Source organism: Tenacibaculum sp. 190524A05c, from assembly GCF_964036595.1.
Taxonomy (GTDB): Bacteria; Bacteroidota; Bacteroidia; order Flavobacteriales; family Flavobacteriaceae; genus Polaribacter; species Polaribacter platacis.
On the sequence record NZ_OZ038523.1, the window covers coordinates 2,838,259 to 3,761,004 of the forward strand.

The 922,746-nt window shown below is 31.5% G+C and carries 878 protein-coding genes, 19 tRNA genes, 1 other RNA gene and 3 riboswitches (2 of these 901 cut by a window edge); of the genes, 490 read left to right on the top strand and 408 right to left on the bottom strand.

Features of this window, described 5'->3' with window-relative positions; genetic code table 11:
• The 13 genes from ABNT61_RS12390 to ABNT61_RS12450 form a co-directional block, all read left to right on the top strand.
• Positions 1-2,466, top strand: the 3' portion of a protein-coding gene (locus ABNT61_RS12390; protein WP_348743454.1) for a hypothetical protein. Its footprint begins 1,164 nt before the window's first position; only the last 2,466 of its 3,630 coding nucleotides appear in the window; the start codon falls outside the window, past its left edge; its stop codon occupies positions 2,464-2,466.
• Positions 2,467-2,635: 169 nt separating this feature from the next.
• Positions 2,636-5,200, top strand: a complete 2,565-nt coding sequence (locus ABNT61_RS12395; protein ID WP_348743455.1) for a YwqJ-related putative deaminase — start codon at positions 2,636-2,638, stop codon at positions 5,198-5,200.
• A 2-nt stretch (positions 5,201-5,202) separates the two neighbouring features.
• Entirely contained in the window at positions 5,203-5,682 is a 480-nt protein-coding gene (locus ABNT61_RS12400) for an SUKH-3 domain-containing protein (RefSeq protein ID WP_348743456.1), read from the top strand.
• A gap of 483 nt (positions 5,683-6,165) precedes the next feature.
• Complete coding sequence (locus ABNT61_RS12405) at positions 6,166-6,687, top strand: hypothetical protein (protein WP_348743457.1); 522 nt, start codon at positions 6,166-6,168, stop codon at positions 6,685-6,687.
• A gap of 13 nt (positions 6,688-6,700) precedes the next feature.
• Positions 6,701-7,375: a hypothetical protein gene (locus tag ABNT61_RS12410; protein WP_348743458.1), complete on the top strand. Its 675-nt coding sequence runs from the start codon at positions 6,701-6,703 to the stop codon at positions 7,373-7,375.
• Positions 7,376-7,403: 28 nt separating this feature from the next.
• Positions 7,404-8,075, top strand: coding sequence for a hypothetical protein (locus ABNT61_RS12415; protein WP_348743459.1), 672 nt, complete (start codon positions 7,404-7,406; stop codon positions 8,073-8,075).
• 254 nt (positions 8,076-8,329) lie between these two features.
• The gene (locus ABNT61_RS12420; protein WP_348743460.1) at positions 8,330-8,761 is read left to right on the top strand and encodes a TIGR02594 family protein; all 432 of its coding nucleotides are present in this window, start codon (positions 8,330-8,332) and stop codon (positions 8,759-8,761) included.
• Entirely contained in the window at positions 8,754-9,173 is a 420-nt protein-coding gene (locus ABNT61_RS12425; RefSeq protein ID WP_348710655.1) for a phage holin family protein, read from the top strand. The genes ABNT61_RS12420 and ABNT61_RS12425 overlap by 8 nt, the downstream gene beginning before the upstream one ends.
• A gap of 127 nt (positions 9,174-9,300) precedes the next feature.
• Positions 9,301-10,146, top strand: a complete 846-nt coding sequence (locus tag ABNT61_RS12430) for a helix-turn-helix domain-containing protein (protein WP_348743461.1) — start codon at positions 9,301-9,303, stop codon at positions 10,144-10,146.
• A 116-nt stretch (positions 10,147-10,262) separates the two neighbouring features.
• On the top strand, positions 10,263-10,496 hold the full coding sequence (locus ABNT61_RS12435) for a hypothetical protein (RefSeq protein ID WP_348723383.1): 234 nt from the start codon (positions 10,263-10,265) through the stop codon (positions 10,494-10,496).
• 445 nt (positions 10,497-10,941) lie between these two features.
• Positions 10,942-11,091, top strand: coding sequence for a hypothetical protein (locus ABNT61_RS12440; protein ID WP_348743462.1), 150 nt, complete (start codon positions 10,942-10,944; stop codon positions 11,089-11,091).
• Between the two features lie 385 nt (positions 11,092-11,476).
• Positions 11,477-12,034 (top strand): carboxymuconolactone decarboxylase family protein, encoded by a 558-nt coding sequence (locus tag ABNT61_RS12445; RefSeq protein WP_348743463.1) that lies wholly within the window; start codon positions 11,477-11,479, stop codon positions 12,032-12,034.
• A gap of 35 nt (positions 12,035-12,069) precedes the next feature.
• Entirely contained in the window at positions 12,070-12,432 is a 363-nt protein-coding gene (locus tag ABNT61_RS12450) for a cupredoxin domain-containing protein (RefSeq protein WP_348710649.1), read from the top strand.
• Between the two features lie 58 nt (positions 12,433-12,490).
• On the opposite strand, the gene ABNT61_RS12455 is transcribed toward ABNT61_RS12450, so the two are convergent.
• Together ABNT61_RS12455 and ABNT61_RS12460 are read right to left on the bottom strand one after the other, a co-directional pair.
• Complete coding sequence (locus ABNT61_RS12455; protein WP_348743464.1) at positions 12,491-13,087, bottom strand: hypothetical protein; 597 nt, start codon at positions 13,085-13,087, stop codon at positions 12,491-12,493.
• Positions 13,088-13,103: 16 nt separating this feature from the next.
• A complete protein-coding gene (locus tag ABNT61_RS12460) occupies positions 13,104-14,021 on the bottom strand; it encodes an OmpA family protein (protein WP_348743465.1) in 918 nt (305 codons plus the stop codon).
• Positions 14,022-14,269: 248 nt separating this feature from the next.
• Between ABNT61_RS12460 and ABNT61_RS12465 the strand changes: the two genes are divergently transcribed.
• A complete protein-coding gene (locus tag ABNT61_RS12465; protein ID WP_348743466.1) occupies positions 14,270-14,653 on the top strand; it encodes an ankyrin repeat domain-containing protein in 384 nt (127 codons plus the stop codon).
• Between the two features lie 92 nt (positions 14,654-14,745).
• Here ABNT61_RS12465 and ABNT61_RS12470 read toward each other — a convergent pair whose 3' ends face one another.
• Both ABNT61_RS12470 and ABNT61_RS12475 read right to left on the bottom strand, forming a co-directional pair.
• Positions 14,746-15,321 (bottom strand): 50S ribosomal protein L25/general stress protein Ctc, encoded by a 576-nt coding sequence (locus tag ABNT61_RS12470; protein ID WP_348723376.1) that lies wholly within the window; start codon positions 15,319-15,321, stop codon positions 14,746-14,748.
• Between the two features lie 17 nt (positions 15,322-15,338).
• Positions 15,339-16,280, bottom strand: coding sequence for a ribose-phosphate pyrophosphokinase (locus ABNT61_RS12475; protein WP_348710644.1), 942 nt, complete (start codon positions 16,278-16,280; stop codon positions 15,339-15,341).
• A gap of 107 nt (positions 16,281-16,387) precedes the next feature.
• Between ABNT61_RS12475 and ABNT61_RS12480 the strand changes: the two genes are divergently transcribed.
• The 3 genes from ABNT61_RS12480 to ABNT61_RS12490 all read left to right on the top strand — a co-directional run bounded on the left by ABNT61_RS12480 (position 16,388) and on the right by ABNT61_RS12490 (position 20,547).
• Positions 16,388-16,471, top strand: a tRNA-Leu gene (locus ABNT61_RS12480).
• 64 nt (positions 16,472-16,535) lie between these two features.
• Complete coding sequence (uvrC, locus tag ABNT61_RS12485) at positions 16,536-18,329, top strand: excinuclease ABC subunit UvrC (protein ID WP_348743467.1); 1,794 nt, start codon at positions 16,536-16,538, stop codon at positions 18,327-18,329.
• Between the two features lie 4 nt (positions 18,330-18,333).
• Positions 18,334-20,547 carry a patatin-like phospholipase family protein gene (locus ABNT61_RS12490; protein WP_348743468.1) on the top strand — a complete coding sequence of 738 codons (2,214 nt, stop codon included), beginning with the start codon at positions 18,334-18,336 and terminating at the stop codon, positions 20,545-20,547.
• A 61-nt stretch (positions 20,548-20,608) separates the two neighbouring features.
• Here the strand turns inward: ABNT61_RS12490 and ABNT61_RS12495 are convergent, their stop codons facing one another.
• A complete protein-coding gene (locus ABNT61_RS12495; protein WP_348723371.1) occupies positions 20,609-22,147 on the bottom strand; it encodes a ribonuclease E/G in 1,539 nt (512 codons plus the stop codon).
• 289 nt (positions 22,148-22,436) lie between these two features.
• Positions 22,437-22,727, bottom strand: coding sequence for an HU family DNA-binding protein (locus ABNT61_RS12500; protein WP_100926201.1), 291 nt, complete (start codon positions 22,725-22,727; stop codon positions 22,437-22,439).
• 134 nt (positions 22,728-22,861) lie between these two features.
• Between ABNT61_RS12500 and mutY the strand changes: the two genes are divergently transcribed.
• The 5 genes from mutY to ABNT61_RS12525 all read left to right on the top strand — a co-directional run bounded on the left by mutY (position 22,862) and on the right by ABNT61_RS12525 (position 27,206).
• Positions 22,862-23,923, top strand: a complete 1,062-nt coding sequence (gene mutY, locus ABNT61_RS12505) for an A/G-specific adenine glycosylase (RefSeq protein ID WP_348743469.1) — start codon at positions 22,862-22,864, stop codon at positions 23,921-23,923.
• Positions 23,924-23,943: 20 nt separating this feature from the next.
• Positions 23,944-24,375: a single-stranded DNA-binding protein gene (locus ABNT61_RS12510; protein WP_348710638.1), complete on the top strand. Its 432-nt coding sequence runs from the start codon at positions 23,944-23,946 to the stop codon at positions 24,373-24,375.
• A 19-nt stretch (positions 24,376-24,394) separates the two neighbouring features.
• Positions 24,395-25,723: a gliding motility-associated protein GldE gene (gldE, locus tag ABNT61_RS12515; protein WP_348743470.1), complete on the top strand. Its 1,329-nt coding sequence runs from the start codon at positions 24,395-24,397 to the stop codon at positions 25,721-25,723.
• Positions 25,716-26,267 (top strand): gliding motility lipoprotein GldD, encoded by a 552-nt coding sequence (gene gldD, locus ABNT61_RS12520; protein ID WP_348743471.1) that lies wholly within the window; start codon positions 25,716-25,718, stop codon positions 26,265-26,267. The genes gldE and gldD overlap by 8 nt, the downstream gene beginning before the upstream one ends.
• Before the next feature lie 534 nt (positions 26,268-26,801).
• Positions 26,802-27,206, top strand: coding sequence for a hypothetical protein (locus tag ABNT61_RS12525; RefSeq protein ID WP_348743472.1), 405 nt, complete (start codon positions 26,802-26,804; stop codon positions 27,204-27,206).
• Here ABNT61_RS12525 and ABNT61_RS12530 read toward each other — a convergent pair.
• Both ABNT61_RS12530 and ABNT61_RS12535 read right to left on the bottom strand, forming a co-directional pair.
• Positions 27,198-28,223, bottom strand: a complete 1,026-nt coding sequence (locus tag ABNT61_RS12530) for a COX15/CtaA family protein (RefSeq protein ID WP_348743473.1) — start codon at positions 28,221-28,223, stop codon at positions 27,198-27,200. The genes ABNT61_RS12525 and ABNT61_RS12530 overlap by 9 nt on opposite strands.
• Before the next feature lie 85 nt (positions 28,224-28,308).
• Complete coding sequence (locus ABNT61_RS12535; protein WP_348743474.1) at positions 28,309-28,770, bottom strand: cation transporter; 462 nt, start codon at positions 28,768-28,770, stop codon at positions 28,309-28,311.
• Between the two features lie 90 nt (positions 28,771-28,860).
• Between ABNT61_RS12535 and ABNT61_RS12540 the strand changes: the two genes are divergently transcribed.
• Complete coding sequence (locus ABNT61_RS12540; RefSeq protein WP_348743475.1) at positions 28,861-29,733, top strand: DMT family transporter; 873 nt, start codon at positions 28,861-28,863, stop codon at positions 29,731-29,733.
• A 54-nt stretch (positions 29,734-29,787) separates the two neighbouring features.
• Here the strand turns inward: ABNT61_RS12540 and ABNT61_RS12545 are convergent, their stop codons facing one another.
• Together ABNT61_RS12545 and ABNT61_RS12550 are read right to left on the bottom strand one after the other, a co-directional pair.
• Entirely contained in the window at positions 29,788-31,836 is a 2,049-nt protein-coding gene (locus ABNT61_RS12545) for a pitrilysin family protein (RefSeq protein WP_348743476.1), read from the bottom strand.
• Between the two features lie 30 nt (positions 31,837-31,866).
• Complete coding sequence (locus ABNT61_RS12550) at positions 31,867-33,180, bottom strand: pitrilysin family protein (RefSeq protein ID WP_348741167.1); 1,314 nt, start codon at positions 33,178-33,180, stop codon at positions 31,867-31,869.
• Positions 33,181-33,411: 231 nt separating this feature from the next.
• Here ABNT61_RS12550 and rplU point away from each other — a divergent pair, with 231 nt between their 5' ends.
• On the top strand, positions 33,412-33,927 hold the full coding sequence (gene rplU / locus ABNT61_RS12555) for a 50S ribosomal protein L21 (protein ID WP_348743477.1): 516 nt from the start codon (positions 33,412-33,414) through the stop codon (positions 33,925-33,927).
• Positions 33,928-33,951: 24 nt separating this feature from the next.
• Positions 33,952-34,212, top strand: coding sequence for a 50S ribosomal protein L27 (gene rpmA / locus ABNT61_RS12560; RefSeq protein WP_348710623.1), 261 nt, complete (start codon positions 33,952-33,954; stop codon positions 34,210-34,212).
• Positions 34,213-34,402: 190 nt separating this feature from the next.
• Here the strand turns inward: rpmA and ABNT61_RS12565 are convergent, their stop codons facing one another.
• Both ABNT61_RS12565 and ABNT61_RS12570 read right to left on the bottom strand, forming a co-directional pair.
• Positions 34,403-35,059, bottom strand: a complete 657-nt coding sequence (locus tag ABNT61_RS12565; RefSeq protein WP_348743478.1) for an HD domain-containing protein — start codon at positions 35,057-35,059, stop codon at positions 34,403-34,405.
• A 58-nt stretch (positions 35,060-35,117) separates the two neighbouring features.
• On the bottom strand, positions 35,118-36,128 hold the full coding sequence (locus ABNT61_RS12570; RefSeq protein WP_348743479.1) for an aspartate-semialdehyde dehydrogenase: 1,011 nt from the start codon (positions 36,126-36,128) through the stop codon (positions 35,118-35,120).
• Between the two features lie 196 nt (positions 36,129-36,324).
• Here ABNT61_RS12570 and ABNT61_RS12575 point away from each other — a divergent pair, with 196 nt between their 5' ends.
• Both ABNT61_RS12575 and dinB read left to right on the top strand, forming a co-directional pair.
• Complete coding sequence (locus ABNT61_RS12575; protein ID WP_348743480.1) at positions 36,325-37,374, top strand: rhodanese-related sulfurtransferase; 1,050 nt, start codon at positions 36,325-36,327, stop codon at positions 37,372-37,374.
• Between the two features lie 40 nt (positions 37,375-37,414).
• A complete protein-coding gene (dinB, locus tag ABNT61_RS12580; protein ID WP_348743481.1) occupies positions 37,415-38,497 on the top strand; it encodes a DNA polymerase IV in 1,083 nt (360 codons plus the stop codon).
• Here the strand turns inward: dinB and ABNT61_RS12585 are convergent.
• From ABNT61_RS12585 to ABNT61_RS12610, 6 genes are all read right to left on the bottom strand, one after another.
• Entirely contained in the window at positions 38,494-40,437 is a 1,944-nt protein-coding gene (locus ABNT61_RS12585) for a tetratricopeptide repeat protein (protein WP_348743482.1), read from the bottom strand. The two genes, dinB and ABNT61_RS12585, sit on opposite strands and share 4 nt — an antisense overlap.
• Position 40,438: 1 nt before the next feature.
• Entirely contained in the window at positions 40,439-41,182 is a 744-nt protein-coding gene (locus ABNT61_RS12590; protein WP_348710613.1) for a LytTR family DNA-binding domain-containing protein, read from the bottom strand.
• Between the two features lie 161 nt (positions 41,183-41,343).
• Positions 41,344-42,126 (bottom strand): enoyl-CoA hydratase/isomerase family protein, encoded by a 783-nt coding sequence (locus tag ABNT61_RS12595; protein WP_348743483.1) that lies wholly within the window; start codon positions 42,124-42,126, stop codon positions 41,344-41,346.
• 3 nt (positions 42,127-42,129) lie between these two features.
• Complete coding sequence (locus ABNT61_RS12600; RefSeq protein WP_348743484.1) at positions 42,130-43,542, bottom strand: sensor histidine kinase; 1,413 nt, start codon at positions 43,540-43,542, stop codon at positions 42,130-42,132.
• A gap of 51 nt (positions 43,543-43,593) precedes the next feature.
• Positions 43,594-44,103, bottom strand: coding sequence for a hypothetical protein (locus ABNT61_RS12605; protein ID WP_348710609.1), 510 nt, complete (start codon positions 44,101-44,103; stop codon positions 43,594-43,596).
• Complete coding sequence (locus ABNT61_RS12610) at positions 44,103-45,254, bottom strand: DNA polymerase III subunit delta' (protein WP_348743485.1); 1,152 nt, start codon at positions 45,252-45,254, stop codon at positions 44,103-44,105. The genes ABNT61_RS12605 and ABNT61_RS12610 overlap by 1 nt, the downstream gene beginning before the upstream one ends.
• A gap of 125 nt (positions 45,255-45,379) precedes the next feature.
• On the opposite strand from ABNT61_RS12610, the gene ABNT61_RS12615 reads away from it, so the two are divergent.
• From ABNT61_RS12615 to lepB, 3 genes are all read left to right on the top strand, one after another.
• Positions 45,380-45,625 (top strand): FeoA family protein, encoded by a 246-nt coding sequence (locus tag ABNT61_RS12615; RefSeq protein ID WP_348741158.1) that lies wholly within the window; start codon positions 45,380-45,382, stop codon positions 45,623-45,625.
• Positions 45,612-47,708 carry a ferrous iron transport protein B gene (gene feoB, locus ABNT61_RS12620; protein WP_348743486.1) on the top strand — a complete coding sequence of 699 codons (2,097 nt, stop codon included), beginning with the start codon at positions 45,612-45,614 and terminating at the stop codon, positions 47,706-47,708. Before ABNT61_RS12615 ends, feoB begins: the two co-directional genes overlap by 14 nt.
• 189 nt (positions 47,709-47,897) lie before the next feature.
• Entirely contained in the window at positions 47,898-48,872 is a 975-nt protein-coding gene (gene lepB, locus ABNT61_RS12630; RefSeq protein ID WP_348745679.1) for a signal peptidase I, read from the top strand.
• Here the strand turns inward: lepB and ABNT61_RS12635 are convergent.
• Complete coding sequence (locus tag ABNT61_RS12635; RefSeq protein ID WP_348745680.1) at positions 48,869-52,042, bottom strand: efflux RND transporter permease subunit; 3,174 nt, start codon at positions 52,040-52,042, stop codon at positions 48,869-48,871. The genes lepB and ABNT61_RS12635 overlap by 4 nt on opposite strands.
• Before the next feature lie 84 nt (positions 52,043-52,126).
• Between ABNT61_RS12635 and ABNT61_RS12640 the strand changes: the two genes are divergently transcribed.
• The 8 genes from ABNT61_RS12640 (at position 52,127) to ABNT61_RS12675 (ending at position 63,656) form a co-directional block, all read left to right on the top strand.
• Positions 52,127-53,164, top strand: a complete 1,038-nt coding sequence (locus ABNT61_RS12640) for an efflux RND transporter periplasmic adaptor subunit (RefSeq protein ID WP_348743488.1) — start codon at positions 52,127-52,129, stop codon at positions 53,162-53,164.
• 143 nt (positions 53,165-53,307) lie between these two features.
• Positions 53,308-53,595 (top strand): hypothetical protein, encoded by a 288-nt coding sequence (locus tag ABNT61_RS12645; protein ID WP_348743489.1) that lies wholly within the window; start codon positions 53,308-53,310, stop codon positions 53,593-53,595.
• Positions 53,596-53,655: 60 nt separating this feature from the next.
• A complete protein-coding gene (locus ABNT61_RS12650; protein WP_348743490.1) occupies positions 53,656-54,831 on the top strand; it encodes a hypothetical protein in 1,176 nt (391 codons plus the stop codon).
• A 73-nt stretch (positions 54,832-54,904) separates the two neighbouring features.
• On the top strand, positions 54,905-55,255 hold the full coding sequence (locus ABNT61_RS12655) for a DUF1573 domain-containing protein (protein ID WP_348743491.1): 351 nt from the start codon (positions 54,905-54,907) through the stop codon (positions 55,253-55,255).
• Positions 55,256-55,291: 36 nt separating this feature from the next.
• The gene (locus ABNT61_RS12660) at positions 55,292-58,315 is read left to right on the top strand and encodes an efflux RND transporter permease subunit (protein ID WP_348743492.1); all 3,024 of its coding nucleotides are present in this window, start codon (positions 55,292-55,294) and stop codon (positions 58,313-58,315) included.
• Entirely contained in the window at positions 58,308-59,651 is a 1,344-nt protein-coding gene (locus ABNT61_RS12665; RefSeq protein WP_348743493.1) for a TolC family protein, read from the top strand. The genes ABNT61_RS12660 and ABNT61_RS12665 overlap by 8 nt, the downstream gene beginning before the upstream one ends.
• Positions 59,652-59,742: 91 nt before the next feature.
• A complete protein-coding gene (locus tag ABNT61_RS12670) occupies positions 59,743-63,120 on the top strand; it encodes a hypothetical protein (protein WP_348743494.1) in 3,378 nt (1,125 codons plus the stop codon).
• A 59-nt stretch (positions 63,121-63,179) separates the two neighbouring features.
• A complete protein-coding gene (locus ABNT61_RS12675; protein ID WP_348743495.1) occupies positions 63,180-63,656 on the top strand; it encodes a DUF3575 domain-containing protein in 477 nt (158 codons plus the stop codon).
• On the opposite strand, the gene brnQ is transcribed toward ABNT61_RS12675, so the two are convergent.
• Both brnQ and ABNT61_RS12685 read right to left on the bottom strand, forming a co-directional pair.
• Entirely contained in the window at positions 63,653-64,927 is a 1,275-nt protein-coding gene (gene brnQ / locus ABNT61_RS12680; RefSeq protein ID WP_348743496.1) for a branched-chain amino acid transport system II carrier protein, read from the bottom strand. The two genes, ABNT61_RS12675 and brnQ, sit on opposite strands and share 4 nt — an antisense overlap.
• Positions 64,928-64,930: 3 nt before the next feature.
• Positions 64,931-65,722, bottom strand: coding sequence for an alpha/beta hydrolase (locus ABNT61_RS12685; RefSeq protein ID WP_348743497.1), 792 nt, complete (start codon positions 65,720-65,722; stop codon positions 64,931-64,933).
• Positions 65,723-65,745: 23 nt separating this feature from the next.
• Between ABNT61_RS12685 and ABNT61_RS12690 the strand changes: the two genes are divergently transcribed.
• The 4 genes from ABNT61_RS12690 to ABNT61_RS12705 all read left to right on the top strand — a co-directional run bounded on the left by ABNT61_RS12690 (position 65,746) and on the right by ABNT61_RS12705 (position 71,365).
• On the top strand, positions 65,746-66,555 hold the full coding sequence (locus tag ABNT61_RS12690; RefSeq protein ID WP_348743498.1) for an alpha/beta hydrolase: 810 nt from the start codon (positions 65,746-65,748) through the stop codon (positions 66,553-66,555).
• Between the two features lie 22 nt (positions 66,556-66,577).
• On the top strand, positions 66,578-67,720 hold the full coding sequence (locus ABNT61_RS12695; protein WP_348743499.1) for a helix-turn-helix domain-containing protein: 1,143 nt from the start codon (positions 66,578-66,580) through the stop codon (positions 67,718-67,720).
• A gap of 15 nt (positions 67,721-67,735) precedes the next feature.
• Positions 67,736-68,863 carry an AraC family transcriptional regulator gene (locus ABNT61_RS12700; protein ID WP_348743500.1) on the top strand — a complete coding sequence of 376 codons (1,128 nt, stop codon included), beginning with the start codon at positions 67,736-67,738 and terminating at the stop codon, positions 68,861-68,863.
• Between the two features lie 132 nt (positions 68,864-68,995).
• Positions 68,996-71,365, top strand: a complete 2,370-nt coding sequence (locus ABNT61_RS12705) for a TonB-dependent receptor domain-containing protein (RefSeq protein WP_348743501.1) — start codon at positions 68,996-68,998, stop codon at positions 71,363-71,365.
• An 82-nt stretch (positions 71,366-71,447) separates the two neighbouring features.
• Here ABNT61_RS12705 and ABNT61_RS12710 read toward each other — a convergent pair whose 3' ends face one another.
• Complete coding sequence (locus ABNT61_RS12710; RefSeq protein ID WP_348743502.1) at positions 71,448-72,245, bottom strand: hypothetical protein; 798 nt, start codon at positions 72,243-72,245, stop codon at positions 71,448-71,450.
• Between the two features lie 165 nt (positions 72,246-72,410).
• Between ABNT61_RS12710 and ABNT61_RS12715 the strand changes: the two genes are divergently transcribed.
• Both ABNT61_RS12715 and upp read left to right on the top strand, forming a co-directional pair.
• Positions 72,411-72,980 carry a hypothetical protein gene (locus ABNT61_RS12715; RefSeq protein ID WP_348743503.1) on the top strand — a complete coding sequence of 190 codons (570 nt, stop codon included), beginning with the start codon at positions 72,411-72,413 and terminating at the stop codon, positions 72,978-72,980.
• An 83-nt stretch (positions 72,981-73,063) separates the two neighbouring features.
• On the top strand, positions 73,064-73,717 hold the full coding sequence (upp, locus tag ABNT61_RS12720) for a uracil phosphoribosyltransferase (RefSeq protein ID WP_348743504.1): 654 nt from the start codon (positions 73,064-73,066) through the stop codon (positions 73,715-73,717).
• Here the strand turns inward: upp and ABNT61_RS12725 are convergent, their stop codons facing one another.
• Positions 73,718-74,620: a DUF6427 family protein gene (locus ABNT61_RS12725; protein WP_348743505.1), complete on the bottom strand. Its 903-nt coding sequence runs from the start codon at positions 74,618-74,620 to the stop codon at positions 73,718-73,720.
• Positions 74,621-74,662: 42 nt separating this feature from the next.
• On the opposite strand from ABNT61_RS12725, the gene ABNT61_RS12730 reads away from it, so the two are divergent.
• From ABNT61_RS12730 to ABNT61_RS12835, 22 genes are all read left to right on the top strand, one after another.
• A complete protein-coding gene (locus tag ABNT61_RS12730; protein WP_348710589.1) occupies positions 74,663-74,881 on the top strand; it encodes a DUF6341 family protein in 219 nt (72 codons plus the stop codon).
• A 26-nt stretch (positions 74,882-74,907) separates the two neighbouring features.
• Entirely contained in the window at positions 74,908-75,579 is a 672-nt protein-coding gene (gene trmB / locus ABNT61_RS12735; protein WP_348743506.1) for a tRNA (guanosine(46)-N7)-methyltransferase TrmB, read from the top strand.
• A 67-nt stretch (positions 75,580-75,646) separates the two neighbouring features.
• Positions 75,647-76,258 (top strand): hypothetical protein, encoded by a 612-nt coding sequence (locus ABNT61_RS12740; RefSeq protein ID WP_348743507.1) that lies wholly within the window; start codon positions 75,647-75,649, stop codon positions 76,256-76,258.
• Positions 76,259-76,261: 3 nt separating this feature from the next.
• A complete protein-coding gene (locus ABNT61_RS12745; RefSeq protein ID WP_348743508.1) occupies positions 76,262-76,588 on the top strand; it encodes an MGMT family protein in 327 nt (108 codons plus the stop codon).
• 95 nt (positions 76,589-76,683) lie between these two features.
• A complete protein-coding gene (locus ABNT61_RS12750; RefSeq protein ID WP_348710584.1) occupies positions 76,684-77,814 on the top strand; it encodes an Mrp/NBP35 family ATP-binding protein in 1,131 nt (376 codons plus the stop codon).
• 8 nt (positions 77,815-77,822) lie between these two features.
• The gene (locus ABNT61_RS12755) at positions 77,823-78,059 is read left to right on the top strand and encodes a NifU family protein (protein WP_348710583.1); all 237 of its coding nucleotides are present in this window, start codon (positions 77,823-77,825) and stop codon (positions 78,057-78,059) included.
• A gap of 130 nt (positions 78,060-78,189) precedes the next feature.
• Positions 78,190-79,245, top strand: coding sequence for an NAD(P)/FAD-dependent oxidoreductase (locus ABNT61_RS12760; protein WP_348743509.1), 1,056 nt, complete (start codon positions 78,190-78,192; stop codon positions 79,243-79,245).
• Positions 79,246-80,160, top strand: a complete 915-nt coding sequence (locus ABNT61_RS12765) for a sterol desaturase family protein (protein WP_348743510.1) — start codon at positions 79,246-79,248, stop codon at positions 80,158-80,160.
• Complete coding sequence (locus tag ABNT61_RS12770) at positions 80,157-80,501, top strand: hypothetical protein (RefSeq protein ID WP_348743511.1); 345 nt, start codon at positions 80,157-80,159, stop codon at positions 80,499-80,501. Before ABNT61_RS12765 ends, ABNT61_RS12770 begins: the two co-directional genes overlap by 4 nt.
• 9 nt (positions 80,502-80,510) lie before the next feature.
• Positions 80,511-80,840: a 2Fe-2S iron-sulfur cluster-binding protein gene (locus ABNT61_RS12775; protein WP_348741140.1), complete on the top strand. Its 330-nt coding sequence runs from the start codon at positions 80,511-80,513 to the stop codon at positions 80,838-80,840.
• A 36-nt stretch (positions 80,841-80,876) separates the two neighbouring features.
• Positions 80,877-81,179, top strand: a complete 303-nt coding sequence (locus ABNT61_RS12780) for a hypothetical protein (protein WP_348743512.1) — start codon at positions 80,877-80,879, stop codon at positions 81,177-81,179.
• A 92-nt stretch (positions 81,180-81,271) separates the two neighbouring features.
• Entirely contained in the window at positions 81,272-81,781 is a 510-nt protein-coding gene (locus ABNT61_RS12785; RefSeq protein WP_348741139.1) for a ferritin, read from the top strand.
• A 314-nt stretch (positions 81,782-82,095) separates the two neighbouring features.
• Positions 82,096-83,256: a homogentisate 1,2-dioxygenase gene (locus tag ABNT61_RS12790; protein WP_348741138.1), complete on the top strand. Its 1,161-nt coding sequence runs from the start codon at positions 82,096-82,098 to the stop codon at positions 83,254-83,256.
• Between the two features lie 18 nt (positions 83,257-83,274).
• Positions 83,275-84,435 (top strand): 4-hydroxyphenylpyruvate dioxygenase, encoded by a 1,161-nt coding sequence (hppD, locus tag ABNT61_RS12795; RefSeq protein ID WP_348723309.1) that lies wholly within the window; start codon positions 83,275-83,277, stop codon positions 84,433-84,435.
• A gap of 77 nt (positions 84,436-84,512) precedes the next feature.
• Positions 84,513-85,430: a tryptophan 2,3-dioxygenase family protein gene (locus ABNT61_RS12800; protein ID WP_348743513.1), complete on the top strand. Its 918-nt coding sequence runs from the start codon at positions 84,513-84,515 to the stop codon at positions 85,428-85,430.
• Positions 85,431-85,496: 66 nt separating this feature from the next.
• Positions 85,497-86,273: a DUF3108 domain-containing protein gene (locus tag ABNT61_RS12805; protein WP_348710570.1), complete on the top strand. Its 777-nt coding sequence runs from the start codon at positions 85,497-85,499 to the stop codon at positions 86,271-86,273.
• Positions 86,274-86,356: 83 nt separating this feature from the next.
• Positions 86,357-87,673 carry a peptidoglycan DD-metalloendopeptidase family protein gene (locus tag ABNT61_RS12810; RefSeq protein ID WP_348743514.1) on the top strand — a complete coding sequence of 439 codons (1,317 nt, stop codon included), beginning with the start codon at positions 86,357-86,359 and terminating at the stop codon, positions 87,671-87,673.
• Between the two features lie 6 nt (positions 87,674-87,679).
• Entirely contained in the window at positions 87,680-89,248 is a 1,569-nt protein-coding gene (gene pgi / locus ABNT61_RS12815; protein WP_348743515.1) for a glucose-6-phosphate isomerase, read from the top strand.
• 209 nt (positions 89,249-89,457) lie between these two features.
• On the top strand, positions 89,458-92,280 hold the full coding sequence (locus ABNT61_RS12820; protein WP_348743516.1) for a TonB-dependent receptor: 2,823 nt from the start codon (positions 89,458-89,460) through the stop codon (positions 92,278-92,280).
• 97 nt (positions 92,281-92,377) lie between these two features.
• Positions 92,378-92,788: a hypothetical protein gene (locus ABNT61_RS12825; RefSeq protein ID WP_348723441.1), complete on the top strand. Its 411-nt coding sequence runs from the start codon at positions 92,378-92,380 to the stop codon at positions 92,786-92,788.
• Positions 92,789-92,839: 51 nt separating this feature from the next.
• Positions 92,840-93,571: a lysophospholipid acyltransferase family protein gene (locus ABNT61_RS12830; RefSeq protein WP_348743517.1), complete on the top strand. Its 732-nt coding sequence runs from the start codon at positions 92,840-92,842 to the stop codon at positions 93,569-93,571.
• Between the two features lie 52 nt (positions 93,572-93,623).
• Positions 93,624-94,604, top strand: coding sequence for an acyl-ACP desaturase (locus tag ABNT61_RS12835; RefSeq protein WP_348710562.1), 981 nt, complete (start codon positions 93,624-93,626; stop codon positions 94,602-94,604).
• A 35-nt stretch (positions 94,605-94,639) separates the two neighbouring features.
• Here the strand turns inward: ABNT61_RS12835 and ABNT61_RS12840 are convergent, their stop codons facing one another.
• From ABNT61_RS12840 to ABNT61_RS12855, 4 genes are all read right to left on the bottom strand, one after another.
• Positions 94,640-94,939, bottom strand: a complete 300-nt coding sequence (locus ABNT61_RS12840; protein ID WP_348743518.1) for a DUF1905 domain-containing protein — start codon at positions 94,937-94,939, stop codon at positions 94,640-94,642.
• A gap of 13 nt (positions 94,940-94,952) precedes the next feature.
• The gene (locus tag ABNT61_RS12845) at positions 94,953-96,452 is read right to left on the bottom strand and encodes a T9SS type A sorting domain-containing protein (RefSeq protein ID WP_348743519.1); all 1,500 of its coding nucleotides are present in this window, start codon (positions 96,450-96,452) and stop codon (positions 94,953-94,955) included.
• Positions 96,453-96,565: 113 nt separating this feature from the next.
• Positions 96,566-97,192 (bottom strand): acyloxyacyl hydrolase, encoded by a 627-nt coding sequence (locus tag ABNT61_RS12850; RefSeq protein WP_348743520.1) that lies wholly within the window; start codon positions 97,190-97,192, stop codon positions 96,566-96,568.
• Between the two features lie 15 nt (positions 97,193-97,207).
• Entirely contained in the window at positions 97,208-97,987 is a 780-nt protein-coding gene (locus ABNT61_RS12855; RefSeq protein WP_348743521.1) for an amidohydrolase, read from the bottom strand.
• A gap of 49 nt (positions 97,988-98,036) precedes the next feature.
• Between ABNT61_RS12855 and ABNT61_RS12860 the strand changes: the two genes are divergently transcribed.
• Entirely contained in the window at positions 98,037-100,790 is a 2,754-nt protein-coding gene (locus tag ABNT61_RS12860; protein ID WP_348743522.1) for a PD-(D/E)XK nuclease family protein, read from the top strand.
• On the opposite strand, the gene ABNT61_RS12865 is transcribed toward ABNT61_RS12860, so the two are convergent.
• Positions 100,771-101,337, bottom strand: a complete 567-nt coding sequence (locus ABNT61_RS12865) for a hypothetical protein (RefSeq protein ID WP_348743523.1) — start codon at positions 101,335-101,337, stop codon at positions 100,771-100,773. The genes ABNT61_RS12860 and ABNT61_RS12865 overlap by 20 nt on opposite strands.
• 51 nt (positions 101,338-101,388) lie before the next feature.
• Positions 101,389-101,895, bottom strand: coding sequence for a GNAT family N-acetyltransferase (locus ABNT61_RS12870; RefSeq protein ID WP_348743524.1), 507 nt, complete (start codon positions 101,893-101,895; stop codon positions 101,389-101,391).
• Positions 101,896-102,043: 148 nt separating this feature from the next.
• On the opposite strand from ABNT61_RS12870, the gene ABNT61_RS12875 reads away from it, so the two are divergent.
• Genes ABNT61_RS12875 through ABNT61_RS12890 form a run of 4 tightly spaced genes read left to right on the top strand, consistent with a single transcriptional unit; the run spans position 102,044 to position 105,131 of the window.
• Positions 102,044-103,231, top strand: a complete 1,188-nt coding sequence (locus ABNT61_RS12875) for a phosphoglycerate kinase (RefSeq protein WP_348743525.1) — start codon at positions 102,044-102,046, stop codon at positions 103,229-103,231.
• Between the two features lie 22 nt (positions 103,232-103,253).
• Positions 103,254-103,730 (top strand): hypothetical protein, encoded by a 477-nt coding sequence (locus ABNT61_RS12880; RefSeq protein WP_348743526.1) that lies wholly within the window; start codon positions 103,254-103,256, stop codon positions 103,728-103,730.
• Positions 103,727-104,767: an aldo/keto reductase gene (locus ABNT61_RS12885; protein WP_348743527.1), complete on the top strand. Its 1,041-nt coding sequence runs from the start codon at positions 103,727-103,729 to the stop codon at positions 104,765-104,767. The genes ABNT61_RS12880 and ABNT61_RS12885 overlap by 4 nt, the downstream gene beginning before the upstream one ends.
• A 40-nt stretch (positions 104,768-104,807) precedes the next feature.
• Entirely contained in the window at positions 104,808-105,131 is a 324-nt protein-coding gene (locus ABNT61_RS12890) for a c-type cytochrome (protein WP_348743528.1), read from the top strand.
• A gap of 30 nt (positions 105,132-105,161) precedes the next feature.
• Here the strand turns inward: ABNT61_RS12890 and ABNT61_RS12895 are convergent, their stop codons facing one another.
• Positions 105,162-106,592, bottom strand: a complete 1,431-nt coding sequence (locus ABNT61_RS12895; RefSeq protein ID WP_348743529.1) for a S41 family peptidase — start codon at positions 106,590-106,592, stop codon at positions 105,162-105,164.
• A gap of 245 nt (positions 106,593-106,837) precedes the next feature.
• On the bottom strand, positions 106,838-107,806 hold the full coding sequence (gene trpS, locus ABNT61_RS12900; protein WP_348723279.1) for a tryptophan--tRNA ligase: 969 nt from the start codon (positions 107,804-107,806) through the stop codon (positions 106,838-106,840).
• A gap of 290 nt (positions 107,807-108,096) precedes the next feature.
• Between trpS and ABNT61_RS12905 the strand changes: the two genes are divergently transcribed.
• From ABNT61_RS12905 to ABNT61_RS12915, 3 genes are all read left to right on the top strand, one after another.
• The gene (locus ABNT61_RS12905; protein ID WP_348743530.1) at positions 108,097-108,699 is read left to right on the top strand and encodes a lysophospholipid acyltransferase family protein; all 603 of its coding nucleotides are present in this window, start codon (positions 108,097-108,099) and stop codon (positions 108,697-108,699) included.
• A complete protein-coding gene (trhA, locus tag ABNT61_RS12910) occupies positions 108,689-109,330 on the top strand; it encodes a PAQR family membrane homeostasis protein TrhA (RefSeq protein ID WP_348741119.1) in 642 nt (213 codons plus the stop codon). Before ABNT61_RS12905 ends, trhA begins: the two co-directional genes overlap by 11 nt.
• A gap of 112 nt (positions 109,331-109,442) precedes the next feature.
• Positions 109,443-109,655, top strand: a complete 213-nt coding sequence (locus tag ABNT61_RS12915) for a hypothetical protein (RefSeq protein ID WP_348743531.1) — start codon at positions 109,443-109,445, stop codon at positions 109,653-109,655.
• 3 nt (positions 109,656-109,658) lie between these two features.
• On the opposite strand, the gene ABNT61_RS12920 is transcribed toward ABNT61_RS12915, so the two are convergent.
• Both ABNT61_RS12920 and ABNT61_RS12925 read right to left on the bottom strand, forming a co-directional pair.
• On the bottom strand, positions 109,659-110,129 hold the full coding sequence (locus ABNT61_RS12920; RefSeq protein ID WP_348743532.1) for a CYTH domain-containing protein: 471 nt from the start codon (positions 110,127-110,129) through the stop codon (positions 109,659-109,661).
• A 1-nt stretch (position 110,130) separates the two neighbouring features.
• Positions 110,131-111,108 carry a class I SAM-dependent methyltransferase gene (locus tag ABNT61_RS12925; protein ID WP_348743533.1) on the bottom strand — a complete coding sequence of 326 codons (978 nt, stop codon included), beginning with the start codon at positions 111,106-111,108 and terminating at the stop codon, positions 110,131-110,133.
• Between the two features lie 134 nt (positions 111,109-111,242).
• On the opposite strand from ABNT61_RS12925, the gene ABNT61_RS12930 reads away from it, so the two are divergent.
• Genes ABNT61_RS12930 through ABNT61_RS12945 form a run of 4 tightly spaced genes read left to right on the top strand, consistent with a single transcriptional unit; the run spans position 111,243 to position 117,047 of the window.
• Positions 111,243-113,564, top strand: a complete 2,322-nt coding sequence (locus tag ABNT61_RS12930) for a hypothetical protein (RefSeq protein ID WP_348743534.1) — start codon at positions 111,243-111,245, stop codon at positions 113,562-113,564.
• Positions 113,564-114,286, top strand: coding sequence for a DNA repair protein RecO (gene recO / locus ABNT61_RS12935; protein ID WP_348743535.1), 723 nt, complete (start codon positions 113,564-113,566; stop codon positions 114,284-114,286). Before ABNT61_RS12930 ends, recO begins: the two co-directional genes overlap by 1 nt.
• Before the next feature lie 3 nt (positions 114,287-114,289).
• On the top strand, positions 114,290-116,770 hold the full coding sequence (locus tag ABNT61_RS12940) for a TonB-dependent receptor domain-containing protein (protein ID WP_348743536.1): 2,481 nt from the start codon (positions 114,290-114,292) through the stop codon (positions 116,768-116,770).
• A gap of 4 nt (positions 116,771-116,774) precedes the next feature.
• Positions 116,775-117,047, top strand: a complete 273-nt coding sequence (locus tag ABNT61_RS12945) for a DUF3817 domain-containing protein (RefSeq protein ID WP_348743537.1) — start codon at positions 116,775-116,777, stop codon at positions 117,045-117,047.
• An 89-nt stretch (positions 117,048-117,136) separates the two neighbouring features.
• On the opposite strand, the gene ABNT61_RS12950 is transcribed toward ABNT61_RS12945, so the two are convergent.
• Both ABNT61_RS12950 and ABNT61_RS12955 read right to left on the bottom strand, forming a co-directional pair.
• Entirely contained in the window at positions 117,137-119,614 is a 2,478-nt protein-coding gene (locus tag ABNT61_RS12950) for a DUF5686 and carboxypeptidase regulatory-like domain-containing protein (protein ID WP_348743538.1), read from the bottom strand.
• Positions 119,615-119,847: 233 nt separating this feature from the next.
• On the bottom strand, positions 119,848-122,472 hold the full coding sequence (locus tag ABNT61_RS12955; protein ID WP_348743539.1) for an AsmA-like C-terminal region-containing protein: 2,625 nt from the start codon (positions 122,470-122,472) through the stop codon (positions 119,848-119,850).
• Positions 122,473-122,586: 114 nt separating this feature from the next.
• On the opposite strand from ABNT61_RS12955, the gene queG reads away from it, so the two are divergent.
• Complete coding sequence (queG, locus tag ABNT61_RS12960) at positions 122,587-123,516, top strand: tRNA epoxyqueuosine(34) reductase QueG (RefSeq protein WP_348743540.1); 930 nt, start codon at positions 122,587-122,589, stop codon at positions 123,514-123,516.
• A gap of 37 nt (positions 123,517-123,553) precedes the next feature.
• Here queG and ABNT61_RS12965 read toward each other — a convergent pair whose 3' ends face one another.
• Positions 123,554-124,159: a PAS domain-containing protein gene (locus tag ABNT61_RS12965; protein ID WP_348710521.1), complete on the bottom strand. Its 606-nt coding sequence runs from the start codon at positions 124,157-124,159 to the stop codon at positions 123,554-123,556.
• A 138-nt stretch (positions 124,160-124,297) separates the two neighbouring features.
• On the opposite strand from ABNT61_RS12965, the gene ABNT61_RS12970 reads away from it, so the two are divergent.
• The 8 genes from ABNT61_RS12970 to ABNT61_RS13005 all read left to right on the top strand — a co-directional run bounded on the left by ABNT61_RS12970 (position 124,298) and on the right by ABNT61_RS13005 (position 137,557).
• Entirely contained in the window at positions 124,298-126,583 is a 2,286-nt protein-coding gene (locus ABNT61_RS12970) for an NADP-dependent malic enzyme (RefSeq protein WP_348743541.1), read from the top strand.
• A gap of 70 nt (positions 126,584-126,653) precedes the next feature.
• Positions 126,654-127,235 (top strand): Holliday junction branch migration protein RuvA, encoded by a 582-nt coding sequence (gene ruvA / locus ABNT61_RS12975; protein WP_348710518.1) that lies wholly within the window; start codon positions 126,654-126,656, stop codon positions 127,233-127,235.
• 6 nt (positions 127,236-127,241) lie between these two features.
• Entirely contained in the window at positions 127,242-134,531 is a 7,290-nt protein-coding gene (gene sprA / locus ABNT61_RS12980; RefSeq protein ID WP_348743542.1) for a cell surface protein SprA, read from the top strand.
• Between the two features lie 31 nt (positions 134,532-134,562).
• Positions 134,563-134,943 carry a glycine cleavage system protein GcvH gene (gene gcvH / locus ABNT61_RS12985; protein ID WP_348710515.1) on the top strand — a complete coding sequence of 127 codons (381 nt, stop codon included), beginning with the start codon at positions 134,563-134,565 and terminating at the stop codon, positions 134,941-134,943.
• Between the two features lie 43 nt (positions 134,944-134,986).
• Positions 134,987-135,295, top strand: coding sequence for a VanZ family protein (locus ABNT61_RS12990; RefSeq protein WP_348743543.1), 309 nt, complete (start codon positions 134,987-134,989; stop codon positions 135,293-135,295).
• Positions 135,296-135,344: 49 nt separating this feature from the next.
• Complete coding sequence (locus ABNT61_RS12995) at positions 135,345-136,070, top strand: energy transducer TonB (RefSeq protein ID WP_348741103.1); 726 nt, start codon at positions 135,345-135,347, stop codon at positions 136,068-136,070.
• Between the two features lie 98 nt (positions 136,071-136,168).
• A complete protein-coding gene (locus ABNT61_RS13000; RefSeq protein ID WP_348743544.1) occupies positions 136,169-136,927 on the top strand; it encodes an energy transducer TonB in 759 nt (252 codons plus the stop codon).
• 45 nt (positions 136,928-136,972) lie between these two features.
• Complete coding sequence (locus ABNT61_RS13005) at positions 136,973-137,557, top strand: acyltransferase (RefSeq protein ID WP_348743545.1); 585 nt, start codon at positions 136,973-136,975, stop codon at positions 137,555-137,557.
• 58 nt (positions 137,558-137,615) lie between these two features.
• On the opposite strand, the gene ABNT61_RS13010 is transcribed toward ABNT61_RS13005, so the two are convergent.
• From ABNT61_RS13010 to ABNT61_RS13035, 6 genes are read right to left on the bottom strand one after another with little or no spacing between them, the layout of a single operon-like run.
• Positions 137,616-139,010: a mannosyltransferase gene (locus tag ABNT61_RS13010; protein ID WP_348743546.1), complete on the bottom strand. Its 1,395-nt coding sequence runs from the start codon at positions 139,008-139,010 to the stop codon at positions 137,616-137,618.
• Positions 139,011-139,012: 2 nt separating this feature from the next.
• The gene (locus ABNT61_RS13015) at positions 139,013-140,503 is read right to left on the bottom strand and encodes a cellulose synthase family protein (RefSeq protein ID WP_348723249.1); all 1,491 of its coding nucleotides are present in this window, start codon (positions 140,501-140,503) and stop codon (positions 139,013-139,015) included.
• Positions 140,503-141,195 carry a glycosyltransferase family 2 protein gene (locus ABNT61_RS13020; protein WP_348743547.1) on the bottom strand — a complete coding sequence of 231 codons (693 nt, stop codon included), beginning with the start codon at positions 141,193-141,195 and terminating at the stop codon, positions 140,503-140,505. The genes ABNT61_RS13015 and ABNT61_RS13020 overlap by 1 nt, the downstream gene beginning before the upstream one ends.
• Before the next feature lie 3 nt (positions 141,196-141,198).
• The gene (locus ABNT61_RS13025; RefSeq protein WP_348743548.1) at positions 141,199-141,681 is read right to left on the bottom strand and encodes a hypothetical protein; all 483 of its coding nucleotides are present in this window, start codon (positions 141,679-141,681) and stop codon (positions 141,199-141,201) included.
• Positions 141,671-143,275 carry a 4Fe-4S binding protein gene (locus ABNT61_RS13030; RefSeq protein ID WP_348743549.1) on the bottom strand — a complete coding sequence of 535 codons (1,605 nt, stop codon included), beginning with the start codon at positions 143,273-143,275 and terminating at the stop codon, positions 141,671-141,673. Before ABNT61_RS13030 ends, ABNT61_RS13025 begins: the two co-directional genes overlap by 11 nt.
• 13 nt (positions 143,276-143,288) lie before the next feature.
• Entirely contained in the window at positions 143,289-144,632 is a 1,344-nt protein-coding gene (locus ABNT61_RS13035; protein ID WP_348743550.1) for an NAD(P)/FAD-dependent oxidoreductase, read from the bottom strand.
• A gap of 165 nt (positions 144,633-144,797) precedes the next feature.
• Here ABNT61_RS13035 and ABNT61_RS13040 point away from each other — a divergent pair, with 165 nt between their 5' ends.
• Genes ABNT61_RS13040 through ABNT61_RS13055 form a run of 4 tightly spaced genes read left to right on the top strand, consistent with a single transcriptional unit; the run spans position 144,798 to position 148,715 of the window.
• Complete coding sequence (locus tag ABNT61_RS13040) at positions 144,798-145,673, top strand: hypothetical protein (RefSeq protein WP_348741095.1); 876 nt, start codon at positions 144,798-144,800, stop codon at positions 145,671-145,673.
• 46 nt (positions 145,674-145,719) lie between these two features.
• Positions 145,720-146,721: a glycoside hydrolase family 113 gene (locus ABNT61_RS13045; protein WP_348743551.1), complete on the top strand. Its 1,002-nt coding sequence runs from the start codon at positions 145,720-145,722 to the stop codon at positions 146,719-146,721.
• Complete coding sequence (locus ABNT61_RS13050) at positions 146,711-147,439, top strand: hypothetical protein (RefSeq protein ID WP_348743552.1); 729 nt, start codon at positions 146,711-146,713, stop codon at positions 147,437-147,439. Before ABNT61_RS13045 ends, ABNT61_RS13050 begins: the two co-directional genes overlap by 11 nt.
• Before the next feature lie 16 nt (positions 147,440-147,455).
• Positions 147,456-148,715 carry a POTRA domain-containing protein gene (locus tag ABNT61_RS13055; RefSeq protein WP_348743553.1) on the top strand — a complete coding sequence of 420 codons (1,260 nt, stop codon included), beginning with the start codon at positions 147,456-147,458 and terminating at the stop codon, positions 148,713-148,715.
• On the opposite strand, the gene ABNT61_RS13060 is transcribed toward ABNT61_RS13055, so the two are convergent.
• From ABNT61_RS13060 to ABNT61_RS13075, 4 genes are all read right to left on the bottom strand, one after another.
• Positions 148,686-149,501 carry a hypothetical protein gene (locus ABNT61_RS13060; protein WP_348743554.1) on the bottom strand — a complete coding sequence of 272 codons (816 nt, stop codon included), beginning with the start codon at positions 149,499-149,501 and terminating at the stop codon, positions 148,686-148,688. The genes ABNT61_RS13055 and ABNT61_RS13060 overlap by 30 nt on opposite strands.
• A 108-nt stretch (positions 149,502-149,609) precedes the next feature.
• Positions 149,610-151,700 (bottom strand): S46 family peptidase, encoded by a 2,091-nt coding sequence (locus ABNT61_RS13065; RefSeq protein WP_348743555.1) that lies wholly within the window; start codon positions 151,698-151,700, stop codon positions 149,610-149,612.
• A gap of 162 nt (positions 151,701-151,862) precedes the next feature.
• Entirely contained in the window at positions 151,863-152,747 is an 885-nt protein-coding gene (locus tag ABNT61_RS13070; RefSeq protein WP_348743556.1) for a sterol desaturase family protein, read from the bottom strand.
• A gap of 70 nt (positions 152,748-152,817) precedes the next feature.
• Positions 152,818-153,414 (bottom strand): hypothetical protein, encoded by a 597-nt coding sequence (locus ABNT61_RS13075; protein ID WP_348743557.1) that lies wholly within the window; start codon positions 153,412-153,414, stop codon positions 152,818-152,820.
• Between the two features lie 95 nt (positions 153,415-153,509).
• On the opposite strand from ABNT61_RS13075, the gene ABNT61_RS13080 reads away from it, so the two are divergent.
• Positions 153,510-153,761: a hypothetical protein gene (locus tag ABNT61_RS13080; protein WP_348710491.1), complete on the top strand. Its 252-nt coding sequence runs from the start codon at positions 153,510-153,512 to the stop codon at positions 153,759-153,761.
• A gap of 1 nt (position 153,762) precedes the next feature.
• Here ABNT61_RS13080 and ABNT61_RS13085 read toward each other — a convergent pair whose 3' ends face one another.
• From ABNT61_RS13085 to ABNT61_RS13170, 18 genes are all read right to left on the bottom strand, one after another.
• Positions 153,763-154,536 carry a helix-turn-helix transcriptional regulator gene (locus ABNT61_RS13085; RefSeq protein ID WP_348743558.1) on the bottom strand — a complete coding sequence of 258 codons (774 nt, stop codon included), beginning with the start codon at positions 154,534-154,536 and terminating at the stop codon, positions 153,763-153,765.
• 121 nt (positions 154,537-154,657) lie between these two features.
• Positions 154,658-155,479, bottom strand: coding sequence for an NAD(P)H-binding protein (locus tag ABNT61_RS13090; RefSeq protein WP_348743559.1), 822 nt, complete (start codon positions 155,477-155,479; stop codon positions 154,658-154,660).
• A 14-nt stretch (positions 155,480-155,493) separates the two neighbouring features.
• Positions 155,494-155,973, bottom strand: coding sequence for a DUF1772 domain-containing protein (locus ABNT61_RS13095; RefSeq protein ID WP_348710486.1), 480 nt, complete (start codon positions 155,971-155,973; stop codon positions 155,494-155,496).
• Positions 155,970-156,362 (bottom strand): hypothetical protein, encoded by a 393-nt coding sequence (locus ABNT61_RS13100; protein WP_348743560.1) that lies wholly within the window; start codon positions 156,360-156,362, stop codon positions 155,970-155,972. Before ABNT61_RS13100 ends, ABNT61_RS13095 begins: the two co-directional genes overlap by 4 nt.
• Positions 156,363-156,451: 89 nt before the next feature.
• Positions 156,452-157,306 (bottom strand): AraC family transcriptional regulator, encoded by an 855-nt coding sequence (locus ABNT61_RS13105; RefSeq protein WP_348743561.1) that lies wholly within the window; start codon positions 157,304-157,306, stop codon positions 156,452-156,454.
• Positions 157,307-157,337: 31 nt separating this feature from the next.
• On the bottom strand, positions 157,338-159,686 hold the full coding sequence (locus ABNT61_RS13110) for a penicillin acylase family protein (RefSeq protein WP_348743562.1): 2,349 nt from the start codon (positions 159,684-159,686) through the stop codon (positions 157,338-157,340).
• Between the two features lie 151 nt (positions 159,687-159,837).
• A complete protein-coding gene (locus ABNT61_RS13115; protein WP_348743563.1) occupies positions 159,838-160,782 on the bottom strand; it encodes a transglutaminase domain-containing protein in 945 nt (314 codons plus the stop codon).
• An 81-nt stretch (positions 160,783-160,863) separates the two neighbouring features.
• On the bottom strand, positions 160,864-161,598 hold the full coding sequence (locus tag ABNT61_RS13120) for an SH3 domain-containing protein (RefSeq protein ID WP_348743564.1): 735 nt from the start codon (positions 161,596-161,598) through the stop codon (positions 160,864-160,866).
• Positions 161,599-161,702: 104 nt separating this feature from the next.
• Positions 161,703-164,810 (bottom strand): TonB-dependent receptor, encoded by a 3,108-nt coding sequence (locus ABNT61_RS13125; protein WP_348743565.1) that lies wholly within the window; start codon positions 164,808-164,810, stop codon positions 161,703-161,705.
• A 134-nt stretch (positions 164,811-164,944) separates the two neighbouring features.
• Positions 164,945-165,637, bottom strand: coding sequence for a DUF2064 domain-containing protein (locus ABNT61_RS13130; RefSeq protein ID WP_348743566.1), 693 nt, complete (start codon positions 165,635-165,637; stop codon positions 164,945-164,947).
• A 114-nt stretch (positions 165,638-165,751) separates the two neighbouring features.
• Positions 165,752-166,720: an arsenosugar biosynthesis arsenite methyltransferase ArsM gene (gene arsM, locus ABNT61_RS13135; RefSeq protein ID WP_348710475.1), complete on the bottom strand. Its 969-nt coding sequence runs from the start codon at positions 166,718-166,720 to the stop codon at positions 165,752-165,754.
• A gap of 2 nt (positions 166,721-166,722) precedes the next feature.
• Positions 166,723-167,136 (bottom strand): DoxX family protein, encoded by a 414-nt coding sequence (locus ABNT61_RS13140; RefSeq protein WP_348743567.1) that lies wholly within the window; start codon positions 167,134-167,136, stop codon positions 166,723-166,725.
• Positions 167,136-167,951, bottom strand: coding sequence for a purine-nucleoside phosphorylase (locus tag ABNT61_RS13145; protein WP_348743568.1), 816 nt, complete (start codon positions 167,949-167,951; stop codon positions 167,136-167,138). The genes ABNT61_RS13140 and ABNT61_RS13145 overlap by 1 nt, the downstream gene beginning before the upstream one ends.
• Entirely contained in the window at positions 167,948-168,535 is a 588-nt protein-coding gene (locus tag ABNT61_RS13150) for a TIGR04282 family arsenosugar biosynthesis glycosyltransferase (RefSeq protein ID WP_348743569.1), read from the bottom strand. The genes ABNT61_RS13145 and ABNT61_RS13150 overlap by 4 nt, the downstream gene beginning before the upstream one ends.
• Positions 168,536-168,545: 10 nt before the next feature.
• A complete protein-coding gene (locus tag ABNT61_RS13155; RefSeq protein ID WP_348743570.1) occupies positions 168,546-169,043 on the bottom strand; it encodes a rhodanese-like domain-containing protein in 498 nt (165 codons plus the stop codon).
• Positions 169,044-169,047: 4 nt separating this feature from the next.
• Positions 169,048-170,100 (bottom strand): arsenosugar biosynthesis radical SAM (seleno)protein ArsS, encoded by a 1,053-nt coding sequence (gene arsS, locus ABNT61_RS13160; RefSeq protein WP_348743571.1) that lies wholly within the window; start codon positions 170,098-170,100, stop codon positions 169,048-169,050.
• A gap of 7 nt (positions 170,101-170,107) precedes the next feature.
• Positions 170,108-170,443 carry an arsenosugar biosynthesis-associated peroxidase-like protein gene (locus ABNT61_RS13165; RefSeq protein WP_095074706.1) on the bottom strand — a complete coding sequence of 112 codons (336 nt, stop codon included), beginning with the start codon at positions 170,441-170,443 and terminating at the stop codon, positions 170,108-170,110.
• A gap of 56 nt (positions 170,444-170,499) precedes the next feature.
• Positions 170,500-171,210 (bottom strand): DUF547 domain-containing protein, encoded by a 711-nt coding sequence (locus ABNT61_RS13170; protein ID WP_348743572.1) that lies wholly within the window; start codon positions 171,208-171,210, stop codon positions 170,500-170,502.
• A gap of 189 nt (positions 171,211-171,399) precedes the next feature.
• Between ABNT61_RS13170 and ABNT61_RS13175 the strand changes: the two genes are divergently transcribed.
• The 15 genes from ABNT61_RS13175 to ABNT61_RS13245 all read left to right on the top strand — a co-directional run bounded on the left by ABNT61_RS13175 (position 171,400) and on the right by ABNT61_RS13245 (position 190,084).
• Positions 171,400-172,329, top strand: coding sequence for a polysaccharide lyase family 7 protein (locus tag ABNT61_RS13175; RefSeq protein ID WP_348743573.1), 930 nt, complete (start codon positions 171,400-171,402; stop codon positions 172,327-172,329).
• 15 nt (positions 172,330-172,344) lie between these two features.
• Positions 172,345-174,678 carry a polysaccharide lyase 6 family protein gene (locus tag ABNT61_RS13180; protein ID WP_348743574.1) on the top strand — a complete coding sequence of 778 codons (2,334 nt, stop codon included), beginning with the start codon at positions 172,345-172,347 and terminating at the stop codon, positions 174,676-174,678.
• 51 nt (positions 174,679-174,729) lie between these two features.
• A complete protein-coding gene (locus tag ABNT61_RS13185; protein ID WP_348743575.1) occupies positions 174,730-176,952 on the top strand; it encodes an alginate lyase family protein in 2,223 nt (740 codons plus the stop codon).
• 14 nt (positions 176,953-176,966) lie between these two features.
• On the top strand, positions 176,967-177,317 hold the full coding sequence (locus tag ABNT61_RS13190) for a cupin domain-containing protein (RefSeq protein ID WP_348710459.1): 351 nt from the start codon (positions 176,967-176,969) through the stop codon (positions 177,315-177,317).
• A gap of 306 nt (positions 177,318-177,623) precedes the next feature.
• Complete coding sequence (locus ABNT61_RS13195; protein WP_348723205.1) at positions 177,624-180,731, top strand: TonB-dependent receptor; 3,108 nt, start codon at positions 177,624-177,626, stop codon at positions 180,729-180,731.
• Positions 180,732-180,742: 11 nt separating this feature from the next.
• Positions 180,743-182,161 (top strand): RagB/SusD family nutrient uptake outer membrane protein, encoded by a 1,419-nt coding sequence (locus ABNT61_RS13200; RefSeq protein WP_348743576.1) that lies wholly within the window; start codon positions 180,743-180,745, stop codon positions 182,159-182,161.
• A gap of 17 nt (positions 182,162-182,178) precedes the next feature.
• The gene (locus tag ABNT61_RS13205) at positions 182,179-183,177 is read left to right on the top strand and encodes a PKD domain-containing protein (protein ID WP_348741066.1); all 999 of its coding nucleotides are present in this window, start codon (positions 182,179-182,181) and stop codon (positions 183,175-183,177) included.
• Positions 183,178-183,195: 18 nt separating this feature from the next.
• A complete protein-coding gene (locus ABNT61_RS13210; protein WP_348743577.1) occupies positions 183,196-184,095 on the top strand; it encodes a polysaccharide lyase family 7 protein in 900 nt (299 codons plus the stop codon).
• Positions 184,096-184,173: 78 nt separating this feature from the next.
• Positions 184,174-184,878: a FadR/GntR family transcriptional regulator gene (locus tag ABNT61_RS13215; protein ID WP_348710453.1), complete on the top strand. Its 705-nt coding sequence runs from the start codon at positions 184,174-184,176 to the stop codon at positions 184,876-184,878.
• Between the two features lie 31 nt (positions 184,879-184,909).
• Entirely contained in the window at positions 184,910-186,193 is a 1,284-nt protein-coding gene (locus tag ABNT61_RS13220; protein WP_348743578.1) for an MFS transporter, read from the top strand.
• Positions 186,194-186,219: 26 nt separating this feature from the next.
• Positions 186,220-186,975 carry an SDR family NAD(P)-dependent oxidoreductase gene (locus ABNT61_RS13225; RefSeq protein WP_348710450.1) on the top strand — a complete coding sequence of 252 codons (756 nt, stop codon included), beginning with the start codon at positions 186,220-186,222 and terminating at the stop codon, positions 186,973-186,975.
• A 20-nt stretch (positions 186,976-186,995) separates the two neighbouring features.
• Positions 186,996-188,018, top strand: a complete 1,023-nt coding sequence (locus tag ABNT61_RS13230; protein WP_348743579.1) for a sugar kinase — start codon at positions 186,996-186,998, stop codon at positions 188,016-188,018.
• A gap of 10 nt (positions 188,019-188,028) precedes the next feature.
• On the top strand, positions 188,029-188,532 hold the full coding sequence (locus ABNT61_RS13235) for a LacI family DNA-binding transcriptional regulator (RefSeq protein ID WP_348710447.1): 504 nt from the start codon (positions 188,029-188,031) through the stop codon (positions 188,530-188,532).
• Positions 188,533-189,201, top strand: a complete 669-nt coding sequence (locus ABNT61_RS13240) for a bifunctional 4-hydroxy-2-oxoglutarate aldolase/2-dehydro-3-deoxy-phosphogluconate aldolase (RefSeq protein ID WP_348743580.1) — start codon at positions 188,533-188,535, stop codon at positions 189,199-189,201.
• A gap of 46 nt (positions 189,202-189,247) precedes the next feature.
• A complete protein-coding gene (locus ABNT61_RS13245; protein ID WP_348743581.1) occupies positions 189,248-190,084 on the top strand; it encodes a DMT family transporter in 837 nt (278 codons plus the stop codon).
• A 55-nt stretch (positions 190,085-190,139) separates the two neighbouring features.
• Here ABNT61_RS13245 and ABNT61_RS13250 read toward each other — a convergent pair whose 3' ends face one another.
• The 8 genes from ABNT61_RS13250 to ABNT61_RS13285 all read right to left on the bottom strand — a co-directional run bounded on the left by ABNT61_RS13250 (position 190,140) and on the right by ABNT61_RS13285 (position 196,361).
• Positions 190,140-190,397, bottom strand: coding sequence for a hypothetical protein (locus ABNT61_RS13250; protein WP_348743582.1), 258 nt, complete (start codon positions 190,395-190,397; stop codon positions 190,140-190,142).
• A gap of 117 nt (positions 190,398-190,514) precedes the next feature.
• Positions 190,515-191,078: a hypothetical protein gene (locus ABNT61_RS13255; RefSeq protein ID WP_348743583.1), complete on the bottom strand. Its 564-nt coding sequence runs from the start codon at positions 191,076-191,078 to the stop codon at positions 190,515-190,517.
• Positions 191,079-191,145: 67 nt separating this feature from the next.
• Positions 191,146-191,664 carry a hypothetical protein gene (locus ABNT61_RS13260; RefSeq protein WP_348743584.1) on the bottom strand — a complete coding sequence of 173 codons (519 nt, stop codon included), beginning with the start codon at positions 191,662-191,664 and terminating at the stop codon, positions 191,146-191,148.
• Between the two features lie 101 nt (positions 191,665-191,765).
• Positions 191,766-192,350 carry a hypothetical protein gene (locus tag ABNT61_RS13265; RefSeq protein ID WP_348743585.1) on the bottom strand — a complete coding sequence of 195 codons (585 nt, stop codon included), beginning with the start codon at positions 192,348-192,350 and terminating at the stop codon, positions 191,766-191,768.
• Entirely contained in the window at positions 192,350-194,500 is a 2,151-nt protein-coding gene (locus ABNT61_RS13270; RefSeq protein ID WP_348743586.1) for a hypothetical protein, read from the bottom strand. The genes ABNT61_RS13265 and ABNT61_RS13270 overlap by 1 nt, the downstream gene beginning before the upstream one ends.
• A 10-nt stretch (positions 194,501-194,510) precedes the next feature.
• The gene (locus ABNT61_RS13275) at positions 194,511-195,938 is read right to left on the bottom strand and encodes a T9SS type A sorting domain-containing protein (RefSeq protein WP_348743587.1); all 1,428 of its coding nucleotides are present in this window, start codon (positions 195,936-195,938) and stop codon (positions 194,511-194,513) included.
• Positions 195,939-196,179: 241 nt separating this feature from the next.
• Positions 196,180-196,265: transfer RNA gene (locus tag ABNT61_RS13280), tRNA-Leu, on the bottom strand.
• Between the two features lie 24 nt (positions 196,266-196,289).
• Positions 196,290-196,361, bottom strand: a tRNA-Gly gene (locus ABNT61_RS13285).
• A 180-nt stretch (positions 196,362-196,541) separates the two neighbouring features.
• Between ABNT61_RS13285 and cyoE the strand changes: the two genes are divergently transcribed.
• The 10 genes from cyoE to tsaB all read left to right on the top strand — a co-directional run bounded on the left by cyoE (position 196,542) and on the right by tsaB (position 203,759).
• Complete coding sequence (gene cyoE / locus ABNT61_RS13290; RefSeq protein WP_348743588.1) at positions 196,542-197,441, top strand: heme o synthase; 900 nt, start codon at positions 196,542-196,544, stop codon at positions 197,439-197,441.
• Between the two features lies 1 nt (position 197,442).
• Positions 197,443-198,027 carry a cytochrome c oxidase subunit 3 gene (locus tag ABNT61_RS13295; RefSeq protein WP_348723185.1) on the top strand — a complete coding sequence of 195 codons (585 nt, stop codon included), beginning with the start codon at positions 197,443-197,445 and terminating at the stop codon, positions 198,025-198,027.
• Positions 198,028-198,084: 57 nt separating this feature from the next.
• A complete protein-coding gene (locus ABNT61_RS13300; protein WP_348710434.1) occupies positions 198,085-199,068 on the top strand; it encodes a cytochrome c oxidase subunit 3 in 984 nt (327 codons plus the stop codon).
• Positions 199,069-199,090: 22 nt separating this feature from the next.
• Positions 199,091-199,432 (top strand): cytochrome C oxidase subunit IV family protein, encoded by a 342-nt coding sequence (locus ABNT61_RS13305; protein WP_348710432.1) that lies wholly within the window; start codon positions 199,091-199,093, stop codon positions 199,430-199,432.
• A 63-nt stretch (positions 199,433-199,495) separates the two neighbouring features.
• The gene (locus ABNT61_RS13310; protein ID WP_348743589.1) at positions 199,496-200,143 is read left to right on the top strand and encodes a hypothetical protein; all 648 of its coding nucleotides are present in this window, start codon (positions 199,496-199,498) and stop codon (positions 200,141-200,143) included.
• A 7-nt stretch (positions 200,144-200,150) separates the two neighbouring features.
• Positions 200,151-200,798, top strand: coding sequence for an SCO family protein (locus ABNT61_RS13315; RefSeq protein ID WP_348710430.1), 648 nt, complete (start codon positions 200,151-200,153; stop codon positions 200,796-200,798).
• Positions 200,791-201,324, top strand: coding sequence for a DUF420 domain-containing protein (locus ABNT61_RS13320; protein ID WP_348743590.1), 534 nt, complete (start codon positions 200,791-200,793; stop codon positions 201,322-201,324). Before ABNT61_RS13315 ends, ABNT61_RS13320 begins: the two co-directional genes overlap by 8 nt.
• Positions 201,314-201,541, top strand: a complete 228-nt coding sequence (locus tag ABNT61_RS13325) for a hypothetical protein (RefSeq protein WP_348743591.1) — start codon at positions 201,314-201,316, stop codon at positions 201,539-201,541. The genes ABNT61_RS13320 and ABNT61_RS13325 overlap by 11 nt, the downstream gene beginning before the upstream one ends.
• Positions 201,542-201,612: 71 nt before the next feature.
• Positions 201,613-202,983: a TolC family protein gene (locus ABNT61_RS13330; protein WP_348743592.1), complete on the top strand. Its 1,371-nt coding sequence runs from the start codon at positions 201,613-201,615 to the stop codon at positions 202,981-202,983.
• A 101-nt stretch (positions 202,984-203,084) separates the two neighbouring features.
• Positions 203,085-203,759, top strand: coding sequence for a tRNA (adenosine(37)-N6)-threonylcarbamoyltransferase complex dimerization subunit type 1 TsaB (gene tsaB, locus ABNT61_RS13335; protein ID WP_348743593.1), 675 nt, complete (start codon positions 203,085-203,087; stop codon positions 203,757-203,759).
• Here the strand turns inward: tsaB and ABNT61_RS13340 are convergent.
• Positions 203,756-204,562, bottom strand: a complete 807-nt coding sequence (locus ABNT61_RS13340) for a mechanosensitive ion channel family protein (RefSeq protein ID WP_348743594.1) — start codon at positions 204,560-204,562, stop codon at positions 203,756-203,758. The two genes, tsaB and ABNT61_RS13340, sit on opposite strands and share 4 nt — an antisense overlap.
• 89 nt (positions 204,563-204,651) lie before the next feature.
• Positions 204,652-204,852: a dodecin family protein gene (locus ABNT61_RS13345; protein WP_348710420.1), complete on the bottom strand. Its 201-nt coding sequence runs from the start codon at positions 204,850-204,852 to the stop codon at positions 204,652-204,654.
• A 148-nt stretch (positions 204,853-205,000) separates the two neighbouring features.
• Here ABNT61_RS13345 and ABNT61_RS13350 point away from each other — a divergent pair, with 148 nt between their 5' ends.
• Positions 205,001-205,369, top strand: coding sequence for a nicotinic acid mononucleotide adenyltransferase (locus tag ABNT61_RS13350; RefSeq protein WP_348743595.1), 369 nt, complete (start codon positions 205,001-205,003; stop codon positions 205,367-205,369).
• A 71-nt stretch (positions 205,370-205,440) separates the two neighbouring features.
• Here ABNT61_RS13350 and ABNT61_RS13355 read toward each other — a convergent pair whose 3' ends face one another.
• The 3 genes from ABNT61_RS13355 to ABNT61_RS13365 form a co-directional block, all read right to left on the bottom strand.
• Positions 205,441-206,610: a hypothetical protein gene (locus tag ABNT61_RS13355; protein ID WP_348723176.1), complete on the bottom strand. Its 1,170-nt coding sequence runs from the start codon at positions 206,608-206,610 to the stop codon at positions 205,441-205,443.
• Positions 206,611-206,712: 102 nt separating this feature from the next.
• Positions 206,713-209,436 (bottom strand): TonB-dependent receptor, encoded by a 2,724-nt coding sequence (locus ABNT61_RS13360; protein ID WP_348743596.1) that lies wholly within the window; start codon positions 209,434-209,436, stop codon positions 206,713-206,715.
• Positions 209,437-209,747: 311 nt separating this feature from the next.
• Positions 209,748-212,036, bottom strand: coding sequence for a TonB-dependent receptor (locus ABNT61_RS13365; RefSeq protein WP_348743597.1), 2,289 nt, complete (start codon positions 212,034-212,036; stop codon positions 209,748-209,750).
• 110 nt (positions 212,037-212,146) lie between these two features.
• On the opposite strand from ABNT61_RS13365, the gene ABNT61_RS13370 reads away from it, so the two are divergent.
• Both ABNT61_RS13370 and ABNT61_RS13375 read left to right on the top strand, forming a co-directional pair.
• The gene (locus ABNT61_RS13370; RefSeq protein WP_348743598.1) at positions 212,147-212,803 is read left to right on the top strand and encodes a metal-dependent transcriptional regulator; all 657 of its coding nucleotides are present in this window, start codon (positions 212,147-212,149) and stop codon (positions 212,801-212,803) included.
• Positions 212,800-213,636 (top strand): ZIP family metal transporter, encoded by an 837-nt coding sequence (locus ABNT61_RS13375; RefSeq protein ID WP_348743599.1) that lies wholly within the window; start codon positions 212,800-212,802, stop codon positions 213,634-213,636. The genes ABNT61_RS13370 and ABNT61_RS13375 overlap by 4 nt, the downstream gene beginning before the upstream one ends.
• Here the strand turns inward: ABNT61_RS13375 and ABNT61_RS13380 are convergent.
• Positions 213,633-214,199, bottom strand: coding sequence for a cysteine hydrolase family protein (locus ABNT61_RS13380; RefSeq protein ID WP_348743600.1), 567 nt, complete (start codon positions 214,197-214,199; stop codon positions 213,633-213,635). The two genes, ABNT61_RS13375 and ABNT61_RS13380, sit on opposite strands and share 4 nt — an antisense overlap.
• On the bottom strand, positions 214,196-215,143 hold the full coding sequence (locus ABNT61_RS13385) for a carbon-nitrogen hydrolase family protein (protein ID WP_348743601.1): 948 nt from the start codon (positions 215,141-215,143) through the stop codon (positions 214,196-214,198). Before ABNT61_RS13385 ends, ABNT61_RS13380 begins: the two co-directional genes overlap by 4 nt.
• A 207-nt stretch (positions 215,144-215,350) precedes the next feature.
• Between ABNT61_RS13385 and ABNT61_RS13390 the strand changes: the two genes are divergently transcribed.
• The 8 genes from ABNT61_RS13390 (at position 215,351) to ABNT61_RS13425 (ending at position 225,924) form a co-directional block, all read left to right on the top strand.
• Positions 215,351-216,043, top strand: coding sequence for a hypothetical protein (locus ABNT61_RS13390; RefSeq protein ID WP_348743602.1), 693 nt, complete (start codon positions 215,351-215,353; stop codon positions 216,041-216,043).
• Positions 216,044-216,065: 22 nt separating this feature from the next.
• Complete coding sequence (locus ABNT61_RS13395; RefSeq protein WP_348743603.1) at positions 216,066-217,172, top strand: helix-turn-helix domain-containing protein; 1,107 nt, start codon at positions 216,066-216,068, stop codon at positions 217,170-217,172.
• 2 nt (positions 217,173-217,174) lie between these two features.
• Positions 217,175-218,002, top strand: coding sequence for a DUF2911 domain-containing protein (locus ABNT61_RS13400; protein ID WP_348743604.1), 828 nt, complete (start codon positions 217,175-217,177; stop codon positions 218,000-218,002).
• Positions 218,003-218,068: 66 nt separating this feature from the next.
• Complete coding sequence (locus tag ABNT61_RS13405) at positions 218,069-221,191, top strand: UvrD-helicase domain-containing protein (protein ID WP_348743605.1); 3,123 nt, start codon at positions 218,069-218,071, stop codon at positions 221,189-221,191.
• A gap of 24 nt (positions 221,192-221,215) precedes the next feature.
• Entirely contained in the window at positions 221,216-222,409 is a 1,194-nt protein-coding gene (kbl, locus tag ABNT61_RS13410) for a glycine C-acetyltransferase (RefSeq protein ID WP_348723155.1), read from the top strand.
• Positions 222,410-222,530: 121 nt separating this feature from the next.
• Positions 222,531-223,928, top strand: coding sequence for an OmpA family protein (locus ABNT61_RS13415; RefSeq protein WP_348723154.1), 1,398 nt, complete (start codon positions 222,531-222,533; stop codon positions 223,926-223,928).
• Between the two features lie 167 nt (positions 223,929-224,095).
• Entirely contained in the window at positions 224,096-225,607 is a 1,512-nt protein-coding gene (gene atpD, locus ABNT61_RS13420; RefSeq protein WP_348710400.1) for a F0F1 ATP synthase subunit beta, read from the top strand.
• Positions 225,608-225,630: 23 nt separating this feature from the next.
• The gene (locus tag ABNT61_RS13425; protein ID WP_348743606.1) at positions 225,631-225,924 is read left to right on the top strand and encodes a F0F1 ATP synthase subunit epsilon; all 294 of its coding nucleotides are present in this window, start codon (positions 225,631-225,633) and stop codon (positions 225,922-225,924) included.
• A gap of 81 nt (positions 225,925-226,005) precedes the next feature.
• On the opposite strand, the gene pyk is transcribed toward ABNT61_RS13425, so the two are convergent.
• The 5 genes from pyk to ABNT61_RS13450 all read right to left on the bottom strand — a co-directional run bounded on the left by pyk (position 226,006) and on the right by ABNT61_RS13450 (position 230,241).
• Positions 226,006-227,433 carry a pyruvate kinase gene (pyk, locus tag ABNT61_RS13430; RefSeq protein ID WP_348710398.1) on the bottom strand — a complete coding sequence of 476 codons (1,428 nt, stop codon included), beginning with the start codon at positions 227,431-227,433 and terminating at the stop codon, positions 226,006-226,008.
• Positions 227,434-227,436: 3 nt separating this feature from the next.
• Complete coding sequence (locus tag ABNT61_RS13435; protein ID WP_348741038.1) at positions 227,437-227,907, bottom strand: IPExxxVDY family protein; 471 nt, start codon at positions 227,905-227,907, stop codon at positions 227,437-227,439.
• An 84-nt stretch (positions 227,908-227,991) separates the two neighbouring features.
• The gene (gene rnc, locus ABNT61_RS13440) at positions 227,992-228,732 is read right to left on the bottom strand and encodes a ribonuclease III (protein WP_348723144.1); all 741 of its coding nucleotides are present in this window, start codon (positions 228,730-228,732) and stop codon (positions 227,992-227,994) included.
• 15 nt (positions 228,733-228,747) lie between these two features.
• Entirely contained in the window at positions 228,748-229,998 is a 1,251-nt protein-coding gene (fabF, locus tag ABNT61_RS13445; protein WP_348710393.1) for a beta-ketoacyl-ACP synthase II, read from the bottom strand.
• A 6-nt stretch (positions 229,999-230,004) separates the two neighbouring features.
• Positions 230,005-230,241 (bottom strand): acyl carrier protein, encoded by a 237-nt coding sequence (locus ABNT61_RS13450; RefSeq protein WP_075340350.1) that lies wholly within the window; start codon positions 230,239-230,241, stop codon positions 230,005-230,007.
• A gap of 168 nt (positions 230,242-230,409) precedes the next feature.
• Here ABNT61_RS13450 and purN point away from each other — a divergent pair, with 168 nt between their 5' ends.
• Positions 230,410-230,985, top strand: a complete 576-nt coding sequence (gene purN / locus ABNT61_RS13455; protein ID WP_348743607.1) for a phosphoribosylglycinamide formyltransferase — start codon at positions 230,410-230,412, stop codon at positions 230,983-230,985.
• On the top strand, positions 230,978-231,616 hold the full coding sequence (locus tag ABNT61_RS13460; RefSeq protein WP_348743608.1) for a ribonuclease H family protein: 639 nt from the start codon (positions 230,978-230,980) through the stop codon (positions 231,614-231,616). Before purN ends, ABNT61_RS13460 begins: the two co-directional genes overlap by 8 nt.
• Positions 231,617-231,619: 3 nt before the next feature.
• On the opposite strand, the gene ABNT61_RS13465 is transcribed toward ABNT61_RS13460, so the two are convergent.
• Both ABNT61_RS13465 and ABNT61_RS13470 read right to left on the bottom strand, forming a co-directional pair.
• Positions 231,620-232,039 (bottom strand): hypothetical protein, encoded by a 420-nt coding sequence (locus tag ABNT61_RS13465; RefSeq protein WP_348743609.1) that lies wholly within the window; start codon positions 232,037-232,039, stop codon positions 231,620-231,622.
• Between the two features lie 92 nt (positions 232,040-232,131).
• Positions 232,132-233,343: a cysteine desulfurase gene (locus tag ABNT61_RS13470; protein ID WP_348743610.1), complete on the bottom strand. Its 1,212-nt coding sequence runs from the start codon at positions 233,341-233,343 to the stop codon at positions 232,132-232,134.
• 92 nt (positions 233,344-233,435) lie between these two features.
• Between ABNT61_RS13470 and ABNT61_RS13475 the strand changes: the two genes are divergently transcribed.
• On the top strand, positions 233,436-234,758 hold the full coding sequence (locus ABNT61_RS13475; protein WP_348743611.1) for a serine hydrolase: 1,323 nt from the start codon (positions 233,436-233,438) through the stop codon (positions 234,756-234,758).
• A gap of 70 nt (positions 234,759-234,828) precedes the next feature.
• On the opposite strand, the gene ABNT61_RS13480 is transcribed toward ABNT61_RS13475, so the two are convergent.
• From ABNT61_RS13480 to ABNT61_RS13495, 4 genes are all read right to left on the bottom strand, one after another.
• Positions 234,829-237,078, bottom strand: a complete 2,250-nt coding sequence (locus ABNT61_RS13480) for an inorganic phosphate transporter (protein ID WP_348710383.1) — start codon at positions 237,076-237,078, stop codon at positions 234,829-234,831.
• Between the two features lie 79 nt (positions 237,079-237,157).
• Positions 237,158-238,045, bottom strand: coding sequence for a metallophosphoesterase (locus ABNT61_RS13485; RefSeq protein ID WP_348743612.1), 888 nt, complete (start codon positions 238,043-238,045; stop codon positions 237,158-237,160).
• 72 nt (positions 238,046-238,117) lie between these two features.
• Positions 238,118-239,560, bottom strand: coding sequence for a DUF5689 domain-containing protein (locus ABNT61_RS13490; protein ID WP_348743613.1), 1,443 nt, complete (start codon positions 239,558-239,560; stop codon positions 238,118-238,120).
• Between the two features lie 26 nt (positions 239,561-239,586).
• The gene (locus tag ABNT61_RS13495; protein ID WP_348743614.1) at positions 239,587-242,430 is read right to left on the bottom strand and encodes a TonB-dependent receptor; all 2,844 of its coding nucleotides are present in this window, start codon (positions 242,428-242,430) and stop codon (positions 239,587-239,589) included.
• 189 nt (positions 242,431-242,619) lie between these two features.
• On the opposite strand from ABNT61_RS13495, the gene ABNT61_RS13500 reads away from it, so the two are divergent.
• Positions 242,620-243,633 (top strand): endonuclease/exonuclease/phosphatase family protein, encoded by a 1,014-nt coding sequence (locus ABNT61_RS13500; RefSeq protein ID WP_412766918.1) that lies wholly within the window; start codon positions 242,620-242,622, stop codon positions 243,631-243,633.
• A 28-nt stretch (positions 243,634-243,661) separates the two neighbouring features.
• Here the strand turns inward: ABNT61_RS13500 and ABNT61_RS13505 are convergent, their stop codons facing one another.
• Together ABNT61_RS13505 and recJ are read right to left on the bottom strand one after the other, a co-directional pair.
• Positions 243,662-244,006, bottom strand: coding sequence for a hypothetical protein (locus ABNT61_RS13505; RefSeq protein ID WP_348743616.1), 345 nt, complete (start codon positions 244,004-244,006; stop codon positions 243,662-243,664).
• A 56-nt stretch (positions 244,007-244,062) separates the two neighbouring features.
• A complete protein-coding gene (recJ, locus tag ABNT61_RS13510) occupies positions 244,063-245,748 on the bottom strand; it encodes a single-stranded-DNA-specific exonuclease RecJ (protein ID WP_348743617.1) in 1,686 nt (561 codons plus the stop codon).
• Between the two features lie 52 nt (positions 245,749-245,800).
• Between recJ and ABNT61_RS13515 the strand changes: the two genes are divergently transcribed.
• Complete coding sequence (locus ABNT61_RS13515; RefSeq protein WP_348743618.1) at positions 245,801-247,954, top strand: T9SS type B sorting domain-containing protein; 2,154 nt, start codon at positions 245,801-245,803, stop codon at positions 247,952-247,954.
• 4 nt (positions 247,955-247,958) lie between these two features.
• Here the strand turns inward: ABNT61_RS13515 and ABNT61_RS13520 are convergent, their stop codons facing one another.
• Positions 247,959-248,381, bottom strand: coding sequence for an OsmC family protein (locus ABNT61_RS13520; RefSeq protein WP_348743619.1), 423 nt, complete (start codon positions 248,379-248,381; stop codon positions 247,959-247,961).
• 55 nt (positions 248,382-248,436) lie between these two features.
• Here ABNT61_RS13520 and ABNT61_RS13525 point away from each other — a divergent pair, with 55 nt between their 5' ends.
• Positions 248,437-249,027 carry a carboxymuconolactone decarboxylase family protein gene (locus ABNT61_RS13525; protein ID WP_348741022.1) on the top strand — a complete coding sequence of 197 codons (591 nt, stop codon included), beginning with the start codon at positions 248,437-248,439 and terminating at the stop codon, positions 249,025-249,027.
• 80 nt (positions 249,028-249,107) lie between these two features.
• On the opposite strand, the gene mscL is transcribed toward ABNT61_RS13525, so the two are convergent.
• From mscL to ABNT61_RS13540, 3 genes are read right to left on the bottom strand one after another with little or no spacing between them, the layout of a single operon-like run.
• Entirely contained in the window at positions 249,108-249,521 is a 414-nt protein-coding gene (gene mscL, locus ABNT61_RS13530) for a large-conductance mechanosensitive channel protein MscL (protein ID WP_348743620.1), read from the bottom strand.
• A 44-nt stretch (positions 249,522-249,565) separates the two neighbouring features.
• Positions 249,566-250,666 (bottom strand): alanine racemase, encoded by a 1,101-nt coding sequence (gene alr / locus ABNT61_RS13535; RefSeq protein ID WP_348710366.1) that lies wholly within the window; start codon positions 250,664-250,666, stop codon positions 249,566-249,568.
• Positions 250,663-251,271 (bottom strand): thymidine kinase, encoded by a 609-nt coding sequence (locus ABNT61_RS13540; protein ID WP_348710364.1) that lies wholly within the window; start codon positions 251,269-251,271, stop codon positions 250,663-250,665. The genes alr and ABNT61_RS13540 overlap by 4 nt, the downstream gene beginning before the upstream one ends.
• Positions 251,272-251,371: 100 nt before the next feature.
• On the opposite strand from ABNT61_RS13540, the gene ABNT61_RS13545 reads away from it, so the two are divergent.
• From ABNT61_RS13545 to ABNT61_RS13555, 3 genes are read left to right on the top strand one after another with little or no spacing between them, the layout of a single operon-like run.
• The gene (locus ABNT61_RS13545) at positions 251,372-252,316 is read left to right on the top strand and encodes a hypothetical protein (RefSeq protein ID WP_348743621.1); all 945 of its coding nucleotides are present in this window, start codon (positions 251,372-251,374) and stop codon (positions 252,314-252,316) included.
• A gap of 20 nt (positions 252,317-252,336) precedes the next feature.
• A complete protein-coding gene (locus ABNT61_RS13550) occupies positions 252,337-252,729 on the top strand; it encodes a DUF6165 family protein (RefSeq protein ID WP_348710360.1) in 393 nt (130 codons plus the stop codon).
• Positions 252,713-253,744, top strand: a complete 1,032-nt coding sequence (locus tag ABNT61_RS13555) for a DUF3089 domain-containing protein (protein ID WP_348743622.1) — start codon at positions 252,713-252,715, stop codon at positions 253,742-253,744. The genes ABNT61_RS13550 and ABNT61_RS13555 overlap by 17 nt, the downstream gene beginning before the upstream one ends.
• 3 nt (positions 253,745-253,747) lie before the next feature.
• Here ABNT61_RS13555 and ABNT61_RS13560 read toward each other — a convergent pair whose 3' ends face one another.
• Positions 253,748-254,632: a Brp/Blh family beta-carotene 15,15'-dioxygenase gene (locus tag ABNT61_RS13560; protein ID WP_348741017.1), complete on the bottom strand. Its 885-nt coding sequence runs from the start codon at positions 254,630-254,632 to the stop codon at positions 253,748-253,750.
• A 93-nt stretch (positions 254,633-254,725) separates the two neighbouring features.
• On the opposite strand from ABNT61_RS13560, the gene ABNT61_RS13565 reads away from it, so the two are divergent.
• Complete coding sequence (locus tag ABNT61_RS13565) at positions 254,726-255,460, top strand: bacteriorhodopsin-like (RefSeq protein WP_348710356.1); 735 nt, start codon at positions 254,726-254,728, stop codon at positions 255,458-255,460.
• Positions 255,461-255,557: 97 nt separating this feature from the next.
• Positions 255,558-256,031, top strand: coding sequence for a DUF4252 domain-containing protein (locus ABNT61_RS13570; RefSeq protein WP_348743623.1), 474 nt, complete (start codon positions 255,558-255,560; stop codon positions 256,029-256,031).
• Here ABNT61_RS13570 and ABNT61_RS13575 read toward each other — a convergent pair.
• Positions 256,028-256,375 (bottom strand): arsenate reductase family protein, encoded by a 348-nt coding sequence (locus ABNT61_RS13575; RefSeq protein WP_348743624.1) that lies wholly within the window; start codon positions 256,373-256,375, stop codon positions 256,028-256,030. The two genes, ABNT61_RS13570 and ABNT61_RS13575, sit on opposite strands and share 4 nt — an antisense overlap.
• Before the next feature lie 41 nt (positions 256,376-256,416).
• Here ABNT61_RS13575 and ABNT61_RS13580 point away from each other — a divergent pair, with 41 nt between their 5' ends.
• Both ABNT61_RS13580 and ABNT61_RS13585 read left to right on the top strand, forming a co-directional pair.
• A complete protein-coding gene (locus ABNT61_RS13580; RefSeq protein WP_348710353.1) occupies positions 256,417-256,872 on the top strand; it encodes a DinB family protein in 456 nt (151 codons plus the stop codon).
• A 23-nt stretch (positions 256,873-256,895) separates the two neighbouring features.
• Positions 256,896-258,044 carry a cystathionine gamma-synthase gene (locus ABNT61_RS13585; protein WP_348743625.1) on the top strand — a complete coding sequence of 383 codons (1,149 nt, stop codon included), beginning with the start codon at positions 256,896-256,898 and terminating at the stop codon, positions 258,042-258,044.
• A 31-nt stretch (positions 258,045-258,075) separates the two neighbouring features.
• Here the strand turns inward: ABNT61_RS13585 and ABNT61_RS13590 are convergent, their stop codons facing one another.
• Together ABNT61_RS13590 and ABNT61_RS13595 are read right to left on the bottom strand one after the other, a co-directional pair.
• Positions 258,076-258,285, bottom strand: coding sequence for a helix-turn-helix transcriptional regulator (locus ABNT61_RS13590; RefSeq protein WP_348710351.1), 210 nt, complete (start codon positions 258,283-258,285; stop codon positions 258,076-258,078).
• Positions 258,286-258,288: 3 nt separating this feature from the next.
• On the bottom strand, positions 258,289-259,029 hold the full coding sequence (locus ABNT61_RS13595) for a hypothetical protein (protein WP_348743626.1): 741 nt from the start codon (positions 259,027-259,029) through the stop codon (positions 258,289-258,291).
• 248 nt (positions 259,030-259,277) lie between these two features.
• Here ABNT61_RS13595 and ABNT61_RS13600 point away from each other — a divergent pair, with 248 nt between their 5' ends.
• Positions 259,278-259,871, top strand: coding sequence for a TetR/AcrR family transcriptional regulator (locus tag ABNT61_RS13600; protein WP_348723132.1), 594 nt, complete (start codon positions 259,278-259,280; stop codon positions 259,869-259,871).
• A gap of 338 nt (positions 259,872-260,209) precedes the next feature.
• Here the strand turns inward: ABNT61_RS13600 and ABNT61_RS13605 are convergent, their stop codons facing one another.
• The 3 genes from ABNT61_RS13605 to fbp all read right to left on the bottom strand — a co-directional run bounded on the left by ABNT61_RS13605 (position 260,210) and on the right by fbp (position 262,463).
• Positions 260,210-260,818 (bottom strand): superoxide dismutase, encoded by a 609-nt coding sequence (locus ABNT61_RS13605; RefSeq protein ID WP_348723130.1) that lies wholly within the window; start codon positions 260,816-260,818, stop codon positions 260,210-260,212.
• Positions 260,819-260,926: 108 nt separating this feature from the next.
• Positions 260,927-261,418 carry a hypothetical protein gene (locus ABNT61_RS13610; RefSeq protein ID WP_348741011.1) on the bottom strand — a complete coding sequence of 164 codons (492 nt, stop codon included), beginning with the start codon at positions 261,416-261,418 and terminating at the stop codon, positions 260,927-260,929.
• A 37-nt stretch (positions 261,419-261,455) separates the two neighbouring features.
• Positions 261,456-262,463 carry a class 1 fructose-bisphosphatase gene (fbp, locus tag ABNT61_RS13615; protein ID WP_348741010.1) on the bottom strand — a complete coding sequence of 336 codons (1,008 nt, stop codon included), beginning with the start codon at positions 262,461-262,463 and terminating at the stop codon, positions 261,456-261,458.
• A 175-nt stretch (positions 262,464-262,638) separates the two neighbouring features.
• Between fbp and ABNT61_RS13620 the strand changes: the two genes are divergently transcribed.
• The 8 genes from ABNT61_RS13620 (at position 262,639) to ABNT61_RS13655 (ending at position 270,190) form a co-directional block, all read left to right on the top strand.
• Positions 262,639-264,225, top strand: coding sequence for a hypothetical protein (locus ABNT61_RS13620; protein WP_348743627.1), 1,587 nt, complete (start codon positions 262,639-262,641; stop codon positions 264,223-264,225).
• Between the two features lie 207 nt (positions 264,226-264,432).
• Positions 264,433-264,918 (top strand): GNAT family N-acetyltransferase, encoded by a 486-nt coding sequence (locus tag ABNT61_RS13625; RefSeq protein WP_348710345.1) that lies wholly within the window; start codon positions 264,433-264,435, stop codon positions 264,916-264,918.
• On the top strand, positions 264,905-266,161 hold the full coding sequence (locus tag ABNT61_RS13630) for an aspartate kinase (RefSeq protein WP_348743628.1): 1,257 nt from the start codon (positions 264,905-264,907) through the stop codon (positions 266,159-266,161). Before ABNT61_RS13625 ends, ABNT61_RS13630 begins: the two co-directional genes overlap by 14 nt.
• 48 nt (positions 266,162-266,209) lie before the next feature.
• On the top strand, positions 266,210-268,021 hold the full coding sequence (locus tag ABNT61_RS13635; RefSeq protein ID WP_348723128.1) for a lysophospholipid acyltransferase family protein: 1,812 nt from the start codon (positions 266,210-266,212) through the stop codon (positions 268,019-268,021).
• Between the two features lie 71 nt (positions 268,022-268,092).
• On the top strand, positions 268,093-268,611 hold the full coding sequence (locus tag ABNT61_RS13640; RefSeq protein ID WP_348743629.1) for a LytTR family DNA-binding domain-containing protein: 519 nt from the start codon (positions 268,093-268,095) through the stop codon (positions 268,609-268,611).
• 108 nt (positions 268,612-268,719) lie between these two features.
• Positions 268,720-268,986: a hypothetical protein gene (locus ABNT61_RS13645; RefSeq protein ID WP_348743630.1), complete on the top strand. Its 267-nt coding sequence runs from the start codon at positions 268,720-268,722 to the stop codon at positions 268,984-268,986.
• 30 nt (positions 268,987-269,016) lie between these two features.
• Positions 269,017-269,202 (top strand): hypothetical protein, encoded by a 186-nt coding sequence (locus ABNT61_RS13650; protein WP_348710336.1) that lies wholly within the window; start codon positions 269,017-269,019, stop codon positions 269,200-269,202.
• A 118-nt stretch (positions 269,203-269,320) separates the two neighbouring features.
• Positions 269,321-270,190 carry a flagellar motor protein MotB gene (locus ABNT61_RS13655; RefSeq protein WP_348743631.1) on the top strand — a complete coding sequence of 290 codons (870 nt, stop codon included), beginning with the start codon at positions 269,321-269,323 and terminating at the stop codon, positions 270,188-270,190.
• A 66-nt stretch (positions 270,191-270,256) separates the two neighbouring features.
• On the opposite strand, the gene ABNT61_RS13660 is transcribed toward ABNT61_RS13655, so the two are convergent.
• Together ABNT61_RS13660 and yiaA are read right to left on the bottom strand one after the other, a co-directional pair.
• Entirely contained in the window at positions 270,257-270,799 is a 543-nt protein-coding gene (locus ABNT61_RS13660) for a hypothetical protein (protein WP_348743632.1), read from the bottom strand.
• A gap of 104 nt (positions 270,800-270,903) precedes the next feature.
• Positions 270,904-271,392: an inner membrane protein YiaA gene (yiaA, locus tag ABNT61_RS13665; RefSeq protein ID WP_348710331.1), complete on the bottom strand. Its 489-nt coding sequence runs from the start codon at positions 271,390-271,392 to the stop codon at positions 270,904-270,906.
• Positions 271,393-271,546: 154 nt separating this feature from the next.
• Here yiaA and ABNT61_RS13670 point away from each other — a divergent pair, with 154 nt between their 5' ends.
• A complete protein-coding gene (locus tag ABNT61_RS13670) occupies positions 271,547-273,052 on the top strand; it encodes a hypothetical protein (protein ID WP_348743633.1) in 1,506 nt (501 codons plus the stop codon).
• Here the strand turns inward: ABNT61_RS13670 and ABNT61_RS13675 are convergent.
• The 10 genes from ABNT61_RS13675 to panB form a co-directional block, all read right to left on the bottom strand.
• A complete protein-coding gene (locus ABNT61_RS13675; RefSeq protein WP_348710328.1) occupies positions 273,047-273,436 on the bottom strand; it encodes a VOC family protein in 390 nt (129 codons plus the stop codon). The two genes, ABNT61_RS13670 and ABNT61_RS13675, sit on opposite strands and share 6 nt — an antisense overlap.
• Entirely contained in the window at positions 273,436-273,894 is a 459-nt protein-coding gene (locus ABNT61_RS13680) for a DUF1801 domain-containing protein (RefSeq protein ID WP_348740999.1), read from the bottom strand. Before ABNT61_RS13680 ends, ABNT61_RS13675 begins: the two co-directional genes overlap by 1 nt.
• 8 nt (positions 273,895-273,902) lie before the next feature.
• Positions 273,903-274,364: a DUF4199 domain-containing protein gene (locus ABNT61_RS13685; protein ID WP_348743634.1), complete on the bottom strand. Its 462-nt coding sequence runs from the start codon at positions 274,362-274,364 to the stop codon at positions 273,903-273,905.
• Between the two features lie 97 nt (positions 274,365-274,461).
• On the bottom strand, positions 274,462-274,869 hold the full coding sequence (locus ABNT61_RS13690; RefSeq protein WP_348740997.1) for a response regulator transcription factor: 408 nt from the start codon (positions 274,867-274,869) through the stop codon (positions 274,462-274,464).
• A gap of 27 nt (positions 274,870-274,896) precedes the next feature.
• Positions 274,897-275,835: a 2-hydroxyacid dehydrogenase gene (locus ABNT61_RS13695; RefSeq protein WP_348743635.1), complete on the bottom strand. Its 939-nt coding sequence runs from the start codon at positions 275,833-275,835 to the stop codon at positions 274,897-274,899.
• Positions 275,836-275,892: 57 nt separating this feature from the next.
• The gene (locus ABNT61_RS13700; protein ID WP_348743636.1) at positions 275,893-276,357 is read right to left on the bottom strand and encodes a DUF4231 domain-containing protein; all 465 of its coding nucleotides are present in this window, start codon (positions 276,355-276,357) and stop codon (positions 275,893-275,895) included.
• Positions 276,358-276,364: 7 nt separating this feature from the next.
• Positions 276,365-278,680: a hypothetical protein gene (locus ABNT61_RS13705; protein ID WP_348743637.1), complete on the bottom strand. Its 2,316-nt coding sequence runs from the start codon at positions 278,678-278,680 to the stop codon at positions 276,365-276,367.
• Entirely contained in the window at positions 278,659-279,474 is an 816-nt protein-coding gene (locus ABNT61_RS13710; protein ID WP_348723110.1) for a hypothetical protein, read from the bottom strand. The genes ABNT61_RS13705 and ABNT61_RS13710 overlap by 22 nt, the downstream gene beginning before the upstream one ends.
• Entirely contained in the window at positions 279,471-280,274 is an 804-nt protein-coding gene (locus tag ABNT61_RS13715) for a hypothetical protein (RefSeq protein ID WP_348710313.1), read from the bottom strand. Before ABNT61_RS13715 ends, ABNT61_RS13710 begins: the two co-directional genes overlap by 4 nt.
• Positions 280,275-280,371: 97 nt before the next feature.
• A complete protein-coding gene (gene panB / locus ABNT61_RS13720; protein ID WP_348710311.1) occupies positions 280,372-281,190 on the bottom strand; it encodes a 3-methyl-2-oxobutanoate hydroxymethyltransferase in 819 nt (272 codons plus the stop codon).
• Positions 281,191-281,303: 113 nt separating this feature from the next.
• Between panB and ABNT61_RS13725 the strand changes: the two genes are divergently transcribed.
• From ABNT61_RS13725 to ABNT61_RS13740, 4 genes are all read left to right on the top strand, one after another.
• Entirely contained in the window at positions 281,304-281,783 is a 480-nt protein-coding gene (locus tag ABNT61_RS13725) for a nuclear transport factor 2 family protein (RefSeq protein WP_348710310.1), read from the top strand.
• Positions 281,784-281,797: 14 nt separating this feature from the next.
• Positions 281,798-282,370, top strand: a complete 573-nt coding sequence (locus ABNT61_RS13730) for a sigma-70 family RNA polymerase sigma factor (protein ID WP_348710308.1) — start codon at positions 281,798-281,800, stop codon at positions 282,368-282,370.
• A gap of 3 nt (positions 282,371-282,373) precedes the next feature.
• Positions 282,374-282,637, top strand: coding sequence for a hypothetical protein (locus tag ABNT61_RS13735; protein WP_348710306.1), 264 nt, complete (start codon positions 282,374-282,376; stop codon positions 282,635-282,637).
• Between the two features lie 101 nt (positions 282,638-282,738).
• Positions 282,739-283,380, top strand: coding sequence for an O-methyltransferase (locus ABNT61_RS13740; RefSeq protein ID WP_348710304.1), 642 nt, complete (start codon positions 282,739-282,741; stop codon positions 283,378-283,380).
• An 18-nt stretch (positions 283,381-283,398) separates the two neighbouring features.
• On the opposite strand, the gene ABNT61_RS13745 is transcribed toward ABNT61_RS13740, so the two are convergent.
• A complete protein-coding gene (locus ABNT61_RS13745) occupies positions 283,399-283,680 on the bottom strand; it encodes a twin-arginine translocase TatA/TatE family subunit (RefSeq protein ID WP_348710303.1) in 282 nt (93 codons plus the stop codon).
• 65 nt (positions 283,681-283,745) lie between these two features.
• Entirely contained in the window at positions 283,746-286,037 is a 2,292-nt protein-coding gene (locus ABNT61_RS13750; RefSeq protein ID WP_348743638.1) for a M28 family peptidase, read from the bottom strand.
• Positions 286,038-286,233: 196 nt separating this feature from the next.
• Between ABNT61_RS13750 and ABNT61_RS13755 the strand changes: the two genes are divergently transcribed.
• Positions 286,234-286,701 (top strand): CBS domain-containing protein, encoded by a 468-nt coding sequence (locus ABNT61_RS13755; protein WP_348743639.1) that lies wholly within the window; start codon positions 286,234-286,236, stop codon positions 286,699-286,701.
• Positions 286,702-286,704: 3 nt separating this feature from the next.
• Here ABNT61_RS13755 and ABNT61_RS13760 read toward each other — a convergent pair whose 3' ends face one another.
• Both ABNT61_RS13760 and ABNT61_RS13765 read right to left on the bottom strand, forming a co-directional pair.
• On the bottom strand, positions 286,705-287,382 hold the full coding sequence (locus ABNT61_RS13760; protein ID WP_348743640.1) for a GIDE domain-containing protein: 678 nt from the start codon (positions 287,380-287,382) through the stop codon (positions 286,705-286,707).
• 42 nt (positions 287,383-287,424) lie between these two features.
• Entirely contained in the window at positions 287,425-287,778 is a 354-nt protein-coding gene (locus tag ABNT61_RS13765) for a hypothetical protein (protein ID WP_348710298.1), read from the bottom strand.
• 161 nt (positions 287,779-287,939) lie between these two features.
• Between ABNT61_RS13765 and ABNT61_RS13770 the strand changes: the two genes are divergently transcribed.
• The 8 genes from ABNT61_RS13770 to ABNT61_RS13805 all read left to right on the top strand — a co-directional run bounded on the left by ABNT61_RS13770 (position 287,940) and on the right by ABNT61_RS13805 (position 295,858).
• On the top strand, positions 287,940-288,275 hold the full coding sequence (locus ABNT61_RS13770) for a single-stranded DNA-binding protein (RefSeq protein WP_348710297.1): 336 nt from the start codon (positions 287,940-287,942) through the stop codon (positions 288,273-288,275).
• A gap of 282 nt (positions 288,276-288,557) precedes the next feature.
• Positions 288,558-288,941, top strand: a complete 384-nt coding sequence (locus ABNT61_RS13775) for a hypothetical protein (protein ID WP_348743641.1) — start codon at positions 288,558-288,560, stop codon at positions 288,939-288,941.
• A 29-nt stretch (positions 288,942-288,970) separates the two neighbouring features.
• Positions 288,971-289,519: a hypothetical protein gene (locus ABNT61_RS13780; protein ID WP_348723099.1), complete on the top strand. Its 549-nt coding sequence runs from the start codon at positions 288,971-288,973 to the stop codon at positions 289,517-289,519.
• Positions 289,520-289,773: 254 nt separating this feature from the next.
• The gene (nirB, locus tag ABNT61_RS13785) at positions 289,774-292,287 is read left to right on the top strand and encodes a nitrite reductase large subunit NirB (protein ID WP_348743642.1); all 2,514 of its coding nucleotides are present in this window, start codon (positions 289,774-289,776) and stop codon (positions 292,285-292,287) included.
• 23 nt (positions 292,288-292,310) lie between these two features.
• Positions 292,311-292,688, top strand: a complete 378-nt coding sequence (gene nirD, locus ABNT61_RS13790) for a nitrite reductase small subunit NirD (RefSeq protein ID WP_348710293.1) — start codon at positions 292,311-292,313, stop codon at positions 292,686-292,688.
• Between the two features lie 9 nt (positions 292,689-292,697).
• Positions 292,698-293,282: a DUF4202 domain-containing protein gene (locus ABNT61_RS13795; RefSeq protein WP_348743643.1), complete on the top strand. Its 585-nt coding sequence runs from the start codon at positions 292,698-292,700 to the stop codon at positions 293,280-293,282.
• An 18-nt stretch (positions 293,283-293,300) separates the two neighbouring features.
• Positions 293,301-295,130 carry a type IV pili methyl-accepting chemotaxis transducer N-terminal domain-containing protein gene (locus ABNT61_RS13800; protein WP_348743644.1) on the top strand — a complete coding sequence of 610 codons (1,830 nt, stop codon included), beginning with the start codon at positions 293,301-293,303 and terminating at the stop codon, positions 295,128-295,130.
• Positions 295,131-295,183: 53 nt separating this feature from the next.
• A complete protein-coding gene (locus ABNT61_RS13805) occupies positions 295,184-295,858 on the top strand; it encodes a response regulator transcription factor (protein ID WP_348743645.1) in 675 nt (224 codons plus the stop codon).
• A gap of 79 nt (positions 295,859-295,937) precedes the next feature.
• Here ABNT61_RS13805 and ABNT61_RS13810 read toward each other — a convergent pair whose 3' ends face one another.
• From ABNT61_RS13810 to ABNT61_RS13835, 6 genes are all read right to left on the bottom strand, one after another.
• Positions 295,938-297,221, bottom strand: coding sequence for an alginate export family protein (locus ABNT61_RS13810; protein ID WP_348743646.1), 1,284 nt, complete (start codon positions 297,219-297,221; stop codon positions 295,938-295,940).
• Between the two features lie 10 nt (positions 297,222-297,231).
• Positions 297,232-297,990, bottom strand: coding sequence for an ABC transporter ATP-binding protein (locus ABNT61_RS13815; RefSeq protein ID WP_348723439.1), 759 nt, complete (start codon positions 297,988-297,990; stop codon positions 297,232-297,234).
• A gap of 87 nt (positions 297,991-298,077) precedes the next feature.
• Positions 298,078-298,920, bottom strand: coding sequence for an ABC transporter ATP-binding protein (locus tag ABNT61_RS13820; protein ID WP_348710286.1), 843 nt, complete (start codon positions 298,918-298,920; stop codon positions 298,078-298,080).
• Positions 298,921-298,942: 22 nt separating this feature from the next.
• Positions 298,943-300,049 carry an ABC transporter permease gene (locus ABNT61_RS13825; RefSeq protein WP_348743647.1) on the bottom strand — a complete coding sequence of 369 codons (1,107 nt, stop codon included), beginning with the start codon at positions 300,047-300,049 and terminating at the stop codon, positions 298,943-298,945.
• 17 nt (positions 300,050-300,066) lie between these two features.
• Positions 300,067-301,464 (bottom strand): CmpA/NrtA family ABC transporter substrate-binding protein, encoded by a 1,398-nt coding sequence (locus ABNT61_RS13830; RefSeq protein WP_348743648.1) that lies wholly within the window; start codon positions 301,462-301,464, stop codon positions 300,067-300,069.
• Between the two features lie 159 nt (positions 301,465-301,623).
• A complete protein-coding gene (locus ABNT61_RS13835) occupies positions 301,624-302,349 on the bottom strand; it encodes a Crp/Fnr family transcriptional regulator (RefSeq protein ID WP_412766919.1) in 726 nt (241 codons plus the stop codon).
• Positions 302,350-302,554: 205 nt separating this feature from the next.
• Here ABNT61_RS13835 and glp point away from each other — a divergent pair, with 205 nt between their 5' ends.
• The 8 genes from glp (at position 302,555) to moaA (ending at position 308,123) form a co-directional block, all read left to right on the top strand.
• Positions 302,555-303,733, top strand: a complete 1,179-nt coding sequence (gene glp / locus ABNT61_RS13840; RefSeq protein WP_348743649.1) for a gephyrin-like molybdotransferase Glp — start codon at positions 302,555-302,557, stop codon at positions 303,731-303,733.
• A gap of 1 nt (position 303,734) precedes the next feature.
• Positions 303,735-304,073: a molybdenum transporter gene (locus ABNT61_RS13845; protein WP_348740979.1), complete on the top strand. Its 339-nt coding sequence runs from the start codon at positions 303,735-303,737 to the stop codon at positions 304,071-304,073.
• On the top strand, positions 304,028-304,813 hold the full coding sequence (locus ABNT61_RS13850; protein ID WP_348743650.1) for a sulfite exporter TauE/SafE family protein: 786 nt from the start codon (positions 304,028-304,030) through the stop codon (positions 304,811-304,813). The genes ABNT61_RS13845 and ABNT61_RS13850 overlap by 46 nt, the downstream gene beginning before the upstream one ends.
• A complete protein-coding gene (locus ABNT61_RS13855) occupies positions 304,814-305,398 on the top strand; it encodes a molybdenum cofactor guanylyltransferase (RefSeq protein ID WP_348743651.1) in 585 nt (194 codons plus the stop codon).
• On the top strand, positions 305,382-305,615 hold the full coding sequence (locus ABNT61_RS13860; protein WP_348710274.1) for a MoaD/ThiS family protein: 234 nt from the start codon (positions 305,382-305,384) through the stop codon (positions 305,613-305,615). Before ABNT61_RS13855 ends, ABNT61_RS13860 begins: the two co-directional genes overlap by 17 nt.
• Before the next feature lie 144 nt (positions 305,616-305,759).
• Positions 305,760-306,203 carry a molybdenum cofactor biosynthesis protein MoaE gene (locus tag ABNT61_RS13865; protein WP_348743652.1) on the top strand — a complete coding sequence of 148 codons (444 nt, stop codon included), beginning with the start codon at positions 305,760-305,762 and terminating at the stop codon, positions 306,201-306,203.
• 4 nt (positions 306,204-306,207) lie between these two features.
• Positions 306,208-307,119 carry a bifunctional molybdenum cofactor biosynthesis protein MoaC/MoaB gene (moaCB, locus tag ABNT61_RS13870; RefSeq protein WP_348743653.1) on the top strand — a complete coding sequence of 304 codons (912 nt, stop codon included), beginning with the start codon at positions 306,208-306,210 and terminating at the stop codon, positions 307,117-307,119.
• Positions 307,116-308,123 carry a GTP 3',8-cyclase MoaA gene (moaA, locus tag ABNT61_RS13875; RefSeq protein WP_348743654.1) on the top strand — a complete coding sequence of 336 codons (1,008 nt, stop codon included), beginning with the start codon at positions 307,116-307,118 and terminating at the stop codon, positions 308,121-308,123. The genes moaCB and moaA overlap by 4 nt, the downstream gene beginning before the upstream one ends.
• 206 nt (positions 308,124-308,329) lie before the next feature.
• Here moaA and ABNT61_RS13880 read toward each other — a convergent pair whose 3' ends face one another.
• Together ABNT61_RS13880 and ABNT61_RS13885 are read right to left on the bottom strand one after the other, a co-directional pair.
• Entirely contained in the window at positions 308,330-309,757 is a 1,428-nt protein-coding gene (locus ABNT61_RS13880; protein ID WP_348743655.1) for a rubredoxin, read from the bottom strand.
• On the bottom strand, positions 309,754-313,263 hold the full coding sequence (locus tag ABNT61_RS13885) for a molybdopterin-dependent oxidoreductase (protein ID WP_348743656.1): 3,510 nt from the start codon (positions 313,261-313,263) through the stop codon (positions 309,754-309,756). The genes ABNT61_RS13880 and ABNT61_RS13885 overlap by 4 nt, the downstream gene beginning before the upstream one ends.
• Positions 313,264-313,620: 357 nt before the next feature.
• On the opposite strand from ABNT61_RS13885, the gene ABNT61_RS13890 reads away from it, so the two are divergent.
• Positions 313,621-314,628, top strand: a complete 1,008-nt coding sequence (locus tag ABNT61_RS13890; RefSeq protein ID WP_348743657.1) for a VOC family protein — start codon at positions 313,621-313,623, stop codon at positions 314,626-314,628.
• A gap of 32 nt (positions 314,629-314,660) precedes the next feature.
• Here ABNT61_RS13890 and ABNT61_RS13895 read toward each other — a convergent pair whose 3' ends face one another.
• Together ABNT61_RS13895 and ABNT61_RS13900 are read right to left on the bottom strand one after the other, a co-directional pair.
• Entirely contained in the window at positions 314,661-315,686 is a 1,026-nt protein-coding gene (locus ABNT61_RS13895) for a WYL domain-containing protein (protein ID WP_348743658.1), read from the bottom strand.
• 2 nt (positions 315,687-315,688) lie between these two features.
• A complete protein-coding gene (locus ABNT61_RS13900; protein ID WP_348743659.1) occupies positions 315,689-316,309 on the bottom strand; it encodes a hypothetical protein in 621 nt (206 codons plus the stop codon).
• Positions 316,310-316,439: 130 nt separating this feature from the next.
• On the opposite strand from ABNT61_RS13900, the gene ABNT61_RS13905 reads away from it, so the two are divergent.
• From ABNT61_RS13905 to ABNT61_RS13980, 16 genes are all read left to right on the top strand, one after another.
• Complete coding sequence (locus ABNT61_RS13905) at positions 316,440-316,736, top strand: phage repressor protein (RefSeq protein ID WP_100926012.1); 297 nt, start codon at positions 316,440-316,442, stop codon at positions 316,734-316,736.
• A gap of 204 nt (positions 316,737-316,940) precedes the next feature.
• Complete coding sequence (locus ABNT61_RS13910) at positions 316,941-317,969, top strand: T4 RnlA family RNA ligase (RefSeq protein ID WP_348743660.1); 1,029 nt, start codon at positions 316,941-316,943, stop codon at positions 317,967-317,969.
• 10 nt (positions 317,970-317,979) lie between these two features.
• The gene (locus ABNT61_RS13915; RefSeq protein ID WP_348743661.1) at positions 317,980-318,861 is read left to right on the top strand and encodes an AAA family ATPase; all 882 of its coding nucleotides are present in this window, start codon (positions 317,980-317,982) and stop codon (positions 318,859-318,861) included.
• A 12-nt stretch (positions 318,862-318,873) separates the two neighbouring features.
• On the top strand, positions 318,874-319,560 hold the full coding sequence (locus tag ABNT61_RS13920; RefSeq protein ID WP_348743662.1) for a hypothetical protein: 687 nt from the start codon (positions 318,874-318,876) through the stop codon (positions 319,558-319,560).
• A complete protein-coding gene (locus tag ABNT61_RS13925; RefSeq protein ID WP_348743663.1) occupies positions 319,538-320,224 on the top strand; it encodes a hypothetical protein in 687 nt (228 codons plus the stop codon). Before ABNT61_RS13920 ends, ABNT61_RS13925 begins: the two co-directional genes overlap by 23 nt.
• Before the next feature lie 35 nt (positions 320,225-320,259).
• Positions 320,260-320,961, top strand: coding sequence for a DUF434 domain-containing protein (locus tag ABNT61_RS13930; protein WP_348743664.1), 702 nt, complete (start codon positions 320,260-320,262; stop codon positions 320,959-320,961).
• Positions 320,962-320,966: 5 nt separating this feature from the next.
• On the top strand, positions 320,967-321,647 hold the full coding sequence (locus tag ABNT61_RS13935) for a hypothetical protein (RefSeq protein ID WP_348743665.1): 681 nt from the start codon (positions 320,967-320,969) through the stop codon (positions 321,645-321,647).
• Positions 321,648-321,680: 33 nt separating this feature from the next.
• Complete coding sequence (locus ABNT61_RS13940) at positions 321,681-322,457, top strand: M90 family metallopeptidase (RefSeq protein ID WP_348743666.1); 777 nt, start codon at positions 321,681-321,683, stop codon at positions 322,455-322,457.
• 837 nt (positions 322,458-323,294) lie between these two features.
• Positions 323,295-324,668 (top strand): PcfJ domain-containing protein, encoded by a 1,374-nt coding sequence (locus ABNT61_RS13945; protein WP_348743667.1) that lies wholly within the window; start codon positions 323,295-323,297, stop codon positions 324,666-324,668.
• 57 nt (positions 324,669-324,725) lie between these two features.
• On the top strand, positions 324,726-326,117 hold the full coding sequence (locus ABNT61_RS13950) for an RtcB family protein (RefSeq protein WP_348743668.1): 1,392 nt from the start codon (positions 324,726-324,728) through the stop codon (positions 326,115-326,117).
• A gap of 192 nt (positions 326,118-326,309) precedes the next feature.
• The gene (locus tag ABNT61_RS13955; RefSeq protein ID WP_348743669.1) at positions 326,310-326,861 is read left to right on the top strand and encodes a hypothetical protein; all 552 of its coding nucleotides are present in this window, start codon (positions 326,310-326,312) and stop codon (positions 326,859-326,861) included.
• An 8-nt stretch (positions 326,862-326,869) separates the two neighbouring features.
• Positions 326,870-327,562, top strand: a complete 693-nt coding sequence (prfH, locus tag ABNT61_RS13960; RefSeq protein ID WP_348723053.1) for a peptide chain release factor H — start codon at positions 326,870-326,872, stop codon at positions 327,560-327,562.
• Between the two features lies 1 nt (position 327,563).
• On the top strand, positions 327,564-328,091 hold the full coding sequence (locus tag ABNT61_RS13965; RefSeq protein WP_348743670.1) for a hypothetical protein: 528 nt from the start codon (positions 327,564-327,566) through the stop codon (positions 328,089-328,091).
• A gap of 621 nt (positions 328,092-328,712) precedes the next feature.
• A tRNA-Ile gene (locus ABNT61_RS13970) sits at positions 328,713-328,793 on the top strand.
• A gap of 302 nt (positions 328,794-329,095) precedes the next feature.
• Positions 329,096-330,196, top strand: a complete 1,101-nt coding sequence (locus tag ABNT61_RS13975; RefSeq protein ID WP_348743671.1) for a slipin family protein — start codon at positions 329,096-329,098, stop codon at positions 330,194-330,196.
• 2 nt (positions 330,197-330,198) lie between these two features.
• Positions 330,199-330,759, top strand: coding sequence for a 3'-5' exonuclease (locus tag ABNT61_RS13980; RefSeq protein ID WP_348743672.1), 561 nt, complete (start codon positions 330,199-330,201; stop codon positions 330,757-330,759).
• On the opposite strand, the gene ABNT61_RS13985 is transcribed toward ABNT61_RS13980, so the two are convergent.
• Positions 330,756-331,328 carry a phosphatase PAP2 family protein gene (locus ABNT61_RS13985; RefSeq protein ID WP_348723047.1) on the bottom strand — a complete coding sequence of 191 codons (573 nt, stop codon included), beginning with the start codon at positions 331,326-331,328 and terminating at the stop codon, positions 330,756-330,758. The two genes, ABNT61_RS13980 and ABNT61_RS13985, sit on opposite strands and share 4 nt — an antisense overlap.
• Before the next feature lie 1,064 nt (positions 331,329-332,392).
• Here ABNT61_RS13985 and ABNT61_RS13990 point away from each other — a divergent pair.
• From ABNT61_RS13990 to ABNT61_RS14055, 14 genes are all read left to right on the top strand, one after another.
• Positions 332,393-332,465 (top strand) — tRNA-Cys (locus ABNT61_RS13990).
• 18 nt (positions 332,466-332,483) lie between these two features.
• A tRNA-Tyr gene (locus tag ABNT61_RS13995) sits at positions 332,484-332,566 on the top strand.
• A gap of 7 nt (positions 332,567-332,573) precedes the next feature.
• Positions 332,574-332,660, top strand: a tRNA-Ser gene (locus tag ABNT61_RS14000).
• 6 nt (positions 332,661-332,666) lie between these two features.
• A tRNA-Arg gene (locus ABNT61_RS14005) sits at positions 332,667-332,738 on the top strand.
• 6 nt (positions 332,739-332,744) lie between these two features.
• A tRNA-Leu gene (locus ABNT61_RS14010) sits at positions 332,745-332,818 on the top strand.
• 5 nt (positions 332,819-332,823) lie between these two features.
• Positions 332,824-332,896: transfer RNA gene (locus ABNT61_RS14015), tRNA-Asp, on the top strand.
• A gap of 5 nt (positions 332,897-332,901) precedes the next feature.
• Positions 332,902-332,974, top strand: a tRNA-Pro gene (locus ABNT61_RS14020).
• A 95-nt stretch (positions 332,975-333,069) separates the two neighbouring features.
• A tRNA-Lys gene (locus ABNT61_RS14025) sits at positions 333,070-333,142 on the top strand.
• 5 nt (positions 333,143-333,147) lie between these two features.
• Positions 333,148-333,221: transfer RNA gene (locus ABNT61_RS14030), tRNA-Leu, on the top strand.
• A gap of 5 nt (positions 333,222-333,226) precedes the next feature.
• Positions 333,227-333,298 (top strand) — tRNA-Gln (locus ABNT61_RS14035).
• A 5-nt stretch (positions 333,299-333,303) separates the two neighbouring features.
• Positions 333,304-333,376, top strand: a tRNA-His gene (locus tag ABNT61_RS14040).
• Between the two features lie 6 nt (positions 333,377-333,382).
• Positions 333,383-333,466: transfer RNA gene (locus ABNT61_RS14045), tRNA-Phe, on the top strand.
• Between the two features lie 32 nt (positions 333,467-333,498).
• On the top strand, positions 333,499-333,984 hold the full coding sequence (locus tag ABNT61_RS14050; RefSeq protein ID WP_348710239.1) for a ribonuclease H-like YkuK family protein: 486 nt from the start codon (positions 333,499-333,501) through the stop codon (positions 333,982-333,984).
• A 5-nt stretch (positions 333,985-333,989) separates the two neighbouring features.
• Positions 333,990-334,061, top strand: a tRNA-Arg gene (locus ABNT61_RS14055).
• A 78-nt stretch (positions 334,062-334,139) separates the two neighbouring features.
• On the opposite strand, the gene ABNT61_RS14060 is transcribed toward ABNT61_RS14055, so the two are convergent.
• From ABNT61_RS14060 to ABNT61_RS14100, 9 genes are all read right to left on the bottom strand, one after another.
• Positions 334,140-334,697, bottom strand: coding sequence for a carboxymuconolactone decarboxylase family protein (locus ABNT61_RS14060; protein ID WP_348743673.1), 558 nt, complete (start codon positions 334,695-334,697; stop codon positions 334,140-334,142).
• 63 nt (positions 334,698-334,760) lie between these two features.
• Complete coding sequence (locus ABNT61_RS14065; protein WP_348710236.1) at positions 334,761-335,321, bottom strand: TetR/AcrR family transcriptional regulator; 561 nt, start codon at positions 335,319-335,321, stop codon at positions 334,761-334,763.
• Between the two features lie 82 nt (positions 335,322-335,403).
• Positions 335,404-336,432 (bottom strand): cytochrome d ubiquinol oxidase subunit II, encoded by a 1,029-nt coding sequence (locus tag ABNT61_RS14070; protein ID WP_348743674.1) that lies wholly within the window; start codon positions 336,430-336,432, stop codon positions 335,404-335,406.
• Entirely contained in the window at positions 336,429-337,742 is a 1,314-nt protein-coding gene (locus ABNT61_RS14075) for a cytochrome ubiquinol oxidase subunit I (protein WP_348743675.1), read from the bottom strand. The genes ABNT61_RS14070 and ABNT61_RS14075 overlap by 4 nt, the downstream gene beginning before the upstream one ends.
• 155 nt (positions 337,743-337,897) lie before the next feature.
• Positions 337,898-339,325 (bottom strand): hypothetical protein, encoded by a 1,428-nt coding sequence (locus tag ABNT61_RS14080; protein WP_348743676.1) that lies wholly within the window; start codon positions 339,323-339,325, stop codon positions 337,898-337,900.
• Positions 339,326-339,355: 30 nt separating this feature from the next.
• Positions 339,356-341,479: a Tex family protein gene (locus ABNT61_RS14085; protein ID WP_348743677.1), complete on the bottom strand. Its 2,124-nt coding sequence runs from the start codon at positions 341,477-341,479 to the stop codon at positions 339,356-339,358.
• A gap of 82 nt (positions 341,480-341,561) precedes the next feature.
• The gene (locus ABNT61_RS14090; protein WP_348743678.1) at positions 341,562-343,139 is read right to left on the bottom strand and encodes a hypothetical protein; all 1,578 of its coding nucleotides are present in this window, start codon (positions 343,137-343,139) and stop codon (positions 341,562-341,564) included.
• Between the two features lie 20 nt (positions 343,140-343,159).
• Positions 343,160-344,062, bottom strand: a complete 903-nt coding sequence (locus tag ABNT61_RS14095; RefSeq protein WP_348743679.1) for a histone deacetylase — start codon at positions 344,060-344,062, stop codon at positions 343,160-343,162.
• A gap of 37 nt (positions 344,063-344,099) precedes the next feature.
• Positions 344,100-345,569, bottom strand: a complete 1,470-nt coding sequence (locus ABNT61_RS14100) for a hypothetical protein (protein WP_348743680.1) — start codon at positions 345,567-345,569, stop codon at positions 344,100-344,102.
• Positions 345,570-345,660: 91 nt separating this feature from the next.
• Between ABNT61_RS14100 and ABNT61_RS14105 the strand changes: the two genes are divergently transcribed.
• The 3 genes from ABNT61_RS14105 to ABNT61_RS14115 all read left to right on the top strand — a co-directional run bounded on the left by ABNT61_RS14105 (position 345,661) and on the right by ABNT61_RS14115 (position 347,811).
• The gene (locus ABNT61_RS14105) at positions 345,661-346,842 is read left to right on the top strand and encodes an AraC family transcriptional regulator (RefSeq protein ID WP_348743681.1); all 1,182 of its coding nucleotides are present in this window, start codon (positions 345,661-345,663) and stop codon (positions 346,840-346,842) included.
• 104 nt (positions 346,843-346,946) lie between these two features.
• Entirely contained in the window at positions 346,947-347,429 is a 483-nt protein-coding gene (locus ABNT61_RS14110; RefSeq protein WP_348743682.1) for a DoxX family protein, read from the top strand.
• A gap of 1 nt (position 347,430) precedes the next feature.
• Positions 347,431-347,811 carry a hypothetical protein gene (locus ABNT61_RS14115; protein WP_348743683.1) on the top strand — a complete coding sequence of 127 codons (381 nt, stop codon included), beginning with the start codon at positions 347,431-347,433 and terminating at the stop codon, positions 347,809-347,811.
• A 30-nt stretch (positions 347,812-347,841) separates the two neighbouring features.
• Here the strand turns inward: ABNT61_RS14115 and metG are convergent, their stop codons facing one another.
• Positions 347,842-349,896: a methionine--tRNA ligase gene (gene metG / locus ABNT61_RS14120; RefSeq protein ID WP_348743684.1), complete on the bottom strand. Its 2,055-nt coding sequence runs from the start codon at positions 349,894-349,896 to the stop codon at positions 347,842-347,844.
• Positions 349,897-350,056: 160 nt separating this feature from the next.
• Between metG and ABNT61_RS14125 the strand changes: the two genes are divergently transcribed.
• The 5 genes from ABNT61_RS14125 to ABNT61_RS14145 are packed head-to-tail and all read left to right on the top strand — an operon-like array spanning position 350,057 to position 355,655.
• Entirely contained in the window at positions 350,057-351,550 is a 1,494-nt protein-coding gene (locus ABNT61_RS14125; RefSeq protein WP_348743685.1) for an ankyrin repeat domain-containing protein, read from the top strand.
• A 9-nt stretch (positions 351,551-351,559) separates the two neighbouring features.
• Entirely contained in the window at positions 351,560-352,045 is a 486-nt protein-coding gene (locus tag ABNT61_RS14130) for a DUF2271 domain-containing protein (protein ID WP_348743686.1), read from the top strand.
• 25 nt (positions 352,046-352,070) lie between these two features.
• Entirely contained in the window at positions 352,071-354,239 is a 2,169-nt protein-coding gene (locus ABNT61_RS14135; RefSeq protein WP_348743687.1) for a PepSY domain-containing protein, read from the top strand.
• A 35-nt stretch (positions 354,240-354,274) separates the two neighbouring features.
• Positions 354,275-355,252: an LD-carboxypeptidase gene (locus ABNT61_RS14140; RefSeq protein ID WP_348743688.1), complete on the top strand. Its 978-nt coding sequence runs from the start codon at positions 354,275-354,277 to the stop codon at positions 355,250-355,252.
• 10 nt (positions 355,253-355,262) lie between these two features.
• Positions 355,263-355,655 carry a hypothetical protein gene (locus ABNT61_RS14145; protein ID WP_348743689.1) on the top strand — a complete coding sequence of 131 codons (393 nt, stop codon included), beginning with the start codon at positions 355,263-355,265 and terminating at the stop codon, positions 355,653-355,655.
• Between the two features lie 14 nt (positions 355,656-355,669).
• Here the strand turns inward: ABNT61_RS14145 and ABNT61_RS14150 are convergent, their stop codons facing one another.
• Positions 355,670-356,026: a hypothetical protein gene (locus tag ABNT61_RS14150; RefSeq protein ID WP_348743690.1), complete on the bottom strand. Its 357-nt coding sequence runs from the start codon at positions 356,024-356,026 to the stop codon at positions 355,670-355,672.
• 37 nt (positions 356,027-356,063) lie between these two features.
• On the opposite strand from ABNT61_RS14150, the gene ABNT61_RS14155 reads away from it, so the two are divergent.
• Positions 356,064-356,420, top strand: coding sequence for a YraN family protein (locus ABNT61_RS14155; protein ID WP_348743691.1), 357 nt, complete (start codon positions 356,064-356,066; stop codon positions 356,418-356,420).
• 55 nt (positions 356,421-356,475) lie between these two features.
• Here ABNT61_RS14155 and ABNT61_RS14160 read toward each other — a convergent pair whose 3' ends face one another.
• Complete coding sequence (locus ABNT61_RS14160; RefSeq protein WP_348743692.1) at positions 356,476-357,879, bottom strand: TlpA family protein disulfide reductase; 1,404 nt, start codon at positions 357,877-357,879, stop codon at positions 356,476-356,478.
• Between the two features lie 112 nt (positions 357,880-357,991).
• On the bottom strand, positions 357,992-359,380 hold the full coding sequence (locus tag ABNT61_RS14165) for a TlpA disulfide reductase family protein (protein WP_348743693.1): 1,389 nt from the start codon (positions 359,378-359,380) through the stop codon (positions 357,992-357,994).
• A gap of 122 nt (positions 359,381-359,502) precedes the next feature.
• Here ABNT61_RS14165 and ABNT61_RS14170 point away from each other — a divergent pair, with 122 nt between their 5' ends.
• On the top strand, positions 359,503-360,297 hold the full coding sequence (locus ABNT61_RS14170; protein WP_348743694.1) for an SDR family oxidoreductase: 795 nt from the start codon (positions 359,503-359,505) through the stop codon (positions 360,295-360,297).
• Here ABNT61_RS14170 and ABNT61_RS14175 read toward each other — a convergent pair.
• Positions 360,294-360,650 (bottom strand): hypothetical protein, encoded by a 357-nt coding sequence (locus ABNT61_RS14175; RefSeq protein WP_348710210.1) that lies wholly within the window; start codon positions 360,648-360,650, stop codon positions 360,294-360,296. The two genes, ABNT61_RS14170 and ABNT61_RS14175, sit on opposite strands and share 4 nt — an antisense overlap.
• Positions 360,651-360,713: 63 nt before the next feature.
• Here ABNT61_RS14175 and ABNT61_RS14180 point away from each other — a divergent pair, with 63 nt between their 5' ends.
• A complete protein-coding gene (locus ABNT61_RS14180) occupies positions 360,714-361,250 on the top strand; it encodes a CvpA family protein (RefSeq protein WP_348740936.1) in 537 nt (178 codons plus the stop codon).
• A gap of 49 nt (positions 361,251-361,299) precedes the next feature.
• On the opposite strand, the gene ABNT61_RS14185 is transcribed toward ABNT61_RS14180, so the two are convergent.
• The 13 genes from ABNT61_RS14185 to ABNT61_RS14245 form a co-directional block, all read right to left on the bottom strand.
• Entirely contained in the window at positions 361,300-361,929 is a 630-nt protein-coding gene (locus ABNT61_RS14185) for a carbonic anhydrase family protein (protein ID WP_348743695.1), read from the bottom strand.
• Positions 361,930-361,967: 38 nt separating this feature from the next.
• The gene (locus tag ABNT61_RS14190; protein ID WP_348743696.1) at positions 361,968-363,578 is read right to left on the bottom strand and encodes a SulP family inorganic anion transporter; all 1,611 of its coding nucleotides are present in this window, start codon (positions 363,576-363,578) and stop codon (positions 361,968-361,970) included.
• An 80-nt stretch (positions 363,579-363,658) separates the two neighbouring features.
• A complete protein-coding gene (locus tag ABNT61_RS14195) occupies positions 363,659-363,955 on the bottom strand; it encodes a hypothetical protein (protein WP_348710205.1) in 297 nt (98 codons plus the stop codon).
• A 53-nt stretch (positions 363,956-364,008) separates the two neighbouring features.
• The gene (locus tag ABNT61_RS14200; protein WP_348723015.1) at positions 364,009-364,773 is read right to left on the bottom strand and encodes an SH3 domain-containing protein; all 765 of its coding nucleotides are present in this window, start codon (positions 364,771-364,773) and stop codon (positions 364,009-364,011) included.
• Positions 364,770-366,530: a BatD family protein gene (locus ABNT61_RS14205; RefSeq protein WP_348743697.1), complete on the bottom strand. Its 1,761-nt coding sequence runs from the start codon at positions 366,528-366,530 to the stop codon at positions 364,770-364,772. Before ABNT61_RS14205 ends, ABNT61_RS14200 begins: the two co-directional genes overlap by 4 nt.
• A 90-nt stretch (positions 366,531-366,620) precedes the next feature.
• The gene (locus ABNT61_RS14210; RefSeq protein WP_348710202.1) at positions 366,621-367,430 is read right to left on the bottom strand and encodes a tetratricopeptide repeat protein; all 810 of its coding nucleotides are present in this window, start codon (positions 367,428-367,430) and stop codon (positions 366,621-366,623) included.
• Between the two features lies 1 nt (position 367,431).
• Positions 367,432-368,475, bottom strand: coding sequence for a VWA domain-containing protein (locus ABNT61_RS14215; protein ID WP_348710201.1), 1,044 nt, complete (start codon positions 368,473-368,475; stop codon positions 367,432-367,434).
• 3 nt (positions 368,476-368,478) lie between these two features.
• A complete protein-coding gene (locus ABNT61_RS14220; RefSeq protein WP_348710199.1) occupies positions 368,479-369,480 on the bottom strand; it encodes a VWA domain-containing protein in 1,002 nt (333 codons plus the stop codon).
• A complete protein-coding gene (locus tag ABNT61_RS14225) occupies positions 369,470-370,546 on the bottom strand; it encodes a hypothetical protein (protein ID WP_348743698.1) in 1,077 nt (358 codons plus the stop codon). The genes ABNT61_RS14220 and ABNT61_RS14225 overlap by 11 nt, the downstream gene beginning before the upstream one ends.
• 1 nt (position 370,547) lies before the next feature.
• Positions 370,548-371,414 (bottom strand): DUF58 domain-containing protein, encoded by an 867-nt coding sequence (locus ABNT61_RS14230; RefSeq protein ID WP_348710196.1) that lies wholly within the window; start codon positions 371,412-371,414, stop codon positions 370,548-370,550.
• 3 nt (positions 371,415-371,417) lie between these two features.
• Positions 371,418-371,747 (bottom strand): hypothetical protein, encoded by a 330-nt coding sequence (locus ABNT61_RS14235; protein ID WP_348710195.1) that lies wholly within the window; start codon positions 371,745-371,747, stop codon positions 371,418-371,420.
• Between the two features lie 102 nt (positions 371,748-371,849).
• Positions 371,850-372,839 carry a MoxR family ATPase gene (locus ABNT61_RS14240; RefSeq protein ID WP_348710194.1) on the bottom strand — a complete coding sequence of 330 codons (990 nt, stop codon included), beginning with the start codon at positions 372,837-372,839 and terminating at the stop codon, positions 371,850-371,852.
• Positions 372,840-373,417: 578 nt separating this feature from the next.
• Complete coding sequence (locus tag ABNT61_RS14245; protein ID WP_348723005.1) at positions 373,418-374,182, bottom strand: UDP-2,3-diacylglucosamine diphosphatase; 765 nt, start codon at positions 374,180-374,182, stop codon at positions 373,418-373,420.
• 63 nt (positions 374,183-374,245) lie between these two features.
• Between ABNT61_RS14245 and ABNT61_RS14250 the strand changes: the two genes are divergently transcribed.
• The 3 genes from ABNT61_RS14250 to ABNT61_RS14260 are packed head-to-tail and all read left to right on the top strand — an operon-like array spanning position 374,246 to position 375,786.
• Complete coding sequence (locus tag ABNT61_RS14250; protein ID WP_348743699.1) at positions 374,246-374,803, top strand: MOSC domain-containing protein; 558 nt, start codon at positions 374,246-374,248, stop codon at positions 374,801-374,803.
• On the top strand, positions 374,803-375,249 hold the full coding sequence (locus ABNT61_RS14255; protein ID WP_348743700.1) for a nucleoside deaminase: 447 nt from the start codon (positions 374,803-374,805) through the stop codon (positions 375,247-375,249). Before ABNT61_RS14250 ends, ABNT61_RS14255 begins: the two co-directional genes overlap by 1 nt.
• A 27-nt stretch (positions 375,250-375,276) precedes the next feature.
• Positions 375,277-375,786: an SMI1/KNR4 family protein gene (locus tag ABNT61_RS14260; RefSeq protein WP_348743701.1), complete on the top strand. Its 510-nt coding sequence runs from the start codon at positions 375,277-375,279 to the stop codon at positions 375,784-375,786.
• Here the strand turns inward: ABNT61_RS14260 and ABNT61_RS14265 are convergent.
• The 4 genes from ABNT61_RS14265 to ABNT61_RS14280 all read right to left on the bottom strand — a co-directional run bounded on the left by ABNT61_RS14265 (position 375,783) and on the right by ABNT61_RS14280 (position 378,236).
• Positions 375,783-376,265: a methylated-DNA--[protein]-cysteine S-methyltransferase gene (locus tag ABNT61_RS14265; protein WP_348743702.1), complete on the bottom strand. Its 483-nt coding sequence runs from the start codon at positions 376,263-376,265 to the stop codon at positions 375,783-375,785. The two genes, ABNT61_RS14260 and ABNT61_RS14265, sit on opposite strands and share 4 nt — an antisense overlap.
• The gene (locus ABNT61_RS14270; protein ID WP_348743703.1) at positions 376,262-376,702 is read right to left on the bottom strand and encodes a doxx family protein; all 441 of its coding nucleotides are present in this window, start codon (positions 376,700-376,702) and stop codon (positions 376,262-376,264) included. Before ABNT61_RS14270 ends, ABNT61_RS14265 begins: the two co-directional genes overlap by 4 nt.
• An 87-nt stretch (positions 376,703-376,789) precedes the next feature.
• Positions 376,790-377,464 carry a hypothetical protein gene (locus tag ABNT61_RS14275; RefSeq protein WP_348743704.1) on the bottom strand — a complete coding sequence of 225 codons (675 nt, stop codon included), beginning with the start codon at positions 377,462-377,464 and terminating at the stop codon, positions 376,790-376,792.
• 7 nt (positions 377,465-377,471) lie between these two features.
• Complete coding sequence (locus ABNT61_RS14280) at positions 377,472-378,236, bottom strand: TatD family hydrolase (protein ID WP_348722997.1); 765 nt, start codon at positions 378,234-378,236, stop codon at positions 377,472-377,474.
• A gap of 40 nt (positions 378,237-378,276) precedes the next feature.
• On the opposite strand from ABNT61_RS14280, the gene ABNT61_RS14285 reads away from it, so the two are divergent.
• A complete protein-coding gene (locus tag ABNT61_RS14285) occupies positions 378,277-378,756 on the top strand; it encodes a retropepsin-like aspartic protease (protein WP_100925938.1) in 480 nt (159 codons plus the stop codon).
• Between the two features lie 23 nt (positions 378,757-378,779).
• On the opposite strand, the gene ABNT61_RS14290 is transcribed toward ABNT61_RS14285, so the two are convergent.
• Together ABNT61_RS14290 and ABNT61_RS14295 are read right to left on the bottom strand one after the other, a co-directional pair.
• Entirely contained in the window at positions 378,780-379,967 is a 1,188-nt protein-coding gene (locus ABNT61_RS14290; RefSeq protein WP_348710183.1) for a pyridoxal phosphate-dependent aminotransferase, read from the bottom strand.
• A gap of 11 nt (positions 379,968-379,978) precedes the next feature.
• A complete protein-coding gene (locus ABNT61_RS14295) occupies positions 379,979-381,070 on the bottom strand; it encodes an acyl-CoA desaturase (protein ID WP_348740925.1) in 1,092 nt (363 codons plus the stop codon).
• Between the two features lie 141 nt (positions 381,071-381,211).
• Between ABNT61_RS14295 and rsmG the strand changes: the two genes are divergently transcribed.
• Entirely contained in the window at positions 381,212-381,841 is a 630-nt protein-coding gene (rsmG, locus tag ABNT61_RS14300) for a 16S rRNA (guanine(527)-N(7))-methyltransferase RsmG (protein ID WP_348743705.1), read from the top strand.
• Positions 381,842-381,935: 94 nt separating this feature from the next.
• On the opposite strand, the gene ABNT61_RS14305 is transcribed toward rsmG, so the two are convergent.
• The 3 genes from ABNT61_RS14305 to pruA form a co-directional block, all read right to left on the bottom strand.
• Positions 381,936-383,570: a DUF1501 domain-containing protein gene (locus tag ABNT61_RS14305; RefSeq protein ID WP_348710180.1), complete on the bottom strand. Its 1,635-nt coding sequence runs from the start codon at positions 383,568-383,570 to the stop codon at positions 381,936-381,938.
• 25 nt (positions 383,571-383,595) lie between these two features.
• On the bottom strand, positions 383,596-385,221 hold the full coding sequence (locus tag ABNT61_RS14310; protein ID WP_348743706.1) for a DUF1800 family protein: 1,626 nt from the start codon (positions 385,219-385,221) through the stop codon (positions 383,596-383,598).
• Between the two features lie 145 nt (positions 385,222-385,366).
• Positions 385,367-386,992, bottom strand: a complete 1,626-nt coding sequence (gene pruA / locus ABNT61_RS14315; RefSeq protein WP_348743707.1) for an L-glutamate gamma-semialdehyde dehydrogenase — start codon at positions 386,990-386,992, stop codon at positions 385,367-385,369.
• A 133-nt stretch (positions 386,993-387,125) separates the two neighbouring features.
• Here pruA and ABNT61_RS14320 point away from each other — a divergent pair, with 133 nt between their 5' ends.
• Positions 387,126-387,887: an NRDE family protein gene (locus tag ABNT61_RS14320; protein WP_348743708.1), complete on the top strand. Its 762-nt coding sequence runs from the start codon at positions 387,126-387,128 to the stop codon at positions 387,885-387,887.
• On the opposite strand, the gene ABNT61_RS14325 is transcribed toward ABNT61_RS14320, so the two are convergent.
• Genes ABNT61_RS14325 through ABNT61_RS14335 form a run of 3 tightly spaced genes read right to left on the bottom strand, consistent with a single transcriptional unit; the run spans position 387,824 to position 390,560 of the window.
• Complete coding sequence (locus tag ABNT61_RS14325; protein WP_348743709.1) at positions 387,824-388,909, bottom strand: DUF3667 domain-containing protein; 1,086 nt, start codon at positions 388,907-388,909, stop codon at positions 387,824-387,826. The genes ABNT61_RS14320 and ABNT61_RS14325 overlap by 64 nt on opposite strands.
• Entirely contained in the window at positions 388,910-389,296 is a 387-nt protein-coding gene (gene apaG, locus ABNT61_RS14330; RefSeq protein WP_348710172.1) for a Co2+/Mg2+ efflux protein ApaG, read from the bottom strand.
• 46 nt (positions 389,297-389,342) lie between these two features.
• Positions 389,343-390,560 carry a DUF5103 domain-containing protein gene (locus ABNT61_RS14335; protein WP_348743710.1) on the bottom strand — a complete coding sequence of 406 codons (1,218 nt, stop codon included), beginning with the start codon at positions 390,558-390,560 and terminating at the stop codon, positions 389,343-389,345.
• Positions 390,561-390,722: 162 nt separating this feature from the next.
• On the opposite strand from ABNT61_RS14335, the gene ABNT61_RS14340 reads away from it, so the two are divergent.
• The 10 genes from ABNT61_RS14340 (at position 390,723) to dnaG (ending at position 403,138) form a co-directional block, all read left to right on the top strand.
• The gene (locus ABNT61_RS14340; protein ID WP_348710169.1) at positions 390,723-392,069 is read left to right on the top strand and encodes a Na(+)-translocating NADH-quinone reductase subunit A; all 1,347 of its coding nucleotides are present in this window, start codon (positions 390,723-390,725) and stop codon (positions 392,067-392,069) included.
• A gap of 4 nt (positions 392,070-392,073) precedes the next feature.
• Complete coding sequence (locus ABNT61_RS14345) at positions 392,074-393,279, top strand: NADH:ubiquinone reductase (Na(+)-transporting) subunit B (protein ID WP_348710168.1); 1,206 nt, start codon at positions 392,074-392,076, stop codon at positions 393,277-393,279.
• A 2-nt stretch (positions 393,280-393,281) separates the two neighbouring features.
• Positions 393,282-394,022, top strand: coding sequence for a Na(+)-translocating NADH-quinone reductase subunit C (locus tag ABNT61_RS14350; RefSeq protein ID WP_348710167.1), 741 nt, complete (start codon positions 393,282-393,284; stop codon positions 394,020-394,022).
• A 1-nt stretch (position 394,023) separates the two neighbouring features.
• Positions 394,024-394,668 carry an NADH:ubiquinone reductase (Na(+)-transporting) subunit D gene (locus tag ABNT61_RS14355; protein WP_348710166.1) on the top strand — a complete coding sequence of 215 codons (645 nt, stop codon included), beginning with the start codon at positions 394,024-394,026 and terminating at the stop codon, positions 394,666-394,668.
• 28 nt (positions 394,669-394,696) lie between these two features.
• A complete protein-coding gene (gene nqrE / locus ABNT61_RS14360; protein ID WP_348740915.1) occupies positions 394,697-395,431 on the top strand; it encodes an NADH:ubiquinone reductase (Na(+)-transporting) subunit E in 735 nt (244 codons plus the stop codon).
• 2 nt (positions 395,432-395,433) lie between these two features.
• Positions 395,434-396,747, top strand: coding sequence for an NADH:ubiquinone reductase (Na(+)-transporting) subunit F (gene nqrF / locus ABNT61_RS14365; RefSeq protein WP_348745682.1), 1,314 nt, complete (start codon positions 395,434-395,436; stop codon positions 396,745-396,747).
• 63 nt (positions 396,748-396,810) lie between these two features.
• The gene (locus tag ABNT61_RS14370) at positions 396,811-398,439 is read left to right on the top strand and encodes a tetratricopeptide repeat protein (RefSeq protein WP_348743711.1); all 1,629 of its coding nucleotides are present in this window, start codon (positions 396,811-396,813) and stop codon (positions 398,437-398,439) included.
• Positions 398,440-399,148: 709 nt separating this feature from the next.
• A complete protein-coding gene (clpP, locus tag ABNT61_RS14375) occupies positions 399,149-399,808 on the top strand; it encodes an ATP-dependent Clp endopeptidase proteolytic subunit ClpP (RefSeq protein ID WP_348710160.1) in 660 nt (219 codons plus the stop codon).
• A 50-nt stretch (positions 399,809-399,858) separates the two neighbouring features.
• The gene (gene clpX / locus ABNT61_RS14380; protein WP_348710159.1) at positions 399,859-401,097 is read left to right on the top strand and encodes an ATP-dependent Clp protease ATP-binding subunit ClpX; all 1,239 of its coding nucleotides are present in this window, start codon (positions 399,859-399,861) and stop codon (positions 401,095-401,097) included.
• Between the two features lie 67 nt (positions 401,098-401,164).
• Positions 401,165-403,138 (top strand): DNA primase, encoded by a 1,974-nt coding sequence (gene dnaG / locus ABNT61_RS14385; RefSeq protein WP_348743712.1) that lies wholly within the window; start codon positions 401,165-401,167, stop codon positions 403,136-403,138.
• Positions 403,139-403,440: 302 nt separating this feature from the next.
• Here dnaG and nadE read toward each other — a convergent pair whose 3' ends face one another.
• Positions 403,441-404,229 (bottom strand): NAD(+) synthase, encoded by a 789-nt coding sequence (nadE, locus tag ABNT61_RS14390; RefSeq protein WP_348743713.1) that lies wholly within the window; start codon positions 404,227-404,229, stop codon positions 403,441-403,443.
• Positions 404,230-404,287: 58 nt separating this feature from the next.
• Between nadE and gldB the strand changes: the two genes are divergently transcribed.
• The 3 genes from gldB (at position 404,288) to ABNT61_RS14405 (ending at position 406,060) form a co-directional block, all read left to right on the top strand.
• A complete protein-coding gene (gene gldB / locus ABNT61_RS14395; RefSeq protein ID WP_348743714.1) occupies positions 404,288-405,244 on the top strand; it encodes a gliding motility lipoprotein GldB in 957 nt (318 codons plus the stop codon).
• Positions 405,244-405,582, top strand: coding sequence for a gliding motility protein GldC (gene gldC, locus ABNT61_RS14400; RefSeq protein WP_348710154.1), 339 nt, complete (start codon positions 405,244-405,246; stop codon positions 405,580-405,582). Before gldB ends, gldC begins: the two co-directional genes overlap by 1 nt.
• Before the next feature lie 166 nt (positions 405,583-405,748).
• Positions 405,749-406,060: a hypothetical protein gene (locus tag ABNT61_RS14405; RefSeq protein WP_348710152.1), complete on the top strand. Its 312-nt coding sequence runs from the start codon at positions 405,749-405,751 to the stop codon at positions 406,058-406,060.
• Positions 406,061-406,078: 18 nt separating this feature from the next.
• On the opposite strand, the gene folK is transcribed toward ABNT61_RS14405, so the two are convergent.
• From folK to rpsO, 3 genes are all read right to left on the bottom strand, one after another.
• A complete protein-coding gene (gene folK, locus ABNT61_RS14410; protein ID WP_348745683.1) occupies positions 406,079-407,206 on the bottom strand; it encodes a 2-amino-4-hydroxy-6-hydroxymethyldihydropteridine diphosphokinase in 1,128 nt (375 codons plus the stop codon).
• 95 nt (positions 407,207-407,301) lie between these two features.
• On the bottom strand, positions 407,302-409,482 hold the full coding sequence (locus tag ABNT61_RS14415; RefSeq protein ID WP_348743715.1) for a polyribonucleotide nucleotidyltransferase: 2,181 nt from the start codon (positions 409,480-409,482) through the stop codon (positions 407,302-407,304).
• Between the two features lie 147 nt (positions 409,483-409,629).
• On the bottom strand, positions 409,630-409,899 hold the full coding sequence (rpsO, locus tag ABNT61_RS14420; RefSeq protein WP_348710142.1) for a 30S ribosomal protein S15: 270 nt from the start codon (positions 409,897-409,899) through the stop codon (positions 409,630-409,632).
• A 184-nt stretch (positions 409,900-410,083) separates the two neighbouring features.
• On the opposite strand from rpsO, the gene ABNT61_RS14425 reads away from it, so the two are divergent.
• Complete coding sequence (locus ABNT61_RS14425; RefSeq protein WP_348743716.1) at positions 410,084-410,926, top strand: hypothetical protein; 843 nt, start codon at positions 410,084-410,086, stop codon at positions 410,924-410,926.
• Positions 410,927-410,982: 56 nt separating this feature from the next.
• Here ABNT61_RS14425 and accD read toward each other — a convergent pair whose 3' ends face one another.
• The 3 genes from accD to ABNT61_RS14440 all read right to left on the bottom strand — a co-directional run bounded on the left by accD (position 410,983) and on the right by ABNT61_RS14440 (position 415,594).
• On the bottom strand, positions 410,983-411,840 hold the full coding sequence (gene accD, locus ABNT61_RS14430; protein ID WP_348710139.1) for an acetyl-CoA carboxylase, carboxyltransferase subunit beta: 858 nt from the start codon (positions 411,838-411,840) through the stop codon (positions 410,983-410,985).
• Positions 411,841-411,943: 103 nt separating this feature from the next.
• Positions 411,944-413,002: a class II fructose-bisphosphate aldolase gene (fbaA, locus tag ABNT61_RS14435; RefSeq protein ID WP_348710138.1), complete on the bottom strand. Its 1,059-nt coding sequence runs from the start codon at positions 413,000-413,002 to the stop codon at positions 411,944-411,946.
• A gap of 108 nt (positions 413,003-413,110) precedes the next feature.
• Complete coding sequence (locus tag ABNT61_RS14440) at positions 413,111-415,594, bottom strand: BamA/TamA family outer membrane protein (RefSeq protein ID WP_348743717.1); 2,484 nt, start codon at positions 415,592-415,594, stop codon at positions 413,111-413,113.
• A 169-nt stretch (positions 415,595-415,763) separates the two neighbouring features.
• Between ABNT61_RS14440 and ABNT61_RS14445 the strand changes: the two genes are divergently transcribed.
• Positions 415,764-416,504, top strand: a complete 741-nt coding sequence (locus ABNT61_RS14445) for an RNA methyltransferase (RefSeq protein WP_348743718.1) — start codon at positions 415,764-415,766, stop codon at positions 416,502-416,504.
• Here the strand turns inward: ABNT61_RS14445 and ABNT61_RS14450 are convergent.
• From ABNT61_RS14450 to ABNT61_RS14475, 6 genes are all read right to left on the bottom strand, one after another.
• Positions 416,501-417,733: a radical SAM protein gene (locus ABNT61_RS14450; RefSeq protein WP_348743719.1), complete on the bottom strand. Its 1,233-nt coding sequence runs from the start codon at positions 417,731-417,733 to the stop codon at positions 416,501-416,503. The two genes, ABNT61_RS14445 and ABNT61_RS14450, sit on opposite strands and share 4 nt — an antisense overlap.
• 67 nt (positions 417,734-417,800) lie before the next feature.
• Entirely contained in the window at positions 417,801-418,025 is a 225-nt protein-coding gene (locus tag ABNT61_RS14455; protein ID WP_348710133.1) for a hypothetical protein, read from the bottom strand.
• Between the two features lie 589 nt (positions 418,026-418,614).
• Positions 418,615-418,821: a hypothetical protein gene (locus ABNT61_RS14460; protein ID WP_348743720.1), complete on the bottom strand. Its 207-nt coding sequence runs from the start codon at positions 418,819-418,821 to the stop codon at positions 418,615-418,617.
• 398 nt (positions 418,822-419,219) lie between these two features.
• The gene (locus tag ABNT61_RS14465; RefSeq protein WP_348710131.1) at positions 419,220-419,834 is read right to left on the bottom strand and encodes a deoxynucleoside kinase; all 615 of its coding nucleotides are present in this window, start codon (positions 419,832-419,834) and stop codon (positions 419,220-419,222) included.
• Between the two features lie 56 nt (positions 419,835-419,890).
• Positions 419,891-420,571, bottom strand: coding sequence for a response regulator transcription factor (locus ABNT61_RS14470; RefSeq protein WP_348710130.1), 681 nt, complete (start codon positions 420,569-420,571; stop codon positions 419,891-419,893).
• On the bottom strand, positions 420,564-422,180 hold the full coding sequence (locus ABNT61_RS14475) for a HAMP domain-containing sensor histidine kinase (protein ID WP_348743721.1): 1,617 nt from the start codon (positions 422,178-422,180) through the stop codon (positions 420,564-420,566). The genes ABNT61_RS14470 and ABNT61_RS14475 overlap by 8 nt, the downstream gene beginning before the upstream one ends.
• A gap of 123 nt (positions 422,181-422,303) precedes the next feature.
• On the opposite strand from ABNT61_RS14475, the gene ABNT61_RS14480 reads away from it, so the two are divergent.
• The 4 genes from ABNT61_RS14480 (at position 422,304) to ABNT61_RS14495 (ending at position 427,218) form a co-directional block, all read left to right on the top strand.
• Entirely contained in the window at positions 422,304-422,648 is a 345-nt protein-coding gene (locus ABNT61_RS14480) for a hypothetical protein (RefSeq protein WP_348743722.1), read from the top strand.
• A 38-nt stretch (positions 422,649-422,686) separates the two neighbouring features.
• A complete protein-coding gene (locus ABNT61_RS14485; RefSeq protein ID WP_348710126.1) occupies positions 422,687-423,523 on the top strand; it encodes a GLPGLI family protein in 837 nt (278 codons plus the stop codon).
• Between the two features lie 77 nt (positions 423,524-423,600).
• On the top strand, positions 423,601-424,473 hold the full coding sequence (locus tag ABNT61_RS14490) for a GLPGLI family protein (protein WP_348710125.1): 873 nt from the start codon (positions 423,601-423,603) through the stop codon (positions 424,471-424,473).
• An 18-nt stretch (positions 424,474-424,491) separates the two neighbouring features.
• A complete protein-coding gene (locus ABNT61_RS14495; protein WP_348743723.1) occupies positions 424,492-427,218 on the top strand; it encodes a TonB-dependent receptor in 2,727 nt (908 codons plus the stop codon).
• 76 nt (positions 427,219-427,294) lie between these two features.
• On the opposite strand, the gene ABNT61_RS14500 is transcribed toward ABNT61_RS14495, so the two are convergent.
• Both ABNT61_RS14500 and ABNT61_RS14505 read right to left on the bottom strand, forming a co-directional pair.
• Entirely contained in the window at positions 427,295-430,585 is a 3,291-nt protein-coding gene (locus ABNT61_RS14500; protein WP_348743724.1) for a reprolysin-like metallopeptidase, read from the bottom strand.
• 222 nt (positions 430,586-430,807) lie between these two features.
• Complete coding sequence (locus ABNT61_RS14505; RefSeq protein WP_348743725.1) at positions 430,808-433,033, bottom strand: reprolysin-like metallopeptidase; 2,226 nt, start codon at positions 433,031-433,033, stop codon at positions 430,808-430,810.
• Between the two features lie 81 nt (positions 433,034-433,114).
• On the opposite strand from ABNT61_RS14505, the gene lipB reads away from it, so the two are divergent.
• Complete coding sequence (gene lipB, locus ABNT61_RS14510; RefSeq protein ID WP_348743726.1) at positions 433,115-433,828, top strand: lipoyl(octanoyl) transferase LipB; 714 nt, start codon at positions 433,115-433,117, stop codon at positions 433,826-433,828.
• 34 nt (positions 433,829-433,862) lie between these two features.
• Here lipB and ABNT61_RS14515 read toward each other — a convergent pair whose 3' ends face one another.
• The 10 genes from ABNT61_RS14515 to ABNT61_RS14560 all read right to left on the bottom strand — a co-directional run bounded on the left by ABNT61_RS14515 (position 433,863) and on the right by ABNT61_RS14560 (position 442,305).
• On the bottom strand, positions 433,863-434,504 hold the full coding sequence (locus tag ABNT61_RS14515; RefSeq protein WP_348743727.1) for a YceI family protein: 642 nt from the start codon (positions 434,502-434,504) through the stop codon (positions 433,863-433,865).
• A gap of 71 nt (positions 434,505-434,575) precedes the next feature.
• Positions 434,576-435,028 (bottom strand): D-aminoacyl-tRNA deacylase, encoded by a 453-nt coding sequence (dtd, locus tag ABNT61_RS14520; protein ID WP_348743728.1) that lies wholly within the window; start codon positions 435,026-435,028, stop codon positions 434,576-434,578.
• A gap of 6 nt (positions 435,029-435,034) precedes the next feature.
• Positions 435,035-435,985: a ribosome small subunit-dependent GTPase A gene (gene rsgA, locus ABNT61_RS14525; RefSeq protein WP_348722952.1), complete on the bottom strand. Its 951-nt coding sequence runs from the start codon at positions 435,983-435,985 to the stop codon at positions 435,035-435,037.
• A gap of 41 nt (positions 435,986-436,026) precedes the next feature.
• Positions 436,027-436,779, bottom strand: coding sequence for a DUF5995 family protein (locus tag ABNT61_RS14530; RefSeq protein WP_348743729.1), 753 nt, complete (start codon positions 436,777-436,779; stop codon positions 436,027-436,029).
• A gap of 66 nt (positions 436,780-436,845) precedes the next feature.
• Positions 436,846-437,928: a bifunctional 3-deoxy-7-phosphoheptulonate synthase/chorismate mutase type II gene (locus ABNT61_RS14535; protein ID WP_348710114.1), complete on the bottom strand. Its 1,083-nt coding sequence runs from the start codon at positions 437,926-437,928 to the stop codon at positions 436,846-436,848.
• A 12-nt stretch (positions 437,929-437,940) separates the two neighbouring features.
• Positions 437,941-438,804 (bottom strand): prephenate dehydrogenase, encoded by an 864-nt coding sequence (locus ABNT61_RS14540; RefSeq protein WP_348743730.1) that lies wholly within the window; start codon positions 438,802-438,804, stop codon positions 437,941-437,943.
• Between the two features lies 1 nt (position 438,805).
• The gene (locus tag ABNT61_RS14545) at positions 438,806-439,960 is read right to left on the bottom strand and encodes a pyridoxal phosphate-dependent aminotransferase (RefSeq protein ID WP_348743731.1); all 1,155 of its coding nucleotides are present in this window, start codon (positions 439,958-439,960) and stop codon (positions 438,806-438,808) included.
• Positions 439,957-440,781: a prephenate dehydratase gene (locus tag ABNT61_RS14550; protein WP_348710111.1), complete on the bottom strand. Its 825-nt coding sequence runs from the start codon at positions 440,779-440,781 to the stop codon at positions 439,957-439,959. The genes ABNT61_RS14545 and ABNT61_RS14550 overlap by 4 nt, the downstream gene beginning before the upstream one ends.
• A 290-nt stretch (positions 440,782-441,071) precedes the next feature.
• The gene (locus ABNT61_RS14555; RefSeq protein ID WP_348743732.1) at positions 441,072-441,764 is read right to left on the bottom strand and encodes a hypothetical protein; all 693 of its coding nucleotides are present in this window, start codon (positions 441,762-441,764) and stop codon (positions 441,072-441,074) included.
• Positions 441,757-442,305 (bottom strand): sigma-70 family RNA polymerase sigma factor, encoded by a 549-nt coding sequence (locus tag ABNT61_RS14560; RefSeq protein WP_348743733.1) that lies wholly within the window; start codon positions 442,303-442,305, stop codon positions 441,757-441,759. Before ABNT61_RS14560 ends, ABNT61_RS14555 begins: the two co-directional genes overlap by 8 nt.
• 130 nt (positions 442,306-442,435) lie before the next feature.
• Here ABNT61_RS14560 and ABNT61_RS14565 point away from each other — a divergent pair, with 130 nt between their 5' ends.
• The 8 genes from ABNT61_RS14565 to ABNT61_RS14600 all read left to right on the top strand — a co-directional run bounded on the left by ABNT61_RS14565 (position 442,436) and on the right by ABNT61_RS14600 (position 451,858).
• On the top strand, positions 442,436-444,481 hold the full coding sequence (locus ABNT61_RS14565) for a T9SS type A sorting domain-containing protein (protein WP_348743734.1): 2,046 nt from the start codon (positions 442,436-442,438) through the stop codon (positions 444,479-444,481).
• 2 nt (positions 444,482-444,483) lie between these two features.
• Positions 444,484-445,359, top strand: a complete 876-nt coding sequence (locus ABNT61_RS14570; RefSeq protein WP_348743735.1) for a hypothetical protein — start codon at positions 444,484-444,486, stop codon at positions 445,357-445,359.
• Between the two features lie 15 nt (positions 445,360-445,374).
• Positions 445,375-446,010 carry a hypothetical protein gene (locus ABNT61_RS14575; protein ID WP_348743736.1) on the top strand — a complete coding sequence of 212 codons (636 nt, stop codon included), beginning with the start codon at positions 445,375-445,377 and terminating at the stop codon, positions 446,008-446,010.
• 6 nt (positions 446,011-446,016) lie between these two features.
• Positions 446,017-446,544, top strand: coding sequence for a hypothetical protein (locus ABNT61_RS14580; protein WP_348743737.1), 528 nt, complete (start codon positions 446,017-446,019; stop codon positions 446,542-446,544).
• A 150-nt stretch (positions 446,545-446,694) separates the two neighbouring features.
• Positions 446,695-449,481: a CHAT domain-containing protein gene (locus ABNT61_RS14585; protein WP_348743738.1), complete on the top strand. Its 2,787-nt coding sequence runs from the start codon at positions 446,695-446,697 to the stop codon at positions 449,479-449,481.
• Between the two features lie 33 nt (positions 449,482-449,514).
• Positions 449,515-450,084, top strand: coding sequence for a Crp/Fnr family transcriptional regulator (locus ABNT61_RS14590; RefSeq protein ID WP_348743739.1), 570 nt, complete (start codon positions 449,515-449,517; stop codon positions 450,082-450,084).
• A gap of 152 nt (positions 450,085-450,236) precedes the next feature.
• On the top strand, positions 450,237-450,734 hold the full coding sequence (locus tag ABNT61_RS14595) for a phospholipase (protein ID WP_348743740.1): 498 nt from the start codon (positions 450,237-450,239) through the stop codon (positions 450,732-450,734).
• An 11-nt stretch (positions 450,735-450,745) separates the two neighbouring features.
• On the top strand, positions 450,746-451,858 hold the full coding sequence (locus ABNT61_RS14600) for an ABC transporter substrate-binding protein (RefSeq protein WP_348743741.1): 1,113 nt from the start codon (positions 450,746-450,748) through the stop codon (positions 451,856-451,858).
• Between the two features lie 49 nt (positions 451,859-451,907).
• Here ABNT61_RS14600 and ABNT61_RS14605 read toward each other — a convergent pair whose 3' ends face one another.
• The 11 genes from ABNT61_RS14605 to ABNT61_RS14655 form a co-directional block, all read right to left on the bottom strand.
• A complete protein-coding gene (locus ABNT61_RS14605) occupies positions 451,908-452,369 on the bottom strand; it encodes a RidA family protein (protein ID WP_348743742.1) in 462 nt (153 codons plus the stop codon).
• A 141-nt stretch (positions 452,370-452,510) separates the two neighbouring features.
• Positions 452,511-453,911, bottom strand: a complete 1,401-nt coding sequence (locus ABNT61_RS14610) for a S41 family peptidase (protein ID WP_348743743.1) — start codon at positions 453,909-453,911, stop codon at positions 452,511-452,513.
• A gap of 26 nt (positions 453,912-453,937) precedes the next feature.
• Entirely contained in the window at positions 453,938-454,963 is a 1,026-nt protein-coding gene (locus tag ABNT61_RS14615; RefSeq protein WP_348743744.1) for a hypothetical protein, read from the bottom strand.
• A 26-nt stretch (positions 454,964-454,989) separates the two neighbouring features.
• Complete coding sequence (locus ABNT61_RS14620) at positions 454,990-455,475, bottom strand: hypothetical protein (protein WP_348743745.1); 486 nt, start codon at positions 455,473-455,475, stop codon at positions 454,990-454,992.
• 22 nt (positions 455,476-455,497) lie between these two features.
• Positions 455,498-457,609 carry a T9SS type A sorting domain-containing protein gene (locus ABNT61_RS14625; protein ID WP_348743746.1) on the bottom strand — a complete coding sequence of 704 codons (2,112 nt, stop codon included), beginning with the start codon at positions 457,607-457,609 and terminating at the stop codon, positions 455,498-455,500.
• A gap of 18 nt (positions 457,610-457,627) precedes the next feature.
• On the bottom strand, positions 457,628-458,383 hold the full coding sequence (locus ABNT61_RS14630; protein ID WP_348743747.1) for an arylamine N-acetyltransferase family protein: 756 nt from the start codon (positions 458,381-458,383) through the stop codon (positions 457,628-457,630).
• Between the two features lie 10 nt (positions 458,384-458,393).
• Positions 458,394-459,347: a hypothetical protein gene (locus tag ABNT61_RS14635; RefSeq protein ID WP_348743748.1), complete on the bottom strand. Its 954-nt coding sequence runs from the start codon at positions 459,345-459,347 to the stop codon at positions 458,394-458,396.
• Positions 459,328-460,479 (bottom strand): MFS transporter, encoded by a 1,152-nt coding sequence (locus ABNT61_RS14640; RefSeq protein ID WP_348743749.1) that lies wholly within the window; start codon positions 460,477-460,479, stop codon positions 459,328-459,330. Before ABNT61_RS14640 ends, ABNT61_RS14635 begins: the two co-directional genes overlap by 20 nt.
• Before the next feature lie 76 nt (positions 460,480-460,555).
• Positions 460,556-460,966, bottom strand: a complete 411-nt coding sequence (locus tag ABNT61_RS14645; protein ID WP_348743750.1) for a MoaF N-terminal domain-containing protein — start codon at positions 460,964-460,966, stop codon at positions 460,556-460,558.
• A 10-nt stretch (positions 460,967-460,976) separates the two neighbouring features.
• Positions 460,977-461,627: a hypothetical protein gene (locus tag ABNT61_RS14650; RefSeq protein WP_348743751.1), complete on the bottom strand. Its 651-nt coding sequence runs from the start codon at positions 461,625-461,627 to the stop codon at positions 460,977-460,979.
• A 3-nt stretch (positions 461,628-461,630) separates the two neighbouring features.
• The gene (locus ABNT61_RS14655) at positions 461,631-462,032 is read right to left on the bottom strand and encodes a nuclear transport factor 2 family protein (protein WP_348743752.1); all 402 of its coding nucleotides are present in this window, start codon (positions 462,030-462,032) and stop codon (positions 461,631-461,633) included.
• 161 nt (positions 462,033-462,193) lie between these two features.
• Here ABNT61_RS14655 and ABNT61_RS14660 point away from each other — a divergent pair, with 161 nt between their 5' ends.
• The 5 genes from ABNT61_RS14660 (at position 462,194) to ABNT61_RS14680 (ending at position 465,549) form a co-directional block, all read left to right on the top strand.
• Positions 462,194-463,015 (top strand): sigma-70 family RNA polymerase sigma factor, encoded by an 822-nt coding sequence (locus ABNT61_RS14660; RefSeq protein WP_348743753.1) that lies wholly within the window; start codon positions 462,194-462,196, stop codon positions 463,013-463,015.
• A 51-nt stretch (positions 463,016-463,066) separates the two neighbouring features.
• Complete coding sequence (locus ABNT61_RS14665) at positions 463,067-463,657, top strand: FMN-dependent NADH-azoreductase (RefSeq protein ID WP_348743754.1); 591 nt, start codon at positions 463,067-463,069, stop codon at positions 463,655-463,657.
• Positions 463,654-464,139: a cupin domain-containing protein gene (locus ABNT61_RS14670; protein WP_348740871.1), complete on the top strand. Its 486-nt coding sequence runs from the start codon at positions 463,654-463,656 to the stop codon at positions 464,137-464,139. The genes ABNT61_RS14665 and ABNT61_RS14670 overlap by 4 nt, the downstream gene beginning before the upstream one ends.
• A 160-nt stretch (positions 464,140-464,299) precedes the next feature.
• Entirely contained in the window at positions 464,300-464,866 is a 567-nt protein-coding gene (locus tag ABNT61_RS14675; protein ID WP_348743755.1) for a Crp/Fnr family transcriptional regulator, read from the top strand.
• Between the two features lie 47 nt (positions 464,867-464,913).
• Positions 464,914-465,549 carry a hypothetical protein gene (locus ABNT61_RS14680; protein WP_348743756.1) on the top strand — a complete coding sequence of 212 codons (636 nt, stop codon included), beginning with the start codon at positions 464,914-464,916 and terminating at the stop codon, positions 465,547-465,549.
• A gap of 219 nt (positions 465,550-465,768) precedes the next feature.
• Here ABNT61_RS14680 and ABNT61_RS14685 read toward each other — a convergent pair whose 3' ends face one another.
• From ABNT61_RS14685 to trxA, 4 genes are all read right to left on the bottom strand, one after another.
• Entirely contained in the window at positions 465,769-465,951 is a 183-nt protein-coding gene (locus tag ABNT61_RS14685; RefSeq protein ID WP_412766920.1) for a hypothetical protein, read from the bottom strand.
• A gap of 219 nt (positions 465,952-466,170) precedes the next feature.
• Positions 466,171-466,244, bottom strand: a tRNA-Asp gene (locus tag ABNT61_RS14690).
• 66 nt (positions 466,245-466,310) lie between these two features.
• Entirely contained in the window at positions 466,311-467,237 is a 927-nt protein-coding gene (locus ABNT61_RS14695; RefSeq protein ID WP_348743757.1) for a DUF58 domain-containing protein, read from the bottom strand.
• A 65-nt stretch (positions 467,238-467,302) separates the two neighbouring features.
• A complete protein-coding gene (gene trxA, locus ABNT61_RS14700) occupies positions 467,303-467,620 on the bottom strand; it encodes a thioredoxin (RefSeq protein WP_132792606.1) in 318 nt (105 codons plus the stop codon).
• A gap of 272 nt (positions 467,621-467,892) precedes the next feature.
• Between trxA and metK the strand changes: the two genes are divergently transcribed.
• Positions 467,893-469,146, top strand: coding sequence for a methionine adenosyltransferase (metK, locus tag ABNT61_RS14705; RefSeq protein WP_348743758.1), 1,254 nt, complete (start codon positions 467,893-467,895; stop codon positions 469,144-469,146).
• A gap of 422 nt (positions 469,147-469,568) precedes the next feature.
• Here the strand turns inward: metK and sppA are convergent, their stop codons facing one another.
• From sppA to ABNT61_RS14720, 3 genes are all read right to left on the bottom strand, one after another.
• Positions 469,569-471,314 carry a signal peptide peptidase SppA gene (gene sppA / locus ABNT61_RS14710; RefSeq protein WP_348743759.1) on the bottom strand — a complete coding sequence of 582 codons (1,746 nt, stop codon included), beginning with the start codon at positions 471,312-471,314 and terminating at the stop codon, positions 469,569-469,571.
• Positions 471,315-471,361: 47 nt separating this feature from the next.
• Positions 471,362-471,769 (bottom strand): DUF6146 family protein, encoded by a 408-nt coding sequence (locus tag ABNT61_RS14715; protein WP_348710090.1) that lies wholly within the window; start codon positions 471,767-471,769, stop codon positions 471,362-471,364.
• Between the two features lie 84 nt (positions 471,770-471,853).
• A complete protein-coding gene (locus ABNT61_RS14720) occupies positions 471,854-473,914 on the bottom strand; it encodes a protein-disulfide reductase DsbD family protein (protein ID WP_348743760.1) in 2,061 nt (686 codons plus the stop codon).
• A 95-nt stretch (positions 473,915-474,009) separates the two neighbouring features.
• On the opposite strand from ABNT61_RS14720, the gene ABNT61_RS14725 reads away from it, so the two are divergent.
• Positions 474,010-474,573, top strand: coding sequence for a DNA-3-methyladenine glycosylase I (locus ABNT61_RS14725; protein WP_348743761.1), 564 nt, complete (start codon positions 474,010-474,012; stop codon positions 474,571-474,573).
• A 39-nt stretch (positions 474,574-474,612) separates the two neighbouring features.
• Here ABNT61_RS14725 and ABNT61_RS14730 read toward each other — a convergent pair whose 3' ends face one another.
• Both ABNT61_RS14730 and ABNT61_RS14735 read right to left on the bottom strand, forming a co-directional pair.
• Positions 474,613-475,536, bottom strand: coding sequence for a hypothetical protein (locus tag ABNT61_RS14730; RefSeq protein ID WP_348743762.1), 924 nt, complete (start codon positions 475,534-475,536; stop codon positions 474,613-474,615).
• A 19-nt stretch (positions 475,537-475,555) separates the two neighbouring features.
• Entirely contained in the window at positions 475,556-476,059 is a 504-nt protein-coding gene (locus ABNT61_RS14735) for a hypothetical protein (protein WP_348743763.1), read from the bottom strand.
• Positions 476,060-476,176: 117 nt separating this feature from the next.
• Here ABNT61_RS14735 and ABNT61_RS14740 point away from each other — a divergent pair, with 117 nt between their 5' ends.
• Positions 476,177-477,094, top strand: coding sequence for an ion channel (locus ABNT61_RS14740; RefSeq protein ID WP_348743764.1), 918 nt, complete (start codon positions 476,177-476,179; stop codon positions 477,092-477,094).
• Here ABNT61_RS14740 and ABNT61_RS14745 read toward each other — a convergent pair whose 3' ends face one another.
• A complete protein-coding gene (locus tag ABNT61_RS14745) occupies positions 477,095-477,307 on the bottom strand; it encodes a hypothetical protein (RefSeq protein WP_348743765.1) in 213 nt (70 codons plus the stop codon).
• A 66-nt stretch (positions 477,308-477,373) separates the two neighbouring features.
• Between ABNT61_RS14745 and ABNT61_RS14750 the strand changes: the two genes are divergently transcribed.
• Genes ABNT61_RS14750 through ABNT61_RS14760 form a run of 3 tightly spaced genes read left to right on the top strand, consistent with a single transcriptional unit; the run spans position 477,374 to position 479,181 of the window.
• On the top strand, positions 477,374-478,096 hold the full coding sequence (locus tag ABNT61_RS14750) for an SDR family NAD(P)-dependent oxidoreductase (protein WP_348743766.1): 723 nt from the start codon (positions 477,374-477,376) through the stop codon (positions 478,094-478,096).
• A 2-nt stretch (positions 478,097-478,098) separates the two neighbouring features.
• A complete protein-coding gene (locus ABNT61_RS14755; RefSeq protein ID WP_348743767.1) occupies positions 478,099-478,779 on the top strand; it encodes an HAD family hydrolase in 681 nt (226 codons plus the stop codon).
• A 15-nt stretch (positions 478,780-478,794) separates the two neighbouring features.
• Complete coding sequence (locus ABNT61_RS14760) at positions 478,795-479,181, top strand: nucleoside triphosphate pyrophosphohydrolase family protein (protein ID WP_348710079.1); 387 nt, start codon at positions 478,795-478,797, stop codon at positions 479,179-479,181.
• 14 nt (positions 479,182-479,195) lie between these two features.
• Here ABNT61_RS14760 and ABNT61_RS14765 read toward each other — a convergent pair whose 3' ends face one another.
• Positions 479,196-480,161 carry a TlpA disulfide reductase family protein gene (locus ABNT61_RS14765; protein ID WP_348743768.1) on the bottom strand — a complete coding sequence of 322 codons (966 nt, stop codon included), beginning with the start codon at positions 480,159-480,161 and terminating at the stop codon, positions 479,196-479,198.
• Positions 480,162-480,244: 83 nt separating this feature from the next.
• Positions 480,245-481,303 carry a branched-chain amino acid aminotransferase gene (locus ABNT61_RS14770; RefSeq protein ID WP_348743769.1) on the bottom strand — a complete coding sequence of 353 codons (1,059 nt, stop codon included), beginning with the start codon at positions 481,301-481,303 and terminating at the stop codon, positions 480,245-480,247.
• Positions 481,304-481,426: 123 nt separating this feature from the next.
• Here ABNT61_RS14770 and ABNT61_RS14775 point away from each other — a divergent pair, with 123 nt between their 5' ends.
• From ABNT61_RS14775 to ABNT61_RS14790, 4 genes are read left to right on the top strand one after another with little or no spacing between them, the layout of a single operon-like run.
• Complete coding sequence (locus ABNT61_RS14775) at positions 481,427-481,927, top strand: DUF4920 domain-containing protein (RefSeq protein WP_348743770.1); 501 nt, start codon at positions 481,427-481,429, stop codon at positions 481,925-481,927.
• Position 481,928: 1 nt separating this feature from the next.
• Positions 481,929-482,582, top strand: a complete 654-nt coding sequence (gene mnmD, locus ABNT61_RS14780; RefSeq protein ID WP_348743771.1) for a tRNA (5-methylaminomethyl-2-thiouridine)(34)-methyltransferase MnmD — start codon at positions 481,929-481,931, stop codon at positions 482,580-482,582.
• 20 nt (positions 482,583-482,602) lie between these two features.
• Positions 482,603-482,734, top strand: coding sequence for a hypothetical protein (locus ABNT61_RS14785; protein ID WP_348743772.1), 132 nt, complete (start codon positions 482,603-482,605; stop codon positions 482,732-482,734).
• A gap of 1 nt (position 482,735) precedes the next feature.
• Positions 482,736-483,455, top strand: a complete 720-nt coding sequence (locus ABNT61_RS14790; protein ID WP_348743773.1) for a tRNA1(Val) (adenine(37)-N6)-methyltransferase — start codon at positions 482,736-482,738, stop codon at positions 483,453-483,455.
• An 80-nt stretch (positions 483,456-483,535) separates the two neighbouring features.
• Here ABNT61_RS14790 and ABNT61_RS14795 read toward each other — a convergent pair whose 3' ends face one another.
• From ABNT61_RS14795 to ABNT61_RS14805, 3 genes are read right to left on the bottom strand one after another with little or no spacing between them, the layout of a single operon-like run.
• Complete coding sequence (locus ABNT61_RS14795) at positions 483,536-484,339, bottom strand: SDR family NAD(P)-dependent oxidoreductase (protein WP_348743774.1); 804 nt, start codon at positions 484,337-484,339, stop codon at positions 483,536-483,538.
• A 22-nt stretch (positions 484,340-484,361) separates the two neighbouring features.
• Complete coding sequence (locus ABNT61_RS14800) at positions 484,362-484,664, bottom strand: DUF1330 domain-containing protein (RefSeq protein WP_348743775.1); 303 nt, start codon at positions 484,662-484,664, stop codon at positions 484,362-484,364.
• 30 nt (positions 484,665-484,694) lie between these two features.
• Positions 484,695-485,369, bottom strand: coding sequence for an NAD(P)H-dependent oxidoreductase (locus ABNT61_RS14805; RefSeq protein ID WP_348743776.1), 675 nt, complete (start codon positions 485,367-485,369; stop codon positions 484,695-484,697).
• A 97-nt stretch (positions 485,370-485,466) separates the two neighbouring features.
• On the opposite strand from ABNT61_RS14805, the gene ABNT61_RS14810 reads away from it, so the two are divergent.
• Positions 485,467-485,817 carry a helix-turn-helix domain-containing protein gene (locus tag ABNT61_RS14810; protein WP_348722902.1) on the top strand — a complete coding sequence of 117 codons (351 nt, stop codon included), beginning with the start codon at positions 485,467-485,469 and terminating at the stop codon, positions 485,815-485,817.
• A gap of 6 nt (positions 485,818-485,823) precedes the next feature.
• Here ABNT61_RS14810 and ABNT61_RS14815 read toward each other — a convergent pair whose 3' ends face one another.
• Positions 485,824-486,441, bottom strand: a complete 618-nt coding sequence (locus ABNT61_RS14815; protein WP_348743777.1) for an SGNH/GDSL hydrolase family protein — start codon at positions 486,439-486,441, stop codon at positions 485,824-485,826.
• 395 nt (positions 486,442-486,836) lie between these two features.
• A complete protein-coding gene (locus tag ABNT61_RS14820) occupies positions 486,837-488,207 on the bottom strand; it encodes a saccharopine dehydrogenase family protein (protein ID WP_348743778.1) in 1,371 nt (456 codons plus the stop codon).
• An 80-nt stretch (positions 488,208-488,287) separates the two neighbouring features.
• Here ABNT61_RS14820 and ABNT61_RS14825 point away from each other — a divergent pair, with 80 nt between their 5' ends.
• From ABNT61_RS14825 to ade, 3 genes are all read left to right on the top strand, one after another.
• Positions 488,288-488,668, top strand: a complete 381-nt coding sequence (locus ABNT61_RS14825; RefSeq protein WP_348743779.1) for a DUF423 domain-containing protein — start codon at positions 488,288-488,290, stop codon at positions 488,666-488,668.
• Positions 488,669-488,756: 88 nt separating this feature from the next.
• Entirely contained in the window at positions 488,757-490,370 is a 1,614-nt protein-coding gene (pckA, locus tag ABNT61_RS14830; RefSeq protein ID WP_348743780.1) for a phosphoenolpyruvate carboxykinase (ATP), read from the top strand.
• Positions 490,371-490,442: 72 nt separating this feature from the next.
• Positions 490,443-492,065: an adenine deaminase gene (gene ade, locus ABNT61_RS14835; protein WP_348743781.1), complete on the top strand. Its 1,623-nt coding sequence runs from the start codon at positions 490,443-490,445 to the stop codon at positions 492,063-492,065.
• A gap of 82 nt (positions 492,066-492,147) precedes the next feature.
• Here ade and ABNT61_RS14840 read toward each other — a convergent pair whose 3' ends face one another.
• The 9 genes from ABNT61_RS14840 to ABNT61_RS14880 all read right to left on the bottom strand — a co-directional run bounded on the left by ABNT61_RS14840 (position 492,148) and on the right by ABNT61_RS14880 (position 498,790).
• Complete coding sequence (locus ABNT61_RS14840; RefSeq protein WP_348743782.1) at positions 492,148-492,456, bottom strand: hypothetical protein; 309 nt, start codon at positions 492,454-492,456, stop codon at positions 492,148-492,150.
• Positions 492,457-492,502: 46 nt separating this feature from the next.
• Complete coding sequence (locus tag ABNT61_RS14845; RefSeq protein ID WP_348743783.1) at positions 492,503-492,910, bottom strand: DUF1842 domain-containing protein; 408 nt, start codon at positions 492,908-492,910, stop codon at positions 492,503-492,505.
• Between the two features lie 23 nt (positions 492,911-492,933).
• Positions 492,934-493,416 (bottom strand): hypothetical protein, encoded by a 483-nt coding sequence (locus tag ABNT61_RS14850; protein WP_348743784.1) that lies wholly within the window; start codon positions 493,414-493,416, stop codon positions 492,934-492,936.
• A gap of 100 nt (positions 493,417-493,516) precedes the next feature.
• Positions 493,517-493,882, bottom strand: coding sequence for a hypothetical protein (locus ABNT61_RS14855; protein ID WP_348710051.1), 366 nt, complete (start codon positions 493,880-493,882; stop codon positions 493,517-493,519).
• Positions 493,883-494,126: 244 nt separating this feature from the next.
• The gene (locus tag ABNT61_RS14860; protein ID WP_348743785.1) at positions 494,127-494,495 is read right to left on the bottom strand and encodes a hypothetical protein; all 369 of its coding nucleotides are present in this window, start codon (positions 494,493-494,495) and stop codon (positions 494,127-494,129) included.
• Positions 494,496-494,922: 427 nt separating this feature from the next.
• Positions 494,923-495,669: a response regulator transcription factor gene (locus ABNT61_RS14865; protein ID WP_348743786.1), complete on the bottom strand. Its 747-nt coding sequence runs from the start codon at positions 495,667-495,669 to the stop codon at positions 494,923-494,925.
• Positions 495,662-497,407, bottom strand: a complete 1,746-nt coding sequence (locus ABNT61_RS14870; protein WP_348743787.1) for a tetratricopeptide repeat-containing sensor histidine kinase — start codon at positions 497,405-497,407, stop codon at positions 495,662-495,664. The genes ABNT61_RS14865 and ABNT61_RS14870 overlap by 8 nt, the downstream gene beginning before the upstream one ends.
• Before the next feature lie 65 nt (positions 497,408-497,472).
• Entirely contained in the window at positions 497,473-497,919 is a 447-nt protein-coding gene (locus ABNT61_RS14875; RefSeq protein ID WP_348743788.1) for a hypothetical protein, read from the bottom strand.
• A gap of 127 nt (positions 497,920-498,046) precedes the next feature.
• Entirely contained in the window at positions 498,047-498,790 is a 744-nt protein-coding gene (locus tag ABNT61_RS14880; RefSeq protein WP_348743789.1) for a Bax inhibitor-1/YccA family protein, read from the bottom strand.
• A gap of 171 nt (positions 498,791-498,961) precedes the next feature.
• Here ABNT61_RS14880 and ruvC point away from each other — a divergent pair, with 171 nt between their 5' ends.
• Genes ruvC through ABNT61_RS14895 form a run of 3 tightly spaced genes read left to right on the top strand, consistent with a single transcriptional unit; the run spans position 498,962 to position 501,404 of the window.
• Positions 498,962-499,519, top strand: coding sequence for a crossover junction endodeoxyribonuclease RuvC (ruvC, locus tag ABNT61_RS14885; RefSeq protein ID WP_348743790.1), 558 nt, complete (start codon positions 498,962-498,964; stop codon positions 499,517-499,519).
• 8 nt (positions 499,520-499,527) lie between these two features.
• Entirely contained in the window at positions 499,528-500,661 is a 1,134-nt protein-coding gene (hemW, locus tag ABNT61_RS14890; RefSeq protein ID WP_348743791.1) for a radical SAM family heme chaperone HemW, read from the top strand.
• Complete coding sequence (locus tag ABNT61_RS14895) at positions 500,658-501,404, top strand: cyclase family protein (protein WP_348743792.1); 747 nt, start codon at positions 500,658-500,660, stop codon at positions 501,402-501,404. The genes hemW and ABNT61_RS14895 overlap by 4 nt, the downstream gene beginning before the upstream one ends.
• Before the next feature lie 7 nt (positions 501,405-501,411).
• On the opposite strand, the gene ABNT61_RS14900 is transcribed toward ABNT61_RS14895, so the two are convergent.
• Positions 501,412-501,963 (bottom strand): YbhB/YbcL family Raf kinase inhibitor-like protein, encoded by a 552-nt coding sequence (locus ABNT61_RS14900; protein ID WP_348743793.1) that lies wholly within the window; start codon positions 501,961-501,963, stop codon positions 501,412-501,414.
• Between the two features lie 86 nt (positions 501,964-502,049).
• On the bottom strand, positions 502,050-502,892 hold the full coding sequence (locus ABNT61_RS14905; RefSeq protein WP_348743794.1) for an AraC family transcriptional regulator: 843 nt from the start codon (positions 502,890-502,892) through the stop codon (positions 502,050-502,052).
• Positions 502,893-503,052: 160 nt separating this feature from the next.
• Between ABNT61_RS14905 and ABNT61_RS14910 the strand changes: the two genes are divergently transcribed.
• Genes ABNT61_RS14910 through ABNT61_RS14925 form a run of 4 tightly spaced genes read left to right on the top strand, consistent with a single transcriptional unit; the run spans position 503,053 to position 505,203 of the window.
• Entirely contained in the window at positions 503,053-503,664 is a 612-nt protein-coding gene (locus ABNT61_RS14910; protein ID WP_348722870.1) for a DUF4230 domain-containing protein, read from the top strand.
• A 1-nt stretch (position 503,665) separates the two neighbouring features.
• Positions 503,666-504,031: an MmcQ/YjbR family DNA-binding protein gene (locus tag ABNT61_RS14915; RefSeq protein WP_348743795.1), complete on the top strand. Its 366-nt coding sequence runs from the start codon at positions 503,666-503,668 to the stop codon at positions 504,029-504,031.
• Between the two features lie 22 nt (positions 504,032-504,053).
• Positions 504,054-504,590 carry a Crp/Fnr family transcriptional regulator gene (locus tag ABNT61_RS14920; RefSeq protein WP_348743796.1) on the top strand — a complete coding sequence of 179 codons (537 nt, stop codon included), beginning with the start codon at positions 504,054-504,056 and terminating at the stop codon, positions 504,588-504,590.
• A gap of 52 nt (positions 504,591-504,642) precedes the next feature.
• Positions 504,643-505,203, top strand: a complete 561-nt coding sequence (locus ABNT61_RS14925) for a DinB family protein (RefSeq protein WP_348743797.1) — start codon at positions 504,643-504,645, stop codon at positions 505,201-505,203.
• Here the strand turns inward: ABNT61_RS14925 and ABNT61_RS14930 are convergent.
• A complete protein-coding gene (locus ABNT61_RS14930; protein WP_348743798.1) occupies positions 505,200-506,054 on the bottom strand; it encodes an AraC family transcriptional regulator in 855 nt (284 codons plus the stop codon). The genes ABNT61_RS14925 and ABNT61_RS14930 overlap by 4 nt on opposite strands.
• Positions 506,055-506,230: 176 nt before the next feature.
• Between ABNT61_RS14930 and ABNT61_RS14935 the strand changes: the two genes are divergently transcribed.
• The 5 genes from ABNT61_RS14935 to ABNT61_RS14955 are packed head-to-tail and all read left to right on the top strand — an operon-like array spanning position 506,231 to position 511,547.
• Positions 506,231-507,145 carry a dihydrodipicolinate synthase family protein gene (locus tag ABNT61_RS14935; RefSeq protein ID WP_348743799.1) on the top strand — a complete coding sequence of 305 codons (915 nt, stop codon included), beginning with the start codon at positions 506,231-506,233 and terminating at the stop codon, positions 507,143-507,145.
• Positions 507,146-507,148: 3 nt separating this feature from the next.
• Positions 507,149-508,726: an aldehyde dehydrogenase (NADP(+)) gene (locus tag ABNT61_RS14940; protein ID WP_348743800.1), complete on the top strand. Its 1,578-nt coding sequence runs from the start codon at positions 507,149-507,151 to the stop codon at positions 508,724-508,726.
• 4 nt (positions 508,727-508,730) lie between these two features.
• A complete protein-coding gene (locus tag ABNT61_RS14945) occupies positions 508,731-509,738 on the top strand; it encodes a 4-hydroxyproline epimerase (protein ID WP_348743801.1) in 1,008 nt (335 codons plus the stop codon).
• Between the two features lies 1 nt (position 509,739).
• Positions 509,740-510,987 carry an NAD(P)/FAD-dependent oxidoreductase gene (locus tag ABNT61_RS14950; protein ID WP_348743802.1) on the top strand — a complete coding sequence of 416 codons (1,248 nt, stop codon included), beginning with the start codon at positions 509,740-509,742 and terminating at the stop codon, positions 510,985-510,987.
• A gap of 14 nt (positions 510,988-511,001) precedes the next feature.
• A complete protein-coding gene (locus tag ABNT61_RS14955) occupies positions 511,002-511,547 on the top strand; it encodes a 5-formyltetrahydrofolate cyclo-ligase (RefSeq protein ID WP_348743803.1) in 546 nt (181 codons plus the stop codon).
• Positions 511,548-511,641: 94 nt separating this feature from the next.
• Here the strand turns inward: ABNT61_RS14955 and rho are convergent, their stop codons facing one another.
• Positions 511,642-513,369 (bottom strand): transcription termination factor Rho, encoded by a 1,728-nt coding sequence (rho, locus tag ABNT61_RS14960; RefSeq protein ID WP_348743804.1) that lies wholly within the window; start codon positions 513,367-513,369, stop codon positions 511,642-511,644.
• A 195-nt stretch (positions 513,370-513,564) separates the two neighbouring features.
• On the opposite strand from rho, the gene ABNT61_RS14965 reads away from it, so the two are divergent.
• The 4 genes from ABNT61_RS14965 to ABNT61_RS14980 all read left to right on the top strand — a co-directional run bounded on the left by ABNT61_RS14965 (position 513,565) and on the right by ABNT61_RS14980 (position 517,628).
• Positions 513,565-513,996 (top strand): DUF4293 domain-containing protein, encoded by a 432-nt coding sequence (locus tag ABNT61_RS14965; RefSeq protein WP_348710020.1) that lies wholly within the window; start codon positions 513,565-513,567, stop codon positions 513,994-513,996.
• 229 nt (positions 513,997-514,225) lie between these two features.
• A complete protein-coding gene (locus tag ABNT61_RS14970) occupies positions 514,226-514,885 on the top strand; it encodes a response regulator transcription factor (protein ID WP_348743805.1) in 660 nt (219 codons plus the stop codon).
• 213 nt (positions 514,886-515,098) lie between these two features.
• On the top strand, positions 515,099-515,797 hold the full coding sequence (locus ABNT61_RS14975; protein WP_348743806.1) for a hypothetical protein: 699 nt from the start codon (positions 515,099-515,101) through the stop codon (positions 515,795-515,797).
• Positions 515,798-515,813: 16 nt separating this feature from the next.
• Positions 515,814-517,628 carry a tetratricopeptide repeat protein gene (locus tag ABNT61_RS14980; RefSeq protein ID WP_348743807.1) on the top strand — a complete coding sequence of 605 codons (1,815 nt, stop codon included), beginning with the start codon at positions 515,814-515,816 and terminating at the stop codon, positions 517,626-517,628.
• On the opposite strand, the gene ABNT61_RS14985 is transcribed toward ABNT61_RS14980, so the two are convergent.
• Positions 517,609-518,112 (bottom strand): metallophosphoesterase family protein, encoded by a 504-nt coding sequence (locus ABNT61_RS14985; protein ID WP_348743808.1) that lies wholly within the window; start codon positions 518,110-518,112, stop codon positions 517,609-517,611. The genes ABNT61_RS14980 and ABNT61_RS14985 overlap by 20 nt on opposite strands.
• Positions 518,113-518,278: 166 nt before the next feature.
• Between ABNT61_RS14985 and truA the strand changes: the two genes are divergently transcribed.
• From truA to ABNT61_RS15005, 4 genes are all read left to right on the top strand, one after another.
• Positions 518,279-519,013, top strand: a complete 735-nt coding sequence (gene truA, locus ABNT61_RS14990) for a tRNA pseudouridine(38-40) synthase TruA (protein ID WP_348743809.1) — start codon at positions 518,279-518,281, stop codon at positions 519,011-519,013.
• A 36-nt stretch (positions 519,014-519,049) separates the two neighbouring features.
• Positions 519,050-520,780, top strand: a complete 1,731-nt coding sequence (locus tag ABNT61_RS14995) for an ABC transporter ATP-binding protein (RefSeq protein ID WP_412766945.1) — start codon at positions 519,050-519,052, stop codon at positions 520,778-520,780.
• 79 nt (positions 520,781-520,859) lie between these two features.
• Positions 520,860-521,303 carry a hypothetical protein gene (locus ABNT61_RS15000; protein ID WP_348710012.1) on the top strand — a complete coding sequence of 148 codons (444 nt, stop codon included), beginning with the start codon at positions 520,860-520,862 and terminating at the stop codon, positions 521,301-521,303.
• 780 nt (positions 521,304-522,083) lie between these two features.
• Positions 522,084-527,810, top strand: coding sequence for a glycoside hydrolase family 48 protein (locus tag ABNT61_RS15005; protein WP_348743810.1), 5,727 nt, complete (start codon positions 522,084-522,086; stop codon positions 527,808-527,810).
• 336 nt (positions 527,811-528,146) lie between these two features.
• Here the strand turns inward: ABNT61_RS15005 and cdaA are convergent, their stop codons facing one another.
• The 3 genes from cdaA to folP all read right to left on the bottom strand — a co-directional run bounded on the left by cdaA (position 528,147) and on the right by folP (position 530,755).
• Complete coding sequence (gene cdaA, locus ABNT61_RS15010) at positions 528,147-528,926, bottom strand: diadenylate cyclase CdaA (protein ID WP_348710009.1); 780 nt, start codon at positions 528,924-528,926, stop codon at positions 528,147-528,149.
• 170 nt (positions 528,927-529,096) lie between these two features.
• Positions 529,097-529,705 carry a biopolymer transporter ExbD gene (locus tag ABNT61_RS15015; protein WP_348743811.1) on the bottom strand — a complete coding sequence of 203 codons (609 nt, stop codon included), beginning with the start codon at positions 529,703-529,705 and terminating at the stop codon, positions 529,097-529,099.
• Between the two features lie 228 nt (positions 529,706-529,933).
• On the bottom strand, positions 529,934-530,755 hold the full coding sequence (gene folP, locus ABNT61_RS15020) for a dihydropteroate synthase (protein WP_348722841.1): 822 nt from the start codon (positions 530,753-530,755) through the stop codon (positions 529,934-529,936).
• 100 nt (positions 530,756-530,855) lie between these two features.
• Here folP and ABNT61_RS15025 point away from each other — a divergent pair, with 100 nt between their 5' ends.
• The 5 genes from ABNT61_RS15025 (at position 530,856) to ABNT61_RS15045 (ending at position 534,706) form a co-directional block, all read left to right on the top strand.
• On the top strand, positions 530,856-531,395 hold the full coding sequence (locus tag ABNT61_RS15025) for a DUF1599 domain-containing protein (RefSeq protein ID WP_348710003.1): 540 nt from the start codon (positions 530,856-530,858) through the stop codon (positions 531,393-531,395).
• Between the two features lie 14 nt (positions 531,396-531,409).
• The gene (locus ABNT61_RS15030; RefSeq protein WP_348722840.1) at positions 531,410-532,390 is read left to right on the top strand and encodes a DoxX family protein; all 981 of its coding nucleotides are present in this window, start codon (positions 531,410-531,412) and stop codon (positions 532,388-532,390) included.
• Positions 532,391-532,550: 160 nt separating this feature from the next.
• A complete protein-coding gene (locus tag ABNT61_RS15035) occupies positions 532,551-533,567 on the top strand; it encodes a GyrI-like domain-containing protein (RefSeq protein WP_348722838.1) in 1,017 nt (338 codons plus the stop codon).
• A 64-nt stretch (positions 533,568-533,631) separates the two neighbouring features.
• Positions 533,632-533,997, top strand: coding sequence for a fluoride efflux transporter CrcB (gene crcB / locus ABNT61_RS15040; protein WP_348722836.1), 366 nt, complete (start codon positions 533,632-533,634; stop codon positions 533,995-533,997).
• Between the two features lie 7 nt (positions 533,998-534,004).
• A complete protein-coding gene (locus tag ABNT61_RS15045; protein WP_348722834.1) occupies positions 534,005-534,706 on the top strand; it encodes a crotonase/enoyl-CoA hydratase family protein in 702 nt (233 codons plus the stop codon).
• Positions 534,707-534,749: 43 nt separating this feature from the next.
• Here the strand turns inward: ABNT61_RS15045 and ABNT61_RS15050 are convergent, their stop codons facing one another.
• Complete coding sequence (locus tag ABNT61_RS15050; protein WP_348743812.1) at positions 534,750-535,358, bottom strand: DUF1684 domain-containing protein; 609 nt, start codon at positions 535,356-535,358, stop codon at positions 534,750-534,752.
• A 333-nt stretch (positions 535,359-535,691) separates the two neighbouring features.
• Between ABNT61_RS15050 and ABNT61_RS15055 the strand changes: the two genes are divergently transcribed.
• Both ABNT61_RS15055 and ABNT61_RS15060 read left to right on the top strand, forming a co-directional pair.
• Positions 535,692-536,927: an MFS transporter gene (locus tag ABNT61_RS15055; RefSeq protein ID WP_348743813.1), complete on the top strand. Its 1,236-nt coding sequence runs from the start codon at positions 535,692-535,694 to the stop codon at positions 536,925-536,927.
• Between the two features lie 81 nt (positions 536,928-537,008).
• Positions 537,009-538,394, top strand: a complete 1,386-nt coding sequence (locus ABNT61_RS15060) for a glycosyl hydrolase family 8 (RefSeq protein WP_348743814.1) — start codon at positions 537,009-537,011, stop codon at positions 538,392-538,394.
• A gap of 7 nt (positions 538,395-538,401) precedes the next feature.
• Here the strand turns inward: ABNT61_RS15060 and ABNT61_RS15065 are convergent, their stop codons facing one another.
• Positions 538,402-538,698: a hypothetical protein gene (locus ABNT61_RS15065; protein ID WP_348709992.1), complete on the bottom strand. Its 297-nt coding sequence runs from the start codon at positions 538,696-538,698 to the stop codon at positions 538,402-538,404.
• A gap of 103 nt (positions 538,699-538,801) precedes the next feature.
• Here ABNT61_RS15065 and ABNT61_RS15070 point away from each other — a divergent pair, with 103 nt between their 5' ends.
• Complete coding sequence (locus tag ABNT61_RS15070) at positions 538,802-539,128, top strand: nucleotide pyrophosphohydrolase (RefSeq protein ID WP_348709991.1); 327 nt, start codon at positions 538,802-538,804, stop codon at positions 539,126-539,128.
• Positions 539,128-539,376, top strand: coding sequence for a hypothetical protein (locus tag ABNT61_RS15075; RefSeq protein WP_348722823.1), 249 nt, complete (start codon positions 539,128-539,130; stop codon positions 539,374-539,376). Before ABNT61_RS15070 ends, ABNT61_RS15075 begins: the two co-directional genes overlap by 1 nt.
• Positions 539,377-539,413: 37 nt before the next feature.
• Here ABNT61_RS15075 and ABNT61_RS15080 read toward each other — a convergent pair whose 3' ends face one another.
• Positions 539,414-542,521 (bottom strand): VPS10 domain-containing protein, encoded by a 3,108-nt coding sequence (locus ABNT61_RS15080; RefSeq protein WP_348743815.1) that lies wholly within the window; start codon positions 542,519-542,521, stop codon positions 539,414-539,416.
• A gap of 41 nt (positions 542,522-542,562) precedes the next feature.
• On the opposite strand from ABNT61_RS15080, the gene ABNT61_RS15085 reads away from it, so the two are divergent.
• The 4 genes from ABNT61_RS15085 to ABNT61_RS15100 all read left to right on the top strand — a co-directional run bounded on the left by ABNT61_RS15085 (position 542,563) and on the right by ABNT61_RS15100 (position 546,200).
• Positions 542,563-543,795, top strand: a complete 1,233-nt coding sequence (locus ABNT61_RS15085) for a 3-phosphoshikimate 1-carboxyvinyltransferase (RefSeq protein ID WP_348743816.1) — start codon at positions 542,563-542,565, stop codon at positions 543,793-543,795.
• 67 nt (positions 543,796-543,862) lie between these two features.
• Positions 543,863-544,912, top strand: coding sequence for a tRNA preQ1(34) S-adenosylmethionine ribosyltransferase-isomerase QueA (gene queA / locus ABNT61_RS15090; RefSeq protein ID WP_348740804.1), 1,050 nt, complete (start codon positions 543,863-543,865; stop codon positions 544,910-544,912).
• Positions 544,913-545,001: 89 nt separating this feature from the next.
• A complete protein-coding gene (locus ABNT61_RS15095; RefSeq protein WP_348743817.1) occupies positions 545,002-545,565 on the top strand; it encodes a Crp/Fnr family transcriptional regulator in 564 nt (187 codons plus the stop codon).
• Positions 545,566-545,624: 59 nt separating this feature from the next.
• On the top strand, positions 545,625-546,200 hold the full coding sequence (locus tag ABNT61_RS15100; protein ID WP_348743818.1) for an NAD(P)H-dependent oxidoreductase: 576 nt from the start codon (positions 545,625-545,627) through the stop codon (positions 546,198-546,200).
• Positions 546,201-546,209: 9 nt separating this feature from the next.
• On the opposite strand, the gene ABNT61_RS15105 is transcribed toward ABNT61_RS15100, so the two are convergent.
• A complete protein-coding gene (locus tag ABNT61_RS15105; RefSeq protein WP_348743819.1) occupies positions 546,210-546,734 on the bottom strand; it encodes a glutathione peroxidase in 525 nt (174 codons plus the stop codon).
• 611 nt (positions 546,735-547,345) lie between these two features.
• Between ABNT61_RS15105 and rlmN the strand changes: the two genes are divergently transcribed.
• Positions 547,346-548,386, top strand: coding sequence for a 23S rRNA (adenine(2503)-C(2))-methyltransferase RlmN (rlmN, locus tag ABNT61_RS15110; RefSeq protein WP_348722813.1), 1,041 nt, complete (start codon positions 547,346-547,348; stop codon positions 548,384-548,386).
• Complete coding sequence (locus ABNT61_RS15115; RefSeq protein ID WP_348743820.1) at positions 548,387-549,601, top strand: NAD(P)/FAD-dependent oxidoreductase; 1,215 nt, start codon at positions 548,387-548,389, stop codon at positions 549,599-549,601.
• A 2-nt stretch (positions 549,602-549,603) separates the two neighbouring features.
• Here the strand turns inward: ABNT61_RS15115 and ABNT61_RS15120 are convergent, their stop codons facing one another.
• The gene (locus tag ABNT61_RS15120; protein ID WP_348743821.1) at positions 549,604-550,119 is read right to left on the bottom strand and encodes a hypothetical protein; all 516 of its coding nucleotides are present in this window, start codon (positions 550,117-550,119) and stop codon (positions 549,604-549,606) included.
• 82 nt (positions 550,120-550,201) lie between these two features.
• Between ABNT61_RS15120 and ABNT61_RS15125 the strand changes: the two genes are divergently transcribed.
• The 4 genes from ABNT61_RS15125 (at position 550,202) to ABNT61_RS15140 (ending at position 554,393) form a co-directional block, all read left to right on the top strand.
• Positions 550,202-551,179, top strand: a complete 978-nt coding sequence (locus ABNT61_RS15125) for a polyprenyl synthetase family protein (RefSeq protein WP_348723434.1) — start codon at positions 550,202-550,204, stop codon at positions 551,177-551,179.
• 114 nt (positions 551,180-551,293) lie between these two features.
• Positions 551,294-551,710, top strand: coding sequence for an HYC_CC_PP family protein (locus tag ABNT61_RS15130; protein ID WP_348709977.1), 417 nt, complete (start codon positions 551,294-551,296; stop codon positions 551,708-551,710).
• Positions 551,711-551,778: 68 nt separating this feature from the next.
• Positions 551,779-554,022, top strand: a complete 2,244-nt coding sequence (locus tag ABNT61_RS15135; protein ID WP_348743822.1) for a TonB-dependent receptor — start codon at positions 551,779-551,781, stop codon at positions 554,020-554,022.
• 11 nt (positions 554,023-554,033) lie between these two features.
• Positions 554,034-554,393, top strand: coding sequence for a heavy-metal-associated domain-containing protein (locus tag ABNT61_RS15140; RefSeq protein WP_348722808.1), 360 nt, complete (start codon positions 554,034-554,036; stop codon positions 554,391-554,393).
• 41 nt (positions 554,394-554,434) lie between these two features.
• Here the strand turns inward: ABNT61_RS15140 and ABNT61_RS15145 are convergent, their stop codons facing one another.
• The 10 genes from ABNT61_RS15145 to miaB all read right to left on the bottom strand — a co-directional run bounded on the left by ABNT61_RS15145 (position 554,435) and on the right by miaB (position 568,170).
• Positions 554,435-556,768 (bottom strand): hypothetical protein, encoded by a 2,334-nt coding sequence (locus ABNT61_RS15145; protein WP_348743823.1) that lies wholly within the window; start codon positions 556,766-556,768, stop codon positions 554,435-554,437.
• A 59-nt stretch (positions 556,769-556,827) separates the two neighbouring features.
• Positions 556,828-559,095: a hypothetical protein gene (locus ABNT61_RS15150; protein ID WP_348743824.1), complete on the bottom strand. Its 2,268-nt coding sequence runs from the start codon at positions 559,093-559,095 to the stop codon at positions 556,828-556,830.
• A 27-nt stretch (positions 559,096-559,122) separates the two neighbouring features.
• Complete coding sequence (locus ABNT61_RS15155) at positions 559,123-561,489, bottom strand: hypothetical protein (protein WP_348743825.1); 2,367 nt, start codon at positions 561,487-561,489, stop codon at positions 559,123-559,125.
• Positions 561,490-561,770: 281 nt separating this feature from the next.
• Positions 561,771-563,405, bottom strand: coding sequence for a chaperonin GroEL (gene groL, locus ABNT61_RS15160; RefSeq protein WP_348709970.1), 1,635 nt, complete (start codon positions 563,403-563,405; stop codon positions 561,771-561,773).
• Positions 563,406-563,437: 32 nt separating this feature from the next.
• Positions 563,438-563,713: a co-chaperone GroES gene (groES, locus tag ABNT61_RS15165; RefSeq protein ID WP_348722801.1), complete on the bottom strand. Its 276-nt coding sequence runs from the start codon at positions 563,711-563,713 to the stop codon at positions 563,438-563,440.
• 176 nt (positions 563,714-563,889) lie between these two features.
• Positions 563,890-564,225 carry a preprotein translocase subunit SecG gene (gene secG / locus ABNT61_RS15170; RefSeq protein WP_348722799.1) on the bottom strand — a complete coding sequence of 112 codons (336 nt, stop codon included), beginning with the start codon at positions 564,223-564,225 and terminating at the stop codon, positions 563,890-563,892.
• Between the two features lie 7 nt (positions 564,226-564,232).
• Positions 564,233-564,931, bottom strand: a complete 699-nt coding sequence (locus ABNT61_RS15175) for a hypothetical protein (protein ID WP_348743826.1) — start codon at positions 564,929-564,931, stop codon at positions 564,233-564,235.
• Entirely contained in the window at positions 564,925-565,431 is a 507-nt protein-coding gene (locus tag ABNT61_RS15180; protein ID WP_348709964.1) for an LptE family protein, read from the bottom strand. Before ABNT61_RS15180 ends, ABNT61_RS15175 begins: the two co-directional genes overlap by 7 nt.
• Before the next feature lie 34 nt (positions 565,432-565,465).
• Positions 565,466-566,695 carry a sigma-54 dependent transcriptional regulator gene (locus tag ABNT61_RS15185; protein WP_348743827.1) on the bottom strand — a complete coding sequence of 410 codons (1,230 nt, stop codon included), beginning with the start codon at positions 566,693-566,695 and terminating at the stop codon, positions 565,466-565,468.
• A gap of 20 nt (positions 566,696-566,715) precedes the next feature.
• A complete protein-coding gene (gene miaB / locus ABNT61_RS15190; RefSeq protein ID WP_348709962.1) occupies positions 566,716-568,170 on the bottom strand; it encodes a tRNA (N6-isopentenyl adenosine(37)-C2)-methylthiotransferase MiaB in 1,455 nt (484 codons plus the stop codon).
• A gap of 199 nt (positions 568,171-568,369) precedes the next feature.
• Here miaB and topA point away from each other — a divergent pair, with 199 nt between their 5' ends.
• The 7 genes from topA (at position 568,370) to ABNT61_RS15225 (ending at position 577,801) form a co-directional block, all read left to right on the top strand.
• The gene (gene topA, locus ABNT61_RS15195) at positions 568,370-570,853 is read left to right on the top strand and encodes a type I DNA topoisomerase (RefSeq protein WP_348743828.1); all 2,484 of its coding nucleotides are present in this window, start codon (positions 568,370-568,372) and stop codon (positions 570,851-570,853) included.
• A 38-nt stretch (positions 570,854-570,891) separates the two neighbouring features.
• On the top strand, positions 570,892-572,052 hold the full coding sequence (locus ABNT61_RS15200) for a formimidoylglutamase (protein ID WP_348743829.1): 1,161 nt from the start codon (positions 570,892-570,894) through the stop codon (positions 572,050-572,052).
• Positions 572,053-572,144: 92 nt separating this feature from the next.
• Positions 572,145-573,512 (top strand): gliding motility lipoprotein GldK, encoded by a 1,368-nt coding sequence (gldK, locus tag ABNT61_RS15205; RefSeq protein WP_348740788.1) that lies wholly within the window; start codon positions 572,145-572,147, stop codon positions 573,510-573,512.
• 54 nt (positions 573,513-573,566) lie between these two features.
• Positions 573,567-574,220: a gliding motility protein GldL gene (gene gldL, locus ABNT61_RS15210; protein ID WP_348709955.1), complete on the top strand. Its 654-nt coding sequence runs from the start codon at positions 573,567-573,569 to the stop codon at positions 574,218-574,220.
• A 33-nt stretch (positions 574,221-574,253) separates the two neighbouring features.
• A complete protein-coding gene (gldM, locus tag ABNT61_RS15215; RefSeq protein WP_348722789.1) occupies positions 574,254-575,780 on the top strand; it encodes a gliding motility protein GldM in 1,527 nt (508 codons plus the stop codon).
• Positions 575,781-575,799: 19 nt separating this feature from the next.
• Complete coding sequence (gene gldN, locus ABNT61_RS15220) at positions 575,800-576,684, top strand: gliding motility protein GldN (RefSeq protein WP_348743830.1); 885 nt, start codon at positions 575,800-575,802, stop codon at positions 576,682-576,684.
• A 73-nt stretch (positions 576,685-576,757) separates the two neighbouring features.
• Positions 576,758-577,801 carry an FAD-binding oxidoreductase gene (locus tag ABNT61_RS15225; RefSeq protein ID WP_348743831.1) on the top strand — a complete coding sequence of 348 codons (1,044 nt, stop codon included), beginning with the start codon at positions 576,758-576,760 and terminating at the stop codon, positions 577,799-577,801.
• Positions 577,802-577,804: 3 nt separating this feature from the next.
• On the opposite strand, the gene ABNT61_RS15230 is transcribed toward ABNT61_RS15225, so the two are convergent.
• Positions 577,805-578,197, bottom strand: coding sequence for a DUF983 domain-containing protein (locus tag ABNT61_RS15230; protein ID WP_348709950.1), 393 nt, complete (start codon positions 578,195-578,197; stop codon positions 577,805-577,807).
• Positions 578,198-578,328: 131 nt separating this feature from the next.
• Here ABNT61_RS15230 and ABNT61_RS15235 point away from each other — a divergent pair, with 131 nt between their 5' ends.
• Positions 578,329-580,245, top strand: coding sequence for an ABC-F family ATP-binding cassette domain-containing protein (locus ABNT61_RS15235; protein ID WP_348743832.1), 1,917 nt, complete (start codon positions 578,329-578,331; stop codon positions 580,243-580,245).
• Between the two features lie 59 nt (positions 580,246-580,304).
• Here ABNT61_RS15235 and ABNT61_RS15240 read toward each other — a convergent pair whose 3' ends face one another.
• Positions 580,305-580,853, bottom strand: a complete 549-nt coding sequence (locus ABNT61_RS15240; RefSeq protein WP_348743833.1) for a hypothetical protein — start codon at positions 580,851-580,853, stop codon at positions 580,305-580,307.
• 141 nt (positions 580,854-580,994) lie between these two features.
• On the opposite strand from ABNT61_RS15240, the gene ABNT61_RS15245 reads away from it, so the two are divergent.
• The 6 genes from ABNT61_RS15245 to ABNT61_RS15270 all read left to right on the top strand — a co-directional run bounded on the left by ABNT61_RS15245 (position 580,995) and on the right by ABNT61_RS15270 (position 587,416).
• Positions 580,995-581,834 carry a winged helix-turn-helix domain-containing protein gene (locus ABNT61_RS15245; protein ID WP_348743834.1) on the top strand — a complete coding sequence of 280 codons (840 nt, stop codon included), beginning with the start codon at positions 580,995-580,997 and terminating at the stop codon, positions 581,832-581,834.
• Between the two features lie 5 nt (positions 581,835-581,839).
• Entirely contained in the window at positions 581,840-582,787 is a 948-nt protein-coding gene (locus tag ABNT61_RS15250) for a 1-aminocyclopropane-1-carboxylate deaminase/D-cysteine desulfhydrase (protein WP_348743835.1), read from the top strand.
• Positions 582,788-583,615 (top strand): glucosaminidase domain-containing protein, encoded by an 828-nt coding sequence (locus ABNT61_RS15255; RefSeq protein WP_348743836.1) that lies wholly within the window; start codon positions 582,788-582,790, stop codon positions 583,613-583,615.
• A gap of 420 nt (positions 583,616-584,035) precedes the next feature.
• Positions 584,036-586,162, top strand: a complete 2,127-nt coding sequence (locus ABNT61_RS15260) for a histidine kinase (protein ID WP_348743837.1) — start codon at positions 584,036-584,038, stop codon at positions 586,160-586,162.
• Between the two features lie 3 nt (positions 586,163-586,165).
• Positions 586,166-586,897, top strand: coding sequence for a LytTR family DNA-binding domain-containing protein (locus ABNT61_RS15265; RefSeq protein WP_348743838.1), 732 nt, complete (start codon positions 586,166-586,168; stop codon positions 586,895-586,897).
• A 6-nt stretch (positions 586,898-586,903) separates the two neighbouring features.
• On the top strand, positions 586,904-587,416 hold the full coding sequence (locus tag ABNT61_RS15270; protein ID WP_348722773.1) for a gamma carbonic anhydrase family protein: 513 nt from the start codon (positions 586,904-586,906) through the stop codon (positions 587,414-587,416).
• A gap of 30 nt (positions 587,417-587,446) precedes the next feature.
• Here ABNT61_RS15270 and ABNT61_RS15275 read toward each other — a convergent pair whose 3' ends face one another.
• Both ABNT61_RS15275 and ABNT61_RS15280 read right to left on the bottom strand, forming a co-directional pair.
• Positions 587,447-588,592 (bottom strand): hypothetical protein, encoded by a 1,146-nt coding sequence (locus tag ABNT61_RS15275; RefSeq protein WP_348743839.1) that lies wholly within the window; start codon positions 588,590-588,592, stop codon positions 587,447-587,449.
• A gap of 172 nt (positions 588,593-588,764) precedes the next feature.
• Entirely contained in the window at positions 588,765-589,217 is a 453-nt protein-coding gene (locus ABNT61_RS15280; RefSeq protein ID WP_348743840.1) for a hypothetical protein, read from the bottom strand.
• 130 nt (positions 589,218-589,347) lie between these two features.
• On the opposite strand from ABNT61_RS15280, the gene ABNT61_RS15285 reads away from it, so the two are divergent.
• The 25 genes from ABNT61_RS15285 to ABNT61_RS15405 all read left to right on the top strand — a co-directional run bounded on the left by ABNT61_RS15285 (position 589,348) and on the right by ABNT61_RS15405 (position 627,108).
• Positions 589,348-590,325, top strand: coding sequence for an endonuclease/exonuclease/phosphatase family protein (locus ABNT61_RS15285; protein ID WP_348743841.1), 978 nt, complete (start codon positions 589,348-589,350; stop codon positions 590,323-590,325).
• 89 nt (positions 590,326-590,414) lie between these two features.
• Positions 590,415-590,542: riboswitch (SAM riboswitch) on the top strand.
• A 131-nt stretch (positions 590,543-590,673) separates the two neighbouring features.
• Complete coding sequence (locus tag ABNT61_RS15290) at positions 590,674-591,966, top strand: O-acetylhomoserine aminocarboxypropyltransferase/cysteine synthase family protein (RefSeq protein WP_348743842.1); 1,293 nt, start codon at positions 590,674-590,676, stop codon at positions 591,964-591,966.
• Between the two features lie 4 nt (positions 591,967-591,970).
• Entirely contained in the window at positions 591,971-595,360 is a 3,390-nt protein-coding gene (gene thrA, locus ABNT61_RS15295; RefSeq protein WP_348743843.1) for a bifunctional aspartate kinase/homoserine dehydrogenase I, read from the top strand.
• Between the two features lie 4 nt (positions 595,361-595,364).
• Positions 595,365-595,787, top strand: a complete 423-nt coding sequence (locus tag ABNT61_RS15300) for an OsmC family protein (protein ID WP_348722765.1) — start codon at positions 595,365-595,367, stop codon at positions 595,785-595,787.
• On the top strand, positions 595,784-596,950 hold the full coding sequence (locus ABNT61_RS15305; RefSeq protein WP_348743844.1) for a trans-sulfuration enzyme family protein: 1,167 nt from the start codon (positions 595,784-595,786) through the stop codon (positions 596,948-596,950). Before ABNT61_RS15300 ends, ABNT61_RS15305 begins: the two co-directional genes overlap by 4 nt.
• A 28-nt stretch (positions 596,951-596,978) precedes the next feature.
• On the top strand, positions 596,979-597,386 hold the full coding sequence (locus ABNT61_RS15310) for an Rrf2 family transcriptional regulator (RefSeq protein WP_348743845.1): 408 nt from the start codon (positions 596,979-596,981) through the stop codon (positions 597,384-597,386).
• 121 nt (positions 597,387-597,507) lie between these two features.
• Complete coding sequence (locus tag ABNT61_RS15315; protein ID WP_348711326.1) at positions 597,508-597,762, top strand: DUF2061 domain-containing protein; 255 nt, start codon at positions 597,508-597,510, stop codon at positions 597,760-597,762.
• Positions 597,759-598,382, top strand: coding sequence for a phosphoadenosine phosphosulfate reductase family protein (locus ABNT61_RS15320; protein WP_348740772.1), 624 nt, complete (start codon positions 597,759-597,761; stop codon positions 598,380-598,382). Before ABNT61_RS15315 ends, ABNT61_RS15320 begins: the two co-directional genes overlap by 4 nt.
• Before the next feature lie 11 nt (positions 598,383-598,393).
• Complete coding sequence (cysD, locus tag ABNT61_RS15325; protein WP_348722760.1) at positions 598,394-599,299, top strand: sulfate adenylyltransferase subunit CysD; 906 nt, start codon at positions 598,394-598,396, stop codon at positions 599,297-599,299.
• A 101-nt stretch (positions 599,300-599,400) separates the two neighbouring features.
• Positions 599,401-600,648: a sulfate adenylyltransferase subunit 1 gene (locus ABNT61_RS15330; RefSeq protein WP_348743846.1), complete on the top strand. Its 1,248-nt coding sequence runs from the start codon at positions 599,401-599,403 to the stop codon at positions 600,646-600,648.
• A gap of 7 nt (positions 600,649-600,655) precedes the next feature.
• The gene (locus ABNT61_RS15335; protein ID WP_348709921.1) at positions 600,656-601,003 is read left to right on the top strand and encodes a 4Fe-4S dicluster domain-containing protein; all 348 of its coding nucleotides are present in this window, start codon (positions 600,656-600,658) and stop codon (positions 601,001-601,003) included.
• Between the two features lie 11 nt (positions 601,004-601,014).
• Positions 601,015-603,117, top strand: coding sequence for a HEPN domain-containing protein (locus ABNT61_RS15340; protein WP_348743847.1), 2,103 nt, complete (start codon positions 601,015-601,017; stop codon positions 603,115-603,117).
• Positions 603,118-603,129: 12 nt separating this feature from the next.
• The gene (gene cobA, locus ABNT61_RS15345) at positions 603,130-603,891 is read left to right on the top strand and encodes a uroporphyrinogen-III C-methyltransferase (RefSeq protein ID WP_348743848.1); all 762 of its coding nucleotides are present in this window, start codon (positions 603,130-603,132) and stop codon (positions 603,889-603,891) included.
• 1 nt (position 603,892) lies between these two features.
• Positions 603,893-604,480 (top strand): bifunctional precorrin-2 dehydrogenase/sirohydrochlorin ferrochelatase, encoded by a 588-nt coding sequence (locus tag ABNT61_RS15350; RefSeq protein ID WP_348743849.1) that lies wholly within the window; start codon positions 603,893-603,895, stop codon positions 604,478-604,480.
• Positions 604,480-605,535: an NAD(P)/FAD-dependent oxidoreductase gene (locus ABNT61_RS15355; protein ID WP_348743850.1), complete on the top strand. Its 1,056-nt coding sequence runs from the start codon at positions 604,480-604,482 to the stop codon at positions 605,533-605,535. The genes ABNT61_RS15350 and ABNT61_RS15355 overlap by 1 nt, the downstream gene beginning before the upstream one ends.
• A complete protein-coding gene (locus ABNT61_RS15360) occupies positions 605,535-605,867 on the top strand; it encodes a ferredoxin (RefSeq protein ID WP_348709914.1) in 333 nt (110 codons plus the stop codon). The genes ABNT61_RS15355 and ABNT61_RS15360 overlap by 1 nt, the downstream gene beginning before the upstream one ends.
• A gap of 124 nt (positions 605,868-605,991) precedes the next feature.
• A complete protein-coding gene (epsC, locus tag ABNT61_RS15365; protein ID WP_348743851.1) occupies positions 605,992-606,714 on the top strand; it encodes a serine O-acetyltransferase EpsC in 723 nt (240 codons plus the stop codon).
• Positions 606,715-606,724: 10 nt separating this feature from the next.
• On the top strand, positions 606,725-607,612 hold the full coding sequence (gene cysM, locus ABNT61_RS15370; RefSeq protein WP_348743852.1) for a cysteine synthase CysM: 888 nt from the start codon (positions 606,725-606,727) through the stop codon (positions 607,610-607,612).
• A 173-nt stretch (positions 607,613-607,785) separates the two neighbouring features.
• Positions 607,786-607,932: riboswitch (SAM riboswitch) on the top strand.
• A 54-nt stretch (positions 607,933-607,986) separates the two neighbouring features.
• The gene (locus tag ABNT61_RS15375; RefSeq protein ID WP_348743853.1) at positions 607,987-608,991 is read left to right on the top strand and encodes a homocysteine S-methyltransferase family protein; all 1,005 of its coding nucleotides are present in this window, start codon (positions 607,987-607,989) and stop codon (positions 608,989-608,991) included.
• A 30-nt stretch (positions 608,992-609,021) separates the two neighbouring features.
• Complete coding sequence (metH, locus tag ABNT61_RS15380; protein WP_348743854.1) at positions 609,022-611,679, top strand: methionine synthase; 2,658 nt, start codon at positions 609,022-609,024, stop codon at positions 611,677-611,679.
• A gap of 9 nt (positions 611,680-611,688) precedes the next feature.
• Entirely contained in the window at positions 611,689-611,928 is a 240-nt protein-coding gene (locus ABNT61_RS15385; protein ID WP_348709906.1) for a hypothetical protein, read from the top strand.
• Between the two features lie 14 nt (positions 611,929-611,942).
• Positions 611,943-612,899, top strand: coding sequence for a methylenetetrahydrofolate reductase [NAD(P)H] (gene metF / locus ABNT61_RS15390; RefSeq protein ID WP_348743855.1), 957 nt, complete (start codon positions 611,943-611,945; stop codon positions 612,897-612,899).
• An 84-nt stretch (positions 612,900-612,983) separates the two neighbouring features.
• Complete coding sequence (locus tag ABNT61_RS15395) at positions 612,984-615,284, top strand: S9 family peptidase (protein ID WP_348743856.1); 2,301 nt, start codon at positions 612,984-612,986, stop codon at positions 615,282-615,284.
• A 355-nt stretch (positions 615,285-615,639) separates the two neighbouring features.
• A complete protein-coding gene (locus tag ABNT61_RS15400) occupies positions 615,640-620,028 on the top strand; it encodes a hypothetical protein (protein WP_348743857.1) in 4,389 nt (1,462 codons plus the stop codon).
• A gap of 27 nt (positions 620,029-620,055) precedes the next feature.
• On the top strand, positions 620,056-627,108 hold the full coding sequence (locus ABNT61_RS15405) for a M60 family peptidase N-terminal accessory domain-containing protein (protein ID WP_348743858.1): 7,053 nt from the start codon (positions 620,056-620,058) through the stop codon (positions 627,106-627,108).
• 201 nt (positions 627,109-627,309) lie between these two features.
• Here ABNT61_RS15405 and ABNT61_RS15410 read toward each other — a convergent pair whose 3' ends face one another.
• Both ABNT61_RS15410 and ABNT61_RS15415 read right to left on the bottom strand, forming a co-directional pair.
• Positions 627,310-627,591 (bottom strand): GIY-YIG nuclease family protein, encoded by a 282-nt coding sequence (locus tag ABNT61_RS15410; protein ID WP_348743859.1) that lies wholly within the window; start codon positions 627,589-627,591, stop codon positions 627,310-627,312.
• A 46-nt stretch (positions 627,592-627,637) separates the two neighbouring features.
• A tRNA-Phe gene (locus ABNT61_RS15415) sits at positions 627,638-627,710 on the bottom strand.
• Between the two features lie 100 nt (positions 627,711-627,810).
• On the opposite strand from ABNT61_RS15415, the gene ABNT61_RS15420 reads away from it, so the two are divergent.
• From ABNT61_RS15420 to ABNT61_RS15455, 8 genes are all read left to right on the top strand, one after another.
• A complete protein-coding gene (locus ABNT61_RS15420) occupies positions 627,811-628,539 on the top strand; it encodes a type III pantothenate kinase (RefSeq protein ID WP_348743860.1) in 729 nt (242 codons plus the stop codon).
• Positions 628,532-629,824 (top strand): hypothetical protein, encoded by a 1,293-nt coding sequence (locus tag ABNT61_RS15425; RefSeq protein WP_348743861.1) that lies wholly within the window; start codon positions 628,532-628,534, stop codon positions 629,822-629,824. The genes ABNT61_RS15420 and ABNT61_RS15425 overlap by 8 nt, the downstream gene beginning before the upstream one ends.
• A 14-nt stretch (positions 629,825-629,838) precedes the next feature.
• Positions 629,839-631,158 (top strand): hypothetical protein, encoded by a 1,320-nt coding sequence (locus ABNT61_RS15430; RefSeq protein ID WP_348743862.1) that lies wholly within the window; start codon positions 629,839-629,841, stop codon positions 631,156-631,158.
• On the top strand, positions 631,158-631,730 hold the full coding sequence (gene lptC, locus ABNT61_RS15435) for an LPS export ABC transporter periplasmic protein LptC (protein ID WP_348743863.1): 573 nt from the start codon (positions 631,158-631,160) through the stop codon (positions 631,728-631,730). The genes ABNT61_RS15430 and lptC overlap by 1 nt, the downstream gene beginning before the upstream one ends.
• Positions 631,730-631,924, top strand: a complete 195-nt coding sequence (locus ABNT61_RS15440; protein WP_348743864.1) for a hypothetical protein — start codon at positions 631,730-631,732, stop codon at positions 631,922-631,924. Before lptC ends, ABNT61_RS15440 begins: the two co-directional genes overlap by 1 nt.
• Positions 631,924-633,216 (top strand): hemolysin family protein, encoded by a 1,293-nt coding sequence (locus ABNT61_RS15445; protein WP_348743865.1) that lies wholly within the window; start codon positions 631,924-631,926, stop codon positions 633,214-633,216. Before ABNT61_RS15440 ends, ABNT61_RS15445 begins: the two co-directional genes overlap by 1 nt.
• A gap of 113 nt (positions 633,217-633,329) precedes the next feature.
• Entirely contained in the window at positions 633,330-635,453 is a 2,124-nt protein-coding gene (locus ABNT61_RS15450; RefSeq protein ID WP_348743866.1) for a peptidylprolyl isomerase, read from the top strand.
• 137 nt (positions 635,454-635,590) lie between these two features.
• Positions 635,591-635,995 (top strand): hypothetical protein, encoded by a 405-nt coding sequence (locus tag ABNT61_RS15455; protein ID WP_348743867.1) that lies wholly within the window; start codon positions 635,591-635,593, stop codon positions 635,993-635,995.
• A gap of 88 nt (positions 635,996-636,083) precedes the next feature.
• Here ABNT61_RS15455 and ABNT61_RS15460 read toward each other — a convergent pair whose 3' ends face one another.
• The 5 genes from ABNT61_RS15460 to lpdA form a co-directional block, all read right to left on the bottom strand.
• A complete protein-coding gene (locus tag ABNT61_RS15460) occupies positions 636,084-636,467 on the bottom strand; it encodes a hypothetical protein (protein WP_348743868.1) in 384 nt (127 codons plus the stop codon).
• Positions 636,468-636,637: 170 nt separating this feature from the next.
• Entirely contained in the window at positions 636,638-637,234 is a 597-nt protein-coding gene (locus ABNT61_RS15465; protein WP_348743869.1) for a hypothetical protein, read from the bottom strand.
• A gap of 157 nt (positions 637,235-637,391) precedes the next feature.
• On the bottom strand, positions 637,392-638,147 hold the full coding sequence (locus ABNT61_RS15470; RefSeq protein WP_348743870.1) for a hypothetical protein: 756 nt from the start codon (positions 638,145-638,147) through the stop codon (positions 637,392-637,394).
• Positions 638,148-638,156: 9 nt separating this feature from the next.
• Positions 638,157-638,657 carry an endonuclease V gene (locus ABNT61_RS15475; RefSeq protein WP_348743871.1) on the bottom strand — a complete coding sequence of 167 codons (501 nt, stop codon included), beginning with the start codon at positions 638,655-638,657 and terminating at the stop codon, positions 638,157-638,159.
• 232 nt (positions 638,658-638,889) lie between these two features.
• On the bottom strand, positions 638,890-640,290 hold the full coding sequence (gene lpdA / locus ABNT61_RS15480) for a dihydrolipoyl dehydrogenase (protein ID WP_348743872.1): 1,401 nt from the start codon (positions 640,288-640,290) through the stop codon (positions 638,890-638,892).
• A gap of 99 nt (positions 640,291-640,389) precedes the next feature.
• On the opposite strand from lpdA, the gene ABNT61_RS15485 reads away from it, so the two are divergent.
• Together ABNT61_RS15485 and ABNT61_RS15490 are read left to right on the top strand one after the other, a co-directional pair.
• The gene (locus tag ABNT61_RS15485) at positions 640,390-640,857 is read left to right on the top strand and encodes a heme-binding domain-containing protein (RefSeq protein WP_348743873.1); all 468 of its coding nucleotides are present in this window, start codon (positions 640,390-640,392) and stop codon (positions 640,855-640,857) included.
• Between the two features lie 3 nt (positions 640,858-640,860).
• Positions 640,861-642,105: a glycosyltransferase gene (locus ABNT61_RS15490; RefSeq protein WP_348743874.1), complete on the top strand. Its 1,245-nt coding sequence runs from the start codon at positions 640,861-640,863 to the stop codon at positions 642,103-642,105.
• 6 nt (positions 642,106-642,111) lie between these two features.
• On the opposite strand, the gene ABNT61_RS15495 is transcribed toward ABNT61_RS15490, so the two are convergent.
• The 9 genes from ABNT61_RS15495 to ABNT61_RS15535 form a co-directional block, all read right to left on the bottom strand.
• Positions 642,112-642,873, bottom strand: a complete 762-nt coding sequence (locus tag ABNT61_RS15495; RefSeq protein ID WP_348743875.1) for a cyclase family protein — start codon at positions 642,871-642,873, stop codon at positions 642,112-642,114.
• 43 nt (positions 642,874-642,916) lie between these two features.
• A complete protein-coding gene (locus ABNT61_RS15500) occupies positions 642,917-643,981 on the bottom strand; it encodes a carboxypeptidase-like regulatory domain-containing protein (RefSeq protein ID WP_348743876.1) in 1,065 nt (354 codons plus the stop codon).
• A 63-nt stretch (positions 643,982-644,044) separates the two neighbouring features.
• Positions 644,045-645,265 (bottom strand): carboxypeptidase-like regulatory domain-containing protein, encoded by a 1,221-nt coding sequence (locus ABNT61_RS15505; protein WP_348743877.1) that lies wholly within the window; start codon positions 645,263-645,265, stop codon positions 644,045-644,047.
• 47 nt (positions 645,266-645,312) lie between these two features.
• Entirely contained in the window at positions 645,313-646,077 is a 765-nt protein-coding gene (locus tag ABNT61_RS15510; RefSeq protein WP_348743878.1) for an MBL fold metallo-hydrolase, read from the bottom strand.
• Positions 646,078-646,136: 59 nt separating this feature from the next.
• Entirely contained in the window at positions 646,137-646,706 is a 570-nt protein-coding gene (locus ABNT61_RS15515; protein WP_348743879.1) for a Crp/Fnr family transcriptional regulator, read from the bottom strand.
• A 63-nt stretch (positions 646,707-646,769) separates the two neighbouring features.
• On the bottom strand, positions 646,770-648,794 hold the full coding sequence (locus ABNT61_RS15520; protein WP_348743880.1) for a M3 family metallopeptidase: 2,025 nt from the start codon (positions 648,792-648,794) through the stop codon (positions 646,770-646,772).
• A 78-nt stretch (positions 648,795-648,872) separates the two neighbouring features.
• Complete coding sequence (gene purE / locus ABNT61_RS15525; RefSeq protein WP_348709865.1) at positions 648,873-649,352, bottom strand: 5-(carboxyamino)imidazole ribonucleotide mutase; 480 nt, start codon at positions 649,350-649,352, stop codon at positions 648,873-648,875.
• Positions 649,353-649,362: 10 nt separating this feature from the next.
• On the bottom strand, positions 649,363-650,520 hold the full coding sequence (locus ABNT61_RS15530) for a 5-(carboxyamino)imidazole ribonucleotide synthase (RefSeq protein WP_348743881.1): 1,158 nt from the start codon (positions 650,518-650,520) through the stop codon (positions 649,363-649,365).
• 63 nt (positions 650,521-650,583) lie between these two features.
• Positions 650,584-650,991: a hypothetical protein gene (locus ABNT61_RS15535; protein WP_348743882.1), complete on the bottom strand. Its 408-nt coding sequence runs from the start codon at positions 650,989-650,991 to the stop codon at positions 650,584-650,586.
• Between the two features lie 197 nt (positions 650,992-651,188).
• On the opposite strand from ABNT61_RS15535, the gene greA reads away from it, so the two are divergent.
• The 3 genes from greA (at position 651,189) to ABNT61_RS15550 (ending at position 652,307) form a co-directional block, all read left to right on the top strand.
• Complete coding sequence (gene greA / locus ABNT61_RS15540; RefSeq protein WP_348709859.1) at positions 651,189-651,662, top strand: transcription elongation factor GreA; 474 nt, start codon at positions 651,189-651,191, stop codon at positions 651,660-651,662.
• Between the two features lie 67 nt (positions 651,663-651,729).
• A complete protein-coding gene (locus ABNT61_RS15545) occupies positions 651,730-652,122 on the top strand; it encodes an HIT family protein (RefSeq protein WP_348722711.1) in 393 nt (130 codons plus the stop codon).
• Between the two features lie 2 nt (positions 652,123-652,124).
• Complete coding sequence (locus tag ABNT61_RS15550; RefSeq protein ID WP_348743883.1) at positions 652,125-652,307, top strand: hypothetical protein; 183 nt, start codon at positions 652,125-652,127, stop codon at positions 652,305-652,307.
• Positions 652,308-652,311: 4 nt separating this feature from the next.
• On the opposite strand, the gene ABNT61_RS15555 is transcribed toward ABNT61_RS15550, so the two are convergent.
• On the bottom strand, positions 652,312-653,328 hold the full coding sequence (locus ABNT61_RS15555; RefSeq protein WP_348743884.1) for a HAMP domain-containing sensor histidine kinase: 1,017 nt from the start codon (positions 653,326-653,328) through the stop codon (positions 652,312-652,314).
• Positions 653,329-653,544: 216 nt separating this feature from the next.
• On the opposite strand from ABNT61_RS15555, the gene ABNT61_RS15560 reads away from it, so the two are divergent.
• Both ABNT61_RS15560 and ABNT61_RS15565 read left to right on the top strand, forming a co-directional pair.
• Positions 653,545-654,405 carry a flavin reductase family protein gene (locus ABNT61_RS15560; protein WP_348743885.1) on the top strand — a complete coding sequence of 287 codons (861 nt, stop codon included), beginning with the start codon at positions 653,545-653,547 and terminating at the stop codon, positions 654,403-654,405.
• Positions 654,406-654,412: 7 nt separating this feature from the next.
• A complete protein-coding gene (locus ABNT61_RS15565; RefSeq protein WP_348709853.1) occupies positions 654,413-654,781 on the top strand; it encodes a DUF3127 domain-containing protein in 369 nt (122 codons plus the stop codon).
• A 53-nt stretch (positions 654,782-654,834) separates the two neighbouring features.
• Here ABNT61_RS15565 and ABNT61_RS15570 read toward each other — a convergent pair whose 3' ends face one another.
• Both ABNT61_RS15570 and ABNT61_RS15575 read right to left on the bottom strand, forming a co-directional pair.
• Positions 654,835-655,080 (bottom strand): DUF1456 family protein, encoded by a 246-nt coding sequence (locus ABNT61_RS15570; protein ID WP_348709852.1) that lies wholly within the window; start codon positions 655,078-655,080, stop codon positions 654,835-654,837.
• 22 nt (positions 655,081-655,102) lie between these two features.
• Complete coding sequence (locus tag ABNT61_RS15575; protein ID WP_348709850.1) at positions 655,103-655,726, bottom strand: YqaA family protein; 624 nt, start codon at positions 655,724-655,726, stop codon at positions 655,103-655,105.
• 96 nt (positions 655,727-655,822) lie between these two features.
• On the opposite strand from ABNT61_RS15575, the gene ABNT61_RS15580 reads away from it, so the two are divergent.
• From ABNT61_RS15580 to ABNT61_RS15590, 3 genes are all read left to right on the top strand, one after another.
• Entirely contained in the window at positions 655,823-657,205 is a 1,383-nt protein-coding gene (locus ABNT61_RS15580; RefSeq protein WP_348743886.1) for a short-chain fatty acid transporter, read from the top strand.
• The gene (gene aat, locus ABNT61_RS15585) at positions 657,205-657,834 is read left to right on the top strand and encodes a leucyl/phenylalanyl-tRNA--protein transferase (protein WP_348743887.1); all 630 of its coding nucleotides are present in this window, start codon (positions 657,205-657,207) and stop codon (positions 657,832-657,834) included. The genes ABNT61_RS15580 and aat overlap by 1 nt, the downstream gene beginning before the upstream one ends.
• A 614-nt stretch (positions 657,835-658,448) precedes the next feature.
• Positions 658,449-661,064, top strand: coding sequence for an ATP-binding protein (locus ABNT61_RS15590; RefSeq protein WP_348743888.1), 2,616 nt, complete (start codon positions 658,449-658,451; stop codon positions 661,062-661,064).
• 1 nt (position 661,065) lies between these two features.
• Here the strand turns inward: ABNT61_RS15590 and ABNT61_RS15595 are convergent, their stop codons facing one another.
• The 3 genes from ABNT61_RS15595 to ABNT61_RS15605 are packed head-to-tail and all read right to left on the bottom strand — an operon-like array spanning position 661,066 to position 664,892.
• Positions 661,066-663,405 (bottom strand): TonB-dependent receptor plug domain-containing protein, encoded by a 2,340-nt coding sequence (locus ABNT61_RS15595; protein WP_348743889.1) that lies wholly within the window; start codon positions 663,403-663,405, stop codon positions 661,066-661,068.
• Positions 663,405-664,319, bottom strand: a complete 915-nt coding sequence (locus ABNT61_RS15600; RefSeq protein ID WP_348743890.1) for a FecR family protein — start codon at positions 664,317-664,319, stop codon at positions 663,405-663,407. The genes ABNT61_RS15595 and ABNT61_RS15600 overlap by 1 nt, the downstream gene beginning before the upstream one ends.
• A gap of 54 nt (positions 664,320-664,373) precedes the next feature.
• Positions 664,374-664,892 (bottom strand): RNA polymerase sigma-70 factor, encoded by a 519-nt coding sequence (locus ABNT61_RS15605; protein ID WP_348722698.1) that lies wholly within the window; start codon positions 664,890-664,892, stop codon positions 664,374-664,376.
• A 94-nt stretch (positions 664,893-664,986) separates the two neighbouring features.
• Between ABNT61_RS15605 and ABNT61_RS15610 the strand changes: the two genes are divergently transcribed.
• Genes ABNT61_RS15610 through ABNT61_RS15625 form a run of 4 tightly spaced genes read left to right on the top strand, consistent with a single transcriptional unit; the run spans position 664,987 to position 668,812 of the window.
• Positions 664,987-666,552, top strand: coding sequence for a 7TM domain-containing protein (locus ABNT61_RS15610; protein ID WP_348743891.1), 1,566 nt, complete (start codon positions 664,987-664,989; stop codon positions 666,550-666,552).
• Positions 666,553-666,556: 4 nt separating this feature from the next.
• Positions 666,557-667,429: a sugar-transfer associated ATP-grasp domain-containing protein gene (locus tag ABNT61_RS15615; protein ID WP_348743892.1), complete on the top strand. Its 873-nt coding sequence runs from the start codon at positions 666,557-666,559 to the stop codon at positions 667,427-667,429.
• Between the two features lie 42 nt (positions 667,430-667,471).
• The gene (locus ABNT61_RS15620) at positions 667,472-667,675 is read left to right on the top strand and encodes a hypothetical protein (RefSeq protein ID WP_348722693.1); all 204 of its coding nucleotides are present in this window, start codon (positions 667,472-667,474) and stop codon (positions 667,673-667,675) included.
• 30 nt (positions 667,676-667,705) lie between these two features.
• Complete coding sequence (locus tag ABNT61_RS15625) at positions 667,706-668,812, top strand: hypothetical protein (protein ID WP_348743893.1); 1,107 nt, start codon at positions 667,706-667,708, stop codon at positions 668,810-668,812.
• 160 nt (positions 668,813-668,972) lie between these two features.
• Here ABNT61_RS15625 and ABNT61_RS15630 read toward each other — a convergent pair whose 3' ends face one another.
• The gene (locus ABNT61_RS15630) at positions 668,973-671,486 is read right to left on the bottom strand and encodes a zinc-dependent metalloprotease (RefSeq protein ID WP_348743894.1); all 2,514 of its coding nucleotides are present in this window, start codon (positions 671,484-671,486) and stop codon (positions 668,973-668,975) included.
• Between the two features lie 143 nt (positions 671,487-671,629).
• On the opposite strand from ABNT61_RS15630, the gene ABNT61_RS15635 reads away from it, so the two are divergent.
• A complete protein-coding gene (locus ABNT61_RS15635; protein WP_348743895.1) occupies positions 671,630-672,388 on the top strand; it encodes a DJ-1/PfpI family protein in 759 nt (252 codons plus the stop codon).
• On the opposite strand, the gene ABNT61_RS15640 is transcribed toward ABNT61_RS15635, so the two are convergent.
• A complete protein-coding gene (locus tag ABNT61_RS15640; protein ID WP_348743896.1) occupies positions 672,389-673,252 on the bottom strand; it encodes a DUF3667 domain-containing protein in 864 nt (287 codons plus the stop codon).
• 73 nt (positions 673,253-673,325) lie between these two features.
• Between ABNT61_RS15640 and ABNT61_RS15645 the strand changes: the two genes are divergently transcribed.
• The gene (locus ABNT61_RS15645; protein WP_348740721.1) at positions 673,326-675,275 is read left to right on the top strand and encodes a YgiQ family radical SAM protein; all 1,950 of its coding nucleotides are present in this window, start codon (positions 673,326-673,328) and stop codon (positions 675,273-675,275) included.
• 68 nt (positions 675,276-675,343) lie between these two features.
• On the opposite strand, the gene ABNT61_RS15650 is transcribed toward ABNT61_RS15645, so the two are convergent.
• The 14 genes from ABNT61_RS15650 to ABNT61_RS15715 form a co-directional block, all read right to left on the bottom strand.
• Complete coding sequence (locus ABNT61_RS15650) at positions 675,344-675,925, bottom strand: YceI family protein (protein WP_348709825.1); 582 nt, start codon at positions 675,923-675,925, stop codon at positions 675,344-675,346.
• A gap of 94 nt (positions 675,926-676,019) precedes the next feature.
• Positions 676,020-676,610, bottom strand: coding sequence for a Crp/Fnr family transcriptional regulator (locus ABNT61_RS15655; protein WP_348743897.1), 591 nt, complete (start codon positions 676,608-676,610; stop codon positions 676,020-676,022).
• Positions 676,611-676,638: 28 nt separating this feature from the next.
• A complete protein-coding gene (locus tag ABNT61_RS15660; RefSeq protein WP_348709823.1) occupies positions 676,639-677,088 on the bottom strand; it encodes a DUF4231 domain-containing protein in 450 nt (149 codons plus the stop codon).
• Between the two features lie 148 nt (positions 677,089-677,236).
• Entirely contained in the window at positions 677,237-677,914 is a 678-nt protein-coding gene (locus tag ABNT61_RS15665; RefSeq protein ID WP_348743898.1) for a type 1 glutamine amidotransferase domain-containing protein, read from the bottom strand.
• A 65-nt stretch (positions 677,915-677,979) separates the two neighbouring features.
• Entirely contained in the window at positions 677,980-678,576 is a 597-nt protein-coding gene (locus ABNT61_RS15670) for a Crp/Fnr family transcriptional regulator (RefSeq protein WP_348743899.1), read from the bottom strand.
• A 4-nt stretch (positions 678,577-678,580) separates the two neighbouring features.
• A complete protein-coding gene (locus tag ABNT61_RS15675) occupies positions 678,581-679,123 on the bottom strand; it encodes a sigma-70 family RNA polymerase sigma factor (RefSeq protein WP_348740716.1) in 543 nt (180 codons plus the stop codon).
• A gap of 235 nt (positions 679,124-679,358) precedes the next feature.
• On the bottom strand, positions 679,359-679,838 hold the full coding sequence (locus ABNT61_RS15680; protein WP_348743900.1) for a hypothetical protein: 480 nt from the start codon (positions 679,836-679,838) through the stop codon (positions 679,359-679,361).
• Between the two features lie 2 nt (positions 679,839-679,840).
• Entirely contained in the window at positions 679,841-681,454 is a 1,614-nt protein-coding gene (locus ABNT61_RS15685) for an amidohydrolase (protein ID WP_348743901.1), read from the bottom strand.
• Positions 681,455-681,823 carry a hypothetical protein gene (locus tag ABNT61_RS15690; RefSeq protein WP_348743902.1) on the bottom strand — a complete coding sequence of 123 codons (369 nt, stop codon included), beginning with the start codon at positions 681,821-681,823 and terminating at the stop codon, positions 681,455-681,457.
• Positions 681,824-681,832: 9 nt separating this feature from the next.
• Positions 681,833-683,284 (bottom strand): M20/M25/M40 family metallo-hydrolase, encoded by a 1,452-nt coding sequence (locus ABNT61_RS15695; protein ID WP_348743903.1) that lies wholly within the window; start codon positions 683,282-683,284, stop codon positions 681,833-681,835.
• Between the two features lie 85 nt (positions 683,285-683,369).
• Entirely contained in the window at positions 683,370-684,884 is a 1,515-nt protein-coding gene (locus ABNT61_RS15700; protein ID WP_348743904.1) for an alanine/glycine:cation symporter family protein, read from the bottom strand.
• Between the two features lie 102 nt (positions 684,885-684,986).
• On the bottom strand, positions 684,987-686,132 hold the full coding sequence (locus tag ABNT61_RS15705; RefSeq protein WP_348743905.1) for a hypothetical protein: 1,146 nt from the start codon (positions 686,130-686,132) through the stop codon (positions 684,987-684,989).
• 20 nt (positions 686,133-686,152) lie between these two features.
• A complete protein-coding gene (locus ABNT61_RS15710; protein ID WP_348743906.1) occupies positions 686,153-687,928 on the bottom strand; it encodes a hypothetical protein in 1,776 nt (591 codons plus the stop codon).
• 6 nt (positions 687,929-687,934) lie between these two features.
• Positions 687,935-690,934 carry a tetratricopeptide repeat protein gene (locus tag ABNT61_RS15715; protein ID WP_348743907.1) on the bottom strand — a complete coding sequence of 1,000 codons (3,000 nt, stop codon included), beginning with the start codon at positions 690,932-690,934 and terminating at the stop codon, positions 687,935-687,937.
• Between the two features lie 138 nt (positions 690,935-691,072).
• On the opposite strand from ABNT61_RS15715, the gene ABNT61_RS15720 reads away from it, so the two are divergent.
• From ABNT61_RS15720 to ABNT61_RS15740, 5 genes are all read left to right on the top strand, one after another.
• A complete protein-coding gene (locus ABNT61_RS15720; RefSeq protein ID WP_348709807.1) occupies positions 691,073-691,774 on the top strand; it encodes a cell division ATP-binding protein FtsE in 702 nt (233 codons plus the stop codon).
• 3 nt (positions 691,775-691,777) lie between these two features.
• Positions 691,778-692,884: a glycosyltransferase gene (locus ABNT61_RS15725; protein WP_348743908.1), complete on the top strand. Its 1,107-nt coding sequence runs from the start codon at positions 691,778-691,780 to the stop codon at positions 692,882-692,884.
• Between the two features lie 30 nt (positions 692,885-692,914).
• Complete coding sequence (locus ABNT61_RS15730) at positions 692,915-693,601, top strand: glycosyltransferase family 2 protein (protein ID WP_348745685.1); 687 nt, start codon at positions 692,915-692,917, stop codon at positions 693,599-693,601.
• 172 nt (positions 693,602-693,773) lie between these two features.
• Positions 693,774-695,105, top strand: coding sequence for a M48 family metalloprotease (locus ABNT61_RS15735; protein ID WP_348743909.1), 1,332 nt, complete (start codon positions 693,774-693,776; stop codon positions 695,103-695,105).
• Positions 695,106-695,112: 7 nt separating this feature from the next.
• Positions 695,113-696,684, top strand: coding sequence for a DUF6770 family protein (locus tag ABNT61_RS15740; RefSeq protein ID WP_348743910.1), 1,572 nt, complete (start codon positions 695,113-695,115; stop codon positions 696,682-696,684).
• A gap of 59 nt (positions 696,685-696,743) precedes the next feature.
• Here the strand turns inward: ABNT61_RS15740 and ABNT61_RS15745 are convergent, their stop codons facing one another.
• The 4 genes from ABNT61_RS15745 to gyrB all read right to left on the bottom strand — a co-directional run bounded on the left by ABNT61_RS15745 (position 696,744) and on the right by gyrB (position 701,449).
• The gene (locus ABNT61_RS15745; RefSeq protein ID WP_348743911.1) at positions 696,744-697,226 is read right to left on the bottom strand and encodes a GNAT family N-acetyltransferase; all 483 of its coding nucleotides are present in this window, start codon (positions 697,224-697,226) and stop codon (positions 696,744-696,746) included.
• Positions 697,227-697,311: 85 nt separating this feature from the next.
• On the bottom strand, positions 697,312-698,238 hold the full coding sequence (gene mdh / locus ABNT61_RS15750) for a malate dehydrogenase (RefSeq protein WP_348709802.1): 927 nt from the start codon (positions 698,236-698,238) through the stop codon (positions 697,312-697,314).
• Between the two features lie 124 nt (positions 698,239-698,362).
• On the bottom strand, positions 698,363-699,379 hold the full coding sequence (locus tag ABNT61_RS15755) for a DUF6588 family protein (RefSeq protein ID WP_348743912.1): 1,017 nt from the start codon (positions 699,377-699,379) through the stop codon (positions 698,363-698,365).
• A gap of 132 nt (positions 699,380-699,511) precedes the next feature.
• Positions 699,512-701,449: a DNA topoisomerase (ATP-hydrolyzing) subunit B gene (gene gyrB / locus ABNT61_RS15760; protein ID WP_348740701.1), complete on the bottom strand. Its 1,938-nt coding sequence runs from the start codon at positions 701,447-701,449 to the stop codon at positions 699,512-699,514.
• Positions 701,450-701,932: 483 nt separating this feature from the next.
• On the opposite strand from gyrB, the gene ABNT61_RS15765 reads away from it, so the two are divergent.
• Positions 701,933-703,105: a DUF3103 family protein gene (locus ABNT61_RS15765; RefSeq protein ID WP_348743913.1), complete on the top strand. Its 1,173-nt coding sequence runs from the start codon at positions 701,933-701,935 to the stop codon at positions 703,103-703,105.
• Positions 703,106-703,187: 82 nt separating this feature from the next.
• Here the strand turns inward: ABNT61_RS15765 and ABNT61_RS15770 are convergent, their stop codons facing one another.
• Positions 703,188-703,835, bottom strand: coding sequence for an LA_2272 family surface repeat-containing protein (locus ABNT61_RS15770; protein ID WP_348743914.1), 648 nt, complete (start codon positions 703,833-703,835; stop codon positions 703,188-703,190).
• Between the two features lie 109 nt (positions 703,836-703,944).
• On the opposite strand from ABNT61_RS15770, the gene ABNT61_RS15775 reads away from it, so the two are divergent.
• Positions 703,945-704,913 (top strand): hypothetical protein, encoded by a 969-nt coding sequence (locus tag ABNT61_RS15775; RefSeq protein WP_348743915.1) that lies wholly within the window; start codon positions 703,945-703,947, stop codon positions 704,911-704,913.
• Positions 704,914-704,968: 55 nt separating this feature from the next.
• Here ABNT61_RS15775 and asnB read toward each other — a convergent pair whose 3' ends face one another.
• Positions 704,969-706,630: an asparagine synthase B gene (asnB, locus tag ABNT61_RS15780; protein ID WP_348709794.1), complete on the bottom strand. Its 1,662-nt coding sequence runs from the start codon at positions 706,628-706,630 to the stop codon at positions 704,969-704,971.
• 235 nt (positions 706,631-706,865) lie between these two features.
• Here asnB and ABNT61_RS15785 point away from each other — a divergent pair, with 235 nt between their 5' ends.
• The 11 genes from ABNT61_RS15785 to trpA all read left to right on the top strand — a co-directional run bounded on the left by ABNT61_RS15785 (position 706,866) and on the right by trpA (position 716,584).
• The gene (locus ABNT61_RS15785; protein ID WP_348743916.1) at positions 706,866-708,584 is read left to right on the top strand and encodes a glycoside hydrolase family 9 protein; all 1,719 of its coding nucleotides are present in this window, start codon (positions 706,866-706,868) and stop codon (positions 708,582-708,584) included.
• Positions 708,585-708,758: 174 nt separating this feature from the next.
• Positions 708,759-710,150 (top strand): anthranilate synthase component I family protein, encoded by a 1,392-nt coding sequence (locus ABNT61_RS15790; protein ID WP_348743917.1) that lies wholly within the window; start codon positions 708,759-708,761, stop codon positions 710,148-710,150.
• Between the two features lie 88 nt (positions 710,151-710,238).
• Positions 710,239-710,820 (top strand): aminodeoxychorismate/anthranilate synthase component II, encoded by a 582-nt coding sequence (locus ABNT61_RS15795; protein WP_348722655.1) that lies wholly within the window; start codon positions 710,239-710,241, stop codon positions 710,818-710,820.
• A 6-nt stretch (positions 710,821-710,826) separates the two neighbouring features.
• Complete coding sequence (gene trpD / locus ABNT61_RS15800; RefSeq protein ID WP_348743918.1) at positions 710,827-711,813, top strand: anthranilate phosphoribosyltransferase; 987 nt, start codon at positions 710,827-710,829, stop codon at positions 711,811-711,813.
• 92 nt (positions 711,814-711,905) lie between these two features.
• Complete coding sequence (gene trpC / locus ABNT61_RS15805) at positions 711,906-712,694, top strand: indole-3-glycerol phosphate synthase TrpC (RefSeq protein ID WP_348722652.1); 789 nt, start codon at positions 711,906-711,908, stop codon at positions 712,692-712,694.
• A 12-nt stretch (positions 712,695-712,706) separates the two neighbouring features.
• Entirely contained in the window at positions 712,707-713,216 is a 510-nt protein-coding gene (locus tag ABNT61_RS15810) for a hypothetical protein (protein WP_348743919.1), read from the top strand.
• Complete coding sequence (locus tag ABNT61_RS15815; protein ID WP_348743920.1) at positions 713,213-713,827, top strand: phosphoribosylanthranilate isomerase; 615 nt, start codon at positions 713,213-713,215, stop codon at positions 713,825-713,827. Before ABNT61_RS15810 ends, ABNT61_RS15815 begins: the two co-directional genes overlap by 4 nt.
• Complete coding sequence (trpB, locus tag ABNT61_RS15820) at positions 713,817-714,995, top strand: tryptophan synthase subunit beta (RefSeq protein WP_348740691.1); 1,179 nt, start codon at positions 713,817-713,819, stop codon at positions 714,993-714,995. Before ABNT61_RS15815 ends, trpB begins: the two co-directional genes overlap by 11 nt.
• A 7-nt stretch (positions 714,996-715,002) precedes the next feature.
• Entirely contained in the window at positions 715,003-715,401 is a 399-nt protein-coding gene (locus ABNT61_RS15825) for a hypothetical protein (protein ID WP_348743921.1), read from the top strand.
• Positions 715,401-715,799, top strand: coding sequence for a hypothetical protein (locus tag ABNT61_RS15830; RefSeq protein ID WP_348743922.1), 399 nt, complete (start codon positions 715,401-715,403; stop codon positions 715,797-715,799). The genes ABNT61_RS15825 and ABNT61_RS15830 overlap by 1 nt, the downstream gene beginning before the upstream one ends.
• Positions 715,800-715,813: 14 nt before the next feature.
• Positions 715,814-716,584 (top strand): tryptophan synthase subunit alpha, encoded by a 771-nt coding sequence (gene trpA / locus ABNT61_RS15835; RefSeq protein ID WP_348743923.1) that lies wholly within the window; start codon positions 715,814-715,816, stop codon positions 716,582-716,584.
• Between the two features lie 68 nt (positions 716,585-716,652).
• Here trpA and ABNT61_RS15840 read toward each other — a convergent pair whose 3' ends face one another.
• The gene (locus tag ABNT61_RS15840) at positions 716,653-717,312 is read right to left on the bottom strand and encodes a DsbA family oxidoreductase (RefSeq protein ID WP_348743924.1); all 660 of its coding nucleotides are present in this window, start codon (positions 717,310-717,312) and stop codon (positions 716,653-716,655) included.
• Positions 717,313-717,482: 170 nt separating this feature from the next.
• Here ABNT61_RS15840 and ABNT61_RS15845 point away from each other — a divergent pair, with 170 nt between their 5' ends.
• From ABNT61_RS15845 to recQ, 6 genes are all read left to right on the top strand, one after another.
• Positions 717,483-718,244, top strand: a complete 762-nt coding sequence (locus ABNT61_RS15845; RefSeq protein ID WP_348743925.1) for an SDR family NAD(P)-dependent oxidoreductase — start codon at positions 717,483-717,485, stop codon at positions 718,242-718,244.
• A gap of 11 nt (positions 718,245-718,255) precedes the next feature.
• Positions 718,256-719,170 carry a helix-turn-helix domain-containing protein gene (locus tag ABNT61_RS15850; protein WP_348743926.1) on the top strand — a complete coding sequence of 305 codons (915 nt, stop codon included), beginning with the start codon at positions 718,256-718,258 and terminating at the stop codon, positions 719,168-719,170.
• A 92-nt stretch (positions 719,171-719,262) separates the two neighbouring features.
• Complete coding sequence (locus ABNT61_RS15855) at positions 719,263-719,811, top strand: TlpA disulfide reductase family protein (RefSeq protein ID WP_348743927.1); 549 nt, start codon at positions 719,263-719,265, stop codon at positions 719,809-719,811.
• Between the two features lie 76 nt (positions 719,812-719,887).
• Positions 719,888-723,064, top strand: coding sequence for a S41 family peptidase (locus ABNT61_RS15860; protein WP_348743928.1), 3,177 nt, complete (start codon positions 719,888-719,890; stop codon positions 723,062-723,064).
• A 240-nt stretch (positions 723,065-723,304) separates the two neighbouring features.
• On the top strand, positions 723,305-723,718 hold the full coding sequence (locus ABNT61_RS15865; protein ID WP_348743929.1) for a VOC family protein: 414 nt from the start codon (positions 723,305-723,307) through the stop codon (positions 723,716-723,718).
• A 64-nt stretch (positions 723,719-723,782) separates the two neighbouring features.
• A complete protein-coding gene (recQ, locus tag ABNT61_RS15870; protein WP_348743930.1) occupies positions 723,783-725,894 on the top strand; it encodes a DNA helicase RecQ in 2,112 nt (703 codons plus the stop codon).
• Positions 725,895-725,933: 39 nt separating this feature from the next.
• Here recQ and ABNT61_RS15875 read toward each other — a convergent pair whose 3' ends face one another.
• Positions 725,934-726,554: a hypothetical protein gene (locus ABNT61_RS15875; RefSeq protein ID WP_348743931.1), complete on the bottom strand. Its 621-nt coding sequence runs from the start codon at positions 726,552-726,554 to the stop codon at positions 725,934-725,936.
• Positions 726,538-727,020 (bottom strand): sigma-70 family RNA polymerase sigma factor, encoded by a 483-nt coding sequence (locus ABNT61_RS15880; RefSeq protein WP_348743932.1) that lies wholly within the window; start codon positions 727,018-727,020, stop codon positions 726,538-726,540. Before ABNT61_RS15880 ends, ABNT61_RS15875 begins: the two co-directional genes overlap by 17 nt.
• Before the next feature lie 122 nt (positions 727,021-727,142).
• Between ABNT61_RS15880 and ABNT61_RS15885 the strand changes: the two genes are divergently transcribed.
• From ABNT61_RS15885 to ABNT61_RS15910, 6 genes are read left to right on the top strand one after another with little or no spacing between them, the layout of a single operon-like run.
• On the top strand, positions 727,143-727,649 hold the full coding sequence (locus ABNT61_RS15885; RefSeq protein WP_348743933.1) for a GbsR/MarR family transcriptional regulator: 507 nt from the start codon (positions 727,143-727,145) through the stop codon (positions 727,647-727,649).
• 38 nt (positions 727,650-727,687) lie between these two features.
• Complete coding sequence (locus ABNT61_RS15890) at positions 727,688-728,050, top strand: hypothetical protein (RefSeq protein ID WP_348743934.1); 363 nt, start codon at positions 727,688-727,690, stop codon at positions 728,048-728,050.
• Complete coding sequence (locus tag ABNT61_RS15895) at positions 728,034-728,855, top strand: DCC1-like thiol-disulfide oxidoreductase family protein (protein WP_348743935.1); 822 nt, start codon at positions 728,034-728,036, stop codon at positions 728,853-728,855. Before ABNT61_RS15890 ends, ABNT61_RS15895 begins: the two co-directional genes overlap by 17 nt.
• Positions 728,856-728,858: 3 nt before the next feature.
• Positions 728,859-729,752, top strand: coding sequence for a TIGR01777 family oxidoreductase (locus tag ABNT61_RS15900; protein WP_348743936.1), 894 nt, complete (start codon positions 728,859-728,861; stop codon positions 729,750-729,752).
• A 3-nt stretch (positions 729,753-729,755) separates the two neighbouring features.
• Complete coding sequence (locus ABNT61_RS15905; RefSeq protein WP_348709766.1) at positions 729,756-730,226, top strand: SRPBCC family protein; 471 nt, start codon at positions 729,756-729,758, stop codon at positions 730,224-730,226.
• 16 nt (positions 730,227-730,242) lie between these two features.
• A complete protein-coding gene (locus ABNT61_RS15910) occupies positions 730,243-730,953 on the top strand; it encodes a DUF2071 domain-containing protein (RefSeq protein ID WP_348743937.1) in 711 nt (236 codons plus the stop codon).
• A gap of 54 nt (positions 730,954-731,007) precedes the next feature.
• Here ABNT61_RS15910 and ABNT61_RS15915 read toward each other — a convergent pair whose 3' ends face one another.
• From ABNT61_RS15915 to ABNT61_RS15930, 4 genes are all read right to left on the bottom strand, one after another.
• Positions 731,008-731,616: a Plug domain-containing protein gene (locus tag ABNT61_RS15915; protein WP_348743938.1), complete on the bottom strand. Its 609-nt coding sequence runs from the start codon at positions 731,614-731,616 to the stop codon at positions 731,008-731,010.
• Positions 731,617-731,755: 139 nt separating this feature from the next.
• Positions 731,756-732,379 (bottom strand): TonB-dependent receptor plug domain-containing protein, encoded by a 624-nt coding sequence (locus tag ABNT61_RS15920; protein WP_348743939.1) that lies wholly within the window; start codon positions 732,377-732,379, stop codon positions 731,756-731,758.
• 214 nt (positions 732,380-732,593) lie between these two features.
• Positions 732,594-732,794, bottom strand: a complete 201-nt coding sequence (locus tag ABNT61_RS15925; RefSeq protein ID WP_348743940.1) for a hypothetical protein — start codon at positions 732,792-732,794, stop codon at positions 732,594-732,596.
• A 278-nt stretch (positions 732,795-733,072) separates the two neighbouring features.
• Positions 733,073-736,498: a methylmalonyl-CoA mutase family protein gene (locus ABNT61_RS15930; RefSeq protein WP_348743941.1), complete on the bottom strand. Its 3,426-nt coding sequence runs from the start codon at positions 736,496-736,498 to the stop codon at positions 733,073-733,075.
• Between the two features lie 615 nt (positions 736,499-737,113).
• On the opposite strand from ABNT61_RS15930, the gene ABNT61_RS15935 reads away from it, so the two are divergent.
• The gene (locus tag ABNT61_RS15935; RefSeq protein ID WP_348743942.1) at positions 737,114-739,267 is read left to right on the top strand and encodes an alkaline phosphatase D family protein; all 2,154 of its coding nucleotides are present in this window, start codon (positions 737,114-737,116) and stop codon (positions 739,265-739,267) included.
• 65 nt (positions 739,268-739,332) lie between these two features.
• On the opposite strand, the gene ABNT61_RS15940 is transcribed toward ABNT61_RS15935, so the two are convergent.
• From ABNT61_RS15940 to ABNT61_RS15950, 3 genes are all read right to left on the bottom strand, one after another.
• Positions 739,333-739,713, bottom strand: a complete 381-nt coding sequence (locus ABNT61_RS15940; RefSeq protein WP_348743943.1) for a hypothetical protein — start codon at positions 739,711-739,713, stop codon at positions 739,333-739,335.
• Between the two features lie 11 nt (positions 739,714-739,724).
• Positions 739,725-741,524 carry a glycoside hydrolase family 19 protein gene (locus ABNT61_RS15945; protein WP_348743944.1) on the bottom strand — a complete coding sequence of 600 codons (1,800 nt, stop codon included), beginning with the start codon at positions 741,522-741,524 and terminating at the stop codon, positions 739,725-739,727.
• Between the two features lie 98 nt (positions 741,525-741,622).
• Positions 741,623-742,513 (bottom strand): LysR family transcriptional regulator, encoded by an 891-nt coding sequence (locus ABNT61_RS15950; RefSeq protein ID WP_348743945.1) that lies wholly within the window; start codon positions 742,511-742,513, stop codon positions 741,623-741,625.
• Between the two features lie 77 nt (positions 742,514-742,590).
• On the opposite strand from ABNT61_RS15950, the gene hutH reads away from it, so the two are divergent.
• Genes hutH through ABNT61_RS15965 form a run of 3 tightly spaced genes read left to right on the top strand, consistent with a single transcriptional unit; the run spans position 742,591 to position 746,639 of the window.
• Complete coding sequence (gene hutH / locus ABNT61_RS15955) at positions 742,591-744,081, top strand: histidine ammonia-lyase (protein ID WP_348743946.1); 1,491 nt, start codon at positions 742,591-742,593, stop codon at positions 744,079-744,081.
• A gap of 14 nt (positions 744,082-744,095) precedes the next feature.
• Positions 744,096-746,090: a urocanate hydratase gene (locus ABNT61_RS15960; RefSeq protein ID WP_348743947.1), complete on the top strand. Its 1,995-nt coding sequence runs from the start codon at positions 744,096-744,098 to the stop codon at positions 746,088-746,090.
• 12 nt (positions 746,091-746,102) lie between these two features.
• The gene (locus tag ABNT61_RS15965; RefSeq protein ID WP_348709753.1) at positions 746,103-746,639 is read left to right on the top strand and encodes a DUF4136 domain-containing protein; all 537 of its coding nucleotides are present in this window, start codon (positions 746,103-746,105) and stop codon (positions 746,637-746,639) included.
• Positions 746,640-746,725: 86 nt separating this feature from the next.
• Here the strand turns inward: ABNT61_RS15965 and ABNT61_RS15970 are convergent, their stop codons facing one another.
• Positions 746,726-747,811, bottom strand: coding sequence for a hypothetical protein (locus ABNT61_RS15970; protein ID WP_348743948.1), 1,086 nt, complete (start codon positions 747,809-747,811; stop codon positions 746,726-746,728).
• Between the two features lie 259 nt (positions 747,812-748,070).
• On the opposite strand from ABNT61_RS15970, the gene ABNT61_RS15975 reads away from it, so the two are divergent.
• The 3 genes from ABNT61_RS15975 (at position 748,071) to ABNT61_RS15985 (ending at position 749,238) form a co-directional block, all read left to right on the top strand.
• A complete protein-coding gene (locus tag ABNT61_RS15975; protein WP_348709751.1) occupies positions 748,071-748,238 on the top strand; it encodes a DUF5522 domain-containing protein in 168 nt (55 codons plus the stop codon).
• Between the two features lie 42 nt (positions 748,239-748,280).
• A complete protein-coding gene (locus ABNT61_RS15980; RefSeq protein WP_348709749.1) occupies positions 748,281-748,991 on the top strand; it encodes a DUF4197 domain-containing protein in 711 nt (236 codons plus the stop codon).
• A gap of 61 nt (positions 748,992-749,052) precedes the next feature.
• Positions 749,053-749,238, top strand: coding sequence for a Lacal_2735 family protein (locus ABNT61_RS15985; RefSeq protein WP_348709748.1), 186 nt, complete (start codon positions 749,053-749,055; stop codon positions 749,236-749,238).
• On the opposite strand, the gene ABNT61_RS15990 is transcribed toward ABNT61_RS15985, so the two are convergent.
• Genes ABNT61_RS15990 through pyrF form a run of 3 tightly spaced genes read right to left on the bottom strand, consistent with a single transcriptional unit; the run spans position 749,218 to position 752,092 of the window.
• Entirely contained in the window at positions 749,218-749,973 is a 756-nt protein-coding gene (locus ABNT61_RS15990) for a helical backbone metal receptor (RefSeq protein ID WP_348722602.1), read from the bottom strand. The two genes, ABNT61_RS15985 and ABNT61_RS15990, sit on opposite strands and share 21 nt — an antisense overlap.
• 25 nt (positions 749,974-749,998) lie before the next feature.
• Positions 749,999-751,246 (bottom strand): aryl-sulfate sulfotransferase, encoded by a 1,248-nt coding sequence (locus tag ABNT61_RS15995; RefSeq protein WP_348743949.1) that lies wholly within the window; start codon positions 751,244-751,246, stop codon positions 749,999-750,001.
• A gap of 27 nt (positions 751,247-751,273) precedes the next feature.
• The gene (gene pyrF / locus ABNT61_RS16000) at positions 751,274-752,092 is read right to left on the bottom strand and encodes an orotidine-5'-phosphate decarboxylase (protein ID WP_348743950.1); all 819 of its coding nucleotides are present in this window, start codon (positions 752,090-752,092) and stop codon (positions 751,274-751,276) included.
• 63 nt (positions 752,093-752,155) lie between these two features.
• On the opposite strand from pyrF, the gene ABNT61_RS16005 reads away from it, so the two are divergent.
• The 8 genes from ABNT61_RS16005 (at position 752,156) to ABNT61_RS16040 (ending at position 758,590) form a co-directional block, all read left to right on the top strand.
• Positions 752,156-753,232 carry an ABC transporter permease gene (locus tag ABNT61_RS16005; RefSeq protein ID WP_348743951.1) on the top strand — a complete coding sequence of 359 codons (1,077 nt, stop codon included), beginning with the start codon at positions 752,156-752,158 and terminating at the stop codon, positions 753,230-753,232.
• Between the two features lie 2 nt (positions 753,233-753,234).
• Positions 753,235-753,708 carry a TlpA family protein disulfide reductase gene (locus ABNT61_RS16010; protein WP_348740659.1) on the top strand — a complete coding sequence of 158 codons (474 nt, stop codon included), beginning with the start codon at positions 753,235-753,237 and terminating at the stop codon, positions 753,706-753,708.
• A complete protein-coding gene (locus ABNT61_RS16015) occupies positions 753,708-754,196 on the top strand; it encodes a TlpA disulfide reductase family protein (RefSeq protein ID WP_348743952.1) in 489 nt (162 codons plus the stop codon). Before ABNT61_RS16010 ends, ABNT61_RS16015 begins: the two co-directional genes overlap by 1 nt.
• Before the next feature lie 122 nt (positions 754,197-754,318).
• On the top strand, positions 754,319-755,077 hold the full coding sequence (tpiA, locus tag ABNT61_RS16020) for a triose-phosphate isomerase (protein ID WP_348743953.1): 759 nt from the start codon (positions 754,319-754,321) through the stop codon (positions 755,075-755,077).
• On the top strand, positions 755,078-755,911 hold the full coding sequence (gene prmA / locus ABNT61_RS16025; protein ID WP_348743954.1) for a 50S ribosomal protein L11 methyltransferase: 834 nt from the start codon (positions 755,078-755,080) through the stop codon (positions 755,909-755,911).
• Between the two features lie 9 nt (positions 755,912-755,920).
• Positions 755,921-756,196, top strand: coding sequence for an ATP-dependent Clp protease adaptor ClpS (locus ABNT61_RS16030; protein WP_348709738.1), 276 nt, complete (start codon positions 755,921-755,923; stop codon positions 756,194-756,196).
• A gap of 4 nt (positions 756,197-756,200) precedes the next feature.
• The gene (locus ABNT61_RS16035; RefSeq protein ID WP_348709736.1) at positions 756,201-756,473 is read left to right on the top strand and encodes a hypothetical protein; all 273 of its coding nucleotides are present in this window, start codon (positions 756,201-756,203) and stop codon (positions 756,471-756,473) included.
• 1,289 nt (positions 756,474-757,762) lie between these two features.
• Positions 757,763-758,590: a M57 family metalloprotease gene (locus tag ABNT61_RS16040; RefSeq protein ID WP_348743955.1), complete on the top strand. Its 828-nt coding sequence runs from the start codon at positions 757,763-757,765 to the stop codon at positions 758,588-758,590.
• A gap of 55 nt (positions 758,591-758,645) precedes the next feature.
• On the opposite strand, the gene ABNT61_RS16045 is transcribed toward ABNT61_RS16040, so the two are convergent.
• The 3 genes from ABNT61_RS16045 to ABNT61_RS16055 form a co-directional block, all read right to left on the bottom strand.
• Positions 758,646-759,044 carry a hypothetical protein gene (locus ABNT61_RS16045; protein ID WP_348709733.1) on the bottom strand — a complete coding sequence of 133 codons (399 nt, stop codon included), beginning with the start codon at positions 759,042-759,044 and terminating at the stop codon, positions 758,646-758,648.
• Positions 759,045-759,256: 212 nt separating this feature from the next.
• A complete protein-coding gene (locus ABNT61_RS16050) occupies positions 759,257-760,735 on the bottom strand; it encodes a S8/S53 family peptidase (protein ID WP_348743956.1) in 1,479 nt (492 codons plus the stop codon).
• 253 nt (positions 760,736-760,988) lie between these two features.
• Positions 760,989-761,966, bottom strand: coding sequence for a M20/M25/M40 family metallo-hydrolase (locus ABNT61_RS16055; RefSeq protein ID WP_348743957.1), 978 nt, complete (start codon positions 761,964-761,966; stop codon positions 760,989-760,991).
• Positions 761,967-762,030: 64 nt separating this feature from the next.
• Here ABNT61_RS16055 and kdsA point away from each other — a divergent pair, with 64 nt between their 5' ends.
• Both kdsA and ABNT61_RS16065 read left to right on the top strand, forming a co-directional pair.
• Positions 762,031-762,849 carry a 3-deoxy-8-phosphooctulonate synthase gene (gene kdsA, locus ABNT61_RS16060; protein WP_348709728.1) on the top strand — a complete coding sequence of 273 codons (819 nt, stop codon included), beginning with the start codon at positions 762,031-762,033 and terminating at the stop codon, positions 762,847-762,849.
• Positions 762,849-763,418 (top strand): hypothetical protein, encoded by a 570-nt coding sequence (locus tag ABNT61_RS16065; protein WP_348743958.1) that lies wholly within the window; start codon positions 762,849-762,851, stop codon positions 763,416-763,418. The genes kdsA and ABNT61_RS16065 overlap by 1 nt, the downstream gene beginning before the upstream one ends.
• 1,019 nt (positions 763,419-764,437) lie before the next feature.
• Here ABNT61_RS16065 and ABNT61_RS16070 read toward each other — a convergent pair.
• Positions 764,438-765,316 carry a DUF4846 domain-containing protein gene (locus ABNT61_RS16070; RefSeq protein WP_348743959.1) on the bottom strand — a complete coding sequence of 293 codons (879 nt, stop codon included), beginning with the start codon at positions 765,314-765,316 and terminating at the stop codon, positions 764,438-764,440.
• Between the two features lie 109 nt (positions 765,317-765,425).
• On the opposite strand from ABNT61_RS16070, the gene ABNT61_RS16075 reads away from it, so the two are divergent.
• Both ABNT61_RS16075 and ABNT61_RS16080 read left to right on the top strand, forming a co-directional pair.
• Positions 765,426-766,010 carry a hypothetical protein gene (locus tag ABNT61_RS16075; protein ID WP_348743960.1) on the top strand — a complete coding sequence of 195 codons (585 nt, stop codon included), beginning with the start codon at positions 765,426-765,428 and terminating at the stop codon, positions 766,008-766,010.
• 42 nt (positions 766,011-766,052) lie between these two features.
• Positions 766,053-767,003, top strand: coding sequence for a transglutaminase domain-containing protein (locus ABNT61_RS16080; RefSeq protein WP_348743961.1), 951 nt, complete (start codon positions 766,053-766,055; stop codon positions 767,001-767,003).
• A 38-nt stretch (positions 767,004-767,041) separates the two neighbouring features.
• Here ABNT61_RS16080 and ABNT61_RS16085 read toward each other — a convergent pair whose 3' ends face one another.
• Entirely contained in the window at positions 767,042-770,113 is a 3,072-nt protein-coding gene (locus tag ABNT61_RS16085) for a VPS10 domain-containing protein (RefSeq protein ID WP_348743962.1), read from the bottom strand.
• Between the two features lie 75 nt (positions 770,114-770,188).
• Complete coding sequence (locus tag ABNT61_RS16090) at positions 770,189-770,926, bottom strand: outer membrane lipoprotein-sorting protein (protein ID WP_348743963.1); 738 nt, start codon at positions 770,924-770,926, stop codon at positions 770,189-770,191.
• A gap of 158 nt (positions 770,927-771,084) precedes the next feature.
• On the opposite strand from ABNT61_RS16090, the gene ABNT61_RS16095 reads away from it, so the two are divergent.
• Entirely contained in the window at positions 771,085-772,035 is a 951-nt protein-coding gene (locus ABNT61_RS16095) for a transglutaminase domain-containing protein (protein WP_348743964.1), read from the top strand.
• Here the strand turns inward: ABNT61_RS16095 and ABNT61_RS16100 are convergent, their stop codons facing one another.
• The gene (locus tag ABNT61_RS16100) at positions 772,036-772,404 is read right to left on the bottom strand and encodes a DUF1801 domain-containing protein (protein ID WP_348743965.1); all 369 of its coding nucleotides are present in this window, start codon (positions 772,402-772,404) and stop codon (positions 772,036-772,038) included.
• A gap of 125 nt (positions 772,405-772,529) precedes the next feature.
• On the opposite strand from ABNT61_RS16100, the gene ABNT61_RS16105 reads away from it, so the two are divergent.
• From ABNT61_RS16105 to ABNT61_RS16120, 4 genes are all read left to right on the top strand, one after another.
• Complete coding sequence (locus ABNT61_RS16105; RefSeq protein ID WP_348709715.1) at positions 772,530-773,138, top strand: hypothetical protein; 609 nt, start codon at positions 772,530-772,532, stop codon at positions 773,136-773,138.
• 17 nt (positions 773,139-773,155) lie between these two features.
• The gene (locus ABNT61_RS16110) at positions 773,156-773,452 is read left to right on the top strand and encodes a transcriptional regulator (protein WP_348709714.1); all 297 of its coding nucleotides are present in this window, start codon (positions 773,156-773,158) and stop codon (positions 773,450-773,452) included.
• A gap of 125 nt (positions 773,453-773,577) precedes the next feature.
• Positions 773,578-774,987 carry a cell envelope integrity protein CreD gene (gene creD / locus ABNT61_RS16115; protein WP_348743966.1) on the top strand — a complete coding sequence of 470 codons (1,410 nt, stop codon included), beginning with the start codon at positions 773,578-773,580 and terminating at the stop codon, positions 774,985-774,987.
• An 11-nt stretch (positions 774,988-774,998) separates the two neighbouring features.
• Positions 774,999-775,634: a DUF1361 domain-containing protein gene (locus ABNT61_RS16120; RefSeq protein ID WP_348743967.1), complete on the top strand. Its 636-nt coding sequence runs from the start codon at positions 774,999-775,001 to the stop codon at positions 775,632-775,634.
• A gap of 142 nt (positions 775,635-775,776) precedes the next feature.
• On the opposite strand, the gene ABNT61_RS16125 is transcribed toward ABNT61_RS16120, so the two are convergent.
• From ABNT61_RS16125 to ABNT61_RS16140, 4 genes are all read right to left on the bottom strand, one after another.
• Entirely contained in the window at positions 775,777-775,992 is a 216-nt protein-coding gene (locus ABNT61_RS16125; RefSeq protein WP_348722565.1) for a DUF3820 family protein, read from the bottom strand.
• A complete protein-coding gene (locus tag ABNT61_RS16130) occupies positions 775,992-776,630 on the bottom strand; it encodes a DUF2459 domain-containing protein (protein ID WP_348743968.1) in 639 nt (212 codons plus the stop codon). The genes ABNT61_RS16125 and ABNT61_RS16130 overlap by 1 nt, the downstream gene beginning before the upstream one ends.
• Positions 776,617-777,840 carry an NAD(P)-dependent oxidoreductase gene (locus tag ABNT61_RS16135; RefSeq protein WP_348740637.1) on the bottom strand — a complete coding sequence of 408 codons (1,224 nt, stop codon included), beginning with the start codon at positions 777,838-777,840 and terminating at the stop codon, positions 776,617-776,619. The genes ABNT61_RS16130 and ABNT61_RS16135 overlap by 14 nt, the downstream gene beginning before the upstream one ends.
• A 225-nt stretch (positions 777,841-778,065) precedes the next feature.
• Positions 778,066-778,242: a hypothetical protein gene (locus ABNT61_RS16140; protein ID WP_348722561.1), complete on the bottom strand. Its 177-nt coding sequence runs from the start codon at positions 778,240-778,242 to the stop codon at positions 778,066-778,068.
• 289 nt (positions 778,243-778,531) lie between these two features.
• Here ABNT61_RS16140 and ABNT61_RS16145 point away from each other — a divergent pair, with 289 nt between their 5' ends.
• Positions 778,532-778,714, top strand: coding sequence for a hypothetical protein (locus tag ABNT61_RS16145; protein ID WP_348743969.1), 183 nt, complete (start codon positions 778,532-778,534; stop codon positions 778,712-778,714).
• 16 nt (positions 778,715-778,730) lie between these two features.
• Here the strand turns inward: ABNT61_RS16145 and ABNT61_RS16150 are convergent, their stop codons facing one another.
• Complete coding sequence (locus ABNT61_RS16150; RefSeq protein ID WP_348743970.1) at positions 778,731-780,392, bottom strand: helix-turn-helix domain-containing protein; 1,662 nt, start codon at positions 780,390-780,392, stop codon at positions 778,731-778,733.
• A 255-nt stretch (positions 780,393-780,647) separates the two neighbouring features.
• Between ABNT61_RS16150 and ssrA the strand changes: the two genes are divergently transcribed.
• Positions 780,648-781,045: a transfer-messenger RNA gene (gene ssrA / locus ABNT61_RS16155) on the top strand.
• 42 nt (positions 781,046-781,087) lie between these two features.
• Here the strand turns inward: ssrA and ABNT61_RS16160 are convergent.
• From ABNT61_RS16160 to ABNT61_RS16175, 4 genes are all read right to left on the bottom strand, one after another.
• Positions 781,088-782,077 (bottom strand): hypothetical protein, encoded by a 990-nt coding sequence (locus tag ABNT61_RS16160; RefSeq protein WP_348743971.1) that lies wholly within the window; start codon positions 782,075-782,077, stop codon positions 781,088-781,090.
• Between the two features lie 7 nt (positions 782,078-782,084).
• Positions 782,085-782,585 (bottom strand): DinB family protein, encoded by a 501-nt coding sequence (locus tag ABNT61_RS16165; protein WP_348743972.1) that lies wholly within the window; start codon positions 782,583-782,585, stop codon positions 782,085-782,087.
• 79 nt (positions 782,586-782,664) lie between these two features.
• Positions 782,665-783,957: an alpha/beta hydrolase gene (locus ABNT61_RS16170; protein ID WP_348743973.1), complete on the bottom strand. Its 1,293-nt coding sequence runs from the start codon at positions 783,955-783,957 to the stop codon at positions 782,665-782,667.
• Between the two features lie 217 nt (positions 783,958-784,174).
• Entirely contained in the window at positions 784,175-785,032 is an 858-nt protein-coding gene (locus ABNT61_RS16175) for a DUF4437 domain-containing protein (protein WP_348743974.1), read from the bottom strand.
• Positions 785,033-785,361: 329 nt separating this feature from the next.
• On the opposite strand from ABNT61_RS16175, the gene ABNT61_RS16180 reads away from it, so the two are divergent.
• Positions 785,362-785,643: a hypothetical protein gene (locus ABNT61_RS16180; RefSeq protein WP_348743975.1), complete on the top strand. Its 282-nt coding sequence runs from the start codon at positions 785,362-785,364 to the stop codon at positions 785,641-785,643.
• Positions 785,644-785,768: 125 nt separating this feature from the next.
• On the opposite strand, the gene ABNT61_RS16185 is transcribed toward ABNT61_RS16180, so the two are convergent.
• The 41 genes from ABNT61_RS16185 to ABNT61_RS16385 form a co-directional block, all read right to left on the bottom strand.
• Positions 785,769-786,128, bottom strand: a complete 360-nt coding sequence (locus ABNT61_RS16185) for a hypothetical protein (RefSeq protein WP_348743976.1) — start codon at positions 786,126-786,128, stop codon at positions 785,769-785,771.
• A 102-nt stretch (positions 786,129-786,230) separates the two neighbouring features.
• Complete coding sequence (locus ABNT61_RS16190; protein WP_348743977.1) at positions 786,231-787,460, bottom strand: alpha/beta hydrolase-fold protein; 1,230 nt, start codon at positions 787,458-787,460, stop codon at positions 786,231-786,233.
• Positions 787,461-787,594: 134 nt separating this feature from the next.
• Positions 787,595-787,999, bottom strand: a complete 405-nt coding sequence (locus tag ABNT61_RS16195; RefSeq protein ID WP_348743978.1) for a hypothetical protein — start codon at positions 787,997-787,999, stop codon at positions 787,595-787,597.
• A 482-nt stretch (positions 788,000-788,481) separates the two neighbouring features.
• Complete coding sequence (locus ABNT61_RS16200) at positions 788,482-789,501, bottom strand: alpha/beta hydrolase (RefSeq protein WP_348743979.1); 1,020 nt, start codon at positions 789,499-789,501, stop codon at positions 788,482-788,484.
• Between the two features lie 88 nt (positions 789,502-789,589).
• A complete protein-coding gene (locus ABNT61_RS16205; RefSeq protein ID WP_348709690.1) occupies positions 789,590-790,510 on the bottom strand; it encodes a hypothetical protein in 921 nt (306 codons plus the stop codon).
• Positions 790,511-790,595: 85 nt separating this feature from the next.
• Complete coding sequence (locus tag ABNT61_RS16210) at positions 790,596-791,282, bottom strand: hypothetical protein (RefSeq protein WP_348743980.1); 687 nt, start codon at positions 791,280-791,282, stop codon at positions 790,596-790,598.
• Positions 791,283-791,365: 83 nt separating this feature from the next.
• Positions 791,366-792,070: a YARHG domain-containing protein gene (locus ABNT61_RS16215; RefSeq protein ID WP_348743981.1), complete on the bottom strand. Its 705-nt coding sequence runs from the start codon at positions 792,068-792,070 to the stop codon at positions 791,366-791,368.
• 22 nt (positions 792,071-792,092) lie between these two features.
• Positions 792,093-793,175, bottom strand: coding sequence for an NADH:flavin oxidoreductase (locus ABNT61_RS16220; protein ID WP_348743982.1), 1,083 nt, complete (start codon positions 793,173-793,175; stop codon positions 792,093-792,095).
• Positions 793,176-793,194: 19 nt separating this feature from the next.
• Positions 793,195-794,394, bottom strand: a complete 1,200-nt coding sequence (locus ABNT61_RS16225) for an alpha/beta hydrolase-fold protein (RefSeq protein WP_348743983.1) — start codon at positions 794,392-794,394, stop codon at positions 793,195-793,197.
• Positions 794,395-794,442: 48 nt separating this feature from the next.
• Positions 794,443-794,883 (bottom strand): hypothetical protein, encoded by a 441-nt coding sequence (locus ABNT61_RS16230; RefSeq protein ID WP_348743984.1) that lies wholly within the window; start codon positions 794,881-794,883, stop codon positions 794,443-794,445.
• A 73-nt stretch (positions 794,884-794,956) separates the two neighbouring features.
• Positions 794,957-795,574 (bottom strand): Crp/Fnr family transcriptional regulator, encoded by a 618-nt coding sequence (locus tag ABNT61_RS16235; RefSeq protein ID WP_348743985.1) that lies wholly within the window; start codon positions 795,572-795,574, stop codon positions 794,957-794,959.
• A 47-nt stretch (positions 795,575-795,621) separates the two neighbouring features.
• Complete coding sequence (locus ABNT61_RS16240) at positions 795,622-796,068, bottom strand: DUF1572 family protein (RefSeq protein WP_348743986.1); 447 nt, start codon at positions 796,066-796,068, stop codon at positions 795,622-795,624.
• 156 nt (positions 796,069-796,224) lie between these two features.
• Positions 796,225-796,758 carry a hypothetical protein gene (locus ABNT61_RS16245; RefSeq protein ID WP_348743987.1) on the bottom strand — a complete coding sequence of 178 codons (534 nt, stop codon included), beginning with the start codon at positions 796,756-796,758 and terminating at the stop codon, positions 796,225-796,227.
• Positions 796,759-796,845: 87 nt separating this feature from the next.
• Positions 796,846-797,295, bottom strand: a complete 450-nt coding sequence (locus ABNT61_RS16250) for a hypothetical protein (RefSeq protein WP_348743988.1) — start codon at positions 797,293-797,295, stop codon at positions 796,846-796,848.
• Between the two features lie 60 nt (positions 797,296-797,355).
• Complete coding sequence (locus tag ABNT61_RS16255) at positions 797,356-798,663, bottom strand: DKNYY domain-containing protein (RefSeq protein ID WP_348743989.1); 1,308 nt, start codon at positions 798,661-798,663, stop codon at positions 797,356-797,358.
• On the bottom strand, positions 798,660-799,175 hold the full coding sequence (locus ABNT61_RS16260; RefSeq protein WP_348743990.1) for a hypothetical protein: 516 nt from the start codon (positions 799,173-799,175) through the stop codon (positions 798,660-798,662). The genes ABNT61_RS16255 and ABNT61_RS16260 overlap by 4 nt, the downstream gene beginning before the upstream one ends.
• Positions 799,176-799,198: 23 nt before the next feature.
• Positions 799,199-799,390 carry a hypothetical protein gene (locus tag ABNT61_RS16265; RefSeq protein WP_348743991.1) on the bottom strand — a complete coding sequence of 64 codons (192 nt, stop codon included), beginning with the start codon at positions 799,388-799,390 and terminating at the stop codon, positions 799,199-799,201.
• Positions 799,391-799,517: 127 nt separating this feature from the next.
• Entirely contained in the window at positions 799,518-799,949 is a 432-nt protein-coding gene (locus ABNT61_RS16270) for a carboxymuconolactone decarboxylase family protein (RefSeq protein ID WP_348709678.1), read from the bottom strand.
• Positions 799,950-800,014: 65 nt separating this feature from the next.
• Entirely contained in the window at positions 800,015-800,587 is a 573-nt protein-coding gene (locus tag ABNT61_RS16275) for a Crp/Fnr family transcriptional regulator (protein ID WP_348743992.1), read from the bottom strand.
• 93 nt (positions 800,588-800,680) lie between these two features.
• Entirely contained in the window at positions 800,681-801,133 is a 453-nt protein-coding gene (locus ABNT61_RS16280) for a DUF2750 domain-containing protein (RefSeq protein ID WP_348743993.1), read from the bottom strand.
• 34 nt (positions 801,134-801,167) lie between these two features.
• Positions 801,168-801,881: a hypothetical protein gene (locus ABNT61_RS16285; RefSeq protein ID WP_348743994.1), complete on the bottom strand. Its 714-nt coding sequence runs from the start codon at positions 801,879-801,881 to the stop codon at positions 801,168-801,170.
• Positions 801,882-801,958: 77 nt separating this feature from the next.
• Complete coding sequence (locus tag ABNT61_RS16290; protein ID WP_348743995.1) at positions 801,959-802,852, bottom strand: tetratricopeptide repeat protein; 894 nt, start codon at positions 802,850-802,852, stop codon at positions 801,959-801,961.
• A gap of 28 nt (positions 802,853-802,880) precedes the next feature.
• A complete protein-coding gene (locus ABNT61_RS16295) occupies positions 802,881-804,164 on the bottom strand; it encodes a hypothetical protein (protein WP_348743996.1) in 1,284 nt (427 codons plus the stop codon).
• 395 nt (positions 804,165-804,559) lie between these two features.
• Positions 804,560-806,188 carry a hypothetical protein gene (locus tag ABNT61_RS16300; RefSeq protein WP_348743997.1) on the bottom strand — a complete coding sequence of 543 codons (1,629 nt, stop codon included), beginning with the start codon at positions 806,186-806,188 and terminating at the stop codon, positions 804,560-804,562.
• A 152-nt stretch (positions 806,189-806,340) separates the two neighbouring features.
• Positions 806,341-806,760, bottom strand: coding sequence for a hypothetical protein (locus ABNT61_RS16305; RefSeq protein WP_348743998.1), 420 nt, complete (start codon positions 806,758-806,760; stop codon positions 806,341-806,343).
• 25 nt (positions 806,761-806,785) lie between these two features.
• Positions 806,786-807,013, bottom strand: a complete 228-nt coding sequence (locus tag ABNT61_RS16310; protein WP_348743999.1) for a hypothetical protein — start codon at positions 807,011-807,013, stop codon at positions 806,786-806,788.
• 151 nt (positions 807,014-807,164) lie between these two features.
• Entirely contained in the window at positions 807,165-807,866 is a 702-nt protein-coding gene (locus ABNT61_RS16315) for a hypothetical protein (RefSeq protein ID WP_348744000.1), read from the bottom strand.
• A gap of 42 nt (positions 807,867-807,908) precedes the next feature.
• The gene (locus tag ABNT61_RS16320; protein ID WP_348744001.1) at positions 807,909-808,160 is read right to left on the bottom strand and encodes a hypothetical protein; all 252 of its coding nucleotides are present in this window, start codon (positions 808,158-808,160) and stop codon (positions 807,909-807,911) included.
• A 376-nt stretch (positions 808,161-808,536) separates the two neighbouring features.
• The gene (locus tag ABNT61_RS16325) at positions 808,537-809,430 is read right to left on the bottom strand and encodes a hypothetical protein (protein WP_348744002.1); all 894 of its coding nucleotides are present in this window, start codon (positions 809,428-809,430) and stop codon (positions 808,537-808,539) included.
• A gap of 10 nt (positions 809,431-809,440) precedes the next feature.
• Complete coding sequence (locus tag ABNT61_RS16330) at positions 809,441-809,956, bottom strand: hypothetical protein (RefSeq protein ID WP_348744003.1); 516 nt, start codon at positions 809,954-809,956, stop codon at positions 809,441-809,443.
• A gap of 74 nt (positions 809,957-810,030) precedes the next feature.
• Positions 810,031-810,369, bottom strand: a complete 339-nt coding sequence (locus tag ABNT61_RS16335) for a hypothetical protein (protein ID WP_348744004.1) — start codon at positions 810,367-810,369, stop codon at positions 810,031-810,033.
• 50 nt (positions 810,370-810,419) lie between these two features.
• A complete protein-coding gene (locus tag ABNT61_RS16340) occupies positions 810,420-810,929 on the bottom strand; it encodes a hypothetical protein (protein ID WP_348744005.1) in 510 nt (169 codons plus the stop codon).
• Between the two features lie 70 nt (positions 810,930-810,999).
• Positions 811,000-811,404 (bottom strand): DUF4844 domain-containing protein, encoded by a 405-nt coding sequence (locus ABNT61_RS16345; protein WP_348744006.1) that lies wholly within the window; start codon positions 811,402-811,404, stop codon positions 811,000-811,002.
• Positions 811,405-811,426: 22 nt separating this feature from the next.
• Positions 811,427-812,212 carry a hypothetical protein gene (locus tag ABNT61_RS16350; protein ID WP_348744007.1) on the bottom strand — a complete coding sequence of 262 codons (786 nt, stop codon included), beginning with the start codon at positions 812,210-812,212 and terminating at the stop codon, positions 811,427-811,429.
• 53 nt (positions 812,213-812,265) lie between these two features.
• Positions 812,266-812,895, bottom strand: a complete 630-nt coding sequence (locus tag ABNT61_RS16355; protein ID WP_348744008.1) for a hypothetical protein — start codon at positions 812,893-812,895, stop codon at positions 812,266-812,268.
• A 234-nt stretch (positions 812,896-813,129) separates the two neighbouring features.
• Positions 813,130-813,585: a hypothetical protein gene (locus ABNT61_RS16360; RefSeq protein WP_348744009.1), complete on the bottom strand. Its 456-nt coding sequence runs from the start codon at positions 813,583-813,585 to the stop codon at positions 813,130-813,132.
• A 72-nt stretch (positions 813,586-813,657) separates the two neighbouring features.
• Positions 813,658-814,137, bottom strand: a complete 480-nt coding sequence (locus ABNT61_RS16365; RefSeq protein WP_348722509.1) for a hypothetical protein — start codon at positions 814,135-814,137, stop codon at positions 813,658-813,660.
• Positions 814,137-814,586, bottom strand: a complete 450-nt coding sequence (locus tag ABNT61_RS16370) for a hypothetical protein (protein WP_348722508.1) — start codon at positions 814,584-814,586, stop codon at positions 814,137-814,139. The genes ABNT61_RS16365 and ABNT61_RS16370 overlap by 1 nt, the downstream gene beginning before the upstream one ends.
• A 55-nt stretch (positions 814,587-814,641) precedes the next feature.
• Positions 814,642-815,313 carry a hypothetical protein gene (locus ABNT61_RS16375; protein WP_348722507.1) on the bottom strand — a complete coding sequence of 224 codons (672 nt, stop codon included), beginning with the start codon at positions 815,311-815,313 and terminating at the stop codon, positions 814,642-814,644.
• A gap of 135 nt (positions 815,314-815,448) precedes the next feature.
• Positions 815,449-815,922, bottom strand: coding sequence for a hypothetical protein (locus ABNT61_RS16380; protein ID WP_348744010.1), 474 nt, complete (start codon positions 815,920-815,922; stop codon positions 815,449-815,451).
• A gap of 228 nt (positions 815,923-816,150) precedes the next feature.
• Positions 816,151-818,424 (bottom strand): fibronectin type III domain-containing protein, encoded by a 2,274-nt coding sequence (locus tag ABNT61_RS16385; RefSeq protein ID WP_348744011.1) that lies wholly within the window; start codon positions 818,422-818,424, stop codon positions 816,151-816,153.
• A gap of 223 nt (positions 818,425-818,647) precedes the next feature.
• On the opposite strand from ABNT61_RS16385, the gene ABNT61_RS16390 reads away from it, so the two are divergent.
• The 3 genes from ABNT61_RS16390 to ABNT61_RS16400 all read left to right on the top strand — a co-directional run bounded on the left by ABNT61_RS16390 (position 818,648) and on the right by ABNT61_RS16400 (position 821,613).
• Entirely contained in the window at positions 818,648-819,700 is a 1,053-nt protein-coding gene (locus ABNT61_RS16390) for a helix-turn-helix transcriptional regulator (RefSeq protein WP_348744012.1), read from the top strand.
• A gap of 122 nt (positions 819,701-819,822) precedes the next feature.
• Positions 819,823-820,584 (top strand): hypothetical protein, encoded by a 762-nt coding sequence (locus ABNT61_RS16395; RefSeq protein ID WP_348722499.1) that lies wholly within the window; start codon positions 819,823-819,825, stop codon positions 820,582-820,584.
• A gap of 153 nt (positions 820,585-820,737) precedes the next feature.
• The gene (locus ABNT61_RS16400; RefSeq protein WP_348744013.1) at positions 820,738-821,613 is read left to right on the top strand and encodes a DoxX-like family protein; all 876 of its coding nucleotides are present in this window, start codon (positions 820,738-820,740) and stop codon (positions 821,611-821,613) included.
• Positions 821,614-821,710: 97 nt separating this feature from the next.
• Here ABNT61_RS16400 and ABNT61_RS16405 read toward each other — a convergent pair whose 3' ends face one another.
• The 6 genes from ABNT61_RS16405 to ABNT61_RS16430 form a co-directional block, all read right to left on the bottom strand.
• A complete protein-coding gene (locus tag ABNT61_RS16405; protein ID WP_348744014.1) occupies positions 821,711-822,625 on the bottom strand; it encodes a nuclear transport factor 2 family protein in 915 nt (304 codons plus the stop codon).
• Between the two features lie 97 nt (positions 822,626-822,722).
• The gene (locus ABNT61_RS16410) at positions 822,723-823,598 is read right to left on the bottom strand and encodes a helix-turn-helix transcriptional regulator (RefSeq protein ID WP_348744015.1); all 876 of its coding nucleotides are present in this window, start codon (positions 823,596-823,598) and stop codon (positions 822,723-822,725) included.
• An 88-nt stretch (positions 823,599-823,686) separates the two neighbouring features.
• A complete protein-coding gene (locus tag ABNT61_RS16415) occupies positions 823,687-825,759 on the bottom strand; it encodes a prolyl oligopeptidase family serine peptidase (protein ID WP_348744016.1) in 2,073 nt (690 codons plus the stop codon).
• Between the two features lie 104 nt (positions 825,760-825,863).
• Positions 825,864-826,712 carry a hypothetical protein gene (locus ABNT61_RS16420; RefSeq protein ID WP_348744017.1) on the bottom strand — a complete coding sequence of 283 codons (849 nt, stop codon included), beginning with the start codon at positions 826,710-826,712 and terminating at the stop codon, positions 825,864-825,866.
• Positions 826,709-827,161 (bottom strand): DUF4174 domain-containing protein, encoded by a 453-nt coding sequence (locus ABNT61_RS16425; RefSeq protein ID WP_348744018.1) that lies wholly within the window; start codon positions 827,159-827,161, stop codon positions 826,709-826,711. The genes ABNT61_RS16420 and ABNT61_RS16425 overlap by 4 nt, the downstream gene beginning before the upstream one ends.
• 1 nt (position 827,162) lies before the next feature.
• Positions 827,163-833,267, bottom strand: a complete 6,105-nt coding sequence (locus ABNT61_RS16430; RefSeq protein ID WP_348744019.1) for an alpha-2-macroglobulin family protein — start codon at positions 833,265-833,267, stop codon at positions 827,163-827,165.
• Between the two features lie 235 nt (positions 833,268-833,502).
• Here ABNT61_RS16430 and ABNT61_RS16435 point away from each other — a divergent pair, with 235 nt between their 5' ends.
• Positions 833,503-834,855, top strand: a complete 1,353-nt coding sequence (locus tag ABNT61_RS16435) for a UDP-N-acetylmuramate--L-alanine ligase (protein WP_348744020.1) — start codon at positions 833,503-833,505, stop codon at positions 834,853-834,855.
• 2 nt (positions 834,856-834,857) lie between these two features.
• On the opposite strand, the gene ABNT61_RS16440 is transcribed toward ABNT61_RS16435, so the two are convergent.
• From ABNT61_RS16440 to trkA, 9 genes are all read right to left on the bottom strand, one after another.
• Positions 834,858-835,922 (bottom strand): nucleotidyltransferase family protein, encoded by a 1,065-nt coding sequence (locus tag ABNT61_RS16440; RefSeq protein WP_348744021.1) that lies wholly within the window; start codon positions 835,920-835,922, stop codon positions 834,858-834,860.
• Entirely contained in the window at positions 835,912-837,039 is a 1,128-nt protein-coding gene (locus ABNT61_RS16445) for a hypothetical protein (protein ID WP_348744022.1), read from the bottom strand. The genes ABNT61_RS16440 and ABNT61_RS16445 overlap by 11 nt, the downstream gene beginning before the upstream one ends.
• Positions 837,040-837,094: 55 nt before the next feature.
• A complete protein-coding gene (locus ABNT61_RS16450) occupies positions 837,095-840,115 on the bottom strand; it encodes a T9SS type A sorting domain-containing protein (protein ID WP_348744023.1) in 3,021 nt (1,006 codons plus the stop codon).
• Positions 840,116-840,909: 794 nt separating this feature from the next.
• On the bottom strand, positions 840,910-841,077 hold the full coding sequence (locus tag ABNT61_RS16455) for a hypothetical protein (RefSeq protein WP_165915759.1): 168 nt from the start codon (positions 841,075-841,077) through the stop codon (positions 840,910-840,912).
• A 19-nt stretch (positions 841,078-841,096) separates the two neighbouring features.
• Positions 841,097-843,217: a T9SS type A sorting domain-containing protein gene (locus tag ABNT61_RS16460; RefSeq protein WP_348744024.1), complete on the bottom strand. Its 2,121-nt coding sequence runs from the start codon at positions 843,215-843,217 to the stop codon at positions 841,097-841,099.
• 129 nt (positions 843,218-843,346) lie between these two features.
• Positions 843,347-844,018, bottom strand: a complete 672-nt coding sequence (locus tag ABNT61_RS16465; protein WP_348744025.1) for a phage tail protein — start codon at positions 844,016-844,018, stop codon at positions 843,347-843,349.
• A gap of 89 nt (positions 844,019-844,107) precedes the next feature.
• Positions 844,108-844,779, bottom strand: a complete 672-nt coding sequence (locus ABNT61_RS16470) for a phage tail protein (RefSeq protein ID WP_348744026.1) — start codon at positions 844,777-844,779, stop codon at positions 844,108-844,110.
• Between the two features lie 235 nt (positions 844,780-845,014).
• Positions 845,015-846,514: a TrkH family potassium uptake protein gene (locus ABNT61_RS16475; RefSeq protein WP_348744027.1), complete on the bottom strand. Its 1,500-nt coding sequence runs from the start codon at positions 846,512-846,514 to the stop codon at positions 845,015-845,017.
• On the bottom strand, positions 846,514-847,860 hold the full coding sequence (trkA, locus tag ABNT61_RS16480) for a Trk system potassium transporter TrkA (RefSeq protein ID WP_348744028.1): 1,347 nt from the start codon (positions 847,858-847,860) through the stop codon (positions 846,514-846,516). The genes ABNT61_RS16475 and trkA overlap by 1 nt, the downstream gene beginning before the upstream one ends.
• A gap of 141 nt (positions 847,861-848,001) precedes the next feature.
• On the opposite strand from trkA, the gene radC reads away from it, so the two are divergent.
• The 3 genes from radC to ABNT61_RS16495 are packed head-to-tail and all read left to right on the top strand — an operon-like array spanning position 848,002 to position 850,906.
• On the top strand, positions 848,002-848,688 hold the full coding sequence (radC, locus tag ABNT61_RS16485) for a RadC family protein (RefSeq protein ID WP_348744029.1): 687 nt from the start codon (positions 848,002-848,004) through the stop codon (positions 848,686-848,688).
• An 8-nt stretch (positions 848,689-848,696) separates the two neighbouring features.
• Complete coding sequence (locus tag ABNT61_RS16490) at positions 848,697-850,001, top strand: polysaccharide deacetylase family protein (protein WP_348744030.1); 1,305 nt, start codon at positions 848,697-848,699, stop codon at positions 849,999-850,001.
• Entirely contained in the window at positions 850,001-850,906 is a 906-nt protein-coding gene (locus ABNT61_RS16495) for a hypothetical protein (RefSeq protein ID WP_348744031.1), read from the top strand. Before ABNT61_RS16490 ends, ABNT61_RS16495 begins: the two co-directional genes overlap by 1 nt.
• Here the strand turns inward: ABNT61_RS16495 and ABNT61_RS16500 are convergent.
• From ABNT61_RS16500 to ABNT61_RS16525, 6 genes are all read right to left on the bottom strand, one after another.
• The gene (locus tag ABNT61_RS16500; RefSeq protein WP_348744032.1) at positions 850,896-851,504 is read right to left on the bottom strand and encodes a DapH/DapD/GlmU-related protein; all 609 of its coding nucleotides are present in this window, start codon (positions 851,502-851,504) and stop codon (positions 850,896-850,898) included. The genes ABNT61_RS16495 and ABNT61_RS16500 overlap by 11 nt on opposite strands.
• Positions 851,497-852,687, bottom strand: coding sequence for a lipopolysaccharide biosynthesis protein (locus ABNT61_RS16505; protein WP_348744033.1), 1,191 nt, complete (start codon positions 852,685-852,687; stop codon positions 851,497-851,499). Before ABNT61_RS16505 ends, ABNT61_RS16500 begins: the two co-directional genes overlap by 8 nt.
• Positions 852,688-852,731: 44 nt before the next feature.
• Entirely contained in the window at positions 852,732-854,996 is a 2,265-nt protein-coding gene (locus tag ABNT61_RS16510) for a S8 family serine peptidase (RefSeq protein ID WP_348744034.1), read from the bottom strand.
• Between the two features lie 15 nt (positions 854,997-855,011).
• Positions 855,012-855,839: a hypothetical protein gene (locus tag ABNT61_RS16515; protein ID WP_348744035.1), complete on the bottom strand. Its 828-nt coding sequence runs from the start codon at positions 855,837-855,839 to the stop codon at positions 855,012-855,014.
• A gap of 167 nt (positions 855,840-856,006) precedes the next feature.
• Positions 856,007-856,615 (bottom strand): hypothetical protein, encoded by a 609-nt coding sequence (locus ABNT61_RS16520; RefSeq protein ID WP_348744036.1) that lies wholly within the window; start codon positions 856,613-856,615, stop codon positions 856,007-856,009.
• Between the two features lie 113 nt (positions 856,616-856,728).
• Positions 856,729-857,694: an AraC family transcriptional regulator gene (locus ABNT61_RS16525; protein WP_348744037.1), complete on the bottom strand. Its 966-nt coding sequence runs from the start codon at positions 857,692-857,694 to the stop codon at positions 856,729-856,731.
• 277 nt (positions 857,695-857,971) lie between these two features.
• Between ABNT61_RS16525 and ABNT61_RS16530 the strand changes: the two genes are divergently transcribed.
• The 4 genes from ABNT61_RS16530 to ABNT61_RS16545 are packed head-to-tail and all read left to right on the top strand — an operon-like array spanning position 857,972 to position 861,369.
• Complete coding sequence (locus ABNT61_RS16530) at positions 857,972-858,655, top strand: YjjG family noncanonical pyrimidine nucleotidase (RefSeq protein WP_348744038.1); 684 nt, start codon at positions 857,972-857,974, stop codon at positions 858,653-858,655.
• A 35-nt stretch (positions 858,656-858,690) separates the two neighbouring features.
• Positions 858,691-859,239 (top strand): hypothetical protein, encoded by a 549-nt coding sequence (locus tag ABNT61_RS16535; RefSeq protein ID WP_348709628.1) that lies wholly within the window; start codon positions 858,691-858,693, stop codon positions 859,237-859,239.
• A 7-nt stretch (positions 859,240-859,246) separates the two neighbouring features.
• Positions 859,247-860,620, top strand: a complete 1,374-nt coding sequence (locus tag ABNT61_RS16540; RefSeq protein ID WP_348744039.1) for a DUF5723 family protein — start codon at positions 859,247-859,249, stop codon at positions 860,618-860,620.
• Positions 860,621-860,622: 2 nt separating this feature from the next.
• Entirely contained in the window at positions 860,623-861,369 is a 747-nt protein-coding gene (locus ABNT61_RS16545; protein ID WP_348744040.1) for a hypothetical protein, read from the top strand.
• Here the strand turns inward: ABNT61_RS16545 and ABNT61_RS16550 are convergent.
• Positions 861,366-862,637 (bottom strand): replication-associated recombination protein A, encoded by a 1,272-nt coding sequence (locus ABNT61_RS16550; RefSeq protein ID WP_348744041.1) that lies wholly within the window; start codon positions 862,635-862,637, stop codon positions 861,366-861,368. The two genes, ABNT61_RS16545 and ABNT61_RS16550, sit on opposite strands and share 4 nt — an antisense overlap.
• Positions 862,638-862,713: 76 nt before the next feature.
• Between ABNT61_RS16550 and ABNT61_RS16555 the strand changes: the two genes are divergently transcribed.
• A complete protein-coding gene (locus ABNT61_RS16555) occupies positions 862,714-863,424 on the top strand; it encodes a rhomboid family intramembrane serine protease (protein ID WP_348744042.1) in 711 nt (236 codons plus the stop codon).
• 1 nt (position 863,425) lies between these two features.
• On the opposite strand, the gene rlmB is transcribed toward ABNT61_RS16555, so the two are convergent.
• The 9 genes from rlmB to ABNT61_RS16600 all read right to left on the bottom strand — a co-directional run bounded on the left by rlmB (position 863,426) and on the right by ABNT61_RS16600 (position 881,284).
• Entirely contained in the window at positions 863,426-864,163 is a 738-nt protein-coding gene (rlmB, locus tag ABNT61_RS16560) for a 23S rRNA (guanosine(2251)-2'-O)-methyltransferase RlmB (protein WP_348744043.1), read from the bottom strand.
• Between the two features lie 78 nt (positions 864,164-864,241).
• Positions 864,242-864,976 (bottom strand): hypothetical protein, encoded by a 735-nt coding sequence (locus ABNT61_RS16565; protein WP_348744044.1) that lies wholly within the window; start codon positions 864,974-864,976, stop codon positions 864,242-864,244.
• 55 nt (positions 864,977-865,031) lie between these two features.
• On the bottom strand, positions 865,032-866,582 hold the full coding sequence (locus tag ABNT61_RS16570; RefSeq protein ID WP_348744045.1) for a RagB/SusD family nutrient uptake outer membrane protein: 1,551 nt from the start codon (positions 866,580-866,582) through the stop codon (positions 865,032-865,034).
• Positions 866,583-866,603: 21 nt separating this feature from the next.
• Entirely contained in the window at positions 866,604-869,891 is a 3,288-nt protein-coding gene (locus tag ABNT61_RS16575) for a SusC/RagA family TonB-linked outer membrane protein (RefSeq protein WP_348744046.1), read from the bottom strand.
• A gap of 164 nt (positions 869,892-870,055) precedes the next feature.
• Complete coding sequence (locus tag ABNT61_RS16580; protein ID WP_348744047.1) at positions 870,056-871,402, bottom strand: vanadium-dependent haloperoxidase; 1,347 nt, start codon at positions 871,400-871,402, stop codon at positions 870,056-870,058.
• Complete coding sequence (locus ABNT61_RS16585; protein WP_348744048.1) at positions 871,392-874,652, bottom strand: VCBS repeat-containing protein; 3,261 nt, start codon at positions 874,650-874,652, stop codon at positions 871,392-871,394. The genes ABNT61_RS16580 and ABNT61_RS16585 overlap by 11 nt, the downstream gene beginning before the upstream one ends.
• Before the next feature lie 79 nt (positions 874,653-874,731).
• On the bottom strand, positions 874,732-876,330 hold the full coding sequence (locus ABNT61_RS16590; protein WP_348744049.1) for a RagB/SusD family nutrient uptake outer membrane protein: 1,599 nt from the start codon (positions 876,328-876,330) through the stop codon (positions 874,732-874,734).
• Between the two features lie 20 nt (positions 876,331-876,350).
• On the bottom strand, positions 876,351-879,527 hold the full coding sequence (locus ABNT61_RS16595) for a SusC/RagA family TonB-linked outer membrane protein (protein ID WP_348740575.1): 3,177 nt from the start codon (positions 879,525-879,527) through the stop codon (positions 876,351-876,353).
• Between the two features lie 116 nt (positions 879,528-879,643).
• On the bottom strand, positions 879,644-881,284 hold the full coding sequence (locus ABNT61_RS16600; protein WP_348744050.1) for a hypothetical protein: 1,641 nt from the start codon (positions 881,282-881,284) through the stop codon (positions 879,644-879,646).
• A 174-nt stretch (positions 881,285-881,458) separates the two neighbouring features.
• Between ABNT61_RS16600 and rpsL the strand changes: the two genes are divergently transcribed.
• The 38 genes from rpsL (at position 881,459) to ABNT61_RS16790 (ending at position 906,179) form a co-directional block, all read left to right on the top strand.
• Positions 881,459-881,839 carry a 30S ribosomal protein S12 gene (rpsL, locus tag ABNT61_RS16605; RefSeq protein ID WP_075342596.1) on the top strand — a complete coding sequence of 127 codons (381 nt, stop codon included), beginning with the start codon at positions 881,459-881,461 and terminating at the stop codon, positions 881,837-881,839.
• Between the two features lie 31 nt (positions 881,840-881,870).
• Positions 881,871-882,347, top strand: coding sequence for a 30S ribosomal protein S7 (gene rpsG / locus ABNT61_RS16610; RefSeq protein WP_100925426.1), 477 nt, complete (start codon positions 881,871-881,873; stop codon positions 882,345-882,347).
• Positions 882,348-882,352: 5 nt separating this feature from the next.
• On the top strand, positions 882,353-884,470 hold the full coding sequence (fusA, locus tag ABNT61_RS16615) for an elongation factor G (RefSeq protein WP_348744051.1): 2,118 nt from the start codon (positions 882,353-882,355) through the stop codon (positions 884,468-884,470).
• 5 nt (positions 884,471-884,475) lie between these two features.
• Positions 884,476-884,781, top strand: a complete 306-nt coding sequence (gene rpsJ, locus ABNT61_RS16620; RefSeq protein ID WP_075342599.1) for a 30S ribosomal protein S10 — start codon at positions 884,476-884,478, stop codon at positions 884,779-884,781.
• Positions 884,782-885,014: 233 nt separating this feature from the next.
• Positions 885,015-885,632 carry a 50S ribosomal protein L3 gene (gene rplC / locus ABNT61_RS16625; RefSeq protein ID WP_348709610.1) on the top strand — a complete coding sequence of 206 codons (618 nt, stop codon included), beginning with the start codon at positions 885,015-885,017 and terminating at the stop codon, positions 885,630-885,632.
• Entirely contained in the window at positions 885,632-886,261 is a 630-nt protein-coding gene (gene rplD / locus ABNT61_RS16630) for a 50S ribosomal protein L4 (RefSeq protein WP_348709609.1), read from the top strand. Before rplC ends, rplD begins: the two co-directional genes overlap by 1 nt.
• 8 nt (positions 886,262-886,269) lie before the next feature.
• On the top strand, positions 886,270-886,557 hold the full coding sequence (rplW, locus tag ABNT61_RS16635; RefSeq protein WP_348709607.1) for a 50S ribosomal protein L23: 288 nt from the start codon (positions 886,270-886,272) through the stop codon (positions 886,555-886,557).
• Positions 886,558-886,572: 15 nt separating this feature from the next.
• Entirely contained in the window at positions 886,573-887,397 is an 825-nt protein-coding gene (rplB, locus tag ABNT61_RS16640; protein WP_348709606.1) for a 50S ribosomal protein L2, read from the top strand.
• A gap of 6 nt (positions 887,398-887,403) precedes the next feature.
• Positions 887,404-887,682, top strand: coding sequence for a 30S ribosomal protein S19 (rpsS, locus tag ABNT61_RS16645; RefSeq protein ID WP_075342604.1), 279 nt, complete (start codon positions 887,404-887,406; stop codon positions 887,680-887,682).
• Positions 887,683-887,691: 9 nt separating this feature from the next.
• Positions 887,692-888,096 carry a 50S ribosomal protein L22 gene (rplV, locus tag ABNT61_RS16650; protein ID WP_100925420.1) on the top strand — a complete coding sequence of 135 codons (405 nt, stop codon included), beginning with the start codon at positions 887,692-887,694 and terminating at the stop codon, positions 888,094-888,096.
• Between the two features lie 12 nt (positions 888,097-888,108).
• Positions 888,109-888,828 (top strand): 30S ribosomal protein S3, encoded by a 720-nt coding sequence (rpsC, locus tag ABNT61_RS16655; protein ID WP_348709604.1) that lies wholly within the window; start codon positions 888,109-888,111, stop codon positions 888,826-888,828.
• A 19-nt stretch (positions 888,829-888,847) separates the two neighbouring features.
• Positions 888,848-889,279 (top strand): 50S ribosomal protein L16, encoded by a 432-nt coding sequence (gene rplP / locus ABNT61_RS16660; protein ID WP_075342607.1) that lies wholly within the window; start codon positions 888,848-888,850, stop codon positions 889,277-889,279.
• Positions 889,280-889,291: 12 nt separating this feature from the next.
• Positions 889,292-889,483 (top strand): 50S ribosomal protein L29, encoded by a 192-nt coding sequence (gene rpmC / locus ABNT61_RS16665; RefSeq protein ID WP_100925419.1) that lies wholly within the window; start codon positions 889,292-889,294, stop codon positions 889,481-889,483.
• A 19-nt stretch (positions 889,484-889,502) separates the two neighbouring features.
• Positions 889,503-889,760, top strand: a complete 258-nt coding sequence (rpsQ, locus tag ABNT61_RS16670) for a 30S ribosomal protein S17 (protein WP_100925418.1) — start codon at positions 889,503-889,505, stop codon at positions 889,758-889,760.
• Between the two features lies 1 nt (position 889,761).
• The gene (gene rplN / locus ABNT61_RS16675) at positions 889,762-890,130 is read left to right on the top strand and encodes a 50S ribosomal protein L14 (protein ID WP_028890735.1); all 369 of its coding nucleotides are present in this window, start codon (positions 889,762-889,764) and stop codon (positions 890,128-890,130) included.
• Positions 890,131-890,144: 14 nt separating this feature from the next.
• Entirely contained in the window at positions 890,145-890,453 is a 309-nt protein-coding gene (gene rplX, locus ABNT61_RS16680) for a 50S ribosomal protein L24 (RefSeq protein WP_348709603.1), read from the top strand.
• A 2-nt stretch (positions 890,454-890,455) separates the two neighbouring features.
• Positions 890,456-891,007, top strand: coding sequence for a 50S ribosomal protein L5 (gene rplE / locus ABNT61_RS16685; protein ID WP_348709602.1), 552 nt, complete (start codon positions 890,456-890,458; stop codon positions 891,005-891,007).
• 4 nt (positions 891,008-891,011) lie between these two features.
• Positions 891,012-891,281, top strand: a complete 270-nt coding sequence (gene rpsN / locus ABNT61_RS16690; RefSeq protein ID WP_091891535.1) for a 30S ribosomal protein S14 — start codon at positions 891,012-891,014, stop codon at positions 891,279-891,281.
• Between the two features lie 76 nt (positions 891,282-891,357).
• Positions 891,358-892,206 carry a LytTR family DNA-binding domain-containing protein gene (locus ABNT61_RS16695; RefSeq protein ID WP_348744052.1) on the top strand — a complete coding sequence of 283 codons (849 nt, stop codon included), beginning with the start codon at positions 891,358-891,360 and terminating at the stop codon, positions 892,204-892,206.
• 107 nt (positions 892,207-892,313) lie between these two features.
• Positions 892,314-893,459: an acyltransferase gene (locus ABNT61_RS16700; protein WP_348744053.1), complete on the top strand. Its 1,146-nt coding sequence runs from the start codon at positions 892,314-892,316 to the stop codon at positions 893,457-893,459.
• Positions 893,460-893,712: 253 nt separating this feature from the next.
• Positions 893,713-894,111, top strand: a complete 399-nt coding sequence (gene rpsH, locus ABNT61_RS16705) for a 30S ribosomal protein S8 (RefSeq protein ID WP_100925413.1) — start codon at positions 893,713-893,715, stop codon at positions 894,109-894,111.
• 15 nt (positions 894,112-894,126) lie between these two features.
• Positions 894,127-894,672 (top strand): 50S ribosomal protein L6, encoded by a 546-nt coding sequence (rplF, locus tag ABNT61_RS16710; protein WP_348709598.1) that lies wholly within the window; start codon positions 894,127-894,129, stop codon positions 894,670-894,672.
• Between the two features lie 11 nt (positions 894,673-894,683).
• Positions 894,684-895,034, top strand: coding sequence for a 50S ribosomal protein L18 (rplR, locus tag ABNT61_RS16715; RefSeq protein WP_100925411.1), 351 nt, complete (start codon positions 894,684-894,686; stop codon positions 895,032-895,034).
• An 11-nt stretch (positions 895,035-895,045) separates the two neighbouring features.
• Positions 895,046-895,567, top strand: a complete 522-nt coding sequence (gene rpsE, locus ABNT61_RS16720) for a 30S ribosomal protein S5 (RefSeq protein ID WP_412766922.1) — start codon at positions 895,046-895,048, stop codon at positions 895,565-895,567.
• A gap of 11 nt (positions 895,568-895,578) precedes the next feature.
• A complete protein-coding gene (gene rpmD, locus ABNT61_RS16725; RefSeq protein WP_274635086.1) occupies positions 895,579-895,761 on the top strand; it encodes a 50S ribosomal protein L30 in 183 nt (60 codons plus the stop codon).
• Positions 895,762-895,774: 13 nt separating this feature from the next.
• The gene (gene rplO, locus ABNT61_RS16730) at positions 895,775-896,224 is read left to right on the top strand and encodes a 50S ribosomal protein L15 (RefSeq protein ID WP_348709596.1); all 450 of its coding nucleotides are present in this window, start codon (positions 895,775-895,777) and stop codon (positions 896,222-896,224) included.
• Positions 896,225-896,234: 10 nt separating this feature from the next.
• Positions 896,235-897,557 (top strand): preprotein translocase subunit SecY, encoded by a 1,323-nt coding sequence (gene secY / locus ABNT61_RS16735; protein WP_348709595.1) that lies wholly within the window; start codon positions 896,235-896,237, stop codon positions 897,555-897,557.
• A 4-nt stretch (positions 897,558-897,561) separates the two neighbouring features.
• Positions 897,562-897,777 carry a translation initiation factor IF-1 gene (gene infA / locus ABNT61_RS16740; protein ID WP_068206835.1) on the top strand — a complete coding sequence of 72 codons (216 nt, stop codon included), beginning with the start codon at positions 897,562-897,564 and terminating at the stop codon, positions 897,775-897,777.
• Positions 897,778-897,788: 11 nt separating this feature from the next.
• A complete protein-coding gene (ykgO, locus tag ABNT61_RS16745; RefSeq protein WP_010181906.1) occupies positions 897,789-897,905 on the top strand; it encodes a type B 50S ribosomal protein L36 in 117 nt (38 codons plus the stop codon).
• 2 nt (positions 897,906-897,907) lie between these two features.
• Entirely contained in the window at positions 897,908-898,273 is a 366-nt protein-coding gene (gene rpsM, locus ABNT61_RS16750) for a 30S ribosomal protein S13 (protein ID WP_348709594.1), read from the top strand.
• A gap of 33 nt (positions 898,274-898,306) precedes the next feature.
• A complete protein-coding gene (rpsK, locus tag ABNT61_RS16755) occupies positions 898,307-898,693 on the top strand; it encodes a 30S ribosomal protein S11 (protein WP_100925405.1) in 387 nt (128 codons plus the stop codon).
• Positions 898,694-898,774: 81 nt separating this feature from the next.
• A complete protein-coding gene (gene rpsD / locus ABNT61_RS16760; protein WP_348709593.1) occupies positions 898,775-899,380 on the top strand; it encodes a 30S ribosomal protein S4 in 606 nt (201 codons plus the stop codon).
• A 98-nt stretch (positions 899,381-899,478) separates the two neighbouring features.
• A complete protein-coding gene (locus tag ABNT61_RS16765) occupies positions 899,479-900,471 on the top strand; it encodes a DNA-directed RNA polymerase subunit alpha (protein WP_348709591.1) in 993 nt (330 codons plus the stop codon).
• Between the two features lie 72 nt (positions 900,472-900,543).
• Positions 900,544-901,041, top strand: coding sequence for a 50S ribosomal protein L17 (gene rplQ / locus ABNT61_RS16770; protein ID WP_348709590.1), 498 nt, complete (start codon positions 900,544-900,546; stop codon positions 901,039-901,041).
• Positions 901,042-901,215: 174 nt separating this feature from the next.
• Positions 901,216-902,322, top strand: a complete 1,107-nt coding sequence (gene carA, locus ABNT61_RS16775) for a glutamine-hydrolyzing carbamoyl-phosphate synthase small subunit (RefSeq protein WP_348744054.1) — start codon at positions 901,216-901,218, stop codon at positions 902,320-902,322.
• Between the two features lie 100 nt (positions 902,323-902,422).
• Positions 902,423-903,712 (top strand): phosphopyruvate hydratase, encoded by a 1,290-nt coding sequence (gene eno, locus ABNT61_RS16780; RefSeq protein ID WP_348709588.1) that lies wholly within the window; start codon positions 902,423-902,425, stop codon positions 903,710-903,712.
• A gap of 202 nt (positions 903,713-903,914) precedes the next feature.
• The gene (locus tag ABNT61_RS16785) at positions 903,915-905,201 is read left to right on the top strand and encodes a citrate synthase (protein WP_348709587.1); all 1,287 of its coding nucleotides are present in this window, start codon (positions 903,915-903,917) and stop codon (positions 905,199-905,201) included.
• Positions 905,202-905,264: 63 nt separating this feature from the next.
• Positions 905,265-906,179 carry a dimethylarginine dimethylaminohydrolase family protein gene (locus ABNT61_RS16790; protein WP_348709586.1) on the top strand — a complete coding sequence of 305 codons (915 nt, stop codon included), beginning with the start codon at positions 905,265-905,267 and terminating at the stop codon, positions 906,177-906,179.
• Positions 906,180-906,234: 55 nt separating this feature from the next.
• Here the strand turns inward: ABNT61_RS16790 and ABNT61_RS16795 are convergent, their stop codons facing one another.
• Positions 906,235-906,528: a hypothetical protein gene (locus ABNT61_RS16795; protein ID WP_348744055.1), complete on the bottom strand. Its 294-nt coding sequence runs from the start codon at positions 906,526-906,528 to the stop codon at positions 906,235-906,237.
• A gap of 102 nt (positions 906,529-906,630) precedes the next feature.
• Positions 906,631-906,864, bottom strand: a complete 234-nt coding sequence (locus tag ABNT61_RS16800; RefSeq protein WP_348744056.1) for a hypothetical protein — start codon at positions 906,862-906,864, stop codon at positions 906,631-906,633.
• 324 nt (positions 906,865-907,188) lie between these two features.
• Here ABNT61_RS16800 and ABNT61_RS16805 point away from each other — a divergent pair, with 324 nt between their 5' ends.
• The 10 genes from ABNT61_RS16805 (at position 907,189) to ABNT61_RS16850 (ending at position 919,582) form a co-directional block, all read left to right on the top strand.
• The gene (locus tag ABNT61_RS16805) at positions 907,189-911,100 is read left to right on the top strand and encodes a T9SS type A sorting domain-containing protein (RefSeq protein WP_348744057.1); all 3,912 of its coding nucleotides are present in this window, start codon (positions 907,189-907,191) and stop codon (positions 911,098-911,100) included.
• Positions 911,101-911,148: 48 nt separating this feature from the next.
• A riboswitch (TPP riboswitch) is annotated at positions 911,149-911,244 on the top strand.
• A 54-nt stretch (positions 911,245-911,298) separates the two neighbouring features.
• A complete protein-coding gene (gene thiS, locus ABNT61_RS16810; RefSeq protein WP_348744058.1) occupies positions 911,299-911,502 on the top strand; it encodes a sulfur carrier protein ThiS in 204 nt (67 codons plus the stop codon).
• Positions 911,503-911,528: 26 nt separating this feature from the next.
• Entirely contained in the window at positions 911,529-913,388 is a 1,860-nt protein-coding gene (gene thiC / locus ABNT61_RS16815) for a phosphomethylpyrimidine synthase ThiC (RefSeq protein WP_348744059.1), read from the top strand.
• A gap of 121 nt (positions 913,389-913,509) precedes the next feature.
• Positions 913,510-914,553, top strand: a complete 1,044-nt coding sequence (locus ABNT61_RS16820; RefSeq protein WP_348744060.1) for a thiamine phosphate synthase — start codon at positions 913,510-913,512, stop codon at positions 914,551-914,553.
• Positions 914,543-915,295: a hydroxymethylpyrimidine/phosphomethylpyrimidine kinase gene (locus ABNT61_RS16825; protein ID WP_348744061.1), complete on the top strand. Its 753-nt coding sequence runs from the start codon at positions 914,543-914,545 to the stop codon at positions 915,293-915,295. The genes ABNT61_RS16820 and ABNT61_RS16825 overlap by 11 nt, the downstream gene beginning before the upstream one ends.
• Before the next feature lie 5 nt (positions 915,296-915,300).
• Positions 915,301-915,951: a thiamine phosphate synthase gene (thiE, locus tag ABNT61_RS16830; RefSeq protein WP_348744062.1), complete on the top strand. Its 651-nt coding sequence runs from the start codon at positions 915,301-915,303 to the stop codon at positions 915,949-915,951.
• A gap of 5 nt (positions 915,952-915,956) precedes the next feature.
• A complete protein-coding gene (locus tag ABNT61_RS16835) occupies positions 915,957-916,724 on the top strand; it encodes a thiazole synthase (RefSeq protein ID WP_412766923.1) in 768 nt (255 codons plus the stop codon).
• Positions 916,725-916,733: 9 nt separating this feature from the next.
• Positions 916,734-917,843: a 2-iminoacetate synthase ThiH gene (gene thiH / locus ABNT61_RS16840; RefSeq protein ID WP_348744063.1), complete on the top strand. Its 1,110-nt coding sequence runs from the start codon at positions 916,734-916,736 to the stop codon at positions 917,841-917,843.
• 164 nt (positions 917,844-918,007) lie between these two features.
• Positions 918,008-918,517 (top strand): hypothetical protein, encoded by a 510-nt coding sequence (locus tag ABNT61_RS16845; RefSeq protein WP_348744064.1) that lies wholly within the window; start codon positions 918,008-918,010, stop codon positions 918,515-918,517.
• A gap of 12 nt (positions 918,518-918,529) precedes the next feature.
• Positions 918,530-919,582 carry a ThiF family adenylyltransferase gene (locus ABNT61_RS16850; protein ID WP_348744065.1) on the top strand — a complete coding sequence of 351 codons (1,053 nt, stop codon included), beginning with the start codon at positions 918,530-918,532 and terminating at the stop codon, positions 919,580-919,582.
• 3 nt (positions 919,583-919,585) lie between these two features.
• On the opposite strand, the gene ABNT61_RS16855 is transcribed toward ABNT61_RS16850, so the two are convergent.
• Positions 919,586-919,942, bottom strand: a complete 357-nt coding sequence (locus ABNT61_RS16855) for a hypothetical protein (protein WP_348722415.1) — start codon at positions 919,940-919,942, stop codon at positions 919,586-919,588.
• Between the two features lie 139 nt (positions 919,943-920,081).
• Here ABNT61_RS16855 and ctlX point away from each other — a divergent pair, with 139 nt between their 5' ends.
• From ctlX to ABNT61_RS16875, 4 genes are all read left to right on the top strand, one after another.
• Positions 920,082-921,020 carry a citrulline utilization hydrolase CtlX gene (gene ctlX, locus ABNT61_RS16860; protein ID WP_348744066.1) on the top strand — a complete coding sequence of 313 codons (939 nt, stop codon included), beginning with the start codon at positions 920,082-920,084 and terminating at the stop codon, positions 921,018-921,020.
• Between the two features lie 325 nt (positions 921,021-921,345).
• Entirely contained in the window at positions 921,346-921,684 is a 339-nt protein-coding gene (locus ABNT61_RS16865; protein ID WP_348740557.1) for a hypothetical protein, read from the top strand.
• A 135-nt stretch (positions 921,685-921,819) separates the two neighbouring features.
• A complete protein-coding gene (locus ABNT61_RS16870) occupies positions 921,820-922,182 on the top strand; it encodes a hypothetical protein (RefSeq protein WP_348744067.1) in 363 nt (120 codons plus the stop codon).
• 151 nt (positions 922,183-922,333) lie between these two features.
• Entirely contained in the window at positions 922,334-922,681 is a 348-nt protein-coding gene (locus ABNT61_RS16875; RefSeq protein ID WP_348744068.1) for a hypothetical protein, read from the top strand.
• Positions 922,682-922,706: 25 nt separating this feature from the next.
• On the opposite strand, the gene pafA is transcribed toward ABNT61_RS16875, so the two are convergent.
• Positions 922,707-922,746, bottom strand: the 3' portion of a protein-coding gene (gene pafA / locus ABNT61_RS16880) for an alkaline phosphatase PafA (protein ID WP_348744069.1). The gene runs 1,613 nt beyond the window's last position; the window shows 40 of its 1,653 coding nt (coding positions 1,614-1,653); its start codon lies off the right edge, out of view; its stop codon occupies positions 922,707-922,709.

A 922,746-nucleotide genomic window follows, 5' to 3' on the forward strand; every position in this document is an offset into this window, starting at 1 on the left:
AGTTTAAATATTGGTGGTGAAAATATTTTAATCAATGCAGCAAATCAAATTCCGGCAAATACGTTTTCAGGATATGTAGATAGTAACAGATTAGGGAGTTCTTCTGTGGTTTTAATGTTTAAGGTGGATAATGCAGAAAACCTTTCAGTTACAAAAGCTACATACGCTATTACGAATAGTGATAACGATAATGTTATTTTCTCAGGTACAACTTTTGAAAATCTACTTGGATTTAATAATACTCTTTTAAGAGTAAGGTTGTTTCCAGAGCAAATAAGATTGGCAACTACAACTTACAAAATGAACGGTGAGATAACTCTTAGTAATGGTAAGGTTATAACATTTTCAAATGAACGTCATATTACTATTTATTTTGATGATGGAATTTTAGAGTCTAGAGGAATTGGTGGAGTTTATCAATTTAAAGGAGATGATGTTATCGATAATCCAGTTAGTCAATCAGGGGTTTTTGGTGTTACTCAACTAGGAATTGCAGATTTCAGACGTGTAGAACAAGAGGTGTGTTGTTATGTTCCGGGTGAGGTTTCTCATATTGAGAATATTATGGCTCGTGAATACAAAGAGCGTTCAACTCGAAATTTAAGAGTTTCTGATGTTACTACAGAGACAACTACAGAAAGAGAAGTTGAGAATTTAACGGATACAACAACTACAGAAAGAAACGAATTACAAAGTGAAACCTCTTCAATTGTTAATGAAGATACTGCTACAAGTTTTGGAGCAAATGCTAGTGTGAGTGGTGGTTTTGGAGGTGTTAATTTCGCTGCAGGAACTAACTTTAATACATCTTCAAGCAGTTCTGTTTCAAATTCTAATTTACAAGCACAATCATATGCTCAGGAAGTGACAGAAAGAGCATTGGAAAGAGTTGTTGAAAAAATCAGTACGAAGCGAACTTCTAGAATCTTAAAAGAATACGAAGAGAATAATACTCATGGGTTTGATAATAGAAAAGGTGATGAACATGTAACAGGAGTGTATCGTTGGGTTGATGTAATTTATAAGAATAACTTAGTAAATTATGGGAAGCGATTAATGTATGAATTTGCTATTCCAGAGCCGGCCAAGTTTTATATTGATGCCTATTTAAGTGATAAAAAAAGTAATGATCAAGATAGTTCAGGGTTGGTTTTACCGAAAAAACCAATTCACCCAGATGATCTAGTTTTACCAGGTTTATCTTCAGGTTTAAAAAGTGCTTCTCAATTAACAAATACAAATTATCAAAGAGTTGCTTCAATGTATAATGCGGAAGTTGATGCTTTTCCTGACAGAACCATTTATGTTTCAAAAAGTTATAGTAAAGATGATCATGCTATAAATGATGGAAGATTCTCTCACTCGGGACATGATGAAATGAGAATTCCTGAAGGGTACGAACTAGTGTATGTAAATGGTATGTTTACAGCAAGACAAGGAAATCATTCAGGAACTTATAGAAGAAATGGTGACGTCGTTATTGGTGGTAAGAGATTCAATTTTTATAGAGTTGATTACAAAGCAATAAGTACAAGTTTTTATAACGAAGGCATTAGAGATTCGTTAAGTTTTTCAGTTTCATCATGGGATGTAGGATCTTATGCTTATAACCTTAAAGGAAGATGTGTTTTAACTAAAGAAGCTGAAACAAAATGGCAAAACAAAACATATAGAGCAATAATTGATGCTTATAATATTCGTTTACAAGAATATAATGATTCTCTAGGAAATCGAGTTTTCGAAGAAACTCAAGATGAAAAAGAAAAAGAATTTAGTTCTCAGTTAAATCGTAGTATCGAAAAGAGAGAATTAAAAAGGGTTGCAATTCATTTAATGACTAGTGCGTTCGAAAATGGATTAACAGTAAGTAAAAACCATTATACTCAAGGAAATGCAACAACATTATCTAAGTCAACAGGATTAGATGATCATGCTGCTGTTGTAAAATTCTTCGAGCAGGTTTTTGATTGGGAGATTATGGCATATACATTCTATCCATATTTCTATAAGAGTGAAGATAATTGGAGTGAAAGTTTTGATTATTTAGATGGAAATGATCCCATTTTTAAAGCTTTCTTACAAAGTGGAATGGCAAGATCTGTAGTTCCTGTAAGGCCAGGTTTTGAAGACGCTGTAAACTGGTTCATGAATACAGGTGAGATTTGGAACGGCCAAGGTATTGTAACAGATACAGAAGATGATTTATATCTTTCTGTTGCAGAAGAAATGCAAGTGATTGAGGGTGAGGTTGAAGGAACTTGGGAAACTCGTGTTCCAACTGCTTTAACTGTTTTACAAGCTGAATCGGTTGTTTTAGAAGAAGGAGGATTGCCTTGTAATGATGATTGCAATGACAATAATACTCTTAAACCTTCAGATACAATTATTGGAGAGGAAGATTCAGGCACTACGAATCCCGAAGGTGTTAGTTTTGATGTTGTTGGAGAATCTAATGATGTAAGATAAGGTTATAAAAATGCTATGCTAACGTAAATGTTTAGATTGTATATCCAGAGCAGTAAACCTACTGCTCTGGTTTATCTATAATCGCTTTATGTTTTTAGAATAGAGCCTACTACAAATTCATGTTTTATTATTAACAAGGTTAGTTCTAAACCTAAAAAAACAAAATGCTATGTACGCACATGAATATGGCTTGAGAAACTTTAAGCACAAATCCAATTTTGAAAACCTGGTGGTGTTTTCAGATTCTCAACAAAATTTATTAGAAGAAACGGCATTACCAAGTGCCAATATATATTTAGAGATAGAAGAAGGGGTTAGAGAAGATAATAAATGGTTTGTTCATTTTAATAGTCGTCTTTCGGGAGAGTACGGAGACTTTTTTTTACAGAATAGAGATCCGTATGGAGAAATTGAATCTCTTCAATATTTAGTAGAGGAAGAAAATTATGAAATCGTTAAAGATAGAATATTGTTATCTTCAAATGGACGGATACCTTTTTATAAAATCAATGATCGGTTTTATATTAAGCTAAGTGAAGCTATTGATCTGGAGGAGGTTGTAATCACTGCAGATATTGAATCTGGTCCTCAGCCTAAAGCTCAAGAGGTTGTTAGTATCGAGTTAGAATCCTTCGTAACATTACTTATTTCAGATAATGGAGCAAAGCTAGAAAGGGCATATCAAAGAATAACTAATGTTAACGCTCATGAGGTGGTTATTTTGATAGAGACGGATGAAGGGACAAATGCCTTTGGAACAGTTTTTAGAATTCGTAAAGGAAAGAATGTAAAAACATTACCGGAAGTTGATAGGGTTTCGATAGCGAAAGTGGCAAGAGCTTTTGGTGTGGAGATAACAACAAATGATTTGTCTACTATGATAAAAGAAGAATTAGTAGACGATGATAGTACATTTTATATTTCTATCACTAGAGCTTTATCTTTTACAGGAGGAGTGGTTCGTTGGGCTTCTGATGGAGTGTTTTCAACAGTTTCAGAAGAGTTAAAAAACATAAGTAAAGAAATAAATGATTTAAAACTCGGAGATTCATATTGGAAAACGGAAGTCGACGGAAAGGAAAATCCAAAATTTGATCCTTTGTTGCCTAAGCTTAAAAATGATGAAGAAGGAATAGATACAGAAGCTTTTGTGAAAAGTATTTATAAAACCTATATCCAACCATTAACAGAAAAAGCAACTGAAGCATCAAAGGCAGTTTTAAAAAGTAAATTTGTTAGAAAGTTAATTCCATTCAATGTTGATAAGATTATTCAAGTATTGGATAAAATACCTGAGTTACTTCAAGACTTCTTCGATGGAATTGTAGAGAGTTTTGTTGATCTCTATTATTTTATTAACGGATTGTTGGTTGGGTTAATCAATAGTATTATTGATTTTATAAAATCACTTTTCGATATATTAGCAATGTTATTCGATTTAATAAATGGAATAATACAAAGCACCAAGTTCTTTGAAAGTCCTGGTTCTTATTTAAGTCTGTTTGCAGAAAATTTTGAGAACATTATAGATACGTTTGCAAACGTATTTACATTTGAGAACCTTAAAAAGTTTACCAGTCTTTTAATCTCGTTACCTAAGTTAGGATATAAGGCAATTGTAAACATAATTAATAATCCTATTGATGTTAATATAGACCCTGGAGCAATAGGTTATTATTTAGGATTTATTGTTGGTTTTATTGCTTCTGAGGTAGTAACATTTTTCGCTACTGGAGGAACAGGGAATGTCGCAAAAGCATTAAAAGCTGTATTGCAATCCTATAAAGCAATTGCAACAATTCCAGCTAAAGTTGCTGCCGGAACTGCAAAAATAGCAGGTAAAGCATTTAGTTTTGGAGTAGATACATTTGTAAGGCTCATAGATGTGATCGTGGAATTTTCTAAAAATATTCCAAAACACCTTGAGACGCTAAAAGGATTGTTAGATGAGTTTGTTGAAAGTTTAGGAAAGATAACAAGAACTTTTTCGAATGATGTGTATAGTCTTTTTGATAAGTTGGGAGTAACGGTTAAAAAGGTTTCTCAACCATTATTCCTTGCAACTGGAACGCCGATTCCTATTGGAGATAATTTGTATGCGCTTTTAAAAGATGGAAAAGAGATTTTTAGAGGAACTAAAAAACAAATTGAGGAATTAAGTAAAGTTCTTGAAAAGTTAAATGATAAGTCTAGAGAGAAAATAATTTCCAGAATTCTTGAAAGGTCAAGAAGTGTATTAAAGCTTTCTAGGAATGGATTAGCCAAGCTGGATAGTTTTGTTGATGAGGCCTTACAAATACCTAAAGAAAAAAGAACTGGAGCAGCGGCTGTTCTGGAAGGAACTATTAATGGTAAGCTCGAAGTATTAGTGAACTACACATCCAAAGGACTAAATAAGTCTCAAATCAGAGGTAGAAGACATAAGTTAGTTGATGACTGGTTGGAGGTTATCGCTAAAAGAGATTATCCTCATTTGTTTCAAAGACGAAACCATGGAAGATGCGCGGAACCAATTAATATATCCGAGTGGCTCTTTAAGGCGGAAAAATCTTTAGGAATTAAAAAAAATGGTATGACAATTGATCAAGCAAGGGTTGTTTTTGCAGATGTGGTTTCTAAGGCAAAATCTATCGAAAATACAGGTGTGGATAAATTATCTCACGGTTTACATAAGAATGCTTGTAGGACTTGTAATCCTTTATTGGATTATTTTAATATTAAAGAAGTTATTTAATTATGAAGTTTAAAAAAGAAGTAGAGGAATTATTTAAGAAGAGTGGATGGTTTGAAGGGAGAAATGTTGAGGATGTTTTTAGTAAAATTCCAAGATTTAATGAATATCCTGAGTTTTTGAAGGATTTTTTATTTGAATATGGAGATTTAAAAGTTGAAACATTTAAGCATAATCCTGAAGATGTAACAGCTCATTTGGATTTAACTGTATTGCCTAATCGTAGATACAAATTGAGTGAGTTTTTGGATGTTCCAAGGAAAAATTTCGGAAAAGATCTATTTACTTTTCCAATAGGTTATTATCATTTAGATGTTTCCTTGTTGCAATGTGATAAGGATGGTAAAGTGTATATGATTGGAGATTTTCCAACTCTAGTTTCAGATGACTTTAAAACAGGAATAGAGAAGGTTATTATGGAAGATTACAGTGACACCAAAGAATGGCATCCCGATGTAAAGGAGTGGAAAAAGGAGCAATATTAAATTTTTAAAACCGCCTATCAAAAAGGCGGTTTTTTTTATTTATTAAAATAAAACATTTTACAAAAAAAACAAAAACAAATGTTTGTTTTTGTTTGTATAAACTGTAAAATGTTTGTATATTTGTATTGCTTTTCTAATAGTTTTATAATTATTAATAAAAATTGTTATGCAGAAAAAAAGCGTTTGATTAAACCCATTTCGGTAAAAGAAAAAGAACGTAAAAAGAATCAAACCTATTTTCCTTGTCTGCTAACATCGAAATTACCGTATTTGAAATTGGTGAGTTCATTAAGGTAATCCTAATTTTTACTGAGATCGATCTAATAAAATGATTTGATTTTCAACTCTCAGAATAAAAAGTAACAAACTCAAAAGTTTTTGTAGCGAAAATAAACACAATGAATTAGTATGAATTATGTGGAGATATAAGTACTAGTATTCCTAGAAAGTAAAGGATTTCACATTAATTAAAAGTAAACACCTATGAAGAGAAATAAAGAAGTTTTGAAGGAGTTTTTTGAAACTGGAGATAAACCAACTCAAAGTCAGTATGCTGACTTAATAGACAGTTTGGCTCATGTAGATGAATTGGTAAAGGTAAACACAGCTTCGTTAAGAGGTAATGGAAAACCATTTACGGTTGAAGTTGAAGATTGGGTCAAAGATCATTTTGGTAAAATGCTATTTTATGAAGATAGTATTGGTTCAGAACTGTATTATTATGATTACGGATCGAGTAGTTGGAGTTTAACAAATAACATTTACAGCGTAAATGGTAGAGCGGGAAATGTTGTTATAGATGGAAGTAATTTATACATTACAAATCCGAAGAATAAAGAAAAAGAAACACTTGATAAATATCTAGACTACTTGTTTTCAAAAAGAGTTGACAACATTGATATTGAGGATGGATATTTAAAACTTACAACAGATACCAATCCAAGGAAAATTGTAGCACAGATTTCTTTGAAAGCTTTAAAATTGGCTTTGGAGCGTATTGTTTAAAAACAAAAGTTATATGAAAAAAAGTAAAGAAGTATTAAAAACCTATTTCGAAACAGGAGATAAACCAACGGAGCAACAGTATGGCGATTTAATTGATAGTTATGTTGACAGTAAGCAAGATGTTGGAGAATCAAATAGAAGATTTGTTATAGATGAAAATGGAGAAGTTTCAGTTGCATCTGGAATTGAGTTTACTCAATCTGACTGGAACCAAACGGATAACTCAAAACCAGATTTTATTAAGAATAAACCAGGTTTAAGCAGTGGATTACCAAAAGATTTTTACGAAGAAGGTGCTTGGACACCAGAAGCAAGATTTAACAATACTAAATTAGATACCACAGTATCTGTTGGAACGTATACGAGAATTGGAAACATCGTTCATTTTAGATTTTACCTTCAAAATATTGATGGCCAGTTCAACAACATTACACTTCCGTTCGATGCGGTTACATCAGATATTAATATTGTTCATGCAGAAGAAATTTTTGAACAAGTAGGCGGAAGTGGAGGAAACATTTATGACTTTACAGAGCCTAGGGAATTAATAATTGCGGTTAATAAACTAAGAATTAAAAACATGGTTACTAATATGTTTTTAAATATTGCTGTATCGGGAAATAAGACAGATTTGCAAATTTCAGGAACATTTAAAACAAATGTTTATGGAGCTTCAGCTGTTTCATAGAAAGAGAATAAAGTAAAAATTAAATAAAATGAAAAAAAGTAAAGAAGAATTAAAAGGTTATTTTGAAACTGGAGACAAACCAACCCAAGATCAATATGCGGATTTAATAGATAGTTTTGTAGATGCGAAACAAATAGAAGGAGAAGAAAATAGAAGATTTGTTATTGATAAAAATGGAGATGTTGGTGTTGCTCAAGAAAAATCAATTCCAGAGTATACATTATCAGGAATAACAAACAATAAGATTTCTTTGTTAAAAGATGGTGTTGTTGTTAAAGACATCGATGTGACTCAATTCGCAGGAGATAATGTAGTAGGAAAAAGGTTATATTCAGCAACTTACCGTCCTAATTTTCATGATTTAGTAATTAATAAAACTACTAATGAGGTTGTGGAAGATATGTATACAGATTGGCAAGATGTACCTTTAAATGAAGGGTACTCTGCATCTTTTCTTAGAGCTAAGATCGAAGGGAAATTTTTAGTAATACATGGTTTTAATGTTTCTGGAAATTCCGAAGATGGAGTGATCACATCAAGTTTACCATATGTTGTGCAAGCAACACAGTTTTTTAGAGGTGGTGGAACCGCGGGTATGCAGGATTATATGGTTAGAGGTAATTCAAAGAGTTTAAGGAGTATTGGTAAACTGGCAGGTTTTAACGAATTTTTTGCTGCTCTTATGGTTCAGACAAATTAATATAACAAATGTTTTGTAAACCACTAAAAAGTGGTTTTTTAATTAAAAAATATAAAACATAATACAAAAATAATTGCATTAAATTGTAATATGTTGTATATTTGTATTCCATTGAATAGTTAAATAAAATATTAACCTTCATGTTAAGTGGAAACATAAAAGCTTAGATTAACCTCATTTCGGTAAAGAAAAAATAAAATAAAAGAATCTAATAGCAAAGATGTTCTGTCTGCTAACGCTTAAATAAAATGTTTATGAATAATTTAATAACAGTAGCGTTATCGCAATACGGAGTAAAAGAAGTAAAAGGATCAAAAGATCATCCTCAAATTATTAATTACTTTACTTCTATGGGTTTTGATAAAACCAAATATAATGAGGATACAGCTTGGTGTGGTGCATTTGCGAACTGGGTGGCTAATAAAGCAGGCTATGAATGTTCAAATAGATTAACAGCGCGAAGTTGGTTGTCAGTTGGAAACTCAACAAGCTCTCCTGAGGTAGGAGACGTAGTTGTTTTATGGAGAGATAATCCTGAAAGTTGGAAAGGACATGTTGGTTTTTTAGTTAAAGAATCAAAGCGTTATGTATACTTGTTGGGTGGTAATCAGGGAAATAGTGTGAGTATAAAAGCATATCCTAAAAATAGAGTTTTAGATTATAGAAAATTAAGTAAAAATGGATAGATTAATGCATTTCATTTTTTGGTTGCTGGCTATGCTATCACCTTTAAATGGAGTGTTAACCACCATCATGTTTCTTATTGTAGTTGATTTTATTACTGGAGCTTATGCTGCATTAAAAGTGGGAATTTCTTTGAAAAGTGAGAAGATAGGAAATACGATATCTAAATTTTTTATTTATAACCTAGTTATTATTTCTGCTTATTTCTTAGAAAAACATATAGTTAATGAAGTCCCGTTTTTGAAAATTATAGCTGGTTTTATAGCAATTACCGAGATAAAATCAATATTAGAAAATTACAATAGAATATATGGCGTTAATCCGTTTAAAGCATTAAAAGAGTTTTTAAATTATCATGGATTCCGTGAAACCTTAAAACCATTGAATGAAAAAGAAAAAAAAGAAAAAGTGTAGCTTCTAAAGATTAAGAAGCTTTGATAAAAACACGGATGAATTCATCCGTGTTTTTTATTTTTAGTCAAAGAAAGTTCACCTGTCAGTAATTATAATTTTTACGACCAATTCCTAAATGAATCAAACTATGGCTATCCAAGATATAAAGACTTATAACTTTAAAGACGTTTTTTCATTACAACTCGTTGAATTTGAAAAAGCTTGTGTAGTAAATAAACCTACTCAAATTGACGATTATAAAATCTTTTGGATTAAAGAGGGAGAAGGAACGTATAATATTGATTTTAAAAGTTATTCTTTCAATGGAAGCGTTTTGTTTTTTCTATCGCCAGGTCAAATCTTCACTGTAGATTCTGAGAAAATTAAGGAGGCCTATCAACTAAGTTTTACTAGAGATTTTTATTGTATTCAAACACATGATACTGAAATTGCTTGTAATGGTGTTTTATTTAATAATGTTTATGAAACTCCATTTGTAATACCAACAGAAAAAGACATCAGAAAATTAGATTTTATCTTAGAGAATTTGGTAGAAGAATTTGATTTAGATGAAACAGCACAATATGATATGTTGCAATCTTTTTTAAAACAATTTATAATCTATTCTGTTCGTATTAAAAAAGAGCGTTCGGTTATAAAAGAGGATAACGAAACCAAACTATTCAAGGATTTTAGTTTATTGGTTGAACAAAACTTTAAAAAACTTCATAGTGTTACTGATTATGCGAATCGATTGGCGGTTTCTCCAAAATCATTATCAAAGCATTTTCAAAAAATTGGCTCTGAAACGCCTAGTGATTTTATAAAAAATAGAATTGTAACAGAGGCAAAGAGACAGTTATTGTATTCATCTGAAGCGATTAAACATATCGCTTTCGATTTAGGCTTTAATGATCCAGCCTATTTCTCTCGCTTTTTCACTAAGGCAACAGGGTTTTCTCCAGCACAGTTTAAGAAAAAGCAACAAGCTTAGAAGAAGGTTGTTTGGTTAGATGAACTCCTGTTGCGGATATCTACTTAATTAATTGCGGAAATCCCTTATCCTTTTTTTTAATGTTGAGTTATTTTAGAAACTTAAAAATTCAAATAATGATAAGAAACATCAAAAATTTAGGATCTGTTTTAAACAGAAAAGATCAAAAGAAGATAACTGGTGGATGCGGAAGCATTTACGAAAGATGCGAGCCTTGGGATGATGAAGGAGGTAGTCCTATAACTATTTGCCGTTATCAATATGGAACTAACACCTATCATTATATAACTCATTATTCTTGTGATAGTAATGTATGCTATGGTGGTGAACTAGTTAGTTCTACATGCTAAAAAACTAAAAACTAGAGCTTTTAAGCTCTAGTTTTCTCTTTCTTATATATCTATACATTTCGTAAACCTTATTTTTATCTTTCCCGGAAATACAAGTGTATATGATTTACTCACTTGAGTTTTTCTCTTAATAATTGGCTGAATTTTACAGATTTATAATTTATCATTATCTTTTGGGTGATGAAAATCATATAAGCAAATCGGTAATTAATGATAAATGATCAGTATTGATTTAATTACCATGTTACATTTTCTTGTTGTTTTAGTCACTCCAATCTTTCCAATAAAACAATAAAGAAAAGGAACAATCTAAATGAATCCCTAACGGGGTTCATTTTTTTATCATAAATATTTCAGTAGATAATTTTCACTTTTAATTTTCTTGTAGTAACAATTGAACTCCTCTTTGAACTTAAGTATAGTATTAAACATTTAATTTTTTATTATGTTAGAAAAATTTGAAAATTTAGAGATCAAAAGTTTACATCTAATTTATGGTGGAGACGATTGTTGTTATGATGAGGTTGAAGATGATGTTAAGATACATGGAACAGCTATGACCAATATAAAAGGGGGAATGGTTAACTTGAATTAACTTGGAAGCGACCTAATTTGGTCGCTTTTTTTTGAATTTATTTTATGGAATTTATCATGTCTACGATGATTTTATTATCGTTTGTGTTTATCATTTTCCATGTTTTTTTGTCTTACCATGTGTTTTCAAACACATAAAAACACTTATTTTTTTGCCGAATTTCATCTAAATTCTTAATTGTACAACTCTTAGGAACCTTTGTCCATTTTTTAAGGTCTATTCTCGTCGCATCTTTGTACCAGAAAGTTTTACTAATCCTTTTAAAACAATAATAGAAATGAATATTGAAACATATCAATGTCCGAATTGTTGGGGTTACCAAGAATACGACGATCGAAACGAATTATGTAATAAACAAAACAATAACAATTAAAAAACCTTAAAAATGAGTACAAGAATAGAAACATTAAACCCAGAAACAACAACAGGTAAATCAAAAGAATTATTTGATGCAGTACAAAGCAAGTTAGGATTTATTCCTAACCTAATTAAAGTGTTTGGTAATTCGCCTGCAACATTACAAAGTTACCTAACATTAGGAGAGTTAACAGCAAGCGGAAACTTTACGAACAAGTTTAGAGAGCAATTAGCATTAGCTATCGCAGAGGAAAATAGTTGTAACTACTGTTTATCTGCACACACTACAATCGGAAAAATGAACGGTTTAACAGATGAGCAAACAGAATTAAATAGGCAAGGTCGTTCTGCAGATGCAAAAGTTGAAGCTGGATTACAATTAGCACAAAGCATTACTAGAAATAGAGGTAATATTTCTACAGAAGAAATTCAAGCAGCAAAGTCAGCTGGATACAATGATGGAGATATCTTAGAAATTGTATTAAATGTAGTTTCAAATACGTTAACAAACTACGTTAATCACATTGCAGATACAGAAGTAGATTTTCCATCTGTTGAGGCAGGTAAGTTCACAGTAAATTCATAATAATCCTTATATAAATATTTAATAACAAAACAATCATGAAAAAAGTAATAGCAATTTTAGTATTAGTCTTAGGTATCTCTTTTAGTGCAAATGCACAAGATGTAAAAACAGTAGCATTAGAGCAAACTAAAGGTGAGTTCACTCAAAAATCATTAACCTTATCTGAAGGGACATATGTTTTTGAAATCGCAAACAGTAACGTTGGAAAAGATGTTGGATTTGTATTAGCGCCAAAAGGTAAGACTAGTCAAAAAGATCATATCAAAGAAGCTTATGTTACTTCTTTAGCAAAGAACAATTCAAAGTCTTCTTCTAAGAAAGTAACATTAAAAAAGGGAGAATATGTGTACTTCTGTCCACTTAACCCAACTCCTCAATATACACTTATCGTGAAGTAAGTAGTGTTAGTAACTAAAAAAGCTCAGCAATTTGCTGAGCTTTTTTGTTTTGTATTTATTAGGCTTTTCCACCATCTAAATCATCTTGCCATTTTTTAAGTTCTTCCCATTTACCTTCGTAAGCGAGTTTAGCTTGTTTTGGCCAAGTATTTGGTTTGTGAATTCGATATCTATCTCCTCCACTATTCAATACTTCTTGACATTTGTCAATTGAGGCTTCTCCAAGAGCTTTCCATGTTTTAATTCCGAAATTATGGAATAACCCTTCAATTTTTGGTCCTATTCCTTCAACTACTTTTAAATCATCTTGTTTAATCTTTTTACCAAATGCAGCTTTAGCAGCTCCAGCATCAAAAGGAATTAAAGTCGTACTTGAATCTGCTGTTAAAGAAGCGGCAGCGCCTAAATTAGAAGTAGCTGCTTTTGTTGCTTCTCTAGCTAATTCTAAATCTGAACTTAAACTTAATTTACTTTTTTCACAAGCTTTCAAATCAGCTTCTAACGAGGCAATTTTGTTTTGTAAGATTGTAATATCTCCATCATTACTAGTGTTGTTTTCTTGAACATTGTTATTAGAAAATAGTCTTCCTAATAAGTATCCTAATAAAGCTGAAATAAGTCCTACTAATATAGGTATGATGATACACCAATTCATAATATTGTTTTTTGGGTTATTTAATTGTTATTACTGTTCTTCTATTCTTTGATTTTCCTTCTTCAGTAGTATTATCTGCAATTGGTTCTGTTTGACCTTTTGATATTGCAGTTATTTTATCAGAAGGAATACCATTGTTTACTAAATACTGTTTTGTAAAGTCTGCTCTTTTTTGTCCTAAACCTAAATTTACAGTAGCATCACCTGTGTTATCAGTATGTCCGGTTATAATACATGATGATCCTTCTACTTTATCTAAATATTTAGCAATATCTGCAAGTTCTTGTCTTTCTTCTGAATTTAAACTGATATTAGATTGTCCAGTCTTAAAGTATAATACTAAAGGATGTGCTTTTATAAATTCACCTAATTTAGAAAGCTCTTCTGAGTCGTCTTTTAATTCTGAAATAGAAAAAGCTAAAGGACCATAATATACTTTAAGTGAATCTGCAATCATGTTTATTTTCTCTTCTGAATAAGTATCTATGATTTTTGAAGGAACACCTTTAGAGTTTAAATAATTCTTCACCGAAATGGCACGCGCAACTCCAAGATTAGGATAAACAGATGTGTTTTGTTCATCGGGAGTATAAAAACCGGTAATAGATAAAGACTTGTTGTTTGTAGAGGTTAAGTAATCTTTTAATTTTCTTATTTCCATATCTAAACTTGAAGATACGGGGCTCAAAAAATTATACTTTGAGCTTTCAAAATTAAAATTATCCGTAGCGTTTAATGAAAAGTTTCCGCTATCATCTTTGATTGAAAAAGGATATAAAGTAGGGTTTTTATATGCTTTCGGTTCAATATTAACTTCATCTTGAGTTTGTTTTTCCTCGTCTAAATCATGAGAACAACATAATTTCCAGCTGAAGTAGGTTCCAATTGAAATGGTAAGTAATATACCAAGAAGATACATTAATCTTTTACTCATAGTTTTTGATTTATGTTATTGATTGTTAATTTATTACTTTTTTTTTAAAAATTTAACTATCTCATTATCAAACCATAAGTATTTTAAATATAATTACAATAATTTAACTATAAATGTTTGATTTTCAAGAGTGTTAAGGAAAAATTAAAAATGTTATTGTTACGTTAATTGAGCCTTTTTAGTGAAACATTTTTTATTCGGTGGCGTCTTTTAAGCAAATAACCTTTTTAACTTAAATTATTTAAAACATGAAAAAAATCATTTTAACCATCGCTTTATTTTTAGGAGCATTCGCAACAACAGTTAACGCAACAGAAACTCCTAAAGCAGAGAGAATTACTGTAACTAAGTATACTGAAGTTTCACCTTTTTGTACTTTAATTAGAGAAGGAAACTATGAAGCTGTAAAAGCTTTAATTAAAAGTGGAGCAGATGTAAACCAAAAGTCAACAGGATTAACACCATTAATGTTTGCAGCTCGTTATAACAGAGCAGATATTGCAAAATTATTAATTGCAAACGGAGCTAAGTTAAAAGCAAAATCTAAGAGAGGATATACGGCTTTAAAATGGGCGAAGTTAGCAAAGGCTAATGAAACAATGGCCGTTATTAAGCAAGCAATGGATAGTTAAAATGCACATATATATTATTGTGTAAATTGATTGAATTAAAAAAGACCTGCAATTTTGCAGGTCTTTCTTTTTATATAGAAATAAATTATTTCTTAATCTTCAGTTTCTGCAGCAGCTTTAGCAGCATTACGAGACATACGAACTTGAGCAACCACAGTGTTGTCTGGGTGTAAGAAAGTATAGTTATCGTTTGCTAATTCAGTAACATAAAGTTTGTTACCAATTTCTAATTCTGTGATATCAGCTTCAATAAAATCAGGTAAATTTGCTGGTAAAGCTTTCACTTTTAATTTACGCATGTTGTGACGTAAAGCACCACCAATCATAACCCCTTTAGAGTTACCAACTAATCTTACAGGAATTTCCATAGTTACCGCTTTATCTTCAAATAATTGATAAAAGTCGATGTGTAAAATTTTGTCAGTTACTGGGTGAAACTGGATGTCTTGTAAAACAGCCGCATAAGTTTGACCGTCAACTTCAATCGAAGCAGTATATACGTTTGGAGTATACACTAAGCTCTTAAAAGCTTTTTCATCAGCTGAAAAGTGTACTGGCTTGTCTCCTCCGTATAATACGCAAGGAACCTGTCCAGCATTACGTAAGGCTTTAGTCGCTGACTTACCTACGCTTTCTCTTTGAGATCCATTAATCGTAATCGATTGCATTATTTATATATTTAAAATTACATTAAAAATTGATCGCTAATAGATGTGTTTGTTTGCACTTTACGCATCACATCAGCGAATAAGGGCGCGCAAGATACAACTTTTATTTTAGAAATCTGCTTTTTCAAAGGAATTGTATCTGAGACAATTAACTCTGTTAATTTTGAGTTTTCTATTCGGTCGTATGCGCTTCCAGAAAGTATTGGGTGAGTACAAATTGCTCTTACCGATTTTGCACCTCTTTCTACCATTAAATCTGCAGCTCTAGTAAGAGTTCCTCCAGTATCAATCATATCATCAACTAAGATTACGTTCTTACCTTTTACTTCTCCAATAAGCTCCATGTGCTCAATTACATTAGCCTTCTTACGTTGCTTGTAACAAATTACAACTTCACTAGCTAAATATTTAGAATAAGCATAAGCTCTTTTAGATCCTCCCATATCTGGAGAGGCAATAGTTAAGTTTTCTAACTGTAAACTTTCAATGTACGACATGAAGATTGTTGAAGCGTATAAATGATCAACTGGCTTTTCGAAAAAACCTTGAATTTGATCAGCATGTAAATCCATAGTCATAATTCTTGTTGCACCAGCTGCTTGTAATAAATTTGCAACTAATTTTGCACCAATAGCTACTCTAGGTTTATCTTTTCTGTCTTGTCTTGCCCAACCAAAATAAGGCATAACAGCTGTTATATGACGTGCAGAAGCGCGTTTAGCAGCATCTAACATTAATAACATTTCCATTAAATTATCTGCGCTTGGAAAAGTAGATCCAATAATAAAAACTCGGCGACCTCTTACAGATTCTTCGAAAGCAGGTTGAAATTCACCATCACTAAAGTGAGTAGTTTTTACGTTTCCTAATTCAGCATTAAATTCCTTAGCTATTTTTTCTGCAAGCTCTGTACTTTGTGAACAAGCGAAAAGCTTTGGCGATAATTGTGTCGTTGACATCTCGGATTAAATTTTAGTATGTGTTGTTGTGGGGCAAAAGTAAAATTATTTTAATGAGTATTAAAACGTTTTATTTTAATTCTTACATTTGCCGCTCACAATTTTAGGCCAAAGTGGTGGAATTGGTAGACACGTCGGATTCAAAATCCGATGCTCGCAAGGGCGTGTGGGTTCGAGTCCCATCTTTGGTACAAAACTTCAACTAATTTTTTTGGAAATTTCTAATACAATTTGAAAAAATTGTAATTTCGTTTTATGCCAACATCTTTAGAACTTCAAGTAAAAACATTGCCTAATTCTCCTGGGGTTTATCAGTATTTTGATAAGGAGGATGTTATAATTTATGTAGGTAAAGCAAAGAATCTAAAGAAGAGAGTTTCTTCATACTTCACAAAAAACCATGAATACGGTAAAACAAGAGTCTTAGTTAAAAAGATTGTTCGTATTGAACATATTGTTGTAAATACAGAGACCGATGCATTATTATTGGAGAATAATCTTATTAAGAAGTACAAACCTCGATATAATGTATTATTGAAAGATGACAAATCTTATCCTTGGATTTGTATTAAGAAAGAACGTTTTCCGAGAGTATTTTTAACAAGAAGAGTAATTAAAGATGGTTCAGAATATTATGGTCCGTATATAAGTGTAAAAACGGTTCAGAATCTTTTAGATTTAATAAAGCAATTGTATCCTTTAAGAACTTGTAATTACGATTTAAGTGAACCGAAGATCAATTCAGGTAAATATAAGGTGTGTTTAGAATATCACTTAAAGAATTGTAAGGGTCCATGCGAAGCTTATCAGGATGAAAACTCTTACATGGATAACATCAAGAAAATTCGCAATATTATAAAAGGGAATTTTAAAGAGAGTTTAGAGAGCTTACATAAAATCATGATGGAGTATGCGGAGTCAATGAATTTTGAAGAAGCACAACTTATAAAAGAAAAGCTAGTTTCTTTACAGAATTATCAGGCAAAATCAACCATAGTTAATCCGTCAATTAATAATGTAGATGTATTCTCAATAATTTCAGATGAAACGCATGGGTATGCTAATTTCTTCAAGATTATGAATGGTTCAATTATTCAATCGTATACAACTGAAATTAAAAAGAAGTTAGAAGAAACAGATAAAGAATTGTTAGAACTATTTATTGTAGAAACACGCCAACGATTCAATTCTTTATCAAGAGAAATTTATGTTCCTTTTGATGTTGATTTAGGAGAGAATTTAAAAGTAACGGTTCCTAAGTTAGGTGATAAAAAACGAATTGTAGAGCTTTCTCAAAGGAATGCTAAATACTACAGACAGGAACAGTTCAAACAAATTAAAATTGTAGATCCAGATCGACATGTAAGAAGGATTATGGCTCAAATGAAAAAAGATCTTCGTTTAAGCCAAGAGCCTGTTCATATTGAATGTTTTGATAACTCGAATATTCAAGGAACAAATCCTGTTGCTGCTTGTGTTGTTTTTAAAGATGGTAAGCCAAGTAAGAAAGATTATCGTCATTTTAATATAAAAACAGTTGAAGGTCCAGATGATTTTGCATCTATGGAAGAGGTGGTGTTTAGACGTTATAAAAGACTGTTACAAGAAGATAAACCTTTACCGCAGTTAATTGTTATCGACGGAGGAAAAGGTCAGTTATCATCAGCGCTTAAAAGTTTGGATGTTTTAGGGTTAAGAGGAAAGATCGCTATTATAGGTATTGCAAAACGGTTAGAAGAAATTTATTATCCTGGTGATAATATTCCGTTGTATTTGGATAAGAAATCTGAAACACTTAAAATAATTCAATACTTACGAAACGAGGCACATCGATTTGGAATTACTTTTCACAGAAATAAAAGAAGTAAAAGTGCAATTCAGTCTGAATTAGAAATGATTCCAGATGTTGGTAAACAAACCATAACAAATCTGTTACGTAAATTTAAATCAGCAAAGCGAGTAAAAAGTGCTACTTTAGATGAGTTGATTGAGGTTGTAGGGAATGCCAGAGCTCAAAAAATTTATAAGTATTTTCACTCGAAAGAATAGCTAAATGAAAAAAACACTAATACTACTATTTTCCTTACTATGTATTCTAGGATTTTCTCAAGAGAAAAGACCTAAAGTTGGTTTGGTATTAAGTGGTGGTGGAGCAAAAGGGTTTGCTCATATTGGTGTTTTAAAAGAATTGGAAAGAGCTAATGTAAAAATCGATTACATTGGTGGAACCAGTATGGGTGCAATTATCGGTGGAATGTATTCTGCCGGATATTCTGCAGATCAAATCGAAAGTTTAATCCGACGAATTGATTTTCTTTCTGTGATTCAAGACAATGTTCCTAGAGAAGAAACACCTTATTTTGAAAAGGTTTTTTTGGGTAAAACTGCGGTTACGTTGCCTGTAAAAAAAGGAAATATCGGATTGCCATTAGGGTTGTCTAAAGGCCAGAATGTCTTAAATTTATTAACTGAAATTCTTTCACCTGTCGATGAGATTTCAGATTTCTCGAAACTTCCCGTACCATTTTTTTGTATTGGAACTGATATAGAAACAGGGCAAGAAGTTGTTTTAGAGGAAGGATCTTTACCGCTTGCTTTGCGCGCTAGTGCTTCATTTCCAACATTACTAAATCCTGTTGATGTTAATGGTAGATTAATTGTAGATGGTGGAGTTGCTAATAACTTCCCTGTTGATAGAATGAAGGAAAAAGGAGTTGATATTATTATTGGTGTCAATGTACAGGGAACGCTGTTGAAAAGAAGTGAACTAACGTCGGTAGCTTCTCTTTTAAGTCAAATTGTAAACTTTCAAATGTATCGTAAATCGGATGAACAAGTTGAAAAACTAGATATACATATCCATCCTGATATTAACGAGTATACGGTTGTGTCTTTTGATGATAAAGAGGCAATTTTTAAGGAAGGAGATCGTAAGGCGAAACAATTTAGAAGTGTTTTTAAAAAACTAGCAGAACAACAACAAAATTCAATAAAGCGAAAAGGAATTGATATTAAGAAAATAAGCAAACGTTTCTTAATTGATAGAATAGTCCTGAAAGGAAATATTAATTATACTCAGGATTATGTGCTAGGAAAGTTGAGGTTGAAAGAAGGAGATACTGTCTCGTATCAAGATATATCGAAAAAGATTAATGCGTTAACAGCAACTAAGAATTTCCAAAGAGTAGATTATAGTTTAGAGAAGTCGTTTGAAGGAAAAAAGCTAAATATCATTGTAAAAGAGAATGATATTAAAACTTTTTTGAGTTTAGGTTTACACTATGATGGATTATATAAAACAGGTGTGTTACTGAATTATAATCATAAAAAGATGTTTTTTAAGAACGACGAATTATCTTTTGATTTAGTTGTAGGTGATAAAATAAGGTACGATTTAGAGTATTTAATTGATAATGGATATTTGTTGAGTGTAGGTGTAGCATCACGTTATAATACTTTTAATTCTGATGTGTTGTTCAATGAGAATAATTTGAACAAAATCAATGTGTCGTACCGAGATTTCACCAATAAATTCTACCTACAAACAACGTTTAGTAAGAAAACGGCTTTTGGTGCAGGAATAGAATTAAAATCACTTAAAGTATCGTCGGATACATTTTTAACCAATGATGAGGAAACACTTTTTGATGATAGTGTTTATTTTAATCCGTTTGCCTTTTTACATGTAGACACTCATGACAAAGCTGCCTTACCAACCAAAGGGTTTTCAATACGTACAAAGTTTAGATGGTTTTTGCTTTCAAATAGAAATGAGAGTTTAGATAAATTTGCTTTAGGTAGCGTTGCATTTAATCAATATTCTCAAATAGATGGAAGATTTAGTTTTGCAAAAACATTTTGGGATAGACTTACATTTCAAAATATTTTAGAAGCTGGATTTACTTTGGGAGAAGAGGATTCAGAAATTTTCGATTATCGTTTGGGTGGATATAACCAAAACTACATTAATAATTTTATACCATTTTATGGTTATGATATTTCTTCTTTAAGTGACCAATCATTCTTAAAGTCTGAGTTCCATTTTAGATATAAGTTGTTTGAGAATCATCATCTTGGTGTTCTAGCAAATTATGGTAGAATTGGAAAAAATGTTCTGAATAGAGGAGAGCTTTTAAAAGAAGTAAAGTCAGGTTATGCGGTTGGCTATAGTTTTGAAACACTATTAGGTCCAGTTGAGCTTAAGTATGCCTGGTCTCCAGATCATGATGATCGTTTTGTGTTGTTTAACCTAGGATTTTGGTTTTAAACAAAAAACCCCACTTGTGTTCTACAAGCAGGGTTTAATTTCTTAATAAGAAAATGCCTCATTACTTATTTTTCTTTCTGTAAGAAAAATGATATTGTAAATACTGATAAGCATCTCTAGGTATAATTTTAATCCATCTTTTATGACGAAGGAACCATTGAAAACGAATAGAGTTTATGTTTTTAGTTAGATATGCAGCAATAAATGGATGAACATTTAAAGTAACATCTACGTAAGGAACATTGCTATTCACAATTCGGTCTAATTCAGCTTCAATTTTATCTATTAATACAATTGGAGCTTCTACTTCACCATTTTTATTAGGATTAGGTTCACGAGTTTTTATTTCGAGTTCAGGTCTAACTCTTTGACGTGTAATTTGTACTAGTCCAAATTTACTTGGAGGTAGTATCTTATGCTTAGTTCTGTCTAAAGACATGGCTTCTTTTAAGTGTTGATATAACTTTTGCCTGTTTTCGGCAGTTTTCATATCAATAAAATCAACTACTATAATACCACCCATGTCTCTTAATTGTAATTGTCTTGCAATCTCTGTTGCAGCAATTAAATTAACTTCTAACGCTGTTTCTTCTTGGTTTTTGGCCTTATTAGATCGGTTACCACTGTTTACATCAATTACGTGTAAAGCTTCTGTATGTTCAATAACCAAATAAGCACCTTTACTCATAGATACGGTTCTACCAAAAGAAGTTTTGATTTGTCTTTCGATACCGTATTTCTCAAAAATTGGAACATTAGATCTGTGGAGTTTAACAATGTTTTCTTTCTCAGGATATATCTTTTGTAAATATTCCTTGATTTCTATTTTTAAACTCTCATCATTAGTTATAATATTAGTAAAAGAATCGTTCATTACATCTCTTAAAATAGAAGATGCTCTATCTAACTCACTCAATACCTTCGTTGGTGTATTAGAGTTTGCAATTCGTTTGCAAAGCGTTTTCCAACGGTCTAATGAGTTTTCTAAGTCCTTATCTAATTCAGCTACTCTTTTACCTTCAGCAACTGTTCTTAAAATAAGTCCAAAACCTTTCGGTTTAATACTTTTTGCTAATTTCTTTAAACGCTCTTTTTCTTTATTATCGGTAATTTTTTGTGACACCGATACTCTGTTTGAAAAAGGAACTAAAACTAAAAATCTACCGGCAATTGATAGCTCTGAGCTAATTCTTGGGCCTTTGGTAGATATCGGTTCTTTTACGATTTGAACTAATAAATTTTGACCTGATTTTAGTACGTCGTTAATACCTCCGTTTTTGTCGATATCTTCTTCTGAACGGAAGTTTTTTAAAGTGAACTCTTTAAATTTACCTGTGCTTACTTTCTTTATAAATTTACTTAATGATAAAACTTGCGGACCTAAATCATGGTAATGTAAAAAACCATCTTTAGGATAACCAACGTTTACAAAAGCGGCGTTTAATCCAGTCATAACTTTTCCAATTTTTGCTAGAAAAATATCACCAACTGAAAATTTGTTGTCGCTTGTTTCCTTGTTTAATTCAACAAGTCTACCATCTCTTAATAAGGCAAAATCAATATCAGAAGAATTTGAACGAATAATTAATTCTGTTTTCATCTGAATAAATTTTGTGTTTACACTATTGAGTATAAACTGATTAAGATTTTGTAAGCAGGTATTTTAAAATACCAATGAGGTTGAATAACCTCAATTTCAAAGAACTTTGTGTGTTTCTTAAGCAAGAGAAAAGTAAGTAGTTAACTACTTACTTTTTCTTGTGACGATTAGCTCTTGCTCTTTTCTTTCTTTTGTGTGTAGAGATCTTAGCTCTCTTTCTTTTTTTACCACTTGGCATAGTTAATAATGTTTTATAGACTCTTTGTTAAAAAGAGTGAGTTAATATTGTTTACTTAACAGCAACCTTAGCTTTTACTCCTTCAGTAAATGTTTTAGCTGGTTTAAAAGCTGGAATGTTGTGAGCAGGAATTTTGATAGTTGTATTTTTAGAAATATTTCTACCAGTTTTCTCAGCTCTTGTTTTAATGATGAAGCTTCCGAAACCTCTTAAATATACATTATCTCCACTTTCTAATGAATCTTTAACTTCAGTCATAAATGCCTCTACAGTTGCTAAAACGTCAGCTTTCTCGATTCCTGTTTTGTCTGAAATTTTCGATACGATATCTGCTTTTGTCATTATATATATATTTTATGTATGAATTTTGTTTTTACGAGCGTGCAAATATATGATAATTAATCAATTCGTAAAATAATTGTTCTTAAAAAAAGTATAAATTAATTGGTGTATTTTCGAAAACCTAAATTTAAGAAATGTTTTTTTATAAAACTCTGATAAACTGGTATTTAAAAAAGAATAGAGATTTACCCTGGAGAAAAACAAAAAGCCCATACGAAATTTGGTTGAGTGAAATTATGTTGCAACAAACTCGAGTTGCGCAAGGATTGCCCTATTTTTTGAAATTTACTGAAGCTTTTCCAACTGTTTTTGACTTGGCAAACGCCGAAGAAAGTGAGGTTTTAAAGCTATGGCAGGGATTGGGATATTATTCAAGAGCGCGTAATTTACATTTTACTGCAAAGCATGTGGCAAACGAACGTAATGGAGTTTTCCCAAACTCGTATAAAGGATTACTAAAATTGAAAGGAGTTGGCGATTATACAGCTTCTGCAATAGCATCAATATGTTTTGATGAACCAGCGGCGGTAGTAGATGGAAATGTATATAGAGTGTTGTCTCGTTTTTACGGTATCGATACACCAATTAATTCTACGGAAGGAATCAAACAGTTTAAGGAATTAGCTCAAACTATAATTCAAGAAGAAGAACCTGGAAGATATAACCAAGCCATTATGGATTTTGGTGCATTACATTGTAAACCCAAAAATCCACTTTGTAATGAATGTCCATTAGCTTCTAGTTGTGTTGCTCTCGAGCAAGAGAAAGTTTCAGAATTACCAGTAAAGATTAAAAAGATTAAAGTAAAGAAGCGATACTTTAATTATGTAGTTGTAATTACCGAAGATGAAACGACATTGTTTACAGAAAGAAAGGGAAAAGGAATATGGCAAGGATTGTATCAATTTCCTTTAATTGAAACAACTAGAAGTATATCAGCAAATGAATTAGTAAAACAAGAGGAATTCGTTTCGTTAATTCCAAATGATGCTGCTATCTCTCTATTTAATAAAGATGAAATTATTCATAAACTTTCGCATCAACATTTGGTGACAAAATTCTGGATTGTTCATGTGAGTCAAATAAAAGGAGATGCAATTAAATGGAGTGAAATTGAACAATTTCCTACCTCGGTTTTGATCAGTAACTTTTTAAAAGATTATACAAATACGAATTCACAAAATTTGTATATTTGAAATTACACAATAGTTAAATAATGTCAGGAACAATCAATAAAGTTATTTTAATAGGTCATTTAGGAGACGAAATTAAGATGCATTATTTTGAAGGAGGAAATTCAATTGGAAGGTTTCCTTTAGCAACAAATGAATCATATACGAATCGTCAAACTGGTGAACGAGTAACAAATACAGACTGGCATAATATTGTGGTTCGAAACAAACTTGCAGAAATTTGCGAGAAATATTTGAGTAAAGGGGATAGAGTATATCTTGAAGGAAAAATAAAGAACCGTCAATATGAAGTTGAAGGTCAAAAAAGATATACCACTGAAATTCATGTTCAGGAAATGACTTTTTTATCAACTAAAAAAGAGTTGAATCCTCCTGCTGGCATGAATCCAACGCAACCGATTCAAAGTACAAACCCTCCTGTTTCTAAAGAAGAGGATGATGATCTACCATTTTAGTTTAATTAAAATTTAAAATTTGGACCCGGAACCCTATTTTTTATTCCTTACTAACTCTACATTAATAACTACATCGAGTTTAATTGCTTTGCTTGTATTACTAATTTGTTCTGCTTTAGTTTCAGGTACAGAAGTTGCTTTTTTCTCTTTATCTCAAACCGAATTAGACGAGTTACATGAAGAAACAAAAGGGAAAAGTATTGTAGTTAAATTATTAGAAAAACCTAAGAAGTTACTAGGAACCATTTTAGTAACGAATAACTTTATAAATATCTTAATTGTACTAATATTCGCTTCACTTGAAGAGTTCATGTTCGGTGGTCTTAACTTCTCTCTTGATTTTGGAGTTTTTACCATACCAGCTTCCGTTGTTAAGGTGTTTATTCAGGTAGGATTAGTTACATTTTTAATATTACTATTCGGAGAAGTTTTACCGAAAGTATATGCAAGTAGAAAGTCGTTACAGTTTGCCAATTTTATGGCGAAACCGATATATGTTCTAAATGCAATTTTAACTCCGTTAAGCAGACCTTTGATTGGAATAACAAATAGTATTGAAAGAAGGTTAGGAAATAAAAACAATAATCTTTCTGTTGAAAAACTATCTCAAGCATTAGAATTGACTTCCGAAGACTCTACAACAAAAGACGAACAAAAAATACTAGAAGGAATTGTAACATTTGGGAATACCGAAACGGTTCAAATTATGAAACCTAGGACTGATGTCTGCGCTATTGCTGATGATAATTCTTATGAAGAGGTTTTAAAAATAATACTTGACAATGGGTATTCAAGAAATCCAGTATATCATGAGAATATAGATAATATTGTAGGTATACTTTATGCAAAAGATTTATTAGCTCATCTCAATAAAAAAACATTTAACTGGCAAAGCTTGTTGAGAGAACCATTTTTTGTTCCAGAAAACAAGAAGTTAGATGATTTGCTAAAAGAGTTTCAGGATAAAAAGAATCACCTAGCAATTGTTGTTGATGAATATGGAGGTACAAGCGGAATTGTAACTCTTGAAGATGTAATTGAAGAAATTGTAGGAGATATTAACGATGAGTTTGATAATGATGATTTATCATACTCTAAAATAGATGAGAACAATTTCGTTTTTGAAGGTAAGGTTACGGTTAGAGATTTATGTCGTGTATTAGATGAAGATGAAGCTATTTTCGAAGATGAAAAGGGAGAAAGTGAAACGTTGGCTGGATTTATTTTAGAGGTTTCAGGTAAGTTTCCTCGAAGAGGTGAGAAAATAAACTTTGAAAATTACGTTTTTACTATAGAGGCTCTTGATCGAAAAAGAATTAAACAAGTAAAAGTTACAAGAAATGTATAAATATGTTTTGCTATTGTTAATAGTAATTGTTGTTGGATGTAATGGAGATGTGGTTCCAAAACCTAAAGCATATTTGAGTTTACAATATCCTGAAAAATCTTATGAAAAAACTACTGTAGAAAGACCTTATGTTTTTGATATTCCAAGTTCTGGTATCGTTCAAAAATTACCAAAAAACTGGTTGAAAATTAAATATCCCAAACTAAAGGCTTCGGTTGATATTACATACAGGCCAGTAAAAGAAAACTTAAAAGAGTTGCTTATGGAAGCTGATAAATTAGTTTTTGAGCATACTATTAAGGCTGATAATATTTCTTCCAGAGATTACTCGAATGATGAGAAAAAGGTATACGGGAAGCTTTATGATATTTCTGGAAATGCAGCTTCTCAAGTTCAGTTTCATGTTACAGATAGTGCGAAACACTTTTTAAAAGCTTCTTTATTCTTTTATTCAAAACCAAATTACGATAGCGTTTTACCCGCTGTTGATTATATCAAACAAGATATGATTCGTATGATGGAATCTTTGGAGTGGAGAGAATAGAGCTAGAATCTAAAGAGGAAAGACAAAAAAATATTTTATAGAAAAACCATTACGTTGTTATATGTTATTTCTGAGACTTGTGCTGAATTTATTTTTAGTAAGTCGGGAATCTTATTTTTAAGTTAAATGTTTAACGGTTTTGCTATGATATTCATTAAAATACTAACTCACTTTTTTTTAACGGTTTTTCTAACTGTATTAACTCAGGTCGGGGGTTTAATTTATTTGATTTCGATACTAAGTTTTCGTAGAAAAACTCGCAGAACCAGACTTGTTTATTTTACTTTAATTTATCTTTTTACAGCCTATCTTATTATACCATTTATAGCTCCATTTTTTGGTAGAGAAAAAATAAAAAACACGAATTATTTACAACCGAGATCCTTTTTTTATACGCTTACAAATCGGAATTACGTTACTCCAGAGTTACACAAGATTTTAACATCAGTTTCTGAACGTTTCGAAAAACACCATAATGGCATACAGGTCGTTTACTTGGATGCTAATTTTCCTTTTTTCAACAAATTTCCATTGTTGCCACATTTAAGTCATAATGATGGAAAAAAGATTGACTTAACTCTAATGTATAAAGATGAGAAAGGGAAATTAACCAATAAAAAACCGTCCATTATTGGTTACGGTGTTTATGAAAAACCAACCAGAAAAGAATACAATCAAATTGATGTTTGTAAACGAAAAGGTAATTGGCAATACGACTTTCCAAAATATTTAACATTTGGAAGAATTAATAGAGATATTAAATTTTCAAATCAAGCGAATAAAGAACTGATTAATTTATTCTTACAATACAATCAAATGGGAAAAATATTTATTGAGCCACATTTGAAAAGTAGATTAAGACTTAATCATTCTAAGATTAGATTTCATGGATGTCAAGCCGTAAGGCATGATGATCACATTCATCTTCAATTACGCTAAGCGTTTTACTTTTCTACTTTGCAGCCATAAGTAAAACTGTAATCCGAAAAGAATTGCTCCTGCCAATAAATGTATTGCCTGCGTTCCCAATGGGAATTCAGCATAGTACATTAAAATTCCTGTAATAGTCTCTAGAAAAATTAAGAAAACAATCCAGTTCACCAATTTGTATCCCAAATTTTTAACTTGATTCAAATAAAACATTCCAAAATTCACAAGAACTATGGCAATGGTGAAAGACCTATGGAAATAGAACTTAAAACTAGGATTCATTAAACTATACTGTTTATTGTCAAAACCAAATTGCTTTACTTGCTCATCAATAAATTGTCGTACCTGAGTTCCCATTGCAATTTGAATCAATGAGAATATTACAGAGAATATTAATAACCTATTGAATAAAGTATCAAATTTATAGGTGTTGTCTTTTTCTGTTACAATAAATCGTAGGTATAAAAGCAGTGCAACAATAACTAATCCAATTACCATATGAATAGTAATAATTGTTGGTTTTAAGTTGGTATCAACAACCGTTTTTCCCAACCAAGCTTCGAAGAGCATTAAAAAGAATGCCGCAAAAGAAATTATAGTAATTGTTTTGTTTTCCTTTCGAAATTGAAGAGCTCCGTATAATAAAAAGAGAAATACAAATCCAGCTACAACGGAAACGAGTCTGTTGATATATTCAGTCCAAGTATGATATTTGTTAAACTTGGCATAATCGTGTTTTGTATATTTAGACCAGTTATTTGGATTAAATTCAGAAGCAGTAGTTAAATCACTTTCAGCAACAAATAACACTTCATCTTTTACAATAATCATCCCTTTTTTAAACTCCTTATTTGCTTGCCAGGTAATTTGATCTTCTGAAGTTGGAGGAATATAATACCCAAAACATTTCGGCCAATCAGGACAACCCATTCCAGATCCTGTCATACGAACAACAGCACCAGCTAAAAAAATTAAGTAAACGGAGATTAGGGTAATTTTTACAATTCGAGGAAAGTGTTTTTTCATCAAAAAATGTTTTTGCAAAGATAAGGTAAATGCATAAAAAAAGCGCTCTAGATTGTAGAGCGCTTTTCTTTAAAATGAATTTAAATTATGCTTTCTTAGTAGCACAATTTTCTTTCTTGCAATCTTCCGCACATGCTTGCTTATTAGTTTCATCTTTACAGCACTCTTTTTTACTATCAGAGCAACTTTTAGCATCTTTACCTGCCGATTCTGAAGCTTTGTATGTGTTACCATCACCAACTCCTTCAACAAAGGCAATTAAGCTAGCTTTATCTATTTTTTCTGCGTCATATTTTATAGTTGCTAAACTATCAGCAAAAACAACTTTAGCTTCTAAAACTCCTTCTTTTTTGGCAAGTTTAGATTCAATTGTTTTAGCACATCCTATTTCACAAGACATTCCTGATACATTTAACGAAAGCATTTCTGCTTTTGGAACTGTAGTTTCTTTATTTTCTTTAGTCTCTTCTTTTTTAGCTTCAGATTTACAACTAGTAAAAACAGAAGCTGTTAAGAATAAGGCAAATACTACTTTTAGTAATTTCATTATTTACGTCTATTAAATTATTTCACAAATTTATTAAAAAAAGATTTTTATGTCTTTAAAATAGACGAATTTTACCTTTTAAACGATAAAATGAATAAAAATCAATATAAGTGGGTTGTATTACTCATGCTTTCACTAATCTGGGGTAGTTCATTTATATTAATGAAAAAGGCGTTATTAGGTTTAACTCCAGTTCAAGTTGGTGCTTTTAGAATTTTAATCACAGCAGTTTTTTTATTACTTATTGGATTTAAAAGTTTAAAAAAGATAAAAAAAGAGCAGTGGAAGTATGTTTTTTATAGTGCATTACTAGGAACTCTATTTCCTTCTTTTTTGTTTGCTTTTGCTGTTGATAAAATAGACAGTTCCATTGCTTCTATCTTAAATTCATTAACCCCTTTTAATACACTAATTGTTGGAGTTTTGGTTTTTGGTTTCTTGTTCCAAAAGAAACAAATTGCGGGTATTTTAATCGGTTTACTTGGAACACTAATTTTAATTTTAAAAGGAGCTGATTTAAATCCGAATCAAAATTATTGGTTTGCTTTATTCCCCATCATTTCTTCAATTGGTTATGCATTCAATGTGAATATAATTAAAAAGCATCTACAAGATTTGGAACCAATTGCTATTACTACAGGGAATTTTATTCTTATTATAATACCTGCATTGTTAGTATTGGCTTTTACCGGGTTTTTCAGTTCGTTTGAATTGAACGAAACTACAGAACCTGCTTTGTTATACATAACTATTTTGGCAATTGTAGGGACTGGATTTGCTAAAATCATGTTCAATAAGTTGATTCAAATTTCTTCGCCAATCTTTTCTTCTTCGGTAACCTATTTAATTCCAATTGTAGCTGTAATGTGGGGAATATTAGATGGAGAAAAATTGAGTTTAATTCAATTAGTTGCTGGAGTAATAATTTTGTTTGGAGTGTATTTGGTAAATAAAAAGAAATAAAAAAGAGCTGGAAAATTAATCCCAACTCTCATTACTATTATTTGTTATTTCTGATTATTGAAAATCTGCATCAGAAACTCCTTCGTTAACTTTGATTTCTTTAATTACAAAGTTTAAATCCATTGGTCCTTGTTTTACATTTGTCTTGTGAGGGAATTTAACTCCGTTCACTTCTTTATAATCTCCAAATGTAGTAGGAACTTTAACTTCTCCTTGAGGACTTTTTACTGTTCTTAAAGATTTAATTTTTAAACCTGATTTTACATCGTAAAAAACTTCTGTATCATTGTATTTGATAACATAAGCGTTATTACCATCAACTGGTTCTATTCTATCTAAAGTTCCTGCTTTATAAGCTTCATCTTCGAATGGAGATTTTCTTGCTTTAGCTTCTTCTAATTCCTTACCTTCAAGATCTTTTCTTCTTCCTTGAGCTTCAGAATATCCTTTAGTACCATCAAAAATTTGTTTACTAAATGTTTGTCCCATTCCTGTTACAACAACAGAAGCTTTATTAGGAGCAGCTGATTTACTAGTTAAAGTAATCTCAATTCCTTGAACTTTAGCGTTAGAAACACTCATTACCGTTTTTACAGCAGCAACTTTATCTTTACCTCCGATAGCTTCAAAATACTTATCTACTACTGTTGTAGCTGTAACTCCTGCAGGAATTGGTAAGCTCATTTCTGGTTTCTTAGAAGCGTTACCTAATTTGTCAAAATACTTAATTGAATAATCAGTAGTCTTTTCTAAGTTGTCAAGAACTTCAATTCCTTTACCCGTAATGAAAATTCTAGCTTTATCTCCTTTAAAATATTTAATAGCAGCATTTTGAACATCATCTAAAGTAACAGCGTTAATGTTTGCTAAATACTTTTCGTAGAAATTATCTGGTAGGTTGTAACGAGCAATGTTTAATGCGAAGTTTGCAACTGTCCTTGGCTTTTGAACATCCATTACAAAGTCTCCAACATATTTAGCTTTTGCATTCTTTAATTCTTCCTCAGATACTTTTTGGTAACGGATTTTATTAATTTCCTTTTGTAATTCAACTACAGCACTATCAGTAACCATGTTACGAACACTAGCAGTTGCTCTAAATGTTCCTGCATATCTACTTTGACTTATTCTTGAGTAAGAACCATAAGTATATCCTTTATCTTCTCTTAAGTTCATAAATAAACGTGCAGTTCCACCACCACCTAAAATGTTGTTAGCTAATAAAGCAGCATAGTAATCTTTGTCTCCTAAAGTTAAGTCAACATTGTTAACAACAGCAATCTCAGATTGAACAGCGTTTGGCATGTTTATAAAGTTGATTTCTGTAGTTGCAGGATTTGTAGTTTTTGGCATTGTGTAAGCAGGAATGTTTCCTTTTTTCCAATCACCAAATAACTTTTTTACTAATTTCTTAGTTTCTCTTGGATTGATATCTCCAACAATTACTAAATAAGCATTGTTTGGCTTGTAGTAAGTGTTATAGTTATTCTTTACATCAGCAAGAGTAATGTTTTTTACAGACTCTGGACTTGTGTACTCACCAAATGGGTGGTTTTTACCGTATGTTAAGTAATCTTCTACTCTACGAGCAATTGCAGTAACACTTTTTTCATTACTCTTTAATCCTTCTAAAGTTCTTTCAACTTCTTTGTCGAATTCTTCTTGTGTAAAAACAGAGTTCTTAACTCCATCCGCCATTAAACCTAATATCTCTGGGAAGTACTTTTTTAATGAAGAAGCAAAAGCACCACTTTGAAAAAAGCTCACGTTAGCACCTAAATAGTCAATCTTTTCATTGAAATCATCTTTAGAAATAGAAGTTGTTCCATTACCTAATAAACTTCCCATCATACTTGATAAACCAGCTTTAGAACCTTCAAAAACAGGTTTGTTGTCAATAGTAAGGTTTGCAGAAGCTCTAGGTAGTTTATGGTTTTCTACCATAATTACTTGTAAACCATTTGAAAGTGTGAATTTTTCAGGCTTACCTAACTTAATCTTTGGAGCAGGTCCAGGTTTAGGTTGTGGGTTTAAATCTCTTTGAGCCGTAGCAGCAAATGTAATTGCTAAAATTGCTACGAATGATAATATTTTTGTTTTCATGATTGTTGTTTCGTTCTTTTAGATATTAGATTATTTCTTTGATTCTGGTAAATATTCCATCACTAATCTCTGATTAGGATTTAAATATTTTCTTGCAACATTTCTAATATCTTCTCTAGTAATAGATCTGTAAATGTCAATTTCAGTATTGATAAGATTTGTATCTCCATAAAGAACGTTGTAACGTGCTAAAGAGTTAGCAATTCCTTCTACACTTGAGTTAGAGTTTACAAATCTGTTCTCAAATTGATTTTGTAATTTTTGGAAATCTCTTTCAGAAATTAAATCATTTTGAAGTTTTACAATTTCTTCATCCATCTCTTTACTTAAATCTTCTAAAGAAACTTTTCCTAATGGTAATGCATATAAGATATAAGTTCCATAATCTTCTTGACTTAAGTTGATTGCTCCAGCTTGTAATGACATTTTTTTGCTGTCAACTAGTTTCTTGTACAGTACAGAACTTTTACCAGTACTTAAGTACGTAGAAATCATGTCTAAAATTCTAGAATCCTTAGTTTTCATAGAAGGAGTTCTATAAGCTTGCATAATTGCAGGAATCTGAATATTTGGATCATAAGCCTTTGCATCTATTTGTTTAGTGATAGGCTCTTCTTTTGGGAAGTTTCTAGCGATATCCTTTCCTCTAGGAATTCTTCCAAAATATTCTTTAATTAATTTTTTCGCATCCTTAACGTCAATATCACCTGCAACAACTAAAGTTGCGTTATTAGGGACATAAAACTTTTTGTTAAAAGCTAAAAACTCATCTAAAGTAGCTGCATCTAAGTGCGCCATTTTACCAATTGTAGTTCCTTTGTAAGGGTGTTTTTTGAAAATGTTTTTCTTTACATTCTCTAAGAATCTAGAGTACGGTTGATTATCTACACGTAATCTTTTTTCTTCTTTTACTACTTCGTTTTGAGTGTCAACACCTTCTTGTTTGATAATTGGGTGTAATAAACGCTCAGATTCCATCCATAATCCTAATTCTAAATTATTAGATGGGAAAATTTCATAATAATATGTTCTATCATCGGTAGTATTTGCGTTATTTCTACCACCGTTAGAAGAAACTATTTTAAACCAATCTCCTTTTTTAATGTTTTTAGTTCCCTCAAAAAGTAAGTGCTCAAAAAAGTGAGCCATTCCTGTTCTATCCGGTTGTTCATCTTTAGCCCCAACGTGATACATTACCGAAGTTACTACTACTGGAGCAGAATTGTCCTTATGCAAAATAACATGCATTCCATTACTTAAATCGTACTCTTCAAAAGCTACTTGTTGTGCTTTAGCAGAAAAAAGAGCAGCTACAGCAGTAAGCGTTAAAATGGTTTTTTTCATCAGTTCTGATTTGAATATTTAATGATTTTGTGGTTTGACGCACACATGTACGTTTTGTTACAGAAAAAGTGTTGTAACAAGAAAAAATATTTCTTCAAAAATAAGAATTTCTTATCTTCAGAATTATTTTGCGCTTAAAAGGTTGTTTTACAGTAAAAAAACGTATATTTGCACCCGCATTTTAGTTAAAATGCTGTATATAATTAAAGTATAAACGCAAAACAAATTAGTATGTACGCAATCGTAGAGATAGCAGGGCAGCAGTTTAAAGTAGCAAAAGACCAAAAAGTATACGTTCACCGTTTACCAGAAGCAGAAGGTTCTAAAGTAACTTTTGACAAGGTAATGTTAATTGAAGACAAAGGTAATGTAACTATTGGCGCCCCAGCTATAGAAGGTGCAGGAGTAACTGCAAAGATTTTAGGTCACTTAAAAGGAGACAAGGTTATCGTTTTCAAGAAGAAAAGAAGAAAAGGATACAGAAAGAAAAATGGTCACCGTCAATTCTTAAGTGAAATTCAAATCGAAAGTATTGCTGCTTCAGGTGTTAAAGCTGCTAAAAAAGCTGAACCAAAGAAGGCAAAAGCTGAGGCTAAAACAGAAGCTCCAGCTAAAGAAGTAAAAGCAGAGTCTAATGATTTAAGTTCAATGACTGTTGCTGAATTAAAAGCTTTAGCTAAAGAAAGAGGAATTTCTGGTTACACTTCTTTAAAGAAGGCAGAATTAATCGAAGTATTAAGTAAATAATTAACCTTTAAAAAACTATAAAAGATGGCTCATAAGAAAGGTGTCGGTAGTTCGAAGAACGGTCGTGAATCGGAATCGAAACGATTAGGAGTTAAAATTTTTGGAGGACAAGCTGCTATCGCAGGAAATATTATTGTTCGTCAAAGAGGAACTCAACATTACCCAGGTGAAAACGTATATATGGGTAAGGACCATACTTTACATGCTAAAGTAGATGGAGTTGTACAATTCCAAAAGAAAAGAGATAACAGATCATATGTTTCTATAGTTCCTTTTGAGGCTTAAGAAATAACTGATTATATAGAATAAAAAAAACGCTCAATATTACATTGAGCGTTTTTTTGTGTATAAGGGATTATTAAATATAGGGTTTCAATTTTAGTTAACAAAAGCTTTACTTTCGCTGTACAAATACAAATTAAGTAATAATTTCTTAAGATATTCTTAGCATATGTTAAGGCTTTGTGTTAAAATTTTAAAGTTTGCCTTCCCATTCTCCAAAAAACTGAGATAAGAATTGTTCCATGAACAAATGGCGTTGTTCAGCAATTCGTTTTCCTGAAGAGGTATTCATTCTGTCTTTCAATAGAAGAAGTTTCTCGTAAAAATGATTAATTGTGGGTGCTTTCGATTTTTTATACTCTTCCTTAGTCATATTAAGATTAGGTTTAATCTCAGGATCGTATAAAGCTCTGTTTTTAAATCCACCATAATTAAAACAACGAGCAACACCAATTGCACCAATAGCATCTAATCGATCTGCATCTTGAATTATATCCAGTTCAAGGGATTTAAATTGTTGTTGAAAGTTTCCTCCTTTGAAAGAAATGTTTTCAATGATTTTTTGAACATGTTCAATTACGGATATATCTACTTTTTGACTTTCAAGAAATTCAGTAGCAACTTTCGGTCCAATAGTTTCATCACCATTATGAAATTTACTATCTGCAATGTCATGAAGTAAAGCACCTAACGAAACGATAAATTCGTTTGCATTTTGTTCGTCTTTTGAAATAGCGATTGCATTCTTATAAACTCTTTCAATATGGAAGTAATCATGACCTCCTTCAGCATTTTTTAATGTAGTTTTTACAAACTTTTTTGTGTTTTCTATAATTTGAGATTCATTCATACACAAAAATAAAAAATCCCGCTGTAAAGCAGGATTTTCAATTTATAAACAATGTACCTTATACAGATAAGGTAGGACTTTTAATTAAGTTCTTAGATGCTAAATATTCCGCAATTTGAACAGCGTTAGTTGCAGCTCCTTTTCTTAAGTTGTCTGAAACAATCCATAAGTTTAAAGAATTCGGTTGAGATAAATCTCTACGAATACGACCAACGAATACTTCATCTTTTCCGTGAGCGTTTAAAGGCATTGGGTATTCATTGTTTTCAATATCGTCTTGAACAACCACTCCAGGAGTTTCAGATAATAGTTTTCGAACGTCTTCTAAGGTAAAATCGTTATCAAACTCAATATTTACAGATTCTGAGTGTCCTCCTACAACAGGAATTCTTACTGCAGTTGCTGTAATTCCAATACTTGGATCGTTAAGTATTTTGTGAGTTTCTCTTGTTAATTTTAATTCTTCTTTAGTATATCCTGCTTCTTCAAAAACATCACAATGTGGTAAAGCATTTTTGTGGATTGGGTGTGGATAAGCACTTTCTCCTTCCACTCCATTTACTTCATTTTCTAATTGTTGAACTGCTTTTACTCCGGTACCCGTAATTGACTGGTATGTTGAAATAACCAATCTTTTCATGTTGTATTTTGAGTGAAGTGGAGCTAATGCCATTACCATCTGAATTGTAGAACAATTAGGATTAGCAATAATCTTATCGTTTTCAGTCAATTCTGAAGCGTTAATTTCAGGAACAATTAACTTATTATCAGGATTCATTCTCCAAGCTGAAGAATTATCAATAACCGTTGTTCCTACTTCAGCAAATTTTGGAGCCCATTCAAGAGAGGTACTTCCTCCTGCAGAAAACAATGCGATATCCGGTTTTAAGTTTACAGCATCTTGTAAACCAATTACAGAATATGTTTTTCCATTAAAAGGAATTTCTTTACCTACTGATCTTTCTGAAGCTACTAAAAATAGCTCGCTGATCTGAAAATTACGCTCTTTTAAAACTTGTAACATCACGTTGCCTACCATTCCAGTTGCTCCTACTACAGCTACTCTCATAACAAAATATGCTTATTTTTAATTTATTAGTACTTATTTCGTACTACAAATTTCAAGAAAAAAAATTGCGCGGCCATCTTTAATTTATAAAAATTTCACAAAATGTTTAATTTTTAACAAATTGTTACTTTGCAATTAAAAAACTAAAAAATTACCTTTGCGGCTTAAAATATTGTTTAACTTAAAAATGTATAGCATGCAACTGTACAACAAGTTAAGCGCAGAAGAACGCGCTAAATTAATTGACGAAGCGGGTAAAGACCGTATTACTATTTCATTCTATCAATATTATAAGATAGAAAATCCACAACTTTTTAGAGATAAATTATTTATTGAATGGAACAAACTTGATGTTCTTGGTAGAACTTATGTTTCTTACGAAGGAATTAATGCTCAAATTTCTGTTCCATCTGAAAACTTTTTAGCCTTAAAAGATCAATTAGATAGTATTTCTTTCCTAAAAGACATTCGTTTGAATGTGGCTGTAGAGCAAAACAATAAGTCTTTCTTAAAACTTAAAGTTAAAGTTAGAAATAAGATTGTTGCTGATGGTTTAAATGATGATACTTTTGATGTAACAAACAAAGGTGTTCATTTATCTGCAAAAGAGTTTAATGCTATGTTAGCCGATCCTAATACGGTTTGTGTGGATATGCGTAATCATTATGAAAGTGAAATAGGTCATTTTAAAGGAGCCGTTACTCCAGATGTTGATACGTTTAGAGATTCTTTAGATATTATTGAAGAAGATTTAAAAGAGCATAAAGAAGATAAAAACCTTTTAATGTATTGTACTGGAGGAATCCGTTGTGAAAAAGCTTCAGCTTATTACAAGCATAAAGGATTTAAAAATGTATTCCAACTTGAAGGAGGAATTATTGAATATACACGTCAGGTAAAGGAAGAAGGAATTGAGAATAAGTTTATTGGAAAGAACTTCGTATTTGATCATAGAAGAGCGGAACGAATTTCTGACGATGTAGTTTCTAATTGTCACCAATGTGGAAAACCTTGTGATACACATACGAATTGTGCAAATGAAGGTTGTCACCTATTATTTATTCAATGTGACGAATGTGCTGAGAAGATGGAAAATACTTGCTCAACTGAATGTCAAGAAATAATTCATTTACCTTATGAAGAACAAAAAGCTTTACGTAAAGGAAAACATGCGAGTAATAAGATTTTCAAAAAAGGAAGGTCTGAAAAGTTAAAATTTCAAAAAGGTAACACTTGTAATGCATAAATAAGAGCGCTCTTTCGAGCGCTTTTTTTAATTTTATAGTGTGGAACTGCAACCGCCATATCGCAAAATTATTCATGTTGATATGGATGCATTTTATGCATCTGTTGAACAACTTGATAATCCTGAACTAAGAGGGAAACCTGTTGCTGTTGGTGGAAGTGAAGTAAGAGGTGTGGTTTCTGCAGCAAGTTATGAAGCTAGAAAGTTTGGTGTTAAATCTGCTATGAGTGGAGTTTTGGCCAAAAAGAAATGTCCGCATTTAATATTTGTTAAACCTCGTTACGCTCGGTACAAGGAAATTTCTTCAAAAATTAGAGAAATATTCTACGATTATACAGATTTGGTAGAGCCTTTATCATTAGATGAAGCCTATTTAGATGTTACCGAAAATAAAAAGGGAAATCCGTCTGCAAGTTTAATCGCACAAGAAATTAGAGATCGAATTTGGGAGGAACTGGAATTAAGAGCTTCTGCGGGAATTTCTATTAATAAATTTATAGCTAAAGTAGCTTCTGATATCAATAAACCAAATGGACAGAAAACGATTAAACCAAATGAGGTTTTAGATTTTTTAGAGGAACTTCCTGTGGGTAAGTTTTATGGCGTTGGTAAAGTTACTGCTGCCAAAATGCACAATCATGGAATATTTAATGGTTTAGATTTAAAAAATCGATCACTCGAGGATTTGGTTTCACTTTTTGGTAAATCGGGTAAGCATTATTATAATATTGTTCGTGGAATTCATAATAGCGAAGTAAAACCAGATCGGGTAAGAAAATCGATTGCCGCAGAACGTACATTTAATGAGAACTTATCTTCAGAAATTTATATGCTAAAAAAACTGGAACTTATTGCTGAAGAATTGGAACGAAGAATGATGCATTCAAAAACGAAAGGTAAGACGGTAACTTTAAAAATAAAGTATAGCGATTTTACACAGCAAACTCGCAGTAAAACAGTTGGTAATTATTTACAAAAGAAAGAAGAGTTTTATCCGTTAATTAAAGATTTACTTATGCAAGATCATTTGAAAAATTCTGTTCGTCTTTTAGGAATTTCATTAAGTAATTTAGATACGGAAAAGAAAGATCCGATTTGGGTACAATTGCAATTTGATTTTTAAGCAAAAGGAAAACGTAAAGAAACTTTAGTTCCAGCAGGAGAACCATCTTCATTAGTAAGATCATGATAAGTTAATGAGAATTCATCATCATAATCTTCAGAAAATGTTTTTAATCGCTCTTTGGTTAAATCGATTCCAACAGATTTTCTTTTTAACGATTTACCTTCTTTAATTTTTGCTGCTGCATTTCTACCAATTCCGTTATCAATAATATTAACTTCAACAACAGTATCGGATACTTTATTGGCAGTAAGCTTTATTTGTTTATCGCTTTTTTTCGAAGAAAGTCCATGCCATAAGGCATTCTCTAAAAAGGGTTGAAGAATTAATGGCGGAACTTTAATAGTGTCCGTATTCATATCAGGATTAATATCTACCTGATAATTGATTTCATTGGAAAAACGAATATTTTCAATACTCATATATAAATCCATAGTAGCTAGTTCTTCTTTTAAACTAACCTCTTTGATTTTTGATACATCAAGAATATTACGAATTAACTTTGAGAATTTATTCAAGTAATAAACAGCTTGCTTCTGCTCGTTGTTAATAATGTATAATTTGATCGAGTTTAATGCATTAAAAATGAAATGAGGATTCATTTGAGTTTGTAATGCTTGTTGCTCTAAGAGTAATATTTTACGATCATTGTTTAATAAACGCTGACGATAAATAGAATATAAAGCTATACTTAACAACGCAATTGTAATAAGGGTAATGATTAAAATATTTCTGTTTCTATAAAATTGTAGAGACTCTATTTCCGATTGTGTTTCTAAATACGCGATTTCATTAATCTTTGTTTGTAAATCGTGCTTAGAAATTAAGTTGTTAACGTATGAAATATTCTTCTGACCAAAAGTACTTTTTTCGATTTCAACTGCCTTTTTGAAATAATCAAATGCCATTGAATAATTTTCTTGCTTTTCATAAAGTTTAGCTAAAGATTCTGCACAAGAAATTTGACTTTTTCTAAATCTAAACTTACGAGACAATTCAAGACCTTCTTTTAACTTTACTTCAGCCTCAGTAAGTTGATCATTATGAAGTAAAGCTGCTCCATAATTTCCTAAAGTTCGTGCTAAATAATAGTTATTGTTGTACTTCTTAGCTAATGGATAGATCTCTTCAATAAACTTCAAAGCCATTTTACTATTACCTTTTTTTCGATAAACACTACTCAAATTATTGTAGCAAATAACTTTTCCTCTGGTAGACTTTAGTTCTTCGTTTACCTTTAAAGATTCTTTATAATTTTTAATAGCGTCATCAAAAAGTAATAAGTTTTCTTGAGCGAAACCTATATTTTCATAGTTGATAGCAACTCCAATTTTGTTATCTAAGTTTTTTGAGATTTCAAGAGACTTTTCAAATTCGTTTAATGCTAAATTATATTGTTGTAGAGAAAGGTAAATGTTACCAATACTATTTATTGAGATACTAATATTCTTTGTATTCCTTTCTGTTTGATTTTTATTTCTTTTGGAAATTGTAAGTGCGGCTTGATGACAGTCTAGAGCATTTCTAACATCATCATATCTTCTATGACAAGCACCTAATAAGTTTAATGTAAACGCTTCGATTTCAATTTGCCCAGATTTTTTGGCTAAATCTAGAGCCTCTTTATGATATTTAACAGATTCGTTATATTTTGATTCTTTACGTAAAATTCTACCAAGATTATTTTTAGCAGATATTTGACCAATCAAATAGTTGTTTTTTAGGCTAAGCTCAAATAATTGGAGATTTTGGTTTTTGGTAAAAAATTCGTTGTTATTGCTAGAACTGTATAAAAGTGAATCAAGTTGAAAATAGTCTTTCGATTTTTCCTTTACCAATTCTCGAATAGATTGAATTCGAGCGCTATCTTTCTCTTTACCTTGCGAAAAGATTAAGAAAGGAAGTAGGAGGAGAAAAAATAAAAAACTTTTTTTACTCATTTTAAAATTTATCGAGGAACTCTGTTTTCTTCTGTCTAGAAACAGGAATTTTGTGGTTCATTTCCAAGATTACATATCCGTCAGTTTTGTAGTATTCTTTTACTTTATCTAGGTTGATGATGTAGGAATTATGAATTCTAAAAAACATATCTTCTGGAAGTAAACCATTAACTTCTTTTAGTTTTTTGGTTACTACTATTTTTTTTGCTTCAATGGTGTGAATTGAACTGTAGTTTCCATCTGATTCAACGCACACTATTTCTTCTGGTTTTAAAAAGATAAGCTTACCATCTGCATTAATAATAATTTTCTTTTTTGATAAGCGTTGGTTGAAATTAAAAAGTATTTTTTCAAACTTTTCGTCGGTATCAACTTGAGCTATTCTTTGTGTAAACTTTGTAATCTTTTTTAAGCATTGTTCTAAATCATCGGTATCAACCGGTTTAAGGAGATAATCAATGGCTTCTTTCTTTAAAGCTTCAATGGCATACTCGTTATATGCAGTAGTAATCACAATAGCGAAATCTTTTCTTGGTAGTTTTTCTATAAATTGAAATCCATCCATAGTTGGCATTTCAATATCTAAGAAAAGACAGTCAATACTATTATTATCAATAAATTCTAAAGCTTTTTCGGGGTTCGAAAAAGTATTTACAATTTCTACTTCATCATTGAAATTAGAAAGCTCCCAAGACAGGCTTTTTATAGCCTTGTCTTCATCGTCAACAATTATCGCCTTAAGCATATTTACAACAAATATATATTTTACGCAATTTATACAAAAAAAACGACCATTCATACATTTTTGTCGTTTTTTTATATTTTTTTTGAGCGTACTGGCAATAAAATAACAGAATTAGTGAGAAATCTATAAAAAAAGGCTTGCGCAATGCAAGCCTGTATTTTTTATTTGTTAGGAAAATCTGCTTTCCTTTTTTCTAAAAATGCGGTAGTACCTTCTTTAAAATCTTCAGTTCCAAAACAAGCTCCGAACTGTTGTACTTCAGATTGATAACCGTTAATTCCGTCTTTAAATCCGTCGTTAACAGCTTTAATTGCTTTACCAATGGCTACGGAAGAATTCTTAGTGATTTTGCTCGCTAATTTTTCTCCTAATCCTTGTAACTCATCTTGAGGAACAACGTAGTTCACTAATCCATAACTTTTAGCTTCATCTGCAGAAATCATTCCAGCAGTCATAATTAACTCCATAGCTTTTCCTTTTCCTATTAGTTGAGGAAGTCTTTGAGTTCCACCATAACCAGGAATTACACCTAATGAAGTTTCAGGTAATCCCATTTTTGCATTATCTGAGGCAATTCTAAAATGACAAGACATTGCTAATTCTAAACCACCACCTAATGCAAAACCGTTAACCATTGCAATAACTGGAGTTGATAAATTTTCTACAAAATCGAATAATAATTCTTGCCCTTTTGCAGCTAATTTCCCTCCTTCCTCAACAGAAAAATGAGCAAACTCAGAAATATCTGCACCAGCAACAAAAGCTTTTTCTCCGCTACCAGTTAACAAAATAACTTTTACGTCTTTATTTTCTTCAAGACTTTTAAAAGCTTCATGTAATTCTTCAATTGTACTTTTATTAAGAGCATTAAGCTTCTTAGGTCTATTAATTGTAACTTTAGCTAAATTATCTTCTACTGCTACAAGTATGTTTTCAAAGGTCATAAGTTAAGTTTTGGGTAAAGTTACAGTAAATACTGTTCCTATACCATAAGTTGATGAAAAAGTTATTGTTCCATTATAGGCTTCTATAATGTTTTTAATCATAGGTAATCCAAGTCCCATTCCACTAGTTTTAGTTGTGAATTTTGGTTCAAAGATTAACTCTTTATTTTCTTCAGAAATTCCTTTTCCATTATCAGATACTTTAATCACAACATGATTATCTTTTGAAGTTACTTTTACTTCTATTTTCGGATTTGCTTCGTCTGGTTTCATGGCTTGAGTTGCATTTTTAACCAAGTTTGTCATAATCCTTATCAGTTGTGTTTTATCTAAATGTGCATACAATTCCTGTTCTTCAGGAATATAATGAATGAAGTCTTCATTAAAAATATCTAATGCATGTTTCACAACATCAATAACATCAATGTTTTCTTTTCGTTGAGTCGGCATTTTAGCAAAGTCTGAAAAGGCTGATGCAATAGAACTCATCACGTCTATTTGCTGAATTAAAGTTTCACTATACTCTGCTATTTTTTCTCTAATATTTTCATCTGTAGGATCGAACTTTCTTAAGAAACTTTGAACCGTAAGTCGCATTGGAGTCAGTGGATTCTTAATTTCATGAGCCACTTGTTTTGCCATTTCTCGCCAAGCTTGTTCACGCTCACTTTGCGCAAGTTTAACTGCACTATCTTCCAATTGATCAATCATATTGTTATACGCATCAACCAGAGAATTAATTTCAGAGCTAGCCACATTCAAGGTGATTTTCTCGTTTTGCTTGTTTAAACGAGTTTCCTTGATTTTATTAGAAATAGTTTGAATCGAACGCGTAATATAACTTGACAAAAAATATGCAAGAGCAATTGCTGCAATGAACATTAAAATGTAAACCAGTAAAAGCCTACTCATAAACTCTCTTAACTCATCTTTTTGCTCTTCATTGTCTTGAACCATTTTAAGTTCAAGAATTCCAATTCTTTTATATCGAAGATCGTTGATGTACGAGTAGGATGACAAAAGAGAAATGTTTTGTTTGTCAATAGTTTTTAAAATTCTGTGATTAGAATTATTAGCAAGTTCGTTGATGATTTCATCTGAAAGTGGAACTTCTTTTACCTTCTCAAAATCATAAGGAATTGATGATTTTAAAGGATTTCCATTCATATCGTACATAGAAATGGTAAGCTTATGAATATCTGCTATTTCATAAATACGATCTTGAAAAATTTTCGATAAATTTTGAGTGTTTACAGGATACGTAGTTTTCCTTTTTAACTCAATATCAATATTGTGTGTTGTTGCGGTTTCTTTTCTTCCGAAACGGTGAATGTTGTAATCTTTGGTTTGTTCATCGTATTGATAAATGGTTACACTAGCAATTAAGATAGATGCTAAAAGCACCAATAAAATCATGGAAATAAATATCCGAATACGAAGCGAAATGTTGTTAAGATTGAACAATGATTATTTAAGTTTTTTAGATTTCATAATTAATATATCATCAAACTCTTTATCATCATCCCAATCGTAAATTACTTTACCAGTAAATCCTTCTTCAGTTGTTGTGATGGCATACCAAGCTTGTACTTGTTTTCCTAAATAGGCATAATCAACATATAAACTATCTCCTTTTGTTTTCCAGTTTCCTCCAGTTTCTCCGACTTTACTACCATCAGGCTGTTTAAACCAAGCAGTAAAAGTTCCATCATTTTTATATTCAGATTGTGCTCGTCCGGTATTAGGCTTGCTGAAATCGTCTTCAAAAACAAAGGAACTATCCGCTTTCTGATAAGTCGGATATTCTATTTTTATATAAGATGTTTCCCAAGTACCAACCATGTATGTGTTTAATGACTTTTCTTGAACTTCTTTTTGAGGAGTCTCAGATTCCTCACTTTTATTTTTTTCTTGTTTACAAGCAGCAAAAATTAGTCCAACAATTACAATTGCTGAAAAAAAGTGTGATTTTATCATCAGGTATTGACTTTTTGTTCTTTGGTGTGTAGTAATCTCGTAAGTTTTATAGATAGATCTAATAAAATAATTTTAGCATTACCATTTCTTTCGATATGATATTGAGCGTCGTTTAATTCCTTTTCAATGGAAAGTATATTTCCGCTATGAATAAAAGGAGCGAATTTCTCTAATTTAAAGTTAGACGTTTGTGGAGTTAAATAAACCAAATCAGGAGTACCGTAATTTAATAATAAGGCTTGTCTGAAAAAGTGTAAACAATATTGAATAAATTGTTTTTGGGTTTCTCTTCCGCTTTTAGCGATTGCTTCACTCCACTGAATTAAATCTTGAATAACAGCTGCATTTCCTTTTGCTTTAAATGCACTTCGAATCCAAGTAATGAACCATTCTTCGAAAACCAAGTCATTAGAATCATTATGCAATAAATGAAGAGCTTTGTTGTAGTTTCCTTCACTTTGTTGTGCAATTCTATTGGCTTCGTTAGCAGAAATTTCTTGAGTTCTTAAAAGTTCATTGACAATGTCGTTTTCACTTAAAGATGGAAAGTGTAATGCTTGACAACGAGATTTGATCGTATTTATAATTTTTCCTTCGTCTTCTGTAACTAAAAGAAATATAGTTTTTGACGGTGGTTCTTCTATCAGTTTAAGTAGTTTATTGGATGCAGCGATATTCATTTTTTCCGCCATCCAAATAATCATTACTTTAAAACCACCTTCGTATGATTTTAGAGAAAGTTTTTTGACAATATCTTCTGCTTCATCAACACCAATCTGTCCTTGTTTATTTTCAACACCAATACTTTTTAACCAGTCGAATAAACTTCCATAAGGAGAATCAAAAATAAAGTTCCTCCATTCCTCCAAAAAAAGGTTGCTTGTTGGGTGTTTTTTTACTGAATCTGTAGTAGTAACTGGAAAAGCAAAATGTAAATCAGGATGCTGTAGTTTACTGCATTTAAGAGCGCAAGCTTCTGGGTTGTTAGAAGAGCTTGTTAACAACAGTTGAGCATAAGCAACTGCAGCAGCTAAAGTACCTGAACCTTCTTTACCTACAAATAACTGAGCATGCGGAATTCTGCCGTTTTCAGCAGACGCCGATAAATGCTTTTTTATATGTTCTTGACCTATGATATTATCGAATGTCATAAGGCAAATATACTATTTATGTTAAGAGAGAAAAACCACTTCTTTAGAATGGTTCTAATTTAGTATCTTTGCATTTCGCAATACGTTCTGGATACACAGAATTTAGGCGATTAAAAATCATTTCTTTGAGTACTATTGCATCTTTAAAAATTGGAGAATCAGGAATTATTTCTGAGGATAACCAACATTCTATTCCTTTAAAATTATTAGAAATGGGTTGCTTACCTGGAGTTGAAGTTACATTGCTTCAAATAGCGCCTTTAAACGACCCAATGTACATATTGGTAAATGGCAGTCATTTAGCAATACGAAAAGAAATGGCTTCTAAAATTAAACTGATGAACCTAGAAATAAAAGATGGCGAAAGATAGTATTCAAATAGCACTGATTGGAAACCCTAATACAGGAAAAACATCTTTGTTTAATAGGTTAACAGGATTAAACCAAAAGGTTGGAAATTATCCTGGTATTACAGTTGATAAAAAGCAAGGATCTTGTAATTTAACATCTGAGGTTAAAGCTGTAATTACAGATTTACCTGGAACCTACAGTATTAATCCTACTTCTTTAGATGAAAGTATTGTTTTAAAGGTTTTAAATAATTCTGAAGGGAAAAACTTTCTTGATGTAATTTTAGTGGTTGCTGATGTAGAGAATTTGAAACGTAACTTACTTTTATTTACACAAATTCAGGATTTAGGTATTCCTACTGTTTTAGCTATAAACATGGTTGATGAAATGGAGAAAAAAGGAATTTCCATAGACATTGGTCAGTTAGAGAAAGAGTTAGGAACTAAAGTAGTTTTAATTTCAGCAAAAAAGAATATTGGAGTCAGCGATTTAAAAACTGAATTGGCAAATTATTCGTCATTATCTCCAGTATCTAATTTTTCTACCGTAGCAAATAAAATTGATCCAGAATACTTCTCAGAACTACAAAAGGTAAATTCAAATTCATCATTATATCAGTTATGGTTATCTGTAACACAGAAATCATTCCTTGAAAATTCTAAAGACGATTTATCGAGCTTTTTAGACGATATTCCTAAACTAAAAAAATATCAGCAGAAAGAAACAATCTATAGATATCAAAGAATTAATGAAATTCTTAAAAAATCATACGTTTTAGATCGAACAAAAGCGAAAGATTTACGCAGTAGATTAGACAGAGTTTTCACACATAAGTTTTTTGGATACTTTATCTTTTTAGGAATTTTAGCTTTAGTTTTTCAATCTATTTTTGAATGGTCTTCTATTCCAATGGATTTTATTGATGGTTCATTCGGAAGTCTTTCGGAAATACTTAAAGGGAAATTACCAGAAGGTATGTTTACTGATCTCTTAACTGATGGAGTAATTCCTGGTATTGGAGGTGTTGTAATTTTTATTCCACAGATTGCTATTTTATTTTTCTTAATCGCAATTATGGAAGAATCAGGATATATGAGTCGTGTTGTATTTTTAATGGATAAAATTATGCGACGATTTGGAATGAGTGGTAAAAGTATTATTCCATTAATTTCAGGAACTGCGTGTGCTATTCCAGCAGTTATGGCAACAAGAACTATTACCAGTTGGAAAGAAAGATTGATTACGATTTTAGTAACACCATTTACTACTTGTGCCGCAAGGTTACCAGTTTATGCGATTTTAATTGCGATTATTATTCCTGATCAAAAAGTTTTGGGCCTTTTTAATTTACAAGGATTAACATTATTGGGTTTATATGCATTAGGATTTACTGCTGCATTAGCTGCTGCTTTTGTTTTGCATAAAGTATTGAAAATAAAGAGTAAATCTTTATTCGTGATAGAGATGCCAGATTATAAACTTCCATCGATGAAAAATGTATTATTGTCTGTTGTAGAAAAAACGAAGAGTTTTGTTTTTGATGCGGGTAAAATTATTCTTTCAATCTCAATAATTTTATGGTTTTTAGCAACTCACGGTCCATCTTCATATTACGAAGTTGAAGAAAAAGTAAAAACTGAATTAGCTTCTCAAAATTTATCAGAGCAAGAGTTAGAACAACGAATTGCTTCAGTAAAAATGGAGAAATCTTTTATTGGAATTGCGGGTAAAACTATTGAGCCAGTTGTAAAACCAATGGGTTACGATTGGAAACTAGGAATTGGTTTAATTGCATCATTTGCTGCACGTGAAGTATTTGTAGGAACATTGGCGACTATTTATAGTATCGAAGGTGTAGAAGATGAAGGAACCATTAAGGAAAGAATGGAAGCCGAGGTAAATCCTGAAACTGGTGGAAAACGATTTGATTTCGCAACAGGAATGTCCTTATTAATTTTTTATGTTTTTGCAATGCAATGTATGGCAACATTAGCCATTGTAAAACGAGAAACAAAAAGCTGGAAATGGCCGATTATTCAGTTAGTAGCGATGGGAGTAATTGCTTATTCATCGGCAACATTAGTCTATCAATTTTTATCATAATATGGTACAGCAAATCATAACTTATACAATAGTAGCTTTAGCAGTTTTATTTTTGGCTAAAAAGTTTTTTTTCAAGCCAAAAAGTAAAAATGGCTGTGATACCAATTGTGGTTGTAGTTAAAATTTACTTTTTTCATAAAAGTGTATTTTTACGATATGAAAAAGATTTTATTTTGTTCAGGTTTTGTTATGGTTATTTGTTTTTTCCTTTGGACCAAACTTATAATTACTTCAATTCTTCTAATCATAATTATTGAAAGTTTTACTACATGTTATTCGGTAACAAAACTTGAACAATTAGTTTCAAAGGATATATATAAAATTCTGAAATTAAGTTACTTTTTTATACTTCCTATCGTTATATCGATTTTCATCAGAACTTTTTTTATTGATCTGTATTTTGTGCCTTCAAAGTCAATGGAACGTACTTTGTTTCCAGATGATTATGTTGTAGTAAATAAGTTTTCTTATGGAGTTAAATTACCTAAACATTTAAGAAATATACCCGTTGTGGGTAGTTTGTTTCAAGCTCCAAGTAATGAATTTGATCTATATCACAGCTTAAAAGGATTGGAAGAATTCAAAAGAGAAGATATTGTTGTTTTTAAAGCAGTTGATGACTCAGATAAATTTTTTATTAAAAGAATTATTGGAATGCCAAGTGATACATTAGAAATCCAAAATGGTATAGTTATAATAAATAATAAAGAATTACCAAATAGAGACAGTTTTTCATTTGATTATATTGGTAACGAAGTTAAAAATGTAACAATAATTAAAAACTTTTCAGAGAAAGAGTTTAGAGAATCTTCTTTAAAAGATAAATCAATTTTTATAAAGAATATAAGAAAAGAGCCAGATTTTAGTTATTTCCTTTTCCCTAGAAATAAACAAGAAATTTGGTCAATTGATAATTACGGAAGTTTGATAGTTCCCCATAAAGGATTTAAAATTGAATTAACAAAAGAAAACAAAGAAATTTATGAATCTATAATTTCAAAATTTGAAAATATAGATCTAGAAAGTTACCCACAAGAGTTTTATACGTTTACGAAAGATTATTATTTCATGCTTGGAGATAATAGACATGATTCTATTGATTCTCGTAGTTATGGTTTTGTTCCAGAAGATTATATACAGGGAAAAATGATAAGAGTATTTTAATTATTTAAACATCTTTTTTGTTTTAAAGTAAAAAGAGGCAGGTAAATTAAAATTCCTATCATAGAAAAAAATAATCCTCCAATTGTACCAGCTCCTAAGGCAAACCAAAACACTTCATTTTGTCCGTCTTTTACAAAAGGGATAAACCCTAAAATTGTTGAAATAATAGTTAGAGTGATTGGGAAGATTTTTTGCCTGAATGCTTCAAGGTATAAATGAATATAGTTTTGATTGGAGTATTCTTTTTTTAATTTATTAAAACCGTTAATAATGAAGATAGATGCATTTACGGTGATTCCACTTAATAAAACAAAACTAGCCAATCCGCCTTGGTCAAAATTGAAACTAAATAAGTAAAAGGTTAAGAACACTCCAATAAAAGAAATAGGAATAACACTTAAAATAATAAAAGGTTGTTTTAAACTTTCAAATAATATAGCGCAGATAAAGTAGATAATAATAAAAACCAGAAGAAGTAAATAGAAATAATTATTGTTTTTATCACCGTTTAAAAACCATTTTCTTTGAGAATTTTCAAAACGATAGCCCAAAGGTAATTTTTCTCTTAACTCATCTAGTTTTTTATTTAAAAACTTTGAGCCAAATTTATAAGAACCAGTATATTGAAATTGGATTAAACGAATATATTCTTGATTTTCTTTATAAATATTTTCTTCTTCTCTTTCCTTTTTTATTTTGGCAATATTTTTTAAAACAATAGGTTTATTTAAGCTGTCTAATGGAGCATTTGTAATCTTCCAAAGATCAAACTGTTTTGATTCAGAAGATTCTAAACGCACCGGTGTATATGTTCCATCTACATTCAATGAAACATCTGAATTTTTTGAAAGTGTTAATGTTTGTAATTCTTTAAAAATTCTTGAAGGGTTACTATTACGAAGTGTGAGTTGTTCTTTGTCTAAACTAAATCGATATTCATATGAAGGCTTTCTTGACCAGTAAGAATTTTCTTTTATGAGTACTTTTTGAATTCTTGGATGAGTTTCTAACGCAACCTTCAAAGTATCAGCCCAACTATTTAAAATATCGTAATTATAACCTTTTGCTTCAACCGTAAAATTAATAGGCTCATTACTGCCGCTTCCATTACTAAATCCATTACCAACTCCTGAAATATTCCAATCAATTCCTCCTAAATCTAACGCTTTTCTCACTAATCTAGCTTTTAGCATAAAAGGGAAAGCACCTTTTTCATATGCTTCTTTAAAGGTAATTTCAATTCTCGCATAATCTCCACTATAAACAGTGCTCGTATACTGTTTTATTTCAGGAAACTGTTGTAAATAGTTTTCAATTACCAAAAAAGCCTCGTTCATTTGATGAACAGTAGCTCCTTTTTCCATTGAAGCACCTACATATAACTTAGTCTCTTTATTACGATTATAATAAGCGTTTTCAAATACATAATAATTAAATAATCGAAAACTACCACCTAAATATTTGTCAATATATGGCCTTACATTTTCTCTATACCATTCATTACCTAGGGTTGAGTTATAGGATTTTTCAAGAAAGGTATTATTGTTTTCAAATTTTTGAGGTAACATAAAAAAAGGAACACCAAAGAGCAAAATAACTCCTAGTATTGCTAACTTTTTAAATCGTAATAATATTATAAGGATACGATTGTAAAATGTGTAAAAATTTTGTTGAATTTGTAATAATGGTCTTTTAACTTCTTTGTTTTTTAATGGGATTTTATCTAATAATGCTGTAATTAAAAACAACGCCACAAATAATGAAACACTTAAATTGATGATTATGACTAAAGCGAAATCAATCAAATTTAATTTGTACTTATCGTCTAAAAAATAGATAATTGACAAGGCTCCTACTGTTGTTAAAGTTGATGCTAAAATTGGAGTAAATATTTTAGTATTTCCTTGCTTTTTAATATGATCAATCATAACAATACTATTGTCAACAATTAATCCTAAAGAAATAGTAATTCCTGCTAATGAGTATAATTGAATTTCTACTTTAAAAATAAAATAAAGTAAAAAAGCTATTCCTAAATTAAAGAGTAAACTTAATATAGTAACCAGAAAATACCTAAAACTGGCACTTACTACAAGAATAAACAATAATAAAATTGCAACTGTATAAGCAGACCTTTGATAAATTTTATCTAATTCTTTAGCTAAATATTCAGTTGCGTTATATGATTGTATAATCGAAAAATTATTAGGGAGCTTAGGTTGAATTTCTTGAATGTTTTCGGCTATTTGTTTAGCCAAAACAAGTGTATTGGCATTTTTTGTAGCATAAATCGATAATGTAATTGAGTTTTTACCATTTATTCTAAAATAACTTTGTGTTTCTTGTTCTAATTCCCTGACAGAAGAAATATCATTTAAATAAACAAGACGGTTTTCTACTTTTTTAACAGGAATGTGCCAATCTATTTTGTTTTTAGAATTAATTGCTAACGTAATATATTGATCATTATAAAATGTGTCCCCTAAACTTTCCTTAGAAAACTGTTTTTGTAAGGCCGAAACAATATCATCTTTGTTTATTTTTAATTGTTTTAACAGATCAGCGTTATAGGTAACCACAAACTCTTTTGGTTGAGCTCCAAACACTTTAGTTTTATCAATACCATCTATAGCTCCAATAATAGGTTCTATCTGATTTTTTACAATTTCCTGAATAATAAAAGGAGATTCATTCCCATTTATACTATAGCTTAAAAAAGCACGTTGATGTTCATCATCATTAGGTTTATTTACAGTTAAAGTAGGGTAACTAACACGTTCTGGTAACTTTTTATATAGTTGACGAATGATAGTTGCTATTTCAAATCGTACATGATCAATGTTAGTATATTTGTCAAATTCTAAAGAGATACTTCCTCTTCCTTTTGACGATTTAGAGGAAAGCTTTATGAGACCTTTTACAGTACTAAAACCACCTTCTAAAATACTGGTAACTTCTCTTTCTAAAGCATATGGTGATGCATTATTCCAATTGTAGTTTATCGATATAGAAGGTAATGAAGCACTAGGGTTTAATCGTACCGATAATTTTGGGATTACAAAGAAACCTAAAAGACTTAACGTTAAAGCAATAATAAGTGTTTTAAAAGCAGATATTGAATACTGATTTTTGATAGCAAACTGTTTGTTGTTTTCAAACTTAAGAACTATTTCTTAAAATGTATATTTTCTTTTTTGATTTATTAAAAAATAACAATATTTAGTCTTCTAGCTATATTTGCAAACAAAAAGTCAATGTTTAAAAAATCCTTTCTATTAATAATTTTAACAATAGCTGCTTGTGGAAAAGAGAATAAAACTTCTCAGGAAGAAGAAATTCAGTTGAAAGTGGTTAGCAAAGGAACTTCGGTCGAAGTTGTAAAAGTTTCAGATTCAGTTTTCAATAAACAACTTTGGGTTAATGGGAAAATTGAGGCTGTTAAAAAAGCAGAACTACGTTTTCAAGCATCCAATCAATTGTCTTCCGTAAAGGTTGCTAATGGAGATTATGTAAAGCAACATCAAATCATTGGAGTTTTAGAAAATAGTTTACTAAAAAACAATATGCAAAAAGCCACAATCGAACTTCAAAAAGCACAGAATAAACTTGCAGCAGAAAAAATTAATTACGGCAAACAGAACATTACTCCGAGTATTTTAAAAAACTTAGAAATTAAAAGTGGAGTTATTGAGGCGAGGAATAATTTAGAAAGAGCTAAAATTGAGTATGATCAAACTTTTTTAAAAGCTCCGTTTTCAGCAATAGTGGCGAATATTGAAAAAAGAGAAGGAGATTATATCGGAACGGCTGATGCTTTTTGTACAGTGATTAATCCTAATGCATTAGAAGTTTCGTTTGCAGTACTAGAAAACGAGTATCAATTTATAGCTAAAAATCAAGAGGTTGAAGTCCGAGGTTACAACGCTAAACAAAAATCGTTTAAAGGAAGGATTACGGAAGTAAACCCGTTAGTTGATGAAAACGGATTAATAAAAGTTACAGCTACGATTATAGATAAAAATACAGGGTTATTAGATGGAATGAACGTAAAGATTTTAATTAATCATCCTTTGCACAATGTGGTGATTATACCCAAATCAGCATTGGTACTAAGGTCAAATAGAGAGGTAGTTTTTACTATAGAAAATAACTTAGCCAAATGGAATTATGTTGAAATAGCCGGAGAAAATAGTGATAGTTATGCTGTTAAAAAAGGCTTAAAAGGTACCGACACTGTTATTATTTCTGGTAACCTTAACTTAGCACATAATACAAAAGTTATAGCTGAATAACAGAACTTTAAAAAAAAGATATATCTTTGTGGCACGGGGGAAAAGAATTTAAAAAAAATTGCGTGCCTTTTTCTTTATAATTTAATGGATAATTTGTTAATCGTGTGTATGCACGCTATGCACATATTTTAATTTTTTATAAAATGAAAAAAATAATTTTCAGTTTAGTAATGTTAGTTGGCTTTACATTAAGTACTATGACAATTCAATCTTCTTTTGCACAAGATGCTTTTGACCATGCAGAAAATGAAGTTGGTGGTGGAGGTAGCTCTTCGGTAAAGTGTTATTGTGCAGATAAAATAATTAATCAGGGAGGTGTAATTACTAATATTAAGATTTGTAAGGCAGGAAATTCAGGTATTTTATGTGCTCAATCTACACCAAATGGTAATGTACAGTGTTGGAAGTATGATCAAAATTGTCAACGATAATAAATTAATTATTAAGAATTTTAAGTATAATGGGGTTTACCGTTATACTTTTTTTATATTATGAGAATTGTTTTTGTTTTTTTGTGCTTGATTATTATTGTTTCATGCAGTAAAGCTAAAAGTGATAAAGATTTTTTTAATGGAAAAAATTTTAGTCAAAAGAGAATTATCATTGATTCTATTAAAATAGACACTTTAGATTTTGAAGTTGTTGAATCATCTTTTGATGGATTTCTAAAAATCGATAATAACAATATTAATTTTATAGATAGTCGTTTTGGATGGTTTTTTACATTTGATAAATATGGACATTTAATTTCTAAAAATTTAGGACAAGGAGCAGGACCTAAAGAGATAAATACAGGTTTTATTGATGCTTACATTAAATTATCCAACGGAAAACATGTCTTTATTGGTTCAGGATATGATGTACACATACATAATGAAGATTTTGAAAGGGAGAAAATCCTTATCATGCAATGGGATTTAAAGAATGAAAGTTATGAAATCAACCCTCAAAACCTTAATCCAGAGATGCACAGGCTATACTCGCCAGATTATAGTAATTTTAATTTACAGCAAATTTCTGATAATGAAATTTATTTTCCGATTTTAGCTCAACACCGCTTTTTTAATAAATTCAATTCACATCGTTATTTTGAAGAAAGTAGAATTTTAGCTAAGTTGAATTTAGATAGTAAAAAGATCGAATCTTTGGAAGGAAGAAAATCGAGGGAGTATTTAAGGTATTCTTTTTTAAGTAATTACGATTTTTTTGATTATCAGCATAGTTTAAAGAGTAATAAAACTTTTATTACTTATGAGGTAGATTCGTTGATTTATGTTTATGATAAAAGTTTTAATAACATATATTCTTTTGGTAATTCTGGCAAGCATATTGGCAATACGGATTTTTTTGAATATAAGGGAGGTTTAAATAACGAAAAAGAATTTAGGGAAGCCTATACATTTGAGAAATCTAAAACAGGATTTTACAAAAATCTGATTTATTTTGAAGATGAGGACATTTTAATTAGAACTTATTTTATAGGGAATTCTAGAACTCAGGATGGTATGCAAGTGTATATAAAGAACGAGTTAATTGCAGATGTAAGGGTGCCAAAAGCTTTCAAAGTTATAGGGAAAATTGGTGATTATTTTTATTCTGATATAGTTATTAATGAAGAGGATAATTATTTTAAATGTTATAAGTTTAAATTAGAGGATGTTAAGTAAAAAAGTGTTTTATATTTTCTTTTGTTTATTTGCTTTATTGTTCAGTTGTAATGATCCCAAAAAGCAAAATAATGTGAGTGTAGCTAAACCAACTCAAAAAGAAATAACTAAGTATGCTGATTTAGTTTTTGATACAAAACTTATTAAGTTTGACTCGGTGAAAAAAGGAAAAATGGTTTCTGCTAAGTATGTTTTTTCAAACCCTAGTGCAGATACTTTGAAGTTAGATTATGTAAATCCTGAGTGTATTTGTACAAGTTATGAGGTTTCTTCTCATGTAATTCCTCCAAATGATAAAGGAGAAATTACTTTAAATTTGGATACTACACACAAAATAGGAGAAACTAAAATTAACGCAGTTGTAAAAGCAAATACAAAAACTAAGTTCTATAAAATAATACTAAAAGTAAACGTTATAGATTAGCCTATATCAAATATTTTTTAGTTAAAAATTGATTCTTTGGTAAAGTTTCTTATAAACAGACCAATAGCAGTATTCATGACAACCCTAGCATTTTTGTTGCTGGGTGTTGTTGCTTCTAATCGCATTGCAACTTCATTAATGCCAGATATTGCTATCCCTGAAATTACGGTTCAGGTGAGCTATCCTAACAATACTGCTAGAGAATTAGAAACAAACGTTATTCGTGCATTACGAAATCAATTACTACAAGTAAGTAATTTAAAAGATATTTCTTCAGAAACTAGAGATGGTTTTGCCACTTTAAAGCTACAATTTGAATATGGTACAAACACAAATTTGGCATTCGTTGAAACCAATGAAAAAGTAGATGCTTCCTTAAATTCTCTACCAAGAAACTTAGATCGTCCTAAAGTCATAAAAGCTTCTGTAACCGATATTCCAATTGTAAATTTAGCGGTTACTTTAAAAGAAGAAGTTACATCTGAAAACTTTTTAGAATTAAGCGACTTTACAGAAACTGTTTTAAAAAAACGAGTTGAGCAATTACCTGATATTGCTTTAGCTGATATTTCAGGAATTACCAAACCAGAAATTGTAGTAATTCCGGATGGGCAAAAACTCCAGAACCTTAAAATTAGCAGTAATGAATTAATAAATGTTATCAAACAAAACAATTTTGAGTTTGGTAATTTATTGGTTCAAAATGGAATTTATCAATATAATTTTAAGTTCAATAATCCTTTAAAAACGAAAAAGGATGTAGAAAATATTGATATTAAAATTGAAGAAAAACTTTTCAAGTTAAAGGATCTAGCACAAGTTAAATTACAACCAGTTAAAGATAGAGGTTTAGTATATGTTAATGGAAAAAGATCAATAGTTTTAGCTATTATAAAACAAGCAGACGCAAGAGTTTACGAGTTAAAAGAAGCGCTAGAAAAAGTAACTGAATCTTTTAAAACAGATTATCCCAACCTTGAATTTACGACTAACCAGGATCAAACCAAATTATTAAAGCTTTCTATCGATAATTTAAAGTCTAGTTTATGGATTGGTAGTTTTCTAGCAATTATCATTATGTTTTTCTTTTTGAAAGATCTAAAATCTCCTTTAATTATTGCAATTAGTATTCCTGTTTCTTTAGTTATCAGTATATTATTCATGTACCTTTTCGGATTATCTATCAACATTATTTCGTTATCAGGACTTATTCTTGGAGTGGGAATGATGATAGACAATGCGATTATTGTTATTGATAATATTACTCAAAAGCTAGAAGAAGGAAATGATTTACTTAATGCATGTGTAAAAGGAACAAATGAAATCATTACACCTTTAATAAGTTCGGTTTTAACAACTTGTTCTGTGTTTTTACCATTGTTATTTTTAAGTGGAATAACTGGAGCTTTATTTTATGATCAGGCGTTAGCAGTAGGTATTGGTTTGTTTTCGTCTTTATTAGTATCTGTTTTTTTGATTCCTGTAATTTACAGACAGTTAAAAAATAAAGAGTTTAGTATTGAAAAGAAATTACAGCTAAGTGTTAAGACACAAAATGTAGAAGAATGGTATGAAAAAGGATATTATTTTTTCTTTAAAAACAAAGGAATTGTATATGGTATAGCAATTTTATTCACAGGGTTAGCACTATTATTTTTTAATGTTATGCCCTATTCTCAGCTTCCAAAAATAAACCAAAACGAGGCCATTTTAACAATTGATTGGAATGAGAGTATTACTGTTCAAGAAAATCAAAAACGTATTCAGGCTATTTTAAAAGATAAATTAGCTATAGAAACTACTTTTTCACAGGTTGGTGAACAGCAATTTTTATTACAACAAGAAAATGCAAAAAGTTTCTCTGAAGGAGTTGTTTATATAAAAGTAAAAACAGTTGAAGATTTAAAACAGCTTAAGGAAAGTATACGTCAAAGTATGCAAAGTAATTTTACAAGTGCTACATACACGTTTGAAGATCCCAAAAACATTTTTCAATACTTATTTGGAAGTCAGAAGAATGGTTTAATAGCGCAAATTTCTTCTAAAAGTTCTTTGGAAGTTCCTGCTGAAAATAAATTACCAATAATAAAAAGCTATTTACAAGAATTTACAACTGATGAAATTCCATTAAAACAAACGGTATTTATCGAAATTTTGCACGAACAAGTATTATTATATAATGTTTCTTATGACGATTTATTAAATGAATTAAAATCTACCTTTAATCAGAATTTTATAGACAACTTGAAAACTTCTCAAAAGTTTATACCTATAATGCTCAATTATGATAACAAGGAATTTGAAACTATGATTTCTGATTTGTTTGTAAGAAATAAAAACAAAGAATTGATTGCAGTTCGTAATTTGATAAAAACATTTCCTTCAGAACAGTATAAAACAATCACTTCAAACAGAAGCGGCGAATATTTGGCTTTTAATGTAATTTCTAATGGACCTACTAATGAGGATATATATAAAATTCAAAATAAAATAAGAGCAAATCAAGATTTTAATGTTCGTTTCAGTGGAAGTTATTTCGATATAAAAGCTTTAGGAAATGAATTGTTAGTTGTTGTATTAGTTGCATTGTTGTTGTTATATTTAATTATGGCAGCTCAGTTTGAATCATTATGGCAGCCATTAATTATTTTATTAGAAATACCTATTGATATTGGAGGAGCACTATTGTTATTGTGGTTGTTTGGAGGAACTATAAATGTAATGGCAGCAATTGGAATTGTAGTCATGAGCGGAGTAATTATTAACGATAGTATTTTAAAACTGCATACAATTAATTTATTACGGAAAGAAGGAAAAATCATTAGTGAAGCAATTAAGTTAGGAGGAAAACTACGTTTAAAACCTATTTTAATGACCTCTTTTACTACAATTTTAGCTTTATTACCATTTCTTTTCATAGGAGGATTAGGAGCAAAACTGCAAAAACCTTTAGCGTTAACGGTAATTGGAGGTATGTTAATAGGAACATTCATTAGTTTATATTTTATTCCGTTGATGTATACTTTATTAAGTAAAAAAGAAGTCTCAAATAATGAATAATATATTTAAAAATTATCTACTTATTTTCTTTTGTTTAAATATTTCAAATGTAATAGCACAAAAAAGATGGTCTCTAGAAAATTGTATAAAATATGCAGAGACTCATAATGTTGATGTTATTAAGCAAAAAATTAGATCTGAGATATTAAATAGTGATATAAAAATAGCGAAAGGAAATTATCTGCCAGACCTTAATTTTGGCGCTTCACAAAATTTCTCTTTAGGAAATTCATTTAATGTTTCTACAGGAGTAGGACAAAGAGAAAGTAGTTCAAATAGTTTTAGTTTATCATCTAGTTTAAATGTTTTTAATGGTTTTTCCAATAGATATAGATTACAAAGCGCTAGGCTTACTAAAGAAAAATCTGAATCGAATATTGAGAAAATTAGATTAGACATTACTTTAAATATTATTAACAAGTATTTACAAGTGTTATTTAATAAAGAAATAGTGAAAGTTGCTGAACAACAACTGAAAATAAGTTCTGAGAACTATAATCGATTAAATAGTCTTTATAGTAATGCACTTGTAGGAAAAAGAGAATTATTAGAAATAGAGTCTACATTAGCTTCAGATAAAAGAGAGAAAATTATCGCAGAAAACAATGTTAGAAATAGCCTAATAGAACTTCAAGAGTTATTGGATGTTAAGCAAATACAAGGTTTTGATATAGATGAGGTAATTATAGAAAATGTATCTACTTTTGATTCTGAGATTTCTGATGAATTAATAGATAAAAACCCAGAGATAGTTTCATCAAAACTGGATATCGATATTAAAACTAAAGAACTCAAAATTGCTAAAACTGGATCATTTCCTAAACTTAGTTTGAGTTACTCATATAACAGTAATTATTTTCATATCATTGGTGAGGATGATGTGGTAGAAAATCAACAAACGGGAGAATTAATTCCTAATGGTTTTTGGACACAGTTAGAGAATAACAGAACCCACTTTATTGGAATCTCTGCTAGTTTTCCAATATTTAATAGATTCTTAAATCGTGAAAACGCAAAAAAAGCCGAAGAAGAAATCAAGATAGCGGAATTAGATTTATTGAATAATAAACAAGTTTTGAAAAATAAAATAAGGTTGGCAAAGAATGATGTAATCGCATCAAAAGCATCCTTGTCTTCTTCTGAAATAGCTTTACAAACACAAAAAGAAGCCTTTAATATTTTATCAGAGCAATATAGAAATGGGAATATAGGGAATTATGAGTTTTTGGAAGGTCGTAATAAGTTAATTCAAAATTCATCAGAATACATTAAAGCGAAGTATGAATATTACTTTAAATCAAAAGTTCTAATGTATTATTTTAAACAAAGAATATAAATAGAGATTAATAAGTGTCAGCTTAAGTTAGAAATAATAGACGTTTTAATAGAGAATAAACTATTTTTGATTCCGTTACGTTTATGAAAGTATGACCAAAAAAGTATTCTTTTTCTTTTTTTTTATTTCCCTATTGGGTTTCGGACAAAAGAAACTTAAAGAATTTAGGTCAAAGAAAATAAATGTTAAAAGCGACACTATTCAAATTGATTCGGTAAGTATTAATCCTACTTTTTTTAAGTTATTTTCAAAAGACGGAAAGGAAATTCCTAAAGAACAATATCAAGTAGACTTTGTAAAATCTAAACTAATCATAAAGTCAGATAGTTTTCCCGAAGTTACTATGGAATATTTGCGATATCCAGCCTTCTTAACTAAGAAATATTCCCCATTAGATAAAAGTTTAATCGTACCTAATTCTACAAATACTTCTGAAAAATTATACAGTTTAACAACGAATAAGAAAAAAGCAAAAAATGAGTTTTTCGATGGTTTAAAAACTTCAGGATTTATATCAAGAGGAATCACTTCAGGAAACAATCAGAATGCAGTTACCAATGCCACTTTAGATTTAACTATTGAAGGAAAATTGTCGAAAGATGTCTCGATAAGAGCTAATATTTTCGACACGAATTTTCCATTACAACAAGGAGGTTATTCTCAAAATATTACAGACTTCAATCGTGTTTTTGTTGAGTTGTATAATAAGAATTGGAAAGTAAAAGGAGGAGATGTTTCTCTTGCTAATAAGGATAGTTATTTTTTAAATTTCGATAAACAAGTTTCTGGATTACAAGTTGAGGCTGATATCAGTAAAAACTTTCGAGCTTCTGCATCTGGAGCTATAGTTCGCGGTCGTTTTACAGCTTTTAATTTTGTAGGAACAGAAGGAAATCAAGGTCCGTATAAAATTTTTGGTCCGAATAACGAATCAGCTATTGTAATTGTAGAAGGTAGTGATGCTGTTTTTGTGAACGGAACTCGCTTAAAACGTGGAGAAAACAAGGATTATATCATTGATTACAATTTAGCTGAGGTTCGTTTTAATACTAAATATCCAATTACAAATGATATGCGTATTCGAATAGAATTTCAATTTTCTGATCGAAATTATTCGCGTTTTATCACCTATGAAAAAGCACAGTACAAAGGAGAAAAGTTTTCTATTTCTGGATATTTCTACAATGAAAATGATGCTAAAAGTCAACCGATTCAGCAAAACTTAACTAACGAACAAAAACAAATTCTAGCTAATGCAGGAAACGATATTACACAAATGGTATCGCCAAGTGCTTTTATTGATGAATTTTCTCCGAATAGAATTCAGTACAGAAAAGTAGATATTGGTGGAGTTGAAACTTTTGAGGTTTCTAATGATGAAAATGAGGAATTATATACAGTTACCTTTACTAACGTTGGAAACAACAACGGAAGTTATGTAATTGATAGTACAATTGCCATTGGAACTATTTATCGATATGTAGGTCCGAATTTAGGGAGTTTTGAACCTTCTGTTCGATTAGTTGCACCAACCAGTTTACAAGTTGCTGTAGTAAATTCAAATTATAATCCATCAGAAAAAACCAACATTAGTGCAGAGTTAGCTTACAGTAATAATGATCAGAATTTGTTTTCTTCAATTGACGATGAAAAGAATCAACAAATTGCATCAAAACTAAACTGGAAACAAACCATTTTGGATGGAAGTTGGAAATTGAAAAGTACGATGGATTATGAGTTTGTTCAGCAGAATTTTAGAACAGTACAGCGTTTTAGAACCGTTGAATTTAATCGTGACTGGAACTTGAGATCTGCAGTTGGAAATCAGAATCAATTAGCAACTACGTTTAGATTAGAGAAAGAGAAAAACAATTTTGTTTCTTATGGTTTTAATCATTTGAATTTTTCGGAAAGTTTTAATGGTAATAAACATGAAATTCAATCAAGATTAAGTAACAAAAGCTCTGTTTTTAATTTAAAGGGAAGTATGTTACAAAATACATCTACCATTGAGAAAGATGAGTTTTTTAGATTGTATAGTAATTATGAAAAGCGATTTAAAAAAACGTGGATTGGTGGTTTGGTAAATTTTGAAACAAACGAAATACGAGATAGAAACACGAATACATTCAATACTTTAAGTCACCAATTTCAAGAGTATGAAGGATATTTTGGAATAGGAGATTCGACAAAAGTATTTGCAAAAGTAGGATTGAATTATAGAACAAATGATAGTATCAAAAGCAATTCATTTACAAGAATAAATAATAGAAATACAGTATATCTTGATAGTAGAATTATCCAGAACAAAACAACAAATTTGTCGGTTTATGCGAACTACAGATTTACCGATCAAAAGTTTACAGAAAATGAGCAGTCATTAAATTCGAGAATAGTTTATAACCAACGATTTTTTAAAAACGGATTAACCATTGGAACGGTTTACGAAACATCATCAGGAAATATTGCTAGACAAGATTTTATTTATGTGAAAACTGAGCCTGGACAAGGTTTTTACACTTGGATAGATTATAATAATGATGGAGTTCAACAATTTGAAGAATTCGAAATAGCACAGTTTCAAGATCAAGCAGAATATCTTAGAATTCCTTTACCAAACTTAACGTTTTTACCCACCCAAAGAGCATCTTGGAAGCAATCTATCACATTAAACCCAAGTCTTTGGAAATCGAAAAAAGGAGTTCGAAAATGGTTGTCTTATTTTTATAATCAAACCTACTTTTTAATTAATAATGAGCAAAGACGAGTTGGTGATAGTTTTAATTTGAATCCGTTTGATTTAAATGAAGATCAATTAGTTGGATTGCAATTCAATTTCAGAAATAGCTTCTATTTCAATAGAAATCTGCAAAATTATAGTTGGATTTATACGTTTGGTAAGTCGAGAAATAAACAACAATTCACAATTGGTAATCAAGAGAATAATACGATTACGCATCAACTTGACTTTACACATAAATTAGGGAAATTTTGGTTGTTTGAAGCCAAATCATCCTTCTCTGAAAATAAATTATCAACCGAAAACTTCGCAAATAGAAATTACAACTTAAGAAATAAAGAGTTTAATCCGAAGCTGACTTATTTATATAGTAAAGACCATAGGTTATCTGCATTTTATCATTTTAAGAACAAAGAAAACACCGTTGCTGGATTAGAAAACTTACGTCAGCAAAAATTAGGTTTAGAGTATTATTTTATTTCTAAGAAACAAAATCAAATTTCGGCTAACTTCAATATGTTTTTAAATAATTTCGAAGGAGATGCAAATTCTCCAGTTGGATATCAAATGCTAGAAGGATTGCAAGTTGGAAGGAATTTTACTTGGAATGCATTGGTGACGCAAAAGTTAAATTCGTTTTTAAATTTGAATTTGAACTACTTTGGCAGGAAAAGTGAAGAGTCTAAAACAATACATACAGGAATGGTTCAATTGAAAGCCATTTTTTAGATAAATGATGTATTTTTGTTTAACAAATTAAGAGTATAACAACCCAATATATTTCACACATGAAAAAGATTGTAGCAATTGTAGCCGTTTTAATGAGTTTCTTTACACAAGCACAACAAGAAGTAAGCGTAGATTTAGGAGATGCTTTAGTAATGAAAACACTAGAGGTAACGTATGAATATTATTTAGCAGAGCAATCATCTGTTGGTGTTTCTGCGTTATTCAATTTTGAAGGAAGAAGCTCTGATTTCAGATATAATGAGGATAGTATGATTACTCCATTTTTCAGACATTACTTTACTACTGCTCAAAATTGGAATTACTTCGGAGAGATTTTCTTTGGTGTTAATAACGGAGAAAAAGATAACGGAACCAAATATACTGATGGAGCATTAGGTGTTTCTGTTGGAACTAAATATGTTTCTAACGGTGGATTAATGGTTAGTGTTCTTGGAGGAATTGGTAGAAATATGTTTTCAGACAATTCTCCAGCAATTGTACCAAGAGTTGGTTTAAATATTGGTTACCGTTTCTAAGCTTCTTTTTTACTTAGTAAGCTTGTAATTCCAAAAGTTAGTAAAGCTGGTAAAACCCATCCTAATTGATCTTTAGAAAAAGGTATGATGTTTTGAATACCAACCAACGATTCTTTATTTACAAAGAATTGTAAAAAATCTGGTATGCTAAATATAAATGTAACTATTACAACTGCTTTAAATATTGTTGGTGTGGCTAACTTTTCAGGAAGAATATTTAGTAAGATTAATACGATGGTTATCGGGTAGATAAACATCAGAGCTGGTAATGCAATTACTATAATATCATGCACATCAAGTTGTCCCATTACAACACCTAGAATACAACCAATAACTGCAGTAATTGTATAAGCCTTTTTAGAATTATTAAATAAACCTTTGAAATAATCTGAAGTTCCTGTAATAATTCCAACAGCGGTTGTAAAACATGCTAAGGCAACTAAAACACTTAAGAATGTAGTTCCAATATTTCCTAAAGTTTGTGTGCTTAAACCCGTTAAAACTTCTGTTCGAGTAGCTTTTTCTGCAAAAGTACTACTGAAAATTGCACCGTTAAAAATCAATCCAGCATAAATTATCAATAAACCAAGTCCCGCAATTAATCCAGATTTAGTTATTAGTTCTTTCTTTTCTTGGAATGAAGTGTTTTTATTAAAATTCATAGAAATAACTAAAACTCCACCAATAACAACGGCTCCAATGGCATCAAAAGTTTGATAACCTTCTAATAATCCACTTACAAAAGGTGTGTCAAAAATAGTTGGAGTTGAAATTGTATTTGACGAGAAAATTCCAATGAATATTATAGATAAAAGTATCACTATAATTAAAGGAGTAAGAAACCTTCCAATTAAAGTTAAAATTTTACTTCTGTTCATAACAAACACAAGAACCAATGCAAAATAAATAGAGCTTGTTAGTAAAGAATCAGTTCCAAAATAAGGTTGAATTGCCATTTCATGTGTAACCGAAGCTGTTCTTGGTGCAGGTAAGGCCACCGAAATCGCATATACAATTAAGCAATATATCAAGCTAAATGTTGGTGACACTTTTTTACCAAAATCATACATCGTTCCTTGTAAGCGAGCATGTGCTAATATTCCTAAAATTGGAATAAAAACAGCAGTAATAAAAAAACCTAGAGTTACCCAATGCCAAGCATCTGCAGCATTTTTTCCTAAAAACGGAGGAAGAATTAAGTTTCCTGCTCCAAAAAACATAGAGAATAAGGCAAAGCCAGTAATTAGAATTTCTTTTTTAGGATTTTTCATTTACTATTGGTTTGATTTTAAAGAAGAGATAAAGTCGATTGTTTTTGTATTAAAAACAGTAGGTTGCTCTACATTAACAACGTGTCCACATTTTTCAATGATATATAAAGTAGAGTTCAGATGATTTTTTACCACTCGTTTGATAGAAGGCAGAAATAAATGATCTTCTGCTCCCATGATGTATAAGGTTGGTGTTTTAATTTCTTTTGCTCGGAAAAAACGTAATAAGGGATTTATCTCTGAAGTAAGTTTAAACCATTTTAAAAATTCTTTTTGGTATAACTTTTTTGCTTCGTTAATAAATAAAAGTCTAGATTTTTTATGATTCTTTTTGGGCATTATTATAAAAGCAAATAGTTTATACAATAACATGTAAGGTACTATTGATTTAAAGATATTCCCAAGTTTCATTAGTAATTGAGACCTGAAATTTAACTTTAAAATTGCTCCTCCTAAAACCATGCTTTTTACCAATTCAGGTTTTTGTTCCGCAAGATTTCGTATTAAAATTGAACCTAAAGAAATTCCTATAAAGTGAGATTTTTTAATCTTCACATGTTGTAATACTTCAATAATATCTTTAGTTACAACATCAAAGGTGTATTCATTTTTAAAAAGTTTACCTATAGATGGTTTACTTCTACCATGACCTCTTAAATCTAAAATAAGCACATTAAAGTGTTTTTTAAATTCTCGAACTTGCTTAAACCAAATGGTACTACTTCCTCCAGCGCCATGAATAAAAGTTACCCATTCTGAAGATGTTTTATGTACGTATGTGTTATGATATAACAACTCTTATTTTTTACGTTTTAAAGATGAAAGATACATATTTTTGCGGCATGGAAAATTGGATGGTATATAAAAATACTAGAGTAGCTTACTATTGTTATGGAGAAGGAACTAAAACCTTGGTCTTATTACATGGTTTTTTAGAGAATTCTTCAATGTGGAAAACGGTTGTTGATGAGTTTTCAAATGATGTTAAAATTATATGTATTGATCTTTTAGGTCATGGGAAGTCCGAATGTTTGGGTTATGTACATACTATGGAAGAAATTGCCCAATCTGTACAAGCAGTTCTTTTGAAAGAAAAAGTTAACGAAGCAGTTTTTGTAGGTCATTCTATGGGAGGATATGTTGCTTTAGCATTGGCAGAAAAATATCCAGAATTCATTGGGAAATTATGTTTGTTAAACTCTACCGCACAACCAGATTCTGAAGAGCGAAAAACTCTTAGAGACAGAGCTATTCAAATGGCAAAAACCAATTACGAAGCATTAGTTTCAATGTCCATTAGTAATTTGTTTTCATCGGAAACTTCAAGTGAATTTACGGCTGAAATTGCATATTGTAAAAAAGAAGCTTTAAAAACACCAGTTCAAGGATATATTGCTTGCGCCGAAGGAATGAAGATTCGTAAAAAAAGAGAGCATGTTTTACAATCAGATGCTTATGAAAGTTTACTGGTTACTGGAAAAAAAGATCCTGTATTGGTTTATGAAAATAGTATTGCAGAGGCGAATAGAACTCAAACTCCAATAGTAGAACTATCAAACGGGCATATGAGTCATATTGAAAACAAGAAAGAGTTATTAAATAGTTTAAGAGATTTCATTCACTCTTAATTTGATAAAAATTCATTTATATTTGAATGAAGCTAAAAAAATGAATGATTTAGATATAAGAGTTTTCGTTGGTATTCTTGCCACATTCATCACCTTACTTTTTGCGATGTTTATTTTTTCAGTTAAGGCTGAAAATAAATTGAGTAATCGGTTGTTTGGTGCTTTTTTAGTTATTAGCTCTATTGAGACAGCAGGTTTTTTTATCCATGATTTTGTTACCATGTCTCTTTCATTTTTCATGTTTAAAAACACAAGTTATTATTTACTTACACCTGTGTTTTATTTGTATGTATGTTCAGTTTGTTATTCTGATTTTAAATTAGAGAAGAAACATCTTTGGCATTTACTTCCTTTTATTATCGGGAATTTGGTAATGACTCCGAGGTTTTACTTAGGAACAAGGGAAGTTCAAGAAGGGTTATTAGCAAACTTAATTCATACAAGAGAGCTTATATTTATGCATATTTCAATGCATGTGCAATCTATTTATTACTATGTAATGAGTATCATAGTGTTGAGAAGAGCTAAAAATATCTTTTTTGAAAACCACTCAGATAATGTAGTGCAAACCTATAAATGGTTATATCAAATTGTGATTTTTTGGATTGCTATTTTTTCCATAGCGCTTGTCAAAAATATTTTTAAATATTCAGATGTACAGTCTACATATTTTACAAGTTCACAAGTAGTTTTAGTCTTTGCCATTTTACTCATTACCTGTTGGTATATTTTAAAAGCTTTAAACAATCCTGATTTATTTAAAGGAGTTGATTCTAAAACCAAGCTAACTAAAGAACTGTTAGAAGAAAGCGAAGACAAAAATGAGAATCAAAAAATAATTGAGAATTTAAAGGTGTTCATGAATGAGGAAAAACCGTTTTTAAATCCGTCTTTATCAATTCGTAATTTGGCACATCAGATGAAGATCTCTCCAAGAGAACTTTCTATTGCGATTAATCATAATTTGAATCAACATTTTTTTGATTTTGTAAATGAATATCGAATTGAAATGGCAATGAATTTATTAACGGATAAAAGCAAACCTAAACTTACCGTTTTAGAAATTTTATATGATGTAGGTTTTAATTCAAAATCATCGTTTAACACGGCGTTTAAAAAACATACACAATTAACTCCAACCCAATTTAGAAAACAACATATTTAAGCGTAAAATTGCAAAATGGATAATTCAGTTATAATTGGAATTTTAGGATTTATTTTTTCCTTGTTGCTACTTGTTTTCTCTGCGTTTTTACTAACGGTAAAAACAAATAATAAGATTGGAAACATTTTATTAGCTTCATTATTAATTGTCACAGCAATAGACTGCACAGCGTTTTTTAGTTATTATGTAGTTGATGTGAATCTAACATTAGATATACTGAGGATAAAACTTTCCGGATTAAAAGAACCATTATTATTCTTGTATGTGTTATCTGTTATTTATTCAAACTTTAAGCTGAAAAAGATCCATTTAGTTCATCTTATTCCATTTCTTATCAATACACTGATATTAATTCCAAATTTCTTTTTAGTTGATAGTAAAGCAAAGGCTGAGTTTTATAATGATTTCATGGGGAATCCAGAAATTGTTTTTTCAAACTATTTCGGAAGGTTGCTAACCATTACATATTTTGGAGCGAGCATTTATTATGTTTTACGGTACAGAAAGCTACTTCTTGAAAATCATACTAACGAGAATGATTTTAAAAACTACAAATGGTTAAAACAATATTTGATATTAACTTTTATTGCAATCTTAATTACACTTACTAAAGGAGTAATTAGAGACAGTGGTAGGTTTTCGATTGAAGTTGTAGAGGTTTGGAGAATTGTATTACTCCTCTATGGAATGTTCTTTGTTTTTTGGTTAATCTTTAAAGCTTTAAATACGCCAAAATTATTCAGAGGATTTGATGTGAGTTTAAAAACATCAAAAGAAATGGATAAAGGGGATTTGGACGAGAATCATAACGAACGAATTTCCGATTTAAAAAAATACATGGAAGAACATGAACCTTATTTAAATCCATCACTTACTATTAGAAATTTAGCAGATCAATTGAAAGTTCCGATGAGAGATTTATCTGTTTTAATTAATCAAGAGTTAAAGCTTCATTTCTTCGATTTTATAAATGAATATAGAATAGAAAAAGCAAAAAATATACTGTCAAATCCATCAAAAACTAAAGTAACCGTCTTGGAAATTTTGTACGAAGTTGGATTTAATTCAAAATCTTCATTTAATACAGCGTTTAAAAAACATACTGGAAAAACACCTACACAATTCAGAAAATCAGTTGTTTAACGTAAAGTCGAACGTTTTAAAAAAATAGTCGAACCAATTTCTTGAGAAGAAAAAGGTTCGACTTTGTGTTTTCGGTCGCACAAAATGTGAACATGCAACACTTTTGTGTCATCAAAACAAAAACACAGAAACATGAAACGTTTAACAGTAGTAACATTTTTATTTTTTTCATTCTTATCCTTTGGTCAAACTATAAAAGGAAAAGTAACAGATGCAGTTGGAGATATCGGTTTTGCAGATATCGTAATTCGAGATAATTCAAACACCATTATTACAGGAACAAATTCAGATGACAATGGGAACTTTGAAATTAAAGTAGCGAAAGGAACTTATAAAATTGTAGTATCATTTTTAGGATATACAGATTGGGAGAAACAAATAAAAGTTGACAAAAATTTAGATTTAGGAATCATAAAGCTTGAAGAAGACAGTCAAAGTTTAGAAGAGGTTGTCGTTCAATCGAAAAGAAGAGTAATTCAGCAAAAAGTAGATCGATTAGTATTTGATGTTGAAAAGAGTGTAGTATCTGAAGTTGGAAACGGAGCAGATATTTTAAAACTAGCTCCAAGAGTTCAAGTTCAAAATGGAGTAATAGAAATTTTAGGAAAAGGAGCTTCTAGAGTTTTAATTAACGGAAGATTATCGCCAATGGAAGGAGAAGAACTAGTTTCTTTTTTAGAAAGTCTAAACGGGAACGATATTAAAAGTATTGAAGTTATTACCAATCCACCTGCAAAATATGAAGCAGCAGGAGGAGGTTTAATCAACATCATTTTAAAGAAAGCGAAATTAAACTCTTGGCACAATACATCTAGTTTAGTGTACAATCAAAACAAGTTCAACTTTGCTACCTTGAGAAACAACTTTAGTTATAATAAAAATAAATTTTCTTTAGTGTCAAGTTTAAGTGCAACGAAAGGAAATTTAAATAACATTGAAGATTTAAAAATTAACTATCCGAATAGTTTTTGGGATATTGATATCGAATATAAAGATAGAAGAGATAGTTATTCTGGTAGACTTCAAATGGATTATAAAATTTCGGATAATGTAAACATTGGAGCTCAGTATTTAGGAAACTTAAATCAGCCAGGAGGAATCAGTTCTGTTGTTTCAAATGTATTTGACCTTTCTGGGAATTTAGATAGAGTTATCAAAAACACAGGAGAAAATACAGTAAATACTCGCAATCATAATGTGAATTTTTACGCAGAAACAAAACTAGATTCACTTGGAAGATCAATTTCTTTTAACGCAGATTATTTTACATATAAGTCAGATAATGATAGAGATTTTATAACGGAAGCTTTTGATAATTCTGGAAATTCAATGGGAATTACTTCAGGAGGTTTAAATATGACGGATCAGAAAATTGAAAATTTTAGCTCTAAAATAGATGTGAATTATCCAATAGATAAGGTTCAGTTGTCATTCGGTGCAAAAACTAGTAACACAAAAATAAATAGTGGAGTACAGTTTTTTAATACACTTTCAGGGTCTCCTGTTTTAGACACAACCAATTCTAATGACTTTATGTATCAAGAAAATAACATTGCTGGTTATGTATCAAGTAACTTCAATATTTCTGAAAAAACAAAGGTGAAATTAGGAGTTAGAGTTGAAAACACAAATACGTTAGGTGTTAGTGTACAGACAAATGAAAGCAACAGAAACAACTTTACTCAGGTTTTTCCAACAGCTTATATTTCGTATAAGAAAAACGATAATAATATCTTTAACTTCTCTTATGGTAGAAGAATTGAAAGACCTCGTTTCTCCGATCTAAATCCATTTAAAATTTTTATAAACGATAATAGTTTTAGTGAAGGAAATCCGTTTTTAAATCCTTCTTTTATGGATAGTTTTGAGTTTACTCATTCTTATAAAAGAAAATTGAATTCTAGTGTTTTCTTAAATGTAACTACAAATGGTTTTGGAGTAATTTTCACATCAGATCCTGTTGAGGAAACTCAAATTGTGACTAGAGATAATTATATCACTCAATACAATTATGGAATCTCAGAGAACTATAGTACAAGTCCTTTTTCTTGGTGGGAAAGTCAGAATAGTTTTAATGTAATCGGATATTATTCAAAATTTGAGAAGAATATTGGAGCAGCTCCAAGAAATGGGTTACAATTAAGAGTAGCAACAAATAACACATTTAGTGTTGGAGAGAAATCAAAATTAATTGTGAATTCATGGTATAGTTCACCTTTCAATGGAGGGTTATATAGCCTTGGAGGAATGTATAATTTGTCTATTGGATATCAACAAAGCTTTAAAAACAACTTTAAATTATCAGTTTTTGCTAATGATGTTTTTAATACAAGTGCAGTAAATAATTTAGAGTCTGTAGTTGATGGAGTAAGACAAGTTTACGGTCAAAATTATAGTACAAGAAACCTAGTTTTATCATTATCGTATAGTTTCGGAAACAATAAAATTAAAGTTAACAAGAGAAACTTTGGAAACGATGAAGAGCAAGGTAGAAGTAATTAGAACAGTTTTTGTTTTGATAAAATGCTATGTAGATCAAGTTTAGAAACTAAGATTCCTGTCAAAAGACAGGAATCTTTTTTTATTAGAAGGAATATTCAATTCCTAGAACCAGTCCAGAAATGGTTTCACTTCCCAGTTTGTAATTATGATATCCGGTATACAAAGCAGTGCGTTTAATATGGTATTTTACTTGAGATTTGAAAACATTAACGGTATTGTCGTTAATAAAACTTTGTTTCCATCCTAAATGGAAACTAATAGGTTTAACAGGATAAATATCTGTTCCTATATTATAAGATGCTCCCCAAGTATCAACTTCATTTCCCACGTAAGTTCCTCCAATTCCCCACCACATAGAAAATGTGTTTTCTCTAACTCGGTAATAATTCATGTTAATGGAAGTGATATTTAAAGATTCATCTGTAAATAACCCTTCTTCGTTAAAACTTAAATAATCTAACTCTACACCTATAAGAGGAATTGGTTTTACCACAGCATTTAATTCAATTCCGTTTACTCTATGGACAAAATAATTAGCATTTAACTTAACGTTTGTTCTTCGGTTTTTTTCATTTGGAATTCTTGTGAACTCTCCAGATTTCCCGTCAAAATATGGGTATGGTGTGATTTCCGTATATTTTCCTTCACCGATAACTACACCATAACTTACATATCCTAAAAAATCTAAAAAGATTGATTCAAATATAGATTCGAAAATAGCTCCGCCTATACTATCGTCGTCATCATCTTCATCTTTGTCTGAACTTGAACTTACAGAAGAATTTGATGAACTACTTAAGCTTCCTTTAGCTTTTCCTAAAGTGCTTTGCGAGAATAAAATGCACGGAACAAATAGTAGTAATAGTAGTTTTGATTTCATAGTAAATTTATTTTTCAAAATTTTATCAATTTTTGTACCACTAACTTTTATTCAGAAACTCAAAATTGTTAAAAAGTAGTTAATTCATTTTTTTGAGAATTTAAGATGTAATTCGTGGTATGCTTTTTGTCTAGCAAACCACATCAATTGAAAACATTACTACTTATGAAAAACACAAAATTACTATGCACTCTACTCTTATTATCTTGTATTACACTATTTTCTCAGAAGGATTCAAAAAAGGTTAAAAGTCAAATTTCTGTTGAGAAAAATATCTTTGGAGTACAAGCCGGATTATTTGGTGCTTGGGTTTATAATGAAACAAAACTTGCTGATAATGTAGCTTTACGTACTGAGTTAGGAATGGATTTAGCTTTATTTGGCGGAACTTACTATCCAAAAACTGGAGTTGTTTTCTATCCAACAGTTACCGTAGAACCAAGGTTTTATTACAATTTAAATCGAAGAAATAAATTAAATAAAAAGACAGAGTATAACTCTGGAAACTTTTTCAGTTTAAAAACCAGTTATGGTTCAGATGCTTTTGCAATATCTAATTACGATGTTGTAATTAATAATCATATGAAAGTAGTCCCTAAATATGGTATAAGAAGAAGTTTTGGAAAAAACTTTGAAATGGAATTTTCTGCAGGAATTGGATACCTGTATGATTTTGATTTAAAATCCTCAGACACTATACTAGATTTAGGATTTAGAATCGGATATAGATTTTAACAAGAATTAAAAATTATGTTTAAAGAATACTTTGCATTAGGTGTAAAGTATTCTTTTTGTATATTGAGGTCTCAGTTGTTAAAATGAAAGTATACCACTTAGCTCGTCAACGTTCAATTCTTAATAAGTTTCTTTCTGAAATTAGAGATAAAAAAGTTCAGAAAGATAGTATGAGATTTAGAAGAAATATTGAACGTATTGGAGAAATACTAGGTTACGAACTTAGTAAAAACTTAAACTATTCTTCTAAACAAGTTATCACGCCGTTAGGAGCAAAACCAATGGATTTATTATCTGAAGACATTGTTTTATGTTCGATTTTACGTGCGGGTCTTCCACTACATAATGGATTATTAAATTACTTTGATGATGCAGAGAATGCATTTATTTCAGCTTACAGACATCACCCAAATAATGATGAAGAGTTTGAAATAGTTGTAGAATATTTTGCCTCGCCGACTATTACCAATAAAACATTGTTGTTAATAGATCCGATGTTAGCAACTGGTCGTTCTCTTGTTTCTGTTTATGAAGCCTTAAAAAAGTATGGTAATCCAAAACAAATTCATATCGTTTCGGTTATTGGTTCTTTAGACGGGATAGATTTTATCAAAAACCATTTTCCCGTAAATACATCACTTTGGATTGCAGATATTGATAATAAACTGAATAATAAAGGATACATTCTTCCAGGTTTAGGAGATGCAGGTGATTTAGCTTTTGGAGAAAAAATGTAACTACATAAAATAGTGAACTAAAGATCCGATAAAAAGGACGATTAGAATTAAATCAGCAAACCACTTTTTTTGTAATAATTCAAAACCGTTGGCAATTACTATTGCACACGGAAAGATTAAGTATGCTAATTCTGCTCCAGATCTATCTTTTAGAATGAGTAAAAGAATAATTGTTGATAGTAAATGAATAGAAACTAAAATCCAATTTTTCCTAAAAGCATTTTTGATCGATAATGTTCTTGGTGTTTTCATTACAAATGCAATAAAAGTAAAGCCTAAAAGAACGCTTAAAGAGAACTTATAAATAAAGGAAAAGTAAATTGAAAAATCATAGTAAGTGGTAAAACCTAAAAGAGAATAGAAGGTTTGTTCGTTATCATACCAAAAGCAATAGGTAAAATAAATAATTATTGGTGTGATAAAACCCAGTATTGGAGTTGTTAATCTTCTATAATCAATATGCTGATGCATTAATATTGATAGGAAAGTAAGTGGGAATAGTACAATTGTAAACGGTTCTATTATTGCAGAAATCCCCATCCAAAAACCACAATCAAATAATTTTTTAATAATGTTTTTAGAGGATTGTAAACTGTACATTCTTCTTACATAAACAAGTAAAATAAAATTCGAATAAAAGGAGGAATCAATTTTTATCACACTTGGAAAATATCCTAGAAGAATCACAAAAATTAAAAAGAAATAAGAATTATCGAAGGTCAAATTATTTCTGGACTTGATAAAATTTACCAATCCAAATAAAACCAAAAACCAAAAGCCTGAACTAAAATTTAGAGTATCTACAAAACCCGTAAAATAACCCGAAAACATATAGCAAAAAAATAGCGCTATAATAATCACTGATGTAAACGGTTTTGTGTTGCTGAAAAAGTTGGTTAACATTTTTTCTTTTTATACTTTTGCAAACGTAAAGATAATCAAGTTATGTTAGGATTAAATATTTTTAAATTCATAGGTGAAATATTTCAGGTGTTATTCATCCCTTTTGAGTGGATTCGTTTAACTCTTGCAAAAGGAGCAGCTGGATGGTGGACTTCTAATGCAGTGAACTGGATTTTCTTAGGTGTTCTTCTAGTTTTATTATACTACTGGATTTCTCAAGCTCTTAAATTTAAAAGAGAAGGTACAGAAGATAGAGCTTAATTAAGGCTTAATACATATACTACGCTTTGGGAAGCAAAAACAAACTTAAACGTTTCAAAGAAAACGAAACTTTTGATAATGTAATTCAACCTACAAGAGAAGAAGTTACTGGTAACTTTCATCTTAAAGGAAAATGGAATTCGTTCTTCAAAAACGATAACCCTATTGTTTTAGAATTAGGTTGCGGAAAAGGAGAATATACTATTGCATTAGCAAAAAAGAATCCGGATAAAAACTTCATAGGGATTGATATTAAAGGAGCTCGCTTTTGGAGAGGAGCTAAAACAGCCATTGAGGGTCAAATGGAAAATGTTGCCTTTATTCGAACGCAAATAGAATTGGTAGATTTGATTTTTGCTGAAAGTGAAGTAGATGAAATTTGGATTACTTTCCCAGATCCTCAAATAAAATATAAAAGAACTAAGCATAGACTTACCAATAGTTCTTTCTTGAAAAAATATCATCATATCTTAAAACCTAATGCATATATAAACTTAAAAACCGATAGTGAATTTATGCACGGTTATACATTAGGTTTATTACATGGAGAAGGTCATGAAGTTTTTCATGCAAGTCATGATGTTTATAAATTAAAATCTTCGCCAGAAGAAGTTACGGAAACGCAAACGTTCTACGAAAAACAATATTTAGAGAAAGACAAAGCAATTACTTACATTAAGTTTAGGCTGAATTATTAAAAATTAAATAATTTAGAAAGGACTTTAGTTTATAAGCGTCTAAAAAGCAATCAAATTTGTTTTAAAAATGCTTATTCATTTCATCATAGGTTTTATTACGTCCTACCTTGGATTTACTCCACCGAGTATGTTAAACTTAACAGTCGGCAAAATATTTATTGATGAAAATAAAAAATCAGCCCGTAGGTTTATTTATGGCGCTGCAATTGTTGTGTTTTTTCAGTTTTTATTGAGTTTATGGGTGATTTCATTAATTAATGAGGTTCCTCAATTGTTATTCTGGATTAAGAACGCAGCGGTATTCGTTTTCCTTTTTTTATCATTGTTTTATTTGAGAAAAGAAATGTTTTCAAAACAAAAAGTAAAACAGATTTGTGATAGAAAAACCTGTTTTGCCTACGGAGTCAAATTGTCTTTTGTAAATATGTTCGCTATCCCGTTTTTTGCATTAGCTTATTCATTTTTTAGCATGAAAGGTTTACTTTCTCAAGAATATAATTACTTATTAGCTTTTGGTTTAGGAACTTCATTGGGAGTAGTTGCTGTTCTGTCTAGTTATATTGTGCTAATTAGGAGTATGGAAAGTAAGGTGAATAAAGTTATGGTGTATTTCAATCCTTTAATGAGTGTTATTACAGGATTTTTAGCAGTGTTAACCACAATTAAATTGTACTTTTAAAGCATGAGTGATAATCAGAATTTCTTCGAAAGAGTTTATGAGGTGGCACGATTAATCCCGTATGGAAGAGTAACGAGTTACGGAGCAATAGCAAAATATCTTGGAGCAGCGAGGTCAGCCCGAATGGTAGGTTGGGCAATGAATAATTCTTCTGGAAAAGAAGTTCCAGCACACAGAGTTGTAAACAAAAAAGGAATCCTAACTGGAAAACATCATTTTGAAGGTACAAACCTCATGCAACAACTCCTAGAAAACGAAGGTGTAGAAGTGATAGAAAACCAAATTCAAAACTTCGAAAAAATATATTGGGATCCTGCTAAAGAACTATAATTCAACTCTATTATAACATAAGAATTCTAAATATTCCAACTTTAGTATCTGAATTGTAAGCGTTATCTTTGTAACTTAGAATTAATATAAACAGAATGAGCTTTAAAAAGCAAGATATATATAACGCATTAGAAACTATAACTGCGCCTGGAGAAGGTAAAAGTTTGGTTGAAAATGAAAACGTAAAAAACGTAGTTACTTTTGGTAATGAAGTAATTGTAGATGTAGTAATTGGGAATCCGTCTCTTCAAGCAAAAAAGAAGGTTGAGGTTGAAATTATGAAAGCAATACATCAACATGTAGATCAAAAGATTGAAGTTAAGGTAAACGTTAAAGCTGAGGTTAAACCAAAAGAAGAGGTTAACCAAATTAGAGGAAAGGAGATTCCTAATATTAAAAACATTATTGCAATTGCATCTGGAAAAGGTGGAGTTGGTAAATCTACAGTAACGGCTAACATTGCCATTTCATTAGCTAAAATGGGATTCAATGTAGGAGTTTTAGATGCTGATGTTTACGGACCATCTCAACACATTATGTTTGATGTGGAAAAAGAAAGACCTCTTTCAGTAAAAGTTGAAGGTCGTTCTAAAATGAAGCCTATTGAGAACTATGGTGTAAAACTATTATCATTAGGATTCTTTACTAATCCTAACCAAGCTGTAATCTGGAGAGGGCCAATGGCGTCAAAAGCTTTAAATCAATTAATTTTTGATGCAGATTGGGGAGAATTAGATTTCTTATTAATCGATTTACCTCCAGGAACAGGAGATGTTCATTTATCTATTGTTCAAGCGTTACCAATTACAGGAGCTGTAGTTGTAAGTACTCCACAAAATATTGCATTAGCAGATGCTAAAAAAGGAGTTGCAATGTTCCAACAAGAGGCAATAAACGTTCCTGTTTTAGGAATCGTAGAAAATATGGCTTACTTTACACCAGAGGAGTTACCAGAGAATAAATATTATATCTTTGGACAAAGTGGAGCTAAGAACTTAGCAGAAGATTTAGAAACTGCATTTTTAGGAGAAATCCCAATAGTTCAAAGCATTAGAGAAGGAGGAGATGTAGGTCATCCTGTTGCATTGCAAAATGGAACACAATTAGAAGAATCATTTAAAGAAATTACTCAAGAAGTAGTTTCTCAATTGTTAAAAAGAAATGCTAATTTACCACCAACAGAAGTTGTTAGAATAACTACAATGAGTGGTTGTAGCACAAAATAATTAGTTGTATGTCAGCACAAGAAACACAAAGCAAAGTTGAAAAAGCGTTAGATGAAATCCGCCCATTCTTAATTAGTGATGGAGGGAATATTAAACTTCTAGGAATAGAAGAGAACATCGTTAAAGTACAATTAGAAGGTGCTTGTAGTGGTTGTACAGTAAACCAAATGACACTTAAAAATGGTGTTGAAGCTACAATTAAAAAGTACGCTCCAGAAATTGAAGAAGTAATCAATGTCGCTTAACTGATTTTTGTCAGTATATAAATAAAAGTTCTACTCTATTTTTGAGTCTGAAGAACTAGAATAATCTTATTGTTAATAATCCATATTCCGCACTCGTTGCGGAATATCCTTATAAAAAGTTTTTTATCAGATGATAAAAACAGATATACTAATCATTGGAGCTGGTCCAACCGGCTTATTTACAGTTTTCGAAGCTGGTTTATTAAAGTTAAGATGTCATCTTATTGATGCCTTACCACAACCAGGAGGACAATGCTCAGAAATTTATCCAAAAAAACCTATTTATGATATTCCTGCGTATCCAGAAATCTTAGCTGGTGATTTAACAGACAAATTAATGGAACAAATCAAACAATTTGAGCCAGGATTTACTTTAGGAGAACGAGCAGATATCATTGAAAAACAAGATGACGGAACGTTTATTGTAACTACGAATAAAGGAACAAAACACCATGCACCAGTTGTTGCAATTGCAGGTGGATTAGGAAGTTTTGAGCCAAGAAAGCCACCTATTTCAAATATCGCTGACTACGAAGGAAAAGGTGTGGAATATATGATTAAAGAGCCAGAAATGTATCGTGATAAAGATGTAGTTATTGCTGGTGGAGGTGATTCTGCTTTAGACTGGTCTATCTTTTTAGCAGATGTTGCAAGTTCTGTAACTTTAATTCATAGAAGAAATGAATTCAGAGGTCATTTAGATTCTGTGGATCAAGTTCAAAAATTAAAGAACGAAGGAAAAATCAATTTAATTACTCCTGCAGAGGTTAAAGAAATTGCAGGTGATGGTAAAGTTGAAGGTGTTGTAGTTCATAAGAAAGACGAAGAGCCTTTCACGATTCATACTGATCATTTCATTCCTTTATTTGGATTATCTCCAAAGCTAGGTCCAATTGCAGATTGGGGATTAGAAATTGAAAAGAATGCAATTAAGGTGAATAACGCTTTAGACTATCAAACGAATATTCCAGGTATTTATGCCATTGGTGATGTAAATACATATCCTGGTAAATTGAAGTTAATTTTATGTGGTTTCCATGAAGCTACGTTAATGTGTCAAAGTGCGTTTAAACGTATTTTTCCAGATAAGAAATACGTAATGAAATATACAACAGTTGGTGGAGTTCAAGGTTTTGATGGAACTAAGAAAGAAGCTCCTAAAGCTGTAGTTAAGAAAATAGAGTAGATGAGTATATTAGAATATATAGAACAATTATCGCAGGATAAATTATTGTACTTCGCGTTGCCAGTATTCTTTGCTTCAATGTTTGTTGAGTTCAAAGTTGCTAAAGAAAAATACCATTCAAAAGATACGGGTGTGTCTTTATTAATGATGGTGTTTTCGGCAATTGTAGAGTTTATTCCTAAGGTGTTAGCGTTTGTTGTATTCTTTTATTTATATCAAATTTCTCCTTTAAATGGAGTGGTAAACAGACAATGGTGGGCTTGGTTATTATTGTTTTTTGCTGATGATTTTTCTTACTATTGGTTTCATCGTTTGAACCATGAAGTTCGATTGTTTTGGGCGGGACATGTTCCTCATCATTCATCAATTCATATGAATTTAGGAACCGCTTTGCGTCAAGGAGTGGGTGAAAGAATTCATAAGTTCTTTTTTTGGTTATGGATTCCGTTATTAGGATTCGATCCATTGATGATGTTCACTATGATGGGCGTAAGTTTAATTTATCAATTTTTCGTACACACAGAGTTGGTAGATAAATTACCAAAACCAATAGAACTTATTTTCAATACACCATCACATCACCGAGTACATCATGCATCAAACATCAGATATCTAGATTGTAATCATGCTGGAATTTTAATTATATGGGATCGTATTTTCGGTACGTTTTCAGAAGAATTAAAGGAAGTCGATCATCCTGTGTACGGTTTAACTGTAAATATCGAAACCTATAATCCAGTTACTGTTGCAACTCATGAATATGCGGCTATTTGGAAAGATGTAAAAAGAGCGGATAAGTGGAGTGATAAACTGAATTATATTTTCAATTCACCAGGTTGGAGTCATGATGGAGAGGATAAAAGAGCAAAAGTGCTTCGAAAGAAATTGAAAGAGCAGGAAAGAAATAAGGGATGAAAAGAGATTTATTAGGTATTGTTACTGGTTTAGGACCAAATTTTCCAACACAACCGTCATTTTATGATTTGTTTGTTTTTGGACTAGGAGCTTTATTTGTAATTATTTTATTAAGTTTTTGGTATAGTAGAATATCAAAATCGAATAATCTCTTAAATTCATACGATGATTTCTCCATTTATGAATTTACTTCTACAGTTTTTCAGAATGATTCAGTAGTTTATGCGACAAGTGTAGAAAGAGAAATTACTGCGACTACTAAATTGATATTGATAGTTTGTGTTGTCATAATCATTACAACTCCGTTTACTAAATTACTCGGTATTGAACTTTTTATTTAAAAGAAGAAAATGTCAGACATTAATATAAAAATTACAGACAGAGAAGGTGTTACTCACGAAGTACAAGCACCAACAGATATGAATATGAACTTAATGGAAGTAATTCGTTCTTATGAATTAGCTCCAGAAGGAACAGTTGGTATTTGTGGTGGAATGGCAATGTGTGCTTCTTGTCAATGTTATGTGAAATCGGATCATGAACTTCCTGAAATGACAGATGACGAAGATGCGATGTTAGCAGAGGCTTTTTATGTGGAAGATAATAGCCGTTTAGGGTGTCAAATTCATATGACTCCTGAGTTAGAAGGATTGGAAGTTGAGATGGCACCTGAAAGTTAATTTTTATTTATTCTAAATAAGTGTTATGTTTGCATCATGAATGTAGATGTAAATGTTGAACAATCAATTCGTTTAGAAGAGATTACTTTTTGTAAATATCAATTAACAACTGTAAACAAGAATATAGTTCTTACTTTTCCTCAGTTACTACAACTAAGAACTAACGTAAACAAGTTGACTTTTCACGAATCAATATGTGATATTATCGATTCTGATAATTTCGTGTTACTATTTGTAGCCGATAAACAACATCTTATTTATTTAGATATTTCTCAGTTATTACAACTGAAAGAAGTTATTGATTCATTCTTTGCTCCCGTTAAATCAGTTTTAATCTAAATAATAAGCTTATTTAGACTTTTTTCAAATTTTGTTTTCACTGTTTTTAAGGCTGGTTTTGTCGTAAATTAGCATAACAAACAATTTTTATCATGAAAACAACAGCAGTAAGAAAACAAATGACGATTCATCCTGAAGTTATGGATGTGTTAAATGAGCAAATCGGAATGGAAATGCATGCATCTGCATCTTATTTAGCAATGGCTTCATGGTGTGATCAAAGAGAATTATTGAATAGTAAATCATTCTTCTATAAACAAGCTGAGGAGGAAAGAGAACATGCAATGAAAATCTTTGAATTTATTAACGATGCAGGTGGAGCAGCAAGATCTCCAGAAGTACATAACGTAAATAACGATTTTGAAAGTTTACGTGAAATTTTTGAAAGATCTTTAGAGCAAGAAATAAATGTAACGCAATCAATTTACAAATGCTTTAAAAAGGCAAGAAGTGTAGACGATTTTGCTTCAGAAATGTTTTTGCAATGGTTCGTAAATGAACAAGTGGAAGAGGAAGACACAATGAGAAGTATTCTAGATGTGTTCGATTTAATGGAAGGTATGCCACTTAAAATGATTGACGAAAGATTACCAAAAGAGTAATTTAAGTGATAACAACTATGTAAAAGTCCGAAGTTCAATATTTCGGATTTTTTATTTTATAATAATTGATCAGTCATACTGACTTTTATCAGCCTATAATCCACATTCTTTTTATTATATTTGTGGTACAAACAACTAAAGCTCTAAAAATGTATTGGTTAGGCTTATTATCGCACTTAAAATTTATGATTAAGCGAAATCCTGAATAGTGGATTAATACACCAATTTATCAATTTGAAATTGTAACAAGCAATATTCAAAATCTTCTCGAATAGCTGTTACAAGAGTCCATTAACAAAATAAAATATTGATTTATGCCTTTTTATCATAAATTAGGAAAAATACCACCAAAGCGTCATACGCAATTCCGTAAAGAAGATGGGAGTTTGTATTATGAGCAATTATTTGGTACTATTGGGTTCGACGGAATGTCATCAAACTTGTATCACGAGCAAAGACCAACCCAAGTTAAAGAAATAAAGAAACAATATTCTGTTGCGCCAAAAATCGCAAAGAAAAATAATATTCAATCATATCGTTTTAGAGGATTTCAAGTTCCTCAAGAACAAGATTACTTAGACAGTAGAAAAATTGTATTAACAAACTCTGACTGTAATATTATTCTATCTGCACCAAAATCTTCAACAAAAGATTATTTCTATAAGAATACGGATGCAGATGAGGTAATTTTTGTGCACAGAGGAACTGGTAAGTTAAGAACTCATATGGGGAATCTTGATTTCAAATATGGAGATTACTTGGTAATTCCTCGTGGTATGATTTACAAATTAGATTTTGACACTGAAGACAATCGTTTATTCATTGTAGAATCATACAGACCAGTTTACACACCTAAAAGATATCGCAATTGGTTCGGGCAATTATTAGAACACGCTCCATTTTGTGAAAGAGATATTCGTCAACCTTATGAGTTGGAAACTTATGATGAAAAGGGAGACTTTTTAATTAAAATTAAAAAGCAAGACGAAATTATAGAAATGGTGTATGCAACTCATCCTTTTGATGTTGTAGGTTATGATGGATTTAATTATCCATATGCATTTTCTATTCATGATTTTGAACCAATAACAGGAAGAGTTCACCAACCACCACCAGTACATCAAACATTTGAAACAGATGCCTTTGTAATCTGTAGTTTTGTGCCAAGGTTGTATGATTATCATCCACAAGCAATTCCTGCTCCTTATAACCATAGTAATATTGATTCTGATGAAGTTCTATATTATGTTGATGGAGATTTTATGAGTAGAAATGATATTGATGCAGGACATATTTCGCTTCATCCTGCCGGAATTCCTCATGGTCCACACCCTGGAGCAACAGAGAGAAGTATTGGTCAAACAGTAACAGAAGAGTTGGCTGTAATGGTAGATACATTTAAGCCATTAATGGTTACAGAAGAAGCGATGAAAATAGCCGATGAAAAGTATTTTCAATCTTGGTTAGAAGAATAATTTAAATTTAGAAAAGACATGTCAAAAGATATAAAATCAGTAAACTACGGTTTAGAAAAAATATTCGAAGGAGCTCAAGATTTCCTTCCACTTTTAGGAACAGATTACGTTGAATTTTACGTAGGAAATGCAAAACAAGCTGCACACTTCTATAAAACAGCTTTTGGGTTTCAATCATTAGCATATAGAGGATTAGAAACAGGTTCAAAAGACGAAGTAAGCTACGTATTAGTTCAAGACAAAATTCGTTTAGTTTTAACAACTCCATTAAACAGTAAATCACCAATTAATGATCATATTGTTAAACATGGAGATGGTGTAAAAGTGGTTGCGCTTTGGGTTGAAGATGCTCGTTCTGCTTGGGAAGAAACTACAAAAAGAGGAGCAAAATCATATATGGAACCAACTGTAATGACTGATGAAGACGGAGAGGTTGTTCGTTCTGGAATTTACACATACGGAGAAACTGTTCATATGTTTGTAGAGCGTAAAAACTACAAAGGAACATTTATGCCAGGTTTTATGGATTGGAAATCTGATTATAATCCACCATCAGCAGGTTTAAAGTATATCGACCACATGGTAGGAAATGTTGGTTGGGGACAAATGAACAAATGGGTAAAATGGTATGAAGAAGTGATGGGATTCGAGAACTTCTTATCATTTGACGACAAACAAATCCATACAGAATACTCTGCATTAATGAGTAAAGTAATGAGTAATGGAAATGGGCGTGTAAAATTCCCGATTAACGAACCAGCAAAAGCTGCAAAGAGATCTCAAATTGAAGAGTATTTAGATTTTTATGAAGGTGAAGGAGTTCAGCATATTGCAGTTGCTACGGATGATATTATTAAAACAGTATCGCAATTAAGAGCAAATGGTGTAGAGTTTTTGCCTCCACCACCGCAATCATATTATGATATGATTCCTGAACGTTTAGGAGATCATATGGAAATCATGAAGGAAGATATATCTAAACTTCAAGAATTATCAATTTTAGTTGATGCTGACGAAGAAGGTTATTTATTACAAATTTTCACCAAACCAGTCGAAGACAGACCAACATTATTCTTTGAAATTATCCAGAGAATGGGAGCAAGAGGATTTGGTGCAGGAAATTTCAAGGCCTTATTTGAGTCAATTGAAAGAGAACAACAGAGAAGAGGGACTTTATAAATATATATTATTGAAGTATCTTTAGAACCAAGAAAGAGAATCACTTTCTTGGTTCTTTTTATATGAACTATAGTAACATGAGTAGAGAAGAATTATTAAAAGCTATAGAAGAAAAGTATGACAAACTGGGAGTTCCAGTAGAAGCCATGCTTGAAGGTTTATTATGGAGTAAACCAATTACGTATTGGGATTATATCCAAACCGATGCTTTATTAGGATTGCAAATTCCAAGAACAACGGAACCTGATGAAATGGTATTTATCATGTATCATCAAGTAAATGAATTATTGTTCAAAATGATTCTTTGGGAAATTGATCAAGTTGCGAAAAGTGTAGAAATTTCTGCAGAGAAATTCTCGAAGCATTTAATGAGGATTAGTCGTTATTTCGATGTGTTATGTAGTTCTTTTGAAGTGATGGGAGAAGGAATGGATGTCGAGCAATATTTAAAATTTAGAAACACATTAACTCCGGCTAGTGGTTTTCAAAGTGCTCAGTATCGTAAAATTGAATTCGCTTCTACAGAATTAATAAACTTAATTGATGCTCGTTTTAGAGATACTATAGATCGTAATTCTTCATTTAAAAATGCATATGATCATTTGTATTGGCAAGCTGCAGGAAAAAACTATACAACAGGACAGAAAACAACGTTGTTAAAGTTATTCGAGAAAAAATACATGGGTGAGTTTATTGAGTTTATGGAGGATTATAATGATATAAATCTTTCTAAGAAATTCATGCAACTTCCGAGAGATATCCAAGAAGACGAAGATTTAGTAAAAGCCATGCGTCATTACGATTATACAGTTAATGTAAAATGGGTTATGGCTCATTACAATGCAGCTGGCAAGTATTTAGGAGGGAGTAATAAAGATTTAGAAGCTACAGGAGGAAGTAGTTGGCGTAAATATTTACACCCTAAATATCAAAAGAGAGTATTTTTCCCATACTTATGGAGCCAGGAAGAACTGGACAATTGGGGGACTTTTTAGGTTATAAAATTGCTAATTCACTTTTTGGAATAATAATTGTCATACTTTTTTCATAAGTTTGAAATTATGAAGAAAAGAATCATCTTATTACTATTTGCTATTTGTTCATTAACAGGTTTTTCTCAGGAGAAAATTCCTGCTTTTCAAGATGGTGAATGGTTACGCTATAGAATGAGTTATAGCGGTTTCTTAAAAGCTGGAGTTGCTACTCTTGAGCTTAAAGAAGAAACATTTCAAGGAAAAAAAGTATTACACGCTATAGGAAAAGGAAGAACTTCGGATATTGTTGGATGGTTTTTCAAGGTTAGAGATAGGTATGAAAGCTACTTTGATCCAAATGACGTAAAACCGTACTTTTTTGTTAGAGATATTAATGAAGGTGGATATAAAAAGAAGAAAAATATAACTTTTGATCACGAGAAGAATACTGCTCACGTTAAAGATATTTTAAAGAAAAGAGATACTACAATCTCAGTTACTGGTCCTCAAGATATGATTTCTACTTTTTACTTTTTAAGAAGTTATGATACAAAGAACTTAAAAGAAGGAGAACAAATCGATGTAGATATGTTTTTTGATGAAAAAAGATATCCATTCAAATTATTATTTGTGGGTTATGAAACCTTGAAAACTAGATTCGGAAAAGTAAGAACTCAAATATTTAGACCTTTAGTTCAAGCAGGAAGAGTTTTTAAAGCTAAAGAAAGTGTTACAATCTGGATTACTGCAGACGATAATAAAGTTCCTGTGAAAATGAGTGCGGCTTTATCTGTTGGTTCATTAAGAGCAGAGTTAGATGCATTTAAAGGTTTAGCAAATCCATTCGAAATCGTTGTAGAATAAAAATTGTAACAGATTGTTAAAGTCTTAATATAATTTGCTTTAATTTGTACTTTTGTGGATAGTCCAAATTAAAACGCAAATAGTTGAGAACTACTCTTTATTCTACTATACTAATTATATGTTTATCAGTTTTTTATTCTTGTAAAGAGGATAAGGTAGAAGAAACTCCGAAAGAAATTATTGAAGAAGTAATTCCAGAACCTGTTATTAAATATGGGTTTAACTTTGATAATTATAAAGTAATTAATGATACAATTAAAAGCGGAGAGAGTTTTGGAATTATCTTAGATAGACATCACGTATTCTATCCTAAGATCAATGAAATCAGTACTACCATTAAAGATACCTTTGATGTTCGTAAAGTAAGAGCAGGAAAACCATATACAATTTTAGCATCAAAGGATACGCTTGAAAAAGCTCAAGTTTTTATTTACAAACACAATAAAATTGAATCGACAATTATCAATTTTCAAGATTCAATTATTTCTGCTTACAAATACAGAAAACCGGTTACAATTGTTGAAAGACAAATTGCTGGTAAAGTAATCGACAACTTTTCAAATGCAATTGACACTTTGGGTTACGGACCGACTTTAGCTTATGAAGTTGCCGATATTTATTCATGGACAGTTGATTTTTATAGACTTCAAAAAGACGATACTTTTAAACTAATCTTTGAGCAAAAGTTTATTGAAGATTCTATTCCTGTTGGTTATGGTAAAATAAAAGCAGCAGTATTTAATCATAAAGGAAGAGACTTATACGCATATTATTATTTAGCAGATTCCATCAAAGGAATTCCAGAATATTATGATGATGAAGCTGGCCTACTTAGAAGACAGTTTTTAAAATCGCCAATAAAATTCCAATACAGAATTTCTTCAAGATATAATCTAAGACGAAGAATTAAACTTTATGGTAACAGAGTTCGACCGCATAAAGGAACGGACTTCGCTGCTCCTTACGGAACTCCAATTATGAGTACGGCTAGTGGAACTGTGGTTGAATCTGCAAGAAGAGGTGGAAATGGTAATTATGTTAAAGTAAGACATAATGGAACCTATTCTACTCAATACTTACACATGAAAAGAAGAAAAGTTCGTGTAGGTGATTTTGTGCAACAAGGAGATGTTATTGGATGGGTTGGAATGACTGGAAACACAAGTGGACCGCACGTGTGTTACCGTTTTTGGAAGAATGGAAGACAAGTAGATCCATTTAGAGAAAAGCTACCAACAGCAAAGCCAATGGTTGATAGTTTACGACCAAAATATTTCGAGTTTATTGCTCCCTTAAAACAACAATTAGATAGCATTCCTTCACCAGAAGCAATGTTAGAACAAATAGATAATCCGGAAAAACCAAAAGAAGAATCCGAAGAAATTATTGCGAAACCGTAAGAAACTATGAGTCTTAAAAATATCAACCCAACCGAAACTGAAGCTTGGAAAAAACTTTCAGAACACTTTAAAGAAACCAAAGATCTTACACTAACTGAGCTTTTTAGAAGTAATGCTTCAAGGAAAAGTGATTTTACAACTGTTCTGAACGATTTAGAACTTGATTATTCAAAGAATAAAATTACATCTCAAACTCTAGATTTATTAGTTGAGTTGGCAAATGAGGTTGAGTTGAAAGATGCAATTAACAAATACTTTTCTGGAGAGAAAATCAATGAAACTGAAGGAAGAGCTGTTTTACATACTGCTTTAAGAAGTAATTCAGAAGAGGAAATTATAGTTGATGGAAAAGATATTAAACCTAAAATTCAAACTGCACTTCGAAAAATAAGAGCGTTCAGTAATAAGGTGATATCAGGAAAATGGAAAGGATACACAGGAAAAGCAATTACCGATGTTGTAAATATCGGTATTGGAGGATCTGATCTTGGTCCTGATATGATTGTGGAGTCTTTAAAATATTATAGGAACAAATTAAATGTACATTTTGTTTCAAATGTTGATGGCGATCACGTTTCTGAAGTATTGAAAAACTTGAATCCAGAAACAACGTTATTTGTTATTGTTTCTAAAACATTTACAACTCAAGAAACAATTAGTAATGCAAATACAATTAAGGATTGGTTCTTAAGATCGGCGTCTATTTTTGATGTTGCAAAACACTTTGCTGCTGTTTCTACAAACTTAAACGCAGTTTACGATTTCGGTATTGATAAAAACAATGTATTCCCAATGTGGGATTGGGTTGGAGGACGTTTCTCTCTATGGTCTGCAGTAGGACTTTCTATTAGTTTAGCTGTTGGTTTTGATAATTTTAAGGAATTATTAAATGGAGCAGAAGAAATGGATATTCATTTTAGAGATTCAGATTTCGAAGAAAACATCCCAGTTCTATTAGGATTATTAAGTGTTTGGTATAATAATTTTTATAATGCTGAAACAGAAGCAATATTACCATACACGCAATACTTATCTAAATTACCAGACTACTTACAACAGGCAGTTATGGAAAGTAATGGTAAGAGTGTAGATAGAAATGGTGAAGAAATAAAATATCAAACAGGAACAATTGTTTGGGGAAGTACGGGGACAAATATGCAACATGCATTTATGCAACTAGTACACCAAGGAACCAAGTTGATTCCTGCAGATTTTATAGGATATAAAGAGTCATTACATGGTTTAACTAGTCATCATGAAAAATTAATGGCGAACTATAATGCACAAATGGAGGCTTTAGCATTTGGTAAAACAGCTGAAGAAGTGCATTTAGAATTAAAGACTTCAGGAGATTTTGATAAAATCAATCAATTATTACCGTATAAAGTATTCAAAGGTAACAGACCAAGTAATGCTATATTGTTTGATAAGCTAACTCCACATTCGTTAGGAAAGTTAGTTGCTATGTATGAGCATAAAATATTTGTTCAAGGAATTATATGGAATATTTATTCATATGACCAATTTGGAGTAGAATTGGGGAAAGAATTAGCAAAAAAGATACTAGCTTCTTAAAATATCTTAAAGAAAATATTGGATAAAATTGAAAAACACCGTCGTCAGACGGTGTTTTTTGTTGAAAATGTTGACTTTAACTTAATTTTTTATAATTTGTGAATTAATGCGAGATTCTTAAAAAAGCCTTAAACTTAACATTTAGTTAACGTTTCTGATTGCTAAAAGATAGAATTTTGCTTGGTTTTTAATAACAATATAATAGGACAATGAAAAAAATCAAGAATTTATTACTAGTAGCATTATTTTTTGTTTCTGCTACAGTATTGGCCCAAACTCAGATTTCGGGTACTGTTGTTGATGAAACTGGAGAACCACTTCCAGGAGCGTCAGTAGTTGAGAAGGCAACTACAAATGGTACTTCAACGAACTTCGACGGAGAATTTAAATTAAATGCTAAAAGTACTTCAGGTGTTTTAGTAGTTTCTTTCGTTGGTTACTTAGATACTGAAGTATCTTTTAACGGTGCAGGTAGCGTTGGAACGATTAAATTACAACCAGATGACAACGTATTAGAAGAGGTTGTTATTAAAGGATTAATTGATGTTGCTAAAGATAGAGAAACTCCAGTAGCAGTTTCTACAATTAAAGCAGCTGAAATCCAAGAAAAATTAGGATCTCAAGAATTTCCTGAAATTTTAAACACTACTCCATCTGTTTATGCAACTAAGTCAGGAGGAGGATTTGGAGATGCTAGAATTAACATTCGTGGTTTCTCTCAAGAAAACATTGCTGTATTAATTAACGGAGTTCCTGTTAACGATATGGAGAACGGACGTGTATTCTGGTCTAACTGGGCTGGTTTATCAGACGTTACAACTGCAATGCAAGTACAAAGAGGTTTAGGTTCTTCTAAATTAGCTATTTCTTCTGTAGGTGGTACTATTAACATTATCACTAAAACTACAGATAAAAAAGAAGGAGGATCTGTATTAGCTTCTTATGGTAACGATAACTACTTAAAAACTTTAGCTACATATTCTACAGGTAAAAATGAAAACGGATTTGCTGCGTCTTTCTTATTTAGTAGAACTGCTGGAGACGGATATGTAAATAGTACTGAATTCGAAGGATATAACTACTTCGTAGGTTTAGGATGGGAAATTAATGAAGATCACGATATTCAGTTTATGTTAACTGGTGCTCCTCAAACTCACAACCAAAGAACTAGTAGTTTCTTTTCTAGGGCTGAATTATCAGATTACTTAAAGTATGGAACTAGGTATAACTTCACTGGAGGTTTTATAAATGGTGAAGAGTATAACTGGAGAAAGAATTTTTATCATAAGCCAGTGACTTCTTTAAACTGGAACTGGGATATCGATGACGAGTCTTCTTTATCGGCTTCTGCATACGTTTCATTTGGACGTGGTGGTGGAACAGGAGATATTGGACGTTTTGGTGGATTCAGAAGAGGTAATGATGATGCAATTTATGGACAAGATGGAACAGTGTTATTCGATTCTTTAATTGCAGCTAACTCTGGACAAGGTGGTGTGTTTAATAATGGTGTAACTGCTAACAACACTCCAGATTTCCAAACTGGTACTTTTATTGTAAATGATCCTAATTTATATAGTGGTCCTGGACAATCATGGCAAGATCCAGCTGATAGATTAGACGGTGTTAACAGAAGAAACGGTATTATTCGTAGAGCTTCTATTAATTCTCATAACTGGTACGGTTTATTAGCTAACTATAACAGAAATTTAAATGAGAATTTAACTTTAGATTTCGGTGTTGATGTTCGTTCATATACAGGTATTCACTACAGAAGAGTGGATGATTTATTAGGAGCTGATGGATATCGTGATAATACGAACGTTAATCAACCATTTAACGTTTTAACTACTGAGTATTCTTCGGATTTATCAAGTTTATGGAACGTATTCAAGAGTACGGATGATGAAGAGAAAATCAACTATCATAATGATGGTAGAGTTCGTTGGTTTGGTGGATTTACTCAGTTAGAGTATAAAAATGATGAAATTTCTGCTTTCATTCAAGGAGGTTTATCTAATCAAGGATTTAAAAGAATTGACTACTTTAACTATTTAGATACAGATTCAGCAAGAGAAACAGATTGGCAAAATTTATGGGGTGGAAACATCAAAGGAGGAATCAACTGGAATATTAACGAAGAGCACAATGTTTACGCAAATGCTGGTTACTATTCAAAGCAACCTTTCTTCGATGCTGTTTTCTTGAACTTTAGAAATGATATTAACCCAGAGGTTACTAACGAAAAAGTAGTAGGTTTTGAAGCAGGTTATGGATATAATACAGAAAGATTTTCTTTAAACGCGAATGTTTATAGAACTGAATGGAGTGATAGATTCGTAAGAATTGGATATGAAACTGCTACAGAAGAGGGTAACGCTCAGTTAAATGGAATTACTCAATTACACATGGGAGTTGAATTAGAGTCTACTTATAAAATTACAGAAGATGTTACTATTTTTAGTATGGTTTCTGTTGGAGATTGGACTTTCCAAGATAATATTACAGGTAGAGCTTTCGATCAAAACCAAAACCCAATTGGTACTCCAATTGATTTAGATGTTAACGACGTAAAAGTTGGTAACTCTGCTCAAACTACGGCAAGATTAGGTGTTGAGGTAAGACCTTGGAAAGGATTTAAAGTTGATTATTCTCAACGTTTTAGCGATAGATTATATTCTGACTTAGTAATCCAATCTGGATTAGACGGTACAGATGCAACTTCGTTAAACCCTGCAATTGAATTACCAGGTTATACATTATCTGATTTAGGATTCTCTTATAAGTGGGATTTCAACGAAGAAACTAATGAATCAGTTAGTTTCCGTTTAAACATCAATAACTTATTTGATGAAGAATACATCGCTGAGTCTGGAACGAATATTGCAGCTGATGATTTGATTCAACCTTGGAACCCTTCAGCTGGGACATATAGATCAAATAATAGATTATATAGAGGAATAGCAGATGCTAATAAAGTATTCTTTGGATTTGGAACTACTTGGAATTTCTCAGTAAGATATAGCTTCTAATACGTTATTAGAAAAATATAGAACCACCTCAAACGAGGTGGTTTTTTTATGGGTAAAATTCAGTACTTTTACAGTATCTAAAAACTAACATATCATGATGAAAGTAATCCACTCTTATTGGGCTTATATTGTATTAGCAGTTTTAGTTTATGCTGTTGTAAATGCCGTTTTAGGTTTAGTCCAAAAAAAAGAATTTACTCATAAAGATTTTCGATTAGGTTTATTTGCACTAATCACTTCACATATACAATTATTAATTGGTTTAGGATGGTATTTTATGTCGCCATGGTATAAATCAATGAAAGCAAATGGAATTGATGGAACGAATAGATTATTAGCTGTCGAACACCCAATCATGATGATTGCTGCAATTGTTTTAATTACGATTGGATGGTCTAAACATAAAAAGCAAGTTAAAAGCGAATCTAAGTTTAAAACCTTTTCAATATTTTACGGTCTAGGACTCTTATTTATCTTATCTAGAATCCCTTGGTCTAACTGGTTTTAATAGTTGAAAATTTTATTCCCGCTTTAGGCGGGAATCTTACTTTTAGAGAAAATGAAAATAATAAGTTACATACTATCTACACTTTTTGCGATAGTATTTTTTATCATATTACTTGTATTTCATCCAATACAATGGATTGGATTAAAGCTTGGAGGTCAAGAATTACATCAGAAAGTAGTAAATGTAATGAACTGGTTTTTGGTAAAATCATTATTAATTTTAGGTGTTCCAGTTCGTGTAGAAAACAATTATGATATTCCTAAAAATCAAACCGTAATTTTTGTTTCGAATCATCAAAGCATGTTCGATATTCCACCGATTATTTGGTATTTCAGAAAACACTGTCCAAAGTTTGTTTCTAAAATTGAATTAGGAAAAGGTATACCAAGTATATCATTTAATTTAAAACACGGAGGAGCAGCGTTAATAGATAGAAAAGATAAGAAACAAGCAATTGCTGAAATGATCAACTTCTCAAAAAGAATCAATGAGAAAAAGTGGTCTGCAACCATTTTTCCAGAAGGAACAAGAAGTAGAAATGGACAACCTAAAAGTTTTGCTTCAAATGGGCTTAAAATGCTTGTAAAGTATAATCCAGACACCTATGTAGTTCCTTTATCTATAAATAATTCTTGGAAAGTATTTAAATACGGGAAGTTTCCTTTAGGAGTTGGTAGTCCAATAAAAATTACTACCCACGAACCTATAAAAGTTGATAGTTTGCCTTTTGAGGAACTATTACAAAAAGTTGAAGATACTGTAAAGTCAGGAATTCAACAATAATAACAGACAACAAACAATTCAAATAACTAAATATTAATCCCTAACAAGACATATGTCGATAAACAATATAAGAAAAGAAGTGATGAAAACCTTGGAGAGTAAAATCCATGGTTTTGTAGATGATTTTTTAATACCAATTGAAAAAATATGGCAACCGACAGATTTCCTTCCGAATTCGCAAAATGAAAATTTTATTGAAGAAGTAAAGGAAATTCAGGAAATATCAAAAGAACTTGACGATGATTTTTGGACCGTTTTAATCGGAGATACAATTACCGAAGAAGCGCTACCAACATATGAATCATGGTTAATGGAACTAGATGGTGTTAAACAAGATCCAGATAATGGTTGGGCAAAATGGGTAAGAGCATGGACCGCTGAAGAAAATCGTCATGGAGATGTGTTAAACAAGTACCTATATCTTTCAGGTAGAGTAAATATGAGAGAAGTTGAAATTTCTACTCAACATTTAATTGCAGATGGTTTTGATATTGGAACATCTACAGATCCATATAAAAACTTTGTATATACAAGTTTCCAAGAGTTGGCAACGTATGTTTCGCATAATAATGTGGCAAAAATTGCGCGTAAAAAAGGACATAAATTGTTAGCAAGAATGTCAAAAATTATCGCAGGAGACGAGATGAGACATCATAAAGCGTATACAGCATTCGTAAAGGAAATATTCAAAATAGATCCTAGTGAAATGATGTTGGCCTTTGAGCAAATGATGAGACATAAAATTGTGATGCCGGCAATGCACTTAAGAGAGTCATTTAATGCAAAAGGTAGCTTATTTGATGATTTTTCTACAGTTGCACAAAGAATAGGAGTTTATACAGGTTTTGACTATGTAGATATTCTTAGAAAGTTAAATGAAACTTGGGAAATTGATAAAATTACAGGCTTAACAGCAGAAGCTGAAAAGGCGAGAGATTATTTAATGAAACTTCCAGATAGAATGTATCGAATTACAGAGCGAATTGTGATTCCCGATACAGAGTTTAAATTTAAATGGATGATTCCAGCATAAATAAAAAAGCAACCTAATTTAGGTTGCTTTTTTATTTAGATAAATATTTTGACGTCTAAGATTTCGTCTATTTTAATCTTAGTTTTTCTTCGGATATCTGCCTTTATTGGAAGTAAATAAGTTTCCATTTTAGTATCAAACCAAATGGAAGTATTCCATTGAAGATTAAAAATTTCGGCTGTAGCTTTTAGTCTTCCCCAGCCTTCTTCCATCCACTGATTTTGTGTTCTTATTTCTTTAGAAATATCTTTTGGTAAGGATACAAAATGCCAACCACCATTAGGTGAATCTTTCCATAGTTTTCCGGAGAAAGTATATGTGATTTTTGAATTCAAAATGATAATTGCCCTATGATTTTTTGAATAAGATTTTTTTGTTAGTTATTCCTTTATCAGTATGAAGTTTAAGGAAATAAATATTAGAACTAATTGCTTTAGTAAATTGAAGTTCAGAGAATTCAGGATTAAGTGAGTTTAACTTAATTTCTTGACCTAATGAGTTATACATCTTAACATCATGTATCAGAGTATTGTTAGCATTGATGTATAAAATATTATTACTAATGTAAAATCTAAAAAGATTATTCTTAATATCATTTAAACTTAAAGTTGAATTTGTATTGAATACTTGGAAGTAATTATTTACATCATCATTTCTAAAGGAACCCATTGCGACCAACTCACCATTTTGATCAATTGAAATAGAATTACCTAGCCTATCACCTGATGCAGTTCCAATAATTGCGTTTCCTTCTTTTTGCCAATTATTATTTAAAAATTTAAAGGTTTCTACTTTACCTTTATCAGTATCAAAACCATTACTACCAACTGTAATTCTATCTCCGCTATTATTTAATTTTACTGCACTTCCTAATTTGTCACCTTCATTTCCTAAAATTGATCCTCCTTTTTTTGTCCAATTTGAGTTTTCGAATTGGTAAATTTCTACTTTACCAGCATTTTCTGAATTTTCGTCATTTAACAAGGCTCCTACAATGATTTGATCACCATTAGCATTAATATCTACAGTTGCTCCAAAAAAGTCTCCCGTTTCATTCCCTAATATATTCTGACCTTTTTGCACCCAACTATTTCCTGTAAGTTGATAAATTTTAACTACACCATTAATAGCTGGGTTTCCATTCCTATATAGTCCTGGACCACCAGCAACAACTGTATTTCCAGTGTCATCTAATGCTACTGAATACCCCAAATTTGTATAGTTTTCAGTTCCTGTGATAGTACCTCCAATTTGCACCCAATTATTTGAAGTTGTATCAAAATCAAATATTACAATATTTCCATTATGTGTTCCACCTGATTGTGAAGAAGGTGTTCCAATGGCAATTCTATTTCCAGCGCTATTAAAACTAATACTATTTCCAGTAAAATAATCAGTTAAACCATCAGTTAAATTAGTACCTTTTTGTTCCCATTGATTTGTTGATGAATTAAATTCATAGACCTTGACAATACCTGATTGAAAGCTATAAAAATCGCTAAGAGGGATTCCAATTGCTAATAAATTTCCGTCTGAATTTAAAGCTAAGGAATTACCAAACTTATCACCTGAATTATCTCCAAGAATATCATTTCCCTTCTGAACCCAATTATTAGAAGTATTGTCGAATTCATAAATTCTAACGTATCCTGTTCCAGAGCCATTGGTAGTATCTGTACCGTCAGCAGAAATTGCCAGCACTTTTCCATCAGAACTCATGGTAACAGTCTCAGCAAAGTTTTCGTCGGTAGAAGAGGCAAAAACTGTAGATCCTACTTGAGTTTGAGCATTGGTAAATAAACAGGTAAAATAAGCCAGGACAATGGCTAACATTGTAATTTTTTTCATAACTATTTTATTAAATTTTTGCTTTAGGATTATTCAGAAAAAGCTTAGCAATTATGTGCCTATTCTGATATTAGCAAAAATAGGAATATCATATTAATTTAAGTTTAAAAAAATTATAAATTAAATAAGACTCCAGTCTCAATTCCGGCACTATTATGTCCGCTATTTGGTAGCGATAAATCTAAATTTGAGTTATGTCGTAAAGTAAAACGTAAATCCAAAATGACGTTGTTTTGTTTCCATGAAAAACCTAAACCAAGAATATCAGAAAAAGCAAACCCTTTTTTTAATCTTTCGGTATCATCTCCGGAAATCATTGGGCCTACGCTTCCTTGAATATATGTGCTAAAATTTCTCAGTAATGCGTAACGGACTATTAAACCAATGTTTAAAGCATATTCGTTAAATCGTCTTTTTTGTGTATAAAGTTCTCTCAATTCCATATAATTTGGATCGGTAGGACGAATAAATTGCTCGTTTAATAACTGGTATTTCACAAAGTAGATACTTGGTTCAATTGTTAGTTCATAGTTCCATTTATTTGATGTTGAGATTAAATAATTAACCTGAACTTTTAGAAAGTGATTATTATAGTTATAATCTGTATCACCTAAAATAAAATTATCCTGAGATGCTTGCCCGTAATTAAGACCTAATTTGTACTTGCTAGTTTCCTTTTGGGCATATAAACTATTACTTAGGACTAACAATGAAACAATAATTATAAAGCGAATTTTCATAAGTAATCTGTACAACTATTCTTTAAGTTCAAAAACATCTCTATCCTTTAAAAACCCAAGTTTATTTCTAACTTCTTCTTGTGTGTTTTTATTAATTTGAACAGAAATAATTTCTGCAGCTTCGTTTTTCTCTTGAGATAGAGCTTCTCCTAAACAATCTACAATAATTGAGTGACCAACATATGCATAATCATTTCCATCTTCTCCAATTCTATTTACACCAATAGTATAACTCATATTTTCAATAGCTCTAGCTTTTAATAGCGCATCCCAAGCACTAATTCTTTTTTCTGGCCAACTTGCCACATAAAGAAGTAAATCATAATCCTCCACATTTCTTGCCCAAACAGGAAAACGTAAATCATAGCAAATAAGCGGACAAATTTTCCATCCTTTATATTCTACTAATAATTTTTCTGTTCCAGAACTATACGTTTCATGCTCTTTAGCTAAAGTAAACGTATGCTTTTTATCATAGTACTCGAATTCTCCCGAAGGAAACATGAAGAATAAACGATTGTAATATTGATTTTCTTCTGTAATAATAACACTACCTACTACCGCACTATTTTTGGTTTTAGCAATGTCTTTCATCCAATTCACAGTTGTTCCATTCACTTCCTCAGCCAGTTCAGAAGCATTCATAGAGAATCCTGTTGTAAACATTTCTGGTAAAACAATAAGATCTACATCATTGTTAATCTGCTCTATTTGAGATGAAAAATAGGATAAGTTTTCTTCAGGGTTTTCCCATGATAAGTCGGCTTGCAGTAATGAAATATTTAAAGTGTTCATAAGTGTTAGTTCTTAATCAAAAATAACATAATTATTGTACTTTAGATCTATGCAAACATTTATTCAGGAAACAATTCAAGACATTCTAAAAACGACTACAAGTTTTGAAAATGTAACCTTTATTTTGCCCTCTAATCGTGCTGGAGTTTTTGTAAAACAAGCACTAAAAGATGCGCAGGTAACGGGCTTTTTACCTGAAATATTAAATATAGAAGAGTTTACCGAACGCGTATCTGGAATTCGAAAAATAGATAGTATCCAATTACTTTTTTACTTCTATAAAATATACAAAGAATTAGAAGAGAAACCTGATGCTTTTGATGTGTTTTCTTCTTGGGCTTTTACCGTTTTGCAAGACTTTAATGAGATTGATCAGCATTTAGTGAATTCAGAAGAAGTATTCATTTATGTTAGAGACGTACAGCGATTACGAAATTGGTCTGTAAAAGGAACATTTCAGGAAACGGAACTTATGAAAAATCATTTTGCTTTTATGGAAAAGTTGAATGAGTATTACAATGCTTTGTATTCTTTTTTACTGGAAAATAATGTTGGATATCAGGGTTGTATGTATAGAGAAGCAACTAAGAATATCGAATCTTTTTTAGAAGAGCACACACAAAAGCAATTCTTTTTTATTGGTTTCAACGCACTGAATAAAGCAGAGGAATTTCTAATCAAAGAAATGTTAGCATCAAGAAACACAAAAACCTATTGGGATATTGATGAGTCCTTTTTAAATTCTCGACATCAAGCTGGTAATTTCATTAGAAAGTACAAAACATCTTGGAAGCATTACCAACAAAAAGAGCTTAGTATTGTTAGTACTAATTTCTCTCAAAAAAAGAATATTCAACTCATTGGAGCAGCGAAGAATATTTCGCAAATGAAATATGTTGGAGAGCTACTTTCTAACATGGAAAATCATAACAATACAGCTTTGGTATTGGCTGATGAATCGCTACTGCCAATTACGCTAAATTCTTTACCTGAAAGTGTTGAATCTATAAACATCACTATGGGATATCCATTAAAAGATATTCCGTTAACCAGTTTGTTTTTGTCTCTTTTTCAATTGTTCATTTCACAAGAAAAATTACAGAAGAAAGTAAGCAAACAATTTTATTATAAAGATGTAATTAAGGTGATTAAGCAGCCTTTAATTCATCGTTTGTTATTGATTGAGAATCGATCGGTTTCAGATGAAATTACAACTGCAATACATAATAATAACCTAACTTTCGTTTCTAAAGACTTTTTAGATTCATATTTGGTAAAAACAGAAGATACTATTCAAAATCTTGTTGGAAACCTTTTTATGTTTAGTGGAGATGTAAGTGAGTTTTTGAATACTATTTTAGAGCTTATCGATAGTTTGAAGTCAATTGTAAGTGGGTTGGAAAAGGAATTCTTGTTTCGTTATTACACGGCTTTTATGCAGTTACATAACTTACAGCTCGAGTTTGGTTATTTCTCAGATTTAAAAACATTATATCAATTCTTCAAGCAGTTGATAACATCAGAAAGTTTATCGTTTCAAGGAGAGCCATTAGCAGGATTGCAATTAATGGGAATGTTAGAAACTCGTTTACTAGATTTTGAAACCGTTATTCTTACATCCGTAAATGAAGGAATTTTACCAGCGAATTCAAAACAAACTTCTTTTATTCCTTTTGATGCAAAAGTTCAATATGGGTTACCAACCTATCGAGAGAAAGATGCAATTTTCTCCTATCACTTTTTCCGTTTACTACAAAGAGCAAAAAATGTGTATTTAATTTACAATACAGAAAATGATTCTTTTGGTGGCGGTGAAAAAAGTAGATTTATAACTCAGCTTGAGTTGCTGAAAAAAGATATTAAAACCACTTTCATTAGCCCGAAAGTAAATTCCAATGTTCAATACAAAAAAGACGTTCAAAAAAACGATGCTGTGTTGTTGAAGTTAGAAGAATTGGCTAAGAAAGGAATTTCACCTTCTGCATTAACCAATTACTTGTACAATCCTATTGCTTTTTATCAGAAGAAAGTATTGAAAATAAAAGAGTTTGATGAAATTGAAGAAGAAGTGGCTTTCAATACGTTAGGAATCGTAGTGCATGAAACCTTAAGAGAATTGTATGAACCTTATTTAGGCAAGTTTATAGTGCTTGAAGATGTAAGGCAAATGAAACCTAAAATTGAAGAGTTTATACAGAAAAACTTTAAGATTCACTTTAAAAATGGAGATGTTACTACAGGAAAAAATAGGTTGATATTTGAAGTGGCAAGTCGTTTTGTGAGTAATTTCTTGAACCAAGAAATTGCGCTTTTGAAAGACGAATCAAATAAACTGAAAATAGTTGCAGTTGAAAAAGATTACGAAGCTTTTATCACTGTGGATGGAATTGATTTTCCAATTAAAATTCATGGTCAGGTAGATAGAATTGATGAGTTAAATGGCATAACAAGGATAATCGATTATAAAACGGGAAGTGTAAAGCCTTCAGATTTAAAGGTTCCGTTTTTAGAAGAGATTTGCGACTTTAAATACAGTAAAGCAATTCAAGTTTTGCTCTATGCATTCATGTATTTAGAAAGTGAAAATGTAAAAGAAAACTCTGAGATGCAAGCTGGAATTGTATCGTTTAAAAAACTACAATCAGGATTTATGAAACTTAATTTTTCGGAGAAGTTCAGAGGAGAGGATTTCAACGTAACACCAGAAAGAGTTTATGCTTTTATAGAAGAGATTAAGATTTTAATCAAAGAGATTTATAATCCTGAAGTCGATTTTATAGAACCTAGCGAATTGCCTTTTTAGTTTTTCTACCTATAAACAAACCAACCAAAAATATACTTAAAGGATAAAAATAAGTCCATGAAAACAAATTAAAACTATATAAATTTATTGTTTCTGAAAATTGTGCATCTAATTTTATTTGATCAGAATTATAGTTGCTATCTACACTAGGATCATTTCGTCCAATAGTTCTAGAACAAAGCCAAGTAGTTGGTGTGGTGTAAACTCCTAAAATCGATTTATTCTCTGCGTAAACCAGATACTTTTGATTTATATTGGTAAAATTAAATTCACAACTATTTCCATCTTGATATATCGTTATGTACCTTTTCTTTGAGCCTTTCCATTTTTTTTCAACCTCAAAAGTCGCAGACCAATGTGTAGTGTACTTTTGATTCGGTGTTTCAGGGAATGATTCATTAAAGAGTTCTTTTACTTCAATTAATCTTCCAACAAATATTTCATCGGCTCTATTGACAGCTTCATAAAAAGGAATTTGTTCACAACTACATGCAAAAGTCGATAAAGTTGAGAATGTTAAAATAGTGAATAGTAAAACTCTTTTCATTGCGCATTTTTGTTTAAAAATAACAAATTAAATTTCCATTGCAACAATTTTCTAAACCTGATTATGAGCAGGATATTCAGAAATAGTTGTAAATCCTATAGCGTTATGAGCATTTACCGAACGAATGTTTTTAGCATCGATTTCGGTTACAATACTAGAATACTTTCCAGTAAAAACAGTACTCATTTTTTTATATAAACCTCTGAAGATTCCTTTACCACGATGTTTTTTATCCACGCAAACTTGTCCCATGATGATAAAATTCTGATCAATATCTAACTTTTCCAATTCTGTAAACATGGGAATTAATACAGGAATGGAATCTTTAAAAACAGTTGACATTGATAAAGCATATCCAACAACTTTGTTATTGTATTTTGCAATAATATGTGGATGAATTTCGTGCATTTTAAAAAGTGTCTCAAAATCATGTTCAACCGTTACAAATCCCTCTTGTTTTTTTTCTTCATCACTTAATCCTTTAGGTAAATTTTGCTGTTGCAATTCTAAAATTTGATGAAGTTCAGTTTCAGTAGAAGTTTGTGTGAAAATTAACATAAGGTGTAGCGATAAGTTGAACAGATTTTTTGCAAACGTTTTCGTTATAAAAATAAAGAAATATGCTTTTTTAATCGCGTTTTTTCTAATTTAGAATAATTATTTTTGCTACAAATCAAAAAAAGCAAACTTCTTAAAAACCGAAGCAATGAAGACAATCAACGATTTTAATTTTGAAGATAAGAAAGCATTAATCCGTGTAGATTTTAATGTGCCGTTAAACGATGAATTTCAAGTAACTGATGATACTAGAATTCAATCAGCAAAACCAACTATTATTAAAATTTTAGAAGATGGAGGAAGCTGTGTATTAATGTCGCATTTAGGTCGTCCAAAAGGTGTTGATGAAAAATTTTCTTTACAGCATATTGTTGATAAGGTAAGCGAAGTAATTGGTGTTCAAGTAAAGTTCGTAAACGATTGTGTTGGAGCTAGTGTTGAAGAAGCAGTAGCTGGATTACAAAACGGTGAGATTTTATTATTAGAAAATTTACGTTTTCATGGTGAAGAGAAAGCAGGAGATGTTGCTTTTGCTGAGCAACTTTCAAAGTTGGGAGATGTGTATGTAAATGATGCTTTTGGAACTGCTCATAGAGCTCATGCATCAACAGCAGTAATTGCACAATTCTTTCCAGAAAACAAATGTTTTGGATCTTTATTAGCGAAAGAAATTGAAAGTATTGATAAAGTATTAAACAATTCTGAAAAGCCTGTAACTGCAATTTTAGGTGGAGCAAAAGTATCTTCTAAAATTGGTGTGATTGAAAATATTATTGAGAAAGTAGATCATATTATTGTTGGTGGTGGAATGACGTTCACATTTGTAAAAGCCTTAGGAGGATCGATTGGAAATTCTTTAGTTGAAGAAGATAAGTTACAGTTAGCTTTAGATATTTTAAAAATTGCGAAAGAGAAAAATACAGAGATTCATTTGCCAGTAGATGCTATTATTGCGGATAATTTTGCTAACGATGCAAATACACAAACAGTGAGTACTAATGAAATTCCTGATGGTTGGATGGGATTAGATGTTGGACCAGAAACATCTAAAAAGTTTGCAGAAGTTTTAGCGAATTCTAACACCATTTTATGGAACGGACCTTTAGGAGTTTTTGAAATGGAAAACTTTGCAAAAGGAACAATTGAACTAGGAAATGCAATTGACGCAGCAACTAAAAACGGAGCGTTCTCTTTAGTTGGAGGAGGAGATTCCGTAGCAGCGGTAAAACAATTTGGATTTGCAGATAAAGTAAGTTATGTGTCAACAGGTGGAGGAGCAATGTTAGAAAGCTTAGAGGGGAAAACCTTACCAGGAATTGATGCTATTCTAAACTAATAGGAATCAACCGATGAGGAAAGTGTCGATTTTTATTTTCATAATAGCGTTATTTAACTGCTGTGAAGTAAAAAAAGAAGTCGATATCAAAGGGAATTGGAGCTTTTTAAAAAGGAATAAAGAAGTTGTAGAAGGAGCTGAATGGGATTATGAAGAATGGTTTGTAACAAAAAATCGTATTTATAGATTTTCATATTATTTAGGTGAACGGATTCCTGTTTATTATAAAATAGAAAATGGTAATTTATACGTGAATGTTTCGACCAATGTAGAGTATTCCATTAAGGACTTACAAGGTCAAATAAATCAGACGGAAAAAGGTAAATTTATTTTAATAAACCCATACTCTATAGAGTTTAATAGAATAGAGAATAGTGAATATAAATTATCTGATTTTCTTTATAATGAGGGAAATTCAAATGAACGATTAAAAATAGATAGTATTTACACTCAACATTTTTTTAATCGTTTTAATTCAATAACTAAAAGAAATAAATGAAATATACAACGTTACCAAATACTGATGTAAAAGTTTCTAAAATATGTTTAGGAACTATGACATGGGGAAATCAAAATACAGAAGCAGAAGGTTTCGAACAAATGGATTACGCTTTAGAACAAGGTGTAAACTTTTTTGATACAGCAGAATTATATTCTGTTCCTGCAACACCAGAAACATATGGTGCAACAGAAAAAATTATTGGAAACTGGTTTAAGAAAACTGGAAATAGAGATAAAGTAGTTTTAGCTTCTAAAATTGCTGGAGGTGGAGCGTATACTGCTCATATCCGATCAGGAGGATTGACAGGTCAAAATATTATTGAAGCTGTTGAAGGAAGTTTAAAACGTTTACAAACAGATTATATCGATTTATATCAATTACACTGGCCAAACAGAGGTGTAAATTGTTTCGGTGTAAGAGACTATCCATATAAAACTTCAACAAAAGAAGCAGAAGATCATATTGAGATTTTAGAAACACTTCAGGAATTAATTAAACAAGGAAAGATAAAACACGTTGGATTATCAAATGAAACTCCTTGGGGAACAATGAAGTATTTGCAAGCTGCTGAACAAAAAGGATTACCAAGAATGGCAACAATCCAAAATTCATATTCATTAATCCACCGTGGTTATGAATATGGAATGTCAGAAGTTTCAATGCGTGAAAATATTGGATTATTAGCCTATTCTCCATTAGCACAGGGAGTACTTTCTGGAAAGTATTTAGATGGAGGTCAGCCAAAAGGAGCAAGAGGAACATTATTCCCTCGTTTTATTGCTCGTTATATGGGCGACGGATCTCAAGAAGCAGTTCGAGCATATTTAGCAATTGCAGAGAAACATGGATTGACGTTGTCTGAATTATCATTAGCATATATCAATCAATTACCATTTGTAACAAGTAACATTATTGGTGCTACAAAAATGGATCAATTAAAGGAGAATATCGGTTCTATTAACATCGATTTATCTGAAGAGATTTTAGAAGAAATTGAAGCTGTACATGCAGCAAGACCGAATCCTGCGCCGTAGTTTTAATTTGAGCATAAAAAATAAAATATTTGCATCATACATGGTAGTCTTTATAACTATCATGATGATGCTTTTTTATTCTTATTTATTTCCTTCATCAGAAGAGAAAGAAACTGCATGGTGTGGTGTTGTAGACACAGTAAATGAAATTAGTAAAGATAAAAGAGAAGGAAGAAGGCTTTTTAATGCAAATTGTGCTGCTTGTCATAAATTAGACAAAAATTCTACTGGGCCTGCATTGAGAAATATAAATTTAGATTCACTTTCTTTACAGAAGTATTTAAACTCTGAGCAGCATAGACAGAGGTTTCCACAGTTTACGACGGAACAGCTAAATGAAATTTTAAAATATACTAAGGACTAAAAAACCGAAGCCAAAAGCTTCGGTTTTTTATTATTGTTTCTCCAAAAGTTCAATGGTTTGATCAACCCAACTTTTTGTATTATTTAAATAATGATTTGGAGCAATTCCTATAACTTCATAGGCACGTTGTTTTTTATATCTACTCGATGTGCAGGTTAAAGTAAAATTATAACATGGAGTGTATACAGTTCCAACTTCTCCATAGCCAACATATCCTCCAGAGCTTTCACCAACTAAAATTGTTTTTGAGCTTTGTTGTGCTCTAAATAGCAATGTTTCACATGAACTCGCACAATTTTTATTATATAAGATAGCTACTTTTTGAACAGCGTTAGCTTTATAAAGTCTACTCATTTTTCCACCTTTAGAAACAGACATGAACGAGTTTAATCGTGCTTTTTTCATTTTTTTTAATCGTTTTGCAAACCACTTCACACGATCTTCGCTAAAGTTAATAGTATCTTCTTTTGCGTCTTTATACCATCCTTCCCAAATTTTAATATTGTCTTTTGTAATGTATAAATCTACCTTATCGGTTTTAATTTTATTTGTGTATATAAACTCCAATAGCGGATTTACATTGGCATCACTTCCTCCTCCATTATTACGAACATCAATTATCAAATAAGGTTTTGTTCTGATTGTATTGAATGATGCATCGTATAGTGAATCAATTTTTGCACTTCTTCTTCCAGAGAAGGTTGGAATTCTTAAATAAGCAATGCTATCATTTATTGTTTGAAAATCAAATTCATAGGAAACATCCGTAGCATGGTTAACTTGTTTTTCAAGTGAGGTTTTAAACCAGAAATCACCTAAAACTCCTTCTTTTAAAGAGAATCTGCTGTTATATCGTACAGCATGATTTTTTAGATAAGAAATCGCTAGAAATTCATTTTGAACATCGGTCTTTTTAAGCTCAAATTTTACTTGTCCTGCTTTCCATAGTTTAGTTTTAGATTCCAGAATAACACCTACATAATCTCTTAGGGCTGTTTTATTAGGAATAACAGCAATTTTGTAGGCTCCTTTTATTTCATAAATACCTCGAATATCGTCTAATGGATATTGGTTTTGGTCGATCTGTTCTGAAGGAATTACTTCTCTTGAAGTAAATGTTTTTGATGCTAAAAATTGCTGAACTTGCTCTTCATTTGAGTCATCAATATTTTCACTTCTCATGTAAATAGAAGAATGATTATCTCTGAAAAACTCAACGAATTGCAGAGTTAATTTATAGCAATCGCCTTTTGTTTCAGCTTTTTTCGCTTCGGCTTTTAAACTAGCTTTTAATGAAGCGTATGTGTCTTTTGTTTTGGAATTTACATTGTCTTTAAACCCGGGAAGATTGTTTTCATAGTAAGTAATTACAAAATCTAAATCTTTGGAACATTTACATGCTTCTTGTGAAAAAGAATAGTTGCTAATGAACAGTAGTAAAAGTATGATTGTATTCTTCATTGTTAGTTTTTCATTTTTTTAAAGACAATTATAAATTCAAGATGTTACAAATTAACTCTTGTAAGATGAAAATCTTTTCTTTTAGGGAATTAATTTATAAGGATTAGAAGAATTTGATCTAATCGGTTTTCCGAATGTTTATCTTTTTATTCTAAATGATCACTTCTTAAAAAAGAAAAACACCTGAGAATTCAGATTATAAAGAATTCACAGGTGTTAATATATTTTAGATTTTTAGTTTGAAACTAGTAACCCACTTTTGCACGAACGCGTTGTAAAACATCTTGAGCTACTTTTCTAGCCTTTTCCGCTCCAATAGCTAAAGCTTCATCAATCTCATTTTTGTTTTCCATATAGTGGTTATACTTTGCTCTAACATCAGCAAACTTCTCTATAATTAATTCATATAAAGCTTGTTTTGCATGTCCATAACCATAGTTTCCTCCTTCATAGTTAGCTCGCATTTCAGCAATTTGCTCTTCAGATCCCAATAACTTGTATAATGCAAATACATTATCAGTATCTGGATTTTTTGGTTCTTCTAATGGAGTACTATCCGTTTGAATTTTCATGATTTGCTTACGTAACTTTTTATCTGGTAAAAAGATGTTAATTACGTTATCACGAGATTTACTCATTTTTTCTCCATCAACTCCGGGAACTAATTGTGTGTGTTCTTGAATTTTTGCTTGAGGCGGAACTAAAGTTTCCCCTACAACATTATTTAATCTTTCAGCAACATCTCTAGTCATTTCTAAATGCTGTAATTGATCTTTTCCAACAGGAACAATTTCTGCATCGTACAATAAAATATCAGCAGCCATTAACATTGGATACGTAAATAAACCAGCATTTACATCTTCTAAGCGATCTGCTTTGTCTTTAAAACTATGTGCAAGTTTTAATCTGTTATATGGGAAAAAACAATTCAAATACCATGTCAATTCAGTAACTTCAGGAATATCACTCTGACGATAAAAAACAGTTTTATTCACATCAATACCACAAGCTAACCAAGTAGCAGCTGTACTGTATGTGTTTTCACGTAATTGATTTCCGTCTTTAATTTGAGTTAAAGAGTGCATATCTGCAATAAATAAAAACGATTCGTTTTCCGGCTGATTAGCCATTTCAATAGCAGGTAAAATAGCACCTAATAAATTTCCTAAGTGTGGAGTTCCTGTACTTTGTACACCAGTTAAGATCCTAGACATTGTATTTTTACTTTATAAGTTGTTTCAAAATAAGCTTTTGAAACTTGTTGATTTTTTGCGAAAACAAAAGTAAGGTTTAAATCTATCAAACAAAAGAAATTACTACATTAGCAAACATGAAGTACATAAAAATACCCTTCTTGTTATTGTGGCGCGCGTGGTTTTATGTATTAATGTTTTTGGGGATTATCGTGATGTCTCCACTACTAATCGCGCTATCTTCTACTGAAAAACTGTACCCTTATTTTTGGAAGGTTGTACGTGTTTTTTCCTACTTTTTATTGTACTCAATGGGATGTAGAATTTCAATTGAAAAAGAGGAGGAAATCGATAGAGATAAGAGTTATGTATTTTGTGCAAATCACACTTCATTTTTCGACATTTGGCTGATGGCTATTATGAGTAAAAATCCAATTGTTTTTGTAGGAAAAAAGGAACTTGTAAAAATACCAGTTTTCGGTTTTTTCTATAAAAGAGTTGTAATTATGGTGGATAGAGGAAGTGCGAATAGCAGAAGAAAAGTATATGGTTTAGCAAAAAAGAGATTAAAAAACGGAACTAGTGTTGCAATTTATCCAGAAGGTTTAGTACCGGATGAAGAGGTTGTTTTAGCACCATTTAAAAACGGAGCATTTAGTTTGGCAATAGAACATCAAATTCCAATTGTTCCGCAAGTATATTACGATTGTAAAAGTTCATTTTCTTGGAATGTTTTCAGAGGAGGTCCAAAAAAATTAAGAGCCAAGCAATGTAAATTTATTTCTACAGAAGGTTTATCTTTAGAAGATAGAATACCACTTAAAAACAAAATATTCGATTTAATTTATAACGAATTAATGAATGATGAAAAGTATATGAAATATACTTTAGCAGCAAAGAAAGATGAGCAATAACGAACTACTTAACGATTACAGTCAAAAAGAAGAGTTTTTAAATATTCTAACTCATGGTTTTGGATTTGTAGCAAGTTGTGTTGGTTTTATTTTTTTAGTGATAAAATCAATGTGTTACGTATCATTTTGGGAAAGTGCAAGCTTTATCATTTTCGGATTAAGTATGATGGTATTGTATGCCGCTTCCACATTGTATCATAATGCTAAAAATCTTGATAAAAGAGCGAAACTTAAAGTTTTTGATCATGCCGCGATTTTTGTTTTAATAGCGGGAAGTTATACACCTTTTTGTATCGTAGCATTACAATCTAAATTAGGTTGGAATATGTTTTTATTAGTTTGGGTAATTGCTTTGGTTGGAATTATTTTCAAACTGTTTTTTACTGGAAAGTTAGAGCATGTTTCTACCGTAATGTATGTGGTAATGGGTTGGTTGGTCGTGTTTTTTATTTCTCCACTTATGGATAGTTTATCTGAATTAGGAGCAACTTATTTAATTGCGGGAGGAGTTTTTTATACTATTGGAGCTATTTTATATTCCATTAAAAAAATTCCATACAACCATGCCATATTTCATGTGTTTGTTTTGCTTGGTAGTTTCAGTCATTTTTGGGCGATTTATAATTTATAAATCTTTAAAAAACATTAGTTTTCCAAGTATTTATATAGATTTCTTTTCTAAATATCAAAAAAAGATACCTCATGGTTTAGTAGGAACGGATTTATTTAATAGTGTTGAAGATTTGAATTTATGGGCAAAGGAGTTATTAAATGAAGATAATACAGAAGATTTTTTGAAAGAAGATGATTTTGTTTTTATGATGCACCAAGGATATATGTTTTGGTATTTCAAAATTAATGAAGAAGAAAACCCTAATGTATATTCTTACTTTGAAGGAGATTTAAAACCTAAAGATAGAGGTAAGTTAAAAGACTTTTTAGCTGAATATATCTAAATCTTACCACTCACAATACGGCTTCTTACTCAAGTTAGAATTATAATATGCTGCTTTTCCAGTTACTTCTTTTCCTAACCATATAGGAGATATATAATTTTCATTTTCTGAAGCAAGTTCTATTTCGGCAATAACTAATCCTAAGTTATCTCCAAGAAAATCATCTACTTCAAAAACATGATTTCCACTTTTAACTAAGTAACGGTATTTTTCAATAATTCCTTTTTCGCATAAGTTCATTAAATCATTCGCTTCTGCTTTGCTAATTTCTTTTTCCCATTCAAAACGTGAAGTTCCTGAAGTATTTGATTTTCCTTTCACGGTTAAATACCCTTTTTCATCTTTTATGCGAACACGAACAACTCGTTCTTTATCAGAATTTAAAAACCCTTGTTTTATATAATTACGCTGATAAGCTTCTTCCTTGAAACTGTTATCTTTTACTAAGAATTTACGTTCTATTTCAATACTCATATTAATTTATATTTTGATAAATACCAAAAACAAAATCTGAAGGATACTTTTCAAGGTATGAGTCTTCAAGACTAAATATAGTGTTTAAAATTTCTTCCTTTTCCTCATTTAGTTCAAAGAAATGATGAGAAATATCTCTTAATGCACTCATTATTAGGTTGCCTCCATAAGGCTTTTCAATAATTGTTTTAAAATTATTATGAATAGTAGGCATTATATTTTCAGAGTCAATGCATTCAGAAGGATCGGCAATAATCATTCTTAATAAACCAGCACCTTGATATCTGTTTTTTCTGAAGTTACTTTTATATCTGGTTCTAAATTTTTTGGGAATAATTGTAATAGCATTATTAATGGCCTGAATTTGATGTTTTTTGAATTGTAATCTAGTAGCACCAACAAATTCATTAATAATTAAAAGACCATCCGGTTTTAGTGTTTTTCTAATTTTCTGAGTTAGGAAAGTGGGAATATTATCAAAATGATGAAGAGAAGATTTAAAAAAAACAATATCAAATTCGTTATCCTTAAAAGTCATTAGGTCAATATTTTGAGCTAAAAAAGTAATATTGTCTAGTTTTTTATCTTTGGCATTTTTAGCCGCAATATCAAGAAGGTTTTGTGCAATATCTATACAAACTATTTCTTTGAAAATAGAAGTGTGTTCGGCTAAATCAATTTCTCTGTTACAAGTCCCAGATCCTAAAGAGAGTAGTTTTAAACCTTTCTTATGGCTGAGAAAATCATTTGTTAAAAAATCAATATAATTATTGTTTTTATCTCCTGTAATCAAGTAATTCCAACGTTCATTAACTTTTGGAATCGACCAACAATAAGATGATATAAATGAAGTATTACTGAAAGCACTTTTAGTTCTATTTTCATTATTTGTTGTGAACTTAGAAAAGATAAACTTCCAACCTCTTTGAACTATTTTAAAATAAGTGTCAGTTATATCATCTAATGTTATAAGCCTCATAAGAGATCATTTTATAGATAAAAGTACAACTAATTTTTAACTGAGTTTAAATAAAGTATAACTATCTTCGTTCTAGTATAGAAAATATAAATTCAGTGGCCTAAGTTTATTAGTCTACTAACTTTAAGTTTTTGATGAAAAAATTAATTACATTATTTGTATCATTACTATCGTTACTATCATTTTCACAAACTGATTTTAGTAATCAATGGGAAGATTTTTTTTCCTATAATAATATTAAAGACTTCACCATTTCAGAAAACATTTTATATGCTTTAGCTGATAATGCAGTTTTTACATATGATATACAAAACCAGGAAATCCAAAAGTTGTCTTCTGTAAATGGGTTATCAGGAGAAACTACTTCTGCAATTTTCTACAATGAAACATATAATCGATTGGTTATTGGATACGAAAACGGATTAATAGAAGTTGTTGATCAGGATGGAACCGTAACTGTTTCTCCTGATATCGTTAATTTCAATCAATCTGGTTTAAAACAGGTTAATGCAATTTATCAGAATAATGATGAATTATTATTGGCAACATCTTTCGCCGTTATTGTTTATAATATTGAACGATTGGAGTTTGGTGATACTTATTTTATCGGACCAGGTTCCACAAGTGTAAATGTGAATGATATTGTTGTTGTTAACAATGAGATTTTTGCCGCTACTGATTCTGGTATTTTTGTTGCAGATACAAATGGAGGAAGTCTATTAGATGCCAATAATTGGGATCTCCGTTTTACTGGAAATTTTAAACATATCATTGAGTTTTCAGGAAATGTTTATACTGCAACAGATAGAGATTTAATTAGATTAAACGGAGCTGTTCAACAAACAGTTAGCACGTATACTGAAGATATTTCAGATGTTAAAAGCGAAGGAAGCACATTAACAGTTTCGTTATCTTCAAGAGCTAATATTTACGATCAATCTTTAGCATTAACTGCTAGTAATACTAGTAGTGGAACTTTTAATTTCACGTTAAATTCAGCAACAGTTAATTCAGGAATAGCTTTTTTAGCTACACAAGAGTTTGGAATTTTATTTGCTCCTACAGCATCGCAGTCGTATACAGAAGTACATCCTGAAGGACCTTTAGCAAATGATGTATTTTCAATTTCAGTTTTGAATAATAATCTCTGGGTAGTTTATGGAGGATATTCTAGTTTTTTTGGAGGATTATTTAAAAGGCAAGGGTTCAGTCATTACAATGGTACTAATTGGGTGAATGTGCAATATGATCCAAGCTTTCCAGTAACGGATTTAAATCATGTTACAATAGATCCAAATGCTGAAAATAAAGTTTACATCAGTTCTTTTGGAGATACTAGCGATGTTAATTCAGTTTCTACAGGAGGATTAATGGTTGTAGAAGACGATCAAGTAGTACAATTTTATAATCATTTGAATAGTCCTCTTGAAGATGTATTACCACAAGATCCAAATCGTGTTACCGTTCGTATATCTGGTAGTGCATTAGATAGGGATGGTAATTTATGGGTAACAAACTTAATAGCTAATAGCAGATTAAAAAAGTTATCTCCTTCTGGAGTTTGGACTAGTTTTGATATTAATGAATTGTATCTAGATAACAAACCAGGAATGGGAGAAGTTGTAATTGATAATGCCAATACAGTTTGGATTACAACACGTAGAAACGGTGTTTTTGCTTACAATGAAAATGGAGATAGGAAACGTGCTTTAACAACCGAAGCTACAAGAGGAAACTTACCAAATGCTTTTACCAGAACTGTTGCAATTGATAAAAATAACAGGCTTTGGATTGGAACGTTGTCTGGTCTAGTTGTTTTTAGTAATACATCTGGAATTTTTGATGCAAATGTATACGATGCAGAACCTATAATTATTCTTGATGAAGGAATTCCAAAGAAATTACTTGGCGATCAAACGATCAACTCTATTAAAGTAGATGGAGCAAATAATAAATGGTTTGGAACCGATAATGCAGGGGTTTTATACACAAACCCAAGTGGACAAAATACCTTAGCTAATTTCAATAAAGACAATTCTCCTTTACCGTCTAATAAGATTTTAAAAATTGCGGTTGATGAGTTTTCGGGGAAAGTATATTTCGCAACAGATAAAGGAATTGTTGTTTACAATAGTAATGTAGCTCCTTTTGGTGATGAATTAGGAGAAGTATACGCGTATCCAAACCCGGCTTTAAATACCAATAATACGGTAACTATTGCAGGTAGAAACGGAACAAATATTCCGAAAGGAACGAATGTTAAGATTTTAGATGTAGCCGGGAATTTAGTTTATGAAACTAACGTTGTTGAAGGTCAACAGGTTCAAGGAGGAAAGGTAGTTTGGAATAAACGTAATTTATCAGGACAAAAAGTAGCCTCTGGTATTTACATTGTTTTGCTTGTTACAGATGATGGTGCAGAAACTTCAACTACGAAAATTGCTATTGTAAATTAATGGCCATTATTTCTACAAAAGCTATTGTTTTTAGCAGTATTAAGTACGGTGATACAAGTTTAATTGTAAAATGCTTTACACTTGAAGAAGGAGTAAAAACCTACATGATTAAAGGTGTTTTAAAAGCTAAGAAAGGAAAGTTAAAAGCTGCTTATTTTCAACCACTAACTCAATTACAGGTAACTGCAAGTCATAATAATAAAGGAAATTTGAACTCATTGAGAGAAGCAAGTGTTTCCATTCCTTATGAGAGTATTCCTCTGGATATTATAAAACAATCAATAGTACTTTTTTTATCTGAAATTTTATCTTCAATTATTCAAGAAGAAGAAAAGAATGAAGGGTTGTACAACTACATAGAAACAGCTTTGATTTGGTTAGATACTCATAATGCTATTTCTAATTTTCATTTACTATTCTTATTGAATTTATCAAAGTATTTAGGGTTTTATCCTGATACTTCAAATTCAGATGCTAGTGCTTTTAGTTTGTTAGAAGGATCTTTTACAAATAGCAACTATGAAAAATTAACACTGATAAATACTGATTTAACACTCTTCAAAAAGCTCTTAGGCATAAATTTTGATGCAATACATACAATTTCTTTCAATAAAAAGGAAAGACAGACGCTTCTAAGGATTATTATTCAATATTTTGAATTACATTTGGAGGGTTTTAAAAAACCAAAATCTTTAGACGTTCTAGAAACGGTGTTTAGTTAACTCATGAGGTGGATTTTAGTACTTTTTTTGTGTATTTCTTCAACAATTTTTGCTCAGCAAATTACTGTTTATGATGGTGAAACTGGTAAAGAAATTGAGGCGGTTGCACTTTACAATTCTGACAAAACAATTTCTGCTGTAACAGATGAAAATGGTAAGGTAGATATTTCTGATTTTAAGAAAGGAATTATCTATTTTTCTCACGTTTCTTATGCTGAGTTTTCTACCAGTAAATCACTTATTCTACAAAATGATAATGTAGTATATCTGTCTAAAGAATCTGAGCAGCTAGATGAGGTTGTGGTTTCTGTATTTAAGAGTAATGCAAAAACCAACCGAATCGCAGAACAGATTGAGATATTAAATACCAAAGAAATTCAAAAACTCTCGCCACAAACTTCTGCAGATGTACTTGAAATTATTCCTGGAATACGAGTGCAAAGATCACAATTAGGAGGAGGTAGCCCAGTATTAAGAGGAATGGAGAGTAACCGTGTTTTATTGGTTGTAGATGGTGTTCGAATGAATAATGCTATATATAGAAAAGGACATTTACAAAACTCAATTACTGTTGCTCCAAATATGCTAGACAGAACTGAAGTTGTATTTGGTCCGTCTTCTGTAATTTATGGATCTGATGCCTTAGGAGGAGCAATTCATTATTATACTAAAACGCCAAAGTTATCTAAAGATAAAGAAGTAAAAGGAAGTTTCTTCTCTCGTTTTTCTACAGTTAATGATGAAAGAACAAATCAAGCTTCAATAGAATTACGTTTTCCAAAATGGGCCAGTTTTACAAGTGTATCTCACAGTGATTTTGGTGATTTGCAGATGGGAGAAAATCGTTCACACGGATTTGAAGATTGGGGAAAGGTTTTTTACTATTCGGAAAATTTAAACGGAAATTATAATCCAAATCCAACGTTAAATACGGATTTAGGTGTTCAAAGGAATACAGGTTATAATCAAACGGATATTTTACAGAAATTCTATGTTCCACTTTCTAGAAATACAGATCTAAAAGTTAATGTACAATATTCAACATCTTCAGATATTCCAAGATTTGATAGAATGACAGAATTAACGGATGAAACAGATCCGTCGTCTCTAAAGTTCGCAGAATGGTATTACGGTCCACAAGAACGATTACTTATTTCTCCGCAGTTAACCATCAATCCAAAAAAGAAATGGTTAAACGAAGGAACATTTACGTTAGCGTATCAAAATGTTAGAGAGAGTAGAATACAAAGGAGATTCGGAAGTTTAGAAAGAAGTTATAGAGAGGAAGAGGTTGATATTTATAGTTTGAATGGAGATTTCTCAGTCGCTCTTGCTAAAAATAGAAATTTAGGATATGGATTTGAGGTTGCTTACAATGATGTAAATTCAAATTCTTTTGGTAAGGAATTGAATATTGTAAATAATCAAATTACTGGTTTTAGTAACGATTTTGCAGTTCAATCTCGTTATCCAGACGGTGGAAGTAGTTACTTAAGTTCTGCTTTGTATGCGAACTACAGACAAGATATTACTAAAAAGTCTACTTTAAATTTTGGAATGAGATTAACCAATACTCAGCTACGAGCAAAGTGGATCGATAATACATTCATAACATTACCAGATTCAGATATTAGTTTGGCAAATACTGCATTAACAGCTACTGTGGGTTATGTATATAAACCTGCAAGAAGTTGGCAATTTAATGCTGTACTTTCTTCAGGATTTAGATCTCCTAACATTGATGATGTAGGAAAAATTAGAGAAAAGAGTAACCGTTTAACAATTCCAAATGTAGATTTAAGACCTGAACATGCTTACAACGCAGAAATAGGTGTTGAAAAATATTTTAATAAGAGAAAGTTTAGAATTGGTGCTAACCTGTATTACATGTTATTGAGCAATTATATATACAGGGATGCTATAAATGATCCTGGTTTATCATTGGTTTATGATGGAGAAACATTTACAACAGCGAATCAACAAATTTTAGCTAATGTAAATAGAGGAAATGCTTATGTAACCGGATTCACAGTTAATTATCAAGGAAAATTACATAAGAATTGGATGACTAGCGGATCAATAACATATACACAGGGTAGAACTTTTGATACCGATGAACCAATGTCTTCAATTCCACCACTATTCGGAAATTTTGATGTGAACTACGTGAATGATAATGTTGAAGCAGGCGTGAATTTCAGATTTAACGCGACGAAAAACATTGAAGATTTCAATATCAATGAAGGAATAGATAACCATGAGTTAACGCCAATTGTAGATGCAACAGCTACCGAGGATATTAATAAATTTTATGGGGCTCCAAGCTGGGCAACTGTAGCAATTCATTCTGCTTATAAGATTAATTCAAATTTTAAATTACAAGGACGTTTATCAAATATTTTTGATAAACATTATCGTGAGTTTGCTTCAGGTTTATCTGCTCCAGGACGTAATTTATCATTAAGTGTAATTGCTAATTTTTAATGTTATGATCAACCTATTTAAAGTAGTAAGTTTATTAGAAGGAGTTTCTTATATCTTACTATTATTTATTGCTACACCAATTAAATATATATACGATAATCCTACTTATGTAAAGTGGTTAGGAATGCCTCATGGTCTGTTATTTGTGGCGTATATTATGTTAGCATTTTTCTTGTGGGAATCTCAAAAGTGGTCAGCAAAGGAATTCTTCATTGTTTGCTTATTATCATTACTTCCATTTGGAACATTTTTCGTTGGAAAGTATTTGAAGGAATAACAATATTTGGAATTTCTAAAGTATAGAATCAAAAAAGCACAACCTAAATAGTTGTGCTTTTTTTCATATTTGGAATTTCGTATTTATAATTAATCAAACAAACTAATTCCAAATAGTAATCTATTTTCCTTTTGTCCGTTAAAGTTAGATTGTACAAAGTCTAAACGCAGAAAACGCCATTTACCCCATCCAATATTGTCTAGTCCAATAGAATACTCAGTATATGGCTTTCTTCCTCCAGAGAAGTAACTTTTGGCTCCAATTACGGTATGAAAGTTCAGTTTATTTAACAATGGAATTTTATTCAAAATAAACCCTTCAAAATTATGCTGTGTATGTATCTCAGCGTAACTATCATTTGTGCTAAACGCGTAATAAGGCATGATATTAAAACTACTCAATCTATTTGCTGGAGCTAAATCTATTTCATTGGCAAGAGGATGGTAGAAATCCATAAAAGGAATATTCTTTTGTTCTAAAAATGCTCCAGCTCTTGCATTGTAATCAAAAGTACCAATGTTTCCAAGGGATACATTTTGTTGTAATCTAGAAAAGAACATGTCTGAATGGAATTCTGAATTATCAGAACCAAATGTTTTTCTATACCCTACAGTTAATGTTGGATATTTTGAGTTGGTAACCGTAAATCTAGATTTTGGATAGCTAATATATTTACTACCAAAACTAAAACTTGCAGCTAATTGAGCCTTAAAAATACTATGCTCTGTAAATGCAGGTAAAGTATTGGATGGATCAATTGGGTTATTGGTTTCAAAAGTCTTTCTTCTACTAAAAAAAGAGTAGTCAGTTGTATTTTCCAAAGGTTTTCTATCGGCATATTCTAAACTGGTGTACACATCAATTCCTGGTGTAACTTCTTGAGAAAAATTAACGGCAGCAAAAGTCTTTTCAAAGTATTTTGCATAATTAGTTTTATCTATTAAAGAATACAAAGTATTGTTGAAGTTGCTTATTGGGTTTCTTTGATCAAATTGAACAACGTCAACACCTCCAGAAATGGATAATCTTGGTCGACTTATGTTATTCCATTTTTTATAAAAGCTAACTGTTGGTCGTAATCGTTTATCAGAAAATCCATAGTTCAAACCTGCGCTAACATTCCACCTTTTTCCTTCATCATTTACTCTTTTAGAGAACGTAACTCTAGTATCTATATTAAACCCTTGTACTGTATTAAATTGCGTATTGGTTAAAAGTCCATCATAACTTACAGACCATTTCTCATAACTATTGTTATAGGAATATCCTAAGATTGGAGAAAGCAATGTGAATTTATTTGATTTGTTATCAATAGAGTCTAAGTACTTTTTTGATTTGCGAACTACCTTAATGCTATCTTTTATAACATAGTCTCTTTTTTCTTCTAGAGTAAGAGGAACACTTCTTAAATCATTCCAATACACAGAATCTTTTTTTGTTGCATTATCTTCAAAAGACAAAATTTCTTTACCAAATGTATCTTCAGAGAATGTTGGTTTAAAATTATAATTAGAATATGAAGCAGAGAATCTTCCGTTTATGTTGAACCCAAATAATCCAACTTTAAAATCAATAGTTTGAAGAATTAAAGCCCAAACTCCTGAGTTTGGTTCATAATTATAGTTTTGTTTTATATGTAAAACATCAATTGCAGGATTATTAATTTGTTCTCCGTTAATGGTTAAGTCTGCTCCGTATATTGCCCAATCATCTTCTACTACATAAATATATCCACCAAAAACACGATCATTTTCTCTTCTTGGAATCAATTTAATTTTACTGATTAACTTTCCATTCTTATCATAAAAAGTCCCTTCTAGTTTAAATTTGTAATAACTGAATGTATAGTTTGATATTGGTGAAAATATATTGGCGTCGGCAACAGGAACTAAATTTTTATACAGATTAAAATTTACATCTTGAGCTCGGTTAAATGAAATTCCATTATCCTGTCCGCTTACTTTTGAAGCTACAATTACCTCTTTGAAATTTTTAGGTCTTTTCTGAAACCAAATTTTAGAGACAGTTTCAGACAAATAAATAATTCCACTACGAGTAGAATCTAATCCACCTCCTAAATCTCCTATTTCTTGACCTAAGATTTTCTTTGGAGCATTTTTAATTTTGAATAATCCACGAGAGTAGAAATCTGAAGTATATTGACCTGATTTATCAGTGTTTTTTTCTTTGTTAGCAATTACTTTTCTAATGATTCCGTTCGCTGGATTTTCATTTGAATTAACGGTTACTTCTTCTAATTGAACTTCTTCTTCACTAAGTTTTACGTTTAATTCGAAGGGAAAACTATCAATCTGAATTTCTTTTTTTAAGGTTTTGAACCCTAAGAATTGAAATACGACAGTTTGTTTTCCAGTTTTTTTTGTTTCTAGAATATAAAGACCATTATCATTAGTAGTGGTTCCACTTAAAGAGTTTTGTAAATACACACTCACAAAAGGAAGTGGTTGATTGTTTTTGTCTACAACTTTCCCTTTAATTTGGGCAGTAATTGAAGAGCATAAAGTGGAAATTAGAAATAAGCAAAATAGCGTAGTAATGTTTTTCATCAACTTGGTTTTGGTTTAGTTTTGAGCTTTACTTTTTTGAATCCACCCAAATCTGTAACAAATGACGAAAAACATCAAATTTTGTTACAAACAAAGATTTTTCAAATTAGTTCAAGAAGCATCAATTATTGTGCCTAAAAAGACTCACTACCTGATACTTAAAAACTCATGCGGCAAACATAAATGAAAAAGAAATTACTTTTTCCTTAGAAAATGTTAAAGAATATTTTTGATTATTCGTCCTTCTTTTTCTTCTTCTTTTTACCGAATATTCCTCCAAAAACGTCTTTAACTTTATCTACTGTATTTCCTTTTTTATCAGTACCTGTAGCTGAAGATTTGTTGTCTTTATTACCTCCTAATAATCCACCAACAGCTTTGTCAATTAAGTTGTTTTTTTGCTTTTGAATTAACTGTGTTGTTAAGTTACTTACCGCGGATTTTAAGTCAGTTTTAACAGATGGATTTGTGAAACTCCCTGAAAAGTTTGCTGTAATTGGTACAGAAACGTTCTGATCGGTACTATTTAATTTCGATAATAAACCAGTTACTTCAGATCCTAAATATTTCGCAGGAACATTAAACGTTGCATTATAATCCATTACTTGATCTAAACTGTGACTACCAGCTACTTCAATATCAATATCTTGATATTTTAACTTGAATGGTTTTACGTTTACTTTTCCGTTATCAAAAGATAAGTTGGTTTTAATATCCTTTAAATCAAGTTTCTTTAAATCTACAAAACCTAAGTTTTGATCTAACAAACTCAAAGCTTTAGAATTTTTAGGTTCTACATTAGTAGCTAAAATTTCTGCCAGTGCTTTACCTGAAACAGAAGCTAAATTCGGAGTGAAATCATCTTTCAAACTTCCTGAAAGATTAATGTTTGTATTTAGTTTTCCTTGGAGAACATCTGCAACAGGAGATAACATTTTAAACAATTCTATGTTTTTAAATGAATCACTAATGTTGAAAGATTTTATTCCCATATCAACATCAAAAACAGATTTTTCTGGCTTGGTGTCAACAGCTCCGTTTAAAGCAATATTTCCACCAAACATTCCTCCATTTACTCCTTTTAAAGTTGCTTTTTGATCTTTAATTATTAAAGTTCCTTTTACATTTTCTAACTTAAGATTATCGTAGTAAACTTCCTTAGCATTTGCATTAACAACACAATCTAAAAATGCTGGGATTTTTAAGTTCTCTTTTGGTTTTTCAGTTTCAGAAGTCTCTTCTTGTTTAGGAGTTTCAGTTCCAGTAGTGCTATTATCTGTCATGAAATCACTCACTTTAAAAGAATCTGAATTTAAGTTAAAGGTTCCTTGTAAATTTTTGTCTGAAAGTAAGAATCCCATTAAGTTGTTAATAGTTCCATTGGCTTTTAAATCGCTCGTTCCTGTAACAGCATTGAAATTAGTTAGTGAAACTTTTGTTGGTGTAAAATCAACTTTAGCACTGTTGATTTTTAGTGGGTTTGCCATTTCCTTTCCACTAAATAAGAAATCAGTAACTTCTAATTTACCACTATTTTTTATACGTTGATATTTGTTGTTTTGAACAGCATCGATATCAAATTTAGAAGTAAGATTAGCATTAATAATTCCACTCAATTCATTTTCTAATTCTATTGGATATACTTTGTTAATATGACTTAAATCTAGTTTACCATTAAGAGTGGTATTGATGTAAGGATTTTTGGTAAGATTACTTACTCTCGCATTTCCACTGAATTTATTTTCATCAATATTAAAAGCTAATTTGTTTACAGAAACATAAGTGTCATCTACATTTCCAGTAGCGTTTTTAATTTGAGTATCTATGTGAATGTTATTTACACTTTTAGGTAAACTTGGGTATTTAAATGAAGCATTGGTAGAGGTAATTGCAATGTCAATTGTTGGAATTGTTTGTTCAGTTACTTTTCCATCAACTTTACCCACTATACTAAAATCACCTGAAGTTTTTACATCAGCAATATTCTTAGCATATTCTTCAGGAATTAAGGCTAAAAAGTTTTTAAAATCCGAAGAAGGCGTTTTAAAGTTTACATGAACTTCCTGGCTAGCATCTTTGTTTAATTGTACGTAACCATCAAATATTAGCGGTAATTGATTGATATGTGCTTCGTTTTTAAGGAAAGCATATTTGCTGTTTTCTAAATCTAAAGCCAACACAGCGTTTAAATCTAAATGTTGATTGTTTACTAGCTTAGTTCCGTCTTTTTCAAATATTATGCTGGTTGTAGTTTTGGTGTCTAACTCAGTTGTTTTTTGAGAAAAATCACCACTTCCTGAATGATTAAAATCAGAAAGGACAACATTCATTTTTCCTTGTTTATCCGTATATTTTATAGTTGCGTTAGTCAGCTCGTATGAGTTTAAAGACAACTTAAAATTACTTGATGATGCTTTTTCTGTTTCTTCTTTTGTATCTGAAGCTACGTTAACGTCTTTTTTTGCAATATCGTAATTGGCATTACCTTTTTCATCTACAAGCACATTCACTAAAGTGTTATCTATAGAAAAAGATTGAATATTTAATTGACTATTAGCACTTTTGAATATTTCTGTAAGTTTTAGTTTTAATTGAATGTTTTCACTGTAAACTAAAGTATCTCCTTCAAAAGGAGCAAAATTTGTTACAACTACATTTTTTAATTCAACAGAAGCTTTTGGGAAGTTTTTTAGTAAGCTTAAGTTAGCATCTGAAAATTCTACTTTTGCATTTACATTGTTATTAATTGTTTCTTTAACTAAGGCCACCAACTTATCTTGGAATAAAAAAGGAATTGCAGCCAAAGCAATTACAAGAAGAAGTACAATTGAGACAACGATTTTTACAATTTTTTTCATGATACTGTTACTTTTGAGTTAAAACGTATGTTGGGGTATTTTATTGAGTGAAAAATGTTAACAACAAAGTTAAAAGTTATCAGTAATATTGTGGTTAATAAATAGTTTCTTTTTTTGAAAAAAACACAGCAATATTCGAGTCTTATTAAGAAGCATGCCAGTAGGTTAGGTTTTTTAGCCTGTGGTATTGCAAAGGCTGATTTTTTAGAAGAAGAAGCTCCTCGATTGGAAGATTGGTTACAAAACAACTACCATGGAAAAATGCAGTACATGGAAAATCATTTTGATAAACGATTAGATCCAAGATTGTTAGTTGAAGGAGCAAAATCTGTTATATCATTATCTTACAATTATTTCCCGGAAGAAGAGCAGCAAGTAGGGTCATACAAATTGGCTAAATATGCTTATGGCGAAGATTATCATCATGTCATTAAAAATAAGCTTTTTGAATTGCTAGAATGTCTTCGTGAAGAGATTGGAGAAATCAATGGTCGTTGCTTTGTTGATTCTGCTCCAGTTTTAGAAAGAGCATGGGCGGAGAAAGCTGGTTTAGGTTGGAATGGAAAACACACCTTGTTGATTCAGAAGAAACAAGGTTCATTTTTCTTTTTGGCTGAATTAATTATTGATTTGGAGTTAGAGTATGATCAACCTTTTACAACCGATCATTGTGGTAAATGTACGAGATGTATAGATGCTTGCCCAACTGATGCAATTTTACCGAATAATAACTTAGATGCGAGTAAATGTATTTCGTATTTAACCATTGAGTTAAGAGATAATATTCCATCTGGATTTAAGGATAAAATGGAAGATTGGATGTTTGGTTGCGATATTTGCCAAGATGTTTGTCCGTGGAATCGGTTTTCAGAGCCTCATAATGAACCTTTGTTTAATCCAAAAGACCCAATGTTGACTATGGATAAAAGAGATTGGCAAGAATTAACAGAAGAAACGTTTCGAAAAGTGTTTAAAAAGTCAGCTGTTAAACGAACAAAGTTTGCTGGATTAACCAGAAATATTAGCTTCTTAAAAGAGAAGTAAAACTCAAAGTTGAATTTGAGTTTTACTAAAAGTTTTTCTATTCATAGTCACTAAAGAAAAACCATTGTAATCCTTTAATTCGTTTTGCTTTGTCTAATATTTTCTTTTCTTTTTTCGATTCCTCCTCGAATAAATCAACTACAAACTCATCGTACGATTTTCCAATTTCTTCATTCAAGTATGCGTGAAAATACATTTCGCTAACCTTTTCACCCTTGGTTTTTTCGATATCTAGCAAGGTTTTGTACAAAGGTTCAATTTTATCAACCACACTTTGCGGTACAGACTTTCTTCTAGCGGTGTAACCAGAAATATGTCCATCTTCATCTCTGTCTATTGTAAAGTCTGTAATCACCCAATAGTATTTTCCGCTTTTAGTAAGATTCTTTACTATAGCATGAAAATTCTCTTCACGTTTTAAGGCTTCCCATAATAGTTTGAAAGCAACTTTTGGCATGTCTGGATGTCGAATGATATTATGAGGTTCTCCAATGAGTTCTAATGTGCTGAATTCAGATGCTTCTGAAAAAACATCGTTAGCGTATAGTATGGTTCCAAATGTGTCTGTTTTACTGACGATCGTTTTGTTTTTGTTCCACTTAACTTCTTCGTCTACAATGTTTACGGGGGTAGTAATGTTCATAACGGATAATTTAATTTTAGTACTACAAAGTTTGTTAAGAATAGAATAATGCAAAATGATATTTATCATTTCCCAATAAATTATGATACTAAATAACAAACCTTATATTTGTCAATTCACAATTAAGCTAAAAAGTTTATGAGCGAATCACGCAAAAGACGCGAGGCTTTACTATACCACGCTAAACCATCACCAGGAAAAATATCGGTAGTACCGACGAAGAAATATGCCACTCAACACGATTTATCTTTAGCTTACTCTCCAGGAGTTGCTGAACCGTGTTTAGAAATAGCAAAAAATAAAGAGAATGTGTACAAATATACTGCTAAAGGAAATTTAGTAGCTGTAATTTCAAACGGAACAGCAGTTTTAGGATTAGGAGATATAGGTCCTGAAGCATCAAAACCAGTAATGGAAGGTAAAGGTCTTCTTTTTAAGATTTTTGCGGATATTGATGTTTTTGATATTGAGGTAGACGCAACGGATATTGACAAGTTTGTTGAAACTGTAAAAGCTATTGCTCCAACATTTGGTGGAATTAATCTTGAAGATATCAAAGCACCAGAAGCTTTTGAAATCGAAAGAAGATTAAAAGAAGAATTAGACATCCCAGTAATGCACGATGATCAGCACGGAACAGCAATTATTTCGGCTGCTGCATTAAAAAATGCATTAGAGATTAATGGGAAAAAAATAGAAGATGTTCAGATTGTTGTGAATGGAGCAGGAGCTGCTGCAATTTCATGTACTCGCTTATATTTAGCTCTTGGAGCTAAAAGAGAGAACGTTATCATGTGCGATAGTAAAGGTGTTATCCGAAAAAGTAGAGAAAACTTAACAGAACAAAAAGCTGAATTCGCTACTGATAGAGATGTAGATAGTTTGGAAGAAGCAATGAACAATGCGGATGTTTTCATTGGATTATCAAAAGGAAATGTGGTGAGCCCAGAGATGTTACTATCAATGGCTAAAAATCCTATCGTATTTGCAATGGCAAATCCTGAGCCAGAAATTTCTTACGATTTAGCAGTTGCTACTCGTGATGATATTATTATGGCAACAGGTAGATCAGATAATCCTAACCAGGTGAATAATGTATTAGGTTTCCCATTTATTTTTAGAGGTGCTTTAGATGTTAGAGCAACTAAGATTAATGAAGAAATGAAAATGGCGGCCGTACATGCATTAGCAGATTTAGCTAAGAAATCGGTACCGGAACAAGTAAATATTGTTTATGATGAAATTAGTCTTTCATTTGGTAAAGAATACATTATTCCTAAACCTTTTGATCCTAGATTGATTTATGAAATTCCACCAGCAATTGCTAAAGCAGCTATGGATAGTGGAGTTGCACAGCAACCTATAGAGGATTGGGATCGTTATAGAGATACTTTAATGGATAGATCAGGTTCTGGAAGTAAAGAAGTTAGAATTTTACATAACAGAGCTCGTACAAATCCTAAGAAAATAATATTTGCAGAAGCAGATCATTTAGATGTTTTAAAAGCAGCTCAAAGAGTTTATGATGAGAAAATTGGAATTCCAATTCTTTTAGGAAATAAAGAAATCATCTTAGAATTAAAGCAAGAATTAGGTTTTGAGGCTGATGTAACTATTATCGATCCTAAAACTCCAGAAGAGAAAGAAAGAAGATTGAGATTTGCTGAAAAATTCTGGAAAACAAGACAACGTAAAGGAATTACCTTATTGGAAGCTCAAAAATGGATGCGAGAGCGTAACTATTTTGCAGCAATGATGGTAAATGAAGGAGAAGCAGATGGTTTAATTACAGGTTATTCTCGTCCTTATCCATCAGTGGTGAAACCAATTTTAGAATTGATAGAAAAAGATCGAGGTGTTTTAAAAGTAGCAGCAACGAATTTATTGCTTACCAAACAAGGGCCAATGTTCTTGTCGGATACCACGATTAATATTAATCCAAATGCGAAAGAGCTAGCTAAAATTACGCATTACACAAGCATTTTAGCTCGTATGTTTGGAATGAAGCCAAATGTTGCCATGTTAAGTTTCTCTAACTTTGGATCAACTAAGTCTGAGACTTCTGTTAAAATTCGTGAGGCTGTTGAGTATATGCACGAACATTATCCGGATTTAGTTGTTGATGGAGAAATTCAAGCAGATTTTGCATTAAATGAAGAGTTATTGTCGAAGGAATTCTCTTTTTCTAAATTGAAAGGTAAAAAGGTAAATGTGCTAATTTTCCCAAATTTAGAGTCAGCAAATATTACCTATAAATTAATGAAACAAGTAAACGGAGCAGAATCAATTGGACCAATTTTATTAGGTTTAAGTAAGCCAGTACACGTTTTACAACTTGATGCAAGTGTAGATGAAATGGTGAATATGGCTGCTGTTGCAGTTGTAGATGCTCAGGAAAGAGAGAAGAGAAATTTAAACAATTAATAAGTAGGAAAATACGGGTTTTACAATCCTAAAAATTTTGCTACTTTAGGCGTCGGTTACACAGAAACAAATGATTACCCAAATAAAAGGAAGATTAGTAGAGAAAAATCCTACCTATGTTGTGGTAGACTGTAATGGTTTAGGATACTTACTTAATATCTCTCTAAATACATATGGATCACTTCCAGAAGATGAAAATGTAAAACTATACACACATCTTTCTATTAGAGAAGATGCACATACTTTGTATGGTTTTATTGATAAAGTAGAACGAGAAGTATTTAAATTATTAATTTCTGTCTCAGGTGTTGGTCCAAGTATAGCAAGAACCATGCTTTCGTCCATGAGTGCCGAAGACGTGCAACAAGCTATTGCTTCTGAAAATGTGAAATTGATTCAGTCGGTTAAAGGAATAGGAGCAAAAACAGCACAGAGAGTAATCATCGATTTAAAGGAAAAAATCTTAAAAACCTTTGATATTGATGAAGTTTCTGTAACTGAGAGCAATACTAACAAAGAAGAAGCGTTATCTGCATTAGAGGTTTTAGGATTTGCCCGAAAACAGTCAGATAAGGTAATAACCAACATATTAAAAGAATCGCCATCAGCAACTGTGGAAGAGCTGATAAAAAAGGCACTTAAAAACTTGTAAAAGAAGTTGAGAAAACATTTTCGTAATAGATTTTTTACAGCACTTGCTATATTAGTAAGTGTTGTTTCATTTGCTCAGAATTCAAATAAGAAAGATTCTATTCCAGCAAAAAAAGATAGTATTCCTTTAAAGTATAACTTCAACTTTAACCAAAAAGGACATCTTTTTTTAAATAATCCAACCGATATTCAAGTTCGTTATGATAAGTCGATAAATAAGTTTGTTATTGTTGAAAAAATTGGAGATTATGTTGTTGGAACTCCAATATTCTTAACTCCACGCGAGTATGATAAGTATAAATTGAAAAACGATTTAAAAGCATATTTCAGAGAAAAAGTTGATGCTGCAAATCCAAATAAAAAAGGTAACGATAAAAAAAGAAAAAATTTACTTCCTAAATATTACGTCAATTCCAAATTCTTCGAAAACGTTTTTGGAGGAAATGAAGTTGAGGTAATTCCAACAGGACAAATAAGTATAAAATTAGGAGGGATTTATCAGAATACAGAAAACCCTCAAATATCTGTAGAGAATCAGAGTAGTTTTACTTTTGACTTTGATCAGCAAATTAGTGCGAGTATTCAGGCTAAAGTTGGAAAGCGTTTACAAGTAACAGCCAACTATGATACACAATCTACTTTCGATTTTCAAAATATCATTAAAGTTGAATACACACCAACGGAAGATGATATTATACAAAAGATTGATGCAGGTAACGTAAACTTACCTATTAAGAACTCATTAATTAATGGTGCGCAAGCTTTATTTGGAGTTCGTGCGGATTTTCAATTTGGAAAAACTACAATTAGAACTGCATTTTCGCAACAAAATTCACAATCTAGGAATGTAGTTGCAGAAGGAGGAGCTGTAATTGAACCTTTTGAATTACGAGTAACGGATTATGATAATGATCGTCACTTTTTCCTATCTCAATATTTTAGACAGAATTATAGTAAAGCTTTAGCGAACTATCCGTTAGTTAGTAGTCCAATTAATATCAACCGAATTGAAGTTTGGATTACCAATAGAAATCAGAACGTAACTGATTTTAGAAGTATTGTAGCTTTTGCCGATTTAGGAGAATCGGATTTAGAGAATATGGTAAGTGCTAATTTATCTACTGGTGTTCCACAAGAGAACTATGTAGATGTAGTTGCAAACCCAGTTAGTGTACAAAACACTCCAATTCCATATAATGCAGTAAATGATATTAATGATTTATTAGCTGTAACTACAGGAGGAATTCGAGATGTTGGTACTTTAGATTCATCTGTTCCAGTAGAAATGGTTCAAGGAAATGATTATTCCTATCTGCAGAATGCTAGAAAGTTACAATCTAATGAGTATACGCTTCACCCACAATTAGGTTTTATTTCGTTAAATAGACGATTAAATGATGGTGAAGTATTAGCTGTAGCTTATGAGTATACAGTTGTAGGAGCGAATAATAATGAAACTATTTTCAAGGTAGGAGAATTTTCTAATGACGGAATTAATGCTCCGGCAAATATTGCTGTTAAGTTATTACGTAGTGAAATCTTAACAACAAAAAGAGAAATAGGAACAAATAATCCACCAACTTTTATTCCGGCTCCAACATGGAGATTAATGATGAAAAACGTATATGCTTTAGGTGCATATCCGTTACGTCAAGAGGGGTTCCGTTTTGAATTATTATATCGTGATGATGAGACAGGTGTTTTACAAAATACTCTTCAAAATATTAATGATCTAAATAATACAGAAGATTATAATAACATTCGAAAAACAACATTAATCAATTTATTTAATATTGATAAATTAGATCAGAGTCAGTTTAAAGTAGATGGTGGAGATGGTTTCTTTGATTTTATTGAGGGTATTACAGTAAATTCAGCTAAAGGATTAATTTATTTTCCTAGCGCCGAGCCTTTCGGGATAGACTTTGATCAAACTTTAATAGATAAGGGAATTAATATAGTAAATGATAGGGAAAAGTATTTATTCAATGATTTATATCTAACAACCAAGATTCAAGCGAAGAACGAGTTTCAAAATAAAGATAAGTTTTTCCTGAAAGGATATTTTAAATCAGAAACAAGTAGAGGTATTTCATTAGGTGCTTTCAATATTCCAAGAGGATCGGTAAGAGTTTCTGCTGGAGGAAGAACCTTAGTTGAGGGAGTTGACTATGTTGTAGATTATCAATTAGGAAGGGTTACTATTTTAGATCCAGGATTAGAAGCATCAGGAGTTCCAATTAATGCATCGGTTGAGAATAATACATTCTTTAATCAGCAAAGGAAAACATTCTTAGGAATTGATGTTGAACATAAAATCAAAGAGAATTTTATACTGGGAGCAACATTTTTAAATGTTAGTGAAAGACCAATTACTCCAAAAGTAAATTTTGGTGCAGAGCCTATTGATAATATCATGTTAGGTTTTAATTTAGATTTCTCTTCGGAAGTTCCGTATTTCACCAAATTAGCAAATAAGCTTCCTTTTGTTGAAACAGATGCACCTTCGAATATTTCTGTTAGAGCTGATATGGCGTATTTACTACCAGGATCTCCAAGTGGAATTGATGTTAACGGAACAGCTACGTCTTACTTAGATGATTTCGAAGCAACTCAAATTCCAATTAATTTAAATGCTCCGCAGCAGTGGTTTCTAGCAAGTTCTCCATTATCACAAGATTTTGCTGAAGCAACAAATGATCCAAGATATAACTTTAAAAGGGGAAAGATTTCTTGGTATAGTATTGATCAATTATTCTATTCTAATAGTACAAACAGACCTTCGAATATTAATGATATCGAGTTATCTAGAAATGAGGTTCGTCAAATTAGTTTTTCTGAATTATTTCCAAATACAGATTTAGATATTACTCAATTAAATTTGGTTAGAACTTTAGATTTAGCTTACTTCCCAAATGAAAGAGGTCCATATAACTTTAATACGGAAGCAACTGAGTTAAATGCTGATGGTACTTTTACCAATCCAGGTGAAAACTGGGGAGGAATTATGAGAGCCTTAACTACAACAAATAATTTCGAGCAAGCAAATGTTGAATATATTCAGTTCTGGTTAATGGATCCATATGAAGGATATTCTATTACAGAAGCCGAAGGATTACCAGCGGGTATCGATCCACAAAATCCAATTAACCAAGGAAAGTTATTCATCAATTTAGGAAATATTTCAGAGGATATTTTACGTGATTCTCAAAAGCAATTTGAAAATGGATTGCCAACAACCCAGAATCCAGCACCTCAAGTGGATACAAATATGGGTACTATTCCTAGAAACCCATCGATTTTATATGCGTTTAGTGCCGATCCTGATGAAAGAACACAGCAAGATATTGGTTTAGATGGTTTATCAGATTCGCAAGAACGTAGTTTAATTGACAGAATTAATGCAGATCCAAGCTTGCCAATAAACATTGATGTAAGCAGATTAAATATTGATGATATCTCTGGTGATAACTTCCAATTTTTTAGAGGAGGAGAATTAGATGCTGCGAATGCATCAGTCATAACTCGTTATAAAAATTACAATGGTACTGAAGGGAATTCACCTACAACTGATCAGTCAGGAGAAGATTTTCCAACTTCTGGTTCTACGTATCCTGATACGGAAGATTTGAACCGAGATCAAACTATGAATCCAGTTAGTTCTTATTTCGAGTACGAGGTTTCTTTAAATAGAAATGACTTAGTGCAAGGATCGAATTTTATCGTAGATGTAAAATCAGAACCAATTACGTTACCAAATGGTGAGTCTAGAAGTACTACTTGGTATCAATTCAGAATCCCAGTAAGAAATGGATTCTCTCAAGCTGTTGGAGGAATTACAGATTTTAATAGTATTCGTTTTATGCGTATGTATTTAACAGAGTTTAATATGCCTGTTGTAATGCGTTTTGCAGAATTAGAATTAGTTCGTGGAGATTGGAGACGATATACAAGAACACTTGATCCAACAGTTCCTGAAGAAGATTTGGATAATGCACAATTAAATAATTTCGAAGTAGGAGTTGTTAGTATTGAGCAAAATGATGATCGTTATGAATTACCTCCAGGAATTACAAGAGAGCAATTACAAGGAACGAATAGAATTCAACGTCAGAACGAGCAATCTTCTACAATAACGGTAAATGATTTACCTCCAGGAAAATCGAGAGCAATCTTTAAAAATATCAGTATCGATTTACGTCGATACAAAAATTTAAGAATGTTCTTACATGCAGAAGAGGTTCCTGGAAAAGTTGTTTCAAATGGAGATATGGTTGCAACGATTCGATTAGGAACTGATTTAAATGAAAACTACTACGAAATTGAAAAACCTTTAATTTTATCAACATCAAGTGCATCATCATTGGATGTTTGGCCGGAAGAAAATAATTTAGATATTTTAATGCCGGAATTAGCGACATTAAAATTAGATAGAGATGGTGCTGGTGTTTCTGCAGGTGATATTTATTCTGGAACAGCCACAAATGGTTTAACCATAAGAGTAAAGGGAAATCCTACTCTAGCACAGATTAGAACAGTAATGTTAGGTGTAAAAAATACTACTTTGAACGATAGAAGTGTTGAAGTATGGTTCAATGAATTACGTGCTGTAGGATTTGACAACCAAGGAGGTTGGGCAGCTGTAGTTAATGCAGATACAAATTTTGCCGATGTAATTGATTTATCATTAGCGGGTAGAATGTCTACAGTAGGATTTGGAAATGTAGATCAAAGAGTTCAAGAAAGAAGTTTAGAAGAACAAAAACAATATAATGTATCGACCAATGTTCAGTTAGGTAAAATGATGCCTAAAAAATGGAACATGCAAGTACCGATGAGTTATAGTTATGGGGAAGAATTTATTGATCCAAAGTTCGATCCTCAATATCAAGATGTGGCTCTTATCGATGCCAAATCAAGAGGTTCAGATCAAGCAAAAAGAAATGCTGAAAATGCCCAGGATTATACAAGAAGAAAGAGTATAAGTTTTATTAATGTAAAGAAAAATAGAAATCCTAAAAGCGATAAAAAGCCTAAATTCTATGACGTTGAAAACTTAGCGATGTCTTATTCTTTTAGCGAAGAGTTCCATAAAGATTATAATATTGAGCGTTTCGTGAATCAAAACTTAATGGCGGGATTAAACTATAATTTTAATTTTAGTCCTTTTGTTATTGAACCTTTCAAGAAATCACAGAAATTGAAGAGTAAATACTGGAAGTTTATTAAAGATTTAAACTTTAATCCAGTTCCTAAAAATATAGCGATCAATTCAAAAATTAATCGAAATTATAATCTTCAGCAATCAAGGAATTTAATTGAAGTTGCAGGATTGACAGCTCAGCCGGAATTAATTCAGCGTAGGTTCTTATTTGATTGGGACTATACCATTGCGTTCGATTTAACAAAATCGTTACAATTAAATTTCAACGCTACGAATAACTATATATATGATGGTTTCGGACAAGATGAAGAACTTGGAATTTATGATAAATTCTTTACGTTTGGACGTCGAAATCAATATCACCAAACACTAAATGCAACATATAAAGTTCCAATTAACAAATTACCATATTTAAGTTTTATTAGTTCGGACTACGGATATACGGCTGATTTCGATTGGCAAGCTTCTTCTAGAAGTTTGATAACAGATCCTGATACGAATTTAGAAGTAAGTATTGAAGATAAAGTTGGTAATATGATTCAGAATGCCAATAAGCATACCATTGGTGCAACAATTGACTTTAAACGTTTTTATAAAACTATAGGCTTAGAAAAGCTATTCCTTAAAAAGAATAAACGTCAAGCAGGTGCTAAGAAAAAAGGAGTAGCATTAGGAAGTAAACCAACAAAGAGTCAGCCAATAAAACTTAAAAAGAATGCATCTTTTGGAAAGAAATTATTGAAAGGTACTTATGATGTATTAACTTCAGTTAAGAGAGCCAAAATTAATTACTCTAGAGAAAGTGGTACTTTATTGCAAGGATTCAGACCATCGGTAGGTTTCTTAGGAAGAAGTAATTTTGACGGAAGTTTGGCTCCAACATTAGGATTTGTTTTCGGTAGTCAAACTGATATGTTACGTCAGGCAATTTCTAATGGTTGGTTAATCACTAGAGATGCAAATGCAGAATATTTCAATCAGAATTATGGAAGAACGAGAAATGATAATTTAGATTATAACATTTCTATTAAGCCAGTCAAGGATCTTACGATTGATTTAAGAGGAAACAGAATTAAAACATCAAACGTTACACAACAATTAGATGTTATATTAAGACCTGGAGGTGATCCAACGAATAATAATGATTATGAACAAAACCCTGCATTAAGAGCATTTGAAACTGGAAATTATAGTATTAGTCACTTTATGTTAGGAACTATGTTTACTGATGGAGATCAGTTATATCAAAACTTCTTAGACAACAGAGCTACTATTGCGAATAGAATTGGAAGTCAAAATCCATTATTACCAAATGATATTGATCCAGCCAATACTACGAATGCAGGATATAAAACAAATGGTCAGCAAGTAATGTTACCAGCATTCTTAGCGGCATATTCAGGTACAGATGTAAATTCAGCCAGTACTGGTATATTCAAAAACATTCCATTACCAAACTGGACAATGAGATATAACGGATTGATGAAGTTCAAGTGGTTCAAGAAGAATTTCTCATCATTTACATTATCTCATAGCTATAAATCGTCTTATACTATTGCTAATTTTACTAATAATTTACAGTACGATAGTGGAGATTTAAGCTTAACAAATAATTCAGGGAATTATCAACCAGAATTATTAATTTCGTCGGCAACATTAATAGACGAATTTTCACCGCTTATTAAAGTGGATATGAAAATGCGAAATTCGTTCTCTTTAAGAGGAGAAGTTAAGAAGGATAGAAGTTTAACGTTGAATTTTAATAATAACACGTTAACGGATATTAAAGGAACGGAGTATATTTTTGGTTTAGGATACCGAATTAAAGATGTTAAAATGGTAACAAGAATTACCGGTAAGAAAGAAACATTAAAAGGAGATATTAATATTAGAGCCGATGTTTCACTTAGAGATAACTTAACATTAATTCGATCTGTAGACGAACAAAATAACCAAATTACTGGTGGAGAAAGATTATTTGGATTGAAGTTTTTAGCGGATTACAACTTGAATAGTAATTTAAGAGCCTCTTTCTATTATAATCATAACACATTTGATTATGCAATCTCTACCAATTTCCCGCGTCAATCTATTAATGCAGGATTTAACTTAGTCTATAACTTAGGAAACTAAAATTTAAAACCATATTAAATAAAATTACAAAATGAATATTCCAGCTGAATTAAAGTATACTAAAGACCACGAATGGGTTAAAGTTGATGGAGATGTTGCTATTATTGGTATTACTGATTTTGCACAAAGTGAGTTAGGTGACATCGTTTATGTAGATGTAGATACCTTAGATGAAACAGTAGAAATTGAAGAAGTGTTTGGTTCTGTTGAAGCCGTAAAAACAGTTTCTGATTTATTTATGCCATTAACTGGTGAGATTGTTGAGTTTAATGAAAAATTAGAAGATGAGCCAGAATTAGTAAATTCTGATCCTTACGGAGAAGGATGGATGATTAAGGTTAATATTTCTGATAGTGCTCAAGTAGAAGGGTTATTAGATGCTGAAGCTTATAAAAAGATTATTGAAGGGTAATTCCCTATACCTTGCAATTGCTGTTACAATAATTATCGCAATATTGAGTTTAATAAAAATAGGGAAACAACCTATTAGTTTCACTTACTTAGATAAAATTGAGCATGCTATAGCTTATTTCGTTTTAGGTTTTTTATGGCTTCTTACGTTCATAAAAAGAGACATTAAAGTTGTAGTTGTAATAACAGTTGCGTTATATGGTGTTCTTTTAGAAGTGTTGCAATCTGAATTGACGAATTACAGAACTTTTGATTACATGGATATGTTGGCCAATACATTTGGAGCTTTATTAGCTTTTATGGTTTTCAAATTCATTGAAAAAAAGCAATTCAAATTGTTAAATAGCTTGTAAAAGTCGAAATAAATTACTTAAATTAGCAGACCTTATAAAAACTTTTAGGATGGAAATAAAGAAAAATCCAAAATTTAACCTTGAAAACTACAGTAAGTTGTTCATTCAGCTAGGGTTAGTTTTGGCTTTATTTGTTACTTATGTAGCAATTGAGCATAAAACTTACGATAAAAGTTACGGTGAATTAGGATCAGCAGACTTAGGAAATGAGATTGAAGATGAAACATTAGTGATTAATGCACCACCTCCACCTCCACCACCGCCTGCAACTCCACCACCACCAACACCAGAGAAAATTGAGGTAGTTGAGGATGATAAGGAAATCGAAGAAACAGTAATTGAATCTACTGAAACAGACGAATCAGAGGCTGTAGAGGTTGACGAGATTGTTGAAGAAGTAGAGGAGGAAGAAGTTGTTGAAGATGTACCTTTCTCTATTATTGAAGATGTACCTGTATTCCCTGGATGTACTGGAAGCAATCAACAAAAGAAAGATTGTTTAAATAAAAAAATGCGTAAGCACGTTCAAAGGTATTTCGATGCTGAATTGGCTAACGAGTTAGGATTACCTTCAGGTAAGAAAAGAATTTTCGTTCAATTTAAAATTGATAAAGACGGTAGTATTACTAGTATTAGAGCAAGAGCTCCGCACCCAAGATTAAAAAAGGAAGCAGAGCGTATTGTTAAGAAATTACCTAGAATGAAACCTGGTAGACAAAGAGGTAAAGCGGTAAGAGTAGGTTATACATTACCAATTACTTTCAACGTAGAATAGTATTTTACAAAACGATATAAGAAAGCAGCTCACTCGAGCTGCTTTTTTTGTGGCATGTTTTTTGGACTTAAATAATTCTAATTTAAAACTATTACATTATGAAAAAGTTGAAAAAACATCCAAGAAAACAGCTTGAAAAGTTTTCCAACATCTTTATGCAATTGGGTTTAGTCCTAGTGCTATTTGTCGTTTTTGTTACCTTAGAACATCAGACGGAAAAAGGTAAACAAACAGCAGTGTTTAATCACGATGATTCAAGAGAGGTTTTGATTTTAGATCACATACCAAGAGAAATTGTAGTTGAAAAGAAAGTAGTTGAACAACCCAAACAACAACAGAGACAACAAAGAGTAATTCTTGATGAACCGATAGATAAAGTAAAGAACGATGAAGATATCAAGGAAACAGTTCTTATTCCAAAAGAAGAGGATAAGGTTGTTATTAATGAAGGCGATATCTATGAAGTAGATATTCCGGAGGAAGTTGATAAGTCTGATGATCCTGTAAGTATGAATTTCGTTCAGAAAGCACCAGTTTTTAAAGGTTGCGAAGGATTATCTGAAGTAGAGAATAGAAAGTGTTTCGAGAAAAAAATGAAACGATTAGTTAGAAGGCATTTCAATGCTGACTTAGCTAATGAATTAGGATTGTCTAGTGGGAAGAAAAGTATCTATACTCAATTCGTTATTGATAAAAATGGAAACGTTGTGGACATTAGAGTAAAAGCTCCTCATCCAAGGTTGATGAAAGAAGCCAGTAGAATTGTAAAAAAGATTCCTAAGTTTAAACCAGGAATTCAAAATGATAAACCCGTAAAGGTTAAATATATGCTACCAATTAGCTTTATGGTAGAATAACTAGAAAAAACTCAATCATTCGATTGAGTTTTTTAATTTTGTTATATGAGCGTAGCAAAAAATTATTTTTCACACGAAACTGCAGTAATAGATGAAGGTTCTTCAATTGGTGAAGGAACTAAGATTTGGCATTTCAGTCATGTAATGCCAAACAGTATTATTGGTAAACGATGTAATTTAGGACAGAATGTTGTGGTTTCACCTAATGTAGTTCTAGGTGAAAATGTAAAAGTTCAAAATAATGTATCTATTTATACAGGTGTAAATTGTGAAGATGATGTATTTCTAGGACCTTCTATGGTGTTTACAAACGTTATAAACCCAAGAAGTGCTGTCAACAGAAAAAACGAATTTAAAGAGACATTGGTAAAAAGAGGAGCAAGTATTGGTGCTAATGCAACAATAATATGTGGTATTACAATTGGAGAGTATGCCCTTATTGGAGCTGGAGCCGTTGTAACAAAAGATGTTGAGCCTTTTTCATTAGTGGTAGGAAACCCGTCGAAACCAATTGGCTGGGTAAGTAAAAATGGACATCGATTAAATTTTAACAAAAATGGTATAGCGATTTGTCCGGAAACATCTGAAACCTACGAACTTAATGGAAACAAAGTGAGGTTAAAAAAATAAGAATTTAATGTTAATTTTTTTTGCATCAAAAGAATTATAATATATATTTGCTTTGTGGTTATAAACCACTTTCTTTTTCTTTTTCATAGCAATTTTTCCCACTCAATCTTTGAGTGGGTTTTTTTAGCTCATAAATTAAGTATCCAAATACAACTACATATTCTAGAGCAACGAACCATAAGTTTTCGTGCCAAGGCGTATTTGCGTAAGCTTGATAGCTTAATATAATTACAAAAGACCACACTAATGGGTATTTGTATTTAGTGAAAACAGAAAGTATAATTAGTGTTGCTAAATACCATGGATGAACTGTAGTTGACATGAAATAGTAAAAAGACAACGCTAAAAGCATCGAAGTGATAATATCTATTGTTGAAGTGTTCTTTCTAAATAGACTTACTCCAAGAAGAAAAAGAACACTTAGAGTAGGTAAAATCTTCCCGATAACGGCAATTTCATTGTATCCTCTAAATAAGTATCCCACTTCTCTAAAAACGTAGTAGAAACTAGCATTAAATTCAAAAGATCTAAACCATAAACCAACTGAATTACTATAGCTCTGAATTAAAAACTCTGATAAAAATGGAAGGAAAAGGACAATGGTTGTTGCTATCACAATACTGTAGAATAATAATAATTTTACAGCATTTCCTTCCAATTCTAATTTGCCATTTTTAATTAAAAAACGTCTTAAGAAAATAGGCAAAAAGAATAATGGAATAAGTTTAACACTTACCGAGAAAGCTAGCATAAATGCTGATAGAATCCATTTTTTCTTATGGAATAAGTATAAGGAGAGTACTAAGAAAAATAGCATAACAGGTTCGAAATGTAAATTCCCTGTCAATTCAATTATAATAAAAGGGTTTAGAGCATAAAGAAATATATTACTTGGGTTTTTGCCTAACCTTCTTAATAGTTTCGCTCCTACATATATAATACCAATATCGGCGAGTATAATTTGAATGCGCATTGCAATTGCGGCTCCTAAAATGGATTTACTTGAGAATAATGCTGCAATTAAAAAAGATAATTGATTTAAAGGAGGGTAGTTGGTATAATGACTTCCATTCATTGGTCCCATACCTTCATACAACTCTTTTGCTTGTTCAACTGGTAAGAAACCACTTTTGATAAAGTTTTCGGGTAAGAATATATAAGGATTCATTCCTTCTAAAATCATCCTTCCGTCCCATATAAATCGATAAAAATCTTGAGATAAATTAGGAATAGCAATCAAAAACAATAATCTGAATAATACTGCTATAGCAGCCAGATGTTTAAACGAATAGTTATTCCTTAAAAGAATAGCATATCCACCAAATAACACCGTCCAAATTAAAATAAGTGTATTAAAGGAAGTTCTTTCTAAATGATAAGCTGTAAAATAATACAACAAACAAGAGATTACTGTAATTAAAACGAGAATAAATCTTTTGTTTGTGTTGAACATTATTACGCTTTAGAAAAAATTGATTTAAAGAATACGTAACTAAATCCTATGAAAAGCATTAAATGAAATGGGAAAAGTCCGAAATCACCACCCTGATCACCAACTATAAATGCACTATATAAACCAAAAGCAAAGTATAACGCCAATATTCCTTCAATAATTACATTTAAAGATGGTCGTTTCTTAATATACTTGTTATTCTTCCAGCTATCTTTTAAAGATTTTATATTGAATTTAGGGGTACGAACAAATTCACTCTTCTTCCCAAAATGACCTTCTAATACAGCTATGGTGTTATGTAAAGAGAATCCCATGGCAATAGAGAAGAATGTAAAAAATGCTCCTATATATTTTATAAAACTTTTAATTCCTCCACCAAATGTTCGTTTGTACATGAACCAATAACAAATAAAGAAAATAATGGTACTGGTTACGAAGAAACTCATTACAATGAAATAAACTCTTAAATGCGCGTATTCATTTTTAATGTATAACATAGGAATACTTAAAACTCCCATTAAGAATATACATGTAAACATTGAGCTATTTAACAAGTGTAAAACACTATGTATTTTGGTTTTGAAGTTTACGTTTTTACTAGTAATAATTTTCGCTAGCATTTTCTGGAAATTCTCAGCTCCACCTTTATTCCACCTGAATTGTTGAGATCTAGCAGCGCTAATAACTACAGGTAATTCAGCAGGAGTCACAACATCTTCTAAATATTTAAACTTCCACTTCTTTAATTGTGCTCTATAACTTAAATCTAAATCCTCTGTTAATGTATCTCCTTCCCAATTTCCTGCATCAATAATACATTCTTTACGCCATATACCAGCAGTTCCATTGAAGTTGATAAAATGACCTTTACTATTTCTTCCAACTTGCTCTAATGAAAAATGCGCATCTAAAGCAAAAGCTTGAACTTTAGTTAAGGTTGAATAATTTCTATTGATATGTCCCCAACGTGTTTGAACAACACCAATTTCTGGATCTTTAAAATAAAGTACAGTTTTTTCTAACCAACACGGTTTTGGTAAAAAGTCGGCGTCAAATATGGCAATAAATTCACCCTTTGCTATTTTCAACCCTTCTTTTAAAGCTCCTGCTTTAAATCCAACTCTATTTTCTCTTCTAATGTGTTGAATATCTAAACCAGTTGCTTGTAGTTTTTTAATATGCTCAGCAGTGGAATTTACAGATTCATCTGTTGAATCATCCAATACCTGAATTTCTAATTTTTCTCTAGGATACTTTAATAACGCGATGTTATCCAATAAACGCTCCATAACATACAATTCATTATAAACTGGTAATTGAATTGTTACATATGGAATTTCTTCATCTTTAGATAAATCAAAAGTTTCTGATTCATCTATTTTTTTCTTAGAAGACAAGTAATTAAATAACAAATTTAATTGCGCTAATGCATACATGAAAACCAGCAATAAAGAGATGCTGTATAAACTAATAATAATGTATTCGAGAATCATTATTTAAAACTGTATTTAAAGATCCAACTTAAAATTTTTACGCCTGCTAATATAGTTCCTTTTACTGTACCAGAAACCTTAGAAACGCCAATTCTATTTCTATATTTTACAGGAATTTCAACATAGGAATAATTTCTTTTGATTGCTTTTAATTGCATCTCAACCGTCCAACCATATGTTTTGTCTTCCATGTTTAAATCTAGTAGCTTATTATACTTAATTGCTCTAAAGGGACCTAAATCTGTGAATTTAGCACCAAAAAACAATTTCATTAAAAATGTTGCTAACCAGTTACCAAACACCTGCTGTGGTGTCATAGAACCTTTTTCACGTAGTCGTTGCACACGTGAACCAATTACAAAATCTATATCTTGATTTACAATAGGAGCTATTATTTCGGTAAGTTGTTCTGGATAATCTGAGTAGTCACCATCAAGAAAAACAATTACGTTTGGTTTCTCACTTTGTTCAGCAATGTAATCCATTCCCTTTAAGCAAGCATAACCGTATCCTTTTCTGTTTTCTTTAAGTACAGTTGCCCCGGCATTTTTAGCATTTAATTCTGTATTATCAGTAGAATTATTGCTAACTACAATTATCTCATCTACAATTTCGGGAATATCCTTTATTACTTTAGCTATCGAATCTTCCTCGTTATATGCTGGAATTATAACTTTAATTATGGGTTCCATGTACTATTTTAAATCGTTAAGATTATTCTCTTTTTTAAAAGAAGAAAAATCTTTCCACTCTTTTATTTTTTTTCCGTCTTTAAACTTAGAAGCCTTTACCAATTTTCTCCTTTTGTAAATAAGACAATAACCATTCTTCTTATTGTCTTTGAGTTGGCATTTATGATTTACGTTTCCTTGCTTATCATAAAACAACCACCACTTGTTCTTTGAACCATTTACATAGTGTCCTTCTTTGTCTTTTGACGAATCTCGGTTGTAAAAGTACCAATATTTATTTCTTAGACCATTTTTGTAATGCCCTTTCTCTTTAATATTTCCATTTTTATAATAAAAAACCCAATAATCACGCTTTTTATTATTTTCTACCCATCCTTCTTCCTTTATTTTACCATTATCAAAATATATTTTTTGATAGGTTTTTTGAGCGAAGGATGAAATAAAAACAAATAAGAGAAATACAGTAACGTTAAGTTTACTTTTCATTCATTAGTTCTAATAAATCAACATCGTTTCCTAACAAAACTTGAGTAGGATTAATTCTACCTTTTTCTGGTCCGTTTTCTAATTTTAAAACTCCTCTTGGACATACTGCAGAACAAATTCCACATCCTACACAACTTGAACGAACAATGTTTTCTCCTTTTTGAGCATAAGATCTAACATCAATCCCTTGTTCACAATATGTAGAACAGTTTCCACAAGAAATACACTGACCTCCATTTGTAGTAATTCTAAAACGAGATTTGAAACGTTGTACTAATCCCATGTAAGCTGCTAAAGGACAACCAAAACGACACCAAACACGGTTTCCTAAAATTGGATAAAAACCTGTTCCAATAACTCCAGAGAAAATAGATCCGATTAAGAATCCGTATGAACTCTGAATATCATAAGCGGATAATCCAAAGGCAACCTCTTTCCAACTTTCAATTTCAGCGAAGTACGTGTATAAAGTTAATGCCGTCATTAATGTAGCAAAAACTAAAACTCCGTGAATTAACCAACGTTCAACTTTCCAAGAGAATAAAGATTTACTTGATAATTGACGATATGGATCTCCTAATGTTTCAGCTAAACCACCACATCCACAAACCCAAGAACAATACCAACGTTTTCCGTAGAAGTATACCATTACAGGAACAATAACTAATGTTAAAATGATTCCCCAAACTAACATGAATATTCCCAGATTTCCATTTTCGATTAAACTATTAATATTCCAATCAAAAAAGAAAGTATAGTTTAAAGGCCAAGCATTTTTAAAATCGAACCAAGGCTTGTTGAAAGCAACTAATATTTCAGGAATTAAAAAAGCAAACGCAATTTGGAAAAATAAAACAACAGCTGTTCTTACAATTTGATAATTATTATGTCTGTATTTAATGAACATCCTTATGGCAAAAACAGTCATTACAGAACAATACATAAATCCGTATAAAAACCACTGATCCGAGGCGTTTCCATTTAGAGCTTGTTTAATAGGATTAACAGATAAAATAGGATTGATTAAGTAATTTGGGAAGAAGTACAATAACATGTAAAACCCAACGAAATATACAAAAGCAATCATTCCTAAAACACCTCTGTTAGTTGCTGAGTGCTGAAAGATTCCGTTATTTTTTATTCCTGGAGGTCCTAATAATTGATAATCTGCGCCAAAGAATAATAATCCACCTAAAATGGCTAATCCGAAGGTAAGGAAGAAGAACAATCCTTGATTTTGAACCACCCATCCAGTAGCCGAAGCTCTTACTAAAGGATACACAAAATCTTTATATGTTTTATTCCACTTTATATAAATAATTTTTTCCCAAGCAATTTCATCTTGGCTTTTCTGAAATTCATTTGATTGCTTAGCGATATCAACTATTTTAGATGATAATTGAGAAGCAGTCAATTCTTTACCAACAATTTCTTGTTTTGCTTTTTCAATAAAAAATTCACTTTTTACTTTCTGTGAAGCCCAAGTATTAAATGTTTCTTCAGAAACGTTATTCGTTCCAGTAAACATACTTGCTGTAAAAATAGCAAACCCAATAAGAGAGATTACTAAACCTATATTTTTGATTACTTTCATTGTATTCTATTTTTTATGCTTTGCTAAATATGCGTTTCCAACTCTTCTTTTTTACTTGAATCTTTGTTCCGTGTTCTGCGTTAAACTTTGCAACAATTTCTTGTTCGTGTTGTTTGTAGAACTCAGGATCAAAATTCGCATCAGCTAAATGTTCGAGAACATGAGTTATAGATTGTTTTTGAGATAAAACTTTATCAAAAAACTCATGACGCATTCTAATTCCAAACGTGTTTATTCCAATAAACTCTTTAGAATCTTTATCAAAGTTTAGGTGTATTGCTTTTTTACCATCTTTATGTTTCCAGAAAAAACGAGCTTCATTTTCTCTAGGTTGTGCCCAAACCCAACCGTAGGTTTGATATTCTATATCGATAAACTTGGCAGAGTTAAACCAATTTCCAGGTTTGTATTCCGTTCTATTATCGCAAATGGTTTGTGCTACAGTTTCTCCCATCATTCTTCCTGTATACCAAACAGCTTCAATAGGTCTTCTTTGTCCAATTGCTTCTCTTTGTTCAGCACAATCTCCAATTGCAAACACATCTTTGACACTAGTTTCTAAAAAACGGTTAACTAAGACACCGCGATTTGTGTCAATATCAGAATCTTTAATAAATCCAATATTCGGAGAAACACCAGCAGTTAATCCAACAACATTACAAGGAATTTCTTCGCCAGTTTCTGCAATAATTACAGATTTTGCTTGTCCTTTTTCATCAGCTTTAATTTCTTTTAGGTTCACTCCTAATCTTAAATCAATATGATTATCGATGATCTCTTGATTTATCATTTCTGATTCTTGATCTGGTAAAACTCCGTTCCAAAAGCTCTTTTCTCTTACTAAAAAAGTAACTGGAATATTTCTACTGTGAAGCATTTCTGCCAATTCAATTCCAATTAACCCTCCTCCAACAATTACAGCTCTTTTACAAGCTTTATTATCAGGAGCGTATTTTTCCAATTTATCTAGATCTTGCTTATGATACATTCCCATAACGCCATCTAAATCTTGACCAGGCCAACCAAATTTATTTGGTTTAGAACCTGTTGCGATAATTAGTTTATCGTAAGCAAAAGATTCATTATTATCTAAAAGTAAACTCTTGTTTTTTGTATCAATACTATGTACTCGAGCTTGTTTTAATTCAATTCTGTTTTTACTCCAAAACCAATCTTCATAGGGTTTGGTGTTTTCAAATTTCATGTGACCCATGTAGATATACATTAGAGCCGTTCTTGAAAAGAAATGTGGGGTTTCAGAAGAGATGATGGTAATTTTTTTGTCGGATAGTTTTCGGATATGACGTGCTGCCGTTACTCCAGAAACTCCGTTACCAATAATAACGATGTGTTCCATGTTTTTGAGAATTGCTTTTGCTTATGTCGATAGAAAAGATAAGAATTTACGATTACTCTAAATTTAGAATTGTTTTAAATAAGAGAAATAAAGAAAAATAAAATGTAATGGCTTACAATTCCCTTCGACTTAGGAGTTGACTTTTTTTAAAAAACACTAATAACAATGAAACGAATTTCAATTTTAATAGCCTTATTGGCATTTAACGTTACTTTATTTTCTCAGGAAGAAGAAAAAGAAGAAAAAAACAACTTACAAGTTTTTACTCCATCTAAATTATTGAATAAAGGTCAGTGGGATATTAAGTGGTTCAACGGATTATATACACAAACGAAACAAACAGGTCCTAATAATGGAGATTCTCAAGATATAGCAAGACAAAATTTCTTTACTTCTACATTAGAAGTGTTTACGGGAATTTCGGATAATAATAGAATTAACGTAGGGGGAATTATAGAATTCCGTTCTAATACTTTTGGAGGAAGGCAAGCGCTTTCTGTATTCAGTTTAGAAGATACAAATACTGATAGAAAAGGAATTTCGTCAATTGCTCCATCGATTAAAATTCAACCATTTGAAAACATTGGAAACTTCTCTATTCAGAGTGCAATTCACATCCCATTATTAGAAAGTGGAGATGAGCAAAATCCAGAAGGATTTTTAGATCAAACGGCTTGGTCTTTTCAAAATAGATTCTTCTATGACTATACTTTTGCTAGTGGAAAATGGCAATTATTTACTGAGTTAAATACAGAATATGGATTTGGAGATGATAAGAGTTTCGCAAACAATACATTCTTAGTTGTACCAGGAGCATTTATTAGTTATTTCCCAACTCAGGAAGCAACAGTTTTAGCATTTGTTCAACACTCTGAGCGTTTTGGAGATTTCGAACAAGACAATACTGCCTTAGGATTTGGAGGAAAATATCAGCTTACAGATGTTTTAAACTTAGAAGTTTTATATAGTAACATTGTTAGAGGTACTAATTTCCAAGGATTAGGAGAAACGTATAGTTTAGGTCTAAGAGCTTTATTTTAAGACTTGCTTAAAAAGGAAAATGATTCGTAATCGTTATTTTTAACGTATGAAAGTGAAATTATTTTTCTTAGTGTTAGGGTTTACATTTTTCCTTTCTTGCAATAGCCAGAAAAAAAAGATAAACGGATTAAGCTTTGTTGCTTCTTCTGAAGCAATAAACGATCAACATATACAACCTGTAAAAAAGGCATCGGCGAATTATGTTTCTCTGATGCCTTTCGGATTTATTAGGGAATTATCTTCTCCAGATGTTATATATAATACATCAAGACAATGGTTTGGAGAAACTAGAAAAGGAGTGAAGCAGTATGCGGAATCTTTTAAGAAAGAGGAAATCTCGATAATGATTAAGCCCCAAATTTGGGTTTGGCATGGAGAGTTCACAGGGTATATTAAAATGAAATCCGAAGAACAGTGGAAACAGTTAGAAGATTCGTATTCGAAATTCATATTGGAATATGCTTCTCTCGCAGAAGAAATTAATGCATCTGTTTTTTGTATCGGAACGGAATTAGAGCAATTTGTAATGAACAGACCAGAGTTTTGGAAAAAACTGATTCAAGATGTTCGCAAAATATATTCAGGAAAATTAACCTACGCAGCAAATTGGGATGAGTTTAAAAGAGTTCCTTTTTGGGCTAAACTAGACTTTATTGGAGTGGATGCTTATTTCCCTTTAAGTGAACAAAAAACACCAACTGTTGCAGAATTCGAACAAGGTTGGCAAACTCATAAAACAGTAATTGAGGATGTTCAAAAGAAATTCGATAAGCCAATTTTGTTTACAGAATTTGGATACAGAAGTGTTCATTACACAGGTAAAGAACCATGGAAGTCAGATCGAATAGATGGATCAGTAGATTTAGAAGGTCAAACAAATGCCACTCAAGCCATTTATAATCAGTTTTGGAAAGAAGATTGGTTTGCAGGAGGATTTTTATGGAAATGGTTTCATAACCACCAAAAAGTAGGAGGTGAAAACAATAATAGATTTACACCTCAAAATAAACCCGTAGAAAAATTAATTCAAAAATTATATGCGCAATAGTTTATTCATTTTGATGTTAACAGTGTTGTTTTCTTCTTGTTCTGATGAAGACAAGGCATTGTCGAATGCAATTTTAAGCGAATACCTAGAAATTCATTCAAACAAAATTCAAGATGAAGTTATTGCTTGTGCAGGAAATGATGAACTGAATACAAATACAGTTTACGTTTATTATTACCCTATTACAGGAAGTTCAGAATTTCAATATTATGAAACTGAAGATGTTAATGTTGATCCGAATGACTTTGCTAATTATAAACTAAAATCACTCCCATCAAATGGAGTATTAGGGAATAAATTATCGAGGTTTATTCGAAATGAAAATCATGAAGCTTGGGGAATTGTTACGTATTTAACTGATGGAAGAGTTCATAAATCGAATCCAATACGATTAAAACAAAAAACCATTCCTACCGAGTATAATACAGATATTACTATAGATACTTCAATGATGCTTTCACCAAAATTCACTTGGAATGAGAGTTCTTCGATGGAAGATGTTATTTACTTTCAAGCTTTGGTAGATGAGAATCAAAATTTTATTTCAGGAACATATACTTCGGAATTATGTTTCCGTTATTATGATACGAACAATGTTGTTCTTACCATAAATGAAACAACTCCGAATGCTCTTGATTCATCTTTGAATTATACCATGACGATTCTCGGTGTTAGTGAAGATAACTGGGTGAATGTGTTTTCTGTAAAAGACTTTTAGATAATTAGATGACAAGATGCTGAAAAAACTATTTCTTTCAATTTGTTTACTAGCCTTTTTAAGTATTCAGGCTCAGGATAAAATTGTTTACGATATTAAAGTAAAAGGAGTTAAAAAAACGAAACCTTCTTTTGTAAAAAAATTAATGGAAACAAAAACAGGTAAAGTTTTGGATTCATTAACCTTAGAAAATGATATCACGGTTTTAAAAAGGCTTCCTGGTGTTGCGCATGCTTATTATCAAATTTTTCATTCACATGATAATCTGTACAATGTTTTCGTATACATACAAGAGAACTTTACTATTATACCCGAACTCGCTTTTTGGACAACAACAAATAACCAATTTGCCTATAAAATTGGAGTTTATGAATATAACTTTTTAGGAAGAAACATAGCCATTGGTGGGTTTTATCAAAACAATGGATATAACACATATTCCTTCAATGTAAGGGCACCAAATTTGTTTTCTCGAAACTTTGGTTTAGCATTTACACATCAGAATTGGAAAAGTGAAGAACCTCTGTTTTTTGATAACCAATCTGCAAACTATTTATACAACAATATTTCATCCGAAATTTTAGGATTATATCAAATAGATTTTAATCATCATTTAACCTTTGGAGTTAATTATTTCCAAGAAAAATATGAATACCTGAGAGGAGCTACAAGTCCAAGTGTTCCTCAAAATTTAAAGGTTGATAAAATTCTCTATAAGCTTTTATACACATATGAGGATTTAGATTATTATTACCACTACTTGGATGGTTTTAAAAGCATTTTATACTTACAATATGTAACTTCAGAAAACGATTTTCAAGATCAGTTTGTAATTGCTTGGAACGATTTCTTTTACTATGATAGAATTGGTAAAAAAGGAAATTGGGCAAACAGATTAAGAGTTGGTTTTGCTTCTAATAACGACTCTCCATTTGCACCATTTGCACTAGATAATAATATTAATTTAAGAGGTGTTGGTATTATTGTAGATAGAGGAACTGCAAGTATTGTGTATAATACAGAATACAGACATACCTTATATGATAAAAAGTGGTTTGCATTACAGGCAAATGCCTTTATTGATGTAGGAACTTGGAGACAACCAGGAGGTGAGATTAATGATTTCTGGGAAGATAGAAATATTCAGTTATTCTCTGGAGTGGGCTTGCGTTTTATCAACAAAAAAATATACAATGCTATTTTTAGAATCGATTACGGATTTAGCTTGAAAGATAATACCAGAGGTTTAGTTTTTGGTATCGGACAATATTTTTAACTCCGAAGTTATATTCACCCAATTTACTTTCCAATTATTGTTTTCTGCAGTTGTAAAAAACAGATATTTTTCATCAGGTGTTATGTATGGATTTCCTTGTCCGAATGTATTAATTCGACTATTTAATTTTTGTGGTTTTTTCCACAAATCATTTTCGTCTTTATAACTAATCATTAAATCCAATTGAGATCCCACAGTAGCAAAAACTAAATAATCTTCACTAGGTGCGATAATTGGTGTGCATTTAGAGAGTTTTGAAATGGTAGGAAATGAAACTTTTTCAGCATTTTGAAATTCATCATTAACTTTTTTTGAACGATAGATTTCCATTTCACTATAATCCAAATTACTAGAATGAAAATAAAGCGTTCCAGAGTTTGTTATTGTTGGATGAGAAACTAATTTATCTCTCAAGTTCGTGATATCAACAAAAACTGGAACACTCCATTTATTATCTATTTTATCAGCTTTCCAAATGTGCCAAGTTTTAGAAACATTATTTCTATTAACTGGACGTGTAGAGCTAAAATATAACGTTTTACCATCTGAAGAAAAGCTCATTCCATGGTCATTGTATTGACTATTAAAAAAAGCTTTCTCTGGTTGAGACCAAGCATTGTTTGTTTGCTTAATCACATAAACATCAAAATTTTCAAAATTTTGATCAGAGATAGTATAGTAATACGCTTTTAAATCAGGACTGAAAATTCCTTTGTGTACAATCTTGTTTTCAGGAATACTAGCCAAGGTAAATTCCGTCGGAGCACCTGCAGGAATTTTATCCACTAAATCCTCAATTTTACTTGTTTCTATTTTGTTAGTACAACTATAGCACGTAAGAATAAGTAAAAAGATTGTTTTACATTTTATAAATTCAGTCACAATAATTTGTACTTACTTTTTCTTTGGATGAACTAATTTCATTTCATCAATTAAATGCTTAGCTCCTGCATATTTATCAATAATAAATAGTACATATCGAAGATCTACCATAATGTTTCTACAAATTTCAGGATCGTAGTTCATATCACTCATTGTTCCTTCCCAAACACGATCGAAATTTAATCCAACTAAGTTACCATTAGCGTCAATTGCTGGACTTCCAGAGTTTCCTCCAGTGGTGTGATTTGTACCTAAGAAGCATACTGGAACTTTTCCGTTTTTATCGGCGTATTGTCCGTAATCTTTAGCTTTATATAAATCTCTTAGTTTTTGTGGAACGTCAAATTCATAGTCACCAGGAACGTATTTTTCAATAACACCATCTAAATAACTTACAGGATTATAATACACAGCATCTCTTGGAGAATATCCACGAACTTGACCATAAGTAACACGTAACGTACTATTAGCATCTGGGAAATAACGCGCTTTTGGTAAAGCTTCCATTAACGCTTTCATGTATTGTTTTTGTAACGCAACAATTGGCTGATTTTTTTGTTGGAATTCTGGATTAATTTGAGTGTAAAACTCTTGAATCATTGGCTTTGCATATGCATATGCGGCATCATCGTTAAGTTTTTTAACAACTTCTTCTGGAGATCCTTCTAATAGCTGTAATGCTTTTTCTAAATCGGTAAAACTTGTTGAGTCATAAATAGTAGCATCAAAGTTTTTGTTATACAAAGGCATAACATTTTTAAATACACCTTTATCTACATTAACATCATAGTTTTTATGAATACCTTTTAATCTTCCTGTTAAAGAAGTTTTTACTTTTTCATAAAGTTCAGGTCTGTTTTTCGCTACCATTTCTAGCTCGTATGATCTAAATGCCATCTGCATTAATTCATTCGTAACTAAAAACACTTCGATAAAGTTTCTACGTTTTATATTGATACTTGAAAAATCTTTATACAGCTTTTCGAATTCAGGTAAGATGTTTCCATATTTTCCTTCAAGACCTTTTTCTTTTAATGATTTTTTAAAGATTTCTTCGAATTCAATACGTTGTTGAATGGCATTACTTTTTTGAATACCTAAATTCTCACCAATCCATTTTTTCCATGCATTTGCAATTCTTGCCTGTTTAGATGCGTATTTAATTCTAACAGCATCACTAGCTTTCATTTGAGCATCAATCTCTTTTAATGCTGCTTCTCTAATAGCAATATTACTTGGATTGAATTCTTGCGTAATATGTTTAATAGCTGTTGCAGGTAAATACTCATTTGTTCTTCCAGGGAAACCAAAAACCATAGTAAAATCTCCTTCTTCAACACCATCTAAAGAAACTGGTAAAAAGTGTTTGGGTTTATATGGAACATTATCTTTACTGTACTTAGCAGGACGATTGTTTTTGTCTGCGTAGATTCTAAATAAAGAAAAATCTCCTGTATGACGAGGAAAAACCCAGTTATCAGTATCACTACCAAACTTACCGATACTACTTGGCGGAGCTCCTACTAAACGAATATCTTCAAAACGTTCCGTTACAAATGAGAAATACTGATTTCCTTTATAGAACGGACTTACCTTAACCAATTGCCAATCTTCTTTTTTAGTTGATTTTTTAATAGCGTTAATGTTCTTATCAATAGCTGATTGCTTTTCGCGTTCAGACATTGCATCAGTAACTCCTACTAAAGCTTTAGTAGTAACATCTTCAATTCTTACGATAAACTCTACAAATAAATTATTATTAGGTAATTCTTCGGCTAAATTCATTGCCCAGAATCCATTTTTTAAATAATCATTTTCTAAAGATGAGTGAGATTGAATTTGTCCAAATCCACAGTGATGATTAGTTAATATTAATCCTTTTGACGAGATTACTTCACTAGTACAACCTCCATTAAAATGACCAATTGCATCTTTTAAACTAGAGTTATTTACATCATAAATATCTTTTGCTGAAAGCTTACTTCCTAAAGATTTCATTTCTTGTTCATTCATACCTTCTAACAAAGAAGGAATCCACATTCCACCTTGTTGTGCTGTAACTTGAATAAAAAGAAATAGGAATAAAAATTTTATATATTTCATCTGTTTGAAAATTTTTTGATTTCTGAATGTTCAAAAAATTTGAATACATTCAGTAACTCATATTAATTTTAATCATTTCTTTCTATGAATATAAAATGAAGAAAATTAATACTCGTTTCATCTGATTTATTTGTTTATCCGATAAAGATACAAATAGCCAGATTATTTTTTGTTAAGTGGATATAATTCTTGACTTATGAAGTCTTGAGGGAATTTTTCATCACCTTCAAAACCAATTTCAATATCTCTTCCTGAATGAGGAATGTAATTTGTTTTGAATAGGTAATCCCATAAACTTAAGGTAATTCCGAAGTTAACTCCATCTTTTCTGTCTTCTGGAAGTTCCTTAGCATGATGCCAAATATGCATTTTGGGATTGTTTAAAATGTATTTCAAAAATCCATAATCCCAATTAATATTAGCGTGATTTAAATGTCCGATGGTAATATTAAAGAAGTGAACAATAGCAACATCTTGAGCTGTAAATCCGCCCATGATTGCTAATGGAATATATTTTAATGATTTGTATACAACAGGTTCCATCCAATGATAACGAAGATGCGCTGCAAATCCCATTTGTTTTACAGAATGATGCACTTTATGGAAATTCCATAAAAATTCATATTTGTGTAATAATCGATGTGTACACCATTGCACAAAATCAATAATAATAAAGAAGGTAAAAATACGAAGCCAGTACGGAAATAAATTGATATCAAATAATTGAAAACTAGATACAGATAATCCTACAACTCCTAAAACATCATTAAATACCTGTGCTGCAGTATTTGATAAAGCAATTAAAACAATTAGGTTTAAAAGGAAAAAATTGAAGAACATATAAAAAGTATCCAACCAAAAATCTTTTCTAAAAAAAGGTTGATTTTTCCGCCAAGGAAAAAGGACTTCTAAAACACAAACTACAACTGAAATTAGAATTAAACCATAAAAGTAGTTTTCCCAATTCAGCTCAAAAAGAACAGATTGTTTAATGTAATTCCAATAATCAGAATACGATTTAGATATAAGATCTAAGTACTTTTGCATGGTTTTGTAAAAATACGACTATTAATTCACTCCTTAAATGTCGATTTATACGTAAGATAATTACAAAGTATTATGAATTATTTCCAAAGTAGAACGTACTCAACCAATTTCCATTTCCAATTTCATGATGGATTTTTGACACCCGTGTATTTCCATCAAATTTTTCTCCAAAACCTTTAATAGTTACAATGTCATTTGTTTTTACAGCTCCAGTTCCTTGAATTTTTATTTCTCCATTTATGACATTAGTATTAGAACGATTAATTGAGATAGTTGAATCCAATATGTTTTCATCAAGAGATAATTGAAGTATAGCTTCGTTGCTACCAATGTGCGAGTTTATAGAAGTACAATCCACGATAAGTATAGCGCCAATTTCAGCGTTAACTTTAATTTTTTTTCGAGTGATTTCAGCCGAGCAAATACTATGATTTTGATTCTCATATCCTCCTTTAACTTCTATAGTATTTCCTATTTCAAAAATGGAAGAGTTTGCAGTTGTAAAGTTCCTATCGTCAAAAATTTTGAGTTGTATATCATTATTTTGTGAAAATGTAATTTCTATATTAAAAACGTCAATCGTATCTGGTAAGTCACTTCCATTAGAAAGAATAGTGTAAGTAACTAAGCCTAAGTCTGTTCTTTTTATTTGGTTGTTTTTTATCATGACCAAAAGATATTAAAAATGATTTAAAATACTACAAATGAGGTATTGTTTAGCTTTTTGATTTTCAATTACTTCGTTAGATAAATACATCTATTATGAAACTAAAACAAACTTTATTAGTACTTCTTTTTATATGTTCAATTTCTCTGATTCAATGCTCTGACGACGAAAATAACGAAACACCAACCGAAATATGTTCAAATGGAATTGATGATGATGGTGATGGTTTTACAGATTGTGAAGACAATGATTGTGCTCAATCTCAAACTGTAGAATGTAATTGTAATGATGGACAAGATAACGATGGAGATGGTTTTGTTGACTCTGAAGACAACGATTGTAACTAGTTTATTGCGTACGTTTGATTAAATCGACTATATTTTTACAGTCTAATTTTTTAAAAATATTTTTGCGGTGTGTTCTTACGGTATGAAAACTAATGTGAAGAACATCCGCAATTTCTTTATTGGTTTGTCCTTTTTTCAAAAGACTAACAATTTCTCTTTCTCTAGATGATAATTGATTTTGAAAGCTTTTTTTTGCTGAGTTTTTTTGCTTTGGATAGCAAATCGAATTTGTTTCCTTGTTGTATATATAGTAGCGAAAGTTTCGATCACTTTTTATAGTTGCAATTGAAGTTTGTAATACAGCAACTGCGAATACTTTTCCTTTAGTGTTTTTAATATGTTTTAAAACTTGATGTAATACCCATTTTGGTTCATCTCCTCTGTAGGAAAACTCACGATTAACAATAAAATTATCGTAATCTTTTTCATCTATCGAGTTGAAAAATCGTCTTTGATGTAAAGTACTACTTACAATTTTAGGCATATGACTAAAAGTAGCTTTGGTAAAAATATATTTTGCTCCTTTTGTGAAATATAACTCTCTAGGAATTCCAGTTACCAATTCAATAGTATCATCAACAAATAAGAATTTATTTTCTTCAACATCAAAAATGTTTAATGCAGAAGCTCCAAAACCAGTAATGTATTTTTTGAGTTCTGGAATTTGATCTTCTAAAATTTGAGTCTTTAATTCTGGTAATGTTTTTCCTATTATGGTTTTCCAATCATTGGCCATAGTATGAAATGTTAAATCACCAAGATTGTTTGAGTTCATAAGTTTCTGTTATTCTTTGAGTTAGGTGAGTTGTAATATACTGTTTTAGAATTAAGTTGAACAAAAAAAACAGTTTGAATTTGAATTCAAACTGTTGTGTTTAATTTGGTTTGTAAAAGAATTAATTCCAAACACCTGTTTTTGCAGTTTCTACAGCATATTCTGTAAATGTTTTGGCCTTTCTTCCTAGAACTTTTTCAATATCTGTTGAAATAAGTTGGTTGTTAGGATTTGTCAATACATTACTAAACAAGTATTCAATTAACCAAACTACATCTGCAGGAATTTGTGCTTTGCGCATTCCATCAAGGTACTGTTCTAATGTAATTTCATGAAAATTGAACTTTTTGTGAGTAGCAAGTCCAATGGTAGAAACAACGTCTTTGAATGTAATTAATTCAGGACCTGTAACTTCAACAATTTGTCCATTATAATTATCATTCATTAAAACTTCAGATGCGACTTCTGCAATATCATTTGCATCCACAAATGGAATTAAAATATCTGACATTGGTAAAGCAACATCTCCAGAAAGAATTGAATCTAAGAAGAAACTTTCACTCCAATTTTGATTGAACCAAGAAGCTCTAACAATAGTGTAATCTAAACCTGAATTTGCAACAATTGCTTCACAAGCTTCTGCTTCTGCTTCTCCTTTACCAGATAATAACACCATTTTTTTCACTCCTAATTCTTTTGCTAAATAGGTTAAGCTTTCAACAGCCTCCTTAGCTCCAGGAACAGCTAAATCAGGATAGTATGTAACGTACATTCTTTCAATTCCTTCCAAGGTTTTTTCCCAAGTGCTTTTATCGTTCCAATCGAAACCAGTTGCTGCGCTTCTTGCACCAATCCTAGATTCAATTCCTTTGTTTTTTAATTGTTCTACTACTCGGCGACCAGTCTTACCAGTTCCTCCGATAACTAAAATATTTGTGTTCATAATTGTTTTATGGATTATTTTTTAATAAAAATTGAGATAAGTAAGAGTAGGAATGAAACCAAACCAGCTAAAGTTCGAATAGTGTGAAATCCATTCCAGTATCTTTCATAATAGGTTCTGAAACTTTTCAGTTCAGATAGGTTTAATTCTTTAAGGTTAAGAGCATCTAACTCATTATTTAAAGGAACATTTCCAAAAGCTGTAAATCCGAAAGTTCCAACAGCGTATATAAGCATCGCAGATAATACTAACCAAAATGTAGGTTTATGATTAAACTGAGTTATGGTACTTATTACTAAGAAAACTAGGCTGCCAAAGAATACGGCAAAAAATACAGGATTTAGTATTTCCTTATTAATGCTTTGCATGGTTTCCAAGTAGGTGATATCTGTAATTTTTTTAGTTCCTGGAATAACTGAAACTGACCATGCGAAAAAGATTCCTGCAGACAAAGCAGTTAGAACCACCGTTATAAAAAAGATGATCGTTTTCATGCTTGTTGTTTTTTAATGAAATAGTTGCCAGAGTAAGTTGTGATGAAGTAGAATTCTACCATGATGATGTAAAACATAGGGTCACTAAAGAATTCAGCATAACTTCCACCGTAGGGGATAATTATCATAGGAACAGTAATAAGCATATCCAAGATTGTTGCTGTAATCATAAAAATGAAGGCCAAGTTTGATGGAGTAATACTTCCTTTTCGATAGTAGACGAAAGTTCCCAAACAAACTGATGGAATAATACCAAGAGTCAGAGTAATATTGGCTTGTACATCTGGATTACTCAAAACAGAAAACGAATAGGAAAGGAGAAAAGCGGTAACGCCTAATATCCAAACCATTATAGCGGAAAGAATTGCTCTTGTTTTATTGTGAATCATAATTTTACTTTTTAATTATGACACAAAACTATAGTGACTGTAAAACAGTTACTTATTCGAAAAGAACAATGATTTATTCGAAAAGAATTTTATACCTGACTTGGTCTGTAACCAAACTTTTTTTCAAAGGCATTTGAGAAAGAACCTAAACTATCATAACCAACTGCCCAAGCAGCTTCCTGAATAGTTTTTTGTTCTTTCTTAATAAGATTATATGCTTTTTTTAATCGTTCATTTTGAAGATATTTAAAAACAGGAACTCCAAATTGTGCTTTAAATTCTTTCTTAAGTTTATTGGTGTTAGTTCCTATTTTCTGAGCGAGTTCTGTTAATGAAGGAGGATTTTCTAGATCAGCGAGTAATATTTCCTGAGCGAGATTTATTTTTTCTAATTGAGAGGATTCAATTATCGTTGGTTTTTGACTTGCAAGTTGCCCAAAATAATGAGATAACAGTGCGCTCATATGACTTTTATAAAACATCATTTTAATTCCGCCTTCATAAGAATTGTTGAAGAATTGCTCTACCAAAACAAACATTTCTGGAGTCATTTTAAAAACGGGACCTTCAACATAGTGATCTTTTGGATGTACCAACTGTGATAAAAATTGTTCTAGGAATTCTCCTTCACCATTCGGAAGTTTATCTAGATTTCTAACAGTAGTAGCAATTACCAAACATTGTAATGGTTTTTCGTTCGAAACATGATGTTCAAAAGCAACTTTATCATCTGCATAAAAAGATAGAATCATTCCTTTAGTTTGTTGAAATTCTTTGGTCTTTCCATCATATTTGACTTTCAATCCAACATCGCCAGAACCGTAAAAGGCAATAGCAATAACAGGCTCGTCGAAATAACAGGTATCGACGAGATTTGTACTATTAGTAGTTGCTTCCTCTAATAGAATTGTACAATCGTTTATGTCTATAATTTCACGATTCATTGCACTGTTATAAACTAGTATCGACTAGAAATTAATCTAAAATCAATTTATATTTTGAGTTTTCAAGTACTTTTTCTTGAGAAATCCAATATGGAATCCAAGTATTATTCTTCCAGATTTCCACTTGAGATTTATAATAAGGATGAAATATTCTAGCTGAATTTCCTCCAGCAAGAGCTCCCATAAATTTTTCAGAATCGCTTAAATCAGCGACCATTCTGAATGAACTAAACCAACCCGTATCAAAGTTGAGGTCTTTTGTTTTTTTATACATTCCTCTATTTATGGTTTGATTAGAACCACTTTTCGGGAATTCCTCAAAACCAAGTAAAGATTTACCAAAACCATCTTGACGAATTGGGCTGGCGAAATATATTTTATGAATTTTACCCCAAGTCCATTCTTTGGAATTTGGACCAATTTCTTTAGAAAGATACTTCGTAGTCATCATTCCAGCTTGAATAATTAAATCATCTAGTGTTTCAACTTCAGGTGTAGTGATGTTATCTATAACTTTGTGATTCGTAACAATGAAATCATCTAATTTTTGCATCCAGTAATATCCGCTACTCCAGAATGTATCTTCTAACTCATCTGGTAATTCATCGTTTAAAATTAGAGTTGCCAAATATTCATACAATACATTATAAACAGCTCCACCTTGCGCATTTACATCATCAACATAATTCCAGTTATTTAAGATTTCGCCTAATTCTTTTGTTTCGTCATTTTTGTTCAGAGCAGTTACAAAAATAGGAGCTAATCTTTCTGCTTGCATGCTTTTACAGTCTAGAATGAGTTGCCATAAATCATCCTTACTAAACTTACGATTTTCACCTAAAACCTCTTTGATTCTTAAGTAACGATAATTCGGTGAGAAATGCTCTGAGTAATAAAAAGGATAATCATCAGGACGCGTATCATGGTTTGCTGTTGCCACCCAATTTTTCTCAGGATTTATCATATGCGGCATACTATCTTTAGGAATAAATTCATCAAAAGTTTGACTTTCTTTAATCATTCCTTGACTATTTACTCTTTTAGGAATAAGACCTGTAGCTTGATGCGCGATATTACCTTCTACATCTCCAAAAACAAAGTTGAAAAACATATTATCTACTCCGAATAATGCCTCTCTGAATTCAGATACATTTTTAGATTCTAAAAAACGCTCAAAACCAATAGATTTACTTTTTGAATAGGCCAGTGACCATTGTAAACTAACAATATCTTGAGTCATAATTCCAAAAACGTCAAAATCGGAAATTATTGGACCACGAACTGTTGATCGAACTTCAATTACAACATCTTCGCCATCTTTAACTTTTATAGTTTCTTTTCTTTTTGCAATTGGAAGTTTTTCCTCTCCTGCAAAATAGAAATCACCCTCGGTTTTTTCTATACATAAATCTTGACTATCACCATAACCATTAGTAATTCCAAAAGAAACAAATTCGTTACGACCGCCAAGAATTCCTGGAATACCTGGAATTGCAATTCCAGCACTTTTAAATTCTGGACATGATAGACCAATAGGATGGAAAATTCCAGGAAGTAATCTAGAATCAACATGAGGATCATTACAAACTATAACTTTGCCCGAAGCTGATTTTTTTCCAGAAACGGCCCAGTTGTTAGAACCAAATTCAGGTAATGGTAATAATGTTGGAGTCATTTTCGTTGGCTCAACATTTAGTTTTTCTGAAAGAGCAGTATTAATCTTATTAAAATCAATAAGCAATGGTTTTGTTCTATCAGGGTTTATGTTTAGTGGAAATGTGTTTTTATCTAAAGTAGATTTTGCAGCAAGATTTAAGGTCAGAATTTCATCTTCCATATCTCTACCATGAGTAAAACCTATAAATAGGATGATATTCATAATATCTAAAGGTTGAATTTCTGATGGTTGAATACCAAGTAAACTTAATTCTACGGGAAACTCATTTGAGCTAGTTGAAAGGTATTCATTAAAACCTTCGCAGTACCAAGTCAAAAAATCTACAGATTCCTTATTTAAATTAGAAAAGCTATTTTTTGCAAGTTGAGGTAAATTAAAAACTCGCATTTTAATATCAGATTGCACCATTGAAGGTCCAATTATTTCTGCTAATTCTCCTTTAATTAATGCTCTATAAAATTCTATTTGGAAAAGACGATCTTGAGCAGATACAAATCCTTGTCCTCTAATTACATCTGCTTTATTCTGTGCAACAACATACGGAACACCATTTTCATCTCTATGAATTTGTATAGGAGCGGTATTTTTTGAAATTTGTACAGTTCCTTCTCTTTTAAAGTTATTGATATTTGAAATATAAACAACTGTAGCAATTATTAGAAGAATTAAGATTGAAGCAAAAATTAGTTTGCCTTTTTTCATAGTGGGTCGGTTTTATCAAAAATAAGATTACTAAGATAGTTTATTATTCATTCATAGGGAATTATCTCCTAAGGATTTAAAAGTTAAAATAATTAAGGCAGGTTCAACTCGGGTTAAAATTGGAAGATCCAATGCTTTTTTGATTTAAAACCTAATAGGTCTTAAAACTAATTACATTGTCATAATACACATATCCATCTTTATATAGATGAACTTTATAATAAGCTTTATTTGGAATAGAATCTCGTTTAAATCTTAAGTAAGTATATCCGTTTTGATTAATTCTAATCAAATTTGGAATAGGTTTGAAATTTTTGTTGTTTTCACTAATTTCTAAAGCAGTATATAAGTCTTTTTTCGTAGTATTTTGCTTGTAAACTAAGTAATAGAAACTTTTGTCTCTTTTTAGAGTAGGAACGTCTGAATACCCAGAGAAAAACCAAATTAACTGTACAAATTTTGAATCGTTAAATTCTTTAAGGGACAACGGATTTTCTAGTAATTGCCATTTACTATCTTCTGGATAATGAGTGTTAATGGCAAGTTCAGGTTTAATGTCAAAGTAAAACTTTGACTGAACCGGGTCATAGGATGTTCCCCAAGTTGTGTCTACAAGAATCCATTTATCATTCAATTTAACGGCGTTCCAGGCATGTCTAAAATCATTATCATTATCTAATTCTACGAAATGATTTCTTGCATCTCTGATATGTCCTGATACGATTTCAACTTCAATATCACATTCATCCATAAACCACTTGAACAAATTTGCATAACCGGCACAAACACCTTTTCTATCCGTATAAACTGTATATGCGTGTTGCTTTTCTTCGTATTTTTCGTAGAGTTCTCTACCGTACATTTTATCCATTTCTCTAAGAAATTCATTGTCATAGGAAATATTGTTTCCTATCCAGTAGTAGAAGAATTTAGCAAGGTCTGTTTTCGATGTTAGTTTTTTTTGTGCGAAAACTGTAAGTTCCCACATTTCTAAATTTAAAGTCTTACTTTTTTCAACTAATGATTTAACCTTGTTTTCTTGAGAAACTAATGTTATTGTTAGTGCTAAAAAGCTAACTAGTAATAATTTTTTCATAGCTAAAAGTTTTTGATTTAATAAATTATTACACCTCCATTTCAAAAACTTTGCCTTTTTATCGAGAAAGATTATATTTTTTTAACATCCGCAATACAAGTCTACTATAGTCGCGTTTTTTATTTCTTCAATTTTGTAATAACATCCAGGATTAACTTCTTTAGGTTCAAACTTAGTGTTATTTGCTTTCCATACATTTTGATCGACTCCCATTTTGTTTACCTCATAAATTTTCTCAATCCATTTCATTAGCTTTTTTCGATTCATTTTCGGAAGTTTTAATTTTATTGAAGTACCTCCAGCTTCTTTACATTGTATCACTTCAAATATTATTTCTGGTTTAAAACGTTGAGAAAAAGAACAAATTTCCGAGCTATTCCAATCGTAGTATTTAATGTTAAATTTTTTTCCAGATTTAGTATAGTATTTTGAAAGATATAGATAAATAACTTCAGTTTCCTGATTTGATTTATGAGCTTGTTTGAGTTCTTGAATATCAGGTTCCACTAGTTCAAAAGTTTCATTTTGAACCAAAAAACCACTAAAGACATAACCATTTTGAATTCCACCAACTTCTTTAATTAAAACCCACTCTCCTGAAATTCTTTTTCCGTCATCTTCAATGTTTAAATTGATGTCTGTTTTTTTAATTATTTCAACTTCAGATCCATATAGTAGTTTGCTTAATTTCTTTGATTTCGTATTTGGCTTTTCACGAACTATTAAACCATTCTCTGCACTTACGAATTGAATTTCTTGTGCAATTAACTGAGTTGCTAAAATCAAAAAGAAAAAAGAAGCAATTAATTTTTTCATATTGTCAGAACATTACAATTATTTTATGACTAAGATAGTCCATTATATCACATAAAAAAACCAGCATTTTTTGCTGGTTTATATATATGTAGAATTATTCTTTTTTAAAACGAGTATTTCAATCCTAATTGTGCTTTCCATCTTGAATTGATCACGTCAAGAACCCAAGGTTTTGCATTTTCATCTAGTGTGAATTGATATATAGGTTGATTGTTTTGCACTCCTTGAAATTCTAATAAGTTAAAGTTTGAATTTACAACATTAGGCACAAAAACTAAACGTCCCCAGTTTTTATTTAACAAATTCAATACATTAAATACATCAAAGCTTACTTGTAAATTATCGTTGTTTATAAATGGAATATTCAATACGAATTTTGCATCTAATTGATGATTCCAAGGAGTTCTTCCTCCATTTCTTTCGGCATAACTTCCTCTGTTTTCTCTCAAATAGTCATTATTATTAATGAAGTTGTCTAATCGGGTCCATTGTTCTTGAGCAGAAACCAAAACATTTCCGTTAGTATCTGTAATATCTGTTAGTTGAATCTCACTTTGGTTTGCTGGAATATATACTAAATCATTTCTTGAAGATCCATCTCTATTTACATCTCCTTGATAAACCACAGAATATGGACTTCCTGATGTTCCTGTGTATAATGCAGAAACTTGTAATTGATAGTTATTCTTGAAATCAAAATTATAACTATGAGAAGAAACAATTTTATGACGAAGATCAAAGTTAGAAAAAGACACATCTGGATCATGTGAATTTATAGCTTGATTCCATTCGAAGTTTGCTGCAGACGAATTACGAACTGTACTGGAAACGTCTTTACTTTTCCCATTCGTATATCCTAAGAAACCAGCATAGTTTTCTGTTTCTTTTGAAAGTCCAAAATTGATATTGTAACGATATCCTTTATTGGTATTGCTTAATAAAAATACATTGGTAAAATCATCGTTTATTCGAGTTCCATTATAAAATAAACGATTGTCTGCTCCTGAATAATTTCCAAATTCTTGACGTCTATTTATCGATTGAAAAAAGATTCCTTTCAATACATCTGTATAGGTTGCTTCAACAGAAAAACGAAAGTTTTGAGGAAGCTTGGCTTCAAAACTTAATCGAGTTTTCCACTCTCTTGGTAATTCAAAATCGTTGTCAATTAAGTTGATTTCGGTTAATCCTGGTTGTTGATTAGCTAGAACACCTAGATTTTCTTCTAATTGAACAACATTCCCATTTGGTCGGATATCAACATTAAAATAATCAGTTCCAGAAATGTATTCAGCATACGCAAACCATAAATATGGAATTCTTCCCGTAAATAATCCGCTTCCTCCACTAAGTGTATACTTTTTATCTTCATCTAACGCGTAGTTGAAACTTACTCTTGGATTGATATGTGGATTCACGTCAATTTTATTAGTAAACTGACTAAATTCTGGAGTATTGGTAACCAAAGGACTTAAAGGTAAATCGTCTAATAACAATTGATTGTCTAAACGAACACCGGCATTTACAGTAAATTTATCGTTGATTTTAATTTTATCCTGAATGTAAAAAGCTGTAGTAAGTACATCTATTGTAGCCGATGGTTGGCTGTTTACAAAGTCGAACGTATTATTGGAAACATGATAAACTCCACGAATTCTTGATGGCATATCATTTAAAAAATCATCAACAGAATTGTAGGCCCAACGTCCATTCCATGCGGTTAAAAAGCCATAATCAATATCATTATATTGCAATAATAATCCACCTGTAATGGTATGATTGTTTTTATAATATGTGAGCTTATCCGTTAATTGAAAAGTATTCAAGTTGGTGTTATAAATAGAGGCTTCTCTATATGTTCCTGCGAAAATTCTATTCGAAGAATCGTTAATTTCTAAATGTGGAAAAACACGGCCATCGTAAGAACGATCTTCTTTTACTTTGTTATAGCCTAAAGTTAAGATGTTAGAAGTGTTTTCTGATAAACTAGAGTTTAGCTCGAAGGTTGTACTATTTAAAATGCTGTTATGACGATATCCTTGATTCCCAAAATTAAATACTGCCTGATTCCATTCTAAATTGTCAGCAAAACTTTTTACAAAGTTGTTTCTCAAAGTCAGTTTGTGATTTTCAGATAAATTATAATCTAATCTTGCGAATATTTTCGTTGAAGCAGTTTGAATATCAGCATTCTCAAAAGCACCCGGATCATAATTATAATCGTTTCTTAATTTATCGGCAATGGCAATTACCGTGGATTGATCAATATTAGAAGCATTGGTTCCAGGAGCTCCTAATACTGGGGTTTTACTTATTGCTTGCTCTACATTTACATAATAGAATAGTTTATCTTTTTGAATTGCGCCACCTAAACCAGCTCCGAATTGCACATCATAAAAGCTATCGACATTTTGCTCATTTCCTTCTGCGAATTTTCCAATTAAAAGTTGATTGTTTCCATATCCGTAAACTTCACCTTGAGTTTTATTAGTACCGTTTTTGGTTACCACATTAATATTTGCTCCTGTAAAGTTTCCGATACTAACATCAAACGGAGATGTTTTTACAGAAAGTTCTTTAATCGCTCCAAAACTTATGGGCTGACTCCTAGAAAGACTTCCAGGTGTTCCATTAGCAGATGATCCTGAAGCTCCACTTGCAGGCTCTTGAAAACCAACTACATCATTACTAGCAATTCCATCCACATTAAAGTTGTTAAAACGATTACTTGCACCACCGAATGAATTTAAATTTGCATCCGATAAATTACGCGTTAAATCTTGAACACTTCTACTAATCGATGGAGTTTTAAGTAATTGCTCGGTAGAAATATTTCTAGTTTTTTTAGTTACAGAAGAATTAATAACAACTTCATCAAGAGCTGTGCTTTCTTCAGTTAATACGATATCTAAAGTTGTTGTTTTTCCTAAGTTGATTTGAATGTTAGATTTCTGATATGTGTGAAAACCGATAAATTGAATTTCTAATCGATATTGATTACCAGGAGGAATATTTGCGATTAAGTAATGACCAGATTCTTGAGAGGTTGTGGTGTATTTTGAGTTGGTATCTAAATCAGTAAGAATAATGGCTGCATAGGGAATAGAAGTCTTTGTATTATCAGTAATTTTTCCTTCTAGAATACCAGTAGTTTCTTGTGCAAAAGTAAATTGTATCGTAAATAATAAAACTATAAAAATTGAAATTTTCATGTTTGTAATAATGTGTTTCAGTAAATGAATTGGTTTGATGTTCAGCCACGATAATTCTATGGTAAGAACCTAGATGAAATATCATTCATGAAAGTTCTGTTCGCAGAAATACAGTGACGTAATAATTAAGTTTGTTATGAAATCACAATTGAAGGAGAACCTTTGTTAAAGGTATCAGAAGAATATGTTGAAATGTAGGTTTTGAAAATTTTTACTACAAACTCTTTAGGAAAAGAAAGGATTGAAAGTATAAGATGTTTTAGAATCAGACTGGTATTTGTGAATCTATTGATGAAATAATATAAATCTTTTGTTTCATCAACATCCTTTAAAACTTCAATATGCTTCGTAGTATGCTTTTTTGATGTTAAATACTGTTCTAAAGCAGTAAAAAGGTGATTACTTTGCCAAGGTAACTTTTGAAATTCTTCTGTATTGAAAGTACTTTTTGAAAGTGTAATCAAATAAGATCCACCATCCATGGAAGGTCCCAAAGTGAGAATTTGATTCTGAAGATTCTCTTTGGCAGAAAGTAAATGTTGGGTTTTTAAATCAGGAGTGTCGTTTCCAATAGTAATTACAGCATCATAACCTTGCTTAAAAACCGATGCTATGGCATTACTAAAGCGTTCGCCAAAGTTTTTTCCAAACTGATTTACATCTGAGAAAAGCACAACATCTAAACCTGTTTGTTTAGCTTTTAATAGTGTTTCTTCATTGAAATATTCATACAGGTTTTTAGAACCTGATATGTTCTTTTGTTTCAATTCTTCTTCAGGAGAATTGGCAAAAAGTAAAATTGCAGTATGAATATTCTTGTTATGCATTAATTAGTTTCGACACATTAAGTCGAGGTAAATCCTATGAAATTACGATACAAAGTATAAAAAATAAAAAAACACCTCAAGTCGAGGTGTTTCTATATTGTAATTTATTGTTTTTTAACAACATCCTCCACCATCATAATGGAAAGTAGATTCTGAAATGAAAATATCTTTTCTTCCTAAATCTGCTATAGCACCTGCAGTTTTATCACAGATAGCTAAAGGTTGATTTTTTAGTAATGTATGTCCTTTACCATCATCAAAATACTCTTCTTCTCCGAAGTAAATTGCGGCTTTACCAGTAAAAATACAAGGTCCGTCTTCTGGCATTGGATCTTTAATAGCAGCAACTTCAATTGATTCAATATAAATCAGTTCTTCAGTTGGATAATTTACAGGATCTAAAATTCTATATGGTTTTCTGGCTCTAATTTCTATAGTTCCGAAACCAGCATCCGTTAACATTTTAACGTATTCTGCAATTGGTAAACTTCCACTTAAACATAAAGCACGTAAACGCTCATCATTACGTAATGTTTCATTCATTGGTTGTTCACAAGTTGGATCACTCATAACTAAACGTCCATGTGGTTTTAAAACACGATACATTTCAGCAATAGCTTTCTTTAAATCATCTGCTTTAAAAATATTAAACAAGCAGTTTTGCGCAGCAACATCAATTGAATTATCTTCAACAGGTAAATTCATTGCATCACCTTTACGTAGGTCAACAAATTCACTTTTGAACCAATCGTTTTGTTCCTCAGCTTCAATGAAGTTTTTACGCGAAGCTTCTAACATTTCATCAACTACATCTAAACCAATTACACCACCTTTATTTCTGTTGAAATAGGCAAATTGTAGTAATTCCATTCCACCACCAACACCAACATATAGCATTTTAGGATTGTTGGTTAAATCTCTTGCATGCACAGTAGAACCACAACCGTAGTTCATTTCTTGCATAATTTTAGGGATTTTTAATCCTGGAAGTTCCCAAATAGGATTTGTAGTACAGCATAATCCAACATCTGGAGTTAAAGCTGCTTCTTTATATACATCTTTTGTTGTTTCTAAATAACTCATTCTTACTTGTCTTTTTTAATTAAAAAGTCTACAGAAAATTTATCAAGTTCTTTTGGTAGTAATAGTAAACTTACCAAAAGTATTGTTCTATACATTACATGAGATAAATCCCAAATAGGATCTTTCAATCCATGGCCAAAAGTCACTATTACAAGAACAAGTGCTAAGGCAAATAAGGCGTAATCTCTTTTCAATCCAATGATTAACAAAAAGCCAGCGATCAATTCTGCTAGAGAGGTGAAATAAGCAGAAAACAATAGAATAAAATCAGGTAATAATTCAGAGTAACTTGCTTGAAAGAAGTTTTTATAAACCGTATCCAATCCAAACTTAAACACTTTACCATATCCTTGGAAAAAGAAAATTAATCCAAGAAGAACTCTTATTGTTAAAACGGCTATTTGTTTGTTAAGCATTATAATTTATTAATCAATTCTTTAAAAATTGTAACCAGTTTTGGTTCTGCTTTACCTGCAACTGCAATAATATCTGCAATATCTACAGGTTGTAAATTTTTAGGGTTGCATTCATCAGTTAAAACTGAAATCGCACAACAAGGAATATCTAATTGTTTAGCTACAATTACTTCAGGAACAGTACTCATTCCAACAGCATCTGTTTCTAGTATTTGAAGCATTCTGTATTCCGCACGCGTTTCTAATTGCGGACCTAAAACACTTGCATAAATCCCTTCATGTAGGGTTATGTCGTTCTGTTTTGCGATAACTTTCAGCTGGTCATTTAATTTTTTTGAATACGGTTCTAACATGTCGGCAAAAATGTTCCCGAATTCTTTTGCTTGTTTAAAAGCTAATGGAGAACTACCTTGTAAATTGATATGGTCTTCAATTAACATTAAATCTCCTTTTTTGTAAGAAAGATTAATTGCTCCGGCGGCATTTGAAATTAAAAGAGTTTTAATTCCTAATCCGTGCATTGTTCTAATTCCATAAGTAACTTCCCAAGGAGTATAACCTTCATACAAATGAAAACGACCAGACATTACAACTACATTTTTACCTGATAATTTTCCAAAAATTAATTTCCCTGAATGGAATTCAACTGTTGCTTCTGGAAAGTTTGGAATTTCACTGTATTGAATTTCTTGAGTGATTTCTATATCGTCAACTAACTTACCTAAACCTGTTCCCAATACGATTCCTACTTCTGGAGTGTCAATATTTTTATCGGTTAGATATTTTATAGTTTCTTGCAGTTGTTGTTGTTTCATGAATTTAAAAATTGTGTGAATGCTGGATGATTTTGAATGTCTTCAATAACATCAACATCGTTAAGTATTGGCAATAAAAATACACTTTGTTTTTTTAAGTCGCTTAAAGTGGCTTCTCGAACAGATGAGGTTCCCCAATCTTTATTTTTAAAAATATCAGGATACACTTGCTTTGAGGCTAATAGATAATATCCACCATCTTCTGCTGGACCTATAACAACATCATTTGAGTTCAATTGATTAAAAGCTTCATCAATGTGATGTGATTCTAAATCGTATAAATCACTCCCAATTATGGCAACTTTTTCGTATCCCATTGCGAAAGCAGTTGTGAATGCATTTAGCATTCGTTCACCTAAATCATCACCTTCTTGTTGTAGTTTTTGGAATACAGTAGCATCCCATATGTCATTATCTCTCACCTTAACAGAATAAAACACAGCCTTATCAGATGATGTTTGCTGTGTTACTTCTTTTGTTCTGTTTAATAAGAATTTATAGATCTCAAGTGCTTTTTCGTCACCTAGAGATTTTGCAAGTCGAGTTTTTACCTTTCCTAATTCGGGATTTCTGGTAAAAATCATCAACAAATTTTTACTCATATATCTTAATTCCTTTCGTTAACCATACTCCCCATTCTTTATTGAAAGCATGGACTTCTTCTGTGGGTTTATTGTTTTTATTTAGAACCCTATTTCCGTTATTTTTCCATTCAAAAATACCTCCATATAAGTTGAACACGTTTGTGTATCCCGCTTTTTTAAGTTGTTCTGCAACATCTTCTGAACGAATACCTAGAGAACAATATACTACTATTTTGGCGTTTTTATCTTCTGGTAATTGTTGTAGTGTTTTTTGTAAATCGAAATGATCATAACCAACACAAATAGCTTTATTTAGATGACTTACTTCAAACTCTCTTGGTTCACGAGCATCTAATAACACTGTGTTTTCATCTTTATCATCTAAATTTTCAACATGAATATATGGAACTGATTCTTGGTTGAATTTTTTCAATAACTTCTTTAAACTTCCCTGTGCTTGGGTAGTTTGAATTAAAAATATTGATATGATAAGGACTAATTGTTTCATGTACTTAAGCTACAGTTCCTTGACAACTACTTCCTGCTCCAGCAGTACAACCGTAACAATGTTGGTTGATAATGATATTACGTTTACTCAACAATTCTTCGTTGTATTCTGAAATGTGTTTCACCTTACTAGCAACTTTCAGATTCAGCATTTGGTTAAAATCACAATCGTATAACCAACCATCCCAACTCACAGAAAGTGTATTGGTACACATTACATTTTGAACGGCCATAGGATTATAAGCTTCTACTAAAGCGTACATATAATCTTCATAGTTTTCAGAAGCAATTAAGTAATCTAAAAATCTACTAATAGGTAAGTTAGTAATTGCGAATAAACTATTAAACACAATATCAAAGTCTTCTAATAAGGCTTTTTTGAAATCACTTTCTAAGGCAGCTTGATCACCTGGTAAAAATGCTCCTGATGGATTATAAACAAGATCTAATTGTAATCCTGAACCTTCTTTTCCGTAACCAACATCATTCAACATTTGTAATGCTTTGATAGATTTATCGAAAACACCATCACCACGTTGCTTATCTGTTTTTCCACGTGTCCAGTGCGGCATAGAGGAAACAACATGAACATTATGTTTTTTAAAGAACTCAGGTAGATCGTAATATTTTTTATTCGCACGAATAATAGTCAGATTCGATCGTACGATAAAATCTTTAATTCCAGCTTTTGAAGCCTCTTCTACAAACCAACGGAAGTTGGGATTCATTTCTGGAGCTCCACCAGTTAAATCTAAAGTGTGTGCACCAGTTTTTTTAATTACCTCTAAACACTGATTCATGGTTTCTTGAGTCATGATTTCTTTTCTATCAGGACCAGCGTCTACATGACAGTGAGCACAAACTTGATTACACATGTAACCTAGGTTTATTTGGAGAATTTCTAATTTCTTAGGCTGTAAAGGAAATTGATTTGTTTCCTTAATTTTTTCAGCAAACGTGGGTAATTCGCCATCCTTAAAAATTCCATTTGATAGAATTTCTAATTGACGCTGTGTGTTTGCTAAATCGTTATTTCTTGCTAAAAGCGATTTCTTCATTGATCTATTACATTTCTAATTTGTTCACTTTGTTCATCATTTGAACACCGTGAACTAAGGTAGCACCACTTTTAATTGCTGCTCCAACGTGAATAGCTTCCATCATTTCTTCTTTTGTGATCCCACGTTGTAAACCATCTTTTGTATACGCATCAATACAATATGGACATTGCTCTGTATGTGCTACGGCTAGTGCTATTAAACTTTTTTCTCGAGCTGTAAGTGCTCCTTCTTCAAAAACTTTCCCATAATAGTCGAAGAACTTGTTTCCAAGTTCTTCACTCCATTCTGTTATTTTACCAAACTTTCTTAAGTCGGAAGGATCATAATATGTTTTAGACATGTACTTTCTTTTATGTTTTATACTGAACTTGTTTCAGTAAAATGAGAATAAAAATACTATTTTCCGTTCAGATTCCAGTCATATGGTAAATGATGAATTTTAGCATCAGCATCTACAGGTTCGTTTGCATATTTGTTAATGTAGTCAATAACAGAACCTTTTTTAGTGAAATCTCCCTTGAACCAATTAAAGATTTCAGAGATATGAATTGTACTCTTTTTCTTTAATTTATTACGCTTAGGATCATTAATAAATTGCTTCATTAATTTTTCAAGTTCACCGTCTATATTGCTAGCAGTAAATGCTTTATTATGTAACTTCGGACAAGATCCTGAAGCACAGTTTACACCTACGTGAATTCTTGGGTCGAATAATTTCTTACGTAAAATATTATGTTCAATATGGTCTAACGTGTATGTTTTTCCACCTACAACTGCGAAAGGAATTTTCCATGCGCTTTTCCCTTTCTTTTTAATTTTCATGATACTTTTAACTGGATAGTTATTTAAGATCAATTTAATGGTGTAGGCGTTATATGCATTAATCCAGAATGCCATTTGCTTATTTTTTGACCAAGATGAACTTGGAGATGTTTTTTCTAAATAAGCGATATAAGTATCTAATGTAGCTTCATTTTTTTTCAAAGCTTTATAGTTTACATTTCCTTTAGCATCAACATGCTTACTTAATAAACTATTAAATACACTCGTTTGAGCCGATACAGTTACAGATATAAAAAGGGCAATAATTGGGATTAATTTTTTCATAATTATCTTGATTTGTGGATTTAGACGCAGATACATTTTAAACTTTACAAAGAATATTCCAAAAAGTTGAATTGAGTCGAATTGATTGTGTTTTTCCTGAACAGTAAAACTTCAATTTAAAGAATTCTGATTTTATTTATAATATTTTTATATATTTGGTAAACCAAACTGGTAAACCAATTTTAATTTATGAATCGTTTTTACCGAAAAGATACTACTTTATCTATTGTTTTATTTACGATTATATTCGTTTTTATCTCTTGTGGAAGTGACGAAGTAATTCAGGATAATTCTACGGATGGTTCTTCAGATAATCCTGTAGAAGATCCAGCACCTAGTTTTGCGGATATCAATTTCTCAAACTGGAAAGTTACCTTACCAGTGGATGAGAATAATGATGGAAAGCCCGATGAATACAAACCTAAAGATTTAATGGGTTTTGGATATCAAAATTTAAATTCGGTAAAACCATTTATGTATGATGATACTGACGACACATCTTTAGTGTTTTATACCTACCAAGGAGGAGCAACGACTGCAAATAGCAATTATCCAAGAACTGAATTAAGAGAACTAATTGTACCGGATAATTCAAAAATCAACTGGACACTTAAAGATGGTGGAGAATTAAAAGGAAAGCTAAAAGTCACTGAAGTTTCAGTGGATAATGATACTAATAATGATTATCACTATGTAATTGTAATGCAAATTCACGGAATTATTTCTGTTCAAGATATGCAGACACATGGATTTTCATCTAATAATGGTCCACCTTTAATTAAAATTTATTGGAAAGATGGTTACGTTTGGTCTCACAAAAAATCTTTAGTAAACGAATCAACTGAGGGAGACGATTTACTTTCTACAAGCAGTTCAATTTGGTCAGACATTAAAGTTAATTTAGGTTACGTAGGTTATGAATCTTTTGATTTTCGTATTACCGCTTCTGATGCCAAAATTGAAGTTCAATTGAATACTAATGAACCTTATGTTTATGAAGATGTAAGTCTTGAAAAATGGCCATTTGAAAATTATTTCAAAGCAGGTAATTATCTTACTACTCTTGATCCAAATGCTTATTCATACGTGAAGTATTATAATCTTGAGGTAACCCACTAAAACTAAAATCTAAAAATGAATCTTAAAAAATATATTGCTCACCTTTTCATCTTATCAATTGTAGTTGCATGTACTACTCCAAAAGATGATGTTACTTTAGTTCAAAACAAAGAGGAACTCAAAACGGCAATTAAATCTGCAAAACCAGGAACAACAATTGCTTTAGCTAATGGTATTTGGAAAGATACTGAGATACTTTTTCATGCGGAAGGTTTAGAAGATAATCCTATAACGCTTACTGTTGAAGAAATGGGAAAAGTATCTTTAGAAGGGCAATCATATTTAAGAATTGCGGGAAGACATTTAGTTGTAAAAGGATTGGTTTTTAAAAATGGATATACTCCAACCAACGAGGTAATTTCATTTAAAAAAGATAAAAAAACCTTAGCCAATAATGTTCGATTAACAGAATGTGTTATAGACAACTTTAGCAACCCTGAGCGACACGAACCAGATACTTGGGTGGCCATATATGGAAAAAATAATAGGATAGATCATAACCACTTATTTGGTAAAAAGAACCGAGGAGTAACTATGACTGTTCGATTGAATACAGTGGAAAGTCAGCAGAATAATCATAAAATAGATCATAATTATTTTGGGCCTCGACAAAATTTAGGTTCTAACGGAGGTGAAACTTTACGTATAGGAACAAGTCATTATTCAAGAACAAATTCCAATACACTAGTTGAAAACAATTACTTCGATAGATGTAATGGTGAACACGAGATTATTTCAAATAAGTCGTGTCAGAATACCTATAAAGACAATGTCTTTTATGAATGTTCTGGTACACTTACTATGCGACATGGAAATGAAACGTTAGTTACAGGAAATGTTTTTATTGGAAACAATAAGCCAAGTACTGGAGGAATTCGTGTAATTAATGGACAACAAACTGTTGTTAATAACTACGGAATCGGATTAAAAGGATATCGATTCAGAGGTGCTTTTGTTATCATGAATGGAATTTATAATTCTCCAATTAACAGGTATGATCAAGCCAAAGATGCAGTAGTTAAAAACAATACATTTATCAATTGTGATCATATTCAATTGTGTGCTGGAGCTGATGCTGAAAGAAGTGCGCCGCCGATAAATTCAGTAATGGAAAACAATATTTTCTATAATGAAAAGAAGAAGAACATTTTTACTGTTTATGATGATATTAAAGGAATTACATTTAAGAACAATTTGTTAAGCGAGAATAGTACTCCTATTGTAAAAGACGGTTTTTTTAAAGAGAAGTTGTTGTTTAATACAAATGCACAAGGACTTTTAATTCCGAATATTAGCGATGATAAAGTGGGCGCAGTTTTACCGAATAGTATTGTTACTAAAGAGGAAACAGGAGTTTCTTGGTACGATAAAAAATCAAAAACAGCACTTTTAAATTCTGGAAGTAAAATTCAAGTAGATGCTGGAGTAAATACTTTGTTTGATGCCGTTGTGAATTCTAATCCTGGAGATATTATTGAATTGACTTCAGACAAGCCATACACATTATCAAAAACACTTCCGATTAAACATGCATTGAGTTTTGTTGGTACATCTAAAGAAAAAGCGAAAGTCTTCTTTGAAAAGAAATCACTTTTTGAAATTCAAAATGGTGGAAGTTTATCATTATCTAATATAAAATTTGATGGTGAAGAATGCCCTGATAGAACAGGCAACTCAGTAGTGACAACTAGCAAATATTCAATGAATAAGAATTATAAACTATTTGTAAATAATTGCGAGTTTAAAAACCTCGATGTGAATCATTCATTTGATGTAATTCGAGTGTATAAAAATACTTTTGCAGATACAATTAGTATTAAAAATTCTAAGTTCAATACGGTATCTGGACATATTGTGGCTTTGGATAAAGAGACTGATGATATCGGGATTTACAATGCGGAATATGTGATTATGAAAAATAATAGTTTCTCAAACATCGGAGGAGTTGCTTTAAGATTACACCGCGGAGGTAAAGATGAAAGTACTTTTGGTCCGTTTTTAGAAATGGAACATAATGTTTTAGATAATGTTGGTTTCAACAACCGTAATAAGTATAGTGCAGCAGTTTCTTTGTATGGTGTTCAAGTGATTGGTGTTCAAAACAACATATTCAACAATACAAAAGGAATGAATATGCACTTGGTTGTTGGAGAGCCAATTGTAAATATTACGAATAATAATTTCTATAAATCTAATGAGGTAAACGTAACTGGAGATCAAAAGTATAATTTGAGTAATAACTTCAGTCAAAATCCAACGTTTACAGAAACTTATGCTTTGCCAGAGTTATCATCTTTAAAAGGAAAAGCGACTGATGGTAAAGATCTTGGGTTAATTTTCAATAAATAGCATATTTTGAGAAATTATATTGTACTTCTAGCTCTTCTTAATTTTTTGTTTTTGAGTTGTAATGTAAATCAAAGCGAGAGTAAAGATCTCAGTGGGAATGAAAATGATAGTCATCCTAAATTAATACTCACTAAAAAAGGAGTTGAAGAAATCAGATCTCATTTGGGAAAACTTCCTCTGTTTGATGCGTCATTAGAAAGAGTCAAGAAAGAAGTTGATCAAGAAATTGAACTCGGTATTCAAGTTCCTATTCCTAAAGATTATTCAGGAGGATATACTCACGAAAGACATAAACGTAACTTTTTAATGCTTCAAAAAGCTGGAGTTTTATATCAAATATTACAAAACGATAAATACGGAAATTATGTAAAAGACATGCTTTTTGCTTATGCGAAGATGTATCCTACACTACCAATTCATCCAAAACCAAGATCCTATGCAAGAGGAAAATTGTTTTGGCAATGTTTAAATGATTCAAATTGGCTGGTATATGCAAGTCAAGGATATGATTGCATTTATAATTTTCTTTCTGAAGAGGAGCGATCGGTTCTAGAGAATGATTTATTTAAACCGTTTGCAGATTATATTTCAATTCAAAATCCACAGTTTTTCAATAGAGTTCACAATCATAGTACCTGGGGAAATGCAGCCGTTGGTATGATTGCTTTGGTGATGAATGATGATGCTTTATTGGATAGAGCTTTATATGGAATTAAGAATGCGGCATTAGCTTCTAACGCTAAAGATAATGACGGAGGATTTATAAAAAATAAAGAAGGAAAAGCTGGTTATTTCGCAAACTTAGAAGAGCCATTCTCCCCTGATGGATATTACACGGAAGGTCCGTATTATCAGAGATATGCCATGTATCCATTTTTGATTTTTGCTGAAGCTTTACAAAATGTAAAACCTGAATATGAAGTATTCAAGTTTAAGAATAATGTTTTATTAAATTCTATTGACGCGTTATTACAATTAACTGATGCAGATGGAGAATTTTTTCCGATTAATGATGGTCAAAAAGGGATGTCTTATTATTCAAGAGAATTAGTAACTGCTGTTGATGTGGCTTACGCATATGGAGGAAATAATTCAGGGTTATTGTCAATTGCTAAAAAGCAACAAAAAGTAACTTTAGACGATGCAGGATTAGCAGTTGCATTGGCAATTAAAGAAGGAAAAGCAACACCATTTGAAAAGAAATCTGTGAATCTTTCTGATGGATCAAAAGGTGATGAAGGTGGAATTGGAATTTTAAGGTACGGAGATGAGGCTTTGACCTTAGTTTTTAAATATGCAGCTCAAGGATTAAGTCACGGTCATTATGATAAACTATCGTTTTCTTTATTTGAAAAAGGAGAGGAAGTTTTACAAGACTATGGTTTAGCACGATATGTGAATGTTGAACAAAAAGGAGGAGGTAATTACTTAAAAGAGAATAAAACTTGGGCGAAGCAGACGGTTGCTCACAATACAATTGTTCAAGATGAAACTTCTCATTTTAAAGGAAAATATGAAGTAGGAAGTAAGCATCATTCGGAACTTCATTTTTATGATGTTGATAATTCAGATGTTCAAGTCATAAGTGCAACCGAAAACAATGCGTATCCTGGATCGGAAATGCATAGAACTCTTGCTGTTATAAAAGATAAAAAGTTTGCTAAACCTTACGTATTGGATGTGTTTAGAATAACTTCAGATCAACCACATCAAATTGATTTACCGTATTACTATTTCGGTCAACTTATTTCAATGAATTTTGATGTTAATACATCATTTTCATTACAACCATTGGGAAACAAAAATGGATATCAACATTTATGGTTAGAAGCTACAGGAACAGTAGCAACAAAAACAAGTCAATTTACATGGTTGAATAATAATAAATTTTACACTATTTCGTCAAATACATCAAAACAAGATGAATTATTGTTCGCTCGAATTGGAGCGAACGATCCCAATTTCAATCTTCGAAATGATCCTGGACTTATAATTCGCAGAAAAAATGTAAAACAAACAGTTTTTGCAACTGTAATCGAATCGCACGGAACGTATAGTCCTGTTTCTGAATTTTCAGTAAACGCAACAAGCAATATTAAAGAAGTTCAAGTGGTATATGATTCTGAAGAGTATACAGTGGTTCAGATTACTAATATTGAAAATGAAGTTAAGACTTTAATAATCTCAAATAGAGATGCAAATAATCAAACAAAACATAGTTTAAAGGTAAACAACAAAGAATTTAGTTGGGTCGGACCTTTTTACTTTAAATAAAACACAAGGTAATTATGGAAAAAACATTTGGAACAAGTTCAGAGTTTCTTTTTGGAGATAAAATCGAATGGGAAACAGTTGGAGAAGGAGTAAAAAGACAAATCATGGGTTACGATGACAAAATCATGTTAGTAAAAGTTCATTTCGATGAAGGAGGAATTGGCTATAAACATGAACACTATCATTCGCAAGTAACTTATGTGGAGAGTGGAGAATTTGAATTTAGTATTGGCGAAGAAACTAAAACGGTAAAAGGCGGCGATTCTGTTTACATTCCGCCTCATGTGTTACACGGAGCAATTTGTAAAAAAGAAGGCGTTTTAATAGATGTTTTCAGTCCAATTCGAGAAGATTTTATGGAGTAGTTATAATTCTGGCTAAATATTTAAGAAATATTTAATTTTTTAATCAAAAAATTTGGATATAAAATATTATTGGTTAAATTTGGTAAACCAATCTGGTAAACCAATTTGTTAGCTGTTTGAATTAACAATAAAAAAGGATAGGTGGCACCCTATCCTTTTTTGTAAAGCTTCAAAAATTATGAAGCGAATATTTATAAATCTTTATATATAAATAACAAACCAAATATACTAAATAAAATAAAGATTTATGGTTAGCACAAGTGTTTATATGAGATAAGTGTATTAACATAATGTAAACTTTAAATTATGGATTTAAAATTCAAACTAACATTGCTACTCGCATTGTTAATGAGCATTGTAACAAATGCGCAAAGTACGTTTTCAGTTAGTGGAACTGTAACTTCTGATGCGGATAAACAAGCTCTTCCTGGTGTTTCAATTTTAAATGTGAAAACAAAAAAAGGGGCTAGTACAGATTTTGATGGGAAATATTCAATTTCCGTTTCATCAGGAGATGTGTTAGAGTTTTCGTTTTTAGGATTTAAAACCAAAAGAATCACAATTACTAATCAAACAACTGTAAATGTTGCGTTAAGTGAAGACTCAAATACTTTAGACGAAGTAGTTGTAGTTGGTTACGGAACGCAAAAGAAATCACACCTTACGGGTGCTATTTCTAAAGTTAAAAATGAAAAGCTAGATCAAATCGCAGTATCCAGAATTGATGATGCTTTAGTTGGTCAAGTTTCTGGTGTTCAAATTGCAGCAACAGAAGGAGAAGCGGGTTCAGACCCTACAATTCGTATTCGTGGTATCGGTTCTATTACAGGAGAACTTAGTCCGTTAATTGTTGTTGATGGATTAGTTGTAGATAATGATTATTTAAGTGCATTAGACATGAATAGTGTCGATTCATTTGAAATTTTGAAAGATGCGGCTTCTACAGCAATTTATGGGTCAAGAGGAGCAAGAGGTGTGATCATGATTACAACAAAACAAGGTAAAGATGGTAAGCCAAAATTTAGCTACAATACATTTTCTGGTTTTAAAACAGCCAGACAAAGTGATGCGTATTATTTAACTGTAGCAGAAACTGCAGCTGCTGAATTAGCAGCAACAGGAACTTTATCTGATAGAACAAGATATAAGCAACTTATTGGAGTTGATACGAATTGGCAAGACATTATTTTTGATGGGGGAATCATAACAAATCACTCTTTTAGTGTAAGAGGAGGAAGCAAGAATACAAAGTATAGTGCTTCATTGAACTATTTACATGATGAAGGAGTATTATTAACGGATGATTTTAAGAAATACAATTTCAACTTAAAGGTTGATACAAAAGTTAGTGATAAATTAAGCTTAGGATTTAGAGTAACACCAACGTTTACAGATCGTAGAAGATTCGATGGTTCAACTCATGATATCTTAAGACAACCTTCTTGGTTACCAGTTTATTTAGATGAGAATACAATTCAGTTTGTAAACAGATTTAGAGACAACGGAAAATATGCAAACGTTCAGGTTGGTGACTATGCAATTCAAAGAATGTTTGATGATTATGATTTAGTGAACGGAATGCCAGATGATGGTTCTGACGGAACAATTAGTGGAACAGATATCAGTAATACGTCAAATACAAACCCAGCAGCGAAAGTGTTGGAAAGAGATAGAACTGATGATAAGTTTAAGATTTTCGGATCAATGTTCGCTAAATATAAATTCAACGATTGGTTATCGTTTAGAACATCGTTAGGTGGAGATTTCCAACATACAAAAAACAGAAGATGGCAAGGTGTAGAAGCACACAGAAATGGTGCTGCAAATACGCAATTAGATTTAGCAAATACCAACAGATATCACTTCGTAACAGAAAATTACTTTACAATAGATAAAGCATTTGGAGATCATGAAATTAGTGCTGTTGTAGGTATGGGAGCTGAAAGCTGGAGAACTGAAATCAATGCTTCTTCAGGAGGAGGATATACTTCAGATTTAATTCAAACATTATCAGCTGCAGATCCTACTACAATTACATCATTTTCACAAGATTATGAAGAGCGTTTAATCTCATATTTCGGAAGATTAAATTACTCATTTAAAGATGGTAAATATTTGGCTTCTTTAAGTTTAAGAACAGATGGTTCTTCTGTATTTGGTCCAAATAATAAATATGGTTTCTTTCCAGCTGCTTCAATTGGTTGGGGATTACATAAAGAAGATTTCTTGAGTGAGGTTGATGCAATTAAAACACTTAAATTAAGAGTAAGTTATGGTGTAACAGGAAATAAAGACTTAAGAACATTTCCAAGAAATTTCCAAGTTGAAAGTTATCCATACTTAGCTTTATTAGGACCAAGTTCTGCTGTTTTTGATGGAGGAACTTTATCAAATGGAATTAACCCGTTAAATGTTGCAAATCCTGATTTAAGATGGGAAAAATCAATAGAGTTTAACCCAGGTATTGACTTTGGATTATTTAATAATGTAATTACAGGTTCTTTCGATTATTACATTAAAAGAAGTGAGGATTTAATCATTGATAATCCTATTTCATATACAACAGGTCAAGCTAGTTCTTTAATTAATATTGGTCAGGTTGAAAATAAAGGTTTTGAGGTAGAATTAAGATCTAGAAACATTGTTAACGAAAACTTCAGATGGACGTCAACGTTAATTGCATCTAGAAACGAAAATACATTATTAGATTTTGCGGATTCGAATGGTCAAATCCAAAATGTAGATTCTAAAAGAGCAGCTGAGTGGATTAACTTAGTTGGAAATCCAATCTCATCTTTCTACGGTTGGGTTGTAGATGAAGAAATTCCTTTAGAATTTATAAACGATCCATATCACCCGATTGGAGCACAAGCACAAGATGTTTATGTAAAAGATTTAAATGGGGATGGTATTATTGATGATGATGATAAAACTATTCTTGGAGATCCATATCCAGATTTAGTATGGAGTTTCGCAAACAATTTTAATATTGGTAATGTAGATGTAAGTTTTATGTTCCAAGGAAGTCATGGTGCACAAGTAAGAAACATGGGAGATCAATATATCTATAATCACTTTAATAGTGCTCAAGATTACATTTCTGCAACTACACCAAACCAAGAATTTATCAGAGAGAAAATTTTTACGAATCATATTATTCAAGATGCATCTTATATCGCATTACGTAACGTAAATATTGGGTACAACTTCAACTACGATTTATTAGATAGAGTAGGTTTAAGTAGTGCTAGAGTTTATGTAACAGGACAAAATTTACTGTATATAACTGCAGATGATTATACTGGTTTTAATCCAGAATCTATTAATACAACAGTACCGGGAACTTATGGTTATCAAAGAGCAGGGTCACCAGTTTTTAGTACAGTATCTCTTGGTGTAAATATTGAATTTTAAAAACACGAACTATGAAGACATTAACCAAAATAATATTAGCTGTAATTACAGTATCGTTTTTCTCGTGTAGTGACGATTTTTTAGAACCAGTTCCTTCTTCAGTGTTGTCTGACGCGAATTACTTTAATACACCCGAAGAAGTTGAAACTGCTGTTATTAATATTTATGATGGAATTCAAGGAGTAAATTCTACAAGTACTAATGATAATCATGGTATTATGTATGAATTCTATCTAACAGAAATGAGAAGTGATAATACCAGAACAAAAGCTAGTGAAGGTGAAGCTGCTCAATTTGAGAATTATAGTATTACAACAAACAATGGAATTGTTCAAGATTATTACGCGAGCTTCTATAATGTAATTTATCGATCGAATATTGTTTTAGCCAATTTAGATGTTGCTGGAAGTTCAGCTGCTGCTTTTGAAGCTGAAGCAAAATTCACAAGAGCTTACGCTTATTTTAATCTAGTACGATTATTTGGAGATATTCCTTTAATTGATAAAATTATCTCTCCAGAGGATAAATTAACGGCTTATACTCGTGTTCCAACTTCAGATATTTATGAGTTAATCGTTAGCGATTTACAAACTGCGGTAAGTGGTTTACAAGATGGTTCAAAATATAGAGCCTCTAAAGCTGCGGCTGAAACTTTATTGGCAAAAGTGTATTTAACTTTAAATAGATATAGCGAAGCACAAACTTTATTAGAATCGGTTATGAATCCTGGAAGAGGATTTGCTCTAGAAGCTAATTTTAAAGATGTGTTTTTCAACGAAGGAAATAATGAAATAATTTTCGCAATCGGTTATGTTGGAGATACAACTGATAGTCAAAACTTCTCGGCAGAATGGTTAAACGCTGTTGGTAGAACAAGTGGTGTAAACTATGTTACAGAAGAAGCAAGATTAGCTTTAGATGCATTAGGAGGAAACAGAGCGATGTATTCTTACAGACAAGATATTACGCAGCCTTCTCAATATCAAGTGGTAAAATATATTCCTGATGGAGATACTAATTTAGGAATAAATCCAACATCTACAGATCCAACAAAAGCAGGAAATGACTGGATTGTATTACGATATTCAGATGTATTGCTTATGCATGTTGAAGCAATTATGGCAGGTGGATTATCAACTACAAGTTCAAACGCATTATCATCTTTTCAGTTAGTGCGAGATAGAGCTGGTTTAACTACTCCAGTTGCAAGTATTTCTAGACAAGAATTATTAGATGAAAGAAGAGTTGAGTTGGCATTTGAAAACCACAGACTTTTCGATTTGATAAGAATGGGAGAAGCAGAAAGCACATTAAGTGCCTTCTCAAATGCAAACGGATATAGTTTTACAAATACAGATTTGTTATTGCCTATTCCTCAAAGAGAAAGGAATTTAAGTAACGGATTACTAGGTCAAAATCCGGGGTATTAATTTTTAAACAAGTAAAAATGAAAAATTTAAAAACAAATAATGTAAGTGTTTTTGCTAAGTTTAAAACCTTACTTCTAATTGTAGCACTGAGTTGTTTCAATTCATGTGATGATAACGAACTTCCAGAAGCTGGTTCTATTCCAGATTTAACTCCACCAAGTGCTTTATTTTCTGCATCTCAAGGTGAAGGAGCTGGAGACGAATGGAAAACAGTTTTCTTTTCAAATCAATCGAATAGTGCAACATCATATTCATGGGATTTTGGAGACGGAAACATGTCTACAGATTTTGAGCCCTCAAATGAGTACAGCGGCGAAGGAACCTACACAGTTACACTTGTAGCAAGAGATAATTTAGGTGTTGAAAGTACTTTTACTGATACAGTTGAGGTTACACAACCACCTGCACCAACAGTTCCAGATCCAACATTAATTAATCCAGATTTTGATAAACTTCCAAAGTCATCAGGTTCAGATTGTTCTTGTTCGGCTTGGATTAACAAAAGTTTAGGTGATCAAGGAGAATCAAGTTCAGGAAATGGAGGTTCAGATAACGTAGTAAAGTTTGATAATAACGAACCAGATCATGTATATCAAGAATTTGAAGTAGTACCAAATGCAGATTATACAATTTCTGTAGTGGTTTCATTCAAAAGCTTAGTGAATAATACACCTCCAATGGATGCGATGTTTGAGATTAGAGTATTAGCCGGGTCAGGATATGTGAGCGGATATACGCCAGCTTACTTTACAGATTCAGCTAGTTATCCTCAAGATGATTTTGGGTACACGACAATTGCTCAAGTGGAAGACGCAGCAAATAATCTGTTAACAGAAACTATAACTAATCCAAGTGACGACAGTTACATCACATATACCTACACATTCAATGCAGGTAACAATACAAGTGTTGCCTTATTTATGAGAGGTATTGGTGGAGCTGCAACAGGAAACTTTGGATACAATAGTGGAGACGAAGAAATTCGTGCAGATTCAGTAGTAATAACAGCAAACTAAATTTTAGAATAATTGAAGATGATTTTTAGGTACTTTGTATTTTTAGTTTTTAGTCTTTTACTATCAACAACTGTTGTTAGCCAGTCGACTAATGATGCTAAGTCAATAAAGAAAGAGAAGAAAAAGAAGAGGAGAAACAAGAAGTATAGAGTACCTAAAATTGATTTAAGCCATTGGAAGGTAACATTACCAATAGCGAATGAGAAAGGAAAACCTTTCGAAATTGAACCACCAGAAATAAACAATTTCGCCACAATTGAAGAGGCAAAACCATACATGTATATTGATTCTACAAGAGGAGCAATTGTTTTTCATGCGATGCCAACTCAAACTACAACTAAGAATACAAAATATTCAAGGTCGGAATTAAGAGAACAAATGAAACCTGGAGATAACCGAGTAAATTGGAAATTTTCAGATGGTGGAAACCTTAAGGCTAAAATCGCAATTGATGATATTTCAAGGAAAAAAGATGGTAAATATCACAAAACAATTATTCTTCAAATCCATGGTAGGCTGTCAAACGAACAAAGAGATTTAATTGGTGAAGACGATAACAATGCTCCGCCAATGTTAAAAATTTATTGGCAAAATGGTAAAATAAGAGTAAAAACTAAACAACTAAAAAAACTAAACGCTTCTTCAACTGAAATTTTACATGAAGATGCTTGGACAGACGATAAAGGACACACTTTTAAAGAGAAAGTGGGGTTCGGTAAATTTACTTTAGAGGTGAAAGTTTCTAAAGGTAAAATGGTAGTAATTCTAAACAATAATGAATTTAAGGTTTATAAAAACATTCATATGGAAAAATGGGATGTTTTCGAGAACTATTTTAAAGCAGGAAATTATTTTCAGTCTCGAGATATAGGATCCTATGCAAAAGTGAGGTTTTATAAGCTTGAGGTTAGTCATTAAAACAGTATTAATGGTGCAATTGAGAACTATTTTATTAAATTTGGTTAACCAATTATTTTTTATTCTAAAATTAAGAACATGAACTTAGAAGCTCTAAAAAAAATAGAAGCAAATAACAGCGTTCAAAACGCAGTTATTCAGGGGATCAGAGATTTGATTAATTACAAAAATCTTGAACCTGGAGATAAGCTTCCGTCAGAAAGAATGCTTTCTGAGAAATTTGGAGTGAGTAGAAGTGTAATTCGAGAAGCAATTCAAAAATTAGAGTTCTACGGCTTACTTGTTTCAAAACCTCAAAGTGGAACTTTTGTGGCGAATATCGGAATCATTGCATTAAATGGAATGATAGAAGATATTCTAAGGCTTAGTGATCCTAGTTTTAAATCTCTAGTAGAAACTAGAATTTTATTAGAGCTTAAAACAGTGCGATTGGCTGCATTAAGAAGAACTGAAGAAGAATTAGATCTTATTAAAGAAGCTTTAAATGCCTATACCAAAAAAGTTCTCGATGGTGAAGATGCTGTTCAAGAAGATTTACTTTTTCATTTAGCTATCGCGAAAGCAAGTGGAAACAGTACAATGAACACGTTCATGTTAATGATTACTCCTGAAATTATTACCAATTTCGAAAAGTATCACGTCTGTGATAAAGATCAAGCAAAACAAGGAATTAAAGAACACGAAGCAATCTTTTTAGCCATCAAAGATCAAAATCCTGAATTGGCTAAGCAAAAAATGAAAGATCACTTTAAAGAACTATACAAATACTGTTACAATGTGTGAGTAACAGCCTAACTTAAGGATAAATTTTAGAATGAAAATAATTGGACTCAGGTGGTGGATAATAGCACTGATATTTATCGCTACCGTAATAAACTATGTCGATAGGACAGCATTCGCCCTACTCTGGCCTCAGATGGGTGAAGATTTAGGAATGGATAAAAAAGATTATGCATTACTCCTAAATGTATTCATGGCAACGTACGCTGCAAGTAAATTTCTTTCAGGTAGATTATATGATAAAATCGGAACTCGAATTGGGTTTACCATATCAATCATCGTATGGTCGTTAGCCGCAACTTTTCATGCCTTTGCAAAAGGTCTTTTTTCATTGTCTTTTGTACGAGGAATGTTAGGTCTTGGAGAAGCAGGTTTATGGCCAGGAGCGGTTAAAAGTAATGGAGAATGGTTCCCTGTAAAGCAAAGAGCTTTAGCACAAGGAATTTTTAATTCAGGTGCTTCTATCGGTAATGTTATTGCTCCAGTTATTATCGTTTTTTTATATGCCAGATTTGGATGGAAAACTACCTATATCATTCTCGGTTTAATTGGGCTGATTTGGGTAATTCCGTGGTTAGTAATTAACAAAAGCAATCCTAAAAATCATCCTTGGATTACAGATGAGGAGAAAGGAATCATCTTTGGAGATCAAATAGAAGAGGTAGAAGAATCAACAGAAAACAAGAAGAGCTTAAGCTTAAAAGAAATTCTAAGTTTTAAGGAATCTTGGGGAGTTTTATTATGTCGCTTCTTTATTGAACCTATATGGTGGTTTTTTGCAGGTTGGATGCCCATTTATTTGAATTCCAAATTCAATTTAAGTATTGAACAAATTGGTAACACCATGTGGATTTCATACTTAATGGCCGCTGCAGGAAGTATTTTAGGTGGTTTGTTTACAGAACAAATGATAAAGAAAAGTTCTGTTGATTACGGACGAAAAATAAGTATTGTGGTCGGATGTATTTTGATCATAGTTGCTTTCGTAAGTATTATTCTGTTTGTAAAAGAAACCAATTTCATGACTTTCATTTATTTGGCAGGTGTTGCCTTATTCGGTTTTCAATTTGCAATTGGAAATATCCAAACACTATCAAGTGATTTACTAAAAGGTCCTTCCGTAGGAACATTAGCAGGTTTAGCAGGAACAGTTGCCGCGGTTTCGCCTATGATTATGAACTGGTTTATCGGTCAAATTACAGGTGGAGGATCATATGTTCCAGCATTCGTTGCCATCACAATTTCAGTGGCATTAGCAGTATTGGTCGTATTTCTTCTGATCAAAAAAGTCAAATTAATTGACGTAAAATCTAGTTAAATATTTAATTAAAAAATAAGCATAAAATGAGTAAAAAAATAGCAATCGTAACAGGAGCTACAGGTGGTATTGGATTTGAGGTTGCCAAAAGATTAGGAAAAGATGGTTACACAGTAGTTTTAAATGGAATACAACACGAAGAAGGTGCTCAAAGAGTACAAGAGTTATCTTCTGAAGGAATAGAAGCAGAGTATTATGGTTTTGATGTAACTGATGAAGAATCGGTAAGTAAAAACATCAAAGCAGTTGGAGAAAAGTATGGAAAAATAGACGTCTTAGTAAACAATGCTGGAGGTCTTGGAGGAAGATCAAGATTTGAAGAAATGACAACCGAGTTTTACAGGTTTGTTATGGCATTAAACTTAGATTCTGTGTTCTTCGCTTCTAGAGCAGCAATTCCATATTTAAAGAAAGGAGATAATCCAACAATTATAAATTATACGTCAAATGCAGGTTGGAATGCAGGTGGTCCGGGAGCTGGAATTTATGGAACTTCAAAAGCTGGAGTTCATGCAATTACCAGAGCTTTAGCTAAAGATTTAGCGGAATATGGAATTCGTGTAAATGCAGTATCTCCGGGTACAATTGATACACCTTTTCACGCACAGATTAAATCTACAAAACCAGAGGTTTTTGCATCTTGGAAAAACAACATTTTACTAGGTAGATTAGGACAACCAGAAGAGGTGGCATCTGTAGTGTCATTTTTAGCAAGTAGTGATGCATCATTTGTTACCGCAGAAACAATTCAAATTGGTGGTGGACAAGCACTAGGAATTTAAGAAGACAAACAACATTAATAATGAGTAAAATAGTAACATTTGGAGAGATAATGTTACGCTTATCAACTGAGCGACATTTACGATTTATTCAAGCAAAAACATTCGCTGCTTCCTACGGAGGTGGCGAATTTAATGTAGCTGTTTCTTTAGCGAATTATGGTTTAGAAACAGATTTCATCACTAAAGTTCCTGAGAATGATATAGGAGCTTGTGCCGTTAAGGAAATGAGAAAACTAAAAGTTGGTCTTGATAATGTGGCTTATGGAGGCGAACGTTTAGGAATTTATTATCTAGAAACTGGCGCAGGAACTCGTGGAAGTAAAGTGGTTTACGATAGAAGTAATAGTTCTTTAGCAACTACGAAACCTGGTGATTTTGATTGGAAAAAAATATTTGAAGGTGCTACTTGGTTTCATTGGAGTGGAATTACTCCAGCAATTTCAGAAAGTGCAGCAAATCAATGTTTGGAAGCTGTTAAGGCGGCTCATGAATTAGGATTAAAGATTTCTTGTGACCTAAATTACAGATCTAAACTATGGAAGTATGGAAAACAGCCTTCTGAAGTGATGCCAGAATTACTTTCCTACAGTCACGTGATTTTAGGTGATATTGACACTGCATATTTCATGTTAGGAAAAAACAAGGTGAATCCTAATTATCAAGATGAAAAGTCATTACCATCTTTATATGATGCGCTTTTTAAACTTTGTCCTAATTTAGAATTTGTAGCTACAACTCTTCGATATTCTGTAAGTGCTTCACATCAAAGAATCGGAGGTGTATTATATGATGGCAAACAAATATATAATGCGCATATTAAAGAAGTAACTCCAGTTGTTGATCGAGTGGGAAGCGGAGATGCCTTTATGGGCGGTTTAATTTATGGATTGCAAACCTACAATCAAGAGTTGCAAAAAGCACTAGATTTTGCTGTTGCGGCATGTTGTTTAAAGCATACCATTTCTGGGGATTACAACTTAGTTACTTTAGAAGAAGTTGAGAAAATGATGACTGGAGATAGCACAGGAAAAGTATCGAGATAAAAATTGAGCTATGGTTACATTAAGAAAAATATCACATATAACAGGATTTTCCATTTCTACAGTTTCTAAGGCATTAAATGATGGAATGGATGTAAGTTTTGAAACTAAAAAATACATTCAACGTGTAGCTGTTCAGAACAATTATATTCCAAACAAGGCGGCTATTTCTTTACGAAAGAGTAAGTCTAATATCATTTCAATTATAGTACCTAAAATCAATGAAATTGTTTTTGCTGAAGTGTTGTGTGATATTCAAAAATTAGCATCTAAAAGTGGATACAGAATTATGCTGTATCAATCATTGCATAATGTAACAAAAGAGGAAGAATTTATTAAAGAAATTAATGATGGAAGCGTTGATGCTGCCATAATTATTTCTACTACAAGCTGTGAAATTCCAAAAGAGAATACAATTCCAGTAAAGGTTTTAAAAATTAGAAAAAATTACAATTGCGAAGAGGTTAAAAAAGATTGTATCAATAATTTTAATCAGCTTCTAAAACAAATAGCATAAATGGCCCAATACTCAAGACTAGAAGTAGTAAAAGTAATGCAAGAAACAGGTGTAGTACCATTGTTTTTTGAAAGTGATGTAACAATAGCAAAGAAGGTTTTAAAATCGTGCTACGATGGTGGTGCACGTTTATTAGAGTTCACATCACGAGGTGATTTTGCATTTGAAGTTTTTAATGAACTTATAAAATATTCAATTGATGAACTTCCAGGGATGATTTTAGGTGTTGGTTCCGTTACGGATGCAGCAGCAGCATCTTTGTACATGCAAATGGGAGCAAACTTTATAGTAACTCCTGTTTTTAGAGAAGATATTGCAATAGCATGTAACAGACGAAAAGTACTATGGTCCCCAGGTTGTGGTTCTCTCACAGAAATAGCGAAAGCTGAAGAATTAGGTTGTGAGATTGTAAAATTATTTCCTGGAAGCATTTATGGACCAGAGTTTGTAAAAGCAATTAGAGGTCCGCAACCTTGGACAAGTATTATGCCTACTGGTGGTGTTTCTCCTACAAAAGAAAGTCTTGAAAAGTGGTTTAATTCTGGTGTTACTTGTGTCGGAATGGGATCGAAGCTTATTATGAAAAATGATAGTGGTAATTACGATTTCGATAGAATTGAAAGCACTACAAAGCAAGTGATGAAGTGGATTAAAGATTTAAGAAAATAACTGATTTATTCAAGGATTACTTGGTAATACTCTTTACATTAGTAGCATGAGAAAGGCAATTATTTTCATGATTATTAGTGCGCTGTCATTTTCCGTATTAAATATATTGGTAAAAGATTTACGCCACTTTAATGTGTATCAAATTGTTTTCTTTAGATCAATTATTACACTCTGTTTCACCATTCCTTTATTAATCAGGAATAAGATCAATTTATTGGGGAATAAAAGGCGTTTGCTACTGGCCAGAGGAACTATTGGTTTTATAGCAATGACATTGTTTTTTACTTCTTTACAATATTTAAAAACAGGTACAGCTGTTTCTATTCGATATATCTCACCAATATTTGCAGCAATATTTGCCGTATTCTTATTAAGAGAAAAAATTAGATGGAATCAATGGATCTATTTTGCAATTGCATTTTTAGGTGTTTTGATTTTGAAAGGATTTGATACCGATGTAAGTACTATTGGTTTTTTGATTGTTCTTGCATCTGCAGTATTAACAGGTTTAGTATTTATTTTAATACGAAAAATAGGAGCTAGCGATCACCCATTAGTAATCATTAATTATTTCATGGGAATTTCGGCCATCATTAGTGGAATTTTCACATTGTTTTATTGGGAAACACCGACAAACTTAGAATGGTTAACTTTCATTAGTTTAGGTGTTTTCGGTTACTTCGGACAATATTATATGACCAAAGCATTTCAAACCTCAGAAATAAATAAATCTGCTCCATTAAAATATATTGAAGTTGTATTTACAATGCTAGCTGGTGTTTTTTGGCTGGATGAAAAATATACTATCATTGGTTTAATAGGAGCTGGAGTTGTAGTAACTGGTGTGGTGTTAAATACTTTATTTGTAACTAAGAATAAGTGATAATAAAACATTAATAAGAAAAAAAAGCCGAAACAATTTGTTTCGGCTTTTTTGTTTAATGTAGAGGTCGGTCAAATTCTTTCATATAAAAGTTTATAATTAAAGAATCGCCTTTTTCCACTTTTATCTTTTTTGTTTTTAACGATACATATCCCAGTTGAAGAATATGAATGACATGAGAGGAATTGTATTGAACTGAAATGGATTTACTTTTTATAATTACTCCATTTACAAAACAAAATGGAGTAATTAGCTTTTTAGTTCTATCATTATCAATAGATATTGATGTAAATCTATCTTTAGACTTCAGCATCTTAATGGTTATTTGCTAATTTTTATTCAGCTTATAGCTTGAACATCCTAATAATAAAGTGAAACAAAAAAGTATTAAAAGTTTAGCTCTAATATTTACTATTTTTCTAATCTAAAATCAATCTATCCAGACTAGTTGTTTAGCAAAATATTCCCATTTTCCATTAGTTCTTTTAAGTAAAAATAAATTTCCTGACGCTATAGTTTCTCTATAAATGAGAGCATAGTTTTGATTAACAGAAAACAACGGTATTGAGTAACTTAACCTTTTGTTATTGGAGTTATTGGTTTTAAAATAATCTTTTTCTATAAGTTGTTTCCAGTTGTCAATTTCATTTTGTTTTAGCTGACAACGCATATACTCAAAATCGTTACTATCAAAAAATTTAGTAAAATCAATAATATCTTTCTTAGACTTAATTTCAATTTTTGACATCATAGAAAGACCTTCAGATTTTAAGAACAATTCAAAACTCTCGTTTGATATTGTTTTCTTTAAAACGTTTTGATGTATAACGGTGTTAAGTTGCTCTTTTTGTGTGATTAATTCCTGTTTGATTAGCTCTTTTGTTACTTCTGTATTTTGGCACTTTTTATGGCTTTTTTGTTCTTGTGCTCTACAAGAAATAAAAGCTACAGAAAAATAGAATAATCCTATGGTTAAAACTTTATGGAATTTCAAAATTACCTTAATTTATTGATTTAACAATCTTTTTTATGAATTTTAGGTTGTTACTATGTTCTATTTACTATTCAATCCAAATACTTTTAGAACATGCAAATGTCCATTTATTTTGTTTTTTAATTAATAAATTAAAAGACCCTCCATAAGTTCCTGTTTTATGATATATAGCAGCTTTGTTTTGTCTAAAAAGTATAGGATAAGAAATAAAAGAGATTTTTAAACTTTCCTTTTTTATTTTTAAATCTACTGAAGGGTACATTCTTTTTAGGTTTACCCGGTTCAAATTTTTAGTTTTCTGTTTTATAATTTTTAATTCTTCTTTTGTAATAACCTCTTTACTATCAGTACATAAGTCAAAATCAAAGTCATTTAAGTTTATATAAGTATCTAAACTTTGTTTTAAATCTTCATCTATAGTCTTGTAGTAAATTGATTGTTTTTCGGACAAAAGCGATAAAATTTCTTCCATATCATTATTAGTATCATAATTTTTATATGATGAACAACTAACAATAAATATTAGTAGGAAAAGAAATTTAATCGCATTTTTGACCTTTTGCATTAGCTCTTGCGTGTCTTTCATCTTACATTAGGTGCTCTAAGAATTTAATAATAGTTAGTTTTACAATTACTTCCTTGTTGTTTATAATTAGATTTAATCTTATTGTATAAAATAAATTTTAACTATTCTTTAGGTTTAGGTGGCTTTATGAAATTATCATAGCCTTTACTTAAATCATAAAAAACATTAAGAGTATTAGCTTTCTTATTTGTATTTGTAGTTTTAAAATTCTCGAAGCTTTCGATTAATTTATTTATTGTTTCATAGAAAGATTCTAAATCATTACTTGGTATTATTTGCACTACAGCCTTGTCAGGAGAAGATGAATAATAAGGGCTTCTACCATTATTTAAAAGGTGTTTTTCTAAAACATTGTTAATTTGAGAGAAATGAAATTTCCCTTCTTCTGATACGATTGAATCTTTAGCAACACTAACAATATTTCTCTCCTTTATAAGACCATTAGAGTTTATAAATAAAGCTATTTTAAACTTCCCTTTGTAATTTAAATAAGAAACTTTACTTAAGTTACTATTTTCAACAAGAATATTTTCGAGTTCTTCGATTGATTTTACCTTATTACTTATCTCTATTAGAGATGAGTTATTTTTTTCAAAATAATCTTTAGATGGATAATAAGCACTTCTATTTTCTTTACAAGAAAATAGAATGCTTAAAATAGACGTTAGAATTAATATTTTTTTCATTACTGGCAATTTATGTTATTAAAATTACTATTATCATTTACTGTTTTTTGATTAATATAATAACTAGAGCTAGTATTTTTATCAAGATTAATATAGTTACCATTATCATAGTAACCATCGTAACCATATTTTCTCAATCCATCCCAACCAAATCCCATATAATATTCTAATGGATAACTGTTATTATCTAATGCTCTTATTGCTTTCGCTATAGGCTTAACAAATCTATCTGCCATATGCTGATGTTGAGCTTCACTAGTAGCAAATGTAGGGTCATTGTTTGACTTGTAATGTTTATACCAAAAAAGGAGATTTTCTCTTTGGTTAGGGTCTAACCCTTGTTGGTATTCATCAACATATTTAAAAATTTCTGCATGGATAGCTTCGTGTAAAATTGTTGCAGCAAAATCTAAATTGGAATTACCTAATCCTTGAACTTTAATTTTAATGTTTCCATTAGCTAAATCAGAAGCATCAGTACACGCATCTTGACCTGTACCACATGCACCATTCTCAATGGTTAAGTTATAACGATTATTGTTTTCAAATTGTTTTATTGTAGATGCAAATAAACTTAGAGATTTAAGTTTATCATAAATACACTTAGCTCTTCCACTTAAACTATTAATAATTCTATCTTCAAAGTTTATATCTTCAATTCTTATAATATTATCACTTAATAATTCTAAGAAACCTAAAATAAAGTATTTATCAACACTAGGTATTATATTGTTTATTTTAGTTTCATCTGCAAATTTCACTATTTCTATTGCTTGTTCGAAATGTGTAAGCATCCAATCTTTCTCATCGTTAATAATGTTCAATTCATCAATTAGCTTTGCTATTCTTGCCCCTTCAGCTAATTCATTATTAATTTTGGCAATTTCAGATTCATAGTTATTCCCAACAATTGAAATAATTTGATTGTCAGGAATTGGTTCTGAATTTTCTTGATTATCTAGAGCCTGTGCTTCACGTAGTCTTTGTAAATATTCATCTGCTTTATCAGGATTAGCATTTAACCATTCGTATTCGTTTGGATCAGTTATGTTAAACTGTCGAACAATTTTATCAACATTAAGAGATGCCCCCATAGAGGTTAGATTTTTCAATCTATTTAATTCTGCATTCATTAATGCTTGATGTTCAGCTTTGGCTATTGCATTGTAAAATGGAGAATTATTGTATTTATCTCTTAAAATAATACGCCAATGCTCATTATGAAAAAGACCAAATTCAGTATAATTTTTCTGAACCTCTGTTTCAATAAAACTCGGAGTAGCTATTTGAATTTTATTATTAAAATTTTCAAAAACTCCTCCAGGAAGAAAATGAGGATAACTTACATAGTTGTTGTGTTCTTGAAAATAAATTTGAAGCTGCATCATATTCAATCTGTCCCAAGGGTTATATCCATTATAAAAACTGTTCTTTTTATTAAATGCTAAAGTTTCTAATTCGCTATAAGCAGATGATGAAATCATGGCATTGATGTTATTTAACATAGAATAAAACTGATCGGATTGCCAAAGCCCATCAATAGTAGAATTATTTACTATTGCTCTAATACTATTTAATTCAGAAATTGTACGAATATCTTTTAAAGGAGTACCGTTTACTTTAAAATCAGCATATAAAGAATTGTCTAAATTACCTCTATTGATTTCATTTTCACGATGTGATAAAGCCTTTAATCCTTTTAATCCTAATTTTTCTGCATTATTAGCACTGTGATAAGATGAGCTTATTTTCTGTTTTGCTGAAGGAGCATTATTTCTGATGTATTTTTTTTCAGTTTCTTTGAATAAATATTCTTTGGCTTCATTATATGAATTAAATGTTTTATTGTATTTACTTCCTATATAGTTTTTTAAGATATCAGTTTGTCTATTATACCAATCCCAAGCTTCCTGTTTTGCTGCTTCTATAACAGCTTGATCGTTCGCAAGAGCGTAATAAAAATCACTACTAAAAGTAAAGTTAAAATCAGCAATATCTTCATTTACACAATTACAGCTTTTTCCTAAAATAGTACCATTACTTCCTAAAAATTCATCATTCGTAGTACCATCTACATTTTTAAATTGAGCATTTAATGTTGTTGTTAGCGAAAACAACACAATTGCTAAGATTTTATATATATTCTTCATCTTTTTCAATTTATTTCTTTACAATAATTCTTGTTTTTCTTTCATTATCAACCAAAACAGTTATCACATACAATCCATTTTTAAATTGACTTCCATCTACATAATAGTGGTATTCACCTGCTTTTTGAATAGCACTTGGTTTAATCATCTGTTCGTTACCACCATTGACACTTGCAACATTTACAGTAGTAGTAGCTTTTTTATCTAAAGCATATGATATGATTAAATCGTTTTGAAATGGATTAGGATATAATTTTACAAACTGTGCTTCTTGTTGTGTTAATGCTTCTAAGGCATCATTAGATAATTCAGTATCTGAGTTTGCGAAAGTTGTTTTCTTTTGAAGTACAATTTTTATTGGTGCAGCAGGTTCATTCCAGTTATTGATAAAACTCTCGATAGTTCCAATTAAATATTCTTTATCACCAATATTGGTTTTTGAAAATTCAACAGAAGTTATGTTATGATTTAATTCATTTGGAATACTTTCTTTAAATGAAGTGTGCGGAAGTTTGATTTGTAATTCATCATAATACAATGCATTATCAATTAAAGTGAAGTCAGCATTTTTATTCTCATCATTCACATTCCATAAAACAGAAAAATTGTTCTCTTCCTCATTGTAGTTTATTTCAAGTTCAAAAGGCAGTTTTTGTTCGATATTTTCTCCTGCCCAATCAAATACTAATAATTGACCTTTCCAAACACCATTCAAACTGTTGTCTTCTCCTAAAGAGAAACTTTGAGTATCGGAATTATTAGAGTTTGTAAAAGAAGTTTCAATATCAGAACTTTCAATTTCAGAAGTATTTTCATCATTAACCAATTCATTAATAGCAGGAAAATTAGTTCCTAACAATTCATTAGCCTTGGTAATATCTTTAGCTACTCCATAGCCATAATGATAACAAACACCTAACCAGTACTTAGCCATTGGATGTTTACTTTTTTTAAACCATTGAATAGCCTTAGCATAATCTTGTTTGATGTTTCCATACCCTTTCAAGTATAGGTAGCCAAGACTATAACTAGCTTTACTATTTCCTTTTTCAATAGCTTTTTCAAACCAATATCTAGCTTTGTTAAAATTTAGTTTACAACCTTTGCCGTACTTGTATAAAATACCAAGGTCAGCAGCAGCTAATGAATTTCCTTTTTTAGCAGCAGATTCTAGTAATTCAAATGCTTCTTTATGCTTGTTTTTATCATCAGAACTCATATAAATTCTACCTAAAAGAATTTCGGAAGTAGTGTTTCCATTTTTAGCGCAAGGAGTTAAAAGTTGAATACTTTCTTGGAGGTTTTCTTGTGAAGTTTGATCTTCTTTTAATACTTCTAAGGCTTTAATAAGATTTGCCTTACAATCAATATCTTCTTGTTGAGCATTAGTTCCAATGTTCATAAAGAAGACTACTAATAGCAATTTAGTAATTTTCATAATAATTTATTTTAAACAGTTATTTATTACTATTCAAAATGAATAGTAAATAAAAAAATAAGATGAGGAAATCATAGTAATACAATTTTCCTTTTCCTTTCAATTTTACACAAATGTATTAAAATAAATTAAGTATTAATTTTTTAATTGTAGTAGCTTAAGTATGTTTAATGGCTGGTGTCAAATACTTTATGATTATTTTTAAAACAAAAAAGCCGAAACAAATTGTTTCGGCTTTTAGTACTGAAGGCGGGACTTGAACCCGCACGAGCATTACGGCTCATTGGATTTTAAGTCCAACGTGTCTACCAATTCCACCACTTCAGCATTGGTATTTTATATAAGGTTCTGAGCGAAAGACGGGATTTGAACCCGCGACCCTCACCTTGGCAAGGTGATGCTCTACCCCTGAGCTACTTTCGCGTAGTCTTTGTCTAAGATCGTGTGCAATCGTGATTGCGGGTGCAAATATACAACCCTTTTTTAATCTGCAAAACAAAAATCGATTTTTTTTTAAAAAAAGTTTAAATAATCAATAAAACGTAAATTTTATGGTGGTTACATTTATATAGAATATCTTTGCAGAAATTTTTTAAAAGCAAGGTGGGTTCAGTTTTGACGGCAGATAAATCGGTTTTAAAAACACTTTTCTTAGATTTTAAACAACTGACAAAAGTTGGTTTATCAGTAAGTGTTGTGTTTACTTCAGTAGCTGGCTATTTATTAGGAGCAGAAACAGTAGATTATTCTATTGTACTATTATTAAGTATTGGTGGTTATTTAATGGTTGGAGCTTCAAATGCATATAATCAAGTAATAGAAAAGGATATCGATGCCGTAATGCAAAGAACTAAAAACCGTCCTTTACCATCAGGAAGAATGAAATCTTCTACTGCATTAATTATTGCAACAGTATTTACAATAGCAGGTATAGCAATTTTATATGCCATAAATCCAAAATGTGCGTTATTCGGAGCTATTTCCATTTTTTTATATACAAGTGCTTATACTCCTCTTAAAGCTGTTACACCTTTAGCGGTTTTTGTAGGAGCAATTCCAGGAGCAATTCCTTTTATGTTAGGTTGGGTTGCGGCAACAGGGAGTTTTGGAATAGAGGCAGGATTCTTATTTATGATTCAATTCTTTTGGCAGTTCCCTCACTTTTGGGCGATAGGTTGGTTGCAAGATGAAGAATATAAAAAAGCAGGATTACATATGTTGCCAATGGATAAAAAGGATAAAGGAGCAGTTGCTCAAATTATTTTTTATACCTGTGTGATGTTATTAATTTCTATAGCGCCTGTATTAAAGGTTACAGGAAAATTATACATCTATCCAATAACAGCAGTTATTGTTGCTCTTTTAGGAGTACTTATGTTGTTCTACGGAATTAAATTATACAAATCTCAAGAAAATATAGATGCTAGAAAATTAATGTTAGCTAGTGTTTTTTATATCACAGTATTACCAATTATATACGTAATAGATAAATTTTTACATTAAAATGAGTGAAGTTCAAGTAGATCAAGAGATGAGAGAAGCGAAAAGGAAGTCGGCAAAGCCTATGCTTTGGGTTTCTTTAATAAGTATGGTTATGTTTTTCGCTGGATTAACAAGTGCATACATTATTAGTGCTACAAGAGAAGATTGGGTTGTTTTCGATTTACCACAAGCCTTTTATATAAGTACGCTATTCATAATATTAAGTAGTGCTGCATTATTTTTATCTCAATCTTTCTTAAAGAAGGACGATTTAAAAAAGTCAATGATGTTTTTGATAGCCACTTTTGTGCTAGGTTTAGCATTTGTGTGGTATCAATATGTAGGATTTAAAGAATTAGAAAGTTTAGGATTATATTTTACGGGTCCAAAAAGTACAGTGTCAACTTCTTTTGTAATAGGGATAACATTTATTCATGTTTTGCACCTATTGGCGGGAATTGTAGTGCTAATTGTCGTTATTTATAATCATTTTAAAAAGAAGTATTCATCTGCCAATATGCTTGGGTTTGAACTAGGTGCAATCTTTTGGCATTTCGTAGATTTAGTATGGATACTTTTATTTTTATTCTTTAAGTTTTACAAGTAATATAAAATGCGTAATTTTGGCGCATTATTTAACAAAAATTAACTGATAAAGATATTTATGGAATCTAATATCGCTGTAAATTCTGATAATAAAGAGACTTGGGGTGGGGGTGCCGGAGTGCAACCATTTGGTGCAAGTTATGGTAAAATGATGATGTGGTTTTTTATCCTGTCTGATGCATTAACATTCTCAGGGTTCTTAGCCGCTTACGGTTTAACACGTTTCAAGTTTATTGACTCTTGGCCAATCGCCGATGAGGTATTTACTCACATACCATTTTTCCACGGAAACTATCCAATGTATTACGTGGCATTCATGACATTTATTTTAATTGTGTCATCTGTAACTATGGTATTAGCCGTAGATGCTGGTCATAAAATGCAACAAAAGAAGGTAGCATTGTACATGTTTGTTACCATCATTTTTGGTTTAATCTTCGTTGGATCTCAGGCTTGGGAATGGAAAACATTCATCAAAGGATCTTATGGAGCAGTTAAAACAACAGATAATAAAATTTTACAGTTTGTAAAAAATGGAGAACAAATCGCTTTAGCGGATTTTGTTACTAACGAAAGAACTGACGATAGAGAACAGCACACTGCTAAGAACGGATTATGGTTTACAAACGAAAAAACTATTTCTCAGTATTCAGTTGCGCAAGTTCAAGAGGCTTTCAAAGCAGATCCTTCTTTACAAATCAGATCTGAAAGGATAAACTTAGATACTAAGAAAAAAATCATTTTATCTAGAGAAGAGAGCTTAAAGGAATTATCAAAAGCAAACTTAGTAGTTGAAGGAGCTAACTTACACGTTAACGAATATGGTAACCCTATTTTTGCTGATTTCTTCTTCTTTATTACAGGTTTCCACGGTTTCCACGTATTCTCTGGAATTGTAATTAACATTATCATTTTCTTTAATGTTGTTTTAGGAACTTACGAGAAAAGAGGACATTATGAAATGGTTGAAAAGGTTGGATTATATTGGCACTTTGTAGATTTAGTGTGGGTATTCGTATTTACATTCTTCTACTTAGTTTAATTAATTATAAAGATATTTAAAGATGGCAGGTCATTCACACGAATCGAATTTAAAGAGAATCTGGATTGTTTTAGGACTTTTATCTATCATTACTGCGGTAGAAGTTGGTTTAGGTATTGTTAAGCCTGATGCATTACACTTACACGGTCCTGGTACAAGTTGGTTAAACTGGATATTCATCATTTTAACTTTAGCTAAAGCATATTATATTGCTTGGGCATTCATGCACCTTGAAGGTGAAAAGAAATGGTTTAGAAGAGCTGTAGTTTGGACAGCAGTATTTCTAATCTGTTACTTATTATTCATCGTATTATTTGAAGGTGGTTATTTATACGACACATTAGCACCATTAATTAAATGGTAAGAAATAAATAGAAAAGGTGGTGGTTTTAACCACCTTTTTTTTGCTTAAAATCTTAAATCGGATATGAAAAAAACTCATAAATATCTTGTATTATCTATATTGTTTATAGTTCCGTTATTATTCTATATTTTTTTATCGATGGGACTTAACAACTTTGCAAAGCTTCCAGTATTAACGAAGAATGTGATTGATGTTAAAAGTATTGATAGCAAGTACACTTTAGAAAATAAGATAACAATCGTGGTCTTTCCTGGTAAAGAAGCGGATGCAATTAAAGGAGAGTTATTTAATTTAAATCAAAAGATCTATAAACCATTTTATGGATTCAATGATTTTCAAATTATAGCTGTTTGTCCTTCAGATTCAAAAGAGCAAATTGATAAAATTAAAAAGTCAATTGGTGCCTACACAGATATGGTGAAGTGGAACTTTATATTTACGGAAGATGCTGTTGTAAAAGCTTTCTATGATAGCTTTAGAACAAACCAATCTTTGGATGTAAACCTTCATACTTCAAAAGCATTTATAATTGATAAAGAAGTTAATTTTAGAGGAAGAACTGACGATAAAGATATGGCTGATGGCAGGCTGTATGGTTATAATATGACCTCTGTTGGTGAATTAAATGATAAGATGAAGGATGACGTAAAAGTTGTTCTTGCAGAATATCGTTTAGCTTTAAAGAAAAATAGTGCGGATAGAAAAAAGTAAGTATTAAATGAACAAGGGAAAATATTCTTACGTTGGTATAGCGTTTATAATTTTATTATTCGGGATTTATTCAATTCCTAAAATTGTAAAACACTTCCAGAAGGCAGATTTATTTAAATATAATAAGGTGCCTAGCTTTGAGTTTGTGAATCAAGAGGGAAAAACAATTTCAAGTAAAGATTATGAGGGAAAGGTATATGTTGTTGAATTTTTCTTTACAACATGTCCAACAATTTGTCCGATTATGAACCGTAAAATGGTTACAGTTCAAAATGAGTTTCTAGGGAACCCTAATTTTGGAATAGCATCATTTTCGATTACTCCAGATAAAGATACACCTGAGGTGTTAAAAGCCTATGCTGAAAATTATGGAATAAATCATAAAAACTGGCACATGCTTACTGGAAAATCGGTAGAAGATGTTTTTGAGTTATCAAACACAGGATTTAAAATGCCAGCAGGTCCTGGTGGTGAAGACCACGGAGGATTTTTCCATTCAGGAATGTTTGCTTTGGTTGATAAAGATGGATATATACGTTCTAGATATGATGAATATGGAAATCCGATTTTGTACTATAGAGCGTTAGAGGAACAAGGATTTCCTGATCAGATTAATGAGTTAAAACAAGACATTAAATTATTATTGAATGAGTAATTTATCAGCAGAAGAAAGGAAATATAAAAAGTTTATCACTATAGTGTCTATTGCAATTCCTATTGCGGTAGCAGCGTTATTTGGTATAAAATTACCTAATGTAGAACCATTATCTTTCTTACCTCCAATTTATGCTACTATAAACGGATTAACGGCGGTACTTTTAATTGGTTCAATCATCGCAATTAAAAATGGAAATAGAAAGTTACATGAACAGCTGAACACAACAGCTTTAGTGTTCTCAGCATTATTTTTACTAATGTACGTAGCGTATCATATGACTTCTGAATCAACAAAATTTGGTGGAGAAGGAGCTATTAAATATGTGTACTATTTTATTCTTATTACACATATTTTACTTTCAATTGTTGTAATTCCGTTTGTATTGTTTACCTACATGAGAGCGAAATTAGGACAATTTCCTCAGCATAAGAAGATTGCTAAGATTACATTTCCTTTATGGTTATATGTTGCGATAACAGGTGTAGTTGTTTATCTAATGATAGCTCCATATTATGTACACTAATTTAAAACGAAAAATAGTAATTGCTGTATTTTTAATTTACACAGCAGTGATTGCAAATGCACAATGTGCAATGTGCAAAGCAGTAATTGAAGGTGGAAATGAAACCATCGCAGAAGGTGTAAATGGTGGAATTACATATTTAATGGTTTTTCCATATCTCTTAGTTGGAATTTTATTCTTTTTACTATACAGGCATAGGAAGAAAGTAAAAAACTAACTTTCTTCTTTTTTTTTGTAACATATTATGTACTTTGTCGTCATATCCTTGATTTACAAAAATAAAATACTTTGAAAAATTCCAAACTTATACTACTGTCGGCTTTTTTATTAGGTACAACATTTTCATTTGGTCAAAAAAAATGGACGCTTAAAGGGGCAGTTGATCATGCTTTAGCAAATAATATCTCTGTTAAGCAGAATGAATTAAATATTGATTCGTCTGTTAAAGATAAAGAAATAGCTTTTGGAGATTTTTTACCAAGTGCGGGAATTTCAAATTCTAATAATTTTACATTTGGTTTTTCTACAGCGTTAGACAATACAATTAGTTCTGCAAACCGTTATAGATTGAATGGATCTTTTAATGTAAATGGATCTATTTTTAATGGGTTTAGAAATTTAAATTCTTATAAACAAGCAAAGCTGGGTATAGAAAGTAGTAAGCTAGATTTAGAAGTAATAGAAAACGACGTTTCTCTAAGAGTGGTAAATACGTATCTTAACGTATTATTTGCTAAAGAAAATTTAGAGGTAGCTAAAGTTCAAGCTGAAATAAGTAAAAACCAAATTAATAGAGCTCAAGCACAATTTGAGGCAGGAGCTATACCTAAAGGAGATTTATTAAACGTGCAGTCTACAGCAGCAAATGACGCGCAAAACGTAGTAACACAAGAAAATGCGTTAAATCTAGCATTATTACAGTTGTCTCAGTTACTACAAGTACCTTACGAAGGTTTTGAAGTGGATGTTATAGAAGTAGAAAATCCAACTGCAGCTTTACTATATAGTAATTCTAATGATGTCTACAAAAAAGCATTGACCAACAGGCCAGAAATTGAAAAAGCAAGATTGACTATAGAAAATGCTGATTTAGGAATTAAAATAGCTAAAGGAGCATATTTGCCTAGTTTAAGTTATACAGCAAGTGTAGGTACAGGTTATGTTACAACATTTGGCGAACCTGATTTTTTTGTAACTACAGACCCAAGAACAGGAGGGCCTGTTACCGTTGATAATAGATTTAGTACTCAATTAAGTAATAACTTTAACTATGGATTTGGATTTTCATTAAATATTCCTGTTTTCAATAAGTTCCAAACAAAAAATAGAGTAGCTAAATCTGTTATTAGTAAAAAACAGGCAGAACTATCTTTAGAAAGTGCGAAACTTACATTACAGCAAACGATAGAACAAGCGTTTTTAGATGCTAAAGCAGCAGCTAAAACCTATGAAGCTGCTAAAATTTCTTTAGAAGCGCAAGATGAAGCGTTTAAGAATGCACAGGTAAGTCTTAGTTATGGAAATATGACACAGTTTGATTATGACCAAGTACGAAATAGATTAGTAAATGCAGAGTCGGCATTAATTAGAGCTAAATTCGATTACATTTTTAAATCTAAAGTATTAAAGTTCTACTACGGAGAAAATATATTAGATTAAGAACAGAAGTTGTTAATTTTTTCAATAAAACAAAACCTCTCAACATAATTTGAGAGGTTTTGTTTTATTGGGAAGCTTTATATTTGCAGAAAATTTAGGATTTGGCACTTATACTTAATATCGAAACTTCAACAAAGAATTGTTCCGTTTCTATTGCAAGGAATGGAGAAGTAATTCATTCGAAAGAGATAAACGACGGTAATTATTCTCATGCGGAAAAATTACATCCGTTTATATTAGATGTTTTATCAGAAGCCAATGTAGAACGTAATTCTTTAGATGCTATTGCCGTAAGTAAAGGTCCTGGTTCTTATACTGGATTGAGAATTGGAGTTTCTGCAGCTAAGGGATTGTGTTTTTCTTTGGATATTCCGTTAATTTCTGTGGATACTTTATTGTCACTTGCGCATTCTATAAGTGTTGAAGATGGAATTATTATTCCAATGTTAGATGCAAGACGGATGGAAGTGTATTCAGCTATTTATGATAAAAACTATGAACAAGTTCGAGAAATAAAAGCAGAAGTAATCGAAGAAGATTCTTTTAATCCATTTAACGAACAAAAAGTATTTTTCTTGGGTGATGGAGCAAATAAGTGTAAAGAAGCTCTAAATGCAGCTAATTTTAATTTTGTTGATGGTAAATTTCCTTCAGCAATTCAAATGGCCAAACTCAGCTATGATAAATACAAAAAAAACGACATCGAAGATGTCGCTTATTTTGAGCCTTTTTATTTAAAAGACTTTATTGTTACTCCACAAAAGAAGAAAGTTTAACCTTCTTTCTGAATTTCTACAGAATGTGGATATGGTATTTCGATTCCAGCTTTATCAAGAGCAATTTTAGTATGTTCCATAATATGGAAATATGCATCCCAATAATCAGATGACTTTACCCAAGTTCTAGTAATAAAGTTAACCGAGCTATCAGCTAATTCTCCTAATAAAACCTGAGTAGCAGGATCTTTTAAAGTGTAAGGAGTGTTATTGATAACCTTAAATAAAACATCTTTAGTTTCTTTTATATCTGCATCATAAGAAACTCCAAATGTGATATCAACTCTTCGCTTTTCCTCAGATGAGTAATTGATAATATTACCATTTGATAAAGCTCCGTTAGGTAAGATTACTTCCTTGTTATCTACAGTGTTTAATTTCGTTGTAAAAATTTGAATTTCTTTCACAACACCTTGCTCACCTTGAGCTTCAATATAATCGCCTATTTTAAAAGGTCTAAAAATCATGATTAATGCTCCTCCAGCAAAATTTGACAGAGAACCTTGTAAAGCCATACCAATGGCTAAACCAGCAGCAGCAACAATAGCTGCAAATGAAGTTGTTTCAACACCTAATTGACCGGCAACAGTAATGAATAAGAAGATTTTTAATCCCCAGTTAATTAAGCTTGATAGAAAACCTCGTAATGAAGAATCTAAATTTCTTTTCTCCATTAGTTTTGCTGTAGCTCTGGTAAAAAAGTTAATAATCCAAAGTCCAACAATGAGTAGAATTAATGCCGCTATTACTTTCGGGGCATATTCTAATAGTACATCTTTACCTTTTAAAATGTATTCTTCCATTTTATATTTAATTATGAATGATTTAGTAATGCGATTTTTAATATCGCAAGGATTTATAAAAAAGTAGTAGTGTAGTTTATTAATCTAAGTTATTTGACTTCGAAAGTTACTTTTAAATTAACTCGAAATTCTGCAACTTCATCATTATTTACAACAACACTCTGCGATTGAACAAATGCAGACTTAATGTTTTTAACTGATTTAGAAGCTTGTTTGATTGCTTTTTTAGTTGCGTCTTCCCAACTTTTTTCAGAGTTCGCAAGGATCTCTATTACTTTCATTACTGCCATAATAACAATTTTAATTGATTAATATTTATGTTATGTAAATATAGTATTCTGAGGCCTGAAATCATAGAAATTTTTCCAATGTTAATTTAATGTTACCAAAAAGTTGCATAAAAGTAAATTATAGGTTATATTTGTAATATAAATGTTAATGAATAAAATGATTAAAGACATGAAGAAAGTAATGATTTTAGCTTGCGGACTATTATTCGCAGTAGTTCAAGGACAAGAAATAAAGCCAAAGTATCAAAAAGAAGGTGACTTAATTAAGGTTACTCATTTTCATGATAATGGAACTGTTAAGGAGCAAGGTTATTACAAAGATAAACTGCTTCATGGTGTTTGGAATCGTTTTGATGAGAAAGGAAACAAAACTGTAATGGCGCATTACAATAAAGGAAAGAAAGTAGGAAAATGGTTCATCTGGACCAAAGATGAGTTGAAAGAAATAAACTATCAGAATAATACAATTGCAAGTGTACAATCTTGGAAAGAGAGTACGAAAATTGCAATTAAATAATAATAGTTAACATATATAAAAAAAACCGCATTTGATGCGGTTTTTTTTTATATCTATATTTTTTATTTGCCTTAGAAAGAATATCCTGTCCAAGCAAATACAGAAGTGTCAGCTCCTCCAGAAGTTCCGTTAGTAGCATTGATAGTTGCTCCTGGTGCATTCTTAACATCAGTAATGTCTAATCCGTTAGCAGCGTTTCCTACTACTGTAATAACTGTGCTAGCAGTAGACCCACCTTTTCCATCTTCTAAATCGATGAAATCAGACATTGTAGCTCCAGTTCCTAAAGCAATGTAAGCGTTTGTAATTGTAGCGGTAGCTCCTCTTCTTACTTTTATCCCATCTGATAAATTAACTCCATCAGCGTTATTGATAATAGTTAATCCGTTAACAGTAAAGTTAGATTGTTCAACATCTGTTGGAGTATTTCCATCTAAGTTTCCGTCAGCTTCAATTCCTCTAGGATCAGAAGTTACAGCATTGTATCCATTTTCTCTTACCCCGTAGAAGTTTGAACAAGTTCCTGTGTATCCTTGTGTAAAGTCAAACATATCATCTTTAGCGTTTACAACTAAAACGTTTGTAGCATTTACAGATCCACCGAAAAACTCGATAGCATCATCATCACCATTGAAAATTGCAATGTTTGAAATTGTAGTTCCGTTACCAACACCGTTTAATGTTAAACCATTGTGCTCAGCTTCATCATCAATTCTTGCTCCAGAATATTCAATTTTCACATAGTTTAATATTCCTGAATTATCAGCAACATCGCTACCACCATATAAAATAGCAGTGTTAACCTCTGACGCAGAATTGCTATCAGCCCCGTTTTGTCTACTTAATGGAGCTTTTCCGTTAACAATAATTCCACCCCAGTCACCTGGTTGAGGATTTGTAGCATTAGATGTGAAAACGATTGGATTAGCAGCAGTTCCATTAGCGATAATCTTACCACCTTTTTCTACTAGAATGTATACATCAGTTCCGCCAGCTAAAGCCTTAACTCTTGTTCCAGCTTCGATTGTTAAAGTTGCTCCATCTTTTACTAATAAAGCACCAGTTAATGTATTATCGATTCCAGATTTTAAAGTTAAATCACTAGTTAAATTTCCTGCTAAGTTTTGAGATGTAATATCACCTCCTGTGTTTCCCGTGTTAGTTTGGTCATCATTATCTAAAGAACATCCAGTGAATAATAATGTAGAGATGCTAACTACAGATAAAATTAATTTTTTCATTTTTGTGTTTTTAATTTTGTTCGACTGAGGCAAATTTGCAATGCCAATGTTTATGTTTTTGTACTTTTTTTTTAAAGAATTGTTAACTTATTCAAGGTTTTATTAGAAATTATGTGTAAAACCAATACTTAAGTTAACTCCCTTTTTATAATTTCTTAACACTATATTGTTTCCACTAGTGCTACCATCTCTATTTAACTGGAATGAAGGGTTTAATAGGTTTGTAACCTTTAATTTGATACCATACTTTTTTCCTAACTTTAAAGAAGATACTAAGTCTAAAGTTGGAATTCCTTTTTCTATGATATTCTCAAATCCTCTTGTTCCAATAGAGTAAACTCGATCACTGAAATAGTTAACAACTAAAGCAGATGATAACTCGTCATTTTCGTATTTTTTATTAAAAGTAATGTCAGCATTTACTAAAAATGGAGTTGCTCCTTCTAATTCGCTACTAGCTTTTTGGAATTGTGCAATAGAAGTGCTACTTAAGTTTACTTCAGATACTAAATAAGAAGCATTTAATCCTGCATTTAATGTATGCGTACTATTCTCATCTTCTCCTTTAAGAATGTTTTTTCTAGCTTCTAATTCTAAACCGTAAACAGAAGCATCGTTTCCAACATTTAAATATGTTAATGTGTTACCGGCACTTGAAATTTCACTTCTTGCAATTGGATTTTGAATATATTTATAGAATCCAGTTAATGATACTAATTCACTAGAAGAGAAATAACGCTCATATTTAATATCAAAGTTATAGTTGTCAGATGGAATTAAATCTGGGTTACCTTGACTTGAGAAGTTAATATCTTGATATTTGAATGGAGCCGTTTCTTTAAACTGTGGATACGTATACGTTTGACTCGCAGCTAATCTGAAGATATTATTTTCATCTAAGTTGTACTTAATATTAATGTTTGGTAAAATGTAAGACTTATTAATTTCAGATGGTCCATCAATTGAGCTTTTAGCAATATTTGTATCATAAGTAACTCTCTGATGAGCTTTTTCAAACTTTAATCCCCCAGATACTATGAAGTTATCACTTAATTGATAAACTAAAGTTGTGAATGCACCACTTACTAATTTTTTACCTCTATATGTAAAAGGAATTAAAGCTCTTTCACTTCCTGCTCTTCCTCTTAATGTTTCAACAGCAAATACACCTGTATCTATTCCATTTTGGTTGAAAACAGCATCAGCATTATTAATGTCTATTACAGCACCGTTACCAGAAAAGGCATGGTTAAAAATTGTTGCAGAAAATAAACGCTCTGTATATCTATAGTCTAAACCAAAATCAATTGTACTTTTATCTTCTTCATCACTATTTAACTTATAAGAAATTTTCCCTTTAGCTGCATAATCGTTCTCTTGAAGTTTAGAAAAGAAACGTTCACTAGTTCCCGAACTATTAGTATTTGTTCTAGTTACTCCATCACGAATTAAATATTCGTTAGAACGTCTATCAGGTTCATTTCCTCTAATGAAGTTTAAAGCTCCTTTTGCCTCAATAGATAAACGATCAGAAAAGTTATATTTACCAATAAGTTGATTTACATACAACTCATTGTTGTTAGTTTGTTGTCTTCTTAAGAAAGCAAGATCTCCATCTTGTTCTGGATTATCTGTACCTAAATAATCACCAATAGATTGTTTATTATTATGAATGAAAAGGTGGTTATATGCTAAACTATATTTTTCTGATTTAAAGTTCACACTTCCCATTAATAACTGAGAAACATTGTATGTGTATTTTTTGAAATCCTGATCTCTAAACGGAGTTTCAGTTCCTGCACTTGTATTTTGTTTGATGTTCCCTTCTTCAAAGTTATATTTTCCATCAAACCCTCCAACTAAGAAGAAACTTAATTTGTTGTTCTCACCAACGTCATATTTTTTTCCATAGTTAAAAGAAATACTATTATTCATCTGAAAATCTTGAGTACCTGGATTCAATGAATTATTGAATGAATATGTATTTAAATCTGTAATTGTATGATTTAATTCTTGAGTTCCAAATCTGTTTGTTCCATCAATAGTTAAGAAATCTTGAGTTATTGTTTGTGTATTGGCACCTAAAGAAACACTAACAGAAGCTGTTCTCTTTTTGTTTAACTCTTTTGAAATAATATCAATGTTAGCCCCACCAACATCTCCATAAACATCAGATGTGAAAACCTTATTAATTCCTATGCTCTGAATTATACTAGTATCGAAAAAGTTTAATGAGATATTCTTGTATTCTGGATCCTCAGAAGGTAATGGTAAACCATTTAATGAAGTAGAGTTATAACGATCACCTAAACCTCTTACTACAACATTTTTAGAACCTTTACTTACACCAGCAGTTTTAGTAACCGCTTGAGCAGCATCAGAAACTCCTTTTTTCGCTAATTCTTGTGCACCAATACTAGTTTTAATAGAAACAGCCTTTTTTTGTTGTAATATTAAAGCACTCTCTTTTTCTTTACTTACAGTAGCGTTTATTTGAATTTCTTCTAATTGCTCACCACCGCTTGCTCCCATTACTTGGTTTACAGTGATTGTTTTATCAGCTTCTACTGTAATTGGTTTTTCTATAGTTTGATAACCAACAAAACTAAATACTAAAATATGGTTTCCTGGAGCTACAGAGATAGTATATGTACCATCCATGTCTGTATTTGTTCCAATTGTAGTCCCTTTAATAAATACACTTGCAAAAGGAAGCGATTCATTATTCATTTCCTTATCAGTAACCGTCCCCGTTACAGTCCCCTTACTTTGAGCAAACGCTAATTGACATATGCTTACTAAAGCAATTAATAATAGTTTTTTCATTATATATGTTCTAATACTAGGTGCAAAAGTCAGTTGAAACTGTAAAGTAAAAGTTAGCTGTAAATTATGCTTCTATTATTAGAATGTTTAATTAATGTTAACGGAAAATATTAAATGTTAGGAAAGTGTTTGGTAATTTTTAATATTGAATTAATATGCTCAATAATTAATCTGTTTTCCCTGCAAACACTGGATGTTTTATGCGATTTACTATTAACGATTTGTTTACAAACAAAAAACCGGAGAACAGAAATTCTCCGGCAATATGTTTCTTATTTTAATTAGTAATCGAGATAAATAACAAATAGAATTTAGTTATTTATAAATTTCAAACCAACAAAGAAAGTCCTTGGTCTTGAAGGTCCATAAATATAGTTTGCGTCTCTATCAGCTCCTTGATCGAAATCTTGTTGGTAGCTGTCAAAAATATTTTGAACACCACCACTTATTCTTAAAGTAGAGTGGTTGTGCTTATCCAGTGAGAAATCATAAGATGATTTTACGTTTAATTCTAAAAAGTCAGTTGTTTTTTCTAAACGATCTTCAGCAATGAATCCTGCTAAATGTGGAACATACATGCTTCCCGTGTAAACTGCAGATACATTGTTTTGAAACTTTTTATTCGGAGCATAGGTTGCAATAAAGTTTCCGTAGAAGTTAGGAGATTTGAAGAAGTTATCTGCGTTTTCTAATGAAATATTAGGATCATCAGACCATTGTACTGGTTTGTCAAATTTCCCTTCTTGAATTGTTGCTCCTGCTTGTAATATCCATTTTTCATTTGGAGCATATTTTGTTTCGATGTTAATTCCTTTTACATGGGCGTTATCTCCATTTCTCTTTTCCCAAATCAAATTATTTAATTGTTCAAGGATAAAAGGATTTACAATTTTAGTATAAAAAGCCTCTAAAGTGAAAGATACTTCACCTTCAGTTAAATTTTTATTCCAATCGAAAGATCCTGTAAAACTATGAGATGTTTCCGAAACTAATTTAGATCGATCAACACGAACAGTTAAAACTTCTCCAGCTGCAATTTGTGCATGTAAATCTTCTGTAAATACTTGTGGAGCTCTAAAACCTTTAGCATATGAAGCTCTGAATCGAGAATTTTCATTGGCAAAATACATTACATTCAAACGCGGATTAAAAATCACACTTTCGTCAGTTAAATTATGAATATCTGCACGCAGACCTCCTAAGACTTTCCATTGTTTATTAATCGTCCATTCTTGTTGAGCATAAAGTCCATAAGTTCTTAAAGTTTGATTTACAAAAGCATTAAAACCCGGTTTTTCATCTTTCATTTTATCATACTTAAACTCAATTCCTCCTGTGAAATTTCCTTTTCCACCCAAGAAATCAGATAGTTTATGAGCATACTGAGAACCTAAAACCCAAGTTTCATCTCTAGAATTACCGAATCCTAATACTTCACCATTTTGGGCAACTAAATCTTCCCCACCACCGTAATAGTTTTTGTTTTTTGAGCGAGAAGTAGAAACGTAAGCAGAGAAATGTTGTTTTCCTTCATTAATAGAAGACTCAAATGTAAGTCCACCTGTTAATACATCAGAATCAATTTGTTCTGCTACATCACTTTCAAAAGGTTGTAAACCTAATTTGTTTCCTCCTCTTCTAAATTCACTAATAGAATTGAATTCTGCTGTTAATCTTGTATTGTCTGAGGGTTTGATATATCCTTTAAATCCGAAAGTTTGTGTTTCTAATTTTGTGAGTTCAGTGAAAGAATCTCCATCATAATCATATGGATTTCTATTTCTGTACATTCCGAAATAAGTAAGTCCCGCAGAAGCTTCATCATTTACAACGGTTCCATTAATAGTAGTGGCAACATCTAGTGTTTCTCCTTTAATTAAAGAAACGTTTTGTCCTACTTGAAATGTGTTGTCGATAGGATCTTTAGTAATAATATTAATAGTTCCAGCAATAGCATTAGCACCATATAAAGCTGATCCTCCACCACGAACTACTTCAATTCTTTGAATAATATTAGCTGGAATTTGATCTAAACCATACACTCCGTTTAAAGCACTAAAAATAGGTCTGCTATCTACTAATATTTGAGAATACGCTCCGTCTAATCCATTAATTCGTACCTGAGAGAAACCACAATTCTGACAATTAGTTTCCATACGCAGTCCTGGTTGAAAGTTTAACCCTTCAGATAAACTAACAGACTGAGTCGCCTCTAATAGTTTCGCGTCAGTAACTGTTACAATTACCGGAGCCACTTTTCTGTTTAAATATGATCGCGTTGCACTCACAACCACTTGATCTAATCCTAAAAGATCTTCTTGTAGTGTGATATCAAGTGTTTTGGTTTCTGAACCGTTGAAACTAATTTCCTTTTCTATCAACTTGTATCCAACACTTTGAAATACGATTGTAGCTTTTGGTTGATTTAAGGTTAAGGTATATTCACCTTTATCATTAGTTATGGTTCCTTGAGATTTGTCTTTTGTATAAACTGATACGAACTCTTGCGGTTCGTTATTAAAAGTAACTTTTCCTTTTATAGTTTGTCCGTAACTTATAAGTGTTACGAATAAAAATACTGTCTGTAAGAAAGATTTCATTTCTTTTATTCTAAAATAAATTTGATGCAAATATAAATTAATTTTTAGACAAGACTAAAAATTAACTTTTATAAATCAAAAATTTGTATGTTTGCATAGAATTAAAGCCCATGTTTTCACAATCTGAGGAGAATTATATAAAAACCATTTACCATTTGGCACTAGATTCTGATAAAGGAATTAGTACAAATGCTATAGCGAAACAACTAGATACAAAAGCATCTTCGGTTACAGATATGATTAAAAAACTATCTGAAAAAGAAGTTGTGGTATATAAAAAGTATCAAGGTGTAAAGCTTACCGATTTTGGTAGAAAAGTTGCTACAGGAATTATCAGGAAACATAGATTATGGGAAGTTTTTCTTGTAGAAAAGTTGAATTTCTCTTGGGATGAAGTTCATGAAGTAGCTGAACAATTAGAGCACATAAAATCACCTAAACTTATTAATGAATTGGATGCTTTTTTAGGATATCCTAAGCATGATCCGCATGGAGATCCAATTCCAGATGAAGAAGGAAATATACATCAGATAGAGAAGAATCTTTTATCTGTTTTACCTAAAGGAACAGTTGGAGTTTGTGTAGGTGTGAATGATAGTTCATCTGATTTTTTAAAATTCTTAGATAAACAAGGAATTGGTTTAGGAGTAGAAATCACAATTATAGATATTGAACCTTTTGATGGTTCTCTAACAATAGAAATAAATAATAAACCGCTATCTATTTCAAATAAAATAGCTAGCAACTTATACATTAAAAAGATATGAGTTTTTTCGATCAAATAGTCGAGTTTTGTAAAGAACATCCAATACAAGGAGCGCTTTATGCATCTCTATTTACTTGGGGGTTAACAGCTTTAGGAGCGGCTTTGGTTTTCTTTTTTAAGAAAATGAATCGAGCAGTATTGGATGGAATGTTAGGATTTACAGGTGGAGTAATGGTAGCTGCGAGTTTTTGGAGTTTATTATCACCTGCAATAGAAAATAGTCCTGGAGAAGGGTTTATAAAAGTTTTACCATCTGCTATTGGTTTTGCCTTAGGAGCTTTGGCTTTATTCGGAATGGATAAATGGTTACCTCACTTACACATTAATTTTAAAGAAGATGAAGCGGAAGGTGTAAAAACAAATTGGCACAAAACAACTTTATTAGTATTAGCAATTACATTACATAATATTCCAGAAGGATTAGCTGTGGGAGTTTTATTTGGAGCAGCTTCGACATTAGTTGGAGTAGAGCAAACCGAAATGATTATTGCCGCTATTTCTTTAGCTATTGGAATCGGAATTCAAAACTTCCCTGAAGGTTTTGCAGTTGCAATGCCATTAAGACGACAAGGTGTAAGTAGAAGAAAGAGTTTTTGGTACGGACAATTATCTGCTGTAGTTGAGCCTTTTGCTGCAGTTTTAGGAGCTTTAGCTGTTTCGTTTTTCACTCCGATTTTACCTTATGCATTAGCTTTTGCCGCGGGCGCAATGATTTTCGTAGTTGTGGAAGAAGTGATTCCAGAAACACAAAGAGATAAATATACAGATATTGCCACGCTTGGTTTTATAGGTGGATTTATTGTAATGATGTCTTTGGATGTTGGGTTGGGTTAAACTCTACTCAACAATTCATTTGTAGAAATAACATCTGCAAATTCTTCGTGTAAATTCGCCAGTGTTGTTTGATGAATAGTTTCTGAAGAAAAGATTTCTCCATTCATTCCCTTTCTGTCAAATGTTGCTGTAGCGTCGCCAACTAATATTGTGTCGAAACCTAAATTTCCAGCCATTCTAGTTGTTGTAGAAATACAATGATTTGTAGTCAATCCAACAATTACGACGTTTTTAATCTGTTGGTCTTTAAGTATAGTTTCAAGATTTGTTCCTATAAAAGCGCTATTCACATCTTTTACAATTACGGGTTCACCTGATAGTGGTTTCACAATGTCTTGAATTTCAAAACCAGGATGAGATTTATGCAATAATGATTTAGGATTTTGCGAACTATGTTGAATATGATAAACAGGAAGTTGTAACGCTCTCCACTCTTTTAAAATTTGAGCACATTTTTCTTCTGCATCTTTGTTATTTCTATTTCCACCCCAATATTCCTCGTTGTCAAATCCTTTTTGAATATCAACTAGTAAAAGTGCTGTGTTTAATTCTCTTAATTTCATGAAAAATCGATGATAGATTGTCTCTCTCTATTTAAAGTTAATTTGGTGACATCTGGTCTTGAATAATGACCAACACAATCAAAATTATGTCGCTCTTCAAGTACTTTTTGATAATCAATTTCACCCGTAAATAAGCCTTCTTCTCCAACAACTGGCGGAATTACCCATTCTCCATCTGGTCCAGAAATACAAGATCCACCGTTCGCTAAAATTTTCGGCGCGTCTTTAATAATCGCATCATAATTTGGTGTGTCTTTAGGGAAATCATCAATAGACATAAATCCACTGACGGAAACAACAAAAGATCTGCTTTCTTTTGCAATAAACTTTGTAATATCAAAAGTGTTTCTTTCTGCTCCAGGCCAAACTGCAATATGTAAGTTTTCTCCTTGTGCGTATAAAGCTGTTCTTGGCAAAGGCATCCAATTTTCCCAACAGTTTAATCCTCCAACAGTAAAATCTCCTAAAGGATGAACAGTTAAACCATGACCATCACCTGGAGACCAAGTTAGGCGTTCTTCGTATGTCGGTTGTAATTTTCTGTGAACAGATTGTATAGTTCCTGTTTTGTCAATATATACTAAAGAACAGTATAAACTATGACCACCGCGATTAACAGCTCTTTCTATAATTCCTAAGTAAATAGCAATTGAGTTTTCTTTGGCTGTTTTACAAACGCTATTCAGATCACCTTTTTCAACTTCAATTGAGTTTTTTAAATAATGAGCATGTATCTCTTTTTGGACTGGTGAGTTAAACTCAGAGCCATTAGTGATAGACAACCAGAAAGGATATCCTGGCAATAATCCTTCACCAAAAACTACGAGATCACATTCTTCTTTAGCGGCTTTTACAATATACGAATTGACTTTTTCGATGGTCTTTTCTTTGTTTAACCAAACAGGAGAAATTTGCGCCATCCCAATTTTCAAGATACTGCTCATTAAATAGTTAAATAGGTTTGTTTGTATAACGAAGATAAACGAAAAGTTGCTTCAATTAGAAATTTCTACTGTATTTAACAGAATCCGAAAAATTGTCGATTCTAAAACATAAAATTTGATGTCCACATACGGTAACCGTACCTCTTAACCCTTTACTTTCATTGAGTTTTGTAGTTGCTTTGTGAAATAATTTAAAATTTTGAAATCATGAAGTTATTAGTAATCAAATTGGCTTTTTTATGTGTTTGCTGTTATCAAGGAGTAGCCCAAACAGGGAAAAAAGCATTTCAGTTTAAAAAAGGAGAGGTGTTGGATATACTTTTGGTAACGGGTACAAAAAACAATTATAAAAAATTGTTTGATAGGTATAAAAGAACAGCATTTCCAGTTGCTTCTAAATTTACGTATCAGCCACAATCTGGGTTTAGAACTAAAAAATTAATAATGGGAAGTCATTTACCAGTTAATTTTATTTTTGGGAAGTGGAGCGATATTAAAAAAAGGAAAGAATTTTTAAGAGTTATTGAGAATGAAGTTCCAGATTTTCATAAGCAGAGAAAAGATTTGTTTACCTATTTTGGATTAGCATATTTTGAAGTTGAAAATGATGTAGATTTTTCAATCTATAAGAACAAATTCAATGTGGTAACTTCGTTTTGGAAGAAGAAAAAAGATAAAACTGATTTTTATAAAGTTTGGGAAAATAGCGTGAAGAAAAATGGAGGAAAAGTTATTTTGAAATTAGAAAATGGAGAATCGCTAACAGGATATTATTACAGACCAGATATTATATCTATTGTAGAATGGGAAACGCATGAACAGTTTGAGTCTTTTTCTAAAAAGTATCCATTATCGAGCTATGCAAGATTATCAAACGTACATCAATTTCAAATTGATTAATTTTCAAAAAAGAAAAAAGTAAATGCAACAAATTCTTGAACAACTCGTGTACTTTGGTTTTTTTCAAAGTCTCTTACTCATATTTATTTTTATAGTGTCTTTAAAAACACGTAATCAAATCAATGAGTTCTTATTGATTTTGGTTGTAATTCTAACTATAGGATTGTTTGGTAAAGTATTGCACAGTGTTGATTTGTTCGATAGGAGTTTCAAATTAATGGCAATGTCGGAGTTTTCCGCGCTTTTATTTGGACCTACAATTTTCTTGTTTGTACAATCTACTTTGTTCAAAGAAAAATTCACAAAGACTAATTTACAGCATTATGTTCCGGGTATTGTATATTCAATGTTTATTGCAGGATATTTCATTATTCCGTCACGTGAATATCAAATAGAACGAAATAAGTCTATTGATTTAATGACAGTTATTTACTGGTGTCATGCGATTGGTTTAGTAGTGAATATATTGTACTGGATAAAGGCATATAAAGGTTTTCAAAAATTTTCGAATAGTTTCAAAAATGAATCTTCATTTGTACCTCATATTAAGTTCGTACATCATTTTTTGATTGTAACTGGCTTTTGTATGTTAATCTGGCTGATTTTATTCATAACAAACTTCTTAGGTTTTCCTATGATTGAACGCACTGCAAGACCTTATATCTGGATTATACTAACGTTTGTAATTCTCTTTATCAGTTACTATATGATGCTAAAACCTGAGGTATTGAAATCTATTCCAGATGTAAAAGTTAAGAAGTATCATCAATCAAAATTAACTCATGAAGATTTAGATCGTTTAAAACTAGCATTGGAGAAATTAATGCTAGAGAAAAAACCTTACTTAAACGCCAAATTATTGAAAACAGAACTGGCTCAAATGTTGGGAGTACATGGTCCGGAATTATCACGATTATTAAACGAAAATATCGGGATGAATTTCTTCGAATATGTAAACTACTATAGAATTAAAGAATTTGTTGATTTAGCAAAAAGTGAAAAAGGAAAAAAATTTACTTTTTTTGGATTAGCCCAAGAAGCAGGTTTCAATTCCAAAACAACATTTAATAAATCTTTTAAAAGCTTGATGGGAGTTTCTCCATCAGCATATTTTAATCAAAAACAATAAGAATGAAAACATATATAATAATGGTGTTCATGTTTATGAATGCTGGTTTGCTAGCGCAATTAAAAGTTCCAAGTTTAAGTCCAAAAACTAAATTAAGTCAGAACATAGGGTTATCAACAGTTACTATAGAATATTCTAGACCGAGTAAAAAAGAAAGGAAAATTTTTGGTGGATTATTACCTTTTGGAGAGGTTTGGAGAACAGGAGCAAATAGTGCAACAAAATTCTCATTTTCAAAAGAAGTAGTAATCAACGGGCAAAAATTTCCTAAGGGAGATTATAGTTTGCTAACAATTCCTGAAAAGAATGTATGGACGATAAAATGGTATACGTATTCAAGTTCTAACTGGAATGCTTACAAAGAGCAAGAGCCATTTACAGCATTTAATTTGCCTGTGGAAAGTGTATCAGAATCAGTCGAATCATTAGCGATACGATTTCAAAATATAACCTTGAATAGTGCAGATATATACATAGAGTGGGAAAATTCAAGAATTATAATTCCTGTAAAAGTAAATGAGGAGGAAGAAATAATTGCATCAATAAATAAAGAATTGGCTGGCCCGAGTTCCTCAGATTATTTCAGGGCTGCGTTATATTACCATGAAACGAAAACTGATTTGAATAAAGCCTTAACGTATATTCAAAAAGTTACTGAATCGGATAAAGCTTTGTTTTTTCAGGTGACCAGAGAAGCACTTATCTTGAAAGACTTAAATAGAAGAAAAGAAGCGGTTGAAGTTGCAAAAAGAGCATTGCAATTATCTGAAGAGGCAAAGAATAAAGACTTCGTCAAAATAAACAACGATATTATTACTGTTTTGAAATAAAATATCTTTTGAAAAACACTCTATTTATTAGGGTGTTTTTTACTTAAATTGCATAAAAAAAGTTTAGTGCAGAATAGTACTTCATTTCAAATATTTAACGCTTCCGCGGGAAGTGGAAAAACCTTCACTTTAGTAAAAGAATACCTCAAAGTATTGCTGCAATCTAGTGATGTGTTTTATTTTCAAAAGGTATTGGCTATAACATTTACCAATAAGGCGGCCGGAGAAATGAAGGAGAGGGTTTTAAAATCTCTTTCAGATGTTACAGAAGATAGGTCTAATGAAATAGTGAATCAGGTTATTCTAGAAACTACATTAGACAAAGAAACTATTAAAGAAAGAAGTAGTAGAATACTAAATGCAATTTTACAGAATTACTCGGCTTTTTCAATTACCACAATCGATAGTTTTACGCATAAAATCATTAAGAATTTCGCGTTCGATTTAGGATTGACACTGAATTTTGAAGTAGAAATGGATGCTGTTTCTCTTTTAAATGAAGCGGTAGATCTTCTAATATCTAAAATTGGAACTAATAGAGAATTGACCAATCTTTTAATTGATTTTTCGCTTTCAAAAATAGATGAAGATAAATCTTGGGACATTTCATATGAATTAAAAGAATTTTCTAAAGTGCTGTTGAATGAAGATGATGTAAGACATTTTAGAGTTTTAAGAGAACGAAGCACTCAAGATTTTATCAACTTAAAACAAAAATTGAACAAATATCAAGTTCAAACAGAAACTAAGTTGAAAGAAATTGGTGAAAGAGGACTTCAAGTTATAGATGGAATGGGATTGGATCATAAAGATTTTTACTATTCTCTTATACCAAAACATTTTATTGCATTAAAAGAAAATCCTAGTACTGCTAAATTTTTTGATCAAAGTAAGCTTAGACAACGAATAGAAGAAAACACATTCTATTCAAAATCAAAGTCGGATGATATAAAATCTGCTATTGAAGGAATCCTGCCAGAATTACTTGAGTTATATTCAGAGTCAGAGAATTTGTATAAAGATTCCACGCTAAATAAATTGGCTTTGAAAAGCCTAATTCCTTTAGCTGTTTTAAATACTATAAATCAAGAATTAACTCAGCTAAAAGAAGAAAACAACATTAGATTAAATGCCGAGTTTAATCAGTTGATTTCGGACAATATTAAGAATCAACCAACGCCTTTTATTTACGAGAGAATTGGTCAGCGTTTTATGCACTATTTCATAGATGAAATGCAAGATACTTCGGTGTTGCAATGGGGAAATTTAATTCCGTTAATAGATAATGCATTGGCACAAGAAAATAGTAGTTTACTTTTAGTTGGTGATGCAAAGCAGGCTATTTATAGGTGGCGTGGCGGAAAAGCAGAACAGTTTATTAACTTAAGTAGTCCAGATTTTAAAGTCTTTCAAGCGGAAAAAAGTATTAATCAACTAGAGAGAAATTTTAGAAGTTTTTCCGAAGTAATTAATTTTAATAATCAATTTTTTCAGCATGTCAGTTCATTTCTAAATAATCAAGATTACAGTCAGTTATTTAAAGATGGAAATAAACAGCTAGAAAACTCAAAAAAGGGAGGTCAAGTAACACTTTCTTTTATGGAGAAGCATGAGGATAAGGAATTAGAAAAAGAGAAGTATCCTAGAAAAGTATATGAGAAAATTACTGAATTAAACCAACAATATTCTTTAAATGAAATTGCTGTTTTAGTTCGTAAAAAGAGCGAAGGTGTTCAAGTTGCTAATTATCTTTCTGAAAAAGGAATACCAATTATATCATCTGAAACCTTATTATTAAAGAATAGTGAGAAGGTAAATTTTATAGTCAACCTAATTCAACTGATACTTCAGTCTGATAATGAAGAGAAGAGATTTGAAGTTTTACATTTCTTATATCACCATCTTTCAGTAAAAACAGAAATTCATGGCTTTTACGAATTACTAATAAAGAAAGAGATTACAGTTTTCTTCGAAGAATTAAAGTCGTTTTCAATAGATTTTAATTTAAATATATATTTCGAATTACCTTTCTATGATAAGATTGAATATATAATAAGAAGCTTTAATTTGTTAGAAAGTTCTGATGCATATGCTCAGTTTTTCTTAGACGTTGTTTTGGATCAACAAAATAAGGGTGTTGATGTTCATGATTTTATTGAATTTTGGAGTGTTAAGAAAGAAGTACTGAGTATTGTTACTTCAGAAGATGCAGACGCTGTTCATATTATGACGATTCATAAATCTAAAGGGCTGGAATTTCCAGTAGTTATTTTTCCTTATGATTTAGATGTGTATAGGCAGATAAAACCAAAAGTTTGGTTTGATAGTTTACCAGAGTCATTCGATAATTTTAAAGAGTTGTTGATAGATTTTAGTAAATCTGTAAGTCATATCAATGATAGAGGAATGGATTTGTATACGCAACAAATTCAGGAATTAGAATTGGACAATTTTAATTTACTCTACGTTGCATTAACCAGAGCTGTTGAGCAGTTGCATATAATTACAGAAAAAAGAATTTCAAAATCAGGAGAAAACACGAATTACTACTCAGGGATTTTTATTTCATATTTAAAAAAGCAAGGATTGTGGAACGACAATCAGAATGAATACGATTTTGGAGTGTCAAATAGAGAAAGCGTAAAAGAAATAAAGGAGAAAGAAATTCAAGTTCAAGAAAAGTTTATCACCACACCATGGCAAAATCATAATATTGTATTGCTTGCTAGTGCTTCAAAATTATGGGATACAGATCAAGAAGAATCGATCCAATATGGAAATCTTGTACATTCGATTCTTTCAGAAATTTACGTTGTATCAGATATTGAAAAGGTTTTTCATTTTTACGAAATGCAAGGAGATTTATCTTTTCAACTTTTAAAAACGATTAAGAATTTAGTTTTTAGTGTTGTTGAGCATGCTTCATTGAATGAATTCTTTTCGAAAGAAGTAAAGGTGTATAATGAGAAAGAATTGTTAACAGTTAATAACTCCATTATTATTCCGGATAGATTAGTAATTAAAGATAATCTTACTACAATTATAGATTATAAAACAGGAGCAGAAAGTCATACGCATATCAATCAATTACGATTATATGAAAACGAACTTCAAAACTTAGGTTTTAAAATTGAAAAAAAAATATTGGTATATATAAATGATGCTGTTTTAGTTAAAGAAATTAACTAATTTTACCCAGCAAACAAACTAAACATGTACGGAAAAATTAAAGAGCATTTACAGCAAGAAATTCAGGATATAAAAGATGCTGGATTATATAAGAGTGAAAGAATTATTACGTCGTCTCAAGACGCTGTAATTAAAATTTCAACAGGAGAAGAGGTTATTAACTTTTGCGCAAATAATTATTTAGGACTTTCTAATAATAAAGAAGTAATCCAAGCCGCTAAGGATGTTATGGATACTCATGGATTTGGAATGTCTTCTGTTCGTTTTATTTGTGGAACTCAAGATATTCACAAACAATTAGAATCTAAAATTGCAGAGTTTTATCAAACTGAGGATACAATTCTATACGCTGCGGCATTTGATGCTAATGGTGGAGTGTTTGAACCTTTATTGTCAAAAGATGATGCAATTATATCAGACAGCTTAAATCACGCCTCAATTATTGATGGTGTTCGTTTGTGTAAGGCAGCACGATATCGTTATAATAATAATGATATGGTTTCTTTAGAAGAACAATTAATTGAGGCAAACAAACAAAATCATAGATTTAAGATTATTGTTACTGATGGTGTGTTCTCTATGGATGGAATAGTTGCTAAACTTGATGAAATTTGTGATTTAGCTGATAAATATGATGCCTTAGTTATGATTGACGAGTGTCACGCTGCTGGTTTTATTGGAGCTACGGGTCGTGGTACATTAGAATTAAAAAATGTTCTAGGAAGAATTGATATTATTACTGGTACGCTTGGAAAAGCATTAGGTGGTGCGATGGGTGGTTACACTACTGGGAAAAAGGAAATCATTGAGATTTTACGTCAACGTTCTAGACCATATCTATTTTCTAACTCTTTAGCGCCAGCTATAGTAGGAGCTTCATTAAAAGTATTTGATTTATTATCAAATGATACTTCATTAAGAGATAAGTTAGAGTGGAATACGAACTATTTTAGAACTGAAATGGAGAAGGCAGGATTTGATTTGGTTGGCGCAGACGCAGCCATTGTTCCTGTGATGTTGTATGATGCAAAGCTGTCTCAAATAATGGCTGATAAACTACTTGATGAAGGGATTTATGTTATTGGATTCTTCTATCCAGTTGTGCCAAAAGAACAAGCTCGAATTAGAGTTCAATTATCTGCAGCGCACGATAAAGAGCATCTAGACAAGGCGATAAATGCATTTGTAAAAGTAGGAAAAGAGTTAAACGTTATTTAGCAATTAGAAGGTCAAAAACTTGTTTTTTTTATAAGTTTTTGTAGATTTGCTTTTGTAAATAAGTTTTAAGAACTTACATTTGCTTTATATATAAACGAACTTTTAATTTAAATTTTTGATAATGAAACAATTAAAAAAAGTAGCTATGTTAGCTATTGTTGCGTTTCTAACTTATGGTAACGTAAACGCACAAGACGAAAACAACCCTTGGGCTGTAGGTTTCGGTATTAACACTGTTGATGTTAGAATTCCATCTGAATTTAGTGACTATGCACAAGATTACATAGGAACTGGAGAGTGGGGAGATAACACGTTACCTTCAATTTCAAGAATTAGTATCGATAGATACTTAAACGATGGGTTTTCTTTACAGTTAGCAGGTTCTATTAACAAAGTAAAAACTTTCGCTTCAGAAGAAGATATCGATGAGCTTTATTGGGCTATTGATTTAATCGCTAAGTGGGATTTAAATCACTTATTCGGAGACACTGCATGGTGGGATCCTTACGTATTCGTTGGTGGAGGTTTCGTAGACTTTGGTAGAATGGAAGCTGGAAACTTTGTAGAAGGAAGCGAAGGTACTTTAAATGCAGGTGGTGGTTTCAATGTTTGGTTTAACGATAACATTGGTGTAAACTTCCAAACTGGAGTAAAGAAAGAATTTGCTGACAAAGTACAGGATCACTTCCAACACTCTTTAGGATTAGTTTTCCGTTTCGGAGGAAAAGATACTGATGGAGACGGAATCTATGACAAAAACGATGCTTGTCCAGAAGTTGCAGGTTTAAAAGAATTCAACGGATGTCCAGATGCTGACGGTGATGGAATCAAAGATTCTGATGATGCTTGTCCAAACGAAGCTGGAGTTGCTGCATTAAACGGTTGTCCTGATGCTGATGGTGATGGAATCGCTGATAAAGATGATGCATGTCCAAACGCTGCTGGTACTAAAGCAATGAACGGATGTCCAGATGCTGACGGTGACGGAATCGCTGATAACAAAGATAAGTGTCCAAACGAGGCTGGTCCTGCTGAAAACGGAGGATGTCCTTGGGGAGATAAAGATAACGATGGTGTTACTGATAACGTAGATAAGTGTCCAGACGTTGCTGGTGTTGCTTCAAGACAAGGATGTCCAGAGCCAAAGCCAGTAATTACTGAGGAAGCTAAGAAGAAATTAGATGAGTTCGCAAGAGCTATCTACTTCAACTCTGGAAGATCTTCATTCAGACCAGGTGTAACTGGAAAGTTAGATTTAATCGCTGGAATCATGAAAGAATACCCAGATGCTAATTTCAACATCGAAGGTCACACTGATAGCCAGGGAGCTGCTAAGACTAACCAAAGATTATCTGAAAGAAGAGCTAAGGCTGTTTTAGATTACTTAACTGGTAAAGGTGGAGTTCCTTCAAACAGATTAACTTCTGTAGGTTTAGGAGAGGATTACCCAATCGCTACTAACAAAACTAGAGCTGGTAGAGCACAAAACAGACGTGTAGAGATTAACTTAAAGAAGTAATCAATACCAAAATATAGATTAAAAAGCCTCGCATTTGCGAGGCTTTTTTCTTTTTTTAAAATTATTAACCAAAGGCTTTTTATATTGTTATAAAAAAATTACCTTTGCGCTCTGAAAAGTGGGATAAACATCACTTAATAAATACAATAACTAAATTACAGAAAGTAATGTCTACAATAACAGGTAAAGTTTCTCAAATTATTGGTCCGGTTATCGATGTTGAGTTTAATACAGAAAACGCTGAGTTACCAAAGATTTATGATTCGTTAGAAATTAAAAAAGCTGATGGTACTACATTAGTTTTAGAAGTTCAACAACACATTGGTGAAGATACTGTACGTACTATCTCAATGGATGCTACGGATGGTTTACAAAGAGGTCAAGAAGTAGTAGCTACAGGAAATCCAATCCAAATGCCAATTGGTGCAGATATCTATGGACGTTTATTTAATGTAACAGGAGAAGCAATTGATGGATTAGGAGATTTACCAAAAGAAGGTAAAGATGGTTTACCAATCCACCGTCAAGCTCCTAAGTTTGAGGAATTATCTACATCTACTGAAGTTTTATTCACTGGTATTAAAGTAATCGATTTAATTGAGCCTTACGCAAAAGGAGGTAAAATTGGATTATTCGGTGGAGCTGGAGTAGGTAAGACAGTATTAATTCAGGAGTTAATTAACAACATCGCAAAAGGACACGGAGGTTTATCTGTATTCGCTGGTGTAGGTGAAAGAACTCGTGAAGGAAACGATTTATTACGAGAGATGTTAGAATCAGGTATTATCAAATACGGTGATGATTTTATGCACTCAATGGAAGAAGGTGGATGGGATTTATCAAAAGTTGAGAAAGATACTATGAGAGATTCTAAAGCTACTTTCGTATTCGGACAAATGAATGAGCCACCAGGAGCACGTGCGAGAGTTGCGTTATCTGGTTTAACTATAGCTGAATATTTCCGTGATGGAGCTGGAGAAGATCAAGGTAAAGATGTTTTATTCTTCGTTGATAACATTTTCCGTTTTACACAAGCAGGTTCTGAGGTTTCTGCTTTATTAGGACGTATGCCATCTGCGGTAGGTTACCAACCAACTTTAGCAACAGAAATGGGAGCAATGCAAGAGCGTATTACTTCTACTAAAAAAGGATCGATTACTTCTGTACAGGCAGTATATGTACCTGCGGATGATTTAACGGATCCAGCACCAGCAACTACGTTTGCTCACTTAGATGCGACTACTGTATTATCTCGTAAAATTGCTGAGTTAGGTATTTATCCAGCGGTTGATCCATTAGATTCTACATCAAGAATTCTAACAGCTGATATTTTAGGAGATGAGCACTACAACTGTGCACAAAGAGTAAAGGAGTTATTACAACGTTACAAAGAATTACAAGATATTATCGCGATTTTAGGTATGGAGGAATTATCTGAAGAGGATAAATTAGTAGTTCACAGAGCGCGTCGTGTTCAACGTTTCTTATCTCAACCATTCCACGTAGCTGAGCAATTTACTGGTATTCCTGGAGTATTAGTTGATATTAAAGATACAATCAAAGGATTCAACATGATTATGGATGGAGAATTAGATAAGTATCCAGAGGCAGCATTCAACTTAAGAGGATCAATTGATGATGCTATTGAAGCTGGTGAGAAAATGTTAGCTGAAGCTTAATAATTAATATTTAGAGATCAATTATGTTTTTAGAAATTGTAACTCCAGAAGCCGTAGTTTTCTCATCAGAAATTGACTCTGTGGTAGTACCAGGTGTTGATGGAGAATTCCAAGTTTTAAACAATCACGCACCAATAGTGTCTGTTTTAAACGAAGGTGTAGTTAAGGTACATGTTCATGGTCAAAATCACCTTGTTTTTGACGATTTACACGGTAGTATTGAAAAATTACCAGCAGATGATAAAGTACTTACTTTAACAATCAATTCTGGAACACTAGAAATGAAAGATAATAAAGCAATTATACTTGCAGACTAAATAAGTATATTCTTTAAAAATAATAGAAAAGCCCGTAAATTTAATTTACGGGCTTTTTATATATAACTATTTCAAGTTTCTTTAATCTATTTGCGATACTCTTAAGGTGTTTACCATACCTTTTTCATCAACAGGCATAGAGCTTAAATTAATCACAAAGTCACCTGTATCTACAAAACCTTTTTCTTTGATAATCTCGTTTAGGTCTTTAATTGTATCATCAGTATTTAGTTCTCTATCATAATAAAATGCTCTAACTCCCCATAAAAGGTTTAGTTTTCCTAAGATTCTTCTTTCCGAAGAAAAAGCAATTACATGTGATTTCGGTCTCCATGCAGAAATTTGGAAGGCAGTATATCCACTATTTGTTAAAGTTGAAATTGCAGATGCTTTAATGTCGTCAGCCATAAGAGCTGCGTGATAACAAACAGATTTTGTGATGAAACGATTTGTACGAATGTGTGGTGCTTCAATAGGAACTTTAATCAAATCAGAGAATTCAACACTTCCGATAATTTCTGTCATTTTTTGAATTACCCGAACCGGGTGTTTTCCTACTGAAGTTTCACCAGAAAGCATTACAGCATCAGCTCCATCCATAATTGAATTTGCAACATCATTTACCTCCGCTCTTGTTGGAACACTATTTTCAATCATAGTCTCCATCATTTGAGTTGCAATGATTACAGGTATTCTTGCCTTTTTAGCACGTCTTACAAGCATTTTTTGAATTAATGGTACGTCTTGCATAGGAACTTCTACTCCAAGGTCTCCACGAGCTACCATTAAACCATCGCAATATGGGATCAATGCATCAATATTCTCAACTGCTTCAGGTTTTTCGATTTTTGCAATGACTGGAACTCTATATCTAGATTTCTGTTTAATTAAATCTCTTAACATTCGAAGGTCTTCTGGATTTCTCACAAAAGATAAAGCAATCCAATCTACTTCTTGTTTTAAAGCGAAAACAACATCCTTTTTGTCCTTTTCTGTTAATGCTGGTAAAGAAATATTTGTATTTGGAAGATTTACACCTTTTTTTGATTTTAAAGGACCACCTACAATAACTTTTGTGATTACTTCTTTCGTTCTATCAGTAGAAACAACCTCAAATTGAAGTTTTCCATCATCTACAAGTATATTTTCTCCTGCTTTTACGTCTCTTGGGAACTGCTGATAAGTCATGAAAGCTTTTTCTTTAGTTCCTGTACATTCTTCAGTGGTAAATATAAAGGTATCTCCGGCTTTAACTTCAACGCCATCTTCCATTATACCAACTCTCAACTTTGGGCCTTGTAAATCGGCTAAAATAGCTACATTATAACCTCTTTCTTCATTGATCTCTCTAATTTGGCTTACTCTCTCCTTAACAATATCATAATCAGCATGAGAAAAGTTAATTCTAAAAACATTAACACCGGCAGCAGCCATTTCTGCAAGGATCTCTTTCGTATTTGTAGCAGGACCTAAGGTAGCTACAATTTTGGTCTTTTTGTTATGTGGCATAGGTTAAAAAATTAAGAATTCTTTAGATTTTAGTGTGTTTGTATCAATATTATATGAAGTAATTACTTGAGGAATCTCATTAATTACTTCGTTAATTTTATCTATTCTATGTTGAGTAAATTCACCTTCTAATTTCAAGAAATAATCAACTTTCTTTTTTTCAGGTAATAAAAATAGTCTTGTCTCACTTTCTGAGAATAATCCCAAATTATCTCCTTGAATTTTGGTTTTATACACGTTCGAAACTAAAAACCAACTGTTATCTGTTTGATAATTGGTGTATTCATATAACGGAAAATAAGCTTCCTTTGCTTTAATTTTTAAGTCGATGTCATCCTTACATCGCTTAAAATTTATGCTCAAAAAGGAATTTAACAAGTAAGCAAGCTGATAGTCTTCTAATGCACTATGAATACCAAAAATGTGATATTCTGTACAAGAAAAATCGTCGAAACTTACCGTATGAACCTGCATAAAAGTGATTAATTACTCACATGCTAAGTTAAAGAATGTATTGATAAGAAATTGTGAAAAAAACGAAAACGATTTCGATTTTAACTATTGAAGATCGCTAATTTCGTTCTGAAAAGCATAATATACTCTCTTTGCGGCCATTTCCTCGGCCTTTTTCTTAGAAGTTGCTCTTCCTTTAGCAATCTTTTGCCCGTCTATATAAACGATAACGCTAAAGTGTTTTTGGATTTGTTTTCCTGTATCCTCGTAGCTTTCGAATAAATACTTTCTTTTAGTCTTTTGACACCACTCAATAATATATCCTTTGTAACTAGAAATTTTATTTTCTAATTTCTGTAAATCTACATAAGGAATAATAACTTGATCGTAAATGAATTGATGGCAATAATTATATCCGCGATCCAAATAAACGGCACCAACTAAAGCTTCGAATATATTACCGTGAATATTATCTCCGATTTGATTTTGATTAATGTTCGATTTTACAAATCGAATGAGATCTAAATCTTTACCCAGCTTATTTAAGCTTTCTCTACTTACAACTTTAGAACGCATCTGTGTAAGATAACCTTCGTTACCTTTTGGAGCCTCTTTATATAAAAAAGAAGCGATAACAGAACCCAAAATAGCATCACCTAAAAACTCTAATCGTTCATAATTAATAGGCTTACCTTTACTATCAGTCATTTTAAGAGATCTATGAATAAACGCTCTTTTATAATGATGAAGCTTTATAGGTTTAAAGTTGAGTAGTGCTTTTAAGTCATAATAAAATTCTTCGTCGTCCTTAGTTTTAGGTCTAACTATTTTACGAAGAAAATTCATATGAGGAGATATTTATTAATCTAACTTTCTAAAAGCTACACAGGCATTATGACCACCAAATCCGAAAGTATTACTCATGGCTACTTTGATTTCTCTTTTTTGCGGTGTATTCAAAGTAAGATTTAAATCTGGGTTAATGTTTTCATCAACCGTAGAATGATTAATAGTCGGAGGAACAATTCCATGTTTCATTGCTAAAATAGAAGCAACGGCTTCAATAGCACCAGCAGCACCAAGTAAGTGCCCTGTCATGGATTTTGTAGAGTTAATATTAATATTCTTAGCATGATCTCCAAACACTTCAGAAATTGCTTTTAATTCAGCAACATCTCCAAGAGGAGTTGAAGTACCATGTGTATTAATATGATCAACATCTTCTGGTTTAATACCAGCGTTTTCTAAACAGTTTTTCATAACTGCTATTACTCCTAATCCATCAGGATGTGGAGCTGTCATATGATGAGCATCAGAAGATAAACCACCACCAATAACTTCAGCGTAAATTTTAGCACCTCTAGCTTTCGCGTGTTCGTATTCTTCCAAAATTAATGCACCAGCACCTTCTCCAAGAACAAAACCATCTCTTTCAGCATCAAAAGGTCTTGATGCAGCTTCTGGATTATCATTTCTTGTAGATAATGCATGCATCGCATTAAATCCACCCATACCAGCAATTGTAACTGCTGCTTCACTACCTCCAGATACAATTACGTCACAATGACCTAATCGTATATAGTTTAAAGCATCGATTAGCGCATTTGCTGAAGATGCACATGCAGATACAGTAGTGTAATTTGGCCCCATGAAACCATGCTTAATAGAAATGTGTCCGGGAGCGATATCTGCAATCATTTTAGGTATAAAGAAAGGATTGAATCTAGGACTTCCGTCACCTTTCGCGTAATTTAAAACTTCATCTTGGAAAGTTTCTAAACCACCGATTCCGGCTCCCCAAATCACTCCAACTCTATACTTATCAACAGTGTCTAGATTTAAATCAGCGTCTTGAATAGCTTCATTAGAAGCAATCATAGCATACTGAGTAAACCTATCCATTCGTCTTGATTCCTTTCTATCAATGTAATCTTTTACATTGAAATTTTTTAGTTCACAAGCGAAACGAGTCTTGAACTTGGCAGCATCAAAGTATGTTATAGGTGCCGCTCCGCTAACTCCGTTAACTAAGCCATTCCAATATTCTTCAATATTATTTCCTATCGGCGTTAATGCGCCAAGTCCAGTTATTACAACTCGTTTTAATTGCATATATTCTTATTTTTTCGCTTCTTCAATATAGCTAATTGCTTGACCAACTGTAGCAATGTTCTCTGCTTGATCGTCTGGGATTTGAATATCAAATTCCTTTTCGAATTCCATAATTAACTCAACAGTGTCTAACGAGTCTGCTCCTAAATCGTTAGTGAAACTTGCTTCGTTAGTTACTTCGTTATCGTCTACTCCTAATTTATCAACGATAATTGCTTTTACTCTAGATGCAATGTCTGACATAATTTTTTAATTTTTAAATTTAAAATCGAGGCAAAAATACAAATCTTAGTTTTTAATTCTAATTTTTGCTCAAAAATGTGGGGTCTAAAATAAAAAATCTTTTTATTCGGACCTCAATCATGTTAATAATTATTGTTTTTTTGCAGTAACTATATAGTGTTGTAGATTATGAAACGAATTGTAATTTTTGCGTCCGGCTCTGGTAGTAATGCCGAAAATATTATTGGGTTTTTTCAAACTAAAAAATCTATTTCTGTTACTCATGTGCTTACTAACAATCAGCGTGCCAAAGTTTTAGATAGGTGTAAAAGACTGAATATCAATAGTTCTGTTTTTAATAAAGAAGATTTCACAGTAACAGATAAAGTGCTAGATTTTCTTAAAAAAGAAGCAGATTACATCATTTTAGCTGGATTTCTATGGCGTATTCCTAGTAAGATAGTTGAAGCTTTTCCTGATAGAATAATAAATATTCATCCTGCATTATTACCAAAATATGGAGGAAAAGGTATGTATGGAATGAATGTACATAAAGCTGTAAAAGACAATTCTGAGAAGGAAACCGGGATAACAATTCATTATGTGAACGAAAATTATGACGAAGGAGCAATCATATTTCAGGCGAAAACAGAACTAACTAATGAAGATTCTCCTGAAGATATTGCACAAAAAGTTCATGATTTAGAGTATAAATATTTCCCAGAGATCATCGAAAAAGTAATTTTAGAGGAAGAAATTGGCTAAAAAAAAGAAATATTATGTTGTCTGGAAAGGCAAAAAACCTGGGATTTATAACACTTGGGAAATGTGTAAGCAGCAAATTAATGGTTTTGAAGGGGCGCAATACAAATCTTTTGCTTCAGAATCTGAAGCGAAATTAGCTTTTAAAAAGACCTTTAATGATTATAAAGGTGTTAATACTAAAAAAGCTACGCTAACCAATGAAGAGCTTGCAAAGATTGGGAAACCTATTTTGCAAAGTTTATCTGTTGATGCGGCTTGTGCAGGGAATCCTGGGATAATGGAGTATAGGGGAGTAGATACAAAAACGAAAAAGCAAATATTTATTCAGGGACCATTTAAAGAAGGTACTAATAATATTGGTGAATTTTTGGCTATTGTTCATGGTTTAGCCTTTTTGAAAAATAAAAAAGCGTTTAACTATCCTATATATACGGACTCTAAAATTGCCATGAGTTGGGTTAAAAAGAAACAATGCAGAACTAATATTACTTTTACAAAAGATAATAAAGAACTACTCGAATTAATTAAACGAGCAGAAGTTTGGTTGAAAGAAAATACGTACTCTAATCCAATATTAAAATGGGAAACAAAAGCTTGGGGAGAAATTCCTGCAGATTTTGGTAGAAAATAAATCCTATTGAATATAACTTCTTAATGTATCAATTATAGCTTTGATTTCTTCAGGTGGATTATCGTCATCGAATTCGCTAGATACATAATTAGTTTCACCAATTTTTATTGCTAATGTAGCACGTAAGGCACCGTCAAAGGCTCTTTTATTGGAAGGAGCTTTAAGCTCCGAAATGTTTTTAATGTTGATCTTGTTAATTAAAGCTTCAAGCTCTTTTCTTTGAGAAGCATTTATCGCATAAGTTTTTGAATTTCCATGAGTCTTATAAAATACGGTATAATCCGATACTGTAATGTTCTCTAAACTACCTCTTGTTTGTGCGTTAAAAACAATTTCTTTTATGGATTCTTGAGTAGAATTGGATTTTTGGGAAACACAACTCAGTGTGCTTAATATGATAATAAGGGAAATAAATGCTTTCATTTTTATAAAATTAAAAAAAGCGCCATACGAATATGACGCTTAAATATATAAATCTTTTTGTGTTTTATTACCAATAGATTCAAGTCGGTTTATTAACTCAGCATCATTTTTGCTTTTTTAACTGCAGCTACTAATGTGTCAATTTCTTCTGTTGTATTGTAAAAAGATAATGACGCTCTAACTGTCCCAGGAATTTTAAAATAATCCATAATTGGTTGGGCACAATGATGGCCTGTTCTTACTGCAATTCCTAGTTTATCTAAAATACTTCCTATATCATAAGGATGGATTCCTTCTATATTAAATGAAATCACAGAAGTTTTATGAGCAGTACCATAAATTTTTAAACCTTCTATTTGAGATAACGCTTCTGTAGCGTAGGCTAAAAGTTCATTTTCTCTTTGTTGGATAATATTAAAACCAATAGCATTCATATAATCTACTGCAGCTCCAAAAGCAATTCCTCCGCAAATATTTGGAGTTCCTGCTTCGAATTTATGAGGCAATCCTGCATAAGTAGTTTTTTCGAAAGTTACCGTTTCAATCATTTCTCCCCCACCTTGATATGGAGGTAATAATTCCAATAATTCTTGTTTACCGTATAAGATTCCAACACCTGTTGGTCCGCACATTTTATGAGCAGATGCAACATAAAAATCTACATCTAATCCCTGAACATCTGGTTTTATATGCGGACAAGCTTGCGCTCCATCAATTAAAACATATGCTCCAAATTTATGCGCTTTATGAATTATAGTTTCAATAGGATTTATTGTTCCTAATGCATTTGAAACATGATTACAGAATACAAGTTTTGTTTTATTGCTTAATAACTGATCAAAAACATCCATTTGAAGTGAACCATCGTCATCCATAGGAATTACCTTTAAAACAGCACCAGTTTTTTCACACATCATTTGCCAAGGAACAATATTTGAATGGTGTTCTAATGCAGATACGATAACTTCGTCTCCCTCTTTTAAAATAGATGAAAAACCAGAAGCAACAATGTTTACACTTTCCGTAGTACCAGCAGTCAAAATTATCTCATAAGAATGCTTAGCATTAAAGTGTTTTTGAATTTTGATTCGCGCCTCCTCATACTTATCTGTCGCTTCTTGACTCAACGTATGTACTCCACGATGAATATTTGCGTTATAGTTAGTATAATAATCAACAATGGTACCGATAACTTGCGTTGGTGTTTGAGAAGTAGCACCGTTATCAAAGTATATTAATGGTTTACCATGAACTTTTCTTTTTAATATTGGGAAATCTTCACGGATTGTATTAATGTCAAACATGAAAAAATTAATTTATAACAAAAATAAGGCTATGTTCTCAAACGAACAATCAAACACTTAAATTCTTACATTTGTCTAAAAAGTACACTTATATGAAAATTTTAAAGAAAAGTCTATTATTGCTTTTCACCATTTTACTTCTAGCAGTTTTTTACAATTACCCAAAATTGAATATACTCGCTGGATATTCCTCAAAAATGACGGGTTCTTCCGTATTTTTAGCTAAAAGAAATTTAGCATTTACAGATAGCACCGATACTAATTTTTCTCCAATTGATTTAGCACATAACAGTGTAGATGAAAAATCTAAAACAGCGAAGTCTTCTGCTTTTGGTCTATTGACTAGAAAATCGGTTTACAGAGAAGGTTTTGGAAATGTGTTATTAGTTGACGGAGTAGAGTTAGATAAATCGATGTCAATACCTCAGAGGTCTGTACCGAATAATTCTACTGAGTTTCCTTATGGAAATGCAGAACCTAAAGATTCTGTTTTTGCAAATATTGATTATGATAAGCTGAATTCTACAGTTGCGTCAATGTTTAATGATGTGAATAAAACTAGAGCCATTTTAGTTATTCATAAAGACAAGATTATTGCAGAGCGTTATGATACAGGTTTCAATAAGGAATCTTTATTACTTGGATGGTCAATGACTAAAAGTATTACGAGTACTTTATTCGGAGTTTTGCAATGTCAAGGAAAAATGGATGTTTATGAAAAAGCTCCATTTGAAGAATGGAAGAATGATGAGAGAAAGAATATTACCATTCATAATTTATTACAAATGAATAGTGGTTTAGAATGGAATGAGGATTATAACTCTATTTCTGATGTTACAAAGATGTTGTTTTTGACAGAAGATGTTACTAAAATTCAAATTGATAAGCCTTTAGTTGGAAAGCCAAATGAAACTTGGAATTATTCATCGGGAACTACAAATGTTTTATCCGGGATATTAAGGAAACAATTTAAAACTCATAAAGAGTATTTAGATTTTTGGTATACGGGATTAATAGATAGAATTGGAATGAACTCAATGGTTGTGGAAACCGATATGAGTGGAAACTATGTTGGTTCTTCATATGCATGGGCAACTGCGAGAGATTGGGCGAAATTTGGTTTGTTGTATTTGCATAATGGTAATTGGAATGGAGATGCTTTATTCGATAAAGATTGGGTGAAATACGCAACAACTCCAACACCTACATCTGATGGATGGTACGGAGCACAAATTTGGTTAAATGCTGGTGGTAGATATCCTGATGTTCCAAAGAATATGTTTTCTTTCAACGGTTATCAAGGGCAGAATGTATTTATTTTACCTGATCAAGATTTAGTTGTTGTAAGATTGGGATTAACCAAGAATGCAGATGTAAACAACTTCTTAAGTGGAGTCATAAATTCTTTCAAATAAGAATAAAGAAATAATCATAAAAAAAAGCTCGAGTTTAACTCGAGCTTTTTTATTTTTTAGAATGATAATTTTATAAAGTCATTTTAGTGCTTATGTAAAACTCATTATAATTATCTAATAGGTTTATTAACGCAGATACTAAATCTTGAGTTTCTAAAAGAATACTAAAGTATAAAGTGGTATTCTTTGGACTCGTTTCATATGTACGTATGCGCTCTACTTGTCTTTCAATTGAATTAGATACTTCTTTTAATAATTCTTTTTTATCAACTAAGATGTTGTTTAAATTATCAAATTCTTTTGCTTGGAAAGCATTACTAATTCCTTGAAGTAATTCGCTTAACTTATTATCAATATATTTTAAATCTTTTAACTGAGATTTTTTAAGATTCTTATGGTTATTGTTAACGTGTTTATACGTTGATTTAGAAATATAACTTATAGATTGTGCTACATCTTGTAAATGACCAAGAATCAAAATATAGAACTTACTTGCTTGCACAGAAGTATCATCTAATGATTTAATAAAATAGAAAACTCCACTTTTCAAGCTTTCAATTTCATCATTAAGTTTATCTACATGCTTTTCAGTTTTTCTTAGTTTATTTAAATCGTGTGTAGCTAAATCGTTTACTACGTTTGAATACAATTTGTTTACTCTGTCTGCAACATTTGCAATATGTCCAGAGCTTTCTTCAATTACTTCATTAATTGAAATCAATTCAGCTCTTTCAACAAATTGTTGTTGTTTTTCCTCTTTAGATTTTTTTCTGTATTGTAAAGTAGTTCTTACTAGCATTCCAATTACAACTAGTAATAACACAGGAATCATTGCAGTATGCCAATAAATTAAAAAGGCAACAATACCAGCAGCGGTAAATGCAATAATAGCAGTTAAGAACCAACCACCAATTACATTGATAACTCCAGCTACTCTATACACTGCACTTTCTCTTCCCCAAGCTCTATCTGCTAATGAAGTACCCATAGCAACCATGAAAGTAACATAAGTTGTAGAAAGAGGTAATTTCATTGAGGTAGCAATAGAAATTAAAATACTAGCCATTATTAAGTTTACAGAGGCACGAACTAAATCGAAAGCCGGTAGTTCGTAAGTTTTATCTTTTGGTAACTTAATTACAGGTTTTTCAAATTTCGAATTGATATAATCTTGTGTTTTAAGAGGAATAAGTTTGTTTAATCCCATATTTAAAAACATTGCAGCTCTAACTACAACACGAGACATATTGTTTGGCTGAAATTTTTCATGTCCATCTCCTTGACGAGAAAGGTTAATTCCAGTTTCTATTACCGCACGTGCTTTTTTCGAAGTCCATAAAGTAACAACCATAATAGCACCAGCAAGCAATAATAGTAATGTGTTTGAAGGAACTTTCTTAGCTAAAATTCCCATTGAAAATTCATTTGCTGCTACCCCAGATGCTTCCCAAGCGTCGTAAGAATTTAAGGCTGCAATAGGAACACCAATAAAGTTCACTAAATCGTTTCCAGCAAAAGCCATCGCCAAAGAGAAAGTTCCGATAGCAATAATAGCGGTTAAAATATTTATTTTTAAAACTTTAATTAATAGATAAGAAATAGCAGACCATATTGCAAACCCACCAGCTATAATCATGGTCGTATTTCCTTCTACAATATGCTTTATACTTCCGTAAAAATCCGTTCCTTTTAATCCTTTAATAATGATGAAGTATGTAATTGCTGTAATTGCAAAACCTCCAAAAAGAGCATTAATATAAGTTGGTCTGTTCTCAAAGTTGAATGAATAAATCAATCTAGAGAAATATTGAACAATCGCACCAACAGAAAAAGCTACAATTACGGAGAGTACAATCCCTAATATAATTTTTGTGGCTTGTTCATTATTAATATAATTCCAAATTTCTGTAATAGATTCATCATTAGCTGTGATTTTAAGCAATGCAATAGCAACAGCTGCTCCTAATAATTCAAAAACAATCGAAACTGTGGTTGAAGTAGGCATTCCTAAAGAATTAAATATATCGAGTAATAGAATGTCCGTAATCATAACTGCCATGAAGATGTACATGATTTCTTCAAACATGAACATATTTGGATTGAAAATTCCTTTTCGAGCTACTTCCATCATTCCACTAGAAGTAACAGCACCAAAGAATACACCAACACTGGCAATAATCATAATGGTTTTAATAGGAATAGCCTTAGAACCAATTGCTGAATTCAAAAAGTTTACGGCATCGTTACTAACTCCTACAACTAAATCTAAAATTGCAAGACCAGCTAGAGCTACTAACATTAAAATATATGGATCTCCCATTTTAATACATTTAAAACTTGGCAAATGTATAAAGCAATGCTTTTTGGTATGTTACCTTAATGTTATGAAATCGGTATAGCTACCTATATTCCTCAATATTTTTAGGCCCTTCGAGAATTGATTTTACAATTTTCATTGTCCCATTTTCCAAAGTGGTGAAATGCCATTTGATGAGTGTTATTTCATAGTCTTCTATTTCCAATCCAGTAATGCATCTTGGATGAACGCAGCTGCCTGAATTAAAGTAAGGCATTTCATTAGGTTGAGGGAAGCGAGGTCGGTGGGTATGACCAGTAACAACAGTCTGATTACTATTATTTTTAATCCACTTTTCAATATGTCTTTCTACTTTAATAAGTTCTCTAAAATTTTGAGCAGGACTTGTAGGGTCTTTAATTCCCAATATTTGGAGTGGTTTCCATAAAAAACGAACTAAAAACCTGCTTAGTTTCCAAAATCGATAATTAAACCAATCCGCTTGATGTCCATGCATTAAAAATAAAGCTTGTCCGTTATTATTATTTTCCAGAATTATTGATTCGGAGAAAGAAGCATTAGGCATGAGTTCCAGATGTTCACCAATGGCTTCCTCGTAGTAACTTGATAAATTTCTTGAAACATTTTTTGGGTTCTTATAATCCATATCATGATTTCCCCAAATAAAATGAAGTCGATTAGCATCATGGAATTTTTTCAATAACATGAAAACATCTTTATTTTCTTGAAAAACAGTGTCGAATTTGTTTTCCCATAGTTCGTCTCCATCACCAAGCTCTATATAGGTAAAATCGTCATTTAAATATTGAGATAAAGCATAATTGAAAATACTTCTGTTTCTGGCAAAATCATCAGCAAAACTATTATCACCTCTATGACAATCAGAGAATAATATATACTTCGAATTATTGTTGAGTGGAAGTTTCTTTGCTTGTTTAAAAGCTCGATTGATTCTAGTATTCGCAGACATTTTTCTTTTTCATAAAGATGCATAAAAAAAGCCGAGTTTTAAAACTCGGCTTTTTTTATAAAGTTATTAGGATTATTTTCCTGTTACTTTGATATTGTCAATATGGTATCTAGTTTCCATGTTATCAGCAGAACCTAAATATTTAAATGCTACGTGAACATCTCCACTTAAACAAGAAATATTGATTGAAGAAGATACGAAATCTCCAAATCCACCATCTCCAGTTGGAATGTTAGCATCTATTTGAACCCACTCAGTAGTAGTTGGATCTCCAGTATAGTTTTCTGTGATGAATGCAGTTAATACTTTACCGCTCTCAAAGTTAGCAGAAACGTCGAAAGTTAATACTTCTTCAGTAGTTCCGTCTAAGTTAATAGCTGGAGTTACTAACCAAGCTTCCATTGGATCTTCACCTGTTCCGAAAGCAGAAATTTTCATATATCTGTTTCCACTGAAAGAACTGTCTTCATATCTCTCGCTTCCTCCAGATACGTTAACGTTTGTCCATCCTAAACCATCTAATTGAGCTTCGTTAGTGATTGTTTGGAAATCTTCTTCGAATACTGTAACATCAGTAGAAGTAGCACCTGTACAATCTAATACGATAGGATCACATCTCTCAGAGTTAGAAAAATCTAATTCAACAGGGTTGTTTGCTATTAATACGAAGAATTCAGCTCTAAAGTCTTTAGCTAAAACTCCAGTAGCAGTACCTTGTCCTTCTGGTAATTTATTAGATTTAAAGCTAGAGAAAGTACTTGTTTGTAATGGAATAGTAGCTTCTGTTTCACATTCGAAAATAGTTCTAAAACCATCAAATTCATCATTAGGCTCTCCAGCAAAAGTTTTTCCTAACTCTTCTTTATCAAACTGTGCAGACGGTAAACTAACTAAAGTATTAACGTGCTTTTGCTCAATTTCTCCAATTTTAATTTCAGTAGGAACGATTGTAGCTAACTCAGTAGATTTTACTAAAGCTCTTCTTTGCTCTTCAGAAGTGTAAGGAATATCGTCAACTCTATTTTCGTTAGATAATAATCCTAAAGTAAATACTCCAGGAACAGTGTTTGTTGGATTAATAAAGCTAGTGCTTTCTCCATCATCATAAGAAACAGTTAATCCATCTAATCTAATGTAAACTTTTCTTCCGATTTCGAAAGATTCACTTAAAGAACTGTTGTTAACTAAAAGCTCGATACCTGCAGTTGGGTTTTCCGCTGCATCTTGAATAACTAAAGTTCTGAAGAAGTTACCAGCTGCATCACTAGAAACAACATAACCTGTAACATAAGTTGGGTTGTTTTCATCAGCGAAATACGTAAGAGTTAAATCTCCGTTACTGTTATATGCTTGAATTAAATCGTTATGAACTTTAGCAACTGTAAACGAAGTAGTAATGTTAGGCTCCTCAAGTTTTATATTCGGAGTTTCGAAAGAATTATCTTCAACACAAGAAATGATAGTGATTGAGAAGATAAAAAATGATAAAATGCTTAATATTTTATTAGTTTTCATTTTTTTCTATTTAAAAGAATATTTTATTAAAATCTATAATTTAAGTTAACGAAGTAAGTAGTTCCTCTACCATACCAGTATTTATTACCAAAAACAGGTGTGTCTAATGCTTTATCATCTCTTAATTGACGATAGTTAGCGTTTCTTCCTTGCTCAAAACCACCAGTTCTGTATTCACGGTTGAAAATATTTCCTATACTAGCAAATAAACCAATATATTGTCTATTTCCAACTTTCCATGATTTACCACCTACAGCATTTACTACCATATAGTCGTTAAATCTTTCTTGTCTTAATAATTCTCTAGCAATTGACTCGTCGTAATCTGTAAAAGGTACTCCACCGTCGTCCGCAAAGTTACTACTTCTTGTTAAAGGAGCGATATCTATGTAAGTGTCATTGAACACGTTAGCTGTTGCTCCGAACCACCAGTAATCAGGGTCTCTATATTCAAATCCGAATGAATATGCTTTTTGAGGTCCACTTGCTAATCTGTAATTTTTAAGATTTGATTGTCCAAAATCTTTAACACCAAATTCATCAGCATCAGAATCTCCTACGAAATCTTCAGAAGCAATAAATAAGTTTGGATTATTATTATAAGTGTACTGACCGATATTTGCAGCACCTTTTAATTTTAAAGTTTGAGTTAATTTTAAATCGATTCCAAACTCAGCTCCGATATGTCTTTTCTCAATACCTTGTAAAGTTTCTTGTACAAAAGCAGTGTTGTCTCCACCAATACCATCAGCGAAAAAGAAAGAAGTTTCAGTTGCGTCTTTAATTCCAGTGTAGTATGCTGTTGCTCTAGCTTGAAGAATTGGAGTTCTAACAATATAACTAGCATCTAATGATAATACTTTTTCACTAGTAATACCTTCAACGATAGCGTTGTTTTCTCTTGAGTTAGCAAACGTATTTCTTAGAGTTGGTGCTTTAGTTAAATAACCAGCGTTAAAATCTAAGATATGACGACCAGTAATTTTATAAGTTAAACCACCTTTTGCTCCCCAGTTTGTAAATTCTTGCTTTTCAGATTTTCCGAATGACGTATCGATAAACCCTCCGTTTTGGAAATTTCCATCTCTTTGGTGAGATGTTCTAGAAAGACTACCTGCTAGGAAGAAATCAACTTTGTTAAACTTGAATTGAGTTTGAACAAATCCATTAATTACTTGAGAAAGTAAATCAAAATCATATTTGAAACGATCTCCTTCTTGAGCTAAGAATAATGGGTTTAATAAGTTATTTTGTTTTAAATCAAATGAAGTAATTCCATTGTTGATATCGTCTTGGTCAGCTTGCGCGAAAGTATCAACATCTAAATATCCTGAACCACCTAGTAAATCGATAATTTCTGCAAAATTTTCTGATTTTTGAGATGTATAATTAACAGAAGCGTTTAATGAAATATTATCTGTTAATTCAGTATTGAAAATCGTATTAATTGTAAAACGATCATCTTCGTTTCTGTCTTCATATAAAACATATGCAGAGTTTCCTCCAGTTACAGAAGCAGCGTTGGCAGCATAAAGCTGACTCCAATCTAGCTGTCCGTTTCTAGCGAAATCTTGGTACATACCAAAAACATCTGGTAAACCTTCTCTTACTCCATAACTAGGAAGTTTTTGGTAGTAAGTAGGATCAGGATTCGCAGTTGCTAAGTTTGTAATAAATGGATTTCCGTCACCATCAAGAACACCATTTTCAACTCTTGCTCCGTTAAAGTCAATTCTACTGTTTCCTATTCCTCCAAATTGGTAAGAAACATTAGTGTTTAAAGTTGTTTTTTCGTTAATGTTCCAGTAGTGGTTTAACATGATAAATGGCTCCTCAACATCTTTAATTCTTGAGTTTCTAATTTTACCATTTTGGTATCCCCAGTAAGGATTGTATTGAATTCCTTTAATATCAATTACTTCCTGTGTGTTTGGTGCAGCTTTACCTCTTCTATTAGAAGCGAAAACTGATGTAAAGTTTAAGCTGTGTTTATCACTAAATACTTTTTCGATAGAAGCAAATGTTGAATATGCATTGTAAGAAGATCCGTCAGCGAATCCTTCATCAGCAATTCTTCTACTTCCAGAAAAAGCAAATGCCCAACCATCATCCATTAATCCAGTAGCGTATGTTCCCATAACTCTATGAACATAACTTCTGTTTGAAGAAGCGTAAGAAACTCTTCCACCTTTTCTATACTCAGAAGCTCTTGTACTAATATTATTAGAACCTAAAACTCCACCAAAAGTAAAGTTAGAAGGAGCTAAACCGTTAGTAAATTCTTGATTTCTCAACACATCGTTTAAACCTCCCCAGTTTGCCCATTCTGGTCTTCCTGTAGAAAGTTTGTTCATTTCGATACCGTTGATTAAAAGTTTTGCGTTGTCAGAGTCTAATCCACGAATTCTAAAGAAAGAAGAGCTAAATTCGAAGGCAGCTGTTCTTAAATATACATCTCTAGATGCTTGTAATAATCCAGAAATGTTATCTGCAGCAGTTGTGTCATCATTAAGTTCGTCATCTGTAATAACGATAGTACTTAAGTCTTGATCTTCAGCAAACTCATCTTCATACATGTAGATTATACCTAAGTCTACCATACTTCCTGATAAACTTACAGGATAGTTTTGAGTTTCATAACCATCCTTTTTTATTACAATAATGTGCCTACCATCAGGTAAGTTTTCTAAAGTGAAAGCCCCAATAACATCAGTTGTTGTACTAATGTTTTTCCCTTCAACACTTATAGAAACACCTTGTAATAATCCTTCGGAGCTGCTGTCTTTCACAACCCCTTTTACAATGTTCTGAGCTGATAATCCAAAAGAAATCATCAAGCTAAATAACACTGATAGAGTAAATTGTTTCATAAATTGGTCTAAAATTATTTTTAATAAAAAATGCGCACAAAATTAGGCTTTTAAGAAAATGCCAATGTTAACTTAATATTAACATTTCAAATTGTTAATAACTAACATAAATACGGCCTGAAAATTGTATTATTTTTGCCGAGTTAAATTAAAATAATGAGAAGATTACTGTTGTTAAGTGTATTGTTAATGAGTTGTTTATTCGTTAACGCACAAAAGAAGTATAAAATTAGAACCGTAGCGTTTTATAACTTGGAAAACTTATTTGATACCATTAATGATACGTCTAAAAACGATGAGGCGAGTCCAATGATGGAGTTAAGAACGAACAAATCTAAAGTATATTGGGATAAAATTGATAAGCTTGGAGAAGTCATCAGTCAGTTAGGAGAAGAGAAAGCGAAAACAGGTCCTGCTATTTTAGGAGTTGCAGAAATTGAGAACAAACAAGTACTAGAAGATTTAGTAAAATGCGAGCGTTTAAAAAAGATGCGTTATGGAATTATCCATTTCGATTCTCCTGATAAAAGAGGGATTGATGTTGCATTATTATATCAACAACGGTATTTTAAACCAGTAGATTACGAAGCTGTAAATCCAAATATATATTCGAACAATAGAAAAGTATATACACGTGATATATTAAAGGTTTCAGGGTATTTAGATGACGAGTTGGTACATGTTATTGTAAATCACTGGCCATCTAGAAGAGGAGGAGAAGCGAAAAGTAGTCCTTTAAGAGAAAAGGCTGCTTACAAAGTGAATAAAATCATTGAAAAGATTAGAGAAGAGGACAAGAATGCTAAGGTCATGATCATGGGAGATTTTAATGATGATCCTATGAACAAATCTTTTAAAGATGTTTTAAAGACTAAAGCGGAGAAGAGTGAGGTTAGAAAAGGAGATATTTATAATCCATATGAACAAATGTTTGAAAAAGGATTGAATACAACTGCTTACCGAGATAATTTAAGTTTATTCGATCAAATATTATTTACATCTTCTTTATTAAACAAGAAAAGTTCTAAAGATTTTTCTAGCTATAAAATGTTTAAATCAGGAATATTCAACAAACGTTTTATGGTACAAAACAAAGGTAGATATAAAGGATATCCGTTTAGGAGTTTTTCAAACGGACAGTATACTGGAGGATACAGTGATCATTACCCAGTTTATATATACTTAATAAAAGAAAAGAGATAAATAGAAACCCAGCTTAAAAGCTGGGTTTTTAGTTTTTACAGATTTCAGTTAGATAATTGTTTAATCGTAATTGAAATAAAGTACCTCTAAGTAAGTCTTCTATCTGTCCTAATTCAATGGACGAAACAGCTAAACTAACTTTGTTTGAAGGAGTTTGTAACAATATAGATCGGCAATTTTCTCCTAATTGGCATTCTGAACATCTTTTTTGAATTTTGGAGTCAATTATTTTTTCTAGGAATATTTCAATCTCATCTTCTGTAAGATGGAATCCTGTATCTCTAAATATAACTTGGGTTAGAAAAGATTTTGAATTAACCCATCGAAGAGATATTCCTATTTTATTTTCATATATTTTTAGTATTTCTTCCATAATCGGTTTTATTGATTATGAAACAAATATAGCTATTTAGATTTAGTCTAAATAAATTATTTTAAATCTTTTAATTGTAATTGCAATGATGTGCGTCCATTCCACGTGTTTTCATCTAATTGATAAAGGATATCGAAATCATTATTAATATGATCTATTTTATCACCAAGACTAAATCCAATAGCATTTATCACACTTTCTGGTTTCCCTTGAAACAAACTTAATTTTAAATGTGTTTTATCTTGACCAACACGTTTTCCATATCCATTATCTCTTACAGATGAACTTTTAAATATTGGTTTTCTGTTCTCTGGTCCAAAAGGAGCCATTTGTTGTAATATCCTATAAAATTTTGGAGAGATGTCTGAGAACTCAAGTTCGGTATCAACAACAATTTCTGGAGTTAGAAGGTCTTCATCAATTGAATTTTTAACCACCTCTTCAAACTTGTTTTTAAAACTTTCGTAATTCTCAGGTAGGATTGTTAATCCTGCTGCATATTTGTGTCCACCAAATTGCTCTATAAACTCTGAGCATTTATGAAGTGCATCATAAACATCAAACCCTTTTACAGATCTTGCAGATGCAGCAAGTTTTCCTTCACTTTTTGTAAAAACAATTGTAGGTCTATAATAGGTTTCTGTTAAACGAGAAGCTACAATACCAATTACACCCTTATGCCAGTCTTCATCGTAAACAACTGTGGTGAATCTTTCAATTTCATCGTTTTCTTCAATTTGAACTAAAGCTGCAGCTGTAATTTCTTTATCTAACTCTTTACGATGACCATTAAATTCTTCAATTGCAGTTGCTATTTCTGAAGCTAATTCTTCATTTGATGAGGTTAGTAATTCAACAGCATAATTCGCATGTTTAATTCTACCAGCAGCGTTAATTCTTGGAGCAATTATAAAAACAACATCAGAAATTGTAAGTTCTTTTTTCTCGAGATTTTTGATTAACGCATGAATTCCAATTCTAGGTTGTTCGTTTATTACTTTTAAACCATAATACGCTAAGATTCTATTTTCTCCAGTCATCGGTACAATGTCCGCAGCGATGGCAGTGGCAACTAAATCCAGTAATGGTAATAATTCATCAAGTTCTTTATTTCCTTTAGAAGCCAGTGCTTGAATTAATTTAAAACCTACACCACAACCACAAAGTTCTTTATACGGATATTCACAATCCACTCGTTTTGGATTTAAAACTGCCGTTGCTTTAGGGATTTCATCTCCTGGTTTATGATGATCACAAATTATAAAGTCAATTCCTTTTTCTTTTGCATATGCTACTTTTTCAATTGCTTTTATTCCACAGTCTAATGCAATAATTAAACTAAAATCATTGTCAGCAGCAAAATCAATTCCTTGATATGAAACACCATATCCTTCTTTATATCTATCAGGGATATAAGTTGCGATGTTTGAATATTGCTGTTTCAAATAGGTGTACATTAATGATACTGATGTAGTTCCATCAACATCATAATCTCCATAGATTAAAATCTGTTCGTTGTTTTGAATGGCTTTTTCAATTCGAGATACCGCTTTTTCCATATCCTTCATTAAAAAAGGATCATGTAAATCTTCTAAAGAAGGTCTGAAAAAGTGTTTGGCTTCATCGAAAGAGGTAATTCCTCTTTGGACTAAAATAGAAGCCAATTTCGTGTTAATAGATAATTCATGAGCTAATTTTTTTGTAGTTGCCGAATCTGGCTTTGATTTAAGTTTCCATCGCATAATTTTAAAAAACGTAAATTTGTTTTAACGGGTAAAAGTAATTCATTCATATATGAAATCAAAGAAACTGATATTTGGTGTTGTTGTTTTATTGTTGTTTCAGTTCAAGGTTTTATGTCAAAATAAGCCTCCCGTTTTAACTGCATCAGGTGATCAAGTATATTGTCCTTTATCACAAATCCCGGTAGTTACAAGTTTTAATATCACAGATGAAGATGATACCACAGTTGAATTCTTTTCAATTCAAATTTCATCTAATTATGATTCAAATAGAGATATTCTTCGGTTAATAGGAAGTCATCCAAACATCGTTTCGACATGGGATGATAGAGAAGGTAAATTAACTCTTAATGGAATTGGAGGTAGTTCAATCTCACATTCAGATTTGATTAGTGCTGTCAATCAAGTTGTTTTTGAAAGTACAAATCAGAATATCTCTGGAGAAAAATTATTTTCATTAACCATTGGAAATGCAAACTATTTACCCTCAACTCAACATTATTATGAGTTTATTCCAGATGTAGGAATTTCTTGGTCTCAAGCGAAAACACTTGCAGAAAATAGAACATATTTTGGATTGCGAGGATATTTAACAACAATAACTTCTTTAGACGAAGCTAATTTTGTTGGAGAACAATCAAGCGGAGCAGGTTGGATTGGTGGCACAGATGAAGAAACTGAAGGAGTTTGGAAATGGGCAACAGGTCCGGAAATGGGAACCGTTTTTTGGAATGGAAATGCATCAGGATCTTCACCGAATTTTGCATTTTGGAACAAAGACGAGCCAAACAATTTTAATGGTAATGAGGATTATGCTCATATCACAGATGATTCTGTGGGAACAATAGGTTCTTGGAATGATTTACCCTTAAATGGAGATACAGGTGTTTATGAGCCTAAAGGATATATTGTTGAATATGGTGGTTGGCCAGATGATCCGGTTCTTAATATTTCTGCAATTACACGAATCTATTTGCCCGAAATTACTACCGTATCAGAAGGTTCAACTTGTGGGTCAGGTTCCGTTACACTTTCAGCTACTTCCTCTGGAGGAACTATTTTATGGTATGATAGTGCAGTTGGAGGAAACTTAATGGGAACAGGAAATAATTTTACGACACCAGTTTTAAATACGTCTCAAAATTTTTATGTTACAACAACCGTTCCTGGATGTACTTCTTCCTCTAGAGTTGACGTGTTGGCTACTGTAAATACATTACCAACTATAACAAGTACTGAAAACGGTTTTGTTTGTGGTAATTCCGGAACAGTAATTTTGAAAGCTACTCCATCTGAAGGAACAGTTCGTTGGTACGATTCGATTTCGAGTACTACACCAGTTTTTGTTGGTAATAACTATGAAGTAACTATTAGTTCTAATATGGATTATTTTGTTGAAGCGGTAAATTCAAAAGGTTGTGTTTCTTCTGGGAGGACTACCGTTTCTGCTACAGTTAATAATGCTGTTCCTGATTTTGATATAGAAGAACGTAATATTTTGTGTTTAAATACGGGGAGTTTGGAACTATCAATTACCAATCCATCAAGTGTAAATAATGTATATACTTGGACGGATGAAGAAGGGAATTCAATCTCCAGTTTAGAAACAGCAAGCATTACTAAGTCAGGAATTTATTTTGTTCAGGCGACTTCAACTTTTGGATGCAAATCAGAAATTAAAGAAATAGAGGTTATAGAATCTGAAATAGCTTCAATTAAAATCGAACAAATGTTCATTGCTGATGATTCAGATAACAATTCCATTCTAGTGAATAATGAAAGCTTAGGAACAGGAACATATGAGTTTTCTTTGGATAACATCAATTATCAAGATGATGGTTCCTTTCAAAACCTACAGCCTGGAATTTATTCACTGTATATTAGAGATAAAAAAGGATGTGGAACTGCGATTTTTGAGTTTTCTGTATTCAATTATCCTTCATTCTTTACACCAAATAATGATGGTGTTAAAGATAAATGGTTTGTAGAAGGGTATAATAGACAAGAATATACCTCTTCGAAAGTCCAAATCTTTAATAGATTCGGAAAACTGTTGTATCAAACTTCAGAATCTAGTCAAAATTGGGACGGAACCTATAATGGAAATATTCTACCTTCAGATACGTATTGGTTTTTAATAGAAGTAACTGATAAAAGTGGTAGAATAATTCAGAAAAGAGGACCTCTTAGTTTATTGAGAAAATAAATGCTTAGGAATTAAAGATAATTTCAGTAGTTACGGTTGCAAATTGTCTGAACATTTCCATAACTCCACAATACTTATCTATTGATAAACTAACCACTTTTGTTAATTTTTCTTGATCGAGATCCTTTCCTTCAAAAAAGTATTTTACATGAACTTTATCATAATATTTCGGATGTTCATCTGTTAAGTTGGCTTCAACAACTATTCTTAAATCTTCAAAAGAAGTTCTCATTTTTTCAGCGATCATAACTACGTCTAAACCAGAGCATCCAGCTAAAGATGATAGCATTAATGCTTTTGGAGATGCTCCGACTTCGTTTCCTCCATTTACAAAAGAGGTGTCCATTAAAACCTGAGCTCCGTTAGGATTATCGCTTTTAAATAATAAATTTTTCTTCCATTCTGTAGTTACAATATTCGATGCCATATGAGATTTTTTTCGTTACTTGTGTCGAATTACAAAACTACTTAAAAAATAAATTATGCCATTAGTTACACCGTTAGATCCTAATCATGATGAGGAAACAAAAAGGTTGTCAGACTTTTATAATGAAACTTTAGGTTTCTGCCCAAACTCGGTATTGACAATGCAAAGAAGACCAGATATATCTAAAGCATTTATTAACTTAAATAAAGCAGTAATGGCTAATCATGGTCGCGTTACTTCTGCATTAAAAAGAATGATTGCTTGGGTAAGTAGTAATGCTACAGGTTGTAGATATTGCCAGGCTCATGCTATTAGAGCTGCAGAGCGTTATGGAGCAGAACAAGAAAAATTAGATAATATTTGGGAATATAAAACTCATCCTGCTTTTTCTGAAGCAGAAAGAGCTGCGTTAGATTTTTCATTAGCAGCTTCAGTAGTACCAAATGTTGTTGATGAAACAATTAAAGCTCGTTTGTATGAACACTGGAATGAAGGCGAAATTGTTGAGATGTTAGGTGTTATTTCATTATTCGGTTACTTAAACCGTTGGAATGACTCTATGGGAACAAGTATTGAAGATGGTGCGGTTGAAAGTGGAGAACAGTATTTAGGAAAACATGGATGGAATAAAGGAAAGCACGTATAATCTGTTTTCAAAAATTCTATAAAAAATAAAAGCTCGCAATTTGCGAGCTTTTTTTATGTAGTAGTTAAAAGAAAAACTAATTAGTTTTTCTTTAATAAGTCTCTAATTTCAGCTAATAACTCTTCTTGAGTAGGACCTGCTGGTGGAGCTGGTGCTTCCTCTTCTTTTTTCTTCATGGCGTTAACACCTTTTACAATCATAAACATTACAAATGCTACAATAATAAAATCGATAACATTAGTAATAAATTCACCGTATAATACAGCAACTTCACCACTAACTTTACCTGTTAAATCATCTGCAACTCCTTCTTTAATTACATACTTTAAATTTTTAAAGTCAGCATTAAATAAAAGTCCGATTAAAGGAGAAACTATTCCTCCTGTAAATGAAGCAACAACTTTGTTGAAGGCAGCACCCATTACGAAACCAACCGCAATGTCTACTAAATTACCTTTCATGGCAAAGTCCTTAAACTCTTTTAACATTCCCATATGTTTTTGTTTTTGATTATTTAGAAGGGTAATTTAAGAAAAAATTAACGTTTCACCAATCTTTTGATTCTCTGCGATAATGCAGTTAAGATCTCGTAAGGAATGGTTTCACATTTATGAGCCATATATTCAATATGCTGTTGATGATTAAATACAATTACTTCGTCACCTTCTTTACATTCAATTTTAGTTACATCTGCCATTATCATATCCATACAAACATTTCCGATAATTGGTGCAGGTTGCCCATTGATAATTACGAATCCGTTTTTATTTCCCAAGCGTCGAGAAATTCCGTCTGCATGGCCAACTGGTATCGTAGCACTTTTGGTAACTTTATTTGCCACAAAAGCTCTGTTATATCCTACGGTTTCACCAGGTTGAATTACATGGATTTGAGAAATAATAGATTTTAGAGTGTGCGTATTTTTTAGTTGGGCTGTTTCGTTTGGTGTATTACTAAATCCGTATAAACCAATCCCTATTCTTACCATATCAAATTGTGCTTGCGGATAATGTACAACTCCTGATGTATTTAAAATATGAATCATCGGTTCGTAACCAAGGTGAGAATAAATTTGCTTTACGATATAAGCAAAATTATTAATTTGATTCACCGTAAATTCTTGCTCATTTAAATCCTCACTTGCTGCTAAGTGTGAAAAGATAGACTGTACAACAACGTGATTTGTTTTCTTTAATTCTGAAATTATATTTGGAATATCAGTATGCCAGAAACCTAATCTATTTAATCCAGTATTGAACTTTATATGAATTGGGTAATTCATTAAAGGAACCTGATCTGCATATGCCAAGAAAGCTTCAAAAATCTTAAAGTTGTATAAGTTTGGTTCTAATCGATATCTAACAATATCTTCTATATTTTGAATTTGAGGATGTAAAACCAATATTGGAGTATCAATACCCGCTTCTCTTAATGCGATACCTTCACTAGAGTAGGCAACAGAAAAATAATCAACGTGATCTTTTACAATCTTAGCTATTTCAACAGCTTCACTTCCATATCCAAAAGCTTTTACAACCGCTAATATTTTAGTTTGTGGTTGTAATTTTTGTTTGAAAAACTGAAGATTATGCAAAACTGCATTTGCATCTATTTCTAAAACTGTTACATGATTATTCATTCTTCCTCCTCTATTTTTTGAATACTTTGTTCTTTTAGGGCTTTATAGTAAGCGGCTCTACTTAGTGGTTCGTATTCTTGAGTTTCCCCAAGCATAACAATGTTTTCTCCTTCTGCTTTTCTAAAGCTGTAATGTGCTAAATTTCCTGTTCTAGTGCATACCGCATGAACCTTAGTTACGTACTCTGCAGTAGCCATTAGTGCTGGCATTGGGCCAAACGGATTTCCTTTAAAATCCATATCTAATCCTGCTACAATTACACGAATACCTCTATTTGCAAGATCATTACAAACAGCAACTATTTCATCATCAAAAAATTGCGCTTCGTCAATTCCTACAACATCAACATTATTCGCTAATAATCTTATGTTAGCAGACGCTGGTACCGGAGTAGAACGGATTCTATTATCATTATGAGAAACTACTTCTTCCTCATCATAACGAGTATCAATTGCAGGTTTAAAAATCTCAACTCTTTGCTTTGCAAATTTCGCTCTTTTTAATCTACGAATAAGTTCTTCGGTTTTGCCAGAAAACATTGAGCCACAAATTACCTCAATCCACCCAAATTGTTCTGTATGATTTACTGTGTTTTCAAGAAACATTTTGTAATTTTAATGCTCAATTAGTTATTTTTGCTTTGCTTTTAACAAACAACAAATTTATTAAAATTTAAAGGCAAAAATTAAAACCTACAAATAACTTATGCACAAAAAATTAGCGTCTGATTTAACTAGTTTAGCACACAGCATCTTACAGATGAAAAATAAAGAAGATGTTTTAGCACTTAAAGAAAAAGCATACGAGGTTTATGAAAAATTAGCGCTTTTAGCTTATGTGGAAGAGTATATAAATACAACTCCACAAGCAAAAGAAACGAAAGCAGAGCTAATTGAAAAAATTGAGCAGTCTTCTGTGATTGCAAAAGAGACTGAAGTATTGGTTGCCACTGATAAGTCAATTGTAGAACAAGAACAGGTTCAACTTGCTGAAGAAGTAAAGGAAGAAGTTATTGAATTAGTGGAAGAGTCTCTTGAAGAAACAATTGTTGAAACTCAGCTAGAGAGTCCAGTTCAGGAAGAAGAAATCGATACACCAGAAAATTTAACAGAAGAGATTCTTGAAGAAGAGGTTGTTCAGGGTGAAATTGATCAAGAGGAAAATAAAGTAGATGAACCTGTAGAAGAGGTGGCAGAAACAAAACAGGTTGTTGAAGAAATTGTAGAACAACCATTCGATGAATTAGAAAACCTATTATTTGGTGAAGAAGAGATATTTGTAGAATCACCAGATGCCAAGAAAATAGAAGATCATGATGCTCAACCAACTTTGGAAGATGAGCTTCAAGATACATTACCTGTTGATGTAATGGCTGATTTATTTCAGAAAGTTGAACCTCAAAAAACGGTAAATGATTTATTGCAAAACACAATTAAAATCGATTTAAATGATCGTATTGCTTTTGTAAATCATCTATTTGCAGGAGATCAAGCTAACTTTAATAGAGTGGTGTCTCAATTAAATACCTTTAAGACAGAAAAAGAAGCAAAGAGTTTTATCAGTAAAATGGTAAAACCTGATTATGACTGGAGTGATAAGGAAGAATACGAAACACGTTTATTAGAAATTATTGAGCGTCGTTTCGCGTAAATTTATTTTAAGATTATTATATGAAGATAGAAGTATCTAACGGAGAGATAGTAGATAAGTACACGATTTTAGAAATTAAACTTTCTGAAATTAAGGATGAGAAGAAATTAGCTAATGTTCAACATGAATATGATGTGTTGAGTCCAATTATTGAACTTATCTATAATGAAGTATCGGACAAATCTAAGTTGAAAGATTTACATAATAACTTGTTAACCATTAATAAGAAATTATGGAAGATCGAGGATGATATTCGTGAGTGTGAACGCAAAAAAGATTTTGGACAGACTTTTATCGATTTAGCTCGAGCTGTTTATTTTACTAATGATGATAGATCTGTAGTGAAGAAAGATATTAATATTCTTACAGGTTCTGATTTAGTTGAAGAAAAATCATATGAAGATTACACATAAATTAATTTCATTAAGAAAACTTTACTTTTTACTTTTTATAGTTGTTTTTTACAACTGTAAATCTACTTACAAAACTCAGGCATTTTTAACTCAGAATATTCCTCCTAAGCCGGATTATAACCTAGAGAGTTCTTGGGCGGTTTTACCTTGGAAATACACAGATGATTTTAAAGTTTATGCATCTAATCAATTAGATACATTAAAGGCAGATGTATTTTACGTGTATCCTACATTAATTACAGATAAAAAAGATACACGTTGGAATGCTCCAATTACTGACGTCGAACAAAATGAAACCGTTGTAAATAAAGCAGTGTTAATGCAAGCATCTGCGTTTGCTTCTTCTGGAAAAGTTTATGTACCGTTTTATAGACAAGCGCATTTACGTTCATATAAGCTATATAAAGAAGGGGGAAAGGAAGCTCAAGAATTAGCATATTCGGATGTAAAAAGTGCTTTTGAGGTTTACTTAAAAAAGTATAATAAGGGTAGACCTATAATAATGGTAGGCCACAGTCAAGGAACCACACATACATCAAGATTGTTAAAGGAGTTTTTTGATGGAAAACCATTACAAAAACAACTCATTGCCGCTTATATACCGGGTATCAGAGTTAAAACAAAAGATTTTAACGTTTTGAAAGTAATGAATTCACCAAATCAAACTGGTGGATATGTTTCTTGGAATACCTACAAGAGAAACAATTATCCTAAAAAAGATAAAGATTGGTATAAAGGATGTGTAACTACGAATCCAATTACTTGGAACGATTCCAATACGACTACATTAAATCAACATAAAGGCTTTTTATACACAAACGGTAAAATTTACAGTAAAGCACTAACTGTTGAAATTACAGATGGATTAGTTTGGAGTACAAATCCAAAATTTCCATTGCGTTTTTTCATGTCATTCTTAAAAAATTATCACGCGGGAGATATTAATTTATTTTGGCAAGATATCAGAGAGAATGCCAAGTTACGCGTTAATACTTGGTTAGCTACTGAACAATAAAGGTTAGTAATCTTTATCCAATCTTGAAATTATCCATACGTGTGGAAATGTTATGCATGCCAATAAAATAAAAAGTATAGGTGTAAAGTAAGTCTGATTTTTACTAAACAGAAAGTAAATAACTCCTAATCCTATAATTGAGATCAACCAGTATACAAAGGAAGATCTTAAGTACTCTCTAAAACTTGATAATTTATAGTTACCATATAGATAATTAACTTGTCTTATTAGAGACGGTATACTATGCCAAAACACAAAGTAAATTGCAAAAGACCATATCAAAGAAGCAGTTCTAAAGATTACGTAAAGAATTAATAAGTAAAAGCTTTCTTCAATTACTTTTAAGAGAGTAACTGTTTTGGTTTTCAAATGCAATAAAAACGAAATTACAATTAAAGAAAGTGATATGTAAAAAAAGTTTCTAAAGAATATATATGGTATATCTATATCAGTAATTTCTTTAATTATAGTGGATACAGACGAATAATTTGTATAAAAAATTATAGAGAATAAGAGTAAGCCATGAAATAGATAGGTAAATGAGGCCACTACATTTATTCTTTTAATTGTATTTGATAAATGTTCTTCACCAAAGTGATAGCCACTAAAAAGAACAAATAAGGTTAAAGCAATCATTGGAAAAAAGTAGAAGATTACACTGGTTCCTAAAACAAATAGAACATATATAGAAAGAATTTTGATAAAGAACGATTTCTTAAGGTTTACATACTTACGCTCAACTAATTTCAAATCGTTTGAACCGTGAATAATGCCAAATGATAGGATTAAAATATAGGCAAGAAAATTTTCAACTTCGTAACTGAAGAACACTGCGATCCAGAGAGAGAAGAATGTAGCTACTATTATAAAACTCTTGTAATCAGTCATTAAAAAAATATTTTGTTCAACATTTTTTATATAAAGTTAAACATTTTTGTTTAATATTTCGTAAATTTGATTAAACAAATAATTTTTTACAAAATGAACTCTTTATTAACATTTATTAAAATTGCCCCGATCGCTACAGACGATTATGTAGGTTTTACATTCTTCGTTGGTTGTATGGCCATGATGGCAGCATCAGTTTTCTTTTTCTTTTCTATGAACAATTACGATAGAAAATGGAGAACTTCCATCTTGGTTTCTGGATTGATTACATTTATTGCAGCAGTGCATTATTGGTATATGAGAGATTATTGGTACAGTAATGGAAGTTCCCCTACATTTTTTAGATATGTAGATTGGATTTTAACTGTTCCTCTAATGTGCGTTGAATTCTACTTAATACTTAAAGTCGCAGGAGCAAAGAAGAGTCTAATGTGGAAACTAATTGGACTTTCAGTTGTAATGTTAGTTACAGGTTACTTCGGTGAAGCAGTATATAGAGATCAAGCATGGTTATGGGGATTAATTTCAGGTATAGCATATTTTGTAATTGTATATGAAATTTGGTTAGGTTCGGCTAAGAAATTGGCAGAACAAGCTGGTGGAGCTGTACTTTCAGCTCATAAAACATTATGTTGGTTTGTACTTGTGGGTTGGGCTATTTATCCGATTGGATATATGGCAGGTACTCCAGGATGGTACGATAGCATCTTCGGAGGTTTAGCAATGGACGTAATTTACAATATAGGAGATGCAATTAATAAAATTGGATTTGGATTAGTGGTATTTAATTTAGCCGTTAATGCATCAGAAAAAGCAGCTACTCACTAGAATAGTTGATTGGTTATTTAATTGAGAATCCCGTCTAGGCGGGATTTTTTTGTAACAAAAATTAAAGCATGTCGTCTTCATTACAAAACCAGGTATTATGAAGAAATTATTCACAACATTATTAGTATTAGTAGCATTTACAATTAATGCTCAGAAAACAGCGTACAACGATTTTTATAAAGATCATAAAGAAGACTCACAATTTTCAATGAGTGTTCCTGTATCGTTAACAAACTTTCTTTCAGATGAAGATACTGAGGAAATTGATGTGCTTTTAAAGAAAGCAGAACATTGTAAAGTCACAATTTTTAATAACGAAGGAAATTCTGTAGAAAAAAGCTTTAGAAAATTTGCAAGAAGAAATGGGTTAACAACCTTAGTTAAGGTGAAAGATGGAAAAGACAGAGCTGCAATTTATTTTAAAGAAAAAGGAGATTTGATAAAAGAGATTATAGTAAAAGCAAATAGCGATGAGGAAAACCTAGTTATGGTAGGTTTAAAAGTGTCACTTACTCAAGATGAATTTGCAGATATAGTATCATCTTTAAAAGATAAGAAAGCTTCTCGTTAGAGAAGCTTTTCTTTTAGTTGCTCAACAGTTTTTTTGCTGTTCCCAACAAATATTTCATCTTCAACTACAAATACAGGTCGCTTTAAAAAGGTGTATTCGTCTAGAATATATTGTTTGTAGTCTTTCTCCTCTAAATTCTGATTTTTCAAGTCCATTTCTCTATATAGCTTAGCTCTTTTGTTAAACAAGCCTTCGTAGCTTTTTGTATAACTATATAGTTCTTCAAGTTGATTAACCGTAATAGGGTTTTGTTTTATTTCTTGTTTTTCAAATCCTTCAAGATTTACCTCTCTTAAAATTCTTCTACACGTATCACAAGTTTGTAAAAAATAGACTTTCTTCATGTTAAATAAGTATCTTTATCATCGCCAAAAATAAACAGAAAATGAATACACAATTCGATATTTTAAAAAAATCAAGAGAACTTGTTTTAAAAAGAATTGAGGGATTATCTCACGAGCAATTGCATAAAATTCCTGAAGGATTTAATAATAATATAGCTTGGAATGTTGCTCATTTAGTAGTTACACAACAGTTGCTACATTATAAATTATCAGGATTACAATGTTTAGTGCCAGATGATTTAATTGAAAAGTATAGAAAAGGAACTTCTCCATCTGAAGAGATGAGTGCAGAAGATTTTGAGGAAGTGAAAGAACTTTTAGTTGGTTTACCTGATACTTTAATAGAAGATTATAACGAAGGTATTTTTAAAGAGTATACTGAGTATCCAACAAGTACAGGATTTGTACTAGATTCAATAGATACTGCAATTGCATTTAATAACTTACACGAAGGAATTCATTTAGGAGCTATTATGGCTTTAACCAAATTGGTTTAAGAAGTTTAATTAAAAAGGAAGTGATGAAATTTAGTACGAAAGTTATACACGGTGGTCAAAAACCTGAGGAATCTACAGGTTCTGTCATGCCTCCAATATTTCAAACTTCTACATATGCTCAATCCAGTCCAGGTGAACATAAAGGATATGCGTATTCAAGATCAGCGAACCCTTCAAGAACAGCTTTAGAAAAAGCATTAGCTGCAATTGAAAATGCGAATTATGGTTTTGCGTTTTCTTCTGGTTTAGCTGCAATTGATTGTGTTTTACGTTTACTCAAACCTGGTGATGAGGTAATTGCTGGAGATGATTTGTATGGTGGAACGTATCGAATGTTTACAAGATTATTTGAAAAGTACGGTTTACAGTTCAAATATGTAGATATGGATTCCGTGTCTAACGTTTCTGAAGCAATTTCCGATCAAACAAAATTAGTTTGGATTGAAACTCCAACGAATCCTCTAATGAAGATTGCCGATATCGAAGAGATAAGCAATGCTGTTAAAAGACAAAATAAAGATGTTTTAATTGCGGTTGATAATACATTTGCTACTCCTTATATACAACAACCTTTAGATTTGGGTGTTGACATTGTAATGCATTCGGCAACCAAATATATTGGAGGACATTCAGATTTAGTAATGGGTGCCTTAATGGTAAATACCGAGGAGATTGCCAAAGAGTTACATTTTATTCAGTTTGCGGCTGGTGCAATTGCTGGTCCGATGGATTCTTTTTTAGCTTTACGAGGAATAAAAACATTAGATGTGCGAATGCAACGTCATTGTGAAAATGGAATTGCAGTAGCTAATTTTCTAAAGAACCATCCAAAGGTAGGGAAAGTGTATTTTCCTGGATTTGAATCTCATCCCAACTATAATGTTGCGAAAAAACAAATGAGAGATTTTGGTGGTATGGTATCTTTCAAGTTAAAAGATGAAAGTAAAGAAGCTACGTTTAAATTTCTTGAGAACATAAAGTTGTTTACGCTTGCTGAATCTTTAGGAGGTGTAGAAAGTTTAGCTAACCATCCAGTTACGATGACGCATGGATCCATTCCCGAGGAAGATCGATTAAAAATAGGGATTACCGATTCTTTAGTTCGATTAAGTGTTGGAATTGAGAATATAGAAGACTTACTACAAGATCTAGATCAAGCTTTGAAAGCATAAAAAAACTCCAAAATTTGGAGTTTTTTTGTTTTTATTCTTCTTTACGATATTCTAAAATATCACTTGGTTGACATTCTAAAGCTTTACAAATGGCTTCTAGTGTTGTAAATCGTATTGCTTTTGCTTTTCCAGATTTTAATATGGATAAGTTTGCTGTTGTTATTCCTATAAGTTCAGCTAAATCTTTACTTTTCATTTTTCTCTTTGCGAGCATTACATCTAAGTTTACAATTATCGGCATAGCTTAAATGGTTAAGTTACTTTCAGTTTGTAAATCATTTCCTTTGTTTAGAAGTATACTAACAACTAGCAAAGATAAACCAGTTATGAACATAGATAAATCAAATTCTATCGTAGGATTAAAATTAATATCAAAAGCGTTACGAAATAGTATATCAGTTTCAATGCCTACATGAGAAATGTGTATTCCTATGATTAGATTGAATATAGCACCCAAAACCTCCATTAAAATTAATAAGAACCCGATGCGTTTAACATTTTTAGAAACCTCCATATTGAAAGATAAATCCTTTTTCAAATGATAGAATATTTGTTTGAGAAAGTATAGAATTAAAATAGTAATTAATATAGAATGGTAATTGTCCAAGAATAACATTATGGTTAAAAAAGTAGTTTTTGGTTTTACTATTATTCTTGTTTTAGAGTCAATCGTCCTATTAGTAAAATCAAAATTACCTTGTTGAGCTGGATCAGTAAGTATAAAATTACTTCCTGTTTTTTGCCTTTCATCATATGATGATTTTATCTCTTTAATAAATTCTTTTGTAAAAGTTTCATTATAAAGAAAAGACTCATTGAGTTTCTCATCATTAAAAACCTGAACCGAAGTACCACCTTTTTTATAAATATATCCTTCCTTTTTTAAATTTAAGCTTACCTTCATCGGAATAGCATATCCTTTTGAATTTGCAATTTTTGAATTTTCACCTGTCTTTATTTCTGAATTCTCAAAAAATAGATTCAAAGTTGTGTCAAATGTTAAAAAAACGATGAAAAACCAAAATAAAATTGAAGAGAGTAGGTGTAAAAATGCCGTGAGTTTGTGTTTTTTGTCCATTTTTTGTGAATTTTGTCAGGATGAAAAATAAATAAAATTATTGATAAACAATAATAAATTATTTTATTTCGTTATTTAAATATTGTTTTGAGGTATTATTAATAAAAACCAATAAAAAATATACCGCTTGGTATATTTTTATATATTTGTCTGGTATGTTGAAATCTGAGAGGACGCGGTTACATATTTTAGAGACTGTTGCTCCGTTATTTAACAAGAAAGGATATTCAGGAATGAGTTTATCCGGAATAACAAAAGCAACAGGATTAACGAAAGGAGCAATTTATGGTCATTTCGAAAGTAAAGAAGAATTGGCAATAGAAGCTTTTCGATATTGTATACGAACCGTTCTTAAAGATTTAAATGCAAACGTTGCAAAGGGGGACACAGCGTTAGATAGGTTAATTAACGTTTCAAGTTTTTACAGAAATTATTATAGTTACAGTAAGAAATTTGGAGGCTGTCCAATTTTAAATATTGGTGTAGATTCTGAGTATCAGCAAACTTCGATTTCGAAATTAGTGAGATCGTATAACGAACGAATATTAGATAAGTTCACAAAATTAATTGATGCGGCGAAAGAATCGAACCAAGTGAGAAGTGAAGTAAATAGTGAGATATATGCGAAAAGGTTTGCGTACATGATTGAAGGCGCTGTATATATGTCACACGTAATGAAAGATGGAAGTTATCTGGAAGATTTAGCAGAAGTGATGCAGAATATGATAACGAATGAGTTAAGAGTTTAAATTTTTTTGGCTAAAAATATACCAATTGGTATAAAAAAATATAGATAATGAATTTAATAGTAGAAATAATCCCAAAAGAAGCTGAGTTCGGATTCTTCATTCTGACGTTGAGTTCGCTTATGTATTTTAATTTGTTACTATCGTCTTCTCTGCAGAAAATATTGAAGACAAAACCCGTTTTAACTTTTTTGAAAAGGAATGTTACTTAAAGTATAACAAACAACAAACTTTAAATGAAAGGGTCTAAAAGTTTTGCACTTTCAAAAATAGTTTAAACGTAAAAAAGCACCCATCTGGGTGCTTTTTGTTTTATTATAGAAAAAGTAGTTTCTCAAGAATTACTTTGCTTCAGCATATCTTCTTTCTACTTCATTCCAGTTGATTACTTTAAAGAAAGCATCAATATAATCTGGTCTTCTATTTTGATAATTTAAGTAGTAAGCATGTTCCCATACGTCTAATCCTAAAATAGGAGTTCCTCCACAAGTAACACCTGGCATTAAAGGGTTGTCTTGGTTTGGAGTAGAACATACTTCAACTTTACCTCCTTTGTGTACGCATAACCATGCCCATCCAGAACCAAATTGAGTAGCTGCAGCTTTAGAAAAAGCTTCAATGAAAGCCTCTTTAGATCCGAACTCAGCTTCAATAGCATCTTTTAACTCACCAGAAAGATATCCTCTATCTTCAGGATTCATTACTGTCCAGAATAAAGAGTGGTTATAAAATCCTCCTCCGTTATTACGAACAGCACCATTGTTCATATCAAGGTTTGTTAAAATATCTTCAATAGACTTTCCATCTAAATCAGTTCCTTCAATTGCAGCATTTAACTTGTTAGTATATCCGTTGTGATGCTTAGAATGGTGGATTTCCATTGTTCTTGCATCTATATTTGGTTCTAACGCATCGTACGCGTATCCTAATTCTGGTAATTCAAAAGCCATAATTTTTTGTTTATCTGATTACTAATTAACTGATACGAATTTACTGCAAAAAAATAGGATTAACAATGGTTAATCCTATTTTGAAAACTATTTTATTATAATTAAATTTTATAGTAATCCGTCTTGTTGTAATTTTTCAGTTAGTTTTTTCAAACTCTGTTTAATAGACATTTCCATCCCGAATTGACCGTAAACATCTAATAATCCTTTCCAAACAACTTTTTTGTTTTCTTTTTCTATTATACTAATTTCAAATTTACCGCCGTCCACTAAACCATTTGTAGAGTGCAATGATGTTTGTTTAATTAGTATTAATTGGTCTGGATTGAACTCTTTTATTCTATCTTCAACATCTTGTTCAGAGTCAAGAGATAATGGATTTCTTATTTCAAAATCACTCTCGATAGAATTGTCTTCAAACAAGAATAAAAGTTCTTTACAAAGTGCTCTTGTAAAAGTTTCAGCTTGTTCCGCAGTATTTGCGATAACGTAAGTTTTACTTATTTTTTTTGTGTACCAACTAGCTTTATTTGAAGTTAAATTCGCGGTTGCACAACTTGTAATAAAAATTAAAAGTAATGGTAAAAGCGTCTTTTTCATGATATAAATTTTTATAAAAATGGCAAATGTAATATCATTATGAATATTTTGACATAAATTCTTCTGCTTTTTCTACCATATTTTTACTTCCACAGAAAAATGGAATTCGTTGATGTAATTCAGTTGGTTGCACATCCATAATTCTATTAAAACCATCACTAGCTTTTCCTTTTGCTTGTTCAGCTAAAAATGCCATTGGATTACATTCGTACAACAAACGTAATTTACCATTTGAGTTTTTAGAACTTTTAGGGTACATGTAAATTCCTCCTTTAATCATATTTCTATGAAAGTCTGAAACTAATGATCCAATATATCTACTTGTATATGGCCTATCTCCTTCTTCTTCCTGACAGTATTTAATATATTTTTTTACTCCAATTGGAAAGTGAATATAATTTCCTTCGTTTACAGAATAAATTTTTCCGTCTTCTGGAAATTGCATATTTGGGTGAGATAAATAAAATGTCCCGATAGCTGGGTTTAATGTGAATCCGTTAACACCATCTCCCGTAGTATACACTAACATAGTTGAGGTTCCGTAAACTACATATCCTGCAGCAACTTGCTCGCTACCTTTCTGTAAAAAATCTTCCTTGCTAACGGGAGTTCCAACAGGAGTAACTCTTCTGTAAATTGAGAATATTGTTCCAACAGAAACATTTACATCAATATTAGAAGAACCATCTAAAGGGTCGATTAAAACCACATATTTATTTTGGTGATTTTCATCTTGACTGTTTACAACTATAAAATCATCTTCTTCTTCACTTGCAATACCACAAACAATATTTCTATTAGTTAAGGTTTGGATAAACTTATCATTAGCATAAACATCTAGTTTTTGTTGATCTTCTCCTTGAATATTGGTTTCACCTGCAGCTCCAATAATATCAACTAAACCTGCTTTATTCACTTCATGATTAACAACCTTTGCAGCTAAACGAATAGAGTTAATTAGTCTTGACAATTCTCCTGAAGTGTATTTGAAGGAAGCTTGGTTTTCTATAATGAATTCACCAAGGGTTTGATTTTTTTTAGCCATAAAGCAATAAAGAATATTTAGTTAACGCAAAGATGACAACTTTTTATTAAACTACAACGATTTAGATTATTGTTTTTTGTTTTGGGTTTATGCTGTATTTTATTCATATTTAAATGTTAAGAAAAAGTTATTTTAATTACATTTGCGCCTTAAAAATGTTAAAATTAAGCTAATTATGAAAAAAACATTACTTTTTCTTTTGTTATTAACCGGAACTATTTCCTTTAGTCAGAGAACTAATTTAGATAGGGAGAGATTTCACGTTTCTTTAGTAAATCTGCCGTCAGAACCTATACTAGATAATAGTCAAAGAACATATTCTATTAATTTAGGAGGTGTATCGGTTAGTGGATTTACAAGGGTAAAAGCTCCTGGAAATATCGACGTTAAATTTACTTCCTCTGGAACTACGATAAGTGATGCTAGAATAGATAAAACTAAGCATGAAAAGAAAAAAGATGGTAAGGTAGTATCAGTATCTTACACTTATGTTGCTAAAGCCACTTACAAATCTACTTATACAATTAATGTTATAAATGCTTTAACGGGTAAGAGTTATGAAAAATCATTTGTAGAAAGTTCAAAATATTCTAGTAATTCATTTGATAGTAATTACAAAGCTGAAAAGCATTATAAGAACAATAAATATGATTTAAGAAGTAATTACAGAATCAAACACAAAAAAGCAGTTAAAAGTAGAATTAGATCATTTTTAAATTCAAGATATGGGTATGTACCGTACAGCACAAAAAATGAGGTTTTTTGGATTTTAGCATCGAAAAAACACCCAGAATATGCAATGCACAATGATGCGTACACCAAAGCGAAAAATGCTTTTGCGAAGATGAAGTATGATGAGCCTACAGACGAATTAGCTAAAGAGCTTAAGCCTGTTATAGAGTATTTTAAGAGTGTTATTCCTAAATATCCTGGGACTAAACGTAAAATGAGAAAAATTAAATATGCTAGTTATTACAACCTAGCAAATATCTATTACTACTTAGATATGCCAGATAAAGTTCAGGAATATGGACAAAAAATAATTGATAATGATTATGATAAATCTGACGGTAGACGTTTCTTAAGATATGCAGAGTCTTTAAAAGAGTCAATGGAGAAAAATAACATGAAGTCTAGGCACATGAAGGTAGTAACTGAAGACTTAAGTAATGTAGAGGATGAAAAAGAAGAGACAGAAACTGAACAAGTAAAAGAGAGTCCTAAGTTAGAATTAAGTAAAGCATACTTAATAACAAAAAAGAATGATACTATTCTTGTAGAAATCAAAAAGAAAGATATATGGAAAATTGGGTATGATGTAGCTACTGTAGCCTATGACAATGATGGAACTCTTATTGGAACTAAGGTTAGAAAAGCAAATCTTTGTAAAGAGATTTTATTTGTAGATGGGCTTCATTTTAAGAACATAAAATTTAAAGAATCGTCTACAAAATCAGGTTCTGCTGATGTTGGACAACTTGTTTTAGGAGGAGCAACAGATAAGTTATGTCAAGTAATTTATGAATCAGATAAAATAGGACTTTATAAGTTTAATGATAAAGAGTTAGTTCTAGTTCCTAATGGAAGTGAAAAAGGAAAATCAACACAATCAGTTAGTTTTGTTTTTGGATTCAGAAAGCAACTAGCTAAGATGGCAAAAAGTTGTCCTACTGTCGCAGCAAAAGCAAAAAAGAAAGAATATAAGAACAACGAAAAAAGTTTAATCAAATTTTGCGAGGATCTTACTGACTGTAAGGAATAGCTCAAAATTTGAATAAAGAAATCTATCTAGAAGTAGATGGAAAGTTTTTAAAAAGTACAACTGTTAGAGTTGTACTTTTTTTAGTTTAAAGAAATTTTAATTTCAATTTTTCTTAAAAAAAATCAACAAAACATAATGATGTGTTGTAATTTGTAATTTATTTTAACAAGGTATCATAAAAAGTATTTTTGCATAAATTTTTTAAAAATGAGTTTTAAAATTCGAGAAGGAAATAAAAATGACGCACAAGCAATTTTAGATTTAATTGTTGAATTAGCTGTTTTTGAAAAAGAACCAGATGCTGTAGAAATATCTGTTGATGATTTGATTCGTGACGGTTTTTCAGACAATCCAAGGTTTAAAACCTTTGTTGCGGAAGAATCAGATGGAACAATTATAGGAATGGCATTGTTCTATGAACGATATTCTACTTGGAAAGGTAGAGCGATTCATCTAGAAGATTTAATGGTTACAGCATCAAAAAGAGGAATTGGAGCAGGAAAAGAGTTGTATGCATCAGTTTTAAAATATGCTCATGATAATAATTATAATCGTGTTGCATGGGAAGTTTTAGACTGGAATACAAATGCAATCAATTTCTATGAAAACACAGGAGCAAAAGTATTAAGAGATTGGGACGTTGCTCAAATGAATAAACAAAATTTAGAGAAATTTATAAATGAGAATTTTTAAGTTCGGTGGAGCATCTGTTAAGAGTCCAGATGCGGTGAGAAATGTAGCGAGAGTACTTCAGCATGAAGGAACTGAAAATACATTAGTTGTTATCTCTGCTATGGGAAAAATGACTAACGCTTTTGAGCGTTTAATAAAGGCATATGTTGATGGGTCTGATGATTTGAATGAAGCTTTACAAGCAATTAAGGATTTCCATACAGAAATGATGGATGGATTGTTTGATAAGAATGATGAGATTTATACTAAAGTAACATATCTTTTTGGTGAACTTGCTGGAAGAATGGCAATTAACACTTCAAAAGATTACAACTATATCTACGATCAATTGGTAGGATTTGGAGAGTTGCTTTCCACAACAATCGTAAGTGCTTACTTGGCTAAGATTGGTGTTGATAACCAGTGGTTAGATGTAAGAAACTTTATAAAAACAGATAGTAACTATAGAGATGCCAAAATTAATTGGGAACTTACAGAAGCAACTATCAAAGAAAAAGTAGATACTTCTAAGTTAAATATTACGCAAGGTTTCTTAGGGAATAATGGAGAGTATACAACTACACTTGGTAGAGAAGGATCCGATTATACCGCAGGTATTTTTGCATATTGTTTAAATGCAGATAGTGTTACGATTTGGAAAGATGTACAAGGAGTTTTAAATGCGGATCCAAGAGTGTTTGAAGAAACAGAATTACTTAGAAATATATCTTACACAGAAGCAATTGAAATGGCATTTTATGGAGCTTCAGTAATTCACCCAAAAACAATACAGCCTTTAGAGCAAAAACAAATTCCTTTATTCGTTCGTTCATTTGATGATTTAGATCTTGAGGGAACTGCAGTTTCAGGGAGCGCAAAAGGAATAGAGCCTGAAGTACCATGTTATATTGTAAAGAAAAATCAAACGTTAGTCTCGGTTTCAGCGAAAGATTTTTCATTTATGGTTGAAGATAATATTAGTGCAGTTTTCAAAAAATTACACGATTACAAAATTAAGGTAAACTTGATTCAAAACTCAGCCATTAGTTTTTCTGTATGTATTGAAGATAAGTTTAATAACTTCGATAAGTTTTATAATGATTTAAAATCTACCTTCAATATGAAGTCATACAAAGATGTTACTTTATATACAGTGAGACATTTCAACGATGAAGCGATTGAGAGTATAAAAAGTAAAGGAAGAGCAATTATAAGACAGATTAATACGGAAACTGCCCAGTTAGTTATTCAAGAAAACGCTTAAGACAAACAATTTTCTTATATATTTGCGCTTTACGTTAACACCAAACTTATGGGTTTAGTTACATCTAAAGAAGTTGCAAAAGCGATAAAAGTAGATAAACTTGGAATAGTAGGAACATTCATTGGATGGCTACTAATGAAAATTTTAAGAATATCTACGGCGAACAAAGTTTATAATAAGCATAAGCATCTTAATGATTTACCATTTTTAAAAGGACTTTTAGATGAGTTTCAAATTGATTTTGAAATTCCAGAGGAAGACTTTAAACGTATTCCAAAAGATGGTCCGTTTATAACAATATCTAATCATCCATTAGGAGGTATTGATGGTATTTTACTTTTAAGATTATTGGTAGAACATCGTCCAGACTATAAAATTATTGCGAATTTCTTATTACATAGGGTAGATCCTTTAAAACCTTATGTAATGCCAGTGAATCCTTTTGAAGATCATAAGGATGCTAAATCTAGTGTTGCTGGAATTAAAAGTTCCTTAATGCATTTAAGAGAAGGAAAGCCTTTAGGGATTTTCCCAGCAGGTGAAGTTTCTACTTACAGAGACGGAAAATTAATGGTAGATAAAGAATGGGAAGAGGGAGCTGTTAAGTTGATTAAAAAAGCAAAAGTTCCAGTAATTCCAATTTACTTTCATGCTAAAAATAGTCGACTGTTTTATGTGTTGTCAAGAATTAGTGACACATTACGTACGGCTAAATTACCATCAGAATTATTATCACAAAAAAATAGAGTTATTAAGGTTAGAATAGGAAAACCTATCTCTGTAAAAGATCAAGATAACTATAAAGAAATTCCAGCATTTTACGAGTTTTTACGTAAGAAAACGTACATGTTGGCAAATCCTTTTGAGAAGAATCAGAAATTAATTTCAACTCAAAAATTAAAGCTTCCAAAGAAAGCTAAGAAAATTACATCTCAAAGAAATCCAGAGTTATTTATTAAAGAAATAGACGGATTAAGAGATCATGGAAAGCGAATGTTGGAGAGTAAAAACTATGAAGTTTTCTTCACCGATGCTAAAGAAATTCCGAATATTCTTCACGAGATAGGAAGACTTAGAGAAATCACCTTCAGAGAAGTTGGAGAAGGAACAAATAATCCTATCGATTTAGATAAGTTCGATAAATATTACCACCATTTATTATTATGGGACAATAATACGAATCAAGTAGTTGGAGCTTATCGTATGGGATTAGGAAAAGATATTTTCAAACGATACGGAATTAATGGTTTCTATGTTCAATCGCTATTTAAAATTGAGCCAGAACTTCATCCAATGATGGAGAAAACTATAGAAATGGGTAGAGCTTTTATCATAAAGCAATATCAGCAAAAACCAATGCCATTATTCTTACTTTGGAAAGGAATTGTACATGTTACTTTACGTTATCCTAAGTACAAGTATTTAATGGGAGGAGTAAGTATTAGTAATCAGTTTTCAGAGTTCTCTAAGTCGTTAATGATTGAGTTTATGAAATCACATTACTACGATCCTTATGTTGCTCAATATATCCATCCTAAAAAAGAATTTAAGGTAAAACTTAAAGATGGAGACAAGGATTTTGTTTTCGATGCTACGCAGTCAGATATGAATAAATTTGACAAGGTAATTGATGAAATTGAGCCTGGAGCATTACGAATTCCTGTATTAATTAAAAAATACGTTAAACAAAATGCGCGTTTAGTAGCGTTTAATGTTGATCCTAAATTTAATAATGCAATTGATGGTTTAATGTATATAAAGGTGTCAGATTTACCTGAAAGTACAGTTAAGCCTGTATTAGAAGAATTCCAAGCGGAACTAGAGTTAAAAGCTCAAGAAAATCAACAAAAAGCTAAATAATTTAAATTTCAGTAGTAACATTTTATCATTCTAAAGAACATAATTATTGAGACGTTGTCTCTAAAAAAATTATGTTTAAGAAAAGAATGATAAAAGAGTTCGCTGTAATTATAGTTCAAAAAAGCAATGGAAAAGAAGTCTCTCAACAGACATTGTTAAGTGTTGAGCAATTACAGCAGCTTTTTTCAAATGAACTTCAATTACAATCTAATTCTTTCCTGGATTCCAGTCCAAAGGCTATAAATGATTCACAGAATTATAGAGATTTAGGGAAAATATTTATCCATGTTAACGATTCTTACATTTGCCTAAATATTGATTCTATTATAAAATGTGAGGCCAGTGGTAATTACACAAAGTTTTTCACAGATAAGAAAGAAGAATATTTAGTTTCCAAACCTTTAAAATACTATCAGGATTTAATTGTTTTTAAAGATTTCTTTAGAGCAAATAGATCGGTATTGGTGAATCTCAAGTTTGTTATTTCTGTATATAAGCGTGAAGCCATTGTTTTGAGTACCAATGAGAGAATAACAGTTTCCGTAAGAAATAAGAGTAAACTCCTTGAAATTATTAATAAATACACTTAACTATTATAAAGTAAGGTTTATACATTTTTTACTTACGTTAAACCAAACTTCTAACCAATCCTGTTAAGCATTGAATAACTTTAATACTTCAATTAAAAATTCAATACAATGAAAAAAACAATTTTAAACTTAGGAAAGACTTTACAAAAAAATGATCAGAAAAAGATTAATGGAGGAAATCCATTATTATCAGAATGTGTTTATGAGTGTAATGGAACGAACTATGAGTTAGCTCCAGGACAAGGAAGTGATTGTTATTTAAATTATCCAGCTTTAATTACAAATCACCCAAGTTGTGGTGGAAATGGAGGAAGCTCTGGATCTGGTGGAGGAGGAATTCGTCCTACTGGTGGAGGAATTGAAGTTTGGGCATAATTCAATAGTTAATTTGAAAATCTAAATAGCATGAAAAAATCAATTTTAAATTTAGGGAAGGCTTTAAGTAAAGATAGCCAAAGAGGAATCAATGGTGGTTTCGGATTAAATTATCAGTGTCCTAACGGAGGTAGAGCTCTAGTGGGATGTATAAACGGAACTTTAGTTGGGTTTTGCGCAGGTGGAGTTACTGTAGATTTCGGGCCTTGTTTATAGTCTAGGTTATATTAAAAACCAAAAATAAACGCTGCTTTTTTAAGTAGCGTTTTTTATTTACAATAATTATTACGGTTATCTCGTTAAGGTATCAACCAATTAAATCAAAAACAAAAAAATGAGAAAAACCGTAATCCTCCTAAGTTCATTGGCTCTTGTTATGAGTTCATGTGTGTCTAAAAAAAAGTACGCTGAATTAGAGCAACAATATCAAGACACCAAGGGAAATCTTCAAAAAACGACATTAGAGAAACAACAATTAGAAGCAAAGTTTGCTAAAATTGAAAAACGCGTAGAGAATTATAATGAGAAGATCAATTCATTAAAAGATTATAATGCTTCATTAGAAGAAGAGAATAGTGTGAAATTAGATATGATTGGAAATACAGCAGTTATTTCTAATTCTATGAAAGAGAAAATGAGAGCAACATTAAAAAATGTAGATCCAGCTGAATTGGCAAATGCTAAAACATTAAAAGATTCAATGGATGTTGCAATAGCTTACAACTTAAAGAAGTCTATTAATACTTCGGATTTAGAGAACTCTGATGATGTAAATATTGATATTGATCAAACCGTTGTGATGATTTCAGTATCAGATAAATTATTATTTAATACTGCGAGTTATAAAGTTAAGAAAAAAGCCTATAAACTAATAGAGCAATTAGCGAACGTAATTAACTCTGAGCCAAGTATGGATGTAATGATTGAAGGTCATACAGATTCTAGAACTATTAACAATGCTGTAGTTCAAGACAACTGGGATTTAAGCGTAAAGAGAGCAACGTCTATCGTTAGATTATTAGAGAAAAAATATAAAGTAGAATCAAATAGATTGATTGCTGCTGGTAGAGGTAGTTCTGTACCTTTAGTTGAAAATAGTACTGCGAAAAATAGAGCAAGAAATCGTAGAACAAGAATTGTAATTCTTCCAAACCTAGATAAATTCTTTGGTTTGATGGCAGAAGAACAAACACTTAACCCTTAATAAGGTTATTATAATCCCTCATAAATAAGGAAACCCTATCTGAAATTAGATAGGGTTTTTTTAATATTATTTTTTTCCGAATAAACGTTGAAAGAAGTTTTTAGCTTTTCCTTTCGCCTCTTTCAGCTCTTCTGCAGCATCTTCTGCTAAGTCAACCGCTTTCTCTGCAGCTTCACTTAAAGCTTCCTTAGTTTCTTCAGCAAATTCGTTTGCTTTAGCCTTAATGTTTTGAGCTTCTTCACTCGCTAACATTTCTTTTACTTTCTCTTTAGTATCGTTGTATGCTTCTTTAGCATCATCTGCTAAATCGGCAAGCTTTTCTCCGGCTTCTCCTGCAAATTCAGAGATCTTTTCTTCCGCAACTTTAGCATATTTACCTGCTTTATCCGCTGCTTCTTTAAAAGCTTCTTTTGCTTCTCCGGCCATTTCAGTTGCTTTATCAGCAGCTTCATTAAATGCGTCTTTCGCAGATTTTGCAGTTTCTTCAGCAGTTCCAGTAGTTTCATTTGCCGTTTCTTCTGCGTTTTCTGCAGCTTCATTAACTGTGTTTTCTACATTTTCACTAGCGTCCTTTGCATGATCTTCTAAATTCTTGTTTTCTTCAGACATTTTTTTTGATTTAAAGTTAGTTACTTCTCAAATTTATAAAATAAAAAGAAACCCAACAATCTCATATTGTTGGGTTTTGACTAACTACTAAGCTAATCGAATTATCAAAACAAATCCTTCTCCTTTTGATTTCTTTCGATATAAGCAATATCTCTAGTGTTCTTTTGAACAGCAATAGCAGCATATATACTTAACATAAATGATATTCCGTAAAATCCTTTTTCACTCAATTCTAAATCAGCATTCCATAATCCTATAATTAGCAGAACAATAGAAATAACAGTTGTAGCCCAACTAATGCTATAATACATTTGAGTTACCTCAATTCCTTCAAGTTTATCTCTTACTGCTTTTTGAACAGAAATAACCGAGAATAACCCGAATAATAAAATGGTGAAATAGTATCCTTTTTCATTTAATAACATATCAGCATTCCATAAACCGATACAAAAAGCAATTGTTCCCACGAATAAACTAGCCCATGATGCTCCAACAAATGCAGGTGTTGGTTTTTGATCATAAATAGTGTTCTTTTTTCTTTTTTCTTTTTTGGTTGTAGCTTCTTTGTTTGAAACTGTTGTTTGATAATCCATAATAATTTATTTTAAATAATTACACTTCAAAGATGCAGTGATCTCAGTTCTTGCGGAAAACAATTTTTGTTTAAAACTGACGATATATAATTATTTTAATTATGTTTATCCACATAAAATAATGGTGTTTAATATTATAAACTGATGATATAAAATGAGTTTAAATTCATTAATTTCCTCTTTTTCTTCAGAAGAAGCTACTCGATTTATTGGTTTTTTGAATAAAAAGAATAAAAGATCCGATGTTAAAAATATTGAGTTGTTCAAGTATTTGTATACCGATGAGTTTTCCTCAGAGGAGATTTGTAAGCGATTATATTCAAGTGGAAAGAAAGATGCCTATCATGCACTAAGAAAAAGGTTGTATGAATCTATTATCGAGTTTTTAGCTGCAGTGAATCTAGAAGAGGAAAACTCTGAAAAGGTAGCCGTGATCAAATATATCTTGGTAGCACGTTCTTTTTTGCAACAGCAACAGTTTGTTTTAGGATATAAATTGCTGGCGAAAGCATCAAAAATTGCGAAGGAATATCAACTCTATCCATACCTCAATGAAATTTATCACTTACGAATTCAATTTGCACATGCTAATGACAAAGAAGATTTAAATCAATTAATTGAGTCTTATAACTTTTACAGAAAACAGGCTCGGTTAGAAGAAGAGTTGAATATTGTATATGCTAAAGTACGAGCTATATTACATCAAATTACAGCTAAAGGTGAGGTAATAGATTTTCAAAAAATTGTTTTACGCATTCTTCATGAACAAGATATAGACATTAATGAATCCTTATCCTTTAAATCTTTATACCAATTATTAACGATTGCAAGTATTTCAGCATTTGTATCGAAAGATTATTTACAAATCGAATCATTCATGCTAGAAATGTATGAGGTATTAAAAGAACATCCAAATAAAGATAGAGAACGTTTTTTCCATATTCATGTATTATACATGATTGCTAATACACTTTTTAGAACCAAACAATTCGGGAAATCGATGCAGTTTTTAGAATTAATGGATAATGAAATTTGTAAGAACAAAAAAAAGTACGAACGTATTTTTAGATTGAGATATGAGTTACTCTATACTTTAAACCTAAATTATACTAACAGTCAAAATAAAGCAATTGAAAGGCTTGAATCGATAATGAAAAAGAAACATTCGGATGTGGTTGGAGCTTTAGATTTACATTTAAGTTTAGTGGTGTTTTACTTTCAAAAAGGAGCAATAAAAGCTTCATACAGTTTATTATCGAAACTTTATCACACGGACAATTGGTATCTGGAAAAAGTAGGAAAAGAGTGGGTGATTAAAAAAAGTTTGATTGAAATTTTATTGCTTGTAGAACTTGATAAATTTGATCTGTTTGAAAATAGAATAAGTAGGTTTAAACGTCAATACGGATCTTATATAAAGGAAGTCGGTCAGGAACGAGTTTTGATTTTCTTGAAATATGTAGAACAGTATTATGATAACCCGAAAGCCATAACATCTGTAAACTTTCTAAATACCGTTGAAAATTCTTTTGATTGGATTGGAGCCAAACAAGAAGATATTTTCGTGATGAGTTTCTATGCTTGGTTAAAAAGTAAAATGATTAAAAAACCAGTTTATGAGGTTACTTTAGATTTAATAGCTCAAGCCCAGGAATTATAGAAAAGCTTCATCAATAGGTTCCCATAACTCTATTTTATTTCCATCTAAATCTACAATCCATGCAAATTTACCGTAGCTATATTCTTCAACATCGCCAAGAATAGTTACACCTTCAGTTTTGAGTTGTTCTAATAATTCTTTTAAGTTTTCAACTCTATAATTTACCATAAAGTCCTTTTTTGAAGGAAGAAAGTGATTTGTATCTTTCTTAAACGGACTCCATTGTGTAGAAGCTTTTTTATCATCATTATCTTTCCACCAAAATGTGCATCCCCAATCGTCAGTATTAAAACCTAAATGTTTTTGATACCAATCTTTAGTTGCGTTTACATCTTCAGTTTTAAAAAATACTCCTCCAATACCTGTTACCTTACCTTTTTTCATTACTTCTTTTTAACGTTAGTTTCATAAGTGTTTATCCAATCCTCAACCGTAATTTTTGTACACAACTCGGCAATTAACTCATAAGGAATATCATCCATTTTTTTAAAACGAACACAGCTTTTACCCATGTCTAATTTTCGTTTGCTGTGCTTTGGGTATTCATTTACAAACCAATCATGAATTTCTGGGTTTGCATAAATTCCACTATGATATAAATTCACAGAGTTCTTTTGTGAAGCGACATTCATAAACGGTAATGGTTGCTTTGGATCGCAATGATAACCATCTGGATAAATCGAATGCGGAACATAATACCCCAACATGTTATAAGTTATTCCTTCTTCAAAACCTTCGGGAAGATTTTCCTTTATAATCGCTCTAATTTTTTCAACTACAGGCTGTCTGTCTTCTGGTATCTGACTAATATATTCTTCTGGTGTAGATGCTTCGTATTTCATGCTATAAATTATTTGCGTTGTAAGAATAATGATGATACTAAAGATATAATAAATCCGATTATGGTTACAAGAACAAGCATAAATAGTGCAGCAAAAGAGCTTGACATTTCAATGATTTCATCTTCTCTTCCTTGATTTCTTAGCATTTCCTCATAATTTGAAAAGAAATCTGGATTTATAAACTTGGTATAAATAAAGTCAGCAATTCCAATTCCTGTTCCTACAAGTAACGATATTAGAACACCAATAACAATTCCTTTCCCTATTGATACAACACCATTATTTACGTTATCTCTGTAATGTTTAATGGCAAAATAGATAAAGGATAAGGATAAGAAAATTGATAGATATCCGAGAATTTCATTTGTGCTATAATCGAAATTATCAATTCCAATAATAAGGTGCAACGTAAAAACTAGAAAACCTGTTATGATTCCGTAAGTACCGTATTTTACTATTGTATTTTTCATTTTTAAAAGCATTTAAATTATAGGGACAAAACTAAGTTCATAGGAAGAATTAGCGTTCATACTAAAGTACCAAATTGCTCATACTTTAGTGTTAAGACTATAAAATATCGAGTTCCTGGGCTATTTGAACTGCTTGGGTTCTTCGTTTAGCATCTAATTTAGTAAGTAGATTTGATACATGAGTTTTAATAGTACTTTCCGATAAAAATAGTGTTGATGCAATTTCTTTATTCGAAAATCCTTTTGCAATAAGTTCTAAAACTTCATATTCTCTTGAAGTAATTTCTAGTTCTTTTATTTTTTGATGATTTATTTCTGAAGTTGTTTCCTGTGGCCTGTTAATTTTTCGATTAAAATAGGCTCCAACGAAAAAACCAATTAATGCAATGCAGGTAATTACAAGTTCAGTTTTTATACCGCCAAAAAGTATGGAGTATTTGCTGATTTGAAATAGTAGTATTACAGCAATGATTAAAGCACTAAAAACAAGAATTGTTTTCTTCATGCTTCTAATTTATAAATTAGAGATAAACTAACAGAATTTCTTCTTGACTTTGTCAACAATTGTTTGCGCTAGTTTTTCTTTACTTTCTATAGTCCATCCTGCCACATGAGGAGATAGTAAAACATTTTCTGAATTGATTAAATATTGAAAAGCATCAGGCATTTCTGAATCTGTAAAAAGATTTTCAAACGACTTTTTCTCGTACTCCAAAACATCTAAACCTGCGCCTAAAACTTTTTCAGCTTCAATAGCAGCAACCAAATCTTTTGTGACAACAGATTTTCCTCTTGCAGTATTGATTAACCAAAATGGTTTTTTAAAGCCATTAATAAATGATTCGTTAACCATATTCATAGTTAATTTTGTTTGTGGAGTATGAAGACTCAATACCTCAGCTTTTTCTTGAAGTTCTTCCAACGAAACTTGTTTACAATTTTGATCGCCAACATTTGGTTTTATATCGTAACACAGAACCTCAACATCAAAACCTCTAAGTTTTTTAGCAAAGGCTTTCCCCATATTTCCATAACCGATTAAACCAACCGTTTTACCGTCTAGTTCAATTCCACGATTATCTTCTCGTAACCATTTTCCTTGTCGGACTTCTTTATCAGCCTTATTTAGTTTATTGAATAATGAAAGTAACATTCCTAAAGCATGTTCACCAACTGCATTTCTATTTCCTTCAGGAGCCGAAACTAATTCAATACTTTTTTGTTGTGCATAATAACAATCAATATTTTCAAGTCCAGCACCAACACGACCAATAAACTTCAAGTTTGTTGCTTTATCCAAAAACTGTTGATCAATTGTAAATCTACTTCTAATTACAATTCCATCGTATTCATGAATTTTTTCTTCTATTTCATCTTTAGAAGAAGTATAGTCTTCATGATTTGTAAAACCTAAATCTTCGAATTGATTAATTAGTAAAGGATGATTGGTGTCGAGATGTAAAACTTTCATCAACGAATATGTTTTAGAAAAATGATTCTTAATATTTTGGTTGCTAAGGTACTTATTTTAACCTCTTAGTTTAGACCATTTTTCATTTAACATATGAAGAATTTCGCGGTATCTTTCCTTAAATTTTTCAATCTTTTCAGGATCAATATCTTCTTTTCCTTTCAAGTAATAGTTGATTTCGAACTTCAAATCATACAGTCTATTACGCGTGTTTGTATAATTCACCCACAAACTCTTATGATCGAAAAAAGTGTTATAAGTACTTATAACAGTGATGAAAGAAGAAATAATTAACGCAATATTTTTGGTATGATCATTCATAAAAGACAAAGCGTTAAAGCCAGCAAAATCAAAACCTAATATAATTGTACTCACAGCACTAGCAATAGTTACGATTACATGAAAGTTTCTGGCTTTGTGTCTGTTATTGTTCCTTTTTTCTGTAAAGCTTTTAATTTGTTTGTCAATTTCTTCTTGTAGAAATGCAATTTTCTCTCTAAGCTCTTCATTTGTTTCTTTCATAATTCAATTATATTATTTTCAGTGCAACAAGGTTTTTATATCGTAAACTATTTACTTTTTTCTCTATGCCTTTAAACCTATCTTCTAATAAGGTTTTACTTTTAGTAACAATTTTTAAACGATCAACAGTATAGTTCAATTTGGTAATAGAATCTAAATAATTTTCATTTTCAAAATGCAATAAAGCTTCATAATATTCCAATTCAGATTCTGTATGGTTTATAGTTTCCAACGTTTCATAATCAATTTGTGGAAGCTCTAACTCAATACTCTTTTTTATAATATTCAATTGATCCCTAGATTCTTTTAAACTCTGATGATTAGGAGTGTTAGTAACTTCAATAATTCTTAAGTTAGCATCTATGTAAGTGTTTAAAATTCCTACTTTTTGTTTAAGAATTAACTTCCTTAAGTTCTTATTGGTAAATACAACTTCCTGATAACGTTCAAAAGCAACAGTAAGTAAATGTTTAGATTTCTGTAAATATTTTACGGCTAAAGAAAACTCTTCTTTATCAATGTAATCATAAGCTTTAGCATGTTCAGTAAGTGCTAACCCATGAATAAATCTGTAAGAGTTTTTATAAGCTGGATTTCTATTAATTACTTGAACACTTTTCTTGTACTGCTTTGTTCTTCTGTATAACCATAGTAGCATATAGTTGAAATCATCAATATGCTTATCGTTATTTTTTACAACGGTTATTTTATCTTCATTTTTTTCAAAGCTGATTTTTGCATTGTTTAAAATAACTACTTGACTTTCGATTAATCCAATTAATTGATTTTCATCAGTGTGTTCAGATTTAGTTTCCATAACTAAATTCAGAAATGTAAGAATTAGAAAGTCAATGTTTTGTTGTGATAAGGTCATTTTCTTATACGATAAATGACTCAAAATGCGATCAATCTCTTTTTTAAAGTTTTTAGAAGATGCACCAACAGGTTCTGAACTATTTGTTATTGAGTTTAAGAAATGATAAAACTCATCGATATAAGGTTCATTTTCAATGCCACAGAAAATTAGATATGGCAAATGATGAAAAATATTTCTAATAATATCGTCTCCGGTATTGATGAAAATCGAAGATGGATTTATCGCATCATTTAACTTATGCGATAACTTTAATACTTGACTAAACTTAAGCTTTGAACTTAACTTGTCTGTCAATAATTTAGTTGGAATGTTGTCATCAATCTTCTCAATAATTTTCTTGATGTTTAATAAATCTGCTTTTGAAACATCTTCTTTGTTTAAGAAGCTTTTAAACAAAACATCATAATGAGAATACGAATCGAAAACATAAGAGTTCGTAAGGTCTTTTTTAAATGACTCCAAAGAGTTGTTAATAGACTTTAAAAAGCTCGCATTTTTTTGCTCTTCTGAAATACTCTTTTCCACCAATTTAATGTCAATCAGTGTGTTGATGTTATCTACAGATTCTTTCTCATTCTCCGACTTTTCAATCAAATACTTTAATAAAAACACTTGATTGATATTCCTGTTGAACGCACAGTTGGTATTCTTAGTTTCCTTTCTAAGAAGTTTTATGATTTCACCAGTTTTTTGTGGCGTAGAAGAAAGATACTTTACACGAGTTTTCTCTTCGTGGATTTCGTTATTTATATTATAAATCCTGTCAATTACAGATATATCTCTATAGGTATTATCTAGGTAACAATAACGTTCATAATCACTATCTAATGAAGCTAGTTTATACTTTTGAGAATCAGCAAAAGATTCTAATAAATTATTAGTTAATTCGGTTGGTTGGTTATTTCTAAAAGCATCTATAATTAGTTCTCCGTTTTTAACTTTGTCAGAAGTAAAGTCATGAATATTCAATGATTCGATAAAATCATTAAATCTATCGAATAAGTTTTTCCCTTTTTCAATGAAAATATATAGTACAATGATTAATTCAAATTCATTGTAAAAAATCTCCTTATTAATCTTTTTATCATTTGAAGAAATTGATTCTTCAATAAATGATAAAAGTTTGTTTCTAATAGAAGAGAAGTTGGTGATTTTCATCTGAAAACTCTCAACAATGTTAGAAAGTTCTTCTCTATATTCATTGGCTAGAATTATATCATAATCTTTATAAATAGAAAATACATTTTCATAAAAGATTGTGGTTAATGCTAGTTTAGAATCTTTATCGAAGGAATTTTTGTTGATAAACGGAAGCGTATAGTTTATGACATCAAAAGTATCTATAACATAAACACTATTGATCCCTTTGAAATGTTCAATGAGATCAGACTTTACAACTTGTAATTCGTCGATGGTGTAAAAATCTAAGAGTGTTTCTCTTTCCATTTATTTTTATTTTTAACAAAATCTACAATGCTTTTAATATCCACATCATCTAGGTTTTCAGGATCCTCAAGACTATCTTCATCTTCAATATCGGCAAGATTATTTTCAATATTATAACTTACGATAGTGTTGTGTCTTTCGATTAAATTTTTTGTTAAGTCTTTATTGTAATCAGTTTTTATAAGAATATCGAATACTTCAGAAAGCGGAAATCTAAATCGATCTAAGTATAAATTGTTATGCTCATTTGGCTCAGAAAGAATAATTTGATTCCAATCTAAACTTTCGTTATCATCAATCTTTTTTGAATATCGACTGATAGTAGTATTTAATAACTTTTTAGTTTCTTGAGAGAGGTCTTGTATAGAAACATACTTTTTTTCATCATCAAAATTTATATTGATGTTTTTCTGTTTGAAATAACGATCTCTATCTATTTCTAATTTTTTTGTTTTACCATTTAAATTGAGAATACGAGATATTTTTAGCTTTACCAATCGATCATCAACCTCATCCATTTTTAAGAGTAAATAGTCAAATATTTCTTGTTGCGTACCACAAATAACATTCTCATTTGTATCAAAAAAGCCATAAATACAACTTGTAAACTCTTGGTCATATTCATTCCCATCTTCAATTATTAAAATCTCTTCTTCAGAAATTTCTTCTAACTCAAAATAGAATTGAAATTCATTTTTAGTTTTTTGAACATAAAATTTCCCGCCTGATTCAAATATTACAGGAGCAAAGCGGTTTACTTTTTTGAATTCCCTTCTTATTCCGTAAACTTTCATCTTCTATTCTTGTAATTAATTACTTTATCTCGCATAAAATGATAAGCAGTATGAATATGAGTAAACTGGTCGTGTTTATAAGTAACAATTTCAGTTCCTGGAAAATACTCACTCCATCCTAATATCGTCTCTTCATCCCTTGCCTTACTTTCTGGTAAGAAGATTACATTTGGTTTAGATGTAATTTGATCTTCTACTTGAACTTCAAAAGTAAATGCTTGAGGTCCGTATTCTGTGTAACTTTCGTTTTTATTTTGATGAATATCGTTTATCGTTGTTAAGCACAAACAAAACTGTTTTTTCTCAACATCATAATAGGGGGTAAATTCACTTCGTAGATAGTTTTCATTGTTTCTATATAATGCTTTAACGCCAGCAATTATATCTTCTTTTTCCGGATTTTCTACAATGAAATTTTGCAACATTTTAACTGGTTCCGGAGCATTGGGGTTCTCAAAGTTAAATCTACCATTAAGATACGCACCAGAATCGAAACAACATAATCTTTTAAGATTTTCTTTTTCATGTAAATCCTCATACAGTAATGTAACAGGAGGATCTTTGTCATATTTATCTACTTGGTCACTTGGTGGAAAGTATGATGATTTACCATAAAATAGAAAGATTAATTTCTCATCATTATGATAATCACATCCAGATTGAGCAATAAGATTATTGTCGTCTGTAATTATGTATTTAAATAATATGTGATATTTGGTAGTGTGGCAAAACGGTAGTAACTCTCCTTCAATTTCATTGTTGTCTTTATAATCATCAATGATATCTTTAAATGTTCTCATTCTCTTTATTTAGCAAATAATTTTAGGGGACCATAAGTTATAAAAAAGCATTAAATATCCTACAGAGAACATAGGATATTTAATACAATTTTAAGTTTTAATATTGTTCTTTCTCATTAGGAAAGTCAACGTTTTTTACATCAGTAATATATTGTTTAAAAGCATTTGTCATTTCAGTGTGTAAGTCTAAATATCTACGTAAGAAACGTGGATTAAATTCATGAGTCATACCTAACATATCATGCATAACTAATACTTGCCCGTCAACACCACTTCCAGCTCCAATTCCAATAACAGGAATGGAAATACTCTCAGCAACTTCTTGAGCCAACTTCGCAGGAACTTTTTCTAGTACTAAAGCAAAACACCCAAGTTGTTCTAACAACTTAGCATCTTCTATTAATTTTCTAGCTTCTTCCTCTTCTTTTGCTCTTACAGTATACGTTCCGAATTTATATATAGATTGTGGAGTTAATCCTAAATGTCCCATAACAGGAATTCCGGCAGTTAAAATTCTTGAAATCGATTGCTCAATTTCTGCTCCACCTTCAAGTTTTACAGCATGTCCACCAGATTCCTTCATAATTCTAATGGCAGAATCTAATGCTTGTTTCGAATTTCCTTGATACGTACCAAAAGGTAAATCAACCACAACTAAACAACGATCAATAGCTCTTACCACTGAGCTTGCATGATAAATCATTTGATCTAAAGTAATTGGTAAAGTAGTTTCGTGTCCTGCCATTACATTTGAAGCAGAATCACCTACTAAAATTACATCAATACCAGCATCATCAACAATTTTAGCCATGGTGTAATCGTAAGCAGTTAACATTGAAATTTTTTCATTGTTACTTTTCATCTCTACTAACGATTTTACGGTAACTTTTTTATATTCTTTTTTTGCTACAGACATTTGGTGTATTTTAATTTGGGTAAAAATAGACAAAATACAGTAAACGAGTTAATATTCTGTTAATTTGAAGCTAATGAGACACTTTTTTATAGATTTACTCAAAATCTAGAATTATGAGAACATTTTTGATACTTTTTATGTTTGCACTTTCCTACTTAAATATGCATTCACAAAGTACGTCTGAAGAGAATGCAGTTAAAACTGTTATCGATACTTTTTTCGAAGGATTACACAAAGGAGATTCAACAATTGTAAGTTCAACATTAAAGTCAGACATTAAAATTCAAACTACATTTACCAATAAAGAAGGAGTGAAAATTCTTAGAGATCAATCAAGAGCCGATTTGTTAAAAGGAATTGCTGGCAAGAAAAAAGAGGATGTATATTTTGAAAAATTGTTGTCTTATGATATTAAAATTGATGGAAATTTAGCCTCTGTATGGACGCCTTATGAGTTTTACTATAATGAGCGATTTAGCCACTGTGGAGCGAATTCTTTTCAGTTGTTTAATGATAATGGAAAATGGAAAATTATTTTTTTGGTTGATATGAGAAAGAGAGATTCTTGTAAAGTAGGTGAAGTAAAAAAATAATGTATCTTTAAAGCGTGAGTGAAACTAGTAAAAAACAACTATTAAACCCTAATACATGGGTTGATAGCTATTCTGACTATCTGTTTAATTACGCAATAGTCAGGGTAAATAGTTCTGATATAGCGAAGGATTTGGTTCAAGAAACATTTTTTGCAGGGTTAAGATCTGCGAAGAATTTCGAAGGAAAATCTACAGAAAGAACTTGGCTAATATCAATATTGAAACGAAAAATTATCGATTACTATCGAAAGATTAACTCTAAAAAAGGACAAGCAGAGGTTCGTATGAGTTTTTATGAAGATGGAGAAAATGAAGGTAATTGGATCGAAGAACGTGTTCCTCAGTCTTGGAGTAGTGAGACTGAAAAAGGAATAGAGAACGAAGAATTGAAAGTACAAATCGAAGATTGTATAGATAAACTTCCCGAAAAATACGCTATGGTTTTTCGCATGAAAACAATACAGGAATTTGAAACTGAAGAAATTTGTAAGGAGTTAGATATAACTCCGTCAAACCTTTGGGTGATAATCCACAGAGCAAGAACGCAGCTAAGAAGTTGCATGGAAAAAAATTGGTTCAATAAATAACAAATGTTTAAATTTTTAAAAATTACCTGTCAAGAAGCAAATGAGATTTGTAACAAATCTCAATACAATGAAGCGACTCTGTTAGAGAAGGTAAAGCTAAGTTTACACATAGCTTCTTGTAAGTTTTGTAAAGAGTATTCTAAACAGAATAGAAAGCTTACAAATATTTTTAAAGCAAGAGCTATTGATTGTAAGAGTCACGTTCACTGTATGGACGATGAAGACAAAGAATTATTAAAAGAAAAATTAAAAGAAATGTCATCATAGAATTTCTTTTGACGAATTAAAAGATCGTTTTTTGATTTTTTGTTAGATTGAAACGGAGTTTACTTAAATTTAGGTAAATTCCGTTTTTTAAATTTTAATACATGCACTTTTTACCAGAAGAACTTGATAATTACGTAGTAAAACATTCACAGCAAGAACCTACTTTATTAAAAGAATTAAGTAGAGAAACTTGGCAAAAAGTACTTAATCCTAGAATGTTAAGTGGAGCTTTTCAGGGTAGAGTTTTGAGTATGATATCTAAACTAATTGCTCCTAAAACCATTTTAGAAATAGGAACCTATACGGGCTATTCAGCTTTGTGTTTAGCAGAAGGTCTTCAACAAAATGGAAAATTATATACCATTGATAAAAATGAAGAATTAGAAGAATTACAAAGTAAGTATTTCGAAAAATCTACTTTTTCTAATCAAATTCAACAATATATCGGTAACGCAATAGATATTATTCCAACGATAGAAGATAAGTTCGATTTGGTTTTTATAGATGCAGATAAATCTAATTACTTGAATTACTTTAACCTTATTATTGATAAGATGAATACTGGAGGAGTAATTTTATCTGATAATGTGTTATGGAGCGGTAAAGTAGTGGAAAAACTAGATGAAAAAGATATCGATACTAAAGTATTACTAGAATATAATCAATTACTTAATGAAGATGAAAGGTTAGAAACAGTTCTGTTGCCAATTCGAGATGGACTTACAATTAGTAGGGTGAAATAAACCTAATATTTAAGTTTATTACATATTTCTTTTTATTGGACCTGTTAAATCATCAATATTGTCTTTAACCTGCTCAACCTCTTTGTTAATATCAGCAACAATATCTGTATCTATTCCCTGATTTTTGGCGCTATCATTAATTTCTCTTTTTATTTCATTGGTTGCATCTTTAACTTGACGCATACCTTTTCCTAATCCTCGAGCAATTTCAGGGATTTTACTTGGTCCGAATACTACCAAAACAATAATGAAAATGATGAAAATTTCCGGACCTCCTATGAATAAAAAAACTAATTCCATGGTTACAAAGATACATAATTTAGGGCACCTTGGTTTTTCTATCTCACAATAAAAAACAATTAAATTTAGTTAAAGGTAATTGTCTTCGTACTAATAATAGCATCATTAGTTACAAATGGCATTGGCATCATTTCATCACTTCTTGGTTGTAAGTTAAACTTAGCATGTGTTAGTAAATCATTTGATATTTCGTTCAAGGTTAAGTTTAACTTTTGATCCTTATTAAAACGTAATTTTAATTGAAGCATTTTATCTTGATATGCCATGGTGTAGGTAAATAATCGTTGCTCTTTAACGGACTTTAAAGAATCATAAACGACAGCTGTATTTACACTTAAAAAGGATACATCGATATTTTCATTATTAAAAACTTCATACTTGCTAATTTTTCTTTGTGGAATAATAGTTAACCACAATTCACGACTATTTCCAATAATTGTATCCAAATCAGTTTGAATTAGAGATGATTTAATATCTCTAAATTCAGTTTTCTTCATGAAATTGAATCGAGTATTGTATTTACTAGCAGTTTCCGCATTTTCTATACTTCCCTCAGCGAAGTTGTCATCAAATATTTGTTTTGTGTAATTGTCTAATGTTTTATTATATGTTCCCCAAGACGCTGTTTTTGTATCAACATTTTGAGTATAAACCAAACTATTTGGTTTTTTCTTGTCCATATTAAAACCACTTTGAATAGTAGCTAGTAAAAAGAAAACTATTGTTCCAAAACCAGCTAACTTTATCCATTGATTTTTCTTTTTGTATTGATGAAAAACAGGAATAAGTAATCCCATTACCAATGCGATGAATAACCCAGAGATTAATAAATTTTTTAACCCTAATCCTACAGGAAACATTTTTATTAATGGTGCAAATATGTATAGTGTTGGAATAGCAAGTAGCGTTATAATTACATTTTTTGGATTTTTATTTCTTAAAATTAAAAGTCCTAATGAAATTAACCCAATAAATAGCGGTAATAAGAAAAATGCCGCTCCTTTTAAATAGACAAAAATTAAGCTGTTAATCACGATCCAAATGAACAAAGGAAAAACTAATAAATCGGTTGATTTGATTTTAATAAATTGATTGTATAATTTGAAAACTATCCAAATATTTAGCAAACAGAAAGCGGTGATATAATAATACCCATTGTAAGTAAATCCATGCAACATATCTTGGTAAGCTGGATGAATTACCACAATCAATTTCCATAAAAATAAACTAATAACAGAACAAATTACTAAAGAAAGTATAAATGGAATTCCTCCTTTAAATACTCCCGTAAAGGTTAACTTCTTTTTTTGAATTCCAGCAGCTACAATTCCAAATAGTAAAATAATTGAAAGTATGAGTAACGGTAGTATCCATGAGAACGGAAAAGTTAGTAATCCTACAAACGGAAAATTAACGAAAACATCATCCGAATCACTATCTAATTTAGATAAGTCAATTTCAGAAAAGTGATTTAAATTACTTACGAAATAATCTTTTTGATGTGCAAGAGATGATCGATCTAATCTTCTGTATGAATCTTGAACTGTATGGTAATCAAAATGATCTCCTATAAAAGCAAAGTTGAAACCATTAATGTTTGCTCCTTCTCTAAATACAGTTAAATCCGTGTCGTTTGGAAGCATTTTATAAATACTATACATCAAAGAATTTGCCGCAGGATAATTCGGGTTGGCATTTAAAAATTCCTTTAACAGTAAACTATTTTTACCATTAGTTTCCATGAGCATATAACTTGGTCCACCACTACCACGAGCTTCAAAATTTAATACTAATCCTACATTTTTAGCATAAGGATGGAAATGAACAAAAGCTTCCGCACCTAGTAACCCTAACTCTTCGGCATCTGAAAAAAGAATAATTATATCATTTTTAGGAGTTTTGTTATTTGCTAAGAATGAACGAATTCCTTCTAGAATAGTTACAATTCCAGATCCAGCATCAGCTGCTCCTAAAGATGAATGTGGACTACTATCATAATGACTAGCTACTAATAAAGATTTTCCATTTCCGCTACCTTTAATCTTCGCAACAATATTTTCTATTGTAGATCCAGCTCGCCATTTTTTATTAAAAACTGTTTTAGTTTGTATTTCTGGATGTAAACCAAGTTTTTGTAATTCTTCAAACAAGTAGTTTTTTACATCGTTATGTGCACTTGTTCCAACATGGTGCGGATTAACCGACATGTTTTTAACATGGTTGAGTGCATTGGTAATAGAAAATTCTTTTTTGGTAGTGTTTGAGTTACTTGTATAACTGGGTTTCATATCATGAAATCCCCAATACATAGCAAGTAAAATAATAACTAATGTAAGCGTTTTGTTAGTGGTCTTCATTAAGTTTTATTTTTTATTGTAGTAAGACTAAGCTGCAATTTTTGGTAGAAAAAACGCTATATCTTAAGTTTAAAATAATTATGATTCGGTGTACTCTTATATATAGTTCTAAAAATATAAAAATTAAATAAGAACTTCATTTTATTTTGTAAATAACTATAAATCAGTATATTTAAATAAGCTAAACTTACGTACTATGGGAATCAAAAGCTTTCAAGGCAGGAGAACAATGACCAGTGTTAAACCCTCAGAACCTATTTTGGTTTCAGATTATATGACCAAAAATTTAATTACGTTTAAGGAAAATCAACCTATTGAAGATGTAATTGAAACTTTGATTAAAAATAGAATATCTGGAGGACCAGTTGTGAACAGTAACAATGAATTAATTGGTATAATTTCCGAAGGAGATTGTATGAAACAAATCTCAGAAAGTAGATATTATAATCTACCAATAGACCAAAACAATACAGTTCAAAAAGCGATGGTTAAAGAGGTTGAAACTATTGATGGTAACATGAATATTTTTGATGCGGCCAATAAGTTCTTAGAATCTAAACGACGCAGGTTTCCGATTGTTGAGAATGGAAAACTGGTCGGTCAAATTAGTCAGAAAGATATACTAAAAGCTGCGCTAAAAATGAAAGGTAATTCCTGGAAATAGGAATTACACTTTTGGATTCACTCTTTCTTTTGGTAAATCCGTTATTATAATTTTATGTTTGTTATCGCTTTCTAAAGATGCAATTTTAGAATAGGAATAACCTTCTATAGGTTCTTGAAGATTTTTCCACTTTGCAATTCCTGCAACGGTTACTTCTTCACCAATTTCTATTATTGCTTCTCGATAACGGATGTTTTTCTTGAAACCGAAGAATCCTTTACTTTTTACATTATATGCTCTTAATAACTGCTCAAATTCTGGTGTACTTTCTTTAAAGGTTCCAGATGAAACTTTTTCATCAATAACTAAATGAGCTTTATAATTAACAGGTTCTCTTGATGGGTTTACAATCACATACTCGCCGTTTTTTTTAACAAAGAAAGGTTGAAACCGTTCTTCTTTGACTAAAGTAGCCCAATGATGACTGTTACCGTTACTTCTTTTTTCCTCTATTTTTATTCTATAAAAAATACATTCTCTTTTACTAAAAGGTGCAATTAATGGCTCAGTAACGTGCAATGCTTTACCTGTAATCTTAGTCAATTGATTTGTACGAATTCCACTAATGCCTGAACTAGGTAGTTTCCTTAAAGTTCGGATAATTACCTGTTTTTCATTAAAATGATACAATCCATAAAAAATAAGAAGTACAACTGGTATTACGATAAAGAAGATTTCCATTGCGTTAGTTTTATTCTATTAGTCAATAAATTAAGGAAATAGTTACAATTCTTTTTTAATTAACAAAAACAAATCATTTTCTAAAGCTAAATAACCTTGATTATAAATATAGAAATATGTATTTCCGGTTTTGGTATTGTAAATAGAAGTAAATAGTTGAAAGTCGAAACCTTTATCATACAATTTAGTCCTTGAGACTTTAACTTTCCCAGTTGTGTTTAGTTCAGAAAGAATTTTATAATTTTTCTTTAATCTATTATTGATGTTCCTGATAAGATTTTTGGTTTCTTTATCAACTTTATTATTATATGTGTTTCTGCAATAATCAGAACAAAACTTTTGATCTGATCTTCCTTTCAATTCAGTAGAACATTCTAAACAATATCTTTTTTCCATAGGGAGTAAAGATATAAAATTATCCGAATGTAATCGACTACAAACATTTACAATCGAAAGTAATTGCTTTACAACCGACTCCAGCTTTGATTCTGTCGCATCTTTGCAGTGTCATTATTTAATGGCAAAGTCTTAACTGTTAAACGATAACATAAAATAACATGAACGCATTAAAAAACAGAGTACAGTTAATTGGGAACTTAGGTAATAAACCAGAACTAATTATTTTAGAGTCAGGAAAAAAACTGACAAAATTTTCAGTAGCTACGAATGAAACGTACAAAAACGCGAAAGGTGAAAAGGTAACCGAAACACAATGGCATAATATTATTGCTTGGAATAAAACAGCAGAAATTATAGAAAGCTATTTAGATAAAGGAAGTGAAGTTATGATAGAAGGAAAATTAACTTCGAGAAGCTACGAAAATGAAAACGGAGAAAAAAGATATATCACAGAAGTAGTATGTAACGAAATACTAATGTTAGGAAATAAGTAGAGGGGGAAATTGCTAGACTCCAGAAAAAGAAAAGAAAAAGAAGAAACACCTGATAATTTTATCGGGTGTTTCTTCTTTTTAGGATATTATTCCTGACTTAAGTACAGTAAAACCACTCTATTAATTTTGGTTAAAATCCTTTTTCTTTTATTCCAAAGGAATAGAAACAAATAGTAACTTTATACAGTTGTTGCAGTAAAAGAATTTAGATTCATTAATAGATTAAGTATTTCTACATTATCTTTATTCAATTAAATCATTGCGACTAAAAAAATCAACCAGATGAAAAGCAATAATGTTAATACCTTACTACAAATAGTAGCGATAATTATTTTGTTAATTATTGGTTACTTAGTTTTTAAATCGAGTTCAAATTGGAAAGTAATTGAAATCGAGTTAAATAATGCCAGACAAGAACTACAAACATCAAAAGCTAACGTAGTTAATGCAAAAACCGAACTAGAAAAATTTAGAAAAGAGTTCGAACAAATGAAAGCCCAAAAGGATTTCATTATTCATAAAAGAGATTCTTTAATCCTTGATTTTAAAAGAAAGAATGCTCGTGATTGGAATGAGTTACAAAGAATAAAAGATTCTATTAAAGCTGTTAACGATAAATTGGCTAAGGATAGAGTAATTCTAGATGGTCTTTTTGGAGTGAATTAAAAGATAAAACCAAATAATAAAATAAAAATATGAAAAAAGTATTCCTTACATGTTTCTTGTTTACCTTGATTTCTTCTTTTGGCCAAGTTGCAAGAGATTCTGTAAAAGTTATAGAAATACCGGCTTCCTATGCAAATTTTGTGGGAGAGCCTTTAACTGTTAAGAAAGATAGCTTATATACATTTAAGACACCAGATATTTATTTGGTAAATAAGAAATCATTTTTAGCAATGAAGAGTGTTTATCAAACTACAATAGATCAAGATAAAATGACGAAAGAGTTAGTGGAGAAATATACAACAACACTAAGAAGAAATGTTGATCTAGAACGAATGTTAAAAATCAATTTTCGTGAATCAGATAGTTTGGATCAAAAGCTTTACGAGCGTAATCAAATCACATTAGATCGAACTCAAAAGGCTTTAGATTACACCATTTCAAGTTTAGATAAGGCTACTAAAAGCCTTGATATTATTGAAAAAGAAAGTAAGCGTCAAAGAAGAAAAACAGTTTTCGAGAAAATTCTTATTGGTACTGCAGGAGTTGGAGTAGGAATTTTACTTGGATTAGCTTTTTAGGTTACTGCTCATATTCTAGTAAGAATTCAAAAAAAGACAATATATACCTGGTAAAATTCTGTTTTACTGGGTTTTTTAGTTTTTTGTAAAATGCATACTTCTCATTTTAACTTTAAAAAAATAGCAAAAAACGAATTTACCAAGTGCATAATTATTGATTAGCTAAAAAACATCTCAATTACGTAATTTTTTAATTCCAAAAAGACAAAATTACGTATAAATACTTAATTTTAGACTTCTATTAATTAAGTACTATGAAGCATATTATTGTAGTTGGAAACGGTATGGTGGGGTATAAATTTTGTGAAAAATTTATAGATAAGTCGGAAGCAAAGAATTTTAAAATTACTGTTTTTGGTGAAGAACCACGGCCAGCCTATGACAGAGTTCATCTAAGTGAATATTTTGAAAATCAAGATGCAACTGCATTAGAAATGGCTCCATTAGAATGGTATGCAAACAATGGTATTGAGTTAATCACGAATACTCGGGTTAATAGTATTGATAAACAAGCAAAAACTATCGAAACTATTCATGGTAATGAATATGCCTATGATTATTTAGTATTAGCAACAGGATCTTCTCCATTTGTTCCAAATATCGAAGGAATAGAAAAGGAAGGTGTTTTTGTATACAGAACAATTGAAGATTTAGAAGAAACTATTGAATATGCTAATATTATCAAATCAGGTAGAACTGAAAAAGTAAGAGCAGCAATATTAGGTGGTGGACTTCTAGGATTAGAGGCAGCGAAAGCTGTTATGGATATGGGATTCGAACCTCACGTAGTTGAGTTTGCGCCAAAATTAATGCCGAGACAATTAGATAAGAGGAGTAGTAATGTACTTCAGGAAAAAATAGAATCATTAGGTATTCAAGTACACTTATCTAAAGTTACTAGTAAAATACTAGGAGAATCAGCAATTACAGGAATGGAGTTCGGAGAGAATGATCAACTTGATGTTGAAATGTTAGTAGTTTCTGCAGGAATTAGACCTCGAGATGAACTGGCTAAAACTTGTGATTTAAAAGTGGGAACCCGCGGTGGAATATGGGTGAATAACAAAATGCAAACTTCTGATGAATCTATTTTCGCAATTGGAGAATGTGCGTTATTCAATAACATGATTTATGGTTTAGTTGCTCCGGGTTATGACATGGCAGAAATAGCTGTGAATCAAATCATAGGAAATACGGAAGAGGTTATGGTAGATGAAATTGACATGTCTACTAAACTTAAGCTAATTGGGGTTGACGTAGCAAGTTACGGAGAACCATTTATGCCGATCGATAAAGGATATTCTATCATTTTTGAAAATAAGACCAAAGGAGTTTACAAAAGAGTAAATGTTAGTTTAGATCGAAAAAAACTACTTGGAGGTATTTTAGTTGGTGACGTATCTGACTATAATATGTTACATCAAATTTATTTAAACGGATTACCAATTCCTGAAAATGCAGAAGAACTTATCGTCGCTAGTGGTGGAAAGAATGCTGCGTTTGGAAGTGTTTTAGATTTGCCAGATGAGGCTCAAGTATGTTCTTGTGAAAGCATATCTAAAGGGGCAATCTGTTCTTCTATTATAGATGGAGGTTGTAAAAGTTTAGGAGACGTGGTTGCCAAAACAAAAGTTACTACAGGTTGTGGAGGCTGTAAGCCTATGGTTGTTGATTTGGTAAATGAAACCTTAAAATCACTAGGAGAAGAAGTAAAAGAAGTGCTTTGTGAGCATTTTCATTATAGCAGACAAGAATTATATGATTTAGTGAAAGTGAATAAAATTGAAACATATGAAGAAGCACTCGAAAAATATGGTCATGGTCATGGATGTGAGGTGTGTAAACCTGCTTTAGCTTCTATTTTTGCTACGTTAACAATGGAGACGGCAAATAAGCAAGTAACCATTCAAGATACTAACGACAGATTCTTAGCTAACATTCAACGTAACGGAACTTATTCTGTTGTTCCTAGAGTTCCTGGAGGAGAAATCACTCCACAACAATTAATAACTATTGGTGAGATAGGAGCTAAATACGATTTATATACTAAAATTACTGGTGCACAACGTATAGATCTTTTTGGTGCTCAAATTCATGAGTTACCATTAATTTGGAAGGAATTAATTGCCGCTGGATTTGAAAGCGGTCATGCATATGGAAAATCGTTAAGAGCGGTTAAAAGTTGTGTTGGATCTACTTGGTGTAGATATGGAATGCACGAAAGTGTAACTTTCGCCATTGAAATTGAAAATCGTTATAGAGGTTTACGTGCTCCGCATAAATTAAAAGGAGGAGTTTCTGGCTGTATTAGAGAATGTGCCGAAGCTCGCGGTAAAGACTTTGGTCTAATTGCGGTAGAAGGAGGATGGAACTTATACGTTTGCGGAAATGGTGGAGCGAATCCAAAACATGCCATTTTATTAGCAGAACAATTGAGTGATGAAACCGCGATAAAATACTTGGATAGATTTTTAATGTATTACATAAGAACTGCGGGTCCATTAGTAAGAACGGCCCCTTGGTTAGATAAATTAGAAGGAGGTATTGAGTATTTAAAACAAGTAATTATTGATGATGTTTTAGGGATTGCAGAAACCTTAGAAGAAGAAATGCAAGCCTTAATCAATAAGTATGAATGTGAATGGAAACAAGCAGTTGAAAGTCCAGAAATGATGAAGCGTTTTAAACATTTTGTGAATACGGATGAAACAAACGAAGAATTAGTTTTTGTTCCAATGAGAGAGCAAAAAATGCCAAAACCTTGGTAGTAATAAAATTAAAAAAGTAGAACATGATAGATGCGATTGAGAAATATGCTTCAGTTGTAAATACAGAAGTTAACAGCTGGTTTAAAGCAGGAAGCGTAAGCGATTTTCCAGAGAATAGTGGAGCTTGTGTAAAGTATAAAGACAAGCAAATAGCGGTTTTTAATTTTAAATTGATGAACAAGTGGTATGCCTGTCAAAATTTATGTCCACATAAAATGGAAATGGTACTATCACTAGGTTTAATTGGAGATAAAAATGGAGTTCCAAAAGTTGCTTGTCCGTTACACAAAAAGAATTTTTCGTTAGAAGATGGATCAGGTTTAACAGATGAAAGTTTGAGAATTGCCGTATATCCAGTAAAAATTGAAGGAGGAAATGTGTATATTGGTTTTTCAGATTAATAACAATAGATGAAACCAACACGTTTTGAAACTGCGTTAGCATTAATAGATCAGAAAAACGCTGGAGATCCAAATTCATATACTGTAGAAGGAATAGAGTTTCCTAAAGAATTATTGTATTCTCATAGAATGACAAGAAGGTTATTGCAGTTCAATCCGAATGCTTCTAAAGCTTTACAGCTAGCAGCGAGAGCTCAACATATATGTAGGTGGGAAATCGCGAGAGATGAATATCCAATGGATAGAGTTGGGTATTTAAAATGGAGAGAGCAATTGAAGAAAATGCATGCATCTATTACATCTGAAATATTAGAAAAAGCTGGATTTGATGAAGATTACAGTAAAAGAGTTACGGCTTTAATTCTTAAAAAGCAATTGAAAAAGAATGAAGAATCTCAGCAGCTAGAGGATGTTATATGTTTAGTGTTTCTTGATTATTATTTCGAAGAATTCGCTGCAAAGCATACTGATGAAAAAGTAATCGACATCTTGAAGAAAACATTGAAAAAAATGTCTGAAAAAGGTAAAGAAGAGGCGTTAAAAGTTAAGTATTCAGAGAAAAGTTTGTCTCTAGTAAAACAAGCACTAGCATAAGAAATTTCCATTTTTTAGATGGTAAAAAAATCATATTCTTTAGATCAACGAACGTTTAATAATTTAAGTCGTTTGTATATTTTGGCATTAAGTACAATAGCTGTATCAGTTATTGTGAGTCAATTTTTAATACGCAAACATTTAAAAGATCAGCAAAGTGATTCCAGAGTTATTAATGTGGCTGGTCGTCAAAGAATGTTAAGTCAAAAATTAACAAAAGAAGTTTTTCTACTCACTTCAGAAAATGATAGCTTTAAATCATCAGCTTTAAAAAATCAGATTAAAAGCACCTTAAGTTTATGGAGATTATCTCATGAATCTTTACAAACAGGTAATGATTCTTTAGGCTTGCCAGGGAAGAACAGTGAGATAATTAAAGGAAAGTTTCAAGAAATCAATCCGATTTTCGATACTATAACTAATGCTGTAAAAAGTATTTTGAATAGTGATGACTCTGCGGTGTTTAATTTGAATTACTCGACAAGCTCTATTCAAACGATCAAAGAAAGAGAAAAAGAGTTCCTGACAAAAATGGACGATATTGTGAATCAATACGATACCGAGGCTAAGAAAAAAGTAAACTGGTTGAGAAGACTTGAACTTTTTTTAATGCTAGGAACGTTGTTGATTCTTCTGGCGGAATTCCTATTTATTTTTTGGCCCACGGCAAAATCAGTAAGAGCGACCTTGGCAAAGCTGTTATCGGCAGAAAAATTAGCAAAGAAAATGGCTTTTGATGCCGATGAATTAAGTATTGCAAGAGAAAAATCAGTTAAAGAATTAAAAGCGTTTAGTAGAGCGATGGATCAAACTTTATTATCTGCTAGAATACTTCCAAGCGGAGCTATTGTTCATATGGGAGCAAAGTTTTCTCGATTCTTTAAATATTCAAATTCTAGTGACGCTTTTTTATGGGATGTATTGTCAACTATTGAAAATGAGCGAACACAAATTCAGGAACTTATTTTAAAAAATAAGAAAACAGGTTGGCAAGGAGAGGTGAAAGCATCAACGGTAGAAGGTGAAGATTTATGGTTAGAAATGGCTATAATTCCATATAGTCCAACAAATGAAAAATCTGAGCTCTTAATTATTGCCTCAGATATAACAGAAAAGAAAATTGCTCAGGTAGAAATAGATCAGTTAAAACAAAAAAGTTTTGACGAGGAGATGAGTCAGCAACAAATCATTTCAAGAAAAATTATTGAAAATCAGGAAAAGGAACAAAGTAGAATCGCGAAAGATGTTCATGACGGAATCGGACAAATGCTTACAGGGTTAAAGTTTAATCTAGAGAGTATAAATCCGGATGATATTGAGAAAACGAAATTAAAAGTAAGTCAGTTAAAAGAGCAAACAAGTGATATTATAAAAGGAGTTAGAACAGCCACTTTTAACTTAATGCCTTCGGAATTATCTGATCATGGTTTGGTTCCGGCGCTCGCAAAACTTACCAAAGAACTTACACGATTAACAGGTAAGAATATTGTTTTTGTTAATAAGAGTAATTTCGATTTACGTCTAGATTCACTTACTGAAATTAATATCTATAGAATTACTCAAGAAGCGATTAATAATGCAATAAAATATGCAGAATCTTCACATATTTTATTGTCTGTTTCTCATAGTGAAACGATGTTGAGTATCGTTATAGATGATAATGGAAAAGGATTTAATACCAGTCAAAAGAAAAAAGGAGTAGGAGGAATGGGATTAACCTTTATGAAAGAACGAATTAAATATATAAACGGACGATTATTTTTAAGTTCGGAAAAAGGAAAAGGAACAAGAGTTACTTTAAACATACCAATTAACTGTCCCGAAGCTTCGGGAGGTTCAGGTTCTTAACATGAATAAAAGTTACTTGGTTTTACTTATTTTTGTTGAAATTAATACATTTTATGGTAGATATTAGTGTTGTGTTAGTTGATGATCATGTTCTGGTTAGAGACGGAATTAGAGCCCTATTAGAAGATCAGGAAAAGATTAAAGTTATAGATGAAGCATCTAATGGAATTGATGCACTTAAAATAGTTGAAAAACTTAATGAATCTGTTGTTTTAATCGTAGATATTCGAATGCCTGAAATGAATGGAATTGAGGTTGTTCAAGAAATAAATACAACATTTAAAGATAAAGATATTAAGACATTAGTATTGTCTATGCACGATTCTGAAGAATACGTTGTGAAATCAATTCAAGCAGGAGCAGATGGGTATTTGTTAAAAGGATCGAGCAAAGAAGAATTTATAAAAGCTCTTAGTAAAATAGCCTCAGGAGATAAATATTTTAGTGGAGATGTTTCTGGAGCTATAATGAACAATTTCGTAAAAGGAGGATCAACAACAATTTCTGAAAGTAAACAAGAGCCTTCAAAGAATCCATTTAAACTCACAAAAAGAGAAAGTCAGATTCTTACATTAATTTTAGAATTGAAGAATAACAAAGACATTGCCGAAGAACTGAAAATAAGTAAACGAACTGTTGAGGTACATCGTTTTAACTTAATGAAAAAGTTGAATGTGAAAAATGTTATGGAGTTAAATAACAAGGCTAAAGAATACAACTTAATCTAAGAAAAAAAGGCAGTTTTCCTAGAAAACTACCTTTTCGAAACAAGTGAAAATAAAGTATATAATCTGCTTTACTTTTAATTTATTTAGTTCCGTTTAAGAATTTTGGTTTGATAACTAACATAGCCCAAGCCCAGTTTTGGTTATCTGCAGCTAAATTCTCAGCTACACCTTTTAATTCATACATTCCGTCTGAAGCAAACATATGAGAGTATCCTGCTACAATTGTAAATCCTTTAAATCCACGTTTGTAAACTAAGTCTACTTCAGTTCCTAATTGCTTTTCTCCGCTTCCTAATTCTTGTTCTCCGCTGAAGTTTAATACTTTAACCATTAAACTAGCTTTTTCATCTAATTTAAAGTTTGCACTCGCATGAATATCAAATAATCCAACAGTATTTGCATGATTTCCTACATAGAAATAATCCATGAATCCATTAAACTTATGGTTTGTTCCGTACAAAGGGAAAAACGCAGAAGTAGCTGTAGCATCAGCTTCACTATCACCACTAATAATTTCTGCTCCTAAACCAACAGTTACTTTATCTGATACTTTATATTTAGCTTCTAAACCAGCTAAATAACCACTTTCTACATCTTGATAATTGGCACCATAAATTGCTCTACCTGTTTGTAAAAATCCGTTTGCTTCAAGAGCTAAAGCGCCGGTTTTATATTTTAAATGTGTTCCAAAAGTTTGTAAATACACCGTTTCATTTAAATTAAGGCTATGGTTTTCAAATCCGTTATTCATGAATAATAAGCTTCCCGAGAATTTATCCCAACCTTTATGCAAGTGTAACATTTGCATAACTTTATAAGTGAAGAATCCAGAAGTATTGAAATTATTACCCACATTAACAAAACCACCTGCATTTTCATGATCTTGATTAAATGCTAATGCTAAATCAGCTGAAAAAGAGTCTTTCTTATATTTTAATAAAGCTGCATCATGATTTCTACCTTGCTGTGCCCAATCTAATCCACCTAGAATTCTTTGGTCATCATAAGATAAAACTTGTCTACCTAATTTAGTTGAAAATCCTCCTCCTAAACCAATTTCTGCCCAAGCTTGGAATACCGCGAAAGAATTGTTTTGATCGTTTGGTAAGATTTGACGATTTTCTCCCCAAACAAATACATCTTGTAAGCTTAAAAAGAATTTATATGATTCGGTTTTGTAACCAGCGTTTAATCGAATACGAGTTGCTACGCTTAATCCAGGTTCTGCACTTTCTGGGATAATACTTCCAAAACCATGTCTAAATTCTGTTCGAGGTCTAAATTCACCGCTTAAAGAAAATTGCGCTTCGGCAATATTCATAGTCATTACAAATAGTCCGAATAAAAGAAGTTTGTTTTTCATACTAAGGTTTTTAATGTTCTAAAAAATCTATTAAGTGTTTTCTGTATTTATAATAATCGTCATGTTCAAGAACTGTCTTTCTTGTTCTTGGTCTTTCAAAATCGATTTCTAAAATATCTCCAATTTTAGCTTTTGGCCCACTAGTCATCATTACCACTCTATCCGCTAGAAAAATTGCTTCATCAACATCATGAGTAATCATTACTGCTGTAATTTTTTCTTTGTTCCAGATTTCAATTAGAATATCTTGAAGCTCACCTCTGGTTAAGGAATCTAGCATTCCAAAAGGTTCATCTAACAATAAAACTTTCGGTTTAATGGCAAATGCTCTTGCAATACCAACTCTCTGTTGCATTCCTTGTGATAATTCGCTAGCTTTTTTATGAAAAGCATCTTCCAGTCCTACTTTTTGTAGGTAATACTTTGCAATATCATTTCGCTGCTTTTTTGTAGCATGAGGAAATACTTGATTAACGCCCAATAAAACATTTTGTAAAGAAGTCATCCATGGCATTAAGCTAGGAGCTTGGAAAATTACACCTCTATCTGGTCCTGGTCCTTTAATAGGATTTCCTAGAACAGATATACTTCCTCCTGTAATTTCGTTTAAACCAGCTATCATAGAAAGCATAGTTGTTTTTCCACAACCAGAATGACCGATTATGGTAACAAACTCTTCTTTCATTATTTGAAGGTTCAGATCTTCAAGGACGATGTAGTCTCCTTTAGGAGTTGGATATACCTTTTTAAGGTTTTTTAAATCCAACATTAACTCTTTAGTCTCTATTTCGGGGGTGTTTTGAGTTATTATATGTGTGTCTGCTTCTAATATACTCATTTTTAATCTTTTTTGAAATTATACTCTTACAAAACTCTTAGGAGTTAAATCTGGTAAAACATAATTGTTTTGTTGTTCAGATTTTCTCTCTTCACCTATATCCATTAGATATTCAATTATTGCATTACGAGTTTTCTTGTAACTTGCATTATCATTTAAATCTGTTTTATCTCGAGGTCTTTCAATATCTATTTTGAATTCTGGGCCTAAAGTTGCATTGGGTCCTGGACGCAAAGGAATAATACGATCAGCCATGTAAATTCCTTCATCAACATCATTCGTAATAAGTAATGCAGTTCTTTTATCCTTTCCCCAAATATTTAAAATTTGATCTTGGAGATTTCCTCTCGTTAAAGCATCTAAAGCTCCTAAAGGTTCATCCATAATAATCATATCTGGTTTCATTGCTAGCGCACGAGCCACCGCAACACGTTGGCGCATACCACCGGATAATTCTTTTGGTAATTTATTTATCGCTGGAGTTAATCCAACCATTTCTATATAGTGAGCAGCTTTTCTTTTCCAAACTGCTTTTTCTCTTTTTGGAAATGCTTCTTTCACAGCCATTAATACATTTTGACCTACAGTTAGCCATGGCAACAATGAGTAATTTTGGAAAATTACACCTCTATCATGACTAGTTCCTTTAACAGGTTCTCCTTTGAACAAAACTTCACCGCTTGTAGGCTCAAGTAGGCCATTGATTAAATTTACTAGCGTTGTTTTACCACTACCTGTAAATCCTACGATGGCTACAAATTCTCCTTCTTCAATTGATAAATTGATATCTGAAAGAACTTCTGTTTTATGTTTACCTTCTCCGTAAGTTTTATTGATGTTTTTTAATTCTAAATACGCCATTTTCTCCTGCTTTTTTTAACTATTAAATTCCGTCACTTTTGTTGAAAGAAACCATGTTTTGTATGGTTAGCATGAATCGATCTAATAAGAATCCAATAATTCCAATAACGAACATGGCAACTATAATTTTTGAGTTAGAATCGTTAGCTCCATTTTGGAATTCTTCCCATACAAATAAGCCTAATCCTGGACTTTGTGCTAATAATTCAATTGCAATTAGTACCATCCAAGCGACTGATAATGTAATTCGTAGACCCGTAAAAATTAATGGTAATGACGATGGAAGTATTACTTTGAATACTTTTTGTAATGGTCCAAGTTTTAAAACTTTAGCTACATTAATAAAGTCTTTGTCAACTGTAGAAACACCTACCGCAGTATTTACTAAAGTTGCCCACATGGCACATAATCCAACGCTTATAAAAGAAATAATGAATGAATTGTCTGTGCTCGTTCCGATGAGTAAGGTTTTTACAATCATAAAAACTAATAAGTACCAAACTACTGGAGAAACTGGTTTGAAAATTTGAATGAACCAATTAAAAGCACTTCTTAATTTCTCACTTAAACCTATCACAATTCCAATAGGTACAGCGATAAATAAGGCCAATAAAAATCCAGCAAATACAGTTTTTAAACTTGTAAGAACAATGTCTACGAAAGATGGTCTACCTGTATATACAATAGGATCCTTTCCTAGAGCTACTCTTGTAGCATTTAAAGAAGCTGTTTTACTTGCAAAGTCAGCTTTATCTTTTGTAATTACATAATGATCTTGAATTAAAGTTTGAAGCGAAGACCAAACTTGACTTGGAGATGGTAATGTATTGGTTTGGCAATCTGTACCACCTGAAGCAAAACAAGCCTTAAGTTGATCCGCAGCCAATTGCCCTTGATCTGCTAATGTTTTTTCTATTCTAAAATTGATTTCTCTTTGACGTAATGCCTCTGCACCGATGTACCATACTCCAATGAAACTTATAATTGAAATAAGAGGTATGATTGCTTTTTGAAAAATTGTTACAAGGTCAAGTCTTGGGAGTTTGATTTTGAATTTAGAAATAGCATTCTTAATTCCTTCAGCCCATTTTGCTTCTGCAGATTTATTTACTGTTACACTTTGTTTCATGATTGTAGGTTTTAATTTTATTCGTCCTTATTACCTATTTTGAAGCTATTGATATACGCGATTGGATCTTTAGCATCGTATTTTTTTCCATCTATAAAGTCGTTTGTAGATGGTTTGTATCCGTCAGTTTCTGGAATATCAGCTGCAGGAATATGCCCTTCTTCAACTAAAAGAGTAGCTGCTTTTTTCCAGATATCTGGTCTGTAAATTTTCTTGATCGTTTCTGAATACCATTCAGTAGATTTTTTCTCTGGAATTTGTCCCCAACGACGCATTTGAGTTAAGAACCAAATACCGTCAGAATAGAAAGGATACGTAGCATTGTATTTATAGAATACATTGAAATCTGGCATCTCTCTTTTATTTCCTTTTTCGAATTCAAAAGTTCCTGTCATAGAATTTGCTAATACCGATTCTGGTGCTCCTACATATTGTGGTTTAGATAAAATTTGAACAGCTTCTTTTCTGTTTCCTGGTTCATCTAACCATTTACCTGCTCTAATTAAAGCTTTAGTTACTGCAACCGCTGTATTCGGATTTTCATCAATGAACTTTTTAGTCATTACAAATACCTTTTCTGGGTTGTTTTTCCAGATATCGTAGTTTGTAGTTACAGGAACTCCAATTCCTTTAAAAACAGCTTGTTGGTTCCAAGGTTCTCCTACACAGTATCCGTAAATTGTACCTGATTCTAAGGTTGCTGGCATTTGTGGCGGTGGAGTTACTGATAATAATACTTCAGCATCAATTTGCCCTTGTACATTATCTGCAGTATACATTCCCGGGTGAATTCCAGCTGCAGCTAACCAATAACGAATCTCGTAGTTATGAGTAGATACAGGAAATACCATTCCCATTTTAAAAGCTTTACCAGATTTTTTGTAATCTTCAATAACAGGCTTTAGAGCATCTGCTTTAATCGGATGAATTGGCTTTCCATCTTCTCCTGCTGGAATATTTGGTTTCATTTTAGACCAAACGTCGTTTGATACTGTAATTCCATTTCCATTAAGGTCCATAGAAAATGCAGTAACTAATTCAGCTTGTCTACCAAATCCAGCTCCAGCCGCAATAGGTTGTCCTGCTAGCATATGTGAGCCATCTAATTGTCCATCAATTACTCTATCTAAAACATTCTTCCAGTTCGATTGAGCTTCAACAGAAACAAATAAACCTTCATCTTCAAAGAATCCTTTTTCCTTGGCGATAGCCAAAGGAGCCATATCTGTTAATTTTATAAAACCAAATGTTAATTGAGGTTTTTCAATATCTAAAGTCTTTGTTTTAGAGACTTCTTTTTTCTCTTCAACTTTTGCTTCTGCTTCTTTCTTTTCTTTTCCTCCACATGAGATAAGAAAAACAGTAGCACATAATATCAAAATAGATTTGTCTAGTAAAGATTTTATTTTTTTCATTTTAAAGCTTTTATACGTATTAGTACTTAGTTTTGACAAATATATAAGTAGTGTATAAGTATGAGCATGCTATAAAACAGGGAAGAACATCTTTTTACGACATAAAAAAAACTGCGAAAAAGCAGTTTTTGAAGTAATGATAAAATATGATGTGTTTTTTTAACTATCTAGAAAGAAATTATGCTGACTTATTTCAGCTTTCAAAGCATCAACATCAAAAATACTTATATGTCTAGCTCGTGTGTTTATAAGCCCTTCCTTTTTTAGGCTAGAAAATGTTCTAATAACTTGTTCTTCTGTTGTTCCTGCATAATCTGCATATTCTTTTCGAGAAAGAGTTAAGTTCAAGAATCCATCTGTGGTTCCAAATTTTCTATTGATATATAATAAGGTATCAATTACACGTTCACGAACTGTCATCTGAGAAATAGTCTTTACTTTATTTTCACTTCTGTTCAATTCATTGGCATAAAATAGCATCATGTCATAAGACAGTTTAGCGTTATTCAACAAAGCTTCTTGTAGATGTTCTTTTGAGAAAGAACATAATAACGTATCCTCTAAGGCAATTGCTCCAATAGGATAATATTCTTCGGTTCCAAATCCTCTATGACCAATAATTTCCCCTTCTTTAGCGAAACGAACAATTTGTTCTCTTCCGTTTATTCCGGTTCTAAAAACTTTAGCTTTCCCTTCCATAATAATGAAAAGGCCATTTACAAGTGCACCTTCCATAATAAATTGTTGTCCCTTTTTACATTTTAAAATCTTTTTGTTTTCAATCAATTTTAGATGATTTCCTTTAATCAGATTGCTGTTGATAATACAATTAATATTATTACAATCTAAGCAAGAACTATTATGGTTTTTTACGTTTTTATGCAAAAGAATGACTTTTTAGAAAGTTAAAAAGTACGTAATTATACTTATTAAATAAACTTTTCCCTACACTTTTCAGGAATCAATAATATATCATAGTTGAATTTTTAATATGTCATTTTAGAACTATGATTTTTAACATATTATCATGAAGTTAAATTAGTTTGGTTTTTATTAAACCGTTATATTTATCAGGATATAACGTAATACTATGATTTCTATTGATGAAGCTATTTCGATAGTGAAAAATAACAGTAAAACTTTACAGGAGTTTAAAACAATAAAAGTGGAAAAAGCTTTTGGTTATCTGTTAGCAGAAGATATTGTCTCACCAATTGATATGCCTCCATTCAGACAATCTGCAATGGATGGATATGCAATTTCCAGTGGAACGTTTTCTACTTATACAATTATTGGAGAAGTAAAGGCTGGTGATTCAATTAATCCTGAATTAAAGCCAGGTGAAGCTGTAAGGATTTTCACTGGAGCTGCTGTTCCCGATACTGCTGATGTTATTTTGATTCAAGAAAAGGTTACGGTTAAGGATAATGAATTGTACACGGAAGAAGAATTTAAGATAGCACAAAACATTCGTCCGAAAGGAGAGCAAGTTCAAAAGGGAGAAGTGGCTTTACAAAAAGGAGCTAAAATTGTTCCTGCAACAGTTGGTTATTTATACTCTTTAGGAATAGATGAAGTTTCAGTTATTAAGAAACCTAGCGTTGCGATTGTTAGTACAGGAAATGAGTTGATAGAAGCTGGAGAAGAGCTAAAACATGGGCAGATTTATGAGAGTAATTCTGCAATGTTAACTAGTGCTTTGTACAGTTTGAAGTTTTATGAGACCAAAGTGTATAAAATCGAAGACAATTACGAGGCGACTTTAAGTACTTTGCGAACTGTTTTAGAAAACCATGCTTTGGTTTTAATTACAGGAGGTATTTCTGTTGGAGAATATGATTTTGTTGGTAGAGCTTTAAAAGAACTCGAGGTTAATGAGTTGTTTTATAAAGTAAAACAAAAACCGGGTAAGCCTTTGTTTTATGGTAAAAAAGATGAAACTCAAATTTTTGCGCTTCCTGGAAATCCGGCTGCATCATTGAGTTGTTTCTATATATACGCATATATAGTTCTTCAAAAAATGATGGGTAAAACTACTCTCGAACTACCAAGAGTCGAATCAAATGCATTGAATTCATTTATTAAAAAAGGAGATCGCCCTCAGTTTTTAAAAGCCATTTATAATGATGGAAAAGTGGAATTATTAGAAGGTCAAAATTCTTCGATGTTGCAAACTTTTGCTGTGAGTAATGCCTTGGTTTTTGTTCCAGGAGAAGTTTCAGAGATTTCAATAAATGATAAGGTAGAAACAATTTTATTACCTGTGTAATATGAGTTATAAGATTAAAAGTAGAATTTGGATAGAATCCAACCAAAATGTTTTTCTAGGTGAAGGACGAATTGAATTGTTAAAAGCAATTCAGAAAACAGGATCTTTATCTAAAGCTGCTAAATCCTTAAACTTATCTTACAAAAAAGCATGGCATCTTTTAGATGCAGTAAATAAATCAGCTAAAAAACCAGTAACTGTAAATGCAATTGGTGGTGCTAATGGAGGAGGTACACAGTTAACAGATTATGGTAAATCTTTAATTGTTGTTTTTGAAGATATAAATAAGAGTTGTTGGGAGTTTTTAGACAATCAATTAAAAAAGATAGAAGGAGTTTAATGTTATCCGTTGATTACATATATGTTTTTTTATTAGTACTTCCAGTAATAGCTTTCTTGTATTCAAGTGTTGGACATGGCGGAGCAAGTGGTTATCTGGCATTGATGGCATTGTTTTCATTTCCTCCTGAAACCATGAAGCCAACAGCATTACTGCTGAATTTATTCGTAGCAGGAATTTCGTTTTACTATTATTTTAAAGAAGGTTTTTTTAATAAAAAACTCTTTTTATCCTGTGCGGTTTCTTCAATTCCTTTAGCCTTTTTAGGTGGAACACTAGAAATAAATGCCTCATTATATAAGAAGATTTTGGCCGTTTTATTAGTCTTTGCAATTCTTAAAATGTTGAATGTTTTTGGAAAAGAAAAAGATCAAATTAAGGAGTTGAAAATTTGGCAAGGAGTAATTATTGGTGGTGTGATAGGTTTCTTTTCGGGTTTAATAGGAATAGGTGGAGGAATTATATTAACTCCAATTATTTTGTTGATGAATTGGGGTAGAATGAAAGAAGCTGCTGCAGTATCTGCTTTATTTATTTGGGTAAATTCTGCGTCTGGATTATTAGGTCAATTAAGTAGTGGAGTAATATTGGGAAAAGAATCATTCTTGTTGGTTTTTATAGCATTAATTGGAGGAGCGTTAGGTGGATATTATGGAAGTAGAAAGCTAAACAATACAATGTTAAGATATGTGTTGGCTTTTGTATTGTTTATTGCTTGTTTAAAATTAGTTTTAACCTAAATGATAGCTCAAAAAAACATAACAGGAATTATTCTAGCGGGAGGTAAAAGTTCTCGAATGGGAAGCGACAAAGGATTAATGCATTATGAAGGTAAGTCTTTTGTTGAATATAGTATTGAGGCGCTAAAACCAATAGTTTCAAAAATTATTATTGTTTCGAATAATAATGAGTATGATCAATTTGGTTATTCAAGAATAGAAGATACGGTTGAAGAGTTTGGTCCTGTAGCTGGAATTTATAGTGGATTAGAAAGTTCTCTTACAACGTACAATTTAATTTTAAGTTGTGATATTCCGCTTATAAGAACAGAGATTTTGGAAAGTTTAGTGCAGAATGCTAAACTAGAAGAAGAAGTTGTTCTTTTGAAAAGTCAAGGAAGATTAATGCCGCTCATAGCATTATATAATAAAGATTGTCGTAAAAAGTTTAAAAGAGCAATTGAACAGAAAGAACATAAGTTGATGAATGTGCTGTCAGAATGTTCGATTAAAATTATTGAACTTCAAGATGAAGTTTCGATGTATACAACAAACGTAAATACAAAGCATCAGTTAAAAGAGATAGAAAATGGAAGTTACTGTTAAATATTTTGGGCAAATAGCTGAGATAACACAAAAAAAGGAAGAAACTTTTTTGTATTCGGAAGGTTTGATTTCTGAATTTGTTGAGGAAGTTTATGAGAAATATCCAGGTTTGAGATCAGTAAATTTTAAAATAGCCCAAGCACAACAATTGATTTCAACTGAGGAAAAAATAACTGGTGAAGAATTAGCCTTGTTGCCACCATTTGCCGGAGGTTAAGATTAACATGTAAAGAAGTAAAAATTCATTAGAGATGTTAAAATCAAAGACTCGTGAATATAGATAGTAACGTCAACCTGAAATAAATTCGGAATGACATCGAAATCGTCTTTATGACTTAAAATAAGGTTAAAGAAAAATAAAATGAAGAATATAAAACATAAAAACGTATTTGTAGAAGGAGCAATTTCTTCTCAGTTTATCGCAGATTCAATTCAAAAGCATCAGAGCAAAACTAGTATTGGAGCTCATAATATTTTTCTTGGACAGGTAAGAGCTGATGAGATTGATGGGAAAACAGTAACAGGGATAGATTATTCTGCTTACGAAGAGATGGCGAATGCTAAATTTCATGAGATTAGAGAAGCTACTTTTGCTAAGTTTAATCTTACATGTATGCATATTTATCATAGTAAAGGATTGGTGAAAACTAGTGAAATTTGCTTGTTTGTTTTTGTGTCGAGCCCAAGGAGAAGAGTGGTTTTTGAAGCTTTAGAATTTGTAGTAGAAGCAATAAAAGCAGACGTTCCAATTTTTGGACAAGAAATATTTGAAGATCAAACTCATCAATGGAAAGTAAACTCATAGCAAAATGGTAGATATTACACATAAAATAAGCACACTCAGAGTTGCTTCTGCACAAGCAATTGTTAAGGTTAGTAAACAAGAAACTATCGATGCGCTTGAGAACAATACAGTACCTAAAGGAAATGTATTCGAGATCGCAAAAGCAGCAGGACTTTTAGCGGTAAAAAATACGTTTAACGTTATTCCAGATTGCCATCCATTACCAGTGGAATTCACTGGTGTAAGTTATACTATTGATGGTTTGTCTGTTAAAATAGAAATGACGGTTAAAACAATTTATAAAACAGGTGTAGAGGTAGAAGCTATGCATGGTGCGAGTGTGATAGCGTTAACAATGTATGATATGTTAAAACCTATTGATAAGCAAGTTGAAATAGGAACAATAAAACTACTAGAAAAGAGTGGAGGAAAGAGTAGTTATAGGAAAAAACATAGATCTCAATTAACGGCAAGTGTCATTGTTTGTTCTGATTCAATTTCTGAAGGTAAAAAAGAAGATAAAGCAGGAAAGGCTATTATTAAAAAGCTTGAAGAAAGTGATGTGAGTATTGCTAATTATGATATCATACCAGATGAAATAGAAGTAATAAGAGAGAAAGCAGTTAAATATGCTTCAGAGAATAATTTGGTAATTTTTACTGGAGGAACGGGATTGTCATACCGAGATGTAACACCAGAAGCTTTAATTCCAATTTTAGAACGAAGAATTCCTGGTGTAGAAGAAGCAATTCGAGATTACGGACAAGAACGAATGCCGTATGCAATGCTTTCAAGAAGTGTAGCTGGAACTATTGGAGATGCTTTAGTGTTGGCTTTACCAGGTTCTACAAATGGTGCTAAGGAATCAATGGATGCGGTTTTTCCATATTTATTACATGTTTTTAAAATTTTAAAAGGAGGTAATCACGATTCATGATAGAACATAAAAACATACTTGAAGATGATTTTGGTAGAAACCATACGTATTTGCGTATTTCTTTAACCGAAAAATGTAATTTACGTTGTACATATTGTATGCCTATAAATGGTGTTCCTTTAACACCAAAGAGTAATTTAATGACTTCAACAGAGGTCTTTGAAATTGCTAAAATATTTGCTGATTCTGGTGTGAATAAAATTCGACTTACAGGAGGAGAGCCTTTGTTAAGAAAGGACTTTCCTGAGATTGTTCAGAATCTTTCGAAACTAAATGTAAAGATTGCGCTTACGAGTAATGCTGTTTTAATTGATCGTTATATTGACGATTTAAAGCAATACGGAATAAACGATATTAATATCAGTTTAGATACGTTGGCAACAGATAAGTTTCTTCATATTGCGAAAAGAGATCAGTTTAAAAAAGTGTACGATAACCTTATTCTTTTGGTAGAAGAAGGATTTAAAGTCAAAGTTAATGTTGTGCTTATAAAAGGATTCAATGAGAATGAAATTGTTGATTTTATCAAGCTGACGAAAGATTTACCAATTTCTATTCGTTTTATAGAATTTATGCCATTCGATGGAAATAAATGGGAGAAAGACAAGATGATTTCTTACCAAGAAGTAATGGGATTCGTGGAACAAGGATTTGAAAAAAATGCAATAGAACGAATTGAAGACGCAAAAAATGATACTGCAAAGAACTACCAAATAAAAGGATTTCAAGGAAGTTTTGGTGTTATAAGTTCGGTTACCAATCCTTTTTGTGATTCGTGTAATCGAATTCGTTTAACTGCAGATGGAAAATTAAAAAACTGTTTGTTCTCAAGTACAGAAACAGATTTATTAACTCAATTCCGAGAAGGGAAATCTATAACACCTATCATTCAAAAAGTAATACGACAGAAGCATAAAATGAGAGGTGGAATGGATTCTATTGAGAAACTGGAAAATCCAGATCTACATCAACAAAATAGAAGTATGATAACCATTGGAGGTTAAAGCTTACTGTCACTTCACCATGAAGCAAAAAAAAATCAACTTAACTAACGTTTAAATTGATTTTTCTCTCGTGGGACTATTGTGTTAATAATACCCTAATATACATTATAACTTATAATTAACTCGTTGTGTAACGTTAAAAGGAATGTTTACTTCGATTAACGATTCTGTTTTAAAAGTTAAATGGAACTCAGTTCTTTAAATCGTTACTTTACTAAAACCTTCTTTTCATAACTACTTTTTGGAGCGCCACAAACGGAGCATTCATAGGATGATGGTAATTCTTCAAATGAAGTTCCTGGAGCAATGTTTTGTGTTACGTCTCCATAATCTTTATGATAAATTGTCATGCATTCCGAGCATTGGTGAATCTCTTCTTCCGTAGTTTCTTTTTTGCTAGTTTTTGGAGAATTTACTTCTTGTTCGCTTCCTAATTGTTCAAAATAAAGCTTACTCAATTCCATAAGTAATCCAGGAAGTTCAACTTTATCTACATCCTGAACATGAACAATATATTCGCGAGTGTTAGGATCGAAATTTTTAGCATAAAGTAAATTGTAAGTGTCTCTTATAACGAAATCTCCAATCTGTTCAGGTTGTTTGTTCTTTTCAATGACTATGGATGTAAAATTGTAAGAATTATGATCAAAATCTGTTATTCCAAAAGTTAAACCATAGGTACTGATATCATTCTGATCGAAGTTGGTTACTAAATATTTTTTAAGATTTAAAGCTTCAATATTGTTTACAGGTAAGTGCCAGTTTAATTCCAACATAGAGTGTCTTACATTAATACCAAATCTACCCAATAACTTTTCCCAAACTAATTTAGATTCAACTGGAATTCCTTTCACAATAAACGATTTCCAAGGTGTGATAGAAATTTTTCCAATTTTGTTTTCAAAACATAAATCACACATTTCTTTTAGAAAAGTTGTGTCGTATAAATTATTTCTCCAATATAATCCAAGCCAATATTTATCTTCTATTCTATTCATCCCTTCATAGTAAGGAAATGGATGAAACGGAACTTCTAAAGGTTTGTCTACAGTTCTATTATTTGTTTCGACAGCGTCATTTACCAGTTCAAAAACAGTATCTACATTCTCTGGCTCTTCAATTAAAACATCTTCTATGGCTTGAGCAACTTTATGTAAATCCCAGCTGTAAATTAAGGCTGGATAAATTTTTGTTTTTCTCCAATTCGGTAATCGTAAATATAAATACCAATAATCTTCATTTTCCGAAGCGATAAAGTTGATGTTTCCAGTAAATAAAGGAACTAATCTTTGCTTAGGATCAGTGATGTTAATTCGTAAAGTCGGTTTGTATTTAAATTGTTCAATTACATACAAATATCTAGCACTAGTTAGCCAAGAGGTATTCGTGAAAATATCAGAAGAAACGTAGGAAGAAGCAATGTTGTGAATTACATCTTCATCAGGAAAAACAAATTGAAGGGTTTTCAGTTCTTCCAAATCCTTCTTTTCAATGTCTTTTGGAAATATGATGTCTTGTCTGGAACCAAAAGAAATACTATTCATTCCTAAAGACTCCGCAGTTTCGCAAATATGTTTTAATTCCCCTGGAGATAAAACTCCTCCGTTAATTAGAATTCTATTTAGTTTTTTCATACTGTAGTCACTGAATTTTGAAGTATTTCTCGTACTTCAGTTTTACAACTTCCGCATCCTAATCCTGCACCTGTAGTTTTACATAATTCTGTAAAATTGGTGCATCCTTTTGTAATGGCTTCTTCAATATTTCCTTCACCTACTTGACTACAAGAACAAACCAATTTCCCTAAAGTTGGCTCATTATTTCCGCTTCCTCTAAGTAATGTGTCTCTTTTTTCGGCCATTTCAATTTTGCTCTCAATCATCATTTTAAATTCAGCAAATTCGCTTTTGTCTCCCATTAAAACAGCGCCAACAAGTAAGTCATCTTTAACAATACATTTCTTGTAATATCTTTTGGTCATGTCGGTAAATACAATTTCCTCATATCCATCTTCCTCAGAAATATTTATATCACCAATAGAGCAAAGGCTTAAATCATTAAACTTTAAAATGTTCATTAAAACGGATCCGTTATAGATGCTACTAATATCTCCAGCTAAATAATTAGCCAAAATAGTAGCTTGTTCTTCTGCGGCAGAGGTGATTCCGAATAACTGATTGTTAAATTCAGCGATTTCTCCAATGGCGAAAATATCTGGATTTGAAGTTTGTAAATACTGATTTACAATTACTCCTCTTCTGCAAGCAATACCGTTTTCTTTTGCAATTTCAATATTAGGTTTTGTTCCTATGGCATAAACTACGGCATGAGCAGAAATTGATTTTCCACTTTTTAAATTAATGTTCAATTCCCCAGTATCAGGATCATCAAAAACCGTATTCACTTCATTATCAAAATAAATTTGAATACCTCTTTCTTGAACATCTAAAGCCAATAATTTACTTGAAGTTTGATCTAATTGGCGTTCCATTAAGCGAGAAGCTCTTTGAATAATTGTAATCTTAACATTCTTATGCTTCATGGCAGCTGCTAATTCCAATCCTAATAACCCACCACCCACAATAACTACATGTTGTTGTTCTGGTGGCAGATTAGTTGCGTCTAAATACGATTTGAATCGATCAGCATCCGTTTTGTTTCGCATGGTAAATCTTCCAGGTAAATTTAATTGTGCGTCTTTTGGAACAAATGCTCTACTTCCTGTGGCAATAATTAATTTATCGAAAGAATGAATTTGGTTGTTACTATCAACAATAGTTTTGTTGTTCGTGTTTATTTTAGAAATAGTTGTTTCTGGATATAGATGTAAGTTTAATTCTTCTAATTCTAATCGTTTAATTTTAAGTAGTTCTTCCCAGCTTAGTTCTTCGGTAACATATTCGGGAAGTAAAACACGATTATAGAATAAATTAACTTCTTTAGAGAATACATGAATTTCATCTTGCTCATTATGTTCTCTATAATTTTGTACAAATCTAAAAGCCGCTGCACCTGCACCAATGACTATAATTTTCTCTGCTGGCTTTTTGTATTTGGATACAGCAACATGCGTGAATTTAAAATCAGGTTCCTTAGAAATAGGATCAACAACGGTTTTGGTTAAATTGTTGGTTCGATTTAAATTACTTTGTAATTGTTTTCCCCAGTGCATTGGCAAAAACACAACACCTTTTTTTACATTATCAGTTACTTTAGCTCTTACTCGTACAACTCCATGTTCATTTCTAACTTCAGTAATATCACCATCTTTAATTTTATTGAGATAAGCATCTACGGAGTTAATTTCTAAAACTGGAGAAGAATAATGAGTTTTTAATCTAGAAACCTTACCGGTTCTTGTCATGGTATGCCATTGATCGCGAATACGACCAGTCGTAAGAATTAATGGGTAATCAAAATTGTCTTCTAAAAGTTGTTTATAATCATCTGTGGGAAGGTTGAATTGTGCTTTTTGATTTGGTGTATAGAATTTTTTGTTTTCGAATAATCTTGGTGTTCCAGGATGTCTGTATTCAGGAACTGGCCATTGGAAAGTTCCTTCGTTCTTTAATCTATCATAATTCAGGAAAGAAACATCAATGTTTGTTCCTTTTGTCATTGATGCATATTCATCATAAATTTCACTGGTTTCAGCATAATTAAAACTTCTGAATCCCATACGTTGAGCAAAATCACAAAGAATTTCTGCGTCTGGTTTAGCTTCTCCAGGAGCATCAATAACTTTAGGCAAATAAGAAACTCTTCTTTCTGAGTTTGTCATTGTACCTTCTTTTTCTAACCAACCTGCGGCAGGTAATACTAAATCAGCAAATTTAACGGTGTCCGATTTGTGAGAAATGTCTTGAACCACAACAAATTTTGCATTGTTCATGGCTTTTTCAATTCTATGGGAATTTGGTAAGCTTACTAAAGGATTTGTGCAAACAATCCAAACAGCTTTCAATGTTCCATTTTCAAGAGCATCGAACATTTCTGTTGCTGTGAGTCCAGGTTTTGGAGAGATTTTTTCAACTCCCCAAAATTGAGCAACCTCTCTACGATGTTCTTCATTTAAAAGATTTTTGTGTACGGCAAGTAAATTCGCCATTCCACCAACTTCTCTTCCGCCCATTGCATTCGGTTGACCAGTTAATGAGAATGGTCCAGAACCTGGTTTGCCTACTTGCCCTGTGATTAAAGAAAGATTTAGTAAAGAAACATTTTTATCTGTACCAACAACACTTTGATTTAATCCCATTGCCCACATACTTATGAATCCTTTGGACATTCCTATAACACTTGCAGCTTTTTTGATTTCCTTTTCTGAAATGCCACAAATTTTAGCGGCTTGTTTTATAGAGGTTGAAAAGATTAAGTCTTTATATTTTTCATAACCATCTGTATGTTTTGAAATAAAGTCTTTGTCAATTAATCCTCTCTTGATTAAATATTGAGCAATTGCATTATAAAGAACAACATCGGTTCCAGGAAGTATTTGTAAATGTAAATCAGCAAAATTTGCAGAGTCGGTTTTTCGAGGGTCAACTACAATAATTTTTACATTCGGATTTTCTTCTTTTCGTTTTTCAATTCTTCTGAATAAAATAGGATGACACCAAGCAGGGTTTGCTCCTGTGATTAGAAAACAATCCGCTAGTTCAATATCTTCATAAGAAATAGGAACACTATCTTCTCCAAAAGTCTTTTTGTAACCAACAACAGCAGAACTCATACAAAGGCGAGAATTGGTATCAATATTGTTAGTTCCAAGAAATCCTTTAGTTAACTTGTTGGCAATGTAATATTCCTCAGTTAAACTTTGTCCAGAAACATAAAACCCAACACTATCTGGTCCGTGATTTTTGATAATCGATTTAAAAACACTCGCAGCTCTATCTAAGGCATCATCCCAACTTACACGTGCTCGAGGGTGAGAACGACTCCAACGCATTTCTGGATACAAAATTCTATCAGAAGTATCATTAACAACATAGTGCAAATTCATTCCTTTAGAACAAAGCATACCTTTATTTACAGGGTGATCTTTATCTCCTTTAACTGATATTTTGTTGTTTGCGTCTTTTTTAACAATGATACCGCAACCTACTCCGCAGTAAGAACATGTAGTTTTGAATTCCATAATTATTTGCTGTCTTCACAAATCTAAGTATTTATACTTAATTTTAAGAATATTGAGTAAGTATTTAGAGATAAATACCAAATTGACAAACTGACTCTTAATCGATTAAGAAATATGTAATTAGAGGGTGCTTATTTTATAAATATTGTTTTTCTGCGTGAGTACTTAAGCCATGATTTGAAAGATGCTCAGCTTCGAGTATGTTTATCTCTTTTATTAGGGTAAAAACTTGTACTTATGTGAGTTGCTTTATTTTAACGAATATGTATTCTTTTTGGGTTTGAGTCTTTTTTCATTAAAAAATATTCAATTAATTAATAATATTGCTGAAATTAAATCTAAAAATTAACATTTATTATGAATTACCCTTTCATTAATCAATTCATTAGAATTGGACTTGTTTCATTTGTTTTTTTGGTAAGTTGTGCTAAGAACGACGAATTAATATTAAATGACGAATTAGAAGTTACCTCTAGCAAGAATACGGTTACTTCTCAAAAGAATTCAAATTCATCAGATATGAATTTGGCTTCTATTTTACATTATAATATTAATGTGCGAGACTTTAGTAAATCTCGAAAATTTTATGAATTACTTGGTTTTGTTGCTACAATTGATTTGAATATTAATGTGACTGATCCTGAAGAAGCACAAGGATTAAACTTGCCTCCTTATTCCTTAAAAACTACGCCATTGGTATTGTTTGATCGATTCGTAATTGACTTGATAAAATTCAATGATCCTTATGATGATGCTCCACCACATACTGATGAGACTGCATTAGGAATTTCGACATTAAGTCTTAAAAGTAGTTGTGTATGGTGTGATATGAAACTGCTAAAAAGAAATGGATACACTTATGAATTGCTTGCTGGAAACTCTTTAAATCCTAAGAAAATTCGTGTTCAAGATCCAGATGGAAATATAATTTATATTCATCAAGTTTATGATGGTAACGTTCCTAATATTTTCGGTAAAGGTTCAGTAAACGGATTGTATTCGACGAATATTAATGTTAGTGATTTAGGAACTGCGATTGAATTTTACAGTGAGATCGGATTTGAAATTTTGAGTATGGAAAATGGAGTAGCTGATATTGGGTTACGAGATGGTAGAAAAATTACACTTACCGAATCTGACAGTGAATTAATGCCTTATGAAAAACTAAATCATTTAGGAATTGCTCGTATTGCGATTAATAGTGACGATTTGGATAGTGATATTGCTGCATTACATGCTAAAGGAATTCAAACATACAGTCCTGAAGCCATAAAACCAACAGGTCCGTTTTCTTTTATACGCTATGTTGCTTTTGAAGATCCAGATGGAACTGTAATTGAATTAGTACAGAATACGCTTTTTTAATAGGTTATAATTATAGCCAAAAGCTCAACAGATTATTCTGTTGGGCTTTCCTCATTTGGTGAAATGTATCTATTTCTGGCTCTATGCAATTGTCTTTGAATTTGAGTTCTTAACTTTTCTGGTTTTAGAATTTCGATAGACTCTCCATAACCTAGAATCACTCGCTCTAATTCAAAGTTAGGTTGTACTAGAATATTAAAAATTACACCATCCTCTGTTTCTTTAATTACACGTTGAGTATGATGAAAAGGCTTTGTAATTACATAAGGAGCCAATCTTCTTTCAATCCAAAACTCTATCCGTTGAGGTCTTGAATTTGAAACGGTAACACCAATTACATTTTTAAAATATTCGTCACCATCTATATTTTTATCAATATAATCAAGATCCGATACTTCTTTAATAGCTACAATTCTATCCAAAGCCAAATTCATATAATCGGATTTATGATACACGATTAAAAACCAACGGTTATTGAATTCTTTTAAAAGTTGTGGATGAACAATGAGTTGACTTTCTTTTCTAGCTTTGAAAGATTTATAAGTAATTTCAAGAACTATTTTTTTCTGAATTGCATTATACAAATGATCAATGAAATGTAATCCTTTTAACTGTTCATTCTTATCCAAATGAATAATTGCTCTATTGTTTTTTTGAGAAGAGTATACCGAATCTTCCAGTCGTTGTAAAACACCATCCATCTCTTTAAACAAGGAAAAATCTTTAAACTGACGAAGTACCTGAATAGCATCATTCATTACTTTAACATCATTTTCCGTAACAGGAATATTCATTATTGAATATCCTTCTTCAGCATATTTGTAATACTTACGTTGATAAACTTCAATAGGAGCATTATAACCCAATTTATCACTTCGCATCATTTGAATATCTAACTGAACGGTTCGTTTACTTACATAAACATCTTTTCCCTCATATTCATATAAAGCATCAGAACATGCATCAATCAAATCATCCAAAGTCCATTTACGCATCGTATTTCGTAAACATTGATCAATGGTTTTGTAGCGAATAAGTGCGTTTTTATTAGAAGCCATTTTTAAATCTGGTTTAATTCGTTTTGAAGATTTGTTTTTGCCTGTTCTTCAAATTTTGCAATAAAGGTATCGGTCTTATAAATAAGAGGTTTGTCAATAAAATGTTGCAATACTTTTTTTCTACCTTGTTTATATAAGAGACTAGGAACAAGTTTGTATTCGGTTCGAATAAACTTAGAGTATTGTTGATACACTTCAGAAGACTGACCTAAAATCGCTAAGTCAAAATCAATTAAATATTGAGTGTCTAAATATTCACTTTCATGGGTTTTTGTTGCGATAATCTGTTCTTTAATAATCTCTAAACTTAATTTTGGTAATAAAGTACTTAAGACTTCTAAGGCAAAATCAGCACTTTTCTCTTCGTTATCTTTTTTCCAGATGTTATAAATAATATCATGATAAAAAATAGAAAAAGCTACTGCATCAGGTTGTTCAAGATGAGTTTTATAATCATCAAAATAAGAGAATAGTTCTTCTAAATGTTTTAGATTATGGTAGGTTCTGTGTTTTTCAGTATACTTTGATTCTATTGATTTCCATAAAGAAGAAATCAACGTAGTATCATTTGTAAAACGACTTAATAAGTGGATAAAACGTTCTTGTAAAGTCAACTTTTTCAATTAAATAGTTTGCTTTACAAAAATAAAAACTAATTTTATACCGACTTTAAAAGGAATAAAGTTATTCGTTCTTTTACTTTTTGTTCAACAATAGTCTTTGAATTAATGTTTAATTTAAATACAAATAATTATGAATTGGAAAATTCAAAAGCTATTGAATGGAGAAACAATTATCTCTAAAGAACCAGGAAACTCAATGTTACCAATTTTGAAATCTAGACAACCTGTGGTTTTAAAACCAGTGGATTGGCAAGATTGTAAAGAAGGCGATATCGTTTTTTGTAAAGTACGGGGAAATTGTTTTACACATTTAGTAAAAGGTAAAAACGACAAACGAGGATTACTAATAGGTAATAATCGTGGACATCTTAACGGATGGACGAAAAATGTTTATGGTATAGTAACTGAAATCTTACCATTTAAGTAGTGCTAGTCAGCACTTTTTTTGTTTATAGACCTTTCTACTCTCAAATAAAATTTTTCTAATTAATTTTTATTACGCAAAAACATTGCGCAATAATATAAAATATTTGCAGTGTGATTAAGAAAAGAAAACGCCGTAAGTGGGAAAATGCTATGAGAAAACAACTAAAAATTAAAACGTGAAAAGAAAAGATTAAAAGGAAATGAGATGGGAACAAAAATTTTAAACATTGAAAAATTAGAGAAAGCAATTGCAAAAGGATATATTCATAAGAATAAACATCCGAAGGAAAACCTATGGATTTATAATTATACGCAGTCTGCTCAATATGAAGCTTATTGGACTACTGAAACATTACAATGTCGAGGTTTGATTTTAGATTCAGAGTATACTATTATAGCGAATCCAATTGCAAAGTTTTTCAATGTAGAAGAAGTTGGATATGATAAATTACCGAATCTTCCTTTTGAAATTTTTGAAAAAATGGATGGTTCTTTAGGAATTTTATACTGGTTACGTAATGAGCCATTCATTGCTACTCGAGGATCATTTAATAGCAAACAGGCAATTAAAGCGAATGAACTTTTAAAGTCAAAATATAAAGGTTCTATTGATAAATTAGATAAAAGTAAAACGTATGTTTTTGAAATTATTTATCCTGAAAATAGAATTCTTGTTGATTACGGAGAAACAGAACAATTGGTTCTTTTAGCAATTATCGATACTCAAACAGGAATTGAGGAAAATTTACGAGATATTGGATTTCCACTTCCAAAAGTATTTCCTTCAAAAAGTATTGCTGAATTAAAAGGATTGAATTGGGATAATAAAGAAGGTTTTGTAATTAAGTTCGAAAATGGATTTCGAGTAAAAGTAAAATTCGAACAATATGTAGAATTGCATAAAATTATTACCCAAATTTCGTCGATTACTATTTGGGAAACTTTAAAAGAAGAAGGAAGTTTATTGAAATGGATTGAAGATGTTCCAGATGAGTTTTTTAAATGGGTACGTAAAACCGAATTCGAATTGAAGTCTAAGTTTACATCAATTGAAAGTATCGCCAAAAAAGAATATAAACTATTAGAAACAGATAGAGAAACAGCTGAATATTTTAAAACCTGTACATATCCAGCCGTAATGTTCTCAATGAAAAACAATAAGAATTACGATCCAATTATTTGGAAAATGATTCGTCCAGAGTTTGAAAAAGCATATTCAAACGAAAACAATTAAAAATTAGAAAATGAAAAGAATAATCATATTAAAAGGAATTCCGGCTTCTGGAAAATCAACATTTGCAAAGAAATTAGTTTCTGAAAATCCAGGAATGTACAAACGAATTAATAGAGATAGTTTACGAACTATGTTGGATGCAAATCATTTCAGTAAGGGAAATGAAAAGTTTATTCTAAGAACAAGAGATTTCTTGATTAAAGAAGCGCTTTTAGATGGAAAACATGTTATTGTTGATGATACAAATATCTCTGATAAAAACTTTAATAGAATCAATGACATTGCTAAAGAATATACTAGTGAAACAGGTCATCATGTAAAGGTTGAGGTTAAGCTAATGGAAATTGATGTTGAAGAGGCAATCAAAAGAGATGCGGCTAGAGAGAAATCTGTAGGAATAGAGGTAATTTTAAAAATGGATAAACAACTGAAAACCAAAGAAAAATTGAAGAACGTTTATATAAAGCAAGATGAAAGTTTACCAAAAGCTATTATTTGTGACTTAGATGGAACATTATCTTTAATTACCAATAGAAGTCCATTTGACGGGAGTAAATGTGAACAAGATTTACCGAACGAACCTATTGTGAATTTGGTTAAGAATTATCAGAAGTTAGGATACAAAATTCTATTACTTTCGGGTAGAGATGGTCAATACAAACCCGAAACGGAGAATTGGTTAACGAAATATGACGTTAAGTACGACGCTCTTTGGATGCGTAATCCTAAGGACAAAAGAAAGGATTCAATAATTAAAGAAGAACTGTTTCGAAATGAAATTGAAAACAAATATTTCGTAGAGTTTATTCTAGATGATAGAAATCAAGTTGTTGATTTATGGAGAAAGAAGCTACAACTACCTTGTTTACAGGTTTTCTATGGAGATTTTTAAAAGAAGACTATTATGGAAATTCCGTATCAAATTTTTGGATCAGAAAGCTCTATTGATTTAGATGTATGCTTTTTTGTTGATGACTTAGGTACTATTCAAGAAAATCATGAGACGATAAAAGTATATATCGAAAAATCAGAATTTAACTCAGGTAAGAAAGTAAATGCAAATTTAGCAGTGGTGCAAAACGGAATAATTGAAAGTTCTTTTAAAGGTGCCGAAGATGAATTGAATAATGCTTTATTTGAAACATATCATTTACATGCACAAAAGTTCGAAAGAAGAATTTGTAGAAAGGTAGAAAGAAATTTGGATGCAAGAATTGAAAGATGCTTAAGATCATTAGTTTCTTACTTTACAAGAACTTTATATAGAGTTGAAGCTAAAACTGCTTTGAGAGGGAATACAGGTGATAAAATTATGTTTTTAGATAGTATTCAACTTAATAGAGTAGAAGATTTTGGTAAAAACGGATCTGTAACTGAAGTCTATAAATCAATAGCTTTTCAATTGGGGATTACATTAGCATTATTAGAGTCAGTTGAGCTGTACACGAAAGAAAGTATTCTTGATTATTATCCAGATTTGAAAAATTATTTAGGCAGAGAGAAACAAGACTCTAAAGTATTACAAGCTTACATAGAAAAGTTTATTGAATTAATGAAAAAGAGAAATTATGAAACTGAGAGAAGCAACTGAAAAATTGTATAATGTTTTTGGTAAATATTATGTTGAAGGAAATATAAGAGAAAGAAGTTGCGATTGTTGTGTTTCAAATGAAGAGATTAAAGAATTGTTGTCAAAACCTTTAAGAAAATTGGAAGAAAAGGATTTACAACATTTTATGTTCTCTGCGATTTCAACATTTGGTGATGTTAAGGATTATAAGCATTTTCTGCCGAGAATATTTGAATTAATGCAGAATGAAGAAAGTGAATTTATCAACGATTTTATCATATTTGAGAAACTTAATTATAGTGAATGGGAAACTTGGGATCTGATAGAGATTGAAACAATCGAATTTTATTTTTTAAGTCTTTGGACTCATTTTCTAAGTGACGAAAAAACTTCATTTACACAGTTAAGTTCTATGTTAGAGATCATTTCAAAATATGTAGGTCTGAATAAAGCATTAACAATCTGGGAAAAGTATGCCTCTAATCAAAGTATCTTGTTTATTGTTGATTTCATTTGGAATAGTAATCAATTTATAAATGATGAAAAAACGGATAAACTTTATTATTGGTTTTCTACGTCATCAATAAAAAGTAAAATTCAGAATTTGTTTTTTGCTACAGAAGACACATATTTGGCGTCGAAATTATCAATTGTTTATACAATCTTAGAAAATTACGAGGTTTAGTGAAAACGAGATATAATTAAAATTCTACAATCAAAATGGCTAAAAACAGAGGAAAAGAAGGAAGAGACGATTATTTGTTTGGAAAAGATTTCATGAAACGCAAAATTAAAGAGGCAGTTTCAGACATGTCTTTTTTGTTAGAACGCGGTTATGGTGAATCTTCATCATGTGAGTTGGTAGGCAATCGATATAAGTTGAACAAGCGTCAACAACAAGCTATAAAAGGAATGTCTGCGGCTGAATCTGCAGTAAAAAGTAGAAGTTCAAAAGAATTAGAAAAGCATACTTTATCAGAAAAGGAGGTAATTATTGATGGTTTTAATCAAATTATATTGATGGAAAGTATGCTTTCTTACGCGTATGTATTTAAAGGCAAAGATGGCGCATTTAGAGATTTATCTTCTTTACATGGAACTTATAAAAGTGTCAATCAAACAGAAGAAGCTCTTCGATTAATCGGTGATTTTTTTAAAGTAAATAAGGTGAAAAAGGTAATTTGGGTGTTCGATCAACCTGTTTCTAATAGTGGAAGAATGAAATCTAAATTAATTTCAATGGCTGAAAAATATGGATATAATTGGGAAGTTATCCTTGAAAATAATCCTGATAAAATAATTGCCGAAAGTAAATTAGTCGCTGTAACTTCTGATGCTTGGATTTTAGATAGAGTAGAGAGTTGGTTTAATTTAATTAAGGAATTAATTCCTGCTAATTATGAGTATGTGCTTTATTCTTAATTAAAATGAAAAAGGAAAAACTATATCAAAAGTTATTGTTTGTTAAAGAGGAAATTCTTCAAAGAAATTCAAATCATTATTTAGTTCGTTTCAAAAATGAACATCTTGTAGAGTTTGCAAATAATCTAAGCTCGTATGAAGAGAACGAGTTGTTTTTGAATAAATTCAATCTGCCTTTTTTTGATGAAGAAATTAAGGTTGATCGAAGTGAATCATTTAAAGAGTTTTTGTTCTTATTAAATGAAGAAAAATTAGAGATTGCTCTGAGAATTCAAGAAACAAAGATGGAAGATTTTTTGATTGTATTAGGTCAACGCCTCACTTCAGCTAGTGTGAGAAATGAGGAAGCAATTCCTCCATTAGATAATGATTTATTTGTCGCTAGTTTTCAATTGTATAATAGTCAAATTAGTAAAGTAGTTAGAGCTTTTGAAAAGCATTCAGAAAGGCTTGAGAACAACTTTTGGGGAAAAGTAAAAGGGAATCCAAAACAGAAAGAGGAAAAAGTTCGAGAAATATTGAAATTTGTCTTTGAAGATAAAACGTGGTGGAATATTTATTATCATTTTCAGCATGAACTTGTTTATGAAATTAGAGTAGCTTCTGGCCATGGTGTTCGTTGGAAAATGAGTAATCTAGATTTCATTGGTTTTGTTGAGCCTTTTCTAAACTCAGAAAATGTTTAATTTCCTTAATTTTACCAATAAAGAAAGAGTATAATGATCTACATTATCATTACCGTTATAGTATTACTCATAATTTATAGTTCTCAGAAGAAGGAGAATAAAAAAATAGTAGCCGAGAATAGAATAGAAATCCAAGAACATTGGTACACAATTCTAGAGGAAAACGTGCTGTTTTATCAAAAGCTAAACGAAGAAGATCGATTGCATTTCAAAAAGAGAATTCAATCTTTTTTAAACAGTGTTGAAATTGTGGCGGTAGATTTTGAATTGGAAGATTTAGATGTTCTTTTAGTTGCTGCAAGTGCAATTATTCCAGTTTTTGGTTTTAATAATTGGATGTACCCAAATTTGAAAACCGTTATTATTTATCCAGATTATTTTAACGAGAACCTGGAGTTTGCTGCTAAGTCTGAAAACAAAATTATTGGTGGTTTAGTAGGAAACGGAATGTTCGAGAACAAAATGATTTTATCTCGACGAGCCTTACATCATGGTTTTCTAAATAAAACAGATAAAGGAAATACAGGAATTCACGAGTTTGTTCATTTGTTAGATAAGCTTGACGGTAACATAGATGGAATTCCGAAAGCATTGATAGATAATGAGAATTTATTACAATGGTTAGACGTTGTTCACGATAAAATGGAGGCGATTAACAATGATGATTCTGATATTCGAAATTATGGAGGAACTTCTAAAGAAGAATTTTTTGCAGTGGCTTGTGAGTATTTTTTCGAGCGACCAATGTTATTAAAAAGAAAGCATCCAAAACTATATCAAATGCTTCAAGAATGTTTTAGTGTAGAGTAAAATAAGTAGTAACTGATGGAGAGTCAGAACATAATTTAAAATCAATCTAAGGACTTTAATCAAATAAAAATGGCATATTTGCCTCCAAATAAGTAATAAAACAATAAAATATATAACCTATGACAATGCAATTTGATTACATAATGGACGCCCAAAAGCGATTTCTATGGTGTTACAAATAGGTTATTGTAGTATAAAATCACTTAAAAGCGTCCAAGTTGTAAAATTTGGACGCTTTTTTTATGAAAAATTTTCAAGCTATTGAAAACATCCTGTGAAGTACTACATAGTTCTGCATCAGTAGATTAGTTATCTGAAGAAATTCGGACAGGAATCTTATGTCTCAATATTAGTGTAACTAATTGATATTCAATAAAATAAATTCAGAAAAGATTTGTATAATTCAAAAAAGCCTCACATCTTTGCATCGCAATTATGCAACAAAACAATTTTAAAACGAAGTACATATGTTTATTAAAACAGTAAAACAAAGTATTACAACAGAACTAGGTTCTTTAGTATACTCGCTTCGTGACTTCAGTAATAAATAGAATACCAATCTAATTATATGAATAGTCCGAAGCCAAATTAAAGTTTCGGATTTTTTTATGCCTTTTCCAAAAGTAGTTTAAGCAAATTTTCGAAACTCAAAAGATTCGACAGCACCCTTTTTAGGAAGAATTGATCTGTGGAAAACTCTCAAATAATTAATTATCGTGAGTTTTCTGAATGAAGAAGTATTTGCCAAAATTAATCGCTAATGCAAAAAATCAACATGTATTGGCTTAGAAATTAAGTGGCTTTACGTAGACAATAATCTAGTAAAGAACTTTAAAAATGAAAACGAATTGGAAAACACAAAATGTAGAGAACCGTCAAAGTAGGTTTATTCAACTTGTTGAAAAAATTGATCGAGAAAAGAATAAACCAACACGTTACAAAAGAACTATTGAGACCATGCTTCTTGAGTTTTTTGGAAAAACTAGTAAGAAGCGCTATACCTGGAAAAGAGAGACTTTTAAAAGACTATTAATTCATTTATATAATCAAAAATGTTATGCAATACTAAGAGATTATTACAGTGTGGAGGTAGTGCATAAAATGAGTTCTTTCGGAAATAAAATAGTGAGAAACATAGAAGACTGGAAGCGAGAAGGTGTTGAAAAGGAGGAACAGTTAAAGTCATTAATACAACACTGTTTTGCAATTTATGAAACACCTGCTTTTTTGGAGAGTTCATTCTTTAGAAGTGATAAAAAATATATGCTTTGGTATATACAAATTGGTAGAGGAAAAAGCATTAAAGAGTTATCACAAATGCCAGTACAATTAACAAGTAAAATGGCACACGAGTTTAGAAATGCTCCAGCTTTTTTTGAAGCAAACCAAGCGTTACGATATGCGCAAGCACTCGGATTTGGAGCTTCAGTAGAAACAGCCAAAACAATAGGTTTTTCAAGACTTTCAATAATCAGAGAAAGTGAAGAGGAATTTTGGGTAACAGTGGTTCAGTTTTTTGCAAAACAAAAAGGATTAGTTAAAAATGAAGTAGATCAAATAATCGATTATTTGACATATAAATATCGAGAAGATCAGTCATTTTCAATGAAAAGTAGAACGCTAAATGCACTAGTAAATCAAAGCAGAGATTGGCATAGAAATGTATACAAAGCTGAAATAGGTGAGGTATTAACTTGGAAACCATCAGGAATAAAACCTTTGTATGTAGAAGAAGTTGAGGAAGGTAAAAAAGTAGTTTATAAAACAGTTGAATTATTGAACTCAGTTGATCTCTACGAAGAAGGAAATGAAATGCATCACTGTGTTGCTGAATATGACGACGATTGTAAAGATAAAGCATGTACAATCTTTTCATTACAACGTCAAGTTGAAGGAGAACCAATGAAACGTATGGTAACCATTGAAGTAGGATTACCTGAAAGAGAAATCTTGCAAGCTCAAGCAAAGTACAATGAAGAGCCAGATAAGAAATCTGTAGAACTAATTGACTTATGGATGACAAATGCAAAGATTAAAAAGCCAAAAGCTGTTTCATATGAAACCTATCAAGTACAGGCAAACGTTGCAGGAGAAGGTAATAATAGAATAGTACATGTTCCAAGTTCTGATAACTATGATATGAGCGAACTAGCTAGAGTAATCTTTTGGATTTTGTATTTCATTTTTAAGGTAATACTGTTCAGCAGATAAAGGAGAAGATGATGAAATTAATATTCATCTTCTCTTCAACAGAAAAGATTAGAAATAATGGGAAAAAAATTAAAAGGAAAAGACCTAATCAATTTAGGATTTCCAAAGAATAATAGCATAAACATCGCCTTAGGGCAAATTAACCGATATAGAAAAAAGGAAAAGAAAGATCGCATTTTAGAAGAAGCAAAAGACGTTTTGCTTCATCCAGAAAAATATCAAGGAAATGCGATTTGGGGGAAAGTTGCAGAAGGTTTAACAAAACCAGTAGAAGTGAGAATGCATCAATTACGTAATACAAGAGCACCATTTTCAATTTATGGGGAAAACGAAATTGACGATCAAGCGAAATATCAATTGTACGATGCATTAAAATTACCAATAGCAGTGCAAGGCGCATTAATGCCAGATGCACATTCGGGTTACGGTTTGCCCATAGGAGGTGTTTTAGCTACAGAGAATGCTGTAATTCCTTACGGCGTAGGATTAGACATTGGTTGTAGAATGGCATTAAGTATTTTTCCAATGAAAGCTTCATATTTAAAAGGGAAGCAGCATCAAATGGAAAATATTTTAAAAGATCACACCAAGTTTGGAATGTATGAAACGCATGATAAAAAACAAGATCATGAAATTTTTGAACGAAAAGAGTTTCAAGACATTCCTTTGGTTAAGAGATTAAAAACAAAAGCCTATAACCAATTAGGAACTTCTGGAGGTGGAAATCACTTTGTAGAGTTTGGAATTGTAAACATTGTAGATGAGAATAATGAATTCAATGTTCCAGTTGGTGAATATGTAGGATTGCTAACACATAGCGGATCAAGAGGATTAGGAGCTAACATAGCAAAACATTATACCTATTTAGCAACTAAACAATGTCCGTTACCAAAAAATGTGCAGCATTTAGCGTGGTTAGATTTAAATACGCACGACGGACAAGAGTATTGGTTGGCTATGAATTTAGCGGGAGATTATGCAAAAGCATGTCATGATAATATTCATAAACGAATTACCAAGTTATTAGGTGTAAAACCATTGACTATGATCGAAAACCATCACAATTTTGCTTGGAAAGAACAAGTAGATGGAATAGAAAGAATTGTTCATAGAAAAGGAGCAACACCAGCAGGAAAAGGAGTTTTAGGAATTATTCCTGGATCTATGACAGCACCAGGCTACATTGTTCGTGGTAAAGGTAATTCAGATAGTTTACAATCAGCATCTCACGGAGCAGGAAGGAAACATTCTCGAAGAAAGTGTAAAGAGAAATTTACAAAAAGTGATATTAAACATCAATTAAAAATGAATGATGTTAGTTTAATCGGTGGAGGAATTGATGAAGCACCAATGGCGTATAAAAACATTAAAAAAGTGATGGGAAACCAGCAAGAATTAGTTGATGTCGTTGGAACATTTACACCGAAAATCGTGAGAATGGATAAGTAGTCTCAGTGAACAGTTATCAGTAAACTGTGAACAATGTCAGTTCGAGCGCAGTCGAGAACTATTTATAAAATATAAATCGTCATTACGATGAATGTAACGGAGTGAAGAGAAGAAGTAATCTTACGCATATAGATTAACAGATTGCTTCATTTCTCCCGAAGTTTCAGGATATAATGACAAAAACAAAAAACTATGGGAGCAAATCATAACACAAAAAGATACGGAGAATTATGGCCTGATTACCGTATAGAATTAGGCTTAAAAATATTAGAAAAATTAAAGCAATGGATTATCGTTTCTGGAGGATGGGCATGGCATTTTATGTCAGAAATGAATCATAAAGAATATAAACATGCTCATGATCATAAAGACATAGACATTTTTGTGAATCCGAAGAATGTAGGAATTGTAATGCAGATTTTATTGGAAGAAGGATTTCAAAAAGTTTGGACGAGATACGATAAACTACAAAGTGATGAAAACTTTAGACGATACGAAAAAGTAGAATGGTTAGATATTGGAAGAGAAGTAAGAATCACTATCGATTTTTTTGAATCAAAATCGCTTAAGACTATAGAAGTGAATGGATGGAATGTGGTTGATCCACAAACCTTATTGAGTTTCTATTCAAACATTCATTCAAGTGATAAATGTTGGGCGGTAAAAGGAGCATTACAATTATTATCGGAACATAAAAATCCAGTTGGTAATCCATTGTTGTCTAAAAATCCTTTAGAAGGATAGTTTAAAACATGGAAACAAAAACAATTCAGTTTACAGCAGGGCGTGGTCCGGCAGAATGTACTTGGGTAGTTGCAAAAGTTTTAAAAACGTTCATTAAAAATAGTTCCAATGCGGGAATATCATACACTATTCTGCATCAAGAAAAAGGAGTTGAGAATGGAACAGTTCAGTCTGTTTCATTACAACTTAAAGGTCAAAACCTAACACTCTTTTTAAAAGATTGGTTAGGAACAATTCAGTGGATTGGAAAATCAACTTTTAGAAAATACCATAAACGTAAAAATTGGTTTATCGGTTGTTTTGAATTAAAAGAGTTGAAGACTTTAGAAGTTTTTGAGAGAGATATAGAGTTTCAGGCAATTCGTAGTTCTGGACCTGGTGGTCAACATGTAAATAAAGTGAGTTCTGCAGTTCGAGCAAAACACATTCCAACAGGAGTACAAGTGCTAGTTTCAGAAAGTAGATCGCAACATCAAAATAAAAAGTTAGCGATTAATCGATTAAAAGAACAGTTGGCAAACTATAATATTCAGCAATTACAAAAGAATATTCAAGACGAATGGGAAAATCATTTGAATTTAGAAAGAGGTAATCCAGTTCAAATATTTACTGGTACAGATTTTAAAATTCAGAAGAAAAAGAAAAATTATAAATCAAAACGCGGTCAATTAAAAAGTGATTTGCGAAAAGAATTAAACTAAAATGAAAACACTAACGAATAATTACATTTTTAAGGCATTGGATGCATATCCATATGAGCTAGAAGAAGCAATAGAAGCGTTAACCTATGCCTTGGCATACGATGAAAAAAATGTTATGGCTTTATGTTTAATGGGAAGAATTTATGCAGAACGTTTACATGATTTTGAAAAAGCTAAGGAGTATTATGCAGAAGCAATCACAGAAAATATAAATGCTTTTCACGTATATCCACATTACATTAATGTATTGCTTTGGAATGACGACAATCAAGAAGCGGAGAGATTAATAGATTTTGCATTAACAATTAAAGGCGCAGACAAAGGAGTTTTATACGTAAAGAAATCGCAGTATTTAGAAAAATGCAGAGCATATAAAAAAGCATTGAAAGCTTTAAAAGAAGCGAAGCGAGTTACTTATAATAATGACTATTTATATACAATTGATCAGGAAAAGGAACGTATAAAAGGGAAAATGCCTAAAGAGAAAAAGAAAGAAAAAGGTAAAAAAGAAAAGAAAAAGAAAAAATAATCTTCACTACGCAAAAAGAATGCGCAATAGCATTACATATTTGCAGTGTAATTATGAAAAAGAAGAAGAAAAAGGCTTGAAAAAGCGAAAGTAGAAAAAGAAAAAGCCTCATCATAACAAATGGATTATGATGAGGCAAATTAAAATCCTCTTTAGCTCAAAAGGAAGAGCTGTGGTAAAAGACCTTTGTTTCGTAGCCACGGAGTGATTGGATGATGTTGTTAGTAACTTGCATACTAATGAATAGAATTTGCAGAAGCACCGAAATTAAAAGTTTAAGAGTAGGGAAGCGCATTTAGAGCCAGTCAGCCTTATTTTTAAGGAGTATCAGTTCGAATCTGATAAGAGGAACAAAAAAGTTCATTAAAATATTTAAAATATCAAACGAGTCTTGTTGCGTGTTTCTGTATAGCACCATTGTATACAATCGTGCAAAATTTGTATTCGCTTTTGTATATGCAACTTGATTTGAAGGTTTCGATTATTAACCAAAAAATAATCATCACTCTATAGGTCACGGGTTCGAATCCCGTCATAAACATTGTTTATGTAGTTCAGTTGGTTAGAACGATAGATTTTTTAATTGTGTGGGTTCGAATCCCACTCTCGAAAATTCGGGATGGCGAAATGGTAGACGCGCTAGACTGATAATCTGGTAATTGAGGTAAGCTTAACGGCGAATCGGTTCGACTCCGATCCAAAGCTCATCACCTTGTAAAACTGATGTAAGGAAAGAAAGTTGGTATGTTCTGAATGAGTTCTTAAATGAACACTTTGATAATAACCTTGAGATTTTCAATACTAAAATTAGAAAGTAATAACTTTTTATAAATCAGTTGATGTCAATTTAGATTTCAATCCATTTTTAAAAACAAATTATCACCTTTTTTTAGATTGTTTATTTCCGTGCTTTGAAAAGCATTTAGGCATATCGCTTTTTATAAAAATTGAAATAAGAATGTTTTAGTATTCACTAAAACCAAACAAAAAATAAAACTAGAAAAATGAAAAGAGTAAGAATTAATGCAGGAAAAGTAGGATTGGTTTTCAAAGGCGGAGACTATCAAAAAGTAATTACACAAGGAAAGCATTGGTTGTTTTTAAACCAAAATGTAGTTATGTACGATTTAACTCAAGAATTTAGAACGTCAGTAGCGTTAGAAATTTTATTAAAAGATGAGGTTTTAGCTAATATGTTAGAACTTGTTGAAGTTGATGATAATGAGTTAGTATTGGTTTATGAAAACAATAACTTCAAAACTACATTACAAGCTGGACGATATGTGTATTGGAAAGGTTTGGTTGATAGAAATTTCAAAAGAGTTGATTTAAGTAAAATTAACATCACAGAAAATATTGAGAAATCATTATTTAGAAATTACGAATTGTCAAAATATATCAGAGTATTTGAAGTAGCAGCTTATGAAAAAGCAGTATTGTTAGTAAATGATGTGTATACAAAAACCTTAACAGGTGGAACTTACAGATTCTGGAGAAACGATACTACTATTAAAATTGCAAAGGCTGATACAAGACAGTTACAAATGGAAATTGCAGGTCAAGAGTTATTGACAAAAGACAAAGCAAATATTAGAATTAACTTTTTTACTCAGTATAAAGTTACAAATATTGAAAAAGCACTTTTAGAAAATAAAGACTTCGAAAAGCAATTGTACATATTGATGCAATTAGCATTAAGAACTTATGTTGGTACTTATAGTTTAGACGAGTTATTAGAGAAAAAGGAAAACATTGCAACTGCTGTTTTTGATCAAGTTTCTAAAGAAGCTGGTCAATTAGGTGTTAAAATAATTAACTGCGGAATTAGAGATGTGATTTTAACTGGAGACATGAAAGAAATCATGAATCAAGTATTAGTTGCACAAAAAAGAGCACAAGCTAATATTATTACCAGAAGAGAAGAAACTGCTTCAACAAGAAGCTTGTTAAATACAGCTAAATTAATGGAAGACAATGAAATGTTGTTCAAGTTAAAAGAAATGGAGTATGTTGAGAAAATTGCTGATAAAATTGGAGAAATTACAGTTTCTGGAAACGGTAATATGGTGAAACAGTTGAAGGACATATTCACGGTAAATAAATAGAAATGAATAAGAATAAAATTATAGTAATAGATATAGAAGCTACTTGTTGGGATGGAAAAATTCCATCCGGACAGGTAAGCGAAATTATAGAATTTGGCATCTGTATTTTAGATACCAAAACAGGAGAAATTTCCAAGAATAAGGGAATTTTAGTACAACCTGAACGATCGGAAGTAAGTTCGTTTTGTACACAGCTTACTACCATAACACAAGAACAATTAGATAAAAACGGAGTTTCATTTAAAGAAGCTTGTGATATAATTAGAAAAGAATACAATCCTAAAGAATATGTTTGGGCGAGTTACGGTTTCTATGATTTAAAAATGATTAAAAATCAATGTAAAATTAGAAATGTTGAATATCCGCTTTCGCACGAGCATATCAATGTAAAAGAATATTTTTCAGAAGTAAAAGGTTTACCTAGAAAAGTAGGAATGAAAGGAGCATTACAAGTTCTTAATATAAATCTTGAAGGAACGCACCATCGAGGTGTAGACGATGCGAAAAATATTGCCAAAATTCTTAATTGGACTTTGAAAAATGATAGACTTGCTAATATTTAAAAAGTATAAGTAACTTTCAATGTAGGTGTGTCATCCATAAAACCAGAAGAAATATTAATATTATTTTCTTTGTCAAAAGGTTTTGTGAACAAGTAACTCATTCCTGTTCCAATAATTGCTCCGGCTAAGACATCCCACTCATCATGTTTGTTGGCTTCAATTCTAGAGAATCCAACATATCCTGCAAGTACATATGCAGGAACACCATATTTCCAGCCATATCTTTTTTGAATAAAAGCAGCACTAGCAAAAGAAACTGATGTATGTCCTGATGGAAAGCTATTTAAACTTTCTCCGTTAGGACGTTCTTTATCTATCAATAGTTTCAATCCCCAAGTTATAGCAATTGTACTTACTAACGACTTTGAAAACTGCCAAGTTCCTTTTTGACCATCTTTCCATATAAAAGTTGAGGTTAATGACAAGGCAGGAAGTAATCCAACCAAAACATCTCCAGAGGTTTTATGAAATTTCTCAGAAGAGGTTAGTTCTTGCTGAGCAAAAGAATTTTGATTTACTAAAATGAATATTCCGAAGAAGAGTAATATAAAACGTATTCTTTTTGTCATATTTCAATGTGGGTTAATGTAAAAGAAATGCAATCTGAAGCGCTAAAAATACTCTGATTTCTTTTTGTTTTGGATATCAGTAAGATACTAAAAAATGTTTAACTATTAAAAGTACATAATTGATCTTAGTTCACATTTTAATTCATATATGCAAAAAGAATGCGTATTTAAGTTTGATTTTTGTTACAGAAAAGGATTTGAATACTTTATAGATACTATCAAAAGGTGAAATGACTATTCAAATCGAAAAAAAAACTTAGTTTTGTAACTGAAAATGAATATAACAGCAATACATAGCAAACAATTAGGACTTTGTTCTTATGATTTTCGCCCGAGAATTTGGCGAAAAGGATGCTGTGTATTCAATATTTAAGTATGATTTATAAAATTTAGAAAAGAAATATATACAAATGAAAGCGTCCAATTGAATTGGACGCTTTTTTTATGAAAAAAATTTAAGAAAGAAAATGCTCAACTAGTAGAAATAACATAAAGCGATAAAAACTGAAAACAATTGAGAGACAGGCCTTTGTAAAAATGTTTAGAATCCGTTGAAAAACGGACAGGAAATCTATTGTCTTTATTTAATATAAATAATTGATAATCAGGTAAATAAAATAAATTTTTTCTTGTGTAATTGAAAAATACATTCCATATTTGCAACGTCAAAACGAAATAAAAAAAGACACTTATAAAAACAATATAAAATGAAACAATATTCAAAACATAGTATAACAAATCAGTTCCGATATAGTGATCCGGGATTTGGTCTTCAGTTATGTGGAGATAGACTATTCATTTTATTAAAGGAGATATATTACGATGATATAAACTAATAATAAGTTTATACAAATAAAATTAAAAGCGTCTCCTTAAAAAGAGATGCTTTTTTTATGAAATAGAATTAAGGAAGAGCAAGCCAATTGGCGGTGGCCACGGTTTTGAAATGAGTTTACGAATTCAAGGAGTCCATAAGAAACTAGAATTATTCGAGTTAAAACCGTTCGGAGTTAACGATTCGTGTGGGTTCTCCCGAAATTTCGGGACCACTTCTTGCGCAACATAACAAGGTGGCTGAAAGGTTAAGGCAGCGGACTGCAACTCCGTTTTTTATGAGTTCGAATCTCATCCTTGTTTCAAAGTTCATTGACAATAGGAAGTGTTGAGCAATTGGTTGGCTCGCCAGATTGTAAATCCGGTCTTGAATAAGCGTGTAGGTTCGAATCCTATCACTTCCACAAAATTGGAGAATAGGTAAATATTGGTTTGTTACGCTTAACTGCTAATTAAGTCCATGTAATAATGGTGAAGGTTCGATTCCTTTATTCTCCGCAAAATACATCTATAGAGTAATGGATAGCACTAGAGCTTTCTAATCTCTTAGTCTAAGTTCGAATCTTAGTAGATGTACGAAAAGCTCCACTAGCCCAACTGGCAGAGGCATCACGTTTAAGCCGTGTTAAGTCTTGGTTCGAATCCAAGGTGGAGTACAAATGGTTCATTGTGGTTAATGGTTAACCTTCCCGACTGTCTCTCGGGAGATACGAGTTCGATTCTCGTATGAACCGCAATACTGGGAAGATAACGATTGGTTGTTTACCTGCTTTGGATGCAGGAGGTTGTAGGTTCGAGTCCTGCTTCCCAGACAAATTTTAGAAAGGAGAGTGTGTTTAATGACTTGGGATGATTTATAAATTATCATGGCTAATAAAGAAAAAGAAAATTCCCAAGTCATTTAAAATGAGGTATAACTCAGTTGGCAGAGTACTGTGCTTTTAACACAGGAGTCTTGGGTTCGAATCCCAATGCCTCAACAAAAGCAGGAATGGCGGAAATGGCATACGCGTCTGATTTAGAATCAGAATATTGAGAGTTCGAATCTCTCTTCCTGTACTAATAAACCTGTGATGTAAAGGTTAGCATACAAGATTTTGATTCTTGTTGTATAGGTTCGAATCCTATCGGGTTTACAAATGGTGGTTTTAGTTTAACTGGTAAAACGTCTCATTGTGGATGAGAAGAATAGGGTTCGAGCCCCGAAATCACCCAAAAACGGAACAATAGCAAAGTTGGTCAATGCGTCGGTTTGAAGCACCGAAGATATAGGTTCTCCCGACATTTCGGGACTATTTGTTCCACAAGAAAAAGAGAATTTTAAGAGAAGAAAAAAATGAAAATTGTTAATCAGAATTGGAGAAATTTTAGTGGTAAAATTTTTCAAGAACCAATTACAGAAATTGTAGAAAAAGCAATTGTAAGAGAATTAAGTGAAGGATATAAACTTAAAGTATGTGTGGGATCAGATTCACAAGCTTATAAATCTCACATTGAATATGCAACGGCAGTTGTTGTATTGAGAGAAGGAAAAGGAGGTTTTATGTTTATGAAAAATTTAAAAGGGACTAAGCAAATTGGTATTAAAGAACGTATGCTAAAGGAAGTAACAATGTCGGTAGAAGTTGCATATGCAATTTGCAATATTCTAGATAAACATAATGTGAGTTTGGAAGTGCACGCAGACATTAATACAGATGCCAAGTTTCAATCAAATGTTGCTTTAAAAGATGCTATGGGATATATTTTAGGGATGGGATTTGAATTTAAAGCTAAGCCTCATGCTTTTGCGAGTTCATCATGTGCTGATAAAGTAGTATAATATTTAAGCATATAGTTTAACGGATAAAACGTTAGGTTACGACCCTGAAGATGCGAGTTCGATTCTTGCTATGCTTACTATTAGTTTATTGGGGAAAGGGATGTGAAAAAGAAAAGCCTTGTCATAAGTTGATTATGATAAGGCTTTTTGTTTGTTTATACAGTTGCTTTGCTCCAAGCAAAAGGTTTAAATGGTGCATCAATAGGTGTTTGTGCAATGTGATTAGTGTAGTTACTAATAGTTTTTTGTGCTAATCCTAATATAATTTCTAGAACTTGTTGTTGTCCATAACCGACGTTATAAAAACGTTGTAATTCTTCATCTGAAATATTACCTCTAGTTCTAACAATACTTAATGCTGTATCTCTTAGAACTTCTAACTTTTCTGTAGGTAACTTTGTTTCATTTCGTAAAGCATCACTAATTGTAGTATCTACCTTCATCATATTGGCAATAGCCGTATGTGCAGGAACACAATAATGACATTCGTGCTCAACATTAATAGCTTGCCAAACAACAGTTAGTTCTTCAGCAGTAAAAGAAGAATTAGAGAATAGCTCATGTAATTTTTGATATGCTTCAAATGTTTCTGGAGATGAAGCTAATACACCATGTAAGCCAGGAACCATTCCATATGCTTTTAGTGATCCTTCTAATAATGGTTTGCTCTTTTCTGGAGCTGTTTCAATTGTGTGAATTTTTAAAGTACTCATAATTATTAATTTATATTTATTTTATTTCTAAACGATCGGTTAGTTATAGGTTAAAAAAAATGACTATAGATTTCTAAAAGTCATTTCAATATAATCTTTAATTTCATTTCTGTTATTTACTCTTGTCGCTGCGGCCAATCCATGTTTTGCTAAAAGTAAGAAGTTAGCTTGCTTACGAACGGTTTCGTCATCCTTGGATGAATCTTGAAGTTTATCAATAAAAATTTGTTTTAGATTTTTCATGAAATTATGAATCAAATCATTGATGCTCTCGTCATTTTTATTGGAAAACTCATTATATGTATTGGTTATTAAACATCCTTTATGATTCCCATCAACATAGCAAACATCTACAGAGTCGTAGAAAAATGTTTTAATATCTTCAATACCACCTTCACCTTGTTTTAGCTTATTAAACATACTTCTAGTTTTTTGATTATAGCTTTCTAAACTTTTTAAAAAAACACCATGCTTACTTCCAAAACTTGAATAGATAGAAAACTTATTAATACCCATCTCTTTCTCCAGCATTTGCATTGAAGTATTTTCGTAACCATTTCTCCAGAATAATCTCATGGCTTTATCCAAAACTTCAGCTTCTATGTATTGTTTTTTTCTAGACATAAATAATTTCTACGACACAAAGCTAAACAATCGGTTAGAAATAAAAAAATGATTAGGATTTTTTTAACTTTTAATGATAGAATTAATGGGTTTGTTTCTCTAAAATCTTTATCATTTTAAAAGATTTTAATAAGTGAAATAGTCCTGGAACAATTAATAAACCACCTACCAATAAAGAGATTCCTAAAACATTAATAACTGATTCTGGTGCAACTTTTTCTAATAAATTTAAAGTACCACTTTTAGTGATTAATAAACTAGGATAATGCGGATATAAAGCTACTGTCATAATTAATAGCACTTGAATCCCTGCAAAAATTCTACTGGCAATTCGAATTCCTTTTTTGACAGTATACCATAAAGGATATAAAAATGCTGCAGAAACTAAAATTAATCCAATACTAACACTATGGCTAGTTATTCCATGAACAAACTCTACGTTATTAACATAACCATAGGCAATCGTAATGAATCCTAAAACGACAACAACAATAGTCGCAATTTTAGCTTTCCTTACATAAACAGGATATCCTTCTTCATCTGCTTCACCAATAAGTAAAACAGCAGAAAGAAAAGTACATAGGCTTGCAAAGAATAAGCCCACTAAAAAAGAGAATATATTTAACCATGGATGAATATAAGCTTCTACAAAATCAAGAGGTACGTCTTTAGTAATTAAAACAATTTTACCACTTACCATTCCTCCGAAAATCATTCCTAAGAATATAGGTGTAATTAAACTAGAAACATGAAATAACCAATTGTATACACGTTGAGATTCATCAACGTAGGCATCATAATGTCGAAACACAAAAGCAACACCGCGTAAAGTAATTCCTAATAACATTAAGGTAATTGGAATATGTAATGAAGTTACCATTACTTTATAATATAGCGGAAAGGCAATCCAAAGAATTACTATTAAAATAATAACCCAAATATGATTTGCTTCCCAAACAGGACCCATAACGCGATAAATCGTCTTTTTAGTAATTTTTTGATTGTCTTCTGAAGAAAATAATTCTAGAATACCAGCACCGAAATCAGCTCCACCCAACAACACATATAACAGTAAAGAGAAAAACAGAAAAAATAAAACTACTGAAATCATAAGCTAGAAATTGGAGTTGAGTTTAACGATTTAATTTGTCGACGTAGTAACCAAGTAACAGTAATTGTTAGAATAGTATATAATACAACATATAGATAAAAACTGTATACTATTCCTGGCATAGGTGTAACAGCATCTTTGGTTCTCATTATTTTGTGAATAATCCAGGGTTGTCGTCCAACTTCTGTAACAATCCAGCCTGCTTCTAAAGCTATAAAACCAGCAGGTGCTAAAAACGCAAATACTTTCCAAAAGAATTTCTTATCAAACCAATGTTTCTTTTTCCAGTTTGAGAAGAAAAAGAAAATACCAGCAAGCATTAATAATCCACCAATTCCTACCATAATTTGAAAGGCATAGTGAACAATAGCTACATTCGGAATTTCATCTTCTGGAAAATCATTTAACCCTTTTACTTCTGCATTAAAATCACCAAAAGCTAAAAATGAAAGTGCATTTGGAATTTCTATTTTGTATTTAACTTCTTTCTTTTCTTGATCTACAATTCCTCCAATATATAAAGGAACACCTTTAGAAGTTTCATAATGAGCTTCCATAGCGGCTAATTTTACGGGTTGGCGTTGAGCAACATCTTTCGCAGAAATATCACCACTAATAGGTTGTAAAATTGCAGCAATTGCTCCAAAGGTTATCGCAATTTTAAATGCCTTTTGATGCAATTCTTTTTGTTTATTTCTAAGTATTTGAAAAGCATGAATTCCTGCAACGGCAAATCCTGTTGCGGTAAAGGCAGCTAAAACCATATGTAAAGCTTGAGTAAACCAAGCAGGATTTAATAAAGCTTTTACCGGATCAATGTTTAGGAATTTTCCATCTACATAATCAAACCCAGAAGGAGCATTCATCCATCCATTTGCGGAAACTACAAGTATACCAGAAGCGACACCTGCAATTCCAACTATAATTCCAGTAAACCAATGAAATTTAGGAGGAATTTTATTCCAGCCATATAAGTAAAATCCAAGTGCAATTGCCTCCACAAAAAATGCAGCTCCTTCGAGCGAAAACGGCATTCCAATTATAGGTCCGGCATGTTCCATAAATTCGGGCCATAATAAGCCCAATTCAAAAGATAACGCAGTTCCTGAAACTGCTCCGGTAACAAAGAAAATGGCAACACCTTTTTGCCAAGCTTTGGTAAGTTTTAGATATACTGGATTACCTGTATTGAGCCACTTTTTATGAGACACAACCATAAAAAAAGGCATCACCATTCCAATACAAGCAAATACAATATGAAAAATTAGCGTGAATGCCATTTGAAGTCTTGCAGCATCTAAATTTTCCATAACAAAATGTTTAAAAAGATAGTTCCGTAAATTTACGAAATTATCAGCTTTTAAACACCTTTTTTCATGCTCAATTGTATACGTTTTCTAGCTAAATTTATTCTTCTTAAAGACTGCTATTTATAACAAACAGTAACATGATATACCAATATTTACTATCTTTCATCAATCCAACCATCGAGATCAGTTGGGATTTTTTTGTCTTTATATAGTTTCAAAAATGATTCTAGATTTTTAGTTACAAAAGAGACTTTTTCATTTTCGTCTATTCTAATAATTTGCTCACTATATCCTTTTTCACCAGGTAATAAGTCAATAAAATATTTGTATGTATTATCTTCATAGAATAAAATCCAAGAAGTACTATTTTTTAGTGGAATTATTTTTCCTTTTGTATTCAATTTATTTTTACCAAAAATGCTGTCATAATTTGAGTTTTCAAAAATGCCGTTTATATTAGAACTCCCATTCATTATTTGTTTATAACTTAGGAAAGGACCATAAGTATTGTTATAAAGAAGAAATACTCTAAGAGATTTAGGAATTAATTTATTAGTGTTTTTTAAAAATTCGTAATTATGTTTATATTCTATGGGATAAGGTTCGTCTTGGTAAGTAAAGTCATATTCTTTTAAAATTTCAGACCATAATTTTTCTATTTTTATAGAATCAATCTCTAGTTTTTTAGGTCTTATTTTTTTGAAACTGTTTAAAGTTTTTATTTTAAGATTGTAATCTTCAATTTCCTCTTCTGATGTTTGATTGTATGGGAATTCAAAAATTGGAAATCCATGATCATTTTTGGAATCATAATAAAATTGAAGTAATAATTTTTCTCTCTCTCTTTGATCGAAATATTTTAAAGATTTATTATGACTAATATGTAAGTCGCCATTCACAAAAAGGCCGATGTAAATATCAGTTGTATTGTTATGAAATTTATCTATTAAAAAAGATTCAAGTTCTTTTATAACAATCATATTATTAATCCGAGACCTAATGTCAGTTTCAAAATTTTCCGAAATATTCAGTAAAACTAATAGTTTTTGTTTGCGAATTTTAGAATATAACGAAACATCACTAAGTTTTATATTGAATTTAGGAAATGGAAACTCTTTTTTTATAGTATAACTAATGGAGTCTATGTTCCTGTTTGGAGACTGACTTAATTTTGATTTGTCAATATCATAAACTTTTTTTAAGGAATCAGTTTTTCTATTCAATTTAGCTTGTTCTTTGCTATATAGATCATGACGTTCATATTGCTTATATGAACTAATAACAGAATTAACTGAAGAATAGAGCATAATTATACCTAATAATATAAGAGAAGAAAAATGCCAAATAGGTCTTTTTAGATTTACTTGTTCATCGCTAAATTTTAAATCCTTTTTAGGAAAACCACATGATGTACAGATAACCATAATATTTTTCCCAAGAGGAATAACAGGTATCCAAAAAACATGAAAATAACTGGCTTTTCCCGTTACTCGATGTCTTCTACTTTGATTACAATTAGAACAATTAGTATGTATTTCTTTTCTTTTTAACTTTGAAGATCGTATCCCAAAAACTACTAGCATTTTTTTACTTTTTTGAGTAAATATATTGTTTTAATTTTTCATGCTCAATTGTATACGTTTTCTAGCTAAATCTATTTCTAAAACTTTTACTTGAACTTGTTGTTGCAAACGAACTATTTTATTGATGTCTTCAACAAAAGTATCCGACAAATTTGAGATGTGAACTAAACCGCTTTCTTTAATCCCAATATCAACAAAACATCCAAAATTTGTAATGTTATTTACGATACCAGGAAGCACCATTCCCATTTTTAAATCGTCGATGGTTTTTACTTCCTCACTAAACGAAAAAGCTTTCGCTTTTTCACGTGGATCTAAACCTGGTTTTTCCAATTCTTTTACAATGTCTTTTAGCGTAGGCAAACCAAAATCTGAAGTAACATATTTATTGAGTTGAATCTCTTTTAATTGCTTTGTGTTTCCAATTAAATCTTCTGTTTTTAACCTTAGATCTTTAGCTATGTTTTTTACCAAAGAATAACTCTCTGGATGCACGCTTGAATCATCTAAAGGATTTGCACCTTGTTTAATTCTTAAAAATCCCGCAGATTGCTCAAAAGCCTTTCCTCCTAAACGAGCTACTTTTTTAATATCGTTACGTGTTTTAAAGACACCATTTTGATTTCTATGATTTACGATGTTTTCCGCTAATTTTGGTCCAATTCCAGAAACATAACTTAATAAAGAAGCACTTGCGGTATTAATATTTACACCAACTTTATTTACACAATGTTGAACTACGGTATCTAAAGACTTTTTTAGCTGATTTTGATCCACGTCATGTTGATATTGACCAACACCAATTGATTTAGGATCTATTTTTACTAGTTCCGCTAAAGGATCTGCTAAACGTCTTCCGATTGAAACTGCACCACGAACAGTTACATCTTCATTAGGAAATTCGTCTCTTGCAATTTTAGAAGCCGAATATATAGAAGCTCCAGCTTCATTTACTACAAAGATTTCAAGATTTTTTGTGAGAGCAATATTCTTTACAAATCGCTCTGTTTCTCTTGAAGCAGTTCCGTTTCCAATGGAAATAGCTTCGATATTATATTTTTTAATTAGGTGTTCAATGGTGTAAGCTGACTCTGTAGTTTTATTTTGAGGAGCGTTTGGGTAAATTGCGGTGTTATGCAGTAATTCACCTTGTTCACTCAAACAAACCACTTTACAACCTGTTCTATACCCTGGATCAATAGCTAAAATTCTTTTTTCTCCTAATGGAGCTCCTAATAAGAGTTGTTCAAGATTGTTTTTAAACACTGTAATCGCAGATTCATCGGCCTTTTCTTTAGCAACATTCATTGCTTCAGTAGTTAATGAAGGTAATAATAAACGTTTGTAACTATCGTCAATTGCCAATTGAATTTCAGCGCCACATTCATTATTACTTCGAATTAATTTACGATCTACTTTTTCTAATACACGATCGTCGTCAATTTCAACCTTAACTCGAATAATTCCTTCTTTTTCTCCCCTTAAAATTGCCAATAAACGATGCGAAGGAATTCTACTTAAATTTTCAGACCAATCGAAATAATCTTTGAATTTTTGAGCATTTTCATCATCTTTTTTCGTTTTTACAACTTTGGTAACAATTGTAGAAAAGCGTTCTAATTCTCTACGAATTAAATTACGGATATCCGTTCGTTCATTAATCCATTCAGCAATAATATGTCTAGCACCTTCTAGAGCTTTATCTTCATTTTCAACCTTGTCATTTACATACTTAGAAGCTATATAATCTAAATCATCAGATTTCTGACTCATAATGATTTTTGCTAATGGTTCTAATCCATTATTTCTCGCAGTTTCAGCCTTTGTTTTACGCTTTTTCTTATACGGTAAATAAATATCTTCTAAAGTCGTTAAATCTTGTGCATTTTCAACTTTTGATTGTAATTCTGAATTAAGTACTTCTTGTTCTTCTAACGCTTTAAGAATAGCTTTCTTTCTTTTCTCTAATGTTTCAAAAGCTTCTTTTAATGCTACAATTTCTCCAATTTCAACTTCATCTAAATTTCCAGTTCGTTCCTTACGATAACGAGCAATAAACGGAATTGTACAATCTTCATTCAACAATTCAACCGTATTTTGAATACTTTTTTGAGCGTAAGAAGTTTTTGAGGATATATATGAAATTAGCTGCATTGACGGTACGTATTTTAAAAATGAATTTAGAGTTACAAAGAAACAAAAAAGAAGGATTTTAATATTCCTTTTTCTTTCATGTTTAAAACTTGTAAAAGTAGTAGGCTTTAAAGTTGCTTGAATAAAAGCCTAGTATAGTTTCGTTACCAATATTAAATACATTTATCGCTTCTTGTTTTCTAATGGCTTGATTATTCTCGTAAATATCTTCATCTCTTGGTGATCTTTTAGAGAAGTTGTAATCTTGAATTTTATCGTAAATGTTTTTTTCAATATTTCCTCTTAAATGATTAAAGTTATTATCAAAAAGACACTTTATGTGAACAGATTTGTTTTTTAAATAGGCTCCAAAAGAAGAGGTGTTTGTACTTGAGTAAATTGGACTTGCAGAAATACCCCATGCAGCACCCATTAGTCCTCCTCCAATTACCCCAGCCACAAAGGTTCCAGAAGTAACAAGTTTTCTACCTCCAATTGTTATTTCATATCCAGTAGTATTTCTAAAAGCCGAAATTCCGATTTTAGAAGAGGATATTTTTCGCAGAAATTGCTTTGTTTTCTCTAATTCTCTGTATTGCTTAAAGTCACCACCTTTTTGAATTATTGGCGTATTACTGAACTGTATAGGTTCTTTATTTTTAATATTAAATTGTTTAATTAAAGCCTTATTTTTCAAATTATAAATATTAAAAACTAGTCTTTTTTTGGTTGAGGTTATTAAAAGTAAAAAATGATCAATTATAAATGAATTAGATGTCTTATCTGATTTTTTAGATTCAAATAAGGGTTTTTCAATTTTTTCATATTTATACTTTCCAGTATTCAGATCTAGATATAAAATTTGAGTATAGAACTTATTCTTATCGAAAGTTATAACAACATCATTTTTTCTAATATATAACTTACTTAATTTCGATGCAGTTTCTATTGAAATAGGAGACGTTTGTTTTCTTTTATGGGTTGTTGATAAGAAACCATATTCTAGATTTGTATCGTAAGATTCTTCACTTACTTTAGTTAATTCGAAAGCAATATTTTTAATTTCTCTATGTTCTGGGTTTGAATAATCAGGAATTAATTTTTTAAGAGAAATTTCTTTGTCTTTTGTTATGAGGAATTTTTCATTACTAAAGTCAAAATTGAATGAATCACTTGATCCATTTGACTTATAATTTCTTGAAACAATATTATATGAATTCCTATCTAAAAAAAGTAAGTGAACTTTATTGTCCCTACTTATACTTTGTAAGAAAATTAATTTTTTGGCGCTAAAAGTATCTTCTAATAAAGAGGTTTGTCCATTAGAAAAATTAAAAGTAATTATCGCGAATTTACTTTTATTCTTATCTGAAAGGATAATCTTGAAATTATTATTAGAATCATACATTTTACCTAGAACTAAACTATATTTTTTATTCTTCTCATCTAATAAAAGTTTAGTTTTAAGATTAAAGTTTTGATCTAATAGAAACCCATAAATTCTTTTCTTTTCAATTAGAAAGGTTCCTATGTTTTTTGTTTTCTTGTTAAAAACAGAAAAAGACTCAAGAATATTTGCGTCATTATTTTTTAAAGTATTTATAAATGAACCAATTTCTTCTTGGGACGAACTGAAAAAATGAATTGATACTAATAGAAATGTAAATACTTTTTTACGCATTTTTTTTTCGCAAAAATAAACTAAAAAAATATTTCTTGAGCTAAACGAAAAGTATTCGCGTGAGCTTGAACAATGATATTAATATCACGAGAATATCCGCCACCCATGCTACACATAACTGGGATTTTTTCATCGAAACAAGTCTGTAAAACGAATCGATCTCGTTCTTTACAACCTTTTGATGAAACGCTTAGTTTACCTAGTTTGTCACTTTCTAAAATATCCACACCACATTGATAAAAAATAAAATCTGGTTGGTGTTCGTAGATTAATTTTGGTAATGTGTTTTTTAATAGAGAAAGATATTCTTCGTCTCTGGTTTCATTCTCTAGTGGAATATCTAAGTCAGATTGTTCTTTATGAAATGGATAATTGGTTTTTCCATGCATAGAAAAAGTAAAAACAGAAGGATCATCTCTGAAAATTTCTGCTGTACCATTTCCTTGATGTACATCTAAATCAACAATTAATGCTTTTTCTATGAGTCCTTTACTTTGGAGATAACGAGCGGAAACTGCCTGATCATTTAGTAAACAAAATCCTTCACCACTATCAGTAAATGCATGATGTGTTCCACCGGCAATATTCATGGCAATTCCATGTTCTAAGGCAAATTCAGAAGCTTTCATACTTCCATCTGTAATAATCATTTCACGTGCAATTAGTTGTTCATTTAACGGAAAACCAATTTTACGCTCTTCTTTCTTTGAAAGTGTTATGTTTAATAGATCGAAAAAATATTCAGGAGTATGAACCGAAAAGAAATGTTTGTTATTTGGTATTTCTGGTTCAAAGAAATTATCTTCTGTACATGTTCCTTCATGCACTAATTGTTGTGGAATTAAATCGTATTTATCCATTGGAAATCGATGATTATCCGGCAATGGATGATTGTAAATAGGATGGTACGCGATTTTAAGCATTCTTATTCTAAAGAGATATTCAAAACTATTTAATTTATTAGAATGCTAAAAATTTATAACTATTATTTTGTCGGTCGTAATAACTATAAATTGTTTTTTGATTTAGCCTGAATAAATGACTCTGATTCGTATTAAGTTTAGCCTTTTTAATATGTCTATTTATTTTATGATAAATGTTTTCTTGAACTTTCGAATTTGTAATATTTAGCTCCTTGTCGACTGCATAAGTAAGGAAGGTCGATTCAACATTTCGGTATACATTCAAAATATAAGAATGTGGATCCAAAAATCCTCTGTAATTATTCACGGAATATAAAGCTGCGTTATCTGTCATATTCACACCCATTGTCGGATTATCTAGCGTTGCTGGCTTTTTACCTCCAACAGTAATCGTAAATCCATCAGAAAGTTCATTAACAAAAATTCCGATATCACTAAATAACAAGGTTCTAAAGAATTTCTTCTTTGATTTTTGAGAACTCTTTTTCTCACCATCTAGTAACAATTTATAATTATTGAATGGAAAAGACGTATTTGATGAGATCGTATAACTTTTGATGAGTTGATCATTCTCTAAATTATGTACATCAATTTTTAGTTCATCTTTGGTACAAGCTGCAGCGAATAATAAATTATTTATAAGAAATGAATTCGTGGTTTTTTTAGTGCTCGGAATTTCAAAGAATGGTTTTTTAATTTTTTGAAGTGAAAAGGATTCTTTCTTTAAGTCGAGAGATAGAATTTGAGTGTAGAATTTGTTTTTATCCAACACTATTTTGATGTTATTTTCACTGGCATATAATTTCGTGAAATCCGTTGCGCTTTCAATAGGAATATGTTGCAGTTTATCTTTTTCTAATTCGGAAGTTTGATATTCTAATGAATGTAGTTTTGTTATTGTATAATCATTATACAATACGTTGTATAATAACTTAGAAAGGGTAGTTTCTATAGTATCATTTAAAAACAACTTTACATTTTTAATGTTGAACTTTTTTAAAGTTGAATTTCCGTCGTTGAAATAGGTTTTTACAACTAATTCCGATGTTTTTTGTTTTAAAAAAAGCAAATGAGATTTATCTCCCATATTTAAAGTTTGTAAAAGCGTCATTCCTTTTGAATAAAAACGATCATTTTTATAATAAGCTGTATCCTTTTTAAAGTCAAATTCTATTAGATCAAAACTTTTAAGATGTTTGTTTGATACAATAAAAGTGTAGGTGTCTTCTGTGAATGTCTTACCAACAATACCGCTAAATTTACTATTTCTTGGTAATGTTAATTCATTTTTAGGTTCAAACTCAGCATTGGTTAAATAACCATAAATATTGTATTGATCGCTAATGAATGTAGCAATATCATTGTTTTTATGATTTACAATTGTTAGGGATCCGCGTACTTTTTTGCTTGTTTCTTTTAATGAATGTTCGATTTCACCAATCATTTCTTGTGAAAATCCGAAACAACTACAAAATAAGATTAAAACTAGGGGTAATTTTTTAATCATATACCAACATTTAATACGCTAATTTACATAATATTAAAGAAACCTTATAGCATTGCTTGAAGTTGGCAGACTATATTTTTTATATTTGAGTATGATATTACCACTTTCTACTTTTCCAGATTTCAATTTTTATAGTACTCCATTATTAGTTTTAGTGGTTCAAGGAGTGCTACTATCAGGTTTATTATTTGCGAAATTTAGTAAAGGGAAAAACATATCTCATTTTATATTAGCATCAATTTTACTCTTAGTTTGTTATCAACAAATCTGTTATACGGTTGGTTTTATGGGATGGTACAATGTTTATAAAACCACTAAAATAAATTATTGGTTAATGCCAATAGCTTTGGCTTTAGGACCGTTGATTTATTTTTATGTAAAATCTATAACGCAGTCTAATTTTAAATTTAAAAGAAGAGATGTTTTACATTTTGCATTGGCTATTTGTCTAATACTGTTTAGAGTGTTTATTTATATCTACGATTCGTTACAACCAGGTTTTAATGATAAGCAAAACGGAGTTTTAAAAATTGCCTTAGATGAAAATATAGTACAACCAGTTTTGGTATTTTTAGATTTCTCGGTTATGCTATTGTATTTGGCATTTACTTTTCAGCTATTTTACAACTACCGAACTAAGATTAAAGAGTACTTTTCTAATACCTACAAACTAGAACTGAATTGGGTGTTAAGTTTTCTAATAGTTTTCACTTCACTTTTTTTATACAGTAGTATTCAAACAGTAATAAACGTTGCATTTATTGAATTGAGTTATACACAACAATGGTGGTTGAATTTGTTTATGGCGATTATTACCATTTATATTGGAGTGAGAGGTTATTTTACAGATACAGGAAAACTGAATAATTTGTCATTTAGTTTTACTCCAAATGAAATTAAAACTGTTCAAAAAGAAACAAATCAAAACATATCAGAAGATGAAGTTCAGTTGATCTCTGAATTTATGAAAACCGAAAAACCATATTTGAATTCAGAGTTAAACTTGTCGGATTTAGCTTCGGAATTAGAAATGCATCGTAATGAACTTTCTCAAATTATAAATAAAGGCTTTCAGAAGAACTTTAATGATTTTATTAATGAGTTCAGAGTAAATGCGTTTAAAAAAGAGCTAGAAAATGGAGCTCATAAACAACTTTCTCTTTTAGGAATTGCTATGGATTGTGGGTTTAATAGTAAAGCTACGTTCAATAGAGTTTTCAAGAAAATAACCAATACTTCACCAACCGAATTCTTACAAAATTTACCAAAATAAGACGTCTCAAATCGTAAATGAGCCTTCTAAATACGTTATAAGTCGTCCACGCATAAGTAATTTGAAATCTTTGTGTCATCAAAAATGAGATAAAAATTTTACTTATGAAAACTGTTCTTAAAAAATTAATTACACCTGTATTACAAAAACATTGGGTAGTAGATTTACACTTTGCAATTATCCGATTTATATGTGGAATGTTACTAACAATAGATTTCGGTGCCAGTAAGTTTGGAATGCCATGGACGCCGGCAGACCGCAACCTAAGTTTATTTGAAGTTTCAGCTTGGTTTCCAGAAGACGTGGCAGCTTATGGAGGAATATTCGCGTTATTTCCGGTTTTCTTCGCTTGGATGGGTGCTTTTAGTGAAGCTGTTGGAGGATTATTATTAGCATTCGGATTCAAAACAAGAATTACATCTTTTTTAATTATCTGTACCATGTTAGTAGCCATTTTTATGCAAAAATGGAGTCAAGGAACTTGGGGAATGTTACCAGCCATGGGATTCCTATGGATGGCAACCTATAACTTATACTTAGGATCAGGAAGATTCGGAATCGATTATTTAATATCTAAAAAATTATAAAATGAAAAAATTAGCAATACTTATAATAGCAATAATTACAACAAGTTGTGTGCAAGAACAACATCTAAAAACTGTTCAAGTAAAGATTGACATGAGGGGGGTAGAAGATGTAAAATCTATTGGTGTAAAAGGAAATTTTACCAATCCTCGATGGAAAGTAGAAGTGCCATTGACTGATGAAGACAAAGACGGTATTTATGAAACATCATTGTCCCAAAAAACTGCAGTTTCTGGAATTGAATTTAAGTTTGTAAAAAACGGTGAAATCTATGAATTAAAAGGTAAACCAAATAGAGTTCTACGGTTCGAATATAAACCTGAGAATATAATATACGCTACAAAATTTAATGATATTGAAAGTGTAGTGATTCAAAGAGAATAAAAAAAGAGCCTTGAAAAAGGCTCTTTTTTGTTAGCAGACCTGTCCGCCGTTTTGTACTTTTTGTTGTGGCTCTACAAAAGCTAAAGTTCCATCTTCAGCATCTGTCATTAAAATCATACCTTGACTTTCCACACCACGTATTTTTCTCGGAGCTAAATTACATAATACAGTAACCTGTTGTCCAACGATATCTTCTGGTTTAAAACTCTCTGCGATACCAGAAACAATGGTTCTAACATCAATTCCAACATCAACTTTAAGCTTCAATAATTTTTTAGTTTTCGCTACTTTTTCTGCTTCTAAAATAGTTCCAATTCGAATATCCATTTTAGTGAAATCATCGAATTCAATAGTGTCTTTTTGAGGCTCTACTTCTTTGTTGGCAGCTTCATTTACCTTTTTAGTATCGGCTAACTTCTGAATTTGAGCTTCAATAGTTTTGTCTTCTATTTTTGAGAATAACAATTCCGCTTTACCAATTTGATGTTCTTCAGGTAATAAAGCTTCCTTTTCAGTTACGTCATTCCAGCTTAAGTTTTCATCAACTTTTAAAATTGATTTTAATTTTGATGAAGTGAATGGTAAAAATGGTTCAGAAACTATAGAAAGCGCAGCAGCAATTTGTAAAGCAACATACATAATAGTTTTTACACGTTCTTCATCCTCCTTAATTACTTTCCAAGGCTCTTCATCTGCTAAATATTTGTTTCCTAAACGTGCTAAGTTCATTAATTCTTGAGAAGCTTCTCTGAATCTATAACGTTCAATAGATTTTGCAATAACATCAGGAAATTGTTTTAATTGCTCTAAAACATCTTCATCTACTTCTGAATAATCTCCTGGCACAGGAATTATTCCGTTATAATACTTGTTCGTAAGTACAACAACACGGTTGATAAAGTTTCCAAAAATGGCAACTAATTCGTTATTATTTTTAGCCTGGAAATCTTTCCAAGTAAAATCGTTGTCTTTATTTTCAGGAGCGTTTGCCGTTAATGTATAACGCAATACATCTTGCTGTCCCGGAAACTCCTCTAAATATTCATGTAACCAAACCGCCCAGTTTTTAGAAGTTGATAACTTATTTCCTTCTAAATTCAAAAACTCATTTGCTGGAACGTTTTCTGGTAAAATATATCCACCATGAGCTTTTAACATTGAAGGGAAAATAATACAGTGAAATACAATATTATCTTTTCCAATAAAGTGAACTAATTTGGTATTTTCATCTTTCCAATAGTCTTCCCAATTCTTACCTTCTCGAGTAGCCCATTCCTTTGTAGAAGAAATATAACCGATTGGAGCATCAAACCAAACGTATAATACTTTTCCATCAGCTCCTTCAACAGGTACAGGAATCCCCCAATCTAAATCACGAGTTACCGCACGAGGACGTAAACCATCATCAATCCAAGATTTTACTTGTCCTAATACATTAGATTTCCAATCACTTTTATGACCTTCTAAAATCCATTCTCGTAAGAATGCTTCGTGCTTATCTAAAGGTAAAAACCAGTGTTTTGTTTGTTTTAAAACAGGAACATTTCCTGTAATTGCCGATTTAGGATTAATTAAATCTGTAGCATTATGACTTGTACCACAGTTTTCACATTGGTCACCATAACTTTCTTCAAATCCACATTTCGGACATGTACCAATAACAAAACGGTCTGCTAAAAACTGATCCGCTTCAGCATCATATAATTGTTCAGAAACTTCCTCTACAAACTCACCATCTTCATACATTTTCTTAAAAAACTCAGAAGCAGTTTCGTGATGAATTTCAGCAGAAGTACGTGAGTAGTTATCAAATGAAATTCCAAAATCTTCAAAAGATTGCTTAATAATTCCGTGATATTTATCGATAATTTGCTGAGGTGTAACACCTTCTTTCTTCGCACGCATAGGAATAGCAACACCGTGCTCATCTGATCCACAGATGTAAGCCACATCATTTCCTTTTAAACGTAAAAAACGTGCATAAATATCACCAGGCACATAAACTCCAGCTAAATGACCAATATGGATAGGTCCATTTGTATACGGTAATGCAGCTGTAATTGTATATCTTTTTGAAGAACTCATTGTTAGTGTAAAATCTTAAATATTTTGGGTTACAAATGTAGTTAATAATTTGTTTGAGCGTCTTGTTTTTACGGTCATAATGTTAAATCATGCTAAACAATCTAAATTAATTTAGATTAATTATAAATAATACTATATTTGCACTTCTAAATTCAGTATTATGAAAGTAAAATCGTTACTAATTTTTGTATTTGCTTCAATGCTTCTTCAGGCGCAAAAAAGTAAAAATATATTCCTTGAAAGGTCTTTTTGGAAATCAAAACCAACCTTAGCGTTAGTAAAGCAGAAAATCGCAGAAGGAAACGATCCGACACAGTTAAACAGACATAGTTTTGATGCTATTGCTTATGGTTTATTGGAAAAATCTGATGTTGTTAGTGATGATATTATTAAATATTTACTTACAATTAAAGGAAATGGCGTTAATAAAATTACCCATGACGGAAGAACTTATATTTTCTGGGCAGCTTATACCAATCGTGTTGAATTAATGAAGTATTTGGTTTCAAAAGGAGCTAAAACAGATATCATTGACAGTCATGGTTATTCAGTTTTAAATTTTGCCGCAACAGCAGGACAAACGAATAGGAAGTTATATGATTATCTGATTTCGCAAGGAGCAAATCCTAAAATAGAGAAAAGTAAAAGTGGAGCAAATGCTTTACTTCTAGTGATTCCTTCGCTAAAGAATTTGGATCTGGTAGATTATTTTGTGTCTAAAGGATTGAAACTTACAGATACTGATTATAAAGGTAATGGAGCCGTAAACTATGCAGCGAAAAAAGGAAATAGAACCATCATTGATTTATTAATTAAAAGAGGATTGCCATTTAAAGAATTAAATAAAAATGGTGGCAATGCCATGATAATGGCTTCGCAAGGAGGAAGAAGAGGATATAATTCTCTTGAGTTTTTTAAATATTTGGAAGGATTAGGAGTTCAAGCGAATATAAGGAATAAGCAAGGTTTAACCCCGTTACACAATTTTGGGTATTCAAATAAAGATATTGAGACTATTCAATACTTTATTCAAAAAGGAACAGATGTAAATTCCAAAAATGAAGAAGGTAATACAGCTTTAATGAACGCAAGTTCTAGAAACTCCTTAGCGGTAATTAAATTACTTAGAAAACATACTAAAGATATTAATGAGATAAATACAAAAGGACAATCTGCGCTTACAAGAGCGATGAGGAATACACCCGAAGTTGTTAAATACTTATTAGAGCAGAACGCAAATGTTTATGTAAAAGACAAAAAAGGAAACAATTTAGGATACTATTTGGCACAAACGTATTCTTCAAAAAAGGAGAAAGAATTTACTTCAAAAATTCAATTGCTTCAGGAAAAAGGTTTTGATATTACGACACCTCAAAAAGATGGAAATACATTATTACATCTTGCTGCTGATAAAGGTGACGTATCATTATTAAAATTTTTGAAAGCATTTAATATCAATGTAAATGCAAAGAATAATGATGGTGTAACTGCATTGCAAAAAGCAGTTATGGTGGCTAAAAACCCAAAAATAATTGAGTATTTATTAAGGCAAGGAGCAGATAAATCGGTAACAACAAGTTTTGATGAAACGGTTTTAGATTTGGCAAAGGAAAATGAACAGTTATCAAAGTTTGATTTAAGTTTTTTAAAATAATTTGAATACATGGGAGTACTAAAAAAAATTACAGGAATACTATTATTATGCGCAATTACTTTTGCTTTCACAACTATTGAACGCAGTAAGTACAAATGCATGATTCAGTTAAAGAATTATGATGGTGAAGGAGCATATGTCGTAGTTTCACTTTTAGATAAAGAGGGTAAATATCTAGAAACACTTCAGGTTTTAGGTGATGATGATGAATGGTATCATGAAATTTATCAATGGTGGGATTTTTACGGAAAGAAACGCAACGATATCGATGCTGTTACAGGAGCAACAATTAGTGGCGGTCAACGTGCTATAAAAGTTTTAGAAATTGACGTTGATAAAATTGATGCTGGTTATAAAATTCGTTTTGAGACAGCAGTGGAAGATCAAGAATATTATGCAGACGATGTTGAGTTTGAACTCACATCAGCAAACGTGAAGAATAAGTTCGAAGGAAAAGGCTTTATTCGTTATGTAAGAATGATGCCGCAGAATTAATCAAAATAACTGTTTAGTTGTAAATATGTCTATGTCCATTTGGAGGTACAGTCATTTCACGTTGGCTGTATCTTCTTTTTTATTTATCATAATTGCTTCAATTACTGGAATAATATTGGCCTTTGAACCAATTTCCAATCAAATGCAACCTTTTGCTATTTCAGATGTATCTGATATTTCTGTTGGCGAAATGGTTGTGGTATTACAGCACGAATATGAAGAGGTGATTTCTGTTGAACGTAATCATGAGAATTTTGTTATTGCTTCTGTAATTACGAAAGCAGGAGCAAGTCAAACTATTTATATTCATCCGAAAACGGGAAAGAAAATTGGAGAAGTTGATGAAAAGGCAGCTATTTTCAAGTTTGCTACAAGTTTACATAGATCATTATTCTTAAAAAGTACAGGACGTTTTATTGTTGGTTTCGTTTCTTTTTTACTGTTTCTAATTACAATTTCAGGATTGATCTTAATTCTTAAAAGACAAGGCGGATTTAAAAAGTTCTTTTCCAACATTTCGAAAGAGAATTTTTATCAATTCTCTCACGTAGCTCTAGGACGACTTTTCTTAATTCCACTACTTATCATAACGTTTACAGGAGTATATCTATCCTTAGAAAAGTTCAATCTATTACCTAAACATAAAACCAAACATGTTATAGATTTCGATGGATTAAACTCAGCTCCCAAAAAAACAATTGCTGAATTTGAAATATTTAATAACACGAAACTGTCACAATTTAGAAAAATTGAATTCCCATTTTCTTCAGATGTTGAGGATTATTTTCTGTTAGAATTAAAAAACAAAGAGATAACAGTGAATCAAATCACTGGAGAAGTATTGAGTGAAGTATATTATCCTTTTTCAAAACTAATCTCATATTATAGTTTATTACTTCATACAGGTCAAGGTTCTATTTTTTGGTCTATAATTTTATTATTGGCAAGTATAGTTACACTGTATTTCATCTATTCTGGATTTGCAATGACTTTTGAGAGGAAAAGAGGGAAAACAAAGAATAGATACAACAAGGATGAAAGCGAGATTGTATTGCTAGTGGGATCAGAAAATGGAAGTACTCGAAGTTATGGTAAAATGTTGTATAAAGCTCTTTTAAATGAAGGTAAAAGAGTTTTTATTACTGATTTAAACAAGTATGCTTCTTATGAGAAAATGAAATATGTAATCGTCTTAACTGCTACATATGGAGAAGGAGAATCACCAGCAAATGGTTCTAATTTTTTAGAATTAATCAAGAAGAAAAATAATCATCCATTTCAATTTTCGGTAGTTGCATTTGGATCATTGTCTTATCCAAAGTTTTGTCAGTTTGGTATTGATGTTCAATCTGCATTGGAACAAAAAGAAAATGCGACAGAATTACTTCCATTACATAAGATTAATAATAAATCTTTCGAAGCTTTTTCAAAGTGGACACAGGAATTAAATCATAAGTTGTCAGTTAACTTACAGTTAGATAAAAGGATTGTGAGTAAGCAACAAAAATCATTTGCTCTTGAGTTATCTTCTAATGTAAAAATCAATAACGATGATACGTTCTTACTAACTTTTGATGATTGTCATAAAAAATTTACTTCAGGAGATTTGTTAGGTGTTTATGCAAATAATCAAACACACGAGCGATTATATTCAATAGCCAAAATAAATAATACACTTTTATTGAGTATACGAAAGCACGAATTGGGATTATGCTCTAACTATCTATATAATCTTCAGCGAGGAGAATCTATAAAAGCTTTTATTAAAAGAAATCCATCTTTTCATTTTCCTAAAAAAGCTTCTAAAGTAATTATGATTGCTACCGGAACAGGAATTGCTCCATTCTTAGGAATGATTTTCGAACAGAGAACTACATCAATTGACTTGTATTTTGGGTTAAGAACAAAGAAATCTTTAGAATTGTATAAAGATATTCTAAGAGAAGATTTGCTTGATAATTTGTACATGGTATATTCCAGAGAGGCAAAGGAGAAAAGGTATGTACAAGATGTGATACAAACGCAAATAGATACTATTATTTCTTACTTAGAAAATGGAGCCATAATTATGATTTGTGGAGCGATTGCCATGCAAAATGAGGTTTTTTCAATTTTAGAAGAAGCACTATCAAAAAGAAATCAAGCGTTAAGTTTTTATGAAAAAAGAAAGCAAATCTTGGTAGATTGCTACTAATTTTAGTAATTTTCATTCAAAACGTATTTTTACGAATGAAGAGATTTGGAATACTTTTGTTATCGATGGTTCTAGTATCGATGAATGCTCAAACAAACATGAAATTAACAACACCTGCTTATTTACAAAAAGGAGATATGATTGCTATTGTAGCTCCTGCTGGAATTTTAAAGAATAGAAAACATGTAATTGATAAGGCTAAAGAATTAGCCGAAAGTTGGGGATTAAAAGTTGTAATAGGAAAGCATGTTTTTACACAAGCGAATCATTTTGCAGGAACCGATGAGCAACGTTGTCAAGATTTTCAAGAAGCTCTTGATAATCCTCAAATAAAAGCTATTTGGAGTGCTCGTGGAGGATATGGTTCTGTTAGAATTTTAGATCAATTAGATTTCTCAAAATTCAAGGAAAACCCAAAGTGGATTATTGGATATTCTGATATCACAGCTTTTCATAATCACGTCCATAATTTAGGTGTGGAAACGTTACATGCAATGATGGGAACGAGTATGCAAGATGACCCAGTAGATATTGCGGAAACCATAGAAACGTTCAGGAAAGCGTTATTTGGAGAGCAATTAAAGTACACGATAAAATCATCTAAAGAAAATAGAAAAGGAAATGCTGAAGGTGTTTTAGTAGGAGGAAATATTGCAATTTTAGCATCAATGTTAGGTTCAGATAGCCAATTGAATACAGATGGGAAAATTCTATTTATTGAGGAAATAGGAGAATATAAATATGCTATTGATCGTATGTTGCAAAGTTTAAAAAGAGCAGGTTATTTCAATAAAGTAAAAGGAGTTATTGTTGGCGACATGACTAAAATTAGAAAGAATACAACTCCATGGGGAAGTTCTATTGAGCAGTTAATTTTAGATATTGTTCCGAATGATGTTCCAGTATTATTTGGTTTCCCTGCTGGACATGAACCTGATAATAGAGCTTTAATTATGGGACGAACTATAAAATTATCTGTTACTGATCGATTATCTTCTGTGAGTTTTAAATAAATTTATTCCTATGGGTAGATGGCTTGAAGTTGTTGATAAAGAATTTAATACTGTCAAGGAATTAGCTCCTAACTTATTGATTCATCTTTCACAATATTGGCCAAAGGATGTGAAAATTATATTTCCCATTTTGACCAATTTAAATTTACATTCTACTGACTGGATTGATGAAAATCAGAATTTTAAAGATAATGAGTTAATACAATTAAAAGATGAATTAGAATTGTACTTAAAAGTCTTGAATTTCGAAGCTTTTGTTCAGGATTTTGACACCAATAGAATTATTGAAAACTTTAGAAATGAAGATTACACATTCAAAGATTATAAAGAAGATTTAGGAAGTTTTGTCTCTTTGTTTGAAGACTGCATTAAAAATAATTTTGAAGTTAAATTTTATCTTTAAATATAAAATACTACTCACATCGCTTTTAATCTAAACTCAAGACTTTCGATATCATTAGATAGTTTTTGAAAACGATATTTTCTGTTCTCTTGTTCTGTATGTTGTTTACCAATATCACCGCCAATTAACCACATTAAAAACTTAGGTTGAGTTCGGTTATGTCTGGTTTCATCTAAATTAAAATCAACTTTATAAATTTCTTGCTTAAAGGAATCCGAGATTAGTTCAGATTCTATCACGTAAGTTTTAAAACGACGTATTTCAATATTAAATTGGTTGATCTCATCTTCGTCGATGTGGCCATCATAGCTATGTCTAGCACATTCCGCTTTTAAAAAGGAAAGGTATTTAAATAATTTTTCTTCATTCATATTAATTCAAATATAGATATTTTTGTAGGAAAAAGTTATGGCTCAACATAATGAACTAGGTAAGAGAGGAGAAGATGCCGCAGTAAATTACCTAATAGAAAAAGGATATCGAATACTGCGTCGTAATTACAGATTTCTCAAAGCCGAAGTTGATATAATTGCTAAGAAAGATGATATAATCATTGGTGTTGAAGTAAAAACAAGAACGTCAAATTACTTTGGGAATCCTCAAGACTTTATCAATCAAAAGAAAATTCAATTACTCACTGCGGCTCTAGATCATTACATGCAGGAATCTAATTTAGATATAGAAGTTAGATTTGATATTATTTCAGTTATCGGAAATAAGTCATTTGAGATAAAACATATTGAAGATGCATTTCTGTTTTTTTGAAATAAAAAACGACATCCCAATTGAGATGTCGTTTGATAATTTTATTTGAATAAGATTATTTCCCTTCTTCTTCCTTTGAAGGTCCGTTTAAGTAATCTTTAATATCCGGTACAGTATTCGGTACAGCAATAATCTTTTTATCCTTATCTAATAAGAAATACGTTGGAGTTTGCTCTATTCTATACTTTTGAACAGTTTCATTTTTTAGTTTGAACTCAGGGTGTGTTCCAATAGCATTATGCCATTTAGGTAATTTGTTAGTTGCCCAGTCTGTAAAGTCTTTCTCATCGTCCTCAATAGCAAATGCAATTACAGAAGTATTCGGATGAGTTGAATTCATGTATTCATAAACTTCAGGAACTTCTTTAACACAGTGCCCGCATTGTGTACTCCAGAAAATTAATAAGTAATTTTCTCCGTCATTTAAGCCTGATAAGCTTAATTCTTTTTCTCCTTCTTTCCATGAAAAATCTGGAGCAACTCTACCTTGAGAAGCTAATAACTCTGCTAATTTATCATTCTTGAATTTCGCGTCTTTAAATTCATCATCCATTTCATCATAATATTCAGCAAATAAGAAATCAACAATTTCAGAGTTTCTTGCATTTGTAAAACGAGTAATTAGATATTCCAAAATCTCTTTTTGAATTTGATCATCCTTTACTTGCTTCATTACATTTGTAATAGATTGCTTGTAAACTTTTTGTTGCTCTTCTTGATTTCCCTCAATGTTTAAATAGAAAATATAATTTGTTACTTTCTCAATAATAAAAGGAGATCTGTATAATTTTTGATCAGAAAAATCTACGTTTTCAAAAAAGCTCTCCACAACATATTCTAAATATTCTTGAGTATCATCAAAAATAGAAGATGAGTTTGTTGATTTGTTAGCCTTAATAAACGTGTTTACTAACATTCCTTCAGATTTACCTTCGTAAGCATCTTGAATTTCTTCTTGCTCTTTAAAGGCTTTCTTATAAGCTTTTTTAGTTTTCTTATTGTCGTCTTTTAAATAAACGCTTTGTAAAGAATCCATTGCAACTTGTCTGATGTTCAGCTGCTCTAAATATTCACGATAAACTTTATTTTCTCTAGACCTCGTAAAAAGAACCGATTCTTCAGGGTATTGAGGATTAAATACAAACTCTATATTTTCATTATTGAAATATACATCTATGAATCCTGCACCTTGATTTCTATAAGTAACTCGGTAAACACCAGTTTGTGCATCTGCTGGTAATTTTAATTCGAAACGACCAACTTTTTGAACATTTCCTCCAATGTTTATATCTTCGAAAACAATAGTTCCGTTACTAATAAATTTTTGCTTTGGTCCGTTAATTTTATACAAAATTACCCAATCACTTTCTTCCGGAGGAGTCATAGTACCTTTAATACTGTACTGTGCGTAAGAGATTGATGTTACGAATAGAAATAAAAAAAGTAATTTTTTAAACATGTAATATTTATATTTTATGGTTAAAAAGAAAGACTATCTAAAAACGATAATCGCATAAATGTACGAAATGTTGTTTTTAGATAGTCTTTTTATATGCTAAAACAAAAATGTTTTATTCTTTTGCCGCATTACCATTGTCAAAGTAATCTTTAACATCTTCAAAAGAATTTGGCATTGCGATAATTTTCTTGTCTTGGTTTAAGATAAAATATGTTGGTGTTCCAACTAATTGATACGTTCTTACCACTTCATTTTCCCACTTATTGTCTGGGTGAGTTCCCATAACATTGTGCCATCCGTATAATTTCTTCACGTACTCATTCCACTCTAAATCCTCTTGCTCAATACCAAAGGCAATCACAGAAGTTTTATCATGAGTTTTCATAAAGTCATATAATAATGGAATTTCTTTTAAACAGTGAGAACATCCTGTACTCCAGAATACTAATAAATACTTTTCTCCATCGTTTAAAGTAGATAATTTATAATCTTTTCCTTCTTCCTTCCATGAAAAATCAGGAGCAATTCTACCTACAGTTGCACGTAATAAAGCTACTTTATCATCTCTAAACTTTGGATCTTGGAATTCTCCTGGTAACTTATCGTAATAATTTGCGAAAAGTCCATCAACAATTTCAGAGTTTCTTGCATTAGCAAAACGAGTAATTAAATATTCTGTAACTTCTTTACGAACTTTATCATCTTCTACAAGATCCATTACTTTAGCAATAGATTCGTTGTATAATTTTTGTTGTAATGTTTGATTTTCTGCAATGTTTAAATAGAAAACATAGTTTGTAATCTTGTCGATAATAAAAGGAGAATTGTATAACTTCTTATCTGAAAAATCAACATTATCAAAGAAACTTCCAACAACGTGGTTTAAGTATTCTTGAGTATCATCAAATATAGAAGATGAGTTTGTAGGTTTAGAAGCTTTAATGTAAGTGTTCACTAACATTCCTTCAGATTTACCTTCGTAAATCTCTTGAACTTCTTCTTGCTCTTTATATGCTTTCTTATAAGCTTTTTTAGTTTTTTTCTCGTCAGCTTTTAAGTATTCAACTTGTAAAGAATCTATAGATCTTTGCATTAATGCGATCGCATCTAAATATTCTCTGTATACTTTGTTTTCTCTAGATTTTGTAAAAACAATTGATTCTTCTGGATATACTGGATTGAAAACAAATTCAATATTTTCTTTGTTGAAGAAGAAATCAACAAATCCTGCTCCTTGATTTCTGTAGGTAACTCTATACGCACCTTCTTTAGCATCCGCTGGTAAGTTTAATTCAAATCTACCAACCTTCTGTGTATTCCCACCTATGTTTACATCTTCAAACACAATAGTAGAATTACTAATAAATTTTTGCTTTGCTCCTTCGATTTTATACAAAATAACCCAGTCGCTTTCTTCTGGAGGTGTCATAGTTCCTTTTATAGAAAATTGGGCATTTGCAATCGATGTAACAAATATTAATAATGCAAGTAATCTTTTCATCGTTAACAAGGGATTTATTTATAATAATATTTATAATTCTGTTTCCAGTATTCCAATAAGCGTACCAAAATTACTATTTCTTATTTAATTTGAGTACATTAGGTCAAACTTTATTTAGGAAAATGGGTCTAGAAAACAAAATAATCTGGATTACCGGAGCTTCTTCTGGTATAGGAAAATCACTGGCAATTCATCTATCGCAGCAAAATACAAAATTAATCTTATCTTCTAGGAAAGAGTCGTCTTTAAATGAGGTAAAGAAAATGTGTAATAATCCTGATAATGTGAGTGTTTTACCATTAGATTTAGAAGGTTATTCTAATTTTTCGGACAAAGTTCAGCAAGCAATTTCGGTTTTTGGAAGGATAGATATTTTAGTAAACAATGGTGGGATTAGTCAAAGATCTTTAGCCAAGAATACAAATATAAGCGTTGACAAACGATTAATGGATATCAATTATTTAGGAACAGTAGCTTTGACAAAAGAAATTCTTCCTCATTTTATTGAAAATAAATCGGGCCATTTTGTAGTTACCACAAGTATTGTTGGAAAAATTGGAACTCCATTACGTTCAACTTATGCCGCCACTAAACATGCATTACATGGCTTCTTTGATAGTTTACGTGCAGAAGTTCATCAAGATAATATTAAAGTAACAATGGTTTGTCCTGGTTTTGTAACTACAAATGTTTCTAAAAATGCCTTAACAGGAGATGGTACTCCTCAAGATAAAATGGACACCGCAACTGCAAACGGAATTCATCCTGATCGTTTTGCTAAATTAATGGCAAAAGCCATTTCTAAACAAAAAGAAGAGGTGTATATAGCAGGAGCTAAGGAAAAATTAGGCGTTTATGCAAAACGTTTTTATCCGAAGTTACTGTCAAAAATGATCCGAAAGCTTAGTGTCACTTAATTGAAAAAATCAATAGCTTCAAAATAGTTTACTATAGCTTCCTTCATCAATACTGTTTGTTCTCCTGGTTTTAAATTAGGCAGTTCGGTAAGTATTTTATAATGTGGCCAGCCGTCGTTATCAAAGTAATCAAACTCGTAATAACCATAAGGCTCAAGAAGTTTACAGATGGCAATATGCATTAAGTTTACTTTTTCATCTTTTTTAAACTTTCTTTGTCCTTGTCCGAGTTCCTGAACCCCAATAAGATATATAATACTGTCGACGTTTAATTCGTCTCCTTCAGCAAATTGTTGCGATAATGAAGCAATTAAAAAATCCCACTTCTCTTTTAAGTTATCAACTTTATTCATTCGTTTTTAATTGAAGAGCAAAGATACAAATGAGTTATTTATATTTGTTAAAATTCTAGGACTATGAATGTATTTGATATTATTATAGCTTCATTATTACTTTTTGGATTTGTAAGAGGATTAATGAAAGGATTATTTGTTGAAGTTGCTTCTTTAGTTGCGTTAGTCGCTGGAGTATACGGAGCAATTCATTTTTCATATTTCTTAGGAGATTGGTTAGAAAGTAGTTTAGATTGGTCTGAGCAGTATATTACGTTAGTGGCATTCGCAGGAACTTTTGTAATCATTATTGTTGTAATTGCCTTACTAGGTAAAATCTTAACTAAAATTGCCGATTTTGCTTCTCTAGGAATTTTAAATAAAATATTAGGAGGAGTCTTTGGAGCTTTAAAGATAGGATTGATTTTAAGTGTGATTTTTATCTTTTTTGGTAAAATGAATGACACAATACCTTTTGTAAAAAAAGAGAGCTTACAACAATCAATATTGTATGCACCTGTAAAAAAAATTGCACCGATGATATTTCCTTCAATTATAAAAGGAGATGATGAAGATGTAGAGCCAGAAGCACAAGATTCAGAACAAAATACAGAAGAATAAAAAAAGCGATGATTAACTCATCGCTTTTTAGTTTTATAGAACTACGTTATTATAACATGTTTACTTTTCCTGTTGATAAAGAGTAAACTCCACCAACAATAGAAATTTCTCCATTGTCTTCCATTTCTTGTAAAATTTTACTCTTCTCTCGAATTCTTTCGATAGTTAATTTTACATTATTCTCAACAGTTTTAGCTACAAATTCTTTATTTGAAGAATCTGCAACACCTTCAACTTCTTCCGAAGCCATTTTAGCAGCAGGAGTGATATTACTCAACATTGCAGTAATATTTCCTAATTCTACACCGTCACAAGCAGCTTTCACTGCACCACAACTTTCATGACCTAGAACTAATACTAACTTACTTCCTGCAACTGCGCATGAATATTCCATACTTCCTAAAATATCAGTGTTTTCGAAGTTTCCTGCTACACGAGCAACGAAAACATCACCAATAGTTTGATCGAATACTAATTCTACTGGTACTCGCGAATCGATACAAGATAAAATTACTGCCTTTGGAAATTGTCCACCTGTTGTTTGTTGAACTAAAGAAGTAACATCTGAGCTTGTTAAGTTATTTGCCACATAACGCTCATTACCCTCAAGTAAATCTTGCAAAACAGACTGTGGCGAAAGACTCGCCTGAGCGTCTTTTGTTAATGCTGTATTTCTCATTTTATATTGTTGTTTTAATGGTTTTCTTTTTAATAATCTTAACTAGCTTTTGGTCTTAGTTTGAAAAACTCAATATAGCTAGGAGGGTTTTCAACAGTTCCTCTTTCTGAAACTAGAGTAATATTGATATTTCTTTCTTTTGCTTTGTGAGCAAAATCTTCTAAAATCTCAATAATATCATTATCTAAATAGCGTGTTTTAGAAACATCTAATTCTAATGAAGAGTTTTCTGGTAAGTTATCTAATTCTTTTAAGATCGCTCCTTTGTTAAAGAAAGTAACTTCTTCAGCTAAAGTCATTTTTACTTTACCATCATTAACATCTTCTCCTTCTTTGTGTAAGAAGTGAGAGTTTTGGAAACTTTTTAATAAGATAACAAAAATTCCAACTGCTAACCCTAAACCGATTCCTAATAATAAATCTCCAGTAATTGCCATTGGTAGAACCGTTGCCATAAATGGTACAAATTGTTTCCAACCTAATTTATACATATTAGTAAAGGTAGATGGTTTAGCTAATTTGAAACCAACAATGAAAAGTACAGCAGCTAATACAGATAATGGAATTTTATTTAATAAAGTTGGAATTAAAATCACAGAAATTAATAAAAAGAATCCGTGAATAATTGCAGACATTTTACTCTTACCTCCAGATTGGATGTTGGCAGAACTTCTTACAATTACCTGAGTAATTGGTAATCCACCAATCATACCAGAAATAATATTACCAGTTCCTTGAGCTATTAATTCTCTGTTCGTTGGTGTTACATTTTTATCTGGATCTAATTTATCAGTAGCTTCCACACATAATAATGTTTCTAAACTTGCAACAATTGCAATTGTAAATGCAATTACCCAAACATCTTTATCTCCTATTGCAGAGAAATCAGGAAAGCTAAATTGTCCTTTAAAGCTATCGAAACTATCAGGTACTGGAACAGATACTAATTGTTCTTTTAATAATCCTAAAGATCCTCCTTGAGTTACTAGGAAGAAAATAATACCTACAACTACAGCTACTAAAGGTCCTTGAATTAATTGGAAAATTTTAGCTTTTTTCGCTAATACATTCGACCATAATAATAGGATTCCTAAAGCTATAATTCCTATAACTGTAGCTCCTACACTAATATTACCACTTAAAAGTGCATTTAAAGAGTTTAATAATCCCGAGATTAAGTTGTCCCATTCTACTTGAAGGAAAGAAAAATCACCTGTTGGATTTTTATCCATTCCAAAGAAATAAGGTATTTGTTTTAGAATGATAATAATTCCTATACCGGTAAGCATTCCTTTAATTACCGAAGAAGGGAAGAAGTAAGCAATAATTCCAGCTCTAGCCAAACCAAGAAGTATTTGAATAATACCTCCTAATACTACAGCAACTAAGAACTTTTCGAATCCACCATTCTCAAGTCCTCCTAATGTTACGATTGCAGCTAATACAATTGCAGCTAATCCTGCAGCTGGTCCACTTACACCAATACTAGATCCACTAATACTAGCAACTACAATACCTCCTACAATTCCGGCAATTAATCCAGAAAATAATGGCGCGCCACTCGCCAAAGCAATACCTAAACATAAAGGTAATGCTACAAAAAACACCACTATACTAGCGGGTAAATCATTTTTTATCGTTTTAAACATAATATAAAATTTGTTTAACTTATTTTTTAAGTTGTTGGTTTTTGATTTAGTTATTTAATTGTCAGTTATGTAAATGAAATCTAACTAAATTCCGGTGGTGGCGAATCAACTTTAAGTGAAAGAGTAGTGTATTCACTTGATAAATAAACAATACTATGTTTACTTTTTAAATGCTTATAAGGAATGATTTCTTGATAGATATGAATGATTTTAACATCAGTATCATTATTCTTTTCTGTTTGCTCAGAATCATCTTCAAGATCTGTAAGAACTAATGAATATTCACATGCTTTTTCACTCAAACTTAAATAAGTAGGTAATGCTATTGAAGTGATTAAAATTACAGCAAAAAAGTATGTTACAAGTGATGTTTTCATATTTCTAGGTTGTTAAAAATATAAAAACTTGTTGAGGTTGTTGTTAAAAAAAACTAAAAAACATGTAACAATTTGATTTCATTGTCTTTTAACCATCCAATTTTTCCGTCTACCAATTTAATTTTTTTCCAGTCATCAACTTTATCCAAAACTGATACTTTGGTTCCTTCATGAATTACAAAAGCTTCTTCAGCATTTTTCGTAGGTTCATTTTTTACAGAAACTTCAGTAGTATAAATAATGGCCTCAATAGTTTTAGATGCTTTTCCATACTGTGTCATTGTTATGGATAAAGTCGCAATAAGTAAAACCGCACCAATTAAACTCGAGGTAAAGAACAATCTTTTAAGTGATGGCGAATGAGAAAAATAATAAAGTAAGAATAGGCAAGAAGCTAAAAACGAAAGTATAACAGCAGCAATGGCCCATTGATTGTAACTTAATTTGCTTAAATAGTTCTCATCAAACTTTTGGAATACAGATTTCGGTAGTTCTTCTATTCTATCTAAAGATAACCTTTTTGCGAAGATTAAATTATTTTGAGCATCTTCATTTAAAGGGTCAAGTTGTAAAGCTTTTTCGTAATTGAAAATTGATGGTCCAACTTTGTTTATTTTGTAATAACTATTTCCAAGATTGTAATATAGTTCAGATGATACATTTCCAGTAGCTTCAATTGCTTCATATAGTTCAATGGCTTTAGTGTAATCACCATTTTTATATAATGTATTCGCTTCTGAAAATTGTTGATCAGCTTCTTGAGCAAAATGAGTACTCAAAGTAAAAAACGCAAGTAGTAAAACTATTCTTTGTATCATAATTGCTTATCAATTTGAGTTATTACTTGTTTCGCTTTTTCGTATTCCTGATTCATTTGAACGTTCGTAATTGGAGTATAACGTGCAAAATCACAATCTTTTAATACACTAATGAAATTATCAATTGTATTAATATCAACGTTTTTATCTTGTAGTAATTGACTGATTTTATCTCTACTGATGTCAGAAGTTTCTACTCTTAGTTTTGCCTTTAAATAGTTATGTAAAGCTCTTTCTAATGCTTCGTAGAAAGCTTCTTTGTTTCCTAATTGAGATTTAGCTTCTGAAAGATATTTCTTAGCTAATCGATCAGCTTTTCTTTGTTTACTACCAATAATATCGGCATCTCTTTCCTCTTTCTTCTTATTGATAAGAATTGCAATAGGAATAAATATAATTGGTAATAATAGCAGCAAATAGAAAAGTGTAGATTTATAAAAATCGGATTTAACTATTGGAGCTAAACTTGTCGATGTCTGAATATATCTGAAGTTTTTACCAGTAGTCTTTACAGTTTGTTTAACTACTTCATTGTTTGGAGTACTTGTTACAAGTTCTTTTCCTTCGGTAACATCAACGAAGATGTCTTCTGTTGCAATGGTATGATATTTTCCATCTTTAGGGTTGAAATAAGAGAATTCTGTCTTAGGAATCTTATATTTTCCTTTAAATTCTGGAACAACTGTATAATTATCAATCACAGAACCGGTCAATCCTGAAGTTGTAATTTTTACCTTTTCTTTTCTTTCAGGTTGATAAACTTCTAGTTCTTTTGGAGTTTCAATTTTTGGCAACTCAAAAAGTTTCAAATTTCCTTTACCCTTAACAGTAACTTTAATCTGTGAAGATTCGTTTGCTTTTAAAACGTTTTTAGAAGAAGTTAGTTCATAAGTGAAGTCTCCAACCGCACCTGTAAATCCTTCAGGTTTTCCTTCCAAAGGAAGTTCTTTTGCAATAATGGTTTTTCTTGCAGAAGTATATTCTTTTCTAATTTGTTTCGTAATAGGGTTACCAAAGAAATCTCCTCTTCCTGTTGGAACAGCAACTACAATATCCATCTTCATTGGATCGATTGTTAACTTTCCTGATTTTGTTGGAATAAGTAATGCTTTGTTCAATACAGCATAACGATATTGTTCGCCATTATACATTGCTGTTTTAACTTGAGAACCGTCTCTTTTAATTTCTTGATTCCAAAATCCATTGTATTGCGGAGCTTCAGTTACGGCATTATCATAAATACCAACATTATTGCTAAAGTATAATCTGTATTCAACATATATTCCTTCACCAACGTAAGGTTTTGCTTTAGAAACTTCAGCAACTAAATGAATATTTTGTTCCGCGATATAATCTGGATCATTTGGATTTTTTGGAATTTTCACAGCCTCAGTAACTATAATTTTTACCGGCTTCGACTTTAGTTTTTTACCATCATAGTCAATACTGGCAGAAGGTAAATTAAACTCTCCTTTGCGTAATGGTTTTATGATGTAAGAATATTTTTGTGAAAAAGTAGCTTTTCCGTTTACCCAAGACTGACTTACAGAATGGCTAGGACCGCCAACAATTTTAAAATTTTTGAAATTTGGTGGAACAAAATGATCTGCACCTTGTTTGTTTATAGAAAATTCAACACGGAGACGCTGATTTAAGCCAAGTTTGTTTTTACTTACTTTGGCCACAAGTTCAACTTCTTGTGCAAAAACAGAAGTTGTAATCAGTGCTATTATAAATGTAATAAACCTTAGTTTCATTTGTGAATTCAGATCGGACAAAAATACTATTTTTTTGGAATGATAAAATAATTGATTTTTAAGATTTTGGTCTTAAAATTTTCCTAATTGTTACCAGTCTTTTTCCTGTTTTATTTTTCTACCTTTTGATTTCTTTACATTCATTTTCTTTTGAGTCTTCTTTTCCTCATTATTTAAACTCTCAAGCAGTTGTTTCATTTGCTCTGGAGTCATTTTACCAGGTTGTGGTTTTTGCTTTTGCTTATCTTTTTTGTTTTGATCGTTCTTAGGATCTTGATTTTTATCTTGGTTCTTAGGATCTTGTTTTTTCTTGTCGTCTTTATCGTCTCCTTCTTTTTTATCTTTATTTTGATCCTTGTTTTTTTGATCCTGATCTTTCTTTTGATCTTTATTTTGTTGATTCTTCTTATCCTTGTTCTTGTCGTTTTTATTTTTCTGCTTTTCCTTTTCAGCTTTCTTTTGAGCTACAGCAAGATTATAACGAGTTTCGTCGTCATTCGGATTATTTCTTAAGGCATTTTTATAAGCATCTACAGCTTGTTGATATTGCTTTTGCTCCATCATAGCATTACCAATATTGTGGTATGCTTCTGCCTTTTCTGCTTTTGTTTTGGCAGTTTTAGTCGTTAGTTCGTATTGAGAAACTGCTTCTTTAAACTTTTTTCCTTGATATAAAGCATTCCCATAATTGTAGCTTGCTTTATCGTACTTAGTATCCTTTCCTAAAGCTTTACGATAAGCAATTGAAGCTTCATTAAACTTTTGTTTGTTATAAAGCTTATTACCTTCTCTAACAAAAGATCTCGCTTCCCTTTTTAGTTTTATGGTGTCCTGCTGAGCATTGATATTGTTCGAAAAACAAGCAGAAACTAATATTATCAATTGAATTATTTTCTTCATACTACTTATCATCCTTTTCATTAAATAAATCTACTTTCTTCAACCATTTTGTTTTTCTTTCGAAAAAGAAAACATCTATTAGTAAAAATAAAAATCCTATTCCCAAGAACCATTGAAACTGATCTTTGTAGTCTGAAAACTGTTTAGTTTCAAACTCACTTTTTTGAGCGTTGGCTATTATTTTTTCTATGGCCTTTACAGGCTGTTCCGTTTTATTTCCATCGATGTAAGTTCCATCAGAAGCTCTTGCAATTCCTTCGAGGATATCTGGTTTTCTTTGTGTGATTACAGTTTCACCTTTACGATCTTTCTTGTAACCAACTAATCCTCCGTTGAGTTCAATTGGAATTGGTCCTCCTTTTTCGGTTCCCACACCAATTGTATAAACTTTTACACCTTCGTTAGCTATGTCTTGAGCTTTTTGTTTGGTTTCTTCTTGATGATCTTCTCCATCAGAAATAATCAACAAGTACTTATTTGTTTGTTCGTCGTTGTTATAATATGTTTTTGCTAAATCTAAGGCTTCAGTAATCGCTGTTCCTTGACTTGAAACCATATCTGGATTTGCATTTTGCAAAAACATTTTTGCTGCAGCATGATCAGTTGTGATAGGTAAAAGTGGATACGCATTTCCCGCATAAATAATAATACCAACACGATCACTACCTAGCTTATCAATTATTTTAGAAATAATTTGTTTTGATTTCTCTAATCTATTCGGAGCAATATCTTGCGCTAACATACTTTTAGAAACATCTAAAGCAAATATGATATCAACTCCTTCACGTTTTACAGTTTGAAGCTTAGTTCCCATTTTGGGATTCACCAAAGCGATGATTAAAAACGATAAACCGATTAGTAAAAAGGTAAGTTTTAAAACAGATTTAAAAGTAGAAAGGTTAGGCGCAAGTTTTTCTAGTAATGCTAATTCAGCAAATTTTCTTTGCGTTTTTTTCTTCCACCATAAAACCAATAAGAAGATTACAATAATAACAGGTACTATTGCAAAAAAGTAAAAATATATTGGTTCTTCTAACTTATACATGTTTTAAATAAAGCTTTTAAAGATTGTATTTCTTAATATAAATTCTAGGACTAAAAAGAAACCAGCTAACAATACCCAAATTCTATATTTTTCTGAATAGTTGTAATACTTGAATTCTTCGATTTTAGTTTTTTCTAGCTTATCAATTTCATCATAAATTTCTTTTAGTTTTGCATTACCAGTTGCACGGAAATATTGTCCGTCTGTTTCACTAGCTATAAACTTCAACAATTTCTCATCGATTTCAACTTGTTGATTTCTAAAAGATAATTTTCCTGTTCTAGGATCTTTTGCCCAAGGAAAAGGAGCCATTCCGTTTGTTCCAATTCCAATGGTATATACTTTTATACTTAATTCTTTCGCTAATTCTGTTGCTGTTTTAGGATCTACAAAACCAGCATTATTTACACCATCTGTAAGAAGAATAATAACTTTACTTTTAGCCTTACTCTCTTTTAATCTATTCACTGCAGAACCTAATCCCATTCCAATTGCTGTTCCTCCTTCTAACTGTCCCCATTTAATTTCAGAAATGGTTCTTTTTACAATAGATTTGTCACTTGTAATTGGAGTTTGGGTAAAACTCTCACCAGCATAAACAACAATACCAATTCTGTCGTTAGGTCTTCTGTTTACAAAATCAACGGCAACTCGTTTTAATGCTTCTAAACGATTTGGTTTTAAATCTTTTGCTAGCATACTTGCAGAAACATCAATAGCCATAACGATGTCAATACCGCGATTCGTTTTTGTTTTTTTGCTAACAGATACATTCCTTGGTCTTGCTAATGCAATAATTAATGCAGAAAAAGCTAGTATTCTGAAAACATGTAAAAGCGGTTTTAGTTTGGCAAGAATTGAAGTTCCTTCAAACCCTCTAACGCTAGGTACAGACAATAAGGTGCTTTCTTTTTTTCTACTAGAAAAGAACCAAAGAGCAATCAATGGTATTAAGGCAAATAGCCATAAAAACTCTGGACTATGGAACTCGAAATTATTCAACATTGGTTACTGGTGTTTTTAACGAGTTCGACATTGGAATTACTTTAGCTAATGAATATCCTATAGAAATTGCTAATAATAGAATCAGGACAATTGCTACAATCCTTACCAAAATAGATGGTTTTTTAACTATTGGCTTTTCAACAATAATAACCGGATCTATTTCAGCAGACTCTTCAATTTCAATATTCGGCTTAATATTATCTAAAATATGTTTAGCAACATTTCTATCAGCTTCAATTTCATGAGCTAAAGGTTTAGATTTTGCAAATTTTACTAAATCAGCTTGCTTCAATAATTTATCTAAACTTTGTATCGTATCCTTATCTGTTAAAATTGATTTTGTTTCATTAAAATCAGATAAAGTTTCAATTAAACCACTTGTAGTAGTTTCAAGAGCTGGAACATTTAATTCGCGCTCAATGAAATTACGAAGAATGTCCGTTAACTCACTGTAATACTGTTTAATTTTGTTATTCTGCCATAATAATTTTTCATCCAGTAACTTTAAGTTACGAACAGCTTCTTGGTAAGGGTTTAATAATTGTTCTCTTGTTTTAACTTCATCATTATCACTTCGTTTAAGCGCAAAATATAATACTGAAGTCACAATTAAAATAATGGCTAGGGCCCAAAAGAGAATGTTTTTGTAATCGTCAAACTGATACGGTTCTCCTTTAATTCCTTTAATCGGAAACTTTTGAATTTTGGTAGTATCAATTGCAACGGTAGCAACATTTATTAATAAACTATCAGTTAAATGTGCCTGGTTTCTAATGAAAACTTGTTGTTGTGGAATATAAAAAGCTCCGCTATCAAAACCAGTTAAAATATATTTTTGTACGAGTTTGTTTTTTAAAGTGTCTAAGCGAAGGCTATCGATTACTTCAATTCCTTTAAGTTCAAGCTTAGGCATGATAATATTATCAGTTCCATCAACAGAAATTTTATATTCGAATTGCTCTCCAATACGAATATTCGTTGTGTCAATTTCTGCTTTAACAGGCGAAGTTTGCGCCGAAAGAAAAGCTGAATAAAATAATGCTATATACAGTAAATATTTCTTCAATTTATCCTTTGTTTTTAAAGTAGCCTAATAATTTTTTCACGTAACTTTCGTCTACTCGAACATTTATAGTTCCCAGTCCACTCTTTTTAAATGATGTTTCAAACTCATCTTTTAAGCGTAAAGCATTTGCTTTATATTTTGTTCTAACAGACTTAGAACTGGTATTGATTAATTTAACTTCACTTGTTTCGTTATCCAACATAGGAACCATTCCTAGATTAGGAATTTCCTCATCGAATTTATCATAGATTCGAATACCAGTTAAATCGTGTTTGTTTCCGACAATTTTTAAGTTTCTTTCGTAGTTCTCATCTACAAAATCAGACAGCATAAATACTATAGCTTTTTTCTTCATTACACTTGATAAGAATTTTAAAGCTTCATTAATATTTGTGCGTCTACTTTTAGGTTTAAATTCAATTAATTCTCGAATAATACGAAGCACATGACTTTTTCCTTTTTTAGGAGGAATGTATAATTCTATTTGATCTGAGAATAAAATTAAACCTACTTTATCATTATTTTGAATTGCAGAGAAAGCTAAAGTTGCAGCTATTTCTGTAACAGTATCTTTCTTGAATTGAGTAGAAGTACCAAAAAGTTCAGAACCAGAAACATCAACCATGAGCATCATGGTGAGTTCTCGTTCTTCCTCAAAAATTTTAACATAAGGTTCGTTATATCTAGCAGTAACATTCCAGTCAATAGCTCTAATGTCATCACCATATTGGTATTGACGAACTTCTGAAAAGGTCATTCCACGACCTTTAAAAGTAGAATGGTATTCACCACCAAAAATATGATTAGACAAGCGCCTTGTCTTAATTTCTATTTTACGAACTTTTTTAAGTAACTCTTTGGTATCCATATATTAATTTACCCACTCTAAAGGAAGAGGCGGTAACTCCATATCTTTAACTTCTGATGATTTTTTAATAGAAAATAGGGGAGCTTGTTTTACCGTTAGGTTTACATTATTTTTTTCTCCTATTTCTTCAATCACGTTTTTCATACTTCTTTGTTGACAAAGAACTAAATAGTTCATTTGTACGTTTGACTCTGTCTGTAAATCGAAACAGTCTACCAAATATGCTGGTTGATTGTTTTCATAAATTACAGCTTCTGTGCTTTTTTGAGATTTTGTTTCTAAAATTTGTTTTTCACCTGTTAACGTTTTATACGTTGTTAATTTAAAAGTCATTCCTAGCAAAATTTAAGGGATTAGTATAGTTTTGATGAATGCTTAGTTGATAGTTGGGATTTTGTTAAGTTGTTGGGTGTTGGGTTTAGTTATGATTTATTTTTAAGGTACTTGTACCTCGTTAATAATTGCATTTATAATATCAAGAGAACTCATGTTTTCTGCCTCAGCTTCATAAGTTATACCAATTCTATGTCTCAGTACGTCATGAGCCATAGCTCTTACGTCTTCCGGAATAACATATCCTCTTCTTTTAATGAAAGCATAGCATTTAGCAGCTTTTGCCAGTGCAATACTACCACGAGGAGATGATCCGAAACTAATTAAAGGTTTAAGCTTACTTAAGTTGTAGTTTTCAGGGTAACGAGTAGCGAAAATGATATCAAGAATGTATTTCTCGATTTTTTCGTCCATGTATACTTCGTTTACAGCTTCTCTAGCTCTAATGATTTTATCTAATGAAACAACAGGATTTACTTTCCCAAAACTATTATTTAAGCTTTGTCTCATGATTAATTGTTCATCCTGAAGTTTTGGATAATCGATAACAGTTTTTAGCATAAAACGATCCATTTGAGCTTCAGGCAAAGGATATGTTCCTTCTTGCTCAACAGGGTTTTGTGTTGCCATAACTAAGAAAGGTTCATCTAGTTTGAAAGTTTCATCACCAATGGTAATTTGTCTTTCCTGCATTGCTTCAAGTAATGCAGATTGAACCTTTGCTGGCGCACGGTTAATCTCATCTGCTAGTACAAAGTTTGCGAAAATAGGTCCCTTCTTAATAGAGAAATCATTGTCCTTTACATTGTAGATCATTGTACCTATAACATCAGCTGGTAGAAGGTCAGGAGTAAACTGAACTCTACTAAAACTTCCTTGTACTGCTTTTGATAATGTATTAATCGCTAAAGTTTTTGCTAGTCCAGGAACACCTTCTAAAAGAATATGTCCGTTTCCTAAAAGACCAATTAAAAGTCGTTCAATCATGTCTTTTTGACCAACAATTACTTTATTCATTTCATTTGTTAGCAAATCTACAAATGCACTTTCAACTTCGATTTTTTCATTAATAGCTCTTACATCTACATCCATATGTAAAAAATGTTATTCGTTATAATTTCAGTGAACAAAGCTACAATATTAACAATTTTTTTCTTGTTAAAAGTAGGTTAAAGATTAAGAGGTTAGTCTTTAGTTATATGTTAATTAAATTCTTAAAAAACTAATGAAATTATCACTGAAATCTCCTTTTTGAGTTGTAAAAATCATTAAAAAGTTGATTTTATTGTATTTAATGTTATTTTTGATAGGTACTGAAATGGATAAATTCGAATTTTAAAGATTTATATACGAGTGAATTATAAGTTAGAGAAGCATTGTTGTTCTACCTTTGTGAATTTTTGTTCATTAATCCATTTTTATAGCAGTGATTAAAATAAGTTTTCATTTTAATACACGATTACTCTGTAATTTCGGTGTTTCCCTTTATAGAAATAAATACACAAGAGTTCGTAGTTGCTATGAGGAATTTTATGAGTGGATTCCTTAAAAAGTTGACCAATTTGAATTTAATAGTATGACCTTTAGAGGAGGACTTACTTTTAAATTCTAATTGAATTAATCAATTTTTGTTTAACAAAAAAGGTACTGATTGAATTCGGTGCCTTTTTTTATTTGTATTCTAATAACGAGAATTGGTCTTTTTCAAAGGCTCCATAGGTATAGAAATTAATCCAGTCACCTAAATTGTAGTATCTGCTGCTTTCTTTCAATTGTATGTCTAATGGAAGATGTCTATGCCCAAATACAAAGAAATCATAATGTTTGCTTTCTAATTTGCGTTTGCAATACTGAACTAACCACTCGTTGTCTTCTCCTAAAAACTTAAAATCTTCATCTCCAGAAATCATTTTGTTTTTCACAGACATGTATTGACCAAGTTTTACACCCAAATCCGGATGTAGCCATCTAAACATCCATTTAAATAAAGGAAAAGTGAACACTTTTTTCATTCTCTTATATCCTTTGTCATGAGGTCCGAGACCATCTCCATGACCAATTAAAAATAATTTATTGTTAATTGTGAATTCTTGTGGAGAATGAAAAACCGGAATAGTAAGTTCTTTTTCAAAATAATCACGCATCCATAAATCATGATTTCCTACGAAAAAATAAATCGGAATACCGCTATCTCTAATTTCGGCAAGCTTTCCTAAAACTCTAACAAATCCTTTTGGAACTACAGTTTTGTATTCAAACCAAAAATCGAATAAATCACCTAGTAAGAAAATAGCTTCAGCGTCTTTTTTAATTTCATCTAACCAACGGACAAATTTCTGCTCTCTAGGAAAACTTTTTTCTTGAGTTGGTGCTCCTAAATGTTGATCAGAGGCAAAATATACTTTCTTATTATTTGAAATAGTAATAGACGTCAAATCGAATTATTTTGGGTAAAAATAACTATTTTATTTAGCTAACTTTGTATAAAACGCAAACAGATGAAAATAGTTGCTACAAATATAGGTGAGCGAAGAGAAATAGATTGGAAAGGTAAAATTGTTACTACTGGGATTTTTAAATTTCCAGTGGATGAACCTATTTTTCTTGATGTTGAAGATGTAAAAGGAGATGCAATTTGTAATCGTGAAAAACATGGAGGAATAGATCAAGCTGTTTATGCGTTTTCAGAAAAACATTACGAATACTTTAAAGAATTATATCCAGATTTAGATTGGGAATTGGGAATGTTTGGAGAGAATTTGACATTATCGGATTGTGAAGAATCTGAACTTCATGTTGGTGACACTTTTAAAGTAGGTGAAACTATTGTTGAAGTAACTAAACCAAGACAACCTTGCATGAAATTGGGAGTTCGATTTAATGATATGAAAATTGTAAAGCAGTTTTGGAATACGGATAAAAGCGGGGTGTATTTTAAAGTCTTGCAAACGGGTTATGTGAAGAAAGGAGATGTTTTTGAATTGATAAAAACGGATAAAACAAAACCTACGATAGCTGATGTTTACAATGAAAAGAGATTAAAAAAGAATATGTAATGAATCCTTTTGACGATACATATTTTATGAAAAAAGCGCTTTTGGAGGCAGAAGAGGCTTACAAGAAAGGAGAAGTTCCTGTAGGGGCAGTAGTTGTTTTTAAAAATCAAATTATAGCTAGAGCTCATAATTTAACAGAACGATTGAATGATGTTACCGCGCATGCGGAAATGCAGGCTTTTACTTCAGCTGCAGATTATTTAGGTGGGAAATATTTAAGAGATTGCACATTATACGTAACTGTAGAACCTTGTCAAATGTGTGCAGGAGCTAGTTACTGGACACAAATAGGAAAAATAGTTTATGGAGCTAGCGAGCCAAGATCTGGTTTTACGGTTTTAGGAACCAAACTGCATCCTAAAACTAAGGTTGTTTCAGGTGTTTTAGAAGAAGAATGTGGTCAATTAATGAGACGTTTTTTTGTTGAAAAAAGAAACTTGAACTAAAACATGGAAAAGATTATAGACTAACATTTGAATTTATTAGTGGAATTAGGTTTAAATGGTGTTCCTATGAAAGTTGAGGAAGAAATGAAAGGTTCTGAAATGGATGCTGAAGGATGGCAAAAGTGGGTTCCTATTAAAAGTAAAGTTACAGAAGATGAAATTAAGGACTTGGAGGATATGATAAAAGTTGCTTTGCCTGATTCTTATAAAAGATTTCTAAGGTATAAGCATTTTTATGACTTACAGATAGGTGAATGTGGATTTTGTTCTCATCCTGTAAATAGTTGGAATAAGTCTTTTAATGAAATGATCTATAATGGATATCCAACAGAGTTCTTACTAGATAAAGGAAGGATTCCATTTGCAAATTGGAGCGATTGGGGAATGTTGTGTTTTGATACGACTAAAAAAACTAGGGATAATAATTACCCAATAGTTCTTTGGGATCATGAAGTTTATGACGATTTTACTGAAGTGTATAGTGATTTTGAAAGTATGATTTATCAACTAGATGTGGAGTTTCAGTTAAGTCACTAAAACAAACTCTGTTGTTTGTTACCACTTTCATGCTCAAGTAACCATTTTTTTCTCCAAACTCCACCAGCATATCCAGTTAAAGATCCGTCTGATCCAATAATTCTATGACAAGGAATAATAATCGATATTGGGTTTCTACCATTTGCTGAAGCAACAGCTCTTATTGCTTTTACATCGCCGAGTTTTTTAGATTGCTCCAAATAACTTCTCGTTTTACCAAAAGGAACTTTTAATAATTCTGTCCAAACTTTTCCTTGAAACTCTGTTCCCTTAGGACTTAAAGTCAATTCAAATTCTTTTCTGTTTCCAGTAAAATATTCATCCAATTGTTGAACACATTTTTTAAGCTCTCCCGATTTCACTTCGAGCGAAGTCGAGAAGTCATCATCTATAAAATAAATAGAATGAACACCCTTATCGTCTCCTTTTATTTCAAGTGTTCCAATCGGAGATTTATAATATGTGGTTTCTGGATTCAATTCAATGCTTTTTGGTGGTGCGTATTTGCACGAAGTAAGATAATCAATATTCCAACAATAATTATGTTTTTAAAGATGTATTGTCCTAAAAGTGAAAAAGCATAAGGAAAATAAGCAAAAGACTCACCTGGGAAAATAAATAAAGGCAAAAATGTACAAAACATATGAGCCAGTGTGATTTTAATTACAATGTTTCTTTTTGCATAAAATAGTAAGGCAATTCCGATTCCAATTTCACCAATTCCGAGAATATAAATAGCTAGTTGTTTTGGTAGTAAACCAAAGGTTAACCAATCAATTACTTGATAGGCAATTTCTTCTGCCGGACTGAGTTGAGGAAATATTTTTAGAAAACCAAACCATAAATACACAATTCCAACAAGTGTAGATAAAATTTGATGCTCAGAGTATTTGTAAGGGCTATTTGAGTCGATCAAAATTTACAATTAAAATTTCGACGGGTAATATCTGAAATTTCTTTTAGAGAAGAGGCTGTTTTATTTAATTATATGAAGATTTAACTTTTACAAGTAATGTTTCTTTAATTCTTGAGCTTCTTCATAAGAAGAATAATTCATAATTAATAAGCCTTCAGTTTTATTTAATTTTCCCTTTTTAATAAGTTCAGCAATATATTTTCTTGATCGATCCATTTTTCTGAAATGTTCTGGTAGAATATTAGTTAATTGTTTAACGTTCCTAACATTCTTGAACATGTCATTAATTATAAACTCAGATAAAAAAGTACTAAGCGCATACATTTGTCTCTCTGAGATTAAGAGGAATTGTTTTTTGATTTCTTGGTTTTCTTTAGTAATTAATTCAATATAATTATCTGTTCCGGAACTATAACTTCCTTCTGTAATTGAGTTTCTATGGTGTAAAGGCCTTCCTTGATAATCTTCGCTTGATAATACGATGTGTCTGACTTGGTTGAAATAAATTATCTCATTTTGATTAAATACAAAAGAATCTTCTGTAATTTTTATCGTGCCAGTTTCTATTATTGTTAAAGACTCTTTTGAATTAGAAGAGATGAAAAGTAGAATCAAAGCTAAAAGTCCAAGAATAGAAATTAAAAAACCAGAAACTTCAATTAGAATTCCTAAGAGAATAAGTGCAATTACGATGAAAAAATAGAGTAAAGGATTTCTATTGTCAAGAACGTTTGATTTTGTATGGACGGTAGCTAAGGTCATTTTTATACTAAATCCCAAAAACAGCTTTTGAATTCTCTGTTGTAATCTTAGAGATTTCTTCAAAAGATTTTCCATAAATATCAACAAGCTTTCCAACTACTTGCTCAATATAACTGCTTTCGTTTCTTTTACCTCTAAATGGTGTTGGTGCTAAATAAGGTGAGTCAGTTTCAAGAACAATATGTTCTAAATCTATCTCATTTAAAAACTTGTCAATTTTACCGTTTTTAAATGTTACCACACCACCAATACCTAATTTCATATTGTACGAAATGGCTTTTTGTGCTTGTTCTAAAGTTCCAGTGAAACAATGAAAAATTCCTCGTAAATCATCTCCTTTTTCTAGTTCTAACACCTCAAAGATTTCATCAAACGCTTCTCTGCAATGAATTACAATAGGAAGCTTTTTTTCTTTTGCCCATTGTATTTGTGTTCTAAAAGCTTCTTGTTGTTGCTTTAAGAATGTTTTGTCCCAATACAAATCAATTCCAATTTCACCAATGGCACAAAATTCGCGCTGATCAATCCATTCTTTTACATGTGCTAATTCTTCTTGATAATTCTCTTTCACAGAAGTTGGATGTAATCCCATCATTAAATACACATCATTCGGATAATTTTTCTCTAATTCGAACATTCTATCCGTGTAGGAACTATCAATAGCTGGAATAAAAAATCGTGAAACTCCAACTTCTTTAGCTCTTGCAATCATTACATCTCTATCTTCATCAAATTGTTCAGAATATAAGTGTGTATGTGTATCTGTAATCATATAAATTATGCTGTATCTTTGTGCGACAAAAGTACAAGAAATGGCAAGTTTGAAAAAAGTATTACGTAAAAAGAAATACGTTCGAATCAAATTAAAAAAGATGATTACAAATCACTTGGAATTATCTGCAAAAATTAATGGGATTAAAGGAACATTTATTTTAGATACTGGGGCTTCAAATTCTTGTGTTGGTTTAGATTTACTGGATTATTTTAAGTTAACTTCTGAAGAAAGTGAAGTAAAAGCTGCTGGAGCCGGAGCTACAGATATGGAAACGTATAAATCATCTGGTAATGATTTAAAAATTGGTGATTGGAAACTAAAAAGTTGTGATTTAGTATTGTTTGATATGACTCATGTAAATACTGCTTTAACTCAACATAAGGCTGAAAAAGTACATGGAATTATTGGTGCCGATGTGTTAGAAAAAGGAAAGGCGTTTATCGATTACGATAAGAAAGTATTGTACTTGAAAAAGATGAAAAAGAAAAAGCAACGAACATTGTCGTTGCCTTTTTAATGTATCTTGAAATAAGTTTATAATTAACTTAAAACTTCTTTAATTCTTTTGACAGCTTCTCTTAATTGTAATTCAGAAGCAGCATAAGACATTCTAATACAGTTTGGAGCTCCGAAAGCTTCACCTGTTACAGTTGCTACATTTGCTTCCTCTAATAATAACATAGAAAAGTCGTTCGCATTTTTAATTTCTTTACCTCTGATTGTTTTTCCAAAGAAAGCAGAGATGTCTGGGAAAATATAAAAAGCACCTTCTGGTACGTTTAATTTAAATCCTTCGATTTTTCCTAATAAACCTAATACAATATCTCTACGAGATTTGAATTCGTTTACCATATATTGTACTTGATCTGGAGAAGCTGAAACCGCTGTAATTGCAGCACGTTGTGCAATACAGTTTGTTCCTGATGTAATTTGTCCTTGCATTTTAGTACAAGCTTTAGCAATCCAATCTGGAGCACCAATATATCCAATTCTCCATCCAGTCATAGCAAATGCTTTTGCTAATCCATTTACAGTAATTGTTCTATCATACATACTTTCAATTGCTGCAAAACTAAATGGTTTTACACCGTAATTGATATGCTCGTAAATTTCATCAGAAAGAATGTAAATCTGTGGATGTTTTTCTAAAACTTCAGCTAATGCTCTGTATTCAGCCTCACTATAAATACTTCCACTAGGGTTGTTTGGTGAGTTAAAGAATACCATTTTTGTTTTTGGAGTAATAGCTTCTTCTAATTGTTGTGGTGTGATTTTAAAATCAGTATCAATAGAAGACGGAATCTCTACAAATTTAGCTTCACATAAGGTTGCAATTGCAGAGTAACTTACCCAATATGGAGCTGGTAATAATACTTCATCTCCTGGGTTTAATAAAACCTGCGCTACATTAGCAATAGATTGTTTAGCTCCTGTTGAAACTACTATCTGATTTGGTTTGTAATCTAAATTATTATCACGTTTAAATTTGGTGCAGATTGCCTCTTTTAATTCAACATATCCATCAACTGGAGTGTACGAGTTGAAATTTTGATTGATGGCTTCTACTGCCGCATCTTTAATAAAATCTGGAGTGTTAAAATCAGGCTCTCCTAAGCTTAAGCTAATAATATCTTTTCCTTGGCCTTTTAACTCTCTCGCTTTAGCCGCCATTGCTAAAGTTTGTGAAACAGGTAAACTGTTAATTCTGTTTGATAATGCTTCAGACATTTTGTGTTTGATTATGCTAGTTGTGGTTTTTTTCCTAGTTCAGCAATATGTCTTAAATGTTCTAATATTGCCTTACGTGTTGTTTTGTATTCGTGATAAGGTAAGTTAAATTCCTTAGCTGTTTCTTTTACGATTTTCGCGATTTTACTATAATGAATATGCGAAATATGAGGGAAAATATGGTGTTCAACTTGGTGGTTTAGTCCTCCTGTATAAAAGTTGATAAACCAGTTTTTCGGAGCAAAATTCGCAGTAGTATATAACTGGTGAATTGCCCAAGTATTTTTCATGTTTCCTCCTTCGTCTGGTAATGGAGTTTCAGTTTTAGGAACAATGTGTGCTAATTGGAAAACAAAACTTAAAATGATTCCCGCAGTATAATGCATTACAAAGAATCCGATTAATACTTTCCACCAAGCAATGTCTAAAACTAATAATGGTAAAACTAACCACATTGCATAATATGCAATTTTAGTAATGATTAATTTTGTCCACTCTACCTTTGGATTAGGGAACTTTCCGTAAGAAAGTTTTCTTTTCAAGTAACGGTGCATTTGTTTGAAATCAGTTGTAATTGCCCAGTTAATTGTTAATAAACCATATAATACTGGAGAATAATACTTCTGATACTTGTGGAATGGTCTCCACTGTGTATGTTTTGAAAAACGTATAATTCGACCAGCATCCATATCTTCATCGTGATCTTGAATGTTTGTATAGGTATGGTGTAAAACGTTATGTTGAACTTTCCAGTTGTATACGTTTCCTGCTAAAATGTACATGCTGCTTCCCATTAAATCGTTTACCCATTTTTTACTTGAGAACGATTCATGATTACTATCGTGCATTACATTCATTCCAACACCTGCCATACCAAAACCAATAACTACAGTAAGTAATAATTGTAACCATCCTGGCATATTTACAGTTAGTATAATTGCAAAAGGAGCTAAGAACAAAGTGAACATCACAAGTGCTTTTAAATATAGCTTCCAGTTACCTGTTCTTTTGATTTCATTTTCTTTAAAATAATCGTTTACACGTTTATTTAAAGTTCTAAAGAACTTGGTCTTATCTATTCTGGAGAATTTAATTGTTTTCATCTTCTAATTTAAAGGGGTAAAAATAAGTGTTTTTGTAACATCTTTATCTGTAAACGAAAGTTTTTAACGATAATTATTAAATTGTATTAATCTTTAACTATTCGTAATTGTTATTATTTTTGCAAACGCAAATAACATCATATGGATATCATCTTAAAATACTTTCCTAACCTTACGGAAAATCAAATAGCTCATTTCGAAAAGTTACAAGCTTTATATGAAGATTGGAACCTGAAAATTAACGTGGTTTCTAGAAAAGATATTGATGAATTGTATTTGCGTCATGTTTTACACTCTTTGGGTATTTCTAAAGTTATGGAGTTTCAGCCGGGAACAAGCGTAATGGATGTTGGAACCGGAGGAGGGTTTCCAGGAATTCCTTTAGCAATTTTATTTCCTGAGACTAATTTTCATTTAGTAGATTCTATTGGTAAAAAGATCAAGGTAGTAAATGAAGTAGTAGAAGGTTTAGGTTTAGAAAATGTAAAAACTACTCACGGAAGAGTTGAAGAGGTAAAAGAGACTTATGATTTTATTGTGAGTAGAGCAGTTGCACAAATGGAAACATTTCATAGATGGGTGAGGAATAAAGTACAGAAAAAACAAAATCATGAACTCAAAAATGGAATTCTTTATTTAAAAGGAGGAGATCTAACAGAAGAGTTGGCTAAATTTCCTAGTGCTACTATTTATGATTTACCAGATTTTTTTGAAGAAGACTTTTTTGAAACAAAGAAGGTTGTTCATTTACCGATAAAATATAAAGGATAAAAAATAAGGGAACCGAATGTGTTTCATTATCGATTCCCCCTTTTTGGTGCCATCTGAAGGGGATAACAGCCAAAAATAAGTGTAACTACTATAATTACAACTTAAATATCTTATGGCTTTCGGTATTTCCACCACTTTCAACTTGTAAAAAGTATAAGCCAGTTGCTAGTTTAGGAAGGTCGATTAAAGCACTATTATTTGCAGTTTCTTTTTGTCCTTGTGTAATAAGACTTCCGCTTTTACTGAACAATTTATACTGTAGGCCTGGTTGTTCTTTGAGAGAATTCAAACTAATTTGATCTACAAACGGATTTGGATATATAAACCAATCTTTACGTCTATCAATTCCAGGTTGTTCCAAAATATCTTTTACACATCCTTTTGGGATAGAAAATTCACTTTTAATAACTTTAGGTATTTTATCTCCAATAAAGCTCGTATTGATACTATGGTTGAAGAATGTATTATCAATAACGGAATCTGAAGCACCTAAGAAATCCTGTAGAAGAGTTGTTAAAGTTTGACGATAATCGTACTGAATAGTTTCTAGTTGGTAATTGTTATCATCTGTAGCTTCAGAAAGATCAACATTAGTTCCAGAAACTCCACCTAATACAGGCTTTCCGAAAACAAACATCGGTGCAATTTCACCATGATCTGTTCCTAAATTACCATTTTCTTTTGCCTTTCTTCCAAACTCCGAGTAGGTTAAACCAACTACATCTTCTCCTAAAGATTGATCATTTAAATCTTTCATGAAAGCTTCAATTGCAGTAGAAACTTCATTTAATAATTCGTAATGTTTACCTTTTACATCTCCACTTTCTTGATTTTGATTGTTGTGTGTATCAAAACCACCAATGCTAACCATATATACCTTGGATTGTAAGCCGCCACTAATTAATCTCGCTACAGTTTTTAATTGATCAGATAGGTTGTTGTCTTCGTAAGTAACTTCGTTTTTACCTGCGTTAAAAGCATCCGAAATTGACTTAGAGTATTTGTTAGAGATGTTGTTTACATCGATAATATATTTCAGCTCTTCTCCGAAGTGAGAGTTTGGAATATTTGTTGGAGCTTGGCCACCTAATCCACTAATCTCCGTAAAGAATCCAGCAGGGTCTTGACCAGTAATATTTATGGATAATCCATGTTCTTCAGCACCATGGAATCCTAATTCAGTTTTTCCATTACCAATTTGTACTCCTAAAGGATATGCTTCTTCAACTTCTTCTGGATAAAAATTTTCCATGAATCGTCCAATCCAACCAGAATCTTTTCCGTTATTCCAACTGTTACCGTCATTTCCTGTTGAATAGATGTCTTTTGAGGCAAAGTGACTTTTATTTTGAGAAGGATATCCTACAGATTGTAAAATTCGTAATTCACCTTGGTCATAAAGAGATTTAAAGCCTGTTAATGCAGGATGTAATCCCAATTGTTGATTTTCAGGTAAAGTCCCGTCTAATCGAATAAATCCATTAGCTCCAGAATTTGGTATCCTTAATGTAGGACGTAAATTCGCGTATTGGTCGTATGCATTTATTGGTATTGTTGTATTTAATCCGTCGTTTCCGCCGACAAGATTAACAAGAACTAATTTTCTATTTGATATATCTCCACAGTCAATATCAAGATCTATTGTTTTCAACATTGCTTTAAGTTCAAAAGGCATTAAACCTAAGGCAGTAGTTGTTGATGCTAGTTTTATGAAATTTCTTCTTTTCATGAGAGTAAGTTTAGGGGATGATACTTTACATTATTTGGAATTCAGCGGCATTAATCATTTGGATAATTAAGGCATTTAATCTGGATTTTACGACTGTGTCGTCACCAGATCCTGTATAGCCTAACCAAGCATTGGTCCAATAATAATCAGGAAAACCTTCAAGTAAGTTTTGAGCAAAATATGCTTTACGTTCATCGCTAATAGGTTCCGGATATAATAAATCAGCAAGCTCTGTAATTAAATCAGTGGCATATGAAGGCTCATTGATGTTATTTTGAACAAACTCTACAATATTTAATTCTACGTTAATTCTGTTGTTATACCTGATTTTATTTCTTCCTGTTAATAAACTCTCTATTAATTTATAACGGGCAAGTACTGTATTCGAAGAAAACCAATGTCTATCAAAATCTGGACTTTGGTAATGAGCTGGGTAACCAGCTACAGAATCAGGTGCCCATAGAGCCATTCCAGCAGCACTTAAATAGAAACGATATAAGAAATCAAAAAATCTAAAAAAATCTTCTGACTCCGTAACTGGATCTGGAATATCTATTTTAAAGAAAGAAATTAATTCATTACAAATTTGAAGCGGACTTTTAATAATACTTCCAATAATTTCATCCGAATTATCAGCGTCATCTAAATCATAAAAATGTTTAGAAGTCAATAAAGTTTTTAAAATCGGTAAAATTTCGTAATTATCAGTTTGTAATTGCTGAGCTAATGGTTTGATAACATTTTCTTCTACTTCATCTTCCCATTCACTTTTTACGAAGTAACGATATAATTTTCTTACAAATGAAATAGCAGTTGCTTCCTTACTGAAAACCATTTCAACAAAATTATCTAGTTCTTGAGCAATGCCTTCTTCTGTGTCACTACCTGTAATTACGGTGTCATCAAAAGCATAACTAAAGGTCTTGTCCTCTTTGTCGTGTCTAAATGTATCAATTCGACCCATAGGCAGATTAGTATCTGAGTCTATGTTAGTTCGGTCGTATTGAGTTTTTATTCCTGAAAAGACTTTAGCGGCTTGTTGTACATCTAATTCTGTATAATTGGTATAATCGCCATTTCCAACTTGTTCAGCTTTTAAAATGGTGAAGAGTTCTAGAAACTCTCTAGCGTAGTTTTCATTTGGGTTATTTGCGTTGTTCTTTGTATTGTCTAAATAATCTAACATTGAGTTGTCATAAGTTATTTTTTTAGACATTGTTTTAAGATTACCAAAAGCATAATGTTCTAATAATCTCATGTGGTCATAAAAATGAACTGAACTACCAGCATTGAATTTTGAAACCGTAAAAGACGTGTGTAAAAAGAACGTCATTTTTTGTTTTAAAGAATTCTGATGAAGTCCATTGTAAAGCCACCAATAAGCAACATATATTTTTTTTCTGAACTGACCATCTAAGGAGCTTCCATCTGGTGAGGATGTCCAAAATCCATGAGGATTATCTTCTGGTTTATGATCGTAGGGTTCAGATAATTTAGTACTCTGTGTTGTGATTAGCTTATCAAAAGCTTGTTCGGGAGTAAGATTAGAAAACTCTAAGAGCGTTTCTTTAGTGTAATTAAAAGAGGTTCTCCGAAGTAGGTGTTTCGCATTTCGAAGACCTAGAGCTTGGGTGTGTTGATCTAATGTCATTTTTAGGGGATTTGTAAATGTATTTTTCTGATTTCAAATAGATTATATGTGTAAAAAATACTTATTAAAAATAAGCATTTTCTTCTTAAACGAAAAAAGACCGGATATATTTCCGGCCTTTTCATTTTTTTAAAATATTAAAATCTTATCCTAAAAATGGATAGCGATAATCAGATGGAGAAACAAAAGTTTCTTTGATTAATCTTGGAGATACCCATCTTAATAAGTTTTGAGCAGATCCTGCTTTATCGTTTGTTCCAGAAGCTCTAGCTCCACCAAATGGTTGTTGTCCTACAACTGCTCCAGTTGGTTTGTCATTAATATAGAAGTTTCCAGCACAGTTTTCTAAAGCTTTTGTTGCTTCAGCAATTGCATATCTATCAGTTGAAAAGATAGCACCTGTTAAAGCATATTCAGATGTTCCATCAACTAATTTTAAAGTTTCAGCCCAGTTTTCATCCTCGTATACATAAATAGTTACAACAGGACCGAATAACTCAGTACACATTGTAGTGTATTTAGGGTCTTTAGCTAAAATAACAGTTGGTTGAATAAAGTATCCTTTTGATTTATCATAAGAACCACCAGCTATAATTTCTGCGTCTTTATCTTCTTTTGCTTGGTCAATATACTTCGCAAGTTTGTCAAAAGATCCTTCGTGAATTACTGCAGTAATAAAGTTACCCATATCTTCAGGAGAACCCATTTTAAATGAAGCGATATCTTCTTTAACATATCCTAAAACTTCATCAGCCATAGATTTTGGTAAATACACTCTTGAAGCTGCTGAACATTTTTGTCCTTGGAATTCAAAAGCACCACGACTAATACCGGTAGCAACTTGTTTTGGATTAGCAGATGGATGAGCAACGATAAAATCTTTACCACCAGTTTCCCCTACGATTCTTGGATATGTTTTATAAGTATGGATGTTTTCTCCAATCTTTTTCCAAAGTTCTTTGAATACATATGTAGAACCTGTAAAGTGTAATCCAGCAAAATCAGGAGAAGATAAAACTACTTCTGTAATTTCTACAGGATCTCCATAGATAACGTTAATTACTCCGTCAGGTAACCCAGCTTCCTTGAATACGTCAACAATTACTTTTGCTGAGAAAATTTGGCTATCAGAAGGTTTCCAAACTACAGTATTACCCATCATTGCTGCTGAAGCAGGTAAGTTTGCCGCAATAGCAGTAAAGTTGAATGGAGTAATTGCATATACAAATCCTTCTAACGGTCTGTATTCAACTCTGTTCCAAATTCCGTCATCAGAATTTGGTTGTTCTGCATAGATTTCAGACATGTACTCTACGTTAAAACGTAAAAAGTCGATTAACTCACATGCAGCGTCAATTTCAGCTTGGTGAACCGTTTTAGATTGTGCAATCATTGTAGAAGCATTCATTTTTGCTCTATATGGACCAGCAATTAATTCTGCGGCGCGTAAAAAGATTGCAGCTCTTTGTTCCCATGGCATTTGAGACCATTTAACTCGAGCTTCTAAAGCACTATCAATAGCTTTTTGAGCATGATTTTTATCTCCGATATGATATTGTCCAACAACGTGTTGGTGATCGTGAGGAGGAGTCATGTTTCTAGTGTTTCCAGTTCTTACTTCTTCGTTCCCAATATACATTGGTACGTCAACAGAACCGTTAAAATATGTTTTGTATTGTTGTGAAACACTTTCTCTTTCAGGAGAACCAGGAGCGTATCCTTTAACAGGTTCGTTTACTGCAACTGGAACATTGAAAAATCCTTTTCCCATGGTTGTTTGTTTATTGAATTTATATATGATAATTTTGGTTTAGCAAATGTACAATTTTTAGGGTGTTTTTTGTAAAGTTTCTATTTTACAACCCACAAATAAAATTGTAATAACAAATTTTAAATAAAACTGAATGTGTACAGTAACTTATTTGCCGTTAGGAGGAGATGATTTTATTTTTACATCTAATAGGGATGAAAGTCCAATGAGAAGTACTATTGAGCCTAATGAATATGTTGAAGATAATGTTGTGTTAACCTATCCTAAAGATGAATTGGCAGGTGGTACATGGATTGGTTTAAGTGATAAAAAGAGATTAGTTTGTTTGCTTAATGGAGGTTATGAAATTCATGAAAGAGAAGCTTCTTATAGAGTGAGCAGAGGTGTTATTGTAAAAGAAGTTTTAAAATCTGATGATGCTGTGAGTTTTATCGAAAACTTGGATTTACAAGGGGTTGAACCCTTCACTATTGTTATGTTGGATTGGGAAAATGAATTGAATGCATATGAGTTGGTTTGGACCAGTACCCAAAAAGATTTCCGAAAATTAGAGAATAAACCGCATATTTGGTCGAGCTCAACACTTTATACTCAAGAGATGAAAAATATGAGAAAAGAGTGGTTTGCTGATTGGTTAATAAATAGAGATTCATTCAAACAATCTGAGGTTTTAAAATTCCATTTAGATGATTCAAAAGGGGAAGAAGTGTCTCTTAAAATGAAACGACCATTTGTTGAAACCGTAAGTGTTACTTCGATCACAAAGAATAATGGTGATTTAGAGTTGAAATATTACGATGTTTTGAAAGATAAAACTTCAATTATATCTCATCAGAATAAAGCAAAAGACAAAGCTCCAACAAAGGTAATTCCTATAGCAGCTAAAAACATGTAAACCATATTTACCAAGCAAAACTTTAAGAATGTCTTAATGTAACCTTGTCGGTAAAACTTTTTCATTGCTATGTATAGATAGAGGAGAAATAGTCCTGTGAAAATTCCAATACTAGTGTCTTCTGTAAAAAAGTTTACAATCATTAACAGTGTGATTAATAAAAAGAAGACTGTTTGAGTGTGGAAAACAAAGATTAAATGTTCCACATAAGTGTACTTCCTTCTAAGGTAGAATAACTTTAAAGCCAAAGTGAAAATAGGAAGTAGTATGAACAAAGAAACTGATCCATAGGACAGCATTTTACTCACAAATTCCATTCTTTTTCCTTTTTCAGTTTTAAATGAATTTACAAGTTTAGCTCTATCATAGAAAAATCGGTTCCAAAATGTATTCTCGTATTCCAAACTATCTAAGGCCGAATGTACATCTAGGTTTGGATATTTATTGTGAAGTTTAATAAAACTGTCTAACCTTGTATCTCCACCAAGTGAAATTGCAGGAGTATTATTGTTAAACTTAAGAGAGTCGTTAACATTAAGGTTGAGTTTCTTTGCTAGTTCTTTTTGCGTCGAGTCTAAAGGAATTTGTGTATTCGCAATTTCCTGTTTTATTATACTATTGATGGAATCAATATCAATTTGTTTTTCAGTAGAAACTGAAGGTTTTCTATTTAAGTTTTGAAAGTTATTTACGGTTTGGTTTATTCCATAAATAAGAAAAAATATAATCGAAGCAGTTATGTAAAAACGAAATGGATTCGCATATCGCTCTCTCTTTCCATTGATGTAATCAAGAGATATTTTTCCTGGTTTTATGATTAATGTAAATAATGTTCTCCAGAATTTTGTGTCCCAAGAAAAGAATCCAGCGAAAACTTCTTTAATAAAATTGCCAAAAGTGATTTTGTTTCCTTTGTTTTTTTGCCCGCAATTTGGGCAAAATAATTCATGTCCGGCAAAAGGAAATCCACAATTTAAACAGTTAGTGTCTTTAATTACAGCTAGCTTGTTATTTTTAGCCATTTAATTTAGAGTAGGTGTAGTTGTTAGTTGAAAAGTAGGGATTTCTACAAGAAATTCCTTATTATTTTTGAGGTTAATCATTTTATAACTTCCAGACATTGATCCGACGGAAGAAATCAAAAAACAATTCGATCTATAATTATATTCTTCATTTGGTTTTATCACTGGAGTTTGTCCTACAACACCTTCTCCTTCTACATATTCGGTTTCATTTAAAGAATCATTTATAACCCAAAAGCGTTCTAATAATTGAACTGTGTCTTTAGAATTATTTTTAATGGTAACGAAATAACTAAATGCATAATGTTGAACATAACCACGATAGATTATACCATTATATACAGTCTTTACAGAGATTTTAATTCCTTTAGTTATTTGTTGAAACATATACTAAAAGTAATCTTTTTTATTGAAAGTTACAACTATGATGCAATTATCGGTTTTGATCAAAGAATCCATTACCAACCCCAATTGCTCTGTAAAATAAAGCTCCGAATGGTTTATAGTACACAATAACAGTATATTCGTTTTCTGTTTGAAAAAAAGATCCGTTTATTTTAGTAAGATCAATTTTATTGTTTTCATCTAAGGTAACGTATGTGTAATTGTAAAATCCTTGCTTTAAGAGCATAGATGCTTCATAAATGTTTTCCTCACTGTTGTATTCCATTTTGTTGCTTCCATTCAATTCAAAGTTATTGTAAGCTCCATAGATGTAAACATCTTTATTTTCGAAAGGTTCATCTACTTCAAGTGAGAAATGCATCATTGCGTAATCTGCTTCGGTCTCTTCGTTGTCTGCATCAAGTGTGCGAATAATAAAGTTTCCATTAATATCTGGATTGTATGTATATGGTCTTGTACTTCTTTCAATATCGGTATATAAATAGTTGTGAAAGAGATCTTCTCTAGTTGTTTTGGCGATATTTACATTGGTGTTTCTAATGTATTTATTATCAAAATTTAGAAACTCATTTCCACCTAAAAAATTTGTTCCGTTGGTATAGTTGTAAATCAGTTGATTCGTTCGAATAAAAAGAGGTTCTATATCAGTAATAGAAGTTGCCCAATTATTATTTTGAAACAATTGAACTTTAATTTCCTGAACTGGGTTGTTAATATTTAACCCTTTATGATTAACAATGAATTGAACAGTTTGTTCGGAATTATTACTAAGAGTATTTCTTCCTCTTAAAACATTTACACCAACAATAGTACGGTTTTCATAGAAAACACATCTCCTTGAAAAAACAACTTCATCATCATCATCTAAAACAGAAATTAAATAATTACCGCTTTGAGTAATTACAGTATTTTGATTTGGAATTTGAATGTTATAATGCGTATAACTTTGAAGTGTATTAAAGGAATTTGTAACGTTTATGATGTAATTCTGTTCAAATCCGTTGATGTATTGATTTGCTTGTAAATTACTCGGTTTCCAATCATAAGTCATATGCTCAACTTTATATTGGTAGTCTTTATTATCGGCATCTAAATCGTCAAAAGTGAGTTCTAAGACGCTACCTAAAGGAACAATAGGTACTGGCGATCTTTTGTGTAAAGGAACCAATTGGATAGTTTTAATATTTTGACTTTCTGCCTGTAAGCAGAAAATGATTAGAATTAAGAAGCTTAAGTTTTTTAACATAGTAAAACAAAAATATCAAAATGCAAGCCAAATGACAATTATTTATTTAGAATAAATATAAATAAGATGTTATCTGTAAGATATAGCCTCAATTGATTACAAGTCATTTTTTAAATTTTTAAATTTGCATGTTTTTTAAGAAAATCAAATACATTAGTTACTATGTCAAAAGACATCCGTATAAAAAAAGGGCTTGACATCAAGCTCGTTGGCGAAGCAAATAAGGTAACTGCCGAACTTTCTTTAGGTAGTGTTTTTGCGGTAAAGCCAGATGATTTTCACGGCGTAATTCCTAAAATTTTAGCAAAAGAAGGTACTGAAGTAAAAGCAGGAGAAGCTCTTTTTTACAACAAGAGTGACGAACGTGTTTTATTTCCTAGTCCGGTAAGTGGTAAAGTAACAGAAATTGTTCGTGGAGCTCGTAGAAAAGTTTTAGAGATTAAAATTACAACTAACGGAACACAGGAGTACAAAGATTTTGGAAAGGTAGATGTTAACTCAATGTCTGGAGAAGAGGTGAAGAATCACTTATTCAATTCAGGATGTTGGCCATTTATCAAACAACGTCCATATGACATTGTTGCAAATCCTAATCAAGCACCAAAAGCAATATTTGTTTCTGGTTACAACAGTGCGCCTTTAGCTGCAGATTATGATTACGTATTACAAGGTAAAGAAGCGGAATTACAAGCTGCTTTAACAGCTTTAACTAAATTAACAGAAGGTAAAGTTCACGTTTCTGTTGGTTCTTCTAGCTCGCCTTTAAGTTCTATGTCAGGAGTTGAAGTGCATACAGTTTCTGGACCACATCCAGTAGGTAACGTAAGTACTCAAATTGCTCAAGTAAATCCAATTAACAAAGGTGAAGTTGTTTGGGTGGTTACACCTCAAGACTTAGTTGTTATCGGAGAGTTATTATTAACTGGAAAGTTAAACGTAACTAGAACTGTTGCTGTGACAGGTTCAAAAATTAATGAGCCAAAATATGTTACTGTAACTGCTGGAGCTCAAATTGCTGATGTAGTAAAGGGTAATATTACAAATGATAATACTCGAATTATCAGTGGTAACGTATTATCTGGATTACAAGTAGATGAGAACGGATTCTTAGGATTTTATGATAATCAAGTTACAGCAATTCCGGAAGGAGACGATTATGAGTTCTTTGGATGGAATAAACCTGTATTTAATAAAATTTCTACTTCAAGAGCCTTAACATTTTCTTGGTTAACTCCAAAAAAGAAGTACGATTTAAATACAAATACAAACGGAGAGCATAGAGCATTTGTAGTAACAGGTGCTTATGAAGAAGTATTCCCGTTAGACATTTATCCAATGCAATTATTAAAAGCTTGTATGTATAAAGATCTTGATGAAATGGAAGGTCTTGGAGCTTATGAAGTTGCACCAGAGGATTTTGCATTAACAGAATTTATTTGTGTATCTAAACAACCGCACCAGAAGATTATTCGCGAAGGTTTAGATTTAATGATGAAAGAACTAGGATAAGATTATGGGCTTAAAACAAAATTTACATAATTTAAAAGAAAAGTATAAAGGAAAGAAAATAGCTCCATTATTTAATGGTTTTCATACTTTCTTATACTTGCCTAATGAAACTACTCACGGAGGGACTCATATTAAGGCAGCAGATGATTTAAAGCGTACAATGAATACTGTAATCATGGCATTAATTCCATGTTTACTTTTCGGTATGTTTAATGCTGGTTATCAACATCACCTAGCAACAGGAGAAGTTGAAAGAATTACTGGTTTTTTTAGTGGTAACTTTTGGAACTTATCTAACTTATGGGTTGGAATTGTAAAAGTATTACCATTAGTAATTGTTTCCTATACAGTAGGATTAGCAATTGAATTTGTGTTCTGTATTATTAAAGGACATGAAATTGAAGAAGGATATTTAGTAACAGGAATGTTAGTACCATTAATTGTTCCAGTTGATTTGCCATTATGGATGTTAGCCGTAGCAGTTGCTTTCGGTGTTGTAATTGGTAAGGAAGTTTTTGGAGGAACAGGAATGAATATCTTAAACCCAGCATTAACTATTCGTGCATTTTTATTCTTCGCATATCCAACTTGGATGTCTGGAGATAAAGTATGGGTTCACGACGCAGTAAATAGAGCTGGAACTGCTGATGCAATTTCAGGAGAGACTATTTTAGGTAGTTATGCACAAAACCAAGAAGTAGCATATTCTATGTTTGAAAAGTTCTTTGGTTTTATTCCAGGTTCTGTTGGTGAAACTTCTGCATTCTTAATTTTAGTAGGAGCAGCATTTTTAATCTTTACGAAAATTGGAAGTTGGAGAATTATTATTTCTACTTTCTTAGGAGCTGCTGCAATGGGATTAATTTTTAATGCTATTGCTGACGCAGGAGTGATTACTGAATCAAGCAAGTTTTACGGATTAATGAGCGCAGATTGGTACGATCACTTAATTATCGGAGGATTAGCATTTGGAGCTGTATACATGGCAACTGATCCAGTAACCGCTTCACAAACAAATAAAGGAAAATGGATTTACGGTTTCTTAATTGGATTTATTTCAATTATGATTCGTGTATTCAACCCAGCATATCCAGAAGGAGTATTCTTAGCAATTTTATTAATGAATGTTTTCGCTCCAACTATTGACCACTATGTAGTTCAAGGAAATGTGAAGAAAAGATTAAAACGTTTAAAAGCTAAAGCTGCTTAATTATGAGTAAGAAAACAGATAGTAATTTATATACAGTACTATTCGCTATAGGAATGGTATTAGTAGTAGGTGCGTTGTTAGCTTTTACAGCGTCATCTCTTCGCCCAATGATTGATGCAAATAAACGTATCGAGAAGCAACAAAATATCTTGTATGCAATGGGTGTAAATGAAAATGATGAAACAAGTGCAACTTTTGTTTCTAAAGATAAAGTTGCAGGTGAATTCACTAAATACATCACTAAGCAATTAGTAATCGAAGGAGAGAATATCTCAGAGGATGAAAAGGCTTATTTAATTGATGTAAAGAAACAACAAGCATTAGCAAAAGAAGGAAAAACTAGAAAGTTACCTTTATTTGTTGGAGAAAAAGAGGGGAAAACTTTCTACATCGCTCCAATTAGAGGAAAAGGTCTTTGGGATGCTATTTGGGGTTATGTTGCAATGGATAAAAATATGGTAGTTCAAGGTGTTTTCTTTGATCACAAAGGAGAAACTCCTGGTTTAGGAGCTAACATAAAGCAACGTTTCTTTATGGATGACTTTACAGGAGAAGATTTAATGAGTAACGGTCAATTCAAAGGAATTGCAGTTTCTAAATCAAATGCTGATCCTAAGAATGAAGATAAAAATGATAATGAGGTAGATGCAATTGCTGGAGCAACAATTACTGGAGACGGTGTTGCTGCAATGATTAAGACAGAGTTAAAGTTGTACGTACCTTACTTTAAAACATTAAAATAATATGGGACTTTTATCAAAAAAAGACGCGAAATTAATCACGGATCCATTAGCGGATAACAATCCAATTACGATTCAAGTATTAGGTATTTGTTCTGCTTTAGCGATTACTGCAGAATTAAAGGCTTCTATAGTGATGTCTATTTCTGTATTATTTGTATTAGGAATAGGTAACGTAGTAATCTCTTTAATGAGAAATATTATTCCATCTAAAATTAGAATTATTGTACAGTTAATTGTAGTTGCAACTTTAGTAATTATTGTTGACCAGGTATTAAAAGCATTTGCATATGAACTGAGTAAAACACTATCAGTTTTTGTTGGGCTTATTATTACCAACTGTATTATTATGGGACGTTTTGAGGCATTTGCTTTAGGAAATGGTCCATGGAAATCATTCTTAGACGGAATTGGAAATGCACTAGGATACGCAGTAATCTTAATTATTGTAGGATTCTTTAGAGAGTTATTAGGTTCTGGTACTTTATTAGGAATTAAAGTATTAGGTGATCCAATTGAAAAGACAGGTTTATATGCTTTAGGATATGAGAATAACGGATTTATGTTATTATCTCCAATGGCTCTTATCGTAGTTGGTATCATTATTTGGGTACAACGTAGTAGAAACAAAGCATTAATAGAAGACTAAACGTATAGCGTTTTAATAAAATAAGATTATGGAACATATAGAATTATTTTTCAAGTCAATATTTATAGATAACATGGTATTTGCTACATTCTTAGGGATGTGTTCTTACTTAGCGGTATCTAAAAAAGTATCAACTGCAGTTGGGTTAGGAGCAGCGGTAATTTTCGTATTAGCTGTAACTGTGCCTATCAACTGGTTATTAGATCAATATTTATTAAAGCCTGGAGCTTTATCTTGGTTAGGGGCTGAATATGCAGATTACGATTTAAGTTTCTTATCATTTATCATGTTCATTGCAACAATTGCAACAATGGTACAATTAGTAGAAATTATTGTAGAGAAGTTTGCACCAGCATTATATAACTCATTAGGAATCTTCTTACCATTAATCGCAGTAAACTGTGCGATTTTAGGAGGGTCTTTATTCATGCAATCAAGAGAAATTCCAACGTTAGGTTTATCTCTTGTTTATGGAGTAGGTTCAGGAATCGGATGGTTCTTAGCAATTTTAGCGATTGCAGCTATTCGTGAGAAAATTAGATATTCTCAAGTACCAGGTCCGTTAAGAGGATTAGGAATTACATTTATCATTACAGGTTTAATGGCTATCGGATTCATGAGTTTCGGTGGTATGTTAACCGGTGGAGATGATGCAAATGAGAAGAAAGAAACTCCAAAAGCTGAAGTAAAGATTGAGAAGAAAGAAGAGGTTAAGGAGGAAGTAGAAAAATTAGCAACTAACACTAAAGAAATTACAGAGTAATGATGTTTTTAGAAGTAAGTACAGGAGGAACAGTTGCAATTACAGTAATCGCATTTTTAACAATTACCTTGTTATTAGTTGCATTATTGTTATTTGTAAAGCAAAAATTGGCTCCATCTGGGCCAGTTAAGATTACTATTAATGGAGAGAAAACTATTGAAGTTGCTTCAGGAGGAACTTTATTATCTACATTAGGTAATGAGAAAATATTTTTACCATCTGCATGTGGTGGAGGTGGTTCTTGTGTGCAATGTGAGTGTCACGTAAACTCTGGTGGAGGTGAAGCTTTACCAACTGAAACTCCTCACTTTACACGTAAAGAATTACAACATGGAATTCGTTTAGCATGTCAGGTAAAAGTAAAACAGGATATGGATATTTCTATTCCAGAAGAGATTTTTGGAATTAAGAAATGGGAAGCTGTTGTTGTAAGAAATTACAACGTAGCAACTTTTATTAAAGAATTTGTAGTTGAAATTCCAGAAGAAATGGACTACAAAGCTGGTGGATATATTCAGATAGAAATTCCACAATGTGAAATAAAGTATTCTGAAATGGATATCACTGCTCACCCAGATGATCATCCAGGAGAGCCGAATAAATTCCAAGCAGATTGGGATAAATTTGGATTATGGCCATTAGTCATGAAAAATGATGAGACAGTTGAAAGAGCTTATTCTATGGCTTCTTACCCAGCTGAAGGAAGAGAAATCATGCTAAATGTGCGTATTGCAACTCCACCATGGGATAGAGCTAAAAATGCATGGATGGATGTAAATCCAGGTGTGGCATCATCGTATATTTTCAATCAAAAACCAGGTGATAAAGTAACGATTTCAGGACCTTATGGGGAATTCTTTATCAATGAATCTGATGCTGAAATGTTATATGTAGGTGGTGGAGCAGGTATGGCGCCAATGCGTTCTCACATTTATCATTTATTTAGAACATTAAAAACTGGTAGAAAAGTAACATATTGGTATGGAGGTCGTTCTAAAGCTGAATTATTCTATATCCACTACTTTAGAGCATTAGAAAAAGATTTTCCAAACTTCAAATTCTATTTAGCCTTATCAGAGCCATTAGAGCAAGATAACTGGAAAGTGAAAAAAGATATTAATGATGAATCAGGAGATGGTTTTGTTGGATTTATTCACCAAGTTGTAATAGATCAATATTTATCTAAGCATGAAAGTCCTGAGGATTTAGAATTATATTTCTGTGGTCCACCATTAATGAACAAAGCAGTACAAAAAATGGGTGAAGATTTTGGTCTTGATGACGAAAATATCCGTTTTGACGACTTCGGAGGATAGAAAAATAAAACTTCATAAAGATAAAAAACCAGCAATTTTGCTGGTTTTTTTTATATTTAGAGTATGAGGGGGAGCTTTATAGTCATTTTTATTTTCGTTTTAATATCTGGATTTGCTCAGGATATTGATAGTGTGTTTCTTAATAAGAAAAGTGAGATTTTTTTATTGGAGAATGACGACGATAAGGTAAATGCGTTGATTAAAGCTGGAGATGAATTTATTGATCAAGACGGCATAAAAGCTGAATACTTTTATAACGAAGCCAGTTTGTTAATTGAAGATAAAAATTCTTCTAATCATGCGCGAATCTTACATCAGAAGGGAAGAATTTATAGAGCAAGAGGTGATTATAGTAGTGCACTGGATGCCTTTCTTGAATCTGAAATGATCTATAAAAACAACAATGATGCTGAACGTCTTGCTGCAGTAATGGTCGATATCGGAATCCAATATCGATACTTAAGAAAACCAGAAAAAGCAATTTCAATTTTTAATAAGACTATCGAGTTCGCAAAAAAGAATAATGATAGTGCAAACATGGGAAGATCTCATAATATGCTCGGCGGTGTGTATAGAGTTCTTAGGAAGTATGACTCTTCATTCTACTTTTACAATAAAGCACAATCTATATTTAGATATTCAAAGGATTCAATTAAGCTGAATGAAGTACAAAGTAATATGGCCATGCTATATGGTAGGCAAAAGAGATATGACAAAGCTTTGGAGATTCATTTAGGAACTTTAGAATTCTTTAAGAAACTGCAAAATGTGAACAATGTTGTAACGGGTTATAGTAATATTTCTTTTGAATATAGAATGCTCGGTGATTATAATAATGCATTAAAGTATGCTGATTCCAGTTTACAATTAGCCAAAGAAAATGGATTGAAAAGAGATGTTACCAATGCATATCGATCTAAAAGTCGTATTTATAGGGACTTGAAGAACTATAAAGAAGCCTTCAAAAGCCATACGTTTTATAAACGATATTCTGATTCTAATCTCATCGTGAAAAAAGAAAAGGAAATTCGTGATATTGAGCTTAGGAATCAATTAGAGAAAGAAAAACAAGAATTACAAATCGTTAGTGAAAAGAAGGAAATTAGAGCAAATTTATATGCAACATTGTCAATTGTAATTTTATGTTTTAGTATTATTACGGCATTACTTATCAGAAGAAATTACAAAGAAAGATCTCAAAGAATTGAAGATTCATTGGAGAAAGAAACCTTAAAAAAAGAGATACTAACTCAAAAAATTAAAGCTTCTGAAACAGAACTGAAGAATTTAATAGCGGATAATTCGATGCGTCTTGAGTTTATTACTCGTTTAACTCAGCAAATAAAGGAAGATAAAGATTCTGCTGAGGATAGAAATGTGAAGAATTATGCGAATAGATTACTTTTAAAATTGCAGCAGCAAATTGTAACAGAAAACAAATTATCGCTACTACAAGATAAAATCACCGAGGTAAATAAAAACTTCGATCAAAATATCAGCAATAAGTTTCCGAACTTGACAAAAACGGAACGTGAAATTTGCTCATTATTGAGATTAAATCTTTCGATAAAAGAAATTGCTTCTATTAGAAATTCGAGTACAGATTCAGTTAAAGCTGTTCGATATAGAATAAGAAAGAAAATGGAAGTGCCAAAAAGCCAAGAATTAGAAAAATATATCCAAACTCTTTAGCTCATTTTTACTACAACATAAGTACAACATCAAATATTTTCTTGTTTCTGTTAATTATTGCGATTTATGTCAAAACCCAGTAAAACAAAGGGTTACATAGTTTTGGTTGTTAAAAAATCACTGTTGTCACTTTTTGTTACCACGATTTTTAGTGGAGAATTTGCCTTTTGTGCTAATATTGCAGTGTAAATAGCGTAGTGATACTACTGGGTTATAATTCCCCTATATAATCCCGAAATAATCCCTAATTTCTATTTAGAATTATCCCCAATATAGTAGTATTATAAATAACCAGTATCCCCCAATACTGGTTTTTTTATGGTTGAAAAAATGCATTTCGGAAGCTAAAACCATACGCTCGTATATTTTTTTCGACCATTAATAAAGTTATTTTTTTTCTTTAAGGTGATATTAACATAATAAGGGGGAATTATGAACTGTCCAAAATGCAATTCGGGAGCTATTAGGAGAAAAAAAAGAAGTATCACAGAGAAGTTATGGTTTTTAAATAAAAAAAAATTTAAGTGCTATGACTGCAAAGAATTGTTTTTTATGAGGTGATTTTAGAATACAATGTTGTATTTAGGTAGCTATCTAATTTTGAATGTAGTACTCTAAAGAAGATAGTGTACAAAATGGAGTTGGTTTGTCAACGAATAAAAACTTCCGTATCTTTAACCTTTGTAACTTTTAAAACAGAATCTAAATAATGGATTACGGAAAAGAATTCGAAAAGTATGCTACTAAACACCATGGTATTAGTAGTACGTATTATAATAAAATCACTAGTAGTTTAACTCCATACATTATGGAAGAGCGTCAATTGAACATTACTCAAATGGACGTGTTTTCTCGTTTAATGATGGATAGAATTATCTTTTTAGGAACAGGTATTAATGATCAAGTTGCTAATGTTATTCAAGCTCAATTATTATTCTTAGAAAGTGTTGACGCTACTAAAGATATTTCGATTTATATCAACTCTCCAGGAGGAGGAGTTTATGCTGGTTTAGGTATCTACGATACGATGCAATTTATCAAGCCAGATGTAGCTACTATATGTACTGGAATAGCTGCTTCAATGGGTGCTGTATTAATGTGTGCAGGAGAAAAAGGAAAACGTTCTGCATTACCACATTCAAGAATTATGATTCACCAACCTTTAGGTGGAGCGCAAGGTCAGGCTTCTGATATGGAAATTACAGTAAAAGAGATTGGTAAGTTAAAAACTGAATTATATAACATCATTTCTAAGCACTCTGGTCAACCATTCGATAAAGTACATGCTGATTCTGATCGTGATTATTGGATGAAAGCTGACGAAGCTAAAGAATACGGAATGATAGATGAAATTTTAAGCAGAAAGTAATTTCTGTGTAAAGTGTGAAGCAAGAATTTAAAGTAGTATAGCGAAATAAAATGTCACAAGATCAAAATTTAGAATGTTCTTTTTGTGGTCGTAAAAAAGCGGAAACAAATTTATTAATTGCAGGTATGGATGCTCATATTTGTGATAAATGTATAGAGCAGGCGTACGGTATCGTACAGGAGGAGATAGCAGAAGCAAAAACAACAAGTCTTTCTAATGATTTAATTCTTAAAAAACCAGTTGAGATTAAGTCGTTTTTAGATGAGTACATTGTAGGACAAGAACAAACTAAGAAAGCAATGTCGGTGGCAGTTTATAATCACTATAAACGATTGCTACAGGCAAAAGCTCCGGTTGATGGAGTTGAGATTGAAAAATCAAATATTGTTTTAGTTGGAGAAACAGGAACAGGTAAAACATTAGTTGCAAGAACTATTGCTAGAATGTTAAATGTGCCTTTTTCAATTGTTGATGCTACTGTTTTAACACAGGCTGGTTATGTAGGAGAAGATGTAGAAAGCATTTTAAGTAGATTATTACAAGCCGCAGATTACGATGTAGAAAAAGCCGAAAGAGGAATCGTTTTTATTGACGAGATCGATAAAATAGCACGTAAAGGTGATAATCCTTCAATTACTAGAGATGTTTCAGGAGAAGGTGTTCAACAGGCTTTACTAAAGCTTTTAGAGGGAGCTATAGTTAATGTAGCACCAAAAGGAGGAAGAAAACACCCAGAACAAAAGTTTATCCAAGTAAATACGAAGGATATTTTATTTGTAGCAGGTGGTGCATTCTCTGGAATTGATAGAATTATCAGTAAGCGATTAAACATGCAAGCTGTAGGTTATAGTGCTTCTATTGATGAAGATAAAATTGATGAAGAGAACTTATTACAATACATAATTCCTTCTGATTTAAAATCTTTTGGATTAATTCCTGAAATCATTGGGCGTTTACCTGTATTAAGCTACATGAATCCTTTAGATGCAAAAACATTAAGAGCAATTCTTACTGAACCTAAAAATTCAATCATTAAACAATATACAAAGCTATTTAGCATGGACGACGTTGAGTTTTCTATGACTGAAGATGCCTTACAGTATATAGTTGATATGGCTGTAGAATATCGTTTAGGAGCAAGAGGTTTACGTTCCTTATGTGAAGCAATTTTAACAGATGCAATGTTTGAGTTACCAGGTTCTGATATTAAGGAGTTTGAAGTAACTAAAGATTATGCTGAAGAAAAGCTAACGAAGAAAGCGCTTCAAAAATTAAAAGCAGCGTCTTAAAATCGATAAAAAAATATTGAATAAACCTCGCAAAACTTATATTTGCGAGGTTTTTTATCTTTAACACATGATTACCAAACAAACCATAGATTTAGTTTTTGAAACTGCTCGTTTAGAGGAGGTGATAGGTGAGTTTGTCCAATTAAAAAAAGCAGGAAGTAATTTTAAAGGACTAAGCCCATTTACAGATGAGAAAACGCCATCTTTTATGGTTTCTCCGGTAAAGCAAATTTGGAAGGACTTTAGTACAGGAAAAGGAGGTAATGTGATTTCCTTTTTAATGGAACACGAGCATTTTTCGTATCCAGAAGCCATAAAATGGTTGGCTAAAAAGTACAACATTGAAATCGAAGAAACAGAGCAGAGTGATGAGCAGAAGCAGCAAATCAATGAAAGAGAAAGTATGTTCTTGGTTTCTAAATTTGCGAAAGACTATTTTCATGATGTTTTAATGAATACTCAAAAAGGTCGAGCTATAGGATTGTCTTACTTTAAAGAAAGAGGATTTAGAGAAGATACAATTGAAAAGTTTGATTTAGGATATTGTAAAGACGAATGGGATAATTTTACCAAAGCTGCTTTAGATAAAGGTTATGATCTTAAATATTTAAAATCTACCGGTCTTACCATTGTTAAAGAAGGAGGAGAAAAGGACAGAATATTCGATCGATTTAAAGGTCGTGTAATGTTTCCTATTCATAGTATGTCTGGGAGAATACTTGGATTTGGAGGTCGTATTTTGACCAATGATAAAAAGGCTGCTAAGTATTTAAACTCTCCTGAAAGTGATATTTACCATAAGAGTAAAATCCTTTACGGTTTATATCAAGCTAAAAAAGAAATAGCTAAACAAGACAATTGTTTTTTAGTAGAAGGATATACGGATGTAATTTCTTTTCATCAATCTGGAATTGAGAATGTTGTGGCTTCTTCAGGTACTGCATTAACTCCAGAGCAAATTCGATTGGTAAACCGATTGACAAATAATATTACGGTTCTCTTTGATGGTGATGCAGCAGGAATTAGAGCTTCTTTAAGAGGTATTGATTTAATTCTTGAACAGGGAATGAACGTTAAGGTGGTTACTTTTCCTGATGGAGAAGATCCAGATAGTTTTGCAAAATCAAATTCTGATGCAGATTTAAAGAAGTATTTAGAAGAAAAAGCACAGGATTTTATTGAGTTCAAAGTGTCTTTGTTAATGAAAGATGCTCAAAATGATCCAATTAAAAAGGCAGGATTAATCCGTGATATTGTAACGAGTATTTCTAAAATTCCGGATGGAATTCAACGCGAAGTGTATGTTCAAGAATGTGCTCGTATAATGGATATTTCTGAACGTGTAATTTTTAGTGAACTTGCACAACTAATCAACAAAGGCCAAAAAGATAGAAGTAGGAGTCAACAAACTCAAAGTTTTCAACAACCTTTAAAACCTGTAAAAGAGCCAGAAAAACCTAAAGTTGACACTTTATTTTTATTAGAAAAGGAGATCGTTCGTATTTTACTTTTATACGGAAATGAAGAGATTGAATTGGCAAATTGGGTGCATTCACAAGATAAATATGGACGACCAATTTTAGAGAAAGAAGAGTATACCAATACAGTTTCTAACGAGCTATATTTGAATTTACAAGAAGATGAAATTGAGTTTACAAACGAAACTTTTAGAGACGTTTATTTCGAAATTATCCATCAGCTGAATCAAGATGAACAAATCTCTATAGATAGGTTAATTGCTAGTGACAATACTGAAGTTTCTAGTTTGGTAACTAATATTTTAATGGATGAAGAAAAATATGAGTTGAGCGATTGGGAACGCAAAGAAGTCTTCGTGACTGATATTTCAAAAATTCTACCAAAGTTAGTTACAGATGCTATTTTAAATCTTCGAAGAGTATTAATTGAAGTAAAAATTAATGCAATTATTAAAGAAGCTCAAGAAGCTGAAGCCGAAGATCAAGCTCCTGATTTCGAAGAAGTAACAAACTACATAGAACTCAAAAAATTACTTTACGAAAAATTGAATCGAGTTATTTAGTGTTTTTTCCTTAACCAAAAAGGGGGATTTTCTTTATTTCACTTGTTTTAGTAATGAGTACTTTTCGGAGGCTTAATATTTTACATTCAAAAAACATGTGATTATTAGGCAGATAATTATTTTTTATTAACTTTAGGCCCCCAGAAGAAAAGAAACAGAAATAAAACTTGAACAAAACTATGAGAAAATTGCTTCAAATAGGTAAGCTAATTCTATTGTTTATAGAATTGCCATTTCAAATTTCGAACGGTCATAAGAAACGCGCATACCGAAAAATTAAGGAATTAATGGTATCCGCAAATTTACTTTAAACTTTTAGGGATTTCACATACAGGTATAGCCACCATTTTATGTTGGTTGATCGTGTTTAGACGCGAATAGATTTTGTACACCTCTTTTTCACGGCCTTCAAAATCGTCAACAGATTTTCCGTTGTCTTGCATTGTCATAGCCCATTCTAACTCATCATATGAAGCACCAATTTGGTCTTCATCAGTACGGCTATCTCCGAATAAGCCATCGGTAGGTTGTGCCTTTTGAATAGATTCTGGTACTTTTAAAAATTCACCTAATGCATAAACTTCAGATTTTACCAAATCTGCAATTGGACTTAAATCTACTCCACCATCTCCGTATTTAGTGAAAAAGCCAACGCCAAAATCTTCTACTTTATTTCCTGTACCTGCAACTAATAAACCATGTAATCCAGCAAAATAGTATAATGTGGTCATACGTAAACGAGCCCTAGTATTTGCTAATGATAAATCTAATTTTGGAGAAGCATCAACTTCAGGAACTACAGTTTTAAAATCTTCAAATGTAGAAGTTAAATTTACTCTTGCATCGCTAACATTAGAAAAACGCTCTTTTAATTGCGCTATATGTTCTTGAGCTCTATTAACTTGACTTTGAGCTTGGTGAATTGGCAACTCTACACATAAAGTTGGTAATCCTGTTTCAGCACATAAAGTAGAAGTAACAGCAGAATCAATTCCACCAGAAACACCAACAACAAATCCTTTAACTTTTGCGTTTACAGCATAATCTTTTAACCAATTTATAATGTGTTCAGCAACTTTTGGAGTATTCATGTTATACGATTTTAGTAAATTCGAAGTTTAATATATTTAACGTAAATATAGCTATTTCATGCGAAAGATTATATCCTTTTTACTACTGACGGTAATGGTAGTTTCTTGTAAAAAAGAAAATAAGTTACAAGTAGATGTTTCTAATATAAATGTGGATTTGAAACTGGCTCGTTTTGATGTTGATTTTTACAATTCTACTCCTCAAACTTTATCAAAAACAAAGGAGATATATCCTATGTTTTTTCCGCATAATGTTGATTCTGTTTGGATAAATAAAATCCAGAATAAAGATGAGCGTGAATTGTTCGATGAAACTCAAAAGAAATATCCTAATCTATCTTTTCTTGAAATGGAATTAGTGGATTTATTTCAGCATGTAAAATATTACAACAAGAACTTTCAAGAACCAGTTGTAATTAGTATGCTTACCAATGTAGATTATGAAAATAAAGTATTGTTTGACTCAGGATTACTATTAATTTCTTTAGACTGTTATTTAGGCGGAAAACATGAATTTTATAGTGATTTTCCAGATTATGTAAAACAAAACAATCGTAAAGAACATATTATAGTTGATGTTGCAAATTCAATTATCAACAAACAAATGCCTCCTAATAATGAACGAAGTTTTATTAATAAGATGATTTATGAAGGAAAGAAAATGTATTTGTTAGATGCCTACTTGCCTCAAGTTTCAGATGTGGAGAAAATTGGATATGATCCTGTAAAGTATAATTGGGCAGTGGAAAGTGAAGAAGATATTTGGAAATATTTCATAGAGCGAGAATTACTGTACGATACAGATTTAAAATTGAATAAAAGATTTTTAGATATAGCGCCGTTTTCAAAGTTTTATTTAGGAGAGGATAATTTATCTCCGGGACGAATTGGTGTATGGATAGGTTGGCAAATTGTTCGTTCTTTCATGCAGAATAATGACGTATCTTTGCCTGAACTTTTACAAACGGAAGAAGATATAATTTTCAAAAAATCAAAATACAAACCGAAACGATAATGGCAATAGTACATACATCTGAAATAAAATTTAAAGTAGGGTTAGACGAGAATAGAGTACCAGAAGAAATTTCATGGAATGCAGAAGATGGTGGAATACGTAATGAAGCTTCTAAAGCAATTATGTTATCTGTTTGGGATCATAAACAGAAGGATACGTTACGTATGGATTTATGGACAAAAGACATGCCTGTAGATGAAATGAAGCAGTTTTTCCATCAAACATTAGTATCTATGGCAGATACTTTTGAACGTGCTACAAACGATGATAAAATGAGTGCAACAATGCGCGATTTTTGTGATTATTTTGCTGAAAAATTAGAGTTGATTAATAAGTAAATAACTCATAACAAACATATAAGTACGGTTTTCCCATTCTTTTAATGCGGAAAACCGTACTTTTTTTATTTAAGAATGATTTATTTTTACAAAAAGTTCAATCGAGTAGTAACAATTTCATAGGTTAAGTAGTCTAATAGGAGTATGTTACGTTAAAATAAATAATATGTCATTTTTTAATTTTTTATTGGGGCAAAAAAAATCAAATGAATCATATAATACAATTGATAAAGATTTGCTGTTGAAAAAGGAACGTTTAATAAAATTTTATGATGTTTTAGGTGATTATGCTGATAAGGTACATCAGCGATGGTCTTTATCTAAAACTGAAGAAGAAAGAGGAAAATTCATTGAGATTTCATTCGGGTTGAACCGATTTTTATATGAATTAAATACAGATCTTCAGAATAAAAATTATAGCGAAGGAACTATAAAAGAGTGTGAGAACTTCGAAAAGCAATTGCAATCTTTATTTTAAAATTGAATTGTTTTTGGTTTAACTATAATCTTTGATTTGATTTAAAATCGTTTTGTAATCAACCTTATTATTTACAAAGTCAAGTTCAGATACATCGATAACTAAAATATTTAGATCTTGCTGAGTTTTAATGAAGTTGGTGTATCCATCATGAATTTTTTCTAAGTAAGCGGCTTCAATATCCTGCTCGTATTCTCTTCCGCGTTTTTGAATGTTTTTAAGCAATCTTTCCGTGTTTTGATATAAGTACACATACAAATCAGGTTTAACGATTTCTTTGTACATTAAATCAAACATTTTGCGGTATAACTTATACTCGTCATTGTGCAAGGTTACCTGAGCAAATATTAACGATTTAAAAATGTAATAATCAGAAACAATGAAGTTTTTGAATAAATCAAATTGTGCTAAATCATCAGAAAGTTGTTGGTAACGATCAGCCAAAAAACTCATTTCTAAAGGAAAAGCATAACGCTCTTCATCTTTATAAAACTTTGGTAAAAAAGGATTGTCAGCGAATCGTTCTAAAACAATTTTAGCATTAAATTCATCAGACATCATATTGGCTAGAGTTGTCTTTCCAGCTCCAATATTTCCTTCAATTGCAATGTAATTATACTTTTCTGCGATTGAAACAGGTCGAGTTAATTTTTCTTCAATTATTGAAATTTCAGAATCATCACTACAGTTTTTTAAACAAATACCAATTTGCTTTTTTTCTATAGGATGAATAAAAGTATTTGCGATTTCAGCCAAAGGAGCGAGAGCAAACTTACGTTCTAACATTCTTGGATGAGGGACAATAAGGTTTTTTGAGAAAATAATCTCATCATCAAAAAGCAAAATATCCAAATCAATCAATCGATCAGCATATTCGTTACTATCCTTGCGAACTCTTCCCAGTTCTTTTTCTATTTCTAAAAGTCTTGCGATGAGTTCTTCTGGAGGTAAGTAGGTAGATACTTTTATACAGGTATTATAAAAGTTATCACTATCAAATCCCCAAGATGCAGTTTCAAAAATAGAGGCAATACTTAAAACACTACCAACTTCTTCTGCAATAGCATCTATTGCTCTTTGTAGATTTTCAAGTTTATTTCCTTGGTTTGTTCCTAATGATAAGTATGTAATACGTTGTATTTTCAATGCAGATGAATATGAACACAAAGAAACAAAAAGCATAAAAAAAATCGTCAATTTTACTTGACGATTTTTTAATATTCTAAATATTTACAGAAGTCTTATGCTTCTTTTTTCTCTTCTCTAGGTTTTCTATCCTCTCTAGGCTTTTTGTCTTGTCTAGGTGGTCTAGGTAATAACGCTTTTCTAGAAACTTTCTCTTTACGAGTTTTAGGATCAACACCGAAGTATTTTACATCAACAATGTCTCCAATATTTACAACATCAGTTACGTTGTTCGTACGTTCCCAAGCTAATTCAGAAATATGTAATAAAACTTCATTTCCTGGAGCTTCAGTATATTCTACTACTGCACCAAAATCAAGAACTTTTACAACTTTAGTTTCGTAAACGCTACCTTTTTCTGGTTTAAAAGTAATTGCTTGAAGTCTAGTTAATACTTTGTCAATTCCTTCTTGACTAGTTCCTAAGATTTCAACAATTCCTTCTTCAGTAACTTCATCTTCATTAATTACAATTGTAGTTTCAGTTTCTTTTTGTAACTCTTGAATATGTTTACCTCCAGGTCCAATAACAGCTCCAATATATTCTCCAGCAATACGCATAGTAACCATTTTAGGAGCATGTGCTTTAACTTCTGCATTTGGAGTAGCAATTGTATCTGTTAATTTTTCTAAGATATGTAAACGTCCATCACGAGCTTGTTTTAAAGCTTTTACTAAAATCTCGTAAGAAAGACCTTTGATTTTAATATCCATTTGACAAGCAGTAATACCATCTGCCGTACCAGTTACTTTAAAGTCCATATCTCCTAAGTGATCTTCATCACCTAAAATATCAGATAAAACCGCATAACGATCACCATCAGAAATTAATCCCATAGCAATACCAGAAACTGGTTTTTTCAATTGTACACCAGCATCCATTAATGCCATTGTACCAGAACAAACAGTTGCCATAGAAGAAGAACCGTTACTTTCTAATACTTCAGACACTACACGAACAGTGTAAGGGCAATCGTCTGGCACCATTCCACTTAATGCACGTTGTGCTAAGTTTCCGTGTCCAATTTCACGACGCGAAGTACCTCTAATTGGTCTTGCTTCTCCAGTTGAGAATGGAGGGAAGTTATAATGTAAGTAGAAACGCTCTTCATCTTGAATAGTTGGAGAATCAATCATATTAGCATCTCTAGAAGTTCCTAAAGTAACTGTTGCTAATGCTTGAGTTTCCCCTCTCGTAAATATAGATGAACCGTGAGTTCTTGGTAAATAATCTACCTCACACCAAATTGGTCTAATATCTGTAGTTTTACGTCCATCTAAACGTAATCCTTCGTTTAATGTTAAATCTCTTACTGCTGCTTTATGAGCTTTACTAAAGTACTTAGAAACTAAATCTCCGATTTCTTCTAACTCTTCTTCAGTAAACATTGCTAAAACTTCTTCTTTAACTTCAGAAAAAGCTAATCCTCTTTCTTGTTTTGAAGTCCCTTTTTTAGCAATATCATAACACTTTTGGTAAGTTGCTTCGTGAATTTTAGCTGCTAATTCTTCATCTTCTGCCTCACCTTCATATTCACGAGTTTCTTTTTTACCAAATGCTTCTGCTAATTTAGTTTGAGCCTCACATTGTACTTTAATAGCTTCGTGTGCGACACGGATAGCTTCTGCCATTTCCTCTTCAGAAACCTCATCCATTTCTCCTTCTACCATTGCTACGAATTCACTAGAAGCACCAACCATTAAATCGATATCAGCTTCTTGTAATTGAGCTCTACTTGGGTTAATAATGAATTCTCCATTAACTCGTACTACACGTACTTCTGAAATTGGAGCTTCAAATGGAATATCTGATAATTGAATAGCTGTAGACGCTGCTAATCCTGCTAATGCATCTGGCATAACTTCTGGGTCATGAGACATTAATTGAATCATTACCTGAGTTTCTGCATGATAATCTTTTGGGAATAATGGACGTAAAACACGATCCACTAAACGCATTGTTAAAATTTCTTCGTTACTAGGTCTTGCTTCACGTTTCATGAAACCTCCAGGATATCTACCAGCTGCTGCAAATTTTTCTCTATAATCTACAGTTAAAGGTAAAAAATCAATTCCTGGGTTTGCAGTTCTTGCTGAAACTACAGTTGCCAATAACATTGTGTCTCCCATTCTTACAACAACAGAACCATCTGCTTGTTTTGCTAACTTTCCTGTTTCTAATGTGATAGTTCTTCCGTCTCCAAGTTCAATAACTTGGTTAAATACTTTTGGAATCATAAAATGTTTTTTTCTAATAAAAAATTACTCTTTGGTTGTTGTGTTGTGTGTGTTGTTGTTGCTTCAATGGAAGTTGCTTGTAGAATACAACTTTTGCTAAGATAATAAAAAAGAGGCTGAAAATTCCAGCCTCTTTTAATTTAGGTATTATTTTCTAATTCCTAATTCTTTAATGATTGCACGATATCTGTTGATATCCTTTTTCTTAAGATAGTCTAACAAGCTTCTACGCTTACCTACCATCTTCACTAACGAACGCTCCGTGTTAAAATCCTTACGGTTTTTCTTTAAGTGCTCAGTTAAGTGGTTAATTCTGTGAGTAAATAACGCAATCTGTCCTTCAGCAGAACCAGTATCTTGTGCGCTTTTACCGTGCTTAGCAAAAATCTCTCCTTTTACTTCTTTTGTTAAATACATACCAATATTGTTATAAATGATTTTAATGTACCAATGATTTTCATTGAAGTTGCAAATGTACAATTATTTTTCTAAAGATTATCCTAGGGTTATGCTTTAATTAATTAATCTTTTTTTGTCAAAAATTAAACCTTTTTAAAAACTGTAAGTCAAAGAATCAGATTAACTTTTAATACTAATAATTATGACACTTAAGGATTTTAAATTAAAGATTTTGACAGTTATTGGAATGGTTGTACTTGCTTCATGCTCTAATAACGATGGAATGGATGCCGTGGAAACAGATTTAAGTACAGATGATGTAGAAGCAGTTGTATTGGCGGATGATATTACTTCAGATATCGATAATATATTAGAGGATGATGATACTGATTTTAATTTATTAGGTAAAGGAATTGATCAAAGTAAAAGTAGTGTTTCTGATTGTGTGGTTCGAACAGTAGAAGAGAATCCGAATGAAAATACAGTAACGATTACTTTAGATTTTGGTGATGGCTGTGTTGGTAAACGAGGAAGAGAATTTAAAGGTAAGATTATTATTGTTTATGAACGTACAGATACTGGGTATTCTAAATCTGTAACTTTTGAAGAGTTTTCTGTAGATGGAAATCAATTAGAAGGTTCTAAATCTGTAGTTAAAGTTAAAGAGAATGCGAATGGGAATAAAGAAGCTACGCATACGGTAGATTTAACATTGACTTTATCTACTGGTGAGGTAGTAACTTTAGAAGGAACACGAACAAGAGAAAAGATTGAAGGAGATGATACTTTTTTAAGAGGTGATGATGTATACTTAATTTCAGGTAATTGGAAGTTTGTAAATAAAAATGGAGTAGAGTTTACAGGTAATATTATCGAAAAATTAAGAAGAGAATATGCTTGTAAATATATTGTTAGTGGAATTACAGAAATATCTAAAAATGGTAATGTTTACACATTAGATTTCGGAGACGGATCTTGTGATAATAAAGCTACCTTGACAAATGCAGATGGAGAAAGTAGAGAGATTTCGTTAAGAAATAAATAGGTAGTGATAGTAGTTTTTCAGTTGAAAAAAACCAGCCGATTGGCTGGTTTTTTGTGTTATGCTCTTACAGGTTGATTTTGTATTAAATCTAAATACAAGTTTACCTGTTTCTTTAAGTCTTTTCTTTCGTAAATTCCATCTAAGAATCCGTGTTCTAAAACAAATTCTGATCTTTGGAATCCTTCTGGTAATTCTTTTCCTGTAGTATCTTTAACAACTCTTGGACCAGCAAAAGCAATTAAAGCATTAGGTTCTGCTATATTAATATCTCCTAACATTGCAAAAGAAGCAGTTGTTCCTCCTGTAGTTGGATCTGTACATAAAGAAACATAAGGAATCTTTGCATCTGCTAATTGAGCTAATTTTGCAGAAGTCTTTACTAATTGCATTAAAGATAAAGAAGCTTCCATCATACGTGCTCCTCCAGATTTTGAAATCATTAAGAAAGGGATATTGTTTTTAATAGAATAATCAATAGCTCTTGCTATTTTTTCTCCTACTACACTTCCCATTGATCCTCCAATGAAAGAGAAATCCATAGATGCAATTACTAAATCTTTACCAAATGATTTTCCAACTGCAGTTCTAACAGCATCTTTTAATCCTGTTTTATCTTGTGCAGCTTTTAAACGGTCTGGGTATTTTTTAGTATCCTCAAATTTTAAAGGATCTTTTGCTGTTAATTTCTCGTTTAGTTCAGTGAACTCATTATTATCGAAGAATAATTCGAAGTATTCTTTACTACCTACTCTTACGTGATAACCATCTTCTGGACTAACATAAAGATTTTTCTTTAACTCATCAGTGTCAATAATTTTTCCACTAGGAGTTTTGTACCATAAACCTTTAGGAGTGTCTTTCTTCTCTTCTGTAGGGGTTTGAATTCCCTTGTCTTTTCGTTTAAACCAAGCCATATTACGGTGTATTATAGTATTTAGTTAGTTTGTTATTTCGCAGCGCAAAATAAGTAAAAAACTAATGCTAATTACCAAAAATAAACTAAAAGTGTGTAAAAGCTTATAAAGTATCTATGTTGTTTAAATCTTCGAAAGCCTTCTTTAAACGTGTTTTGAATGTCTTTTCACCTTCACGTAACCACTTACGAGGATCGTAGTACTTTTTGTTAGGTACATCATCACCATCAGGATTACCAATTTGTGTTTGTAAGTAAGGTAAGTTCTCTGTCATGTAGTCTCTTACACCTTCGTTAAATGCATATTGAAGATCAGTATCAATATTCATTTTAATAACTCCATATCCAATTGATTCACGGATTTCTTCAACAGTAGATCCAGATCCTCCATGGAATACGAAATCAATAGTATTATGAGGAACATTGTATTTTTCAGAAATATGCTCTTGAGAATTTTTTAAGATTTTCGGAGTTAATTTTACGTTTCCTGGTTTATAAACACCATGAACATTTCCAAAAGCAGCAGCTACAGTAAATTGAGGACTTACTTTCATTAACTCTTCATATGCAAATGCAACTTCTTCTGGTTGTGTGTATAATTTAGAACTGTCTACATCAGTATTGTCAACACCATCTTCTTCACCACCTGTAATTCCTAATTCAATTTCTAAAGTCATACCCATTTTGCTCATTCTAGCTAAGTATTCTTTACAAATTTCAATGTTTTCTTCGATTGGCTCTTCAGAAAGATCAATCATATGAGAACTAAATAATGATTTACCAGTTTCTGCAAAATGCTTTTCACTTGCGTCTAATAATCCATCAATCCAAGGTAATAATTTTTTTGCAGCGTGATCGGTATGTAAAATTACAGGAACACCATAAGCTTCAGCCATTAAATGAACATGTTTTGCTCCGGCAACAGCTCCAGCAATTGCAGCTTTTTGATCTTCGTTAGATAAACCTTTACCTGCATTGAATTGTGCACCTCCGTTAGAGAATTGAATAATTACAGGAGCATTTACTTCTTTTGCAGTTTCTAAAACTGTGTTGATAGAATTTGATCCTACAACATTTACTGCTGGTAAAGCGAATGCTTTTTCTTTTGCTAAATTAAAAATCTCTTGAACTTCTTGTCCGGTTGCAACTCCTGGTTTTATCATTTTGTTAGTTTTAGATTTGTGTTATGAATAGAGACAAAACTACATAAATTTTCCTTTAAATGAAGAAAATGAGGAAGAGATTACGATTACGTTATAGTTAGGTTTTTATTAGAAAGGATAGTTGATTCCAATATTGTAGACAGCGTTAGAAAAACCAAAGTTTTGAAACCATCTATTATCCGTTAAGTATGGTTCTCTTATTTTAAAACCTAAGTCTAAACGGGCGACTAAAAACTTGAAGTCATAACGAATACCAAATCCAGTTCCGATGGCAATATCAGTTAGCGATTTTAGACCAGAGAATCGAGATTCTTCATCAACTCGAGAAGAGTTTGTAATATCCCAAATGTTTCCAGCATCCATAAATATGGCACTTTTTAAACTTCCAGCGATATCAAATCGGTATTCAAATGAAGTCAAGAATTTTAAACTTCCAATATTATATTCTAATCCTGGTAATCTTCTACCTGGACCTAAATCATAAGTTCTCCATGCTCTAATATCATTTGAACCTCCTGCAAAATAACTTCTTGAAAAAGGGATGGCAGAATTATCATAAGTAATAATTGCACCTAATAATGTTCTATGTGCAATAATGTTGTTCTGACCTAAATCCCAAAACTTCTTGTATTCAAGATCTGTTTTGAAGTATTGAGCCACTGGGATTTTAAATACCGTTTTCTGGTTATTTTCATTAGTTTGATTCGATAAAAGTCCCATTACATTTCCAGAATTGGCTATTCTGAAGCGGAAGTAAGAAAAGTCGTTATCTTTTACATTTTCTTGATTATTGTAAGTAAAGGAGTAAGCGATTTCTGGAATTAAGAAATCTGAGGTAATAATATCATATCGATTTAATATGTTCTGTGCATCTTGATATTCTAAAGGATTAGAAGCTTGAAAACTTGAATCAGCCAAAACCTCTCTCATGAAATTTACAATAGCCGTATTATTTTCAGCGGCTTTAGCAGGTAATGGAGTTCCCGTAAAAACATCATCAATTTCCTTTAATTTATCGTATTCAGAACCATAAATGATAAAGTAATTATCAACATTTAAGTTACGAACGTACTGCGCGTTTAATAATTCTAATTGAATTGATTTTCTTTTGTTGAAATTCCATCTGTAGTCAACACCTAGAGAAATATTTTGCTTATCTAATGCAATGTTTTTTTGAATGTTTAAACCTGTAGAAAAAATAGTTCTCGGTCTCATTCTTTTTGGAACCAATTTATGAAGTCCAAAAGGTCCCATAAATCTTGGTATTTCTAAAGATGCTGTAGTTCCAATTTCCCAACCTGGTCCATTTCTAGAGTTAAAATATCCACCTAAGAATGAAAGTTTGAAAATTTCAGCTCCTTTAAAAGTATTTCGGTTAACGAATGAAAATTTAGCAGAAATATCAAAATTTCGAATATTTGATCTTGATAATTCCGTTTCAACTCCAATAGTATATTTCTCTCTTGGTGTTAGAAAAATATTAGCCTCTAAAGATTCATCGTCGCCAAGAGGACTATATCTAATGGATGTAGATTTAAAATTTTTGAGTCCTCTTAAATGAGTTTGTGTAAGAGCTCTTAAAGAGTCGGTATAAATTTGATTTGGTCTAATAAATACAGATTGTCCAAGATATTTAGGATTATATCTTAATTTATCATGAGCATAAAAGTTAACACCATTATACGCTATGGAATCTAAATAAGGTTCGTTTCTTTTGTTATAACTATAGTCTGTGTAGATGTTTATTTTCTTTATTTTCTGAACTTTGAATGGTTTAGAAATATAGTTTCCATCTTGTTCAATTAATCGATCTAAAATCCCTAATTCAACCTTAGTTTTCTGATAATCTTGTAAGGTATCGTTGATAAACTCAATATAGTTTTCGTTGAAATGATAAACTCCTTTATTTCTGAATAGTTTTACCAGTCTTTGAGTTTCATTAATAAAATTTTGATTTTTATACTGATCACCAATTTTCAGGAAACTTTTATCTTTATTCAAATTGTAAATAGAGTCCAAAACCTTAGATCGAATTTTAACCGTAATTGAATCTAAAAAAGAAGGTTTGTTTTTTTCAATGAAATAAGAAATAGCTCCTTTTTTCTTTCCAACTGTATCTTTTTTCGACCATACTTTAGCTCTAAAATAACCTTCAGTTAAAAAGTAAGTTTCAAATTTTTTCTCGGTGTTTCGGGTTTTTTTATCGTCAATGATAACAGGAGCCTGACCATTGTTTAAGTACCACTGATTTAATCCGATAAAAGAGTTAGCTACAGCAATACTTTGTTTTTCAGAAAATATATCTTTGAATGTGTTATACCAACGAGGATGATTTTCTTTCCATTCTTCAACATCCTGTGAGCCTTTAGGATTTCCTAAATTATAGAAGTATAATGATAGTGGAAGCGCGCCAAGAACTCTAGCATTTCTGCGTTGTAATAGTAGTTCTTGTAATTTTTCATCATTTTGTTGAACACTATCTACGGTAATTGTAGTTTTTGTAAGCAACAACTCATTTACAGGTACATGCTTAATCGTATTACATGAACTTAAAAGCAGTATGAATAAAAAGTAAAAAGAAAGTTTTTTCATTAACTTTACGCCTCGCATTTTGTCTTTTATTTCTGGGCTAGTTGTTACAGCGGTGAATCTAAAAAAGCTAGGTAAACCCTACTGTTAAGTAAGTTTGAATGCTTTCCCAAAAATAACCGATGTGTCAAAAATACCATTTTTATGGTTAAGTGCTGTTAAAAAACTGCAAATGAGTTTATCCAAAAATCAAACCAAACTAATTAATAGTTTACGACAAAAAAAATATAGACAAGAAAATGGCTTGTTTGTAGCTGAAGGAATTAAAGTAGTGAATGAACTTTTAAATTCTGATTTAGAAATAGAGCGCATTTTTACTACTGAATTAGGCATTTTTAGTGAACTAGATCAGGCTAAAGTAGTTGAAATTTCAGAAGCAGAACTAAAGAAAGTAAGCACGTTTAAGACTCCGAATAAAGTTTTAGGAATTTTTAAAATTCCAAGTACTAAAGATATTGCGGAAGAAGGATTGGTTTTAGCATTGGATACTATTAATGATCCAGGGAATTTAGGAACAATAGTTCGATTATGTGATTGGTTTGGAATCGAACAGTTGGTATGTTCAACAGACACGGTTGATTGTTATAATCAAAAAGTAATTCAATCAACAATGGGTTCTATTACAAGAGTTAACATTGTATATACAGAATTGAAAGATTTCTTAGAAAAAACAAAATTGCCCACATTCACTGCTGATATGGATGGTGATAATGTGTACCAAACTGAGTTACCTAAAGAGGCTATTTTAGTAATGGGTAATGAAGCTAATGGAATCTCCGAAGAAATCAATAATGTAATTCAAAGTAAACTAACCATTCCAAGATTCGGTGAAACTCAGAAAACAGAAAGTTTAAATGTTGCCACAGCTACAGCTATTTTATTAAGTGAATTTAAACGAGGAAGTTCTATTTAAACTTCTGCTGCTTCTTTAGATAAAAAAGATTCTAATTCTTCTGCATGTGGATTGAATTCAAATTCCGATAAATTAGAAAGATAATTTCGTATTTCTTCTGGATTTATTGCTTCGATATTTTCTTTTTCATGCAATTCTGGATAACATGAAATGAAGAATTTCTGGACATGTGCGATTAGTTTAATTAAATCATTGCAATAAACTGACGGATTATTAAAACCGTTTGTTTTATTATGTCGATGCACCAATCTTCCTCCTTTACAGATTTCTTTCAGAGGGCATTGTAAACATTGATTACAAAGTTTAGAATTTAAATCATTAAAGTATAAGTTACCTAAAGATGTATTTTGAATGTCTTCGAGATTATTTGTTGTTATATTTAAACCTGTTTTTGTAAATCCGTGTCCACATGCTTTTAAGGAATCTATAGCTTCTATTTCTCCATTCGTTTCTATTACTAGTACGGTTGATTCATTTTTAGCATCTTCACTAATTCTCATTAAAGAGTTTAATAATCCAAAAAACAATGGAATTTTAAATCGATTGGGATCACTAATCCAAATATCAAAAAGCTCAATTAACCAATCTGCCATTGTTGTTTTTTCCTTATCAAAAGGAAAGTTATCATGCGTGTAGTCAGGAATCAAAAAGTTCACATAACTTGCGTTCATTTTTTTGAAACTAGAATAGATTTCTTTTGGCGATTCGTTTGTATTAATTACACAAGCAATATCTGCATAATCCATTTCTTTTCTTAGAAGTTGAACACTCTTAAAAACATTATCGTAGCTACCGTTTCCTTTATGATCAACTCTATACATGTCGTGTGCTTTTTTTGTTCCATCAACACTAATACTGGGAGCAATATTTAGTTTTTTGAATAAATTGATCCATTCAGTATTTAACAGAACTCCATTAGTTTGAACGTCAAAGTGAAAAGTAACATCTGGCAATTCCTTTTTTATGTGATTCACTTTGTCAATAAAGTCAATGTAAAATTGTTTTGGAGCTAATAAAGGTTCTCCTCCATGAAAGATAAAAGAGAATTCTTTTTTATTGTATTTTTTAATGTAAGCTTTTGTTTTTTCAATAATATGATCTACAATTTCAGTAGACATAAATTTAGGTTGCTTTTTATATGTGGTGTCTCCCAAATTATACATAAAACAATACGAACAATTTAGATTACATCTGCTTGCTATTTTTAAGGCTAAAGAATTAAAGGTCATGATGAAAGTTTTTAAACAAGGAAACTGTGAAGAATCACAATTTCCTTGAGAGGTTTAATAAAGCGTATTATAGTCTGAATCTTTCTTCTTCTTTTTCAGCAATAGCAACACATCTTTGTAGTTTATGACTCCAAACTTGACCGTAAGGACATTTTCCACCACCACCACTTGTTGGGTAATAAATTACATCATCGTCTGTAGGAATTGCTCCTCCTTTAATAAGAGATAAATCGTTGATTTGCTTGTTTGAAAATTTCTCTAATCCTTTTGATAAAAAAAATGATTTTTTCATTTCTATAAAATTTAGTTTTTAGCTTACTCTAGTTTTTGATTGATGTTTTAATCTTACATTTTCAGCTTCCTGTATCGATTAAAACAATTAGCTAGTTTATCTGGCATTAAACCGGCTTTGTTTAAAAAATGTACCAGCATTTGTTAAACTTTAATTTGGTTGTACATGTTTATATCAACAAGAGCAAAATTTTGTTACCTATTTGTTTAATAAAAAAAATAAAATGGTAAGTATTGTCTCATTTTAAATGCTGTAATATTTTGCTATTTTGCATAGTTGAACCCGATACAAATATTTGGTGAACCGAGAAGAAAAAGAAGCCTTATGAGTTTCTATTTATAAATAATGGAGATACTTTTTATAAAAAGTAACTGATTAAGAATTCAGAAGATTGTCCGATTTGCTGTGTGAAAAATTAAAATTATGGATAACTATAAGTAATTAATATTGATGTGTTTTTGAACTGTGTTTCTCGAGTATTATTAATTAAAAACACATATTATGATGACAGAAATTTTTCCATATTAAAAAATCTTGCCAATAAAAAATTGACAAGATTTTAATTTCTGACAAAACCTAGATCAAGTAACTACAGTTTGATGGTGTTTTTATCATTTAGGAGTATATCTGAAGGAAGTGAAATACTTTCTCTTTCATTTTCTGTTTCTCTATCGTCATCGTCGTCTGTTTCAGGATCTACTACGGCAGAGTAACTTGAAGAACTATTCTGATTTCCTCCTTTTATAAAAACTAGTTCATCCTTGCTGAGTGTTTCAAAAAAAATATCTTTTTTCATTTTTTTAAAAATTTAAGGACACAATACATTTATATGTTTTGTAATTTCCTTGTTATTGCCTACTCTACTTTTAGCTGTATCAATTAAATTATATTTTCGGCTACCTATAAGTTAATTAATAGCACAGAAAAACTAACCTGGCAATTAGTATTTACTATGACTTTCAAAAAATGTATGCCAGTACATTTCTAGTTTTAAGTCAGACTAAAATATTTTGTTAAGAATATTTGAAAAGTATGCTGTTCTAAACAATTACATCTTAGTTTGATTTATATATAAATCAAACACATAAAGATTTTGTTACCCTTAATATTTAAGAGAATTTGAAAAGGAGAAATGAATAAAAAAAACTCACTATTATTATAGTGAGTTTTGAATATTTTGAAATCTAAAATGATTTAGAATAATCCGTTTATTTGAGCATCGATCCTATCGATGATATAACCTAAATCTTCAGGCTTATCAACAAAGTCAAGCTTATCAACTTCGATAATCAATAATTTTCCTTTGTTGTACGTGCTAATCCAAGCTTCGTAACGCTCGTTCAATCTACTTAAGTAATCAATACTTATTGAACTTTCATAGTCACGTCCTCGTTTATGAATTTGTCCAACAAGAGTTGAGATATCTGCTCGTAGGTAAATTAATAAATCTGGCGGAGTCACTAAATTTTCCATTAACTCGAATAACGAAGAATAATTACCAAAATCTCTATTGGTCATTAATCCCATTGCATGTAAGTTTGGTGCAAATATGTGAGCATCTTCGTAAATAGTTCTATCCTGAATAATAGCTTTACCAGATTTGCGTAATTCTAATATTTGACGGAATCTACTATTTAAAAAATAAACCTGTAAGTTGAAAGACCAACGCTCCATTTCACCGTAGAAGTCATCTAAATATGGATTTTCATCTACCGATTCAAAGTGTGGTTCCCAATTGTAATGTTTAGCTAATAATTTGGTTAATGTAGTTTTACCAGCTCCAATATTTCCTGCGATTGCTATGTGCATAAATCATAGTTTTAGGCCAGTCAAAATTACATATAATTTTCAATTATTTTTTAGGATTAGCAAGTTAATTTATATCCGTAACCTCGAATGTTAATAATTTCCACTGAAGGATCCTTTTTTAATTTTTTTCTAAGCTTAGAAATAAATACATCCATACTACGAGCGTTAAAAAAATCATCATTCCCCCAAAGTTTATTTAAGATAAATGTACGGTCTAAAACTTCATTCTTTTTTTCAATTAAGTAATATAACAGTTCACATTCTCTATGTGTTAGCAGCTCAGCATCGTTTTTATAATATAACTTTTGCTTTTCATAATTTAAGGTGAATTCTCCGATTGGAATCTTCTCAAGATTTCTTTTCAGCGAAACTCTATCAAGTAAATTATAAACTCTTACAATTAGTTCCTCCATAGAAAAAGGTTTCTTCAAGTAGTCATTTCCTCCGTGCTGAAAACCATCTATAACATCTTTTGTTTGAGACTTAGCTGTTAAGAATATAATAGGAATTGAATTGTTTTCTTCTCGTATTTCTTTGGCTAATGTAAACCCATCTTTTTTGGGCATCATCACATCTAAAACTAAAATTTCTGGTTTTTCTTTTACGTATAATTCATAAGCCTCTTCACCATTTAAAGCATGAATTACTTCAAAATTTCTAGTTTCTAAACTTTCCTTTACAATTTGACCTAAACTAGGTTCGTCTTCTGCTAATAATAACTTTATCTTTTCACTCATTGGTTAGGTTAATTTTAAAAACGGTTTTTCCTGGATTTGCCTGTAAACTTATCGAACCTAAATGCTTTTCAATAATTTTTCGGGTGTAATACAATCCAATTCCAAAACCTTTTACATCGTGAGTATTACCTTTAGGGATACGATAGAATTTATCAAAGATTTTTTCTTGTTGGCTCTTATCGATTCCTTTTCCATTATCAGAAACGGAAATAGTAATATTATCTCTTTCGGCTATGAGTAAAACATCAATTTTATCACCTCCATATTTTACAGCATTATCAATTAAATTAGATACTGCATTTTCAAAATGAAATTCATCAATATTTAAAACTAGTGATTTAGCATTAGATGAAAAATGAATTTCTTTATCGTTGGTTAATAATTGGTGTTTATTCGAAAGTTTTTCTAACAAGTTAATCACTTCCACCTTTTCCTTTTTTAGTAAAAGTTTCTCACTATCTAAAGTTGCAGTTTCCAAAAGTTTTTCAACCATTAAGTGTAATTTCTTGATCTGGTTTTCAGAAATAGAAACATATTTTTTAGTTTTTTCAGTGTCTTCTATAGCATTAAAGTTATTAATGGCTTCTAAAGCAGTAGAAACTGTCGTGATTGGAGTTTTAAACTCATGAGTAATATTACTAATTAAGTCATTCTTAATTTCAGCTAATTCCTTTTGTTCGTTTATAATTCTCAACAAGTAGAATAAACTTGAAATTACTGCTAATGATAATAATAATGATAAAAATATACCTGTAGAACTTCTTCTTAAAGCTTCAGCAGAAGGATTGGTATACTTCATTTTGAATTGCTTATCTGGACCAAGAAATGTTGATTTTGATTCGATAATTTCAAATTGTTTAATAGGTACAGGTAAAAAGTCCGATTGTAATGTATCCGACTTAAAATATTGGAATCCATAATTTACGTTTATGTTCTTTTGAACGAGCTCTTTGCGTAAAATCGAATCAATTTTTATCGGGTTAATAGTATCGTTTTGTACAGCTACAAAAATGGTTTCTAATCCTTTAATTAATTTTAAACTGTCTGTAGCTCTTTTACCTCTAAAAACTCTAACATCAGAAATCGCATTACTTTCAATATGTGTTCCTGTTTTACCATTACTATGAAATTGAGTTATACCTTTTATTGGTTTAACGTTACTGTATTTAGGATCAAAACCAATAATAGTATCGCACATAATACTATCAATTACAGAAGTAGTTCTGTGGAAATCATTCTCGTCATCGGTTTCAAACTGAATAGACGTGATTTTTAAGTCTACTTTAGATGTACTGTCTAATTCTTGATTTTTTTTATCAGAAGTATTTGAATTACTATCTATTTTAGAGAAGATGTTTTTCCATACATTATTTATCTTTTTCTTATTCGTTGAATCTTTTTTATCAGTAACAATTGCGAAGTAACTTCTCTTTGATAAGTCAGCAAAATATTGCTCTACTGCATTGTCTAAACTTATTTGTATTTCGTTCATTACGCGCTGTTTGTTCTCTTGGTAATTTTTATAATTCCAATAGAACTGTACAGCTATTGTAGTAATAATTGTAGCTGTAATAAAATATAGAATCCAATTGTATTTTTTTGATTTCATACTTCAAAAGTACACTTTATATGCATACAAAATCAACCGGTTAACACTAGTTAACACTCGTTAACCTAGAAAGCTATTTTTTGAAAACATATTTGTACCATGAAATTAAAAAACCAAAAAGTCATGAAAAAAATATTAGTCCTATTTACTTTTTTATTAGCGTTGAATATGAACGCTCAAAAAGAAAGTGCTAAAGCTGAATTTAAAGATAATACTATAACATCTTTAGTTTTTACTGTTGATTCTGTAGAGGAATTAGAAACTATTGATTGGAAAGACGTAAAAGATATTTTTAAAAATAACAACGAACAAGATTCTATAAAATTAGGATATAGAGTTCGTTTTAATGAAACCAAGAAACATGACCATGAATTCAAACATAGTTTTGAAGTAAAAGGCAAAGCTGGAGATATTGATGGATCAATAAAAATTGCAAAAAAAGTAATTAAAGTTATATCAAATATTTAAAACAAAATAGTAAACATAATACCTAAAAAATGAACACCATGAGAATTACATTATTTCTATCATTAGTATTGTTATCCTTAATTTCAGGAGCACAAAACTTTCAAGGAAAAGCTACTTACAAAACTCATAGAAATATGGATATAAAAATTAGTAGTGATCAAAACGCACCAAATTCTGCAGTGCAGAAGAAGTTACACGAACAATTAAAGAAGATGTCTCAAAAGACGTTTACTTTAAATTTCAATAAATCAGAATCTACCTATACGCAGAATAAAGAATTAAAGCCAGAAGCTCAAACAGGAGGAGTAAGTATTGTTATGATAGGAGATGGTGGAGGAAATGATGTTTTGTATAAAGACGTAAATCAGAAAATTTATAGAAACAAAACAGAAATTAGTGGGAAGAATTTTTTGATTGAAGATAAGCTAGAAAATGCTCCTTGGGAAATGACTGCTGAAACCAAGAAAATAGGAAAATATACCTGTTATAAAGCAACAAGATCAAGAGAAGAAGATCGTGTAAGTTTTACGATGACAGACGGAGATCAAGAAGAAACTAAAGAAAAGGTAACCGTTACCACGGAAGTTTGGTATACGCCAGAAATTCCGGTAAGTAATGGTCCTGGAATGTTTTGGGGATTACCTGGTTTAATTTTAGAAGTACACGAAGGAAAATTAACCATCGTTTGTTCAGAGTTAGTTTTAAATCCATCAGATAAAGTAGAGATTAAAAAACCAAAGAAAGGAAAGAAGGTTTCTCAAGAGAAATTTGATAAGATTATGCGTGAAAAAACTCAAGAAATGATGGAGCGTTTTAAAAATAATCGTAAGTCAAGAAAAGATGGTGAATCAATAAGTATTGAAATTCAAGGATAGTGTTTAAACCTTTAGCTTTTTTTTAAGTCTAAGGGAAGATAAGTAACATTATCTTTAATAAAATTAAGCTAATCAATATGAAATCACTTGTAACCTATTTGTTTATTTTCTTTTCAGTAGCCTGTTTTGCTCAAAAAGATTTTTATGGGAAAGCAGTTTACCAATCTAAAACTTCGTTCGACTTAGAGCAGTGGAATAACCGCGAAATGTCTGAACAACAAAAGAAGAGAATTATGGAGCGTATGAAGAATATGCTAGAGAAAAAATATGTTCTTCAGTTTAACAAAAGCGCATCAATTTATAAAGAAGAAGAAAAATTAGAAGCTCCAGGAAGAGGAGGCGGATTCAGATTTGGAGGTTTTTCAGCTGAATTACAATACAAAAGCATTACGGATAAAAAGTTCTTAGAAGAACGTGAGTTTTTTGGAAAGAAGTTTTTAATTGAAGATACTTCTGAAATGCCACAATGGGAAATGACTGGAGAAACTAAACAAATAGGAAACTATGTTTGTTATAAGGCAACAATGTTAAAGAAGACTGATGAATTCGATTGGCAAAATATGCGAAGAAGAGGAAGAGGTCGCGGTAGAAATCGAGATGGTGGTAAAGAAGAAAAAAAGAAAGATACTGCCAACGTTAAGAAAGTTACTGAAGATATTGAAATGCCAAAGGAAGTTCTTGTTACAGCATGGTATACACCTCAAATTCCGGTAAGTAATGGTCCAGGAGAATACTGGGGGTTACCAGGTCTTATTTTAGAAATAAATTCAGGAAAGACAACTATTTTATGTACACAAATTGTACTTAATCCTAAAGAAAGAATTGAAATCGAAGCTCCAACTAAAGGCGATAAAGTTTCCAGAGACGAATACAATAAAATTGTAAAGAAAAAAATGGAAGAAATGCGTGATATGTGGAGAGGAAGAAGAGGACGAAATTCTAGACGTTAGATAACCAAAAATTTTATAATGAAACAAATATTACTATTGGCGATTATTTTAATCGCTAGCCATACTAGTGCCCAAATTAAACTATCCGGAGTGGTAAAAGATGATAGTGGAAACAAGTTAGAAATGGCTAATATGATTGCTATTAATCAGCAAACTAAAAAAATAGATTCTTATGGATTTACCGATGCTTTTGGTAATTATAAGTTGAATCTGAATAAAAATGCCAACTATATAATCAAGGCGAGTTATGTAGGAATGAAAACAGGAGAAATTCTAATTTCTACAAAAGAAACGGATATTAAAAAAGACATTGTTTTAACTTTTGATAACACGTTAGATGAAGTTGAAATTGTTTCAAAAATGCCTGTAACGGTAAAAGGAGATACGATTGTTTATAATGCAGATTCGTTTAAAAGCGGAACCGAAAAAAAATTAGGTGATGTTTTGAAGAAACTTCCTGGAGTAGAGGTGAATGATGAAGGGGAAATTCAAGTTGAAGGAAAAACGGTTAGTAAAGTAATGGTTGAAGGTAAAGATTTTTTCGATGGTGATTCTAAATTGGCAACAAAGAATATTCCAGCTAATGCGATTGATAAGGTTCAAGTATTAAAAAATCACAGTGAAGTACGTCAAATGAGCAGTGTAACTGATAATGAAGATAATATTGTAATCAATTTAAAGCTTAAAGAAGGAAAGAAAAACTTTTGGTTTGGAGAGGTTTCAGCAGGTATAGGAATGGCTACTGATGATACACGATATATTGTTCATCCGAAACTCTTCTATTACAGTCCAAAGTATAGTTTAAATCTAATTACCGATTTTAATAACATTGGTGAAGTTCCGTTTACTCGACGTGATTACTTTAAGTTCACTGGAGGTTTCCGAGGCGGTGGAGGAAGAGGTACGGGGTTTAATGTGGCTTCTTCAGATATTGGTTTTTTAACTTTAAGAAATAATAGAGCCAAAGAAATTGAATCTCGTTTTGGAGCATTAAATTTTAGTTATTCTCCAAAGAAGAATTGGGATTTAAGCGGATTTGCAATTTATTCAGGATCTGATACTGATTTAGAGGAAAATACAGTGCGAAATTATTTGAATCCAGATGAGAATAATCCACAATCGATAGCAACAGAAACAACACAGAGTATTACCAAACAGCAAAGTGACTTAGGTTTAATTAAATTGAGCTCAAGTTACAAAGCCAATGCAGATAATCAGTTTGACTATGATGTTTTTGCTAAAATTTCTGATCAGAGTGAAACCCAATTATTAACCTCTAATCGTACAACAATTGACGGAACATTTACATCAATACCAATTAATCAATTAACTAGTCAGAATCCGTATTCTATTAATCAAAATTTGAATTATTACTATACGTTAAACGATAATAACATTTTCGCGTTTGAAGCTCAACATTTATGGCAAAATGAAGATCCGTTTTACAATGCGCAATTGGCTCAATTATCTTTCTTTAATCAGTTAGGATTAACAAATCAATCGTTATTTGATGTATCACAAAACAAACGAGTAAAAACTAATAAACTAGATGCGAAATTGGATTACTTCTATGTAATCAATTCTAAAAGTAATTTGAATCTTACGTTAGGTACAACAGTTAGTAATCAACAGTTCAATTCCGATGTATTCCAGGTGTTAGATAATGGGGATCAAACAAACATTAATAATCCAAATGCAATTAATGATGTAGAATATACTTTTGATGATTACTATGCTGGATTACATTACAAGTTTATTACAGGAATCTTTACTTTTAATCAAGGTGTAACGGCACACAAATATGCTGCTGTAAATACACAATTAGGAAGTGTTTTTGATAATAGTTTTACTAAGATTCTACCAGATGCTTCTATAAAGGTAGCCTTAAAAAAATCTGAAACGTTACGATTAAACTATAGTCAGCAAGTTAGTTTTACGGATATTAATAGAGTAGCGGAAAGTTTTGTATTTAATAATTACAACCGTTTGTATAGTGGTAATAGAGAATTGGAAAGTTCACTATCACACAATGTAAATTTAAGTTACTTTAGTTTTAATATGTTTAATTACACAAACGTTTTTGCAAGTGTAAATTATAGTAAACTTATTGATGCTGTTAAAGGAGCGACAGTATTTAGTGGAGTAGATCAAGTTTCTAGTTCAATTAACTCTGCTTTTCCTGATGAAACAATTTCTGCTAATGCTAATTTCCAAAAGAGTTATAGAAAATTTAAAGTTACCTTAGGAGGGAATTTAGCCTATTCGGTATCAAATAACTTATTCTTTTCTGGACAAACAGGACAGAATGAAAATAGAGAGTCAAACTCTTTAACACAATCATATAGAACAAGGTTTAGTACAAACTTTAGAGAATTTCCAAATTTTGATGTAGGTTATAATGTAAGTATTAATAAATATGATCAAGGAGGAATTGTAAACACATTTACAACGCACAGTCCTTTCATTAATTTCGATACATTTATCACAGATGATTTAGTTTTCAATACAAGTTATACTTATAATAACTTCAGAAACCAATCGACAACATTAAATGATTACAGCTTTTGGGATGCGGATTTAACGTATCAAAAAGGAGATAGTAAATGGGAATACAAAATTAAAGCGACAAACTTATTAAATACAAAGTCGTTGAACCAAGATGATTCGAATACTATTTTTAATAGTTCTTCAGTTTACATCGTTCAGCCTCGTTTTGTAACATTTAATATTACGTATAATTTATAATTTTTTAGAATTAATCAAAAAAGAGGCGAGCTATGTAGCTCGCCTCTTTTTATTATATCATTCAAGAAGTATATTATTACTTTACAATTAGTTTTTTAGTAGTTCGTTTATTTCCATTTTGAACTTGTAATAAGTATAGTCCAGCGTTAATGCCTTCAAGATTTAGTTCTTCTGAGAATGTGCTTTGAGTATTTTTAAATTCTTTTTCTTCAACTAATCTTCCTCTAATATCAAATAATCTAATTCCTACGCTTTCTGTATTAATAACTTCAAAAGTTATATTGAAATTACCATTTGAAGGATTAGGATAAACATTAAAATTAGTAAAATCGAAATCGCCTACAGAAGCTGTATTGTCAATAATATTAAGAGTATAATCTTCTGTTTCTCCCCATTCGGAAGAATGATCTGAGTCACAAGCACCATCTGTAAGAATGAAGTTTGTTCCATCAAAATATTGAACAACTACTCGCATCCTAGTATTACCGAGAACGGCATTATCCGGAACAGAAATGTTAGCCGTTTTTGTTTCTATAGCACCAGAAATGCTACCCAAATCATATCGTTCATTTTCAATGTCAAAATTAAAATCCTGATTCCAATCTATAAAAACATAACAGTGATCTTGGAATCCATCAGGGTCGAACGTAACGCTTATCGGATAGCTATTCCCGATAGTTATATCTGTTGTTTGAGTAGTATAATCAATATATCCATCTACGGTATCATTTCCAGTTGTGTTATCAATAGTATTAAATGTTACGTTTGTAATATGATCGCCACCACCAGCATCATCAGAGAATGTAGATTCGCAATAAGAAGGATTTTCCGTAGTGAAATTAAAAGTACTCGTATAATTTCCAATACCACAGGTGTTCTTTCCTCTTACTCTCCAGTAGTATTTGGTAGAACCATTTAAAGGAGGAGTTACCGAATAGGAATTAGTTGTCGAATTCGCATTAAGAACTATATCGTTAAACGAATTGTCTGTAGCAATTTCAATATCATAAGATTCCGCTTCGGAAATATTTCCCCAGGTTAAATTAGGAGCTATACTAACTCCTTGTGAATTGTTAATCGGGGCGGCTAAATTAAAAGTAGAGAAAAAACCATCAGAAATTTCTAAATCAGCAGATACAGATTGATTAACAGAATTGGAGGTTGCATTTATCGTTATGCTATAGTTGTTAGGAGAAACACCATCTAAATTGGATACTACCATTTTTATTTGACTATCGCTAGTAACTGAAGAAGGAGTAAAAGAAACTGTTGCTCCGGTTGGTGCATTTTGTGCTGTTAATGTAACACTTTCATTAAAGCCATTTACAAAATCTATATTTAAATCGTACTCCAATGAAGCATTTCCTGCATTACAAGCTAGTTGATTTGAGGTTGAATTACTTAGTACAAAAGTAGGAGAGGAAGACACAATAGAAAAGTTAGCTTCGTTTAAGTTGTAAAATATATTATCCAAGCCTTCTATCATTATTCTTGCTGAACCCGTCGCATAATTCGGAACAATAATGTCGTGTGTTCCATCATTAGGAGTACTATTGGTTAGAATTATAGGAAAAGATAGACCTCCATCAGTAGAAAGAGAAATTCTAACATTTTCACAGTTTATAGGTACTTGATTTGTTTGAGAAACATTCCATGTAATCGTTTGTGTACTCCCAACATTCCAAATTGTTGAAGTGTTTTGAGAAGTTACTACAAATGGATCCGCATCCGTGACGTTTATTTTAAGATCATCTCTATCTATAGCACCACCATCAATATTATTATCTCTGACTAGTAATGAAAAATTCAATTCCCTTGCTACACTCGGAATAACTTCCCAAGTAGAAGAAGTTGCTCCAGATGCTACAATATCTAATTTAGGAAGATACCTTTCCGAAGAAGAAGAAGGTGAAAAAGATCTAAATAAAGCTCCTCCAATACTTACAGCCTCAGGAGGCGCGGGAGCTAATTCAATATCTATCTGTTCCCAGATATAAGTTAAGCTACCATTACTATCAGAATCACTAGCATTTCCTCTTAAAATTAAAGGAGTGCCTTTAGGTACACTTACATCAGGGCCGGCATTGGCAACGGGCGCATTATTTCCAGTAGAAGAAAGTGTAGCACATGGAGAGGAACGAACTAAATTCCACATTCGATTAATACTTACCGCATGGAAATGATCATCACTATTACTTTGAACATCAACTGGACAAATTCCGGCATAACCCATTATGGTAGATCCACTACCTGGTTCAACTGCAGTTGCATTCCAACGCTGTCCACCACAAGAATTGTTAAATGTATGAGTAGCTCCAAATTGATGACCAATTTCATGAGCAACAAAATCTACATTAAAAGGTTCACCTTTAGGTAAACTTGTACCTGTAACACCACTTCCTTTAGAATTGGTTAAACAAACAGAACCTAGTATAGCGGTTCCGCCACCACCTGTGCTAAAAACATGGCCAATATCGTAATTATCATTTCCTATGATATTATCGCATTTAGATTGACTTTCAGAAAGTAATGAGCTTGAACTATTATTTGTAAATCCATCAGTACTTGAATCTAAATTTATTAATGGATTTTCCCCATTAACTAGTATGATATTCATTCTAATAGAAACATCTCTTTCAAATAAACCATTTACTCTTGTCATGGTAGTATTCATGGCAGATAAAACTGCTGCTTTTTGTTGAATTTCAGTTCCACTATTTACGCCTTGATCGTTAATATGAAATTGAGCATACTCACCAGTACAGTTTAGAGCTAGTCTAAAGGTTCTAAGAAATCCATCATTTGGAGTTTTATTTTGAAGTGAGCGTTTGATTAATTCTTTACCCATTTGATTTTCAACTGAGCAAGAAAAAGAGTTCTGTTTGCCTTTATAATTTTCTCTATTGTAAGCGATATAGGTGTTTCTATCCTTCGTATACGGATCCACATATAACGTGGCATGGTTTCCTGAGAAAATAGTAATGTGAATACCATCTGTTCCAATAGAAATTTTTCCTGTTTCTGTTTTATCTTGAATACCTTCAATTGAATATGATTTTATAAATCCGTAATTCTCATTCAAGGGTTCGCTGAAGTAAGAAATTTCTTTAATTCTATATTCAATCAGTTGATTTGAATCATTTGGTAATTTGATTTTTGAGAATTCACTTTTTGAGATGTTTGTAAGTTCTTTTGTAAACTTTTTGATATCGAGATGATATAGAGCATAATCATCAGGAAAAACATTACGATTAATGAGATTTTTCCGACCTATACGTTTCTGATAGTCGACCTTTTTCCAAGAATCTTGAGCATTAGTTTGGAAAGTGCATAGAAAAAACACTAACACTAGAGTAATTCTTTTCATGTGGGGGAGTTTTAATCTGCAATTCTGTTCGGTTAGTTAAAGATGTATCTTAGAAATACAAATAAAGAAGAACTAATTGGAGGTTTAAGTTATTAAATTGGAACGGAAAAAGCAAGAAATGAGGTAGTTATTTAATTCTTGTATTATTATGGTGCTATTAAATTGAATAAAAAAAAGCGAATCATTCGATTCGCTTTTAAAGTATATTCTGATATAATAATATTATTTTATTACTAGTTTTTTCGTGATTTTTTCACCTCCGTTATAAACTTGCAATAGATATAAACCTGAATTGATATTCTCAAAATTTAATTCTTCAGAAAAGGTATTTGAAGTGTTTTTAAATTCCGATGTTTCGACTAATCGTCCTCTAATATCAAATAATTTTATAATTACGTTTTCTGTATTCAAAACATCAAAAGTAATCTTGAAATTTCCATTTGAAGGATTTGGATAAAGATTAAAATTAGTGAAGCTAAAATCATCCACTGAGGCAGTTGGATTATTAACTATGGTAAAATTATTAATATTTACATTATAAAAAATATTACCAACTGCTTCAACCATAATTCTAGCTGTTGTAGTAGGAATATTTGGAATAGTTACTACCTGTGATCCATCATTTGGTGTACTTTCTATTAATACTGTAGGAAACGTTAAACCACCATCAGTTGATAATTTGATTCTAACATTTTGGCAATTAATAGGAGCTTGATCAGTTGTTGATTTGTTCCATGTTATAGTTTGTGAAGTTTCTCCGGTCCAACTTACATTTGAGTTAGGAGTAGTCACCGTAAAAGGATTATCATTGGTAACTGTAATTTTTATGTTATCTCTATCACTTGCACCACCTCCTGAATTGTTATCACGAACCAATAAGGTAAAATTCATTTCTCTGGCTACTGCCGGAATTACTTCCCATGTTGAAAAAGTTGAACCTCCGATTACAGTAGCTAATTTTGGAAGATACCTATCTGGTGATGATGTAGAAGAAAAAGACCTAAATAATGGTCCTCCCGTAGCACCTGAAACTGGTGGGGTGTCAGCCACTATTTCATTGTCAATTTGCTCCCAATTGTATGTAAGACTAGACGTTCCATCGGTATCTGTAGCGCTTCCTCTTAAAACTAAAGGAGTTCCTTTAGGAACAGTTACATCAGAACCAGCATTGGCAACTGGAGCTGCATTGCCTGTAGCTGATGTTGTACCGCAAAATGTTCCTTGAATTCGATTCCACATACTTGTAACACTAATAGCATGAAAATGATCATCACTATTATTTTGAACATTAGGTTCACAAATTCCGGCATATGCCATAATGGTAGAACCACTTCCGGGTTCAACAGCGTCATTATTTGATCTTTGACCACCACAAGCATTATTGTAGGTATGAGGAGCTCCAAACTGATGTCCTATTTCATGAGCAACATAATCTACATCAAAGAAATCACCTTTTGGAGAGTTAGTTCCTGTAACACCTCTTCCTTTAGAATTAATACTACAAACTCCACCCAAAATTGCAACACCTCCGCCACCGGTACTAAATACATGCCCGATGTCATAATTGGCGTTACCAATAATTGCATCACATTTTGTTTGACTTTCGGAAAGAAGAGAACCTGGACTATCATTTGTAAATCCATCGGTAGCTGCATCTAAGTTGATTAAAGGGTTTTCACCACTGACTAAAATAATATTCATTCGTACAGATAGATCTCGTTCAAATAAACCATTTACTCTTGCCATTGTTGTATTCATAGCTGATAAAACGGCTGCTTTTTGAACAGTTTCAGAAGATCCTCCAACTCCTTGATCATTAATATGGAATTGTGCATACTCACCAGTACAATTCAGTGCGAATCTATACGTTCTTAAAAATCCATCGTTTGGAGTTTTATAAACTGTATTATTTTCAAGTTGTTTCTTCATAGAACTATCATCAAACAAACACCTGAAGTCATTATTGGTGTTTTCTATGTTTGATCTGTCATATGACATGTAGTATGCATTATCTTTTGAATATGGTTCAACATAAAAAGTTGGATGATTCCCAGAGTAAACAGAAATATGCACACCATTAGTACCAATAGTTATTTTACCAGTTTCGGTTTTGTCTTTTGTGCCTTGAATGGAGTAAGATTTAATAAAACCATACTTAGGGTGTAATGGTTCAGTAAAGTTAGAAGATTCCACTACAGAATATTCTTCTAAACTACCTTGATATGTTGGCAGTTTAATTAATTTTTGAGAACCTTTTGCATTCGCAATTAGTTCATTTTTAAAGTTTTCTACGTTTAAACTGTAGATTGAAAATTGTTTGGGTTCTACATTTCTTGACGCTTTTTGACCACGATATACAAAGTTTTCGGAATCCATTTTTTTCCACGAACTTTGTGCGTTAGTTAGGGCTGCGCAAAAAAGCACTAATACAAGTGTAATTCTGTTCATCGGGATTAATTTTAATTAACATTAGTTTTAAACTTGTTATAAAGGAATAACTTTTGGGGTAACAAGTTGAATATCAAAAATATGAATAAAAACGTCTATTTAATCGAATTATTTCAAAAAGATTATAAATCTACATGGGATTACCAAGCAGATTTATTACAAGGAATTATTGATGTAAAGATTAAAAATAGGAGAGAAGAGTTAGCTATTCCTACTGATAATTACTTTTTGTTTGTAGAACATCCTCATGTATATACGCTAGGAAAAAGTGGAGATATGAGCAATTTATTATTATCTGAAAAGCAACTTGAAAATAAAGGAATCGCTTTTTATAAGATCAATAGAGGAGGAGATATAACGTATCACGGTCAGGGACAAATTGTAGGATATCCAATTTTAGATTTGGAAAATTTCTTCACTGACATTCATAAATACCTACGTTTTTTAGAAGAAGTTATTATAAAGGTAATTGCTGAATACGGATTAAAAGGAGAGAGAAGTGAAGGAGAAACAGGTGTTTGGTTAGATGTTGGAACTCCATTTGCGAGAAAAATATGTGCAATGGGAATACGAACCAGTCGTTGGGTAACCATGCATGGTTTTGCGTTAAATGTAAATACAGATTTAGGATACTTTGATCACATTATACCTTGTGGAATTAAAGGAAAAGCTGTTACTTCTATGGAGGCCGAATTAGGTAGAAAACTAGATGTTGAAGAGGTAAAAACGAAAATATTAAAACACTTCAAAGAGTTATTTGAAGTAAATGAATTCATAAAAAAAGCGAGCTTATAGCTCGCTTTTTATTTTTTACAGATAATTCTCAGAATTACTTTCTAGCTTTAATATCAAAAGAGAACTCAATGATATCGTTAATCGCTTTATCTTTTAAGTTGTCGAAGAATTTTCCTGATTTATATTGAACTCCAAAATCAGTTCTATCAACTCCAAATGTTTCACTTTTTAAAGTTACATCGTTTCCTTCTTCAGTTAACGTTGCAGGAATAGTAATACTTTTAGTTACATCCTTAATTGTTAAGTTACCAGTAATGTGTAATTTACCTTCTTTAACTTCTGAACTAGCTATAACAAATTTAGCAGAAGGGAATTTTGCTACATCGAAGAAGTCAGCAGCTTTTAAGTGTCCTTCTAAACCAGCTTTCTTTTCTCCTTCTAAATCAGCACAATTAATAGTGTTCATATCTAAAGTGAATTCACCTGCTTTTACGGTTCCATTTTCAACATTAAAAACTCCTTTTTCAATAGAAACAGTTCCATTATGACCTTCTCCAACTGGGTGAGCTCCTTTCCAAGTTACTGTTGATTCAGCTACATTTACATTGAATGAGCTAATTGGATTTGTAACTTTTTCTTCTACCTTCACTTCCTCTTTAGTTTCTACTTTTTTCTCTCCTTTACAAGAAGTTAATGCGATAGCAACAACTGCTAGTGATAAAATTAGTTTTTTCATTTTTTATATAGATTAAATTAATATAATTTATTTTCCATGGCAAATATATTCATTATCTGCCATCTACAAAATTATTTCTTGTCTTTTGTATCTATTATTATCGTTACTGGTCCATCATTCAATAATTCTACTTTCATATCAGCTCCAAATTCACCAGTTTGAACTTTTTTCTCAATAACCGTTTCGAAGGACGAAACAAATTGTTCATATAAAGGGATCGCAACATCAGGTTTAGCAGCAAGAATATAACTTGGTCTGTTTCCTTTCTTTGTTGATGCATGAAGGGTAAATTGACTGACTATAATTGCGTCTCCATTTACATCTAGTAACGACTTATTCATGACATTATTTTCGTCATTAAATATTCTAAGATTGGGAATTTTTTTAGTTAACCATTCAATATCTTCTTTGGTATCTTCATTCACTATTCCAACTAAAATTAACAGTCCAGAACTTATTGAAGCTACTTTTTTATTTTCAATTGTAACGCTAGCCTTAGTTACTCTTTGAATTACCGCTCTCATGTTAAATTATTTTCCAGATAAAATATCGGTTCTGTAGTTTTCTTCTTCTCCTTCTAAAATTTGCAAATAACTTTTATAGCGAGACCAAGCTATTTCTTCATTTTCTAAAGCTTCCTTAACAGCACAATGTGGTTCGTTAATATGAATACAATTATTAAACTTACATTCATGTTTTAAAGCGAAAAATTCTGGGAAGTAGTCTCCCAATTCATCTTTATCCATATCAACTACACCAAAACCTTTTATTCCTGGTGTATCAATAATTTGAGCGTCAAAACTTAGTTCAAACATTTCTGCAAAAGTTGTGGTATGCTGGCCTTGTTTGTGTTGTTTGGTAATTTCCTTTGTTCTTAAATTTAAGGAAGGTTCAATACAATTTAATAATGTAGTTTTTCCTACACCAGAATGACCAGAAAACATACTTGTTTTTCCTGTCATCATCTCTTTAATGACATCGACATTAGTTCCATCTGTTGCAGATACTTCAATGCATTTATAACCAATAGGTTCGTAAATATCTTTTAAGTATAAAATTTCTGCTTTTTGCTCAATTTCATACGTGTCAATCTTATTAAAAACAAGAACAACGTCAATTGAATAGGCTTCAGCAGTAACTAAAAATCGATCTATAAAAGTGGTGAATGTAGGCGGATTATCGATCGTTACTAATAGAAAAACCTGATCGATATTAGATGCAATAATATGTGTTTGCTTGGACAGATTTACTGATTTTCGGACAATGTAGTTTTTGCGATCAAAAATTTTGGTAATAATTCCAGTTTCTTCATCACTTTTCTTATCAATATCAAATTCAACTTTATCTCCAACGGCAATCGGATTGGTACTTTTAATACCTTTTATTCGGAATTTTCCTTTTATTCTGCACTTTAAAAACTGACCTTCTTCAGTCTTTACCCAATACCAACTTCCTGTAGATTTATAAACCGTACCTGTCATATAACAAAGATGAGAATAAAAATTGAATCTCTTAGCTAAGATTAATGCATTAAGTCTTTTATTTTTTGAGGAACTGTTCCTCTTTCACCTAAGCGAATTATACCAAAAATAACATTCGCAATTAGCCCAGGATTACTTATTAAAGAAGCTATTTCAGCTACTTTTTTATCTCTTTCTTGAATTACTTTATCTAAATCAGATGGAGAAGTATTAGCCAAATGAACAGCAAAATTCCATGCACCATCACGAGCAATTTCCATACTGAAATCAACTAGGAAATTATCTACCTTTCTAGTGAATTTTAAAATCTTTCTTAAAAATGGCCAAATCGTTGCTAAGTCATTTTCTACATCAGTAACTAATGAGGACAGAATTTCGTTGATTTTATCAAAATCATTTTTCAAATTTTCGATTGGTTGTCCTTCTGAAACTTGAGCTGCGGCAATTCCTAAATCAAGATTAATATGAGCATTCATTCCAATTAGCAAATGCTGTAATACAATTGGCCAGAATTTTTTAGATAACATAAAAGCTTTTAACCATGAAGAGGTTACTGTTTTATTCTGGGAAAAATCGTAGTAAGCATCTATATATCTTTTTGCAAAAATAATATCTAGCTTTTCCATTCTAGGTCCATCCTCAAAAAAACCATTTTGAATTCCTTCTTTTACTTTAATGGTTACTTTTTGATATAACGCAGCAAAATAACCTAGCGGACTTTTTTCTTGAATTGAAGTATCAATAATGTCTTGCAGTACAGCAATAACGTCATCAATGTTATGAATTGGTTTCATTTAAATAGGAAGTTTGGTTATGGAAATGTACATAAAAAAAAGCGCAAATACTGCGCTTTTTTATAATTATGAATTGATAATTTTCTTCTGGTGATTGATACTTTCCTGATGAATTGCTTTAAATATTCTGAGTACAAATTCTTCACTTAAATTATTTTCTTCACCTTCTAGAATCATTTTGCCTAGAATTTCGTTCCAACGTTTTGTTTGAAGAATTGCAACGTTCTTATCTTTCTTTAAAGCACCAATTTGGTCAGAAATTTTCATACGTTTTCCTAACATTTCAATTAACTGATGATCTACAACGTCAATTTGAGTTCTTAGCGTATTTAAAGCATTGCTATAATCAGCTTCTGTATCAGTTTCTTTTCTGATTTTTAAATCCACCATCATCTGGATTAATGTATCAGGTGTGATTTGCTGTTTCGCATCACTCCAAGCGTTATCTGGATCGTAGTGAGTTTCTACCATTAAACCGTCAAAGTTTAAATCTAAAGCAGTCTGACAGATGTCAAAAATGATATCTCTTCGACCAGCAATATGAGAAGGATCACAGATTAATGGTAAGTCTGGGAAACGATTCTGTAATTCAATAGGAATTTGCCAATTCGGGTTATTTCTATATCTCGTTTTTTCATACGTAGAAAACCCTCTGTGAATAACTCCTAACTTTTTGATATTTGCAGAGTATAAACGCTCAATAGCCCCTAACCATAAAGCTAAATCCGGGTTTACTGGGTTTTTAACTAAAACAATCTTATCAGTTCCTTCTAAAGCATCTGCAATTTCTTGAACAATAAATGGACTTACCGTTGTTCTTGCTCCAATCCATAAAATATCAATGTCGTGCTCTAAAGCTAACTTTACATGATCTTTATTAGCAACTTCTGTAGAAGTTAACATTCCAGTTTCTTTCTTGGCTCTTTGTAACCATTTTAACCCAAGTGCACCAACACCTTCAAAATTTCCAGGTCTTGTTCTTGGTTTCCAAATTCCCGCTCTTAATACTGTTGCATCAGTATCTTTCAATTCATGAGCAATTTTTAATACTTGCTCTTCCGTTTCTGCACTACAAGGTCCTGCAATTACTAATGGATGACTTAATTTGAAATCATCTAACCACGTTCTTAATTTTTTGGTATTTTCCATTTTTTTGTCTTTTTAAGGAAGCTTTACTTCTTGAATTCCGTTTAAAATTTGTTTAATATGATTGGTGTTTTCCATTTCAGAGTAGATCTCTGAAAAATTATCTTGTTCTAATAGTGTTTTAAAGTTTTGTAAATTTTGAATGTATTCATCTAGGGTTTCTATAACATTATTCTTATTCTGCTCAAATATTGGTGTCCACATGGCTGGTGAACTTTTTGCTAAACGTACGGTAGAAGCAAATCCACTGCCTGCCATATCGAAAATATCACGTTCGTTTTTCTCTTTTTCAATAACTGTTTTACCTAACATAAAAGAGCTGATGTGCGATAAATGTGATACGTAAGCAATATGTTTATCATGAGATTTAGGATCCATGTATCGTATACGCATTCCTAATTTTGAGAAAATTTCTAAGGCTTTTTCCTGCAATTTGAAAGCAGTTTTTTCTACTTCACAAATTATATTGGTTTTTCCTCGGTATAAATCTGTTAACGCAGCTTGCGGACCTGAAAATTCCGTTCCTGCAATTGGATGTGTTGCCAAGAAGTTTCTTCTTTTTGGATGATCAGCTATAGCATCACAAACCAATTCTTTTGTTGACCCTACATCTAAAACCAAACAGTTGTCTGGAATATGGTTTAATACCTCTGGGATAACGTGTAACGAAACATCCACAGGAATAGAAACAATTACAATATCCGCTATTACTAAATCTTCATTTGTAGCTTTTTGATCAATAATCTGTAAAGACAAAGCTTCTTCTAAATGATCTTCATTTCTGTCTATTCCATAAATGACAGCATTGTCAAATTCTTTTCGAATATCTAGCGCTAAACTTCCGCCAATTAAACCTACACCAACTATAAATACATTCATACTACACTAAATTATCTATCCTTTGAATTGCTGTTTTTATATCTTCTTCCTTTACGCATAAAGAAAATCTTATATATCCTTCACCTTGACTTCCGAAAATACTTCCAGGTGCAACAAATAAATTGTACTTGTGAAGGAGGTTGTCAATAAAATCTTCTGATTTTTGGTTAGACGGAATTTTTGTCCAAACAAACATTCCTGAACCATCTTTTTTACAAGTAAGGCCTAATTTTTCTACAAGTTCATGAATTAGTGCTCTTCTGGTCTCATAAATTGAGTTAATGCTACTAAACCATTCTTTAGAAAGTTGTAAAGCAGCAATAGCTCCTTTTTGAATTCCATAAAACATTCCAGAATCCATCTGAGTTTTTACTTTTAAGATTTCATTTAAGAATTCTTGTTTTCCGGATAACATTCCGACTCTCCAACCTGCCATGTTGAAAGATTTACTCAGAGAGTTTAATTCTAATGCGATCTCTTTTGCTCCTTCAACTTGTAAAATACTCGTAGGTTTTTCATTTAATATAAAACTATACGGATTATCATTTACAACAACAATGTTATGCTTTTTAGCAAACTCAATAATATTTCTGAAGGTATTTTCAGAAGCATTTGTTCCTGTTGGCATATGTGGGTAATTAATCCACATTAGTTTCACGTTACTTAAATCCTCTTGCTCTAAAGCTTCAAAATTTGGTTGATAGTTATGCTCTTCAACTAAATCATAATATATCGGATTTGCACCTACAAGTTTCGTAACTGAACTGTATGTTGGATAACCTGGATTAGGAATTAGAACACTGTCACCTTCATTTAAAATGGCTAATGAAATATGCATAATTCCTTCCTTACTACCCATTAAAGGAAGTATTTCGGTATTAGCATCAAGAGAAACATTGTAGTTCGATTTATAAAAAGAACTTACAGCTGCTCTAAACTCAGGAATTCCTTGGTAGCTTTGGTATTTATGAGCTCCAGCTTCACTCATACTTTCAGTAATTGCTGTAATTACTTCGGTTGGTGGAGCTAAATCTGGGCTACCAATTCCCATGTTAATGATTGGTTTTCCTGCAGCAACTAATCCTCTAACTTCTCTTAACTTTTTTGAGAAGTAGTATTCTTCAACGGTTTGTAAACGGTTTGCAAATTCTATCATGATCTTCCGTTTTTGTATTCTCCTAATATTTTAAAATCTGTAGCCATAATTTCTATAATAGCTTTAGCCTTTTTGTAATCTTCATATGCATCAAAAGTCACGTCTACGAAAAAGGCATATTTCCAAGGTGTTTCGATTTTTGGTAATGACTGAATTTTAGTCAGATTCAATTTGCAATCGCTCATTACATTTAAAATAGCGGCTAAACTTCCTCTTTTGTGATCTAACTCAAATTTTAATGAGGCTTTATTTATCGAATCTATTCCGTTTTCTGGTTGAGAAGTTTGAAGAATAACAAAGCGAGTAGCATTGTTTTTTATCGTTTGAATTTCATCTTCTATTACTTCAAGCTCGAAAATATCAGCTGCAATTTTAGGTGCAATTGCAGCAACACCTGATAATTTTTTTTCAGAAATTCGTTTTGCAATCTCAGCCGTATCAACATCTTCTACCAACTTTATGTGTTTGTGTTGCTTAAAGAATTCTTTACACTGTAATAAGGCCATTGGATGCGAGCAAACTTCTTTTATCTCTGAGATATCCTGGTTTGGTAATGCCATTAAATGATGATGAATCGGTAAGTAATATTCTCCAGAAATGTGAAGATTATTCTTGTCAATTAAAGCGTAATTAGGAATAATAGAACCAGCAATTGTATTTTCAATTGCCATAATTGCTTGGTCTGATTCATTATTTACTAAACTATCAACAAGCACATCAAACGATAAACATTCTTTTAGTGAAATGTTGTTATCGAAAAATTGAGTTGCAACAATATGGTGGTTGCTTCCTTCTATTCCTTGAATGGCTATTTTCTTCATTTTAGATCAAAAAAAAAGCCTCGATGTAATCGAGACTTTATATTTATATTGTTTTATTAGCTACCTAAACACATAACACAAAGTCTCTCCTCTTACTATAAAAGTAAAAGTAAAAATAGAAACCTTGCCATACGTTTTGTAACATAACTTATTCGTTGTTATTTTGTTGGTAACAAATCTTGAAAATTAATTTCAGTTAACCAAATTTTTTTTTCGATTTTTTTACGGTATCGATTTCGTAAAGTGTTTTTAACTGGTTTTTATTCAGAATACAGAAGTTTTCGATATAATTAATTCAGATTATCTAGTATTTCTTTACGTTCTTTTTTCTTGAATTTCATTCCTTTTTCGTCCATGAATTGTAAAGTGGATTTTGCTAAATCTTTTTGATCTAATAAAATACTTGTAATCGATAAATACCAAAGTGTTTCTTCTGAATAATCGAAATTTATTGATGATAATTCTTTTAATAGAGGTAGAGCTTCATTTTTTTTATCCATGTTCAATAGAGACATGGCTTTGTAAAATTTAATTTCAGGAGTTTTATTTTCTATTAATAAGGAGTCAAATTTTTGAATGGCTAACTCATAGTTTTGCTGTTCATAAGCACTAAAGGCTTTCTGCAAATCATTTTCTGACGCTCCTCTGGTAATCGGGTAATATACGTTAGGATATTCTTCAAAATAAGAGTCATAATTTGTTCCAGAATAGAATAAGAAATAATAACCAGTAATAAATACTGTTATTGCAGCAGCAATTTTTAAGAAGATATTTTTACCGTTGTTTTTACTTTCTAAATTTTTGATCAAATCACTTACTTCATTGTCTTCGATAATTTGAAAAGCAGCGTTTAGGTTTTCATGTTCTTTTAGAAGTACTTTGAATTCGTCATTTGTATTGGCAAGATTATCAAATAACATTTGTTCTTCGTTATTTAATTTATTGCTGTGGTATTTCTGTATTAAATCTTGATAATTATTCATTTCTCACTAACTCTTTTAGTTTTTTCATACATCTTGATTTATGACTACTTATGGTATTAGCATCTTTATAATCTGTAAGTTTTAGAATTTCTTCTATATCCAAGTTTCGATAATAGAACAATCTTAAAAGCGTTCTACAAGACTTAGATATTTTTTCTAAAGCTTTACTCAAGGCAAGTTGCTCTACAGTTGGTTCATTATCTTCAACTGTAACACTTTCGTAACCATCTTCCTCCTGATCTTTTACCAAGACTACTTTTTTTGCTTTTTTGAAATGATTGTAAATTTTATTTTTTCCAATCCCAAATAAATAGGTTTTAAGAGAGCTCTTTTCTAGAACTAATTTATTTCTCGTAAAACTTTTATTGAAAGCAATAATAGTATCATGATATATGTCTAAAGCATCCTCTTCCGATATTTTATAAGTAAAAGCATACTTTAAAAAATCCGCTCTATAGCTCACATATACTTGTTTTAAAGAATCTTTATTTCCGTTTCGTAATTCTTCTTGTATTGCTATGTCATCAAGCGGTTTACTCATTAGTCTTTTTGAGTTTAAAAATATTAACAGAAAAAATTTTTTTTCTCAAAATGTTAAGATTTGAAATAATTGAAAAACTAATATATGAATATAAAAACGAAACTATTGAATAACATTTAAATGTAGAGATATGAACACGAAAACATTACTTTTTCTTTTGTTATTACCATTTGCTCTTTTAGGGCAACAAACATATGTGCCCGATGATGCCTTTGAACAATTTTTAATCAATGAAGGATATGATGATGTCCTAGATGATTATGTTTTGACGGATAATATTAAGGATGTTTCTTTTTTACCAATGAATAATTTGGGAATTCAGGATTTAACTGGACTTGAAGATTTTACAAATTTAAATACTGTAAGGGTTTTAGGAAATCCCATTCAGTCTATTGATTTAACTGCAAACACAGAGCTTCAGTATATAACATTAGGACACCAATCTTTAACCTCTTTAAACATCGATGGTTTAATGAAGTTAATAAGGATTACATTGCAAGATTCTTCTTTAACTACTCTAGATGTTTCTAATAATACAAGTATAGAAATATTGGGTTTAAAAGATAATTCAGAGTTGGTTAATTTAAATATTACGAATGCAACCAATCTAGAGTCTATTAGTTTAAATAATAGTGATAAACTCGAAACTGTTGATACTTCTTCAAATACTGGTCTTACTGATTTTTACGTGTACTATTGTGATAAAATCGACAACCTAAATTTTGCTAATAATACGACTATAGATAGTATAATACTTTTTGAATTGAATAGTATTTCTAATGTGTCGATTAAGAATGGGCTTAACAATTTTTACTTAGAGAGTTTATCAAATCCCAATTTGACTTGTATTGAAGTTTCCGATGCAGATTATGTAAATGAAAATTGGTCTAGAACGAAAATTACAGGAGCATTACGATTTGATGAACATTTGGAGTTTAAGAATAACTGTAACGAACCATTTTCTGGAGAAACAGTTACTATTCCTGATACTGATTTTGAAAGTTTTTTAGAATCAATTAATGTAGGAAACGGAATTGTTGGAGATTCTAAAGTGTCAGCTGAGCTTGTTGCAGAATTAACTGAACTAGACGTAAGCTACCAGAATATTACTGATTTATCTGGTATCGAATTTTTCACTTCACTAACTTCTTTAAATTGTTCTTATAACGATATTACATCATTATCGATAATTGAAAACTCACAACTTAGAGTTCTTAATTGTAGTGGAAATCAACTAACAGAATTAAATACATTATCCAATACATTACTTGAAGAAATTATCTGTGAAGTTAATAGTATTGAATATTTAAATTTAGTTAACAATACTAAGTTAACTAGGCTGGTTGCAAATGATAACGATCTTTTAGGAATATCGTTACGAAATGGAAATAATAACCAAATTTCTAATGAGAACTTTTCTGCATTTGCCAATTCAAATTTAACATGTATCGAAGTTGATGATGTAAATTATAGTAATATGACTTGGGCGCAAATTGATATGCAAACGTCTTACAGTGAAAGTTGTACTCCCGTAAATGATGAATGTTCTTTTACAGTTCCAATTACATTAGGTCAAGATACTCCTGGGAATACAATCAGTGCTTCTGGAGCAGCTACAAATCCAAATTGTGCTGAAAGCGGAGTTGTAGTTTATGATGTATGGTATTCTTTTATTGCTCCAGCATCTGGTAGTATGAATATAACAATCAGCGCAGGTTCATTAGTTTCTAAAATTGCCTTATATGAGTCTTGTACGGATAGTACTCCTTTGAATTGTGATGAAGGTAATTTATCTGCAACAGGTTTAACTGCGGGTCAAGAATATTATTTACAAGTTTGGTTAGAACTTTCATCTTCATCTAGAGCAAGAAACGGATCAGGAAGTTTTGTAATTAACGCTCAAGATGCAACTGTATTATCTGTTGATGAATTAACTAAATCAACTGAAGTTTTGGTGTATCCAAATCCAACTACAGATCAGGTATTTGTTAAAAATAGTTCAGTTATAAAAAGTGCGGTTTTATATGATGTAAACGGAAAATCGCATTACAGTGAAAAGAACTTAAACGAATCAAATCTTCAAATTTCCTTACAATCATTACCAACAGGAATATACTTCTTAAAGCTAGAAGATGAGTTTAAAAATAGCATTCATAAAAAAATTATAAAACAATAAGTATGAAAACAGTATTAATAACAATTGCGTTTCTTTTTTCATTCCATTTAGCCATTGGTCAACAAATGGTATATGATACAAAATCCTTCGGTAATTGTGAGGCGATAGAAGCTAATGTAAGTCCACAGAAATTCTCCTTATATATTGCCGAAAAGGAGTTGAGAGAAGGACATGGCGGGAAGTATGAATTATCTGGAGGAGATGTTACTGTTGCAGATAATGTAAATCGTCCAAAAAATCTTGTTTTTTTAATGGAAGTAAGCTTTAAAAACGGATTGAAATTTCCTATTGAAGAGAAAGATAGCGTATATATCAATCTAAGTAATTTGAAGAAAGGATATGACGATGATATGAATATGAGAAAGCAAATTGAAAGCAAAGATTTTAAGCGCATTGAAAACGAGAAACAAGATCTTGAAACTAAAAAGAAAAGTGTACAAGATCAAGTTAAAGAACTAACTAAAAAGTTTCAAGAAGGAAAGATTTCACCAGATGAATTTGGAAAAAAAATAAAAGAATTAAGTGATCCTTTATTGAAGCAAGTTGAGAATAGTTATTCCGGAAATGTCGCTTTTATTGAACCAGAAGAAAAAACAACCTATAGTATTGATTTTGTTGATACCTATGAACAAATTGAAGGAAGAGCATTTTCAGGAATTCTACATATTAAGCGATTTAATAAGAATGAATTTGTGGCTAGTTTTAAAGGAGTTCAAATGGTGGAATGCTTAGAAAAAAGAGCTGCAACTTCAAGAGAAGAAGAGAAGAAGTGCAAGGAGAATAGGTCAAATCTAATGAAAGAGTTTTATGTGTTAAGAGAAGGAGATGTTAAAGGGAATATTAATGTGAAATTGAAAAAATTCAACGATTACAGATAACATAAACTAAAGAAAATGAAAACATTTAAAATAACAATTTTAGTACTGAGTTTAACCATTTTGAGCTCATGTTTTGGAGACAAAAAATCAATAATAGGATCTGATTTAGGAGATACTTCCTTTGTGAATAAGAACTTTAAAGGAAATGCCATAAATTTTGCTGATGTGGAGGATGTTTGTGCTTTATTGAATCCAGAGAAAGTCGCAGGTTTATATAATGTTCCGGCATCTTATATAACAACTGTTGGAAAAGGAAAGTTTGTGCAGAATGATCAAGTGAAAACATGCATGGTTCGTGTAAAACTAGACGATACAGATTGGAATTTTTTAACCGGAATGGTAACACTTTTTAAAGAAGTGAAAGCTAGTGAGGATCAAGGTGGGATTTCTGAAGCTGTTGGTCAAGGAGAGAATTGGGAAGAAGCATGGTCTTTAAAAAAATCAATGTCTAAAACAGGAAAATGGATTCCAAATGTGGGAAAAGCTGCGTTGTATACATCTGCAAAAAGAAAATTAGAAATAAAGTTTGAAGGGTATTCTTTAGAGATTGTAGCTCCTGGAGCTCCTTTTAATAAAGAAGAAAAAGCTAAGAATAGAGATTTTGAAAAGATCACCTTAGCTATGGCAAAAGATTTAGGATTTTTAAAATAATTGTATATGAGAAGTGATGGAAATATATTGATTGTTTTATTAGTTTTTTTGATCTCAATTCAATTAAAGGCACAAGAAATTAATGGAGGTTTATTACTAAATAACAACAAAGAAATAATGCTAAGTCTAGAATCCAAATCGGCAGTAGACTTATTTAAGCAATTTAAAGTGAATACTTATAAAATCGGATTCAATTTTAAAGCAGATGGATTAAAGAAGAATGAGGAAGGAGAGTTTGTTGTGTTTTTCGACTTTATGACTGTGGTGAAGAAAGACGGAAGAACTATAAGAAAAGTGAGAAGACATATTCCAATGCCTTATTTTCCTGGAGAAATGTTTTTACCTGCAGAAGCCTTTGATTTTATAGGTGTACTATCAGTAACATCATGGGATGATATGGAGAAAAGGACATTTGTTCCTCAACAAAAATCAGGGATTTTGAAATCAGGAAAATATGAAGTTCAATTGAGTGCAATACCTAGAGATGTGAAAGGTAAAATTGATCCAGTAACCTTTGGTTTTGTTGTGAAATAATTTGCAAGGAATTATTCGTAGAGAAGATTTAGAATATCGAAAAGAAATCGAAAATAAGTTAATTGTTTGTATTTGAGTTAAAAGCAGCTTTTTTGATAAGCTGCTTTTTGTATTTTTAGGAAGTTGTTCGTGAATTATAAAATTTTGAATTTGAAAACTTTACATCTCTTACTTGTATTACTAGTTGGTTTTTCAAAAAGTATCAATGCTTTTGAACAGAAACAGGAAGCTAAAGATACCATTGTGAATTATGCTAGGATGCTGCATAAGAAATCTGCTAATACGGAATTGATAACTTACAGTGATAAAGTTTTAAAATCTGTGAAAATTCAATCGTCAGAAGATAGTTTGATGATTGCGAAACTATATTACTATACATCAAAAGCAAACTATGAGTTAGGAGAATATTTAGCAAGTATTAAAAGTTCAAATAATGGAATTCGATATACTACAAATTCTAATGAAGGAATAGAATATAAAGGGCGATTATATGCAGATAGAGCTTGGCCCGAAAGCAAATTATTTCAATCTAAAAAATCAATAGAAAGTTTAAAAAAAGGAATTGATTTCTTAGCAAATCTTTCAACAATTAGTGATGCTGCTTTAGATTATACTGTAAATAGTTATGTGTTGTTATCTAGTGAGTTAGCTTATTTTGGGGATTTAAAGGAAGCACAATATTATTTGCGTTTAGCAGAAAAGTTATACTTAAAAAATAAAGAAGCACTCGATAAAATTAAAGTTGATGGAAATGGTAATTATCATCGATATGAAATAGTGTTACTATACAGAAAAGTTTATCTCTTGTACAAACTTGGGAAAACGAAAAAGGATAGTATAGAACTCGTAAATACTATTGAGAAATTAGAGATTGAAAAAAACTCGAAAAAATTCAATGTTAATGAACGAGTTTATTATTCCACAGCTTTAAATCATATTGGAGATTGGTATTTAAGTCATAAAGAAGATTCTTTGATCACTAAAGAAGATGTGAAAGCTGGAACTTATTATGTTGATAAATCACTCGATTTGATTTTGAATCAAAACTACCCAGGTAGTTATTTTGTTTTCAAGTTTAATAAATGTAAAGCGTTAACTAAAGGAGAAAAACTAAAAGAAGCAGATGATTTAATTACTCATTTATTAGATTCACTTCCTAAAACAAGTGGAATTAGGCCATTCTTTCTTGCTCAAAAAGGATTAATAAAAGCGAAGCAAAACTTAAAAGAGGAAGCTTTAAATACCTTTCAAAAAGTAATTGAAAAAGTGCATTCAGGAAAAGATAGTTTACTTCCAGACTATAGTAATTTTAAACCTACTGCGGTTTTTACACATTCAAGATTACTAAGAAGAGTAGCAGAGAAAATAGAATTGTATTTCGGTGATGATCCTAATTTAAAAAGAAAGATTGCAAGACTCTATTATCTAGCTTTTGTTCAGTTTGAAAACAGTTATGGAAAAGGAAAGTTTAATAAGGAGGAAAACACAATGTTACGGAAGATTTTATTAGGCTTTTTAAAGTCCAATAAAAAAGAGATAATGACTAAAAATGTTACGATAGAAAATGTTATGAGTCGTGTTGAAAGTATTGTTAATAAACGGGCGTGGCAAGAGTTCAATCAAAATAGATATACAAATTCACTCACCAAATTAGATTCAGTTACAAGAAGAGAATTAGACTTAAAAACAGCCTTGGTTATTGCAAAAAAAGGAGACAAAACACAGCAATTAGATTCAGTGCAAGACTTAATAAAAAAGCATAATGATTATGTAGGAAAGGCATTTCCTAATTTACAATTACTAAAAGATAAAAAGTTTAATATTCTTGAATTGCAGAAGAAGCTTTCCAAAAGTGAATTAGTTTTAAAGTATTTAATTCTCGAAAATTATTTGGTCATTGTTTCAATAACAAGTTCGTCTGTAAAATGGCAATTGAAAAATTGGACTCAAAAAGAACGAGATGTCTTAGAGCAAGTGGTAACAGATAATTTGAATCAAAATTATAATGAAGAGGTCGTAGGCCTTTTGAGTGAACATTTACTTCCCGATATCAGTTCAAGTAAAGAAAAGTTAATCATAAATCCAGATGGTGAATTATATAAACTTCCTTTTGAAATTTTAAGAAAAAACAATTCTTATCTCATTGAAAAGTATAACATCAGTTATACTTCTAATTTAGGATTTATTAAAACTAATTCCTATTCAGATAAAGAAAAGCAAGAAGTTTACGTGTACGCACCAACATACGAATCTGAAGAAAAGAGATTATTAGCAACTAGAGCTGGTTTTTCGGCTTTGGATGGAGCCAAAAAGGAAGCTGAAATGGTCTCAAGTTTGTTCTCATCAAAAACCTATTTAGGAGATGAAGTAACCAAAGATGTTTTTTTAGAATCTTCGCCAAAAGCATCGATGCTACATTTGGCAATGCATGCTGAAATGAATGCAGAAGAACCAGGCTTAAGTAGGTTAGTTTTCGATGAAAAAGGAAACTACTCAAATAATGTATATTTAGAAGAACTGTATGCGTTAAATCTAAAAGCAGATTTAGCTGTTTTAAGCGCATGTAATACTGGTTTAGGTAAAGAGAATGCAGGAAGGAGTTTAGAGTCTTTTGAGAGAGCATTTACGTTTGCAGGAGTTTCTTCAACCGTTGCCAGCTTGTGGGAAGTGCCAGATGTGGCTACTAGTGAAATAATGAAAAGTTTTTATCAAGAACTTAAAAAGGGAATTTCCAAATCAAAAGCCTTACAAAGAGCGAAAGAGAGTTACATCCTAAAAAATAAAGAAACAAAACTGTCAAACCCTTATTACTGGGCAGGTTTTGTGGTTTATGGAGATGATGCTCCAGTGATGGAAAGTTCATCTCAATGGATGATTTGGTTGGTTTTAGTCTTGTTACTTGGAAGTGTTTTTGCGTTAAAGAGAAACCGAAATTAATTGAATTATATTTACATCTAAAGTTATTTTATCTTGGATACGCTTTTCAATCACATTAAAAGTTATGTTTCTATATCTGACAATGAATTATCAGAATTAAAACATTGTATGAAGGAAGAAACCTACCAGAAAAATGATCATTTACTTAAAGCTAATGATTATGCTAAACAAGTGCATTTTATTATAGAAGGATGTGTGAGAACCTACATTATTGACTATAACGGAAATGAACATAATATATCATTTTCTAAAGAAGATTGGTGGTTTGGTGATTTGAATAGTTTTATTAGAAATAAACCAGCCTCTTTTAATATTCAAGCTTTAGAATCATTAAAGGTGTTGTCATTAAATAAAGACAAGTGGGATTATTTATTAAATGAAATTCCAAATTTTGTTGTTTATACAAGGTCGTTATTTAGAAATACAATGTTTGCACATGAAGAACGAATATTACAGAATTTGTCTTTTACAGCAGAACAGCGATATAAATATTTCATCAAAAAATACCCAGAATTGCTTCAAAGAATTTCTCAAAAACAAATTGCTCGATATTTAGGTGTAACACCAGAGTTTCTGAGTTTACTCCGTAAGAAAATTTCTTAATCTACATTAATCTTTTAGCGGTTTTTACAATCGAACTTTGCAAGTAATAGTAAAGATGTATGATTGTAAAAAGCTTATTTAGACTGCAGCTATTTATTCTATTCTTTCTTACCTCTTTTAATTTTTTAAGTAAAAGTTTAAAAGTGAATGAAATGGATAATCTAACACTCAAAAACCTTCCAGAACGAGAAGGTGAAAGACCAAAAACTACAAATACAAACCCACATACTCAATTGGATCAGCAGCCCGTAAATATTCAATATGTGGAGCAATTAAAAGATTGGGCATTTAATCTTGGGAATATAGAAAAAAGAGCAAGCCTAATTTCTGTTCCTGGTGCTGAAGCAATGTTTATGGAGCAAGAACATGTTTGTGAGAAATGCAATGCTTTTATGATAGGTAATGAATTTGCTCATTTTCATCCTCATCCTGATTATAGTATGCACTTAGGATTAACTCAAAAGGATGCAACTGTTTTTATTTCAAAAGGTTGGGGAGAATGGCATCCACTTATTAAAAAAGGATTTCTTCCGCCAAATATAATTATGCTGTATGCACCAAGAAATGAATCTGAATTAGAAGTCTCAAAACTAATTCTTAAAAGGTCGTATGATTATGCGAAAGGGAATTTAACAGAAACCAATAATTAAAACTCACACAAATGAAATATTCTAATACCGTAATAAACATTACATTATTCTTGTTGATGAACCTGAATATGTTTTCACAAAAAGTCAAAGGTTCTGCATATGTTGAAATTGAATCAAAAACATTAGAACAGTTATACGAAGAAGCAATCAAAGAAGGAGGTGAGTTCGTTTTAAGGGCTGGAGGAGATAAAAGTGATCAAATAGATTATTATTTGGATATGTTCAAGAAGCGCTTCCCAAGATTAAAGGTAACACATTCTGTAGATGTAAGTATTAACCATGCTCCTAGATATGATAATGCAAGAGCAGCAGGAGGAAAACAGAATATTCCCGATGTTATTCAATTTCAAACTTTACATCGTTTTACATATTATACTGAACAAGGGTTTTTAGATTTCTATAAACCAAAAAATTGGGATAAAGTATTCCCAGACTATAAAGATCCTCATGGACATTGGACTGGTTTGTATGGTGTAACATTTTCAAACTACGTAAATACAGATGTAATTCCTAAAGATAAGATTCCAAGAGATGCCTTAGATTATCTAGATCCTGCGTTGAAAGGAAAAGTTATTTTAACTTATCCTCATGATGATGATGCTGTCCTATATCAATTCTGGAATCTGAAGGAAATGTATGGGTGGGAATATTTACAAAAGCTTGTGGATACGAAACCTGTTTGGGTTCGCGGTACCGCGATGCCATATGTTGCGATAAATAAAGGATGGTACGGAGCTAGTTTTACAACATTTTGGGCTTTTGAACCAATACCAGGAATGAATACTAAGTTTCAATTTCCTAAAAAAGATTACTTTTTAACTTGGTTTCAAGCAGCAGGTATTCCTAAAGAAGCTAAACATAAGGCTGCGGCTAAATTATATTTAAATTGGATGTTATCTGAAGAATTTCAAGGAAAATGGTTACAATTTCCAGTGAGAAGAGACGTAGAAGCTCCAGCTGGTTATAAAAATGTACATAATCATAATACATCACCAGCAGATTTTCATAGATGGTTGTTAAAAAGAGATATTGTAGAAAGATTTAGAATGCAGATGCTTCACCTTATAGGCCCGGTCAAGGGACCAACACCTATTGATATTGATTACAACATAAAACCAGAATAAAACAAAAAAGGAGTTTTATTAAAAGCTCCTTTTTTGTTTTGAATAGTATTTATTCATTTTTTAAAGTAAACGTTGCAGTTAGTCCAACACTAAAATTTCTTGGTAGCTTTTCTACTCCGAATATTGCTCTTGAATGTGTGCCTTTTTCCTCTAATACATTTACAAATAATTCAGATGCACCATTTACAACAATTGGTGAATCATCCCAATCTTTTCCAGATTGAAAATAAGCGTCAATATGATTTAGACCTAGAATGTTCTCAAATCCGATTTTCGAATCAATTTGAGCCAAAACATTAAGAGCACAAAGTTCCATTGCCTTGAATCCTTGATCTGTTGTAATTTCTTCTCCTAATCGTCCTTGATATTTATATTCTTCATTTAAAATAGGAAATTGAATAGCAACATAAGCAATATCTTTTCTAGTGTTTACAGAAAGATAGCTTCCACCTGGTGAGGAAACATTAGGTAATTTTAATCCAAGTTTATCTAGATTTAATTTGGGGTTCATTGATTTGCTTTTAGTGTTGGTTAAATATACTTGATATCTAATTTGAAGTTTACAGTAAATTCAATTTTAACTTTTTATAGAATTTAAGCATAATCAAATTGTTTGTTTATATCAAGCAAGATACTTCTGTTGAGGTAAGTTTTAATTATTGATTTTATTCAGATATTCCAATGCGATTTGTAACGTAGAATCGTTGTTGTTTTGAAAGTCATTAAGCGTTAGTGCTGTTTCAATATCAGGTTGAATTCCAACTCCAACAAATACTTTACCGCTAGGATAAGTATCTTCCTTTGTACAAACTCTGGCAATTCCTCCTCCAGGTAAATCAAAAACTATTGGTTGTCCGGTACTTCCATTTGAAGCTTGTCCTATTTTTATCATATGTTTTTGATTGTCAGCGGAGATAAGGAAATCTTCAGCAGCAGATGCTGTCTTATTTCCAATTAAAATGGCAGTAGGAATTATAATTCTTTCTTTTTTAGAGAGTTCTATTTTATAAGGATTATAAGGGAATGAGTAGTAATAGTTATCATTTAATGATAGTAATGCTTGCTTGTTTTTTTGTTTGCGTTTTTCAGAAACATTTATAGTGTCTTTAGGTTTTGTCCATCTGCCCCAAGCTTTATATGCTGGTATATGTAATCTACTTCTTGAAGTTGATTTCAGAAGTATATCGTCTTTTGTGAAATATTGTAAGATTTGCCATCCGACGTTAGAGCTCCCTCCATTATTAGATCGTAAATCAATTATTAGTTTTTCAGCCTTTCTAATTTCAGGTAATTTTTCGAGAAACATTGAGATGATTTTAGGGTCAGAAAAACCATTAAGGGCCAAGTATGCTATGTTATTTTCTTTCCATTTGAATTCCAATAATTTTTCTTGTTTATATGGTGGATAAATCTTTTTGTCGGTTAATTCCTGGTGAGTTACTTTAAGGTTAAAAATTTGTCCATTTGGTTTTTTAAGTTCAAGATTGTATTTAGTTCCTTTTGGAGAACTCAATAGTCTCGATATCATCTTATTTTCAAGAACATAATTTGTTGAAGATGCAATGTAAGGTTTAACATATTTGTTTGCATATTCAATTGTTGGTATGCCGTTAACTTTGATTATTTCTGTTCCAATAGGAATTTCATTTTTTTTGTTTTCGGTAATACCTGTTACTATTGCTTTTCCTTCAATATTAGTTAGTTGGATATAATAATCACCAAAGGCCGTGTTATAAATTAATTTTCTTAAAGATTTTGATAGATGAATGCTTGTATGTCCATCTTTTAACGTTGCGCAAAACTTTCTTAGGAGGCGATAATACTCATAGTCATTTTGTGTTTCTTGAACTTTATTGATATATTCTTTATAATCATTATTCCACTTTTCTTTATCAACTTTATTTAAATATATGAAGTTGTAGTTTACTTCTTGCCAGAATTTTGAGAGTCCATAAATTTTGTCTTCTTTAGAAAGAGTATTAGGTAGGTTAACTTGTGAAAAAATATTTCCACAAACTAGTAATAGTATAAACGTAATATGTGCTTTTGTCATAATTTAAGATTATAGATAGAGTAATGTTAATGGGATTTATTGTTGTTTAGAAGTTGGATGTTTGAAATATCAGCTTGCCAAATATTGGGAAGGCCGTTATGAATCGATTTTAGTTCTTCTAGTAGTTGATTATTGTCAATCTTCTTGTCTCTAGGTTTATAATTTGCAGCTTTTTCAACTCTTAGACTGGAAAAAAACAAAGTTTTACCATCGGAAGATAAACCAGGCTGCCCTTCATTAGCTCTCGTATTAATTTTGTCTCCGAGATTTTTAGGTTTACTCCAAATTCCGTTATTATTAAAACTGACAAATAAATCTTTGCCCCCTTTTCCATTTCTATTATTACTTACGAAAATTATAAAGCTTTTATCAGGTGCAATCACGGGATCCAGATCGAAATAATTATCATTGTTGAAATTTAAGGACACTGCCGATCCATATTTTCTTCCGTCAAAATTTGAATAGTATATATTAGATCCAGATCTAGTGCCACTTGAAAAGAAAAGAGTATTGTCTTTAGATAGACTAGGATAAACAGGGTTTTGTATCTCTTTATTAAATTCATTTATAACTGGATAAGGAATTGAATTATTGGTGAGAGGTAGGTTTATAAACCAAAAGCCATAATGGGCGGATTTTGATTTATGTTGAGAAGGTCTGTCTGATATAAAAATTAATCTCCTTTGATCAGGTGATATAAATGGATCGGCGTCTCTATATTTACCAGAGAACTTTGCTAATTTTGGCGTTGACCAATTTCCGTTTTTGTCTTTTGTGCTAACAACGATGGACATTCTTCTCCAGTCAGGGAGTAAAGCTTTGGTAAAATAAGCGATATTATCTTCTTTGTTTCGGGTTTGATTGAACTCGAAATCTGTTGAAGATATGGTTCCTTTTCCTACTATTTTAAGATTGTTGATTGCATTTTTAGAGCCTCGAGTTTTAACCTCGTTTTGGGCTATTGTATTTTGAATACTTGTTGTAAATAGTATAATTACATATATTATGTTTTTGAAAGGAAAATTTACTTGTTTAGTGTACTTCGTTTTCATTTTATGTATCATTCAATATTTTTTCATTAAAAATTTGTTTTACAATACCAGCTGATTTCTGTATTAAAACCAGCTGATTCAAATTTGGATATTTCTTGATTTGCTGAATTAATATTGATACTTGAAATGAGCCCTTTCGTACTTAAACACCATGTTGATTCAATTGGGATTAAATCAATTTTTAAACTATCTCTTTTTAAACTCGGCTTTTGCGCGTAGAAAGAATTAAGTTGTACAAATAACTCTTCTTCATTTAAGACAGTTAGAAGGTTAGTGTCAATGACATGCTCTACTGATTTAGTTGTGTCTTTTTTACTAATTAATTTCCATCCAATTCTAACCGGAGTACCATTTTTAACTGCAGTAATTAATAACTCTTTCGAACCCTTAATTTTATTGCCATTTGGGTCGATTTTATATATTAATTTCCAGGATGAAGAGTTGTTTTTTTTGTCATTTACTTTGTGACAAGAAATTACACTAAGTATCAAAAGAATCATTATTCTATTCATGAGTAAGTTGTTTTTTAAAAAATTAACGAACAATAATTTTTGAGATAAACGGTACGTCAGTATTCTCAAAAACCACTTTAATAATATGTATTCCTTTAGGGAGATAACTTATTCGTAAACCTGAACTTGTATTTTGAACTTGTTTTGGATTTAAGTTGATTTTTTTGCCTAGAATATTGTATAATTCTATCTTTTTTATTTGTTCATTATTAAGAATGTCAATAAAGATTTCTTCATTTATCGTGGGGTTTGGATAAAGAGATATCTTATGAATAAAATCATTATTATCAAGACCTAAAGTAGTATTGTTAAACTCTATAGGTCCGAGATCAGGAGTGTCCTTTCTAGCGTTACCATAAATATCAAAGTTGATTTGATTAATGATTGAATTATCGATTATTGGAGATCCATTTTCAATTTTAAATATTAGGTTGTTTTCTGATGAAATTTCTGGGTTTTGTACTATGGAGTTGCTTGAGAACTCAGGAGGTGTTATACCACTGTTAGAAGAAGAGTAAAATAAGTTATTATCGATAACATACTCTTGGTCGTCTTTTTCTCTTCCTGTGTCGAAGTATACTTTACTAATATCATATAAGTCATAAAATATATTATCAGTTAATATTATTTTTAAATTTTCTCTATCACCAAATGTGGTCTCAACTGCTGAATGAGTTCCTTGATCTGGGAAATTCGGATCTCCTGCGCCAAAACCGTAAATTAAATTGTGATGAATGTTTATATTACCTCCCATTGCTGAGTCGTTAATGTCAAGTGCTGTAGCACTTATATTTAATCCTTCAGCTGGGAAATCAACAGGACCTAGTCCTGTATTAATGAAAATATTATTAAAAACCTCCCAATCATTGTCCCAACAAATTCCATCTCCTCCGCCTGACGCTGACTCAGATGAACCAATACTCAATCCACCACCTCTTTGATTAACAACTACGTTGTTATGAATTTTAACAGTGCCATTAAAGCCTCCACAATTGCCTGAAAAACTTTCGTCATATTGATGAATTCCATATTTAGCTTTGTTATTTAATAGATAATTCCAACCAAATTCATAAGGATCCACTTTTAAACCATCCTCTCTTACAGTAAAATAAGTAGTATGTTCAAATTTAGATGTTAAATCACAACCCCATTCTTCAATTTGATTTCCAAATATTTTACAATTAGAAATATTAATTCGTCCTCCTACAATTGCACCAGCACCTCCGTCTTGACAAGTGTTTTCCATTCCAGTAATATAATTTCCAATTATTCGACCATCTTTATTCGTTTCAATGCCGTAACAAACATCTCCCGATCCTCCTAAAGGTTGATTATCTCCAGGTTCTGGGACTGGAAAGTTTCCTGCTTTGGCAGTATACTTCGATACAACAAATCCAGATGATAAGTAAAAATTGATACCTCGATTTCTTGCTTGTGTTAAAACTCTACTATTAGGATATGCGATTAGTGCAGTTTGATTATTTACAGAGCTATTTATCCCGCTAACAATTATTCCTCGTCCGCTTTGTCCAGTTGTAACATTACTAACATCTTCAACACCATCGTGAGCATAAATTAATTCACCTCCTTTTATATTTTTAAGCGCTCCTTTTGTGTCTGGACTTATAGTTTGCCATGGATTAGAGAAGCTTCCATCACCAGTGAAATTATCACCTGTTGGTTTTACATGATAAATAACACCATCTCGTATTGTAAATGGTAAACTATTAGAGTTTACACCATTTATAGTTACAAATATTTCTCCTATTCCAGAAGCTGCATTAGGTATTGAAACGGCTATTTCTTGCATAAGTAAGGGGTCGAAAAGATTTGAAGGCCCACTAGGTAGTTCTCCATCGGCATTTTTCCAGTAATATATGTATGACATATTATGGATTACGCCCTGAGAATCTTTAAATGAAATGATTGATTCATTTTGTGAGGCTCCAAGGTTTTGTCCCCAGATTGTTACAATGGCACCTTCTCCATTTCCATCGTTTAATCCTGTGCCAGGACCATTTGTTATATCTGTAAAGTTTAATATTGGGTTTTGCGAGTAAATGGTAGTTTGAATGGTTATTAGAAATATTATAAATAGGGTTACTTTCTTAGTAATTTGTAGTGTTGTTTTCATAATGTGGTACTTGTGTTTTTAACTTAGGCTTATATCAGAGATGCCGAATGAATTATTTAGTTTTTCAAGAAATAATGAAAGAGTTTTAATTTCTTCCTTAACCTCATTAACTCTGGATTTTGATTTGTATATTTTATTTGTGATAGTGTCTCGGCCATCTGCTGTTTTAATTGTGATCAACAGATTTTGAGTGAATTTTGAGTTAGAGCTGGTTTGGTGGAACAAAGACATTTCAAGAAAATTTGAAATTTTTTGCTCTTCTTTTTTAAAAATGTAAAGTGGTTTTATGCCCCGTTTTGTTTTTTTTGAAACTCTATAGTTATCTTTTAACTTATCAATTATGAAAGTCTGATTGGTGTTTTTTACCGTAGAATTTATGATTAAAGGGGTTAGTGAAAAATCACCAAAACCTACATCTACTAAATATTCTTTCTTTTCAATTTTGACAATTAGAGCCAAATGATCATAATTTGGGCCATAACCTTTAGTTTTATCGAAAACTCTTCCTGAGATAATCCAAGTATTAAAGTTTAAGGATTTTAAGAGATGAAAGAATAGTCCATTTAGTTCATAACAAATTCCACCTCTATTGTTAGTTATAATTTTATTATAAAGTTTACTTTTCTCTAAATTTAGAGGCTTTCTTATGTGAATATCAATATTCTCAAAAGGGATATTAAATAAATGATGTGCATGCAATTTATTAAGCGTCTCAATTGAGGGAGAAATATTTCCTGAATATCCAATTCTTTTTAAATAACTTTCTACAAACATATTAGCTTATTTATCGGTTAAAGAATTGTCTGTCTAACTCTATATATTGAACTTCACTATTTTTAACGCTATCCCATTTGTGTTCTTTTGTATAACCAATTTTTCTTGTAAAGAATAGGTGTTTACGATTGGGAGTGATATATGGGCAGAAATAATCCCATTGTTGATTAAAGTCTTTGTTCAGGAATAAGTCTTTAAGTGGCTGCCATTTACCATTTTTTCTTTTAGAAATAGAAAATCCTTTACCACCATTTGATTTTGTAGTGATTAAGTACTTTTCATCTGGTGTGATATAAGTGCTTCTAGATGAATTAGAATCGTTAATTGGAATTCCAACATTTACTGGTTTGGCAAATCTATTCCTTCCGAGATACTGAGCTCTGTATAAATCTCGTTTTCCGTATCCACCAGGGCGATTAGAGGTAAAATATAGGCTTCCATCGTTAACAACAATTGGATATGATTCAACATATTTTTTAGTTGAAATATGTGATGGTAATTTGAGTGCTTTCTGCCATTTCCCGTTTATTTTATTACTTACGTAAATATCCGGCGGTGATTTTTCTGCATAGTCATTTGGACTAATACCTAAGAAATACATCTTTTTGCCATCTATTGTAATTGTTGGATCAATAGCTACAGATCTTTTAATTTTATCTTTAAACATGAAAATGGGTGTTGGTTTTTGCCATTTTCCATTTTTATATTCAGAATGATGGATTATGAATGACTTTTTAATTCTTCTTGTGAAGAACAATTCTGTGAAGTCGTTATTGAAAACTGTATTAACTTCAAGATTTACAGTGTTAACAAGACCAGGAGCAAAATTTGTTATCGAATTCTTAGTTGTTGTTTTGAGAATCTTTTGTCCACCGCATCCGGTTAGAAATAAATTAAGTATAACTAATAATGCTACTTTGTTTTTTAAGAAAATTAGAAGTTGTTTAATCGATGTCTTTTTCATTTTTTAAATTATATATAATTAAAGTGATCATTGATAATGCACTTGAGATTAAAAAGCCTAGAAATAGATTTGTGTTTGGAGAGTTACTCATAAATGAATACAAAACGGATATTAGTGTTCCTAAAATCATAACCAAGAAATTGTGAATTGATGAACCAATACCTGCAATATGAGTTATTCTATTCATGGCGAGAGAGGTTGCATTTCCAAAAATTAAGCCAATAGACAAGAATTGAAGTACAGTCAAAACTACATATACTGAAAGCGAAACGGAGCTATATAATAGGAATAGTATAAAATACATGGAGGAAACAACTAACAATGCCTGTAAGCTCCTTCGGATAATTATGGTTGGTGTATATTTATTCAATAATAATCGATTAGATAATGTTGAGATTATTAAGATTATTGATAGAATAAAAAAGACGAATAAAAAGTTATTCTGTAATCCATAATGAATTTTAAAAATGTCAGAATATGAACTTAAATACAGAATAAAGACACCTTCAATTAAACCTAATATTAGAGTGTAAAGTATTGTAGGCCTACTTCTTTTAAATTCATTGAAGTTTTTCTTAAAATTCTTTCTAGAAAGAGGGATTCTATTGGAAGTAACTAATGTTTCTCTTTGTCGTGTGTAAAACCAAAGAATTGTAGTTAAGAAGAATAATATTTGGAATAATATAATGGCTTTCCAGTTAAATGAATTATTAAGTAACTGGCCAATTACTGGAGCTATCATTGGAATGAGAAGGAATACACTCATTACGCTAGACATTACTTTATTCATTTTTGTACCTTTAAATGAATCAGTTATTATAGATATGCTAACTGTTCTAAAGGATGAAGCGCCTATGCCTTGAATTACTCTTCCTAAGAGCATAATATTTAAGGTTTCAGATTTTAAGCTAATTATCAGGCCAGTCATGAAAATAAAAGCTCCTATGAGAATACTTTTTTTTCTCCCTATGGAGTCTGAAAGAGGTCCGAAGATGATTTCCCCAATTCCTAATCCAATAAAAATTGACGTAATAATCCATCCTAATTGAGTAGGTGTACTGGCTAAAAATGTCTCTCCAATACTTGGAAGTGCTGGAATTAAAGAATCAATTCCTAATGCAATATTAGACATTAACAATGCAATGATAATTACTGTCTCTATTTCTTTAATAGGAATTGACTCTCTTTTTATGGTTTTTGGCATTACTTTAATTATTATTCTCTTTAAAGTTTAAGCCAATAATTTTCGCCTCCTCTAGCGATTGAAAATACTTCTCTTTTTTTTCTATGAATGCTGATCCATATAACTTTTTCTTTTTAAAATCTATGTAAAGTGTTACTAGCGATGCGTGTTCTTGAACTATAAAGCTCAAGAAATATTTTTTTTTCGCCACTTTGATTATTTTGTAGCCAACTTTTCCTTTTACTCCTTTATAGGGGCCTTCAGTCCATTCGAAATGGTACAAGTTATCCTGAAATTTTCCTTTAACTTTTCCTCCATCCTGATATTGATATACCATTGTAGTACCATTTATGTTTGGAGTATTTTTTGATTTTTGAGAGAAGCAATTATTTACCGTAGATAATGCGATCAATAATATTAGTATGAATTTGTTCATGATTTTTAGTTTAAAAAAGTAGAGTCCTGATAAAGACTCCAAAGTTGTTTTTATAAATATTAGGTACATTAAACTGATCAAAATTGGCTGCCAATCCGAATTGATAGTTTTTTAATTGAAGTCCAGCTCTAAGCTGCTGGTAACTTCTAAAAATTTGAGAAAAATTTGTGGTTGCTAAAAACTGAGCTCTTAAATAGATACTAGTTTTATTGCTAATTTTTGGTTTGTATTCTATTAAAGCGAAATTTGATAGCTCCATTACTCCGTTTAAATTCACAGAAGGAAAAACAACAACGAGTAAGTTTTTCTTAAAAAATGAATATTGTAAACCTGTAGTAAAAAACGATCCAGGACCTTGTATTTCTCCTCCAAAGCCTATGCTAAGTCCTTTCCAAATTTTTTGAGATAGAAATCCAGTAATGAAATAATGGTTGTCTTGATTGTCACTCCAGTTTGCATCGAAACTACTTACGTTAAAAAAATTTAATCCATTATCATTTAAATTTTTGGATATTACGTGTTGATAGTAAAAAGATCTTGAACCAAGAAGTGTTTCAACAGGAATAGGGGATTGCGTTTTTTTAATTTGAGAATTTTGAGCATGAATGCTTAATTGCAATAGAAGAGATAATATGGCAGCTACTTTTATCTTACAACTCATTTTTTATAGTTTAGCTACAACATTTGGATAATTTCCAATTACCTGCCATTTATCATTATCTAAAATGATATGAATGTAAGAATGGAATATGAGTGCTTTACTTTCTAGTACGACTTCCATCATTGCAGTATTATCAAATATTTTAGAATCTATGATGTTAATTGATCTTGGAAGTCCTCCAAAAGTCTTGTCCTTTATGTAGTCTAAATATTGATTTTTTCCAATATTATAAACACCTGGTTTTCCGAAAAAGCCGTATTGTGTATTTATATAATTATCATGAATAACTGTTTCTAGAAGTTTTACATCACTATTGTCTGCAGCATTAATAAATGTGTTTAGAGCGTTTTTAACCTTTTCTATTTTTTGTACGTTTTCTTTTTTGGCATTTTCATCTGATGTCATTCTTTTATAATTTTAAGATTATACTTTTAGGACAATTCAAAGTATGATAGTGTGACAACTATCCTTAGTATGTTACAATTCTGGATCCTTTTGTTGAAATCCTTTGATTTTTGTCACGTTTTCATTTTGTGGTTTGTCATATCTTATTGATATATTTATTTATGAAAGATTCATTCTATAGAAAACTTAGAGTTTATGCCTACAATATCATTGGTATCTATGACGATGCCAATGATATTGTACAAGATGTACTTGAAAAATTCATCAAGGTTGAAAAATCAGGAATTGAAAATGAAGAAGCCTATTTAATTCGGATGGTAATTAATTCTTCAATAAATTTTAAGAATCGGATGAAAAAATTTTCTACTTATGGGAGATGGTTACCAGAACCTGTTCAAACTGATTCTGCAGATTCTATGTTAGAAAGGGAGTTAATAGCTGATTATGCATTGATGGTTTTATTTGAAAAGCTTAATCCGAAAGAGAGAGCTGTTTTCATATTAAAAGAAGGTTTCGATTATAAACATCATGAGATTGCCGAAGTTCTAGATATAACGGATGCAAATAGCAGGAAACTTTTGGGACGTGCAAAATTAAAACTAGGAAATGGGGTTTTTGTTGGAAGACAAATGAAACGACATGATATATCTCCTTTTTTAAAAGCTTTAAATTCTTCCGATATTAATAAACTTGAATCTCTTTTTTCTGAAAATATTTCTTTTTCTGCAGATGGAGGAGATTCTGTTCAAGTAGTGGCTACGAACACGATAGGGAAATCCAATATTTCTAAATTACTGGTTATAGTTTATAAGAATTTTCTTAATGATAAATCTTATAAGATAAGTGTTATGAATCATCAAGTTTCAATTGTTTATAAATCTCAAGAGCGAACTAATAGTTGTTTGTTGTTTAGCTTTAACGACGAAGGGTATATTGAGTCAATTTATTCTGTCGTTGATCCATTTAAACTAACAAATTTTTAAAAACTTGTCACTTTTTAATGTTGACGTTTGTTATATAAGAAACAATTTCAAATGAAAACATTATTAAGAATAGACTCGAGCTTTAATTCTGACAGATCTTTTAGCAGGATGATGGCCGATTATTATGTTAAATGCTGGGAAAAGGAAAATCCAAATGGTAGAGTCTTTTATAGGGATTTAGATACTGAAGTTATTTTGCCTTTAACTTCAAAGACCTATGCTGCATTTTATAACGGTGAAAACTCTGAAGGGTGTTTAGGTGTTTCAGATTCGTTAATTGATGAGCTATACTCAGTTGATGAGATTTTAATTAGTTCGCCAGTTTTTAATCATTCAATTCCAAGCAATTTAAAAGCATATATAGATCAAATAGTTAGGATTAATAGAACTTTTGAATATGATGAGGAAACTGGAGATCGACGCGGTTTACTTACAGGAAAGAAGGCCAGTGTTATAGTTTCTAGAGGAGGTAAAGAAAAAAGTGATGGGGTTGAGAAGTATTTATCAGGAATATTAGATTATATGGGGGTTTCTGAAGTAGATGAGTTTTCAATATCAGGTACTGTTTATAAAGATGTAGACGAGAGAGTGGTGGAAGTTAAAAAAAGAATAGAGACTAAGTTTGATAAAGTACCACTATGAAGAGTGAGAAGATTTTTTTCGAAGATGTTTTAGTTAATAATGCATTAGTTTTAAAGGAAGGTGATGGAGAAAAATTAGAGGTTAATGGTAACTCGGTTGTTTTAAAAATTAGTAGCGAGAACACTGATAATCAGCTTGGTGTTTACGAGGTAAATCTAAAACCGTCATCAATGGGTGCTAAACCGCATTATCACAGATTTATGGATGAAACTTTTATTGTTTTAAAAGGAAGTCCAACTGTTACTATGGGAGAAAAGGAGATGGTACTTTCTGAAGGTAGTGTGGTTTTTGTACCTAAATTTACTGTTCACGGTTTTAGAAATGATTCTCATTCTAATTGTAAAATGCTTATTGTTTTTAATCCTGCAATGAGGAGAGAGGGATTTTTTAGGGGGTTATCTTATTTGTTGAATAAGGACAAATTGGATAGTACTAAGTTTAGAAAACTTTATAATAAGTACGATAGCTATTTAGTAGAGTAGCTCTAAATTTAGTTGTTTATATAGTTTAGTTTTCTCTCCTCCCAAATAAATATTTTTTACTTGGGATTACTGGAACAGTCTTCATTTTTTTTAAAAAATTTTTAAATGTTTTTGACTGTTCCTTTTTTGTTGATTTATGGAATCTCTTTCAAAATTATTAATGTCTTTCTCGTTTTTATCTGATGTAGATATCGCAGACGGTGTGAATAGGATGTATACGAAAGTATTGGAGAAGAACGACTTTTTAATTCGTTCAGGTAAAACCTGCGATTGGTTAGCCTTTGTAAGCTCGGGAATAATTCGTAATTATTATATTTCGTCCAAGGATGAAGAAGTAACTTACTGTCTAACATTTCCCGGAAACTTTATTACGGCTTGGTCTTCTTTTATCTCTAGTACAAATACGTTTGAAAATATTCATGCGCTTACAAATGCCGAGTTGATTATTTTAAAGAAGAGTGATTACTATGAACTAATATCATCAAGCGAATCTTGGCTAAGATTCTTTAATTTTTTCACAGAGCAATCATATATTTTAATGGAAGATCGATTGTTAAGTATTCAAATGGTAACAGCAAAACAACGATATAGAAAATTATTAATAAGTAATCCTGAGTATGTTCAATATGTTCCTTTAAAATACATAGCATCTTATCTAGGAATTTCACAACGTCATTTAAGTCGATTAAGAGCAGAGATTTCAAAATTTGATAATATTAAAAAGTAAAGAAGGAATCAAGGATGTTCTGCTGAATTAAATTAAAGATTGTAAGAATGGCTCAAAAGTCATATTTAATCCAAAAATTATTTAGAGAATACAATTTAAGAATGAAGATTTACGAAAGAATATTAAGAAAAAGTTTTAATATTAATACCATTGCTCTTATTACCAGTTTAGTGACTGTTATATTTTTAATGGCGCAAATAAGATTAATGAGTAGGCAAACACAGGTTTTCATTAACCAAGCGAAGAATAGTTCTTGGCCGAGATTATCTGTAACTATGCATAGAGGATTTACGAGTGATGGGCATGTTAAATTTCTGAAGTTGAATATAGCCAACAAAGGAGTTGGTCCTGGGATTATCGAGGATATTAATTTTGCCTACAAAGGTCGGGAATTTAATACTTGGTGGGACTTTTATGGAATTATTAAGGTACCAGATTCTATTACTCGAGGTCATAGAGACGCGGGAATATATAAGGGATTCGTATTAAGTCCAAATGAAACCTTTAATATGGTGGATTGGTCGGGAAATAAAGAATTGTCGAGTTTTATTCATGAGCGTATAGATGATGTAAAGTTGAAGATTAAATTTAAATCAATTTATGATGATGTTTGGATTTTAGAGAAAGAATATTCTTCTGATTTATATTCTTCTGATTTTGATTTAATAACTAAAGTTCAATAACAATATTGAATATATATAATTTAGTATTAGTTTATTTGTTTCTGCATTCTAAGGGCTTTTAATTTTCTGATCTCTTTGGGCATTCGGGATTAAATAGTGCTTTCTACGTATTATCCTTTTATCTAAGGTTGTTACAAATAATTTTATGCTCTATTTGTTTCTATTTATTAATTTTTAAAGACTTTCTCAATTAAAAGTATAGTTGTATTTCTTTAATTGTTAAATGCTCTCAAATCCAATTTTCGCATCAATTTGAGCCAAAATATTAAGAGTACATAGTTCCATTGCCTCGAATCCTTGATCTGTTGTAATTTCTTCTCCTAATCGTCCTTGATATTTATATTCTTCATTTAAAATAGGAAATTGAATAGCAACATAAGCAATATCTTTTCTAGTGTTCACAGAAAGATAGCTTCCACTTGGTGAGGAAAAATTAGGTAGTTTTAATCCAACTTTATCTAGATTTGATTAGGGATCCATTGAAATACTTTTGGTGTTGATTAAATAAACTTGATATCTAATTTGAAACTTTGAGTAAATTCAATTATAACTTTTATAGGAATGTTAAGTATTTTGGATTTAAAGTATAAAAAAAGCTCTCAAAACTTTGAGAGCTTTTTGCGGTCTGGACGGGACTCGAACCCGCGACCCCATGCGTGACAGGCATGTATTCTAACCAGCTGAACTACCAGACCGTTGCGCTATTGCGGGTGCAAATATAGCACCCTTTTTGGTTTCTGCAAACTTTTTTAGAAAAAAAATTAAAATTTATTTCTACTCACTAAATATGTGGTGAGAATTTTATTGTAGTTCTCATTGATATTCACGGGAATATAGTTGATTTTGTACTGCAGACATTTATTTTTTAAATTTTCAAAAAAATTGGCGATTTCCTTGTTGTAAGACTCTTTTACGCTTTCTGCATATAAATTTATTTGCTGCCCTGTTTCAACATCCACGAATTTTTTAGGTGAATTTTCAAAATCAAAGTCATATTCTAACTCCTTGTCGAAGGTGTGAAATAAAATTACTTCGTGTTTGTTGTATTTTAAATGTCTTAAGGCATCAAATAGTTCTTCATTGTCTTTCGAAGGCTGAAACATATCTGTAAATAGAAATATCATTGATCTTCGATGTATCTTCTGGGCAATTTCGTGTAAATACTGGTATGTTTCCGTTGCTTTTGATGCTTTGGGCTGCTGTAATAAAGATTCTAACTGATGTGTAAGTATCTTTCTATGACGATCACTTCCTTTCTCAGGAGCGTAAAATTCATAAGAATCAGAGTATACGCTTAAACCAACAGCATCTCTTTGTTTTTTAAGTAACTCAATTAAAGAGGCAGCAGCAACTATTGAAAAACCAATTTTATTTAGATCATCAAAACGCTGTACTTTTTTTAAAGGATAATGCATAGAAGATGAATTATCTATAATGATATGACATCTTAAATTTGTTTCTTCCTCGTACTTTTTAGTATATAATTTCTCTGTTTTTGCAAATAGTTTCCAATCTATATGCTTTGTGTCCTCTCCTTTGTTATAAAGCTTGTGCTCTGAGAATTCCACGGAAAATCCATGATATGGACTTTTATGCATTCCTGTAATAAAACCTTCTACCACTTGTTTTGCTAGAAGATCTAAATTTTTTATTTCAGAAGATTGTAATTGGGAAAGATCTATTGCCATTTACCGAAAATAAAAAAGGTTTGACATTTGTCAAACCTTTTTTATGAAATAATTTTGTTTACTAATTATAACGCAGCGTCTATTTTATCAGTATACGCTTTTTTAGGAGCTGCTCCAACTTGCTTCGCAACAACTTCACCGTTTTTGAAAACTAAAACTGTAGGGATATTTCTCACTCCATATTTAGCTGCAAATTCTTGGTTTGCGTCTACATCTACTTTTCCAACTACTGCTTTACCTTCGTATTCTTTACTGATTTCGTCAATGATCGGTCCAACCATTCTACAAGGTCCACACCAAGTTGCCCAGAAATCTACTAAAACAGGCTTATCAGATTTCAATACTGTTTCTTCGAATGTTGTATCTGTAATTTCTAATGCCATTCTTTTGTCTTTAATCGTTAATGCCCACAAATGTAAGAATTTATTTTTCTATTCTCACTTTCAAATAGATTGGTTTTTCTTATTAATAAATCAATTTTCTAAATATCTTCCCTTGGTTATTTTTATAGTAAGATAATAATAGTAAATTTGCCAGCAACTTAAGAGGAAAGATTTGGTTATGATTGCAACCTCGTAAAAAAATGCTAAAGCAGTAATGTTTGGCTTCTTTTGCGACAAACTTTCCACTTACTAATTTTAATAAACAACGAAATATGTCATACTTTTTTACATCAGAGAGTGTATCTGAAGGGCATCCAGATAAAGTAGCGGATCAAATTAGTGACGCTTTAATAGATAATTTTTTAGCTTTTGATCCTAATTCAAAAGTGGCTTGTGAAACATTAGTAACTACTGGTCAGGTAGTATTAGCAGGAGAAGTAAAATCTAATATTTATTTAGACGTTCAAAAAATTGCTAGAAATGTAATCAACAAAATCGGTTACACAAAGAGTGAATATATGTTTGATGGAAACTCTTGTGGAGTTTTTTCAGCAATTCACGAACAATCAGATGATATTAACAGGGGAGTAGATAGAGCTAAAAAAGAGGAGCAAGGAGCAGGAGATCAAGGAATGATGTTTGGTTATGCTACTAACGAAACTGAAAATTATATGCCTTTGGCCTTAGATTTGTCTCACTTAATATTAAAGGAGTTAGCAGATTTAAGAAGAGAAGGGAATGAAATTAAATACTTACGTCCAGATGCGAAAAGCCAGGTGACAATTGAGTATTCTGATGATAACGTACCACAAAGAGTAGAAGCAATTGTAGTTTCAACTCAGCATGATGATTTTGGTGGAGATGATGAAATGTTAGCTAAAATTAGAAAGGATATTAAAGATATTTTAATGCCTAGAGTAATTGCTAAATTACCTTCTCAAATTCAAACTTTATTTAATGATGATATTAAATATCACATCAATCCAACTGGAAAGTTCGTGATTGGTGGACCTCATGGAGATACTGGATTAACTGGTCGTAAGATTATTGTTGATACTTATGGAGGTAAAGGAGCGCATGGAGGTGGAGCTTTCTCTGGAAAGGATCCAAGTAAAGTAGATAGAAGTGCTGCTTATGCTACTCGTCATATTGCTAAAAACTTAGTTGCAGCAGGACTTGCAGATGAGGTTTTAGTTCAAGTTTCTTATGCTATTGGAGTTGTTGAGCCAATGGGAATTTTTGTTGATACTTATGGAACAGCGAAGGTAGATTTAACAGATGGTGAAATCGCTGCTAAAGTTTCTGAGATTTTTGACATGAGACCACATGCTATTGAGGACAGATTAAAACTAAGAACTCCTATGTATAGTGAAACAGCTGCATATGGACACATGGGTAGAAAGAATGAAGTAATTTCTAAGAAGTTTGTTCAGCCAAATGGTGAAGTGAAAGAGGTTGAAGTAGAATTGTTTACTTGGGAAAAACTTGATTACGTTGCGAAAGTAAAAGAGGCTTTCGGTTTATAGTGAACTGAAAAGTTTAATCATAATTTTAAAAAGGCATTTTGTACTACTACAAAATGCTTTTTTGTGTTAAACATGTTACAATTGTGTAACAAATATGTAACATATTTAGAGTTTGATTTCTTGTAACCCTTTTATTTATTGTGTTTTATGGAGTTTGTTGATGTGAAACAATTTTAAAATATAAGTTGAAATCGTGAAGTTATCTTTGTAACAGGGAATTATATAAAAGTCAAAATAAATTTAATAATTATGGGGAAATTATTACTTAACAAAATAGGATTAATCACGAAACGCGCTTTAAACATTCTAGCTGAATCAGGAAGAGCAGCAAGTTATGCGTTAAAGCATTAAGGAGAAATAGAAAGAAAAGAAAAGCACTACGTTTGTAGTGCTTTTTTTATGTCTTATTATTAAATAGTTTCCTATTTTATTTGAATTACGTAAGGCATTCTTGCTTGAATCCCTTCCATGTTTTTAAATTCATTAATTTGACGGAATAATTCATAGTTTTCACTACCAATAGCCTCTTTAATGATTTCTTCTTTATTAACTTTTCCGAAAGGAGAGATGTTGAACATTTCTTTAATATTCTTTTTATAACTAGGATAGTTTCTAATTCTATAGCTTTTGATATCAGCTAATTGAACTGCTGCATTAATCGCATCTTCTAATCCACCCAATTCGTCAACTAATCCGTTTTCTAAAGCTTCTTTACCAGTCCAAACTCTACCTTGTGCAATAGCATCAACTTTTTCAAAAGTCATTTTTCTTCCTGTAGCGACTCTATTTACGAAAGTAGTGTAGATTTGCTCAACACCTTCTTTGGTAACATCATAAAACTTTTGATCCATTGGCTCAAATAAGCTGTAAGAAGCACTTTTATTCGTTGAAACTTGCTCCGCATTAATTCCCATTTTCTGAGATAATTCGTAAGCATTAGGAAGTGCACCAAAAACTCCAATTGATCCGGTAATGGTAGTTGGTTCTGCAACAATTACATCTGCATTACAAGCAATATAATAACCACCAGAAGCTGCCAAGTTACCCATAGATACAACTAAAGGTTTTTCTTTTTTAGCTAATTCTAGTTCTCTCCAAATTAATTCAGAAGCTAAAGCACTTCCACCAGGAGAATTTACTCGTAAAACAATTGCTTTTACTTTTTTATCTTTTACGGCCTTTTTAATTGCTCTATTTATCATTCCTTGACCAATCACATCTTCATTACCTTCTCCATACATGATTTGCCCTTGAGCATAAATTACAGCAATCTTATCTTTTGCAGTTGAAGAAATTCTTCCTTTTCCAGATTTAATATAATCCATTAAATCAATTGTATTAGACTTTGTGTCTACTGCGTTATTAAGCTTTTCTGTGTATTCATCTTTATAGATGATTCCGTCAATAAGTTTGTTTTTAAGTGCTAATTCAGCATTTCTTCCTTCAGAATTATCTGCAATTAAGTTTAATTGCTCAACAGAAATATTTCGTGTTTTACTAATGTTACTAGTAAATTCTGACCATATAGAAGTTAAGAATGAAGTTATTTGTTCTCTGTTGGCATCACTCATTTTATTTTCTAAGTAAGGTTCTACAGCACTTTTGTATTTACCATGACGAACAACTTCCATTTTCACACCATATTTATCCTCAAAATCTTTGTAGTATAATATTTCAGAAGATAATCCTGAAAAATCTATTTGTCCAACTGGATTTAAGAACAAACTATCTGCAACAGAACTTAAATAATAGTTCTTCTGAGAGTAAACATCATTGTAAGCATAAATGAATTTCCCAGATTCTTTAAACTCTTCTAATTTTTTTCTAATCGCTTGAGTTTGTGCCATACCAGCACCAATAGCATTAGTTTTTATGCTAATTCCTTTAATGTTATCATCTAACTGAGCATTTTCAATAGCGTTTAAAACTTTATCTAATGATAATTTTTCGCTGTCAAGTTCTAAAGCCTGAGCAAGTGGACTCGTATCTTTTGGTGCATAATCTTTAATTTGTTTTGCTAAATCTAATTCTAAAACAGAGTTAGGTTTAACTACAATTTCATCGCCACCTCCTGCAATGGCAGCAATAAGTAGGAATAAACAGAATAATAAAAAAAGACTAATAAAAAAACCTAAGATTGAGGCTAATAGATTGCGTAAAAACTTCATTTTTTGTGATTAAAATTCGGGGGCAAATATACATTTTTAAGACGAGTTTACCATTGCAAGCGCATGCGGTACTTTCGTTGTGCGAATTCAAAGTAGTTGAATAGCTTATAGTTTACATCATATCCATAATCAACATGAGGATCGTATAATATCAAATTTTCGTAAATGTTCGGATTAAACCTTGACGGATCTCCAACTCTAGAATTCCAAATAGATACATAAAATCGATTCTTATTTTCTAGAAATATTTGAGAATGATATCCAGGAGGTCGCGCAACAGTTACTAAATAATTATTAAACCCTGGGTCAATTATCGTAATCTCATATTCTAAGCTATCATTTTTTATTACAACAGGTTCTTCTTTTGAATTGTTCTGTTGAGTTTTTGAAACTGAACTACAAGAAGCAATAGCAAAAATTAATATGAAGATGATATGTTGAATTTTGACATTCATTACTTATAGAATTGCCTTATAAAGATAAAAAAAAGATACATCATAACAATGTATCTCTTTACTTATAAGGGTGTTAATGTTTTGTTATTTTAACAAATCAGATTGATTAAAAAGGTTGTTTAAGGTGTTTTTTGATTTCTCTTTACCATCTAATAACCAATTTAAATATTCATCTTCATCTGGAGTATATCCTACAGGATTGTTTAAAATTTGTTTTCCGTCGGAACTTAATAAAACATAATACGGCTGTGTATTTGTTTTAAAGAAAATTGTTTGGAAATGCGACCATTTATGACCGTAATTACTAAGCTTTCTTGTTCCACCATTTATTCGGTTCACAATAATTTGCTCTTCTTTTGGAAGTTCTTTCTTATCATCTACATAAAGAGAAATTAATACATAATCATTACGAAGAACATTATCTACTTTTTGAATAGGCCAAACATGTTCTTCCATTTTACGACAGTTTACACACGCATATCCTGTAAAATCTAACATAATTGGTTTATTCTCTTTTTTAGCGTAGGCTAAACCTTCTTTTAAATCTTTAAAACAAGTCAAATTATTAGGACAGCTGTTAGGATGTAAAATACTATATCCTACAGGTGGTGCTAATCCACTTAAAAGAGATAAAGGTGTAAAGGTTTTAGTTTCTTCATTATATCTAAAACCAGTTGCTAAATATATAGCAAAGGCTAATGAAATAACTCCTAATCCAATTCTTGGTATTCCAATTTTTTGCATTGGTGAGTCATGTGGGAATTTAATTTTTCCGAATAAATAGAATGCTAAACCAGCGAAAATGATAATCCAAAGAATCAAGAAAGGTTCAATTTTTAATAAGTTCCAGTGTGCAACTAAATCTGCATTTGATAAAAACTTAAAGGCTAATGCTAGTTCAAGAAATCCTAAAACTACTTTTACTGTTGTCATCCAACCTCCTGATTTTGGTAAAGACTTTAACATGTTAGGGAACATAGCAAAAAGTGTAAAAGGTAAACCTAATGCTACACCAAATCCTGCCATACCTGAAGTTAATTGCCAAGCTCCACCATCAGAAGATAAAGATCCTGCTAATAAAGAGCCTAATATTGGACCTGTACAAGAAAATGATACAATGGCTAGTGTAAGTGCCATAAAGAATACACCTATAATTCCTCCAGAACTTTCTCCTTCTGTTGTTTTGTTTGTCCAACTGCTTGGTAATGTTAATTCGTAAAACCCAAAAAACGATCCTGCGAAGAACACAAAGACAACAAAGAAGATTACGTTTAACCAAATATTGGTAGAAATTTCATTTAGTATATCAGGATTAATAGAATCTAATAAGTGAAATGGAATACTCAATAAAAGATAAACCGCAAGAATAAAGAATCCATACAGCACTGCTTTAGAAATTCCAGCACCTTTTGAGCTATCTTTTTTTGTGAAGAAACTCACTGTTAAAGGAATCATAGGGAAAACACATGGTGTTAACAATGCTAATAATCCTCCTAAGAAACCTAAACCAAAAATACTTAACAAAGATGACGATTCATTTTTCTTTTTAACATTCGAGTTCGAAGTTTCTCCGTCAATTGAATTTAAATCCTCTTCTGGTTGTTTTATATCATTGTTTGAAATACCATATAGTAAGGCAGAAGCTTCCTCATCGCTCATTTCTGCTTTATCACTGTTTTGTTTTTTAGATGCAGTAGAAGATCCAGTACTGAAGAATAAATCTTCAGTTTTTGGTGGCAAACAACGCGTGTCATCACAAACCATAAATTGAACTTGAGCATCAATTTTTACATCTTTTTGAAGAAGTTTTATTTTTTGTTTAAAGGTTGCTTTAAAAGAAAAGTACTTAATCTTCATTTTGAAGATTTTGTCATCTTCAGTTATTCCTTCATCTTCTGAAGTTTTTCCAATTAGTTCATAACCCTCATTTGGTTGAAAAGTGAAAACTGTTGGTCTTGGACCACCACTTGGTATTTCTTGACCATATAAATGCCAACCACTATCAATTGTTGCAGTTGCCACTAAGTAAGATTCGTCTTCAGATATTTTTTCAATACTAGTTTTCCAACTTACTGGTTCAAAAACCTGAGCATAACCAAGAAAAGTAGACAATAAGGTGATATATAGTGAGAAGATTTTCTTCATAAGAGATTATTTTAATGCTATAAGACGTAAATGTAATCTTTTTCATACAAATAATTAAAAGCGGATTTTATTAAATTTAGCTCAAAATTTTAGGAATGAAAAAACGCTGTCATTGGGTCACAAACGATCCATTATATATTGCTTATCATGATGAAGAATGGGGAGTTCCTGTTTATGATGATGCTACGTTGTTTGAATTTTTAGTTTTGGAAACTTTCCAGGCTGGATTAAGCTGGATAACCATTTTAAAGAAAAGAGAAAACTTTAGAGAAGCATTTGATCAGTTTGATTATAAGAAAATCGTGAATTATGATGATGCTAAATTTCAAGAACTAATCAATAATGCAGGAATCATTCGAAACAAGTTAAAGGTTAAAGCAACAATTTCTAACGCAGATGCATTTATAAAAGTTCAAGAAGAATTTGGTTCTTTTTCTAAATACATTTGGGCTTTTACAGATGGTAAACCTATAAAAAATGCATTTGAAAATAGGGAAGATGTTCCCGCAACAACTCCATTGTCTGATAAAATTTCGAAAGATCTAAAGAAAAGAGGGTTTAAGTTTGTAGGATCAACAGTTATTTATGCTTTTATGCAGGCAACAGGAATTGTTAATGATCACACTACAGATTGCTTTAGATATAATGAGTGTAATTAAGTAAAATAAAGAAAACCGGGAATTCCCCGGTTTTTTGTTTTAGTTTTTGTTGTAAGTCCATTTTGTGGAATCTTGTCCTGAACCAACACTTCCTGAAAAGTTCGTGACATTATTACCATTGTCTCGGACGACAATGTTAAAAGAAGTTGTTCCTCCAGAGTAATTATTTACCCAAACCGTGTACGTCCCAGATGGACCTCCATTAGGCCATGTAATATTTTCCGAGTTTCCTCCGCTACAACTTCCAGTACAATCAACATCTAAACTTCCTCCACTAGAAGAGGTTGTATTTGTAAAGCTAATTGTGGTACCTGTAGGGTCGGTTACATATAAATCAAGGTCCGAATTTCCATTCCAAGTTAAGTTGAATCTTGGACTTCCATCTTGACCAGAAAGACCACAATCAGAAGGATCAACTAAACCTTGACAAGAAGGTTCATCACAATTTCCGCACATCATCGCTACATCTCTAATGTTCGCTCTAGATATTTGACCTCCAGATGTACTAGCGAATTCATAACACTTTATATCATGACAAATTTTAGATAAATCATTACAAATTGTAGCAAGCATAGCAAAGTCAAAACTTCCTGTACCACTTGTACTTCCTTGAGTATTTATCGGAACAAAATAAATTGGTCCGGAAGTTCCGAAACGCATTCCAACGGCATTTACATTTCCGTTAGGAGCATTAAATGAGATATTATTTGTCATAGACTGTCCACCTGCAATTGGAATAGTGGCGTTATTATTACTTGTGATAGTAATAGAATCATCAATCTCTACTTGATTAGGATCTACAGTAAAAGTTCCAGGAGGTAATTGTAGAGCACTGTTCATTAAATTGGCTACTTCGGTAGGGTCAGAAATTCCATCTCCTACAGGATCGCTATCACTTCCTCCACAACTTATGATGCAAAGTGAAACAAACAGAGTTAAACTAAGGCTAATTACTTTTTTCATAATTACAGTATTTGGTGAATTAAATTTGGAATCTAATCGAAGCTCCTGCAGAAATTTCAGAGCCTTCTAAGAATTGTTTAGTAACGTCTACTCCAATAACAATACTATCAGAAATGAAGTAAGAAAGCGTTCCTCCTGCTGCAAAATAAAATTCAGCATTTGTATCAGCATCTGATTGAACAGTTAAATATCCTACTCCTGCGGTTGGTGCAATATCTAAACCATCAGCAACTGAAATATCATATTTAATTAAAACATCAAAGGTTAAGGCGTAATCAATTACATCTTTAATAATTTCTGCTGGAGCTAGGTACGTAAGTTGAGCGATATAACCAAATCCTTCAGAAGTGCCTCCAAAGTCATTATTAGCAACAAGCCCTATTCCATAATCGTATCCCTTACTGATTGTGGAAAATTGATAAGATAAACCTAAGCTACTTTCAACTGGTGTTGAGTTTTGTCCTGATAAACAATTTGTAGAGCATATGAATACAAAAATTGCGAGTAAAAATTTATTTTTCATTTGTTTGGTGTTTTTATTCAGGTCAAAATTAGAGTTGGAGATGTTTTTGGCTTTCGCTACAAATAAGTAATTTAGTACCTACTAGTTGTTTAAAAAGAATCTAGAATCTTAAAGCGTATGGCTAAAAAAACGAAAGATCCAGGTTTTGGATATAAATCTGCTGAAAACGTAAAAGGTATAATCAATAAAGATGGAACAACAAATATTGTTCATGTGAATAGACCTTTGAAAATAGATGATTTGTATACCTTTTTCATTGGGTTAAGTTGGTGGAAGTTTTTCTTGTTTGTAGTCTTCGGATATACTTTGTTGAATATTCTTTTCGGGATTGTATATGTGCTTATTGGAATCGAACAAATAACTCCTTCTAAAGGAAATTTATTAAGAGATTTCTTGAATGGTTTTTTCTTTAGTGCTCAAACTTTAACAACAGTTGGGTATGGAGGTATTGCTCCAAAAGGACTAACAGCAAATATTATTGCAGCCTTTGAAGCATTAATTGGTTTGATGAGTTTTTCATTTATCACAGGTTTGTTATATGGAAGGTTCTCGAAGCCTAAAGCTGCGATTCGATTTAGTAGTAACTTAATTTTAAGAGATTTTAATGAGCACAGAGCGTTAATGTTTCGATTAATGAATAGTAGAAAAACGTTAATGATAGAGCCCGAAGTATCTGTAACGCTTTCAATGAATGAGGAAGATGAAACAGGGCAATACAAAAGAAGTTTTTATGTGTTGAATCTTGAGCGAAAGAAGATAACCTATTTGCCAACTATTTGGACAATAGTACATCCTATTGATGATAAAAGTCCTTTGTATAATCTTTCTAATGAGGAAATTGAAAAACTAAATGCTGGACTCTATATTTTAGTCCAATATCATGAAGAATCTTTTGGTCAAAAAGTATATCAAACATCATCTTATAAATTCACTCAAGTTGTATCAAATGTGAAGTATACGCAATCTTCAAGCATAGATGAAGAAGGTTACACTGTTCTTGATCATGACAAACTTAGTGAAGTGGAGCCTATGTAATTAGTTAATTAAGAGCTTCGATAAAAACAATAAACCAATAGTTACAGCCAATCCAATTGCAACGTATAAAGCAGCATTTTGATAATGTTTTTTATTGTTTTTAGCATCTTTCTTGTAGCTGATTACCATTAATATAACGAAGGCAACAACAAATAAACTAGCAAAGATAATTCTACCAGTTGTAAACATTTTTAAGGCTATAAGTAAAGACATAAATTACTTGATTTAATGTGAGAATGTTACTGTAAACTTTGTACTTTTAGCAAAAGTACTAATTAAATGAATAAAGCAATTGTTTTTGGTGCAACTTCTGGTATAGGAAAACAACTTACCGAAATATTGATTCAAAATAATTATAAAGTTGCTATTACTGGAAGACGTTTAGAAAAGCTGAAAAAGCTAGAAGAAAAATATCCAGATCATATTTTAATTAAGCAAAATGATATTCAACAAATAAAAGAAGTAGAAAAAGCTTTTAATGAAATCGTTGAAGAGTTCGGTCATATTGATTTAATAATACAATCTTCTGGAATTGGTTTTGTGAATTTAGATTTAGAGTGGGAAAAAGAGAATCAAACCATTTTAACCAATGTTCATGGGGTAACCAAATTATATGATTTGGCGTTTAACTTATTTGAAAAACAAGAATTTGGTCATTTAGTAGGCATAACTTCAATAGCTTCATTACGAGGTAATAGAGGAGCTCCAGCATATTTTGCTTCAAAGGCATATCAGAAAGCGTATTTAGAAAGTTTATATATCAAAACAAAATCGATTATAACGAATAAGGTTTTTATTACGGATATCCGACCAGGATTTGTGGATACGGCTATGGCACTAGGAGATGGAATATTTTGGATGGTTCCACTTGAAAAAGCAGCGAAACAAATTTTTAAAGCAATTAAAAGAAAAAAGAGAGTTGCTTACATATCCAAACGTTGGTCAATTATTGCATTTGTGTTAAAAATAGTACCAACTTGGTTATTAAAAAAAGCCACATAGTTATGAAAAAGAATAAGCTAATAGTTTTAGATATAGATGATACGCTAACAAGTAGTGAGGATAAACACACAGATTCATTAGTTTATGCAATGCATGAGTTCGGAATTAAGGATGTTGATACAGACTGGAAAGCTTATGCTCATACTTCCGATAGCTTTATCTTAAAAGAGAATTATGAACGTTCTTTAGGTAAAGATTTTTCATTCAATGTAATTCCTGAATTTGAGAAAATCATGACTGAGTATTTTATGAAGTTTTCAGATTCTAAAGAAGTATTAGGAGCTAAAAATGTAGTTAAGTTTATTATGGATGAAACCGATTATGGTGTTTGCTTTGCAACAGGATCTATATTAAAACCAGCTTATTTAAAACTGGAGCAGATCGGATTGGAATTTGATAAAGAGGTTCTAGAATCAGCTAATAGTTTTTTTACTCGAGAAGAAATTGTTCAAAGTGCAATTCAAAGAGCAGAAGCGTTTTATAATGTTGATTCATTTGAAGAAATAATTTCTTTTGGAGATGGGCTTTGGGACGTAACAACAGCAGAAAATTTGAATTTACATTTTGTTGGAGTAAATACGAAAAACATAGAAGATTTTAAAAAGAAGAATGTAAAACATCACATTAATCATTGGGGAGATTTTGATTTAACCGAGATTGAAAGCATATTTAATATTAAGTAATTAACAACGTAAATAATGAAAGAAAAAATACAGGCAGTAACAGAGTTTCATGAAGCATTTGGTTTAGGTTTACATAATGCTCCTAAAGTAGATATAGGAGAAGATAGAAAACTACTTCGTTTCAATTTAATGAAAGAAGAAAATGAAGAATATTTTGAAGCTGTACAAAATAATGATCTTGTTGAAACTGCTGATGCTTTAGGAGATATGTTGTATATCTTATGTGGTACTATTATAGAACACGGAATGCAATATAAAATTGACGAGGTTTTCAATGAAATACAACGCAGTAACATGAGTAAATTAGGAGAGGATGGAAAGCCAATTTACAGAGAAGATGGAAAAGTAATGAAAGGGCCAAACTATTTTAAGCCGAACATTAAAGAAATACTAGAAAAGTAATTTTAGATAAAAAATTACATTCCACCATCGTTGAACTCAGTTAAATCGGGTTCAGCGATTTTTTGTAGAGCTGCTTCTAGCTGGCCTACGCTACTCACCATTTTTTCAATATTACCATCTTCATCAATAATTAAATGAGTAGGATATTGTTTTGCTCCAATTTCATCTCTCATAAATGCTTCTTGGTTTGCAATTACAGGATGTCTAAATTCGTTCTTAGTAAGGAACTGTAATAGTTTGTCAGACTTGTCAAAAGCTAAACTTAAGAAAACAACATCTTCATAAGCTTCATACTTATCATACAATCTATTCAACTTTGGGAATTCTCTAATACTTGGTTTTGATCCCATATGCCAACAGGTAATAATAATTATTTTACCATTCGTAGACCCACTTGAATATCGATTTCCATTAATGTCTTGAAAATTAAACTCTGGAAGTTTAGTTCCTTCTTTAGAAAAATAAGCATATGCAACATCAGCTTCACTTTTACTGAAACTTAAAATTCCTTTGTCATCAATTTCGTCTGTTGGATATAACTGATAAATTTGATCACCAGAAAGTAATTTAAGCGGTACAAAACTACCTGATGTTAAATCACTAAGAAAGTCGCTTTTTTCTATTTCTTCACCATCAGTATCTAAAGGAATAAAATCACTTGATAAATTGATGTTTTCCTTAAAATAAGTTTCCCATTTATCGCTGTCAGCTAAAACAACATCTAAATCTGGAAACATGTCATTGTCACTGAAATCAGTTGTAGAAGTAGTCTTGGTGTCGTCATCTGAAGATTTATCGTTACTGTCGTCTGAGGTTTCCTCTGTATACGTGTCCTCTGGTTCTGTAGTAGAACTAAAAGTAGCAGTTCCATCAGCATTAAACTCCAATTCATTATCCTTTTTATAAAAATTAGATAACACATAGAAGGTGATGCCGAAAGCAACAGCCATTGTAACGATAGTAATTAGAATGTTTTTCATAATAAGTTTGCCCGAGCCTAAGACAAATATATGAAAAAACATTTCACATGTTAATTTTTAGTTATCAATTACTTAACAACAAACTAAATTTTCATTCTCCATCCATATGGATCTTCAGAAATGTTGTATTGAATATTCATTAGTTTTTCTTTGAAAAGAGAAGCGTAAGAGTCATCAAGTTTAGGTAAATCAAACTCTTCACCACCATGGCTAAACCCAATAATAGGGTTTACAACTGTAGCAGTTCCAGAACCAAAAATTTCTTTCAATTCACCTTTTCTAGCAGCGTCTTTAATTTCAGCAACAGAAATTCTGCGGATTTCTACATCAATTCCATTGTCTTTAGCAATTTGAATTAATGATTTTCTAGTGATTCCGTCTAAGATTCTATCATTATTTGGAGCAGTTAAAAGTGTATCTCCAACTCTGAAGAAAATGTTCATTGTACCGGCCTCTTCTAAATATTCATGAGAGCTAGCATCAGTCCAAATAATTTGTTGGAAACCTTTTTCGTGAGCTAATTTTGTAGGGTAAAACTGAGCAGCATAATTTCCTGCAGCCTTCGCAAATCCAACTCCTCCATCTGCAGCTCTACTATATTTTTCAGCAAACAATACTCTAACTTCTCCTGCGTAATAAGCTTGAGCTGGAGATAAAATAATCATAAACTTATATTCCTCTGCTGGTGAAGCAGAAATTGCAGGTTGAGTTGCTACAACAAAAGGACGGATGTACATAGAATTACCAACTCCTTTTTTAATCCAGTCTTTATCAATATTCAATAGTTCTTTTAAACCATCGAAGAAATAATCTTCAGGAAATTCAGGTATGGCAAGACGAGCAGATGATTTATTTATTCTTTTAAAGTTTTCATCTGGCCTAAATAAAAATACATCATCATTTTCATCTTTATAGGCTTTCATTCCTTCAAAAACTGCTTGTCCGTAGTGAAAAACTCTAGCTGAAGGAGAAATTGTAATATCTCCGTAAGGTTTAATAACTGGAGTTTGCCATTTCCCATCTTTATACTCGCATTCAAACATGTGGTCTGTGAAGACTGTTCCAAAAACTAAATTATCGAAATCAACAGTGTTAATTTTGGATTGAGAAATAGGAACGATTTGAATGTTAGAAGTGCTCATAGATAAAGATTTAGTTAATAGTGCAAAAGTACAAAATAGAGACGAGTTTAGCGTTGAGTTTTAAGGTTTGGAAGGAGTTTAAAATTGTATCTTTGTAGCTTTAATATATTTAATTAGCTTATAATGAAAAACTTACTAATTTTATTTTGCGGTTTAATTTTGACTTTTATTTCTTGTAAAACAGAAAAAAAAGAAACTCCAGCAGTAAAAGAAACTCCTAAAACGGAATTTGCATCATTCGGAGAGAAAATTTCAAATGATGGAGCATTAACAAAAGAAGAGGTTCTTGCGAAGTATGGAACACTTAAAGTTGGAGATACTGTAGTAGTGAAATTTGCTTCTAAGATTAATGAAGTATGCTCTAAAAAAGGATGTTGGATGAAAGTTCCAGTTTCAGATTCTGAAGAGGTAATGGTTAGATTTAAAGATTACGGATTTTTTATGCCTTTAGATAGCAATGGAAAAGAGGTAATCGTAGAAGGAAAAGCATTTATCAAAGAAACTTCTGTAGATGAATTAAAGCACTATGCTGAAGATGCTGGAAAATCTAAAGAAGAAATAGCAAAAATTACTGAACCTAAATTAGAAAAGGCGTTTTTAGCGCACGGAGTTTTATTAAAATAATTTGGAAAGAGAAATTATTATAACTTCTGATGGTTCAACAACCATACATATCCCTGCTTGGAATGAACAATATCATTCCAAGCATGGTGCTATTCAGGAAGCTTATCACGTTTTTATAAAGCATGGTTTAGAGTTTGTTGCTCAAGATCAACTTTCTATTTTGGAAATTGGTTTTGGTACGGGTTTAAATTGTTTTATCACCTATTTAGAATCTGATAAAGAAATCGATTATGTTGGTGTTGAAGCGTATCCTGTAGATGAAAAAGAAATTAAAAAACTCAATTATGTATCTGAATTAAAAGCACAAAAGAAATCTGAAATTTTTAATAAGATGCATGGCATATCTTGGGAAGAAAAACATAAGATTGATGATAGATTCCAGTTGGAAAAGCGTCAACAGTTTTTTAAGGATATAAAAGATAAAGACGCATTTAACTTAATTTATTTCGATGCTTTTGGAGCCAGAGTTCAACCGGAATTATGGACAGAAGAAATTTTTAGCATAATGTTTGATGCTTTAAAAAATGAAGGAGTTTTAGTTACGTATGCAGCAAAAGGTAGCGTAAGAAGAGCAATGGAAGCCGTAGGTTTTACTGTTGAAAGGTTGCCTGGACCTCCTGGTAAAAGAGAAATGTTGAGAGCAATTAAAAAATAATTAGGCATAAACTAGATCATATGAAATTTAAAAAACGATTTGGAAACAGAAGAAGAACAAAACCTCAAAAAGGATTGTTTTTAGTAATACTATTAGCAATTGCTTTATTTCTTTTCTTTAATGCTGAAAGACTTTTAAGTCGAATATTATAAAATGAAACCATTTCAATTCAAGGAATTTACTGTTCATCAGGATAAAACAGCTATGAAAGTAGGAACTGATGGTGTTTTATTAGGAGCGTGGACTTCAATTACTGATTTTCCAGATTCAATTTTAGATATTGGTTCTGGAACTGGAGTTATAGCATTAATGCTCGCCCAAAGAACAGATGCAATGACTGTAGATGCAGTTGAGCTTAATGAAAATGCTTACGAACAAACTGTTGAAAATTTTGAAAAATCAGATTGGGGAGATCGTTTGTTTTGTTATAATGCTTCTTTTCAGGAATTTGCTGAAGAACTTGTCGAGGAAGAAGAATCTTACGATTTGATTGTTTCAAATCCTCCTTTTTATACTGATGAATTTGAAACTAAAGATAATGCGCGAAATGAAGCTCGTTTTACATCTTCGTTGAGTTTTGAAGAGTTGCTAAAAGGTGTCTCGAATTTACTAGCTGAAAATGGTGTTTTTGCAACGATAATTCCATTTAAAGAGGAAGAAAATTTTGTTGCTTTAGCTTCTTCTTTAGGATTACATTTGAATAGAGTTTGCAGAGTCAAAGGAAATTTAAATGCTGAAGTTAAAAGAAGTTTGCTGGAATTTTCTAATGGTAAAAAGGACCTTGTTTCAGAAGAACTAACAATAGAAAAAGAAAGACATCAGTATACTGATGCCTATATTAATTTGACGAAGGATTTTTATTTGAAAATGTAATTAGTCAAAATTCGGTAATAAAAGTTCACCCAATTACCTTAGTTTAATTTTTGATTTACTCTGAAAAAAACACTCATTTTTTACATAACTTGTTCCAATAAGTTATTGGTTGCAGACAATAAGGTTTGAATTTTTTGTTCATCATATGCGTCTTGATGAGCTTCACCAAAACTTCCTCGATCATTATCGAAATAACTTCCAGAGAGCTCTTTTAAGTTTTCTGAAGTGGCAAGTTTAACTAGAATATTAGCTCCTTTATCTGCAGAAGACCAATGGTTTCCATAGGCTTCTTTGACCATTTTAGTATTTAATAAAGAACCTGGATTCACTGCTATAGTTAATATATCTGAATGTTTTTTAGCAAAATCGAAACTCCACATAGTTAATGCAAGTTTACTTTGTGCATAAGATTCTTTCATCGAGATATTAATCTTTCCTTCCAGAGCATTTAAATCTACAGTGGATTGCGCTGCTGAACTTAAATTAATAACTCTCGAAGAATTACTTCTTTGAAGAACTGGTAATAAGTGTTGGGTAAATGTGTAAGGAGCAAGATAGTTAACAGCAAATCTTAAATCTAAACCTAGGTAATTTTTATGTGTACTTTTAAAAACACCAGCATTATTTATCAAAACATCTATAGAATCTATTTTTGAATTGATGTTTTGAGCTAATTCAACAACTTGATTTAAATCTGAAAAATCTGCTGTAAAACCAAAAATATTTTCATTTTCAGTAGACTCTTTTAATTCTGAAATTGTGTTTGCTACCTTTTCTGGATTTCTACCATGAATATAGATTCGATGACCTTGTTTTGCTAGTATATGGGCTGTAAGTTTACCAATACCATCGGTACTACCAGTAATTAAAATATTTTTATTCATTGTTCCTTTATTTTGTTAAAAATTAAGCTAAATCGTCTTTTGCTTCAATTAAAAAATGATGACTTACAGAACCTGCAGTTCTAGCTTTTAGATGAGGTGCATATTCCGGATCGTTCATAAATGCTAATGCCGCTTCTTTGGTAGGCCAACTTATTATAATTCGTAAAGCTGCTTGTTGCTTGTTACCTTCAACTTGTTCATGTGAAGAAGTTCTTGCCAAATATGTACCACCATGTTTTTGTACCAATTTATTCGCTGTTGGTAAATAATCAGGTATCCAAGCGTCATTTGTTGGTGTTACGTCTAATACAGAAAAATAGCTCATAATATTATAATTTTAAGGTTTGTTGTTTTTTTATTTCCAAGTAATAATACTGTCAAAATCTCTTCTAGATTTTGGTCTTGCAGGATCTTCTTTACGATGTCCAAAGGCAACCATATACGATAATCCATATTTAGTAGTATCAACATCAAATTTCTCTTGAAGGAGTTGTTCAAATTTTTCTTGATGGAATCCTTCTATCGGGCAACTATCTATTCCAACTAGTGCTGCAGCTGTCATCATATTTCCTAAAGCGATATAAGTTTGTTTTGAAGCCCAATCGAATAATTTTTTATCGCTATCTAAGTTGAAATCACGTTCTTGAAATTCTCTATAAAACTTCGAGTACATTTCCATAACATCTTCTGGTAACTGTTTCACATCTTTCATCATATGAGAAATGTATTCGCTATCCCATTTCGTCATGGGAGCTTTCATACTTAATCCTAATACAAAATGACTTGCAGTATCCAATTTTAAAGGAGCTCCCCAGGCAACAGGTTTTAATAATTCTCTTAATTCCTGATCTTGAACTACAATAAAGTGCCAAGGTTCAAAACCAAATGAACTTGGAGATAAATTAGCGGTCTTTAGAATGAAGTTAATGTCATCTTCTGAAAGCTTTTTAGTAGCATCAAACTCTTTAGTAGCATGTCTAAATTGAAAAGCATTTAGAACATCTTCTTTTGAAATATGTGTTGTACTCATGATTTTTTAAACTATAAAAATTATAGTTACAAAATTATTTATAGTTTTGTATCCATGCAATAACGGTCAAAAAGGATAGTTTAAAATTTATAGAATTATGCATCAGTTTAAAGGAAAACAATATCCATGTTGTACGAGTTTAACCATGGGAGTTATAGGAGGGAAGTGGAAAACCGTAATTTTATTTTATTTAATAGGAGGTAAGCTTCGTTACAATGAGTTGCGAAAAAAAATGGGAACCGTTACCGAAAGAACCTTGAGTTTACAGTTGCAACAATTACAAGAAGATGGTGTAATTCAACGTGAAGTTTTTTATAGTAAACCACCATTAAAAGTAGAGTATTCATTAACGGAGTTTGGAAAAACATTGATTCCAATACTAGAGGCTATTGCTCAGTGGGGAGACTATGCTTTAGAGAATCATTCAGCAGAAGAGAACGCTCAATAATTTATTTTATTCGTCTGAATTAAATAAAGTTTCTACAATAACTTTAGCTGCTAATTTGCTTCCTTTTTCTGAAGGATGAAATTCATCCTGACTGTAGAGTGAATAATCTTTAGATTTTTCAATATGAGTTTTCCATGCTTTTCCAACAGGTAATAAAATAGCATTGTTTAGTTTTGCTGCGTCCTCGTAATTTTTAATAACACCATTAAAAGTATGGTAATAATAAATGGCTGGCCAAACCATGAAATAGCAAAGTTTTGTATTGCTCGATTTACAAAGATTGCTATATTTTCTTCCATATTGAATTAACATTTTTCTACCATCTTTTTGAGAAGAAGGTCCTTGTTGAAGGATAACATAGTCATATTTTTTGCGACGAATCAGTCTTTTTACTTTTCCATCATTCCAATGATCTTCTATTGCGTAATTAGGATGAGCAACCATCTTAGTTTTAATGTTTAAATTCTTTTCATTCTTGGCATATTCTGTAACTAACTTCGGTAAATCATTATAATATGTAAGGCTATTTCCAATAAATAAAATAGAATACTCCTTTTCATCTTGAGCATAAGTATTAGTTAGGCTAATAAGAACACATAGAGTAATAAAGTAACGACCAAGCATGTGATATAAATTATTCCAACAAGTTAAAATGATAAAGGAATTTTACTAGTTAAATTTTACATAAAATTGAAATATACCAATTGAAGGGTTCAGTATATTTTGTTTTGGAACTAACATAAAATGAGAGGTTTAAAAAGAAGAATAAATTCTTTACGTCTCTGTTGTGATTCGATTAATTAAAATAAATAAACATTTATATCTTTTTTTTGAAAAAAAAGGTAGGGTGTTTTTAAAGTAAAGTGTTTTATACGCGTGAAGCCAATCTTCTTAATGAGATTTCTATGGGTAAGGGCATAATAAATTTTAACTGAGATGTGCTTCCAAATAAGTTTGATCGATGGGTTGTAAATTGTTTAATAGACAAAGCGCAACCCATCTCTTTTTTTACATAATTATTATCCAATTACACCTTCAGGATTATAACCCAAATAAGGAACCTTTTTTTCAACAAAATTAATTCCATAGTCTTCCAATTCTTTTAAAATTGGCTCATAAACTTCCTTGTTTATTGGTAATTGAACACCTGGAGTGGTAATGTCTCCATTTAATATTTTTAGAGTTGCCATTGCAACAGGTAAACCAACAGTTTTGGCCATAGCCGTATAAGTTTGATCGTCTCCTTTGATAATCATACTACTTTCGATTTGATGTTTACCATCCTTATCTTGATAACCAAATTTATGATGCATAACAATCATATCTTTATCATCGGGCTGTAATGTCCATGAATCCATCAATATCTTTTGAAGGATTTGTGCTGGAGTTGCATTCTTCAATTCAACTTTTTTATTTCCATTAAATATATCAAGTTCAACAAATTTCTCCCACATAATATCATCTTGATCTATTTTCAAGTAAGATCTGAATTTTAATTCCACTGAATCTGACGGAGAATATGCTAAAAATGAATTGGTAAAATCACGATAACTCATGTTTTCTGAATCTTCAATAGTGTAACTATCATCGGTCATACCTAATTGTACAAAAACATTCCAAGCTCTGGAGTAACCAACTTTTCGAACAGTTCCTCTATACATGGTAGGAATATCATCTAATCCATAAATACTTCTATATTTAAGTGAATCTCTGTTGGCATAAGCTTCAAATTGTCCGCTACCATTTATAGTTAAAAACTCAGTTCTTCTGAATAATTTGTGATAAGGAATGTATTTATAAGCGCCTTCTTGAATAAATTTTGAAGCTCCTCCTTGTCCTGCTAAAACAACATTTCTTGGATTCCAGGTGAATTTATAGTTCCATAAGTTAGTATCACTTTCTGGCGCTACAAGTCCACCACAAAATGATTCGAACAATAACATTTTACCACCTTCTTCACGAATTCTATCAATTACATCCATGGCACTCATATGGTCAATTCCCGGATCTAAACCAATTTCATTCATAAAAATTAATCCTTTCTGCTTTGCCTCATGATCCAATGCTTTCATTTCTTTAGAAATGTAAGAGGCAGTAACCATATGTTTATTAAACTCAATACAGTTTTTTGCAACTTCAATATGTAAATGTGCAGGAAGCATAGAGATTACGATATCTGATTTTTGGATTGCGTCAATACGTTCTGCTTCATTAAATACATCTAGCTTCATTGCTGAAGCATTAGGATGATTGTTTATTTTTTGTACTGCATTTTCAACAGAAAGATCTCCAATTGTAATGTGTAAGTTTTCACTAGATGATTTATCAAGTAAATATTTTATCAACGATGAACTTGATCGTCCGGCTCCAATAATCAATATATTTCTCATCAATTTATGTAGTAAATTTGTATGGTTTTGTTAGAAACCTTAGTTGTTTAAAAGTTTAATATTTAACAAATATAACAAAAATGTATAAAAATTTAACAATAATTACGCTTTTAGGAGCGCTTACAATTATTTTAGGTGCATTTGGTGCTCATGCATTAAAAGAAACACTATCACCAGAAGCTTTACAAAGTTTTGAAACGGCTGTACGTTATCAAATGTATCACGTACTTCTTTTGATTATGGTGAACCTAACAGAACACTTTTCAATTGCTTTTAAAAGAAAGATAACTTGGTTTTTTTTGACTGGAATACTACTTTTTTCGGGCTCAATTTATGCGATTTACCTGGGGAAAATCCCTGTAAATTACATTTGGTTTGTAACTCCATTAGGTGGCTTAGTGCTGATTATAGGTTGGTTCTTATTGAGTTATCAGCTATTTAAAAGGTCTAGAGGAAAATAAATTAGTAATAAATACTACTTAAGAATAAGCAGTTTAAACAAAAAGATTTATTTTTGTCGGAAATAAAACACAACTAAAAAGATTATAGATGACAAATCTTGAAACGAAAACGATTTCGTTAGAATCATTAGGTATTAAAAGTTCTACCGTTCGTTATCAGTTAACTTCAGAGGAGTTACACGGTTTAACTATTGAAAAAGGACAAGGTAAAGAATCTGCGTTTGGTGCCATTGCAGTAAATACAGGTGAGTTTACAGGAAGGTCTCCTATGGATAGATTCATAGTTAAAGACGAAATCACTAAAGATCAGATTTGGTGGGGTGATATCAATATCCCATTCGATTCAGAAAAATTTGACAAATTATACGATAAAGTAACTGCTTATTTATCTGATAGAGAGGTTTTTGTAAGAGATAGTTATGCTTGTGCTGACGAAGACTATAAGTTAAATATTAGAGTTGTAAACGAATATCCATGGAGTAATATGTTTGCTTATAACATGTTTTTACGTCCAACAGCTGAAGAGTTAAAAGACTTTTCTCCAGAGTGGACTGTAATTAACGCACCAGGATTTATGGCAGATGCAGAAGTTGATGGTACACGTCAACATAACTTTGCTATCTTAAACTTTTCAAGAAAAGTAGCTTTAATTGGTGGAACTGGATATACAGGAGAAATCAAAAAAGGTATTTTCTCTGCGTTAAACTTTATTTTACCAGTATATAAGAACACTTTACCAATGCACTGTTCTGCAAATGTTGGTAAAGATGGAGATACAGCAATTTTCTTCGGATTATCTGGAACTGGAAAAACAACATTATCTACTGATCCAAACAGAAGTTTAATTGGAGATGATGAGCATGGATGGACTTCTGAAAACACGGTTTTCAATTTTGAAGGAGGTTGTTATGCTAAGGTTATTGATCTTTCTCAAGAAAAAGAACCTGAAATTTACGGAGCAATTAAAAAAGGAGCAATCCTTGAAAATATTGTAATGGATGATAAAGGAAATGTAGATTTCGCTGATACATCTATTACTCAAAATACTCGCGTGAGTTATCCAATTCACCACATTGAAAATATTAGAGTTCCTTCTATTGGAAAGAATCCTAAGAATATTTTCTTCTTAACGGCAGATGCATTCGGTGTTTTACCTCCGATTTCAAAATTAACTCCAGGTCAGGCTGCTTATCACTTTATTTCTGGATACACAGCTAAGGTTGCTGGAACAGAAGCTGGTGTTACTGAGCCATTACCAAGTTTCTCTGCTTGTTTTGGAGCACCATTTATGCCATTACACCCAACTCGTTATGCAGAAATGTTAAGCGAGAAAATGAAAGAAACTGGTGTTAATGTTTGGTTAGTAAATACAGGATGGTTTGCTGGTCCTTATGGAGTAGGAAACAGAATGAAATTAAAATATACTCGTGCTATGATCAATGCAGCTCTTACTGGAGGATTACCAGAAGAGATTACATATGAAGATTACCACATTCATTCAGTATTTGGTTTAGCCCAACCAAGAAAGTGTCCTGGAATTCCATCGGAATTATTAAGTCAGCGTCAAGCTTGGAATAATGATGAAGGATATTATGAAACAGCACATAAATTAGCAGATTCTTTTAGAGCTAACTTTAAGAAGTTCGAAGAATATGCAAATGAAGAGATATTAGCTGGTGGTCCACCAATCATCAAAAAATAAAAATTAAAAGCATCCTAATTAGGATGCTTTTTTTTTGAATTCTAATTACTTTAGCGTAAAACAAGTAAATAGATGATTGTTCAAGGAAAAATAGTAGATATAGTCAACAAAAAAATCTTTAAAGGAGAAGTTGAAATAGAAAACGGAAAAATAAAATCTATTAGAGAGAGCAATCATGCTGTTGAAAAGTATATTCTTCCTGGTTTTGTTGATGCACATATACACATAGAAAGTTCAATGTTGGTTCCATCTGAATTTGCTAAAATAGCTGTTACTCATGGAACCGTTGCAACAGTTTCTGATCCTCATGAAATAGCTAATGTTTTGGGACTAGAAGGTGTGTATTTTATGATTGATAACGGAAAGAAAGTTCCTTTAAAATTTAATTTCGGAGCACCTTCATGTGTACCTGCTACTTCCTTTGAAAGTGCAGGAGCTGTCATAGATTCGGAAGACATAAAAGTCTTATTACAAAACCCAGATATTAAGTATTTGGCGGAGATGATGAATTATCCAGGTGTAATTCATCAAGATAGCGAGGTGTTAAAAAAGATAGCTTGGGCAAAGTATTTTGGAAAACCCGTTGACGGTCATGCTCCAGGTTTAAGAGGTAAAAGCTTATGGAAATATATAGCGGCTGGTATAAAAACTGATCACGAATGTTTTACTTATAAAGAAGGATTAGAAAAGCTACAAAGAGGAATGAAAGTAATTATTCGTGAAGGAAGTGCGGCCAAAAACTTTGAAGCGTTAATTGATCTGCTTCCTGAGCATTATGAGAATATGATGTTTTGTTCTGATGATAAACATCCAGATGATTTATTAGTAGGTCATTTAAATCAACTTTGTGAACGCGCTGTAGCTAAAGGAATAGATGTGTTTAAAGTTTTAAAAGCGGCTTGTGTAAATCCAGTAAAACATTACAATTTAGATGTTGGATTGTTAAATGAAGGTGATGATGCTGATTTTATTGTTGTAGAAGATTTAGAAAAATTCAATGTTTTACAAACGTACATCAATGGAGAGTTAGTTGCTGAGAATGGTGAATCATTTGTAAAATCTGTTGAATTTGATGTGTTGAATAACTTCAATACTGATGTAAAGAAGAATTCGGATTTTGAATTTCATTCTGCATCAGAAAAGATTCGAGTTATTGAAGCGTTAGATGGAGAATTGGTTACTAATGAAATAGAAACAGATTCATTAATTAAAGATGGAAATTTAGTTTCAGATGTTGATAATGATGTTTTAAAAATGACGGTTGTAAATCGTTATAAAAATGCTGAACCTGCCATCGCATTTATCAAAAACTTTGGCTTGAAGGAAGGAGCAATTGCTAGTTCTGTAGGCCACGATTCGCATAATATTATTGCTGTTGGAGTTTCTGACGAAGCAATTTGTAAAGCTGTTAATTTATTGATTGAGAATAAAGGTGGTATTTGCGCTGTAAATGATTCAATAGAAAAAGTGGTTGCATTACCAGTAGCTGGAATTATGAGCGATCAACCGGCTGATGTTATCGGAAAAGCCTATGCTGAATTAGATGAAATGGCAAAAGAAATGGGAAGTAAATTAAAAGCTCCTTACATGACTTTATCTTTTATGGCTTTATTGGTTATTCCTGCATTGAAGTTATCGGATAAAGGACTATTTGATGGAAATTCGTTTAAATTTACTTCTGTAGAAATTAAATAGAGAACAATTCTAAAAAAATAAAAAAAGCAAATAGAAAATTTTTTCTATTTGCTTTTTGTTTTATGAAATAGAGATAAAATGTTTACCATCGAACTACAGTTTCTCTATTTTGATATACTACTTTACCATATTCAGTGATTTCAAATTTACCTTCTAACGAAGAGTTTGCGAAATCTGAAGTTAATTCTCCACTAAGTTGTTGCAATCCTAGGTTTTTCCAAATAGCCTGAGTTGGTTGTTCAGGTGTCATGGTTCCATTTCCTAAATTAAGCCCATCAAAGTTTAATGAAGTTGTTATAGTGTTTGTTGCAGTATCAATGCTATATGCAATTTCAAGTCCTCCAATATGACTTGTTCCTTTAATCGGAGTTGTTTGTGTGTTATTTGACATTGTTTTGTGTTTTTAATTAGTATTGAGTTTGTTGTGTTTCTATATTTTATTCAGTTGAAGAATCTAAATTGAATATCGAAGCTTTTATAGGAAGTTTTTCATAGTTTCTTCCTTTAAAAGTCATTCCACCGGATCCATTCCAGTCTGAGTCTAAAGACATATTTGTTTCAAATGGAAGTACGATTCCACTCAATTTATGTTGTGGAGGAAAATTCCCTCTGATATTTATCAATCGAACACTTTCTTTGAATCCAGAAGCGTGTGTAGATCCTGTAACTTGTCCAGAATAGACTTCTTCTTCACCATTGCTGATAGTTAATTTTACAGTTCCACTTACTGTATTTTCATATGGATGAACTAAAAGTGAAAATTGTAATACTGGTGACAACGGGTCAGCAATTTCTCCCATCACTCCTTTGAAATATATTGTTTTAGTAATTGTATTTGTATTCATGATTTAATTGAAGGTTTTGGTTTTTACCAATTGTTTTTAGGGCATTTTTGATTTGGTATAGCAACTTTTCTTCCAATTACACAACCGCAAATAGAACAGATATCCATATCTTCATCTGCCGATAATTTAAATTTATAAGCTATTTGTTCCGTTGCTTGAGTAATGAAAGGACAAGTTTTACATATGGCTTTTCTTTCATTTATCACTTCTTCACTTGCCATTTTAAATCCTGCTAAACCCCAATTCATAAAAGATTTAGCGCCATTTTTAACCAATTCAAAATTTGAATGGTTTGTTTTATTTTCTTGAGTAATCCCTACTTGAAGAAGACTTGGAATGAGGTCTTTTTCTGTTGAAGCTCTATAAATTAATCTCGCGAAAACATCATCTGTTTTTACACGTTCCACTAAACGATTAGGAAAAGGCTTTTCTAGTTCCAATAATTCTGTGATTCCTGTTTGTAAATCAATTCCTTGTTGTACTATTTCATTGAAAGGCGCTATCATAATATTAAAAGTTTAGTGAATGTTTAGAAGTAAATGAATATGTTCATCATCTTAAGACGATGAACATATCATCTATTTAACTCTGAATTGAGTATTAATTTTAACCGTTATATACTACAGTTACTTTGTATTGATCTCCATCTGGTACACAAGTAACGCTTACGTTTGGTGAAGCTCCTGAAGATGTCCATACATTGCTGTATTCGTATAAATTGAAACTTCCTGAATTCGTAAATTTTCCAGTATTTGGATCTAAAACTGCAATTCCGTAAGCAACACTACTGTGCTCACAACAACAAGGTATCCCAGAAGCTTGTGCTTCGATATATTCTCTCGCTGAATCCTGACCACCTGGAATTAAATTTGTCCAAGTACCTGTTGCGTTCATACAATTAGTTCCTCCTACTTCTACTTTTACTAAAGCATTACTTTTGTTGTCTACTGTTACAAATGCTCCTTTTCCCATGATATTTAAGTTTAGTTAATATGTTCCTACTCGTAAGGCTTTTCGGAATCCGCCTCGTTTTTTAAAGTGATTTCTGCTTCACTATGAGTTTGGTTAGTGTTAGTTTGTCTTTATTAATTTGAAGTAACATTGAATTATATACCGAAACACGGCTGGGTTTTTACTTCTGGTTTAATAGTTGACGATATTTAGATAGACTTTTTTAATAAGCCGTATTTTAGAATTTCCTTTTTAATTCTAGATTTTATGCATTATATGTTATCGTGATTAAATCCTCCTCACCAGGTTGAATTGTTATAGATATTGCATCAGATTTTGTTTTTACATCAGACGTCCAGTTATTATTTTCTTCATTTAAATTGAAGATTGTAATTGGGGTATATTCTCCGGTCATTGAGTTTAATTTTTCAATACCGTACATAACTGTTCTTGTTTCACAACAACATGGTATTCCTGAGGTTTTTGCCTCAATATATTTTCGATCTGAGGTGGTATTAGGAAGAATTAAATTTTCCCAAAAACCTGTTGTGCTCATACAATTTTCTCCACCTGTTTCTACTTTAAGTAAAGAGTTACTTTTATTTTCTACTGTTATGAATGCACCTTTTCCCATGATATTTAAGTTTGGTTAGTTTTGGTTAGTTTCAATTGATTAGAAGTAACTGTTATTTTGTTTACCGAAACACGGTTGAGTTTTTACTTTCTAAATTCAATTTGAACGTTTTAGAAATAAATTTGTTTATGAATTATTTCTGATGTAAAACTACTGTGAATAAGAAGGTTAAATTTTGAAAATGGAATAAGAAGGGATTTCTTTTCCATGAAAACGGAAAAAAAAGGAATGAAAATTAACACGTCATTGCGAGGTGCAAAGCGATCTTTGTCTTTTAAGTTAAATGTAGATTCTTACTTGAGATTACTTCATTTCACGTTGTTTCATTCGTAATGACGATTTGTGTTGTCATTACGAGGAAGTATGACGAAGTAATCTATTTTGTAAAATTAGAAATTACGTCATATATACAAATTACATTTAGATTTTATTTAAGCGTACGAACCTTTTTAATTAAATCTTTATAACGTTCGCTTAAAGTAATATGGTGTTTTCCTTGTAGTACAATAAGGTTATCTGAAGGAACTATTTCCGTAATTTTATCAATATTGGCAATATAATTTCTATGTGTTCTACAAAAAGAGTTTTCGTCTAATAGTTTTAAAATCTTGGTAAGCGATATTAAAATCACAAACTTTTCATTAGCAGTAATTATATTACAGTATTTCTCTTCAACCTCTATATAAATAATATCCGCTAATAATACTTTTTTAAGCGATTTTCCTTTCTTGATGAATAAGTAATCACTACTAATTACAGTATCTTCTTCATCTGTGATAAAAACATCATTTTGATCGTAGAATTTTTCTACGGCCATTTCAATAGCATATAACACTTCCAGTTCATTGAAAGGTTTCATCAAAAAGCTAAAAGGTTGTGTGAGTTTAGCACGTTCAAATATTTTACGATCAGTAGAACTTGTTAAAAACACAAAAGGTTTAGAAGCATCAGGAACTGTATTAATAGTTTCAGCAAACGTAATTCCATCAGGAACACCATCTAGAAAAATATCAATAATTACAATATCTACTTTTACTTTGTAGTATAAATCAAGCGCTTCTTTAAAAGTTCTAGCAACTCCAGAAATGGTATAATTGTTTTCGTTTAATACCTTAATTAGTTTATCACTTTCTTGAGGTGTATCTTCAATAATTAAAATATTAACATTATCCATCTAAAACTGTTTTAGGTAAAGATACAATCATTTTTGTTCCTTTTCCTAATTCGCTTTCAATATCGAATTTTCCATTATTCTTTTTAATCATCGATTTTACCAATTGAATACCTAAACCAGTTCCAATAATGTCTTCGTGCTCTTTTTTATTCAGTAAAACAGAATCGTCTAATAGTTTTAATCGAGTAGCATCGCTCATTCCTAATCCTGAATCTTCTACAATTAAATTAGTAAACCCTTCAATAGTATTTGAACTATAAATTTTGATGAATCCGTTGGGTTGAGAAAATTTAATCGCATTATCAATAAGGTTTCTAAGCACAATTTTTAAAGATTCTTGATCCGCCTGAACAAACTCTTTTTTAGAAACTGTATTTTCAAAGTTTAACTCTTTTTCTAATAATAGAGGTTTATAATTATAAGCAACATGTTCTGTAATAATAAATAAACGTTGTTTCTCAATACTAAAGTACTGTTGCTCTGTTTGCATTAAAGCCCAGTTTAAAAGGTTGTCTAGTAAACCGTAAGCTCCGTTAACAATGGTACTGTTTTTATGAAGTAAGTTTTCTAATGCTTCTAGATTTTTGGAGGCCAAATTATCAAGTAAAATTTTATTACTAGATTTTAAGGCATTTACAGAAGAACGTAAATCATGACTTACAATTGAGAATAATTTGTCTTTGGTTGTGTTTAACTCATCTAACGTTTCTTTTTGAGCAGCTATAATTTTATTAGTTTTTACTTTTTCTCTAAAGAAATATGCACCAATACCTAAAAAGAGCAGTAAACCGATAGCCGAGTATAGAAAGATTTTTCGTTCAGTTTCTTTTAATTTGTTTTCAACTTGCAGTAAATCAACTTCCTTTTGTTTTGCTGCAACCGCAAATTCTTTTTCTTTTTTAGCAACTTCATATATCCTATTTTGATTATTTAAAGAATCTTTCCATTGAGCTGCTTCTTTCTTAAAGTTCAGAGCTTTTTGATAGTCTTTACGATTTTCTTCGACAACTGCCATGTTTTTAGTAGTAACAAATCTTGAATAAAAGTCATTAGTCGTTTTAGCAAGATTGTAGGCTTTTTTGAAGTATGGGATGGCCAAATCGTCTTTATATTGTTCATAATACAAAGTAGCCAAATCTCCATAATTACCTACTAATTCGATGGTGTCTTTTTGCTCTTCGAAAAACTTTGTGCTAGCAATTAAAAAATTTTCAGCCTTATCAAATTTTTTCAAATGAAGATAACATAACCCTAAGTTATGTTTTATTGTATTCTTTTCAATAAACTTGAATTCACTGTTTGGGAGTTCAATAACTCTTTCAAAATACTCTACAGCTTTACTGTATTTTCCTTGTTCTAAGATTAAAACACCTAATAAAACATTAGTTAAATTATGAAAGTAAAAGTCCTCAGATATGAGAGTATATTCTATTTCTGCTTCTTTTAAGATTTTTTTTTGATCAAAACTGTAGCCTCTAATAAAATGAGATAGATTGTTTAATCTTTCTGATTTTTGCATCGTTATTTGTTTTTGTGCATAAATCAGGGTGGAATCCCACTCTCTTTTGGAGAAAAATGTAATGGCTTTTTTAATAAAAGTTCCATTATCCAAATTATCTGAAATATTTAATAACTCATTCTTTAAAAGTTCAAATTCTTCAGTTTTTTTTTCTTGAGAAACTATTATTGAGGGTTTAAAAAAAAGAGATAGTAATAATATTAATATAACTTTATTCATGTGTACTGATTAGTTATTTACACAAAGCTATTTAAAAAAAATTACTATTCTCTTTATTGTAAATATTAGTTTGGGCGTTTCACCGTAGTTGTGGTTCCTCTAGAACCTTCAGGATCTGAGTCCCAATTGATAACTTTTATAGAACTTAGGTTGTTTGATAAATTAGGTACTTGAGAAGGAGAAAATTCAATTTCAACAACAAAAGGATAAAAAACATTAGAAGATATAAATGAATCTTGTGATGCAATATAAATCGAAACTTTATCCAAATCAGTTACCAAATAGTTAATATCAAAAGTCATATTATTGTTAGTTGGAAGGTTAGCTTCTGAAACAAAAATTACAGCTGAAAGAAGAACCTTTTCGCCTGAGCCTGATCCAGTCATTTGTGCTGTTATTGAGGGTGATAAAGGTCTGATAGAAGGTGCTGATAACACAATTTTTTGAGATGGGTTAGTGCTGCTATTTACCGTCCCGAATTGAGTTCCTGGAGTAAAAGTATTTGTTGCCATAATAATTTAGTTTTAGGTTTAACATTTTAGTTAAAACAAATCAACAAATTATAATTGGCTTTTAAAAGTTTAAAGGTATAAGTATTGTTTTTATTGGAATAAGTGATTGAAAAAGAGGAAGGAAAAATTAAAACCGTATCGCCAATTTTCGCATTAAACGTAAAACTTCTACGTATAACCAAATTAAAGTAATAAGCAATCCCCAAGTGGCTAACCATTCTCTTTCTTTCGGATATCTTCCAACTTGTCTATCGATATAATAAAAGTCAAGTAATAAGGAAAAAGAAGCTATAATGGCCGCAACAATATTAAATCCAATGGCAAACCAAGAAGTTCCCCAAAGTATTGGAACATCTATTTTTAAAAACCATAAAACCCATCCGATAAAATAAAAAAGAAAAATAGTAGCTGAAGCTGTAATTACAATTGCTCTGAACTCTCGAGTAACTCGAATGAGCTTTAAACGGTACAAAAACAACATCACAAAAAAAGTGGTTATAGTTACTGCAATGGCTTGAAAAGGTAAATTTGGAAAACGATTATGGGCATACGCACTTATTCCTCCTAAGAAAAATCCTTTAGCAACCGCATAAATTGGAAGTAGATATTTTGCTGAACTGTGTTTAAAGGAAATAAACAAGCTGCATACAATAGCAACAAACATTCCGATAGTAGTATACCATTTAACTTCAACTCCAGCGAAAAAAAGTCTCCAAGTATACGTCGCTGTAATTCCGACCAAAGTGAGCATTGCGAAAGATTTGAATATAATTCCTGAGATGCTCATTTTGCTTTTAGAATACGTTTTTTGCTTTCGCCAGAAATAACGATTAAAAGCTGGGTTTGAAGTACGTAAACCAAAAATTGACATTACCTATAAAATTTAACGTCATTACGAACGCAGTTTACTCCCGAAGCTTCGGGAGAAGTAATCTGTTTTATCTCGATATAAGGATTGCTTCATTTCACTTTGTTTTATTCGCAATGACAAGACTAACTTAAAATTGTAGTAGTTTTGTGTTAGTACAAAGTACAATAAAATTTGAAGACAGAGAAAATCATATTAGGTATTGATCCCGGAACAACTATCATGGGATTCGGAATTATAAAAGTTATTGGTAAAAAGATGGAGTTTGTTCAAATGAATGAATTGATCTTAAAAAAATATGATGATCATTACTTGAAGTTAAAACTCATTTTTGAGCGTACAATTGAGTTGATAGATACCTACAAACCTGATGAAATTGCTTTAGAAGCTCCCTTTTTTGGAAAAAACGTACAGTCGATGTTAAAGTTGGGACGTGCACAAGGAGTGGCGATGGCAGCGGGATTATCAAGAGAAATTCCAGTTACAGAATATGCGCCATTAAAAATTAAAATGGCAATTACTGGAAATGGTAAAGCAAGTAAAGAGCAAGTAGCTATGATGCTCAAATCGCTATTAAATTTAAAAGAATTACCTAAGAATTTGGATGCTACAGATGGCTTGGCTGCTGCGGTTTGTCATTTTTATAATTCGGGCACTAAAGTTGGTGGTAAAAACTATACAGGTTGGGCAGCATTTGTAAAGCAAAATCCAAGTAAACTGAATAAAAAATAGAGTTGTAATTGTCCGGAATTTACATTCACATACCGTTTTGTAAGCAAGCCTGTTATTATTGCGATTTTCATTTTTCAACTTCTCTGAAAAGAAAAGATGATATGATGGAAGCGTTGATCTCAGAACTTGAATTAAGAAAAGATGAATTCAGTAATGAAGAAGTAGCTACGATTTATTTTGGAGGAGGAACACCAAGTGTTTTGTCTTCAGAGGAAATTAAATTGTTGATTGATAATGTAGATCAAAATTATAAAGTAATCCAAGATCCGGAGATTACATTAGAGGCAAATCCAGACGATTTATCAGAAGAGAAAATTATTGAGTTATCAAATTCTCCTGTAAATCGATTAAGTATTGGAATTCAATCGTTTTTTGAAAGAGATTTAAAACTGATGAATCGAGCTCATAATGCCGAAGAAGCCAAAAAATGTTTGTCTGTAGCGACTCGCTACTTTGATAATATTTCAGTCGATTTAATTTACGGTATACCGAATACAACAAATGATGAATGGAGAGAAAATATTGAAACAGCTTTGTCTTTCGGAGTACCTCATATTTCGAGCTATGCATTAACTGTAGAACCGAAAACTGCACTTCAAAGTTTTATTGAAAAAGGCATTATTGACGATGTGAATGATGAGTTAGCACAGGAACAATTTCTAATTTTAGTTGATGAGCTAGATAAAGCAGGATTTATTCATTATGAACTTTCTAACTTTGGAAAAGAACACTTTTTTAGTAAAAACAATTCGGCATATTGGCAAGGAAAAAAATACTTAGGCATTGGTCCATCAGCACACTCTTTCAATGGAAAAGAGCGCAGTTGGAATATTGCTAATAATGCCATTTATATCAAGAAAATAAAAGAGAAAGAATTGCCTTGTGAAATTGAAGAGCTATCTGTTACAGATCGTTATAATGAGTATGTAATGACAGGTCTACGAACTGTTTGGGGAGTTGATTTTAAAAGGATAGAACAAGAATTCGGAAATCAATATTTACAGTATTTGAAGATGCAGGCAGAGAAATTTATTCTTCAAGATTTATTGTATATTGAAAACGATACGTTGAAAACCACTAGAAAAGGAAAGTTTTTAACTGACGGAATTGCTTCCGATTTATTTAAACTGAATTTATCTTGATCGCAGAAATAAAACACAACTCAAAGAAATATAAAATTGATTTAAGTAAACCAATTGATATTTCGATTCCGATTGATATTCAAACTCAAAATGTAAATGCTTGGTATTTAGATGATCCTAAAATATTTCCAGAGCAATTTGATGAGCAAATTATTAGTGTTTCTGAAGGTGCTGCGGTCAATTTTAATAGCATTCAATTCAATCCACATTCTCATATTACACATACAGAATGTGTTGGTCATATCACAAAAGAAGTACATTCTATAAATAAGAATTTGTCTCAGTTTTTCTTTTTTGCAGAAGTAATTACAGTTGCTCCGGAATCGAAAGATGGAGATGAGGTGATATCAAAAAAGCAATTGCAACTTGCATTAGGAAATAAAAAAAGAGATGCTATCGTAATTAGAACACTTCCTAATGTAAAAGATAAAAAAGGAAGGCGATATTCAAATACCAATCCACCATATCTATTGGAAGAAGCAGCCATTTATTTAAGAGAAAAAGGAATACAACACTTACTTATCGATTTACCTTCTGTAGACAGAGAAAAAGATGAAGGATTATTGTTGTCTCATAACGCATTTTGGAACACTAAAGGTGAAATAAGGTTAGATGCTACCATTACAGAATTTATTTATGTTCCAAATTCTGTAAAAGATGGTACGTACTTTTTAAACTTGATGATAGCACCATTTGAAAATGATGCTACACCAAGTAAACCTATTTTATATGCATTAGAATAGTGTAATTCTATTTTCTTTGATAGTAAGCTACAATACTAGCTTTTGCAATAGTGTTGTTTCCTAAATAGTAACCTACAACGGCTGGATTTGTTTCTGCTGTTAATCCCAGTTTTTCAGTTTTCAATGCGTAAACTGTAATTACATATTGATGTATTCCATGACCTTTTGGAGGACATGGTCCACCAAAACCTTTTACCCCGTAATCAGTAATACTTTGAATTACTCCTTTAGGAAGTAAATTCAGATTTATGTTTCCTGCATTTTCTTTAAGTTGATTCATGTTAGAAGGAATGTCAAACACTAACCAATGCCACCATCCACTTCCAGTTGGAGCATCAGGATCATACATAGTAATAGCGAAACTTTTTGTTCCTTCAGGAACATTTTTCCAAGAAAGTTCTGGTGATGTATTTTCTCCTACACAACCAAATCCATTAAATTCTTCTTTTAATGTAGCTTGACCGGATAACGTTTTGCTTGTTAAGGTAAATGTCTTTTGACCAAATGAGTTAAGTGACGTTAAAATTAAGAAGCTTGATAGAATGAATAATTTTTTCATGATATTAATATTAGTTACCATGCAAAATTAGAGGCGAACTCCTAAAAAGTTGTGTGTAAAACAGGTCAAAAAGTATTGCTAAAAGCTCAACTTGATTGATACTGTTTTGGTGTCATCCCAAACTTCAGTTTAAACGCTTGTATAAAGTTTGAAAGATTTTCATATCCAATTTCCTCAAAAATATCTGTTGGTCGCACTGACTTGTCTTGTAGAAGAATAGCTGAATGTTCTAATCGTTGTTCTAAAAACCATTTACTAGGCGAAGTCTGAAAGTGTTTTTGGAATTCTCTTTTGAAACTCGATAAACTCATGTTTGACAAAAAAGAGAGTTCTTTCAACGTTAATTTGTTCAGTTTGTTAGTTTCAATTACCTCAATAAAATGTTGGTTTTGATTATGAAGTTCATACAGCAGAGAATCAATAAAATCTGAACCATTAACCGTAATGAGATAGGTGAGCAATTCATCAAATTTTGAAACAAGGAGAGAGGATTGAAGATCAGAACTCAACTTTGAAATTTCGATTAAACTGCTTACAAAAGATTTGATAAAAGCGTCATAACTAAATGAAAAGACGGAAGATTTAAGTTCAGGGTTTTTATTAAAAGAGATCTTTTTATTTTTAATAAAATTTAAAATAGTTTCATTACTAAAGAAGAAAAGAATACTTCTGTAAGTATCACTATCGGAACTTATTATTTTTTCCGTCATCAAGCAACGTCCTTTTTTCATCAAAAGAAAATAATCATTCTGAATCGAGACGTTTTTTTTATTCGAAAACACTTCCTTAGAACCGTTTATCAAAAAACTGAAAGTATTCTTTTGAAGCGTAACCATCTGCTTCAAACTTTCTTTTGAAGTAGTATAGTCGTAAACCGCGAACAAATCATTTTTGAGCGATAAATCTTTAGGTAGGTTTATTATTTCCATAGTTGAAATAGATGACAATGTGAAAGTAATAAAAGAAAATTACTTTAGTCGACGAATGATTTAGACTAGGATTATCGAAGTATTATTTAGTTTATAAGAACTTGTGACTTATATTTAAAAGAAGCGTCTTATTTTACATAAGAAGAACTATATTTAACCTATGGAATTATTGTTTTTAGGATTGGCATTCGGAGCGGTGGTGTCGTATTTTATTTTTTCGAAATTTAATACTGTTAGAACGAAAGGTTTAGCTCAAAGTCAGTCAGTTATACTTTTAGATAAAATAAAAAAAGTAACAAAGTTAATTACTGTAGAAGGAGAATTTGCTGAAATATATCATCATGAAGATAAGCAGAATAAGCTTTTAGGATTAGTATCTAGCAAGAAGAAAGCTATAATTTTGATAAATGCGAAAACTCATATTGGTTTTGATTTTAGAAAAATTAAAATGGAAGCTGATACGAAGAATAAAACAATCAAATTATCTAATTTTCCAGAACCAGAAGTTCTTTCTATTGAACCAAATATTCGGTTTTATGACATCCAAGATGGTTTTTTAAATAAGTTTTCTTCGGAAGATTTAACACAGGTAAATCAAGCAGCTAAAGAACATGTATTGCAAAAAATACCTGAAAGTAACTTAATGCAGGCAGCAAATCATGAAGCATTAGAAGCTATTGCTTTAATGAAGAACTTAATTGAAACTATTGGTTGGGAATTAGACTATTCTTCTTTAGAATTACCTAGCGGAAATATAAACCTACTAGAATAAAATGCACGTAGAACAGTTAAGAGATTATTGTATCGCAAAGAAAGGAGTAACGGAACACTTTCCTTTTGATGAAGTAACTTTAGTGTTTAAAGTTATGGGAAAAATGTTTGCTTTAACTGGTTTAGATCGATGGGAAAAAGGAGAAGAAAAAATCAATTTAAAATGTGATCCTGATAAGTCTGAGGAACTAAGAGCTGAATATGAAAGTATAAACCCAGGATTCCATATGAATAAAAAACACTGGAATACAATTACTTTAAATCTAGATGTTCCAGATAGTCTTGTTAGAGAGTTAATTGATCATTCTTATGATTTAGTCGTAAAAGGATTGACCAAAAAATTGAAGGAAGAATTAAAATCACTTTAAATTTTATCCAAAAGAAACTAATATGGATATAATTTCTTTATTAATAGAAAAAATAGATCAACAAAATCTTTGGGAAAAGGAAATTATATTGAAGCGTAATGAGTATTTAAAAGTAAAAGGTACAATTGATACCAACTTATATTATGTGAAAAGTGGAAGCCTGCGAATTTTTCTAGTAGAGGAGCAGGAGGAGCAAACAATAAGATTTGGATATAAGAATAATTTAATAGCTTCTTTAGATTCTTTTTTAAATGATCAACCTTCGGATTTCTATATTCAAGCACTAAAACAAACAACAGTAAAGCAACTTTCTAAAAAAGAGTATTTGAATTTCATAGAATCTTCTCCAGAAAACAAGAAAATTTGGAATGAAATTTTAAAGAATTTTGTACTGCAACAAATGGAAAGGGAAAGAGATATTTTAACAATATCTCCTGTAGAAAGATATCGCAGAGTTTTAAAAAGAAGTCCACAACTATTTCAAGAAATACCGAATAAATATATCGCATCTTATTTAAGAATGACTCCCGAGACTTTATCCAGAATTAAAAAATCTTAATTTCAATCAATGTTTTATATGTATTATAGTTAGAGATTTGTAATAAAAAAACATGGAGTTAACATCGGCACAATTATTAAATGACTTACGTATAATTACAGAAAGAAATCTGAAATTTGTAGAAGACTTTAAAAATGAATCCCAAAATAATTTAAACTGGAGAAAAAGTTCTGACAGCTGGAGTGTTTTGGAATGCGTTGAACATTTAAATAGATATGGAGATTTTTATATTCCGGAGATAAGTATGAGAATAGAAAAATCAAAGTATAAAAACTCTAAAGTTTTTAAAAGTAATTGGTTGGGACGATATTTTAGTAAAATGGTTTCATACAGAGAGGAGTTAAATAATATGAAAACATTTAAATCGATGAACCCATTACATTCAAATCTAAATAAAGAGACTCTTGAAAAGTTTATCGATCAGCAACATCAAATAATGGAATTGTTAGTGCGATCAGAAACAATAGACTTAGACAAAACAAAAACAGCTATCTCTATTTCGAAAATTATTAAATTAAAATTAGGAGATACATTTAGGGTTCTCATCTATCACAATGAAAGACATGTACAACAGGCTAAAAAAGTTTTAGAGTTGTGTCTTAACAACAATTAAAGGCTTTGTAAAACTGCATTTCTGTATTTCAAAGGTGTGGTTTCTTTTATGGCTAAAAACTTTCTGTTAAAATTAGATAAGCTGTTATATCCGCATTTGTAAGCAACTTCCTTAACAGAGATTTCTTTATTTGAAACCAATAATTTACAAGCATTTTCTACTCGGAGTTCATTCAAAAAAGTAAAATAAGTTTTATTGGTTCGTTGTTTAAAGTATCGGCAGAACGCATTTTTGGTCATGTTGGCTTTTTCAGCTATAGCATCTAAACTTATCTCAGATTCAAAGTTATTCATAGTATAACTCATTATGGTTTGCATTCGTTTTCCACTATCATCACTAAGTTTTTTCTTTGCAATAAACTTGGCAAGAGGCAATGTTTCAATAGAGTTCAACTGTTTGATAATTTCAAAAAAACTGATAAATCGTTCAAGATTAGAAGCCTTTTGTAATTGTAAAAAAGTCGGAACCAAATTGTAGGAATTTAGTACTTTAAAACCATTGGAAGCATTTTCAAAGAAATGATTCAATTCTTTAAAATCATCCAACTCGAAAAAATCAGATCCGAATGAACGCTCTGTGAAAAATAATGAAATCATAAACGAATCAGAGTCTTCCTCATTTCCATCGCTTTTAAATACATGGGGTAAGTTGCTCCCGATAACAAATACATCATTTTCAGAATATCTATGAATAGTATCACCTACAACTAAAGTGCCTTTACCATGTACAATACATGAAATCTGAATTTCTTCATGTTCATGAAAATTACCGTAGAAAATAGGGGTTCTATCTTCTTGATAAATTACACCTAAATTTTTTGGTTTTGGTATTTTAAAAGGTAATGCTTTCATGTATTGTTTTGGTTAACTTGAGAATAAATTTAGCATATATTATTCATTTAATTAGTGTTTGAATACAAAATGGGTAATTTAGTGCTATTTTGAGTTAATAATTACAATTCAATTCTATTACATTGAGAATACATTTGCTAAAAAAACCTAAGTAATCATCATTAAATAAAGTAATAATGGCAATAGAATGGAAAGGAGTTATGCCAGCCGTAACTACTAAATTTACATCAGAAGATAAACTTGATTTATCAATTTTTGAATTAAATATAAACGCACAGTTGGATGCTGGTGTTCATGGAATTGTACTTGGAGGGACTTTAGGAGAAGCAAGTACATTATCAGATGAAGAGAAAAGAGAGTTAACAAGAACAACTGTTCAAATAGTAGACAGTAAGGTTCCTGTGTTGATTAATATTGCTGAGCAAACCACTAAAAACGCCGTTTTAGCAGCTCAAAAGGCAGAGGAAGATGGAGCTAAAGGTTTAATGATGTTACCTCCGATGCGATATAAAGCAGATGGTAGAGAAACTGTTGAATATTTTAAAACTGTAGCTAATAATACTTCATTGCCAATTATGGTTTATAACAATCCTGTAGATTATGGAATAGAAGTAACTTTAGATATGTTTGATGAGTTATTAAAGTGTAAAAATATTGAAGCTGTTAAAGAATCAACAAGAGATATTTCTAACGTAACTCGTATTAAAAACCAATTTGGAGATCGTTTAAAGATTATGACTGGTGTTGATACTTTAGCTTTAGAGAGTTTATTGATGGGAGCTGATGGATGGATTGCAGGATTAGTTTGTGCTTTTCCTAGAGAAACAGTAGCAATCTACGAATTGCAGAAAGCTGGGAAGATTAAAGAAGCACTTGAAATTTATCGCTGGTTTTTACCATTGTTAGAGTTAGATATTAATTCTAAATTAGTTCAGAATATAAAACTAGCCGAAGTCGCTACAGGAATTGGAACTGAAAATGTTAGAGCTCCAAGATTACCTTTAGTAGGAGAAGAACGAGAGCGAGTTTTATCAATTATTGAAAAAGGTTTACAAAACAGACCAACACTACCAAATTATAAAAGCTTGTAAAAAATGATTACTGGAAAAAATTATATAGGAAATCAACTATCATCTGAAGGAGATATTACATTTAAAACATTTAATCCAGAATTGAATGTTTCTATTCAAAATAATTTCTCGCAAGCGACTGCGGAAGAAATTGAAAAAGCTGTAGCTAAAGCAACTGAAGCATTTGATGTGTATAAACATTTCTCAGGAGCGAAAAAGGCAATTTTTTTAAGAGCTATTGCCGATGAAATTGAGGCTTTGGATGAGAAGTTGATAAATGTGTATTGTTCAGAAACAGGTTTGCCTGCTGGAAGAGCTGCTGGAGAGCGTGGAAGAACTGTTTTTCAATTACGTTCTTTTGCCGATTTAGTAGAAGAAGGATCTTGGGTAGAAGCTTCTATAGATACTGGAATTCCAGATAGAACTCCGGCTCCAAAGCCAGATTTACGAAAAATGAATATTCCTTTAGGTCCGGTAGTTGTATTTGGAGCAAGTAATTTTCCATTGGCGTATTCAACAGCAGGTGGAGATACAGCTGCAGCTTTAGCTGCAGGTTGTCCAGTAATTGTAAAATCACATCCAATGCATGCAGGAACAGGTGAGTTAATCGCTTCTGCAATTATTAAAGCAGCGGAAAAAACAGGAATGCCTAATGGAGTTTTCTCGAATATCAATGCTAAAGATTATGACGCCGGCCAACAATTAGTAAGTCATCCAAAAGTAAAAGCAGTTGGATTTACAGGAAGTATTAAAGGAGGAAGAGCTTTATTAGATATTGCAAGTAAAAGAGAAGAACCAATTCCAGTTTTTGCTGAAATGGGAAGTATAAATCCGGTTGTTGTCTTACCAAAAGCCTTACAAAATAGAGGAAATGAGATAGCAAATACATATGCTGGATCAATAACATTAGGAACAGGACAATTTTGTACGAATCCTGGTTTAATTTTAGGAATCGCAGGAGAGGAATTGTCTAGTTTTATTGATGAATTAGGATCAAAAATCAAAGAAATAAATCCTTCTTGTATGTTACATCCAAACATTCACGGAGCTTACGAGAAAGGAAAAAAACAAGCAATCAATCAAAATGAGGTAACTATTGTAGCAAATTTAGATGGAGAAATTCAAACGAATTATGCTTCACAAGGAGTAGCAACAGTTTCAGGAAAAACATTTTTAGAGAATTCAACCTTACATCATGAAGTATTCGGTCCGTTTTCAATTGTGGTTGCTTGTGAGAACTTGGAAGAACTGGAGGAAATCGTTGCTGGTTTGGAAGGCCAGTTAACGGGAACTATCATTTCAGATGATGACGAAATTTCGAATTATTCTGAGTTAGTTGCGAAAATGCAAAACAGAGTAGGACGATTGATTTTTAATGGAGTTCCAACAGGAGTTGAGGTTTGTCCTTCAATGGTTCATGGTGGTCCATATCCAGCTTCAACAGATAGTCGTTTTACAGCAGTTGGAATCAATTCTATCAAACGTTGGGTACGTCCATTTAGTTTTCAAAATTGGCCAAATTCTTTATTACCTGATGAGCTAAAAGATGAAAATCCATTACAGATTACAAGATTAGTAAACGGGGAACTCAATAAATCGTAACAATATGAGATCAGTTTTTACCTGTATTGATGGACATACGTGTGGAAATCCTGTTCGAGTTGTAAAACATGGCGGTCCAGAATTGGTTGGAAATTCCATGAGCGAAAAGCGTCAACACTTTTTAAAAGAATTTGATTGGATTCGTAAAGGATTAATGTTTGAACCTCGCGGACATGATATGATGAGTGGTTCGATTATATATCCGCCGCAAAATCCTGAGAACGATTTTGGTATTTTATTTATTGAAACTTCGGGCTGTTTACCAATGTGTGGTCATGGAACTATTGGAACCATAACCATTGGTGTTGAAGAAGGGTTAATTCAACCTAAAACACCTGGAATCATTAAAATGGAAGCTCCAGCAGGATTGGTAGAAATAGAATATCAGCAAACAGGAGAAAAAGTAGATTGGGTTCGCTTAACCAATGTGAAAAGTTATTTAGCAGCGGAGAATTTAACGATTGATTGTCCGGAATTGGGAGAAATTAGTTTTGATGTGGCTTACGGTGGTAATTTTTATGCAATCGTAGATCCGCAGAAAAACTTTGCAGGAATTCAAGAATTTACAGCGTCTAAAATAATTCAGTATTCTCAAGAAGTGCGAGCTAGGATTAATGAAAAATATCCAAATCAATTTATTCATCCAGAAAATGATACAATTAGAGATGTTTCTCATATGTTATGGACAGGAACTCCAATTAATGAAAATTCATCTGGAAGAAATGCGGTGTTTTATGGAGATAAAGCAATAGACAGAAGTCCGTGTGGAACAGGAACTTCAGCTAGAATTGCTCAGTTACATGCTAAAGGAAAATTAGCAGTAGGAGAAGAGTTTATTCATGAAAGTTTTATCGGAAGTAAGTTCATAGGAAGAGTCAAAGAAGAAACAACTTTAGCGGGAAAAAAAGCAATTATTCCAAGCATTCAAGGTTGGGCAAAAGTATATGGATACAATACGATTATAATAGACGATGAAGATGATCCATATGCACATGGATTTCAAGTGATATAATATGAGTAAGAAAATAGTAATAATTGGAGGAGGAATAATAGGCTTATGTTCGGCTTATTATTTACAAAAAGAGGCGCACGAAGTTATTATAGTAGATAAATCAGACTTTACTTCGGGTGCTTCTTATGTAAATGCGGGCTTAATTACACCAAGCCATATTATTTCATTGGCTGCTCCAGGAATCATTACCAAAGGAATTAAATGGATGTTCAATTCTTCTAGTCCGTTTTATGTAAAACCAAGGTTGAACTATGATTTTTTGCAATGGTCGTGGTTGTTTAAAAAATCAGCAACGCATCAGAAAGTCGCCGATTCCATTCCTGTAATTAGAGATATTAATGTCTTGAGTAGATCTTTATATGAGGAAATGAAAGCTGAGAAAGAGTTTGATTTCTTTCATCAACATAAAGGTTTATTGATGTTGTATAAAACTGATAAAGCTGGAGAGGAAGAATGGGAAGTTGGGCAAAAAGCTATAGAATGTGGCTTAAAAGTGGCTAATTTGTCACAAGAAGAACTGCGGAAATTAGAACCTTCTGTAGATTCAGATATTAAAGGAGCAGTTCATTATTTATCTGATGCACATATGACTCCAAACGATTTTATGAAGCAAATGAAATCGTATTTGTTAAGAAAAGGAGTCGTTTTTAAATCGGAAACAGAAGTTACAGGTTTCAATGTGAAATCAAACGCTATTCAATCGATAACAACTAAAGATGAAGATATTCATTGTGATGAATTGGTGGTTGCTTCTGGTTCTTGGACACAAAACTTAATAAAAAAATTGAAGATTAATATTCCAGTTCAAGCAGGAAAAGGTTACCGAATAGATGTTCAAAATGAAACTCAAATTACAATACCTTCCATTTTATTAGAAGCAAAAGTAGCGGTTACACCAATGGATGGATTTACTCGATTTGCGGGAACTATGGAAATAGGAGGAATCAATCATCAAATTAATCCTAAAAGAGTAAACGCTATTGCAAATGCAGCTTCCGATTATTATTCAAATCTAAATATTTCCAACGAAGCAAAGCAAAATGCAGCATGTGGATTACGACCTTGTTCACCAGATGGTTTGCCTTATATCGGAAGAGTTTCAGGATATGAAAATCTCACCGTGGCAGCTGGGCATGCAATGATGGGATGGAGCTTAGGTCCCGCAACTGGAAAACTCATAACTGAGGTTATTTCTAATCAAAAAACTAGTATGAATATAACTCCTTTTGATGTGGAAAGATTTTCTTAGTTATATTTGTTTAAATGGACAAGAGGGAACTAAGGACATTATATAAACAAAAACGTAAGGATTTATCAAGCGATGAAGTAATGAAACTTCAAGAGAAAATCTATGCTCAAATATTTAAGCATGATTTTTCAGAGATTGAAAACATCCATATTTTTCTGACAATAGAAAAACAAAAAGAGATCAATACATACCCGATAATTTCTTTTTTAAGATCTAAGAATAAGAATTTGATTATCAGTAAAAGTGACTTTGCTAACTCAACACTTACACATTTCCTTTTTGAAAAAGATACCAAACTTAATGTAAGTAAATACGGAATTCCAGAACCTGAGGACGGAACAATTTTTAATGTAAAGGATATTGATTTAGTATTCGTTCCATTATTAATTTCAGACGAAAAAAACTACAGAGTAGGCTACGGAAAAGGTTTTTATGATCGATTCTTAAGTGAATGTAAGCCAGATGTTAAAACCATTGGATTAAATTTCTTCGAACCCATTAAAGAAATTTCAGATATCAACGAATTTGATGTTCCTTTAGATTTTGTATTTACACCGTAATAAGAATGAATTATTGAATATTCTATTATATTATATAAAAACAAAAGCGTCTTGAAAACTCAAGACGCTTTTGTTTTTATAGTGTTTAAATAACTTATCCGTTCATAGAAATTAAGAACTCTTCGTTATTTATTGAAGTTTTAATTCGTTGTTGGATGAACTCCATAGCTTCAATTGGATTCATATCTGCTAAGTATTTACGTAATACCCACATTCTTTGAACCGTTTTAGGATCTAATAATAAATCATCTCTACGCGTACTCGACTTAATTAAGTCAATTGCTGGGTAAATTCTGCGGTTTGCAATATTACGCTCTAATTGAAGTTCCATGTTACCAGTTCCTTTGAATTCTTCAAAGATCACTTCGTCCATCTTAGAACCTGTTTCAGTTAATGCAGTTGCAATAATTGTTAAAGAACCTCCATTTTCAATGTTACGAGCCGCTCCAAAGAAACGTTTTGGTTTGTGTAATGCATTTGCGTCAATACCTCCCGATAAAATTTTACCAGAAGCAGGAGCAACTGTGTTATATGCACGTGCTAAACGAGTAATAGAATCTAAAAGAATTACTACATCGTGTCCACATTCAACTAAACGTTTTGCTTTTTCTAATACAATATTAGCTACACGAACGTGTTTGTCTGCTGGCTCATCAAATGTAGAAGCTACAACTTCACCACGAACACTACGTTTCATGTCGGTAACTTCTTCAGGACGCTCATCAATTAATAATACAATTTGATAAACTTCTGGATGATTTGCAGCAATTGCATTTGCAACGTCTTTAAGTAACATTGTTTTACCTGTTTTAGGTTGTGCTACTAACATTCCACGTTGTCCTTTACCAATAGGAGAGAATAAATCCATTATTCTAGTAGATAGAGAACTTCCTTTTTCTGCTAAATTGAATTTTTCATTAGCAAATAAAGGTGTTAAGTGTTCAAAAGAAACACGATCTCTAACAATATTAGGACTTAGTCCGTTGATTTTAGATACTCTAATTAATGGGAAATACTTTTCTCCTTCTTTTGGAGGACGAACATTTCCTTTAACTGTATCACCAGTTTTTAAACCAAATAGTTTTATCTGAGATTGAGATACATAAATATCATCAGGTGATGATAAATAGTTGTAGTCAGAAGAACGTAAGAAACCATAACCATCTGGCATCATTTCTAATACACCTTCACTTTCAATAATTCCATCAAACTCATAGTCTGGGTCACGGTATTTATTTCCGCTCTTATGCTTAGGACCTTGGTTTTTATTCTGGTGCTTATTGTTATTATTGTTTCGGTTCTGATTATTATTTCTATTCTGATTATTGTTTCTGTTAGAATTCTGTTGATTAGAGTTCTGAGATTTATTTTTATCAGAAGAGTGTTGTCTTTGATTGTTTTTTTGATGAGAACTTCCTTGATTAGAACCTGTATTAGAACTCTTTGGGGTGTTCTGGTTACTTTGGCTTTGAGGACCTTTAGGATTGTTCTGGTTATTCTGGTTGTTTTGTGGCTTAGCTTCAGGCTTTACTGAACTTGCAGCTTGTTCAACCGATTTTGAAATACGTTTTCTCTTAGGCTTTTCCTTCTTTGCTTCACCGTCATTTGCCTTTGGAGTATTAGTTTTTTCTACTTTCTTTTCAGTAGGTGTACTTTTAGCTTTTTCTTTTGGTAATTCCTTATTTGCTTCTGCTTGAGCATCTAATATCTTATATATAAGGTCTAATTTTTTTAACTGGCTTGTTTTCTTCAAACCAATAGTCTTAGCTATTTCCTGTAATTCAACTAATTTTTTTGCTTTTAAATCCGAGATTTCGAACATTGGATTGTTTTTAAATTATAAAGTATTTAAGAAAGGGATTGTGTTTAGATTTTTTTAGTGTAAGATGTTTACTAGACGTAAGTGTTGTAAACTTCTGTGAGGAATCCGTCGCAACAAATATAGCCAAATATTTTAATATGCAAAGTTTCTTATTATAAAAAGAAAATGTACATTTGTTGCCCTAATTATTTATAGATGATACAAAGAATACAATCCTTATACTTATTACTAGTCGGAATTATAGCCGGAGGATTAACATTTGTATTTAATATATGGAGTACTGCAAATGCAAAAGTGTTTTCATTAGATCTTTTTGCTGCAAACTCAATTATGGAAAAAATAGTTCCTATACTATTTATTATATCCGCCCTTTTAGCAGTAGTAACTATATTCATGTTTAAGGATAGAAAGTTACAGTTTGTATTAGGGCGCTTAAATATTTTGACAAATCTTTTTTTATTAGGAGTGTTGGTATATCTATCACTAACGTTATCTGGAGAAACTTCGGTTTCTGAGAAAGGTATTGGGATGTTCTTGCCTGTTATTTCAATTGTATTGCTTGTATTAGCAAACAAAGCCATTAAAAAGGACGAAGATCTCGTAAAATCTGTAGATAGATTACGATAAACCTAACATCTTAGTATATTTAGTGCGATAAAAACCGGGAATAATTCTCGGTTTTTTTTATACTATAAATAACTATTTTTGAGTTACTTAGTAGGGTTAACTAAGTAACAACCCTGAGAGGGCTTCTAAGGGTTTTCCCTTAGACACTCAAGGTAAACCCTGAGTGCGTTTTCAGGGTGTTTGTAATTTGTCAGGAATGTATTAACGTTATAAATTTGTAAGTGTAACAATGAGAGATAAAATCAGAGTTCATATAGCCGACGATCATGAGGTTGTTATCCAAGGAGTTTCGGCACTCATAAATACTGATGATAGTATTGAAGTTAAAGGTTATTCATTAACAGGAAAAGATGTAGTTGAGTGGTTTAAGAATAACGAAGCAGATGTTTTAATTCTCGATATAAATATGCCAAAATTAGATGGTATTGGAGTTTTAAAAACATTTAAAAATAGAAGTTTTAAACAGAAAACTATTATTCTCTCAGGGTTAAGCGATCCGAAAATCGTTCAAGAAATGATTGCACTAGGTGCAAACGGTTTCATCGAGAAAGGATCAGCAAGTGAACACATAATACAAGCGATCAAGGCGGTTTACAGGGGAGAGCAGTATTATAGTGATGAAATAAAGGACAGTTTGTTCGATTTGTACATTAACGAATCAAAAACAGACGAAGCGATCAAAAGTAGTGTGGCAGATGAGCCGCTTACCGAGAGAGAAGTAGAAGTACTAAAACTGATAACACAAGAATTAAGTACTGCTGAGATAGCAGAGAAATTAAATATAACTGTTAAAACAATAGAAACACACAGAAGAAATTTATACAAAAAAATTAAAGTAAAAAATGTAGTAGGTTTGGCAATATACGCTGTTAAAAATAATATAGTTTAATTAACCTCCCTTCAATTTTATATAGAGGTTCCCCGTCCTTATATATGTTCCCCCCCCCGAACTGTATTATAGCAATTGTCAAGCCTTCTTCATTTAATCTAAATGAAAATCAACTAACCAACCATAACCCCTAATTTATTAGTCTCCCGTTAATCTACCCTTTAATTTTACAATTATAAGAGTTTATTAATCCACTTAAAGTTTTTAGTTACCATGAAAAGAAGTTACATACCTTTTTTAATGATCTTGTCTATCCTAGTTTCAGCATGTTCAACAGAGGAAAATATGCCTGAAAACAATGACCAATCTTTATTAAAATCGTACAAATTAAGTAGGGATGCTAACGGTAGATATGCTATCGATATTGATTTAGTAGAAGGAGCTTACACGGAAACTTACAAAGATGAAGCTACACAGACTAATAAGATTTATGCTTATCAAGGAGATGCTAATAATGCACAAAGAAATGCAAGCAAGAACAACCTTTTAACTTTAGAAGACAATAAAATTAAAGTTGGAGTGTTTGAGAATAATGTTCAGAAAAACTCAATTTGGGTTGAAGATGAAAATATTGTTTTAGGAAGAGGTCAAATTAGTCCTGACTTTTTGGAGTCATACAGCATAGAGCACATGGGAGGAGACGAATATGTATTAGACTTTAATGTAAGAAACAATGTATCAGTTTCATTTGAGTATAATGCAGATGAAAATATTTATGAAGTTCATTTGAAAGAAGGAATTTCTAATGGAACTAAGTTTACAAAATTGTATAACAAGTCAGCTAATTTGCCATTAAGAATAGATTTCGTAAATTACATATTAATAAAACCAGAAGCGAATGGGAGAGGAGCTAGTGCAGAATATGCAATGACACGTGTCCCAAGAGTTGGATCTGATCAACCCGGTTTATAATAAACAAAAGCCTATTTTGATTAAAAAAATCATAATATTATTATTCATTTTAATACAATATAAAGCTGAGTGTAATAACTCGGCTTTTGCCGTTCTTGAACAAGAACAAAACAAAGGGAAAGTCTCTGATAATCAAAGAGATTATGAGTTGACTAAAATTTATTATGAGGAAGGTAAATACATCAAAGCATTAAAGAAAATTTTATTTTTATCTGATCGAGAATTTAAGGATAGAGTTCTTGAAATTAGAGTAAATGTATTAGCCGGTAAAATTCTTCAAAAGACTAGAGATGATCGAGGAGTTTATGAACCAGATACCTCAACTGAAAAGAATAAAGATAACGACAAGGCGATATCTTTTTTTAGAAAAGCAATTGCATTAGCTGAAAAATTAAAACTAGAAAAGACTGAATTTGGCTTTTCTAATGAATCTTATAAGTTAATAGTCTCAGAATCATATTTGTCATTAGCAAATTGTTATATAGCCGTAAGAAAACAAGATAGCTCAAGAATTTATCTTGAGAAATTAATTTCTATTGAAAGCATTAACAGCAAGGTTAATTTATTTCAAGGAGTTGCTTACACAAATCTTGGGAAAGTTTTTTATATGGAAGAAAACTTTCAACAGGCTGAAAGAATGTTTCTTAAATCTATAGAAGTAAATAAGCTTTTAAAGAATGATATTTCAGTTGCTTTGGCATTGAATAATTTAGGCTCTATTTATATAATTAATGAGGAGTTTAGTAAAGCAAAGAGTACATATCAGGAAGCATTGACTTATTTGGGAAGTAAAAATACTTCTTTGGCTACCGAAAGAAAGGAAATGATCTTTGATAACCTTGCCTGGGCCCTGTACAATTTGAAGGATTATAAGGCGTACGATTATGTTACAAAATCTTATAGGATACGCGATAGTTTAAATGAAATAGGGAGACAAGAGAAGTATGCCGAAATACAAGCGATCCATGATGTTGAGACTGTTAAACAACAAGAACAAATTAAAATTGAACGTCAAGAACGCAAAACTTGGATAATAGGTGTTACTGGAATTGTGGTCTCTTTATTGTTATTATATCTAGCCAATTTATATAAGTTGAGACAACAAAGTTTAAGCTTGAAATTATCCCAGAATGAATTGGAACAGCAAAGAAAATTGGATCGTTTAAAATCACAAAGTCAGGTTAAAATACTAAATGCTACTATTGACGGTAAAGAAACAGAGCGTAAACAAATTGCAGAAATTTTACACGATAATGTAAGCGCTTTATTATCCTCAGCAAATATGCATTTGCAAGCAAGTCAACAGCAGTTTAAGGGTTCTGATATTCCAACTGAATTGGCAAAAACTCAAGAAATAATAGCTGAAGCTTCGCATAAAATAAGAGATTTATCTCATAATTTAATGTCGTCTGTATTGTTAAAGTTTGGATTGGAATACGCAGTAAAAGATTCTGCAAAAAAGTTTTCAAATTCCAATATAAGAATTAACACTGCTATACATAATGTGTACCGTTATTCTCAAGATCAAGAGATTAAAATCTTTAACATTATTCAAGAATTAATCAATAATATCTTAAAGCATAGTCAAGCCAAAAATGCTTATGTAATTATGGAGGAGGAAGATGATATGTTGAATATTATAGTGAAAGATGATGGTGTTGGTTTTAAGAATAAATCCGAAGAAGAAAAAGGAGTTGGTATCAACCAAATAAAGGCAAGAATTCATATGATGAATGGTTCTTTTTTAATCGAATCTTCTCAAGGAATGGGAACAAAAACCACAATGAATATTCCTGTTGTTCGAAAAAAAACTAGAGTGTACTCCGCTTAGCGAGCTCTATAACTTCCATATTTTTTATTTCACCCTTATCTAATTCAAATCTAACCATGGTTCTTATTTTGTGGAATCCGTGTTTTCCAGCAGCGCCAGGATTTATATGTAAAAGATTTAAACTTTTATCGAATTGTACTTTTAAAATATGAGAATGTCCACAAATAAACAATTGTGGAGGATTTTTCTTAATTGTTTCTCGAACTCTTTGATTGTATTTCCCAGGATATCCACCAATATGTGTAATCCATACAGGAACATTTTCAACTTCAAATCTATTATCTAAAGGAAATTCAGATCTAGCTTCGGCATCATCAATATTACCATAAACCCCACGTAAAGGCTTTAAAGCTTTTATGGTATCGGTAACTTTTAAATGGCCAATATCTCCGGCATGCCAAACTTCATCTGCTTGTTTTACAAACTTTAAAATTTGATCATCAATATAACTATGGGTGTCTGATAAGAGTAAGATTTTTTTCACTTAACGAAAGTACAAAGAATCTTTAGGTTTTCTACAATGTCACGTTAAGAAGCAAACAGCAATTATTTAAACAATAGAATTCCATATTGTTAGTTAATTTTTAAGAAAATACTAAATAACTCAACCAAATAAAATCCGTAGTTTAGCTTTTTAAAAAAATAATTTCTTGAGGTATTTTTTAGAACTTTCATACAACGGTAAAAACTACTTTGGTTGGCAAGTTCAACCTGATGTAATTTCGGTTCAAGAAAAAATAGCAACAGCGTTAAGTACAATTTTAAGGAAAGAAATAGCCATTGTAGGTGCAGGACGAACGGATTCTGGAGTACATGCTTCTCAAATGTATGCTCATTTTGATTTTGATCAAGAACTAAATGATAATTTTACCTACAAACTGAATGCAATTTTACCTAATGATATTGTAATTTACAATACTACTAAAGTTAGTGACGATGCTCATGCAAGGTTTGATGCTACAAGTAGAAGTTACGAGTATAAAATTTGGTTGGGGAGAAATCCGTTTGTATTGGATACAACTTGGCAACTCAATTATAAAGAAATAGACATCGATTTGATGAATAAGGCAGCTGAGTTATTGTATGAATACGAAGACTTTGAATGTTTTTCGAAGGTGAAAACAGATGTAAATACCTTTAACTGTAAAGTAACAAATGCCGTTTGGAAATTAGAAGGACATGAACTTACGTTCTATATTTCTGCAGATCGTTTTTTAAGAAACATGGTAAGAGCGATCGTAGGAACATTGTTAGATATTGGATTACGCAAAAAATCTGTTGAAGATTTTAAAGCAATTATAGAAAGTAAGAATAGAAGCAATGCGGGAGTATCTGTACCTGCAAAAGGATTATTTTTGACTAAAGTTGAATACGATTATATTTAAATTGTGAGTAAGAATAAAAAAGGAAATGCATTTGATATGGAGATTTTTGTGAGACTAATGAGTTTCGCAAAAAAGTACCGTACTCAATTTTGGATCGCGGCATTATCTACCATTTTACTAGCTGGATTTTCAATTGCCAGTCCAGTAATTTTATATAAAGCTATTGATGATTTTACTGCTACAAAAGACGCAACACGTTTATTGTATTTTACAATAGCAATGCTATCAGTTTTGTTAGTTCAGGTTATATTACAATTCTCGTTTATATACTATGCCAATTGGGTTGGACAAAACATTATCAAAGATATTCGAGCTAAGATTTTTAGTAAAATTTTAGAGTTTAAAATGACATATTTTGATAATAACTCAGTAGGAAAATTAGTAACAAGAGTAGTTTCTGATATTGAAACTATTGCGAACTTTTTCTCTCAAGGAGTTTTTATGATTGTAAGTGATATTTTAAAAATGTTAGCTGCTGTAATTGTAATGTTCGTTATAAATTGGAAATTGGCTATCATTGCTTTAGCAGTATTGCCAATTTTAATTTATGCAACTAAATTATTCCAAATTGCAATTAAAAAAACCTTTCAAGATGTTAGAAATCAAGTAGCCAATCTTAACGGTTTTGTTCAAGAGAGAGTTACTGGAATGAAAATAGTTCAGTTATTCAATAGAGAAAAAATTGAATACGATAATTTTAAAGAAATCAATAACAAGCATAAAGAAGCACATATTAAAACTGTTTGGTATTACTCCATTTTCTTTCCTATTGCAGAGATCATGTCGTCCATTGCTATTGGATTGATTGTTTGGTATGGAGGATTACAAGTTTTAGGAAATAAATTAATTACTGTTGGAGCAATAATTAGTTTTATTCAAATGGCTCAAATGTTATTCAGACCGTTACGCCAAATCGCAGATAAGTTCAATCAATTACAAATGGGAATTGTTTCTGGTGAGCGTGTTTTTAAAGTAATTGATACAGATAGTTCAATTGATAAATCTGGTACTAAAGATGCATCAAATTTAAGAGGAGATATTTCTTTTAAAGATGTGAGATTTAGTTATGTGCAAGGTGAAGAAATATTAAAAGGAATAAACTTCAACGTAAATAAAGGAGAAACTATTGCAATTGTAGGTTCTACAGGAGCTGGGAAGTCTACTATTATTAATTTAATTAGTCGTTTTTACGAAATAGATAGTGGAGAAATTGCTGTTGATGGAGTTTCAGTTCAAGAGTTCGATTTGAGTTCTTTAAGAAATCAAGTAGCAGTTGTTTTACAAGATGTCTTTTTATTTTCAGATACGATCTTGAACAATATTACATTACAAAATGAAGCCATTTCTCTTGAAGAAGTAAAAGAAGCTGCAAAGCAAATTGGAATTCATGAGTTTATTGAAAGTTTGCCAAATGGCTACAATTATAATGTAAAGGAACGTGGAGCAATGTTATCTTCAGGACAACGTCAGTTAATTGCATTTTTAAGAGCTTATGTAAGTACTCCAAGTATTTTAATTTTAGATGAAGCAACATCATCTGTAGATACCGAATCAGAACAAATGATTCAATATGCTACGGATAAAATCACAAAAAATAGAACTTCAATTGTTATAGCACATAGATTAGCCACAATTAAAAAAGCGGATAAGATTTTAGTGATGGACAAAGGAAATATAGTTGAACAAGGAAGCCATAAAGAATTGTTAAAAAAAGAAGGTTACTACCGTAATCTGTACGAAAAACAATTTAGTGCTGAGGTAATATAATTCCCTCTGTTTTATTTGTTTAATTTGTTCAAAATGCTACATTTGTTACTCAATCACAAAAACTTAAAATACATAAACAATGAAAAAAGTAATTTTATCTGTCTTTGTAGCTGGTTCATTATTAGCTACTTCTTGTAAGCAAGCAAAGGAGGCTAAAGAAGAAGTAAAGGAAACAACTGAAGCAGTTGTAGAAAAAACTGAAGAAGCTGCTAAAACTGTAGTTGAAGAAACTAAAGAAGCAGTAGAAGAAACTACTAAAGCAATCGAATCTGCAATCGAAGGTATTACTATTCCTGAATTTAAAGACCCAAAAGTAGGAGAGTATTTAAAAGAGTATTCTGAGTATGCTAAGAAATATATTGATGCTGGAGGAGATGTTGTAAAGAATGTAGATTTAGCTAAAACAGGAACTGAGTTAGCTGCTAAAACTAAAGATATTCTTGCTGGTTTAGATGAAGAGTCTGCTAAGAAGTTTAATAGCGTTTTAACTGCTATCCAATCTAAAATGGCACCTGCAAAATAATTATAATTCTAAGCAATTATAATATCCTAAAGGCTTACAATGTGTAAGCCTTTTTCTTTTTTATAAAGTATATTTTCTACGTAAGTAACATAAGTTTATAGCACAAAATTTTAACCTTTATACAAATACTACAAATTGTTAAAATAAAATTTCAAACTACTCTTCAATTCATTGTTCTTAAGTGTATTATCCTTATATTTAATAGAGAAATCGTGCCAAATTAGATTGAGTCAACCAAATACGTAGTACTACCAAAAAACTCAATTCTTACAACTAGAATAATATTTTAAGAAAGAGTCCCCGAAACATTCTTCAGTTGAAATATTTTCCATTCTAGATAGATATAAAGTATATATGAATTTGATCATAATAGTAACATGAACTATTTCTGATTGAACAGAAAAGCTATTAACCAAAAACACCTAATCCCATTAATTGTCATTTATTATGAATGACGAGAACTTCCTATAGAAAGTAATCCCTTACCAATCATACTTCTATTGTGTTTAAAATTTATAAGTAACTAATTGTATTCAAAAAATGTAATCCCTCTGCATATGAAGAAATCAACCCCAAATTAAAGAGTTAGTAGTCATATTAGCTTAAATCTAAATTCTAGTTAGGTGTTTTAAGAAAACTGTAGTTTCTTGAATTAAAACACTGTAAAATCTAGTAGCACATTTTCAAAATTACTAATCAATTGAAATTAGAAGACAATTCCAATTTTGGTTGAAAAGGACATCAATTATCTAAAAATAACCTAAAATTAATTTACTAATCATGAAACTTAAACTACTATGTGTAGGGTTATTACTCTCACTTTCCGTCAATATTGCTGCTCAATTTAATTATGGAGAAGCATTACAAAAATCACTTTACTTTTATGAAGCACAACAGTCAGGTGAACTGCCAGCTTGGAATAGAGTTCCTTGGAGATCGGATTCAGCTTTAAACGATGGATCCGATGTAGGATTAGATTTAACAGGAGGATGGTACGATGCCGGAGATCATGTTAAATTTAATTTTCCAATGGCGTATACAGTTACAACTTTGGCCTGGGGAGGAATTGAATTTAAAGATGCCTATATTCAATCTGGGCAATATGACATTCTTAAAAGGAATTTAAGATTTGTAACTGATTATTTCTTGAAATGTCATACTGGTCCTAATGAATATTGGGGGCAAGTCGCGGCAGGAGGAATTGATCATGCTTGGTGGGGACCAGCAGAAGTGAATCCGCAACCAAGAGAATCGTTTAAAATTTCTGGAGCAAATGGAGGTTCAGATTTAGCTGGAGAGACGGCTGCAGCATTGGCTGCGGTAAGTATCTTATTTCAAAACGATGATCCTGCTTACAGTGCCCGATTATTACAAAGTGCAGAAGAATTATATGATTATGCTGATCGTGTAAGAGAAGCATACTCAAACTCCATAACAGATGCGGCAGGTTTTTATCGTTCATTTAGTAATTATGAAGATGAAATTGTCTGGGGAGCTGCATGGTTGTATCGTGCCACGAATGATAATAAATATCTAGTGAAAGCAGAAGCTGAGTACGATAACATGCAAAGAGAAGGACAGAGTGCCATAGCAAAATATAAAGAAGCTTTTTCTTGGGATGATAAAGCTTATGGTACTTATGTCCTTCTTTCAATTTTAACTGGAAAAAATAAGTATAAGCAAGATGCTGAACGAAATTTAAACTGGTGGACAGGTGTTGGAGTGAATGGAGATGTTGTTCCAACTACACCGGGAGGATTACCTCACATAAGACAATGGGGAACCTTAAGATACGCGAATAATGAAGCATTCTTGGCCTTAGTTTATAGTGATAAAGTTTCTACGAATCCAACTCAACAAACAGCATATAGAAATTATGCCAAGTTTATGACGGATTATACTTTGGGAGATAATCCAATTAATAGAAGCTTTATGGTTGGTTTTGGAAATAATCCTGCCAATAAGCCTCACCATCGCGGTGCACATGGTGGTTGGACGAACAATTGTTCTGGAGTTCCAGATACGTCTAGTCATATTTTGTATGGAGCAGTAGTTGGTGGGCCTAAAAGTCCGGCTAATGATGGTTTTGCTGATGATAGATGTGAGTTTATAGCAAATGAAGTTGCTTGTGATTATAACGCTGGAATTACTGGAGTTTTAGCTTGGATGTATGGAAATTTTGGTGGAAATCCATTTGCAACTTTTCCTCCCGCTTCAGCAGGAACACCAACACGTTCTGAAGTACGAACAATGTCTAAATTCAATAGTAATAATGCTTCTGGAAGTACAGTTCAAATTAGAGTTCAAAACAGAACGGCTTGGCCTGCAAGAGTTACAGATAAACTATCGTACAGATACTTTTTTGATATTTCAGAAGGTGTAGCCCAAGGATTAACAATTGCCGATTATCAGCCAACATTAAATGCTGTACAAGGTAATAGTAGTATTACTATTGGAACTTGGGATGCAAGTCGAAATATTTACTACGCAGAAGTATCTTTAGCTGGAGAACAAATTGCTCCAATTGGAGATCCTCAGTTTAGAAGAGAAACGCAATTAAATTTTAGAGTAAGTAACGGAGTTCCTTACGATGTGACTAATGACTGGTCTGCACAAGGAATTGGTGGAACAGAGATTGAAAGTTCTAATATTCCGATTTACGATAATGGGGTTTTAGTTTTTGGAAATGAGCCAGATGCAGGTAATGCTCCAATAGCTGCATTTACCGCAACTCCTGAATCGGGAATTGCTCCATTAGATGTTCAATTTGATGCTTCTAGTTCTAATGATCCAAACGGAGATACCTTAAGTTATTCTTGGGATTTTGGCAATGGAACAACTTCAACTTTAGTCAATCCATTAGTCACATATACTACTGTTGGTTCCTATGAAGTGAGCTTGATTGTAAGTGATGGAACGAACTTCTCTTCTCCAGTTACAAAAACCATTGAAGTTACAGATGGAAGTCCAGTGGCTTCGTTTACAACTACAACGGATAGTGGAGTTGCTCCGCTAACTGTCGGATTTGATGCTACTTCATCTTTGGATCCTTCTGGTGGAGGATTATCATATTCCTGGAATTTTGGAAATGGAAATTCCGCTTCTACAGCAACTGCAACAGCAGTGTTTGATGTAGGAACATATACGGTAAGCCTAACAGTAACAAACGCCGCAGGACAAGCGGATACAATTACTAAAGTGATCACAGCAACAGATGGCATTATAAGTTGTGCATTTGATGCTCCAACGGCAAGTGTACTTCCAACCATACATAAGCAGTTCAATCATATTTTTGTTTTAGGTTCTGGAGGTCCGAACTTAGACAATGTAACGAACTTTACGATAAATTGGGATTTACCGAATAATGGATTGTATCAATTCTCTATGCTAACCAATAATGGAGTTCCATCTTGGTGGAATGATTTCAAGCCTAAAGTAACACAGAATTTTAATCAGGCCAATCCAGAAGTAAATTTAAGTAATACAGGTTTTGCGGGATTAGATGGTGACTATTGGGTAACTACTGATAATGGTAATTTTGTTATGGTTTCAAAAACAGGAGGTTTTACAATATATTTCAGTGAAATAGATCAAGCTCCAAATTGTAATACTACAACAATTGCTAGCAGAAATGCTAGAATGGCAAATACATGTACTTTTAACACGCCAGTTCCAAATGCATTGCCTTCAATACAAAAGCAGTTCAATAACATATTTGTTTTAGGTTCTGGAGGTCCGAACTTAGATAATGTAACAAACTTTACTATAAATTGGGATTTACCGAATAATGGGTTGTATCAATTCTCTATGTTAACGAATAACGGTGTTCCGTCTTGGTGGAATGATTTAAAACCTAAAGTATCACAAAGTTTTAATTCTGCACAACCAGAGGTAACTATTACAAATTCAGGTTTTCCAAATTTAGATGGTTCTTACTGGGCAACTCTTGATGGCGATAATTTTGTTCTAGTTTCAAAAACCGCTGATTTTACCATTTATTTTAGTGCCACTTCAACTGAACCTCAGTGTGGAGGAGGAAACAATAATAATCCAATAGCTGATTTTACTGCAAGTATAACATCTGGTGAAGCTCCGTTATTAGTTGCTTTTGATGCATCAAATTCTTCTGATACAGATAATGATTCACTTACTTATACTTGGGATTTTAATGATGGAAATACAGCGATAGGAGTCATGAGTCAAAATACTTTCACAAGTAAAGGTAATTATAGTGTAACCTTAACAGTTGATGACGGCAAAGGAGGAACAGCAAGTAAATCAGTTGTTATTCAAGTTTCAGATCCCGTTATTATAGTTGATCCAGGACCAACAGGAAATATATATTTAGATAGATTTAATGAAATGAGAGCAGAATTCTATGCTCCTGAAAATGGATATTTTAGTGCGGATGGTTCTCCTCATCATTCAATAGAATCACTTATTGTTGAAGCACCAGATCATGGACACGAATCTACAAGTGAATTGTATTCGTATTGGTTATGGCTTGAAGTTATGAATGCAAGAATAAATGGAGATTGGGCGTCTATTGGGAATGTTTGGAATAAAATTGAAGAGTTTATTATTCCAACAAAATTAGATCAACCAACAAATGCAGCATATAACCCTTCTAGTCCAGCGGCATACGCTTCTGAGTTTCCGTTACCAGAAAATTACCCTGCTCCATTAGAATTTTCTGCTCCAGTGGGTGTGGATCCTGTATCAGCGGAATTAACCGCAGCATACGGACCTGAAGTATATCAAATGCATTGGCTTTTAGATAATGATAACTTTTATGGATATGGAAATCGAGGAGATGGTGTTAGTACGCCTTCATATATTAATACCTTTCAAAGAGGAGAACAAGAATCTGTTTATGAAACAGTTCCACATCCATCATGGGAAGGATTTAATTGGGGAGGAACAAATGGATATTTACCACTTTTTACTCTGGATCAAAATTATTCTCAACAATGGAGATATACGAGTGCAACCGACGCGGATGCAAGAGCAGTACAAGCAATGTATTGGGCACAAGTTTATGCTAAAGAACAAAATGTTAGTTTAAACACTTTAGATTTAGATAAGGCCACCAAAATGGGAGATTATTTGAGATTAGGAATGTTTGATAAATATTTTAAACCATTAGGTGTTCAGAGTTCTACAACAGGAGCTGGTACAGGTTATGATAGTGCTCATTACTTGATGTCTTGGTATATCTCTTGGGGAGGAGCGGTTGATACTTCTGCGCCTTGGGCTTTCAGAATTAGTTCTAGTCATTGTCATTTTGGATATCAAAATCCAGTTGCAGCTTACGCAATGTCTCAAGTAAATGAATTAAAACCAACAACACCAAACGGAGCAAGAGATTGGGGTGTTAGTTTACAAAGACAGCTAGAGTTTTATACCTGGTTGCAGTCAAAAGAAGGAGGAATAGCAGGAGGAGCAACAAATAGTTGGAACGGAAATTATAGTACTTATCCTGCAGGAAAGTCTACCTTCTATGATATGGCATTTAATGAAAATCCGGTGTATTTAGATCCAGGAAGTGGAACCTGGTTTGGTTGGCAAGCTTGGTCTATGGAAAGAATAGCTGAATATTATTATATAACAAATGATGTTATGGCTAAAAATTTAATGGACAAGTGGGCAAGTTGGGTAAAGAGTATTGTTGTGCTATTAGGAGAAGACGATTTTGATATTCCTGCTACTTTAGCTTGGACAGGAGAACCAGATACATGGGATCCAAATAATCCTGGAACAAATCAAGGATTAAGTGTAACTGTAACTGAGTACGGTAAAGATTTAGGAGTAGCCGCTTCTATGGCAAAAGCTTTGATTTATTATGCTGCTGCAACAGAAAAATACGAAACATTAGATACTGCATCACGTGATTTAGCAAAAGAAGTTTTGGATAGAATGTGGAGAACATACCGCGATGATAAAGGGGTTTCAGCTCCAGAAAGCAGAGGTGATTTCAGTCGAATTTTCGAACAAGAAGTTTTCGTTCCAGAAGGATTCAATGGAACAATGCCAAATGGAGATGTTATTCAACCAGGAGTTACATTTTTAGATATAAGATCTGATTATAGAAACGATCCAGATTTCCCAGCTTTAGAACAAGCTTACAATAGTGGAGCTGAATATACTAAACGTTATCATAGAAGTTGGGCACAAATTGAGGTTGCCTTAGCTAATGCCGAATATGGATTCTTCTTCGGTAATACTGCAGCCAGATCATCTAAGACAATTGAACAAAAGATGTTAGTTGGAATTGGTCCAAACCCAGTTTCAGAGCAATTAAATGTTTACATCTCTCATCAAGAGGATGAGGTACAATTAAATTTGATAGATGTTTCTGGAAGAATTGTGAGATCTAAAAAACTATTAAACGGCAATCATTCAACAACTTTATCGGTCTCGAATTTACCAGTTGGATTATACATTTTAGAAGCGAAAGATAAATTACTTAAAACAATAAATAGAAAGAAAATTATCGTCACTAGATAATTGGTAATAATTTGTATGTTTTTGAAGGAGTGTGTTTTACACTCCTTTTTTTATGTTTTGTTGTGTTTTTTTTGTATATTTATGAGTGTAAAACCAAATAATGTTAATTAAGTTTATTTTTAAACTTAATACTGAATTAAAGAGTCGTATTTTTTAGAATCCCCTAGCTCCATTTTAAATACACTCATTTCCATTATACTATTAGATTATTAACGACATAGAACTTTCGTAGAGTAGTGTTTGTTAACTACTTGACTATAATAATCCCCCTAAAGAAGAACCTAGATTAATTGAAAATTAATCTAGGTTTTTTATGTTGTTATGAGTGATTCTATCTTAGTTTGAAACGTCTTTCTTAAGTTTTTCAGATAATTCTTCTTGTCCCTTAAATAGAACAAATTCTCCATCTTTTACATAAGATATGTCTCCTGTTTCTTCGGAAACCAATATGCAGACAGCATCAGTTTTTTCTGTGATTCCAATCGCAGCTCTATGACGTAAACCAAATCTTGCCGGAATCCTTGGATTATCAGATACAGGTAAAATTACTCTAGTTGCTACAATGAAGTTATCTCTAATGATTGTTGCACCATCATGAAGAGGACTGTTTTTGTAGAAAATACTTTGAATAATAGCATTGTTAACTTGAGCATTCATTGGATCTCCAGTATTTACCAAAAAATCTAATTTATTTGTTCTTTCAATAACAATTAGGGCTCCGGTTTTCGTTTTTGACAGATTTACACAGGATTTAATAATTGTATCGGTATCTGTTTCAGAATTAATTTCTGATTGTAAAAACTTAAGTTGATTTAAAAAACCTCGTTTCGTAGAAAAATTCGTTGTTCCAATCATTAAAAGAAACTTTCTTATTTCTTGTTGGAATACAATAATTAATGCAATTACTCCACCAGATAAAAGATATCCTAATATACCACTTAACATTTCCATATTAAGCGCTTGAGTAATTTTCCAAATAAGAAAAATCAAAGCAATTCCAATTACAATATTAATAGCAACTGTACCTTTAACAAGCTTGTAGATATAGTATAATAATACCGCTACAAGTATAATGTCAAGGATATCAAGAAAAGAGAAATCTATAAAATCTAACATGTATTTACAGAGGTTTGTGTAAATGTACTAATAATTTACTTTTTGTAGAATGATTTGCTGTAATGGAAAAAATTATAGTAGAATACAACTTATGTTTTTTTATATAAATATCAACCCCAGTCACATTTGTGACTGGGGTTTTTATTTTTTGAAAACCAACACTTGAAAACTTACTTTTTAGCCAAAGCACTTTCCATTTCTATATTTCCAATAAGCATAGGATATTTACTTTTTACGATCTCTATTTGATCATAAATTGCTTTTTCACGAGTGTTTTTATAAATAGCTTCCAATTCGGTATATGTTTTCCTGTATAATTTAAGAGCTAATTTATTTCGTAAGGAATTATATGCATTATGCACTTTATCTAGCACACTTACATAAGTTTCGTAACTCGCTTCTCTATCTGCTTCAATGGTAATAATGGCTTTCGCGGGATGATCAGATGAAGTTGGTAACTTTTTTCCATTACACCAATCGCAAGAATTACCTTTAGCATCTTTTCCTCCACCATTATCAATAAAATCTTGAGCTAATTGAGGAATCTCATCAATTGTGATGATAGTATTGTCTAAGGCAATTTCATTATTCCGATTAATAGAAATATCAAAAACATTTCTTTTGTGAGTATCCAAAGTTTCTGGATTGTCCTGTGCAATCTTACTAAATAATCCCTTGTCAACTTCCAAAGTAGTAGTTACCAAGAAGAAAATAAGTAGTAAAAAAGCAATGTCTGCCATAGATCCGGCATTAATTTCTGAAATACGCTTTCTTTTCATAATACGTAATATTTAAGTGAATAATTAGTTCATCCTGAACTTTTTTCAGGATTTGTGATTGATTCTGAATTGAATTAGGGATGTCCCATGAATCAAGTTCAGTATAAAAAGTTCGGAACCAGCAATTTTTGGTTGTGTTAACTCATAATCAAAAACAATACCGAATTAACTATGAGAGTTAATTCTAAAAACTTGTAGAAAAGAATAAAAGCTGTGTTTAGAAAACTGTTATTTTACCATTTCTGTAATTCTAACAGCTTCCACAGCTTCCTTAACATCATGAACTCTAAGGATCTGAGTTCCGTTTAACAAAGCAATAGTATTTGCTGCAGTTGTAGCATTTAATGCTTCCTTTGGAGTTATATCTAAAAGCTTATATAACATCGATTTTCTTGAAACTCCAGTTAAAATAGGAGCCTCTAAATTTTTAAATAAATCGAGCTGTTTTAAAAGTTCATAGTTATGTTCAATAGTTTTACCAAAGCCAAAACCAACATCAATAATAACATCATTAACTTTTAATTGATGTAATTCGAATAGTTTTTCTGCAAAAAAGGAAATTAAGTCTGCGGTTATGTTTTTATAATTTGGATTTCTCTGCATGTTTTGCGGAGTACCTTGCATATGCATCAATATATAAGGAACTTGAAGTTCTGCAACAGTAGTAAACATGTTGTCATCCATATTTCCACCAGAAATATCATTAATTAAAGCTGCTCCCGAAGCAATAGTTTCTTTTGCTACTTTACTTCTAAATGTGTCAATAGAAATAATAATTTCAGGAAAATGAGTAATTAATAATTCTACAATCGGTACAATACGTTTGAGTTCTTCTTGTTCAGAAATATGAGCAGCCCCAGGTCTTGAAGAATAAGCACCAATATCAATAAAAGTTGCTCCTTCCGAAAGCATTTTCTCAACTTGAGTAAGAATGTCTTTTTCGTTTTTATATTTTCCGCCATCATAAAAAGAATCAGGCGTAATATTTAAAATTCCCATTACTTTGGGAGTAGATAAATCGATTAAAGTTCCTTTGCAATTAATTGTCATTGATACCTTTTTGTAGGTTGTAGGTGTAAATTTCTGTGTAAAAATAACTGAAAAGCTATTTGATTTGCTATTTTTACATAGTTTTTTCTGAATACATAAAATGCAAAATACCTCAGAACAGTATGACGCGGTAGTGAATGAATGCCGTAGTTTATTTATTAAAAAAATGTCTGACTATGGAAGTGCTTGGAGAATTTTACGCTTACCATCACTTACCGATCAAATATTTATTAAGGCGCAAAGAATACGCCAACTACAAGAAAATGATGTAAGAAAAGTTGACGAAGGTGAAAAGTCTGAGTTCATAGGAATAATTAATTATTCTATTATGGCTTTAGTTCAGTTAGAGTTAGGTTTTGTAGAACAACCTGATTTAACAACTGAAGAAGCAACTGTTTTGTATGATAAATATGTAACCATTACAAAGGATTTAATGGAGAAAAAAAATCATGATTATGGAGAAGCATGGCGAGATATGAGAGTTTCTTCATTAACTGATTTAATCTTACAAAAATTATTACGAGTAAAACAAATAGAAAATAATAAAGGTAAAACCCTGGTTTCTGAGGGAATTGATGCGAATTACCAAGACATGATCAATTATGCGGTATTTGCAATGATTCACCTAAATGAAGCTTAAAAATCCCTAACATTATGTTATTAAAAATACTTACACACATTTCAAGAGTTTTTGTAGGACTATTGTTTATTTATTCTGGTTTTGTAAAATTGGTTGATCCAATGGGGACCATGTTTAAACTAGAAGAATATTTTAGCGAAGCTGTTTTAGATTTAGAGTTTCTAACTCCAATGGCTCTTGTCTTTGCTATTTTATTAGTAGTTTCTGAAACAGTGTTAGGTATTATGCTTTTGGTAGGGTACAAGCCTAAATTCACGGTTTGGAGTTTATTTGCAATTACGTTAATATTCTTGTTCTTAACTTGGTATTCTTACACGTATAACAAAGTAACAGATTGTGGTTGTTTTGGAGATGCCATTAAAATTACTCCAGAACAAACATTCTATAAGAATGTAATTTTCATCGGATTAATCGGAATTTTAATTGCAGGACTAAAGTATATTAAAGCGATTCCTTCTTTAAAAATTGCATCAATAACAACTTATGCATCAATTGCAATTTCATTATTAATAACATTTTACGTGTTAAATCACTTACCAATTATTGACTTTAGAGCTTATTCTGTAGGAACAAATATTGCAGAAGGAATGAAGTATAAAGGAGATGGAGAAGTGCCACCTATTCATGATTTTGAAATTAGTACTGATGATGGAGATTTATTAGAAGAAATGTTAGCTAAAGATAAAGCAATGTTGCTTTTAGTAAATACTGTAGATAAAGCAGATGAAGAAGGTCTTCATGAAGTTTCTAAAGTTGCAGCTGCAGCGAAAAGTAAAGGTTATGAAATTTACGTATTATCTTCTGATGGAATGATGTATGATGAAGAAGAACTTGGTAAATTCAAGCAGAAATATAACCTACCTTATATTTTTGGAACTTGTGATGGTACAGCAATTAAAACTGCTATTAGAGCAAATCCAGGGATTATAACTGTAAATAAAGGAACAATCGTTGGTAAATGGAATTGGACAGATACTGATGATGTGAAATTATAACAAGTATTAAGTACTTGAATTTAAGAGCGAGAAACATTGTGTTTTTCGCTTTTTTTTATGTCTTATTTTTAAGATTGAAATCTTTGGTAATCTGCTCATTTAAAATCAGTATCAATATATTTTCTATATTTAAGTACTAATAACTAATGTAACTTTAACTATGAAATTCTTAAAATACACCCTGCTATTTTTGCTGGCTGTAATCCTTATTGGATTAATTTACGTGTCCATGCAATCCTCAGATTATAATGTTGAAAGATCCAAAGTAATCAACCAACCTATTTCAAAAGTATTTAATACCGTTAACGATTTAAAAACTTGGGAAAAATGGGGACCATGGCATGATGAAGATTCTACAATTGTTGTGACTTATGGAGATAAAACTGTTGGAGTAGGAGCAAGTGATAGCTGGACAAGTAAAGATGGTCCTGGAGCAATGGAAACTATTTCCGTTGAAATGAATAAGTCTATCTTACAAGAAATGCGATTTGGAGATTATGAACCAAGTGAAATCTTATGGAATTTTGAAGATGTTGATGACGGGACAAAAGTAACTTGGACCATGAGAGATGATAAAGCTCCGTTTTTCTTCAAAATGTTTTCAGCAATGTCTGGAGGTTGGGATAACATGTTAGGTCCAATGCTAGAAAATGGATTGAAAAATCTTGATGGTGTTGTTAAAGCAATACCAGATAAATATACTTTAGGTAAAATCAGTGTTGTTGATACTGAAGATAAAGTGTTTGTAGGATATCCACATAAAATGAAGATAGATCAGGAAGCTATGATGAAGGCTTTTATGGAATCTTTACCAAAAGCAGGAATACATGCAGCTAAATCTGGTTTAGTAGAAGGAGATTATACTCCAGCAGCATTATATCATAAATGGGATGAAAAAACTGGGGAGACAGAATTCCATATCGGTCTATTTTTGAATAAAGATTTGGCTTTGGCTGAAGGAATGGAAAAAGTTTCAATTTCCGGAGGTAAACATGTAATGATTTCTAAGTTTGGGAATTATGGTGAAGGAGATTATGAAGCACATACAGCAATTGGAAAATATTTAGAAGCAACCAAAATGAAAAGTAAATTTCCTTTGTTCGAATTGTACGTGAATGATCCTGCAAAAGTAAAACCAGAAGAAATACAGACAGATATTTATTATCCAATAGAATAAAATTTAAAAGATACTAGCTTAAAACCTCACTCAAAAAGTGAGGTTTTACTATTTTAGTGCCAATATGAAACAATTATTACTCGTATTTATTGGTGGAGGTTTTGGAAGTGTATTACGTTTTCTTTTAGGGAAAATGTTGAATAATAGTGATACGGGTATTCCAATTGGTACTTTTTTAGCGAATATTCTTGGAAGTCTTTTAATAGGTTGCATTTTAGGATTAGCCGCAAAGAATGATTCATTAACCCAAAACCAAATGCTATTATTAGCAACGGGTTTTTGTGGTGGTTTTACAACCTTTTCAACCTTTGCATATGAAAATCACGTATTTTTAAAATCAGGAGATTTTCTTTCTTTCGGATTATATGCTACCGCAAGTTTTGCATTAGGAATAGTAGCAGTTTTTTTTGGAATCTTTTTAGTTAAATAAATAAAATATGGACAAATTAGTACAAGTAACTACTGATGAAAATTATGCAATTATTAAAATTGCTAATGGGAAAGTGAATGCAATTTCTCATGAAGTTATCGACGAATTAAATGCGTGTTTAGATACCGCAGAAAAAGAAGAAAGAGTAGTTATTATTACTGGGCAAAATGGAATTTTATCTGGAGGTTTTGATTTAAAAGTAATGACTAAATCTGCAGATGCAGCCAAAGAATTAGTAACTAAAGGATCTCAATTATCTCATAGGTTATTGTCTTTTCCAACTCCCGTGATTATGGCTTGTAATGGTCATGCAGTTGCAAAAGGTGCGTTTTTATTATTATCTGCAGATTATAGAATTGGTACTGTTGGTGAGTATAAAATTGGATTAAATGAAGTGATGATTGGAATGACGATGCATAACGCTGGAATTGAAATTGCCAGAGGAAAGTTATCTCCAGTATATTTTGAAAGAAGTGTGAGTAATGCTGAAATGTACAATCCTGAAGAAGCTATAACAGCAGGGTTCTTAGATAAAATTGTTCCTGAAAGACATTTATTAGGAACTGCAACCAAAGTTGCTCAATTGTTCGGTAAATTGAATAAAAACGCTCATAAAAACACTAAACTTAAAGTGCGAAAAGAGTTGTTAGAAAGATTGGCACAAGCTATTAAAGAAGATAGTGAACAAGAACTATCTTTTAATTCATAAAATATAAAACCCGCTTTTTAGGCGGGTTTTTTTTATGTGCTTTCTATTTTTTATAAGCCATAACACCGGCTTCAATTGCTATATCTAAAGAATTATCGCGAGGCGTAATCGGGCACGAGTATCGATCACTATATGCGCAATATGGATTATAAGCTTTGTTAAAATCAACAATTATAGTTCCATCACTTTGTTCGTCTTTTGTAGTAATTTCTACAAAACGTCCACCTCGATAAGAAGTCTTTCCATTCGTTTTATCTAGAAAAGGTAAGAATAGGTAATCTCTGTAACCTGGAGTAGGATTAGGACTTTTATAAATGTCTAACTCAAACTCTTTACCATCAAGAGTAAAAGAAATTACTCCGTACTTTTTATATTTTGCTATTCTTGATGTAGTAGTCGGAAAGTTAAAAATTTTAGCTTCCGGAGTTTTAGTCAATTTAGCAACTACTTTGAACTTATCATTGACTGGGAAAAAATCTAATCCTTTAAATTCTTTTAAACCTTTTTTAGTCAACGGAGAAGTTGATGCGTCTTTAAACTTAGCATTCATTTCTTTTTGAAATTCAGTTTCTCCAATTGGTTTTCTTTTTTCTTGACCAGAACATGAGAAGCAAATTTGACTTACCAAAAGAGCTATAATAAATCTTTTCATAGTAGTGTTATTTTATGATTTTCCTTGTGAATACAAAATTACTATGAATTGAAAAGATACGTGTAAATTTTTAGGCCTATTTTGTAAAATATTGATAAACAACGTAAAATTAACATACAACCTATAGGATTTTTGTCTATGTTTGTAGCAGAATTTAAAGAAAACATGAAAAACATTTGTACATATAAGCAATGGAAGTCGGTGGTTAGACCACCTTCTAGTCGGGCTTGTTATGCGTAAATGTTATATTGATATAAAAATATACAATTGCTAAGGTCCGACTTTATAGTCGGACCTTTTTTATTTTCTATAAACAACTAAAACCAAACAATTATGAAAAAGTTATTTAAAAATTATGTAGCAACCTTTAGCGGACTCTCGAGAGAAGTTTGGTGGTTGTCGTTGATTACTTTAATCAACAGAGCAGGAACAATGGTAATTCCATTTTTATCTTTATATCTAACACAAAGTTTAGGGTTTACCCTTTCAGATGTTGGATTAATTATGGTATTCTTCGGATTAGGATCTGTGGCGGGTTCAAGATTAGGAGGATATTTAACAGATAGAATTGGGTATTTTAAAGTAATGCAATGGAGCTTGTTTTTAACTGGTGTTTTATTTGTATTACTACAGTTTGTAAAAACATTAAATGGATTTTGTGCTTCAATCTTCTTTTTGATGATGGTGGCAGATACATTCAGACCAGCAATGTTTGTTGCATTAAGTTCTTACAGTAAACCAGAGAACAAAACAAGGTCGGTAACATTAATACGTTTAGCTATTAATCTAGGGTTTTCTGCAGGTCCAGCAGTTGGAGGATTAATCATCACAACATTAGGATATCAAGGATTGTTCTGGGTAGATGGAATTACTTGTGCTTTGGCAACTTTATTGTTGATTAATGTATTAAATCCTAAAAAAGCAAGAGTTTTAGATGAGATAAAAGTTGAAAACCCTGTTTCAGTTTATCAAGATAAACCTTATTGGATATTTTTAGTAGCAATGGCTTTATTTGGTATTGTATTTCTACAGTATTTTTCGACGATACCATTATACTATAAAGAAGTGCACCACCTATCTGAATTTGAAATTGGATTGCTTTTAGGAGCTAATGGATTTATTATTTTCTTATTGGAAATGCCATTGGTAAAATGGTTAGAAGATTCTAAACAAACTAAAATTACATTAATGTTCATTGGAGGAATTCTTGTAACTCTGAGTTTTATAGTATTGAATATGACAGGTTGGGTTGGAATTTTATTAGTAGGAATGTTTTTTATGACTATAGGAGAAATGATTATGTTTCCTTTCTCTAATGCTTACGCGATGAAGAGAGCTAAAAAAGGTAATCAAGGTCAATATATGTCTTGGTATGCAATTTCATTCTCAATTGCGCATGTATTTGGACACTTTTCAGGTATGCATTTAGTTGAGAAAATAGGATTTGACAATACTTGGTATATTATTTCAGGATTATCTTTATTAAGTGGAATATTTCTATTGATTCTGAAAGCTCAAACGAAACGTAGAAAGATGGCTGCTAAAAAAGTATTGCAATTTGACAAATAAGCACTAATAATAATATTTGGGGATTATAATTTTTACATGAAAATTCAGTTATTCTATTTATTAACCTAATCCCCAAATAAAATGAAAAAACTAATCCTAATTTTTTGTTTTAGTGCACTAGCTTCAGTTGCACAAAACGCTAATATCGAGTTTGTTAATGCTGATTATCCTTTTGGGAGTATGCCAACAAATGTTCAAGGTTCTGATCTTCAAGATGCTTACATGCAATGGAAAAATTCTTTTGTAGATACCAATTGTACCAATGGTAGAGCAAGAGTGAAATTTGACGATCCTAATTTTACTGTTTCTGAAGGAATCGCTTATGGAATGTTATTGTCTGCATATGCAAATGATCAAGAATTATTTGATGGTTTATGGAAGTATTATCAAAGCCATACCAATGGTAATGGAGTAATGAATTGGAAAATTGAAGGCTGCGATACCGTAAATGGACAAAACGGAGCTACAGACGCTGAGTTAGATGCCGCAATAGCTTTAATAATTGCAGGAAATCGGTTTGGAAATTCTGGAGGTATTAACTATCATCAAGATGCTAAAGATTTAATTGCAATCATGAAACAACACGAAATAGAAGGAGGTAGTTATGTGCTAAAGCCAGGAGATGCATGGGGTGGATCAAATAATACGAATCCATCTTATTTTGCACCAGGTTATTTTCGAGTATATGGAGAGTTTACAAACGATGTTACTTTTTGGAATAACGTAACTTCGAAAACATATCAAATTTTAAATGCTAATTTATCCGTAAATAATGCTGTGGACTGCTTGGTTTCTGATTGGTGTAAAGCAGATGGGACATATTCAGATATTGTACCTTGGGCGTTCAATTCTGGAAAATCTTTTTATTATGATGCTGCTCGAACTCCTTGGAGAATTGCAACTGATTATTTATGGTATGGAAAAAGTGAAGCTGCAGATTATTTAAATAAATGTGTAAGCTTTGTAAATAGAGTCGGTGGATTGAGTAACATTAAAGCCGGCTATAATCAAGACGGAACTAGTATAAATAACTTTCAGGATCCGGTATACACAGGTTCATTTGCTTCATCAATGTTAATATCAAATGATCAAAATGTTGTTGATGGAGTGTATACAATAACAAAGAACCTGACATCAACTCAATATTTCGCAACTACTCTTCGAGTGATTTATATGTTTACGTTATCTGGTAACTTCTATAATCCGGTAAGTAGTGTATTGAGTGCGGATGAGATTGACTATGCAAGCAAGAATCATTTTGTTTATCCTAATCCAAGTTCGAATCAATTATTTCTAAAGAATTTTGAAGTAGGAACCAAATTAAAAGTTTACACATTAAATGGAAAAGAAGTAATGAAGATTACGGTCAATAATGATAGCAAATCATTTGTAGATATTTCTAAACTTGCTGTGGGAACTTATTTTATTCGTGGTAAGGATATAAAACTTCGTTTTATAAAGAAATAATTAGAAGCTAAAAGTCAATACCGAAAGCTTTTAATAAGGCTAATCCAATCCAGAATATCCAGGCAGGAATAAAAATAATGAAAAGTTTAATTTCTAATTTTTCTAGGATATAGCACCATGTAGCAAATAGTGATGGAGCAATAATTGAAAATGTTTCATCACTAATTGGACTAATTAATTCTGAATATAGCACAAGAAATAATCCAGGTAGTGCACTAAAAATCGCTACAATGAATCCTCCAATCACTGGAATATCGCTTAGGTTTTCTACTACTTTATACTTTGAGGTTGCATGTGCTATCATGGTTAACAAATATAGAGTAATGAAATCGAAATTGTCTTTTTAAAAAACTCTCAATTTATTATAATAAGAGTAGTATTTTTGAATTCGAAACTTATAGAACGATATGAACATACAAGACGCTCAAAAACAAGTAGACGATTGGATTAAAAATCACGGAGTTCGTTATTTTAATGAATTAACGAATATGGCTCAACTAACAGAAGAAGTAGGAGAAGTGGCAAGAATTATTGCTAGAAGATACGGAGAGCAAAGTGAAAAGGAAAGTGATAAGCAAAAAGACTTAGGTGAAGAATTAGCTGATGTTGTATTTGTGGTTTTATGTTTAGCAAACCAAACTGGTGTGAACTTGCAAGAAGCTTTTGATAAAAAGTTAGATTTTAAAACCAAAAGAGATCACGATCGTCACCATAACAATGAAAAGTTAAAATAATGGCGTTACATCATAATATAGGAAAGAAGTTATTTTGGGTAAATACTTTTAAAGTAGCGATTCCATTTTTTATCATAGTTGTAATATTCTCACTATTGTTCAATAGTGCGAGTGATATCTTCTCTGGAAATTTTGATAAGGTTGCAGAAGTACATTTTACAAATAAGAAATGGGTTCGATTTTTTTTAGGAAAAATAGTAATAAGTATTATGTACGGAATGTACACTTCAAATAAAAAAATGAAATAAAAAAAGCGAGTTTTTAAACTCGCTTTTTTTATGATTGTTAATCCAATTGAATAAAGTCAATCTGACTATCTTTTACCTTTTGATTCAATTGTTTTACTTCTGAATTGAAGATTTGGTATAGTTTATTCAATTCAATATCAATGTCTTTTGTGATTTCATTTTTGAATGCAATTGCTTGATCAGTTGGTTTGAAATCGCCGATTCTCGTTAATGAATTTAAATGCCCTAACTTGTTGTTTAATTTAATCGGGAAGTTTAATGGATCTTGATTACTCTTACTTTTTGTTTGATATAAATTGTTTTCAACAACAGTCATATCTTTAAGTAATTTATCCGCAAAATCAATTAACTCTTTGTGTTTCTTTTTATCTTGAATAGACTTCTTTAACGTTTTTATCTGACCTCTAACTTTCTTTACATTTTTCAATGCTTTATGAATTTCCGTCATCTTTGCATTGATACTGTTTATAAAATCAAACTGAGCTTTTAAATCTGCTTCTGAAGATTCTGAATTCGGTTTGTTTTTAATACTGAAGTTTTGAGATGTAGATTTTCCATTTACTTCAAGCGCAACACTATAGTTTCCTGGTAAAGCCATTGGTCCGTTCAAAGAAGCCCACCATAAAATCATTCCTTTTACGCGTTCAGCTCCAGAATACATCATGTCCCAGTGGAAAACATTATTTCCTTGTTTAACTTTAAGTTTTTTCTCTTTGTCCTTTTTGTTTGGGTGCGTACTGAAAACTTGGATTTTGTTTTTAGCACTGTCAAAAAATGAAAGCGAAATAGTATCTTTTTCTGAATAGTTTTTTACAAAGTAATTAATCGGAACTCCGCCATAATAATTAGTTCCGTTTCTTTTTGAAGTTGCTCCATTACCACCACCCATTCTATAGCTTTCTTTTGGTTTATACATAAAGAAGTCTTTATTAGTGATAGATGTGTTTAATTGATGAAGCGGAGTTAAATCATCAATAATCCATAAAGATCTACCTTGAGTAGCCGCAATTAAGTTATCTTCTTTTACAGCTAAATCAGTAATAGGAACAATAGGTAAATTCAATTGGAATTTTTGCCACTCTTTACCATCATTAAAAGAAACGTAAATTCCTCTTTCTGTACCAGCATATAACAATCCTTTTCTTTTCGGATCTGCTCTTAATGCTCTGGTAAAATCTTCATTTCCGATACCGTTTGTGATTTTTTTCCAAGAAGCACCGTAATCTTCAGTTTTATAAATGTATGGTTGATAATCTCCCGTTTTATATTTCGTTCCAACAATGTAAGCTCCTCCTTTTGTAAACGGATCAATTTCGATGCAATTAATCATCATCCATTCAGGCATTTTTTTAGGTGTAATATTTGTCCAGTTTTTACCGCCATCTCTAGTTATATGGACCAAACCATCATCAGATCCTGTGTAAATAACACCATTTTCATTAGGAACTTCTGCTATTGCGAAGATTGTCCCATAATATTCCACTCCAGTATTATCTTTTGTGATTGGTCCTCCTGATGGGCCTAATGTTTTCGGATCATTTCTCGTTAAATCTGGACTAATAATTTCCCAAGATTGACCTTCGTTTGTAGTGGCATGAACATGATTAGAAGTTGCATATAATTTCTTAGGATTATTCGGTGAAAATAACACAGGGAAATTCCACTGGAAACGATATTTAAAATCTTCAGCTCCATGTCCCATTGGGTCATCTGGCCACACGTTAATAGCTCTTACAGATCCTGTTTTATGATTAACACGCGTTAACAATCCTCCATAACTTCCTCCGTAGGCAATGTCATTATTTAAAGGATCTACTGCAATATGCGCACTTTCTCCTCCTGCTGTACTTTCCCAATCTTGATTCGTAATAAATCTTCCATCTGTTCTATGAGAAATTCTAATTGTGGAATTATCTTGTTGAGCCACGTAAATTCTATATGGGAAATGATTGTCTGTGGTTACGCGATAAAATTGAGAAGTTGGTTGATTTAAATAGGTAGACCAATTTTCTCCAGCATCAAAAGAAATTTGTCCTCCACCATCGTCAGCAATTATCATTCTTTGATTGTCTTCTGGAGCAATCCATAAATCATGATGATCTCCATGAGGAGCGTTATAGGTTTTATACGTTTTACCACCATCTGTAGATTTGTGGTAACGAACATTCATTACATAAACAATATTTTCATCTTGAGTATCTGCATAGATACGTGTGTAGTACCAAGCTCTTTGACGTAATTTACGTTCGCTATTAATTAGTTTCCATGTTTTTCCTGCATCGGTAGATTTATAAACTCCACCTTTTTCATTCTCGATTAAAGCATAAACAATTTCTGAATTTACAGGAGAAACAGCTAAACCTGAAATACCCCAAGTTCCTTTTGGTAATCCGTCATTTTCAGAAATATTCGTCCAAGTTTCACCTTCATCTGTACTTTTCCAAATAGCAGAACCTTCTCCACCACTAGATAAACTATAAGGAGTTCTTCTTACATTCCAAGTTGAAGCATATAAAACTCTTGGATTATTTGGATCTATAATTAAATCAATTGCACCAGCATCTGCATTACTGAATAAAACTCTTTTCCAGTTCTTTCCTCCGTCAATCGACTTATAAACTCCTCTTTCTTGAGTTGATTTATATAAATCACCCATTACAGCGGCAAAAACAACATCAGGGTTTTTAGGATGAATTCTTATTCTTGGAATATGTCTAGAATTTGGTAATCCCATATGTTTCCATGTTTTACCTGCGTTTTCAGATTTCCAAACACCATCCCCAGAAGAAACATTTCCACGAACGGTTTTTTCTCCCATTCCAACATAAATAATGTTGTTGTCCCATTCGCTAACAGCTATCGATCCTACTGATCCACCAAAAAATCCATCAGAAATATTTTGCCAAGTATTTCCAGCGTCAATTGTTTTCCAAATTCCACCTCCGGTTGTTCCCATGTAGAATAAATTTGGCTTTTTGGAAACTCCAGTTACAGCACAACTTCTTCCGCCACGAAATGGACCGATGTTTCTCCATTCGATTGCGTTAAAATATTCTTCAGAAAATTGGCTATTATTTTTTTGAGCGTTAACTTTGATATTCGCGAATAGGAGCAGAAATGCTCCTAATAAAAGTAGTTTTTTCATTTGATTTAGTTGATTAAGATGCTAAATATAAAATTTTGTTAATGGACTTATTGTTAAAGATTCCTAAAAATCAATTATTTAAAAATAGTATTGTTGTATCAGGTTCAAAAAGTGAATCGAACAGATTATTAATACTACAACAATTATATCCTCAACTGGTTATTGAGAATTTATCTAATTCAGATGATTCTGTGCATATGCAACATGCCTTAAAAGGAGAAGGAGAGGTTGCTGATATCGGTCATGCTGGAACTGCCATGCGATTTTTAACTGCTTTTTTTGCTACCCAAGAAGGAAAAACTAAAGTTTTACAAGGATCGGAAAGAATGCATAATCGTCCGATTAAGATTTTAGTCGACGCTCTGAGAGATTTAGGAGCAGAAATTTCTTACATCGAAAAAGAAGGATATCCGCCATTAAAGATTACAGGTAAAAAACTAGAAAAGAGTACAGTTGCTATTCAAGGAAATGTGAGTAGTCAGTACATCTCGGCGTTATTATTAATTGCATCAAGTTTGCCAAATGGTTTAGAGATTGAATTGTTAGGAGAAATCACTTCGATTCCATATATCAAAATGACATTAAGTTTACTAAGTCAATTAGGAATTGAAAGTACATTTGAAGGAAATTTGATTAAGGTAAATCCGTTAGCAAATATTGAAGGAAAGAAAGTCGTTGTTGAAGCTGATTGGAGTTCTGCATCTTACTTTTATTCTTTAGTTGCGTTAAGTGAAATAGGAACTGAAATTGAATTATCATCTTATAAAAAAGAGAGTTTACAAGGGGATAGTTGTTTAGCTGAAATTTATAAACATTTTGGTGTTACTACTACGTTTGAAGAGTATACAATCCTACTGAAAAAAGAGAAGGAAACAAGTACTTCTTTATTAGAGCTAGATTTGGTAAAAGCACCAGATATTGCTCAAACGATTGCCGTTACATGTTTTGCTTTAGGTGTTCCTTGTAAATTAGAAGGTCTACATACGCTGAAAATCAAAGAAACGGATAGATTAGAAGCATTAAGAGAGGAAATAACTAAACTTGGTGGAAATATTACGGTAACTAATGAAGAGTTACACTTAGAGTCTTCATCTGAAATAAATGAAAACATAGCTATAGAAACATACAATGATCATAGAATGGCTATGGCATTTACTCCTTTGGCATTAAAAGTACCAATTCAAATAAACGACGCTAAAGTTGTTACGAAGTCATATAGAAACTTCTGGGCAGACTTTGAAAACGTCGGGATTCCACAAGAAGTTCTAAAATAATATAGGAAACGCTTGACAAGGCCTATGTTGAAATCGTATATTTGGCGCCATTAATAAATACTCAATAATGAAATTATCTCAATTTAACTTCGAATTACCACCAGAGTTATTAGCAGAATACCCATCAGAGCATAGGGATGAAGCTCGTTTAATGGTTTTAAACCGTAAAGAACAAACTATTGAACACAAGTTGTTTAAAGATTTAATCAACTATTTTGATGAAGGTGATGTAATGATGTTGAATAACACCAAAGTATTTCCGGCTAGAATGTATGGAAATAAAGAAAAAACTGGTGCTAGAATTGAAGTGTTCTTATTGAGAGAATTAAATGCGGAACACAGACTTTGGGATGTTTTAGTAGATCCTGCTCGTAAAATCCGTATTGGTAATAAGTTATTCTTCGGAGATGATGAGAGTTTAGTAGCTGAGGTTATTGATAACACTACTTCTAGAGGAAGAACGTTACGTTTTTTATTCGATGGTCCTTATGACGAGTTTAGAAGAAAACTTATTGAATTAGGTCAAACACCATTACCAAAATACATCAAAAGAGATGTTGAGCCAGAAGATGAAGAGCGTTACCAAACAATTTATGCAAAGCATGAAGGAGCTGTAGCTGCACCAACTGCAGGTTTACACTTTTCTAAGCACTTAATGAAGCGTTTAGAAATCAAAGGAGTTGATTTTGCAGAAATGACTTTACACGTAGGTTTAGGTACTTTTAATCCTGTAGAGGTTGAAGATTTATCTAAGCATAAAATGGATTCTGAGAAAATTATCATTCCAGAAGAAGCATGTAATGTGGTAAACAATGCCTTAGAAAACAAGAAAAGAATTTGTGCTGTTGGAACAACGGTAATGAGAACTGTTGAATCATCGGTTTCTGCTAACCAAAGATTAAACGAATTTACGGGTTGGACGAATAAATTTATTTTTCCTCCATATGATTTCAGTATTGCAAATTCAATGGTTACGAACTTCCATACTCCTAAGTCAACATTATTAATGATGGTTGCTGCATTTGCGGGTTATGATTTTGTAATGGAAGCCTACGAACAGGCAGTAAAAGAGAAGTATAAATTTTATTCTTACGGAGATGCGATGTTAATTATCTAATATAATTAATTGATCAAAATATTTTAGAAACTGGGAAGTGTATACTTTCCAGTTTTTTTATTTTTAAGTGCTCCTTAATTAATAATAATATGCTAGAAGAATTTTTAAGAAGTTTTCAAGTTTTAACAGAAGAGGAAATTTTAAAATTTAAAAGTCAAGCTCAATATAGAAAGATCTCCAAGGGTGATTTTTTTGCTCAAAGCGGTAAAGTGAGTAGAGAAGTTGGTTTCATTAATCATGGGATTTTAAGATCATTTTACTTGTCCTCTGCGGAAGAAGATGTAACCTATTGTTTCAGATTTACGGGTTCTTTTTGTTCTGCATATTCTTCATTTATCACAGGAAAACCTTCCATAGAAAGTTTACAAGCAATTACAGATGTTGAGGTTATGGTTTGGACTAAAGAACAATTAGTTCAGCTTGAAAAAGAAAGTCCAAACTGGACAATGTTATTGAAAATACTTACTGAATATGAGTACTTTGAACTAGAACGAAGAGTGTTTATGCTACAAAGAGAACCTGCGGAGAAAAAGTATTTAGATTTAATGGAACATCAACCAGAATTGATTAAAGAAATTCCACTGAATTATTTAGCATCTTACTTAGGAATTACACAAAGACACTTAAGTAGAATTAGGAAAACTGTTTATTAGACAAATGTCCTTTTTAGAAAAAGTCATTCGCTGTTACTTTGACATAAAAATAAACAGCAATGAATGTATTAATAATAAATGGTCATCCAGATAAAGAAAGTTTTAATAATGCACTTTCTGATTCTTATTATAACGGAGCTAAATTATCCACTACTCAAGTCGAAGTAATAAACCTAAGAGATCTTGAATTTAATCCTAGTTTACAGTATGGCTATAGAAAACGAACTGAATTAGAACCTGATTTAAAAATAGCTATAGAGAAAATAAAAAATGCAGATCATTTAGTTTGGGTTTTTCCAATCTGGTGGGGAGGAATGCCAGCAATACTAAAAGGTTTTATTGATAGGACTTTTTTACCAGGGATTACATTTGAAATAGAAGAAGGAAAACTTCTACCTAAAAAGTTACTCAAAGGAAAAACAGCACGGTTAATCATTACTTCAGATAGTCCAAGATGGTATTATAGATTGTTCATAAAAAGCCCTGTAATCAATCAATTTAAAAAGGCGATTTTGACTTTTTGTGGAGTAAAACCAACGAAAGTAATGTATATCGCAGTGGTTAAAAACTCAAACCCAAAACAAAGAGAAGAATGGCTTAAACGCGTATTTAGTTTAGGTAAAATGCTATCGTAACTTTTTTGATTAAAGTTTAGATGTTATTTTAGTACTAAGAGGTTTAGTTGATGAGTAAAAATAATCTATAAGTTTTCCTTGTTCATCAACTAAATACTTTTGAAAATTCCATTTCACTGTAGAGCTTGTCACTCCGTTTAATTTCTCGGAAGTAAGCCAAGTATAAAGTGGATGCTGTTTGTAGCCTTTTACCTTTATTTTTTCCGTCAATAAAAAAGTTACACCAAAATTAAGAGAACAAAATTCTTGGATATCGTTTTCATTTCCTGGTTCCTGATTTCTAAATTGATTACAAGGTAATCCGATAATTATTAATCGATCTTTATAAGCTTCACTTAACTCTTGTAATTCTTCGTACTGTTTTGTAAAACCACATTTTGATGCCACGTTAACAAATAATATCTTTTTGTTTTTAAAATCTGAAAGTGTAATAGGTTGGTTTCTAATATCATTTATTGAAATATCATAGATTGATCTTACATTTTTATTTGTTTCGACAGATGAAAATAGTTTGGCTTTACTAGTGATTTTCATGATTTAAAAATTTAGACCTACAAGATGGTGTTAACCTTTCTATAAATTTAATCATTCATTCACTACTTATTGCAGGTGGATAAGTTTTTCCATCTATTTTGAATTATTCTAATTTTTAGTTTTTTTGAACAAAACAATAATCATACTTATTGTTTTAATTAACAGGAACAAACAAAAAGATGTAGGTAGGAGTACTCCAAAAAAATCAGGTTCAATTGAAATTATGATATATAGGTTGTAGGTTATTACTAAAGAACATGCGAATAATAGAAGTATTAGTACAAAACGAATTATTTTAACATGAATTACTGAGTAAATAATTAAGAGTATAGCTGTCGATAAAAATAGTATTGTTGTACTTAAAATTTCAATATTGCTAGAACTGAAAAAATCTACTTTATGACCGGTTGCATATAACAGACCTATGGTAAATAAAACATATAAACAATAAAGTGTAGCAATTAAGATTGCGCTATTTTTAAAAGGTTTTGTTTCGTTTTTCACAATAATTTATTAGGATATCTTTTTAGAATTATGTAAAAATATGAAGTTTTAAGACATTACTTTTCTAAAGTTGTTCGCTTTTAAATCAATACCGTATTTTTGCACCAATGAAACCGCAGAAGAAAGACATACGTGCACTTACAAAAGAACAACTCCGTGATTTTTTTGTAGATAATGGAGATAAGGCATTTAGAGGAAATCAAGTTTATGAATGGTTGTGGCATAAAGCAGCACATTCTTTTGATGATATGACAAACATTTCTAAGTCAACAAGAGAAATGTTAGATGCTAATTTTGTAATCAATCATATTGAGGTTGATGCGATGCAACGTAGTAATGATGGGACAATTAAAAATGCAATTAAATTGCACGATGGCTTAATTGTAGAGTCGGTTTTAATTCCTACGGAGAAAAGAACTACAGCCTGTGTTTCTAGTCAAGTTGGTTGTAGTTTAGATTGTAAGTTTTGCGCAACAGCTCGTTTAAAAAGAATGAGAAATTTGAATGCAGATGAAATCTATGATCAAGTTGTTGCAATAGATAAACAAAGCAGATTATATCATAACCATAAACTAACTAATATTGTTTTTATGGGAATGGGAGAACCTTTGATGAATTATAATAACGTTATCAAAGCAATTGATAAAATAACTTCTCCTGAAGGATTAGGAATGTCTGCTAAACGAATTACGTTATCAACTTCAGGTGTGCCAAAAATGATCAAAAAAATGGCGGATGATGAGGTTAAGTTTAATCTTGCTGTTTCGTTACATTCCGCTCTTGATGATGTAAGAACTTCGATTATGCCTTTCAATAAAAACTTTCCTTTAACCGATCTTAAAGAGGCTTTAGAGTATTGGTATGAGAAAACAAAAAGAAAAATTACATATGAGTATGTAGTTTGGCAAGGAATAAATGATCGAAAAGAAGATATTGATGCTTTAGTAAGATTCTGTAAATACGTTCCGGCAAAAGTAAATTTAATCGAATATAATCCAATTGATGACGGAGAATTCCAGCAGGCTTCGGAAAGAGCTTTAAATAATTACATCTCTAATTTAGAAATGAATGATATCGTTGTTAACGTTCGTCGTTCAAGAGGAAAAGATATTGATGCAGCTTGTGGACAATTAGCTAATAAATCATAAATGAAACAAGAGTACGAAGTTATTGTTGTGGGAGCTGGACCAGGTGGTGGGCAATGTGCTAGAAATTTAGCAAAATTGGGTGTTGATGTTTTGTTAGTAGAAAGACATGAAAGTTTCTATGATAATAATTTTTCTAGTGCTGGAATGTCTTTGGAAGGATTCAAAGAATTTAATCTTCCAGAAGAGGTAATTGGCAGATATTGGAAAAATTTCACACTACAAACTTCAAATGAACTCGCAACTTGGAAAGGAGAAAACAATAAAGGCGTTGTTTTAGATTTTGCAAAATTCCGTCAATTTTTAGCGGATGATTGCGTAGCTAATGGTGGAGATGTTTTAATGGGCTATTCCTTTACTTTAAAAGAGATTAAAGAAGATGGAGTAATTGCTCATTTTAAAGATAAAAAAGGAAATAATCCACATGCTATAAAAGCAAAACTTTTAGTTGATGCCACAGGTTCTGCTAGGAAAGTTATTTATGATTCTAGAGATAATCAACCTAAAATGGACTTGAGTGCGGGTGTTGAATACATGATTAAAGTTGATGATGAGGTTTATAATACATTCAAGGACGATTTATTCTTTTTCTTAGGCGATAAATGGTGCTTTAAAGGATATTCATGGATTTTTCCAATGGATGATAATGTACTGAAAGTTGGAACTGCTAAAATGCTAATAAAAGAGGCTAACAAAGCATCTGAAACACTAAAACAAATTACAGAAAGAATTATTGCCGATTATATGAAGGCAAGTTCCTATGAAGTTATTGATATTCACGGAGGTTCTATCAGAACTACAAAAGACATGTCTGAAGACTTTTTTAATGATAAGGTAGTGGCAATAGGAGATTCTATATCAGCTATAAATCCACTAGGAGGTGAAGGAATACGATATGCGCTTAGAAGTGCAGATGATGTTACACCTCATGTTTTTAATTTTGTAAAAAACAATAAAAACACCTTTAAGAAGTATCGTAAAAACTGGAGAAGAAAATATGTGTTTACTTGGAAATTATGTTTCTTCCTAACGGAAACGGTATATCATAAATACTCAGATTCTCAGATAGATGAAAAAGTAAGAAAGTATAAAGGATTAGTGGATATAGATCAACTAGTTAATATTCTTTTCGAATTTAAATTCACAAATATGAACAAAAGATTATTCTCTTTTGTTTGGAGTAAAATCAAGGGTAAATTTCAGAAGAAAGTAGCGTAACTCTAATTTTTAACGAGTTTGGCTTTTTGAAAAACAGTTATTGGATATCCAAACACTTCTGGAATCTCTTTAGAAATACCACCTGTTTTTGTTTTGTTCTGTAATCGAGAAAATAAAATTTCAAACTCCAATTCGTTTCCATTCGAAAAGTTGATTCTAGTACTTAAAAAGTTACCTTGAACTTCAAAGAAGCTGTACAATACATTCAAGTTAAAAGCTGTTGGTAAAATTATGCCGTTATTTTCGTCAATTTCAAAAAGGCCTTTTTCTTTATCTTTTACAATCAAAGTATAGTTTCTAGGACTGTTATTGTACACTAATTTATAATCAAATTTATGAATAGAATCAGTTTTTAATAGATGAAGTTCCATCGGTATTTTTTGACTTCCTCTTTCGGTGGTAATGTTTAGTTCTCCTTTATAAATTCCTAAGAAATCATCTGGGAAAGTCTTAGTTACACTTTGAGCGGTAACTGTACTTAAAAGAAAAAAGCAAAATGCGAATACTATACTTTTCATACTATTTAAAGATTGTTAACGAATATAACTATTTTAATTAATTTCAGTACTTTTGAACTCTCACGGAGAAAGGAGAGCTTTAATGAAACCTGTTGAAGAAATAAAACTTCCCATAGCTAAAGAAATGGAGCTTTTTGAATCTAAATTCAAAGATTCAATGCTTTCCAAAGTTCCGCTATTAAACAGAATTACATATTACATCGTTCGAAGAAAAGGAAAACAAATGCGACCTATGTTTGTTTTTTTGGTGGCTAAAATGGTTTCCAATGGAGGATTCGATGAAAGAACATATAGAGGTGCTTCTGTGGTGGAATTAATTCATACGGCAACTTTAGTTCACGATGATGTTGTAGACGATAGTAATAGAAGAAGAGGATTCTTTTCTATTAATGCACTTTGGAAGAATAAGATTGCCGTTTTGGTGGGAGATTTTTTATTATCAAAAGGACTACTATTGTCTATTGATAATGAAGATTTCGATCTGTTGAAGTTAATTTCGATTGCAGTAAGAGAAATGAGTGAAGGAGAGCTATTGCAAATTGAAAAAGCTCGTAAATTAGATATCACCGAAGATGTATATTTTGAAATTATTCGTCAGAAAACAGCAACTTTAATTGCCGCTTGTTGTGGTATTGGAGCTGCCTCAGTTGGAGCAAGTAATGATACCGTGCAGCAAATGAGAAAATTTGGAGAGTACATTGGAATTGCTTTTCAAATAAAAGATGACTTGTTTGACTACACTGAAGATAAAATTGGTAAACCTACAGGAATAGACATTAAAGAGCAAAAAATGACTTTGCCTTTAATTTATACTTTGAATAATTGTTCTTCAGACAAGAAAAAATGGTTAATAAACTCAGTTAAAAACCATAACAAAAACAAGAAAAGAGTTAAAGAAGTAATTGCATTTGTGAAAGAGAGTGGAGGTTTAGAGTATACCATTGAAAAAATGCATAAGTATAAGAATAGAGCTCTTGCTATATTAGATAATTATCCTGAGTCAGAGTATAAAAAATCATTACTACAAATGATCGAGTATGTGGTGGAAAGAAAAATTTAAATTTTTCAGAAATTGCAATCTATCGAATAATTAATACCAATAATCTTAAAATTATTGCCAAAATCTTAAAAAATTAAGATGCTTAGATTTTCTTTTTTTATCTTTGTAATCTAAATGAAATCTGTTTTAACAAAAATATCATCATTCGTTTTAGCACTTTTAGTGTTGTTTTCTACGTTTTCTTTTACAGTAGCAAAACACTATTGTGGTGATTTTTTAGTTGGAGTTTCCTACTTTGGAGATGCAAAGAATTGTGCAGATGAATTAGGGGAAGATGACTGTGATAGTCCACAGGTTATTAAAAAGAAGAACTGCTGCAAAGACGAAGTAGAGAATATTGAAGGCCAAGATGATCTTAGAAATTCAATTGAAAAATTTGATCTTGAAAAGCAGAAGTTTGTAGTAGCCTATGTTTCTTCTTTACTGTATTTGTTTTCAGAAGAAGATAAAAAGGAGAAAGAATTTCTTCAATATTCCCCACCCAAACTCACTTACGATTTAAATATACTTCACGAAGTTTTTATCATATGATTTTTTATATCCTTTAAAGACGATTAACGTCAAAATAAAAGATGTAAAACATAAATCATATAACATACATGAAATTTAGAATAATCTTTTGTGCGCTCTTTATATGGAACGCTCAATTGATAGCTCAACAAACATTCAAGGGAATGATTATGGATAAGAGTAATCCAGAAGATAATCTTGGTGTATTTGGAGCTAACGTATATTGGTTGAATACCAAAGTAGGTACAACTACAAATGAAAACGGGTGGTTCGAAATCCCTTATAAAAAAGAATATAAAAAATTGGTAATAAGTTTTGTAGGGTATAAAACAGATACTGTTGAAGTAACTAGTTTAAAACCATTGCATCATTTTATTACGGAAGAAAATACTTTAGATGAAATTTCAATAGCGGCAAAAAAACAAGCTACTTCAAGATCTTTCTTACAAACTCAAAATGTATTTACCGTAAATAGTGAAGAGTTATTAAAAGCAGCTTGCTGTAATTTGGCAGAAAGTTTTGAAACTAATCCGTCTATCGATGTAAACTTCTCTGATGCACTAACGGGAACTCGACAAATCCAAATGTTGGGTTTAAATAGTCCTTATTTATTAATAGCTCAAGAGAATATCCCAATGGTTCGTGGTGCTTCGCAAGTATATGGATTAACTTTTACTCCAGGAACTTGGGTAGAAAGTATTCAAATAGGAAAAGGAGCCGGAAGTGTAGTCAACGGTTTCGAAAGTATTACCGGTCAAATTAATGCGGAACTAGTAAAGCCATCAACAGATAATAAGTTCTTTGTAAATGGTTATGGTAATTTAAATGGTCGTTTAGAACTAAATACACATTTTAATCAAAAGATTGATGAAAAATGGCAAACGGGATTATATGTTCATGGAAATTTAAGAAGTCAAAAGTTTGATAATAACAATGATAATTTTTTAGATACTCCACTTGCAGAGCAAATTAATGTTATGAATCGCTGGCAGTATGCAAATCAGGAAACAGGTTGGGTTAGTTTTTTAAACTTTAGATATTTAAATGATCGAAAGCAAACAGGAGAGCTTGGTTTTGATCCTGATATTAATAAAGGTTCTAATACTGTTTGGGGAAGCGAAATTAAAACGAAACGTTTTGATTTTTCTGGAAAGCTAGGTTATGTTTTCCCGGAATTACCTTTTCAAAGTATGGGGTTTCAGTTAGCATATAGTAACCACGATCAGGATTCTTACTTTGGTTTAAGAGATTATAATATTAAACATGAAAGTGTTTATGCGAATTATATTTTCAATTCAATAATCGGAGATACAAGAAACAAATTCAAAACAGGAATTAGTTTCACTTATGATGATTATGAAGAATTAGTGGAAACTACCACATTTGCAAGAGATGAAAATTCTTTAGGAGTTTTCTTTGAATATGCCTACGATAATTCTGAAAACTTTAGTTTAACTGCTGGGTTAAGATTAGATACGCATAATTTACTAGGAACGTTCGTTACTCCTAGATTGCATTTAAGATATGTTCCTTGGGAAAAAGGAGTGCTTAGAGCTTCAGTAGGAAGTGGAAAAAGAAGTGCAAGTGTCTTTGCTGAAAATCAACAATTATTTGCTTCGTCAAGACAGATTAATATTATCAATAGCGGAGGAAATATCTATGGTTTAGATCCTGAAAAAGCATGGAATTATGGAGTGTCTTTTTTACAAGGTTTCAGATTATTTGATCGAAAAGGTGATATAACTTTCGATTTTTATCAAACAAATTTTGAAAACCAAGTTGTTGTAGATTGGGAAAATCCACAACAAATATCTTTCTATAATTTAGATGGAAGCAGTATTGCAAACAGTTTTCAAGTTGAAACAAATTATTCTCCAATCGATAGATTAAATATTAGAACAGCTTATAAGTTCTTCGATGTTTCAACGGATTACCTTTCAGGGAACTTATCAAAACCAATTCAACCACAACATCGTTTATTTATGAATGCTTCATATGAAACAGCTAAAAATGATAATGGAGGTTTATGGAAATTTGATACAACCTATAATTTTATTGGTAAACAACGATTACCAAATACTTCAACAAATCCTGTTGAGTTTCAATTACCGGAATATTCTGCAGGATATAATTTGTTAAACGCTCAAATAACAAAAGTGTTTTCAAACAAGTTTGAAGTATATGTAGGAGGAGAGAATATAACAAACGTAAGACAAAGTAATCCTATATTAGGAAGCGATGATCCGTTTGGAGTGAATTTTGATAGTACAATTGTATATGCGCCAATTTTTGGAAGTGCGTACTATGCAGGTTTTAGATTTAAAATAGATTAACAACTCATATTATGAAAAAAATTATAGCAATTATCTGTTTAGTATTCGTAGCGTTTACTGGACAAGCACAAAAGAAGAAAAAAAATGCAAAGTTAACTTTAGAAGTTGATGGAGTTTGCATGATGTGTAAAAAGCGTATCGAAAAAGCTGCGTTAAACACTAAAGGAGTAAAATTTGCAAATTGGAATCTTAATAACCATCAATTAATGGTGATTATAGACGAACGTAAAACCAGTAAAAAAATGGTTTGCGAAAGTTTAGCAAAAGCAGGACACGATACTAAAGAAATAAAAGCGACTGAAGAAGCTTATGGAAAGTTAGATCCGTGTTGTAAATATAGAGATGAAGAAGTGGTGAAAAACCATCACTAAGAATAAAAAAACTCCCAACATTATTTGTTGGGAGTTTTTGTTTAATCAGTTTTTAAAATAACTTTCTGTGATATTAACTTCCCAGAAGAAGTAATACCTTCAAGGTATAGGTTAACTTTGTCCTCGGCTTGGATGGCTATTTTAATTTTCTTATTAGAAATACTAGGAATATGAGTATTTGGGTTCCAGTAAATGGCACCAAACTTTTTATACGTTTCGTTTACAAAAGAGGGATACTTAGGCGAGTAATATTCCTTTTCGGTGGCGAAACCAACGGGAACATTTACATGAACATATCGTGCGGATTTGGAAAAGTATTCATTTGGAGGTAATGTGAAAATATGAATTTGAGAACCCATTTGTGATGGGTCTCGTCCAAAGAATATTTCTTTTACTGTATCTAAATACATTCCTTCAATTAGCCAAGCATTATATGAAATATCATTTCCGTCTAAAAATAACCTTACAAGTGGTCTGTTGAAAGAACCTCTTGAACTTCCAGAATATCTATAAACACCTCCTGGAGAAATAGAAAGTGAGCCAAACTCATCATATCTAAAATTAAAGTTTTTATAAGTTAAATAATCAATAACAGTTTCACTAGCCGGAAATACTTGGTTTTGAATGTCAGCTTTTCTGAACATTGTAGCTGATCCGTAAACTTTAAAGTCTTCTTTTTCGTCTTTCTTATTAGCATTTATAATAACTTCGTCTAATTCTTCGTAATTGCTTTTTAATGGCTTAAAGTTTGATACTTCTAGCTCTATTTTTTTTAAGGCATATGTAAAGTCAAATTTTTCATTCATTTTAGCATTTGAAAAGGATAAGGAAGGAGCTATTTTTACTAGTTTCTCCTTGCTATACAGTCCAAAGTCAATTACGGAGTTTTTTTTGATTAACGTTTTTCTTAGAGTCCAAGGATTTTCATTAGGTTTTATAACTCTAACTATACCATTTTCTTTTGAATAAAATAAAATGGTTTCTTTTTTAGATAACTTTTGATTTATTTTTGCCGTTATATCTATGCCATTCTCAAACTTATACATTAGACTCCTAGGTTTGTTAAAAATAGTATTCCAATTATACTTACTCCAGCCTTGAGTGAGTAATAATAAGTCAAGATTTCTTAGTTGGTTTTTGTTAAAATTAGAAAAATAGCTCTCTGGTTTTTCAATATGCCCTTTTACATACGGTTTAAGTAAAAAAGTTGAAATTATATTGTTTTCCGGCTTATAAGCTTTTGTTTTTTGAGGTAAAAATGATGCACTAGCAAAGATTTTTTCGTTTAAATCGTTACTAAGATTTATTTCTAAAGAATCACTGCTAGTTTTTTGAGAATCTATATTTAATTTATGAAATAAATTGTCAGAATGGATATAGGTTAGCCTCTCAGAAATAGGTTTATTTTGATGGTTAAATAGAGTAACTATGTTTATTCCAGGTTCCAATGTTTTGTTTTCTATTAAAAGAACATAGTTTTTATTTTTTTTATTCAATTTGAAATAATAATCTCTGTAGCTCCTGGTATTATGAATTAGAACTCGATACTCTTTCTTATCAATGTTTTTTAAAGTATTTGAATTTGTGGTAATATTAATAACGAGTTTATCTGATTTATTAATTGTTTTTAATATTAATCCTTGTGATGAAGGTAATTGTGTTGTAGCTTTTATTTTAATTCCATTGTCCAAGTGAGCATAAAAGGTGTAGATTTGGTTTTCTTTAAAATAGAGTTGTACGCTATTCATTCCCATTTCATTAGTGTTAAATTGACGAATAGTTTTGCCTTCTTCATCCTTAATAACTCCTTTTTTTATTCTAATACCTTTGTTGTTTGCATCTTTTATTAATATACCAATTTTGTTAATTGAGTTCGCTAAAATATGCCCACTTTCTGGAAATAATTTAAATTCAAAAAAATCTTTTTCAGTATTAGATTTAGTATTGACTAGCTTGTTGTTTACAATATTGATTTTTTCGTAATAGGAATTATCCTCGTTGAAATTTTTCATCCATCTTGTTGAAGCTTTTAAGTAATATGTCTTATCAGTAAAAGTAGAATCTAAGAAAATGTTCCCATTTCCAACCCCTTTGTTTATGTGAATTAGTTGTTGATCCTTTAAAGTACCATCATCATGAAAAATGGAAACATATAAATTGGATGTTGTTGGGTGTAATTTCTGAGAGTTTTGTTCGAGTATATAAGCTTTAAACCAAATTTCTTCACCTAATAAAAAAGATGTTTTATTCAAATGTAAGAATGGAACTTCTCTAGTTTTTTCGAAATAGGTTGAATAAATACTATCGATTTTATTTTGAGCAAAAACAAAAGAGCATAGCATAGTAAGTACAATAGATAATTGTATTTTTTTCATAGCATATTTATTTGAGTTAATATCTATAAAAAATCAAAAATAATGCCAAAAGAGACTGTTTATCTAGTTGTAAATTCTATTTTCTGTGATATTAATTTCCCGGAAGAAGTAATACCTTCTATGTAAGTTGTAATATTTTTTTGACTTGAAATTGGTATGGTTATATTAGAAATTGTTTCTGAACCTAATTCAATATTAGGTTTCCAAAATATTGCTCCATATTGTTTAAATGTATCATTTGATAATGAAGGATATTTAGGTGAATAATATTCTTTTTCAGTCGCAAAACCAACCGGTATTTTAATTTTACTAGTAGAAGAGTTTTTACGGACCATCTCTATATTGGAATAAGTGAAAATAAAAAAAGCATAAGCAGGTTGACCTAGAACTACTCGCATATCGGTTCCATAATAAACACTTTTAACTTGATCTAAATATACTCCCTTTAAGAACCAAGGCTCGCGAGTTACATCTCTACCATTCAATTCTACTCTTGATATTGGTTTAAACGGTGGTGTTTTTGAGATTATGAATTCAATCAAATCCATTCCAGTGTGAGTTATGGTATTTTCCATGTCTATTTTTTTGTATACACCAATTTCTGGATCTTCTTTAACGTTTTTATCTTTTATTCCTTTGACTTCAACTTCATTTAAAGTTTCATATTCACCTTTCAAAGGTTTGAAATTTGAGGTTTCAAATTCATTTATAAAAACTTCGTTTGATACTTGTTCTTTATTTAACCTGTCCAATAAAGTACCTCCTGAAAATGATAGAGCAGGAGCAATTCTAGTGATTCTATCGTTTTTGTTCACTCCAAATTCAATAGTTGATTTTTTCTTTATAAAGCTATTTTTAAAAGTCCAAGGATTTTCGTTGTATTCAATAGTATGTACTAAATTATTTTCTTTTGAAAATAAAAGTATCGATTGTTTACTTGAAATTGAAGAATTGAATTTAGCTGTTAAATCGATTCCATTTTCGAAAGGAAAAATTGTTTTCGATGGGTTGTTAAAAATATTGTTCCATTTGTATTTACTCCAACCTTGAGTTAGAAGTAAGAGATCTAGTCTTCTTAGTTTGGAATCCTTTTTATGATCAAACAATGAGTGTACATCTTCTATTTTACCTTTTATGTAAGGCTTTAGAATAAAAGAGCTCATAATATTATTTTGAGGATTGTATGCTTTTGTTGTTGAAGGAAGAAAAGAAGCACTTGAGTAGATTATATCTTTGGTAGGATTAGTAAATGTTATCTTTAGTGAATCTGGAGAAACCTTTTTTACTATAGGTTTGAGTTCATGAAACAATTCCTCAGAATGTAAATAAGTTAATCTTTCTGTAATAGGTTGGTCTTCTTCATTAAAAACGGTCACAATATTAATCCCAGGAAAAAGCTCTTCTTTTGGAATTGGTAAGAAATAATTTTGTTTTGTTTGATCAAAAGAAAAGTAAAAGTTCCTAAATTTCCTTGTGTTATGAATCATAATACGATAGCGTTTCCCATGCAATTCGTGAACAGTGTTTTTATTGCTTATAACATGAAGTGCTACTTTATCTGAATTTTTATTTACAATATTTAATGTGATTCCTTTCGAATCTGGTTTAGGTGTGTAAGCGTTCAATTCTTTCCCGTTGGATAGAAGGATTGAAAAACGATAGATTTCATTTTCTTTTACAAAAAGCCGAACGCTGTTCATGCCTAATTCATTTGTAGTGAATTGTCTTATAATGTTGTCTTGTTGATCTCTAATAATTCCTTTCTCTATTTTAAGCCCTTTGTTATTCTTGTCTTTTATTAGAATTCCAATAGAGTTAATGGCATTTGCAATTAGATGTCCGCCTTCAGGAAATAGTTTGAATTCAAAAGCATTTTTTTCATTTTGTACAACTGAATATTTCTTATTGTTTTTAGATATGATCTTTATTTTTTGATAAAAAGCATTGTCTTCATTAAAGTTTTTCATCCATCTTGTCGATGCTTTGATGTGATAATGTTGTTCCGTGTAAGTTGAATCCAGTAATATACTACCATGTCCAAGTCCGTTTTTAATATGGATTAATTGCTGATCTTTTAACGTACCGTTATTATTAAAAATTGAAACATACAGATTTGATGTGGTTGTATGTAGTTTTAGAGAGTTTTGTTCTTGAACATAAGCATTAAACCAAATTTCTTCACCTAACAAGAAACTGGTTTTATTCAAATGTAGAAAGGGGACTTCTCTTGTGTTTTTGAAATAGTTTACATAGTTACTGTCTATTTTGCTCTGTGAAAAAATAAAAGAACTACTTAAAACTAATATGATCAATAATTTTTCTTTCATAAGCTGTTTTTTGAGTTACATATATTCTTAGTTTAATGATAATGTTACTTTTTTAGAAATAAGTTTTCCCGATTCTGTAATCCCTTCTATGTAAACATTCACTTTTTCTTGAAGATTTCCAGGAATCTGAACTGTTTCATTTAAATATGCATCAAGTTCTATATTGGGTTTCCAATACATACAACCAAATTTTTGATAAGTTTCATTTACAAACGAAGGATAAAGAGGGTTGTAATATTCTTTCTCTGTGGCAAATCCAACTGGTATTTTCACATGAGTAAATTCGGCTTTGCTATTGATGTATTCTGAAGGAGAAAGGCTAAATATGTATATTTCTTCTCCTAAAGTTCCAGGAATTCTTCCAAAGAAAATTTCTTTAACTGTATTTAAATATATCTGCTCCATTATCCAGAGTTGTTGTGAAATGTCTTCGCCATCTAAATATATTCGAAGTAGAGGACGACCATATCGATTTCCATTGTTCTCTTCTTGTTTAATAATTTTAGTTCCCTGATCGCCAAGACTTCTGAGAGCAGGTTGTTTAGTATAATGGTTCCAATATCCCTTTTCTTTTAAAAAATCGATAAAAGTGTCACCTGAAGCAATAATTCTATTTTTCATTTTTGCACTAGATAACATTGTTGCTGCTCCATATACCTTATCATGGTTTTCAGTTTTTCTCCTACGTTTGTTTGCAATTACCTCTACTTCGTCTAAACTTTCAAAATCACTTTTAAAGGGTTGGAAATTACTTACGCCAAGTTCAAAATTGTTTGTTGAATTTACTTTTGAAGTATCAAAAAAGTCAGATAATTTTCCTCCCTTATAAGATATTGCAGGTGCTATTTTGTAATAGTTGTCTTTAATATTTAAAGCGAATTTGAAAGTTGAGTTCTTCTTTACGAATGAGTTTTTTAAAACCCATGGTATTTCTGTAGGCGGAATAATTCTAACAAGATTATTATCAGATGAGGACATGACAATCGACTGTTTTGAGCTTAGTTTTTTATTAATTCTAGCTGTAATATCGATACCGTTTTCAAATTCATGAAATACTTTAGGAGGAGAGTTAAAAACAGTAGTCCAATTATATTTACTCCAACCTTGAATCAGAAGTAATAAATCAAGATCTCTTTTTTGGCCTTTATATGCTTTACCGAATAATAATTCAGGACTTTGAATGTGTCCTTTTATATAAGGCTTTAAAAGAAATGAAGAAATGATATTATCTTTTGGTTTATATGCTATTGTATTACTAGGTAGAAAAGAAGCGCTTAAAAACACTCTTTCTTTATCTGGGTTTGTGAATTTTACAGCAACTGAATCATTTTTCATGATTTTAGTATTGCTAACACTTACGTTTTGAAACAGTTTCTCGGATTTCACAAAAATTAAGCGTTCAGCTATGGGAGTATTTTCATCGTTAAAAATGGTAATGATATTTATTCCCGGAGTTAATTCGTCTTGTTTTAGAATAAGAGCATGGTTGTAATTATCTTCGTTAAAAGTAAATGGAAAGTTTCGATAACTTCGCGTATTATGAACAAGAATTCTATATTTTTTTCCTGCAATTGAACCTAAAGTACTTTTATTCGTAATGACGTTTACTGTTACTTCTTTGTCCTTTTTGTTATTTATGATTAAGGAGATTCCTTTAGTTTCAATGTTTGTAATTGAAGTTTTTATTTCAACGTCATTGGATAATATCGCATGAAACGAATAACTTTCTTTTTCCTTCAAGAATAACCGAACACTGTTCATCCCAAAATTGTTTGTGTTGAAATATCGCACCGTATTACCGTTTTTGTCTTTTATAATTCCTTTTTTAATTTTAACGCCTTCATTTTTATAGTCTTTTATAAGTATTCCGATATTATTTAAAGTGTTGGCAACAAAATGTCCTCCTTCGGGAAAGAGTTTGAATTCGAAATACTTCTTTTCAGAAATAATTTTCTTTTGATCTTTTGATTTGGAAGAAGCAATTCTAATTTTTTGATAGTACGCATTGTCTTCATTAAAGTTTTTCATCCATCTAGTAGAAGCTTTTAAATAGTAGTTTTTTCCAGTAAATGTTGAATCTAAAAGAATACTTCCATAACCAGTTCCTTCATTTACCATTACAAGTTGTTGAGATTTTAAAGTAGTATCCTCGTTAAAAATCGATACGTAGAGGTTTGTAGTTGTAGGATGCGGTTTTTGAGAGTTTTGTTCTTGGATATAGGCCTTAAACCAAATTTCTTCACCTTGAAGAAAACTTGTTTTATTTAAGTGCAAAAAAGGAACTTCTCTGGTGTTTTCAAAGTATTTGGTATATTTTTCATTGGTTAGTTTTTCTTGAGAAAATGAGTTGAATAGAACGAATAGGACTATCACTAAAAGGTAAAGTTTTTTCATATTAAATTTTTAATCGGTTAATCCTCTTAAAGATACCAAATAATTATGCTAGAATTATTTTGAATGAGTGAATGATACGTTTCAATGAGTGAATGAGAAACGCAAAAAAATAAAAAACAATCTTTAAAGATTGTTTTTAAGTTATAAAGAGAGTTATTACTCACTTTTTGTAAGCAGATAAATTTTGTTGGTTATATGCAAAGATTAGATGCTTATTAAACAAAAAAAATAAACCTTGGGAATTCCCAAGGTTTATCTTAAATATTATTTGTAATTAAAAATTACATCATTCCTGGCATTCCACCACCCATTGGAGGCATTCCACCAGCTGGTGAATCTTCTTTAATATCAACTAAAGCACATTCAGTTGTTAAAATCATTCCAGCAACAGATGCAGCATTTTCTAATGCAACACGAGTTACTTTCTTAGGATCAATAATTCCAGCTTCTAACATATCAACATACTGTTCAGTTTTAGCATCGTATCCGAAGTTACTTTCTCCTTCTAATACTTTGTTAATTACTACTGAACCTTCACCACCAGCATTTTCTACGATGGTGCGTAATGGAGATTCAATTGCACGATTTACAATTTGAATTCCAGTAGTTTCGTCCAAGTTTTCAGTAGTTAACGTTTCTAATACTTTTTTAGCTCTAACTAAAGCAACTCCACCACCAGCAACAATACCTTCTTCTACAGCTGCACGAGTAGCATGTAAAGCATCATCAACACGGTCCTTCTTTTCTTTCATTTCAACTTCAGATGCAGCTCCTACATATAATACAGCAACTCCTCCAGCTAATTTAGCTAAACGCTCCTGTAACTTCTCACGATCGTAATCAGAAGTAGTAGTTTCAATCTGTGCTTTAATTTGGTTTACACGAGCTTTAATTTGAGTTTCATCTCCAGCTCCGTTTACCACTGTAGTATTGTCTTTATCAATAGTAACTGTTTCAGCAGTTCCTAATAAATCTAAAGTAGCATTTTCTAAAGAGAATCCTCTTTCTTCAGAAATTACAGTTCCACCAGTTAATATTGCGATGTCTTCTAACATTGCTTTTCTTCTATCTCCAAATCCTGGAGCTTTAACAGCAGCAATTTTTAATCCACCTCTTAACTTATTTACCACTAAAGTAGCTAATGCTTGTCCATCTACATCTTCAGCGATAATTAATAATGGACGACCAGATTGTGCAACTGGCTCTAAGATTGGTAAAATCTCTTGTAAATTAGAAATCTTCTTATCAAATAATAAGATATATGGATTTTCTAACTCAGCAATCATTTTATCTGCATTTGTCACAAAGTAAGGAGATAAATATCCTCTATCAAACTGCATTCCTTCAACAACGTCTACGTAAGTGTCAGTTCCCTTTGCCTCTTCTACAGTGATAACTCCTTCTTTACCAACCTTACCGAAAGCAGTAGCAATTAGATCACCAATAACAGAATCGTTATTTGCTGAAATTGAAGCTACTTGTTGAATTTTCTCTGAAGAATCTCCAACTTCTTTAGATTGCTTTGCTAAGTCTTCTGTTAAAGCAGTAACAGCTTTATCAATTCCTCTTTTTAAATCCATAGGATTTGCTCCAGCAGCAACATTCTTTAACCCTTCTTTTACAATTGCTTGAGCTAATACTGTAGCAGTTGTAGTTCCGTCTCCAGCTAAATCATTTGTTTTAGAAGCAACTTCTTTTACCATTTGTGCTCCCATGTTTTCTAGAGCATCTTCTAACTCAACTTCCTTTGCTACAGAAACTCCATCTTTAGTTACATGAGGAGCTCCGAATGATTTAGAAATAATTACGTTACGACCTTTAGGACCTAATGTTACTTTTACTGCGTTTGCTAATGCGTCTACACCACGTTTTAGTCCGTCGCGAGCTTCTATATCAAATTTTATATCTTTTGCCATTTTTGATTCTTTTTAGAATAGTTTGTTTGAAATTAAATGATAGCCATGATGTCTGACTCTCTCATCATTAGATAATCTTTTCCTTCGAATTTAAGTTCTGTACCAGAATACTTACCATATAAAACTGTATCTCCAACTTTTACCGTTAAAGGCTCATCTTTTTTACCAGTTCCTACGGCAACGATAGTTCCTTTTTGAGGCTTCTCTTTTGCGTTATCAGGTATAATAATTCCTGAAGCGGTAGTAGTTTCAGCTGCAGCTGGTTCTACTAGAACTCTATCTGCTAAAGGTTTGATATTTAATCCCATTTTATTTAAAAATTTTGATTAATCTGTTTTTAATTTTTCAGTTTTCTAAAGGTCAGAAATTATGCCAAGGCTATAAAACTGCCATTTTTACTGCGCAAAGTTATTTCGAAAAAATGAGATAAAAAAAAATGCCAACGTGTCATCGTTGGCATTTCTTATTTTTATTTTTCTATCTACTATTGTACTGAATCTTTTGTGTTATCAGGAGTAGTAGTTGTAGCTGGTGCAGTTGTTTCAACACCATCTAAAGTATTATTTAAATCTGGAGCGTTATTCGAATTACCTCTTTCGATAGCGAAGTTAGATAATAAGATTAAAGCGAACATTGCAATAGCTAACGTCCAAGTTGTTCTGTCTAAAAAGTTGTTAGTGTTTTGTACACCACCGATGTTCATACCACCGCCACCTCCGAAAGAAGATGATAATCCTCCACCTTTTGGGTTTTGAACCATAACGATTAAAATTAATGCAATCGCAACAATGATGATTAAAATTAAAATTGGTAAATACATGTCTTTATTATGATTTTTGTAAAATTCGTATCTTCTTAATTTGGTCTGCAAAGAAAGTACTTTTTTCTGGATATTTCAAACTTAATATTTCATAGGCTTTTACAGCATTATCATATTTCTTTTGCTCTAGATAAATTTTAGCCAATGTTTCAGTCATTGGTAAAGGTTCTTGAACAGTATCAATAGGTTTTGCATTCGATGTGGAATGCTTGTTAATCCTAGAGATTTTAGGGTTATTTGCTATGAAATTATCTATAATATTATCCTGTAAAGATTTTTCTTTTTGAGGTTCAAGTTTTTGAATTGTTCCACTTGATAATTGTAACCATTGATTAAATGAATGTGTTTCATTTTTAGTAAATGGTATTGGTTTACCTATAGCTAATTCTTCTTTTATAGTTTCAATACTATTCTCAGAATCGTCATCGGAAATTGATTTTTCCTCAATAATATCTTCTTTCTTTTTCTTGAATAGTTCTGATGTTATAAAATCGAATAAAATAGATCGATCTGTGGTATATGCAGCAGTGAGTTTTAACTCATTATTGTACTTAAAACTTTCTTGCTCTTTTAACGCTTTTAAAAAAAGTGCTCGTGCAGATTGAAAATAAGGATATTTTTCAATTACAGCCTTAATTTCGTTTGCATCCTGTTGTTCAATGAATGAAGGATTGTTTAAGATGTATATGTAGCTGTCTTTTACCATTTAGCGACAGAAGCATTAAATATATCTTGTGTAATTCTTGGTAAAATTTCGTCGTACGCTGCCTCAAGAACACTTCCTGCTAACTGTTGAGATGCTCCATAATCGTAATAGAAAGAAAATTGTTTTTCAAAATCATCTTTCTCTTCTAAAGCATTTGTAAAACGCACATTAACCGAAATAGTTAAACGGTTTTGAGCTGCAGTTTGATTAGAAGTAGCACTAATGGGAGAAATTCTATAACCTGTTATTTCACCTTCAAAACGTAAATCACCACCAGCTCTCACTAGCGTTAAATTTGTTTGTCTGGTAAACAAATCTTGTAAATCTTGGGTAAATCTTTGACTTAAAGAAGGTTCTACTAATGCAGCTTGATTAGGGAAGAAATTAACCTGAATTGTTTTAGCATTTCCAGTATTTCCACCAGTGAATGAGTAAGCTCCACATCCAATAGCAACTAGCATAAAAACTGAAGCAAAGAATATATATGTAAGTTTTTTCATTTTTAAATTTAGATAAACAAGTTTACAAAATCTATTATAAATCGTATTGTTTTATTTTTCGATAAAGTGTCCTTTCTGATATGCCTAATTCCTTGGCTGCAAGTTTTCTTTTACCTTTATTTCTATCAAGAGATTTTCTAATCATTTCCACCTCTTTTTCTTGTAAAGATAAGTTTTCATGTTCTTCAATTGTCTCAATAAAATCATAATTGTTTTCAGAAGAAGATTCCGGAATTTGAACTACTTCAACACTACTTGTAGTTGTATCTTGATCGTTGTATATCCTTTGAATAATACCTTGGTTTTCTTCTTGAACTTCTTGAACGTTGCCGTTTTGCATTAAATCTAACGTTAATTTTTTTAGATCATTAATGTCGTTACGCATATCAAATAATATTTTATACATGATATCACGTTCATTTGAAAAGTCATTTGAATTCGAAGAGTTATTGTCAACGAGAACAGGAAGATTATTTCTTGAAATATTCGGTAAATATTGAGCTAAAATTTCAGGAGAAATAATTCTGTTTTCTTCCATAATTGAAATTTGCTCAGCAATATTTTTTAATTGTCTGATGTTTCCAGGGAAACGGTAATTAAGTAAAACATTACTTGCATTTTCGTCCAATCGAATTACAGGAATTCGGTTTTTTTGAGCGAAATCAGAAGCAAATTTTCTAAACAATAAATGAATATCATTTCCACGTTCTCTTAAAGGAGGTAAAGAAATTTCGATAGTACTTAACCTGTAATATAAGTCTTCTCTAAATTTCCCTTTACTAATTGCTTCTTGCATTTTCACATTAGTTGCAGCAACAATTCGAACGTTTGTTTTTTGAACTTGCGAAGATCCTACTTTAATGAATTCACCATTTTCTAGTACACGTAACAATCTTACTTGAGTTGTTAATGGTAATTCTCCTACTTCGTCTAAAAATATTGTTCCTCCATCGGCAACTTCAAAATATCCTTTTCTAGTTTGTGTTGCTCCAGTAAATGCTCCTTTTTCATGACCGAACAGTTCACTATCAATTGTGCCTTCTGGAATTGCACCACAGTTTACAGCAATATATTTTGCATGCTTTCTGTGGGATAATTGATGAATTATTTTCGGTATATTTTCTTTTCCTACGCCACTTTCTCCTGTTACTAAAACGGAAATATCAGTAGGCGCAACTCGAACAGCTTTTTCAATAGCTCTGTTGAGTTGAATGTCGTTCCCGATAATTCCGAATCGTTGTTTTACAGCTTGTAAGTTTTCCATTCTTTTTCTTTCAAAACAAATTAATTATTATCTGAATATCCTACAGCAGTTCCTTTTAATGTTGTTGATGTACAATCTTCGATTTTTACATTTACAAAATCTCCTAGTTTATAGTGTTCTTTAGGAAAAACAACAACTGTGTTTTGTGTATTTCTTCCTTTCCATTCGTTTTCACTCTTCTTAGAAGTTCCTTCAATTAAAACTTCCTGAATCTTTCCAACATGTTCTTTAGCTCTATATAAACTATGTTCTTGCTGAAGGTTGATGATTTCTTGTAGTCGTCTTTTTTTAACTTCTAATGGAATATCATCTTCCATTTTTTTAGCAGCTAAGGTTCCTGGACGTTCTGAATAAGCAAACATAAATCCGAAGCTATATTTTACTTTTTCCATTAAATCTAAAGTGTCTTTATGATCTTCTTCTGTTTCTCCACAGAAACCAGCAATCATATCTTGACTTAGATTCATTTCAGGAATAATCTTATAAATGTTTTCAACTAATTCTAAATACTCTTCACGAGTATGTAAACGATTCATCGCTTTTAACATTTGATTACTTCCACTTTGAATTGGTAAGTGAATGTATTTACAAATATTTTCGTGTTTGGCCATTACGTGAATAACATCTAATGTCATATCCTGTGGATTAGACGTAGAAAAACGAAATCTCATTTTTGGGAATTCTGTAGCACACATATCTAAAAGCTGAGCAAAATCAACAGCAGTTGCTTGAGCCATTTCAGAAGCTTTTTTGAAATCTTTTTTCAATCCACCTCCATACCATAAATATGAATCCACATTTTGACCTAAAAGTGTAATCTCTTTGAAGTTTTGTTCGTGCATTGAACGAATTTCTTCAATAATACTTTTTGGATCTCTACTACGTTCTCTGCCTCTAGTAAAAGGAACAACGCAAAACGTACACATATTGTCACAGCCTCTAGTAATTGAAACAAAGGCTGAAACTCCGTTAGAATTTAATCTTACAGGTGAAACATCAGCATAAGTTTCTTCCTTAGATAAAATTACGTTTACAGCATCTCTTCCAGCTTCAACTTCTTCAACTAAGTTAGGTAGATCCCTGTAGGCATCTGGTCCAACAACTAGATCAACAATTTTTTCTTCCTCTAAAAACTTAGCCTTTAAACGTTCTGCCATACAACCCAAAACACCTACTTTCATTTTTGGATTTACCTTTTTTACAGCGTTGTATTTTTTTAGTCTGTTACGAACAGTGGTTTCTGCTTTTTCACGAATAGAACATGTGTTCACTAAAACTAAGTCTGCTTCTTCTATTTTTCCTGTAGTGTTGAAACCTTCTTCAGCTAATATAGCAGCAACAATTTCACTGTCGTTCATGTTCATTTGGCAACCGTAACTTTCAATAAAAAGTTTCTTGTTATTACCCTCTTTATTATTTGTTAATAACGGCTTACCTTGTTTTTTCTCGTCGATTACTTTTTCTATCTGTTCCATTGTCTATTAACTCGTTCTAAGTGGACGGCAAAGATACAACCAATTTTATGATTATGTGACAAATTGTCATTAAATAATTATTTATTGACAATTTAAATTAGCGTTAATTCTTTGAAAACAATTCTTAATAAAAAAAAACTATATACTTTTGCACTTTAAAAGGCACTACTTTAATAGGTGTATAACCAAATAAAAAAATATGGCAAAAAATTTAGTAATTGTCGAGTCACCTGCTAAGGCTAAAACAATTGAGAAGTTTTTAGGAAAAGATTTTCAAGTTGAATCAAGCTTTGGACATATCGCAGATTTACCATCGAAAGAGTTAGGAGTTAATGTAGAAGGAGATTTTAAGCCAAAGTATATTGTCTCTACCGATAAGAAGTCAGTTGTAAAGAAACTGAAGGATTTAGCAAAGAAAGCAGAGATGGTTTGGTTAGCTTCCGATGAGGATCGTGAGGGAGAAGCTATCGCATGGCATTTAGCTGAACAACTTAAACTAACAAAAGATAATACGAAACGTATTGTTTTTAATTCGATTACTAAAAACGCCATTTTAAAAGCTATTGAAAACCCAAGGACTATAAATTACAACTTAGTTGATGCTCAACAAGCAAGAAGGGTTTTAGATAGAATAGTTGGTTATGAGCTTTCTCCGGTTCTATGGAGAAAAGTAAAAGCAGGTTTGTCAGCAGGTAGAGTGCAATCTGTTGCCGTGCGTTTAATCGTAGAGCGTGAAAGAGAAATAGAAAAGTTTAATGCGGTTGCTTCTTACAGAGTAGATGCGGAGTTTATAAATGCAGATGGAAAAAAGTTTAAAGCAAAACTTCCAAAAAACTTTACGTCTAAAGAAGAGGCTGAAGAGTTTTTAAATTCATGCTTAAATGCCGAATTTTCTGTTTCAGATTTACAGAAAAAGCCGGCTAAAAAATCACCAGCAGCACCATTTACAACATCAACACTTCAACAGGAAGCTTCTAGGAAATTAGGGTTTCCAGTTGCTAAAACAATGTTGATGGCACAACGTTTATATGAAGCTGGTCTTATAACTTATATGAGAACGGATAGTGTCAATTTATCTTCAGAGGCAATCAATTCGGCTGCAGAGGAAATTGAAAGTTCTTATGGTAAGGAATATAGTAATCCTAGAAATTTTTCAACTAAAGCCAAAGGTGCGCAAGAAGCTCACGAGGCAATTCGTCCAACGAATATGGCCCAACACACAGTTTCGGTTGATTATGATCAAGATAGATTATATAGCTTAATTTGGAAGAGAACTATTGCTTCTCAGATGAGTGAAGCTAAGTTAGAAAGAACGAATGTGAAGATTTCTAACAATAAAAATGAAAAAGTATTTTCTGCAAATGGAGAGGTAATTACTTTCGAAGGATTCTTGAAGGTGTATTTGGAAGGAACAGATAATGAAGATGAAGAACAAGCAGGAATGTTACCTAAAATGGAAGTAGGAGAGTCTGTAGAAAAACAATACATAACTTCTACTCAGAGATATTCTCGTCCGCCAGCAAGATACTCTGAAGCTGCTTTAGTAAAACATTTAGAAGAATTAGGAATCGGACGACCTTCAACTTATGCGCCAACAATTTCAACTGTACAGCGAAGAGGTTATGTTGAAAAAGGAACAGCAGAAGGAGTGGAGAGAAATTATATTCAATTGCAATTAAAAGATGGTAAGGTTACCGAAAATGTTCTAACTGAAAAAGTTGGAGCAGATAAAGGTAAAATGATGCCAACGGATATTGGTAATATTGTAAATGATTTCCTAGTTGAAAACTTTGGTTCTATTTTAGATTACGGATTTACAGCTAAGGTAGAATCTGACTTTGATAATATTGCGGATGGTAAGGAAAACTGGACTGCTGTAATTAAAGATTTTTATAAAGATTTCCATTTCACAGTTAAAGATGTTGCAGAGAATGCAGAAAGAGCAAGCGGTCAACGATTACTTGGAGTTGATCCGGATTCTGGTAAAAATGTATATGTACGATTAGGAAGATTTGGAGCGATGGTTCAAATTGGAGAGGCTACTGATGAAGAGAAGCCAAAGTTTGCTAGCCTTCAAGGGGATCAAACTATGAGTTCTATTACTTATGAAGAAGCGATGGACTTATTTAAATTACCTAAAACACTTGGTGATTACGAAGATAAAGAAGTAGTTGTAGCTAATGGTAGATTTGGTCCTTACATTAAATTTGATGGGAAGTATGTTTCTTTAGATAAAAATGAAAATCCAATGTCTGTTGATATGGACAGGGCGATCGAATTAATCGAAGCAAAAAGAAAGGCCGATGCTCCTATTGGAGAGTATGAAGGAATGCCAATTCAAAAAGGTGTTGGTCGTTTTGGACCATTCATAAAATGGAATTCTATCTTTATCAATGTAAATAAGAAATACGATTTTGATAATCTTACTCAGGCAGATCTCGAAGAACTGATTGAAGATAAGAAAAAGAAAGAAAGAGAAAAGCTAATCCATAGCTGGGAAGATGTAGGTATTCGTGTCGAAAAAGCGAGATGGGGTAGGTTTAATGTTATCAAAGGAAAATCTAAGGTAGAATTACCAAAAACTACCGAAATAGATAAATTCACTAAAGAAGAAGCAGTTAAATTATTTGAATCTAAAAAAACAGCTAAAAAGACTGCTAAAAAAACCACCAAAAAGAAATAAATTTATATATTGGTCCAGTTCACTAATCCCCTAAATTAATGAATAGCGATTTTTTATCACCTATAGATGAAAAGGTCTTTGCACATACAGTGTTGCAATCACCTAATTCCATCGGCAGAAATATTGAAATTCATACCATCCAAAACGGAGTTCCGAGTTTGGATGAAGTTGCTGTTGCTATAGTAGGTGTTAAAGAGGGTAGGAATTCAGTTAATAATAATGGTTGTGGAGAGGATTTATCTGAAATCCGAAAAGAATTCTACGAACTTTTTCCAGGTAAATGGAGTTTAAAGATTGCAGATTTAGGAAACATTGAAGCAGGTAATAAGGTAGAAGATACATATTACGCAGTTGCTGATGTTGTTTCGTCCTTAGTGAAAAAAAATATTACAGTTGTTTTAATTGGAGGAAGTCAAGATATAACTTATGCAAATTACAGAGCATATGATAAGTTAGATCAGACTATTAATTTATCTGTAATAGATAATCGTTTTGATTTAGGAAATATAGAAGAAGATTTGAGTGCGAATTCCTATTTAAGTAAAATTATAATGGAAGAGCCTAATAATCTTTTTAACTATAGTAATTTAGGTTATCAAACTTATTTTAACTCTCAAGAAGAAATTAATTTGCTTCAAAATCTATATTTTGATACTTTTAGACTTGGAGAGGTTAAAAAATTAGAATTAGTGGAGCCGATCTTAAGAGATGCAGATATCGTTAGTATCGATATTGGTGCAGTTCGTCTAAGTGACGCCCCAGGAAATAAAAATGCAGTCCCTAATGGGTTTTATGGGGAAGAACTTTGTGCAATAGCCAGATATGCTGGGATAAGTGATAAAGTTACTTCATTTGGAATCTATGAATTTAACGGACGATATGATAATAATAACCAAACATCTAGTTTAATTGCCCAAACAATTTGGTATTTCATCGAAGGAGTGAATTTTAGAGCAAAAGATTATCCGTATTCTTGCAAGGAGAACTATCAAAAGTTCAGTGTGATCCTTGAAGACGATGATCCTATTAATTTCTATAAAAGCGACAAAAGTGGCAGATGGTGGATGGAGATAAATTTGATATCGGATAATAAATACAAGAGACATGCGTTAATACCATGTGCATATCAAGATTATGCACAAGCATTAGAGCAAAAAATTCCTGAAAGATGGTACAAGGCACAGCAAAAACTTACATAAAAAAAGTTATATTTGCATCCCTTGGTCGTAAATGTTGAAAAAATAATAATTCATTAATAAGAAAGTTACGAACTCTTTAATAAGTTTAAAGTATGAAGAAAGTAGCACTATTTGCCCTAATATTAGTTTTTTTCTATAGTTGTGGATCTAGCAATGATAGAGGAGAATTAGTAGGAGTTAAGTCTAAAAGAAAATGGTTCGCAGAAAAGCCATATGGTATGGTATATATAAAAGGAGGTTCGTTTACAATGGGTAAACAAGATGAAGATCCTTTAGGAGCTATGAATGCGCCTACACGAACAGTTACTGTTCAACCATTTTACATGGACGAAACTGAGATTACAAATAGCGAGTATAAACAGTTTGTTAAGTGGGTTAAAGACTCAATAGTTAGAACTAAATTGGCTTATCAGGCCGAATTTGCTTCTGGTGATGAATTAGCAGACGGTGCAAAGCCAACAGGTATACAGTTATATGCTTTCGCTTCTAAAGATACTGTAGGTGAATCTGCATATGAGAAGTATATGAGAGAGAATTACTATGAAGTTGGAGAAGGATTAGATTCTATTAAACCTCTAAACTGGGAGGAAGAAATAATTTGGAATAAAGAAGATTTTCCAGACGCTGATTATGTTGAAGTTATGGATTCTTTATACTTAAATAAAGATGAGGCTTTAAACGGTATTCCTACTTTTAATACTGAGTTGTTGAATTACAGATATTACTGGTTCGATAATGAAGAAGCTGCAAGAACAGGAAAAAACAGAAAAGCGTTTCTTAAAGATAAGGTGTTAAATGTTTATCCAGATACTACTGTGTGGATAAAGGATTTCAATTACTCTTATAACGATCCTATGCACCAAGAATACTTTGCACACAAAGCATTCGAAGATTATCCAGTTGTAGGTGTAGATTGGTTCCAAGCAAGAGCTTTTTGTCACTGGAGAACAAAAACAAAAAATGCATATCAACGTTCAAAGAAAAACTTAGGATTAGTTCCATCATTCAGATTACCTACAGAGGCTGAATGGGAATATGCAGCTCGTGGAGGTTTAGATTATGCTAAGTATCCATGGGGAGGTCCAAGTACTACAAGTGATAGAGGTTGTTTCTTAGCAAACTTTAAACCAGTACGTGGAGACTATGCAGCGGATGGTGCATTATATACTGTTGAAGCATTATCATACAACCCTAACGGATTTGGATTATACAATATGGCAGGAAATGTTGCAGAATGGACTCATACTGCTTATAATCAAATGTCTTACTATATGGGGTCAACAATGAATCCAAATGTAGAAAACATCAAAAACCGTCGTAAAATTGTACGTGGTGGATCATGGAAAGACGTGGCATACTTTTTAGAGGTAGGTTCTCGTGACTGGGAATACGCAGATACTTCAAGAAGTTATATTGGTTTCAGAACCGTTCAAGATTATTTAGGAACCAAAAAACAATAAAGAACAATTAATAAGTAATAAATAAATATCCCTAATTAAAAAACAAGTATTATTATGGCACAATCAAAATCAACTAAGAGATTATTTAACATGGCTTATGGTTTAGGAGCAGCAGTTGTAATCCTAGGAGCATTATTTAAAATCATGCACTTTAAGATTGGACCTTTAACAGGAGGTGTAATGTTAACGATAGGTATGGCTGTGGAAGCGATCGTATTCGCATTATCTGCTTTCGAACCAGTTGAAGACGAGTTAGATTGGACAAAAGTTTATCCTGAATTAGCTGATGGAACATCTACAGGTAGAGGTGGTAAAAAAGAAGCTTCACCAGAAGAAGCTCAGTCTTTATTATCTAAAAAGTTAGATGATATCTTGAAAGAAGCTAAGTTAGATGCACAATTAGTATCTAGATTAGGATCTAGTATTAAAGATTTCCAAGGAGCTGTAGAGCCATTAGCATCTGCATCTCAGTCTATTTCTGCTACTAACACTTATAACGAACAAATGTCTAAAGCAGCGGCACAAATGGCTTCTTTAAACACTTTATATCAAACACAAGTAGAGAATGCTTCTAAGCAAGCTGATTTAAATACAGCAATGGTAGAAAATTCTCAACGTTTACAAGAGCAAATGCAATCTTTAGCAACAAACTTATCTTCGTTAAACGGAGTATATGGTGGAATGTTATCTGCAATGAGCACAAAGTAATTTATTATTAACTAAACAAACTAATTGTAAATTATGGCAGGCGGAAAACAATCTCCAAGGCAAAAGATGATTAACCTTATGTATCTTATTTTCATTGCAATGTTAGCGATGAACATGAGTAAGGAGGTATTATCAGCTTTTGGTTTGATGAATGAAAAGTTAACAGATGCAAATACTAGAGCATCTGAGCAGAATGCAAAAGCATACGCAAATTTAGCAACTAAAGCAGCTGAACAAGCTAAGCAATATGGAGAAGCTAAAGAAAAAACTGATGAGCTTAAATCTAAAGCTGACGACTTTTATGCGTATATCGAAGATTTAAAAGGAAAAATGACTTCTGACGTTAAGGATAAGAAGGACTATGAAACAATGGATAAATCTAAGTTTTTAGATGAGTATTTCTTTGTTAGTGGTACTATTACTCCTGAAGGAAAAGAATTTGTTTCTAAAATGGATGAGTTCAGAAAGGCTTCTTTAGAGGTATTAGGAGATTCTGAATTAGCAGGTACTGTAAACGAACGTTTTAGTACAAATCCTGTTAAAAACAAGGATGGAGCACAATTAAATTGGTTAAACTATCACTATGAAGGTTTCCCATTAGTTGCTTCTTTAACGAAGTTAACTCAAATTCAAGCTGATGTTAAAGCGACTGAATCTGATGCCTTATCTTCTTTATTAAGAGGTGAGTTAGAAAGTGCAGTTTCTATGACAAACTACGATGCAATGGTAGTTTTTGATAAAAACGCTTACTATCCTGGAGAGAAATTATCTGGTAAGATTGTACTAGGTAAAAATGATCCAAATTTAACAGCAGAAAAAGTTGTTATCAATGGTAATGATTGGCCAGAAGATAAAATTAAAGCAGGTCAGGTTATTTTAGATGGTCCAGCAGGTGGAGTTGGAGATAGAGAAATTAAAGGTTCTTTCTTCTTTAAAGAGAATGATTCTTTAGTAGAAATTCCAATCCAAGGTGGATATTCTGTAATTCCAAGACCAAACGAAGCAGTAATTTCTGCGGATAAGATGAATGCGGTTTACCGTGGTTTATCTAACCCAATGACAATCTCTATGCCTGGAGTTCCTTCTAACAAAGTTTCAGCTTCTGCTGCAGGACTTAAAAGAGTTAAAGGAGATAGCTATATGATGAGACCAGGTAAAGGTAACGAAGTAACAATTAGAGTTACAGGAACATTACCTGATGGAAAGAAAGTTAGTTCTAATAAGAAATTTAGAATTAAAGAGATCCCACCAGCTGTGGGAATGGTTAGAGGTCAGTATGGTACAGTTTCTATGCCTAAAACAAGTGTAGGTAAAATTAGAGTTGGTGCAGGTTTACCAGACTTCTTATTTGATTTAAAATTAAATGTATCGGCTTTTAAAATAAAAGTTCCTGGTCAAGTTGCAATTCCTGTTACCGGTACTACTATGAATGGTAGAGCTAAGCAGGCAATTAATAAAGCTAGAAGAGGAGATCAAATTACGATTTACGATATTAAAGCTACAACTTCTGGATATAAACTTAAGAAAGTATTACCAGTAGTTATTAAAGTTTCAAACTAATAATATAAAACAAAAGAGTATGAATTGGAAGCGTTTTTATATGGTTATTATGGCAGTGGCTACTACATATGTAGGTACAGCTCAAGTCAATCTATTAAATGCTAATAAAGTAGAGGAGATTGGAGTAAAGTCTCAACAAGAGATTGAGTTAGATGCTGCTGCAGACAAACCTTTACCTTATGGATACATTAGTGACAGAGATGTCCTATGGTCTAAGGTGGTTTGGGAGTATGTAGATCTAAACCAAAAGATCAACTTACCATACTATTATCCAATTGATACAGTGAATACTTCTAATACAAGACGTTCATTGTTCGATACACTGTTAAAAGGAATTAAAACAGGGAAAATTACGGAAGTATATCAGGATTCTTATTTTACTACTAAAATTGGTATGAAGGAAATCGAAGAGATGACCAAGAGTACTAGAGAAATTGATGGTGGTGAAGAACAAGGAGGATATACTGATGAATATTTTGTGAAGTCGGAGCATATTAAAGGTTATCTAATCAAGGGAATATGGTACTTCGATAAGCGACAAGGTGAATTAAAGTATAGAATGTTAGCAATTTCGCCTATGGGACCTGATGTACAGGTAATGGGAGTTGAAGAGATTGATGATAAAGACAGTGTTTACGAATTGTTCTGGGTTTTCTTCCCGGATGCGAGAGAAGTATTACATGAATCTAAAGTTTTCAATCCTAAGAATTCTGCTCACCCAATTTCTTATGACAACTTATTAAACGCTCGTCGTTTTAATGCAACAGTTGTTAAAGAAGAAAACTTATATGGTGATAGAAAGATTGCTGATTATATTAGAGGGAATTCATTATTCCAATTATTAGAAGCAGATAGAATTAAAGAAGGAATACGTGACCGTGAAATGGACATGTGGAACTACTAATTCTAATATTATAAGAAATTAAAAGCGCTCAATTTTGAGCGCTTTTTTTATGCATAATAACTATTTTTGAAAAATGAAAGTTGATTATATCGTTGTTGGTTTAGGACTTGCAGGTCTGGCCTTTGTTGAGCAGTTAGAAGAAAACGGAAAGTCCTATTTAATTTTTGAAGATGACTCACAGAATTCCTCTAGTGTTGCTGGTGGAACATATAATCCAGTTATTCTAAAACGTTTTACTCCAGTTTGGAATGGTCATGAACAATTGGAACTGGCAATGCCATTTTATGAGAAATTATCAGATAAATTACAATGCAACTTCGATACAAAATTCATAACTAAGAAGGTTTTCAATTCAGTAGGAGATGAGAATAATTGGTTTACAGCATTAGATAAGCCAATGTTGTCTCATTACATGAAACCTGATATTTCAAAAGGAAAGATTGAAGGTGTAATAGGAGATTATGGTTTTGGAGAATTAACAGGTACTGGGAGAATTGATACCAAGCTACTTATTGAGAAGTATCGTTTTCATTTATTAGAGAATGATAAATTAAGAGAGGAAAGTTTCTCTTATGAAGATTTAGAGGTTTCTAGGGATAAAATTATATACAAGGATGTGGAATCTAATAGAGTGGTTTTTAGTGAGGGTTTTGGACTTAAATTAAATCCTTTTTTCAATACTTTACCATTAAATGGAACCAAAGGTGAGATTATAACCATTCATGCTCCTGAGTTAAATATTGACTTTCTATTAAAGTCATCAGTATTTGTTTTACCATTAGGAAATGACCATTACAAAGTTGGAGCAACTTTTAACTGGACAGATAAAACTTTAAATACTACAGAAGAGGGTAAAAAAGAATTGGTAGATAAATTAAAAAAGACAATATCTGTTCCTTTCATAATTGTAGAACAAACAGCGGGTATCCGCCCTACAGTGAAAGATAGAAGGCCGTTAGTTGGTAAACATTCCAAATTTCCGAATTTATGCGTTTTAAACGGTTTGGGAACACGCGGAGTTATGATAGCACCAACGATAGCTAAAAATCTCTTTAATCACCTTGAAAATGGTGAAGAATTAGATAAGGAGATTGATATTAAAAGATTCGAAAACTAAAGTTTAAGATTCTTGCTTAATCTCTTCCTTCTTCTTGTAACTAACAAATAGGTTAATCCAGATAATTCTTGAAAGTCTTAATGTAAACGGTGTAAGTAGCAATGAAACTACAATTACAGCTATAAAACTAGTTAGAATATCAAAGTTTAAAAACACTTTAGAAATAATAAAAACAGTAACAAAAAGAGCCACAGCTAAAGCATAATTTACGTACATGGCACCAAAGAAAAAAGAAGGTTCCATCATGTATTTTAATTTGCAGTGAGAACAGTTTTCATGAAGTTCTGTTACTTTTTTTACGTTGAAAGAAGCTTTGTGTTTGAAAAAATCTCCTTCGTGGCATCTGGGGCATTTGTTGTTAAGAATGCTGTACAATTTGTTTCCTTTACCCAACATATATTATCGTATTTTTCACCGCTAAAGGTGATCAGTTTTGTAAGTTTGTACAAATTTCGAAAAAATAAAAAGGAATCGGCAGACATTCTTATAAAATATGCCTATTCACCAATTATAATTAACAATTAATTATGTTAAATGTACACAACCTAACGGTATCTTTTATGGGGACAGATTTGTTCTCTGGAATAACTTTTAAATTAACTAAAGGAGATCGAGTAGGACTGATAGGAAAAAATGGAGCTGGAAAATCTACGTTATTAAAAGTTTTATCGAAAGATATTGAAAGTAGTGGAGGAACTTTAGCATTTGACAAAGACATTAAAATTGGTTTTTTACGTCAGGATATAGATTTCGTTCAAGGAAGGACTATTCTAGAAGAAGCCTATCAAGCATTTGAAGAGATAAAAGAAATTGAGGGGAAGTTAGAAGGAATTAATCAACAACTTGCTGAAAGAACTGACTATGAAAGTGAAAGCTATAACCAACTGATAGTCGATTTAAATGAATTAACAGAAAGATACGAGTTATTAGGAGGATATAATTATCAAGGAAATACCGAGAAAATATTACAAGGATTAGGTTTTAAAAGAGAAGATTTTGATAAACTAACAGATACGTTTTCTGGAGGATGGAGAATGCGAATCGAGTTAGCTAAATTATTACTTCAAAGCAATGATATTTTATTGCTGGATGAGCCTACTAACCACTTAGATATTGAATCGATTATTTGGTTAGAGAATTTCTTGAAATCTTATCCTGGGGCAATTGTTTTAGTATCGCACGATAAGATGTTTTTAGATAATGTTACAAATCGAACAATAGAGATTTCTTTAGGTCAGATTTATGATTATAAAAAACCATATTCTCAATATTTAGAGCAAAGAGCGGACATAAAAGAAAAACAACTACAAGCTCAGAAAAATCAGGAAAAAGAAATTAAACGAACCGAGCAACTAATAGAAAAATTTAGGGCAAAGGCAAGTAAAGCTTCGATGGCACAATCTCTTATTAAAAAACTGGATAAAGTTGAACGTATAGAGGTTGATCAAGATGAAAATGCTGTTATGAATGTTCGTTTTGAAATTTCAAAAGAACCAGGTAAAATTATTGCTGAAGCCGAAAATGTAGCTAAAAGTTATGGAGATAAAGAAGTGTTACGAGATGTGAACTTAATGATAGAACGTAACGCAAAAGTTGCTTTTGTAGGACAAAACGGACAAGGAAAATCTACCTTAGCTAAAATGATGGTAGGAGAGATTCCTTATGAAGGAAATCTTAAATTAGGTCACAATGTAGAAGTTGGATATTTTGCTCAAAATCAATCCGAATACTTACCACCAGAAAAGACGGTTTTAGAAATAGTTGAAGAAGCTGCAAACGATACAAATAGAGTTCGTGTTCGAGATATGCTAGGTGCTTTTTTATTTAGTGGAGATACTGTTGAAAAGAAAGCAAAAGTGTTATCAGGAGGAGAACGAAACAGACTAGCTTTATGTAAGTTATTAATGACTCCTTTTAATGTGCTAATCATGGATGAGCCCACAAACCACTTAGATATTGCGTCTAAGAATGTTTTGAAAAGAGCATTACAAAACTTCAACGGAACATTAATTTTGGTTTCTCACGACCGTGAGTTTTTACAAGGTTTAGCGAATAAAGTTTATGGTTTTAAAGATAAAGTAATCAAAGAATACCTTGGAGATATTGATTATTTCTTGGAACAACATAAAATTGATAATTTAAGAGAAGCTGAAAAACGTACAGTTGTCAAAGAAGAAAAAGATACAAGTAAAAAGGAAGCTTATAAATTATCTAAGGAGCAAGAACGAGAATTAAGAAAGTTGAAAAATAGATCTTCAAAAATTGAAAACTTAATTGCTGATCTAGAAAAAGAAATTGAAGCTACAGATTTAGAATTAGCACAGAATTATGATGAAGTTTCTTCTCGACCAAACTTTTTCCAAGAGTATAAAGCCAAGAAGGCTAAAATTGATGATTTAATGTTGGAATGGGAAGAAGTTGAAGAAAAAATAGCAAGTTTTTAAGAATAAAAATCATCCCGAATTTTCGGGATGAAATATTTCGCGATGACGTTGATTCTATATTAACATCCATCATCATACATTACCAACCATCCCTTTTCTTGTTTAATAGTAAAAGGAACTTTTTCCAAGGTGCAATTTGGTTCTACTACAAATTCTACAGTTCCAGAAACAGTAAAATCTTTATTAGTTTTTAGCGTCATTTTTTGTTTGTAGGTGGTATTTACTCTTACCCAATTTACAAAACCAGCAACAAATGGATGAGGGTCAAATTCTTCATGAGATTTAGGAGTTTCAATCAAGTTTTTATCTACAGTTATATTGTCATTTTCAGGAATTATAATTCTGAACTTACCCTTAAAATCTTCTTTTGAACTCGGAGAAATGAAATGAGCACCTTGACTTAAAAATACATCAGTAACAATTGTGTAGGTATCGGAAGAATTTTTTTCTAAACTGAATAAAACAGAATACGGATTTTTTCTGTTTTTAGGTTGATCCGAAACTTCATAGTTGTAGGAAACCACTTTTTCACTAAATGCAGGTTTGCTTTCTTTTGTTTTACAAGAAAATAGTAAAATGGCAAGAAGGAGTAAAAGTAACTTATTCATATTCTTTGTGTTAATTTAATAAATAGTGCTTATTTTGTTTGGTAAAACTAGTTCAAAGTCTTGTAGAAAGTGTCAAAAAAGTGTAAAACAAGTGTCAAAGGCTGTAAAAAGTCTACAAAAAGTGAGTTATTTGTAATACCTATGAACAAATTACTTTTTGGTGTACTTTTTTGCACCCTCTTATTACTTTCCTGTGAGCAAAAAAAATCTGATTTTTCAGAAAAAGTAAAGGTGTCACTTAGAAATGTCGGGCATCAATTATTGCTTTCTCAAAAAGATTCTACATCACTTGTTTTACCTGTGCAGCAATTACAGGAAGATCAGTATAAAATGTCATTCCAAAATAATTTGCAGATAGAACCAAGTGAATTGGTAACCATTATAAATAGCAATTTTAAAAAGGCAGATTTACCGGCAAAATATAGAGTAGAAGTTAAAAACTGTGCGAGTGAAGAAATAGCTTACAGTTTTGAAATGATTCTTAATGAAGAAAAGTCAATAATTCCTTGTAGTGGAAGAAATTTACCCAATAGTTGTTATGTGATTACCGTACATTTTACTTCAGAGAAAGGAAAAGGGTTAACCCCAATTTATATTTTCGTTTCATTGTTGTTTACTTTGTTAATAGTAATTGTAGTATGGTATCTGAACAAGAAAACCGAAAATCCAAATAGCAAAGATTCAGGAACACAAAAGCTAGGAGCGTTTTTATTTTATCCTGATCAAAATAAATTGGTAAAACAGGCCGTTGAAATACCTTTGTCTAAAAAAGAATGTGAGATACTATCGATATTTATTTCAAGGCCAAATGAAATAATAAAACGGGAAGAGCTAACAAAAAAAGTTTGGGAAGATAATGGAGTTTTTGTGGGAAGAAGTTTAGATACGTATATTTCGAAAATTCGAAAAAAAATAAAAGAAGATACTTCAATACGATTAACAAATGTCCATGGTGTTGGTTATAAGTTAGAAGTAGATTAGCGTGTATGTTGAGTAATTTACCAGAGTTTAATTTAAATGTAGAAAACCAGCAAATAAGACTTCCTATATTGGAGGAGTGTGATGTTGAGTTATGGATTAAAAGAGAAGACAAAATTCATGATCAAATCTCTGGGAATAAATTTAGAAAGTTAAAATACAACATTAAGGAAGCTCAAAAACTACAAAAGAAAACAATACTAACTTTTGGAGGAGCATATTCTAACCATATTTTAGCTGTTGCTGCAGCAGGAAAACTCAATGGAATTGAAACTATCGGAATCATTAGAGGGGAAGAATTAGCTAAAAATTTAGAGAAAACACTTGCTACTAATTCTACATTAGCTCAGGCTAAAGCTTATGGAATGAAATTTGAATTTATTTCTAGAGAGGCCTATCGAAATAAAAACACAAGTGAGTTTCTAGATAGTTTAAAACAGAAGTTTGGAGATTTTTATTTAGTTCCAGAAGGAGGAACTAACCAACTGGCAATTAAAGGTTGTGAAGAAATCTTAACTATTGAAGATGAAAAATTCGATTATATTTGCGTGGCTGTAGGTACTGGAGGAACAATTTCTGGACTTATTAATTCAATCCAAAATCATCAAGAAATATTAGGCTTTCCAGCTTTAAAAGGTGATTTTTTACAGGAAGAGATAAAGCAATTAATAAGAAATCAGAATACTTGGAGTTTGATAAATGAATATCATTTTGGTGGATACGGGAAATTTAATTCCGAATTAATCCGTTTTATGAATGAATTCAAAGCAGAAACAAAAGTCTTATTAGATCCTATTTATACTGGGAAAATGTTGTTTGGTATTTTAGATTTAATTAAAAGAAATAAGTTTTCAAAAGGTGCCAAAATTTTAGCTATTCATACTGGAGGGATTCAAGGTATTGATGGCTTCAATCAAAAATTAAGGAAAAAACAATTAGACATAATTAGCTTGTAAATGAAGTTGAGAGTAGTAATTTTTAGTGTATTAGTAATGCTTTTATCAAGCTGTGGTTCAAAAAAGCAAGTGGTAACTCAACCTACACAAAAACCAATTGTAGTAACAGCACCAAGAAAGGATAAAAAGGTTGATATTCCTGAAGTAAAACCAAAAAAGACTACCAAGAAAACTGTATCAACAATAACAGCTACAACTCAAGAATATATCGAAAAGTTTGCGCCAATTGCAGTAAGAGAAATGCATAAATACAAAATTCCGGCAAGTATAACTTTGGCTCAAGGAATTTTGGAATCTGGTAGTGGTAGAAGTCCATTAGCAATTAGATCAAATAATCATTTTGGAATTAAATGCCATAAAGGCTGGAAAGGTAAAAGTGTTACTCATGATGATGATGAAATTGGTGAATGTTTTAGAAAGTATCAACATCCTGAAACTTCATATGAAGATCATTCGCAATTTTTAGTCTCAAGAAAAAGATATGCAGGGTTATTTAGATTAAACCCTACTGACTATAAAGGTTGGGCATATGGATTAAAAAGAGCGGGATATGCAACGGATAGAAAATATCCAGTCAAATTAATTGCTTTGATTAAGAAGTATAACTTGGATAAATATGATAGATCAACAAAGACCAAAACGGTTGCTAAAAGTTATAAAGAAGAGAAGAATAACAATAAGAAAACAAACTTCTATTACAAGGTAGTAAAAGGAGATACATTATATTCTATCGCTAGAAAATTCAATACTTCGGTATCAAAATTAAAAAGCCTAAATAAGCTTCGAAATAATACAATAAGTATCGGTCAAGAATTGATATTAAAATAAAAAAAAGAGCAGTTTTTACTGCTCTTTTTTTTGACGATTAACTTTCCCTTCTTCAATTTTGATTTCTAATTTAACATAGCTAAGAAATCTTTATATCGTTGATATGTTTACTTCAAATTGATGTTCAAATCTAACATCAACTTTTTTCAAAAAAAAACTAGGATGAGTTATCCTGGATAATCATTTAGGCAAACTCACATAATAATGAGTAAAGTGGTCATTTTCCCAGTTTTTTGAATATCAGAGAATGAATTACGATTTTTTTTATTGGTTTTTTGGTGATAATTTTACCTAACATTATAATAAAGAAGAAAGTTGCAGTACAAGAAATATATATTCATTTTCCTTTTTTTATCATTTCTGGTTTCTAAAGCTCAATCGGAACCGAAAGCAGAACCTTATTGGTCTAACACTAAGGTTATGGAATTAAAAGTAAAGGTTTATGATGAAACAAATAAAAGGTTTATTGAAGATGCTGAGGTAAGTGTAAATTCATTTATAACTACTAAATCTGACAGTCAAGGTATTTACAGAGTGAAAGGAAGAGTTCATGACGAATTGGTAGTACGTCACCCTGATTTTGATACAGTTTATCATGTTATCGATTCAGATAAAGACATTAAGGTCGTTATTAAGAAAATATTAAAAACAAAAAAGAGCTTTTTTGCTAGTGCAAAAAAAAGAGAGTTAAATTACACGCAGTTCATTGACTCTGCAAAATTCTATCAATATAAAGATATTGACAAAAGTTTAAGTTTTATTGAAAACCTATTAGAATCCGAACAGTCAAAGCAAAGACATGCAAATACATATAAGGTGTTGGCTGATATCTATTTACATTGGAAACAATATGACATAGCCATTAGTAATTATCGAATTTCATTACGTATTAATGAAAAAGTAGAAACATTGTTACAGCTAGCTAAAGCTCAGTATTTAGCAAAAGAGTACGATGATAGTGAAGAAACATATAATGATTTAAAAACAAAAAGCTTAAGTAGTTATGAAAGAGTTCAAGTTTTTCAGGGATTAGCAGATGTTTTTCTATCAAAGAAAGAGTTTGAAAAAGCTAAAAATAATTATGAAAAAGGATTAGAAATTGCAGAAGAGAAATCTATAAAAGAAGAAATTCCTGATTTAAATGCTAAAATTGCTAATATTTATGCAAAAGAAGGAAATTTAAGCAAAGCAAATACTGCAATTAATAAAACACTTGAACAAGCTTCCGAACTTGACGAAGAACCGTCCTTAAAAGTTCAGCAAGAGGTAGCCGATTTTTACAATGAAACAGAGCAGTATGATAATGAAATTAAGTTAAGAAAAGAGATACTCGAAAATGTAGATAAAAACGCAAGGAATAATGTTAAGAGAAAGAGAGAATCGATTAAAACAGAAGAGGACGAGATTGAAGAGCCAAAAGACTCATTAACATCTCAAAAGATGAATTATAAAATTGGAAACGCTTATGTTTTAAAAGAGAACTACGATGAGGCAATCAATTATCTTGAAAAGAGTATAAAAGAAGCTGACAAGAAAGAGGATTTTGAAGTTAAGAAACATGCTACTCGAAAACTTTCTGAGGTGTATGCAACCGTTGGGTCTTATGTAAAAGCATTAAGAACCTACCGAGATTTTGTTGAGGTTGTGGATACGCTGTATTTAAAGAAAGAACAAGAAATTTATCAAATACAGAGGTTGAGTAAAAAGATTGCTGAGAATCAAAGTAGAATCGCGATTCTTGAGAAGGATAAAGAGCTTTCTGAAAGTAAATTAAGTGTTGCTTATAAGGATAAGGAATTAACTGTTGAGAGAAATATTCGCCAACAAATCATTATTTATTCTTTATTGTTAGGTTTGGTTTTAATGAGTTTGTTGAGTTACTACTCGCATAGAGCGAATCAGAAGCAAAAATTGGCGAATAACCTTTTAGCGCTAAAATCAATGAGGTCTCAAATGAACCCGCATTTTATATTCAATGCATTAAATTCTGTAAATAGTTTTATTGCAGTAAATGATGAGAGAAATGCAAATAGATATTTATCTGAATTTTCCGTATTAATGCGTTCGGTATTGGAAAACTCAGATGAGGATTTTATTCCTTTTACTAAAGAAATTGAATTACTTGAGCTTTATGTTAAATTAGAACACAATCGTTTTCAAGATAAATTCGAATATAAAATAGATGTTGATGAGTCTATTGATCTAGATGATTATAAGATTCCACCTATGTTGTTACAACCTTATATTGAAAATGCAATTTGGCACGGTTTAAGATATAAAAAAGAGAAAGGAAACTTATCGATTTCTATTCAAAACGAAACAGCTGATAGTATAAAAATTGTGATTCAAGATAACGGAATTGGAAGAAAGAAATCCATGGAAATGAAAACTAAAAACCAGCTGAAACAGAAGTCTAAAGGAATGAGTACGATTAAAAATAGAATAGCTATTCTAAATGATATGTATCAAGATAAAGTGGCTGTACAAATTTCCGATGTATTAGAAGACGGATCAGGAACAAAAGTAGAAGTAACCCTAAAAAAATAAACTATGAAATTGAGAACTATTATTGTCGAAGATGAACAAATAAGCAGAGAAATATTAAGTAATTATATTGGGAAATATTGCCCAAATATTGAGCTTTTAGGAGAAGCTAGTAATATTCAGGAAGCTTACGATTTAATTCAAAAACATGAATTAGATTTAGTGTTTTTGGATGTAGAAATGCCTTTTGGAAACGGTTTCGATTTATTAGAGAAAGTTGAAAACAGAACCTTCGAAACAATTTTTGTAACTGCATACGATCATTATGCAATTGAGGCATTGAATAATCAAGCAACTTATTATTTATTAAAACCAATTTCTATCGATGAATTAATCAAGTCAGTTAGTTTGGTTACAGAAATAAAAGAAAAAGAAGATCAACTTCAGAATACTGTTTTACAACCTAAAACTTCTAAAATAAGTGGTAAAATTACAATTCCATTACAAGATGGTTTTGAAGTTATTAATGTTGAAGAAATTGTTTTCTGTAAAGCAGATGATAACTATACAGAAATCCACTTAGCAAACGCTAAGAAAGTTGTAAGTAAAACGTTAAAACATTTTGAAGAAGTTCTAAAGGAATATCCTTTTGCTAGAATTCATAAATCATTTTTAGTAAATATAAATGCAATTACGAAGTACAAAAAAGGAAAAGGTGGAAGTGTAGAATTGAATAATGGAAAAGAAATTTTGGTATCCGCATCTAAAAAAGGTAATTTATTGGCCTATTTTAAATAAAATCTAATGCCAATTATAAAACCAGTTAGAGGTAAAGAACCTCAAATTCCTGAAGATTGTTTTGTTGCTGAAAATGCTACAATTGTAGGTGAAGTAACCATGGGTAAAGAATGTAGTGTTTGGTTTAATGCAGTTGTTCGTGGTGATGTTCATTTTATAAAAATGGGTGATAAAGTAAATGTTCAAGACGGAGCGGTAATTCATGCTACTTATGAAAAATCTCCAACAACTATTGGAAATAACGTCTCTATCGGTCATAATGCAATAGTTCACGGGTGCACGATTCACGATAATGTTCTTGTAGGAATGGGAAGTATTATTATGGACGATTGTGTTGTTGAAAGTAATACGATTATTGCAGCAGGAGCAGTTGTTACTAAAAACACAAGAGTTGAAAGTGGTAGTATATATGCTGGAGTTCCTGCAAAGAAAGTAAAAGATATTTCTCCTGAACTCACTTCAGGTGAAGTAGACAGAATAGCAAATAATTACGTAAAATACGCCAGTTGGTTTAAATAAAAAGGTCTGATTTCTCAGACCTTTTTTTATTTATTTTGATGCTATTCCACAAGCTTTATTAATTTTTCCAATTTCATCAATAAACTGTTCTAAATCAGTATACATATTCTCAAATAAGTTCAGGTTGTTTAATATATTATCTAAAGGATTAATAATGTTAGCTTCGAATGAAGTTAAGTCATTTGATAAATCATTTAAGATACTTAAACCAGGAATTTGAGGTAAATTAATACGTAAATGTAAAGCTCTTAAAACTGGTTGTAATACCGCGTTCATAGCTTTGTTTAATAAACTCATTACTGGCCCAATAACGTGTAATCCTCCTTTTATAATTTGTTCAACAGAAAAAGAGAAATATACAGTATGCCATCCACATGGGTAAGGTACTTTAACTCCTAAAACTTTTTTATAACATGTTTTTGGATAACCTCCATAAGGAACTCTAATGGTATGACTTAAAACATTTTTTACAGTATTTAAAGAAGCTATTAATGGATTAAGAACATTCATTACAGCATTAATTTGATTTTGAAGACTTCCTAATCCCATAACCAAATGTTTTACATCTTCTGCTTCTTCTTTAGCTTTATCAATTGCATTTAATATCGCTACTTGCTGTGCATCAAATTTTAAAACAGCTGTATCAACAGGTTCAGAAGCACTATCTAACTCGTGTTCTAAACTTGTTTTAATTGTTGAGTTTGGTAAACTATTAATGCATTGTAATGCTCCTCCTAAAGTAGAAGCAAATTGATTTTCTGCATTCATAAGTTTTAAAAGTGCATTATCAATTTGTTTAACCTTAGGTTCAACTTTTCCAATTGCGTTACGAACAGGCGCCACAACAGATTCTACCTTGTTAGAAACTACCAGAGCTTCATCAACAGGTTTTTTAAATACAGAAATTATATTTTTTAATTCCGAAGCTTCTGCCCCAATTTCCGGAATAATTGATACAACTTCTAATAATTCAACCGCCTCATTTAATGCAGAATCTAAGTTTTTTAAATCTGTATTTATTTTTTGAGAAATGGCTAAATCATTATCAATTGTTTGAAGATCTTGATAAATCGTTTTTACATCAGACTCTAATTGAGCTGTATGCGATTCTGTAGTACTAACGTCATGCATTAGCTTGTTAGCTTGTTCTAAGCTAGTTTCAATTACTTGTTCCATAGTAGTAAAGTTTTAAATTGTTTAATAAATTTCAACTTTTATACAATATGGATGTAAAAAAAGGTTTTAAGTGATGGTAAACAGGGTATTAGCGTAATAAAAATAAAACCCGATTCGCAATTGAACCGGGTTTTGATAAAAACCAATTAAATGAATAAATATTCATTCTCCACTATCCTCTGTCAAAATCCATTTCGGATCTATCATGCTTCATTCTTCTATGCTTTCCTCTTCTTTTCATTTTGTGTTTCTTATGAGCTGCAATTTTTTCGAATCGCTCATATTGATCATCATTTAAAATATCTTTCATGTTTGCTTTAAATGCAATCATTTTATCAAGACGAGCCATTTCTCTTTTAAATCGTTCATCCGAACTCAATCTCTTACGATCTTCTTTTTTTTCCTTTTTGTTTTTTCGATGTTCAGATCTATCTGAAATTTTTTCTGCTAATAAAGGCCTGATTTTATTTGCTTGTCTGTCAGAAAGATCTAAGTCTAAAGTCATTTTCTTTAAGGCTAATTCAGTTTTTTGTTCAACTGTAAAATCACTTCCTTTTTTTCGTTTTTGAGCTGATACTGTAAATGATAAACTCAATGCGATCAATGCTACTACTATTTTTTTCATGTTTTGTTTTTTTAAATATTTACTACACCTCTAAGACAGTTGAATTGAGAAAAGGTTTAATTTTTAAATGAAAAAAGTTCTTAATCTGTATTTTAGCGAAAGAAGAAACCATTGAAACCTATTTTGTCAGATGAAAAAAGTAGCATCACTATTGTTGAAACTAGTTGTATTACTCATGAGTTTAGTTGTAGTTTTTTACTTCTGGGGATCAAATGCAACTATGGATAAAGAAGATTACCAAAAACTGTTTACAAACAATTATGAACAAGATTTTGATAATGATTCAATTTTTTCAATTGTTACCTACAATATTGGTTATTTGAGCGGTATGACAAATAACACGACTAAAGCAAGACCAAAAGAATTGTTTGATCGTAATTTATCTCATGTAAAAAAAGAGTTTCAGCAGCTGAATCCAGATGTTATTGCTTTTCAAGAAATCGATTATGGTGCTAAGCGTTCTTACCTTATTAATCAAGAAGAAGAACTTTCTAAATTAGGTTATAATCACGTGGCTAGAACTGTAAATTGGGATAAAAAATATGTGCCTTTTCCGTATTTTCCACCTTCAGCTCATTTTGGAAAAGTAGTTTCTGGTCAATCTATTTTAAGTAAGTTCCCTATTAAGAACCATGAACGAGTTGTATTGGAAAGAGTAGAAAATACTCCTTTTTATAAAAATGCCTTTTATTTAGATCGACTTTTACAAATTGTAAAGCTAGAGATTAAGGGAAAAGAGGTAGTAGTGATGAATGTACATTTAGAAGCATTTGATAAGGAAACTCGAGTGAAACAGCTTAAAGTAGTAGTGCAAAAGTTTCTTGAGTACGGACAATCAAACCCAACTATTTTATTAGGAGATTTTAATAGTGATCCAAACTTTGAAGATCCTGCAATAGCGCAAGTATTAAATTTAGAGAATATTGGAAATGCTGCATTTTCAGAGAATGGTTTTGCAAATACTTTTGATTCAAAAAAACCATATAAAAGGTTAGATTACATCTTCTATACAAAGAATTTTATTTCCTATGTCGATGGTAGGGTTTTGTCAGAATTTGCGCAGTCTTCAGACCATTTACCAGTAAGTATGAAATTCATGTTGAAATAATTTTTTTCAAAAAAAAGGTTAAAAATTTGGATATTAAATTTTTATAAACAAATATTTGCAGACGTAAAGTTCAAACACTTATCGATTTAATGTTATCAAGAAAGGTGGAGGGAATAGACCCTATGAAACCTTAGCAACCCTTGGTTAGACTGAACTCTTTTCAGTATTTCAAAGAAGGTGCTAAATTCTACCCTAAAAATTTTGGGATAGATAACAACAGAAGTTTTTCGTATTTCTTACGAAATATAAATTTCTATAAATTCTTAATAACATTTTTCTATAAGCATCATCGTAAAAGATGTGTTTTGACTTTTGGTTTAATTATTAATTATTTCAAAAAGAAGAAAAATGAGTACGCAAAAATTTGAAACTTTAGCATTACATGCAGGACACGATGTTCAACAAACCTTAGGAACAAGAGCAGTTCCAATTTATCAATCTAGCTCTTATGTGTTCAACAACTCAGACCATGCAGCAAATCTATTTTCATTAAAAGAATTAGGATTTATTTACACCCGTCTGAACAATCCAACAAACCAGATATTACAAGATCGCTTAGCTGCCTTAGAAGGTGGTGTTGGAGCTGTAGTATTTGCTTCGGGAACTGCTGCAATTTCAACAGGATTATTAACATTATTAAAGGCCGGAGATCATATTGTCGCATCTAGTAGCTTGTACGGAGGAACGTATAATTTATTAAAAGTTACCTTACCAAGATTAGGAATTACAACCACATTTGTAGATGCATCAAATCCAGAGAACTTTAAGGAAGCTGTTCAGGAAAATACGAGAGCTTTCTTTGTTGAATCGTTAGGAAATCCAAAGCTTGATGTATTAGATTTAGAAGGAATTGCTGAGGTTTCTAAGGCGGCAAAAGTTCCGTTTATTGTTGACAATACCGTGGCAACGCCATCATTATTGAATCCATTAAAACACGGAGCGAATATTGTAATTCATTCACTTACAAAATATATTGGCGGACAAGGTAACTCTTTAGGAGGAGTAATTATCGACGGTGGAAATTTTGATTGGGATAATGGAAAGTTTCCCGAGTTTACAGAACCATCTGCAGGATATCACGGATTAAAATATTACGAAACACTTGGGCAATTATCATTCACTTTTAAATTAATTCTTGAAGGATTAAGAGATTTTGGAGGAGCGTTAAGTCCAACAAATGCATTCCAAATTATTCAAGGTTTAGAAACGCTAGGTGTTCGAATCAAGCAACATAGTGAAAACGCGTTAGCTTTAGCAAAATGGTTAGAGCAGCAAGAAGAAGTTGCTTGGGTAAATTATCCTGGATTAGAAAGCAGTCCATATAAAAAATTAGCAGATAAATATTTACCGAAAGGTCAAAGTGGAATTGTAACCTTTGGTGTAAAAGGAGGATATGAAAGCGCGAAAACAGTTGCTGACAATACGGAACTATTCTCATTACTTGCCAATATCGGAGACACAAAATCTTTAATCATTCATCCAGCGAGTACAACTCATCAGCAATTAACAGATGAAGAACAAGAAGCTTCTGGAGTTACTAAAGATTTAATTCGATTATCAGTTGGTATTGAAAATCTTGAAGATTTAAAACTAGATCTACAAGAAGCATTTGCCAAAATTCCAAAATCAGTTTTAGCGTAATACGGTGAAAAACAATTTATCTCATATAAATATTCTTAGTTATGTTACTGAGAGTGGTACTCAGTTCTCTGATATACGATTAAGTTATCAATTATTTGGAAGAGAATTGGGTACTGCACCGGTAATTCTAGTAAATCATGCGCTAACAGGAAATAGCAATGTTGCTGGAGATTCTGGATGGTGGAAAGATATTATTGGAGTCGATAAAGTTATTGATATCAATTCATATTCTATTCTTTGTTTTAATATTCCAGGAAATGGTTACGATGATTTTTTAATCGACGATTATAAAAGTTTTGTTGCTAGAGATATTGCAAAAATTTTCCTTTTAGGATTAAAAGAGTTAGGAGTTGAGCAATTGTTCGCTTTAGTTGGAGGGTCACTTGGAGGTGGAATTGCTTGGGAAATGGCAGTTTTGCATCCAAATATTACCAAGCATTTAATTCCGATTGCGACAGATTGGAAATCTACAGATTGGTTAATTGCGAATTGTCAAATTCAAGAATTATTTCTAACAAATTCAAATAATCCAGTACATGATGCTAGAATGCATGCAATGTTGTGTTACAGAACTCCTGAGTCATTTAAGCAACGTTTTCATCGAAGTAAAAATGAGGAATCAACTTTGTTTAATGTAGAAAGTTGGTTGTTGCATCACGGAAAAAAATTACAAGAAAGATATCAGTTAGCTTCTTATAAATTGATGAATCAATTATTGAAAACGATTGATGTTACGAATGGAAATAATGATGAGGATAAGCTTTTAAATATCAATGCTGAAATTCACATCATAGGAGTAGATTCTGACTTGTTTTTTACCGCAGAAGAGAATAGAGAAACGTTTAAAGAATTAGCCCAGAACAATGCTAATGTAACGTATAATGAGATTAATTCGGTACACGGGCATGATGCGTTTTTAATCGAATACGATCAGTTAGAAAACATATTTACACCAATATTTAACGAGAACGAAAAGACTAAAAAAATGAAGGTTTTAAAGTTTGGAGGGAAGTCATTATCAAACGAAGGAATATCAAAAGTCATAGATATTATTGAAAGTAAGATTGATAGTGGTGATAGAATTACAGTAGTGGTTTCTGCAAGAGGAAACGCTACTAATGAATTAGAATCAATATTACAGAAAGCTTCTTCAAGTGAAGTATATCAAGAACAATTAGAGGCGTTTAAATTAAGTCAAAGACAAATTACTCCGTTATTAGATTTTAGTGCAGAGTTTAATAAACTAGAGAAGTTGCTAGAAGGGGTTAGCTTGTTGGAAGATTTTAGTACAAAAGTAAAAGATGAAGTATTAGCTCAAGGTGAATTAATTGCCATAAAAACGGTAACCGAGTTATTACAACAGAGAGGTATAAATGCTAATGCTACCGATGCTCGTCTATTATTAAAAACAGACGAGAGTTTTGGAAATGCACAACCTATAGAAGGAGTTTCTAAAGAAAATATTGTCAACTATTATAAAAAGCATAATGGTACAACAGTAAACGTAGTTTCTGGGTTTATAGGTTCTAACTTAAAGAATGAAACAACAACTTTAGGTCGAAATGGAAGTAATTATACAGCATCATTATTAGCAAATTATTTAGACGCAGATGAATTACAAAACTATACACATGTAGATGGAATATTCACTGCGAATCCTGATTTGGTTTCAGATGCAAAGAAGATAGAAGAATTATCATTTTCTGAAGCGAATGAATTAGCAAATTTTGGTGCGAATATTTTACATGCAAAAACTATCATTCCTTTAATTGAGAAGAATATCAATTTAAGAATCTTAAATACATTCAATCAAAAAGATGAAGGAACTTTAATAACTGCAAAGTCATCAGCAAAAGGAATCAAATCAATTTCTGTTTTAGATAATGTAGCCTTATTAAATTTTGAAGGAAGAGGTTTGTTAGGAAAAGTTGGTGTTGATGCAAGGATATTTAAATCTTTAGGAAGTCATGATATTAGCGTGAGTATTATTTCTCAAGGATCCTCTGAAAGAGGAATTGGATTGGTAGTTGACAAAGAAAAAGCGGAATTGGCTGTTAAAGCATTGAAGCATGAGTTTGAGTATGACTTGCAAACTAAAGATGTAAATCATATTAGTATTGTAAATGATGTAGCAGTAATTTCAATAATTGGTCAGGATTTAAGTGAGTTTCATTTACCATACAATGCGCTTATTCAGAATCAAATAGTTCCGTTATTATTCAACAATACCATTACTGGCAAAAATGTAAGTTTAGTTGTAAAGAAAGAAGAACTTCATAAAGCTGTAAATGTAATACACGGACAAATATTCGGAGTAGCTAAAAAAATTAATATTGCTGTTTTTGGTAAAGGATTAGTAGGAGGAACGTTAATTGAACAAATCATAAAAAGTACGCCTGCAATTTTAGATAGAAGAAAAATTCAACTGAATATTTTCGCAGTTGCAAATTCTAAAAAAGTATTACTTTCTCAACACGGAATAGATGATAATTGGCAAACGGAATTAAATGAAAGTACGATTGAAAGTTCTGTTGATGAGGTTATTGATTTTGCAAAAGCTCATCATTTAGAAAATTTAATTGCTGTTGATAATACTGCGAATCAAGATTTTATAGAGAACTATATTCCATTAGTTGAAAATGGGTTCGATTTAGTTTCATCGAACAAAATAGCGAATACCGTTTCTCATTCTTTTTATAAAAAACTAAGGCAAGTTTTAGAGAATAACAAGAAAACATATCTCTATGAAACTAACGTTGGGGCGGGATTACCTTTAATCGATACAATTAAATTATTACATGATTCTGGAGAAAATATTACCCGAATTAGAGGTGTGTTCTCTGGTTCTCTAAGTTTTATTTTCAATAAATATTCAGAAGAAAACGTTCCATTTGCAACTGTACTGAAAGAAGCAATAGAGAATGGATATACAGAACCGGATCCTAGAGAAGATTTATGTGGTAATGATGTTGCAAGGAAACTTTTGATTTTAGCGAGAGAACTCGATTTAGAAAACGAATTTGAAGACATCCATATTGAGAATTTAATTCCAGAAGAGTTCAGAGATTCAAGTGCATCTGAGTTTATTGATAATTGCGATAAACTAAATGATCATTTCAATAAAATTAAAGATGGTCAGGAAGAAAATCATGTATTACGATATATAGGAGATTTACATGGAGACCTTCAACAAACTAAAGGAAATTTAGATGTAAAACTAGTTTCTGTAGCAGAAAATACTCCTTTAGGAAGTTTAAAAGGATCAGATGCCATATTTGAAATATACACAGAATCTTATGGAGACCAACCGATTGTTATTCAAGGTGCAGGAGCAGGAGCAGAAGTTACAGCAAGAGGTGTTTTCGGAGATATTTTAAGATTAACCAAAAAATAATAAAATGAATATTGAATTATCTAATTATAACAAACATTTAGTTTTTGAAGCTAAAAACCAAACTGGTTATTCATTACTAGTCGGACAAACTGTAGATCATACTCAAGTAAATGCGATTCGTCCGATGGAATTGATGTTAGTGAGTTTAGCAAGTTGTAGTAGTATTGATGTGGTAAAGATTTTAAACAAACAAAAGGTTTTTGATTTTGAGTATAATGTTTCAATTGATGCTTCTAGAGAAGAAGACCAAATCCCATCAATCTTTAAAGAAATTACAATTACTTACAGTTTCGATGGTGAAATAAGTAGTAACAAAGTAAAAAAAGCAACAAATCTAGCATTAGAGAAGTATTGTTCAGTAGCAAAAATTATAGAACAAACTGCCAAGATTAAGTATAAAGTAGTTTTAAATAAGGAGGAAATATGAGCCAGAATTTCGAAACACAAGCGGTAAGAATTCAAACAGAAAGATCTCAGTTTTCTGAGCATTCAACGCCATTATATTTAACATCGAGTTTTATTTTTGATGATGCCGAAGATATGAGAGCTTCCTTTGCGGAAGAAAAACAACGTAATCTATATAGCCGCTTTTCAAACCCAAATATGACTGAGTTTGTAGATAAAATTGTTGCTATGGAAGGAGCAGAGGCTGGTTATGCTTTTGCAACAGGAATGTCTGCGGTGTTCTCAACTTTTGCAGCGTTGTTAAATTCAGGAGATCATATTGTTTCTTCTCGTTCTGTGTTTGGATCTACTCATAGTTTGTTCACAAAATATTTACCAAAATGGAATATTGAAACGAGTTATTTCAAGGTAAATGAAGTAGATAAAGTAGAATCATTAATTCAACCGAATACAAGAATATTATATGCAGAATCACCAACAAATCCTGCTGTTGATGTTTTAGATTTAGAGTTATTATCATCTATTGCAAAAAAGCACAATTTGTTATTGGTTGTCGATAATTGTTTTGCTACACCATACCTTCAAAATCCTATTAAGTTTGGTGCTGATTTGGTAATTCATTCGGCAACTAAGTTAATTGATGGTCAAGGTCGTGTTTTAGGTGGAGTTACAGTGGGAAAAGCTGATTTGGTTAGAGAAATCTATTTGTTTTCTAGAAATACTGGACCTGCAATGTCTCCATTTAACGCTTGGGTACTTTCTAAAAGTTTAGAAACTTTAGCAGTTAGAGCAGATAAACATTGTGAAAATGCATTAAAAGTTGCTCAGTTTTTAGAGAATCATCCAGAAGTGAATTTTGTAAAATACCCGTTTTTGAAATCTCATCCGCAATATGAGGTTGCGAAAAAACAAATGCGTTTAGGAGGTAATATTGTGGCATTCGAAATTAAAGGCGGAGTAGAAGCAGGGAGAAGGTTTTTAGACCGAATTAAGTTATGTTCGTTATCCGCCAATTTAGGAGATAGTAGAACAATTGTTACACATCCTTCATCTACAACTCATAGTAAATTGAGTACAGAAGATCGATTAGAAGTAGGAATTACAGATGGTTTAGTTCGATGTTCGGTAGGGTTGGAATTTGTAGATGATGTAATTGAAGATTTAAACCAAGCTTTGAATAATTAATTAAAAGAAGAAAGTATATATTTGTAATATGCTTTCTAAAAAGACAAAATATGGTATAAAAGCACTCACTTTTATTGCTAGGCAAGAAAAAGGAGTTAAGGTTCAGATAGCTACAATATCTGAAAGTGAAAATATATCACATAAATTTTTAGAAAGTATCTTACTTACCTTAAGAAAAGCAGGCGTTTTAGGAGCCAAAAAAGGAAAAGGAGGCGGATATTATTTATTACAAGAAGCTTCCGAAATTAAAATGACAAAAGTGATTAGAACACTTGAAGGTCCCATTGCAATGGTTCCTTGTGTGAGTCTAAATTTTTATGAAAAGTGTGCTGATTGTCCAGATGAAGACAAATGTTCTGTTCATAAATTAATGATTCAAGTTCGTGATAACACCCTTGATATCCTAAGAAATACAACACTTGCAGACTTAGTATAGATTTTACAAATATTATCATAGTGTTAATTTTTGAACTTTAATTTTGATATTAAATTTAGGAATGTATATTTGTTGAATATTAAAACCTACTAACCCGATAGGGTAAATGTATTTTAATAAAATGATTGTAGAGCAAGTACTAGAAAGTAAAACGAATTATAAAGAAGATAAGGATTCCGAGAAACCTATCAGAAGTATCGTAAAGTCCATAAGCTGGCGTGCTGTAGGAACTTTAGATACGGTATTAATTTCTTGGATCATTACAGGAAAAATAGATACGGCCTTATCAATAGGAGCGATTGAATTAATAACAAAAATGATATTATACTTTTTTCACGAAAGAGTTTGGAATACCATTAAATGGGGTAAAAGATGAGTTTAGAAAAAATAGATATAGTAGAAATCAATAAACAACTGGAAGGAAAGTCTCCAGAGGAAATCATAAAATGGAGTTTGAGTGTTGCTAAAAATCCGGTTATCACTACAAATTTTAGACCTTATGAAAGTGCGATTTTACATCTCGTAGTTTCTCAAAACAAAGATATTCCTGTGGTTTGGTGTGATACAGGTTACAACACGCCTCAAACATATAAGCATGCTGAGGAACTGATTCATAATTTACAGTTGAATGTTCATTTATACGTTCCAAAGCAAACGAGTGCTCATAGAGATGTCGTGTTGGGATTACCAACTATTGATGATCCGAATCATGCAATTTTTACGGAACAAGTAAAATTAGAGCCTTTTAAAAGAGCAATGAATGAACACCAACCAGATGTTTGGTTTACAAATTTGAGAAAAGGTCAAACAGCGTTTAGAGATAGTATAGATATTGTATCTGTAAGTAAAGACGGTATTATCAAAGTTAGTCCGTTTTACAATTTCTCAGATGAAGAATTGGATGCATATCTTGAAAAGTATAACTTACCAAATGAGTTTAAATATTTCGATCCTACAAAGGTTGAAAACAATAGAGAATGTGGTTTACATATTTAAAAAATAGCGTAATGAGTACAAATATATTAAGTGTAGGAGCATTAGAAAGTGAAGCAATATATATTCTTCGTGAAGTAGTAGCGCAGTTTGAAAAACCAGTGTTGTTATTTTCAGGAGGAAAAGACAGTATCACGCTAGTTCGATTGGCACAAAAAGCATTTTACCCAGCAAAAATACCTTTTCCATTATTACACATAGATACAGGACATAATTTCCCTGAGACAATTGAATTCAGGGATAGATTGGTTAAAGAATTAGGTGTGGAATTAATTGTTAGAAATGTACAGGATAATATCGATGCTGGTAAGGTAAAGGAAGAAACTGGAAAATATTCAAGTAGAAATATTTTGCAAACAGAAACTTTATTGGATGCTATTGAAGAGTTCGGATTCGATGCTTGTATTGGAGGAGCAAGAAGAGATGAAGAAAAGGCAAGAGCGAAAGAAAGAATTTTTTCTGTAAGAGACGATTTCGGACAATGGGATGAGAAAAATCAACGTCCAGAATTATTCGACATGTTGAATGGAAGAATCGATTTAGGTCAAAATGTTCGTGTATTTCCAATTTCAAACTGGACAGAGTTAGATGTGTGGACATACATTCAGAAAGAAGCAATTGAAATTCCATCAATTTACTTCGCTCATAAACGTGAAACATTTGTACGTGATGGATTAATCTGGTCTGCGAATGATGAGGTTGTGTATAGAGATGAAGATGAACTAATTGAAGAGCGTACTGTTCGTTTTAGAACAGTTGGAGATATGAGCTGTACGGCTGCTGTGATATCAGATGCGAGTAACATCGATAGAGTTGTTGAAGAAATCAGAGCCTCAAGAATTTCAGAACGAGGTGCAAGAATTGACGACAAGCGATCTGAGGCAGCAATGGAAAAAAGAAAACAGCAAGGATATTTTTAATCAAAACAATAATTAAAGGAGCAAACAGACTGTAGGGGAAAATATTTTGGGGATTATTTATTAACGAACTTGCAGTCTCGGCTCTCTAAATACAATACAAAATGAACGTACTTAAAATAGCAACAGCGGGTAGTGTAGATGATGGGAAAAGTACATTGATTGGAAGAATTTTGTACGACACAAATTCATTAACAGAAGATAAGCTACAAGCAATTGAAGAAAAAAGTAGACAACGCGGATTTGACTATTTAGACTTTTCTCTAGCTACAGATGGTTTGGTTGCTGAAAGAGAACAAGGAATTACTATTGATGTAGCTCATATATATTTTTCAACGGCAAAAACTAGTTTTATCATTGCAGATACTCCTGGTCATATTGAGTATACAAGAAACATGGTGACGGGTGCTTCGAATTCTAAAGCTTCTATCATTTTAGTAGATGCTAGAAACGGAGTTGTAGAGCAAACGTATCGTCATTTCTTTATCAATAATTTATTGCAAGTTAAGGAAGTTGTAGTCGCAGTAAATAAAATGGATTTGGTTGATTATTCAGAAGAAAAGTTCAATCAAATTAAAGGAGAAATTGAATATCTAGCTGAAAAGAGTGATTATAAAAATCAAAAAATAACATTCATTCCAATTTCTGCTTTAAATGGTGATAATGTTGTGAATCCTTCTTCGAATATAGATTGGTACTCGGGTAAAAGTTTACTAGAATATTTGGAAGGACTAAACCTTGAAGAGAAAGAAGATGATGCTCAAGCTCGTTTTCCTGTACAATCTGTAATTAGACCAAAAACAGATGAGTTTCATGATTATAGAGGATATGCAGGAAAATTATACGGAGGGAATTTAGCTGTTGGAGATAAAGTAACTGTGCTACCATCAGCCATTGAATCTACCATAAAAAGTATCAATTTTTTCGATCAAGAATTTAATGAAGTAAAAGGAGGAAGTTCATTTACACTTACTCTTGAAGATGATGTTAATGTGAGCAGAGGAGACATGATTGTGAAGGCAGGAGAAGAACCTCAAATCACAAAACAGTTAGAAGCGACTATTTGTTGGATGGATAAATCACCTTTACAAGCTTCAGATAAATACTATATAAAACATGGTGTAAATGATGCTCAAGTAAAGATTACGAGTCTAGAAAATATAATACATACCGATTTTTCAGGAAAGGATGAAAACCCTTCAAAATTGTCCTTAAATGAAATAGGTAAAGTTCAACTAAAGTTAAGTAAACCATTACTTGTTGATAGTTATAAAGAGAATAAATCGAATGGAGCTTTTATTCTAATTGATCCAAAAACCAATAATACATCCGGAGTAGGTTTTATAAACTAAAAAAATCATGGCAATTATTATTACAGACGAGTGCATCAATTGTGGGGCATGTGAACCTGAATGCCCAAATACAGCGATTTACGAAGGAGCCGAAGACTGGAAATATAGTCAAGGAACGTCCTTAGAAGGAGATATTGAGCTTTTAAATGGAGTGAAGCTAAATGCGGATGATGAACAAGAGCCAATTTCTGATGAATATTATTTCATAGTACCAGATAAATGTACAGAGTGTAAAGGATTTCATGAAGAACCACAGTGCGCAGCGGTTTGTCCTGTTGATTGCTGTGTTCCAGATGAAGATCATGTTGAAACCGAAGAAGAATTATTAAAAAAGCAACAGTTTTTGCATAAGTAAACCATAAAATCATGCAAAGTTTTAGAAGCGAAATAGAGAATCCACTTGTAGAAAAAGATATTCTAGAATTGGAAAGAAAAATCCGCCTGTTTAAAGAAGGTCAAGTTGATGAAGAACGATTTAGAAGTCTTCGTTTAGCACGCGGTGTTTACGGACAAAGACAGCTAGGTGTGCAAATGGTTCGTATTAAAATACCATATGGTAAAGTTACGAGTGAACAATTGCATAGAATTGCTGATGTTTCTGATGAATATTCTAGGGGTAGATTACATATTACCACACGTCAAGATATTCAAATCCATTATGTGAGTTTAGATAGAACTCCTGAATTATGGGCGCAATTAGAAAAGGATGATATTACATTACGTGAAGCTTGTGGTAATGCAGTTAGAAATGTTACAGCATCTGAAACTGCAGGAATAGATCCTAATGAACCTTTTGATATTACTCCCTATGCACATGCTACATTTCAGTTTTTCTTGAGAAATCCTATTTGTCAAGAAATGGGTAGAAAGTTTAAGATGTCATTCTCTTCTACTGATGATGATACGGCTTTAAGTTTTATGCACGATTTAGGTTTTATTGCAAAAACTAAAAAGATTGGAGATACAGAAGTTAAAGGGTTTAAGGTGTTGTTAGCAGGAGGATTAGGTTCTCAGCCAAGACATGCAGATGTAATGTATGAATTCTTAGAAACAGATTTGTTAATACCAACTATTGAAGGTGTATTAAGAGTTTTTGATCGTTTTGGTGAACGTTCAAAAAGAGCAAAGGCACGTTTGAAATTCTTGGTTAAAGATTTAGGCTTAGACGGATTTTTAACTTTAGTTGAAAATGAGAAAAGAGCATTAGCATATCAATCTTATCCAATTGATACATCAGATTTTGAAAGTGAAATTACTTTTGAATCAACAGAAGTTCCAACTGTTCAAATAGATAATCAACAGGATTTTGAATTATGGAAATCTACAAACGTAATTAAACAAAAACAAGAAGGATTATTTGCAGTGGGTATTAAAGTACACTTAGGTGATTTTTATACTGATAAGGCTAGAAAGTTGGCAGATCTGATAAAACAATATGCAGCAAATGAATTGAGGTTTACATTGCGTCAAAATATCTTGATTCGCCATGTTAGAGAGGAGTTTTTACCTTTTTTCTATACAGAATTACAAAAGTTAGGATTTGCAGAAGCAGGTTATGATAGCATTGCAGATATCACTGCATGTCCTGGAACAGATACTTGTAATTTAGGAATTTCAAGTAGTACAGGAATCGCAGTAGAATTGGAAAGAGTATTGAAAGCAGAATATCCTCAATACATCAGCAATAAAGATGTTACCATTAAAATTAGCGGATGTATGAATGCTTGTGGACAACACAATATGGCTCATATTGGTTTCCAAGGAATGTCAATTAAATCTGGAAATTTAGTTGCACCAGCATTACAAGTTTTATTGGGTGGTGGAGTTCTAGGAAATGGTGAAGGTCGTTTTTCAGATAAGTTGATTAAAGTTCCGAGTAAAAGAGGTCCAGAATCATTACGTCTGTTATTGAATGATTTTGACACAAATAAGAACGTTGAAGAATCATTTTTGAACTATTATGATAGACAAGGAAAGACTTATTTCTATGACTTATTAAAGCACCTTTCAGATACCACAAATTTAGTTGAAGACGACTTTATCGATTGGGGACATGATAAAAATTATGTAAAAGCAATTGGTGTTGGAGAATGCGCAGGTGTAGTAATTGATTTAGTAGCAACATTATTATTTGAAAGTGAGGAAAAATTAGATAATGCTACCGAAGCTTTTGAAAATGGACAATGGTCAGATAGTATTTATTATGCATATTCAGCTTTTGTAAATACAGCGAAAGCATTATTAACTTCTGAAGGAGTTAAAACGAATACTCATGATGGAATTATTAATAATTTTCAAGAGACATTTGTAGCTACAAATAGGATTGAATTATCCGAAAATTTCCCTGCTCTAATTTATCAAATTAATAAAAATAAGCCTTCTAAAGAGTTTGCTTACAATTATTTAAATCAGACAAAAGGTTTTTATCAAAAAATAGATACATTTAGAAAATTAGTAGTGGAAAATTAAAATTTTACCGTCATGATTACACCTAAATTAACCATAGTTGGAGCTGGTCCTGGAGATGCAGATTTGATCACAATTAAAGCGATAAAAACATTAAATGAGGCTAATGTAGTTTTATATGATGCATTAGTAAATCCTGATTTATTAGATCATGTAAATCCAAATGCCGAATTGATTTTCGTAGGAAAAAGAAGAGGATGTTATCGTTATCAGCAAGAACAAATAAATGAGTTAATTGTTGCAAGAGGTAAATCCCATGGTCATGTGGTAAGATTAAAAGGAGGAGATCCATTTGTATTTGGTAGAGGAGCAGAAGAAATGGAGTATGCTGCTGAAAATGGTTTACAAGTGGCTATGGTTCCTGGTATTTCATCATCACTTGCAGTTCCTGCATATCAAAATATTCCTTTAACTAAAAGAGGGAGTTCTGAAAGTTTTTGGGTAATTACGGGAACTACAAAACATCACAAATTGTCTGATGATGTGGCTTTGGCTGCAAAATCAAGTGCTACGGTGGTAATTTTAATGGGAATGGGAAAGTTATCTCAAATTGTACAACTTTTTCAAGCAGAAGGTAAAAATGAATTACCAGTAGCAATAATTCAAGATGGAACAACAACAAGAGAGAAAATTGGAATAGGAACTGTGGATACTATTGAAGCTATTGTCGAAGAAAAGCAGTTAAGCAATCCAGCTATAATAATCCTTGGTGACGTTGTAAAACACAGAAATAAAATACTAGAAATACAACAAGAGGTTTTAGTAAAATCTGAATAAGATGAGTGAAGAAAGAAATAATTTATATCCTATTTTTTTAAAAGTAAAACAATTAGAAGTTTTAATTGTGGGAGGTGGAAATGTAGCGGAAGAAAAGCTAACCTTTCTTTTAAAATCTAGTCCAGATGCCAAAGTAACGATAGTATCTCCAATGTTTAGAGAAGGAACTATTGAATTGGCGAAAACAGGAGCTGTTACCTTAATCGAAGATTCTTATAAAACATCTTATTTGAATGGTAAACATATGGTGATTGCTACAACAGATAAGCCTGAAGTAAATGTTCAGGTATATATGGATTGTCGAGAGCAACAGAAATTAGTGAACGTAGCTGACAATCCTCCATTTTGTGATTTTTATATGGGTGGAATTGTAACTAAAGGAAATGTAAAAATTGCAATTTCCACAAATGGAAAATCACCAACAACAGCGAAAAGATTACGTCAGTTTTTTGAAGAAGTAATTCCAGATAAAATTGACGATTTGGTTAAAAACCTAAACGATTATAGAAAAACAATAAAAGGAAACTTTGAACAAAAAGTAGAACAACTAAACGAGTTCACAAAGAGCTTAGTAGAAAAGCAAGAGTAATGATAGAGACAGATATACTGATTATTGGAGCAGGTCCAACAGGTTTATTTACAGTTTTTGAAGCAGGATTATTAAAATTGCGTTGTCATTTAATAGACGCATTACCACAACCAGGTGGACAATGTTCGGAGATTTATCCTAAAAAACCAATTTATGATATTCCGGCATATCCAGAGATTTTAGCTGGAGATTTAACGCATAAATTATTAGAACAAGGAAAACAGTTTCAACCTGGATTTACCTTAGGAGAACGTGCTGAAACGATCGAGAAACAAGATGATGGTAGTTTTATTGTAACTACAAATAAAGGAACAAAACATAAAGCTCCAGTTGTTGCAATCGCAGGAGGATTAGGAAGTTTTGAACCAAGAAAACCTCAAATAGATAATTTAGCTCAATTCGAAGATAAAGGGGTTGAATATATGATTAAAGAGCCTGAACTGTATCGCGATAAAGATGTTGTAATTGCAGGAGGTGGAGATTCAGCTTTAGATTGGTCTATTTTCTTGGCTGATGTAGCAAAGTCAATTACTTTAATTCATAGACGAAATGAATTTAGAGGAGCCTTAGATTCAGTGGAAAAAGTTCAAGAGCTTAAAAACTTAGGCAAGATTAATTTGATTACTCCGGCTGAGGTTAAAGGAATTCTTGGAGATGATCATGTAACTGGAGTTGTGGTTGAGCAAAAAGATAAGGAACCGTTTATTTTAGATACAGATCATTTTATTCCATTATTCGGTTTGGCACCGAAACTAGGTCCAATAGGAAACTGGGGATTAGAAATAGAGAAGAATGCTATTAAAGTGGATAATTCACTAGACTATCAAACAAATATTCCTGGAATTTATGCCATTGGAGATGTAAATACATATCCAGGGAAATTAAAGTTAATTTTATGTGGATTCCATGAAGCAACTTTAATGTGTCAAAGTGCATATAAAAGAATTTTTCCAGACAAGAAGTATGTAATGAAATATACAACTGTAGGAGGAGTTCAAGGATTTGATGGAACTAAAAAAGAAGCGCCAAAAGCAGTGGTTAAAGCTATTGAGTAATGGAGCAAGATGTTAATATAAAAATTAAAGACCGCGACGGTGTAATTCATGAGGTAGTTGCTCCGACAGATATGGCAATGAATCTAATGGAAGTAGTACGTTCTTATGAACTTGCTCCAGAAGGAACAATTGGAATTTGTGGAGGAATGGCCATGTGTGCATCTTGTCAATGTTATGTGAATTCTAGCCATGAACTACCTGAAATGACAGATGACGAAGATGCCATGTTAGCAGAAGCATTTGATGTACAGGATAATAGTAGATTGGGTTGTCAAATTCAAATTACACCAGCATTAGAAGGGTTAGAAGTTGAATTAGCCCCAGAGAGTTAAAGCTGAATTTATTTCAGTATTTAAATGAACTCGTTTCAGTATCCTAAGGAACTTGTTTCAATATATAAATGGAATTAATTCAGTATCTTATACAATAGATTAATATCAAGTTAAAAAAAGAAAAATGCAGTTTAGTAACTACAATTTATCATTGAAAGATGATGTAGAACTTTTTACAAAGCAACTATTTTACTCGTTGTTTGAAGATGTTTGTCAAGATAAGGCCAAACATTTAAAACAACAGTTTATTAGTATTTTGGAAGGTTTGTCGTTACCAAAAGCAGAAGAAATATGGATGTATTACCAAACTTCTTTTTGTGATATCCGACAAAAATTAGATTTAGATGCGAAGGCTTTTGAAGCAACCGATCCTGCCTGTAAAAGTTTAGGAGAAGTATATCTGGCTTACCCTGGGTTTCATGCCATTGCTATTTACAGATTAAGTCATGAATTGTATAAGATTGATGTACCTATTTTACCAAGAATGATGAGTGAATATGCGCATAGTCTTACAGGAGTTGATATTCATCCAGGTGCAAGTATTGGAGATTCTTTTTTTATTGATCATGCTACCGGCGTTGTTATTGGAGAAACAACAATCATTGAAAATAATGTGAGTATTTATCAAGGAGTAACATTAGGTGGTATTCAAGTTAAAAAAGAATTAGCAGAAGTAAAAAGACATCCAACAATTGGGAGTAATGTTACTATATATGCTAACGCAACCATATTAGGGAATATAACAGTTGGGAAAAATAGTGTAATTGGTGCGAATGTGTGCATCACCCAATCTATAGAGCCAAACTCAACCGTAATTTATAAATCGCAAAACAGTATTTATACTTAAAAGAAAGTATATGAATTCAAAGAATATAACAAATTTTGTAGGGAATACACCTTTAGTAGAAGCTACAAATATTATAAATAAAGAAAATGTTCGATTGTTTCTGAAACTTGAAGGACATAATCCTGGAGGTAGTGTAAAAGATAGAGCTGCCTATTTTATGATTTCTGAAGCATTGAAAAAGAAAAACATAAAAAAAGGAGATACCTTAGTTGAAGCAACTAGTGGAAATACTGGTATTGCTTTGGCTTTAATGGCTAAGGTTTTAGGAGTGAATATGGTTTTAGTAATGCCAGAACACGCAACAATCGAAAGAGTAAAAACAATGCGTGCTTACGGAGCAGAAGTTATTTTAACTCCAAGTGAAGTTGGAATGGAAGGTGCAATTGATCATGCACTGGAATTAAAATACAAGAAAGGTTATTTCAGACTAAATCAGTTTGATAATTTCGATAATCCAAAAGCACATTACAGTACAACCGGGCCAGAAATTTGGAGAGATACTAATGGTAAAGTAACTCATTTTGTTTCTGCAATGGGAACAACAGGAACTATTACTGGAGTTTCAGATTATTTAAAGGAACAAAATAAAGATATTCAAATTGTAGGTGTTCAACCTAAGGAGGGTGCTCGTATTCCTGGGATTAGAAAATGGCCAGAAGAATATTTGCCAGCAATTTTTAAAAGAGAGAAAATTGATCAAGTTTTAGAAGTTACTCAAGAAGAAGCTAAAGCAATGACAGTTCGTTTAGCTCGTGAAGAGGGTATTTTTTCCGGAATGAGTAGTGGAGGGGCAACAGCTTCAGCTTTAAAACTAGCAGAAACTATCGATGAAGGTATTATTGTTTCTATAATTTGTGATCGCGGAGACAGATATTTATCATCAGATATTTTTCAATAATCATAATACAGAACTTTGATTCCCGTGATTTATGCTGTCCAGAAGTGTGGGGAGTTTTAGTAAAGCGGGAATCTAGTATTATTCATAAAAATAATAATAAGTATAAACGTTAAGCTTATTATTTAAAATAAGTTAGTTACATTTGTAACCATATTAGTTCATAAACATTATTGTCGTTATTAAGAAAGGTGGAGGGAATAGACCCTGCGAAACCTTAGCAACCCTTTGTTCATGCTGAATTTGTTTCAGTATCGCACAAAGAAGGTGCTAAATTCTACTGTTCACACTGAACTTGTTTCAGTATAACAGAGAGATAACTCAAAAGAATATTACTTCTTCTTTTCCTGATAACACAGCATAATATTTTATCAGGAATGTCAAACATCTATTCAGAAATACAAAAAAGAATCCTTGTGCTTGATGGCGCAATGGGAACAATGCTTCAAGAATATAACTTCTCAGAAGAAGATTTTCGTGGAGAACGTTTTAAAGATCATTCTTCACCATTAAAAGGAAATAATGATTTGTTATCTATAACTCAGCCCGAAGCAATAAAAGAAGTCCATCGTAAATATTTAGAAGTTGGAGCTGATATTATAGAAACCAACACCTTTTCAGGAACTTCTATAGCTATGGAAGATTATTCTCTAGAGCATTTAGCATATGAGTTAAATTATGAATCTGCGAAAATTGCCAAAGAGGTTGCAAATGAGTTTACTACTAAAGAACCGCATAAACCAAGATTTGTGGCAGGTGCAATAGGACCAACAAATAGAACTGCTAGTTTATCCCCAGATGTAAATAAACCTGAATACAGAGCTGTAACTTTTGAAGACTTAAGAAAAGCATATAAAGAGCAAGTCGAAGGTTTAGTTGCTGGTGGAGTGGATTTATTATTAGTCGAAACCATATTTGATACTTTAAATGCGAAAGCAGCACTTTTTGCTATAGATGAAGTTAAAGAAGAAAGAAATATAGACATTCCTATCATGGTTTCTGGAACAATAACAGATGCTAGTGGAAGAACATTATCTGGTCAAACCGTTGAGGCTTTTTTAATTTCAATGTCACACATTCCATTATTAAGTGTTGGTTTTAATTGTGCATTAGGGGCTGAACAGTTACAACCGTACTTAAAAAGATTGTCAAACAATACTAGTTTTTATACGTCTGCATATCCAAATGCAGGATTGCCAAATGCTTTTGGGGAGTATGATCAGTCACCAGAAGAAATGAAAACATTAATAGAAGATTATCTAAAGGATGGGATTCTAAACATAATTGGTGGATGTTGTGGAACTACTCCTCAGCATATTAAAGGTATTGTAGAAGTAGCCGAAAAATATCAACCGAGACAATTAAAGGTAGCGGATCTATAATTTAATAGGAGTTTAAAAGGATAAGTACGTATGAAGAGATATTTAAAATTATCAGGATTAGAACCATTAATCATAACACCTGAAAGTAATTTTATAAATGTTGGAGAAAGAACAAACGTAACAGGATCGCGTAGATTTCTTCGTTTAATTAAAGAAGAAAAATATGGAGAAGCGCTTGCGGTAGCACGTGATCAAGTAGAAGGTGGAGCACAGATTTTAGATGTAAATATGGATGAAGGAATGTTAGATGGTGTTCATGCGATGGTTACATTCTTAAATTTAATTGCATCTGAACCAGATATTGCTCGAATTCCAATTATGATCGATAGTTCTAAATGGGAAATTATCGAAGCTGGATTGCAAGTGGCGCAAGGAAAGTGTGTGGTAAATTCTATTTCTCTGAAAGAAGGGGAAGAAGCTTTTATTCGCCAAGCTAAGTTGATTAAAAGGTATGGAGCTGCAACTATTGTAATGGCATTTGATGAGGTTGGACAGGCTGACAATTATGAACGTAGAATAGAAATTTGCGAACGCTCTTATCGAATTTTAGTAGATGTTGTGAAGTTTCCTCCTGAGGATATCATTTTCGATCCTAATATTTTCCCTGTGGCAACAGGAATGGAAGAGCATAGAAAAAATGCAATTGATTTCTTTAAAGCTACCAAATGGATTCGAACAAATCTTCCATATGCCAGTGTTTCTGGAGGTGTAAGTAATGTATCGTTTTCTTTCAGAGGAAATAATGTTGTTCGAGAAGCAATGCACTCGGCTTTCTTATATCACGCCATTCAACATGGAATGAATATGGGAATTGTGAACCCGACAATGTTAGAAGTTTACGACGAAATTCCTAAAGATTTATTAGAGCATGTTGAAGATGTACTTTTAGATAGAAGAGATGACGCTACTGAACGTTTATTAGATTTTGCAGAAACTGTAAAAGGAATTAAAAAAGAAGATAGTTCTAAACAATTAGTTTGGAGAGAAAACTCTTTACAAGATCGTATTACGCATAGTTTAGTAAAGGGAATTGATGCTTTTATTGTTGAAGATGTAGAAGAAGCTCGTCAAAGTGTAGAAAGACCAATTGAAGTTATTGAAGGTCATTTAATGTCTGGAATGAATGTGGTTGGAGATTTGTTTGGTAGTGGGAAAATGTTCTTACCTCAAGTAGTAAAATCTGCTCGAGTAATGAAAAGAGCTGTAGCATATTTACAACCATTTATTGAAGACTCGAAAGATAGTAATGCAAGTTCGGCAGGGAAAATTTTAATGGCAACGGTAAAAGGAGATGTTCATGATATTGGTAAAAATATTGTGAGTGTTGTACTTGGATGTAATAACTACGAAATAGTTGATCTTGGAGTTATGGTTCCACCAGAAAAAATTATTGAAGTAGCTCAAAAGGAACAAGTTGATGTAATTGGTTTAAGTGGATTAATTACGCCTTCTTTAGATGAAATGGTGTATTTGGCAAATGAAATGGAAAAGAAAGAAATGAATATTCCATTGTTAATTGGAGGAGCAACTACTTCTAAAGCACATACAGCTGTTAAAATTGCTCCGAAATACACAAATTCTGTGGTGCATGTAAATGATGCGTCAAGAGCAGTAACGGTAGTAGGAAATTTATTACAAGAGAATAATAAAATCTACAAAGAGGAAATACGTAGTGAGTATGTGAAGTTTAGAGATCAGTTTTTAAATAGAACTAAGCAAAAAAATTACATAACCATTGAGGAAGCAAGAAAGAACAAGTTTCAAATTAATTGGGGAACATCAGAAATTACAAAACCTGATTTTTTAGGGTCTTATGTTATTGAAAACTTAGACTTAAACCTTCTTGTAGATTATATCGATTGGAGTCCATTTTTTAGATCATGGGATTTGCATGGAAAATTTCCAGATATTCTAACAGATGATATCGTAGGTAAACAAGCCTCTGAATTATACGAAGATGCCAAAGTATTATTAAACCAAGTTATAGAGGAAAAACTATTAAAAGCTAAAGCAGTTTTTGGTTTGTTTAAAGCGAATTCTGTTGAAGATGACATCATTGTAAATGCAGATGGTAAAGAATTCACATTCCTTACGCTTCGTCAACAATTAAAGAAAAGAGAAGGAGTTCCAAACATTGCGTTGTCTGATTTCATTGCTCCAAAGGATTCAGGAATTCAAGATTATTTAGGAACATTTTGTGTAACAGCTGGTTTCGGAACGGCTGAGCTTGCTGCAGAATATGAGAAGAATAATGATGATTATAATTCTATAATGATTAAAGCAATTGCGGATCGTTTTGCAGAAGCTTTTGCTGAATATCTACACGAGGAAGTTCGTAAAAAATACTGGGGTTACGCGACTGCAGAAAACTTATCGAATGAAGAATTAATAAAGGAAAGTTATAAAGGAATTCGTCCCGCTCCTGGCTATCCTGCATGTCCAGATCATTTAGAGAAAAATACAATTTGGGATTTGTTAAAGGTTGAAGAAAAAATAGGAGTTCAACTTACTGAAAGTTTAGCAATGTGGCCTGCAGCTAGTGTTTCTGGTTATTATTTCGGAAATGCAGAAGCCAAATATTTTGGACTAGGAAAAATAAAAGAAGATCAATTAAAAGATTATACCGAACGAAGAGGTATTAGTGAAGATTTAACTCGAAAATGGTTAAGTCCAATTATTGCCGATTAACATATAGCAATGAGCAAAAAGTTTATAGAATTAAAATTGGGAAGTCATCAAATTGTTCATGGATTTGATGAACAACATAAAGAGATAATAGAAGAAATTATAGTAGAAGGCTACAACAAAAAGCTAGTCAATATTGAAAGAATAAAATCGATAAGTGAAAAATTCATATTAACAGATTATGCACACGGAAGGTGGATTTATTGGGAATATGAAGGCGATTTTGAAACCATTAAAAACAAAGTTCTTTAAGAAAGATCAAAACAATGAAAGTTACAGAACACATAGAACAATCTAAAGGGAAAACTAGATTTTCGTTTGAAATATTACCTCCACTAAAAGGTCAAAATATAGATTCAATTTTTAATAATATTGATCCTTTAATGGAATTTAATCCTCCTTTTATTGACGTTACATATCATAGAGAAGAATATGTTTATAAAGAATTAGAAAACGGATTACTACAAAAGCAGGTTGTTAAAAAACGACCAGGAACTGTTGGTATTTGTGCTGCAATTCAAAATAAATACAATGTAGATGCAATACCTCATGTTTTGTGTGGTGGTTTTACCAAAGAGGATACAGAAAACTTTTTAATCGATTTGGATTTTCTGGGAATTGATAATGTAATGGCATTACGTGGTGATGCCGTTAAAAGTGAAATCTATTTTAAACCAGAAAAAGAAGGTCACCAATATGCTAGCGACTTAGTAGATCAAATTGAATGTTTAAATCATGGAAAGTACTTGGATGAAGAATTACAAAACTCAGCACCAACAGATTTCTGTGTAGGAGTTGCAGGATATCCTGAAAAACACATGGAAGCTCCGAGTTTAGATTCAGATATTCATTTCTTGAAGAAGAAAATTAAAAAAGGAGCGGATTATATTGTAACTCAAATGTTTTTTGACAATCAAAAATATTTTGAATTTGTAGATAAATGTCGAGCAGATGGAATTACAGTACCAATTATTCCAGGGTTAAAACCGATCTCAACAAAAAAGCAATTAAATATGATTCCTCATCGCTTTAAAGTTGATCTTCCTGATGATTTAATTATGGCTGTTGTAAATTGTAAAAACAACCAACAAGTACGCGAAGTAGGTGTGGAATGGTGTATCAACCAAAGTAAAGAATTAATTACTAAAGGTGTTCCGTTTTTACATTATTATTCAATGGGGAAATCAGATAATATTAAAAATATAGCCAAAGAAATTTTCTAAATTTTAATCTTTTGTTTGTAACAATTTGCGATTAGGTTGCACTAATGTTTATAAATATTAACAATAACCTTAAGCAAAAATAAAATGAAAGCAAACAGCAAATTACTAACAATTCTATTTTTTGTAGTTAGTGTTTCTGTAACAAATGCCCAAAAAATTGTTGGGAGTTGGAAAGGAACGCTAAAAGTACAAGGCATGGAAATGCCACTGATATTTAATATTTCTGAAAAAGATGGTGCATTTTCGTCTACTATGGATAGTCCTTCTCAAGGAGCAATAGGAATTCCAATGGATGAAACAAAATTTGAAGGAAATACACTTTCAATAGCATTTAAAAAAGCAGGGATTACTTATTCAGGAAATTTAGAAGACAACACAATAAAAGGAACTTTTAAACAAGGAGGAATGGAGATTCCATTAGCGTTACAAAAAACAGAGAAAACAGTTCCAGGAAATCCGGAGTTGGTTTCATCTGAAGCAGATTTGAATAATTTATCAAGTCTAGAGAAAGGAAACTATAAGTATTCTGTAGAAGATTATTTTTCAAATCCAAAGGGAGTTTCATTCCGATTTTCTCCAGATGGTAAATATTTATCTTACAAAGAAAGTGATGAGAATGGAAAACAACATGTTTATGTAAAGAATATTCAAACAGGCAAAGCGGAAAGAGTTATTGAGCAAAAAAAGGAATTAATCCGCGGATATGGTTGGTTAAATTCAAACCGTTTATACTATACTATGGATAAAGGAGGAAATGAAAATTACCACATTTATGCCATAAACTTAGACGGAAGTAATGATAAGGATTTAACACCTTTTGAAGGAGTAAGAGCAAATTTTGAGTCGTTATTAAAAGAAGATAAAGATCATATCATAGTTCAGTTAAATAAGAACAATCCTCAAATTTTCGAACCATACAAGCTAAATGTTGTTACTGGTGACATCAAACAATTATTTGAAAATAAAGATGCTAGTAATCCAATTTCAGGATATCAATTCGATAAAGATGGTAACTTAAGAGGTTATACTAAGTTGAAAGATGGTGTAAATATGGAAGTCTATTATGAAGATGGAAAAGGAGGATATGAATTATGGAAACAGTTAAATTGGAAAGATAGTTTTGGAGTAATTTCGTTTAACTATGCTACTGATTACCCACACGACGCTTATGTGTTGAGTAATTTAGAAACTGATAAAGCAGAAATCTTATTATATGATTTAAAGAAGAAAAAAACGATCAAGAAAATTTTCTCAAATGAAAAGTATGATGTTGGAGGTCTAGGATTATCAAAGAAGAATAATTATGCGATTGATTATTTATCATACGAAGGTGAGAAAAACATTCTTGTTCCGGTAAGTAAGGCGTATAAAAAATTAGATAAAGCTGTAAAGAAAAAGCTTCCAGGAATGCAGTATTATGTTACTGGAAGAACAGATGACGAATCTAAATATATGTTATATATCACTAGTGATAAAGTATACGGAATCTACTATGTTTATGATATAAAGAAAAACGAATTAAAAGAGATTTATAACACAATGCCACAGCTTCGTCCAGAAGATATGGCAGAAATGAGACCAATTACATTCAAAAGTAGAGATGGTGTAACAATTCACGGATATATTACATTACCAAAAGAAGCTTTAAACGGTGAAAAAGTTCCTGTAATTGTAAATCCACATGGTGGTCCACAAGGAATTAGAGATTCTTGGGGATTCAATCCAGAATCACAATTATTTGCAAGTAGAGGATATGCTACATTACAGGTGAACTTTAGAATTTCTGGTGGATATGGGCGTAAATTTTTAGAGTCTGGATTTAAAGAAATTGGTAGAAAAGCAATGGACGATGTAGAAGACGGATTAAAATACGTTGTTGACAAAGGATGGGTAGACGGAGATAAAGCTGCTATTTATGGAGGAAGCCACGGTGGATATGCTGTACTAAGAGGGTTAACAAAAACTCCTGATTTATATGCATGTGGTGTAGATTATGTTGGGGTTTCGAATTTATTTACATTTATGAAAACAATTCCACCATATTGGAAACCTTATTTAAAAATTATCAAGGAAATATGGTATGATGAGGATGTAGCTGCAGAAAAGGAAATAATGAATGAAGTTTCACCGGTATTCCATATTGATAAAATCAAGAAACCTTTATTCGTAGTTCAAGGAGCAAATGATCCTAGAGTAAATATTGATGAGTCAGATCAAATTGTAGAAGGATTAAGATCAAAAGGAGTTGATGTTCCATATATGGTAAGATATGACGAAGGTCATGGATTTGGGAAAGAAGAAAATAGAATTGCATTATATAAATCAATGATGGGATTCTATGCAAAACATCTGAAAGGAAATTCGAAAGAGCCAATTAAACATTAATTGAATATTTCAAAATATTAGTCAGAATAAAAGCCGAGATTTAAAATCTCGGTTTTTTTATTTTGTATACCTCTAAGATGGTTTTTTTAGAATAAAATTGAAAGAACTGTTTCTAAATAAACGGTTCTTTTTTTATGAGTTTTAAATAAAATTTAATTGATCATGTTATTATGGGGTTCATTTTAAACTCTTTTAAAACAAAGGGTTGCAAGATGTGCACCCTTTATTGCACCCTGTGATTTTTTCTTTTCGATTATCAAATAGATTACTATTGTACACGAATTTGATACAGCTGTTCTCAAGTTGTTATTAAAAACATAGAGTTGAATTATATAATCCTAAGTAAATGTGTAGTATGAAACGAAAAGTACTTTTTATATCTTTTATTTTTTTCATTTCATTAAGTTTTGCCCAAACTGAATATTGTCCTTTAGATGAGAATTTATATTCAGGAACAGTTACGACAACAACAATTGGAGCTACAAAATTTAAAGCTAGCGACGCAACTTCAAATTATAGGTTTGGAGAGCGAGTTGCAATAGATGGCAATATCGCAGTGGTAACTTCTCGAAGTAATGGAGTTGAACAGGGTAAAGTCTATATTTATATTAATGATGGATCAGGGAATTGGTCTCAACAAACTATTTTAAATGCGAGCAATGCGTTCGCTGGAGATCACTTTGGTTCTTCCGTGGCTTTAGAAGGAAATTATTTATTGGTTGGAGCAAGATTTCAATTGGATACAAACGATGTTGATACTGGAGCCGCATATTTATTCGAGTATGATGGAGTAGGAACTTGGACTGAGGTTGCAATCTTTGAACCGAGTGATGGTGTTTCAGATGATCGATTTGGTGAGTCTGTTTCAATAGAAGGGGATTTAATTTTAGTTGGTGCTAGAAATGGAAGTACAGGAGGATGTGCTTATGTCTATGAAAATGATGGAACAGGAACATTTACATATTCTGAAACTAAATTAGAACCACAAGTTCAATCAAATTATTCAGGAGCTAGGTTTGGTTACAATGTAAAAGTGGATGATGGTAAGGCATATGTTTCAGGTCCTCAGGATTATTCTTCTGTAGGGAAAGCATCAGCAGGATCTGTACAAATTTGGGAACAAGCCAATGATGGAACGTGGTCTCGTACACACAGATTAAGAGGAACTGAAACTACGGAGTATTTTGGTAGCGGATTGGATATTGAGGGAGATTATTTAGCTATTGGAGCCTATAATTTCGAAACATCTTCAACACCAGAAGCAGATCAAGGAAGGGTTTATGTTTATAAAGCAGATGTAAATGGAGATTATCTCGAATCAAATCGAGTAATGATTCAAAATGATGATAAAGACAGTTATAACGATCAACGTTTTGGTTCTAATGTTGTTATAGATGGAGACTTTTTATATGTAAGTTCATTCGGAAATGGTTCTGCCAATACTGATGCTGTGTATATTTTTAAAAATGATGGAACAAATAACTGGACTCAAATTTCTAAGATTACCTCTGGTTCAGGATGGGATGAATTTGCAAACAGATCTGTTGCTGTTTCTTTTCCAAATATAATTATTGGACAAAATGAAGATGATTCTCCATCAAATTCAGGTGCAGTTTATTTCGCATCATTAGCATCGAATTTGAAACCAACAACTTCAGTTTCTGAGGTTGTAAGAGAAAGTTCGGTAACAAATGATGGAATTATTAAAGTGAGTTTTTCTGATGAAGCTACAAAAAGTACTATTGAGTTTAGTATTGACAATGGAGTAACTTATACCTACAGTTTTGATGATTCTTTGGGAACTGGAGAAATAAATAATTTGAGTGCAGGAGATTACAATGTATGGGCAAGATTTGACGCTTCTTCTTGTGCTGTAAATTTAGGAACAATAACGGTAGAAGCTATTGAATACACGACTATTCCGGATAGTAATTTTGAAGCTGAGTTGAATTCCTTAGGTTATGATGATATTGTAGGTGACGGATTAGTGCCAACTGAACTAATTGAGAATGTTACTGTTCTAAATGTAAGTAATAAGAGTATTTCTGATTTAACAGGAATACAGGATTTTACTGCGTTAACTGATTTAAATGTGGAAACGAACACATTAACTTCTTTAGATGTTAGTAATAATTCAAATCTTCAAAACTTAAACTTCGATAATAACAATGTTGCAACTTTAAATTTAGGATCAAATTCAAATTTAAGTTCTATTGAAGGAAGATATAATCAGTTAACAACAATAGACTTAAGTCAAATTCCGAATTTAACATTCATTAATGTAAGAGATAACTTATTTACAACTGTAGATGTTTCAAACAATACATTGTTGAGCACATTGAATTTACGTGGCTGTAGTAACCTAACAACTTTAGATGTATCAAATAATTCTGAGTTGGTGTTTTTATATCTTCAAGATACAGCCTTAACAGGATTAGATGTAACATCGAATACAAAACTTGAAGTTTTAATTATTGAACGAGTGAATTTTTCATCAATTGATGTATCTAATTTATTGTTATTAAGGCAACTTCGAATAGGTGATAACAGTTTTACGGAGTTAGATGTTTCTAATAACCCATTATTGGAAAGATTAGAATGTGAAAATAATAATCTAACCTATCTAAATCTAAAGAATGGAAATAATACAGCTATCTTAAATTCAAATTTTATAGCAACAGGAAATTCATCTCTTACATGTATTTCGGTGGATGATCCAACTTGGAGCACAACAAATTGGACAAATATTGATGGAATCGCTAGTTTTAATTTATACTGTAGTTATACTTCTATACCTGATTCAAATTTTGAAGCAAGATTAGAGGCTTTAGGTTATGATAATATTTCTGGAGATGGTCAGGTTCCTACTGGGATGATTGAAGGGATTACTAATTTAAATATTTCAAATCAGTCCATTTCTAACCTAACAGGAATTGAGGGTTTTGAAAGTTTGGAGACATTAGTTTGTGCTGGTAATCCATTAGCAACCTATGATTTTTCTCAAAATAATAAACTGCAAACATTGAATGTAAATTCATGTGGTATTTCATCAATTGATGTTTCTAAGAATACTGCTTTAAGAACATTGGTGTTATATGGAAATCAGTTAACAAGTATTGATGTTACTCAAAATACGGATTTAAGAGAGTTTGATATTTTTCAAAATAAGGTAACAAGTTTAGATCTGACTCAGAATTTACAATTAAGATCAGTTCTAGTTGAAGATAATGATCTTACCTCTTTAGATATTCGTTTAAATACATTAGTTACAGAATTAAATTGTGCTTCCAATGAATTAACTTCTTTAATTGTAAAAAACGGAAACAATTCAAATTTCACATCCTTTGTAGCAAATAACAATAGCAATTTATCGTGTATTTCGGTTGATGATGTTTCGTATGCAACTACAAATTGGACTAATATTGATGCTACTGCTTACTTCACTGTTTTAGATTGTCGATATACTACAATTCCTGATGCTAAGTTTGAATCTGCTTTGGAAGCTTTAGGTTATGACGATTTCTCAGCTGATGGAAAAGTTCCAACTGAATTAATTGAAGTGGTTACAAGTTTAGATGTTGGAACAAAAAATATTAATGACTTAACAGGAATCGAAGCATTTTCAGCTTTAACAAGTTTAAGATGTAATGACAATGCTATTCAGAATTTAGATTTAAGAAATAATACGCTTTTAGAATATATAAAGTGTGACGATAATAACATGGATGTCCTTAATGTTGAAGGACTACAGTACTTCGAAGAGTTAGTTGGGTACGGAAACGATTTTACTTCTTTTGATTTTTCAAATGTACCGTCATTAAAGAAGATTTCCTTATTTAATAACGAACTTACCACTCTTGATTTAACTAAGAATACGGCGTTGGTTTTCGTTCGATTAGATAATAATAACTTAACAAGTCTAGATCTTCGAAACGGAACAAATACAAATATTACCAATTTTAATACAACATTAAATTCTAATCTAGCTTGTATTGCGGTAGACGATGCGGGATATTCAACTACCAATTGGACAGACAGACATTCAAACACAAGTTTTAGCGAAACTACTTGTCCAGTTAATTACGATCTATCATTGAGAGTGTTTTTACAAGGAGCTCATATAAATCCAAATACTGGAGAGGAAAGTATCATGAGAGATGATCTTCGTGTTAGTAATGTAATTCCAACTACAAGTCCATATACTGACGGAGCAACTTGCAGCTCTTCAATTTTTACAACAACAGGAAATGATGCAATTGTAGATTGGGTTTGGGTTGAGTTAAGAGATAAAACAGATCATACAATCGTTTTGACTTCCCAGTCAGGATTGATTCAAAGAGATGGAGATATCGTTGCAATAGACGGAAGTTCCCCACTATCATTTAGTCTAACAGAGAATAACGACGTGTATATTTCTATAAATCACAGATCTCACTTGGGAATACTAACCGCCACTTCTGTTATGCTTTCAGAATCAGGAACTACTATTGATTTCACTGCTGACACAAGTTTGGTTTACGGAAATTCTAATGCAGTTATTGTTTTAAGTAACGGCGCTTATGGTCTAATTTCTGGAGATTTTGATGGTAATGGTCAAGTACAAAATATAGATGTAAATGGTATAATTACCCTTTTAGGTTCATCAGGATATAATGGTGCAGATATGGATATGAATGGGCAAATTCAAAATTCAGATATCAATAACTTAATTAATCCTAATTCTGGGAAAGGAGAACAATTTTAATCGGCTTAAATACTTAAACGTTTTGAAATGAGAAAAACGATTATACTTATGTTATCGAGTGCGATTAGTTTATTTGGACTTTTCGCTTTCAATAAACTCAATACAAAAACAGAAATTGTAAAGAGCAGTAGTACTTATGTGTCTATTCCAGATGCAAATTTTGAAGCTGCACTATTTACACTTGGTTATGATGATATTTCTGGAGATGGACAAGTGCCAATTGCAAGTGTCAATACAGTTACGACTCTTGATGTATCAGGAAATTCAATTTCAGATTTAACAGGTATTGCAGCTTTTACTGCATTAGTAGATTTAAATTGTGAGAATAATTCATTGTCAAGTTTAGATGTAAGTTCAAATACGAATCTTCAAATACTAAATTTCGATAACAATAATGTATCATCGTTAAACTTAGGAGCAAATTCAAACTTGAATTCTATAGAAGGTAGATATAATCAATTAACTACAATTGACTTAAGCCAAGTTCCAAATGTAACTTTTATAAATATTAGAAATAACCTATTTGTATCGGTTGATGTTTCCAATAATCTGTTATTAAGCACGCTGAACTTACGTGGTTGTTCTGGTTTAACAAGTTTAGATGTTTCAAATAATACGGAACTAGCATTTTTATATTTACAAGACACAGCGTTAACTGGTTTAGATGTAACTGCAAACACCAAACTGGAAGTTGTAATTATAGAACGAGTGAACTTCTCATCGATTGATGTTTCAACATTGTCTTTACTGAGACAACTTAGAATTGGAGATAATAGTTTTACTGAGTTAGATGTATCAAATAACCCTGCTTTAGAAAGATTAGAATGTGAAAATAATAATCTTACATATTTAAATCTGAAGAATGGGAATAACACCAATATTACGAATTCAAATTTTATTGCAACGGGTAATTCTTCATTAACCTGTATAGAAGTGGATGACCCTTCTTGGAGCACAACAAACTGGACAAATATTGATAATACAGCGAGTTTTAATTCCTATTGTAGATATACAACTATTTATGATGCTAATTTCGAAGCTGCTTTAAATACTTTGGGTTACGATGATATTGCTTCAGATGGGCAAGTCCCAACTGAATTAATTGATACTGTAACTGATTTAGATGTCAATAGTCAATCTATTTCAAGTTTAAGTGGAATCGAAGATTTCACTGCTCTTGAGAATTTAACTTGTAATTCAAATAGCATTTCAAGTTTAGATCTTTCACAAAACACAAGTTTGAAGTTCTTGAAGTGTAATAATAATAGCATGACAAGCCTAACACTTGGAAGTCTTATTAATTTGGAAGATTTATTAGCTTACAGCAATAATTTAACAACACTTGATTGTACCGGTTTAACAGGTTTAGATAGAATAAATGTCTCGTTCAATTCAATAAGCTCAATTGATTTAAGCCAGAGTTCGTTGTTAACTTTTATAAGAGTTGATTCAAACAATCTTTCGTTTTTAAATGTTAGAAATGGAAATAATTCTAATGTTACCACTTTTGATTCCTCAACAAATGCATCATTATCTTGTGTAACTGTCGATAGTGTAACCTATTCAGATTCTAACTGGACAAACAAAAATGGAATTACCAAATTTAGTGAAACGTTGTATTGTGAGTATGCAACAATTCCTGATGCTAATTTTGAATCTAGACTTGAGGCTTTAGGTTATGATGATATTTCTGGAGACGGTCAAGTTCCAAACGATTTGATAACAAGTGTAGCCAGTTTAGATGTTTCTGGTCAAAATATTGCCAATTTAGCAGGAATCGAAAACTTTGATTCACTTTCTATTTTAAATGCTTCCAATAATGCGTTAACGAGTTTAGATTTGAGTTCATTAACTACAATTACATCAGTTAATGTAAATGGAAATCAATTAACTCAATTAAATATTCGAAATGGTGTAAACACAAATATTGTAAGTTTTGATGTTCGCAATAATGATGGAGTTTGTGTATTTGTTGATGATAAAGATTATAGTACAACGAATTGGACAAACATTGATTCTGATGGTGGGTTTACGGAAACTTCATATTGTAAGTACACACTTATTCCCGACTCGAATTTTGAAGCAGAATTAGAAGCCTTAGGTTATGATGATATTTCTGGAGATGGACAAGTTCCAACTGAATTAATAGAGGTTGTAGTTAATTTAGATATTTCCGGTAAAAGTATTAGTACTATTTCAGGAATAGAAGATTTTCAGTCGGTTTCGATTTTGAATGTATCAGACAATTCAATTTCATCAATAGATTTAAGTGAGTTGCAAAATTTAACTGCTGTAAATGCCAGTAGCAATTCTCTTACTTACTTTGATATTAGAAATGATTTCAATACCAGTATAACTGCATTTGATCTTACAAACAACTCAGGTTTAACATGTGTTTTTGTGGACGATCCATCGTATGCCACTTCAAATTGGACTCAAATTGATGTAACAGCTTCTTTTGTGTCGAATTATTTAGACTGTGGTTATGTTGAAATTCCAGATGTGAATTTTGAAAACGAATTAATTTCACAAGGATATGATGCCGTTCAAGATGGGCTGGTTCTATTATCATCTGTTGAGAATATTACTCATTTAAATATTAATAATAAAGGAATCTCAGATCTAACAGGTATTGAGCATTTTGCTGAGTTAGTAGATTTATCTTGTAAAGACAATAATTTAACCGTTCTAAATCTTAGATATAATACAAAGTTGATTGCATTAAACTGTGTTCGAAATGATATTGTAGGATTGAATCTTGATTATAATGTAAATCTTTCAGCTCTAAATTGTGCAGCAAATGATTTAAGAAGTTTAAGTTTAAAAAACGGAGTAAATAGCAGTCATGGTCAGTTTAATGCTATTAATAATGATAATTTAACTTGTATTACTGTTGATGACGCAGCATATTCAACTGCAAATTGGAACGGAATTGATGATCACGCTGTATTTAGTGAAACCAACTGTGGTTATACGTTAATTCCAGATTTGAATTTCGAAATAGCTCTATTCGATCTTGGATTGGATGATGCAGCGGAAGATGGAAAAGTTCCAACGGATAATATAAATAGCTTAGTTTCTTTAGATGTTAATAACCGAGATATTTCAGATTTAACTGGAATCTCTGATTTTACTGCGCTACAAGAGTTGAATGTATCAGGAAATGAAATCACTGTTTTAGATTTAACTTCAAATACTAATATTACTAAACTAAACGCCAGTAGTAATGATTTAGAAAATCTAAATATTAGAAATGGAAATAACACTAATATTTTGGAGTTTGATTCAACGTCCAACGATAATTTGTTTTGTGTTTTGGTTGATGATGCAACTTATTCTTCTAATAATTGGATAACTATTGATAGTCAAACTGCTTTTACAAATACTTCCTATTGTAATTACACTGCAGTTCCAAATATTGTTTTTGAAAATTACTTAGAAAGTTTAGGATACGATGACACTTCAAATGATGGTCAAGTCCCTACAGATTTAATAAAAGATATAACAGAATTAGATGTAAGTGGTAAGGGTATTTCTGATTTAACGGGAATTGAAGATTTTACAGCGTTAGAAAAATTAGATGTTTCAAACAATAATTTAATAAGTCTGGATGTAAACGGTCTAAGCTTAAAGTCTCTTTCAGTTGCTGGAAATTCAGGGTTAACAACATTGATTTGTAATAATAACGAGTTAAGAGCATTAGATTTAACTTCAAATGCATCGTTAACAACAGTTCTTACGAATGATAATAATTTATCTTTTCTAAATTTAAAAAACGGAAATAACGCCGCAATCTCAACAATAAATATTACTAATAATTCGAATCTTACCTGTGTATTGGTTGAAGATGCATCAGCAGTAGCAAGTTGGACGAATAAAGATGTGCAAACACAATATTCTGATACTTATTGTACGTTTGCACACTATAATTTTGCTAGTAATTTAGAAGATTCCATAGGCGGATATACAGCAAATTATGTTTTTGAGCAAGCGGTAACCTCAGAGACTAATGCAACGTATTTGACAACTTCTTCTGGTATGGGTATACAATCTAATCCAGATGAAGGAGTGCAATTACCAGTAGACATAACCCCATTTTTGTTCACAGATGATTCGGTAGAATTTGAAATGAATTTTATATGTACCGACTTAGGAGCAGAGGATGGAAGAAAAAATTTATTTACACTAAAACGTTACGAATCTTTAAATGCTGCTGGATTTACTTTATGGGCAGAAGCTACGAGTGCATCAGAATATACGTTAGGAATGTATTGGAATGACGAAGATTCTTTAGGAGGTGGAGGAGAAGGTATTAATTTAGGAACGTTTGCAATAGGAGAAGAGGTTCATACCAGATTAATAATAGATAGATCTCAGAGAGAATGGTATTTATATGCTAATAATTATTTTAATTACGGAACGTTTAGAGATGTTTATGATTTAGATTTTCTAATTAATCAAATTCAAGATGCACCGGTTTATTTAGGTAACTTTTACAATAAAATAGGAAATCTAGTTTCGACCGTTGTTATCGATGATTTTAGCATACACATTCCAGCAAAACCTAGCGATGTAGATCTTTTAGAGAGTGCTTTGACACAAATGACAAATCACATTTTAGGAAATATTACCCTTACTTCTGATCAAACTAAAGATTATGAGTTTGATATTCTGTCTAACCTTCGCTACAATTATATGAATGCTAGAACAGAAGTAGACAATTATTTAACTGCTTTTGAAGATAATTTTGATCCTTTATTTCAAGATAGAACTAAGGTAAATGTGTTTGATTTATCTTCAGAGCAAGTAATAGCATTCTTCTTACAGCAAGATATTATTGATAATGCCTTTACTCCTGATAACATAGATAATGTTATCGGAACAACATTTGAATTTTCAGAAATTTATCCTGGTCCAGTTGCTGATGGAGCGCCAAGAGTGACAGATGGTATAATCCCCATAAACTCCACCTACCAACTGGATCCAGGTTATGAATTAATGGGGCAAGATAAAGGTGTTTATCGACCAACTGGTTATTATGCTGCCCCAGGCGAATTAGTAACAGTAACAGTTCCATCTTCAATTGTTGGACAAGGTTTTGAAGTTATAGTTGGTGCACCATCTAGAGATTTATATGGAGTTTCAAAAATTAATAGATATCATAGAATTAGTACTGAATTTGAAATAACATCAGAATCAACAAAAGTCGCTAATCCATTAGGAGGTGTTATTTATATTAAAGTTCCGGCGGAAGTTAATTTTGGTTGGATTGATTTTACATTTAATGGAGCGGTAAAGTCACCTTATTTTAGAATGGTAACAGGTCAATCAACAAACTTATCTGAGTTTCAAACAGACATGTCTAACGCATATGTAAATTGGGTAGATATGGAATCTGATAGAATGATGTTTTTAATTCCTAGAGATTTAGTTGATGTTTCTGATCCATCAGAAATAATGACAACATGGAATTCCATGTGGGATGCTTTTTCAACTGCTGCAGGAAGACCAGTTGATAAAATCAGACCAGAATATTGGTTAGTTGATTGTGGAGGTATCAATAATGCTGCAGGATATCCTTCTGATATCGAATTTGAATCTTATCAAGGAACAACAAGAGACTTAACTTGGAATCCATTGCGAGTAATGGATGATGATTATATCACGAATTATCCTTCTACAATTTTTCATGAAATGGGGCATACCATGTTATTGCCAGAACCTCCTGGTGAAGCTGAAGCTATTATTCAGCTATGTGGAGCGCCAATGTTAGTTTCTGCCTTAGGTTTTGATATTGATGAGGTATTATTAATCCTAGACAATCAAAAACATGATCGCGATTTAGCTGCTATGTATTGGATGACTGCCTATAATTTTAGGAATAATCAACCTATGAAGTGTGATCCGACTTTAGATTCAAGTGTTTGTGATGAAATATCATATCAAATACGAGGAGCAATGAAATGGCATGAAATAGCAACAGTTTATGATTATGAAACCCTTGGTGAAATTCAGAAAGTATTTTATGATGAATGGGCAAAAAACAATAGTAATGATCCTTCCAATCCTGGCTCTATAACAAGAGAGGAATTGATTAGAGCTGCAACAGAAGCTACAAAAATCAATTTAACTCCGTTATTACATTTTTGGGGATATATTCCTGAAGAAGAATTAAGAGAAGAGTTAGATTCTTTCAGTCCAAGTACTGAGTTTTGTGACCGATTAGAGTATTACAGAAGTTTAATTCCAGTAACACAGGCGGAATATAAAACTTGGCATGATGCTTTAATAGCGACTACAAATTCAAATCATTTTGATCGTTTAACGGACATTTATGACAATTGGGAAACAGAAGATATTTCAGGACAAATTTTAGCGCAAATTGATTATTTAGCCAGTTTGTATTGTGATAAAACGATAATTAATTCAAAAGTTTATTTACAAGGAGCAGGAATTAATCCGATTACAGGAGAAGAAACGTTAATGAGAGATGACTTAAGAGTTGGAGATCATATACCAAATACGAGTCCATATGCTGATGCTGTAATCTATAATGAATCGGTTTTTGATGTTACTGGCGAAAATGCAATTGTAGATTGGGTTTGGGTAGAGTTAAGAGATGCTTCTGATTCAAATACAGTTATAGAAGGAAAATCTGCAGTTTTACAAAGAGATGGAGATATTGTTGAGATTGTAAATGGAAAAGAAAGATCTTTATTCTTTAATGTTCCTTCTGGTGATTATTATGTAGCAGTTAACCATAGAAATCATCTTGGAATTATAACAACGAATCCAGTAACACTATCTGTAACTTCTACAAGTTTAGATTTAACGAGTGATACAAGTAATATCAACGGAGGAACAAATGCCGTTACTACACTTGCAAATGGATTATATGCATTAATTGCCGGAGATTATGATGAGAACGGTCAAGTTCAGAATACAGATATAAACACAGTGATTTCTTTACTAGGAGGATCTGGTTATCATAAGGCAGATATTGATATGAATGGCCAAATACAAAATTCAGATATTAATAACCTTTTAAATCCTAATTCAGGAAAAGGACAACAATTTTAAATTAAAGTTCATAATTTAAGTTAATTAGTAGTTTTGCTTTGATACGCTAAAAATAGTATGTTACTAAACATAGTATTCTTTAGCGTATTTTTTATGTATTCAGCGATGTGATTAGGATATGCCTTGAAATAAAAAAAGCCCTGAATAATCAGGGCTTTTGAAGTGGTACCTTCAGCCCCGATGCTTCGGGGGAACCAGTTTTTACCTTTTTAACAGTATATCCTCTAGTGTTTTTGGAGTATCAATAATTTTTTGAACGAACTTTCTACTTTTCATTCTTTTAATAAACTTTTCAAGATATAGAGCATCTTCTTTGTTGTTACATTTCATTTGGAGCACATATATCCAATCACTCGCAGCTTTAGTATATGCTTTAGAATATTCGTGCTGATTATGTTTTTTTATTCTAACTGCTAGATTATGAGTTTCTCCAATGTAAAATTTATCAAGAGTTTGACTGTAAATAATATATAAGAAGTGCATGTTATTTGAAATAAAAAAAAGCCCTGAATAATCAGGGCTTTTGAAGTGGTACCTCCAGGAATCGAACCAGGGACACAAGGATTTTCAGTCCTTTGCTCTACCAACTGAGCTAAGGTACCAGCTTGTTAGCGGATGCAAATATATAACAGTTTTTTGAATTGAACCAAATAAAAATGTAAAAAATCTATTATAAATTTGCATCCCTCATAAATCGAACAAATGGATTTAATAATTGATGTTGGTAATACTCGTGCGAAAGCCGCTGTATTTGAAAAAGATAGCTTAAATGAAGTTGTGGTTTTTCAAAAAGAAGAAATAATTTCAGAGACGAAAAAAATTTTAAAAAAAAATAAAATTAGGCATTCAATTATATCTGCAGTGGCTACTTTATCGTCAGAAAAGCTCGAAAAGCTTCACGAACTTTTAGATTTAATTGAACTAAATCATAGTACAAATGTCCCATTTAAGAATAATTACCAAACACCAACAACATTAGGTGTCGATAGAATCGCACTTGCCGCTTACGGAGTTTCTCAATTTCCAGAAAGGAATGTTTTAATTATTGACGCAGGTACATGTATTACTTTCGACTTTGTGAATAAAGGAACATATTTAGGAGGAGCAATTTCTCCTGGCTTAAAAATGCGCTATAAGTCTCTAAATAATTATACTTCAAAATTACCGTTATTAGAAACAAAAGAACCATCAAGTATTATTGGAAACAATACAAATAACAGTATCCATTCTGGCGTAGTTTATGGAATTGTAAATGAAATTGATGGGGTAATAAACCAGTACAAAACTAAATATCAAGATTTAACAGTTGTTTTAACAGGAGGAGATACGAATTTTTTGGCTAAACAATTAAAAAATCACATATTTGCCAATCCAAATTTGGTTTTGGAGGGATTACACAAAATTTTGATTTATAACAGAGCGGATGATTAAGAGAATTCTTATTGTAGTTTTAGTAACAATTTCAACGTCTTTAGTTGCACAAAGAAACAGTTCTTCACCTTATTCTTTTTTTGGTATTGGAGAAGATGTTAGCAGAACTACAGTTGAACAATCCTCAATGGGGGGAATAGGTGTAGCGTTAAAAGATGTTAATCACTTAAATTTTATTAACCCAGCGGCAAATGCAGATTTAAGATTTGCAACCTATGCTTTGGGAGGTGAACTTTCATTATTAAATATTTCAAGTAGTACTTCAGAAGATTCTGGTAATACAACAAGTTTAAGATATATTGCTTTAGGTTTTCCAATCGGGAAAAATGCAGGTTTTTCTGCAGGGTTGCAACCAGTTTCAAGTGTTGGTTATGCTGTTTTAAATAGTATAAATGATACTAATGGAGATTTTTTAGAAGCAACTCGTTTTAATGGAAATGGAGGTACATCTAGAGTTTTTGGTGCTTTTGGTATTAATGTTTTTGATGAATTAGCTTTAGGTGTAGAAGCTGGATTTATTTTCGGTACGGTTGAAAATAATATTTCAAATCAACGTGCTGGAGTTAGTTTATTAACCAAATACGAAAAAGAAACTCGTGTAAGAGGAGGACAATTCAAGTTTGGTGCACAATACAAAAAGAAATTAAAAAACGATCTAGAAGTTGTAGCTGGTGCTGCAATCCAATTAGAAAGTGAGCTTAGTGTAAGTGGAGCAGAAAGATTGTATTCATTCAATTTCTCAGCTGTAACTGGTCAAGAAGAGCCAAGAGATACATTGTATGATAGAAGTGTAAGCGGACAATTAATCAATCCTGTTAAAACAATTATGGGAGTTGGAATTGGAAAGCAAAATAAATGGTATGCAGGTATCGATTATGAGTTCCAAGATGCATTTGTAAATCAAGGAAATGTAGTTCAAGGATCTACTTATAGATTTGATTCTTCAAATAGATTGTCTTTGGGAGGGTATTATATTCCTAAAGTTAATTCGATTTCAAGTTACTGGGAAAGAATTACTTATCGTGCGGGTCTTCGTTTTGAAAATACAGGGTTACTTGTCGATGGAACAAATTCAGGAACAAATTTTACTCAAATTGACGACTTTGGCATAAATCTTGGATTCGGTTTACCAATGCCAAGACAACTATCAAGTTTAAATCTTGGTTTTGAGTACGGACAGAAGGGTACTATAGACAACAATTTAATAAAAGAAAGTTACTTTAATATAAGATTAAGCTTATCTTTGAACAGTACAAACTGGTTCCAAAAGAGGCGAATAGACTAATAAAAACTGAAATAATGAAAAAAATAACAACGTATTTACTAACTGGTTTATTTTTGTTTGCGGCAGTAGGATTGAATGCTCAGGCAAGTCAAGAGTGTAATATCAAGTATAATTTATTTAAAGGAGATGTTAATACTAAGAAGTATGAGCAGTCTAAAGAGAATTTAAATTACTTAATGACCAACTGTGCATCGTTATCAGTTAATATTTATAAGTATGGTGCAAAAGCTGCTAAAAATACTAAAGATGCAGCATTATATAAAAAGGTTTATGAAACACGTTTAGCTAATTTCCCAAATAAAGGAGCTGCTAAAGCGCATAGTGATTATGCAACTTTTTTAAGTACGAACAAGTTAGCATCTGATGCTGAGATTTTCAATATTTTAGAAAAAGCATATAAGATTTCTCCTAAAGATATGGGAGTTAAAAATATCTTCAAATACTTTAAAGGTATCGTTGCAAAGTATAAAGATTCTGATCCACAGAAAGTTTTTGATACTTATGATGATGTAATGGAATCAGTGGGAGAGAAGTTAGATGATTATAATAAGAAGATTGGTAAATTATTAGCTAAAGATTCTTTAGGAACTATTGATGCTAAAGAAAAGAAGAGATTAAAAGGGTATACAATTAACTCAAAAGCGCTAGGTTTAGTAGAAGGTGGTTTAGATGCTGATATTTCTGTTATTGCAACTTGTGAAAGATTAATTCCAATGTTATCTAAAGATTTCGATGCAAAAAAGACTGATGGAGTTTGGTTAAGAAGAAGTGTATCAAGATTATATAATAAAGGATGTCAAACAGATCCATTATTCGAAAAAATGGCTAAAGCTTATGCTGATGTAACACAATCTGCGGATGCATTTAACTTTGTAGCTGGAGTTTTAGAAAGAAATGGAGATAAGAGTGGAGCAGCTGATATGCGTAAGAAAGCTTTCGATTTAGAAACTGATCCTCTTAAAAAGGCAAGACTTAAGTTAAGAGAGGCTCAAGGAACGAGAAACAAATCTAGAGCAAGAGCATTAGCGTATCAAGCATTAAAGTATAACCCGAACATGGGTAAAGCTTATTTATTTATTGCAAGTTTATATGTAAAGAGTGCTAACTCATGTGGAAATGATGAGTTTGAAAAGAGAATGGTATATGTTGCAGCTTTAAATAAAGCTCAAAAAGCACAAAGAGTTGATCCAGGTAGTGGAGCTGGAAGATATATTAGAAGTTATAGAGGTAATATTCCTTCTAAGAAGTTAATCTTCACAAAGGGTGTTGCTGCAGGAAGTGCTCATAAAGTAGGATGTTGGATTGGAGAAACAGTTCGTGTACCAAAGTCTTAATGAGAATAGTTAAAAAACATATATTCAAAAGCATTGCTGTCATTGGTTTGATAGCAATGCTTTTTTCTTGTACAAATGATGCTAAAAAAGTAAGAGATTTATTAGCAGATAAGAACTTACCCATCGGAGTAGCCAAAAATGCGTATCATGTATATAAGGATTCAGGAAAGGTTACTTCGAAATTAATAACTCCTGTACTTCACGATTTTTCTAATAGAGAAAAACATCCGTATAATGAATTTCCGAAAGGAATAAAGATTATAACGTATGAAAATGAAGGTAAAGATTCGACTACAATTACTGGTAATTACGCTTTATCCTACGCGAAAACACAAGTTTCAGAAATAAAAGGAAACGTTGTGGTGTACAATCATACAGATAGTTTGAAATTAGAAACAAACCAACTTTTTTGGGATCAACGAGAAAAATACTTCTTTACTGAAGATGGTTTTAGATTAACAACACCAAGCAGTACAATTGACGGTTATGGTTTTGAATCAAAACAAGATTTATCAAAGTGGATTTTAAAAGATATAACGGGAGAAGTAGAAACTAAACAAGGTGACTTATAATGAATAAAATTTGGAAATATACGCAGTACGGATATATCGCTGTTGCAGTCGTTTTGCTTATTGATGCTGGAACAAGATGGAATGAGAATAGAGAACAGGCGTATTTTAGCATTGCATTTGCAGTATTTATGTTGTTAATATTTTTATTTAAACGTAACTTTAGAAAAAAAATAGAGCGACGAAATAATCAATAATGAGTTACGAAGTTGTAATTATATTCATTTCAATTCTTTTTTCGGCTTTCTTTTCAGGAATGGAGATTGCCTTTATCTCATCAAATCGATTGTATTTAGAATTAGAGAAGAAAAAAGGAGATTTTATATCTAAAATCCTAACGAAAATTACTGAGAAATCTTCTCGATTTATTACTACGATGTTAGTTGGTAATAACATTGCGTTAGTTGTATATAGTTACTTCATGGGAGAGTTATTGATGACTTGGTTTCAAAATTTTCTTCCTTCAAACTATTTTATACTAAATTATTTACTTGAGGATTTACAGTTACTAACGCAAACTTTAATTTCAACTGTAGTTATTTTGGTAACGGCTGAATTCTTACCGAAAGCATTATTCCGTATTTATGCAAATGAAGCGGTGAAAATCTTTGCGATACCAGCATATATTTTCTTTCTTCTTTTTTATGTATTATCTAGTTTTATCTCGTCTATTTCTGATTTCTTTCTAAGAGTATTTTTCAAAACCAAAGGAGATGAAGTACAAACGGAATTTAGTAAAGAGGAATTAGGAAACTATATTACGGAACAGTTAGAAACAAATAAAGAAGATGAAGAAATGGACTCAGAAATCCAGATTTTTCAGAATGCTTTAGAGTTTCATAAAGTTAAGGCACGAGAAATTATGGTGCCTAGAATTGAAATTACCGCTGTTGAATTACACGAAACAGTTTCAAATCTAAAACAAGCTTTTATAGAAAGTGGTTTTTCTAAGATTATAGTGTATAAAAATTCTTTGGATGATATAATTGGTTATGTCAATTCTTATGAATTATTCAAAAGACCAAGAACTATAAAGTCAATTTTATTACCAGTTGAAATCGTTCCAGAATCAATGATTATCAATGATGTTTTGAATGTTCTGATGAAGAAAAGAAAAAGTATAGCTTTAGTTGTTGATGAATATGGCGGAACTTCTGGAATTATAACTGTCGAAGATATTGTGGAAGAATTATTTGGAGAAATTGAAGATGAGCACGATAATTTAGAACTATTAGAAGAAAAAATTACCGATATAGAATTTAATTTTTCTGCTCGATTAGAAGTAGATTATATCAACGAAGAATATAATTTAAGTATTCCTAAAGAAGAAGCTTATGAAACTTTAGGAGGCTTTATTATCAATCATACAGAGAGTATTCCTGAGCAAAATGAGGAGATAGAGATTGATAATTTTAGAATAAAAATAACCAAAGTAAGCTCTACAAAAATCGATACAGTTCACCTTGAAGTTCTTCCTGTAGAGAGCTAATTGAGTAACCAATTTAGTCTTCAATAATTTAGTCTGGGTAAAACTGTCAAAAACGTTGCATTATTTAATGTGAAATTGTATTTTCGCACACTGTTAATAAAATAAATGTAGAAATGGCAATTTTATCGAAAATTAGAGAACGCTCTTGGTTATTAATTCTTATCATAGGTTTAGCACTATTTGCTTTTGTATTAGATCCATCAACGTTATCAGATTTCTTTAATTCTACAAAGATGAATGAAGTTGGGCAGGTGAATGGTGAAACAATCTCTCGTCAAGAATTTGCAGAAGCATTAGATAATTATAAAGCGCAAACAGGTAATCGTGTATCTGAAATGCAGGCAGCGAAAACTGTTTGGAATAACTTATTACGTCAGAAGATTTACGATAGCCAGTTAGCAGAAGCTGGAATTACTGTAGGAGAAGCTGATATTTTAAAGGCTTTATATGATACAGAATTTATCAAAAACGATCCTAGGTTCTTAACTACTGATGTTTTTGATAAGGAAAAATTCAAAGAGTTTTTAGCAACTATCAAAGCTGAAAACGGAGCAGACTGGGCTAATTGGAGACAATATATGGCCTCTGTAAAAAGTAACTTACAAAAAACAACTTACGATAACTTAGTAGCTGCAGGTTTAGGAGCTTCTTTAAAAGAAGGAGAAAACGAGTACTTGACTGAAAATACTAAGATTAATGCAGATTTAGTATACTTATCTTATACTTCTGTTCCGGATAGTTCAGTAACTGTAACAAGAGGAGAAATTAAAGATTACATTGCTAAGCATCCTGCTGAGTTTGAGGTTGAGGCTTCTAGAGATGTAAGATATGTTAAGTTTAACATTAATGCTACTCCAGAGGATGAGGCAGAGATTAAAGCAGAAGTAGCTAAATTAATCGAAGACTCTACAAACAAACAAGGAGCTGCTGTTCCTGGTTTAAAATCTACTACAGATTATAAATTATTCTTAGAGGAAACTAATTCAGATCTTCCTTACAAAGATGTAATTCAATATAAAGCGCAAGTTCCACAAGTTATTGCTGAGGAATTATTCAATGGTAATAAGAACGATGTATTTGGTCCTTATAAAGATCAAGGATACTTCAAGTTATCAAAGATTACCGAGGTAATGGAATTACCTGATTCTGCGCAAGCAAGACACATTTTAATTCCTATCGCTGGTGCGCCAAGTGCAGATCCATCTGTAACAAATACTGATGAGCAAGCAAAGCAATTAGCAGATAGTTTATTAACTGTTGTAAAAAGAGATAAATCTAAATTCGAAAGTTTAGTAAAAGAATTTTCTTCAGATAAAGGATCTGTTGAAAAAGGAGGTTTCTACGATTGGTTCCCATACAACAGAATGGTACCTGAATTTAGAGATTTTGTTTTTGAAGGTAAAAAAGGAGATATGGGAGTAGTAAAGTCTACTTTCGGATATCACGTAATTTTAGTTGAAGGACAAAAGAACTTCCAGAAAGCTATTAAATTAGCAACATTTGCTCGTCAAATTGAAGCTTCAGAAGTAACAGAGAATAATGTATTCCAAGATGCTGAAACTTTTGCTTTAGATATTTCTAAAGGAACTAGTATTGATGAAGCTGCGAAGCAAAAGAACTTAACTACGTTACCAGCTGTTGGTTTAAAAGCTTTAGACGAAAATGTACCTGGTTTAGGAAACGAAAGACAAATCATTACTTGGGCTTTTGGTAAAGATCTTAAAGTTGGAGATTACAAGCGTTTTGATGTTGAAGGAGGATATGTAGTTGCTACATTAACTAACATTACGGAAAAAGGATTAATGCCTGTTGACAAAGCGATCAATAAAGTGCGTCCAATTATCTTAAATGAGAAAAAAGCTGCAATATTAGACGGTAAGTTTTCAGGATCTACGTTAAAAGATATCGCATCTTCAAACAAACAAAGTGTAAGATCTATTTCTTCAGTTAATTTAAAGTCTCCTACGTTAACAGGAATTGGATTTGAGCCAAAAGTTGTTGGAGCAATGTTAAATGCAAAAGAAGGTCAATTATACACTAAGATTGCTGGAGATAGAGGAGTATATGCATTTGTTGTTACAGGTAAAGAATTACCTACTGCATTACCAAACTATGATACATATCGTAAGAGATTAGCAAATCAAAGAAGAAACCAAACATTTAATATGTTTGAAGCGATTAAGAAAGCTTCTGATATTGAAGATGGAGTAAGTTCATTCTACGGAATTGATCAATAAGATCATTCCTAAATTATATAAAAAAAGACCGAGTTTTTACTCGGTCTTTTTTTATACCTATTACTAGGTATATTTTAGGTTTAGATTGATATCTATATTTATCAAGTAATATATTAATTGTTTAAATATACTTGATTATGAAAGAATTAGCGGTTTTATTTTGTTTGTTAGGTACAATAACTTTTGAAACTCAGACCAATTATAATGAGGGTAAATTAGAGAATACACAATCCTATGGTATGCCTGTTTTTTATGTTCATGCAAATTTCAAAGGAGCATCATTATCTATTAACTGTACGGAGTTCGAACTAAGAAATATAGGTTGGCAAGATCAAATTTCGTCTTTATATATACCTCAAAATCAGGGTTGGAAAGTTGTGATGTATCAAGATAGTCACTTTAACGATACACATCGAAATGCGCGTGTTTATATTGCAACTAGTAGCATTGTAAATTTTGATAAAATAAGGTTTAATGATCAAGTTTCTTCAATTAAAATATATAAGTATGGGGTCCTTCAAGGAGATTGTATTTGGAAATAAGGGAGTACTTATTTATTAAATTTTGATAAAGAAATTCTCGTAAATAACAAAACGCTATCTCAATTAAGATAGCGTTTTTGTTTATAAATTATCGATGCAAATCAGTGTTGTATTCGTGTGGAACACTATCTGGGTTCTTAATAAACCAATCTACAATTCTGTCCGTTAATCGATCATAAATATCGTCATCTAAATAAGGTTGTTCAAAATTCAGAAGTCTTTGGATATCTGATTCAATTTGGTTTACGGTTTCTTGGTCAAATTCATTAGAATTTATTAGAATGTCCTTAACGTAAAGTCCTAAAATTTCATGTCCATCATCCCAATTAATATTTCCATTTCGATGTGCCTCATCTCTCAGTTTTTCAACTGCTCGAAGTAGTTCACCTTGAACTGTCTTTGCTTGTCCAGATTTTGGTACATATTCCTGCCAAATAAACTTTGCTTTTTCAAAATATTCTTCTTTTGTCATTTTCGTACTTGCATGTAACGGTCTCGTATAATCGTTAGTTACGGGTTTAAAGTTAGGGTTTTTGGGTTAAGCACTGACCCTGGTAATTCCGAGTGGATTCGGACGTAGTCGAATCCGCCGTAATTGAGGTTATTCATTGTTGGTAACAAGTTTTTTGTTATTTAGTTACTTTAAATTTCTATTGTAGTAAAGTATATGTTTTCAGTCGGCTCGCTCCAATTAAACTCATAATTTCCTTTCAATGCGATGGGAGGTCCATATGGTTTAGCCGTCCGATATTCTAAAACTTGACCTGATTTATATTTCGAACCTTTTCTGATGTCAAAATCTTTGGTGTCTTCAGAATATTCTGATTGATTTACATAGTGATTATGGTCAGTCGAAATAAAAAGATAATTCAAGTCAATTCCATTTTCTTTATATGCTTCGAGATTCGAAATGTCTTTGAAAATGTCATATCTATTATTTGGTTCTCTATGGTTTTTCTTTTTGAAGTACTTTAATTCAATAGCTCCAATCGCAAACTCGTTTTCAGTTCCAAAAGTTACCAAAATATCTACTCTCGCATTTTTGCTGTTACTTTTAATACTAGTCGATTTTAACTTTATATAATTTTCCATTTCGAGATTGAATTTCTCGTTCGGATGAAATTCATAAAGCTGTCCAAAGACTTTTAAAATATATCCTAATTCAAGTTGGAAAGAAGCCTCATTTTTAGAAATTATTCCTCCATTTGCAAGTTTCATTTCCAATGTCCGAAATGACATTTCAATTATTTCTTTTAATCGATTTCGGTATTTTTCAATCATTCGCTATGATTTTTCTTAAATGTGTTAAAACGGTCTTGTATATGAAAAGTAGCAGGTTTTTAAGCACTAACTTTTCAGTTTATAAATGAACTTTATTTTATTATTTATCTTTCGTTTAAGTACTTAAACTTCCATTATTTTTATACGTTGTTGGCATACGTTTTTCTTTTAATCTCTTTTTATCAATTTCTGTGTATATTTTTTCATTTTCTTCGTGTAGAAAGCCTCTATATCTTATGGTTTTACCTTTAAAATTTAATTCCGAATCATCAATATGTGCATAGCCTGTCTCGTATCCATTGTTTTTTCCTTTAACTATAATCCCACCTTCTCCACCACAATGTGCCCATAAGATTAAAATTGCTTTTATGTTATTAATTTCAGACCCAATATTTTCATAAGCCTTTTGAACTAATGAGAAATTAAATCTATTATTTCTAAAATCGTAGTCGTTTACAGAATAAAGTATTTCATCTAAAATAAACTCTTCATAGTCTTCCTCAATAGGTTTGTTTTTAAAACTATTATAAAGTTTATCATTCTTGAAATACATTTTCTCACCAATTTCATTGAAAGGATGGTTTTTTATTTTGTCAAATAGAACTTCAGTTCTGTTATGTTCAGGAATAGTGAAACATAACTTTATAATTTCTAACGCCAACTTTTCAGATATTAGGATAGATATATAAGGTTTGTCACCATTTTTAATTGATTCGTATTGGTGCTTAAACAAACGAATGAATTCTAAATCGATATTTTCATTTTCGTGAAGAGAATAAAAATCCAAAACTTCTTTTGGAATTAGAATACCGGTTTTTTCGGCAAAATAATTTGCCATTTCAAGTATCTTTAATTCTGAATTTTTAGTCATGTTCTTCTATTATTTTTCTTTACTTTTTTGGTCTACTAGTTTTAGAAGGTCTGGAATTCTGTACTTTCCTTTCATATTTTTAATCAAGTATGCAGATTTTTTTAAATCTATCCCAATTGAGGTTATAAATAGTGGGTTTTTACTAATCCCTCTATATATTTTGATATGATTATTTGAAGCTTCACTAAACTTTTTTTTGGCAACTCCAATAATTGGAATTTTAGAATTCAATTTTTCAAATAAGTAAGCGCCTAACCCAAATTTCCCTTCTTCATTCAAAGTAACATAACCATCAATAATTATTAATTCTATTTCAGTTTTGTTAAACTCATTTAGTATTCCTTCAATACATGGTAATTCTCTTTTATAAAACTCCCCAGAGATGTATTCTGAAGAGTAATTAGAAAAAGATTGTTTAATATTCATTACCTCTTCGGATTCCCAATCCTTAAAGCTTATTGCAACAGTTTTTGCTAATTCTCTATAGTGTACATCAATTGCAATTATCATTTTTTTAGAAATGTTTGCCAACGTTTGTATATAAAACAATGAGGTATTTCTGCATTTATATAGTTGTTTGTTAAACAGTTGTTTTTTAGCTTTTTTATGCGTTGAATAGATTAAAAATAGCAATTCTTTTTTGCAAATCTTCCTTAAGAGGAATAAATATCAGAATTTAATTAAAACAAAAAAAGCAACCTCAATTGAGATTGCTTTTTTTAATATAGTTTAAAACGTTGTATTAAGCATTTAATGGTTTACCATCCCAAGCTGCTTTAGCTGCTTCTTTAACAGCTTCAGAGTATGTTGGATGTCCATGACAAATACGTGCAATATCTTCTGCAGAAGCTCTGAATTCCATCGCAACGGCCATTTCCATAATTAAATCAGCTACACGAGCACCAACCATATGAACTCCTAAAACTTCATCTGTGTTTTTATCAGCTAATACTTTTACAAAACCATCAATGTCTCCACTTGCTCTAGATCTACCTAAAGCACGCATTGAGAATTTTCCTGATTTGTAGTCAACGTTTGCAGCCTTTAATTCGTCTTCTGTTTTTCCAACAGCAGCAACTTCTGGCCAAGTATAAATAATTCCAGGAATTAAATTATAATCAATATGTGGTTTTTCTCCAGCTAAATACTCAGCAACAACAACACCTTCTTCTTCTGCTTTATGTGCTAACATTGCACCGCGAACAACATCTCCAATTGCGTAAATATTAGAAACATTAGTTTGTAAATGATCATTTACATCTATCTGTCCTCTTTCAGTAACTTTTACTCCAGCTTTATCTAATCCTAAACCTTCGGTATATGGTCTACGTCCAACCGCAACTAAACAATAATCACCAGTAAAAGTAACTTCTTCTCCTTTTTTATTTGTTGCTTTTACAACAACTTCATCTCCGTTTCTTTCAACAGCAGTAACACCGTGACTTACATTAAATTTTACACCTTGTTTCTTTAAAACTTTAGTTAATTCTTTAGAAACATCTTTATCCATTGTAGGTGTAATCATTGGGGCATATTCCACAACAGAAACATCAGCACCTAAACGCTTATATACTGAACCTAATTCTAATCCAATAACTCCACCACCAATAACAATTAAATGTTTTGGTACTTCTTTTAATTTTAAAGCTTCTGTTGAAGTAATGATTCTTTCTTTATCAATTGAGATAAACGGTAATGTTGATGGTTTAGAACCTGTAGCGATAATAATGTTTGTTCCTTCAATAACTTCAGAACTTCCATCATTTTTGGTAACTTTTACGTGAGTAGCATCTTCAAAAGAACCTAATCCTTCGTAAACATCAATGTTATTTTTATCCATTAAATATTTAATACCACCAGTAGTTGTTTCAACCACTTTAGCTTTACGCTCAATCATTTTTCCGAAGTCGAACTTCGGATTTTCAACTGAAATTCCGTGCTCTTCAAAATGATGTACAGCGTCATAATAATGATGAGAAGAATCTAATAAAGCTTTTGAAGGTATACATCCTACATTTAAACAGGTACCTCCTAATGTTGAATATTTTTCTATGATGGCAACTTTTTTACCTAGTTGAGATGCTCTTACCGCAGCAATATATCCTCCTGGGCCAGAACCTATAACGATAATATCGTATTTCATGAGATGTTTTTATTTTGGATACAAAATTACAATTATTTACCAATAAAAACCCAGTATTAGTTATTATTGCTATTTTTAAACGAATAAGTTAATTACTGTATGAAATTATTAAAGAAAATAGGTTGGGTAGCAATAGGTTTATTACTGGTTATTCAATTTATTCCAACAGAAAAAAATGAAGGTCAACTAAGTTCTTTAGATGCTTTTAAAAATGAGACAAAACCTTCGAAAGAAGTAGAGAAAATATTATCAAAAGCTTGTTATGATTGCCATAGTAATGTAACTAACTATCCTTGGTATCATAGTATTGCTCCAATTAACTTTTGGATGAATCATCATGTTGAAGAAGGAAAAGAACATTTTAATTTATCTGAATGGAATAACTATTCTTTAAAGAGGAAAGAGCATAAAATGGAAGAGTTCTGGGAAGAAGTTGAAGAAAAACATATGCCTCTTGATTCTTATACTTGGACTCATGGTGATGCAAAGCTATCTGATGAAGAGATAACTATGGTTGTGTCTTGGGCTAAAACTGTACAAGAAAATTATAAGGCTCAAATAAAGTAGTAATTGAATAGAACTGTTCTTATCATTGGATATGTTTGGGTTGAACCCAATTCTTCGGCAGCAGGAAGTAGAATGCTGCAACTCATCCAAACATTTATAAAATCAAAGTTTAATGTCGTTTTTGCTAGTCCTGCTGTAAAAGGTGAAAAAGCAATTAACCTCAGTGATTTAGAAGTAAAAGAAGTTGCTATTGAATTGAATTCACCGAGTTTTGATACATTCATTTCAGAACTACAACCTGAGATTGTCATGTTCGATCGATTTATGATGGAAGAACAGTTTGGTTGGCGAGTAGCGGAACATTGTCCTAGTGCATTACGAATTTTAGATACAGAAGATTTGCATTTCCTTAGAAAAGTAAGACATCAATTACTTAAAAAAGATATTCCATTTTCTACAAAAGCTTTGCTGAAATCGAATGAGGCAAAACGAGAAATAGCTTCAATTCTAAGGTGTGATTTAAGTTTAATCATTTCTACGTTTGAAGTTCAATTGTTGAAAGAAGTTTTTAAAGTAGATAAAAGTATTTTATTACATCTACCTTTTATGCTAGAGGAACTTTCTGAGGAAAAAATTGATACTTGGAAATCATTTGAGGAAAGAGATCATTTTGTTTTTGTAGGTAATTTTTTCCATCAACCCAATGTTGATGCAGTTCTGGAATTGAAGAGAATTTGGCCATACATTAGAAAGCGATTACCAAAGGCAGAAGTTCATATTTATGGCGCTTATGTACATCAACAAATTCAACAGTTACATAAACCTAATAATGGTTTTGTTGTGAAAGGATTTGCTGAAAATGCAATGCAAGTTGTAAGTGAAGCGAAGGTTGTACTGGCACCAATACGATTTGGAGCAGGAATTAAAGGAAAACTTACAGAAGCAATGTTATGTGGAACTCCAAGTGTAACTACAGCAATTGGAGCAGAAGGGATGCATGACAATTTACCATGGAATGGTTTTGTTTCTGAGAATTCTGATGATTTTATTGAAAAAGCTATTGAGTTATATACCAGCGAAGAACAGTGGAGTAATGCTCAGAAAAATGGAATTTCAATTATCAATTCTATATATAAGAAAGAAACTCTTGAACAGAACTTTATAAAGGCTACAAATGATTTAATTTCAAATTTAGAAAACCATAGAACTAATAATTTCTTAGGTTCTTTATTGCAACATCAAACGCTACAATCCACAAAATATATGAGTAAGTGGATTGAGGAGAAAAACAGGAAAACAGAAAATTAATTATTATCAATCTAGCATTGCAACAATTCTTGCAGGCGCAGCAGAAGCACCAACAATTTTTAAAGGAAATACAGCTACTTTAAATCCTGAATAAGGTAAAGCGTCTAAATTTACTAATTGCTCCATATGCCAGTATTCTTGATCTTGTCCTACTAAATGTGCTTCCCAAAACAGTTCTGAATTTTTTGTTTCTTTAGCTTTTTTAAGCATGTAAGGTAGCGGTAAATCCCAACCCCAAGAATCAATTCCCATTACTTTTATTCCTTTATCGATAAGCCAAGAAGTTGCTTCGGCACTCATTCCTGTTCCTATTTTATGGAAATCTTTGGTTCCGTTAAATTTATCTCTACCGGTTTTAATCAGAACAATCATTCCTGGATTCAATGCTAAGTTTTCATTTTGCAGAAATTGTTCAATATCATTTATAGTTATAGGATCGAAATCTTTTTTGTGTTTCATATCAATTACCAAACCATCTGCATAACAAATATCTAAAGGTATTTGATCTATAGTTTTTGATTTTTCTCCATTGGTAGTTGGTGAATAATGCCAAGGAGCGTCTATATGAGTCGTAGAATGTACTCCCATTTTTTGAATAACATCATCTGCCCATCCATCAAAGTTCTTTGGAAAAAGTTTAAAAGGAAGTCCTAAAAAACGAATTAACCATTTGGCTTTTTTATGAGGTTTATGTTTTATTTTAACTTTCATAAACCATGGATCATTTTTATTGTATTGAATTGGCTTTGATAAGTCAATAATTTTCATCGAAGGAGGTTTTTTTAGATTTTGATGGCTCTAAAATAACCTATTATTTCATGGGTTGATAATCTGTAGGTAATAAATCAGCAATTTTTTCAAAAGCCCAATATTGTTCTGTAAAAGTGGCCAGAGGATTTACCAATTTCCCAGAAGGTAAAATCTCAATCGGTTTTTCTACTAATTGGATTATAGATTCTTGTTGGTTTAATCGTTTACCAAAACCACGATAATTCAACTCTTCTTTTTCTTTTTTGTAAATAACTTCAAGCCAAAAATTAAAATTTAAAAAGGTTTTTCCATTCATCCTAAAAACCACATCATGATAGTTAAGATTTTCTTTTAAAGGGACTTCTTTAAATTTTTCACCATTTTTTAGAACAATCTTTTGTCTTTTAAATTGATTGATAACAAATCCTTCTTCTTGAACATTTGCCATGTATAAACTTCTAAAGAAATGGAGTAGAGAGCCATTGTAGGCTTTTAACCTATTCTTTTCCCAACGCTTTTGCTGTCTTTTTTTACCTTTTAATTTGACGTATCGAGCGTAACCATGAAAAGACGTTGTTTTATGATCAATAGTAAACTTAACCAAATCATAATAAATTTTATACCCGAGCTTTCGGTTCAAAATTTCGATTGGCTTTTTTGCTCTAACCGTAAGTTTACTGGTTCGTGAATTCAAGTAATAGCGAAGTACTTCTGGATTTAATATTTCACAGCCTTTTGCAAAATGTGTATTACCAATAAATGCAAGTCTAAATCGTTTAAAATCTTTAAAATTACTTTTAGGATTAATATCAATCTCAACTTCATTTAATAATTCATTATCTTCTTCAAGTTGAATAGTGAAAAACTCATTTTCTGTTACCGAAATTTGTTTTTGAACAGTTTTAAATCCCATAAAATACACAACAAGAGTATAATTGTCTTCTGTAGTTTTGAGTTCAAATTCTCCGTTTTCATTTGAAATAGTTCCAACAGTAGTATTGTTTAAAAATACAGATGCTCCTTCCAGAGGAGTATTAGTGTTATCTATTACTTTTCCCTTAATTACCATTTGTGCTGTAATGGTTAGCGTAAAGAAATAAAACAGAAGTAAAACAGGATTTTTCATAATGCATATTTTACTTCTAAAATAAGCATTTTACTATAAAATTGAAAGAAATAGCTTTTCGAGTTATTCTTTAATGGGTTGATAATCTAATGGTAACATATTCGCGAAAGCTTCAAAACCCCAATACTCTTCTTGAAAGGCAGCATTTGGATCTAAAAGAATTCCAGATGGATCAATTTGTGCTTTACCTTTGAGTAAAACTAAGTTTGAAGTTTGAACATTTTGAGCTTTTCTTTTATTCTTACCAAACATACCTTTAACGAAGTTTTCTTCTTCAGGTTCTTTGGTATAAACAACCATCAAATAATCTTTAAAATCTAAGTAAGGAATGTCTTTTTCATATGAAATCATCTCTTCATAAGGAACATTACTCTTATATAAATAATCACGGAATTTTGGTAATTCTCGTGCTTTTCTTAAGGTGATATAAGCACTATCTAATTTAGTTTTTGGAGTAGCATTTCGATTGCTAAAACGCACAACTCCACCTTGAAGTTTTATATATTCTCTTGCAAATTGAATTTCTTTCTCGGTTGGTCTGGCTTCATTTCTAACACGTCTAAACTGATTTACCACAAATCCATCTTCTTCTAAATTTTTATCCATTAAGCATCTTAAATAGTGCATTTGGGAACCATTATAAGCTTTAAGCCTGTTTTCTTTCCATTTCTTACGAATTGATTTTCTTAGGTTTTTGTATTGAGCAAAACCACTAAAAAACACTTTTTGATGATCTAAAGAAAAGTCGACTAAGTCGTAGGTTATTAAATACCCTAATCCTTTATGTTTTATTTGAAGTGGTTTTCTAGCAATTGCGGTTAACGTATTTGTTTTGGCATCGTAATCGAAATGCAAATCTTTTTCATTTTGTATTATACATTCTTCTGCCAGTTTGGTTCTTCCTAAAAAGACCTTTTTAAAGCGAGCAAGATTGTATTTCCATTCATCATCATACTTCGTTTTTGGGATTTCAACTTCATCAAGTAATTCATTGTCTTCATCTAATTGAATGGTCAAATACTCTGTATTTACAGTATTAATTTGTTTTTGATATGTTTTATATCCTAAATAAGATACAACTAACGTATAGGTGTTATTGTTTCGTACTGGAAGCTCGAATTCTCCTTTATCATTAGTTAACGCTCCAATTGTCGTATTATTGAAAAATACCGAAGCTCCTTCTAATGGAATATTCGTTTTAGAACTCACCTTTCCTTTAATGAGTTGCTGAGAAAAAGTTTGTATGGTAAATAGGATACAAGCAATATAAAGTCCCTTTTTCATAAAATGTTGATTTCGATAAAAATAAGGACTTCATATCACTCAGATTCTTAAAAATCTATTAATTCTCCATCTTCTGGAATGAAAGTTTTATCTAGGAGGTTTTTTCGTTCTAAAGTTTGTTTTAAATTTTCACGAGTAGTAGGACAATGATTTACTGCTTCCATGTGATTTGCAATTACTTTGTTTGGAGCATTTTCAACAAACTTTATAATGTCATCAACTGTCATTAATAATGGTTTAAAAATATCAAACTGAGCAGATCCAGCGGCTACAATACTAATGTCGGGTTTGTATTCTTTTAAAACTTTATCAACGTGTACCGTATAAATAGTATCTGAACTCAGATAAATGCTAGGTTGATTAGGAAGTTCAATATAAAAGCCCATAACATTTCCTGCGGGTTTAGCAACGAAGCCATAACCATGTTTAGCAGGAATTCCTTCAATTTTTCCATTTAGAAAAGAAGAAGATTCCCAATACTTCACAGTTTGAACAACATTGAGTTCTTTTTTACGGAATGTTTTTTCATCTAGTACACTACAGATTACAGGAATGTTTTTTGATTTTAAAAACTTTTCTGCTGCTACATCAATATGATCTGGATGATTATGAGTGATAATACAGTGGGTTACCTTTTCTAATATAGAACTAGAGTTCTCTGGAAGTTCAACTGTTGGATTTCTCCTCATTTTGAAACGAAAGAAAGAAAAGGGTGGAAGTGAACCTTTTTTACCAAGCATAGGATCAACTAAAATTACTTGATCTTTGGTTTCAATTACTAAAGTTGCATTTCTAAGATGATGAATTTTCATGGGTATTACTATTTTATTACAAAGTAAATTGCTTCTAAAACGATTCCCATTGATTCAAATCAAGAAATACGTTTTCGTATTCTACTTAAGGTTTCTGGAGTAATATTTAAATAAGATGCAATATGATACTGCGGAATTTTCTCCAACCAATGTGATTTGTAAATAAATAACTCTTGGTATAATTCTTCCGGTGATTTCGTAACTCTGTTGTATTCTAAAAGCTCCTTTTGCTTTAGTAGTTTTTGAAAGGATAAATCGATAAATGATTTCCCGCATTCATATTTTAAAAGCAATGTCCTAAAAGGTGCCTTTTCGATAGTTAATATTTCGATGTCGCTTAATGCTTCTTGATTTCTGTTGGTAATACTATCGTTGCTAAAAGAAAATAAATCTGAAACAAACTGAGGTTTGGTATAAAAGTTAATATTGGTCTCTTTCTCTGAATTGGCGTAATATTCTCTAACAATTCCAGAATTTAAAAAACGTAGTTGTTTTTCGGTGGTATTTGCTTTTAGAAGCAGTTCTCCTTTTTTAAATTTCTTTTTTTGAAATAAGGATAAGAGTTCATCAATCCCATGTTGATTTAATGGATATTCTGTCTCAAAAAACTTAGAAATCTTATCGTACACTTGAATTATGTTTATTCAGGAGTTTCAAATGCAATCACAAAAGAAACTCCTGAAGTACTATATTTAATTTAATAAACCTGCACGTTTTAAAAGTGCTTCTGGTTTTGGCTCTTGTCCACGGAATCGTTTGTATAATTCCATTGGTTTTTCTGTTCCTCCTTTTGAAAGTACGTGGTCTTGAAATTTCCCAGCAATCTCTTTATTGAAAATTCCTTCTTCTTTAAAATATTCAAAAGCATCGGCATCTAAAACTTCGGCCCACTTATAAGAATAATAGCCAGCAGAATATCCGCCTTGAAAAATATGAGAGAACGCAGTACTCATACAGTTTTCAGCTACATCTGGATATAATTTGGTATTGCTAAAGGCTTTTAATTCAAAATCTTTTACAGTTGTTCCTTCTGCTGGTTTTCCAGAATGCCAGCTCATATCTAATAATCCGAAACTCAATTGACGAAGTGTTTGCATTCCTTCGTGAAATGTTGCCGATTCTTTTATTTTCTGAACGTATTCCATTGGAATCGTTTCTCCAGTTTCATAATGTTTAGCAAATAACTCCAGAGCTTCTTTTTCGTAACACCAGTTTTCTAAAACCTGACTTGGTAATTCTACAAAATCCCAAGACACAGAAGTTCCAGATAAACTCTTGTAAGTTGTGTTTGCCAACATTCCATGCAACGCATGACCAAATTCATGGAATAATGTGGTTACCTCATTAAAAGTTAATAAAGAAGGTTTAGTTTCTGTTGGTTTGGTGAAATTACAAACTATAGAAACTTGAGGTCTGTCATTTACTTTATTTTTTATTTGTTGAGACTTATATGAAGTCATCCAAGCTCCATTTCTTTTTCCAGCTCTTGGATGAAAATCTGCATAAAAATGTGAAACAAAATTACCATTAGCATCAGTAACATTATATGTTTTTACATCTTCATGATACTTGTCGATAGAATCAATTTCTTCAAAATTTAAATTGAAAAGTCTATTCGCAATTTCAAAAACACCATCAATTACATTTTCCAACTTGAAATATGGTTTCAATAATTCTTGGTCTAAATCGAATAATTCTTTCTTTAATTTTTCAGAATAATATGCTCCATCCCATTTCTCTAACTGATCAATATTATCAAGCTTCTTTGCATAATTTTCTAAGTTTTTGAACTCACGTTCTGCAGCAGGTTTTGCTTTTTCTAATAAATCATTTAAAAATGAAAGTACTTTTTCAGGAGCTTCTGCCATACGATCTTCTAATACAAAATGAGCGTGAGAATCATATCCTAAAAGTTGAGCTCTTTGATGACGAAGATTTACAATATTAAGAACGATTTCTTCATTGTTATTGTCATTATTTTGAAACCCTTTTTTTCCCATAGCAATAGATAATTGTTTTCTCAATTCTCTATTTTCTGCATAAGTCATAAACGGAATATAGCTAGGATAATCTAATGTAATTAGCCATCCTTCTTTTTCCTTTTGTTGAGCTAATAATTTAGCTGCTTCTTTGGCTCCTTCTGGCAATCCTTTTAAATCATCTTCGTTGGTTAAGACTAACTCAAATGCGTTGGTGTCGGCTAAAACATTTTCTCCAAATTGAAGTGATAATTTAGAAAGTTCAGCATCTAACTTTCGTAATTCTGATTTTTTGTCGTCATCGAGATTAGCTCCATTTCTTGAAAAACCTTTGTATTGTTTTTCTAGTAACATGTCTTCTTCTGGAGTTAATGTAAGTGACTCTTTTTGATCATAAACTGCTTTTACTCTTTTAAATAAATCAGCATTTAAAATCATGTCGTTTTTAAATTCACTTAACCAAGGAGAAATTTCTTTGGCTATTTTTTGAATTTCTTCATTGGTTTCAGCTGAATTCAAGTTGAAGAAAATTGATGTAATTCTATCCAGTTTTTCACCAGTACTATCTAAAGCAACTGTTGTGTTTTGAAAACTAGGAGTTTCAGAATTTTCTACAATTTGATTAATCTCTTTTTTAGCTATTGCAATTGCTTCTTCAATTGCTGTTTTATAATGTTCCTCTTTTATAACTGTAAAAGGAGGTGTGTTAAAATCTTGAAGTAGTGGATTTTTTGTCATTTCAATTTAGATTTAAACTTATAAAACCTCACAAATAAAAAATCTGTGAGGTTTTATGTTTGTCTTGTACTAATATACTTATTTCTTAACTCTTTCTGAAGCTTTTTCAACTTTTAATTTAAGTCCTTCTTTGTAAGCGATAATTTTATCTAAAACACATTTATCTGAAGCTCCAATGATTTGAGCGGCTAAAATTCCTGCATTTTTTGCTCCGTCTAAAGCTACAGTTGCCACAGGAACACCTCCTGGCATTTGTAAAATGGATAATACAGAATCCCATCCATCAATAGAATTTCTACTTTTAACTGGCACACCAATTACAGGTAATGGACTCATACTTGCGACCATACCAGGTAAATGAGCTGCTCCACCAGCACCAGCAATAATTACTTGAACACCTCTTTTATGTGCATTATTAGCATAGTCAAAAAGTTTTTCTGGAGTTCTATGAGCAGATACAATATCTACTTCAATTTGAATATCCATACTTTCTAATACATCTATAGCTTCTTGCATGATTGGAAGATCTGAATCACTTCCCATTATAATTCCTACCATAATTGTTTGCTTATTTCGAAATAACTTTAACCGTTTCTTTTACTTGCTGAGCTAATGCTCTTGCTTTGTTTATATCTTCATTTACAATGGTTACATGGCCCATTTTACGAAATGGTTTTGTGTGTTTTTTTCCATAAATATGTGGAGTTACACCTTCTATTTCTAGAATATTTTCCATGTTTTCATAAATAACATCACCTGTATGTCCTTCTGCGCCAACTAAATTCACCATAATACCAGCAACTTTACTGTCTGTATTTCCTAATGGAAGATTTAAAATACTACGAACATGTTGCTCAAACTGACTTGTATAACTTGCTTCAATAGTGTAATGACCAGAATTATGGGTTCTTGGTGCTGCTTCATTTACTAAAATTTCGTCTTCTTGAGTTTGGAACATCTCAACGGCTAGTAAACCAATAAAGCCAAATTCATCGGCCACTTTTAAAGCAACTTCTCTTGCTTTTTTAGCTACTGCATCATCTATTCTAGCAGGACAAATAACATATTCTACCTGATTTGCTTCCGGATGAAATTCCATTTCCACTACAGGATATGTTTTTATTTCTCCTTTTTGATTTCTAGCAACAATTACAGCTAATTCATTTTTAAAAGGAACTAATTTTTCTGCAATACATTCTCCTTCAGGTAATCCTTCTAAATCAGCGTAATTTTTTACAACTTTTACTCCGTTACCGTCATATCCAAATCTAGCAGATTTCCATACAAAAGGGAACTCTACAAGTCCGTTTTCATAAGAATGTTTTAATTCTTCTAAGTAAGCGAAGTGAGTAAAGTCTGCAGTTGGAATATTATGATCTTTGTAAAACTTTTTTTGTTGTGCTTTATTTTGAATTACTCTTAGATTTTCCGGTTTAGGGTAAATTGGTAATCCTTCTTTTTGAAGCTGATCTAAAGCATCAATATTTACATTTTCTATTTCAATAGTTAGTAAATCTACTGTTTTTCCGAAGTTATATACGGTATCGTAGTCTAATAAATCTCCTAGGTGAAATTCATTACAAATTTGAGCACAAGGAGCATCTTCAGATTTATCTAAAATAGATGTATAGATATCTAACTTTTGTGTTTCGGTAAGTAACATTTTTCCTAATTGTCCTCCACCTAGTACACCAAGTTTAAAGTTTGAAGAGAAATAATTTTTCACTTTAATAATTCAATTTGTGTTGTGCACACAAAAGTAATAATCTTATTGATGTAGAAGAATTATTTAACGGCTAATTTGCAGTGCAGTACTACTAATTTGTTGTACGTTATATTCTAAAGCGAAGCATCCATTACCATCAATTGGAGAACCGTTTAATGAATTGTATTCTTTCTGAGTACAAGGGCAAATCATTTTTAAACCGTCAAAAGTCATAAAAGAATTACAATCTCGCTCAGGACATTCCATATCGTATGCCTTAAATGCAGTAGAAGTTCGTCTGATGATTAAAACTCGTCTCCCTCCTAAATTAATAATTGTACTTCCTCCTGGTACTTGAATGTCGATGAATTGAGGGTTAGATAAGTTTATGGTTTCATTTAATGTAATTCCAAAAAAACAATTGTTGATGTTAGTACTGTCAGAACAATTAAACATCAGTAAACCAATAAATAGAATTAGAATCTTTTTCATTTTAAGAAACCTTTATGTATAGTTAAGAGGCGCTAATTTACAAATATTTTGTACATTTGTTAGACAATCTCATTCCTTACGGACTGGGATTTTTAATTTTATGACCCCTGATGGTAGATCGTCGTAAATAAGTGCTTCGCGTTATTATATGATTTAAAACGCGAACAAATCAAATTAATTATTTAAATCTAGAAGAAATGAGTCAAGTATCATATTATACAGAAGAAGGATTAAAGAAACTTAAAGACGAGTTAGCTCAATTAGAGCAAGTGGAAAGACCAAGAGTTTCTCAAGAAATAGCCGATGCAAGAGATAAAGGAGATTTAAGTGAGAATGCAGAATATCATGCAGCAAAAGAAGAGCAATCGTTATTAGAAACTAAAATAGCGAAACTTAAGAATGTTGTTGCAAGTGCTAGAATTATTGATGAAAGTCAATTAGATACTTCTAAAATTTTAATTCATTCTATCGTAAAACTTAAAAATCCTGCTAATGGAATGGAGTTTACTTACACGTTAGTTGCAGATAGTGAAAGTGATGTAAGAAATGGAAAACTTTCTGTTAACTCTCCAATTGGTAAAGGATTACTAGGAAAGAAAGTAGGAGAGATCGCAGAAATTCAAGTTCCGAACGGTTTAATGAAATTCGAAATCCTCGAGATTTCTAGATAAAAAAAGAATCTTGGCGCGTTGTTTGTACAACGCGTTTTTTATTACATTTACCTTCAAAATAAATATAATGGCAAGCATTTTTACTAAAATAGTTAATGGAGAAATTCCATCTTATAAAATAGCAGAGAACGATGATTTTTATGCGTTTTTAGATATAAACCCTAATTCTGCTGGTCATACATTAGTTATTCCAAAAAAGGAAGAGAATAAAATCTTCGATTTATCTAAAGAAGAATACTCTGGACTAATGGATTTTAGTTATCGCGTAGCTAAAGCTTTGGAAAAGGCAGTACCTTGTGAACGAATTGGTATGAGTGTTATTGGTTTAGAAGTTCCACATGTACATGTTCATTTGATTCCTATTAATACTATGGCAGATATGCAGTTTGTAAAAAAGGAAAAATTATCAAATGATGAATTTGTAGCCTTAGCCAATAAAATTGCGGAAAACTTTCAATAGTCATGAAAAAGTGGCTTAAAGCTGGACTTGTCTGGGGACTTTTAATGTTCGTTATAATGACCTTTATTTATCCATATTACAACAATGAAGAAATTACACTTAAAAAAGTTGTAATTGGATTTGTTGTTTGGACCTTAGGTGGAATTTTATTCGGAAGAACTCTAAAAAGAAATTACAAAGAATAACTTGTTAAGCTTTATCTAATTGAATTTCAAAAGTGGTTCCTTTATTTATTTCAGATTTTTTAACGAATATTTTCCCTTTATGGTAATCTTCTATAATTCGTTTTGATAAAGATAATCCTAATCCCCAACCTCGTTTTTTAGTCGTAAATCCTGGTCTAAAAACCTGACTAAACTTCGATTTAGGTATTCCTTTTCCAGTATCTGAAATTAAGACTATTATGCGATAGTTGTCTTCATTGATATCTACGGATACTGCACCTTTACCTTGCATTGCATCTATAGCATTCTTAATTAGGTTTTCAATTACCCAACCATATAATTCGGTATTTATGTTTACTAAAATCTCATCCGTTGAACTTTGAAACGTAAATTCAACCTGTTTAGAACTTCTCGATTTTAAGTAGTTAAAAATATTACTAGTTACTGCAACAACGTTGTTTTCTTCAAGACTTGGCAGCGAACCTATTTTAGAAAAACGATTGGCGATAATATTTAATCGATCAACATCTTTTTCTATTTCTGTAACATATTCTTGATTAATGTTTTCGGTTTTTAGAATAGTCACCCAACCTAAAAGAGATGAAAGAGGAGTTCCTATTTGATGAGCTGTTTCCTTAGCCATTCCAGTCCAAAGTTTATTCTGATCGGCAATTTTACTCGAGTTAAAGAATAGATATATTACGCCTAAAAATAAACCTAAAATCAAAATGAGAGCAACAGGGTAATAGGTCAATTTTTGTAGAAGATCTGAATCCCTGTAATAAATGAATTCTTTTTTACCCAAGTAATTGATCTCAATAGGATCATTTTGGTTTTTCATGATCTCAAGTTGCTCTTGTAAGTATAAAGGATCGCTAGTTCTATTGCTATCTAAATTATGATCTTCTCCGATGGTACCATTTTCACTTACGGAGATACAAGGAGTATCATTATTTTCAAGAACTTTAAGTTCTAAGTTCATGTCTGCATCTAAATTCGGGTTGTTTCCAAATTCTTGAATTGCAGTAGCAAACAATTCCATTTTTACCCTTTCTTCATGTTTGAATTTTTTAAAAAACACGTAAGTATTCCACAGAATTAGTGATACTATCACAACAGAGATAAGAATAATTAGCCTTTTCCCTAAAAACAGTTTCTTTAAAGAGTTGATCATAATTCAAATATAAACTATTCTTAAGTATAACTTTATTGTTAAATCCATAGTATATTTACAGTACAAAAATCTAAACAACAACTCATGTTAACAATTGATCCTAAAGAAGTATCTACAGGAAAATTACATCAATATTTACTAGGAGCAATAGCACCTAGGCCAATTGCTTTTGCAAGTACCATAGATGAAGACGGAAATCCGAATTTATCACCTTTTAGTTTTTTTAATGTATTTGGAGCGAATCCTCCAATTATGATTTTTTCTCCAGCGAGAAGCGTAAGAAATAACACGACAAAACATACTTTAGATAATGCTGAAATCACTAAAGAGGTTGTAATTAATGTTGTGAATTATGATATTGTACAACAAATGTCTTTAAGTAGTACAATGTATCCTAAAGGTGTAAACGAGTTTGAGAAAGCAGGTTTAACTATGTTGCCTTCAGAAGTAGTAAAACCATTTAGAGTAGCAGAATCACCAGCTCAATTTGAGTGTAAAGTTATAGATATTATTTACACAGGAAAAGAGGGAGGAGCAGGCAATTTAATCGTTTGTGAAGTTGTAAAAGTTCATGTCAAAGAAGAAGTGCTTGATGATGATGGATTAATCGACCAACATAAAATAGATTTAGTTGCTCGTGCAGGAGGAAGTTACTATTCAAGAGCAAGGGATGGATTTTTTGAAATTCCAAAACCATTATCAACTTTAGGAATAGGTGTAGATCAAATTCCTGCTGAAATTAGAAATAGCAATGTCTTAACCGGAAATAATTTGGGAGTTCTAGGTAATGTTGAAGAAATGCCAAGTCAAGCTGTTGTTGATAACTTTGCTAAAGAACATCCTGAGTATGTTGGAGTATCAGAAGAAAAAAAGCATACATTTGCACAAGAATATTTATTAAAGAATGACGTTGAAAGTGCATGGAAAGTACTTTTAATTAAATAAGAAGATTATGGAAGTTATAGGGAAGATTAAAATTATTAACGAAACACAGACTTTTGGAAGTAACGGATTCAGAAAAAGAGAAGTAGTAGTAACTACTGATGAGCAGTATCCTCAAATGTTGATGATTGAGTTTGTTCAGGACAAGTGTGATTTATTAAATAATTTCCAAGTTGGACAAGATGTTAAAGTTTCAATTAACTTAAGAGGTAGAGAGTGGATTAATCCAGAAGGAAAGGCGATGTATTTCAACTCTATTCAAGGATGGAGAATTGAGAACTTACAACAAGCATCTGCTCCACAGAACATGCCACCAGTTGATCAATTTCAACCAGCTCCAGATTTAACTGATAATGAGCCAGATGATTTACCTTTCTAAGGAAAAGTAAATTAGATATAAAAATAAAAAAGAGTACAGAAATGTACTCTTTTTTATTTTTTATTGTCTCTTGGAGGCATTGGACCTCGTAGATGTATTATTAAACCGTTTAAAAAGTTTCGTAAGATTTGATCCCCACACTCCATGTATTTAGGATGATCTTCTTTTCTAAAAAACGCTCCTAATTCTGCCTTTGAAACTTTAAAGTCTACCAATGCACAAATCTCAATAATATCAGTATCTCTTAATTTATGAGCTACTCTTAATTTTTTAAAAATATCGTTATTCGTTAATGCCATACTACAAAAATAGAATTAGTTATTAATTTACAACAGAGAATATTGCCCATGCGTAAATTGCAAAACGTAAAAAACGGAATAGCCCGAATAGAATAACATTCTTTACTGGGTATTTTATCATTCCAGCAGTTAAACAACTAATAGCAAAAGGTAATGGTAATAATGCACCAACTAAAATTAAGAATCCTCCCCACTTTTTAGTATTTTTTAGGTGCTTAGCCATTTTAACTTCTAAATACTCTTTAACGGCTCCAATTTTTAAAGAAGCTTTACCAATATAATACGCTAAAATTCCACCTAGATAAGATAAAGTAGCAAGTATAACTAAATTTAAGATCGGATCAGAAGTCTTTTTAGACCATGCAATAAAAATTTCTGGAGGTATCAATCCTAATATAGTTTCGGAAGCAAAAAATGTAATCAGTAAACTAGTTCTAGAGAACGTTTCTGTCATTTTTTGCAGCCCGTCATTTATATTATAAACGTAGTTGTTAAATAAGAATAAAGCAATAACCACTAGTACCAGTGGTAAAAATGCCTTCTTTAAACTTTCCCATATAAACATGTAAAATCCAGTACGCTGATAATAGTTATGCAGGCGTTTTACATGTGCATCTTTATTCTTCTTTTTTTTATTTTTTGTCATTATCGTCGCCATCAAACAATTAGGGCGCAAAAATAGAGAGGAATTTAGTATTACAAAAATTAAATCTTATTATTTTTAAACGCTAATTAAACTATTATGAAGATTACAAAAATCATAGAGAATCTTTTTAAGAAATACATTCCTTCACCTTTTACAATAGCGGTACTATTGACATTGGTAACTCTGGCACTGGCTTTAGGATTTACAAGACCGGAAAATCAATCACTTTTGAATTATAGTGTTGATATTTTAAAGTTTTGGGAGCAGGGGATTTGGAATAATGGACTGCTTGTTTTTGCTTATCAAATGATGCTGATTTTGGTATTAGGACATGTATTGGTTTTGAGTAAACCGATGAGCAATTTAATATTGAAACTCACAAAATATTGTACAACAACAGCTAATAGTGCTATGTTGGTAAGTACGGTTACCATGCTTGTTGCTTTTTTCAATTGGGGATTAGGTTTAATTTTTGGAGCCTTATTAGCACGAAAAGTTGCAGAAGATGCACAACGTAGAGGTCTAAAACTCAATTATCCAATTATAGGAGCTTCAGGTTATGTTGGTTTAATGGTTTGGCATGGTGGGATTTCAGGATCCGCGCCAATAAAAATTAATGAAAAAGGACATATAAAGTCTTTAATGGATTCGGTTTCCTCTGATGCTACACTGGCAAAAATACCAGAGTTGATAGATTATAGTCAAACAGTTTTTAGTTGGTGGAATTTATTAATATTCGCAATTGTAGTTATTGCCGTTGCTTCTACATTTTATGTAATGGGAAAAAAAGCGGACCCAACAGAAATCAATTTATTGGAATACAATTTGGATGATTCTTCAGAGGTTCCTCAAGATAAAGCAGAGAAACTTGACAGCTCATCAATCTTGGGTTATATAATTGGAGGAATTATTTTAATTACTTTCTTTTTACGTTATCAAAAAGATTTGGCATCGTTAAAAATTACTCCAAACCTTATTAACTTTTTTATGTTTGGTTTAGCGATTATTCTTCATAAGAATGTTAAAAATTTTACTAATGCCGTTGGAAAATCAATATCTGATGTTTCTGGGATTTTGATTCAATTCCCACTGTACTTTGGTATTATGGGAATTATGAAATCTACAGGAATGGTTGCTTTAATTTCTGGATTTTTTGTCTCTATTTCAAATGCTACAACATTACCAATTTTTACTTTTTTTAGTGCTGGTTTAGTGAATATTTTTGTTCCTAGTGGAGGTGGTCAATGGGTAGTGCAAGGTCCAGTAGTAGTAGAATCTGCTTTACAATTAGGAGTTCCATTGCCTAAGGCAATTATGGCGCTAGCCTATGGAGACCAGGTTACAAATATGTTGCAACCTTTTTGGGCGTTACCGTTATTGGGAATTACTAAATTGAAGGCAAAAGAAATTCTTCCATATACATTAATTGCGATGTTCGTTGGAAGCGCTATTTACTTATTAGGATTACTTATTTTTTAATGTATTACTGGTTAGGAGAACATATTGAATTCCCGTCGCATGAATATGCTTCAAAAGAAGGGATTATAGCTTTAGGAGGTGATCTTTCCTCTGAACGGTTAATTTTTGCGTATCAAAACGGAATTTTTCCCTGGTTTAATGAAGGAGAGCCAATAGTTTGGTATTCTCCAGAAGAAAGAATGGTTTTATTTCCTAATGATTTAAAAGTTTCTAAATCTATGAGGCAAGTGTTACGAAAAAGCGACTTTCAAATTACTCAGAATAAAGCTTTTGAAGAAGTAATTTTGGCATGTAAGAAAATTGATAGAAAAGATCAGGATGGAACTTGGATTACAGATGATATGTTTCTGGCTTATATGGAACTACATCGTTTAGGTTATGCTAAATCAATTGAAGTGTGGAAGGAAAATAAACTTGTAGGAGGGTTATATGGAGTTGATTTAGGAAATGGTGTTTTTTGTGGAGAAAGTATGTTTAGTAAAGCAAGTAATATGAGTAAAGTTGCATTCATTCATTTGGTTAAAAGTTGTGGTTATAAATTAATTGATTGCCAAGTTCATAATGATCATTTAGAAAGCCTAGGGGCAAATGAGATAAGTAGAGCTGAGTTTTTGGCGTTTTTGAGATAGAAATAAAAAAGGTGTCTCGTTTACAAACAAGACACCATATAATCCCCATAAAGTTTCACCTTAACGCGTGAATACACTTTAAAATTTGAAGAAAGGTGCCTTTTTACAGACACCTTTGATTAATTCATTCACTTTGGTTTTAAACATATTTAGATGAAAACTCAAAAGCCCTGAGCGTCAAGAAATTCTCCCAATACTTGACGTAATTATTTGTGAATGAATGTAATAGAACATATATAGGTTTGAGAGGAATGTTTATTACAAAGGTCTTTTAAAAAGCTTTTGTTGAGGTTCTTTTTTTTAACCTATAGAAGTTTTTTTAAGAATAAAGGTGTTCTTTTTTTACTTTTTTGTTCTTTTTTTTTCGGATATGACAGAATAGAGTAAATCGTATTAAATTTTGACGATATTTGTGCATGTCTAAAAAACTACTATTACTTATCATTTTAATGATAAGTGCCCCCCTAAAATCTCAGGTCAAAGAGTCAAAAAAAAGACAGCCAATTGAATCTCTTTGTAACCTAATGCTTAGTGAGGCCAATACGGTAAGCCTAACTAAAACATATACCAGAGCCCATAAACTTCTTAAATCCATTCAAAACAATCAGCAAATCTTGCATAATAAAGTAATCGAAAATGTAAGAAGCCAGTCGTATTTGAATATTATGAATTATCATGTCGCGAATCATGATTTTGATTCGGTTATTCACTACCAAAATTTAATTAAGAATAGTAGTCATGATCTTTCTGTTTTAGGAAAAACGGAAATGCATTTAGCAAAAATTTATGCTAAGAAAAGTGATTACTACAAATCACTAGATAGTTTTTACAAAGCAATCGACTTTTTTGAAAGAAACGATGATGTGGAAAGTCAAATTGAAAGTTACATCGCTGTAGGAATGTTCTACCGAAAAATAAACAGTATTGACTTGTCAACTGAGATTGACTCCATTTTAATGAATAAATATCTGTTTAAATCGAAGGATGATTATTACAATAAAAGAATTTACATCAATCATGCTTCTCATTTAGCTTCTTTAGGATTAGAGAAACAATCTATTGGAGTATTACAGAATATCAATCCAAATTCTTTAAAAAGTAATGTTGTTAAGAAGTATTATTATAAAGAATTATTTGAGATGTTCTCAATAACTAATCAACTTGATTCTGCTCGAAAATACATTCATAAAGCATATGCTAATCCAGAATTTAAATTACCATGTGATAATGCCAATAAAACTATTGGACTTGCATTTTTAGCTTTTAAAGCTCAAGATTATCCAACAACTTTAATGCACTTAGATAAAGTAAAGGAAAGTGAGTTTTTTACCAGAGTAAGCGATTTTACAAAGCTAAAAATGTTTAAAGTGGAATATCTTTCTCATAAAACTCTAGGCAATTATCAAAAATCTTTGAAAGCTTACGAAGATTATTTCAAAGTACGTAATTCTTTAAAAAGTTTTCATATCAATGCCAGAGCATCCATTTTAAATTTTAAACTCAATTACGATGAAAAAATTCTAGAATTAAAGGAGATTAATAGAGTAAGTGATTTATTCCTTCAACAACGAAAGAAATTCTACATTCTCTACACGTTTTTAATTACATTTTCAGTTCTTGCATTTATCTTTTTCATCTTTCATTCTAAAAGAAAAAAAGAGCGTTTACAGTTGTTTTATGAGTATGAGAAAATAAAAGCCGTAACCGATTATAAAAATCGATTTATAGAGAATTTATCACATGAAATTAGTACACCAATTACTATTATTATTGGTTATTTGAGGTTAATTGCTAATAATCCGATGGAATATTCGAAGGTGATAAAATATACGAATTTGGCTAAACGAAGTACTGAAAATATTGCGAATTCACTTACTAATTTCTTGACACTTTCTAAACTAGAGAAAGAACATGTAAATTATAAAACGTTGTCTTTGCCTCTTGGGAAATTTATTGAAGATTGCGTATTGTCATTTCAAGGTGTTGCTGAAATTAAGAACATAGCGTTGTATTATAAATCTAACATTAATGTTAGTGAAGATTTAGAGTACGATTATGATAGCTTAAAGAAGATAATTAACAATTTAGTTTCAAATGCTATTAAATATACTCCACCACAAAAATCAATTTATTTTACTGCAGAACTTTTAGAGAAAGAGATTTATATCACTGTAAAAGATGAAGGAATTGGAATAGATAAAAAGGAACAAGAATTTATTTTTGACCGATTCTATCAATCAAAACAAAATCAAATTTATGGAGGTTTTGGAATTGGGTTATCTTTAGTAAACGAATTGATTTCAAAATTGAAAGGAAGTATTTCCTTAGATAGCGAAAAAGGAATTGGAAGTGTTTTTAAGGTGAATTTACCAGTGACTTTAAAGAATTACAAATCTTATTTGAAAGATGAGAAATTTGTCTTTAAGAACATTACAACAGAAACTCAAATTGAAGTTGAAGATCCAGATGATGCACCATCTATTTTAGTGGTAGATGATAATATTGAAATTATTAATTATATCAATGAATTATTATCTCCTAAATTCAATTGTACGTTTGCTTTCGATGGAGTAGAGGCCTTAGGTAAGATTTTAGAATTACATTTTGATGTGATTTTATGCGATTTAAGAATTCCAATTTTAAATGGTTATGATTTAAAAGCGCAATTAAATAAACATGAGCGTACTAGAGATATTCCATATCTGTTAATGACAACATCAATAAAAGATTTTGCAGAAGGGAAGCAGAATAAACTTGGAATAAAAGATTATTTGGTTAAGCCTTTTAAAGATACAGAGCTATTAACTAGAATTAACATTTTAATAGAAAAGGAACAGTATCAAAAACAATTGCAAAGTCTTGATAAAAGTGCTGTAAATTATAGTGGAGCTTATGCAGATTTAATGAAAAAAGTGAATACTATAGTTATCGAGAATATTAACGATAAAGATTTTAGTGTGAATAAACTTGCGAAGTTGTGTGGATATAGTCACAAACAGTTCTCACAAATTATCAAAGAAAAGTCAGGTTTATCTCCAGTAAAGTTAGTACTCGAAATACGATTATTAATGGCTTATGACTTAATTATTAATAACACCTATCAATCTATAAATGAAGTTATTTTTGCGGTTGGATTAAATAGCCGATCGTATTTCAATAAAGTATTTACAAATAGATTTGGTGTGAAGCCGGGTAAACTTGTAAAAAAGATAAAAGTAGAAGATTTATAACTTAAAAAGTTACTCTAAACACTACGTTCGGAGTAGTTCGAAGTCCTATAATACGTTCTTCTGAAATTTCAGAATTGTCACTATTAATATTGAAAAATCGATCAATTTGATTGGTATGGTTGTAGATATTCAAAAAAGAAACACCAATTCTTGCTTTTGTGTTTTTACGTTTTCCTAATTTAAAATCATAAAGTATACTTCCATCTAATTTATGATAGCTTACTAAACGCGTATTGTTTTGAGAACCATATTCTAAAAAGGATTCGGTTTCATTGTTTTCATTGGTAAATGTGCCAATTCCAGAAGGAGTAGAAAAAGGTTTTCCTGTGGCAAAATGCCAGCCTAAAGAAAACTGAAATCGTTTTAATTTATAGGTGTTGGAAAAGCTAATAACATGTCTTTGATCAAAATTCCCAGCGAAGTTTCCGTTTTGTAAATCTCCAAAATTAAACAACGTTTTACTTAAAGAATAACTCAACCAAGTTCTAAAACGTTTAATCCTTTTTTTAATTAAAATGTCAATTCCATAAGCCGAGCTTTTACCAGAAAAATAACTATCAGTAATAGCGTTTGAATTGAATCCTCGTGTTGAGGTGGTTAATCCTTCTGTGTATCTGTAATATCCTTCGATATCTAGTTTCCAGTTGTTTTTATCAAATAAAAATCCAGTTGTGAGTTGGTAATTACTAAGAATAGGAATGTCGTCATTATCGGCCAAAGCCCAAACATTATTATGTAATCCTAATTCATTAAACTCAAACGTAATTAATTGGCTAATAGCTTGATTTTTTATTTCTCCTGAACTTTTGAATTTGAAATGTGGATTAATATTATAATTCATATAAAATCTTGGTTCGAAGAATGTTTTATTCAATTTTCCATATCTACTAACACGCAATCCAGAATTCACAAACCATTTTTTAGAAGTATATCTATATTCACCAAAAATATTTATAGCATTTAAAGAGTTGTTTTCTATTTCATCTTCTAAACTTCCTTCAGGAAAGTCGATTAAAGAATTCACATTATAATCATTGTATTCAAGACCTAGAAGAAGTTTTTTAGAAGGAGTAAAACGGATTTCTGATTGAAAAGAAATACCAAAATCTTTTACCGAATTAGTTCTATTATAACTTTCACTATCAACAGTTGTTGTTTCAATTAAACTATTATCAGATTGATAATCTGAATAATTAATGTTACTACTCAGTTTTAGATTTTGAGAAACAGAATGATCAGTTTGAAGGCTAAATCCACTATTTTTTAAATCTAGTTTATCATTAGAAGTTTCACCTTCGAAAGTTGAATTTGCATAATCTAATTCATTTCTAACAAATAAACTACTGAAGTTAATTCTGTTTTTATCATTAATCTTCCACGTTGTTTTTGCGTTAAAGTCAACAAAATAAAATTGATCTTTTAAAACGGTTAATTCTTCTTCTCTAGTTTGCGTATTAATATCTTCTATTTTGGTATTCTGGAACACTTTATTCCCCAGTTGTTGATAGGTAATTGAGTTGAAAACATCTGTTAAAGATCTTCTAGAAGATACAACAAGTCCTAATTTATCTTTGATAATTGGAAGTTTAATATAAGCGTCCGCATTTAAAAGGTTACTTCCAACTCCAACTGAAGTTTTCTCTAAAATATCATCCGAGGAATGCATGTCTATAATTCCCGAAATTCGATTTCCGTACTTCGCACTTGCACCACTTCTATAGATATTGACTCTGTCGGTTATATATGGATTGAAAGCTGAAATCATTCCGAATAAATGACCTTGATGGTACATTTTAATTCCATCCCAGAGCACTAAATTTTGATCAGGAGTTCCACCTCTAATATGAAGATTCGTAGCAGATTCTGTTGGACTCGAAACTCCAGGTAACAATTGCAAACTCTGTAAAACATCCGGTTCAACCAAACCTGGTAAAACGCCCATTTGAGTTGGATTTAAGATTATTGATCCATCCTCTTTATTCTGATCAAAACCAGAAGTTAAATATTCAGAAACGATTTGAACTTCGTCTAATATATAAGACGGATTGGTTTTGTCTTTACCTTTTAAAATAATATTTTTTCTATCAATATATTCAGAAGCTATACGATTTTGAATTTCTATTTCTAGCAAAAAAAGATCTACATCGATTGTTCCAGAATAACTAAATTTTTGATGTTCTAGTATCGAATTGTTATAAGAAAAACGAACCTCAAAGTGTTGTTCAATCTCTTGAATAACTACTTTCAAATCCTTTTTATCGTAAGAAACTTTTAGTTCTTGTGCGTTGATATCAAAGAAACTAAAGCAGAATAAAAATAGAATCGCAAATAAGGGCTTCACTAATATTTTTGAATTTTAACTTTGTTATCCTCAAAGCTAAAAGGAATATTCATAGAAACAAAAATTGTTTTTAAAGCAGTTTCTAAATTATCATGAGAAAATCTTCCTGTAAAGTTTCCTGGTTTTACATTGGCCTTACCATCAATCTTAATATTAAACTGACGTTCCAATTCGTTAATAACTTCAATAATTGGTGCGTTGTAAAAACTACTTTGTTTATTTAACCAACTTGGTTTTTCAATTTCTAAAGTATATGCTGACGTTATATTGTTTTTGAAACTAAGCGCTTTTCCCTTGGTTAAAATTACCTCTTTTTGATTTGGTATTTCAACTTTCACCTTACCCTCATAACAAATCACATTAAAGAAATTCTCTCTTGAATTGACTGTGAACTGAGTTCCTAAAACACTTACAATTCCTTGAGCTGTTTTTACCTCGAATTTCTGTCCTTTCTCAACTTTAAAATAGGCTTCACCTGTTAAATCAACCACTCGATTATCTTTCCAACCGAAGCGTTTGTGAGAAACTTTAGAATCAGCATTTAAAGTAACTTGAGAGTTATCAGGTAAATTAAAATCAAGTTGTTCGGCTAATTGTGTAGTATAGGTGATGTTTTGAAAGAACAGCAAATAGCTAAATACTAATACTAACGAGGCTGCAATTCCGCTCAGCCAATATGGATTTAATGATCTACTTTTATTAGACTCTTTAGCTTTTTCAATCTCAATTTTTGAAAGTGTTTTTGCAAAATTAGAGTCGATATCAATTTCAGGGTATTCTGCAGAATTTAGAGTGTTTATAATATGTTCATATTGCTCGTAATCTTCAGATTCCTGAAAGTTTTTAAGTTCATTTTCTGAAAGCTCATTCGCAAGCCATCGGGCTAAAAAGGTATCATCGTATTTTTGTGCCATAAAACTTATTATGAGTTGTTTATGTGTACAACCGGTTTGTTTTAAAAAACCCTATTATATTTTATAATTTTTAATATCCTTACGTAAACTGGTAAGTGCCGCATGCATTCGTTTTTCAACTGTTTTAATTGAAATATCTAGCATTTCGGCAATTTCTTTATATTTCTTTTTCTCAATTCTGTTCAATAAAAAAACTTCTCTATCTTTTTCTGTGAGCTTATTAATTGCGTTATTCAATTCTTGTTGAAATTCTTTTTGACGAAATAGAAATTCTGGATCTTCATTATTTACAGAACCAGACTTCACAGTTTTGTATTTTAAGACAACTTTTTGATGTTCATATTCGTTAAAAAAAGCATTCTTAGTAAGTGTAAAAAGATAAGATTTAGCTTTGTCGAAGGGAACTTTAGCACAGTTTTTCCAAAGTTTTACAAATGCATCCTGACATAAATCTTGAGCTTGTTCCATGTTTCCACATTTGGAATAAATAAAATTACAAACCACTTTAAAGTATTGATTAAATACTTTTTGAAAGATGCGTTCTTCGCAAATTGAACCTAATGATTTCGCCATACATTTTTAAAAGTTGAAACAAATATAAAAATTTCTATAGGGTAATTTTTGGAATTCCTGTTAGGCTGGTATAAAAACAAAAACGCCCTAAAATATGACCCAAAGTTTTAATACAACGATGAAAGTTTTAATTGTATTGGCTCTGATATCAATGAGTTTTAAAATTAAACCAATTAAAGAGTCATTTGAAACTTTTTTGCCGAGTAAAGTGTATCAAGTGAATTATAATTTTTTCACGAAATCTAAAGACAAGAAGATTTTTGTAAAAACATATTTGCCAAGTAATAATGAACGACAACGAATAGAAAAAAGAGAAGAAAAGTCTAACAAAATGGACTTTAAAGTGAAACGTGAAGGTGAAAATAAAAGAGGTATTTGGAGATCTACTACCAAGAGTAAATTTTACACAATTAAATATAGTTTCATCTTTAAAGGAAAAGCAACAAAATACAAAATAGCAGATAATTTATCGATTCCTGTTACCTACAGTCGTAATAAGTTTACGTATTTAAAAGAGGAGGAACATATTGAAGTACACCATCCGAAAATAGATTCACTAGCTAATTCTTTAACAAAAGATAAGAATGATTTAAAATCCTTAATAAAATGTCTTTACGATTATGTACATGAGATTCCATCTGCGCCAATTCGAGATTTAACAAGTGCATTAAGAGCATTTGAACAAAATCAAGCTTCGTGTAATGGTAAAGCAAGATTATTTGTTGCGTTATGCAGAAATAAAGGAATTCCTGCCAGATTAAAAGGAGGACTAATTTTAGAAGAAACTAAAAAGAGAACATCTCATTTATGGAGCGAAGTTTATGTTCAAGGAAAATGGATTCCTTTTGATGTTTTGAATAATCATTTTGCATATTTACCCGCTCATTATCTTGAGATTTATACTGGAGATCATTTTTTAATTACACATACTCCAAATATTTTATTCGATTATAATTACGAGATTAAAAAAGGAAATCATATTCCATTTATAGATGCAACTACTACCAACGGATTATCAAACCATCCTGTTTCTTTTATTGGACTTTTGCATAGCAACTTAATATCTAAACACATTTTAGATTTTTTATTGCTACTTCCACTTGGCGGATTACTAATTGCTTTGTTGAAGAATGTTATTGGGTTAAAAACTTATGGAATATTCCTGCCAATTTTAATCTCATTTACATTCACAACTACAGGTCTTTTTACGGGGTTGTTTCTATTTCTACTAATCACGGTTTTAGTGGTGTTAATATCAGTTCCATTGCATAAATGGGGATTGCTACATACTCCGAAAATGGTTGTTGTTTTATCAACTTCAGTGATTATGATTTTAGCCTTAATATCAATCGGATTACAATATAAAATACACTGGTTACAATCGCTTTCTTTTTTTCCAATCATTGTCACTGCTATTACCGCAGAAAGATTTACAAGAGCAATTGAAGAAGATGGATATGATAGTGCCTTAAGAAAAATGGGACAAACATTGATTGCAATTTTATTGTGTTATTTAGTTTTCTCATCAGACACTATAAAAATCACGCTGTTAGTATTGCCGGAATTATTTTTAATCATTATCGTAATGTCTTTAATGTTAGGGAAATGGATTGGGTTAAGATTGTTCGAATATCAAAGATTTAACGCAATAATACCTTAATGTTATGATGAATTTATTTAAGAAAAGTTTGAATAATAGTTTCGAGGCAATGGGAATTAACGAACGTAATGTGTCTTTAATTTATCCTAATAACAATAGAAAATATTACAAGTTAGCAGATGATAAAGTTCTTGCGAAAGAAATTCTAGATGAAAACGCCATTCCCTGTGCTGATACTTATGCGGTTATTGAAAAGATTAGCGGAATTCAAAAAGGTTGGGAACTGGTTAAAAAGTATGATAAACTAGCTATAAAACCTGCCAACGGAAGTGGAGGAGGAGGTATCAAAATTTTGAAAAAAGACAATAAAGAGAATTGGATAAGTAGTGGAAAGATAATTCATGAAGAAGAGATTTTCCTCCATATGGCATCAATTATAATGGGTCAATATTCCTTGGGATCTGATGATCGTGTGCTCATTGAAAAATGTATAGAATCTCATTCTTTCTTTCACGAGATTTATCCAGCAGGAGTTCCAGATTTTAGAGTAATTCTATTGAATAAAAAACCAGTGATGTCCATGTTACGAGTTCCAACAGATAAATCGGATGGAAAAGCGAATTTACATCAAGGTGGTTTAGGAATTGGAATTAACATGGAAGACGGAACCTTGACTTATGCCTATGATGGTAAAAACTACTTTGAAGTTCATCCGGATAATATGAATCAAATCTTTGGCAAGAAAATTCCGTATTGGGATGAAATTTTAGAAATCTCCGTTCAAACAGCTGCAAGTTTTCCGCTGAATTATTTAGGTGTTGATATTGTTATAGATCAGCAGTTAGGACCATTAATAATGGAAGTAAATGTTCGTCCAGGTTTGGGTATACAACTCGCTAATAAAACCGGCATGAAAAAAGTTTTAAAAAATCTATAGGGTTTTATTTAAAGAACCTGTTTACCAATCAAAGCACAAAATATGAAGTATCAAAAATCACCATTCCCATACGTATTCCTTCTTGTAGGGATTTTATCCATCTCAGTTTATTCTAATCTGGTAACCGATAAACAAATTAATGCACCAATTGTGCATACCATAAAAGCAAATGAATTGCCTGAAAAAACAATTGTTAAGGTAAAAGAAGTTCCAAATAAAGAGCTAGAACTTGTTGCAGTAAAATAAAAATCATTCAATTTTTTAAGAATAAAATATATGAAGTACACAATAGTATTTATTAGTGTTCTAGTAACCCTTTGTGCCCATTCTCAAGTAAAAGTTTCATTTTCTTCACTAAGCGGATACGAAACAAACATTTATAAATCACCAAGCTCATTTGTTTCAGAGGACGAATTACTAGATAGGAATGATTTGTTTGCAAGCAGTGCATATCAAGATGGTATCATTCAATTTAAGTATGGTAAAAACTGGAAGAACAGTAATTTAAAAATCAGTTTTACTCCAGAGATTCGCTATTACTTTTCACAAGAAGATGCACGAAGAATTGTATTAAATGGACGAGTAAAGTATGGTTATAATTTTTCTCGAACTACAAAATGGGAAAACTCATTTAGTTTCAAAAATAAAAATCAAAAAGGACAAGATTTAGATGCTAATGAATTGAGTACACCTTTAGGGTATAATAGAATAAACCTAGAGTCTAAAGTATCTTTTCGATTGTCAAAGAAGAATCGAACAGCTATCAGTTTGAGTTATGGAAATAAAAGTTTTGATGCTTCGGAAAGCAGACAAGTTTCATATGATATTTATGGATTAAACTTAAGTACGAAGCAAGTTCGTTGGAAAAATCACTTACTACATTCTTACGGAGTAAATATTGGTTTTTTCGGAAGAAAATACACTTTGTTTAGTTTGGAAGATGAAACGAATTCATTCCGAACATGGAACTATTTTAATGCAGAACTATTCTACAAGTTTCCATTTCATAAAAAGTTAAGTGTTCAACCTGAATTTGGTTTTGAGAAGAGAATGGATGAAACAAGTAATCAGTTTGGATATAACGAGTTTTCTGCAGGTTTCAAATTGAAATACTCGTCAGACAAGTTTCTTTTAAACCTTACTCCAAATTTCTCATTTAGATCTTTTGACCAGCTAAATACATCTGGTAGTTCAACTCAAAAATTGAATTACAAGTATATAAGAGCAAACATGAATTTAGAATATAAGTTGAATAAAAGATTTTCGATTACTTCAAGAGCATATGTAATTGATAGAAATTCAAACAACAACAATATAAATACGACTGCATATCGCTCGTATCACAATAATTATTTCGGATTGGGTTTAAAGTTTATTTTTTAAGGGGATAGGTTTTTGATAAACGTCATTTAAGCCCAATCAACGAAATAACTTAAAGTTTTAGTAATTTATTAGTAGTTTAATTGTTAAATGGTTTTCTGATTTTTCAGAAAGAAAAAGAGGTCTCAATTGAGACCTCTTTTAATATATAAACTAATTTTAATTATTTTGGATCAAGAATATCATTAATTCTATCCACAGCATCTTGGAAATGATAACGAGTAATCGTATTTCTAGCAGCAGCAATATTTCTTTGAAGATCACGCTTTAAACGTTTTAATTCTCCTCTTACTACTGGTTTAATATCAGACTGACTCACATTCACTCCAGTTTGTTTAAAGTAACCACCATTATTTGTAGCTCTTTGATTTTTTGCTTTATTTAATAAGAAATCCATTCGATCTAAATATGCTCTTTGTAAATTTCTTTTATAAGCATCAACAGATTTGTTTGCTGAATATAATTCTTTCCAAACTCCTCTACGTAAATCATTCATCATTTCTAATAAAGTATACGCCTTAGCACCATTTGAAGTCTCGTTTTCAACTAAACGAACCATTCTTCCTGGTTTTAAAATACGATTTAACGTACGAACTTGTAAAGAACGAATTCTTTCTCCAGTTCCTGAGAATTGAGTTTTCTCCGCAATGTTTTTATCAATTAACCATGTTGGTGTTGTGAATAATTCCTTATTGATAAAACGTAAAGCATTTTTTTGATGAGATTTAGAAACAGGAGTATACACAGCACCCTCTTGTCCAACTGCTTTGTAATGTTCGTAAACACCACCAATATTAGAACTTACATGTCCCATATATCTATTGAATTGACCTAAAAGTTGTCCGTACATTGTGTTTAATTCCTCATACGTTTCACCTTCTTCGGTTGTCCATTCTTCTAAACGAGGTAAAATTCTTTTTAAGTTTTTAATCCCGTAAGTACTCGCTTTAATAGCATCATCACCAATATCCTCAGTTTGAGAACTAGGATCAATAATATTTACTACTTGTTGGTGACCAAATCTATACACTGGATTTCCAGCTCTTTTTCTAATCCAAGAATTTAAAATTGGCTTTTCTTCCTTTGCAGTTTTATCTAAGATTGGTCTGTACCCCCAATTAATAGAATACTTATCATAAGGACCAATATTTGGCATCATTGCCACTCCTTTATCTTCTGGTTGTGCTACATAATTAAAACGTGCGTAATCCATGATAGATGGTGCAGTTCCAAATTTCTTAGTAAATGAAGCAGAACGTAAAGAATCAACAGGATATGCAACAGAACTTCCCATGTTATGAGGTAACCCTAAAGTATGACCAACTTCATGAGCAGAAACAAAACGAATTAATCGTCCCATGATTTCATCTTTAAATTTATTCGAACGAGCTTCTGGATTGATAGCAGCTGTTTGAATAAAATACCAATTATGTAATAAGGTCATTACATTATGATACCAGTTAATATCTGATTCTAAAATCTCTCCTGATCTTGGATCACTTACGTGAGGTCCGTTTGCATTTGGTATTGGAGAAGCTAAATAGCGCACAACTGAATAACGTACATCTTCTGGACTCCATTCTGGATCTTCTTCTTTTGTTGGAGGATCTTTCGCTAAAATTGCGTTTTTGAATCCTGCTTCTTCAAAAGCGACTTGCCAATCTTCAATTCCTTGTTTGATGTATTTACGCCAAACTTTTGGAGTTGCTCTATCAATATAATATACAATTGGTTTCTTAGGTTCTACTAATTCACCACGCTTGAATTTTTCAATGTCTTCATCTTTTACCTCTAATCTCCAACGATCTAAATAGGTTAAAGATTTACTTTTTTGTGCATCTAAACCATAATCTGTTTGAGATCTTGCAAACCAACCTACACGACGATCGAAATATCTACGTTTCATAGGTTTTTCTGGAAGTAAAATCATAGAGTTACTTAACTCAATAGAAATAGATCCAACACTTCTATTTGAAGGTGGCTGATTCGATAAATATGTCTTTACATGACGAATTTCAATGTTCTTCGGATAACTACTAATACGATCAATATAAGAACGCTCTTTATCCATACGAGTTACTTTGTATTGTTTTCTTCTGAATTGAGGAAAACCGATAGCTTTTACGTCTTTTGAAAATAACGGAGTAGCATCAATTACAGTAGCTGAAGAATCTTTACTAAATGCTTTAATTGGAAAAGAAAATAATATCGGTTCGAAGTTTGAGTTAACCACTGCTTCATGAACAGGTAAAATACTATCTGCAACTACAGAATGAGAAACTACACGTAATAAGATTTTTTTATGTTTCTTTTGCCATCTAAGAACTTGTGTATTTTGTTTTCCTCCACCAAAACCAATTCCGCTTGCAGTTTTTGCGATTCTAGTTACCATTAACATTTCTTTTCCTAATAAAGAATCAGGGATTTCGAAAAGATAACTTTGGTCTTTGGTATGTACTTTAAAAAGACCTTCATCTGTTTTATGTTTTTTAGTAACAACCTTTTCATACGGTTGTATTGCTCCTTTTTTAGGTTTTGGTTTCGGAGCTTTTGCGGCAACCTCTTTACCTTTTTTGTCATTTTTCTTGTTTCTCTTTCTTCTTTGAGCTTCAATATCTAAAGTAGCTCCAAAAACAAAAAGTAAGGCCAAGAACCTTGTAAGTAATTTTGTATTCATGGATTTTTTATTGAAAAATTAGTCGAAATTAAGAAACGCTATATCATATAATCTTAATTATATGTTAAAGAGATTTTGGTTTTCTTAATAAAAACAAAACGAAAAGATTTCTTTATTTTTAAACATTCTTAAAAGCCGATTAAATGAAGAAATATATTTTGCTAAATCTTTTATTGCTAGCATTTACAAGCTGTGTTGTGAGTAGTTCTAAAGATAATAATGAAAAAGAAGAAGAAGTTAAAAAGGAATCAACAAAGCTTTTTCCGGAGTTAAAGCCGGATAGGTATAATGTTGCTTTTTTAATTATGGATGGTACGTATAATACCGAATTAACAGCACCGTTTGATATTTTTCAACATACCATTTTTAGAAAAGGAATCAAGGCTATGAATGTATTTACGGTAGCAGATACAGATGAAGCAGTAACTACATTCGAAGGTATGAGAATTATGCCTGATTTTAATTACAAAAAAGACAGTCTGCCTAAAATTGATATTCTTGTAGTGCCAAGTGCGGAGCATCATTTAGATTCTGATTTGGAGAATAAAGACATGATTCGTTTTGTTCAAAAAGTTGATAAAGAAGCAGAGTTTATTACTTCACATTGTGATGGAGCATTTGTTTTAGCAAAAGCTGGTGTTTTAAAAGACAAAGTATCTACAACCTTTCCTTCTGATATTGATAAAATGAGAACAATGTTTCCTGAATTAGATATTCGTAAAGAAGTGCTTTTTGTTCATGATGGAAAATATATTACTTCTGCTGGTGGAGCTAAATCTTTTGAAGCAGCTTTATATTTATGCGAGTATTTATATGGTAAAAAGATTGCTCAATCTTTAGCTGGAGGATTAGTTATAGATTGGAATAAGGATGACGTACCTCATTTAATCGTCAAAAAATAGTTATTTCAAAATTTCGGGATTTTTATAACCTGTAAAAAATCCAATTGCATATGAGATTACAGTAATAAATATTGCGATAATCAGTATTGTAATTAATGAAACCACACAAAATCTTAAAAATTTAAGAATATATTGTTTTGTTGTTAAATCATACATTTTACCGAATGTATACAAGTAATAAGCAATAAAACCAATGGTGCCAAAAGGATATATCTTTGGTGAAATTAACATCGCGACTAAAAAGAAAACAATAGATATATACATTGTTGTACCTTGTATATAGGAGTTTATTATAATATGTTCCCCGTAATTATTAGGTTTTCTAAAAGTCATGTAACTAATAAAAGCATAAAACGGAAGAAATAAGAATGAAATGATATTGAAATATCTAACGAAGATATCATAGTATGTATCTCCGAGTTTTAGTGCTAGTTCTGCCTCTTGTTGTTGTCGTTTTAGTTTAGCAATTTCTTTTTCAGATAAATGAGTTAATTTAGAAAGATCGATGTTTGCTTTTTCTTTAAGTGTCTCGGTTCTATTTTGATTAAAAGAGTTATTTACATCAATAAATTCTTTGGAATAAAAATTAAATACAATTAGAGATAATGCTGCTCCTACAGCCAAATAGGCGAATGGATTCACATATTTTTTTCGAGCACCATCAAGATAGTCTTTTAGTACTTCATGTGGTTTGGAAAACATTTTACGTAATGTATTCGCGTATAGACTATCTAAACCAAAACTTGCGAAAAGTTCACTTAGCAATAACTTAAAAGTAATCCTGTTTTTTACAACTTTAGCACCACACTTATCACAGAAAGAAGCATCATGTTCAAGCTTATGCCCACAGTTTTTACAAGTCATTTTCAATAGAATTTTGGTTAATCAACTCCAAATATATGTGATTTAGTTAATATTTGCCGTATTTTTGCACTCTATGAGAATAAGACGATTATCTGATTGGTTACCAACTACTAATAAGGAAGTTAAGTTGAGAGGTTGGGAAGAACTAGATGTAATTTTGTTCAGTGGAGATGCTTATGTTGATCATCCATCGTTTGGACCTGCAGTAATAGGTCGTATCTTAGAAAGTTACGGCTTACGTGTAGCAATTGTACCGCAGCCTAATGTTAACGATAATTTACAAGATTTTACAAAGTTAGGAACACCTAATTTATTCTTTGCTGTTACTGGTGGATGTATGGATCCAATGGTAAGTAATTATACCGCTAGTAAAAGAAAGAGAGATAAAGATGCCTATACTCCAAATGGAGATATTGGTTTTAGACCCGATTATGCTACATCTGCGTATACCAAAATTTTAAAAGAAAAGTTCCCAGACGTTCCTGTATTAATTGGAGGAATTGAAGCTTCCTTACGAAGAGTAACGCATTATGATTATTGGTCAGATAAGTTATTACCAACTATTTTAGAAACTTCTAAAGCGGATATGTTGGTATACGGGATGGGAGAACAACCCTTACGTGAAATTGTAGAATTACTACAAAAAGGAGTTCCGTTTTCAAGCTTAAGAACAATCAAGCAAACGGCATTTTTGGTAAATGAAGATGAAAAAACTCCAAAGAACAAGAACTGGGAAGATGTAGAAATTGCTTCTCATGAAGATTGTTTATCAGATAAGAAAACTTTTGCTTCTAACTTTAAGGTTATTGAGCAAGAATCAAATAAATTAATTGCTCGACGAATTTTTCAGAAAGTAGGGAATAAGCAATTAGTTATCAATCCACCTTATCCAACAATGACGGAAAAAGAGATTGATGCCTCATTTGATTTACCATATACAAGATTACCACATCCTAAGTATAATAAGCGTGGACCAATTCCTGCTTTTGAGATGATTAAATTCTCAATTAATATTCACAGAGGTTGTTTTGGAGGATGTAGTTTCTGTACTATCTCTGCACACCAAGGTAAATTTATTGCAAGTAGAAGTCAAGAATCAGTTTTAAAAGAAGTTGATAAAGTGGCTCAAATGGATGACTTTAAAGGGTATTTATCTGATATTGGTGGTCCTTCTGCAAACATGTATAAAATGAAAGGAAAAGTACAGTCAATTTGTGACAAATGTGTTGCACCTTCTTGTATTTCACCTGTAATTTGTAGTAATCTTGATACATCTCATAAACCTTTAACGGAATTATATAAAGCGGTAGACAAGCATCCAAAAGTAAAGAAATCATTTATTGGAAGTGGAATTAGACATGATATGTTGGTTCCTGAGTTTAATAAAAATGCTGATCCAGAAGAGTTAGATGCGTATACAGAAGAGGTAATGACGAATCATGTTTCTGGAAGATTGAAAGTTGCACCGGAACATACTTCTGATCCTGTTTTAAAATTAATGCGAAAACCATCTTTCAAGTACTTCCATAAGTTTAAAGATCGTTTCGATAAAATCAATAAAAAGAGTAAGTTAAATTTACAATTGATTCCATATTTTATTTCTAGTCACCCAGCTTGTGAACCAGAAGATATGGCAAATCTTGCCGCTGAGACTAAAGATATGGGATTCCAATTGGAACAAGTACAAGGATTTACTCCAACTCCAATGACAGTAGCAACTGTAATTTATTATAGTGGTTATCATCCATACACATTAAAGCCTGTTAAAACGGCTAAAACTCGACAAGAAAAGTTAGATCAACATAAGTTTTTCTTTTGGTACAAAAAGGAAAACAGAAAGTGGATTAAAGATACGCTGAGTAAAGTAGGTAGAAATGACTTAGTTCAGAAGTTGCTTCCTAACGACAGTTCTTGGAGAAAGAATAAACCAGGAAAAACTAAAAACACATTTGATGATACGGTTACTTCGGTAAAGGAATCACGAAGAAAAAATAAAGGATTTAAGAAGAAACGAAGAAGATAAACTTAAATCTAATCAATAAAAAAAGGCACACTTTTAAAGTGTGCCTTTTCTATTTTATTTAAGAAGAATTAGTTCAATTCTAATTCAGCAACTAAATCAAATTCGTCGTAAATAGCTTTGTCTTTTAAGTTATCAAAGAAGCTTGAAGATCCGTACTTAATCCCAAACTTTGTTCTATCTACTTTTAAAGAAGCAGTAGCTTTAGTACCATTAATTGAAATTAAAAAGTTTACTTTTTTAGTAATTCCTTTGATGGTAAGATTAGCTGTTACTTCATAAGCATTACTTCCTGTTGATTTAACTTTTGTGAAGTTTAATGCAGAAGTTTGGTGTTTTTCAACTCCAAAAAAATCAGGAGATTTTAAGTGTCCGTCTAAACCTTTTTTAGCCTTTCCAGATAAGTCCGTTGTGTTAATAGTTGTCATGTCTATTGTAATTGAACCACCTGATAATTGGTTATCATCAAAATTTAAATAACCCGACTTAACAGTTACCGTTCCGTTATGAGAACCTGTAACTTTATAAGCTTTCCATTCGATTTTACTTTTACTAGTGTTGATTTGCTTTGTTTCTCTTTTACTAGTTGTGAAAGAGAGTGTGAATAAAGAAATTAGAGCGATACCTAATCCTTTTTTTATTGAATTTCTCATTGTACTAATTTTTGTATTAAAATGTATACAACAAAGTTCTTGAAGATTAATGGTTTGGAAAATGATCTATCTTATAAAATAATGTTAAACTAGTTTAACTTTTATCCTCTTTTGCAATCTGACTTTTAATTCTACTTAAAAATTCTTTAGTAATTCCAAGATAAGAAGCTAACATGTATTGTGGAATTCTACTTTCAATTGTAGGATAATTCTCTTTAAAAAAGAGATAACGTTCTTTAGCCGTTTTACTAAAATTTCGAACAATCCTTTTTTGAGAAGCAACTAATGAACGTTCCGTTATTTTTCTGAAACAACGTTCGAGCTTTGGGATTTTTAGAAATAATTCTTCTAAATCAATATGATTTAACTGAATTAATTCTGTTTGTTCAATACATTGAACATTATAATCAGCCGGTGTTTGAGTTATAAAGCTCCCCATATCGGAAGCCCACCAATCTTCTATTGCAAACATTAATATGTGTTCCAAACCATCAGGGCTCGCATAAAACTGTTTTGCACAACCTTTTACAATGAAGCTTATATGTTTACAAACATCACCTTGTTGAACCAAATACTGATCTTTTAAATATCTACGATAGGTAACCTTTTCACAAATTAATGTTTCTTCTTCTTCGGTTAAAGAAACAATTCTATTAAAATAATCGATAATTGGAGTAACATTCATAGTTTAAAATAGGAACTTAGTTTTTCAATTAATCGTTATCATCCATTCGTAACTCTTTCCACTTAAAATTACCTTTACTTACTATAGATTGGTATTCTTTATGAAGTTTATTTACATATTCAGGATTGTTTTTGTCGCTTTCACTTGCTAGTCTAGTTTTTAGATATAATTCTTTAAGATAGTGACGTGTTTCTCCATAGATAACCCAAAGTTCTTTATGATTATAAAAGCCATCCCAAGCGGCCAAAATGGTGCTAAGCGCACTAAAAAATAAGGTTAACATTTTTATAACTTCCTTCCAAACAGGGAAGTCATCTCCAATAGCAACTAAAAACGTAATGAGAGCAGAAGAAATTGCTACTGAAATATAAATGTAAAATGATTTTCTTTTATTTTTTGAACTCTTTCTAGAGCTATAGTCTATCATTTTTTGAATCTCATCTTGTAAGATTTCAAAGTTAGAATTATTCTGACTCATACTATTTGGTTGGTTATTTTGACCAAACTAATAAAAAAATCAGAATAAATTAAATCGAATCTGAATCGAGTAGTTGTATGAAGACAAAAAAATAAACCCTCTTTTTAAAAGAAGGTTCATCTCGTATATGTTTATCTGTCGAAGTCTCTTAAGATAATTGTTTGTACAATAAATCAGCAACTAATTCAGATGAAGCTGGGTTTTGTCCTGTGATTAAATGTCCATCTTCAATTGCATAAGGATGCCAATCGTCTCTTTTACTGTAGTTTCCTCCATTTTCTTGTAACATATCTTCAACTAAGAATGGAACAATATCAGTTAATTGCACAGCATCTTCTTCAGTATTACTGAATCCAGTCACATTTTTTCCGTTAACTAATGCTTTACCTTCGATTTTTGTATTCTTAAAAATTGCAGGAGCATGACAAACAGCACCAACAGGTTTGTTATTACTGTAAAAAGCTTCAATTAATTCTATTGAGTTTTTATCTTCAGCTAAATCCCATAAAGGCCCGTGTCCTCCAGGATAGAATACTGCATCAAAATCACTTTCTTTTATCTCAGATAGTGGAGTGGTATTTGCCATATTTTTTAATAACTCGCTGTCTTTAAAGTAGCGTTCTGTAGCAGGAGTTTGAAAATCTGGTAATTCACTTTTTGGATCAATTGGAGGCTGACCTCCTTTTGGAGAAGCAATGGTAATTGATACATTTTTATCTGCTAAATGGTAGTATGGACTAGCAAATTCTTCTACCCAAAATCCAGTTTTTTCGCCTGTATTTCCTAATTGGTCATGACTAGTTAATACGAATAATACTTTTTTCATAAGAGTTGATTTTATTTGAAACAAAATTACATTCCAACGTTCTTATAAAAATTGATGTATGGTAATTAATGACTTTTAGCGATATCTTTTCGAACTCTACTTAAACTTTCAGTAGTTATGCCAAGGTATGATGCGATGTGATAATTTTTAATATGCTTTTCAATATCTGGATACTTATTAAGAAATGCTAAATATCTTTCTTTAGCAGTATTGGTTAAGTTGGCCAATATTCTTTTTTCATGGCGTACTAGAGCTTTTTCTAGTTTTCGGCGAAATAAATGTTCAATCTTCGGACTGAATTTATAAATAGCCTCAAAGTTTTCTTTCGATATTTTGAACAACTGAGCTTTCTTAATACATTCAGTATTCAAAACCGCTTTGTTATCTCCAAAATAGGCTATGTAATCACTAATCCACCAATGTTTAATTGCAAATTGTAACGTATGTTCTTTTCCGTTTTCGTCAATGTGATATGTTCTTAAACAACCATCATAAACGTAATACTGATGATTGATAATATCACCTTGTTTGAATAGAATATCATCTTTATCAACTGAAATGAGTTCAATTTTCTCAGTAATCATATTTTTCTCCTCCTCGGATAAATCAATTCCGTGAAAAATTTCATCAAAAGGAATAGGAATTGGCAATTTGGCTTTCAATAGATTAAGAATTACAAATTTTACAGTCTTCTTTAGGTTGTATTTCGCCTACTAATTTACCGTTCTCATTTAATTTAAACCCACAACAATCCATAAATCCTTGAACAATCATTTTTCGAGCTCTTTGAATTTGAGATTTTACTGTTGGTAGTGGAAGATTCAGTTGACTCGCAATTTCTTGTTGTTTTAAACCTTTTATATCGGCTAAAAATAAAGGAGTTCTGTATTTTTTTGGAAGATTTGTTACAATTCCTCTTAAACAGTCTTTTTCTGTATGAATGTGATCTTCAATTTCCACGGGAATATCGGAGTTGTCGAATGTGATATTTTTCCCTTGAGATTTAAAATGGTCATAAATTGCATTTCTAGTAATCGTAAAAATCCACGATTTTAATTTTGAAGCATCTTTTAATGTATCTAGTTTATTGTGTATTCTAATAAAAGCATCTTGTAAAATATCATCTGCAATAACTTCATCTTTGGTTTTGCTAATGATAAAACGCTTTAAATCTTTATGATATGTAGTCCAAACTTCTTGGGTAGTCATCTTAGTAAATTTACAAAAAATGTCGCTTTGAATATATAATGTATTCAGAGCGACATTTATTTAATTAACAATTGCAATTTGTACAGGTACAGTTTTCACAAGAACAGTTTTTACAGTCATCTGTTGAGCAGCTTGTACAATTGCAAGTACATTGATTTTTATATTCCATGTCTATTATTTTTAAATTCACCTAATAGACTCAGGAACTTTAAAAAAGATGCATTTTATTTCAAGTTTATTTTTGAACTGGTTTTAAAATATCTTCAAAGTATTTTTCCCATTTACCATTTTTAAGATTTTCACCAAATTCATGGAAGTAACCTTCTTTAGTTAACGTGAATGTAAGTCTTCTTTCTGAATTGAAATACACTCTAAAAACATTGTTTTCAAAATTACTTTTATACTTATCTCTTAATCCTTTTTTTGAGAACGGATGATAATAGTAACACTGATCTTTTACACTATAACTTATTATGGTGTGTAATTCAATCCAAGGTGATTTAACATCAAGAACAACTAAATTTCCATCCATTTTGTAGGCTACATCTTCCGTAACTGCGGTAGATTTTGTTCCTTTTTCTGAAAAAGAAAATGAAGTTCCTTTCCAATTTCCTATCATAAAAGATAATTTACTTAAAGCCTCTTTTTCGGTTTGTCCTTGTAAGGAAAAAGCGGTAATTAAAAAGCAAAGAATTAAGCTATATTTTAGTTTCATAATTAGTGAACTTTTTCTCCGTTTACGTAAGTCGATATAACTTTTGTATTCGGAACATTTTTAATGTCAACTGTCATAATATCTTGATCAAGAATAACGAAATCTGCCATTTTACCAACTTCAATACTTCCTTTTTCATTTTCTTCGAAGTTTGCATAGGCATTCCAGATCGTCATTCCTTTTAAGGTTTCTTCTCGAGTTAACGCGTTTTCCATTTGGTATCCATTTTCAGGATAATTGTTTAAATCTTTTCTAGCAACCGCAGCATAGAAAGTCAAAAACGGACTTACCTTTTCAACAGGATAATCTGTACCTAAGGCAACCTTTCCATATGTGTTTAATAAAGTCTTAAATGCATATCCACCTTTAATTCTTTCTTGTCCAACTCTATCTTCAGCCCAGTACATATCAGAAGTAGCGTGTGTAGGTTGTATTGAAGGAACTACATTTTTGAATAAATCAAAATCAGCTTTGTCTACAATTTGAGCATGTTCAATTCTCCAACGTCTATCGGTTTGACCTTTTAAAACATCTTGATAAGTTTTTAACATTAAATAATTCGCAGAATCTCCAATGGCATGAGTATTCATTTGGTATTCTGAAGCTGCAATTTGTTTTGCAATTTCTCTGTAGCGTTCAGGAGAATATATTAAAGCTCCAAAATGATTGTGCCTGTCACTATATGGTTCTTTCATCGCGGCACCTCTTGAACCTAATGCTCCATCACCATAAACTTTAAATGATCGAACATTTAAACGATCTGTTTTAATAATACCTTTTTTGATGTAGTAATCTAATTGTGGTTGAGTTGCAGAAACCATAGCATAGATTCTTATTTTTAATGCTCCAGCCTGTTGTAAACTGTCAATTAACTCAATGTTTTCTTTCTCTAAACCTGCATCAACTACAGTTGTTAAACCATAAGAGAAATTTATTTTTTCCGCTTCTTTTAATGCTTCAATTTGTTCTTTTTTTGATGCAGCAGGAACTTTAACAAAATCCATTGCATTGTCAATTAGAACTCCAGTTAGTCTTCCGTTTTCTCGTATGAATTCTCCACCTTCTACAGTTGAGTTTTCTGTTATTCCTGAAATATCAAGTGCTTTTTGATTTACCAACATTGCATGTCCATCAACACGTGTAATTGCAACTGGAGTATCTGGGAAAAGCTGATCTAATTTTTCTTTAGTTGGAAATTTCTTTACTTCCCAATCATTTTGATCCCATCCGCGTCCTGTGATAAAAGGAAGATTTTTTTCTTTTTGGAATGCCGCAATCTTTTCAAGGACTTCATCGTAACTGTTAGTTCCAGTAACATCTACTTTTTGAAGTTGTAAACCAAATCTGAAAAAGTGACAATGTCCGTCGATTAAACCAGGATAAACAGCTTTTCCATCTGCATCTACTGTATTCGAAGAATTATATTTTTGATCGATTTCTTCATTTGTTCCAACAGCTAAAAACTTCCCATCTTTAATGGCAAAACTTTCTACTGAAGCAAAGTCATTATTTACGGTATAAACTTTAGCGTTTTTTACAATAATATCAGCCTCTTGTTTTTGATTACAAGAGAATATAGTAACACTTAAAAGTGCTAATGTGATTAGTTTTTTCATTTAGGTTAATTCGTTTTGATATAGATACCAAGCCCAAGCAATAAGAAGGAATTGGATTAAAATTCGGATGTATGCGATTTTTTTAGTTTTCATCGCAGGTTTTTCTCTAGTTGCATCCCAAATATGAATGGGAAGAAAAACCAGCATAAGAATAAATATTCCGTAGGCTGAAATACGTTCAGAACCTTTTATAAATAGTCCAATTCCTAAAACAAGTTCTACAATACCAGAAACATAAGTCACTAGTTTTTTAGGTAAGAAATCTGGAATTATTGGATTGTAAAAATTCGGTTTATAAAAGTGATAAAATCCTGCGAAAATCATTAGTATCGCCATTAAAACTTTCAGTCCTAAGAATACGTATTCCATGCTAAATGATTAAGGTTTTACTTTGTCTTCTGTATACAAATATTTATCCATTAAATAGACTAAGCTAGCCATAGAAGCACTACCTAATTCCAGTTCACGTTTATTTACTTTGTCAAAAGTATCAATGCTTGTATGGTGATAATCAAAATAACGTTGGCTATCTGGTCTATATCCAACTAAAGTAATTTCATCATTTTTTAATGGACTAATATCAGCACCGCTTCCACCTTTTAATAAATCATGTAATCCATAAGGAGCTAATAATTTTTTCCAACTCTTTAAAAGCTGTGTGTTGTTTTCATTTGCGTCTATAGAAAAACCTCTAGGAGTATGTCCACCAGCATCACTTTCTAATCCTGCTACATGAATTTCATTGTTTTGTTTTGCTTGTTTTGCATATTCTTTAGCTCCGCGAGTTCCGTTTTCCTCGTTCATAAAGAATACAATTCGAATTGTGTTTTTCGGTTTTATATTATTCTTTTTGAATAAGTATGCTACTTCTAAAGATTGAACAACACCTGTTCCATCATCATGAGCACCTTCACCTAAATCCCAAGAATCTAAATGTCCACCAACAACAATAATTTTTTCAAGTTCTTCAGTTCCTTTAATTTCACCAATCACATTATGAGATGGAGCATCTGGTAACGTTTCACAACTTTGTTTGAAGTAGAATTTTAAATTCGGATTTTCTTTTAAATCTTTACTTAAAATTTCAGCAGCTCTTGAACTTATAGCGGCAGCTGGAATGTATTGGTCTTTAGGAATATCTCCATATCCCATTGATCCCGTGTGCGGATAATCATCTATACCATTGGTCATAGATCTGACAATTACACCTTTTGCACCAAATTCACTACACACTCTTGCTCCTGAAAAACGTTGTCCAACGCATCCTCCATAAGCATGGAAGGTGTTTATTAAAGTATTATCAAAAGCTCCATTGAAGAATACAATTTTGTCTTTTAATTTATTTCCCATTTCTTTTGCTTCATCCAAGCTTTTTACTTCGATAACTTCAGCAGTTAATCCATTTGAAGGTGTTGCAATTGAAAAACCTAAAGCGCAGATTGGTACATTTTTTTGTTCTCCATTTACGGTATAGTTAGCTTCCTCTTTTTCTCCACGAACCCAGTGAGGAACCATTACAGGTTGTAACCAAACAGAATCTAACCCAATATCTTTCATAAGCTTTTCTCCCCAAAGAACAGCTTTTGCGGCTTCCGGAGAACCAGATAAACGACCGCCAATGTTTTGTGTTAAATCGCGTAACCATTCGTATGATTTTCCTTCGGTTAACGCTGAGTTGAAAAAATGTTTAATGTTGGTACTGTCTTTCTTTTCATCAGTACTCAATACAGTTGAATTGGTATTATCACTACCGTTTTTAGATTCTTTAGTATTAGAACAACTAAAGTTTACTATTGCAGACAATGATAAAAGAAGTATGGTTTTTTTCATTTTATTGATTGCATTATGAGGTATTAAAATTACGGTTTTATTTTTTCTTGTATTGAGTTTAATGGTATTATAAACACATTAACGCTTATTGTTGATTTTGAATAATCTTACTTTTATATTTCTTAAGTTCTACAACAACTTTTGGAGCCAAAACAACTAATCCAATCATATTTGGGACCATCATTGAAAATACCATAGCATCTGAAAAATCAGTCACAGCGTTTAGTGTTGCTGCAGCTCCAATTACGGTAAATACACAAAAGATTATTTTATAAATATTTCCAGTTACTTTATCGCGACCAAATAAAAATGTCCAGGCTTGATAACCGTAGTAGGACCAAGAAATCATTGATGAAAATGCAAACAGAATAACAGCAATAGTTAAAACGTAAGGAAACCAAGAAATACTGCTTTCTAGAGCTTTGGAAGTTAATATTGCGCCTTGTTCAAATGAAACTGTATTACCAGGAGTAATTTGTCCAGTTATTATTAAAGCTAAAGCTGTCATAGTACAAACAATTACAGTATCAATAAAAGGTTCTAGCAAAGCAACAAGTCCTTCGCTAGCGGGGTAATTTGTCTTTACAGCTGAGTGGGCAATTGATGATGAACCAATTCCAGCTTCATTTGAGAAAGCTCCTCTTCTAAACCCTTGAATCATAACTCCGATAAATCCACCAGCAATTCCAGTTGGGTTGAATGCTCCTTCAATAATTTGAGAGAATGCATTCGGAAGTAAATTAAGGTTACTTATTAAAACTGTAATAACGGCAAGGACATAAACTACTACCATAATAGGAACAATTTTATCTGTAACGTTTGCAATTTTTTTGATTCCACCAATGATTACAATTCCAGCAAAAAGGGCCATGATTAATCCGAAAAGCCATCCTTTTCCGTAAATAAAACTTTGCGCTCCTCCAGTAACGTATTCAAACAGTTTAAAAGCTTGATTTACTTGAAACATGTTTCCACCGCCAAAAGATCCTCCAACACACATAATCGCAAAAAGTACAGCCATTATTTTTCCTATTTTTCCAAAACCAATTTCTGCGAAGCCTTTTGTCAAGTAATACATTGGTCCACCATAAACAGTTCCGTTATTGTCCATTTCGCGATACTTAACACCTAATGTACACTCAACAAATTTTGAAGCCATTCCGAGTAACCCGATTATAATCATCCAAAAAGTGGCTCCAGGTCCACCAATAGAAAGCGCAATAGCAACTCCCGCGATATTTCCTAAACCAACAGTCGCAGATAGTGCCGCAGTTAAAGCTTGGAAGTGAGAAACTTCACCGTTACCTTCAACTTTAATAGTTTCTTTAATGTCTTCTTCATTCTGATTTGCGTCTAAAGCGTCATATTTACCTCTGATAATATTTATGGAGGTCATAAAACTGCGAATATTTATTCCTTTGAAGTAAATAGTAAAATACAAAGCTCCAAGAGTTAGAACAATTAATACCCAAGGAATTTGAATTGAATCTGTTATTGGAATTTGATAAAGAATTGCATCCGTAAACCATGAAGTAGCATTATGAAAAGATTGATTAATTCGTTCATCTAAAGTAGAATTTTGAAGTATAAGTAGTTTCATTTTTGTGTGTATTAAAATTGTTACACAAAAATGTTTTTAAACGGAAAACGATAAAAGGTTGGCTTATGCTGTTTTTTAGTTTAACTCTGGTTACGTATATACTTAATCATGCTGAATCGTAGCAAATTCAAGGAGTTGGTTCTTTTTTGCGTAGGTGATTAATTGCTCTTTACCATCTGAACCTGATATGTTAAGTACTTTTTTAATTTGATAAATATGAGTTTGAAATCCATCTACACTTATATTCATAGCTTCTGCAATTTCTGTATACGACTTTCGCTCTCCACAAATTCCTAGGTTAGCTAATACTTCTTTTTGACGATCTGATAATTCAATTTTAGAAGCAGATTTAAGTTCGTTATTTTTCTTTTTGAGAGATGAGATTTCCTTTTTTAAGAGCTTTATAGTATTCAAATGACTCTCATTGGCCACAGTTAAGGTTTCGTTTTCTGATTCCAATTTATGATGTGCAAAAATAGTTTCTTGAAGTTCTGATTGTTTTTCTTCTTTTTCAGCTAATAGTTTCCAGCTGTACAGTAGAATTATAAATAGCAGAACGAAAAGGAATTTAAATGAAATACTAGTAGTAACTCCAATAGCATTCCATAGTTCAATGTTTATCCATCTAGCAGTAGTTTCAATAGGGAAAATACGATGTGTTACTGCTACTACAATCAACAAGAATAATGCAAATGTTGGTAAATACATAAATCGCATTCCACGATTTTTAAAAGCTTTATTCAATTCTTGTAATAAAGCAAAAGCAACCACTAATGAAATAGGAATATCAATTAACCAAATAACGTTGTTACTTGAATTGCCATTTGTTCTTGTGAAAAAGGAAATTAAGAATACAGAAGCAATCATAACTAAAATTCCACCGAAAATTATAAATACCTCTTTATTCGAAAAGCGTTCTATGATTCTAATTACAATGTTTCTCTTTTCCCTGTGTTGAATTGAAGGAATTGATAAGAGGATGAATAAAGAATTCGCTAGAGAAAAGAAAACGCCAATGCTAATAACTACACTTGATGTTTGAGGGAAATTAAAAACTTGAGTAAATACAATGTTCAAAGTAGCTCCAACTCCCCATGAAAGAATGGCCAAAGCAAACCACTTAATTCCTTCTACAGAATTGGCAGTATAAACACTTTTTAATTTCTCTTTATGATAAATACGCTGGATTACAAAAAACGCAATCAAACAAACAATAGCTGTTATGTAATTCGAAATATGACTAAGCATACCTCAAGGTACGTTTTTTCTTAAAACAATGCGTCGAATTTATAAATTATACCTCCAATAACTTGAATTCCTTGTGCGTTGAAATTATTGAATATCTGGTAATTGCTATTGGTAATATTATTCGCTCTTAAGAACACCGAAAATAAATCGTTAATGTGGTAACCACCATCTAAATTCAAATCAATATATGCGTCTAAATCAACTACGCTAGGAACACCAGAAGTATAAGTTGCACCTTTTCTACCGCCAACAAAATATAAATTAGCACTAGCGTACCATTTTTTCTCTTTATAAGTAGCGAAAATATCACTTTTTAATTGCGGTAAATTCCAAGCTTCAGTTTGTGTATTTAAGTCATAAGAATTAAACTCTAAGTTCAAACCAAGATTTAAATGTCTTGAATAATCATAAGTAATTCCTCCAGCAAAATAAACGGTATTTACATCGTCATAAACTACATTGAAAGAATTTCCATAATCATATCCTTTGAAGAAAATTCCTCCAGCAAAACCTGTTGTAATTCCATTCGAGTTAGAAGGATTAGCAACAAATAAGGCTTTGTTTTCTTCCTTTTTGAAACCAGCTTTAACATCATAATTAATATTTCCACTTAAAATTCCTCTAAATCCACCATATGCATTCAAAGCTTCACTACTTTGAATAATATTTAAAGTAGGAGAGACGTATGGATTACGTGAAGTGAAACTTTGGAATGAGTTAACAGTTAAATCTCCCGTAACTCCAGAATAAATATTAGCATATCTTTTTATAATCGGATAGTTTACTTCTACATCTGGATAAGCAAAGAATTTTCCTTCTGTGTTTTCTAAATCAAAAGAGTAATATGCTTTAGCTCCTAGTTTAACATCGAATTTTTTATATGAAAAAGCATAACTCGGATTAATTCCGGCTGTAGCAAAACTGTAATCGATAGCTACTAATGGATCCGCATAAGATCTAGCGAATCCTCCATTTATAAAATTAACTGAGGTTTCCAGTTTCAGGTCATCAAGATTTAAACCAAAACGACCTAAAGGGAAAGCAAATTCAGCGTCGATATCTGCATGGATTTCATCCGTTTCATAAACATCAGAAAAATATGCTATAGATCCTTTTACTTCTTGTAAATCTCTATCCGGAAAATGAATAGAACCATAAATGTTATAGAATTTATGCGTTTGCTCCGGGTCAATACTATTTACAGTTGGATCTAAAAAAGTAATATTAGATGGTAAACCATAATAATTGTATTTGTTTCTGTAGGCATTGAAACCTGCTTTCCAGTCGAAATAGCGCATTTCTTGCTTTAAAAATAAATCTACACTTGCGTTGTAATAACTACTGCTTAATCGAGTGTCTGAAACTGGATCCGATGATGCTATAAAGTTTACTTTTCCTCCATATTCATATTCAAAAGCACTATTGTTATGAAAATAACCTTCTACGAACGGAGTCGTATTATTACCAAAACCTAAGGCTACATAGTTGTTGAATAGTCTTTCACGATCTCCGACATCAATTCCTTTTAAAACTCCACTCTTTGGAATATATGTAGAGACTACTGGAACCGATATGATTTTATAATCTAAAGGTTTTCTTTGAACTTTTTTAGAAAGTTCAATAACTGGTTTTCTTTTTATTTTAAAAGCATCTGTTACTTTAGGAGCATAAGAAGTAATTACCTCTACAACTTCTGTTTTAACAGTGTCTTTGGCTTTCTCAGTATTTGGCTTGGTTTGAGCAAAAACAGAACCACAAGCCAACGCTAATATTGTTGTAACTATATATCTTTTCATTAATTTTTAGTTTTGGGAATTGATAGATTCGTTTGTTTTTGCTTCTTTACTTTTAATTGTACTCAACTCGTTTTTAGCTTCTTCAACTAAATCTTTAAATTGTGTAAAGTTTTTAACGATGTTATCTAAAATATATGTGGCTTGATATGCATCTTTAAGTGCATAATAATTCTTTGCCATTACGATATAACTCTTAACTCCCCAATATTTGTAAGTGGAATAGTTAGCTATTAAATTTTGTACTTCAATATTTGAATCTTCATAAGCTTCTGCCTCATTTAAAAAGAAAGCTTTGTAGTATAAAGTTTCAGCTTTTAATTCTCCGGTAGCAGTATTATTTAAAACCGAATAATATTCTTCCGCAGTAACATAATCTTCAGTTTTAATTGCAGATCGAGCAATATAGATACGTGCATCTTCTGCTACAATTTGATCTATTTTTCCATTACTCAATACTTTTTCAGCGTACTGAACTGCTTTGTTATACTCTTTTTTATTGTAGAAACCTTTCATTAAGTTACTCTCAGCAAAAATTCTGTTCTGAGGAATATTTGCTTCTTTTTCAAGTCTTTCTAACAAAGGGATTGCAGCATCCCATTTTTCTTTCTGTAAATACAATAAGCTTAATTTCGATAAAGCCTCTTCAGAAAACTCATTCTTTTCTTGTTGTGTTACAAATTGATAATTTGGAATAGCTTCATCTTTTCTATTCGCATTAAAAAGTAATTGACCTAGATAGAAGTTTGCTTTTAAAGCATGAATCCCATTTGGAAAATCTTTTAGATACCTCTGGAATCCTTCAATAGCTCTGACTGTATTATTTTCTAAGAACTTGTTTTCAGCAGACTCGTAAGTTGTATTATCAATATCACTATTACTTACATTAACAAAGTCGATATTTTTAACCCAGTTGGCGTATTCGTTCACGTTTCCTTGGTCAACATAAACATTACGTGCGTTAGATACAGCTTGTCTAGCTTCACCAGAATTCGGGAATTTGGCAACAACATCTTTAAACTTTACTAAAGCATTTTTGTTATCACCTTCATTGTAAAATAATAATCCCTGACGTAATAAAACACTTGGTGTATAACTACTTCCTGGATGTTCAGATAATATTTGTTTATAAGCACTCTTTGCTTTACTTGATTTGCCTTTAGATGTATACATACTCGCTAATTGAAATAAAGCATCATCTTTTAAATTCGAATCGTTAAATGTTTTAATTAGCTCATTTAAAGCAGCGACTTTTCCAGAGTCATCTCCAGCTAAACCAGTACTCATTGCTTTTTGATATTGAGCATAATCTGATCCTACACCACCCTCATTAATTACTTTTTCGTAAGCTTTAATGGCTTCAGAATATCTTTTAGAGGCATAGTAAGAATCTCCTAGTCGGTTTGATGCATCATCATTTAAATCATTATCATTGATTTGCTGATCTAAGAAATCTTGGAAGTATTTTGATGAATTTGAATAATCTTTCAATTTAAAATAAGTATATCCTAAGTTGTAATTTAAAGTTTGTGCATCTTTAAATTCTAGATTATCTATTGATATAAATGCATCTAAAGCATTTTTATAATTTCCTAATTGATAATTAGTTTCTCCTAACCAATAACGAGCTTTATTGCTAATTGTATCATTTTTTGCTTCGGTTGCGGCTAAGAATTTTGGTAATGCAGAGGTTGGTTTTTGTTCATTAAATAACTGAATACCTCTGTACAGAGAAACTTCATTTGCTAAGTCGTTATTTTCTGAACTTTTATTACTGTTTAAATAATCGATTGCTCCTTGGTAATCTTGCTGATGTAGATACGAAGTAACCAATAAACTTTCAATTTCAGGACGATGTTCTGATTCAGGATATTTTAAAATAAAAGCTCTTAAAACTTCAGGAACACTTTGATAAGGATTTCCTTCTTCGTAACTTAATTTAGCATAATTTAAATCAGCATCTTTAGCAATAATAGGATCAAAATCCATTTCACCTGCATTTCTAAATGCATTTAAAGCTTCATTCTTTTTGTCAGCTTTTAAATAACAAACTCCTAAGTGATAATAAGCGTTTTGAGCAACACTATTTTGACCATTTATAATTTTATTGAACTGTCCAATTGCACTTTCATAATCCTCAAGTTTGTAATAAGAATATCCTAAATAGTAATAATCGGTATTTGTCCATTTTCCTTTTTTCCCTTCATATTGATTTAAAAATGGAACAGCCTTTTCATATTTTTCAAGGTTGAAATAACTTTCACCAATGATCTTAGAAATATCAGATTTTTGCTTCTTTTCTGCTTTAGGTAAGATTTTCTCTCCAATTTGAACTGCCTTCTCAAATTTACCTCCTTTAAAAGCCATGTCTAAAAGATAATAGTTGGCTTTTGATTTATAAGTTTCGTTATCTGCTAACTGACTTAAATTATCTTCAGCTTCGCCAAAATTTTGTTGTTTGTATGAAATATAACCATAGAAATATCGTGCGTCAGTACCATATCTTGGATCTCCTAATAAAGGAGCAAATCTAGCTTTTGCGTCTTTAAGGTAATTAGATACTAAAAGTGCATATCCCATTTTATAGTTTAGTTCTTTTTGCTCTTCCTTATTTAGTAGTTTTTCATCAACGCGTTGATACCACTTTAAAGAATGAGAAGCTTTTCTGTTTGCAAAATAGTAGTTACCAACATTTAAGAATGCTTTCTCTTTTTTACTGCTATAAGGATGTTTTCTAACAAAATTAAGAACGCGTTGATCTGCATCTGTCTGATTTAACTTAATTGCACACATGGCATCGTAAAAATCAGCATCAGTTCTAACGTTAACTTTAGAAGTGTTCTCAGATACTTCTTTAAATATTCTTTGAGCTCCAGAATAAGCTTTGTTATTATACAAAGTTATAGCTCGATGATACTGAGCATCAGTATTCGTTTGAAATTCAGTTTTTTGCGCCCAAGTATTTGAAATACTCAAAAAGCAACAAAAGATGATGAATATATATTTCATACGTTAAATTTACCTTTAGACGTTGTTCCCATGAGAAATAACGTCTTTTTTTTTGAATTGTTTGATAATTTCAGGTCAAAAATAAAAAAAGTGGTTAAAATGGATAATAAATAATAGATTTGTAAAAACGTACTTTTTATGAAGCAACCTATACTGCATCTTGAAAATGCAGATATTTATCAGAGAGATATTTTAGTATTGTCTAAGATAAACTTTACTTTACGCAAAGGAGAGTTTTACTATTTAATTGGTAAAACGGGTAGTGGGAAAAGTAGCTTGCTTAAAACCTTGTATGGAGATCTAAGACTTCAAAGAGGTTTGGGAAGTATTGTTGGTTTTGATCTTAAAAAAATGAAAGAGAAAGATATTCCGTTTTTGAGAAGAAAAATTGGAATTGTTTTTCAGGATTTTAAACTACTGAATGATCGAAACGTATTTGATAACCTAGAATTTGTTTTAAAAGCTACAGGTTGGAAAGATAAAGATGAAAGAAAAGATAAGATTTACGAAGTTTTGGATAAAGTAGGAATGAAAGAAAAGTACTATAAAAAAACTTTCGAATTATCTGGTGGAGAGCAACAAAGAGTTGCAATAGCTAGAGCTTTATTAAATGATCCTGAATTAATTTTAGCAGATGAGCCAACTGGGAATCTTGACCCTAGAACTTCACTAGAAGTTATGGAATTATTGAATGAAATTCATCAAAGTGGAAAAACCATTTTAATGGCGACTCATGATTATCAGTTGATTGTTAAGTTCAAACAAAAAACGGTAAAGTGTGAAGGTGGGAAATTGTTTGAAGTAGTACAACAGCAGCCTCAAGCCAATCAAAATTCATAAAACTTGCAGAATAAGAAACGTGTTTTTGTTGCTGTAACCAATGATGTTTCTACAGATCAAAGAGTGCATAAAGTTTGTACTTATTTAATCAATAAAGGATTTGATGTTATTGTTTACGGAAGAGTGCTTCCAAATACCATTGATGTTGATAGAGCCTATACAATCCATAGAACAAAACATTGGTTTAATCATAATTTTCTGTTTTATGCGGAGTATAATTTACGATTGTTTTTCTTCCTTCTTTTTAAGAAATACGATTACATCTTATCAAATGATTTAGATACATTAGCTGCATGTTTTGTTTCGAGTAAGTTGAAATCTAAAACGTCTCTTGTTTATGATAGTCACGAATTATTTTCAGAGGGCCCAGAATTACAAGGGAGAAACTTCGTTAAAGGATTTTGGAAAAAGTTGGAAGATCTATTACTACCCAGAATTAAAAGGTCTTACACAGTAAGTCAATCCATTGTCGACTTTTACAATGATCGATATAAAAACAATATGGGGTTAATTAGAAATTTACCCTTATCAGATAGAAAAATTAAAATAGAGGATGTAAGTTTTCCTACTCAAAATAAAGTAGTTCTATATCAAGGTGTTCTAAACCCGGGTAGAGGAATAAAGCCTATGATTAAAGCTTTACACCTTTTAGAAGGTGTAGATTTAGTAATAATCGGATATGGGAAAGTAGAGGAAGAATTAAGAGGTTTTGTCAGTACTGAACAACTAGAAGATAGAGTTCACTTTTTAGGTAGAATCGCACATGAGATATTACCGAATTATACGGTAAAAGCGGATGTGGGAATGGTACTAGAGGAACCTTTAGGAAAGAGTTTTGAATTTTCACTTCCAAATAAATTATTTGATTATATTCATGCTGAATTACCTATTGTTTCTGGTAATTTGATAGAAATAAATAGGATTGTAAAAACATATAAAGTTGGTGTGGCTGTAGAAAGTTATAATCCTGAAGATATAGCGAATGCTGTTAGAAATGTACTTGAAAATGATACTTTAAGAAAAGAAATAAAAGAGAATCAAAGAATTGCTAAAGCAGAATTGTGCTGGGAGAAAGAAGAGAAAAAATTAGATAATTACTTTTTAAACTAATAGCATATTCAACCTAAAGTTTCCATAATAATTCCATCGTTTAATAATCTTGATCAATTAAAAAATTGTTTGAAGAGTATACATAATCAAAACTTTGAGAATTTTGAAGTTTGGATTATTGATGGAGCTTCCACTGATGGGACACAAGAATATTTGAAAACATTAGGTCCACGTTTTAATTACATCTCTGAAAAAGACTCTGGAATCTATGATGCCATGAATACTGGCATTAAAAAATCAGTAGGTGAGTGGTTATACTTTTTAGGCTCTGATGATCAGTTTTCCAATGATTCTGTGTTGGAAGAGGTTTTTTCAACTAAAACCGATGAAGAAATACAGATGTTGATCGGAAATATTGAGTATACAAAGGGGTTAAGGTTTCAATCTGAGTTTAGTTCTAAACTTTGGTTTAAAAATACCGTACATCATCAATCAGTGTTTTATAAAAAAGAGCTTTTTCAGGAATTGAAATATAATCTGAATTATAATGTTTTGGCAGATTATGATGTGAACCTAAAACTGTTCAGACAAAAAGTATCTTTCAGGAAAATTGAAACTACAATTGCAATTTGTGGAGAAGACGGGGTTTCGAAAAAATACAACTGGAATTTATACAAGGAAGAGATCAATTTGAAAGTGTCTCAGGCTGGTCTATTATCTATTCCAGTTTTCTCTTTATTAGGAGTTGCAAAATATTGTTTTAGAAGGATATTTTAAAAAAGAAACCCGCTTCGTAAAGAAGCGGGAAATTGCTATGAAAAACTATGAAAAAGAAACTTTAAATACGTCTCTTTATCTATAGACGAGCGATATCCAAAAGACTTACACTAATTGGGAATATTTTAACATTTCCTTGCTCTTTTTTAAGAAAATTATAAATTTGTAGCGTATGGAAAAAATTGGCTTGAAAATTACAATATTGCTATGTGTAATTTCTCTTAATCTTAACGCTCAGGTGTTTATACCTGTGAACAAAGAGCAGATTCTTCAAAAAATAGAGCAAAACTACGATTCTCAGGTAGATTTGTTAAAAGGGAAGTATAGATCAAAAATTAAGAAAGAATACAAAAAAAGAAGAGAGTTAATTCGAGAAACTTTCTTAGATAGCACTTTTGTTTTTGATAATACCTACAAAAACTTTGTTTCTTCAATTATAAAAGAAGTAAAAACTAAAAATCCGTCTTTAGATCAAAGAGAAGATTTAGTTTTTATCAATAGACATTTAGATCCTAATGCAGCTTGTTTTGGTAACCATACTTTTATGTTCAATTTAGGCTTGTTTCATTTTCTTGAAAGTGAAGATGAGTTTGCATTTATTGTTTGTCATGAGTTGGCACATCAATATTTAGATCATGTAAATGGTAGTGTGAGGAAAAGAGTGGAAAAATTAAATTCTAAAGAGTATAGAAGAAAAATACGAGATGCTAGATTAACGATTTATGGAAGGAATAAGGCCGGAATGAAGCTTCTAAAAGAATTGAGCTATGGTTTTTTGAAAAAATCTAGATCGAAGGAGTATGAAGCAGATTCACTTGGTTTAGTATTTTTCAAAAAAACAAAATATAACGCTGCAGCAGCTTCAAAGTCGTTAGGTAGATTAAAAAGATTTGATGACGGTATTTTTAATACAAAAATTAAAGTAGATAGCATTCTTAATTTTGATGGTTTTAAATTTCGTAAATATTGGCTAGAAGAAGAGGAGACTATGTTTGATATTGAAGAAAAGGCAGATGATTTGCAATGGTGGGATAAAGACTCGATTAAAACACACCCGGATATTGAAAACAGAGTTAAAAAAATTGAAAGTAAGATTACTCAGAAAGAAGTAAAATCGACTGTTTCATTTGAAGAAATAAAAGCGTACGCAACTAAAGATCAAATCAATTCTCTAATTTATTTCAATCAATTAGATTTAGTTTTCTATTTATTGCTTGAGAAAATTCAAAAAGGGAATTCTTCTGATTTTATACTTACTAAGCTTGCGGAAACATTACAGAAGATATATACTACAAAAGTAGATCATGTTTTTGGGAAAAGAATTCCGCAATCAAGTCCTTTTGCTAAAGAGAAAAACTTAAATAAAATACGTACGCTACTTCATAATTTAGAAGTAAGAGATGTACGAAAAATTGGATATCATTTCTGTAAAAAATATTCAAATACAATAGCCAGCGAGGAATTCGTGAAAATCAACAACTTTTTTGCTAAACTAAATCAATAAAAAAACGATGAGAAAGTTACTTTATGTACTATTATTTGTTGGAACATATATGGTTTCAGCACAATCTAAGACCATTGAAAATATGGTGAAGTTCAAGGTGAAAGATTCTGGTTCTTTCATTAATGATGCGAATGATGTGGACGGGTATTATTTCTTTTATGAAGTAGATAAACTTAAAAAAGGTATGCGTGAATACGCTGTGCAAATTCTTGATAAGAATTTAAATGATATAGCTCTTAAAAAGTTTGTTGCTTCTAAAAGATCAGTTATGGTTGCTAATGCCTTTAACAATGATGCAATTATGTTTGCTTTGTTTAATAAGAAAGAGAAAACTCTTACACTAAAAAGTTTTGATAAAAAAGCAAATCCTAGAGAGGATGTAGTTGTTAGTTTGGATAAGAAATTAATTAGAATTTTTGATGCAGGTATTAAGGCGGGGTCATTAAATACAATTTTACATCCAGTTAAGGGTAAAGGGTTTGTTTTAATTACGTCAAATTTCGAAGGAAAAGGAACAGGTTATTCTTTAAATTTTTATCCAACAAATGAGAGTGAAAAAGAATGGGAATTTAAGTTTGTTCCAGAAGAAAAAAGAGGTCATCATAATGTTACTCCTATTGCAATTAACGATAATTTTATTGTTTTGATAGATGTGAAATCTAAAAGAATGTCAAAGAAGAAAGAATTTAAAACTATTGTTTTAGATGCTAATACAGGAGTTAAGTTATTTGACAAACCTTATGATGAAAATGACCCGAAATTAATAAGTAATGCCTTTATATCGTCTGATGGGAAGATTTCTGTTATGGGGCAATACTACAAGCCAAAGGCTAAAATTGCCAAAGCGCAAAGTTTAGGTTTGTATACAGAAAATTATAATGACAAAGGGGAGGTTTTGTTTTCTAAAAGAATTTCTTGGCAAGAAGATGTAAGTAAGTTTTTACCTGTTAAAGAAAATAATAAATTAGAAGATATTGGTTATATTTTCTTTCATGAAATCATAAAAACTGAGTCGGGAGAGTATTATGCGATTGGAGAACAGTATAAGAAAACTTTAAGTGCATTTGGTATGGCAACGGCAACACTTTCGGCTTTCGGTGGAGGAGTTCAAACTAGTGGATTTACGCAATTGACTATAAAAGATATTTATGTTTTTAAATTTGACAAAGAATTTAATTTGAAGGATGTTGATAAATTTGAAAAAGGTAAGTCCAGAGTGCCAAATTTAGTAGACTTTGGTAGTCCTCAATTTAACGCCTATCAAGTTGCGGCATTCGGAGGATTTGATTTTGTGTATTCTCAAAGAGATGTAAAAAGAGATCGTTTTTATGCGAACTTTATTGATTATGAAAGAGGAGGTAAAAAGAAGAAAAAAAACAAAGGAAAAAAGAAAAGTAGGTTCGTTTTTAAAACGATAATTCAAGATGGAGGAGAGTTATCTGTTGATAATATAGAGTTGCCAAAACAAACCAGATACTTTAGAGTTTTACCAGCAAAGGTCGGGTATGTATTATTGTTGGAATATGATAGAAAGAAGAAGAGTTCTTCACTACGTATGGAAAAGTTAAATATTAACTAGGACATAGAAATAGAAAATAAGAATAAAAAAAGCCTGGGTTTTACTCAGGCTTTTTGCTTTTATAATGTTTTTACCATCCAAACATTACAGCTTGAATGTCCTGAATTTCCTAATTGTTTGTCGACAATTTTAAAGTCTGATTCTTCATACATGGCGATTGCTTTAGAAAAATGAGGTAGACTTTCAAGGTAAACATGAGAGTATTTCATGTTTCTGGCAGAATCGATACTTTTTAGCATTAATTCTTTTCCAATACCTTTTCCTCTAGCTTTATCAGAAATATAGAATTTCACCAATTCACAATATCCATTGTCTAATCCTTCGGTAGGAAAAATCCCACAACAACCAATTGCCTTACCATTGTATTCTGCTACCCATAAAATTGAATTAGGTTCATGAAATAACTCATAAAGTGCATCGGTAGAAGCGTCAGAATATACTGTTCCTGTTCTAGGCGCATCGAACTCTTCAATAACTCCTCGAATCATTTTAGCTAAATGAGGATTGTCTCGTTGTTCGGCTTTTCGGTATACAATATCCATTAAAGATGATTTTTGAAACTAAGATAAAAACAAAAAAGCAACCTCAAAACGAGATTGCTTTTTAATTATGTTAAAAGAGTTTTGATTAAAACTCTAAGTTAGCGTTGTTGTTTTTAACTGCTTCAGCAGATGCAGCTAAATGCTCTTTTTCAGAGTCGCTTAAGTTAATCTCAACGATCTTTTCAATACCGTTTCTTCCTAATACTACAGGAACTCCGATACATAAGTCAGATAAACCGTACTCACCATCTAATAAAGCAGAACATGGATAGATTTTCTTCTGATCACAAGCAATTGCTTGAACTAATCCAGATACAGCAGCACCAGGAGCATACCAAGCAGAAGTTCCTAATAATCCAGTTAATGTAGCTCCACCAACTTTAGTATCTTGCTTAACTTGCTCTAATCTTTCTTCAGATAAGAATTCAGATACAGGAACAGAGTTACGAGTAGCTAAACGCGTTAAAGGAACCATTCCTTTATCAGAGTGACCTCCGATTACCATTCCGTCAACATCAGAAATTGGAGCTTCTAAAGCCTCAGCTAATCTATATTTGAAACGAGCAGAATCTAAAGCTCCACCCATACCAATAATTCTATTTTTAGGTAAACCAGTTGTTTTGTGAACTAAATAAGTCATTGTATCCATTGGGTTAGATACAACGATGATAATTGTATTTGGAGAGTGCTCAATTAAACTAGAAGAAACTGATTTTACAATTCCAGCGTTAATTCCTAATAACTCATCACGAGACATTCCAGGTTTACGAGCAATTCCAGAAGTAATAACACAGATATCAGAACCAGCAGTTTTGCTATAATCTCCAGTTGTTCCTACAATTTTAGTATCGAAACCATTTAAAGAAGCAGTTTGCATTAAATCCATTGCTTTACCTTCAGCAAATCCTTCTTTAATGTCTACTAAAACAACTTCTGAAGCGAAATTTTTAATAGCAATGTACTCAGCACAACTCGCACCTACAGCACCTGCTCCTACAACTGTTACTTTCATTTTATATATATTTTATTGAAAATTATTAATAAGATGCACAAAAATAGCTATTTGCCCACTCATATAAAAGGAAAAGCTCTTGGAAATTTCCAAGAGCTTAGGTTTATAACAATTACTTAATTTTTTATCTAAAACTAAACGCGAATCCTGCGTTAAAAGAACTGTATTCTTGTGCTGAATAACTTCCGAAAAGTTTAAAGAATCCTAAACTTAATCGAACTCCAACAGTTGCGTTGAAGCTACCTGCATCACTTGAAATTGATAGAGGGTTTGATACAGTTTCCTGAACTTCTTGAGGAGTTCCACGGTTAAAAGTTAATGTGTAGTCACCTAACATGTTAAAATCTGAGTTTCCACTGTTATAACCTACACCACCAAAAATATTTACAACAGGAAAGTTTAAAGAAGCTAAAGCTTGAAAAGTATAAGCATTCAGGTTAAATTCTGCTGTAGCATCCTGTGCTGTAACGTCACCAGAAATATTTCCAATTTCATAATCGGCATTCATGTTCGTGTAAGCTGCAAGAAGAGAAACATGTAGAGGTGTTTTGTCTAATGGTCCAAACCAATCTGTGATTTCTTTCTTTAATCCAATCCCAAATAATCCAGCTTTAAAATCATCAGTTCCGATTTTTGGAATGAATCGGGCGATAGCTTCTAGTTTGAATGGTAATCCTAAGCCAACTTGAACCATTGGTGTAGGAACTGTACCTGCGATTAAATCATCATTAATTCCAGTAGGCATGTCAAAATTTACAGAAACACTTTGTCCTGAAACAGTTCCGGTATAAGTTATTGTTGCAGGATTAACATTGTTATCAGCTCCTAAAGTTGGGGTGGTTGGTTGGTTTGCTGTTGTAGAGCTCGATAATCCAACGTCTGCGATATTAAAAATATGCTCTTTTTCAGGGATTACAGAACCACTAGCACTAACCGTAATGTCGAATCCAAATTTCTTGTGGACTTTTGCGGTGTGATACCATCCGTTATTCATATTGTAAATTAAAGCTTTTGTTCCTGGTTGAACGTATGCTCCAGTTAGCTTTTCTGCATCTTCTCTAGCTAATAAAATTGTTTCAAGTTCTTGAGAAAATCCTATGAAACTTGTAGCTGCAAATAAAATGAGTAATAATTTTTTCATACTAAGTTTTTATTGATGAGTCTAGTAAATGTATGAAATTATAAATGAAAAGTAAATTGTGAATGTGGGGATTTTAACTAAAAAGCCTCCGTGTTTTCACGGAGGCTCTATGAACTTTATTTAAAAAATTGATTATGCATCGATATTCGCATATTTTGCATTCTTCTCAATAAACTCTCTACGTGGTGGTACTTCATCTCCCATTAACATAGAGAATATTCTATCAGCTTCTGTCATGTTTTCAATGGTAACTTGACGAAGTGTTCTAAATTCAGGATTCATTGTAGTATCCCATAATTGTTCGGCATTCATCTCTCCAAGACCTTTATATCTTTGGATTGTTGCACCACCTCCCATTTTTTGGTTGATTAAATCACGTTGGTTATCATCCCATGCGTATTCTCTCTTTTGTCCTTTTTTAACTAAGTATAGAGGAGGAGTAGCGATATAAATATATCCTTGCTCTACCATTTCTTTCATGTAACGGAAGAAGAAGGTTAGGATAAGTGTTGCAATGTGTGAACCATCAACATCGGCATCACACATAATCACTACTTTGTGGTAACGTAATTTAGATAAGTTTAAAGCTCTTGGATCTTCTTCAGTTCCAATGGTAATACCTAAAGCTGTAAACATGTTTTTGATTTCTTCGTTTTCAAAAACTTTATGCTGCATTGCTTTTTCAACGTTTAAGATTTTTCCTCTTAATGGTAAAATAGCTTGGAAATTACGATCTCTTCCTTGTTTTGCAGTTCCACCTGCCGAATCTCCCTCGACTAAGAAAATCTCACATTGTGCAGGATCTGTTTCAGAACAATCAGATAATTTACCAGGTAAACCTCCAATACTCATAACAGTTTTACGTTGTACCATTTCTCTTGCTTTACGAGCAGCGTGACGAGCTTGTGCAGCTAAGATTACTTTTTGTACAATTGTTTTTGCGTCGTTTGGATTTTCTTCAAGATAATCCGTTAACATTTCAGAAACTGCTTGAGAAACTGCAGAAGTAACTTCTCTGTTTCCTAATTTAGTTTTTGTTTGCCCTTCGAACTGAGGTTCTGCAACTTTAACAGATACAATAGCTGTTAATCCTTCACGGAAATCATCTCCGGAAATTTCGAACTTTACATTCTTTAATAACCCAGAATTATCTGCATACTTCTTTAATGTTCCTGTTAATCCTCTTCTAAATCCTGATAAATGAGTTCCTCCTTCGTGCGTATTAATGTTATTTACGTATGAATGAAGATTTTCAGCATAAGAATCATTATAAATCATAGCAACTTCAACTGGAATTCCATTTTTTTCTCCTTCCATTGAAATTACATGTTGAATAACTGGAGTACGAGTACTGTCCAGGTATCTTACAAATTCAGATAATCCTTGATCACTATGGAAAGTTTCACTAATGTCATTTCCTTCGTCATCTTTATTACGCTTATCAGTAAGTGTAACTGTAATACCTTTATTAAGATAAGCTAGCTCTCTCATACGAGTAGCTAAAGTATCGTAGTTGTATTCTGTAGTTTGTTGGAAGATTGATTTGTCTGGAGAGAATGTAACTTCAGTTCCAGTGATATCAGTTTCACCAACAGTTTTTACAGGGTATTGTGTTTTACCTCTTTCGTATTCTTGTTGCCATATTTTTCCGTCTCTGTGAACTGTAGCTTTTAAGTGATCTGAAAGTGCGTTAACACAAGATACACCAACACCGTGTAATCCTCCAGAAACTTTATAAGAATCCTTGTCGAATTTACCTCCGGCACCAATCTTCGTCATTACAACTTCAAGGGCAGAAACTCCTTCTTTTTTATGTAAACCTACTGGAATACCTCGTCCGTTATCTCGAACTGTAATGGAATTGTCCTCATTAATATCAACAGAGATAGTATCACAATGTCCTGCTAAAGCTTCATCAATAGAGTTGTCTACTACCTCATATACTAAATGGTGTAAACCTCTAACACCTACATCACCAATATACATGGAAGGACGCATTCTTACGTGCTCCATTCCTTCAAGTGCCTGAATACTATCGGCGGAATAATTGTGCTTTTTTTCTTCGCTCATGGTTTGAGTTTTATGTCTTTTATGTTTTATGTCTTTCTTAATAATATCATTGCCACTTGGGAGGTGGTTAACTAATGATATTTTGTCCCCACAAAAAATTCGCTCTAAAAGCGAATTGATAGCTAACAAATCTACAATTTTTTAGCTACGAAATATAATTTTTAAGCGTTTTTATATGGAATTTATCAACAATTGTTTAAAACTCAAAAGTGTCTTAAAGTGCTTAAAAATGGCTTTAAATTCGATTTTGTGTTTGATTTGTTGTTTGGCCCGTTTGAAGTTGTGAGTTTTCGTCTTAAATCTTCTAAGAATTAGTTTTAATCTTGTTGTGGAATAACTTTGTTAATTAGTGTTAAAAAAATGATTTTTAATTGTTAAAAAACGATTAAAATTATTTTTAATAAATAAAATTAACATTTTTATTGGTTTTAATTGATGTTTTTATATTTTTGAGTCAGTTATTAATATTTAAAATTTATAAAAATGAGATTCCCCCGAATTTTATTAGCAGGTGTTGTTGCATCTGTTGTATTGTCTAGTTGTACAAACTCAGAAGACTTAAATCCTCAACCAGAAAACAGCTTGTTAGATTTAAATCAACAGGTTGATAAAAAGCAAGTTGCTTTCGATTTGATTGATTTGATGAAAAATCAAAGTTTCAAAACAAATACTCTTCATCTTTTAGAGCATCAAGAACCTAGTGTTGCTATGTCTAAAGTTCTTGGTGAAAGTGAAGCTTCTGTTGAAAAGATGAAATCTTATCAGGATTTACTTAAAAAGACTACTTATCTAGAATCTGTTTCAAGTGAAGAAGCTCCGGATAAAATTGAAATTTTGGAGTTGTGGATGATAAATTCCAAAAAATCTAAAGATTTTTCCAATATCCTTTTTTCTTTTGCACCTGAAGGAGATGAAAGTACTTGGTCGGTAATTGAAGCTTATAATATGAATAAAGAGGTGGTTTATTTAGATGTGAATAAAGCACCAAATCAGCCTGTAATTGTTATTGAAACAAATGGGTTTGAAACTTTGAAGAGAGAAGTGGAGTTGATGAATGAATATTTAAGAGATGCCGGAGTGCAAAATTCACGTTTTCAAAAAGTAGAAAAGGATTTGTCATATCAAAGTGCTAAATCTAGTGGTTTGGAAACTACGAAACTGGATAAAATAAGATTAAATGATGATGAAGAACCATGGATTAGCGGAGCAGCAGAAGTTTATGCGATTACTTCAGGGATTAAAGATTCTGATAATTCACCAGAAATAAAAGTGATCCCAATGTATTATTTAGATCATGATGGAAGAGATTATTATCCTAATCAAATTTTACTTTTTTGGGACGATTACCAATATCAAGCGGCAAATATTCAATTATTTGAAAAAGACGACAACGTTAATTATAAAGATTTAGTTTCGACTATTGTTAATGGTGTTTTTCAAATTATAGGTACAGTGTCAACTCAACCTTGGGTTAATGTGTTAGGTCAAGTTGCTGGTGCTATTATTCAAGCAATGCCTAATCAATGGTATACTAATAATGATGATTATGTAGATTCTTTTTATACAATTGAAAAGAATAAATCATATTCAAATTACTATGGAGCTAGAGGAAATGCAAAAGTTAATTTATCTCCATTCTTTGTAGCTTCAAATTAAAGTGTCTTTTGAAAAATAAAGATCATTTTGTGTTTTTATATCTAAATTACCCCTGAGAAATCAGGGGTAATTTTATGTTATCCTAAAAATCCCAATTAATAAAAGGAAAACCTTTCCCGTTAATTTTGTTCCACAAGCCAATCTGAATTCCGTTGAATCTTTTTGCATTATTGAATAATCCAATTTGAATTCCTGTTCCGTATTCAATAATGTCATTTTGAAAAGAGATTTGTATTCCATTAAAATCTTTTGCCGTATTAGACCATGGTCCGCCAATCATAATTCCATTTCCTTGTACTACACCGTTTCCTCCAAAAGCAGCAATGATGCCGTTAGCGTTTTCAATTTGATTTGACAGTATGGATACTGAAATTCCATTCATCTTGTTTAAGTTATTTGTGATAACTGTGCCAGATACACCATGTACATCCATTTTTATTAAAGATCCTGTGCTGAAATTTATACCGTAGGTTTTATGAGTAGAGTTTCCTTGTGATGGTTTGCCTCCGAAAATATGCAAAAGGGATATAGGTGAGGCAGCAATTCTAACACCGAATGTCCTGCTGTAGGTAGTTTGATATTCTAAATCTGACGGGTATAATCCTACAGAAACCCCGTATATATCAGTGTTATCTGAGTGATGTGTCCATAATAGAGGTCTAATTTTTCTTTTTTGACTATGTGAAATACAGAAGCAAAGTAATGTTGAGATTAAAATTATTCTTTTCATTTTGATTTTGTTTTTAAATTCAATTCAAAATTATTGTGATAATTGTGTTTTGACTTGTGTAATACACAGTTTTAAATTTTTATTTTTGTGAAAATCACAAATAAATTTTATGTTTCAAGAAGTTTTAATTCAGGAAGTTGGGAAAAATATAAAAAAAGAAACTTCAATTATTGAAGCTGTCTCCACTGCCCTTGATATTAGTTATGATGCCGCACATCGGCGTACGAGTTTTAAGAGTAAGTTTTCATTAGATGAGAGTGTAAAATTGGCGCAGTATTTTAATATTTCTTTAGATAAGTTATTTGGAACGTCAACAGAAAAGTATGTGTCTGTAAGTAGAACAACTAGTATAAAGAATGAGTACGATTTACAGGAATATTTTGAAACTTCATATAATTCTCTTTTGCCTTTGCTTGATCGAAAAGATTGTGAAGTCTATTATTCTGCAAAAGATATTCCACTATTTTATACATTAAAAAATAATAAATTAAGCTCCTTTAAAATGTATGTGTGGTTAAAGTTGTTAGATAAAAATTTTAGAGCTTATAAATTTGAGGAGTTTGCTCCCAGATTATCCACATTACAATCAGCCCAGAAGTTAGGTGATTTATATAAGGATTTGAATACTTCAGAAATATGGGATATAACAACTATAAATAGTACGTTAAAACAAATTCATTTTTATTATAAAGCAGGACAGTTAAGTCTAAAGGATTCCTTGGAGTTATGTAAAGAGCTTAAAGAGTTGTTAGATGATATTTCTAAAAAAGTTGTCTCTAAAAAACATAAATTCAAATTATATCACAATGAATTGTTGTTAATGAGTAATAATGTTCTGATTATAACTCCTGAACAGCAATCTCTTTTCGTTCCATGCGCTATGTTGTCTTATTTAAATATAAGAGATAAAGGAACTTGTTTGGAAGCTAAACAGTATTTTGACAAACAATTTTATCATTCAAGACTTTTAAATACTGTAGGTGAAAAAGAGCAGAATCAATTCTACTATAAAATGATGCAAAAAATAGATGCTTTATGTGATTTGATTAAAGCACAAGATTTATTAGGTTTTGAATAGAAAAATCCTGCACAAGGCAGGATTTTAACACAACTAAAATTTAAAAATTTGCATATTAATATGCGTCTTCATGAACCATTTTTATAGCCCTTCCGCTTGGCTCATTTTGGTTTTTGAAACTTTCGTCCCATGCAAGAGCAGTTGGTGTACTACATGCAATTGAAGGAACTGAGGGAACTGTTAATGCCGCGGTTTCACTTGGGAAATGCTCCTCAAATATTGAGCGGTAATAATATTCTTCTTTTGCTCTTGGAGTTTGAATAGGGAATCTATGATGAGCACTATGCATCATTTCATCTGTAACTTCGGTTTCAACTAATTCTTTTAAAGTGTCAATCCAGTTGTAACCAACACCGTCAGAGAATTGCTCTTTTTGTCTCCAAGCAACGCTTTCTGGTAGATAGCTTTCAAAAGCTTTTCTTAAAACCCATTTTTCCATTCGTTCACCATTAATCATTTTATCTTCTGGGTTTATACGCATTGCCACATCCATAAATTCTTTGTCTAAGAAAGGAACTCTTCCTTCAATTCCCCAAGCCATTAAACTTTTGTTAGCTCTTAAACAATCGTATTGGTATAGTTTGTCTAGTTTACGTACAGTTTCTTTGTGGAATTCCTCTGCATCTGGAGCTTTGTGGAAGTATAAATATCCTCCAAAAATCTCATCAGCTCCTTCGCCTGATAATACCATTTTTATTCCCATTGATTTGATTACGCGTGCCATTAAATACATTGGAGTAGAAGCTCTAATGGTTGTAATATCATAGGTTTCAAGGTTGTAAATAACATCTCTAATTGCATCTAATCCTTCCTGGATTGTAAATGTAATTTCATGATGAATTGTTCCAATATGATCTGAAACTTTCTTAGCAGCTGCTAAATCTGGTGAACCTTCTAATCCGATTGAGAACGAGTGTAATTGTGGGTACCATGCTTCCTCTTCATCTCCGCTTTCAATTCTTTTTGAAGCGTATTTCTTTGCAATTGCAGAAGTAATAGAAGAATCTAATCCACCTGATAATAAAACACCATAAGGTACGTCACTCATTAATTGTCTGTGAACTGCAGCCTCGAGTGCATCACGCAATTCATCTATGCTAGTTTGGTTTTCTCTAACCGCTTCATGATCCATCCAGTCTCTAGAATACCAACGCTGTAATCCGTGTTCTCTTGTGTAGTAATGTCCTGGAGGAAAAACTTCAATTTTATTACAAAATCCTTCTAAAGCTTTTAGTTCAGAGGCAACATAGAATGTTCCTTTTTTGTCCCAACCCATGTATAAAGGAATAATTCCCATATGGTCACGAGCAACTAAGTATTCATCAGTTTTAGCGTCGTAAACTGCGAAACCAAAAATTCCGTTTAAGTCATCTAAAAACTCTTCACCTTTTTCTTGATATAAAGCTAGAATTACTTCACAGTCAGATTTAGTTTGAAAATCATATTTTCCTTCAAACTGTTCTCTTAATTCTTGGTGATTATATATTTCTCCATTTGCAGCTAATACAAATCTTCTGTCTTTACTAAATAAAGGTTGTTGTCCAGATGTTGGATCAACTATGGCAAGTCTTTCATGAGCCATAATTGTTTTATCATCACTATAAACTCCACTCCAATCCGGACCTCTATGACGAATTTTTTTCGCCATTTCTAGTAGTTGAGGTCTTAACGACTCAGACTTTTCTTTTAAATCAAACGCACATACAATTCCACACATAATATATAGTAATTTTTAATTTCTTGTTGTTTTAATTATGGTTCAAATTACCTGAATATACTTTTTTATAAAAACCAAAAAGTTTATTTTAATTTCATATTGTAACTTTTAATTTGTTTTTAGTGTTTTATTGTAATTTTATAAGTCGATTTGTGTGATTTGAATTAATATTTGATATTTTTTGATAATATTTTAGTTGTAATTTGTAAGAATATTCTAAAAACAAAAGACTTCAATGAAACTTCTAAATAAATATATGCTGCTTATATCTGTTGTGTTTATGTCGTGTGCATCGGGTACTCAAGAAATTGAACTTTCTATTCGATATAATCAAATAGGATATACTGCAAATAGACCAAAATTAATTTCGGTCGTTTCTAATAATGAGTTTGATAAAGTCTCATATATAATCAAGGATGCTTCAGGAAAGGAAATTATGTCTGGAGAAACAGGTAAAGGTTTGTTGTGGAATGATTCTGGAGAGTATGTTTCAATACTTGATGTTAGTTCAATAAATAATGAAGGAGAATATGAAGTTTTAATTGGAGAAAACAAGGTAAGATTTAAAGTGCTAAATAACCCTTTTAGTGATTTATCCCAGGCGTTGTTCAAGTATTATTATTTAAATCGTTGTTCAATTGAATTAGAAGAAAAGTACGCTGGTCAATGGAAAAGACCTGCTGGTTTGAATGATGATAGAGTGAAAATTCATAGTTCAGCTGCTACAAAAGAAAGGCCTGAAGGAACCATTATTTCGGGTTCCAAAGGTTGGTTTGATGCAGGTGATTATAACAAGTATGTTTCAAATAGCGGAATTAGTACTTATACTTTATTAAGTGCTTTTGAGAATTATAGTGAGTATTACGGTTCTAAAGAATTTAATATTCCTGAATCAGGAAATAATCTTCCCGACGTTTTAGATGAAGTTATATGGAATTTAGACTGGATGTTGTCTATGCAAGATCCGTTCGATGGTGGAGTATATCATAAACTTACAGGATTAAAGTTTTCGGGAGCAATTATGCCACATGAATATGATTTAGAAAGATATGTAGTTAAAAAAAGTACTTCTGCTGCTCTGAATTTGGCGGCAGTAGCGGCAATTGCGTCAAGAGTTTTTTCACAGTTTGAGACTAAAAAAGACTATTCAGTGAAACTTTTGGAAGCATCTAAAAAGGCCTATGAATGGGCGAAGAAACATCCCGAGGATTATTTTAGAAACCCTGAAGGAGTTAGAACGGGACAATATGAAGATGATGATTTATTTGGTGAATTTCAATGGGCGGCTGTGGAATTGTTAATTACAACTAAAGATAAAAGTTATAGTAAAGATATTCAGATTGATAAAATATCTAACGAAGTTCCTTGGTGGCAAGATGCAAGTGCGTTGTCATTATATTCAATTACAAAACATAGCGCGAGTATAGAAAAGTTTATTGATGTGAATTTGGCGAAGAAGAAATTTTTAGATCAAGCTTCTGAGTTAAAAAATAGAATTGAAACCGAACCAATGCGAGTAGCTATGAAAGGTAAAGATTATGTTTGGGGTAGCAATGGTGTAGCAGGGAATCAGTTAATGTATTTAATAAAGGCATATGAGGTTACCAACAATGTTGACTATTTAAATGCAGTATTTGTTGGGTTAGATTATTTTTTAGGTAGAAATGGGATTGGAACAACTTATATTACTGGACAGGGAATAATGTCTCCAAAATTTCCACATCATAGGACTTCCGAAGCCGATAAAATTATAGAACCAGTGCCGGGAATGGTGGTTGGTGGGCCACAACCTGGGCAGCAAGATAAGTGTGAATATTTTAGTAAAATGCCATCAAAATCATATTCTGATACTTGGTGTTCCTATGCTTCTAATGAAGTAACAATCAACTGGAATGCACCATTGGTGTATGTTGTAAACGCACTTCAATATAATCAAACAAAAAATTTTAAATAAATATTTGTTTAGATAAAAATGACTTTATAACTTTGTTGCAAATGAAAACGATACAATTAAATAACTGGTGGTGGAAATCTCTTAACTTACGTTAGTGAGACCATCTTGTTATATATAAATATTAACGAAAAAGGCTTATCTCATGATAAGCCTTTTTTTATTGACCAAATTAAAATGAAGCCATTACAATTTAAAACAATTTGTAAACAAAAAATAGCAGATACGGTTACTCCGGTTGGTTTGTATTTGCGTTTGAGAGACAAATATCCGAGTACATTACTTCTTGAAAGTTCAGATTACCATAGTAAGGAAGAAAGTTTCTCTTTTATATGTGTTGAACCTATAGTTTCTTTCAAAGCTGATAAAAATGATTTTACGATTTCTTTGAAAAATAAAGAGATTGAAAAGCAACCAATTGATAGAAACTTCAATGAGTTATTTAAAGATTTTACGAGTCGAATCGATTTGGATTGCGACGAGAAACTAAAATCTTTTAATGGATTATATGGTTACACAACATACGATAGCGTTCAGTATTTCGAAACTATTAAATTAACTAATCCAGATGCTCCTTCTGCAATACCAATGATGCAGTATAGCTTTTACAGATTCATTATTGCAATTAATCATTTTAATGACGAAATGCAGTTGATAGAAAATCTAGAAGTAGGAGAAGAGTCAAGATTAGAAGAGATTGAAACGATAATTGAAGCACAAGCATTCAATACGCAAAAATTTGAAATTCAAGGAGAAGAAACATCTAATGTTACGAGCGAAGATTTTATTGAAAATGTAAAACGAGCAAAAGCACATTGTAAAAGAGGAGATGTTTTTCAATTGGTATTATCGCGCCAATTTCAACAAAAATATAAAGGAGATGAATTTAACGTGTATAGAGCATTACGTTCTATAAACCCATCACCATATTTATTTTATTTCGATTATGGAAGTTTCAAATTAATGGGATCTTCTCCAGAAGCTCAAATTAAAATCAACAACGGAAAAGCTATTATCAATCCAATTGCAGGAACTTTCAGAAGAACCGGAGATATGGCTGAAGATATTAAGTTAGGGAAGAAACTATCAGAAGATAAAAAAGAAACGGCAGAGCATGTAATGTTAGTTGATTTAGCTAGAAACGACTTAAGCAAACATGCTGAAAATGTAACTGTTGAAGTATTTAAGGAAGTACAATATTTTAGTCATGTAATTCACTTAGTTTCTACAGTTCAAGGACAATTAATGGGAGATCCAATAAAGATTGTTGGAGATACATTTCCTGCTGGAACATTAAGCGGAGCACCAAAATATAAAGCAATGCAGTTAATTGATAAGTATGAGAATCAATCTCGTGGATTTTACGGAGGTGCTGTTGGGATTATGGGATTGAACGGAGATGTTAACTTGGCAATTGGAATTCGATCTTTTGTAAGTAAAAACAATGTTCTTTACTATCAAGCAGGAGCAGGAATTGTAATTCATTCAGATGAAGAAAAAGAGTTACAAGAAGTAAATAATAAACTAGCAGCATTAAAGAAGGCGTTAACCTTAGCTGAAAAAATTTAAAACAGTCTTGAGAAGTTAGTATTCAGTAATTAGAAGAAATGATTCAAACTTAATACTAATAGCTCAGTACTCAATACTAGAAAAAAACATGAAAATATTAATCTTAGATAATTACGATTCGTTTACCTATAATTTGGTTCACATGGTGGAAAAAATTACGGACAAATATCCTGATGTATATAGAAATGACGAAATCTCGGTTGAAGAAGTTGGAGATTATGATTTAATTATGTTATCTCCAGGTCCAGGAATTCCTGATGAAGCTGGAATCTTAAAAGAGGTCATTAAAACCTATGCAGGAAAGAAACCAATTTTTGGTGTGTGCTTAGGATTACAAGCAATCACAGAAGTATTCGGTGGAACCATAATTAATATGAACGAAGTTTTTCATGGTGTGGCCACAGATATGAAGGTTACAAAACCTGAAGCTGTAATTTTCAAGGATGTTCCTGAAGTTTTTCCAGCTGCACGTTATCATTCTTGGATTGCTTCTAATGAAAATCTACCTGCAGATTTGGAGGTTACGGCTATTGATGAAGATGGAGGAATTATGGCAATCCGTCATACAAAACATCAAATCAGCGCTGTGCAATTTCATCCAGAAAGTATTCTAACAGAAGTGGGTGAGCAATTAGTTCGCAATTTTATTAATTCAGTTTCTAAAAATTAAAATCAAATGAAAGCGATTTTAAACGATTTGTATCAGCACAAACGATTAACAAAAATTGAAGCAAAACAGATTTTAATTGATATTGCTAAAGAACAATATAATGATGCGCATTTAGCTTCTTTCTTAACTGTGTTTATGATGCGTCCAATAACTGCTGAAGAATTAGCAGGATTTAGAGAAGCATTATTAGAATTGGCAATTAAAGTTGATTTATCTGAGTTCAATACCATTGATATAGTTGGAACAGGAGGAGATGGAAAAGACACGTTTAATATCTCAACTCTAACTTCATTTGTAGTTGCAGGAACTGGACAAAAAGTGGCTAAACATGGAAATTATTCTGTTTCATCAAAGTCGGGTTCTTCTGATATGTTAGAGAGTTTTGGATATGAATTTACAAATGATGAGTCGGTACTAAAGGCTCAATTAGAAAAAGCAAATATTTGTTTTTTACATGCTCCGAAATTTCATCCAGCAATGAAGGCAGTCGGTCCAATTCGTAAGGCTTTAAAATTAAAGACATTTTTCAATATGTTGGGGCCTTTGGTAAATCCAAGTTTTGCTCAAAATCAATTGTTGGGTACATTTAATTTAGAAGTAGCTAGATTATACAATTATATCTTACAAGAAGAAGGAACCAACTATGGAATAGTTCATGCTTTAGATGGATATGATGAAATATCATTAACTGGAGGATTTAAGTTATTTACAAAACAAGGTGAGCAATTAATAACTCCAGAAGATTTAGGAATTCAACGTGTTGAACAATCAGATATTTACGGAGGAAACTCTGTAGAAGAAGCGGCAAAAATTTTCAAAACAATTTTAAATGGTGAAGGTACAGAAGCACAAAATAGTGTTGTGCTTACAAATGCTGCCTTTGCATTAACAATAATAGACTCAAATAAAGACTTTTCAGCTGCTTTTGAAGAAGCAAAATCGTCATTATTCGGAGGGAAAGCAAAAGAGTGTTTACAAAAATTAGTGAGTTAAATAAACTGTTGTCATTACGAGGAAGAATGACGAAGTAATCTCAATAAAAAGATTGCTTCACTTTATTCGCAATGACGTAATTATTAGATAAAATGACAATTTTAGAGAAGATTATAAATTTCAAAAAGCAGGAAATAGCTAAAATAAAGTCTGAAGTTCCTGTTAAAAAATTAGTAGAAAGTCCAAAGTTTAAAAGAACTCCAATTTCTTTAAAAGCTTCGTTAACTGAAGAAGGTTCAACAGGAATTATTGCAGAATTTAAAAGACAATCTCCTTCGAAAGGAATTATCAACGATCAGGTTTCTGTTACTGAAGTTACGAATGGATATTTAGATGCAAATGTTGCAGCACAGTCTATCTTAACGGATACTTCTTTTTTCGGAGGAACGATGGCAGATTTAATGGAAGCAAGAACTATTAATACGATCAAGCCAATTTTACGTAAAGATTTTGTTGTTGATGGTTTTCAAATTGTAGAAGCAAAAGCTATTGGAGCGGATGTGATTTTACTAATTGCGGCTTGTTTAACTGCAGAAGAAATTAAGAATTATGGACAATTAGCTAACGATCTTGGGTTAGAGGTTTTATATGAAGTTCATAATCAACAAGATTTAGATAAAATTTCTGATTTAGACAATAAGATTATAGGAATCAATAATCGTGATTTAAAAACCTTTAAAGTTGATTTAGAACATTCTATCAATTTAGCAAATCAAATACCAAGTTCGGCAATTAAAGTTTCTGAAAGTGGAATTAGCAATCCAAGAATTGTTACAGGATTAAAAGAGTACGGTTTTCAAGGGTTTTTAATCGGAGAAAACTTTATGAAAGAAGAAAATCCAGGAGAAGCTTGTTTAGATTTTATAAATCAAATCAGATAATAACACAATAGTTTGAAAATAGAGAATTATAAAATAGTTGATTGGGAGGTTTCAGAAACGGGAGTTTTGTTGGATGAAAATGAAGGTTGGATTTTAATAAAATCTATTCCTGGTGACTATCAGTTAGATGGTTTTAAATTATTGAATAAGAATCATATTGAAGAAAGATCAAAAGTTGAAAACTCTAGCGTAATCCAAAAGGTGATAGAATTAAAAGAAATTAAAGTTCAAAATCCAAGTGACTTTAAATTTGGTAATACAATTGAGATTTTACAAAGTTTAGAAACAAAATACGGTTGTTTTGAGTTTCAAGATGAAGTTGAGGAAGAATTATTTTATGGGACATTAGGGGAATATGATGAAGAAAGTTTTTCAATAGATTTTATAAAATCCGATGGAACAATAGATTTAGATTTTGATGAAGTTTTCGAAATACAAGATATACGAACAATTTCTTTTGAATCGGATTATTTTAATTCAATAAGTCTATTGTATAATCACTGTAAAAAGAACAAGAAATGAAGCTGAAAGTTTGTGGTATGAAATACGTAGATAATATTCGGCAAGTTGCTGAATTAAAACCTGATTATTTAGGTTTTATCTTCTACGAAAGATCTAAAAGAAACTTTGAAGGTATTATACCTGAAATACCGAAAGGAATAAAAAAGACAGGTGTATTTGTAAATGAATATTTAGAGATTTTAGTTTCACTTGCTGAAGAGTATAAGTTAGAAGCTTTACAGTTGCACGGAGACGAATCTGTAGCCTATATTCAAGAAATAAAAAAGCATTTGCCAAAAGTTGAAATCATTAAAGTTTTTGGAATTAAAGACGCTTTTGATTTTTCAATTCTTGAAGCATACGAATCAGTAGTAGATTATTTCTTATTTGATACTAAAGGAAAAGAAAGAGGAGGAAATGGAGTTGTATTCGATTGGACAGTGTTGAAAAATTATCCTTCAACAAAACCATTTTTTTTAAGTGGAGGAATTGGTTTAGAAGAAGTAACTGCTGTAAAAGAAATAAGCAAAACCAATTTACCAATTTATGCTATTGACGTAAACAGTAAATTTGAAACAGAACCCGGTTTAAAATCTATAAAAAAACTTAAAAAGTTTAAAAATGAAATATAATCCAGACAAAAACGGTTATTACGGAGAGTTTGGGGGAGCGTTTATTCCAGAATTATTATATCCAAACGTAAAAGAACTAGAAGACAACTATATTAAAATTATAGAGTCTGAATCTTTCCAAAAGGAATACAAAGCTTTATTGAAAGATTATGTAGGACGTCCAAGTCCATTGTATTATGCCAATCGCTTATCAGAAAAATATGGAGCTCATATTTACTTAAAGCGTGAAGATTTAAATCATACAGGTGCACACAAGGTAAACAATACAATTGGTCAAATCTTAATTGCAAAGCGCTTAGGAAAGACTCAAATTATTGCAGAAACAGGAGCAGGTCAACATGGTGTTGCTACAGCCACAGTTTGTGCTTTAATGGATGTAGAATGTATCGTTTTCATGGGAGAAAAAGATATCGAACGTCAAGCTCCAAATGTTGCTCGTATGAAAATGCTAGGTGCAAAAATTGTTCCTGCTACAAGTGGTAGTAAAACCTTAAAAGATGCAACAAACGAAGCAATTCGTTACTGGATTCAAAACCCAGAGACTTTTTATTTAATTGGTTCTGTTGTTGGTCCTCATCCACATCCAGATATGGTAGCTCGTTTACAAGCAATTATTTCAGAAGAAATAAAATGGCAACTAAAAGAGAAAACTGGAAAAGAAAATCCTGATACCATTATTGCTTGTGTTGGAGGTGGAAGCAATGCAGCCGGAGCTTTTTATCATTATTTAGAAGATGAAGAAGTAGAGTTAATTGCTGTTGAAGCTGCTGGTTTAGGAGTTGATTCTGGAGAAAGTGCTGCAACATCTCAATTAGGAGAAGTAGGTGTAATTCATGGAAGTAAAACTATTTTAATGCAAGATGAATACGGGCAAATTGTTGAGCCATATTCAATTTCTGCTGGATTAGATTATCCTGGAGTTGGACCTTTACATGCATTTTTATTTGATTCTAAAAGAGCAAAGTTCATGAATGCTACAGATAAAGAAGCATTACAATCTGCTTTTGAATTAACTAGATTAGAAGGAATTATTCCAGCTTTAGAATCCGCTCATGCATTTGCGGTATTACCAAAATTAAAACTAGAGTCAGATCAAGTTGTAGTGATTAATTTATCGGGTAGAGGAGACAAAGATTTACAAACTTATATCAAGCATTTAGAAGAATAACTATTTTATGCTAGCATTTTTTAAACCAATACCAATCTATATTCTTTTCTATAAAGACAGAATAAAAGTATACAGACTAGATAATGGATTGTTTATTGAAAGAAATGCAGTTATTCCATTTTCAAATTCGAAAATATTATTTGCAAATTTTACGGAAGGTGAACGTTTTTTAAGCTCATTAATTTGTGAATTAGTTCCAAGGTTAGGAAGCTTTTTTTCACGTTCCTTAATTGTTTTAGCACATCAATTGGAAATGATAAATGAAGGATTATCACAAGTAGAGGAGAGAGCTTTGATTGATGCAATTCGACATAGCTCAGCAGTAGATGTTTTTGTCATTGAAGATGAAGAAGAATTATCAATTGAACAAGCGATCGTTAAACTCAATAATTTTAAAAATTCATAATGTTTGGAATCTTTAAAACAAACTTAATTTATTTAGTATTGTATAAGAACAAAGTGAAGATTATTGATTTAATGTCGGGGAAGTTTGTTGAAAAAAATGCAACACAACCTTTTTCAAGTACTAGGATTCTTTGGGCAGATTATCAAGTAGGAGAGAATTTTGTTAATACTATACTAAGAGATTTTATTAGTAATTGGGGAGCACATAGAATGCTTGTACATCAAATGGAAATTCTTGAAGGAGGTTTGTCTGAAGTTGAAAAAAGAGCTTTAATTGATTCTGCTAGACATATGAATGCAAAGGAAGTATATCTAATGGAAGGAGGAGCTGAATTAACTGTAGGGCAAGCATTAAAAAAGTTAGAATTCCTCAGAGAGGAAGAAAAAAGAACTAAATAGAAACCACATTAAAAATGAATACAATTCAACAAATATTTCAAAAGAAAGATAAAAACCTTTTATCTATATTTTTTACAGCTGGATTTCCAGATTTAAATGGAACTGAAAAAATTATTACGGAATTAGGAAGTAACGGAGTTGATTTTATCGAAGTTGGTTTACCTTATTCAGATCCTTTGGCGGATGGACCAACAATTCAGCATAGTAGTTCTGTGGCATTAAAAAATGGAATGAACTTAGATGTTGTTTTCGAGCAACTTCAGTCTTTAAAAGATAAAAATACAACACCGTTAGTGTTAATGGGATATGTAAACCAAATTATCAAATACGGAGAGGATGCTTTTTGTCAAAAAGTAGTGGATTGTGGAATTGATACGGTGATTATTCCTGATTTACCAATGGTTGAATATGAAACGCATTACAAAGCTTTATTTGCGAAATACGGAATTACGAATGTGTTTTTAATCACACCAAAAACTCCAGATGAGAGAATTCGTAAAATAGATGAATTAACAGAAGGTTTTATTTACATGGTAGCTTCTTCATCAATTACAGGAGCAAAAGGTGAAATTTCTCAACAGCAAATTGATTATTTCGAAAGAATTAAATCAATGAACTTAAAAAGTAAGTTAATTATTGGGTTCGGTATTTCTGATAATGCAACGTTTACAAAAGCTTGTGAATATGGAAATGGAGCGATTATCGGATCTGCTTTTATTAAGAGTTTAGACAAAGATGGAGTGGATGGAACAGCAGGTTTTGTAAAAAGTATAAAAGGAGAATAGTTCTAAGTATTTTATAAAAAAAAGCCTCATTAAATTAATTTTAGTGAGGCTTTTATATAATTTGTTTATTATGATTTAACTTTGGTTGAATTGGTAAATTCTTTTAAAATAGATTTAAAAACTCCAATCGGTTGTGCCCCAGTAACAGCTTCCTTTCTGTTAAAAACTATAGTGGGTACAGATCTTACTCCAAGATTTTGCCAATATTGCTTATTGCTTTGAACTTCATAACGAGCTTCATCATCTTTTAATTTTGCCAAAGCTTCATCCGCATTTAAACCAACGGCTAATAAAGCTTCCTTTAAAACTTCTTCTTTAGAAACATCTTTTCGTTCGCTGAAATAGGCTGTAGTTAATCGCATTTTTAATTCAGTTTGTTTACCAAACTTCTTAGCATATTCTAGTAAAATATGAGCATCAAAAGTGTTAACAATTCGCATTCCTTCATAAAAGTCAAATGTAAAATCAACATTAGCTCCAGCATCAACTAATCTTTGCCTAGAAGCTTCATGTTGTTCTTTGGTAGAACCATATTTTTGAGTAATGTGTTCTGTTAAATCCTGACCTTCTGCTGGCATATGAGGATTTAACTCAAAAGGTTGCCATTCAATTTCTACTTGGTCTGCTATATTTAATTCGTCAATTGCTTTTTGTAAGTGCTTATATCCAACGGTACACCAAGGGCAAACAACATCAGAAACGATATCTATTTTTAATGTATCTTTCATCTATATTTAAATGATATTAATTTTTTCTATTGGTAGTTTTTATTCATTATATCTTACAAATGTTTCTTTTTTTATCCTAAAGTAGATTTGGAAAAGTATAAGAGAGATTTGGAAAAGTTTAAAGGTAATAAATGCCTGAATTTTGTGGTGTAATTTTAAACGAAGAAAAAATGAATTCAAAGAAAACAGCAATAGTTACAGGTGGAAGTAGAGGTTTAGGAAGAGAAATGGTTTTAAACCTTGCAAAAGAGCAGCACAATATTATCTTTTCCTACCATAGTCAAAAGGATAAAGCGGATGAAGTAATTGAGGAAGTCAAACACTATGGTGCAAATGCAGTTGCTTTTCATTATGACGCAAATGATCTAAAAAGTGGAGAGGAGTTTTTACAAAATGTAGTGAAGTATCAGGAAGAGAATTATGGAATGCCGAATTTTGATTTTTTAATCAATAATGCAGGAACAGGAACTTTTAATTTGGTGAAAGATACAGAGGAGGAACAGTTTGATACGATGTTAAATATTCATTTAAAAAGTGTTTATTTTCTAACTCAAAAAGCACTAAAATATATGAACCAATCAGGTAGAATTATTAATATTTCAAGTGGTTTAACACGATTTAGTTTACCTGGAATGTCTTCATATGCTATAATGAAGTCGGCAGTTGAAACGTTTACAAAATATTTAGCCAAGGAATTAGGTGAACGAAAAATTACGGCGAATGTAGTTGCGCCTGGAGCAATTGCAACAGACTTTGCTGGTGCAACAAATAGAGATAATTTGGAGAAAAGAACAATAATAGAAAATATTACAGCACTAGGTCGTGTTGGAGAGGCTGAAGATATTGGAGGCGTTGTTTCATTTTTATGTTCTGAAAAAGCAGGATGGATTAACGGTCAACGCATTGAAGTTTCGGGAGGAATGGTTTTATAATTTTAAGCATCATGAAAGAATTATTGCATTTTAAAAGAATTTCTGACTATCATAAGTTAGCCAACTTAAAAGCTCCACAGCATCCATTAATTAGCTTAATTGATTACACTCAAATTAAGTATCCAGAAAATATTAAAGAAATTAAATGGCGACAGGATTATTATACGATTGGCTTAAAAAGAAATGTAGCTTATAAGTTTTTTTATGGACAGCAAGAATATGATTTTGATGAAGGAGTTATGACTTTTATTGCTCCGAATCAAGTTATGAGTTTAGGAGAAAATCCAAATTTAAATACAAAACCAACGGGATGGCTTTTATTAATTCATCCCGACTTCTTTTGGAATACTGATCTTGCTAAAAAGATAAAGAATTATGATTTTTTCGGATATTCTGTAAGTGAAGCTTTATTTCTTTCTGAAAAAGAGGAGCATTTAATAATTTCATTATTAGAAAATATTTCGTCGGAATACGCTTCAAATATTGATAAGTTTAGTCAAGATATTATTATCTCTCAACTAACGACATTATTGAATTATGCGAACCGTTTTTATGAGCGGCAATTTATAACTAGAGAAAAGTTAAATCATAGAATTTTAAATGATTTTGAATTAGTTCTGATAAATTCTTTATCTGATAATGAGTTAGAAGAAAAAGGTTTGCCAACTGTTCAGAAAATAGCCGAAAAATTATCGGTTACCCCAAATTATTTAACAGGAGTTTTAAAACATTTAACGGGTCAAAATACACAACAGCACATTCAAAGTTCAATAATTAAAAAGGCAAAAGAAGAGTTAACCATAACCAATTCCTCTGTAAGTGAAATTGCGTATAAACTCGGATTCGAATATCCATCTTCCTTTACCAAATTATTTAAGAATAAGACAGATATGTCACCAGTGGAATTTAGAAGGAAATTTAACTAGAATTTATAATAAATTAATGTTAGTTTTTAGATGATTAAATGACAAAGCCTAAAACTATAAGTATTTTTGCTATAATTTAATCTGATAACGATTTGAAAAAACACCTTACATTATCCAATCTAATATTCGGGATTGCTATTTTCCTTCTTTTGTATAAACCAAGTAGGATTTGGTTTATACGTCAGCTTTCTTTTAGTCCATCTATTGAGAAAGTAGAGAAAAGTGCTCGTGTATTTAATTATAATTGGAAATTAAAAGGATTAAATACAGATGATATTAATTTTTATGATTTTAAAGGAAAGGTAGTTTTTCTTAATTTTTGGGCTACATGGTGTCCACCATGTGTCGCAGAATTACCATCTATTCAGGAGTTTTATAATAAGTATCAAGATAAAGTTGCTTTTGTTTTTATATCTAATGAGGATGAAGAGGAAATTTTAAAATTTTTCAAACAAACTGGATATGAATTTCCAGTCTATCAATCAAATGGAAGTTACTTAAATGAATTACCTCCTGTGAATTCAATTCCAAGAACATTTATTCTCGATAAATCCGGAAATATTCGTGTCGATAAATCTGGTGCGGCCAATTGGAATAGTGTAAGTTTTCTCAGTTTTATCGATGAAATTTTACTCGATTAAAGTCTTGTTAAAAAAAACTTAAAATATATCTTCCTGTTTCGCAAAGCTTTAAATTAGCTGAAAAATCAACTAAATAATGAAACATAGAAGTTTACTCCTACTGGCAATAGCATTTATTATGCACAATGGTATTGCTCAAAACCTTTTACGAAATACAGAAATTAGTCCTGATGGTAATAATATAGCCTTTAGTTATTATGGAGATATTTGGACGTACAATATCAATTCTAAAACATCAAAACGACTAACTATCAATAAAGGATATGATAGTAATCCAGTTTGGAATACAAACGGAACTGAAATCGCTTTTGCTTCCAATAGAAAGGGAAATACAAACGTATTCACAACATCAACACAAGGAGGAATTCCTAAGCAATTAACGTATTATCCAACATTTAATATCCCTTCAAACTGGACGTCAAAAGGAGATGTTATTTTCACTACAAAACGAGTGTATTCTGGTCCAGAGTGGGATCAACAAATTTATGAAGTAAGCGAAAATGGAGGAACTCCAGAACGTTTTTTAACTGCTTATGGATCTGATGCAGTAATTGCACCAAACGGTTTAGTTGCTTATGTAAAAGGAGCATGTAGAATTGCCAGAGAAGATTATAGTGGTTCTGCTCAAAGAGATATTTGGATTTTCAATCCAAAAACAAAAAAATACATCCAAATTACAACGAGTAATAAAAATGATCATAATCCAGCTTGGGATGCTAACAATAATTTATACTACATAGGAGCTGCAAGTGGAAGGTATAATATCTATAAGCAAAAAGTTTCTGCAGATGGAAACGCAAGTGGAACACCAGAACAATTAACGAGTTTAAAAGTTGATGGTGTTCGTTCGTTTTCTGTAAGTAACAACGGTACAATTGTGTATACCAGTGGAATTGAAACGTTTTTGTTAAAAGATGGAAAAACGACTAAACTATCTATCGATGTAATCTCTGATAATCTTTTTGCAGAAGAGAGTGTTTCTACTATGAGAAATGGAGCAAATGCTTTTGCAATATCTCCAAATGGAAAGAAGATCGCCTTGAATATTTCAGGAGAGATGTTTGTGAAACATAATGATAAAGAAAAGAAACACGCTAATAATGTAACTAAAGACTATAGTAGAGATAAAGGCGCAGGTTGGTTAGATGATAAAACAGCAATTTACTTATCAGATAAAGATGGAAGCTTCCAGATTTATAGTGTGCGTTCAGCAGATGATAAAGTAGGATTAGAAAGATCATTAAAATTAGAGCACAACAAGCTAACAAAAGAAAAAGAGGATGTAGCTTATTTTGTTGTTTCACCTGATAGAAAGAAAATCGCTTATGGCGTTGGTAGAGGTAAATTAATTGTTGCTGATATCAAAGACGGTAAAATAGAAAATAGAGAAGTTTTTATTGATAGTTGGACAGATGCAAGCGGATTATCTTGGAGTCCAGATAGTGAGTACATCGCATACTCTTTAGAAGATTTAAACTTTGATAGTGAAATATTCATTCATTCGGTAAAAGATAAATCGAAGCAGATGAACGTAAGTATGCATCCAAGAAGTGATACAAGCCCAGTTTGGAGTCAAGATGGTAAAAAGCTAGCTTTCCTATCCAATAGAAGTGGTTTAAATTACGATGTTTGGATGGTTTGGTTACAAAAGGAAGATTGGGAAAAAACAAAAACAGATAGAGATCAGGGTGATTATTATGTAGCTGAAGAGCCTAAAAAAGACAAGAAAGAAGGAAAGGATGCTAAGAAGAAAGATAAGAAGCCAGCAAAGAAAAAGGTAACTGTTACTATAGATGAGGATAGATTATATGAAAGATTAGTTCAAGTAACATCATTGTCTGATAATGAATTCAGTATGGCGTTTAGTGCGGACAGTAAAAATATTTATTTCTCTGCAACAGATCCTTCTACAAAAAGAAGAAATTTATATAAAGTAAAGTGGGACGGAACTGCGCCAAAAATAGTGAAAGGAGCTTCAGGTTTCTTTAATTTATCTTTCCAAAACGGAAAATTATATTTTACTTCTAGAGGAGTTTTAAAAGAACTGAATACTAAATCTGATAAAATAACTGCATTACCTCATACAGCCATTGTTAAGAAGAATGTTCTAAAAGAAAGAGAGCAAGTATTCGATGAAGGAATTCGTGCGTTAACTGCAGGGTTTTATGATCCAAATTTCCATGGGTACGATTGGAAATCATTAGTTAAAAAATATAAACCTTGGGTATTATCAGCTACAACTCATGAAGATTATACTTACATGTTCAATTTACTGCTAGGTCAGTTAAATGCAAGCCACATGGGATATAGAGGTGGAGCTCCAAGAAATGAAAGTGATAAAATTGGTTTACTTGGTTTAGAGGTTAAAAACGTAAGTAATGGAGTTAAAGTTGAGTATGTACTTTCTAATTCAGTTGCTGATAAAACTAAAAGTAAATTAAAAGTTGGAGATGTAATTACTTCAGTTAATGGAGTAAAAATCGATTCAAAAACAAATTTCTATAGTTTATTAAAGAATACAGTTAATAATGAAATTTTATTGACTTTAGCTTCTGGTAAAGATGTAATCTTAAGACCACAATCTAGCTTAAATACGTTACAATATGAAGAGTGGATTGAATCAAGAAAAAAGTTAGTAGAAAAGTATTCAAACGGACAATTAGGTTATATCCACATTAGAGGAATGAGTATGCCAAGTTTTGAACGTTTTGAAAGAGAATTAAAAGCTAGCGGTTACGGTAAAAAAGGTATTGTAATTGACGTAAGATATAATGGTGGAGGTTGGACTACCGATAGATTAATGGCGGTGTTAAATGTAAAACAACATGCGTATACAATTCCAAGAGGAGCTGCAAAATCTTTAAAAGATCATAAAAAGTTCACAGGAAATTATCCATTCAATGAAAGAGCAATTTTATCGGTAAATACGAAGCCTGTTGTTGCTTTATGTAATGAGAATAGTTATTCCAATGCAGAAATTTTCTCTCATGCTTTCAAAAATTTAGGTTTAGGAAAGTTAGTAGGACAGCCAACATTTGGAGCTGTAATTTCTACAGGAGGACAAAGATTACAGAATGGTTTTATAAGAATGCCATTTAGAGCTTGGTTTGTAAAGGCTTCAGGAAAAAATATGGAGAATGATGCTCCTGCTGTACCAGATTATTTGATCAAAAATGCTCCAGGATGGAAAGAAAGAGGAGAAGATGATCAATTGAAAAAAGCAGTAGAAGTATTATTACAAGATATAAACTAATTCTATTTCAATATAGTTCAAACCATATAAAGCCTCGGAAAATCCGAGGCTTTTTTATTTCTAGACTAGTAAATGTTAATTTAAATGCTTACCTTTTGTATTCTACAATGTTGAATTATAGATAAATTCTTATCGAATTTACTATTGAACGTAAAAGTCGTTTTTAAGCCCCCGTATTACTAAATACTAATGTCATAAACTTTGTAGTCTTTACATAATAAGAACTTAAAACAATAGTGTATGAATTCATGTTTTCATATGTCACTTCCATGTAAAAATATTGAAGAGACAATTAATTATTACAAAGATCAATTAGAGTCAGAAATCGGAAGAAAAACTGAGAATTGGGTAGATATTAATTTATTCGGACATCAATTAACTTTTGTTCTTACTGAAAACTTTGATTTTAAATTCCCTTTTTATTCATTGGATAATGAAGAGTTGCCATCTTTTCATTTCGGAGTTGTTTTAGATAGTGATGAGTGGGAAAACACTTATGATAAAATCAATAGTCAATGGATGTTTGATACCGTAGTTAAAAAAACATTTTTTGAAGATAAAAATGGAGAACAAAGTACCTTCATAGTTCAAGATCCAAATGGTTATTATATAGAGTTTAAAACCTTTAGAAGAAGAGACGAAATTTTTATTTAAATTTTAAAATATAAAGTGCTGTTATACTATTTATGCTGCGCTTTTTTTATGGTACTTTTGCCAAATGAATTTAATTGGCGAGAAGGAATTGTTGCAGAAACTAAAATCGAATTTTGGATATGATAGCTTTCGATTAGAGCAGCAAAAGATTGTTGAGAATATATTAGCAAATAAGGATACTTTGGTAATTATGCCAACCGGAGGAGGAAAGTCAATTTGTTTCCAACTTCCGGCTTTATGCTTTGATGGAATTACGCTCGTAATTTCTCCATTAATTGCTTTAATGAAAGATCAGGTGGATAGCTTGAAGGCTAATGGAATTCCAGCAACTTATTTTAATAGTAGCCAGTCTAGCGAAGAACAACAACAAGTTTTTGATGCTGTTGTAAATAAAGAAGTAAAGTTGCTCTATGTAGCACCAGAAAGTCTTCCTTTTTTACAGAATATTCTAAATCAGAATTACATTAGTTGCATTGCGATTGACGAAGCACATTGTATTTCATCTTGGGGACACGATTTTCGTCCTTCATATAAACAATTAGCTTTCCTTAAAAAGTCGTTGCCAGAGGTTCCAGTTGTAGCTTTAACTGCAACTGCCGATAAAGCAACTCAGGAAGATATTCTTGAGCAACTAGCTATTCCACATGCTACACGTTATGTTAGTTCTTTTAATCGAGAAAATATTGCGTTAGAAGTTCGTCCAGCAAATGACAGGGTTAATCAGATTATAAAGTTTATTAATAAGAGAGGAAACGAATCTGGAATTTTGTATTGTTTAAGTAGAAAAGCTACAGAACAATTAGCAAACAAATTATCTCAAAACGGTATAAAAGCCAAAGCATATCATGCAGGTTTATCTTTTGAAGAAAGATCGTCAATACAAGAAGATTTTATAAAAGATGATATTCCAATTATATGCGCGACGATTGCGTTCGGAATGGGTATTGATAAATCTAACGTTCGTTGGGTAATTCACTATAATATGCCGAAAAATATTGAGGGATATTATCAAGAAATAGGAAGAGCAGGAAGAGACGGATTAGCTTCTCATGCATTACTTTTTCATAGTTATGCTGATGTTATTCAATTACGACAGTTTATTGCCAAAACAGGAAATCAGGAAGTACAAGACGCAAAATTGGAAAGAATGAAACAGTTTGCAGAAGCAACTGTTTGTAGAAGGAGAATTTTATTGAGTTATTTTGGTGAACTGGTGGAAGATGATTGTGGAAATTGTGATGTATGTAAGAATCCACCACAGTTTTTTGATGGAACATTGATTGCACAAAAGGCATTATCTGCTATTTATAGATTGAAAGGTAAAGAAGCTATGGGAACTGTGATTGATGTCTTAAGAGGAGCTCAAAATGCAGCAGTTCTAGATAAAAATTACAATACTTTAAAAACGTACGGAGTTGGAAAAGATATTTCATGGAGAGATTGGCAACATTATATGATTCAATTGATCAATCAAGGGTTTTGTCAAATTGCTTTTCATTTGAATAATACATTGCAATTGACAGCTTTTTCAGAGAAAGTATTATTTAAAGGAGAAAAAGTTAGATTAACCGTTCCAACAGTACTTCAGAAAGAAACTCCTGCCCAGAAAAAAGTGCCGAAGAAAAAAACAGCTACAAAAGATACCTTGTTCGAAAGATTAAGAAAATTGAGATATCAAATTGCTCAAGAAGAAGACATTGCTGCTTATTTAGTATTTAGTGACGCTACGTTAAGGGAGCTAGAAACACAAAGACCGCAAACAGACAATGAATTTCTTGCAATTAGTGGAGTTGGGCAAAGAAAATTAGAAGTGTATGGAGGCGAGTTCATGGAAGAAATCAGATCTTTTATAAAAGAAAAGAAAAAAGGAAAAAAGGATACTACATTAGAAACCTATAAATTATATCAGGAAGGATTTTCTGTTGAAGAGATAGCAATTCGGCGAGGATTAAAAGAACAAACAATATTCTCACATCTAGCTAAATTGTATCTGGAAGGAAAAGATATAAGTTTGGATAAGTTTATTGATACTAATACGTTGAAGTTAATTCAGAATGCGAAAAAAGTATTAAAAAATGAAACTGCACTAAAACCTTATTTTGAATTTTTAGGAGAGAAAGTTTCCTACAAACAAATCAGAATAGGGTTAACGATATTACAAAAAAAGACTATTTAAATAGAAACGCCATCTTAGAAATGAGATGGCGTTTTTTATTTATTGTTCTTTTAAATTCTCCATTTCAATAATAATATCATCAAGTTTAGAGAATAAGGTGCTGTATAAAATTCTTGTAGAAATTGTGTAAGCAATAGTGCAAATTATAGAGATACAAACCGCAATTAAAGCTCCAATTCCTAAAGTTTGTAATAAGGTAGTATCGTCTGTAATAAACCTTGATAAAAAGCTTTCATCTTTTATGAAGAATGCAAGAACAAAAATTGACAATACCGCAAGAGGTAAAGCAAACATAAATAGTTTTTTTGTAGATCGTGTAATTGAACTTATAATTCTTCTGTAACTTTTTAAGTAATTCAAATTGTCAGATTTTATATCCAAAGAATTAAAACGTTTTAATAACCTTGAGTTAAAAACATACAATGCAAGAATTAGAAAAGTTCCATATAAACCAATTATAGTTTCAGATAATAATATTCCTCCAATCGTTACAATTCCTGCCATAGGTAATAATCCTCTATTATCGAATTCGTATGTTCTTTTAATTTTATTAATTATCGATTTAGATTTCTGATTGTATAAGTCATTTATTTTAGGTGCAATCAATGAGTCTTCAGTAATAAAAGCCTCATTCCATATTTTTTCAATTGATTTTTCCATCTAATAATTCTTTTAATTGTTTTTTAATTCTGTTTATTCTAACTGCAATATTGTTAGCGCTAGTTCCAATAACAGCAGCAATTTCTTTGTAAGGATTTTCTTCTAAATGCAATAAAATAATAGCTCTATCTACCTCAGAAAGTTTTTTAATCGCGTCATATAACAAATTCAAATGTTCGTTTGCAAAGGCACTATTATGTTCAGACAGCTCATTTGAAAAGGAAATTTTTCGGTTCTGTCTCTGCTTCTTTTTGCTTAAGGTTAAGCATACATTTAAAGTAATTCTATAGATCCATGTAGACCATTTAGATTTTTGTTGAAAGGCTTCTCTTGTTTTCCATATTTGTAAACAGGCTTCCTGATAAAAATCTTCAAAGTCTTCTTGAGAATCTGTATACGCTCTACAAATTTTTATAATTAAACCAGCATGCGGTAGAATAGAAGTTGTATAAAAATCGTTACTCAAAATTTAATATTTACTTGATTAGTAAATCGAGAATTTAAAATATTACAAGAAAGATAAATTTTTTAAAATATTTTATTTTCAATAATTTTTGAAAGTTTAGAAATTAATTCTATATTTGTCCTATGAAGTTAGAAGACGCAAAAATAAAATACATACATACTTGGGGAAGTTTAGCTACAAGCTGGGGCATAAATAAAACTATGGCTCAAGTACATGCGTTATTATTAGTTTCTACAAAACCATTGTCTGCAGATGAAATTATGGAAGCTCTTAAAATTTCTCGAGGTAATGTAAACATGAATGTTAGAGCATTAATTGACTGGGGGATTGTGAGAAAAGAGTTTGTAGTTGGAGAACGTAAGGAGTTTTTCGTTGCAGATAAAGATATTTGGGAGCTTTTTAAACAGGTAACTAAAGAGAGAAAGAAAAGAGAGATTGAACCAGTTCTTAGAATTTTGGATGAATTAAAAAGTGGAGTAGAGGAAAACTCAGAAGAGGCAGAATCTTTCAAGAAGTTAATGAATGATTTATCTTCAGTAACTACAACAGTAAATGGAATTTTAGATAAAGCGATTAGAGCTGATGAGCATTGGTTACTATCTAATTTTACTAAAATGATTAAAAAGTAAAAAAATTTAAACACAAACTTTCAATAATTTCTGAAAATATGAAAATAATAAATAGAATATTTATGATACCTATGGTTTTGATGCTTTTAGTTGGCATTCTTGATATTGGTTGGGTTTTTATTGCTGCATTAGTAGCGATACCACTAGGCTTTTTACAGATTCTATTTTGTCTTAAGATGTTGTTGAATTGGGATAATTATGATAAGAATGTGAGAGTTTTTTTAATTGTATACTTTTTACTCGTAATTTCTCATTTTATCACTTGGCGCTCTATTTATAATATAGATGATCAATTTCAAACTAAAGTCTTGTCTATTATTCTATTTAGTCTTCCCATTCTCTTAGCCTTAAGTGTAACCTATATTTTAGAAAAAAATCTTAGCCATGAAAACATTGAATAACCACACCATACTTTACGATGAAGATTGTCCTTTATGCAAAGCCTACACGAGTACATTTATTAATACAAAAATGCTCGATAAAGAAGGACGAAAACCCTATTGTGAAATTACTGAACATGAAAGAGAATTTATTGATGTTCCAAGAGCTGCAAATGAAATCGCATTAGTAGATACTGAGAAAAATGAGGTTATCTATGGAATCGATAGCTTACTAAAAGTAATTGGTTTTTCTTTTCCTTTAGTGGAGAAAGTTGGAAATATAAAACTGGTAAAGTTCTTTTTAAAACGATTGTATTCTTTTATTTCCTATAACAGAAAAGTTATTATGCCTTCTGAAAAAAAGGAAGAGAATAGTTTAGAGTGTTCTCCAAGTTTCAATTTGAAATATCGATTATTTTATATTGTTTTTGGTTTAATAATTACTGTAGTTACACTTTTTCATTTTTCAGACTTGATAACTATCCTTCCAAAATCAAGTTATTATAGAGAAATTCTACTTGCCTTAGGAATGTTACTTTCTCAGTACATATTTGTGCTAAAAGAAGATCATCAAACCCGAATTAATTATATGGGTAATGTGATAACTGTGTCCTTATTTGGATGTATTGCCTTGGGCCAATTATTAATTTTAAATAGTCTGATTGAGCTTTCTCAATTTATAATAATCTTCGGTTTTTCAGGAACAGTTGCACTGATGTTTTTTGAGCATAAAAGAAGAATTAGACTTCTTCAATTGCCAGCATATTTAAGTTGGACGTGGATAGGTTACCGATTAGTAATAGGAATGATAATATTAAATGTATAAGTGATGAAAATAGTTATAGCTGGAGGAACTGGATATTTGGGAAAGTTGCTTACCGAATATTATACACAAGAAAAAGAGAATAAAATTTACATTTTAACCAGAAGTCAAAAACTAAATTCTAAAAATGTAAATTATATACAATGGGATGGTAAAACCAAAGGATATTGGACAGAGCTTCTTGAAGAAACAGATGTTTTAATAAATCTAACAGGGAAATCTGTTAACTGCAGATATACTAAAGAAAATAAAGCAGAAATTTATGCAAGCAGGTTACAAAGCACAGCATTATTATGCGAAATAGTTCAAGAGCTAAAAATACCACCTAAAGTATTTATCCAGTCTTCTTCAGCTACTATTTATAGGCATTCGGAAGATAAATTAATGACTGAAAAAGATGGTGAAATCGGAATAGATTTCTCCATGGATGTTTGTAAAAAATGGGAACAAGTATTTAATAGTTACGAATTACCAAAAACACGAAAGATTGTTACGAGAACTTCGATTGTTTTGGGTAATCAAGGTGGAGCTTTTCCTCTTATGAAGAGAATGACCAAATTCGGTTTAGGAGGACAACAAGGAAAAGGGAATCAATTTATCAGTTGGATTACCGAGAAAGACTATGTGCGAGCAATTGACTATTTAATACATAAGCCATCAGGTGTTTATAATTTGTGTGTGCCGAATCCAATTACAAATAGAGGATTTCAAAAAGAACTTCGTAAGAAATTAAAAGTTCTAGTAGGGATTAATGCTCCAAAACTGTTATTAAGTATAGGTGCGAAGATTATCGGAACCGAAACAGAATTGCTATTAAAAAGTAGAAGAGTATACCCCCAAAAACTTCTAGATCTAGGTTTCGAATTTGGTACTACAAAGTTTAACGAATTTAAAATTTAGCTTATGCCAACAATTATTTTATTTACAAAGATTAAAGCAAAAAAAGAACTAGTATTTGATTTATCTAGAAGTATTGACTTACACAAAATTTCAGCTCAAAAAACAGATGAAAAAGCCATTGCAGGAAGAAAATCTGGATTGATTGAGTTGGATGAAACCGTAACTTGGCGAGCAAAACATTTAGGTGTTTATCAAAATTTCACGTCGAAAGTAACAGGATGTCGTCCTTCTGAATATTTTGCGGATAAAATGATTTCAGGAGCATTTAAAAGTTTTAAACACGAACATTTTTTCTCTCATGAGAATAACACAACCACATTGGTTGATGTTATGGAATTTGTAAGTCCACTTGGTTTTCTGGGTAAGTTTATCGATTTTCTATTTCTTAAAAAGTACATGAAGCAGTTTTTAATTGAACGAAATAATACAATTAAATTATATGCTGAAACTGATAAGTGGAGGCAAATTATATAAATAAAAACATGTAGTTATGAGTTTTCTGAAAGCAGAGTGGAGGAAGTTAGTTATGGTTAATTATGAGATTAATCCTGAGATATTAAAACCATATGTTCCAAAAGGAACCGAATTAGACTTTTTTGAAGGTAAATGCTACATTAGTTTAGTGGGTTTTATGTTTTTAAATACCAAGTTATTAGGAGTTAAAATTCCATTTCATGTAAATTTCGAAGAAGTTAATTTGAGGTTTTATGTTAGAAAAGCCTTTGATGAAGGAGTTAAAAGAGGAGTTGTTTTTATTAAAGAAATTGTACCTAAACCAGCAATTACTTTTATTGCGAATACAATTTATAATGAAAATTATGAAACGTTACCAATGAAACATTCGTGGGAGACTAGCAATGATTCAGTTAATGTAACGTATCAATGGAAGAAAAATAATAGCTGGAATTCGATGGCTATACAAGCCCAAAATAGATTGAATGAAATTCAACCAAACTCAGTAGTAGAATTTATAGCAGAACATTATTGGGGATACTCTAAAAAGAATGCTAAAGAAACTACAGAATATGAAGTGAGACATCCGAGATGGAAGTATTATCCGGTAAAGCAACATTCAGTGGAAGTTGATTTTAAATCAAACTATGGTGATGAATTTGAGTTTTTAAACCAAGCTAACCCTAATAGTATTTTTTTGTTGGAAGGATCAGAGATTTCTGTTGAAGATAAAGTAGTACTAAAATAAAACCCCGTTTCTAATTTTAGATACAGGGTTTTGTTTTATTTCTTGAATGTAAATTTAAAAGGTAGTGAATTCAATAATTCCCTTAGATCCTCTCAATCCATATATAGCAGCCTCAGAACCTTTTAAAACCCTTACTGATTTAATATTTGTTGGTACAAGACTTGTAATAACATCTTGATCTACTGCACCTCCATTTAAAACAAATAATGGGTTACCCATAAAACCTCTAATGCTTATAGCGTTGGAAGGTCCAATATGAACTCCTGGAACTTGTCCTCTTAAATAATCATAAATGTCTTTGTATTGTTTGGCATCCAGATTTTTAACATTTTGATTTTGCTGCAAATCCAAATCATTAGCATCTCGAATGACAATTTTTATTTTTGACTTACCATTATAATTAACTTTACTAATTCCTAATTTAGGAGAGAAAGCACTTATTTCTTTTGGAGGCTTATCGTATTTTATTTTGTATTCACCTCTTTTGTTAGTCCATCTTTTGAGTCTCTTATTGTCAAACAATATTACGGCGCCTGACACAGGATTATTCTGAGAATCCTTTACTACAATTGTAAGGTTTTTCTGAGATTGAGAAAATGTAGAAATAGGATTACCAAATAAAAAGATTAATGTTAGAATTAATAACAGATTACGTTTTTTCATAGTTTATTAAATAAGCAATTTAGGCTACAAATATATTGATTTTTATGTATTAGATTTTTTCCTCTAATTCTTGTTTTTAAAGCAAAAAAAAAATCGTTTCTAATTTTAGAAACGATTTTTTTTATTTTTTCAGATAAAATTAAAATGTATTAATTTCAATTACTCCATTTGCTCCTCTAGAACCATATTTTGAAGCTTCAGGTCCTTTTAAAATTACAACCGATCTAATGGTTGTTGGAACTACAGTTTCTAAAACAACTTGATCTACTGCATTACTATTCAATACAAATAAAGGTGCAGTACTACCATTAATACTATTAAATCCTCGAATATTAATTTGGTTATTTTGACCAACATTAACACCAGGAACTTGACCTCTTAAATAATCGTAAATGTTTCTAAACTGCATTGCCTTAATACCTTTAGAATTTGGGCTTCTATTTAAACCTAAATCGTTACCTTCTTTAATGACAATTTCAACATTAGAAGACCCATTATAGGCTATTTTACTAATTCCAATTTTTGGATAAAAAGCACTGATTTCTTTAGGAGTTTCAGTAAATTTTGCTTTAAAAACACCTTTTTTATTAGTCCATCTTTTAAGTCTTACATTGTCAAATAAAATAACAGCACCAGGAATTGGGTTGTTTTGAGCATCCTTAACCACTATGGTAAGTTTTTTTTCGTCTTGTGCATTAATTTCCGATTGAAAAGGAAATAAGAAAACACCTAATAAAAAGATTAAAACGTAACTCTTCTTCATAATTATGGGATTTAAAATTACTTAATAAAGATACAATTTTTATTAAAAAACCTATAGTTGTCTAGTTAGTAGTGCATTAAAAACGATGTTTTTTAACATTTTTAAAGCGAAATTTAACATTTCAATTACAATATGTAATAAAAGAATTAAAAAATCCTGAGTAAAATACTCAGGATTGTAATATGTTTAAGTTGTAAGGTTAGTTTATATATGCTTATATATTTGTGTCAATTTTAAATCTTTTGGTATAAGCTTTAAGAGCATAACCAACTCCAAAACCTAATACTATACCTGCAACTATACCTGATACAATACCTACTGGAAGGTTTCCAGTTAATGTTCCAAAATTCACTCCTAATGAAGCTCCTAAGCCAGTGGCAAAGATTAAACTAAAGATAAAATAATTGTTACTCATTTTTTATATGCTTTTACATATTAGAAGAAGAATAATTGTTTTTGTTACAGTATGTTACTGTTTTTTAGGTTGTAATTGTAAATTGAAAAATAAGGAAATCTAGATTTTATGAGGCTTTCAAATATCAAAAATGATAAAAGTTAAAAAATGTTAAATACCACTTTTGGAGAAAAATATTGTTGAAAAATGGATGAATTTAAGAATCTATTTTAACGTTAAAAACAAAAAAAGCCTCTCATTTTTGAGAGGCTAAATTCTGTAAAGTATTTTGAAGAAAATTACATATTTCTTCTATATTGTCCTCCAACTTCAAATAAAGCTGAGGTAATTTGTCCTAATGAGCATACTTTAGAAGCTTCCATTAACTTTTCGAAAATATTCTCATTTTGAACTGCAGCAGTTTGAATCTTTGATAATTCTTCTGAAACTTTAGTGCTGTTTGCTTCATTTAAGTTTTCTTTCGTTTTAATTTGGAATAGCTTTTCTTCCTCTGTTGCACGAATTACTTCTTGTGGAGTAACTGTTGGAGATCCTTTAGAACTTAAGAAAGTGTTTACACCAATAATTGGGAATTCACCTGTGTGTTTTAAAGTTTCATAATACAAGCTTTCTTCTTGAATTTTAGAACGTTGGTACATAGTTTCCATCGCTCCTAAAACTCCACCACGTTCGGTAATTCTATCGAATTCAGTTAATACTGCTTCCTCAACTAAATCAGTTAACTCCTCAATAATGAAAGAACCTTGAATTGGATTCTCATTTTTAGCTAATCCTAATTCTTTATTAATAATTAACTGTATTGCCATTGCTCTACGAACACTTTCTTCTGTTGGTGTTGTAATCGCTTCATCGTATGCATTTGTATGTAATGAATTACAGTTGTCGTAAATCGCATATAATGCTTGTAACGTCGTTCTGATATCATTGAAATCAATTTCCTGTGCGTGTAAAGAACGTCCAGAAGTTTGAATGTGATATTTCAACATTTGTGCACGGGCATTTGCTCCGTACTTATACTTTAAAGCTTTTGACCATATCTTACGAGCAACACGTCCAATTACTGCATATTCAGGATCAATACCATTAGAGAAGAAGAAAGATAAGTTTGGTCCAAACTTATTAATATCCATTCCTCTTGATAAATAGTATTCTACATAGGTAAATCCATTAGCTAAAGTCAATGCTAACTGAGTAATAGGATTTGCTCCAGCTTCTGCAATATGATAACCAGAAATCGATACTGAATAGAAGTTACGTACGTTTTTCTCAATAAAATATTCTTGAACATCTCCCATTAAACGTAAAGCAAATTCTGTAGAGAAAATACAAGTATTTTGAGCTTGATCTTCTTTTAAAATATCAGCCTGAACTGTACCTCTTACCTGAGATAATGTATTGGCTTTAATTTCAGCATACACATCAGCTGGTAAAACTTGATCTCCAGTAATTCCTAATAATAACAATCCTAATCCATCATTTCCTTCTGGTAAGTCTCCATTATATTTAGGTCTGTCAATTCCTTTATTATCGTATAATTCTTTAAGCTTTGATTCAACTTTTGCTTCTAAACCATGTTCCTTGATATATTTCTCACAGTTCTGATCAATAGCCGCATTCATAAAGAAACCTAAAAGCATCGGTGCTGGTCCATTGATTGTCATCGATACAGAAGTCATAGCATGACTTAAATCGAATCCAGAATATAATTTCTTAGCATCATCTAAACAGCAGATAGAAACTCCAGCATTACCAATTTTTCCATAAATATCTGGTCTGTGTCCAGGATCATTTCCATAAAGTGTAACAGAATCAAATGCAGTAGATAAACGCTTTGCAGGCATTCCTAAACTAACATAGTGGAATCTTCTGTTTGTACGTTCTGGTCCACCTTCACCGGCAAACATTCTAGTAGGATCTTCTCCAGTTCTTTTGAAAGGATATAGTCCTGAAGTATATGGGAATTCTCCAGGAACATTTTCCTGTAAATTCCAGCGTAATAAATCTCCCCAAGCTTGATATTTAGGTAAAGCTACCTTTGGAATATCAGAATGAGATAGTGATTTCGTATGTGTTTCAATTTTAATTTCCTTATCTCTAACTTTAAACGAGTAGATAGGATCTTTATATTTTTGAACTTTAGTTGCCCAGTTTAAAATGATTTCCCAGTTGTATGGATCTAGGTTCATTTTTACACGATCGAACTCAGCAACTAATAGTTTTAAAAAGTCAGAATTATCATCTGTTTTCTGAAGAGAAGTTTCTTCAATTCCAGATTTATCTAAACCTACAGTACTTTCAGAAACACTTTCAATAGTTTTGAAGATTCCGTATAATTTTTGAGCTACTTTTTCCTGTTCGTTAGCTTTCTTATCGTAAGCTCTGTTGTTCTCAGCAATCTCAGATAAATAACGAGTCCTTGCAGGAGGAATTACAAATATCTTTTCAGACATTTCTTTTGTAATTTCAAAAGTAGATTTTAAATCAGCTCCCGTTTTCTCAACAACTTTATCCATAATCGCTTTATATAACGAGTTCATTCCTGGATCGTTAAATTGAGAAGCAATAGTTCCAAAAACTGGCATTTCATCCATTGGAATATCCCAAAGATTGTTATTACGCATGTATTGTTTCTTCACATCACGTAATGCATCTAAGGCACCTCTTTTGTCGAACTTGTTGATAGCAACTAAATCAGCAAAATCAAGCATGTCGATTTTCTCTAGCTGAGTTGCAGCTCCAAATTCTGGAGTCATCACATATAGAGAAGCATCTGAATGTTCAATGATTTCGGTATCAGATTGACCAATACCTGAAGTTTCTAAAATGATTAAATCAAATTCCGCAGCTTTTAAAACTTCAACTGCCTCATTTACATATTTAGATAAAGCTAAATTAGATTGACGTGTTGCTAAAGATCGCATATATACACGCTCATTATTAATAGCATTCATACGAATTCTATCTCCTAATAAGGCTCCTCCTGTTTTTCTTTTAGACGGATCAACAGAAATTAATCCAATTGTTTTTTCTGGAAAATCAATTAAAAAACGTCGAACTAATTCGTCCACTAAACTAGATTTTCCTGCTCCACCTGTTCCTGTAATTCCTAAAACTGGTGTTTTTGAAGTTTCATTTTTCTTGTGGATAACATCCATTGTTTCCTTAGAAACTTCTGGAAAGTTTTCAGCAGATGAAATCACACGAGCAATACTTCCAATTTCTTTATCTGCCAAATGGTTTACTTCTCCGTTTAAAACATCTCCAATAGCAAAATCAGATCGTTGAACAAGGTCGTTAATCATTCCTTGTAATCCCATTTCACGCCCATCGTCAGGAGAGTAAATACGAGTAATTCCATAATCCATTAATTCTTTTATTTCTTCTGGAAGAATTACTCCACCACCACCACCAAAAATCTTGATATGACCTGCGCCTTTCTCTTGCAGTAAGTCATACATATATTTGAAGTATTCGTTGTGTCCACCTTGATAAGAAGTCATTGCAATTGCATTTGCATCTTCTTGAATAGCACAATTCACTACTTCTTCTACACTTCTATCATGACCTAAATGTATAACTTCAACTCCTGTAGATTGTATAATTCTACGCATAATATTGATCGCAGCATCATGTCCATCAAATAAAGACGCAGCTGTTACAATTCGTACCTTATGTTTAGGTTTATATGGTGCTATTTGTTCCATTCGTAAATTTAGTTGTTTAAATGAGCTGCAATTTACGGATTTCCTAAAAAATAGAACGAATTCTTAGGGATTATAAGTAGTTAAAGAAACGATATAATTTTCTCGATTTTAAATAGTTCAAATTCGACTCATTTTGATAGGCTTCTCTTTCAAAACTAAGGTTGACATACGCTAAATACCCATTTCTGAATTGTATAAGTTTTATGATCCATTCAACAACATAGAAAAGATAAAAGAAAATAACGAAGAGTTCTCTCTGCTGTCTTAAATGAATTTTTTCATGATTTACCAAAACCTCATTTTCTTTTAATTCTTTGTTTTTCAAAAAAATAAAAGGATATAATGTGATTCCCACATAGCCTCTCGGAACAATATATTTCGATATAAAAATCAAATTAAGTCTATTGAGTTGAAGTCAAATATACAAAGTCTATTTTCAGTTTTCTTTAGGATTCTAACGTAAAGAAATCATCAAGTAAAAGTTAGTAATTATTGGGGTAAGAATATAAAAATGTTAAAAAAATTATCATTGAGTTAATTGTTATGCGCGCATAATAAAATGAAGTTTTAACAATTAGATTCGCGAAAAATTAACCAAAAATCAACCCCGAAATCATGAAAAAAAACAAACTCAAAGTATTATGTTTTGTTGTCTTGTTAACTGGAGGATTCGCACTTCAAGCTCAAAAACAAACTGTAGTTACTAAAATTGGAAGAAAAAATACTGCTGGTATAGAAAATTATTTCAATGCTGCTTTAGCTCCATTTTACCACGGAGTGGCTTCCGGTGATCCTTTAAAAGATGCAGTTATTATTTGGACACGCGTTACTACGAATCAACCGGATGTTAATGTTACTTGGAAAGTGGCAACAAATACATCGATGACAAATGTTGTTCAACAAGGAATGATCGTCACTGACGAAAGAAAGGACTACACGGTAAAAGTAGATGTAAGAAGTTTGCAGCCAAATACTACCTATTATTTTCAGTTCGAAGCATTAGGAAAGAAATCTGAAATTGGAAAAACAAGAACTTCTCCAACTGGAAATGTTAGTAATGTTCGTTTTGGCGTCGTATCATGTTCTAACTACCAAAACGGATATTTCAATGCTTATGAAGAATTAGCAGATAGAACTGATATCGATGCTGTTATTCATTTAGGAGATTATATTTATGAATATGAAACTGGCGGATATGGATATAGCGAAGAGGTTGGAAGAGGGCATTTACCTAATAATGAGATTGTAACTTTAAGTGATTATCGAGTTCGTTATTCTTATTACAGATTGGATCCGATGTTGAGAAAATTGCACCAACAGCATCCGTTTATTTTAATATGGGATGATCATGAGTTTTCCAATGACGCCAATAAATTTGGTGCAGAAAATCATGATCCATCAACGGAAGGAAGTTGGGAAGTTCGAAAAAATAATGCTTACAAAGCTTATTTTGAATGGATGCCGGTTCGAGCAAATTCGATTCAGGAATATAGATTATATAGAGACTTTTCTTATGGAGATTTAGCTGACTTATTAATGTTAGATACACGAATTGAAGGAAGAGATGAAACGGTTTCAACTACTCAAAAGTTAACGAAGAACGTAAAGAAAGAATTGCAGTCAAAAGTTAAAAGTCTAGTTGAAAGTAAATCGTTACAATCAATTGAAGATTTTGAGAAAGTTATCGAAGAAATTGCTCCATATTTTATTCAAGAAGGAAAGTTAACAGGAGAAGAATTAAGATATGTAATTCAGAAGTTTGCTCAAGTTGCTTATAATTATAAAAATGTTGGAAGTAGGAATTTATCTTCTAAAGAAGATCAATCAAAATTAAAAGACCTTCTTGTAAAGGCAACAGCTGTTGAAAATAAATTTGCTAGAAAAGCAACTTATGAGTCAATATTAGGTCAAGCACAATTCAATTGGTTGTTAGGTAAATTATCAACTTCATCAGCGACTTGGAAAATTATTGGAAACCAGGTTATGATGATGAATTATAGTGGGGTTCCAACAAGTGATGCTTGGGATGGATATGAAGAAGAACGTGAACGTTTATATCAACACATTTCTAATAACAATATTAATAATGTAGTTGTTTTAACAGGTGATATTCACAGTACGTTTGCAGGAGATTTAAAATACGGACGCGAGTGTATTGGTTCTGAATTTGTTGTACCAAGTGTTACTTCTCAAAATTTAGATGCTTTTGGCGGAATCGCAACTGGACTGGCAGAGTTTTACACCAAGCTTTTAAACCGTCATATGAAAGAAGTGGATTTAGATGCGCACGGATATTTTGTGTTAGATGTGAAGGAAGAAAGAGTACAAGCTGATTGGTTTTATATTCGTGATGTAAAAGTTCCAAACTCAGGAGAGTTTTATTATAAAGGATACTATGTGAATAAAAACGGATGCGGAATTAGAGCAACAAATACGCCTGCAAATGCGACTTCGAGATACGGAGAACAAGCAGAAACAATTCATAATTCTACAGATCTTATAGATGAAGGTGCAATTCTAATGGGAGTTTATCCAAACCCAATGCAAACTTCTGGAAATGTTCACTATTTATTACAAAATCCAACAGAATTATCTATTGTAATTTTAAATAGTAACGGACAAAAGGTGAAAGATGTGCTAATTAATAAAAAGCAAGAAATAGGAATCTACAATGTAAGTTTTGATGCGGAATCATTAGCAGCAGGAAATTACTTTTTAAGGGTAAAAGTTGGAAGTAAAACTATTACAAAACAATTTATCGTGAAGTAAACTTGTAGTTTCATTATAAAGAAAAAAGCATCCTTAATTAGGATGCTTTTTTTGTTTATCTTTTTTTATTGCCTGGTATATTTAAGTAGTTTTGCACTCCTATCGCCTAAATAATCTAAATACATAACTGTTTCACTTATTCCATTTATATCATATTCAGAGGAATCTTTTGAGTCATTTACATTGGTTTTTTTTAAGTAAGAAAAAGTTACTCCATTTGCAGCTGTAGACTCTCTAATACTATAATCATAAGTTTTATATAGGTTTCCTTCTACATAATCATATAATTTACCATCTTGTGTAAATACTAATTTACAATTTGAACACCCTTCAGGAATCCATGTTCCAATAATTAGTTCTTTATCTCCTTGTGTAGTTTGTTGTATTGTAAAGCTTACTAAACTAAATACTAATACGATAAGAAAGGTTATTTTTAAATGTTTCATGATTTTTAAATTTATTTACAGTCAATATTTGTTTTTGCTTTATTATATAATTCTTTTCTATCCTCAAGTCCATTATATCCTCCATTTACTTTATTTGTTACCATCGTAACAGTTGTTGTACCATCAATTTTCAGTTCGTCTATCACTTTATTTTTAAAAAACCAAAGAGCACTAATTACAGCGATTTTCATATCTGTTTTTAGGATGTCGGGATTATTTACTAAATCTTTAGTTGAGTCATACTCTTCTTGATAAAAAGTATTAAACTCTTTATAATTTGATTTTCCTGTTAATTGTATAATGCCTCTGCCTCTATATTTGTAACCATCTCCAGCTGATGTGTTTCCTAATTTATAAGCTTCATCTCTGTTAGCATCATCATATACATGATTTGCAAATTTTTCTACATTAACATATAAAGAAGTTGAAGAACGTTTATAATCATTTGGGTCTTCCTTATTTGGATCTTTATCTCCATCAGTGTGCAAATTAAAATATTTTCTCCAATAATCTTTTGCAAGTTTTTTCCATTGATAATTTAAGTTTTCTTCAAAAGCTTTCATCCTTTTACTTTCATGTCCTGCTTGAGCTAAAAAATGTCGTAATTTTTCTTTATTATCAATACCAAATTCTCTTCCATAGGTGTTAATGTGATTTGCTATTTTTTCTAAATTACTATCGGTTGCATCTGGAAATATTTTTTTAAGGTCTTTTTTTGTTGTATCACAATCATCCACACAGTTACCATTGCTATCTTCTTTTTTTCCATCAGGGCAATTACACTTTTTTGTCACAGGATCATAGATTTTTCCACCTTTACAGATAGATTCACATTTCCCCGTTGATGGGTTTTTAATAAAACCGTCTGGGCATCTATTATTTTCATCTGGATCAATAGGAGTTGAAACTAAAGTTTCTGAATTATTATCATTATCATTTCCAGATGAATTAGCAATATCTGAAGTGTTTCCACCACCACCTGTTGATCCGGTTGGATTGCCTGGGTCTGTTGAGTCATGACTTGGTCCATTAGGTGTATTATAGGTTCCACCAGTACAATGAGAAAAATCTATTATATAACCTAATAATTCACTTCCACTGCAATAAGAACCATCAAGTTGGATCGCAGGTCCATGTCCATCGGCATTACCTTGAGAATCACATTTTTTGTATTCTGGAATCCAAATACCTTCACATGGGTCAGAAGTGTCTATACCACCTCCACCATCATCAGTTGGAGCCCAATCTAAAGCATTTCCTCTTGATTGTAGAGGGATATCTTCTAAATCTAAATTTTCTTCTGCAATTTCAAAAGAGAAAGAACTCCCTTTACCTTGAGTTGAGTTATGTTTTGTGTCAGAATAACTTATAAGAAAATATGTAAAAGTTCCATTAGATTTGCGAACTACAAAATTTTCAAAATCAGATTTTTTGAATAAGTTTCTTTCTAGTTCAAAAGTCCATGTCATAGTGTTGTTTTTCTCGATTTTAATGACTTGAGTCTTTAGGATTGAGAGTTTAACTTTCTTATAATCGTTATTCTTGTTGAGGCTTTTTAGTGCTTGCTTGTTAATTATAAGATCGTCAGAATGCTTTTCTATAAGTTTTATATTATGACCAAAGTCATAATCACTTACTAGTTCTGAATAACTAATCTTCTGAAAAGGATTCTTATATTCTTCATGATTAGTATGTTCGTTGGTAGTTAGTTTGTCATAATCATCATTATTACAATTCCAAAGTGATATAGAAATCCCCAAGGATAATACAATTTTGAGTAGGTTTGTTGAACCTCTTAATTTAAATTTCATAAGCAATTTATTTTATTAGTTATTCTGATGTTAGGTAAATTGAAAAACGTTACCCAATATTTTGAATAAATTTTAAATTAAATTGAAAAGAGCATTTATTAGAATGAATTTTGAATAGTGTTAATCAACGATTGCAAAACGGGATTCCTATTATGTTCATCCCAAACTACAGACAATGTTGTATGTTGGTTGATGTTATCCAATTCAATAAATTGAACATTCATATTATATCCTAATTGTAAAGATTTCGGAACAATAGATAATCCAAAACCGTTTTCCACTAATTTGTATATCGAAGCAGCATGTATTGTATTATGCGAAACAATTGGAGTAAATCCACTATCAGTAAAAATTTGCATCACTTTTTCATAATAAGAAGGACTGTAAGAAGGATCAAAGAGAATAAAAGATTCATTTTTTAATTCTTGTAAACTTTTAAAATTTTTAGAATTAATTTGATGATTTTTGGGTAAAACCAAACAAAAGTTTTCTTTTATAATAGGTTGAATAGTCAATCCTCTAGGCACAGTGTCTAATCTCACAAAACCAATATCTATTTTTTGATGCAATAAATTATCAATTTGTTTTTGGTTGTCCATTTCTGTTAAACCAAACTGAACATCGGGATGTTTTTCTTTGAATTTTACTAAGACGTTTGGAATAATTTCTTGCATGGCAGAACCTACATAACCAAATTCCAATTTTCCTTGTTTTCCATCATGAATAAGCTTTGCATGATTAATGATGTTATCTAAATTTTTCAAATTCCTAGTAAGTTCTGACTTTAAATACCTTCCAGAAGGAGTCAAAACAACCTTTCTATTATGTCGTTCAAATAATTGAATACCTAAATCATCTTCCATTTGTTTAATCTGTCTACTTAGTCCAGGTTGAGATATAAACAATCGATCAGCGGCTTTTCTAAAGTGTAATTCTTCAGCTACAGCCAAAAAGTATTTAAGATGTCTTAACTCTAATTGATAACTCATAATTATTAAATATTGATAAAAATGATATTATTAAGCATCAAAAATAAAGGTAATTTTGTATAAAACGAACTAGAAACATGTTTAAATACGGAATAGATCACCTAACAGTAGATAAAGTTTTAGCTATTGCAAATAATGATTTGAAAGCAGAAATTACTGATGAAGCTAAAAAGAAAGTGAATGAGTGTAGAAAAAAGGTTGAAACCATGGCAAATTCTGATGCTGCAGTTTATGGAATAAATACAGGATTCGGACCCTTATGTGATGTACAAATTACACCTGAAGAAACAAGTAAACTTCAAGAGAATTTATTGATTACACATGCTGTTGGTGTGGGTGAACCTATTGATAAGTTATTATCCAAAATCATGATGATTTGTAAAGTACATGCATTGTGTCAAGGGTTTTCAGGTGTGCGTTTAGAAATGATCAATCGGATTATTTATTTCATAGAAAATAACATTTTACCGGTAGTTCCAGAACAAGGTTCAGTTGGTGCTTCTGGAGATTTAGCTCCCTTATCGCATTTATTTTTACCATTGTTAGGAGAAGGAGAATTTTGGGTTGAGGATCAGATTTTGCCTGCAAAAGAAGTTTTAGCGAATCATAATTTAAAGCCTTTAACTTTGATGGCTAAAGAAGGGTTAGGATTAATTAATGGAACCCAGTTCATTTTATCGCATGCAATTATTGGGTTAAAAAAGATGGAGTATCTTTTAGATTTAGCTGATGTTGCAGGAACTATGAGTTTGGAAGGATTCCAAGGAAGTGCTTCACCTTTTAGAGCAGAGCTTCATGCTATTCGTCCTTTTGAAGGAAACATCAAAGTAGCTGAGCGTATTCGAATGTTATTAAAAGATTCTCAAAATGTTGAAAATCATTTAGAATGTGATCGTGTGCAAGATCCATATTCTATTCGTTGTATGCCTCAGGTTCATGGTGCATCAAGAAATGCATTCAATCATTTAAATGATTTAGCTCAAATAGAAATGAATTCGGTCACAGATAACCCAATAGTACTGAGTGAAACAGAAGCAATTTCTGGAGGAAACTTTCATGGTCAGCCTTTAGCAATGGTTTTAGATTATGCTTCTATTGCTGCTGCTGAATTGGGTAATATTTCAGATAGAAGAAGTTATTTGTTACTGGAAGGAAAATACGGTTTGCCGAGATTGTTAACAGAAGCGGGAGGTTTGAACTCTGGATTTATGATTCCTCAATATACTACAGCAGCTTTGGTAACAGAGAACAAGTCTCTTTGTTTTCCGCCTTCGGCTGATAGTGTTCCAACTTCATTAGGACAAGAAGATCATGTTTCAATGGGAAGTATTTCAGGAAGAAAATTCAATCAGATTCTAGGTAATCTAGAGAAAATATTAGCTATAGAATTAATGTATGCTGCACAAGCAATGGAATTCAGAAGACCAAATACATTTTCAGAAATTATAGAAAGTAATTTCAAATTAATTAGAAGTAAAGTTGCTAAGTTAGAGGAGGATCGAGTGTTAAAAGATGATATTAACGCAATGATCAGTTTAGTAAGAGGAAAAGAGTTTATTGTAGTATAAAAAGTAAGTATATCATGACATTTAAAGAACAGATTAAACAAGGAATACCAAGTGTTTTACCATCAAAAAAAGAGTATGATACAACGATTAATCATGCTCCAAAAAGAAAAGAAATACTTACAAAAGAAGAAAAGCAATTAGCATTGAAAAATGCCTTGCGCTATTTCGATAAAAAACATCACGAAGAATTATTACCAGAGTTTTCTGAGGAATTGGAAAAGTATGGTAGAATTTATATGTATCGATTCCGTCCTGATTACAAAATGAAAGCAAGAGCTATTGAAGAGTATCCGGGAAAATCTACGCAAGCAAAATCTATTATGCTGATGATTCAGAATAACCTAGATTATGCAGTTGCACAACATCCTCATGAATTAATTACTTACGGTGGTAATGGTGGGGTTTTTCAAAATTGGGCTCAATATCTATTAACAATGCAATACTTATCTGAAATGACAGATGAGCAAACATTAGTCATGTATTCTGGTCATCCAATGGGATTATTTCCATCTAATAAAAATGCTCCTAGAGTTGTAGTTACAAATGGTATGATGATTCCTAATTATTCTCAACCAGACGATTGGGAAAAGTTTAATGCATTAGGTGTTACTCAATACGGACAAATGACGGCGGGAAGTTACATGTACATTGGTCCACAAGGAATTGTTCATGGAACAACAATTACAGTCTTAAATGGATTTAGGAAAATAGGTAAATCACCAAAAGGAAATGTGTTCGTTACAGCTGGTTTAGGAGGAATGAGTGGAGCACAACCTAAAGCAGGAAATATTGCTGGGTGTATTACGGTTTGTGCAGAAGTAAATGAAAAAGCTGTTCATACGCGTCATTCTCAAGGATGGGTTGATGAAGTGATTTCTGATGCAGATCTTTTAGTTGAAAGAGTTCAAAAAGCTAAAGAAAATAAAGAAGTAGTTTCAATCGCTTATTTAGGAAATGTTGTAGAGGTTTGGGAAAAGTTTGATGAAGCAAATGTTTACGTTGATTTAGGTTCAGATCAAACTTCTTTACATAATCCTTGGGCAGGAGGTTATTACCCAGTTGGATTATCATTAGAAGAGGCTAATGATATGATGGCAAATAATCCAGAAGAGTTCAAAGTGAAAGTTCAAGAATCTCTTCGTAGGCAAGCAGAAGCAATTAACAAACATACTGCAAAAGGAACTTATTTCTTTGATTACGGAAATGCCTTTTTATTAGAGTCGAGTAGAGCAGGAGCAGAGGTGATGAATGAAAATCCAACATTAGGAAGGGAGTTTAAGTATCCGAGTTATGTTCAAGATATTATGGGACCAATGTGTTTCGATTATGGATTTGGTCCATTCCGTTGGGTTTGTGCTTCAGGAAAACCTAAAGATTTAGCAAAAACTGATCAAATTGCGTGTGAAGTTCTAGAGGAAATCATGAAAGATTCTCCAAAAGAAATTCAGCAACAAATGGCCGATAACATTCAATGGATTAAAGGTGCGCAAGAGAATAAATTGGTTGTAGGTTCTCAAGCAAGAATTTTATATGCTGATGCAGAAGGAAGAATTAAAATAGCCAAAGCATTTAATAAGGCAATTAAGAAAGGAAAAATTGGTCCGGTTGTTTTAGGTAGAGATCACCATGATGTTTCTGGAACAGATTCTCCATACAGAGAAACTTCTAACATTTATGACGGTTCCAGATTTACCGCAGATATGGCTATTCATAATGTAATTGGAGATAGTTTTAGAGGTGCAACTTGGGTATCAATCCACAATGGAGGTGGAGTTGGTTGGGGAGAAGTTATTAACGGAGGATTTGGCATGCTTCTTGATGGAACTAAAGGAGCGTCAAAGCGTTTAAAATCAATGCTTTTTTGGGATGTAAATAACGGAATCGCTAGAAGAAGTTGGGCTCGAAACGAAGAAGCTGTTTTTGCAATTAAACGTGCTATGCAGGCAGAGAATAAACTTAAAGTTACTTTGCCTAACTTAGTAGACGATTCTTTGTTTAACAACTTTTAAAACTCAATGATCATGAAGTATGTAAAATTTTTACCTTTTTTAGTATTCTTAATTACTTCTTGTAGCTCAGTTAGAGTAGCGACAGATTATGATACGAAAGCAAATTTCAATCAATATCAAACTTTTGCTTTTTATAAACCTGGAATTGATAAAGCTCCAATTTCTGATTTGGATAAAAAAAGAATAATGAGAGCGATTGAAGCTGAATTATTAGCTAAAGGAATGCAAAAGTCATCTACACCAGATGTATTAGTAAGTCTTTTTACTAAATCTAGAGAAAGAATTAATGTTAATGATAACTGGGGCTGGGGCTTCGGTTGGGGTTGGAACCCTTGGATGTGGGGAGGAGCAGGTCGATTAAATGTGAATCAATATACAGAAGGAACTTTGTTTATTGATATAATTGATGCCAGTAAGAAAGAATTAATTTGGCAAGGAATAGGATCTGGAGCGTTAGCTTTCAGAAATATTGAAAAGAGAGAAGCTAGAATTAAAGAGTTTGTCAAAGAAATCCTTGAGAAATATCCTCCAGGTTCAGATAAAAAATAAATATACTTTATAAAGTAAATGAAATAAAAACGCAAGATGTACATCTTGCGTTTTTTATTAAATGAAATATCAACTTTTTCTTCGGTTTAATCCTGATACATTTTGATAACACTAACAGTGTTTCCAATATAATTTGATACGAAAGCGTAATTTCCATCTGGACTTATAGAAATAGATCCAGGAGCTTGTCCCACATTAATTGTTATTGGATGTAATTTGTTCGATTTAAGGTCAATTACATTTACAGTCCCTTGTCCAGCAGTTAAGCCTGTGAAATTTGGAGCTCCGCTTCTATATAGAGTGTTGTAATTAGAAACAAGTCCAAACCTTCCATCTTTGGATAATGCAAATCCTGAAGGTTGAATTCCTCCTGTAGAAATTTCAGTTACACTATTATCTTCAAGACTTAAAACACTTACTGTAGTTCCATATGGTGCAAAATTATTACTACCAAAGTTTGTGATATATGCGTTTTTTCCTTCAGTATCAATTTCAATTGAAAAAGGTCCAAAGAATCCTTTAACTTCGTTTACAATAGTATTTGTAATTGTTGATATTTGTATTACAGTTCCTGTACCTGGATTTCCTGTAACGTAATTAGCAACATAAATATTCCCACCATCAGGTGTAATTGCTATTGCTGCCGGTGCTGCAGGAAATACACCGTAAGGATGTAATTGTATTCTTTCCACAATTACTTCGTGTTCCAAATCAACTACAGTAACTGTATTACCTTCACCAGAAGGTCTTGTAGAGATAGCTCCATAATTAATCACATAACCGACTTTAGTATAAGGGTGAATTACCATTGCTGAAGGTCCGTTAAATCCATCAATTACGCCAGTAACTTCATTTGTTTGAGTATCTATTACACTTATTGTTGTGCTATTTGAGTTTGCTACATAAAGTTTGCTTTCATCCTGAGATAAAGTAAGCCCAAAAGGCTGATTAAAAGAACTATCTGAGATAGTTTTTAATGGCATAAAAGTATTTCCGTCAATTACTGTTACAGAATCACTACCTCCTATGGAGTAATTGTTACTATTTGCAACGTATAAATGTTTAGAACTTGATTTCATTGCCATAGCAGCTGGACTAACTCCAACATTAGCTGTTGCTATTACACTTCCATCTAATTTAGGCTCAATCTGAATCGTTTTATTTGTATCCATTTTAATAAGTTTAGTTATTACTTTCCTTGTAACTTTTCAGTTAATTTCTAATTAGTTGAAAAGTTTATTTTTAATTGTTAATCAAATTTGAAGAAATAAAGCGCTGATTTGTAAAAAAATAGAATGAGCGATCGGATTTTTAGTATGAGGATTATTATTTAAGGTATGGGAATAGGATGTTGAAAGATGTTATATGGTTTTATTTAGATTGTATGATATAAGTCTTTACTTTTAGCACATCTTTTTTGATATTTGTAATATGAAAAAAATATTGAAGCCTACACCAGATGAATATTATGTAAATGAGCAAGGCTATAGAGTTTTTAAGGAAGAATATCATTTAAGAAGAGGTTACTGTTGTAAAAGCGGATGTAAGCATTGTCCATATGGTTACGATAAGAAAACAGATAGCTTTAAAAAAGTGTGACTTTTTCATAAATAAAGTATCAAAACAATAAACAAGTTTAAAATGATGAAAAGAGTAGTATTATTTTTCGTGGCATTACAGTTTGTTGCCTGTGCAGAATTACAAAAAATCGCAAGTCAATTGCCTCAAGGAGGAGCTTTAACTCAGGAGCAAATTGGAGCAGGATTACGTCAAGCATTGGATAACGGAATTCAACATCAAGTTTCGAAACTTACTGCTAAAGATGGATTTTACAGAAACGAACTTGTTAAAATTTTACTTCCTAAGGAACTACAAGCTGTTGATAAAGGATTACGTAAAATTGGTTTAAGTAGTTTAGCAGATGAAGGTATTAAGGCTTTAAATAGAGCAGCGGAAGATGCTGTTAAAACAGCTACACCGATTTTTGTAAGTGCTGTTAAGGATATTACGTTTAATGATGCTAAAAATATCTTATTAGGAAACGATAATGCCGCGACTTCTTATTTACAAGGAAAAACAAATTCTGCACTTTATAATAAGTTTAATCCAGTAATTAAAAATTCTTTCGGTAAAGTAGGGGCAGATAAGATTTGGGCAAATTTGATCAACAAATACAATAGCATTCCTTTTGTTTCAAAAGTAAATCCAGATTTAACAGATTATGTTACGACAGAGGCGTTAGAAGGAGTGTTTACTATGATTGCAGTTGAAGAAAAAGGAATTAGAAATAAGATAGGTTTACGTAATACAGATTTGCTGAGACGCGTTTTTGCGCTTCAGGATAATAGATAGTGTTAAATGTTTGAATTTCAGATTTTTATTGTTATATTTAATGTGAATTACTAACTAACAAATGTCACGCGTAATACAACTAAATCGATACAAGCAACACTTGGAAGAACGATACACTAAACTAGTGGAACGTTCTAAAGATTACAGATACGTTGATGAGGCAAAAAGTGATATGGCATCTTACAAAGCAATGAAAATTCGAGAAAAAATTAATAGAGTAAATTACTTAGACAATTCTCTCGTGTAATTTTTTGAAATAATCGAAAGCTTTTAACATTCTGCTGCCGTACCATGAAAATAGTTCTCCATCAACGAATACTGTTTTAGCATGATGAGTACATCTTCCAATTTCAAAAGCATGTTCTTCTTTGAAAGGATAGGGTTCTGATGAAAGAAAAACTAAATCAGGGTCACCTTCGAGACGTATTTTTTTCAGCGCGACTTCAGGATATCTTTCTTTGTTCTGATATATGTTTTCAAACTTATTTAGCTCAAGAATATGATTTATAAAGGTATTGTTCGCGGCAACCATCCATGGATTTCTCCATATAAAATAGGCTACTTTTTTAGGTTGAATATCTTTCATGAATTCTGCGAAGTCAGCTAACTTAAAATTTAATTTTTGTATGATATTCTTAGCTTCTGTTCTACATGAAAAAAACGAACCGTAGGTTTCAATAAGTTGAATTGAGTCTGATAACGTATAAATTTCGGAAACATGAACTTCAGCTATTTCAGAACATGCCTCCACAATTTCTTTTGTGTTTTCTTCTTTATTACAAAGAATAATATCAGGATTTAGAGCTTTTATTTTATCTAGCTTAATATTCTTTGTGCCACCAACAATAGTTTTGGTTTGTTTTAAATGAAAAGGGTGTACACAAAATTTTGTGATACCAACTATATTATCTTCTAATCCCAAGTCAAATAAAAGTTCAGTTTGACTTGGAACTAGAGATATAATTCTTTTATAATTTTTCACTTTTGAAGTGTCTTTGATGATAATCTTAATTTTTAAGATTTACAACTGCAGTACTATTAGTTTTGTATGGATATCCTCTCCAGAAAAAACCTCCTTTATTATACTTCCAAACTACTTCTTTAGATGCTGTTACTTCCCAGTACCCAAAGTCTCCTTCAGTAATAATAGTGTTTCCATTTTCAGTTCTGTAAGCACCCGAAACTTTAGAAGAGAATAAGTTTGAATCAGTAAATGACCATACAGAAGTAGGAGCAGTATTAAAGTCGAAAGGAGTAGGAAGTTGTAATTCATGAACCACAGATTGACTTTGTGCAGATCCGTTGTTAAAAATTAACATATTACCAGCTCCTGGTAAGTTATCATTAATAATGTTACAGGCGTGATTGTTAGAGAATAACTGTGTTCCAGTGTTTTTTGAAGTGGAAGGATTACCAAATCGATATAATAAGTTTCCTCCTTTATTATAATTTCCTCCTGTATCAGTTTTTGCTTGATCAGTAGTAGTACTATGATCGATTACCCAAACTTCGTGATAGAAATTAACACTAATAAAAATGATATCATTTTTTTCATCATATTCTATAGCATTTGCATGCATGATATCACCATTATCTAAGTTATTAAAGTTAATATCTATTAATTGTGGATTATTTGAAACTGAACCAAAATTCATTTTTGTGTTATCCACATCTTGAATCAAATGATCCCAAGAACTCCATTTCCAAACAATTTGATTAGTTGAAGGATTAACTTCAATTACCGATTCGATATACACATCTTTATCTAATTGATATCCTCTGTCTTGAGCATCAGCAGCTGTTTTCTTTTCCCAAACTAATGCAATAATATTTCCATTTGGAAGTCTTTCTATATCATGGTGTAAATTATAATCTTCTGTAGAGTATACAAATTGCCAATCAATAGTATTATCAGGGTTAATGACTTGTATTTGCCCACCAGAACCACCAAATATAATTTTATCGTCATCTGTTTTTAATAGCGCTAATAGTTTTCCGCTATCTTCTAAATATGCATCATTTCCAAGTTCGTTAGTTAACGTCCATTCGTGAAATTTTTTACCATCTTTTTGTAATAAATAAACTTCGTCTGCACCAGCATCTGAAACTAAAACAAGATTATCACTTATTTTCTCTGGTTCGTATACTAAAACTTCATCGGTTAACTCAGGAACAACAGGAGCTTTTTCTGTATCATCAGAACATGACCAAAATAATAAAGCAGCTGTTAGGGTAAGGAATAAATTATTTTTCATTGTGTTAATTAAAGTTTGAATGGCAATTTACGATAAATTTAAAATTTCTTCCATCTGATTCTGAAGGGCTGCCGCTTTTTCAGACGAAGCTTTAGCGAAATCCTTACCATTACCAGCATAAATAATTCCTCTAGAAGAATTGATTAATAAACCAATATTTTCATTCATTCCATATTTGCAAACATCCTGTAAGTTACCTCCTTGTGCACCAACACCTGGAACTAATAAAAAGCTATCAGGAATAATCTGTCTAATATCACTTAAATATTCAGCTTTAGTAGCGCCAACAACATACATTAAGTTCGATGAATTTTGCCATGTTTTAGAAGTTTCTAAAACTTTCTTATACACTTCTTTATGATCAATTTTTTGTGTTTGAAAATCAAATGCTCCTTGATTTGACGTAAGAGCAAGCAGAATTGTATGCTTATTATCAAATGCTAAAAACGGTTCAACCGAATCTTTACCCATATATGGAGCAACTGTAACAGAGTCAAAAGACAAATCTTCAAAAAATGCTTTAGCATACATGGTTGAGGTGTTTCCAATATCTCCACGTTTTGCATCAGCAATGGTGAAAATTTCGGGATGATACTCATTGATGTAGTTAATCGTTTTTTCTAAAGCTTTCCAACCTTTAATCCCGTAAGCTTCATAAAAAGCTGTGTTCGGTTTGTAGGCCACACATAAGTGATGTGTTTCGTCAATAATCGCTTTGTTAAAAGCAAAAATTGGATCTTCCTCCTCTAATAAATGTTCTGGAATTTTATTTAAATCCACATCTAATCCTATACATAAAAAGGATTTTTTTCGTTTAATTTCTGCTACTAGTTGTTGTGTTGTCATTTTTTACAGATGATAAGTTGCGCAAAAGTAAATATTTTAAACTTTCTAGTATCTTTGTTTTAGATGTTTCGATATATTTTCAGTAAAGTTTTATATGGTTTTCTAACTCTATTTGGAGTAGTTACTGTCATTTTCTTTTTATTTAACGTTTTGCCAGGTGATCCGGCTAGAATGTTAATGGGACAAAGAGAAGATAGCAAGCAATTAGAAATCATTAGGAAAAAATACGGTTTTGATCAATCATTATCTACCCAATACTTGTATTATTTAAATGATGTTTCACCGATTTCATTTCATAGTTCTGAAGGTGATAGCTACACGTCATTATCATCGGGAAAATACAATCATTTGTCTTTGTTGGAATTTGGTCAAACAACTATGGTGTTAAAGTATCCTTATCTTAGAGATTCTTTTCAAAAGAATGGTAAAAGCGTTAGTGAGGTAATTAAAGAAACCTTGCCTAATACTGCAGTGTTGGCTGTTGTTTCTATTACTATAGCGTTATTGTTAGGAGTTGTGTTAGGAATTTTTTCTGCTTTATTTAAAGATACCTTTTTTGATCGGTTAATAGCAGTTATAAGTACTTTTGGTATGAGTATTCCGTCCTTCTTTTCGGCTATTTTATTTGCTTGGTTTTTCGGATTTGTTTTACACGAGTATACGAGTTTGGAAATGACCGGTAGTTTATATGAAGTTGATGATTTTGGTGAAGGAACTTATATTAAGTGGAAAAATTTAATATTACCAGCGTTAGTTTTGGGAATTCGTCCATTGGCTGTTGTGGTTCAATTAATGAGAAATTCTTTATTAGAAACGCTTAGTCAAGATTATATTCGAACTGCTAGAGCAAAAGGTTTAAATAATTATAAAGTAATTAAAAATCATGCATTGAAAAACTCTTTAAATCCTGTTATCACTGCAATTTCAGGATGGTTCGCATCAATGTTGGCCGGAGCTGTATTTGTAGAGTATATATTTAATTGGAATGGATTAGGTAAAGAAATTGTAAATGCACTAAATACATTAGATTTACCTGTAATTATGGGTAGTGTTCTTGTCATAGCGACTTTGTTTATTACAATTAATATTTTGGTAGATGTGATTTATAGTTGGTTAGATCCAAGAGTAAAATTGAATTAAAGATGAAAAATAGTATTTACATAATCCTTGCTATTCTTTTGTTGTCGAGCTGTGCTTCTTTAAATAAGAAACAGTTTTCTGCGGATGCAATGAATGAAAAGTTAGTCACACTGGATCGAGATTCTATTACATTATCTCAAATTTTAGAGAAGAATAAAGGAAAGCAGATTTTTGCTCAAGTTTTTGCTAGTTATTGTCCTGTAAGCCAGGATAGTTTTGATGATGTTTTAAAATTTCAAAAAGAAAACCCAGAAAAAGTTTACATTTTCCTTTCTGTAGATCATTCTTATTATGATTGGAAAAGAGGTTTAAAATATGTAAAACCAAAAGGTCAGTTTTATTACATACCTAAAAAAGGAGATGGAGCACTTGGTAAATTTCTAAAGTTAAAAAGTATTCCAAGGTTTTTGAAAATTAATGAACAGGGAGAAATAGAAGTTTATAAAACGTCAAAAGTTTCTGAAAAATTGAAATAATGAAAAAGGTACTGTTTATATGTTCGCTTATCTTTTTTTTGAGTTGTTCGAAAAGAAATGAAACTGAATTTTCTCAAAAAGCTTTAGAAGATACTTTTATAAGTATGGATGGAGTGAGTTTGACTTTTAAAGATGTGATTAAAAAGTATAAAGGAAAAAAGGTTGTAATAGATGTTTGGGCTACTTGGTGTAGAGATTGTATAAAAGGAATGCCTAAGATAGTTCAATTACAGAATGATTTTCCTGATGTAGTATTTCTCTTCTTATCAATTGATAACTCTTTAGAAGTATTACAAAAAGGAATAAAAAAGTATAACGTAAATGGAGAGCATTATTTAATGCCTTCTGGATGGGATGGTGAATTCGGTGAATTTTTGGATTTATCATGGATACCGAGATATTTAGTAATAGATGAACAAGGTGAAATTGTAGTATTTAATGCGATTAAAGCAAATGATATTAGAATTTTAAGCGCTTTAGAACAGTAGTTTAAGTTAATATTACGTTTTCGTAAAAAAATAAGAGCAATTGTTTTAGTGTTCGGTATTATAAATTAGTTTTGTTTACTTAATAAAGACAACTAATTTAAAATCAACATAACTGTATTAAAATGAGAAAAAAGATTGTAGCAGGTAACTGGAAAATGAATAACAACCTAAGTGAAACAAATGAGTTAATCGTAGGGTTGAAGAATGAAATGAATAGTATTACTTTAGAGAATACAAGAGTTGTAATTGCTCCTTCATTTGTGAATTTACAGCAAGCTGTTGTAGAAACGAAAGGATCAAGCATAGAAGTTTCTGCTCAAAATTTGCATCAAGCTAAAAATGGTGCATATACTGGAGAAATATCAGCAGATATGTTAGCTTCAATTGGTGTTGATATCGTAATTTTGGGGCATTCAGAAAGAAGAGCATATTTTAATGAAACTGATGAAAGTTTAGCTGAAAAAGTTACAACAGCAATCGAAAATGGTTTTGATGTTATTTTCTGCTTTGGAGAACAATTAGAAGAGCGAGAAGCAGAGAATCATTTTAACGTTGTGGAATCTCAATTAAAAAATGCTCTTTTTGAATTATCAGCTGACGCTTTTGATAAAATCATTTTAGCTTATGAGCCAGTTTGGGCAATCGGAACAGGTAAAACTGCATCCGCAGATCAGGCTCAAGAAATGCATGCATTTATTAGAAGTTTATTGGCAAAAGCATACAATACAGAATTAGCAGATAGTGTATCTATTTTATATGGAGGAAGCGTAAAACCTGCTAATGCAAAAGAAATTTTTTCTAAACCAGATGTTGACGGAGGATTAATTGGTGGAGCATCGCTAAAAGCCAAAGATTTTTCGGAGATAGTAAAATCAATTTAATTGGATAATATTTATATAGAATACACTTTTAAAGTATCACCTAAAGAACCAGGTACTGAGATTTTGATCGCAGAATTAGGGGGTGTTGGCTTTGAAAGTTTTGTTGAAAATGATAATGGAGTTATTGCCTATATCAATAAAAATGATTGGAATGAAAATATCCTAAGTGATATTTTTATTCTTAAATCAGATGAATTCCAAGTTTCAAATTCACACAAAGAAATAGCTCAGGTAAACTGGAATGAAGAGTGGGAGAAGAATTTCACCCCAATCCAAGTAGATGATCAGGTTAGTATTAGAGCTCCATTTCATGAAAATCCTAATTTACCTTATGATATTGTAATTGAACCAAAAATGAGTTTTGGTACAGGACATCATGAAACTACACATATGATGGTCCAACATTTATTAACAACTGATGTAAAGGATAAGAAAGTTCTTGATATGGGTTGTGGAACAGGAATTCTAGCCATTTTTGCCGAAATGAAAGGTGCTAAACCAATCGATGCAATTGATATTGATAACTGGTGTTATTTGAATTCTTTAGAGAATGTTGAAAGAAATAACTGTAATCATATTAGTGTTTATGAAGGAGATGCGTCTCTTTTAGTTAATAAGAAATATGATGTTGTTATAGCTAATATTAATCGTAACATCCTTTTATTAGATTTAAAGACCTATGTAAGTTGTTTAAATGAAAAAGGAATAGTACTTTTAAGTGGATTTTATGAAGAGGATATTCCTATCATAAATGAAGAGGCAAGAAAGTACGGTTTAACTCTAGATACAGTTATTAATAGAAATAATTGGGTAGCGGTTAAGTTTTTAAAATAATAGATGAAGATGAGTACAATAGAAAAGATTCAGGAAGAATTGGATGTTCTTGTCCAAGAGACAAGAGAACATGAGATTATTTTGTACAATGATGATGTAAACACATTCGATTTTGTAATAGATAGTTTAATAAACGTATGTGATCATACAGTAGAGCAAGCTGAGCAGTGTACAATTTTAGTACACTATAAAGGAAAATGTGCGGTTAAAACCGGAGAGTATAAAGAATTAGAGCCTAGGTGTACTAAATTATTAGAATTAGGTTTATCTGCTGAAATCGTTTAATTGAATGGAAAATGTTTTAAGGTATTATGAGTTTTCTGATTTTTTTGAAGACAAATCGGGAGCTTTTGAAGGAAATAGTATTTCTTACACCTCGTTGAATGAAGAACATTTTTTAATTTTTGTAAAAAATAAAGAGCAATACGATTTGTACGTTTCCAAATACGGATCAGAAAAAGAGGTTGGCTCTAAACCTCCAGAAATACTGGAGTTATTGATGAAAAACTACGATAAATCAATACCAGAACACCGAGTAATTTTAAGGAAATATTTATATTAAAAGTAAAAGATCAAATTTTTTTGATCTTTTTTTTTGTCCATATGTGACTTATTAGAAAATGATGTGTCTTAATTAATGTAACAACGAAAGATGAGTTGTTATAAACTTAAAAAGTTCATTGTAATAATAAGAATTGTCCCTTAAAATTAGAAGGCCAAATCCCCATAAAAGAACTTCTTTTAGTATGGTAGCAGAAAAAAGAAGTTCTGGCTTTGTAAGACTTAAGATATATATAGTTAGTTAAAATAGTAGTAGTTAGTTTTTATACTAAGTTTGGTTAGACAGGGAATCCTCAGACAGAAGTTTGAGGTTCCTTTTTTTTAAACAGAATTAATTTAACGATGAGTGACTTTTAAAATTCGAATGTGTCAAAATAATAGGAGCAACGAAGAAAAGTTGTTCTCATTTAAATAAAGAAATAGTTAAAATAGTAGTAGTTAGTTTTTATACTAAGTTTGGTTAGACAAAGAAACCTCAGGCGAAAGTTTGAGGTTTTCTTTTTTTAGAAAATGTTTGTTCGAATGTGACTTATTAGAAAAAGATGTGTCTTATAAATGTAGCAACGAAATAAAGTTGTGATCTAAAAATAGAAATTGAAAATATAACATCCTTTTTAGGATAGTTTAATTCCCAATAATAAGACTTTAAATAGTCAGTATAATTTTAAGTGTAGATAGTTAGTAAAATAGTAGTAGTTAGTTTTTATACTAAGTTTGGTTAGACGATGAGGCCTCAAGTGAAAACTTGAGGTTTCTATTTTTAATTTGTCCATATGTGACTTTTTGAAAAATAGTGTGTCTTAATTAATGTAACAACAAATTAAAAATGTTGTTTTAAAAAAGAAACTAAGAACAAAAAATATATAACATCCTTTTTAGGATAGTTTAATTCCCAATAATAAGACTTTAAATAGTCAGTATAATTTTTAAGTGTAAATAGTTTTAAATAGTAGTAGTTAGTTTTTATACTAAGTTTGGTTAGACTTTAAACCTCAAGTTTTTTACTTGAGGTTTTTTGTTTTAATTAAATGTTAAATTTTACTCTATGAGTTAAAAACGAATCGTTCTTGTTTTATTTGTTTTAATACTCTAGTGTTTTAGTAGGTTAGATGTTTAATTAGTTAATATTTAAAAGTTTAAATGTTGAAATAAACACTTTTATGTTTAAAAAATAACAATATAAAACATTTTGTGAAAAAACTAATAAGTGTTAAAAAGCTAAATAAAATGTTATATTTTCGTTAAAAATTTTTTATAAACCATTAAAAACTAAATTTAAAAATGAAAAAAATGAAATTCTCCCGAATTGCATTATTACTAGTTGGGGCTAGTTTTTTCGCATGTCAAACTGAAAACAACGATCAACCAACAGACACTGTACAAAGTGACGTTTCTCCTGAAATTGTGGAGAAGTTAGCGAACTTTGATGTTAACACTAACGATGTTAAAAAGGTAGACTTTTTATTACCTGACGGAAGTACAATTCCAATGATTCAAATGGAAAAAGATCTTCATATGTCAGAGGATCAGGCAAGAAATTTACCTAATCTTCAAGAATTATCTGGTAAAAACTATCACACTAATAACTTAGTTGCACAAAATACTGTAATCGATATTATCGGTTATACAGGTGGTGGTGGTTTTGGTCTTTCTAATAAAGGAAGAACTGGATTACAATGGGCTGTAAACAACTATAACAGATTAAACTTATCTATTAGATTTAATCTTACTTTTGGTACTGATTACCAAAATAAAGATATGGTTGTTTATGTGAATCCAAACCAAAGTGGTTCTGGAGGATCTGCTGGATTCCCGGAAGGTGGAGCTCCATTTAAGTGGGTGCAAATCTATGGATTAGATGGGTTTAGCAACAACGTGAACGAGCACGTTATTTGCCACGAAATTGGTCATTCAGTTGGATTCCGTCACACAGATTATTTCTCAAGACAAAGTTGTGGTCAAAATGTAAACGAAGGTTCTGCAGGTGTTGGAGCTAATCCAATCCCAGGAACTCCTTCAGGATACGATCCTACGTCAATTATGTTAGCTTGTTTTAGTGGAAGCACTGATGGAGAGTTTAACAATAATGACATTACAGCATTAAACTACTTATACTAAGAAAACATTTTTTTAGTTATTAAAAAACCCGAGGATTTTCCTCGGGTTTTGTTTTTTAATAAAATACGGTTTGTGAATAATCCAGTATTCGTAAACTACCATCATATAGTTTTATATTTATTTGAGGGTACTTTCGATCGTTATATTCATTCTTTAAGGTAAGATCAATATTTTCTGGATACACAGGCGTTTCTTTATCTTGAAAACTAAGAAAATACTTACCATCTCTTGCAATTAATTGCGCCATATCAGAAGCGAGTTCATTTTTATCTTCATCAACAAGTTGAACTTCGATGTACTCAATCTTTCCAACTTCAAAAATATCAACGTTAATTTTATAGATTGAATCGGTTTTTTCTACAGTAGAGTAGAATAAAGTTCCTTCTCTATTTTGTGCTAAAGTAGAAAAAGAAAAAGCAAATAAAAATAAAGCTAATAGAGTAACTTTTCTCATATGCATATTAGTGTATTAATTTGTTAAATCGGCTGCAAGTTACAAAATACTCTCTTAAAAGAGGTTATTTACATTCTTTTACCGAGAATTAGTAATTATCATTATAACAACTAATATCATGCCAAATAAGGCCTTTATGCATAAAAAAACTCTACACTGTTAAGTGTAGAGTTTCAGATTTAATTGGTTGACTAATTAGTCTTTTAAAGGGATTATTGAACGGCCTTTAACGCATCAATATTTCCATATCCAAAGCTAGAGTTTCTGTTAGGATAAAATTCTCCAGCTCTTTTCATTTTGTCTAAAACTTGAGAACGAGACCAACCTGGGTTTCTCGCCCATACTAATGCTGCGATACCAGCAGTTGTAGCTGTAGCAACTGATGATCCACCAACATAGTTAGCATCTCCATCATTTGAACTTAATACAGGAACAAAATTACCTGAATTACGTTCCATTTCAATAGTGAAATCTATTTTTGATCCAGAGTGACAATTTCCACATCTAGTATATCTACCTTCTTTAATTCCTGTAACAGCAACAGTTTCATTCATGTTTGCAGGGAAAATAACTCCATACCAGTTAGTAAAACCTGTAGAAGTTCCTCCAGCAGCAAAAATTAATTTACCTCTGTTATAAGCGTATCTAACAGCGTCTCTTACTCTTGAACTACTAAATGGAGATCCAATAGACATAGAAACAATTTTAATATCGCTTCTGTTACCAATAGCAGTTAATGCTTCAGCAACACCTCTTTTTTCGTGATAATCGTCAATTAATACATTTTGTACCGAACGATATGAAACTAAGTTAGCATTGTAAGCCACACCAACAGGTAAGTTGTCATTATTTCTTGGAGCAGTAGCTACAGAAGCCATGCTTGTTCCATGACCACATTTGTCGTTTACTCCATCGTAATTGTTAGACCATGCCCACCAAGAATCTACATATGTTCCGTATTTCTGAACAGATCTTCCAGAAGAATAACCATCATTGAAATACTGATTCATCCATCTTTGGTTTGGCGATAATCCAGAATCGATAACAGCAACAGTAATTCCTCTTCCTGTACTTAAATTCCAAGCAGCAGGAATGTTGTGAATATCAAAGTTCCATGGAACTCTCGCTCCAGGAGCAACTGTGCGGTAGTCAGAAGAAGAAAGAGTTCTTGAGCTAAACCCGCATCCAAAACCTTCTCCAGATCTTGAATTTTCATTTTGTAAAGAGTATGTAGCTGGCTCTAAATAACGAACTCTACTGTCTTGCATAAGAGCAATTATAGTTTCTTTACTTTCTACTTTAATGTCAATAACATTTAAGTTTCCATCAGTATATAACTCTTCTTTATCCTTTTTTTGGTCGTTATTGTTTTCAATACTTCTTACTAAAGAAATTAAATCATCTTTGATTCCTTTAGATCTAGAATTTTGTTGGAAATCGTCATCAGAGTTTCCGTAACCAATAGTAAGTAAATTGTCGTTATGACTAATAGCACTCCAGATTGTATGAGCATCTGTATCCATCCAAAAGAAATCTCCACTAGTATCTATTGATTCTTGAATTTTTGCGTTGATTTGATCTTTGGTAAGTAATTCAGTTTGTTGTTCAACTGATTCTTGAGGAATCTCTTCGTTTTTTGTACATGAAGTAATAGCTATAGCCATAGCTACGCTAAGTATTAGTTTTTTCATTTTGAAGGGTTTTTAGTTTTGCGATAGCGAATATATTAAAAAAATCATAAAAATTTAAATAATACCGCAATTTTATATGATTTAAATTATTGAAATGACAATAAAATCATTAAAAACTCTTAAAAAAGTAGCTTTAAAACGCTAATTATAGTGGTTTCGTTGCACTTTTAACAAAGTGCATAAAAAACCACATCTTTTTTTAAGGATGTGGTTTATTTAATGTGGTAAAATTGAATTCTATTTAAAAAAGCTTTTATTTAATTGTAACTCGAGTTGGTGTATCTTTTCCATTAATAATGGATGAAGTACCAATGGCTACTGCTTTTATAGTTTCGGTTAATACATTTACATCTAAAGTTTCTGCTTCATCTGTAACTTTATGATAATCCGGATCGGTATCTATTGGAGTTGTTGAAAATGTATGTGAAGGAACACCTAATCTTGCAAGCGAAGCATTATCAGATCTAAAGAATAAATTGTACTTAGGATATGGATCTGGATAAAGTTTGTAGCCAGTACCCTCTAAGTTTTTTTGTATAATTTTTCCAAAATCAGATCTATCGAACCCTGTAAGCCAAGCTGTTTTTGGTCCAGTTTTAGGCTCTTTTCCAATAAGTTCTAGGTTAATACCGGCTACGAATTTATCGGCATTAATACCTTTTCCGAAATACTTAGAACCAATAAGTCCCATTTCTTCAGCAGTAAAACAAACGAAAACAATACTTCTTTCATTTGTTCCTTTATTTTTAAAGTACTCCGCTAATGCTATTACTCCTGTAACTCCTGAAGCATCATCATTTGCTCCATTATAAATTCGATCACCTTCACCTTCTTTTAACATTTCCAAGTGATCATAATGAGCCGATACAATTACATATTCGTCTTTTTTACTTTTTCCTTCAAGAACCCCAACAACATTAAACATTTTAATATTTCTTTCTTCAAAATTTTGTCTATATGAAGTTAAGGTGTCATAATAGGACAAACCAATTTTCTTGAATTCGTTTTCAATATATTGTGCAGCTTTTTCTATTCCTGGTGTACCTGTTGCTCTTCCTTGCATGTCATCTGAAGCAAGAGTGTAAAGATGTTTTTTGATCGTCGCAGTGTCAAAATCAGATGTTAAAGATTGTTCTTTTTTCGTAGTACTTTTTTGATCTGCAGGTTTCGTGTATTGCTTGCAGGAAAAAGTAAGTACTGCAAGACTTAATAAGATGCTTATTTTTTTCATTCTAGGGCGTTTTAAAATTTAGAGTTCGGTAATAAAATTCGTAGTTTTGCGTAAAATTTTTCTCATGAATTTATCAAATATTCCAAATATCAAACATACAAATTCAAATAACTTTTTTCTTTTAGCCGGTCCGTGTGCAATTGAAGGAGAAGAAATGGCAATGAAAATAGCTGAAAGAGTTGTTGAAATTACTGATAAATTAGAGATTCCGTTAGTGTTTAAAGGAAGTTTCAAAAAGGCTAATAGAAGTAGAATTGATAGTTTTACTGGAATTGGTGATGAGAAAGCCCTTAATATTTTAAGAAAAGTTTCTGAAACCTTTAACGTTCCTACTATTACAGATATACATGAAGTAAGTGATGCGGCTAAAGCTGCAGAATACGTTGATGTTCTTCAAATTCCTGCATTTTTAGTTCGCCAAACTGATTTAGTAGTAGCTGCTGCTGAAACTGGTAAGGTTGTAAACTTAAAAAAAGGACAATTTATGAGTCCCGAAGCAATGCAACATGCAGTAAAAAAGGTGAAAGATTCTGGGAATGATAATGTTTGGATAACAGAAAGAGGAACAATGTTCGGTTACCAAGATATGTTAGTAGATTTTAGAGGAATACCTACAATGAGGAGTTATGCTCCAACGGTTTTGGATGTTACTCATTCTTTACAACAACCAAATCAAAGTTCAGGAGTTACTGGAGGTAGACCTGATATGATTGAAACTATTGCAAGGGCAGGTGTTGTGAATAATATTGATGGATTATTTATGGAAACACATTTTGATCCTGCAAATGCAAAATCTGACGGAGCAAACATGTTACATTTAGACTATTTAGAACAACTATTAACGAACTTAGTTGCGATTAGAAAAGTAGTCAATACTTTATAATGTATTTTGATTTTCAAATTACTTCAAATCAACCATTATCTGTTTTAGCAAGATCTAAAAGTTTATGTACTTGGCAAGAAGCACTTGAGTATGTGAAGTGTTTGCCTTATGGTAGAAATAAAAGCAGAAGTGATTTTTCATTAGTTTTAAAGGAAGAAAAGGGGAGTTGTAGTTCTAAACATGCTTTTTTGAAGGCACTAGCAAATGAGAACAAGGCTAAAGATGTTGAATTAATTTTGGCTATTTATAAAATGAATAGCGACAACACTAATATTGGTGATGTAATTAGTTCAATTGGATTAAGCTACATTCCAGAAGCACATTGTTATTTAAAAATTAATGGCGAAAGAATCGATATCACTTCAAAAGATTCAAGTCTCTATAAAATAGAAAAAGTGATTCTTTCGGAAGAATCTATATCGCCAGAACAAGTTGTTACTTATAAAGTAGAATATCATAAATCATTTTTAAGAAACTGGATTAAAAATGAGAACATCAACTCTTCCTTTGAAAAAATATGGAAGGTGAGAGAAGCTTGTATTTCTTTTCTTACAAATTCAAAAAAATAGAATTTTTTAAAATTCATCCGTCTACACTTTTATCCTTTTTATCGATTAAAAACCATTCCAATCATTAAGTTGAATAATTTAACAAACGATTAGTTGAATTGATGACTATGACCTGGAGAAGTACCGTGTTGGGGATATTTATTGGTACTTCTCCTATTTTTATGCACTTCCAGAAGTTTTTCACATTAGTTTTTTCCGTTTGTTAAGAGATGAATTAGATTATAGATTCAATCTAAATAATAGGGAAACAGTGTTTTTCCTGTAGATTTTATCGAAATTCATTACTACTTTAGAAGAACTTTCCTTCCCTCCGGATCTACACACAAGTTAGATCAGAAAGTCTCTCCCCCAAATCGAGGGACTTTTTTTTATCTGATCAGGAGATAAAATTAAGTCATCATAGAGAGTTAAGAAGCAAAAGTTATGGACTTTTGTGTATAAGACTTATTCGTAATTCTGTACTTTTTGAGTACTAGGATTTATGAATATATATAGAAATATTATGAAAGTTAATTTTGAATTTTGTTCAAATAAGATACAATTGAGTATGTAATATGTTAAAACTTGGTCAAATTTTGAGCCTTGAGGGAAAGGATAAAAATTAAAAGTTTATTATACCGGTGTAATCACCGGTATATTTTTTTAGAATCTAATTCTTATAAAAAGGGGACAAGGTAAAGTGTTTAAATATTAACGATTTAAACAGGGATTTTCCTGTGAAAAAATCAGTGAATAAATGCTATCTTTAATGAACTTTCCTTCCCTCCGGATCTACTCCACGTAGATCAGTAAAGTCTCTCCCCCAAATCGAGGGACTTTTCTTTTGTCTTAAAACCTTGATTTTACTGGAATTTGTTAAAATCTGAGAGATAAAATATTAAACAGTGTTTTTCCCGTAATTTTTTCCGTTAATATATTCTATATTGAACGCACTTTCCTTATTACCTTCGAATCTACTTTAGTTAGATTATCAAAGTCTCTTGTTCAAAGCATGGAGACTTTTTTTATATGAATAGTAATTATTTAAACCTTACGAAAACAGGATTATCGAAGTAATAACTAGGAGTGTAAACAGGTTTATTTTTATTAAACCTATACCATGGTGAGATATCAGTATCTTCAAAATTCTTTAATAAACACACATTCTGAGCAGGAGTATTTCCTTGTGCTAGTAAATACATTTTTTCTCCTTTATCATTTTTAATTTCGTCTACAATAATTTCTATATGCCCAGGAAAACCTGGATTAACAAGCATGTCGCCAATTTGTAAATCACTAAGCTTAACTTTTGGTAATTCAGTATGTAATGAAGCTGTGCCAGCATACATGAATATGAGATTTAAGTATTTATAAAAGTTTTGTTTTGAATAATTCTTATTGGCTTTTTTTATAAACTTCACTTTGTTACCATTGATCTTTGGTCTATATCCTTCCGCATATTGTTTCCAAGAGCAATAGTGACCAGAAGTGAATTTGAATCCAATCTTCTGTTGTAGGTTTTTACTCCATAAATATTCAGCTCGTATTCTCATTAAAGCATCGGCACATTGTTGTAGTCCATTTTTAGGAACTGGAATTTCTAGAATAGCATCATGCCAATGTTGAGCAAAATACTCACTTCCATCATAGTTTATTATTGGAGCGCCATGCTTTTTTAATTTGTAATTCCTTAAGTACTCTTGAAAAGAACCTTTAGAATATGGTACACGTTCATATCCTTCAGGAATTTTAACTCGAGTTAGAATTGAATCTCCTTCCTTATTAATATAATTAGGTTTGGAAATAGTGTTCTGAACAATACCTTTAATGTGATTGGTAATTTGCTTACCTTTTGTATTCATTCTTAATAGAAAGAAAACAGCTAGCAGCGCCAGAATTATTACAATTATTCTTTTCATACTTTTTATTATATAACCTTGTAATCATAACTTTAGTATAATTTAAGATGGATTATTAGATTATGTGATACATTTGTTAATTGAATCCATAAAGTAGTCAAATTTCGAAATGAAACCATTTATAAAACATTTATTTTTAGTTATAGCGTTCGCTTCTGTTATTACAAGTTTTGGTCAAGAAAAGGTTGAGATTATGAAATATCCGACAGATTGGAGATATGAACGCATTAATTTCCCTCTTGATTTTGCTAAAGATATCCCTTGGGAGGGATTTGAAGAACTCCGATTTTCTCCTGGAATGTTTGATATTAAAAGCTCAGATTATTTCACCTATTACTTCGTGTTATCTATTAAAAATAAAGTAGAATTATCTCAAAAAGAAATTCAAGAAGCACTAATTAAATATTATCGAGGTTTATGTAAAGCAGTGAATCCAAAAGGTAAGTTCGATATTAATTACGACGAAATTACTGTAACAATTCACAAATTAAGTAGTTGTTCATTAAAGGCAAATGTTGTTTTTTTTGATGGTTTTACGGATGGGAGACGAATTGAGTTAGAGATGCTTTTGGAGGTAAGGAAAAATGAAAGCGAGGATATACTTTTACTATCATCGGTAGCTCCTACAGGAAATACTAAAAAATTGGAGACATTACATCAGAATAATTTAGAGCATAATTTATCTAATCGATAAGGCATGATTTTTGTCAATTCAAAATCATCTTAAAATAATAGTATGAGAATTATAATTTTTACATTCTTTATTTCACTTGTAAGTTTTTCCCAAGACTTTTCAGAGATTAATTCAAAGACTCAGAAGTATCCAAAATTACTTACTGCGGAGATACTAGCTGATAATATCAAAAAAGATTTTTCAAAAAAAGAAGATCAGGTTAAAGCATTATATAGTTGGTTAACTGCAAATATTCGTTACGATTTAGAGGAATTTTATAATCCTAATAGAGAAACCAAAGTGACGTTTAGATATCAATCCTTAGAGGAGAGAGATCAAAAGATAAAAGCTATTAAAGATAAAACGGTAAGAGAAACCTTATCCTCAAGAAAAGCCGTATGCGAAGGTTATGCTCAAACTTTTTCAAAAGTATGTACGCTTTTAGATATTGAAAATGAAGTTGTAGAAGGTTATGTGAGAAGTTCTTCTAACCGAATAGGAAGACCTTTGCAAGGACCAAACCATTCTTGGAATGCTGTTAAATTAAATAATAAATGGATTTATATTGATGCAACTTGGGGAGCTGGTTCGGAATATAATGGAAGATGGATAAGAAAGTTTAATTCTTATTATTATAACATACCTAAATCAAAATATTTTCTAACACATTTACCTGAAGATTCTCTCTGGAAGTTAAGAGTAGGAAGAATAGAAAAAGAAGATTTTTATAATCAACCTATCTACAGTCATCAGTTTTTAAAATCTGATATAACTTTGGTTTCTCCTGAAACAGGAATATTATCGAGAAATACTCAAGGCGCTGTAAAGTTAGAGTTAAAGAATGCGGCAGATAAAGAAGTTCTTGTTGGGTTTTTAGGATCCACTAGAGCAGTAAAGCCAACAACTGTAAATAAAGAAGGAAAAACTATAGTTTCAATAATTCCACCACCTAGAGCGAGAGCTTTATTTCTATTAATTGATAGGGAAGTGGCCATCGAATTTTTGGTACAATAAGAAAAAACCTCTTGAATTTTCAAGAGGTTTTTAGTTTATTATTTTTTAGATAAGAATTCTTCCTTACTTAAAACCTTAGTTGGTTTTTTACCTTCTTTTACTTTTCGCTTTTCAAATTTTGAAATTACTTTTTTATTGAGTTTTTCAAAATCTTCTTGAGCTTTTGTCAAACGAGTTTTTAATACTCCTTGATTTTCTATTTGTGATAAAGATGGTTTTTCAAATTGATTCGCAACTTCAGAATATAAATCAGAAAGCTTTTCACGAAGTTCTGGTTCAGCTTCACCAACATAGTTATCTCCGGTAGTTACCACTAATGTTTCTTTTAATGGTTGTAACGCTTCAATTACTTTAGTTGCCACTTTTTTAAACTTATTATCTTCTTTTAGTTGATTTGCCGATTTTAAATATGCATCAACTTTATGAACTAAATAAGCTAAGCTTTCCATGTCATCATACAATTCCATGGTAGTTTTGCGTTGTGCTTTTCTATCACTATCACTTATTTGTGATTTAGGATCATTTTGAACTACAATAGTGTTTGTATATTCTTTTTTACCTTTTTTAAGCACAACTTTATAGGTTCCAGCAGGAACTCGTGGAGCTGTAAATCCACCACGAGTAAAGTTTTTACCAGCGGCAACCTTTGGGTTTTTCTGTCTGAAACCCCAACTCACAACATTAATTCCTTTTGCCTTACCTGGAGTTAACGTAATTAGTTCATTGTCATTTTGATCTTTAATCGTTAAGGTCATTTTACCAAACGTATGACGCTTTTTTAAATAATAAATAATCTTAGCAGCAGAACTTGGATTGCTTCCAACAAATTGAAGTTCTGTACTTCCTCCACCAAAACCACCTTGTTCTTTTATAACTGCAGGTTTAGATTTAAAGAAATGAACATTCTTTGATAACATTCCTTGATTTACTTCACGTAACGGAGAAATATCATCAATAATAATTACACCACGCCCGTGTGTTCCTAAAACTAAATCGTTTGTTTGTTTTTGTAAATCGATAAAGTGAACTGCAGTTGCTGGCATTTTATTCGTAAATCTCGACCAGTTTTTACCACCATCGATAGTAATGAATAAACCAAACTCAGTACCTAAGAAAAGTAAATCTTCATTTACATAATCTTCTTGAATGTTTCTTGCAAAACCAATGATGTCATCTGTAACTATTGATTTCCAAGTTTTACCAAAGTCTGTAGTTTTGTATACATACGTATTCATATCTCCTGAAGTATGTCCGTCGAAAACAGCGTATGCCGTTCCTTTATTATGAGAACTTGCTTCAATATGATATACCCAAGTGTTTTTAGGTAAACCAGTTATATTAGCAACTGTATTTTCCCAAGTTTTTCCTCCGTTTTGAGTTACTTGAACATTTCCATCATCTGTTCCTACCCAAATTACCTTTTCATCTAAAGGAGATTCAGCTATTGTAAATATGGTAGTATGTGTTTCAGCACCGGATTTGTCAACAGAAATTCCTCCTGATTCTTTATCTTGTTTTGCTGGATCATTCGTAGTTAAATCTGGAGAAATTTTCTTCCAGTTATCTCCCATATCTTCACTTACATGTAAAAACTGACTTCCCATGTAAAAGCGATCTGGTTGATGCGTACTTACCGCCATCGGAGCATTCCAGTTAAAACGTAAATCTGCTTCTCCTTTGATAGGTAATGGTTGAATAGTTTTATTATAATTTTTATCTACATCGTATCTCCAAACTTGTTGTGCACCTTGCATTTCAGAATAGATAATGTTTTTAGTTGGGTGTTTTAAAACTCTAAATCCATCACCAACACCAACACGTTTCCAGTCTCTTGCTTCAATTCCTCCAGGAGAAGAAGAAGGTCCATACCAAGAACCGTTATCCTGTAAACCTCCATAAATATTATATGGTTCTTGATTATCAACACTAATGTGATAAAATTGAGAAAGCGGAAGATTATCAACCATATCCATAGTTGCACCTCCATCCCAACTTCTATAAACACCACCATCAGTTCCTACGAACATAGCATCTGGGTTTTTGATGTCAAAAACAATATCATGGATATCAGCATGCATTTCTCCTAAATTCTTAAACGTTTTACCTCCGTCTCTTGAGATAGAACCAAACAATCCTCCTTTAGCTAAAATATCAGGATTTGTTGGGTGAACAACCAATCTAGAAAAATAGAAAGGACGAACCACTAAACCGAAATCACTGTTTAATAATTTCCAGTTTTTTCCAGCATCATCAGAACGATATAAACCTTTATTTTCTTTACTTTCTACAACCGCAAAAATTAATTCTGGTTTAGAAGGAGCAATAGCAATTGCAAAACGACCTAAATCTCCTTGAGGAAAACCATTATGTATTTTATTCCAAGTTTTACCAGCATCGGTTGATTTATACAAGGCACTTCCTGGACCACCAGAATTAAATCCCCAACCTGTTCTTCTGAACTCCCACATTGAAGCGTAAAGAATGTTTGGGTTTGTTGGATCCATGATTAAATCACTTGCTCCAGTTTTTTCATTTGTATATAAAATCTTGTCCCAAGTTTTTCCTCCATCAGTGGTTTTATAAACACCTCTTTCTTCGCTATCGCTCCAAAGTGCACCTAAAACGGCAACATAAACTTCATTTGAGTTATTCGGATTAATTTTTATACTACTGATGCGTTCCGATTTTTCAAAACCGATCTTTTTCCAGTTTGCACCTCCGTCTTTAGATTTATATAAACCATCACCTAAAGAAACACTATTCCTTGTCCAAATTTCACCAGTTCCTACCCAAATAGTATTATCTGGATCACTTGGATCTACAGCAATACTACCAATAGATTGTGCATGTTCATCAAAAATAGGAGCAAAGGTTGCACCTGCATTTTCAGATTTCCAAACACCACCACCAGCAGCACCTGCATAAATTATTTTTGAATTTGTTGGATGATTTTCAAGATCGATAATACGACCACTCATTAAAGCAGGACCAATTTCTCTTGCTTTTAAGTTCCCAAATAGTTCTTTTCCTTTAAGAACTATATCTTGAGCATTTACACTTGTGGATATTGTAATAACACCACAAGCTAAAACTTTAATCAGCTTATTCATAATAAAAGTGTGTACAGTGTTATTACTGGAATAACACCGTACGAGTTAAGTTAAGTTAGTATAAATTTTGTTTTATTATTTCTTCGCTGGTAAAGCAAAAGAAGCAGCATCAACTTCAGGATTCAATTTAATTTCTTTGAATTCCATAGTTTGGAACTGACTTCCGATACTAAATGGGAAATAAATTCCTCCAACTTCTTGATAATCACTTAAAGTAGATTTTACAGTTTGACCTTTCATTGGACCTTGATTTACTTGAGATTCTGTAACGATTGGTACAAAGTTTTCAGTATCAAAATAGTAGTGAGTAATGTTAGGTACTAATTCACCATTAACTAAAACAGGCTTTTTAGTTAATTTGATTTTAAAAGTTTCAGTTCCATCAATCGTTTCTTTTCCGATTAATTCCACTGTATACCCTTTTTCTTTGTAGTTTAAGAATGGATCAGGAAACTGCTCTAATTCATTTTTTAAGTTTTGTGTAGCTTCGTTATCACTTTTTTCAGCATCCATTGTCATTTGGTTTCTTTGCCAAGAAACTTCTCCATCAAAAGCAGACCATACCATTTTATTTCCTTGTAATTCAATAGAAACTAATTGTTTTCCATCTTTAGTGGATAACATTTCAAAAGGAATTTCCATTCCTTGCATTTTCATGTTACCAATCATTTGAACACCTTTTAATTGTTCTAATTTTTCTTTACCTCCAATATTCTCGATATAGGTGCTAATAATTTCATCAGCAGTTTGTGCATAATTAGCTAATGAGAAAAGTAGAGTGAAAGCAAAAAATAAAGTTTTTAGATTTTTCATTTTGTTTATTTTAATGATAGTATGTTATATATGAAGATTAAAAATGTAAAATGTTACATTATTTCATTAAAAATATTGATTTTTTTATACTGATTTTATTCTTTGATAGAACATATCCTAGGTTTACGAAATATTTCTTAAATTAAAATCAAAAAAAAATGGTTAAGAAATTTATTCTAATTGTGCTTGTTTTAAGCTTCGTAACAAGCGAGTCTCAAAGTGATGTTTACATTAAAAACAAAGTGAGAAATTATACTAATATTAAAAGTTCTCATGAATTATTTAAAAAGATAGAGAAAGACTTTATAACTAATGTAAGTAGGGTAAAGGCAGGATACGCTTGGATTACACTTCACATAAAATATCAGGTTTCGAATAGTATTTTAATAAAAGAACCTGAACAAATATTATATTACAATCAGGAAGATTTAGCTAACAAGATTCAAATGAAGAATGATAAGTTGGTTGAGAAAGCAATTAAAGAAAAGGCTGGTGTTTGCGAGCATATGGCATTGGTTTTACATAAGCTTTGTAATTATTTTTCTATTGAGAATGAGTTGATAAAAGGATATGTTAAAAATTCTCCTGATGAAATTGGATCGAATCCTAGGTTTAAAAATCACATTTGGAATGCTGTGAAATTAGATAAAAAGTGGAGGTTAATTGATACCACTTTCGGGGTGGATTATGATAGTTATTTTGATAGAGCTGAATCTAACTTTACGTATTTTGATATTCCGAAGGAGCAAATGCGATTAACTCATTATCCAAGTGATGAGAAATGGTTGACTTATATTAATCAATCAACAATTAAAAGATTTAGTGCTTTACCAATGTTTTGGGACAGCTTTATAGAAGCTAAAGCAGAGTTAGTTTCTCCAAAAATTGGGATGTTAAATGATGAAGAAAAAAGAAAGAGTTTTACGTTTAGGAATTTGGATGAAAATATGAAGATTACCTATAAATTCGAAAATGAAAACTTCACAAAAACACCTAGGATAAGACGATCAAGAAATTATACGAATGTTATTATAAATACAAGGAGAAAAGGAATACTAACATTATATTTTAATGATGAGTCAGCTTTAGCATTTAGAGTTGGGGAATAACTATTTTTTCCAAAACCCTTTTTCTTTATTACTATTGGCTTCATGAAGTATGTAGGTCAAAATTTCACTATTTATTTCTTCTATGGAAAAATATCGTAATGACTTGACAACTTTGCGTCCTTCTGAAATTAGGAATTCATTGTATTTTTCAAATTTGTGATCACCATAAAACCCTACATCAACATAGCCTTTTTTCTTTGATGGATTCAAATAACAAAATGGACTTCCATCTAACACGTAAAATGGAATTTTCCATTTGAATTGTAATTCTACTTCGGGGAACTGCTGTTCAATAATCAATTGTAAATGCATGACAATAGATTTGAACGGTTCTTCTAAATTGAGAATATAAACTTCAGCAGGTTTCATTCTTTAAAAATAGAATTTTGTTTAGAAATTAATGTAACTAAAGTAACCGTTAATTAAAATTAACAGTTTTTTATTAGGTAAAATGACAATAAATATTTTACTTTGTGTTTCAAAGTACTTTTATTATGAGTTCAGAAGATTATTTAAAAGACATATCGGAAATTAAAAATTTGATGAATAAATCAACTCGATTTATTTCGTTAAGCGGCCTCTCTGGAATTTTAGCAGGAACTTTCGCTTTAATTGGAGCAGCATATGCTTACTGGTTAGTTACTGGTAGTAAAAGAGGTTATTTAATTCTTAGTGGAGAAATATTTAATTTGGTTTTACTGGATATGTTTTTAGTTTTAGTTTTGAGCGTTGGTACTGCCATTTATTTAACTACACTGAAAGCAAAGAAGAATAATGAAAAGATTTGGGATGCGACTACCAAAAGATTATTAACTAGTTTTCTTGTTCCGCTTGTCGCAGGAGGAATTTATACGTTGATTATCTTAAAGCAACAGCGATATGGCCAAACTGGAGCATTAATGTTGTTATTCTATGGATTAGCTTTAGTTAATGCCTCAAAATATACTTTAGGTTATGTAAAATACTTAGGGTATACGGAAATTATATTAGGTTTGCTGTGCGCAGTTTTTCCTGGATTTGGGTTTTGGTTTTGGGTATTGGGATTTGGAGTTATGCATATTGTTTATGGAACATTAATGTATTTTAAATACGAAAGAAAGTAATTGAGATAAATAAGGGTTTGAAGAATATTCTTAATAATATTAATAAAGCATTTGATCATAGAATCCGATTAGGCATCATGTCTATATTGGTAGTAAATGAGTATGCTGATTTTAAAACCTTAAAAGAGTTGTTAGGTGTTACGGATGGGAACTTAGCAAGTCACTCAAAAGCTTTAGAAAAAGTTGGGTTTATCGTAGTAGAAAAACAATTTATTGGTAGAAAACCCAATACAAAATATGTTGCAACGCAATTAGGAAAAGATGAATTTAAGAAGCATGTGGAAGCTTTGGAAAAATTGATAAAAGGGAAGTAAAATTTTTTTAAATATAAACTTTGAATTTCAAAGTTCTTTTAAAAAGGGAAAGTTGCTAAAACCACTCAACCTTTGCGGGTTGAGTGGATACTAAAAAAAGTAAATAATTTTAAAAAGTAATACAAATGGAAAAAGTTAATGAACAAACGGGAAAATTTGGAAAATGGCTAAAACACTCTATTTCGGCCAGAATGTTAATGGTTGGATTGTTAATTTTAATTCTACTCATTCCACTTTCATATGTGAAAGACTTAATTCGAGAACGACAGTACAATCAAAAGGCGGTAATCAATGAGATAAATCAAAAGTGGGGAGGAGAAGTTTTATTGTATGGACCCATGTTAAAAGTACCTTACAAAACCTATAAGATTAAACATATCTATAATCAAGCAACGAAAACAAATCAGGAAGAAACTATTGAAAGTATTAGATACGCGTATTTTTTTCCTAATCAATTGGGAATTCAAACAACAGTAAATCCTCAACAAAAAAAACGAGGGATTTATGAAACCGCTGTTTATGGAAGTGAGATCAATATTAATGGAAATTTTACCAAACCAGATTTTAGTGAATTGGATATTCAAGAAAAAGATATTCTTTGGGAAAAATCTAAACTGATAATTGAAACCTCAAATTTGAAAGGAGTAAGTAGTTTGGTAGAAATTCAATTTCATAAAAACAATTATGCTTTCGAATCTAAATATGATAATGACCACACCAATTCAAATGGTGATGTATACGATGCTCACGCAAAATCGTATTCATATTTAAATCTTCATAAGTTAGAGAGTAAATCAATCAAGAAAGAAGATTTGCCACTTGAAAAAGCAGTTGAATTTTCTTTAAAAATGAATGTAAACGGTAGTAAACAAATTCGTTTTATTCCTGTGGGAAAAGAAACAAATGTAAATATTAAATCAAATTGGACTACAGCGAACTTTTTAGGTGAATATTTGCCTTATAATCCTGATAAAATTAAAGAAGACGGATTTGATGCAAAATGGAAAGTTTTAGATATAAATAGGCCTTTTCCTCAACAATCATTCAATGGAATTCCTAACTTAAAGAAATATGCTTTTGGAGTGAATTTTATGATTCCTGTAGATCAGTATCAAAAAAGTGAACGTTCTGCTAAATATGGTTTTTTAGTTATCTCATTAACATTTCTGGTATTCTTTTTAATTCAAACAATGAGTAAAATAGCGATACATCCTTTTCAGTATTTAATGATAGGAATTGCTCTAACGATGTTTTATACGTTATTAATCTCAATATCAGAGCATAGTAATTTTTTAAATGCGTATATTATAGCTGGAACTGCGGTTGTTGTTCTAATAACCTTGTATTCAAAATCGATATTAAAAACCTTTAAATTCCCAATGTTTATAGGAATCAGCTTAACAGCTTTATATACATTTATTTTTATAATTATTCAGTTAGAAAGCTATGCTTTATTAGTAGGAAGTGTTGGATTGTTTGTGATCTTGGCGTCTGTCATGTATGCGTCTAGAAAAATAGATTGGCAAAACGGATAAAAGTTATGAGTATGCTTATTAAACCAATAACAAAATTGCAGAGAACAGTTTTATTACTTGTTGTATTCTCCGCATTTTTATCGCTGTTACGTGTTCAAATTACACAGAATTTGTCCTATACGTTTTTACTGTGGAATATGTTTTTAGCAGTTATTCCTTTCATGATTGCTGAGTATGTAAAAATTCAGGAGCCAGAGAAGTTGACTAAAACAAAGTTGATATTATTTATTATAGCTTGGTTATTATTCCTTCCAAATGCACCGTATATCATAACAGATTTTATTCATTTAAAAACAAATACTAAAATGGCTTGGTATGATTTGTTTATGTTATTTACAAATGCAGCAACAGGAACACTTTTAGGATTGTTATCAATGGTAACTTTTCACGATTTGGTTTGTCAAAAGTGGGATAAACATATTGGAAAACTATTTTCAATAGCAGTTTTCTTTTTGTGTGGATTTGGAATTTACTTGGGTCGCTTTTTAAGATTCAATACCTGGGATATATTATTTTCTCCAATAGACTTGATAAAGGAAAGTATCTTGAGTTTTAAAGAATCCACAGCTTGGTTAATCACCTTTGGGTTTGGATTTTTACTGTGGATATTATTTTCAGTTGTAAAACGAAGTAAAATATATGTTTAATTATAAGGCTGTCTAAAAATGATTTAATATCTGTCAAACTGAACTTGATTAAGTTTCTCACATTAGTTAAAAATTATGATTAATGAGATTCTGAAATGAATTCAGAATGACGTTTAAGACTTTTTAAGGCAGCTTTATATTTTTATGATCTTAATTTTCGAAGAATACTCTCAAGACCATTAAGTTGTAATTCATAAACTAATGCCATCATTCTTCCCAGTTTTCCATTCGGAAATCCTTTATTCTTATACCAAACCATATAGTATTCTGGAATATCAATTAAATAAGTTCCTTTATACTTTCCGAAAGGCATTTTCATATTTGCCGTGTCTATTAGAAATTGTTTATCTGGTTCCATTATTGGTATTTATTCAAAAGTCCAAAATCAAAAAGTGTCCAAAAACTAGCTTTTAATCCACTTCGTTTAAAGCCAGTATTTACCCAAGTATTACATGTTTTTATCGGAGAATAAGATCCGTTTGCTTGATAAAGTTGGGAGTTAGGATACATTTTCTGTTCGATTTTAACTTTATGATTGGAATGATCAAGTTTAAAAGTTTCTTGAATATAAATGTTCAGTTTTTCTAATTGTTCAGTACGAATTGGAACTCTAGTCCAATCGGGATTCAAAATGTTTTTTGCATTAACTTCTACTAAAGTAGGATTATCCAGAAATAAAGCACCGAAGGCATATGAAAACTTAAAATCGTTCCAGGTAGGTATATTTAAATAGAAGTTTACATCTCCCCAACCAAATCGTACGAATTTGCACGAGTAAGGTAAGTTCAAATCTTTAAGAACAGCATTAGTAAGCTCATTTTTTGGAATAATTAAACTTAAATGAATTCCATTAGAACTGAGATAAACACTTTTATCACTTGCTTGTTGTTTCTTATTAACTGTAATGTAACTTAATACAACAGCCATCAAGAGATACGCTGCAATACTAACTAAAAAATAAAGTGAAAATTTTAATGACTTTTTAATGAAGTGCATAGTTATCGTTACCTTCTACATAGTCTTGTAAATATAGGTATCTTTCCGTTAACTCTCCAGTATCAGTTGTCATTTTAGCGCGTTCTAATATTCCGTCTTTATCATTGTTGTAAAAAGCTGGAATTACATGATCTAAGAACATGTCTCCAAATCCTTCACTAGCATCTTTAGGTAATTCACAAGGTAAATTATCTACTGCCATAACTACAATAGCGTTATCATCTTTGTAGTCTACTTCAGATTCAGACATAGCATCATATCCGTAAATAGGATCAGCAATTGTAGATGCTCTTAAGGTTGTAGCAACAGGCCCGTCAACATCACATGAAATATCTGCAACGTATTTGATGTTAAAATCACTAGATTTCACATCTTCTCTAGTGAATAAATATGGAGCGCCATCACCGTAGAAATGACCCGCAATAAAGAAATCAGTTTCTTTAGCGTATGGCATAAAGTTACTTTCATAACCAGTTGGATCTTTATAAAATTCAAATTTGTCTCCAACTTTACCATCCTTGCGTTTTGCATATTCCATCACATCAACTAAACAATATACAGGTTCAGTAAATTTAGAAGTTAGATATAAAGCATCACTTACTTGCTTTATTTGTAAATGATCTAATATTTCTTGAGCACCTTTAGCTACTTTTCCAGTTCCAGAAAGTAAAATTTTGATATTAGGAAGTTGAATTTTATCTAATTCACTTTTCACTTCATCCAAATCTGCTAATGTTTCTACTTTTGGTAAAGCAAATGATCCTTCTTTTAAACCAATTGCTCTAATTCCGTTATAAGCACCAACTAATCCAGCATACCTTCCGAATCCGATTAAACGTGCACCATTAGCTTTTATAATCGTTTCATGATCATACATTTCAATGTTTTTAGCCAACATTGCCTGTAATAATTTTCTATTATAAGGTTGCTTTTTAATAGTGTGACTGAAGAAAAAGTACTTCTTGTTCGGTATTAAATTGTCTACAGGAACTTCTTTTACACCTAATAATACATCGCAATCTGTTAGGTCATTTGTAACTTCAAAACCAGCCGCAGCGTATTCTTCATCTTTAAAAACTCTGATATCCGAACTTTCCACTACAATTTCAGCCTGAGGAAATTTAGTTTTAAATTCCTTTAATTTCTCTGGAGAAAAAACAACTCTTTTATCAGGTGGGTTTTTACGCTCTTTAATGATTCCAAACTTCATGGTTGATTGTATAAAATTTAACAAATTAGATGTGATTTGTTGTAAATTACAACATCGATTTACAAAAATACACGATTTTACCCTACTGTACAAGTCGTAATTTCAGTTTAATTCATTTGAAGGTTGAGGTGTTCAATGAGTTCATTTCTACATAAAAAAAGCTCTTACTGAATGATCAATAAGAGCTTAGATTTACTAAATTTTCGGGAAGAATCTAGAGTTAAATTACATTGTAGCAGTATCTCCCATAACTTGACACCAGCAAGAAACTCCTGTTGGTAAATATGGAGAACCAATACAAACTCTTCTAGTTCCGTCAGGACATTTGATTGCTCCTCCGTTTATTTTTAACTGAGAATCTTTATTTAATACTTTACCTAAATTAGAAATTGACTTTAACATAATTGAATTAAATTTTTATGGTCCTTACTCTATTAAATGCTTTTCAGGTTCCGCGGTACATTGAGACTGATTGCTCTTGAACAAATATTTAATGAATCCTTGAGAAAATGAAGTGAATAGGGTTTGCATTTATAAAATATGGAGGTATATTTTACAAATAGTAACCAAGTAAAAATGTATTAAGTCTCTGATTTAAAAGGGTTTGTTTTGTTTTTTACTTGTTGTGCTTCTGATTTGTAGAAGTAATATTCTAAAGTGTTAATTTTAAGCATCTAAAAAACTAATAATTATGAAACGAACATTTATTGAGGATTTGAAAAGTTTTGAAATTTCAAAAAAAGTGCAGTTTAGAATCTTTGCAGGAGATACTAAATTTGATGGAGATGTAAATACAGATGGAGACGAAGATTGTTTACCACCAATTGATGATAAAACGAAAACGAGAAAAGAAAACGGAGTTTGCGTTGAATAAAAATATGTGCTAACCCTTACAACTCCGTTTCAATTTTTTCAATGAATTGAAATGGAGTTATACCAGTATATTTTTTAAATATGCGAGTAAACGATTTCGCATTTTTATATCCTCCAATTTCACCAATGGCTTGAGTTGTATAAGCTCTCACCGTTTTATCTGTAGATAATTTTTCGACAATATATTTTATCCTTAACTCATTCGTATATTCACTAAAGGTCATCTTTTTATAATCTTTAATGATTTTTGAAAGATAAGTTGTATTAGTTCCTATTTTTTTTGCTGTCGTGTATAAATTGAAATCTTCTTTTAAGAAAAATAAACTCTTTTCAATTTTCTTTAAACCGTCTATAATTTCTTGATGTTGCTCGTTTTTAATAACCAGCTTTGAGCTAGAACCGTTGTCCTTGCTTTCGGATTTTTCCGTTTGTAAAAGTTGCTCTAATCTCTGTTTGGCATTTTTCTTTTCTCTTATGTTTTTACTTAAGATATAAATACTCAATAGAATAATTATAATAAGAGAAACTACGGCAATATTAAATAGGTTTTTACTTTTTGAATTCGTCTTCTTTAAATTTTCGATTTTCTTTTTCAGTAGATAAGTTTCGTCATCTTTAAGAATACGTTCCTGTTCTTTTTGTTCCGCACTAAATGCTCTTTCCAATATTTTCTCATGTTTAGCAAAATAATAAGAAGCAGAATCAGTGTTTTTTTCTTTGACGTAGATTTCACTTAAGTATTTATGTGTGTTAACATAGTTAGGATCTAACACACTATCTTTTTTAATTCGGAGAACATTTAAAAAGTCAGATTTTGATTTGGCTAAACTATCTAAATGCCAATAGTTAATTCCACTGTTGTAATAAGAGTTATATAAATAAGATTGAGCTTTAATTTCAGTAAACAAATCTATACTCTTATCGTAGTAAGGTCTTGCTTTTTTATGCTCCTCTTTTAGCGTATATGTTATCGCTAAGTTTGAATATACTTGACCATATCTAAATTTTGAAAGTTTTAATTGCTTATCATTTAAAATTCGATTTAAATAATGTATCGAAGAATCTGCATTCGCTAAAACTGTCTTATCTGATTTAAATATAGAATTATAAATAGCACTGGTGTTTAGTAAAGTCTTATATTTTCTACCGGCATATTTCGATCCTAGAACGTCTTTATTGTTTTCCGCAATTTTTAAAGTGGTTTTTATCTTGTCCAGTGCTTTATTAAATTGACCAATGTCTTGATAGATCAAAGCTATATTTCCTTTAATTTTTACAATTCGTTCAATGTCGTTAGTAATTAAAGCATAGTTTTCTGCTTTTAAATAGTATTCTAGAGCAGCTTTCATTTGTCCTCTTCTTTTTGAAGTATTTCCTAAAAGAATGTATATATCAAATAAGAGTGTGTAATTGTTTTTATTCTCGGTTATTTGTGGAAGATATTTGTTTATACTGTCTCTGTAAGCCTCAAAATCCAAAGGATATTTATCACGAGTTTTCAAGTAAATAGCTCCAGCGAATCCAAATGTTTTATATGGGATATTTGTTTTTTGAGATAAACGGTCCATATAAATTATGGCACTATCTGTTCCTATTTTTTTATTATCATAAAACTTCTTTTTTAATGCTTTAAGTTCTTGTTGATTGTCACTTGTTGTTTGCTGAGAAAAACAATGCATAACAGAATAAACGAATACTAGAAAAAGAATAGAGTAGGAGCGCATAAAACTATTATTGGTTAGCGGCGGGTCTAAATATATAAAAAAATCGGTGGTGTGATTTTAAGTATAAATTAAAACTCTTGATTCTTGCTAAATAATCTAAACTTGTTTTTATATTTGTGGTCCGACTTTTTAAGATGTATTCGGTCAGAATGACACTTTGTTGATTTTGGTATATATTTTGAAAAAAAGGAAACATATCATTGACATATTGGGGACGACTGGTTTTGACAGCAAGACTAGTGAAATTGTAAGCATACCGAGGACTGAAATGATTCTCGTTAAACTTATTTCAACAATTTAAATGGCGAAAATAATTACGCTTTAGCTGCTTAATAATCCGAATTATAGTAAGATTCAAGCCTAGGCGCACGAGGTGCGCAAGCTAAATGTCCACGGAAAGCCTTGGTTTACGGCGTTTCATTTATGGGCATCATAAAAGTAAACATAGAAAACTTAGCACTTCGATAAGTTTTCGAAACTAAAGAAGATAAGCTAAAAGTGGATGGTTTTTAGTCAGCTTTTGGTCGAAAATTAAATAAAAACTAAGTATGTAGAAAGCTCTTGAGCTACTTGTTTGGACCCGAGTTCGATTCTCGGCGTCTCCACAAATATTAAAATCCGGTAGCTAGTGTTACTGGATTTTTTGTTTTCTAATCGCATATTTGTTTCAGAACCCAATTCATTAATTCTTTTTTATCAATAGCATTCCAAGTGGATTGTACATTTTTCTTTTTTGAAGGATTATCTCCAGGTTGAAATACAATTAATTCTGTCTTTTCATTACCAGCGAGTCGTTGTTCTGCTATGAATCCAACTAAATCAGTTGTGTTATTCTCGTATAAAGTTCTGTACTGCTTTGTTAATTTATACTTTATAGCAGGTTCAACATAAGCTCTAATGGCTAAGTTTTTATAAAGGCTTATGTTTCTATTTTCTTTATCGAAGAAACTATAGGCAGAAAACTCATGATACTTCTCTGGTTGCGTTTGAGGAGTTCCACCCAAATGAGTTTCGAGCATATAATTTATGAATTTAGGTTCCCATAAGTTATTTTTCTGGATTCTTATTTCTCTCTCATGTTGATGCCATTTCCTCGTCCAATCTAACGTAAAATTACAAATCACAATTCCCTTTGTGTTAAGCTGAAATTCATAATTTTTATCTGTAGAAACTTTTATGTATCGCATTGCTCTGTGTCCAGTTAAACTAGCACCTAAAAAGAAAATATTCTTGTTCGGTAGTTTATGTTTTAGAAATGCTTTTTGAATTTCTTCATGAGCGGAACGAATCGAGTTTACTGAAAAATAGAAATCAAAAGGAATTTCTGTAGATACCGATAATACAGCAAATCCTTTTTTATTTGCTTGCTTGTAAAGTTGTTTCGCGCTGATGTTTTTTTTATCGAATCCAGAACCTTCTAGGAATATTAGTGTTCCATTAATTTCTTTTGATTTTGGTAGTTGCAAAGTATATCCTCTTTGGATAAAAGAGAAAAAATCTTTCTCTCCATTACCAATTCGTATACTGTCTTTTTGTAAAGGAGAATATTCTTCAATAGTTTCTTGGGCACTCGTTATTTGACAAAGCAATGAAAAGCCCAAAAAGATAAATAAGTGAAGTGCTATTTTTCTGTTATTCATGTTCTAATTACGACAAGGAAGTTTTGTCGTTTAAATATTTAATGATAATTCCGAGTTGACCGAGATGATAAATATCGTGATGAAGTATTCCTTTCAGCAAAAAGTTATAGTTAAAATTTCCCTTAAAATCAGTATCGTAATATTCTTCGTGGAGAAATTGATCGTCTTTTTCTTTTAGCAATTTTATAAGTTCATATAAACTAGAATCATATTCTGACTTTATATTTTTCCAGCCTTTTAGCTTTAATTGATTATTTGATAACCAATTTTCTTCACAATCGTCAGTTTTACTTCCTTTACCAGTTTTAATTTTTAAGATAGCTTCTTTACGCCATAACGTAAGATGAGAAATGATTTCAGCAATGCTATGTAAGTCTTTTTTAGGACGAATAAATATTAGCTCATCCGAAACACGATTGAGTTTTTTCTCATACGAACCACCAATCCAATTCTGACCGTTTTGAATTTCTATTAATTGTTCAAGGATATGATTAAGAAGAATATTCATTGTATTGCTAATTACTTGAATTAAAGCTAAAAAGAAATATACAAATTGTAAATGTACTCTATGTATTAAATGAGTTATTCTACTTTTTTAAAAACTTCATTAGAAGTTGATTGAAAAATTCTGGGTTTTCTTCAGGAAAATAATGAGTTTCATTTGGAAGAATAGCTAATTGAGCATCCTTAATAGCCTCGTACATTTTAATGGTATGAATGTTCTTGATTTCATCATGATCTCCAGCCATTATTAAGGTTTTTGATTTGATAACTTTCAGATCATCATAGTCAAGTTTAGGATAATATGCCATTAACTTGTATAAAGAAATGAACAAATCATTACTATTATTTTTATTTGTTTTTTCAAGTTCTTTAATCGTAGAGAACATGTTATCTAAATCTTTTAAACCTTGCGGATTAATATTGGCACCTATTGCTACAAGTTTATCAACTTTTGCAGGGTATTTCATGGCCATAATTAAACCAATAATTCCACCATCACTCCATCCAACAACATGTGCTTTTGTAATGCCAATTTTATCTAAAAACAAATTAATATCATTGGCTTCTAAGGTATAGGTTAATTCAGTTGAATAGTCAAATGAAGAATTTCCTCTTCCTCTACAATCTACAAGTATTACTTTATAATGCTTTGAAAAAAGCTCAACTTGATTGATAAAAGCACTCATTGATTGCCCATTACCATGAAGAAATAATAATGGAGTTCCTTCACCATAAGTCTCGTAGTATAATTTTACATTATTAACATCAACAAATTTTCCGTTTTTACTATTTCCAATTATGTTTTTACCGGTTAATTGTAAAGAATACTTTCCTTTAAACGGAGCATCTTTTGAATACTGAATGGTAAAGTTTTTTGCTCTTACGATATTGCTTTTTCGAATACCTTCGTCCCAAGTATCTTCAGAATGCGCTTTCTCAAAACTATGATTAGAAATGTCAAGTGTTTTCCACTTACCATTTTTCATTTTTAGTTTAACTTCAAAATTATCATAAAAATAGTCTCCATTTCCTTGACAGAAAGCGCCAAAATAAAGATTGCTCGCACCCTTATCTACTTTTCCTGAAATTTCAAATTTTTTCCAGTCTTTAGAAACAACTTTACTTTTATCATAAGCGTCATTTCTAAAGAATCCATAAGTTTTATCTTTCTTATCTATTCTCACCCATAATGCAGATTTTCCTTTTGTACCATCATCTGTTTTTCTTAGATATGCTGATACTTTAAATTCAGCTTCTTCATACATAGAAACATCTATAGATTGAGAATAAGCTGTCCAGTCTTTATTGATTGTTTTCGTTTGAGCAAATGCTGAAAAAACAAATAGACAAAGGAGTAATGGTAAATTATTTTTCATAGATTTTTAATGGTTGGTTATTTTATTAAAACTAGAATGTTTTAACGGGGGATAAATATAAACCAAACTTTAAATTTTGGCTCGGTTTAACCAAATAAAATATTTCCTTTCAACTCACTTTTGTAGATTGAATAATATCAAAATTGATAAGTCGATAGTATAAGGAAAAGTATTGTTTTAAGCTAAAAATCTATGTTTTTTGATTTAGAAAATTCAACTATTTCACATATAAATCTCCGTTGGTTCTAAAATATAAAATCGTTTCTCCATTTGAGGAATTGGAAATTGTATGAGTAGCTTTATCTTTGGAACCAAAATAACTTCCCGTATCTAATATTTTCTTCTCTTTGTTTTGAGGCATTGTATAGTTTAAATTTCCCTGAACAACAACGGCATGAACAACAGTTCCAGTAGTTTTAATTTCGCCTTTAAATTTTTTAGGAAGTTTTACAAATAGACTTTTAAAACCATTTTTATTTACTGTATTTAATAGAAAACTAATTTCAGCAGTATTGTTTTTATCAATCCAATTTGTTTTGGTGTTATTTAGCCAAACAATATTTGAAACATCTATATTTATTGGTCTTTCTCCATTGTCGTGAGCTTCACTTATGGGTTTTACTAAATACGGGCCTTCATTTATTTCAACTAAAGCAATATTTTCATCTCCTTTAGCGGAAGTAATATGAGATTCGCCAGCGGGTTGTGTCCAAAAAGAACCAGGTTTCATCCACATGTTTTCAGCTTTTGGATCGTCGTTATGTACTAAACCTTTTATGACTACTGCTCTATAGGTAACATTATGAATGTGAGGAGGAGATGAGAATCCATCAACGAATTTTGCTAAAAACCCAGTTCCTACATTTCCTTTTCGATCTCCCCAAATTGTTCCAGCTTGCGGGCTTTTGTCTCCTCTAGCAGGGTTCAATTTTTCCCAGACAATATCTGAACTTAAAAGAACTTTGTTGGTCGGGTTTATAATTTCTTGATCCTTTTTTGATTTATCAAGTTCTTTTGTAGTACAGGAAACAAATAATCCAATAACCGTTAGCGTATATATAAATGTTGATTTCATCTTAAAAGTAATTTACTCATACAAATCTAGTTGGGGAGAAGGTTAATAACAATACCTATCAAAAATGATAGTAGGGAATTTAACGAAATTTTAAACCTATTTATTGATGTTTTGGTAGTTGTAAATTATTCCTTCTAGTAATCTACGCCTTTATTCTAATAAAACCATGTTTAGTTCCATTTTACTGAATAACAAAGCTTTAATTTCTGAATTTTATGTTGTAATCAAAACAAATAAATTAATTAAGTAGCTACTATAATGTTTTGAAAACAATGGCCGTATCCGAAAAGCCAGTAATAAATAGAGTAGGACCATTAAAATAAAATATCATGTCAAATAATTTAACAGCCATTGGTTTTGTAGGCGAATGGAAAGACTTAAACGGAACATTAATTACAGTAGTGCCAACTTCTTTTAAAGGGAATGAAGGGTATTACGAAGTGAAATATTCGAATGGAAGAGGTCCTTTTATTGGATCTTCTTTTACACAAATTTATCCTCCTGTATTGGATGTAGACTTTACTGATGACGGAGGAGATAAATCAGGTCAACTTTCTGAGAACGGAGAGTTGATAAAGTGGAACAACGGAACTGAGTGGAGAAAGCTATAGTTTTGTAGCTCTAATTGGTATATCAATTTTTATTGTTTAATGGGATTGGCATAGTTATAATGATTGATATACTTTTTTAGTTAGATAAAAAAAACAGCGATTTTATATCGCTGTTTTTATGTGATTTAAATAAGGTCAACTACTTTTTTGGCTCTTTCAATTTCTTCCATCCAAATTTCAATATTATTAACAATAAAAATCAATTCGGTTCCATTTTCAAGAGTAAATGCTAATGTGTTGTTTAATATGTTTAGAGATGTAATACTTTGAAAAACATTCACCTCACTCAATTCAATATATTCTATCTTTTTATTAAAGTTGAATTTATGAGGTAAGAAAATCAATCTTTCAGAAGTTAGAAATAATTTTCCTCCTATTGAAACTCCACTTCTAAACAAGTTTGCTTCACCAGCATAGATTTCAGATTCTGTAGTTTTATATTCTGGTTGTAAATCTCCAGTTAATAGTTCAATTAGTAATTTCATAAACAGTTATTTTATTATGTAAGTATTGTCGACAATTTTTTATTATCAGTAGTCGAATTTCACAAAATGTTACATTCAGAATTAAAAAATGTAATGAATGTATTACTTAATCTGTTCTATTTTAGTTTTATAAATATTGATGTTGTCATCATCATTTTTAATAGCTAAATGAAGTGCTTTTTGATAATGATTTTTAGCTTTTTCTTTATTTCCTGTACTAAAAAAAGCATCGCCCAAACTGGCTTGAAGTATAGCGGAATCAGGAAACTTTTCTTGTCCGTGATTTAGGATTTCGATTGCTTGATTTGGATGATTATGTTTTAAATAAAACTGAGCATACCTATTAAACCATAAATCTCTTGTTTTGGTTTTATAGTAATCTTTAAATTCGTTCATAAAAAGCGTAAAAGACTCGAAATTATTCTCTTTCATTGCTTGTAATAAAAGAAAATGTTTGGTGCTTTTATGGATAGCTTTTGAGATATCATATTTCCTTCCTCGTTCAACAAAGTGTTTTTTTAATTGATCAATTCCACCAAAGTCTTCAAACTCTTTTAAAGATTTAAATCGTAAGTACACATAATCGTTAAAATATAAATTTAATCCTTTGTGGATTGTTAAAGTTGGAGTAGAATGATGATTTTCATCTTCGTATAATTCATATTTCCATTTCAGTTTTGATGAATTGTTATCACGAAGAATTTTTTGCAGTTTTTCAATAGAAGAAAGAGCCCAATTTTCATTAAAACCTAAAGTAACGTATATAAGTTCTGTTGGATTTTTGTTTAGTGATAGTTTGTTTGATAACTTTTGAAGTCTTTCATCAGTTAAATGAGTTGGACTAGATATAAAATAAGCGGAAAAGAGATTATGAGTACTCGTTAGAATTTCAATAGCTAATCCTCCAGCCATTTCCCAGCCAAACAGATATCTTTTTGAGGAGGTTCTATAATTGTTTTCTAAGTACGGAACGAGTTCAGAATTCAAAAACTGAATGAATTTTTTAGAGTCGCTTGAAAATAGTTTTCTTCTTTGGCGATTATTGGTTTTTATACCTACAACAATAAAATCTGGAGTTTTGTCTTGCCATTTTAACGTATGTTGATAAAGTACTCCATTTAGAAAATATCTTTGTCCATCAATAATATAAAGAACTGGGTAATTAGTTTTTACGCTCTTATAATTCTCAGGAATATAAATTGTAACTTCTCTTTTTTCTTTAAGAATTTTTGAATTTATCCAATGGTTTTTACCAATGGAATTAGGTTTACTTTCCTGCGCATTACTTGAAAAATACAGGAAGGTTAAGAAGAATAAAAGTACTCTAATCATAGTTCAGCTATTGATGTTTTAAATATAGCTAAACTTTAATATTACTAATTAGTTATAACCAGTTTAGAAGTGTTAAATAACTTCTTTTTAACTTTTGTTATAACAATTGTAATTGATTTTTTATTACAAAATATTTACTCTGGGTCTGATATCTTTTTATAACGATCAAAAGCTCCTTCAAATCCGAAATATCGTAGAATTTCAGCGGAATCTCCATCATCATTATAATGAAAGTCCATCATTGCACCAGCGCAATCAAAATCCGCTTTGATTATAGAATCTGTTGTAAAAGTATATGTTCCGCCACAGGGAAATTCATCAGTAGAAAAAGTAGCGTCTTCTAAAAATGTTAGAGTTGGTCCATTTTCAATGACAGTAAAAGTAGAAGGGACTCCATTATAAACTTCGGTTTTTTTCCAGACACCATAAAGGTTATTTAGATCGAATCCTGGTTCTTCTTCTTTAATTGTTGATTGTTCTTTGGTGCACGAGATAAGAGTAAAGGTAAATACGCCTAGCAATAAAATTATTCTTTTCATAGTTCATAAGTTTGAAGATATAAAGTTACAGTATTTATTTCTTTTTGTGAACTATATGGGCTTATCTCATTTTGTAAAAGGGTTTCAACTTAAAAAAAATCACCCTTTTTTTAATTCGTATTTAACAATAAAATAAAGAACAGAAAAAGAAATTAAAAATATTGCCAAATAGTAAAAGCCAAGAAGAGAGGTTTCTGAATCTGATTCTCCAATTAAAAAAGGAAACATAAGTAATGACAACATTCCTAAGATTCCAAACACAACTAATGAGATAATTTTCGCTCCGAGATAAACTTTTTTCATAATAATTGTAGTTAAGTTTTATTGTAGAATATCTAGATTTCATAGTGTCATATTCTACACTATAAATTTACTGAATTTGTAGCTTTTTTCTAAATAGATTGAATGTAAATAGATCAAATAATATATGAACAGTTGATTTTAATATATGAATGAAATGTAATATCAAAAGAATTAGATATTTAATCTAATATAGATTTTATCATCAATAAAATTTCTTGATTTATTTTATCGGCATTTTCTTTTTGGGTAATTATTTCTCCATGGTTTCCATTAAGAATAAACTGTTTACCATTTGATGAAAGTTCTTTCATTTCCCTTTGCATTTCCATCCATATTTGAATTTGTTGCTCAGGATCAATTCCTTGTTTGCGATATTTTTCTTTTTGAGTTTCCCTGTACTGTTCAGTAGCAGTAAATACCAAAATAGGTAGAGAGTCTAGTTGACTAGAACGCCCAGCCCGATGTAAAATATCCTTATTGATATCATTTTCCTTTAAATATCTTCGGTATACTTGTCCAGAATGCGACGTTAGTTTACGAGATCGAATATGACACTCTTTTGGCAATCCATCATTTCTAAAACTAGAATTATTTATTGTATTCAATAGTCCTATAATTCCTAAATCTGCAAGAACAGTTCCCACTTTTATTAATCCCAATTGACTTTTCGGAACTAGTTCTTTTTGAGCCAATCGTTTCCATTGTTCTGGATGACTAGAGTCTAAGAAAACCATTCCCAGAACTTCATCAGGATATACATCTCTAAAAATTCTATTATAAGGTCCACCCATTGAATGACCAACTAAAATATATGGAGGTTTTTCGTTGATTTTATCGAGCAAATCATGTAATTGTTTAGCATAAAACTCTGGATGTATGCTATCCTTAGTAGACTCGCTAAACCATTTTCCTTCTCTATCATAAAGAATAACTCTAAATTTTTTATTTAAACCTTTTGAAACCCAGTGAAACATATCTGTAGAGCTATTTGCACCAGCTTCCAAAATAATTGTAGGGTAATTGTTTCTTTCTCCTTCTACTCGAACATGTAGTTTGGTCCCATTGATATCAACTAGCTTTCCTGGTGGTATTGGTTTTGAGTCAAATATTCTAAAACATAATCCTGCTAATAATACAAGAATTAATAACCCTGTCATTATTTTACCTATCCACTTTAGTATTGTTAGAATTAACTTCATGTTTTAAATTCTTTGGATTAAATTTTTAGCAATTTTACGACCACTTATTAGATAATAAAAAAGAATACTTAATTCTATTAGATTTGAATTAATTGAGTTTGATTTCTTTTGTTAGTTTTTCAAACTCCTTTAAGGTTGTTTCATAATCATTTTTAGCAATTGCATTAATTAAAATAGCGCGACTCCCTTTTACTAGTCCAATAGCTTTAATATAAACTTTTTTACTATTTAGTATTCCTATTATTAAGGTTTCATAACATTTAGCCCCATTTAAGGTATTTCTTTTTGAAACCATTTTTTCTGATATAATTAGTCCTTTACTTTTTAAAGAACTTAAACTGTTATTAACAATAAGTTCTGGATCCATCCTCGCTGGGTCATGCGGTAATTGGGTAATAGTGTAGAAAGAATCTCCTAAATGAGTTTCTTTTTTCATGCCATTTTTGGTGTATAAATATACATTCGAAGTAGCTCTAGAAAACTTATAAGCACTTTTTGATTCATCAATTTTAAAAAAAGCAATTTCAAAAGGATCTACTTTTCGGTTTTTATCATATGTAATATTGAAAAAAGAATTCTTTATTTCTGTTAGTTTATTTTTTTCGAAACTAGATAATATGGCCATTGCCATAACAGAGAAATCACTGTCTCCAAAAACGATTTGTAAACTAATTTGATTTTGATTTACTTTTAAAAGCGCCATTTTTGCGGGATAATTATCAACTTTTAAATCTTTAAATTCCATAACTGTAATTCCATTTCTTTCGAAATTTTCTCTAGTAAAATCCTTGGCATTAGAATAAAAACTCCCTCCGAATAGATCATAAAATTGAATAATTGAATTTTCATCTTTAAAACCGATAAAATCTTTAGATGGTTTGTAGTTTTTAGGAGGAGATATGTAAATATGTGTTCCAGGGACAAGTTTGTTAGGGTTTTGGTTATTAGTAGTTTGCGCGAATGTGAAAGCCCCTATTACTAATAAAACACACAACAATTTAATTTTCATGTTCTTTAAAATTTTAAAACTTCGAAATTAATATTTTTACTTAGTTTTAGTAAATAATGTTTACCTGAAATTTATTTAATAAGGTCTAGGTATAAATAATATTTAGTAGGATTATTCTTTTGATTAAGAAATTATCCAGTTTGATGTTTTCTCTGGTTAAAATAATCGAAAGAGTACTAGGATGTCTTAAATCACCTGTGTTTTCTATGAATTCTATATATTTCTTAAGAAATTGTGATTTTATTTTTACTCCTTTAAGTGCTTTTAGGTATTTGCCCGTTAAGTTAGCTTGCAAACTATTCTTAGCGAATAAAAGTGTTTCATTAAGACTCTTTTTATTGTCATTAAAGTAAAACTCGGCATGAGTATTTATAATTCTTCCATTTGGATTTAGGCATTTGTAGCTTGCAATTATTGCTTTTCCTTTATTTTTTTTTACACCATGTCTAGAATTACCTAGAAAAACCGTGTCCGTAAGACAATATATTTGTCTTTTTAGGACACTATTATCAAAAGTGTTTTTCATTTTCGTAGAAAGCAACTCTTTTGGTAATAATTTTTCTTCTGAAACTTCAGTAATTAATTTGTAATAAGCATCTTGTAAAGAAACGCTAGGGTATCTTTTCTTTAGTATATTTTCTTCAAAGTCTTGGAGTAAAAAGTTTAATGTTTTTACATTTTGTTTTCCTAAAATTTCTTCAAATTCTTTTTGTTGAGAATGTATTGTGAGTGCACAAAATAGAAGTACAATACAAAGTTTAATTTTTCTCATAGCATTTTTTTAATATCCTATCTAGTCCTTTGTCTAAATAGAATTGTCTGTTGATAAATTAAAAATAATTTTTTTCGAATGTATTATTTAATTTCTAATTTTTGAATTAAATCAACATTATATAGTTCAATTTCAGTTAAAAATTTTGTTACATTGATATGCTCAGAACGATACCAATCTTGTTTTTTAAAATACTTTTCCATAGCGCCACCTTTTTTAAAAGTAAATCCATATCGAGCAAAAATTTCATTTCTCATGAGTTTTAGATCTTGGGGACTCATATCTTTCAGTTCTTGAAGAGTTAGTTTTCTAATCGAAGCTTTTGTGTATTTTCCATAGTAAATATGCTCGAACTTAAGAGGAGATTTAACTCCAAATTCGAACTCGCTATCTTCAATCCAACCTGTCCAAGGATTCTCAATTTTCAGACCTTTTACATACTTGCCAGAGTCGGATTTGTATTTCATAAACCAACCTGAATGTTGATCGCTGGTTAACTTTCCATTTTTTCCGATAGTAATATTGGTAAGTGTAATATATTTATATTTCCATTGAGGTGCGTTTTCTGCCCAATAGCCCATTTTAACTTGACCTATGATACAATCTTTTGAGAAGAATAATATAAAATCTGATTCACTTTCACTTTCACCAAAATGATAATTTCCCGAATATTCAATTTCAAATTTTGGAATCCATGGAGATAATTTAGAGGAATCAATTTCTTGTCCGCCTATGTATTGTCCTAAAGCGAAATGCGATACGAAAAACATAAAGAATACTATTCTCATAGGGTTAATTTTTTAAATTAAATTATTTTGTTTCAACAAAATCTGGCCATCTTTTCATGTATGTTATAAACTTTTCACCTAAACCTTCTTTTTTCAAATAGTCTTCAGTAACCGGAGTATCTTTAGCTATAAAGTTTTCATCCTGAATTACACGTTCCGGAAAATCATGATGAAGAATTCCTGAGCGCCCGATAGTAACAAAATCTACTCCCGCTTTGATCATGTTTTGAACATCATCTCCGTTTCTAATTTTTCCAGCCACAGTTAATTTTACATTTTTAAAATCAATAGATGTAAAATGACCAAGTAATGATTGATTTTGATGTTCTTTTTCCTCAGGTAGTTTATACACATCCCAAAGTGAAATGTCTAAAAAGTCAATTTTAGATTCCGCAATTAATTGCTCACAAATCTGTTTTACTTCAGAAAGCTCAAGACCAAAACGTTCTGGTGAGAGTCTAACTCCTAATAGAAATTTATTGCCACAAGTAGCTCTTATTCCATCAATAATTTCGAATAAAATTCGTGCTCTGTTTTCTAAACTTCCTCCATATTTATCGGATCTTTTATTAATAGTTGTACTTAAAAACTGAGTGATAATATAGCCATGAGCTCCATGAACTTCAACTCCGTCATAACCGCTTTTTTGAGCTCGTTGTGCAGCAGCAATAAAATCATTTTTCAATTGCTTAATTTCTTCTAAAGAAAGTTCTCTAGCTCCGTACTTTTCGTTTTGAGAAGGACAAAGTGGTGCTTCACCAATTAACTCTTTAGGAGATCTCATTCCAGCGTGATGAATTTGAACAACAGCAAGACTTCCATGAGATTTAATTTCTTGACTTAATCTTTTATGGCCTTCAATGTGTTCATCAGAAAAAATACCTAATTGACCAGGGAATCCTTTTCCAGTGGCTTGCACATGTGAAGCACAAGTCATGACCAATCCAAATTGTCCTTTTGCTCTCATGGTTAACCATCTGAATTCATCATCGGAAAGTTTTCCATCTTCATAACTTTGGGTATTGGTTAATGGAGCTAACATGAATTTGTTTTTCATGGCAAGTCCGCAAGAGAATTCAACAGGAGTTGTTAGTATTGTTTTCATGTAGTTTTGGTAACTATTTTTATTTTTTTAAGTCCGCAATAGCCGCTTTGTACTTTTTTGAACTGTTACTATTTTCTGATACTGCAAAATTATATGCTTTTTCTAAATATTCCTTGGCTTTATTTGTTTGATTGTTTTCTCTAAAGGCTATTCCTAAATAGTAGTTGGCTAAATGTGAAGTAGGGTAGAGTTCAGTCCAATATTGAAAAATTTCAATGGCTTCTTTTGGCTCTTTTCGTGCTAATCTTCGACCAACATTTTTAAGACAACTCATACTATATAATCTATCTGCATTTGGATAAGTTTCAAAACCATATTCATCCGAGAGTTTTTTATAAAAAGCTAGAATGTTTTCTTTGGCAGATCCTTCTTTTTCAATTAGCTCTAGATAATCAATCATCCATTTTTTCTTCGGAAAGATAAATTCAAAAGCGTTTATTAATCCAGGTAAAATAACATCGGTATGACCTTCTCCTTCTATTATTTCCGCTTTTATGTGAATATTTAGATTGTTGAATTTAGAGAGTTTCGAATTAAAATCTTCAATGTTTTTGGTAATGAAAGGTTGAGATTCTGTGTCTTTACCTCCTGAAACTACATATAGATAGTTGTGCTTCAATCTAGATTTTTCATATAATGCTTCAAGATTATCAATAAGTCGTTCATCTTTCTTATAGCCATCTCCGATAATATTTCCCGCGGCAAAACAGATATAAGCTTGAAACAAGTTGGGTTTGTGCAATAAAGTATGTAATCCGATTATTGATGATGGAGAAAAGCCAATTAGAGTTTTAAAACTATTTACACGATATTTTTTCTCTATTAAAGGTAACAGGTCATATTCTAGAAATTGAACAAACTTCTCTTGATTATCGCCATAATTATATTTTCTATTTCGATTATTACTATACAAGTTTGGAGCAAAATAACTTCTATGTTTTTCTCCAGGACTCATTGAAATTACAATAGATTCTGGCATTCGTGAAGTACTACTTATTTGATTTACAATTGCACTGGTAGTGTTGAATAACAAACCTTTATCTAGAATTAAAATGATTGGATATTTCTTTGTTGATTTATGGTAGTCCTTGGGTAAGGCAATATGTAACGTTCTGGTTTCATCAATATGTTTTGAATCTATATCTAAATGCTCAATTTTTGTTTGAGCTCCAAGAGCATTGAAAACTAGAAATAGTACTATTAATATTTTAGGTCTCATTATTTTAGTTGTTGTTATTGTTGAACTCATTTGAAAATGACGTCTGAATTAATCTTCACCTAAGATGAAGGATTTGAAAATGTATTTCCAAGGCATAAAAATGATTGGAATAAGTATCAAAATAAATATTTGCGACCAATCGAGAGCTTCACTATTTGCAAGTGTTCCGTTTTGCCACATCGGATAAGCAACAAATACTAACCATAGCGCTTTATAAAAAATCATAAATATCATAATTGGTAACATTTTAAGCGTATGAAAAATACCAATTCCAGATAGTGTAGTGTAAGCCGCAATTGAGCACCAAGCAACTGCAATTTCTGGATTCCATTCGCCTTTATGAGTTAGAAGTTCTGCCCAAGCATCACTAGAAGCAAAAACAAACATGAGTAAAAAGAAGAGTTTGAGAACGTAAATTTGTATTGGTCTAATACCTTTATGTTCATCAGACGGACGAAACAAATATTTGATAAATTTTAGTAGTTTCATGTGAATTATATGTGTTTGCGCAAAGGTCTATCTTTACAAAAAAGCTACACTTCACATTTGTGAAGAAATCAAATTAAGATAGTTCTTGTCTAATTCTACTTAAACTTCCAGGGTTTAATCCTAAATACGAAGCGATGTAAATCAATGGAACATTCTGTACAATTGAAGGATGCGCTTTCATTAGTTTGATATATCTTTCTTTACCCGACAATGTGGTAAAATCTATAATTCTTTGTTTGCTAGATTCTAAATGGAAATGCAATACTTTTTCGGTATACTCTTGAGAAGTTAAACCAATATGCGATGCTTTATCAACGTTCTTTTTCGTAATACGAAGTAATTCACAATCTGTTATACAGTGTAAATTCTCGTTAGATACAGTTTGATTAATAAAGTGATAATAGGAAGTAAAGAAGCGAGGTCCGCTATTAATATCTGTTGTTACTTCATTACCATTTTCATCATGATGAAAATTACGCATGTGACCTGAAACTATAAAGTTATGGTATTTATGAACAGTTCCTTCTTGTTCAATAATAGTTCCTTTTTTCACAAAAACAGGCTCGAATATTTTTTTACATTCTTCTTGATCCCTTTCTGGAATATCAACAAGATGTCTTACATAATCGAAGAACGATTGAAAAAGAGAATTAACTTGTTGTTCTGATGTTATAGTTTCAAGATTTTTCATTCAAAGCTAAAGTTGAATTTAAATTGGATTACTCCGTCAAACTAATTTTATTCGTCTAGTAGTCTTCTATGATAATTTACTTGTCCTAAATGATAGGTAAGGTGTTTGATTAAATGCACCATAAAAAACTCGATTGATTCCGGTTTAGAGAACTTTAAAATAGGATACTCCTTTTTAAGGTCTGCTTCAGAAAGAGGACTAAGTGAACTTTTTATCATCTCCTTGGTTTCCTCAATACTTTTTATCAAGGTGTTTCGAGATACATTTTGCTGAGAAAATTCTAATTCTCTATTTCTTACATAACCTGTTTTACCAACTTCTTTGCCCACAAAAGTGTGTAAGTTTCCAACTAAGTGTAGACTTAAATTTCCTGCTGAATTGGTGATGTTTTTTTCTAATTTCCAGATATTTTCTTCGTTGATATACAATTCTAATTCAGAAATTAGAGCGTTTAATTCATTTTCAAAAAATGTTATTAATTCTGATGCAGTCATGAGTAAGGTTTATCAATGTATTAAGATACTCTTTTTAAAATAGAGTAAACTGACTTCGAAATTGGCGAATTTTTAAAAGACAAGTTGGATTTAACTTTATAAATATTTGTTAATTAAAGTTAAATTAGATTTTTAGCATAGAAAGTCTTGGTAAGGTTAAATCTTGCTCTTGACAAAATCGATTAACTTAGAAAAATTTTCTTTCCCAATTTCGTTTTCACCAATCGCCATAATATTTGCTTCCTCTTGATTTAAGACTAAAAGTAAATTTGAATCGATTATTTTAAACTTTTTGAAATCTTTCCAGTCCGTCTCTGTTTTTGTGTCATTATAGATGTAAATAATAGTATCGTCATTAAATTCGAAAATACCTGTTGTTGAATCAAATTCGCCTTCGTTAATTTGTTGTCTCACATTTTCGAAGCTTTCGTTTTTAAGTTTATAATACAATTGAAACCTTAAATATGCTTTTATAATGAAAACGAAACCTAATACAATGAAGACGTTTCCTAAATAGGACTTATCCATTAAAATTAGAATTCCAATTAATGTAGAAATTAAACCTACTAATAGTGTTTCTCTACCTTCTTTAAAGTATTTTTTATAAGCTAAAGGTAGGATTAACTTTACTTGATGTAAGTAAATGTCTCGGTTAAATGGAATTGTAAATCTCAATTGAATAGGTTTCACGTAGCATTATTTTTTTAAGTAGAAATTTATTTATGAATATAATCTAAATCTAAGATTATTAATAAATAATGTTTAGCTAAGGTTATTTTAATTAGTAGTTAATAACTTGGTAATGAATTTGTCATATTCGGGAAATTCAATGTTTTCGTTTTGAATTATGAATTGATCAATTTTTATCATTTTTTCAGCATTCAGAGATTGTCCTAAAAGCTCAAATGTTCCTATGATAGCTGATGCAAGTATGTGCGAAGGAACCGTGTCTACAGGAAATATTTTTATATCGATTAGACTAATTTCAAAACATTGATCGGTTGTATTAATGGTTTTGAGTATATGATCAATTGCATCCATAATATAGCTTTTTATGGATTTCATATATGTTGTTTCTTCAAAATTAGAATTATGAGATGTCCAATCTTTCCATACACATTTATCTATCACTTTAGAAATTTTAGTACCACTGGTAAATTCTAATTCAACTCCACCAAAACGCCCTCTACCATTTAATTGTTTTTTATAGAGATATTCTTTTTTCATATAGCTTGTAAAGATTTGGGATTAAAAGATAACAAGACAATTTAGATTACTCATTTGTTTCTAGTTTTCTTTCCAGAACATACTTTTTAACTCAAATTTTTCTTCTGATGTATTCAGCTCAAACTCCAAAACATTTCCTTTAAAACAATTTTGGTGTTCATCTTTCTCCAATCCCCAAGAAGTAAATGTGACAATATTTTTATCCGTAAAATCATAGTCAAAAGTAAAATAGTTGTCTTCAAGTTCTAATACACACTGCTCTGATTGATTTTTAATAAGGTTTTTAATTCCTTTTCCAAAGAGTTGGTTAAACTCAATTTTTTCGAAAGAATTTTCAGTGAATAAGAAAGAATTGATATCCTTTCCGTCACCGACAATATCATTGGTAATTATTAACGTTTTAGCCGATGTAAGTTGATATATTGATAATGTCCAGAAACCATCTACAACTTGAATTCCTAAGGTGTTTGGTTTGATATATGTAATGTTATTAAACATTTTGGTTGAATCAACTAGAAAATTATTTTTTTCGATAAAGTCAACTGTTTTAATTCTATTTTCTTGAGTCCATTCCCAACTGGTCATGGTTTGTTTAGGTAAAAGTTTTAAGATGTCGAGTATTTTTTGATGCTTTAAATAGTCTATAGAAATAGTATCCGCGTGCTTTTTATTTTCTTTTTTAATTCGCGTTATCGTATTTGGAGGAATAAACTCCCATTCTTTAGTTTCATCTCCAATTATGAATTTATGTTCATACTCTTGAATAATATTTCTTTTGTCTTCTGATTTGTAATGAAATGTTTTTGAGTCCGCTTCGTCAAAAATTTCATTATGCTTATAAACATGTTTTTTATCTGTTGCAAAAAAGAAAAATTCGGGTCCATCAATCACTTTAAAGGATTCTCCATCGGCATTAGGAATTAGTTCTCCCCTGAAGTACACATTTTTTCCATCTGAGGCATATTCTTTATTGAGGTATTTAAATTTTCTAGAATTTGCTTGATCCAATTTAATTTTGCTGAAATAACAAACTCCACAATCTTTATAATCTAAACAGGTTATGTCAATTGGGTAATATACGTTGTTTTTGTCTTTAGCATATTTAGTTCCGGGCAGAACCTTAAAAGATGCAATATCAATTCCTTTTAAAGGTTTAATGTTACAAGCTATTTCTCCTCCGAAAATTGAATCTCCAATTCTAGTATAACCATCAATACTTGCGTTTTTTTGAAGAGCAATCCATTTTATTTCATTTTTAGAATAAGCTATAGTTCTATCTACTATGTTAGTTCGTTCAAAATTCGATTTTGGATTTTTGCATGAAATCAAAAAAGTAGATAGAATCAAAGAGGTAACTAGTTTTTTCATTTACTTTTAATTATTGCTTTTACTTTAAACTGTTTTTGACCTTTGTCGGGCAATAACTCTTGTAAATTCTGGTTAAAAATACTCTTTAAAAATTCCCAATCACTTACGTTCAAACTACCATTGCCGTTTTTGTCAAGATTATCTATTAAACTAATATTGCCTATTCGGTTAAAGTTCTCTCTGAATGTCATAAAATCTTTCCTCCATATAATAAGTCCGTAAGATCCTAATTGATAAGGCTTAATTTCAGGATGTTCATTCCACATTTTATCAGTCTCTTTTTCTGAGTATTTGAAAAAGTTAGCTTTAATGTTTCCAATACCAAAGAACATATGTTCTATTACTTCGTCAATTGAGGGCAGGTTAGTTTGTTCTATATTTGTAGCTGCAAATGTGAAATTTTGAAGACTTTTATTTTTGTATACACTTGTACAGATAATAACCTTATATTTTCCATCATCAGTAAGAAATGCCAAAACATCTCCCTGGTTTATATCTTTAATTTTATTCAATTTCTTTTTCTTAATCCGTTATTTTATTTTTCTCCTTTTTTTAATTTCAAATAATTAGAAACATTGACCACAGCAACAATTAACCAGACGACTCTAACAATCCAGATATTAATAGATATACCAAATAAAGTATGTGGTTCAGTTTCTCCTAAATACCCAAGAAATACCAATGCCGCGGCAATTCCTAGAAAAAGATTAAGGTTTTTAGTGTTCATATAATTTTTTTAAAGTGATAATGTAATATTCCGAGTTTTAATGCTTAACTAAGGTAATAAAAAAGTGCAAAACATATTTGTTCTGCACTTGATAAGCCATCGACTAAAACTCTAACTTTTTAAGTACTTATTGCATTTTTGTACTTATGGCTATTCTATTCCAAGCGTTTATTGTTGTTGCCGTCATAATAATTGCGATAATGGTTTTATCGTCAAATACTTCTTGAGCATGTTGATAGGTTTTATCCGATAATCCATTTTGGTTAATTAACGTGATTTCTTCTGTAATTTTAAGAAGAACCTCTTCGTCTTTAGAAAATAGAGATGATTCTTTCCAAGCATTTAGCATATGCAAACGTTGATGTGTTTCACCTGCTTTTAGTGCTTCTTCGGTATGCATATTAATACAATAGGCGCAGCCATTAAGTTGCGAGGCTCTCATTTTAATTAGAGAAATCTGTTTTTTGTTAAGCGGTGAATCTGTAAGAAACTGTTCTAAAGCAAACATTCCTTCAAATGCTTTAGGTTCTGATTGATAAATATTAACTCTTTGTCCCATTTTTTACTATGAATTTTAATTTGAACAAAGATCAAAACAGAAAAAGCGAATCTTCTTAAGCCAGTTTAAGAAAAGTGTTTTGCTCTAATTTCACTGACATATTCAGGCGTTAATCCAAGAAAGGATGCAATTAGATATTGAGGAACTCGTTGAGCAAAATCAGGATGATGTTCGATAAAATGAAAATAGCGTTCTGCTTTAGAAGCTTCATAAACATATTTAATTCGATATAAAGAGGCTCCGTAAGCAATTTGATAAATAATCCTAAAATAACGCTCCAGCTTGGGAAACTGAGTCAATAATTTTTCTTGATTTTCTTTTGAAATAGATAGGACTTTAGAATTTTCTACCGTTTGAATATAGAATGAACTTTCTTTATTTCTATAGAAACTAAGCACATCATTAATCCACCAATTTTCAATAGCAAATTGAACAGATTGATTTTCTCCCTTATCATTTATAAAATACATATTCAAACAACCGTTAATGACAAAAAAGTTATGTTTAGCAACATTTTTAATCGCATCTAAATTCTTTTTCTTTTTAAGGTCAACATATTCAAAATACTTTTCAACTTCCTGAAATTCTTGTTCAGTTATGGAAATGTATAATCGTAAATGGTTGAATAATTCTTTCACGATGTTGATTGTTTTGTGTGTTGTTTAAAGGTGAGTTTTTCTATTAACGAAATAAATAGTTGGTCCTTATCTTTATTAACCGCTTTTACAGCATTAAATTACATCTTTTACTTGATTTTCTATATCATTGATGCCATCGAATTTTTTAAATTCTAATTTTTTATCAATGTTTTTTAATTCATTTGATAAGTCAAGAATTAGCTCATAAGGATCGGCTTCAAAACCAAATAAATTTTGGTCAAATTGAGTTCCTACAAGAAGTCCGTCATTTCCCATTCCAACACACCAATTTTCCATAAAGTCTGATAAGGATATTTCTGTAAGTTTATATTCTGACCAACCATCCTTGATACATGATTTTGCTAATGCCTTTTCAGCCCAAAAACAAATAATACCTACAGGTTCTCCATCCTCATCTTCATAATGAACTGATGCAGAGCTTGCGAATCCTTCATGATTTTTAAGTCCCCATACAATTTCAGAATTACAGACTGATTTTATAAACCTTTCATGTCTTTTTTCAATTAAAATTGAATCTTGAATCATTCTTATGTTGAATTAAGTTTATTCTAAGTAGACATTAATTATTAAAATCTACAGTTTGACTTTTAGTTGCTCCTGCGTTTATAAGTAGAGTTTCGGTTACAGTAGTTGAAACGCCATTAATTTTACGAATAACATCAAATTTAACAGGTACATTTGCTGGTATTTCTATTGTTTTTATTTGACTAGGTTGATTTCCCCAACCTATTGCAGTTGAATTGAATGATTGTTTAAATCCATCCGGGACTTCGGTAGAAAAATCAGTAGAAAAATAATCGCCAGGATTTTTATCGTCTAAATTTAAAACTGTAAGATTTAAAAATGCTTTTTTAGGAATATTTAAATAGATGTTCTTAGATGTATTTCGTTCTAATTCTAGAAGTTCTATTCGGTTATGGAATCCCGGGATATACGTGTTTTCGTCTATTTCATATTCCAAGTGGTAGTATCCTTCGTTAATTTCATCATCACGTATAAAAAAACTTAAATCGAAGTTTCCTTGAGAATCCGTTTCAGTTATTGCTTTAGTTCTAATAGTACCGCCACCTATAAATGATGTAAATAGTTTCCATTTTACGGTAAGCTTCACGTTAGGTATAGGAACCGTTGCATTATCTGTCATTATTCTTCCTACAATTTCAGTGCAATCACTTTGGCAGTTTTGACTTATTAGATCATTTTCTTTTTTAGAACAGCTGATAAAAAGAAGGATTCCAATGCATGCAATTAAACTTAATTTTGATGTTTTCATTTTTCCTAGTTTATTGGTTTATATTCTAGACTTTAAAATGTTATAATGGTTGCGTTGTAATTCGTTAAAATTGAGGTTTATTCCTGTAACTCGATTATTTGTTGTTTCGCAAATTGCTTTGCTTCCTCATTTCCAAATTCTGCAGTTTTTTTATAGTATTCTATAGCCTTTTTGTTATCACCTTTAAGCTTGTAAGCTTGGGCAATATTACCTAAAACGATATAATCTTTTGGACGTATTTTTTCAGCTTTTAAAAGAGGTTTAATAGCTTTATCGTATTCTCCTGTTATTAGATAAGTCACTGAAAGATTAGATAGGTTTTCAACATGATTTGGATGATGTTCAAGAACTTTTAAAGCAATTTCTCTCATGTATTTAATCAAACTATCTTTTCCCGTGTTATACAATTGGAATTGATAATTTTGAATACTTAATAGAAAATCGGTTTCATTTCCATCATATTTTTCATGATCTGTCCATGTCCAGTTGTTTTTGTTTTTTACTGAATAGTCTATTGTCTTTAGAATTTCAGAGGTGAAAGCATCCCAATTTTCAATTTGTCCGAGTGCATATATTTTTCCAAAACGCATGTCCAATCGGTTTGGATAGAGTTTAATTCCTTCGTCTATTTTGGCAAGACCGTTTTCTACATCAGTTGGATTATAAAATATCTCACTTCCTAAGAATCCTGCATTTTGGTCCAAACTATCTTTTATTACAAGACTTTCACCTAGGGGTTCATCTGTTGTCAAAGCAAGAACTTCTTTACGCGATTTCATGAAATAATAATTGAAATAACTCGTAAAAAGTTCCGCGTCTTTTGGAGTTTTAGATTGCCATTTCTTTAAAGTTTTTAATTGATTTATGGTGTCATTTGTCTCACAGTACTTTTGGAATTCCGATTTATAATCTTGACTAAATCCTAATTGTGAGATTAAAATGATTATTAAAGTTATAAGTGTTTTCCTCATTCTATAAGTCTTAATTTTTTAAAGTTAATTAAAAGATATGTTTCCAAATCTTACCACCATATCCTGAAATAAAACCAGTACCATTATAAAAATCAATATCAAGAGCATACTCGGCATTCCTAAGTTCAAATTTGTTAATCCAAGTTTTACCTCCATCTAAAGTTTCAAATACAATATGTTTACTATAATTAGTATCAGATGAGATTCCTATTCCTTTGTTTTTATCAATGAAGTAAAAATCATGTATTCTTTTATCGCTAGTTTCTTCCCAAACTGAAGAAATACTATTAGAGAAATATAACTTATCATCAAAACCAGAAGTTTTTCTTATATGATAAGCTTCAGAGTCATTAATTAGTTGAACATTATTAACAACTTTGTCAAAATTGGTATAACTGTATGCATTTCCTGTTTTGTACATTAAGACAGGCTCATCACCATTAGGACCACTTTCCCCTGAAGCGATCAATGTATTGTTAAATACACTTAAATGAAAGAATTCGGTATATCCACTTCCTTCGTTACTGTTGGGATAATCATATACCAAATTAAAATTCGAGTTATCTTCTGTATGATATATTTCTCCTTTAGTGGTTAGTAAATATCCGTTTGTAGGAGAAGAAAAGTATATTTGAATGATTGATTTATAGACGAAAATATTCTCAAAAATTTTACTAAAAGTTGCACCACCATCATCTGTATAATATAATATTGAATTTGAATTGTCTCTAATTTCAACCCATCCTAAATTTTCATTTAAAAAAAACATAGAGGAACCAATATAATGTTCGAAGTCTTTTACTAATTCCCATTCATATCCTCCATCTATTGTTTTGTATAATTTTGTGCCAGCAGAGACAAAGGCAGTATTTTCACTTACCATTTTTACACTATTCGCATTGAAAGAGTCGAAGTTAAATCTTAAAGGAAATGTTCCAAAAAGATTTAATGGAGCTGAATGTACAACCGAGTTGTTTTCAAGAAATAGTAATTCAAACAATTCATTGTTTACCGTTGGGACTATAACTTTAATCTCTTGTGGTTTTTTCTCCAAAGGAGGTATAAATGATAAGTTTTGAATCTCATCATTAACAGTTTTAAACTTGAAACTTGAGATTTTATCTAAATTATTCCCTATTACAGTTATGGTGTCTCCTATTCTTACTTTTTCTTGCAATATTTCCGAAATTTCTATTTCGTCAGAAACAATTGGATCGTTGTCTACTGGGGAATTATCTATTGGGTCCTCCATATCTGTGTTAGAACAAGAAACAAGAATCAAAGCGATAATAAAGGTATATGCGTATTTCATAGGTCTGTTTTATTTTTTTGTTTAAAAATTGTTGAGGATATTATTTACTCGAATTAATTTTTTTAGATAAGTTGGTGGTTTTCGGATATTATGATGAATTTATTTAGAACAATAAATATTTGTTCATTTTACATTGTTTTAAATGAATATTATTAATAAGATTAAATTACCGTTGAAGAAATTTAATCGCAATTAATAGTACACCTAATTACCAGTTTTACTTGTGATTCTTTATTCATTTTTAACATTACTTGCAACATTATCGCGTAAGAATAGTGCTAACTTAAATGAACTAATTTCATTTAAACACAAGAGGTCTTTATGTTTACTTACTTTCGTGTCAGTTATTAAACCATTATTATTTTTATACAATTCTGATAACTGGCTATTTTCAATTATTCGATATTCAATTTAAAGAAATAAGTATACTCTTCTTGATTAACATTCGTATTGTAAGCTCTACAGAATATTAATGTATTATCATCCATAAACACCATAGAGGTATTTTCCGTTGGTGGTAATTCAGGATATTCATAAACAATACTCATGTCATTAAAATTGTATAATTTGTTAAAATCAGATAAATAGATATTATTGGGACTACATGCTTTGATATCTGTGTCAAATGTTCTAATCACATTTAAATTTGCATCTAACTGAAAATGTTCCCAAAAAACATTTTGGTTATCATCAGACAAGAGGATAAATGGAGTAGGAAAGGATACACCATTAGGCCAAACAGGATAGTTGGCATCAATATTTATAGAGTTTTGATCTACTAAGAACGTATACATTCGCCCATTACTTGTATTACTTTCACCTGCGTAAATGGTATTATTCGTATTATTTATTTCAATGTCTCCATGACTTAAGGCGTCTGTTGAAGTACTAATAAAATTTCCATTATTTCCATCATAAAGATAAAAGCCCGTACTTCCAGATGTTGGAGGGTCACGATGACAATATAATACGTTATTATTGCCAACCTCGATTTTATGAATTCCCCAACCGTTCGTGTTTGTTACAAAGGTAGTAGCTTCTAAGGTGTCTAAATTCAATTTAGTTATTTTTTCTACTCTCTCTTGACACAGAAATAAATACTGTCCATCGGGAGAGATATCTAAGTCTGCAAACCTATGATCCTCTAATATATGAGAATTTATTTCAAAAGTATTTGATCCATTATCAATGATTAAAATTCCATATTTGTCACTTTCATTACTGTTTGATTGGGGTCTAACTATAGCATAAATTTTTGATCTTATAGGGTCCTTTATCAATTTGTATACATAATAGGGGAATTCTATAAAAATACCTGGATGCATACTCACGATATTACTTCCAATAGGATGCGTATAATTTTCTGTTGTATTTACAACAACTTGATATTCATAGTCTTCAATGAAAGACGAAAATTGAGTGTCTTCAAATTCAATAGTGTTGATATCTTGAATTTCAATTATTGGATCAGAATTTTCTTTGTAAATACTGTATGATACAAAGTCGTTACCTTCATATTTAGTCCAATTAAGTTTTACCGATTTTCCCGTATTTATGGCAGTCAGTTTTATCTGATTCGATAGTAGAATCGAGTCTTTTACCATAAGATTCTCTGAAGGAATTGAAGCTTCTAGAAATATAGTATGATTTCCCTTAGTTAGCGATTTACTAATCTCACTTTCTAAATTATCATTCGGATTGCCTTGAAATAAGATGCCGTCTATACTACTTCTCCAAGTAACCTCAATCTGACTAGCACTTAGTTCAATAGAATTATTATTATAAGTGATATTTATATAACCTGAAAATGTTTTATCATCATAAGGGTTTTCAAAAATTCCATCATACCCTTGATCATGATAAGAATAATCTCTTGTTTGTATAGGCGAACTAATAGTCGCAGTAAAGTTTGAAATATTTTTAACCGGATCATCTCCATTACCATTATCGGGAAGTGGATCATTATTAGAAGTACAACCAGTAATAAAAGTTAAGATTAATGTTAGATAAAATAGTTTTCTCATAATATTGTTTAAATTTTTCATTCTCTAGCTTGATTTTTACCAACGTTTTGTGTTTGGTTATTTGCGATTTTTTGTTTGTAAAGTTAATTAAAAGAAGTGAACTTATTGTTTTGAGAGATTTAGTCTGAAGAAATAAATCTGCAAGCAATTAACTATAAATTCAGTAGTGTATTCGTTTTTTTTATTTTTCCTTCTGCAATTGTTTCATTTATAGATCTAAAAGGATGATTTCCTCCTTTTACCCATTTTTCGTTAATATATTTAACCTTAAAATACCGAATTCTCTCTATTGGGTCAGGAATACTAATATCTAAACAATCTTTTTCATTTGGTGTGTAATCAAAATCAAAACTATTTACCTTTGAGTTTAATAGTGATAAGATATTTTCAACTGTTATATTATTACCTAAATCATTTTTAGGTATAACTATTTTACCTAATAGTAATGAGTTCTTTTGTCCTTTATATTTTGTTAAACTCCATGAATACCCATCTAAGAAATCATTTGTATTGGATTCAGTATTTGTTGTTAAACAGGAGCAAAATATGATGTTTTCTTTTTCTTTACACATAGTATAAGTTTTTCTTAGCTGTGACTTATTGTTTTCTTAATAAATCAGTTGCTTTTCTATATTCAATTAATAATTTTTTACATTCCTTTTCAGAAATACCAAACTTCAGTCCGAAACCACCGGGTGGTGGTGGGCTTAAATCTCCAATCTGAAGAACATAATCAATTATATATTCTCTAATTGTCATATATGTTACCATACAGCCAGATTCATAATTAGTAAAATAATCAGTTTCAGAGATTGCTTTAAGCACTATATTTCTTTCTCTTTCGGATATTGGATTTTTTTTCGGGAAAAAGACACCAGTCCTTTTCTATTATTTTCGGAAAGATAATTAATAAGATTGAATTTCTGTAGAGTTCTAGAATCTTTGGTACAGCCGTAATTAATTATATGTTTTATTGTTATTTCATCATCATGCTTTCTTCATGATTAAAAATAACTCCTTTTAAATTGTCTTTTTCTTTCAAAAAGATATCAGAAGTATAAATAGTATTCAGATAACTGGGGAGTATATCCGAATCTGTTTCAAGAATCCGATAAATTTTAATTCTAATTTTTTCCTCAAAAAAATATCTTTCAAAAGCCTTTGAAAACTCTTGGTAGTTTTTAAATTCACCCTTAGTTGTTTTTATAACTTCTTTACTGTTTCGTGGAGTATATTCATATGTGCTTTCTAGATAATTTGTTAAATAAACCTTGTTACCTAAAATCTGTAATAGGAAATAATCTTTGTTTACTTCTTTAGTCTCAGAGTTCACTATTTCTAGTGGATATAAATAATGGGGTGGTAATTTATACTTTTTAAAGGTTTTTCTTAACCTTTTGCTAATTATTACACCATTAGAGGGACTTGAAGCTCCTAGAGTTATATCATTAGCCCAATGAAGAATGTCAGATTCTAATGGTTTTTCTTTTCTTTTTGACTTTTCAGATTGCTTATTTATTAAATAGAGTCTGATGAGGTCTCCTTCTAAAACGGGAATTTCTAAATCATTATCTAAAGCATTTATAATGTCTAGTTTTTTATTTTCTTGATCACTTAAAACTACTCTCCATTCCCAATATAAATTATCATCTAGCTTTAGTTCGTATACCTTTTTCATTTTTTATGTTTTACAACGGTTATACTTTGTTAGGTTTAGTTTTTATATTCCAACATATTTATTAGATACGAATCTCAGTTTTTTAATTGCGTTGAAAAGACAAAATCCAAAGTCGTGATGGGGAAGATTAACAACTTTTTCATTTTTATCCTTTGTCGTAATCCTAAAATCACCAGAGTATAACCAACTTTTAAAATTCGTTAGATTATCGAATTCAGCTCTTTTATTTTTCCCATTTTTCAGATTGTCAAATTCGAAAGAGTCAATTTCAGTTCCGCCAATTTTAGTTTCCATATTATTTTGTCTTATAAATAGATTTTTGGTGGTCAAAAGAATAAAATCAGATTCATTTAATTCCATTAAGAGAACTTCAATGTCATTATTGTCTAATTTGAATGAATAAGTTTCAAAATCAAATTTATTCGATTCAAAAAAAGTAAATCCATTTTTGTTTTTATAAACCTCAAGAGATCTAACTATTTGAGCTCTTATTTTTTCCTTTTTTTTTTCTCATTTTGGGAAATTAAACCTAACGGTTTCCACTTTAAATATTTACGAGACTGGGTTACTAATTTAGCAAAAGATGTCGTACAAGAGGAAAACCTGTAGGGTTTTCAAAGTAAACACAGAAAAAGCAATTATTTATAGCTATTATTGTAAGATGTAATTATTATGTTTTTACTCTTTTAAATATCTTTTCCAATGTAGGTTTGTATTCAGTATATTTCCAGTAAGAATTATTTTTCAATATAGATTCTAAAAGCAATTTTTCTTTTCTATACTTTTTCTTTTTAGATAAGCACATTGAGTGATATAAGAGAGTTTCTATATACTTATCTATATAATATTCTTTATAACTCTGTTTAGGTTTTCTTTTATCAATAGTCAGTTTAAAATCTTCAAAGTTTAAGTCTGTGAATCTATAATATTCTAATCCTTCATATTTTGGGTATTTTCTAATATATGATAATGCCTTTTTATAGTTAGGAGGTTTGGGTACATTTATATATCCCCAAATCATCATTCCAAAAGTTCTCATACTAGTTAAAAAGAAAATTCCCTTTTCAGTGTCATTTTGAAGATTATAATTTTCTAATTCAAAATTTATTGTTGAAAGATCAAACGGTCTATTTTTATTACCTACCCCAGAAAATATCATTCCATAATAACAAGAGACTAATTCATTATAGTCTGTTTTTTCATTTAATAATGAGTCGACAACTTTCAAATTGTTTTTAGCTTCAGCTTCGTGTAAATTCCAGTTAACTCCTCGAATTATATATAAACTCTTCAGGGTTATAGAGTCAGGTTTGCTTAAATACTTTTCGGTGAGTAAATTGTTGTTGCTTGTAACTATTTCAGAAATTAATTGTTTTGCGTGATTTAGTTTGTTATTTGAAACAGAGTTGATTTTTTTATAGTAACTAGTAGTTGGATCACTTCCAAAATGGAATTTTTTATAAATTTTAGCTAAACTAACTAACTCATTTTTATAAGTTAAATCTTGACTAAATCCTACTTGCGAGATTAAAAAGATTACTAAAGTTATAAGTGTTCTTTGCATTGCTTTTCTTTTAATGAAATTCAAATCCTATTTGAGTTACTTTATCATTCTTGAATCCGAGTACAATCAGAGTATTCTTTTTACCAGCTTTGGGCTTTGAAAAAACAAATCCAGGCATAACTTCCATAAAATCGATATTTTCAATTTTTTCAAGGTTTTTTTGATTTGAATTTTGATCAAACGAAACTCCATTAATTACTAATTCTCCTTTAAAAGTAGATTCAGGAAAAGTTTTATCACCATCCCAGTTGTAGTTAAATCCTAATAAAAGTAATTTGCCATTCATAGTTTGAAGTGTAATACCATTCTCGGCATAATGATAGTTAACTTTTCCTGATGCATATTCTTTATAAACCTTAGGTTCTCCAAGTATTTTTTTTATCTCATCGAATGTTGTGTTTTTATCAATTTTCAAATTGTTTAAAGTTACGTTAGTCTCGCTTTTAAATTCGATTTTCACATCGCTTTGGGCAATTAATACACTTGAGAATAAAATTGATACAGTAATGAATAGATTTTTGATCATGTTTTGGTGTTGATAATTATTGATGATTTGTAATTGATTTTTTGAAGAATAATATTGGAAAGGTTTGTTGTTGATTAATCCCAAAAATGTAAATAGTATTTAGCAAATTTATTTAGTCCTTGCTGAATCTTTTCTTCATTATATTCAAGATTTTCATCGAATTGTAATGTGTAATTTAAAATTTGACTAAAGGAATTAATCATTATATCTAATTCTTTATTCCATTGGATCTTCAATTTTATCTCATCTTGTTCAGAATAAGATTCTTTTTTATCTTCTTCATTCAAAATCCATATAGGTAAAGAGTAGCCATTCTTATTATAGTTTTCTTTGTATAGCTTTAGTTTATTTAAAATGATTTCGGCTAATTCATATTTTGTTTCATACCAAGACCATTCATCTTTTTCTTTCATTTGTTGTTTAATAGCTTATTTTGATTGATTCATTCAGTTTATTATGAATTCTATTTAAAACGAACACTATTCAAAATTAACATTGCTTCTTTAAGGTACTTTTCATAGTCTTCTTTTATCGAAGAATAAGTGTAAAAGTAAAAATCTTCGTTATTTTCGAAATATACTGTATAATGCTTATAATTCATACCATTATGAATCGATTCATAACTATGAACAAGAGTATTACCTAATTTATTTTGTTCTTCTAATATTTCTTCTGAACTAACCTTTTTGTATTTTTTAACTTCTTTTGCGGATTTCATGGAAAACTCCTTGAAATTTGGTTTTTCTTTTAATTTAAATTGAAAAATAGAAACTAAGTTGTTATAGTATTTAGATTCTTTATTTAAAGGGGTATATCCAACATAACCATGATGTTTAACTGGTCTCCAAGTATTGGGCTTAACAATTGTGAAATTTTGAGATTTTATCCAATCTTGAATTTCTCTATTAGTTTTAGTCGACCCACAACTTGATAATGTAATTACTAAGAGTAGTTGTAAGAGTATTTTTTTCATTTTGTTAAATTTTATAAATGGACATATTTACCCAGGATTAATTTCCTTTTTTCAATTCATTCGGATCGAATCAGTACATGAATTTATTCAGTTGTCCATTTGAGCTTTCTAGTTGCACTATATCCATAATTTCTTCAATATAAGTGCAAATCCTTTCGCGATCTTCAGTATCTAATTTATTATAGACGGTAGAAAATTTTGAAAGTCCGATTCCAATTTTCTCCTGATATTTTTTGTCAGTCGGGTTTTCAGACTCTGAAACCATTTTAAAATCCGCCGCAATACTATTAATCTTTTCTGTAAAAAATCGACGTTTTTCAACGTTAGAAATTCCAATATAATAGTTCTCTTTGATAAACTTTTGCTTAGCAATAAATTCAGAAAACTTTTCAGTCATGTTTTTAGATACATTTTGTCCGTAGGCAGATATGGTTAAAAATAGAACCAACAATGCAATAGTTTTTAGCTTTTTCAATTTGTATAATCTAATATGATAATCAATTCAATTTTTCTAGTTGTTCCTCAATGTCATTATGAACTTGCTCTAAGTCCGTTTGATAAATGGTGGTATTTCTGCTTATTGATTTTCTAAATAGTTCAAAGGCTTTTAATCTTAATTCTGAATATTTTAGTAATTCTTTATTTTGTTCTACTAATTCATTGGGTAGATTTTCTATGATGCTTGTTTTCTTAATAATCTTGATGTTCTCTTCCCATTTTGGAATGCTTACAGTTTCCAATTCTTCTAGTAATTCATCATCTGTCTTTATATCTAAATGATCATAAAAAACCAATGACTCTGTTTCATTTTGAGAGAATTTAGAAATACCATTGTTGTATAGTTGTATTTCTTCTCCTTCCGGAGCAAAATAGAACATTCCGAATATACCAACCAACAAAACAATAGCAGAAATAAAACCAATTCCTGTTGCTCTCCAAGCTGAATAAAAATCCTTTCCATTTTCTTTATGTTTTCTCAAAATCTCTCCATGTATTTTTTCAACTATAGCGTATATAATTGCAGTATAAATGATAGGAAAACCTTGACTTGGTATTTTATTAATTATTGAGTCTGGAATTAAAAAGATAATCGTAAAAAGTAGTATGGTAGCAAAAACTCCAATTAGGAATGACTTATTTCCTTTCTCTTGTTTGCCTAGTTTTACATAATTTTCTCGTATTAAATATCCAGCGGCTAATGGTCCACCAAGGAAAGTTGCAATTCCTATTGCGCGTTGAGAGTAAAGTTTTACATCTTTAACTTCGTCTATTTCTTCTAACATTTTTTAATTTTTTTAGGGGTTGTTGATATTCAAAAACTAGCCGTTGAATATTCTTACTTTTTAGATTTAATATATGCTTTAGCATCTTTAAGAGCCAGTTCTAAGTCTTTAATCATTGATTCAAGTTCTTCTACTTTAGGCATTTCATTAGACTGATAATTATTCATCATGTTTTGAGTTATAATCAATTTCAATAAAGAGTGTTGATCACTCAAGTTTGATTTTAAGGAACCAATAGAATTCATTTTAGTTTCATGTTGAGAAACTTTTTTATCATAATCGTCTCTAAAATTTTTCAGTAATGCTATGGCTGATTTTCTTAGAACACTATCAGTTATAGTGTTAGTATAAGTTTCCGCATTTCCGAAATAATCCAAATTGGTATTTCTAAATTTCAAGTAAGCTTTAGTTTTTAACTCAACACTATCGGAAGTAATTTCTGAGATTTTATCATCAATTACTTTTAGTTTTTCATTTTTACTTAAAGCTTCGTTATAAAGTTCTTCAATAATATTACTGCGGTAGCTTTTGAAACTATCAAAATACAATCTGCTTTTTGATTCTGCAAAAACTTCTGGTGTTTGATTAGTTTGATTTGTTTGTCTATCATTATTTTTTTGAGGAGTACATCCTAACACAAATAATACACAAATCAAGATTATTTGAGGTATGCTCTTTTTCATAATATTTGATTTTGATTCCTAAACTGGAAATTGCAATTTGTCAAAAATAATAATTAAAATAAAAACCGCCTAACTTAAAGAGTTGGGCGCTTAAAATCAATATTATATAAGTTGTCTTTTTTGTGAAAGTTTAGTTCTTTAGGAATTTTATCTTGCCTATTGCAAGGGCAAATTTTGATAGTCCGAAATATAATAGTTAATCTTTTCAACTATAGACCTTGTTGTAGAATAGTTTTAGTGTTTTAAGTTATCAAGTTCATATTTAAAAAAAGTTTCAAATTCTTCTTTGATGGCAAGTCTGTGTTGCTTGATTAAATCAAAAATTAAGTCTTTAATTGTTAATACTCTAGTGTCGATTTTTGTTTTTTTATTTAGCTGAAACAAAGAAGGTAAGCTCAATTTGGTTTTTTTATTAACCAGCATAGGAAACTGATTTTTTATTGCATTATAAATTTTAAGTCTATCCGTTTGGTTAAACTTTTGGTCCAAAAATGACTCACTGAATAATTCGTTTTCAAATAGATTATGTATTTCTAGTGAATTTAAGATTCTGGATTTTAAAAATACGTATGCAATATCATTACGTAAAATAACATTATTTTGAATAAGCTCTAATTTTGTTTTGTCTATAGGAAAACTAAAACAGTGTTTTTTTTCTAGTTCTTTAGTGTTTTTTGGATAAGTTCTCATCTTTGATAATCTTCTTAGCACCTTGTTTTAAATGCACTTCAACGTTTAGTGTAAAATGGGTTTTAATGCATTTTACATAGTGTTGTGTAGCGTTTTTTTCAATATTCCTTCTTTAATTATTTCTGTTTTTTCATAAAACGGATTATATGAGTCTGCTTCCCATTTTTCATTTTTAAAAATATAGGATGAGTATTTGTATTCCAATTCATGTTTAACCTTTTTTCCTCTTTTATTAAACAACCAACCTATTTCGAAAATCAAATTATCACCTTCATTTGGTTTATAGTTAAAATCAAAACAATTTTGTCTGTTCAATTCTTTCAGTATGAAACCTTCAGTCAATTCTTGAGTTAAATTTTTAGAAGGCATAATCATTAAACCATCCATTCCGCTCCATTCTTTTCCTATATATCTATTTAATTTCCATTTAATAACTTTTAGAAAATCTTTTTTACCTAAACATTTTATTTCGTCACAGTAGAGTTCCTGAATTTTATCAGTTGTCATATCTGAACAAGTACATAATTCTAATCTTTCTTTTCGGTTACACATTATTGCGCTTTTATTTTCCCTTCTTTTAATTTAGATATTTCAGTTGACCAAGGACTATGGTGGTCTATAATCCATTCACCATTTCTATATATAAACGAAAGATAAGAACTCATAATAACATTTTCATGAATTTTTAAATTATCACCTTCACTCGGAGTATATTCAAAGTCAAAACAGTCTTCACAGTTTAAATTCAAAGCAATCCATTCCGAATTTAATCCATTACCTAAATCATTTACAGGCATCATGTATCGACCCATTTCCGTAATTTCTATTTCTCCATCAAATTTAAAAAGAGTCCAAATGTATTCTAATGGAATTTTAGAGTCATTCGGATTAATCTGCTCGATTAATTTCCCTTTCTTTCTTATAAATTTCCTTGGTTTTCGAAATTTTATACTTTCTTTTTCACAAGAACAAAATTTTATTCCATTTTCGAAATCACACATAATTTTTTTAATGCTACACAACGTTTAATGTAAAATATATTTTTTAGTTTGATTTTTATCTATATGTGAAGTCAAAATAGTCATTTAGTAAACTACTCAATTCATTTTCTTTACCTTCCTCAAAGCCTTCTCTTATTGCGATCTCAATTTCTTTTCCTTTATAGTACATTATTTTATGACCATTATGCTCTAAGTCTAAATATGTCAGGATAGAATCAGAAATTTTAGAGAATTCTAATATCCATTTTTTTACTGAAATGGAAGTTTCCAACATTATACTCATGTCACTAGTAACTGCAGTTAGTTCAATTTCATAAATTTCACCATTTTTCAACTTAGTAATTGTAGAATCAAATCCGCCAATTCTAATTTTCCCGTTTCCTAGATATAAACTTTCAAAATCCTCTTTAAAATCTTTAAGTCGATTAGTATCGTAATTTAATTCCCATCCAGGAATTGAAGCAATAATCTTGGGCTCAATGTCAAATATTAAACTTGTATTAAAATAAATTTTTTCAAACTCCTGAATATCTTCATTTTTATTGATATAATTGGATTGATAATCATTTAATTTTACACCATCTCCATTTATTTCAAACAGTTCATTATTTATTAGAACTGAAAAAGTTTTTTTATCAAATTGATGAGTGTTTTTGTAAAACCACTCTAAGCATTTAGAAATCTTATCTTTTTTAATATATGTCTTTATTGAATAGTCTAAGCCCATTTTTTTATTTGCACATAGCGTATTTAGGTATGATTTTTTAAAGGAAAAGGAGGCGAGTCGTTTTCCGATGTTGCGGAAAGATAATTAATAAGATTGAATTTCCTGTGAGATCCAGAAGCTTTGGGACAGCCGTAATTAATTACACATCTTGTTGTAGCTAGTTTTTTTAAAAATATTATCATTTAATTTTCCATCTGCTACATGATCGAGAAGCATTAATTTTCTTAAACTTTTCCATAAAGAGTTTTTGTATAATCTTTCGTTTTTTAAAGATTCAGGATAAAGAATTTTTGCATCATCGTAAAAGTCAATCCACCATTTTGTTAATTCTATTTTAAATTTTTTCTCAATCAGTGGTTTGAGTATTTCAAATCCGTCAATTTCCCGTGTAATATTTATGAAGTATTTCTTTAAATCGATATCAATAAATCCAAGAAAATAACTATCATCATCTCCATCCATACAGTTTATTCCTACGATAGAGATTACCTTTTCTAAATCTAAAATCCAATATTGGTCTTTATGCGCGGTCCAATACCCATTTTTATATATTCCATTGAACTCACTTTCATAAGTCATCAAGTTATTCTGAATATAAATTTTGTTCATTGCAATGACAGTTAACGTCCTGGTTATGGTTAGTAAGGGAATTAAAAGTAGTGAACTTTTGATTAAGTGCTTAACCAAAACTATTTATTTTTTGTAAGAGATTTTTCTGAAACTCATTTGTAAAACTCAGTTGGTTGAACATAATTAAAATAAAAACCGCCTATTCGTAAAGAATAGGCGGCTAAAAATATCAAAAAAAATTCTCCCGGTTTTCTTTGATGAATTGATCTATTTTTTAATCAATCGTTGTTTCTTAATTGTGTTTTCACCATGTTTTATGGTAAGAATGTAAATTCCAGCAGCCATAGTTTTAGGTGAGATAACTTTATCAACACCAGTATTTAAAGAGAAATGTTCTTCGTAGACTTGTTTCCCGTTTGTGTTAAAAAGCTGCAAATGTAGTGGTTTTTGAAAATATACATCACCAACAGTTACTTTTATTTTATTTGTAAACGGATTCGGATAAACTTCTATATCTGAATTAGCAATTGGAGGATAAGTCACTTTAGCATTTCGTGCAGCTGCTGTACCACAAGCTCCTAAAAAGTTCCATCCACTAGAAGTTCTTTCAAATAAGTTGCCATTATAAGTCACTTTTGTTCCAGTAGAATAACTTACACCACTTTGCCATGCAGAAACTCCATCACAAATATCAGATGGAGGAGTAGAGCCTCCGTTTCCTTCTGTTGTATAAGCAATAATTAATCTAGCCGCTTTGCTTGATCCTCCTTCATAAGAATCAGCAACACGTTTTGCAGAAGTATTTGTTAAACTTGTTCCTCTACCTTTAATGATAAAACTAGCACTATTTCCAGAAGACCAACCAGATTGATTTACTAAACTTTGTACCATGTTTTTTAAACTCGGAGTTCTTTGTGCACTTCCAGTTTGTCCGCTCGACCATCCACTTGGTTGCCAAGTTACTTTCGAAGAAAATGTATCTCTACCTGAAACATTGTTCGAATCTGTAAATACTGGAGAGTTTGTTGAGTTGTGTAGACTTATTTCTAAATCAGCACTATTGCTATGGCTTTCGTCTGCAGTAAACTGAATATAAGCATTTGTAATTGTAGCGTTTTTTGGCAGATTTACATTTCTGAATCGTAATCCAATAGTTTGATAACTCGAGTCGTTATACGAATCGTAAACTAATTCTAAATCGCTACTGTCATCGTAAATTTTACCGTTTTTATCTTCTTCAACGTCATCACTTCCATTAGAAATAGCTACATCAATATTTCCATTTCCAGAATCACCACCACCTGTAGATCCAGATTTGTTGATTGTTACAACACTTCCGTTTGATGGATTCCAAATATCTAAATTAGAAGGAATTTGAAAAACATTATTATTAGAAACTTCACCAACGCTAGAGGCATTGTCAACCTGAATTGTTCTTGTTTCAATTTTGTTTTCATCAACAAATATCCACTTGAATTGATTGAAACGTCCTGAGTTTCTCGTCCAACTTTTATTATCTCCGTTAGAACGTAGAGGAGCCCCCCAGCATCCTTCGCCTACGTATACTGTTCCGTTTGTATTATCTCTAACGAACCCTTCATCGCTTCCAGAACCTGTTGATGGTCTTACCGGCCATGTAGTTTTTACCGTGTGCGCATCACATTCAACAACTAATCGAACTTTATTGTCGTAAAAAGTTTGTGCCCAATTACTGTATTGGCTGTTTCCTTCTGATTTATAAGAAACATGTGGACGCATTGGTTTGTGATATTGTGCAATTTTCCAAGTAGCACCTGAATTAGCACTTAAATCGTTACGTAACCAAGTAGTTTGATTTCCTGAAATAGAAATTTCAGTATTTAAAGTATATGTTCTTACTAAGTTGTTTCCAAAAGTAATAGCGTAATAAACACTTGTAGATGGTGTGTCAAATAAATTGTAAATACTATTGTTACTGTCTTCATGATTTCCGCGAGCGGCAATAATTGGAAACATTCTTCCATCGGAAGCAATGGTTAATTGCCAATCGTTAAACCAATTTTGCCATTGGTTATTTGTGTCGTCATCAGTCATGTCTCCACCGAATAAAACGGCATGAGGCTTTAGTTTTGAAACTAAAAGATTTGCATTTCTACGAGGAGTTCTATTGTTTCTTGAATCTCCACCAGCAATAAAAGATAATCTACTTCTATCACTTGGAGCTGTTTTAAACCATAAGCGACGACTTGTTCCTTCGCTATCTCGGATAACAAAATAATAGGCAGAGTTAGGTTGTAAACCAGTTAATCTTACAAAGTTGTTATTCATTCCTTTGTAAGAAGAAGTTCTACTTGGTGCAACAGAATTTGGATAACTATTATAGTTGGTTCCATAGTCAGTTGTTCCGTAATACACTCTCGCATTACTTCCTGAAATTTGATTCCATCCGATTACAATTGAAGTAGATGGATTTCCTCTTAGTGTTAAACGATATTTATCGTTAGAGGCAGTTGCATTGATACTAACGAATAGTATCAATATCAATAAAAAAAGTTTTTTCATGATTTGCAGGGGTTGGTTAATTAATATGTCGCGAAAATATAAAAGTAGCGAAGGCAAAATAATCAGTTAGAGATTATTAATTGAAAATTAAATCACATAACCATTCGTTTAAAATAAGTTAACGATTTACTTGTTATTAATTAACATGAGTTATAACTGCTACATTATTTTGTTTCAAGTTCTTATATTTAGAAATAGTAGTGTAAGTATTTTTTAAAATCCTATGTCAACTTTTAATTTACTCTATTTTACAGGAGTTATTTTGTTATTCTTTTTCGTATTAATTTTAATTACGGGGAAAAAGTATAGAAGTAAATCAAACTTCTATTTGGCAGGAACATTATTGACTATTTTGCTGCTTAATTTAAAAATTAATGAACAGCTAAATTATTGGTTGTTAATTGAAACTTTAGAGTTTTTTCGATTAGAGTATTTGTTCTCTCCTTTATTGTTTTTGTATGTAACTTTCACTTTGAATGAAGTGTATTCCAAGAGTTTTTTAAAACTCCTCTTAATTCCATTTGTTGTTTTTTCATTATATCATGGAATGGTTTCTATAGCTGATTGGATTCAACTTGAAAATTTTGAATTTGTAATTGAGCTTATTGAACCACTAGAGTTCTACGTTTTTTTGGTATTTAATGTCGTCATCCAATTTGTTCTTTTAAAGAAAATTAAAAAAAGCAGTGCTTCTCAAGACACTAAAAAGTGGCTCATAATTATAGTATTGGGATTGTTTCTTTTATTGATATTTCTTTTAATATCTGAATTTGGTGAAGTATTTCTATCATTGGACTTGTGGGATATTTCGAAATCTTTGATTTCAGTTTTTTCTATTATTATTTCTTATAAAGGTGTACTCGCCTTACAGATTGAAGAAGAAAGACGAAAAATTAAAAAAATAACCCGAGTTAAAATCCAAAAAGAATCGGAATCAACTCAAGAAAACCATAGAATCCATAAAATGAAATTAATAATGGAGTCTGAAGAACTTTTTAAAGATGCAAAATTAACTAGAGAGTCGTTTGCTGAAAAATTAGGGATAAGTTCAAGTAGTGTCACTAGGATATTAAAGGAGCAAGAGCAAATTAGTTTCACAGATTTTGTAAATAGTTATCGGATAGAGCTAGCGAAAAAAATGTTGAAAGATCATCGATTTGAGATTTTTTCTTTGGAAGCAATTGGTAAAGAAGTTGGATTTAAATCTAGAAGTTCTTTCTATGAAACATTTAAAAAACAAGTTGGAGTATCTCCCGGAAAATTCAAGAAAAATTAAAAGATGTCCAGAATTATTTCATTTAGCTTTTTTCAAGACATGATAAGGCTTTAACAGTAGTTTTGTAGGACAATAATTAAATACTTTCGATCGTCATAAAGTAAATTTTAAAAATGACGAATATGAAATTATTTAAGTATGCATTTGGAATCTTATTGATGTTAACAGTTACTGTTTTGTTTAAAGGATGTAGTTCACAATCACTTACACCAACAATGCCTCCTAATCCTAACGAGAATCCTGGGAAGAAAATAATGCCTTTAGGAGCCTCGCGAGTTGCTGGTGCACAACCAGAATATTATAGTTATAGATATGACTTATGGAAGTTACTGGTTGAAGGTGGTTTTCAGTTTGATTTTGTTGGTGTTGTTGAAGATGAGAATTCTTATCCTGATGTTAATGGGAAAAAGTTTGATCCAGATCACGAAGGTAGGGGAGGAATTAACTCTGGTGGAATTTTAAGTGAAATTAAATCTACACTTAATACACTAACTACACCTCCAGATATTGTTCTTTTTAGTTCCCCAGGGGGAAATGATGGTGGATTGGAAAACTTTCAAAGTTCTCTTCAGAATATAAACGCCATTATAGATGAATTCCAAGCAAAGAACTCTAATGTAATAATCTATTTAGAATTACCAGCTCCTACATTAACAAGTGAACAAACACCTGAGTTTTTAACTTTATACAACAAAGCAATAGAGGAATTTAAGAAAATAGCTGAACAACAAACAACATCAAGTTCAAAAGTGTTAACTATAGATATGACAGCGAATGTTGGCTTTAATGATAGTTTTCTTGCTGATGACGTTCATTATAATCAAGAAGGAGCAAAGTTTATTGCGAAACGATATTTTGATACCATAAAAACTATGTTGAATTAAATTTTAAGTTCGAAGCCGATAAGAAGCTTTATTTCACTTTGTTTGAAAAGCAGTTTAGAGTTTATTCTAAACTGTTTTTTTATTGAATCATCTTTTAATTATGTTAACATTACTATTGTTTTCAATTAACATAGAGTTTGTTTTTTTGCTGTTATGAAACGAACTAACCTCCTTAAAGTTTCTGTTTTTTTAATCTTTTTAGGCAGAGCTTGGCAGCATTTGTTTTGGGATGCGCCGTATCGAACTTTTTTTTGGGATGAATCTTTGTTAAAACCAATTGTAGAAAATTGGTTCGGAATGAATTGGACAGATTATGTTACAAGCCCTAGAACAGATACCATAATTCAAACCTTAATTCAGTGCAATGGATTTTTATACCTACTAGCTGCAATTTGCACCTTATTGGTTACAAAGTTCAATAAGAAGTTATTTAAAATTCCTGTATTTGTTGGTGGGATAAGTTTAGTTATACTGTCGGTTTTATTAGCAAAAGAAAAATTCTACCATATCGCGCAATTTTTTGAGCATAGTATTCAATTCGGATTACCATTTGTTTATTTATATACATTTAGCGAAAACAACGAGAAACCAAGACTATATCGAATATTAAAAATATTGATTGCGGTAACTTTTTTCTCACATGGATTATACGCTTTTGGAGCATATCCGGTTCCAGGAAAGTTTGTAGATATGGTGATTAATATTTTTGGTTGTTCAGAAAGTTTTGCGGTTTCATTTTTATATGTAGCGGGAATCTTAGATTTTATTTTAGCTGTTTTGTTATTTATTCCTAAGGTTGATAAATACGCATTAATTTATGCCGTAGTTTGGGGATTGTTAACTGCATTTGCCAGATTAGTTGCTAATTTCTATTGGGAGTTTCCATTACAATCACTGCATCAAAATTTGTATCAAGTAATTTATAGATTGCCACATGGATTAACACCTTTAATTGTATTGGTTGGTGTAAATTTATTTTGGAGAAGGAAAAGTTTTGGGTATCGAAGAAAGTTGGTAGAGACTAGATAAAAACCCACAATTGAAGTCAAAAAAAACCACTGCTCCTGAACAGTGGTTTTAGATTAACCTACATTAACTAACATAAACAATACTACTTAAAGTATATTTATTTATTATGAAATGCGTTTGATACAGCATAGCTATCTTCAAACCAATTCCAAAGAATTACTTTACCATCTTTTACTTTTACTCGTAATGCATAAGTAAATTCACTAGTTTGTTTTCCTGTTTTGGTTAGTTTACCAATCATATTTCCAAAGAATGCAGCCGTATCACCTTTAGATAAAGCATCGTTTGGTTCCCATTTAATAGTTTTAAAGTTTGATCCGAAAGCCGGTAAAAACTTCTCTAAAATCACTTTTTTTCCTTTCCATGGTCCAATCCAAGGCATGCTTTTATCTCCTTCATTATGCCAAACCATATCGTCATGCATTAAACTTACCATTTTGTCCATATCGCCTTTACCCATGGCTCCCATAAAATCCATTGCAACTTTCATTGTTTCATCTGAATTACTAGGGTTTTTAGGTTTTAATTGTTTCATTGCTGTGGCCCAATCTTCAATATGATTTGTATTTAAGAATTTTCCATCTTTCATGGTATGCATATCTATCGTCATAATTTTGAATGACTTTGAACCATCTGTTGGTAAACCCATAAAATCTCCATTTGGTGTACCTGTTGCAATACTTCTTACAACATAAACATCTCCGTCATTAACTATTTGTTGGATGTCCCATTTTAAATCTGGAATAAGTTTCCAGAAAAATTCTAATTGTCCCATTAATTCTTCTGCACTTTTAGATCCAGTAGAACTCGAAGATTGATACCCATCTCCAATAACAGGTGTTAACACAGCAGTTGGTCGTGTTTCAGAATTCACAGTTAATGCCTTATTGTAAAAGGCTTTAATAGCTTCTTTGTTTTTCATGATATCTTTCGGATTTTTTGATTCTGCACTACACCCTGCGAACAATATCATTAAGGATACTGAACTTAAAATTAGAGCTAAGTTTTTCATGATATAATTGATTTGTAATTAGTGTATTACAAAATTAGATAGCTATAAATAATCGATTAGGTAAAAATCAATATTTCTAGGGTAAAAATGAGAAAGTTTATTGTTCTTGTGAAGTTTTAAACTCCTTAGGAGATTGTCCTGTTTTTTTTCTGAAATATTTGAAGAAGTTAGTTGGAAGGTCGAAACCAGCGGTATATGCGATTTCTGTTAAAGATAAATTTGAACTGACTAACAGTCGTTTAATTTGTAGAATTACAATTTCGTCTATAAAGGCTTTGGCGGGCTTATCAATAATACTTTGGGTTATATTATTGAGTGTTTTGGTAGTAACTCCCAATTTGTCAGCGTAGTATGATACTTTTTTGCTTTCAAAGCATTCTTTTTCAATGAGTTCTTGGAGTTTTAAGAATTTTAAGTAATAATTTTGATTTTCAGAGTTTTGGATTTCTTTTGCTTTTATTCTAAATAGTTTCAACACAATAATTTGAACTAAATTCCGAATAATGTTTATAGAATAATCATCTTTTACATTAAAAAACTCACTTTCAATTTGCAATATGGTATCTTCAATTTCAACATAATCTGATTTGTTTAATTGAATTTTAGGAGAACCTAACATTTCATTAAACAGTTGTAACAATTTTAAAGTTTCATAAGTATCTGCATATTGAATGATGAAATCCTCGGTAAAAATCAGAAATTTACCTGATGCATTACTCTTTATAAACTTATGAATATTGTTTTTTCTTAGTGTAAAAATGGTGCCTTTTTCATATGGATACTCCTTATAATTAACGGAGTGAATCCCTTTTCCATTGGTGATGATAGCGATAATATAAAAAGCTACTTTGTGGTGTTCAAATTGATTATGATCTTTTGGTTGGAGATTTAAGATGTCTTCTAAACTCACAAGATCAAAATAACCATGATTGGTTTTCTTGCTTTTAAATGCTATTTCTTTTATTGGCTTCATTGATGTGTTTAAAAGTAGAAAATTAAACACTAAAAAAGCTCTATTATTTAAAATAGAGCTTTATAGAAATAAGATTAACGAATCTTTATTATTTTAATTTCATTATCAAATAAGAAAAAGTCATTGCAGTCGATTTTGCACTTTGCTCATTTGTTGAAGATCCTGCATGTCCTCCTTCTGTATTTTCATAGTAAAAGAAAGAGTATCCCATGTCTTTCATTTTTGCAGCCATTTTTCTGGCATGACCTGGATGAACTCTATCATCACGAGTAGAGGTATAGAAGAATACTTCTGGATATTTTTTGTTAGGTTTTAAGTTGTGGTAAGGTGAGTATTTTTTAATAAATGCCCATTCCTCAGGTTTGTCTGGATTTCCATATTCACCCATCCAACTTGCTCCAGCAAGTAATTTATTATAACGTTTCATATCTAATAATGGAACTGCACATATCACAGCATTATATAGATCTGGACGTTGTGTAAACGCAACACCAACTAATAATCCACCATTACTTCCTCCACGAATTCCTAAGTGTTTAGGAGAAGTAATTTTTTTAGCAATTAAATCTTCTGCAACCGAATGGAAGTCGTCATAAATATTTTGTCTTTTTTCTTTTAATCCAGCTTGATGCCATTTTGGTCCGTATTCACCACCACCTCGGATATTAGCTAAAACGAATACAAATCCATTGTCTAAAAGATTTGCTCCATAACTAGCAGAATAAAACGGTAAAGAAGAAGATTCAAATCCACCGTAAGCTGAAATTAATGTTGGATTACTACCATCAAAAGCCATGTTTTTTGCATGCACTACAAAATAAGGTACCATTGTTCCATCTGTAGATTTTACTTTAAACTGTTTGATCTCATACTTCTCACTATTAAAATAAGAAGGAAGCGATTTAAAAGCTTTAAAAGTGTTATTATCTGCGTTTGCATAATACACAGTTCTTGGTGTTAAGAAGTTCTCAAAACTAAATAAGTAATTATTGCTAGTTTCATCTGTAGAGTACACCGAAAGTCTTCCATGTTTTGGTGCGTTTACTTTCTCTTTATTCCATTTTCCATTGTTGAATTTATAGATGTATAATTCACCATTTACATCATTTAAAACATTTAGGAGTAATGTGTTTTTCGTAGTTGAAACTCCAGAAACACTTGATAACTCATTTGGTTGATAAATTAAACTCGTTGTATGTTTTCCTTCTAGTAAGTCAGGGAAATTTAAACTAATAATACTTCCTTGCTTGTACGTTTTTCCATTTACGGTCCAATCTGATTTCAAATTAAGAACAGCTTGATCGTTTAGAAGAGCATTAAAAGAGGCATTTTCTGGAATATCAAGAGTAACGAATTTTTCTTTATGCCAAATATTAATTTCACGAGTATAGAATGTTTTAGATCTGTAAGCAGCAATATATTTTTTATCACCATCTCTAAAAACAATACCAGTAGAAAGAACATCAGTACGCTTTCCTTCAAAAATTAATTTTGCATTTTTTAAATAGGTTCCTCGTTTCCATAATTTTATTTGATTCGAGTATCCAGAAGTTGTCATTGTTCCTTCTCCAAAATTTGAAGAAACAATTAGTGTGTTTTTATCGAAATAAGTCGCGTTACCTTTCGATTCTGGAATATAGAATCCGTCTTTGATAAACTCTTTTTTATTTACATCATATTCTCTGATAACCACTGCGTCTCCCCCTCCGTTAGATAAACGAATTAAGAAACGGTCAAAAGTTGGATATAAACCTGAAACTCCTTTGTAAACCCATTTCTTATTATCTTTTTTACATAAAGCATCAATGTCTAAAACCGTTTCCCATTCTGGTTCACCGTTAAGGTATTTTGATTTTTGAGTTCTTCTCCAAATACCTCTAACATGATCTTTATCTCTCCAGAAATTATAAACATAATCGCCATACATACTTGGGTAAGGAATACGATCTGTTGAGTTATAAATTTCAAGGGATTTGTCATAAATAGATTTGTAGTAAGGAGATGAAGTTAATTTTGCTTCTGTTTTTTTACTTTGTTCATTAACAAATTCTAAAGCTTTTTTCCCGTCTACTTCTTCAAGCCAAAGATATTTATCTTCTTGTGCTTTTACATTACTGCTCATTCCAATAATAGCAATAATGCATAAAAAAATTCTTTTCATGTTTGGATTTTTATAAAGTGATTTATTTGATTTTATAAATGTAACTTAATTATACTATACGTCACTCAATAAAGTAAAATGTTACTGTTTGCGATTAATAATTTTTAATTCGTCACTAGAAGTCTTTTAGCTCCATTTAATCCACATTTTTGATATTTATGGTAAGCTTTTGCAGCACGCAATCTTATTTGTTCGTTGGTTTCATTGTTTAAATATCCAGTAATCGCGTCATGAATTGTATAAGCTTCAGGAGCCATAAAACTTGTAGTCCAAACTAATGGGTTTATATTGGCTTGACCTAGATGAGGTTTGAAATAATTCTTACTGAAACAAGCTAAAATTATCACATCTCTTTCCTTTTTATCAGTATTTATAAATTTCTCATCAATGGTAAAGTCCATTAAACCATCGTGACCGATATAAGCCAGTAACTCTGCGTTACCGTTAATTCCAAGAGTTTCGGAATTGGAAATTATAGTGTCTTTCAAAATTCCAGCAGAGCTTCTTAAAAAGGTTTCCGTAGCTTGTTTGATATATCGACCATCATATGCGTCTGCTACTATAAAATAGTCTAGGTTTTTATGTTTGAAAACCACTCTTTCTAGTATAAGTGTATCAATTTTAGTTTGTTGTACTAATTGCCATTCAGAACTTCTTTTAAAATACGTTTTGATTCCATAGGCTGTTCCCCAATATAAATTGTTTTTAGGATCTTGTCCGTTCCCAATTTTTGTTGGTACAGGAGCAATACCTTGATATTGATTATCACAAAGTGCTACTATGATGTGAATAGTTTTGTGATCACCGTTATAAGAAATACTCTTAAAACGATTTTCAACTTTTTTAGATTCGGTTTTTTTATTTGTTGACGATACTATTTTAGAATTCTCTTTGGAATTTCCAGAGCAAGAAAGAAATAGAAATAGTATGGCAATTTTTATTATGTTTTTCATTGCTTTTTTCTTAGTTCTCTTTTTCGCATTGGCATTCCATCAATAATAGCAAATAGGTCCGCTTGAGTAAATATTTTATTCGTCTTTGTATTCTTTATTCCTCCATCTAATCCTATGAGCAAAGCTTTAAATCTAGCCTTCTTTGATTTATATTTTAAATACGGTTTGTTGGAATATTTCCAATCCGTTTTGATACTGGATATATCATTAAAAGTAAATTTTCTATAGCGTTCAGGTTGAATTTCAAACAGAATCAATTTTCGTTCTTTAAATCCTTTAGCGTTCAAATTGAATACAGTCATTTGTTCTGATGCTAATGATGAAGAATTACTATTAGAAACAGTAAGCAGTACTCTGTTTTTCCATTCAAATTTAGATAAATCTAAGTTTTGAGCAGGAAGTATACTAACACATAGAGCTATTACAAAAACTAAAAGATAATATTTCATATTACTTGATTTTTACTCTTACACCTTCAGAATGACTGCTAAATTCAGGAGCATACATACTTTGAATTGTTGTAATTCCATTGCTGAAATTTCCTTTATTGTTAACGCGTACATCGTATTCAAAAACATAAACACCTTTTGTAATACGATCAAAGAAAAAGTTTGTTGCCGCATCTTTTGTGCTCTGATAATACCCTAAACCATCTTGCCATTTGTATTGTGATAAAACATCGACAGGTTCAAAAGCAGAAGCGCGCATATCTTTCATATGAATGAATTCCATATCTCTATCTACTTTCAATTCAATACGAACCGTAACTAAATCTCCAACTTCTAATTCTGAATCTGAAAGTGCAATTAGTTTTTTACCGGTGTCAGAATTCACCTTTTTAAATAGTTTTTTAGATAATTGAAGTGGAGTTTTTGCAGAGGTGATCTTATTTAAATCTTCAAAATATTGCCAGTATAATCCGCCCCAAGCTATTCCTTCATCTTTTTTGGTTAAGGTAACTGAAGCTTTTTCAGAAGTGATTTCAGAACCACTCCAAGAAGTTTTAAAATATCCAGTCCCAGCTTCAATTTTAGAGTTTTCCAATTTTGTAGGATCGATGACTTCATTATCCATTTTTATGGTTACTAATTCAGATGAACTCAACCAATCAGAACCTTGTAATAACAACGCGTAAACAGCTTCTGAAGTGGCTTTTGTTGTTTTCCAACGGCTAACTTGTTTGTTTTTTAATAACCAAACTTTTAACTCATCAATTGTTTTGGTGTCATCTTCAATTTCAGAAAAAGCTTCTATTAGTAATGCTTGTGTTTCAATCGGAGCTTGATACCAGTACCAACCTGCTACATTCTCTTTCCAATACATTCCTAATTCCTCTGAAGTAATACTATTCTCTTTTAAAGATTTCAAGATTTTATTGGCAACTGTTTCATTTCCATTTCTAAATTGAGTTAGCGCAATCCAACCTTTTCCTGATAAATTAAATGATTTCCAATATTTTGCTGCTTGATTTTGATAATAATCCACAGCTTTTTTGGTAGTTCCACTTAAAGGAAGATTGTCATAAAAACTACGCATATATAAATATTGAATATCAAAGTAACCGATGTGTTGTTTCTCTAGGTACGAACGATACGCTTTATCACCATCTTTTTGTTGTATACGTTTGGCCTGTTTTAATAATCGCTCATATCTTTCTGCTATTTCTCCATCTAAAAATTGAACCGCTTTCGAGAGCATTTGACGTGTATTTGAGTCGAACTTATTAATACCTAACTTGTCTAAATGTCCAAAACCTGAGGCGATATAATTAGTGATATATGCATTCGGATATCGACTTCCTTTAAACCAAGGGAATCCGCCATTCTCCATTTGTAAATTTTGAAGTTTATTAAATGCTTTTTGACGTTCATTCTTCATTGTGTTTAAATCAAATAATAAAGCAATACGTTTCTTTTGTTCACTTTCAGATTGAGCATCTCTTAACCATGGTGTTTCTTGAATAATTAAAGATTTTAACTCTTGGTTTTTCTCCAAATTACTCAATAAAGCTTTACTCGATTTCCATTGATTAAATACAGCTTGAATTTTAAGATTAGAATTCGCAATAAAGCTAGCTACAGAATTTGCGTAATATCTCGCAAAAGTTTGTTCGGCACAGTCATAAGGATATTCCATTAAATAGGGTAGTGCTTGTACAGCATACCAAACAGGGTTTGAGGTAACTTCTAAACTTAATTTATGGTGTTTTAGAGAATTAGATTTGTTGTTTTTCAATTTATCCAACGTAAATGTTTTGGTTTGGTTGGAACGCACCCACATTGGTAACGTTTCTGTAACTAACATTCTATTAGAAAGTACAGGTAAAACATTTTGTTCTCCATCAGAAAAACTTCCTGCTTTAGCAATAACTTGGTATTGAACAGCTTCAATTGATTCAGGAATTTTTAAGTTCCAAGATACTTGAGTATTTCCTTCTGCATCAACCGTGAAATTTTGCTGACTATTTGTATTGCTTAATTCAACATCAATTGATTTACCAGTAATTGCATTTGTAAGTAACAGTTGACTAACTCCAGATAATACTTTATCTGTTAAATTACTAATCTTAGCACTAAATGTAATTTCGTCTTTTTCTCTTAAAAAACGTGGCGCATTTGGAACTACCATTAACTCTTTTTGCGTAACCGTTTCCAGAGTTTTAGTGGCAGAGTGTAAATTTTTAGCATGCGCTAATAATTGCAATTTCCATCGTGTTAGTGCTTCCGGCATTGTAAAATTAAACGATACATCTCCGTTTTCGTCTGTTGATAATTGCGGAAAGAAAAATGCAGTTTCTTGAAGATTTTTACGGATTTGAACTTCTCCTAAATCAACTTTAGGCTTTTCAGTTGAGTTGTTATTATCAACAATTATAACTTCATCTAAATCTGATTCGTTTTCAGCTATGTTATCCGAATCTACGCTTACATATCCAGAGATGGACTTATTTCTTTTTGCCGCAGGAGCAGCTCCTCTTACCATTACAGCTTCTTCCAATTCGACAGTATTTTTACTGATACCATTAAAGCCGTATTGTCTAATATCTCTAAAATAAAATCCAAACCAATTCAACTGATCGTACTGTAAAGTTGGATAATCAATATAGTCTCTTCTGTTATTAAGTATTCTAAAATAATGATTACCAAAACTGTGTTGAGCAGTGGTAAATGAGCTAAAGCTATATCTTGGCTTAATAATTGGATTAAATTCCCAATTGTGTGCTTTAAATTGATCGAGAGAAGCATCATACATACTTGCTAGTAATTCTGCTGAAACTTTATCTTTTTCCGCTCCTTTAATCGTAAAACTCCAAGTTTCATCTGCCCCAGGTTGTAATTTATCTCTGAACGTTTTAGTTATAATTTCTAAATCAGTTTTTGGATGAGGTACATTAATTAGCAACGATTCTCCTTTATAGGCATTGTAATTCACAAAATGATAATGGATTCCGAAACCACCGACATCTTCTTTAGTTACAGGAATTTTTATAGTTGTATTACTTTTATCTAGATGAAGATAATAGTAGTCAACAATCTTTTGATTCTTTTCAACAGAAAGCATTACGGTAACATTTTCTGAATTCGAAGCTACGGTAATTACTGCTGTTTCTCCCGGCTGATAAGAGTCTTTATTTGTTTTTACTATTACTAAGGCATTGTCAGCTGGTAATTTATCTTTATCACTATATAGCGTAATATATTTCTTGTCCGTTACTATTTGATTGAATTTATCTCTGGATGTTAATTCGATAATATATTTTCCAGATTTCCATCTTTTTAAATTTGAAAGTTTAATCTCTTCTGAACCATTCTTAGTTGAAAATGCCTTTGAAAAGACTTCATTTCCTTTTGTCCAATTGATATAGTTGTCTTCATTTTCATAAGCATCATGTGGGAATTTAGTGTCAAACTTTTTTTTAGAAATGGTTTGATAGAAAGGTGCTTTCCATGGACGTTTTCTAATAAGGTTCTTTGGAGCATTTAATTTATAAATGTTAATTGTTCCGTTTGCATTTACGGCTTCATCATTTAAGTTTTTTGTAGCTATAGAAATAGATTGATTCGGTTCGTTTTTATCTAAAACATCATTACTATTAATTGAAGCTAATAAACTATGATATCCAACTTTTACAAGTGTTGTTGATGAGCGAGTTTCTCCATTTAAATCCGTTACATCAGCGGTTACTTCATAATTAAAAACTGGAAGTTTATCTTTTGAAACACTATCATCAGGAAGTGCTTTAAATGTCAACGTAAATTCACCTTTATCATTAGTTGTAGTTTCTCCGTTTGTGATTTCTTGAGGTTGAGAATTTAAATACGGATAATACCAATAACACCATCTAGGATAAATAACTTTTCGATGTACACGATACACTACTTTTGCATCAGTAATATTTGCACCAGAATAAGCTTTTGCAAAACCAGTTATTGATACGTCGCTATTCAATTGATAGGTTTCCTTTACAGGCTTAAATTTAGTTTCAAACTTTGGTCGTTTGTATTCTTCAACCGAAATGTAATGATAATCTCTTTTCCCATTAATAGCGGCTTCAATAGTGAAATTTCCCGTTAATCCTGTATTAGGAATGGTGAACTTTCCTGAAAATGAACCAAAATCATTCGTTCTTAGTTTTAATTTTGAAATTTCTTGATAATTCACATCTTTTAAAACAACTTCGACATAAGTATCAGTAATTATAGTTGACTTTTCCTTTAAACTCTCTAAAGAAATTCCTTTAAAATGTACGATTTGACCAGGACGATAAATACTTCTATCTGTGAATAAAAAAGTTCTGGTTTGAACTCTTGGATTGTTATTATAAACTCGATTTTGCCTTAAATAATAATCACCAAAAATAGCAACATCGTTATTGAATGTAACGATTGCTTTTACGCGGCTATAATAAGAATCTGGACTAAAAGAGAACTCACCGTTTTTATTTGTAATAAAGGTTTTGTCTATTGTTTGATTTTGATATCTATCTTTTTTGCTGAGTAATCTCACGGTAGCTTTTGGTACTGGCTTTCCTGTATTTCTATTCAGTACTTGATAAATGGTTTTATCAGATTCATTTCTAGTAATAAAAGTTAAATCAGTAGACTGAACTAACGAATTTCCAAAAATAGTTTTCTTGTTTAATTGCTCTTTTTCCCCAGCTACAACCAGATATGTTCCTTGTGGAAGTTTAGGTAATACCACTTCGGTAGAGTGACTTAAATAATCAAATTCGTTAGGTAACTTGGTGCTAAAAGATGTTACTTTTTTTAGTTGATTAATTGCTTTTATTTTCTGTTTAGAATCATAGATTCTTTCAATCTCGTAGTATTTGTCATGTGAGATTTTATAAATAGAAATGTATACCTTTTCTATATTGTTATAAGTAACTAATACTCGAGAATACTTGTTTACAGGAATATGTTTTTCTTGTTGAAGAGAAAGGCTTTTTTGCTTGATTTTTGTAATTAAAACTTTTGCTTTTTTAGCGGCTAAACTGTTTGGGAAGTTCTTTTGAATTTGCTCACAGATTTCAAGAGCTTCTTTATTCTTAAAACGATATTTTTCGTTTTTGTTTTGAATGTACTTCTGAGTTTGAATGTTAAAGACTTTTGCAATTTCCAAGGAATATAATGCTCCGACTTGTTTATTTTTATATGTGCTTTCTGAAGACTTTAAAGTTTCTAGATAAACACTTTCCTTATCAAAAAAAGTAGCGTTATCATTAACGAAAGCTAAACGTTGTAAATCAACATCGGTTAAAGCTTCTAAGTTGTTTTTTTGTAGATGAAACTTTGTTAGTTCTTGATAAATTTTTAATGCATTAAATTGTAGAGATAATGAATCTTTTGTCTCTAGTTTAAGCTTTGCAAATAGATTTACATCACAAATGAAATCAGCATTATCTAATTTAAATTGATATGAAGGTTTGGTAATGTTGGTCTCATTTGTTTTATAGAAAACCAAAGCATTCTGAGCTAATAAATCATAAAGAGAAGGACGATAAGTTTCTGAGTTTTTCTCTAGAACTAAAATGTCTTGAAACTTACGGATATTTATATTCTGTAATTGAGTTTTTTCTTTTAAAGAACTCTGATAGTATGAATGAATTTCATTAAAAATTGTCGTTAAATCCCAAGTTCTAAAATCATTTTTGTCAACTTTTTTACCTGTGTTCGTTCTATTGTAAAATTGCCATCTGTTTTCATCGAAATACTGCCAATATAAATTGGCTAACATATTTTGTAACACATTTTTAGTTGGGAATGTGCTTTTTTCAATATGTTCTTTAAACTCATTTATAATCTTCAATTGAGCATCTTCTTCTAGATTGAGAGTATATTTACTTTTATATACTAGACTTTTAATAATCTGAGGAGCGTTTTTCTCTTTTTTAGCTTTTTTATAAATTTCCTCTACTACTTTCAACGCTGATTTTGGTAGCGCTTCTTTCTCAAATTCTAAAACTTTTTTCCACTGTGCAGAATATCTGTTTTGAGCTTGAGAAATCATTGAAAATAAGATTAGCATAGTAAATAAAATCGATTTTTTTTTCATGACAAAGAGGTTGTTTAATCAGATAGATTTCATTGTGTTGTGTATTTATAACAGAGAAATCTTGATCAAATTATATTTTAGATGGTAAAGTACGGTCTCAAACTTTTTTGAGACAAACAATACCTAGTTTTTAGTTGATTTGAGTTCGTGAATACATCATTTTAATGAGTTTCGTTTTAAAGATACATATTTTGTTTTTGGGTTTTGTATTTTTGATATTAGATTACGATATATAATGAAAATACACTTTATAGCCATAGGCGGAAGCGCAATGCACAACTTAGCATTAGCATTATACCAAAAAGGATACCAAATTACAGGAAGTGATGATACAATTCACGATCCTTCAAAATCAAGATTAGCAGCTAAAGGTTTGCTGCCTGAAGAATTTGGATGGTTTTCAGAAAAGATAACTAGTGATTTGGATGCCGTTATTTTAGGAATGCATGCTAAAGAAGATAACCCTGAGTTATTAAAGGCGCAAGAGTTAGGATTAACTATATATTCGTATCCAGAGTTTTTATACGAACAATCGAAACATAAAACTAGAGTTGTTATTGGCGGATCTCACGGAAAAACAACAATTACTTCGATGATATTGCATGTATTAAATTACCATGAGAGAGAAGTAGATTATATGGTTGGAGCTCAATTGGAAGGATTTGATACAATGGTTCATTTAACAGAAGAAAATGAATTTATGGTTTTAGAAGGTGATGAATATTTAAGTTCTCCGATTGATAGAAGACCAAAATTTCATTTATACAAACCAAATATTGCCTTATTAAGTGGGATTGCTTGGGATCATATTAATGTGTTTCCAACCTATGAGAATTATGTGGAACAGTTTTCAATCTTTACAGATTCTTTAGTCCATGGTGGAATTATGGTGTATAACGAGGAAGATTCAGAAGTTAAGACTGTTGTTGAAGAATCTAACAATTCGATTAAAAAATATCCATATGTAACTCCAGATTATTTTATTGAGGATGGAATTACGTATTTAAATACACCTGAAGGAGATTTACCTCTAGAAGTTTTTGGAGAACATAATTTACAGAACATAGCAGGAGCAAAGTGGATTTGTCAACATATGGGAATTGATGAAGAAGATTTTTATGAAGCTATTGCAAGCTTTAGTGGAGCAAGTAAACGACTAGAAAAAATTGCTGAATCGAGTTCTACAGTTGCTTTTAAAGACTTTGCACATTCACCTTCAAAAGTTAAAGCAACTACACAGGCGGTGAAAAGCCAGTATGACAATAGGAACTTGATTGCTTGTTTGGAATTACATACATATAGTAGTTTGAACAAAGAGTTTTTATCAGAATATAAAGGTGCATTAGATGCTGCTGATAAAGCTGTTGTATTTTATTCTCCGCATGCCGTTCAAATTAAAAGGTTAGAAGAAATTTCTGAACAACAGATTTTTGATGCTTTTCAGCGCGAAGATTTAATTGTATATACTAAACCAGAAGATTTTAAAAACTTTCTGTTTAGTGAAGAATTAAATAATTCTGCTTTATTACTTATGAGTTCTGGGAATTACGGAGGATTAGATTTTGATGAGGTCAAAAAGTTGATTTAAAACTATTTTGTTCTTCCTTTTATAAATCTTTTGAACAACCAAATCGTATAATCTTTTTTAAAAAAAGCTTTTAAAATAACATTCAATCTTTTTTTGAATAAAATTTTTTCAGTTGTTTTTTTATTATGCTTTTTCCTTGACTTTTTGTTATTCAATAGTTCATTGAATTTATTAAGATAGTTTTCAGAATGCTCATTTTTAATAAATAAAATTGAGTTACTGTTTAACACTATATTCGAAACGGCTAAAAAATTATTTAAAGGAATTTTTAGTCTATTTGGGAGTGGAGTTAAGCTTTCCCTACTATTAGTTTTTTGAGATAATAAAAAGACGTCATATGCATTTCTTAAAGAAATATCATGGTAAAACATCCCATTATCATTTATTTGCTTGGCAATTATGGTTAGTTTTAATTGATCATTATAACTTAAAGTAGAAATATTGTTTTTAACTTTGAAACTAGTTTTAACAGTATTGTAATTAAATAATCGAGAGTGTTCACCAGTTGTCATCTCGTAATGAATCTCTATCGCGCCAATTTGGTCTTCTTTTTGAAGTCTCGGATAATGTTTTTCAGAAGGAAAGTGATTATCATGCTGAACTACTCGAGAATAGCCATAATTTTTTAAAACTTTAATACTTTTTTTAAAGAGATGTTTTTCTACTATAAAATCAATATCACCAAGCATTCTTTCTCCAATATCATCATATAATCCTTCTAGTAAATTTCCTGTTCCTTTTAAAAAGATTGGAGTAATATTATTATTTAATAGAATATCATTTATTTCTTTCGCCTGTTCGACAATTTGCTCATTACGTTCACGATTTAAATCTGTAATATGTTTCATGTAACCAACTAAATCTTCAGGTAAATAGTGTAGAAAGTTTGCTCTTTTTAAGTTGCAGTACAGGGCAGGAAACACATAATGACTTGTGCTTACTTTTACAACATTATCCCAATCTACGGTTTGTTGTTGAAGTAAGTTTTCAACTATAATTTTATTATGATCTTCATGATTAATAGTAAGACATTTTCCAACAAAAAATAAAGTGTCCTTATAGGTCATTATGTAAAAGATTTTTAATTGTTGAAACCATTTTGTCATTTTCCGAATAGGTTAGTTTATAACAATTTGTGTTAGAAAACCAATCAAGAAAAACTTCTACATTCTCTTTTTTATCAGAGATCCAAGAATCAGGAATGAGTTGTTGGAAAGCTTCAATCTTCGAAATTTGTTCAAAGTTAAGTCCACTGTTTTTTTCGTATTTGATAAAAACTAAATCATTACAAGGTAGATTGTGATGAGGCTGATTTGTTTTTGGAGGTAAAAAACGAACAATTTTATTTAATCGTTTGAAATGAAACTCAGCAGTATGTTCTAATTCAGGATACATAGGTAGTAATGTTTCCAGGCTGTTTCTTTTTATAGAAATTGCAGAAGGAAAAGTATACACGTGCTTTTTTTCGATATCCATTGGAACAAAGTCGTCTGCTAAACAGGTTAATCCATTCGCTTGTAAAATTGCTAGAGATGTGCTTTTTCCATTACCTGAATCACCTAAAAGGAGTAAGGACTTTTCGTTATTCCCTAATCCTGATGCGTGAAAAATCCCCATCCATTCATCTTCAGGTTTATTATGCATGAATTGAACCATGTACATTGAGAATTTTCCTTGGAAATAATGTATTTCTTCTCGGGGCCAAGAACCAATAAACGCCCCATCAATTATTAAAAACGTCACATTATTTTCGGTAAATACCTGAAAAGTATGATCGCTTTTATCTGAGGCGTTTAATTCTAAGTGTGAAAACTTAGGGTGGATAAGGTACTCTTCAAATTCAGATTGAAATTGCACTTTAAACACTTGGTCGTTCACTCCATACAACTTCGTATTGTAAAATGGAGGAATATTGTATTCTGAACCGTGATCAGGTTCAAGTTTCTTATTTGTAGTGTTAGGAATATGAATTTCATGATTGATTTTATGCACAAAATCAATAGCATCATGTGGGGGAATTTGAAATTCACTCTCTAATTCTCTACTTATTGTTTCAATAGAAACTCCGTTGTTCAGTTGTAAAAGAATATCTGATGTTTTCTGTTCCAGAACTATATACTTATTAGTTGCTGAAAACCATACTACAGATTTCTCTTCAATATTCCTTCTTATTATTTCGCTCATCAGGTTTTAAAAATATAAAACCTATCAGAAGTAGAAACCTTATTTTTTAAATAATTTATAATTTCATTTTTTTAATAATTTTACCTTCCTCAGTTGAAATAGCGACTAAATATATTCCAGAGGCAGGTTGGTTAAACTTAATTCTATTAGTCTCAGAAGATTCGAAGCTTGAGTCAAGTATTACCTTACCTTGAATTGAGTAAACTTGTATCAAACCATTTAATCTTAAGTTTTTAATTGTTATTTCGTTAGCATCAGATTTGAATATCTGATAACCTTCAACTATATTTTCAGTTTCTTCTACAATTGTTTGTCTTGTGTGAATATAAAATCTTCCTGTATCTATTGAGTTTTTGGTAGGAGAGAATTCATACGTTTCATTTTTAAGGTTTATAAACCTGTTAAACGTTTTATCTTCTAAAAACACTTCAACATCTTCAGGAAGATTTAAAAGTTCCGCGGATAGGGTTAATTTTTCTCTAGTAGTTGTTTTAAATCCAATTGGAATGATCATGTTATTATAACCATCATTAGGTAATGTTTGTATCGCTAAATGTCTGTTGTCATTACTGCTTAAAAGTCCTGAAAAAATTAAGAAGTCAGCCTCTTTACTGTAGACTTTAGAGTCATAGCCATTGTCAAATTCAGTAGATTTTCCTTCAGCATAAAACAATTTTGTTGATCTATTATATTCCGAGTTTTCTAAAGAAAGTTCAATAGAAAAATAATCTTGTGGCGTAGATGTTTCCTCTGTTTTTTGATGTAAGTCAGATGTTTTAAATAAAACATTGCCTTCTTTTTGTATATCTATGAAAAATCCTTCAGCCGGAGCAATTTCAGTAGGAGAAATTTTATTATAAGTTTGATAATATTCTCCATTCCAAATCCAAATTGATTGTTCACTCAAAAGTTCTTTATTAGTAGATAGAAATTGCTCAGCATCAGTATAAGCCAAATGTGGGTTTCCAATCAAATTCATATTTGTTTTTGATGCTTTAACAACTGGTATAGTTACATCATCCACAGCCAATTCCCCATTAAACATAAGTGTTTGGCTTTCATTTAACTTAATTGAATATCCTTGACCAGGTGTTAAATCCTCATTAGAATCTTGCATGAAACAGCTCCAAGCATTTTCGTTGGTATTAAAGTAGGATAGACTTATTTCATCATTATCATTAACAAGTAATTCGTTTTCCGTTATTAATTTTTTTACTGTTTGATTTAATAGTGGAGGAGAAATTATGTTCCATTCATTTTTATCAATCTTTTTCTCGTATGTTATCTTTCTGCTAATAGGGATGCTTGATATAAAAGATGCTCCAGTTTCTAATTTTAATGAATTAAATATTATTCTATCCTCAACAATAGGGTAGTGCTTTAACTTATTTGATATTACAATATTCGTTCCTTCATCAGGAATTGAATTATTCGACCAGTTTGACTTATTAAACCAATCTGAACTTGAATTTCCTACCCAAAGAACTTCCTTACTTTGATCAAGAAGTGTTACTGTAATATCCTGTGTGAAACCTAGACTAACATCACAAGGATTGTCAATAAGATATTTATCATTAGAGTTTTGATAAAAACTACTAATAATTCGCATAGAAGTTACTCCTTGTTTAATTTGCTTAGTTTTTAAGTTGAAAACGGTAGAGAAAGAGTATCTATCAGTACTAATTTCATTACTAACAACCCATTCATCCTCTGTATTGAATTCTCCATCTCCATTTAAATCGATAAATACATTGTAGAAGAATTCTTGTTTTCTTGATTGGTCTATTTTTAAACTTATATCAGAATGTGATTTAATAACAGTATCACCACTATCAATTACTGATATTCCACCATTGTTACATTCAATGTTTGACAAGCTTATTAATGTGCTTTGATTATCTTTTAGCGTAATTCTTTCAGGGACAAAACCAAATCCATCACAAGTATTAGTTGTATTACAATACACATTACCAGTTTTTATATTTTGAGATTCACTGTAACTATTTGGTGAATTAACGGGAATAACTCTATATGAATATTCTGTATCATTTTGAATGTTATGATCAACGAATTCATTTGAGTTTTTTCCTACTCCAGATATTGGTTCAAATCCACTTCCGGTTGAAACGTTAGCTCTTTCAACGATATATCCTAGGTTACTTTCGATATTCGTCCATTTTAAACTATTATAAAGAGTTGTATTCGCTATATAAGTGATTTTTGGAGCTTGGATCAGTTCTTGGTTCTGATAACCGTCTAAATCGTATCTATCGTCGTTTAAACGGTATTCTAGAGCGTTTCTCATAATATTGAATTGCTCGTCTGTAAAACTATTTCTATGCTCTATATAATAAGACATGAAGTTACTTTTATCCGCTATGTAAAGAGTTCCATATTTATCGGTGGTATCATTACTATTATGTGGATCTGCAGGTGTGCTGCATAAAAAGTCTCCTGTACTGCTACAGTTTGATTGATTTCCTTCTCTTGCTACATTTTCTGCTAATGCATATGAATTTCCGTACTCAGTACTCGTATGCGTGTGAAATAACCCTAGATAATGTCCTATCTCGTGAGGAAGATTTGAATTAACATGTTTGGCCGGGGAGCCAAACATGTTTTTTGAGAAGAAGACAGCATTTGGGGTTGTCGAAGAGTTGGGGAATGAGGAAAAGCTTCCTCCTTTATTCGTAATGAAGAAGTTTGTACAATTAGGATTCAAGAAATTTACATAATCTTGTCTTTTTGCTTCTTTGGCATACAAATAATCAGAATCTATATAATTTATTTTAGCTAAATAAAAACGTATGTTTAAAGGAGATGAGGTTTTGTTAATTGTTACAAAACCGTTTGGTATTCTAGAAATGAATTGACTTAGGTTATAGTCAGTTTCACCGTTAGACTTTCTTACAATATGTAAAATTACGGGTAGGTCTAAGTTCGAAAACCTTTTGTTATGCTTGGTGTTTACAAATTCTTTATATAGAGCAATATTATTTGCAGTAGGTATTTGCTCATTATAATGTTGGTGATTATCAGGTTTTAATTCTTGTCCTTGTGATACTATAGAAATCAAAAAACTGAGGATCAAAAAGCCTAAAACATGGCTATCTCTTTGATTCTGAAATAGGTTTTGTTTAGTGTTTGTAAATAAAAGTTTATACAAAATCCAATTTGTAACACTTTTTTCATTATTTTTATCACACAAGTATTGTATAAATACTAGTTTCGAAAAATATCTACTGAGTTTTTTGAATGTAAGTTTTACACTTAAAGAAATAAAATCTTTAACCATTTTGGTCAGTTTTAATATTGACTATTTCAGGCCCTGCTATTGTTCACTCGCCAAAGTCTTACAATTGCGGGGTTAACTGTATATATAAAGATTATTGTAATTGAATATACAATACGTAACACATTTATCTATTAGAAAACCATACGGGAGGTAGGTTAATGTAGGTGTTTCTAAAAAGTAAATTTTAAGATTCCTAAATACATTTACATAAATTATCTTCGAAACTCTGGGGGATTAAGTAACTGAATAATTTTAGCACTATTTAGAGGATGAAATGTGCAGTAATTCGAAGTGTGTTTGGAGTATTCAACTAAAAAATAGTTAAGAGTATCTCTTAAGCATAATATTGGGGGGTGTTAATTAAACTTCAATTTAAACAAATACAATGAGATTGTATTGGGGGTCTTTTTGATAAAAGAAGATTTGTGTGTGGTATTACTTCTTTCTTCGTCTTTCAGCTTTTACACTTCTAAGATAATTTATTTTTATGAATTAAACAAACATTTTATTGAAGTTTTACGAAAAAAAATGCCTCAAGAGAATTCTTGAGGCATTGAATATGATGTGTTTATCTATTAGAACCCATCTCCTGGCGCTTCTGGAGAAGCGGCTTGAGCTTTCTTTGGATTTAATATTAAGTAAGTTCCTAAAGCAGTTAAAGCTGTATACTTACCATAGTTTCCTATTTTCTTAAGAGCTTCCTTTCTAGTAATCTCTTCTTTATTTAATTTGTTATTCTTCATGATATAGTAGAGGATTAGTTTATTCTAAAATGATTTTCTTAGTAATGTTTCCTAAAACAGAGTTTAGTTTAACAACATATACTCCTGTAGATAAATTAGGTAAAGCAATTTTACTTAATCCATTAGAGTTGATATCAGTATTAACTAATTCTTCTCCTAAAAGAGAGAATACTTTTACTTTAGCTTCAGATTGTAATCCGGCAACTGTAATTTCATTATTAGCAGATCTATAAATACTAACATTTGCTATATTTTGAGCAATATCATCATTGCTTAAACGAGCTGATGTTGTATGTAAATAATATTGTCCGATTCCATTTACTGCAGATTTTGTAGTAATGGTGTGGTCATCTTCAGAAAGATTTACAAACGTATTATTTAATCTATCTTCTAAGTAAACATTAACACCTTGAGGTAAGTTTTTAGTGTTTACAGAAAATGTAATTTCTTTATTTGACTCAGCGATTAAACCAACAGGAACTACCATAGTCTCAATATCCGAATTAGGTAACGATTGAACTTGATAGTTATCACCTTGACTGTCTGATAATAGATGAGTATAGACAGCGAATGAATTTGTTAATCCATTAAATAATTTTCCGTCATATCCATTATCAAAACCTGTAGTTGTACCATTTATATAGTATAGTTTTGCGTATCTACTGTTTGATCCATCATTTACATAGAGTTGAACTTCAGGTCTAGAACTTCTTTGGAATGTGTCAGAAGCTTCATGGCTTTGCATTGCTCCCGTGAATGATACATTATTTGTAGAGTTAGCTTCTACAAAGAACCCTTGTCCAGGTGCAATTTTAAAAGCATCAGCAGTAACCTTAGTTTCGTAACTAGAAGTTGCTTGGTTCCAAACATAAATTGTTTCTGAGGCTAAATCTCCACTTTCTGCAGTTAAAAATGTTGCACTATTTACAAAAGCAGTATATGGATTACCTAATAAATTAAAGTTAGTTCCACTTCCACCACCTTGTGTAAGAGCAATCATAACATCGCCCGAATTAACCGAGCCTGTAAAAGAAATATTACCTGCCGCAGATAAGCTAGCAGAATAACCTTTTCCATTTACTAAAGCGTCTGTAGCAGTATTTGAAAAATATGCCCATCTATCGTTTGCAACGGCTTGGGAGTTATCGTAAGGAGCAAAACTAATTTCACTACTTCCGTTTGTTTTAAAGCTATTATTAGCTCTCATATCAGTCATGTCCTCTCCACTTACAGGGCTAGACACTAAATACCAGTTAGTAGTTCCTAAACTTCTTATATAAGTAACGTCATCAGATATACTTGCGTTTGCTATTAATGAAGCACCTGAGTTTATCGTAATTTTATAAACATCACCTGGTGTAGAACTAACGGTTGGATAGTTTGTTACTCCTGAAGAAGGAATTACCACATTATCATATTTTTCAGGAACATGTGAAGAACTCCAGTTAGTATCTGTACCCCAATCTGAACTTGTAGTACCATTCCAAGTCACATCTACTAAAGTAATATTTGGAGAAACATATCCTATCGCATTCGCTCCTGACCAGTTTGCACTATTACCAACTGCCTCTGATATTTCCTTACCTGTTCCAGTCATAACACCTGAGTAATATACATTGTCGAATTCTTCTTCAGCTCCAGCCCCGGCTCCAGCAGCAACGGCATTGACATCATTTGTTAAACCTGTAGGTAAATCTGATTGATTCGCGTCATTAGATCCAGTTTGCCATTGAGTACTATTAGTTTGAACAGCAAAAATAAAAGTTGGTGCACCTTCAGTACCTTGGTATGCAATTAATTGATCACCTGCTCCAGATAATCCTAAACCACCACTAACTTCTACAAATGCTCCACTATCTCCGGAAGTGTACTCTATAGTAGTTCCTCTAGTTATTAATGAAGGAGCAGTATATTCAACTCTACCTTCGTTACCTCTAAAACTTGATCCCAACCATCCATCATCAGTAAATTTTATTTGAGTTCCAGCCTCGAGATCCACGAGAGTTATGAATTTAAACCTGTCAGGTGTATCAGCTTGAACATCTATTATTAAAATGTCTCCTGCAGTTAAAGTGGTTTGAGAAAAACTTTTCAAACCAAAAAAAATGGTTAGAAAAAGTAATAAGTACTTTTGTTTCATGATAAATTAGTTTTAATTCTAAAATTATAAATAAAAAACGGATTTCTTCCTTTTTTTATTAAAAATAACATTAACATAATACTTTGATTTGTATTATGTTAATGTTCAGGTTGTTGTTTTTGAAATATTTTAACTTCTAGATGGATATATTCCTTGTAAACAAATTATATATCTCACCACAGTATATGGTTGTCTATTATCAAAAGATTGACTAGCACCAGCTTGTCCAACAGTAACTGTACCAGCTGCAGTTACAGGAGCTAAGAAAGGTTTTAATGTGGTGTCTGCTTCATCTGAACTATAGATTTGTACCTCTTGATTACTGAATTCTCCAGTAGCCAAATGTTGACTTTCATCTGGTTCTCCGTTAGCACCAGCATCGGCAACAGCAGGAATGGCAATTGTGGCACTTCCACCTGTTCCATTAAAAGAAGCCGCATGTGTATGATTTGGCATTTGAGCTTGAGTAAGAGTTCTAAACTCAGCTCCAAAACCTGGTCCTTGTCTGTAATCTTGTAATCCTGGTCCACGTCCTGCACTAATAGCTACACGACCTCTTAAGTCTGGTAAAGCAAAAGTTGTTCTACCATCACCTCCATACTGTGTTCCTAATATTGAAAATAATGCAGTATTTGAATTAATAGCCAGTAATTGACCGTCACAGAAAGCCCAATTTCTTGGAGCAAAGTTTCCTGCAAACATTCTTATTTCGCCAATAAACGGTTCTTGAGCATTGGCAGTATTATTAGATAAAAAGAAACAAAGAAAGAAAAGTCCGATGATTTTTTTTATTGAATTCATGTTGATTTAGTTTTAATTTTACTTTGTGTTTGAAATTGAAATAATTAATTATTCACAATAGATTTAACCGTATTAGTTCAATTAATCTATTAGCTTCTTGAAGGAAATACTCCTTGTAAACAAATAATATATCTCACGACTGTGTAAGGTTGTCTATTATCAAATGACTGACTAGCCCCAGCTTGTCCAATCGTAACCGTACCCGCAACATTTACTGGTGCTAAGAATGGTTTTAATGTAGTGTCTGCTTCATCCGAACTATAGATTTGCACTTCTTGATTACTGAACTCTCCAGTAGCTAAATGTTGGCTTTCATCTGGTTCCCCATTAGCTCCTGCATCTGCAACTGCTGGAATAGCAATTGTAGCACTTCCTCCGGTACCGTTAAAAGAAGCGGCATGAGTATGAGCTGGCATTTGTAATTGTGTTAAAGTTCTAAATTCTGCTCCCGCACCTGGCCCTTGTCTATAATCTTGTAAACCTGGTCCACGTCCAGCACTAATAGCAACTCGTCCTCTTAAATCAGGTAAAGCAAATGTAGTTCTTCCGTCTCCTCCGTATTGCGTTCCTAATATTGAAAATAAGGCTTGGAATTGTGAAATTGGTAATAACTGTCCTTCGCAAAATGCCCAAGTTCTAGGAGCAAAGTTTCCTGCAAACATTCTAATTTCTCCTATAAATCCTTCTTGTGCTTTTACCTCAGCATTAGACAAAAAGAAACAAACAAATAGAAGCCCGATAATTTTTTTAATTGAATTCATGATAATTTAGTTTTGGTTAGTAAAAATTTTTCGTCTTATATAATTCCAAAACAAATTTACTATCAATCTATACCTAGATGATTCTAAAAAGTATTAAGCGTGTAGTTTTTAGTAATAAGTGTGATTAAAATAGTAATATATGTTTCCCCAGAGTAAATATAGAAAATATATTTAATTAACTGATTTACAGTTATTATTGGGGTTTCTACCTTTATTTACCGGGTTTAGTTGGTTTTTAATTCTTTTTCCAGAAGAAAGGAGTAAATAAAATTAATACAGTAAATAGCTCTAAACGACCAATTAACATTAAGAAAGAACAAAATAATTTTGCAGGTATAGATAAATGAGCAAAATTATCCACAGGGCTAACACTACCTATAGCAGGTCCGATATTTCCTAATGACGAGGCACAAGCACCTAAAGCAGATTTTATATCTAAACCCATTGAAGCTAATATAACAGCTCCAACAATAAAAATTAACATATATAATATAAAGAAGGAAAGTATATTAAATACAATATTTTGTTTCACAGCTTTTCCATCATAGCGTACAGGAATAATAGCATTTGGGTGTAACGATTTCTTGAATTCAAGAAAGCTATTTTTTAACATCACAATATGTCTAACAATCTTAACTCCTCCGGATGTTGACCCTGCAGAACCTCCAACGAAAAAGAGCGAAAAGAAAATTCCTGTAATGAAGAAACTCCACATTGTGAAATCAGCGGTAACGAAACCTGTTGTAGTAACTACAGAGATTACTGAGAATAAACTGTGACGGAAGGCACTTTCTGTTTCACCTAATATCATTGGGTGATCTATAGAAGTTTGTAATGTTGGATCTTTGAAAAAGATTATACATAACGTAACTAACACAGTTATTGAAAGTATTCCTAAACTATAATATTTAAATTCTTCACTTTCAATTACCTTTCTTACTTTTCCTTTTAGAGCAAAATAAGTCAATACAAAGTTTGTACCTGCTACAAACATGAAGAAGATAATAATGTATTGAACTAGTGGCATACTATTATAAAAGGCGACACTTGAGTTTTTAGTAGAAAACCCACCAGTACTTACTGTTGCCATTGCATGATTTATCGCATCGAACCAGGTCATCCCTGCAACTTTAAGTAGTAAGAATTCAGCAACTGTTAATCCAACATAAATTAACCATAAGCGTTTTGCTGTATCCGTAATTCTAGGATGTAATTTATCAGCTGATGGTCCAGGAGCTTCAGCCATGAATAACTGCATTCCTCCAATTCCTAACAAAGGTAATATGGCAATCGTTAATACAATAATTCCCATTCCTCCAATCCAGTGCGTTGCACTTCTCCAAAAGAGAATGCCTTTTGGCATACTTTCAATATCCGTTAATATTGAAGAACCTGTGGTTGAATATCCGGATATCGTTTCAAATATAGCATTGGTTACCGAAGGAATACTACCTGTTAGCAAATATGGTAACATTCCAGTAATTGTTAGTGTAATCCAACCTAGAGTAACGATGAGGTATCCTTCTTTCTTTTGAAGTTTGTTATTGTCGGGTTTATTAAAAAAATAGAGTAGTAGTCCTATAAAAATAGTGATAATCCCAGCATTTAATATTCCTAAAGTGGCTTCTTCCTTAAAGTATAAACTAAAAGGAATGGCTAACCACATAAAAAAACCATTGAGTACAGCTGTAATTCCTGCAAATCGGAATATTAATTTGAGATTTAAATTGTCCATTAATTAAATAGGTCTTCTACTGTAGAAATTGCTTCAGGTAAACAGAAAACAATTACGTGATCTCCTGCTTGGATTTGCATATTACCAAATGACATTAATGCTTCTCCATTTCTAATAATTCCACCAAAAACGGCTTCTCTAGGGAAACGCAAATCTCTAATTGGTTTTTCAGTTACTTTGGCATTTGCTTGAACTTCAAATTCAAAAACTTCAGCATCTACATTATGTAAGTTTGCAAGTGCTAATATCTCTCCTTTTCTTATGTGGCGAAAAATATTACTCGCTGCAATTAATTTTTTGTTAATCAGTGTATCAATTCCAATAGTTTGAGAAATATTGATATAATCCATATTTTCAACTAAAGCAACAGTCTTTTTTACACCTTTTGATTTAGCAACTAAACATGACATGATGTTTGTTTCAGAATCACCAGTTACGGCAATAAAAGCATCCATATCTCTAATGTTTTCTTCTTCTAATAGTTCCAAATCTCTACCATCACCATTGATCACTAATGTAGATCTTAAATCTTCAGCAAGAGTAAGTGCTTTTTCTCTTTTCTTTTCAATCAGCTTTACTTTAAAATCTTCTTTACAAAGATTTCGCGCCGTTTTCATACCAATACTACTACCACCGAGAATCATCACATTTTTAATTTCAATGTGTTCTTTACCACAAATAGGATATAACTTTTCTATACTATAATTAGGAACAGAAAAATAAACCTGATCGTTCATTTTATATTCCGTATCTCCTCTTGGTATTATAGTTTGAGCAATTCCTTCTCTTTTAATGGCGATGGTGATAAAATCAACCATGTTGAATTTTTCTTTGGCTTCCTTAACAGTTAAATCAACAATAGGAGATTTATATCCTAAAGTTGTTCCCATTACATTAAAAAGACCATTTTCAAAAGCAACCGTATCATTAAAAGAAGATTGGTAGAGTAACTGTTTAATTTCTTCTGCAGCTAATTCTTCTGGAGAAATCATAAAATCAACTCCAAAATCTTTAAAATCTACAACATCGCTACTTAAGAATTCGGGGTTTTTAATTCTAGCAATTGTTTTTTTAACTCCTAAAGCCTTTCCTACGACAGAGATTGTAAAATTGGTATTCTGACTTTCGGTTACTGCTAATAATAAATCAGCAGAACCTATTCCAATCTCCTTCAATAATTTAATTGAAGTTGCATCTCCTTTTTTTGTGATTACATCTAAGTGATTGTTGATGTAATTCAATCGATCACCATTTAAATCAACAATGTAAGTGTCTTGAGATTCGTACGAAAGTAACTTAGCCAAATGAAATCCAACATCTCCTGCTCCGGCTATTATAATTTTCATATTAAAAATTAAAAATATAGAATGCAAAGGTACATCTTTAAGATGAAAAAAATAAAATCAACATGTATTTAATGTTTTCCTAGGAGCTTAATTTCAAATTATTTGATTTCTTATCTTTACACCAAATTGTAGAAAAAGGACATGAAAAAAATGAATATAAAGTCTTGGGCTATAGAAGATAGACCAAGGGAAAAGTTGTTGTTAAAAGGAATACAAAACTTGTCTAATGCAGAACTTGTTGCTATACTTATTGGTTCGGGGAATAGAGATGAAACCGCTGTAACTTTATCAAAGAGAATTTTAAACTCAACTCAAAATAATTTAAACAAGCTTGCAAAGCTTTCTGCGGAAGAATTGCAACGATTTAAAGGAGTAGGAGAGGCTAAAGCTATCGCAATAATTACTGCTTTAGAACTAGGTAAAAGACAATTTTTTGAAGATACTGTAATTCAATCAAAAATAAGTTCATCCAAAAACGTATTTGATTTAATGCAACCTAAGTTAGCGGATTTACCTCATGAAGAATTTTGGGTTGTTTATTTGGATAATGCTAATAAAGTAATTGACAAACAACAAATAAGTAAAGGAGGATTAACATCAACATTAGTAGATGTCCGCTTAATTTATAAGAGGGCAATAGAGCTAGCTGCAATTGGAATAATCATTTGTCATAATCATCCTTCAGGTAAAGTTGATCCTAGTCATTCTGACATTGAACTAACTCAGCAAATCAAAGAAGCGGGGATTACACTTAATATAAAACTGCTTGATCATTTAATAATTGGTAAAAAGAAGTATTTTAGCTTTGCAGACGAAGGAATTTTATAAATCTAATTTTGATACTAGTTTATACACATAAAGTTACACCACGTGTTCGGTATATATTCAAGCATATCTTTACTCGAGTATTATCAATTGAGATTGACTTTACTTCTAAGGTAGAAGAATTTGTGGCTTTTAATGGACCAAAACTTTCATATACGAATGTGGCTTTAGGAAGTGAGTTTTTTATCAAGAGTACAGATTTATTATTTGAGCAAGGTGTGAGTGATTCTGAAATTAATATTTCAACTTGGGATAATGTACCATGTTTCTTCTTTCAAGGAAGTAAATCCACAATTCCTTTTGATATATTTTCAGCAAGCTTCTACTTAATTACAAGATATGAAGAATACTTACCTCATATAAAAGATAAACATGGTCGTTTTACAGCTGATCAAAGTTTGGCTTATATGCATGGATTTCTTGAAAAGCCAGTTGTAGATATTTGGGCTTATAAATTGAAAAAAGCATTACAAGAACGATTTCCGGATTACGAATATCCAGAAAGAAAGTATACATATATGTCTACGATTGATGTTGATAATGCATTTGCTTATAAACATAAAAGTGTTGTTCGTTCAATTGGAGGATTACTAAAGGACTTGTATAAGCTTAATATTTTTAATGTAATTGATAGACTAGCAGTTCGTTTTAATTTGAGGAAAGATCCATTTAATACTTTTGAGGAATTAATTAATTTGAAGAAAAAGTATAATGTTAGAACGATATTCTTTTTTCTCATAGGTGATTATACAACTTTCGATACTAATGTTTCTGCTTCTAAATCTAAATTCAGATTACTAATTAAAGATATGGTAGATTATGCAAGAGTTGGTTTGCATCCATCTTACTATACAATGAGTAACAATAGTAAGTTGAAAGAGGAAAAACAAAGAATGGAGGGAATAACGAACATGCCAATATTTAGATCACGCCAACATTATTTGCGTTTTTCATTGCCTGATACCTATCAAAGATTAATAGATTTAGAAATAAAAGAAGATTACTCTATGGGATATGCAAGTCATACTGGTTTTAGAGCTAGTACTTGCACACCTTTCTATTTCTATGATTTGGACTTTGAAATTCAAACACCTCTAAAAATATTTCCTTTCGCTTTAATGGACACAACATTAAATGACTATATGAAACTTACACCTAAACAGTCTTTAGGAAAAATAAGCGAACTTAAAAGAGAAGTAAAAAAAGTTAATGGAACATTTATTACGCTTTTTCATAATGAGAGCTTGAGTGATTATTTACGATGGAAAGGTTGGAAAAGAGTTTACGAATCAATGTTGAAAATAGCTACTAATTAATGATACGCGTAGTTTCGAGGAAAAGACTGAATGTTGAGAAATATAATGATTGTATTGCAAATTCAATACAGTCAAATGTTTTTGGATTCTCTTGGTATTTAGATGAAGTTGCTGATCGTTGGAGTGTTTTAGTTTTAGATGACTATGATGCTGTAATGCCAATTCCGTGGAGGAGAAAGTTTTTCATAAAATATACGTATCAGCCATATTGGACAATACAATTGGGAATATATTCCAAAGAAGTTGTTGATGAAAATGAGTTTTTAATAGAATTGTTCAGTGAGTTTAAGTATACAAGTCTTCGAATGAATGCTTCTAATGCATTTAGTATGTTTCATCCTTATCATTTGCAAAAACGACTTCAAGTGATTTCTTTAAAAGATACTTACGACTCTATTTTTTCAAAATATAATAGAAATAGAAGGAGGGAATTAAAGAAAGCGAAACAGGAGGATTTAGTTGAAAATTGGAATGACAATCCTAAGAAATTGATTGATTTATTTCAGGAAAATGTAGGAAAAAGAGTTTCAAAGATTACATCTGAAGATTATTTGAGATTATATAAGTTGATGAATATTTGCCTTGAAAAAAAGGTTGGAGAATTATTGACAATCTACAACAAGGAAAATGAATTGATTTCAGGAGCTTTCTTTTTAAAACACAAAGAACGAGTAACCGAACTGGTTTGTTCATCTGACTTTAAAAATAGAAATAACGGCGCAAATACGTTCATGAATGATCGTGCGATATTTAAGTATCAACGTAATTATACACTCTTCGACTTTGGAGGGTCTTCAATGAAAAATATAGCTAAGTATTACGAAAGTTTTGGAGCGGAAGACGAAGCATATATTCAACTTCATAGAAATAAGTTACCAAAGCTTTTAAGATTCTTTAAGCGTTAGTTATAATAGATTTATAAGAATTAGGGATTTTTCTATTAAATTTTAATGAAGATAAATCTTCGGAATAAGGAGCTTTTACTTTTATTACTTCACATGGGTTTCCAAATGCTATAGTGTTATCGGGTATATTTTTTGTTACAACAGAATTTGCGCCAATAACGACATTATTACCAATAGAGACTTCAGGAAGAATAGTCGAATTTGCTCCAATCCAAACATTATCACCAATCTTAATTGGATTAGAATTTTCATGTTTTCTAAAGTTTTGTAGGTTGTGATTAGCAGAAATAATTGAAACACCTGGTCCCAACTCAATATTCGAACCGAAAATAATTCTGTTATTTGCTTGAATATAAGTGTTTAATCCATCTCCAGGATCACAAAGGATTCCTTTAGTTATGTTTTCAGGAGCGATAACTTTAGAGGTAAAATGAACAGGCCACTTTACTTTCGGGTTTAATCGAAATAATTTTTGAGGTATTAGATAATGAAAAAAGAGTATATAATAACGCTGATAACCATATTTCGGACGATAATATTCCGGGTAAAACCAATTTATAATCCATCCAAAGAAAAAAAAATCTAACTTATCAAACATCTAATTTTTTTAAACAATTTAGAAAATAAAATAATAATATAAAATAACCTATTCCACCAAAAAAGGATAAAATTGATATTGTATAGATAATATTGTTAAATACATTACCGTAATATATGGCAATTAAATTAATTAAGAGTAAATAACAATTAAATAACAATCCGGTTTTGTTTTTATCTAAAACAATAATTAAACTGCTAATAGGGTTGAAAGTACTTCTGGCAATTATTAAGAATGACAATATGAATAAGAAAACTCTAAGATTCATCCATTGATTTTTAAAATAAGACTCTAGTAGATGTATTCCTAAAGTGTTAATTGCTATAACGATAGCGATCATAATTACTGCGTTAAATTTTGCTACCTTTTTCGTTAATTTTAGTAATTCTGATTTTTGTCGTTTTTTTAGCTCAGAAGATTCTTGAAAGTATACTTGAGAAACCGATGAGGATATTAAATGCAGGGGCGCTCCAAGTATTTTAACGCTGAAAAAGTAAACTCCGGCTTGTTCGATACTGAAAAATGCTAACAAAAGAATGGGCATCGTATAATTAGCAAGAGCATTTATAAGGTTTGAAGGGAAAAGATATTTAATAATAGAACTGTTTGATGAAATCTCTGATTTTATTTTAGGTACTGAGATGATATCTAGATATTCTTTATTTCTTGAAAAATAATATATGGATATTAAAATTTGCGTAATTAAAAAAGAAAAAATTAACCCCAAAAACTCGAGATAGCTGTAAAGTAATATTTGGAGAGAAAAATTACATAATGTTATAAAAATTTTACTGTTTGAAATTGTTAAGAATTTTTTTTTAAAGGTAAAAAAACTCTCGTGTACTAAATTAAAAGATAGAATTATAGAGTTAATAATTGATATTATTAAAATATTTCTATTAATATTTGGAAAAAAATCAGAAATTATATAAAAAAAACCAAGGTTAAAAAAACCAATGCCTGTAATTAGTAAAAAGAGGAAATTAAACCAGTTTTTACCTTCATTGACATTTTTTGAAATAACTATACATTTATCTAACTGTAACGTGTTAATTATGGATAAAATACTACTAACGCTTATGAATAAACCTAAGTAACCAAAAGCTTGTTCACCATATAATTTGGCAATATAAATAGAGGCTATCATTGCAATTACCTGTGCAATGATTGTTCCTCTGAACATAATTATAATATTTTTTAAAAAAATATTGATTACGTGTTTTTAGTTTAATTTTTTACTATTTTTTTTGTGAATAAAATATCGTTTGAAGTTTTAAGTTCTAAAAAATAAATTCCAGGTGAAAGATTTGAAACATTAATCACATTAGAATTATTCCTTTTTTTCAAAATCATTTTTCCACTAATGTCAAATATAGTAATATCTGAAACTTGAAATTCATCTGAATTTACACTAATATTTATTAATTCATTAGTAGGGTTAGGAAAAACCGAAATTATTCTATTTAAATTATTTGAATTATAGCGTGGTGTAGTTGAAAAAAACATTCGATAATTATCATTACTCCAAATCCAAATTCCATTTCCTTCTTGATTAATTTGATAATTAATTTTTTTTGATGGTTTTTGAATGTACACATCTCCAGTCAAAGAGTTAAAATAATTATTCTCCTGAATACTACACTTGTTTAGGCTTGTAATTCCTCGATTTAAAGCTTCAAGATGATTTGAATGTAGTTTGTATACAGAGCTAGATGTATTACAATAACCTATTAAATCCGCATAAATTTCATTAGTTTTTTTATTTAAAGAAATTCTTATAGATGGTGTAAAACTATGAAGTTCAGAATTAGAGTGTTCTGTCTTAATACCATTAATAACAGAATAGTCTAAAAATAAAGTTTTATTCAAAAAGAAATGACTATTATTAGTTTTATTTTTTAGTACTAAATTGTTTTCAATCGGTATTAATATTGGAGTTTCTTCAACAGAAAGCTCTATTCCACCTATTGAATTAGGTTCAATTGTGGAGTTTTCAATCTCAATATATTTTTTTGCAGTTAAATTTACCTTTATGGAATCAGTGAATTTTTCATTATTTACTTTTATTCCATACGGTGCATTTTTTATTTCAAATTTCCAATTTCTATAGAAATGGCGGTTGTTAATTTCAATAAAACTTTTAGATTGATTCATTTTATAAGCCATTTCTACTGCTTTTCCAGCGTCCAATCTTCCTGCGCCTAGTTTATCAATGTAATTAGCATTTTCTGGAATTTGATAAATGTTGGCTGAAGTTAGTTTTAAGATACTTTCTATTTCTGTAGTAGTAATCCTATTATTTACAGACTTCATTAAACCTATAGTTCCTGCAACCATAGGTGCTGCATTAGATGTTCCGTTTACTAAAGAATAGCCGGAACTTTGAAACCCAATAGAAGGTACTTCGTATCCCGGTGCTGCAATATCGACAACATAGGTATGATTATGGCTTCCATCTTTTCTCTGTTGATACACCCAAGAATTGTCATGAGTATCTTTTCTTCTTAATACATCACCTATATAATTACCTGCTTCATTGAAAGCAGGTTGCATGAAATCTTTATGATGTATGGATGTAACGGCAATTACATTATCATAGGCAGCTGGGTAAACTACATTAGAATTACCTCCGCAATTTGTAGTATTTCCGGCAGCAAATACTAGTATCGTTCCATTACTAGTTATCTCGTTGATTACGTCTTGTTCTATTTGTGAGTAGTTACAACTACTCAACCAACTTCCATTAATAATCTTCACTCCCATCTGAGATAAAACTAAACAGTTATTTATAGTTAAGCCTGTTCTTGCTTCAATGTGGCAGTTGTAACCAATAGATGATAAACCTATTCCATTATTGGTTTTTCCAGCCATATTCATTGCAACCGAGGTTCCGTGATAACCACCATTGTTCCCGATTGAATTAATTTTTCCAGAGAGTTCAGGGTGACTGATGTTAAATTCGGTATCAACTATTCCAAGCTTGGTATTTGGATCTCCAGTAGTGAAGCTCCAAGCTTTTTGAGCATTTATTAAATCCATATCAGTTTGTGACAATTCTAATCCATAATCGTTTGGTAAGATGAATGGTGAAAAATTATAGTTATATTCTAACGAGAGTGCTTGAGGGCCTTCCCCAATGTTTTCTGAAAATGTATAAATTCCAGGAAACTTAGTTCTCAATTCATTCATTAAGTCTATTTCATTAGCCTTAACTAAGTAAATTTCTCTTAAATAAGGAGTTTTTGCGGTTGGAAAAGCCTGAATAAATTCATTTACCTTATATTTATTAAATATTGATTGAACCTTCGAATTTATATGCCTAAGAGATACTCCTTTTTCTTTCGATTTTGATAAAATAACTGGAATATTTGCTCTATTGGGTATTCTTAAGTAAAACGAAGTTGGGTTATTCAAACCTTGATCTAAAGAATTTTGCGCAACAATATGATTTAAAAGGAATAATGAAGCTAAGAAAAAAAGAATCTTTTTCATGTTATTATTTTTAAATTAATTCTTTTTCTTTAATTCCTTTATCTCTTCTTTCATTTCATTAATTAACTCTTGTTGTTGAATTGTATAAAGAGTTAGTTCCTCAATTTTCTTTAAAAGGAGGACACTCATGTTTTTTAATTCAACCCCATCGGTAACTACCTCCTTGGCAGATGGGATTTCTGGTAAGTGTTTATTTTCTTTAATAAAAGAGTTGAGTTTGTCAAGTGGTATTAAGTGATAATTTTCATTAAAAACATAATCGGCCCAACCATTTGTATTAGCTATTTCAACTTTTATTCTTTCAGTTTTGATCCCATCCTTGACATAAAGTCTATAGTTATTGTCATTATCATATTTAGGAGTCCCAACCGTAATTTTACCCGTGTTATAGATAACGAAACTATCGTGATTAACAAGGTCGGCAAATCTAATTGAGGTAACTCCGCTTGAATTCCAGTTTGTTGTGTCGTAAGCAGGGTTAGTCATATTAGTATTAGGCATACTGAAAATCATATTATGACTTAATCCTAATTTCCAAATTACTCCTGTTCCAGGAATAGCTTTGGGGTGAAAAGCTCCGTTAGCTCCTGCAATATTAAAGCCCCACCTACCAGAGGCATTTCCTAAAACCATACCCATACTTTTTGTTGGACTATTAGAATAAATTTGAAAAGGATTTAAACTAGATGGGGTTTGTTGATCTCCTATTATAATAGATCCCTTATGATGTAATGTTTGGAAAGAATTAAATGGATTACTTGTAGATTGAAAATAATTTTGAGACATTGATTTTGTGATAACAAAAAACAACACCATTACGAGACAGTTTGTTAGAGTTTTCATAGAATTTATTTTTTAAGCCAAAAATATAAAAAACATTTCAATTGTATAATTGAAATGTTTTATTATGGTTTTTATTTCTAATTTTCCTCTATTATTCTAATATACAAGATGTTTTTTTGATAAAATCTCACGGAAAAATAAAAAACTGCAACAAAGATTACATGTTTTTAGAATCTTTTTCCAATGGTAATTCCACCTCTAGAATAAACTTTAGAGGCATCGTTTTCTATTCCCAATACTCTTCCAACTCCTAGAGAGAGTTCTCCAATCCATCCATTTTTTGATAAGAACTTTCCTCCAATTCCAATTCCTAAACCGAATTTAGTTTCAACTTCTCCAGCGTCAGTAATAGTAATAACACCATTATTCCCGTTAGTTGTTAGCGTAATATCTTTTCCAAATTCATCTACTAAAACCGCTCCGTTTCCTTCTACAAAAAAACCACCAGCTCTCTTTTTTCCAAAATAGAATCTGTAATATGGAAAAGCCGCGAAGTTATAAAAGTTGTCATTATCAATATCAAATGCAACTGATAGCCCCAAAGCGGTTTCATTACTTAAAATTCTTTCATAAGTAATTTCAGCAGCACCTGCTACTAAATAGAGACCATTAATCTTGAGTTCATTATTCCCTTTAATTTCGCTTAATTTTTCTTCTTGAGCATTTGCCATACTATAAATAGAAACTAGTGATAGAAATAGCAATTTCTTGAGAATATTGTTTTTTCTTTTTTTGAAATTTTGTTTTTTAAATTTAGTTTTTAGATGATTATACATGATAAATAATTTTTCATCAAAACTACTTTCATAGAGCTTTTTTAGTGTCCGAAAACCTCCAAGTTGCTAAAAATTGGATAGATTTATAAATATCTGGAAGAGTCCTAAAACATCTAACCTCTAAATTGTGTGGGAGTTACACCTGTATGTTTTTTAAAAGCAGTGTAGAATGTGGATTTAGAGTTGAATCCAGATTCTAAAGCAATTGATGTAATTGTGTATTGATCATAGTCATTATTTTGCAATAATTCTTTAGAATATTCAATACGATATTCATTAATCAATTGGTTGAAGTTTTTAGAACTTTGCTTGTTAATTAATTTAGAAAGTTGGCTCGTACTAACTCTAAGTTCATTTGCTAATGTTTCTAAACTTAAAAGATTATCTAAAAACCTTCTATTATCAACAAGGTAATCTTCAATGTCTTTAAATTTTTTAGAATTACTGTTTTGTTGAGCTTCAGGTTTTTTAAGGTTTTGTTCTCTTATTGATTTTCGTTCTTTTACCTGACGTAACATATATACTAATTCATAACCTAGCCAATAGATTAGAATTGTAGTCATAATGCGTAAAGGGTAAAAGAAGACAATAAAGTTTTGAAAGTTCAGTTGGAATTTAACACCTACAGCAAGGGCCCAAAAAGCATATGAGAGTAATGCAAGAAATATAAAAGTGTTTATCCATTTTAAACTGTCGTAACTTAAAACACTTTTAAACAAGTTCTTTTTAAACTTAATAATTTTAAAGGTATATATAAATATACTTATGGAAACTATAAAACTTATTAGTTCTTCTACAGCTGTATACTTTTCATAAAATAATTCATATTCTGCTGTTGTAGAGGTGTCTTTTATAAAAGAAAAAGAAACTACTTGGAATACAATACTGATGATGAAGACAGGAAATATGATTTTAAGAATATTGAAAAAGAGATTTTCAATTTTCAGATAGTTAATTACAAAAGAGTAGAAGAGAGGGGCAATTAAAAAATGCCAAGGTATTTGAATGTAATCTAAAACTAAGAATTGCTCTGCTAACAGCCACGATTGCAAATTATTTAAAGCAATTACTAAAATCATTAAGTTCAAAAACAAGGTATTTTTATCTAAACCTGTTTTTTTAAAAAGAAAAAAACTAAACACAAACCCGTGTATAGCACTTACGATTAAGAACAAATTGAAAAATTCGGAAACTTGCAACTTTTAGGATTTTATGACTGTGTGCAAGATATGTTTTTTTGAAAAAAGAAATAACTCTTTAAGAAAAGTATAAGAATTTTAATTTTCTATTAAAACTTTAAGTTAATTATTTAAAATAAGTAAACTCTAAAATAATATTATATCATTACATTTGAGAATGACAGAAATTACAGATGTTTTCTTCGATTTAGATCATACTCTTTGGGATTTTGATCGTAATTCAGGATTAACCTTTAAAAGGATTTTTGAAGAACAAAAAATAAATCTTGATTTAGACGAATTCTTAAAAGTATATGAACCAATAAATTTGGAATATTGGAGACTATATAGAGATGAAAAAATTGAAAAAGGAGAGTTAAGATATAAGCGATTAAAAAGCACTTTTGATAAGCTTAATTATACAGTTGAAGATGACTTAATTGATGTTATCTCGGAAGATTATATCAACTATCTCCCATTATTTAATCATTTACTTGACGGTACCATTGAATTGTTAGAGTACTTGAAATCAAAGTATAGATTACATATTATTACTAATGGTTTTGAAGAGGTTCAGAAAATAAAACTTGAAAAGTCTCAAATAAATGATTACTTTCAGGTTGTCGTTACTTCAGAAAGTGTTGGTGTGAAAAAGCCCAATCCTAAGGTTTTTGAATTTGCATTAAAAGAGGCCAACGTAAGTGCGGAAAAAGCAGTTATGGTTGGTGACAGTTTAGAGGCAGATGTTTTAGGTGCGTTAGCGGTAGGGATTTCTCCAATTCACTTGTTTAAAGATACACCAAGCAGTGATGAAAAAATTATAAGTGTTCAGTCCTTGTTGGATATTAAGCAATATTTGTAATTTTAACCCGTTGAAAATTATAAGAGTACAGATTTATGATAAAAAAACATGTTTATTGTTTATTAGCATTCCTATCCCTAATTTTAAGTGCATGTGTAGACAATATAGACTTCGATCAAGCAGAGAATTTTGAGATAACTCCAGTTCTTGCACTTTCACTAGTTAATTCAGATATAACCCAAAACGATTTAGTTGTTGGCGGATCTGAAGTAGGATCTATTACTCAGACTTCTAATTTTACAGTACTTGATAATAGTACTGCACGTAATGATTTGGAAAGAGCAGTATTAAGATTTGAAGTGAGTAATCAATTTAATCGAGATTTTAGAATTGAATTCATCTTTTTAGATGAAAATGATGCAAGTACCAATAACGATATTATACTAAATATAAATGCGAATAATACAAACTTTGAGCAAGAGAATGAATTCATAATTGCAAATAATCCTAGTTTTCTAAATATTCGAAAAGTACAAGTTGTACTAACCTTACTTCCAAGTACAGATGGATCCTCAATTGATATTAATACCCCAACAAATTTCAATTTTAAATCGGCAGGAACATTTTATTTCAGAGTAAACTAATTAATTTATGAAGAAGATTTTATTAGCTGTAGTAATATTAATTACGTATTCAGTAACAGCTCAAAATAAACAAATACTTTATGGATTTGATAATATACCACAAACATTATTGTTAAATCCTGGGGTAGAAACAAATTATAAATATCACGTAGGTATTCCATTAATTTCGGGGATTTCAGCGCATGCTAATATTTCTGGATTCACAATTGCAGACCTTTTTAGATCTGATAACGTTGATTTTAATACGAAGTTAGACAATGTAATAAATCAATTAGGAAATAATGATTATTTATCTATCAATACTCAAATTGAAGTTATCAATGCAGGATATCAATTAAATGAAAAGGATTATTTGAGTGTAGGTTTTTATACTGAATTAGATATTTTCTCAAGTATTCCAAAAGACTTTTTGGAGTTATTGAGAGATGGAAATGGAGCAAATATCAATAGAAGTTTTCTTTTTTCTAGAATAAGTACAAAAGCAGACGCTTTAGGAGTGTTACACTTTGGTATTTCGAGAAAGTTCAATGAGAAATTTATTGCTGGAGGTAGATTAAAGATTTATTCAGGAATGTTGAATGTGCTATCAAACAATAATAAAGGAAGTTTTACTACACGTCTTGGAACTAATGGTATTTATCAACATACATTGAGTAATTTAGATTTGGCAGGATATTCTTCTGGATTTTATAATGAAAATGGAGAGTCTGATTTAACTGCGAAAGATGTTTTAGGGAATGCTTTTTTCGGACCAAATTTAGGTTTAGGTATAGATATTGGATTTACCTATAAAGTCGACGAGCAAACTGAGTTTTCTGCTAGTTTATTAGATATTGGTTTTATAGGATATTCTGATAGAGTAAGAAATGGAACTGTGCAAGGTAATTATGTTTTCGATGGAATAGAATTTCAGTATGACGGAACTAACCCAAATTATTGGCAAGATTTGAATGATGATCTTAATGATAATATACCTAGAAGTGAGAATACAGAGTCATATTCTGTAATGCGACCAATTAAATTTAATGCTGCTTTACATCATTATTTTGGTAAAACAAGAAAGGAAGCAACATGTTATGATATTTCATATCGTAATTACTTCGATAATGCTGTTGGTGCACAATTATTTTCAGTTGTTCGACCTAATGGTCCCCAATTCGCATTTACAGGATTTTATCAGAGACGCTTATCGCAAAAATTCACTACAAGAGTAACTTATACTGTTGATGATTTTTCATATACGAACTTTGGTATTGGAATATCAGCCCATATTTGGAAGGTAAATCTTTATGGAGCAGTTGATAATGTATTTGATCTTTCCGATATTGCAGATGCGAATAGTGCTTCTTTTCAATTCGGTATTAATATGTTATTCAAATAAAGATGAAAAAATTACTTGTTTTAATGTTCTTGTCAGTTTCAGTTTTTGCTCAAAAGAGCATAAACAATTATAAATACATTGTGGTTCCGAAACAAATGGAAACTTTCGATGAGCCAAATAAACATGAAACAAGTTCTTTAACAAAGTTCTTATTTAATAAGAATGGTTTTAATGCTTTTTTGAGTGATGATAATTTTCCTGAGGATTTAGCGCAGAATAAGTGTTTGGCTTTAACAGCTGTTTTAAAAGATGATTCAGGAATGTTTTCAACAAAAACTACGTTATTACTGAAAGATTGCTATAATGAAGTCGTTTTTACTGGAGAGGAAGGAAAAAGTAAGATAAAGGATTACAAGAGAGCCTATCATGACGCAGTTCGTAAGACATTTAGTTCTATCAAAAGGTTGAACTATCATTACAAGCCAAATACGGAACAGAAGAAATCTATGAATTTAAATGTATCTGTAAATAGAAGTAAGAATTTAGAATTGGTAAGTGAAAATACTATCAAAAGCGAAAAAGAAGAAAGTTCCGCTTCTTTTGACTTAACAGCTTCTTCTACTGTAACAGGCTATCGATTAAAAGATAAAAATTCTGATACCGTTTTTGAATTGTTAAGAACTTCAAATCCAGAACTTTTCATTCTAAAGGATAAAAATGGAGTTTTAATTAAAAATAATGGAGTTTGGATGGCGCAATATTATGAAGGAGATAAGATTGTAATGAAGCCCTTCAAAGTTAAGTTTTAATAATTGTATTTATCTTTCCATCGTTGTTTCAAGATAGCTCTAAAACTATTTTCTCTCTGATTATTTCCAGGTTCATATAATTTCGTATTCACAATTTCATCAGGCATAAATTCTTGATTAACAAAATTGTTCTCGTAATTATGAGAATACAGATAATCTTTACCATAATCTAAATCTTTCATCAATTTAGTTGGGGCATTTCTTAAATGTAAAGGAACCGATAAGTCACCAGTTTTACGAACCAAATTCTGAGCTTCGCCAATCGCCATATAGGAAGCATTACTTTTAGGTGAATTCGCTAAGTAAACAGCACATTGGCTTAAAATAATCCTAGCTTCTGGGAATCCGATTACAGAAACCGCTTGGAAAGTGTTATTAGCCAGTATAAGTGCAGTAGGATTAGCATTACCTATATCTTCACTCGCTGAGATAAGTAATCTCCTCGCAATAAACTTTACATCTTCTCCACCTTCAATCATTCGTGCTAACCAATATACTGTTGCATTAGGATCACTCCCTCTGATGGATTTTATAAATGCGGATATAATGTCATAATGCTGTTCACCAGTTTTATCATATCTAACCGTATTTTTTTGGATCTTTGAAAGTACTAGATCGTTGGTAATTTCTATCTTTTCCTCCGAAGCGACCAAAAGTTCGAAAATATTTAGAAGTTTTCTAGCGTCTCCTCCAGAAACTTGTAGGAGAGCATCAGTTTCTTTTAAGGTTATTTCTTTTTGGGCGAGTAACTCATCTTTTTCAATTGCTCTATGTACTAGATTGATTAGATCTTGTTTGTCAAAGGAGTTTAGAATATAAACTTGACAACGAGAGAGTAGGGCAGGTATGACTTCAAAACTTGGGTTTTCCGTTGTTGCTCCTATTAGAGTAACCCAGCCTTTTTCTACTGCTCCAAGTAATGAATCTTGTTGAGATTTACTAAATCGATGAATTTCATCTATAAAAAGAATTGGATTTTTTTGAGTAAATAGTCCGCCGCTCTTTTTAGCTTTATCAATTACTTCCCTAACATCTTTAACGCCAGAGCTGATTGCACTTAAGGTGTAAAATGGACGTTTTGACTCGTTAGCGATAATATTAGCCAATGTTGTTTTTCCAACTCCCGGTGGTCCCCAAAGAATTAAAGAAGGAATAATACCCTGACGAATATGTTGTGTCAGAATACCATTTTCACCAACCAAGTGTTGTTGACTTAAATAATCATCAATTGTTTTAGGACGAACTCTTTCTGCCAAAGGTGCACTCATAAGGTAAAAATAGTAAAGATTTCTGACAGAAATTCGGAATTTTTAAAGTGGATTTATTTTTGTAGTTTAATTTCCCATGAATCAAAACAATGACTTTAAATTTTCTAATAATGTTATTGGAATTCCTTTAGCGTTTGTATTTATTATTTGGTTTGTATACTGGATAGAAATAAAATTTGGAATGAATTTTAATAAATTAGGTGTTCTTCCAAGGACATTAAGCGGTTTTAAAGGTGTTTTCTTTACTCATTTTATTCATAGTGACACAAAGCATCTTTTTAATAATTCTGTGCCTCTTTTCGTTTTATTAATGAGTTTAATGTATTTCTACAGATCGGTTGCTTTGAAAGTTCTCATATATGGAGGATTATTAACAGGGTTATTGACTTGGATAATTGGACGAGAATCCTATCATATTGGTGCTAGCGGTATAGTTTATTTATTGTTTAGTTTTGTTTTCTTTAGTGGAATTATAAAGAGTCATTATCGTTTAGTAGCAATGTCTTTAATTACTATATTTCTTTATGGAAGTATGATATGGTACGTTTTTCCAATCAAAGAAGGAATGTCTTGGGAAGGACATCTATCTGGATTACTTACTGGAATATTTTTCGCAGTGGTATACCGAAAGTATGGAATCGTTAAGGAAAAGTATGTGTTTTCTAAAACGGAATTCGACGAAAGATTTGATGAAGATGGTAATTATATAGAACCTTCTGCAGAAGAGGAGGTTCAAATACCATCAATTCAATATAGATATATTTATAAGACTCAAGAAGAAGAATAAATTACATCCTTTGGCGGATTGTTTCATAAAGGAATGCTCCACATGCCACTGAAACGTTTAAAGATTCGATTTCACCAAGAAGTGGTAATTTACCTTTATAATCGACCATTTTAAGAATTGAATTACTTACACCTTTATGCTCAGATCCCATTATAATTGCAACAGGTTGGTTTAAGTCTATGTCATATAAAGAATCTTCTGTTTTCTCTGTTGCTGCTACAAGTTTTATGTCAGCAGCTTGCAGTTGAAAAATAGCATCTTTTATATGGTCAACCTTACAAATGGGCAATTTAAAGGCGGCTCCTGCTGAAGTTTTGATTGTTTCTGAATTAACTGGAGCACTTCCACTTTTTTGGATGATGATTGCATCAACTCCTGTACATTCCGCCGTTCTGATTATTGCACCAAAATTACGAACGTCTGATAGTTGATCTAAGACTAAAAATAAAGGAGTTTTGTCGGAATTTAAAGTATCTTCAATGATTTCTTCCAAATTGGCAAATTCAACAGGTGAAATTCTTGCTACAGCTCCTTGGTGGTTGTTGTGTTTTGATAAACGATTTAATTTTTCGACAGGTACAACACTCGTTGATATTTTACCTTTTTTAAGAAGTTTATCTAATTGAAAAAATAAATCACCACGAAGACCTTTTTGTAGATACACCTTTTCAAGAGTAGATCCACTTTCGATTGCTTCAATAATCGCTCTAATACCAAAAATAACTGTAGATTGTTCCATTGGGCAAAAATAGTCTAATTTATGACAAAAAAAAACCACCTTTAAAAAGGCGGTTTTGAACACAAAATAGTGTTGATCTTATAAAGTGAATGAAGCAGAGTAGCTTGATCCATAATTACCAGATAAATTGATAAGAGCTACACCGTTAGCTTCTAATACGTAACCAGTACCTCCGTCTCCATAACCATCAAAAGCTTGGAAAGTATATGTTCCATTTGGTAAACAATTAACAATGTCTAATGTACCAGTGAAATCATCATAAGCTCCAAATGCTAAAGGATCATTACTAGCCATAACTGTAGCTCCTGTAGAATCAACTATTCTCCATGCAGCTTCTTCTGGCCAATCATCAAAAGTTATAGTTAATTTAGCTTTAGTTTCTCCATCAGGACAAGACTGAGACATTGGGATAACTAAATCAGCACCAACATTTAATCCGTCTTTTTGAACCATTCTTAAAACTAATTTCTTTTCAGTAGTTAAGTCTAAATTAACACTTGTGAAATCAATATTAAACTTTGCTTCATTAGAATTAGCAGGTATAGTAACGCTAGATGGTACACTATAAGATGCTGCATCAGCATCAGTATCCTCAGTTACTACTATATCTATTACTCTATCTGAACCTGTTTTGTTTGCTGTGAAAATAGTAATTTCTTTAGTTTCTTGAGCTCCGTCAGGAAGGCTAACTACAACTGCGTCGGCACCAAATGTTGCAAATGCAGGAGCGTCAAAATCATCAATAGTATCTTTACAACTATTTAAAGTAGCCAAGGCTAGCGCCGCTACCATAAGTAATTTTATGTTTTTCATGTGTAAGGGTATTAAAAAACCATCTTAAGCAAAAAGCCTAAGATGGTTGTAATTATTATAAGTTTTGATCAGTAATGAAAGGATTATTTTGAATTTCGTCTTGTGGAATTTCAAATGTTAATCTTTCGTCATTATAAGGAATAGCAACACCAACAAAGTTTAAGTGGTTAGTACCTCTTGTAATTGTCGCTTTGTTACGCTTCATAGCAAAGTAACTCTTACCTTCTCCCCATAATTCAATACGAGTTTGTAAATAGATTTCATCTAATAAAGCTTGTCCGCTTAAAGCATCTACATATGAGTTATCTGGAACTCTTCTTGCCAATAAAGCTTTTAAAGATGTTCTTGCAGCTCCGTCATTTCCTGCTCTAGCTTGAGCTTCCGCATTTAATAAATAAGCTTCTTCTATACGCATGTAAACATAATCACCAGTAATACCTACATTAGGTCCTGATCCGAAAGATGTTGTACCAGCAACGGCAGGAGAGTAGTAAAATTTCAATAATGGTTGTAAGTGTCTTCCTGTACCTGAAGCATTAGTTGGATCATCAAAGAACTGCGCTTTTCTTGCATCATTAGCAGGAATAGCATCAAATAAAGTTTGATCAATTACCTTAAAGTCACCAGCCCATGCATAACTAAATGAGTAAGCATCAACTTGACCCCACCAAGAAATTAAACCTAAACTTAATTCTGGAGTAATGTCTACACCCCACATCCAGCTATTAGAATTTACATCGTTGAATCCATTTGTAACGTCAGCTGCAGCTAACATAGTGTAAGATCCACCGTTTATTACTTGCTGAGTTAAAGCTGCAACATCAGCATCTCTACCACCTTTCGCGGCTAAAACGTATGCTAAAATCATACGAGCAACATCTTGATTCACTTGGTTTTTAGCAGTTCTGTTGAATCCACTTAATAGAGAAATAGCAGAATTTAAATCTTCTTCCATTTGCTCATAAACCTCTTGGGCAGTAGATTTAGCTAAGTTACCTGAAGTCTCACCAATCGGCATTGGTAAAATTGGTTCAGATGCATTATATTCTTTTTGAAAATATTGAGCTAAATTAAAATAAGAATGAGCTCTTAAAGCTTTAGCTTGTCCTAATGAATATTTATTTGCATCTGTTTCAGGAATGAAGTCATTACCACCAAGGTTGTTAATTACTAAATTAGCAGAACCAACCATTTTATAGTAGTATCTCCATAATTGTCTGTTATCTCCAAAAGTAAAGTTCTCACCTACTTGTAATTCAGAGAAACTTGCACGATACCATCCAAAGTTACTAGCACTTAATGCCATATCACTTGACATGAAATCTCCATATATATCATATCCTTTCTGTCCGAAGTCATCATGGTTCGGGCTATTAACTCCTCCAGTATCACCAGATCTTACTTGAACTTGAAGTGCATATACACCACTTAAAAAAGCAGCAGGAATTCCAGGGTTAGTTAACGCTCCTTCTGCTAATTGAGCAGAAGTTAACTCTTGCGTAGGCTGGCTATTTCCGGATGCACCATCATTTGCTAAAAATTCGTCACCACAACTATATGAAATAGCTAATAAACCAGCGACAAATAATAATTTAATTTTTTTCATGATTTTAATAAGTTTTTAATATTAAAATTTAACTCTTACTCCCATTGTGATTGTTGTTGCAGGAGCGTAAATTCTACGTCCAGAACTTCCTGTTTCTCTAATAGAAGGATTGAATCCTTCTCTTGCAGTATTGATAAACAAGTTGTCACCAGACACCCATAAATTAATAGCATCAATTCCAGAGTTTTCCATAAAGCTGCTAGGTACTGAATAACCAATTCTAGCATTATTTAAAGCTATATAATCCGTACTTGTAACAAAACGAGAAGATAAAGATGTAACGTTAGCTACTGTAGCATCTGACAATAATGGAACATCAGTAATGTCACCTGGTTGTTGCCATCTATTTCTAATATCAGTGTGGTAGTTGTTACCTGCCGCACCAAATCTATCACTCATTAATTCAGCATATTGTCCATCATAAGCATATCCACCTAAACTATAAGTAAACTGAGTAGCGAAGTCAAAATTACCAACTTTTCCAGTTAATCTGAAAGCTCCTCTTACATCAGGGATTAAAGTTTTGTCGATGAATACTTGTGTAGCGTCAGCGTAAGTTTTAGTAACTTGCCTTTTGATGTTAACATCTCCTCCAGCATTCCTATATTCGAATAAAGAACTAGTTGTACTTGGATCACCGTTTGGTAAAGTTGCGAAATCACCTTCACCTGCATCTAAAACACCGTTATCATTTTTGTCATCGTAGTACTGGTACCACATTGGTGCTCCGTCAGAAGGGTCTACACCAGCCCACTCTTGCATGAAGAAGTCAAAGATTGAACGACCTTTAGCGAAAGCATAAGCACCATCGTCACTAGATCCTGAGTCAATAACTTTTGGAAGCCCAGTCGTGTTATCTAATGGCATTTCAACCATTTCGTTTTGTATGATTTCTCCGTTTAAAGATAAATCTAATTTGAAGTTATCATTGTTTACTAAGTGCGCAGTTAAGTCAAATTCGAAACCTGCATTTAGTACTTCACCATCGTTATATAATACTTGGTCAGCTAATTCAGATGGTCCTTGACGTCTAAAGAAGAATAAGTTATCAGTATTCTTTCTATAGTAGTCAAAGTTGGCATCTAAATAATTTCCAAAGCTCATTTCTAAACCTCCTTGTAATTGTCTTGTAGTTTCCCATGTTAAATTAGGGTTTCCTGCAGTATCAAATACAAGAGCTAATTCTCCACCAACTAATTGAGCTTCGAATGTGTTGAAACCTGAAGCTTCGTTAACTCCTTGTTGATCACCAGTAACCCCCCAAGAAGCTTTAGCTTTTAAATATGATAAGAATGAATCCTGCATAAAGTCTTCTTCAGTTACAATCCAAGATGCTCCGATAGAACCGAATGTACCCCATTGGTCATTTACAAATCGAGAAGAACCATCTGTTCTTAAAGAAGCAGATAGGAAATATTTGTTAGCGAAATTATAATTTACTTGTCCAAAATAAGACTCGATACTTGATGCATCTACATAACCAGTTGCAGGAATCTGTGAAACTAAATAGTTGTCAAGGTTGTATAAACCAGGAACAACAACATTTGATTTATTAGCAAAATCTCTTTCAAATCTTCTTTCGAATGATTCATGTGCAGCTAACGCTTCTATACTATGGTCTCCAAATGAAGTTTTATAACGTAATAATTGAGTCATCGTTTGAGACCATCTCGTAGTATTCGTTAAACTTAAAGTACCATTATTTTCAGCATCTGTACCGTAAATGTGGTTACCTGCATTTACAAATTCTTGGTAAGAGTATTGACCTCCAAATTTAGTTTCTAAAGTTAATCCTTCAGCTAATTTAAAGTCTGCTCCAAAAGTTCCGTTAAGAGAGTGAGTTTCTCCTCCTACAAAATTTAAGACAGCAGTACCTACAGGATTTAATAAATCTGCATTTGGTCTAGATCTTGTGAATCCGTTAAGCGTTCCAGTTGGAGATCCGAAGTCGTATTGGTATCCTCCATAAATTGGATCTGGAATTTTATCACCTGTTCCAGGGAATCTTGCGAATACTGGATATATAGGTGCCATTTTATCAGCAAACTCGAAAAGGTTCTCTGAACCTGCAGTTTGACCGTTATTAGTGGTTTGAGCGAAAGAATAACCAATATTAGAAGTTATCTTTAACCATTCTTTTACGTTAGATGATAAATTTAATCTTGTAGTATATCTTGTAAAATCAGAGTTTAATGAGTATCCGTTATCATTTAAATAACCCATAGATACGAAGTATTTTGACTTATCTGATCCACCAGACATACGTAAGTTACCTTCTGTTCTGATTCCTTCACCAAAAGCTAAGTCAGCAAATCTTTCTGGAGTAAATAATCTTTGAACTCCTGAACGAACAGATCTAGTAGCTGGATCGATTAAATTTGCAGCGTCAGTAACATTCCACATGTTGTATCCTTGACCGATTCCGTTGTTTCCAAATAATCTTGAATTAGCAAAATCTACAGGATCAGCGGCACCGTTAATACGTCCGTTGTTAAATAAACCTTCCCATACTAAACCAACATATTCTTCTGGATTAGAGATTACGTTATATCTTGGGATGATTTGTACGTTAACCCCTGATTTTACATCAACTTCGATGAAAGATTTTTCAGCTGATGTACCAGTTCTTGTAGTAATTAATACAACACCATTTGCACCTCTAGATCCATAGATCGCAGTTGCAGTTGCATCTTTTAATACAGTTGTAGATTTAATATCAGATGGGTTGATAGAGTTTAAATCGAAAGTACTTCCCATTTGAACACCATCGATTACGTAAAGAGGAGTTCTGTTACCTAATGGAGAACCATATCCACGAATACGGATAGTACCAACAGAACCTGGCTGACCAGATGTGTTGATTACAGTTACCCCAGCAACCTCCCCAGCTAACGCTTGAGTAACGTTAGAGAAGTTTTTTGCTTCTAAGTTTTCTGTAGCTACTGTTGCAGCAGTACCAACATAAGCTTGCTTAGTTGTCGTACCATAACCTACTACGATAACCTCTTCAAGTAAATTGTCAGTTTCAAGAGTAAGACTGATGTTGTTAGATGAACCTACTACTCTCTCAGCAGTTTTCATACCAACAAAGCTAAAAACTAATACATCACCTGTCTTCGCTTTAATAGAGTAGTTACCATCAAAATCAGTTTCAGTACCAGAAGTGGTACCCTTTTTTAATACACTAACCCCAGGTAGCGGACCTGATTCGTCAGAAACAGTACCTGAAATCGTTCTCTCTTGCGCAAAGGAAATTTGCACAACCAACGCTAACAAAAGCGTTAAAATTCCATTAAACTTTGTTTTCATTGTATAATTGTTTGAATTAATCAAACGCTAAAGTCTTAATTTTATCTTAAATAAACAATTTTTTAACAGAAAAAACGATGTAGCTTTGGTTATTAATTATCTCATGAAGTTATCTTTTGATGAATAATTAAGGAAAATGTTCTTTTATTAAATACTTTCTATTTTTACTTGCTTAAGAAGTAACTAATTGATTCATTGTGTTTTTTAAATACATTTTGTCCCTGAGTTAGACCTAGATCAATAGCAGATCTGTAATGGATACCACCATATAGTCTGCTTACTGCCGCTTCTTTCGCAGCTTTTCTAAAAGAAGAAAATTTTCTTACAGGAAGTCCATATGGGAGTTCAGTTGTGTCATCAAATTGAAAATTATCTCCAAAAATATTGGTTAAAGTTTCTGATGCAGCGCCAGAAACAACTGAATGGCCACTTGTATATTCTGGGAATGGTGGTGTTTGTAACACAGGTTCCCAAGTTTCATCTAAATAATTATTGATTAAAGTTTCTGGCCTTACTAGATTGCTTCTATATTTTTCATCCCAACAGCTTATAAAAGCATCGGCAATAGATATAGAAGTTTTAGTGTAAGCGTGAACTGTTTCTTCAAAATTTGAATTCGTTTGTTTACAAGCTATTTTACATATTCCGATCCAGTGAGCTCCAGGAGTTATTTTTTTTGAGGCAAACATAAAATGTCCTCTTGTAACGGATACATAGGGATTACAATCCCAGAAACGAGCAATGGCAATTTCTTCTGAAGTGTCTCCTTTTTCGTTAATATCTTTAGTTACATTGTAAACTTCCATTAACTCTTTATGGAAATCACTATTCTTTTCTAATGAAAAAACCGGGTGAGACTTTGGTTTAAATTGTGAGGCAGAATCTAAAGCAAATGTTCTTATTTTATTCCAATGAGGTTCTATTGCGTCCATATATGATGGAGGAGTAGGTTTCCATTGTGAAGGATCATCGCTAAGGATATTATGTTCGGGCATTGTTCTAGTTTGCGCGTAATTGTCGTTATTCATCCATTGAATAATTTGAGATGAATAATGCATACCTTGTTTTTTGGAATCCTCAAAACTTTGTGAGTTTAATTTATTCCAAACTCCATATAAACTATCTCTGTAAGAAGTTAGTTTATCTTTCGAAAATATTAATTCTTTAGCGACATCCATATAGGCAATTAACGAAGCCAGTCTTTTATTTGACTTATTATTTGAGTCGAAATGGCTTAAGTTTAAATTTGTCAATTGGTTTGATAAGGATTTATATTTAGAGCTACCCGCGTTCAATGCTTCATAGGCGGCAATATTAGGATACACATATATTCTACTAGCAACGGGTGGTGAGAACACATCATGAATCATTATTTGTGTTAAATGATCGACTGTTGCATGATATTGATCCGATGAAATTTCAATTTCTTTTTGCTCTTTGGAACAAGATGCAAAAAAAACACTCAAAAGGATTAATGTAGTATATAGAGTTGGAGTAAATTTAGTTTTCATTGATAACATACGATTTTATGGTATCGTTATTTGGTACAATTAGTATTAATTTTTTGTCTTTTAAGTTTACGATTGCAGAGTTCCTGATTTCTTGCTCAAAAGGTTGAATTCCATATGTGCTAGCACTGCTGTAGTCGTCTTTACTAGATAATAATAGTCCTTTTATACTTTCATATCCTCCATGATAGGTATTCACAGATTTTGTGTTCCCGAATGCAAGGATATTCTCTTTGTTATTAATCTTAACTTTACTGAAAGTATTTAAAGGGGCTAGCTGGAATGTCTTTGGAAGTTCTTTGAAATTATCAAATTTACCATTGTCATTTTCTATATATCCTGATGAAAGATTGTTTACAAAATAAGTATGAGCTTTATTTAATGCTTTTTTGGTTAAAACTTCGTCAATAGTTTTTGTTGCATAGTCTTTGTATTTGACAAACCTTTTTTTGATAACATTCATTTGAGATGCTAATTCATCTTTGGAATAAATAGGATAATATTTTCCATTTATGTTATAAGCTAGAACAGTTTCGTTTTTACCATTACCATCAAAATCTGAATAGTACATATTTAATGGAGCATCAACCGAAGCTTTAAATTTTGTATTTGTCCCCCAGTTACCAAGTAAAATATCTTCATCACCGTCTTTATCAACGTCAAATGTTGTAACGGTTTGCCATAATCCCATTAGGTTAGGGTATTCATTAGATAAAGTTAGTTTTCCATTATTGTTAATATAAATTCTTGGGTAATCCCATTCTGTAGTGACTACTAAATCTTTAGTGCCGTCTTTATTTAAGTCTGTCCAAATAGCATCTGTGACATGAGAGTTAAGCTTGAAATTCTTATCAACTTCAAAGTTTCCTTTACCATTGTTGATTAAAATATAGGAATCTATAGATTGCCCAAAGTCATCAGGGTTAGATCTGTTTCCAACGAATAAATCTATATCTCCATCGTTATCATAGTCATAATGTTTAACACAAGCGGCAATGTTTTTATTAGCGGGAATTGAATTCGATTGGGTGAAGTTACCTTTATCATTTAAATACAATCGATCCAATTCATATTTCCAATTTCTTCGTTGGTTAATACCAGTACCAACATATAGATCAAGATCACCATCGTTATCTGCGTCGAAAAAAGTAGAACATGTATCTTCGAAGAAAGCATCTTTCTCAATATTAGGTATAGATGTTGAAACAAGAGCTTTTCCATTATTAAGGAATAATTGAGCAGGAGTTCCACATCCATTCCCGATAAATACATCTTCATAACCATTCTTGTCAATATCTCCTATAGATAAAGCTGGCCCTGATGTAGATACTTTATAAGGTATCAGCCGTTCAACATAAAAGTCATTGTATTTATCTTCTTTATGATTGTAATCGATAAGATTTGTTTGAGAAAATAAACTTGAATTTTTCATTTCGCTTGGTGACCAAGACGTTGTTGCGTTTTTGTTATATTTTATTGTGTTGAGATTATTAATCTCAGATTGTAATACGATTTGAGATTTGTTATTTGGCCATATGACTTTGATAGAATCTATTTTGTTTATTGTATCTAGACCAAAATGTAAATTATTGTCAACAGATGAAATAAAACCTCTTGAATTAAAAAGTTGTTTGAATTGTTGTTTGCCATTTGAATAGACTACTGCCTTAGTCCCAATTCCATTTTTGTTTCCTTTGGAATAGTTGAAGTTTAACTTAATGAAGTTTTTATTGGTTGTTGTGTTTTCGTAAATGAATGAAAAATCATTCATATTGTTCGTAATTAAATCTAAATCTCCATCTAGATCTAAATCGGCATATGTAGCTCCATTGGATATTGTAGCATAATCTTCAATCCAATCATTATTCTTATTTTCAAATTTTTCAGAATTACCTTTGAAAATTTGATTTGGCATTGTTCCTTTCGGCATTTCAGTTAATGATGCTAAGAGCCATTCGTCTTTTGATTTAGTCTTGTCTCTATATTTATAAGTACTTGCCACATACATTCTAAAATCGAGGTCATTTGGTCGTCTTAGAATTCCATTTGCAACAAATAAATCTTGATGTCCGTCATTATTGTAATCTGCAATAAGTGGACTCCAACTCCAATCTGTATCGGCAACTCCATTGAATAAAGCTTCTTCATTAAAGAAATTTCCTGAGTTATTTATTTGAAGCATGTTACGGGCGTATTGATCCTTGTATCCCAGTTTTTGAAGTTGAATTTGAATATTCAACATAGTGTCATCACCTTCAGATTCTTTGACTGCTCTTTCATCTTTTGGTAACATGTCAAGTGTAATTAAATCTTGAAAACCGTCACCATTAATATCAGCGGCATCACTTCCCATTGAAAATCTACTAATCATGGAAAATTTATTACCTAACGATTCAGTAAAGGTTCCATCTTGGTTGTTTAGATAATAATAATCATCCTCATGGAAATCATTACATACGTAAATATCGTCCCATCCATCATTATTAAAATCTGCTATAGATGCACTTAAACCATATCCGTTAGCGCCACCAAATATTTTTGCTTTTTCACTGTAATCAGTGAATTTGTTATTGTTATTTTGAAGTAAAACATCGCCAGTAAGACCTGTTCTTTTTTCTCTAAGTAGAGCAGGGCCATGTGAGGTTTTGGTATGTACAGCATGATTAACGATATAAATATCTAGGTCGTCATCTTTATCGTAATCGAAGAAATATGCTTGTGTAGAATAACCTTTGTAGTCTAAGTTGTATTCTTTAGATTTTTCTGAGAACGTGTTGTCTCCATTATTTATGTAAAGCTCATTGTGGCCTTTGAAGTCTAGGAGACCTGAAACGGCACACACATAAATATCTAGGTATCCGTCATTATTAATGTCGACAATTGTTGCTCCTGTTTGCCAGTCTGCCTTTCCTTTTACTCCAGCTTTTTCGGTTATGTCTTCGAAATTTAAGTTGCCTTTATTAAGGAATAATTTGTTATCACCTCTATTTGATATAAAAAAGAGATCGGGTAAGTTGTCATTATTGAAATCCCCCACACTTACACCACCGCCGTTATAGTAGTAGATGTAATTTATAATATTGTGATTGACGTCATCTTGAATTTCATTTTTAAATGTTAATCCAGTAACGTCTGAAGTTAATTTTTTGAATAAATGGTTAGATTTCTCTTGTTTGGTTTGGGGGTGTTCCTTCTTGCAGCTACTTAATATAAGGGAAAGTAGTGTGACTACCATTAAAAGCTTAGTTCTCATTAATCAGCAGAAAGATTTTATGTTTGTTAAAAGGAAAAGGGGTTGTTTATAACAACCCCTTCCTTGATTAATTCATTATTTAGTTTTGGGCTCCAGGAGAGTTGAAATCACTCTCGAAAGCTGGAACAGGCCAATATTCTAAATATCCATAGTTAATTGTTGCATTAGTATATACAGGAGTATAAGTTTGAACTGGATCCGTATTTGGAACTTGCTCAGTTAAACCAACAACCCATGCACCAGTTCTAGATCCAGAAGCGATTCCATAACGTCTAGCATCATAGAAAGCAAGACCTCTAAAGATTAATGCTAATCTTCTCTCTTTACGAACTTCTTCCCATGCATCTGCTTGAGATAAACCAGTTCCTACTGTTGCAGGTAAACCTGAATTTTGTAAGTTTCTAACTGCATCTAAATGAGCTAAACCACCTTCAATATCAGAAGTTCTAATTTTTGCTTCAGCTAATAATAACTCATTTTCTTCATGAGTTGCTCCGTAGTATAATTTGATTGCTCCAGCAGTACCTGATACGATTGGAGACGGGTCTTTCCAGAAGTAGTTACATCCATATTGTATTCCTCTTCCTCTAGGGTTAGGGAAAACGAAAGGATCGAAATATGCATCTAAACGATTATCTCCAGCATTTATATCTTGGATTAAACGTGGGCTAGGGAAGTACCAGAAACCAGAAACTACTCCAGGTAACCAACCATTATCTAATACAGTTGCTTCAGATGTCATAGAGAAAGCTTCTGTATTTGCGCTAACACCATTGTTACACCATGTGATAACGTTATTCCAATCGGCAGCAGTCATATCAGCTACCTTAGTACTATATACTAAATTACGAGCTCTTAAACTGTTGATGTTTTTAACTAAACCTGCCATATCAACTGAATTTCCAGCGATATCAATTTGAACATCAGATAAAATGGCGTTAAACGCTGTAGCGTCTGCTACTCCATTTATAGTAGTTGTTAAAACGTCTAAAATTCTCTCTGACTCAGCGATTAATCCAGCACTGTTTACAAAAGAATTGTTTGTTGCACCAGGAACGTCATTGATAACACCTTGTTCGTACATTAATCCTAATCTAGAGTAAGCATATGCTTTCCACCATAAGGCCCAAGCTTTATAAGCATCTTTTTGAGAAGCGCTTAAATCTTCAGTGTTATCAATATTATCTAAAATAACATTTGCGTGATTGTTAACCGCATAGTATTCTGCCCATTCGTATTGAGTTGGGTTGTCAGAACCAGCAGCTCTTGTGTTTCTTACTGCGATCTCACCAGGTTGTGGTCCTCCTGCAGGAGGTGTAATAGTTTGAGACGCTGGAATTGTAATACCAGTAGGAGGAGGAACAAGAACATTGCTGTCGAATTGAAGAGATGCTGTTTGGTTTACCCAACGACCTCCAAAATTACCCCAAGGCATTGTTAAGTTATCTCCCATTGTCTCATGATAACCAGACACAAACCAGAAGTTTACACTTCTTGCTGGGTCTGTTGTGTGAATATACATACCTTTAGCATAACCTTGCATACCCGTTGGAGTAAGAAGTGCTGCTAAAGTAGGTTCGTTTTGGTTTACAGGTTCTATGTCTGTATCTATTAAGTTATCTTGACAAGAAACTAATAAACCTAAAACGAATATTGATAATAATTTAAATTTTTTCATCTTAATATTTGTTTTTTATTTTAGAAAGAAACAGTTACACCTAAGTTGATACTCTTAGTGTTAGGCATAGTAAATTCGTCAAAACCTCTTTGGAATGTGTTACCAAAAGTTCTCGAAGCTTCTGGGTCTAAACCAGTATAATCTGTAATCGTTAATAAATTTCTTCCTGCAATTCTTACATCTAAAGCATCAATAAAGTCAGTCTTTATAAATTTCTTTAATTTGAAGTTAACAGCAATCGATCTTAATCTTAAGAAAGAAGCATCTTCTAAGAAGTGAGATAAAGGAACGTTTGTGTTGTATAACGAAGTGTAATATTGAACGAATGCCCCAGTTTGCGCAGTTCCAGAAGGATCTTCGATAGTAACTGGTACAGATGTGTCAGCATGTAATCCGTTGTTATATAACCATTGTTTAGCATTGTTATAAGCTTCCAAACCTTGGAACCAATCTAATTGCATAGATAAGTTAACGAAGTCGCTAATTTGGAAGTCATTAATGAAAGTCATTACGAAATCAGGTTGAGAACTACCTAAAGTTCTTTTGTCTGGAGTAATAACTACATTACCAGTGTTTTTGTTTACGATATATCCGCTACTTGCTTGTGTAAAGTTTCCTTGATCTGCAGTAGGGATAATTAAGTTACCGTCTAAATCAGTCTCATTTAAGTCAGTTACAACTTTGAATAAAGAGAAAGTACCAACTTCTTGTCCTTCTTCTAATACGAAGTTATCACTTACAACTAACGGCTGTCCACTTGCAATTCTATCTAAAGTTGCTTTCGATTTAGTAAAACGAACTCCAAAGTTCCAACCAAAATCTTCTGAAGTATAAACTTGAGTATCAGCAGAAATTTCAATACCATTACTTGATAAATCATAGTTATTAGACTGGATACCAGAAGCACCAGTAGTAGGAGCTAATTCACCTCTAAAGATTGCTCCAGTAGTTTCTCTTGTAAAGTAGTTAACGAAACCATTAACGTTCGAGAACCAAGCACCTTCACTAGGTGTGAATCCATAGTCTAAACCAACTTCTAATTCTTTAGTTCTTTCTACTTCTAAAGCCTCGTTAGATAAGTTAGCAGGGAAAGATAAACCTACATCACCACCTAAAGTTGTTCCTGGTAAAGTGATTAAGTTACTTGAGAATGGAGGTTGGATACCAGCCTCACCATAAGCAGCTCTTAATTTTAATAAGTTCACTGCATCGTTTTCAAATGTATCAGCGATATTAAAATAAGCATCAGCTCTTGGGAATGTAAAATCTAATCCAGAACCAAATCTGTTAGAAAAATCTTGTCTGAAACCAGCAGAGAATCCGAATAAACTTCCAAAATCAAATTTTTGGTTAACTAAATATCCATATGTTCTGAATGGAGATTCTGTATATCCATTGAATACTTTAGTGCTTGATTGGCTAATGTTGTAAGTTCCAAATGCACCAAATGGGTTGTCTGTACCACTTACACTATTAGATACTAAGTTTCTGTCTCTCCAGTCAAAGTTAACTGTAGTTGTAGATACGATGTTAGTATCCCATCCAAATTGTTCTTTGAAGTCTAAACTTAATGTAGCAGAAGCTAAGAAGTTTTGGAAGTATTCTTGATTTGTAATAAAGTTGATTCTACCAGTTTTGTTATTTGTAATAACTCTTTCTTGTTGGTGATCACTCTTGTTTTCTTGGAAGAAAGTAAAGTTTTGAGTATATGTATCATAACCATACTTTACATCAAAAGTTAAGTAGTCAGTAGGACTATAGTTTAAGTTAAAGTTAGAAATATAACGAGTAATCTCATCTAACCTTGTTTGATATCTTCTAAAGAAGAATGGGTTAGTAGAGTTTGGATCAGTTAAATCTGGTTGTACAACAAAATCTCCGTCACTGTTTCTTACGTTTAATAAATCTACATGAGGTAAGTTTTGGAATACATTGTTAATTAAGTTATTCGCGTTTGCGTTATCAGTGTTAGTACCAGTGTCATTTGAACTGTTAATAACGTCAAAACGTCCAGAAACTTTTAAGTTATCAGCTAAATCAACTCCTAAGTTAAAACGAGCATCATACTTAACATATTGACCAGGAACAAGAACAGATTCTTGCTCGGTTCTGTTTGCAGCTAATAAGTAGCTAGTTTTTTCTGAACCTCCTACTAAGTTAACTCCTAAAGTTTGGTTAACAGCAGTGTTAAATAAAACATCTGTAGCATCAAAAGTTTGCTCTGCATAAGGAGTGTTGTTGATTCCCGCATCTCCTAATTGAGAAGTTCCAACAGCAACAGCGTTAATAGCAACTGCACCATATTGAGCTTCGTTGTTTAAATCTGTAACTCTCAATCCGTTAGTGTCTGTTAAGAACCCTTGAGCATCAGTTTGGTATCTGTGTAATGAAGATCTTTTTAATCCGTCTCCAGCGATAGCGTCAACAATACCAACATCAGTTCTAACAGTAACTTTCATTTTACCTGCTTTACCTCTTTTTGTGATAATGTTGATTACCCCGTTCGCTCCTTGTGCACCGTAAATAGTACCTGCAGCAGCACCAGAGATAGTTTCTACTCTTTCAACTGTTGTAAAGTCAATATCAGCTAAACGTGAACTTTGGTTAGATGCACCACCAATACTTGTGCTTGAATCTAGAATTTGAACCCCATCAATTAAAATCATTGGTTGAGAACTATTAAGAGAGTTAATCGCTCTTAATATGATGTTTTGTTGCTGACCTGGCTGTCCAGTAGTAGATTGGATAATTGTACCCGCAATTTTTCCTTGTAAAGCTTGGTCAATAGATTGAGTTCCTGGGGATTCTAATTTTTTAAGAGATATCGAATTTACCGAAACCCCTAATTTCTTTCTTGAAGTTCCTGTTGCCACCCCCGTTACAACAACTTCTTCTAATACGTTACTATCTTCTCCCATAACAACGTCGATTGTGTTAGATGCTCCAACAGTTTTTTCAACTGTTTTCATTCCAACAAATCTAAAAACTAATACGTCTCCTGAGTTTGCTTTGATAGAATACTTACCATCAAAATCAGTTTCGGTACCAGAGGCAGAACCTTTTTTCTGCACACTAACTCCAGGTAGTGGTCCTGATTCATCTGAAACAACACCTGAAATCGTTTTTTCTTGTGCAAAGGATATCTGCACAATAAACGCAAAGAATAGCGCCAAAATTCCATTAAATTTTGTTATCATTTTGTATTTATTTGAATTAATGTCTGCTAAAGTCTTAAAATAAACTTAAAAAAACAATAAAAAAGGTTAATAAAATGTGAACTAAATAGCTTTTTTGTTAAAAACAGATGTTTTTTTTAGAAGTAGTTTTTAAAGCTTAGAGATAAGTTAAACCCTTTACTGTTGCTTTCTGTAGCGTTAAGGTTTCCACTGAAAATTAAATCTATTTTTGATTTGTTTATAAAGAAGGAATATCCTGCTCCGAGGGTTAAAAGGTTTTGTCTTATTTTGTTGGTGGATTCTATGATTCCAAAATCGGTAATACTATATATATAAGAATCCTTATTTGCTAGTATCCTATACTCAAGAGTCATAAAGGAATATTTAGCTGTAAAAATACTTTGTTGATTTACTCCTCGTATTGAATTTGGTCCACCAATCCTGAATAATTCATTGGTTAAAAAAGTGTTGGATAGTAGTAAGTTAGATTCACTTCGAACGAAAACTGAATTTCTTTGGTTTATTTCGAAAAGATAGTAGGCTTCTAGGTTTATTTTACTTTGATTTCCTGTGCTGTTTGTTGTAGATCTTTGTCCAAATTGATATTTGCTAAGTAGAAATAATTTGGTTTTATAGATGCTATGATTATTTGGTATGTGATAAGAAAAACTCAATCCAACAAAATTAGTATTGAAGTTTTCTATGCTGGTTATATTGTTATTTAACGTGTTGTTCGATGATTCTGTTTCGTAAAATGTCCCTATTTCAGTTCTTGGATTTAATGTATATGTAAAGTTGGTTTGTAGTTTCGAATTTAAGAATGTGCTGTCTTGTTTGTGAATTTCAAAAGAAGTGTGATTTGAAATAGGTGTGTTGAAAATATACGGTATTTTAGTGGATAAGTTAATGTTCTGGCTTTCGTTTCCATTAGCATTCCATGAGAAGTTTAGTTCTTCGCCTGTATTTAGCAGGTTTACAAGCTCTAAGTTTAAATTACCTGTTATCTGAACTTTGTCATTTGAAGGGTTTGTCGAGAAGTTTAAGAGTCCGTCGAAATTGTTTCGTTTAACTTCTTCTAAGTATAAATACAGGGTTGTCGAGTCTTTTTTAAAAAGAGCTTCGGGTTGATTAGTAGTTTTTACAAATTTTAAATTGTCTATATTTTGAGCTAGGTCATTTATTTTGTTTTTATCAAATAAATCTCCTTTTTTAATTTTCGCGAAATGATTCAAATAGTTTTTCGGAAATCCATCATAGCCTTTTATGATGATGTTGTCAATTATTCGTTTTTCAGATTTATTAATTGTCAAGTCTGCAACAAGAAGATTGTCTTTTAAATCTATATTTGTGAGTTGTATAGTGGAAAATCCTTTTCCTTCTTTAGATAGTTGGTTTTCGATTTCGGTTAATATGGTTTCGAATTTCGAAAATTTTATTTTTTCATAATTTAATTCAGGGATTATTGATTTAAGGTAGTTTAATTCTTCTGGAGTTTTAAGTTTTAAAAAGTTTATACGCTTTCCCAAATATATTCTATGGAATACCGTGTCTTTTATTTGGTATGTGGAATCGATGTAACTGTAGAAGTACCCTTTCAGCTTTATTTTTTCTAGAAGTTTTTCCTTTGTGGTAGGTTCGCTTTTAGTGATCTTAATATTTTCTAAAGTAGTGTTTTCAATCGAATCTTTAGAGTATAGTTTTACATGCTTTTTTTGTGCAAAAAGAATTTTTCCGGAGAGTAAAACTAAAATTAATGATATGAAAAGGTTTTTCTTCAAGATTGTGATATGGGGCTAAAGTACATTAAAATCAAGAAATTCGCTGTAGAATTAATTCTTGTTTTAAAAATAACTTACTGATATTTGAATAATTAGAAATAAATCGTACATTTGCACACTCTTAAAAATAGAGATTTATTAATAAGTACAAACGAAAACAAGTAATTAATTAGTATGCCAACTATTCAACAATTAGTTCGTAAAGGAAGAACCAAAATAACTAAGAAGAGTAAATCGGCTGCTTTAACGGCATGTCCTCAGAGACGTGGAGTTTGTACGCGTGTGTATACAACTACGCCAAAGAAACCTAACTCAGCTATGCGTAAAGTAGCTCGTGTTAGATTAACAAATGGTAATGAAATCAACGCGTATATTCCAGGTGAAGGACATAACCTACAAGAGCACTCGATAGTATTAGTTAGAGGTGGAAGGGTAAAAGATTTACCAGGTGTAAAATACCACATCGTACGTGGTGCATTAGATACTGCAGGTGTTGAGGGAAGAACTCAACGTAGATCTAAATATGGTGCAAAACGCCCTAAAGACAAAAAGTAAGATTAATCAGTAACTTTTTTAATGTAAAGACATGAGAAAAAGAAGAGCGAAAAAAAGAGTTTTGTTACCGGATCCAAGATTTAATGATCAATTAGTAACACGTTTTGTGAATAACTTAATGTGGGACGGTAAGAAATCTGTAGCGTTCAAAGTATTTTACGATGCAATGGATATCGTAAATGAAAAGAAAACTGACGAGGAAAAGTCAGCTTTAGAAATTTGGAAAGATGGTTTATCTAATGTAATGCCACACGTAGAGGTTCGTTCTCGTCGTGTTGGTGGAGCTACATTCCAGATACCAATGCAAATACGTCCAGATCGTAAAGTTTCAATGGCGATCAAATGGATGATTAGTTATGCTCGTAAGCGTAACGAAAAAACAATGGCTCAGCGTTTAGCAGCTGAGGTTTTAGCAGCAGCTAAAGAAGAAGGAGCAGCAGTTAAGAAAAGAGTTGATACTCATAAGATGGCTGAAGCAAATAAAGCATTCTCACACTTTAGATTTTAATAGAAATGGCTAGAGATTTAAAATTTACAAGAAATATTGGTATTGCTGCCCACATTGATGCGGGTAAGACTACAACAACTGAGCGTATCCTTTATTATACAGGGGTTTCTCACAAAATTGGAGAGGTGCACGATGGTGCTGCTACAATGGACTGGATGGAGCAAGAGCAAGAAAGAGGTATTACAATTACTTCTGCTGCTACTTCATGTACTTGGGAATTCCCAACTGAAAATGGACAAAAATTACCTGATACAAAAGGATATCACTTTAACATTATTGATACTCCTGGTCACGTTGACTTTACAGTAGAGGTAAACCGTTCATTACGTGTATTAGATGGATTAGTATTCTTATTCTCAGCTGTTGATGGTGTTGAGCCTCAGTCAGAAACTAACTGGCGTTTAGCTGATAACTATAAAGTGCCTCGTATGGGGTTTGTTAATAAGATGGACCGTCAAGGATCTAACTTCTTAGCAGTTTGTCAGCAAGTAAAAGATATGTTAGGTTCTAATGCAGTGCCAATCGTATTACCAATTGGTGAAGAAGCTGATTTTAAAGGTGTGATTGATTTAGTAAAGAACCGTGCTATTGTTTGGCATGATGAAACTAAAGGATCTACTTTTGATATTATTGATATTCCAGAAGATTTAAAAGAAGAGGCTGCTGAATACAGAGCTAAATTAATCGAGGAAGTAGCTGCTTACGATGAGAATTTATTAGAGAAATTCATGGAAGATGAAAACTCTATTACAGAAGAAGAAGTGCATGCTGCTTTACGTGCTGCTGTAATGGATATGTCTATCATTCCTATGGTATGTGGTTCTGCTTTCAAAAATAAAGGTGTACAGTTCTTATTAGACGGAGTTTGTCGTTATTTACCTTCACCAGTAGATAAGGATGCTATCGTTGGAACTGATCCTGAAACAGGAGAAGAGGTTGTACGTAAGCCAGATGTAAAAGAGCCTTTCTCAGCGTTAGCATTTAAAATTGCTACTGATCCTTTCGTAGGTCGTTTAGCATTCTTCCGTGCTTACTCTGGTCGTTTAGACGCTGGTTCTTATGTGTTAAACAACCGTTCAGGTAAGAAAGAGCGTATTTCTCGTATTTACCAAATGCACTCAAATAAGCAAAACGCTTTAGATTTTATCGAAGCTGGAGATATTGGAGCTGCTGTTGGATTTAAAGATATTAAAACAGGAGATACTTTATCTGCTGAGAAAGCACCAATCGTTTTAGAATCGATGGACTTCCCAGATCCAGTAATCGGTATCGCTGTTGAGCCAAAAACAAAAGCGGATGTTGATAAGTTAGGATTAGCTTTAGGTAAATTAGCTGAAGAGGATCCAACATTTACAGTAAGAACTGACGAAGCTTCAGGACAGACTATTATTTCTGGAATGGGTGAGTTGCACTTAGATATTATTGTTGATCGTTTAAAGCGTGAGTTTAAAGTTGAAGTAAACGAAGGTCAACCACAAGTAGAGTACAAAGAAGCTATTACTGCTTCGGCTGAACACAGAGAGGTTTATAAGAAACAATCTGGTGGTCGTGGTAAATTCGCGGATATTGTATTTACAATGGAGCCTGCTGACGAAGGAGCAACAGGATTACAATTTGAATCTATCATTAAAGGTGGTAACGTTCCTAAAGAATTTGTACCATCTGTAGAAAAAGGATTTAAAGAGGCTATGAAAAATGGTCCTTTAGCTGGATACGAGATGGATTCAATGAAGGTTACTTTAAAGGATGGATCTTTCCACCCTGTGGATTCTGATCAGTTATCATTCGAATTAGCTGCAAAAATGGGTTATAAAGCTGCTGCAAAAGCTGCAAAAGCTAAAATCATGGAGCCTATTATGAAGTTAGAAGTGTTAACTCCTGAGGAGAACATGGGTGATATCGTAGGAGATTTAAATAGAAGACGTGGTCAGGTTTCTGATATGTCTGATAGAGCGGGATCTAAAGTTGTTAAAGCTACAGTTCCATTATCTGAAATGTTCGGATATGTTACTGCTTTAAGAACAATGTCTTCTGGTAGAGCTACATCTACAATGGAATTCTCTCACTATGCTGAGACTCCATCAAATATTTCAGAAGAAGTAATCGCTAATGCTAAAGGTTAATTAAGATGAGTCAAAAAATTAGAATAAAATTAAAATCTTACGATTACAACTTAGTTGATAAATCAGCAGAGAAAATCGTTAAGACAGTAAAAAGTACTGGAGCGGTTGTTAACGGACCAATCCCATTACCAACTCATAAAAAGATTTTTACAGTATTACGTTCACCACACGTAAACAAAAAGTCTAGAGAGCAATTTCAATTATCTGCTTACAAGCGTTTATTAGACATTTATAGTTCTTCATCTAAGACTATCGATGCATTAATGAAGCTTGAATTACCAAGTGGAGTTGAGGTAGAGATCAAGGTATAAGTAATTTAACTTTCGGCTTATTTTGTTAAGTCGAAAGTTTTTTTTACTTTTGCAGTCCGAAATCCTTAGCGGGGTTTCTTTAATTTTCAGTTAGTTAGCTGGAAATCACATGTCCGGAGGGTTTCGCGAAGGAAAAACGGTAAAACACAAAGATTTAAATTAGAGTGTTTTACGCTCTTTTTTTTTGCGCTCTTGGAATGAATTTTAAAATAATTAATAATTAATATTTAAATATGTCTGGGTTAATAGGAAAAAAAGTAGGTATGACCAGCTTATTCGATGAGAATGGGAAGAATATCCCATGTACTGTTATCGAAGCAGGTCCATGCGTAGTTACCCAAGTCAGAACCGAAGAGGTTGATGGCTATTCAGCTTTACAACTTGGTTTCGATGACAAGAAGGCAAAAAGCTCTAATAAAGCTTTAGACGGTCACTTTGCAAAAGCAGGTACTGTTGCTAAAAAACAAGTCGTTGAGTTCCAAGGTTTCGAAGGTGAGTATAAATTGGGTGACTCAATTACAGTTGAACACTTTGCTGAAGGTGAGTTCGTAGATGTTTCTGGAACTTCTAAAGGTAAAGGTTTTCAAGGGGTTGTTAAACGTCACGGATTTGGTGGTGTTGGACAAGCTACACACGGTCAACATAACCGTTTAAGAGCGCCAGGTTCTATTGGTGCGGCTTCTTATCCTGCAAGAGTATTCAAAGGAATGCGTATGGCAGGACGTATGGGAGGTGATAGAGTTAAAGTTCAAAATTTAAGAGTATTAAAAGTAGTTGCTGAAAAGAATCTTTTAGTTGTAAAAGGAGCTGTTCCAGGACACAAGAACTCTTATGTAATTATTGAGAAGTAATGAAGGTAGCAGTATTAGATATTACAGGAAAAGATACTGGTAGAAAAGTTGAACTTTCTAACGAAGTATTCGGAATCGAGCCAAACGATCATGCAATCTATTTAGATGTTAAGCAATATTTGGCTAATCAAAGACAAGGTACTCACAAATCTAAAGAGAGAGGTGAGATTGCTGGAAGTACTAGAAAGATTAAAAAACAAAAAGGTACAGGTACTGCACGTGCTGGTAGTATAAAGTCTCCAGTTTTTAGAGGTGGAGGACGTATCTTCGGTCCAAGACCAAGAAACTATTCTTTCAAATTAAACAAGAACTTAAAGCGTTTAGCTCGTAAATCAGCTTTAAGTATTCAAGCAAAAGATAGCAATTTAGTAGTAATTGAAGATTTCAACTTTGAAACTCCAAAAACTCAAGAATTTGTTAAGGTGTTAAAGGCTTTAGAATTAGATGCGAAGAAATCATTATTCGTATTAGGTTCAGAAAATAAGAATGTATACTTATCTTCTCGTAACTTAAAAAACTCTAAAGTAGTTAGTGCAACAGGAATAAATACTTACAACGTGTTAAACGCTGGGAAAGTAGTTATCGCTGAGAGCACATTAGAAGGAATTGAATCTAATTTAAGTAAATAGGGAATAAGATGAGTATTTTAATTAAACCTATTATTACGGAGAAAGCAACTGGAGATAGCGAACGTTTTAATCGTTATACTTTTGTTGTAAACAAGAATGCTAACAAAATTCAAATTAAGGATGCTGTTGAAGCTGCTTACGGAGTAACTGTAGAGAAAGTAAGAACTTTAAATCATCCAGCGTTAAGAAAAACTAAGTACACTAAAAAAGGTTTAGTTACTGGTTTAACAAGCGGTTATAAAAAAGCGGTTGTTCAGTTAGCAGAAGGCGAAATTGATTTTTATAACAATCTATAAGAATAAGAAAGACAAATGTCAGTTAGAAAATTAAAACCAATAACACCAGGTCAGCGTTTTAGAGTTGTGAATGGGTTCGACACCATCACTACTGATAAGCCGGAAAAGTCATTATTGGCTCCGAAAAAAAGAACTGGAGGTCGAAACAATCAGGGTCGTATGACTACTCCTAACAGAGGTGGAGGTCATAAGAGAAGATATCGTATTATCGATTTCAAAAGAGATAGATATAACGATCCTGCTACAGTATTAACTATTGAGTACGATCCAAACCGTACAGCGTTTATCGCTTTAGTTCAATATGCTGATGGAGAAAAGCGTTATGTAATCGCTCAAAACGGATTAAAAGTAGGACAGACTATCGTTTCAGGAAAAGAAGCTACACCAGATGTTGGTAATGCTATGTTTTTAAGTGATATTCCTTTAGGAACAACTATTTCTTGTATCGAATTACGTCCAGGTCAAGGAGCTGTTATGGCTCGTTCTGCAGGTTCTTTTGCTCAATTAATGGCAAGAGACGGAAAATATGCAATTGTTAAGTTACCTTCAGGTGAAACAAGATTAATCTTACAAACTTGTTTGGCAACTATTGGAGTAGTATCTAATTCAGATCACCAATTATTAGTTTCTGGTAAAGCTGGTAGATCTAGATGGTTAGGTAGAAGACCAAGAACTAATGCAGTTAGAAAGAACCCAGTTGATCACCCAATGGGAGGTGGTGAAGGACGTTCTTCTGGAGGACATCCAAGATCTAAGAATGGTATCCCAGCTAAAGGATATAAGACTAGATCTAAGACTAAAGCTAGTAACAAGTATATTTTAGAACGTAGAAAGAAATAATAAATCATGGCAAGATCATTAAAAAAAGGACCTTACGTTCACTATAAGTTAGAAAGAAAAGTGTTAGCTAACGTTGAATCAGGAAAGAAATCTGTGATCAAAACTTGGTCTAGAGCTAGTATGATTACTCCTGATTTTGTTGGACAAACTATCGCTGTTCATAATGGACGTCAGTTTGTACCTGTTTACGTTACAGAAAACATGGTAGGTCATAAGTTAGGCGAATTTTCACCAACACGTTCATTCCGTGGACACGCTGGTGCTAAAAATAAAGGAAAAAAATAGTAGGATATTATGGGAAGTCGTAAAAAAAACATGGCAACGCAGTTAAAAGAAGCTAAGAAGCAAAGAGCTTTCGCTAAGCTTACTAACTGTCCTACGTCACCAAGAAAAATGCGTTTAGTAGCGGATCAAGTAAGAGGTGTAGAAGTTGAAAAAGCTTTACAAATCTTAAAATTCAGTCCGAAAGAAGCATCTCGTAACTTAGAAAAGTTATTATTATCAGCTATTGCTAACTGGCAAGCTAAAAATGAAGATGCAAGCATGGAGGATGCTGGATTATTCGTGAAATCTATTTATGTAGATAGCGCAGGGATGTTAAAGAGATTAAGACCAGCTCCACAAGGTCGTGCACACAGAATTCGTAAACGTTCTAATCACGTTACTTTAGAGTTAGGAACTAAAAATAACAGTAATTAATCATTAGTAGAAATGGGACAAAAGACAAATCCAATAGGAAATCGTTTAGGAATCATCAGAGGATGGGAATCTAACTGGTATGGTGGAAATGACTACGGTGATAAAATTGCTGAAGATGATAAGATAAGAAGGTATTTAAAAGCCAGATTATCAAAAGCAAGTGTATCTCGTATTATTATTGAGCGTACTTTAAAACTTGTAACCGTTACTATCACTACTGCACGTCCAGGTATCATTATCGGTAAAGGAGGTCAAGAGGTAGACAAGTTAAAAGAAGAGCTTAAGAAAATTACTGGTAAAGAAGTTCAAATTAACATTTTTGAGATTAAGCGTCCAGAATTAGATGCAAATTTAGTTGCAGCTAGTATCGCTCGTCAAATCGAAAATAGAATTTCTTACAAGCGTGCTACTAAAATGGCTATCGCGGCTGCAATGCGTATGAACGCAGAAGGTATTAAAGTACAACTTTCTGGACGTTTAAACGGAGCTGAAATGGCACGTTCTGAACACTATAAAGAGGGAAGAATTCCTTTATCTACTTTTAGAGCAGATATCGATTATTCACTTGTTGAAGCGCATACTACATACGGAAGAATCGGTGTGAAGGTATGGATTATGAAAGGTGAGGTTTATGGTAAAAGAGAGTTATCTCCATTAGTTGGATTATCTAAGCAAAAAGGTAATTCTAACAACAAAGGTGGTGGTAGACGTCAACCTCGCAGAAGAAAATAATTTTTAAAAGAAATTAGAGATGTTACAGCCAAAAAGAGTAAAATTTCGTAGAGTTCAGAAAGGTAAAGGAAACATGAGTGGTAACTCTGGAAGAGGAACTCAGTTATCAAACGGAATGTTTGGTATCAAATCCTTAGACCAGAACTTACTTACTTCTCGACAAATAGAAGCTGCTCGTATTGCGGCGACTCGTTATATGAAAAGGGAAGGTCAGCTTTGGATTAAAATTTTCCCAGACAAGCCAATAACTAAGAAACCGTTAGAGGTACGTATGGGTAAAGGTAAAGGAGCACCTGACCATTTCGTTGCTGTTGTTAAACCAGGAAGAATCTTATTTGAAGTTGGTGGTGTGCCAATGGAAGTAGCAAAAGAAGCACTACGTTTAGCTGCTCAAAAGCTTCCTGTTAAGACGAAGTTTATCATTGCAAGAGATTTTGATTATAACGCTTAATTCTAATAGATCATGAAACAATCAGAAATAAAAGAATTATCAACAGCTGACTTACAAGATAAGCTTGGAGCGTTGAAGAAAAATTATACTGATCTTAAGATGGCTCACGCTATAACTCCATTGGATAATCCATTGCAGTTAAGAACCTTAAGAAGAACTGTTGCAAGAATTGCAACAGAGTTAACTAAAAGAGAATTACAATAAATTCTAGTCAGTTTTAAAGATGGAAAAAAGAAATCTTAGAAAAGAGAGAATAGGTGTAGTATCTAGCAACAAAATGGAGAAATCTATCGTAGTTAGCGAGGTAAAAAGAGTAAAGCACCCAATGTACGGTAAATTCGTTAAGAAAACGAAAAAGTACGTTGCACATGACGAGAATAACGATTGCAACATTGGAGATACAGTAAGAATAATGGAAACTCGTCCATTAAGTAAATCTAAGCGTTGGAGATTAGTAGAAATCCTAGAAAGAGCTAAATAATATGTTACAGACAGAATCAAGATTAAAAGTAGCAGACAACACTGGAGCGAAGGAAGTTTTAGTGATTAGAGTTTTAGGAGGAACAAAAAAGCGTTACGCTAGCGTTGGAGATAAGATCGTAGTTACAGTAAAGTCTGCAACTCCAAACGGAACTGTAAAGAAAGGTCAAGTATCTCGTGCAGTTGTTGTTCGTACTAAGAAAGAAGTTAGACGTAAAGACGGGTCATATATCAGATTTGATGATAACGCTTGTGTACTTTTAAATCCTTCAGAGGAAATGAGAGGTACTCGTGTATTCGGTCCTGTTGCTCGTGAATTACGTGAGAAACAATTTATGAAAATAGTATCATTAGCACCTGAGGTGTTATAAAAACAGATTTTAAGATGAAGAAATTTAAAATTAAATCAGGAGATACTGTTAAAGTTATCGCAGGAGATCACAAAGGATCTGAAGGAAAAGTTTTACGTATCCTTAAAGATAATGATAGAGTAGTAGTAGAAGGTGTAAATATGGTATCTAAGCATACTAAGCCAAGCGCTGCTAATCCACAAGGAGGTATCGTAAAACAAGAAGCTCCATTACATATTTCGAACGTTGCTTTAGTAGAAAATGGTGAAGCTGTAAGAGTAGGTTATAAAGTTGAAGGAGATACTAAAACTAGAATCTCTAAAAAAACTAAAAACGCAATATAATCATGAGTTACGTACCAAGATTAAAAGAAGAATACAAGGCTAGAGTTATTAAGGCTCTTACTGATGAGTTCGGATATAAGAACGTAATGCAAGTACCTAAATTACAGAAGATTGTTGTAAGTAAAGGTGTAGGTGCTGCTATTGCTGATAAGAAATTAATTGAGTATGCAGTTGACGAGTTAACTGCTATCACAGGACAGAAAGCTGTTCCTACAATGTCTAAGAAGGATGTTGCAAACTTCAAATTACGTAAAGGAATGCCAATTGGTGCTAAGGTTACGTTAAGAGGAGACATCATGTATGAATTCTTAGATCGTTTAATTACAGCTTCTTTACCTCGTGTAAGAGATTTTAATGGAATTAAAGCAAATGGATTTGATGGTAGAGGTAATTATAACTTAGGTATTACTGAACAAATCATTTACCCAGAGATTAATATTGACCAAGTAAAGAAAATCAACGGTATGGATATTACATTTGTAACATCTGCTACTACTGATAAGGAAGCTAAGTCATTATTAGGAGAATTAGGTTTACCATTTAAAAAGAATTAATAAGATGGCTAAAGAATCAATGAAAGCGCGCGAGCGTAAAAGAGCTAAAACGGTTGCTAAGTATGCTGAAAAAAGAAAGGCTTTAAAAGAAGCTGGAGATTATGAAGCATTACAAAAGTTACCTAAGAACGCTTCACCAATTAGAATGCACAATCGTTGTAAGCTAACTGGTCGTCCGAAAGGATATATGCGTCAGTTTGGAATTTCACGTGTTACTTTCCGTGAAATGGCAAACCAAGGATTAATTCCAGGTGTAAAGAAAGCTAGCTGGTAGAAATATCAGTTATGAAAATACTAAAGGTGTACAATTATTTGTACACCTTTTTTTATTTTGGCTAAAATTTTTTGGCTTGATAAAAATACTCCGTACGAATTATCCATTTTATTACGATGTAAAAACGGCAACTATTATAAGTGTTTTAGTCTTCATACTATCGACTAGTTTTAGCTATGCTTTCGAACCTTTTGAAGTAAATTATAAGGAACTTAAGTTCTCCTATTTAATAACTTCAGTTATACATTCAATAGTTTCTCTTATTGTGTTTATGTCTTCCGTAATCCTATTAACATTTTTCAGGGATAAAAAGAAGGATTGGCAAGTCTATAATGAATTTTCATTTTTATTCATTGTTTTAATACTTATTGGTGTTGGCCAGTATCTGATTAGAGATTTAATTTATTTAAAAGATGATAATTGGTCTTTTAGATATCTATTTGAAGAAATTAGAAATACCCTTTTAGTGGGAAGTTTACTTATGTTTATTATTACTTCAATTAATATCGAAAGATTAAAGACTATTTATAGGAATAGAAGTAAGCTTTTAAATTTAGAATTCACTAAAGATGTTATTTCTAACGAAACAATTTCAATTAAGACAAAAGTCAAAATTGACGATTTTAATTTAACGATGAATGATTTCATTTATGCCAAATCAGATAAAAATTATGTTGAGATTTTTACAGTAGGAGGTAAAATGTTAAAAAGAATGAGTATTAAAAGTTTAGAAGATCAATTAGAAATGTTTGATTATATTTTCAGATCTCATCGTTCCTTTTTATTGAATTTAAATAAGATTGAAAAGGTTCAAGGAAATACCCAAGGGTATAAATTATCCTTACTAAACTGTGAAGATGAAATTCCTGTCTCTAGAGGAATGATCATGAAATTCGAAGAAGAACTTCGTAAACTTAAAAAGTAGCTTGTTATACGTAACATTAGCCTTGTTGTTCATCACAATTCTATATAAGGTGGAGTCTCCATAAATTTAGAGAGATAGTTTCGTATGAAATTATTTATTTAAAATTTATGACTACTAAAAGAAGATACGACCTCGATTGGTTACGTGTTATTTCAGTTTTTGCTGTTTTTTTACATCATGTTTTCATGCCTTTTAATGGAGACGACTTCCATATTATGAATTCTGAATCTAGTAAACTACTAGATGATGTAATGGTTTACTTCGAACAGTTTAGATTACCATTATTATTTTTTGTTTCCGGTGTTGGAACCGTTTTTGCTTTTTCTAAAAGAAACTGGAAAGAATTTATATTAGAGCGAAGTAAACGTTTGTTAATTCCTTTGATTTTTGGAGTTGTGATATTGATCCCACCTCAAACATATTTCGAAAACTATAGATTTTATGGAGCATATACATCAGAATATCCTGAACTCTTAATAAAGTTAAAAGTCAATCATCTTTGGTTTATTGAAAACCTCTTTCTATTATCATTATTTTTAATACCCGTAATACTTTTTTTCAGATCTCGAAACAGCGAAGTTTTAAAATCATTTATCAAAAAGGTTACTAGTAAGTATGGTTTTATAATTTGGTGTTTAACTCTTGTTGTTATAAGAGTAATAACCAAATATTATTTTCCTGAAGATGATAAGAGTTTTATGAATCCATCTACAACATTATATTTTGGTTTTTTCTTTATTAGCGGAATTATAATTTCTAGTACAACTGAATTATGGGAGTTACTGTTAAAGAATAAGCGAAAAAATCTTTTGTATTTAATTTTAAGTTCGGTTTTATTCTATTTCTATTATTTCATTCCTAGAGAATACATATCTCCATACTTTTCTTTAGCAACACGTTGGAGTATTTGGTATGTAGTATGTTCTCTTGTTTCTTGGTCAGTAATTATAACTATCTTAGGTTATGGTCAAAAGTTTCTCAATAAAGGAAGTGAATTACTGAAGAAATTAAACGAAGCCGTTTATCCATTTTACATGTTACATCAGACAGTAATTATTATTCTAGGGTATTTTATTCTACAGTTTGAAGTGTCAATAAGTGCTAAAATTATCATTTTGATGATTAGCTCATTTGTGAGTATTGTAATTTTATATTTGACAATAATTTATCCATTTTCTTGGGTTAGATTTTTATTCGGAATGAAAAATAATCAACCAAAAACTTCTAAAAGCGCTGATGAAAATTCATTCTAAGAGATGAGTAGAAATTAGCAATAAATTAATAGTCAATTCGATAATTAAGAATTCCCTTTTTTTTTCGAAAACTTTATGTATATTTGCACACTGTTTTTGCGGGGTAAATTATGCCTTTTTGTGAATGAACATCGAGAAATAGTGCGCTCTTGTAAAAACAAAAATGAGTTTTAACTGGTTTCAGGTTTGGCAGTTACGAGAATTCGTAAGTAAAATAGAAGCTGCTAAATACCAAAACCGCAATTAAATTAATATGTATACAGATCCAATCGCGGATTTTCTTACTCGTGTTAGAAATGCTATTATGGCAGGACACAGAGTTGTAGAAGTTCCAGCTTCAAAATTGAAGAAGGAGATGACTAAGATTTTGTTTGATCAAGGTTACATTTTAAGTTATCAGTTCAATGACGATAAAGTTCAAGGAACTATCAAGATAGCTTTAAAGTACGATAGACAAACGAAAGAACCAGTTATCAGAAAAATTCAAAGAGTATCTACACCAGGTTTACGTAAGTATGTAGGTGCTAAAGAAATGCCAAGAGTTTTAAACGGACTTGGTATCGCAATTGTATCAACTTCAAAAGGTGTGATGACTAACAAGAAAGCACGCCAAGAGAATGTTGGTGGAGAAGTATTATGTTACGTTTACTAATAAACATTTTGTAAGATGAGTAGAATAGGTAAAAGCCCAATCACATTGCCACAAGGTGTTGAATTCAAAGTAAACGATAACGTGGTAACAGTAAAAGGTAAATTAGGAGAATTAACTCAAAAGTTAACTTCTGATATTACTGTAAAAGAAGAGGATGGTACTTTAACAGTGGAAAGACCATCAGATAGTAAAGAACACAAGGCTGCACACGGTTTATACCGAGCTTTAATCGCAAACATGATTGAAGGTGTGACTAAAGGTTATACTAAGGAATTAGAGTTAGTTGGAGTAGGTTATAGAGCGTCTAACCAAGGACAGAAGTTAGATTTAGCTTTAGGATTTTCTCATAACATTGTATTAGAGTTAGCACCAGAAGTAAAGGTTGAAACAGTATCTGAAAAAGGTAAAAACCCAATCGTAAAGTTAACTTCTCACGATAAGCAATTAGTGGGGCAAGTAGCGGCTAAGATTCGTTCTTTCCGTAAGCCTGAGCCATATAAAGGTAAAGGAGTTAAGTTTGTTGGTGAAGTAATTAGAAGAAAAGCAGGTAAATCTGCATAATAATTAGTGTTATGGCATTATCAAAACTTGAAAGAAGACAACGTATAAAGTATAGAATTAGAAAAGTTATTTCTGGTACAGCTGCAAAGCCAAGATTATCAGTATTCAGAAGTAATAAAGAAATCTATGCTCAAATTATAAATGATGTAGACGGTGTAACGATTGCAGCGGCATCATCAAGAGATAAAGAAATTGCATCTGGTTCTAAAGCAGAAACTGCTGCAGCTGTAGGTAAAGCAATTGCTGAAAAAGCTGTTAAAGCAGGATTAGAGACTGTTGCTTTTGATAGAAATGGTTACTTATACCATGGACGTGTAAAAGTATTAGCAGACGCTGCAAGAGAAGCTGGTTTAAAATTTTAAGAAATTATATTATGTTAGGATATAAAAACGTAGAAAGAGTAAAACCAAGCGGATTAGAGCTTGTTGACAGATTAGTAGGTGTTCAACGTGTTACTAAAGTTACTAAAGGAGGTAGAGCATTTGGTTTTTCTGCTATCGTAGTAGTAGGTGATGGAAATGGAGTAGTTGGACATGGATTAGGAAAGTCTAAAGATGTATCATCTGCAATTGCAAAAGCAGTTGAAGATGCAAAGAAGAATTTAGTTCGTATTCCATTATTAAAAGGAACGTTACCTCACGAGCAAAAGGGTAAATTCGGTGGAGCTAAGGTGTTTATTAAGCCAGCTTCAAATGGTACCGGAGTTATTGCAGGTGGTGCAGTACGTGCCGTATTAGAATCTGTAGGAGTACATGACGTATTATCTAAATCTCAAGGTTCATCTAACCCACACAACGTGGTAAAAGCAACTTTTGATGCATTATTACAATTGCGTAGTGCAGAAACTATTGCAAGACAAAGAGGAATCTCATTAGAGAAAGTTTTTAACGGATAAAATTTAAGACGATGAGTAAAATTAGAGTTACACAAGTAAAAAGTCAAATCGGTCGCCTTAAAAATCAAAAGAGAACGTTAGAGGCGTTAGGATTACGTAAAATGAACCAAACTGTAGAGCATGATGCAACAGCTACAATTTTGGGTATGGTAAATAAAGTTCAACACTTAGTTTCTGTAGAAGAAATTAAATAAGAAGATAATAAAAATGAGTTTACATAACTTAAAACCAGCAGCTGGGTCTACAAAAAACGGGAAGAGAATTGCTCGTGGTGAAGGATCAGGTAAAGGTGGTACCTCTACAAGAGGACATAAAGGAGCTAAATCTCGTTCAGGTTACTCTCGTAAAATCGGATTCGAAGGAGGGCAAATGCCACTTCAAAGACGTGTACCTAAGTTTGGATTCACAAACATAAACCGTAAAGAGTATGTTGGAATCAACTTAGATAAATTACAAGAGTTAGTAGATAACGGTAGAATTACTGATACAGTTACTATGGACGTTTTAGTAGAAAACAGATTAGCACGTAAAAACGAACTTGTAAAGATCTTAGGACGTGGTGAGTTGAAAGCTAAATTAAATATAACTGTACACAAATTTACAGCTACAGCAAAAGCAGCTATCGAAGCAGCTGGAGGTGAAGCAGTAACTTTATAAACTGTAAATGATGAATTTTATAAATACATTAAGAGACATTTTCAAAATAGAAGAGTTAAAAGATAAATTACTTTTAACAATAGGTTTAATCGCTGTTTATCGTTTTATGGCAGCAGTTCCATTACCTGGAATTGATCCAACACAATTAGCAGCACTAAAAGATCAAGCCGGAGGTGGACTCTTAGGTTTATTAAATGCATTTACAGGTGGGGCATTTGCTAGAGCATCTGTTATGGCTTTAGGAATCATGCCTTACATTTCTGCATCTATTGTAGTTCAGTTAATGGGAATTGCTATTCCTTATTTACAGAAACTTCAAAAAGATGGAGAGAGTGGACGTAAGAAAATTACACAAATTACACGTTGGTTAACAATTCTAATTACATTAGTTCAAGGACCAACATATATCACAGCAATTAAAACTCAATTCGGTTTACCAGAATCGGCTTTCTTAGTTGGTGGTGCAACGTTTTGGGTTTCATCTATGATCTTACTTACTGCAGGTACAATATTTGCAATGTGGTTAGGAGAAAGAATTACTGACAAAGGTGTTGGTAATGGTATTTCTTTATTAATTACAGTAGGTATTATCGCTAACTTTCCAGCAGCTTTTTTACAAGAGTTTATCGCTAAGACGACTAACGCTGGAGGTGGTGGAATAATGATGATCTTAATTGAAGTTTTAGTATGGTTTGTTGTAATATTATTAACGGTGTTACTAGTAACTGCGGTTCGTAAAGTAGCTGTTCAATACGCTCGTAGAACTGCAATAGCAAACATTAAAGATGTTGAAGGTGCTAGACAGTATATTCCATTAAAATTAAACGCAGCAGGTGTAATGCCAATCATTTTTGCACAAGCAATTATGTTTTTACCTATGACTTTAGGACAAAAATTCCCTGCATTAGTAAGTTTAACAGATATTAATGGATTATGGTATAATGTAATCTTTGCGGTATTAATTATAATTTTTAGTTATTTCTATACTGCAATTACAATTCCTACTAATAAAATGGCCGAAGATCTTAAAAGAAGTAATGGATTTGTTCCTGGTTATAAGCCGGGAGAGGAAACTGCTAATCATTTAGATTCAGTTTTATCAAAAATTACTTTCCCAGGATCTTTATTCTTAGCTGCGTTATCAATTTTACCAGCTATTATAGTTCAGTTTGGAGTAACTCAAAGTTGGGCATTGTTCTACGGAGGAACTTCATTAATTATTATGGTAGGAGTAGCAATCGACACCATTCAACAAATTAATTCGTATTTATTAAACAGTCGTTATGATGGTTTAATGAAGACAGGTAACACTAATAGAAAATCATTAAAATAATAATATGGCTAAGCAACCAGCAATTCAACAAGACGGAACGATAACAGAAGCATTATCAAATGCAATGTTTCGCGTAGAATTAGAAAATGGACATATTGTTACGGCACACATTTCAGGAAAGATGCGTATGCACTATATCAAACTTTTACCTGGAGACAAGGTAAAGTTAGAAATGAGCCCATATGATTTGACTAAAGCAAGAATTACTTACAGATATTAAAAAACACACTGATGAAAGTAAGAGCATCATTAAAGAAAAGAAGTGCCGACTGTAAAATTGTACGCAGAAAAGGCAGACTATATGTTATAAACAAAAAGAATCCTAGATTTAAACAAAGACAAGGTTAGTTATGGCAAGAATCGCAGGTATAGATATTCCAAAGAATAAGAGAGGCGTAATCGCTTTAACGTACATCTTTGGTATAGGAAGAAGCAGAGCTAAAGATGTTTTAGCAGATGCAAAAGTAGACGAGAACATTAAGGTTCAAGATTGGAACGATGATCAAATCGCAGCAATTCGTGAGCAAGTTGGAAATTACACTATTGAGGGTGAGTTACGTTCAGAGGTTCAATTAAACATTAAACGTTTAATGGACATCGGTTGTCAAAGAGGAATCCGTCACAGACTTGGATTACCTTTAAGAGGACAAAGAACTAAAAATAACTCTCGTACTAGAAAAGGTAAGAGAAAAACTGTAGCTAACAAGAAAAAATAATCGTTAGATTATTTTTACTAATAGTAAAGAATCATGGCAAAATCGAAAGTAACAAAAAAACGTAAAGTTGTAATCGAGTCTACAGGTGAGGCACATATTACAGCGTCGTTCAATAACATCATCATCTCTTTAACTAACAAAAAAGGAGACGTAATTTCTTGGTCATCTGCCGGTAAAATGGGATTCAGAGGATCTAAGAAGAACACTCCTTATGCAGCTCAATTAGCTGCAGAAAACTGTGCTTCAGTTGCAAAAGAGGCTGGTTTACGTAAAGTAAAGGTGTATGTTAAAGGACCAGGTAACGGTAGAGAATCTGCAATAAGATCTATCCACAATTCTGGAATCGAGGTAACAGAAATCATTGACGTTACTCCAATTCCACACAATGGATGTCGTCCACCTAAAAGAAGAAGAGTATAATAATTAATTTTTAATCAAGTAGGACTAAAGATTGTCGAAGGAGTAAGCCTTAATTCACAATCCTTACTTAAATTTATAGAAATGGCAAGATATACAGGACCAAAAACTAAGATTGCTCGTAAATTTGGCGAAGCAATTTTCGGAGATGATAAAAACTTCGAAAAAAGAAATTACCCTCCAGGACAACACGGAGTTGGTAAGAGAAGAGGTAAAAAATCTGAATACGCAGTTCAGTTAATGGAAAAGCAAAAAGCTAAGTATACTTATGGTATCTTAGAACGTCAATTCCGTAACTTATTCAAGAAAGCTCAGGCTTCAGGTGGTATTACAGGTGAGGTTTTATTACAATTATGTGAATCTCGTTTAGATAATACAGTATTCCGTTTAGGAGTTGCAAATTCTCGTAGAGCTGCTCGTCAATTAGTTTCTCACCGTCACATTACAGTGAACGGAGAAATCGTGAACATTCCATCGTACAGATTAAAAGCTGGAGACGTGATCGCGGTAAGAGAAAAGTCTAAGTCTTTAGACGCAATCGAAAATGCATTAGCTTCAAATAGCAATGTATACGAATGGTTAACTTGGAATGCTGAGCAAAAGTCAGGAACTTTTGTTAAAGTACCAGAAAGATTACAAATCCCTGAGAACATCAAGGAGCAGTTAATCGTAGAATTATATTCTAAATAATAAATTAATCACATTGGTATTTGGCCAAAGGGTTTATTCGTATTTCTTCAAACTTATAAACCGCGCAACCAAATAACAATTAAAACGAAGAAACATAAATGGCGATTTTAAATTTTCAAAAACCGGATAAAGTAATAATGATTGAATCTACTGATTTTTCAGGTAGATTTGAATTCAGACCGTTAGAGCCAGGTTTTGGTTTAACGGTAGGAAATGCATTACGTAGAGTATTGTTATCATCTTTAGAAGGATTTGCTATTACATCTTTAAGAATTGATGGTGTAGAGCACGAGTTTTCAACAATGACAGGAGTAGTTGAAGATGTTACCGAAATGATCTTAAACTTAAAACAAGTTCGTTTCAAAAAGCAAATCGAAGAATCAGATAGAGAAACAGTAACTATTGCTATATCAGGTCAAGAGCAATTAACTGCTGGAGATTTACAAAAATTCATTTCAGGATTTCAAGTATTAAATCCTGATTTAGTAATCTGTAATATGGATAAATCTGTAAAGATTAATGCAGAGATTACCATAGAAAAAGGTAGAGGATTTGTACCAGCTGAAGAAAATAAAAAATCAGGAGCACCATTAGGAACAATTTTTACAGATTCTATCTTTACACCTATTAAGAATGTAAAGTATGCTGTAGAGAACTTCCGTGTTGAGCAAAAGACTGACTACGAAAAGTTAGTATTTGACATCGATACTGATGGTTCAATTAATCCTAAGGATGCTTTAACAGAAGCTGCAAAGATTTTAATCCACCACTTCATGTTATTCTCAGATGAGAGAATTACGTTAGAGGCAGATGAGATCGCTCAAACAGAGTCGTATGATGAGGAATCATTACACATGCGTCAATTATTAAAGACGAAATTAGTTGATATGGATTTATCAGTTCGTGCTTTAAACTGTTTAAAAGCTGCTGAAGTTGATACGTTGGGAGACTTAGTGTCTTTTAATAAAGGAGATTTAATGAAGTTCAGAAACTTTGGTAAAAAATCATTAACTGAATTAGAAGAGTTAGTGAACAATAAAGGTCTAAGTTTCGGAATGGATTTATCAAAATACAAATTAGATAGAGATTAATATTTAACGAGGTTATCATAGTTTGCTCCTCAAGAGTGAGTTGAGCAAGATGATAATCTAAAACTTAAAGTCATGAGACACGGTAAAAAAGTAAACCATTTAGGTAGAAAAACAGCACATAGAAAAGCTATGTTAGCAAATATGGCTTGTTCTTTAATCGAGCACAAGCGTATTAACACTACGGTTGCTAAAGCGAAAGCTTTACGTACATATGTAGAGCCGTTAATTACAAAAGCTAAAGCTGAGAATAATGGTACAGAGGAGCAAAATATGCACAATCGTCGTGTAGTATTTAGTTACTTACGTAATAAGTATGCTGTTACTGAATTATTCAAAGAAATCTCTGTAAAAGTTGCAGACAGACCAGGTGGATACGTTCGTATTATCAAATTAGGTAATCGTCAAGGAGATAACGCGCCAATGGCAATGGTAGAATTAGTTGACTATAACGAGTTATACAATCCTAACGGTAAGAAGGCTAAGAAGAATACTCGTCGTAGCCGTCGTGGAGGAGCTAAAAAAGCTGCTGCACCTGTAACTGATGTTGAAGCTTCACAAGAAGAAGAATAAATGACATTTTTACAAAATATAAAAAAGGATAAACAATTTAGTTTATCCTTTTTTTTTAAACTATTTTTGACAAATTTTTTAAACCATAAATATTTAAATTATAAATCATCAATTGCTAATTAGTTGATTTATAGTTGAACATCTGAAAATATTCAACAAAAACACAACAAACTAATGAAATACACAACACGAAAAAAAGCACTAGTTTTACTTGCAGATGGTACAGTTTTCCACGGAAAATCAGTTGGAATAGAAGGTACTGTTACTGGAGAGATTTGCTTTAATACTGGTATGACTGGTTATCAAGAAATATTTACAGACCCATCATATTATGGCCAATTAATGGTTGCGACTAATGCACATATTGGAAATTACGGGGTAAATAATGAAGAAGTAGAGTCAGAAGGAATTAAAATCTCAGGTTTAATTTGTAGAAACTTTAGCTTTGAACATTCTCGAGTAGATTCAGATGGAAATTTAAAGGATTGGTTCGAAAAGCATAATCTTGTTGCTGTTTCAGATGTAGATACTCGTGCTCTTGTATCTTACATTAGAGAGAATGGTGCAATGAATGCTATTATTTCTACAGATACTGAAAATATAGAAGAACTAAAGAAGCAATTAGCTGAAGTTCCAAATATGGAAGGTTTAGAGTTAGCCTCAAAAGTATCAACTAAAGAACCTTATTTTGTAGGGGATGAAAATGCTACGTACAAAATCGCAGCTGTTGATATTGGAATCAAGAAAAATATACTTAGAAATTTAGCAAAAAGAGATGCTTATATTAAAGTATACCCATACAATGCTAAATTTGAAGAATTAGAGTCATGGAATCCTGATGGATACTTTATTTCAAACGGACCTGGAGATCCAGTACCTTTAACTGAGGCACAAACTTTAGCGAAAGAAGTTATCAGTAGAGATTTACCAATGTTTGGTATTTGTTTAGGTCATCAAGTAATTGCATTAGCTAATGGAATTTCTACTTATAAGATGCATAACGGTCACCGTGGTATAAACCATCCAGTAAAAAATCTAGTTACAGGGAAAGGTGAAATTACTTCTCAAAACCATGGGTTTGCCATAAATAGAGAAGAAACTGAGGCACATGGAGATGTAGAAATTACACATGTACATTTAAATGACAACACTGTTGCCGGAATTAAGATGAAGAGTAAGAACGTGTTTTCAGTACAATATCATCCAGAAGCAAGTCCTGGTCCACACGATTCAGAATACTTATTCGATCAGTTTATTGAGAACATAAAATCGGCGAAATAATCTATAAGATTTGAAAACGATTTCGTAGAATTTATCTAAAAAACAAACTAATATTCTGTAGCATTTGTAAATTAGCTACAACCAAATTAAAAAATATAACATGAGTATTATAATCAATATCCACGCACGTCAAATTTTTGATTCTAGAGGAAATCCAACTGTTGAAGTAGATGTAACTACTGAAAATGGAGTAGTAGGTAGAGCTGCCGTTCCTTCAGGAGCTTCAACTGGTGAGCATGAAGCGGTTGAATTACGTGATGGAGGTGATGCATATATGGGTAAAGGAGTTGCTAAAGCAGTAGATAATGTAAACTCAATTATCTCTCAAGAGTTATTAGGAACTTCTGTATTTGAACAAAATTTAATCGATCAAATGATGATTGATTTAGATGGTACGTCAAATAAATCTAAGTTAGGAGCGAATGCAATTTTAGGAGTTTCATTAGCAGCTGCAAAGGCAGCAGCAAACGAATTAGGAATGCCTTTATATAGATATGTAGGAGGAGTAAGTGCGAATACTTTACCAGTACCAATGATGAATATTATCAATGGAGGTTCTCACTCAGATGCACCAATTGCTTTTCAAGAATTTATGGTAATGCCAGTAAAGGCAAAGAACTTTACTGAAGCGATGCAAATGGGTTCTGAGATTTTCCATAATCTTAAAAAAGTATTACACGATAGAAATTTATCTACAGCAGTAGGAGATGAAGGAGGTTTTGCACCAACTTTAGATGGAACAGAAGATGCTTTAGATACGATTGCATTAGCAGTTAAAAATGCAGGATATAATTTAGGTGATGAAATTATGATTGCTTTAGATTGTGCTTCTGCAGAGTTTTACGTAGATGGAAAATATGACTATACTAAGTTTGAAGGAGATAAAGGAAAAGTAAGATCAAGTAAAGAGCAGGCTGATTATTTAGCGGAACTTGCTGAGAAATATCCTATTATTTCTATCGAAGATGGTATGGATGAGAATGACTGGGAAGGTTGGAAATATTTAACTGAAAAAATTGGAGATAAAGTACAATTAGTTGGAGACGATTTGTTTGTTACTAACGTAGAGCGTTTATCTCGTGGTATTGAAAATAATACAGCTAACTCTATCTTAATTAAAGTAAACCAAATTGGTACATTAACTGAAACAATTGCAGCAGTAAATATGGCACACAATGCAGGTTATACTTCAGTTATGAGTCACCGTTCAGGAGAGACAGAAGATAATACTATTGCTGATTTAGCAGTGGCATTAAATACAGGACAAATTAAAACAGGTTCTGCTTCAAGATCTGACCGTATGGCAAAGTATAATCAGTTATTAAGAATTGAAGAGGAGTTAGGAGATGTTGGTTACTATCCTCAACAAAATGCTTTTAAAGTGAAGTAATAATTCACATTTAAATATTCTATTAAAAATCTCGGTTTTCCGAGATTTTTTTATGGAATTCATTATCGAATTATAGAATTCGGGGAATACCATTAATTTTTTACAATTTTTTAAAGGTAAATCTCTATAACAACATTTTTAAAATGGATTAAAATTGGTATCTTCGTGCATCATTTAAATTTCACAAAAAACAAATTAAATAATGTCAGAAATAGCGAAACTACAAATTGGCGAAAATACGTATGAGTTTCCTTTAGTAAAAGGGACAGAAAATGAAGTTGCAATAGATGTTAAAACGTTAAGAGGAGCAACGGGAGGTGTTATTACGATAGACCCAGGATTTAAAAACACCGGTTCTTGCCAAAGTGCTATTACATTTTTAAATGGTGAAGAAGGAGTATTACGCTATAGAGGTTATTCTATTGAAGAGTTAGCTGAGAAAGCAGATTTCCTTGAAGTTGCTTACTTACTTATTTTTGGAGAGTTACCAACTCAAGAACAATTAGATAAATTTTACAATGACATTTTAGATAATGCAATTGTAGACGACGATATTAAAAAGATTATTGATGCATTCCCAAAGAATGCTCACCCAATGGGAGTATTATCTTCTTTAACATCAGCATTAACTGCTTTCAATCCATCATCTGTTAATGTGGATTCGGAAGAAGAAATGTATAATGCTATCGTTAAAATCATGGGTAAATTCCCTGTATTAGTTGCATGGACAATGCGTAAGCAAAAAGGATTACCTTTAGATTACGGATCTAGAAAATTAGGATATGTTGAGAATGTATTACACATGATGTTCAAAAAGCCTAATGAAGACTACGTACAAAATCCAATCTTAGTTAATGCGTTAGACAAGTTATTAATCTTACATGCTGATCATGAGCAAAACTGTTCTACTTCTACAGTAAGAATCGTTGGTTCTTCTCATGCTGGTTTATTCCCATCACTTTCTGCGGGTATTTCTGCTTTATGGGGACCATTACATGGTGGAGCAAACCAGGCTGTATTAGAAATGTTAGAAGCTATTAAAGCTGATGGAGGAGATACTAAGAAGTACATGGGTAAAGCTAAGGACAAAGAAGATCCATTCCGTTTAATGGGATTCGGACACAGAGTTTACAAGAACTTTGATCCACGTGCTAAGATTATTAAAGTAGCTGCTGATGAAGTTTTAAATGATTTAGGAGTTGATGATCCAATTTTAGATGTAGCTAAAGGATTAGAACAAGAAGCATTAAGCGATGATTATTTCGTAAAGAGAAAATTATATCCAAACGTAGATTTCTATTCAGGAATCATTTATAGAGCCATGGGAATTCCTGTAGAAATGTTTACGGTAATGTTTGCTTTAGGACGTTTACCAGGATGGATTGCTCAATGGAGAGAAATGCGTTTACGTAAAGAACCAATTGGACGTCCACGCCAAGTTTATACTGGTGAGAATTTCCGTCCTTTTGTAGAAATTAATAAAAGATAAACCGAAACTAAATTATATAATGTCATTCTGGAGTTAACATCAGAATGACATTTTTTTTGATATATGTTACAACTCAACGTACAAAACGAAACTGCAAGATTAAGGGCTGTGGTATTAGGTACTGCAGAAAGTAATGGACCTACTCCTAAAGTAGAAGATTGTTACGATCCTAAAAGTAAACAACATGTAATTGCTGGTACATATCCGAAAGAAGAAGATATGATCAATGAAATGGAAGCAGTTGCAAATGTGTTTAAGAAATACGATGTTCAGGTTTTCAGACCTGAGGTAATTAAAGACTACAACCAAATATTTTCAAGAGATATTGCTTTTGTAATTGATGATAAATTGGTGAAAGCGAATATTCTTCCTGATAGAAATAGAGAATATGAGGCAATTCAACATGTGGTTTCTCAAGTTAGTCCAGAAAATGTTATTGAATTACCTGAAGAATGTCATGTTGAAGGTGGTGACGTTATGCCTTGGAATGATTATATTTTTATAGGAACATATTCAGGAAATGATTATTCAGATTATATTACAGCGAGAACAAATACAGATGCTGTAATTGCTTTACAGGAATTGTTTCCAGATAAAACAGTTAAGGCTTTTGAATTGAGAAAATCTAATGATGATCCTAAAGAAAATGCGTTACATTTGGATTGTTGTTTCCAGCCAATAGGAAAAGATAAAGCAATCTTACATAAAAACGGATTTCTTGTGGAGAAGGAATATCAATGGTTGGTTGATTTTTTTGGCGAAGAGAATATTTTTGAAATCTCTAAAGATGAAATGTATAACATGAATAGTAATGTTTTTTCTATTTCAGAAGATGTTATCATTTCAGAGAGAAACTTCACAAGATTAAATACTTGGTTACGCGAAAAAGGATTTACAGTAGAAGAAGTTCCATATGCTGAAATAGCAAAGCAAGAAGGATTGCTGAGATGTTCTACATTACCTTTAATAAGAGATTAATATTTTGAAAAATATAATAAAAAGCCTAAGATAATTCTTAGGCTTTTTTAATTGATTATAATCTTTGAATTCCAGTTACATGAACATTTCCTTCTAAAGATTTAAAAATTTCAACAATGGCTTTCCATTGAATTGGCATTGGTCCAACAGGTTTTGCAGTACATAAAAAACGATAGTTTGTACCACCAACAACTTGAGTTGATACTTCTTCTGGAGTGTAATCAACTCCTAAGATTTTTCCTCCGCTTGTAGCTTCATCAAATACTAGACGATCTGAAGTAGTTAAAGGTCCGTAAGCAGTCCATCCTCCAACAATAGTGTTTTGTTTAGATGCAGTTTCGTTTGACATAATTAAAAGATTTAAGTGTAAGTTATCCCTACTCGTTAGGCATTTCGGGTTATCGCCTCTATAATTAACTCTATAGAAAAGTGTAGTCGTATTTTTTCGAGATTAAACTCTCACCCAGTTCGCACCATTCCACCTGAATTCTTTACCATTTGCAGGTTCAGGTTGGTTTGATCTAAATGGTCCGGCATGAATATGAGTACATCCCTGAGCTTGTAAATATGCAGTTACATCGATTGTAAATTGATTTGCTTGTTGGTGATTATGGTCATCTTGTCTTCCGTAGCAAAGACTATCTCCTGGACCATCATAAGTAAAGTTTTGAACATTGTACGGCATAGTTTTATTTTAAGGTGGTTAATACCTTAAAGTTCATGATTAAATGTGTTGATAGTGAAAGGAATGTAACAGAAGTGTAAAATAAAAACATAAGCGTTTTAAATTTTGGTAAGAATGGAATTCCTACATAATATCTATCAGAAGAATGAATAACAATTTAACAGATAAGAAAGGTTTTATTTGATCAAAATAAATATATTTGCACCTGAAAAGAAAAGTAAAAAAAGCTATGTTTTTTCCTTTCTAAATTATTTGTAAATAACGGTTTTGCGGATTCTCTTAAGATGTTTTGCAATGCTAATTAACTATTAAAAATGTTTTTTTATGAAAAGAATATTACTCTTTTTATTATTAATGCATGTGTTTTTTATACATGCTCAAACCAATGTAAGTGGAACACTTACTTCAGATACAACTTGGAATAAAGAAGGATCTCCATATAATTTAACATCTACTTTAGGTGTTTTTGATGGGGCGATTTTAACCATTGAAGCCGGAGTTGTAGTTACAGGAGATTTTGATTTACTAGTTAAGGGAGTAATTAAACTAGAAGGAGAATCGAATGATAAAATTTTATTTAGAAATACTAGATTGATTTTTAAAGATACTGATTTAGACAACTCTATTGTTAATTATGTTGATTTCCAAAATGAATCTGGAATTCAATTAGCTGATGAAGGAGAGCATAATCAAGATCCAATTAAGAATTCAGGAACACTTCTAGTGAAAAATTCAATTTTTAATAATGGGACTTACGCTAGGACTAAAGGATATTCAACAACAGCAAAACTTAGATTATTTAATTGTGAAATAATAGATGCAACAATTAAAGGATATTATCCAAGAAGTGAGGAAATTGAAATAGATGAGTGTTTTATTAAAAGGGGAGTAATAAACTCGGATTCTTATAACGATGGAATTTTCTTAAATAAAACAATTGTCGAAGGGACAAATTTTAGAATTGGATGTTGTGGTGCAAATTTTAATATCGAGGCTTCGGATATAAAAGATTCAAATTTTGAAGATTATAATAATTATTACACAGTATCTATTAACAATACATTAGTAAGAAATACCTTGTTTAACCTGCAGTCTGGAGATTTGGAAATTAGTAATTCGTTATTAGTGAGTCCTAATCAATTGGATGGGTTCCTTGTAAAATCTAGAAGTATTAATTTATCTAATGTAATTTTTAATGGTAAAGGAATGGGAGGCGCTGTTAAAATATTAGATAAGGATTTTACAAGTAGTATTCAAAACTGTACATTTAGTAATTATGATGCTGCAGTTGTTTTAAATAATAGTTATGATTATACAGGTCCTGAAATTAGTAGAAATGCTAAAAGTAAAAGTCAAAAGAGTTCATTCAACTTTACTTTCAAGAATAATAATTTATTAAATATTCAAGATCATAATTTTGTAAATAATTTCAACTCAAATATTGATGCTACCAGTAATTATTGGGGGACAACTGAGGAGTCAGTTATATCAAGTAAAATAATAGACGGATTAGATGATATTAATTATGGAATTGTAGACTTCTCAAGTTTTTTAACTTCAGCTACGAGCAACGCACCAATTGCTACTCCACAAAATGTATTTAAAGGAGTAACAGATAACGGTGTCACTATAATGTGGGATGAGGTAAATGATCCGGAACTTAGTGGATATAAGGTTTATTATAAAACCAGCGCAACGGATGATTTTATTTTATTTCAAGACGTAGGTGTAGATAATAGTTTCTCTACAGATCAAATTTCGGTTAACTCAATTATCACCGTAAAATCATATTCGATTAATGCTGATGGAGTAAATGATTATCTTGAGGGTAATGAAAGTGACTATTCTGAAGAAGCTCAAAATATCATAACTGATATTAATTTAAAGTCATCTAATATTTGTTCTGGAGACAATATTGATTTAAGTTTTAAATCTAATTATAGTTATGCGAATAACGAGTTTATTCTGCAGATTTCCGATACAAATGGTTCGTTTGATTCACCTCTTGAATTAGCAAGGATTATGAATGCTAATGAGGGGTTTTCGGTTCCTGTTCCTGCTGAATTAGAAAAGAATAAAACATACCGTATTAGAATTCTAACAACGGAAAATAATTTCAAAGGAGAAGAGCTGGAAGTTGTCTTTAATGAAGAAATAAATGCTCAGTTTGAATTAAGTAATTCTACATCTTGTGAAGGTGAAATCATTATTGTTGATTATGTTGGATCGTTATCTGTTGATATGGATTTTATTTGGGATTTTAAGGGAGCAACTATTATTTCTGGAACTAATGCAGGACCATTTGAACTATTATGGAATCAACAAGGAGAGAAAGAAATTACATTAGAGGTTGTTTCAAATGGTTGTTCTTCAAAGTCAATGCAGGTTGTAACAATTGAGGGCAAACCAAGTGCTGATTTTTCAGTTAATGAATTTGTATGTGAAGGCGCAAACGCATCAATTACATATAATGGAGTTGTATCGAATGATGCTGTTTTTAATTGGAATTTTGATGGAGCAGAAATTGTATCAGGAACTGGATCAGGTCCGTATGAAATTACCTGGAATGAAAATTATGGAGAAAAAAATATTTCGTTAACAGTAACTGATAATGGTTGTACTTCTGACGAGATTATTAAAAAGGTGCAACACAATCCATATCCAAATGTTGGTATAGAAGCAAATGAACAAGTTTGTTTAGGTGATAAAACAACAATAACTTATACAGGTGACGAATTAAATAATGCTAATTATAATTGGAACTTTAATGGAGGTAATGTTATTTCAGGATCAGGTTCTGGGCCTTATGAAATTCAATGGTATAGTGAAGGCGTAAAAAATATTAGTTTAGAAGTTATACAAAATGGGTGTGCAGTTACAGTTGAAAAAGAGATTACTGTTTCACAAACTCCTACTTCATATTTTTATTTAAGTAATTATAATATTTGTAATAGTGGTACAACAACTGTTTACTATTATGGTAGTGGTGATGATAGTTCAATTTATAATTGGGATTTTGATGGAGCAGAAGTAATTTCAGGTACAGGAAGAGGGCCATACGAAATCACTTGGAATGATAATTATGGAGAAAAGAATATCACGCTATCGGTTTCTAATAATAACTGTACTTCGCAAACCACAACTCAAAAAGTTCAGTTTAATCAATCTCCAACATTAAGCTTTAATGCAGAAAGTTCTGTTTGTAAAGGAGAATTATATACAATTGAATTCACAGGAGATAATTTTACGGATATATATTGGTCTTTTGATGGAGCAGAAATAGTTTCAGGTTCTGGTGCTGGTCCTTATGAGCTAAGATGGAACAATTCAGGTGATAAAAACATTAACGTTGCAGTATATAATAATGGATGTTATTCAGGAGATATTGTCAAAGTTGAGGTAAAGGAAAGTCTAGAAACACCAGAGATATGTGTTGTGACGGTAGATGAAGAATCGCTAAAGAATAAAATAGTTTGGGATTATTATTCTGATAACTTAAGCCAGTTTGCAATTTATAAAGAAACGGTTGTAGCAGGGAGTTATGAACTTTTATCCTATGTTGGAGCAGATACAAATTCTTTTATAGATGAAAATTCATCGCCAGCCCAAAGTTCAAGTCTTTATAAAATTTCTGCCATTGATAAATGTGGTGGTGAAACAGATTTAGGTACATACCACAAAACAATTCATTTAGTGTTAACTCCTGGAATTGGTAATTCATGGAACATGATTTGGAATGATTATGAAGGATTTGAATTTTACACGTACAGAATTCATAGAAGTATTGATGGAGGAGATTATGAATTATTGACTGAAGTTTCAAGTAATCTAAACTCTTATACAGATTTAAATGTAAGTTCTCCTAATGTTGCTTATTATATTGAAGTTATAAGTTCAAATCCATGTGGTAACGAAACGAATGAAAGAAAAGGAACTTTTAATTCAATTTCATCTAAATCTAATGTTGCAACAACATCTACAACTCTTAGTGTTAATGAATTTCTTTTAAAAGAGTTAAAAATTGGACCAAATCCAACTACCAACAAATTATACATTAAATCTAATAGCTTAGATTTAGAAAAATATAATTTGTATTCAATACATGGTCAATTAGTAAAATCTAATAAAACAATTACTGAGGATAATATAGACTTATCAAAACTAGCTAGAGGTACTTATATTTTGAAACTCAAAACAAATAAAGGTACACTTGTTAAAAAAGTAATTAAGAAATAATAAATATAAGAGTCTACAATGTAGACTCTTTTTTTTTATATTTGATTCATAAAACTTTAGGAGTAGCTAGTAGAACTAGTTTGAGAAATATCCTTAGAACCTGATTTGGTTAATACCAGCGTAGGGAAAAGTAATCTTCATTATAGTACATCTTTATTGGATGTGTTGATGCTTCTAGAGTTTATTTAATATGTTTTTATGATAACAGTTAAAATAAACGATTCTAATAAAACTTTCAAAACGGAGTGTAATCTCATCAGAATGATTGAAGAACTAAATATTCAATCCAATGGAATTGCTATTGCCGTAAATAATTCAATTGTAAAAAAGTCTGACTGGAGTAATCATAAATTATCAGAGAATGATAATGTATTGATTATTAAATCTACTCAAGGAGGATAAAAACGAACAACAAAACAACCTTTTCAATGAAGAAAAAAGATACAGCACCAAAACAAGATGGAGTAACTAGAAATCCATTTCCAAATTCTAAAAAGATTTATGTTCAAGGAAAAATACATCCTGAAATTCAAGTAGCCATGCGTGAAATTACATTGAATGATACTGTAGATTCAATGACGAAAAAACGTACACCAAATGAACCAGTTACGGTTTATGATACATCAGGACCATACACGGATCCAGATAAGAAAATCAACATCCATAATGGACTGGAGAGAATTAGAGAAGATTGGATTACAAGTAGAGGTAATGTAGAAGAGTTAGAAGCTTTCACATCAGATTATTGTAACGAAAGATTAAATGATGAAAGTTTAGATCACTTACGCTTTAATTTAAAACATAAACCGAAAAGAGCTAAAAAAGGAGAGAATGTTACTCAATTACATTATGCTAAAAAAGGAATTATAACTCCAGAAATGGAATATGTTGCCATTCGTGAAAATCAACGAATTGATGAAATGACACGTTTGTCTAAGCAACATCCTGGTCAAGATTTTGGAGCAAGTATTCCGGAGAAAATAACTCCAGAATTTGTTCGTGAAGAAGTAGCAAGAGGTCGTGCTGTAATTCCTTCAAATATTAATCATCCAGAAGCAGAACCTATGATTTTAGGTCGTAATTTCTTGGTGAAAATTAATGCAAATATTGGGAACTCGGCAACAACATCTTCTATTGAAGAAGAGGTAGAAAAGGCTGTTTGGGCTTGTCGTTGGGGAGCTGATAATATTATGGATTTATCTACTGGAAAAAATATTCATGAAACTCGTGAGTGGATTATTCGTAACTCTCCAGTTCCAATAGGTACGGTTCCAATTTATCAAGCATTAGAAAAGGTAAATGGCGTAGCTGAAGATCTAACTTGGGAGATATTTAAAGATACCTTAATAGAGCAAGCAGAACAAGGTGTAGATTATTTTACAATTCACGCTGGAGTTCGTTTAGCTTATGTACCAATGACCGCAAAACGTATTACAGGTATTGTATCTCGTGGTGGATCTATTATGGCAAAGTGGTGTTTAGCACATCACAAAGAGAGTTTCTTATATACGCATTTTGAGGAGATTTGTGAAATTATGAAAGCTTATGATGTGGCTTTTTCTTTAGGAGATGGTTTACGTCCTGGTTGTATTGCAGATGCAAATGATGAAGCTCAGTTCGCAGAATTAGAAACATTAGGAGAGTTAACAAAAATAGCTTGGAAACATGAAGTACAGTGCTTTATTGAAGGTCCAGGTCACGTGCCAATGCACATGATTAAGGCTAATATGGATAAGCAATTAGAAGCTTGTGGTGAAGCTCCATTTTATACATTAGGACCATTAACAACTGATATTGCACCAGGTTATGATCATATTACTTCAGGTATTGGAGCAGCAATGATTGGTTGGTACGGAACAGCAATGTTATGTTACGTTACACCAAAAGAGCATTTAGGTTTACCGAATAAAGATGATGTTCGTACTGGAGTAGTTACTTATAAATTAGCTGCACATGCTGCTGACTTAGCAAAAGGACATCCAGGTGCTCAACATAGAGATGATGCTTTGAGTAAAGCTCGTTTTGAATTCCGTTGGGAAGATCAATTTAATTTAGGTTTAGATCCAGAATTAGCTAGGGAATATCACGATGAAACTTTACCGGCTGAAGGAGCAAAAATTGCACATTTCTGTTCTATGTGTGGACCAAAATTCTGTTCTATGAAAATATCTCAAGAAGTGAGAGATTATGCTGCACAGAAAGATTTAGAGGAATCTAGTGCGATTGAGCAGGGAATGAAAGAAAAATCAGAAGAGTTCAAAGAAAAAGGTTCAGAAGTTTATTTATAAATAGTCTGAATTATGAATGTCATTACGAGGAGGAAACGACGAAGTAATCTGTTTTATAAAGTAGATTGCTTCATTTCATTCGCAATGACAATATTTAAATGCTGAAAATTAATAACTAATTATGTTAATAGTTTTAACTTCTGAACGAAAAATAGAAAATGAAGCAATGCTTTTAAACCAATTGTTTGAAAATGGTTTAGAAGTGTTGCATCTTAGAAAGCCGACTTTTACTATTGATGGTTATCGTGAGCTTCTTAGAAATGTTGACAAACAATACTACCAAAGAATTGTAATTCATCAATTTCATGATTTGTGCAAAGAATTCAAGCTTAAAGGAATTCATATACAGGAACAACCAAGAATAGATTTAGGAGATCAACTTTTTGAGTATTTTCAATTATTTAAGTCTGAAGGCTTTTCAGTAAGTAGTTCTTTTCATGAACCAGAAGTTTTGAATGCTTGTTCAATCAAATTCGATTATCATTTATTGAGTCCAGTGTTTTCTTCAATATCTAAACAAGGATATAAAGGAAGAGGTTTTGATGTTAATCACATTGATAAAACAATTATAGGAATGGGAGGCGTAAATACCGAAACCATTCATAAAGTTTATGAATTGGGATATTCTGGAGTTGGTGTTCTTGGTGGTATTTGGAATTCTGAAAATAGTACTGAAAGTTTTAAATTAATTTCTAAAGAATGTAATAAGGTTAGAGATTTTAATCTGGAGCTTTTATCTGGTGATGGAGAATTAACAAAGCTAAAAGAAATTCTATCAGACAAGTATACTCAGCTTGATATAGATAATGCTCTTATTAGTGCCGTAGCTTATGGTAAAAAGGAAGTTGCTGATTATCTTATTTCTCTCGGTGCAGATATTTCTTATGGTGATTATGAAGGCGTTTATTATGCAGTTCATAATAATGAGTTAGAAGGTGTTAAATACGCAATTTCAAAAGGAGTAGATATTAATGTAAATGAAGGAATGATTCTTAATGCTGCGATTTATACAACCATTCAAGCGAAGTGTAAAGAAATGCTTAAATGGATTTTAGAACATAAAGCGTCGGTAGAATTATTAACTCAAGATTCTAAAGATTTACTGGGAAAGTATGGAACAAAAGAACAACAAGAGTTAATTAATAGTTTATACATTGAAAACTAGACCTTACATATTAACTATCGCTGGTTTTGATCCAACAAATGGAGCAGGTTTAACAGCAGATGTGAAAACCTTTGAGAAATTAAAATGTTATGGTTTATCTGTTTGTACGGCGAACACAATACAAAGTGATACTGAATTTCTAAAGTGTGATTGGATAGAAATCGATATCATTTTAGAGCAGATTCGAGTTTTGATGAATCGCTTTTCAGTTAATGTGGTAAAGATTGGAATCGTAGAGAATTGGATAACACTATCTAAAATTATTGATTTGGTATTGAGTTTAAATCCTAACTCGAGAATAATTCTAGATCCAGTTTTGAAATCGTCATCTGGATTTTCGTTTCACGAGAATTTTAATGAGAAAGATTTTGATGAGATTTTGGCAAAGATCTATATGATTACACCGAATTATCAGGAAATACAAAATCTATATCAACGAAAAAGTATAGAGGAAACTATTACTCATATACAATCAAAAACCAACGTGTTTTTAAAAGGAGGTCATAATTCAGAAAAGCTTGGAGTCGACTATTTATATACGATAGAAGGAAAAACACATCCTTTTAATCCTAAAAAAGGAATAAAAATATACGAAAAGCATGGTAGTGGTTGTGTTTTGTCATCAGCCATTGCAAGCCATATTGCTTTAAAATATCCATTAGTAAAATCTTGTTTTAAAGGAAAAAGATATATCGAGAAAGTATTGAGTTCTAATAAAACTTTACTAGGATATCACAATTAATTATAATGATAAGTAAATTACAATATATATCACAAGGAGCTACTCCAGAAGAACATTTAGTAAACATTCAAAATGCTTGTACAGCAGGATCAGAATGGGTTCAACTTCGTTTAAAAAATCAAACGGATGAGGTAATTTTAGAAACGGCTAAAAAAGCAAGAGAAATTACTAATCATTTTCAAACGAGATTAATAATTAATGATCATTATAAGATTGCAAAACAAGTAAAGGCAGATGGAGTTCATTTGGGTAAAACCGATGCTTGCCCAGCAGTTGTAAGAGAGTATTTAGGAAAACTGTTTATTATAGGAGGTACGGCAAATACTCTGGAAGATTGTAAAACTTTACTTGAAAAACAAGTTGACTATATTGGACTTGGACCATTTAGATATACTGAAACGAAGAAAAATTTAAGCCCGATTCTAGGTCTAGAAGGTTATCAAGTGCTACTAGAAGAGTTAAATACGGAAACTCCCGTAATTGCTATCGGAGGAATTGTTTTAGAAGATGTATCATCATTATTGAAAACAAATATTCACGGAATTGCAGTATCAGGAGAAATAACTAAAGACTTCAATTCGATTTCAAAATTTCATCAAATATTAAAAGCAGGAAGTTCGCAAGAACAAGTTTTTAAACTAGATTCAAACAACTAAGAATTATGAGTTCATTACAAATAGCAGATAAAACATTTACATCACGTTTGTTTACAGGAACAGGCAAGTTCAGTTCTTCAGAATTAATGCGTGATGCTTTGTTGGAGAGTGAGAGTGAATTAGTAACAGTAGCTCTAAAAAGAGTTGATGTGCAAAATGAAGAAGATGATATTTTGACTCATTTAAATCATCAACGAATTAATTTATTACCAAATACTTCTGGTGTAAGAAATGCAAAAGAAGCTGTGTTTGCGGCAGAATTATCAAGAGAGGCGTTGGAAACAAATTGGGTAAAACTAGAAATTCACCCCGACCCTAAATATTTATTACCAGATCCAATTGAAACTTTAAAGGCTGCAGAAGAATTAGTAAAAAAAGGATTTATAGTAATGCCATATATTCATGCCGATCCTGTTTTATGTAAAAGATTAGAAGAAGTAGGAACTCAATGTGTAATGCCTTTAGGAGCTCCAATAGGAAGTAATAAAGGATTAAAAACATTAGAGTTTTTAGATATTATAATTGAACAATCGAATGTTCCTGTAGTAGTTGATGCTGGAATTGGCTCTCCATCACATGCAGCTCACGCAATGGAAATTGGTGCAGATGCAGTTTTAGTGAACACAGCAATTGCGGTTTCACAAAATCCAGTGGCAATGGCAAAAGCTTTTAAAATGGCTGTGGAGGCCGGTAGAATGGCATATGAAGCAAAATTAGCTCCTGTAAAAAAACATGCAGAAGCAAGTAGTCCTTTAACTTCGTTTTTAAGTTAGTATAGAGCAATGAACACTTTCGAAAATATATTCGATAAATATGACTGGGATTCAGTAATGGAAAGTATTCTTTCTAAAACTTCGATGGATGTAGAAAGAGCTTTGAATTCTGAAAAAAGAAGTTTAGAAGATTTTAAAGCGCTAATTTCCCCAGCTGCGAAGCCCTATATTGAACAAATGGCACAGTTAAGTAATATGTTGACAAAGAAACGCTTTGGAAACACAATACAAATGTATGCGCCAATGTATTTGAGTAATGAATGTCAGAATATTTGTACCTATTGCGGTTTTAGTTTTACGAATAAAATACCAAGAAGAACACTAACTGATGATGAAATATTAAAAGAAGTAGCATTTTTAAAAAATAAGGGCTACGATCATATTTTATTGGTCACGGGAGAAGCAAACAGAACTGTAGGTGTAGATTATATTAATAATGCGATTAAATTGATCAAGCCTCATTTTTCTAACATTACGATTGAAGTTCAACCACTTGATCAAGATGAATATGAGTTGTTGATTGATAATGGTTTGTATGCAGTATTAGTTTATCAAGAAACATATCATAAAGAAGAATATAAAAAACATCATCCTAAAGGTAAAAAGTCAAACTTCTCATACCGACTGGAAACTCCTGATCGATTAGGGAAAGCAGGAGTTCATAAAATAGGTTTAGGAGCTTTGTTCGGATTGGAAGACTGGAGAGCAGATAGCTTTTTTACAGCTTTACATTTAAAGTATTTACAAAAGACCTATTGGAAAACAAAATATTCAATATCTTTCCCTAGGTTACGTCCACATTCAGGTGGTTTAGAACCTAAAGTAGAAATGACGGATCCTGATTTAGTTCAGCTTATTTGCGCGTATAGATTGTTAGATGAAGATGTTGAATTATCAATTTCTACTAGAGAAAGTGAAATCTTTCGTAATCATATTGTACAACTTGGAATTACTTCAATGAGCGCGGAATCAAAAACAAATCCTGGAGGATATTCTGTAGAACCGCAATCATTAGAGCAATTTGAAATTTCTGATGAACGAAGTACTGAGGAAATAACAACGATGCTCAAAAATCAAGGAATAGAAGTTGTTTGGAAAGATTGGGAACATTTTCGTTAAATTTGGCGACTTAAAAACAAATTACTATGAAGATAAAATTTAGAATAATCGTTCTCACTATATTGGTGTTTACTTTAACATCGTGCGAAACAAGTAAAAATGATACATTCGACTATGGTAAAATTGAAAATAATATTTATTCAAATGATTATTTTAACTTTAACATGAAACTCCCTGAAGGATGGTCGATTTTGTCGAAAGAAGCTATGAAGGAATCAGCAGATAGAGGAGCTGATTTAATCAGTGGAGATAATGAAGAGTTAAAATCAGTACTCAATGCTTCTAAGGTAAAAACAGCCTATCTATTGAATGCTTTTAAGTATGAGGTTGGTAAATCAGTTGATTATAATCCAGGTTTCATAGTTGTGTCAGAAAACCTTAAATTTTTTACAGGTATTAAAACTGGTGCTGACTATTATTATCATGTAAAGAAACTTCTAGAAAAATCAAAGCTTAACTTCGATGTAGAAGAGAATATAACAACAGTCAACATAGGAGGAGAAAGTTTTGATAAAATGTGTTTATCAATAAACCATTTAAACTTAAATGTTAAACAGGAATATTATACGACAATAAAAGAAGGATTTGCTCTAGGGTTTATTATTTCTTTTGTTAATAATAGTCAAAGAGATGAATTATTAGAGATAATAAATTCATTAGAATTTAAAAGTTGAATGAACTTATAGATGTTAACCAGAGAAGAACAAAAACAATATAATCGTCATCTTATTTTAGATAAAATCGGAGAAGCTGGTCAGTTAAAATTAAAACAAGCTAAGGTTCTGGTAATAGGAGCAGGAGGACTAGGATGTCCTGTTTTACAATACTTAACTGCTGCTGGTGTTGGAACTATTGGTATTGTTGATAATGATGTTGTAGATCAAACGAATTTACAACGCCAAATCTTATATACAATTGATGATGTGGGTTCTTCGAAAGCAGAAACTGCTGCAAAAAGATTATCTCGCTTAAATCCATTTGTAAATTTCGAAGTGCACAATGAATTTCTTATGAGAAATAATGCAATTCAATTGTTTGAAAAGTATGATATCATTGTAGATGGAAGTGATAATTTTCAAACACGTTATTTATCAAATGATGCGGCTATTATTGCAAATAAACCTTTGGTATATGGTTCTATTTTTAAATTTGAAGGACAGGTTAGTGTTTTCAATTTTGATGGAAGTGCAACGTACAGATGTTTGTATCCAACTCCACCAAATCCAGGAGATGTTCCAAATTGTTCTGAGATTGGAGTTTTAGGAGTTTTACCAGGAATTATAGGAAGTTTACAAGCAAATGAAGTAATCAAAATTATTTGTGATTTAGATGAAGTGTTAGCAAATAAACTAATGATTTTTGATGTGCTTTCTATGCGCCAAATGATTGTGAATTATTCTAAAACAGAGAATTCAATCATAACGGAACTCAATGAGAACTATGAAGCTTTTTGTGGTGTAAGTGTCCTAGAAAATGAAATAACCTTAGAGGAGTTTGAGTCGAATTCTGAATTATATAATCTTTTAGATGTACGAGAGGATTGGGAAAGAGAACAGCACCATATTGGCGGCCAACATATCCCTCTGGGAAAGTTACCAGAGTTGTATACAAAATTGAAGAGTGATAAACCTTTAGTAGTGTATTGTAAATCTGGAATGAGAAGCCAACGTGCTATTGAATTTCTAGAAGATCAAAATGTAAATATTACATTGATTAATTTGAAAAACGGACTTCAATAAGAATTAAGATACTTCTATATTTTCTTTAATTCTAAAGCAACGTTCGGTTCCGATAAATTTAGGATTTCCATGTTCTTCAGACCAAAAACCATCTAAAATGTCTTTGGTTAAACACCGGTAAACTACAGTTCCTTTGTAAACAAAAGACTCTTCATCAAGATATTGAAAGTTTATTACAAGAATGTTGTCTTTAAAAAAGCCTGATCCTGTTTGTTCCTGTTCGTTATGAATTAACCATTTAGCATTAATTCTTTTGTTCTCATCTAATTGTAGAGTTAATGTACCTCTGTAATTAAGGTTGCTATCATTCTGATTAGAACCAATTATTGAGAATTCTCCTACTAAATCCGCTGCTGTCATTTTAATTCATTAAGAAAACCAAAGATAGTATTTGAGTTTTTTATTGAGAAATAAGAGGTGAGTTTGCAATCAATTTTGAGATGTAATTTTTTCTCTTTTTTACATCTTCCGAATACTCAAAATAAGTATTTTTGCCCGTATGAGACAAACAACCAATACTATATTAATGGTTCGTCCTGTTGGATTTAGGATGAACGAACAAACGGCTGTAAATAATTACTATCAGAAAGTATTAGATAATGTTTTACCTTCAACTGTAAATGCTAAAGCTCAAGAAGAGTTTGATAATTATGTTGAAAAGCTTAGAAGTTATGGTGTGAATGTTATTGTGGTTTCAGATACAACCGAAACTGATACTCCAGATTCAATTTTCCCAAATAACTGGATTTCTTTTCATGAAAACGGAACCGTAGGATTATATCCAATGTTTGCCGAAAACAGAAGGTTAGAAAGAAGAGAAGATATTTTAGATATCCTAGAAGAGGAAGGGTTTATCATTGATGGTGTGATTGATTATACTTCAGGTGAAGAACAAAATGTTTTCTTAGAAGGAACAGGAAGTTTATTATTAGATAGAGTAAATAGAAAAGCATATTGTGCTTTATCTCCGAGAGCAAATGAAGAATTATTTATCGAATTCTGTGAGGATTTTGAATATACTCCTGTTGTGTTTACTTCAAATCAAACTGTAAATGGAGAACGTAAAGCTATTTATCATACGAATGTGATGATGTGTTTGGCAGAAACTTTTGCGGTAATTTGTTTGGCATCTATTGATGATAAAAAGGAACGTAAGCATGTTATCAAGAATTTAAAAGATGATGGTAAAGAAGTAATAGATATTACTGAAGAGCAAGTGAACAATTTTGCTGGTAACATGTTACAAGTTAGAGGAAAGGATGATGAGCGTTTCCTTGTAATGAGTCAGGCAGCGTATGATTGTTTAACAAAAGATCAAATCAATAAGATCGAGAAACATTGTAAAATTATATCAAGCTCTTTGGACGTAATTGAAGGCTGTGGAGGTGGAAGTGCCAGATGTATGATGGCTGAGGTTTTTCTTCCAAAAGCAAATTAAAAAGTAATTTTTTAGAAAATAAATAGAAAGAGCTTACATTGTGTAAGCTCTTTTTTTGTGACGTATATTCTAGTGATAATAGTGACTTATCTGGATTTGTTGTGTCAAATGGAATGTAAGTTAATTACAAGTTTAGAAAAAAGAAAGGGAAACCGAAAGAGCAATGGCTGCTCATTAAAACAGAGCAGTCTTGAGCTTTTTAAATTCTTCGATATCATACGTAATTTTCATTTAAACATCACAAAAAGGTAATTCATTCGGTTTTAATACTTCTTTTTTTGATTCATATCTATCTTTATATCAGTAATTAATCAAAAGTAGAATCATGAGTAAATCAATTAAAATAATAGCTGCAATTCTTGTGTTTAATTTGTGTTCTCAAATGATGGATGCACAAAATAGCTCTAAAGCAAACAGGAACTTAAAAGAATCTAATAAGAAAATCAAGAATGAAAATTTAATGGAGTATGCACCATTCGTAATGAAAGTTAGAATTAAAAAAGATCATAATAACAAAAGAGTAGTTTACTCAGTTGGAATTACAGATAGAGCTCTAGAAATGGAAGAAAAAAAACGAAAAAAGTATACAACATTTGTTACGTCGAAAGATGAGATTTTATTACTCAGAAAATCCAGAAAAAAGAGGAAAAAACGAGCATATTAAGGACTTATAATAAGAATTGAGCTAAAAGATATAAAATCCCCATTCGTCTATATTAATATACCATTCACCGAACATAAGTAATATATTATGAAAAGATATAGTTATTTTGATATACAATTGAAAAAATCCCCTACTATGAATGCTAGAATAAATATAATAGCATCTTTATTATTCATCTTCTTAGGCTTCCAAGAAGTGGCTGCTCAAAAAGTAGTTGCTAAAAATGGAAACGGTATGGAGTATAGAGACGATGAAAAGGACTTAGATGACATGAATGCAATTACTGCACCATCTAATGCCGTTACTGTAAATGCAAAATCTACCAAAAAGAAAGCAAAGAAAAAATCTACAAAGAATAAAATCGCTTCTGTAAAAAAGGTTGAAAAACTAATGAAGCAGAAGAAAAGATTAAGATTTAGAAATAAAAGAAAGAAAGAAGATACAAAGTGTTTCAAGAAAGCTAAAGAGCCTTGTGACGCTGACAAAAAGAAAAAATAAGAAAGACTGTTTATCAGTCTTTTTTTTATGCCTAATTTTTCTGTTTAACATTTTTTATGATTTTTTTTGTAAAGTATTCGAAGAAATTATGACTTAGTAAATGTAATACTGCAGTTTACGATTCATTATTAACCATAAGTAAAGAAAAGTCATGAAGTCCATTAAAATACTACTGTTATTTCTGTTTTTAGGTTATCCTTTAAATCAGTTAACTGCCCAAAATGTTGTTGCTCAAAATAATGTTGAGTACATAGAAGATAGCTCGAACGATTTAAATACAATCAAGGTTCCAAAGAAAGCGGAAGTTGTTAAAAAGAAGATGAAATCTCAAAAACAACAGGTAGAAAAGATAGTGAAAGCACAAGCATTACAAAAAGTGCTTAAAACCAATAAAAGATTAAGGTTTAGAAGTAAAAGGCATCAAAAGCCAGGTAAATGTTATAAAGACGCTGTTTGCGATGATGACAAGATAAATCTAGATAGAAATAAGATAAAATAAAAGAGCGTATAAAACGCTCTTTTTTTTATTTTAATGCTTCTTCAACAACTCTTCCAGTTGCTCCG

What these genes read in the sequence shown, in the direction of transcription:
- ABNT61_RS12395 (WP_348743455.1), top strand. Translation starts at nt 2,636, where the DNA reads ATGTACGCACATGAATATGGCTTGAGAAACTTTAAGCACAAATCCAAT.
- ABNT61_RS12400 (WP_348743456.1), top strand. Translation starts at nt 5,203, where the DNA reads ATGAAGTTTAAAAAAGAAGTAGAGGAATTATTTAAGAAGAGTGGATGG.
- ABNT61_RS12405 (WP_348743457.1), top strand. Translation starts at nt 6,166, where the DNA reads ATGAAGAGAAATAAAGAAGTTTTGAAGGAGTTTTTTGAAACTGGAGAT.
- ABNT61_RS12410 (WP_348743458.1), top strand. Translation starts at nt 6,701, where the DNA reads ATGAAAAAAAGTAAAGAAGTATTAAAAACCTATTTCGAAACAGGAGAT.
- ABNT61_RS12415 (WP_348743459.1), top strand. Translation starts at nt 7,404, where the DNA reads ATGAAAAAAAGTAAAGAAGAATTAAAAGGTTATTTTGAAACTGGAGAC.
- ABNT61_RS12420 (WP_348743460.1), top strand. Translation starts at nt 8,330, where the DNA reads ATGAATAATTTAATAACAGTAGCGTTATCGCAATACGGAGTAAAAGAA.
- ABNT61_RS12425 (WP_348710655.1), top strand. Translation starts at nt 8,754, where the DNA reads ATGGATAGATTAATGCATTTCATTTTTTGGTTGCTGGCTATGCTATCA.
- ABNT61_RS12430 (WP_348743461.1), top strand. Translation starts at nt 9,301, where the DNA reads ATGGCTATCCAAGATATAAAGACTTATAACTTTAAAGACGTTTTTTCA.
- ABNT61_RS12435 (WP_348723383.1), top strand. Translation starts at nt 10,263, where the DNA reads ATGATAAGAAACATCAAAAATTTAGGATCTGTTTTAAACAGAAAAGAT.
- ABNT61_RS12440 (WP_348743462.1), top strand. Translation starts at nt 10,942, where the DNA reads ATGTTAGAAAAATTTGAAAATTTAGAGATCAAAAGTTTACATCTAATT.
- ABNT61_RS12445 (WP_348743463.1), top strand. Translation starts at nt 11,477, where the DNA reads ATGAGTACAAGAATAGAAACATTAAACCCAGAAACAACAACAGGTAAA.
- ABNT61_RS12450 (WP_348710649.1), top strand. Translation starts at nt 12,070, where the DNA reads ATGAAAAAAGTAATAGCAATTTTAGTATTAGTCTTAGGTATCTCTTTT.
- ABNT61_RS12455 (WP_348743464.1), bottom strand. Translation starts at nt 13,087, where the DNA reads ATGAATTGGTGTATCATCATACCTATATTAGTAGGACTTATTTCAGCT.
- ABNT61_RS12460 (WP_348743465.1), bottom strand. Translation starts at nt 14,021, where the DNA reads ATGAGTAAAAGATTAATGTATCTTCTTGGTATATTACTTACCATTTCA.
- ABNT61_RS12465 (WP_348743466.1), top strand. Translation starts at nt 14,270, where the DNA reads ATGAAAAAAATCATTTTAACCATCGCTTTATTTTTAGGAGCATTCGCA.
- ABNT61_RS12470 (WP_348723376.1), bottom strand. Translation starts at nt 15,321, where the DNA reads ATGCAATCGATTACGATTAATGGATCTCAAAGAGAAAGCGTAGGTAAG.
- ABNT61_RS12475 (WP_348710644.1), bottom strand. Translation starts at nt 16,280, where the DNA reads ATGTCAACGACACAATTATCGCCAAAGCTTTTCGCTTGTTCACAAAGT.
- uvrC (WP_348743467.1), top strand. Translation starts at nt 16,536, where the DNA reads ATGCCAACATCTTTAGAACTTCAAGTAAAAACATTGCCTAATTCTCCT.
- ABNT61_RS12490 (WP_348743468.1), top strand. Translation starts at nt 18,334, where the DNA reads ATGAAAAAAACACTAATACTACTATTTTCCTTACTATGTATTCTAGGA.
- ABNT61_RS12495 (WP_348723371.1), bottom strand. Translation starts at nt 22,147, where the DNA reads ATGAAAACAGAATTAATTATTCGTTCAAATTCTTCTGATATTGATTTT.
- ABNT61_RS12500 (WP_100926201.1), bottom strand. Translation starts at nt 22,727, where the DNA reads ATGACAAAAGCAGATATCGTATCGAAAATTTCAGACAAAACAGGAATC.
- mutY (WP_348743469.1), top strand. Translation starts at nt 22,862, where the DNA reads ATGTTTTTTTATAAAACTCTGATAAACTGGTATTTAAAAAAGAATAGA.
- ABNT61_RS12510 (WP_348710638.1), top strand. Translation starts at nt 23,944, where the DNA reads ATGTCAGGAACAATCAATAAAGTTATTTTAATAGGTCATTTAGGAGAC.
- gldD (WP_348743471.1), top strand. Translation starts at nt 25,716, where the DNA reads ATGTATAAATATGTTTTGCTATTGTTAATAGTAATTGTTGTTGGATGT.
- ABNT61_RS12530 (WP_348743473.1), bottom strand. Translation starts at nt 28,223, where the DNA reads ATGAAAAAACACTTTCCTCGAATTGTAAAAATTACCCTAATCTCCGTT.
- ABNT61_RS12535 (WP_348743474.1), bottom strand. Translation starts at nt 28,770, where the DNA reads ATGAAATTACTAAAAGTAGTATTTGCCTTATTCTTAACAGCTTCTGTT.
- ABNT61_RS12540 (WP_348743475.1), top strand. Translation starts at nt 28,861, where the DNA reads ATGAATAAAAATCAATATAAGTGGGTTGTATTACTCATGCTTTCACTA.
- ABNT61_RS12545 (WP_348743476.1), bottom strand. Translation starts at nt 31,836, where the DNA reads ATGAAAACAAAAATATTATCATTCGTAGCAATTTTAGCAATTACATTT.
- ABNT61_RS12550 (WP_348741167.1), bottom strand. Translation starts at nt 33,180, where the DNA reads ATGAAAAAAACCATTTTAACGCTTACTGCTGTAGCTGCTCTTTTTTCT.
- rplU (WP_348743477.1), top strand. Translation starts at nt 33,412, where the DNA reads ATGTACGCAATCGTAGAGATAGCAGGGCAGCAGTTTAAAGTAGCAAAA.
- rpmA (WP_348710623.1), top strand. Translation starts at nt 33,952, where the DNA reads ATGGCTCATAAGAAAGGTGTCGGTAGTTCGAAGAACGGTCGTGAATCG.
- ABNT61_RS12565 (WP_348743478.1), bottom strand. Translation starts at nt 35,059, where the DNA reads ATGAATGAATCTCAAATTATAGAAAACACAAAAAAGTTTGTAAAAACT.
- ABNT61_RS12570 (WP_348743479.1), bottom strand. Translation starts at nt 36,128, where the DNA reads ATGAGAGTAGCTGTAGTAGGAGCAACTGGAATGGTAGGCAACGTGATG.
- ABNT61_RS12575 (WP_348743480.1), top strand. Translation starts at nt 36,325, where the DNA reads ATGCAACTGTACAACAAGTTAAGCGCAGAAGAACGCGCTAAATTAATT.
- ABNT61_RS12585 (WP_348743482.1), bottom strand. Translation starts at nt 40,437, where the DNA reads ATGAGTAAAAAAAGTTTTTTATTTTTTCTCCTCCTACTTCCTTTCTTA.
- ABNT61_RS12590 (WP_348710613.1), bottom strand. Translation starts at nt 41,182, where the DNA reads ATGCTTAAGGCGATAATTGTTGACGATGAAGACAAGGCTATAAAAAGC.
- ABNT61_RS12595 (WP_348743483.1), bottom strand. Translation starts at nt 42,126, where the DNA reads ATGACCTTTGAAAACATACTTGTAGCAGTAGAAGATAATTTAGCTAAA.
- ABNT61_RS12600 (WP_348743484.1), bottom strand. Translation starts at nt 43,542, where the DNA reads ATGATTTTATTGGTGCTTTTAGCATCTATCTTAATTGCTAGTGTAACC.
- ABNT61_RS12605 (WP_348710609.1), bottom strand. Translation starts at nt 44,103, where the DNA reads ATGATAAAATCACACTTTTTTTCAGCAATTGTAATTGTTGGACTAATT.
- ABNT61_RS12610 (WP_348743485.1), bottom strand. Translation starts at nt 45,254, where the DNA reads ATGACATTCGATAATATCATAGGTCAAGAACATATAAAAAAGCATTTA.
- feoB (WP_348743486.1), top strand. Translation starts at nt 45,612, where the DNA reads ATGGCGAAAGATAGTATTCAAATAGCACTGATTGGAAACCCTAATACA.
- lepB (WP_348745679.1), top strand. Translation starts at nt 47,898, where the DNA reads ATGGTTATTTGTTTTTTCCTTTGGACCAAACTTATAATTACTTCAATT.
- ABNT61_RS12640 (WP_348743488.1), top strand. Translation starts at nt 52,127, where the DNA reads ATGTTTAAAAAATCCTTTCTATTAATAATTTTAACAATAGCTGCTTGT.
- ABNT61_RS12645 (WP_348743489.1), top strand. Translation starts at nt 53,308, where the DNA reads ATGAAAAAAATAATTTTCAGTTTAGTAATGTTAGTTGGCTTTACATTA.
- ABNT61_RS12650 (WP_348743490.1), top strand. Translation starts at nt 53,656, where the DNA reads ATGAGAATTGTTTTTGTTTTTTTGTGCTTGATTATTATTGTTTCATGC.
- ABNT61_RS12665 (WP_348743493.1), top strand. Translation starts at nt 58,308, where the DNA reads ATGAATAATATATTTAAAAATTATCTACTTATTTTCTTTTGTTTAAAT.
- ABNT61_RS12670 (WP_348743494.1), top strand. Translation starts at nt 59,743, where the DNA reads ATGACCAAAAAAGTATTCTTTTTCTTTTTTTTTATTTCCCTATTGGGT.
- ABNT61_RS12675 (WP_348743495.1), top strand. Translation starts at nt 63,180, where the DNA reads ATGAAAAAGATTGTAGCAATTGTAGCCGTTTTAATGAGTTTCTTTACA.
- brnQ (WP_348743496.1), bottom strand. Translation starts at nt 64,927, where the DNA reads ATGAAAAATCCTAAAAAAGAAATTCTAATTACTGGCTTTGCCTTATTC.
- ABNT61_RS12690 (WP_348743498.1), top strand. Translation starts at nt 65,746, where the DNA reads ATGAAAGATACATATTTTTGCGGCATGGAAAATTGGATGGTATATAAA.
- ABNT61_RS12700 (WP_348743500.1), top strand. Translation starts at nt 67,736, where the DNA reads ATGGATAATTCAGTTATAATTGGAATTTTAGGATTTATTTTTTCCTTG.
- ABNT61_RS12705 (WP_348743501.1), top strand. Translation starts at nt 68,996, where the DNA reads ATGAAACGTTTAACAGTAGTAACATTTTTATTTTTTTCATTCTTATCC.
- ABNT61_RS12710 (WP_348743502.1), bottom strand. Translation starts at nt 72,245, where the DNA reads ATGAAATCAAAACTACTATTACTACTATTTGTTCCGTGCATTTTATTC.
- ABNT61_RS12715 (WP_348743503.1), top strand. Translation starts at nt 72,411, where the DNA reads ATGAAAAACACAAAATTACTATGCACTCTACTCTTATTATCTTGTATT.
- upp (WP_348743504.1), top strand. Translation starts at nt 73,064, where the DNA reads ATGAAAGTATACCACTTAGCTCGTCAACGTTCAATTCTTAATAAGTTT.
- ABNT61_RS12725 (WP_348743505.1), bottom strand. Translation starts at nt 74,620, where the DNA reads ATGTTAACCAACTTTTTCAGCAACACAAAACCGTTTACATCAGTGATT.
- ABNT61_RS12730 (WP_348710589.1), top strand. Translation starts at nt 74,663, where the DNA reads ATGTTAGGATTAAATATTTTTAAATTCATAGGTGAAATATTTCAGGTG.
- ABNT61_RS12740 (WP_348743507.1), top strand. Translation starts at nt 75,647, where the DNA reads ATGCTTATTCATTTCATCATAGGTTTTATTACGTCCTACCTTGGATTT.
- ABNT61_RS12745 (WP_348743508.1), top strand. Translation starts at nt 76,262, where the DNA reads ATGAGTGATAATCAGAATTTCTTCGAAAGAGTTTATGAGGTGGCACGA.
- ABNT61_RS12750 (WP_348710584.1), top strand. Translation starts at nt 76,684, where the DNA reads ATGAGCTTTAAAAAGCAAGATATATATAACGCATTAGAAACTATAACT.
- ABNT61_RS12755 (WP_348710583.1), top strand. Translation starts at nt 77,823, where the DNA reads ATGTCAGCACAAGAAACACAAAGCAAAGTTGAAAAAGCGTTAGATGAA.
- ABNT61_RS12760 (WP_348743509.1), top strand. Translation starts at nt 78,190, where the DNA reads ATGATAAAAACAGATATACTAATCATTGGAGCTGGTCCAACCGGCTTA.
- ABNT61_RS12765 (WP_348743510.1), top strand. Translation starts at nt 79,246, where the DNA reads ATGAGTATATTAGAATATATAGAACAATTATCGCAGGATAAATTATTG.
- ABNT61_RS12770 (WP_348743511.1), top strand. Translation starts at nt 80,157, where the DNA reads ATGAAAAGAGATTTATTAGGTATTGTTACTGGTTTAGGACCAAATTTT.
- ABNT61_RS12775 (WP_348741140.1), top strand. Translation starts at nt 80,511, where the DNA reads ATGTCAGACATTAATATAAAAATTACAGACAGAGAAGGTGTTACTCAC.
- ABNT61_RS12780 (WP_348743512.1), top strand. Translation starts at nt 80,877, where the DNA reads ATGAATGTAGATGTAAATGTTGAACAATCAATTCGTTTAGAAGAGATT.
- ABNT61_RS12785 (WP_348741139.1), top strand. Translation starts at nt 81,272, where the DNA reads ATGAAAACAACAGCAGTAAGAAAACAAATGACGATTCATCCTGAAGTT.
- ABNT61_RS12790 (WP_348741138.1), top strand. Translation starts at nt 82,096, where the DNA reads ATGCCTTTTTATCATAAATTAGGAAAAATACCACCAAAGCGTCATACG.
- hppD (WP_348723309.1), top strand. Translation starts at nt 83,275, where the DNA reads ATGTCAAAAGATATAAAATCAGTAAACTACGGTTTAGAAAAAATATTC.
- ABNT61_RS12800 (WP_348743513.1), top strand. Translation starts at nt 84,513, where the DNA reads ATGAGTAGAGAAGAATTATTAAAAGCTATAGAAGAAAAGTATGACAAA.
- ABNT61_RS12805 (WP_348710570.1), top strand. Translation starts at nt 85,497, where the DNA reads ATGAAGAAAAGAATCATCTTATTACTATTTGCTATTTGTTCATTAACA.
- pgi (WP_348743515.1), top strand. Translation starts at nt 87,680, where the DNA reads ATGAGTCTTAAAAATATCAACCCAACCGAAACTGAAGCTTGGAAAAAA.
- ABNT61_RS12820 (WP_348743516.1), top strand. Translation starts at nt 89,458, where the DNA reads ATGAAAAAAATCAAGAATTTATTACTAGTAGCATTATTTTTTGTTTCT.
- ABNT61_RS12825 (WP_348723441.1), top strand. Translation starts at nt 92,378, where the DNA reads ATGAAAGTAATCCACTCTTATTGGGCTTATATTGTATTAGCAGTTTTA.
- ABNT61_RS12830 (WP_348743517.1), top strand. Translation starts at nt 92,840, where the DNA reads ATGAAAATAATAAGTTACATACTATCTACACTTTTTGCGATAGTATTT.
- ABNT61_RS12835 (WP_348710562.1), top strand. Translation starts at nt 93,624, where the DNA reads ATGTCGATAAACAATATAAGAAAAGAAGTGATGAAAACCTTGGAGAGT.
- ABNT61_RS12845 (WP_348743519.1), bottom strand. Translation starts at nt 96,452, where the DNA reads ATGAAAAAAATTACAATGTTAGCCATTGTCCTGGCTTATTTTACCTGT.
- ABNT61_RS12850 (WP_348743520.1), bottom strand. Translation starts at nt 97,192, where the DNA reads ATGAAAATTCGCTTTATAATTATTGTTTCATTGTTAGTCCTAAGTAAT.
- ABNT61_RS12855 (WP_348743521.1), bottom strand. Translation starts at nt 97,987, where the DNA reads ATGAACACTTTAAATATTTCATTACTGCAAGCCGACTTATCATGGGAA.
- ABNT61_RS12860 (WP_348743522.1), top strand. Translation starts at nt 98,037, where the DNA reads ATGCAAACATTTATTCAGGAAACAATTCAAGACATTCTAAAAACGACT.
- ABNT61_RS12865 (WP_348743523.1), bottom strand. Translation starts at nt 101,337, where the DNA reads ATGAAAAGAGTTTTACTATTCACTATTTTAACATTCTCAACTTTATCG.
- ABNT61_RS12870 (WP_348743524.1), bottom strand. Translation starts at nt 101,895, where the DNA reads ATGTTAATTTTCACACAAACTTCTACTGAAACTGAACTTCATCAAATT.
- ABNT61_RS12875 (WP_348743525.1), top strand. Translation starts at nt 102,044, where the DNA reads ATGAAGACAATCAACGATTTTAATTTTGAAGATAAGAAAGCATTAATC.
- ABNT61_RS12885 (WP_348743527.1), top strand. Translation starts at nt 103,727, where the DNA reads ATGAAATATACAACGTTACCAAATACTGATGTAAAAGTTTCTAAAATA.
- ABNT61_RS12890 (WP_348743528.1), top strand. Translation starts at nt 104,808, where the DNA reads ATGGTAGTCTTTATAACTATCATGATGATGCTTTTTTATTCTTATTTA.
- ABNT61_RS12895 (WP_348743529.1), bottom strand. Translation starts at nt 106,592, where the DNA reads ATGAAGAATACAATCATACTTTTACTACTGTTCATTAGCAACTATTCT.
- trpS (WP_348723279.1), bottom strand. Translation starts at nt 107,806, where the DNA reads ATGTCTAGGATCTTAACTGGTGTACAAAGTACAGGAACTCCACACTTA.
- ABNT61_RS12905 (WP_348743530.1), top strand. Translation starts at nt 108,097, where the DNA reads ATGGGATGTAGAATTTCAATTGAAAAAGAGGAGGAAATCGATAGAGAT.
- trhA (WP_348741119.1), top strand. Translation starts at nt 108,689, where the DNA reads ATGAGCAATAACGAACTACTTAACGATTACAGTCAAAAAGAAGAGTTT.
- ABNT61_RS12920 (WP_348743532.1), bottom strand. Translation starts at nt 110,129, where the DNA reads ATGAGTATTGAAATAGAACGTAAATTCTTAGTAAAAGATAACAGTTTC.
- ABNT61_RS12925 (WP_348743533.1), bottom strand. Translation starts at nt 111,108, where the DNA reads ATGAGGCTTATAACATTAGATGATATAACTGACACTTATTTTAAAATA.
- ABNT61_RS12930 (WP_348743534.1), top strand. Translation starts at nt 111,243, where the DNA reads ATGAAAAAATTAATTACATTATTTGTATCATTACTATCGTTACTATCA.
- recO (WP_348743535.1), top strand. Translation starts at nt 113,564, where the DNA reads ATGGCCATTATTTCTACAAAAGCTATTGTTTTTAGCAGTATTAAGTAC.
- ABNT61_RS12940 (WP_348743536.1), top strand. Translation starts at nt 114,290, where the DNA reads ATGAGGTGGATTTTAGTACTTTTTTTGTGTATTTCTTCAACAATTTTT.
- ABNT61_RS12945 (WP_348743537.1), top strand. Translation starts at nt 116,775, where the DNA reads ATGATCAACCTATTTAAAGTAGTAAGTTTATTAGAAGGAGTTTCTTAT.
- ABNT61_RS12950 (WP_348743538.1), bottom strand. Translation starts at nt 119,614, where the DNA reads ATGAAAAACATTACTACGCTATTTTGCTTATTTCTAATTTCCACTTTA.
- ABNT61_RS12955 (WP_348743539.1), bottom strand. Translation starts at nt 122,472, where the DNA reads ATGAAAAAAATTGTAAAAATCGTTGTCTCAATTGTACTTCTTCTTGTA.
- ABNT61_RS12965 (WP_348710521.1), bottom strand. Translation starts at nt 124,159, where the DNA reads ATGAACATTACTACCCCCGTAAACATTGTAGACGAAGAAGTTAAGTGG.
- ABNT61_RS12970 (WP_348743541.1), top strand. Translation starts at nt 124,298, where the DNA reads ATGAGCGAATCACGCAAAAGACGCGAGGCTTTACTATACCACGCTAAA.
- ruvA (WP_348710518.1), top strand. Translation starts at nt 126,654, where the DNA reads ATGATTACCCAAATAAAAGGAAGATTAGTAGAGAAAAATCCTACCTAT.
- gcvH (WP_348710515.1), top strand. Translation starts at nt 134,563, where the DNA reads ATGAATATTCCAGCTGAATTAAAGTATACTAAAGACCACGAATGGGTT.
- ABNT61_RS12995 (WP_348741103.1), top strand. Translation starts at nt 135,345, where the DNA reads ATGGAAATAAAGAAAAATCCAAAATTTAACCTTGAAAACTACAGTAAG.
- ABNT61_RS13000 (WP_348743544.1), top strand. Translation starts at nt 136,169, where the DNA reads ATGAAAAAGTTGAAAAAACATCCAAGAAAACAGCTTGAAAAGTTTTCC.
- ABNT61_RS13005 (WP_348743545.1), top strand. Translation starts at nt 136,973, where the DNA reads ATGAGCGTAGCAAAAAATTATTTTTCACACGAAACTGCAGTAATAGAT.
- ABNT61_RS13010 (WP_348743546.1), bottom strand. Translation starts at nt 139,010, where the DNA reads ATGTTCAACACAAACAAAAGATTTATTCTCGTTTTAATTACAGTAATC.
- ABNT61_RS13015 (WP_348723249.1), bottom strand. Translation starts at nt 140,503, where the DNA reads ATGATTCTCGAATACATTATTATTAGTTTATACAGCATCTCTTTATTG.
- ABNT61_RS13020 (WP_348743547.1), bottom strand. Translation starts at nt 141,195, where the DNA reads ATGGAACCCATAATTAAAGTTATAATTCCAGCATATAACGAGGAAGAT.
- ABNT61_RS13025 (WP_348743548.1), bottom strand. Translation starts at nt 141,681, where the DNA reads ATGAAAAGTAAACTTAACGTTACTGTATTTCTCTTATTTGTTTTTATT.
- ABNT61_RS13030 (WP_348743549.1), bottom strand. Translation starts at nt 143,275, where the DNA reads ATGAAAGTAATCAAAAATATAGGTTTAGTAATCTCTCTTATTGGGTTT.
- ABNT61_RS13035 (WP_348743550.1), bottom strand. Translation starts at nt 144,632, where the DNA reads ATGGAACACATCGTTATTATTGGTAACGGAGTTTCTGGAGTAACGGCA.
- ABNT61_RS13040 (WP_348741095.1), top strand. Translation starts at nt 144,798, where the DNA reads ATGAAACGAATTTCAATTTTAATAGCCTTATTGGCATTTAACGTTACT.
- ABNT61_RS13045 (WP_348743551.1), top strand. Translation starts at nt 145,720, where the DNA reads ATGAAAGTGAAATTATTTTTCTTAGTGTTAGGGTTTACATTTTTCCTT.
- ABNT61_RS13050 (WP_348743552.1), top strand. Translation starts at nt 146,711, where the DNA reads ATGCGCAATAGTTTATTCATTTTGATGTTAACAGTGTTGTTTTCTTCT.
- ABNT61_RS13055 (WP_348743553.1), top strand. Translation starts at nt 147,456, where the DNA reads ATGCTGAAAAAACTATTTCTTTCAATTTGTTTACTAGCCTTTTTAAGT.
- ABNT61_RS13065 (WP_348743555.1), bottom strand. Translation starts at nt 151,700, where the DNA reads ATGAAATATATAAAATTTTTATTCCTATTTCTTTTTATTCAAGTTACA.
- ABNT61_RS13070 (WP_348743556.1), bottom strand. Translation starts at nt 152,747, where the DNA reads ATGCAAAAGTACTTAGATCTTATATCTAAATCGTATTCTGATTATTGG.
- ABNT61_RS13075 (WP_348743557.1), bottom strand. Translation starts at nt 153,414, where the DNA reads ATGATAAAAAACAACCAAATAAAAAGAACAGACTTAGGCTTAGTTACT.
- ABNT61_RS13080 (WP_348710491.1), top strand. Translation starts at nt 153,510, where the DNA reads ATGAAACTAAAACAAACTTTATTAGTACTTCTTTTTATATGTTCAATT.
- ABNT61_RS13085 (WP_348743558.1), bottom strand. Translation starts at nt 154,536, where the DNA reads ATGAACTCAAACAATCTTGGTGATTTAACATTTCATACTATGGCCAAT.
- ABNT61_RS13090 (WP_348743559.1), bottom strand. Translation starts at nt 155,479, where the DNA reads ATGAACACAAATATTTTAGTTATCGGAGGAACTGGTAAGACTGGTCGC.
- ABNT61_RS13095 (WP_348710486.1), bottom strand. Translation starts at nt 155,973, where the DNA reads ATGAAAACGATCATCTTTTTTATAACGGTGGTTCTAACTGCTTTGTCT.
- ABNT61_RS13100 (WP_348743560.1), bottom strand. Translation starts at nt 156,362, where the DNA reads ATGATTCACAATAAAACAAGAGCAATTCTTTCCGCTATAATGGTTTGG.
- ABNT61_RS13105 (WP_348743561.1), bottom strand. Translation starts at nt 157,306, where the DNA reads ATGAATCGTGAAATTATAGACATAAACGATTGTACAATTCTATTAGAG.
- ABNT61_RS13110 (WP_348743562.1), bottom strand. Translation starts at nt 159,686, where the DNA reads ATGAAAAAAGGCAAACTAATTTTTGCTTCAATCTTAATTCTTCTAATA.
- ABNT61_RS13115 (WP_348743563.1), bottom strand. Translation starts at nt 160,782, where the DNA reads ATGAAAAAATTATTACTAGTTAGCTTTTTAGCACTAACAATAACATTA.
- ABNT61_RS13120 (WP_348743564.1), bottom strand. Translation starts at nt 161,598, where the DNA reads ATGAAAAAATTAATTGCTTCTTTTTTCTTTTTGATTTTAGCAACTCAG.
- ABNT61_RS13125 (WP_348743565.1), bottom strand. Translation starts at nt 164,810, where the DNA reads ATGAAAATTTCAATTTTTATAGTTTTATTATTTACGATACAATTTACT.
- ABNT61_RS13130 (WP_348743566.1), bottom strand. Translation starts at nt 165,637, where the DNA reads ATGCATAACAAGAATATTCATACTGCAATTTTACTTTTTGCCAATTCT.
- arsM (WP_348710475.1), bottom strand. Translation starts at nt 166,720, where the DNA reads ATGAGTTATTTAGAAACAACAAAAGATGTATATAAAGAAGCAGCTTTA.
- ABNT61_RS13140 (WP_348743567.1), bottom strand. Translation starts at nt 167,136, where the DNA reads ATGCTTAACAAACAAATAGCCGTTTTAACAATAAGAGTTCTTCTTGGA.
- ABNT61_RS13145 (WP_348743568.1), bottom strand. Translation starts at nt 167,951, where the DNA reads ATGAAACAACAACAACTGCAAGAAACTATAAAATATCTAACCGATAAA.
- ABNT61_RS13150 (WP_348743569.1), bottom strand. Translation starts at nt 168,535, where the DNA reads ATGATTTTTACCAGAAATCCCGAATTAGGAAAGGTAAAAACTCGACTT.
- ABNT61_RS13155 (WP_348743570.1), bottom strand. Translation starts at nt 169,043, where the DNA reads ATGAAACAATTAGTCCTTATCATATCAATATTTTTAATTCAAACTACC.
- arsS (WP_348743571.1), bottom strand. Translation starts at nt 170,100, where the DNA reads ATGAAGAAATCGCTTTTAGCAAGAAATAACGATTTAGCAAACACACAG.
- ABNT61_RS13165 (WP_095074706.1), bottom strand. Translation starts at nt 170,443, where the DNA reads ATGTCTAAAACATATTATGATCCTTCCGACTTAAGAAAGTTTGGTAAA.
- ABNT61_RS13170 (WP_348743572.1), bottom strand. Translation starts at nt 171,210, where the DNA reads ATGAAAAAATTAATCCCAATTATTGCCCTTTTTATATCTGTAACTGTA.
- ABNT61_RS13175 (WP_348743573.1), top strand. Translation starts at nt 171,400, where the DNA reads ATGAATCGTTTTTACCGAAAAGATACTACTTTATCTATTGTTTTATTT.
- ABNT61_RS13180 (WP_348743574.1), top strand. Translation starts at nt 172,345, where the DNA reads ATGAATCTTAAAAAATATATTGCTCACCTTTTCATCTTATCAATTGTA.
- ABNT61_RS13190 (WP_348710459.1), top strand. Translation starts at nt 176,967, where the DNA reads ATGGAAAAAACATTTGGAACAAGTTCAGAGTTTCTTTTTGGAGATAAA.
- ABNT61_RS13195 (WP_348723205.1), top strand. Translation starts at nt 177,624, where the DNA reads ATGGATTTAAAATTCAAACTAACATTGCTACTCGCATTGTTAATGAGC.
- ABNT61_RS13200 (WP_348743576.1), top strand. Translation starts at nt 180,743, where the DNA reads ATGAAGACATTAACCAAAATAATATTAGCTGTAATTACAGTATCGTTT.
- ABNT61_RS13205 (WP_348741066.1), top strand. Translation starts at nt 182,179, where the DNA reads ATGAAAAATTTAAAAACAAATAATGTAAGTGTTTTTGCTAAGTTTAAA.
- ABNT61_RS13210 (WP_348743577.1), top strand. Translation starts at nt 183,196, where the DNA reads ATGATTTTTAGGTACTTTGTATTTTTAGTTTTTAGTCTTTTACTATCA.
- ABNT61_RS13215 (WP_348710453.1), top strand. Translation starts at nt 184,174, where the DNA reads ATGAACTTAGAAGCTCTAAAAAAAATAGAAGCAAATAACAGCGTTCAA.
- ABNT61_RS13220 (WP_348743578.1), top strand. Translation starts at nt 184,910, where the DNA reads ATGAAAATAATTGGACTCAGGTGGTGGATAATAGCACTGATATTTATC.
- ABNT61_RS13225 (WP_348710450.1), top strand. Translation starts at nt 186,220, where the DNA reads ATGAGTAAAAAAATAGCAATCGTAACAGGAGCTACAGGTGGTATTGGA.
- ABNT61_RS13230 (WP_348743579.1), top strand. Translation starts at nt 186,996, where the DNA reads ATGAGTAAAATAGTAACATTTGGAGAGATAATGTTACGCTTATCAACT.
- ABNT61_RS13235 (WP_348710447.1), top strand. Translation starts at nt 188,029, where the DNA reads ATGGTTACATTAAGAAAAATATCACATATAACAGGATTTTCCATTTCT.
- ABNT61_RS13240 (WP_348743580.1), top strand. Translation starts at nt 188,533, where the DNA reads ATGGCCCAATACTCAAGACTAGAAGTAGTAAAAGTAATGCAAGAAACA.
- ABNT61_RS13245 (WP_348743581.1), top strand. Translation starts at nt 189,248, where the DNA reads ATGAGAAAGGCAATTATTTTCATGATTATTAGTGCGCTGTCATTTTCC.
- ABNT61_RS13250 (WP_348743582.1), bottom strand. Translation starts at nt 190,397, where the DNA reads ATGCTGAAGTCTAAAGATAGATTTACATCAATATCTATTGATAATGAT.
- ABNT61_RS13260 (WP_348743584.1), bottom strand. Translation starts at nt 191,664, where the DNA reads ATGAAAGACACGCAAGAGCTAATGCAAAAGGTCAAAAATGCGATTAAA.
- ABNT61_RS13265 (WP_348743585.1), bottom strand. Translation starts at nt 192,350, where the DNA reads ATGAAAAAAATATTAATTCTAACGTCTATTTTAAGCATTCTATTTTCT.
- ABNT61_RS13270 (WP_348743586.1), bottom strand. Translation starts at nt 194,500, where the DNA reads ATGAAGAATATATATAAAATCTTAGCAATTGTGTTGTTTTCGCTAACA.
- ABNT61_RS13275 (WP_348743587.1), bottom strand. Translation starts at nt 195,938, where the DNA reads ATGAAAATTACTAAATTGCTATTAGTAGTCTTCTTTATGAACATTGGA.
- ABNT61_RS13295 (WP_348723185.1), top strand. Translation starts at nt 197,443, where the DNA reads ATGAGTGAAGTTCAAGTAGATCAAGAGATGAGAGAAGCGAAAAGGAAG.
- ABNT61_RS13300 (WP_348710434.1), top strand. Translation starts at nt 198,085, where the DNA reads ATGGAATCTAATATCGCTGTAAATTCTGATAATAAAGAGACTTGGGGT.
- ABNT61_RS13305 (WP_348710432.1), top strand. Translation starts at nt 199,091, where the DNA reads ATGGCAGGTCATTCACACGAATCGAATTTAAAGAGAATCTGGATTGTT.
- ABNT61_RS13310 (WP_348743589.1), top strand. Translation starts at nt 199,496, where the DNA reads ATGAAAAAAACTCATAAATATCTTGTATTATCTATATTGTTTATAGTT.
- ABNT61_RS13315 (WP_348710430.1), top strand. Translation starts at nt 200,151, where the DNA reads ATGAACAAGGGAAAATATTCTTACGTTGGTATAGCGTTTATAATTTTA.
- ABNT61_RS13320 (WP_348743590.1), top strand. Translation starts at nt 200,791, where the DNA reads ATGAGTAATTTATCAGCAGAAGAAAGGAAATATAAAAAGTTTATCACT.
- ABNT61_RS13325 (WP_348743591.1), top strand. Translation starts at nt 201,314, where the DNA reads ATGTACACTAATTTAAAACGAAAAATAGTAATTGCTGTATTTTTAATT.
- ABNT61_RS13340 (WP_348743594.1), bottom strand. Translation starts at nt 204,562, where the DNA reads ATGGAAGAATACATTTTAAAAGGTAAAGATGTACTATTAGAATATGCC.
- ABNT61_RS13345 (WP_348710420.1), bottom strand. Translation starts at nt 204,852, where the DNA reads ATGGCAGTAATGAAAGTAATAGAGATCCTTGCGAACTCTGAAAAAAGT.
- ABNT61_RS13350 (WP_348743595.1), top strand. Translation starts at nt 205,001, where the DNA reads ATGAATAAAATGATTAAAGACATGAAGAAAGTAATGATTTTAGCTTGC.
- ABNT61_RS13355 (WP_348723176.1), bottom strand. Translation starts at nt 206,610, where the DNA reads ATGAAAAAATTAATTTTATCTGTAGTTAGCATCTCTACATTATTATTC.
- ABNT61_RS13360 (WP_348743596.1), bottom strand. Translation starts at nt 209,436, where the DNA reads ATGAAAAAACTATTATTAATTGCTTTAGTAAGCATATGTCAATTAGCG.
- ABNT61_RS13365 (WP_348743597.1), bottom strand. Translation starts at nt 212,036, where the DNA reads ATGAAATCTTTCTTACAGACAGTATTTTTATTCGTAACACTTATAAGT.
- ABNT61_RS13370 (WP_348743598.1), top strand. Translation starts at nt 212,147, where the DNA reads ATGTTTTCACAATCTGAGGAGAATTATATAAAAACCATTTACCATTTG.
- ABNT61_RS13375 (WP_348743599.1), top strand. Translation starts at nt 212,800, where the DNA reads ATGAGTTTTTTCGATCAAATAGTCGAGTTTTGTAAAGAACATCCAATA.
- ABNT61_RS13380 (WP_348743600.1), bottom strand. Translation starts at nt 214,199, where the DNA reads ATGAAATTAAGAGAATTAAACACAGCACTTTTACTAGTTGATATTCAA.
- ABNT61_RS13385 (WP_348743601.1), bottom strand. Translation starts at nt 215,143, where the DNA reads ATGAGCAGTATCTTGAAAATTGGGATGGCGCAAATTTCTCCTGTTTGG.
- ABNT61_RS13390 (WP_348743602.1), top strand. Translation starts at nt 215,351, where the DNA reads ATGAAGTTATTAGTAATCAAATTGGCTTTTTTATGTGTTTGCTGTTAT.
- ABNT61_RS13395 (WP_348743603.1), top strand. Translation starts at nt 216,066, where the DNA reads ATGCAACAAATTCTTGAACAACTCGTGTACTTTGGTTTTTTTCAAAGT.
- ABNT61_RS13400 (WP_348743604.1), top strand. Translation starts at nt 217,175, where the DNA reads ATGAAAACATATATAATAATGGTGTTCATGTTTATGAATGCTGGTTTG.
- kbl (WP_348723155.1), top strand. Translation starts at nt 221,216, where the DNA reads ATGTACGGAAAAATTAAAGAGCATTTACAGCAAGAAATTCAGGATATA.
- ABNT61_RS13415 (WP_348723154.1), top strand. Translation starts at nt 222,531, where the DNA reads ATGAAACAATTAAAAAAAGTAGCTATGTTAGCTATTGTTGCGTTTCTA.
- atpD (WP_348710400.1), top strand. Translation starts at nt 224,096, where the DNA reads ATGTCTACAATAACAGGTAAAGTTTCTCAAATTATTGGTCCGGTTATC.
- ABNT61_RS13425 (WP_348743606.1), top strand. Translation starts at nt 225,631, where the DNA reads ATGTTTTTAGAAATTGTAACTCCAGAAGCCGTAGTTTTCTCATCAGAA.
- pyk (WP_348710398.1), bottom strand. Translation starts at nt 227,433, where the DNA reads ATGCCACATAACAAAAAGACCAAAATTGTAGCTACCTTAGGTCCTGCT.
- ABNT61_RS13435 (WP_348741038.1), bottom strand. Translation starts at nt 227,907, where the DNA reads ATGCAGGTTCATACGGTAAGTTTCGACGATTTTTCTTGTACAGAATAT.
- rnc (WP_348723144.1), bottom strand. Translation starts at nt 228,732, where the DNA reads ATGAATTTTCTTCGTAAAATAGTTAGACCTAAAACTAAGGACGACGAA.
- fabF (WP_348710393.1), bottom strand. Translation starts at nt 229,998, where the DNA reads ATGCAATTAAAACGAGTTGTAATAACTGGACTTGGCGCATTAACGCCG.
- ABNT61_RS13450 (WP_075340350.1), bottom strand. Translation starts at nt 230,241, where the DNA reads ATGTCAGACATTGCATCTAGAGTAAAAGCAATTATCGTTGATAAATTA.
- purN (WP_348743607.1), top strand. Translation starts at nt 230,410, where the DNA reads ATGAAACGAATTGTAATTTTTGCGTCCGGCTCTGGTAGTAATGCCGAA.
- ABNT61_RS13465 (WP_348743609.1), bottom strand. Translation starts at nt 232,039, where the DNA reads ATGAAAGCATTTATTTCCCTTATTATCATATTAAGCACACTGAGTTGT.
- ABNT61_RS13470 (WP_348743610.1), bottom strand. Translation starts at nt 233,343, where the DNA reads ATGTTTGACATTAATACAATCCGTGAAGATTTCCCAATATTAAAAAGA.
- ABNT61_RS13475 (WP_348743611.1), top strand. Translation starts at nt 233,436, where the DNA reads ATGAAAATTTTAAAGAAAAGTCTATTATTGCTTTTCACCATTTTACTT.
- ABNT61_RS13480 (WP_348710383.1), bottom strand. Translation starts at nt 237,078, where the DNA reads ATGGGAGATCCATATATTTTAATGTTAGTAGCTCTAGCTGGTCTTGCA.
- ABNT61_RS13485 (WP_348743612.1), bottom strand. Translation starts at nt 238,045, where the DNA reads ATGTCTGCGAATACTAGAATCAATCGAGCTTTTAAACAAGCAAAGAAA.
- ABNT61_RS13490 (WP_348743613.1), bottom strand. Translation starts at nt 239,560, where the DNA reads ATGAAAACTAATAAAATATTAAGCATTTTATCATTTTTTATCTTCTCA.
- ABNT61_RS13495 (WP_348743614.1), bottom strand. Translation starts at nt 242,430, where the DNA reads ATGAAACAATTTACTCTATCAGTGTTATTTAGCTTGATGATTTCTTTT.
- ABNT61_RS13500 (WP_412766918.1), top strand. Translation starts at nt 242,620, where the DNA reads ATGAGTTGTTTATTCGTTAACGCACAAAAGAAGTATAAAATTAGAACC.
- ABNT61_RS13505 (WP_348743616.1), bottom strand. Translation starts at nt 244,006, where the DNA reads ATGGAAGAAATACTAAAAATATATGAAAATAAAATAGGAATATCTCTT.
- recJ (WP_348743617.1), bottom strand. Translation starts at nt 245,748, where the DNA reads ATGCGATGGAAACTTAAATCAAAGCCAGATTCGGCAACTACAAAAAAA.
- ABNT61_RS13515 (WP_348743618.1), top strand. Translation starts at nt 245,801, where the DNA reads ATGAAATCAAAGAAACTGATATTTGGTGTTGTTGTTTTATTGTTGTTT.
- ABNT61_RS13520 (WP_348743619.1), bottom strand. Translation starts at nt 248,381, where the DNA reads ATGGCATCGAATATTGTAACTACAGAATGGAAGAAAAATTTATTATTT.
- ABNT61_RS13525 (WP_348741022.1), top strand. Translation starts at nt 248,437, where the DNA reads ATGCCATTAGTTACACCGTTAGATCCTAATCATGATGAGGAAACAAAA.
- mscL (WP_348743620.1), bottom strand. Translation starts at nt 249,521, where the DNA reads ATGGGAATGTTAAAAGAGTTTAAGGACTTTGCCATGAAAGGTAATTTA.
- alr (WP_348710366.1), bottom strand. Translation starts at nt 250,666, where the DNA reads ATGAATAATCATGTAACAGTTTTAGAAATAGATGCAAATGCAGTTTTG.
- ABNT61_RS13540 (WP_348710364.1), bottom strand. Translation starts at nt 251,271, where the DNA reads ATGTTTCTTGAAAACACAGTAAATCATACAGAACAATTTGGGTGGATT.
- ABNT61_RS13545 (WP_348743621.1), top strand. Translation starts at nt 251,372, where the DNA reads ATGCACAAAAAATTAGCGTCTGATTTAACTAGTTTAGCACACAGCATC.
- ABNT61_RS13550 (WP_348710360.1), top strand. Translation starts at nt 252,337, where the DNA reads ATGAAGATAGAAGTATCTAACGGAGAGATAGTAGATAAGTACACGATT.
- ABNT61_RS13555 (WP_348743622.1), top strand. Translation starts at nt 252,713, where the DNA reads ATGAAGATTACACATAAATTAATTTCATTAAGAAAACTTTACTTTTTA.
- ABNT61_RS13560 (WP_348741017.1), bottom strand. Translation starts at nt 254,632, where the DNA reads ATGACTGATTACAAGAGTTTTATAATAGTAGCTACATTCTTCTCTCTC.
- ABNT61_RS13565 (WP_348710356.1), top strand. Translation starts at nt 254,726, where the DNA reads ATGAACTCTTTATTAACATTTATTAAAATTGCCCCGATCGCTACAGAC.
- ABNT61_RS13570 (WP_348743623.1), top strand. Translation starts at nt 255,558, where the DNA reads ATGAAGAAATTATTCACAACATTATTAGTATTAGTAGCATTTACAATT.
- ABNT61_RS13575 (WP_348743624.1), bottom strand. Translation starts at nt 256,375, where the DNA reads ATGAAGAAAGTCTATTTTTTACAAACTTGTGATACGTGTAGAAGAATT.
- ABNT61_RS13580 (WP_348710353.1), top strand. Translation starts at nt 256,417, where the DNA reads ATGAATACACAATTCGATATTTTAAAAAAATCAAGAGAACTTGTTTTA.
- ABNT61_RS13585 (WP_348743625.1), top strand. Translation starts at nt 256,896, where the DNA reads ATGAAATTTAGTACGAAAGTTATACACGGTGGTCAAAAACCTGAGGAA.
- ABNT61_RS13590 (WP_348710351.1), bottom strand. Translation starts at nt 258,285, where the DNA reads ATGCCGATAATTGTAAACTTAGATGTAATGCTCGCAAAGAGAAAAATG.
- ABNT61_RS13600 (WP_348723132.1), top strand. Translation starts at nt 259,278, where the DNA reads ATGTTGAAATCTGAGAGGACGCGGTTACATATTTTAGAGACTGTTGCT.
- ABNT61_RS13605 (WP_348723130.1), bottom strand. Translation starts at nt 260,818, where the DNA reads ATGGCTTTTGAATTACCAGAATTAGGATACGCGTACGATGCGTTAGAA.
- ABNT61_RS13610 (WP_348741011.1), bottom strand. Translation starts at nt 261,418, where the DNA reads ATGAAAAAGACGCTTTTACCATTACTTTTAATTTTTATTACAAGTTGT.
- fbp (WP_348741010.1), bottom strand. Translation starts at nt 262,463, where the DNA reads ATGGCTAAAAAAAATCAAACCCTTGGTGAATTCATTATAGAAAACCAA.
- ABNT61_RS13620 (WP_348743627.1), top strand. Translation starts at nt 262,639, where the DNA reads ATGAAAAAAACATTACTTTTTCTTTTGTTATTAACCGGAACTATTTCC.
- ABNT61_RS13625 (WP_348710345.1), top strand. Translation starts at nt 264,433, where the DNA reads ATGAGTTTTAAAATTCGAGAAGGAAATAAAAATGACGCACAAGCAATT.
- ABNT61_RS13630 (WP_348743628.1), top strand. Translation starts at nt 264,905, where the DNA reads ATGAGAATTTTTAAGTTCGGTGGAGCATCTGTTAAGAGTCCAGATGCG.
- ABNT61_RS13635 (WP_348723128.1), top strand. Translation starts at nt 266,210, where the DNA reads ATGGGTTTAGTTACATCTAAAGAAGTTGCAAAAGCGATAAAAGTAGAT.
- ABNT61_RS13640 (WP_348743629.1), top strand. Translation starts at nt 268,093, where the DNA reads ATGTTTAAGAAAAGAATGATAAAAGAGTTCGCTGTAATTATAGTTCAA.
- ABNT61_RS13645 (WP_348743630.1), top strand. Translation starts at nt 268,720, where the DNA reads ATGAAAAAAACAATTTTAAACTTAGGAAAGACTTTACAAAAAAATGAT.
- ABNT61_RS13650 (WP_348710336.1), top strand. Translation starts at nt 269,017, where the DNA reads ATGAAAAAATCAATTTTAAATTTAGGGAAGGCTTTAAGTAAAGATAGC.
- ABNT61_RS13655 (WP_348743631.1), top strand. Translation starts at nt 269,321, where the DNA reads ATGAGAAAAACCGTAATCCTCCTAAGTTCATTGGCTCTTGTTATGAGT.
- ABNT61_RS13660 (WP_348743632.1), bottom strand. Translation starts at nt 270,799, where the DNA reads ATGTCTGAAGAAAACAAGAATTTAGAAGATCATGCAAAGGACGCTAGT.
- yiaA (WP_348710331.1), bottom strand. Translation starts at nt 271,392, where the DNA reads ATGGATTATCAAACAACAGTTTCAAACAAAGAAGCTACAACCAAAAAA.
- ABNT61_RS13670 (WP_348743633.1), top strand. Translation starts at nt 271,547, where the DNA reads ATGAGTTTAAATTCATTAATTTCCTCTTTTTCTTCAGAAGAAGCTACT.
- ABNT61_RS13675 (WP_348710328.1), bottom strand. Translation starts at nt 273,436, where the DNA reads ATGAAAAAAGGTAAGGTAACAGGTATTGGAGGAGTATTTTTTAAAACT.
- ABNT61_RS13680 (WP_348740999.1), bottom strand. Translation starts at nt 273,894, where the DNA reads ATGAAATACGAAGCATCTACACCAGAAGAATATATTAGTCAGATACCA.
- ABNT61_RS13685 (WP_348743634.1), bottom strand. Translation starts at nt 274,364, where the DNA reads ATGAAAAATACAATAGTAAAATACGGTACTTACGGAATCATAACAGGT.
- ABNT61_RS13690 (WP_348740997.1), bottom strand. Translation starts at nt 274,869, where the DNA reads ATGAAGAAAACAATTCTTGTTTTTAGTGCTTTAATCATTGCTGTAATA.
- ABNT61_RS13695 (WP_348743635.1), bottom strand. Translation starts at nt 275,835, where the DNA reads ATGAAAGTTTTACATCTCGACACCAATCATCCTTTACTAATTAATCAA.
- ABNT61_RS13700 (WP_348743636.1), bottom strand. Translation starts at nt 276,357, where the DNA reads ATGAAAGAAACAAATGAAGAGCTTAGAGAGAAAATTGCATTTCTACAA.
- ABNT61_RS13705 (WP_348743637.1), bottom strand. Translation starts at nt 278,680, where the DNA reads ATGGAAAGAGAAACACTCTTAGATTTTTACACCATCGACGAATTACAA.
- ABNT61_RS13710 (WP_348723110.1), bottom strand. Translation starts at nt 279,474, where the DNA reads ATGAAAGTTTACGGAATAAGAAGGGAATTCAAAAAAGTAAACCGCTTT.
- ABNT61_RS13715 (WP_348710313.1), bottom strand. Translation starts at nt 280,274, where the DNA reads ATGAGAACATTTAAAGATATCATTGATGATTATAAAGACAACAATGAA.
- panB (WP_348710311.1), bottom strand. Translation starts at nt 281,190, where the DNA reads ATGTCTGTAGCAAAAAAAGAATATAAAAAAGTTACCGTAAAATCGTTA.
- ABNT61_RS13725 (WP_348710310.1), top strand. Translation starts at nt 281,304, where the DNA reads ATGAGAACATTTTTGATACTTTTTATGTTTGCACTTTCCTACTTAAAT.
- ABNT61_RS13735 (WP_348710306.1), top strand. Translation starts at nt 282,374, where the DNA reads ATGTTTAAATTTTTAAAAATTACCTGTCAAGAAGCAAATGAGATTTGT.
- ABNT61_RS13740 (WP_348710304.1), top strand. Translation starts at nt 282,739, where the DNA reads ATGCACTTTTTACCAGAAGAACTTGATAATTACGTAGTAAAACATTCA.
- ABNT61_RS13745 (WP_348710303.1), bottom strand. Translation starts at nt 283,680, where the DNA reads ATGGAATTAGTTTTTTTATTCATAGGAGGTCCGGAAATTTTCATCATT.
- ABNT61_RS13750 (WP_348743638.1), bottom strand. Translation starts at nt 286,037, where the DNA reads ATGAAGACCACTAACAAAACGCTTACATTAGTTATTATTTTACTTGCT.
- ABNT61_RS13755 (WP_348743639.1), top strand. Translation starts at nt 286,234, where the DNA reads ATGGGAATCAAAAGCTTTCAAGGCAGGAGAACAATGACCAGTGTTAAA.
- ABNT61_RS13760 (WP_348743640.1), bottom strand. Translation starts at nt 287,382, where the DNA reads ATGGAAATCTTCTTTATCGTAATACCAGTTGTACTTCTTATTTTTTAT.
- ABNT61_RS13765 (WP_348710298.1), bottom strand. Translation starts at nt 287,778, where the DNA reads ATGGAAAAAAGATATTGTTTAGAATGTTCTACTGAATTGAAAGGAAGA.
- ABNT61_RS13770 (WP_348710297.1), top strand. Translation starts at nt 287,940, where the DNA reads ATGAACGCATTAAAAAACAGAGTACAGTTAATTGGGAACTTAGGTAAT.
- ABNT61_RS13775 (WP_348743641.1), top strand. Translation starts at nt 288,558, where the DNA reads ATGAAAAGCAATAATGTTAATACCTTACTACAAATAGTAGCGATAATT.
- ABNT61_RS13780 (WP_348723099.1), top strand. Translation starts at nt 288,971, where the DNA reads ATGAAAAAAGTATTCCTTACATGTTTCTTGTTTACCTTGATTTCTTCT.
- nirB (WP_348743642.1), top strand. Translation starts at nt 289,774, where the DNA reads ATGAAGCATATTATTGTAGTTGGAAACGGTATGGTGGGGTATAAATTT.
- nirD (WP_348710293.1), top strand. Translation starts at nt 292,311, where the DNA reads ATGATAGATGCGATTGAGAAATATGCTTCAGTTGTAAATACAGAAGTT.
- ABNT61_RS13795 (WP_348743643.1), top strand. Translation starts at nt 292,698, where the DNA reads ATGAAACCAACACGTTTTGAAACTGCGTTAGCATTAATAGATCAGAAA.
- ABNT61_RS13800 (WP_348743644.1), top strand. Translation starts at nt 293,301, where the DNA reads ATGGTAAAAAAATCATATTCTTTAGATCAACGAACGTTTAATAATTTA.
- ABNT61_RS13805 (WP_348743645.1), top strand. Translation starts at nt 295,184, where the DNA reads ATGGTAGATATTAGTGTTGTGTTAGTTGATGATCATGTTCTGGTTAGA.
- ABNT61_RS13810 (WP_348743646.1), bottom strand. Translation starts at nt 297,221, where the DNA reads ATGAAAAACAAACTTCTTTTATTCGGACTATTTGTAATGACTATGAAT.
- ABNT61_RS13815 (WP_348723439.1), bottom strand. Translation starts at nt 297,990, where the DNA reads ATGTTGGATTTAAAAAACCTTAAAAAGGTATATCCAACTCCTAAAGGA.
- ABNT61_RS13820 (WP_348710286.1), bottom strand. Translation starts at nt 298,920, where the DNA reads ATGGCGTATTTAGAATTAAAAAACATCAATAAAACTTACGGAGAAGGT.
- ABNT61_RS13825 (WP_348743647.1), bottom strand. Translation starts at nt 300,049, where the DNA reads ATGAAACAAAGTGTAACAGTAAATAAATCTGCAGAAGCAAAATGGGCT.
- ABNT61_RS13830 (WP_348743648.1), bottom strand. Translation starts at nt 301,464, where the DNA reads ATGAAAAAAATAAAATCTTTACTAGACAAATCTATTTTGATATTATGT.
- glp (WP_348743649.1), top strand. Translation starts at nt 302,555, where the DNA reads ATGATTTCTATTGATGAAGCTATTTCGATAGTGAAAAATAACAGTAAA.
- ABNT61_RS13845 (WP_348740979.1), top strand. Translation starts at nt 303,735, where the DNA reads ATGAGTTATAAGATTAAAAGTAGAATTTGGATAGAATCCAACCAAAAT.
- ABNT61_RS13855 (WP_348743651.1), top strand. Translation starts at nt 304,814, where the DNA reads ATGATAGCTCAAAAAAACATAACAGGAATTATTCTAGCGGGAGGTAAA.
- ABNT61_RS13860 (WP_348710274.1), top strand. Translation starts at nt 305,382, where the DNA reads ATGGAAGTTACTGTTAAATATTTTGGGCAAATAGCTGAGATAACACAA.
- ABNT61_RS13865 (WP_348743652.1), top strand. Translation starts at nt 305,760, where the DNA reads ATGAAGAATATAAAACATAAAAACGTATTTGTAGAAGGAGCAATTTCT.
- moaCB (WP_348743653.1), top strand. Translation starts at nt 306,208, where the DNA reads ATGGTAGATATTACACATAAAATAAGCACACTCAGAGTTGCTTCTGCA.
- moaA (WP_348743654.1), top strand. Translation starts at nt 307,116, where the DNA reads ATGATAGAACATAAAAACATACTTGAAGATGATTTTGGTAGAAACCAT.
- ABNT61_RS13880 (WP_348743655.1), bottom strand. Translation starts at nt 309,757, where the DNA reads ATGAAAAAACTAAATAGAATTCTAATTAACGGAGGAGTTTTATCTCCA.
- ABNT61_RS13885 (WP_348743656.1), bottom strand. Translation starts at nt 313,263, where the DNA reads ATGGAATTCAAAACTACATGTTCTTACTGCGGAGTAGGTTGCGGTATC.
- ABNT61_RS13890 (WP_348743657.1), top strand. Translation starts at nt 313,621, where the DNA reads ATGAATTACCCTTTCATTAATCAATTCATTAGAATTGGACTTGTTTCA.
- ABNT61_RS13895 (WP_348743658.1), bottom strand. Translation starts at nt 315,686, where the DNA reads ATGGCTTCTAATAAAAACGCACTTATTCGCTACAAAACCATTGATCAA.
- ABNT61_RS13905 (WP_100926012.1), top strand. Translation starts at nt 316,440, where the DNA reads ATGAATTGGAAAATTCAAAAGCTATTGAATGGAGAAACAATTATCTCT.
- ABNT61_RS13910 (WP_348743660.1), top strand. Translation starts at nt 316,941, where the DNA reads ATGGGAACAAAAATTTTAAACATTGAAAAATTAGAGAAAGCAATTGCA.
- ABNT61_RS13915 (WP_348743661.1), top strand. Translation starts at nt 317,980, where the DNA reads ATGAAAAGAATAATCATATTAAAAGGAATTCCGGCTTCTGGAAAATCA.
- ABNT61_RS13920 (WP_348743662.1), top strand. Translation starts at nt 318,874, where the DNA reads ATGGAAATTCCGTATCAAATTTTTGGATCAGAAAGCTCTATTGATTTA.
- ABNT61_RS13925 (WP_348743663.1), top strand. Translation starts at nt 319,538, where the DNA reads ATGAAACTGAGAGAAGCAACTGAAAAATTGTATAATGTTTTTGGTAAA.
- ABNT61_RS13930 (WP_348743664.1), top strand. Translation starts at nt 320,260, where the DNA reads ATGGCTAAAAACAGAGGAAAAGAAGGAAGAGACGATTATTTGTTTGGA.
- ABNT61_RS13935 (WP_348743665.1), top strand. Translation starts at nt 320,967, where the DNA reads ATGAAAAAGGAAAAACTATATCAAAAGTTATTGTTTGTTAAAGAGGAA.
- ABNT61_RS13940 (WP_348743666.1), top strand. Translation starts at nt 321,681, where the DNA reads ATGATCTACATTATCATTACCGTTATAGTATTACTCATAATTTATAGT.
- ABNT61_RS13945 (WP_348743667.1), top strand. Translation starts at nt 323,295, where the DNA reads ATGAAAACGAATTGGAAAACACAAAATGTAGAGAACCGTCAAAGTAGG.
- ABNT61_RS13950 (WP_348743668.1), top strand. Translation starts at nt 324,726, where the DNA reads ATGGGAAAAAAATTAAAAGGAAAAGACCTAATCAATTTAGGATTTCCA.
- ABNT61_RS13955 (WP_348743669.1), top strand. Translation starts at nt 326,310, where the DNA reads ATGGGAGCAAATCATAACACAAAAAGATACGGAGAATTATGGCCTGAT.
- prfH (WP_348723053.1), top strand. Translation starts at nt 326,870, where the DNA reads ATGGAAACAAAAACAATTCAGTTTACAGCAGGGCGTGGTCCGGCAGAA.
- ABNT61_RS13965 (WP_348743670.1), top strand. Translation starts at nt 327,564, where the DNA reads ATGAAAACACTAACGAATAATTACATTTTTAAGGCATTGGATGCATAT.
- ABNT61_RS13975 (WP_348743671.1), top strand. Translation starts at nt 329,096, where the DNA reads ATGAAAAGAGTAAGAATTAATGCAGGAAAAGTAGGATTGGTTTTCAAA.
- ABNT61_RS13980 (WP_348743672.1), top strand. Translation starts at nt 330,199, where the DNA reads ATGAATAAGAATAAAATTATAGTAATAGATATAGAAGCTACTTGTTGG.
- ABNT61_RS13985 (WP_348723047.1), bottom strand. Translation starts at nt 331,328, where the DNA reads ATGACAAAAAGAATACGTTTTATATTACTCTTCTTCGGAATATTCATT.
- ABNT61_RS14050 (WP_348710239.1), top strand. Translation starts at nt 333,499, where the DNA reads ATGAAAATTGTTAATCAGAATTGGAGAAATTTTAGTGGTAAAATTTTT.
- ABNT61_RS14060 (WP_348743673.1), bottom strand. Translation starts at nt 334,697, where the DNA reads ATGAGTACTTTAAAAATTCACACAATTGAAACAGCTCCAGAAAAGAGC.
- ABNT61_RS14065 (WP_348710236.1), bottom strand. Translation starts at nt 335,321, where the DNA reads ATGTCTAGAAAAAAACAATACATAGAAGCTGAAGTTTTGGATAAAGCC.
- ABNT61_RS14070 (WP_348743674.1), bottom strand. Translation starts at nt 336,432, where the DNA reads ATGATTTCAGTAGTTTTATTTTTTCTGTTTTTCTCTTTACTGTTATAT.
- ABNT61_RS14075 (WP_348743675.1), bottom strand. Translation starts at nt 337,742, where the DNA reads ATGGAAAATTTAGATGCTGCAAGACTTCAAATGGCATTCACGCTAATT.
- ABNT61_RS14080 (WP_348743676.1), bottom strand. Translation starts at nt 339,325, where the DNA reads ATGCTAGTAGTTTTTGGGATACGATCTTCAAAGTTAAAAAGAAAAGAA.
- ABNT61_RS14085 (WP_348743677.1), bottom strand. Translation starts at nt 341,479, where the DNA reads ATGCAGCTAATTTCATATATATCCTCAAAAACTTCTTACGCTCAAAAA.
- ABNT61_RS14090 (WP_348743678.1), bottom strand. Translation starts at nt 343,139, where the DNA reads ATGCGTAAAAAAGTATTTACATTTCTATTAGTATCAATTCATTTTTTC.
- ABNT61_RS14095 (WP_348743679.1), bottom strand. Translation starts at nt 344,062, where the DNA reads ATGCTTAAAATCGCGTACCATCCTATTTACAATCATCCATTGCCGGAT.
- ABNT61_RS14100 (WP_348743680.1), bottom strand. Translation starts at nt 345,569, where the DNA reads ATGATTAAAAAATTACCCCTAGTTTTAATCTTATTTTGTAGTTGTTTC.
- ABNT61_RS14105 (WP_348743681.1), top strand. Translation starts at nt 345,661, where the DNA reads ATGATATTACCACTTTCTACTTTTCCAGATTTCAATTTTTATAGTACT.
- ABNT61_RS14110 (WP_348743682.1), top strand. Translation starts at nt 346,947, where the DNA reads ATGAAAACTGTTCTTAAAAAATTAATTACACCTGTATTACAAAAACAT.
- ABNT61_RS14115 (WP_348743683.1), top strand. Translation starts at nt 347,431, where the DNA reads ATGAAAAAATTAGCAATACTTATAATAGCAATAATTACAACAAGTTGT.
- metG (WP_348743684.1), bottom strand. Translation starts at nt 349,896, where the DNA reads ATGAGTTCTTCAAAAAGATATACAATTACAGCTGCATTACCGTATACA.
- ABNT61_RS14125 (WP_348743685.1), top strand. Translation starts at nt 350,057, where the DNA reads ATGAAAGTAAAATCGTTACTAATTTTTGTATTTGCTTCAATGCTTCTT.
- ABNT61_RS14130 (WP_348743686.1), top strand. Translation starts at nt 351,560, where the DNA reads ATGGGAGTACTAAAAAAAATTACAGGAATACTATTATTATGCGCAATT.
- ABNT61_RS14135 (WP_348743687.1), top strand. Translation starts at nt 352,071, where the DNA reads ATGTCTATGTCCATTTGGAGGTACAGTCATTTCACGTTGGCTGTATCT.
- ABNT61_RS14140 (WP_348743688.1), top strand. Translation starts at nt 354,275, where the DNA reads ATGAAGAGATTTGGAATACTTTTGTTATCGATGGTTCTAGTATCGATG.
- ABNT61_RS14145 (WP_348743689.1), top strand. Translation starts at nt 355,263, where the DNA reads ATGGGTAGATGGCTTGAAGTTGTTGATAAAGAATTTAATACTGTCAAG.
- ABNT61_RS14150 (WP_348743690.1), bottom strand. Translation starts at nt 356,026, where the DNA reads ATGAATGAAGAAAAATTATTTAAATACCTTTCCTTTTTAAAAGCGGAA.
- ABNT61_RS14155 (WP_348743691.1), top strand. Translation starts at nt 356,064, where the DNA reads ATGGCTCAACATAATGAACTAGGTAAGAGAGGAGAAGATGCCGCAGTA.
- ABNT61_RS14160 (WP_348743692.1), bottom strand. Translation starts at nt 357,879, where the DNA reads ATGTTTAAAAAATTACTTTTTTTATTTCTATTCGTAACATCAATCTCT.
- ABNT61_RS14165 (WP_348743693.1), bottom strand. Translation starts at nt 359,380, where the DNA reads ATGAAAAGATTACTTGCATTATTAATATTTGTTACATCGATTGCAAAT.
- ABNT61_RS14170 (WP_348743694.1), top strand. Translation starts at nt 359,503, where the DNA reads ATGGGTCTAGAAAACAAAATAATCTGGATTACCGGAGCTTCTTCTGGT.
- ABNT61_RS14175 (WP_348710210.1), bottom strand. Translation starts at nt 360,650, where the DNA reads ATGAATAAAGTTGATAACTTAAAAGAGAAGTGGGATTTTTTAATTGCT.
- ABNT61_RS14180 (WP_348740936.1), top strand. Translation starts at nt 360,714, where the DNA reads ATGAATGTATTTGATATTATTATAGCTTCATTATTACTTTTTGGATTT.
- ABNT61_RS14185 (WP_348743695.1), bottom strand. Translation starts at nt 361,929, where the DNA reads ATGAGAAATACAGCATTAACAAAAGACGCTCAGGCGAGTCTTTCGCCA.
- ABNT61_RS14190 (WP_348743696.1), bottom strand. Translation starts at nt 363,578, where the DNA reads ATGTTTAAAACGATAAAAAATGATTTACCCGCTAGTATAGTGGTGTTT.
- ABNT61_RS14195 (WP_348710205.1), bottom strand. Translation starts at nt 363,955, where the DNA reads ATGAAAACATCACTTGTAACATACTTTTTTGCTGTAATTTTAATCACT.
- ABNT61_RS14200 (WP_348723015.1), bottom strand. Translation starts at nt 364,773, where the DNA reads ATGATACAAAGAATAGTTTTACTACTTGCGTTTTTTACTTTGAGTACT.
- ABNT61_RS14205 (WP_348743697.1), bottom strand. Translation starts at nt 366,530, where the DNA reads ATGAAACTAAGGTTTATTACATTTATAATAGCACTGATTACAACTTCT.
- ABNT61_RS14210 (WP_348710202.1), bottom strand. Translation starts at nt 367,430, where the DNA reads ATGAAGAAAATAATTCAATTGATAATATTAGTTTCTGCTTGTTTTTCG.
- ABNT61_RS14215 (WP_348710201.1), bottom strand. Translation starts at nt 368,475, where the DNA reads ATGTATAAGTTAGAAGAACCAATATATTTTTACTTTTTTGCAATAGTA.
- ABNT61_RS14220 (WP_348710199.1), bottom strand. Translation starts at nt 369,480, where the DNA reads ATGTTGAATAATTTCGAGTTCCATAGTCCAGAGTTTTTATGGCTATTT.
- ABNT61_RS14230 (WP_348710196.1), bottom strand. Translation starts at nt 371,414, where the DNA reads ATGGATACCAAAGAGTTACTTAAAAAAGTTCGTAAAATAGAAATTAAG.
- ABNT61_RS14235 (WP_348710195.1), bottom strand. Translation starts at nt 371,747, where the DNA reads ATGACTTTTAAATTAACAACGTATAAAACGTTAACAGGTGAAAAACAA.
- ABNT61_RS14240 (WP_348710194.1), bottom strand. Translation starts at nt 372,839, where the DNA reads ATGGATGTAGATGTAAGAGCTATTAATGAAAAAATCGAAGTTGAAAGT.
- ABNT61_RS14250 (WP_348743699.1), top strand. Translation starts at nt 374,246, where the DNA reads ATGAAAATAGTTGCTACAAATATAGGTGAGCGAAGAGAAATAGATTGG.
- ABNT61_RS14255 (WP_348743700.1), top strand. Translation starts at nt 374,803, where the DNA reads ATGAATCCTTTTGACGATACATATTTTATGAAAAAAGCGCTTTTGGAG.
- ABNT61_RS14275 (WP_348743704.1), bottom strand. Translation starts at nt 377,464, where the DNA reads ATGACCTTAGCTACCGTCCATACAAAATCAAACGTTCTTGACAATAGA.
- ABNT61_RS14280 (WP_348722997.1), bottom strand. Translation starts at nt 378,236, where the DNA reads ATGATTACAGATACACATACACACTTATATTCTGAACAATTTGATGAA.
- ABNT61_RS14285 (WP_100925938.1), top strand. Translation starts at nt 378,277, where the DNA reads ATGGCAAGTTTGAAAAAAGTATTACGTAAAAAGAAATACGTTCGAATC.
- ABNT61_RS14290 (WP_348710183.1), bottom strand. Translation starts at nt 379,967, where the DNA reads ATGTCTGAAGCATTATCAAACAGAATTAACAGTTTACCTGTTTCACAA.
- ABNT61_RS14295 (WP_348740925.1), bottom strand. Translation starts at nt 381,070, where the DNA reads ATGAAAACAATTAAATTCTCCAGAATAGATAAGACCAAGTTCTTTAGA.
- rsmG (WP_348743705.1), top strand. Translation starts at nt 381,212, where the DNA reads ATGGATATCATCTTAAAATACTTTCCTAACCTTACGGAAAATCAAATA.
- ABNT61_RS14305 (WP_348710180.1), bottom strand. Translation starts at nt 383,570, where the DNA reads ATGAAAAGAAGAAATTTCATAAAACTAGCATCAACAACTACTGCCTTA.
- ABNT61_RS14310 (WP_348743706.1), bottom strand. Translation starts at nt 385,221, where the DNA reads ATGACATTAGATCAACACACCCAAGCTCTAGGTCTTCGAAATGCGAAA.
- pruA (WP_348743707.1), bottom strand. Translation starts at nt 386,992, where the DNA reads ATGGGAAAAGGATTTTTCAATGTTCCAGTTGCAGTAAACGAACCTGTT.
- ABNT61_RS14320 (WP_348743708.1), top strand. Translation starts at nt 387,126, where the DNA reads ATGTGTACAGTAACTTATTTGCCGTTAGGAGGAGATGATTTTATTTTT.
- ABNT61_RS14325 (WP_348743709.1), bottom strand. Translation starts at nt 388,909, where the DNA reads ATGGCTAAAAATAACAAGCTAGCTGTAATTAAAGACACTAACTGTTTA.
- apaG (WP_348710172.1), bottom strand. Translation starts at nt 389,296, where the DNA reads ATGTTTCAACAAATAACTAAAGGAATTAAAATCTCTGTAAAGACTGTA.
- ABNT61_RS14335 (WP_348743710.1), bottom strand. Translation starts at nt 390,560, where the DNA reads ATGTTAAAAAACTTAAGCTTCTTAATTCTAATCATTTTCTGCTTACAG.
- ABNT61_RS14340 (WP_348710169.1), top strand. Translation starts at nt 390,723, where the DNA reads ATGTCAAAAGACATCCGTATAAAAAAAGGGCTTGACATCAAGCTCGTT.
- ABNT61_RS14345 (WP_348710168.1), top strand. Translation starts at nt 392,074, where the DNA reads ATGGGCTTAAAACAAAATTTACATAATTTAAAAGAAAAGTATAAAGGA.
- ABNT61_RS14350 (WP_348710167.1), top strand. Translation starts at nt 393,282, where the DNA reads ATGAGTAAGAAAACAGATAGTAATTTATATACAGTACTATTCGCTATA.
- ABNT61_RS14355 (WP_348710166.1), top strand. Translation starts at nt 394,024, where the DNA reads ATGGGACTTTTATCAAAAAAAGACGCGAAATTAATCACGGATCCATTA.
- nqrE (WP_348740915.1), top strand. Translation starts at nt 394,697, where the DNA reads ATGGAACATATAGAATTATTTTTCAAGTCAATATTTATAGATAACATG.
- nqrF (WP_348745682.1), top strand. Translation starts at nt 395,434, where the DNA reads ATGTTTTTAGAAGTAAGTACAGGAGGAACAGTTGCAATTACAGTAATC.
- ABNT61_RS14370 (WP_348743711.1), top strand. Translation starts at nt 396,811, where the DNA reads ATGAGGGGGAGCTTTATAGTCATTTTTATTTTCGTTTTAATATCTGGA.
- clpP (WP_348710160.1), top strand. Translation starts at nt 399,149, where the DNA reads ATGGATTACGGAAAAGAATTCGAAAAGTATGCTACTAAACACCATGGT.
- clpX (WP_348710159.1), top strand. Translation starts at nt 399,859, where the DNA reads ATGTCACAAGATCAAAATTTAGAATGTTCTTTTTGTGGTCGTAAAAAA.
- dnaG (WP_348743712.1), top strand. Translation starts at nt 401,165, where the DNA reads ATGATTACCAAACAAACCATAGATTTAGTTTTTGAAACTGCTCGTTTA.
- nadE (WP_348743713.1), bottom strand. Translation starts at nt 404,229, where the DNA reads ATGAATACTCCAAAAGTTGCTGAACACATTATAAATTGGTTAAAAGAT.
- gldB (WP_348743714.1), top strand. Translation starts at nt 404,288, where the DNA reads ATGCGAAAGATTATATCCTTTTTACTACTGACGGTAATGGTAGTTTCT.
- gldC (WP_348710154.1), top strand. Translation starts at nt 405,244, where the DNA reads ATGGCAATAGTACATACATCTGAAATAAAATTTAAAGTAGGGTTAGAC.
- ABNT61_RS14405 (WP_348710152.1), top strand. Translation starts at nt 405,749, where the DNA reads ATGTCATTTTTTAATTTTTTATTGGGGCAAAAAAAATCAAATGAATCA.
- ABNT61_RS14415 (WP_348743715.1), bottom strand. Translation starts at nt 409,482, where the DNA reads ATGATTCCAAAAGTATTTAACCAAGTTATTGAACTTGGAGACGGAAGA.
- rpsO (WP_348710142.1), bottom strand. Translation starts at nt 409,899, where the DNA reads ATGTATTTAACAAAAGAAGTAAAAGGAGAGATTTTTGCTAAGCACGGT.
- ABNT61_RS14425 (WP_348743716.1), top strand. Translation starts at nt 410,084, where the DNA reads ATGACACTTAAGGATTTTAAATTAAAGATTTTGACAGTTATTGGAATG.
- accD (WP_348710139.1), bottom strand. Translation starts at nt 411,840, where the DNA reads ATGGCTTGGTTTAAACGAAAAGACAAGGGAATTCAAACCCCTACAGAA.
- fbaA (WP_348710138.1), bottom strand. Translation starts at nt 413,002, where the DNA reads ATGATAAAACCAGGAGTTGCAACCGGACAAGAAGTTCAAGAGATTTTT.
- ABNT61_RS14440 (WP_348743717.1), bottom strand. Translation starts at nt 415,594, where the DNA reads ATGAAAAAACTTTCTTTTTACTTTTTATTCATACTGCTTTTAAGTTCA.
- ABNT61_RS14445 (WP_348743718.1), top strand. Translation starts at nt 415,764, where the DNA reads ATGAGTTTATCCAAAAATCAAACCAAACTAATTAATAGTTTACGACAA.
- ABNT61_RS14450 (WP_348743719.1), bottom strand. Translation starts at nt 417,733, where the DNA reads ATGACCTTTAATTCTTTAGCCTTAAAAATAGCAAGCAGATGTAATCTA.
- ABNT61_RS14455 (WP_348710133.1), bottom strand. Translation starts at nt 418,025, where the DNA reads ATGAAAAAATCATTTTTTTTATCAAAAGGATTAGAGAAATTTTCAAAC.
- ABNT61_RS14460 (WP_348743720.1), bottom strand. Translation starts at nt 418,821, where the DNA reads ATGAAAAAAGATATTTTTTTTGAAACACTCAGCAAGGATGAACTAGTT.
- ABNT61_RS14465 (WP_348710131.1), bottom strand. Translation starts at nt 419,834, where the DNA reads ATGCACATAGCAATCGCAGGAAATATTGGAGCTGGTAAAACTACATTA.
- ABNT61_RS14470 (WP_348710130.1), bottom strand. Translation starts at nt 420,571, where the DNA reads ATGAGTGAAAAGATAAAGTTATTATTAGCAGAAGACGAACCTAGTTTA.
- ABNT61_RS14475 (WP_348743721.1), bottom strand. Translation starts at nt 422,180, where the DNA reads ATGAAATCAAAAAAATACAATTGGATTCTATATTTTATTACAGCTACA.
- ABNT61_RS14480 (WP_348743722.1), top strand. Translation starts at nt 422,304, where the DNA reads ATGAAAAAAATATTAGTCCTATTTACTTTTTTATTAGCGTTGAATATG.
- ABNT61_RS14485 (WP_348710126.1), top strand. Translation starts at nt 422,687, where the DNA reads ATGAGAATTACATTATTTCTATCATTAGTATTGTTATCCTTAATTTCA.
- ABNT61_RS14490 (WP_348710125.1), top strand. Translation starts at nt 423,601, where the DNA reads ATGAAATCACTTGTAACCTATTTGTTTATTTTCTTTTCAGTAGCCTGT.
- ABNT61_RS14495 (WP_348743723.1), top strand. Translation starts at nt 424,492, where the DNA reads ATGAAACAAATATTACTATTGGCGATTATTTTAATCGCTAGCCATACT.
- ABNT61_RS14500 (WP_348743724.1), bottom strand. Translation starts at nt 430,585, where the DNA reads ATGAAAAGAATTACTCTAGTGTTAGTGTTTTTTCTATGCACTTTCCAA.
- ABNT61_RS14505 (WP_348743725.1), bottom strand. Translation starts at nt 433,033, where the DNA reads ATGAACAGAATTACACTTGTATTAGTGCTTTTTTGCGCAGCCCTAACT.
- lipB (WP_348743726.1), top strand. Translation starts at nt 433,115, where the DNA reads ATGAATAAAAACGTCTATTTAATCGAATTATTTCAAAAAGATTATAAA.
- ABNT61_RS14515 (WP_348743727.1), bottom strand. Translation starts at nt 434,504, where the DNA reads ATGAAAAAACTAATTTTATCACTAGCAGTTGTTGCTATCGCATTAACT.
- dtd (WP_348743728.1), bottom strand. Translation starts at nt 435,028, where the DNA reads ATGAGAGCGGTAATTCAAAGAGTAACTAAGGCTAGCGTTACAATTGAA.
- rsgA (WP_348722952.1), bottom strand. Translation starts at nt 435,985, where the DNA reads ATGACAGGTACGGTTTATAAATCTACAGGAAGTTGGTATTGGGTAAAG.
- ABNT61_RS14530 (WP_348743729.1), bottom strand. Translation starts at nt 436,779, where the DNA reads ATGAAACCAATTCATAACATTGATGACGTTATTGCTGTACTGCAAGAC.
- ABNT61_RS14535 (WP_348710114.1), bottom strand. Translation starts at nt 437,928, where the DNA reads ATGGAAAATACCAAAAAATTAAGAACGTGGTTAGATGATTTCAAATTA.
- ABNT61_RS14540 (WP_348743730.1), bottom strand. Translation starts at nt 438,804, where the DNA reads ATGAATGTATTTATAGTTGGTGTAGGTTTAATTGGCGGAAGTTTAGCG.
- ABNT61_RS14545 (WP_348743731.1), bottom strand. Translation starts at nt 439,960, where the DNA reads ATGATAGAATTTGCAAACCGTTTACAAACCGTTGAAGAATACTACTTC.
- ABNT61_RS14550 (WP_348710111.1), bottom strand. Translation starts at nt 440,781, where the DNA reads ATGAAGAAAATAGCCATTCAAGGAATAGAAGGAAGCAACCACCATATT.
- ABNT61_RS14555 (WP_348743732.1), bottom strand. Translation starts at nt 441,764, where the DNA reads ATGAATAATTATCAAGATTTAATACAGAAATACCACAGCAATAAATTA.
- ABNT61_RS14560 (WP_348743733.1), bottom strand. Translation starts at nt 442,305, where the DNA reads ATGAGTAAACCGCTTGATGACATAGCAATACAAGAAGAATTACGAAAC.
- ABNT61_RS14565 (WP_348743734.1), top strand. Translation starts at nt 442,436, where the DNA reads ATGAACACGAAAACATTACTTTTTCTTTTGTTATTACCATTTGCTCTT.
- ABNT61_RS14570 (WP_348743735.1), top strand. Translation starts at nt 444,484, where the DNA reads ATGAAAACAGTATTAATAACAATTGCGTTTCTTTTTTCATTCCATTTA.
- ABNT61_RS14575 (WP_348743736.1), top strand. Translation starts at nt 445,375, where the DNA reads ATGAAAACATTTAAAATAACAATTTTAGTACTGAGTTTAACCATTTTG.
- ABNT61_RS14580 (WP_348743737.1), top strand. Translation starts at nt 446,017, where the DNA reads ATGAGAAGTGATGGAAATATATTGATTGTTTTATTAGTTTTTTTGATC.
- ABNT61_RS14595 (WP_348743740.1), top strand. Translation starts at nt 450,237, where the DNA reads ATGGATAATCTAACACTCAAAAACCTTCCAGAACGAGAAGGTGAAAGA.
- ABNT61_RS14600 (WP_348743741.1), top strand. Translation starts at nt 450,746, where the DNA reads ATGAAATATTCTAATACCGTAATAAACATTACATTATTCTTGTTGATG.
- ABNT61_RS14605 (WP_348743742.1), bottom strand. Translation starts at nt 452,369, where the DNA reads ATGAACCCCAAATTAAATCTAGATAAACTTGGATTAAAATTACCTAAT.
- ABNT61_RS14610 (WP_348743743.1), bottom strand. Translation starts at nt 453,911, where the DNA reads ATGACAAAAGCACATATTACGTTTATACTATTACTAGTTTGTGGAAAT.
- ABNT61_RS14615 (WP_348743744.1), bottom strand. Translation starts at nt 454,963, where the DNA reads ATGAAAACGAAGTACACTAAACAAGTAAATTTTCCTTTCAAAAACATA.
- ABNT61_RS14620 (WP_348743745.1), bottom strand. Translation starts at nt 455,475, where the DNA reads ATGAATAGAATAATGATTCTTTTGATACTTAGTGTAATTTCTTGTCAC.
- ABNT61_RS14625 (WP_348743746.1), bottom strand. Translation starts at nt 457,609, where the DNA reads ATGAAAACAACACTACAAATTACTAAGAAAGTAACCCTATTTATAATA.
- ABNT61_RS14630 (WP_348743747.1), bottom strand. Translation starts at nt 458,383, where the DNA reads ATGTTTGTAGAAAGTTATTTAAAAAGAATTGGATATTCAGGAAATATT.
- ABNT61_RS14635 (WP_348743748.1), bottom strand. Translation starts at nt 459,347, where the DNA reads ATGAAAAAGACATCGATTAAACAACTTCTAATTTTCTTAAAAAACAAA.
- ABNT61_RS14640 (WP_348743749.1), bottom strand. Translation starts at nt 460,479, where the DNA reads ATGTCTAATATTGCATTAGGAATTGATTCTTTAATTCCAGCACTTCCA.
- ABNT61_RS14645 (WP_348743750.1), bottom strand. Translation starts at nt 460,966, where the DNA reads ATGAACAAATTCATACTAATATTATTGATCGCATTATCTACGGTAAAT.
- ABNT61_RS14650 (WP_348743751.1), bottom strand. Translation starts at nt 461,627, where the DNA reads ATGAGTTGTAAGATAAAAGTAGCTGCCATATTATCTCTTCTATTGCAA.
- ABNT61_RS14655 (WP_348743752.1), bottom strand. Translation starts at nt 462,032, where the DNA reads ATGACATCAGATGAAAATGCCAAAAAAGAAAACGTACAAAAAATAGAA.
- ABNT61_RS14660 (WP_348743753.1), top strand. Translation starts at nt 462,194, where the DNA reads ATGAAAGATTCATTCTATAGAAAACTTAGAGTTTATGCCTACAATATC.
- ABNT61_RS14665 (WP_348743754.1), top strand. Translation starts at nt 463,067, where the DNA reads ATGAAAACATTATTAAGAATAGACTCGAGCTTTAATTCTGACAGATCT.
- ABNT61_RS14670 (WP_348740871.1), top strand. Translation starts at nt 463,654, where the DNA reads ATGAAGAGTGAGAAGATTTTTTTCGAAGATGTTTTAGTTAATAATGCA.
- ABNT61_RS14675 (WP_348743755.1), top strand. Translation starts at nt 464,300, where the DNA reads ATGTCTTTCTCGTTTTTATCTGATGTAGATATCGCAGACGGTGTGAAT.
- ABNT61_RS14680 (WP_348743756.1), top strand. Translation starts at nt 464,914, where the DNA reads ATGGCTCAAAAGTCATATTTAATCCAAAAATTATTTAGAGAATACAAT.
- ABNT61_RS14695 (WP_348743757.1), bottom strand. Translation starts at nt 467,237, where the DNA reads ATGGCAATAGATCTTTCCCAATTACAATCTTCTGAAATAAAAAATTTA.
- trxA (WP_132792606.1), bottom strand. Translation starts at nt 467,620, where the DNA reads ATGGCATTAGAAATTACAGATACAACATTCGAAGAAACAGTATTGAAA.
- metK (WP_348743758.1), top strand. Translation starts at nt 467,893, where the DNA reads ATGTCATACTTTTTTACATCAGAGAGTGTATCTGAAGGGCATCCAGAT.
- sppA (WP_348743759.1), bottom strand. Translation starts at nt 471,314, where the DNA reads ATGAAGTTTTTACGCAATCTATTAGCCTCAATCTTAGGTTTTTTTATT.
- ABNT61_RS14715 (WP_348710090.1), bottom strand. Translation starts at nt 471,769, where the DNA reads ATGAATGTCAAAATTCAACATATCATCTTCATATTAATTTTTGCTATT.
- ABNT61_RS14720 (WP_348743760.1), bottom strand. Translation starts at nt 473,914, where the DNA reads ATGAAGAAAATCTTCTCACTATATATCACCTTATTGTCTACTTTTCTT.
- ABNT61_RS14725 (WP_348743761.1), top strand. Translation starts at nt 474,010, where the DNA reads ATGAAAAAACGCTGTCATTGGGTCACAAACGATCCATTATATATTGCT.
- ABNT61_RS14730 (WP_348743762.1), bottom strand. Translation starts at nt 475,536, where the DNA reads ATGAAAAAAGTAATTAGCCTTAGTTTAACTCTGTTTGTTTCACTTTGC.
- ABNT61_RS14735 (WP_348743763.1), bottom strand. Translation starts at nt 476,059, where the DNA reads ATGAAAAATAAATTTTTACTCGCAATTTTTGTATTCATATGCTCTACA.
- ABNT61_RS14740 (WP_348743764.1), top strand. Translation starts at nt 476,177, where the DNA reads ATGGCTAAAAAAACGAAAGATCCAGGTTTTGGATATAAATCTGCTGAA.
- ABNT61_RS14745 (WP_348743765.1), bottom strand. Translation starts at nt 477,307, where the DNA reads ATGTCTTTACTTATAGCCTTAAAAATGTTTACAACTGGTAGAATTATC.
- ABNT61_RS14750 (WP_348743766.1), top strand. Translation starts at nt 477,374, where the DNA reads ATGAATAAAGCAATTGTTTTTGGTGCAACTTCTGGTATAGGAAAACAA.
- ABNT61_RS14755 (WP_348743767.1), top strand. Translation starts at nt 478,099, where the DNA reads ATGAAAAAGAATAAGCTAATAGTTTTAGATATAGATGATACGCTAACA.
- ABNT61_RS14760 (WP_348710079.1), top strand. Translation starts at nt 478,795, where the DNA reads ATGAAAGAAAAAATACAGGCAGTAACAGAGTTTCATGAAGCATTTGGT.
- ABNT61_RS14765 (WP_348743768.1), bottom strand. Translation starts at nt 480,161, where the DNA reads ATGAAAAACATTCTAATTACTATCGTTACAATGGCTGTTGCTTTCGGC.
- ABNT61_RS14770 (WP_348743769.1), bottom strand. Translation starts at nt 481,303, where the DNA reads ATGAGCACTTCTAACATTCAAATCGTTCCTATTTCTCAATCCAAAATT.
- ABNT61_RS14775 (WP_348743770.1), top strand. Translation starts at nt 481,427, where the DNA reads ATGAAAAACTTACTAATTTTATTTTGCGGTTTAATTTTGACTTTTATT.
- ABNT61_RS14785 (WP_348743772.1), top strand. Translation starts at nt 482,603, where the DNA reads ATGAAATTTAAAAAACGATTTGGAAACAGAAGAAGAACAAAACCTCAA.
- ABNT61_RS14790 (WP_348743773.1), top strand. Translation starts at nt 482,736, where the DNA reads ATGAAACCATTTCAATTCAAGGAATTTACTGTTCATCAGGATAAAACA.
- ABNT61_RS14795 (WP_348743774.1), bottom strand. Translation starts at nt 484,339, where the DNA reads ATGAATAAAAATATTTTAATTACTGGTAGTACCGATGGTATTGGTAAA.
- ABNT61_RS14800 (WP_348743775.1), bottom strand. Translation starts at nt 484,664, where the DNA reads ATGAGCTATTTTTCTGTATTAGACGTAACACCAACAAATGACGCTTGG.
- ABNT61_RS14805 (WP_348743776.1), bottom strand. Translation starts at nt 485,369, where the DNA reads ATGAGTACAACACATATTTCAAAAGAAGATGTTCTAAATGCTTTTCAA.
- ABNT61_RS14810 (WP_348722902.1), top strand. Translation starts at nt 485,467, where the DNA reads ATGCATCAGTTTAAAGGAAAACAATATCCATGTTGTACGAGTTTAACC.
- ABNT61_RS14815 (WP_348743777.1), bottom strand. Translation starts at nt 486,441, where the DNA reads ATGCTTGGTCGTTACTTTATTACTCTATGTGTTCTTATTAGCCTAACT.
- ABNT61_RS14820 (WP_348743778.1), bottom strand. Translation starts at nt 488,207, where the DNA reads ATGAGAAATATATTGATTATTGGAGCCGGACGATCAAGTTCATCGTTG.
- ABNT61_RS14825 (WP_348743779.1), top strand. Translation starts at nt 488,288, where the DNA reads ATGTATAAAAATTTAACAATAATTACGCTTTTAGGAGCGCTTACAATT.
- pckA (WP_348743780.1), top strand. Translation starts at nt 488,757, where the DNA reads ATGACAAATCTTGAAACGAAAACGATTTCGTTAGAATCATTAGGTATT.
- ade (WP_348743781.1), top strand. Translation starts at nt 490,443, where the DNA reads ATGATTGTTCAAGGAAAAATAGTAGATATAGTCAACAAAAAAATCTTT.
- ABNT61_RS14840 (WP_348743782.1), bottom strand. Translation starts at nt 492,456, where the DNA reads ATGTCAAATAACACACAAACAACTCCGATTAAAGGAACAAGTCATATT.
- ABNT61_RS14845 (WP_348743783.1), bottom strand. Translation starts at nt 492,910, where the DNA reads ATGAATACAAATACAATTACTAAAACAATATATTTCAAAGGAGTGATG.
- ABNT61_RS14850 (WP_348743784.1), bottom strand. Translation starts at nt 493,416, where the DNA reads ATGATAGCGCCTTTCAATGAAATAGTACAACAAGGAATTGATTTACAA.
- ABNT61_RS14855 (WP_348710051.1), bottom strand. Translation starts at nt 493,882, where the DNA reads ATGGGAAAAGGAGCATTTGTAACAGTAGACAACAAAAGTAATGCTTTA.
- ABNT61_RS14860 (WP_348743785.1), bottom strand. Translation starts at nt 494,495, where the DNA reads ATGGGAAAAGGTGCATTCATAACAGTAGAAAATAAAAGTAACTCTTTA.
- ABNT61_RS14865 (WP_348743786.1), bottom strand. Translation starts at nt 495,669, where the DNA reads ATGGATAATGTTAATATTTTAATTATTGAAGATACACCTCAAGAAAGT.
- ABNT61_RS14870 (WP_348743787.1), bottom strand. Translation starts at nt 497,407, where the DNA reads ATGAATAAAGTTATATTAATATTATTACTATCTCTTTTTTTTAAACCC.
- ABNT61_RS14875 (WP_348743788.1), bottom strand. Translation starts at nt 497,919, where the DNA reads ATGGCAACAAATACTTTTACTCCAGGAACTCAATTCGGGACGGTAAAT.
- ABNT61_RS14880 (WP_348743789.1), bottom strand. Translation starts at nt 498,790, where the DNA reads ATGTCAATTTTTGGTTTACGTACTTCAAACCCAGCTTTTAATCGTTAT.
- ABNT61_RS14900 (WP_348743793.1), bottom strand. Translation starts at nt 501,963, where the DNA reads ATGAAAAAATTATTCATTCTATCAAGCTTCTTAATTTTAACGTCACTT.
- ABNT61_RS14905 (WP_348743794.1), bottom strand. Translation starts at nt 502,892, where the DNA reads ATGGAAATAATAAACCTACCTAAAGATTTATCGCTCAAAAATGATTTG.
- ABNT61_RS14910 (WP_348722870.1), top strand. Translation starts at nt 503,053, where the DNA reads ATGGAATTATTGTTTTTAGGATTGGCATTCGGAGCGGTGGTGTCGTAT.
- ABNT61_RS14915 (WP_348743795.1), top strand. Translation starts at nt 503,666, where the DNA reads ATGCACGTAGAACAGTTAAGAGATTATTGTATCGCAAAGAAAGGAGTA.
- ABNT61_RS14920 (WP_348743796.1), top strand. Translation starts at nt 504,054, where the DNA reads ATGGATATAATTTCTTTATTAATAGAAAAAATAGATCAACAAAATCTT.
- ABNT61_RS14925 (WP_348743797.1), top strand. Translation starts at nt 504,643, where the DNA reads ATGGAGTTAACATCGGCACAATTATTAAATGACTTACGTATAATTACA.
- ABNT61_RS14930 (WP_348743798.1), bottom strand. Translation starts at nt 506,054, where the DNA reads ATGAAAGCATTACCTTTTAAAATACCAAAACCAAAAAATTTAGGTGTA.
- ABNT61_RS14935 (WP_348743799.1), top strand. Translation starts at nt 506,231, where the DNA reads ATGGCAATAGAATGGAAAGGAGTTATGCCAGCCGTAACTACTAAATTT.
- ABNT61_RS14940 (WP_348743800.1), top strand. Translation starts at nt 507,149, where the DNA reads ATGATTACTGGAAAAAATTATATAGGAAATCAACTATCATCTGAAGGA.
- ABNT61_RS14945 (WP_348743801.1), top strand. Translation starts at nt 508,731, where the DNA reads ATGAGATCAGTTTTTACCTGTATTGATGGACATACGTGTGGAAATCCT.
- ABNT61_RS14950 (WP_348743802.1), top strand. Translation starts at nt 509,740, where the DNA reads ATGAGTAAGAAAATAGTAATAATTGGAGGAGGAATAATAGGCTTATGT.
- ABNT61_RS14955 (WP_348743803.1), top strand. Translation starts at nt 511,002, where the DNA reads ATGGACAAGAGGGAACTAAGGACATTATATAAACAAAAACGTAAGGAT.
- rho (WP_348743804.1), bottom strand. Translation starts at nt 513,369, where the DNA reads ATGTTCGAAATCTCGGATTTAAAAGCAAAAAAATTAGTTGAATTACAG.
- ABNT61_RS14965 (WP_348710020.1), top strand. Translation starts at nt 513,565, where the DNA reads ATGATACAAAGAATACAATCCTTATACTTATTACTAGTCGGAATTATA.
- ABNT61_RS14970 (WP_348743805.1), top strand. Translation starts at nt 514,226, where the DNA reads ATGAGAGATAAAATCAGAGTTCATATAGCCGACGATCATGAGGTTGTT.
- ABNT61_RS14975 (WP_348743806.1), top strand. Translation starts at nt 515,099, where the DNA reads ATGAAAAGAAGTTACATACCTTTTTTAATGATCTTGTCTATCCTAGTT.
- ABNT61_RS14995 (WP_412766945.1), top strand. Translation starts at nt 519,050, where the DNA reads ATGGAGATTTTTGTGAGACTAATGAGTTTCGCAAAAAAGTACCGTACT.
- ABNT61_RS15000 (WP_348710012.1), top strand. Translation starts at nt 520,860, where the DNA reads ATGAAAAAAGTAATTTTATCTGTCTTTGTAGCTGGTTCATTATTAGCT.
- ABNT61_RS15005 (WP_348743810.1), top strand. Translation starts at nt 522,084, where the DNA reads ATGAAACTTAAACTACTATGTGTAGGGTTATTACTCTCACTTTCCGTC.
- cdaA (WP_348710009.1), bottom strand. Translation starts at nt 528,926, where the DNA reads ATGTTAGATTTTATAGATTTCTCTTTTCTTGATATCCTTGACATTATA.
- ABNT61_RS15015 (WP_348743811.1), bottom strand. Translation starts at nt 529,705, where the DNA reads ATGAAAAGAAAGCGTATTTCAGAAATTAATGCCGGATCTATGGCAGAC.
- folP (WP_348722841.1), bottom strand. Translation starts at nt 530,755, where the DNA reads ATGACAATTAATTGCAAAGGAACTTTAATCGATTTATCTACTCCCAAA.
- ABNT61_RS15025 (WP_348710003.1), top strand. Translation starts at nt 530,856, where the DNA reads ATGCAAAATACCTCAGAACAGTATGACGCGGTAGTGAATGAATGCCGT.
- ABNT61_RS15030 (WP_348722840.1), top strand. Translation starts at nt 531,410, where the DNA reads ATGTTATTAAAAATACTTACACACATTTCAAGAGTTTTTGTAGGACTA.
- ABNT61_RS15035 (WP_348722838.1), top strand. Translation starts at nt 532,551, where the DNA reads ATGAAATTCTTAAAATACACCCTGCTATTTTTGCTGGCTGTAATCCTT.
- crcB (WP_348722836.1), top strand. Translation starts at nt 533,632, where the DNA reads ATGAAACAATTATTACTCGTATTTATTGGTGGAGGTTTTGGAAGTGTA.
- ABNT61_RS15045 (WP_348722834.1), top strand. Translation starts at nt 534,005, where the DNA reads ATGGACAAATTAGTACAAGTAACTACTGATGAAAATTATGCAATTATT.
- ABNT61_RS15050 (WP_348743812.1), bottom strand. Translation starts at nt 535,358, where the DNA reads ATGAAAAGATTTATTATAGCTCTTTTGGTAAGTCAAATTTGCTTCTCA.
- ABNT61_RS15055 (WP_348743813.1), top strand. Translation starts at nt 535,692, where the DNA reads ATGAAAAAGTTATTTAAAAATTATGTAGCAACCTTTAGCGGACTCTCG.
- ABNT61_RS15060 (WP_348743814.1), top strand. Translation starts at nt 537,009, where the DNA reads ATGAAAAAACTAATCCTAATTTTTTGTTTTAGTGCACTAGCTTCAGTT.
- ABNT61_RS15065 (WP_348709992.1), bottom strand. Translation starts at nt 538,698, where the DNA reads ATGATAGCACATGCAACCTCAAAGTATAAAGTAGTAGAAAACCTAAGC.
- ABNT61_RS15070 (WP_348709991.1), top strand. Translation starts at nt 538,802, where the DNA reads ATGAACATACAAGACGCTCAAAAACAAGTAGACGATTGGATTAAAAAT.
- ABNT61_RS15075 (WP_348722823.1), top strand. Translation starts at nt 539,128, where the DNA reads ATGGCGTTACATCATAATATAGGAAAGAAGTTATTTTGGGTAAATACT.
- ABNT61_RS15080 (WP_348743815.1), bottom strand. Translation starts at nt 542,521, where the DNA reads ATGAAAAAACTACTTTTATTAGGAGCATTTCTGCTCCTATTCGCGAAT.
- ABNT61_RS15085 (WP_348743816.1), top strand. Translation starts at nt 542,563, where the DNA reads ATGGACTTATTGTTAAAGATTCCTAAAAATCAATTATTTAAAAATAGT.
- queA (WP_348740804.1), top strand. Translation starts at nt 543,863, where the DNA reads ATGAAATTATCTCAATTTAACTTCGAATTACCACCAGAGTTATTAGCA.
- ABNT61_RS15095 (WP_348743817.1), top strand. Translation starts at nt 545,002, where the DNA reads ATGCTAGAAGAATTTTTAAGAAGTTTTCAAGTTTTAACAGAAGAGGAA.
- ABNT61_RS15100 (WP_348743818.1), top strand. Translation starts at nt 545,625, where the DNA reads ATGAATGTATTAATAATAAATGGTCATCCAGATAAAGAAAGTTTTAAT.
- ABNT61_RS15105 (WP_348743819.1), bottom strand. Translation starts at nt 546,734, where the DNA reads ATGAAAATCACTAGTAAAGCCAAACTATTTTCATCTGTCGAAACAAAT.
- rlmN (WP_348722813.1), top strand. Translation starts at nt 547,346, where the DNA reads ATGAAACCGCAGAAGAAAGACATACGTGCACTTACAAAAGAACAACTC.
- ABNT61_RS15115 (WP_348743820.1), top strand. Translation starts at nt 548,387, where the DNA reads ATGAAACAAGAGTACGAAGTTATTGTTGTGGGAGCTGGACCAGGTGGT.
- ABNT61_RS15120 (WP_348743821.1), bottom strand. Translation starts at nt 550,119, where the DNA reads ATGAAAAGTATAGTATTCGCATTTTGCTTTTTTCTTTTAAGTACAGTT.
- ABNT61_RS15125 (WP_348723434.1), top strand. Translation starts at nt 550,202, where the DNA reads ATGAAACCTGTTGAAGAAATAAAACTTCCCATAGCTAAAGAAATGGAG.
- ABNT61_RS15130 (WP_348709977.1), top strand. Translation starts at nt 551,294, where the DNA reads ATGAAATCTGTTTTAACAAAAATATCATCATTCGTTTTAGCACTTTTA.
- ABNT61_RS15135 (WP_348743822.1), top strand. Translation starts at nt 551,779, where the DNA reads ATGAAATTTAGAATAATCTTTTGTGCGCTCTTTATATGGAACGCTCAA.
- ABNT61_RS15140 (WP_348722808.1), top strand. Translation starts at nt 554,034, where the DNA reads ATGAAAAAAATTATAGCAATTATCTGTTTAGTATTCGTAGCGTTTACT.
- ABNT61_RS15145 (WP_348743823.1), bottom strand. Translation starts at nt 556,768, where the DNA reads ATGAAAAAAATACAATTATCTATTGTACTTACTATGCTATGCTCTTTT.
- ABNT61_RS15150 (WP_348743824.1), bottom strand. Translation starts at nt 559,095, where the DNA reads ATGAAAGAAAAATTATTGATCATATTAGTTTTAAGTAGTTCTTTTATT.
- ABNT61_RS15155 (WP_348743825.1), bottom strand. Translation starts at nt 561,489, where the DNA reads ATGAAAAAACTTTACCTTTTAGTGATAGTCCTATTCGTTCTATTCAAC.
- groL (WP_348709970.1), bottom strand. Translation starts at nt 563,405, where the DNA reads ATGGCAAAAGATATAAAATTTGATATAGAAGCTCGCGACGGACTAAAA.
- groES (WP_348722801.1), bottom strand. Translation starts at nt 563,713, where the DNA reads ATGGGATTAAATATCAAACCTTTAGCAGATAGAGTTCTAGTAGAACCA.
- secG (WP_348722799.1), bottom strand. Translation starts at nt 564,225, where the DNA reads ATGTATTTACCAATTTTAATTTTAATCATCATTGTTGCGATTGCATTA.
- ABNT61_RS15175 (WP_348743826.1), bottom strand. Translation starts at nt 564,931, where the DNA reads ATGGTAAAAGACAGCTACATATACATCTTAAACAATCCTTCATTCATT.
- ABNT61_RS15180 (WP_348709964.1), bottom strand. Translation starts at nt 565,431, where the DNA reads ATGAAAAAACTTACATATATATTCTTTGCTTCAGTTTTTATGCTAGTT.
- ABNT61_RS15185 (WP_348743827.1), bottom strand. Translation starts at nt 566,695, where the DNA reads ATGGAAAACTTACAAGCTGTAAAACAACGATTCGGAATTATCGGGAAC.
- miaB (WP_348709962.1), bottom strand. Translation starts at nt 568,170, where the DNA reads ATGGAACAGATAGAAAAAGTAATCGACGAGAAAAAACAAGGTAAGCCG.
- topA (WP_348743828.1), top strand. Translation starts at nt 568,370, where the DNA reads ATGGCAAAAAATTTAGTAATTGTCGAGTCACCTGCTAAGGCTAAAACA.
- ABNT61_RS15200 (WP_348743829.1), top strand. Translation starts at nt 570,892, where the DNA reads ATGAATAGCGATTTTTTATCACCTATAGATGAAAAGGTCTTTGCACAT.
- gldK (WP_348740788.1), top strand. Translation starts at nt 572,145, where the DNA reads ATGAAGAAAGTAGCACTATTTGCCCTAATATTAGTTTTTTTCTATAGT.
- gldL (WP_348709955.1), top strand. Translation starts at nt 573,567, where the DNA reads ATGGCACAATCAAAATCAACTAAGAGATTATTTAACATGGCTTATGGT.
- gldM (WP_348722789.1), top strand. Translation starts at nt 574,254, where the DNA reads ATGGCAGGCGGAAAACAATCTCCAAGGCAAAAGATGATTAACCTTATG.
- gldN (WP_348743830.1), top strand. Translation starts at nt 575,800, where the DNA reads ATGAATTGGAAGCGTTTTTATATGGTTATTATGGCAGTGGCTACTACA.
- ABNT61_RS15225 (WP_348743831.1), top strand. Translation starts at nt 576,758, where the DNA reads ATGAAAGTTGATTATATCGTTGTTGGTTTAGGACTTGCAGGTCTGGCC.
- ABNT61_RS15230 (WP_348709950.1), bottom strand. Translation starts at nt 578,197, where the DNA reads ATGTTGGGTAAAGGAAACAAATTGTACAGCATTCTTAACAACAAATGC.
- ABNT61_RS15235 (WP_348743832.1), top strand. Translation starts at nt 578,329, where the DNA reads ATGTTAAATGTACACAACCTAACGGTATCTTTTATGGGGACAGATTTG.
- ABNT61_RS15240 (WP_348743833.1), bottom strand. Translation starts at nt 580,853, where the DNA reads ATGAATAAGTTACTTTTACTCCTTCTTGCCATTTTACTATTTTCTTGT.
- ABNT61_RS15245 (WP_348743834.1), top strand. Translation starts at nt 580,995, where the DNA reads ATGAACAAATTACTTTTTGGTGTACTTTTTTGCACCCTCTTATTACTT.
- ABNT61_RS15250 (WP_348743835.1), top strand. Translation starts at nt 581,840, where the DNA reads ATGTTGAGTAATTTACCAGAGTTTAATTTAAATGTAGAAAACCAGCAA.
- ABNT61_RS15255 (WP_348743836.1), top strand. Translation starts at nt 582,788, where the DNA reads ATGAAGTTGAGAGTAGTAATTTTTAGTGTATTAGTAATGCTTTTATCA.
- ABNT61_RS15260 (WP_348743837.1), top strand. Translation starts at nt 584,036, where the DNA reads ATGGAATTAAAAGTAAAGGTTTATGATGAAACAAATAAAAGGTTTATT.
- ABNT61_RS15265 (WP_348743838.1), top strand. Translation starts at nt 586,166, where the DNA reads ATGAAATTGAGAACTATTATTGTCGAAGATGAACAAATAAGCAGAGAA.
- ABNT61_RS15270 (WP_348722773.1), top strand. Translation starts at nt 586,904, where the DNA reads ATGCCAATTATAAAACCAGTTAGAGGTAAAGAACCTCAAATTCCTGAA.
- ABNT61_RS15275 (WP_348743839.1), bottom strand. Translation starts at nt 588,592, where the DNA reads ATGGAACAAGTAATTGAAACTAGCTTAGAACAAGCTAACAAGCTAATG.
- ABNT61_RS15280 (WP_348743840.1), bottom strand. Translation starts at nt 589,217, where the DNA reads ATGAAAAAAATAGTAGTAGCATTGATCGCATTGAGTTTATCATTTACA.
- ABNT61_RS15285 (WP_348743841.1), top strand. Translation starts at nt 589,348, where the DNA reads ATGAAAAAAGTAGCATCACTATTGTTGAAACTAGTTGTATTACTCATG.
- ABNT61_RS15290 (WP_348743842.1), top strand. Translation starts at nt 590,674, where the DNA reads ATGAGTACGCAAAAATTTGAAACTTTAGCATTACATGCAGGACACGAT.
- ABNT61_RS15300 (WP_348722765.1), top strand. Translation starts at nt 595,365, where the DNA reads ATGAATATTGAATTATCTAATTATAACAAACATTTAGTTTTTGAAGCT.
- ABNT61_RS15305 (WP_348743844.1), top strand. Translation starts at nt 595,784, where the DNA reads ATGAGCCAGAATTTCGAAACACAAGCGGTAAGAATTCAAACAGAAAGA.
- ABNT61_RS15310 (WP_348743845.1), top strand. Translation starts at nt 596,979, where the DNA reads ATGCTTTCTAAAAAGACAAAATATGGTATAAAAGCACTCACTTTTATT.
- ABNT61_RS15315 (WP_348711326.1), top strand. Translation starts at nt 597,508, where the DNA reads ATGATTGTAGAGCAAGTACTAGAAAGTAAAACGAATTATAAAGAAGAT.
- ABNT61_RS15320 (WP_348740772.1), top strand. Translation starts at nt 597,759, where the DNA reads ATGAGTTTAGAAAAAATAGATATAGTAGAAATCAATAAACAACTGGAA.
- cysD (WP_348722760.1), top strand. Translation starts at nt 598,394, where the DNA reads ATGAGTACAAATATATTAAGTGTAGGAGCATTAGAAAGTGAAGCAATA.
- ABNT61_RS15330 (WP_348743846.1), top strand. Translation starts at nt 599,401, where the DNA reads ATGAACGTACTTAAAATAGCAACAGCGGGTAGTGTAGATGATGGGAAA.
- ABNT61_RS15335 (WP_348709921.1), top strand. Translation starts at nt 600,656, where the DNA reads ATGGCAATTATTATTACAGACGAGTGCATCAATTGTGGGGCATGTGAA.
- ABNT61_RS15340 (WP_348743847.1), top strand. Translation starts at nt 601,015, where the DNA reads ATGCAAAGTTTTAGAAGCGAAATAGAGAATCCACTTGTAGAAAAAGAT.
- cobA (WP_348743848.1), top strand. Translation starts at nt 603,130, where the DNA reads ATGATTACACCTAAATTAACCATAGTTGGAGCTGGTCCTGGAGATGCA.
- ABNT61_RS15350 (WP_348743849.1), top strand. Translation starts at nt 603,893, where the DNA reads ATGAGTGAAGAAAGAAATAATTTATATCCTATTTTTTTAAAAGTAAAA.
- ABNT61_RS15355 (WP_348743850.1), top strand. Translation starts at nt 604,480, where the DNA reads ATGATAGAGACAGATATACTGATTATTGGAGCAGGTCCAACAGGTTTA.
- ABNT61_RS15360 (WP_348709914.1), top strand. Translation starts at nt 605,535, where the DNA reads ATGGAGCAAGATGTTAATATAAAAATTAAAGACCGCGACGGTGTAATT.
- epsC (WP_348743851.1), top strand. Translation starts at nt 605,992, where the DNA reads ATGCAGTTTAGTAACTACAATTTATCATTGAAAGATGATGTAGAACTT.
- cysM (WP_348743852.1), top strand. Translation starts at nt 606,725, where the DNA reads ATGAATTCAAAGAATATAACAAATTTTGTAGGGAATACACCTTTAGTA.
- ABNT61_RS15375 (WP_348743853.1), top strand. Translation starts at nt 607,987, where the DNA reads ATGTCAAACATCTATTCAGAAATACAAAAAAGAATCCTTGTGCTTGAT.
- metH (WP_348743854.1), top strand. Translation starts at nt 609,022, where the DNA reads ATGAAGAGATATTTAAAATTATCAGGATTAGAACCATTAATCATAACA.
- ABNT61_RS15385 (WP_348709906.1), top strand. Translation starts at nt 611,689, where the DNA reads ATGAGCAAAAAGTTTATAGAATTAAAATTGGGAAGTCATCAAATTGTT.
- metF (WP_348743855.1), top strand. Translation starts at nt 611,943, where the DNA reads ATGAAAGTTACAGAACACATAGAACAATCTAAAGGGAAAACTAGATTT.
- ABNT61_RS15395 (WP_348743856.1), top strand. Translation starts at nt 612,984, where the DNA reads ATGAAAGCAAACAGCAAATTACTAACAATTCTATTTTTTGTAGTTAGT.
- ABNT61_RS15400 (WP_348743857.1), top strand. Translation starts at nt 615,640, where the DNA reads ATGAAACGAAAAGTACTTTTTATATCTTTTATTTTTTTCATTTCATTA.
- ABNT61_RS15405 (WP_348743858.1), top strand. Translation starts at nt 620,056, where the DNA reads ATGAGAAAAACGATTATACTTATGTTATCGAGTGCGATTAGTTTATTT.
- ABNT61_RS15410 (WP_348743859.1), bottom strand. Translation starts at nt 627,591, where the DNA reads ATGCACTTCTTATATATTATTTACAGTCAAACTCTTGATAAATTTTAC.
- ABNT61_RS15420 (WP_348743860.1), top strand. Translation starts at nt 627,811, where the DNA reads ATGGATTTAATAATTGATGTTGGTAATACTCGTGCGAAAGCCGCTGTA.
- ABNT61_RS15425 (WP_348743861.1), top strand. Translation starts at nt 628,532, where the DNA reads ATGATTAAGAGAATTCTTATTGTAGTTTTAGTAACAATTTCAACGTCT.
- ABNT61_RS15430 (WP_348743862.1), top strand. Translation starts at nt 629,839, where the DNA reads ATGAAAAAAATAACAACGTATTTACTAACTGGTTTATTTTTGTTTGCG.
- lptC (WP_348743863.1), top strand. Translation starts at nt 631,158, where the DNA reads ATGAGAATAGTTAAAAAACATATATTCAAAAGCATTGCTGTCATTGGT.
- ABNT61_RS15440 (WP_348743864.1), top strand. Translation starts at nt 631,730, where the DNA reads ATGAATAAAATTTGGAAATATACGCAGTACGGATATATCGCTGTTGCA.
- ABNT61_RS15445 (WP_348743865.1), top strand. Translation starts at nt 631,924, where the DNA reads ATGAGTTACGAAGTTGTAATTATATTCATTTCAATTCTTTTTTCGGCT.
- ABNT61_RS15450 (WP_348743866.1), top strand. Translation starts at nt 633,330, where the DNA reads ATGGCAATTTTATCGAAAATTAGAGAACGCTCTTGGTTATTAATTCTT.
- ABNT61_RS15455 (WP_348743867.1), top strand. Translation starts at nt 635,591, where the DNA reads ATGAAAGAATTAGCGGTTTTATTTTGTTTGTTAGGTACAATAACTTTT.
- ABNT61_RS15460 (WP_348743868.1), bottom strand. Translation starts at nt 636,467, where the DNA reads ATGACAAAAGAAGAATATTTTGAAAAAGCAAAGTTTATTTGGCAGGAA.
- ABNT61_RS15465 (WP_348743869.1), bottom strand. Translation starts at nt 637,234, where the DNA reads ATGTCATTTCGGACATTGGAAATGAAACTTGCAAATGGAGGAATAATT.
- ABNT61_RS15470 (WP_348743870.1), bottom strand. Translation starts at nt 638,147, where the DNA reads ATGACTAAAAATTCAGAATTAAAGATACTTGAAATGGCAAATTATTTT.
- ABNT61_RS15475 (WP_348743871.1), bottom strand. Translation starts at nt 638,657, where the DNA reads ATGATAATTGCAATTGATGTACACTATAGAGAATTAGCAAAAACTGTT.
- lpdA (WP_348743872.1), bottom strand. Translation starts at nt 640,290, where the DNA reads ATGAAATACGATATTATCGTTATAGGTTCTGGCCCAGGAGGATATATT.
- ABNT61_RS15485 (WP_348743873.1), top strand. Translation starts at nt 640,390, where the DNA reads ATGAAATTATTAAAGAAAATAGGTTGGGTAGCAATAGGTTTATTACTG.
- ABNT61_RS15495 (WP_348743875.1), bottom strand. Translation starts at nt 642,873, where the DNA reads ATGAAAATTATTGACTTATCAAAGCCAATTCAATACAATAAAAATGAT.
- ABNT61_RS15500 (WP_348743876.1), bottom strand. Translation starts at nt 643,981, where the DNA reads ATGAAAAATCCTGTTTTACTTCTGTTTTATTTCTTTACGCTAACCATT.
- ABNT61_RS15505 (WP_348743877.1), bottom strand. Translation starts at nt 645,265, where the DNA reads ATGAAAAAGGGACTTTATATTGCTTGTATCCTATTTACCATACAAACT.
- ABNT61_RS15510 (WP_348743878.1), bottom strand. Translation starts at nt 646,077, where the DNA reads ATGAAAATTCATCATCTTAGAAATGCAACTTTAGTAATTGAAACCAAA.
- ABNT61_RS15520 (WP_348743880.1), bottom strand. Translation starts at nt 648,794, where the DNA reads ATGACAAAAAATCCACTACTTCAAGATTTTAACACACCTCCTTTTACA.
- purE (WP_348709865.1), bottom strand. Translation starts at nt 649,352, where the DNA reads ATGGTAGGAATTATAATGGGAAGTGATTCAGATCTTCCAATCATGCAA.
- ABNT61_RS15535 (WP_348743882.1), bottom strand. Translation starts at nt 650,991, where the DNA reads ATGAAAAAGATTCTAATTCTATTTATTGGTTTACTGATGTTTAATTGT.
- greA (WP_348709859.1), top strand. Translation starts at nt 651,189, where the DNA reads ATGAGTCAAGTATCATATTATACAGAAGAAGGATTAAAGAAACTTAAA.
- ABNT61_RS15545 (WP_348722711.1), top strand. Translation starts at nt 651,730, where the DNA reads ATGGCAAGCATTTTTACTAAAATAGTTAATGGAGAAATTCCATCTTAT.
- ABNT61_RS15550 (WP_348743883.1), top strand. Translation starts at nt 652,125, where the DNA reads ATGAAAAAGTGGCTTAAAGCTGGACTTGTCTGGGGACTTTTAATGTTC.
- ABNT61_RS15555 (WP_348743884.1), bottom strand. Translation starts at nt 653,328, where the DNA reads ATGGAATTGTTTGCTACTGCAATTCAAGAATTTGGAAACAACCCGAAT.
- ABNT61_RS15560 (WP_348743885.1), top strand. Translation starts at nt 653,545, where the DNA reads ATGTTAACAATTGATCCTAAAGAAGTATCTACAGGAAAATTACATCAA.
- ABNT61_RS15565 (WP_348709853.1), top strand. Translation starts at nt 654,413, where the DNA reads ATGGAAGTTATAGGGAAGATTAAAATTATTAACGAAACACAGACTTTT.
- ABNT61_RS15570 (WP_348709852.1), bottom strand. Translation starts at nt 655,080, where the DNA reads ATGGCATTAACGAATAACGATATTTTTAAAAAATTAAGAGTAGCTCAT.
- ABNT61_RS15575 (WP_348709850.1), bottom strand. Translation starts at nt 655,726, where the DNA reads ATGACAAAAAATAAAAAAAAGAAGAATAAAGATGCACATGTAAAACGC.
- ABNT61_RS15580 (WP_348743886.1), top strand. Translation starts at nt 655,823, where the DNA reads ATGAAGATTACAAAAATCATAGAGAATCTTTTTAAGAAATACATTCCT.
- aat (WP_348743887.1), top strand. Translation starts at nt 657,205, where the DNA reads ATGTATTACTGGTTAGGAGAACATATTGAATTCCCGTCGCATGAATAT.
- ABNT61_RS15600 (WP_348743890.1), bottom strand. Translation starts at nt 664,319, where the DNA reads ATGGCACAAAAATACGATGATACCTTTTTAGCCCGATGGCTTGCGAAT.
- ABNT61_RS15605 (WP_348722698.1), bottom strand. Translation starts at nt 664,892, where the DNA reads ATGGCGAAATCATTAGGTTCAATTTGCGAAGAACGCATCTTTCAAAAA.
- ABNT61_RS15610 (WP_348743891.1), top strand. Translation starts at nt 664,987, where the DNA reads ATGACCCAAAGTTTTAATACAACGATGAAAGTTTTAATTGTATTGGCT.
- ABNT61_RS15615 (WP_348743892.1), top strand. Translation starts at nt 666,557, where the DNA reads ATGATGAATTTATTTAAGAAAAGTTTGAATAATAGTTTCGAGGCAATG.
- ABNT61_RS15620 (WP_348722693.1), top strand. Translation starts at nt 667,472, where the DNA reads ATGAAGTATCAAAAATCACCATTCCCATACGTATTCCTTCTTGTAGGG.
- ABNT61_RS15625 (WP_348743893.1), top strand. Translation starts at nt 667,706, where the DNA reads ATGAAGTACACAATAGTATTTATTAGTGTTCTAGTAACCCTTTGTGCC.
- ABNT61_RS15630 (WP_348743894.1), bottom strand. Translation starts at nt 671,486, where the DNA reads ATGAATACAAAATTACTTACAAGGTTCTTGGCCTTACTTTTTGTTTTT.
- ABNT61_RS15635 (WP_348743895.1), top strand. Translation starts at nt 671,630, where the DNA reads ATGAAGAAATATATTTTGCTAAATCTTTTATTGCTAGCATTTACAAGC.
- ABNT61_RS15640 (WP_348743896.1), bottom strand. Translation starts at nt 673,252, where the DNA reads ATGACTTGTAAAAACTGTGGGCATAAGCTTGAACATGATGCTTCTTTC.
- ABNT61_RS15645 (WP_348740721.1), top strand. Translation starts at nt 673,326, where the DNA reads ATGAGAATAAGACGATTATCTGATTGGTTACCAACTACTAATAAGGAA.
- ABNT61_RS15650 (WP_348709825.1), bottom strand. Translation starts at nt 675,925, where the DNA reads ATGAGAAATTCAATAAAAAAAGGATTAGGTATCGCTCTAATTTCTTTA.
- ABNT61_RS15655 (WP_348743897.1), bottom strand. Translation starts at nt 676,610, where the DNA reads ATGAATGTTACTCCAATTATCGATTATTTTAATAGAATTGTTTCTTTA.
- ABNT61_RS15660 (WP_348709823.1), bottom strand. Translation starts at nt 677,088, where the DNA reads ATGAGTCAGAATAATTCTAACTTTGAAATCTTACAAGATGAGATTCAA.
- ABNT61_RS15665 (WP_348743898.1), bottom strand. Translation starts at nt 677,914, where the DNA reads ATGAAAAAAGTATTATTCGTATTAACTAGTCATGACCAATTAGGAAAT.
- ABNT61_RS15675 (WP_348740716.1), bottom strand. Translation starts at nt 679,123, where the DNA reads ATGACTACCCAAGAAGTTTGGACTACATATCATAAAGATTTAAAGCGT.
- ABNT61_RS15680 (WP_348743900.1), bottom strand. Translation starts at nt 679,838, where the DNA reads ATGAAACTAAAATATAGCTTAATTCTTTGCTTTTTAATTACCGCTTTT.
- ABNT61_RS15685 (WP_348743901.1), bottom strand. Translation starts at nt 681,454, where the DNA reads ATGAAAAAACTAATCACATTAGCACTTTTAAGTGTTACTATATTCTCT.
- ABNT61_RS15690 (WP_348743902.1), bottom strand. Translation starts at nt 681,823, where the DNA reads ATGGAATACGTATTCTTAGGACTGAAAGTTTTAATGGCGATACTAATG.
- ABNT61_RS15695 (WP_348743903.1), bottom strand. Translation starts at nt 683,284, where the DNA reads ATGAAAAAAACCATACTTCTTTTATCATTGTCTGCAATAGTAAACTTT.
- ABNT61_RS15700 (WP_348743904.1), bottom strand. Translation starts at nt 684,884, where the DNA reads ATGAAACTACTTATACTTCAAAATTCTACTTTAGATGAACGAATTAAT.
- ABNT61_RS15705 (WP_348743905.1), bottom strand. Translation starts at nt 686,132, where the DNA reads ATGCTTAGTCATATTTCGAATTACATAACAGCTATTGTTTGTTTGATT.
- ABNT61_RS15710 (WP_348743906.1), bottom strand. Translation starts at nt 687,928, where the DNA reads ATGAAAAGATATATAGTTACAACAATATTAGCGTTGGCTTGTGGTTCT.
- ABNT61_RS15715 (WP_348743907.1), bottom strand. Translation starts at nt 690,934, where the DNA reads ATGAAATATATATTCATCATCTTTTGTTGCTTTTTGAGTATTTCAAAT.
- ABNT61_RS15720 (WP_348709807.1), top strand. Translation starts at nt 691,073, where the DNA reads ATGAAGCAACCTATACTGCATCTTGAAAATGCAGATATTTATCAGAGA.
- ABNT61_RS15735 (WP_348743909.1), top strand. Translation starts at nt 693,774, where the DNA reads ATGGAAAAAATTGGCTTGAAAATTACAATATTGCTATGTGTAATTTCT.
- ABNT61_RS15740 (WP_348743910.1), top strand. Translation starts at nt 695,113, where the DNA reads ATGAGAAAGTTACTTTATGTACTATTATTTGTTGGAACATATATGGTT.
- ABNT61_RS15745 (WP_348743911.1), bottom strand. Translation starts at nt 697,226, where the DNA reads ATGGATATTGTATACCGAAAAGCCGAACAACGAGACAATCCTCATTTA.
- mdh (WP_348709802.1), bottom strand. Translation starts at nt 698,238, where the DNA reads ATGAAAGTAACAGTTGTAGGAGCAGGTGCTGTAGGTGCGAGTTGTGCT.
- ABNT61_RS15755 (WP_348743912.1), bottom strand. Translation starts at nt 699,379, where the DNA reads ATGAAAAAATTATTACTCATTTTATTTGCAGCTACAAGTTTCATAGGA.
- gyrB (WP_348740701.1), bottom strand. Translation starts at nt 701,449, where the DNA reads ATGAGCGAAGAAAAAAAGCACAATTATTCCGCCGATAGTATTCAGGCA.
- ABNT61_RS15765 (WP_348743913.1), top strand. Translation starts at nt 701,933, where the DNA reads ATGAGATTCCCCCGAATTTTATTAGCAGGTGTTGTTGCATCTGTTGTA.
- ABNT61_RS15770 (WP_348743914.1), bottom strand. Translation starts at nt 703,835, where the DNA reads ATGAAAAGAATAATTTTAATCTCAACATTACTTTGCTTCTGTATTTCA.
- ABNT61_RS15775 (WP_348743915.1), top strand. Translation starts at nt 703,945, where the DNA reads ATGTTTCAAGAAGTTTTAATTCAGGAAGTTGGGAAAAATATAAAAAAA.
- asnB (WP_348709794.1), bottom strand. Translation starts at nt 706,630, where the DNA reads ATGTGTGGAATTGTATGTGCGTTTGATTTAAAAGAAAAGTCTGAGTCG.
- ABNT61_RS15785 (WP_348743916.1), top strand. Translation starts at nt 706,866, where the DNA reads ATGAAACTTCTAAATAAATATATGCTGCTTATATCTGTTGTGTTTATG.
- ABNT61_RS15790 (WP_348743917.1), top strand. Translation starts at nt 708,759, where the DNA reads ATGAAGCCATTACAATTTAAAACAATTTGTAAACAAAAAATAGCAGAT.
- ABNT61_RS15795 (WP_348722655.1), top strand. Translation starts at nt 710,239, where the DNA reads ATGAAAATATTAATCTTAGATAATTACGATTCGTTTACCTATAATTTG.
- trpD (WP_348743918.1), top strand. Translation starts at nt 710,827, where the DNA reads ATGAAAGCGATTTTAAACGATTTGTATCAGCACAAACGATTAACAAAA.
- trpC (WP_348722652.1), top strand. Translation starts at nt 711,906, where the DNA reads ATGACAATTTTAGAGAAGATTATAAATTTCAAAAAGCAGGAAATAGCT.
- ABNT61_RS15815 (WP_348743920.1), top strand. Translation starts at nt 713,213, where the DNA reads ATGAAGCTGAAAGTTTGTGGTATGAAATACGTAGATAATATTCGGCAA.
- trpB (WP_348740691.1), top strand. Translation starts at nt 713,817, where the DNA reads ATGAAATATAATCCAGACAAAAACGGTTATTACGGAGAGTTTGGGGGA.
- ABNT61_RS15825 (WP_348743921.1), top strand. Translation starts at nt 715,003, where the DNA reads ATGCTAGCATTTTTTAAACCAATACCAATCTATATTCTTTTCTATAAA.
- ABNT61_RS15830 (WP_348743922.1), top strand. Translation starts at nt 715,401, where the DNA reads ATGTTTGGAATCTTTAAAACAAACTTAATTTATTTAGTATTGTATAAG.
- trpA (WP_348743923.1), top strand. Translation starts at nt 715,814, where the DNA reads ATGAATACAATTCAACAAATATTTCAAAAGAAAGATAAAAACCTTTTA.
- ABNT61_RS15840 (WP_348743924.1), bottom strand. Translation starts at nt 717,312, where the DNA reads ATGAAAGATACATTAAAAATAGATATCGTTTCTGATGTTGTTTGCCCT.
- ABNT61_RS15845 (WP_348743925.1), top strand. Translation starts at nt 717,483, where the DNA reads ATGAATTCAAAGAAAACAGCAATAGTTACAGGTGGAAGTAGAGGTTTA.
- ABNT61_RS15850 (WP_348743926.1), top strand. Translation starts at nt 718,256, where the DNA reads ATGAAAGAATTATTGCATTTTAAAAGAATTTCTGACTATCATAAGTTA.
- ABNT61_RS15860 (WP_348743928.1), top strand. Translation starts at nt 719,888, where the DNA reads ATGAAACATAGAAGTTTACTCCTACTGGCAATAGCATTTATTATGCAC.
- ABNT61_RS15865 (WP_348743929.1), top strand. Translation starts at nt 723,305, where the DNA reads ATGAATTCATGTTTTCATATGTCACTTCCATGTAAAAATATTGAAGAG.
- recQ (WP_348743930.1), top strand. Translation starts at nt 723,783, where the DNA reads ATGAATTTAATTGGCGAGAAGGAATTGTTGCAGAAACTAAAATCGAAT.
- ABNT61_RS15875 (WP_348743931.1), bottom strand. Translation starts at nt 726,554, where the DNA reads ATGGAAAAATCAATTGAAAAAATATGGAATGAGGCTTTTATTACTGAA.
- ABNT61_RS15885 (WP_348743933.1), top strand. Translation starts at nt 727,143, where the DNA reads ATGAAGTTAGAAGACGCAAAAATAAAATACATACATACTTGGGGAAGT.
- ABNT61_RS15890 (WP_348743934.1), top strand. Translation starts at nt 727,688, where the DNA reads ATGAAAATAATAAATAGAATATTTATGATACCTATGGTTTTGATGCTT.
- ABNT61_RS15895 (WP_348743935.1), top strand. Translation starts at nt 728,034, where the DNA reads ATGAAAACATTGAATAACCACACCATACTTTACGATGAAGATTGTCCT.
- ABNT61_RS15900 (WP_348743936.1), top strand. Translation starts at nt 728,859, where the DNA reads ATGAAAATAGTTATAGCTGGAGGAACTGGATATTTGGGAAAGTTGCTT.
- ABNT61_RS15905 (WP_348709766.1), top strand. Translation starts at nt 729,756, where the DNA reads ATGCCAACAATTATTTTATTTACAAAGATTAAAGCAAAAAAAGAACTA.
- ABNT61_RS15910 (WP_348743937.1), top strand. Translation starts at nt 730,243, where the DNA reads ATGAGTTTTCTGAAAGCAGAGTGGAGGAAGTTAGTTATGGTTAATTAT.
- ABNT61_RS15915 (WP_348743938.1), bottom strand. Translation starts at nt 731,616, where the DNA reads ATGAAAAAACGTAATCTGTTATTAATTCTAACATTAATCTTTTTATTT.
- ABNT61_RS15920 (WP_348743939.1), bottom strand. Translation starts at nt 732,379, where the DNA reads ATGAAGAAGAGTTACGTTTTAATCTTTTTATTAGGTGTTTTCTTATTT.
- ABNT61_RS15925 (WP_348743940.1), bottom strand. Translation starts at nt 732,794, where the DNA reads ATGAGTAACAATTATTTTATCTTTAGTTTAATCTTTGCCACTGGCTTA.
- ABNT61_RS15930 (WP_348743941.1), bottom strand. Translation starts at nt 736,498, where the DNA reads ATGGAACAAATAGCACCATATAAACCTAAACATAAGGTACGAATTGTA.
- ABNT61_RS15935 (WP_348743942.1), top strand. Translation starts at nt 737,114, where the DNA reads ATGAAAAAAAACAAACTCAAAGTATTATGTTTTGTTGTCTTGTTAACT.
- ABNT61_RS15940 (WP_348743943.1), bottom strand. Translation starts at nt 739,713, where the DNA reads ATGAAACATTTAAAAATAACCTTTCTTATCGTATTAGTATTTAGTTTA.
- ABNT61_RS15945 (WP_348743944.1), bottom strand. Translation starts at nt 741,524, where the DNA reads ATGAAATTTAAATTAAGAGGTTCAACAAACCTACTCAAAATTGTATTA.
- ABNT61_RS15950 (WP_348743945.1), bottom strand. Translation starts at nt 742,513, where the DNA reads ATGAGTTATCAATTAGAGTTAAGACATCTTAAATACTTTTTGGCTGTA.
- hutH (WP_348743946.1), top strand. Translation starts at nt 742,591, where the DNA reads ATGTTTAAATACGGAATAGATCACCTAACAGTAGATAAAGTTTTAGCT.
- ABNT61_RS15960 (WP_348743947.1), top strand. Translation starts at nt 744,096, where the DNA reads ATGACATTTAAAGAACAGATTAAACAAGGAATACCAAGTGTTTTACCA.
- ABNT61_RS15965 (WP_348709753.1), top strand. Translation starts at nt 746,103, where the DNA reads ATGAAGTATGTAAAATTTTTACCTTTTTTAGTATTCTTAATTACTTCT.
- ABNT61_RS15970 (WP_348743948.1), bottom strand. Translation starts at nt 747,811, where the DNA reads ATGGATACAAATAAAACGATTCAGATTGAGCCTAAATTAGATGGAAGT.
- ABNT61_RS15975 (WP_348709751.1), top strand. Translation starts at nt 748,071, where the DNA reads ATGAAAAAAATATTGAAGCCTACACCAGATGAATATTATGTAAATGAG.
- ABNT61_RS15980 (WP_348709749.1), top strand. Translation starts at nt 748,281, where the DNA reads ATGATGAAAAGAGTAGTATTATTTTTCGTGGCATTACAGTTTGTTGCC.
- ABNT61_RS15985 (WP_348709748.1), top strand. Translation starts at nt 749,053, where the DNA reads ATGTCACGCGTAATACAACTAAATCGATACAAGCAACACTTGGAAGAA.
- ABNT61_RS15995 (WP_348743949.1), bottom strand. Translation starts at nt 751,246, where the DNA reads ATGAAAAATAATTTATTCCTTACCCTAACAGCTGCTTTATTATTTTGG.
- pyrF (WP_348743950.1), bottom strand. Translation starts at nt 752,092, where the DNA reads ATGACAACACAACAACTAGTAGCAGAAATTAAACGAAAAAAATCCTTT.
- ABNT61_RS16005 (WP_348743951.1), top strand. Translation starts at nt 752,156, where the DNA reads ATGTTTCGATATATTTTCAGTAAAGTTTTATATGGTTTTCTAACTCTA.
- ABNT61_RS16010 (WP_348740659.1), top strand. Translation starts at nt 753,235, where the DNA reads ATGAAAAATAGTATTTACATAATCCTTGCTATTCTTTTGTTGTCGAGC.
- ABNT61_RS16015 (WP_348743952.1), top strand. Translation starts at nt 753,708, where the DNA reads ATGAAAAAGGTACTGTTTATATGTTCGCTTATCTTTTTTTTGAGTTGT.
- tpiA (WP_348743953.1), top strand. Translation starts at nt 754,319, where the DNA reads ATGAGAAAAAAGATTGTAGCAGGTAACTGGAAAATGAATAACAACCTA.
- ABNT61_RS16030 (WP_348709738.1), top strand. Translation starts at nt 755,921, where the DNA reads ATGAGTACAATAGAAAAGATTCAGGAAGAATTGGATGTTCTTGTCCAA.
- ABNT61_RS16035 (WP_348709736.1), top strand. Translation starts at nt 756,201, where the DNA reads ATGGAAAATGTTTTAAGGTATTATGAGTTTTCTGATTTTTTTGAAGAC.
- ABNT61_RS16040 (WP_348743955.1), top strand. Translation starts at nt 757,763, where the DNA reads ATGAAATTCTCCCGAATTGCATTATTACTAGTTGGGGCTAGTTTTTTC.
- ABNT61_RS16045 (WP_348709733.1), bottom strand. Translation starts at nt 759,044, where the DNA reads ATGAGAAAAGTTACTCTATTAGCTTTATTTTTATTTGCTTTTTCTTTT.
- ABNT61_RS16050 (WP_348743956.1), bottom strand. Translation starts at nt 760,735, where the DNA reads ATGAAAAAACTAATACTTAGCGTAGCTATGGCTATAGCTATTACTTCA.
- ABNT61_RS16055 (WP_348743957.1), bottom strand. Translation starts at nt 761,966, where the DNA reads ATGAAAAAAATAAGCATCTTATTAAGTCTTGCAGTACTTACTTTTTCC.
- kdsA (WP_348709728.1), top strand. Translation starts at nt 762,031, where the DNA reads ATGAATTTATCAAATATTCCAAATATCAAACATACAAATTCAAATAAC.
- ABNT61_RS16065 (WP_348743958.1), top strand. Translation starts at nt 762,849, where the DNA reads ATGTATTTTGATTTTCAAATTACTTCAAATCAACCATTATCTGTTTTA.
- ABNT61_RS16070 (WP_348743959.1), bottom strand. Translation starts at nt 765,316, where the DNA reads ATGAAAAGAATAATTGTAATAATTCTGGCGCTGCTAGCTGTTTTCTTT.
- ABNT61_RS16075 (WP_348743960.1), top strand. Translation starts at nt 765,426, where the DNA reads ATGAAACCATTTATAAAACATTTATTTTTAGTTATAGCGTTCGCTTCT.
- ABNT61_RS16080 (WP_348743961.1), top strand. Translation starts at nt 766,053, where the DNA reads ATGAGAATTATAATTTTTACATTCTTTATTTCACTTGTAAGTTTTTCC.
- ABNT61_RS16085 (WP_348743962.1), bottom strand. Translation starts at nt 770,113, where the DNA reads ATGAATAAGCTGATTAAAGTTTTAGCTTGTGGTGTTATTACAATATCC.
- ABNT61_RS16090 (WP_348743963.1), bottom strand. Translation starts at nt 770,926, where the DNA reads ATGAAAAATCTAAAAACTTTATTTTTTGCTTTCACTCTACTTTTCTCA.
- ABNT61_RS16095 (WP_348743964.1), top strand. Translation starts at nt 771,085, where the DNA reads ATGGTTAAGAAATTTATTCTAATTGTGCTTGTTTTAAGCTTCGTAACA.
- ABNT61_RS16100 (WP_348743965.1), bottom strand. Translation starts at nt 772,404, where the DNA reads ATGAAACCTGCTGAAGTTTATATTCTCAATTTAGAAGAACCGTTCAAA.
- ABNT61_RS16105 (WP_348709715.1), top strand. Translation starts at nt 772,530, where the DNA reads ATGAGTTCAGAAGATTATTTAAAAGACATATCGGAAATTAAAAATTTG.
- creD (WP_348743966.1), top strand. Translation starts at nt 773,578, where the DNA reads ATGGAAAAAGTTAATGAACAAACGGGAAAATTTGGAAAATGGCTAAAA.
- ABNT61_RS16120 (WP_348743967.1), top strand. Translation starts at nt 774,999, where the DNA reads ATGCTTATTAAACCAATAACAAAATTGCAGAGAACAGTTTTATTACTT.
- ABNT61_RS16125 (WP_348722565.1), bottom strand. Translation starts at nt 775,992, where the DNA reads ATGGAACCAGATAAACAATTTCTAATAGACACGGCAAATATGAAAATG.
- ABNT61_RS16130 (WP_348743968.1), bottom strand. Translation starts at nt 776,630, where the DNA reads ATGCACTTCATTAAAAAGTCATTAAAATTTTCACTTTATTTTTTAGTT.
- ABNT61_RS16135 (WP_348740637.1), bottom strand. Translation starts at nt 777,840, where the DNA reads ATGAAGTTTGGAATCATTAAAGAGCGTAAAAACCCACCTGATAAAAGA.
- ABNT61_RS16140 (WP_348722561.1), bottom strand. Translation starts at nt 778,242, where the DNA reads ATGTTAAAGTCAATTTCTAATTTAGGTAAAGTATTAAATAAAGATTCT.
- ABNT61_RS16145 (WP_348743969.1), top strand. Translation starts at nt 778,532, where the DNA reads ATGAAACGAACATTTATTGAGGATTTGAAAAGTTTTGAAATTTCAAAA.
- ABNT61_RS16150 (WP_348743970.1), bottom strand. Translation starts at nt 780,392, where the DNA reads ATGCATTGTTTTTCTCAGCAAACAACAAGTGACAATCAACAAGAACTT.
- ABNT61_RS16160 (WP_348743971.1), bottom strand. Translation starts at nt 782,077, where the DNA reads ATGAATAACAGAAAAATAGCACTTCACTTATTTATCTTTTTGGGCTTT.
- ABNT61_RS16165 (WP_348743972.1), bottom strand. Translation starts at nt 782,585, where the DNA reads ATGAATATTCTTCTTAATCATATCCTTGAACAATTAATAGAAATTCAA.
- ABNT61_RS16170 (WP_348743973.1), bottom strand. Translation starts at nt 783,957, where the DNA reads ATGAAAAATAATTTACCATTACTCCTTTGTCTATTTGTTTTTTCAGCA.
- ABNT61_RS16175 (WP_348743974.1), bottom strand. Translation starts at nt 785,032, where the DNA reads ATGAAATCAACATTTATATATACGCTAACGGTTATTGGATTATTTGTT.
- ABNT61_RS16180 (WP_348743975.1), top strand. Translation starts at nt 785,362, where the DNA reads ATGTCAAATAATTTAACAGCCATTGGTTTTGTAGGCGAATGGAAAGAC.
- ABNT61_RS16185 (WP_348743976.1), bottom strand. Translation starts at nt 786,128, where the DNA reads ATGAAATTACTAATTGAACTATTAACTGGAGATTTACAACCAGAATAT.
- ABNT61_RS16190 (WP_348743977.1), bottom strand. Translation starts at nt 787,460, where the DNA reads ATGATTAGAGTACTTTTATTCTTCTTAACCTTCCTGTATTTTTCAAGT.
- ABNT61_RS16195 (WP_348743978.1), bottom strand. Translation starts at nt 787,999, where the DNA reads ATGAAAAGAATAATTTTATTGCTAGGCGTATTTACCTTTACTCTTATC.
- ABNT61_RS16200 (WP_348743979.1), bottom strand. Translation starts at nt 789,501, where the DNA reads ATGAAGTTAATTCTAACAATACTAAAGTGGATAGGTAAAATAATGACA.
- ABNT61_RS16205 (WP_348709690.1), bottom strand. Translation starts at nt 790,510, where the DNA reads ATGAAAATTAAATTGTTGTGTGTTTTATTAGTAATAGGGGCTTTCACA.
- ABNT61_RS16210 (WP_348743980.1), bottom strand. Translation starts at nt 791,282, where the DNA reads ATGAGAAAAATTAAACTTTGTATTGTACTTCTATTTTGTGCACTCACA.
- ABNT61_RS16215 (WP_348743981.1), bottom strand. Translation starts at nt 792,070, where the DNA reads ATGAGAATAGTATTCTTTATGTTTTTCGTATCGCATTTCGCTTTAGGA.
- ABNT61_RS16220 (WP_348743982.1), bottom strand. Translation starts at nt 793,175, where the DNA reads ATGAAAACAATACTAACAACTCCTGTTGAATTCTCTTGCGGACTTGCC.
- ABNT61_RS16225 (WP_348743983.1), bottom strand. Translation starts at nt 794,394, where the DNA reads ATGAGACCTAAAATATTAATAGTACTATTTCTAGTTTTCAATGCTCTT.
- ABNT61_RS16230 (WP_348743984.1), bottom strand. Translation starts at nt 794,883, where the DNA reads ATGAAACTACTAAAATTTATCAAATATTTGTTTCGTCCGTCTGATGAA.
- ABNT61_RS16235 (WP_348743985.1), bottom strand. Translation starts at nt 795,574, where the DNA reads ATGAAAAATCTTGAAACTATAACATCAGAACAACAAGTTAATTCTCTT.
- ABNT61_RS16240 (WP_348743986.1), bottom strand. Translation starts at nt 796,068, where the DNA reads ATGACTGCATCAGAATTAATAACATTTTTTGAAAATGAATTAAACGCT.
- ABNT61_RS16250 (WP_348743988.1), bottom strand. Translation starts at nt 797,295, where the DNA reads ATGAAAAAAGAATATCTCTATAAAAAACAATTAAATGGTAGAGGGCGT.
- ABNT61_RS16255 (WP_348743989.1), bottom strand. Translation starts at nt 798,663, where the DNA reads ATGAAAAAACTAGTTACCTCTTTGATTCTATCTACTTTTTTGATTTCA.
- ABNT61_RS16265 (WP_348743991.1), bottom strand. Translation starts at nt 799,390, where the DNA reads ATGAACACTAAAAACCTTAATCTTTTTCTAGGAATTGCCGCGGCATTG.
- ABNT61_RS16270 (WP_348709678.1), bottom strand. Translation starts at nt 799,949, where the DNA reads ATGGGACAAAGAGTTAATATTTATCAATCAGAACCTAAAGCATTTGAA.
- ABNT61_RS16280 (WP_348743993.1), bottom strand. Translation starts at nt 801,133, where the DNA reads ATGATTCAAGATTCAATTTTAATTGAAAAAAGACATGAAAGGTTTATA.
- ABNT61_RS16285 (WP_348743994.1), bottom strand. Translation starts at nt 801,881, where the DNA reads ATGAAAACATCAAAATTAAGTTTAATTGCATGCATTGGAATCCTTCTT.
- ABNT61_RS16290 (WP_348743995.1), bottom strand. Translation starts at nt 802,852, where the DNA reads ATGAGGAAAACACTTATAACTTTAATAATCATTTTAATCTCACAATTA.
- ABNT61_RS16295 (WP_348743996.1), bottom strand. Translation starts at nt 804,164, where the DNA reads ATGAAATACGCATATACCTTTATTATCGCTTTGATTCTTGTTTCTTGT.
- ABNT61_RS16300 (WP_348743997.1), bottom strand. Translation starts at nt 806,188, where the DNA reads ATGAGAAAACTATTTTATCTAACATTAATCTTAACTTTTATTACTGGT.
- ABNT61_RS16305 (WP_348743998.1), bottom strand. Translation starts at nt 806,760, where the DNA reads ATGTGTAAAGAAAAAGAAAACATCATATTTTGCTCCTGTTTAACAACA.
- ABNT61_RS16315 (WP_348744000.1), bottom strand. Translation starts at nt 807,866, where the DNA reads ATGAAAAAGGTATACGAACTAAAGCTAGATGATAATTTATATTGGGAA.
- ABNT61_RS16320 (WP_348744001.1), bottom strand. Translation starts at nt 808,160, where the DNA reads ATGGAAACTAAAATTGGCGGAACTGAAATTGACTCTTTCGAATTTGAC.
- ABNT61_RS16325 (WP_348744002.1), bottom strand. Translation starts at nt 809,430, where the DNA reads ATGCAAAGAACACTTATAACTTTAGTAATCTTTTTAATCTCGCAAGTA.
- ABNT61_RS16330 (WP_348744003.1), bottom strand. Translation starts at nt 809,956, where the DNA reads ATGATCAAAAATCTATTCATTACTGTATCAATTTTATTCTCAAGTGTA.
- ABNT61_RS16335 (WP_348744004.1), bottom strand. Translation starts at nt 810,369, where the DNA reads ATGAAAGAAAAAGATGAATGGTCTTGGTATGAAACAAAATATGAATTA.
- ABNT61_RS16340 (WP_348744005.1), bottom strand. Translation starts at nt 810,929, where the DNA reads ATGAAAAAAATACTCTTACAACTACTCTTAGTAATTACATTATCAAGT.
- ABNT61_RS16350 (WP_348744007.1), bottom strand. Translation starts at nt 812,212, where the DNA reads ATGTTAGAAGAAATAGACGAAGTTAAAGATGTAAAACTTTACTCTCAA.
- ABNT61_RS16355 (WP_348744008.1), bottom strand. Translation starts at nt 812,895, where the DNA reads ATGAAAAAGAGCATACCTCAAATAATCTTGATTTGTGTATTATTTGTG.
- ABNT61_RS16360 (WP_348744009.1), bottom strand. Translation starts at nt 813,585, where the DNA reads ATGAGAACTTATCCAAAAAACACTAAAGAACTAGAAAAAAAACACTGT.
- ABNT61_RS16365 (WP_348722509.1), bottom strand. Translation starts at nt 814,137, where the DNA reads ATGTGTAACCGAAAAGAAAGATTAGAATTATGTACTTGTTCAGATATG.
- ABNT61_RS16370 (WP_348722508.1), bottom strand. Translation starts at nt 814,586, where the DNA reads ATGTGTGATTTCGAAAATGGAATAAAATTTTGTTCTTGTGAAAAAGAA.
- ABNT61_RS16375 (WP_348722507.1), bottom strand. Translation starts at nt 815,313, where the DNA reads ATGGGCTTAGACTATTCAATAAAGACATATATTAAAAAAGATAAGATT.
- ABNT61_RS16380 (WP_348744010.1), bottom strand. Translation starts at nt 815,922, where the DNA reads ATGAACAAAATTTATATTCAGAATAACTTGATGACTTATGAAAGTGAG.
- ABNT61_RS16385 (WP_348744011.1), bottom strand. Translation starts at nt 818,424, where the DNA reads ATGAAAAAACTTTTTTTATTGATATTGATACTATTCGTTAGTATCAAT.
- ABNT61_RS16390 (WP_348744012.1), top strand. Translation starts at nt 818,648, where the DNA reads ATGTCAACTTTTAATTTACTCTATTTTACAGGAGTTATTTTGTTATTC.
- ABNT61_RS16395 (WP_348722499.1), top strand. Translation starts at nt 819,823, where the DNA reads ATGAAATTATTTAAGTATGCATTTGGAATCTTATTGATGTTAACAGTT.
- ABNT61_RS16400 (WP_348744013.1), top strand. Translation starts at nt 820,738, where the DNA reads ATGAAACGAACTAACCTCCTTAAAGTTTCTGTTTTTTTAATCTTTTTA.
- ABNT61_RS16405 (WP_348744014.1), bottom strand. Translation starts at nt 822,625, where the DNA reads ATGAAAAACTTAGCTCTAATTTTAAGTTCAGTATCCTTAATGATATTG.
- ABNT61_RS16410 (WP_348744015.1), bottom strand. Translation starts at nt 823,598, where the DNA reads ATGAAGCCAATAAAAGAAATAGCATTTAAAAGCAAGAAAACCAATCAT.
- ABNT61_RS16415 (WP_348744016.1), bottom strand. Translation starts at nt 825,759, where the DNA reads ATGAAAAGAATTTTTTTATGCATTATTGCTATTATTGGAATGAGCAGT.
- ABNT61_RS16420 (WP_348744017.1), bottom strand. Translation starts at nt 826,712, where the DNA reads ATGAAAAACATAATAAAAATTGCCATACTATTTCTATTTCTTTCTTGC.
- ABNT61_RS16425 (WP_348744018.1), bottom strand. Translation starts at nt 827,161, where the DNA reads ATGAAATATTATCTTTTAGTTTTTGTAATAGCTCTATGTGTTAGTATA.
- ABNT61_RS16430 (WP_348744019.1), bottom strand. Translation starts at nt 833,267, where the DNA reads ATGAAAAAAAAATCGATTTTATTTACTATGCTAATCTTATTTTCAATG.
- ABNT61_RS16435 (WP_348744020.1), top strand. Translation starts at nt 833,503, where the DNA reads ATGAAAATACACTTTATAGCCATAGGCGGAAGCGCAATGCACAACTTA.
- ABNT61_RS16440 (WP_348744021.1), bottom strand. Translation starts at nt 835,922, where the DNA reads ATGACCTATAAGGACACTTTATTTTTTGTTGGAAAATGTCTTACTATT.
- ABNT61_RS16445 (WP_348744022.1), bottom strand. Translation starts at nt 837,039, where the DNA reads ATGAGCGAAATAATAAGAAGGAATATTGAAGAGAAATCTGTAGTATGG.
- ABNT61_RS16455 (WP_165915759.1), bottom strand. Translation starts at nt 841,077, where the DNA reads ATGAAGAATAACAAATTAAATAAAGAAGAGATTACTAGAAAGGAAGCT.
- ABNT61_RS16460 (WP_348744024.1), bottom strand. Translation starts at nt 843,217, where the DNA reads ATGAAACAAAAGTACTTATTACTTTTTCTAACCATTTTTTTTGGTTTG.
- ABNT61_RS16465 (WP_348744025.1), bottom strand. Translation starts at nt 844,018, where the DNA reads ATGAATTCAATAAAAAAAATCATCGGACTTTTCTTTCTTTGTTTCTTT.
- ABNT61_RS16470 (WP_348744026.1), bottom strand. Translation starts at nt 844,779, where the DNA reads ATGAATTCAATTAAAAAAATTATCGGGCTTCTATTTGTTTGTTTCTTT.
- ABNT61_RS16475 (WP_348744027.1), bottom strand. Translation starts at nt 846,514, where the DNA reads ATGGACAATTTAAATCTCAAATTAATATTCCGATTTGCAGGAATTACA.
- trkA (WP_348744028.1), bottom strand. Translation starts at nt 847,860, where the DNA reads ATGAAAATTATAATAGCCGGAGCAGGAGATGTTGGATTTCATTTGGCT.
- radC (WP_348744029.1), top strand. Translation starts at nt 848,002, where the DNA reads ATGAAAAAAATGAATATAAAGTCTTGGGCTATAGAAGATAGACCAAGG.
- ABNT61_RS16495 (WP_348744031.1), top strand. Translation starts at nt 850,001, where the DNA reads ATGATACGCGTAGTTTCGAGGAAAAGACTGAATGTTGAGAAATATAAT.
- ABNT61_RS16500 (WP_348744032.1), bottom strand. Translation starts at nt 851,504, where the DNA reads ATGTTTGATAAGTTAGATTTTTTTTTCTTTGGATGGATTATAAATTGG.
- ABNT61_RS16505 (WP_348744033.1), bottom strand. Translation starts at nt 852,687, where the DNA reads ATGTTCAGAGGAACAATCATTGCACAGGTAATTGCAATGATAGCCTCT.
- ABNT61_RS16510 (WP_348744034.1), bottom strand. Translation starts at nt 854,996, where the DNA reads ATGAAAAAGATTCTTTTTTTCTTAGCTTCATTATTCCTTTTAAATCAT.
- ABNT61_RS16515 (WP_348744035.1), bottom strand. Translation starts at nt 855,839, where the DNA reads ATGAAAACTCTAACAAACTGTCTCGTAATGGTGTTGTTTTTTGTTATC.
- ABNT61_RS16520 (WP_348744036.1), bottom strand. Translation starts at nt 856,615, where the DNA reads ATGTATAATCATCTAAAAACTAAATTTAAAAAACAAAATTTCAAAAAA.
- ABNT61_RS16525 (WP_348744037.1), bottom strand. Translation starts at nt 857,694, where the DNA reads ATGATTTTAGTAATTGCTTTAAATAATTTGCAATCGTGGCTGTTAGCA.
- ABNT61_RS16530 (WP_348744038.1), top strand. Translation starts at nt 857,972, where the DNA reads ATGACAGAAATTACAGATGTTTTCTTCGATTTAGATCATACTCTTTGG.
- ABNT61_RS16535 (WP_348709628.1), top strand. Translation starts at nt 858,691, where the DNA reads ATGATAAAAAAACATGTTTATTGTTTATTAGCATTCCTATCCCTAATT.
- ABNT61_RS16540 (WP_348744039.1), top strand. Translation starts at nt 859,247, where the DNA reads ATGAAGAAGATTTTATTAGCTGTAGTAATATTAATTACGTATTCAGTA.
- ABNT61_RS16545 (WP_348744040.1), top strand. Translation starts at nt 860,623, where the DNA reads ATGAAAAAATTACTTGTTTTAATGTTCTTGTCAGTTTCAGTTTTTGCT.
- ABNT61_RS16550 (WP_348744041.1), bottom strand. Translation starts at nt 862,637, where the DNA reads ATGAGTGCACCTTTGGCAGAAAGAGTTCGTCCTAAAACAATTGATGAT.
- ABNT61_RS16555 (WP_348744042.1), top strand. Translation starts at nt 862,714, where the DNA reads ATGAATCAAAACAATGACTTTAAATTTTCTAATAATGTTATTGGAATT.
- rlmB (WP_348744043.1), bottom strand. Translation starts at nt 864,163, where the DNA reads ATGGAACAATCTACAGTTATTTTTGGTATTAGAGCGATTATTGAAGCA.
- ABNT61_RS16565 (WP_348744044.1), bottom strand. Translation starts at nt 864,976, where the DNA reads ATGAAAAACATAAAATTACTTATGGTAGCGGCGCTAGCCTTGGCTACT.
- ABNT61_RS16570 (WP_348744045.1), bottom strand. Translation starts at nt 866,582, where the DNA reads ATGAAAAAAATTAAATTATTATTTGTCGCTGGTTTATTAGCTATTTCA.
- ABNT61_RS16575 (WP_348744046.1), bottom strand. Translation starts at nt 869,891, where the DNA reads ATGAAAACAAAGTTTAATGGAATTTTAACGCTTTTGTTAGCGTTGGTT.
- ABNT61_RS16580 (WP_348744047.1), bottom strand. Translation starts at nt 871,402, where the DNA reads ATGAAAACTAAATTTACTCCAACTCTATATACTACATTAATCCTTTTG.
- ABNT61_RS16585 (WP_348744048.1), bottom strand. Translation starts at nt 874,652, where the DNA reads ATGAGAACTAAGCTTTTAATGGTAGTCACACTACTTTCCCTTATATTA.
- ABNT61_RS16590 (WP_348744049.1), bottom strand. Translation starts at nt 876,330, where the DNA reads ATGAAAAAATTTAAATTATTATCAATATTCGTTTTAGGTTTATTAGTT.
- ABNT61_RS16595 (WP_348740575.1), bottom strand. Translation starts at nt 879,527, where the DNA reads ATGATAACAAAATTTAATGGAATTTTGGCGCTATTCTTTGCGTTTATT.
- rpsL (WP_075342596.1), top strand. Translation starts at nt 881,459, where the DNA reads ATGCCAACTATTCAACAATTAGTTCGTAAAGGAAGAACCAAAATAACT.
- rpsG (WP_100925426.1), top strand. Translation starts at nt 881,871, where the DNA reads ATGAGAAAAAGAAGAGCGAAAAAAAGAGTTTTGTTACCGGATCCAAGA.
- fusA (WP_348744051.1), top strand. Translation starts at nt 882,353, where the DNA reads ATGGCTAGAGATTTAAAATTTACAAGAAATATTGGTATTGCTGCCCAC.
- rpsJ (WP_075342599.1), top strand. Translation starts at nt 884,476, where the DNA reads ATGAGTCAAAAAATTAGAATAAAATTAAAATCTTACGATTACAACTTA.
- rplC (WP_348709610.1), top strand. Translation starts at nt 885,015, where the DNA reads ATGTCTGGGTTAATAGGAAAAAAAGTAGGTATGACCAGCTTATTCGAT.
- rplD (WP_348709609.1), top strand. Translation starts at nt 885,632, where the DNA reads ATGAAGGTAGCAGTATTAGATATTACAGGAAAAGATACTGGTAGAAAA.
- rplW (WP_348709607.1), top strand. Translation starts at nt 886,270, where the DNA reads ATGAGTATTTTAATTAAACCTATTATTACGGAGAAAGCAACTGGAGAT.
- rplB (WP_348709606.1), top strand. Translation starts at nt 886,573, where the DNA reads ATGTCAGTTAGAAAATTAAAACCAATAACACCAGGTCAGCGTTTTAGA.
- rpsS (WP_075342604.1), top strand. Translation starts at nt 887,404, where the DNA reads ATGGCAAGATCATTAAAAAAAGGACCTTACGTTCACTATAAGTTAGAA.
- rplV (WP_100925420.1), top strand. Translation starts at nt 887,692, where the DNA reads ATGGGAAGTCGTAAAAAAAACATGGCAACGCAGTTAAAAGAAGCTAAG.
- rpsC (WP_348709604.1), top strand. Translation starts at nt 888,109, where the DNA reads ATGGGACAAAAGACAAATCCAATAGGAAATCGTTTAGGAATCATCAGA.
- rplP (WP_075342607.1), top strand. Translation starts at nt 888,848, where the DNA reads ATGTTACAGCCAAAAAGAGTAAAATTTCGTAGAGTTCAGAAAGGTAAA.
- rpmC (WP_100925419.1), top strand. Translation starts at nt 889,292, where the DNA reads ATGAAACAATCAGAAATAAAAGAATTATCAACAGCTGACTTACAAGAT.
- rpsQ (WP_100925418.1), top strand. Translation starts at nt 889,503, where the DNA reads ATGGAAAAAAGAAATCTTAGAAAAGAGAGAATAGGTGTAGTATCTAGC.
- rplN (WP_028890735.1), top strand. Translation starts at nt 889,762, where the DNA reads ATGTTACAGACAGAATCAAGATTAAAAGTAGCAGACAACACTGGAGCG.
- rplX (WP_348709603.1), top strand. Translation starts at nt 890,145, where the DNA reads ATGAAGAAATTTAAAATTAAATCAGGAGATACTGTTAAAGTTATCGCA.
- rplE (WP_348709602.1), top strand. Translation starts at nt 890,456, where the DNA reads ATGAGTTACGTACCAAGATTAAAAGAAGAATACAAGGCTAGAGTTATT.
- rpsN (WP_091891535.1), top strand. Translation starts at nt 891,012, where the DNA reads ATGGCTAAAGAATCAATGAAAGCGCGCGAGCGTAAAAGAGCTAAAACG.
- ABNT61_RS16700 (WP_348744053.1), top strand. Translation starts at nt 892,314, where the DNA reads ATGACTACTAAAAGAAGATACGACCTCGATTGGTTACGTGTTATTTCA.
- rpsH (WP_100925413.1), top strand. Translation starts at nt 893,713, where the DNA reads ATGTATACAGATCCAATCGCGGATTTTCTTACTCGTGTTAGAAATGCT.
- rplF (WP_348709598.1), top strand. Translation starts at nt 894,127, where the DNA reads ATGAGTAGAATAGGTAAAAGCCCAATCACATTGCCACAAGGTGTTGAA.
- rplR (WP_100925411.1), top strand. Translation starts at nt 894,684, where the DNA reads ATGGCATTATCAAAACTTGAAAGAAGACAACGTATAAAGTATAGAATT.
- rpsE (WP_412766922.1), top strand. Translation starts at nt 895,046, where the DNA reads ATGTTAGGATATAAAAACGTAGAAAGAGTAAAACCAAGCGGATTAGAG.
- rpmD (WP_274635086.1), top strand. Translation starts at nt 895,579, where the DNA reads ATGAGTAAAATTAGAGTTACACAAGTAAAAAGTCAAATCGGTCGCCTT.
- rplO (WP_348709596.1), top strand. Translation starts at nt 895,775, where the DNA reads ATGAGTTTACATAACTTAAAACCAGCAGCTGGGTCTACAAAAAACGGG.
- secY (WP_348709595.1), top strand. Translation starts at nt 896,235, where the DNA reads ATGAATTTTATAAATACATTAAGAGACATTTTCAAAATAGAAGAGTTA.
- infA (WP_068206835.1), top strand. Translation starts at nt 897,562, where the DNA reads ATGGCTAAGCAACCAGCAATTCAACAAGACGGAACGATAACAGAAGCA.
- ykgO (WP_010181906.1), top strand. Translation starts at nt 897,789, where the DNA reads ATGAAAGTAAGAGCATCATTAAAGAAAAGAAGTGCCGACTGTAAAATT.
- rpsM (WP_348709594.1), top strand. Translation starts at nt 897,908, where the DNA reads ATGGCAAGAATCGCAGGTATAGATATTCCAAAGAATAAGAGAGGCGTA.
- rpsK (WP_100925405.1), top strand. Translation starts at nt 898,307, where the DNA reads ATGGCAAAATCGAAAGTAACAAAAAAACGTAAAGTTGTAATCGAGTCT.
- rpsD (WP_348709593.1), top strand. Translation starts at nt 898,775, where the DNA reads ATGGCAAGATATACAGGACCAAAAACTAAGATTGCTCGTAAATTTGGC.
- ABNT61_RS16765 (WP_348709591.1), top strand. Translation starts at nt 899,479, where the DNA reads ATGGCGATTTTAAATTTTCAAAAACCGGATAAAGTAATAATGATTGAA.
- rplQ (WP_348709590.1), top strand. Translation starts at nt 900,544, where the DNA reads ATGAGACACGGTAAAAAAGTAAACCATTTAGGTAGAAAAACAGCACAT.
- carA (WP_348744054.1), top strand. Translation starts at nt 901,216, where the DNA reads ATGAAATACACAACACGAAAAAAAGCACTAGTTTTACTTGCAGATGGT.
- eno (WP_348709588.1), top strand. Translation starts at nt 902,423, where the DNA reads ATGAGTATTATAATCAATATCCACGCACGTCAAATTTTTGATTCTAGA.
- ABNT61_RS16785 (WP_348709587.1), top strand. Translation starts at nt 903,915, where the DNA reads ATGTCAGAAATAGCGAAACTACAAATTGGCGAAAATACGTATGAGTTT.
- ABNT61_RS16790 (WP_348709586.1), top strand. Translation starts at nt 905,265, where the DNA reads ATGTTACAACTCAACGTACAAAACGAAACTGCAAGATTAAGGGCTGTG.
- ABNT61_RS16795 (WP_348744055.1), bottom strand. Translation starts at nt 906,528, where the DNA reads ATGTCAAACGAAACTGCATCTAAACAAAACACTATTGTTGGAGGATGG.
- ABNT61_RS16800 (WP_348744056.1), bottom strand. Translation starts at nt 906,864, where the DNA reads ATGCCGTACAATGTTCAAAACTTTACTTATGATGGTCCAGGAGATAGT.
- ABNT61_RS16805 (WP_348744057.1), top strand. Translation starts at nt 907,189, where the DNA reads ATGAAAAGAATATTACTCTTTTTATTATTAATGCATGTGTTTTTTATA.
- thiS (WP_348744058.1), top strand. Translation starts at nt 911,299, where the DNA reads ATGATAACAGTTAAAATAAACGATTCTAATAAAACTTTCAAAACGGAG.
- thiC (WP_348744059.1), top strand. Translation starts at nt 911,529, where the DNA reads ATGAAGAAAAAAGATACAGCACCAAAACAAGATGGAGTAACTAGAAAT.
- ABNT61_RS16820 (WP_348744060.1), top strand. Translation starts at nt 913,510, where the DNA reads ATGTTAATAGTTTTAACTTCTGAACGAAAAATAGAAAATGAAGCAATG.
- thiE (WP_348744062.1), top strand. Translation starts at nt 915,301, where the DNA reads ATGATAAGTAAATTACAATATATATCACAAGGAGCTACTCCAGAAGAA.
- ABNT61_RS16835 (WP_412766923.1), top strand. Translation starts at nt 915,957, where the DNA reads ATGAGTTCATTACAAATAGCAGATAAAACATTTACATCACGTTTGTTT.
- thiH (WP_348744063.1), top strand. Translation starts at nt 916,734, where the DNA reads ATGAACACTTTCGAAAATATATTCGATAAATATGACTGGGATTCAGTA.
- ABNT61_RS16845 (WP_348744064.1), top strand. Translation starts at nt 918,008, where the DNA reads ATGAAACTCCCTGAAGGATGGTCGATTTTGTCGAAAGAAGCTATGAAG.
- ABNT61_RS16850 (WP_348744065.1), top strand. Translation starts at nt 918,530, where the DNA reads ATGTTAACCAGAGAAGAACAAAAACAATATAATCGTCATCTTATTTTA.
- ABNT61_RS16855 (WP_348722415.1), bottom strand. Translation starts at nt 919,942, where the DNA reads ATGACAGCAGCGGATTTAGTAGGAGAATTCTCAATAATTGGTTCTAAT.
- ctlX (WP_348744066.1), top strand. Translation starts at nt 920,082, where the DNA reads ATGAGACAAACAACCAATACTATATTAATGGTTCGTCCTGTTGGATTT.
- ABNT61_RS16865 (WP_348740557.1), top strand. Translation starts at nt 921,346, where the DNA reads ATGAGTAAATCAATTAAAATAATAGCTGCAATTCTTGTGTTTAATTTG.
- ABNT61_RS16870 (WP_348744067.1), top strand. Translation starts at nt 921,820, where the DNA reads ATGAATGCTAGAATAAATATAATAGCATCTTTATTATTCATCTTCTTA.
- ABNT61_RS16875 (WP_348744068.1), top strand. Translation starts at nt 922,334, where the DNA reads ATGAAGTCCATTAAAATACTACTGTTATTTCTGTTTTTAGGTTATCCT.